General features: G+C 48.1%; 711 protein-coding genes, 38 tRNA genes, 3 rRNA genes, 2 other RNA genes, 7 pseudogenes and 1 other annotated feature (1 of these 762 only partly in view). Of the genes and pseudogenes, 306 read left to right on the forward strand and 455 right to left on the reverse strand.

Features of this window, described 5'->3' with window-relative positions; all coding sequences use genetic code 11:
* The 5 genes in view from polA to holA are tightly spaced (at most 50 nt apart) and all read left to right on the forward strand, a layout consistent with a single transcriptional unit that may run on beyond the window.
* Positions 1 to 885 carry the end of a DNA polymerase I gene (gene polA, locus FBF37_RS00280; RefSeq protein WP_138078368.1) on the forward strand. Its footprint begins 1650 nt before the window's first position, so only the last 885 of its 2535 coding nucleotides appear in the window; the start codon falls outside the window, past its left edge; its stop codon occupies positions 883 to 885.
* Position 886: 1 nt separating this feature from the next.
* A complete protein-coding gene (locus FBF37_RS00285; protein WP_138078370.1) occupies positions 887 to 1297 on the forward strand; it encodes an NUDIX hydrolase in 411 nt (136 codons plus the stop codon).
* 50 nt (positions 1298 to 1347) lie between these two features.
* Entirely contained in the window at positions 1348 to 1992 is a 645-nt protein-coding gene (locus tag FBF37_RS00290; RefSeq protein WP_138078372.1) for a hypothetical protein, read from the forward strand.
* A gap of 35 nt (positions 1993 to 2027) precedes the next feature.
* Complete coding sequence (gene mutM / locus FBF37_RS00295; protein WP_138078374.1) at positions 2028 to 2906, forward strand: bifunctional DNA-formamidopyrimidine glycosylase/DNA-(apurinic or apyrimidinic site) lyase; 879 nt, start codon at positions 2028 to 2030, stop codon at positions 2904 to 2906.
* Positions 2903 to 3799 (forward strand): DNA polymerase III subunit delta, encoded by an 897-nt coding sequence (gene holA / locus FBF37_RS00300; RefSeq protein ID WP_138078376.1) that lies wholly within the window; start codon positions 2903 to 2905, stop codon positions 3797 to 3799. Before mutM ends, holA begins: the two co-directional genes overlap by 4 nt.
* 205 nt (positions 3800 to 4004) lie before the next feature.
* On the opposite strand, the pseudogene rpsT reads toward holA, so the two are convergent.
* Positions 4005 to 4235 (reverse strand): annotated as a pseudogene (rpsT, locus tag FBF37_RS04215) (30S ribosomal protein S20); the annotation flags it as partial.
* Between the two features lie 174 nt (positions 4236 to 4409).
* On the opposite strand from rpsT, the gene FBF37_RS00310 reads away from it, so the two are divergent.
* Genes FBF37_RS00310 through rpsO form a run of 4 tightly spaced genes read left to right on the forward strand, consistent with a single transcriptional unit; the run spans position 4410 to position 7699 of the window.
* A complete protein-coding gene (locus FBF37_RS00310; RefSeq protein ID WP_138078380.1) occupies positions 4410 to 6221 on the forward strand; it encodes a hypothetical protein in 1812 nt (603 codons plus the stop codon).
* 1 nt (position 6222) lies between these two features.
* On the forward strand, positions 6223 to 6888 hold the full coding sequence (truB, locus tag FBF37_RS00315; RefSeq protein ID WP_138078382.1) for a tRNA pseudouridine(55) synthase TruB: 666 nt from the start codon (positions 6223 to 6225) through the stop codon (positions 6886 to 6888).
* 17 nt (positions 6889 to 6905) lie between these two features.
* The gene (locus FBF37_RS04125) at positions 6906 to 7385 is read left to right on the forward strand and encodes a type II secretion system protein (protein WP_236861247.1); all 480 of its coding nucleotides are present in this window, start codon (positions 6906 to 6908) and stop codon (positions 7383 to 7385) included.
* Between the two features lie 47 nt (positions 7386 to 7432).
* Entirely contained in the window at positions 7433 to 7699 is a 267-nt protein-coding gene (gene rpsO, locus FBF37_RS00325; protein WP_138078384.1) for a 30S ribosomal protein S15, read from the forward strand.
* Positions 7700 to 7754: 55 nt separating this feature from the next.
* On the opposite strand, the gene FBF37_RS00330 is transcribed toward rpsO, so the two are convergent.
* Positions 7755 to 8345 carry a sortase gene (locus FBF37_RS00330; protein ID WP_236861248.1) on the reverse strand — a complete coding sequence of 197 codons (591 nt, stop codon included), beginning with the start codon at positions 8343 to 8345 and terminating at the stop codon, positions 7755 to 7757.
* Positions 8346 to 8493: 148 nt separating this feature from the next.
* On the opposite strand from FBF37_RS00330, the gene pnp reads away from it, so the two are divergent.
* From pnp to FBF37_RS00360, 6 genes are all read left to right on the forward strand, one after another.
* Complete coding sequence (gene pnp, locus FBF37_RS00335; RefSeq protein WP_138078388.1) at positions 8494 to 10602, forward strand: polyribonucleotide nucleotidyltransferase; 2109 nt, start codon at positions 8494 to 8496, stop codon at positions 10600 to 10602.
* A 69-nt stretch (positions 10603 to 10671) separates the two neighbouring features.
* Complete coding sequence (locus FBF37_RS00340) at positions 10672 to 11571, forward strand: hypothetical protein (RefSeq protein WP_138078390.1); 900 nt, start codon at positions 10672 to 10674, stop codon at positions 11569 to 11571.
* 132 nt (positions 11572 to 11703) lie between these two features.
* Positions 11704 to 12138: an RrF2 family transcriptional regulator gene (locus FBF37_RS00345; protein ID WP_138078392.1), complete on the forward strand. Its 435-nt coding sequence runs from the start codon at positions 11704 to 11706 to the stop codon at positions 12136 to 12138.
* Positions 12131 to 14242, forward strand: a complete 2112-nt coding sequence (locus tag FBF37_RS00350) for a YhgE/Pip family protein (protein WP_138078394.1) — start codon at positions 12131 to 12133, stop codon at positions 14240 to 14242. The genes FBF37_RS00345 and FBF37_RS00350 overlap by 8 nt, the downstream gene beginning before the upstream one ends.
* Before the next feature lie 198 nt (positions 14243 to 14440).
* Entirely contained in the window at positions 14441 to 16582 is a 2142-nt protein-coding gene (locus tag FBF37_RS00355) for a ribonuclease J (RefSeq protein ID WP_138078396.1), read from the forward strand.
* 72 nt (positions 16583 to 16654) lie between these two features.
* On the forward strand, positions 16655 to 18880 hold the full coding sequence (locus FBF37_RS00360) for an FtsK/SpoIIIE family DNA translocase (RefSeq protein WP_138078398.1): 2226 nt from the start codon (positions 16655 to 16657) through the stop codon (positions 18878 to 18880).
* A gap of 15 nt (positions 18881 to 18895) precedes the next feature.
* Here FBF37_RS00360 and FBF37_RS00365 read toward each other — a convergent pair whose 3' ends face one another.
* Positions 18896 to 19705, reverse strand: coding sequence for a prephenate dehydratase (locus tag FBF37_RS00365; RefSeq protein WP_138078400.1), 810 nt, complete (start codon positions 19703 to 19705; stop codon positions 18896 to 18898).
* A gap of 135 nt (positions 19706 to 19840) precedes the next feature.
* Between FBF37_RS00365 and rpsF the strand changes: the two genes are divergently transcribed.
* The 6 genes from rpsF (at position 19841) to FBF37_RS00395 (ending at position 24015) form a co-directional block, all read left to right on the forward strand.
* Positions 19841 to 20200, forward strand: coding sequence for a 30S ribosomal protein S6 (gene rpsF / locus FBF37_RS00370; RefSeq protein WP_138078402.1), 360 nt, complete (start codon positions 19841 to 19843; stop codon positions 20198 to 20200).
* Positions 20201 to 20249: 49 nt separating this feature from the next.
* On the forward strand, positions 20250 to 20669 hold the full coding sequence (locus FBF37_RS00375; RefSeq protein ID WP_138078404.1) for a single-stranded DNA-binding protein: 420 nt from the start codon (positions 20250 to 20252) through the stop codon (positions 20667 to 20669).
* Between the two features lie 13 nt (positions 20670 to 20682).
* On the forward strand, positions 20683 to 20883 hold the full coding sequence (gene rpsR / locus FBF37_RS00380; RefSeq protein ID WP_138078406.1) for a 30S ribosomal protein S18: 201 nt from the start codon (positions 20683 to 20685) through the stop codon (positions 20881 to 20883).
* Between the two features lie 76 nt (positions 20884 to 20959).
* Entirely contained in the window at positions 20960 to 21520 is a 561-nt protein-coding gene (gene efp, locus FBF37_RS00385) for an elongation factor P (protein WP_138078408.1), read from the forward strand.
* 193 nt (positions 21521 to 21713) lie between these two features.
* On the forward strand, positions 21714 to 23288 hold the full coding sequence (locus FBF37_RS00390; RefSeq protein ID WP_174843567.1) for a serine hydrolase: 1575 nt from the start codon (positions 21714 to 21716) through the stop codon (positions 23286 to 23288).
* Positions 23278 to 24015 carry a TlyA family RNA methyltransferase gene (locus FBF37_RS00395; protein WP_138078412.1) on the forward strand — a complete coding sequence of 246 codons (738 nt, stop codon included), beginning with the start codon at positions 23278 to 23280 and terminating at the stop codon, positions 24013 to 24015. Before FBF37_RS00390 ends, FBF37_RS00395 begins: the two co-directional genes overlap by 11 nt.
* Here FBF37_RS00395 and ychF read toward each other — a convergent pair.
* Entirely contained in the window at positions 24005 to 25084 is a 1080-nt protein-coding gene (gene ychF, locus FBF37_RS00400) for a redox-regulated ATPase YchF (protein WP_138078414.1), read from the reverse strand. The two genes, FBF37_RS00395 and ychF, sit on opposite strands and share 11 nt — an antisense overlap.
* A 61-nt stretch (positions 25085 to 25145) precedes the next feature.
* On the opposite strand from ychF, the gene FBF37_RS00405 reads away from it, so the two are divergent.
* The 15 genes from FBF37_RS00405 to FBF37_RS00475 all read left to right on the forward strand — a co-directional run bounded on the left by FBF37_RS00405 (position 25146) and on the right by FBF37_RS00475 (position 39325).
* Positions 25146 to 25634, forward strand: coding sequence for a hypothetical protein (locus tag FBF37_RS00405; protein ID WP_138078416.1), 489 nt, complete (start codon positions 25146 to 25148; stop codon positions 25632 to 25634).
* Positions 25635 to 27986, forward strand: a complete 2352-nt coding sequence (locus FBF37_RS00410) for a hypothetical protein (RefSeq protein WP_138078418.1) — start codon at positions 25635 to 25637, stop codon at positions 27984 to 27986.
* A gap of 47 nt (positions 27987 to 28033) precedes the next feature.
* A complete protein-coding gene (gene pilM, locus FBF37_RS00415) occupies positions 28034 to 29080 on the forward strand; it encodes a type IV pilus assembly protein PilM (protein ID WP_138078420.1) in 1047 nt (348 codons plus the stop codon).
* Positions 29077 to 29805: a PilN domain-containing protein gene (locus FBF37_RS00420; RefSeq protein WP_138078422.1), complete on the forward strand. Its 729-nt coding sequence runs from the start codon at positions 29077 to 29079 to the stop codon at positions 29803 to 29805. The genes pilM (FBF37_RS00415) and FBF37_RS00420 overlap by 4 nt, the downstream gene beginning before the upstream one ends.
* Positions 29805 to 30467 carry a hypothetical protein gene (locus tag FBF37_RS00425; protein WP_138078424.1) on the forward strand — a complete coding sequence of 221 codons (663 nt, stop codon included), beginning with the start codon at positions 29805 to 29807 and terminating at the stop codon, positions 30465 to 30467. The genes FBF37_RS00420 and FBF37_RS00425 overlap by 1 nt, the downstream gene beginning before the upstream one ends.
* Positions 30464 to 30691: a hypothetical protein gene (locus tag FBF37_RS00430; protein WP_138078426.1), complete on the forward strand. Its 228-nt coding sequence runs from the start codon at positions 30464 to 30466 to the stop codon at positions 30689 to 30691. The genes FBF37_RS00425 and FBF37_RS00430 overlap by 4 nt, the downstream gene beginning before the upstream one ends.
* Positions 30692 to 30703: 12 nt before the next feature.
* Positions 30704 to 32467, forward strand: coding sequence for a GspE/PulE family protein (locus FBF37_RS00435; RefSeq protein ID WP_138078427.1), 1764 nt, complete (start codon positions 30704 to 30706; stop codon positions 32465 to 32467).
* 14 nt (positions 32468 to 32481) lie between these two features.
* Positions 32482 to 33552, forward strand: a complete 1071-nt coding sequence (locus tag FBF37_RS00440) for a type IV pilus twitching motility protein PilT (protein WP_138078429.1) — start codon at positions 32482 to 32484, stop codon at positions 33550 to 33552.
* A 3-nt stretch (positions 33553 to 33555) separates the two neighbouring features.
* Positions 33556 to 34767: a type II secretion system F family protein gene (locus FBF37_RS00445; protein ID WP_138078431.1), complete on the forward strand. Its 1212-nt coding sequence runs from the start codon at positions 33556 to 33558 to the stop codon at positions 34765 to 34767.
* A gap of 81 nt (positions 34768 to 34848) precedes the next feature.
* Positions 34849 to 35304, forward strand: a complete 456-nt coding sequence (locus FBF37_RS00450) for a type II secretion system protein (protein WP_138078433.1) — start codon at positions 34849 to 34851, stop codon at positions 35302 to 35304.
* Between the two features lie 75 nt (positions 35305 to 35379).
* On the forward strand, positions 35380 to 36261 hold the full coding sequence (locus FBF37_RS00455; RefSeq protein WP_138078435.1) for a prepilin peptidase: 882 nt from the start codon (positions 35380 to 35382) through the stop codon (positions 36259 to 36261).
* Between the two features lie 34 nt (positions 36262 to 36295).
* Positions 36296 to 36982: a type II secretion system protein gene (locus FBF37_RS00460; RefSeq protein ID WP_138078437.1), complete on the forward strand. Its 687-nt coding sequence runs from the start codon at positions 36296 to 36298 to the stop codon at positions 36980 to 36982.
* Positions 36963 to 37514: a type IV pilus modification PilV family protein gene (locus FBF37_RS00465; protein WP_138078439.1), complete on the forward strand. Its 552-nt coding sequence runs from the start codon at positions 36963 to 36965 to the stop codon at positions 37512 to 37514. The genes FBF37_RS00460 and FBF37_RS00465 overlap by 20 nt, the downstream gene beginning before the upstream one ends.
* The gene (locus tag FBF37_RS00470) at positions 37495 to 38205 is read left to right on the forward strand and encodes a PilW family protein (protein ID WP_138078441.1); all 711 of its coding nucleotides are present in this window, start codon (positions 37495 to 37497) and stop codon (positions 38203 to 38205) included. Before FBF37_RS00465 ends, FBF37_RS00470 begins: the two co-directional genes overlap by 20 nt.
* Entirely contained in the window at positions 38198 to 39325 is a 1128-nt protein-coding gene (locus tag FBF37_RS00475; protein WP_138078443.1) for a hypothetical protein, read from the forward strand. The genes FBF37_RS00470 and FBF37_RS00475 overlap by 8 nt, the downstream gene beginning before the upstream one ends.
* A gap of 3 nt (positions 39326 to 39328) precedes the next feature.
* Here the strand turns inward: FBF37_RS00475 and xerA are convergent, their stop codons facing one another.
* Positions 39329 to 40252: a site-specific tyrosine recombinase/integron integrase gene (xerA, locus tag FBF37_RS00480; protein ID WP_138078445.1), complete on the reverse strand. Its 924-nt coding sequence runs from the start codon at positions 40250 to 40252 to the stop codon at positions 39329 to 39331.
* Between the two features lie 83 nt (positions 40253 to 40335).
* Here xerA and FBF37_RS00485 point away from each other — a divergent pair, with 83 nt between their 5' ends.
* From FBF37_RS00485 to FBF37_RS00515, 7 genes are all read left to right on the forward strand, one after another.
* Positions 40336 to 40863 (forward strand): nucleoside-diphosphate kinase, encoded by a 528-nt coding sequence (locus FBF37_RS00485; protein WP_138078447.1) that lies wholly within the window; start codon positions 40336 to 40338, stop codon positions 40861 to 40863.
* Between the two features lie 42 nt (positions 40864 to 40905).
* Positions 40906 to 40982 (forward strand) — tRNA-Arg (locus FBF37_RS00490).
* Positions 40983 to 40989: 7 nt separating this feature from the next.
* The gene (locus tag FBF37_RS00495) at positions 40990 to 41523 is read left to right on the forward strand and encodes a PH domain-containing protein (protein WP_138078449.1); all 534 of its coding nucleotides are present in this window, start codon (positions 40990 to 40992) and stop codon (positions 41521 to 41523) included.
* Entirely contained in the window at positions 41498 to 42484 is a 987-nt protein-coding gene (locus FBF37_RS00500) for a SurA N-terminal domain-containing protein (protein WP_174843568.1), read from the forward strand. The genes FBF37_RS00495 and FBF37_RS00500 overlap by 26 nt, the downstream gene beginning before the upstream one ends.
* A gap of 40 nt (positions 42485 to 42524) precedes the next feature.
* Positions 42525 to 42600, forward strand: a tRNA-Thr gene (locus FBF37_RS00505).
* Positions 42601 to 42607: 7 nt separating this feature from the next.
* A complete protein-coding gene (locus FBF37_RS00510; protein ID WP_138078453.1) occupies positions 42608 to 42985 on the forward strand; it encodes a hypothetical protein in 378 nt (125 codons plus the stop codon).
* Positions 42986 to 43146: 161 nt separating this feature from the next.
* A complete protein-coding gene (locus FBF37_RS00515; protein ID WP_236861249.1) occupies positions 43147 to 44670 on the forward strand; it encodes a glycosyltransferase family 2 protein in 1524 nt (507 codons plus the stop codon).
* Here FBF37_RS00515 and FBF37_RS04220 read toward each other — a convergent pair.
* From FBF37_RS04220 to FBF37_RS00520, 3 genes are all read right to left on the reverse strand, one after another.
* Entirely contained in the window at positions 44606 to 45154 is a 549-nt protein-coding gene (locus FBF37_RS04220; protein ID WP_420887529.1) for an NrdR family transcriptional regulator, read from the reverse strand. The genes FBF37_RS00515 and FBF37_RS04220 overlap by 65 nt on opposite strands.
* Positions 45155 to 45188: 34 nt before the next feature.
* Positions 45189 to 45332: a hypothetical protein gene (locus tag FBF37_RS04065; protein WP_174843569.1), complete on the reverse strand. Its 144-nt coding sequence runs from the start codon at positions 45330 to 45332 to the stop codon at positions 45189 to 45191.
* A gap of 112 nt (positions 45333 to 45444) precedes the next feature.
* A tRNA-Val gene (locus FBF37_RS00520) sits at positions 45445 to 45521 on the reverse strand.
* 301 nt (positions 45522 to 45822) lie between these two features.
* Here FBF37_RS00520 and thrS point away from each other — a divergent pair.
* The 5 genes from thrS to FBF37_RS00545 are packed head-to-tail and all read left to right on the forward strand — an operon-like array spanning position 45823 to position 50135.
* Positions 45823 to 47634: a threonine--tRNA ligase gene (gene thrS / locus FBF37_RS00525; protein ID WP_138078457.1), complete on the forward strand. Its 1812-nt coding sequence runs from the start codon at positions 45823 to 45825 to the stop codon at positions 47632 to 47634.
* 36 nt (positions 47635 to 47670) lie between these two features.
* On the forward strand, positions 47671 to 48009 hold the full coding sequence (locus FBF37_RS00530) for an MGMT family protein (protein WP_138078459.1): 339 nt from the start codon (positions 47671 to 47673) through the stop codon (positions 48007 to 48009).
* Positions 47994 to 48887: a tRNA (adenosine(37)-N6)-dimethylallyltransferase MiaA gene (miaA, locus tag FBF37_RS00535; protein ID WP_138078461.1), complete on the forward strand. Its 894-nt coding sequence runs from the start codon at positions 47994 to 47996 to the stop codon at positions 48885 to 48887. Before FBF37_RS00530 ends, miaA begins: the two co-directional genes overlap by 16 nt.
* 15 nt (positions 48888 to 48902) lie before the next feature.
* Positions 48903 to 49493: a transcriptional regulator gene (locus tag FBF37_RS00540; protein WP_138078463.1), complete on the forward strand. Its 591-nt coding sequence runs from the start codon at positions 48903 to 48905 to the stop codon at positions 49491 to 49493.
* 9 nt (positions 49494 to 49502) lie between these two features.
* A complete protein-coding gene (locus FBF37_RS00545) occupies positions 49503 to 50135 on the forward strand; it encodes an MBL fold metallo-hydrolase (protein WP_138078465.1) in 633 nt (210 codons plus the stop codon).
* A gap of 52 nt (positions 50136 to 50187) precedes the next feature.
* On the opposite strand, the gene rpmB is transcribed toward FBF37_RS00545, so the two are convergent.
* A complete protein-coding gene (rpmB, locus tag FBF37_RS04225) occupies positions 50188 to 50400 on the reverse strand; it encodes a 50S ribosomal protein L28 (protein WP_138078468.1) in 213 nt (70 codons plus the stop codon).
* An 82-nt stretch (positions 50401 to 50482) separates the two neighbouring features.
* Here rpmB and FBF37_RS00555 point away from each other — a divergent pair, with 82 nt between their 5' ends.
* Together FBF37_RS00555 and rnpB are read left to right on the forward strand one after the other, a co-directional pair.
* Positions 50483 to 51127, forward strand: a complete 645-nt coding sequence (locus FBF37_RS00555) for a site-2 protease family protein (protein ID WP_138078470.1) — start codon at positions 50483 to 50485, stop codon at positions 51125 to 51127.
* Between the two features lie 218 nt (positions 51128 to 51345).
* Positions 51346 to 51676, forward strand: an RNA gene (gene rnpB, locus FBF37_RS00560) — RNase P RNA component class A.
* A gap of 54 nt (positions 51677 to 51730) precedes the next feature.
* On the opposite strand, the gene rplT is transcribed toward rnpB, so the two are convergent.
* From rplT to FBF37_RS00580, 4 genes are all read right to left on the reverse strand, one after another.
* On the reverse strand, positions 51731 to 52075 hold the full coding sequence (rplT, locus tag FBF37_RS00565; protein WP_320410504.1) for a 50S ribosomal protein L20: 345 nt from the start codon (positions 52073 to 52075) through the stop codon (positions 51731 to 51733).
* Positions 52076 to 52079: 4 nt separating this feature from the next.
* Entirely contained in the window at positions 52080 to 52274 is a 195-nt protein-coding gene (gene rpmI, locus FBF37_RS00570; protein WP_138078474.1) for a 50S ribosomal protein L35, read from the reverse strand.
* Positions 52274 to 52780: a translation initiation factor IF-3 gene (infC, locus tag FBF37_RS00575; RefSeq protein WP_138078476.1), complete on the reverse strand. Its 507-nt coding sequence runs from the start codon at positions 52778 to 52780 to the stop codon at positions 52274 to 52276. The genes rpmI and infC overlap by 1 nt, the downstream gene beginning before the upstream one ends.
* Before the next feature lie 81 nt (positions 52781 to 52861).
* Positions 52862 to 54382 carry a YifB family Mg chelatase-like AAA ATPase gene (locus FBF37_RS00580; protein ID WP_145964607.1) on the reverse strand — a complete coding sequence of 507 codons (1521 nt, stop codon included), beginning with the start codon at positions 54380 to 54382 and terminating at the stop codon, positions 52862 to 52864.
* Between the two features lie 65 nt (positions 54383 to 54447).
* Here FBF37_RS00580 and ssrA point away from each other — a divergent pair.
* The 4 genes from ssrA to FBF37_RS00600 all read left to right on the forward strand — a co-directional run bounded on the left by ssrA (position 54448) and on the right by FBF37_RS00600 (position 59838).
* Positions 54448 to 54833, forward strand: a transfer-messenger RNA (tmRNA) gene (gene ssrA, locus FBF37_RS00585).
* A gap of 1245 nt (positions 54834 to 56078) precedes the next feature.
* A complete protein-coding gene (locus FBF37_RS00590) occupies positions 56079 to 56450 on the forward strand; it encodes a hypothetical protein (RefSeq protein WP_138078480.1) in 372 nt (123 codons plus the stop codon).
* Positions 56451 to 56487: 37 nt separating this feature from the next.
* Positions 56488 to 56916, forward strand: coding sequence for a hypothetical protein (locus FBF37_RS00595; protein ID WP_138078482.1), 429 nt, complete (start codon positions 56488 to 56490; stop codon positions 56914 to 56916).
* A gap of 9 nt (positions 56917 to 56925) precedes the next feature.
* Positions 56926 to 59838: a type IV secretory system conjugative DNA transfer family protein gene (locus FBF37_RS00600; protein WP_236861250.1), complete on the forward strand. Its 2913-nt coding sequence runs from the start codon at positions 56926 to 56928 to the stop codon at positions 59836 to 59838.
* Positions 59839 to 59866: 28 nt separating this feature from the next.
* On the opposite strand, the gene FBF37_RS00605 is transcribed toward FBF37_RS00600, so the two are convergent.
* Together FBF37_RS00605 and FBF37_RS00610 are read right to left on the reverse strand one after the other, a co-directional pair.
* Positions 59867 to 60439, reverse strand: a complete 573-nt coding sequence (locus FBF37_RS00605; protein WP_138078484.1) for a hypothetical protein — start codon at positions 60437 to 60439, stop codon at positions 59867 to 59869.
* A 25-nt stretch (positions 60440 to 60464) separates the two neighbouring features.
* Entirely contained in the window at positions 60465 to 62069 is a 1605-nt protein-coding gene (locus tag FBF37_RS00610) for a hypothetical protein (protein WP_138078486.1), read from the reverse strand.
* A 164-nt stretch (positions 62070 to 62233) separates the two neighbouring features.
* Between FBF37_RS00610 and gyrB the strand changes: the two genes are divergently transcribed.
* The 18 genes from gyrB (at position 62234) to FBF37_RS00700 (ending at position 82976) form a co-directional block, all read left to right on the forward strand.
* Positions 62234 to 64210, forward strand: a complete 1977-nt coding sequence (gyrB, locus tag FBF37_RS00615) for a DNA topoisomerase (ATP-hydrolyzing) subunit B (protein ID WP_138078488.1) — start codon at positions 62234 to 62236, stop codon at positions 64208 to 64210.
* A 68-nt stretch (positions 64211 to 64278) separates the two neighbouring features.
* Complete coding sequence (gene gyrA, locus FBF37_RS00620; protein ID WP_420887533.1) at positions 64279 to 66738, forward strand: DNA gyrase subunit A; 2460 nt, start codon at positions 64279 to 64281, stop codon at positions 66736 to 66738.
* Positions 66735 to 67166: a divergent PAP2 family protein gene (locus FBF37_RS00625; RefSeq protein WP_138078490.1), complete on the forward strand. Its 432-nt coding sequence runs from the start codon at positions 66735 to 66737 to the stop codon at positions 67164 to 67166. Before gyrA ends, FBF37_RS00625 begins: the two co-directional genes overlap by 4 nt.
* Positions 67167 to 67380: 214 nt before the next feature.
* Positions 67381 to 68856, forward strand: a 16S ribosomal RNA gene (locus tag FBF37_RS00630).
* A 510-nt stretch (positions 68857 to 69366) separates the two neighbouring features.
* Positions 69367 to 69443, forward strand: a tRNA-Ala gene (locus tag FBF37_RS00640).
* 15 nt (positions 69444 to 69458) lie between these two features.
* Positions 69459 to 69535 (forward strand) — tRNA-Ile (locus FBF37_RS00645).
* Between the two features lie 13 nt (positions 69536 to 69548).
* Positions 69549 to 69625: transfer RNA gene (locus FBF37_RS00650), tRNA-Val, on the forward strand.
* 688 nt (positions 69626 to 70313) lie between these two features.
* Positions 70314 to 71501, forward strand: a complete 1188-nt coding sequence (gene pyrD / locus FBF37_RS00655; RefSeq protein ID WP_138078492.1) for a dihydroorotate dehydrogenase (quinone) — start codon at positions 70314 to 70316, stop codon at positions 71499 to 71501.
* Positions 71502 to 71721: 220 nt separating this feature from the next.
* A 23S ribosomal RNA gene (locus FBF37_RS00660) occupies positions 71722 to 74839 on the forward strand.
* A gap of 179 nt (positions 74840 to 75018) precedes the next feature.
* Positions 75019 to 75127 (forward strand): 5S ribosomal RNA (gene rrf / locus FBF37_RS00665).
* 172 nt (positions 75128 to 75299) lie between these two features.
* On the forward strand, positions 75300 to 75428 hold the full coding sequence (locus tag FBF37_RS04185) for a hypothetical protein (protein WP_290367476.1): 129 nt from the start codon (positions 75300 to 75302) through the stop codon (positions 75426 to 75428).
* Between the two features lie 556 nt (positions 75429 to 75984).
* Entirely contained in the window at positions 75985 to 76191 is a 207-nt protein-coding gene (locus FBF37_RS00670) for a con-10 family general stress protein (RefSeq protein ID WP_138078494.1), read from the forward strand.
* 602 nt (positions 76192 to 76793) lie between these two features.
* A complete protein-coding gene (locus FBF37_RS00675) occupies positions 76794 to 77285 on the forward strand; it encodes a hypothetical protein (protein WP_138078496.1) in 492 nt (163 codons plus the stop codon).
* Positions 77286 to 77395: 110 nt separating this feature from the next.
* The gene (locus FBF37_RS00680) at positions 77396 to 78469 is read left to right on the forward strand and encodes a 30S ribosomal protein S1 (protein ID WP_138078497.1); all 1074 of its coding nucleotides are present in this window, start codon (positions 77396 to 77398) and stop codon (positions 78467 to 78469) included.
* Between the two features lie 54 nt (positions 78470 to 78523).
* Positions 78524 to 80296 carry a translation initiation factor IF-2 gene (infB, locus tag FBF37_RS00685; protein WP_138078499.1) on the forward strand — a complete coding sequence of 591 codons (1773 nt, stop codon included), beginning with the start codon at positions 78524 to 78526 and terminating at the stop codon, positions 80294 to 80296.
* Positions 80297 to 80406: 110 nt separating this feature from the next.
* Positions 80407 to 82083: a hypothetical protein gene (locus FBF37_RS00690; protein WP_138078501.1), complete on the forward strand. Its 1677-nt coding sequence runs from the start codon at positions 80407 to 80409 to the stop codon at positions 82081 to 82083.
* A 48-nt stretch (positions 82084 to 82131) separates the two neighbouring features.
* Positions 82132 to 82446, forward strand: coding sequence for a DUF5663 domain-containing protein (locus FBF37_RS00695; RefSeq protein ID WP_138078503.1), 315 nt, complete (start codon positions 82132 to 82134; stop codon positions 82444 to 82446).
* A gap of 83 nt (positions 82447 to 82529) precedes the next feature.
* Entirely contained in the window at positions 82530 to 82976 is a 447-nt protein-coding gene (locus FBF37_RS00700; protein ID WP_138078505.1) for a DUF5663 domain-containing protein, read from the forward strand.
* A gap of 9 nt (positions 82977 to 82985) precedes the next feature.
* Here FBF37_RS00700 and FBF37_RS00705 read toward each other — a convergent pair whose 3' ends face one another.
* From FBF37_RS00705 to priA, 3 genes are read right to left on the reverse strand one after another with little or no spacing between them, the layout of a single operon-like run.
* Positions 82986 to 83864: a methionyl-tRNA formyltransferase gene (locus FBF37_RS00705; protein WP_138078507.1), complete on the reverse strand. Its 879-nt coding sequence runs from the start codon at positions 83862 to 83864 to the stop codon at positions 82986 to 82988.
* A 2-nt stretch (positions 83865 to 83866) separates the two neighbouring features.
* Positions 83867 to 84442, reverse strand: coding sequence for a peptide deformylase (def, locus tag FBF37_RS00710; protein ID WP_138078509.1), 576 nt, complete (start codon positions 84440 to 84442; stop codon positions 83867 to 83869).
* Positions 84443 to 84454: 12 nt separating this feature from the next.
* Positions 84455 to 86395 carry a replication restart helicase PriA gene (priA, locus tag FBF37_RS00715; protein ID WP_138078511.1) on the reverse strand — a complete coding sequence of 647 codons (1941 nt, stop codon included), beginning with the start codon at positions 86393 to 86395 and terminating at the stop codon, positions 84455 to 84457.
* A gap of 40 nt (positions 86396 to 86435) precedes the next feature.
* On the opposite strand from priA, the gene FBF37_RS00720 reads away from it, so the two are divergent.
* From FBF37_RS00720 to map, 8 genes are all read left to right on the forward strand, one after another.
* Positions 86436 to 87095 (forward strand): phosphoribosyltransferase, encoded by a 660-nt coding sequence (locus FBF37_RS00720; RefSeq protein WP_138078513.1) that lies wholly within the window; start codon positions 86436 to 86438, stop codon positions 87093 to 87095.
* Between the two features lie 77 nt (positions 87096 to 87172).
* Positions 87173 to 87475, forward strand: coding sequence for a helix-turn-helix domain-containing protein (locus FBF37_RS00725; protein ID WP_138078515.1), 303 nt, complete (start codon positions 87173 to 87175; stop codon positions 87473 to 87475).
* Complete coding sequence (recJ, locus tag FBF37_RS00730; RefSeq protein ID WP_138078517.1) at positions 87475 to 89112, forward strand: single-stranded-DNA-specific exonuclease RecJ; 1638 nt, start codon at positions 87475 to 87477, stop codon at positions 89110 to 89112. Before FBF37_RS00725 ends, recJ begins: the two co-directional genes overlap by 1 nt.
* Positions 89113 to 89216: 104 nt before the next feature.
* Positions 89217 to 90362, forward strand: coding sequence for a hypothetical protein (locus FBF37_RS00735; protein WP_138078519.1), 1146 nt, complete (start codon positions 89217 to 89219; stop codon positions 90360 to 90362).
* Between the two features lie 42 nt (positions 90363 to 90404).
* The gene (locus tag FBF37_RS00740) at positions 90405 to 90620 is read left to right on the forward strand and encodes a 30S ribosomal protein S21 (RefSeq protein ID WP_138078521.1); all 216 of its coding nucleotides are present in this window, start codon (positions 90405 to 90407) and stop codon (positions 90618 to 90620) included.
* Positions 90620 to 91078, forward strand: a complete 459-nt coding sequence (locus FBF37_RS00745; protein WP_138078523.1) for a GatB/YqeY domain-containing protein — start codon at positions 90620 to 90622, stop codon at positions 91076 to 91078. The genes FBF37_RS00740 and FBF37_RS00745 overlap by 1 nt, the downstream gene beginning before the upstream one ends.
* Positions 91079 to 91086: 8 nt before the next feature.
* Positions 91087 to 91644 carry an adenylate kinase family protein gene (locus tag FBF37_RS00750; protein ID WP_138078525.1) on the forward strand — a complete coding sequence of 186 codons (558 nt, stop codon included), beginning with the start codon at positions 91087 to 91089 and terminating at the stop codon, positions 91642 to 91644.
* A complete protein-coding gene (map, locus tag FBF37_RS00755) occupies positions 91641 to 92408 on the forward strand; it encodes a type I methionyl aminopeptidase (RefSeq protein ID WP_138078527.1) in 768 nt (255 codons plus the stop codon). The genes FBF37_RS00750 and map overlap by 4 nt, the downstream gene beginning before the upstream one ends.
* Before the next feature lie 4 nt (positions 92409 to 92412).
* On the opposite strand, the gene FBF37_RS00760 is transcribed toward map, so the two are convergent.
* Positions 92413 to 93033 (reverse strand): prepilin-type N-terminal cleavage/methylation domain-containing protein, encoded by a 621-nt coding sequence (locus FBF37_RS00760; RefSeq protein ID WP_138078529.1) that lies wholly within the window; start codon positions 93031 to 93033, stop codon positions 92413 to 92415.
* Between the two features lie 74 nt (positions 93034 to 93107).
* Here FBF37_RS00760 and ftsA point away from each other — a divergent pair, with 74 nt between their 5' ends.
* From ftsA to FBF37_RS00835, 15 genes are all read left to right on the forward strand, one after another.
* Complete coding sequence (gene ftsA / locus FBF37_RS00765; protein ID WP_138078531.1) at positions 93108 to 94337, forward strand: cell division protein FtsA; 1230 nt, start codon at positions 93108 to 93110, stop codon at positions 94335 to 94337.
* 61 nt (positions 94338 to 94398) lie between these two features.
* On the forward strand, positions 94399 to 95589 hold the full coding sequence (gene ftsZ, locus FBF37_RS00770) for a cell division protein FtsZ (RefSeq protein ID WP_138078533.1): 1191 nt from the start codon (positions 94399 to 94401) through the stop codon (positions 95587 to 95589).
* Between the two features lie 3 nt (positions 95590 to 95592).
* Positions 95593 to 96042 (forward strand): transcriptional regulator NrdR, encoded by a 450-nt coding sequence (gene nrdR, locus FBF37_RS00775; protein ID WP_138078535.1) that lies wholly within the window; start codon positions 95593 to 95595, stop codon positions 96040 to 96042.
* Between the two features lie 16 nt (positions 96043 to 96058).
* Entirely contained in the window at positions 96059 to 96301 is a 243-nt protein-coding gene (locus FBF37_RS00780) for a hypothetical protein (RefSeq protein ID WP_236861252.1), read from the forward strand.
* Complete coding sequence (locus tag FBF37_RS00785; protein ID WP_138078539.1) at positions 96294 to 96902, forward strand: vitamin K epoxide reductase family protein; 609 nt, start codon at positions 96294 to 96296, stop codon at positions 96900 to 96902. Before FBF37_RS00780 ends, FBF37_RS00785 begins: the two co-directional genes overlap by 8 nt.
* Positions 96903 to 96985: 83 nt before the next feature.
* On the forward strand, positions 96986 to 97675 hold the full coding sequence (locus FBF37_RS00790) for a LiaI-LiaF-like domain-containing protein (RefSeq protein ID WP_138078541.1): 690 nt from the start codon (positions 96986 to 96988) through the stop codon (positions 97673 to 97675).
* Positions 97676 to 97975: 300 nt separating this feature from the next.
* Positions 97976 to 98590 (forward strand): hypothetical protein, encoded by a 615-nt coding sequence (locus tag FBF37_RS00795; protein WP_138078543.1) that lies wholly within the window; start codon positions 97976 to 97978, stop codon positions 98588 to 98590.
* Positions 98587 to 99108, forward strand: coding sequence for a riboflavin biosynthesis intermediates N-glycosidase (gene ybiA, locus FBF37_RS00800; protein WP_138078545.1), 522 nt, complete (start codon positions 98587 to 98589; stop codon positions 99106 to 99108). Before FBF37_RS00795 ends, ybiA begins: the two co-directional genes overlap by 4 nt.
* Positions 99105 to 102998: a class I tRNA ligase family protein gene (locus FBF37_RS00805; protein ID WP_138078547.1), complete on the forward strand. Its 3894-nt coding sequence runs from the start codon at positions 99105 to 99107 to the stop codon at positions 102996 to 102998. The genes ybiA and FBF37_RS00805 overlap by 4 nt, the downstream gene beginning before the upstream one ends.
* 84 nt (positions 102999 to 103082) lie before the next feature.
* Positions 103083 to 103286 (forward strand): hypothetical protein, encoded by a 204-nt coding sequence (locus tag FBF37_RS00810; RefSeq protein WP_138078549.1) that lies wholly within the window; start codon positions 103083 to 103085, stop codon positions 103284 to 103286.
* Positions 103287 to 103324: 38 nt separating this feature from the next.
* Positions 103325 to 104653, forward strand: a complete 1329-nt coding sequence (locus tag FBF37_RS00815; RefSeq protein ID WP_138078551.1) for a TIM44-like domain-containing protein — start codon at positions 103325 to 103327, stop codon at positions 104651 to 104653.
* A gap of 9 nt (positions 104654 to 104662) precedes the next feature.
* Entirely contained in the window at positions 104663 to 105490 is an 828-nt protein-coding gene (locus tag FBF37_RS00820) for a sugar phosphate nucleotidyltransferase (RefSeq protein ID WP_138078553.1), read from the forward strand.
* A 66-nt stretch (positions 105491 to 105556) separates the two neighbouring features.
* Positions 105557 to 105862 (forward strand): 50S ribosomal protein L21, encoded by a 306-nt coding sequence (gene rplU, locus FBF37_RS00825; RefSeq protein ID WP_138078555.1) that lies wholly within the window; start codon positions 105557 to 105559, stop codon positions 105860 to 105862.
* A 96-nt stretch (positions 105863 to 105958) separates the two neighbouring features.
* Complete coding sequence (locus FBF37_RS00830) at positions 105959 to 106723, forward strand: ParA family protein (protein WP_138078557.1); 765 nt, start codon at positions 105959 to 105961, stop codon at positions 106721 to 106723.
* Positions 106723 to 107598, forward strand: coding sequence for a ParB/RepB/Spo0J family partition protein (locus FBF37_RS00835; RefSeq protein ID WP_138078559.1), 876 nt, complete (start codon positions 106723 to 106725; stop codon positions 107596 to 107598). Before FBF37_RS00830 ends, FBF37_RS00835 begins: the two co-directional genes overlap by 1 nt.
* Here the strand turns inward: FBF37_RS00835 and lepB are convergent, their stop codons facing one another.
* Positions 107599 to 108204 (reverse strand): signal peptidase I, encoded by a 606-nt coding sequence (gene lepB, locus FBF37_RS00840; protein ID WP_138078561.1) that lies wholly within the window; start codon positions 108202 to 108204, stop codon positions 107599 to 107601.
* 42 nt (positions 108205 to 108246) lie between these two features.
* On the opposite strand from lepB, the gene FBF37_RS00845 reads away from it, so the two are divergent.
* Together FBF37_RS00845 and FBF37_RS00850 are read left to right on the forward strand one after the other, a co-directional pair.
* Positions 108247 to 109020 (forward strand): hypothetical protein, encoded by a 774-nt coding sequence (locus tag FBF37_RS00845; RefSeq protein ID WP_138078563.1) that lies wholly within the window; start codon positions 108247 to 108249, stop codon positions 109018 to 109020.
* 3 nt (positions 109021 to 109023) lie between these two features.
* The gene (locus tag FBF37_RS00850) at positions 109024 to 110190 is read left to right on the forward strand and encodes a S1C family serine protease (RefSeq protein ID WP_138078565.1); all 1167 of its coding nucleotides are present in this window, start codon (positions 109024 to 109026) and stop codon (positions 110188 to 110190) included.
* Here FBF37_RS00850 and prmC read toward each other — a convergent pair.
* Entirely contained in the window at positions 110164 to 110994 is an 831-nt protein-coding gene (gene prmC / locus FBF37_RS00855) for a peptide chain release factor N(5)-glutamine methyltransferase (protein WP_138078567.1), read from the reverse strand. The genes FBF37_RS00850 and prmC overlap by 27 nt on opposite strands.
* Before the next feature lie 143 nt (positions 110995 to 111137).
* Between prmC and FBF37_RS00860 the strand changes: the two genes are divergently transcribed.
* A complete protein-coding gene (locus FBF37_RS00860; RefSeq protein ID WP_138078569.1) occupies positions 111138 to 111587 on the forward strand; it encodes a hypothetical protein in 450 nt (149 codons plus the stop codon).
* A 13-nt stretch (positions 111588 to 111600) separates the two neighbouring features.
* Here FBF37_RS00860 and prfA read toward each other — a convergent pair whose 3' ends face one another.
* Positions 111601 to 112686 (reverse strand): peptide chain release factor 1, encoded by a 1086-nt coding sequence (gene prfA, locus FBF37_RS00865; RefSeq protein WP_138078571.1) that lies wholly within the window; start codon positions 112684 to 112686, stop codon positions 111601 to 111603.
* A gap of 76 nt (positions 112687 to 112762) precedes the next feature.
* Here prfA and FBF37_RS00870 point away from each other — a divergent pair, with 76 nt between their 5' ends.
* From FBF37_RS00870 to FBF37_RS00880, 3 genes are read left to right on the forward strand one after another with little or no spacing between them, the layout of a single operon-like run.
* The gene (locus FBF37_RS00870; protein WP_138078573.1) at positions 112763 to 113890 is read left to right on the forward strand and encodes a hypothetical protein; all 1128 of its coding nucleotides are present in this window, start codon (positions 112763 to 112765) and stop codon (positions 113888 to 113890) included.
* Between the two features lie 4 nt (positions 113891 to 113894).
* Positions 113895 to 114557 carry a uracil-DNA glycosylase gene (locus FBF37_RS00875; RefSeq protein WP_138078575.1) on the forward strand — a complete coding sequence of 221 codons (663 nt, stop codon included), beginning with the start codon at positions 113895 to 113897 and terminating at the stop codon, positions 114555 to 114557.
* A gap of 37 nt (positions 114558 to 114594) precedes the next feature.
* Positions 114595 to 115308 carry a hypothetical protein gene (locus tag FBF37_RS00880; RefSeq protein WP_138078577.1) on the forward strand — a complete coding sequence of 238 codons (714 nt, stop codon included), beginning with the start codon at positions 114595 to 114597 and terminating at the stop codon, positions 115306 to 115308.
* Between the two features lie 58 nt (positions 115309 to 115366).
* Here FBF37_RS00880 and FBF37_RS04205 read toward each other — a convergent pair whose 3' ends face one another.
* The gene (locus FBF37_RS04205) at positions 115367 to 115723 is read right to left on the reverse strand and encodes a type B 50S ribosomal protein L31 (protein ID WP_138078579.1); all 357 of its coding nucleotides are present in this window, start codon (positions 115721 to 115723) and stop codon (positions 115367 to 115369) included.
* Between the two features lie 152 nt (positions 115724 to 115875).
* Here FBF37_RS04205 and rpsB point away from each other — a divergent pair, with 152 nt between their 5' ends.
* From rpsB to FBF37_RS00900, 3 genes are all read left to right on the forward strand, one after another.
* The gene (gene rpsB, locus FBF37_RS00890; RefSeq protein ID WP_138078581.1) at positions 115876 to 117201 is read left to right on the forward strand and encodes a 30S ribosomal protein S2; all 1326 of its coding nucleotides are present in this window, start codon (positions 115876 to 115878) and stop codon (positions 117199 to 117201) included.
* Positions 117202 to 117353: 152 nt separating this feature from the next.
* Positions 117354 to 118637, forward strand: coding sequence for a hypothetical protein (locus tag FBF37_RS00895; protein ID WP_138078583.1), 1284 nt, complete (start codon positions 117354 to 117356; stop codon positions 118635 to 118637).
* Positions 118638 to 118688: 51 nt separating this feature from the next.
* Positions 118689 to 119030, forward strand: coding sequence for a DUF5663 domain-containing protein (locus FBF37_RS00900; protein ID WP_138078585.1), 342 nt, complete (start codon positions 118689 to 118691; stop codon positions 119028 to 119030).
* A 41-nt stretch (positions 119031 to 119071) separates the two neighbouring features.
* On the opposite strand, the gene recF is transcribed toward FBF37_RS00900, so the two are convergent.
* Positions 119072 to 120127, reverse strand: coding sequence for a DNA replication/repair protein RecF (recF, locus tag FBF37_RS00905; protein WP_138078587.1), 1056 nt, complete (start codon positions 120125 to 120127; stop codon positions 119072 to 119074).
* 79 nt (positions 120128 to 120206) lie between these two features.
* Here recF and frr point away from each other — a divergent pair, with 79 nt between their 5' ends.
* The 18 genes from frr to hpf all read left to right on the forward strand — a co-directional run bounded on the left by frr (position 120207) and on the right by hpf (position 137573).
* Positions 120207 to 120761, forward strand: coding sequence for a ribosome recycling factor (gene frr / locus FBF37_RS00910; RefSeq protein WP_138078589.1), 555 nt, complete (start codon positions 120207 to 120209; stop codon positions 120759 to 120761).
* A gap of 44 nt (positions 120762 to 120805) precedes the next feature.
* Complete coding sequence (locus FBF37_RS00915) at positions 120806 to 121867, forward strand: polyprenyl synthetase family protein (RefSeq protein WP_138078592.1); 1062 nt, start codon at positions 120806 to 120808, stop codon at positions 121865 to 121867.
* A gap of 38 nt (positions 121868 to 121905) precedes the next feature.
* On the forward strand, positions 121906 to 122559 hold the full coding sequence (gene uppS / locus FBF37_RS00920) for a polyprenyl diphosphate synthase (RefSeq protein WP_138078594.1): 654 nt from the start codon (positions 121906 to 121908) through the stop codon (positions 122557 to 122559).
* 3 nt (positions 122560 to 122562) lie between these two features.
* Positions 122563 to 123726, forward strand: coding sequence for a M50 family metallopeptidase (locus FBF37_RS00925; protein WP_138078596.1), 1164 nt, complete (start codon positions 122563 to 122565; stop codon positions 123724 to 123726).
* Entirely contained in the window at positions 123701 to 124519 is an 819-nt protein-coding gene (locus tag FBF37_RS00930) for a CPBP family intramembrane glutamic endopeptidase (RefSeq protein ID WP_138078598.1), read from the forward strand. Before FBF37_RS00925 ends, FBF37_RS00930 begins: the two co-directional genes overlap by 26 nt.
* Before the next feature lie 19 nt (positions 124520 to 124538).
* Complete coding sequence (locus FBF37_RS00935; RefSeq protein ID WP_236861253.1) at positions 124539 to 125774, forward strand: aminoacyl--tRNA ligase-related protein; 1236 nt, start codon at positions 124539 to 124541, stop codon at positions 125772 to 125774.
* 116 nt (positions 125775 to 125890) lie between these two features.
* Entirely contained in the window at positions 125891 to 126346 is a 456-nt protein-coding gene (greA, locus tag FBF37_RS00940; RefSeq protein WP_138078602.1) for a transcription elongation factor GreA, read from the forward strand.
* A gap of 11 nt (positions 126347 to 126357) precedes the next feature.
* Positions 126358 to 127860, forward strand: a complete 1503-nt coding sequence (locus FBF37_RS00945) for a lysine--tRNA ligase (RefSeq protein WP_138078604.1) — start codon at positions 126358 to 126360, stop codon at positions 127858 to 127860.
* A gap of 34 nt (positions 127861 to 127894) precedes the next feature.
* Positions 127895 to 129649, forward strand: a complete 1755-nt coding sequence (locus tag FBF37_RS00950) for a DUF2207 domain-containing protein (RefSeq protein WP_138078606.1) — start codon at positions 127895 to 127897, stop codon at positions 129647 to 129649.
* A gap of 5 nt (positions 129650 to 129654) precedes the next feature.
* A complete protein-coding gene (locus tag FBF37_RS00955; protein WP_138078608.1) occupies positions 129655 to 130608 on the forward strand; it encodes a CNNM domain-containing protein in 954 nt (317 codons plus the stop codon).
* A gap of 73 nt (positions 130609 to 130681) precedes the next feature.
* Positions 130682 to 131278, forward strand: coding sequence for a hypothetical protein (locus FBF37_RS00960; RefSeq protein ID WP_138078610.1), 597 nt, complete (start codon positions 130682 to 130684; stop codon positions 131276 to 131278).
* Positions 131279 to 131376: 98 nt separating this feature from the next.
* Entirely contained in the window at positions 131377 to 132666 is a 1290-nt protein-coding gene (locus FBF37_RS00965; RefSeq protein WP_138078612.1) for an ABC transporter permease, read from the forward strand.
* A 10-nt stretch (positions 132667 to 132676) separates the two neighbouring features.
* Entirely contained in the window at positions 132677 to 133375 is a 699-nt protein-coding gene (locus FBF37_RS00970; RefSeq protein ID WP_138078614.1) for an ABC transporter ATP-binding protein, read from the forward strand.
* A complete protein-coding gene (locus FBF37_RS00975) occupies positions 133365 to 133712 on the forward strand; it encodes a PadR family transcriptional regulator (protein ID WP_138078616.1) in 348 nt (115 codons plus the stop codon). Before FBF37_RS00970 ends, FBF37_RS00975 begins: the two co-directional genes overlap by 11 nt.
* Positions 133709 to 135022, forward strand: coding sequence for a PspC domain-containing protein (locus tag FBF37_RS00980; RefSeq protein ID WP_138078618.1), 1314 nt, complete (start codon positions 133709 to 133711; stop codon positions 135020 to 135022). Before FBF37_RS00975 ends, FBF37_RS00980 begins: the two co-directional genes overlap by 4 nt.
* 35 nt (positions 135023 to 135057) lie before the next feature.
* Complete coding sequence (locus FBF37_RS00985) at positions 135058 to 135894, forward strand: undecaprenyl-diphosphate phosphatase (protein ID WP_138079719.1); 837 nt, start codon at positions 135058 to 135060, stop codon at positions 135892 to 135894.
* Between the two features lie 25 nt (positions 135895 to 135919).
* On the forward strand, positions 135920 to 137161 hold the full coding sequence (serS, locus tag FBF37_RS00990) for a serine--tRNA ligase (RefSeq protein ID WP_138078620.1): 1242 nt from the start codon (positions 135920 to 135922) through the stop codon (positions 137159 to 137161).
* 40 nt (positions 137162 to 137201) lie between these two features.
* Positions 137202 to 137573, forward strand: a complete 372-nt coding sequence (gene hpf, locus FBF37_RS00995; protein ID WP_138078622.1) for a ribosome hibernation-promoting factor, HPF/YfiA family — start codon at positions 137202 to 137204, stop codon at positions 137571 to 137573.
* Between the two features lie 6 nt (positions 137574 to 137579).
* Here hpf and FBF37_RS01000 read toward each other — a convergent pair whose 3' ends face one another.
* Together FBF37_RS01000 and FBF37_RS01005 are read right to left on the reverse strand one after the other, a co-directional pair.
* Complete coding sequence (locus FBF37_RS01000; RefSeq protein WP_138078624.1) at positions 137580 to 138530, reverse strand: hypothetical protein; 951 nt, start codon at positions 138528 to 138530, stop codon at positions 137580 to 137582.
* A gap of 14 nt (positions 138531 to 138544) precedes the next feature.
* The gene (locus tag FBF37_RS01005; protein ID WP_174843571.1) at positions 138545 to 140476 is read right to left on the reverse strand and encodes a vWA domain-containing protein; all 1932 of its coding nucleotides are present in this window, start codon (positions 140474 to 140476) and stop codon (positions 138545 to 138547) included.
* Between the two features lie 67 nt (positions 140477 to 140543).
* On the opposite strand from FBF37_RS01005, the gene FBF37_RS01010 reads away from it, so the two are divergent.
* From FBF37_RS01010 to FBF37_RS01065, 12 genes are all read left to right on the forward strand, one after another.
* On the forward strand, positions 140544 to 142400 hold the full coding sequence (locus tag FBF37_RS01010; RefSeq protein ID WP_138078628.1) for an AAA family ATPase: 1857 nt from the start codon (positions 140544 to 140546) through the stop codon (positions 142398 to 142400).
* An 8-nt stretch (positions 142401 to 142408) separates the two neighbouring features.
* A complete protein-coding gene (locus FBF37_RS01015) occupies positions 142409 to 143320 on the forward strand; it encodes a hypothetical protein (protein WP_138078630.1) in 912 nt (303 codons plus the stop codon).
* Positions 143321 to 143461: 141 nt separating this feature from the next.
* The gene (secA, locus tag FBF37_RS01020) at positions 143462 to 146092 is read left to right on the forward strand and encodes a preprotein translocase subunit SecA (RefSeq protein WP_236861255.1); all 2631 of its coding nucleotides are present in this window, start codon (positions 143462 to 143464) and stop codon (positions 146090 to 146092) included.
* Positions 146093 to 146095: 3 nt separating this feature from the next.
* Positions 146096 to 147373: a M16 family metallopeptidase gene (locus FBF37_RS01025; RefSeq protein WP_138078634.1), complete on the forward strand. Its 1278-nt coding sequence runs from the start codon at positions 146096 to 146098 to the stop codon at positions 147371 to 147373.
* 1 nt (position 147374) lies between these two features.
* Positions 147375 to 148634, forward strand: coding sequence for a UDP-N-acetylmuramoyl-L-alanine--D-glutamate ligase (gene murD, locus FBF37_RS01030; protein ID WP_138078636.1), 1260 nt, complete (start codon positions 147375 to 147377; stop codon positions 148632 to 148634).
* Between the two features lie 30 nt (positions 148635 to 148664).
* Positions 148665 to 149753, forward strand: a complete 1089-nt coding sequence (gene prfB, locus FBF37_RS01035) for a peptide chain release factor 2 (RefSeq protein WP_138078638.1) — start codon at positions 148665 to 148667, stop codon at positions 149751 to 149753.
* Positions 149754 to 149808: 55 nt separating this feature from the next.
* Positions 149809 to 150024, forward strand: a complete 216-nt coding sequence (locus FBF37_RS01040; protein WP_138078640.1) for a hypothetical protein — start codon at positions 149809 to 149811, stop codon at positions 150022 to 150024.
* A gap of 58 nt (positions 150025 to 150082) precedes the next feature.
* Entirely contained in the window at positions 150083 to 150766 is a 684-nt protein-coding gene (ftsE, locus tag FBF37_RS01045; RefSeq protein WP_138078642.1) for a cell division ATP-binding protein FtsE, read from the forward strand.
* Positions 150766 to 151749: a cell division protein FtsX gene (locus tag FBF37_RS01050; RefSeq protein WP_138078644.1), complete on the forward strand. Its 984-nt coding sequence runs from the start codon at positions 150766 to 150768 to the stop codon at positions 151747 to 151749. Before ftsE ends, FBF37_RS01050 begins: the two co-directional genes overlap by 1 nt.
* A 55-nt stretch (positions 151750 to 151804) precedes the next feature.
* Positions 151805 to 152938, forward strand: coding sequence for a CHAP domain-containing protein (locus FBF37_RS01055; protein WP_138078646.1), 1134 nt, complete (start codon positions 151805 to 151807; stop codon positions 152936 to 152938).
* 32 nt (positions 152939 to 152970) lie between these two features.
* Complete coding sequence (locus tag FBF37_RS01060; RefSeq protein WP_138078648.1) at positions 152971 to 154149, forward strand: S41 family peptidase; 1179 nt, start codon at positions 152971 to 152973, stop codon at positions 154147 to 154149.
* 42 nt (positions 154150 to 154191) lie between these two features.
* The gene (locus FBF37_RS01065; protein WP_138078650.1) at positions 154192 to 154575 is read left to right on the forward strand and encodes a response regulator; all 384 of its coding nucleotides are present in this window, start codon (positions 154192 to 154194) and stop codon (positions 154573 to 154575) included.
* 83 nt (positions 154576 to 154658) lie between these two features.
* Here FBF37_RS01065 and FBF37_RS01070 read toward each other — a convergent pair whose 3' ends face one another.
* On the reverse strand, positions 154659 to 154931 hold the full coding sequence (locus FBF37_RS01070; protein ID WP_138078652.1) for a 50S ribosomal protein L27: 273 nt from the start codon (positions 154929 to 154931) through the stop codon (positions 154659 to 154661).
* 72 nt (positions 154932 to 155003) lie between these two features.
* Positions 155004 to 156170 (reverse strand): TRM11 family SAM-dependent methyltransferase, encoded by a 1167-nt coding sequence (locus FBF37_RS01075; RefSeq protein WP_138078654.1) that lies wholly within the window; start codon positions 156168 to 156170, stop codon positions 155004 to 155006.
* 38 nt (positions 156171 to 156208) lie between these two features.
* On the opposite strand from FBF37_RS01075, the gene FBF37_RS01080 reads away from it, so the two are divergent.
* The 31 genes from FBF37_RS01080 to FBF37_RS01230 all read left to right on the forward strand — a co-directional run bounded on the left by FBF37_RS01080 (position 156209) and on the right by FBF37_RS01230 (position 184796).
* Positions 156209 to 157285, forward strand: coding sequence for a lysylphosphatidylglycerol synthase transmembrane domain-containing protein (locus FBF37_RS01080; RefSeq protein ID WP_138078656.1), 1077 nt, complete (start codon positions 156209 to 156211; stop codon positions 157283 to 157285).
* Entirely contained in the window at positions 157275 to 158372 is a 1098-nt protein-coding gene (xseA, locus tag FBF37_RS01085; RefSeq protein ID WP_174843572.1) for an exodeoxyribonuclease VII large subunit, read from the forward strand. Before FBF37_RS01080 ends, xseA begins: the two co-directional genes overlap by 11 nt.
* Positions 158350 to 158535 carry a hypothetical protein gene (locus FBF37_RS01090; RefSeq protein ID WP_138078660.1) on the forward strand — a complete coding sequence of 62 codons (186 nt, stop codon included), beginning with the start codon at positions 158350 to 158352 and terminating at the stop codon, positions 158533 to 158535. Before xseA ends, FBF37_RS01090 begins: the two co-directional genes overlap by 23 nt.
* 6 nt (positions 158536 to 158541) lie before the next feature.
* A complete protein-coding gene (locus FBF37_RS01095) occupies positions 158542 to 159078 on the forward strand; it encodes a class I SAM-dependent methyltransferase (RefSeq protein ID WP_138078662.1) in 537 nt (178 codons plus the stop codon).
* A gap of 15 nt (positions 159079 to 159093) precedes the next feature.
* Complete coding sequence (locus tag FBF37_RS01100; RefSeq protein WP_138078664.1) at positions 159094 to 159750, forward strand: hypothetical protein; 657 nt, start codon at positions 159094 to 159096, stop codon at positions 159748 to 159750.
* 28 nt (positions 159751 to 159778) lie between these two features.
* Entirely contained in the window at positions 159779 to 160495 is a 717-nt protein-coding gene (locus tag FBF37_RS01105; protein WP_138078666.1) for a sensor histidine kinase, read from the forward strand.
* Positions 160492 to 160851 (forward strand): response regulator, encoded by a 360-nt coding sequence (locus FBF37_RS01110; RefSeq protein ID WP_138078668.1) that lies wholly within the window; start codon positions 160492 to 160494, stop codon positions 160849 to 160851. The genes FBF37_RS01105 and FBF37_RS01110 overlap by 4 nt, the downstream gene beginning before the upstream one ends.
* Positions 160848 to 161525, forward strand: coding sequence for a DNA repair protein RecO (recO, locus tag FBF37_RS01115; protein ID WP_138078670.1), 678 nt, complete (start codon positions 160848 to 160850; stop codon positions 161523 to 161525). The genes FBF37_RS01110 and recO overlap by 4 nt, the downstream gene beginning before the upstream one ends.
* Positions 161526 to 161602: 77 nt before the next feature.
* Positions 161603 to 162946 carry a glycine--tRNA ligase gene (locus tag FBF37_RS01120; RefSeq protein ID WP_138078672.1) on the forward strand — a complete coding sequence of 448 codons (1344 nt, stop codon included), beginning with the start codon at positions 161603 to 161605 and terminating at the stop codon, positions 162944 to 162946.
* 44 nt (positions 162947 to 162990) lie between these two features.
* Positions 162991 to 163608 carry an SAP domain-containing protein gene (locus FBF37_RS01125; protein ID WP_138078674.1) on the forward strand — a complete coding sequence of 206 codons (618 nt, stop codon included), beginning with the start codon at positions 162991 to 162993 and terminating at the stop codon, positions 163606 to 163608.
* Positions 163609 to 163737: 129 nt separating this feature from the next.
* Entirely contained in the window at positions 163738 to 164226 is a 489-nt protein-coding gene (locus tag FBF37_RS01130) for an NUDIX hydrolase (RefSeq protein ID WP_174843573.1), read from the forward strand.
* 7 nt (positions 164227 to 164233) lie between these two features.
* Positions 164234 to 164962 carry a glutamine amidotransferase gene (locus tag FBF37_RS01135; protein WP_138078678.1) on the forward strand — a complete coding sequence of 243 codons (729 nt, stop codon included), beginning with the start codon at positions 164234 to 164236 and terminating at the stop codon, positions 164960 to 164962.
* A 28-nt stretch (positions 164963 to 164990) separates the two neighbouring features.
* Complete coding sequence (locus tag FBF37_RS01140) at positions 164991 to 165554, forward strand: hypothetical protein (protein ID WP_138078680.1); 564 nt, start codon at positions 164991 to 164993, stop codon at positions 165552 to 165554.
* A gap of 62 nt (positions 165555 to 165616) precedes the next feature.
* Positions 165617 to 166285 (forward strand): SDR family NAD(P)-dependent oxidoreductase, encoded by a 669-nt coding sequence (locus FBF37_RS01145; RefSeq protein WP_138078682.1) that lies wholly within the window; start codon positions 165617 to 165619, stop codon positions 166283 to 166285.
* 25 nt (positions 166286 to 166310) lie between these two features.
* Positions 166311 to 167309: a gluconeogenesis factor YvcK family protein gene (locus FBF37_RS01150; RefSeq protein WP_138078684.1), complete on the forward strand. Its 999-nt coding sequence runs from the start codon at positions 166311 to 166313 to the stop codon at positions 167307 to 167309.
* 74 nt (positions 167310 to 167383) lie between these two features.
* Positions 167384 to 169087 carry a hypothetical protein gene (locus FBF37_RS01155; RefSeq protein WP_138078686.1) on the forward strand — a complete coding sequence of 568 codons (1704 nt, stop codon included), beginning with the start codon at positions 167384 to 167386 and terminating at the stop codon, positions 169085 to 169087.
* An 8-nt stretch (positions 169088 to 169095) separates the two neighbouring features.
* Entirely contained in the window at positions 169096 to 169521 is a 426-nt protein-coding gene (locus FBF37_RS01160; protein ID WP_138078688.1) for a ribonuclease H family protein, read from the forward strand.
* Between the two features lie 24 nt (positions 169522 to 169545).
* Positions 169546 to 170058 carry a hypothetical protein gene (locus FBF37_RS01165; RefSeq protein WP_138078690.1) on the forward strand — a complete coding sequence of 171 codons (513 nt, stop codon included), beginning with the start codon at positions 169546 to 169548 and terminating at the stop codon, positions 170056 to 170058.
* Between the two features lie 36 nt (positions 170059 to 170094).
* Positions 170095 to 171072: a Kiwa anti-phage protein KwaB-like domain-containing protein gene (locus tag FBF37_RS01170; protein WP_138078692.1), complete on the forward strand. Its 978-nt coding sequence runs from the start codon at positions 170095 to 170097 to the stop codon at positions 171070 to 171072.
* 2 nt (positions 171073 to 171074) lie between these two features.
* Entirely contained in the window at positions 171075 to 172595 is a 1521-nt protein-coding gene (locus tag FBF37_RS01175) for an ATP-dependent DNA helicase (protein ID WP_138078694.1), read from the forward strand.
* A 26-nt stretch (positions 172596 to 172621) separates the two neighbouring features.
* The gene (locus FBF37_RS01180; RefSeq protein WP_174843574.1) at positions 172622 to 173884 is read left to right on the forward strand and encodes a glycoside hydrolase family 1 protein; all 1263 of its coding nucleotides are present in this window, start codon (positions 172622 to 172624) and stop codon (positions 173882 to 173884) included.
* A gap of 217 nt (positions 173885 to 174101) precedes the next feature.
* On the forward strand, positions 174102 to 174476 hold the full coding sequence (locus tag FBF37_RS01185; protein WP_138078698.1) for a division/cell wall cluster transcriptional repressor MraZ: 375 nt from the start codon (positions 174102 to 174104) through the stop codon (positions 174474 to 174476).
* 275 nt (positions 174477 to 174751) lie between these two features.
* Entirely contained in the window at positions 174752 to 175669 is a 918-nt protein-coding gene (gene rsmH, locus FBF37_RS01190) for a 16S rRNA (cytosine(1402)-N(4))-methyltransferase RsmH (protein WP_236861256.1), read from the forward strand.
* 236 nt (positions 175670 to 175905) lie between these two features.
* On the forward strand, positions 175906 to 176250 hold the full coding sequence (locus tag FBF37_RS01195) for a hypothetical protein (RefSeq protein WP_138078700.1): 345 nt from the start codon (positions 175906 to 175908) through the stop codon (positions 176248 to 176250).
* Between the two features lie 28 nt (positions 176251 to 176278).
* Positions 176279 to 178024: a peptidoglycan D,D-transpeptidase FtsI family protein gene (locus FBF37_RS01200; protein WP_138078703.1), complete on the forward strand. Its 1746-nt coding sequence runs from the start codon at positions 176279 to 176281 to the stop codon at positions 178022 to 178024.
* Positions 178025 to 179062, forward strand: coding sequence for a phospho-N-acetylmuramoyl-pentapeptide-transferase (gene mraY, locus FBF37_RS01205; protein WP_138078705.1), 1038 nt, complete (start codon positions 178025 to 178027; stop codon positions 179060 to 179062).
* Positions 179055 to 180341, forward strand: coding sequence for an FtsW/RodA/SpoVE family cell cycle protein (locus FBF37_RS01210; protein WP_138078707.1), 1287 nt, complete (start codon positions 179055 to 179057; stop codon positions 180339 to 180341). The genes mraY and FBF37_RS01210 overlap by 8 nt, the downstream gene beginning before the upstream one ends.
* The gene (locus FBF37_RS01215) at positions 180277 to 181440 is read left to right on the forward strand and encodes a UDP-N-acetylglucosamine--N-acetylmuramyl-(pentapeptide) pyrophosphoryl-undecaprenol N-acetylglucosamine transferase (RefSeq protein ID WP_138078709.1); all 1164 of its coding nucleotides are present in this window, start codon (positions 180277 to 180279) and stop codon (positions 181438 to 181440) included. The genes FBF37_RS01210 and FBF37_RS01215 overlap by 65 nt, the downstream gene beginning before the upstream one ends.
* Positions 181441 to 182343, forward strand: coding sequence for a cell division protein FtsQ/DivIB (locus tag FBF37_RS01220; RefSeq protein WP_138078711.1), 903 nt, complete (start codon positions 181441 to 181443; stop codon positions 182341 to 182343).
* A gap of 915 nt (positions 182344 to 183258) precedes the next feature.
* Entirely contained in the window at positions 183259 to 183714 is a 456-nt protein-coding gene (locus tag FBF37_RS01225) for a nucleoside 2-deoxyribosyltransferase domain-containing protein (protein WP_138078713.1), read from the forward strand.
* 266 nt (positions 183715 to 183980) lie between these two features.
* Positions 183981 to 184796, forward strand: a complete 816-nt coding sequence (locus FBF37_RS01230; protein ID WP_138078715.1) for an excalibur calcium-binding domain-containing protein — start codon at positions 183981 to 183983, stop codon at positions 184794 to 184796.
* 10 nt (positions 184797 to 184806) lie between these two features.
* Here FBF37_RS01230 and FBF37_RS01235 read toward each other — a convergent pair whose 3' ends face one another.
* Positions 184807 to 187449 (reverse strand): type IV secretory system conjugative DNA transfer family protein, encoded by a 2643-nt coding sequence (locus tag FBF37_RS01235; RefSeq protein ID WP_138078717.1) that lies wholly within the window; start codon positions 187447 to 187449, stop codon positions 184807 to 184809.
* Between the two features lie 37 nt (positions 187450 to 187486).
* Positions 187487 to 188542, reverse strand: coding sequence for a sigma factor-like helix-turn-helix DNA-binding protein (locus FBF37_RS01240; RefSeq protein WP_138078719.1), 1056 nt, complete (start codon positions 188540 to 188542; stop codon positions 187487 to 187489).
* 244 nt (positions 188543 to 188786) lie between these two features.
* On the opposite strand from FBF37_RS01240, the gene FBF37_RS01245 reads away from it, so the two are divergent.
* The gene (locus FBF37_RS01245) at positions 188787 to 189440 is read left to right on the forward strand and encodes a hypothetical protein (protein WP_138078721.1); all 654 of its coding nucleotides are present in this window, start codon (positions 188787 to 188789) and stop codon (positions 189438 to 189440) included.
* 22 nt (positions 189441 to 189462) lie between these two features.
* Here FBF37_RS01245 and gltX read toward each other — a convergent pair whose 3' ends face one another.
* Positions 189463 to 190884 (reverse strand): glutamate--tRNA ligase, encoded by a 1422-nt coding sequence (gene gltX / locus FBF37_RS01250; RefSeq protein ID WP_138078723.1) that lies wholly within the window; start codon positions 190882 to 190884, stop codon positions 189463 to 189465.
* 12 nt (positions 190885 to 190896) lie between these two features.
* Positions 190897 to 191895 carry a hypothetical protein gene (locus tag FBF37_RS01255; RefSeq protein WP_138078725.1) on the reverse strand — a complete coding sequence of 333 codons (999 nt, stop codon included), beginning with the start codon at positions 191893 to 191895 and terminating at the stop codon, positions 190897 to 190899.
* Between the two features lie 100 nt (positions 191896 to 191995).
* Between FBF37_RS01255 and FBF37_RS01260 the strand changes: the two genes are divergently transcribed.
* Positions 191996 to 193486 (forward strand): PEGA domain-containing protein, encoded by a 1491-nt coding sequence (locus FBF37_RS01260; RefSeq protein WP_138078727.1) that lies wholly within the window; start codon positions 191996 to 191998, stop codon positions 193484 to 193486.
* Between the two features lie 21 nt (positions 193487 to 193507).
* Here the strand turns inward: FBF37_RS01260 and FBF37_RS01265 are convergent, their stop codons facing one another.
* Positions 193508 to 194779 carry a sortase gene (locus tag FBF37_RS01265; RefSeq protein WP_138078729.1) on the reverse strand — a complete coding sequence of 424 codons (1272 nt, stop codon included), beginning with the start codon at positions 194777 to 194779 and terminating at the stop codon, positions 193508 to 193510.
* A 108-nt stretch (positions 194780 to 194887) separates the two neighbouring features.
* On the opposite strand from FBF37_RS01265, the gene FBF37_RS01270 reads away from it, so the two are divergent.
* Positions 194888 to 194974, forward strand: a tRNA-Leu gene (locus tag FBF37_RS01270).
* Positions 194975 to 195397: 423 nt separating this feature from the next.
* Here the strand turns inward: FBF37_RS01270 and FBF37_RS01275 are convergent.
* From FBF37_RS01275 to FBF37_RS01285, 3 genes are read right to left on the reverse strand one after another with little or no spacing between them, the layout of a single operon-like run.
* Positions 195398 to 196189: a carbohydrate kinase family protein gene (locus FBF37_RS01275; protein WP_138078731.1), complete on the reverse strand. Its 792-nt coding sequence runs from the start codon at positions 196187 to 196189 to the stop codon at positions 195398 to 195400.
* Positions 196186 to 196992 carry a M15 family metallopeptidase gene (locus FBF37_RS01280; protein WP_138078733.1) on the reverse strand — a complete coding sequence of 269 codons (807 nt, stop codon included), beginning with the start codon at positions 196990 to 196992 and terminating at the stop codon, positions 196186 to 196188. Before FBF37_RS01280 ends, FBF37_RS01275 begins: the two co-directional genes overlap by 4 nt.
* A complete protein-coding gene (locus tag FBF37_RS01285; protein WP_138078735.1) occupies positions 196989 to 197846 on the reverse strand; it encodes a M15 family metallopeptidase in 858 nt (285 codons plus the stop codon). The genes FBF37_RS01280 and FBF37_RS01285 overlap by 4 nt, the downstream gene beginning before the upstream one ends.
* A 145-nt stretch (positions 197847 to 197991) precedes the next feature.
* Between FBF37_RS01285 and FBF37_RS01290 the strand changes: the two genes are divergently transcribed.
* Positions 197992 to 199257 carry a PKD domain-containing protein gene (locus FBF37_RS01290; protein WP_138078737.1) on the forward strand — a complete coding sequence of 422 codons (1266 nt, stop codon included), beginning with the start codon at positions 197992 to 197994 and terminating at the stop codon, positions 199255 to 199257.
* Between the two features lie 56 nt (positions 199258 to 199313).
* Here FBF37_RS01290 and FBF37_RS01295 read toward each other — a convergent pair whose 3' ends face one another.
* Complete coding sequence (locus tag FBF37_RS01295; RefSeq protein WP_138078739.1) at positions 199314 to 200123, reverse strand: exodeoxyribonuclease III; 810 nt, start codon at positions 200121 to 200123, stop codon at positions 199314 to 199316.
* 90 nt (positions 200124 to 200213) lie between these two features.
* Here FBF37_RS01295 and FBF37_RS01300 point away from each other — a divergent pair, with 90 nt between their 5' ends.
* Genes FBF37_RS01300 through FBF37_RS01310 form a run of 3 tightly spaced genes read left to right on the forward strand, consistent with a single transcriptional unit; the run spans position 200214 to position 203280 of the window.
* Entirely contained in the window at positions 200214 to 200921 is a 708-nt protein-coding gene (locus FBF37_RS01300; protein ID WP_138078741.1) for a uridine monophosphate kinase, read from the forward strand.
* Positions 200922 to 200929: 8 nt separating this feature from the next.
* Positions 200930 to 201958, forward strand: a complete 1029-nt coding sequence (locus FBF37_RS01305) for a glycosyltransferase family 4 protein (RefSeq protein WP_138078743.1) — start codon at positions 200930 to 200932, stop codon at positions 201956 to 201958.
* Positions 201955 to 203280 carry a glycosyltransferase gene (locus tag FBF37_RS01310; protein ID WP_138078745.1) on the forward strand — a complete coding sequence of 442 codons (1326 nt, stop codon included), beginning with the start codon at positions 201955 to 201957 and terminating at the stop codon, positions 203278 to 203280. The genes FBF37_RS01305 and FBF37_RS01310 overlap by 4 nt, the downstream gene beginning before the upstream one ends.
* Here the strand turns inward: FBF37_RS01310 and smpB are convergent.
* Together smpB and FBF37_RS01320 are read right to left on the reverse strand one after the other, a co-directional pair.
* Complete coding sequence (gene smpB, locus FBF37_RS01315; protein WP_138078747.1) at positions 203228 to 203704, reverse strand: SsrA-binding protein SmpB; 477 nt, start codon at positions 203702 to 203704, stop codon at positions 203228 to 203230. The two genes, FBF37_RS01310 and smpB, sit on opposite strands and share 53 nt — an antisense overlap.
* Before the next feature lie 18 nt (positions 203705 to 203722).
* Positions 203723 to 204367 (reverse strand): hypothetical protein, encoded by a 645-nt coding sequence (locus FBF37_RS01320; RefSeq protein WP_138078749.1) that lies wholly within the window; start codon positions 204365 to 204367, stop codon positions 203723 to 203725.
* A gap of 71 nt (positions 204368 to 204438) precedes the next feature.
* Here FBF37_RS01320 and FBF37_RS01325 point away from each other — a divergent pair, with 71 nt between their 5' ends.
* The gene (locus tag FBF37_RS01325; RefSeq protein ID WP_138078751.1) at positions 204439 to 206118 is read left to right on the forward strand and encodes an ABC-F family ATP-binding cassette domain-containing protein; all 1680 of its coding nucleotides are present in this window, start codon (positions 204439 to 204441) and stop codon (positions 206116 to 206118) included.
* Positions 206119 to 206167: 49 nt separating this feature from the next.
* Here FBF37_RS01325 and FBF37_RS01330 read toward each other — a convergent pair whose 3' ends face one another.
* Positions 206168 to 206452 (reverse strand): glutaredoxin family protein, encoded by a 285-nt coding sequence (locus tag FBF37_RS01330; RefSeq protein WP_138078753.1) that lies wholly within the window; start codon positions 206450 to 206452, stop codon positions 206168 to 206170.
* An 82-nt stretch (positions 206453 to 206534) separates the two neighbouring features.
* On the opposite strand from FBF37_RS01330, the gene FBF37_RS01335 reads away from it, so the two are divergent.
* From FBF37_RS01335 to atpC, 11 genes are all read left to right on the forward strand, one after another.
* Positions 206535 to 208751: a ricin-type beta-trefoil lectin domain protein gene (locus FBF37_RS01335; protein WP_138078755.1), complete on the forward strand. Its 2217-nt coding sequence runs from the start codon at positions 206535 to 206537 to the stop codon at positions 208749 to 208751.
* Between the two features lie 262 nt (positions 208752 to 209013).
* Positions 209014 to 209274 (forward strand): AtpZ/AtpI family protein, encoded by a 261-nt coding sequence (locus tag FBF37_RS01345; RefSeq protein ID WP_138078759.1) that lies wholly within the window; start codon positions 209014 to 209016, stop codon positions 209272 to 209274.
* Entirely contained in the window at positions 209271 to 210113 is an 843-nt protein-coding gene (locus FBF37_RS01350; RefSeq protein WP_138078761.1) for a F0F1 ATP synthase subunit A, read from the forward strand. The genes FBF37_RS01345 and FBF37_RS01350 overlap by 4 nt, the downstream gene beginning before the upstream one ends.
* A 31-nt stretch (positions 210114 to 210144) precedes the next feature.
* On the forward strand, positions 210145 to 210357 hold the full coding sequence (locus FBF37_RS01355; RefSeq protein WP_138078763.1) for an ATP synthase subunit c family protein: 213 nt from the start codon (positions 210145 to 210147) through the stop codon (positions 210355 to 210357).
* Between the two features lie 14 nt (positions 210358 to 210371).
* Entirely contained in the window at positions 210372 to 210920 is a 549-nt protein-coding gene (gene atpF / locus FBF37_RS01360; RefSeq protein WP_174843575.1) for a F0F1 ATP synthase subunit B, read from the forward strand.
* Positions 210920 to 211303: a F0F1 ATP synthase subunit delta gene (locus tag FBF37_RS01365; protein ID WP_138078767.1), complete on the forward strand. Its 384-nt coding sequence runs from the start codon at positions 210920 to 210922 to the stop codon at positions 211301 to 211303. The genes atpF and FBF37_RS01365 overlap by 1 nt, the downstream gene beginning before the upstream one ends.
* An 8-nt stretch (positions 211304 to 211311) precedes the next feature.
* Complete coding sequence (gene atpA / locus FBF37_RS01370) at positions 211312 to 212838, forward strand: F0F1 ATP synthase subunit alpha (RefSeq protein ID WP_138078769.1); 1527 nt, start codon at positions 211312 to 211314, stop codon at positions 212836 to 212838.
* 3 nt (positions 212839 to 212841) lie between these two features.
* Positions 212842 to 213723 (forward strand): ATP synthase F1 subunit gamma, encoded by an 882-nt coding sequence (gene atpG, locus FBF37_RS01375; RefSeq protein ID WP_138078772.1) that lies wholly within the window; start codon positions 212842 to 212844, stop codon positions 213721 to 213723.
* The gene (locus FBF37_RS01380; RefSeq protein WP_138078773.1) at positions 213720 to 214100 is read left to right on the forward strand and encodes a nucleoside 2-deoxyribosyltransferase; all 381 of its coding nucleotides are present in this window, start codon (positions 213720 to 213722) and stop codon (positions 214098 to 214100) included. The genes atpG and FBF37_RS01380 overlap by 4 nt, the downstream gene beginning before the upstream one ends.
* Positions 214093 to 215511 (forward strand): F0F1 ATP synthase subunit beta, encoded by a 1419-nt coding sequence (gene atpD / locus FBF37_RS01385; RefSeq protein ID WP_138078775.1) that lies wholly within the window; start codon positions 214093 to 214095, stop codon positions 215509 to 215511. The genes FBF37_RS01380 and atpD overlap by 8 nt, the downstream gene beginning before the upstream one ends.
* Positions 215512 to 215515: 4 nt before the next feature.
* Complete coding sequence (gene atpC, locus FBF37_RS01390; protein ID WP_138078777.1) at positions 215516 to 215935, forward strand: ATP synthase F1 subunit epsilon; 420 nt, start codon at positions 215516 to 215518, stop codon at positions 215933 to 215935.
* A gap of 26 nt (positions 215936 to 215961) precedes the next feature.
* On the opposite strand, the gene FBF37_RS01395 is transcribed toward atpC, so the two are convergent.
* The 4 genes from FBF37_RS01395 to FBF37_RS01410 form a co-directional block, all read right to left on the reverse strand.
* Positions 215962 to 216840 (reverse strand): protein kinase family protein, encoded by an 879-nt coding sequence (locus FBF37_RS01395; protein WP_138078779.1) that lies wholly within the window; start codon positions 216838 to 216840, stop codon positions 215962 to 215964.
* Between the two features lie 13 nt (positions 216841 to 216853).
* On the reverse strand, positions 216854 to 217957 hold the full coding sequence (locus FBF37_RS01400) for a tRNA dihydrouridine synthase (RefSeq protein WP_138078781.1): 1104 nt from the start codon (positions 217955 to 217957) through the stop codon (positions 216854 to 216856).
* Positions 217958 to 218406: 449 nt separating this feature from the next.
* Positions 218407 to 218494 (reverse strand) — tRNA-OTHER (locus tag FBF37_RS01405).
* A gap of 493 nt (positions 218495 to 218987) precedes the next feature.
* Positions 218988 to 222251: an ATP-dependent helicase gene (locus FBF37_RS01410; RefSeq protein WP_236861257.1), complete on the reverse strand. Its 3264-nt coding sequence runs from the start codon at positions 222249 to 222251 to the stop codon at positions 218988 to 218990.
* 43 nt (positions 222252 to 222294) lie between these two features.
* On the opposite strand from FBF37_RS01410, the gene FBF37_RS01415 reads away from it, so the two are divergent.
* Both FBF37_RS01415 and FBF37_RS01420 read left to right on the forward strand, forming a co-directional pair.
* Complete coding sequence (locus tag FBF37_RS01415; protein WP_138078785.1) at positions 222295 to 222780, forward strand: hypothetical protein; 486 nt, start codon at positions 222295 to 222297, stop codon at positions 222778 to 222780.
* Complete coding sequence (locus tag FBF37_RS01420; RefSeq protein ID WP_138078787.1) at positions 222780 to 225101, forward strand: HAD-IC family P-type ATPase; 2322 nt, start codon at positions 222780 to 222782, stop codon at positions 225099 to 225101. The genes FBF37_RS01415 and FBF37_RS01420 overlap by 1 nt, the downstream gene beginning before the upstream one ends.
* Here FBF37_RS01420 and FBF37_RS01425 read toward each other — a convergent pair.
* Together FBF37_RS01425 and FBF37_RS01430 are read right to left on the reverse strand one after the other, a co-directional pair.
* Positions 225098 to 226432 (reverse strand): class I SAM-dependent RNA methyltransferase, encoded by a 1335-nt coding sequence (locus FBF37_RS01425; RefSeq protein ID WP_138078789.1) that lies wholly within the window; start codon positions 226430 to 226432, stop codon positions 225098 to 225100. The genes FBF37_RS01420 and FBF37_RS01425 overlap by 4 nt on opposite strands.
* A gap of 52 nt (positions 226433 to 226484) precedes the next feature.
* Positions 226485 to 226946, reverse strand: a complete 462-nt coding sequence (locus FBF37_RS01430) for a type II secretion system protein (protein ID WP_174843576.1) — start codon at positions 226944 to 226946, stop codon at positions 226485 to 226487.
* 102 nt (positions 226947 to 227048) lie between these two features.
* On the opposite strand from FBF37_RS01430, the gene FBF37_RS01435 reads away from it, so the two are divergent.
* Positions 227049 to 227123, forward strand: a tRNA-Gln gene (locus FBF37_RS01435).
* Positions 227124 to 227208: 85 nt separating this feature from the next.
* Positions 227209 to 228501, forward strand: coding sequence for a hypothetical protein (locus tag FBF37_RS01440; RefSeq protein WP_138078791.1), 1293 nt, complete (start codon positions 227209 to 227211; stop codon positions 228499 to 228501).
* Between the two features lie 26 nt (positions 228502 to 228527).
* Here the strand turns inward: FBF37_RS01440 and FBF37_RS01445 are convergent, their stop codons facing one another.
* From FBF37_RS01445 to FBF37_RS01470, 6 genes are all read right to left on the reverse strand, one after another.
* Positions 228528 to 230756, reverse strand: coding sequence for a KAP family P-loop NTPase fold protein (locus tag FBF37_RS01445; protein ID WP_138078793.1), 2229 nt, complete (start codon positions 230754 to 230756; stop codon positions 228528 to 228530).
* A gap of 258 nt (positions 230757 to 231014) precedes the next feature.
* The gene (locus FBF37_RS01450) at positions 231015 to 233510 is read right to left on the reverse strand and encodes a cation-translocating P-type ATPase (protein WP_138078795.1); all 2496 of its coding nucleotides are present in this window, start codon (positions 233508 to 233510) and stop codon (positions 231015 to 231017) included.
* A 40-nt stretch (positions 233511 to 233550) separates the two neighbouring features.
* A complete protein-coding gene (locus FBF37_RS01455) occupies positions 233551 to 234594 on the reverse strand; it encodes a hypothetical protein (protein ID WP_138078797.1) in 1044 nt (347 codons plus the stop codon).
* 96 nt (positions 234595 to 234690) lie between these two features.
* Complete coding sequence (locus tag FBF37_RS01460) at positions 234691 to 235158, reverse strand: GreA/GreB family elongation factor (RefSeq protein ID WP_138078799.1); 468 nt, start codon at positions 235156 to 235158, stop codon at positions 234691 to 234693.
* A gap of 74 nt (positions 235159 to 235232) precedes the next feature.
* Positions 235233 to 236198 (reverse strand): sensor histidine kinase, encoded by a 966-nt coding sequence (locus tag FBF37_RS01465; RefSeq protein WP_138078801.1) that lies wholly within the window; start codon positions 236196 to 236198, stop codon positions 235233 to 235235.
* On the reverse strand, positions 236195 to 236869 hold the full coding sequence (locus tag FBF37_RS01470) for a response regulator transcription factor (RefSeq protein ID WP_138078803.1): 675 nt from the start codon (positions 236867 to 236869) through the stop codon (positions 236195 to 236197). The genes FBF37_RS01465 and FBF37_RS01470 overlap by 4 nt, the downstream gene beginning before the upstream one ends.
* Before the next feature lie 74 nt (positions 236870 to 236943).
* Here FBF37_RS01470 and FBF37_RS01475 point away from each other — a divergent pair, with 74 nt between their 5' ends.
* The 3 genes from FBF37_RS01475 to FBF37_RS01485 all read left to right on the forward strand — a co-directional run bounded on the left by FBF37_RS01475 (position 236944) and on the right by FBF37_RS01485 (position 240148).
* Positions 236944 to 237696, forward strand: coding sequence for an ABC transporter ATP-binding protein (locus FBF37_RS01475; RefSeq protein WP_236861258.1), 753 nt, complete (start codon positions 236944 to 236946; stop codon positions 237694 to 237696).
* Complete coding sequence (locus FBF37_RS01480) at positions 237689 to 238924, forward strand: ABC transporter permease (RefSeq protein WP_138078805.1); 1236 nt, start codon at positions 237689 to 237691, stop codon at positions 238922 to 238924. Before FBF37_RS01475 ends, FBF37_RS01480 begins: the two co-directional genes overlap by 8 nt.
* 90 nt (positions 238925 to 239014) lie before the next feature.
* Positions 239015 to 240148, forward strand: coding sequence for an AI-2E family transporter (locus tag FBF37_RS01485; RefSeq protein ID WP_174843577.1), 1134 nt, complete (start codon positions 239015 to 239017; stop codon positions 240146 to 240148).
* Between the two features lie 44 nt (positions 240149 to 240192).
* Here the strand turns inward: FBF37_RS01485 and cysS are convergent, their stop codons facing one another.
* Positions 240193 to 241626: a cysteine--tRNA ligase gene (gene cysS / locus FBF37_RS01490; protein ID WP_138078809.1), complete on the reverse strand. Its 1434-nt coding sequence runs from the start codon at positions 241624 to 241626 to the stop codon at positions 240193 to 240195.
* A gap of 160 nt (positions 241627 to 241786) precedes the next feature.
* Positions 241787 to 242053, reverse strand: a complete 267-nt coding sequence (locus tag FBF37_RS01495) for a hypothetical protein (RefSeq protein WP_138078811.1) — start codon at positions 242051 to 242053, stop codon at positions 241787 to 241789.
* A gap of 335 nt (positions 242054 to 242388) precedes the next feature.
* On the opposite strand from FBF37_RS01495, the gene FBF37_RS01500 reads away from it, so the two are divergent.
* Together FBF37_RS01500 and FBF37_RS01505 are read left to right on the forward strand one after the other, a co-directional pair.
* Complete coding sequence (locus tag FBF37_RS01500) at positions 242389 to 243273, forward strand: hypothetical protein (RefSeq protein ID WP_138078813.1); 885 nt, start codon at positions 242389 to 242391, stop codon at positions 243271 to 243273.
* Positions 243274 to 243338: 65 nt separating this feature from the next.
* Positions 243339 to 244181 carry a hypothetical protein gene (locus tag FBF37_RS01505; RefSeq protein ID WP_138078815.1) on the forward strand — a complete coding sequence of 281 codons (843 nt, stop codon included), beginning with the start codon at positions 243339 to 243341 and terminating at the stop codon, positions 244179 to 244181.
* 3 nt (positions 244182 to 244184) lie between these two features.
* Here the strand turns inward: FBF37_RS01505 and FBF37_RS01510 are convergent, their stop codons facing one another.
* The 3 genes from FBF37_RS01510 to FBF37_RS01520 form a co-directional block, all read right to left on the reverse strand.
* The gene (locus FBF37_RS01510) at positions 244185 to 245084 is read right to left on the reverse strand and encodes a hypothetical protein (protein WP_138078817.1); all 900 of its coding nucleotides are present in this window, start codon (positions 245082 to 245084) and stop codon (positions 244185 to 244187) included.
* A gap of 24 nt (positions 245085 to 245108) precedes the next feature.
* A complete protein-coding gene (locus FBF37_RS01515) occupies positions 245109 to 245918 on the reverse strand; it encodes a hypothetical protein (RefSeq protein ID WP_138078819.1) in 810 nt (269 codons plus the stop codon).
* Positions 245919 to 246557: 639 nt separating this feature from the next.
* The gene (locus tag FBF37_RS01520) at positions 246558 to 247544 is read right to left on the reverse strand and encodes a DHH family phosphoesterase (RefSeq protein ID WP_138078821.1); all 987 of its coding nucleotides are present in this window, start codon (positions 247542 to 247544) and stop codon (positions 246558 to 246560) included.
* Between the two features lie 141 nt (positions 247545 to 247685).
* On the opposite strand from FBF37_RS01520, the gene FBF37_RS01525 reads away from it, so the two are divergent.
* Positions 247686 to 248840, forward strand: coding sequence for a PKD domain-containing protein (locus FBF37_RS01525; protein ID WP_138078823.1), 1155 nt, complete (start codon positions 247686 to 247688; stop codon positions 248838 to 248840).
* Between the two features lie 55 nt (positions 248841 to 248895).
* Here FBF37_RS01525 and FBF37_RS01530 read toward each other — a convergent pair whose 3' ends face one another.
* The 4 genes from FBF37_RS01530 to FBF37_RS01545 form a co-directional block, all read right to left on the reverse strand.
* Positions 248896 to 251367: a DNA topoisomerase gene (locus tag FBF37_RS01530; protein WP_138078825.1), complete on the reverse strand. Its 2472-nt coding sequence runs from the start codon at positions 251365 to 251367 to the stop codon at positions 248896 to 248898.
* 67 nt (positions 251368 to 251434) lie between these two features.
* Entirely contained in the window at positions 251435 to 252076 is a 642-nt protein-coding gene (locus FBF37_RS01535; protein WP_174843578.1) for a CDP-alcohol phosphatidyltransferase family protein, read from the reverse strand.
* Between the two features lie 45 nt (positions 252077 to 252121).
* A complete protein-coding gene (dprA, locus tag FBF37_RS01540) occupies positions 252122 to 252994 on the reverse strand; it encodes a DNA-processing protein DprA (RefSeq protein ID WP_138078829.1) in 873 nt (290 codons plus the stop codon).
* Positions 252995 to 253376: 382 nt separating this feature from the next.
* Positions 253377 to 253796: a Fur family transcriptional regulator gene (locus FBF37_RS01545; protein WP_138078830.1), complete on the reverse strand. Its 420-nt coding sequence runs from the start codon at positions 253794 to 253796 to the stop codon at positions 253377 to 253379.
* A 70-nt stretch (positions 253797 to 253866) separates the two neighbouring features.
* On the opposite strand from FBF37_RS01545, the gene FBF37_RS01550 reads away from it, so the two are divergent.
* The 4 genes from FBF37_RS01550 (at position 253867) to FBF37_RS01565 (ending at position 257216) form a co-directional block, all read left to right on the forward strand.
* Positions 253867 to 254634: a nicotianamine synthase family protein gene (locus tag FBF37_RS01550; protein ID WP_138078832.1), complete on the forward strand. Its 768-nt coding sequence runs from the start codon at positions 253867 to 253869 to the stop codon at positions 254632 to 254634.
* Positions 254635 to 254636: 2 nt separating this feature from the next.
* Positions 254637 to 255536, forward strand: a complete 900-nt coding sequence (locus FBF37_RS01555) for a GTP-binding protein (protein WP_138078834.1) — start codon at positions 254637 to 254639, stop codon at positions 255534 to 255536.
* A complete protein-coding gene (locus FBF37_RS01560) occupies positions 255533 to 256078 on the forward strand; it encodes a hypothetical protein (protein ID WP_138078836.1) in 546 nt (181 codons plus the stop codon). Before FBF37_RS01555 ends, FBF37_RS01560 begins: the two co-directional genes overlap by 4 nt.
* 64 nt (positions 256079 to 256142) lie before the next feature.
* On the forward strand, positions 256143 to 257216 hold the full coding sequence (locus FBF37_RS01565) for a DUF475 domain-containing protein (protein ID WP_138078838.1): 1074 nt from the start codon (positions 256143 to 256145) through the stop codon (positions 257214 to 257216).
* 22 nt (positions 257217 to 257238) lie between these two features.
* Here FBF37_RS01565 and pth read toward each other — a convergent pair whose 3' ends face one another.
* On the reverse strand, positions 257239 to 257805 hold the full coding sequence (gene pth, locus FBF37_RS01570) for an aminoacyl-tRNA hydrolase (protein ID WP_138078840.1): 567 nt from the start codon (positions 257803 to 257805) through the stop codon (positions 257239 to 257241).
* 44 nt (positions 257806 to 257849) lie between these two features.
* Here pth and FBF37_RS01575 point away from each other — a divergent pair, with 44 nt between their 5' ends.
* Positions 257850 to 258821 carry a GTP-binding protein gene (locus FBF37_RS01575; RefSeq protein WP_174843579.1) on the forward strand — a complete coding sequence of 324 codons (972 nt, stop codon included), beginning with the start codon at positions 257850 to 257852 and terminating at the stop codon, positions 258819 to 258821.
* On the opposite strand, the gene FBF37_RS01580 is transcribed toward FBF37_RS01575, so the two are convergent.
* From FBF37_RS01580 to FBF37_RS01605, 6 genes are all read right to left on the reverse strand, one after another.
* Positions 258822 to 259472 (reverse strand): hypothetical protein, encoded by a 651-nt coding sequence (locus FBF37_RS01580; RefSeq protein WP_138078844.1) that lies wholly within the window; start codon positions 259470 to 259472, stop codon positions 258822 to 258824. It abuts the gene before it with no gap.
* Between the two features lie 94 nt (positions 259473 to 259566).
* Positions 259567 to 260997 (reverse strand): ribosome biogenesis GTPase Der, encoded by a 1431-nt coding sequence (gene der, locus FBF37_RS01585; protein WP_138078846.1) that lies wholly within the window; start codon positions 260995 to 260997, stop codon positions 259567 to 259569.
* Positions 260998 to 261066: 69 nt separating this feature from the next.
* The gene (locus FBF37_RS01590; RefSeq protein ID WP_138078848.1) at positions 261067 to 261495 is read right to left on the reverse strand and encodes a hypothetical protein; all 429 of its coding nucleotides are present in this window, start codon (positions 261493 to 261495) and stop codon (positions 261067 to 261069) included.
* 11 nt (positions 261496 to 261506) lie between these two features.
* Entirely contained in the window at positions 261507 to 262247 is a 741-nt protein-coding gene (locus tag FBF37_RS01595; protein WP_138078850.1) for a pseudouridine synthase, read from the reverse strand.
* Positions 262248 to 263264 carry a response regulator transcription factor gene (locus FBF37_RS01600; RefSeq protein ID WP_138078852.1) on the reverse strand — a complete coding sequence of 339 codons (1017 nt, stop codon included), beginning with the start codon at positions 263262 to 263264 and terminating at the stop codon, positions 262248 to 262250.
* A gap of 54 nt (positions 263265 to 263318) precedes the next feature.
* A complete protein-coding gene (locus tag FBF37_RS01605) occupies positions 263319 to 265310 on the reverse strand; it encodes a sensor histidine kinase (RefSeq protein WP_174843580.1) in 1992 nt (663 codons plus the stop codon).
* 106 nt (positions 265311 to 265416) lie between these two features.
* Here FBF37_RS01605 and FBF37_RS01610 point away from each other — a divergent pair.
* Positions 265417 to 265491 (forward strand) — tRNA-Glu (locus FBF37_RS01610).
* Between the two features lie 80 nt (positions 265492 to 265571).
* Here FBF37_RS01610 and FBF37_RS01615 read toward each other — a convergent pair.
* The 15 genes from FBF37_RS01615 to FBF37_RS04070 form a co-directional block, all read right to left on the reverse strand.
* Positions 265572 to 265949 (reverse strand): response regulator transcription factor, encoded by a 378-nt coding sequence (locus tag FBF37_RS01615; RefSeq protein ID WP_138078857.1) that lies wholly within the window; start codon positions 265947 to 265949, stop codon positions 265572 to 265574.
* A 2-nt stretch (positions 265950 to 265951) separates the two neighbouring features.
* Positions 265952 to 267478 carry a sensor histidine kinase gene (locus FBF37_RS01620; protein WP_174843581.1) on the reverse strand — a complete coding sequence of 509 codons (1527 nt, stop codon included), beginning with the start codon at positions 267476 to 267478 and terminating at the stop codon, positions 265952 to 265954.
* Complete coding sequence (locus FBF37_RS01625) at positions 267469 to 268566, reverse strand: DUF3048 domain-containing protein (protein ID WP_138078861.1); 1098 nt, start codon at positions 268564 to 268566, stop codon at positions 267469 to 267471. Before FBF37_RS01625 ends, FBF37_RS01620 begins: the two co-directional genes overlap by 10 nt.
* Positions 268567 to 268601: 35 nt before the next feature.
* Complete coding sequence (gene recR / locus FBF37_RS01630; protein WP_138078863.1) at positions 268602 to 269222, reverse strand: recombination mediator RecR; 621 nt, start codon at positions 269220 to 269222, stop codon at positions 268602 to 268604.
* Between the two features lie 8 nt (positions 269223 to 269230).
* Entirely contained in the window at positions 269231 to 269521 is a 291-nt protein-coding gene (locus FBF37_RS01635) for a YbaB/EbfC family nucleoid-associated protein (protein WP_138078865.1), read from the reverse strand.
* A 38-nt stretch (positions 269522 to 269559) separates the two neighbouring features.
* Positions 269560 to 271032, reverse strand: coding sequence for a glycosyltransferase family 39 protein (locus tag FBF37_RS01640; protein WP_138078867.1), 1473 nt, complete (start codon positions 271030 to 271032; stop codon positions 269560 to 269562).
* A 24-nt stretch (positions 271033 to 271056) separates the two neighbouring features.
* Positions 271057 to 272412, reverse strand: coding sequence for a replicative DNA helicase (dnaB, locus tag FBF37_RS01645; protein WP_138078869.1), 1356 nt, complete (start codon positions 272410 to 272412; stop codon positions 271057 to 271059).
* Complete coding sequence (dnaX, locus tag FBF37_RS01650) at positions 272413 to 273879, reverse strand: DNA polymerase III subunit gamma/tau (protein WP_138078871.1); 1467 nt, start codon at positions 273877 to 273879, stop codon at positions 272413 to 272415.
* 42 nt (positions 273880 to 273921) lie between these two features.
* A complete protein-coding gene (locus FBF37_RS01655; RefSeq protein WP_138078874.1) occupies positions 273922 to 274626 on the reverse strand; it encodes a lysophospholipid acyltransferase family protein in 705 nt (234 codons plus the stop codon).
* A gap of 41 nt (positions 274627 to 274667) precedes the next feature.
* Positions 274668 to 275261 (reverse strand): GDSL-type esterase/lipase family protein, encoded by a 594-nt coding sequence (locus tag FBF37_RS01660; RefSeq protein WP_138078876.1) that lies wholly within the window; start codon positions 275259 to 275261, stop codon positions 274668 to 274670.
* A 36-nt stretch (positions 275262 to 275297) separates the two neighbouring features.
* Positions 275298 to 276170 (reverse strand): DUF2797 domain-containing protein, encoded by an 873-nt coding sequence (locus tag FBF37_RS01665; protein ID WP_138078878.1) that lies wholly within the window; start codon positions 276168 to 276170, stop codon positions 275298 to 275300.
* Between the two features lie 62 nt (positions 276171 to 276232).
* A complete protein-coding gene (locus FBF37_RS01670) occupies positions 276233 to 276748 on the reverse strand; it encodes a hypothetical protein (protein WP_138078880.1) in 516 nt (171 codons plus the stop codon).
* A 229-nt stretch (positions 276749 to 276977) separates the two neighbouring features.
* A complete protein-coding gene (gene rplL, locus FBF37_RS01675; protein WP_138078882.1) occupies positions 276978 to 277355 on the reverse strand; it encodes a 50S ribosomal protein L7/L12 in 378 nt (125 codons plus the stop codon).
* 36 nt (positions 277356 to 277391) lie between these two features.
* The gene (gene rplJ, locus FBF37_RS01680) at positions 277392 to 277916 is read right to left on the reverse strand and encodes a 50S ribosomal protein L10 (protein WP_138078884.1); all 525 of its coding nucleotides are present in this window, start codon (positions 277914 to 277916) and stop codon (positions 277392 to 277394) included.
* A gap of 62 nt (positions 277917 to 277978) precedes the next feature.
* Positions 277979 to 278117: a sequence feature (ribosomal protein L10 leader region), on the reverse strand.
* A gap of 161 nt (positions 278118 to 278278) precedes the next feature.
* Positions 278279 to 278443 (reverse strand): LPXTG cell wall anchor domain-containing protein, encoded by a 165-nt coding sequence (locus FBF37_RS04070; RefSeq protein WP_174843582.1) that lies wholly within the window; start codon positions 278441 to 278443, stop codon positions 278279 to 278281.
* A 34-nt stretch (positions 278444 to 278477) separates the two neighbouring features.
* Between FBF37_RS04070 and FBF37_RS04075 the strand changes: the two genes are divergently transcribed.
* Complete coding sequence (locus FBF37_RS04075) at positions 278478 to 278780, forward strand: hypothetical protein (protein ID WP_174843583.1); 303 nt, start codon at positions 278478 to 278480, stop codon at positions 278778 to 278780.
* 1244 nt (positions 278781 to 280024) lie between these two features.
* Here the strand turns inward: FBF37_RS04075 and rplA are convergent.
* Positions 280025 to 280747 carry a 50S ribosomal protein L1 gene (gene rplA, locus FBF37_RS01690; RefSeq protein ID WP_138079727.1) on the reverse strand — a complete coding sequence of 241 codons (723 nt, stop codon included), beginning with the start codon at positions 280745 to 280747 and terminating at the stop codon, positions 280025 to 280027.
* 355 nt (positions 280748 to 281102) lie between these two features.
* Positions 281103 to 282278 (reverse strand): hypothetical protein, encoded by a 1176-nt coding sequence (locus FBF37_RS01695; protein WP_138078886.1) that lies wholly within the window; start codon positions 282276 to 282278, stop codon positions 281103 to 281105.
* Between the two features lie 104 nt (positions 282279 to 282382).
* Here FBF37_RS01695 and FBF37_RS01700 point away from each other — a divergent pair, with 104 nt between their 5' ends.
* Together FBF37_RS01700 and eno are read left to right on the forward strand one after the other, a co-directional pair.
* Positions 282383 to 282916 (forward strand): hypothetical protein, encoded by a 534-nt coding sequence (locus FBF37_RS01700; protein WP_138078888.1) that lies wholly within the window; start codon positions 282383 to 282385, stop codon positions 282914 to 282916.
* A 33-nt stretch (positions 282917 to 282949) separates the two neighbouring features.
* Positions 282950 to 284242 carry a phosphopyruvate hydratase gene (gene eno / locus FBF37_RS01705; protein ID WP_138078890.1) on the forward strand — a complete coding sequence of 431 codons (1293 nt, stop codon included), beginning with the start codon at positions 282950 to 282952 and terminating at the stop codon, positions 284240 to 284242.
* A gap of 6 nt (positions 284243 to 284248) precedes the next feature.
* Here the strand turns inward: eno and FBF37_RS01710 are convergent, their stop codons facing one another.
* The 3 genes from FBF37_RS01710 to rplK form a co-directional block, all read right to left on the reverse strand.
* The gene (locus tag FBF37_RS01710) at positions 284249 to 284800 is read right to left on the reverse strand and encodes an L-threonylcarbamoyladenylate synthase (protein WP_138078892.1); all 552 of its coding nucleotides are present in this window, start codon (positions 284798 to 284800) and stop codon (positions 284249 to 284251) included.
* A 16-nt stretch (positions 284801 to 284816) separates the two neighbouring features.
* Positions 284817 to 285104 carry a hypothetical protein gene (locus FBF37_RS01715; RefSeq protein ID WP_138078894.1) on the reverse strand — a complete coding sequence of 96 codons (288 nt, stop codon included), beginning with the start codon at positions 285102 to 285104 and terminating at the stop codon, positions 284817 to 284819.
* Between the two features lie 81 nt (positions 285105 to 285185).
* A complete protein-coding gene (gene rplK, locus FBF37_RS01720) occupies positions 285186 to 285611 on the reverse strand; it encodes a 50S ribosomal protein L11 (protein WP_138078896.1) in 426 nt (141 codons plus the stop codon).
* A gap of 88 nt (positions 285612 to 285699) precedes the next feature.
* On the opposite strand from rplK, the gene FBF37_RS01725 reads away from it, so the two are divergent.
* Complete coding sequence (locus FBF37_RS01725) at positions 285700 to 286251, forward strand: hypothetical protein (protein ID WP_138078898.1); 552 nt, start codon at positions 285700 to 285702, stop codon at positions 286249 to 286251.
* Positions 286252 to 286267: 16 nt separating this feature from the next.
* Here the strand turns inward: FBF37_RS01725 and FBF37_RS01730 are convergent, their stop codons facing one another.
* The 7 genes from FBF37_RS01730 to FBF37_RS01760 form a co-directional block, all read right to left on the reverse strand.
* Positions 286268 to 287104, reverse strand: a complete 837-nt coding sequence (locus FBF37_RS01730; protein WP_138078900.1) for a hypothetical protein — start codon at positions 287102 to 287104, stop codon at positions 286268 to 286270.
* A gap of 59 nt (positions 287105 to 287163) precedes the next feature.
* Positions 287164 to 287709: a transcription termination/antitermination protein NusG gene (gene nusG, locus FBF37_RS01735; protein WP_138078902.1), complete on the reverse strand. Its 546-nt coding sequence runs from the start codon at positions 287707 to 287709 to the stop codon at positions 287164 to 287166.
* An 18-nt stretch (positions 287710 to 287727) separates the two neighbouring features.
* On the reverse strand, positions 287728 to 288054 hold the full coding sequence (gene secE, locus FBF37_RS01740) for a preprotein translocase subunit SecE (protein WP_138078904.1): 327 nt from the start codon (positions 288052 to 288054) through the stop codon (positions 287728 to 287730).
* Positions 288055 to 288144: 90 nt separating this feature from the next.
* The gene (locus tag FBF37_RS01745) at positions 288145 to 289356 is read right to left on the reverse strand and encodes a sensor histidine kinase (RefSeq protein ID WP_138078906.1); all 1212 of its coding nucleotides are present in this window, start codon (positions 289354 to 289356) and stop codon (positions 288145 to 288147) included.
* Between the two features lie 22 nt (positions 289357 to 289378).
* Complete coding sequence (locus FBF37_RS01750; RefSeq protein ID WP_138078908.1) at positions 289379 to 290065, reverse strand: M48 family metallopeptidase; 687 nt, start codon at positions 290063 to 290065, stop codon at positions 289379 to 289381.
* 11 nt (positions 290066 to 290076) lie between these two features.
* Entirely contained in the window at positions 290077 to 290631 is a 555-nt protein-coding gene (locus FBF37_RS01755) for a P-loop nucleotide/nucleoside kinase family protein (protein ID WP_138078910.1), read from the reverse strand.
* Between the two features lie 68 nt (positions 290632 to 290699).
* A tRNA-Trp gene (locus FBF37_RS01760) sits at positions 290700 to 290775 on the reverse strand.
* Positions 290776 to 290944: 169 nt separating this feature from the next.
* Here FBF37_RS01760 and FBF37_RS01765 point away from each other — a divergent pair.
* Both FBF37_RS01765 and FBF37_RS01770 read left to right on the forward strand, forming a co-directional pair.
* Entirely contained in the window at positions 290945 to 292144 is a 1200-nt protein-coding gene (locus tag FBF37_RS01765; RefSeq protein ID WP_236861265.1) for a glycosyltransferase family 4 protein, read from the forward strand.
* Positions 292141 to 293337 (forward strand): glycoside hydrolase family 57 protein, encoded by a 1197-nt coding sequence (locus FBF37_RS01770; protein ID WP_138078915.1) that lies wholly within the window; start codon positions 292141 to 292143, stop codon positions 293335 to 293337. Before FBF37_RS01765 ends, FBF37_RS01770 begins: the two co-directional genes overlap by 4 nt.
* Positions 293338 to 293385: 48 nt before the next feature.
* Here FBF37_RS01770 and rpmG read toward each other — a convergent pair whose 3' ends face one another.
* Entirely contained in the window at positions 293386 to 293604 is a 219-nt protein-coding gene (rpmG, locus tag FBF37_RS01775; RefSeq protein WP_138078917.1) for a 50S ribosomal protein L33, read from the reverse strand.
* A 175-nt stretch (positions 293605 to 293779) separates the two neighbouring features.
* On the opposite strand from rpmG, the gene FBF37_RS04190 reads away from it, so the two are divergent.
* The gene (locus FBF37_RS04190; RefSeq protein WP_138078919.1) at positions 293780 to 295348 is read left to right on the forward strand and encodes a DUF11 domain-containing protein; all 1569 of its coding nucleotides are present in this window, start codon (positions 293780 to 293782) and stop codon (positions 295346 to 295348) included.
* Between the two features lie 90 nt (positions 295349 to 295438).
* Here FBF37_RS04190 and FBF37_RS01785 read toward each other — a convergent pair whose 3' ends face one another.
* Positions 295439 to 295933 carry a YajQ family cyclic di-GMP-binding protein gene (locus tag FBF37_RS01785; protein WP_138078921.1) on the reverse strand — a complete coding sequence of 165 codons (495 nt, stop codon included), beginning with the start codon at positions 295931 to 295933 and terminating at the stop codon, positions 295439 to 295441.
* A gap of 76 nt (positions 295934 to 296009) precedes the next feature.
* On the opposite strand from FBF37_RS01785, the gene FBF37_RS01790 reads away from it, so the two are divergent.
* Positions 296010 to 296085, forward strand: a tRNA-Thr gene (locus tag FBF37_RS01790).
* A gap of 67 nt (positions 296086 to 296152) precedes the next feature.
* On the opposite strand, the gene FBF37_RS01795 is transcribed toward FBF37_RS01790, so the two are convergent.
* From FBF37_RS01795 to FBF37_RS01890, 20 genes and pseudogenes are all read right to left on the reverse strand, one after another.
* Positions 296153 to 296437: a hypothetical protein gene (locus FBF37_RS01795; protein ID WP_138078923.1), complete on the reverse strand. Its 285-nt coding sequence runs from the start codon at positions 296435 to 296437 to the stop codon at positions 296153 to 296155.
* Positions 296438 to 296540: 103 nt separating this feature from the next.
* A tRNA-Tyr gene (locus FBF37_RS01800) sits at positions 296541 to 296625 on the reverse strand.
* A gap of 7 nt (positions 296626 to 296632) precedes the next feature.
* Positions 296633 to 296709: transfer RNA gene (locus FBF37_RS01805), tRNA-Thr, on the reverse strand.
* Positions 296710 to 296747: 38 nt separating this feature from the next.
* The gene (locus FBF37_RS01810; RefSeq protein WP_138078925.1) at positions 296748 to 297416 is read right to left on the reverse strand and encodes a tetratricopeptide repeat protein; all 669 of its coding nucleotides are present in this window, start codon (positions 297414 to 297416) and stop codon (positions 296748 to 296750) included.
* A gap of 10 nt (positions 297417 to 297426) precedes the next feature.
* On the reverse strand, positions 297427 to 298242 hold the full coding sequence (locus FBF37_RS01815; protein WP_138078927.1) for a hypothetical protein: 816 nt from the start codon (positions 298240 to 298242) through the stop codon (positions 297427 to 297429).
* Positions 298239 to 299411, reverse strand: coding sequence for an RluA family pseudouridine synthase (locus FBF37_RS01820; protein WP_138078929.1), 1173 nt, complete (start codon positions 299409 to 299411; stop codon positions 298239 to 298241). Before FBF37_RS01820 ends, FBF37_RS01815 begins: the two co-directional genes overlap by 4 nt.
* A 10-nt stretch (positions 299412 to 299421) precedes the next feature.
* Positions 299422 to 300525 (reverse strand): tryptophan--tRNA ligase, encoded by a 1104-nt coding sequence (trpS, locus tag FBF37_RS01825; RefSeq protein WP_138078931.1) that lies wholly within the window; start codon positions 300523 to 300525, stop codon positions 299422 to 299424.
* Between the two features lie 16 nt (positions 300526 to 300541).
* Positions 300542 to 301546, reverse strand: a complete 1005-nt coding sequence (locus FBF37_RS01830) for an RsmB/NOP family class I SAM-dependent RNA methyltransferase (protein WP_174843584.1) — start codon at positions 301544 to 301546, stop codon at positions 300542 to 300544.
* A complete protein-coding gene (locus tag FBF37_RS01835) occupies positions 301482 to 302177 on the reverse strand; it encodes an alpha/beta fold hydrolase (protein WP_236861259.1) in 696 nt (231 codons plus the stop codon). Before FBF37_RS01835 ends, FBF37_RS01830 begins: the two co-directional genes overlap by 65 nt.
* Before the next feature lie 198 nt (positions 302178 to 302375).
* Entirely contained in the window at positions 302376 to 302774 is a 399-nt protein-coding gene (gene rpsI / locus FBF37_RS01840) for a 30S ribosomal protein S9 (RefSeq protein WP_039327349.1), read from the reverse strand.
* Between the two features lies 1 nt (position 302775).
* Entirely contained in the window at positions 302776 to 303207 is a 432-nt protein-coding gene (gene rplM / locus FBF37_RS01845; protein ID WP_138078937.1) for a 50S ribosomal protein L13, read from the reverse strand.
* Position 303208: 1 nt separating this feature from the next.
* A complete protein-coding gene (gene rplQ / locus FBF37_RS01850) occupies positions 303209 to 303595 on the reverse strand; it encodes a 50S ribosomal protein L17 (RefSeq protein WP_138078940.1) in 387 nt (128 codons plus the stop codon).
* A 2-nt stretch (positions 303596 to 303597) separates the two neighbouring features.
* Positions 303598 to 304518 (reverse strand): DNA-directed RNA polymerase subunit alpha, encoded by a 921-nt coding sequence (locus FBF37_RS01855; RefSeq protein WP_138078942.1) that lies wholly within the window; start codon positions 304516 to 304518, stop codon positions 303598 to 303600.
* A gap of 20 nt (positions 304519 to 304538) precedes the next feature.
* Positions 304539 to 305159, reverse strand: coding sequence for a 30S ribosomal protein S4 (gene rpsD, locus FBF37_RS01860; RefSeq protein WP_138078944.1), 621 nt, complete (start codon positions 305157 to 305159; stop codon positions 304539 to 304541).
* A gap of 2 nt (positions 305160 to 305161) precedes the next feature.
* A complete protein-coding gene (rpsK, locus tag FBF37_RS01865) occupies positions 305162 to 305551 on the reverse strand; it encodes a 30S ribosomal protein S11 (protein WP_138078946.1) in 390 nt (129 codons plus the stop codon).
* 15 nt (positions 305552 to 305566) lie between these two features.
* Positions 305567 to 305953, reverse strand: a complete 387-nt coding sequence (rpsM, locus tag FBF37_RS01870; protein WP_039327369.1) for a 30S ribosomal protein S13 — start codon at positions 305951 to 305953, stop codon at positions 305567 to 305569.
* Between the two features lie 2 nt (positions 305954 to 305955).
* Positions 305956 to 306096 carry a 50S ribosomal protein L36 gene (locus FBF37_RS01875; RefSeq protein ID WP_138078948.1) on the reverse strand — a complete coding sequence of 47 codons (141 nt, stop codon included), beginning with the start codon at positions 306094 to 306096 and terminating at the stop codon, positions 305956 to 305958.
* 54 nt (positions 306097 to 306150) lie between these two features.
* Positions 306151 to 306396 (reverse strand): translation initiation factor IF-1, encoded by a 246-nt coding sequence (infA, locus tag FBF37_RS01880; protein ID WP_138078950.1) that lies wholly within the window; start codon positions 306394 to 306396, stop codon positions 306151 to 306153.
* Between the two features lie 195 nt (positions 306397 to 306591).
* Positions 306592 to 308819: pseudogene (locus tag FBF37_RS01885) on the reverse strand (heavy metal translocating P-type ATPase).
* 33 nt (positions 308820 to 308852) lie between these two features.
* Positions 308853 to 309320: a CopY/TcrY family copper transport repressor gene (locus FBF37_RS01890; protein ID WP_138078952.1), complete on the reverse strand. Its 468-nt coding sequence runs from the start codon at positions 309318 to 309320 to the stop codon at positions 308853 to 308855.
* Between the two features lie 164 nt (positions 309321 to 309484).
* Here FBF37_RS01890 and FBF37_RS01895 point away from each other — a divergent pair, with 164 nt between their 5' ends.
* Positions 309485 to 310066: a hypothetical protein gene (locus FBF37_RS01895; RefSeq protein WP_138078954.1), complete on the forward strand. Its 582-nt coding sequence runs from the start codon at positions 309485 to 309487 to the stop codon at positions 310064 to 310066.
* Positions 310067 to 310118: 52 nt separating this feature from the next.
* Here FBF37_RS01895 and secY read toward each other — a convergent pair whose 3' ends face one another.
* The 27 genes and pseudogenes from secY to FBF37_RS02030 form a co-directional block, all read right to left on the reverse strand.
* Entirely contained in the window at positions 310119 to 311588 is a 1470-nt protein-coding gene (gene secY, locus FBF37_RS01900; RefSeq protein WP_138078956.1) for a preprotein translocase subunit SecY, read from the reverse strand.
* A 157-nt stretch (positions 311589 to 311745) separates the two neighbouring features.
* Positions 311746 to 312225: a 50S ribosomal protein L15 gene (gene rplO, locus FBF37_RS01905; RefSeq protein WP_138078958.1), complete on the reverse strand. Its 480-nt coding sequence runs from the start codon at positions 312223 to 312225 to the stop codon at positions 311746 to 311748.
* A complete protein-coding gene (rpsE, locus tag FBF37_RS01910; RefSeq protein WP_138078960.1) occupies positions 312225 to 312815 on the reverse strand; it encodes a 30S ribosomal protein S5 in 591 nt (196 codons plus the stop codon). The genes rplO and rpsE overlap by 1 nt, the downstream gene beginning before the upstream one ends.
* A gap of 1 nt (position 312816) precedes the next feature.
* Complete coding sequence (rplR, locus tag FBF37_RS01915; RefSeq protein WP_138078962.1) at positions 312817 to 313167, reverse strand: 50S ribosomal protein L18; 351 nt, start codon at positions 313165 to 313167, stop codon at positions 312817 to 312819.
* Between the two features lie 2 nt (positions 313168 to 313169).
* Positions 313170 to 313703, reverse strand: coding sequence for a 50S ribosomal protein L6 (gene rplF, locus FBF37_RS01920; RefSeq protein WP_138077895.1), 534 nt, complete (start codon positions 313701 to 313703; stop codon positions 313170 to 313172).
* A 91-nt stretch (positions 313704 to 313794) separates the two neighbouring features.
* Complete coding sequence (locus FBF37_RS01925; RefSeq protein ID WP_138078964.1) at positions 313795 to 314307, reverse strand: hypothetical protein; 513 nt, start codon at positions 314305 to 314307, stop codon at positions 313795 to 313797.
* A gap of 87 nt (positions 314308 to 314394) precedes the next feature.
* Positions 314395 to 314795, reverse strand: a pseudogene (gene rpsH / locus FBF37_RS01930) (30S ribosomal protein S8).
* Between the two features lie 20 nt (positions 314796 to 314815).
* Positions 314816 to 315085, reverse strand: a complete 270-nt coding sequence (gene rpsN, locus FBF37_RS01935; RefSeq protein WP_039327398.1) for a 30S ribosomal protein S14 — start codon at positions 315083 to 315085, stop codon at positions 314816 to 314818.
* A complete protein-coding gene (gene rplE / locus FBF37_RS01940; RefSeq protein ID WP_138078966.1) occupies positions 315085 to 315669 on the reverse strand; it encodes a 50S ribosomal protein L5 in 585 nt (194 codons plus the stop codon). The genes rpsN and rplE overlap by 1 nt, the downstream gene beginning before the upstream one ends.
* Positions 315669 to 315989, reverse strand: coding sequence for a 50S ribosomal protein L24 (gene rplX, locus FBF37_RS01945; RefSeq protein ID WP_039327403.1), 321 nt, complete (start codon positions 315987 to 315989; stop codon positions 315669 to 315671). Before rplX ends, rplE begins: the two co-directional genes overlap by 1 nt.
* Entirely contained in the window at positions 315989 to 316357 is a 369-nt protein-coding gene (rplN, locus tag FBF37_RS01950) for a 50S ribosomal protein L14 (RefSeq protein WP_138078968.1), read from the reverse strand. The genes rplX and rplN overlap by 1 nt, the downstream gene beginning before the upstream one ends.
* Complete coding sequence (rpsQ, locus tag FBF37_RS01955) at positions 316354 to 316665, reverse strand: 30S ribosomal protein S17 (protein WP_138078970.1); 312 nt, start codon at positions 316663 to 316665, stop codon at positions 316354 to 316356. Before rpsQ ends, rplN begins: the two co-directional genes overlap by 4 nt.
* Positions 316665 to 316871: a 50S ribosomal protein L29 gene (gene rpmC, locus FBF37_RS01960; protein WP_138078972.1), complete on the reverse strand. Its 207-nt coding sequence runs from the start codon at positions 316869 to 316871 to the stop codon at positions 316665 to 316667. The genes rpsQ and rpmC overlap by 1 nt, the downstream gene beginning before the upstream one ends.
* Positions 316871 to 317284, reverse strand: a complete 414-nt coding sequence (gene rplP / locus FBF37_RS01965) for a 50S ribosomal protein L16 (RefSeq protein ID WP_138078974.1) — start codon at positions 317282 to 317284, stop codon at positions 316871 to 316873. Before rplP ends, rpmC begins: the two co-directional genes overlap by 1 nt.
* Positions 317285 to 317920 (reverse strand): 30S ribosomal protein S3, encoded by a 636-nt coding sequence (gene rpsC / locus FBF37_RS01970; protein WP_039327413.1) that lies wholly within the window; start codon positions 317918 to 317920, stop codon positions 317285 to 317287.
* The gene (gene rplV / locus FBF37_RS01975; RefSeq protein ID WP_138078977.1) at positions 317921 to 318385 is read right to left on the reverse strand and encodes a 50S ribosomal protein L22; all 465 of its coding nucleotides are present in this window, start codon (positions 318383 to 318385) and stop codon (positions 317921 to 317923) included.
* 2 nt (positions 318386 to 318387) lie between these two features.
* The gene (rpsS, locus tag FBF37_RS01980; RefSeq protein ID WP_138076977.1) at positions 318388 to 318654 is read right to left on the reverse strand and encodes a 30S ribosomal protein S19; all 267 of its coding nucleotides are present in this window, start codon (positions 318652 to 318654) and stop codon (positions 318388 to 318390) included.
* Positions 318655 to 318660: 6 nt separating this feature from the next.
* Entirely contained in the window at positions 318661 to 319500 is an 840-nt protein-coding gene (rplB, locus tag FBF37_RS01985) for a 50S ribosomal protein L2 (RefSeq protein WP_138078979.1), read from the reverse strand.
* Positions 319500 to 319820: a 50S ribosomal protein L23 gene (locus FBF37_RS01990; RefSeq protein ID WP_138078981.1), complete on the reverse strand. Its 321-nt coding sequence runs from the start codon at positions 319818 to 319820 to the stop codon at positions 319500 to 319502. Before FBF37_RS01990 ends, rplB begins: the two co-directional genes overlap by 1 nt.
* Before the next feature lies 1 nt (position 319821).
* Complete coding sequence (gene rplD, locus FBF37_RS01995; RefSeq protein WP_138078983.1) at positions 319822 to 320421, reverse strand: 50S ribosomal protein L4; 600 nt, start codon at positions 320419 to 320421, stop codon at positions 319822 to 319824.
* A complete protein-coding gene (gene rplC, locus FBF37_RS02000; protein ID WP_039327420.1) occupies positions 320421 to 321035 on the reverse strand; it encodes a 50S ribosomal protein L3 in 615 nt (204 codons plus the stop codon). Before rplC ends, rplD begins: the two co-directional genes overlap by 1 nt.
* A 184-nt stretch (positions 321036 to 321219) precedes the next feature.
* A complete protein-coding gene (locus FBF37_RS02005; protein ID WP_138078985.1) occupies positions 321220 to 321552 on the reverse strand; it encodes a hypothetical protein in 333 nt (110 codons plus the stop codon).
* 117 nt (positions 321553 to 321669) lie between these two features.
* On the reverse strand, positions 321670 to 321987 hold the full coding sequence (rpsJ, locus tag FBF37_RS02010) for a 30S ribosomal protein S10 (protein WP_039327423.1): 318 nt from the start codon (positions 321985 to 321987) through the stop codon (positions 321670 to 321672).
* Positions 321988 to 322082: 95 nt separating this feature from the next.
* A complete protein-coding gene (locus FBF37_RS02015) occupies positions 322083 to 323027 on the reverse strand; it encodes an L-lactate dehydrogenase (protein ID WP_138078987.1) in 945 nt (314 codons plus the stop codon).
* Positions 323028 to 323059: 32 nt separating this feature from the next.
* Complete coding sequence (locus tag FBF37_RS02020) at positions 323060 to 323647, reverse strand: hypothetical protein (RefSeq protein ID WP_138078989.1); 588 nt, start codon at positions 323645 to 323647, stop codon at positions 323060 to 323062.
* 134 nt (positions 323648 to 323781) lie between these two features.
* Positions 323782 to 324966 carry an elongation factor Tu gene (gene tuf, locus FBF37_RS02025; protein ID WP_138078991.1) on the reverse strand — a complete coding sequence of 395 codons (1185 nt, stop codon included), beginning with the start codon at positions 324964 to 324966 and terminating at the stop codon, positions 323782 to 323784.
* A gap of 176 nt (positions 324967 to 325142) precedes the next feature.
* Positions 325143 to 326834 (reverse strand): hypothetical protein, encoded by a 1692-nt coding sequence (locus tag FBF37_RS02030; RefSeq protein WP_138078993.1) that lies wholly within the window; start codon positions 326832 to 326834, stop codon positions 325143 to 325145.
* Positions 326835 to 326905: 71 nt separating this feature from the next.
* Between FBF37_RS02030 and FBF37_RS02035 the strand changes: the two genes are divergently transcribed.
* Both FBF37_RS02035 and FBF37_RS02040 read left to right on the forward strand, forming a co-directional pair.
* Positions 326906 to 328873 (forward strand): alpha amylase C-terminal domain-containing protein, encoded by a 1968-nt coding sequence (locus FBF37_RS02035; protein WP_138078995.1) that lies wholly within the window; start codon positions 326906 to 326908, stop codon positions 328871 to 328873.
* Positions 328874 to 329014: 141 nt separating this feature from the next.
* Entirely contained in the window at positions 329015 to 329308 is a 294-nt protein-coding gene (locus tag FBF37_RS02040; protein ID WP_138078997.1) for a hypothetical protein, read from the forward strand.
* A gap of 255 nt (positions 329309 to 329563) precedes the next feature.
* Here FBF37_RS02040 and FBF37_RS02045 read toward each other — a convergent pair whose 3' ends face one another.
* Positions 329564 to 329794, reverse strand: coding sequence for a hypothetical protein (locus FBF37_RS02045; protein WP_138078999.1), 231 nt, complete (start codon positions 329792 to 329794; stop codon positions 329564 to 329566).
* A 170-nt stretch (positions 329795 to 329964) separates the two neighbouring features.
* Between FBF37_RS02045 and FBF37_RS02050 the strand changes: the two genes are divergently transcribed.
* Positions 329965 to 331368 carry a threonine/serine exporter family protein gene (locus tag FBF37_RS02050; RefSeq protein ID WP_138079002.1) on the forward strand — a complete coding sequence of 468 codons (1404 nt, stop codon included), beginning with the start codon at positions 329965 to 329967 and terminating at the stop codon, positions 331366 to 331368.
* Here FBF37_RS02050 and FBF37_RS02055 read toward each other — a convergent pair.
* From FBF37_RS02055 to FBF37_RS02105, 11 genes are all read right to left on the reverse strand, one after another.
* Positions 331328 to 331981 (reverse strand): hypothetical protein, encoded by a 654-nt coding sequence (locus tag FBF37_RS02055; protein WP_138079004.1) that lies wholly within the window; start codon positions 331979 to 331981, stop codon positions 331328 to 331330. The two genes, FBF37_RS02050 and FBF37_RS02055, sit on opposite strands and share 41 nt — an antisense overlap.
* A 52-nt stretch (positions 331982 to 332033) precedes the next feature.
* Entirely contained in the window at positions 332034 to 334124 is a 2091-nt protein-coding gene (gene fusA / locus FBF37_RS02060; protein WP_138079006.1) for an elongation factor G, read from the reverse strand.
* 121 nt (positions 334125 to 334245) lie between these two features.
* Positions 334246 to 334941: a hypothetical protein gene (locus FBF37_RS02065; protein ID WP_138079008.1), complete on the reverse strand. Its 696-nt coding sequence runs from the start codon at positions 334939 to 334941 to the stop codon at positions 334246 to 334248.
* Between the two features lie 84 nt (positions 334942 to 335025).
* Positions 335026 to 335505, reverse strand: coding sequence for a 30S ribosomal protein S7 (gene rpsG, locus FBF37_RS02070; RefSeq protein WP_138079010.1), 480 nt, complete (start codon positions 335503 to 335505; stop codon positions 335026 to 335028).
* A 2-nt stretch (positions 335506 to 335507) separates the two neighbouring features.
* A complete protein-coding gene (gene rpsL / locus FBF37_RS02075; RefSeq protein ID WP_039327447.1) occupies positions 335508 to 335921 on the reverse strand; it encodes a 30S ribosomal protein S12 in 414 nt (137 codons plus the stop codon).
* A gap of 243 nt (positions 335922 to 336164) precedes the next feature.
* Positions 336165 to 337115 carry a hypothetical protein gene (locus tag FBF37_RS02080; protein WP_138079012.1) on the reverse strand — a complete coding sequence of 317 codons (951 nt, stop codon included), beginning with the start codon at positions 337113 to 337115 and terminating at the stop codon, positions 336165 to 336167.
* Positions 337116 to 337209: 94 nt separating this feature from the next.
* Positions 337210 to 341046 carry a DNA-directed RNA polymerase subunit beta' gene (rpoC, locus tag FBF37_RS02085; RefSeq protein WP_174843585.1) on the reverse strand — a complete coding sequence of 1279 codons (3837 nt, stop codon included), beginning with the start codon at positions 341044 to 341046 and terminating at the stop codon, positions 337210 to 337212.
* A gap of 1 nt (position 341047) precedes the next feature.
* A complete protein-coding gene (rpoB, locus tag FBF37_RS02090; protein WP_236861218.1) occupies positions 341048 to 344398 on the reverse strand; it encodes a DNA-directed RNA polymerase subunit beta in 3351 nt (1116 codons plus the stop codon).
* A 151-nt stretch (positions 344399 to 344549) separates the two neighbouring features.
* Complete coding sequence (gene tmk, locus FBF37_RS02095) at positions 344550 to 345215, reverse strand: dTMP kinase (protein WP_138079018.1); 666 nt, start codon at positions 345213 to 345215, stop codon at positions 344550 to 344552.
* The gene (locus tag FBF37_RS02100) at positions 345215 to 345934 is read right to left on the reverse strand and encodes a dCTP deaminase (protein WP_138079020.1); all 720 of its coding nucleotides are present in this window, start codon (positions 345932 to 345934) and stop codon (positions 345215 to 345217) included. The genes tmk and FBF37_RS02100 overlap by 1 nt, the downstream gene beginning before the upstream one ends.
* Before the next feature lie 2 nt (positions 345935 to 345936).
* Positions 345937 to 346374: an HIT family protein gene (locus tag FBF37_RS02105; RefSeq protein ID WP_138079022.1), complete on the reverse strand. Its 438-nt coding sequence runs from the start codon at positions 346372 to 346374 to the stop codon at positions 345937 to 345939.
* A 184-nt stretch (positions 346375 to 346558) separates the two neighbouring features.
* On the opposite strand from FBF37_RS02105, the gene FBF37_RS02110 reads away from it, so the two are divergent.
* Together FBF37_RS02110 and FBF37_RS02115 are read left to right on the forward strand one after the other, a co-directional pair.
* Positions 346559 to 346963, forward strand: coding sequence for a hypothetical protein (locus FBF37_RS02110; RefSeq protein WP_138079024.1), 405 nt, complete (start codon positions 346559 to 346561; stop codon positions 346961 to 346963).
* Between the two features lie 67 nt (positions 346964 to 347030).
* Positions 347031 to 348566, forward strand: coding sequence for a hypothetical protein (locus FBF37_RS02115; protein WP_138079026.1), 1536 nt, complete (start codon positions 347031 to 347033; stop codon positions 348564 to 348566).
* A 1-nt stretch (position 348567) separates the two neighbouring features.
* Here FBF37_RS02115 and FBF37_RS02120 read toward each other — a convergent pair whose 3' ends face one another.
* Entirely contained in the window at positions 348568 to 349164 is a 597-nt protein-coding gene (locus FBF37_RS02120) for an ATP-dependent Clp protease proteolytic subunit (RefSeq protein ID WP_138079028.1), read from the reverse strand.
* A gap of 47 nt (positions 349165 to 349211) precedes the next feature.
* Here FBF37_RS02120 and FBF37_RS02125 point away from each other — a divergent pair, with 47 nt between their 5' ends.
* The gene (locus FBF37_RS02125; protein ID WP_138079029.1) at positions 349212 to 349715 is read left to right on the forward strand and encodes a dihydrofolate reductase; all 504 of its coding nucleotides are present in this window, start codon (positions 349212 to 349214) and stop codon (positions 349713 to 349715) included.
* A 7-nt stretch (positions 349716 to 349722) separates the two neighbouring features.
* Here the strand turns inward: FBF37_RS02125 and FBF37_RS02130 are convergent, their stop codons facing one another.
* From FBF37_RS02130 to hisS, 4 genes are all read right to left on the reverse strand, one after another.
* The gene (locus FBF37_RS02130) at positions 349723 to 350661 is read right to left on the reverse strand and encodes a thymidylate synthase (protein ID WP_138079031.1); all 939 of its coding nucleotides are present in this window, start codon (positions 350659 to 350661) and stop codon (positions 349723 to 349725) included.
* A gap of 87 nt (positions 350662 to 350748) precedes the next feature.
* The gene (locus FBF37_RS02135; RefSeq protein WP_138079035.1) at positions 350749 to 352200 is read right to left on the reverse strand and encodes a twin-arginine translocation signal domain-containing protein; all 1452 of its coding nucleotides are present in this window, start codon (positions 352198 to 352200) and stop codon (positions 350749 to 350751) included.
* An 86-nt stretch (positions 352201 to 352286) separates the two neighbouring features.
* Entirely contained in the window at positions 352287 to 353570 is a 1284-nt protein-coding gene (gene tig / locus FBF37_RS02140; protein ID WP_138079037.1) for a trigger factor, read from the reverse strand.
* 26 nt (positions 353571 to 353596) lie between these two features.
* Complete coding sequence (gene hisS / locus FBF37_RS02145) at positions 353597 to 354934, reverse strand: histidine--tRNA ligase (protein WP_138079039.1); 1338 nt, start codon at positions 354932 to 354934, stop codon at positions 353597 to 353599.
* Positions 354935 to 355254: 320 nt separating this feature from the next.
* Between hisS and FBF37_RS02150 the strand changes: the two genes are divergently transcribed.
* The 3 genes from FBF37_RS02150 (at position 355255) to FBF37_RS02160 (ending at position 356807) form a co-directional block, all read left to right on the forward strand.
* Entirely contained in the window at positions 355255 to 355527 is a 273-nt protein-coding gene (locus FBF37_RS02150; RefSeq protein WP_138079041.1) for a hypothetical protein, read from the forward strand.
* A 78-nt stretch (positions 355528 to 355605) separates the two neighbouring features.
* Entirely contained in the window at positions 355606 to 355842 is a 237-nt protein-coding gene (locus FBF37_RS02155) for a hypothetical protein (protein WP_138079042.1), read from the forward strand.
* A 536-nt stretch (positions 355843 to 356378) separates the two neighbouring features.
* Positions 356379 to 356807 (forward strand): hypothetical protein, encoded by a 429-nt coding sequence (locus FBF37_RS02160; RefSeq protein ID WP_138079047.1) that lies wholly within the window; start codon positions 356379 to 356381, stop codon positions 356805 to 356807.
* Here FBF37_RS02160 and FBF37_RS02165 read toward each other — a convergent pair.
* A complete protein-coding gene (locus FBF37_RS02165) occupies positions 356800 to 357342 on the reverse strand; it encodes a TrmH family RNA methyltransferase (protein WP_236861219.1) in 543 nt (180 codons plus the stop codon). The genes FBF37_RS02160 and FBF37_RS02165 overlap by 8 nt on opposite strands.
* 245 nt (positions 357343 to 357587) lie before the next feature.
* Between FBF37_RS02165 and FBF37_RS02170 the strand changes: the two genes are divergently transcribed.
* Positions 357588 to 358076: a hypothetical protein gene (locus FBF37_RS02170; protein ID WP_138079053.1), complete on the forward strand. Its 489-nt coding sequence runs from the start codon at positions 357588 to 357590 to the stop codon at positions 358074 to 358076.
* A 110-nt stretch (positions 358077 to 358186) separates the two neighbouring features.
* Positions 358187 to 358843 carry a hypothetical protein gene (locus tag FBF37_RS02175; RefSeq protein WP_138079055.1) on the forward strand — a complete coding sequence of 219 codons (657 nt, stop codon included), beginning with the start codon at positions 358187 to 358189 and terminating at the stop codon, positions 358841 to 358843.
* Between the two features lie 272 nt (positions 358844 to 359115).
* Here FBF37_RS02175 and FBF37_RS02180 read toward each other — a convergent pair whose 3' ends face one another.
* The 6 genes from FBF37_RS02180 to FBF37_RS02205 all read right to left on the reverse strand — a co-directional run bounded on the left by FBF37_RS02180 (position 359116) and on the right by FBF37_RS02205 (position 363101).
* Positions 359116 to 359394 carry a DUF1905 domain-containing protein gene (locus tag FBF37_RS02180; protein WP_138079057.1) on the reverse strand — a complete coding sequence of 93 codons (279 nt, stop codon included), beginning with the start codon at positions 359392 to 359394 and terminating at the stop codon, positions 359116 to 359118.
* 2 nt (positions 359395 to 359396) lie between these two features.
* Positions 359397 to 359771 carry a VOC family protein gene (locus FBF37_RS02185; RefSeq protein WP_138079060.1) on the reverse strand — a complete coding sequence of 125 codons (375 nt, stop codon included), beginning with the start codon at positions 359769 to 359771 and terminating at the stop codon, positions 359397 to 359399.
* A 67-nt stretch (positions 359772 to 359838) separates the two neighbouring features.
* Entirely contained in the window at positions 359839 to 360579 is a 741-nt protein-coding gene (locus tag FBF37_RS02190; protein WP_138079062.1) for a helix-turn-helix domain-containing protein, read from the reverse strand.
* An 83-nt stretch (positions 360580 to 360662) separates the two neighbouring features.
* Positions 360663 to 360749: transfer RNA gene (locus FBF37_RS02195), tRNA-Leu, on the reverse strand.
* A 63-nt stretch (positions 360750 to 360812) separates the two neighbouring features.
* Complete coding sequence (locus tag FBF37_RS02200) at positions 360813 to 362417, reverse strand: FAD-binding oxidoreductase (protein ID WP_138079064.1); 1605 nt, start codon at positions 362415 to 362417, stop codon at positions 360813 to 360815.
* Positions 362418 to 362612: 195 nt separating this feature from the next.
* Positions 362613 to 363101: a tyrosine-type recombinase/integrase gene (locus FBF37_RS02205; protein WP_138079066.1), complete on the reverse strand. Its 489-nt coding sequence runs from the start codon at positions 363099 to 363101 to the stop codon at positions 362613 to 362615.
* 177 nt (positions 363102 to 363278) lie between these two features.
* Between FBF37_RS02205 and FBF37_RS02210 the strand changes: the two genes are divergently transcribed.
* Positions 363279 to 363650 (forward strand): EXLDI protein, encoded by a 372-nt coding sequence (locus FBF37_RS02210; RefSeq protein ID WP_138079068.1) that lies wholly within the window; start codon positions 363279 to 363281, stop codon positions 363648 to 363650.
* A gap of 215 nt (positions 363651 to 363865) precedes the next feature.
* Here the strand turns inward: FBF37_RS02210 and FBF37_RS02215 are convergent.
* A tRNA-Leu gene (locus tag FBF37_RS02215) sits at positions 363866 to 363950 on the reverse strand.
* A gap of 73 nt (positions 363951 to 364023) precedes the next feature.
* Positions 364024 to 365316 carry a coiled-coil domain-containing protein gene (locus tag FBF37_RS02220; protein ID WP_138079070.1) on the reverse strand — a complete coding sequence of 431 codons (1293 nt, stop codon included), beginning with the start codon at positions 365314 to 365316 and terminating at the stop codon, positions 364024 to 364026.
* Positions 365317 to 365871: 555 nt separating this feature from the next.
* On the opposite strand from FBF37_RS02220, the gene FBF37_RS02225 reads away from it, so the two are divergent.
* The 7 genes from FBF37_RS02225 (at position 365872) to typA (ending at position 371937) form a co-directional block, all read left to right on the forward strand.
* Complete coding sequence (locus FBF37_RS02225) at positions 365872 to 366501, forward strand: hypothetical protein (protein ID WP_138079072.1); 630 nt, start codon at positions 365872 to 365874, stop codon at positions 366499 to 366501.
* Between the two features lie 41 nt (positions 366502 to 366542).
* Positions 366543 to 368273, forward strand: coding sequence for a LamG-like jellyroll fold domain-containing protein (locus FBF37_RS02230; RefSeq protein ID WP_138079074.1), 1731 nt, complete (start codon positions 366543 to 366545; stop codon positions 368271 to 368273).
* 21 nt (positions 368274 to 368294) lie between these two features.
* Positions 368295 to 368371, forward strand: a tRNA-Val gene (locus tag FBF37_RS02235).
* A 12-nt stretch (positions 368372 to 368383) separates the two neighbouring features.
* Entirely contained in the window at positions 368384 to 368998 is a 615-nt protein-coding gene (locus tag FBF37_RS02240) for a hypothetical protein (RefSeq protein ID WP_138079076.1), read from the forward strand.
* Positions 368999 to 369059: 61 nt separating this feature from the next.
* A complete protein-coding gene (locus FBF37_RS02245) occupies positions 369060 to 369521 on the forward strand; it encodes a hypothetical protein (protein ID WP_138079078.1) in 462 nt (153 codons plus the stop codon).
* A 20-nt stretch (positions 369522 to 369541) separates the two neighbouring features.
* Positions 369542 to 370069, forward strand: coding sequence for a hypothetical protein (locus FBF37_RS02250; protein ID WP_138079080.1), 528 nt, complete (start codon positions 369542 to 369544; stop codon positions 370067 to 370069).
* A gap of 44 nt (positions 370070 to 370113) precedes the next feature.
* Positions 370114 to 371937 carry a translational GTPase TypA gene (gene typA / locus FBF37_RS02255; RefSeq protein ID WP_138079082.1) on the forward strand — a complete coding sequence of 608 codons (1824 nt, stop codon included), beginning with the start codon at positions 370114 to 370116 and terminating at the stop codon, positions 371935 to 371937.
* An 80-nt stretch (positions 371938 to 372017) separates the two neighbouring features.
* Here the strand turns inward: typA and FBF37_RS02260 are convergent, their stop codons facing one another.
* A complete protein-coding gene (locus tag FBF37_RS02260) occupies positions 372018 to 372569 on the reverse strand; it encodes a hypothetical protein (protein WP_138079084.1) in 552 nt (183 codons plus the stop codon).
* A 70-nt stretch (positions 372570 to 372639) separates the two neighbouring features.
* Between FBF37_RS02260 and treF the strand changes: the two genes are divergently transcribed.
* Entirely contained in the window at positions 372640 to 374238 is a 1599-nt protein-coding gene (treF, locus tag FBF37_RS02265; protein WP_138079086.1) for an alpha,alpha-trehalase TreF, read from the forward strand.
* Position 374239: 1 nt separating this feature from the next.
* Here the strand turns inward: treF and FBF37_RS02270 are convergent, their stop codons facing one another.
* Positions 374240 to 375412, reverse strand: coding sequence for a replication-associated recombination protein A (locus tag FBF37_RS02270; RefSeq protein ID WP_138079088.1), 1173 nt, complete (start codon positions 375410 to 375412; stop codon positions 374240 to 374242).
* A 79-nt stretch (positions 375413 to 375491) separates the two neighbouring features.
* Here FBF37_RS02270 and FBF37_RS02275 point away from each other — a divergent pair, with 79 nt between their 5' ends.
* Complete coding sequence (locus FBF37_RS02275; RefSeq protein WP_138079090.1) at positions 375492 to 377036, forward strand: metallophosphoesterase; 1545 nt, start codon at positions 375492 to 375494, stop codon at positions 377034 to 377036.
* Positions 377037 to 377078: 42 nt separating this feature from the next.
* Here the strand turns inward: FBF37_RS02275 and FBF37_RS02280 are convergent, their stop codons facing one another.
* The 4 genes from FBF37_RS02280 to FBF37_RS02295 form a co-directional block, all read right to left on the reverse strand.
* A complete protein-coding gene (locus FBF37_RS02280; protein WP_138079092.1) occupies positions 377079 to 378653 on the reverse strand; it encodes an alpha-amylase family glycosyl hydrolase in 1575 nt (524 codons plus the stop codon).
* A gap of 55 nt (positions 378654 to 378708) precedes the next feature.
* Entirely contained in the window at positions 378709 to 380163 is a 1455-nt protein-coding gene (locus FBF37_RS02285) for a hypothetical protein (RefSeq protein ID WP_138079094.1), read from the reverse strand.
* A gap of 107 nt (positions 380164 to 380270) precedes the next feature.
* A tRNA-Gly gene (locus tag FBF37_RS02290) sits at positions 380271 to 380346 on the reverse strand.
* 49 nt (positions 380347 to 380395) lie between these two features.
* A tRNA-Phe gene (locus tag FBF37_RS02295) sits at positions 380396 to 380471 on the reverse strand.
* Positions 380472 to 380537: 66 nt separating this feature from the next.
* Here FBF37_RS02295 and FBF37_RS02300 point away from each other — a divergent pair.
* A tRNA-Gly gene (locus FBF37_RS02300) sits at positions 380538 to 380612 on the forward strand.
* 61 nt (positions 380613 to 380673) lie between these two features.
* Here the strand turns inward: FBF37_RS02300 and FBF37_RS02305 are convergent.
* The 6 genes from FBF37_RS02305 to tyrS form a co-directional block, all read right to left on the reverse strand.
* Complete coding sequence (locus FBF37_RS02305; protein WP_138079096.1) at positions 380674 to 380886, reverse strand: hypothetical protein; 213 nt, start codon at positions 380884 to 380886, stop codon at positions 380674 to 380676.
* A gap of 134 nt (positions 380887 to 381020) precedes the next feature.
* The gene (gene rsmD, locus FBF37_RS02310; RefSeq protein WP_138079098.1) at positions 381021 to 381569 is read right to left on the reverse strand and encodes a 16S rRNA (guanine(966)-N(2))-methyltransferase RsmD; all 549 of its coding nucleotides are present in this window, start codon (positions 381567 to 381569) and stop codon (positions 381021 to 381023) included.
* Complete coding sequence (locus FBF37_RS02315; RefSeq protein ID WP_138079100.1) at positions 381566 to 382381, reverse strand: phospholipase C/P1 nuclease family protein; 816 nt, start codon at positions 382379 to 382381, stop codon at positions 381566 to 381568. The genes rsmD and FBF37_RS02315 overlap by 4 nt, the downstream gene beginning before the upstream one ends.
* 1 nt (position 382382) lies before the next feature.
* On the reverse strand, positions 382383 to 384425 hold the full coding sequence (recG, locus tag FBF37_RS02320) for an ATP-dependent DNA helicase RecG (protein WP_138079102.1): 2043 nt from the start codon (positions 384423 to 384425) through the stop codon (positions 382383 to 382385).
* On the reverse strand, positions 384426 to 385181 hold the full coding sequence (locus tag FBF37_RS02325; protein WP_138079104.1) for an HAD-IIB family hydrolase: 756 nt from the start codon (positions 385179 to 385181) through the stop codon (positions 384426 to 384428). It abuts the gene before it with no gap.
* On the reverse strand, positions 385181 to 386401 hold the full coding sequence (gene tyrS, locus FBF37_RS02330) for a tyrosine--tRNA ligase (protein WP_138079106.1): 1221 nt from the start codon (positions 386399 to 386401) through the stop codon (positions 385181 to 385183). Before tyrS ends, FBF37_RS02325 begins: the two co-directional genes overlap by 1 nt.
* Before the next feature lie 86 nt (positions 386402 to 386487).
* On the opposite strand from tyrS, the gene FBF37_RS02335 reads away from it, so the two are divergent.
* On the forward strand, positions 386488 to 389142 hold the full coding sequence (locus tag FBF37_RS02335) for a transglycosylase domain-containing protein (protein ID WP_174843586.1): 2655 nt from the start codon (positions 386488 to 386490) through the stop codon (positions 389140 to 389142).
* Here FBF37_RS02335 and FBF37_RS02340 read toward each other — a convergent pair.
* The 7 genes and pseudogenes from FBF37_RS02340 to FBF37_RS02370 form a co-directional block, all read right to left on the reverse strand.
* Positions 389139 to 390062, reverse strand: coding sequence for a PIN/TRAM domain-containing protein (locus FBF37_RS02340; protein ID WP_138079110.1), 924 nt, complete (start codon positions 390060 to 390062; stop codon positions 389139 to 389141). The genes FBF37_RS02335 and FBF37_RS02340 overlap by 4 nt on opposite strands.
* Before the next feature lie 25 nt (positions 390063 to 390087).
* Entirely contained in the window at positions 390088 to 391437 is a 1350-nt protein-coding gene (gene radA / locus FBF37_RS02345; protein WP_138079112.1) for a DNA repair protein RadA, read from the reverse strand.
* Positions 391437 to 392414: a hypothetical protein gene (locus FBF37_RS02350; RefSeq protein ID WP_138079114.1), complete on the reverse strand. Its 978-nt coding sequence runs from the start codon at positions 392412 to 392414 to the stop codon at positions 391437 to 391439. Before FBF37_RS02350 ends, radA begins: the two co-directional genes overlap by 1 nt.
* Entirely contained in the window at positions 392401 to 392670 is a 270-nt protein-coding gene (locus tag FBF37_RS04230; protein WP_420887534.1) for a hypothetical protein, read from the reverse strand. Before FBF37_RS04230 ends, FBF37_RS02350 begins: the two co-directional genes overlap by 14 nt.
* An 87-nt stretch (positions 392671 to 392757) precedes the next feature.
* A pseudogene (locus FBF37_RS02360) lies at positions 392758 to 394849 on the reverse strand (ATP-dependent Clp protease ATP-binding subunit); the annotation flags it as partial.
* A gap of 52 nt (positions 394850 to 394901) precedes the next feature.
* A complete protein-coding gene (gene nusA, locus FBF37_RS02365) occupies positions 394902 to 396026 on the reverse strand; it encodes a transcription termination factor NusA (RefSeq protein ID WP_138079120.1) in 1125 nt (374 codons plus the stop codon).
* A gap of 111 nt (positions 396027 to 396137) precedes the next feature.
* Complete coding sequence (locus FBF37_RS02370; RefSeq protein ID WP_138079122.1) at positions 396138 to 396923, reverse strand: hypothetical protein; 786 nt, start codon at positions 396921 to 396923, stop codon at positions 396138 to 396140.
* Between the two features lie 89 nt (positions 396924 to 397012).
* Here FBF37_RS02370 and FBF37_RS02375 point away from each other — a divergent pair, with 89 nt between their 5' ends.
* Positions 397013 to 397762 carry a hypothetical protein gene (locus tag FBF37_RS02375; RefSeq protein ID WP_138079124.1) on the forward strand — a complete coding sequence of 250 codons (750 nt, stop codon included), beginning with the start codon at positions 397013 to 397015 and terminating at the stop codon, positions 397760 to 397762.
* Positions 397763 to 397767: 5 nt separating this feature from the next.
* Here FBF37_RS02375 and FBF37_RS02380 read toward each other — a convergent pair whose 3' ends face one another.
* Positions 397768 to 398454: an HNH endonuclease family protein gene (locus FBF37_RS02380; protein ID WP_138079126.1), complete on the reverse strand. Its 687-nt coding sequence runs from the start codon at positions 398452 to 398454 to the stop codon at positions 397768 to 397770.
* A 75-nt stretch (positions 398455 to 398529) separates the two neighbouring features.
* Between FBF37_RS02380 and FBF37_RS02385 the strand changes: the two genes are divergently transcribed.
* Positions 398530 to 401055 (forward strand): M1 family metallopeptidase, encoded by a 2526-nt coding sequence (locus tag FBF37_RS02385; RefSeq protein ID WP_138079128.1) that lies wholly within the window; start codon positions 398530 to 398532, stop codon positions 401053 to 401055.
* Positions 401056 to 401193: 138 nt separating this feature from the next.
* Entirely contained in the window at positions 401194 to 401463 is a 270-nt protein-coding gene (locus FBF37_RS02390) for a hypothetical protein (RefSeq protein WP_138079130.1), read from the forward strand.
* A gap of 86 nt (positions 401464 to 401549) precedes the next feature.
* Here the strand turns inward: FBF37_RS02390 and rnhB are convergent, their stop codons facing one another.
* The gene (rnhB, locus tag FBF37_RS02395; RefSeq protein WP_236861220.1) at positions 401550 to 402566 is read right to left on the reverse strand and encodes a ribonuclease HII; all 1017 of its coding nucleotides are present in this window, start codon (positions 402564 to 402566) and stop codon (positions 401550 to 401552) included.
* Between the two features lie 154 nt (positions 402567 to 402720).
* Here rnhB and FBF37_RS02400 point away from each other — a divergent pair, with 154 nt between their 5' ends.
* Entirely contained in the window at positions 402721 to 402927 is a 207-nt protein-coding gene (locus tag FBF37_RS02400; protein ID WP_138079134.1) for a hypothetical protein, read from the forward strand.
* Between the two features lie 31 nt (positions 402928 to 402958).
* On the opposite strand, the gene FBF37_RS02405 is transcribed toward FBF37_RS02400, so the two are convergent.
* The 4 genes from FBF37_RS02405 to FBF37_RS02420 all read right to left on the reverse strand — a co-directional run bounded on the left by FBF37_RS02405 (position 402959) and on the right by FBF37_RS02420 (position 404754).
* Positions 402959 to 403459 (reverse strand): hypothetical protein, encoded by a 501-nt coding sequence (locus FBF37_RS02405; protein WP_138079136.1) that lies wholly within the window; start codon positions 403457 to 403459, stop codon positions 402959 to 402961.
* 62 nt (positions 403460 to 403521) lie between these two features.
* On the reverse strand, positions 403522 to 404043 hold the full coding sequence (gene rplS, locus FBF37_RS04235; protein ID WP_411912119.1) for a 50S ribosomal protein L19: 522 nt from the start codon (positions 404041 to 404043) through the stop codon (positions 403522 to 403524).
* Positions 404044 to 404220: 177 nt separating this feature from the next.
* Entirely contained in the window at positions 404221 to 404424 is a 204-nt protein-coding gene (locus FBF37_RS02415) for a hypothetical protein (RefSeq protein ID WP_138079140.1), read from the reverse strand.
* Positions 404425 to 404436: 12 nt separating this feature from the next.
* Positions 404437 to 404754: a hypothetical protein gene (locus tag FBF37_RS02420; RefSeq protein WP_138079142.1), complete on the reverse strand. Its 318-nt coding sequence runs from the start codon at positions 404752 to 404754 to the stop codon at positions 404437 to 404439.
* A 106-nt stretch (positions 404755 to 404860) separates the two neighbouring features.
* On the opposite strand from FBF37_RS02420, the gene FBF37_RS02425 reads away from it, so the two are divergent.
* Positions 404861 to 405994, forward strand: coding sequence for an NAD(P)-dependent malic enzyme (locus FBF37_RS02425; RefSeq protein ID WP_138079144.1), 1134 nt, complete (start codon positions 404861 to 404863; stop codon positions 405992 to 405994).
* Positions 405995 to 406025: 31 nt separating this feature from the next.
* On the opposite strand, the gene FBF37_RS02430 is transcribed toward FBF37_RS02425, so the two are convergent.
* Complete coding sequence (locus FBF37_RS02430; RefSeq protein ID WP_174843587.1) at positions 406026 to 407648, reverse strand: GspE/PulE family protein; 1623 nt, start codon at positions 407646 to 407648, stop codon at positions 406026 to 406028.
* A gap of 52 nt (positions 407649 to 407700) precedes the next feature.
* On the opposite strand from FBF37_RS02430, the gene FBF37_RS02435 reads away from it, so the two are divergent.
* Entirely contained in the window at positions 407701 to 408213 is a 513-nt protein-coding gene (locus FBF37_RS02435; protein ID WP_138079729.1) for a TrmH family RNA methyltransferase, read from the forward strand.
* Positions 408214 to 408216: 3 nt separating this feature from the next.
* Here FBF37_RS02435 and FBF37_RS02440 read toward each other — a convergent pair whose 3' ends face one another.
* From FBF37_RS02440 to uvrB, 11 genes are all read right to left on the reverse strand, one after another.
* The gene (locus FBF37_RS02440; protein ID WP_138079148.1) at positions 408217 to 411942 is read right to left on the reverse strand and encodes a DNA polymerase III subunit alpha; all 3726 of its coding nucleotides are present in this window, start codon (positions 411940 to 411942) and stop codon (positions 408217 to 408219) included.
* Positions 411943 to 411960: 18 nt separating this feature from the next.
* Complete coding sequence (locus FBF37_RS02445) at positions 411961 to 412266, reverse strand: DUF5665 domain-containing protein (RefSeq protein WP_138079150.1); 306 nt, start codon at positions 412264 to 412266, stop codon at positions 411961 to 411963.
* Positions 412253 to 412492 (reverse strand): hypothetical protein, encoded by a 240-nt coding sequence (locus FBF37_RS02450; RefSeq protein ID WP_138079152.1) that lies wholly within the window; start codon positions 412490 to 412492, stop codon positions 412253 to 412255. Before FBF37_RS02450 ends, FBF37_RS02445 begins: the two co-directional genes overlap by 14 nt.
* 14 nt (positions 412493 to 412506) lie before the next feature.
* Positions 412507 to 413400, reverse strand: a complete 894-nt coding sequence (locus FBF37_RS02455; RefSeq protein ID WP_138079154.1) for a UTP--glucose-1-phosphate uridylyltransferase — start codon at positions 413398 to 413400, stop codon at positions 412507 to 412509.
* Positions 413397 to 413957, reverse strand: a complete 561-nt coding sequence (locus tag FBF37_RS02460) for a P-loop nucleotide/nucleoside kinase family protein (protein ID WP_138079156.1) — start codon at positions 413955 to 413957, stop codon at positions 413397 to 413399. The genes FBF37_RS02455 and FBF37_RS02460 overlap by 4 nt, the downstream gene beginning before the upstream one ends.
* 3 nt (positions 413958 to 413960) lie before the next feature.
* Positions 413961 to 415424 (reverse strand): Asp-tRNA(Asn)/Glu-tRNA(Gln) amidotransferase subunit GatB, encoded by a 1464-nt coding sequence (gene gatB / locus FBF37_RS02465; protein ID WP_138079158.1) that lies wholly within the window; start codon positions 415422 to 415424, stop codon positions 413961 to 413963.
* Positions 415421 to 415840, reverse strand: coding sequence for a hypothetical protein (locus FBF37_RS02470; protein WP_138079160.1), 420 nt, complete (start codon positions 415838 to 415840; stop codon positions 415421 to 415423). Before FBF37_RS02470 ends, gatB begins: the two co-directional genes overlap by 4 nt.
* Positions 415840 to 417210: an Asp-tRNA(Asn)/Glu-tRNA(Gln) amidotransferase subunit GatA gene (gene gatA / locus FBF37_RS02475; RefSeq protein WP_138079162.1), complete on the reverse strand. Its 1371-nt coding sequence runs from the start codon at positions 417208 to 417210 to the stop codon at positions 415840 to 415842. Before gatA ends, FBF37_RS02470 begins: the two co-directional genes overlap by 1 nt.
* A complete protein-coding gene (gene gatC / locus FBF37_RS02480) occupies positions 417210 to 417497 on the reverse strand; it encodes an Asp-tRNA(Asn)/Glu-tRNA(Gln) amidotransferase subunit GatC (RefSeq protein WP_138079164.1) in 288 nt (95 codons plus the stop codon). Before gatC ends, gatA begins: the two co-directional genes overlap by 1 nt.
* Before the next feature lie 84 nt (positions 417498 to 417581).
* Positions 417582 to 418301: a hypothetical protein gene (locus FBF37_RS02485; RefSeq protein ID WP_138079166.1), complete on the reverse strand. Its 720-nt coding sequence runs from the start codon at positions 418299 to 418301 to the stop codon at positions 417582 to 417584.
* Positions 418302 to 418329: 28 nt separating this feature from the next.
* Entirely contained in the window at positions 418330 to 420306 is a 1977-nt protein-coding gene (uvrB, locus tag FBF37_RS02490) for an excinuclease ABC subunit UvrB (protein ID WP_138079168.1), read from the reverse strand.
* A 210-nt stretch (positions 420307 to 420516) separates the two neighbouring features.
* On the opposite strand from uvrB, the gene FBF37_RS02495 reads away from it, so the two are divergent.
* The 3 genes from FBF37_RS02495 to FBF37_RS02505 all read left to right on the forward strand — a co-directional run bounded on the left by FBF37_RS02495 (position 420517) and on the right by FBF37_RS02505 (position 423764).
* Entirely contained in the window at positions 420517 to 421779 is a 1263-nt protein-coding gene (locus tag FBF37_RS02495; protein ID WP_138079170.1) for an argininosuccinate synthase, read from the forward strand.
* Entirely contained in the window at positions 421769 to 422965 is a 1197-nt protein-coding gene (gene argH / locus FBF37_RS02500) for an argininosuccinate lyase (RefSeq protein ID WP_138079172.1), read from the forward strand. Before FBF37_RS02495 ends, argH begins: the two co-directional genes overlap by 11 nt.
* 100 nt (positions 422966 to 423065) lie before the next feature.
* Entirely contained in the window at positions 423066 to 423764 is a 699-nt protein-coding gene (locus tag FBF37_RS02505; RefSeq protein ID WP_138079174.1) for an LOG family protein, read from the forward strand.
* Here the strand turns inward: FBF37_RS02505 and FBF37_RS02510 are convergent.
* The 3 genes from FBF37_RS02510 to FBF37_RS02520 are packed head-to-tail and all read right to left on the reverse strand — an operon-like array spanning position 423761 to position 426116.
* The gene (locus tag FBF37_RS02510) at positions 423761 to 424240 is read right to left on the reverse strand and encodes a hypothetical protein (RefSeq protein WP_138079176.1); all 480 of its coding nucleotides are present in this window, start codon (positions 424238 to 424240) and stop codon (positions 423761 to 423763) included. The two genes, FBF37_RS02505 and FBF37_RS02510, sit on opposite strands and share 4 nt — an antisense overlap.
* A gap of 2 nt (positions 424241 to 424242) precedes the next feature.
* The gene (locus tag FBF37_RS02515; RefSeq protein ID WP_138079178.1) at positions 424243 to 425205 is read right to left on the reverse strand and encodes a carbohydrate kinase family protein; all 963 of its coding nucleotides are present in this window, start codon (positions 425203 to 425205) and stop codon (positions 424243 to 424245) included.
* Positions 425205 to 426116, reverse strand: a complete 912-nt coding sequence (locus FBF37_RS02520; RefSeq protein ID WP_138079180.1) for a class II fructose-bisphosphate aldolase — start codon at positions 426114 to 426116, stop codon at positions 425205 to 425207. The genes FBF37_RS02515 and FBF37_RS02520 overlap by 1 nt, the downstream gene beginning before the upstream one ends.
* A gap of 197 nt (positions 426117 to 426313) precedes the next feature.
* On the opposite strand from FBF37_RS02520, the gene FBF37_RS04080 reads away from it, so the two are divergent.
* Complete coding sequence (locus FBF37_RS04080; protein ID WP_174843588.1) at positions 426314 to 426478, forward strand: hypothetical protein; 165 nt, start codon at positions 426314 to 426316, stop codon at positions 426476 to 426478.
* A gap of 69 nt (positions 426479 to 426547) precedes the next feature.
* On the opposite strand, the gene FBF37_RS02525 is transcribed toward FBF37_RS04080, so the two are convergent.
* From FBF37_RS02525 to FBF37_RS02550, 6 genes are read right to left on the reverse strand one after another with little or no spacing between them, the layout of a single operon-like run.
* Positions 426548 to 427510, reverse strand: coding sequence for a transketolase family protein (locus tag FBF37_RS02525; RefSeq protein ID WP_138079182.1), 963 nt, complete (start codon positions 427508 to 427510; stop codon positions 426548 to 426550).
* Positions 427507 to 428343, reverse strand: a complete 837-nt coding sequence (locus FBF37_RS02530) for a transketolase (RefSeq protein WP_138079184.1) — start codon at positions 428341 to 428343, stop codon at positions 427507 to 427509. The genes FBF37_RS02525 and FBF37_RS02530 overlap by 4 nt, the downstream gene beginning before the upstream one ends.
* Positions 428343 to 428993 carry a ribulose-phosphate 3-epimerase gene (locus FBF37_RS02535; protein WP_138079186.1) on the reverse strand — a complete coding sequence of 217 codons (651 nt, stop codon included), beginning with the start codon at positions 428991 to 428993 and terminating at the stop codon, positions 428343 to 428345. The genes FBF37_RS02530 and FBF37_RS02535 overlap by 1 nt, the downstream gene beginning before the upstream one ends.
* On the reverse strand, positions 428990 to 429442 hold the full coding sequence (locus FBF37_RS02540; protein ID WP_138079188.1) for an RpiB/LacA/LacB family sugar-phosphate isomerase: 453 nt from the start codon (positions 429440 to 429442) through the stop codon (positions 428990 to 428992). The genes FBF37_RS02535 and FBF37_RS02540 overlap by 4 nt, the downstream gene beginning before the upstream one ends.
* A gap of 37 nt (positions 429443 to 429479) precedes the next feature.
* Positions 429480 to 430502: a type I glyceraldehyde-3-phosphate dehydrogenase gene (gene gap / locus FBF37_RS02545; RefSeq protein ID WP_138079190.1), complete on the reverse strand. Its 1023-nt coding sequence runs from the start codon at positions 430500 to 430502 to the stop codon at positions 429480 to 429482.
* Between the two features lie 48 nt (positions 430503 to 430550).
* A complete protein-coding gene (locus FBF37_RS02550; protein ID WP_174843589.1) occupies positions 430551 to 431714 on the reverse strand; it encodes an MFS transporter in 1164 nt (387 codons plus the stop codon).
* Positions 431715 to 431747: 33 nt separating this feature from the next.
* Between FBF37_RS02550 and FBF37_RS02555 the strand changes: the two genes are divergently transcribed.
* Positions 431748 to 433265 carry a RelA/SpoT family protein gene (locus FBF37_RS02555; protein ID WP_138079194.1) on the forward strand — a complete coding sequence of 506 codons (1518 nt, stop codon included), beginning with the start codon at positions 431748 to 431750 and terminating at the stop codon, positions 433263 to 433265.
* Between the two features lie 164 nt (positions 433266 to 433429).
* Here FBF37_RS02555 and FBF37_RS04085 read toward each other — a convergent pair whose 3' ends face one another.
* The 8 genes from FBF37_RS04085 to FBF37_RS02590 form a co-directional block, all read right to left on the reverse strand.
* On the reverse strand, positions 433430 to 433963 hold the full coding sequence (locus FBF37_RS04085; protein WP_039327576.1) for an inorganic diphosphatase: 534 nt from the start codon (positions 433961 to 433963) through the stop codon (positions 433430 to 433432).
* A 3-nt stretch (positions 433964 to 433966) separates the two neighbouring features.
* Positions 433967 to 434899, reverse strand: coding sequence for an NAD(P)/FAD-dependent oxidoreductase (locus tag FBF37_RS04090; protein ID WP_174843590.1), 933 nt, complete (start codon positions 434897 to 434899; stop codon positions 433967 to 433969).
* Positions 434892 to 435569, reverse strand: coding sequence for an FKBP-type peptidyl-prolyl cis-trans isomerase (locus FBF37_RS02565; RefSeq protein WP_138079196.1), 678 nt, complete (start codon positions 435567 to 435569; stop codon positions 434892 to 434894). The genes FBF37_RS04090 and FBF37_RS02565 overlap by 8 nt, the downstream gene beginning before the upstream one ends.
* 25 nt (positions 435570 to 435594) lie before the next feature.
* Positions 435595 to 437397, reverse strand: a complete 1803-nt coding sequence (locus FBF37_RS02570; RefSeq protein ID WP_138079198.1) for an ABC transporter ATP-binding protein — start codon at positions 437395 to 437397, stop codon at positions 435595 to 435597.
* On the reverse strand, positions 437397 to 439910 hold the full coding sequence (gene pheT / locus FBF37_RS02575; RefSeq protein ID WP_138079200.1) for a phenylalanine--tRNA ligase subunit beta: 2514 nt from the start codon (positions 439908 to 439910) through the stop codon (positions 437397 to 437399). Before pheT ends, FBF37_RS02570 begins: the two co-directional genes overlap by 1 nt.
* 69 nt (positions 439911 to 439979) lie before the next feature.
* Positions 439980 to 440684 (reverse strand): DNA alkylation repair protein, encoded by a 705-nt coding sequence (locus FBF37_RS02580; RefSeq protein WP_138079202.1) that lies wholly within the window; start codon positions 440682 to 440684, stop codon positions 439980 to 439982.
* 112 nt (positions 440685 to 440796) lie between these two features.
* Positions 440797 to 441210: a hypothetical protein gene (locus FBF37_RS02585; RefSeq protein ID WP_138079204.1), complete on the reverse strand. Its 414-nt coding sequence runs from the start codon at positions 441208 to 441210 to the stop codon at positions 440797 to 440799.
* Positions 441191 to 441901 carry an NUDIX domain-containing protein gene (locus FBF37_RS02590; protein WP_138079206.1) on the reverse strand — a complete coding sequence of 237 codons (711 nt, stop codon included), beginning with the start codon at positions 441899 to 441901 and terminating at the stop codon, positions 441191 to 441193. Before FBF37_RS02590 ends, FBF37_RS02585 begins: the two co-directional genes overlap by 20 nt.
* 108 nt (positions 441902 to 442009) lie before the next feature.
* Here FBF37_RS02590 and FBF37_RS02595 point away from each other — a divergent pair, with 108 nt between their 5' ends.
* Both FBF37_RS02595 and FBF37_RS02600 read left to right on the forward strand, forming a co-directional pair.
* Entirely contained in the window at positions 442010 to 443053 is a 1044-nt protein-coding gene (locus tag FBF37_RS02595) for a hypothetical protein (protein ID WP_138079208.1), read from the forward strand.
* A 164-nt stretch (positions 443054 to 443217) separates the two neighbouring features.
* Positions 443218 to 443610 (forward strand): hypothetical protein, encoded by a 393-nt coding sequence (locus FBF37_RS02600; protein ID WP_138079210.1) that lies wholly within the window; start codon positions 443218 to 443220, stop codon positions 443608 to 443610.
* 52 nt (positions 443611 to 443662) lie between these two features.
* On the opposite strand, the gene FBF37_RS02605 is transcribed toward FBF37_RS02600, so the two are convergent.
* From FBF37_RS02605 to FBF37_RS02630, 6 genes are all read right to left on the reverse strand, one after another.
* Positions 443663 to 444289 carry an ABC transporter ATP-binding protein gene (locus FBF37_RS02605; protein WP_138079212.1) on the reverse strand — a complete coding sequence of 209 codons (627 nt, stop codon included), beginning with the start codon at positions 444287 to 444289 and terminating at the stop codon, positions 443663 to 443665.
* A gap of 8 nt (positions 444290 to 444297) precedes the next feature.
* Positions 444298 to 445539 (reverse strand): ABC transporter permease, encoded by a 1242-nt coding sequence (locus FBF37_RS02610; protein WP_138079214.1) that lies wholly within the window; start codon positions 445537 to 445539, stop codon positions 444298 to 444300.
* 6 nt (positions 445540 to 445545) lie between these two features.
* The gene (locus FBF37_RS02615) at positions 445546 to 446928 is read right to left on the reverse strand and encodes an ABC transporter permease (RefSeq protein WP_138079216.1); all 1383 of its coding nucleotides are present in this window, start codon (positions 446926 to 446928) and stop codon (positions 445546 to 445548) included.
* Between the two features lie 241 nt (positions 446929 to 447169).
* Positions 447170 to 448507, reverse strand: coding sequence for a GNAT family N-acetyltransferase (locus FBF37_RS02620; RefSeq protein ID WP_138079218.1), 1338 nt, complete (start codon positions 448505 to 448507; stop codon positions 447170 to 447172).
* A 65-nt stretch (positions 448508 to 448572) separates the two neighbouring features.
* Positions 448573 to 448914: an ASCH domain-containing protein gene (locus FBF37_RS02625; protein ID WP_138079220.1), complete on the reverse strand. Its 342-nt coding sequence runs from the start codon at positions 448912 to 448914 to the stop codon at positions 448573 to 448575.
* 79 nt (positions 448915 to 448993) lie between these two features.
* Positions 448994 to 449266, reverse strand: coding sequence for a DUF3850 domain-containing protein (locus tag FBF37_RS02630; protein WP_138079222.1), 273 nt, complete (start codon positions 449264 to 449266; stop codon positions 448994 to 448996).
* Between the two features lie 65 nt (positions 449267 to 449331).
* On the opposite strand from FBF37_RS02630, the gene FBF37_RS02635 reads away from it, so the two are divergent.
* Positions 449332 to 449709: a hypothetical protein gene (locus FBF37_RS02635; protein WP_138079224.1), complete on the forward strand. Its 378-nt coding sequence runs from the start codon at positions 449332 to 449334 to the stop codon at positions 449707 to 449709.
* 34 nt (positions 449710 to 449743) lie between these two features.
* Here FBF37_RS02635 and FBF37_RS02640 read toward each other — a convergent pair.
* The 10 genes and pseudogenes from FBF37_RS02640 to FBF37_RS02685 all read right to left on the reverse strand — a co-directional run.
* A pseudogene (locus FBF37_RS02640) lies at positions 449744 to 450031 on the reverse strand (DUF421 domain-containing protein); the annotation flags it as partial.
* 109 nt (positions 450032 to 450140) lie between these two features.
* Complete coding sequence (locus tag FBF37_RS02645; RefSeq protein ID WP_138079226.1) at positions 450141 to 450716, reverse strand: GrpB family protein; 576 nt, start codon at positions 450714 to 450716, stop codon at positions 450141 to 450143.
* Between the two features lie 9 nt (positions 450717 to 450725).
* Positions 450726 to 452111, reverse strand: coding sequence for a HAMP domain-containing sensor histidine kinase (locus tag FBF37_RS02650; RefSeq protein WP_138079228.1), 1386 nt, complete (start codon positions 452109 to 452111; stop codon positions 450726 to 450728).
* A complete protein-coding gene (locus FBF37_RS02655; protein ID WP_236861222.1) occupies positions 452098 to 452748 on the reverse strand; it encodes a response regulator transcription factor in 651 nt (216 codons plus the stop codon). Before FBF37_RS02655 ends, FBF37_RS02650 begins: the two co-directional genes overlap by 14 nt.
* Complete coding sequence (locus tag FBF37_RS02660; RefSeq protein WP_138079233.1) at positions 452745 to 453704, reverse strand: alpha/beta hydrolase; 960 nt, start codon at positions 453702 to 453704, stop codon at positions 452745 to 452747. Before FBF37_RS02660 ends, FBF37_RS02655 begins: the two co-directional genes overlap by 4 nt.
* 18 nt (positions 453705 to 453722) lie before the next feature.
* Positions 453723 to 454187, reverse strand: a complete 465-nt coding sequence (locus tag FBF37_RS02665; protein ID WP_236861223.1) for an HIT family protein — start codon at positions 454185 to 454187, stop codon at positions 453723 to 453725.
* On the reverse strand, positions 454184 to 455266 hold the full coding sequence (locus tag FBF37_RS02670; protein ID WP_138079235.1) for an adenosine deaminase: 1083 nt from the start codon (positions 455264 to 455266) through the stop codon (positions 454184 to 454186). The genes FBF37_RS02665 and FBF37_RS02670 overlap by 4 nt, the downstream gene beginning before the upstream one ends.
* Before the next feature lie 56 nt (positions 455267 to 455322).
* Entirely contained in the window at positions 455323 to 456639 is a 1317-nt protein-coding gene (locus FBF37_RS02675; protein ID WP_174843614.1) for an FAD-dependent oxidoreductase, read from the reverse strand.
* 128 nt (positions 456640 to 456767) lie between these two features.
* Positions 456768 to 457811: a phenylalanine--tRNA ligase subunit alpha gene (gene pheS, locus FBF37_RS02680; protein WP_138079239.1), complete on the reverse strand. Its 1044-nt coding sequence runs from the start codon at positions 457809 to 457811 to the stop codon at positions 456768 to 456770.
* Position 457812: 1 nt separating this feature from the next.
* Positions 457813 to 458049, reverse strand: a complete 237-nt coding sequence (locus tag FBF37_RS02685) for a hypothetical protein (RefSeq protein WP_138079241.1) — start codon at positions 458047 to 458049, stop codon at positions 457813 to 457815.
* A gap of 57 nt (positions 458050 to 458106) precedes the next feature.
* Between FBF37_RS02685 and FBF37_RS02690 the strand changes: the two genes are divergently transcribed.
* Complete coding sequence (locus FBF37_RS02690; RefSeq protein WP_138079243.1) at positions 458107 to 459051, forward strand: MIP/aquaporin family protein; 945 nt, start codon at positions 458107 to 458109, stop codon at positions 459049 to 459051.
* Between the two features lie 55 nt (positions 459052 to 459106).
* Here the strand turns inward: FBF37_RS02690 and FBF37_RS02695 are convergent, their stop codons facing one another.
* The 3 genes from FBF37_RS02695 to FBF37_RS02705 form a co-directional block, all read right to left on the reverse strand.
* Positions 459107 to 460177, reverse strand: coding sequence for a DNA recombination protein RmuC (locus FBF37_RS02695; RefSeq protein WP_138079245.1), 1071 nt, complete (start codon positions 460175 to 460177; stop codon positions 459107 to 459109).
* Positions 460178 to 460195: 18 nt separating this feature from the next.
* Positions 460196 to 460687, reverse strand: coding sequence for a hypothetical protein (locus FBF37_RS02700; protein ID WP_138079247.1), 492 nt, complete (start codon positions 460685 to 460687; stop codon positions 460196 to 460198).
* A gap of 62 nt (positions 460688 to 460749) precedes the next feature.
* Positions 460750 to 461211 (reverse strand): phosphatase PAP2 family protein, encoded by a 462-nt coding sequence (locus FBF37_RS02705; protein ID WP_138079249.1) that lies wholly within the window; start codon positions 461209 to 461211, stop codon positions 460750 to 460752.
* 79 nt (positions 461212 to 461290) lie between these two features.
* Between FBF37_RS02705 and FBF37_RS02710 the strand changes: the two genes are divergently transcribed.
* A tRNA-Gln gene (locus FBF37_RS02710) sits at positions 461291 to 461364 on the forward strand.
* 36 nt (positions 461365 to 461400) lie between these two features.
* Here FBF37_RS02710 and FBF37_RS02715 read toward each other — a convergent pair.
* Together FBF37_RS02715 and trmD are read right to left on the reverse strand one after the other, a co-directional pair.
* Positions 461401 to 461844, reverse strand: a complete 444-nt coding sequence (locus FBF37_RS02715) for a hypothetical protein (protein ID WP_138079251.1) — start codon at positions 461842 to 461844, stop codon at positions 461401 to 461403.
* A gap of 210 nt (positions 461845 to 462054) precedes the next feature.
* Complete coding sequence (gene trmD, locus FBF37_RS02720) at positions 462055 to 462708, reverse strand: tRNA (guanosine(37)-N1)-methyltransferase TrmD (protein ID WP_138079253.1); 654 nt, start codon at positions 462706 to 462708, stop codon at positions 462055 to 462057.
* Between the two features lie 80 nt (positions 462709 to 462788).
* Between trmD and FBF37_RS02725 the strand changes: the two genes are divergently transcribed.
* Positions 462789 to 463487 (forward strand): hypothetical protein, encoded by a 699-nt coding sequence (locus FBF37_RS02725; RefSeq protein ID WP_138079255.1) that lies wholly within the window; start codon positions 462789 to 462791, stop codon positions 463485 to 463487.
* 132 nt (positions 463488 to 463619) lie between these two features.
* Here FBF37_RS02725 and FBF37_RS02730 read toward each other — a convergent pair whose 3' ends face one another.
* The 5 genes from FBF37_RS02730 to FBF37_RS04095 form a co-directional block, all read right to left on the reverse strand.
* The gene (locus tag FBF37_RS02730; protein ID WP_138079257.1) at positions 463620 to 464012 is read right to left on the reverse strand and encodes a KH domain-containing protein; all 393 of its coding nucleotides are present in this window, start codon (positions 464010 to 464012) and stop codon (positions 463620 to 463622) included.
* A gap of 77 nt (positions 464013 to 464089) precedes the next feature.
* Positions 464090 to 464821 (reverse strand): ribonuclease III, encoded by a 732-nt coding sequence (gene rnc, locus FBF37_RS02735; RefSeq protein WP_138079259.1) that lies wholly within the window; start codon positions 464819 to 464821, stop codon positions 464090 to 464092.
* Positions 464822 to 465319 carry an NUDIX hydrolase gene (locus FBF37_RS02740; protein ID WP_174843591.1) on the reverse strand — a complete coding sequence of 166 codons (498 nt, stop codon included), beginning with the start codon at positions 465317 to 465319 and terminating at the stop codon, positions 464822 to 464824. It lies immediately after the preceding gene.
* On the reverse strand, positions 465300 to 465752 hold the full coding sequence (nusB, locus tag FBF37_RS02745) for a transcription antitermination factor NusB (protein WP_138079263.1): 453 nt from the start codon (positions 465750 to 465752) through the stop codon (positions 465300 to 465302). Before nusB ends, FBF37_RS02740 begins: the two co-directional genes overlap by 20 nt.
* A gap of 33 nt (positions 465753 to 465785) precedes the next feature.
* The gene (locus FBF37_RS04095; protein ID WP_174843592.1) at positions 465786 to 465932 is read right to left on the reverse strand and encodes a hypothetical protein; all 147 of its coding nucleotides are present in this window, start codon (positions 465930 to 465932) and stop codon (positions 465786 to 465788) included.
* A gap of 134 nt (positions 465933 to 466066) precedes the next feature.
* On the opposite strand from FBF37_RS04095, the gene FBF37_RS02750 reads away from it, so the two are divergent.
* Positions 466067 to 466573, forward strand: coding sequence for a hypothetical protein (locus FBF37_RS02750; RefSeq protein WP_138079265.1), 507 nt, complete (start codon positions 466067 to 466069; stop codon positions 466571 to 466573).
* Here FBF37_RS02750 and leuS read toward each other — a convergent pair.
* The 11 genes from leuS to FBF37_RS02805 all read right to left on the reverse strand — a co-directional run bounded on the left by leuS (position 466566) and on the right by FBF37_RS02805 (position 478929).
* Positions 466566 to 469148, reverse strand: a complete 2583-nt coding sequence (leuS, locus tag FBF37_RS02755) for a leucine--tRNA ligase (RefSeq protein ID WP_138079267.1) — start codon at positions 469146 to 469148, stop codon at positions 466566 to 466568. The two genes, FBF37_RS02750 and leuS, sit on opposite strands and share 8 nt — an antisense overlap.
* A gap of 66 nt (positions 469149 to 469214) precedes the next feature.
* Positions 469215 to 470396 carry a hypothetical protein gene (locus FBF37_RS02760; protein WP_138079269.1) on the reverse strand — a complete coding sequence of 394 codons (1182 nt, stop codon included), beginning with the start codon at positions 470394 to 470396 and terminating at the stop codon, positions 469215 to 469217.
* 40 nt (positions 470397 to 470436) lie between these two features.
* Complete coding sequence (locus FBF37_RS02765) at positions 470437 to 471735, reverse strand: Mur ligase family protein (RefSeq protein ID WP_138079271.1); 1299 nt, start codon at positions 471733 to 471735, stop codon at positions 470437 to 470439.
* Between the two features lie 190 nt (positions 471736 to 471925).
* Positions 471926 to 472624 carry a histidine kinase N-terminal 7TM domain-containing protein gene (locus FBF37_RS02770; protein WP_174843593.1) on the reverse strand — a complete coding sequence of 233 codons (699 nt, stop codon included), beginning with the start codon at positions 472622 to 472624 and terminating at the stop codon, positions 471926 to 471928.
* 19 nt (positions 472625 to 472643) lie between these two features.
* Positions 472644 to 473414 carry a glycosyltransferase family 2 protein gene (locus FBF37_RS02775; RefSeq protein WP_138079275.1) on the reverse strand — a complete coding sequence of 257 codons (771 nt, stop codon included), beginning with the start codon at positions 473412 to 473414 and terminating at the stop codon, positions 472644 to 472646.
* 17 nt (positions 473415 to 473431) lie between these two features.
* Positions 473432 to 473863, reverse strand: coding sequence for a nucleoside triphosphate pyrophosphohydrolase (locus FBF37_RS02780; protein WP_138079277.1), 432 nt, complete (start codon positions 473861 to 473863; stop codon positions 473432 to 473434).
* Positions 473864 to 474271, reverse strand: a complete 408-nt coding sequence (locus FBF37_RS02785; RefSeq protein ID WP_138079279.1) for a DUF7768 domain-containing protein — start codon at positions 474269 to 474271, stop codon at positions 473864 to 473866.
* 13 nt (positions 474272 to 474284) lie between these two features.
* Positions 474285 to 476315, reverse strand: a complete 2031-nt coding sequence (gene ligA / locus FBF37_RS02790) for an NAD-dependent DNA ligase LigA (protein WP_138079281.1) — start codon at positions 476313 to 476315, stop codon at positions 474285 to 474287.
* The gene (locus FBF37_RS02795; protein ID WP_138079283.1) at positions 476296 to 477408 is read right to left on the reverse strand and encodes a hypothetical protein; all 1113 of its coding nucleotides are present in this window, start codon (positions 477406 to 477408) and stop codon (positions 476296 to 476298) included. The genes ligA and FBF37_RS02795 overlap by 20 nt, the downstream gene beginning before the upstream one ends.
* Before the next feature lie 9 nt (positions 477409 to 477417).
* Entirely contained in the window at positions 477418 to 478293 is an 876-nt protein-coding gene (htpX, locus tag FBF37_RS02800) for a zinc metalloprotease HtpX (protein WP_138079285.1), read from the reverse strand.
* Between the two features lie 66 nt (positions 478294 to 478359).
* On the reverse strand, positions 478360 to 478929 hold the full coding sequence (locus tag FBF37_RS02805) for a LemA family protein (protein ID WP_138079287.1): 570 nt from the start codon (positions 478927 to 478929) through the stop codon (positions 478360 to 478362).
* A gap of 178 nt (positions 478930 to 479107) precedes the next feature.
* Between FBF37_RS02805 and FBF37_RS02810 the strand changes: the two genes are divergently transcribed.
* Positions 479108 to 479773 (forward strand): SDR family NAD(P)-dependent oxidoreductase, encoded by a 666-nt coding sequence (locus FBF37_RS02810; protein WP_138079289.1) that lies wholly within the window; start codon positions 479108 to 479110, stop codon positions 479771 to 479773.
* Between the two features lie 108 nt (positions 479774 to 479881).
* Here the strand turns inward: FBF37_RS02810 and FBF37_RS02815 are convergent.
* A tRNA-Leu gene (locus FBF37_RS02815) sits at positions 479882 to 479967 on the reverse strand.
* Positions 479968 to 480058: 91 nt separating this feature from the next.
* Here FBF37_RS02815 and FBF37_RS02820 point away from each other — a divergent pair.
* Entirely contained in the window at positions 480059 to 480646 is a 588-nt protein-coding gene (locus FBF37_RS02820) for an alpha/beta hydrolase (RefSeq protein WP_138079291.1), read from the forward strand.
* Between the two features lie 37 nt (positions 480647 to 480683).
* Here FBF37_RS02820 and FBF37_RS02825 read toward each other — a convergent pair.
* The 7 genes from FBF37_RS02825 to FBF37_RS02855 form a co-directional block, all read right to left on the reverse strand.
* Positions 480684 to 480757 (reverse strand) — tRNA-Cys (locus tag FBF37_RS02825).
* A gap of 13 nt (positions 480758 to 480770) precedes the next feature.
* Positions 480771 to 480857: transfer RNA gene (locus FBF37_RS02830), tRNA-Leu, on the reverse strand.
* A 25-nt stretch (positions 480858 to 480882) separates the two neighbouring features.
* Complete coding sequence (locus FBF37_RS02835) at positions 480883 to 482688, reverse strand: peptide ABC transporter substrate-binding protein (protein WP_138079293.1); 1806 nt, start codon at positions 482686 to 482688, stop codon at positions 480883 to 480885.
* Between the two features lie 9 nt (positions 482689 to 482697).
* Positions 482698 to 482934: a preprotein translocase subunit SecG gene (gene secG / locus FBF37_RS02840; protein WP_138079295.1), complete on the reverse strand. Its 237-nt coding sequence runs from the start codon at positions 482932 to 482934 to the stop codon at positions 482698 to 482700.
* Complete coding sequence (locus FBF37_RS02845; RefSeq protein WP_138079297.1) at positions 482935 to 483312, reverse strand: phage holin family protein; 378 nt, start codon at positions 483310 to 483312, stop codon at positions 482935 to 482937. It abuts the gene before it with no gap.
* A gap of 52 nt (positions 483313 to 483364) precedes the next feature.
* The gene (locus FBF37_RS02850) at positions 483365 to 483667 is read right to left on the reverse strand and encodes a type IV pilin protein (RefSeq protein WP_236861224.1); all 303 of its coding nucleotides are present in this window, start codon (positions 483665 to 483667) and stop codon (positions 483365 to 483367) included.
* 71 nt (positions 483668 to 483738) lie between these two features.
* Complete coding sequence (locus FBF37_RS02855) at positions 483739 to 485337, reverse strand: helix-hairpin-helix domain-containing protein (RefSeq protein WP_138079301.1); 1599 nt, start codon at positions 485335 to 485337, stop codon at positions 483739 to 483741.
* Between the two features lie 47 nt (positions 485338 to 485384).
* Here FBF37_RS02855 and FBF37_RS02860 point away from each other — a divergent pair, with 47 nt between their 5' ends.
* Positions 485385 to 486017, forward strand: coding sequence for an HAD family hydrolase (locus FBF37_RS02860; RefSeq protein ID WP_138079303.1), 633 nt, complete (start codon positions 485385 to 485387; stop codon positions 486015 to 486017).
* A 2-nt stretch (positions 486018 to 486019) separates the two neighbouring features.
* Here the strand turns inward: FBF37_RS02860 and FBF37_RS02865 are convergent, their stop codons facing one another.
* The 3 genes from FBF37_RS02865 to FBF37_RS02875 are packed head-to-tail and all read right to left on the reverse strand — an operon-like array spanning position 486020 to position 488090.
* Positions 486020 to 486952 (reverse strand): hypothetical protein, encoded by a 933-nt coding sequence (locus tag FBF37_RS02865; protein ID WP_138079305.1) that lies wholly within the window; start codon positions 486950 to 486952, stop codon positions 486020 to 486022.
* A 4-nt stretch (positions 486953 to 486956) separates the two neighbouring features.
* On the reverse strand, positions 486957 to 487289 hold the full coding sequence (locus FBF37_RS02870; protein ID WP_138079307.1) for a thioredoxin family protein: 333 nt from the start codon (positions 487287 to 487289) through the stop codon (positions 486957 to 486959).
* A gap of 36 nt (positions 487290 to 487325) precedes the next feature.
* Positions 487326 to 488090 (reverse strand): CPBP family glutamic-type intramembrane protease, encoded by a 765-nt coding sequence (locus FBF37_RS02875; RefSeq protein WP_138079309.1) that lies wholly within the window; start codon positions 488088 to 488090, stop codon positions 487326 to 487328.
* 134 nt (positions 488091 to 488224) lie between these two features.
* On the opposite strand from FBF37_RS02875, the gene FBF37_RS02880 reads away from it, so the two are divergent.
* Positions 488225 to 489994: an ABC transporter ATP-binding protein gene (locus FBF37_RS02880; protein ID WP_138079311.1), complete on the forward strand. Its 1770-nt coding sequence runs from the start codon at positions 488225 to 488227 to the stop codon at positions 489992 to 489994.
* 55 nt (positions 489995 to 490049) lie between these two features.
* Here the strand turns inward: FBF37_RS02880 and FBF37_RS02885 are convergent, their stop codons facing one another.
* Entirely contained in the window at positions 490050 to 497444 is a 7395-nt protein-coding gene (locus FBF37_RS02885) for a choice-of-anchor U domain-containing protein (RefSeq protein WP_138079313.1), read from the reverse strand.
* Positions 497445 to 497565: 121 nt separating this feature from the next.
* Here FBF37_RS02885 and FBF37_RS02890 point away from each other — a divergent pair, with 121 nt between their 5' ends.
* Positions 497566 to 498240, forward strand: coding sequence for a DedA family protein (locus tag FBF37_RS02890; protein WP_236861225.1), 675 nt, complete (start codon positions 497566 to 497568; stop codon positions 498238 to 498240).
* 24 nt (positions 498241 to 498264) lie between these two features.
* Here FBF37_RS02890 and uvrA read toward each other — a convergent pair whose 3' ends face one another.
* Positions 498265 to 501081 (reverse strand): excinuclease ABC subunit UvrA, encoded by a 2817-nt coding sequence (uvrA, locus tag FBF37_RS02895; protein ID WP_138079315.1) that lies wholly within the window; start codon positions 501079 to 501081, stop codon positions 498265 to 498267.
* A gap of 122 nt (positions 501082 to 501203) precedes the next feature.
* Here uvrA and FBF37_RS02900 point away from each other — a divergent pair, with 122 nt between their 5' ends.
* Positions 501204 to 501587, forward strand: coding sequence for a hypothetical protein (locus FBF37_RS02900; protein WP_138079317.1), 384 nt, complete (start codon positions 501204 to 501206; stop codon positions 501585 to 501587).
* Between the two features lie 11 nt (positions 501588 to 501598).
* Here FBF37_RS02900 and sbcB read toward each other — a convergent pair whose 3' ends face one another.
* The 32 genes from sbcB to FBF37_RS03060 form a co-directional block, all read right to left on the reverse strand.
* The gene (sbcB, locus tag FBF37_RS02905; RefSeq protein WP_138079319.1) at positions 501599 to 503017 is read right to left on the reverse strand and encodes an exodeoxyribonuclease I; all 1419 of its coding nucleotides are present in this window, start codon (positions 503015 to 503017) and stop codon (positions 501599 to 501601) included.
* Positions 503018 to 503022: 5 nt separating this feature from the next.
* Entirely contained in the window at positions 503023 to 503928 is a 906-nt protein-coding gene (locus tag FBF37_RS02910) for a hypothetical protein (RefSeq protein ID WP_138079321.1), read from the reverse strand.
* Positions 503929 to 503988: 60 nt separating this feature from the next.
* Positions 503989 to 505308 carry a GTPase ObgE gene (gene obgE, locus FBF37_RS02915; protein ID WP_138079323.1) on the reverse strand — a complete coding sequence of 440 codons (1320 nt, stop codon included), beginning with the start codon at positions 505306 to 505308 and terminating at the stop codon, positions 503989 to 503991.
* A 64-nt stretch (positions 505309 to 505372) separates the two neighbouring features.
* Complete coding sequence (locus tag FBF37_RS02920) at positions 505373 to 506395, reverse strand: LysM peptidoglycan-binding domain-containing protein (protein WP_138079325.1); 1023 nt, start codon at positions 506393 to 506395, stop codon at positions 505373 to 505375.
* A 354-nt stretch (positions 506396 to 506749) separates the two neighbouring features.
* Entirely contained in the window at positions 506750 to 507814 is a 1065-nt protein-coding gene (gene mltG, locus FBF37_RS02925) for an endolytic transglycosylase MltG (protein WP_138079327.1), read from the reverse strand.
* Positions 507801 to 508211: a Holliday junction resolvase RuvX gene (ruvX, locus tag FBF37_RS02930; protein ID WP_138079330.1), complete on the reverse strand. Its 411-nt coding sequence runs from the start codon at positions 508209 to 508211 to the stop codon at positions 507801 to 507803. Before ruvX ends, mltG begins: the two co-directional genes overlap by 14 nt.
* Positions 508201 to 509826, reverse strand: coding sequence for a baseplate J/gp47 family protein (locus tag FBF37_RS02935; protein ID WP_138079332.1), 1626 nt, complete (start codon positions 509824 to 509826; stop codon positions 508201 to 508203). Before FBF37_RS02935 ends, ruvX begins: the two co-directional genes overlap by 11 nt.
* Positions 509827 to 511089: a cell division FtsA domain-containing protein gene (locus tag FBF37_RS02940; RefSeq protein ID WP_138079334.1), complete on the reverse strand. Its 1263-nt coding sequence runs from the start codon at positions 511087 to 511089 to the stop codon at positions 509827 to 509829.
* A 46-nt stretch (positions 511090 to 511135) separates the two neighbouring features.
* Positions 511136 to 513031 carry an alanine--tRNA ligase-related protein gene (locus tag FBF37_RS02945; RefSeq protein WP_138079336.1) on the reverse strand — a complete coding sequence of 632 codons (1896 nt, stop codon included), beginning with the start codon at positions 513029 to 513031 and terminating at the stop codon, positions 511136 to 511138.
* A gap of 98 nt (positions 513032 to 513129) precedes the next feature.
* Positions 513130 to 513492 (reverse strand): 30S ribosomal protein S16, encoded by a 363-nt coding sequence (gene rpsP / locus FBF37_RS02950; protein WP_138079338.1) that lies wholly within the window; start codon positions 513490 to 513492, stop codon positions 513130 to 513132.
* 78 nt (positions 513493 to 513570) lie between these two features.
* Positions 513571 to 514800 (reverse strand): MnmA/TRMU family protein, encoded by a 1230-nt coding sequence (locus tag FBF37_RS02955; RefSeq protein ID WP_138079340.1) that lies wholly within the window; start codon positions 514798 to 514800, stop codon positions 513571 to 513573.
* A complete protein-coding gene (locus tag FBF37_RS02960; RefSeq protein WP_138079342.1) occupies positions 514800 to 515396 on the reverse strand; it encodes a YdcF family protein in 597 nt (198 codons plus the stop codon). The genes FBF37_RS02955 and FBF37_RS02960 overlap by 1 nt, the downstream gene beginning before the upstream one ends.
* On the reverse strand, positions 515393 to 516550 hold the full coding sequence (locus tag FBF37_RS02965; protein ID WP_138079344.1) for a cysteine desulfurase family protein: 1158 nt from the start codon (positions 516548 to 516550) through the stop codon (positions 515393 to 515395). The genes FBF37_RS02960 and FBF37_RS02965 overlap by 4 nt, the downstream gene beginning before the upstream one ends.
* A gap of 9 nt (positions 516551 to 516559) precedes the next feature.
* Entirely contained in the window at positions 516560 to 517003 is a 444-nt protein-coding gene (locus FBF37_RS02970; RefSeq protein WP_138079346.1) for a hypothetical protein, read from the reverse strand.
* Between the two features lie 13 nt (positions 517004 to 517016).
* The gene (locus FBF37_RS02975) at positions 517017 to 517382 is read right to left on the reverse strand and encodes a hypothetical protein (protein WP_138079348.1); all 366 of its coding nucleotides are present in this window, start codon (positions 517380 to 517382) and stop codon (positions 517017 to 517019) included.
* Between the two features lie 12 nt (positions 517383 to 517394).
* On the reverse strand, positions 517395 to 518210 hold the full coding sequence (locus FBF37_RS02980; protein WP_138079350.1) for a TatD family hydrolase: 816 nt from the start codon (positions 518208 to 518210) through the stop codon (positions 517395 to 517397).
* The gene (metG, locus tag FBF37_RS02985; RefSeq protein ID WP_138079352.1) at positions 518210 to 519724 is read right to left on the reverse strand and encodes a methionine--tRNA ligase; all 1515 of its coding nucleotides are present in this window, start codon (positions 519722 to 519724) and stop codon (positions 518210 to 518212) included. Before metG ends, FBF37_RS02980 begins: the two co-directional genes overlap by 1 nt.
* A 57-nt stretch (positions 519725 to 519781) precedes the next feature.
* Positions 519782 to 520534, reverse strand: coding sequence for a purine nucleoside phosphorylase YfiH/LACC1 family protein (locus tag FBF37_RS02990; RefSeq protein WP_138079354.1), 753 nt, complete (start codon positions 520532 to 520534; stop codon positions 519782 to 519784).
* The gene (rsmA, locus tag FBF37_RS02995; RefSeq protein WP_138079356.1) at positions 520519 to 521307 is read right to left on the reverse strand and encodes a 16S rRNA (adenine(1518)-N(6)/adenine(1519)-N(6))-dimethyltransferase RsmA; all 789 of its coding nucleotides are present in this window, start codon (positions 521305 to 521307) and stop codon (positions 520519 to 520521) included. Before rsmA ends, FBF37_RS02990 begins: the two co-directional genes overlap by 16 nt.
* Complete coding sequence (locus FBF37_RS03000; protein WP_138079358.1) at positions 521308 to 522009, reverse strand: G5 domain-containing protein; 702 nt, start codon at positions 522007 to 522009, stop codon at positions 521308 to 521310.
* 24 nt (positions 522010 to 522033) lie between these two features.
* Positions 522034 to 523173, reverse strand: a complete 1140-nt coding sequence (locus FBF37_RS03005) for a resuscitation-promoting factor (protein ID WP_174843594.1) — start codon at positions 523171 to 523173, stop codon at positions 522034 to 522036.
* Positions 523174 to 523270: 97 nt separating this feature from the next.
* Positions 523271 to 525376 (reverse strand): ATP-dependent helicase, encoded by a 2106-nt coding sequence (locus FBF37_RS03010; protein ID WP_236861226.1) that lies wholly within the window; start codon positions 525374 to 525376, stop codon positions 523271 to 523273.
* A 4-nt stretch (positions 525377 to 525380) separates the two neighbouring features.
* Complete coding sequence (locus FBF37_RS03015) at positions 525381 to 526943, reverse strand: hypothetical protein (RefSeq protein WP_138079362.1); 1563 nt, start codon at positions 526941 to 526943, stop codon at positions 525381 to 525383.
* Positions 526940 to 527713 (reverse strand): triose-phosphate isomerase, encoded by a 774-nt coding sequence (gene tpiA / locus FBF37_RS03020; RefSeq protein WP_138079364.1) that lies wholly within the window; start codon positions 527711 to 527713, stop codon positions 526940 to 526942. The genes FBF37_RS03015 and tpiA overlap by 4 nt, the downstream gene beginning before the upstream one ends.
* A gap of 18 nt (positions 527714 to 527731) precedes the next feature.
* Positions 527732 to 528973, reverse strand: coding sequence for a phosphoglycerate kinase (locus FBF37_RS03025; RefSeq protein ID WP_138079366.1), 1242 nt, complete (start codon positions 528971 to 528973; stop codon positions 527732 to 527734).
* Between the two features lie 26 nt (positions 528974 to 528999).
* The gene (gene pyk, locus FBF37_RS03030; protein WP_138079368.1) at positions 529000 to 530421 is read right to left on the reverse strand and encodes a pyruvate kinase; all 1422 of its coding nucleotides are present in this window, start codon (positions 530419 to 530421) and stop codon (positions 529000 to 529002) included.
* A gap of 45 nt (positions 530422 to 530466) precedes the next feature.
* Positions 530467 to 531807: an HlyD family type I secretion periplasmic adaptor subunit gene (locus tag FBF37_RS03035; RefSeq protein WP_138079370.1), complete on the reverse strand. Its 1341-nt coding sequence runs from the start codon at positions 531805 to 531807 to the stop codon at positions 530467 to 530469.
* Complete coding sequence (locus FBF37_RS03040; protein ID WP_138079372.1) at positions 531804 to 533936, reverse strand: peptidase domain-containing ABC transporter; 2133 nt, start codon at positions 533934 to 533936, stop codon at positions 531804 to 531806. The genes FBF37_RS03035 and FBF37_RS03040 overlap by 4 nt, the downstream gene beginning before the upstream one ends.
* Positions 533937 to 534003: 67 nt before the next feature.
* Positions 534004 to 537870, reverse strand: a complete 3867-nt coding sequence (locus tag FBF37_RS03045; protein WP_138079374.1) for a calcium-binding protein — start codon at positions 537868 to 537870, stop codon at positions 534004 to 534006.
* A gap of 35 nt (positions 537871 to 537905) precedes the next feature.
* A complete protein-coding gene (locus tag FBF37_RS04160) occupies positions 537906 to 540173 on the reverse strand; it encodes an alpha/beta hydrolase family protein (RefSeq protein WP_138079376.1) in 2268 nt (755 codons plus the stop codon).
* 1 nt (position 540174) lies between these two features.
* Complete coding sequence (locus FBF37_RS03055; RefSeq protein WP_138079378.1) at positions 540175 to 540900, reverse strand: hypothetical protein; 726 nt, start codon at positions 540898 to 540900, stop codon at positions 540175 to 540177.
* Between the two features lie 109 nt (positions 540901 to 541009).
* Positions 541010 to 541084: transfer RNA gene (locus tag FBF37_RS03060), tRNA-Glu, on the reverse strand.
* 104 nt (positions 541085 to 541188) lie between these two features.
* Here FBF37_RS03060 and FBF37_RS03065 point away from each other — a divergent pair.
* Positions 541189 to 541401: a hypothetical protein gene (locus FBF37_RS03065; RefSeq protein WP_138079380.1), complete on the forward strand. Its 213-nt coding sequence runs from the start codon at positions 541189 to 541191 to the stop codon at positions 541399 to 541401.
* Positions 541402 to 541407: 6 nt separating this feature from the next.
* Here the strand turns inward: FBF37_RS03065 and FBF37_RS03070 are convergent, their stop codons facing one another.
* Positions 541408 to 542700: a GAF domain-containing sensor histidine kinase gene (locus tag FBF37_RS03070; protein WP_138079382.1), complete on the reverse strand. Its 1293-nt coding sequence runs from the start codon at positions 542698 to 542700 to the stop codon at positions 541408 to 541410.
* Between the two features lie 59 nt (positions 542701 to 542759).
* Here FBF37_RS03070 and FBF37_RS03075 point away from each other — a divergent pair, with 59 nt between their 5' ends.
* Entirely contained in the window at positions 542760 to 543125 is a 366-nt protein-coding gene (locus tag FBF37_RS03075; RefSeq protein ID WP_138079384.1) for a response regulator transcription factor, read from the forward strand.
* Positions 543126 to 543130: 5 nt separating this feature from the next.
* On the opposite strand, the gene FBF37_RS03080 is transcribed toward FBF37_RS03075, so the two are convergent.
* The gene (locus FBF37_RS03080) at positions 543131 to 543937 is read right to left on the reverse strand and encodes a bifunctional 5,10-methylenetetrahydrofolate dehydrogenase/5,10-methenyltetrahydrofolate cyclohydrolase (protein ID WP_174843596.1); all 807 of its coding nucleotides are present in this window, start codon (positions 543935 to 543937) and stop codon (positions 543131 to 543133) included.
* Between the two features lie 74 nt (positions 543938 to 544011).
* On the opposite strand from FBF37_RS03080, the gene FBF37_RS03085 reads away from it, so the two are divergent.
* Together FBF37_RS03085 and FBF37_RS03090 are read left to right on the forward strand one after the other, a co-directional pair.
* Positions 544012 to 544088, forward strand: a tRNA-His gene (locus FBF37_RS03085).
* Positions 544089 to 544130: 42 nt separating this feature from the next.
* Positions 544131 to 544207, forward strand: a tRNA-Lys gene (locus FBF37_RS03090).
* Positions 544208 to 544687: 480 nt separating this feature from the next.
* On the opposite strand, the gene FBF37_RS03095 is transcribed toward FBF37_RS03090, so the two are convergent.
* Positions 544688 to 544764, reverse strand: a tRNA-Arg gene (locus tag FBF37_RS03095).
* A gap of 43 nt (positions 544765 to 544807) precedes the next feature.
* Here FBF37_RS03095 and FBF37_RS03100 point away from each other — a divergent pair.
* Both FBF37_RS03100 and FBF37_RS03105 read left to right on the forward strand, forming a co-directional pair.
* A tRNA-Gly gene (locus FBF37_RS03100) sits at positions 544808 to 544882 on the forward strand.
* A 33-nt stretch (positions 544883 to 544915) separates the two neighbouring features.
* Positions 544916 to 546673: a glycogen/starch/alpha-glucan phosphorylase gene (locus tag FBF37_RS03105; RefSeq protein WP_138079388.1), complete on the forward strand. Its 1758-nt coding sequence runs from the start codon at positions 544916 to 544918 to the stop codon at positions 546671 to 546673.
* A gap of 1 nt (position 546674) precedes the next feature.
* On the opposite strand, the gene FBF37_RS03110 is transcribed toward FBF37_RS03105, so the two are convergent.
* Positions 546675 to 548198 (reverse strand): helix-turn-helix domain-containing protein, encoded by a 1524-nt coding sequence (locus FBF37_RS03110; RefSeq protein WP_138079390.1) that lies wholly within the window; start codon positions 548196 to 548198, stop codon positions 546675 to 546677.
* 53 nt (positions 548199 to 548251) lie between these two features.
* On the opposite strand from FBF37_RS03110, the gene FBF37_RS03115 reads away from it, so the two are divergent.
* Entirely contained in the window at positions 548252 to 549544 is a 1293-nt protein-coding gene (locus FBF37_RS03115; protein ID WP_138079392.1) for a serine hydroxymethyltransferase, read from the forward strand.
* Between the two features lie 80 nt (positions 549545 to 549624).
* Here the strand turns inward: FBF37_RS03115 and FBF37_RS04195 are convergent, their stop codons facing one another.
* From FBF37_RS04195 to murB, 5 genes are all read right to left on the reverse strand, one after another.
* A complete protein-coding gene (locus tag FBF37_RS04195) occupies positions 549625 to 550068 on the reverse strand; it encodes a type II secretion system protein (RefSeq protein ID WP_138079394.1) in 444 nt (147 codons plus the stop codon).
* Between the two features lie 82 nt (positions 550069 to 550150).
* Positions 550151 to 550765: a PulJ/GspJ family protein gene (locus FBF37_RS03125; protein WP_138079396.1), complete on the reverse strand. Its 615-nt coding sequence runs from the start codon at positions 550763 to 550765 to the stop codon at positions 550151 to 550153.
* On the reverse strand, positions 550752 to 551126 hold the full coding sequence (locus FBF37_RS03130) for a type IV pilus modification PilV family protein (RefSeq protein ID WP_174843597.1): 375 nt from the start codon (positions 551124 to 551126) through the stop codon (positions 550752 to 550754). The genes FBF37_RS03125 and FBF37_RS03130 overlap by 14 nt, the downstream gene beginning before the upstream one ends.
* A complete protein-coding gene (locus tag FBF37_RS03135) occupies positions 551126 to 551716 on the reverse strand; it encodes a type IV pilin protein (protein ID WP_138079401.1) in 591 nt (196 codons plus the stop codon). Before FBF37_RS03135 ends, FBF37_RS03130 begins: the two co-directional genes overlap by 1 nt.
* Before the next feature lie 37 nt (positions 551717 to 551753).
* A complete protein-coding gene (murB, locus tag FBF37_RS03140; protein WP_138079403.1) occupies positions 551754 to 552773 on the reverse strand; it encodes a UDP-N-acetylmuramate dehydrogenase in 1020 nt (339 codons plus the stop codon).
* 77 nt (positions 552774 to 552850) lie between these two features.
* Between murB and FBF37_RS03145 the strand changes: the two genes are divergently transcribed.
* A tRNA-Arg gene (locus FBF37_RS03145) sits at positions 552851 to 552927 on the forward strand.
* A 44-nt stretch (positions 552928 to 552971) separates the two neighbouring features.
* Positions 552972 to 553048 (forward strand) — tRNA-Arg (locus FBF37_RS03150).
* Between the two features lie 60 nt (positions 553049 to 553108).
* Here FBF37_RS03150 and FBF37_RS03155 read toward each other — a convergent pair.
* Both FBF37_RS03155 and FBF37_RS03160 read right to left on the reverse strand, forming a co-directional pair.
* Positions 553109 to 555535 carry an AAA family ATPase gene (locus tag FBF37_RS03155; protein WP_236861228.1) on the reverse strand — a complete coding sequence of 809 codons (2427 nt, stop codon included), beginning with the start codon at positions 555533 to 555535 and terminating at the stop codon, positions 553109 to 553111.
* On the reverse strand, positions 555532 to 555906 hold the full coding sequence (locus tag FBF37_RS03160; protein ID WP_138079405.1) for a hypothetical protein: 375 nt from the start codon (positions 555904 to 555906) through the stop codon (positions 555532 to 555534). The genes FBF37_RS03155 and FBF37_RS03160 overlap by 4 nt, the downstream gene beginning before the upstream one ends.
* Before the next feature lie 48 nt (positions 555907 to 555954).
* Between FBF37_RS03160 and FBF37_RS03165 the strand changes: the two genes are divergently transcribed.
* Positions 555955 to 557217 (forward strand): Mur ligase family protein, encoded by a 1263-nt coding sequence (locus tag FBF37_RS03165; RefSeq protein ID WP_138079407.1) that lies wholly within the window; start codon positions 555955 to 555957, stop codon positions 557215 to 557217.
* On the forward strand, positions 557214 to 557939 hold the full coding sequence (locus tag FBF37_RS03170) for a type 1 glutamine amidotransferase (protein ID WP_138079409.1): 726 nt from the start codon (positions 557214 to 557216) through the stop codon (positions 557937 to 557939). Before FBF37_RS03165 ends, FBF37_RS03170 begins: the two co-directional genes overlap by 4 nt.
* A gap of 96 nt (positions 557940 to 558035) precedes the next feature.
* Here FBF37_RS03170 and FBF37_RS03175 read toward each other — a convergent pair.
* The 5 genes from FBF37_RS03175 to tsaE all read right to left on the reverse strand — a co-directional run bounded on the left by FBF37_RS03175 (position 558036) and on the right by tsaE (position 561935).
* Positions 558036 to 558112 (reverse strand) — tRNA-Pro (locus FBF37_RS03175).
* Between the two features lie 85 nt (positions 558113 to 558197).
* On the reverse strand, positions 558198 to 559382 hold the full coding sequence (locus FBF37_RS03180) for a 2,3-bisphosphoglycerate-dependent phosphoglycerate mutase (protein WP_174843598.1): 1185 nt from the start codon (positions 559380 to 559382) through the stop codon (positions 558198 to 558200).
* An 11-nt stretch (positions 559383 to 559393) separates the two neighbouring features.
* A complete protein-coding gene (gene rny / locus FBF37_RS03185; RefSeq protein WP_138079413.1) occupies positions 559394 to 560884 on the reverse strand; it encodes a ribonuclease Y in 1491 nt (496 codons plus the stop codon).
* Between the two features lie 195 nt (positions 560885 to 561079).
* Complete coding sequence (tsaB, locus tag FBF37_RS03190) at positions 561080 to 561466, reverse strand: tRNA (adenosine(37)-N6)-threonylcarbamoyltransferase complex dimerization subunit type 1 TsaB (protein ID WP_174843599.1); 387 nt, start codon at positions 561464 to 561466, stop codon at positions 561080 to 561082.
* A 1-nt stretch (position 561467) separates the two neighbouring features.
* The gene (tsaE, locus tag FBF37_RS03195) at positions 561468 to 561935 is read right to left on the reverse strand and encodes a tRNA (adenosine(37)-N6)-threonylcarbamoyltransferase complex ATPase subunit type 1 TsaE (protein WP_236861229.1); all 468 of its coding nucleotides are present in this window, start codon (positions 561933 to 561935) and stop codon (positions 561468 to 561470) included.
* 58 nt (positions 561936 to 561993) lie between these two features.
* Between tsaE and FBF37_RS03200 the strand changes: the two genes are divergently transcribed.
* The 7 genes from FBF37_RS03200 to FBF37_RS03230 all read left to right on the forward strand — a co-directional run bounded on the left by FBF37_RS03200 (position 561994) and on the right by FBF37_RS03230 (position 568145).
* Positions 561994 to 563772, forward strand: coding sequence for a GspE/PulE family protein (locus FBF37_RS03200; protein ID WP_138079417.1), 1779 nt, complete (start codon positions 561994 to 561996; stop codon positions 563770 to 563772).
* Between the two features lie 116 nt (positions 563773 to 563888).
* Positions 563889 to 564989 (forward strand): type II secretion system F family protein, encoded by a 1101-nt coding sequence (locus tag FBF37_RS03205; RefSeq protein ID WP_236861230.1) that lies wholly within the window; start codon positions 563889 to 563891, stop codon positions 564987 to 564989.
* Positions 564990 to 565116: 127 nt separating this feature from the next.
* The gene (pilM, locus tag FBF37_RS03210; RefSeq protein ID WP_236861231.1) at positions 565117 to 566100 is read left to right on the forward strand and encodes a pilus assembly protein PilM; all 984 of its coding nucleotides are present in this window, start codon (positions 565117 to 565119) and stop codon (positions 566098 to 566100) included.
* Positions 566097 to 566657, forward strand: a complete 561-nt coding sequence (locus FBF37_RS03215) for a PilN domain-containing protein (RefSeq protein WP_138079423.1) — start codon at positions 566097 to 566099, stop codon at positions 566655 to 566657. Before pilM (FBF37_RS03210) ends, FBF37_RS03215 begins: the two co-directional genes overlap by 4 nt.
* Complete coding sequence (locus tag FBF37_RS03220) at positions 566654 to 567277, forward strand: hypothetical protein (RefSeq protein ID WP_138079425.1); 624 nt, start codon at positions 566654 to 566656, stop codon at positions 567275 to 567277. The genes FBF37_RS03215 and FBF37_RS03220 overlap by 4 nt, the downstream gene beginning before the upstream one ends.
* On the forward strand, positions 567274 to 567561 hold the full coding sequence (locus FBF37_RS03225) for a hypothetical protein (protein WP_138079427.1): 288 nt from the start codon (positions 567274 to 567276) through the stop codon (positions 567559 to 567561). The genes FBF37_RS03220 and FBF37_RS03225 overlap by 4 nt, the downstream gene beginning before the upstream one ends.
* 20 nt (positions 567562 to 567581) lie before the next feature.
* Positions 567582 to 568145, forward strand: coding sequence for a PRC-barrel domain-containing protein (locus tag FBF37_RS03230; protein ID WP_138079429.1), 564 nt, complete (start codon positions 567582 to 567584; stop codon positions 568143 to 568145).
* A 4-nt stretch (positions 568146 to 568149) separates the two neighbouring features.
* Here FBF37_RS03230 and FBF37_RS03235 read toward each other — a convergent pair whose 3' ends face one another.
* From FBF37_RS03235 to recA, 3 genes are read right to left on the reverse strand one after another with little or no spacing between them, the layout of a single operon-like run.
* Positions 568150 to 568809 carry a regulatory protein RecX gene (locus FBF37_RS03235; protein WP_138079431.1) on the reverse strand — a complete coding sequence of 220 codons (660 nt, stop codon included), beginning with the start codon at positions 568807 to 568809 and terminating at the stop codon, positions 568150 to 568152.
* A gap of 45 nt (positions 568810 to 568854) precedes the next feature.
* The gene (locus FBF37_RS03240; protein ID WP_138079433.1) at positions 568855 to 569340 is read right to left on the reverse strand and encodes a 2'-5' RNA ligase family protein; all 486 of its coding nucleotides are present in this window, start codon (positions 569338 to 569340) and stop codon (positions 568855 to 568857) included.
* 38 nt (positions 569341 to 569378) lie between these two features.
* On the reverse strand, positions 569379 to 570434 hold the full coding sequence (gene recA, locus FBF37_RS03245; protein ID WP_138079435.1) for a recombinase RecA: 1056 nt from the start codon (positions 570432 to 570434) through the stop codon (positions 569379 to 569381).
* 78 nt (positions 570435 to 570512) lie between these two features.
* On the opposite strand from recA, the gene FBF37_RS03250 reads away from it, so the two are divergent.
* Positions 570513 to 570905: a type II secretion system protein gene (locus FBF37_RS03250; protein ID WP_138079437.1), complete on the forward strand. Its 393-nt coding sequence runs from the start codon at positions 570513 to 570515 to the stop codon at positions 570903 to 570905.
* Here the strand turns inward: FBF37_RS03250 and FBF37_RS03255 are convergent, their stop codons facing one another.
* The 15 genes from FBF37_RS03255 to dnaJ all read right to left on the reverse strand — a co-directional run bounded on the left by FBF37_RS03255 (position 570906) and on the right by dnaJ (position 583908).
* On the reverse strand, positions 570906 to 571745 hold the full coding sequence (locus FBF37_RS03255) for a PH domain-containing protein (RefSeq protein WP_138079439.1): 840 nt from the start codon (positions 571743 to 571745) through the stop codon (positions 570906 to 570908).
* Positions 571746 to 571757: 12 nt separating this feature from the next.
* The gene (gene ruvB / locus FBF37_RS03260; protein ID WP_138079441.1) at positions 571758 to 572768 is read right to left on the reverse strand and encodes a Holliday junction branch migration DNA helicase RuvB; all 1011 of its coding nucleotides are present in this window, start codon (positions 572766 to 572768) and stop codon (positions 571758 to 571760) included.
* 31 nt (positions 572769 to 572799) lie between these two features.
* Positions 572800 to 573285: an HIT family protein gene (locus FBF37_RS03265; protein WP_138079443.1), complete on the reverse strand. Its 486-nt coding sequence runs from the start codon at positions 573283 to 573285 to the stop codon at positions 572800 to 572802.
* A 48-nt stretch (positions 573286 to 573333) separates the two neighbouring features.
* Entirely contained in the window at positions 573334 to 574245 is a 912-nt protein-coding gene (locus tag FBF37_RS03270; protein WP_138079445.1) for an HD domain-containing protein, read from the reverse strand.
* Between the two features lie 96 nt (positions 574246 to 574341).
* The gene (gene ruvA / locus FBF37_RS03275) at positions 574342 to 574917 is read right to left on the reverse strand and encodes a Holliday junction branch migration protein RuvA (protein ID WP_138079447.1); all 576 of its coding nucleotides are present in this window, start codon (positions 574915 to 574917) and stop codon (positions 574342 to 574344) included.
* A 7-nt stretch (positions 574918 to 574924) separates the two neighbouring features.
* Complete coding sequence (gene ruvC / locus FBF37_RS03280; protein WP_138079449.1) at positions 574925 to 575398, reverse strand: crossover junction endodeoxyribonuclease RuvC; 474 nt, start codon at positions 575396 to 575398, stop codon at positions 574925 to 574927.
* A 41-nt stretch (positions 575399 to 575439) separates the two neighbouring features.
* Positions 575440 to 577161, reverse strand: coding sequence for a lamin tail domain-containing protein (locus FBF37_RS03285; RefSeq protein WP_138079451.1), 1722 nt, complete (start codon positions 577159 to 577161; stop codon positions 575440 to 575442).
* A gap of 99 nt (positions 577162 to 577260) precedes the next feature.
* The gene (locus FBF37_RS03290) at positions 577261 to 577977 is read right to left on the reverse strand and encodes a YebC/PmpR family DNA-binding transcriptional regulator (protein ID WP_138079453.1); all 717 of its coding nucleotides are present in this window, start codon (positions 577975 to 577977) and stop codon (positions 577261 to 577263) included.
* A gap of 68 nt (positions 577978 to 578045) precedes the next feature.
* Complete coding sequence (locus FBF37_RS03295; RefSeq protein WP_138079455.1) at positions 578046 to 578660, reverse strand: hypothetical protein; 615 nt, start codon at positions 578658 to 578660, stop codon at positions 578046 to 578048.
* A 13-nt stretch (positions 578661 to 578673) separates the two neighbouring features.
* Positions 578674 to 580128, reverse strand: coding sequence for a ComEC/Rec2 family competence protein (locus FBF37_RS03300; protein ID WP_138079457.1), 1455 nt, complete (start codon positions 580126 to 580128; stop codon positions 578674 to 578676).
* Positions 580125 to 581603 (reverse strand): hypothetical protein, encoded by a 1479-nt coding sequence (locus FBF37_RS03305; protein WP_138079459.1) that lies wholly within the window; start codon positions 581601 to 581603, stop codon positions 580125 to 580127. The genes FBF37_RS03300 and FBF37_RS03305 overlap by 4 nt, the downstream gene beginning before the upstream one ends.
* A gap of 52 nt (positions 581604 to 581655) precedes the next feature.
* A tRNA-Lys gene (locus FBF37_RS03310) sits at positions 581656 to 581732 on the reverse strand.
* A 44-nt stretch (positions 581733 to 581776) separates the two neighbouring features.
* Entirely contained in the window at positions 581777 to 582268 is a 492-nt protein-coding gene (locus tag FBF37_RS03315; RefSeq protein ID WP_138079461.1) for a hypothetical protein, read from the reverse strand.
* Positions 582265 to 582759 carry a DUF192 domain-containing protein gene (locus tag FBF37_RS03320; RefSeq protein WP_138079463.1) on the reverse strand — a complete coding sequence of 165 codons (495 nt, stop codon included), beginning with the start codon at positions 582757 to 582759 and terminating at the stop codon, positions 582265 to 582267. Before FBF37_RS03320 ends, FBF37_RS03315 begins: the two co-directional genes overlap by 4 nt.
* 45 nt (positions 582760 to 582804) lie before the next feature.
* Positions 582805 to 583908 (reverse strand): molecular chaperone DnaJ, encoded by a 1104-nt coding sequence (dnaJ, locus tag FBF37_RS03325; protein ID WP_138079465.1) that lies wholly within the window; start codon positions 583906 to 583908, stop codon positions 582805 to 582807.
* A gap of 152 nt (positions 583909 to 584060) precedes the next feature.
* Here dnaJ and FBF37_RS03330 point away from each other — a divergent pair, with 152 nt between their 5' ends.
* The gene (locus FBF37_RS03330) at positions 584061 to 584858 is read left to right on the forward strand and encodes a hypothetical protein (protein WP_138079467.1); all 798 of its coding nucleotides are present in this window, start codon (positions 584061 to 584063) and stop codon (positions 584856 to 584858) included.
* A gap of 15 nt (positions 584859 to 584873) precedes the next feature.
* On the opposite strand, the gene FBF37_RS03335 is transcribed toward FBF37_RS03330, so the two are convergent.
* The 17 genes and pseudogenes from FBF37_RS03335 to tilS form a co-directional block, all read right to left on the reverse strand.
* The gene (locus FBF37_RS03335; protein WP_174843600.1) at positions 584874 to 585533 is read right to left on the reverse strand and encodes a protein kinase domain-containing protein; all 660 of its coding nucleotides are present in this window, start codon (positions 585531 to 585533) and stop codon (positions 584874 to 584876) included.
* A gap of 191 nt (positions 585534 to 585724) precedes the next feature.
* Positions 585725 to 587617, reverse strand: coding sequence for a molecular chaperone DnaK (gene dnaK, locus FBF37_RS03340; protein ID WP_138079471.1), 1893 nt, complete (start codon positions 587615 to 587617; stop codon positions 585725 to 585727).
* A 143-nt stretch (positions 587618 to 587760) separates the two neighbouring features.
* Positions 587761 to 591078 carry a choice-of-anchor U domain-containing protein gene (locus FBF37_RS03345; protein WP_138079473.1) on the reverse strand — a complete coding sequence of 1106 codons (3318 nt, stop codon included), beginning with the start codon at positions 591076 to 591078 and terminating at the stop codon, positions 587761 to 587763.
* Between the two features lie 121 nt (positions 591079 to 591199).
* Positions 591200 to 591670: a nucleotide exchange factor GrpE gene (locus FBF37_RS03350; protein ID WP_138079475.1), complete on the reverse strand. Its 471-nt coding sequence runs from the start codon at positions 591668 to 591670 to the stop codon at positions 591200 to 591202.
* A 12-nt stretch (positions 591671 to 591682) separates the two neighbouring features.
* A complete protein-coding gene (locus FBF37_RS04200; RefSeq protein WP_290367474.1) occupies positions 591683 to 591808 on the reverse strand; it encodes a hypothetical protein in 126 nt (41 codons plus the stop codon).
* 7 nt (positions 591809 to 591815) lie between these two features.
* The gene (locus FBF37_RS03355; protein ID WP_174843601.1) at positions 591816 to 592526 is read right to left on the reverse strand and encodes a transcriptional regulator; all 711 of its coding nucleotides are present in this window, start codon (positions 592524 to 592526) and stop codon (positions 591816 to 591818) included.
* A gap of 43 nt (positions 592527 to 592569) precedes the next feature.
* Positions 592570 to 594006, reverse strand: a complete 1437-nt coding sequence (locus FBF37_RS03360) for an LssY C-terminal domain-containing protein (RefSeq protein ID WP_138079477.1) — start codon at positions 594004 to 594006, stop codon at positions 592570 to 592572.
* A complete protein-coding gene (locus FBF37_RS03365) occupies positions 594003 to 594725 on the reverse strand; it encodes a guanylate kinase (protein ID WP_138079479.1) in 723 nt (240 codons plus the stop codon). Before FBF37_RS03365 ends, FBF37_RS03360 begins: the two co-directional genes overlap by 4 nt.
* Before the next feature lie 4 nt (positions 594726 to 594729).
* The gene (locus tag FBF37_RS04100) at positions 594730 to 595971 is read right to left on the reverse strand and encodes a beta propeller repeat protein (protein WP_174843602.1); all 1242 of its coding nucleotides are present in this window, start codon (positions 595969 to 595971) and stop codon (positions 594730 to 594732) included.
* Between the two features lie 107 nt (positions 595972 to 596078).
* Positions 596079 to 596537 (reverse strand): 5' nucleotidase, NT5C type, encoded by a 459-nt coding sequence (locus tag FBF37_RS03380; RefSeq protein ID WP_138079481.1) that lies wholly within the window; start codon positions 596535 to 596537, stop codon positions 596079 to 596081.
* 2 nt (positions 596538 to 596539) lie between these two features.
* A complete protein-coding gene (locus tag FBF37_RS03385) occupies positions 596540 to 597502 on the reverse strand; it encodes an elongation factor 4 family protein (RefSeq protein WP_138079483.1) in 963 nt (320 codons plus the stop codon).
* 60 nt (positions 597503 to 597562) lie between these two features.
* Positions 597563 to 598027: a hypothetical protein gene (locus tag FBF37_RS03390; protein ID WP_138079485.1), complete on the reverse strand. Its 465-nt coding sequence runs from the start codon at positions 598025 to 598027 to the stop codon at positions 597563 to 597565.
* A gap of 152 nt (positions 598028 to 598179) precedes the next feature.
* The gene (locus FBF37_RS03395; protein ID WP_138079487.1) at positions 598180 to 598866 is read right to left on the reverse strand and encodes a DUF6994 family protein; all 687 of its coding nucleotides are present in this window, start codon (positions 598864 to 598866) and stop codon (positions 598180 to 598182) included.
* A 24-nt stretch (positions 598867 to 598890) separates the two neighbouring features.
* Positions 598891 to 599700, reverse strand: a pseudogene (locus FBF37_RS03400) (GTP-binding protein); the annotation flags it as partial.
* The gene (gene murJ / locus FBF37_RS03405; RefSeq protein ID WP_236861233.1) at positions 599700 to 601355 is read right to left on the reverse strand and encodes a murein biosynthesis integral membrane protein MurJ; all 1656 of its coding nucleotides are present in this window, start codon (positions 601353 to 601355) and stop codon (positions 599700 to 599702) included. The pseudogene FBF37_RS03400 and the gene murJ, both read right to left, overlap by 1 nt.
* Before the next feature lie 6 nt (positions 601356 to 601361).
* Positions 601362 to 603230: an ATP-dependent zinc metalloprotease FtsH gene (ftsH, locus tag FBF37_RS03410; RefSeq protein WP_138079491.1), complete on the reverse strand. Its 1869-nt coding sequence runs from the start codon at positions 603228 to 603230 to the stop codon at positions 601362 to 601364.
* Entirely contained in the window at positions 603193 to 604086 is an 894-nt protein-coding gene (gene tilS, locus FBF37_RS03415) for a tRNA lysidine(34) synthetase TilS (RefSeq protein WP_174843603.1), read from the reverse strand. Before tilS ends, ftsH begins: the two co-directional genes overlap by 38 nt.
* A gap of 98 nt (positions 604087 to 604184) precedes the next feature.
* Between tilS and FBF37_RS03420 the strand changes: the two genes are divergently transcribed.
* Positions 604185 to 604261 (forward strand) — tRNA-Met (locus tag FBF37_RS03420).
* 51 nt (positions 604262 to 604312) lie between these two features.
* Here the strand turns inward: FBF37_RS03420 and FBF37_RS04105 are convergent.
* Complete coding sequence (locus tag FBF37_RS04105; RefSeq protein ID WP_174843604.1) at positions 604313 to 604462, reverse strand: hypothetical protein; 150 nt, start codon at positions 604460 to 604462, stop codon at positions 604313 to 604315.
* Between the two features lie 159 nt (positions 604463 to 604621).
* Between FBF37_RS04105 and FBF37_RS03425 the strand changes: the two genes are divergently transcribed.
* The 6 genes from FBF37_RS03425 to FBF37_RS03450 all read left to right on the forward strand — a co-directional run bounded on the left by FBF37_RS03425 (position 604622) and on the right by FBF37_RS03450 (position 607716).
* Positions 604622 to 605362 (forward strand): hypothetical protein, encoded by a 741-nt coding sequence (locus FBF37_RS03425; protein ID WP_138079496.1) that lies wholly within the window; start codon positions 604622 to 604624, stop codon positions 605360 to 605362.
* Positions 605362 to 605640: a hypothetical protein gene (locus FBF37_RS03430; protein WP_138079498.1), complete on the forward strand. Its 279-nt coding sequence runs from the start codon at positions 605362 to 605364 to the stop codon at positions 605638 to 605640. Before FBF37_RS03425 ends, FBF37_RS03430 begins: the two co-directional genes overlap by 1 nt.
* Before the next feature lie 16 nt (positions 605641 to 605656).
* The gene (locus tag FBF37_RS03435; RefSeq protein ID WP_138079500.1) at positions 605657 to 607030 is read left to right on the forward strand and encodes a dihydrolipoyl dehydrogenase family protein; all 1374 of its coding nucleotides are present in this window, start codon (positions 605657 to 605659) and stop codon (positions 607028 to 607030) included.
* A gap of 34 nt (positions 607031 to 607064) precedes the next feature.
* Positions 607065 to 607140, forward strand: a tRNA-Ile gene (locus tag FBF37_RS03440).
* A 6-nt stretch (positions 607141 to 607146) separates the two neighbouring features.
* Positions 607147 to 607587 (forward strand): hypothetical protein, encoded by a 441-nt coding sequence (locus tag FBF37_RS03445; protein ID WP_138079502.1) that lies wholly within the window; start codon positions 607147 to 607149, stop codon positions 607585 to 607587.
* A 52-nt stretch (positions 607588 to 607639) separates the two neighbouring features.
* Positions 607640 to 607716: transfer RNA gene (locus FBF37_RS03450), tRNA-Met, on the forward strand.
* A 40-nt stretch (positions 607717 to 607756) separates the two neighbouring features.
* Here FBF37_RS03450 and FBF37_RS03455 read toward each other — a convergent pair.
* The 3 genes from FBF37_RS03455 to FBF37_RS03465 form a co-directional block, all read right to left on the reverse strand.
* Entirely contained in the window at positions 607757 to 608296 is a 540-nt protein-coding gene (locus FBF37_RS03455; protein WP_138079504.1) for a hypothetical protein, read from the reverse strand.
* An 83-nt stretch (positions 608297 to 608379) separates the two neighbouring features.
* Positions 608380 to 608586: a hypothetical protein gene (locus FBF37_RS03460; RefSeq protein WP_138079506.1), complete on the reverse strand. Its 207-nt coding sequence runs from the start codon at positions 608584 to 608586 to the stop codon at positions 608380 to 608382.
* A gap of 65 nt (positions 608587 to 608651) precedes the next feature.
* Positions 608652 to 609299, reverse strand: a complete 648-nt coding sequence (locus FBF37_RS03465) for a hypothetical protein (protein WP_138079508.1) — start codon at positions 609297 to 609299, stop codon at positions 608652 to 608654.
* 72 nt (positions 609300 to 609371) lie between these two features.
* On the opposite strand from FBF37_RS03465, the gene FBF37_RS03470 reads away from it, so the two are divergent.
* Positions 609372 to 610634, forward strand: a complete 1263-nt coding sequence (locus FBF37_RS03470; RefSeq protein ID WP_138079510.1) for a UDP-N-acetylmuramate--L-alanine ligase — start codon at positions 609372 to 609374, stop codon at positions 610632 to 610634.
* Here the strand turns inward: FBF37_RS03470 and FBF37_RS03475 are convergent.
* From FBF37_RS03475 to trmB, 3 genes are read right to left on the reverse strand one after another with little or no spacing between them, the layout of a single operon-like run.
* Positions 610631 to 610975, reverse strand: a complete 345-nt coding sequence (locus FBF37_RS03475) for a nucleoside triphosphate pyrophosphohydrolase family protein (RefSeq protein ID WP_236861234.1) — start codon at positions 610973 to 610975, stop codon at positions 610631 to 610633. The genes FBF37_RS03470 and FBF37_RS03475 overlap by 4 nt on opposite strands.
* An 11-nt stretch (positions 610976 to 610986) precedes the next feature.
* Positions 610987 to 611532 carry an NUDIX hydrolase gene (locus FBF37_RS03480; RefSeq protein ID WP_174843605.1) on the reverse strand — a complete coding sequence of 182 codons (546 nt, stop codon included), beginning with the start codon at positions 611530 to 611532 and terminating at the stop codon, positions 610987 to 610989.
* 1 nt (position 611533) lies between these two features.
* Positions 611534 to 612208 (reverse strand): tRNA (guanosine(46)-N7)-methyltransferase TrmB, encoded by a 675-nt coding sequence (gene trmB, locus FBF37_RS03485; RefSeq protein WP_174843606.1) that lies wholly within the window; start codon positions 612206 to 612208, stop codon positions 611534 to 611536.
* Between the two features lie 24 nt (positions 612209 to 612232).
* Here trmB and FBF37_RS03490 point away from each other — a divergent pair, with 24 nt between their 5' ends.
* Complete coding sequence (locus tag FBF37_RS03490) at positions 612233 to 613138, forward strand: mechanosensitive ion channel family protein (protein WP_174843607.1); 906 nt, start codon at positions 612233 to 612235, stop codon at positions 613136 to 613138.
* Here the strand turns inward: FBF37_RS03490 and FBF37_RS03495 are convergent, their stop codons facing one another.
* From FBF37_RS03495 to FBF37_RS03515, 5 genes are all read right to left on the reverse strand, one after another.
* Complete coding sequence (locus tag FBF37_RS03495) at positions 613139 to 613468, reverse strand: hypothetical protein (RefSeq protein WP_138079518.1); 330 nt, start codon at positions 613466 to 613468, stop codon at positions 613139 to 613141. It abuts the gene before it with no gap.
* 14 nt (positions 613469 to 613482) lie between these two features.
* Complete coding sequence (locus FBF37_RS03500; RefSeq protein WP_138079520.1) at positions 613483 to 614010, reverse strand: hypothetical protein; 528 nt, start codon at positions 614008 to 614010, stop codon at positions 613483 to 613485.
* A gap of 37 nt (positions 614011 to 614047) precedes the next feature.
* The gene (locus FBF37_RS03505; protein ID WP_138079522.1) at positions 614048 to 614317 is read right to left on the reverse strand and encodes a YtxH domain-containing protein; all 270 of its coding nucleotides are present in this window, start codon (positions 614315 to 614317) and stop codon (positions 614048 to 614050) included.
* Positions 614318 to 614365: 48 nt separating this feature from the next.
* Complete coding sequence (locus FBF37_RS03510; RefSeq protein ID WP_138079524.1) at positions 614366 to 614587, reverse strand: hypothetical protein; 222 nt, start codon at positions 614585 to 614587, stop codon at positions 614366 to 614368.
* Between the two features lie 88 nt (positions 614588 to 614675).
* Entirely contained in the window at positions 614676 to 615434 is a 759-nt protein-coding gene (locus tag FBF37_RS03515) for an HhH-GPD family protein (protein ID WP_138079526.1), read from the reverse strand.
* A gap of 58 nt (positions 615435 to 615492) precedes the next feature.
* On the opposite strand from FBF37_RS03515, the gene FBF37_RS03520 reads away from it, so the two are divergent.
* Positions 615493 to 616026 carry a VIT1/CCC1 transporter family protein gene (locus FBF37_RS03520; RefSeq protein ID WP_138079528.1) on the forward strand — a complete coding sequence of 178 codons (534 nt, stop codon included), beginning with the start codon at positions 615493 to 615495 and terminating at the stop codon, positions 616024 to 616026.
* Here the strand turns inward: FBF37_RS03520 and FBF37_RS03525 are convergent, their stop codons facing one another.
* The 3 genes from FBF37_RS03525 to FBF37_RS03535 are packed head-to-tail and all read right to left on the reverse strand — an operon-like array spanning position 616027 to position 618391.
* Positions 616027 to 616590 (reverse strand): class IV adenylate cyclase, encoded by a 564-nt coding sequence (locus FBF37_RS03525; RefSeq protein ID WP_138079530.1) that lies wholly within the window; start codon positions 616588 to 616590, stop codon positions 616027 to 616029.
* A 10-nt stretch (positions 616591 to 616600) separates the two neighbouring features.
* The gene (locus tag FBF37_RS03530) at positions 616601 to 617950 is read right to left on the reverse strand and encodes a serine hydrolase domain-containing protein (RefSeq protein ID WP_138079532.1); all 1350 of its coding nucleotides are present in this window, start codon (positions 617948 to 617950) and stop codon (positions 616601 to 616603) included.
* A gap of 30 nt (positions 617951 to 617980) precedes the next feature.
* Complete coding sequence (locus FBF37_RS03535) at positions 617981 to 618391, reverse strand: NUDIX hydrolase (RefSeq protein ID WP_138079534.1); 411 nt, start codon at positions 618389 to 618391, stop codon at positions 617981 to 617983.
* A 59-nt stretch (positions 618392 to 618450) separates the two neighbouring features.
* On the opposite strand from FBF37_RS03535, the gene FBF37_RS03540 reads away from it, so the two are divergent.
* Both FBF37_RS03540 and FBF37_RS04110 read left to right on the forward strand, forming a co-directional pair.
* Positions 618451 to 619443: a glycoside hydrolase family 5 protein gene (locus FBF37_RS03540; RefSeq protein WP_138079536.1), complete on the forward strand. Its 993-nt coding sequence runs from the start codon at positions 618451 to 618453 to the stop codon at positions 619441 to 619443.
* A gap of 26 nt (positions 619444 to 619469) precedes the next feature.
* Positions 619470 to 619646 carry a hypothetical protein gene (locus tag FBF37_RS04110; protein ID WP_174843608.1) on the forward strand — a complete coding sequence of 59 codons (177 nt, stop codon included), beginning with the start codon at positions 619470 to 619472 and terminating at the stop codon, positions 619644 to 619646.
* A gap of 52 nt (positions 619647 to 619698) precedes the next feature.
* Here FBF37_RS04110 and aspS read toward each other — a convergent pair whose 3' ends face one another.
* Positions 619699 to 621477, reverse strand: coding sequence for an aspartate--tRNA ligase (gene aspS / locus FBF37_RS03545; protein ID WP_236861235.1), 1779 nt, complete (start codon positions 621475 to 621477; stop codon positions 619699 to 619701).
* Positions 621478 to 621530: 53 nt separating this feature from the next.
* Complete coding sequence (locus FBF37_RS03550) at positions 621531 to 622562, reverse strand: CBS domain-containing protein (RefSeq protein ID WP_138079538.1); 1032 nt, start codon at positions 622560 to 622562, stop codon at positions 621531 to 621533.
* A 57-nt stretch (positions 622563 to 622619) separates the two neighbouring features.
* Between FBF37_RS03550 and FBF37_RS03555 the strand changes: the two genes are divergently transcribed.
* Positions 622620 to 623315 carry a DsbA family protein gene (locus tag FBF37_RS03555; RefSeq protein ID WP_174843609.1) on the forward strand — a complete coding sequence of 232 codons (696 nt, stop codon included), beginning with the start codon at positions 622620 to 622622 and terminating at the stop codon, positions 623313 to 623315.
* A gap of 308 nt (positions 623316 to 623623) precedes the next feature.
* On the opposite strand, the gene FBF37_RS03560 is transcribed toward FBF37_RS03555, so the two are convergent.
* The 9 genes from FBF37_RS03560 to FBF37_RS03600 all read right to left on the reverse strand — a co-directional run bounded on the left by FBF37_RS03560 (position 623624) and on the right by FBF37_RS03600 (position 632945).
* A complete protein-coding gene (locus FBF37_RS03560) occupies positions 623624 to 624547 on the reverse strand; it encodes a CorA family divalent cation transporter (RefSeq protein ID WP_138079542.1) in 924 nt (307 codons plus the stop codon).
* Between the two features lie 45 nt (positions 624548 to 624592).
* Positions 624593 to 625708, reverse strand: coding sequence for an ABC transporter permease (locus FBF37_RS03565; RefSeq protein WP_138079544.1), 1116 nt, complete (start codon positions 625706 to 625708; stop codon positions 624593 to 624595).
* Between the two features lie 4 nt (positions 625709 to 625712).
* On the reverse strand, positions 625713 to 626468 hold the full coding sequence (locus FBF37_RS03570; protein ID WP_138079546.1) for an ABC transporter ATP-binding protein: 756 nt from the start codon (positions 626466 to 626468) through the stop codon (positions 625713 to 625715).
* Between the two features lie 52 nt (positions 626469 to 626520).
* Positions 626521 to 627432, reverse strand: coding sequence for a magnesium transporter CorA family protein (locus FBF37_RS03575; RefSeq protein ID WP_138079548.1), 912 nt, complete (start codon positions 627430 to 627432; stop codon positions 626521 to 626523).
* A 42-nt stretch (positions 627433 to 627474) separates the two neighbouring features.
* Positions 627475 to 628428 carry a carbamate kinase gene (gene arcC, locus FBF37_RS03580; RefSeq protein WP_138079551.1) on the reverse strand — a complete coding sequence of 318 codons (954 nt, stop codon included), beginning with the start codon at positions 628426 to 628428 and terminating at the stop codon, positions 627475 to 627477.
* Between the two features lie 3 nt (positions 628429 to 628431).
* A complete protein-coding gene (locus tag FBF37_RS03585; RefSeq protein WP_138079553.1) occupies positions 628432 to 629982 on the reverse strand; it encodes a YfcC family protein in 1551 nt (516 codons plus the stop codon).
* Between the two features lie 39 nt (positions 629983 to 630021).
* On the reverse strand, positions 630022 to 631011 hold the full coding sequence (argF, locus tag FBF37_RS03590) for an ornithine carbamoyltransferase (RefSeq protein WP_138079555.1): 990 nt from the start codon (positions 631009 to 631011) through the stop codon (positions 630022 to 630024).
* Positions 631011 to 632246, reverse strand: a complete 1236-nt coding sequence (gene arcA / locus FBF37_RS03595; RefSeq protein ID WP_138079557.1) for an arginine deiminase — start codon at positions 632244 to 632246, stop codon at positions 631011 to 631013. Before arcA ends, argF begins: the two co-directional genes overlap by 1 nt.
* A gap of 81 nt (positions 632247 to 632327) precedes the next feature.
* Positions 632328 to 632945, reverse strand: coding sequence for a TylF/MycF/NovP-related O-methyltransferase (locus FBF37_RS03600; RefSeq protein WP_138079559.1), 618 nt, complete (start codon positions 632943 to 632945; stop codon positions 632328 to 632330).
* A 102-nt stretch (positions 632946 to 633047) separates the two neighbouring features.
* Between FBF37_RS03600 and FBF37_RS03605 the strand changes: the two genes are divergently transcribed.
* Together FBF37_RS03605 and FBF37_RS03610 are read left to right on the forward strand one after the other, a co-directional pair.
* Positions 633048 to 633782 (forward strand): hypothetical protein, encoded by a 735-nt coding sequence (locus tag FBF37_RS03605; RefSeq protein WP_138079561.1) that lies wholly within the window; start codon positions 633048 to 633050, stop codon positions 633780 to 633782.
* A gap of 9 nt (positions 633783 to 633791) precedes the next feature.
* Positions 633792 to 634253, forward strand: coding sequence for a YbhB/YbcL family Raf kinase inhibitor-like protein (locus tag FBF37_RS03610; RefSeq protein WP_138079563.1), 462 nt, complete (start codon positions 633792 to 633794; stop codon positions 634251 to 634253).
* Between the two features lie 67 nt (positions 634254 to 634320).
* On the opposite strand, the gene FBF37_RS03615 is transcribed toward FBF37_RS03610, so the two are convergent.
* The 3 genes from FBF37_RS03615 to FBF37_RS03625 are packed head-to-tail and all read right to left on the reverse strand — an operon-like array spanning position 634321 to position 639291.
* Positions 634321 to 635514 carry a HEPN/Toprim-associated domain-containing protein gene (locus FBF37_RS03615; protein ID WP_138079565.1) on the reverse strand — a complete coding sequence of 398 codons (1194 nt, stop codon included), beginning with the start codon at positions 635512 to 635514 and terminating at the stop codon, positions 634321 to 634323.
* Between the two features lie 16 nt (positions 635515 to 635530).
* Positions 635531 to 637528 carry an ABC transporter ATP-binding protein gene (locus FBF37_RS03620; protein ID WP_236861236.1) on the reverse strand — a complete coding sequence of 666 codons (1998 nt, stop codon included), beginning with the start codon at positions 637526 to 637528 and terminating at the stop codon, positions 635531 to 635533.
* Positions 637528 to 639291: an ABC transporter ATP-binding protein gene (locus tag FBF37_RS03625; protein ID WP_138079567.1), complete on the reverse strand. Its 1764-nt coding sequence runs from the start codon at positions 639289 to 639291 to the stop codon at positions 637528 to 637530. The genes FBF37_RS03620 and FBF37_RS03625 overlap by 1 nt, the downstream gene beginning before the upstream one ends.
* A gap of 112 nt (positions 639292 to 639403) precedes the next feature.
* Between FBF37_RS03625 and FBF37_RS03630 the strand changes: the two genes are divergently transcribed.
* Together FBF37_RS03630 and FBF37_RS03635 are read left to right on the forward strand one after the other, a co-directional pair.
* Positions 639404 to 639480, forward strand: a tRNA-Pro gene (locus FBF37_RS03630).
* A 68-nt stretch (positions 639481 to 639548) separates the two neighbouring features.
* Positions 639549 to 640016, forward strand: coding sequence for an NUDIX domain-containing protein (locus FBF37_RS03635; RefSeq protein WP_138079569.1), 468 nt, complete (start codon positions 639549 to 639551; stop codon positions 640014 to 640016).
* Between the two features lies 1 nt (position 640017).
* Here the strand turns inward: FBF37_RS03635 and FBF37_RS03640 are convergent, their stop codons facing one another.
* The 5 genes from FBF37_RS03640 to FBF37_RS03660 are packed head-to-tail and all read right to left on the reverse strand — an operon-like array spanning position 640018 to position 643758.
* The gene (locus FBF37_RS03640) at positions 640018 to 640803 is read right to left on the reverse strand and encodes a hypothetical protein (RefSeq protein ID WP_138079571.1); all 786 of its coding nucleotides are present in this window, start codon (positions 640801 to 640803) and stop codon (positions 640018 to 640020) included.
* Between the two features lie 27 nt (positions 640804 to 640830).
* Entirely contained in the window at positions 640831 to 641442 is a 612-nt protein-coding gene (locus tag FBF37_RS03645; protein ID WP_138079573.1) for a YbbN family protein, read from the reverse strand.
* Positions 641443 to 641454: 12 nt separating this feature from the next.
* Positions 641455 to 642234: an amino acid ABC transporter ATP-binding protein gene (locus FBF37_RS03650; protein WP_290367475.1), complete on the reverse strand. Its 780-nt coding sequence runs from the start codon at positions 642232 to 642234 to the stop codon at positions 641455 to 641457.
* On the reverse strand, positions 642221 to 642937 hold the full coding sequence (locus FBF37_RS03655; protein ID WP_236861237.1) for an amino acid ABC transporter permease: 717 nt from the start codon (positions 642935 to 642937) through the stop codon (positions 642221 to 642223). Before FBF37_RS03655 ends, FBF37_RS03650 begins: the two co-directional genes overlap by 14 nt.
* The gene (locus FBF37_RS03660; RefSeq protein ID WP_138079576.1) at positions 642934 to 643758 is read right to left on the reverse strand and encodes a basic amino acid ABC transporter substrate-binding protein; all 825 of its coding nucleotides are present in this window, start codon (positions 643756 to 643758) and stop codon (positions 642934 to 642936) included. Before FBF37_RS03660 ends, FBF37_RS03655 begins: the two co-directional genes overlap by 4 nt.
* Before the next feature lie 85 nt (positions 643759 to 643843).
* Here FBF37_RS03660 and FBF37_RS03665 point away from each other — a divergent pair, with 85 nt between their 5' ends.
* Both FBF37_RS03665 and FBF37_RS03670 read left to right on the forward strand, forming a co-directional pair.
* Positions 643844 to 645364: an LTA synthase family protein gene (locus FBF37_RS03665; RefSeq protein ID WP_138079578.1), complete on the forward strand. Its 1521-nt coding sequence runs from the start codon at positions 643844 to 643846 to the stop codon at positions 645362 to 645364.
* A gap of 72 nt (positions 645365 to 645436) precedes the next feature.
* Entirely contained in the window at positions 645437 to 647575 is a 2139-nt protein-coding gene (locus tag FBF37_RS03670; protein ID WP_138079580.1) for an ATP-dependent Clp protease ATP-binding subunit, read from the forward strand.
* Positions 647576 to 647711: 136 nt separating this feature from the next.
* Here the strand turns inward: FBF37_RS03670 and FBF37_RS03675 are convergent, their stop codons facing one another.
* From FBF37_RS03675 to FBF37_RS03685, 3 genes are read right to left on the reverse strand one after another with little or no spacing between them, the layout of a single operon-like run.
* On the reverse strand, positions 647712 to 649943 hold the full coding sequence (locus FBF37_RS03675; RefSeq protein WP_138079582.1) for an ABC transporter permease: 2232 nt from the start codon (positions 649941 to 649943) through the stop codon (positions 647712 to 647714).
* On the reverse strand, positions 649943 to 650668 hold the full coding sequence (locus FBF37_RS03680) for an ABC transporter ATP-binding protein (RefSeq protein ID WP_138079584.1): 726 nt from the start codon (positions 650666 to 650668) through the stop codon (positions 649943 to 649945). Before FBF37_RS03680 ends, FBF37_RS03675 begins: the two co-directional genes overlap by 1 nt.
* Positions 650649 to 651191 carry a PadR family transcriptional regulator gene (locus FBF37_RS03685; protein WP_138079586.1) on the reverse strand — a complete coding sequence of 181 codons (543 nt, stop codon included), beginning with the start codon at positions 651189 to 651191 and terminating at the stop codon, positions 650649 to 650651. The genes FBF37_RS03680 and FBF37_RS03685 overlap by 20 nt, the downstream gene beginning before the upstream one ends.
* A 189-nt stretch (positions 651192 to 651380) precedes the next feature.
* Here FBF37_RS03685 and FBF37_RS03690 point away from each other — a divergent pair, with 189 nt between their 5' ends.
* The 3 genes from FBF37_RS03690 to FBF37_RS03700 are packed head-to-tail and all read left to right on the forward strand — an operon-like array spanning position 651381 to position 654201.
* Positions 651381 to 651989: a hypothetical protein gene (locus FBF37_RS03690; RefSeq protein ID WP_138079588.1), complete on the forward strand. Its 609-nt coding sequence runs from the start codon at positions 651381 to 651383 to the stop codon at positions 651987 to 651989.
* Complete coding sequence (locus FBF37_RS03695; protein ID WP_138079590.1) at positions 651986 to 652702, forward strand: DsbA family protein; 717 nt, start codon at positions 651986 to 651988, stop codon at positions 652700 to 652702. Before FBF37_RS03690 ends, FBF37_RS03695 begins: the two co-directional genes overlap by 4 nt.
* Positions 652702 to 654201, forward strand: coding sequence for a polysaccharide deacetylase family protein (locus FBF37_RS03700; protein WP_138079592.1), 1500 nt, complete (start codon positions 652702 to 652704; stop codon positions 654199 to 654201). Before FBF37_RS03695 ends, FBF37_RS03700 begins: the two co-directional genes overlap by 1 nt.
* Here FBF37_RS03700 and FBF37_RS03705 read toward each other — a convergent pair.
* The 37 genes from FBF37_RS03705 to FBF37_RS03885 all read right to left on the reverse strand — a co-directional run bounded on the left by FBF37_RS03705 (position 654198) and on the right by FBF37_RS03885 (position 693854).
* Complete coding sequence (locus FBF37_RS03705; RefSeq protein WP_138079594.1) at positions 654198 to 654428, reverse strand: DUF167 domain-containing protein; 231 nt, start codon at positions 654426 to 654428, stop codon at positions 654198 to 654200. The genes FBF37_RS03700 and FBF37_RS03705 overlap by 4 nt on opposite strands.
* Before the next feature lie 19 nt (positions 654429 to 654447).
* Positions 654448 to 655050 (reverse strand): hypothetical protein, encoded by a 603-nt coding sequence (locus FBF37_RS03710; RefSeq protein ID WP_138079596.1) that lies wholly within the window; start codon positions 655048 to 655050, stop codon positions 654448 to 654450.
* Between the two features lie 41 nt (positions 655051 to 655091).
* Positions 655092 to 658004 carry a restriction endonuclease gene (locus tag FBF37_RS03715; protein WP_138079598.1) on the reverse strand — a complete coding sequence of 971 codons (2913 nt, stop codon included), beginning with the start codon at positions 658002 to 658004 and terminating at the stop codon, positions 655092 to 655094.
* Positions 658001 to 658759: a hypothetical protein gene (locus FBF37_RS03720; RefSeq protein ID WP_138079600.1), complete on the reverse strand. Its 759-nt coding sequence runs from the start codon at positions 658757 to 658759 to the stop codon at positions 658001 to 658003. Before FBF37_RS03720 ends, FBF37_RS03715 begins: the two co-directional genes overlap by 4 nt.
* Before the next feature lie 3 nt (positions 658760 to 658762).
* Positions 658763 to 660772: a site-specific DNA-methyltransferase gene (locus FBF37_RS03725; RefSeq protein WP_138079602.1), complete on the reverse strand. Its 2010-nt coding sequence runs from the start codon at positions 660770 to 660772 to the stop codon at positions 658763 to 658765.
* Positions 660773 to 660818: 46 nt separating this feature from the next.
* On the reverse strand, positions 660819 to 661736 hold the full coding sequence (locus FBF37_RS03730) for a reverse transcriptase family protein (RefSeq protein WP_138079604.1): 918 nt from the start codon (positions 661734 to 661736) through the stop codon (positions 660819 to 660821).
* An 830-nt stretch (positions 661737 to 662566) separates the two neighbouring features.
* Entirely contained in the window at positions 662567 to 663070 is a 504-nt protein-coding gene (locus FBF37_RS03735; protein ID WP_138079606.1) for a hypothetical protein, read from the reverse strand.
* Positions 663071 to 663790 carry a DUF3800 domain-containing protein gene (locus FBF37_RS03740; protein WP_138079608.1) on the reverse strand — a complete coding sequence of 240 codons (720 nt, stop codon included), beginning with the start codon at positions 663788 to 663790 and terminating at the stop codon, positions 663071 to 663073.
* Between the two features lie 94 nt (positions 663791 to 663884).
* A complete protein-coding gene (locus FBF37_RS03745) occupies positions 663885 to 666734 on the reverse strand; it encodes an SNF2-related protein (protein ID WP_138079610.1) in 2850 nt (949 codons plus the stop codon).
* A 21-nt stretch (positions 666735 to 666755) separates the two neighbouring features.
* The gene (gene radC / locus FBF37_RS03750; RefSeq protein WP_236861238.1) at positions 666756 to 667403 is read right to left on the reverse strand and encodes a RadC family protein; all 648 of its coding nucleotides are present in this window, start codon (positions 667401 to 667403) and stop codon (positions 666756 to 666758) included.
* Complete coding sequence (locus FBF37_RS03755; RefSeq protein ID WP_236861239.1) at positions 667400 to 668260, reverse strand: prenyltransferase; 861 nt, start codon at positions 668258 to 668260, stop codon at positions 667400 to 667402. Before FBF37_RS03755 ends, radC begins: the two co-directional genes overlap by 4 nt.
* Positions 668244 to 668540: a lycopene cyclase domain-containing protein gene (locus FBF37_RS03760; RefSeq protein ID WP_138079612.1), complete on the reverse strand. Its 297-nt coding sequence runs from the start codon at positions 668538 to 668540 to the stop codon at positions 668244 to 668246. The genes FBF37_RS03755 and FBF37_RS03760 overlap by 17 nt, the downstream gene beginning before the upstream one ends.
* On the reverse strand, positions 668525 to 668839 hold the full coding sequence (locus FBF37_RS03765) for a lycopene cyclase domain-containing protein (protein ID WP_138079614.1): 315 nt from the start codon (positions 668837 to 668839) through the stop codon (positions 668525 to 668527). Before FBF37_RS03765 ends, FBF37_RS03760 begins: the two co-directional genes overlap by 16 nt.
* Positions 668836 to 670350 carry a phytoene desaturase family protein gene (gene crtI, locus FBF37_RS03770; RefSeq protein WP_138079616.1) on the reverse strand — a complete coding sequence of 505 codons (1515 nt, stop codon included), beginning with the start codon at positions 670348 to 670350 and terminating at the stop codon, positions 668836 to 668838. The genes FBF37_RS03765 and crtI overlap by 4 nt, the downstream gene beginning before the upstream one ends.
* Positions 670347 to 671177, reverse strand: coding sequence for a phytoene/squalene synthase family protein (locus FBF37_RS03775; RefSeq protein WP_138079618.1), 831 nt, complete (start codon positions 671175 to 671177; stop codon positions 670347 to 670349). The genes crtI and FBF37_RS03775 overlap by 4 nt, the downstream gene beginning before the upstream one ends.
* Positions 671178 to 671193: 16 nt before the next feature.
* Positions 671194 to 673350 carry a cutinase family protein gene (locus FBF37_RS03780; RefSeq protein WP_138079620.1) on the reverse strand — a complete coding sequence of 719 codons (2157 nt, stop codon included), beginning with the start codon at positions 673348 to 673350 and terminating at the stop codon, positions 671194 to 671196.
* A 52-nt stretch (positions 673351 to 673402) separates the two neighbouring features.
* Positions 673403 to 673861 carry a hypothetical protein gene (locus FBF37_RS03785; protein WP_138079622.1) on the reverse strand — a complete coding sequence of 153 codons (459 nt, stop codon included), beginning with the start codon at positions 673859 to 673861 and terminating at the stop codon, positions 673403 to 673405.
* A 126-nt stretch (positions 673862 to 673987) separates the two neighbouring features.
* Positions 673988 to 676273 carry a hypothetical protein gene (locus FBF37_RS03790; protein WP_138079624.1) on the reverse strand — a complete coding sequence of 762 codons (2286 nt, stop codon included), beginning with the start codon at positions 676271 to 676273 and terminating at the stop codon, positions 673988 to 673990.
* A complete protein-coding gene (locus FBF37_RS03795) occupies positions 676270 to 676932 on the reverse strand; it encodes a ferredoxin--NADP reductase (RefSeq protein WP_138079626.1) in 663 nt (220 codons plus the stop codon). Before FBF37_RS03795 ends, FBF37_RS03790 begins: the two co-directional genes overlap by 4 nt.
* Positions 676917 to 677660 (reverse strand): anaerobic ribonucleoside-triphosphate reductase activating protein, encoded by a 744-nt coding sequence (locus tag FBF37_RS03800; RefSeq protein ID WP_138079628.1) that lies wholly within the window; start codon positions 677658 to 677660, stop codon positions 676917 to 676919. The genes FBF37_RS03795 and FBF37_RS03800 overlap by 16 nt, the downstream gene beginning before the upstream one ends.
* Positions 677608 to 679737 carry a ribonucleoside triphosphate reductase gene (locus tag FBF37_RS03805; protein WP_138079630.1) on the reverse strand — a complete coding sequence of 710 codons (2130 nt, stop codon included), beginning with the start codon at positions 679735 to 679737 and terminating at the stop codon, positions 677608 to 677610. Before FBF37_RS03805 ends, FBF37_RS03800 begins: the two co-directional genes overlap by 53 nt.
* Positions 679738 to 679998: 261 nt before the next feature.
* Positions 679999 to 680442, reverse strand: a complete 444-nt coding sequence (locus FBF37_RS03810; protein ID WP_236861240.1) for an AAA family ATPase — start codon at positions 680440 to 680442, stop codon at positions 679999 to 680001.
* Complete coding sequence (locus tag FBF37_RS03815) at positions 680433 to 681443, reverse strand: hypothetical protein (RefSeq protein ID WP_138079632.1); 1011 nt, start codon at positions 681441 to 681443, stop codon at positions 680433 to 680435. The genes FBF37_RS03810 and FBF37_RS03815 overlap by 10 nt, the downstream gene beginning before the upstream one ends.
* Before the next feature lie 90 nt (positions 681444 to 681533).
* Entirely contained in the window at positions 681534 to 682313 is a 780-nt protein-coding gene (locus tag FBF37_RS03820; RefSeq protein ID WP_138079634.1) for an ABC transporter permease, read from the reverse strand.
* On the reverse strand, positions 682310 to 683215 hold the full coding sequence (locus tag FBF37_RS03825; protein WP_138079636.1) for an ABC transporter ATP-binding protein: 906 nt from the start codon (positions 683213 to 683215) through the stop codon (positions 682310 to 682312). The genes FBF37_RS03820 and FBF37_RS03825 overlap by 4 nt, the downstream gene beginning before the upstream one ends.
* Before the next feature lie 115 nt (positions 683216 to 683330).
* Positions 683331 to 684299 (reverse strand): sensor histidine kinase, encoded by a 969-nt coding sequence (locus FBF37_RS03830; protein WP_138079638.1) that lies wholly within the window; start codon positions 684297 to 684299, stop codon positions 683331 to 683333.
* Positions 684296 to 684970 (reverse strand): response regulator transcription factor, encoded by a 675-nt coding sequence (locus FBF37_RS03835; RefSeq protein WP_138079640.1) that lies wholly within the window; start codon positions 684968 to 684970, stop codon positions 684296 to 684298. Before FBF37_RS03835 ends, FBF37_RS03830 begins: the two co-directional genes overlap by 4 nt.
* A 3-nt stretch (positions 684971 to 684973) precedes the next feature.
* Positions 684974 to 685507 (reverse strand): DUF1697 domain-containing protein, encoded by a 534-nt coding sequence (locus FBF37_RS03840; protein WP_138079642.1) that lies wholly within the window; start codon positions 685505 to 685507, stop codon positions 684974 to 684976.
* A 5-nt stretch (positions 685508 to 685512) separates the two neighbouring features.
* On the reverse strand, positions 685513 to 685785 hold the full coding sequence (locus FBF37_RS03845) for a MarR family winged helix-turn-helix transcriptional regulator (RefSeq protein WP_138079644.1): 273 nt from the start codon (positions 685783 to 685785) through the stop codon (positions 685513 to 685515).
* A gap of 68 nt (positions 685786 to 685853) precedes the next feature.
* On the reverse strand, positions 685854 to 686261 hold the full coding sequence (locus FBF37_RS03850) for a hypothetical protein (RefSeq protein ID WP_138079646.1): 408 nt from the start codon (positions 686259 to 686261) through the stop codon (positions 685854 to 685856).
* Positions 686251 to 687000, reverse strand: coding sequence for a TIGR03943 family putative permease subunit (locus tag FBF37_RS03855; RefSeq protein WP_138079648.1), 750 nt, complete (start codon positions 686998 to 687000; stop codon positions 686251 to 686253). The genes FBF37_RS03850 and FBF37_RS03855 overlap by 11 nt, the downstream gene beginning before the upstream one ends.
* Positions 686990 to 687970 carry a permease gene (locus FBF37_RS03860; protein WP_236861241.1) on the reverse strand — a complete coding sequence of 327 codons (981 nt, stop codon included), beginning with the start codon at positions 687968 to 687970 and terminating at the stop codon, positions 686990 to 686992. Before FBF37_RS03860 ends, FBF37_RS03855 begins: the two co-directional genes overlap by 11 nt.
* Before the next feature lie 94 nt (positions 687971 to 688064).
* On the reverse strand, positions 688065 to 688511 hold the full coding sequence (locus FBF37_RS03865) for a hypothetical protein (protein ID WP_138079650.1): 447 nt from the start codon (positions 688509 to 688511) through the stop codon (positions 688065 to 688067).
* 19 nt (positions 688512 to 688530) lie between these two features.
* Positions 688531 to 691122 carry a mannosyltransferase YkcB-related protein gene (locus FBF37_RS03870; protein WP_174843610.1) on the reverse strand — a complete coding sequence of 864 codons (2592 nt, stop codon included), beginning with the start codon at positions 691120 to 691122 and terminating at the stop codon, positions 688531 to 688533.
* Positions 691123 to 691207: 85 nt separating this feature from the next.
* Positions 691208 to 691942 (reverse strand): hypothetical protein, encoded by a 735-nt coding sequence (locus tag FBF37_RS03875; RefSeq protein WP_138079654.1) that lies wholly within the window; start codon positions 691940 to 691942, stop codon positions 691208 to 691210.
* A 43-nt stretch (positions 691943 to 691985) separates the two neighbouring features.
* On the reverse strand, positions 691986 to 692612 hold the full coding sequence (locus FBF37_RS03880; RefSeq protein WP_138079656.1) for an RloB family protein: 627 nt from the start codon (positions 692610 to 692612) through the stop codon (positions 691986 to 691988).
* A 9-nt stretch (positions 692613 to 692621) separates the two neighbouring features.
* Positions 692622 to 693854, reverse strand: a complete 1233-nt coding sequence (locus FBF37_RS03885) for an AAA family ATPase (RefSeq protein WP_236861242.1) — start codon at positions 693852 to 693854, stop codon at positions 692622 to 692624.
* 196 nt (positions 693855 to 694050) lie between these two features.
* Here FBF37_RS03885 and FBF37_RS04240 point away from each other — a divergent pair, with 196 nt between their 5' ends.
* Complete coding sequence (locus tag FBF37_RS04240) at positions 694051 to 694503, forward strand: GtrA family protein (protein ID WP_138079762.1); 453 nt, start codon at positions 694051 to 694053, stop codon at positions 694501 to 694503.
* On the opposite strand, the gene FBF37_RS03895 is transcribed toward FBF37_RS04240, so the two are convergent.
* Both FBF37_RS03895 and FBF37_RS03900 read right to left on the reverse strand, forming a co-directional pair.
* Positions 694462 to 694536: transfer RNA gene (locus FBF37_RS03895), tRNA-Asn, on the reverse strand. The genes FBF37_RS04240 and FBF37_RS03895 overlap by 42 nt on opposite strands.
* A gap of 61 nt (positions 694537 to 694597) precedes the next feature.
* Positions 694598 to 694951, reverse strand: a complete 354-nt coding sequence (locus FBF37_RS03900; protein WP_138079660.1) for a LexA family protein — start codon at positions 694949 to 694951, stop codon at positions 694598 to 694600.
* A gap of 55 nt (positions 694952 to 695006) precedes the next feature.
* Between FBF37_RS03900 and galE the strand changes: the two genes are divergently transcribed.
* Positions 695007 to 696020, forward strand: a complete 1014-nt coding sequence (gene galE / locus FBF37_RS03905) for a UDP-glucose 4-epimerase GalE (protein WP_138079662.1) — start codon at positions 695007 to 695009, stop codon at positions 696018 to 696020.
* A gap of 35 nt (positions 696021 to 696055) precedes the next feature.
* Here the strand turns inward: galE and FBF37_RS03910 are convergent, their stop codons facing one another.
* Genes FBF37_RS03910 through FBF37_RS03930 form a run of 5 tightly spaced genes read right to left on the reverse strand, consistent with a single transcriptional unit; the run spans position 696056 to position 702712 of the window.
* Positions 696056 to 697759 carry an LCP family protein gene (locus tag FBF37_RS03910; RefSeq protein ID WP_138079664.1) on the reverse strand — a complete coding sequence of 568 codons (1704 nt, stop codon included), beginning with the start codon at positions 697757 to 697759 and terminating at the stop codon, positions 696056 to 696058.
* Positions 697734 to 699173 carry an O-antigen ligase family protein gene (locus tag FBF37_RS03915; protein ID WP_138079666.1) on the reverse strand — a complete coding sequence of 480 codons (1440 nt, stop codon included), beginning with the start codon at positions 699171 to 699173 and terminating at the stop codon, positions 697734 to 697736. The genes FBF37_RS03910 and FBF37_RS03915 overlap by 26 nt, the downstream gene beginning before the upstream one ends.
* The gene (locus FBF37_RS03920; protein ID WP_138079668.1) at positions 699154 to 700293 is read right to left on the reverse strand and encodes a glycosyltransferase; all 1140 of its coding nucleotides are present in this window, start codon (positions 700291 to 700293) and stop codon (positions 699154 to 699156) included. Before FBF37_RS03920 ends, FBF37_RS03915 begins: the two co-directional genes overlap by 20 nt.
* A complete protein-coding gene (locus FBF37_RS03925; RefSeq protein ID WP_138079670.1) occupies positions 700293 to 701699 on the reverse strand; it encodes an exopolysaccharide biosynthesis polyprenyl glycosylphosphotransferase in 1407 nt (468 codons plus the stop codon). Before FBF37_RS03925 ends, FBF37_RS03920 begins: the two co-directional genes overlap by 1 nt.
* 20 nt (positions 701700 to 701719) lie before the next feature.
* Positions 701720 to 702712 carry a glycosyltransferase family 2 protein gene (locus FBF37_RS03930; protein WP_174843612.1) on the reverse strand — a complete coding sequence of 331 codons (993 nt, stop codon included), beginning with the start codon at positions 702710 to 702712 and terminating at the stop codon, positions 701720 to 701722.
* Positions 702713 to 702765: 53 nt separating this feature from the next.
* Between FBF37_RS03930 and rfbB the strand changes: the two genes are divergently transcribed.
* The 3 genes and pseudogenes from rfbB (at position 702766) to FBF37_RS04245 (ending at position 705737) form a co-directional block, all read left to right on the forward strand.
* The gene (gene rfbB, locus FBF37_RS03935) at positions 702766 to 703779 is read left to right on the forward strand and encodes a dTDP-glucose 4,6-dehydratase (protein WP_138079674.1); all 1014 of its coding nucleotides are present in this window, start codon (positions 702766 to 702768) and stop codon (positions 703777 to 703779) included.
* 2 nt (positions 703780 to 703781) lie between these two features.
* Positions 703782 to 704336 carry an NUDIX domain-containing protein gene (locus tag FBF37_RS03940; protein ID WP_174843613.1) on the forward strand — a complete coding sequence of 185 codons (555 nt, stop codon included), beginning with the start codon at positions 703782 to 703784 and terminating at the stop codon, positions 704334 to 704336.
* Positions 704326 to 705737, forward strand: a pseudogene (locus FBF37_RS04245) (sugar nucleotide-binding protein). Before FBF37_RS03940 ends, FBF37_RS04245 begins: the two are co-directional and overlap by 11 nt.
* On the opposite strand, the gene FBF37_RS03950 reads toward FBF37_RS04245, so the two are convergent.
* Positions 705726 to 707030: a hypothetical protein gene (locus FBF37_RS03950; protein WP_138079678.1), complete on the reverse strand. Its 1305-nt coding sequence runs from the start codon at positions 707028 to 707030 to the stop codon at positions 705726 to 705728. The pseudogene FBF37_RS04245 and the gene FBF37_RS03950 sit on opposite strands and share 12 nt — an antisense overlap.
* A gap of 86 nt (positions 707031 to 707116) precedes the next feature.
* On the opposite strand from FBF37_RS03950, the gene rfbA reads away from it, so the two are divergent.
* Genes rfbA through FBF37_RS03965 form a run of 3 tightly spaced genes read left to right on the forward strand, consistent with a single transcriptional unit; the run spans position 707117 to position 709036 of the window.
* Complete coding sequence (rfbA, locus tag FBF37_RS03955; RefSeq protein ID WP_138079680.1) at positions 707117 to 707974, forward strand: glucose-1-phosphate thymidylyltransferase RfbA; 858 nt, start codon at positions 707117 to 707119, stop codon at positions 707972 to 707974.
* A gap of 10 nt (positions 707975 to 707984) precedes the next feature.
* On the forward strand, positions 707985 to 708689 hold the full coding sequence (locus FBF37_RS03960; protein ID WP_138079682.1) for a glycosyltransferase family 2 protein: 705 nt from the start codon (positions 707985 to 707987) through the stop codon (positions 708687 to 708689).
* Positions 708686 to 709036, forward strand: coding sequence for a hypothetical protein (locus tag FBF37_RS03965; protein ID WP_138079684.1), 351 nt, complete (start codon positions 708686 to 708688; stop codon positions 709034 to 709036). Before FBF37_RS03960 ends, FBF37_RS03965 begins: the two co-directional genes overlap by 4 nt.
* A gap of 15 nt (positions 709037 to 709051) precedes the next feature.
* Here FBF37_RS03965 and FBF37_RS03970 read toward each other — a convergent pair whose 3' ends face one another.
* The 16 genes from FBF37_RS03970 to rpmH form a co-directional block, all read right to left on the reverse strand.
* Positions 709052 to 709849 carry an NAD-dependent epimerase/dehydratase family protein gene (locus FBF37_RS03970; protein WP_138079686.1) on the reverse strand — a complete coding sequence of 266 codons (798 nt, stop codon included), beginning with the start codon at positions 709847 to 709849 and terminating at the stop codon, positions 709052 to 709054.
* Positions 709846 to 710640: a glycosyltransferase gene (locus FBF37_RS03975; RefSeq protein WP_138079688.1), complete on the reverse strand. Its 795-nt coding sequence runs from the start codon at positions 710638 to 710640 to the stop codon at positions 709846 to 709848. The genes FBF37_RS03970 and FBF37_RS03975 overlap by 4 nt, the downstream gene beginning before the upstream one ends.
* A complete protein-coding gene (locus FBF37_RS03980; RefSeq protein ID WP_138079690.1) occupies positions 710640 to 711623 on the reverse strand; it encodes a glycosyltransferase family 8 protein in 984 nt (327 codons plus the stop codon). The genes FBF37_RS03975 and FBF37_RS03980 overlap by 1 nt, the downstream gene beginning before the upstream one ends.
* 12 nt (positions 711624 to 711635) lie before the next feature.
* Positions 711636 to 712493 (reverse strand): SDR family oxidoreductase, encoded by an 858-nt coding sequence (locus FBF37_RS03985; protein WP_138079692.1) that lies wholly within the window; start codon positions 712491 to 712493, stop codon positions 711636 to 711638.
* Positions 712486 to 713745 (reverse strand): lipopolysaccharide biosynthesis protein, encoded by a 1260-nt coding sequence (locus FBF37_RS03990; RefSeq protein WP_138079694.1) that lies wholly within the window; start codon positions 713743 to 713745, stop codon positions 712486 to 712488. Before FBF37_RS03990 ends, FBF37_RS03985 begins: the two co-directional genes overlap by 8 nt.
* 14 nt (positions 713746 to 713759) lie before the next feature.
* Positions 713760 to 715190: a DUF2142 domain-containing protein gene (locus tag FBF37_RS03995; RefSeq protein ID WP_138079696.1), complete on the reverse strand. Its 1431-nt coding sequence runs from the start codon at positions 715188 to 715190 to the stop codon at positions 713760 to 713762.
* A 35-nt stretch (positions 715191 to 715225) separates the two neighbouring features.
* Positions 715226 to 717550, reverse strand: a complete 2325-nt coding sequence (locus tag FBF37_RS04000) for a hypothetical protein (RefSeq protein ID WP_138079698.1) — start codon at positions 717548 to 717550, stop codon at positions 715226 to 715228.
* Positions 717551 to 718150 carry a hypothetical protein gene (locus tag FBF37_RS04005; RefSeq protein ID WP_138079700.1) on the reverse strand — a complete coding sequence of 200 codons (600 nt, stop codon included), beginning with the start codon at positions 718148 to 718150 and terminating at the stop codon, positions 717551 to 717553.
* A 55-nt stretch (positions 718151 to 718205) separates the two neighbouring features.
* Positions 718206 to 719210, reverse strand: coding sequence for a glycosyltransferase family A protein (locus tag FBF37_RS04010; protein WP_138079702.1), 1005 nt, complete (start codon positions 719208 to 719210; stop codon positions 718206 to 718208).
* Positions 719203 to 720417, reverse strand: a complete 1215-nt coding sequence (locus tag FBF37_RS04015) for a rhamnosyltransferase WsaF family glycosyltransferase (protein WP_138079704.1) — start codon at positions 720415 to 720417, stop codon at positions 719203 to 719205. The genes FBF37_RS04010 and FBF37_RS04015 overlap by 8 nt, the downstream gene beginning before the upstream one ends.
* Complete coding sequence (locus tag FBF37_RS04020) at positions 720414 to 721631, reverse strand: ABC transporter ATP-binding protein (RefSeq protein ID WP_138079706.1); 1218 nt, start codon at positions 721629 to 721631, stop codon at positions 720414 to 720416. The genes FBF37_RS04015 and FBF37_RS04020 overlap by 4 nt, the downstream gene beginning before the upstream one ends.
* Positions 721631 to 722440: an ABC transporter permease gene (locus tag FBF37_RS04025; RefSeq protein ID WP_138079708.1), complete on the reverse strand. Its 810-nt coding sequence runs from the start codon at positions 722438 to 722440 to the stop codon at positions 721631 to 721633. The genes FBF37_RS04020 and FBF37_RS04025 overlap by 1 nt, the downstream gene beginning before the upstream one ends.
* A gap of 25 nt (positions 722441 to 722465) precedes the next feature.
* On the reverse strand, positions 722466 to 722924 hold the full coding sequence (locus tag FBF37_RS04030) for a Jag family protein (RefSeq protein WP_138079709.1): 459 nt from the start codon (positions 722922 to 722924) through the stop codon (positions 722466 to 722468).
* A gap of 12 nt (positions 722925 to 722936) precedes the next feature.
* Positions 722937 to 723869 carry a YidC/Oxa1 family membrane protein insertase gene (locus FBF37_RS04035; protein ID WP_138079711.1) on the reverse strand — a complete coding sequence of 311 codons (933 nt, stop codon included), beginning with the start codon at positions 723867 to 723869 and terminating at the stop codon, positions 722937 to 722939.
* Between the two features lie 25 nt (positions 723870 to 723894).
* Positions 723895 to 724242 (reverse strand): ribonuclease P protein component, encoded by a 348-nt coding sequence (rnpA, locus tag FBF37_RS04040; protein ID WP_138079713.1) that lies wholly within the window; start codon positions 724240 to 724242, stop codon positions 723895 to 723897.
* A gap of 74 nt (positions 724243 to 724316) precedes the next feature.
* Entirely contained in the window at positions 724317 to 724454 is a 138-nt protein-coding gene (rpmH, locus tag FBF37_RS04045; protein ID WP_138079764.1) for a 50S ribosomal protein L34, read from the reverse strand.
* Positions 724455 to 724673: the final 219 nt, after the last annotated feature.

Raw genomic sequence — 724673 nt, forward strand, 5'->3', positions numbered from 1 at the left:
CGGGAGCTGACTAAATTGATCAGTACCTACATTGAAGCGCTGCCGAAGTTGGTGGCCGAGGACGGGCGGATTCACACGACGTTTAACCAAGACGTCACTAGCACCGGGCGGCTGAGCAGCACCAATCCGAACCTACAGAATATTCCGGTGCGCACAGAACTGGGCCGGAAAATTCGCCAGGCGTTTGTGCCGAGTGAGGGCAAGGTGTTTGTTGGTGCCGATTATTCACAATTTGAGCTGCGACTGGCGGCGGTGCTGGCGGGCGATGAGCAGCTGATTAACGATTTTAATAGTGACGTGGATATTCATACTAAGACGGCGGCCGAGACCTACGGCGTGCCGATGGCCGAGGTGACGAAATTACAGCGGCGTGCAGCCAAGGTGATCAACTTTGGCGTGCTATATGGCATGAGTCCGCACGGTTTGGCGGCGGCCACCGGCATGACGTTCACTGAGGCAAAACAGTTTATCGAACACTATTTTGCGGTGCGCCAGCCAATCCGCCACTATTTGGACACAATTTTAGTTCAAGCGCGCGAACAAGGCTTTGTTGAGACGTATTTTGGTCGGCGCCGACCAACACCAGATGTTAAATCGAGCAACTTTATGGTGCGTTCGGCGGCTGAGCGGGCGGCGATGAATATGCCGATTCAGGGCACGGAAGCGGATTTGATGAAATTGGCGATGATTCGGCTGGAAGACAAGTTGGCTGGGCTGGCCGAGCCAGTCCTGCAGGTTCATGACTCGATTTTGGTGGAATGTGCGCCGGAAGACGCCGAGCGAGTAGGTGGCATCATGCGTGCGGAAATGGAAGGTGTTTGTCCGGAACTGTCAATTCGATTAAAGGTTGATGTACAAATAGGCAAAAATTGGGAGGAAACATAAGATGACAGAGCAGTTATTTCAAATCGGCATAAAAGCCCTTATTCAAAATGATGAACACCAAATTTTACTACTCAAAAGCCAAGACTATTGGGATATTCCAGGTGGCAGAATGGATCAAGGTGAGGACATAGAGGCTGCACTGCTGCGTGAACTACATGAGGAGATTGGCGTTGATCATATTGCCAATAATCAGCTTTGGGATGTGGCAAAAGCGGTCAAGCAGCTCCCGTATGATGATATGATGACAAGCCTCATGCTAATTGTCTATCACGTGCAGCTACCGGCAGATCAAATTCCTCGTTCATGTGAGCCTGGCGTTACACTTCATTGGGTAAGCCCTGAACAAGCGGCTGATTATTTGAAAAACAAATATCCTGAGGCCTTCCGTCAAGCGATAGCCCAGCTCTCGTAGGATACTAAGTAACTAGTGCAAAAATTCTAATATTATGGTATAATCACCCCATGAGATACGCAAGAACAAATTCTTTTTCCCGACTGATACCGATTTTACTGGTTATTATTATCATGGTAGTGGCGGTGGCAGCGGTGATCGCCATTGGTCAGTCTTTGCTGGGCGGTAATAATCCGGAGAACAAACCAAAATCTCAGGCAGATATTGCCAAAGAGTCATTGCTATCAACTGACGCCAATCGAGCAGTGCGTTTGACGGTTCGCGGACCAATCGTGGCGCAGGAAAAATTCCGCTCCTACCAGATTGAAATCACGCCAGATATTCGGCGCATGAGCACCTATGAGGGCTACTTGGAAAAGCAAATTGATGAGAAAAAGCTGGATAATAATAGCCGGGCATATGAAGAATTGGTGTACGCTCTGGAGAAAAGAAAGATGATGGAAGGACGCCAATTATCAGAAGAGCAAAATGACCTAAGAGGTATTTGCGCAAACGGTAAGGTGTACAAATTTGAGACGTTATATCACGGGAATCCAGTGAAGACGCTGTGGACGTCTGATTGTGGCGGTTCAAAGGGTTCGGCAACTGCCAATGCTAACGATATATTGTTGATGTTCCTCAATCAAATTCCTGACGGGAAAAAGATTGCTGCGGGTGTTGGTTTGCAGCAGGAAGATACATTCTTCCAGTTCTAATGTATATAAATAGATAACGAGGGAGGTTATGTTGGATGCCTGAGCTGCCAGAAGTTGAGACGGTTCGCCGCGGTTTAGCTGAGCTATTGCCCGGTCGAGTGCTGACGCGAGTAACGGTGTTTGACTCACCAAAAAGCTTCCCAAATGCGCGGGCTGATGTTGAACAATTTTTGTATGGCGCATGCGTAACGGCGGTGCGACGGCGAGCAAAAGTGCTGATGATTGACCTGGATACGCAGTATTCACTGGTGGTACATCTGAAGATGACGGGGCAGCTTATCTTTCGTGGAGTGCAGAGTTTTGCTGGCGGCCATCCGAACGACAGTTTGATTGGCGAGTTGCCAGATCGGTCGACGCGGGTGCAGATTGACTTTGTGGACGGGTCGCGGCTGTTTTTTAACGATCAGCGCAAGTTTGGCTGGGTAAAGTTACTGCCGACTGATGAGGTGAAGAACTTGCCGTTCATGCAAAAAGTCGGCCCAGAACCGCTTGATCCCAATACACGCGCCGAGGATTTCATCCAGCGGATTCGTCGCCGTCAAAACTCGATGATCAAGCCAGCTTTTCTTGACCAGGCAGTGATCGCCGGGGTTGGTAATATTTACGCTGACGAGGCGTTGTGGGCGGCGCGTCTTCATCCGCAAACGCGGGTGAAAAACGTTAGCGACCAGCAGTTGAATACATTATTTAATGAGCTACGGCAAATCTTGCAACTCAGCATCGACCAAGGTGGCTCGACTGATAAAAATTACGTTGATGCCGAGGGTCGGAAGGGAAATTATCTGACATTTGCTCATGTGTTTCGCCGCGAAGGTCAAGCCTGTCATCGCCACCCCGACCAAGAAATCATTAAGCTAAAAGTCGGCGGTCGTGGTACACATGTTTGTCCGATGTGCCAGGTGGAGGCTAAATGATTCATCTTCTCCACGGTGACAATGAGTTTGAGAAACAGGCGGCGTTGGTAGCGCTGGTTGGTGATGCGGACGTCGTGCGGTATGATGGCGAGGAATTAACGCTGGCTGATATGCAGGAAATAGCAATTGGACAAACCCTATTTAGTCAGTCTGCAGTGTATGTCATCTCGAAGTTGAGCGAAAATTTTGACATCTGGTCGCGATTGTCAGAGTTGCCGTTTGATGATGATAAAACCATTATCCTAGTAGAAAGCAAACTTGATAAACGAACAAAAACCTATAAATGGTTGCAAAAAACTGCCAAAACTCAAGAATTTTTGCCGCTCAGTGACCGCCAAAAACCGCAGCTTATATCTTGGTGTGAAGTGCAGGCTCGTGAGCGCAGTTATAAGCTGACGCGCACACAAATAGGAACGTTGATTGACCGTTTGGGGTTTGACCAGTTGCGACTCAGTAATTTTTTGGATCAATTGTCGCTCGTGGAGGAGATTACTGATGAGTTGATTGATCAGTTAGTGCCACTGGCAAGATCAGAAAACGTGTTTGATTTGTTTGTTGCTGCTTTGTCGAAGGATTATGAAACGGTGCACAATATCATCAGTTACCTGGAGTCAGAAAGTGGCGTAGACGGCGCCTACCAGACGATGGGACTATTGGCCTCGCAAGCAACTAACATGGCGGCATTGGTGCTGGCAGGCGGTGATAATAAAACGGTGGCAGCCGATTTATCGGTCAATCCATATGTATTGCAGCGCTTGTCCTCGTCAGCTCGGACCGTTGACATTGAACATCTCAGGCGGATTAACGATGCGTTGTTTCAGGCAGACCTTCAGATGAAAACGACCGGGGTTAATCCGTGGTTACTGATAGAAACGGCTTTAGTAAGTTTGTAGTTATATGAAAACACCTCAGCGTTATTGCTGAGGTGTTGTTTGAAGTCGACGAGTTTTATTTGTCAGCTTTTTTAGCAGCAGGTTTTTTAGCTGCCGGCTTCTTGGCAGGTGACTTTTTTGCAGCTGGCTTGGTAGCTGGCGTTTTCTTTGCGGCAGGTGCTTTCGCTGCTGGTTTTTTGGCAGCTTCTAACTTGACACCAGCCTCTTTGGCTGCTTTGCTCAGAGCGCTTTTGCGACGAGCAACGGTATTCTTCTTCAAGAGGCCTTTTTTGACCGCAGTGTCTAGCTCAGAGTGAGCAGCTGCCAGGGTGGTTGCAGTTGGATTTGCGTGGAAAGCTTTGACTGCTGACTTGATGTCTTTCTTGATGCCGATGTTCTTTTCACGGCGTTTAACTGCTTGTTTAGCGCGCTTGATGGCGGATTTGATGATTGGCATGGTACTCCTTTACCTCTATAAGTTTTTATCGCTAATCAAAGATGCATTATACAGAAAATTGCATGAAAAGTAAAGAGGCGGGATGAAACGGGGTATGATCTTGACTAATCGCCTATGCTTATGCTATAATTCAGCCAAAGGCTATAGCAATAAAAAGAAACAGGAAAACAAACAATGAGCACCGCTTCCGCCAAGCAGCAGGTAATCCAAAAAATCAAAGAAAATACTAATATATTAGTTACGGTTAGTCGTGATCCAAGCGTTGATGAACTATCAGCAGCACTGGGGCTAACGCTATTTTTGAATGAGCTTGGAAAACATGCTACAGCGGTGTTCTCTGGTAAGATTCCACCAGCAATAAATTTTCTGGAGCCTGATAAGACATTTGAGGACACGGCGGACAGTCTCAGAGACTTTATCATCGCACTTGATAAGGACAAGGCGGATCACTTGCGGTACAAAATCGTTGACGATGCGGTTGTGAAAATTTTTATCACACCGTACAGAACGACAATTACTGAAGCAGACTTGGAATTCTCACAGGGTGATTACAACATTGAGCTGGTGTTGGCTTTGAACGTTGAAGATAGCAATCATCTTGATGAAGCCTTGACGGCCCATGGTAAAATTTTGCACAGTGCTGACGTAGTGACGGTGACGGCTCGGGACATCAAGAGTAGTTTGGGTGCGATTGATTGGCACGAGCGCAATGCTAGTGGTGTGAGCGAGATGCTTTTGGAATTGGTTGATGAGCTGAAGACGGTCAAGGCAACATTGGATGAACAGATGGCAAATGCGTTTATGACCGGTATCGTTGCTGTAACTAATAGGTTTAGTAACAACCTGACATCACCTCGCGTCATGACAGCTGCCGCAGACTTGATGGCCGCAGGCGCCAATCAGCAATTGATTGCTGCAAAGTTAGTGGAAGCTGAGGAGTTGGAAGCTCCTGTTGATGAACCAGAAGATGCCAACACTCCAGATGAATCGCCAGATACTGACGAGGCAGAGGTGGACAATACAAAGCTATCAATTAGCCGTTCATCCCGCAAGCAGCCACCAAAAAAATCAGACAAAGAGCTACCAAAACCAGATGATGGCACCCTGGAGATCTCGCACCAAAAGAGGGGTGATTTAGACGAGGTTGCTCGACGAACTCAGGCTGAGGCTCAAGACGAGGCTGCACGTGCTGCAGAATCATACTTAGAGAAGCAATTAGCCAAATCTACCCCAGAAGAGACGGTAGAATCAGAAGAGCCAGCAAAGCTACCAGAACCAGAATATAGTTTACCGGCCATCAAGCCACTGGGTAGCCCGCAGTCTACGAAAGATGAGTTACCAGAGCCGTCAGTAGGTGGTACGTTTAATGCCTCAACTGAGCAGGCTGCAGAAGACAAGAAGCGAGAAGCTGAAAGTGGTCGTAACCGCACAATTTTGAATCATGGCCAACCTGGCAGTAGTCAAGGGGGGTTTAGCGATTCGCCAATAAACGCGACAGTTGCTCGTCATAATGATGAGCCAAAGTCGGTTGATCCGTTTGCTGAAACGAACAATAATATGCAAAGTAATAGATCAATCTCTCCTTTAGGGGAGGCCTCAACCATTGCTGGGCACAACGGTGATGTCATGGCTGCGCTCAGCGAAGATACCTCAAAGGTGTTGGGAGCTAACCAACCATTGGGTCAACCAAGCCACGAAGCGGTTAGTGAGGCGTTAGCAGCAGTACCTAATGTCCCGGATCCGTTAGCACCGACTAGCGCTCCTGGTGCGCCAACCTTGGCAGAAATTGAATCTTCCACCAAGAATATAGCAGGGTTGCCGCCAATGCCTGACTTTAGCACTTTGCCAGAGTTACCAGCGGCCTTTCCGCCAGCTCCAGCAGCCAGTCCCGCTGTTCCATCAGTGCCAGCGGCAACGCCACCAGCCGTGAACAATACCAATTCTGAATTCAACCCAACGCAGTTCCAGATTCCAGGACAAAATTAGCATGATACCAAATGATGATATTGTGCTCATTGATAAGCCAGCTGGTATGAGCAGTTTTGGTGTGGTCGCCAGAATCAGGAGGGTGCTCAGTCAGCAGCTGGGTAAGAAAGCAAAAGTTGGACACACCGGCACGTTGGATCCGTTTGCTACTGGTCTGATGATTTTGGTGACTGGTAAAAAATGTAAAGAAGCCGGGTTGTTTACTAAGTTAGACAAGTGGTATCGAGCAGAAATCATATTGGGAGTAACCAGCACGACGGGGGATCCTGAAGGGGAGCTTACGCCAGTGTCTGACCACCAGCCGACGATTGAAGCAGTGAGACAAGCGACACGGCAGTTTATTGGGGTGATTGAGCAAATCCCGCCAGTCTTTAGTGCCATCAAAATCAATGGGCAGCGTGCCTATCAATTGGCGCGAAAAGGGCAGGCGGTTGCTATGCCAGTACGGCAGATTACGGTCTATGACATTGAGATTGAATCATATGACTATCCAAACCTATACATCAATGCCCATGTCTCCAGTGGTACATATATTCGCACTCTGGCAGAGGATATTGGGAAATATTTGGGAACCGGCGCTTACTGTCAATCGTTGCGGCGCACGAAAATTGCCAATTTTACCATCGAACAAGCAGTAAAACTGTCGGATTTTGGCATAGAGAACTAGAGTGGTATTATATGGATATGAAGCATAAGGGTTTTACACTGATTGAAGTATTAATTGTTATAGCGGTGATTGCTGTTTTGGCATCAATAGCGATTGTTTCGTATCGGTCGGTACGTGAAAATGGGTTGGATGCTAAAATTCGGTCTGTGGTTAAAACTGTAGGTGACGCTGCTGTTTTAGCGGAATCCAGAGGAAAGCAGTTAAAAAGTTTTCCTATGTTTAGTGCGCCAACTGGTGTTCAGAGTCTTGTTCCAGAGTACCTGAAATCTGACTATCGAGAAGGTGTCTCGAGTAAGAAAGCAGCTGATGATGAAGCGATTTTTCGGATATTTCAATGTCAAGATGGCGGCAAAGGGTTTGTAATATACGCTGCTCTCAATAATCCAACAACTGAAGACATAGCGACATTTAATCGTATTCGTTCAGCTTGTCATCATAATGATAGCCAGGTGCCCACCAGTGGTTCCACAGTATATAGCTACGCACAACTGTTCTAGTGGTACTGCTTGAAAATATCGTTTACTCCTGATATAATCAAACGGCTATGATCAGTAAAGAGAACAAGCAAAAAGCGATTGCTTTGACTCAGGTTGGCAAGAACGACGTCGGTAGCCCACAGGTGCAGATTTCGATTTTGACAGCTCGTATCAAAGAAGTTACAGAGCACTTGAAGGTGAATAAACACGACTTCATGGCTCGTCGCGGCCTTGTCCAGATGGTAGGTAAGCGTAAACGCCTGCTAAAATACTTGGAGCGAACTGACTTTGAGAGTTACAAGCAAGTGCTGGCTACATTGGGACTGCGCAAATAAGCAAGCCAAGTAGTTTCAGGTCCGCCCTACTATGTTGGGGCGGATTTTTTGTGGACTATTTAGGAACAGCGATGATGACTTCGCGTTTATCAAATGAACCACCCAGGGAACATGAATACAGGGTCAAGCGTGGTTGATCGGTCCGTTCTTCTATCTCAATAGCATCAGGCTTAACCTTATATATATCATATATGCTGTACTCGTAGCGTTTACCATCATAATCAACCGTGATAGAGTCACCAACTTTGAGTTTGTTGATGTTGTAGAACGGAGAGTTATTAATGGTGCGTTGTGGTGTTGGTCCAATCTGGAAGCGGTGAGCAGCAACGATGAAATTTCCACCATCTTTGGGATTACCATTTTCTGGTTTGCGCCACCAGGCAGTTAGCTCTAACACTTCTGCGCCACCTGTTTTGTAGGGGATATTGACATTGATAGCCGGGATGTAAATGCGATTTTCTGGGTGGAATTCATCAGTTGTTTTTTGTAGAACCTTGGTTGTCTCGTTGTTCTTGGGGTCGATGAACTGTGTGGCAAAAAAGGGGCTAAAAATAGTAATGAGCAAATATCCGCCACCTACCAATAATGCTAATGCTATACCTAATATGAGATAATCTTTTGTCGTTTTAGTACGTTTAATCTTCACGCTTATCATTATAGCAGTTCACCGGGTGGTGGCTGAAGAGTGTGATATAATGAAAGAGTAAATAACCGCGAATGGTGATAGAGACGAGAGTTCATGAGATATCAGCTTTCACCCCTGTTACTTTTCGCGATAAGAAAGGAGGCTCATAATGAGCATTATTAATCCAAGTGGCAAGGATATTTTTAGTGTTACCACTGAATGGTGTGGTCGACCGCTGACGTTAGAGGTAAATAGGGTCGGTTTTCGTACTACCGCCAGTGTAGTAGCGCGTTACGGCGACACTGTTGTGCTGGGTACGGCGATGGTTGGCTCGCGACCAGTGGAGCTGGATTATTTCCCGCTGTCAATCGATTATGAAGAGAAGTTTTATGCTGCGGGCAAGATTTCCGGCAGTCGATTTATCAAGCGAGAAGGTCGGCCGTCGGATGAGGCAATATTGATTGGGCGGCTGATTGACCGACCAATTCGCCCCCTGTTTCCGAAGGGGTATCGGCAGGAAGTCCAGGTTGTGTCGAGTGTCCTCAGCATGGACCCAAGCTTCCGTCCTGATATGGTGGCGATAGTGGCAGCCAGCGCAGCGCTGAGCCTGACGGGTACACCATTTGATGGACCAGTAGCAGGACTACGTGTGGGTCACGTTAATGGTGAGTTTAAGGCCTTTTTGACCCCTGAGGAGCGTGCAGTAAGCGACTTGGATTTGGTGGTTGCTGGTATTGAGAATGGCATCACCATGGTGGAAGCGGGTGCTCATGAAGTGAGCGAACAAGTGATTATTGATGCAATGGCGTGGGCGCATCAGATGATGCAGCCAGCTATCCAGCTTCAGCGTCAGTTGGCAGAAAAAGTCGCACCAGCTGCACAGCAATACGAACTGGTTCTACCAGATGAAACCATTCAGTCAGAAGTTGACGCGTGGGTTGATGGTAAGTTTGGTGCAGCTATTCGTCGTGCCTACCCAGAGCGCAATGAATTGATCGCGGATATTCGTCAGGCGTTTCATGACGAATTTACCGAAAAACTTGGCGAGAGTTATGATGAACTGCGACCTCAATACGACGAGGCCTTTACATTGGCGCTCCACAAGGACGTACGCCGAGGTATCGTTGAGGACAAGGTGCGTCCAGATGGTCGTCAATTGACGGAAATCCGACCACTCAGCTCAGAAGTTGGTTTCTTACCGCGAGCACACGGATCAAGCTTGTTTACCCGTGGTGTGACCCAGGGTATGAACATCGTTACCTTGGCGCCGCTGAGCTACGCACAGTTGGTGGACACTATGGAGCAGACCGATTACGAACGACGTTATATGCATCACTACAACGCTCCAGGCTACACGGTTGGTGAAGTGCGCCGTTTGGGCAGTCCGGGTCGTCGGGAAATTGGGCATGGCTACTTGGCGGAGCGGGCGTTAACGCCAGTTTTGCCAAGTGAAGAAGAATTCCCATATGCTATTCGTTCGGTAACGGAAATCATGAGTCAGAACGGTTCTACCTCAATGGCAGCAACCTGTTCAAGTTGTTTGGCGCTGATGGATGCGGGTGTGCCACTCAAAGCGCCGGTCTCTGGTATCGCCATGGGCTTAATGATGGATGGTGATACGCCATATGTGCTGAGCGACATTGCTGATGCTGAAGACTTTGCTGGTGATATGGACTTCAAGGTGACGGGTACGGCCAAGGGAATTACCGCCCTTCAGATGGATATGAAGGTGCATGGATTGCCGGTTGACATTTTGGCGCAAGCAATTGAGCAATCAAAAGCTGGCCGAGCGCACATTTTGGAGCATATGTTGTCAGTATTACCACAACCACGCCAAGCATTGAGCCCATACGCACCGCGAATTGAGAAGATTAAGATTAATCCAGACAAGATTGGCGCGGTGATTGGCAAGGGTGGAGAAATGATCAATAAGATCACCTCTGAAACTGGTGCTGAAATTGATATCAAAGAAGACGGTTTAATCACTGTGGCTAGCCCAGATGGCGCATCAATTGAAAAAGCTATGAACTGGATCAAGAGTTTGGTAGAAGAGCCAGAAGTTGGCAAGATCTATGAGGGTCGGGTCGTTGGTATCAAAGACTTTGGTGCTTTTGTGAATATCTTGCCAGGAGTTGATGGTATGGTACACATTTCAAAGCTGGCCGAAGGTCGGGTAAATAAGGTGACTGATGTCGTCAAAGAAGGTCAGACTGTTCGGGTCAAGATAACTGGTATTGACGAGCGCGGTAAGATCAATTTGACGATGATTGGTTTGTAGCCTGAACATAACCAATGTTCAGTAAAACGTAAGTAGTGTACAATTAATAGAGTAAGAAAAGGAGTATGCATGGATAATAAAGGTAATAATACAAACTCGACACCAACTCCCGCTGCAACCGTTCCGGAACCACGTGTACAACCGGCGCCAACTCAGCCAGTTCCTCAGGGACCAGCCAAGAAAAAGGGCATGAGCAAGGGTATGTTGTGGGGTATCATCGGTGGTTCGATCGCCTTCATCTTGTTGGTTGTGGGTATCGTTCTTGCGGTGGTTTTGTTAAGTGGTCCAAGTAAAGAAGATTACAAGGAAGCGCACGATAAGGTTACAAAAGTGCGTGGTACCTATCTACGGGTTGGTTCAGCCTTTCGCATGGTTTCATATGGGACATCAACCGCGTCTACTGATAAGATTAAAGAATCAGTAGAAGAATACAAGAAGTCGGTTGACGACTTGAAAGATATGAAAGCCTTACGCGACAAAGATGTTAAGCAAAAATATGACGATTTCATCAAACAAAACAATGAATTTACCGCAATGGTAGGTGATTTGGCTGATGCATCTGATGAATTGTTAGAGACCACAAAGAACTGTCGAGCTGCTACTACCTTTCCTCGATTTAGCTCAGATCGTAGTAAGTTACTAGAGAACTATGACAAAACTGTTGGTTCTTGTGTTTCTGCTGTTAAAAAATTAGCCAAAGTAAAGAGCCAGTTGTTGTCCGAAGAAGCAAAGAAGCTAGTTGATGCTTTTGATGAGCAACGAGGTATAGTTGAGGAGATGCAAAAAGCTCACGATGCTGGCGACGCGTCTGGCCTGTCAGCAGCTGCGAGTAAATTGTACCGCCAGCTCACAAAGTTCAAGGCTGGTGACGCTCCAAAGAAGCTAAACGAGGCATTCCAAAAGGCAGAGGTTAACTCTCAGTTGAATGCTTTGGGCCGCGTATTGACCGAGAAGGCGAACCAGGGATAACGTGTTACTATAGCAAGTAAAAGCTCCGTCACTTGGCGGAGTTTTTACTTGCTATGGGGCTTGTTTGAAATAACTAAACGTAATATAATAGATAGTCGATATCCACTATATCTAATTTACGGAAGGACAAGCATGAAACTATCAGGAGCTGTTGAGCAGGCGTGTTGTATCATGGCAATTTTGGCTGACCCGCAGCGAAAAGCGCCGATAACCAACGATGCTTTAGCAGAAAAGATGTTGGTTTCGCCGACGTATTTGAAAAAAATTAGTCGTAAACTAGTGGTAGCAAAGCTAATTACCTCAACACAGGGCGCTGTCGGCGGTTTCATTTTGGCGCGGGAAATGGGCCAAGTGACGCTGCACGATGTGGTGTTGGCGATTGAAGGCGAAGCACCGTTTTTTCAGCCTCAAGGGATTGTCGAACGGGTGTTTGCGTCGCGGTCTCGCCAGGTGGAAATTGGCATGACTATGATTGAAAAAGTCTTTTCCGAGGCGCAAGAGAAGTGGAACGAATATCTAAAGACGGTAACGTTAGCAGACGTTGTCAAGGAGGTAATGCATGGTTGAAAAATTAAAGCGGCTGTCAAATAGACGCCGCGCTAATATGGTGCGAGCTGAATGGCAGCACCTCTGCAAGAATAAAATATTACTGCTGTCGATGGCGGTTATCTCGTTTATTCCGATTATGTACAGCGGTTTTTTCTTGGGTTCAATCTGGGATCCGTACGGACAGGTGAAAAATTTGCCGGTGGCGTTTGTCAATGAGGACAAAGGTGCACAGCTGAACGGCCAAACGGCCAATATTGGGCAATCGGTTGAGCAAAAACTCAAAAGTAATCATGATTTGGGCTGGGAATTTGTAAATAAACAGCAGGCTGATGACGGGGTTAATAGTGGGCATTTCTATGCGGTGGTGACTGTTCCGACAGATTTTTCGGCAAAAGCGGCGTCGATTACTGCTGCTCAACCGCAGCAAGCGGTGATTCGCTATACGACTACGCCAGCCAAGAACTACATCGGTTCGCTGGTCAGCAATCAAGCGGCTGAAAAAGTTAAAACGTCGATGGCTGAGCAAATTACTCAGGCGTACGCTAAAGGTGTGTTGGAGAATGTAGGTAAACTTGGCAGCGGTTTGGAGACGGCAGCGGGCGGCGCAGCTACTTTGCACGACGGTTTGACGCAGCTGCAAGCGGGCGCGCAGACGTATACTGGCGGTGTTAAACAATTGGCGGTAAATCAGCGGGCGATGGCTAATGGCTTAGCGCGGCTCGGTGATGGATCGCGCCAATTGCAGGCAGGCTTGGGGCAATTGTCGAACGGTTTGCCAAGCGAATCACAAGTTGCGCAGTTAACAAACGGTATGAAACAGTTACAGGCAGGCCTTAATCAATTAAATACCAGCGTCCATAATCCATCGCCGACGCTTGTTAATCAGCAGAGCAAAGTGCAGAGTGAAGCACGAGATCTGATGCAAACTATGCAAACGGCAGCAGCGGATTTGACGGCAGCAGGCGGGACGCTACAGACACTAGGAGCTAGTGCGGCAAGCTCTGGCGGTTCGACAACTATAACTTTGCCGCAAATTGGCCAGCTTTCCCAGGCGCTTAGCAAAACGCAAATAATTACTACTCAAGCAGCCGCACTGCTTAAAGATTTGCAGACGCTTACTCAAAGTTTGTCAACGCAGCAAGCACAATTGCAAACCGGCATTTCTACGCTGAACAACGGCGTTAACCAGCTGGCGCCAAATGCAACCGCTGCCCTTAATGGTTATAACAGCGTCAGAGTAGCGAATAACCAATTGCTGGCTGGCTCGTCATCGCTGGCGAATGGTCTGGCGCAGGCGCAAACTGGCAGCCAACAACTAGCGAACGGTGCGGGTCTATTAGACAGCCGCTCTGGTGTACTAACGAATGGCGCGTCGCAATTGGCGGGCGGCGCGGATACTCTGGCTACGAAGCTAGCAGACGCTTCCCGGCAACTCAAAATACAACCAACTGGCGCAGCCACCCAGCAGCAAATGGCTAATCCAGTGAAGTCGGAAACGACCAAGCAGGGCGACGTGCCGAACTACGGCTATGCGCTGGCGCCGTACGTGTTGTCGCTGAGCTTGTTTGTCGGGGCGATTGCTCTGAATATTATTTATCCAATCCGCAAAACTTTTGCCGAACAAGAGAACGCCTTTCGCTGGTGGTTGGCTAAAGCTTCGGTTACTGGTATGGCGGCTTTCGTTCAGGCAACAATTTTGATGCTGATCATGGTTTACTGCCTGGGTCTAGTGCCAGACCACCCGGGGCATTTCATCGGGGCGATTTATTTAACGTCGTTTGTCTATATGTCGATTGTGTCGCTGTTGGTAATTGTGCTGGACAATCCAGGACGCTTCCTAGCGATGGTACTATTAGTATTGCAGCTGGGGTCAAGCGAGGGAACATTCCCGATTCAAACAGCCAATGGCTTTTTCCAGGCGGTTAATCCGCTGGTGCCGATGACTTATTCTATTCGGGCGTTGCGTCAGGCTATTTCGGGAGGCTTAGGCAGTTCGTTCTATGACAATGGCATGTGGGTGCTAGCGGGATTCTTGTTGGCGGCTAACTTGTTAACGATCGGCTTCTTTATCTACCGCGGTAAGCGTAAGTTTGCTCATACTTCGGTGGATGGCGACGATTAATCCTCTTTGAAGCTTTTAGAAAATGCCAGCGTCTTTGGGAAAACGGCGCTGGCATCTTGGTTGGTGTAGGGTCATTTTTTGACAAAATGCGGGCAGTTTGCTAAAATAAAGCTACTAACGAGAGGGATTTCTAGCGAGTAAAATAACACCTCTCTACCTGGTTTTTAGATTATTGTAATAAAAAAGGAGTATAACAATATGGGTCAGCGGCGACTGGCAACACCGCAGAAGGATGATGCTAAAAAGCGTCCTCAGTCGAAAAAAAGTAACAATGCAGTATTAAACAGTACCACTACTCGTAAAGGCGAGGTCTTTCGAGCGCAGCGACGAACGAGCGAGAATGTCAATCTCAGGGCGTCGCAGCACGTAATCAATATCCCGGTAAATAAATCAGTTTATAACGGCTATGGTGGCGAGCAATTTAGTGCCAAAATGCAGCCAAAACGGACTCGTGGCGGCAAGCCAAAACTACGGATTATCCCAATCGGTGGTGTCGGCGAAATGGGTATCGGTAAAAACATGAACGCCATTGAGTACGATGATGAAATTATCATTGTGGATATGGGCTTCCTGTTTCCGGGCAGCGATTATCCAGGTATTAATTACATCACGCCAGATATCACCTGGCTCGAGGAAAATAAGCATAAGATAAAGGCACACGTGTTCACTCACGGACACCTTGATCACATCGGTTCTTTCCGGCACTTTATTCATCGGATTCCAGCACCGGTCTACGCGTCGAAATTTACTATCGGTATGTTAGACAAGTCGCTGGCTGATGCCGATACTGACTTTCAGCCAGACTTTTGGGTGATGGATCCATTGAGCCATGAAATTGTTCAAGTATCGAAGCATTTTTCAGTGGAATTAGTGCGGGTAAACCACTCGATTCCTGATTCAACGGCGGTGATTATTCGGACGCCATTGGGTGTAATAATTGACTCTGGTGACTGGCGATTTGAGGAAAGTCCGGTTGACGGTCAGAAGTTTGACCTCAAGCGCATGACCGAAGTGGCGTCCAAAGAAGGCGTGTTGATGTTCATGAACGAGTCGACCAACTGTGAGTCGGCTGGTACACACACGCACACGGAGTTTGATATTCAATATTCCATCGGCCAAGTGATGGATAAATTTAGTAACAGCCGAGTGATTTTAAGCTGTTTCTCATCACAGGTGCACCGTTTGCAATTGATTTTGGAAGAAGCGCACAAGCACGGGCGTAAGGTGGCGTTCGCTGGCTTTTCGATGATTCAGAACCTGGAAGTGGCGCTGCGCTCAGGGACTATCAAGATTCCGAAAGATACCGTCATGAAGATGGAGGATATCATCAAGTTACCAGACAGCCAGGTTACGGTGGTTTGTACTGGTTCACAGGGTGAGTTTAATGCCGTGTTAAATCGCATGGCGACTGGTGCGCATAAATACATGAAGATCAAAGGCTCTGACGTGGTGGTGTTTAGCTCCAATCCGATTCCGGGTAATGAGAAAAACGTGGTGCGAACCGTTGATGGTTTGATGCGCGAGGGTTCTGATGTGATTCAGAATGGTAAAACGCACTTGACCGGGGTTGGGCCGCTACACTTGTCGGGTCATGGCTACTACGATGATCACATTAAGCTGATTAACGCCTTGAATCCGACGTACTATATGCCAATTCACGGTGAATTCCACATGCTGGTCCACAACGCGCGGCTGGCAGAAAAAGAGTGTGGCATTCCGAGGAAAAATATCTTTGTGTGTGACGCCGGCGATATTATTGAAATTGATATTGAGCGTCAAGCTAAGAAAGCCGGTCGAATTCAAGTTGGTGGTGTGATGTATGACGACACGGGTGCTATCGTCTCTGAAGTAGTACTGAAGGACCGCATTCATATGTCTCAAGAAGGCATGTTTGTGGTGGTGTTGACGGTGCAACGCGGCACGGGTCGGTTATTGACCAGTCCGGATATTATTTCCCGCGGTTTCATCTACCTGCGTGACTCTGAGGAATTGATGAATATGATTCGTCAGTACCTGAAGCAGAAGGCAGCGCGTAGTTTCACTGGCAAGTATGACCTTGACGTGGTGAAGAAGGAGATTAAGGACGAAGTCACGCATATCCTGTACGACCAGACACGCCGAACACCAATTGTCATCCCAGTGGTTAATGAAATTGGTGGAGGCCTAAAGGCGCCAGGAAAAGTTTCTCGTGGTGCGCAGGGAACAGTCAAGTCAGAAGTAGATGCCGACGGTTCAGTCGTTCCAAAACTACCAAAAAAACGATTTCCAGCTAAACAAGTCCCCGACACGGAGGCAAATGACACTAAAGCTCGAGAGCGACACAACGCACCGGCTTATTAGACATATTTAACAAAGTATGATATAATAAATAAGTGCGATAATCCGTAAAACGGGGTATAATAAATAACAGTTATGCCTAAAAAACGAAAGACTACGAAAAAGAAATCAGTGGCGACCGCGCCAAAACATGACGTGCCGAGTGGTTTTTGGTCGCAAGTTGGGGCAGTTTTGATGATTGTACTGTCATTACTCTTAGTGGTGGCATGGTTTGATGTCGGTGGCCCAGTGTTGGAGTGGACCAACCACACCACTTTGAAGGTTGTTGGTTACGCCATGTACGCTTTGCCAGTGTTGTTGGTGTATATTGCGGTGGAGACTTTCCGCGCAGAGAATAATCGATTGCCAATTGCCATGAAAATAGCGGCTGTTTTGGAGGTGGTGTGGCTGAGTGGATTGTTTGGGTTGTTAAAGACTGATGCGCTTCCAGAAGCTGGTGGCGTTATTGGCGATGTCGCTAATAATATGATGATGACACTGGCGGAAAAGCCAATTGTTGCCTTGATATATATTGTCCTCATCCTTATCACCGCGTTGTTTATTACACTCATGACCCCAGTAGAGTTGTTTGGTAAGATATGGGAGATGATGCAGCGTGACTCGTCGGAGGATGATGAAAATAAGGCAATCATGCGACAAGCAGCAAAAGCAGAAAAAGCAGAACCACGAAAGGTTAGCGAGATTAATTTGAACGCTGGTGTGCCAACGGTAGATACGGAAGAGCCAGTCAAAGCTAAAAAGACATCGCCGCTGAGTAGTTTGCGGGGTAGTGTGAAGCAGGATAAGTCGGCTGAGGAACAGGCAGCATTGGTTTCAGTGCATGATCCAAATTGGCAATCACCAAGCCTGGATCTACTAGAGAAAAAGCAAAGCCCGGCTGACGCTGGTGATATTCGGCAAAACGCGCAGATCATTCATGATACGCTGGCGGAATTTAACATTGATGTGGAGATGGAAGACGCCAATATTGGACCGAAGGTGACGCAATATACCTTGCGGCCGCCGAGTGGTGTGAAATTGACGCGGATCACGGCGTTGGAGACGAATATTGCTTTGAACTTGGCAGCGCAGAGCTTGCGTATTGAGGCGCCGATTCCTGGACAAAAAGCCGTTGGTATTGAGGTGCCAAACCGACGAGCGGCTGATGTGCGACTATATGGTGTGTTGGACTCTAAGCAGTGGAAGCACGCTCGTGAACCATTGAGTTTTGCGATTGGTAAGGATATCTCTGGCGAAGCAGTGGTTGGCGAGCTCAACAAAATGCCACACATGTTGATCGCTGGTCAGACCGGTTCTGGTAAGTCGGTGATGATTAATACTCTATTGACCAGTTTGCTATATCGCAACAGCCCGAGCGACATGAAATTGATCTTGGTTGACCCAAAGCAAGTGGAAATGGCGCCATATGAAGACATTCCACATCTACTGACACCAGTGATCACTGAGCCAGAAAAGACTATCTCGGCCTTGAAATGGGCGGTCAATGAAATGGAGCGGCGGTATAAGTTGTTGGCCGCTGAGAAAATTCGCGACATCAAGAGTTACAATAAAAAAATTAAGACTGCTGGCACGAAAATCCCGGTTGCTGATGAGAATGGGAACGTTCAACAGCATGAGGATGGGGCAATGCCGTACATCGTCATTGTGATCGATGAGTTAGCTGATTTGATGATGGTAGCGGCGCGTGATGTTGAGGCGTTGATCGTTCGCTTGGCGCAGAAAGCTCGAGCGGTGGGTATTCACTTGGTTTTGGCAACGCAGCGCCCGAGCGTTGATGTGATTACTGGTTTGATTAAGGCGAATGTGCCAGCACGAATTGGGTTTACAGTGGCCTCACAAGTTGACTCCCGAACTATTCTGGACCAGATTGGTGCCGAGAAGCTGCTTGGTCAGGGTGATATGTTGCTGTATACACCAAGCATGAGTAAGCCAAAACGTATTCAGGGCGCATGGGTGACTGATGACGAGGTTAATAAGATAACTGATTACCTCCGGATGCAATCAGCGCCACAATACAATGACGAAGTGGTTGCTCAGCCTGTGCAGCTCAACGGTAAGGGTGGCGTGATGGTGAACCTGGAGGGCAACGACGGTGACGCTATGTTTAAGGACGCTGTTCGCTTGGTTATTGAGAGTCGTCGAGCCTCTACTAGTTTATTACAGATGCGGTTGAAGATTGGGTATGGTCGAGCTGCTCGTATCATGGCTGAGATGGAAGATCAAGGAATCATTGGTCCGGCCAATGGTTCGAAGCCACGAGACGTGTTGGTATCAAGCCTTGATGAGCTTGGCGATAGCTAGTCTGAAAGGACGGACTTATCGTGCGGTTCTGTATTCTCCAAGCAGTGTGACTTTGTGGCCAGTTGAGGTGATTTTGTTGATGGCGCGACGTAATGACGGGCCGGCAGCATCAACGGTCATGAAGAATTTATAGTTCCAGGGTTGGCCGATGATAGGCTGGGATTGGAGGCTGGTGAGGTTGATTGACTGCTTGGCAAAGGTGCGGAGTATCTCAAGGAGGCTGCCTGGTTGATGGGCGGTGGTGACAACAAGGGTCGCTCGATCGGCGTCAGTCACTGTCGTTGTCTGGTCAAGGATGAGGAAGCGAGTGATGTTGTCCTGACCGTCTTGGATGTGGCGTTTGAGAATGGGCATATTGTATAGCTGGGCGGCAGTTTCACCCGCGATGGCTGCTAGGTGTGGTGAACTCTGTTGTTTGATGAATTCGACAGCGCCAGCGGTATCAAAATATTCAATTTGTGCGGCTTGCGGTAGGTGCTCTTGGAGAAAATGCTGGCATTGTGATAAGGCAACAGGATGTGAATAGACAGCGGTGATGTCTTCAAGTTTTGTGCCTGGATTAGTGATAAGGGTTTGTTGAATGGTAAGCGTCACTTCACCGACGATGGGAGCGCCACACGATTCGATGTGGCGGTATGTTTCGTTTATGGTGCCGTAAATGGTATTTTCTACCGCCACGACAATGGCGTCAGCCTGGCCGTGAGCATAGGCTTGAAAGACATCGCCAAAGGTCACGCACGGAACAATGGTAGCGTCAGGTCCGTACCATTGTTTTGCTGCTTGTTCGTGGAATGATCCAGCTTGTCCTTGAATAGCGATACGCATGAATTCTATTGTAGCACGGTCTGGTGGGCCTACCGCTGGACTTTTACATCAGATTACCGTATAATACGAGGGAATAATAACCTAAGGTTATGTGAGATAGCATAACTATCCGTGAAGGATTCCGAAGGAGGAAACATGAACGAATACGAACTGACCGTTCTTATTCATCCAGATTTGGAAGCAAATTTGGACGCGGCGCTGGACAAGGTTCGAGCGTTGATCAAAGACAATGGTGGTGAAATCACCAAAGAAGATAACTGGGGTAAGAAAAAACTGGCTTACCAAATTCGCCGCGAAGATTTCGCAGTGTATGTGTACTTTGAGGCAACATTGCCATCAGACGCACCACGCAAGATTTCAAGCACATTGAACATCACTGACGAAGTACTGCGCTACTTATTGGTAAAGACTGATGAAAAGACTCGTCAGGCATTGGCAGAGCAGCGCGAGCGATCTGAGAAGATGGCTGCTGAAGCCGCTGAAGCTGACGCATAATTATCGCAACCGATATCGATAATAAACCTATAACAAGGAGGGTAACACTATGGCACGAAGTATCAATCAAGTCATTTTGATGGGAAGATTGACCCGTGATCCCGAGCAGCGCACGACAACGTCAGGAAGGACGGTGGTGAGCTTTTCTATCGCGGTGGATCGCCAAACACAAGATGATCAAGCTGATTTCTTTGATGTAACTGCATGGGAAAAGCTCGGTGAGTTGGTTATGCAGTACCTATCAAAAGGCCGACGCGTATTGGTACAAGGACGCCTTCGCCAAGACAGCTGGGAAGACAAAGAAACTGGCAAGCGACGTTCACGAATTGAAGTGGTTGCCTCTGACGTGACCTTCCTGGATGGGCCAAGTGGTGACACCGGTGGCTCAACGGCAAATATATCAACGAAAGAAGAAGTAGTGACGGAAATTGACGATAAGCCAATTGATTTATCAGAAATTCCGTTCTAACAAGGAGTAGAAAATGGCTAAACGACAAAAAAAGGATACACCAAGTGTATTTGACTACCGAGACGTAAAGACGTTGCAACGATACACCAACGTGTACGGTCAAATTGAATCAATTGCAAAAACTGGTTTGACTGAGAAACAGCAGCGAAGCCTGGCGGTTGCTATCAAACGTGCCCGCCACTTGGCATTGTTGCCATTCGTGACACATGGCTAATTTGGAACATTTTTCGGCGCACCAAAGGATGTGGCGCGCCGGCCAACAGTTCTAAAGATGAAATAAAGGAGCAAGGATGTACCAGCCAACAGATTTAAAAAAAGGAACGATTTGCCAAATAGACGGTAAGCCATATCGCGTGGTTGAATACGGCCAGAAGGTAATGGGCCGCGGCGGATCAATTGTTAATGTGAAGTTAAAAAACTTGATTGATGGCAGTGTTATCCCAAAGACCTTCAAGGGGCAAGAGAAGATTGAGTCAGCTGAAGTGACCAATAAAACTGTTCAATATCTGTACCGCGATGGCGAGACGTTCTATTTTATGGACCCTGAAAACTTTGAACAATTTGAATTAGGCGCAGCAATCGTCGACTCAGCGGCTGACTTTTTGAAGGAAGGTGACTCATTGAGCCTGCAGTTTTTTGATGGGCGAGTCATTAACGTAGAACTACCAAAGAATTTGTATCTGGAAGTGACTTATACTGAAGATGTTGTGAAGGGTGACACGACTTCGAGCGTGTTGAAAGATGCGACATTGGAAACTGGATTAGTGATCAAGGTGCCAGCATTTATCAAACAGGGGGATATTGTTAATGTCGACACAACGACTGGTGAGTATAGGGAAAGAAAAAAGTAGAGAACTGAGGAGGTGTCTCACGCTACGACTGAAGATTATACGTCTTCGAGTGCGCCGTTTTTGTAAAAGATGTCATCAAGACTCATCGCTGAGATGGGTCTTTTATGGTTGTGCAAGTTTTTGTGTGCTTTGTCTGTTGTCTGTGGTTGTTCAATTGGGCTTTCCGGGCGATCGTTTGACCAGCAGGGCGCACATGATGGGACGAAGTGTTAGCTGGTGGACACGTACTGATATTGAAAAACTAGCGAAGGATAGTACTCCGCAGACACAGCTGCAATTTGTGACAAGAAATGGTAAGCAAGCAGCCTCCGTAGACAATTTTGGTGGCACAGTGTGTAGTCATTGCGTTGCCGACAAGGCGTTGGACTATCCATGGTGGCAGCGATTGATACCGTTTAGTCTATGGTGGCGTTCAGTTGAGGTCAAAAATGCTGAAGTAAAATTTGATGAAAGTGCGTTGGAGGCGAAGATGGCTGAATATGGTGATACCTTAACCTTGCCGCCAGAAAATGCACGAGTAGAGATTCAGAATGGCAAGGTGGTGGTTATGGCTGAAAAATCTGGTCGTGAATTGCAAAGTGCTGAGGCGCGTCAGGCGATAGCTTCGACCCAGTATTCTTTGGGTGACAAGACCGAGGTACAAATGAAGGGTAAATGTTTGTCTGCTAAAGTGACGGAAAAACAGCTGCAAGAGCTACGTTCTCGTGTTGAAAAGATTTTGCAGCGAAATATCACCTTGGAATTTGAAGGCAAGGCGGTCAAGATAGACAAATCAACTATAGCAAAGCTCTTGTCATTCATTGAGGATGGCCATAATGTTCCGAAAATAGCACTAAACCAGGCAAAGTTAACGGAATTTTTGGAACAGTCATTTGGCAAGGTAGTTAATAAACCAGCTGGAAAAACCGTTATTCATATGCATGACGGCACGGAGACAAAGCGTGAGAATGGGGCGCCAGGTCGAGGCATCGATGTTGCGCAAATGACGACAAAAGTACAAGAGGTGCTGCTTGGTACAGAGGAAAAAGATAGTAAAATTGCCTTGCTTGCTAAACAGTTGCCGCCACAGCCAGTATATAAAGAAACTTTCTCCCATTCGGCACTGGGACTGCAGGCTTATGTCAATTCATTGGCGCGTGATCATGACATTCGTCTGACAGTCAGCCAAGTGTCTGGCGAAAACTGGAGTGCTCAGGTGCGCGGCGGTGAGCCTAGTGTGTCGGCCAGCACTTACAAATTATATATAGCTATGGTTTTGATGGATAAAATTGACAACAACCAGTTGACCATGAATGATAAAATTGGTGGTGTGCCGGTGCAAGAATGTATAACGCGGATGATCGTGAACTCGGATAATGCGTGTCCAGAGGCAACTATAGCACAATATACCGCTAGCGGTATCACTGAATATTTGCGTGAGGGCAAAGGTTTTAAGGAGACGTCATTTAGGGGTTCCTACGTGATGACATCGACTAATGATTTGGCGAATATTTTGAAAGGAATTGATGACGGGACTTTAGTCAGGGGTGGTCATCGTGATTTCCTATTGGGATTGATGCAGCGACAGGTATATCGCCAGGGTATACCGGCCGGCAGTAGCGGCACGGTGCAAGACAAGGTTGGTTTTCTGGAAGGCTACTTGAATGATGCAGCCATTGTTACTCATCCAAAGGGTAAATATGTCATGTCGATCATCACTAAGGGGCAGTCGTGGGGCAAGATAGCTGAGATAACTCGTAAGCTTGAGGATATTATGTATGGCGGCTAAGGGGCGGCTTGATAAGGAACTGGTTGCTCGAGGCCTGGTTGCTAGTAGATCGCAAGCTGAAAATTATATTCGCCTCGGTGATGTTCTGGTTGATGGAAAGGTGGTGCAAAAGCCAGGCTATATGGTGGGCGAGCAGTCCTTGATTACACTGTCGCCACGTGAACGATATGTCAGTCGTGCGGGATTGAAATTAGCGAGTGTTGCTTCAGTTTTGGGCGTTAGGTTTACTGACCGAATCGTGCTGGATGTTGGCAGTAGTACTGGCGGGTTTACTGATTATGCGCTGAAACATGGTGCCAAAAAAGTATATGCGGTTGATGTTGGGACGGATCAATTACATCCAGATTTGCGACGTGACTCAAGGATAGAATTGCACGAAAAAACTGATATTCGGGATTTTGTGCCAGACGAATCGCCAGATATTGTGCTGATCGATGTATCGTTCATCAGTTTACGGCAAATTTTACCGCATCTTGCGAGCATTTGCAAGGATACGACGCTGATTGTGGCCATGGTCAAGCCGCAGTTTGAAGCCGCGCGTCAGCAGTTGGGTAACAGTGGTGTCATCAAAAATGATACAATTCGGCGGCAGATTTTGCGTGATTTTGAGACTTGGTCGGCAAAGTTGTTTGTGACAGTGGACAAAGCTGATAGCGCCGTGGCTGGAGCTCGCGGTAATCGTGAGCGATTTTATGCACTAAAAGTGATCAAGTCGGCTAGACGTTAAATCTAAACTCAACGACATCATCAGGTTGCATGACATAGGTTTTGCCTTCAGTTCGTATTTTGCCGGCAGCGCGGGCAGCCGCTTCAGAGCCGGCGCTAACGAGGTCGTGATAGTCGACTACTTGAGCAGCAATGAAGCCTCTTTCAAAGTCGGTGTGAATGACACCAGCAGCTTGTGGTGCTGTCCATCCTTTGTGGATGGTCCAGGCGCGAACTTCCTTGGGTCCAGCAGTTAAGTAACTTTGAAGGCCAAGGGTATCGTAGGCGGCATGGATCAATTGCATGAGTCCGGTTTCCGTGACGCCGTAACTTTCCAACAGCTCGGCAGCTTCTGTGGGTGATAGTCCTTTCAGTTCTTCTTCCAGTTTGGCGCTTAAAAACAAAGCCTTAGCAGGTGCCACCAGAGAAGTCAGCTCTGATTGCAGGGCAGTATCTGTTAACCCTGACTCATCGACATTGAATGCATAAATAACTGGTTTGGCAGTCAGTAGGTGGAGATCTTGGATCAATTCTGTGTTCAGATCAGCTATTGAAGACAGTGGCGTACCAGATTGTAATTGTTCCAGCAGAGTTTGCAAGTAGGCGACTTCCTCGCGAGCTGCTGGCCGAGCCTTGGCTTCTTTTTGTAGCCTCGGCAAGCGATTTTCTATGGTTTGAATATCTGCCAGAATCAACTCGGTATTGATAATCTCAATGTCAGCCTTGGGATTTACCGGTGCTTCGTCATGTCGTAAAATAGCAGTATTTTCAAAAGCTCGAACTACATGAACAATTGCGTCGCATTGTCGTATATTTGCCAAAAACTTATTACCCAAACCTTCACCCTTGGAAGCGCCTGCTACCAACCCAGCAATATCCACAAATGTCACCGTGGCTGGCAGAATTTTCTCTGAGCCGTATAGTTTTGCTAGAACCTCCAATCGTTCGTCTGGCACGGGAACAATTCCCGTGTTCGGCTCAATCGTTGCAAAGGGGTAATTTGCTGCTAAAATATCGTTGTTCGTTAATGCATTAAACGTGGTTGACTTGCCAACATTAGGGAGCCCCACGATACCGATAGATAAACCCATAACGTTATTATACCATCACTGACAGTTGCAAGGATAGCGTAGCTGTATTAGAATAAGCAGTATGAAGAAAGTGATTATATGGGGCATTATATCAGTAGTGGTCGTGGTGGCTATTGTCGTCGCTGGCATAAAAAGCGGGTTTGTTTACCTCGGTTTTAAGCAGCCACAACAAGTGGTGAAAACACCGTATGTGATATGTGGCAAAGATATGATTGACCGGTATAACAAGATTCGTCAAGACACTGACTTGTCGATTGATGAGGGGGCAAAGAAAAAGCACAGCGAAGACATGAAACAATTTGTTGACGACGTGAAGACAAAGAAGGATTACGACAAAGACCCGACGTGTGCGTTCATGGCCTTGGCGTATCCGTTTTACTACACTCGGGATGCAGCTGCGGCAAAAAGTGGCTATGAAACTCTCGAAAAAGCAGTTAATAGTTCTGGCGTATATGTAGATTACCGAATCAATGATATCATTAACCTGGAAGCCATAAAAAATATTGTGGGCTCACATGATAAGCAGGGTGATCAGAGGCGGGGAGACTAAATGAGTCGGCGGTGGGCGTTTGCTTCATTGGTCTTGGTGGGCGCCATGGCCTCAGCGTTATTCTTGACAAACGATGCCCATGCGGCACGTCCAGCATATAATAATTCAGAGATAGATGCCTGGAACAATTATTTGAGATACGGGGTTTGTGGACAAGGAGCCCTGTGGTTTAATGATAAAGATGGAAACTATGGTCCATCAAATGATTGGGAACGAGGATATTATTCAACTGGTGTCCAGGCTGTCGCTCATGACCAGCAGTATATCACCATTTATCTTCATGGATCGGCGGTAATGGTTGGATGCGAGGGCGATCCCTTTTATGCTACGTTTATTCAGTCACTATCATCAAGATTAACTATTCATGGCACCAATCTTTTCCGTGGACGTGGTGATGCCAGTGGCTGGACGTCAATTGGGGGGTCGTTGCCAGCTACTCTGGATATTAGAAATATTGCCACCCCTGGTGACCCAAATGGACAGGTTGTATACCTGACATTTCGGCGTTGTGGTGACTTCAAAGAGAATGGATCGCTTGATCGATGTCGAGCAGAAACGTTACCGGTCAGGATAATCCGCCAAGCAGCTCCATGGCGTGCAGAGGGAGAGAGTTATATTCGTCGTGAAACAGCAGGGAATAAAAATGTTGATCGGGATTGGCAGAAAGCAACGTTGTTTGCTAAACCAGGTGAGACCATTGGTTTTACTCACCGACTGGCTATGCGTGATGCAAATGCTAACCAGCAAATTCGCCACACCATCAGGGGTCATAACTTGCCACGAAGTCCGCATATCCCTGCATCAGAGGCAGATAGCGTGATTGATTATGGCTGGTCTAGCCCGCCACTGCTAAAAGACACGTTTATTCAGCACTATGGTCCCTATCCTGGTGCAAAGAACCCCTGGAATGTCATGAGATATACTGTTAAAGCAAGTGACGCAGGAAAAAATATCTGTCAACGAATTGAATGGGCACCAGCTAGCTACAAGGGTGGTGTTGCTGGTTCAAACTATGCATGTGCTGTCGTGCCATATGAATACACCTTGAGACCATCAATTGATGTAGCTTCAACAACAATTATGTTAGGACAAAAGAAGGTCTCTGGGGTGCAGGGGTCAATATACAACAGTGGGCCGACACGTTCCAAACCAACCCGCAGCGCAGTTGTGCGGTTTGTGGCAAAGGCGGGCAATACCATTGCTGAATCGGGCGATAATGTAAGAATGTCCATTGAGAATCCGTGTGAATTAGCAGCTCACATTGCCGCAAAACATGGTGTGACAATTTCTGGTGCGTGTAAAGACCTGTATAAAGACGGATCGGATCGAGATTTTCCAGTCAATCAAACTGTGATTCACTCGTCTGACGATGATATTAATGGTCTACCGGTTCAGTCGGGTGATAGGGTCTGTTACGCAACAGTGGTTGCTGCTTACAAACAGGAAGTTGGCAAAGAAACATCATCATACGCGGTAAAATGCGTGGTGGTCAGTAAAAAGCCAAAAGTTCAGTTCTGGGGTGGTGATGTTAGGGCTGGCGTATCATTTGGCGGAGCGACAAGTAAGGGATTGGTGCAGACTAGTATGACAATTCTAGATGATAAACGGTATGGATCATGGGCAGAATATGGCATCCTGTCGCCACAAAACATTATTTCTGCTTCGGGGGCTGGATTGTCTGATGGTGGCCCAGCTGGTGGTCTGGCGCGTGAATATAACGCCTTAACATTCCGTAACACTAAAACGCCATATGGACAATTTGGTCGCCTCACGGGATATAATTACCCAGCCATCAAGGGGACGGACAGTGGTTTGATCAAGATTGGTGACGGACAGTTGTCTGGCAACGCCGAGTATCGTGCAGCGCAAGTGGAGATTACTGGTGGTACGGTGAAGACTGGTGCGTACGTCACGGTGTATGGGCGAACAGTACGGATTACCGGCGATATTACCTATGCAAACGGGCCGCTATCAAGTGTTGGGTCTATTCCACAACTCATCATTCGAGCAGATCACATCATCATAGAACCAAATGTGCAGCGTGTCGATGCCTGGTTGCTGGCCAACAAGACTGTCAGTACCTGTGCTGAAGCCAAGAATGGCAAGGGTTGGCCAGAGACGGATTTGTTGGCAAGTGGAGCCTGTGATAAACAGCAGCTTCGCGTCAACGGACCAATTGTCACCGGGTCACTCTACCTGCGACGAACTCATGGTTCTGATCAGACTGATTTTGGTAAACCAGCAGAGATTTTGAACTTGCGACCAGACGCATATTTAGCAAATTATGGCCGTTCACGTGATTCGGGTGCCATTCAGACCATGTATTCCCGTGAACTGCCGCCACGTTTTTAACGTTTTGTTTTACAAATACAAAAAGCTTATGTATAATGAAAGGTGATATGAAATTCTCAAAAGGGTTGGGCGACTTCTTCGGACTAGACATCGGTACAAACGCGGTGCGGGTTGTTCAGTTGGGCCGCAGTGGTTCAGGCTGGAACTTGATGCATTATGGTTATGCACCAGTTGATAGCAAAATATCAAGCAGTGATTCACCAGAGGCGAAGCGCCGTTTGGGTGAAGTTATCATGACTGCCGTTGGGCAAAGTGGCATTAAAACCTCAAATGTTGCCATCGGGTTGCCTTCGAGTAAAACCTTCAGCACTATCATCGATGTGCCAAAAGTTTCCGACCAAGAGCTGCGCGCAACCATGAAATATCAGGTGGAACAATATATTCCAATGTCGATTGACGATGCAAAGGTTGACTGGGCGTTGCTCGGTGACAGCTTGCGAACGCAAAACCAGTATGAGGTGTTATTGACCAGTACAGCTAAATCATATGCCGAAAGCAAATTGGAATTTGTGGAAGGCTTAGGCTTTAATGTTATCGCTGAGGAGCCAGACCCAATAGCCATGGTCCGCTCGTTGACGCCATCTGATAACCAAGATGTGAAACTTATCCTTGACATGGGAGAAATCTCTACTGACTTAGCTGTGGTATATGGCACAACACCTCGATTGGTGCGCACTGTGCCAACAGGCCTGCAATCATTAGTGCGATCAGCGGTGCAGAACCTTAGTGTACAAGAAGACCAGGCGAGGCAGTTTATTTTGAAGTTTGGTCTGGCGCCAGATCGATTGGACGGTCAGGTGCTTCGAGCCATTGATATGGTGTTGGATAACTTTGCTTCAGAAATTGTCAAATCGATCACTTTTTTCCAAACTCGTTACACAAGCTTGCAAGTTTCTGGCATATTATTGTCTGGATTCGGAGCAGCTATTCCGCAAATGGATCAATATATTTCCTCAAAGGCCGGCATTAACGCCGTTACGGCCAATCCGTGGCAACGTGTTTCAATGTCACAGAATGATCAGCAGCAATTGGCTCCAGTGGCTTCCGAATTTGCAACAGTCGTTGGTTTGGCACAAAGGAGTAATCTAGGATGATTGAAATTAACCTGATCCCAGATGTTAAGCGCGAATTACTACGTATTCGCATGATGCGCAATGCGGTCATATCAATGTCGATATTGGTAGGTATCGTATCCATCGCTATTGTTGTATTCTGTGCGGTTGTTTTGGGCGGTCAATTAGCGTTTGAGCTAAAACAAGACAGTGACATCAAAAACAAATATGGCGAACTGTCACAAATTAGTGATTTGGATAAGACCGTAACGCTGCAGCAGCAGTTAGGGCAGATTGATCGATTACACAGTGATAAAAAAATTAATTCACGACTATTGTCACTGATCAGTGCCATCAATCCACCGGCGCCAAATAATGTGCAAATATCAATGGCGCGCCTCAACCCAGAAGAAAAGACAATTACCCTGGAAGGTTCAGCCGTTAATGGCTTTGCGGCACTGGAAGTTCTAAAGAAGACATTGACCAGCACCAAGGTGAAAAAGGGTAATGCCGAGGGTGACGGTGTGTCGCTAGCAAGTGATATGAAAGCCGGTGAAACAACGTTTGGCGAGAATGCCGAAGGTAAGAAGGTCTTGCGCTTTGCTTTCACTTTCACCTATCCTGATGATTTATTCGCGCATTCAAAAGAAGCGATTTCAATCATTACGCCTACCAGCAAGACAAACGTAACAGATTCACGCTTAGGTGTTCCAGAGAGCCTCTTTAGTCGTAGTGAATCAACTGAACAGAAGAAGGAGAATCAATAATGCCCTCAGGTGAGCAAGATGTGGCAATTCGCAAACGCCAACAGATAGATTCTTCAAAAAAGACAATGTTCTTTTTTGTGGCGGGCGCTGCTTTTTTGGCGGGTGTTGCACTGGTGGTGTCAATATTCCTGATACAGCAGATTATTTTCCATTCTAAAGTCATTGCTACAAAGAATGGTACTGTGAGTACACTACACAGCAATATCTCTAATGCCAAAGAGTTAAAAGATAACATCAGGGTATTAGAGACAAATGATGCCCTCAAATCAGTGAAATCCAGTGACGAAAGTAGCCCGTTGCAGACCATTTTGGACGCACTACCAGCTGAGCCAAATGCCGATGCCTTGGGTGCCGCTTTGCAACAAAAGTTCATTGGGGCAGTGCCAGGGCTGACACTAGAGAGTTTGACTGTGGACGCAGCATCTGCCAATGAAGGGGAGTCTACCTCAGAGTCGGCACATAAATTTAACCTTTCGGTTAGTGGCGCGCCTGATAAGCTGAAAGAATTGATGGAGCGTTTTGAAAAATCAATTCGTGTCATTGAAATCACCGCCATGGAGATTCAAGCAGGTGACGGCAAGGTGGTTCTTAATATACAAGGTAAGGTTCCGTATAATCCAGCACAGACAATTACACTTGAAAATAAGGTGGTAAAACCATGAAAAAAACAGATATAGCAATGATTATTTTGGTGGCAAGTTTGGGCGTGATCGTCGCGTATGTGGTGGCTTCTAACCTGTCATTCCTGAAGTTGCCAGACAATGGTGTGAAAGTGCAAACTATTCGCAAGATCTCATCAGACGTAACGCAACCGAGTAAAGATATTTTTAACGATAAAGCGATCAACCCTACCGTTGAAGTGATTGTTGGTGGCGAAAACGGATAAGGGGTTAGCAACATGGCGCTGCTAACAGATGAAATACAGGAAAAACTCATCAAGCTTTTGATTGATGAGGGTCTTGTTGAGAAACGGATTTTAGATGATGCGGAAACACGTGCGAAAAAAGAAGATAAGCCACTCTTTTCTTTACTAACCGAAGAGGGCGTGATTGATAATGAGCTATTGACACATGCTGTGGCTCAGGTTTCGGGTGTGCCGTATGTCAATTTGAGTAATAGTTTTATCGATCAAAACATCTTATCTCTGCTGCCTGCCGAAGTGGCAGAACGTTTCATGGCAGTTCCGTTGGCTGAAGTTCAGAACCGCTTGGCAGTGGCTATGATTGATGCCAATAACGTCCAGGCCGTTGACTATTTGGCAAATCGCATTCAGCGTCCGCTGAAGGTATTTATGGCCTCTGAGGATAGCGTCAGGCACGTGCTGGGCCAATACAAGGCCGATTTGTCTACAGTTAGTGATGCTGCTCAGGTGTCACAAGAAGAAGCGGCCATTGAATCAGCAACTGAGATCAAGACTATTGTCCAGGACTCTCCAATTTCGCGTGCGTTAAGCACTATTCTGGAGTATGCGGTGAAAAGTCATGCGTCCGACGTACATATTGAACCGCTCGAGAAGGCTCTGAAGATTCGCTGCCGTGTTGACGGTGTGCTCAGGGAGGTTATGCAGCTGCCAAAAAGCATTGAGCCAGCACTGGTGAGCCGTATAAAGATTTTATCCAGCTTGAAAATTGATGAACATCGCATTCCTCAGGACGGTCAGTTTGCTGTTAACGTAGCTGGCAAGGCGGTCGATTTACGTATAGCAATATCACCAGTGGTTTGGGGCGAGCAGGTGGTGATTCGTCTGCTTGATAAGACAGGAAATTCATTTGACCTGGAAGATATGGGCTACGCGGGTCGAGCTCTGCGTAGTATCCGAAAAGGCATTAAGCGACCAAACGGCATGATCTTGACATCTGGTCCGACAGGTTCTGGTAAATCTACTAGTTTGTATGCTCTGATCAAAGAAATTAAAGATGACTCAGTCAACATCGTCACACTGGAAGACCCGGTGGAATATAAGATGGATGGAGTTAATCAGATTCAAGTCAATACCGAGGTCGGATTGACATTTGCCTCGGGATTACGTTCTATTTTGCGTCAAGACCCAGATGTGGTGATGGTGGGTGAGATTCGTGACGCAGAAACGGCTAATTTGGCGGTCCAGGCGGCATTGACAGGTCACCTGGTGTTTTCAACGCTACACACCAACTCAGCAGCTGGCGTGCTGCCGCGCTTGTTGGACATGGGGATTGAACCATTCCTGATTGCTAGTACAGTGAACACGATTATTGGCCAACGCTTGGTCAGACGAGTTGCACCAAAGCATGACGCCTACCAGTCTTCACCTCTGGAGACACAAACCATTCAGTCGACGATTGGTCATCTACTGCCGCAGTCACGAGAGCAGGTTGTGCCATATGCTCAGGATTTGGGATATAAAGACTTACCGTTGGCTGGCCAGCAATCGTATACACTAGTGAGAGGTAGGGATACTCCTCAATCGCCGCGAGGCTATCTGGGGCGAGCTGGTTTGTATGAAGTGATGGATGTTACCGAAGAGATTCAGAATTTGATCGTCAAGCAGGCAACCTCGGCAGAGATTCAGCGCATGGCGGTCCAGCAGGGGATGATCACGATGCGTCAGGATGGTTATTTGAAAGCTTTGAGTGGTATCACAACACTGGAAGAAGTTAATCGTGTTGCAGCAGACACAGCATAAAAAAGGGGGAATGTATGAACAATCAAGAGCTAAGAATTGAATTATTACTGGAAGATGTGGTTAAGAAGCGCGCATCTGACCTCCATATTCAAGTGGGCTTGCCACCAATGCTGCGTATCGACGGACGTTTGATGCCAGTAGCTGGTACCATGCCACTTGATGAAGCGGCGGTTGAACGTTTGGTGTTCCAGATTTTGGATGAAGATCAGCGCCAGATCTTGTTGAAAGACAAAGAGTTTGACTTCAGTTTTGCGTTTGGTACATTGGGGCGATTCCGTGTGAATGCCTTCCATGAAAGAGGTAATTTAGCAGCTGCGCTGCGTCTGATTCCCAACGAAATCAAATCAGCTACCGAACTTGGTATGCCACCAATCGTCAATAGTTTCGCCGACTTCCCACGAGGCTTGGTGCTGGTGACGGGTCCGACGGGTTCTGGTAAGTCGACAACGTTGGCCTCATTGATTGATAAAATCAACTCAGAAAAGTCACACCATATCATTACTATTGAAGACCCAATTGAGTTTACTCACAAATCCAAGCAATCAGTCGTTGTACAGCGAGAAGTCCACTACGATACCTACTCATTCTCAGCGGCCTTGCGATCCAGCTTGCGTCAGGACCCAGACGTGGTGCTGATTGGTGAGATGCGTGACTTGGAAACTATTTCAGCGGCTATCACCATTGCTGAAACTGGACACTTGGTGTTTGCAACCCTTCACACCAACTCCGCTGCCCAGTCGATTGACCGTATGATTGACGTGTTCCCGCCACACCAGCAGCCACAAATTCGAGCACAGCTCAGTAATATCTTGATGGCTATCTGTTCACAGCGCTTGGTGCCAGCCATCGGAGGCGGTCGTGTAGTAGCAGCAGAAATCCTCATCGCCAACCCAGCGGTGCGCAACATCATCCGTGAAGGTAAGTCTCACCAGTTGGATGCTGTTATCCAAACCGGTGCCGAGCAGGGTATGCAGACTATGGACCGAACTCTGGCAAATCTCGTACAAAATGGTACGATTACCTATGATAGCGCACGTGAATTTGCAGTTGATTTGACGGAACTAGAAAGGTTATTGCGAGGATAATATATGAAAAAATACGCCTACGAAGCCAGGGATAGTGCCAGTAATAAAATAGTCAAATCAGTGGTTCAGGCTGAGAGTGAACATGCAGCCGCGCGTCTATTGACTGACCAGGGCTTTGTGCCACTAAAAATTGAGCTTGAGGACGATAAGTCAAATTTTATTGATAGGATATTGGGCCGTATCACATCCAAGGACAAAATATTGTTCACTCGTCAGTTGTCGACGTTGATTGGTGCAGGGTTGCCATTGTCACAAAGTATGCGTACGGTGTTGGAACAAACGTCCAATAAGCGCATGCAGGGTATCGTTCAAGAAGTGATCGCTGATATTGAAGGCGGTAAACAGCTGTCTGACGCCTTTTCAAAACACCCTGAAGTGTTTGATAAGCTATTCATTGCCTTGGTTTCAGCAGGTGAGGCCTCTGGAACGTTGGATGAAGCTTTGAAGCGAGTGGCAAACCAGCAGGAAAAAGATGCTGCAATGCTGCGTAAGGTCAAGGGCGCTTTGACCTACCCATCAATCGTCCTAGTGGTGATCGTCATGGTGGTTGGGTTTATGACGGTTTCGGTCGTACCACAAGTCAAAGGCCTCTATAAAGACGTTGGGCGAGAACTGCCAATTTTGACGCAAGTGATGGTTAGTATCGCTGATTTCTTCATCAATTTCTGGTGGCTATTAGCTATTTTACTGGGATTTGGCATTTACTTCTTTGCCCAGTACTTGCAAACAGAGGCGGGTATTCATATGAAGGACAAATTCAAGCTCAATGTGCCGCTGTTTAAAGGCATGTTCCGTAAGCTCTACATGGCGCGGTTTACTCGAACCGGACAGACGCTATTGTCAACTGGTGTGCCAATGCTTGATATGCTAAAAATCGCTGCAGACGGTGTCAACAACGTTATTGTCAGCGAGGAAATCATGCGCGCTGCTGACAAGGTGAAGGGCGGAAAGGCATTATCTCTGTCGCTAAAAAATGAGGAATATATGCTGGAAATGGTGCCTCATATGATCAAAATTGGAGAGCAATCAGGTAAGGTTGATGAAATGATGGGCAAAACAGCTCAGATTTATGAAAATGAGCTTGATGAGGAAATTAAAGCTATATCCACCGCCATCGAGCCAGTATTGATGGTGTTTTTGGCTATTGTAGCAGCTGGTATGGTGGGAGCCATTTTGTTCCCAATCTATAGTCTGGTTAACCACGTAGGAATCTAGACAACGTGCTAGTTACCGTGTATTATAAGGATAAGCACTACCGCTAACATTAGTAATAGATCATAGAAAGGTGGAAACTTTATGATCAACACACAAGATAAAAAAGGCTTTACGATCATAGAAGTGGTATTGGTTCTGGGTATCGCAGCACTGATATTCCTGATGGTCTTCATCGCTGTTCCAGTACTAAACCGTAACCAACGTGACACGGCTCGTAAAAACGACTTGAGCCTTGTTTCAACTGCAGTTACTAACTACTCCAATGCTAACCGTGGCGCGTGGCCAGGCACTGAGAAACTCCGATCATTTTTGGGCACGGATCTGTCAAAATACACCAACAAAGAGCAGGTCTCAGTTGACAGTAAAAAGGCTTCAGTTACTGTTGGTGATACCCAAGTTAAGGTCGTTACTGGCATGAAATGTGGTGAAAGCTCTAAGGAGAAGCAGGTACTAGTACCTGGTACTTCACGGCAGTTTGCTGTTGTGGTTTTGCTTGAAGGTGGCCCAACTCACTTCTGCCAAGACAGCGGTGCTTAGAAACTAGGTCAATCACAGCAGCCTCCTCATCAACGGAGGCTGCTTTTTTTTGGCATTTCTGCTACCATAAGAGGTATGGATAGTTGTATTATGATCAGTATGACCGTAGGGATTGGATTGTTAGGGGCGGTTTTGGGTAGCTTTGCTGGGGCGCAAGTGTGGCGACTGCGCGCCTGGCAGCTCAAACAAGACAAGGCTGCTGGTGAAAAAATAGATGCCGCCGAGTGGAAAAAACTCAAGCCTCTCGTTGGCAAAAAACTCAAACAAGACCGTTCACAGTGTCTGTCGTGCCATCATGATTTAGCGTGGAAGGATCTGATACCAGTTTTCAGCTGGCTACGTTTTGGTGGTAAATGTCGGTACTGCAAAGCAAAAATTGGCTATACAGAAATCTTGTTAGAACTTGGCCTGGGAGCTTTGTTTGCGCTTTCGGTATGGTTTTGGCCAGAGTCGTTCTCTGATCTAGGGTTATTGCGGGTAGTTGTGTGGTTGTCAGCCTTAGTGCCATTAACAATATTGTTCGTTTACGATCTAAGATGGTCCATTTTGCCTGATATTGCCATGTGGCCATTCGTTGCGCTGGGTGGTATTTTTGTAGCCACACGGTTTATAACCTCTTCGGACATCGTCGGCCTTTTGATGACACTCAGTGGAGCAGTAGCTATTTTAAGTGGACTGTACCTCGTACTGTATGCTATTTCCAAAGGTGAGTGGATTGGGTTTGGGGACGTCAAGCTCGGTCTTGGCCTGGCATTATTCTTGGCTGATTGGAAGTTGGCGTTTCTGTGTCTCTTTGCAGCCAATCTCCTTGGTACCCTGATGGTGCTGCCTGGGATGGTACGGGGAACACTAGACCGTAAGGCTAAAGTGCCGTTTGGGCCGCTTTTGATAGTTGGATTTTTACTGACCTGGTTCATTGGTCCAGAAATTATCCGTGGATTATTCCCGCTCATATGATGGCTAAAGAAACCGCTTATGCTATACTAGAAATATGCGACGACAGGGTGGCTTTACTGTAATTGAAGTAACAATGTTTCTAGCAATCTCCGGCACCATGGCGATTGCCTTATTGGCTGGTATCGGCGTGGCTATTCAGCGCCAACAGTATCGCGACGCTGTCCAATCTTACGCCAATTTTTTAACCGAACAGTACTCAAAGGTTATTAGTATAGAAAATGATCGACAACCAACCGATCCGTGTCCTATTCCGGGGGCTAGTGTCAATGGCTATCGGGGGCAGTCAAACTGCGTGATAGTAGGGCGCTATATCATTGGCGACGATCAGGGTAGAAGCTTCCGCGTGAAGCTAATTTATGCGTTGCTTGGGGCTGATGGAAAAACCTGGTCATATCGATCGTCAAATAATAATGTCGCTGAATATCAGACCAACTGGAGTGTAAAAACAGCGCTTGTTGAGCCAGCTGGCGGCGGTTTGTCGGTCGCTATGGTTCGCAATCCTGCCACCGGAGAGTTGGCCATACGCTCAGATTCGCGCACCTATCCAGATGATAAAATCAGTGAATTATTGACGACTAGTGGCGACGCGACCTATGAAGTTTGCATCTATGATGAAAAATGGTTCGCTCCAGAGCGTTTATCGGTCTTTATCGGTGCGCGCGCTGGATCAAGTGAGGCATTGACGGTTAAGGGGGCGGGAAATGCGTGTAAAGCGTTATAAGCATCAGGCTGGAGATACCTTGATTGAGGTCATGTTGGCGACTGCTGTTTTTAGTGCGGTTGCTGTTGGTTGTCTGACGGTGATGAATCGGGGACTGTCTATAGCTCAGCAGTCTCTTGAGTCAACACTGGTTCGCCAGCAGATTGACGCGCAAGCAGAGATGCTCCGTTTTGTGCATAACAATTCCCACAAGGGCGATGCTGCCATGGCCGAGTTGTGGAATAATCTGCCCAAAAAAGATGCGGCAAATGAGATGTTGAGTGTTGATACCTGCCCAGATCACTTTGGCGATGGTGAATTTGCATTGCGTTCACGCAGCGATTCGCTTGGTCGAGTGTCGACGTATATGCCAGCTCAAGTGTATGCCAAACAAGAGGGTGATGTTTCATATGGTATTTCTGTGCAATTGGTGCGCGTGACTGGTGGATCGGCCTATGATGCTTATATTCAAGCTTGTTGGTATGCACCAAGCCAGCCGAGGCCTGTGACGATAGGAACGATTGTGAGGTTATATGCACCAGAGAAGAGTTAATTCAGGATTTACCCTGGTGGAATTGATGCTAGCAATGGCATTTGTGTCGGTGCTGTTGCTTTCCGTGGCGATGGTTGCTGTCCAAGCGGGTAAAATATACAACCGTGGTACTGTGATGAAGACAGTCAATCAGTCGGGTAGAACAATTAGCGATGTTATTCGTCGAGATTTTCTGCAAAGTAGCGCTACCAAAATTGTTAACTCAGCCAATCCGGTCATTGTGGTTCGTGAATCTGGATCGGTCAGGAGTGGACGCATGTGCTTGGGACAATATTCGTACGTCTGGAACATGGCTTCGGCGATTGACGACCCAGTAGTACGCCGGAGTGGTAAGGGAGTTGTGCGCTCCAATGGCCAGGCTATTAACTTGGCGCGAGTGCTTGATGAGGATGCTGCTTTGTGCCAATCGACCTCAGATTCATACCCGATGGATATTGAGCCAGAGCGAGTTACCCATTTACTGCGACCCATTGATGGTACTGATGTTGCCATTGCAGTGCATGATTTTACTGCGTCTCGCGTTACTTCAGCCAATAATTCAGAAGCATTGTACAAAGTATCTTTCACGCTGGGAACCAGTGCCGTCGCTGAGTTACAGGATATGGCCTGTAAGCCGCCAGAAGACAATGAAGCCAATTTCAATTTCTGTGCAATTAATAATTTTGAGATGATAGTGAGGACTAATGGATAAGAGAAGAGAATCAGGAGCGGCGTCTCTGTTTGCCGTTATTTTTTCAGCAATGTTATTGACTATTTTAGCGGCTGGATTTGTAAAGTTAATGCTCAAAGATCAGCAACAAGCCATCAATAACGACTTGTCTCAAAGTGCATATGACGCTGCGCTGGCTGGCGTAGAAGACGCAAAACGCGTGATTCGTGCGTGCCAGAAGGGAAATGCTTCAGCATGTGATGCTTTGGAGAAGAAAGATTGCAATAGCGTTCGTCAATCAGCGGTATTGGGGGGTGCTGCCAATGCACAGGAGACACTGGTCCAGACCAATAGTTCAAACGGTAGGAAATTTGACCAGGCATATACGTGTCTGAAGGTTTCCATGGATACTGAAGATTTCTTGTATGTTGGAGCGGAGAACAAAGTGCAATTGGTGCCATTACGTGCTCGTGGTGCGTTCGATAAGGTGGTTATAGAGTGGTTTAACAAGGAGGACAACGCAAATAAAAATGTTGCACTAGCCGATGTTCACAATGGTGATGTTGGTTTGCCAGAGAAGGCCGCTTGGAATACGCAAGCTCCAGCGGTTTTGCGCGCACAGGTCATTACACCGGGCAATAATTTCACCATAGACAGTCTGGACTCTTCGTCAGCATCCCAAGCGGTCTTTTTGCGCCCCAACGGTATCGTTTCAGGGTTGCCAGCAGTAGAAAATGTAGTACACAAAGGCTCATTGCGCCGCGCCACTGATACGCCGACGACTCGCAATGAGCCGGCAGGAGTGTTGTGTTCTAAAGATTTTGCACATCCTCATGGTCATTCCTGCAGAGCTGTCATTGAACTTGATGAGGTGAGCCCGGAGGCCAGTGCAAATGCCTTTCTAGCGATAAATCATCTCTACAAGGGCGCTAATGTACGTGTATCTGTCATGAAAGGAACGGAGCAGGTTATGCTCTATGGTGCTCAGCCGGCGGTTGACTCAACAGGGCGAGCAAATAATCTATTCCGTCGCGTAGAAGCGCGCCTGCGGCTTGGTGAGGATATATGGTATCCAGCTGGATCTGTGGAGGTCCTGAATAATTTGTGTAAGGATTTCTCGCTTGCTGGCAATATTGTAGAAGGTGGAGCTTGCGACTCATAGCTCCTATTGGGAAGTGTCGCTGTGAAAGCGCTCGTGTATGTCTTTTAAGTGCTGGTCGGTGACGTGCGTATACACTTGGGTGGTGGATATGCTACTGTGACCCAATAGTGACTGAACTGAACGTAGATCAGCGCCATTCATTAATAAGTCTGTAGCAAAACTGTGTCTCATGGTGTGTGGACTGACGTGTTTGGTTATCCCCGCTAGACGAGCATAGTGTGATATCATCCGTTGGATACTACGTGCAGACAAGCGGCGATAATCGCCCGACATTGTTGGTTTAGTTGACCGTCTGCTGTAGCTAAGAAAAAGAGCAGGTAGGCTGTCTTGACGAGCTTGCAAGTAATTCTCAACGTGTTCAGCGGCGTGTTGTGAAACAAACACCGGGCGGTCTTTTTGTCCTTTTCCGCGCACCATAAACTCTCGTCGTTTGAGGTTGATGTGGTCTCGATTGAGATTAACGAGTTCTGACACACGCAGTCCGCTGGAAAAAAGTAGCTCTATGATTGCTCGGTCGCGCAAGCCCTGCTCACTGTCCAGTGGTATATTGTCTATCAAATTAACCACCTCGTCATATTGTAAAAAAGTCACCTGTTTGCGAACGGTCTTCGGCAAGATGATTTTGTCAGCAGATAATGAAGGGATATCGCGCCGCGACAGATAGGTGAGAAAACCGCGTAGAGCAATCAGGTGATAGCTCTGTGTTAAAATTGACAACTCTTTGCCATCGTTGTCATTTTTATAACGATTTAGCCACAGGCGATAGCGCCGAATCATCTCTGATGTAATTTTTACTACTTCTATATCACCAGCGAATTCAATGAATCGTTCCAGATACAGCGAATAGTTTCGGATGGTATTTTGACTTCTGCCGCCCTCTATCTCTAGATGTTCCAGGAAATCAGTTAGCGCCTCTGATACAAACATAAGCCTATTGTACGTGTATTTAGGTAGTTTATCAAATAATAGCTTTTTGCTATCATAAGACAAATACTAACGAAAGGAGCACTATGGCAAGTAATGACGAAAAGGTTTTCTGTGGAGTTGAGCGAACACTGATTGTATTCAAACCAGACGCAGTCCAGCGGGGAATTGTGGGGGAAATTTTACAACGCTTTGAGCGAGTTGGTCTAAAGATTATTGGTGTCAAGATGGTATCTCCAGACAGGGAGCATTACCAAAAACACTATGAGGGCATTGGTAAACTGGCAACTCGTCGTGGTGAAGAAACTCTCAATATTACACTAGACATGATGATGGACGGTCCAGTGATTGCTATGGTGCTCGAGGGTGTGGAAGCCGTGGCGGTGGTTCGTAAAATTGTTGGTCCGACTGAACCAAAATCTGCTGACATGGGTACGATTCGGGGCGACTACTCACACGTTAGCTTCGGTTATGCTGACTCATGCCGTAAGGGCATCCCAAACTTAATCCATGCTTCTGGTGACTCTGACGAGGCTGTTCAGGAGATTGCCCACTGGTTTGAGGAATCAGAATTGGTGAGCTATACGACGTTGAGTGAAAAATTTACTCGCTAACACTGGTATATCCACAGAGCTACCGTGGTATAATAGTAGTATGCCTCGGTAGCTCAACTGGATAGAGCAGATCCGTCCTAAGGATAAGGTTGTAGGTTCGACTCCTGCCCGGGGTACCATAGGACTATGACAAAGAAGACGAAAACAGATAAGGCTTTTGACGGTCAGCGCGATGGCGAGGAGCTGTTGTTCGTATTTCGCCGTCACATTATTGCCATGCGCAAAGGATTCTACTGTTTGTTGTTGCCAATGACATTTGGTGCAGTACCGTTCTTGATTTGGCAAAGCAACCTAGAATTACTGTGGGTATTCTTTGGTAGCTTCATCTTTGGGTTGTTGTTATTTATTTATCATTTTCTCATGTGGTTCTTTACCTACTTCATTGTGACTGACCGAAGAATTCGCCAGGTCACGCAACGCGGATTTTTTGGTAAAGATGTTGTGGAATTGCAACTACGAAAAATCCAAACCATCAGTTATAATATTCCAGGGTTCAGCGGCGAAATGTTTAAGTTTGGAACAATTATCATTCAAACATTTGTCGGTGATCTTGTGATTAAGAATGTAGAGCACCCAGATAAAATTTACAACATGTTGCAAGATGCAGTAGAAATAGCGAATGAAAGGAATAATCATGATCAAGAGAGCACTGAAGCGTAAGTCGGAAAAGGCAAAAAAAGTACCTACGCGTATCACGAATGATACGGTTGCTGAACATCGTGAGAAGATTCTGGCAGGTGGTCGTAAGCATAAATACCCAATCCAATACACCAGGCACCGGTTAGTGTGGAACGCGATATTCATCGGCCTTGGAACAGCCATCTTGATGACAGTGTTTGTATGGGTTCAGCTCTATGTTTGGCGTGACACGGGGGATGTAGCCTATCGCATTACGCGCACTTTACCGCTTCCTGTGGCGTCCATTGAAGGCGCAACAGTGCGTTATAGTGATTACCTACGGTACTACCGCAGCACATTAGCTTCTCTAGAGTCGGTTAATCGCCTGGGTGGTGATGATAAGGTGAAGTTTCAGCGGCAACAGTCCATGGATTTAGTTGTAAAAATTACATATGCAAAGAAACTTGCCCAAGAAAAGGGAATTACAGTATCAGATTCCGAGATTGATACAGCGTTGCAGCGGCATAAGCGTGGACTTTCTGATGCTTCATATGATGCCGCTGTCCGTAAGACACTGGGACTGTCTCTTGCGGAGATGAAAGAGAATCTTCGAGATAGTCTGATCACCAGCAAGGTGTCATTTGCTATTGACGATAAGGCAACTAACTTGGTCTCCACTATAGACGGAGCCATAAAATCAGGTAAAAGCTTGGCAGACATTGCGACAGAACATGGTCAATCAGTGCAATATGTTGCCGACATATCAGTCGGCAAAGACAACGCTGATGGCATTACTGAACAAGCACTAAAAATTGAGCCAGGAACCACCTCAGAAGCCAAGCAGACAGTTTCTGGTGACGGTTACTACTTTATCCGTGTTGACGAGCGAACCGACAGCTCTGTGAAGTACAGCTACATCCATGTGCCGCTGACGGTATTTAAGGCTAAAGTTGATAGCTTTAAGTCTGAAAAGAAGGCAACTTACTACATTTCTCTTGATTGAAAAATAATTCACATCTGATATAATTATGCGGAGGAGTCTTGCCGCTGTAGCTCAGTTGGTAGAGCGGCGCTTTCGTAAAGCGTAGGTCACCGGTTCGAATCCGGTCAGCGGCTCCAGAGCATTATGAAACAAGAGATAACGACGAGCATTAAGACCATTATGAGCGACCGCTGGCTAGCTGGTTTGATAGTGTTTAATGTCATTTTTGCCATTATTGTAGTGATTGTTCTGGCAGCTCACATAAAACCGCGCGAAACACAGGTTATCACCCAGTACAGCGCCTTTGGCATCACGAGTTTATATAGGGATTATTGGTATACCTTATGGTTTTATGCTTTGCTGGAAGTTGTGGCTGTTGTGGGGCACAGTATTCTTGCGGTTAAGCTGGTGAAGCTAGAGCGTCGTCATCTTGGCTTGGCTCTAGCTTGGGGGACTATTGGCTTTTCAGCTATCCTCTTGCTGTTGGCGCTACCAATATTACGAATTGCTTCGTTTGGATAAATGACATGGATTTAGAAATACCCGTAGGCAAACGAAAACCATTCTATCGCTTCTTAGAAATACTACCCGGGATGCTGAGCTATGGCGTCATTATTCTATTGATTTTATTGTCAATCTTCAACCCGCTATTGGCTTCAGTGTATCTATTGGTTCTGATATCCATGGCTCTGATAAAGATTTTTGGCATCAGCTATCATATGTTGGTTGGCCGTACGAATATGGAGAAAGCCTGTCAAGTAGACTGGTCGCAAAGATTACATGACCTTGAAGATCCAGCGGCTGCTCATGCTAGGTTGTTTTCTACAAAAAACAAGCAGTTTGAATATAAGACCCATCTGAAAAACTTACAAAGTATCATTGATGAACCATCAGGCTATCCTAAACCATCGCAGATTTATAACGCAATCATTATGCCAGCGTATAATGAAAGTATCGAAATTATCGAGCCTGCAGTGCAGTCGCTGCTGGATACAACCTATGATCTGTCGCATCTCATCGTTGTATTTGCCTATGAAGAACGCGGAGGTGCTGCAATTAAGAAAACTGCTGAGACGCTGCAGAAGAAATATAACGATAAATTCCATTCATTCCATATTGTTGAGCATCCAAAAGGTATAGAGCATGAGGTAATCGGCAAGGGTGGTAACATTACACACGCAGGGCGTTGGCTGAAAGACTATCTTGTTGACCTCGGGATAGATTTCTCTCGAGTGCTGGTCACTACGATGGACTGTGACAATAAACCGCATCCTACCTATTTTGACTATATAACCTATGCATATATTGTCTATAAAGACCGTAAGAACCTGTCATACCAGCCAATTGCGTTGTTTACTAATAATATATGGGATGTACCAGCGCCTATGCGAGTGATTGCAACTGGAAACTCATTTTGGAATATTGTTAGTTCAATGCGTCCATATGCTTTGAGAAATTTTGCATCACACGCGCAACCGATGGATGCGCTAGTAGAGATGGATTTTTGGAGTGTCAGAACAATTGTTGAGGATGGGCACCAATATTGGCGCAGTTATTTCCATTTTGATGGTAAATACGGGGTAGTGCCAATATATGCACCAATCTATCAAGACGCAGTTTTGTCAGAAACATACAAGAAGACACTAAAAGCGCAGTTCGTTCAGCTTCGCCGTTGGGCATATGGCGCCTCAGATGTTGCATATGTAGGCTCTCGGGTGTTTAGCTCCAGCCGCCAAGCACCATTCTGGCCAAGTTTCACGCGTTTTCTGAGATTGTTGGATGGCCATGTCACATTAGCGTATGTGGCGCTTGTAACGGCTTTTGGGGCGTGGTTGCCACTTCTGTTGAACCCAGAAGCAGTAAGAAACATAGATGCTCACCAGTTACCGGGTACAATCAGTTTATTGCAGACTATTGCGATGATTGGTATGGTGATTGCTATCTTCTCTTCATTTAAAATTTTGCCGCCGCGGCCAGCGCGCTATAAGAAGCGACGGACTTTCTTGATGCTGATACAGTGGATCTTAATGCCTGTTACCTCCATTTTGTACAGCTCCATGGCAGCGTATGCTGCTCAAACGAAGCTGATGACAGGACGATACCTAGATAAGTTTGATGTTACCGAGAAGCTGACTGTCGATATCAATGATCGATTGAAGGCAGAACGTAACCGGTCGAAGGGCGACCAGGACGGCGCTTCGAAATAAGTAATTTGTGCTGAGCAGCGTACTGTATAGCTGCTACAGGATCATATCTACTGAGTACAGTGTGAGCTTCTTTAGTAATAGCGTCTACTGGTATTTTAGCCATATTCTTAATGAGGAGATTTCGCTGCACGGTCTGCGCTAAATGAAAGCTATCATATTTTGCCGAATGGTCATTGTGTTGAAGACTTTTCGCGATGCTGAGGGTTAGTCTGCCGATGTTGAAAGGCTCCTCAGTTGTTTCCTTAACAACTGGTGTACTGTCGATGGAGGGGTATTCATATGTCGTGAACGCGCCATGGCAGTTGTCGCAGAACCTTCGCCGCCACAGCTGAGGGTATTTTTTATGTTTCCGTGAGTTGATCACACGAGTTTTGTTGTGAAAACAATTTATACATATCATGTCTATATATTGACATATCGCTGTTAAAAAATCTAGTGGAAAACTATAAGGAGATAGTGGACAAATAAATATCCCCAGAACCATCGCTGGGGATAGGAGTAAAAATCGTTTCTGGTGGCTATTTTACTTTTTCGTTCATCTTGCAGTAGTTGGCGCGAACTTCCTTGATTCGCTTGTCGTACTCAAAGTGGATAGTGATTTTGCTGAGGAGTGACGCGTCTTGCTTTGATGACGCAATCACATTGGTAGTATGATTACTCATACTCTACATATTAGCATAAACGTTTTAAAAAGTCAATAGAACAAGTTTGTGGTTGATATATCATGATGTGAATATGTGAGTAAATAAAAAACACCCGTAAAGGTGTCTATAATGGTGGGCGATATAGGATTCGAACCTATCACCTCAGCAACGTCAATGCTGCGCTCTAGCCAAATGAGCTAATCGCCCCCGCGCTTATATTGATATTATCAGAAATACCCCAATACCACAAGAGTTAGTATCTTAGTAATGACTGAATGGGATTTGTTGAGAGAGTTGTGATTAGCTGGTATAATAACGACAAGGTAATGATGAAGACTAACCATCTTCGGAACCTCATGGAAGCGGTTGCGACGCATGCGTTTTGAATAAACGATAACAGTCGGAGCAAGAGAATCGCCAAGGTGGAACCGCCAGATCTCCTGGCCCGAGGCGTATAATATCTATCATTATTTAAGCCGAATGTATCAAAGTACATTAAGGAGGTTCTATGAGCGAAGACAAACTCTATGCAATGCGACACAGCCTAGCACACATCATGGCAGCAGCCGTACAGCGGTTATGGCCAGATGCGAAATTCGGAGTTGGTCCGGTTGTTGAGCATGGGTTTTATTACGATATTGATCTTGGCGAAACGAAGATTAGCGAGCAACAGTTCAACAAAATCGAAAAGATAATGCGACGAATCATTGCAGAGAAGCAGGACTTTGTTTGCACAAAATGTCCAATTGATGATGCTATTCAATGGGCTAAAGATAGCCATCAGCCATATAAAGAAGAGCTTCTTAATGATCTGAAGCGTGCCGGGACGACAGTGGCAAAAGATTTGGATGCCGCAGAAATGGGCACAATTACCGAAAGTGATAGTGCGCTTGATGAAGTTTCGTTTTATACTAACGGGTCGTTTAAGGATCTGTGTCGCGGACCGCATGTTGCAAATACCAGTGAGATTGGTGCGTTTAAGTTGATGCGGGTTGCAGGCGCCTATTGGCGGGGCAATGAAAAGAATCCTCAAATGCAGCGGCTATATGGCGTAGCTTTTGCTACGCAGGAAGAGCTAGATGAATATTTGAAGCAATTAGAACTGGCCAAACAGCGTGATCACCGCAAGCTAGGCAAGGAACTTGATCTATACACAACCTCGCCGCTCGTGGGGGTTGGTTTGCCATTATTTACGCCTCGTGGAACCATTTTGCGTGATGTCGTGGCGCAATATTCAAATCAGCTGCGTCAGAGGTTTGGCTTTGAAAAAGTCTGGACGCCGCATATCACTAAAAAGGACCTGTATGAAACATCAGGCCACTGGGCTAAATTTGGCGAAGAGCTGTTTTTGGTTAAGAGTCAGGAAACCAGTGATGAAATGGCATTAAAGCCGATGAACTGTCCGCATCATACACAAATCTTTGCTTCACAACCACGTAGTTACCGTGATATGCCGGTGCGCTACCTGGAAACAACCACTGACTATCGTGACGAGAAAACCGGTGAGCTTGGCGGTCTGAATCGTGTGCGCTCGCTGACCCAGGATGACAGTCATGTCTTTTGTCGCCCAGACCAAATTGAACAAGAAATCAATAATTTATTGTCTGCTGCCCAGGAATTGTACGGCACTATTGATATGAAGCTGCGGGTTCGACTCAGTTACCGTGATGATTCTGATGCATATTTGGGTGAACGTGAATTGTGGGCTTCCGCACAAAATCAATTGAAATCAGCAGTTGAAAAAGTTGGCTTGGACTATTTCGAGCAGGAAGGCGAGGCTGCTTTTTACGGACCAAAAATTGATTTCATGGCAACCGACGCTATCGGTCGTGAGCACCAAGTTGCGACAGTGCAGCTAGACTTCGTGCAGCCGCAACGGTTTGGTTTGGAATATACAGATAGGGATGGCAATTTTACAACACCTGTGATGATTCACTGTGCATTGCTGGGTTCGATTGAGCGATTCCTGAGCGTCTTCATCGAGCACACGGGCGGTTGGTTCCCATTCTGGGCAGCACCAGAGCAGGTACGCATCTTAACAATTAATGACACTGTTTTGGACTATGTTGATGAAATAACAACGATTTTATCAGGGGTGACTTTGATGCAACCGGTAAAATATAATGAAGTCAGATTTATAACAGATATTCGAAATGAATCAATTGGTAAGAAGATTCGTGAAGCAACTGTTGTAAAAATACCAACGCAAATTATTGTTGGTCCAAAAGATAAAGAGCAGCGGATTGTGAGCGTGCGCACGCGTGCAGGTGAAGAACAAGTCACAATCGATCAATTGGCTAGTTATATCCAGAACGTGTAATAAGCAAGCATAGTAAGCCGTTTAATAATAAGCTGAATGGCACGGAGTAATATATTGAACGAACTAACAGCGACAAGCTTGCGCGATAAAGTCTATGAGTTGATGGCGCAATTGCCAAATAATAAAGTCACTACCTACGGAGACTTAGCTGCCATGGCTGGGTATCCATATGCAGCGCGCATTGTTGGAGGTATCGCTCATAATGGAGCTTTGGATTTACCTTGGCATCGCTTAGTTAATGCCAAGGGCGGATTGGCTGTTGGTTTTCCTGGGGGCCAAGAGGCACAAAAACAGCTACTTGAACAAGATGGGATTTTTTGTGATGCGCAGTGGCGAATAATTGATTTTGAGGAACGGCGATGGAAACCGGTATGATGGAGCAAATAACACCCTTGATTGTCATTACTGGTCCGACGGCAAGCGGTAAAACGTCACTGGCGATAAAATTAGCAAAAAAGTTTGGCGGTGAGATTATATGCGCAGATAGTAGGACGGTGTATCGTGACATGGATATAGGAACTGCCAAGCCAACTCTCATGGAGAGGCAAGGAGTGGCTCACTGGGGACTTGATTTAGTAGAACCAGGGCAGCTTTTTTCGGCTGCTGATTTTAAGGAATATGCAACAAAAGAGATTGCAGAGATTCGTGACCGTGGCAACATACCATTTTTGGTTGGAGGCACCGGGCTATATATAGATGGGATTATTTTCAACTTTAGTTTTGCGAATAGGAGCGATGGACGTTATCGCCAGCAGCTAGAAGGTATGAGCATAGAAGACTTACATAAATATTGTGTTAATAACAACATGTCTTTGCCGGAGAATAAATATAATAAACGTTATGTAATTCGGGCCATTGAACGTGGTACTCAAAATGTAGTAAAAAATGCATCAATACAAGAAAATACTATTGTTGTAGGAATAGCGACAGAAAGAGATGAACTAACTAACAGAGTTACCCAAAGAACTGAACAACTATTGATCAATAATGTTGTAGATGAAGCAACATATTTGGGTAATAAGTATGGCTGGCGCAGTGAGGCAATGACGGGCAATGTCTACCCTATAATAAATCAATATATACGTGGTAAAATTGACTACAGTACAATGGTGCAGCAGATGATTGCCAGCGATCGGCAATTAGCTAAGCGCCAAATGACCTGGCTGAGGCGCAACCCTCATATTATGTGGTGTGACCTATATTCAGCTGAACACTATTTATCACAGATACTGGCTCGCTTAGTTAATCCGTGATACAATTATTGTGCAATGATTGATTCATTATTTGGTTCAAAAACAAGAGTAAAGCTACTGCATTTATTCTTAAATAATCCTGGAAAATCATTCTACGTACGAGAAATTACGCGTCTTATTGACGAGCAGATAAATTCAGTGAGGCGTGAATTAGCCAACATGATGAACGTTGGTATCATCGTGTCTGATAATGCTGACAATAAGCTGTACTACGCAGTCAATCAGCAGTATCAATATTTTGAGGCTTTATCTATGATATTCGCCGACAACTCGCCTAAGGCAAAAGAACCAAAGGCTGTAGCAAAGGATGCGACTTGGTTAGCTAAGGTTGGCCAGCTTTCTGGGCTGCGACTTGCTATAGCGGCGGGAACTTTGGTTAGAGGCTCGGCCAGCCGAGTGGATTTGTTGGTTGTCGGTGAGATAGTACAATCTCAGCTGGAAAAGTTGATGGATAAAGCTGAAAAACTGGAAAAGAAGAGCCTTAATTATGCAGTATTATCATATGATGATTTTTACTATCGGTTGAGTGTTCGTGATAGGTTTGTGACTGATATTTTGAGTGGTAAGCATTCAGTGTTGGTTGATGTCGATAGAATATTAAAATAAGGAGACAATATGTTTGACATAGAGTATAAGGGTGCTAATGCTGTTGTTTTTACAACAAAAAACGTAAAAGTTGTGTTTGACCCAAAGTTATCATTGGTTGGTAAGAAGGATTTGTCTGTTGAAGATGCAGTTGAGGTACTTACTGAAGACCGCTTTGCATCAACAGTCGGCAATCCTCGGGTGAAATTTAATGGTCCTGGTGAGTATGAGGTGGCAGACGTCGGGTTAGCTGGTTTTCCAGCCCAGCGACACATTGATACGGAAGGGAGCAATAGTACAATATATAAGCTTTTGATAGGTGGAACAAGGATAGCTGTACTGGGTAATATTGATCCAAAATTGAGTGAGGAACAATTGGAGCAAATCGGAGTTACTGATATTGTTGTGCTGCCTGTTGGCGGTGGTGGGTACACCCTGGACGCTACAGCAGCTGCGGTAATTGTTAAACAGATTGATCCTCGAGTTGTCATACCGGTTCATTACTCAGATTTAGAATTAGCATACGAAGTACCACAGGATGTATTAGATACATTCTTAAAAGAAGTGGGCGCTTCCGGTATAGATGCTGGCACCAAGTGGAAGGTTAAATCTGCAGAAGCTTTACCTGAGCAGCTGACAGTAGTTAAGGTTGATCGTAGCTAGGATAACTAAATAGCTAAATTAAAATATCCTCCACTAACGGAGGATATTTTAATTATTTAGCTTTTGCCGCGCTCTGCAGAATTCCTTTTTTTCGAAGAGTGCGAATTGCTTGAGTGCTAAGTACCATTGTGACTTTTTGGCCACCGACCGTAAAGGTCTTTTTTTGTAGATTCGGCTTAAAAACTCGCTTTGTACGTCGCAGTGAGAAGCTCACGTTATGGCCGTACTGCTTGCCTTTGCCGGTTAGTTCGCATCGTGATGCCATTTCCAACCTCTCTAATTTATTAAACAATCCCTAATATTGTAACGGTATATCACAAAATAGTCAAGATGATATAATGAAATATATGAACTTTACGGTAGTGATAATTACATTGTTAGTGATTCTGGTATCAATGACTATTCATGAGGCGATGCACGCTTTTATGGGATATTTTTTGGGTGATCAGACTGCTAAAGCAGAAGGAAGGTTGTCTCTTAATCCTATAAGACATATTGACCCATTTTTAACTATCCTGCTACCGCTAACATTACTAGTGTTGGGCGCTCCAGTATTTGGTGGAGCTAAACCGGTGCCATTTAACCCGCATAAGGTGCGGTTTGGAGAGTGGGGTGTTGCCCTGGTGGCAATCGTCGGACCTCTGACTAACCTAGTACTGGCATTCACTTTTTTTGGTATTGGTGTGAGTCTGGGTTTTGTAGATAAATTTGGCTTTTCTCCATCATTGATTGGTGTCACGCTTCAGGCTTTTGTGTTTGTTAATCTGGGATTTTTTGCTTTCAATATGATTCCTATACCGCCGCTTGACGGATCTAGAGTACTCTATGCATTGGCTCCGGATTTTGTAAGAAATTTCATGAGACAGGTTGAGCAATATGGGCTTGTCATCATCATGGCTCTTGTTATGGTTGGTTCGCCATTTATATCTCTATGCATGAATTGGCTGATTATACACACACTTCAGTTATTTATTTTGATTTTTAGTGTATAATATAAGTAGTCCCTTGAGTCTATGGGCGCATATGATTTTCCTAACATCATATGATAGGGAGCTTTATATGGTATATCACCGTGGTGGTATATTGCGAGCACCCACCTTGCTTTATGCGGGGAATATCAAGCGTTCATGACTCTTGGGGCTTTTTGTTTGCCCGTTTATTGGCTGTGGCGGGTAGACGAATAATTGCAGAGCATATATAATCAAATACAGCAGTTCACTAGGCAATCGCTTGATTTCTGTCAAGAGGAAAGTCCGGGCAACAAAGGACACGACAGTCGCTAACGGCGACCAGGGGTGACCCTAGGGAAAGTGCCACAGAAACAAAACTACCCATAGCTATGGGAAAAGGTGAAACGAGTAAGGTAAGAGCTTACAGCTTACTATGGCGACATAGTAAGGAGGTAAACCCTGTCGGTTGCAAGGAGATCTACATTTCGGGTGTCCGCCTGTAGGTCGAGAACCGCTTGATTCATTTGGCAACAAATGAACTAGATAGATGATTGCCCACGACAGAACCCGGCTTATCGGTGGACTGTATACTAAAAATTCCTCCTATTGATGGAGGAATTTTTAGTATATTCTGTAGACTCTGGTCTATTTTGTAGCTGCTTCAACGATCTTTTTGAATGCTACAGGATCGTTCACGGCTATTTCTGCTAATATTTTGCGATTAACATCAATATTATGAGCTTTCATACCGGCAATCAACTTACCGTAAGTGGTGCCTTCTTGTCGAGCAGCTGCGTTAATACGAGTAATCCACAATGCTCGCAAGTCACGTTTTTTATTGCGACGGTCACGATAAGCATATTGCAAGGCGCGAATAACACCTTGTTTTGCTAAACGAAAACTGCGTGTACGGTTATGCTGCATTCCTTTAGCAGCTTTGAGAATCTTTTTGTGCTTTGCATGTGCTGAAACGCCTCGTTTTACTCGCATGATACTACACTCCCATTGCTCGACGAGCGTTTTTGGCCATAGAGCCTTTTACGGTTGCTGTTGTGTTAATGGCACGTTTACGGCTCTTAGACTTCTTAGCCAAGAGGTGACCGCCAAATGCACGTTGGCGGGTTAGTTTGCCGGTACTGGTTAGCTTAATGCGCTTAGCAGTGCCCTTGTGGGTCTTTAGTTTTGGCATTACTTACTCCTTATTACTACGCTCAGATTGCGACCTGCCATCTGAGGTTTTTGTTCTACGATTGCGACTTCTTCAAGTAGGGCAGTGATTTTTTCAATCAACTCGTAACCAATCTCTTTATGTGCCATTTCGCGACCTTTATAAATTACCTGGATGCGAACTTTGTGTCCTTCTTCTAGGAATTTACGGACCTTACGAAGTTTTACTTCCAAGTCGCCTTGGCCTATCTTGAGACCAAAACGCATTTGCTTCAGGTCACTGGCTTTAGCTAGTTTGCGATTGCGCTGCTGATCCTTCATCTTCTGGTACCGGTATTTACCCCAGTTGACGATTTTAGCCACAGGTGGATTAGCGTTAGGCGATATTTCCACGAGATCTAATCCCGCTTCTTCCGCCGCTGCTAGTGCGTCACGGAGTGACATTACTCCTAACTGCTCACCGTCTGAACCAATAACGCGTAGTTCGCGAGCACGGATGGCTCCGTTGGTACGAATTGTTTTATTAATCGTTAGCTCTCCTTTGTAAAGTGAATCGTTAGATTAATTCCAAAATCAATTCTAACAGATAAGGACGCGTATTTCAAGGATCTATGAATATTGAACTTGTCGGTATTGCAAGCTTTCGGCGATATGGGGTGTCTCAATTACATCGGACGCCTCTAGGTCTGCGATGGTTCGAGCTACTTTTATGACTTTGAAGTAACTTCGTGTACTAAGGTCTAAACTCTTTGCTGCTTTAATGAGGAGGTCTTTTGCGTCAGTAGAGAGACGAGCATAGTGGTCAACCTCAGAGCTTTTCAGTGATCCGTTGTGTTTTTCATTGCTGTTAAAACGCTGTTGTTGAAAACGCAACGCTTGCTGGATAACCTCTGTTATTTTTAAATGTTGTGAATTATTCAACGGCTTATTTTGAAGGAGTGTCTCATGATTTACACGACTAACATTTACTGTCATATCTATGCGATCAAGGAGTGGTCCTGATAGCCGTTTTTGGTAATTAAGGATTTGAGAAGATGTGCAGGTACAGCTTTTTTCAGTATCTCCGTAATATCCGCAAGGACAAGGATTCATAGTGGCAACTAGTAAAAAACTGGCAGGGTATTTGTATTTTTGGTTAGCCCGGCTGATGGTTATAGTGTGGTCTTCCAAGGGTTGGCGTAACGCTTCCAAGACTGATCGTGGGTACTCTAAGATTTCGTCCAAGAATAAGACTCCATTATGCGCCAGACTTATTTCTCCTGGCCGTGCCTTAGGGCCTCCGCCTATAATAGAGGTTCTGCTCGCTGTATGGTGTGGTGCACGAAATGGTCTGGATGAGACTATGCCGTCTGTTAAGTCCGGGTTACCAATGCTATGCAATTTGGTAACGTCTATTATTTCTTGACCCTTTAGAGGGGGCAATAGTCCGGCACAAGCCTTTGCTAGCATGCTTTTACCAGACCCAGGGGGTCCTGAGAATAGTAAATTATGTCTTCCTGCTACTGCAATACTGATGGCTCGTTTAGCTTGCTCTTGTCCGATGATTGTATCTATTGGAGTGTCTATTACCTCTGTAACATCAGGTGTAGTTTTTTTGACAGCAGGTGATATAAGACATTCCTTTTTCAAATGCAGGAATAATTGGCGCAAGCTTTTGATAGGAATGACAGTAATGTCTTTCAGCAATAGGGCTTGTTCCGTGTTATCAGCTGGGATGTAAATAGTTGTAATATTATTCTTCTTAGCAACTTCGGCAATAGTAATAGCTGACTGGATGGGTCTAATGGAGCCATCCAAGGCTAGTTCTCCAGCAAAGAGCGCGTCGCTGACAGCTTCTTGCGAAAGGAGATTGTTCAGTTGTAATATTGACAATGCAATCGGCAGATCAAACTGGGTACCATCTTTTGGTAGTTCAGCTGGCGCCAGGTTGATGACAATTTTGCCCTTTGGAAACTCAAGTAGAGAGTTCTTGATGGCGCTTCGAACTCGGTCCTTTGCTTCGTCGATCGCCTTATTTCCTAAACCAACAATTTGGATGCTCGGTAGTCCTTTTGATAGGTCTCCCTCGATTTCAATCAATTGGCCTTGAAACCCACATGGTGTTGCAGAGAGTATCTTGCTTACCGTCATATATCTACAGTTAACCATAATTTATTTGGTTTTTAAAGGTGAGGTGGTATACTGTATATGATTGTGGGGCTGAAATAGCGTTCGACAGTTGGACTTTATCAAAATATTCTGCAAACCGAACATGCACGATACGCATATTGTTAAATGCAAAAAACTTTGCAAGCAAAGTAGCTAGCCTATTCAAGGCTCCAGCCTTTGCGCCAGCTGTAGCTTAATCTATAGCCATCTCTTCGTATAGGCAACATGATACGATTTGAGGTGTCAGAATTTATGTTGCTCGCTATGTATTTGGAAGTGGCAAATACATGGGACTTTTGCCACGTAACAAGCTCGGTCTTTTGGGTTCGTTTATTATCCAAGCTATGTTATAAAACTGTAAATGATCCTATGTTTGTAGACGAATATTTATGATACCAATTGGACCCGGGGGCAGTACCCGGCAGCTCCACCATGCAGCTTAAGTATATCAGCCAGTAGGCTGATTTTTTACTATGCAGAATTCTGATATAAGAAAACAACCACCTGCGAGTAGTGGTCGTTTTCAAAAAGTGGAGTTTTTGATGATCTGTTTATTTTTGGCTTCCATTATTAGTTTGTACAACTTTTTTATTCAGAAGCTACCCCTATAATAATTCATGAAAACGGTTATGTCAACATATTTGCAGGAGATTTAGTGAGTAAAAAAAACTACACCTGAATGGACGATGAAGGTGTCACTGCTGACCGTCAAGTAGTTACCGGTGCGGTGTGAGAACCTAGTGTAGTAGCTTTTTTCTTTTGTTGTCTCGGAGTGCTATATATGATCATTACAAAAGCGTACGGGATGTGGAATATTGGTTAAGCTAGCTTTTTGTAAATGCATGATCGTGCGTGATGGATAAATGATAAATAGCCTCAAGGCAATTATGTAATGTATTTTTGCTTAAATATTTTTAAAGAAATCAGCAGCTGGATTATACTGTATCTACTAATTATTGCTGTCGTATGGGGCACAAGCTAGCCGTTATGATAATGGTGTTTAAACGGATATATTTGGGAGTAATGATTCTAAAAGGATCATTTTGTTGTAATATTTACTTTTTATATATTGTTATTTTGGCGTTATTTTTACAGATTAGAATACGGTCAGTAATATTGAAATATGTGCTTATTACAACAATTTTTTCAGAAAACTACTTGATTTATTTTGAAATAGATGCTAGTATAATCACATAAGCTTTTGAAAAACAAACAAAGCAAAAAAGTACATTAAAATAACCAACTTTAGAATATCGCTTAACACTAAATATTGCTTTGGTGTAGGGAACGGCTGCAACATGAAGCTGAAAAGCACATAGTCTATATATGATTATTGTATTTTAGTCATGGTGCCGCCGATGCTCCACTGAAGTTATTTGTGATTATTCGCAAGTTACAAATAATATAGGTGTTGAGCGCGCGTGGATAGTACACACACATCCAGTTTATCCTTATCTTTGCAAAGCATTGGTAATGAGAATACTGGATGTGTGGAAGGAACTTCACGCAAGGACATGCTCCTTATATAAGGAGCGGTCAGTCGCCTTGAGCGATAACGACGGACTCGCAATGCCCGCGCCCTAATAGTTGTTTTAAAGCGGCGGATGGAGCGTTTGTAGTTCAGCTTCTGTTATCGCTCGGGCTCTTTTGGGCTATGCCTTCGTGTATAATATGTGATATGAAGCAGAAGATCGCTATTACAATTGGCTGCGTCGCAACCTTAACGGTATTATTGATTATAAATATGACTACTCCATCTGGCATAGGTCCTTTTGGGGTTCTTTTATTTTTATTTTCCCTATATGTGGCGCTAACTAGCGCTTTATACATTTTACTTAGGTTTTTATTTTCTATGGTACATGTGTCAAAGTCTAGAGATGGTAGCAAAAGTCGACAGGATATAAAACTGTATTATTTTTCCAGCGTGCTTGCTCTGGCTCCAGTTATATTGTTGGGAGTCCAATCTATTGGTGGCATTAAGCTCTTTGACGCCTGTCTTGTTGCTATCTTTGAAGTGATTGCTTGTCTGTATGTATATAAGAGGTTCTAACATGGTCTTTTCGTATACACCATGATATAATTTGAGTATGAATCCTGAGACGACACCAGTAATACCGAGGACAGAATCAGCGCCTGTAGTTCCTGATGTAGAGCGTCAATATGGTAATCAAGAAAAAAGTTTTGAACAGTATGGGGCACAGTCCGTTGAGCAGGGGGAGCAACCGCCTGCTACGCCGGTGCTGCCTGTCGTTGATATAGCAAGTTTGGCACAGCCTGCTCCTCAGGATCCTGCTAGTGTTCAGACACCGCAGACAGATAATGATGTGGTTATGGCAGGAGTTCCTTCTATAGCAGGGGACGATGATTTAATTGAGAAAGAGTGGGTTGATAAGCTAAAGAGTTTAATTGCCCTAACAGAGGGTAATCCCCATGAACGAGCGCGGGTTATTGCTCAGCTACAGGCAGATTATCTGAAGAAACGATATAATAAGACTCTTGGTCAGTCTAATGAGTAGGATGGATTAATGGGTGGAGTTCTTATCTTAGGGTTACTGGTATTAGGGATTATAGCTGTTGGAACATCAGTGATTTTTATACTGTACCGTAATGCTATGCGCGAAGCAAAGAATTATGAGCGCGGCCTAAAAATGGTACCCTTGTTGATACATTTGCCTCCGACCAGTGAGGATATAGACAATGGTAGTCGTGACCAGCGTGACCTTAACGAGGAAGTCATCTCGCAGGCGCAGGTTATGTATAATATTATTTCCAGTACCGCTACGAAAGGATTTAAGAGCAAATTTTATGGGCAGCGTCACATATCTCTTGAGATCGTCGCTACTGGTGGCCTAGTTCATTATTATGCGGTGGTTCCTGTGGTATTAATCGACGTTATTCGCCAAGCTATCATAGCAGCTTATCCATCGGCGCGGCTGGAAGAGATGAGCGAAGTAAATATCTTTAGTGAGATTGGTCGTACGTCTGGTATGATAGGCGGTGAATTTACTTTGCGTAAATCTTTCATTTATCCAATAGCAACGTATCAAGAATCAAAACGTGATGCCTCACGGGCGCTCCTTAACGCGCTCTCATCTGCATCAAAAGATGATGGAATTGGTATTCAATTTCTTATCAGGCCAGCGTATGATGGTTGGGCCAAAGCTTCTGAGCTTCACATTGATAATTTGCGAAAACATAAAAAGAAAAAGACGGGCATTGGTGCACTGATAGCTCCAAAGGATATTTTAGAAGCGTTGTGGAAACCACCACAAGAAAATGACGAGAAACAAAAAGAAGAGGAAAATAAGCCGTTGAGTTCACTTGAACAGGCAGAGGTTGATGCTGTAAGTGAAAAGACTAGGTATCCAGCCTACGAAGTTTTGATTCGTGTTGTGGTTTCTTCTAATACTGCAGCCAGGTCTCAGTCTCTGTTAAAGAATATTATTGCCGCTTTTGCGTTGTTTGATTCACCACGAAATAATGGCTTCAAGTTCTCAGTTACTCGTAATATAGAGGAAATTACAACGGCCTATATTATGAGGTTTTTTCCACAACAGATAAAATACAATGTTTTAAACAGTGTAGAAATGGCAACGTTGTTTCATTTACCTGGTTCCTCATCAATACCGACATCTCAGGTTAAACGCCAGATGTCCAAGCAGGTTGATGGTCCTACTGATGTTTTGGATGAAGGCTTGTTGATTGGTTATAACGAATTTCGTGGTGTGAAAAAACCTATTCGTATCGGGACAAAAGACCGCCGCCGCCACGTATACATTATTGGTCAAACTGGTGTCGGTAAGTCTGTCCTGCAAGAAAATATGGCATACCAAGACATGATGGATGGTCGAGGTTTTGCGTTCATCGATCCTCATGGAGATTTGGTAGAGTCGCTTCTCGGTAAGGTACCGAAAGAGCGTGTTGAAGATATTATCTACTTTAACCCGGCTGACATGACAAATCCTATTGGTTTGAATATGTTTGAGTTTGATACACCAGACCAGAAGGACTTTTTGGTGCAAGAAGCAATTAATATGTTGTATGGGTTGTACGACCCGGGGCATACGGGAATTGTTGGTCCTCGTTTGGAGCACATTTTTCGCAACTGTGCGTTGTTGTTGATGGCTGACCCTGCAGGCGGAACATTTATCGATATACCAAAATGCCTCATAGACCCAGAGTTTGTTAAGAGTAAGCTGAAATATGTTACCGATCCGCAGGTGATTGATTTCTGGACGAAGGAGTTTCCGGCATCCCAGCGCTCTAACGAAGCTGGTGAAGTTGTGTCTTGGGTTGTCGCGAAGTTTGGTCCATTTATCTCTAATGATGCAATGCGTAATATTATTGGGCAAACGAAGTCTGGATTTAATTTGCGGGAGATAATGGATAATAATAAGATTCTGCTGGTCAACCTTTCCAAGGGTAAGATGGGAGAACTAAACTCCAAGCTGCTGGGTATTATCTTCGTGATGAAGTTTCAGGCTGCAGCGATGGCTCGGGCTGACACTCCAGAAGACCGACGAGTTGATTTTTCATTGTATGTTGACGAGTTTCAGAACTTTGCTACGGATAGTTTTGAGTCTATTCTGTCCGAGGCTCGTAAATATAAACTGAGTCTTATTATGGGTAACCAGTTTATGACCCAGTTGACAGATAAGATACGTGAAGCGATTATCGGTAACGTTGGTACGGTGATTTCTGGGCGTATTGGTGTGACGGACGCTGAGTTGATGGTCAAGAAGTTTCAACCAGTCTTTGATGTGGACGATTTGTCTAAGTTGCCAAACTTCCAATCGATTACCTCTGTCATGATTAACAATGTTCCGTCAGCGCCGTTTAGTATGAATTGGATACCGCCGATGGGACAGGAGAACTCTCAGTTGCGCGATGCATTGGTGAGGCTGTCTTCTGCGAAATACGGTAGACCACGTGCTGTTGTGGAAAAGGAAATATTTGAGAGGCTAGGTAGGGCAGATCCGAAGGCACGATCTGTATCACCTAAGCCTACTGCGCTACGGGAGAATAAGTCTTTCCTAGACGAGTGGTTGTCGAAGCGTAAGCAGATAGGCGGTGCGCAGCCAGTACCAACACAAAAAGCCTCTGGTGCGTTATCTCCTGCAACGCCAGTAACGATACCGACACCAATGTCTACCGCTAATGTGAACCCTAATGGGCAGAGCTTAGGTAATGTCGCCCAGGCGGGTAATTTATCGCGGTCACCTCAGGATAATCCTGATGCTCCTGTAGATATACCGACAACACCTTCGGCTGCCAATGCTGTGCCATCTTCGGATGACGCCAATAAAGAGAACTTATCCATCCAGGAAAGAATGCAACAAGAGCTAGACTCAGTACAGCCAAAACCATCTAACAATAGGCTTGATCTCAGGGATGGTAATCAAGATTCGGATAGGGAAATATCAATAAAATTGCGATAGGCTAAGAATATTAAAGTTTGGTAGTAGCTTAGCTGCTACTACCTTTTATGCCTATGCGGATGTAGTCAAACAACATGCCAGCAATCCATCCGATGATGAATGCTGCAATTGTTTCAAATCCCGACAGAGGGTACCCGTTTATTTTTGCTAGGGTATATATGGCGAGGGTTAAGACAAAAGCCACAACCGAACCAGACAGTATGGCATTTGGTCGAGCGATTGTTTTGCCCGTAACCTCACTGACCTTTTCGACGGTCGGGTTATGAATGACCTTACTAAAAGTTCGGCTAGACTTAGGGAGCTGACTCTGGACTATCTCCATGGTCTTTTTGAAGCTATCTTTACGGTCCTCCTTAGTTATGATGCGCTCAGCTTTTGCGGGTTGCTTCTTTTCTTGCTTTACCTCTTCAGATTCAGCCTTCTCAATGACCTTTTCGAGCTGTTCGCGTGCTTCAGCTTCTGACTTTTCTGCTGGTGAGCTTTCGTTTTCGACTCGATTTTTGATGGTTTCGGCCGCACGATCTTGCGTCTCTGCTCGCAGCTCGCTCAAACCTTCATGTGATGTTTTGGTCTCGTTGTTGAATTTAAGTGATTCTTTCATTGTTACCACGCCTAACCTTATTTATTTAAATTGTGCCCACTGAGTTATAGGTGTGTCGTATGATACGTACTTCTTTCTTGAGCTGTCTAGATCGTAAGTAGAAGAATGTGACAATGGAGAGGATTAGACCTGCGAACAGCATATTTTCGCCAGCACCAGTGCGGGGCAGTTGTGTAGCCACTGTTTCGACGACTTTCTTTTCATTTGGACAATCAACTTTGACACTTACGGTGTTGCCGAAGGTGTTGTCCATCCTACAGTCAAATGATCCAGGGTTACTTGTGCCAGTGCTCATAGAGGATATTTTACTAGCCATCTGTATCGTGAACGTGCGTTCTTGGGTTTCACCAGGTTTAATGGTTGCCTCTGGCCACTGGAGAACAGTTTTTCCGCCATTGCTATTGGCGTCCTCTTTGAGCGTTCCGCCACCTGATTCAAAGATAGACGAATATTGCAGAACATCGCCCAAATTCTCTGTGAACGTATATTTTTCTGGCGCAAAGCCTTTATTGGTGACTTTTAGGTGGTAGGTGATACGATCATGTGCTTTCGCGGTGGTCTTAGTAGCATCCATATTGCTCTGAGTGAGGTTTATGGCGTTCTTTTGTTGGATAAAGGAAGCAGAGCACTGTTTATCTTCTATCCATAAGGTCGGATTGCCTGCACATGGCTGACAGCGAGGGTCATTTTTAAGTAATGTTGGGTTTTGTGGACATCTTTCCGGCTCAGCTACATTAAACGTCTTTTGACAGCCGGCAGAGGTGCGGTCGCCTAGAGAGGTTTTGAGCGTTACGGTCACTTTGTATGATCCAGGGGTCTTTTCCTGATATGTTATATTTGGGCTGGTGCTTTCTAGGGTTTTTACTAGAGAGTTACCTCTGTAGACGTTGAATACATACTTTTGTATCTTAGCTCCGTTAGCGGCACTTGTGTTTACGGTGAACTGATATTTATTGGTGTCGCTTTGTTTCACTTCTAACGCGTTACAAGTGACTATTGGAGCTGGAGGTGTTGAACAGTTTGGATAGGTACCGATTTGTCCTGGAGGACATGTTGGTGCCGGTGGGATACTTTTTGTGATAAGGTTGCCGCAGTTACGCATGATTGCGAACCAACCGAACTTAGCTGAATGGCCTACGTAGGCTGTATAGGTAAAATTACCCCAAAGCTGGTGCGGCCGGTAGTAGAAATTACGCATTCCGCTGCCGGCTGATTTGACAGAATAGGAACCTTCTCCTTGGGCTGACCCAAAGTGAGGAGTCATCCCCCAAGAATAATTACCATCACGGCTATGTAATGTCTGCAGGTTGCGGGTTGCATTTGATAGCTCTGCACGAGTAATGCCAATCGTATCAAACAATGAGCGAATGTCGTTAGTATTGGCATCATAGTGGTTCATCATTTGGCTTCCACTCCATACGCCACCTCGAACCATATCGCTTGGGTCTGCAGCATTGGCTGACTCCGGAGGAGAGAATACGACTAATGATTGCACAATTAACGCAAGAACAGTGAAAATTAAGCCTAATTTTCGAGTAGCCTCCTCTTTACTTAACCTTTTTGCATAAAAGCCCAATTCATTGATAAGTGATGGACTAAATGGCAAGTGAGAAACTATTTTTCTAAACATGGTTGCCCCGTTCTTGTATGTTTATGTAATCTATTATTATGATAATATTTACTCTATTTTAGCATAAGAAATATGTTCAGGTAAAGCACTTGAGTGAACAATTTTTTTGCGGTATAATGAGAGAGTTGTAAATAGCTGACAAGTCAGGAAATAGTGAGGGAGACATGGCTAAACAAACAGATAATCAATCCTATGATGGATCACAAATTCAGGTTCTCGAAGGACTTGAGCCAGTTCGTAAGCGCCCGGGTATGTATATCGGTAGTACCGGCTATGATGGTGTACACCATTTGATTAAGGAGATTGCCGACAACTCGATCGACGAAGCGATCGCTGGGTATGCTACAAAGGTTGAAGTGGTGCTACTGGAGGATGGCGGTGTGCAGATTACTGACGATGGCCGCGGTATACCGGTTGATAAGCATCCAAAGACTGGCATGAGCACATTGGAAACGGTATTGACGGTGCTACACGCTGGTGGTAAGTTTGGCGGCGGTGGCTACAAGGTATCATCTGGACTCCACGGTGTCGGATCGAGTGTTGTTAACGCGCTCTCAACAAAAATGATCGCTGAGGTGGTGCGTGATGGCCAGTTGTACCGCGTAGTATTCGCGACTGGTGGTATTGTTGAGCCGCTCAAGAAGGTTGGCAAGGTAGATCGGCCAACTGGTACGCGAATAACCTTTTACCCTGATCCAACAATATTTAAAGAAACGATTGATTTTGATTACAAGTGGGTGGTTAATTATTTGCGTCATCAAGCGTACCTAACCAAAGGCGTGTACACCTCTGTTGTAGATGAGCGCACAGGTGATAGTCAAGCTTTCTATTTTGAAGGCGGAATTCAGAGCTATGTGAAACACCTAAACCTTGGCAAGGACGTGCTAGCCGATGCGCCATTTTATGTCGAAAAACAGGTTGAAGACTGTATGGTGGAAATTGCTGTGCAGTATAATGATACCTATATTGAGACGGTGAAGCCGTTTGCTAACAATGTGTTGACGCCGGATGGTGGTACACATTTGGTTGGTTTTCGCTCAGCATTGACTAGGGTTATTAACGACTATGCGCGTAAGAACAGCTTACTGAAAGAAAAAGAAGATAACCTGACTGGGGACGATATTCGTGAGGGTCTGACGGCGATCATCTTGGTGAAATTGCCCGATCCGCAGTTTGAGGGTCAGACCAAGAATAAACTTGGTAATCCAGAGATGCGTCGCTATGTTGAGCAGGTAATGAACGAATACTTCTCATACTATCTGGAGGAGAATCCTGGCGTTGCCAAGAAGATCGTCGGCAAGGCGACTTTGGCAGCGCGAGCACGCAAGGCAGCGCGAGCAGCTCGCGACAATGTGATTCGTAAAGGCGCGCTTGATGGCATGGGGCTGCCGGGTAAGTTGTGGGATTGTTCAAGTAAAAGCCCGAGTGATAGTGAAATTTATATTGTTGAGGGTAACTCAGCAGCGGGTTCAGCCAAAGAGGGTCGTGACAGTAAAACCCAGGCAATTTTGCCGCTTCGTGGTAAGGTGTTGAACACTGAGCGAGCTCGGCTTGATAAAATGTTTGCCAATAAAGAGATTGTGGCGATGATCCAGGCATTTGGTGTTGGCATCGGCGATCAGTTTGACATCAATGGTTTGCGTTATCACAAGATTATCATCATGACCGATGCTGATGTTGACGGCAGTCACATTGCGACGTTGCTTCTGACCTTCTTGTTCCGTTATATGAAAGAGGTGGTCGAGGGTGGCTATGTATATCTTGCTAAACCGCCGCTATACTCCATCAACCGCGGGCAGAAGAAAATCTACGCATATGACGAGGCTGAGAAAGATAAAGTCTTGGCAGACCTGATTGCTGATAAGAAGAGTCGCGGTACGGTGATTGACGATGAACAGGATGTCACCAAACAGGCTGGCGTGACGATCTCACGGTTTAAGGGGCTTGGCGAGATGGACGCTGATCAGCTGTGGGAGACAACGATGAATCCAGAAAATCGTGTACTAATTCAGGTCAGAGTGGAAGACGCCGAGGAAGCGGACGCAATCTTTACGCGACTGATGGGCGATGACGTGAGCTTGCGTAAAAGCTTTATTCAGAGCTGGGCAAAAAATGCTAACTTAGAGGATTTGGATATTTAATCATGAGTGATCAGGACAAACAGATGCAACCAACCAATGAGCATGAATCAATTGAGGCAACACCAGATATGGTGACTGAAGCATCAGCAGGATTAGAGCGACGCCGACTTGAAAATGTGATGCAGGATAACTTCTTTCGCTATTCAATGAGCGTTATCGTTGACCGGGCATTGCCAGATGTGCGTGACGGTCTGAAGCCGGTGCATCGCCGTATTTTGTATTCAATGAATCAGAACGGCAACCGCAGTACTGCGAAATTCGTCAAATCAGCACGTATCATCGGTGATGTGATGGGTAAATATCACCCACATGGCGACTCTGCCATCTATGATTCAATGGTTCGTTTGGCGCAAGATTGGGCGATGCGTTATACGTTAGTGCAAGGTCAGGGAAACTTTGGTTCGATGGACGGAGATCCGCCAGCCGCTCACCGTTATACTGAGGCGCGACTCGACAAGCCAGCTGAAGAATTACTGACTGATATCGAGAAGGAAACGGTTGATTTCAAGGATAACTTTGACGGCTCAGAGCGTGAGCCAATTGTGCTGCCGGCAAAGTTGCCGAACTTGCTATTGAACGGCCAGATTGGTATTGCTGTCGGTATGGCAACCAGTATCCCGACACACAACCTAGGTGAGTTGGTAGATGCGACGATTGAATTGATTGATAATCCTGAAGCAACGGTTGATGACCTGCTGCAACACGTGAAAGGTCCAGACTTTCCGACAGGGGCGATCGTCTACGGTGGTGCGCCGATGCGTCAGGCGTATGCAACTGGTCGCGGTAGTGTGATGATGCGAGCGGTAGCAGAGATCCAGGAGACTAAACGAGGTCGACATCAGATTGTCGTAACTGAGATACCATATGGTGTAAATAAAGCAACACTAATTGAAAAAATCGGTGAACTTCACAAAGAAAAGCGAGTACAACTGGCTGACCTGCGCGATGAAAGTTCTCGAGGTAAGGTCCGCATTGTCATTGAACTGAAAAAAGATGCGTATCCAAAGAAAGTATTGAACCAGCTGTACAAACTAACAGCGCTCCAGACGAGTTTTAATTACAACATGCTGGCATTGGTCAATACTATGCAGCCACGGATTTTAGGCTTGCACGATATTTTGAGCGAATTTGTGAAACACCGCCAGTCTGTGGTGCGCCGCCGTACTGAGTTTGAGCTGAAAAAAGCCAAGGCAAGAGCACATATTCTGGAGGGCTATAAGATTGCGCTGGATCACATTGACGAGGTAATTAAGACGATTCGTGCTTCGAAAACTCAGGATGAGGCAGAGAAGAACTTGCGTGCTAAGTTTGGACTGAGCGAGATTCAAGCCAAAGCTATCTTGGCAATGCAGCTGCGACGCCTGACTGGGCTTGAGCGTGAAGCAGTTGAGAATGAACTGCGTGAGCTCTTGAAGCTAATTGCACGACTAGAAGCTATCTTGGCTGATGAGCAAGAGATTCTGAATATCATCAAGACTGAGCTCTTGGAAATGAAAGAGAAATATGGTGACGAGAGGCGTAGTAAAATTATCAACCATGAGCTTGGTAAGTTCTCTGACGAGGAGTTAATTCCAGAGGAAGATGCTGTTGTTCTTTTGACAACTGAGAATTATATCAAGCGAACTCTGGCGAGTGACTATCGTAAGCAGAACCGTGGCGGCAAGGGTAAGCGCGGCATGACCACTAAGGAAGAAGATATTATAGCCCAGATCATCCCGGCAAGTACGCACGACTATCTGCTGTTTTTCACTAATAAGGGTCGTGTATTCCGGCTCAAGGCGTATGAAGTTCCAGCTGCTAGCCTCAGTGCTAAAGGTGTGGCCGCTGTTAACCTACTGCAAATGCAACCAGAAGAGAAAATTACCGCCATCATTAAACATGAAAAGAATGCTAGTGATGCCGGCTATCTGTTTATGGCTACAAAGAATGGTACCGTTAAGAAAACTCCGCTCAGTGACTATGCCAATATCCGTACCAATGGTTTGATTGCCATAAAGCTTGATGATGGTGATGAACTGAAGTGGATCAAGAAAACTGATGGAGAAAGCGATGTAATTATTTCAACATCAGCTGGTCAGGCGATTCGATTTAACGAAAAAGATGCGCGGCCAATGGGTAGGGCTGCTCGTGGAGTCCGTGGAGTCCGTCTGCGGCCAAACGACCGAGTAGTCGGTATGGATATTGTGACGAGTGACGACCAAACACTATTGGTTATCAGTGAACAGGGCTTCGGTAAGCGTACAAGAGTAACCAACTTCCCAAGCCACAAGCGTGGCGGAGTGGGCATTAAAGCGGCGATTGTGACAGCAAAGACGGGTCCAATCATATCAGTTCAGACGATCGACCCAACCATGACGGATGCTATCTTGGTATCACAAAATGGACAAACGATTCGTATTAGCCTTAAAGATATTAAATTATTGGGTCGTACGACTCAAGGTGTTACTATCATGCGATTGGGCGATAATGATGCAGTATCTTCCATAGGACTAATGGAAGAGCGGTCCCTGGAAGAGGATGCTAAATGAGATATTTGCTAGTGCCTCTGTTGGCATGGGCATTGGCTCAGGGCTTGAAGCATGTATTTCGCTTGATGGGTAGGAATCGCCGAGTATTTAGTAAGAATCCAAAATCACCTCTATTGTTGTCTGGGGGTATGCCAAGCGCTCACGCTGCAACGGTCGTTTCGTTAGCTACTGTTGTCGCATTGTATGACGGTGTTGATACGGTGCAATTTGCTATCGTTCTGTGGGTGACCATGATCATTCTATATGATGCTATGATGGTGAGATTCTCCTCTGGACAACAGGGGGACACGCTAAATCAGTTGTTGGATGAGCAAAAAAGTTCTTTGTCTCGCATCCGTGTTGCACATGGCCACACCCCTGTTGAGGTTGCTGTGGGTGCAACAATAGGACTGTTTGTCTCGCTTGTTGTCTTTTTCGCAACAAAATAATTACAAAATAGTATTGACCAAAGGTTGGTTGATGATGTATGATAAGTATCAGTCTGGTCGTGGGGATGCGAGCGAAACGACAATTACAATCTGTAATGATCAAGTTACGTGAGGATTTTTGGCCAGTCTATCGAACTTTAACAATTTGATTGTGCAATATCATCGTCAGTTTATATTTTTGTAGAGCCTTAATACTTTGATACAAAGTAGATTTTTAACGGAGAGTTTGATCCTGGCTCAGGATGAATGCTGGCGGCGTGCCTAACACATGCAAGTCGAGCGGCAGCGAGGGGTGCTTGCACCCTGTCGGCGAGCGGCGAACGGCTGAGTAACGCGTAGGAATTTGCCCCAAAGTGAGGAATAACTGCCCGAAAGGGTAGCTAATGCCGCATATGGTCTTCGGATTAAAGGATTTATCCGCTTTGGGAGAAGCCTGCGTTGGATTAGGTTGTTGGTAGGGTAATGGCCTACCAAGCCGACGATCCATAGCTGGTCTGAGAGGATGATCAGCCAGACTGGAACTGAGACACGGTCCAGACTCCTACGGGAGGCAGCAGTGAGGAATCTTCCACAATGGGCGAAAGCCTGATGGAGCAACGCCGCGTGAAGGATGAAGGCCTTCGGGTTGTAAACTTCTTTTATGAGTGAAGAATATGACGGTAACTCATGAATAAGCACCGGCTAACTACGTGCCAGCAGCCGCGGTCATACGTAGGGTGCGAGCATTATCCGGAGTGACTGGGCGTAAAGAGTTGCGTAGGCGGTTTAATAAGTGAATAGTGAAACCTGGTGGCTCAACCATACAGACTATTATTCAAACTGTTAAACTCGAGAATGGTAGAGGTAACTGGAATTTCTTGTGTAGGAGTGAAATCCGTAGATATAAGAAGGAACACCAATGGCGTAGGCAGGTTACTGGGCCATTTCTGACGCTAAGGCACGAAAGCGTGGGGAGCGAACCGGATTAGATACCCGGGTAGTCCACGCCGTAAACGATGGATACTAGCTGTTGGAGGTATCGACCCCTTCAGTAGCGAAGCTAACGCGTTAAGTATCCCGCCTGTGGAGTACGGCCGCAAGGCTAAAACATAAAGGAATTGACGGGGACCCGCACAAGCGGTGGATTATGTTCTTTAATTCGATGATAACCGAAGAACCTTACCAGGGCTTGACATCCAGGGAAGGTCTGCGAAAGTAGACTGTGCCTTTTGGAACCCTGTGACAGGTGATGCATGGCCGTCGTCAGCTCGTGTCGTGAGATGTTAGGTTAAGTCCTTCAACGAGCGCAACCCTTGTGAATAGTTGTATTTTTCTATTCAGACTGCCCCGGTAACGGGGAGGAAGGAGGGGATGATGTCAGGTCAGTATTTCCCTTACGTCCTGGGCTAGAAACGTAATACAATGGCTAGTACAATGCGCAGCGAAGCCGCGAGGTGAAGCAAATCGCATCAAAGCTAGTCCCAGTTCGGATTGCAGGCTGAAACTCGCCTGCATGAAGTCGGAATCGCTAGTAATCGCAAATCAGCAAGTTGCGGTGAATACGTTCCCGGGTCTTGTACACACCGCCCGTCAAACCATGAAAGTGACCAACACCCGAAGTCCGATTCGTCGGCCTAAGGTGGGGGGCATGATTGGGGTTAAGTCGTAACAAGGTATCCGTACCGGAAGGTGCGGATGGATTACCTCCTTTCTAGGGAGAATAGATGCCAGCTTGTCGAGCAATCACAAGTTGAGCTAGGTCGGTCTCGTAAATATGCTGAGCTTACATATTTACAATAGTCCTTCTTGGACGAGACAAAGTTCAAAACCTTCTCTACGATAAGCCGATTGATGAATTGCACAATCAAGTTGTTAATATAATAAACCCTCTCACATTTGAGAGGGTTTATTGATGCAGGTGAATAACCTAGCCTCTAAAAAATACACCGATGAGGAGATTAAGAATGATGCTGTGTAGGCTAAGCATTACAGCGAAACCAACACCACAGGTAATGAGACCCCACATCTTAAAGCGGTCATAACTACTAACTCCGCCGGCTAGGTTGTCTGCTATTTTTGATGGTAAACAGTAAATACTGCTCCGGCCCCCAAGATCAAGAGACCTACTCCGAATGCGGTAAAACTAAATTCATACATATATCCAATTATACACTTGTCAGAATAAAAAAGATACGGTACAATGTAATAAGTCTTGGCGATTGGGGGCATAGCTCAGTTGGCTAGAGCACCTGCTTTGCAAGCAGGGGGTCCAGGGTTCGAGTCCCTGTGCCTCCACCAATCAAGACTGCATGAGGGCGATTAGCTCAGCTGGTTAGAGCGCGTCACTGATAATGACGAGGTCGGAGGTTCAAGTCCCTCATCGCCCACCACGCTTTTTGATAAGGGCGACTAGCTCAGTTGGCTAGAGCATCTCGTTTACACCGAGAGGGTCAGGGGTTCGAGTCCCTTGTCGCCCACCACAAACTTTGTTAGTGGAATTATACTTTAAGCAACAGAGTTCTGTGCTAACATCTGAATTGTATTGATTCTATCCGTTCATGCTGTGGACGGATATTTTAGTCGTGAGGAATCTCTGGCTGAGATAATATTTTGGCTTAACTGTGGTTAAGGCTATTTTCTTGTTCCTGATACTATACTTTGTTAATCTATAAACAGTATGAGTGAGCAACTGCCAAACAATATACCCCCTCCTGGTGAAAGAAAATGGTACGAATATGGTCCCAGAGAGCTTGTTATGAGGGCACTAGGCGGAGCTTCGATAGAAAGGATTCCAAAAGAGCCGATTCCTACAAGGATTATGCATTTTCTATATGGGGAGGAAAGTGATAAGTGGCATAAGGAGCGTCTTAAGCCTTATGTATGGCGTCGTATGCCACCTGGGATGCGTAGTGCCAAGGGAGGTCTGGGATTAGACCAGACTGCCGACAGTACAGTGGAGCCAGGAGTGGTAATTGAGCTCAAGGAGAGTGGCGCAAAGAATCGGATTTTAGCAAAGCGGAAGGCTCCTGAAAGCGCGATAAGTGAGACGTCCCCTCCTTCAGAGAAATAACAAGATTAATTAGTAAGTTATGCTAGTAGGCCTATGTTTGTAGCTAAAAAATAAAAGTAACTTGCTTAATGGTAAAATGGTTATTATACTGCTAGAGTATGTATAAATATCTTGTTAAGCCGCTATTGTTTTCACTAACTCCTGATTTTACGCATAAGCTAATTATTTTCTGTGGTCGTGTGGCGCAAACAATACCACTCATCCGTTGGATGGTCTGTAAAATGTGGAGTTTTCAAGACAGAGCGCTGCAGCAGAAGATTGACGGTGTTACTTACCGCAATCCAGTTGGTCTGTCGGCAGGATTTGATAAGAACATTCAGTTGTCGCCACTGATGGAAACTATTGGCTTTGGGTTTGCTTCGGGTGGATCGGTGACATTGGAGCCGAGAAAGGGCAATCGACGCCCTTGGTTTCACCGGTTACCGAAGACAAAGTCCGTGGTGGTATATGCTGGTATGCCAAATTATGGGCTGGAGACGATCAGTCGTTATGTTGCTAAGAATAGGTCGCGAGTCCAGGAAATGCCAACGGTTGTTTCGGTAGCTGTCATCGCTAATAAGTCTACGAAAGATCAGTTTGGTCCATATGTCTCAGAGGATCTAATCATCAAGGATGTAAAAAAGGCTGTGGAGTATATTGTGAAGCATCGCTTGGCTGGCGTTGTAGAGATCAATATTTCTTGTCCAAATGCGGGTAAGGAGCCGTTTATCTACTCAGAGACGTTGGATATGTTATTACAGGAGATGGACGACATAGAGAGGAATGTGCCGTTTTGGGTAAAGATGCCGCATTTGTATGACATGCAGCAGTTTGATTCATTGCTGCAGGCCATTGTCAGGCACAACATTCAGGGAGTGACAGTAGCTAACTTAGTGAAAGACCGCGCAAAGGTGGTCATTAAAGATCCGCTGACTGATGAGATTCGTGGCGGATTGAGTGGTGAGCCAACACGTGAACACAGCTTGGAACTAATTCGCCATGCGTATCAGAAATATGGCGACAAATTAACAATCATTGGCGTGGGTGGAATTTTTACGGCCGAAGATGCTTACGCCAAGATTAGGGCTGGTGCTAGCTTAGTCGGTTTAATCACGGGGTTATTCTTTGAGGGGCCACAATTGATTGGACGTATGAATCGTGAGTTAGTGACATTACTAAAAAATGATGGTTTTTCTCATATTTCTGAGGCGGTTGGCGCAGATTTTAAGGAAAAGCCAAAAAAGTCGAAAAAAAAGTTAAAAAAACTCTTGCAAAACAACCACAGCTGCTGTATAGTTAATTACTAGTTACGCGAATGTTCAGATGAACCTCTGGCGATACACTGCATAATGTGCGAGGGCAGTGAAAATCAGTTGAGTGTAGATAGAGGCGTTGATGGTTTGACGGTTCGATTGTGCACTCTGGATGTGATGCATTGATCGTTAACAATTTGAAGAGAAGAAATTGAGTTTTTAATTGACGGTATTAGTTTATTGGTAGATTCCAATTACTAGTTAAGTCAATGCATAAAAAGGTACTCAAGGGCACTAAATGGATGCCTAGACGTATATTACCGATGAAGGACGTGGAAGACTGCGATAAGCCTCGGGAAGCTGTCAACAAGCTTTGATCCGGGGATTTCCGAATGGGGAAACCCAGCATGAGTCATGTCATGTTGCCACTTGCTGAACACATAGGCAAGCGAGCGGGAACCATCTGAACTGAAACATCTTAGTAGGATGAGGAAGAGAAAGTAAATAACGATTGCGAAAGTAGTGGCGAGCGAAATCGCAACAGCCCAAACCTTTTAAGTTTTTGCCTATTTATTTAGGCAAATAAGTTGATAGACGAATACTTAATAAGGGGTTGTGATATTACATATGACCAAGTCAGAGCATTTGATTCGTTCAAATAATCTGATTTGTGATACCAGGCTGTCAACTGGTAGTAAGGTAAGAAAATGGCGTGGTTAGCAGAATAGTTTGAATGACTAGCCAAAGAACGTGAAAGCCGTGTACGCGAAAACGACGCTGACCTTATGTATGTTTTATCGAGTAGGACGGGGCACGAGAAACCCTGTTTGAATCTGGCTGGACCACCAGCCAAGGCTAAATATAATATACGATCGATAGTGAACTAGTACAGCGATGGAAAGGTGAAAAGAACCCCGGGAGGGGAGTGAAATAGATCCTGAAATTTAGTGCCTACAAGGAGTCGGAGCCGGCTTGTCCGGTGACGGCGTGCTTTTTGTAGAACGATCCAGCGAGTTAATTTTTACAGCGAGGTTAAGTCAATTGACGGAGCCACAGTGAAAGCGAGCCTGAATAGGGCGTTTAGTTGTAAGGATTAGACCCGAAACCGGGTGACCTAACCATGAGCAGGTTGAAGCCACTGTAACAGGTGGTGGAGGACCGAACCAGGATACGCAGCAAAGTGTTTGGATGACTTGTGGTTAGCGGTGAAATGCCAATCGAACTCGGAGATAGCTGGTTCTCCTCGAAATAGCTTTAGGGCTAGCGTCGTGTTAGTAGCACTTGGGGGTAGAGCTCTGTAAAGGACTGGGGCGGGCAACTGTACCCACCCTTAACAAACTACGAATACCATGTGTGTAACCACGGCAGTTAGAACATCGGTGCTAAGATCGGTGCTCGAAAGGGAAACAGCCCAGACCATCATCTAAGGTCCCTAAATTAACGTTCAGTGGGAAACAAGGTGAGATTTCTTAAACAGCTAGGATGTTGGCTTAGAAGCAGCCATTCATTTAAAGAGTGCGTAACAGCTCACTAGTCAAGAGATCTTGCGTGGAAAATGTAACGGGGCTAAAACGTTATACCGAAGATATGGATGTCAGATTTATCTGGCGTGGTAGAGGAGCGTTCCTATCAGCGGTGAAGTCGAATCGGAAGGTTCGGTGGAGCGGTAGGAAGTGAGAATGCTGGAATGAGTAACCATAAGAGAGGTGAGAATCCTCTCGGCCGTAAGAGCAAGGTTTCCTGAGCCATGGTAATCATCTCAGGGTTAGTCGGGCCTAAGCCGAGGCGCAGAGCGTAGGCGATGGACATCAGGTTAATATTCCTGAACCGGTTAAGTTTTGTACACTGTTCACGGGGAAGTAATCGAAGCGGATTCATGGTTTATCCGTCCAACCGAGCGGGAACGCAAAGGGAGTGAAAGTGATTCTTCGGAGTCGCGATTTTGGTGAAAGCCCTGGCTAGAAAAGCAGGTGTACGCGTGGACTTAGCCGCCCGTACCGCAAACCAACACAGGTGCTCGAGTCGAGTAGACTCAGGCTTACGAGCGAACCTTCGCTAAGGAACTCGGCAATACAGCGACCGTAACTTCGGGATAAGGTCTGCCCCCACTTCGGTGGATATCAGCCGCGTTCACTCAGTGAATAATAGGTTAAAGAGTACATTTTTAATCACAAAACGAATTTTCTGAGATAGAGCAAACAAACTGTTCTTTTGAACGCGAATCTCTGACATCTAACGATGTGGGGGCCGCAGCAAAAGAGCCCACGGAACTGTTTATCAAAAACACAGGTCTCTGCTAACACGAAAGTGGATGTATAGGGGCTGACTCCTGCCCAATGCTGGAAGGTTAAGGGGAGCGCTTCACGGTGCGAACTGAAGCCCTAGTCAATGGCGGCGGTAACTATAACCGTCCTAAGGTAGCGAAATTCCTTGTCAGGTAAGTTCTGACCCGCACGAATGGAGTAATCATGTGGGCACTGTCTCAGCGAAGGACTCGGTGAAAGTGCATTGGCGGTAAAGATGCCGTCTGTCCGTACCAGGACGAAAAGACCCCATGGAGCTTTACTACAGCTTTACATTGAATACGGTTTCAACATGTGTAGCATAGGTGGGAGACGTTGAAGCAGATACGCCAGTATTTGTGGAGTCACCAAGTGAAATACCACCCTTGTTGTGATTGTGTTCTCACGCTGACCGTTATCCGGTTAGCGGACCGTGTATGGTGGGTAGTTTAACTGGGGCGGTTGCCTCCTAAAGAGTAGCGGAGGCGTTCAAAGGTTGGCTAACTTCGGATGGAAATCGAAGTGATAGTGTATGCGCATAAGCCAGCTTGACTGTGAGGAGTACATTCCAATCAGAGACGAAAGTCGGAGCAAGTGATCCGCTGTACGTACATTTGTACATGAATGTGGGATCGACAGCGCAAACGGATAAAAGTTACCCTGGGGATAACAGGCTTATAGCGCCCAATAGTTCACATAGACGGCGCTGTTTGGCACCTCGATGTCGGCTCATCACATCCTGGAGGGGGAGCACCTTCCAAGGGTTCGGCTGTTCGCCGATTAAAGTGGTACGCGAGCTGGGTTCAGAACGTCGTGAGACAGTTCGGTTTATATCCGGTATGGACGATAGGAAACTTGAGAGGATCTACCCCTAGTACGAGAGGACCGGGGCGGACGCACCTCTGGTGTATCGATTGTGGCCACCTGCTGCATTGTCGAGTAGCTATGTGCGGACTAGATAAGCGCTGAAAGCATATTAAGCGCGAAACTAACCTCAAGATAAGGTTTCCCTATGAGGACACAGAAAGACTATCTGTTTGATAGGCGCAAGGTGGAAGTGCAGTAATGCATGGAGCTAAAGCGTACTAATAGTCCCATTGCCTTTTTATGTCCTTGTCCGTGGAGTTTATGCTTGCATAAACATTACGGATAAGGTAGACTTGACTAGTAATTGGTGTGTATCATCACACTGTAGTTGATTAAAAATTCATCCGTGCAGAAAGTTATTGGACATCGAAGCAAGGCTTCCCCGGGTTGCCTAAATGGAACCTATGAGGAGCAAGCCTTACTTCGGTGCCCATGGCGAGGAGGAAACACCTGTTCTCATTCCGAACACAGAAGTTAAGCTCCTCAGCGGCGATCATACTGCGAAAGTGGGAAACTAGCACGGTGCCGAATTATAAAAAAGACTTCCGAATAGGGAGTCTTTTTTCTTTTGTCTAATTATGGGGATAAGACAACTTACCTGTTCGAGAGGGTGTTTTATACAGATAATATACTTGACAATTGTATAAATATTTGCTACAATAAAAAAAGTAAAGGCATAATAGTATATAAAGGAGAGTCTTTTATGTCGATCGATAAACCATCATTTAGGGAGATTGCAGGTGTACCCTATGATGCAACTTCAAGTGAGATTACCCCAGAACAGCATGAACGTAACATAGCAATTTTAGAGGTAATTGAGAATGGTCTGTGAGAGGTTCCTAAAATCGATGAGAAAACAAAACAAATTTGTCAGGCTTTCTTTGAAGACAGTCATAGACATGGCGGAAGGTATTCTGCCGCAGAGAAGAATGGTGTGGCATACGAGGGGTTTGTCGACATAGATGGCTATAATAGATCCCTACAATAATATCTGATACTGTCAGAAAATCCATTTGAACCGCTTCGAAGAGCGCTTGAGTAATATCGACAATCACACCCTCAGTAAGCAATGAAACGATTTCGCAAGCGACGGACCAGTTGTAAGGAATACGAAGGCGCACTCAAGACACAGAAGAAGCAAGATATAAATAAACCCTGTGAATAGACAGGGTTTATTTTATATTCTCGAATCTCGCAGAAGACGAGAACTGTGTGGTGAACATCACTACTCTTTGAGTGTAACCTAATATGTAGATAATGTAAATATTGACAAAGTATTAGCAGTATGCTATTATGTATTCATAACACATATCATGTGTGATATATAAAGGTGAGGGTTTCCACGATAATATATGTGGAAATCTTTTTAATAGTGGAGGAAAACTTTCATGGCAGGAACAAAAGCAGGTGGTAAGAAAGCTGCAGCTAAGAATCTGGCAAAAGACCCAAACTTTTACGCAAAAATTGGTGCTAAGGGCGGACGTAACAGCCGTACTGGTGGCTTTGCTGCTAACCCAGACCTTGCTCGTATCGCTGGTGCTAAAGGTGGTAGGATTTCACGCCGCCGCAAGACAAAAACTGTCGCAGCTGACTAGTTAAGATTATTTTGATTATTAAATAGCGCACTTTGGATTACCGGGGTGCGTTATTTGATTCTACGGATTAGGCGACAGGTTCTCGCTTCATTGACGTGCCACTGGACGCGACAGTGCATACAGGAATAGGTATTTTTTGTTTTTTGCAGTCCAATAGCTCCGCACGTAGGGCAGCTGCTACGGGCAGTAAGCCACGATCGATAGGAATCAAGTGATTCCTGGATAATGTCGTCATCCATGCTCAGCGATATGCCATAGCGTGGCGCTAAGACCCTCGTGCAGTATTCCCAGGCCTCTCGCTCCATCTCTATGAGTTGAATATCTCGAGAGAAAGTCTGGTGACCAAGCTCGGCGTGAGCAATCTCATGAAGTAGCTGAGTGGGTGAATTATGCTTGGTATCAACTGTAATCGTTTTGGTGGCTGGTGCCCAACTAAAATCATCACCAGTAGCAATAGTATAGTCTGGAAAGTCGCGCCTAACTAACAGTAGTAATTCATCCATCGACATAGATAAAACCAGTATAGCATGTTACTTTACAGAGGTGGAACAGATGTGCTATAATGACTTGTAATAGACAAATGTGCAAATGTGGAGACTAGTATGAAGCAAATCAATCGACAAAGAGGCTCAGTGATGACTTTTACGGTAGTAGGAGTAGTATTGGCTATTTTGGCGCTTGGGCTACTCTATACTGCTCGCCAGCAAGATAATAATGCTGTAGTACCTGTCGCGACAGATAACAATTCACAGAAACAAGAACTTGCACAAAAAGATGAAAAAGCTGATCAAAATAAATCTGAAACAGCCAAGCCAAACACCACGACCAACACTCAGTCAAATAACTCACAAAAACAAGAACAGCCCAAGAACCAGTCTACGGGCAATGCTCAGAAGCCATCAGCGACACAGCAGCCCGCTCCTACTACTTCGACTGGCCCTGCCACTCCAACTGCTCCTGCAGCCGCTACTAATGGCAGTAGCACTGCGAATCTACCGACAACCGGTCCAGCTGATCACATTGGGGAATTGTTGGTCGTTGGCGTTATTCCAGGTATGGCAGTCGCATACTTCCGTTCTCGGAAGGTTGTATAGCCTCTCTTTGACTTTTGCTAACAGATTGTGGTACTATAAAGATAGCTTGATGTCTACTTTTTTAGTGTGACTCAAAAATATTAATTTAAGGAAGGAGTCTGAAAAGACTTATGGCAAACGCCACAATTACAATGGACGACCTGCTGGCACAAGCAGGCGATAATGTTAAACAATTGACAGCTGGTGAAGTAGTTCACGGTACAGTTTTGTCAGTAAAGAAGCACGAGGTGTTGATTGACCTGGGGCCGTTGGGCGTTGGTTTGGTCCCAAGGCGTGAAGTTGGTTTTTCGAAGACTTGCGCTGTTGGTGACGAAGTTACCGCAAGTGTCATCGACACAGAGCTTGACAATGGATATAGCTTGTTGAGCCTGCGCAAAGCGGCTAAAGATCGAGGCTGGGATGAAGTTGCTGAGAAGCTAGAGAGTGGTGAAATCATCACGATTACCCCATATGACGCAAACCGCGGCGGTTTGTTGGTTGAATACGAAGGGGTTCGTGGTTTCTTGCCAGTATCTCAATTGTCAGCTGAGCACTACCCACGAGTTGGTTCAAGCGACAAGGATGAAATTTTGCAGCGTTTGAATGCGTTGGTTAATGTCGAAATGCGAGTTCGCGTATTGGACGCTGACCGAAAGGCTAATAAGCTGATCTTCTCTGAGAAAGAAGCTATCAAAGAAGGACTGGCAGAGCGATTCAAGCAGTTGTCAATCGGTGATACGGTTCGCGGTGTTGTTACCGGTGTCGTTGACTTTGGTGTGTTTGTGAATGTTGAGGGTATTGAAGGTTTGGTACATATCTCAGAAATCAGTTGGGAGCGCGTCAGTAGCCCAAGTGATTACGTAAAAGTTGGTGAGACGATAGAAGCAAAGATCATCGCTATCGACAAGGACCGCTTGAGCCTCAGTATGAAGCAGCTAACCCCAGACCCTTGGTTGAAAGAAGTTGAACAATTCAAATCAGGCGATCAAGTTGAAGGAACGGTTACTCGCATCACTCCATTTGGTGCTTTCGTACAGTTAAGCCCAGCGGTTGAGGCATTGGTTCACGTGTCTGAGCTGGGTGGTGATGGCACTGATCCAGAGAAAGTATTCACTCTGAACGAGCGCAAGAACTTTACAGTGCTTGATATTGACAAAGAGAGCCGCAAGATCTCTTTGACGCTTGGTGAAGCAAAGAAAAAATAATTAGAACAAAATCCCTGAGGCGTGGTGACGTACCAGAGGTGAGAGGAGCTTATTATGGCAGAAAAAATCGTCAAAATTGCAGATTCAGTAACTGTCGGTGAGCTTGCAGAGACCCTTGGTTTATCCGTGACCACGCTGATTGGTGAGTTGTTCAAAAACGGTATTGCCGCAACAATTAATCAGCGCCTTGACTTTGATACTGCTCAGATTGTAGTGGAAGAGCTTGGTCTGGATGTGCAGTTGGAACGTAAGCAGACGACTAGTACAGATGCACCATTGCGTCATGTCCATCAGCTGACAGATAAGGCTGTAGCCCGTCCGCCCATTGTGGCAGTTATGGGGCACGTTGACCACGGTAAAACAAGCTTGTTGGATGCTATTTTAGACAAAAAGACTGCCGAGGGCGAAGCTGGTGGTATTACACAGCACATTAGTGCTTATCAAGCAGAACGTAACGGCCGAGTAATTACATTGCTCGACACGCCTGGGCACGAGGCATTTGCTGCCTTGAGACAGCACGGAGCAGTGCTGACTGATGTGGTGATTATTGTGGTGGCGGCTGATGATGGTGTTAAACCTCAGACGGTGGAAGCCATCCGGTTTGCGCGTTCTGCAAATGCAAAGATTGTGGTGGCGATTAACAAGATCGATAAAGACACCGCCAATCCACAGTTAGTAAAGACGCAGTTAGCCTCTGAACATGGTCTTAATCCCGAAGAATGGGGTGGCGATACAGTCATGGTTGCTGTGAGCGCTAAGACGGGCCAAAACCTTGATAAACTGCTGGACATGGTCCTGTTGGTGGCAGATATGGAAGACTTACGCGCGGATGTCGATACGCCAGCAGAGGGGCTGGTAATTGAAGCACATATGGAGACTGGCCGCGGTGCTGTGGTTGGCTTGTTGGTGGAACATGGACAATTGAAACCATCGCATTACCTGGTTGCAGGGACGGCATATGGTCGAGTGCGTACCATGCTGGACTTTCGTGGTAAGGCCATGAAGCTAGCGGGTCCTTCAACACCAGTGAATGTGACAGGATTTAAGGAATTACCACAATTTGGTGACAGCTTCGTCATCGCGAAAAATGAAAAAGAAGCGCGACAGATGGCGGCCAAAGCCAAGCTGGAGCAAGAGCGTCGTGCAGCGACGACAAATGTGACAGGCGCTGATATTCTCAAGATGATGAATCAAAAGCATGATGCGCAAGAGTTTAATGTCATCATCAAGGCCGATGTACAGGGTTCATTAACGTCGGTCATTGACAGTTTGAAACTGATTGAGACAAATGGTGAAGTTGAACTGAGAGTGATCGGTCATGGTGTGGGTAATATCTCTGAAAATGACATCCACTTGGCAACTGGTGAAAATACTGTCATTTACGGTTTCAATGTTGATTTGCCTCCTGCTGTTAAGCGGTTGGCTTCTCGCGAGAAAGTAGAAGTACGCCTGTACCGAGTGATTTATGAGCTGCTGGATGACGCAAAATTGTCCATGGAGAACCTGTTGGCTCCAGAAGTGGTAGAGACAGAGATTGGTGCGCTTAAGGTGAAGGGTGTGTTCCGTACAATGCGTGAGGAGGTGATCGCTGGTGGTGAAATGATGCGTGGGAAGGTCTCAAAGGGTCTCCTGGCTCGTTTGAAACGTAAAGGTGAACAGATAGCCGAAGTTGAGGTTTCAAGTGTACAGCGCCAGCAGCAAGAGGCTAAAGAGGTATTTGAAGGTGAAATGTGCGGCTTGAGTCTGAAAACTGCCAAGAAGATTGTGGTCGAAGAGGGCGATGAGCTTGAGTTCTTTACACGAGAGTTGGTGAAAAAGACGCTTTAGGTGTCTTATCTAGGCAAGGTTATTGACTTTTTTGACAATTTGTGCTAGTATTTCTTTAGAGAAAAACTCCAATTAATCTTGGCACATCCAAGTGAAAGGAACCACCACGAATGAATAAAGAGACACCTGCATCACGTCCGACTACCGAGGACTATTTGGCAACTCATCAGGGTCAGCTTGATTCTAATACGGAGAAATATTACCGTTGGAGGCAAGAGACGATAGCTCAGAATACTGCGACTACTCCTGAGGCTTCGGTTAATGACAGCTCTGCTGAGTCCGCCCCAGAAGTTACAGAAGCGGCTTCAACTGACACTGAGCTTGGCAAGTACTACCAAGAAGTTGTTGACCAACATGAGGCTTGGCAAACGAATGGTGTGGAGACTGACTCTGCACGGGAATTATTCAACTATTATGGTAATGTAGATAAATATCTGCAAAAAGCTGGAGAGAATACTGCCTCAGTAGACGAAAACCCTGAAAGCTTGAGCCTGTACGAGCAAGCACAACGTGATAAGTACTTGGGTGATCAGTACGACGAGGGCGAAACTGCTCAGTTAGCCGAAAAGAGCAAGGCGCAGCAGGAGCTAGAAGCGGCAAGGCTGGCGTTTGCTAAGGCGCGTGTTGATGTAGAATCTCACTTCTTTAAAGAGTGGTTTGGCGGAAAGAAGCGTAAGGAAGCTCTTCAGGAAGCAGCAGACAAGCTAAAGGCTTGTGAGTTGGCTGTCGCCAAGGAAGAATTGGCAGAGCAGATTGACCAGTTGAACCAGCTTTCAGGTGAAGAATTGGCAAAACAGCAGGAACTGTTGGCGCAGATGATGGCGGCTCGTGCCTTCCAAGGCATGCAAGAAACTGCTCAGAAGACGACAGAAATATATGATGAAATGCTTGATCAGCGCTTTATGCTTAATGAGGGCGAAGAGTCTAAGTTCAAGAAAGTTGCTGGCAAAGTGAATAAGTTTGCAGCGTGGTTCAAAAAGGGTATCACGAAGGCTGGTGATAAGGCCACGAGTGGTAGTAGCTCATCTCAACTGTTGAAGCTTGGTGCTGGTGGTGCAGCGGCCGGTGCAGTAACCGCTGCCGTTGCAACCTGGCCAATCACTACGGCGGTTGGTTTGGGCGCAGGCCTAGTAACAGCTGGAGTGGTCAAACAATCGGTACTAGAGTCACATCGCGGTGAAGAGCGAGTAACTAATAACTCGCAGGATGCCTGGCAGGACGTGTTTAAGCAGGGTGCTAAAGATACCGAAGATACTGATGAAATGATGGAATCTATGGTCGACACCTATGTCGATAGTAGTCAGAAATCAAGTGAAGAGCGTCAGGAGCGACTTCGTCGGAAAGTTCGCTCGGCAATGAGTAAGGTAGCTATTGGTTACGCCGCAGGTAGCATTACTACAGGAATACTGAAGTCAACAGTATTTGGTGCTGAGAGCCATGCTTCTGGTGCGCAGCATGATAATATAAATCATACTTCAGGCAGTGAGAGTACTACTGGTACAGAACATACACCTGACACCCCTAGTGCAGAATCTACCGACGCTGGTTCTGCCACACAGCCAGAGGCTCCTTCTCCAGTTGGTAGCTACGAATATCCATGGGACTGGGCAGTCGAGCAGTTTGGTCCTGAGAATGCAACAAGTAAGTTACATGAGTTGGCAGAAATGGCTCAAGCAAACGGTCATTCAATTGAGTGGACTGCCAACTTGAATGGTACGGAGTCACTCGCAGTGGACGGAATTTCTCAAACTGATGAGGTTTTGGCAGTACTGAAACAATTTATGTAAAATAGTTACATAAACAGTAAGATACAATAACACAAAAAGGAGATATAAATGTTTGAAATTACTGATGAATTCTTGGCACAAGCTGGTTTTGGGATGTTGCCACCAGAAGCAAAAGAACAGATGCGGCAGAATGTAACCAATAGTGTGCAAGCAAAGATTACTGATCAATTGTTGGCAGCTGTGGGTGAGCAAAAATTGGAAGAATTTGAGGCATTGCTGGACAGTGAAGATGTACCAATGCTGCTCAACTGGTGCCAGGGTAATGGCATTAACTTAACGGAAATCGTGCAGAACTCAATGAACCAGACGATGGTTGAGTTGCAGACACTGCACAATGACGCACTGAATATGGTGCGTGAATAATAGTAATGAGTAGGTTATAATGGCAATCTTTCGGGATTGCTGTTATAATTTATGGAGAGTATAGACGAAAGAAAAGGAGGACTATGTTCCAACTGAATGACGAATTTCTCAAAGAGCTCGGACTGGATCAATTGCCGGAGGAGCAGCGCAAGCCGTTTTTGCAGCACATCTACAGTGAGCTGGAGCTTCGCGTTGGTGAGCGGTTGAGCCAGGGTATGAGCGATGCTCAACTGGAAGAATTTTCTGGCATCATTGATAAGCGTCCGGGGGCAGTAGATGACTTTCTGGCGCGTCACGTTCCTGATTTGATGCAGGACCCAATGTTCCAGCGTTTGGTGCAAGTTTCTGGAGTACCGATGGATGACCCACGCTTGCGGGACGAATTTGCGGCAACAAAATGGCTGGAAGTGAACCGACCAGACTATCGAGATGTCGTTGCTGCTGTTTTGGATGAGTTGAAGCGGGAGATTGTAGCGAATCGTGACGTGATTTTGGCGGCTGATTCTGCTGCTTCGCAAGCAGCAGCCTAGCTATATGGGTTATTGATGTTTATGACCGCGGAGAAACGCTTCTGCGGTCATTTTTTTGCCGCTTGGTGCAATGAGTTCGTCAATGATGAGGAATTGTCCATCGTGGTAGCACTGATCCAGAGCGGTTTTGGGTGTGACGTCAGGATGGGCTTTGGTGATGATGAGACGGAGACCGTCAAACATCATAGTAGAGCGAGGAAAACCGAGATAGGCTCTGACTCGTGCTGCTGCTTGCTTGGCGCTGAGTGATTGTGGATCGAGGGGCGCATCTTGCTTTGACAGTAACTTACAGTAGGTAGCGATGGAATCTTGTTGTGGTTTGAGGTGTATGTCGCCGGATATGATGCGAGGTAATAACTCTACCAGGCGTTGTGAACCCAGATTGAATAATCTGCAATATAGTTCATCACGAGATTCGTCGCTGGAGAGCAAGATGGATTCTTGGTGGTAAATTGGTCCTGCGTCCATCTGGGCGTCTAATTTTATCAAAGATATGCCAGTGTGGGAGTCCAAGTTAGTCATGGCGGCTTCAATGGGAGATGGGCCGCGGTATTGTGGGAGGAGTGATGGGTGAAGATTGATGATGCCGGGGTTGAATAAATCGATGATTGACTGGGGTATTATTTTGCCATAGCTGACCAAAACGCCTACGGGCGATTTGAGTGTTTGAATGGCTGGTGAGATGTCTTTCAGATTGTTTGGCTGCCAGACGGGAATATTGTGCTGGTGAGCGTATGTTTTGACAGCAGGCTCTGACAGTTTACCGCCCCGACCTTTGGGCGCGTCAGGTTTGGTGATGACAGCAGCAATGTGAAATTTTGCCTCATGAAGCGCCTTGAGGGTGATGAGACTGTGCTCTTCGGTGCCAAAAAATACTATCTCAGGCATGATTATCCCCAGAGGTCGGTATTATCTTTGATGCTTGTGTCGTAATTGAGGGGCTGTAATTCACCAGAATCATCAAGGGTATAAAATGCATCGTGCGTATCGCGAATGTGATCGATGAAGACGATGCCGTTAGTGTGGTCAATTTCATGTTGCAATACGCGCGCTAAGAAACCCTCAGCTTTGAAGCGGATCTCGTTACCCTCCAGGTCTAAGGCTTTAACGCGAACCTTAGTGTAGCGTGGTACTTTGCCATAGATGTGTTTTACACTCAAGCAACCTTCAAAATCAGCCACTAAGTCACCTTCGTATTTGACAATTTCTGGGTTGATCAAGGTCATGAAGTCGCGAGTTTTTTTGTTATCAAAGTCAGCTCGGACGATGACGACTCGTTCCAAGCGATCTACTTGCACTGCTGCGAGAGCAGCACTGATTTCATGTGGTCGTGAATCCTCCCAATCTAACGCAGCACTGGTCATGTCGTCAGACAGTTTTTGTATATCGTCGGTAATGACATGGATGCGATGAGATTTTTGACGCAGGTGGGGATTTGGTAGGGCAATAATGTCGTCTCTAGTCATACATTAAGTATATCAGAGGAGGGAAGTCGGGTCGAGTTCGAATTGCCAGTGTTGTGGCGGTAGGTGAGCTAGTAGGGCGACCAAATCATCACGCTGGGGACTTTTGAGCAGCAGTTGCCAACGGTAAGTATCACGTACTCGTTCATAAAACGCAGGTGTTGGTCCTAAAATTTGTACGGTTCTTGGCGCAACTGATTTGAGGGTAGATGCAAGTTTTTGAGCATTGCGAATGGCAGCGGCTTCGGTTTTGTATACGCAAGTGAGTTTCAAAAGATGGGTAAATGGCGGAAACATGGTTGCTTGTCGTTGAGCTATTGTGCGCTGGTAAAAATCAGCGTAATTTTGCGTGAGGCCGTCTTGGATGGCTGGGTGTTGTGGTTGGTACGTTTGGACAACGACGGTTGTTGGGTGATGTGATCTACCGACGCGCCCGACTACCTGAGCAAGCAGCTGGAACGTGCGCTCAACAGCTGCAAAATCAGGAAGTGTTAGTCCTGTGTCTGCTTGCACTACGCCAACAGTTCGTAGATGTGGTAAGTCTAATCCCTTGGCGATCATTTGCGTGCCGATGATGAGATCAATAGTACCATCTTTGACGTCTTGGTATAACTTTTCTACAGTTTGGTCGCTGGGGGTATCCGCGTCAAAACGGGCTATGGTTTGTTGAGGAAATAATTTATTCAATTCTGTTTCGATGCGTTTAGTACCAATACCTCTATGGATGATATCGGCATGCTGGCACTCAGGGCAGACCGTCGGGACGGTCGCTTTATATCCACATATGTGACAGACCAGTTGATGTTTATCCTGGTGTAGGGTTAGCGGAACAAAGCAGTTGGGGCAGCCAGCTTGCCAACCACAATGCTGACACAGAGTGATTGCAGTGGTACCGCGACGATTATGAAAGATCAGTGCCTGATGACCGTCTTTGAACGTTTGCTGGAGTTGAGAGAGCAGGGTGTCTGACAAGAAAAAATGTTGAGTAAAATTATTACGCTTAGTCATGTCAACGATTTTGACGGTCGGTTTGACGGCATCTTTACGAGCGGGTTTGGGCATGGTGATGATGGGTCGGTTTCGTTGCTCAGACAAATAATAGTCGGCGATGCTGGGAGTAGCGCTACCCAGAACTAATTTGGCGCTATGGTCCTGCGCCAGCACGGCAGCGGTGCGCAGTGCGGAGTAGCGGGGGGATTGTTCTTGCTTGAAGCTAGGTTCGTGGCATTCATCAATGGCGATAAATCCGAGGTTATGTATGGGCATGAATAGGGCTGACCTTGGGCCGATGACCACGACGGGCTTGTTGGCGTTCAAAACGTGTAGCCATGCTGCATGGCGTTCAGCCTCAGTCTGGCGAGAATGAGTGACAATTACATTGTCGAGATGCTCTGTGAAGGCTGATACCAGCTGGGTCGTCAGGGCTATTTCTGGGATTAGTATAATGGAAGACTTTCCCTCAGCTGCAGCGCGTTGTGATGCTTCAATGTAGACTAGTGTTTTTCCGGAGCTGGTGACGCCGTGTAGCAAAGCCGTTCCACTGGCCATGGAATCAATGATTTTCAGGGCTTGGAGCTGATCTTTGGTGAATACATTTTTTGTTCGATTTTGCACATTGACAGAGGTGGAATCTACGGATTTTCGTCGCTTTTTGGTGATGCCGCGTGGCAGGATGGTTTGCCAGACGGTGGCAGGATGTGTTGCGTAAAATTGGCTCATCCAAGTGTGCAATGACAGCAATTGGCTGGGTAGTGGCGGCTGATCTACAACCGAAATTATTTCCCGTGTGTCGTATGGAGGCTGCGATATTTTTTGCAAAACAACACCAACAACAACCTTCTTGCCGACGGGAATGGTCACAATAGTTCCTGGTGCTAGTTCTTCATGTGAAGCATAGGAAAAGCTGCCAGCGTCAGCGCGGATGACTGTGGTTGGAGACACCTCGTAGTATTGCATAGCTATTATTATAACGCTTCATCAATGCTACAATAAGCATATGTATTTTCAGAGTCGCATACAGGCAGGCGCGGAGTTGGGGCAGCAGTTGTTCGAAAAATATCGTTATGAAAACTGCGCAGTGCTGGCATTGGGCGAAGGTGGGGTGTTGGTCGGTGAGCAAATTGCGGTCAGGTTGCACTGTGTTTTAATGATGCTTCTGTCGGAGAGTATTGATGTTCCTGGAGAAGGGTTAAGCTTTGGTGCGGTTTCTCAAAGTGGGAAATTTACCTACAACAGTGACTTTTCGTCTGGCGAGATTCGAGAATATACCAATGAATTTCATGGTTATTTGGAACAGCAAAAACAGCAGGCGTACCAACGAATTAATCGACTGCTGGGTGATGGTGGTATCGTTGACGCAGCGTTGTTGAAAGACCGGACGGTTATTTTGGTGAGTGATGGTTTTGGTGATAATCTTTCAAGCCTGGATGTGGCTTTGGGATTTTTAAAATCAATTCGTATTGAAAAACTGGTGGTGGCTTTACCTGTGTGTAGTATTGCTGCTGTTGATCGATTGCACATCACGGTGGATGATTTGCATATATTGGACGTCAAGGAAAACTTCATGGGGATTAATCATTATTATGAGGATAATGAGCTACCTTCACGCGAAGAGACCATTGCAAAAATCAACCAAGTAATTATGAATTGGCGCTAAAGGACTTGCCGGGTGTTGTAAAATTGTGCTACACTGGAGTTAAGTAAAGAAGGGGATGCAGTAAAGAGCACAGGACTATGTTAGACGTTTTTATTACATCGCGGGTGAGGCGTAAGATTGTGGTTGTTTATGCTAAATATCCTGATTTTCACACTCATGTACGTGGGTTGGCGAAGTTGATCAAAGAAGATCCAGGAAATATTCAGCGCGAGTTAAAGAGATTGGAAAAAGTCGGTTTTCTCAAAAGCGAGAAGCAAGGCAATTCGCGAACATATTTCACAAATAAGCAATTTCCAATTTTCAAGGAGTTGCAAGGAATGGTGATTAAGTCGCAGCAGCATGCGGCACGACCGAAGCGTAGTTCGGTTGATAGAGATTGATGACGCTGTTTGAGCGGATTTTGGCGGCGCGGGGCCTGACGACGCGGGCAACGCGCGAAGCTTTCTTGCAGCCGGATTATACGGCGGTAAAACATGATCCGTTTTTGCTGCCGGATATGGAGAAGGCGGTGGCGCGGTTGAAACAGGCGCGGGATCAGGGCGAAAAAATCGTCATTTACGGTGATTATGATATTGATGGGCTGAGTGCCACGGCGCTGCTGTTGGATGCGTTTGGTAAGTTTGGTTTTGAGGATGTCGACGCCTTCATCCCGAACCGGTTTGTTGAGGGTTATGGCATGACCATGGGTGCGGTGGACAAGGTACGCGACATGGGTGCGGATCTGATCGTGACGGTAGATACCGGTAGTTTGTGTCATGCGGAAATTGCCTATGCTACTAGCTTGGGAATTGATACGGTAGTGACGGATCATCATAACGTGGCCGAGACGCCGCCGCCGAGCGTGGCAGCGGTGAATCCGAAATTTTCGGGACATACTTATCCGTTTCGTGATTTGTGTGGTGCGGGCGTGGCGTTCAAGCTGGTGCAGGCGCTGCAAACTGAACTGGACGGACTGCCTGATGGCTATGAAAAGTGGCTGCTCGATTTGGTGGCACTGGGGACGGTCTGTGATATCGTGACGTTGGCTGATGAAAATCGGGCGAATGTGTATTGGGGACTAGAGGTTCTGAAAAAACAACAACGCCCAGGACTGAAAGCGTTGATGGTGGTAGCGGGTATTGAGCCGGAGCAGGTTAATGCCCGTCATCTGGGCTTTGGTCTGGGTCCGCGAATGAATGCGGCGGGGCGGTTGGAGACGGCGCAACACGCGTTGGACATGCTGGTGGCGCATGATGGACTGGCGGCGCTGGAGGCCAGTGAGAAACTGGAGGAATTGAACATCAAGCGGCGCAGTATTCAGGATGCCATCTTTGAGGAAGCATGTGTGCAAGCCGAGAAGCTGGCGAATGACCGTGTGCTGGTGGTTAGTAGCGATAGCTGGAATCACGGTGTTATCGGCATTGTGGCGTCGAAATTGGTGGAAAAGTATAAAAAGCCGGTGTTTATCATTGGCGAGCGCGGTGAGGAAGCCACGGGTTCAGCGCGCAGTTTTGGTGATTTTTCAGCAGCGGATGCCGTGCGGGCGGTGGATGACATTATCATCAAAGGTGGCGGGCACGGAGCGGCGGCTGGCGTGACGCTGGAGACTGAAAAAATTGGTGATTTTCGTCGTCGGGTGAATGAGTTTTATGATTCGCTGCAGCTGACACATCAAGAGCGATATTTATTGCCACGAGCTGATGTGGAAATCGATGATTTTTCGGAAATTAATGAGGAATTGGTGGCAAATCTAGCGAAAATGGAGCCATTTGGCAATGGTAACCCAGAACCAGTGCTAACAATTGCCAGAGCATCAGTGCTAAGCATGCGGCGAATGGGCGCGGATGGGCAACACGTTAAATTAGCGCTGCGTGATAAAAACGGTAAAGTATTGCAGATGCTGGCGTTCAACGCGCCAGAGGAGTTTTTCCGTGAGCCAGGCGATGAGGTGGCAGTGTGGTTTCAGCCAGTTGTCAATGAATGGCAGGGAGTACGAACGGTTGAAGGACGGTTGCTACACGTGAGTGAAGTAGAATAGTCATCGTTAGGGTTGCTATAAGGGCTACAGGGTTGCATTATACTAATTTATGTGATATAATAGAAACTAGTTCAAGAAATAATCCATACTGGAGCACTACGCATATGAATGAAAAATGTAATACAACAATAGATTATGACTTTGACGACGGCCTTCGTTTAGAACGAGTCAGCCATATAGTGCCTGCAGCAGAGGGCACTGAGAACAAGTTGTCTCATGATGGTAAAATAATCCAGATATCACCAGAAAGGATTAAAGAGCTGGAGGTCAATCCGTGGCTTGATATCAACAAGGACCAGAAAGAAAAAGTTATTGAGCAGTTGAAAGGCCCACGCTATATTCGTGGCTTGGGTGGCATTGGAATTGAGGTCGCGATAATCGGTGATCCTAATGCAGAAGAGCTCCAGGCTGTGTATTATGGCTGGGGCGGTGCCTTTCGTCATCCAAACGCTCAGCGTGAAGCAGTTAATATGGTTTACGCAAATCCAAATGTTGCCTATATGGTGATGAATGGCCCGGGAATTGGTAATTCTGGTATGCTGCCAAAGTCGGTCCAAAAAGAAATCAGGCAGACCGGTAGCTATGTACCAGCAGGTGAATATTATGCAAAGGTATTGGAGCATGTGGCTCAGGATTATGATAAGGTCAATGTATCTGGGCACTCGTTGGGAGCAAGGGTGGCTACGGGAGTAGTCGCAAATATAGTCCCAGGCGCAGTATCGGAGCTGCGGTTGCATGACCCAACGGGTACGCGGGATATGAGTCTGGGTGGTATTGCTGTTGGCTTTTTTGGAAAAGAAGGAGCAGAGAATAGTAAGTATGTTAAGGAGTCAGCTTCTCCAACAGCTAAAGAAGCTGGCTTGACACAGCTTGCAGTGGAAGCACCTCGTCTCCGTGATATCGAATATGCAAAGGGTGTTCAGTTTAGCCCAGAGGCGTTGGGCCGTCCGTTTGAAGCACCCGAAAATGGTTGGATTCAGCAGTTCTTGGTTGATCCGTCTGGGTTAACGCGGAATGCGTTTGAGAACGACTTCCGGGTGGCAGCTCCAAATGTGCGAGATTCGATCCATGTTTTGGTGCCAGAACTGAGCCATCTAAACAAGTGGGAAGATATTCAAAGGATATTTGAGCGCGTACACAGTATACCTGATATTCCAGAAATCAGTCAGTGGAATATCCTTGGTCATACACACGCCAATATGAACCAGCCGGCAAGTTTGGCGGCGATATACTCGGTTGATCTGGAATAGTAATTTGTCAAATATTTCCTCATCTGTTATAATGCAGGAAGTATGGTACAAGTAACACGTAAAGATCAGAAGGAAGCGAACGAAAACATCATTCGTCGTTTCAACCGTAAGGTTTTGCAGAGCGGTGTTTTGGCTCGAGCTAAAAATGTTATGCGCTTTGAGAAACCAATTTCAAAGGCCGAGCGCCGTAAAAAGGCAATCGTTCGTCGTGAACGCCGGGCTGAAAAAACGGCAAAAATGCGCCTGGGAGTGCGTTAATGTCAGCGCTAAAAGCGCGCATCACTGATGAAATGAAAGCCGCTCTTTTGGGCGGCAATCGTTTTCGTGGGGATGTGCTACGTAATGTCAAGGCAGCAATTTTGAACGAGGAAGTGTCGCTGGGCAAGCGTGACGAGGGCCTAGACGATGCTGAAGTTGAGAAAGTCCTGGCTCGTGAAGTGAAAAAACGCGTTGAGAGTGCGGAGCTTTATCGCAGTAATGGTCGCGCGGAATTGGCGGAGCCCGAGGAACAAGAGGCGGAAATTTTGCGAGAATTTTTGCCAGAACAATTGAGCGAAGCAGAGATTGTAGCGATCGTTGAAGATGTTGTAGCGAGCATGGATGACGTTTCCATGCAAAAGATGGGACAGGTTATCGGCGCAGTGAAACAGAAGGTTGGCAATGCTGCTGATGGTGCTTTGGTTGCAAAGATTGTTAAAGAAAAACTGACAAAATAGGAGGGAACATGATTATCTTTTTTGGGCCGGCTGGTGCTGGTAAGAGCGTGCAGGGGCAGATTTTGGCAGCACGTCATGGTTGGCGTTGGCTGAGCGCAGGGCAGTTGCTGCGCGACACGCACGATGGCGAATTGATCCATCGTATGCAGTCTGGTGAACTGGTGTCGGTAGAAATCATCAATGGGTTGATGGGCGAGGCGTTGAATAAAGCTAAGGACATTAACGGTGTGATTTTGGACGGTTATCCTCGTCAGTTGGAGCAGGCTAAGTGGTTGATTGAGTCGCGACCGCATCATGGTCAGGATGTGAAGTTGGTGATCGTGCTGGAAGTGCCACGAGATGAGATTTTAGAACGCTTGCGAGTGCGTGGTCGCGTTGACGACACGCCAGAGGCAATTGATAAGCGGCTTAGTATTTACCGGGGTGAAATTTACCCAATTTTGGACTATCTGAATGACAATAATATCCCAATCATCCATATGAGTGGCGTGGGTACAGTTGGACAAGTGCATGATGAAATTGAAAAAGAACTGGTTAGCCGCGGAATCGTTGAGGGTGCCAAATGAGCCAATTGATCACTGGTGAAAAAACACCACAACAGATGAAAGATATGCGCGAATGCGGCCGGATGTTGGCGACGATTTATGACGAATTGCGCCAGAAAGTAACGGCTGGCATGAGCGAGCTGGATGTTAATGAGTTCGTGGCTGGGCGGATCAAGGATTTTGGTGCGGAAGCAACGTATTTGACAGATGAAGTGAAGTTCCCAGGGGTGATCTGCGTGTCGACCAATGAGCAGTTGGTGCACTCGTTCCCGACAGATTATGTGTTTGAGAAGGGTGATGTGGTGAGTTTTGACTTGGTGATCGGCTACCGTGGCATGAAAACTGACAGCGCCTTTACCATGGTGGTTGACGAAGAGCCACGTGGTGCTAAAAAACATTTACTCCACGCAACGGAACAGAGTTTGTATGCAGGGATTGATGCAATTTCTGGCGATGGGACACGAGTTGGTGATATCTCAGCAGCGATAGAAGCGGTGTTAAAGAAAGCCAAATTGGGCATCATTCGCGAGCTGGTTGGTCACGGCGTGGGGCTGGAAATGCACATGAGTCCAGAGATTCCAAACCATGGTCAGCGCGGGACTGGTCCAGTGCTGCACGCTGGCGATACGATTGCCATCGAGCCGATGGCAAGTCTCGGCGGTGAGAAAATTGTTACTGAGGATGACGGCTGGACGATTAGCATGAAAGATGGCAGTCTGGGTGCGCATTTTGAACACACCGTACTAATTACTGAGACGGGCGCGGAAATTTTGACGAAGCTGTAGAGATTTAGGTGAGATCAATCTCTGCTAGTATGTAACGTGCTGGACCGTTGACTGTACCAGTCGTAACCGTACTGAGTGAAGGACTTAAGCCATGTTCTGCATACCAGTCGTCCTTAGTTTTTCTCTCACACTCTAATGAGTGAACCTTATTCCAGAGCTCTGCTTGCGTCATACCTTTTCGGTATACTTCAATGTAGAAAAATACCTTATTTTTACCACATTGCGCAAAAGCGATACTGTTCTTTAAAGCAGTATTCTTCTGAGGACCATTTTTGAGGCTGTCCAGTAAATTGCTCGATAAGAACCCAGCATTAACTAGGGCTCTGCCTATGCCGCCCCCATTATTGATTGGAATGCCTTGTTCTATTGATCCACCTCCCGGGTCAGCATAAAAACCATACGGGCTATAGTAACGCATTGGTACTTTATTGCCCGCGGTTATGTAAGACTTAAACCCTGTTTCGACCTGTTGTAGCGCGGTTTTGGCTTTTGCGTCATAGGCATCTTGTCTGACGTACTGATAAGCGACGACGCTAATTGCTGAGAGAATGGCGATTGTGGAAATGATAATGATCATCTCAATTAAGGTAAAGCCAGGTTTATGAGAAAAAGTATTACGTTTCATGTGTCTAGTGTATCATGCTTGTGCTTTTTTGACAGCTTGCAAAATGACCCCATATTCCTATATACTGTAAGCATATGCAAGAACAATCTCATTATGCGGTAGGAATTGATATCGGCACGAAAAAAGTGCGATGTGTTATTGGACATATTGACGAAACAACGGGCGTGCCAAGAATTATTGGAGTGGGGCAAGCTCCCAATAGCGGGATGCGTAAGGGCGTGATCACGCACTTGAATGGACCAGCGGCAGCGATTGATACGGCGCTTGATGCGGCTGAGCGAATGAGCGGTCATCGAGTGAACCAGGCTGCTTTGGGCACCAATGGCGTACATATCATCAGTACTAAAGTAGACGGTATGGTTGCTGTTAATGCAAGCAGTAGTGAAGTGACGGAAGACGACGTAGCGCGTCTGGAGAATGTAGCGACAGTTGGAAAAGTTCCTGCAAATCGTGAGATTTTGGAAGTGGTTCCGTACGAATATCGATTGGATGGGCAAGATAATATCAAAAACCCGATTGGTATGACTGGGACGAGGTTGGAACTACGGGCCAATGTTGTCTCTGGATTGGTGCCACACTTGGGGAATTTGCACAAGTTGGCGGAGATGTCCAATATTGATGCTGTTAGAATAATTCCGACGGTGTTAGCGAGCGCTCAAGCGGTATTGAATGAATCTCAGATGGAAAATGGTGTGGCTGTGATTGATATTGGAGCTTCCACAACAGGAGTGGCGGTGTTTGAGGAAGGTGATTTGCAACATCTTTCAGTTGTTCCGATGGGCTCACAAAATGTCACCAATGATTTGGCGATTGGTCTTAAGGTTGATTTGGAAATTGCTGAAAAAGTTAAGTTGCAGCATGGTGAATTGGGCGGCGAGACTACGGGCGTGGTCGACATTAAGCATGAGAAGGAAACGCAGGTTTTTCACCGGGCAGAGGTTGCAGAAATCGTTGAAGCGCGCTATGAAGAAATTTTTGAGCTGGTCGCCAAGGAGCTGAAAAGAGCAGGTGGCATCAGCAAAATGCCGAGCGGAGCCGTGTTAGTTGGCGGTGGCGCTAAAGTTAAGGGCTTGGCTGAATTTGCTAAAGAGCAGATTGGGCTGGCGGTGAAAATCGGCAAACCGCAGGATTATGCTGGTATGACTGATGACATCAAAGATCCAGAGTATGCAGCGGCTATAGGGCTAATGTTGGCAATGTCCACCAATCCGTCCCGCTCTGAAGGAACTCATGGTAAAAAAGCTAATAAAGTTGCCCAAAAGGCTGGCGGATTCTTAGGTGGGTTGTTCGCAAAATTCAAATAAATATGACCACTCCAGGGTCAAAGATGATATACTGGATAGAGATTAGAGGGGAGATACGATAATGCCACAAATACAACCAAGCGAAGTTCAGACATTTGCTAGCATCAAAGTTGTTGGTGTTGGTGGCGCCGGTGGTTCAGCAGTTAACCGCATGAAAGACGCTGGCCTCAATGGTGTGCAGTTCATCGCTATGAATACCGACGCACAAGCGTTGCATAACTCAAAAGCTGACGTCAAAATCCATCTAGGACATTCAACGACCAATGGTCTTGGTGCTGGTGCTGACCCAGCGGTTGGTGAGGCGGCCGCTAATGAGTCACGTGAAGAGATTCGTGCTGCTCTTGAAGGCGCTGACATGGTGTTTGTGACGATTGGTGCTGGTGGAGGAACAGGTTCTGGTGCTGGGTATGTGGTTGCTGAGATTGCTCGTGAGTTGGGTATTTTGGTGGTTGGTGTTGCAACACGACCGTTTAGCTTTGAGGGTGAAAAGCGCCGAGTGAATGCTGACTGGGCAATTACTCACCTGGGTCGACAAGTTGATACGTTGATTACCATTCCAAATGATCGCTTGTTGCAGACTATCGATCGACGCACTCCGCTATTGGAAACCTTCAAAATTGCTGACGATGTATTGCGTCAGGGTGTGCAGGGCATCTCTGAATTGATCACCGAGCACGGATTGATTAACTTGGACTTTGCTGACGTGAAGGCTATCATGAGTAACGCTGGCTCGGCATTGATGGGTATTGGGCGAGCCAGCGGTGAAAATCGAGCAGCTCAGGCGGCTCAACAGGCAATTGAGTCGCCGTTGATTGAAGTGTCGATTGACGGCGCTAAGGGTGTGTTGTTCAACGTTACTGGTGGCTACGATATGAGCATGGCAGAGATTCAGGAGGCAGCTGAAATCATCACCAGCGCGGTATCGCCAAATGCAAACATCATCTTCGGTGCGACGTTGAAGCCAGAAATGGAAGATGACTTGGTGATCACGGTCATCGCTACAGGATTTGACAGCGAGACCTTCCATGACAGGGACGTAACGCTTGATGTGAACCCAGTTGAGACCAACTCTAACAATTTGGATGAAGAAATGGTGCAAAATATCGACATGGAGCTAGAGCATAAAGAAGCTGCTGAGCATTTTGCTGCTGAGGATGACACGAATATTTGGGATAATCCACCAGAAGATGAGGATGACGACGAAGACGACACCCCAGCGTTCTTACGCCGTCGCAAGAAGAACAGGGAGTAGTCTATGGGAGCAGTAAATATTGGTGATAGTCGGGTGCTTGAGTCGCGTGAAGTTGCTGGCGGTATGGCAATTCGCCGCCGCAGAGAAACGGCTGATGGTAGGAGATTTACGACGTACGAGCGGATTGAAAAACCAAACTTAGCAGTACTCAAAAAGAGCGGACGCCGCGAACTGTTTGACCGGTTTAAGTTGTCTTCAGCGGTACATCAATCAGTTGGTAAGTTTTTCAAGTCAGAAGAAGAGGTTGAGCAAATTGTCAGCGCCGTTGAAGACGCGTTGTATGCACTGGGAGAATCTGAAGTGCCATCAAAGCAGATTGGTGATGCGGTTTTGGACGCTTTGGCTGATCGTAATGAGGTGGCGTATGTTCGATTTGCCAGCGTGTATTATGACTTCAAGACATTGGACGAATTTGAGAAAATTTTAGCTCAGCAACGAGAGAAAAGGGATTAGCATGCGCGTTGTTGTTGTGTACAAAACAGAGAGCGACCACGCTCGCACAGTGTTTGATTATCTCAGGGATTTCAAAAATCAGACAGGGCATGATCTGGAGGAAATCAATCCGGACTCGGTGGCTGGCAGTGATTTCTGTAGGACATATGACATTGTGGAATATCCGACGATCATTGCGTTAAGTGATGGTGGCCAATTACAAAATATGTGGCGGGGAACTCCGCTACCGACAATTAGCGAGGTAAGTTTTTATGTTTAAGAAAGTGCGAGAGTGGTTATTTCATGAGGACTTGAAGCGGCGACATCTGTCGGCACTGGCGTTGTTGGTCGGAAGCGCATTAGGATTATTGGCATCACTGGCTTTGTCAATCGAATCTTTAATATTAGCCAAAAACTCAGAAGCGGTTCTTAGTTGTGACTTAAACTCAGCGCTGAGTTGTTCGGCGGTTGCCAACCATTGGTCTGCAGCGATTTTGGGCTTTCCGAACAGCTTTATTGGCCTGGCGACCTTACCGGTGATGATTACCATCGCCGTTGCCCTGTTGGCAGGGACAAAGTTTCCGAAATGGTTTATGCAATGCGCGCAAGTCGGGGTGATTGCGGGGCTTCTCTTTGCTCTGTGGATGTTTGGCATGAGCTATTTGGTGATTGGTGCGCTTTGCCCGTGGTGTCTAACGTTGGATCTTGGCATGATTTTAATTTTCTTTGGCATGACGCGGTACAATGTTTTGGCCAAGAATATACCTGGCGAGATCCTGGGCAAATTCGTTAACCGTGGGTATGATGCGTTGTTTGCAGCGGTCTTGGTGGTCCTCACGGTGATGGCAATAATTGCTAAGTTTGGTGATCAGTTATTCTAGTCATGTCTTCACATTCTGGTAAATAGTAGCAAAAGAAGGTGATTTACTTTGGCAAAAAGTAGCCATATGTCATAATGAGAGGTATGAAGAAAAACTTTCTTGTCAGAGCGTTTTTTGGTATCACCATTGTAGCGCTCGGCGGGGTTCTGTTACTGAGGAATCTCGAGATCATCAAGTTTGATAGCTGGAACGTGTTCTGGGGGACCGTTTGGGCAGCCGGACTGGTCCTGGCGGGGTTGATGACAATAGTAAGCTCCCAGAAGCTGCTAGCGCGGGCCTGGGGGCTGCTCCTGATGGCTGCTGGTGTGTCAATTGGACTGAATGCGTATGGCGTCATTGATGTTAGTATTTGGAAACTGTTCTGGCCGGTGGTGTTGATTGCTGTTGGTCTGATGATGGTGTTTAGTATTGGATCTGGAGGTCGCAAGCGGGCTGAAAAATTAGCCGCTGATGACCGCGAAAATGAGAAAGTTGCAATTTTTTATGGTGAAGAGTCACGAGTGAGGGGTGAGTATACTGGTGGTTCAGCAACGGCGATATTCGGCGGTGTAGAGTTGGATTTGCGCCAGGCGAAGATCAAGGATGGCGCGGTCATTGACGTCTTTACCTTTTGCGGCGGTATTACTATTAGTTTGCCTGATGATGTGATTGTTAAGAACGAGGTACGTGGTGTGTTCGGCGGCAGTGATGATAAAACTGTACCAAAACCTTCTGCTAAAAAGACAATCTACCTGAAGGGCGAATGTGTCCTGGGCGGTTTGGAAATTAAATAATCTCTTGGGATTTTGGCAAAAACGCGCTACAATGGAAGTAGGGCGTTTTTGCGTGTGCCTAGTGGAGTATATTTCTGATGGCGCTAACGTAAAATGAGCGGCTATCAACCGCGAAGCCTGCGGGAAGAAATCAGTTTTTAGCACCTGAGATTAGACCCCGCCGTGAGCTTGCGTAAATAGCATAAGAAAGAGCTAAAAGAATCACTTCTTTTGGAATCGAGATGGTACCGTCCGTTTGAAACACCTCCAGCGGATTCTCGAAGACAGAAGAGGTGATTTTTGTTTGGAGAAAGGAATAATATGAAGGGCGTCGTTTACATTATGAACACTGCGGTTTCTGGCTTGATTAAAATTGGCAAGACTGGCTCGCAGAATTATGGTGAGCGAATGCGGTATCTTGAGGGCAATGGCTATCATAATGTTCCTGGATTGAAGCGTTTCTTTGCGATTGAACTTGATGATTATGATGATGATAAGGAGAGTCTACTACACGAAATTTTTAGCAAGCATCAGGTTGACGATAGTGAATTGTTTGCGCTGGACTGTGAGCTTGTTAAGCAGCTGTTGCTGGCATTTGATGGGAAGGTGATATATCCAAAGCATATTGATAAGGAGCGTGAATTTGATGAAGTGACGCAGTCACGGAAACAGGGAGCGCTTTTTAGTTTTTATCGAAAAGGACTAAAGAACGGCGATGTAATAACTTTTGCACAGGATAAAGCGATTAGCGCGACTATTGTTGGTGAGCGAGAAGTTGAGTACGACGGTGAAATCTATAAACTATCGCCGCTAACTCGCAATATCTTCCAGCAAAAAGGAAAGCGTAATGCCAGTGGCGCATATCAGGGCGCGGCGTATTGGATGTTCAACGGCAAGAAATTAAAGGATTTGGATGATAGGGAGGTGACACGATGACAAAGATTAAGCAATTTAGAGATCCGCAACTCGTCACTGACGGGTCAATTGTGGGATTTTATCCACGAGAGTTTTATGTGCTTGATAATTTTGCGAGTTTTCAAGTTGACTGGTGCGGGCGTCGTTGGCCGACGAGTGAGCATGCGTATCAGGCAGCGCACTTTTTTGACACGGCGCCAGAGTTGGCGGAGCAGATTTTTCAGGCGCGCTCTGCGCATGAGGCATATAAAATTGCCAAGGCAAATGCAGACAAGGCACCTCATGATTGGGATGAGATAAAAGTCGACATTATGGAAGAAATCGTCCGCGCCAAATGTGAGCAAAACCCATACGTTAAGCAAAAATTACTTGAGACGTTGGATGAGGAGATTGTCGAGGATTCGCCAAAGGATGCTTTCTGGGGTTGGGGTGAAAACCGCGATGGTCGCAATGAGCTGGGCAAAATTTGGATGAGATTACGAGATGAGTTAAATAGTGAAACGCATGAAATGAATACAAATCAAGGAGGAAACCAATGAACTTCAAACACGGGACACGCCGCCGAGCGGCAGAATATGAGAAGGACTGGGTACAGCGCTGGAAGGACGACCAGACGTTTGAAAAGTCAGTGGCGCAGCGGCCGGCAGATAATGCCTACGTTTTTTATGATGGGCCGCCGTTTATCACTGGCGTGCCGCACCACGGTACACTGCTCAGTAGTATCGTCAAGGATGCGGTGCCGCGTTACTGGACGATGAAGGGCAAGCACGTGGAGCGCCGCTGGGGCTGGGACTGCCACGGACTACCGGCAGAAAATTTCGTCGAAAAGCAGCTGAATATTACCGACCGGCGGCAGATTGTGACGAGTAGCGACCAGCCAGCGCCGCTGGATAAAGACGGTAATCCTTTGCCGACCATCAGCCTGGAAAAATACATCACCAAGGCACGCGAGAGTATGGTGGCGAATAGCGAGACGTGGCAGGGTGTGATCGACCGGATTGGCCGCTGGGTGGACTTTACGGGCGCTTACCGCACCATGGATAAGGACTTTATGGAGAGCGTTTGGTGGGCCTTTAAACAGCTGTATGAGGCTGGCAAAATCTACGAAGGCGAAAAGGTGCTGATGTATGACACCAAGTTCGCCACCCCTGTCAGCAAGGCCGAAGTAACCATGGACAACGACGCCTACCAGACGGTGACCGACCCGAGTGTGTATGTGAAGTTTAAGTTAAAAGACGGTAAGACGAGCCACAAAATAGTATTAAGTGAACACTCAAAAGTCTTGTTTGTATGTAATGCAAATGCTGCTCGCTCGCAGATGGCGCAGGGATTTTATAACCACTATTCTGGCTCTCAAAATGCCGATTCTGCTGGGTTGAACCCAGAGAAAAAATGGGGCGAAGCTCCAACATTGAGTGATTTTGAAACTATGAGCCGCAAGCCAGCCAGAAGTAGTGAGACGATGCAAGAAGTGGGTATTGACATCACTGGACATAAGCGGCAGCTGCTCACCGCCGATAAGCTGGGTGATTATGATTTGATCGTTAATCTAGCGGAGAAATCCCAGACACCGGACTGGCTCAGGGGTGATAATATTATTTGGTGGGATGTGGCTGATCCACGTAATGAGAGTGTAGAAAAAAATCGGATAGCGCGTGATGAAATTGAGCAGCGAGTAAAGCAACTTTTGAACGGTGAAATAGTTGATGATGCACAAAAGCCAGCAGGCTTTGACGAATGCGAGAGGAGTTATGTTGGCGCTTTGTTGGTGGATACAAATGGCAAACTCATTGCACAACAACGAGACGATAAGTCAGGAATCACAAACCCAGGCATGGTGAGCCTCTTTGGTGGGACGAGCCACGAGGGCGAGTCGCCAATTGAGACGCTACGCCGTGAGCTTCAGGAGGAGCTTGAACTTGAAGTAAGCTCGAATAATCTTTTGCTGCAAACTGTCAAGCACGAAAATGGAACAAATGTTGCATGTTCCATCTATATTGTGACTGGTGTTGATGCTGAGAAGCTAGAATTACATGAGGGTGCAGGATTTGCTATGGGTACGCCAGAAGAGCTGCTGAGCCGCCCTGTGACAGCCGTGACTCAGCAGGCGATTGAAGCGTTTGTTGAAGCTCAAGATTCTGTATCTGTCCTGGCCTGGACCACTACCCCGTGGACGCTCCCAGCCAACCTGATGCTGGCGGTTAATCCGGAGATGACGTACTGCGAAGTGCTGGTGGGGGGTGAGAAGCTAATCATCGCTGAGGAAGCGTTGGGACGCACCCTGCAGGACGAAAAGCACCATCCACTAGATTACAAAGTATTGCGCACATTCCCCGGCAGTGAATTGGTCGGCAAGAAATACCAGCCGCTCGATACGGGCTCGACTTGGCCAGAAAATGACAAGATCCACACCATTTACGCGGCGGATTTCGTCTCGCACGAGTCGGGTACGGGCATCGTGCACATTGCGCCGGCCTATGGTGAGGACGACTTTGATCTGGCCAAGCGCCACGGCATCAGCGCCTTTCACGTCATCGACGATAATGGCTACTACACCGATAGCAATTACAAAGGCCTGGAGGTGTGGGATAACAACAAATTCATCGCCAAAGACCTGAAGGAAAAGGGCGCGGTGTGGAAAATCGAGTACATTCGCCACGAATATCCGTTCAACCCGCGTAGCAAGCAGCGCATCATGTACCGGGCGATTCCGTCGTGGTTCTTTGACATCCAGGGGCAAAAGCCGCTGATGCTGGAGCAGAACGAGCATATCAATTGGTTCCCGAGCCACCTGAAGCATGGCCGCTTTGCCAAAAATATCGAGCAAGCACCAGACTGGAACCTCAGCCGTGACCGCTTCTGGGCGACGGCCATGCCAGTGTGGAAGGGCGACCGGGGTACGGTCAAGGTGGTCGGCTCGTACGCGGAGCTCAAGGAGCTGAGCGGCGTGGAACTGGATGATTACCACCGCCCGTGGGTGGATGATATCACCTTTGAAATTGACGGCGAGAAATTTACGCGCATTGACAAGGTACTGGACTGTTGGTTTGAGTCAGGTTCGATGCCGTTTGCCCAGCTGCATTATCCGTTTGAAAATCAGGCCAAGTTTGAGCAGAACTACCCAGCGGACTTCATCGTTGAGTACATCGGCCAGGTGCGGGCGTGGTTCTACTATGTGCATGCCGTCAACGCCGCTTTGGCAGAAATCGGTGCCTTTGGCCAGGCTGGCGCGCAGCACAAAAACGCCTACAGTAACGTCATCACCACCGGTGTAGTGGCGGGCAATGACGGCCGCAAGATGAGCAAGTCCTTAGGTAACTTTACCGACCCGAACGAGCTGATGGATAAGTTTAGTGCCGATAGTTTACGCTTCTTGCTGCTGAGTAGTCCGCTACTGAACGGTGAAGACTTTGCCTTGCACGATAAGGACGTTGGTGACGTGGCGCGTAAGCTCAGTATGATCTGGAATATGTATGATTTCTTCACCATGTACGCGGAAGTTGATGGCTGGGAATATGATGGTGAATTGAAAGATCCGCTGGGCGAGTTGACGAATCCGCTGGATATTTGGATCGTCAGTCGGCTGCATCAGCTAGTGGCAGAAGTTGAGCGCCACATGGATACCTACAATATCCCCGATGCGCTGAGCCCGATTTTGCCATTCCTGGATGACGCCAGCAACTGGTACGTCCGCCGCAGTCGCCGCCGCTTCTGGAAGTCGGAAGATGATGGCGACAAGAATGATGCTTACCGTACGCTACATTATGTGCTAGTGCGCCTGAGCTACATCTTGGCGCCATTTACGCCGTTTTTGGCTGAGGAGTTGTATCGCAATTTGACGGGCGATAATGAATCGATTCACTTGAAGGATTGGTTGCCGGCGGGTGAAGTCAATAGAGCAATATTGCGCGATATGAACGCACTGCGTGTTGCCGTGAACGACGGTTTATCGAAGCGTGCCGCAGAGGGAATCAAGGTTCGTCAGCCGCTTGCTTCCACGAAACTTGTTAGCACTATTTCTCAGAATACATCAGAGGAAGTCGCGCAGTTCTTGGTTGATATTGCGCGAGACGAGTTGAACGTTAAATCAGTAGAAGTTGCTATTGGTTCAGGGCTCGAAGCTAATGAATCATCAGCACAACCAAGCGTTGTCTATGATTTCGTCATTACTCCTGAACTGAAGCGCGAAGGATTAGTGCGTGAGGTTATTCGCCACGTCCAAAGCGCGCGCAAAAAAGCGGGGCTACAGGTGGATGATCGGATTATGCTGCAGCTGACGACGGATGACGAGCAGCTTCGCCAAGCAATTGATGAGCACGCTGAGCTAATTGCCGCTGAGACATTGGCGACTTTTGGGCAAAGTGACGCGTATTCGACCACAGTTGCGATAGAAAGTGCAGAGCTGCAGATTACACTTCAGCGCCAGTAATACTGTGCTCAAGTAGAGTGGTTGGGATTGACGTATTGATGATAATGTGCTATCATAGTCAAAGTAAATTGATAAAACAAACATATGAAAGTTACATTTTTTCATCCACGCATTCAGTTTGAACCGATTGATCCATTGGCTGATGGTTTGGGGGAGGAAATTGCGCGTGAGCAGCAAGAGCCTCAGGCCATTCGCTTGGATCAGTCGGACATTACTGATATTCAACGTTTTTGGACTGATGTTGAAGAAGACCTCCACAGAGGTAACTCAGTAGAATTTTCTGAATAACCCACGTCAGAGGCAACCGTTAGTGCTATAATTGGTACATGTTTGTACTTGAAATAATGCCGCTATTGGCACGAGCAGGCGGCGGTGGAAGTAGTTCTGGTGGTGGCTCTGGCGGTGGCGGAATTTTTGCCCTGCCGGCAGTCGTAGCTGCTGGTGTGGCTGGCTTTGTTCGCTCAAAAACAGGTTCCAAGGCTGCTGGTGTGGCAGTGGGTATGGCGGCTGGAACCGCGGTTAGCTTGTTATATCTTTGGGGTGGTACATTCGCTTTCATCGTGGCGATGATATCTACCGTCATCGGTGCGTTTGGTGGTGCGTGGGCTGATAAGCTAGGTCGGTTCCGAAAGGGCAGTGCAGCGGCACAGCGGTCCGTACAGCAGGCAGCGGCTTCGGACGCGGCGTGGAGCCCAGAGCGATTAACAGAGTATGCTGCGTCAATTTTTGGCAAGTTCCAGCACGACTGGCAGCAAATGGACGTAGCATCAATTCGAACTTACACCACACAGCGATATGCAAATCACATCAGCTTGATGCTATACGCCCTGCAACAGATGGGTCGAGCAAATCACATGAGCAATATTCGCATCAAGGAAATTATCATCACGTCTGCCCATGATGATGCTAATGACCAGCAAGATCGTGTCAGTTTTGGTATTCTGGCTCAGGCAAATGATCAATTGATTGACACAACAAGCGGTGATGTTTTGACGGCAACAACAGAGGAATTTGGTGAACAGTGGAACTTTGTGCGCCACGAAAACACTTGGCTACTAGACAGTATCGATCAAGCGACCGAAGAGGAGAGCATGTTAGTTCGGTCTTTGAGACAATTTGCCGCCGACAACAGGATGTACTTTAGTCCAGACTGGGGTAATTTGTTGCTGCCCACCAGGGGCCAATTGTTCAAAGTTGGCTTTAAAAATGCGGATATCAACAACCATATCATTGGTTTTTGGACAGGTGATCTGCTGGTTCAGCTGTATACCTATCGTACTAAAGAAGACGAGTCAGGCGACCAATACGTGGTTGGGCAAATCAATCTGCCAAAATCATATGGTGGAATTTTAGTGGAGCGGCGTGGTAAACTCCTATCGCGCTTGAAAGCCCCGCGTGGATATAACAAAGTGTCTTTGGAATGGGGCGATTTCAATAAACGTTATCAAGTGTATGCGACTGACGAAAATCAAGTGACAAGTTTTGAGCTGCTCAACCCATCTTTTATGGCGTGGCTATACGACCAAGATATTAAAGTGAACATTGAAGTGGTTGATAATGTCGTGTATCTCTATGCAAAATTGAGCGCCAATGAGCAGCGTTACGAAGCGATGCTGGAAATCCTGAAACGAAGTCACAAAGAACTAAAAATGTAAGGAGAAATCATGATCACTAAAGCTATCATCCCGGTTGCTGGTTGGGGCACGCGGATGCTGCCGATTACCAAATCAATCGAAAAATGTATGTTGCCAGTGGGGACGCGTCCGGTGGTTGATTACATTGTGCAGGATATTGTTCGGGCGGGCGTGAAGGATATTTATTTCGTGGTTGGTGAGCAAAGCACTCAGGTGCAGAGCTACTACCGGTCAAATATCCAGCTGAATGATTATTTGCGGCGCGCTGGTAAACAGGACAAATTAGCTCTGGTAGCGCCGCTCCGTGACGTGCGAATACATTTTTTAACCCAGCCAAGTACTGGGGGTTATGGCACGAGCATCCCAGTGGGGTTGGCTAGCGAATTTATTGAGCCAGGCGAATCGGCCTTTGTAGTAATGGGTGACCAATTTTTCTGGCGCAGCGACGGTGGCTCAAATGCCGCAGACTTGGCAGAGCTGGTGAAAGCTCGCGGATTGTCGGCTGGGCTATTAGGCAATCCTGTTGAGGAAGCCTTTATTCCGCACACTGGCATCATTGAGACTGATGAGCAAGGCAATTTTGTGCGCATCATTGAAAAGCCAAAGCTGGAAGACGCACCGAGTAACCTCAACAATTCAAGCTTTTACGTTCTTAATAAAGAAATTTTTGAGTTAGCGCGGACATTGCCCGCTAATCCGCAGCGCGGTGAATTTGAGCTGACTGACGCCATCAACGCGTACATTGCCAGTGGTGGCGTCATCGCGGTGGGCGAGGCTAAGGGTGACTATATGGAATGTGGCTCGCCGAGTGGTTGGCTACGTGCCAATAATGCCATGGCTGAGCTGCAGAAAAACTAGTTGCATGTATCGTCTGTCTCTGTTATAATTGGTCACTGATAGTAAATATATATATTAAGGAACGAAATGAAAGCAGTCGTAAAAATCTCTGGCAAGCAATACATTGTCAGCGAAAAAGAGTCCCTCTTGGTGGATCTCCTCCCTGAAGGCACAAAAGAACTCACTCTCGACGCACTTTTAGTGATTGATGGTGATAAAACAAAAGTCGGTACGCCAACCGTCAAAGGTGTGGTGGTGAAGGCAAAGGTCGTTGAAGCAGAAGTTAAGGGCGACAAAATCCGCGTTATCCGCTACAAGAGCAAGAAACGTGTGCACAAAGAAACTGGTCATCGCCAGAAGTACGCCAAAATTCAGATTGCATCAATCAAATAGTTAAAAAGAGCCGCTTCCATCAGGGAAGCGGTTTTTTGATGTCTGTTATTTCTGTTTCGCTCATGCTATAATTAGGGCAGGTAAAAAGGGGAACGAATGACAAAAATCATTGCGGTGACAAATCAAAAGGGTGGCGTTGGTAAAACAACGACAAGTGTTAATGTTGCGTATTATTTGGCAAAAAGTGGTAAGAAGACCTTGCTGATAGATTTTGACCCTCAGGGCAACGCGACCAGTGGTCTGGGGATTGATAAATCTAATCTATCACGCACTATGACCGAAGTCATTACCGGCCAGGCGACGCTTCAAAGTGCCATCATCCAAACAGAATATAAAAATCTAGCGTTGGCTCCGTCTACGCCGCATTTGGCAAATACTGAGGTCGAGTTGGCGCAGGCTGAGGGTCGGTTCATCAGGCTGCGACGGGCTATCAACAATCTACAGGGGTATTATGATTACATCATCATCGATAGTCCGCCAAGTTTGAGCCTGCTGACGGTTAATGGTTTGATTGCGGCAAACTATATTCTGTTGCCAGTTCAAGCAGAGTTTTACGCACTGGAGGGGCTTGGACAGCTACTCGAAACCATGAAATTGATACGCAAAGGACTCAACCCTCAACTAGACCTGTTGGGTGTGCTGCCAACCATGATGGACAGTCGTACAACGCTGTCAACACAGGTTCATGAGGAGATCAAGAAGCATTTCCCAGATCGGGTTTTTCAAACCACCATTCCACGGAATATTCGCTTAGCGGAGGCGCCAAGCCATGGATTGCCGGTGGGCGCGTATGACCGCTTCTCCAAGGGTGCACGAGCATATAAGGCATTGACCAAGGAAATCATAGGGAGGATTGGCTGATGAAAAAAGGATTGGGCCGTAGTTTTGATTCACTCATTCCGACGAATCTGATTGATGAGTCATTTGATCCAACTGCCAAGCAAGACGGCAGGCTCAGTCAGCTCAAACAACTGCCAATTGAGCAAGTCATGGCTGACCCTGACCAGCCTCGTCGGATGTTTGACGAAGAGGCGCTTGACGAGTTGTCTGAGTCGATAAAGATTCATGGTATTTTGCAGCCACTGGTAGTGACAGGCAAGGCGGGCGCCTATGTGATCGTTGCGGGTGAGCGTCGTTGGCGCGCCGCCCAGAGGGCTGGCTTAACGGAGGTGCCAGCGTTAGTGCGCACCTTGAGTGGTCAGCATCGTTTGGAACTATCTTTGATTGAAAACTTGCAGCGCCGCGATCTCAACCCTTTGGAAACTGCCACGGCGTACGCTAAGCTGCGCGATCAGTTCAACTTGACACTGGATGAAATAGGCAAGCGAGTTGGCGGCAAGTCAGTCAGTGCCATTTCCAATACTATGCGCCTTCTGAAGCTGCCAAAGGCCGTCCAAGAAGCTGTTTTTAGCTATAAAATTACTGAAGGCCAGGCCCGACCATTGATTAATGTGCCTCAAGAAGTGGCAGAAGAGCTGCTGGGAAAAATCATCACCGAGGGGTGGTCCGCTCGCCGCATTGAGCAGGCGATAGTCCTTTGGAAAGAGTCCAAAAACAATCCATTTGAAAAGCGCCGTCCAGTTGAAATTCCTCATGAGGAAGTGGTGCAAAATTTGACTAAGAAACTTAACTCCAAGATTAAAATTCGCACCAATACTCGTGGCGCCGGACAAATCATCATACCATTCAAAAATGCTGTTGATTTTGAACGCATTCATCAACTGCTGAAAAAGTAGCTAAAATCCACGGATTTTATTGATTGGCCAGATTCTCATGGAGACTGGTCCAACGATGTCGTACAGCGGTATTGGCCCCATACAGTTCCTGGAATCACACGAATAATTCTCTTGTCGGTGGTCGCCCATGACAAAAATAGTTCCTTCTGGCACAGTGGTGTCGACATCGCCAGAGGTCGGTTGACCGGGCTCATTTTTATTCACTGTGGTATCAGGATTGAACCCGTGGATGTGGGCGCTATTATATACCGTAACAACGCCGTCCTTAACCGTAACGCGCTCGCCAGCAAAGGCAATGACTCGCTTCACAATGTACTCATCTTTGTTTGACGAAGAGTTGAAATTTGGGTTTTTAAAGACAATTGTCTGGCCTCTCTCAGGAACGTAGCGTTTGTTCTTGATTTGCGCCGCTGTCACTGGTAATCGATTGACAATCAAGCGGTCGCCAGTATGCATGGTTGGTTCCATACTGGCACCTTGAACAGTAAAATTACGAAAAATAAAGGTGTTAATCAGCAGAGTGCTGATCACCACGCCAACAACAAAAACGATTAGCCCCAAACTGTCACGAATCTTTGGGTGTCGATCAAGAAAAGTTGCATCCATCCTATTTAGTATAGCCTGTATAGTGTGATATAATCAAGAGATATGGAGCTACTGCGAACCGTTAAACGCAAGTCATTTTTTAGTGAGGTGGTTTACCATCTTTTGAATATCAGCTTAGCTTTGGCATTATTTGGTATTACACTCATGGTGCAATCACCGGTGGCTGCGGTGGTGCTGGTTATTTTGAGCAAATGGCGTGTACTGGCGGTGAGGCCGCGTTTTTGGTGGACGAATATCCAGTCTAACTTGGTAGACTTGATTGTTGGATTGAGCGTCGTGGCGTTGCTATATCTGTCCGTAGGCAACATTGCCGTCCAAATTGCGTTCACAGCCTTTTATATCATTTGGCTCGTCATCATTAAGCCGATGTCAAAACGTTGGCAAATGATGCTGCAGTCGGCTGTTGCTATTTTGTTTGGTACAGTGGCCCTATTCTCCATTGGCTATTTGCTACCAGATATTGCAGTTGTTGCTGGCTCAATGGTTATTGGCTATAGCGCAGCGCGACATTTCCTGGTTAGTTACAAAGAAGATCAAACAGTTCTGCTGAGCTCCATCTGGGGGATTATGTTTGCGGAGATTGGTTGGCTGGCGTACTACTGGACCTTCGCCTATGCTATACCAGGACTCACCACAATCAAACTTCCGCAGGTGACTATTATTTTGCTTTTGATATCTTTCTTGGGTGAGCGGGTCTATCGGTCATGGAAGAAAAACGGCGCGGTTGTACGGAGCGAGATCATGCCGCCAGTCTTGTTTTCTGTGGCAGTGATAGGTGTTATATTACTATTTTTCAACACGGTAACGAGGATTTGATAGATGACAGAGGTGGGGATAGAACAGCCAAATAACAGCAGGCAGGTGATTACGCTGTCACGGCGACGAATGATGGCTATCTGGGTTGCCATAGCAGCGCTATTTTTGTTGATGATTATGATTGGTAGTGTGCTGCTACTGATGGTGTTACGGCCAAAGCTCGCCAGTACACATGGTCCAACAGTTGATGGCAATCTGACGGTGACCGCTGAAGAGTCCAATGTGTCAAAAATTGTGAATCAGGTGTCTCCTAGTGTCGTATCAATTATCACTGTAAAAAGTAATGGTTTCAGGTCACAGGAGAGCGCTGGAACTGGCGTGATCATCAGTAAAGACGGCTATATTTTGACCAACAAACATGTAGTAAACGGTGGCCGATCCTTTCAAGTCATCACCGGGTCAGGCGATCGCCATACCAGTGTCAAATTAGTGGGAGTTGATCCACTAAATGACATCGCATTTCTGAAGATTAACGGTGTTGACAATCTGTCGCCAGCGACTATTGGCGACTCAAGCACTGTTCGCGTGGGGCAAAAAGTCATTGCTATCGGCAATTCACTTGGTAAATTCCAAAACACTGTTACGAGTGGCATCATCTCAGGCAAGGGGCGCCCGCTCCAGGCTTCATCAGGTAGTGATGACGATCAAGATCAGAAGCCTGAATCATTAATAGACCTGTTACAGACTGATGCCGCCATTAACCCGGGCAACTCAGGCGGTCCGCTGCTAAATATGGCCGGCCAAGTGATTGGTATTAACACTGCCATTGTCGAGGATGCTCAGAGCATTGGCTTCGCCATCCCAATAGGTGCAGCCAAAGGATTGATCCGCAGCGTTCTGGAAAAAGGTGAGATCAATAAATCATACATTGGTGTGCGCTATTTGGAGGTGACGCCAGAAACCCGGGCTGCAAATAAACTGTCGGTCAAAAATGGCGCTTTTGTCGGTGGCGTTTCTGGGCAATTGGTGCAGCAGGGTGGTCCAGCAGACAAGGCCGGGATCAAATCTGGTGATATTATCACCAAAGTTAATGATAAAACTATTGGCGAACATGGTGGTTTGACCAGCTTGATCGGTGAATATCTGCCAGGCGAAACTATCGAGCTGACGGTTATCAGAGATAACAGAGAGCAGAAGCTGAGGCTAACGCTTGGTGCCTACAAATCGTAGCGCCACGATCAGCCCGCTGGTCTCCAAGCGTAAAAAGCCGTTTTGATTACCAAAGGCTACGATCGTCTGGTGTTGTTCTTCGTCTGCCTCGATGAATAGCAGTCCTTGGTTGGTCATATGCTTGGGTGCTTGTTGGATGAGCTCTCGGATTAGCTTAAGCCCACCCTCACTAGCGTACAAGGCTTCTGGCGGCTCGTGGCGCAGCTCTGGGGAGGTGTTTTTCCAGTCCTTGTCTACATATGGCAAATTCGCTAAGATACAGTCGAGCTTTTCAAATTGACCAAGTAGCAGCGATTGTTTTTGCGTGAAGACTTTGGCGCCCAGTTTTTTGGCATTTTTTTCTGCCACTGAGAGGGCCTTAGGGCTAATGTCCGATAGAACAACATGCCAATTATCTGATAGTTCAAGTGCTGCAGTAATTCCCAGGCATCCAGACCCGGTCCCTACGTCGATGAGTGTCCTTGGTTGGTTGTCTTGCGGTGCTAATCTCAGTAGCATATTGATCATTTCTTCTGATTCAGGGCGAGGAACCAAGACACTGGGTGATACGTCAAATTCTCGTCCGTAAAATTCTTTCTTGCCCAGGATATACGCCAGCGGCACTCGGTCCAGGCGCAGACTGAGCCGCGCTTCGGCGATATCAACGCGTCGCGGATCAATCTCTTCATCTAGATGTGCATGGAGGTATGTTCGGTTTTTGCGCAGCGTGTTCGCTAGTAGTAGTTCTGCGTCAAGTTGTGCCGAAGTGATACCAGCGTTTTTCAGGTGCTCAGTGGCGTGTTTCAGCCAGGTTGATATATTCATGTTGTTAATTATACCACAGTTAGTTCTATAGACATAGTGTCATTGTAAAAATCATAGGTATGGTATAAAAGATTGACAAATCAAGAAATAGATAGTATTATGTGAAGTGTTTATAACTCTGATGAGCAAAAGGGAGATGTGTTATGACAGATGAAGCAAAAGGGGTGAGAGAAGCAGTGGATGAAATACCATACGATCATGAAGTTTGGGCTGACCTTATTCGTAACAATCAAGCGCTAACGATGAATGTTCAGGTAGACGATATGCTTGATATTGCTCAGGCTGCTAACCAATCTGGTACACAGTATTATGTGGCACCAGATGTTGAGGAGGCTTGTGCATTACGCGTTGCACATATACACCGCTCAAATATTTTTGATCGATCCTCCAAAGAAGAGAGCCCTGATGAGATTGAGAAGACAGAGAGACACTATGTTGAGCAGTTGTTTGATGCTAGTACTGCCGTGGTTGCTTTGGCGTTCAGGGGTGAACGTGGCCTAAGTCCTTTCTGGGAAGAGCTTGATGCACTGCGGCGAGAAGGGGAAAAAGAAAAATGGTATCAGCGATTCCTGAAAAAGGCACCGCGAGGCTAAAAGAGTGATAATATTATGCTACTTGAGTGTGGCTTACAGTATTCTTTGCCTTTAGCTCTCGCTCGTATCGCTGCAATTGCTCAATCAAATCGTCAATATCCCCGTTCATCGCCGCGGGGATATTGCTGCGGCTGTAGTGAATGCGGTGGTCGGTGATGCGGTCTTGCGGGAAGTTGTAGGTACGAATCTTTTCGGAGCGGTCACCAGTGCCAACGAGTGAGCGTCGTTCGGCGCTTAACTTAGCATTTTCCTCATCGATTTTCATCTGTAGTAGGCGTGAACGCAGCACACTCATGGCTTTTTCGCGGTTCTTGATCTGTGACTTTTCGTCTTGGTTGGTCACGACGATACCAGTTGGTAGGTGAGTGATGCGCACCGCCGAGTCGGTGGTGTTGACGCTCTGGCCACCATGTCCGCCCGAACGGAACACGTCAACGCGGAGGTCATTTGCATCTAGCTCGACGTCAGCCTCTTCGGCCTCTGGTAACACCGCTACGGTGACGGTGGAGGTGTGGACGCGGCCTTGGCTTTCGGTGACTGGGACGCGTTGGACGCGGTGGACGCCACCTTCAAATTTCAATTTGGCGTATGGCGCGTCGCCCTTGACCATGAAAATAACTTCTTTATACCCGCCTGAGTCGTTGGCAGATTCGCTGATGAGCTCAGTCTTATAGCCATTTGCTTCGCACCAGCGTAGATACATGCGGTACAGTTCCGCCGCAAATAGCGATGCTTCGTCGCCACCGGCGCCAGCACGGATCTCTATGATGATGTTTTTCTCGTCGTTTGGATCTTTTGGCGTCAGTAGGATGAATAATTCTTCTTCCAGCTCTGCCAGGCGTGCTTCAGTTTCAGTGATTTCGGCTTTTGCTAGTTCTGCAATTTCGTCACCGCCAGTCGCCAGCTGTCGTGCTTCTTCCAGGTTTTTTGTCAGTTGCTGACGCTCCTTGGCTTTTGCTATCAAGGTTTCCAGTTCTGAAAAACGTTTATTCTTGGTGGTAAATTCTGGGTCGCTATATGCAGTTGGTTGTGCCAAAAAATCTGCCAAGATTTGTCTCTCGGCAATCAAGTCTTCTAAGTGTAATGCAATTTGTGCCATATGAGTTGTATTATAGCACAGAAGACGGGCGCCGTATATTGACAATTTAGACATTTGTGTGTATAATATTGTCAATATGGTTAAGCTTAAAAACATGATCCCCGCGCGACTGCGCAGAGTCAGGCAAGCCAGCCCGAGCAGAGAGCCTGTATATGACCAAAATCAGGTGATGTACAATCTGTATGAGCAGGGTTCTGTTTCAGTTCATCCACTCGAGCCGTTTGAAGAGGTGTCTTCAGAAGAGATCTCGCATCGGATGGAAATAGACCACTGTGTAAAGCGGGCACCAACGTTGGCGGAGCTGATGAGCAATAGGGAGCATGGCAGGGAAAACGACGTGCACAGTGTGATCGGTAGGCGGGCTCTGCTTTCGCGTGAGGTTGATGCCTTGACCCGAGCAGATTTTTCAGTGCAAACGGAGCAGCAGACAATTTCAGCATTGTTTTCTGGGTTGTGTGCGCACAGTGATAACCTGGCACGCACCTCGCGGTTGTCTAAAATTCGTAACCACCTCAATTATATTGGTGAACCGGAGCTCATGGAGGCGGCGCACGGAATCGCGACGTATTGGAAGCATCGGTTGGATACGCATCCTGATAAAGCATTGTTTGTGATGCTGGGCGAAATTGGTAACATGGAGCGTGCTGACTATGCCGCCCCAGAAGGAAAAATAAAAAGTGATGAATATTTCATGGAATTGATCATGAATGAGTTTTCTGATGATGAGTTGACCCAATATGCTGATAAGCTGCTCATCGATGAGGGGGAATTGGTGAACTTGCCTAAAGAAAATGTTGATATCATCATGCTGGACGACTGGACAAGTAGTGGTATAGAAATCGCGGAACAGCAACAGTGTTTCTTGAGGCGACATCCGGACTTGAGAGACCATATAGAAGTTCAACTAGCGATTGCCAATGAGGAAAGGCTGAAAGTAGGCTTTCGTATGAATGGGGGGCAGTATGTGCCAGTCCGCGCGTATTATTGGGCAAATAGTTCATCCGAGCTTTTTAGTACGTATATTGCAGGGTCACATTCGTCGGACTACTCGTTGGCGTTTGATATTAGTTCTCTACTTAGAACAGAGGATACGATGCCACCAGGAGTGCAAGTTGCGCGACCATATCACCGAGACGACTATCAGACGACCTTTCGCCAGCGTTTACAGTACGCTAGGTCACGTGACTCAAACGTGATTAAATAGATATATGGCATTTTCAACATGGCGCGAGTTTGTTGAAGCTGAGGCTCAGCAGCTGTATTTTCGAGTGTTGATGAATCGGGTAGACGCTGAGCGCGATCAGTACGAAGTATACCCAGCACGGCAAGATATGTTTTCTTGTTTTGCCGCTTGTCCACTGGACAAGGTGAAAGTAGTTATCATTGGGCAAGATCCGTATCATGGACCGGGTCAGGCACATGGCATGAGTTTTTCGGTTAAACCAGGAGTTAAATTACCGCCAAGTTTGCAGAATATCTTTAAGGAACTGGTTGACGATCTTGGGGTGGGTATGCCGACTAGTGGTTTTTTGGAGCCATGGGGTAAACAAGGCGTATTGCTGATGAATACTAGCTGGAGTGTTAGGCGAGGTCAGGCTGGTAGTCATGCAAACTATGGCTGGATGGAGTTCTCCCAGCGATTACTGGCAATGTTGAATGATTATGACCGGCCGCTGGTATTTATACTGTGGGGAGCGCATGCGCAAAAGGTTGGGCAGGTGGTCACAGATAGCCGTCACCTGAAGATTAGCAGTGCTCATCCATCGCCGTTTTCTGCGAATCGGGGATTTTTTGGCAGTAAACCGTTTTCGCGTGCGAATGATTTTCTGGTGCGGAATGGTCGTGGGGCAATTGACTGGAGGCTGCCTTGATTGACAAATAAAGATATTATGTGGTATAATAAGCCGCATGGAACATTCAATTGACACTGTCAAACAAACATCAGGTACCTTGCCGTTACCATCTGTTACCAAGACATACAGGCTGCCTGAGGAAATGTCGTTCAGTCCTGATGAATCGGTCAAAGTGAAAGGATTTATAGCTCGGGGAAGAATTGATGGAAAGTCGGTTGTCTTGGCCTTGGATGACTCAGGAGAGAATAATACTCAGGACTCAGTGCTTCAGTCTCATCTTGAGGATGTAATTTTTGGAGACCTTTCATTCATGCGATCGGCATATTATAACCACATTGCTCAGCGTCAGGATATGACGATGCCAAATATGATGAAATTGACACCAGATGACTATGAGCAGCTAAAATCGACCGGTCTGTCCGTTGTGCTGACCTCTGGGTCTTTGGAAATGATAGAGCAAAGGCAGGATTCTCCAGCAGGGTTGGTTGTGTCGAGGGGCGATGAGCTACAGGAAGTGGCTGATATTGAGCATAGGGCAGCAGAGATTGGTCTCTACTCTCGAGCAACTGTACAATTTCCTGGAGATGAGCAGGGGGAGAAAGAAGACTGTATCATATTAACAGATGCGGTCGGTAATCGAATCATTATGCCGTCTCAAGAGAAGACAACAGACCTGTTAGAGCGTTTGTTCGGCTATCAAGAAGCCGAGGAGCAGCTGTTTGATGCTGAAGCGGCGTTGTCGGATAATGTCCGAATAATTAAAAAATGACTAACCAAATAAAAACCGCCCCGGTGATGAGGCGGTTTTTTTAAGGCGTTATACTCTGCTATTTGCTAGACTTTTTAGCCTTTTTGTCTGATTTTGGAGCATCAGTTTTTGCAGCTTTGTTGGCTGCGGCTTTTTTGGCTTTATTTGCCAAGGCTGCTTTGCGAGCTTCAGCTGCTGCCTGGCGCGCCTTAAAGCGGTCAACACGACCTTCAGTGTCGATAATCTTTTCTTCACCAGTAAAGAATGGGTGTGAAGCCGACGAAATGTGGACTTTAACGAGAGGGTAGGTGTTACCATCTTCCCATTTGATGGTGTCTGTTGTCTGCGCTGTTGACTGAGTCAAGAACGCAAAGCCCGCTTGATCGTCGCTAAATACGACAGGGCGATAGTTCTGTGGGTGAATACTGCTTTTCATAACCGTTCAATTGTACACAATTTACCCCATAATGTCAAAAGGAGTTGTCTTGGGTGAGTAACAGTGGTATAATTGACGGGTAACTAATTTTAATGACACAATCCGTTTCACACTCCATAATCGTGGGCGGATGAGGTAAAAGGAGAAAGAAGATGTCTGTAAAGGTAGACATTAAGGCTTTGCTGGAGTCAGGTGTTCATTTTGGGCACAAAACCAGCCGCTGGCACCCAAAAATGGCGCCATATATTCATAGTAAGCGTCAGGACAGTCATATCATTGACTTGGTCAAGACAGTTGAGGCATTGGACAAGGCATTGCCAGAACTAACAAAAATTGCAGGATCAGGCCGCAAAGTATTGTTTGTTGGTACGAAAAAGCAGGCTAAAGACGTTGTGCGTCAGGCAGCTGAAAAAATCAATCAGCCATATGTGGTTGAGCGCTGGATTGGTGGTATGTTGACCAACGGTTCAACGATTACTCAGCAGATCAAGAAGCTGAAGAACCTGGAAAAGCGCATGGCGTCAGGTGATTTGGAAAAGCGCTACAACAAACTGGAAGTGCAGCGTTTCCAAGAGGAAATTGATAGCTTGAACATTAAGTACGGTGGCATCAAAGACTTGATGGGTAAGCCAGGCGCAGTGGTCGTGGTTGATGCATTGACTGATGCAAATGCAGTTCGTGAAGCCCAGACGTTGGGTGTGCCAGTATTTGCTATTGTTGATACGAATGTCAACCCAACTGGTATTGACTATGTTATCCCAGGTAACGATGACGCCATCAAGGGTGTTCAATTGTTGTTGGATTATTTCACCGAAGCTGTTGCTGAAGGTGCGGGTAGTGTAAAAACTGAAGAAAAACCAGTGAAAAAGAGGAGAAATAGGATGGGCGTTTCTGTTGATGATATTAAAAAACTGCGCGAATTGACAGGTGTGGGTTTGACTGATGCTAAGAAGGCGTTGGTTGAAGCTGACGGCGACTTTGATAAGGCACTGGAAGAGATGCGCAAAAAAGGTTTGACCAAAGCTGAGAAAAAGGGCGACCGCGAAGCGCGTGAGGGTTTGATTGAGAGCTATGTTCACTCTGGTCGAATTGGTGTTATCGTCGAGGTTAACTGTGAGACTGACTTTGTGGCACGTTTGGATGATTTTAAGACATTGGCGCACGAAATCGCTATGCAGATTGCAGCTATGAACCCGAAGTATGCTTCTACGGAGGATATTCCAGCTGAAGAGATGGAGCGGGTGAAGGCTGAGTTGATGGTGAGCGAGGCACTAGCAAGCAAGCCTGAAGAGATGCGCGAGAAGATCGTGACTGGTCAACTGAACAAGCACTTTGCTGAGCAAGTGCTGATGAGCCAAACGTACATTTTGGACGATTCGAAGACTGTTGAGCAGCACATCAAGGAAGCAATTGCTAAATTGGGTGAGAACATTGTGGTTCGCCAGTTTAAGCGAATTGAACTTGGTGTCAGCGAATAGCGTTTGTTGCTATCATGAAAATCGGCTACAGGTTTGTGGCCGATTTTTGTTGGAGTTACATTTTGCATAAGTGTATTGACAAAATGGCAAATCTATGCTAGTATGACAACAGATTGAACTAATTGAAACAAAAAAGGAAAATTAGAAAAACTATGAACAAAAACATGAATGCAGCCCCGGCATTCCCGGACATTAAGGACACTACTCCTGATGGGTGGGCTAATCTAGCGAGTGGGCTAGTTGTTCCCGAAAGTGCAGTAAAAGGTGACACTGAAAATGGCATGATGACACGTGATGAGCGTATCGCTGACGGCCAAGAGAAAATTAATGCCCTGAAAACTAAGGCTAAAGAGGGCTTGAGTAAAATGATGAAGGGCCTCAAAGACCGTATTTATATTGGCGTCAGTCGAGGTGCTGAATTGCCGGGTCAAATTACCAGTGGTGCTGAGATGGTACGAGAGACTATTGCACAAAAGAGCACTGAAGCGAGAGAGGTTGTCGGCCAGAAGAGTAGTGATGCGAAAGAAGCTATTCTCCAGAAGGGCGTTGAGGCCAAAGAAGTGTTTAACCGTAAGGGTATTGAGACTAAAGAAGCAATTAGTAATGCTTGGGGTGCTGCACGAGGAAAAGCCGCAGAGCTGTTTGAGAAGGGTAGTGATGTTATTTTACAAAATGTAAAAGTAGCGCGTGAGCGCAAGGCTGCTAGAATTGAAAGGCGTCAGAAGCGACGAGAAGCTCGGCAGGAAATGCGTGATCAACGAGTAGCTGAGCTAGATGATCGTCAGGCGGATCGTGAAAGTCGCCGGGAGGCGCGCCAGCAGCGACGAGAAGACCAAAGCAAAGAAAATATGACTGACAAACTGAGCGATGGTGATGACAAGATGTTCATTAAGCGAGAGCAGCAAGCAGATAGTGGAGCAACCTTGGAGTCTATGATGACAAACAGGGAATTAGACACTGCTGAGAAGGAAGAGGTAAGACTGCGCCAAGAAGCTGAGTTGGCGACACAAGCGGCGGAAGCTGCTCGGTTGAAAGCAGATGCTAATCCTGAGAATGAGAGACTACAAATTGATGCCGAAGAGCAAGAGGGGTTGAGCATTGCAGCGAATGCTAGGTTGAAGCGTGCAGCAGGTGAAGTTGCTCAGTTGAAAACAGCAATCAGCCAGCTGGACAAGAGGTCTGAAACTGCACAGCACAATATTGATAGTGCTCAAGAGCGTATTGAGGAGCGACGTGGTCGAGCTGAAGCACGCAGGGCTGCTCGTATGGCTGACCGTAGGGAAGCATTGGGCGACGCTTGGGTATCGGCAAAAGATAGGATTGCACGGCTGGTAAATACCGACCCTGATAAGATTAAACAGTTTGGTATAAAGGTGGCAAAGGCTTCTGGAAGATTAGCTAAGACTGCCGCAGGTCGGCTGGTTCCAGCAAACTAACCGTGATGAGCAAAATTGATTAGGAAAGATAAAAAAGGTATGATGATAACTATGAATGATAACCAACACACACAAGTAAATATCCAAGCAACAATGATAACTAAAGCGCAGCTGAGCTCGGTAGGAATTAACCTACCTGATGATCAGGCGCAGGCGTTGATTCAGCATGTGGAAGATACTGTGAACGAGCGAATTAGTGAGGAAATTGTCGATTCGTTGGACGATGCGCAGTTGGCAGAGTTGGTGGCGCTACAAGGTGATGATGTGCCAGCTGAGCAAGTTGAGGCTTGGATTCGTGAGCGAGTACCAGAGTACGACGAAATTATTGAAGATAATGTGACAATCGTACTAGGTGAGTTAGTTGAGAATTCCGAGGCAATTCAACAACAGTAGTATATGGTAGTAATAAAATCGCCTTCTTGATGAGGGAGATTTTATTGTGTGGAGATGATCAAGCAGCCGTCTTTTTGGTGGCGGGCATCAGTCGTTGTGACGACAAATTGATGGTGCTGGATGGTCTCTTGGAGTAGCTTTTCGCGAGTTGCATCCAGTTCAGAAAACACATCATCCATCAAAATGAGCGGACGATGCTTCGTGCGTTCAGTTTGCAGTTCTAGCTCCAGGAGTTTAAAAGCCAGCATGATGGTGCGCATTTCGCCGCGAGAAGCAACTTTGACGGCTGGCCGAGAGTGTAGGGATATCAAAAAATCTTCTCGTTGTGGTCCGGCGGAGGTATAGCCTGTCGCTAATTCATATTCACGAGAACGCTGCAGCCTGTCCAGCAGAGACTGCTCGTAATTGTCAAGACTGACTGATGGTAGGTACTCAACAGTGAATGGTGTCTGTTTTCCTGCCAAGGAAGCATAGAGTAACTCAAGGCGTTTTTCGTAGGTATATAAAAAATGTGCACGGGCAGCTGCCAAGGTGTTTGCTGACTGAACAAATTTTATATCCCATGCAAATAAGTGGTCTTGCCACTTGGTAGTGCTCTCTGGATGGTGTTTGAGCAGCTCGTTGCGCTGCAGGAGTGTTCGGTTAAATATGCGTAGCTGGGTGTCATAGGTTGCGTCCAGCCGTGATAATAACCCATCCAGAAAATCACGACGTCGCTGAGGAGAAGATGAGATGAGTCGCAGGTCGTTTGGTTCAAACAACACGACAGGTAAGCGATGTTTTCGAGGTAGTGTTTTGGAAGTACTGTCAGCAATGGTAAATTCTTTTGCAATGGCATTATCGGCTGAACGCAGCAGCTGGACGCGGCGCGGTTGGTTATTTGTTTCCAGGTGAATGATGCTGTGTGCTGTTTGGTGGCGCATGCAGTCAAGCAGTGATCCACGAAAACTTGTGCCACGCAGTGCTATATATATCGCTTCCAACAAATTGGTTTTACCGGTGCCATTTGGACCAACGATGACCGTTCCCGTGTCTCCCAACTGCGTCTCGAACAACTCATACGAGCGGAAATTATACAACTTTAACCTCGAAATCATTATTCATATTGTATCATGGGTTGGGTAGCGTCGTCTGAGTAAAATTGCTATAATAGGTAGGAAATAATTGGAGGCAGATATGTTTGACACTAAACCATATGAAGATAAAATGGCGCAAGCCTTGGATCACTTTCAGGATGAACTGAAAAAAGTACGCACTGGTCGTGCACATGCTGGGATGCTTGACGGTGTGATGGTCGAGGTATATGGCGCCAGGATGCCGCTCAATCAAGTGGCTAATGTGACTGCTCCAGAGGCTCAGATGCTATTGGTAACGCCATTTGATCCAAGTAATATTACGGCTATTGCCGCAGCTATTCGTGACAATCAAAGTCTGGGCTTTAATCCATCAGATGATGGTCGGGTGGTGCGCGTACCAGTTCCAGCGCTCACTGAAGAGCGCCGCAAGCAGTTGGTGAAGCAGGTGAGCGAGAAGTCAGAAGAGGCAAGAATAGCCATGCGGACTATTCGCCAGGATGCGTTGAAGGATGCTAAGCGCATGAAAGATACTAAGGAACTCGGCGAAGATGACTTTAAGCGAGTTGAAAAAGAAGTTGATTCATTGATGAGTGATATCCAAAAGCGGATCGAAGAGCTCTTTAAGACCAAAGAAAAGGACGTACTGACTATTTAGTCTGGTTGACGACTAATTTGGGGCTATTGGAGATACTCGTCTGAATGACTCTTGAAGATTTGAAAAACTATGCGCCGTATATAGACCAGCACATCGAGAAAGTGCTATGTGATTTTGCTGAGGAGGTTCAGCTTGAAGTTGATGATGAACAGGCAATCTGGGCACTGTCAACAATACGCGAATATGCTTTGAGGCCAGGGAAGCGGTTGAGGGGTGCTTTGGCAGCGTGTTTGTATGACGCAAAGACGGGGGAAACATATGCCGAAGTCGGACTGTCATTGGCGGCGGTGATTGAGCTAATGCATGATTATCTGCTTATACTGGACGATGTTATGGATCGGTCTGCGACGCGCCGCGGGCTGCCAACAGTTCATGAACAGTACCAAAAGCAGTTCTCACATATTGGAGCTGATGGCTTTGAATCAGATATGATGGCTATCAATGTTGGGTTATTGGTGCAACACATTGCCAGTTGGTCTCTGTCTGGCATGGATGTGAATACAAAAATTGTTCAACAAATAATGCACCGTAACATCGGCATCACAGGGTTTGGCCAGATGGCTGACGTGGCGGGTACAATTACTCGTCCAACGACGTCTGAACAGATCATTAAGAAGTATTATAAGAAGAGTAGTATTTATACGTTTGTAAATCCGCTGTTATGTGCACTGGCCTTGGCGGGCGACACTGATGAGACCGCTCAACAGCAAGTTGAGGCGTTTGGGCTGCCGGCGGGCTTGGCTTTTCAGCTTCGTGATGATTGGTTGGGCATTTTTGGTAGTCCGGAGGAATCAGGAAAAAGCAACCTTGATGATATTCATGAAGGAAAGAATACATTTTTAGTACAAGAGACTTTGGGGCGGTGTACTGAAGCTCAGAAGAAAACGTTGCTGGAGATTATTGGTAATGAACAAGCGACGGAAGACGACCTGAAGGTTGTGAAAGATGTTATGGTGCAGACCGGCGCCGTAGACGTGGCTCAGGTTTTAATGGAGAAGGCGGGGCGTGAAGCGTGCGAAGCTGCGCGGGCGTCAAGTTTGTGGGCGAGTGATTTCGCTGATCTGCTGCGGCAGGTGGTACAATATAGTATGGAGCGAATAAAATAGTGAGAGAGAGTAGCGTACCCCAGCACATTGGATATATTATGGACGGTAATCGTCGATGGGCTGAACGACATGGACTGCCAGCATATGAAGGACATCTGGCAGGTTATACTGCCATGAAAGAAGTCCTGACGGCTAATATTGATGCAGGTGTGAAATATGTTTCGGTATATGCGTTTAGTTCCGAAAATTGGCGTCGTTCGCAAACGGAAGTCGATAAACTGATGAAGCTATTGGTCAAATGCGTTAAGACCGATGCGAAATATCTCCATGACCGTCAAGTTCGTGTCGTGGTGCTTGGTTCACGCGACCAGCTGCCAGAGAGAGTCATCCAGGCAATAGAAGAGATTGAGTCAGCCACTGCACACTACACCAAAGGTACATTGGCTTTGTGCTTTAACTATGGTGGTCAGCAGGAGATTGTTACTGCCGTCAAACGGATCATAGCTTCAGGGGTTACAGAGGACGAGGTGACAGCTGAGTTGATTGAACAAAATTTATACTCACCAGAGATACCGCCCTGTGATTTGATCGTTCGAACTAGTGGTGAACAGCGTCTCAGTAACTTTATGTTATGGCGATCAGCCTTGAGTGAGTTTTTGTTTTTGGAAAAGCATTGGCCGGATATGCGGGCTGAAGATGTTAAAAAGATATTAGATGAATACGCTAAGAGAAATCGAAGGTTTGGGGGGTAAAATATGGTTGTTTTGGGCGTTGTAATTGGGCTATTGGTTTTGGTCTTTTTGGTGGCTATCCACGAGCTTGGCCATGCTGTCGTGGCAAAGCGCAATGGCGTTGAAGTGGAGGAGTATGGTATTGGCTTTCCGCCACGAGCAAAAAAATGGCAGCCGAAACAAAGTTTTTTGGGTAAAAATGTTGTGTTTAGCTTGAACTGGTTGCCATTGGGTGGCTTTGTGAAACTCAAAGGTGAATACGATTCAGCTCGTGGCAAAGGTGCGTATGGAGCTACGGGGTATTGGGTAAAAACAAAAATATTGTTAGCAGGTGTATTGGTCAACTGGCTAGCGGCTGTGGTGTTGTTTGCGGTGCTGGCTGTGTTCGGACTGCCTAAAATATTACCAAACCAAGTGATGTTGCCGTTTGATAATACATCAGTTAGGACACCAGTCAAGATCGTACGTCTCACTGAGGGCTCGCCAGCGGCACAAGTTGGGTTACAGGTTGATGATGAAATTGTAGCGATTAATGAAAAACCAATCGATACTTCAGCGCAGTTGTCTGAGGTAACACAGCAGTCTTCTGGGCAAACGGTAAATATTGAGGTTAAACGAAACAAGCAGCCACTGCATTTTCGAACAACGTTATTGAGTCGTGATCAGGCAAAAAATGGTGGCTATTTGGGCGTTGTGCCGCATCAGTCAGAAACCATCCACGCCACATGGTCGGCGCCGTTGGTCGGTGTGGCGACGACAGTACAGTTAACTCACGAGACGCTGAAGGGAGTTGGCTCCATGATAGCGCAGGGGATTGGTGGCTTCTTTGGACAGTTTGTTGGTTCACCAGAGCAGAAGCAGGCAGCCAAGGCTGATTTGGCGAAGGTGGGTAACAATGTGGCAGGTCCGGTTGGTATCTTGGGTGTCTTATTCCCGTCGGTTGTTAATTCCGGCTTGACACAAGTATTACTTCTAGCGGCAATCATCTCCTTGACGCTGGCGGTGATGAATATTTTGCCAATCCCAGCACTTGATGGTGGGCGTTGGTTTACCATGACGATCTTTCGACTGCTGAAAAAGCCACTAACGAAAGATCGCGAAGAGACGATTCAAGCTACTGGCTTTTTGATTTTAATGGCATTAACAATAGTGGTAACGTGGAATGACATTGCAAAATTATTCTCATAAACTCAAGCTTAAAAAATTAGTACAGCCGAAAAAGAATTGGCTGTGGTGCTTGATTTTGCCTGTTTGGGCGTACGCATCATTTATGGTTTCGGGTCTGCTGGTTTCACTGATGGTGTGGTCACTAGTGCAGGCAGGCGTACCCCTGAAGAGTATCCCATCAGTCTTGCTGACGACCGGTATTTCGGTGGTCGTGTGGATAGTCACAATATTTATGGTCACTATGGTGCCGTACTGGCTATTTAAGCGCAAAACGAGCATTAAGGACCTTGGTGTCACTGGCAAGCCTGCATGGTTGGATGTATGTATGCCTGTGCCGATTTTTGTTGCGTATTTTATTTGTTCCATCATGGTGGCAGCGTTGGCAGTAACGTTTTTGAACGTAGATTTTAAGCAAGCACAGCAGCTGCCTTTTGACACGACGGTGCTGTACTCACAGGCTCAGTACGCGATGATCTTTTTCACTCTGGTGGTTTTGGCGCCTTTGGCAGAAGAATTGCTGTTTCGCGGCTATCTATACACAAAACTGCGCAAGACAAATTCAGTGAAAGTTGCAGTTATCATTACCAGCCTCACGTTTGGTTTGGCGCATCTGGCGATTGGTAGTGAAAATTTGCAGTGGAATGTCGTATTAGACACATTTGTTCTCAGTATCTTCTCGTGCTTGTTGCGTGAGTACACTGGTGCTGTTTGGGCTAGTGTGGTGCTGCACGCCATCAAAAACAGCTTGGCGTTCTATCTATTGTTTATCAATCCAATTGCTATTCACAGTGCTGTTGGAATATTATTTACGTAAAGGAGTTTGACGTATGAGAATGAGCCAATTATTTACCAAAACCAGCAAAACTGCGCCAAGTGACGAGATGGCGAAGAATGCGCAGTTGTTGATTCAGGCTGGCTATGTGCACAAAACGATGGCTGGTGTGTATTCGTACACGCCGTTAGGGCTGCGTGTGTTGGAGAATATTAAGCGCATTGTGCGGGAAGAGATGAACGCGATTGACAGCCAAGAGCTCATCATGAGCAGTTTGCAGCGTAAGGAGCTGTGGACTGAGACGGGGCGGTGGAGTGATGAATTGGTTGATGTTTGGTTTAAGTCTCATCTACAGGATGGTACTGAGGTGGGCTTTGGCTGGACGCACGAAGAACCCATCATTGAACTACTGCGTAATTACCTCAAGAGCTACAAAGATTTGCCAATTAGTGTGTATCAATTTCAGAACAAATTGAGAAATGAGCTCAGAGCTAAGAGTGGTATCATGCGCGGACGTGAATTTATCATGAAAGATATGTATTCGGTGCACGCTACCCGAGAGGATTTGGATGTGTATTATGAGGCGGTCATCGCAGCGTATAAGCGGTGCTATGATCGGCTGGGGATTGACCAGGACACTTACGTGACGTTTGCTAGTGGCGGGGCATTTACCAAGTTTAGCCACGAATTTCAGACGATTTGTGAGGCGGGTGAGGACTATGTCTACTTGCACCGCGGGAAGAACATTGCGGTAAATGAGGAAGTGATTGACGATGCTATTGTAGAGTTGGGCGTTGACCGTAGCGAGCTGGAGAAGGTCAAAACAGCTGAAGTTGGCAATATTTTCAACTTTGGTACGCAAAAATCAGAGGAGATGAAACTGGTCTTCACTGGTGAAGATGGCCAACAGCACTATGCCTATATGGGCAGTTATGGCATCGGTATCACGCGTGTTATGGGTGTGATCGTCGAGAAGTTTGCTGACGAGAAAGGTTTGGTGTGGACTGAAAACATCGCGCCGTTTAAGCTGCAACTAGTAGCAATCGGTGAACGCGGTGGTGAGTTGGCAAATCAGCTGTATGGCACGTTGATGAAGGCAGGTGTAGAGGTGTTGTATGACGACAGGGCTGAGCGACCGGGTGTGAAGTTTGCTGACGCTGAACTGATGGGTATGCCGTGGCGCGTGACCATCAGTGACCGAGGGATTGACAGCGGCGAGTTTGAATTAACCAGCCGTCAGACTGGCGAAACCGTCACCAAGAGCTATGACGAACTGGTAGCATTTTTCATTGATTAGTTGACAGTGTCTGGTAGTATTGATACAATCATAGTACTTACACGATGATTATATCGATACGCTAGATATAGCGTGTTTTTGATTTTGCACCACTATATATAGTAGAAGGAGAGTATATGAATAAGAAATATCAGATCACTGATTCGGGCCGGAAAGAACTAGAAAAAGAGCTGGCAGAACTTAAGAGCCGCCGAGGAGAGATTGCAGAAAAAATTGCAGAAGCACGAAGCTTTGGCGACCTCAGCGAAAATGCTGAATATGATGCCGCTCGTGAAGAGCAGGGACTATTGGAAACGCGTGTTATTGAGATTGAAGATATTTTGCAACATGCTTCAATCATTAAGAGTGCTGACGCAACTGTTGTTGGCCTGGGTAGTGCTGTCGAGCTGAAGAATAGCGACAAAACGGTTACCTACACGGTGGTAGGTCCTGTTGAGGCAGACCCAATGGAGGGCAAGATATCTGACGAGTCGCCAATTGGTCAGGCACTGATGGGCAAGAAAGTCGGCGATGAAGTGACGATTTCTACGCCTAAGGGTGAAATTGTCTATACGATATCCTCTCTGTTATAATGTAGATAGTTATGGCTACATTACAAGATTATCGAAACGAACGGTTACGAAAATTAGAAACCCTGCGAGAACTAGGTATTGATCCATATCCAGCAAAGTCGGCACGGACGCATATGTGTGCTGAGGTCCTGGCGCGGTATGATGAACTGGCGGGCCAGGAAGTGGTTGTGGCAGGGCGCATCGTGTCGATTCGCAGTTTTGGCAAGCTAGCGTTCATCAAACTGCGCGATCAGTCTGGTGACGTGCAACTATATTTGCAGCGTGATGACGTGGCGGAATTGGACGCTAGCCGCGGCGTGTTGGGTATGAAACAGCTGAAGCTTCTGGATACGGGTGATTTTGTCGAGGCGCGCGGAGTGATGACGATAACGCAGACTGGCGAGAAGTCGGTTGGTGTGCGTGAGCTAAGGCTACTAACCAAGTCGCTACGGCCGATGCCTGAAAAGCTCGAGAACAAAGAAGAGCGTTTCCGCCGCCGCTATGTCGATATGAATGTTAATCCAGAGGTGCGCCAGCGGTTTGTTCGCCGCAGCAAGTTTTGGCAGGCGACGCGTGATTATCTGAACCAGCACGGCTTTACGGAGGTGAATGTGCCAGTGCTGGAACACACCACCGGCGGTGCTGATGCTAACCCATTTGTGACACATATGGACGCGCTGAATAATCAGCAGTTTTACTTGCGTATTTCTCACGAGTTGCCGCTGAAGCGGTTGATTGGCGCTGGGTTTGAGAAGGTTTATGACCTCGGGCCGCGTTTTCGCAATGAGAATTATTCAGATGAGCATTTACCAGAGCACATCGCTATGGAGTGGTACGCTGCGTACTGGGACTGGAAGCAGGGTATGTGTTTTATGGAGGCAATGTATAAAGACGTGCTTCAAAAAACGTTTGGTACGTTGCAATTTCAACTGGGTAAATTTAATGTTGATATGAGCGGCGAGTGGGAAGTTTGGGATTATGCTGAGGTGATCAACAAGCACTATGGCATTGATGTATACAATACGACAATTGACGAGGTGGCCGCCAAGTTGAAAGAGCATGGCTTGGAAGTGGAAAAGACCGATTCCATCCCGCGTGGTATTGATAAATTGTGGAAGAATATTCGTAAAGATGTGGCGGGGCCGGTGTGGTTGGTGAATACGCCAAAGTTCATCAGTCCGCTGTCTAAGACTGACCCCGAGAATCCGCAGACGGTGGAGCGTTTCCAGCCAGTAATCGCTGGGTCGGAGCTGGGCAATGGCTTCTCTGAGCTGAATGACCCGATTGATCAGTTGAATCGTTTTGTCGAGCAGCAACAGATGCGCGATGCGGGCGATGACGAGGCGATGATGTTGGACATCGACTATGTGGAGATGTTGGAGTACGGTATGCCGCCAGCTTGCGGTTGGGGTTACTCTGAGCGGGTGTTTTGGATTTTTGAAGGCGTGACGGCGCGCGAAGGTGTGCCATTCCCACAGCTACGTCATGAGATTGATGAGACAACGCGAGCGATTTATCCGCAGGTGAAGTTGTAATTGTAGCGTGATTCTAGTTTGTTATAATTAGAGTATGAAGCGATTTATATTGGGGATACTAATCGCTGGATCTCTGCTGGCTGGATCTGGCCAAGCAGCGCTTGCAGCGCAGACGGACAATTTTACCATTACTAAATTTGATGCAGAGTATTCGCTGGGTCGCGACAGTGAAAACCGTTCGACATTGGCGGCAACGTGGCGAATTACTGCTCATTTTTTGCCCAACCAAAACCGTGGCATTGCACCAATATTTGTGAAGAAATATGATAATCATCCGACGAATTTTTCGTTGCAATCGGTGACTGATGGACAGGGTGTGTCGCTGGAGCATACGTGGAATGGCGACGAGCTAAGAATTGGCAAGAAAGACGTTTACGTTCAGGGTGAAAAAACCTACGTCATCAAGTTTACTCAGCATGATGTGACCAGGCATTATGACAATACGGGGCGTGATGAGTTCTACTGGGACGTCATCGGCAATGAGTGGCGAGTACCGATGCAAAATGTACGCGTGTCTGTGAAATTTGACGAGTCACTTCAGGCAGCGCGAGCGGGTGAGGCGTTTTGTTATGTTGGTGCGCATGGTTCGAGGCAGCGGTGTAATGTCAGTGGCGATAAGGGCGAAATTGTGACAAATGCGAATCGGTTGGATCGCCGTGAAGGTATAACGATGGCGGTTGGTTTTACTGGGGGTACGTTTGCCGGGTATCAGGAGACGTTGAGTGAAAAGTTGATAAAAATTTGGGCAACGGTGCAGACGATAGTAAGTAGTTTGGCGGTTATATTGATGCTGTTGTTGGTCTGGCGCTACCGGCGGTTATTTGGTAGGTACCGTGAACTCAAACCAATTCCGCCAGAGTATTTGCCACCAAAACAGGCGAGTGTGATGACCTCAGCGTATATTTTGAAAAATTACGAGGCTCTGGCGGTCAAAGGGTCAGCCAAGGTGGCGCAGTTGTTGGATTTGGCAGTGCGGCACTATATCAAGCTGTATGAAGTGAAAAAGGCGTCGTTTTTGCGGTCGGCGCAGTACGAAATTGAAATCGTTAAAGATTTGAAAGAGCTGAGACCCGAAGAGTCCGAGGTCGTTCGGGACATGTTTGGTTCATCGATGCCGAAGCCAGGTCAGCGGCTAAATCTGAAAAAGCTACAGAATAATTTATCGTATGCGGCGCGGACACGAGATGATGATACAAATTTGAAGAATTTAGCTCGTGGTAAATATGCCTTGTGTGAACAAACACTCGCGAATAAGCGGATCGTGCAGAAGTGGGCTTTGTGGATTTTTGTTATTAGTGTATTGTTGCTGTCGCCGATGTTACTGATTGTGGCGGGAATAATGTTTACTCTGTCATTTGGCTGGTCGTTGACTGACGAGGGCTTGGCACTCAGGCGATATTTGGCAGGATTAAAGATGTACATTGGCGTGGCTGAAGCTGAGCGTTTACAGATGCTACAGAGTCCTGAGGGTGCGGAAAAAGTCAAGGTTGATGCGTCTGACGAGAAGCAATTGGTGAAATTGTACGAGCGGGTATTGCCGTATGCGGTGCTGTTTGGACAGGAAAAAGAGTGGAGTAAGCAGCTGGGTCGGTACTATGAGCAGGTTGGTGAGCAGCCAGATTGGTACAGTGGTCAGGGCGCGTTCAATGCGGCGGCATTTGCGGCTGGGATGAATAGCCTGTCGAGCGTGGCCAGTAGCGCCAGTGATTACTCATCGACCTCTGGTGGCTCAACTGGCGGCGGCTTCGCTGGCGGCGGCGGAGGTGGCGGCGGAGGTGGCGGCTGGTAATCACTATGCCTGACGTTCTATTGTTAGCATTGGCGGCGGTTCTGCTGGTATTATCGGGCTCGTTCTCGGGCTTGAACATTGGGCTGATGATGGCGCGGCCAGATGATTTGAGGCGCAAAGCCAGACAGGGCGATGTGATCGCTGCGCGGGTGTATCGCTACCGCAAGGATGGTTATTATCTGATCTTTTGTATTTTATTGGGCAATGTCGGCGTCAATACGGCGATGTCAATTTTGCTAGGTAATATGACGAACGGCGTGATTGGTGGGTTGATTGCCACGCTGCTGATCACGATGTTTGGCGAGATTTTGCCGCAGGCGATTTTTACGCAGCGCGGCTATCAGATTACGCGTTATTTCTTCTGGCTGCTGGATGTGATTTATGTATTATTTTGGCCACTGGCTCATCCAATGTCAAAGCTACTGAACCGTTGGGTGGGCAAGGAGGCGCCACAGCTGTACTCACACCAAGAGCTGGAACAGATTATTCACGAACATGCTGAGCGGTCGGACAGCCCAGTTGATTATGACGAAAGCCGGATCGCGGCGGGTGCGCTGCAATTTAGTAAAAAGACAGCTGGTGATTTGGTGACGCCGATGAGTGAGGTGTTTACGGTGGGGTTGGATGATGAGCTGGATGCAACACTGCTGGCGCAGATCAAGCACGCTGGACATTCGCGGATCCCCGTCTGTGATGACGGCCGGTTGGCGGGAATTTTGTATGTGAAGGATGTGGTGGGGCGCGAGCTGCCGCTGCCGATTAGCCAATTGTACCGTGACAAGATTCATGACATTGATGCACGGTCGCGGCTGGACACGGTGCTGAGCCGATTTATCCAAACCCGCAATCATTTGTTTGTGGTGATGGATGACGAGAAGGAGCTGGGCATCATCACGCTGGAGGATGTGATTGAAGAGATTTTGGATCAGGAAATTGAGGACGAGTACGACGAGAAATAGGGTGGATGAGTGTCCTTCTATGATATACTGAAAAGTAGATTTTGATAATGCAGCGGTGGGCAGGGAGAATGATATGCCTAATAAAAAGCATGAGACTGGTGGCGTTCCTGAGCGCTTGCGGCAAATAACGGTTGAGACATTGCCAGTTGAGGTGCCGTATATTCCTGACGTTGATCCATACACAGAATTGCCGGAAGTGATATATATTGATAAAACACAGGCAGACGGTATGGGCAGACTGGCCGTGGATGGTCGACAGCCAGTGAAGCTGCTGGATATGGATAAACTGCCGGCCAAGGGCACTGTTATATTGATGAATGTGTGGGTGCAGGCTGATGAAGGAGGCTTACGCCAAGGTATCGTGGCGGACTGTCGACGATATGACGGGACGTTTGATGTTGTAGATGGGTTGAAAGAGATTGATTTTACAGATCAAGAGGAAGCGTGGGATACACTTGAAATGCAGCAGCATCAGGTAGTTATTTCTGCGGTGGTTGACAATGATAGTAAAGGGGAGACAAGGGTATGGGGTGATCCGGCGTTCTATGATGCGGCACTGCACATGGCGAAATTGGTGAACAAGGAATCTAAAAAACATGCTACTGCTGAGGCTGACACTAAAAAGCAAAATAAAAAATCACATAAAAAATCGAAAAAATCTAAGGGGTAGACAGCTATTTAGGTAGAGAATTAGTCAAAACTACTTGACTTTTTATAGTACCTTGTATAACATAGTACTATATATAACAAAACTATAAGGAGTATAGTATGAGAAGAATCGATATCATCAATCGGGCGAGGCGAAACCTTCGCCAGTCAAAGGGTCGGACGATTTTGACGGCATTGGCGATTTCCGTCGGGGCGTTCACGATTGGTTTGGCCTTGATGGCTGGTGAGGGTGGTCGGCTGTATACTAACAGTATCGTTGATGCGGCTGGTGATAAAAGAGTAATTATGGTCGGTAAAAAGGTGGAGTCGGAAAAGAAAGAGGAATTACCAGAATATGGTAGTTCAGCAGAAGAAACTGACAAGAATAAAGCATTGGCAGCACGCAGCAAATATTCGCTCAACGATAAGGACCTGGAGAAGATCCGACAAACACCGCACGTAAAAACGGTAACGCCAGCATATTCAACTGATGGCGTGGCCTATGCTAAAAGCTCAGCTAATGATAAAAAATTTGCATTGACAGTGGCTGTCAAAATGGACAGGACTCGGGCAGAATTGGCGGCGGGAACTTTGGAAGATTTTATGCCAAAGCCAGGTGAGATTATCATCCCGAATGATTATGTGAAGCAGTTGGGTTTCAAAGATGCGCAGTCGGCGATTGGCCAAACAATAACCTTGGGTGTGCGTAGTGCAGTGCAGGGTGGTAATGTCGCCAAAGAAGTGTCGTTCAAGATTGCGGCAGTCGACAAAAAATCAGACACCATTTTGTTTTATGAGCCAATGCTGAGAATCTCGACGGCTGATGCTAAGGCTATCTATGAATTCAGTCACGACAAGAGCCAGCCAAACCAGTATTCAACGGCGATTGCTTTGGTGGATGACGAGAAGAACGTTGATGCTGCTAAAGACGTGATCGGTAAAGATTATAGTGCATACTCAATTCAGGATATTAGAAAAGCACTACTGACAATGGTTAATGTAGCTCAAGCGGCACTGGCGGCATTTGGTGGATTGGCACTGCTGGCAAGCGTGTTTGGGATTATTAACACTATGTATATTTCGGTGTTGGAGCGTACCAGCCAAATCGGTTTGATGAAAGCATTGGGAATGCGTGGTCGAGATATTGGTAAATTATTCCGTTATGAAGCGGCGTGGGTTGGACTGCTGGGAGGTTTGATTGGCGTCGGGCTGGCGAGTTTGGTGACGCTGTTGAACCCGGTGATTACTAATGCTTTGGGCCTGAGCGCAGGGACGAATCTACTGGTTATCAATCCGCTGCAGATTGGGCTACTGGTATTTGGACTAGTGGTGATGGCGGTAATCTCTGGCTGGTTACCAAGTCGTAAGGCGACAAAATTAGACCCAATTGAGGCATTGAGGACGGAGTAGGAGAGAAATTATGATTGAACTAAAGAATGTGACGAAAATTTACGGCAAAAAGAAAAACCAATTTACGGCGCTAAAGAATGTCAGCTTGACCATTCCGACAGGGGCTAGTGTGGCAATCCTCGGTAAATCTGGCTCAGGAAAATCGACGCTGATGCATGCCATCTCAGGCTTGGACAAGCCGCAAAAAGGTCAAGTTATCATTGACGGACAAGATATCTTGCAACTAAAGTCAAAGCGTGTTGATGAATTTCGCGCCAAGAAAATCGGCTTTATCTTCCAGAGTTTCTTTGTCCAGGGCAATGAGAGCGTGGTTGATAATGTCAGTTTGCCGCTGGAAATTGCGCGGGTACCACGGAAAAAGCGAGCGCATAAAATCAACGCGGCGCTTAAGGCAGTAGACCTGTACGATAAGCGCAAAAACCGCGCCAAAGACTTGTCAGGCGGGCAAAAGCAGCGCTTGGCCATCGCTCGGGCGATTGTCGGTGATCCACAAATCATTTTTGCTGACGAACCGACTGGTAACTTGGACAGTGAAACAGGCGCGAAAGTGGAAGAATTGTTGTTTGATTACAACAAACAAAAGGGTGTGACGTTAATCGTGGTGACACATGACGCTGATTTGGCGAAAAAATGTGATCATCAAATTATCATCAAAGACGGTCGTGTCGAGAAATCAACCGTACCAGGAGGAATAAAACATGGACGCTAGTGCTTACGCTGAGAGTTTGGCGATTCAACTCCGTAAAGGATTCCTGGTATACTGTGTGTTGTTGGTATGTGCTAAGCAGCCGCAATATGCTGGCGACATCGTCAAGCAAATGAGCGAATCAGATTTGATGGTGGTAGAAGGCACGATTTATCCGCTACTCAGCCGCTTGCAGAGATATGGCTACCTCAAGCACGAATGGCAAGAGAGCGAGCAGGGGCCGCCGCGCAAATATTATTCACTTACTGACACTGGCGCGCAGCTAGTGGATGAATTGAAAGATCGTATAAAAATGTTGAACACTTCGCTAAAAAATCTTGAGAAAGGAGCAAAGCGATGAAAGAAATAACCAGAATCCATTTGGCAAAAACGCCGTTTAGTGTAGAGGTTGATGCCAAAAAATCATTGGAGCAATACCTTGATTCAATTCAGAAAAATATGCACGCAGAGCCAGAGGCTATGCGCGAAATTGAGGCGCGAATGGTGGAGCTTTTGGCGGAACGCGGCGTGTCGAAGGACGGTGTCATTAGCCACGATGATGTTTTGGCGGTGCAAAAACAGATGGGTGAGCCGCAGGATTTTGCCGATGGCGAAGTGCCAGAGATGAGTGACGACGCAGCTGAGGCCGGTGCAAGTAAGCCAACTAAGCGACTGATGCGCGACCCGGATAACGCAATTTTGGGTGGCGTGTGTGCTGGAATTGCTGCCTACTGGGGGATTAATCCTTTGTGGGTACGATTGTTATTCATTTTTTCACCGTTTATTACCCTCGGTGCCTCACTACTGATTTATATCGTACTGTGGATCAGTATGCCAGAAGCGCAGACGGCGGCTGAAAAGTTACAGATGCGGGGAGAAGAGGTGACGCTGGATAGTCTGAAAAATTTTTCTTTCACCGATAATAAAAAGACCCAGGTGAAAAACACGTTCATCAAAGTCTCGCAGGTATTTGTTTCACTTATGTTAATCATGATCACCTTTGGATTATTAGTCGCTGTACCAGTGGGGTTATTTGCTGGTGTAAGTGTCATTAGCTGGATGGATGGTTTTGCGGCACAGCCGTGGGCTTTAGGCTTGCTGATTTCTGCACTTGTTGGCGGTGCTGCTGCGGTGACGCTGTTTGGCGTGTTGACGGCTAGCGCAATCAAGTGGAAATTTACGCGAACAGCACTGATTGCGGTGGTGATTAGCACTGTTATTGGGGCATTTTGTATCTCAAGCTCGGCGATCTTTGGCACGCAAACCTTGCGAGAGCTGGCGCGGGATGAAGAGCGTTTGACAAAAACAATGACCGTGGAGCTACCAAAGAATCTTGAAGGCGTTAAATATGCTGATGTAACCAGTAATGGTCTAGTTGATAGGCAAGTCATATCATCTCAAGAAACCAAAGTTGAAGTAAAATATTTCTCACGTAAAGATGGTAAGGCGCCAAAAGTACAAGCTGTTGTAGAAGGTGACACGCTTAAAATCAATATTGAACATGATTCGCAGTTATCTTGTTTGAATGAATCATTCTTCTGGGGTGTCCACTGTGGTGGTATCACAAGGGTTACTGTATACGGATCGTTGCAATTGAAGCCGGGAGACCAAGGCTCTGGTGACAGTGTTCCGTACCCAGGTTCATCACGAACCAATGGCGCATTTTTGTAGAGAATCAACGGTTTGATATAATAAACTCTATGAATATGAGTTGGTGGCAGGCAATTGTGCTAGGAATTATCGAGGGGATTACCGAATTCCTGCCTATTTCTAGCACAGGTCACTTGACCATTGCTGAGAAATTGATGGGTATGCCCCTGGACGATGAGGGTCTGATTGCTTTTACGGCGATTATTCAGATTGGGGCTATAGCGGCGGCGATTATTTATTTTTGGCAGGATATTCAGCGAGTGTTGATCGCGTGGTGGCGTGGTTTGTGGTGGAAACGGGCACGACGGAAATTTGACTACAAATACGGTTGGGCGATCATCATCGGTTCAGTGCCAATCGCGGTAGTGGGGCTGGTGTTCAAAGATGAAATTGAGACGGTACTGCGTAGTTTGTGGTTCGTGGCTGGTGCGTTGATCGTCTGGAGCGGCGTGATGTGGCTGGCTGATAACTATGCCACTGCCAAACGCGTTGAAAAGGATACGACATGGAAAGACACACTCGTCATTGGTTTAGGTCAATGTCTGTCGTTAGTCCCTGGCGTGAGTCGATCTGGCGCCACGATATCAGTGGGGTTGTTGCGCGGGTTTGACCGAGTGACGGTGACAAAATTGAGCTTTTTCTTGGGCATTCCGGCTTTGGTGGCAGCGGGACTGCTGGAGGTTATCACTAAATATAAGCATATTTCTGGCGGCGTTGGCTGGATGTCAACCATCATTGCGACGGTGGTTTCGTTTGGCGTGGGATACGTGGCAGTCGCATGGCTACTTAAATTCGTCCAAAACAATAATTTTCGCTCATTCATCGTCTACCGATTTGTGTTAGGATTGCTGTTGATGGTGTTACTGGGCGCGGGCATAATCTCTCACGTTTAAGCCAAAATTGGTATATAATGAGGGCATGCTAGATATCAAATTTATTCGAGAACATGCTGATTTGGTGCAAAAATCGGCAAATGATAAGGGATATACCGTTGATATTGCGACATTGTTGCAATTGGATGACGAGCGTCGCGACCTACAAAAGCAAGTTGAAGCACTGCGTGAACAGCGAAATGCAATTTCAGCCAAAATGAAAGGTGGTCGCCCAGATCAGGAGCTGATTGACCAGGGAAAACAGCTAAAAATTGAGTTGGCAGAACGTGAAAACTACTTAAAATCAACCGAGGAAAAAGTAGACGCGATTCTGAAAAATGTGCCGAACATTACCTTTGATGATGTGCCGCTTGGCGGTGAGGAAGACTCGGTTGAGATAAAGGCGTACGGTGAGCATAAAACGGGCGCCAAGGATCATTTGGACTATGCTGTCAGTCGCGGTTGGGTTGATTTTGAGCGTGGTGCAAAAGTAGCTGGCGCAAAGTTTTATTACCTCAAAGGTGACTTGGCGCTGCTGGAAAACGCCGTGACGCAGTTTGCGCTGAATTATGTGACGAAGCAGGGCTTTACGTTCATGACCGTGCCGCATATGGTGAATATGCGCACAGCGGAAGGCGCCGGCTTTGCGCCAAAAGGTGAAGGTAGTAATGAGTATGTGGTCGAGGGAGAGGATTTGACGCTGATTGGGACGGCGGAAATGCCGCTGACTGGCTACCATGCTGATGAAATTTTGGACGAGAAAGATTTGCCGCTGCTGTATACGGGATATAGCCCGTGCTACCGTAAAGAGGCGGGTGCATATGGCAAGCACACACGCGGTTTGTTCCGAGTGCACCAATTTAACAAATTGGAAATGTACGCGTTCTGTCTGCCGGAACAGTCTAAGGAGATTCATGAAAAAATCCTCAGCATCGAGGAAGCACTGTGGCAGCAAATTGGTATTTCGTACCACGTGGTGAATATCGCGGCAGGTGACTTGGGCGCGCCGGCTGCCAAAAAATACGACATCGAGTACTGGTCGCCAGTTGATGAGACGTACCGCGAGTTGACTAGCTGTTCGAACTGTACGGATTATCAAGCGCGCGGCTTGAACATTCGCGTGCGGCGCGCGGACGGCAGCATCGAGTCGGTTCACACTTTGAACGGTACGGCAGTCTCATTGGCGCGGTCATTGGTGGTGATTTTGGAAAACTTCCAGAACGAGGACGGCAGTTTGACAGTGCCAGAAGTATTGCGACCATATATGGGCGGACGTGAGCGAATTTAGCAACATACATGGTATAATGTAGGTATAACGAAGGAGGGATATGATTACCAATCTGACAATCACTGGTGTAAAGTACGAACTGAATGACACGACCAAACGGTATATTGAGAAAAAAATTGGTCCATTGGATCGGTTTTTGCCACGTCACGCTCGTAAAAGCGTTACGGCAGATGTGAAGATTAAGCAAATTGATAACCCTGGCGGCAACAAATATGAGGTTGAAGTTATCATCAATGTCCCAGACAAGGTCATCACTGCAAAAGACTCAACAATGAACGTGTTGGCGGCTGTGGACATCGTCGAGACCAAATTGAACGGTCAGTTGCGTCGCTACAAGGACGATACTCTGGCGCACGTTGGCCGTAGTCGTGGTGTGTTGGCACGGTTTAAGCGCAGTTTCCGTCGCGGTTAGGATAAGCTACCCGACGGGTGAGCGGGTACCGGTGTCATTACCTGAATAGCCGGCTGGTAGTACATAAAGGGCCAACACGTGCCCTCTTGTAAAGGCAGGTGTATCCCAAGTGATTATTGGCGTCGAGTTACTAATAACATTTGCTGGTCGCCAACACCATGAATCATGATGCCTATCGATCAGCGGCGTATTGTTTCGTAGTGCAGCTAGGAGATTGTCAGTTAAGGCTTCGGCTACAGTTTGGTGCTCAAGAGGCGGGCTTTGTTGTTGGCTCTGTTCATATGACATACCCAGGTGTGCTGGTTCCTCTGTACCAGAAAGCAGACGAAGTGTCCAGGTAATAGTTTTGTCGCCATCCTTGATTTGATGAGTTGGTAGAGTCGATAATCCCGGAGTGGTTGTTGAAGTTGGCGCCTGGTTAAGGTATCTCCAAGTATTATTATCAATTATGTTATCAATGTGCAACCCATAGTCTTTGTGGTCAATCCCCAGGGGATTGTCTTGTATCGTCTTGTCCAAGGTCATTGCTTTGGCGATGGTGAGCCAATTTTCTTTACCAAGGCCGTGAGGGGCCAGGACGATGTGCGGAGTGATACCATCTTCTTGCTCCATTCGCTCAAATTGCTCAGCCAAATAGTGAAAATTGACGCCAGCTGATAGCATTTGTTCTGGTGTTGGTGCTGAGAAGCCAGCATACCCAACCAAACGTTCGGAAAATAGAAAAGCTTGTTCAAACGAGTATTGAATCTCAAGATTGTCTATTTGCTCTAAGCCACCGAAGCCAGCTGTGCCTTGTTTCTGAGCTTCATTAACAGCAGTGTCAAGCGCTCCAAAGAGGGCGGTGGCGTCGAAATCCTGACTAATGTCAGAGGATGCTTTCTGTTTTGATTGAGCCCTTTCCCACGCGTCCTGAGCAGCAGCGTGGATTTGTGACGGGAGAATATTAGGATTAGGCATAGGGTTGTGCTCTTTTATGTTTGGATGGTTGTTTCTATAAATGATTGTAGCACGTTTGGTAAATCTTTGGGGTCATTGATAAGTTTAGCGTTCGGAGCGTACAGTTGTTCGGCGGCATCTGAGCCAATTGATACGCCGTATACTACAGTGTTCTGGTCACGGCGAAGCTGGCTGACGGCTGCGCGCGCGGTGCCGGGGTCATTACTTATACCATCGGTTACGACAACGATGATTCGCTGGCGATCTTGGTCGTGGGGTAGGGTAGCAATTTCCTGGAGGGCTAAATAATCTGCTGTGTTACCCATGTCGGCTGCGGTAATGGCTGTGTATGTATCAAGTCGTTGTTTGTCATGTAGGCTGCTGCTGAGCGGTTTATGGCAGACTGCAGCATCGCCAAATGTGTATAGTGAGGTGCGTACCGACAGGTCGGACAAATCAATATTTTGCTGTTCTTCCAGCTGTCGAATGTCACGCTCCATGCCAGCGAGGCCTTCCAGTATGATGACCGCACAACTGGCGGCGGCTTGTGCTGGCTCGCCCCCCATGGAACCAGAGCAATCAAACACAAAGAAATAGTCAGTCTTACAATTCAATTCGGTTCGTCCGCGGATGGTTTCATAGCGCTGAAATGCCTCTGGTGTGGTGCCGCTTTTGATGTCGACCACGGTTTGCGCCAGACGGTTGGGGTCGAGGATGTCGCCGTCCTGACGGGAGTGACGGCTAAGGCTACGGCGAGAGGCGACGACTTCGTTCAGAACTGATTGGAAGACTGTACGCATTTGGGCAATTTGTTTGTGAAAGCGCTGAATCTCATCGTCGTATCGTTGCTTTTCGACCAGCGAGTGGCCAGTTTGTTCACGGTAGCGATGATTGGCTGCTGCCCGACGGGCGCGCTCCTGCTGTTCAGGCGTTACTTTTGTGCGACGGTCCTCTTGAACGGCTTTGTGAGTAGCGTCGTGGATTTTTTGGTGTTCTTCGGGACTGAATGGTTCAGGATGTTTGTTGTCAAAATAATCAGCATAGGCATCAGAAAAGGAATCGGTATCCTTCTGGCTGTCACCGTCTTGTGGCGGATTTGAGGGCTGCTGTTCATCAGCATCGCCATCAGTCTGTTGACCGCTGTTTTGTTGTTGGGCATCTTTTGCTTCTTGTTTGTCCAGCCGTATGAGCGTTTCATATTGTGGCCAAATTTGCGTGAGCCAGTAGTCAAAGCGGTCACTGCCAGACAGCTTTTTGCCATTAGAGCCTCTTGCGCCAGGATCGGTCAAAAATGATATGAGATCAACCTGACCATTCTGAAAGTTGCGCAGTTGGTTTATGGCTTCATTAACTTCTTGGCGAACGGGCGTTTTGCTGTCTGGTATCATCTCCTGACGGATGATCTTGTAGAGAAATTGTAGGTGCATCGGTATATTGGTGTAGTCAACCAGTTCGTCGTCACGCTTCGTTGGGAACAGGCGACTGTCGTAAATGTCAGCACCAACTTCCTGCATGACAGGCAGCATGTTCATAATTTGTTTGTTGCCGTGAATATCAGTCAGGGTATTGTTGAAAATATGGCGTGCTTGCTGCTCTTGAGGATCTTTGCTACTAGCAACAAAAGCATCTTGTCGCGCTGAAAATACAGGATCTCGTTTGATGTCACGCACATGGGCCATTAGCTCATGCAGAGTAGCGAACACACAGTGGTCAGCTGAATAGCCTTTCTCGATGAAGAATGATGGATCAATGGTGAACGAACCAGTTTCTGGGTTGGTAGCCCAGCCATCACCAATCGCTACTCGTACGTCCATGCCGGTTAGTCGACAAAGCGCTGGTATTTGGTCGTCCAAAAACGCTGCTGCTTTGTCAAGCGAGGCCTGATACTCCCTTGCTAAAGCCTCTTGTTCAGGCGTTACTGCTCGTGATTCTGTACCGGTTGCTGGCGTGTGTAATACTTCGGTCATTTTCTTTACAAACCTTATGCTTATAGTATATAATACGAGCCAGATATTATAAAATACCAACATACTCATGCATACAGCTGAAACGAAATCTACCCCCACTGAACTGTATTTTGAACCTTCTGTTTTAGAGACGTATTATGCTCCAGACGCGGCTGATCGAACAGTGGAGGGTGTTGTGGAGTTAATGACTGGTCTGCGGGAAAGTATGCAGGCAGTCAGATCTGACTGGCGGACAGTGGTCACAGGAGACCGACAACTCTTGGAGCAACTGGCGGCGCCGCACGTTGAACGCATCAATGTGTCGAGGCGCAAAGACCATCCAGAAGAGCCGGATATAGCAGTGAGCGAGATTAGTGAGAACTTTTTACTGGGCTTGGCTGAACCTGATTGGGAGGGGCAGATGCCGCGTGACACAAGCGAAGAGGAGCTGCAGCGCTGGGAAGGCTTTAAGGATGAACACCCTGATGTAGCTGACAATTTGGAAGATTGGTATATGTATCACGCCAAATTGCATGAGCTACGCAAAGACGCTGTGCTCATGAAGGAATTTGACGAGGAGTACCGCGGCGAACAGATGGCGGCAACTCGGGCGGCGGCTGAGTTCTTGCGTGCTCAGGACAGAAAAGATGAAATCAGTAGGCGGATGGCAAGTTTGCGTGCTAAGGCAGTAAGAATGGAGCGTCCTTTGACGGCAGGCGAAAGGCGGAAAATAACCGCATGGCAAAAGCAGTTGTCTGAGGTTGATGATAATATTGACATCCCAGCTAACAGTAGTAAAGAAAAATTTTTAGAAGAAATAACTCGTTTGCAAGTTCGCGAATGGAAGCGACAACTAGACGGTGGCCTGTTGATGACTGAACAGATGCAAACGATCATTGATGAGACGTTACCAGCCATAACGCGGGGTGAGCCGACGTTGTTCGTCGGTGAGACGGGCGGTGCCAAAACTGCCATGGCGGAGTACATGGTGCAAACGTATTTTGGCGTTAATCCTGAGTTTGTCAGTGCCTATGGCGATGTTAATAGCTACCAGTTGATGGGTAAGCAAGAGCTAAAGGCTGAGGGTGGAAAAATGGAATGGGATCAGATATTCCAGGAGTTCAAAGATCGTGGTATTGACTGGGATAAGCTGAGTGACGAAACGAGAGCGCAGTTAGTTGTACAAGGTATGCAGATGATCAATCTACCGGGCTCAACTGAATCCGTTTGGGTTCCAGGTCCAGTCGTGCGGGCTATGGAAGGTGGTAGGCCACTCATCCTTGACGAAATTAACGCCATGCCGCCAGAGCTGTTGAAACGCTTGAACAAAATTATGCAGTTGCGTCCAGGCGATAGATTTACCGTTCAGGAGGATTCTGGAAAGATTGTCGAGGTTCAGCCGGGCTTTTGTATCATCGCCACGGCAAATGAAAAGTCAAAACGCTACAAGGGCGTGGATGATTTGAGCGTTGAGTTCCAAAACCGTTTTGGCGCAAATATCAATCGCGTGCGTTACCCTGACTACGACAAGGGCTATGACGAATATCCGCGTGAGAATGCTCAGCTGGCCATGGCGACTGTGGCGACGAAACGAGGCGAGTTGCCACCAGATATTGATGAAGGGGACTTTGAGAATTTTGTGCGAGCAGCTCGGTTGAGTCAGCAGATATTTAGTGGCACCAACGGTGAAGGGTACAACCAGTTCATTGATACGGAAAAAATGGTGGATGATCGTCCTGGTCTGGAGGAAACAGTACTAGCGCCGCGCACCATGGTGGATATACTACATAAGGTTGCTGGTAGCTACGGAACGGTATCGCTGAAGCGAGCTTGTCAAACATTTTTGGATGGCATCAAAAACCCAAATGACCGCCAGGTGATGCATCATATCCTTGAGTATCATGATTTGCTGCCGGAGGAAATGCTCGGCGATGAAAGGATATAGGATATTTCATGGCTAACCCCAATCTTCTGTCGCCAAATAGTCGCACTGCTGCTGAGGCTGCGTGGGAACGTGCTCAGGCAAAGCGTGAAGCTTGGCCTTTTGGGAGCAGTGTGACCTATCAATCACTCGGGGCCGCTTCGCTCCATACATTAGACGCTGCTGTTGTTAGAGCCAGGGAGCGGGGAGCGGCGGGATTTGATGGACTGAATGGAATTACCAACTCGGAGACCAGAGAGTTGTTTAAGCGAGACCTCGAAGATTATAAAACGATTTTTGCCGGAGCGGGTATCGATATGCCGACGCCAGCTGAGTTGGCACAGGGCGGTATTGATTTTAGGCATCTGGCGGAGTTGAAAGAAACATTGCCAGAGTATGACTTGGTTGTGGCGCCACTGACATTGCCGTTGGATTCAGTGCGTCAGCTCATATCTGCGGTTGCGCGAGACGAGACCGTGCCGAATAACCCCCTTCGTTTGGCAGAGAAAAGCAATAGTGCTAGAAGTGACGGATTACTCCTACGGATATTTGCAGTTGATTGGGATCAAGCCATGGCAAGTACTGCGCAAAACTGGCGGCTAGCAACTATGGATGATGAGTACAGGTGGACGGCTTTTTTGCTGCCGAACAATGATGCTACATGGCGTGACAACCCTCGGTGTACTCGGTCGGCACTAGAGGAAAAAATGACAGTTCCAGTTGTAAGTTATGTCACTTATCAAATGCATCGCATTCGCCAGGGGATACCCCCACTAGATCGTAAGAGTAGTAACATACGGTCGGCAGTATCTAGTAGATATAATGAGGCAGATGTGTTGACCGCTTTTTGGGATGATTCTATAAGCAGTATAGGTATCAATTATTGTTGCGTCTACGCGGATAGTAGTCCAAATAATGTGAGGCTGTGTCCTCCTATTGGATAAAGCTATATATTATTATATGTAATTTATCACAATCAATGAGTGATGGGCTTTGTATCTTAAAACACTCTTTAATTTTGAGCTAAAAAGGGGTACAATAGAAAGAGTTTTGAAAATGTCCGAAAGCGAGGGAGTTTTAAGGTTATGGCAATGACACAACAAAAAGCGCTGAGTAAAGTTTTTGGTGATCCGCAGAAGAAGATTTTGAAGCGGCTGGAAAAGCGTGTTGCAGTAATTAACGGTTTGTCTGAAAAGTATGAAAAACTGTCAGATGAGGAATTGCAGGCGCAGACAGAAGCGCTGAAAAAACGGCTGACGAAAAAGAATGTAACGCTGGATACGATTTTGCCAGATGCCTTTGCAGTGGTGCGCGAGGCAGCCAAACGCGTCATCGGTGAGCGTCCGTATGATGTTCAGCTGATCGGTGGTATGGCGCTCCACGAAGGCAATGTGGCTGAGATGAAGACTGGTGAAGGTAAGACCTTGGTGGCGACGCTGCCGACGTACCTCAATGCGCTAGAAGGCAAAGGGGTTCACGTGGTGACTGTCAACGACTATCTGGCGCAGCGTGACGCCGGCTGGATGGGCCAGGTGTATGACTTTTTGGGTCTGACGACTGGTGTGATCATTAACGAAGCATCATTTGTGTACGACAAGGATTATGATAATGAACACCACGACGATCCGCGCATGCGTAAGCTCCGCCCAGTCACTCGTAAGGAAGCCTACGCGGCAGATATTACTTATGGCACTAATAACGAGTTTGGTTTTGACTATTTGCGCGATAACATGGTGAACGACGTCGCTTTGCTCAGGCAGCGCGAACTGAACTTTGCCATCGTTGACGAGGTGGACTCCATTCTGATCGATGAGGCGCGTACGCCGCTGATCATCTCGGCGCCAGCAGCGGAAAACCCAGACAACTACTATACCTTCGCTAAAGTTGCCAGTAAATTAGTGCCAGATGACTATGTTTTGGATGAAAAGCGCCGTAGCGTGGCCTTGACCGACGAGGGCGTGGAAAAAGTTCAAAAACTGCTGGGAATAAAAAATTTGTACACACCAGACCACGTGCGCAGTGTTTACCACATGGACCAGGCGCTGCGAGCACAAACATTGTTCAAGCGTGACAAAGATTACGTGGTGACCAATGACGGCGAGGTGATCATCGTCGATGAACACACCGGTCGTTTGATGCAAGGACGCCGCTACAACGAAGGCTTACACCAGGCAATTGAAGCCAAAGAAGGCGTGCCAGTACTGGAAGAAAGCATGACGTTGGCGACCATTTCATTCCAGAACTATTTCCGTTTGTACAATAAACTTTCCGGTATGACTGGTACGGCGTTCACTGAAGCCGAGGAGTTCCAACAAATTTATTCACTGGACGTCATCCAGATTCCACCGAACAAGCCAGTGATTCGCGACGACAAAGAAGACCTGATCTTCAAGACCGAAAAGGGCAAGCTGAAGGCAGTCGCTGAAGCCATCAAGGACTATCACAAGCAAGGCCGGCCGGTGCTGGTTGGTTCTGGCTCAATTGCCAAGAATGAGCAGATTGCCAAATATCTGGAAAAAGAGGGTATCAAGTTTGAGATTTTGAACGCTAAGAATAATGAACGCGAGGCAGCCATCATTGAGAAGGCCGGTGAAAAGGGTGCGATTACCCTAGCGACAAACATCGCTGGACGTGGTACCGACATTAAGCTTGGCAAGGGCGTCAAGGAACTGGGCGGCCTGGTGGTGATCGGTTCGGAGCGGCATGAGTCACGCCGCATTGACAATCAGTTGCGCGGTCGTGGCGGTCGTCAGGGCGACCCGGGTGAGACGCAGTTCTATGTGTCGACCGAGGATGATTTGATGCGAATTTTCCAGGGCGAGCGCATTGCGGCGTTGATGGACCGGCTGGGTGTGGATGAAGATACGCCGATTCAAAACCGCGCCGTGTCAAAGACCTTGGAGGCAGCCCAGAAGCGCGTTGAGGGCTATAATTTTGATACGCGCAAAAATGTTGTTCAGTACGACAACGTGATCAATCGTCACCGCCGCGTGGTGTATGTCATGCGCCGCAAGATTTTGGAAGGCGACAACATTAAGCCAGAAATTGAACGCTTGCTCAAAGAAAAAGTGAACGATTCAACACAGCTGCCGCTCAAGAATAATCCTAATTTTGTGAAAGAATTTGCTGCAGTTATCCCAGTTGATGAGGATGCACTTACAAAGGCTGGTTCAGAGAAGAAAGACAAATCTCGCGTTCAAAAGGTGATGAAACTGGCGCGTGAAGCATACGCAGAAAAAGAGGAAGAAATTGGTGACGAAAACTTGCGTGGTGTCGAGCGGGAAGTCTACATGGCAGTGCTCGATACCTTGTGGATGCAACACTTGGAAAACATGCAACACCTGCGTGAAGGAATCCACTGGCGCAGTGTTGGTCAGCGTGATCCATTGGTTGAGTATCGGTCTGAGTCACAGAAATTGTTCACGAGTTTGCAGAACAATTTGCGCGACGAAGTCTTGAGTACCATCTTCCGCGTGCGTAGGGCCGATGCAACAGTGCAACAATCACAGGATGATGAGTATGACACTGAGCTGACTCGACTCGCTGAAACTGCTGTCGAGAAGGGCGTTAACGAGATAACATCTGGCGAAAAGAATCGTGACGATGATTTCTCAGTCAAAAAGGCCAAAACTGCTTCTGAATCAAATCGCGCCAAAAACGCAGCGCGCAAGAAGAAAAAGGCCCAGCGCCAAAACCGCAAAAAGAATCGGAAATAATTCATGAAGCACACAGTTGAAGAAGTACGATTAAAGAACGGTGCTCGGGGGTTGTTGATAGATGTGCCAGATGCTACAGTAATGAGCTTTCAGTTCCATTTTCGGGCGGGCAGTCGCTATGTACGCGATAAAGACATCTACGAAACAGCGCACATCATGGAGCATATGTCATTTGGTGCCAATGAAAAATTCCGTTCACAGGCACTGTATGATCAAGAATTCGTCAAAAACGGCGCGTATTATAACGCCTATACAACAGAATATTCCATGGGCTATGAAGCATTTTGTGCTGATTTTGAATGGGACAGGGTGTTGGAACTGCAGAGGTTGGCGATCACGGTACCGCGTTTTAATGCCGAAGAATTGGAGGCTGAGAAGGGCAATGTGCGCTCTGAGCTGACAGGCTATCTGAACAATCACAACCGAGTGATGTGGCCACGAGTGCAGCAAGCGTTGGGCGAAGATATTTTGACGTACAATCAGCGCCTGAAGACGATTGCCAACGTAACGTTGAAAGATATCAAAGAGCACCACCGTCGCACACACACCTTGAAGAATATGCGCTTTGTGATCGCTGGTAAAATGACGGGACGCAAGTCACGCATCAAGGAAGCGCTGGAAGCCTGGCAATTGGAAGAAGGTGAACGCTTTGAGATCCCTAAGGACAATCTACACAGCGCTGGACCTCTGTTGATCAGGCGTAAAGAAGCTTCCAATCTGACATTTGGTTGGTCGATGATCGTGCCACGTGAGATTAGTAATTCTGAAGCTGACGCTATGGGCTGTTTGAACCACATTTTGACTGGGACGTTTAATTCTCGCATTTTCGGGGCGGCCCGCAAGCGAGGACTGGCGTATAGTATTTTTAGCGATACTTCGGTTGGATTTTATGACTCGGCATGGGATTTTACCGGCCAGGTCAACTTGGAGACGGCCGAAGAGCTGTTTGATATCATCGTTAGTGAATTAAAGCGTGTGCTAAACGGTAAAATTTCCGCTGAAGATATCGAAAGCGCTAAGTCCTACTCTCTGGGGCGTTACCAAATGGGCGCACAAACCGTTTCTCAGATCAGTAATTTTTACACTGGTCGCTATTTCTCAGATGATTTTGTAAAGGATTATACTGGGGTGCCGGCAGCGATTTTGGCGGTGACTGATGAAAAAATTGTTCAAGTGGCACGTGAGTTCTTCCAGACTAATACCTGGGTGTTGGCTGGAGTGAGCTGCGGTGAAAAAGAGCTACTGGAACGTATCCAAGAAAAGCTGGGAGCATTGTTCTAAGATGAACATTGTCATTGCAGGATATGATGTAGAGGGTAAGTCGAGCTACGCGTATTTTCAGCGCAAATTTCCAGACGCACAATTGACGATAGTGGATGAACGAGAGCTGTCTGACGTACCAGCGGGTGCGGAGGTTTGCACTGGTGCAGGGGTATTTTCTGATCAGTTTTATGACGTTGATATGGTAGTCAGAACGGCTGGACTACCGCCAAGCCGCATCAAGACCAGTGGCACTATATGGTCGGCGACCAATGAGTTTTTCGCACAGTGTCCAGCGCCTATCATCGGAGTGACGGGGACAAAAGGTAAAGGGACGACTTGTAGTTTGATCACTAGTATGCTGCGTGCTGCTGGCAAAACAGTCCATCTTGTCGGGAATATTGGTGTGCCGTCGTTGGACGTGCTGCCACAGATTCAGCCAGATGATATCGTGGTGTATGAGTTGAGCAGTTTTCAGCTGTGGGATTTGGAAAAATCTCCGCATGTTGCAGTCGTCTTGATGATTGAGCCAGACCACCTGGATAGGCATGACGGTTTTGCTGATTATCTTGATGCAAAATCGCATATTGCCAAATTTCAAACGGCTCAAGATATTATCATTTACAACAGGAACAATCAGTTCAGCCAGCAGATCGCTGCCAAGTCGCCAGCGCGCCAGTTGTCGTATCCAATTGATCTGTCGGCGGAAATGCAACAGGCACTCAAGTTGCCGGGCGCACACAACCAAGAGAATGCCAGTGCGGCAGTGTTGGTGGCTAAGACGGTAGTGCCGGAGCTGTCAGATGAAATAATTTGTCAGGGGCTTGCTGGTTTTACGGGCTTGCCGCATCGGCTCAAATTTGTGGCAGAAAAACGAGGAGTGAAGTTTTATGATGATAGCATCTCGACAACGCCAGGCAGTGCAGTAGCTGCGCTGCGGTCATTTCAGCAGCCAAAAGTGATGCTCCTTGGTGGGGCGGACAAAGGTGGTGACTATACAGAACTAGCCGAAGAACTAGTGCACTCGTCGTCACTAAGAGGAGTGATTGTCAGTGGTGGTAATGCTGATGATATTGCAAAAGTGTTGCAAAAGGCTGGACTACCAGATGCGACAATAGTGCAGAAGGGCGTGATACCGATGACCGAAGTGGTGCAGTGTGCCTTGGATATCGCTCAACCGGGAGATGTTGTAATTTTGAGTCCAGCTGCCGCCAGCTTTGACCAATACGCAAACTATACAGCCCGTGGTGAAGCCTTTGTTGAGGCGGTGGCGGGCATATAACACAATGAATCTGATGGTATAATGGGTTCTATGCAGCCATTGAAAAAACGTGTCCAATCCCTCCGCAGCGACGTCATGCAGGCTAAACAAGCATTGCAGTTTGATGCGCTTGCTGAAGAATTGGCGGTGTTGGAAGAGCAATTAAATCAGCCTGAAATTTGGAATAATCCTGATCATGCTCAGTCGGTTGCCAAAAAGGCAGCTGCGTTACGTCAAACGGTGCAACCGTGGCAAGTGTTGGGTGTTCAGTTGGATGATTTGCTGGAGCTGATGGAATTGGGGGACGATGACTTATTGGACGAGTTTACCAAGCAAATAGATGCTCTGGAGACGGAATTCTCGGCCCGCAAGACAGATCTATTATTTAGCGGTAAATATGACGGTCGTGAGGCGGTGGTTCGTATTTCGGCGGGTGTTGGTGGCTTGGATGCCCAAGATTTTGTGCAGATGCTGGAGCGTATGTATTTGCGGTGGGCGGAACGATCTGGCATGAAAACTGACGTTTTGGAGCGGTCTGCGAATGATGATGGTGGTTTGAAAACCGTTGTGTTGGAAATATCAGGACCGTTTGCGTATGGTAAATTGCGCTCAGAAAATGGTGTGCACCGGCTGGTGCGGCTGAGTCCGTTTAATGCCGATAATTTGCGCCAGACTAGCTTTGCACTGGTTGAGGTGCTGCCAAAAATTGATACGCCAGACGAAGTGGATATTGATCCGAGTGATCTGAAGATAGACGTCTACCGCAGTGGTGGCAAGGGCGGACAGGGGGTGAATACGACTGACTCAGCAGTTCGTGTCACGCACGTACCGACGGGAATAGTGGTGGCGATTCAGAATGAGCGTTCGCAGATTCAAAACAAAGAAACAGCGCTGAAAATTTTGCGCTCGAAATTACTGGCAATGCAACTGGAGCAGCACGCCGACAGCTTGTCAGATCTCAGGGCTGGTGAATCAGCCAACTGGGGTAGTCAAATACGAAATTATGTGCTGCATCCGTACACTCTGGTTAAAGATACTCGGACTAAGCATGAAGACCGGGACACGCAGGGCGTGCTGGACGGTAGGATTGATGATTTTATGACGGCGTTTCTTAGCCAAAATGCGTCGAAAGACGAGTAATATTTAGCTACCAAATATCCTTGACTTTTTAGCAATCAAGTGCTATCATTTGAATATGAAGGTGTTGGATTTTCAAAAGGTTCAGGAGATTGATTCTCATATTCAAGATTTATTAAGTGAGTTGAGCACGCTCTACCGCGAGCGTAATGAGATTTTTTCCGGTGCAGATAAGGAAACCAAAGCAAACAAAAATCGTCGTATTGCAAAGCAGCCAACGACCACTTTGGAAAACCTGGATTTTTCAACATTCGACTTAAGCCTCAAAGATTAGGCCAGAGCAGAAGCGCTATACTCGCGCTTTTTGACAAAAAGTGTTACACTAGTACTGTATGATTCTGTTGGATAGGGTTACAAAGAGTTACACCAAGACAGGCAAGCCTGCTATTAACCGCGTTAGTGTGCATGTGAAGGCAGGGGAGTTTGTCATTTTGGTTGGTACAAGTGGTGCTGGCAAATCAACATTATTGAAATTATTAACGCGTGAAGAAAAGCCTTCAAGTGGCAAAATTGTTGTTGGCGGCATTGATTATGACACGCTCAAAGACAAGCACATTCCGCTGCTGCGCCGAAAAATTGGCGTCGTCTTTCAGGACTTTAAGCTTTTGCCAAATAGAACGGTGTTTGAAAATGTGGCTTTTGCGCTCGAAATTGCTGGGATGACCAACCGTGAGATTAAGTCAACGGTGCCAAAAGTCATTGAATTAGTCGGACTTAAAGGCAAGGAAAAGAACTTTCCGCATCAGCTATCCGGTGGTGAGCGTCAGCGAGTGGCGATTGCCAGGGCAGTGGTTCGGCAGCCGAAGATTTTGATCGCTGACGAGCCGACCGGTAACCTGGACCCCAAGCACAGCTGGGATATTGTGCGGCTGCTGGAGAAGATTAATAAATATGGCACCACAGTGTTACTAACGACGCATAATGTCGATATTGTGAATAAGTTGAAACGACGGGTGATTACCATTGATCACGGTAAAATTACGTCTGACCAGGCGAGAGGAACATATAAGCAATAATGGCCAGGAAAAAGACAAACGCAAACGCAAAAGCAATGCAGCGCAACAAAATGAAGCAGCGGCGAACTTTAGCTTTTGTTCGCATGTTGCGCTATGGTGTTAATAACTTTAGTCGTAATGCTTGGCTAACAGTTGCAGCGACGGCAGTCATGAGCGTGACTTTGCTGATTATCTTTGTGACCGTGGCGGCACAGCGCATTTTAGTGAATACGACCGAAACCATCACTCAAAAGGCGAATATCTCAATTTACCTTAAAGGATCTGTGCCTGAAAAAACCGTTAACGAATTGACAGATAAGATTAAAAAATTGGACAACGTAACAGGGGTGACATACATTTCTGCGGAGCAAGCGCGCCATGAGCAAGCCCAGCGCTACAAAGACAACGTCGAAGCACTGGAAGCGATTCGTGAAGCAAGTAATGAGCTACCAGCAACACTGCAGGTTTCGGTGAAAGATCTGAACAATTATTCTTCATTGAAGCATTTCGTTGGTTCTGATGAGACCTATCTTGCCAACAAAGACCAGCGCCGACAACCGTCATTCACTGGTGATCGCCGCCAGGCCATTGAAACAATTGGTGGCTGGGTGCGTGTGGCAAGCATTGGCGGGTCAATTGCAACGGTTGTGTTTGTGCTAATCTCCTCATTGGTGGTGTTTAACACCATTCGTATGGCTATTTTCAACCGTAAGAGCGAGATCCAGATGATGAAGCTCATCGGTGCTGAGCGTAGTTTCATTCGCGGACCGTTTGTGGTCGAGGCGATTATGTACGGATTTATCGCTGCGGTGATTGCTACGGCGGGTGGCTATGGACTGTTAGCATTTGCCAAGGAGCCGATGCGTAAATGGTTGCCAATTGATACGCTGCTTCAGGATTTAACACCATATGTCGGGTTAGTCCTGCTGGCTATGATCATCATTGGTGGGTTGATTGGTACGGTTTCATCGTGGATTGCGACTCATAAATACCTCAAAATTTAAGGGATATAAAACTTGGTTGACACGTGGATAGTGCTTATGCTATTATGGTTATAGTATGAAGCAACGGTCCACCACACCAGTTTCGCACAAACAAGCCACCAAAGTAGCCTTGGTGGTGATGGCTGCCGTCGTTGCCGGAGCAGGGATTTTTCAGACCGCTGGCACGGTTTTTGCGCGAGATTATGAGGCAGAAATTAAGGCTAAACAACAAGAAGCCAATAACTACAATTCACAGGCAGCTCGCCTAGGCGAGATGGCGGCAACTCTGGAAGAGGAGTTGAACCGTTTGACTGCGCAGGTGAACGCGTTACAATCTCAAATTATCGAAAGTCAAAATAAGATCGATTCCTTGAAGGAAGAGATCAAGAATAACGAAGCGGCGATCAACAGAAACCGTAAGACGATGGGTCAGATTTTGTCTGATATGTATGTTGATGATCAGATTTCTCCGCTGGAAATGCTGGCTAGTTCAGAAAACATCGGTGACTTTATCGACAAGCAGGAGCAGCGCAGTAGTTTGCAGGGCTCGCTGAATGACAAAATCAAGGAAATTAAGCGTCTGCAAAAGAAATTGCAGGACAATAAGGCTGCAGTTGAGCGTACGCTGAAGGATCAAGAAACTCAGAAAGCCCAAATGGCCGCCAAGCAAGCTGAACAGGCGAAATTGGTGAATGATACAAAGAATGACCAAGCGGCATATTCATCTTTGGCGTCACAACGTAATGGTGAAATTGCGAAACTGCGTGAGCAACAGGCTGCAGAAAACTTGCGTAGTTTGCCACGAGGTAGTGTGCCATCTGGTACTCCTGGTGGTGGTGGCTACCCAGGTGTTTGGGCAAATGCGCCACTGGATGCTTATGTCGATCCATGGGGACTATACACTCGTCAGTGTGTGAGTTATGTCGCCTGGAAGGTTCACAGTACTGGTCGCTACGTACCGCATTTTGGCGGGGCTGGTAACGCCAACCAATGGCCATCAACAACATCTCGCCATGGCATTCCAAACGGTAGTACTCCACGAGCAGGGGCGGCAGCGGTGATGATGGGTGGTTCATATGGTCACGTGATGTATGTTGAGTCGGTAAACGGTGACGGCACTATTACGGTTAGTGACTACAACTTGGGCTGGGACGGTCTGTACCGCAATTATAAGCGTTCATCGTCTGGACTTGTTTACATCTACTTTTAAGGATTTGATACCGCTCATGCTATAATGGTCTTATGAGCAAGGAGAAGGCACGAAAAGCTCAGCTGTTTGCGTGGGCGGTAGTTATAGCGGTGGTTAGTTTTATTGCGGGTGCGCGGTCGGATCAGATATTTGCGGCGATTGCACCAAAGCTTGGCATGCGATATAGCGCTGAGCGGCTTGACACAGAGCGTATTCAAGAGACGTATCGACAATTGAAAGCGCAGTATGATGGAAATCTGGACACTGATAAATTGATCAATGGTGCGAGCCGTGGTTTAGTGGCGGCTACTGGTGATCCGTACACGACGTTCATGGACGCTGAGGAAGCCAAAGAATTTGAGAAGAGCCTGAATGGTAATATTGGCGGTGGCATTGGCGCGGAGATTGGTTTGAGGAATAATCGGCCAACAGTTGTCAGAGTGTTGCGAAATAGCCCAGCAGAGGAAGCTCAAGTGAAAGCTGGTGATATCATCATTGCTGTAAACGGCAACTCGGTGGCAGATGCTACAACTGAGCAGGTAGTGGAAAAGATACGCGGGGAAATAAACACTACGGTGAAACTGCAAGTACTTCGTAATTATCAGCGGCTGGAAATGTCGATGACTCGTAAGCAAATCACTGCGCCAGCCGTGGAGCATGAGATTGTTGATGGCGTTGGTATCTTGAAAGTGTACCGATTTGGTGAAGAAACTGGTACGTTGGCGCGTGCAGCGGCCGAAGCTTTCAAGCAAAACAATGTCCAGAAGGTTATTTTGGATCTTCGCAGCAACCCTGGTGGAACGGTAACGGCGGCTCAGGCGCTGGCTGGACTGTGGCTGGATCAGCAAGATGTCATGACAGAACGGCGCGGAGACAAAGTCGTTAAAACGGTCAAATCGACAGGTAAACCACTGTTGCAGGACATGAAAACAGTCGTGCTAATTGATGGATCAAGTGCTAGCGCTAGTGAAATAGTAGCGGGTGCATTGCAAGAATATGGCAAGGCAAAATTAGTGGGAGAAAAGAGTTACGGCAAGGGTAGTGTGCAGCAGCTCATAAAATTGCGCGATGGTGCGCAGCTCAAAGTTACCGAAGCGCGCTGGTATACACCGAAGGGTCGTACCATTGATAAGACAGGTATTGAGCCGGACGAGAAGGTGGGATTGACCGCTAATGACATGAATTTTGGCAAAGATCCACAGATGGATGCTGCCAAGAAGCTGTCATGGTAAACGCTTGTGTTTTTCTGATGTGGGCGTTAGAATAAAGATAGTATGAACGCAAAGAGGAAAATATTACTAGTAGAGGACGACATGGCACTGGCTGCTGTGTATCGCGCCAGGTTGGAGCTAGAAGGCTTTGATATTAGAGAAGTGCACAATGGCGAAGATGCACTGTCCGCAACAGTTGAATATAAACCAGATTTGATTTTGCTGGACGCAATGATGCCAAAGATTAGCGGTTTTGACGTGTTGGATATTCTGCGCAATACGCCAGAAACTGCCAATGTACGCATCATTATGTTGACAGCACTGAGCCAGCCAAAGGACAAAGAACGAGCTGAAGGCTTGGGAGTCGATGAATATTTGGTGAAGTCGCAAGTTGTTATTGGTGATGTGGTTGCGCGGGTGAAGCACCACTTGGGGATGACAGAATAACTCTAGTTAGCATATAAAAATAGTCGCCATGGAAGCGACTATTTTTATATGCTAGCCTTGTAGTAGGCTGAGGTTTTTTAGGCTTAGCCTACGCAAACTTGTGTGCGGCGTTCGGTTTTACCAGTAAATTTCTGCTTTTTGACTTTCTTAAAGCTAACCACGCCGTCTTTAGCTGCGTGAATAGTGTAGTTACGGCTCATGTATGTACCGTCACCAGCAATCTTGGTGGCACCAGTCTGACGTACCAGCACTTCACCAGCGTTGACTTTTTGGCCGCCAAAGCGTTTCACACCCAAACGCTGACCAGCATTGTTGTGGATGTTCTTGCTTGAGCCACCAGCTTTAACCTTTGACATTTGCTAAACTCCTTATAGTTTCTATAAACAATCCTTACTAGTATAGACCACTACTAGTGTAATGTCAAGAAGTTAGGCGGTTTTTAATAGTAATATTTCACGCACTACGACTTGGTCGGATCGGGAGTAGATGAGAGGCGGTTGCTGTAAGATATAGCCTAGCTTTTCTAGGTCTTTGATGAGTGGTAGATGAGTCAGGTTGCGGCTGGTGTCACGCCAAGCGGGCACGGCGATACACAGTGTGGTGTTGGGGGCAAGTTGGTCGTGAATATTGCGTAAAAAGTTGGCGATGATGTGATTGCAATTACCAGTGACCTCATGGAGCTTTTTGGAACTTGGTGGCGCAGAGAAGGGCTGTCCAAGGTAGGTTTCGCAGACCACGGCATCAAGCTGTTGACCCTCTGTCCACTGATGAGTCATGGCGTCAGCTTGGGTGAGACTGTGTACTGTGCCAGTGATGCGGTATTTGTTCTGTAGCCAGGCTATATTTTCTGTCGTATAATCAATCATTTTTTGACTGAGGTCGCTACCGCAGACGTCATACCCTTTGAGTAGGGCTTCCTGGAGAACGGTGCCCGTACCGCAAAAAGGGTCAAGGATGGTTGTTTTTGCGGTGTTGCCGACGGCTAGATTTACCATGATTTGTGCTAATTTTGGCGGCAACATGCCGACGAACGCGTCACGGCGTGGCCGGTTGCGGTCACGGCGGGTATAAGCGGTGATGTTTTGCGCGCCATTACTTTCAGCGATGAGGATGGCGCCGTCATCGGTCTTGATGATGAATAATTCGCGTTTTTTAGGGCTGAGCCCAAGCTTATTGTTATGTGAGGTGGCGGTCGATAGTTCCGTGGTGGTGTTTGGGATGAGCCGCAGACTGACATTGTGCTTTTTCATGGAAGTTTTGAGCAACAGGCCAATTTTCTGCAGCTGGCGAGGCGAGGTTGATAGTCCATAGGCACTGATGCCGAGGGTGATTTTTCCGCCGACTGCCAGCAGTTGATTGACATAAGTATGCGTAATCCAATGAGAAGCTTGCTCCAGGGTAGGGCGGTTGTCGGCTGGGAGAGTGTGGATGACTTTGCCACATTTGAGTGATCCGCCAAGGGAATCGATTGACAGTTCATCAGTGTCAACAATAGCGGCGCCGTAGCTGACAGCACGAACATGTGATTTTCCAAAAATAGCTTCTAATTCTGCGATTGATAACTTCGGCAAGCGCCCTAATATTGCTACGAACATATCTATAGTATATCAGGCTCATGATATAATGGAGAGGTATGTTTTCTGGGAAAATTTCGAAGGTGTTGAAAACGCTGAAATCGCCGCGCATGATCGTCAGTCTAATTACACTGTTAGTTTTGGCGGCAATCATCTACTTGTCGCGCCATGAGCTACTACGGGCGTGGGAGTTGCTGGGAACGGCTAATGTTGGGTTGTTGGCACTATTACTGCCGGCGCAGATCATTGTGTATTATGCTGGTGGCGAAATGATTTTTTCCTATCTGCGTGACAGGAAGCTCATCAAGCATGTGTCGCGGCTGGAGCAAGTGCGAATTGCGTTGGAGTTAAACTTGGTAAATCACATCTTTCCGTCGGGCGGGGTGAGTGGTATTTCCTACACGACATGGAGGATGAGTAAACTAGGTGTGAGCTCGGCCCGTTCGACGTTTGCGCAGCTGCTGAGATATGTGACAGGGTTTTTGTCAATGCTGGCCATGATGATTGTGGCGGTCGTATTTTTGGCAGTGGACGGTCGCATCAACCGGTATATTGTGGCATCAAGTTTCCTGGTCGTAGTGGTTGTCCTGAGCCTAACATTTGCCATCATTTACATGTTTTCTTCTCGTCACAGGATGCATAAGGCGGCGCGCCGAATTGCGCGAGGTCTCAACGCCATCACCAAATGTGTGACATTTGGCATGCAACGTCAGCTGGTTCAATCAGAGCAGATGGACGCTTTTTTCTCTGATATGCACGACGATTTCTCAGAGCTGATGCAAGATAAACGGTTGATTGTGAGGCCATTTTTGTGGGGAATTGTGTATGCATCGTTTGATATTTTGATGTTTATGTTGGCTTTTTGGTCACTGGGAGCTTCGGTCAATCCAGCGGTTCTGTTGATTGGTTATATTGCGGCAGGCTTTGCCGGAATCATCATTTTTACGCCAGGCGGTGCAGGTGTGTACGAAACGATTATGATTCTGTTTTTGAGTATGACTGGTACGCCACCAAACATTGCCATTGCAGGTATCATACTGACGCGTGTCATCTTGCTCATGGGAACAATTGTCCTCGGGTATATTTTCTATCAGCACGCGCTAATCAAATATGGTAAGCCTCGCCGTGACTCCTAAATTTAGCGTCAGTGAATTTTTAGCGGTCATCAACCAGTCGCTGGAGATGGCCTTTGGTTCAGTACAAATTGAAGGTGAGGTCAGCTCTTTTAAGGTCAATCACCAAAAATACGTTTTCTTTGACCTGAAAGATAATGAGGGTACGGTCAATTGCTTTATGACGGTGTGGCAGCTGAGAATGCCAATTCATGATGGTATGCGAGTGGTGGCACGGGCAGTGCCGAAGGTTACTGATTGGGGTAGGTTTAGTTTGACGGTGCAATCAGTCCAGCCAGTGGGTGAAGGAAATTTACGCAAAAGCTTTGAACTACTGCGCAAAAAACTGTCAGATGAGGGGCTGTTTGATGATTCTCGCAAACGATTGTTGCCGTCGCGGCCGCAGCATGTGGCGGTCATCTCCAGCACTAATTCGGCGGGATATGCTGATTTTATGAAAATTGCTAATGAGCGCTGGGGCGGAGTTCGATTTAGCGTGGTGAACGTGATGGTGCAGGGCGAAACGGCAGCAGATCAGATCATCAGGGCGATTGAGAAAATCGAGAGCTTGGCGGAGCTACCAGAGGTGATAGTGCTGATTCGTGGCGGTGGTAGCGCTGATGATTTGAGCGTGTTCAACGACGAGCTGCTGGTGCGGAAACTTGCGTCTAGTCGAGTGCCGGTTGTGACAGGGATTGGTCATGAAATTGATACGACACTGTGTGACCTTGTGGCTGATGTGCGAGCGTCAACGCCAAGCAATGCAGCACAGCTATTGCTGCCGGATAAGCAAGATATGATTCGGTCAATCAAGCACCAGCTTCGCGGTGCAGCGCTGCAAACAGTACGGGCGATTGACACGGAACTGGAACTGGTGCAAACGGCGCGCAGTAGCGCTCTAGACGGCTGGCGTCAGCGGGTTGACGAGCTGCTGGGGGATGTGCAGTCACGTATCAAATTGATCAGCGAATACGACCCAGAATTAGCGCTATCAAGAGGCTATGCCATGATTAGGGGTAATTGTGCGGTCGGGGAAGTGATTGAAATACAAACTAACAAAGCTTTGATGAAAGCGAGGATTGAAGAATATGCAGAACGAAGCAACGATTAACGAACTATTAGAGCAGCTGGACAAAGAAATGGCGTGGTTTCACAGTGATGAGTTTCGGCTGGAAGAGGCGCGCGAGCGGTTTCTGGCTGTCAAAAAAGTGGCGGAGCAGGCAGAAGAGCGATTACTGAATATGAAAAATGAGATTGAGCTGTTGAGTGAGTAATACGCCATGGAAGTGATAATTATTTGTGGGCTGATAGTATTTTTGATATTTGGGCTGACGGCGTTCATTGGTGCGCCGTATGTGCCAACGCGTCACACTGATATTCAGAAACTGTTGAGGGATGAACTGAAGCTAGACAAAGACGACATCGTGCTAGACGTAGGGTCGGGTGATGGTGCTGTGCTACAAGAGGTGGCGAAAACTGGCGCTCAGGCCGTTGGCTATGAGATCAATCCGTTCTTGGTGCTAGCGTCTCGCTGGCGGTTAAGAAAACATGCCAAGAACGTACGCATCAAATGGACAAATGCGTGGACAACGCAGCCTGCCAAACGCATTACTGTGATATACGCCTTTGGAGCGGGGTTGCATCTGAAGAAGATTTATCAATTAGCCAGACAGCAGGCGACCCATCAGGGCAGGTCGGTACGCTTGGTGAGTTATGGCTACAAGCTGGACACCACCAGGGACGACCGGTTGCTGAAGGAAGCCGGGCCGTACTTTTTGTACGAAATACGCCCTGACTTTACAGAAGGCAAAGCATAAGCTATAATGCGAGGTATGAGAAGAAGACAATTTGAACAGGGGTCAATCAACGGCTGGATGGTCGGCACGATTGGTTTTTTGGTGTTAACGTTAATTGCTGGTGCTGTGGCGGCTTGGATGTTCGTGGAATACACACGCGAAAAGACTGGTGTTGACGCAAAGGTCGCCAGTGCAGTTGCTAAGGGTAAAAATGAGCAGGCAGAGCTTGACCAGAAGCGATTTTCTGAAGAGGCTAAGAACCCACGTGTTGAATTTGTTGGGCCAAATGAATTTGGTCGAGTCTCATTTATGTATCCAAAAACTTGGAGTGCATATGTTGACCAAGATGGTACTGACCGCGGTGATTACAAAGCATATCTACATCCGGGTACTGTACCGCCAGCACGTTCAAACACCAGCCGCTTTGCAGTTCGTTTGGAAGTGCTAAACAGCGACTTTGACAAGGTGTTGAGTCAATACGCCAACCAGTTGAAGAAAGGCGAATTGACATCAAGTAGCGTTGAATTCAATGGTAACGCAGCAACTCGTTTGGACGGTGCTTTCACCAAAGAACTACGCGGTTCAGTCGTTTTGATGCGGGTGAGGGATAAAACGATTCGTTTCTCTACCGACGCTGACGTCTTCAAGCCAGACTTTCAAGCAGTTCTCGACACGGTTAAGTTTGTTCAGTAACTCGCCAATTGCTATACTGTAAGTAGGTATGGCGGAGGTAAGATGGAATAATGCTGAATTTGGGCAGCTGCCAAGTGTAGTAGTGGCTGCCCATGAGTTGAAATCTCCGCTGGCACTCATCAGGCAACTGAGTCTACTACTGGAAGAAGAATCATTAGATGAAGCTGAAACGCGTCGGATTGTTCGGCAATTGTCAAATATCAGCGATCAATCATTGGCATTGGTGCAAGATTTGGCGCAAACGGCTCACTTGTCGCCAACATTATTTCCTCTGGAGCCCATCAATCCACTGGCGTTGTGCCAGCAAATGGCCATGGAATTAAACCCTATGTTGCGCTTGTACGGTCAATCAATCGACTGGCCGAAAAAACAGTCAGCAAAGCATTTGGTGGTGGCAAACAGGGCGTTATTATCAAGGATTTTGGCTAATTTTTTGAATAACTCGCTGAAATATAGCGAAAAGGACATGCCCATACGGGTGACAATTCGCCAAATTGGCTTGACGCTGAGGATTTTGATTCGTGATCATGGTCCGATGATGAGCCGTGCGGATTATGCGCGACTTGTTAGTGAGATGGAACAGCGAAAATCAGTTCGAACACGCCCTGACAGCAGTGGCTTGGGTGTGTATGTGGCGTCGCAATTTGCAAAAGCAATGGGCGGAACCATTGGCCTGATCAGGCATCGTGATGGACTGACGTTTTATGTAGAATTACCCATAAGCCAACAGATGAGTTTGCTATGAAAAAAGTGCTGATTGTTGAAGATGATCCAGCGTGGGCAAAGCTGCTTCAACACTATGTTTCGGGGACAAATGCTGATTCGCGGGTTGTTATTTCTCCGGGGCAGGCACTGGAAATGATTGATCAGTGGAAGCCAGATGCACTGATACTGGACATGCTCTTGGCGAGCGAAACGGGCATGGCGCTGCTGAATGAATTGAAAAGCCATGAGGATTTGGCTAGTCTGCCCATTATTGTTTGTAGCAACGTTGGGATCACCAGTGATGATATGGAGTCATTTGGCGTGCGGGCGGTGCTTGATAAATCAACCATGAAGCCGGCGCACGTGCGGCAGGTCTTGACGGAGGTGCTATCATGAGCCAAAGCGAACGCTTGCAGGCCATCGTCCTGAGGAGGACTGACTACGGCGAGGCGGATCGGATTTTACATCTGCTAACCTCGGCGGGGCGGCGCAACGTGATCGCCAAAGGTGTGCGACGCGAAAAAAGTAAGCTGGCGGGTGGCATTGAACTGTTTGCGCTGTGCGATGTGGTGGTGCGACGCGGGCGCGGCGAGCTGGGGATTTTGACCAGTGCGCAGCTGCAACAATTTTATCGACACATTTTGGACAGTTATGAGCGGATGCAATTTGGCTATGAGATGTTGAAATTGGTCAATCGCGCGAGTGAGCAGGTCGACGAGCCAGCGTGGTTTTCGGTGGCCCAGCAGGTTTTGGCGCAATTAAATCATGTGAATGTTGAGCAAAAACTGATTGAAACCTGGTTCTATTTGCAATACGCCGGACTGCTGGGCGATGAGTTAAATCTACGCACTGACGTGGCGGCGCACGCTTTGTCGCCTGACAAAACGTATATGTATGACAGTACAGAAAAGGGCTTGCGGCCGGCGGAGCAAGGTGACCTGTCGGCGGATGCCCTCAAACTGCTTCGGCTCATTCAAGCCAAGCCGCTGGCAAATGTGGCGCAGATTGGCGGGATAACTGAGGTGCTCAGTGCTTGTTGGCTGGTCGCACGGCAGCACGCGGCGGTATAATATTGCCCATAAAAATGGTATACTGTAGGTAATAATTGTGAATCGCCATGTTGCCAACATGGAGAAAGGTTTTTTTGATGAGTCAAGCAAAAATGGAAGATATTATCAGCCTGTGTAAGCGCCGCGGCTTTATTTATCAGGGGTCGGATGTCTATGGCGGTCTTTCTGGCACCTGGGATTATGGCCCACTGGGCGTGCAACTGAAGCGTAATATCATGAATTTGTGGTGGCGCCGGTTTGTCGATGAGCGCGACGACATGTACGGCGTGGATGCGGCGATTTTGATGAATCAGAAAGTCTGGCAGGCGAGTGGGCATGTCGATACGTTTGTCGATCCGCTGTGCGAAGACACGGTCAATCACCGCCGTTACCGCACCGATCATATCCTCAAGGATAACGGCGTTGATACCGATGGTATGACCATGGAACAGATGGATGCGGTAATTGCTGAACAAGGTATCAAAAGCCCCGATGGCAATCCGCTGAGTAAATCGCGAACGTTTAATATGATGTTTAAAACGCACGTTGGCGCGACTGAAAGCGAGGATAGTATTTCTTACCTCCGCCCGGAAACCGCCCAGGGCATCTTCACTGATTTCAAAAACGTCGTCGATAGTTTCTACCCGAACTTACCGTTTGGTATCGCTCAACAGGGCAAGGCCTTTCGCAATGAGATTGCGCCGCGCGACTTCGTCTTTCGCTCTCGGGAGTTTGAGCAGATGGAGATCGAATATTTCGTCGACCCTGAGCATTGGCAGGAGGCGTTTGATGAATTGCTGGCGGCGACGCATGAGTTTTTGGCGGAACTGGGTTTGAAACCAGAGCACATTCACGAGCTAGACGTGCCGGCGGAGGATCGGGCGCACTATAGTAAAAAGACGATCGACATTGAGTACGATTATCCAATCGGCCGCGAGGAGTTGATGGGCATCGCCTATCGAACTGATTTTGACCTGATGAACATCCAGCGCGCCAGTGGCAAGAGTATGGAGTACACTGTCAAGGGAACGAACACAAAATTTGTTCCGCACGTCATCGAGCCGTCGTTTGGTGTCGAGCGAGCGCTGATGGCGGTACTGTCGGGCGCGTACCGTGAGGACGAGCAAAACGGTGAAAAGCGGGTGTACTTGGCGTTGCCAGAGCATTTGGCGCCAGTCAAATTTGCCGTGTCGCCGCTGCTGAAAAACAAGCCAGAATTGGTGGAAAAAGCTCGCGAAGTCTACGCCGCACTCACCAAAGCCAACCCCGGCCGGGTGATGTGGGATGACAACGGTAACATCGGTAAGCGCTACCGCCGCCAAGACGAAATCGGCACGCCGTACTGCGTAGTCATCGACTTCCAGACGCTGGAGGACGGCACGGTAACGGTGCGTGAGCGGGATACGACGGAGCAGCGGCGGGTGAAGGTTGAGGAGCTATAGATACTAGAGATGAAAAAGTAAATTGGGTTTAAGGAGCTACAATATTGACAAAAAGTAGACCTGAGTTTGATAAAATTACATCGTTTGACGAGTTTAATAAATACTATTGGTATCGTGAAGAACTTTCGCAGATATGCAAGTCATTAGGATTAGAATATAAAGGCACAAAACAGGAACTCAATCACATTATTGAGCAGTACTTTAAGGGTAATTTGATTAAAAAGTCATCAATAAAAAATGAAAAGAAACGAGTAGAAACTATTACCTTAGATACTCCATTACTTGAATGCGGGTTTTCCTTTAATACGCACTTTAGAGAATATTTCTCAATTTTAACAGATGTCTCACCATTTAAATTTAATGCTGATATGGCTACCGCTTGGAGAAAAGTAAAGAGAGAAAATGATTTGAGTTTTACCATTCAAGATATGCTAGAAGTTTATTATGGGAAATCAGATTATGCCAAGTATGATAATTCGGCTTGTCAATGGAATCAATTTTTAAAGGATTTTAGTGCAGACGAAAATAGTCGCAACTATTCGAACAAATTAAAAGTAGCTTCTATTCTTTGGAAAGAAGTTAGAAATTCAAGAAATGAAAAAATTTATTCAAAGAATCTTTTGACTGAATATGCCGGTAAAATAAAAGAGTATCACAATTAGGTAATTTAGGTAATTCCCAACGTGTTAACACCCAATGAGCAGTTAATCATGAATATTGGAAAGACAGAAATATACGGTAGGTGAAATGGTGTCAGCTATCTAGCGCTCAGGTGTAGTATAATGACTTTCATGTCAAACACTATCAAAGGACATATCATTACGCAGAATTTAGATGGCACAGATCATCTGGATTGTCTGTATCGCATCTCTCTCAAAGCGCTAATTTACAACGACGTTGGGCAAATTTTGGTCGTCAAAGAAATTGATCGGACGTATTGGGATTTGCCGGGTGGTGGCATGGACTTCGGTGAGACGATTGAATCGTCACTGAAACGTGAGCTACACGAAGAAGTTGGCTACAAGGGTGATCTGCGTTATCAACTTTTTGACGCGTCGGATGAGATGTACATTGAGCGGATTGACGCTAATCAAATCTGTTTTTATTGCCGTGTCTGGCCAGAGAATTTTGATTTTATGCCGGGCGAAGAGGGTGATGAGGTAATGTTTGTTGATCCTGAGGAATTATTGCTTCAGAAGAGCGAGGTTGACGCGCCAGCTCGAGCGTATAGGGCGCATATGAAATGGCAAGAGATTAGTGGTTATATTAAGGTGATATAATTGCGCTATGACGAAACCATTTTTACTACTACAATCGCGCCCTGAGGCTGAAGCATCGGATGATGAATATCAAGCATTTTTGAGATTTGGTGGGCTAGAGGCTAACCAATTGGTGCGGCTGAGACTAGAACGCGGTGATGAGCCAGTGGTGAATTTGGATGATTATGCTGGGATCATCATGGGTGGCGGCCCGGCCAACTTCGCGTATGACGAAGCACAAAAATCGCTCGAGCAGAAGCAATTTGAAAGCTATATTTTACCATTGATGCGTCGAATCATTGAGGCAGACGCGCCATTTTTGGGAGCGTGTTTAGGTGTTGGCGCGGTGGTGACGGCCATGGGTGGACGGATGAGCTTTGACTATCCTGAGGCGGTTGGCGCGGTGGATATTGCTGCAACGCGCGAAGGCGAACAGGACGACTTATGTAAAGATTTTCCATCAGTTTTCCGCGGTTTTGTCGGGCACAAAGAGGGTGTGATGAATCCACCAAGCGGTTGCACGGTACTGGCTCGTTCAAGCACGTGTGTGCAAATGCTGCGTGCTGGCAACAATGTTTATGCCACGCAATTTCACCCTGAACTTGATGCTGATGGTCTGGCGCTGCGTATCAATATTTATAAGCACGCTGGCTATTTTGCCCCCGAAGAAGCCGACTTATTGATAGCCAATGCCCAGCAAGAAGTTATCACTTGGCCAGAGTTGGTACTGCGGCGGTTTGTGGAGCGATATCATTAAAAAAGTAAATCTGAGATATAATAAAATCATGCGTATAATTCGTAGCGTTCAAGCCACAAGGTTTCGTCATATTGGGGTATTGCTTGTGCTTTTTCTCCTTGGTATGATGGCGATGCGGTTCGCGGCTAGTTATGTGTCGTCGGTTGCCAGTGGTGCGGGGATATTTGATCTTAATTTTGGTAATGATGGTATTTATGTTCACGATAACCTTTTGGCGCTAGGCGACGCTGGTAGAAACGTCTATCTGTACACTTTTCTACCCATTGACACTATTTATGCGGCGATATATGCGGTATTTTATGTCTATACTTTGGCGTTTTTCCTGCGGCGTACTGTGCCTAATTGGTGGAACCATACTCGATGGCTAGTATTGCTTCCTGTTCTAGGTGCTATATGTGACTGGTTGGAAAATATGTGTTTTGCTTTCATGCTTATCCAGCCTTCAACATCCGTAAATCCGTTATTAGTAACAAGCACTTCGCTACTAACTAAAGCAAAATTTGTCTTGGTGTATTTGTCGTTATCAATTGTGTTAGGGCTAGTACTAGGCTGGTTAGTGTGTTGTGCTCGTGTCAAGCGACGCCAGGAATAGTAGGTGTTTTATTTACATATCGTTAAGCGTACAGCTGGAGCCGTGTGTGCTATAATAACCATATGCATATTATTCTTGGTGGGACGAGTGGGCTTGGCCTGGAAATGGCCAGGCAGCTCAGAGAAAGCGGCAAGCGTGTGCTGGTACTGGGGAAGACGCATAACGCTCAGGAGCATGGCGAGGGATTCCCGTTGGACGTGTACTATCCCGAGCAGGTTGAAGCAGCGCCAGCGCGGATTGAGCAGATTTTGGGCGGCGACGCCATTGAACAATTTGTGTGGGCAGCGGGCTATGGCTGGCGTGGTAATTTTGAAGATCAGTTGGATGCACGCTCCATGGCGGAGGTGAACTTTGCTGGTGCGCTGCCACTGGTACAGTGGGCGTGGCGCAAGATGGCCCGTCAACATCAGAAGTCAGTGTTAACCATCATCGGTTCGACCAGTAGCGTCAAAGCTCGCGGGGACGAAGCGGTATACGTGGCAACCAAACATGCCCAAGCAGGGCTGGCGCGCAGTTTGGGGATGCAGGCAGATGAACAGAAATTACCAGTGAAAGTCGCGCTGTTTTTGCCTGGCGCCATGAAAACGCCGTTCTGGAATGGCCGAGAGCTACCAGTTGACTATCTGTTTTTCAATGACCCAGCCAAAGTGGCCGCGCACATCATTAACGCGGTTAATCACCAGCAGCAACCATTCCTCGAATGGGCGCTACCAAAGGGTACGTTGACGTAAGTTTTTTTCGTGATATAGTCAAGCTATGGAACTGATGGGTATAAACATTGTCGTTATCGGCGGCGGTACGGGTAGCTTCACATTACTGAGTGGATTAAAAAATTATACACACAACATTACCGCCTTGGTTAACATGGTGGATGATGGTGGATCAACAGGACAGTTGAGGGATGAATTGGGGGTTTTGCCGGCTGGTGATGTCCGGCAGTGCTTGGTGGCGCTGAGTACCTCACCAAAGGTGAGAGACCTGTTTAACTACCGTTTTGATGAAGGTAGTATGAAAGGCCACGCGTTCGGCAATCTATTCATGGCAGCCCTAGAAAAAATGACTGGTAATTTTACCGAAGCTGTCAAAGTGGCTGGAGAAGTGCTCAATATCCGAGGACGAGTAGAGCCCATCACATTTGATAATATAACGCTTGTTACGCGACTGGCCGACGGCACGGTTGTCAGGGGTCAGCATGAGGCTGAATCATTGATCATCCCGGTTGGTGAGCGTCCGTGGTTAGACCTGGAGCCGACTGCTCGCATCAATCCTCAGGCGCGGCAGGCGATACTAGACGCGGACTTGGTGGTGATTGCGCCGGGGCTGCTGTATGGTAGTCTGGCGCCGGCTCTGTTGGTCAGTGGCGTAACGCGCGCGCTCGCTGAGACCAAGGCTAAAAAGGTATACGTTTGTAATCTGGTGAACAAGCCTGGTCAGACTGATGAGTTTACGGTTGCGGATTATGCCAGTGAAATTGAACGGTTTGCAGGTGTCAAATTGGACCATGTATTGTACAATAACCATCGCCCGTCGCAGGAATTGATCGACCGGTATGCTAAAGATGGCGAACTGTTGGTCGAGTGGAACAAAGAAGAGCTGAAAAAGAAGCATTTTTACGCTTCGGGAAAACGATTGATCGCTGATGAAGTTTGGGAGAACACCAACGCTGCCAGTGACCCGCTGGCAGCACAACGCAGTTTGATTCGACACGACGCTGACAGAGTAGCACGCGAGTTGATGCGAATTTATTTTGCCTAGATAAATTGAGACTGTAAAGGAAGTACTATACTTGCAAAATATTATATTTTGTGATATAGTGTGATCTGTTGATTATGACAAATAATACACAAAAGTCAGAAAAGACGATTGATAATTCTGGTAACTTCTCTCGGAGAGGTGAGATATTTTATCATTCTGAAGCCTTGTCCAAGGAATTGGTGGAGACGTTTAGTGGTCATCACATGACGCCAGCCCGTCGCTTGGCGGCAAGACTGATCATAGAGATGCCGACGGACATTGAAGAGAATGAACGTATTGACTACATCACATCGGCGCTTGACAATGATGAAACCATAACCACCGAGTCTCACCGAGATGTGGTGATTGGTATTCTTGAGGACTACAAAGTCTTACAGGGTTTGTTTGAATCGTATATTGAAGGAGTTGACGAGACGACACTACAGGGTAAAGCATTGCGGCTGGAGGACGGTCAGCAAATCCCTGGTGATTTAGGAGAGGACAATACGCAAAGTCCGTGGTCTGAGAATCCGCCAATCCCAGCGCCACGTATCGATGATTTGATCAAAACGTTTTCAACTAAGGGTGAGGGTGCTCAGGGTATTGGACTAGAAACAGCGATGATCGTCGGGGCGGTAACACTTGCCAAACTAAAGGCTACTCCGTATCATGATGCTGCAGCTTATAAACAGGCGGTGTTTGCTAAAAACTTTTTAATTCCCGTGTGTAGTATTGTTGGTCTTGATAATTTGGAGTCCGAGCTGAATGATGAAGTAGATATCATTACTGGGCGAAATATTGGCGATGGCATGGATGGCAGCGATTTGAGTAATGATATTGATTCGCTTTTGAACGAGGTAGACAGAGTGATATCGCTGCATTTTGGCCCTAAGGACTCGGTCAATCCTGAGCGATTTAATTTTGCTATGAATAATATTAAGCAAATTTTTTCTAGGTTGCTTGGTAAACCAGATTTGCGGCCAGCTGTGGAGACGACCTCACCCCACAATACGCTGTTTGAGGTTGGTACTGTGACTCTGCAAAGCGGTAGTAGGCTAGAAGCGCGAGCTCGCGGTAAGGGACGAGGCTCGTATTTGAGAAAGTTTCTAAGGCGTATAGGATATTATGAGCCACATTCTCAACCACTGAAGGATGAGGGAGAATTCCATCCGATTGATCTATACGGCATGGTGGTGATTGCTGAGGATGATACGCAGATGGCTGATGCATATGTTGAGGCAGTGGTTAATGCTTTGAATGACGAGAATATTACGCCATATCCGTCACCTGGACGCGATAAGGAATGCTTTGTCATCAAGGGATCTCCAGAATTTCAGGATAATATTCGCAGGGCAGTCCTTGAGAGGATTCCTGACGCCGACATGGAATTATTTAGTTTTAAAGACAGCGGCAGGGACTTTACTGACGCAAAAATTACTGGTTTTTCTGAGACGGGTGACAAGCGTGTGCCATTTGCACCATTTGAGATGCAATTCTCGACGCCAGATGCTCGCTTGGTGGCACGAACTGGTAAAAAGGCGGCGCACTTCTTCTTTAAACTGCGCAAGATATATGGTGATTTAGTGAATATGACTGATGAGACAGCTGATGCAATAATTGACATTTGGCAGCGTAAACAGGATTACTTTACGAGCCCTGAAGATGGTTCTAAGGAAGATCATCTAACGAACCAGAGCCGTGAACGAGTGGTTCACTTTAAGGAGAAGGCGTTAGATAAACGCGAGTTGTTATTAAAGCGTGTTCGCGATATGGCTAGATCAGCGCTGAATGGTATATAATTAGCTATATGACGATTTACTACACTGACGGTTCTGCTTCGCCAAATCCCGGTCCAGGTGGGTTTGCGGTGATTCGTGATCTTGAGCCGTGGATTTTGGGCTCAGAGGACGGTGAGACGACTAACATTCGCATGGAAGGCAAGGCGCTGATAGCGGCGCTTCAGGACGCGGACGAGGCGCCGTGCGTGATCTACACTGACAGCGAATTTTGGATCAATGTGGTGACCAAGTGGGCGCCAGGTTGGCAGCAGCGCGGCTGGACAAAGAAGGGCGGTGAGATCAAAAATCTGGACATTGTGCGTGAGCTATATGAGCTGTATTCAAATTCGCAGGCAGAACTCCGCTGGGTGCGCGGTCATGAGGGCGACGAAGGTAATGAGTTGGCGGATGAGTGGGCCAACCGAGCGCGTGAAGGCGAGAGATTGACTAAATAATATATTTCTGATATAATATAAAACATGAGCGAATTACACGTGCCAGACCGCGTGCAGCTTGAGTTACATCCGTTTTACTCCTATCCAGATTCGGCTGATTTGCTGTACGCACGCCTTGGTGTTGCCACGGCGGTTGATCTTCGTGGTGATGCATTATATGTCAGGGCAGGTGTCGGTGATAGTAAGGATCACGATAAACTAGCTGGCAAGGTTGATCCAGATAGTGATAAAAATATAGCACTACCGTCTGAGATGTATGCAAAGCAGGGAATAGTGACTATATGGTATTATCCTAACATGGGAGACAGGCTTGAAGGGCTGGCTGGTCCGATGGTGAAGCAAGGTCTTAACCCAGAGGCCAACCTGACACGTGAACAGACGACGCAGTGTTTAAAAATGGCCGCCTTGGCAATCGGTTTATTTGTAGTCCAACCGCCACATGAGGTATTGAAACAGGAAGATCTCAGTAAGATTATGGTGGATGAAACAATGTTGACTGAAGCAGATAGACAATTTGGTCGATATATAACCTCCTAGCTGGCGGTGCCTAGTAAAAATTGCTATACTAGGGTAATGGAAGAAGTGAGGGAAACGACTGATATTTTTTTGTGGGCGAATCAAACTGACGCGAAAAAGAACGATTTACAGATTGAGCTGTTCTTATTTAATAAAAATTACACGCCGTATGCTATGCCTTTGAAGGGCGATGTTGAGCAGCAGCTGCGACCGTTATTCTTGTTTGATTATATCAATCAAGTTACTTTAGGGGCGGGCACTGGCCTCAGTGTGCGGGACTATGAGCTGAGCGAAGCGGAAGAAAACGTGCTACTGCGGACGGATCTCGCCAAGGTTGGCCGAGCGGAAACCTTGATTCATTTGATTGAACATGAGCGCGGCGACATCGTGGAGTTTTCGGAAACCGAGCATGAGTTTAAGCGAATGAAGGGCGTGCTGGCGCGGTTTACCGATCCAAATGATCCAGAAAGAATCTTTTATACAGCCAAGCTGATCCAGCAGGGGCAGACGCTCAAAAGTGCGCTGGCGTGGGAGTTTTCTGACGGCAAGTTTGGTGCATTTAAGGCGGAAGTCGGTTTTAAGGTGCCGGATGATAACCAAGCGCTGATCATCGGTCAGGATATTTTTGCCTTTAATCCAGGCAAGTTTGAGCGGATGTTTGGCTATGAGTACAAGAAGCAGGTGATTGCCGATAAGAAAGTGGCGGAAATTGAAAAGCAATATAAGCTAAGTTTTCCTGAAGGGCTGGACCTGAATGCGCTGGTCAAGGAACGCAAAAAGACCATCAATAAGTTGCAAAAATTGGAGATCGGCGAGGTCAAACAAGAGCAGGTGCTGGACTATGCCGACGAGATGCAATTGGAGCTAATGAGCGATGATAACGGCGCGATTATCATCATGGATGGCAATGATCTGGATATGTTTGTGAACTTGATCAACGAGGACTACATTGAGAGCAAAATTACCGGCAAGCGCTACGAAATTAAATCGAAAAAACTGTTGGGCGAGCCAGAAGGCGAACCGCCACGAGGTTAACTATGGATCAAGAATTGGCGCTGGCGATTTTGATGAGCGGTCGGTCGGCGCTGCTGACGGGTGCGGCGGGTACCGGCAAAACGCACCTGCTGAATACTTTTATTGCGCAGGCGCGTGACCAGGGTAAAAAGGTGTCGGTAACAGCGACGACGGGCTTGGCGGCGACGCACCTAGGCGGTAATACCATTCACAGTTGGAGTGGTATTGGTGTCAGTGATCACTTGGCGAACAACTTTTTTGATCGGCTGTCAAAAACGCGACGTGAGGTGATTATGAAGACTGATGTGCTGGTGATTGACGAGATTTCCATGCTGCATGATTTTCGGCTGGACATGGTCGATCGGGTGTTGCGTGGTGTCCGGGAGAATGACCAGCCATTTGGCGGTATTCAGCTAGTGATGAGTGGTGACTTTTTCCAATTACCGCCAATCAATCGTCCGGGTGAGCAGGGCGGTGGTTTTGTGGTGTATTCGGAAGCGTGGCAGGAGTTACAGCCGGCGGTGCTATATCTGCAGCGGCAATATCGGCAAAATGACGAGCAACTCCTCGAGATTTTGACGGCACTGAGGAATGACGATATCAGGCGGCATCATGCTGAGATGTTGCTGGCGCGAACGGAGGTCGAATTGCCTGATGGTGATATCACCGAACTACACACCGTCAATGTTGATGTCGACGCCATTAACAGCCAGAAGCTGGCGGAACTGGCGGGTGGGGAACGAACGTACCAGCAGACGACGACCGGTTCAAAAGTATATGTCGAGAACTTGCAGCGGTCGGTACTGGCGCCGAGCGAACTCGTGTTGAAACTGGGTGCGTTGGTGATGGCGGTGAAAAATTCGCCGCAGAAATTGTACGCCAATGGTAGTATCGGCACGGTGGTGGATTTTGAGCCGCTGACCGATTATCCGATTGTGGAGTTTCGTAACGGCCGGCAGGTGACGATGCTGCCAGATGTCTGGGAGCTGCGTGACGGCGAACGCAAGCGGGCGAGTATCTCGCAGGTGCCGCTGCGGCTGGCGTGGGCCATCACGGTGCATAAAAGCCAGGGTATGACCTTGGATGCGGCTCGGATTGACCTGAGAAAGGCGTTTGTTGAGGGCATGGGCTACGTGGCCTTGAGCCGGGTGCGGGATTTGGAAAATCTATATCTTTACGGCATTAACCGCAAAGCGCTGGAAGTCTCGCCCGATGCGCTGGCAATTGACGAGGTGCTGCAGCGGACAAGTAGTGAAGCGGCCAACCACTATCGTCCGATGTTGGAGGAAATGAAGCGAAAGCAGTCAGTTCCGAAAAAATCCGGTAAGAAATCTCAGTCCGGCAGCTGGCAGCAAAAAATTGCCAAAATGCGCGAAACCTATCCCAAGGCCTATATGCCGTGGGAAAAAGCTGACGACGATATCCTCAAACAGGAGTTCTTGCAAGGCGCAACCATCCAGCAGCTTAGTCAGAAGCTTGGTCGTCACGAAGGCTCAATTCGCATGCGACTGCAGAAGCATTTTGGGGAGGATACCGTAGCGTAAGCAGAATATACGGTATAATGATAGATATGACGGAGACAAAACGATCGAATCCAAGCTTTCCAAAACGATTTTTATGGGGTGCGGCTATTTCGGCGCATCAAACAGAGGGAGGCTTGAACAATCAGTGGACCGCCTGGGAACTGGAAAATGCCAAAAAGCTAGCCACGCAGGCGCCGTACAGCTTTGGACGAACTGCCATGTGGTCACATGTGGAAAAAGAGGCTACGAATCCTGACAATTATGTTTCAGGCACCGCTGTTGAGCACTATTCGCGCTACGAGGAAGATTTCCAGCTATTAGAGCAGATGGGGCTTAACTCGTTTCGGTTTGGAATTGAATGGGCTCGTGTGGAGCCGGAAGAGGGCGCTTGGGATGCGTCGGTCATTGATCATTACCGCACTTATTTGAAGCGACTGAAAGAATTGGAAATCACCCCTGTGGTGACACTGTTTCATTTTACTTTGCCAGTTTGGTTTGCTGAGAAGGGTGGCTTTGAGAAGCGAAGCAATGTGGCTTATTTTGTGCGATTTGTGGAAAAAATTCTGGATGAATTGGGCCGTGATTTGGAGTGGATTATTAGTATCAATGAGCCGCTGGTGTATGTCGGAGAAAGCTATTTTCAGGGAACATGGCCACCAAACCAAACCAAAAAACTGCTTGGATTTAAGGTGTTACTGAATCTGATACGGGCGCACAAGAAGGTTTATCAGCTGGCGTGCAAAAATCGCCGCCACAAGGTGTCGATGGCGCATAATCTATCGTACATTTATGCTGGAGATGATGCGTGGGTATCGCGGTTGAGCGCTCGAGTGGCTGACTATCTAGTCAATCAGTGGATCGTTCGGCGAGTACGCAAACACAGTAACTTTTTGGCGATCAATTATTACTTTGCGCAGCGGTTTTTTGGGTATCGTGTACATAATTCTGAGAAAAACCCAGAAAGCGACTTGGGCTGGGACATGCAGCCAGACAAATTGTATGAGCTGTTGGTTGAGACGTACAAAAAGCACCAATTACCAATTTTTATCACAGAGAATGGACTAGCTGATACAGCGGATAAGCACCGCAAGTGGTGGCTGATGGAAACGATTCGGGCTATGGATAGGGCGCTCAAAGAAGACGTCAAGATTATCGGTTATTTGCACTGGAGCTTACTGGATAATTTTGAATGGGATAAGGGATACTGGCCGAAATTTGGGCTAGCAAAGGTTGATAGAAAGACCATGGAGCGCACTCTGCGGGCAAGTGGTAAATGGTATGGTATGGTTGTGAAGCGATTGCGATCATAGTGTCCAGCTAGCCACATAGTACACTAGACTTTTCCACAATTTTGTGGAAAAGTTTTCATTTGGGGATAAAATGGGTAGAAAGTACTAAAAAGGACTTGCAAGTGGGTAGTTGTGGGTAGTATTATGAAGTCAGTGGTAACGGCAACAGCCGTTGAACAATAACAAACAACCACTAACATTAAAAAATCAATCTAATTCCGTCAGGGAAGGAGCCTCAGTGCAAGTAGATTACTTTGAGCGAAAGCTGGACGACAAGCGTCGTTTGACGATGCCGGCTGAACTCAGAGAGGAATTTGCGTCTGGTGTGGTTCTGACCAGAGGGTTTGGTAAATATCTCCACCTCTATCCACGGCGTGTCTGGGATAAGGAGGTTGAAAGCGCCTTGCAGGGTAGTATCCTGGATGAGCGAATTGCTGACCTGAACGTCAAGTTCCGACGGGGTAAAACGGCATCCACGCTTGACCAAAAACAGGGTCGAGTGACAGTAGAGCAGCATTTGCTGGACTATGCTGGCATTGATCGGGAAATTGTGGCGGTTCGCGCCGGGGCATATTTCCGGGTGATGGCAGCGGATGTGGCTGATGTGGATTGATGAAATTGTAAGCACATTAACAATTAGGAAACCTCTCGAGATCAACTACCTGGGTATTTGAGAAGAGCACTCGTGGCTATTTGCTCCACAATAAAAACGGCAATGCACCTTCCTTAAAACACCTCCCAAAAAACTCCACCTCACACATAAGTCTCTTTTGGAAAACACGCTTTTCCTCTCTTAAAGACATAAAAAACAAACACAAAACAAACACAAAAGCTCAAATTAAATATCCAGATAGGTGATCTCGAGCATTATTCCGTTATAATGGAGTAATGATGAGTATTAAAGAACATCCACCACAGCCGGATTTGTCGAACGACGCTCCGGTTCATGTTCCCGTACTCTTAGAGGAGACCGTGCGTGCGCTCGCCCCTCGTCGGGGTGAAGCGTACCTTGATTTGACTGCCGGTTATGGTGGTCATGCGCGGGAGATTCTTAAGAGGACAGATAACTATTTGAACGCTGTATTGGTTGATCGTGATAGTAACGCGATTCGAACATTAGGCGATTTGACAGAAAAAGGTGTCAGATTGATGCATCAAGATTTTGCGTCAGCGGCACGTGATTTGGTCAAGCTTGGGCGAAAATTTGACGTAATTTTGGCTGATTTGGGGGTGTCGTCACCGCAGCTTGACAGAGCAGAGAGGGGTTTTTCATTTCGTTTTGATGGTCCGTTGGACATGAGAATGGACGATACGACGGAGATGACAGTAGCTGATATCATCAATCATGCTTCAGTGGATGAGTTGGTTCGGCTGATAACCCTGTACGGCGAGGAGACTCGTTCGCGCGCTATGCATATTGCGAAAGCGATCGTAGCGCATCGTCCAATGACGCGAACGTCTGAGCTGGCTGAGCTGATTGAGCGGACTGTTGGTCGCGGTGGACTAAAAAGACATCCAGCGACTCGTACCTTTCAAGCCCTCAGAATTGAAGTTAACCAAGAACTTCAGCAAGTAGAGCAGGTATTACCATTATTACCTCAGCTACTCAATCCAGGCGGCCGTGTCGGTATCATTAGCTTTCACAGTCTGGAAGATCGATTGGTTAAACGGTTTTTTAAGGAGCAATCAGAAGCAGGGTATGAAGCCGAGCTGATGATTCCTGATAAAAAATTGATTCTAGGGACTACAGATGTTCACAATCCGCGCAGTCGGAGCGCTAAGCTTCGCTGGGCCGTAAAAACATAACACAAAAAGGAGGCAATTATGCCAGTACACATCAAAGTTCAGTTCCAAGATGCAGACCACTCCGAGAGCGTTGCTGTTCGCCGCGGCTAATTAGTCGTTAGTAGAATAGCTGACGCACTATCCGGACAGTGTATCAGTTGATGATCTGGTCCGTCCTTAGGCTTTGAGACGGGCCAGGTTGTCTTGGAATGTCACAATTTTAGAAATTATATAACAAACATAACATAGAAAACAGAATGTACGCACGATCCACTACTTTCACACCTCGACGGCAGCAACAGATGCGCCGCAATCAAAATGCAACTCGTTTTCGGTCTAATGTCAAACTTGGCCCAGTGGCCCATACAGTGCTGGTTGCGCTGATGGTTGCTGTGCTTGGCTTGATTTACTTGACGCAGGCGACTAAAACGTCCGCGTACAGTAAAGAGTCTCAAGGCTTGGACAAACAGATTAGTGAACTCCATGCTAAAAAGTCTGAACTTGAAGTACAAAATGCTCGATTGACCGCTCTTGATAAAGTGAAAAATAGTAACGTGGCATCAGCCATGAGCAAGCCGTCACAAACTGATTACGCTAATTAGATAAAAGTGGTATAATTTAAGAAGCACTATGAAGGGGCGACTTGCGCAATCAAGAACGAGTCTACTCGCCATTATTCTGCTGGGGATAATGGCAGTTTTTGTGTTGAGATTATTTCAATTACAGGTGCTGCAGCACGGCAAATACGTTGAACTGGCAGCGCGTAATCAGCAGCGCACGTTGGTGATTCCGGCCACGCGGGGCGAAATTTACATGATGGACGGCAAGACGCCGGCTCCAGTGGTGCTGAATCGTATGATATTTAATGTGGTGGCTGATCCGCAAACCGTTTCTGACAGTCAGCGTCATGAGATCATCCAAGCGCTGCGTCAGACAGCTGGCGATAAGCTCATGGAGAATGCTGAGGGGCGACTTGCTAACAAAAAGTCGCGCTATGAGGTGTTGGCGCGCGGTTTGACGCTAGACCAGGCTGAACAGATGAAAAAGAAGGATTTTTCAGGCGTATTGTACCAGCTCAACTCGGTTCGGAATTATCCAGAAGGAGCCTTGGGCGCACAGGTATTGGGCTTTGTGAATGCGAATGGCGAGGGCCAGTACGGCGTGGAGGGGGCGCTGGATAAACGGCTGAAGGGTAGTGATGGACTGCTGCGAGCAGTGACTGATGTGCGGAATGTGCCGCTGATGATAGGTAAGAATGATGTGAATATTGAAGCGAAGGCGGGCGAAGACTTGGTGCTATCAATTGACCGCAATGTCCAGAGTTATGCCGAAGAAGCTCTCAAGCGTGGTCTGCAAAAAGCTGGCGGTACAGAGGGTAGCGTTGTGGTGATGAATCCTAACAATGGCCGAGTGTTAGCCATGGCGAATTATCCAACGTTCAATCCTGCCGAGTACAACAAGGTTCAAAATGCAGCTGCGTTCATTAACGCCGCAACCATGACACCACAAGAACCGGGGTCAATCATGAAATCATTTACCATGGCGATGGGAATTGATAAGGGTGCGATTACGCCAAATACCACCTACCAGAACACTGATTGTACCCAAGTTGGCGACCGTAAGATTTGTAATGCAGTGCGCGGCTTGACTGGTACAACCACCATGCAGCAAGCACTAAACAACTCGCACAACGTTGGAACAGTGACGGTTGGGCGAAAATTAGGTGACGGTTCGTATATCAATAACGCCGCGCGGCAAACGATTTACCAATACTTTCATGATAAATATGGGTTTGGTGAGAAGACGGGGATTGAGCTGTCAGAAGCACAGGGTTTGATTACCAGCCCGACTGAACAAGAAGGAAATGAAGTTCGTTACGCAAACATGACCTTTGGGCAGGGAATGAACCTAACGCCAATCCAAGTCGCCTCGGCGTTTTGCTCAATCATCAATGGAGGAGTCTACTACCGTCCAACGGTCATCGCTGGAGTGAAAAAAGGCGATGCTGTCGAGTGGTCAAAGCCGCAGCCCCTGCGTCACACAGTGAGTGCGGAAACATCTACCCAGATGCGCACAATGTTGGATACAACGCGCCATTCATTTTGGGTAGGCAAGGGCGACAAGCCAGGCTATCTTGTCGGCGGTAAGACAGGTACGGTGGAGCTTTTGGTGAATGGTGCATACAGCATGAAAGAAACGGCTGGTACCTACGTTGGTTTTGGTGGTACAGATAAGCCAGAATATGTCATAATGATAAGGGTATCGGCGCCAAACAAGCACGCTGCGCTGGAAGGTAGTGTGCATGCGTCGCCAATTTTTACTGATATTTCGAACTGGATGATTGAGTATTTGAAATTATCACCGAGGAGATCCTAAATGAAAAGCTATATACAAACGGTAACAAACGAAATGACCTATATCTTTGTGTTGAGTCTGGCGGCGTTCTTACTGGCAATGTTTTTGACGCCAATTTACACATTCTTTGCTTATAGATATCAATTCTGGAAACGACAACGTACCTCTGCGGTGACCGGGGAAAAGCTTCAGGTGTTTGATAAGCTTCACGAGGAAAAACTACGTCGTCATATCCCAACGATGGCGGGTATTATTGGTGTAGTTTCCATCATCTTGATCACCGTGCTTTTCAACCTGGACCGCAGGCAAACCTGGTTGCCGCTGGCGGCTTTTGTTGGTGGCGCAGCTGTGGGGCTGATAGATGATTATTTGAATATCTTTGGCAGTAACAAAAAAGACGCTGGCATGCGGGCGCCTGTCAAATTTGCACTGATTACACTAATTGGTTTAGTACTGGGATGGTTCTTTTTTGCCAAACTGGGCGTTAGTAGCTTTCATGTACCGTTTTATGGTGATTTATCAGTCGGCTGGCTGATTATACCACTGTTTGCGTTTGCCGTTGTCGCTACGGGTAATGCCGTTAATATTTCGGATGGACTGGACGGCCTGGCGGGTGGACTGCTGGCTATCAGCTTTGTGATGTTTGGAGTGATTGCGCTACTGCAGGGGAACTTCTTATTGGCTGGCTTCTGTTTTACGGTGGTCGGTGCATTGCTGAGCTATTTGTGGTTCAATATTTACCCAGCGAGGTTTTTCATGGGCGATGTCGGGGCGTTCGCATATGGAGCAAGTTTAGGCGTGGTGGCTATGTTGACGAATTCATTACTATTACTCCCAATCATCGGTTTGTTATTTGTGGTCGAAGCAGGTTCTAGCGCGTTACAAATTGCTAGCAAGCGACTGTTTGGTCGAAAAATCTTCAAATCTGCACCAATTCATCATCACTTGGAAGCCAGCGGCTGGCCAGAGACAAAGATTACCATGCGCTTTTGGGTCATTGGATGTGTGATGGCGTTCATCGGTTTCCTCGTGGCTTTAGCGGGAGGGCATATTGCGTAATACCATTTCCAATGTGCCAGCCGGAACGATTCGTAAGCATCGGCCGGTCTATCAGGTGGCGTTATATGTCAGCCTGTTGTTGCTATTGGGTTTGGTGGTGATGTATGCGTTGGGGCCGCAACGAGCCAATGTCATGAATTTTGCATATGGCACGAACTATGGTGATATGTTCTTCTTTAATAAGCAGCTTATTTCCGTGGTGATTTCCTTTGCGGCGTTTGCTGCTTGTGCCATTATTCCATATAAAATTTTCACTGAAAAATATGCAAATTGGTTGTTTGTTGGTGGCTTATTCTTCTGTTTCTTGCTGGTAGCGCTGGGCATGTTGGGTGTTTCGTTTGCGCAGGAAACCAATGGTGCATACCGCTGGTTCTATCTTGGCGGACTGGGAAGTTTTCAGCCGGCTGAATTATTAAAATTTGGTATTTTGGTGTTTATCGCTGGATTTTTGGGCAAACGTATGCGGCAGGGTAAGATCAATGACGTGGAAGAGACGCTCATCCCGCTTGGTATTACCGCAGCGATAGCTATGTTTATTGTGGTGGTGCTACAAAAAGACTTGGGAACTGGTTTGGCACTGGTTGCCATCGTCCTGTCCATGCTGGTGGTTTCAGGCATGCGGTCAGATATTCTCTGGAAAATATTGGGTGTTTTACTGGCAGCAGGTGTCATGTTGATCCTCATCGCGCCGCACCGTCTGGAGCGCGTCATGACGTTCTTCCAGGGTGATCACTCGAGTGCATCATCCATGGACAGCAGCAGTAACACCTATCACGTGCAGCAGGCGCGTATCGCCATCGGCTCGGGTGGCATCTTAGGCCTGGGTATTGGCAAGAGTGTGCAGGTGTCAGGCTATTTGCCCGAAGCCATCAACGACTCGATTTTTGCCATCATGGGTGAGACATTTGGTTTTGTCGGGCTACTGATCATTTTGGGGCTATTTACCGCATTGCTACTGGGCATCTTGCATATTTCCGCGCGCCTGCCTGATCCTGGGCTTCGCTTGGTGGCGGCTGGTGTGTTTGGCTGGGTTGCTTCTCATGTGATATTGAATGTGGCAGCCATGACAGGGGTGGCGCCACTGACCGGTATTCCATTGCCGCTGCTGAGTTATGGTGGCACCAGTATGTTATTCATCGCTGCGGCCCTTGGATTAGTTTTTCAGCTGTCTTGCTATACATCACACAAGCCATTAACAGAAGGGAAGGATAGCCATGCGGATCTTAGCGGTCGGCGGCGGTTCGGGCGGACACGTTACGCCCGTGGTCGCCGTGTTTAAGGAATTGAAGAACAGGGGCGAGCACGATTTACGATTTTGGTGCGACCGCAAGTTTGGGCCAACGGCAAAGAAGGTGGTTGCAGAATCTGGCTATGATATTCCAGTTTCATTCATCACCGCCGGTAAATTGCGTCGCTATCACGGTGAGAGCAAACTGCAGCATTTAGCGCCCTCAATCCTATTTCCTAACCTGTGCGACTTGTGCAAGGTTATCATCGGCTTTGTGCAGAGCTTTTGTAAGCTGCTGGTGTGGCGCCCTGATGTCATCTTCATAAAAGGCGGCTACGTTTGTCTGCCGGTCGGTTACGCCGCACGACTACTGAGAATTCCATTGGTGCTGCATGACTCTGACGCTCATCCAGGGTTGACCAACAGGCTGCTGTCGCCATTTGCTAAGCGCATTGGTACGGGTGCACCGCTCAAGTATTATCGCTACTCTCCTGAGATAGCAACATATGTTGGGGTGCCGATTTCAGATAAGTTCCGACCATACACTGAAGCAGAAAAGCGGGAAATTAAGACACAGTTGGGCTTTGATCCATCACGACCCCTGGTTGTTATCACTGGTGGTGGCTTGGGTGCCGTGCGCATCAATAATGCAGTGGTGAAGAATCGTGATAGACTTCTGGAGGCTGCCTCGGTGTTTCTGATATCAGGTCAGCATCAATACAACGAGCTGAATAAAGCATTGGACCGTCGTGATGGTTGGCGGCTGGAGTCATTTTTGCACGGACCGCAAATGGCGCAAGCATTAGCGGCTGCGGACGTAGTCGTAGCTCGAGCTGGGGCAACAACACTGTTAGAGTTGGCGGCGCTGGGTATGCCAACAGTTATCATCCCAAATGGCAGGCTGACAGCCGGCCACCAGCTGAAAAATGCTAAGGTTTACCAAGACGCTCTGGCTGCCGTGATTGTGAACGAAGATCAACTAGACAAGAACCCTGATTTACTGGGCGACACACTAATTAAACTACTCAAATCTCCAAAGATTCGCCATGATTTGGGTAATAATTTTCTCAAATTTGCCAAGCCGAATGCTGCTGGCGACATGGCTGAGATGATCCTGGAAGCTGCTCATAAACAGGGGAGGCGACAGTAGATGTCACTGCTTGGCAGGAAAAAAACAAAACAGCGGTCATCGGCCAACAATGGCCCGCGTCGAATGCGTGATGATATCATTAAAGAATCATCCGCCTTCCAGCTCAATCGTACCATTAGTAGCTTTCGAAAGCAGCAAGACGAGGTTTCTGAGCGGTCCATCCATCATAAACGTCAGGATCTGCAGAAAGCCTTTTTGCAACGAATAGGCATGAGTTTGGCTGCTTTGGTGGTGCTGATATTACTGTCCTTCCAGCTGTCTCTAGTAATTTCTATACAAACGCCTGACACAGCCAGTGGGCAGCAAGCTGCGACCTACAAGAAGATCTTAATTGACTATTATGCTTCGCGCCCTGCCGAGCGATTCAAGCCATTTCTTAACCAAGATGCATTACATCAGTATTTCCTCTCTCACGTGCCAGAAGTAAAAACTGTACGCATAGAAACGTTTGGCGCCGGTATGGCAACTGCCAAGCTGACGTTTCGCCAGCCGCTTGCGCAGTGGTCTTCCGGTGAAAAGATGTACTTTGTTGATGAATCAGGCGTTACCTTTGAGCGTAATTATTTCGCACCACCAAAGTTGACTGTCAAAGACCAAAGTGGTGCGCCACTGTCTGGCGGGCAAGAGGTGGTTAACCAACGATTTTTGAGCTTTTTGGGACAAGCTGTTTCCCAATTTGCCAAAAATAACCTGTCTGTTTCGGAGATTGTGCTGCCGCAAGATACTGTTCGCCAAGTACTGTTTTTGATTGAAGGTAAAGGCTATGCAGTTAAGATGACTGTCGACAGGGCAGCAGTGGCGCAGGTTGATCAGGCGGTTAAAGCTATGCGCTTTATCGATGAGAGGCGACTACGACCAGAATATCTTGATGTACGTGTAGATCAACGAGTGTTCTATAAGTAGGGGATATAGGTTAGTGAAGTGGGGTATCACCCAGCCTGATGCTTTGTTCTCTTTTTGTTCTAAAATGAGAATGGCAAAAATATATATTACAATATGCAAAAAACAAAAAGTCAAATGTAGAGGAGTCTTAAAAAACAGAGCGGGGGAATAAAAAAGAAAAAAGTCAAATGTAGATCGATCATTCAAGATATTGCAATGTGGAAAACTTATCATGAGATAATGTAGTAAATACTACGTTAGGTGCTTGTAGCTCTGCTGTATGGACTTTTCAGAAGCCATACAAGCATGTGAGCATATACTTATATTTCAAGACACAGTGTATGATGAATAATGATAAGAACAAAAGTTACAATGTTCACGCAGTAGAAGATGATAGATTCCAAAGCCCCTACTATTTAGCTGGATATATCCTTATATATAGCTATATGTGTCATACTCATTTATCATACGTGGTTATCTCCTATACAGTTCGTAAAACATACATTGTGCGACATTAAGAATATTTCTCTTTTATGAATACACACTCATTGATTTTGATATGTTACAATTGGATTTTAGTTGCCTGTGCTGTTTGGTCGGTTAAAAATTACTTAGCTTGCCCTTTGCCATATGTTTTGCCATATGTCTGTCGATCATTTTGTCTATATCGTGAATTTCTAGCTTCTGGATCTTGAGCCTTGAGGCTCCTTGTTTACCGAACCATAGCAATATGTCAGGATGTTATAGCTATGTGCTGGCGTATGGTATATGCTAATATTTTAAGTTCCCTTTTTGTTCTACTATCTTTCAGTAGCTAATGCATGTGAGGTTTGATGGAAGATGAGGTTGATATCGTGCCAGCTGGGCAGGGATCACTTCTCTACTGTCGTCTTAGATAAGGTTGCTGTTTTCGCTGGATGATATTATCATAAAAGTATGAGAGTTATTTCACCTGACAACAGGGGCTTGCATGAAATATTGCCATCGGTAGATTTGTTTTTGGCGGGAGGTATTACCAATTGCCCAGACTGGCAGGCGGAGGCGCTAGCTCTATTGAGCAATCAAGATATAACAGTGGCTAACCCGCGTCGTAAGAGGGCGCTGGCTTTTCAAGGCAAAGGGGCGACGCACCAGATAGAGTGGGAGTATGAGTACCTCAAGCGGGCGCGAGTGGTGTTGTTTTGGTTTCCGAAGGAATCCCTCTGCCCTATCGCGCTGTTCGAGTTGGGCAAGGAGCTTGAGAGCGGATCACGTGTGGTGATTGGTGTGCATCCAGAATATTCGCGACGATTTGATGTCATCACGCAGGTTCGCTGCTATGATCCTGAGTTTCCAGTGTATGATAAGCTTGCTGATGTGGTGGTGGCGGCTCAGCTGGCGCTTAATTATTAGGGTGATTACTTGATAAATAGAGGGTGTCGTTTTAGAAGTCAGGCTATATTGTTATCTGAAGTGTGCTGTGGTATGTTTATAAGCGGATTGGACAGTTAGCTTAGCTAATAATATCTAGGAAAATATCAATGGTTATAAAAAAGCTTGGACAAATACAACAAAAAGGGAGTAAGAATAAGGCCTCTAACAAGAAGCATAAGCGGGGATGGCTTATTTTTGGCGGAGTTGTCGTTACCCTTGCTGCTATAGGACATGTCAGCAACGTTATGGAGCAATCTCGTCTTGAGAAGGACAATATTCCTATCATTATTTCCAGTGTGGATGAAAACATTAATCTTGATTACCACACCGACAAGCGCGAAGTTTCTGCTAGAATATCAGGAGTCAGCTTACTTGCCAAGGTAAAGGTAGCTAACGGCAAAACTAGCATACACGGGCATAAAAATTCGGCTGGTGACATTAAGTATGAAATCAAAGACATAAAAGAGGGCGACAGCGATATTTCTATATCCATCGTCGATGGCAAACGCCACGGTGATAAAACTATCAGGCTTCACCGCCAAACGAAAGCCGATTATGACAGACAAGAGCTAGAAAAAGCCCTCAAACGTGCTGAGGAATCGGTTGAAAAGGCCGAGCAGCAATCGAACGACGAGAATATCTCCCGCGCCAAGTCGGACGTAAATAAATTACCAGAGGATAAACGCGGTCAGCTCTCTGAACGTATTGCCAAGCTGGAAAAAGCCAAGCAAGAAGAAAAAGAGCGCGCCGAGAAAGCCAAGAGAGACGCTGAAGAAAAGAAAAAGCAAGAAGAGGCAGCGGCTGCCGCAGCTAAAGCTCGGCAGCAAGCGCGACCGCAGCCTGCACCTCGCCAAGTTGCCCCTGCTCCGCAACCAGCTCCAACAGCTTCTCCACGTCCACGCCCAGCAGCACCTACACCCGCTCCCCCGGCAGAATTATATTTTAGCAGTTGTAAAGAGGCGCGTGCTGCCGGCTATAGTCATATGCACCGGGGCGAACCGGGGTATTCGCCTCATCTTGATAGAGACGGTGACGGCATAGCTTGCGATAAACATAGATAAAAGTATCTGTTTAGGTAGCACTCTTCTTCCGTCTTCGCCGCCGCTTTTTTGGTGCGGTAGCTGAGTCGGATGTAGTGTTAGTGTTTGTGTTATTGCCGCGGATTTGGAGAACGACTTCATTATTGTTTGGAGCTGGTTGTGGTTGGGCTGGACGAGTGTTAGCAGTAGCAACAGGCTGCTGAGCTGGCTGTCTGGTGATTGGCTGAGCGGCAGGTCGAGGTGGCTGCTTCTGTGGCTGGGGTTGCGGCATGATGGCGGCATTGATTTCTTTTTCGACATCCTCCCTGCTCCGTGAGTACATGCGTCGTGAATGTTCAATGATGTGCAAGGTGTTATCAGCTTGGCTTGGCGGGAGCTCCAGGGTACGTGCGGAAAAGGCTGGGGTCTTCTCTCCCCCAATGACCATATTGATGACGAAGTTACGATTGTGCATCTGTAAGAGGTCGACTGCTTCGAAATTCGGCTCAAATTGTTTGGCGAGGATCGGTGCGTCGTCGGCAGACACGCGGAATGAAATCATGGTGCCGACGTTACCAAACACCGCGTCGCGCACGGTTTCATTCATCTGTGAGATGTACTGATTGGCGACGGTCAGGTTGAGGCCGTACTTGCGGGCTTCGGACAGGATGGTGGCAAATGAGTCGGTGGCAAAGTTCTGGAACTCGTCGACGTAAAGATAGAATGGGCGGCGGTCACGGATGTCGGGGATATCTGAGCGGCTCATGGCAGCCAGCTGAATTTTGGTGACTAGGAACGAGCCGAGGATGGCGGCGTTGTCTTCGCCGATCAGACCCTTGGATAGATTAACGATGAGGATTTTGCCTTCGTCCATGATTTGGCGGATGTTGAAGGTGGACTTGGGCTGGCCGATGATGTTACGGATGATTGGGTTGGCGGTAAAGGCACCGACCTTGTTAAGGACTGGTGCGACAGCCTCGGCGACGAATTTGTCGTTCCAGCTGGCGAATTCGACGTTCCAGAATTGCAAGACCACAGTGTCGCGGCAATAGCCCAGCGTTTCTTTGCGGAAGTTTTTATCAGTTAGCATACGGGTGATGTCCAGCATGGTTGTCTCTGGCCGGTCGAGCAGTGCCAGGATGGTGTAGCGCAAAATGTACTCCAGCCGCGGCCCCCATGAATCGCCAAACATGCGTTTCAGGACGCCGATGACCTCTGATGAGATGTTGGTTTTTTGGTTCGGGTTGGTGACTTCCAGCGGATTGAACCCGAGCGGATAGGCGGTGTCGGCCGGGTTGAAATAGACGACGTCGTTCAGCCGTGAGCCGGGGATGAATTTCATGTTGTTGATGGCGAAGTCGCCGTGCGGGTCGATGATGGCGTAGCCTTGATTGTGAAAGATGTCGCTGAGCGCGAATAATTCGAGCAACCCTGACTTACCTGCTCCTGTCTGGCCGATGATGTAGACGTGGCGCGAGCGGTCATAGCGCAGCATGCCGAACTGGTGGTTGATGCCGCGGAAATTGGTGACGCCAAAGGCGGAAATCTGGTCGTCGTTGGCGTCGCTACCGGTCAGGACGGGTAGCTTGGATGGCGGTTCGGCGGTTTTGGCGCTGGCCCAGACGATGTTCGGCGTCTCAACATTGGTGTGCGGCAAGTGGAAGACGGAGGCCAGCTCTTCAATGTTGAGGATGAAGCCTTCGCCAAAAAATGCACGGCGACGATACTTTTCCAAGAATTCTTTACCGTAAGCTGCTTTAATGGGTTTAAAGCCATTCAGGTTTGTTGAGTTGAATTGTTTGAAAGTTCCCACCAATGCTTGCATGCGCAACTTGGCGTTGGTTTGGTTTTCTCCAAGATATGCCAGGCGTATTTTTACCTCATAGCCCAACTTGGTGGCTTTCTTCTCAGCCTCGGCAATGCGGGTTTTATTGCGTTCAGAAATTTCTGGACCTTTGCCGCCAGCCAATCCTTCCTCTGGTGGTCTCCATAAGGCTGCGAACAAGCCGCCGAGCCAGCGCATGCTACCGCCAACGCTTGGTAAGATGCTGGCAGAACCTTCGCGTAAGCGGGAGATCCAATGGTCGGCTTCCACTTGCCATGAGTCTTCAATTGGTTTGGCTAACACCTGAATCCATAGCTCCTCACCGGTTGATTCTAGTTTTGCTAACGTCCCTGTGATGCCAGCCAGCGGGTCAACTTCAAAGGTTTGGAAGGTTTTGATTGGTAAAAATTCAGACGCCGTTAAAGTCATTTCTGTGGTGTAGGTTACCGAATGATCACGTTCGTGCTCGGTATAATCTTCACTGGCCTGGTGGATTTGCACGGTTGGATATTGGGCGTAGATCTGCCCCTCGACGAAGCTTTGCAGGGACCGCGGTGTCCAGACATAGAACCGAATTTGCCCATTGACCGAAGCCACTTCAAAGCTCAAATGTTCTTGCGCTCCCCTGCTCAGTTTGAGCTCGCGTTTATCGCGCAAGATGCCGTGCAGGCTGGCGAATAATTGCTCGGCGGCAAGTTCTTTCTTGTCGTTGGTTTTTGGAATTTCCAAAATAAGCAAAACGTTGTCGCTTGAGATGAATTCATTAAGCTGTTGATAATTGCGCCACGTCAAAAAAGACAACAAAATGACCAGCGGTAACCAAACATACCACTGCATCAATAACGCTATAGTCCAGGAAAATATTTCCATGCTATTAAATTATCCCATATTTGATGTAACAATACAATCAGGCTTGTTGCTGTTCAAACACGTAGGTAGCCTTGGCGACACGCTTGAACTGTGACTTTGACTGCAAGTTTAGTAAAATAGTCGTTTCTTTGACTTGACGTTTGTCCAAAACTCGTTTGATGATTTCGTCGCGGTGCAGTGGCTCGTCAGCTTCTTTGAGAATGTCAGTGATGATGTCGGCAACAGTACCGCGGCTGTAGCCCCATGAGTCCAGGGCATAGATACCGCGACCAATCAGCACGAAGCGGCTGTCTTTGATGAGTTCGTTGTGAATAGCCTGCGTGGTGACGTTTTTGCGCTTGAAATCACTGTCTTTGATGGCCTTAGCGATCTCTGAGAAATGCATTGGTTTGCCATTGTCGTCCAGGATGACAAAGATTTTGTCGCGAATATTCTTTGGGTTGACGGTTGGCCATTTGATGAGCCCCCAGTTCCCTTTCAGCTCAGCCAGCTTCTTGCTGATGGAGGCCAGCGCTGCGATGTTCTGCGGATGCTCATAGTCCATGGATTCGTGAATTGCTTCAGCGGTGATTGGCTGACCATGTTTTTTGATGAATTTAACAATTTCTTCAACTTGTTTTTTCACTGACTTTTCGTCACCGACGGATGAGATGACCGCAGACTGATAGAAATCGTCATTTTCATTGATAACGGTCAAGCCTGGCGCTAATTCTGCCAAGAAAGCGACAGCTGAGCGCTCCAGGAGTGTCGCATCACGACCCAAAATGTGCGATGTCAAGTTTTGCATGCGAGCACCACGGCCCATTTCTGACAGATGTGACACAACAAGCTTTTCGGCGGAATTAACAGATGGTAATTTGTCTTCTGCTACTGACGCACGTAGTTTAGTGAGGATGGCTTTCTCAAGTTGACGAACGCGCTCACGAGTAATGCCTAACATCTCACCGATCTGTTCCAATGTCTCTTTCCTGTCTTCCAGCCCAAAGCGACGTGAAATGATTTCACGCTCACGCTCCTGAGAAATGCTACCAAGAATATCCGCAACCGCTGTATTCAAACTCTCTGCCGCGTCAGCTATTTCTGGTTTGCTCATGGTATATTCCAAGTATCCTCTCTGCCACACCCTGCATATATTTTTATCATTTCTATGTGCTTGATTATACAACAATATGTAACTCAAGTCAAATATTTGTGCTGCTTTTACAAATTATAGCACGTTCTTTACGATTTTTGCAATGGGTTGTTTGATGTATATACAATAAGCGTTTTATATGGTATAGCACTAGTGATTGTGGCTATGCTTTGTAAAATATGAGGTATATTATATAGTTATCATTATGAATGAATTAGGAAAAACCTCAATTGAACGAACAGCTTCCCCAGAAGACCTGGAGGCCGTGAAGGACTTTATTATTGAATGTTTGGCGGATGGGCAGTCAATGACAGTGCGACAACTATCTCAGCAGTGGTGTGAAGCTCACGGATCTAAGTCTCTCATTAAAGCTGGTCTGTTTAATGAAAAAATTCGACAAGCACTAAGTGAAATTGAAGCCAAGGAGGACAGGTCTTTTGGATGTTTGAAAAAAACGGTTGTTCAAGACACTAATACGACCGTCACGTACTACCACCTTAGTGGTGCGGCTGAAGGATATCAACCGGCCGTGATGGAGCCTGTTGATCTAGCGGATAAGCTTAGGTCTAGGCTTCAGGAGGCTATCAATACAGTTACTAATGACTATAGTCCAATAGATCCAGGTTGGGCTGCGAATGCGCGTTGTGCTGGTATGGAGATTGATAAGGTTCATGATGGGATGTGTAAAGAATGCCCAGTACAGTCTGACTGTTTGAGGACGGCAATACGGGAAGGTTACAACCTCAGACATAGAGATACCAGAACTTCAGGCGTGAGGGGTGGTTATTCTCCTGCTGGGCAACAGGAGAAGGTAGAAGAAGTGCGCAAACTAATGCATGGGTCCAGCCAAAAAGCATAATTACCTCTACCTCCAACCATCATTACAATTGGCTAGCGATGCGGCTGAGGGTTTTATCTTTGCCAAACAATGCCAGCGTGTCGTTTAATTGTGGGCTGAAAGGCGCCCATGTCGTGACGATGCGAATGAGGCTGAACAGTACGCCAGGCTTTTGACCAGTGATTTCTAGTAGCTGGTTTAGTGTTTCTTGGATGGTTTCAGGGTTCCAGTCGGCCAACTCTGCCAGCTTGTCATGTACGGTCTTGAGGAGCTCGCGAATTTCACCCTCAGATAATTTTTTCAGCTGCTTATTACTGGTGATCAGTTCCCAGTTGACGTCTGGCTCTTCAAAGAAAAAGCGACTCATCATGGGTAGCTCAGCCAGTGTTTTGAGCCGATCTTGTACCAGAGCCAAGACTTGGTGTTTGTATGACGCATCAAACTGGGCAGCTGATTGTGGCCAATAGCTCTCTACTCGTTGATAGAGGTCGTCCAGGCTGATTTGGCGGATCCATTGTCCATTCATCCACAGCAAACGCTTCTCATCAAAACGTGCGCCCGAACGCTGCACTCGGTCGAGGCTGAATTTATCGATCAGCTCTTGCCTGCTGAAGATTTCCTGTTCGGTGCCATCATTCCAACCCATTGACGCCAAGAAATTCAGCATGGCCTCTGGTAGGATTCCATCAGTTCGGTAATCAGTCACGCTTTTGGCGCCGTCTCGTTTACCAAGCTTTTTCCTGCCGTCTGGAGCCATGATGTGCGGTAAGCAAACCAAGGTTGGTGGTGTGATTTCCAGGGCTTCGTATAGGCTCAAATATTTAGGGGTACTGGAGATATATTCCAACCCGCGGATGACGTGAGTGATGCCCATCTCAAAGTCGTCAATGATGTGCGCAAAATTGTAGGTTGGATAGCCGTCAGCTTTGATGAGGATGAAATCATCCAGGGCTTCAGGACCAGCTGATAGTTCGCCCATGACGGGGTCATTCCAAGTGTATCGTTTTGGTGATGTTACTTTAAATCTGAGCGGCTGAGTGCCATCCCACTCTGGGGGATTTTCTGGCCGATAATCACGATACAGGAAAGCTTTTTTCAACGCTCGCGCTTCTTCTCGAAATCCCTGCACTTCCTCGGGTGTGTATGGATCGGCATAGGCCAGCCCCTTCTCTACCAGTTTTTTCGCCCAAGTGTGGTAAATCTCCAGCCGTTCTGACTGATGGTATGGTCCGTGCGATCCACCTTTGCGCGGCCCTTCGTCCCAATCAATGCCCAGCCACTCCAGCGTGTCTAATATCAAATCTTCGGCGCCAGGCACAAATCGCGACCGATCAGTGTCCTCGATGCGTAAGATGAATGAACCTCCCTGTTGGCGTGTCAATAACCACGGAAATAAGGCAGCTCGAACATTTCCAACATGAATGTAGCCGGTTGGTGATGGCGCAAAACGAGTACGAATAGTCATGATGACATTATACTACATGCTGGTAGCTATTTTGCGAATCTGTTCGCTGGAGAGTGGAGCATGGCTGTTGATCTGGTACAAGATGCCGCCATTCACCCAAGCGACATTTTCTCCTGCTGCAAAAATAGTCAGGCCATCGACGATGGTTGTAGCTGGCGCACCTGATTTTCCTGCAATGTACTCTTTGACAGCGGCTGAGTCCCAGTTGCTCTTGCTTTGAGAAATTGTGTAGTTGGCGGTGCCGTCAGCGTATGCAAACTTCATGCTGACTTCTCCCTGCTTGAAGGAAATTGGGCCGTTGAGCGCATAGCCATTTGGTTTGTAACCAGGATAGGTGGCGTTGATACCAGACTGCAAGGCGGCGACACGAATGGAAATGTTTGGCATGCTGAGATAGGTGAAATATCCGCCGAGCAGCATGATGGCCAGTCCCGCAGACGCCAGGCTGGTCCAGCGCTTTAGTTTGCTTTGCTTGCGCTTGGCGCGGTGATGTTTGTCTGGTTTTGGCTCTTGAGCTTTGGCCAAAGCTTCAGTGATGGCCTCATTTTTGAGAATTGATGCTGGCTTTGGCTTGGTCTTTTGGATTGGTGTGACGGGCATTTTAGCGATTTGTCGCTGCTTGGCACGTTGCACAACTGGGTGCACTTCTGCTGGACGATCTATCTGGACGGACTTCTTTGGCGCTTCTGTCACTGGTTTGCGGGTCATCTCAGGAGAAAACTTTTTCACAGCAACGTGTTGCTGCACGGTCGCATTTGGGGTTCTAACTGGACGGGTAGCAAGGGATTTCTGAGGGGGTCGTTTGATGTGGCGTCGGCTGAGGGTGGCTGATTTTTGTACTGAGACACGGTGAATAGTTGCAGTAGCTGTACCGCGTGCGGTTGATGCCTTGACTACGCGTTTGGGCTGCGTTGGCGCTACGGTTGGTGATTTTTCGACTGAAATTGGTAGCGGTAGCCCTGTGACTGGGTCGTATGCCTTACCATTGACATTGATAAATTCTTGTTTCATTTCTTCCCCTTGTTACGATGTTCCCTCGCGAACTTCTATATATTATAGTACAAAGTGCCAGCGGTTTTTGCAAGGGCGAAAATGTGGTATAATTCGTTTTATGTACCACAACAATACCTCCGCAAAAGAAATCGTGCGTCGTACTTTGGTGTACACCATCATGACGCTGATGGTGATTGGTCTAATCGTCGTTCTTTTGTGGCACAACTTTGGCTATCAATTCAATTCAAAAGACCTGAAAATCGAGCAAAACAGCTTGGTGCAATATGATTCGTTTCCGCGTGGCGCGCAGGTGTCAATTGATGGCAACGCGTTTAATCTAACGCAGACTAAGGGCTTGATTGTACCTGGACAACATCAGTTCACCATGAAACTGAACGGCTATGAACCATGGCAAAAGACTTTGGACATCAAGGCGGGTACGGTGACGCATTTGGTATATGCTCGGATGATCCCTGAGAAGAAAGAAAGCACCAACCTAAAAGAATATCCAGTGCTGGAATCAGCTAAATTCGCGCCTGGTGGGCGGTTCATGGCTGGTGTGGGTGTGGTAAACGGAACGCCAAAACTGTTTTGGGGTGACGTTCGGTCGTACAACAATCCTAAATTTACGGAAACTGACATTAGCACGCAACATTTGGCGCAGTATGATTTAGCTACGACCAAGCATCAATTTGCCATCGCTGAGTGGGACTTTGCGGGCCGCTACGTGCTGCTCAAGCACATCTATACGCCAGAGGGTTCTGACAGCAAGATCCAGTGGCTGCGCTTTGACCGGGACAATCCAAAAGAGATGATTGATGTGACGAATATTGCCAGCGTGGATATTTTGGATGCACATTTCATCGGTACGAATGGTAATGAATTGTACGTCTTGCAAAATGGCGGTCATGTGCGCCAGATGAATGTGGCTGGCGCTTCCCTGTCGCGTCCAGTACTGTCCGGTGTTCAGTCATTTGTGCTGTATGGTAGCGAGACGATTGCCTACATTGGTACTGAAGCAAACGTCAAGGTGGCTGGCGTGTGGAAAAAAGGCTGGGAGCAGTCGCGAATCATGTATCGGGCTGCGTCAGCGCAGGCTGATGATACAGTCAAAATCAAGGCCTCAAAATATTTCAACAAGGATACCGTGGTTGTGACAGTCAATGACACGGCACAGATCTATCGCGGTGATCTGCGTCCACCAACCGAAGATTCAGAGGCGGTCAAGAAGTTTTTGAATTCGGTGAAAAAGGTGGCGTTTGGACGGACCATCAAAGACCTGACGCTGAACAGCGACGGGCGTATGGTGATTATCAAAGATGAAACCGGCTTCGTGAATTATGACATTGAGCGAGAAACCATTTCACCAGTTATCACGCTTGATACAGTGAGTGAACTTAAGTGGTTGGACGAGTTTTATGTCTGGCGACGTGACGCGAGTGGCAACTTGGTGATTCAGGAGTTTGACGGCACCAATGTGCACACACTAACCCCAGTGGCTACTGGTTACGATGCAGCGCTGTCCTCTGACGGTAAATATCTCTATTCGTTTGTCGGTGACGGTGACAAATTGATCCTCAGTCGTTTGAAGATGACGACAGAGTCATAAGTTTAAGACAAAGTTTTTTAGCTATCTAGCACCAAAGATGCGCTCCAAGACAGTTGGCGATGGATTGCCTGGTATTTGCCCTGTCGCGTTGTTTTCAGTGGCAGCGGAAGCAGTGTTTGGATCTGGACTGATTTGATCAGCGTAGACCAACAGACGCTTGTCGGCAGTGCCAACAGGAACGCAACTGACCAGTGTCAACATTGGTTTTTGGGTGCCAGTTTGGATTTTTGATACCTCGTTTGGCTTGACGACTTCTGAGCCAGTAATTTTATAGGTATATCTTTTGCCTTCATAGTTAAGGTATATGACGTCATCTTTGTGGAGCTTTTCATTTTGGGCGAAGATGAATTTATATCCTCCGGCGGCAAAGGCGTCATTGCTTGAGTGGCCGGCCAAGACGACATTTCCCGCCTGCCCTGGCAATGCGCTGGCTCCAGACACGGCAAAGTGTGCCACGCCGTTTTCCATGGCCTTGCGCTGCGACTGGACATCTGGTGCGGCGCCGTATACGACTGGTGCGTCAACATTGATCTTTGGGATGATGATTTTTGGTTCAGCACTGACTTTGGTGTCAATGCTTGGGTCGACGATGATATTCTGAGGTTCAATGTTGCCGGGGCTGGTATAGGCTGCGACGGTGCCCAAAATGACTCGGTTGTATTGCAAGACGACAAATGCCAACATGACCATGGTGCCAGCTAGAGCTGGGATGAAATGTCGAGAATTTCGCACTTTTTTGGCGGAGTCATTGACGGTGCTGCGGATCTTGGAGCGCAGATCGCGGATGGCCTGTTGCTGCGGTGACAAGGTATCTGCTGTTTTTGGAGTAGTAGCCTGTGGCTGCTGAACTGGAGACTGCTGGGCATTCAGGTGGTTAGCATAATACCGTTCGTAGTACATCTGATAATATTTTTGCCACGCACTGTGGTATTGCTGCCACTGGTCAGGTGTGGCTTGCGGGGTGCTGTTGGCTAGTTGAGTGGTCTGGCTGGTGGTTGCGGCGGTCGTGCCAGTAGGTGGCGCAGTGTTGAGGCGGTGGCCCTGCGGCTCGGTCTGTAAAAGTGGCTTGGCTACTGGCGTAGCGGTTTGTGGCTGAGGTTGCGGTTGTGGTTGCAGCGCTGGCTTTTGTGGGGTTGTGCTGGCTGGCGCGGGCGTGGTGTGGGGCGCAGCTTCAGATGAATTGCCAGTATAGATCGAGTTGATTTGCCCGCGGATGACATCAGCAGCAGCATTGCGCGCTGATGATTGGTCGCGTGCTGGCGGTTGGAATGGTCGTGGACTTCCGGGGTTCATACTTATGTTTAATGATACAGGAAAATCACCAAAAAAACAAAAATATGCCCTTGTCGAGAGCGACGATACCGTGATATAATAGCCAGTAGTTTTGGAGCGTTCTCTCGTGCCGCGGTGGCGGAATTGGTAGACGCGCTAGACTCAAAATCTGGTGAGCATTAGCTCGTGCCGGTTCAAGTCCGGCCCGCGGTACCAGAGGTCGCTCCAAGTAATCATCGCCCACTGACTGGGCGATATTTATATATGAGCAAAGAAAATAGCCCACCGAGAGGCTCCAGCCGAGACGTGAGGTCTCAAGGCGAGCTATTTTCGGTGGGCGCTAGCCCTCCCTGAGCTTGTCCTCCAGCTCGTGAATACGAGCGGAGTTCAACATACAAATGGCAATTGCTATTTGTGCAATTGCCATGGATGGATCCCTCCTAATCAGGAGAGCTCCAAGGGCGCTGATTATGAGCACAATAGCCAGCATCCGTAAGGACAGCGCCATAATACACCTCCTCTCAGGAGTGTATCGCTCGAAACTAAAGGGCGACTTCCGCCCTTTGACAAAGCTTCGAGCGAAAGCTACCTTGCATTATATCACTAAAAACATAAAATGTCAATGGTTAGCGTAAGCAATTACCCCGCGCAGACGGCGGTGCTGGCAGCAGCCAGTGGCGAACTGGGTGACCACACTAAATAACTGGCGATTTTTGCACCAACGACTCCACGCCATATGGCCATCGGCTCATGCCAGGCTTGGGTGACGACGGTGCCGCCGTGGGCGATGACCACGTGTTCGGCATGGAAGGTGCAGATGGTGACTGGATAGGTGATGGTGAATTTATGGAGTATGTCGACAAACTGTGCCAGTTGGATGCTGAACGTCAACATTTTTGGATAGTACACTGAACGAAATATTTTTTGCACTTGAGCAAAAGAAGCCACAAATACCACCTGTTGATTGTCCAAAATCTCCGCAAAACTGTTTTGTAGTAGATCGATGGCGTCGCGGGTGATGACGACTGGTTGCTGTGAGCGCTTGACTAGTTCTTCGTGGACGATTGCGGTTTGACTGTTTCTGCCAGCGTCGCCGATCAATAAGAGTACATCGGACCAGTCACGGAGCGATACGGCTTCCGTGAGTGCTGCTTGCGCTAGGCTGCCAGATGGATTGGTTGGCGCGAACAAAACATCAGTCATACTGGACGGTACGCTTTTTTTGAGAACATCAGGTAGTAATACGCGAACCTGACCAACGCCAGTTGTTTGAGCGGTTGCGTAGGCCTCAGCGACAGACGAAAAGCCCAGTTTGTTACCACCGATGATGGCTAAGCGCCCAGACTGGTCGAGCCGCTCGGGACGATTCCACTCGACATCAGGAAACAAAGGCTTGCCTGACTCCTGTCGCTGCCAATATGACGAATTCATGAGGTCTCACGAGCTTTCTTTAGCTGTGACATCACTTCTTCGAGTGTGAGCTTGTTGCGGTGCATAAAGCTCGCTAGGTCCTTGCCGACATAGCGGAAATGCCAGGATTCTGGTGCGACGCCAGTGATGGCTTGTTTGCCTTCTGGATAGCGTAAAATGAAGCCGTATTCGTGAGCATGGGCTGCCAGCCACTCGGCGGAAGCCTTGTCGAGGCGGCAGGCAGTAAATTTCTCCATACATGGTTCGGTGTATGATGAAAAGTCCACCGCCAGTCCCAGCTGGTGCTCGCTCTTGCCTGGTTCTGCCACGAATTCATCGGCGTACAATTGCCCGTTGGTGCGAGCTAGTTCTTTGCGAGTCTTTTCCTGGTCGGCGTAGGAGCGATAGGCGCTGGTGACCAATATGGGATGACCGGCTGCTTCTGCAGCTTTTGCAAATGGCTTGAGATTGTCTAGTGCTTGTGGGCGCAGACGCTTGTCTTCCACCCATTTACCAACCTTCACCTCCTCAAAGTTGGTCAGCTCTGGCTGGTAGTTTGGATCAAGGCCGTGTTGTTTCCAGACGTGCGCCCAGATGTTGCCATCATCGAGCCGTCGCCAGCTTGGTATGGTCAACTTCTCGACTGTATTATTATGAGTGAACTCCACGATAGCGTCTGGTTTCCAGACTGAGGTTGCTGCTAATTGATTAACTTCTTGACTCTGTTGACTGGCCTGTAAGCCACCCCATATCAGCAGTCCGCTAAACGTTACCCATGCGGATAATACGAATGCCAGCCCTGCCCGCCCAGCTGATAATTTCATGACGATGTCTCCTTTTGCTTCAGTTCATTTTGTGCTTTTTCTAGGTATGGTAATGCTTCTTCTAGGGTTAAGCCGGACTGGTGCAGCGCGCCGGCGAGCTCACGGCCGACGTAACGGAAGTGCCAGGCTTCATACTGATAGCCAACGATTGACTGTTTGCCTTCTGGATAGCGCAAGACAAAGCCGTATTCGTGAGCATGGGCTGCCAGCCATTTCCCTGCTTTGGTGTTTTTGAAACAATCATCTACCCAGCATCTGCCATCTGGCGAGCCAAAGTCTAGGGCGAGGCCGGATTGGTGCTCGCTATAGCCAGGTCGGGCACTAAATCGTGCTGCCTGTGTCTCGCCAACTTGACGGGCGTATCGGTTAAACAGCCCGACTTGCGTCTGATAGCTGCGATATCCACTCCCCAGTCGTACTGGCGAGCCAGCACTTTCGGCGGCCGCCATCAACGCTTTCAGATCTGGCATAATTGCTGATCGTAGAGATCGCTCTTCTGGCCCCCTACCTGGCAGGGTCGGTACGTCTGCAGTTTGCAGATCGCTCGGCACATAGGTTGGCTGTTTAAAGCCACGGGTTTGGTTGACGATTTGCCAGATGCTGCCGTCAGCTTGATAGTCCTCTTGTCTGGCTGGGATTGGTGTAGCTCCAGGTAGTGTGACCTGGACCTCTTTTGGCGTTGGTGCTGGTTCGGTGGTGGTGGGCTTTGTTTGAGCTTGGCTGGGCGTATTGTCAACTGGTTTTTTCTCGTACTGATTATTAAGATACAGTAAATACGCAACGCCGAGACATGCCAAAATAGCACTCCCCCATTTGATCAGTTCTTTCCAAGGAAATTGTCTCTGAATTTTCATACGTTACCTCTAGATATTCTTTATTATAGCAGACTTACGGAAACCATAAGCAATATATTTATACATTTTTATTGACAAATACAAAAGTTTGTGCTAATATGGACCGTAACAACCGGTGAGAAATAGTAAGGTTGAGGAGGAAACAATGAATAAAATAGTAAAGAGAGTACTTTTGGCTGGCTCTATTACTGCCGCGATTATCGGTGGTATTTGGTATGCTACGCCTTCAGATGCCGTCGGCTGCTCAGATATCAAGATCGTTCGTTGTGGTACTATGACCCACAGTGCCATGAAGTCGGCTTATCACAGCGACAGCGAAGTCCGTGGTATTTACAACTACTTCGGCATTACACAATCAATGGTTGAGGGCGCTGGCATGCACGAAGGTGTGGCAGACGCTTCAAACAACACCGTTACGGTGAACGGTCGTGTCGTAGCAACGAATGCAAAAACCATTCAGCGCCGTCACGTTAACTACACCAACCCAATTAACTACCAGCAGATTGGTGGTAAATCATACCCAAGCTACTTGATTCGTCACAGCTTTATGCCAGTAGCAAGCAAGAAGCCAGTGTTCGTATGGTTGGACGGTAATGGCAAGTTTATCCAAGCAGTTATTAAAGACTGTGGTAACCCACTTTGGGGTGAACCAACACCTCCACCAACACCAGCTCCAAAGCCAGTATTGACGTGTGACGCATTGAGCGCTCAAAAAGTCGCTGGTACCCGCAACAAGTTCGCCTTTACTGCAACTGCAACTGCAAAGAATGGTGCAAGCATCAGTAGCTATACTTTCGACTTTGGCGATGGCCAAAAGACAACTGGTAGCAGCAACAAGGCTGAGCACACCTACGCAAAAGCTGGTACTTACACTGCAACTGTTACCATCAACAATGGCGTAACCAGCCAAAACTGTAAAGTTACCATCACGGTGACTGAAGAGCCAAAAATTCAAGTTTGTGACTTGAAGACTGACACAATTGTCACTATCAAAGAAAGTGAATACGACACAAGCAAACACTCAAAGAATTTTGCTGACTGTGCAAAAGTTAAGGTTTGTGACATCAAAACTGGTGAGATCATAACCGTACGCAAGAGTGAAGAAAACAAGGAAGGTTACTCAAAGAACGAAGAAGACTGTAAGGTGAAAGTCTGTGACATCAAGACCAAGCAGATCATCAGCGTCTGGACTAAGGACCAAAAGAACGAGGGATACGCATCAGTGGACAGCGACGCATGTAAGCCAAGCACTCCTCCAACTACCCCTCCTGCTCCTAAGCAACCTACCCCACCAGCTCCAACGACAACTGAGTTGCCACGAACTGGTACGACTGACGCGCTCCTTTCAATCTTTGGTCTCGGCTCACTTGCTGCTTCTGCCGTTGCCTACATCGTAAGCCGCCGCCAATAATCTGAGCGCTTACTAACACTAAAAGCACCCGCACAACTCGGGTGCTTTTTCATGGTCTATAGTTCTATGCTGACTGGGCAATGGTCGGAACCTAGTTGCTCGGGGTGGATGTGTGCCTGTTTGATGGACGGTGCTAGTTCTTGGCTAGCTAGCCAGTAGTCAATACGCCAACCAACGTTTCGGGCTCTGGCATTTGCCCAGTGAGTCCACCAAGTATATGCGTCTGTTGCTGTTGGATGCTGTGCGCGAAATACGTCAACGAATCCAGCATCCAGATACGCCTGAAATCCTGCTCGCTCTTCGTCGGTAAAGCCGTGCTTACCGACGTTATCTTTGGGCCTGGCAAGGTCGATATCTTGATGAGCCACGTTCATGTCCCCGCAGTATAATACTGGTTTGGCTGTGCCGTAACGTCCCTGCTCCAGTCCTTTGAGATATTCCAGACAAGCTGGGTCCCATTGGTTATGGCGTAAGCTGAGGCGGCTGAGATCGCCTTTGGAATTTGGCGTATAGCACGTAACCAGCCAGAACCCGTCAAATTCAGCGGCGATGATACGCCCTTCGTCGTTGGGGTCGCCGTATTCGTCAGCGGATAGCTGGTAATTGTTGGCGATGTCCGCTGGGAAGCCGTCAAGATAGTTCAGGGCTGGTTGCTTTGAAAATATGGCGGTGCCAGAATAGCCCTTTTTGGCTGCCGAATAGAAATGCTCATAAAATTGTGGCAGATCTAAGGCTACTTGCCCGCGCTGGGCTTTAGTCTCTTGCAGGCAAATAATATCCGGGTCATAGGTTTCGATGAACTTGGTAAACTCACCTTTATTCAGGACTGCGCGGATGCCATTGACGTTCCAGGAAAATAACTTCATGTGGCTATTGTAGCGGGTTTTGTGGGCTGCGTATAGGCTTGGTATGGCGGGGTTTGTGCAAGAAGCGGCATAAATTGTTACAATGAAAGTATGTATAACAGGATTCTTCTCAAGCTTTCGGGCGAACAACTACAAGGACAATACGCTGGTGGATTTGATCACGCCAGAGCGCGGTGGATTGCCGAACAAATCAAGCCAGTGGTGGCGAGCGGAACGCAAGTCGTCATCATGGTTGGTGGTGGTAATTATGTGCGTGGTGCGCAAATTGCTGGTGGTGGTATCGGTGACGTGACGGCACACAATGCAGGTATGCTGGCGACGCTGATCAACGCCATTACGCTGGCTGATGTCTTTAATGATGACGGTTTGGCAACGCGTGCTCTGTCGACAGTGGAAGTGAACCAATTTGTCGATCAATACACCTACCGACGAGCGGTCAGTCACTTGGAAAAAGGTCGTGTGGTGGTTGTCGGCTGCGGCACTGGAAGGCCGTTTTTGACCACTGACACGGCAGCTGTCAATTTGGCGCTGGAGATGAAATGCGACGTAGTGATTAAAGCTACCAAGGTTGATGGCGTGTACGACAAGGACCCAGTCAAGTTTACTGATGCTGTCAAATTTGACCAATTGACCTATGACGAAGTTTTGGCAAACCCGGACATTGGCGTGATGGATAAAGCAGCTATCGGCTTGGCTGCTGAAGAGAAAAAGCCAATGATTATTTGCGACTTGCTGAGTGACGGCAATATCGTCCGCGCGGCCAAGGGCGAAGCGGTTGGGACGCGACTTGTGGTATAATAGGTAGCATGACACGCAAGACTCGACTGAATGTCGATATGATTTCCGAGAGTGAGTTTACTGTCCAAGGCCATGGTGTTCACACTGCTTTTGTAGAGATGACAAATGCGCTTAAGGCGAGAAAAGACACGTCCGTCGTGGTTAATCAAGCTCGCTCTGATGCAGATATTGTTCACGCACAGACCATCGGTTTGTATTCAATGTGGATGCTTAAACGTTCACGTGGCAAAAAGATTATCTCTGGTCATGTCATCCCTGCTTCCTTGGTTGGCAGCATCAAAGGCATGGGCAGAATGCAGTGGTTGGTGCGAGCGTATATGCGCTGGGTATATAATCAGGCTGATTTGGTGTTGGCTTGCTCTAACATGGTCAAAGAAACCATGACTGGTCCGATGAAGCTGAAAACGCGCGTTGAGGTGCTGTACAATACGGTCGACATGAGTCGCTATGCGTCTACTCTAAAAACCAAACGAGCTGCTCGTAAAAAGCTGAAACTGAAGCCGTCAGACTTTGTGGTGGTTGGTAATGGACAGGTTCAGCCGCGTAAGCGTCTGGACACATTTTTTGAAACGGCACGAGCCCTGCCCGAGGTAACGTTCATTTGGGTGGGCGGCATTCCTTTCAAACATTTGGGCGCAGAATATGGCAAAATGCAAGAATTGATAGCATCAGCTCCTAAAAACGTGATCATCACGGGCGTGGTTGAACATAAAGACGTCATGACCTATTTACATGCGGCCGACGCCTTCTTCTTGCCTGCTGAACAAGAGAATCACCCAATGTGCGTGTTAGAAGCCGCGGGTGCCGGGCTGCCAATCATCTTGAGAGATATCCATGAATACGATGATACATTCCGCCCAGATGCTCAGTTTATCTCCTCGGCTCAAGATGCTGTTCAGGTGATAGACAAACTGCGAGATGACACCAAATGGTATAAACAACAAGTTGCTGCAGCTGGTCGGATTGCCAAACGGTTTGACAGTCGAGCTGGCGGTGAGCGATTAGTGAAATTTTACAGGAGCGTACTAGAATCATGAGAATTGGACTGTTTACTGATACCTATCGACCATCAATCAATGGCATCGTTTTTGTGGTTGAATCGCTCAAGCGAGAGCTGGAGAACCTGGGGCATGAAGTCTATGTGTTTTGCCCTGCCAAGTCAATGAGCCCGTCCAAGCAAGCCGAGCTGCTCAACGAAGACTCTGACTCACGGATCATTCGCTTCCCGTCGATCAAGGGTGCGTTTTTTGATGATTATGACACATCAGTGTTCTTCCCGCCGGCAGTACAGCGTCGCATCAAAGAGCTGGAGCTCGACATGGTGCATGTGTTCACGCCGTCGCAGATTGGTTTGGTTGGTGTGAAGGCCGCCAAAAAGAATAACATTCCGTTGGTGATTCAGCACTGTACTGACATCTATGAGTTCGTCGATCACTATCCAGCAGTGCTGCCCGGTGCCTTGGCGCTGGCGGGAATTGTCTTCCCGATGTCGGTGAGACTGCGTGGTCATGACTTGCTGGAGATTGCCAAATTGTATAAACCACGAGCGGGCGTCACTAAGTGGAACAAAGATATCATTGAAAGCGTCATCACTATTTTGTATAGCAAAGCAGACGCGGTCATTGCCTTGTGCCGAAAGAGCTGTAAGCAACTGAAGTCTTGGCAGTACGATGATTATCAATATGAATTGGTGCTGATGCCAAATGGTGTGAACGCACTGCCTCGCCCGACAAAAGCTGAAGTGAAGGCATTTCGTGAGCAGTGGAACTTAGCGGAAGATGACGAAATCTTCGGGTTTGTTGGCCGGTTGGGTGAAGAAAAGAATTTGCCACTGCTGATCAAGTCATTTGAGCGACACATTGCCAAGAAACGCCCCAAAGCGAAGTTGCTGTTTGTTGGTGATTTTGAATACCGAAAGACCTTGGAGGAGATGGCTGCCGCAACCAAATATGCTGACAGAATCATTTTTACTGGCGCCATGCCACGCGAAAAACTTGGTTTGGCATATTCGGTGCTGGACGTGTTTGCCTTTCCGTCGTTGAAAGATACGCAGGGTTGGGTGCTGCATGAAGCGGCTCACGCAGGACTGCCGATCGTGCTAGTGGACAAAGAGTTGTCAGAAGTGGTGCAAGACGGCGTGAATGGTTTCATCGCGAATGACAATCCGACCAGTTTTGGTCGGTCGATCATTGCCCTGCTGGAGGATGCCAACAAACGTCAAGAATTTGGTGCTGTCAGTAAAAAGTTGGCAGCCAAATTTACCGAAAGCCGCCAAGTGAAGAAGCTGGAAAAATTATACCAAGAGCTTATCGACCAGAAAGTTGCCGACGAGTCTCACGATCCTGATCTCGGCGCTTGATGGTCTCGCGTTTGTCGTAACGCTTTTTGCCTCGTCCGAGTGCAATGACAATTTTGATGAAGCGACCATTGGTCAATAATTTGGTCGGTACAATTGTCAGTCCTTGTTGTTTGGCAGCAGCGAATCGGTCAATTTGTTTACGACTGGCCAGCAGCTTCCGCGCTGAGGTGTCGACACTCTTTGAATTTGCCTGACCACGAACGTTCAGCCGCAACGAAAAACTCGCGTTATTGAGCCACAATTCGTCATTTCTCAGGCTGACAAAGGCGCCTTTGAGCTGGACATGGCCGTCTCGTGCAGCTCGTACCTCTGCTCCTGTCAGCACCAGCCCAGCTATGATTTCCTCGCCTAGCTCATAGTCAAACCGTGCTCGACGGTTAACGACGGCGTGAGTAGCTGGCTTTTTTGCGTTGGGCTTTGGCATGGTCTCATTATAGCAGGTTTAGCGTTCAGGTGGTGTATGGTCACCGGTGCCAAGGTCGCATGTACCTGGAGTGAGGCTTAATACAACTTTGGCTGTCGTAATTGCGTCCCTGACTGGTCGATAGCTTGGATGCCGACCCCTTGCTCGAAAGTTGGGGTCGTATTGCATACTAAGGGCAACGCCGAGCAGTCTGACGAAGTTTGGGTGATGGACTACTGCTTTAGAGAGGTTTTCGTGGGACTCGCCCAGCACGCTGGTGAGCTTGATGGCTAACTTTTTCTTTTGGTCAGGGCTAAGCTCTTCGTAGCAATCCTCCAATTGACCATTAATGATGTCTAGGAATCCTCCTATGTCACTGTCGCATTTCGGTAAAGCTTCAAGGTTTGTTGTGATATCTTCCACCATTTCTGCAATGACTTCCCTTTCGGTATCTTGCTCCCCAGTAGTGATGTCTTCTTCAGCGGCAGCTTCTGGAGCTGTGGTTCTTGAAAAACGACTGGAGATGTCATAAACCCGGGCTAGCGGTTCTGACTGTGACCCCTCAGCATCTGCACCGAGTCGTCTAAACACGATACGACCAGCTTCTTGCATGGCCTTCTTGTTGAGATACGGAGCAAGAGGAATAACTTTAGCTTCTTGAGTTGGATGAGAACCATTTTCCATGACTTTTATTATACCACAAAAAATCATATATTTCAATACCTTTATGGTATGACGTGTGGTACAATAGCCCAATGATAGCCGACATTCACATCACCGAGAAGAGTTTTGGCGATAAGACGTTGATGCGCGACGTCAAGTTTAGCGTGGATGACGGCGAAAAGGTTGGCGTGGTCGGCCGCAATGGCGTCGGTAAGTCGACGCTGTTTGGCATAGTGGCGGGTACGGACAGTGACTATACCGGTGAGGTGATTTTTCGGCGCGGCATCACCGTGGCCAGTACGGCACAGGAGCATCACGGCTTGGGCGATCAGACGGTGCTGAGCTACATCCTGGTGGGACTACCGGAATACGCGGCCCTAAAGAAAATTATCGATGAGTACCCCGAGACCATGGGCGATAATATGCGCAAAATTGAGGAGTATACCCAGGCGCTGGAGCGATTTGACCAGAAAGGATTTTACCAGATTGAGGAGAAGATCGCCCGAGAGCTTGATAATTTTCAGCTGAGCGGGTGTGGCGAGCGGCCGCTTGGTTCCCTGTCGGGCGGTCAGAAACGGCTGGTAGAGATTGTGAAGATTATGCACTCGGGGGCGCATTTGGCGCTGATTGACGAGCCGACCAACCACATGGATTATGTGGCCAAGCAGCAATTCATCGACTGGATGAGTTCGCAGCCGCGCCAGGCCATGCTGATCATCACGCACGACCGCGATGTGCTGGGTCGGGTGGATCGAATCGTTGAACTTAAAGACGGCCAAGCGGTCAGTTACCGCGGTAATTATGACGCTTACCTCAAGCAGAATGCTCAGGCGACGGCGGCGGGTATGAATAATTTTGAGCAAATTGAGAAGCGGATGACTAACCTTCGACAAAAGGTATTGGATTATCAGCGGCTGAAAGAAAAGTCGCGCAACCCCGGCACCATCCAAAAGTTCAAGCGGCTGGAAAATGAGGCGCGGGCCGAGCTGGCGGAATTATCAGAGATGGACAAGCCGACGTTTTGGATCGACAAGCAGTCGGCTGGGCAGCTTGATTATAAGTCGGCTGAGCGCTACGGCAAGTTCAAGGCGCGCAATATTCGGCTATCGATGAAGGACGCGGCTAGCCGCAGCCAGCATGTGCTGGTGCGGGTTGAGGATGCGGCAGTTGGGGTTGGCGAGCGGATATTGTTTGAGGGTGTGAATATTGATTTGCGTGAGGGTGAGGCGGTGGAGCTGCGCGGCCGTAATGGCGCTGGTAAGACGACGCTGATTCGGATGTTGTTGAATAATGGGGCGGCAATCGCTCCGCCATCCTCTGCTAGAGCACACGCTCCTATCCTCTATTCTGGCAATCTCTTCCTCGACCTGCAGGTACGGGTGGGCGTGTATGAGCAAGAAATTGATGAGCGGTATTTGGCAGATCCGTTGGAGGTGGCGATTGAGAAATTATACCTTAGTCGCGACTTACCGATTTCTGATACCAAAATCCGCCAATTACTAGCCGATTATCTGTTTACCGAGGCGGACCGGATGACACCACTGGCGCGCCTGTCGGGTGGCCAGAAAGCCCGCTTTCAGATCATTGCTATGCTGGCGAATGATCCGCAACTATTAATTTTGGACGAGCCAACCAACCACCTTGACCTACCGAGCATTGAGGAGTTAGAGATAGCACTGGCGAAATATGCTGGTGCCATCCTTTACGTCAGTCACGACAATTATTTCCGCCAAGAAATCGGCGGCGAAGTGGTACAAATCGGCGCAGCATAAAAATCCCGCCACTGTTAGGCGGGATAATTCGTATTCAAATACGTATTTTTTAATCAGCCAACAAGCCGTTCTTGCGCAGCAAGTCTTGCAGCTTTGGTCGGTCAAAGCCAAGCACTAGTTCCCCGTTAATGTCGGTGACTGGCACGCCTTGGAAATTACCGCCGTTTTTTGCTAGTAGTTCTTCTTTAGCCGCAGGTTCCGCTTCGATATCTTTTTTGATGAAGTCAATTCCCAGTTTTTCCAACCATTCCATTTCAGTGTGGCAAAATGCGCACCAACTAGTGCTGTAGACGGTTACTTTGGCGCTGTGGTTGGTTGCTGTATCTTCGCTCATATATTCCCCTCAACTTTCTTTACGTAAGTCCATTATAGCATATTGTACATGCTTATCGACAAGTGTATAATGATGAGTAATCATGGGTGCGGACAGCAAAAAAACAGGATTTACCTTGCCAACAGTTCTCATCACCTCAGTAATTATGCTGACCTTACTTTTGGTGGCCATGCAGCTGGCTGCTTCATATGCAGCGGCGTTACGGGACCGGTATTATAACCAATTGGCGCGCGAAGCCGCTGAAAGTGGTCTGGCTTATGCTGTGTCTTGTTTGCGCGGCAATGGCATGATCTCGCCGTGGGGATCAAAAAGTCTAGCGCCAGAAACAAACTGTGCGGGTGATCCAGAGCCTGGCCAGGCAAACACTGTGATGCACGAGGGTAATATTCGAACGCGGTTCACGGTTCCCCCTCTCGGCTCGACTGGCGGCGAGGTCCAGCAGGCATACGCTACAGGTTATGTTGAGCTGCTACGACCAAGCGGCGGCGTCTGGAAAACCTATACTCGAGTTTTGTCATTGGCCACTGGAGCACAGACGCGTGTCGACACGTTGGCATTCGGGTACGAAGGTGACCTAAGTGGCATACAACACAAAGTATTTTTTGCCACCATCGACTCAGCTGGTCGTGTTCGATCAGTTGGTGCAAATGACCGTGGTCAATTGGGCGCGGGCATGATTTCATCAGCTCAGCCAAACCCGGTGAGATTTAATATTTCGCAGCGCGCCGTATCGGTGCACACTAACTTTGTGTCTGTCGGTGGTAATGTTATGGTTCGAGATGAGCACGGCAATGTCTATGGTGCTGGCAAAAATGATACTGGTCAATTGGGCGCGGGATATATCAGTCCGGCAATTTCAACACCAGTGAGGTTTGGTTTACCTGCTGGCGTCAAGGCCGTTGCGGTCAACGCTGGTTGGGCGAACTTTGTGCTGGGCAATGATAAAAATATCTACGCCGCTGGCGAATGTACGTATGGCTTGTTGGGTACTGGTGATTATTCGGTCACAGCATCAAACGCCAAAGCTTGTGCTAACCGGTCCACGCCAAAACGCGTCGCCTTGCCTACTCCAAATCCAAGCAATCCAGCAACCATTCCGACTGCTCATTTGGTGCAAGACCGATATAACACCTATGTCATTATGCAAAATGGCGCGGTTTATGGCTGGGGTGCAAATGATTATTATCAATTGGCAAGGGGCAGTATCACGAGTTCTTCGACACCCGTAAAAATTGGTGATTTTGGTGATCATGGCAAACCGCGTGCCATGCAGCTGGCGTTCGATGGTAGTACCTTGTATATTTTGGGTAACGACGGCAAGGTCTATGGTGTCGGTGGCTCAAACTATATGAAGATTGGTGATAAAAAATTAGTAATTCGCTGGCGGTTCCTGAATTCGCGCTGCATGGAAGCAACGAGCGCCAACACTGTGGCTCCTCGTCCTTGCAATGATAGTCCTCAACAACAATTTGAGTATACCCAGCAAGATCAACTCAAGATCAATGGTAAGTGTGTAGAGAACACCGCAGGCGACCTGGTCAATATACGATTGGCTGATTGTAATCCTTCAGCGGTGATTCAGCGGTGGGTAATGCGCACGCACGGGTCGGATCGTATCTTTCGCCGCGCTTCAAGTAACCACTGCTTGGCAGCCAATCCGACGGGTACGGCCATGGCCATAGCTGCTGGTTGTCCGTCGGCCAATAAACATTTGTTCTTTAGGGTACAGACGCCAGTTATTCGAGAATTGGGTGTTCCGGGCTTTGTGCAGCAAATTTCTACTGACGAGATGTTTGCCTCATATCGTACTTCTGATGGACGAGTATACAGTACTGGTAATAACACGCATGGCGTATTTGGTAACAGTGCTAATCACGCAAAGACGTTTAATTGGAGAAATCCATATCCAGTGCAGTTTATGCTACCTGCTGGCGTCAAGGCCGTTGATATCTGGTCGACGGCATACTCGGGGCATGTCGCTAACTTGTTCGTGGTTGGCAATGATGGTAAGGTCTATGGCGCTGGGACAAATGCTAATGGACAATTGGGCACTGGCGATAGGGTAAATCGTAACACGCCAACGGTCATGCAGTTATTCGGTAGTGGTCCAACTGCCCCTCGTGCTAAGCACGTGGAAAGTGGCGGCGGTACGACCGTGATCTTTACGACTGATAATCGTGTCTACACTGTCGGTAACAATAACAAGGGGCAGCTTGGTGACGGGACAACGACTGATTCGGCAGTTCCAATTTTGGGTCGTTACACGAATGTGCCAATCCAAGAACATCTCGTCTTCTAGTGGCTCTAGCGTGACGTGAGGTGCCAGCCGCCGCACCAATGGCATTTGTAGGTCGCCAGGAGCAGCTGCGGATCAGTTAGCTGACGGCTAGCTATTTCCCTTTCGGCTTGTTGTTGGGTTGAAAAGCGGCGTTTTTGATGGCAATTGTTGAGCTCATGTACAGTAGTTAGCGGCTGTCTATTTTTCTGGACTGGTTGAGATCTTGGATAATTTTTCCTCGGCATATTGTCAAATAGTATAGCAGATTGATATAGTATAGGTAATGGCTGAAAAACCTAAGGTTCAGAGCGACCAAAAAACAGACGTAGATGCCACTGCGGTTATGATGAAAACTATCATCGGGACGACGTGGCGCATGTTTGTGCCGAGCATCGGTCTGATGTTGGTGGGGCTGTGGGCCGATCTGATTCTGCACACCAAACCCTGGCTGATGATTGCAGGGATTATCATGGGTCTGGCGACGTCAGCAGCATTGATTTATCAACAAATACGATTCATAAAACAGAGAGAGGCTAATCAATGATACACCAGTTTGCAAGCAGTCTGCATATTTCAGTGAAAGCAGATGAAATATTACAGGTTGGCGGTATTTCCATCACTAACTCTCACCTGTTGGGTGCTTTGGGGCTATTAGTTTTGCTGTGGATTATGCTGCGAACACGCGCGGCAGCACTGGGTAAAAAGAAGCCTAACTTTGTGACACGTTTGGTTAACTGGACGTTTGATGGTTTGTATGGCACGGTCAAACAGGTCATCCAAGATGATGTTTGGGCGGCGCGAGTGGCACCATTGACCATCACGATATTTTTCTTTGTGATAGCACAGTACTGGCTGGGGCTGCTGCCTTTCGTTGGTCCTGTGACAGTTGGAGAGCACAGCACTCCCCTGTTTCGTGGCGGTGTAGCTGATTTGAACATGACGTTTGGCCTGGCTATCATCACTATCATTGCGGCGCAAGTCTATGCGTTCCGCTACTTGGGATTCCGTGGCAATATGGGGCGATATTTCGTCAATCCGCTGAAAGATCCAATCATGTCATTTGTTGGTATTTTGGAGTTGGTAGCAGAGTTCTCGCGCTTGCTGGGACTGAGCTTTCGTCTGTTCGGTAATGTGCTGGCGGGCGAAGTGCTGCTGATCATGATTGCTTACCTGACAAAGTACGCTTCACCGGCAATGTTGCAGCCGTTCTATCTGTTCGAGCTATTTATCGGCGGTATTCAGGCATATATTTTCTTTATGTTGTCGACGGTATTTATTTCCCTGGGACTCACTCCTCACGGTGACCATAACGAGTCCAGCCATGCGCATGTTCATTCCCCTGTTGATATTTCAAAGAAAATGACAGAGAATGAAAATAAGTAGTTAAGTAATAATTATAAGGAGAATATCAACCATGGAAGCATTAGCTTTTGCCTTAACTTACGCAATCCCAGCAGCCTTTGCAGCAATTGGTGCCGCAATGATCGGTGCCGCAGCGATGAACGCCGCAGGTCGCAACCCAGAGAAGATTAATGACTTGCGTACCATGATGATTCTTGGTATTTCATTCATCGACGCCTTGGCAATTATCGGTTTTGTGGCTGCCATCGTCGGCAAGGTTATGTAATTTAGAGGTAAATTGTGGAAAGATTGGTAACACAATTTGCGAGTGCTGAAGCTCACGCAGCTGATAAGGCTGATTTGTTTGGTTCTTTGGGAATCGATTGGAAGCTGTTGGCGCTGCAGTCGGTAGCATTTTTGATATTGCTATTTGTATTGAGCAAATGGGTATATCCGCCACTAGCAGCAATGCTGGACAAGCGTGAAAAGGATCTTCGGACGGCTGAAAAAGCTGCCAAATCAGCGCGTGAAAATGCTGACAAGACGGAAAAAATGATCAACGCCTCAATGCGCAAGGCACGAGCAGAAGCGCGTGAGATTGTCACTTCCGCCAGGAGTGAGGCAGCGGAAATCGTTGAAGCCGCAGCCAAGAAAGCTGAAGCACGAGCGGACGGCATCATTGAAGCGGCCCGAACAGAAATTGCTGGCGAAGTTGCGGCTGCGCGCCAAGCTTTGCATAACGAAACATTGCAATTAGTGGCTGAAGCGACCGGCACCTTGGTGAACGAGAAATTGGACGCTAAAAAAGACGGCAAATTGATTGAGAAAGCTTTGAAGGAGGCGCGCTAATGCCTGCACGAACGTCGCGTCGCAAATTGGCTCGGTATGTGGCTGAACGATTGATGAACAACGATGTGACGGTTGTGGATGAGGTGGCAGCGCTGCTAAGTCATGAAAAACGTCAGCGTGAAGTTGACTTGTTGGTACGCGACATTCAAGCAGAACTAGCGGAGCGTGGCTTAACGGTGGCGACGGTTGAATCAGCGCGAGCATTGACGAATGAGGCGCGTTCGGCCATCATGACGCTACTCAAGAAGCCTCAGACGGTTGTTCAATTGAGCGAAGTTGTTCGCCCAGAACTCATCGGTGGCTTCAAACTACGGACGCCAACCGCAACGCTGGACGCGACGATTGCCAAGAAATTAAACGACTTGCGGGCGAAGAAAATCTAGGAGGAAAAATGAGCAAGATTGATGTGACAGAACTAGCCAAAAGCCTGCGGGAAAAAATCGCGCAGCTGGAGGCGACGGAAGGACTAGAGGACGCTGGTGTGGTCATCCGTGTCGGTGACGGCGTGGCGTGGGTGCACGGCCTCAGTAAAGCTGGCTATAGCGAAGTGCTAGAAATTGAAACTGATGGTGGCGTAGTGGAAGCATTCGCCCTGAACTTAATGGAAGACGAAATCGGTGCGGTGATCCTCGGCGGTGAAGAAAAAGTCAAGGCTGGCGCCAGCGTCCGACGCAAGGGTGCGGTGCTGGATGTGCCAGTTGGCGAGGAGCTGCTCGGCCGGGTGGTTGACCCGCTTGGTCGGCCGCTCGATGGTGGACCAGCCATCAAGACGAAGCAGCGTGGGCTGATTGAACGGCCAGCCATCGGCGTGATGGGCCGTAAGTCAGTGCATGAGCCACTGATGACCGGTATCATGTCAATTGACGCCATGTTCCCAATCGGTCGCGGGCAGCGTGAGCTGATCATCGGCGACCGTCAGACGGGAAAAACGGCCATTGCCATCGACACCATGATCAACCAGGCGCGGCAAAAGACTGGCGTGGTGAACGTCTACGTGGCGATTGGGCAGAAATTATCAAAGATTGCCCGGTTGGTTGACCGCCTGAAAGAAGAAGGCGTGATGGAGCAAACCATCGTGGTGGCGACCAGCCCGTCGGACGCAGCTTCCCTGTTGTACTTGGCACCATATGCTGGTACCGCCATGGGTGAATATTTCCGCGACAACGGCGGTCACGCACTGATGATTTATGACGATTTGACCAAGCACGCCGTGGCCTACCGCCAGATGTCGCTCTTGCTCCGTCGTCCACCGGGACGCGAGGCCTATCCTGGTGATGTCTTCTACCTGCACTCTCGCCTGCTGGAGCGTTCAGCTAAGTTGTCAGATGAATTGGGTGCTGGCTCACTGACTGCCCTGCCGATCATCGAGACGCAGGCTGGTGACATCTCGGCGTACATCCCGACCAACGTGATTTCCATCACCGACGGTCAGATTTTTCTGGAAACTGATTTGTTCTACCAAGGTATTCGTCCGGCTATCTCTGCTGGTCTATCGGTCTCCCGTGTCGGTGGTGCTGCCCAGACTAAGGCGGTTAAATCGGTTGGTGGTAACTTGAAGCTCGGTCTTTCACAGTTCCGTGAATTGGCGTCGTTTGCGCAATTTGGCTCGGATCTGGATGACGCGACCAAGGCACAAATTGACCGTGGTCAGCGCCTGACTGAGCTACTGAAGCAGCCGCAGTACCAGCCAATGAGCGTCTGGGAACAATTTGTTAGCATCCACGCGGTGACCAGCGGTGCCTTTGACAATGTGCCAGTTGCCAAGATCAAGGAAGCGCAGGCTGGTCTATTGACGCAACTTTGGAATAGCACTAAAGACACCATGCGTGAATTGAACAAGGGCGCCAAGCCAACTGACGAGCAACTCCAGGTCATTGACGAGGCAACGCAGGTGGCAGCGAAAGGCTTTGAGGAGTAATCCATGCCGAGTACTCGTGCGCTGAAAAATCGCATTCGCTCAGTGGATTCGACCAAGCAAATCACTAAGGCGATGCAGTTGGTGGCGGCCAGCAAAATGCGCCGTTCACAAGAGGCGGACAAGGCATCAGCTCCCTACACCATGGCAGCCGAGGAGTTGCTGAGCTACTTGGCCAGCCAAGGTGTAACTGATAACCACCCACTGTTTAAGCGCCGCAAAATCACTAAGCGCTTGATCATCGTCATTGCCAGCGACAAAGGCCTGGCTGGTGCGTATAATACCAATGTTCTGAAGAAATATCTGGAGCTGCTGAAACGCGACGATGAGCGCGGCATTGAGAATCTTACCTTGACCGTCGGCCGCCGAGCTTCGCAGTTTGCATCACGCTTGAAGGATACCAAAGTGGTGGGTAATTATGATAATTTGCCAGACCAACCAACAGGACTTACTTTTCACACGATTTTGAACACTGCCATCAGCATGTTTGAGAATGGCGAGGTTGACGCGGTGACGTTGGTGTATACACGATTTGTGAATAGCATGGTGCAAACAGCGGAACTGTCGCGTTTGCTACCGGCAGGTACCAAGGCCTTGGTTGATCCAAGCGAGGTCTCAAATACGGTTTCTGATGCCAAGTATGAACCAAGTATTCCAGAGGTACTGGACGCCGTTGCCTACCGTTTGACGGGTGCGCGATTGTTTCAAGCGCTACTGGACGCTCGCGCCAGTGAGCACTCCATGCGGATGATGGCTATGAAGAATGCGACGGATAATGCTTCTGACTTGGTGGATGATTTGACCTTGGCGATGAACAAGGCTCGTCAGGGTGCGATTACCCAGGAATTGGCAGAAATTTCCGGTGGTGTGGAGGCGATGGAACAATGAAAATCCTAGTTTCAGCATCGATGCGCCATGCAGATAAATTCGCTGCATTGCAGGAGCTATTGGAAGCAGCAGGCTATCAGGCCACAATGCCTCAAACCGAGGAGCGCCTGACGAAGCGGCAGTATATTGATGAACACATGAGCCGATTGCAAGACAGCAATGCTTTGCTGCTGGCGAATTTTGATGATGAACGTGGCGATGGCTATATTGGTGCGTCGTGTTTCTTTGAGGCTGGCTGGGCATTTGCGCTCGGAAAGCCAGTGTACGCGCTACGCCCAATTGACGCAAAGTCGCCCTTTGCTGAAGATTTGATGGCAATTGATTGTACGGTGATAAATGGAGATATGAGCAAGATCAAAGGAGGAATTGATGAGTAAAACACTAGGAAAAATTATTCAAATCGTTGGCGTGGTGGTCGATGTGGAGTTTCCACGCGATGTTAAATTGCCGGCAATTTATGATGCGTTACATGTCAAGAACGGCAAAGAGACGTTGGTACTGGAAGTAGCACAGCATCTCGACGAGCACACCGTGCGAACTATTGCGCTGTCGTCGACTGACGGGTTGGCTCGCGGTGCGGACGTGGTGGCGACTGGTGCGCCGATTTCTGTGCCAGTGGGCGCCGAGACCCAGGGGCGCATGTTCAACGTGGTTGGTGAAGCTATTGACGAGAAACCGCAGCCAAAGGGCAAAACTGCGCCAATTCACCGCCCTGCTCCGGATCTGTCTGAGCAGTCCAACAAGACGGAGATTTTGGAAACTGGAATTAAGGTTGTCGACCTCATCGCACCGCTGGCCAAAGGTGGTAAAGCTGGTCTGTTCGCCGGTGCTGGTGTCGGTAAAACTGTCCTGATCACCGAGCTAATCAACAATATCGCTAAGTTCCACTCTGGTAACTCGGTCTTTGCCGGCGTTGGTGAGCGTACCCGCGAAGGAAATGACCTGTACTATGAGATGGAAGAAGCGGGCGTGTTGGACAAGACTTCGCTGGTGTTTGGCCAGATGAACGAGCCGCCTGGAGCGCGTTTGCGCGTGGCACTGTCGGGTCTGGCGATGGCTGAAGCCTTTCGTGACGAAGGTAAGGACGTGCTGCTGTTTATCGACAATATTTACCGCTACACGCAGGCTGGTGCTGAGGTGTCGGCGCTGCTGGGCCGACTGCCAAGCGCTGTGGGCTATCAGCCAAACTTGCAGCAAGAAATGGGTGCGTTGCAGGAGCGTATTACTTCGACGAAAAAGGGTTCGATTACCTCTGTTCAGGCGGTGTATGTGCCAGCTGACGACTTGACCGACCCAGCGCCGGCCACGACCTTCGCCCACCTGGATGCGACCATCGTGATGAACCGTGCCCTGACGGAAATTGGTATCTATCCGGCCGTCGATGTGTTGGATTCTAGCTCTAATTCGTTGGATCCAGAAATCGTCGGTGAGGAGCATTACCGCGTGGCGCGCGAAGTTCAGCGAGTGCTGCAGCAGTACAAGGAATTGCAGGATATCATCGCCATCCTTGGTATGGAAGAATTGTCGGACGACCAGAAGCAAATCGTCGCTCGGGCTCGCCGCATCCAGCGCTTCCTGGCGCAGCCATTCCACGTGGCTGAGAAATTTACTGGCAACCCTGGCGTGTACGTCAAGCTGGAAGATACCATTCGCGACGCTGCCGACATCTTGGCTGGTAAATACGACGACAAGCCGGAAAGCTGGTTCTACATGGTGCAAGGCACTTTGGCCGACCAAGTAGCTCGCGACGCCGAAAGCGCAAAGCAAGCAGAGGCGAAGAAGGACTAGCCTGATGAATTTGAAGCTGGTAACGCTCGGTGGTATCAAGCTGGATGAGATGGTCTATTCGGTAACCATCCCGACCATTGACGGCGAGATTTCGGTGCTGCCGAGCCACGAGCCACTGGTGACGGTGGCGAGGGACGGCGTCATCACTGTCCGCCGCACTAAGGAGACGCAGGAAGAAGAATTCTTTGCTATCTCCGGCGGTGTGGTGGAAATTGATCAGACAGGCGTGCGGATTTTGGTTGACGAGGCTGATCACGGCGACGACATCATTGAAGCAGAAACTCAGGCGGCATTGGAGCGAGCCATTGCAGCCCGTGACAACGCCGACGACCAAATAGAGCGCGAGAAAGCCAAACAGCTTATCGACCGACACTTGGTGCGGTTGAAGGTAGCTGATTTGCAGCGGCACAAGCGACGACGCTAATTACATCGCCACCAAGGGCCCTGACATCAGACTCCTTGGGCTATGTCTTGTTTGAGATTTTCAATCGATGTTTGCATAATACTAGCGGTATCGCGGGGAAATAGATTAGAGATATCCTCTTCGTATGGCTTAATAAAATGCTCAATAATAAGTTCGGGAATTAACATTTGCTGACCGTCATTATTGGATTGACCGCTCATTGAATAAACACAGCACTCAATATCTCGTCCGAATTGACCGATTGATGTTGGGTCGTCTTTGTCTGTCGATAGAAATTTTTCAGTGTCAATACACCACGGTTCGGTATTGATAGTAAACGCAAAGTTCTTTATCTGTGCGTCGTTCATTGTATATGGCTCTGGGAGGCTGTGAAAATAGTGCATAGTAGAGAATGCGGTACGGGCGATAAGTCGCGCTTTTTCCTCAGGTAGTGTCGTTTCGCGGTATGCATCAACTAGGCTGTCGCAGCTACGTACACCCTGTATAAAATCACTAATAACCGCCACCTCACCATTTTCGAGACGAGCAATACCTCTTGGTTCAAAGGTGCGGATTGCTTGAGGGTGTCGTAGGCTATTAATGGCTTGCATTGTAGCGATATCCTTCACGGCTGTACGAGAGGTAAGATATGGCTTGATTGCCCAAGGCTGAGTTACGAGGGGTATGTCTGAGCAGTACAATGTTGCGTCATAAAACCCAACCTCATTGATGCTGTTACGACGACCTTCTGCGTAATCATCACGAGGCGTTAGTTCTATGTCGAGCTGCTCTAATGGTATGCCGAGTCGGTCGGTGCCTAATAGAGCGATACTCCCTCGAGGTAGTCGAGTTACTTGTTTTGATAGATTATGCACATCACCGATGGTGATTGGTGTTGTGAGCGAATATCCTTCGAACTGGCGCATAAGTTATATTATATCACAAATTACATATATTTGCAATAGCTAGACGGGCTTCGTCGGTGCTTTTGGTGTGCATTAGCCGGTCACGCAGTTCTTTGGCGCCATCGAAGTCGCGGATGTAGATTTTGAAGAAGCGTTTGAGGGTTTCGTAGGGGCGTCCGAGGGTTGGTTGGTAGTGGTCAAAGAGGTCAAGGTGGTAATGTAATAGACATATAAGTTCTGATTTAACATTACCGCTCCCATCATCGTCGTTTGTGACGGCACGTAGGTCGCTAGACGCTGGTCCTGCTAGTCGGTCCGCCCCTTCTTCTGAAAAATCAGAGATTTGTTCAGAAATGGGTGCTGCCCCGCCGACGATCACCCGCTTATCCTCGATCTCTGAAGACACTCCGCCTTTCCGAAAGCAAAACGGATTGCTGAAAATTCCCCGTCCGATCATGACGCCGTTGAGGCCTGGGTGGGCTCTGACTAATTCTTCGCCGTGGGTTCGGTCGCGGACGTCGCCGTTGATAGTCAAGAGAGTTTGCGGAGCGATGTCGTCGCGTAGCTTGATAATGTCGTCGATAAGCTCGTAGTGCGCTGGAACTTTGCTCATTTCTTTTTTAGTGCGGAGGTGGATGGTTAGGTTGGCGAGGTTCTGCGCCAGTAGTGTGCTCAGCCACTCTCGCCATTCGTCAACATACGTATAGCCCAGCCGTGTCTTGACACTGACTGGTAATCCAGCGGTTTTGGCAGCGGCGATGGCGGCCATGGCAACGTCGGGTCGGCGAATGAGTGCGGCACCGCCTGATTTGATGGCGGATTTGGCGGGACAGCCCATGTTAATGTCAATGCCGTCAAAGCCGAGCTCCATACAGTGAGCGGCAAATTGTTCCATGTCGCCCGGCTCACCACCCCAGATTTGGGCGACCAATGGATGTTCGTCGTCGGTCTTGACGAGCCGCCCAGCGATGGCCTTGTCGCCAGCATGCACCCAACCAGTGGCATTGGCAAACTCCGTGAAAAACACGTCGGGCGCGCCTGCTTGCTTGACGACATGACGAAACACCACGTCAGTGACGGCTTCCATGGGTGCCAAGATGAAAAACGGCTGCGGTAGGTTGTCCCAAAATGATGTCATCTCTGTTATTTTACCATAAAAAAGGAGAAAACCCCTCACTCTCGCCATTGAGAATGAGGGGCGTTGGTAGGCTCAAGCGGTTCTGCTCGGAGTTGATCTCGACGGTGAGAAAAACTGCCACGAGTGAATCTCGCGAACCCGGGGAGGGAGAGATGACACGCCATTGTGCCATCTCAGTGGATGTGACGGGAGTCGAACCCGCGAGACGGTGGACTTCGAATGTCCTGTCTCCCAAACCTGGCACACCCTGACCATTCTGTGTTGAAAACATTGGTCTTCTCGATGTAGCGGTATACACCTGCTTTGGTTTGTCGTACGCCATTGGACCACAAAACAAAGCTGAGAAGTCAATGAAACTCGGGCGGAGTGGCGAAACACCCAAGTTTTTTCGCTTACATACGACTTCACACGGGTGATGAGGTCGTGTGATTGCGCATGCAACCGCGAAGCGGACACAGCGGGACTCGAACCCGCAGCCTCCCATTGCGTCGACACCGTTGTCGACGCGGGCGCTCTGCCGATTAGAGCTATATGTCCTGTGATTCTTTTCTGGGCTACCAGCTGGGCGAATCACCCCAGGGGCGGACAGACGCCCTTTGCTGACTGCGAAAGTCAGCGGGTTTCGAGGTCGCACAAACCTCGACTGTCAAAAGAGATTACCAGTGGAGCTTCCTGGGGCGGTCGCTCCGTCCGGTTGCCTCGTTTTCTATGGCCTGCTTCTCAAGCAGGACTGCATAGAGGTTGTCGAGAGCTTTTTTGGGTGCGCCGTATCTAACGGCGTCCTCATAATCCCTCTGGGCGCAAATGCGTGCCCAGGTTTGGTTTCCAGCCAAGGGTTTCACCCCCTCTCTGCCGCAGTTGCGGCGATAGAAAAGAGCTAACTCTCCTGTCAAACCATGCTTTTGTGCGAAGCATGGTCAGGACTTGACGCCATTTGCGGCATCTTGTCAAGAGCTAGCTCCACGAACAAAAGCTAATGAATATCATAACACGAACTGTAAAAAATAGCAACAATATAGCAGAAAATAATTTAAATGTCCCCTGTTAATAGGTCTTTTTCAAACTGTAACATGCCTTTATAATCTGCTGAATAGCCAGAAACGTCTGGCAGATCTAGGGTGGTGATTTTCCGCCAGACGATGCCGACAAGCCGCGCAAATTCAGCTAATTCCTCCTCGGAGAACGTATCTTCCAGGCTGAGGATATCGCCGGTTTTTATGTCTGGCTCGACGAACTGAAGGCAGGCGCCGGTGAAAGTGAAATTGCCATAATCACGTGATGATTTGACCAGAAGTTGATAGAACATCAGCTGCTGGCGGTATTTGTGGAGCTTGATTTTTTCATAGTCAGACGTCCCCTTCCAGGAGTGCGATGGCTTGCCAGTTTTATAGTCTGTGACGTAGATGGTTTTTTCTGTCTTGTCTACATCAACCAGGTCTAGTGAGCCTGTCAAATGCGCTTGACCAATGAAGGCGTTTTGGTTGGCAAAGCTGAGCTCAGTCAGTTGCTGCTGGGTGAAGCTGCTTTGTTTGGCGTCCAGAAAAGCGGTCAGGACTGATTGCCCCTTTTCGGTGAATAGTTTGGTGTCATCTGGCGATAGGTGTTGTGCTGCCAAGGTTTGAGCATACAAGCGCATGATTTCTGGGCGTGGCGGTAGCTTCCCATCTGCAACAAATATATCGTGTAGTTGCTGCAGACAGGCGTGAACCGCGGTTCCATAGGCGGCGGATGGGCTTTTGGCTTGTGGGAAATGGAGCAAGTTATTTAACAAAAATCCTTGAGGGCCGCCATGTGAGACGTCGAGAAAATTGTTCAGATGGGTGGCGGATAGTTTGTAGTGCTGTAAGATTGGCGCCAAGACTTCCTGTAGCACTCCGTCGTGCGGTTCAGTCAACTTGGCGCGCCAGTCGGTCAGGAGCGACTCGGTTGCATCAGTAGCCTCAGGGGTCTCAATGGTTGACGTTTCTAACTCCAGGGAGCTTAGGAAGCTGGCAATCAAATTGTCCTTACCGCCAGTGTCCGTGAGGCTGTGACTGAGGTGAAGGGTTTGCTTGGCGCGAGTCATGGCGACGAAAAATAGGCGCAAACGCTCGTCGTAGTTGTTGCCTGCCGGCTGGAGCTGTAGGTTAGCTGGATAGCGGATGAGCCGACTGCGCGCACGGACTTTCTCGCCCCATATGTTGTCAGTTGCGCCGATGATGAATACGTGTGAAAATTCCAAGCCCTTTGATTTGTGGGCGGTCATGAGATTGATTGAACCTGATTTGTGCTCGGCAGCTGGCCTGATGCTGGTGAGGCGAGTCTTGGTCAAATGATGGAGATCGATAAACTGGAGAAGCTGTGTCAAGGTTGGCGTTGCCTCAGTGTAGTGGTCGCGTAATTTCTGGCGCAAGGTGCGCAGCGCTTCTAGGGTGGTGAGGTAGGCTTCTGGGTCCGACTGTAATTTTTCTGGTGAGAAATAGTAGGTGTAGAGAGAGCGGTTGGTGGCGGTTTCGGTGAGGCCTAATAGTTCATCGATATGCTCTTCCAGCGTGAGGTTGGGGACGTTTTTAGCTTGCCCTAATAGCCACTGAGCCAACGGCTCAAATGTTGTTTGGGCGAGCATTGCTTCCAGCCAGAACTGTCGGTTGCACCAGGCTGCCAGGCTTAATTTCCAGATGTCCGTGGCGGCGAAGCCAAACGCTGGGTGCGCCAGCAACTCTGGTAGTAAGCTATTGGCGGTGGTTAGGTCGTTGTTGTGGAGCGAGATGACGATGCGGGCTAGCAGTTCCAACGCTTTGATACTGTCTAGTTCCAGGATGTCGTCATGGTGTTCATAATTGACGCTGATATTGTTTTGGTACAGATGAGGCAAGAGCTCAATCAGTTCATGATGTCGGCGAGATATGACGGCGATCTCTTCGGGCGGCGTGCCTGAGGCGATGAGCTCTGCAATTTGCTTAGCAACGCCTGCCCTTTCGTCCAGTAGTGTCATGAAACGGCTCAGTTTGACGGTGGCGTCTGATGATGAGGCGTGGGGTGTTAGTTGTTTGGATAAGTCAGGAATGGTGTTTTCCAGGCGGTCGCTGCCTTGGGTGATGACGCTGCGGGCGGTGGTGAGGATTTGCTCTGCCGAACGGTAGTTGTCAGTCAGGACGATGACGGCTGGGTCGTGATAGTGCTGGCGGAAGCGTTGGATGTTGCCAACGTTGGCGCCCTGAAAGCTAAAAATGGCTTGGTCGTCGTCACCGACTGCCATGATGTTTGGCTCAGGCTCGTCGCCAGTCAGATTGAACAGTAACTGCAGCTGCGCCAAGTTAGTGTCTTGGAATTCGTCTACCATGATGAACTGGTATTGCTCCTGGAGGTTTGCCCTTAGATCTGGCTGGTGTTTGCATGCGTCCAACACGTTCAAAATCATGTCGTCATAGTCAAACAGTCCACGCTGTGCCAGTGCGCTGCGGTATTGGTCGTACACGTGAGTGACGGCACGTAGTTTAGTGATTGATTCACTGTCCTTTAAGACAAACCCCCCTGTTGCGTTCTTCTTACACCAGGCATTTTTCCAGGCGGTGATGGGTTTGGTGCTGTCATTTTCCAAGGCTTCTTGTGCGGCGTTAGCCATGCTGAGTGCCAGTACATTGGCGTACGGTGTGATGGCTGCCGGTAAAGGCTGCGGGGTGATGCTTGCTGCTATTTCTGCTACGTTGGCAAATGCTGGGATGGTTGATTTTTTGATGGTGGTTTGGAAGAGCTGCGTGATGGCTTCAGAAATTTCTGTGATTGTTCGCTCCACGTCGTCCAGAATATGTTGTATTTCTTCAGAGGTCAGACCGTTGCTTTTGAATGCGGAAATGGTTTTAAGTGTTTCTTTCAGATAGATAAATTCGTCATTGTTTTTGACGTTGAGTGGATTGTCCCAGCTCATGGCCTCAAAAATTTCTTGCAGAATCTGTTGCTGTGTCAGTTCGTCGGTTGGTTGCCGATCTGCGCCGTGGAAGAAATATTGCCGGTTGGTGTTGATAATTTCTGAGCCGAAGCTGTGGAAGGTGTGAATGGCGACTTTGTAGGCGTCTTCGCCGATGATTTGCTGTAATCGCTGCCGCATGTTCACCGCACCCGAGTCAGTAAACGTCAGGCATAAAATGTTGCTCGGTAAGGTGTCAGTTTGGCGTAATATGTGAGCAGCTCGCATGCTCAGCAGCTCAGTTTTGCCCGTGCCAGGACCTGCGATGACCAACAACGGTCCGTGAATTTTGTCAACGGCAGAACGTTGATTGGCATTAAGGTTGGCGTAGCGTGTAGAAAAATCCATACTTACAGTATACGCGTGCGGTTGAAAATGGTAAAATAAAGCCATGAAGCCTACAGTGACCGCGTCGGAGTTGGAATCTTTAATCAGCGAAGCATTTGATGTTGATGTCTCAGTAAAACGATTTATCTTGCCGTTGTCTGATGTTGGCCGCACTGCTCAAGCGGCGGTATTTATGGCGTCTAACAATCAGTTGCTGCTCTATTTGCGCGCGTCTTCTAACATGACGCTGGCGGATGTCAAAAAAATAGCAGTACGCATGGGACTCAGGCTGGACGAGTTCTATCCGCCCAAATATCAGCCAGATTATTTTGATATTCTTGGTCGTCAAAAATTTCAAGAAGTTTTTCCTGGTATGACAGTACAGTCAGAGGAGGATTTGATTTTTTACCGAACATTGGCGCCATATAACCCTGCCCTGGCAGTGGTTTCAGAAATCAAAAATGGCGAAATCCATCAGTTTGATCCTGACGTACACGGCGAATGGCGGGTGGGTGCTCGGTTTGCCTACAGGAAGGTCCGCGCCAAGTAATGAACGGCTATTGGGAGATTATTCGTCGTAATTTGTTTTCGCCGATTGTGCTTGCGATTTTCTTGCTGGCGGGCGCACTGATTTATGCTCGGGAGTACCGTGATGCGTGGTTTATCTCAGTGGTGATTGTCGTGAACTCGCTGATTGGTATTGTTCAGGAAATTCGTGCCAAACGAGCGCTCAAGAAGCTGGAGTTGATGAGTCAGCCGCGAGCACGGTTGTTGTCGGCTGATGGTTCCGTGACGGAAGTGGCGTATGATGCGTTGCAGGTCGGGGATAAAATCCAGCTGATTGCTGGTGATGAAGTGCCAGCAGACGTGGAGATGCTGGAGGTTAAAGGCTTAGAACTGAACGAAAGTATGTTGACTGGCGAATCGGCGGCGGTAGAAAAAAGCGTTGGTGATACAGCTTGGGCGGCGACCACTGTGTTGGCTGGCTCTGGCGAGGCTCGCGTCACAGCGGTTGGTGCGGATACAAAAGCCGGTGCCATCAGTCAAGTGTTGAAGCAGTACAAACCAGAGCTGACCCCCCTGCAACGAGCAATTCAACGAGCAATTAGTTTTTTGACGTTTGGTGCGTTTGGGCTGGCGGCGTTGATTTTCATCGCTTATATGACGTCTGGTCAAGACTCAGTGCAGATATTAAAAACCATTACCTCAGCGGCCGTGACGGTTGTGCCGGAGGGTTTACTACTGGCAAGTTCACTACTATTGGCGTTTGGTTCGCTCAAATTAGCACAAGCCAGAGTCTTGCCGCAAAAATTGTCAGCCATTGAAGCCATGGCGCTACTCAACTTGCTGTGTGTCGATAAAACAGGTACGCTCACCAGTGATGAGGTGACCTTGGAGAAAATTGTTGCTTTGGGTAGTGGTGATCAATCAGGCGAAACGCTTTCAGGGATTGCTGCGTTGATTGCTGAGCAAACCAGCGGCGGCAACATCACTGGCCAAGCCATCTTGGAAGCAGCCACGCCGCCTAAAGACGCTAAAATCATTGACGTTATGGCGTTTTCGTCTGCGCGCAAAATGGCAGGGTTGCGGTTTGAGTTTGAGGGTAAAACTCACACGGTTGTCATGGGGGCACCAGAGTTTGTCATAGAGCTGGCTCCGGTTGATGAAATGGGTCAGCGCCAGATCAATGAATGGGCTGATGAGGGCCTGCGTGTGCTGCTGCTGGCTGAATTTGATGATTCTCGGAGCGCTTTGAAAGACTTGTCTATCGGTTCTGGCCGTGCTATTGGTGCGGTGATTTTGCGTAATTCGCTGCGTGATGGTGTCCAGAAAACTGTACAATTTTTGCAAGACCAAGGCGTCAGTATTCGCGTGATATCTGGTGATAATCCACGGACGGTGCAATTCATCGCCTCGGCGGCTGGCATCAATAATTCCGAAAAAGCCATCACTGGTGCGGCGCTGGCTGCTTTGAGTGACAAAGATTTTATCAAGGCAGCTGACGAACACGTCATATTTGCTCGGGTGCATCCAGAGCAAAAGGAGCGGCTGATTGCGCATTACAAAAGCCAGGCCTTGTTCACGGGCATGGTCGGTGACGGTGTTAATGACGCATTGGCGCTGAAGAAAGCTGATCTCGGTGTGGCTATGCACGCGGGCGCACCAGCGTCGCGTCGCGTCTCAGACATTATTTTGTTGAACAATTCATTCACGTCTTTGCCGCTTGGTATGCGGCTGGGTAACCGAATCATGCAAGCGATTGAGGTGATCGCTACCCTGTTCTTCCACAAAATTACGTATGGCGTCGTGCTGCTGATGTGTACGCTGTCGCTGGGCATGGTCTATCCATATCAGCCGCGTCACATCACCTTTATGAATATTTTCCTAGTGACGCTGCCGACTCTGATGTGGACATTTTTCCCGCCTGTGCCGAACCATCGCATCAATCCTCGCCTGTTTTGGCGCCATACGCTGGTTAGCGTGATGCCCATTGCGCTGATCACGGGACTGACAGTAGCCTTCACCTATTGGATTGGCTCTGCCATCTTCCCTGATCGCCCTGAAGAAGTCGCCACCATGACGGTGCTGACAGCAACGTTCTATGGCGTCTATCTGGTATTTTTGGTTGGACCAATGCTGGGCGTTACTTTAACGCGCAACGCCAGAAAAGCGCGCTTGCTGTACATGTTGGCGGTGAGTGTTGTGGCGGCTGGTAGCTTTGGCATTGGCCCGCTTCGCCGATTTTTCGACTTTACTAAGCCAGATATCATTGTGCTACTGCCAGCGCTTGGCGTCATCGTCCTGGCAGCAATCTTACAGTGGTGGCTCGCACTGCGCGCTGGTGTGAAAGTCAGATCTTCGCAGTCTTAATGTAACACTCTGTCTAGCACAACCAGATTCTCAATGTGTGGTGTGCGTGGGAAGAAATTATAGCCTTGATGATGCACAATGCGATATTTTTCACTGAGTAAAGCAACGTCCCGAGCTTGAGTGACAGGGTTGCAGCTCAGATAGACAATGCGTGGCGGCATTTTTTCTAACAAGCGGTCGACGACGTCCGCATGCAAGCCAGCTCGTGGCGGATCGACGATGACGAGATTGTCGGGGTGAATATAATCAAGGGCTTGTTCACTGGCTGCCAAGACAGCTTTTGTATTGTTTTCGCGCCCCAAAGCGTGAATATTTCGCTGCATTTCTTTGACGGCATGCTCATTGATTTCCACCAATGTGACATGTTCTCCGCCAATGGTAAGGCCGATGGTGCCGACACCCGAATACATATCAACAGTTGCTGGAGCGTTACTTGACCCCACTGGCGCGGTGCGGATCCAGGCTGCCATGTCGGTGAGAGCTTGCTCATAGACCGGTAGATTGACCTGGAAAAATCCTTCAGCGACATAGCGAAACGGAACGTCCAGTACTTTGTCAGTGAGAACAGTGTCGCCAAACGCCGCTAGCCGTTCGGTGATGACGCTGGCGGGGCTTTTGGGGTTAGAATAGATAATTTCTCCGCCTTGGGCTGACAGTGCGGCTGCCTCTTCGGCGGTGATGACATTTTCCAAGCGGTCTTTGAGGTACAATTGCCAAATGCACTTTCCTGACCGGCTGCATCTGATGAGTACTGTTTTGAGGTTACGTGCGGTGACTGGTTTGGTGCGCAGCAAGTCGCGAATTTCTAGGGCTAGCGTGTTGATCTCGGGACGAGCAAGCGAGGTGCCGTCGACGGTGATTTTACCCTTTGAGCCACGTCGGAAAAATGCCAAATCAAGCGTATCAGCTTCTGAGTCCGGGTCGGTGTCGCTGTACCAACTGTATTCGACTTTGTTACGATACGCCAATTGCTGCTCGTCTGTATAGACTGTTGGTGTAGTCGGCAAGGTAACGTGATGTAGCCGAAAAGCCTCAGCGATCAACTGGGCTTTGTACTGCTGCTCTGCTGAAAAATTCATGATTTGCCAGGGGCTAGTGCTGAGATAGCTACCTGGATCAACCGGAGTGATTCGCTCAAAACTGGCGTGATGAACCTCGGTTACGATGCCTTCGACAAATTTTGATTTTTTCTTGGTCAATCTGATGGTTACCTGCTCACCTGGCAGCCCGCCCCACACAAACGCTTTGCGTCCATCCGCCAGTGTGCCAATGGCTTGCCCGCCGCCAACGATGTTTTCCAGAGTTAACGTTGCAGTTTGCGCTTTCTTCATTACCCTATTGTACCCCAAATAGACCGCATTTGGGAAATAGTCAAGTAGCAGCTTAGAAGTCGCAATTCTCAGCCGCTGGCGCTGGTGTATTCCACCACATTGCCAGGATGCCTTTGCCGACGCGACATTTGGTGCCGTTAGCTCGGTACATCAGCAACCCATAGCGATTGTCTGGACTTTTGTTGACGGTGTATTCATAGTGCTTGCCACGCCAGTCTGTTGGTAATTCTTTGAGATATTTTGGCACCAGTAATGGGTTGAGCTCGCCAGCATCGCATGTGCGGTTGGTCGCTGAACTATATTTACTACAGGATGCAGGCCAAGGATATTCTCCGTTTTGGGTGTAATATTCTTCGACAGCATTTTGGATGGTTAATAATTCAGTCTTGCTTTCATTGTTAATGGCGTCTTCGCGGGCAGTACGCCACGCTAGGCCACCGAGGGTCATCAATATACCGAGGACCAAGACGACTACTAACACTTCTACAATCGTAAAACCATATTGCTTATGCATAGTTTGATTATACGGCGGCGTTGGCAGATTGGCAAGCTTGGTATCCTTGCCCGGATGTGCTACAATGTTACACGTAGCTACGCTCACACGCGTTGCTCGTATTGGGCCGTCGCCAAGTGGTAAGGCACCAGGTTTTGGTCCTGGCATTCGGGGGTTCGAGTCCCTCCGGCCCAGCCATAGAATTACGCATCAACCGTCTAGTCCGGAGTGGCTGGGCGGTTTATTTGTCAAAGTGTTGCTACTTGGCATATAATAAACATTAGTGACCAATAGTAAAGATGAAAAGCTAAAGCTGCTCTATACACAATGCCGAGACGCATATCACGAATGGCTTGTAGAGCAAGGAAAAGACGATAGCTTCGGGGGTATACCACTTCCTGGATGGTTTTATGACCCCTACAACATCCCTGCTGAGTTGCTGTTTAGGGCATTGTACGGAAAAGTCAACAATAAGACCACAGCGCGCGCTGAATTTGATAGCAAGCTTCTTAGCATGGTTTATAAAAATGATACCTATAACAGAGAATCGCTAACAGCAAGACCACAGGACTTAGAATACAAGAACTTCACTGTTTGCTTTCAAATATATTTTCGGTCAAAGACTGCCAAAGCAGATCTATTCAAAACACAACTTACTCTTTCCGGTATTAAGTTTACATGGTGTAGCGAGCGAGCGTTTTGGAAGATAGTTGATAAGGTTGGCGGCACAAATGAGTATTTGTGGTATCGAAATAAAGTTTGTCCAAAGCTCAACAACGAATTTGATACTTACGCAGTTAGGGCTCAGGTCGCCGACCTTACTGTAGAAGAGGCTGTTAATAAAACTGCGAGAGCTTTTCAGGGTTTTATAGACTGTGTTAATGTCGTACAGTCGTTTAACCGTCAGAAACATAAGCTCTCACACGGCCCGAACGATAATAGGATGGCCATAAGTGATGTTGGTGTGTTTGTTGCAGAAGAAGATAGCAAAGTCGAGATACTCTGGTCTAATATAAGAAGACACTCTTTGCCTTCGGAAAGTCTTAATAGTTTAGATATTGGTAAAGAGCGTTTATATAAGGTGCTGATAAGGGCGTTTCAGGATGATAATTCTGTAGTTGCCGAGCGATTGAAGTATACTGTTATGGAATTTGCGTCTGCTTTGAGCGCGGAAGATCCAAATCTTGGCCTGTTGGGATTTTGGAGGTGTCTAGAGATTGCTACCAGGAAAGCAAACCAACAAACTCGCAAAGAAGAAGAAATACTAAATATATTCAAAAATTATCGCCCTGAGGAAAAGTACTGGAAACAGCTAGGGTCTCTAATAAAGGAAGCTCGCAATACTTACGTTCATCAGGGTGTCTTTAGTGTAAAGGATACGCCCGACTACTACCTAAACTGGTCTAAGCAATACGCTGAAGCTGCCATTAGAATATTAATATGGCTTTACAAGAACCGTGCAATATGGAAAGATAATGACGACATCGATATCTTTTTTGATCATTATAGCCAGTCAAGCCATAAGCTTGAGCTGGCTGGAAAGGTATTAAGGGGTCGCAGTGTTCGCGTTGCATGATTACAACTCGTGAGACTCCAAAGCTTCTACTCTTTCGCCTCTTGTCTCTTATTAAAGAAGTAGCTAAACTGCTTTATTATGGCCTCCTTGAGCTCGGGGGATTTTTCATTTCCCACTTTTGCGATAGCACGAATACTATCTGTCGTCGGACGCTCAAACAGTACAAGATCTACCTCCTGTATATTGCCTAGAGTACCATATCGCGGATCGGATATGATAATTTGGTGCAAAGTATCAATATTGATAACGGTATCTATACTACGCATTATATCTGGTGTCAAATCTCTATATGTATAATCGCTTCTGCCTATAGTATGCCAAGTTCCTACGAACTGTAGTATAAAGCCTATTACATCATCTGCTGACTGTATCTTTTTCTCTAAATGCTGACTAGTCTCCTCTCTGGTGGAAAACTCAGCCCATCTTGTGTATAGTCGGATAGATGAGCCATTTTGACTGAGTAGCGGCAATTTATCATTCTTAGCAAAGCACCTAATATACTGCAAAGCAGTAGTCTTGTATTGTTGAATCTGATCTTTCTTCAGTTCAATAGAGTGATTCCCCTTATTTGTACTGTAATGAATTACGTGGTCTATAGTGCGTGAGAATGTATCTATTCTGTCTTGGTCGAAGAGATGATTAATGAGAGATATATATCCTGTGATCTTTTCATGTTCACCTTCACCGGCAAGTATGCCATCGATAGTAAATAACACTCTCTCTAATGCTGTAAGTGTTAGTGAAGATGATCTGGCAGTAGGCATTCCTTCGATTAAATCCAGTAGACATGTACAGAATGCCAGTTTGTTTTCTATGACGCTGTGTCTTTTAGAGATAATCCATAGTGCTGTGGCAATGTTATTCTCGTTGATTATGTGTAAGTTTTTACGAATAGAGGCTTCGTCAGCGGAATTCGTCAGTAAGTTCATAACTGCAACATCAGAGATATCCTCTATTTCGTCAAGCGATGCAAAGAACTTCTCGAAATAATAGTCTGAGGCAATCCGTTGGTGATACCGTAGGTCATCCTCGTTTATATTGCCATAGCCCTTAAGTGTATATGCAACAAAAGGAAATAATTCTTGTACTATCTCTAACCAACGATCGTCGCCTCCGAAAGTATTCTGAAGGTCCTTCTTGCGAGAGGCGTCATCATTAATGCCATATTTGGAGCTGTTTTTTTCTATTAACATATCCCCGTTGTCTTTGATTCTTTTATATAGGCCATCGTCAAATAGGCGAATAATTTCAAGCACTATGACATCAACCATATTCATCTCTCCGTGGCACAGGGGAAGCCTAAACAATAATGAATTATTCAGTTGGTTAATATCTCTCGGTGATTGTATATATGCACCCAGGTTATGATACTCGAGTATGAGTCGGAATCGCTCTATTTCATTTTCCTCTAAGACAATGGAATGTTGCTTACAGATTGACTCAATAGTAGCCGCCAGCATCCTATTTAGCGACGACCTGCTTGCTTTGGGTAACTCAAGAGGTATTTGTATAATTTTTTCGAGGTATTCTTGGCCGCTGGCACCTTGTGGAAGGAATTGTTCAATTGCTGATGCAACATACCTATTGTCAAATGGGAGTATATATACTATGCCGGCATAGTTTGCTATTTGGGCGATTATATGCATCAGATCTGCGATGCTTTGACTTTCAAGTCTGTCTATGTCATCAATGACAACGATCACTTTTTTACCTGATTTCTTGATTTTTTCCTGTGTTTTAATCTTAATCTTATTTATGAAGTAGCTCGATTGTAGTATCCTGCTGACATAATCCATGCTTGCTGTAATCCTACCGAGGTATATGGACGTCTCCTTGCGACCCCCAGAGTTAAGATCGATCTCTATAGTGGAATCAATTGGAAGTTTTGCTCTACTTAATTTGCCGAAGAATTTGCTAGTTTTTTCTCGAAAGCCGCCGAAGGCTTTGTCGGTAACTTTTTCGTATATGTTTTTAAGAATTTCATGAAAAATTGCGTCGCCGTTGCCATTAAGCTCCCAGGCATTAAGTTTGACAAGGACTGGTTTATGCTTTCTCGTGCTGTCATTAATTCTTTGTTCAATTAAATTAATAGTAGATGTCTTACCGGAGCCCCAGCTTGCATACAGGCCGATGATAAAGCTCTTCTCTTTGTCGAGTGAGTTCAGGATACTGACTATTTTTTCTGCAAAAGAAAGCCTTCCAAGTGAGTCATATTTCTTTGAATTGATCGGACTATCAGAGCTATAGGTATTCATTCTACAGATTATTATAACCCACAGTATAAAAATAGCTAATAAACTATTGGTTTCTCAGTGCAAGTACCCCTTTAATGTACCTTTAGCAAGCTTGGCTTGTTGTCTATAGCTCTCAGTTGCCAACATATCGCGGTCGATCATAATCCATAAGAGGCTTTACTTTTCACCGCTCTAAGGCTTGAGATTTTCATGCTTAGCTAATTTGGTTTGCTAAGAACACCCATCGTATTGCATGGGTGTTCTTGTGTATTCTGTAGCTTATCTCTTCCTCATAAAATACTTATGCCATTCAGAGACAACAATTGGGATGATGAATGACACCAGGCTGATGATGATCATGTCACTGAGGGCGACGTGTGCGATGTGCAGGACTTCGCCAAGGGGCCCAAAGAAGACCAGGATTTGCAGGATGATGGACAGGCTCATGCCGGCGTAGAAACTCTTGTTCATGACTTTCAATCGCTTCAGGAGCGACTCATCATCAGAGCGAGCGTTGAACGCATTTGCCCACTGGCTGACCACTAGGGCGATGAAGGCCATGGTTTGGGCGTACGCATGTCCTTGCCGCTGCTCAAAGAAGATGTAAACCGCCAAGGCGATAGCTGACATGGTGCCGGCGACGATAACCATTCGCCAGACCATCATGTGGTTCAAAATTGGAGCATCTGGCTTTTCGGGTGGACGATTCATCACCCCTTTCTCTGTTGGCTCCAAGCCAAGCGGGATGACCATCGAGGTGTCAGTGACCAGATTGACCCAGAGGATTTGCACCGGCTCCAGCGGGGTTTTGATGCCAATCAGCAGCGCACTAATCATGGTGATCAGCTCGCCGGTGTTGGTCGACAGCAGATAAAACAGCATGCGGCGAATGTTGGCAATGATGGTTCGCCCTTCGTGCATGGCGTCGATGATGGTTTTGAAATTATCATCCAGCAAAATGATAGCTCCAGCGTCACGCGCAATGTGCGAGCCCGAACCCATGGCCACGCCAATGTGGGCGTTACTGAGCGCTGGCACATCATTGACGCCGTCCCCTGTCATGGCGGTGATGTGGTGATTTTTGAGAATGGTCAGCAAGCGGTATTTTTGCTCAGGGATGACACGTGAAAAGACTTTGGTTCGCTCGACGATTGGATCAAGCTGTTCATCCGTTAGTTTGCTCATTTGGCGGCAGTCAAACACCTCGCCACGATCTTTAACCATGCCCAATTGGTGTCCAATTTGATAGGCTGTCTCAAAATGATCGCCGGTGATCATGCGTACGGATACGCCAGCTTTCAGAGCGGCGCGAATTGCTCGAGGCGCTTCTGGGCGCAAGACGTCGCTGACTGCTACAAAACCTTCAAAGGTTAATTTTTTGCCTTTCAATTCGTAAAATTCATGAACTGGGTGTGCTGATGTGTAGGACGCCAGTCCGATGACTCGCTGTCCCTTGGCGGCAAATTCTTCCAGAGCTGCCAGGGCTTGTTTTTTGACAGCAGCGCTTACTTTGCAGGCCGCCAAAATCTGTTCAGGCGCACCTTTGAGGTGCAGCTGAAAATCCTTGCCATGATGCCACACAGCAGCGGACATACTGAAATCTTGATTGAACGGTATGTCACGAAATGACGAATTTTTGACTTGGACGCCATGTGTGCGCACAAATTCTTCCAGTGCAATATCAAGCGGGTCGTGGCTTTTGGCGTCGCCACGGTTGATGGTGCGGGCGATGATGTCGATGACGGCTGTGTCATTAGGGGACCAAGTTTCTTGAACGGTCAATTTGTTTTTGGTCAACGTGCCGGTTTTGTCTGTGGCGATGGTGGTGATGACGCCGATGGTCTCGATGGCTCGCATCTGATATACCAAGGCTTTTTTGGCAGCCATGCGTCGCATGCCCAACACTAACACCACCGAGATGGCGATTGGTAGGCTCTCGGGAACGGCACTGACAGCCAGTGCCATGACAAAGCGCAGGCTCTCCAGAACGTCCATGCCGCGCAGCAGACTGAGTCCAAAGGCCACGACGCTGACGGCAGTGATAACGGTGATGATTCTGGTGATCAGGACGTCGATTTTTTGCTGGACGGGACTTTGAGTGTTTTGTCGTTTTGACAGCGTGGCAAGGTTGCCGAACTCGGTGTTGTTGCCGGTGGTTACCACGACACCAGTTCCGGTGCCGCTGATGATGAACGAACCTTGAAATAGCATGTTGGTTTGCTCATATAATTCTTTGTGGCCCTCCAGGACGTCAGGTTTTTTGCTGATGGGTAATGATTCGCCGGTCAATTGTGATTCGTCGACCCGCAAGTTAGCTGTTCGGAGGAGCCTGATGTCTGCGGGGATTTTTTCGCCTTCAGCCAGGGTGATGATGTCGCCAGGTACCAGTTGTGAGGCGTCGACACGGGCTGTATGATTGCCGCGTAGTACGTCAACCTTTTGTACGCTGCGTTTGGACAGACTGCGCAGGACACGGTCGGTGGAAAATTGCTGTACATAGAAAATGATTGCCGAGATGGCGATGATTACCAAAATGATGACCGCGTCAATGTGATCGCCGTGCCACAAACTGATGGCAGCTGCCACCCCTAGCACCAGTATGAAAATATCCAAAAACGGTTCTACAATCTTTTTCCAGAGTGGCTCGGATTCGATCTTGATAACGTTGATGCCGTACTGCTTTTGGCGACGCTTAACTTCTCTGGCCGTCAGCCCGCATTCATTTGTGCGTAATTTTTTCAGGGTTTCGTGAGCGGGCGTGGCGTAAAATGTCATACTTCATAGTATAAAGCAAAAAGCATAAGCGGTCTAATTCTTACTGCACGTATTTTTTGGCGCGAGCTTTGTCAACCTGTACGGTTTCGAAGACAGTTTTGGCCATTTGGTCAAAGGCGTTCTTGCCTTCAGCGTTGTAGCGGCCGGCTCCCTGCAATATCACGCCGTCCTTGTCAAAATAGTAAAAGAAGGTTACGTAGCTTGTTGGATCACTTTGTGGCGCTGTGTGCCATACTTCTTTGGAATTGTACTTGGTGATTTGGTCGTATTTGTGGGTGCCAGCTTTTACGTAGTAGTCATCTGCAGTCGCCTGCTCTAACGTTTTCGAGGTGGAGACAGGACGAACCGTGAGGCTGATTTGGACGTTATTTCTGGTGCCAACAAAGGTGATTTTGTCGTCAGCGCTGGACCGCTGGGTGATACTGAAGCCATCGATTTCATTGGCGAACTTATTCACCTTCACGATTTCTCGGTCATCTGAGGTGTATTCTTGGTCGGGCGCTTGGTAATTACTGTCGTACCTGACAGATTTGACCAGGGACTGGATACTGGATGATTCAAACAAGGTTTTACTGCCTGAAGCATTGCTGATGTTTTCAATGTCCAGGTGGAGTTCGTACCATTCTTGGTCACGCTGAACTAGTGGTATTTTGACGATGTAGTGATATGAATTGTCATCATAGGCATAACCTCCCAGCGCACCAGTGGCTTTGTCGGCCTTGAGCTCAGTGAAATTACCGCGTTTTTTGGCAGCTTCTAGGTCGTTGGCGCGGCTGGCTTTCCCGACCTGGGCAATCTTGGCGGTGATGGTGTACGTCTCACCCTTGTCTTTGATGGTCATGGTCGGAAAACGTGGACGCTCTTCGCTTTTGATATCGTACGAATATTGATCTTTCGGCAGTAACATGGTGGCAGCAATGTTATAGCCGTCAGAAGCGAAATGAACTGTGTTGGCAGCCAGACGCTGATTGATCTGCTCTTTTTGATAGTGATTATAAAATATAATTCCAAGGACGCTGACTGCAATGACAAATAAGCCAATGAAAACGCCAATGAAAATCTGTTGTTTTTGTCTTCTACGCATAAGCGGTATTATATTTTGTTTATGCTAAATTGTCAATCGCACCAAAAGAGCTTCCGCCATGGTGACGGAAGCTGAAGGGGGTGTGGTGGTTCGTAGTTATCGGATGGCAACCAGCTGAGCGCGCTGTAATTTGACGCCAGCACACCAGGAAACGGTATCCTTGGGGCGCTTGTCTAGTAGACTGCGACCCAACGGGCTGTCTATGGATATGCGGCCGTCTGTCGGATTGGCTTCTAGACTGTCAACCAGTATGTAGTGAAGCATGCGACCTTGCTGATCGACTAAGTCAACGATTGAGCCCAGGGCGACGCGTAGGCGGTCGCGTTTGCGTGGTAGTGGCTTGGCGTTCTTTAGCATGTGGCGCAAATTGGCCAATTTGCCACTGACGAGTTCCAGGTTCATGATGACCTCATTGCGCTGCAATTTGTCGTCGCGGGATTTGGCGCGACCAATTTCACGCAAGGTGAACTGGAGTGCTTTTTCTTGCGCTTCTAACTGAGAAATTTCTTTGTGTAATTCTTTAAAGCCTTTTTGACTGAGATGCGTCGTTCGTACATTACTCATAGTACCCCTTTCCCGGTTGCTTACCCAACCGACACTATCTAGTACATCACGCCTACCTGAAAAATACCTGAAATTTAGCGTTTTGGCAGCGAAAGTGTAAATGTCGTGATTTTTCCAGGGGTGGATCGTGCAGAAATATGCCCGCCCAAGGCACGAGTTAGTTGATGCGCCAGGCTGAGCCCCAGCCCGTAACTATTGGCGTGTTGTTGGCCGCTGTAAAATCGTTCAAAGATGTGCGGCAAATCCTTGGTGTTGATACCTGGGCCGCGGTTAGTGACGGTGATAACGACGGTTGTTTTAAGGAGCTTGATAGTAAGGTCAATGGGAGAAGTGTCGGGGCTGTGCTTGACAGCATTGTCCAGAAGCACTGCAATCACCTCTCGTACTGCTGGTCGGTTCATGGTGACCGCCAAGTCATCGGGGGCGTGCAGTGTCACCCGCTCCTTGCCCGGCCTGGAATTGATCAGATTGTTGGTTAATTCTACCAGGTCAAATTTTTCGATGTTGGATGAGAGTTGCCATTCGCTGTGGGACAATTCTAAAAGCATGGTGGCAAGTTCGTTCAGACGATTGATCTCCTCAAGATTGCTTGCCAGTGTTTGCCGCAGCTCTGATTTGGGCGTTTTGGGATTGTGCAGCGCCAGCTCGGCCTCAGCTTTCATGATGGCCAGTGGTGTGCGCAGCTGATGGCTGGCATTGGCAACAAAGCGTGATTGGGCTTGGTGTGCGGCTTCAATTGGCTCCAGGGTGCGTTGCGCCAACAGATAAGCGATAACCCCACCGCCCAGTAACACCACCAAGTTGAGATATGCCAAGCTGATGATGAGGTTGGTGTCGGTGGCCTCCATCTGCTCGCTCAGCGGCTTGTCTAGTGAACTGCCGCTGACCAGCCCGCGCTTAACGGCAAAACCTTGCAAACGAGCGTCAATTTCCGAGCGCGCAATGTTAAAGATGATACAGCTAAACAGCAGACTGACCATCATCAATATCAACAGATACCAGCTGGCTAGTTTGATGGTGGCTGAGGTAAATAATTTCACCTGCTTGCCTCCACTTTATAGCCGAAGCCGCGCACCGTATGAATCAGTGGTCGGCGAAATGGTTTGTCAATTTTCTTACGCAGCTGTTTGATGTAGGCCTCGACGTTGTTGGGCAAAATATCAGCATCAAAATCCCACACATGAGCGATCAGCGTTTCTTTACTCAAGGTTTGACCAGGATAGCGCATTAGATATTCCAACAGCGCGAACTCTTTGGCTGTCAGTTCAATGGTTTTACCGCTACGTTTGACGGTGCGCTGAGTTTGATTGAGCGTCAAATCAGCGACTGTCAGTTCATCATCATGCGCCAAAGGCGGCCGCCTCAGGAGCGCCCTGACGCGGGCAGTTAGCTCATCAATGGCAAATGGCTTGACTAGATAGTCATCGGCGCCGACGTCCAGACCAAAGGCTTTGTCTTCGGTCGTGCCAAGCGCTGTCAACAGCAAAATAGGCATTGCTTTGTTGGCTTGGCGCAGTGAAGTGATGATGTCGGTGCCGCTCTTACCGGGTAACATGCGGTCTAGCACCAGTAGGTCATATGGCTCAGTTTCTGCCATGGCTAACCCCTCTTCTCCGTCATGAACCATGTCGACGGCATGACCTTCGGATCGCAGTGCGGCGGCGATAACTCGGGCGATTTTTCTTTCGTCTTCGACGACCAATAGTCTCATACGCCCATTATACCTTGGTTTTCTGAAAAAGCCCTGAATGCTATAATTGACAGTGACAATAACCAAGGAGGTGTATGGGTAAAGAGGTAAATCCCATTATTCAGATCAAAAACTTTAGTATGAAGTTTGGCACCAAAACGGTCATCAAAGATTTGAGCTTTGAAGTGATGCGCGGCGAAGTGTTCGGATTTTTGGGTAGCAATGGTTCAGGAAAAACCACGACGCTCAGAGCGCTGTTGGGGCTATACGAGCCAGCTGGCGGCGAACTACTGATTGACGGTAAACAATTTGCTGTCGAAGATGGTGTCAAATTGGGCTATCTCCCAGAGGAACGTGGCCTGTACAAAAAAGAAAAAGTCATCGACACCATGATTTACTTTGGGCGACTAAAAGGTTTGAGCCAGGAGGAAGCTCGCACGTTCTCCATGAACTACTTGGAGCGAGTTGGCCTGAGTGACAAAGCAAAAACCAAACTTGATAAATTATCAGGTGGTCAGCAGCAAAAAATTCAGCTGGGTGTAACCATCATGGGCGACCCAGAGCTACTCATTTTGGACGAGCCGACCAAGGGTTTTGACCCAGTCAATCGCCGACTACTGATGAATATCATTGAAGAGCGACAAGAGGCTGGCGCTACTGTGGTGTTTGTAACGCACCAGATGGAAGAAGTTGAGCGCTTGTGCGATCGAGTAGTTCTTCTGAAAGATGGTAAAGCAGTAGAATACGGCAGCGTGGCGGATGTCAGAAAGAAATATGGTGGTAAGAGCCTGGATGATATTTTTGTGAAGATTTACGGCGGTGAGGAAAAGGAGGCGGTCAATGCGTAACATGTACAATTTGGGAACGGTGGTCAAATTTGAGATCGTGCGCATGCTGAAGAAATTCAGCTTTTGGGCAATGGCGCTCGGCTTCCCACTGATGTTTGCTGCTATTTTTGGTATCATCTTTTGGTCAAATCAAGCCACCATGGAAGCTACCAAAAAGCTTCAAGAACAAGACTTCAAGGCAGCCATTGTTGACGACTCAGGTGTGGTCAGCTCACAGCTGGCTGAGCAGATGAAGCTGGAAAAATTGAATAGCAAAGACCAGGGTATCCAGCGTGTCAAAGACGGTAGTTTGGACGGATTTATTTACTTCCCTGCTAACTTGGAGCAAAATACCGTGCAAGCCTATGGTAAGGATGTTGGTATGTTCCAAAACAGCCGCTACTCTGCGGTGGCTGAGACGTTGTTGACCGCCTCAATTGATGCAAAGGTAGATCCACAATCCAAAGCGATTTTACAAAAGAAAGTCAAAACGGAAACGACCACTTACCGTAACGGTGTCGAGTTTGACGGCGTGAAAGAAATGATCGTGCCGGGCTTCTTCTTGGTGCTGTTCTATATGCTACTTGCCTTCTTTGGTGGACAGATGCTTAACAGCACGGTTGAGGAAAAAGAAAATCGTACAGTGGAAATGCTGCTGACGACAGTTAAGGCTAAAACGCTGATCACCGGAAAGATTCTGGCGATGATCTCGTTGGCATTGATCCAGGGGTTGGTTATCATTCTGCCGGTACTGGTGTTGTACTTCACTTTGGGTCAAAAACTTCACATGCCAGCGTTAGATTTGAGCAATGTGGTATTCGACCCAGTGAGAATTGGCATCGCTTTGGGGGTATTTGCCACTGGATTTATGATGTTCACTGGTCTTTTGGTTGCGGTTGGAGCCATGATGCCAACCGCCAAAGAGGCTTCCTCATGGTTTAGTATTGTGTTGATTGCCCTGTTTGCTCCGCTGTATGGCTTTAGTGTGTTTGTGTCCTACCCAGATTCACCATTTGTCCAATTCTTTAGTTACTTCCCACTAACTTCGCCAATTCCACTACTGCTTCGCAACACCGTTGGTAACCTACAGGTTCATGAGGCAGCTATTGCAGTAGCTATTTTGGCGGTCAGTGCTTTCGTGGCGGTTGTGGTGGCAGTCAGGCTGTTCCGCTACGGCGCCATGCAGTATGACAGCAAATTGTCACTGTCAGTCTTGCGCGCTCGACGTGACGAAGTTGCGAAAAGCTAGTCGTCAGACGTCAGTAGAGAGTGAGGCGCTCAGCGGTTGGGCGCCTCGTTTTGCTTGCGCTACTTAGGATAAGATTGTACAATGTTGAATATGAAAGTACGTATTGAAATAGACACTAAAACTTTTGTGCGATTCTGGCTGGTGGTGATTGGTTTTGGACTGGCGGGGATGGCGATTTATTCGGCAAAGAGCGCGCTGATTCTCCTTGGTATCTCCCTGTTCTTAGCTTTGGCGTTGAACCGGCCCGTTTCAGCTTTGGCAAAACTTCTGCCCGGCAAAAGCCGCTTGGGCGGTACGGCGTTGGCATACGTTATGTTGGTGACACTACTGGGCTGTGTGGCGTGGTTTGCGGTACCACCAATCGTCCAGCAGTCTGCCAAATTTGTTGAGAGTGTGCCAGGCTTGGTTGATCAAGCTGGTTCGCAGTGGCACGGCATCAATGAGCTGATCGATAAAAATGGCTGGCGCCCACAAGTTGACGCGACATTGAACAACTTGAAACAACAGGCTTCGTCGTGGGCAGCCAGTGCTGGCACTAACTTGATTTCAAGTGTAGGTTCGCTGGCGTCATTCCTCGGTTCCCTGTTCTTAGTGCTGGTTTTGTCATTTTTGATGCTACTAGAAGGTCCAACCTGGATGAAGCGTTTGTGGGGACTGTACAACGATCAAAGCAAGATGGAAAACCACCAAAAGTTGGCTGGACAGATGTACAATGTCGTCACAGGGTATGTATCTGGGCAATTGACAGTGTCAGGTATCGATGCTGTACTGTCGGGTGTAGTGGTGTTCTGTTTGAGCTTGGCGTTTCCAGCCATTGACTCAAACTTGGCGATGTTGACCGTCATGGTCACTTTCATCTTGACACTTATCCCAATGTTTGGCGCTACCCTAGCTGGCCTGTTGATCGCGTTGCTGTTGTCCTTTAACAACGTCACCGCTGGTATCATCTACGCCGCCTACTTCATCATTTACCAGCAGATCGAGAACAATTTCATCGCGCCATCAATTCAGTCAAAGAAATTAGAGCTTTCGGCACTGATGGTGTTGTCATCAGTGACTATCGGCCTCTACGTTGGTGGGCTATTGGGAAGCTTGATCGCTATCCCAGCTGCTGGTGTGGTCAAGGTCCTACTAGAGAACTACTTGGAGCAAGCCAAGAAAAATCGCCTTGAAAGTAAAAAGTCGCTCAACAAGCTTGTGAAGAAAATCAAAAACGAAGATTAATCAGTGCACTTCATGAGGTTAGCCCGCTTGGTTATTTTGGCGGGCTATTTCCATGCCCAAATGCTGCCACTTGGCGTGTCGCGAATAGTGATGCCGGCTGCCAGTAGCTCATCGCGAATGCGGTCAGATTCTTGCCAGTCTTTTTCGGCGCGGGCGCTGCGTCGCTGGATAATTAATCTCTTCAAATCGTCGGTAATATCAGGGGTCGATGCTGCCAGATCTAGGCCTAAAACCTCATCAATAATTTCAATAAACTGCAGTAAGCCACCGCGGTGAATCTTCTCCAGTGGCGCATGATCCAGTCGCGAGAACGCCTCGTCGATCAGCGCCAGGGCCCCCGGTGTATCCAAATTATCATTCACCTTTTCAATCAGCGCCTGCCGTGCCGCCAGCAGCGACACGGTGCCTTCCTGCTCATCTTTCTCATCGTCATCATCCAGCGTGTCGTGCGTCTGGTGCCGCAGCGCCGCATAGCCGCGCCAATGGTCCAGCCGCGCCTGGGCCGCTTCCAGAATGTCCCAGGTGAAATTGCCCTCGGTTTGGTAATGCTTGCTGAGAATCGCTAGCTTAAAGGCCATTGGGCTAAAACCGCGCGCCGTGATGTCACTGAGAGTGATGATATTGCCGAGCGACTTACTCATCTTGCGGCCGTCAACTTTGATGTGGTTATTGTGCAGCCAGATGTGGGCAAATTGCTGCCCAGTCAAGCTCTCGCTCTGAGCGATTTCGTTCACGTGATGCACCGGAATGTGGTCGATGCCGCCGGTGTGAATGTCGATCGTATCGCCCAGCGTCTCCCGAGCAATCGTCGAACATTCCAAGTGCCAGCCCGGAAAACCGACGCCCCATGGACTGTCCCATTCCATATCGCGCTTGGTGTTGGTCGGTGAAAATTTCCAGACGGCGAAGTCGGTGATGTTGCGTTTGCCTGCCACGCTGACCCGCGCGCCCGCTTCCAGGCCCGCCACGTCCAGCCGCGCTAATTTGCCATAATCTGCTAGCCGCGACGTATCAAAATACATGCCGTCGCCGTCAATTTTGTACAAAAATCCCTTTTCGTCTAGCCCGCGGGCAAAGTCGATTTGCTGCTGGATGTAGTCCGTTGCCCGCACCAAATGGTCGGGTCGCACTAATTTCAATACCTCGTAGGCTTCGTGATCAGCGATGGCGATATACTGCTCGGCCACATCCCAAGCGGTTTTACCCTCACGGCGCGCCCCCTTCTCCATCTTGTCCTCACCACCATCATCATCGCTGGTCAAGTGTCCAACGTCGGTGATATTTTGCGTGCGAATAACTGGAATGTCTTGCCAGCGCAGTAACCGCACCAATACATCCCAGTAGATATAGCCAACCCAGTTACCGATGTGCGGCTGCGAATACACCGTCAGCCCACAGGTGTACATGCGAACCGTCTGCCCATCGAGTGGTTTCAGTTCATCTTTGTGGCGAGTGAGGGTATTGTAGAGCTGTATCATCAACTCTATTGTACGGCAGACAGGCTGCTTTTCAAAGTTCGCTTTCGTCGTTTCCGACTCATCAGCACAGACACACATCCATGGAGCGAACTGACAAGCAGGAGAATAGTAGGCGGCGGAGAGGGCCGCCAAGAATTCTCGGCGGCTTGCCAGTTCGGGTTCAGGAGAGAAATTGTTTAAGTTCTCTCTCGTCTATGGCGTATAGAGCATAAGGGGTTTCCTTATACTCTAATTGTTGATATCGCTCAGCGGTATCAACGATTAGCAGAACCCTATGTGTTGGGTACTGGGCGATGGCGAAGAGGGTCTCGCCATGTCGTAGGTAAAAGGAAGCCTCTCCATAAGAAGAGGCTCCTATTCTACGCCCGATGTCGCCGGCCTCGAGAGCCTTGATGATACGGTTGATGGTTTCGGTCTTGATCTCCATTGTAATTACTCTCTCCTCATCCAGGCGGAGTGCCTGTGCTTTCTTGCAAAAACACTGCTCAGCACCCGGATGGCGCGTGAGCAAGATGAGGTTTCATGGCGCCATTTTCACTGCAAAATGCTACCGCGAAATCTCACCTTGCTCTATTCTCAACTGCTTGTCAACATACAACTTTTGGACAAAGCCATAAAACTTCGTCAACAAAAGTCTACTATCTTTATACCACTAATTAAATAAAATGTCAACGTCTATCATCAAAGACACAGCCCTGATCCCCTGTTAGCCAAGGCATAATCATTGACAGTATTAACAATATAGTGTATAATTTGATGACTATGAGTGAGCGACGTCCTGGCAGCACATCACCCACGCGGCAGAGGTGGCACCCGATTAACAACCCGGCGGAGCTTGGGCGCATTCAGGACCAGTTGGTAGAAACGCTGGATCGTCCTGAAATCACTGACAAACTGGGAGGTTTGGCGCTGGAACTTGCCGAGGTTGCTCAGCAGCTACATCCTGTTACGTACAATAGGGATGGTATTGTCAGCGCGGATGAGTTGCTGGCGTCTGACTCAAACAGTATTCCACTGGTCGGAAATACGAAATTTACGTCGCATTTTAAGCTTGCACCAACGCCCATGCAATTTGAAGCCATGGGTAGTAAGCTGGCTCATGAGGGGTATGGCGAAGCTGTAATTCGGCAACTAGGAAGTGTATTAGACAACAAATATAGCTCCAAGAAGATGGAGACTAACTACGCAGGCTTAGCGGTATGTCCTTCGTTGGCGACATACGTCACTCTTGCTCAGGGCGGTGTATTTTGTGCCGCAGGACAACCTTATATAGGCATGAACTTAACTCACATTCAACCGCTTAATGTTGCGGTTGTGGCTCATGAAGTGGCGCACGCGTTAGATTATATAAAGCATCCACTCCTCTATGTTTGCGACAAAGAAGACCTATCAGCTGTCACATTGGCAGATTTTAAGTCTCATCTTAAGCTTGCCCGTGAACTAAAGGCGTATGCAGTTGGTGATTGTATTGAGAAGTATTTTTCTGATACGCATGGATCAATGGGGCATGTTGAATTAGTATCTCACAAGGTTGAGGCTATTCGCCAGGAAGTCAATGGTCCCGTAACCTCAAAAGATGCCTTTGCGGTGCATGATGATTTGGTGAAGCGTTTGATTGCAGCAGGCTTGGGTCATATTTATCAGTAGAGCTTACGTCTTGAGCCTTACACTTGACAAAATACCAAGTATAATGTATAATAAAAAAGATAGTTATGAGAGACGAACTGTACATCATTAACCCACCAACCTCTAGCTATGATAATCCTATCTCGCTAGATTCTTTAAAGTACATGAAAGATAAACTATTAGGTGCTTTAGAGAATCCTGAGATACTTGATAAGCTGGGAGCGGTAGCCCTAGGGTTATATGACACGGCTCAAATGCTGGAGCCTATGGAATGGGTTGAGGGTGAAGAACTAGGAGATAGTCATCCTGACTCTGATTGGACGGATAAAAATATTATACCGCTTATTGGTTGTGATAAGTTTGTTATCTCTGGAAAACAGATGTCTCATATGCCAGTCCAAAAAGCTAAAATAGACGAGGCTCTCGCCAGCGACAAGTATGCCGGAGTGTATGGCAATGAAATATATGATCAGATAAAGGCCTCGCCTGTTATGACAAAAGAGGCAGGAAAGCTCACCGGATCTTGTCATACCAGTTTCTCCATGGTAACTGACATGGACCTTTATATATATTCTCGTCCTGTTGTCAGCGTAGCTAATAGTGGACTTATGGCTATCAATGTCGCCACTTTGTCTCACGAGACAGATCATGCGCGTGATTATGTTATGGACCCAGTTGTGGAGATATATCCCAAAGATGACCGAGCAAGACTCTGCTCTGAGCTGCGAGCCTATGCCGTAGGTAAGGTGTTTCAGGATCATCTAATGTACGAGGATAGAATGATGTTGAGATACCCTAGTTTATCAGATCAGGTAGAAAAGGTGCGAAGAGAGATTAATGGTCCCATAACCTCCGAAGATGCGTTTGCGGTGCATGAGGACATAATTCAGCGCTTGGAGCAAGCGGGTCTGAGTTATATTTATCGATAGATCTTACTCGAGTCTTATTTTACTAAGTAGATTGGCGACTATACTTGTGTCTGCTAATTCTTTCCAGGTTTGCTCACCGATGATTATGCCGAGCTCTGAAATATGTGTATCAATGTTTGGTGTATCCATTCTTCCACTGCTGTAAGAAAAAGATTTGAGGCGCCGATATAAACGTGCCAATACTGTCTCTGTTTGCATTATTTTGATAACGTCGCCGTATATCTTCTGTAACTCGAATTCATTCTCTAGGTTTCTAACTACTGCAAAGTTGCAAACACAATGTAATGTTTTACTAATTTTTGCTGCACATTCCTCAAAGCTATAATAACCTAAACGAGCGTTAGCTATGTCGGCCACTGTACCGTGAATCGTATAAGCCAGATAATGGGACAATGCTAGTAGCGCTGGATTATCATTTACTGTGATACTGAGGACGGAAGAAGGTTGGCTGATCAATGGTATTGGCTCATTAATTTCGTGTAGGAATTCATGCTCAGCAAGTTGCTTAACGATGAGGGGCTGATCAAGTCCTTCGATCGTCTGCCAAGCGGCATCATTTAGGGCTATGATATTTTGCCGGAGCGCGTTCATATCATCGCACGCCACAGTCTGCTTTTTCTCTGCCGTGATTTGATTCATTGCCAAAAGTAGAGCTTCGTCGTTTGTAGATGCCTGAATATGTCGCAACTTATCCGTTAAGCTTACCGCTTCATCAGTATAGAGATCGATATCAATGGTAATAAGTCCTGTGTCTATATAGTGTGAACCAAGTGCGAAATAATCAACTTGTCGCAACAAGCCAGCCCGCTGCGTCATTTGCTTGAACGTATTCATCGCTAGATGTTCATAAATATGTGCCTCAATCGGTGAAGTGGCTTGTTTGCAGAGAAAAATTCGTTGCATATCGTCTGTTCCAGGATAGACTTATCATGACGATATGTCTATTTTAGTTTGCTTTGAACCGTGCTGATACAGGCTAATTTGCGTTGCTCGCAAAACCTTAGTCAAATTCTCTACGCTAGCGATTTTCTTCCAGCCAGCAGAGCCTAAGATGGCGCCAAATTCCCTGAGCAGGCGATCCTCGTCTGGAGCGGCGTGCGGATTGGAAGAGTAAGAAGCTAGTGATAGATAATTCGCAAAACGTTGCATAACTTCTAGTTTAGTGATCGTTTCTAGGGTGTGTTTAACGCTTGCGGTGATTTCCTCTATTTGTGTTATCGGCATTATGCGAGGGTTAATTAAAAACGTACTAATGACAGTTGTTGAGTTTGCGCTGTCTCGAGCGTCTTCATGAGCAAAATAAGCACCAAACTCTTGGCAAACCCTTTGTCCTATTGATAAATTCAAAAAGTGCGCTAACTCGCGCCACAGTATGCGCAGCTCAATCGACGGGTCGCTAAATTGTAATTGTAACTTAATTTTACGCGGCTTGGTGGCTGGCTGGTCGGTAACATATATCAGGTCAAGCAACTTTTTATCTTCAAGCGTATCTCTCGGTAGTAATTCAACTGAATCTAATTCTTGCCAGGATTGATCATTAAGCATTCTTAGGTTGTCGATTATTATAGCGATATCGCCAATGAAAATTGCCTCTGATTCTTCTGCTGCAATTTGTGATAATGCTCGCGAAATTGGCAGATGGCAAGGAGCTTTGCCAAGGTCGGCTTTCATCGTCACGAAACCTTTAAGTAGCTCCATCGATGCTTTGTTGTAGCATTCTGCAGAGATAATTATCACACCGGAACCATATGTAGCGCCATTTAGCGCATAATCTAGCAGCTTGTATTGCCTGTGGTGGTAAAGATAATCAGTAACTGTGGTGATAAACAAATGCTCATAAAGATGAGCGAGTTGTGTACAGGGGTGGTGTTTGATAAGTATAGAATACCTCATGAGAAAATTCTAACAGGAAAATGAGTTAGTTTATAGACATAACTCAGGTCTGGGACGAATTAGGAGCGGAAACGCTTGGGATTCCGGTTGCTCTTGATACCGTCACCGTGCGGGTTGGTGCCCTTGCGCCTGGAGCGGTTACCTCCGCCGCGCATGAGTGCGTTATTACGCCTCGTTGAGCACTTGGAGCAAGGACAGACCTTCCTTGGGACACCATAAGTCGAGCATTTGCTGCTGCGGACCATGATAGCTCCTTCTGGAGTCGGGCGAAGAAAAATTATTCTCCGCAAAGTGGGACGTCTCAAGCCTAGTGGCTTATAGGCGAAACGCCGACCTCTGCGATTGCAAAAGCTAATATATATATCAATAATAGAACAAAATGTCAATAGGTTTTTGTCAATATTATGTTATAAAAATATCGTGACCCCTGTTGCGAGACGTGGGTAAAACATACTGTTAACTGCTGAAATGTTGTAATAAGTGCTAGTTCTGTCGTACCTCTTCTAGGGCTCGGCTAGTCGCCTCGACCAGCTCCCGTACGATTTGGTCATACTCTTCATATACACGAAATCCGGCCGCGTACGGATGGCCACCGCCGCCGAAGTAGCCAGCCACGGTGTCGGCGATCGGTAAATTGCCGCGCAGGCGGGCCGTCAGTTTACCATCGGGGTAGGTTTTAATGACGCAGGAAAGTGCCACGCCCTCGACCAGTCGCAGTTCGTCGCCAATCAGTGCGCCGGGGTTGTAGGCGTCGCTGTAGGCTTGGATTTCCTCAAATGGCACGTGCACCAACGCCAATTGCCCGTCCAGCAAGTATTCGATTCGCTCAATTAATTTTCCCTTGTACGCCAAAATCTCCGGGGATTTCTTCATGAATTCGCGCCGCCGCTCTTCAATTTCGGCGTTGGACGCGCCCAGCTCGGTCAATTCACCAGCCACGTGGAAGGTTGACGCAGTGGTGTTTGGTGTGGTGAGGCCCAGACTGTCAGACATGATGGCGATGAGGAGATTTTCGGCGGCCTGCTGGTTGATGGTCCAGCCAACATGGGTGAATAATTGATATAGCAATTCCCCGGTAGCCACCACCGTGTCAGAGAGCATGGTATGCTCAAAGCTCAGCGTTGACTCGGCAGTGTGGTGGTCAACGACCAAGACTGGATGCGTCTCCAAAAAATGCCGTACGCCTGGCGTCTCTAAGACCTTGCTGAGCAAAATATCAGCGCTAGTGTCCACGATGATGGTCAGGTCAGCATGGGCTGGAAAATCGCCAACCACCCGGTCCCAACCGCGGATATACCGCAGATATTTGGGGATGTCGACCGGGCAATACAACGTCACGGTTTTACCCAAATCACTCAGCACCTCCTCCAGCGCCAAACTAGAACCCAGGCTGTCGCCGTCGGGGTTTTCGGCTTGGATGATGACGATGTTGTTGGCGGATTGGATAAGTTGTTGGGCGGTATCAAACATGGTTTTATTATAGCAGACAAGGTTTTTACCGATACAGCAGCGTTTTTAACAAAAACCGCCATTATTATTGACAAAAAATAAAGTTTATGATAATATGGACACATAAGATCCGAGGTGAGGATCGAAAGAAGAGGAGTTTTTATGAATAAATTTAAGAAAATCGGTATAGCTATCTCTTTGGGGATTGCTTTAATCGGTGGTTTTTGGATGGCAACTCCATCTAAGGCTGCCAACTGTAGTAACTTTAATGTTGTCCACTGTGGTACCAATTCTCTGTCAGAATTGAAAGCTGCGTATGCTCGTCCAGAGATCAAATCATTGTACAACCAATGGTACATCAATGACGAAATGGTACAAGGCGGCTCAAACATGCGTGAAGGTGTGGTTGACGCTAATGGAAACATTACTGTCGATGGTCGTGTTGTTGCCACTAATGCAGTAACTGTCCAGGCAAAAGCTGGTACTCGCCAGGTAACCCCTTCTCGGCAGTACAGCGCTGCTGGCCACACGTATTACCAATACACAACTGGTCAGAGCTTTATTGACGGTATTACACGGTACAAAATTTATGCTTGGTTTGATAACGACGGTAAATTCATCACTGGTGTGATCAAGGATTGTGGTAACCCGGTTTGGGGCCCTCCTACAACTCCTCCAGCAAAACCTGTGTTGACTTGTGATGCAATGCAAAAAACGGCAGTATCTCGTGACACCTTCAAGTTCAGCACCAAAGCAACTGCCAAGGGTGGCGCAAGTGTCACCAGCTACACCTACAACTTTGGTGACGGCACCACTAAAACGACTACCTCATCTGAAATTCAACACACATACGCAAAACCTGGTAACTACAAAGTTACCGTTACGGTGAACGGCAAAGAAGGTTCTGACGTTCAAAAAACCAGCCAAAACTGTCAGACGACTGTTACGGTCAATCCTGAGCCTACAATGGAAGTTTGCCGGTTGTCAGACAAGAAATACCCAGTAATTATCAAGGCTTCAGAGTTTGACGCCAAGAAGCATTCAAAGAACCCTAACGACTGTAAGGAAGCTCCAGCTAAAATCAAGGTTTGTGTCATTGAAACCAAAGAAATTCGTGAGATTAAAAAGGAAGAGTTTACCGAGTCAAAGTACACAACTGACATGAGTAAGTGTCAATCAACGCCGACGACTCCTACCCCTCCAACAACTCCTGAGTTGCCACGGACTGGTACCGAGAATATGGTTGTATCAGTACTGGGTCTTGGTGGACTAACTACAGCAGCTGTCGCTTACGTCATCAGTCGCCGCCGCCTGTAATATAGTTGATGATGAAAGAAATACCCGCTTGATGTCAAGCGGGTATTTTGATTAGTTAGCTTTTCTTGCGAGTTGTGGATTTTTTGGCGGCAGTTTTAGATTTGGCTGAGGTGCGACCGCGGCGAGCGGGCTTGGCGGGTGCGGCTTTGAGGAGCTCTAGCGCCTGCTCGTGAGTGATGGTTTTTGGGTCGATGTCTTTGGGGATTTTGGCGTTTTTGGTGCCGTCAGTGATGTATGGACCAAAGCGGCCGTTAAGGACTTTGACGCCGTCACCAAAGTCAGCGATATTTTTCTCGGCTTCGGCCTGAAGTTTGGCGGCGTAGAGTTCGCGAGCTGTTTCTAGGGTGATGGTGTGCGGATCTTCAGGTTTGATGGAGACGAAGAGCTTGCCGACTTGGATATATGGACCAAAGCGGCCGATATTGGCCTTGATGTCTTGCCCGTCTTCGGTTTGACCGACGACGCGCGGCAGCTTGAACATTTCTAGTGCTTGCTCCAGAGTAACGGTCTCGATTTTCGCGCCTTTTGGCAGCGGCGCAAAGCGCGGTTTGTCCTCGTCGTCAGTGGCGCCCAGCTGTAACATTGGGCCAAAGCGGCCAAAGCGCGCCAGGATTGGCTTGCCAGATTTTGGATCGATGCCGACTTCGCGGTTAGCGCCGACTTTACTGCGGTCGATGCCGCCTGATTGTTCAATCAGTTTGTGAAATGGCGTGTAGAATCCATTGAGCATGGCGCTTTTAGCCAGGTTAGCGGCAGCGATTTTATCAAATTCAGTTTCGACATTGGCGGTGAAATCATAGTCAACGATTTGCGTAAAATGGTCGGTCAAAAAGTCGGCGATCAGTTCCCCGCTCGGTGTTGGGATGAGCTTGCCGCGAGTGGAACCAGTTTTTTCCTGGACGACGTCGCGGCTGACTTCTTCGCCGTTGTAACTGAGGACGATGACGTCGCGCGGTTGACCTTCACTGTCGCCTTTTTCGACGTAGCCGCGGGTCTGTACGGTGTCGATGATGGTGGCATAGGTGCTTGGCCGGCCAATGCCGAGGTCTTCAAGCTTCTTGACCAGTGAGCCTTCGGTATAGCGGGCTGGTGGTCGGGCGAAGGTTTGGCGGGCGGTGATGTCGTGGGTTTCGAGTGTGTCGCCAGAGTGGAGTTTTGGCAAGATTTCGTCTTTGCCGCCGCCATAGACACGCAAGAAGCCGTCAAAAGTGATGACTTCGCCTTTTGCTTCAAAGACGAGGTATGCGGCGCTGTTCTTCGCTGGAGTACTCTTTTCGCTTGTATCTCCACTGGAGATACTACGCGAGCGTTCGGCTGAAGCGCCCGCCTTTGACGAGCGCTTCACAGCCTCCACCTCAGGAAGCGCCGCATCCGCCCCTTCAATACAAATCGTCACTGTCGTCTTCTCTAATTTGGCTGCTGACATTTGAGACGCCAGGGTACGGCGGCGGATGAGGTCGTAGAGTTTTTGGTCGTACTCGTTTGAGGTGACGGTTTCGCGGGTGATGTCGGTCGGGCGGATGGCTTCGTGCGCTTCTTGGGCGGAGGCGGATTTGGTTTTGAATTTGCGCACAGTTGAATAATCCGGGCCATACAATCGCTTGATAAAGTCGGTGGCGCTGGCGATGGCCTGCCCGCTCAAATTGACCGAGTCAGTACGCATGTAGGTGATCTTACCATCTTGGTAGAGTCGTTGCGCCGAGGCCATGGTAGCTTTGGAACTGAAGCCAAGCTTGGCGTTGGCTTCCTGCTGCAAGGTCGAGGTCGTAAACGGTGCGGCTGGGTTGCGCGTGCCAGGCGTTTTCGAGATATCGCTGACGGTGAATGTGGCTGGCTTGAGGCTGTTCAAGAATTCGTGAGCGGCTGCTTCGGAATCAAATTTTTGGTTGAGCTCGGCCTTGAATTCTTGATTATCGTGGATGAATATGGCGGTCACCTTGAACTGCGAGCTGCCTGCAAATTTCATGATTTCTCGTTCGCGTTCGACTAGCAGCCGTACTGCCGGGCTCTGAACGCGGCCAGCCGATTTGCCGCCTGGCACTTTTTGCCAGACCACTGGGCTGAGCTCAAAGCCGACCAGCCGGTCGAGGATTTGCCGGGCTTGCTGCGCCTGCACCAGATTCATATCAACGGTGCGCGGATTTTTGATGGCGGTGGTGATGGCGTCCTTGGTGATCTCGTGAAAGACGATACGCTTGGTCGTCTCAATTGGCAGGTCCAACACTTTACAGAGATGCCAGGCAATGGCCTCTCCTTCGCGGTCTTCATCGGTGGCCAGCCAGACATTGTCTTTACCGACGGCCTTGACGTTTTTCTTTAGCTCGCTGATGACTTTCTTTTTCTCGGGATCAACTTCGTAGACGGCAAAAAAATCATTCGCCACATCAATCGGCGGCGTGCCGTCCTTGGTTTTTTTGACAATTGAGCGGATATGTCCCACGCTTGACAGAACATGAAATTCCTTGCCCAAGTATTTCTCAATGGTTTTGGCTTTGGCTGGTGACTCGACGATAACGAGATTTTTCATAACTTTATATTATACCATATTGGATGACCCATCAAATAATGGCCGTTTGAGCGTGGCGGTTTCTGCGCTATTTCTGGTTACTATCCATCAGATCGCGGGCGCGCTTAACGTATTGTCCAGCCGCTACTCCTGCTGCAGGAAGATAGCCTGCAAAGCTCAGTTTACCTAGTCCTTTCAGCGTCTTGGCGGCTTTCTGATGGCCCAAGGACTCTGCCGACTTGCCGATGATGAGCAATGTCGTGGTTGCTGCGAGCAGTGCGCTGCTGACCCGCCCTGCTTGAGTTGGGCGAAGTGGTTCGCGCTCACCGGGGAGCTGTTTGTGTTTGCATTCGGCAACAGCGGTAGCAATGGCTTTTGTTGATTCTAGGCCAGCAATTGTCGCCACCATGGCTTTTGATGTGGGGTCCTCTTGTGATAGTTTTAGCAGTGCTGCTGCCCCAACGATTTTATCCCTGATGGGGTCTAGCTTAATGCCCAGTTTGGACCGTTGGTTGAGGGCATTTGCCAACGAACCATCAAGTTTGTCTGATAATTCACCAGCGACCAGCGCTGCCATGCCTTTGAGGGAGTCAGCGTTATTGATACCATATAGACTAAGCATTCCACCTACCGCTGTAATAACGTTTGGTATTGTTAATATATCATCTGAGATAGGTTGCTCTTCTGGGGACTTGGTGGGACGAAACTGTGGTTGACGCTCTGTATTCATTGACAATATCATACTACTATTGTGAAGTATATTCAAGCATAGGCGTTATCGTAGCGTCCAGTTGTTTGCCCCGAGTGGCTTGATCGCACCATTAATCTCCAGCATGGTGAGTGCGGTGGCAAAATCAGCCGCTGATAGTCCGGACTGTTTTTGTAGCTCATCGCCGTCACGTACGCCATTTTTGATGAGTTGGGCAATGGCGATTTCAGCTGGTGTAGAGCCAATTGGCAACGCGCATTGGGTGGGTTGGGTGGATTTCCAAGTTGGGGCAATGGCGTTCAATACGTCTTTGGCCGAGAGAGCTGGATTGGCGCCCTGAAGTAGTAGGTTGTTGCATCCTGCGGATAATGGGCTGGTGATATTGCCAGGAACGACAAATACGTCACGCCCCTGCTCGAGGGCGTATGCTGCGGTATTGAGCGTACCGCTACGTTCAGCCGCTTCGGTGATGATGATAGCGTCTGCCAGCCCGCTAACCAGGCGGTTTCTTTGTAGGAAACTCCATTTGCGTATTTTCATGCCGTCGCCGCGCATCCATTCTGACAGGACTGCGCCGCCCTGTTTGATGATGTTTTCTGCTAATCCTCGGTTGCTGCGCGGTGCAATATCTGGGAGCTCTGAGGTGACGACGCCAATGACTGTGCCACCAGCATTGAGAGCTGCAGTCTGGGCAATGCTATCAACGCCAAGTGCTAGTCCACTGATGATAATCACCCCGGCTTGCGCCAGGTCTGTCGCTAGCCGTTCGGTAACCTCGCGTCCGTAGTTACTGGGTTTGCGTGTACCGACAATTGCGACTCGAGGAGCGTGGGTGTCTGGGAGCTTTCCCATAAAACATAACCTTTTTGGTGGCTTGGCAATATTGACCAACCTCTTGGTGAAAATATGCTCCTCTGGTAGTACTGTATTGATTTCCATAACTTTTTATTGCAAAAAGTATTGACACTATGTCAAATCTTTGCTATAATGATACACGATTGGTTGATCAGCGAGTTCAACCAAATGCACCTTATACCCCCTATTCTAACTATATGTTAGGTTGCGCGCAATGGCATTAAGTATCTTACCCTCCACTTTTTGCGTTAAACGTTACGCGCATACTAACCCCTTTAACTACCCTTTTGATTAAGGCGACCTCTGTTTCATGGTGAGTACGCACTGTATTGACGATTCGTCAGGCGCCGGTCTTTTGGAGTTTTGACCGCAGACGCTTTGCCATGACATGGAAGCTCGGGTGGGTTGAAGGGTAACAAAGCACCAGGTGATGCCCACCCTTACCTGGTGCTTTTTTAGTTGGGAATTATTTTTTATATTGCTTGGTTTGCTGACAATTTTTGCAAATGCCTTCTAGTTCAAAGTGGTGTTTGACAACGGCAAACTGATGTTTGCGACTGAGATAGCCAACAAGCTGTTCCAATTCTGGTGTTTGGATGGGCTCAGCGTTTTGACAGTGGATACAGTAGAGATGGTGATGATGTGGGATGAATGGTTCAGCGAGCTCGTAGTAGCTTTTCCAGCCAATAGCAACGGCGCTGACGATGTGTAGCTGATCAAAGGTAACGAGGGTGCGGTAGACGCTGGCTCGGTCAACGTTTTTGCATTTTTTGGCAATGTCACTAATGGTTAGTGGAACGGCTGATTGTCGCAGTACGTCAAATACTTGCTGGCGCGGTTTCGTCAGACGCAAGTTGTGCTGTTTGAGCAGTTCGTCTATTGTCATATTGTTGCAATTATATCACTTATTGCGACAAATTTGCAATAAATGAGAGTGTTTGGCATTATGAAACATTATGGATATAGCAATTAAAACAGTGATGAATTTGCATGAGTTTGCGCCATCACCAGATGTGAACGCAGCTTTCTCTGGCTTGGTGGCGTCGGTTGTACAGGCGACAGCGTTACCGACCTGGTGCAATGATGAAGTGTGTCGCGAGGTGCAACGCCGTTGTTCCCTGTCGGAATCAGAGATGGAAATGTATTGGTCGCGGCGAATTGCCAGCTCAGCCCGTCCGCAGCGAGAGCTGGAAACGTTTTGGTATATTGACAATTACCGCGAGCTAGTGCGGCGTGAAGTTAGCTTGTTGGCCGGGTCGGGTTTGTCTTTGACTGACAGTAGCCGCGCGGCGATGATTGGCAGCGGTCCCCTGCCTTTGACCGCTTGGTGCTTGTGGCATCAGACAGACGCGGCGGTTGATTTGGTGGACGTGGCGCCGGCTGCTTTGGTACAGTCGCGCGAACTGGCACGGGCGATTGCTTGGCCGGTTGGTGAGTGCTTGGTGGCGGACGGAGCGGCGGTGGCTTTGCCGGATAGTGCTTACGACGTGATTTATGTGGCTGGGCTGGCGGGCGATTCGGTTGAAGCCAAACAACAAATTATTGATAATATTTTGCCAGCGCTCCGGCCTGGCGGGCGGATCATTGTGCGCGGCGCCCACGGCGCGAAAACGTTGTTATACCCAGCGTTTGACCCGAATGGCTTGCGGCGCTTGCAGCTGCTGATCGAGTATAACCCTGACGACGATATTATTAACTCAGTATATGTGTACAAGAAAGGTTAATTATGAACGATACAATTGCATTATATCTGGTGAATGGCGCGCTGGGTGCTGGCAAAACGACGCTGGTTGATTTTTTGGTGCAGCAACCGGAGTTTGCTGGCGCGCGAGTGGTTGAAAATGAGTTTGCGTCGGAAAGTATTGACAGCTGTACATTAGCGCAACGCGTTGATGAACTAGCGACAATTGCTGGCGAGTGTATCTGTTGCAGTAGCGGCCAAGAGTTGATTGATATTTTGCACAATTTTGCAATAAGCGGAAAAGCACCGGTTATCATTGAGTCAACTGGCGTCGCTAACACTCTGCGGGTGGTCGAGAAATTGCTGGCTGGCGATATCTTTGAGCAGTATGATTTGAAGCAGTCGTTGTATGTTGTGGATGGAGCTGAAGCCAGGGCTGACGGTTTGGCGAAGGCGTTGCTGGCGGAAGCTCAGGCAGCGGATACGGTACTAATCAGCAAGCTGGATTTGCTGACTGAAAATGATCGCCAGCAGCTAATTGAAACATTGTTGCAACAAGGGCTGACGAAGGTTGTGATGATGGACCACGGTAAGTTTGACTTGGCGCAGCTTGCTAGCGAGTCGCGTATTTTGGATTATTTGCTACTGCACGAGCCTGCGGAAAACGCGGCTGAGGATGCTTTAAATTATAGCGTGGTTGATGTGGCTGAGTTGGCTATTAGCGCTGAGAAGATTGAGAAGATCTGGGCTAGTTTGCGAGATAAATATGCTTTGCGGCGCATGAAAGGCGCAGTTGTTGAGGGTGACGAGATATTTCACATCGAAGCAACGCCACAGCAAATACGGGTCACGCGCGGTGCCGCTGACGAGCCATTAAAACTTGTTGTCATTGGCGAACGGGCGCGTGAGATTACTAGCGCAGTAATTATGAAGGAGTTGGGATGATGGAAGGTACGAATAATGCGAGAGCGGCGGTTGATAAGCTGCTTGATATGTATGATGAGTATACGGCTTTGACAGTCAAGATTGCTGCTGCGGAGCGCCGTTTGGCATTGGCGAAATTGAAGAATAGCAGTGGCGAACAGATACGGATAGAGCTGGACGACTTACGGCATAGCCAGCAGCAACTGTCTGATAATATGACGTTTGATACGCCACTAGTTTGGGTGATGTACAAGTTCGAGGCCTACCAGGATGAGGCGCAGCCGATTCAAACCATGCACGATTTTCGCTTACACTGCTCGAAGCCCGGCTATATTTGCACCAAGCGCTTCACATTTTTAAATGCACACTTGTGCAATAATGGGCAATGTCCCCTGATGGATGACGAACGATATCCCGACAAAATGTTACTTAGTGAGATTTTTCCGCTCCTTGGCGAAATTGAACAAGATGAAGCTTTCTTGTTCAGTTGGCGCGCGCATGAGTACTATCAGGAGGCTGGAATTGTTAAAAAATGGCAGGACTATGTGGACCGTAGAGGATAACCTTTTACCTGCTGGTTGAGGTAAGCGTAAGATTGCGCTCATAGATATGCTATACTAAAGCAATATGAAACATCTCTGGCATTCACATCATCCATTTCGAATTTTTTGGTTTTCAGCACTATTGACATTGATTTTGGGCAGCTTGACGTTCATGCACTTGGGTCTTGGCGGCCTCTGGTTATTTGCTATTTTGGTGGTGTTGGAAGTTACGTTTAGCTTTGACAACGCGGTGATTAACAGCAAAGTGTTGGCTGGCATGAGCTCGACATGGCAAAAAGTATTTTTGACGGTCGGCATCTTTGTGGCAGTGTTTGTGGTGCGGTTTATTTTGCCAATTTTCATCGTTATGGTGGCGAGTGGTCATGGTTTCACCGAGGTGGTTGACTTGGCTATCAATAAGCCAGCCGAGTATGGTCACATCTTGCATGAGGCATCGCCGATGATTGATGCGTTTGGTGGGGCGTTTTTGATCATGATTGGGTTAAGTTATTTCATCGACTACAACAAGCGTATCCACTGGGTCAGTCATGTTGAGCCGTGGCTAGCTAAGGCTGGACGGTTTGAGAATTTCAAAGTATGTCTGATGTTGGCGGTGGCGACGATTTTGTATTTCACGGTGGAGCCAGCACACCAATCGCTTATTTTGATCTCATCTATTCTGGGGATTATGCTGCACATCGGGCTGGAATTGTTTGGCTCATTCTTTCACGAGGATGATGCCAAGGCCATTAAAATCAAGACTGGTTGGGCAGCATTTGCAAGCTTGCTGTATCTTGAGGTTCTGGATGCTAGCTTTAGTTTCGACGGCGTCATCGGTGCCTTTGCTATCACTAGTAGTGTCCTGTTGATTGTTGCTGGACTGGCGTCTGGAGCTATTTGGGTGCGGTCATTGACGGTGTATCTGTTGCGTACAGGCGTACTCAGTAAATATAAGTATCTGGAAAATGGCGCACACTGGGCAATTACGGCACTGGGCATGATGATGATTGCTAAGCTGTTTCATCTGGAGCTGCCGGAGTGGGCGACGGGCGGCTTGGGGTTGTTGTTTGTGAGCCTGGCGGTTGGTAGTAGTGTTCTGGAAGCACGGGCCATCAAGCTGCGAGAAACGGCAGCAAAAATCAAGCGCCGAAAACGATAAGCGTTTTGCAACGTTGTTGCAGTTAGAGCTTAATGCTCAGCGGCTCAATGGTGCCGTTGAGAAATGCCTCGGTCAGTTTGATTGATTCAGGGATTGTCCAATCGCGGAGAATTGTTCGTTCGTCGGCGTTGAACTTGCTGAGGACGAAATCGACATCGCCAATTTGCCGGCGTAGTAGATTGTCGGTGCCGATGCGAATATGCCAGAAGTCACTACCAATATGTCGATGCAGTGACTTGAGGCCATTGTTGCCAGCACTTTCACCGCCCTTGCGGACACGAATTTTACCAAAATCAAGCGCCGTATCGTCATGAATAATCAGGAGATCATCAAGCGTCAGCTTATAAAAATCCATGAGCGCTCGCGCCGCAATGCCAACCTCGTTGTAGTAGGTAGTTGGCTTGACGAGTAGGACGTTGCCCGGCGCTTTGGGGTGACTGATTTCGGCAATGTCGGCAAAGAATTTAGGCTTATTGCTAAACTGTGCATCTTGCTCCGCCGCCAACTGGTCAATTACCAAAAAGCCAGCATTGTGCCGGGTGTAGGTGTATTTATCGCCAGGATTGCCGAGGGCGAGGATGATTTTCATATCTTCAGTATATCACCTCGGACGCGATGGCGTATAATAGATATATGGCAAAGCGCGATGATGATTTGGAATTTAGTATCAATGCAGCATTTGACGAAGCACGGACGATTGTTGATAAAGTACCGCTATATTTGGTGAATGGGTCGCTGGGTGCTGGTAAAACCAGCGTACTTGAATTCTTATTGCGACAAAGTGACTTTACGGGCGCACGAGTGATTGAAAATGAATATGCCAACGAAAATGTCGATGGCTACCGACTGGAGGGGCTGGCAGACATGGTGACGACCCTGGCTGGCGACTGTGTTTGTTGCGGCTCGGAGGATGCGCTGACCAAGATGCTGATGGATTTTAGTCGCTATTCCCCTGCACCAGTGTTCATTGAGGCGACGGGGGTGGCGCGGACGATGAATTTGGTGGAGCGATTGATCAGCGCCAAGATGTTTGCCAAGTACGAGCTGATGCAGAGTTTTTACGTGATCGACGCGCATGAGATTTTATGCGGTGTTGAGCCAGCGCATGAAATTGAGCTACAAGCCGCAGATGTGATTTTGGTGACCAAGGAAGATTTATTGAAGGGTAATGAACGAGCTGAATACGAGGCCAAACGCCGCGCCCTGCCCTACGCCAAGGTGCTGAGCGCCCCGTACGGCCAGTTTGATCTCAGTAAAATAACCACGCCGTCGGGACTGTTGGCGTTTTTTGACCAGTATGATGGCGAGTTGGCGGTGCCGGACAATCCGACGTACAGTGTGATTGATTTGTCGACCACTACTGTTGGTGAAGCGGTGTTTGAGAAACTATGGCCAGAGTTGTTTGCGGCATATGGTCTCAGGCGTCTGAAGGGTTGTTTTGTGAACGACCGCGGTGAGCGGCGGCACATTGAAGCGACGCAGTGTCAGATTGAGATTCGTCATGCACGCTCAGACGAGGCAGTAAAAATTGTGCTGATCGGTGAGCGAGCAGATGAAATTACGCGTGATATTTTGCAAGCACAAATCCTCATGTATGGTGGATGATCAGCTTTTTCCTGCGGTGTCTGGGCTATCGACAGTGATAGTGTCGTGAAATTCTCCCTCTGGTCTATGAGTTTCACCAGGCTTCACAGTAAGAGTAAAACCTTCCTGTAGTTCGGGAAATGGTCCAAGTAGTCCGCGGGCTGCAACCTCTCCAACTGCTCGCATGAAGCTCTCGACAGCTTGTTTTCGCTCAGCTAGTTCTACTGGATTTTCATCTGCTACTCCTGGTATCTCAACACCAGTAATAACTTCACTAAAGTTGGGGTACTTGGTGTCACCCGGTTCTGCTGTAACAGACATGCTTGCACTTGTGCAACCGGTAGCTTCGGACATGTCAAAGATGGATGATTTTTTACCAGCACGGTCAAGTAGTGGCTGGTGGTTACCAGTGTCTCCAGCAAGGAGAGTAACTCCTACTATAGTCTCCTCACTCGTCGCGTTTTTGTCATCTTGCGGTAATACTTGGATGTCACCGACTGAGCCAATACGCATGGAATATTCGGTTGCCTTTTCGCTAAAGAAAGGTTTAACGTTGATCCTAAAAGTAGTTTTCTTAGGGTCTATGGTATCAATGGGTAGCGTTTGGTCGGGGCGCGCAATGACACGAGAGGCCTCCTGGTCAGAGTGTGTAGAGTTTGTCAAGTTTTCCATATGCGTTGTATTATACCACATCAGCTGATATTTGTAAATAGTGTATTGACATGAAAATAGCCCACCCAGAAAGGCTCAAGCCGAGGCGTGAAACCTAGCCCTTCTCGGCGTTCTTGGCTTGTTTGTAGGCCTTGGTGACGGGTGCCAGGCCGCGGGCGACGCGTTTGCGGTTGGCTTTCAGTTGTTTTTCGTCGCGGAAAGATAGTTTAATGGGCGTGCCGGCAAAGTTGAAGGCTTCACGCAGGGTGCGCTCCAAGTAGCGTTTATAGCTCCAGTGGACGAATTTGAGGTTGCTGCCGTAGATGACGAACCATGGTGGAGCGATGTCGGTCTGGACGATGTAGCGGAGTTTTGGGTGTGAATTCTTCAAGCCAGCTGGCGGATGAGCGGCAACGGCTTTTTGTAAGAGGTCGTTGAGGACGCGGGTTTTGCACTCTTGGTGGCGGCGCTTATAAATATCAAGGGCTAGGTCGAACAATTTGGCGACGTTTTGGCCAGTGACTGATGAGGTGAAGATCAGTGGTGCGTAGGGTGTGAATTTGAAATGATAGCTAATTTGTGGTGCTAGCTCGTCGCGGGTGTAGGCGTCTTTGCCTTCGACGGAATCCCACTTGCTGACAACCAGGACTAGACCTTTGCCTGCTTCGTCGATGATGCCCGCCAGTCGTTGGTCTAGCCCGACGTTTAATTCATTGACGTCCATCAGCAGAAAACAGACGTCGGCTTCATTGATGGCCTGCATGGTGCGTAGGACCGAGAATTTTTCAATGCCGGTTTCTTGCTTGCCTTGACGGCGAATGCCGGCGGTGTCGAGTAGCTCAATGGTTTGGCCATGGTAGCGGACCTGGACGCGGTTGACGTCGCGGGTGGTGCCGGCAACGTTGGCGACGATGGCTTGCTGCTTGCCCGCCAAGGTGTTAAACAAGTTACTTTTGCCGACATTTGGCCGGCCGATCAAGGCGACACGGATGATGTTGTCAGGTGCGGTTTGAGTGGCTGGCGGGATGAGATCGGCGATATTGTCGAGCAGATCAGAAATGCCGATGTTGTGCTCGGCCGAGGTTTTGATGATGGTTTTGATGCCGAGACGCTTGAATTCGTCGGTGTGGAGCGAGCCTTTGAGGTCGGCTTTATTGGCGATGAGGAGGACGGGCTTGCCGCTTTTGAGGGCTTTTTTGGCCAGTTGACGGTCGGCGTCTGATGGATAGACAGTAGAATCAACCATGACGAGGATGACATCTGCCGCGGCGGAGGCGTCGGCGATTTGGTCTTGGATGGTTGCTTCGAATTCGTCTTCGGCGGGCTTAAGGCCGGCGGTGTCGATGAGCCAGAATTCAGCCTGGCTTGCCTCGTCAGGAGATGAGGCGCGGCGTTTGTATGAGACTTTGCCAACAACGTTGTCGCGGGTGGTGCCGGCTTCGCGGGCGACGATGGCGGTGCGGGCGCGCGTCAAGCGATTGAACAATGAACTTTTGCCAACGTTAGCTTGGCCGATGATGGCGACGGTAGGTAATTTATGAGACATAATTACGCCTATTATACCAGAGGCGCGGGGATTTGGCGAGGATAAGCGGTATGTGAAATGGGTCTGACCTTAGCCTGCTGGAGTGGGTATTGCCGTAGCAACTGGTGTTGGGCTGCTTTCTGGTGCTTGTGAAGCGGTACACTCAGGGCTGTTAGGAACTGCTGTTATGCCACCTTGCCCGTAGTAATTATAATATTTGTATAGTAGCGTGGTACCATCACAACCTTTCTCTACGGATGATATTGCACGCTTGCAGTCAGGTTCATCAAGACAGTTCTGGTCAACAGTCTGCCAATCGATATTGGGCTGGTTGGTTGAGTCTAGCTCCGGGCTGATTGTAGATCCTTCTGTAGTTGCCGTTGGTGCTGTTTCTGATATTGGCGCACCGCAGCCTGACAGAGCCAGTGCAGCGCTGGCTACTGTGCCAAGCACGACTCCTACTTTTTTCCGCCATAATCCACTATCATTTTCAATTGAAAATTTGTTACCTTCTCGCATGGTATATCCTCCTATGTATCTATACGATACACCAATCGTTGACTTGGTGTCAATTTACTTTCCTGAAATTCCCCGCGTTTGATGTCACCGAGAGTGTAGTTACCGAAGTCTGTCCGGTGGAGCTTGGTGACGGTGTAGCCAAGAGCGGCGAAGGTGCGGCGGATTTGGCGGTTGCGGCCTTCGCTCATCTGGACGATCCAGCGGTGGTCATCACCGTCGTGCTGGCGTTCGAGCGTCAAGCGGCTGGGGCCGTCAGGTAGCTGCACACCAAAGTCATTGATCATTTGCCGGTGGAGTGGCTGAAGCGGTTGGTCGAGCGTCACCAAATAGCGCTTCATTTTGTGAAATGACGGGTGCGTCATCTGGTGGGCAAAATCGCCGTCGTTGGTGAGGAGGATGAGCCCAGAGCTGTCTTTATCCAAGCGACCGACGGGTTTCAGGTGATGGAGGCTGGTTGGTAATAATTCATAAATAGTTGGTACGCCACCCTGGGAAGCGCGCGAACAGAGGTAGCCGACGGGTTTATGGAGGAGAATGAGCTGGTGGAACTGGGCGGTGAGCGGTTTGTTGTCGTGGCGAATAATGTCGGTTGTGGTGACGCGTTGGCCCAGCTTGGCGGGCTGGCCGTTCACCGTGACCTTGCCCTGTTCAATCAACTCGTCAGCCTGGCGGCGCGACACACCAAGCGCCAGCGCCACGAATTTGTTGAGGCGCTGGGCTGAATCATGAGTTGGTGTGGTATTGTCTGGCATTTATGCTTGTGGTTGTGCTGGTGGAGGAGTTTGCGGTGGTTGTGGTGGCTGAGACGGAAGCGGATGTAAGACTGGAGCTGGTGGTATGTGAGTTGGCGCAGCATTTGCCGGTGGTTGTAGAGCTGGATTGGCAACTGGTGCTGCTGGGATGGTTGGAACTGGCTGCTCTGGAGTGGCGGCGCTTTGCAGGCTTTGTGGAGCTTGAGGCGTTGGTGTGGTGACAGGAATGTGAGTAGGCTCTGCTGGAGTTTCAGGGGCTGGAGATGGAGCTGCTGTTAGGGTTGGAATAGTTTCTTCTGGGGTATGCTCAGGTTCAGCTGGTTGTGGTTTGAGATTTGGAATTCCCTCCAGTTCTTGTTCCATGAGCTTGGCAACATCCTCTGTTGGCGTCAGACTGGCGCCCTCAAGTGGTCGAATGACGCGTTCGCCTAGGTTGGCAGGACGCGGCGCTGAAGATGAGAAAGGTGCAGTTGGCTGTGGTAGTGTGGCTGGCGCTGGTGCGGCAGCTTGCAATGTTGGCTGTGGTGACAATGCTGAGACATCAGGTCGGACCGGCGGCATTTGTGGTGATTGCGGCATGGCTGGCGCTGGCTGAGGTGCTGCTGGCTGGGCGGCTGGTTGCGGCTGTGGTGCTGGTGTGAGCCCTGGAACATCGCCCAAGACTTCATGCACGGTGCGGACGACGTCTTCAATGCCAACTTGGGATTTCACAAGATAGCGGTCAGCGCCTAATTGTTCACCACGAGCTCGTTGGTCTTCTGAGGACAAGGCGGTCATGATGATCACTTTGATGTCTTTGGTTTCGGTGGCAGACCGCAAAATATCCAGCATGTCAAAGCCAGAAATTTTCGGCATCATCACGTCGCTCAGGATGAGTGCTGGCCGTTCTTTGATGGCCATGGCGAGTGCTTCTTCACCGTCACCTGCGGACACGATATCGTATCCTTCTGCTAATAATCGTACGCCATAGATTTCGCGTAAACTTTTGTCATCTTCAACGAGTAAAATTTTTGTCATATCTACTACCTACTATACGATATTATTATTAAAATTGCTATCATTCTTATGCTTTTATGAATTATTGGTTCTCCGTGGTATGCTGATGGCGCGACGGCTGGTCTCCAAGTGATGTTCAATATCAGCCAGCGTGGTGTGTTCTGGGCTAGTTGGTGCTGGTGTTTGTTGGGGTGTTGCTGACTGGCTGGGCTGGCCGAGCGGCTCAGTACTTTGGGCGGGTTCGGTAGGCTGCTGGGGCTGTTCTGTTGGCGGCTGTGCTGGAGGATTTGCTGGTGGTTCTACGGGCGTTGTGTCAGGAATTACCGGGGCTTGCTGCTGTGGTTGATGGTACCGAACTGATGCTGGCTGCAAGGATGCTTCTTTGTGAGCAGCTTCCTCTTTGGAAATCCGTGGTATTTCCAGGAAGAACGTACTTCCCTTGCCGTACTCGCTCTCGACACGTAAATCGCCCGACATGCTTTCGGCTAGTCGGCGAGACAGGTACAATCCCAAGCCAGTACCGCCGATTTCGCGAGTGGCTGAATTATCAACCCGATAAAACTTTTGGAAAAGATGCGGAACGTCTTCTGCGGGAATTCCCAGACCAGAATCCATCACGCTGACAACTACCTTTGATGAGTCGCCAGTGACGTCAACCACCACTTCCCCCTCTTTAGTGTATTTGATGGCGTTTTCTATCAAATTGGCGGTGATTTCCCGGAAATGGTCGGGGTCAACAAAGGCGTAATAAATGGGCTGCAGATGTTGGTCAGCGGAGTCTTTGGCTAGCGCGTGCGGCCGAAACGAATAGAGCAGATTTTTCTCGGCGGCTTTGTGCGCCAGACCCTCAAAGATGTCTGCCACAAAATCAGTTACGTTAAATAGCTTTGGTTCATCTTTGAGGCGTCCGTCCTCGGCTCTACTGATATCCAGCAGGTCTTGGAATAATCGGCCCAGGTGTTGAGCGGAGGCGTGCGCTTTGGTGATGAAGTCGCGTGCTTTGTCGTCAATTTGGGCGGTGGCGGGGTTGAGCGCCAGGCCCAGATATCCCTCGATGGAAGCCACGGGCGTGCGCATCTCGTGACTGGCGGTGGAGATGAACTCGGCTTGCTCTCGCTCCTCGGCGCGCTCTTTGGAGATGTCGCGGAACACGATGATGACGCCTTCCTTTTGTGGGCCGATTGGAGAACTGACGATGGTGATCGGTAACCGTTTGTCTGAGAAAGTTTTGAGAAATAGGTTGTCGCTGTGAGTGGGCTGGTTTGAAGACAACGCTTGAGCAACGGGATGTTTGCCCTCTGGGATGTCAGATCCGTCCTTGAGCACCAGCTTGAGGACACTTTGCCAACTCAGACCCAAAGCGTCGCCTTTGTCCCAACCGATCATCTGCTGCGCGGCTGGATTGATAAGTTCAATGATACCGTCATTGGAAATGGCCATCACGCCGTCGTCGATGGTATTGATGACGACATCAGATTTACCCTCGGCAGAGGTTAGCCTATTTTCCAGTTCAGTAAATCGATCATCAAGCTTCTTCTGTGGTTGGTACCGCCACAGGACGATACTCAGGACAGATGGCATGATGCCAAGCGCTGTACTGATGGCTATTTGTTCCAGCGTCAGTGGTGTTTCAAAATGAATCATGGCGATGTGCGCCACGACCAACAAGATGATGCCGCTAGTCAGCCACAACCCAAATACTGCAGCAAAAATGGTGACCATGAGCCACAGGCTGGTGAATGGAGAATAGATGCCGCCGCTGGTGGCGATGAGCGCTGCGATGGTGATGATGAGTGATGCATAGGTGGCACATGCCAGGTAGACGCGTTGTTTTTTGGGCGTCCAAAAGCATAGACCAAGTGCCCAAACTGCGGACAATAAGCTGATGGTGGCGGCTAAGTCAGTGACTGAATCGCCAATGGTAAATCGGTAATTGTTGGGCAAAAAACGAGCTGATGCGTACGTGAGGAGAATGAAGAGATTGACTAGTAGCGAAGCTTTGCTGAGACGGCGCAGCCAAAATTTGGAAAATGTTCTGTCAGACTGCCCCACCCTCGATTCTTTCATGATATTAAGTATAGCGTCAAACTGTGGTAAAACGCAAGCGCGTCTCTGTTGGCTAGCGCGGCGGTATAGACAAAAGCGGCTGCGTCGTGGTATGATGCTTAGTGTTGGCCTCATCGTCTAGCGGTTAGGACACCGGGTTCTCATCCCGGCAACCGGGGTTCGATTCCCCGTGAGGTCACCACAGAGAAATTATCAGTACTGCCCTCTTGGGCAGTACTTTTTAGTATTGCAATGATTTGTTTTGAAAGCTGTGTTCTTGTGCTACTCACCCAGTTGTTCGATCACCTCCAGTAGCTTCCGAGGCGTGATGTCGGCTTTGATGAGGTAGCCGTCGATTCTAGGCAGCAGCTGCGACTTGGATTGGTCGTCTTGTTCAAAGTTGGTCATGATGAGAATCTTGCTGTTAGGCACCAAATCAGTTTCGCCGTTTCTGAGGGCGTCTAAAATCTGGTCGCCACGCTGCTCTGGCAACATCAAGTCCAAAATGATCAGGTCGTACGACTGGTTGCGCGCTGCCACCAAGCCATCGTTGCCATCCACCATCCAGGTGACGGTATAGCCTGCGCGCTCCAAACTGCGCACGTACATTTCGCCAATAAATCTGTCATCTTCGATGCATAAAATTGTTTTGATCGCCATGATTACTCCCTATACATTTTGTGATTTTTTATCCACCCGCCGTCAGTGCGAATTAACCGATTGTTTAGCTGGCCGTCTTCTAGTAACTTTTCTTTCACCGAGGCGTAGACGGGAATGGTGAAGGAGAAAATTGAGCCTTGGTTTTCTTGACTGCGTGCGGAGATGCTGCCGCCATGTGACTCGACAAATGCTTTACAGATGTATAGACCAATGCCGGTGCCGGCCACTGTTTCGCGTGATCGGTGTGAGCGATAAAATTTGCGAAAGAGGTTTTTGATCACGCCAGCTGGCATGCCGACGCCGTTGTCTGAGACGGAAACTTCTACGAATTCGCCCTTTTGCACGGCGGAAACTTGGACAACTCCGCCCTCGAAGCTGTATTTGATGGCATTGTCGATCAGATTGGAAATCACTTCCCCAATGCTGCCGCGGTCAGCTGCGATAGTCGGCAAATCGTTGGGGATGGATACGTTCAACATGCGGTGCTGGGCTGAAGCGCGTAGTTGCATGTCGTCAGCAATGGTGGCGTAGATGGCTTCCAATGTGTCCTCGCGCAGATGAACGTACAAGTGGTGTCGGTCAAATTTTGAAACGTTGAGGATATTGTTGATATAGCTGGACAAGCGGTTGGCGGAAACGGTTAGACGATTGAACAATTGTGGCTCATCATCCCGCAGACGGTCTTGAAGTTCGTGTTCTAGGATGTCTAAATAACCACGAATGACGGTGATGGGTCCACGGAGTTCGTGCGCAGCAAAAGCGATGAAATTGAGGTCTTCCTCTTCGGGTAAGTATTTGGCTGAGCGGTCAAAGAGGATGATGACCGTTTCGCCGGCTGCACCTTTTTCGTAGGAGGCGCTGACGTCATAGAACTTTTGTGGCGCAGAGGTTTTGGCCTGAGCTGGTATGCGCGTCCATTGGCGATGGGCGGTGATGTTGTCTTTGGCAACCTCTTGGATCCACTGGTTGATGGAAATTTCATCAATAAAGTCTAGCCCCAACGTCAGCACGCCGTCCATGTCGGAAACGACTGGTGCAGTTTCATTGGCAAAGATGATGTTTTTTTGGTGGTCTAACACGACGATGCCACACGGGGTGTGATTGAACGACTGAATGATGGCGTCAAGTTGGGACGAAGTTTTTTTGGCAGTCGGTTTGGTGGATGTACCGTTGGTATATATGGCCTCAAGCACGGTCTGGAAACCAGTGCGTGCGTGTGCTGGTGAATTGATTTTGGTTGGCTTTTCGGCAGTCAGCTCCCCTGTTTTGTAAGCTGTAGCGTAAAGCACGTCGCGCATTGGTTTGCTGATGAACGGTGTGATGGTTACCGCGCCAATGATACCTCCAACTGCGCCGAGCAGGATGATGATATACCAATTGACTTCAACGGCTGCCAGGTTCGTCAATATGAGATGAGTGATGGTAGCAAAAGCAGCAGCGATACCGACAGGTACCAGCAATAATAATACTAATCGACGCATGTAATATCGATTGTAGTCGCGAATCGATCGGCGACGGGCTACTGCCATGCAATGCTTCCTCGCCCCGGTGTAAAGGCGGCGATCCATGTCTGGCCTCGGTTCAACGCGATATCTTTGCCAGCGGCGTCGACCAATTTCAATTCGGCGCTTTCGTCGTCACGCTTCCAGGTAGCTTGAACCACGACGCCATTTTGGAAGATATAGGCTTTGCCGGTACCTACGGTGATGACGTCTTCGTACCCTTCGCGACTGCCTGGGCGATGCTCAACATTCACCTCCAGTGCCACAATGCTGTTTGGTGCAATCTGCCCGGCCTCAGCGTCATTGTGTGGCTGCCCTGCCAGCGTGCGAGCGTAGGTGTTAGATTCTTTGTTATAAGTGTAATTGGTATTAAACAGTGGACCACTAAAATTGATGGCAATTTGGGTGGCGTTTGGCGTTTCGGCAGGCTTGCCATCGGCGCGCTTAAACCCGGTGAACACTGATTCGTTATGTCCTTTGGCGGTGTTAGTTTGGTCAATTTTCTCACCTGAGGTGTAGGCATTGTGCGGCGCACGTCGGTCATTGGCACGCCAGTACGAATTGCCATTACTGAATTCGTCAATGTCGTGATATTTGCCGTTGCGAACTGTACTGAGGGCGTTTGCGCTACCACCAACATGGAAAATTGAGGCTTTGTACGGTGTTGACCACTGCAAATAGTACAAGCGCAGGCTGCGTACTGGACCAATTTTGGCTGGCTTATTTCCCTGGTACAATGCAAAGAAACGAGTAATTCCGCCTTCAGCCACGGCTTCATAGACGATGCCGGCTTTTGATAGCCCAGACTGTGGCCGCGCGTTAGGACTGTTTTCGACAATTACGCCAGCAACTGGAGCTTTGACCGCATTGGCGTCAGCTACTTCCAGGCCGGTCAGTGCCGAATAGAACTTCTCTTTTGGCTTTTTGGTGCCAGCGAAAAATGGTGAACCGCTGTCTGATTGGACGGAATACATGGCGATGATGAAGATAATCGCAACAACCGCCGCGCCCACGACAAGTGCCAGTGCTAAATGGTGTTTGTGGACCCACTGAGTGAACGCTTTGAATTTAGAGTGATTGATGAGTTTATCCTGAGGAATTCGAGGCTTTTCCATATGATTAGTATAGCATGTCGCTTATGCTAATAAAACTAAGACAGCGTGCGTCGGCCTTCAAGCGCATGCGACAACGTGATCTGGTCGGCGTATTCCAGGTCGACTCCCACAGGGATACCGCGAGCCAGCCGCGAAATAGTCAGTGTCAACCCAGCCTCTTGGATGTATCGTTGCAGAAACAGCGCGGTCGATTCACCTTCTACTGAAGCGTTAGTGGCGATGATGATCTCGGTGACGCCGTCATTTTTGATGCGCTCAATCAACTCAGGGATATGAAGCTGTTCTGGCCCGATACCGTCGATCGGTGAAATTGCTCCACCTAAAACGTGGTAGGTACCATCAAACTGACCAGTGCGCTCTAGCGCCATGATATCCAGTGGCTCTTCGACAACACAGATGAGCTGGCGATTGCGGCGACTGTCGGTGTAAAGTGGCGACAGATCATCACTTTCGTCAATCAATGCAAACGTCACCGGACACGTTTTGACGCGTTGGTGTAACTCATTCAACGCCTGAGCCAGTCTTTTGGACTGCCCTGCTTCGCGGCGCAAAGCAGCATAGGCGTAGCGTTCGGCAGTTCGTGGACCAACTCCCGGCAGACTACCAAACTCATCAATCAACGTCGTCAGCGCTTTTGGTAAAATATGAGTACTCATCGGTAGGATTAGATGCCCAGATTGCCCAAGCCGCCCATCAATGGCTTCATTGTTTCAGCAGCGACTTCTTGAGCTTTTGCCAAGCCATCGCGCACTGCAATTTGAATCCAGTGCTCGAGCTGTTCGATGTTGTCTAGATCCACCATATCAGGATTAATCTTGACTGATTTAATTTTCAATTCACCAGTGATCTGAACGATGACTGCACCGTCGCCAGCCTCTACTTCAATGATTTCTTTACCGAGTTGTTTTTGTGCTTTACGTAGCTGTTGCAGCATTTTCACCTGATCAAAAGCCATAATGTTCCTCCTTCAATTAACTCACTTATTATACCGCATTATTCACTAAGTTTGTAGACATAAAACCGGTCGCCCGCCTCAGCCCAATCATTCGTGATGACGCGGGTGATGGTTCCAGGTATGCCAGTGATATCTTGGCGAGCAGCGCGGGTTACCACTACTTCTTCTTGAGCGCCCTCTGCCGGCAGGCCGTCGCTGATGGAAATCGCAATGTTGTGCTTATTCATGTGGCTGGACAAAGCGTCGTAGAGCGGTTTTTCGGCAGCTGCCACCACGAATATATATTTCTTGTTTGCAGCGTTGCGCAGTAGTGTGTCACGCACAAGGCTCAAATCTTTGGAATGCTCGCGCACGGCGTCAGGCAGGTCGTGGTAACTGTGGACGTACCGATTGACACCACTCAGGGTCATAACGCCGACCAAGATGATCATCAGTACAAGTCCGGTGCCACGAGCGTATGGGTTCTTTGGGAACAATCGGTACCACTCGTACAGCAAACGTTCTACGCCAGTGGCGAGCAAAATGAACATTGGCACAGAGATGATCATGTTGACTTGCGGCGCCAGGGCTAGTAGCGGCAATGATAGAAATAGCCAGATGTTGACCACATAAGACCGAGCGGTATGCCAGTTGCGGAAAGTGATGATCATACCAAGGAACATCAGCGCTACCGTGCTGACGTCGATAGCTGGCAGCACTTGCCCGTTGGAGATGTATGGCACTGGCCAGAGATAGGTTCGAACGATGATCTTGAGGTTTGCTAATACATCAAAGTTGAGCGACGACCAGCCTGACACGTCCAGCAAGAAGCCGTGATTTTTCAGGCAGAAATACACTAGCGGCGCGCTTACCAGCAGAAAGACGATGAATGCTGGCGTCCAGCTGGCGCGATATTTTCGTGAAACGATGATGTAGCGTGTATATGGGTGTAATAACGCTACCAGAATGAGACCGAGGTTGAGGTACCAGAAGAAAGGCGTGTACAGGCTGGCAGCCATGACAGCGGCCAACAGGATTTTCCAGAGTTGGGCGAATTTGGCTTTTTGGATGATGAGGCTAGCAAATAGCAAAATCAATGACGCAGTGGTGATGTAGATGATGCCAGGGGTGAAGCTTTGCGCCAGGTAGATAAATTGACCAGTGGCGATCATGAGAGAAAGTGACAGTACAGCAATGCCCGGTTTGAACCAGTGCCTGAGGAGGAAAAAGAGCGCCAGGGCCGCCAAACACATCAGTGTGACAGCTGGTAGCTTGACGGTGAGCGTACTGACACCAAATAGCAAGAACAGCGCCGCCTGGAATGCGTGTAGTGGCAGATTGACGATGGACCAATTACCTTCCATAAGCAAGTTGGTTCGTGCGACCATGTTGATCTCTGACTGGCTAATGCCACCTGGCGCGTACAACAACGCCACGCTGATGACCGCGGAAAATATCAATATCAAAGCACTGTAGCCCCAAAGATAGCGCCAACGGTAAAGGAACAGATGAGAGAGAGTTTTCTTTTTCACTGCGGTTTATTATAGCATGTTTCGTTAATCGTGTCGTCTGTCGAGGCTCATGAAACGCAGGCGTTCTGGGTGGAAGTATAACTGGACTTTACCGACCGGACCGTTACGGTGCTTGGCGATGATGAGGTCGGTGATATTTTGGACTTCAGGGTTGTCTGGTTCGTAGTAGCCTGGGCGGTAAATAAAGCTGACGATATCGGCGTCCTGCTCAATGGAGCCGGACTCGCGCAGGTCGGCCAGCTGTGGGATTGGCGGCGTGCGCGACTCGACGGAACGACTCAGCTGGCTCAGGGCGATCAGCGGTACGTTGAGCTCACGGGCAATTAACTTCAGGCCGCGGGAAATTTCTGACACTTCCTGGACGCGGTTGCCGTTGTGATTGTTGGTGGCCTGCATCAGCTGCAAGTAGTCGACGATGATTAGGCCAATTTCGCCTTCGTGCGCCAGCCGGCGAGCTTTGGTACGCATTTCCAAAATGCTGAGGCCCGGCGTGTCGTCAATGTAAATCGGCGCTTCGGCCATTTCGCCCATGGCCTCAGACAATTTGGCAAAATCATTATCACTCAGGTTTCCGGTGCGGATATTCCAGCTGTCAACTCCTGAAGCGTCTGCGAGCATACGATCAACCAATTGCTCTTTGCTCATCTCCAGGCTGAAAAACAGCACCGGCTTTTTCTCAATGGTCGCCACGTTGTACGCCAAATTGGTCACCAGCGTGGTCTTACCCATGGCTGGACGAGCGGCCAGAATGATCAGGTCGGAACGCTGCAGCCCAGCGGTCATATTGTCGAGGTCGCGGTAGCCAGTACGAATGCCACGGAGCGTGTCTTTGTTGCGGTGCAATTCTTCAATTCGGTCAAAGCTGTCAGTCAAAATATTTTCCAGGCTAATCAAATCTTGCTTGAGTGACTGGTCGGAAACGCTGAATAGTTCAGCTTCGGCCTTTTCTAACAACTCCTGGGTTGTTGTCGATTCGTCATAGCCGAGCTCAGTGATGTCAGCACTGGCTTTGATGAGTCGGCGCCGCACTGCTTTTTGCGCCACCATTTCAGCGTATGCTTCAGCGTGCGCAGCGGTCGGCACGTAGTTGGTGAGCTCTGTCAGATATGCCGAGCCGCCAATGAGCTCCAATTCGTCCTTACGCTTCAGTTCATCAGTCAAAGTCAAGAGGTCAACTGGCTTGTGCTTCTCAAACAGGCGCATCATCCCGGCGAAGATCAGTCCGTGATTTTTATCATAAAAATCAGTAGGATGCACGTGTTCGGTCGCATCTGCCAAAACTTCTTCGTCGATCAAGATCGCGCCCAGTAAACTCTTTTCGGCGTCCAGGTTCTGCGGTGGCAGTTTGCCCGATGATGTACGTTGACTTGCTTCACTCACTTATAGTTCCTCCAACTTCACTTCTTCGCCACCGCCCATCATGGCAGCGATTTCTGCCAATTTTTCGTCTTCAGGTGGTTTCTTCTCTCCAATTATATCAACTTCCAGCTCCATTCCCGTCTCCGCGGTGATGATTTCTGCCAGTAGTGGCCGATTTTTGGCATCATCCAATTTTTTCTTGTAGAACGCACTGCCGGCAAAAATAGTCAGTTTATCTCCGTCAAACGCCCACTGACTTTTTTGGAGCAGTGACGACAGGCCGACTGATTTTTCCTTGGCTTGTTCGATTACCCTGTGCCAGTCCAGTTCCAGCGGTGTGCTAGATTTACGTGGTTTCGTGGACGACTTTTTAGCTGGTTTGGTGTCTTTGCTTTCGGACGTTTTTTTCACTGGCTCAGTTGATTTGGTGCTTTGGCTTTTTGGTGACTTTTCTGCTGACGATGCTGGCTTGGCTGGTGTCGAAATGACGGTTGGCGTTGCCGTGACGGCCTGGGCAACTGTCTTCTTCGGCCTGACTGGCTGAGCGTGATGTTGCATGAAAATAGTCAATAATTTCAGGTCTGGGTGTGGGTGGCGATCAACTTCGATGAGCTGCTGGATGAGTTCAACAAGACCTGGGTTTGTACTCAGTCTGGCGCGAGCGATTGACAATAGCTGGTGCGACACCACAGTCGGGCTGATGCCACTTTGCTCTAGTTCTTGCAGGATTCTAAGGATGTCAGCGCTGTCCTCTGATTGATATAAATCAAGCAGCTTCTCTAGCGTGGCTGTGTCGCTTAAGCCTAAGTATTCAGTAACCATGGCGACGGTCAGTGGCTGGTCGGGTGTGGCTAAAATTGATAATTGATCAAGCATGCTGATACCGTCGCGAAAACCGCCGCGCGAGCGCTCAGCGATCAGCCGAGCAGCGTCCGCCTCGATGGCAAAGCCCTCTTTCTCGGCGATGGCCATCAGCTGGCGCGCCATGACGTCAACTGAGATGGGGTGAAAGAAAAATTGCTGGACGCGGCTGAGAATGGTGGCAGGCAGCTTGTCGGCGTCGGTGGTGGCGAGGATGAATACTACGTGTGCTGGCGGCTCCTCCAGCGTCTTTAACAGTGCGTTGAAGGCAGGTTTGGACAGCATGTGGACTTCGTCGATGATGTAGATTTTTTTCGGCGCGGAAACCGGCGCGACTTGCGCTTTTTCGCGTAATGCCCGAATATCGTCGACACCGTTATTGCTGGCGGCATCAATCTCAATGATATCCAGGTGTGAGGCTTCCTCGTCGTATGGCAACTGATTGATCTCATGCGCCAAAATGCGCGCTACGCTGGTTTTGCCCACGCCGCGCGGACCCGTCAGCAAATACGCATGGGCGATTTTCCCCTGCTCCAGCGCTCGGCGCAAAATGTTGGTCACGTGATCTTGCCCCAACACCTCGTCCAAGCTGCGACTGCGATATTTGCGGTACAGTGCTTGACTCATTACTTATGTATTATAGCGCAAAGTGCAGGATTAGTAAGCTCTTTAGCGGTCAGAAATGGGAACTTCTTCGCCGCTTTCTAAAATCATGGTCTTTCTTGGCCATAGTTCTATTGGTCTGTCAATATATGGCAAGTCAGTCGCTTCTGCAATGGCTCGCATGGCCATGTCTATTGGTGCCCGCAAAGCCCGGCGGCGAGACTCATGATCTGTTGAAATAGCATAGTTTTGGTGGGCTGCTCTATAGTCAATGGGGTCACACAAGGTAACATGGATCTGTTCGTCTTGAGGCGTATATGCATCCAGATCAGTAGGCCACGGCTTGTAGTGAATTCCTACTGGCAATAGGTTGGGTTTCACCCCCCCTATGCTTGCTCCAAATAAAATTCGCGATGCGCCCGTTCGGCCTTTGGTAACTTGAGCATCACCGGTATATGCGCCCTCTGGAAAGATGAGTAGTGAGCGTCCGTCAAGTAACGCTCGTCTGGCCATTTCGAGCCCAGCTTTCAAATATTCTTTTCCGCCGTGTACTTCAAGTGGTATCGTATGCAGTGCATTTTCTATAACCAATCGCCGTACTGCCGTGTCAACAGAGCTGTTTTTATACGCCAGTCGCGAACTAATGACAACGTCACAATCCTCCGGCAGACTTGCTGGTATGGCAAAGATATCACGCATGCAAGCATGATTGGCGACGAATACATTTGGGCCTTCTGGCATGTTGTCGAGCCCGTGTGTCGTAATTGCCATTTCCCGACCTATAGTCTGTAAGAGCGGTTTCTTTCCCTCGTTCACATCTGCCTCGCTTTCAAAGCTTGCTTAACGGTGTGCGCCACTAAGCGATGTCCTTTTGCTGAAAAGTGAATACCATCCGACAGCGGTATGAACGGCAGCTCAATGTAGTCACCGAGCGCCTCCTTATTCTGCAAGATCTCTTGTCGTATAGCTTCTGATTGTTCGGTGAATTCTGGACCAGAATCTTCGCCGGTCGAAAATGCTGGCGGTAAGATATATATAACGTCAGCACCGTGAGCCAGTTTTTGATAATCTGTCAAATCGTGAATGATAGCTTGCGCCGTCCTACCGTATTGCTGTTGTAAATCGTTAGTGCCAAGGGCGATGATGACGATGTTCACATTGCTCGCCTGTTGCAAAGCTTCTGCAAACGTATGTTTACCATTTTTGTACGGCTTTGCCTTACAGAAATCTCCCGCTACACGGCCCGATAGTCCATTTGCGATGATATGCGCTTTGCCTCGCAGTTCTCGCTTCAGGCGGTTAACCCACCGGTCGCTGTGTCGCACTCGCGATCCAACGAAACTGTCTCCCCAAACATTAGAATCGCCATAAATAAAAATCCTTTTCATCGCGCGGTCACTGCTCATATATAAACTCCGTTTTTCATATTATACCATATTCTATCAAAACAGCGTCAGCTGCGTGTTAGGTATCTCAAGGTCGACTACACCTTGCACCGCCTGCGCCCGGTGTCCGATGAACTTTTTCACGTTATACGCTAGTAGCTGCCCGTCATATTCAGTGATGAGCACTGAGCCAATGACACTAACAACCGTGCCAGCTAAGACCTTATTTCCTGTCATATCAATCACACTGCTGAAGTCTCGGCCGTCCGTGTGAAAATAATCTTCGCACGTGATGAGCGTTCGGTTTGGAAAATCCAGTCCCAACTGGTGGTGAATGCGCATCAACGCATCAGCCAAAGTCTGTTCCGCCACCGCAGTATTGAGCGGCTGCTTAATTAGCCCCAGCTTTTTACTGGCGGCTACTGTTTCCATGATGCCATCCAGCTTGGCAATCTTTGCTTCGTATTGCCGGGCGATCAACGCCGAAGCAAACGTCTCTAGTTTCAAGGCCAGCCGTGCGCCCTGCTCCAGCAGTCGCCGAATACCGCGCTCCTCCTGTGAAATGCCAACTTTGATCACCTTTGGTGAAAAGTACGCCAAATACAAAAAATGTGGATTTTGATTGATTTTTTCCTGCTGCGCCGATACTGAATCAGCGTGGTAAAACGCTGGATTGAAACCAGTGCGATTGCGACACTTCAAACAATTTTCATATTTCTCATCAACCGTGGCGCCGTCAGGACAAATCTGGCTGCAGTGATTGTCAAAATCCAGCCAGCCGGTGCAATATTTGGTGGAAAAGTCAAACTCCAGCGACAACTCCTGCCCCAAAACATCACCACGCTCAGCCCTACCATCAACCTGCCATTCCAAAAACGGCCGATTTTCAGCGTCAAAGCTAGCGTAGCTTAGTAAAAACTCCTCAGGCATAGCACAATTATATCAAAAACCGCCCGGCAGCTGCGCGGACGGCTTCAAATGTCGAATTGTTTTTACAGTGCTGCTTCGACGGCTGCCCACGTAGCGTCAGGATTGTCCTCTGGCACGATGATGGTGACTTGGTCTCCAATGTTGATGCGGAAGAACGTGACGCTGGCGAGCAAAATGCGATACTCGCGGCCGTTGGCTTCGACGTAGTAAACGCCGTCGTGTTGCACCAGCGTACCGATGACTTGCTTGCGCGCCACTGGACCGATTTGCTTGTAAATGAAGCTGCCGTCATCAGCAATGGTCAATTTCAAAATATCGCCTTCAACCAGCTTTGATTTTGAAGCATAGTTGGCTGGGATTGGATAATTTTTGCCGTCTGGGCCAAGCATGGTCTGACCGTCAAACACGCCTTCGACGACCTTGCCGGTCACATCTTCGGTCGAGGTTTTTGGCGTAACAACTTGACCGTCATCACCGATGATACTGATCAATAGCTCTTTTGCTGCTGCCAAATTGGTTTCTGCCTCTTGTATCAATGAGCGAAGCCGCTTTACTTGTTTTTCTGGTAATTCAGACATAGTGATTCTCGCATTTCCCTGTCTATTTTTGATAGTTCTCGTTCTATATATAGCATAGGAAAAAGGTTCGGTCAAGGCTTGCATAAGCAAGTTATTTCAGATTTCCACAGCATTTTAAGGGGTGCTTGCAAAACTGTTGCAAATTTTACCCTTGCAATCAAAATACCGCCCGTGGTATAGGGCGGCATAATGATTTCGAAAACAAATTGGCGTCATGTTTAGAATGAAATTAGCTGAGTTCAACGCTAGCGCCAGCGTCTTCCAAAGTCTTCTTTGCAGCTTCAGCTTCGTCTTTTGAAACTTTTTCCTTGACTGGTGCTGGTGCGCCGTCAACGATAGCTTTAGCTTCACCGAGGCCCAAGCCGGTGATTTCCTTAACAGCCTTGATGACTGCAACTTTCTGAGCACCTGCGTCCTTCAATGTAACGGTGAACTCAGTTTTTTCGTCAGCCGCAGCAGCGTCACCGCCAGCAGCTGGACCAGCAACAGCGACAGCTGCAGCAGCTGGCTCGATGCCGTATTCATCTTTCAAGTGGTTTTTCAATTCGTTAACTTCCAGAACTGTCAATTTGGTCAGTTCTTCAGCCAATTTCTTAATATCAGCCATGATATGTCTCCTTACATTATTGATTGATTGCTAAACTTAAGCCGTAGCTTTGGCTTCGATGCCGTCCAAAAGTCCGTGCAAATTGCCGCCCAGCGCACCCACGGTGTCGTGGACTGGTGAGAGCAATTGTGCCACCACTTCGGCGACAAGCTGGTCTTTGCTTGGCAAGCCTGCCAGTGCCTTGATGTCAGCTTCGTTGATGCTGAGGCCTTCACCTGAGAAACCACCAGCCAACTGCAGTGCTGGATGCGTCTTTGCAAACGTGTCCAAAACTTTCGCTGGCATGACCTCGTCTTCGGCACTGATGGCGTAAACCAGCTGGCCAACCAGGAGGTCAGTGTCAGTTTCTTTGTAGGTGTCAACACCCTGCAATGCTACGCGTACCAAGCGGTTTTTGACCACCTTGATGACCACGTTTGCCTCACGAGCAGCCTTGCGCAGCTCTTGCAATTCAGCCACGCTCAGCCCCTGGTACCGCGCAAATGCCGTACCTTTGGCGTCTTTCAGAAGCTCTGTTAGTTCAGCAACCAAAGTTTGTTTTTTATCGCGTGAAATTGCCATAAAAATCCTTTCTTTGATTGAGTTAATTTCATTCTTTTCGCCAATTTGTTAACGTGCGGTAATGGAGAATCAAAAAGACGTCTTTGATTCTCGCACTACCAAAGACGTCAAATAAAACTGTTCGTTTCATCCCTCGGCGGCATGTTTACATCTGTTTATCAGCCAGATCGCCGCTGTCTTTGGTAATGTTCCTCACCATTGTAGCAGAAATGACAACGAAATGCAACAGGCAGATTATATCAAACCAAAGAGAAAGCCCGCTCCATGGTGGAGCGGGCGGTGCGAACCTCCTTCCTCTCTTTCTGTATCTTCCCTTCACCAAGTGATGCTAGCCATGACGACTAGCATCACTTGGTGGTATGTCACTCCTCACGCGAGGAGCGACGACTAAACCAGCCCATGAGCAGAGCCATAACCCCAGTCGCAACAAAGCCGGCTATAGCGATGAACAATTGGTCACTGGCAGTGCCAGTGACCGCCAGCGCTCCACCCGGCCGCTTGTGCGGCGGCTGGGATGGGGGCGACACGACCTCCTGACCCCGCGTGGGGGTCGGGGAGGTCGTGGGCACGAGTGTTGACGCCGAAGGCGTGGCCTTCGGCGTCGGTGTGGCCGACGGCGACGGGGTTGCCGTCGCGCTGGGCGTCGGCGTTGGTGTCGGAGTTGCCGACGGAGTCGGCGTTGCCGTCGCGCTGGGCGATGGCGTCACCGACGGGGTCGGCGAAGGTGTAAACTCCGGAGTCGCCGAGGGTGTCGGCGACGGTGTCGGTGTCGCGCTGGGCTCCGGGGTCGGTTCCGGTGTTGGAGTCGCGCTGGGCTCCGGTGTCGGAGTTGCCGACGGGGTCGGTTCCGGCTTCAGGAGGTAGCTTGCGCCACCTCCAGCCTCTGCCCTCCGCACGGTGGCGGAGGTGTCCCAGGAGCGTTCCTGGGATGTGATAGTTGCACTGTCTGTCCACGGACCGGGGTCCGTGGGGTCAACGTGGAGATAGAACTCCACGCGTGCCTTCTCACCCTCGTTTAGGGTGAGTTTCATTGTCAATACAGTGGAGGAGCACTCCATTGTATCGACTGTCGTGCGATGAGTGTATAGGGGTCTACCCCATACACTCGCCTCCTTGTAAGTTCCTGCTTGCGATAGCACGGTGTTGCTGTCGCAAGAGAAAACTTGGCCCTGAGACGTGAGTTCATCCCTCAGGATGAACTCTTGGGCGTCCGTGGTAGCGGTCGGGGTTACTAACGTAACCTCGACCAATGAGGGGTCATTCGGGTGAACGACACCCCATTTCGAGGCTCCAGGCCCGGGCTGGCTGCAGCCCGGACACTCCCCCACGTGGATCTCAGTCCGGCGGGTTTGACCGCCGATCTCCCACAGGAGGTCCCGGGTCTCCCCGGGAAGGAGCGTGTCGTCAATGTCGACGCGCCACCAGCCATACGCCTCGAAGGCGTAATGGTTGGCCACCTCAACGGCATCGGTCAGTGTGATACTGACCTTACCGCCTTCGTAGACGGCGTGAGCGATAATCTCGCCATTTTCGGTGGCGAGATTGATGGGGGCACCGTAATCCCCCAGTTCGGCTGGCGGGGTGAAGGTGATGCTATCGCCTTCACAATGGCCCTCCTCAAGGGCCAATCCAAAGCCGAATTCAACCGCCTCATAGGCGGTGAATTCGGCAGAGCCGTCGACAGCGCGGATGTACTCCGCGCTGATTTCCGTGGCCGAAATCGGCCGCGGGGTGCATGACGACGTTGTTGTCGTCATGTCGTCGGGGTTCTCGGGAGCAGCAGCTGCCACCCCCGAGAAACCCAGGGCCAAGGCTAGCAGCGCAAACAGCGCTGCTAGCCCACGTCGAGCTTTGAACATGGGATCTCCTAATAGGGATGTAGAATGAAAGGATACAGATGTTAAAGAGCTTTTTAGTTCGCGTCCAGCTGGGCTGGCAAGCGAATCAAAAAGGACTCTAGCACATCAGCATCCAACTGGGCTTTAGTATTCTAGCATAAAATGTAGAAAAATGCAATACCCCCACGGCTATCTCGGCGACGTCACCCCAGTAAAAATCCCGCCATGATCGGCGGGATTTTATGGGTCAAACTGTCAAATCAATCATGTTTAGAGGTTGTTTTCAACCTTGATGCCAGGACCCATGGTAGTAGTCACAGCAACACTTTTGACGTAGGCGCCTTTGAGGCTGCTTGGTTTTTGGGCGTTCAGGCTGCTCAAAAATGCGCGGGCGTTGTCTTGCAATTTGTCCGTACCAAACGACACCTTACCGACGCTCAAGTGAACGATGGCTTGTTTATCGACACGGTATTCAACTTTACCAGCTTTGGCTTCGGTGACGGCAGTCGCCACGTCTGTTGCTACGGTGCCAGACTTTGGATTTGGCATCAAACCACGCGGACCGAGCAAGCGAGCATATTTACCAAGCTTTGGCATGTACTGTGGCGTCGCCACCAAAATGTCAAAGTTCAGCTCTTCTTTGTCTAATTGCTTCAAGAATTCTTCATCACCAATGATATCGGCGCCAGCTTTTTTGGCAGCGGCGTGCTCTTCTTCTGGCGCAAATACTGCGACGCGTACGTCTTTACCGGTACCGTGAGGCAGTGACACGGTTGCGCGAATGTTCTGGTCTGCCTGGCGTGGGTCAACACCCAGACGAACGTGCAGTTCCACTGACGCGTCAAACTTGACTGGGCTGGTCTCTGTTGCCAGCTTCAAAGCTTCTTCCAGGGTGTGCACTTTGTCTTTCTCAATCTTTTTGGCAGCTTCTTGGTATTTTTTACCGCGGCGCTCTAGGCGTGGTCGAGTGACTGGCTTTGGACCCTTTTTGATGTGTGCTTCAGCATCTTCGTCTTGTGGAGTGGTATCGCCTGCTTCTTTGCGAGCTTCCTTCTCTGCTTTAGCTTCAGCTTCGTCCAAAGCTTTTTGGCTGCGCTTGCCTGCTTTGGCAACGTGCGCTTCACGGACTTCGTGTTTTTCAGCGCCAGCAATGGCAGCTTCAATCTCAGCGATGGTATTCTTTTCGCTGACCTCTAGGTTTAGTTCTGCTGCTTTTTCCAGCAACTCGGCTTTTTTGGCCATGAGATATATCCTTTCTGTGGTGCAATCGGTGCTCGGTTTTTCCCGAGGTTCACCTCCCAGCATTGATTATTATTCCGGTTGATTATATCAGTTTTGGCGATCAATTTCAATGAGACTCCTGTGCCAACCGCCGAAAGGCTGTGACGAAGGTATTGCTTGGTACCACAAACACGTCTGCTTGTGAGCTGTCATCTGCTGAGATGAGCCGTAGTCCAAATCGCCACTGTCCGGATATCTCCTCACAGTCTAGTTCTGGCTTGGCATTGATAGTATGGTCGTCAAACGTCTCCTGCCATTCACCGTTATTGTCAGTGTAGAATGTTCCGTCAACATAAAACTCGCCTGGCTCAAGCATATGTTCCGCTAAAAAATTCTCATCAGCCATGAGCTGCGCGCATAGCTCTGAGGCCTCAGCTTGCATTAGTTTAGTGACGCGTTCAGCTGAAATGTTGCGCTGGCTCAAGTCAGTGGCTCTGTCCGCGAGTAGATACTCGGTCGCTTCGATTGACTGACTGCGCCATTTGTCCTGAAAAGTCGCCAGGTAGTCAAATGGCTGGCTTTCATCTCTCTGTTCGTGATAGATGAGGTCAATATCTGCCAGCTGATCAAATGGTACGATGGTCTTTGTTGCACCGTGAGTCATTTCGATATGAAGTTTGGGCAGGAGTTTGGCTTCCCCGTCTTCTAAAACGACCGGCACAAATACAGCGAGCTTGTCAGCGATGATTGGCTCGGTTTGTTTAAAAATATTCACAATGGCTTGACAATGCTCTGAGTCGGCAAGCAGCTCATCAAACTCCCTGGTAGCTTTTTCGGTGAGTCGTTGTATGATGAGTTGCTGTTGTTCGGGGCCAAGCTTGTTGAATGATTTCCTCGACAAAACTCGGTTGACTAGTCCACCGGTATCATAAACCAGTTCGGCGTAGTCCGACGGCTCTTCTGGCTCTTGCTGACGAATCTCCATGATGTGAGATACATCCAAGCGGTCGCCGTTATCGAGCGCCAAGCGTACCGTGCGTTCGCCCAGCTCTGAACTGACCTCAAACCGTGCGACTGCTTCTGAGAACTGTTCAACACCTAAGGTAGGCTCGCCGTCACTGTTGTTGTGGGAGGTTATGGCGGTGATGTCGACCGGCTTGCTTAGTAACTCGGGAGTGAATAGTTGGTTGTTCAGGGTTGTCTGCAATGTCTCATCTGGTAGGTCCCTGTTGTAGGCCATATCCATCAGGCCGTCCAGAACAATTGGTCGCTTTTGGGGACTAGGAAAAGGTGCTTCACTCATGTACGCATATTATACCAGTGAATTGCAGAAAAATCAATAGCAGTGAGTGCATTTCATGGAATATTTGCGTATTTAGCAACAATATGATAGTATTTGTAATTACTATGGAACGTGGAGAAAACAGTAATCTTACACCTGGTGGGCACGATGAAACAACTATTGGTGCGACCTTTGATGACATTATGGCGGGCGCAGACATAACTGGCGAAGACATGGCTGATGTTCCCAGAAAATGTCGAGACTGTCCAGTACTAAAGCACAATCTAGGAGAGATAGCTTGTATACGTAAAGAAGTGCAAGAAGGTCTGAGTGCGGATCCTGAAGAGCTAAAGAAACGTTTACTGATGATGAGAGAAGCGGGTCATGAGGCTTTGGCACCGTTAACAGATGACCAGATAGATCAAATAGCCGTTAGTGCTACAAGCCATCAGCAAAGAGAGGCTTTAGCAATATTAAACAACTTTGACCATCAATCGGCTAAACTACAGGATGATGTAGATCGTCTTACTGGTCACTGTGCGGGACCTCTTAAGATGCGTGGTTCGCGGGATGGCAAGACGGTGACGGTAACGAGCTGCATGTCGGGTATAATAGCCCATTCAGGTAAAACAGGATTTGCCGACGTACATTACAGTTAGTGGTCTATCGCGTGGTCTGATACAATAGATCATATGGACTTTATTACAATTACACACATCAGAGCACGTCAAATTTTAGATTCTCGAGGCAATCCAACGGTTGAGGCAGATGTCATATTGAGTGACGGTTGTTTTGGTCGGGCTGCTGTTCCCTCTGGGGCTAGCACCGGGTCTCACGAGGCGGTAGAGCTGCGAGACGATGAATTGCCATTTGGTGGTAAGGGTGTTTTGAAGGCGGTTGAAAATGTTAATACGGAAATTGCTGACGCACTGCGCGGTATGAGTCCGTTTGACCAAGAAGCTATCGACCAAAAGATGATCACCTTGGATGAAACGCCAAACAAGGGCCGTTTGGGGGCAAATGCTATTTTGGCGGTCAGTTTGGCAACTGCCAAAGCAGCAGCAGCGTCACGCGGTGTGGCACTGTTCACCTACATTAACACGTTGGCTGGTAACCCGCAGATGAGTTTCCCAATGCCGATGGTCAATGTCATGAACGGCGGTCAGCACGCACTGGGCGCGACGGATATTCAGGAGTACATGATCATCCCTGTTGGTGCATCAACCATTCAAGACGCAGTGACCATGAGCGCTGAGGTATTTCACGTGCTGGCAAAAGTTCTCAAACAAGAGGGCTACCCAACGACCGTGGGTGATGAAGGTGGCTATGCACCTCGCGTTCGTTACGGTAACTCTGAGCCAATCACCTTGCTCAGCCGTGCCATTGAGCAGGCTGGGTACTTGCTGGAGCGTGACTTTGCCTTTGCACTTGACGTGGCTGCCAGTGAGTTTTATCAGAGTCAGACTGAACAGTACAATTTGTCCACGGAAAACCGCGTGATGGATACTGACCAAATGATCAAGATGTATAAGGAACTACGCGCACAATACCCAATCGTTTCCATCGAAGATGGGTTGAATGAAGAAGCGTGGCGTGGTTGGCAAAAGCTGACGCTGGAATTGGGAGGCACCACACAGTTGGTTGGTGACGACTTGTTGGTAACCAATGTCGAGCGTCTGGAACAAGCCATCGAGCAAAAAGCTGGCAACGCCATCCTCATCAAGCCAAACCAAATTGGTACGCTGACCGAAACCATCGCTGCAGTTAAGATGGCCAAAGAAGCTGGCTGGAACACGGTGATGAGCCACCGTTCTGGCGAGACGGAAGACACCACCATTGCGCATTTGGCTGTTGGTTTGGGAACTGGACAAATCAAAACTGGTTCAATGTCCCGTTCAGAGCGCATCGCTAAGTACAATGAGCTGATGCGTATCTCAGAGCTGCGCCCCGACATCGAGCTGGCGCGACCGTTCGTTCAGATGTAGGTTGTGTTAAGCGCGAATAGTGACGATGTCGTCGGCTTGTAGCTTGATGATGCGTGACGCGACTGAGGACGTCACTTCCCCACCGTCGACATAGACACTCACCATATCACCGAAGTAGTTGATGGCTTCGGTGATATTTTTGGCTGGTGGCATACCAGCTGGGTTGGCGCTGGGTGCAAGGATGGGGCCCGTCTGGTGGATGAGACGTGCCAAATTTCCAGTGACCAGTCGAAAAGCTAGGGTGCCGTTTTGGTGGGTGGTGTGCAAAAAAGCGTTGCTGGCTGGGACGATGATGCTGGTCGGTCGCTTGATATTAAGCTGCAGGTAGTGTTGACGTTGAGTGGGCGTTAAGCCTGGGATGTCTGATATGTTGGCGACCAGGATGATGCAGGATTCGTTAGCTGGACGATGTTTAGCGCGATACAGGCGCTCCATGGCGCAGTGGTTAGTCGCGGCAGCAACGATGCCGTAGATGGTGTCGGTTCTGAGGACGACTAAATTGGCACTGGTCAGTGCCTCTGACACACGGGGGTCGGATACGGTATTTGTGATGAGCATTGAATTTTACTAGAGGTTAACCGCCAAGATTGTCGATAATGGTTTGCACAAGACCTCTAGGAGTTGGCGGTGGTGTTTGGTCTGGTTCTTGGGTTGATGATGTTTCTTTAGCTGAAGGTGTCGAGGTGGGCTCGGTGTTGATGTGAATAGAAGTGGCAGCGGTATCAGCTACTTCCTTCAGTATGACCGCTGGTGGAATGAGCAAAGCAGAGGTGACGGCTACCGCACCAACAACAGATTTGACGGTGTCTTTGAGTCCCCTTTCGTTCTCTGTTGATAGCTTTGCAAACTCTGGCAGATCCATACCTGTATTATATCATATTTAGTCATAATATACAATTACTCCCGCCAGGGCGAGAGTAATTTGTGATTGACATGAAGCTGATTAGTCGGTGACTTCAACACCCATGCTGCGAGCAGTGCCGGCGATGATTTTGACGGCACCCTCTGTGTCAATGGCGTTGAGCTGGTCTTTTTTGACTTCAGCAATCTCTTCCAACTGAGCGCGGGTGATTTTACCGACCTTGTCGGTGTGTGGTTTGCCGCTACCCTTTTGGATGCCAGCTTTTTCGCGGATCATGTCGTCCACTGGCTGACCCAATGATTTCCATGCAAAAGTGCGGTCTTCGAACACTTGAATGTGTACAATGACGTCTTTGCCCATCAGATCTTTGGTGGCGTCGTTAAATGGATTGATGAAATCCATCATGTTTAGTCCCCACTGACCCAAGGTTGAACCAACTGGAGGTCCAGCAGTCGCGCGACCAGCTGGAATACGTAGTTTTAGATTTCCAATGACTTTCTTTGCCATGATGATAAACCCTTTCAAAATTAGTTGAAGCGTATTGAAAGTGTGCGTAACATAGGTATTATACAAAAAAGTATGGTATAATTCAAGCATGAACGTGCGAGGCCCGCTCCCCATTAAGCGCATCATCAACGCGTTTGGTGCGGTGGGCTACACATTGCTCCTATTTGTTTACGCAATCATCTCCCTGTCCGCCGTAGTTTGGCTGATTCGTCGCGGTAAGTTCTTTGGACTATCAATCAATCTGCGCACCGCAGAACCGTTGGTACAGACAGCGCCGACGGAGCCAGAGCCGTTGATGGCTCAGCTGTTGAGCGCTGCGTTGGGGATTGCCACGGCGTTGGTACTCGTCATTAGCCTGACAGCTCTCACTTATTGGCTGGGACGCGGTGGGTCGCGAATGCTGAAGCGGTCAGTGCGGTTTTGTCAGTGTCCCGTTACGTTGGTGACGTTGTTAGTGGGCAAAGTGCTGGCTTGTGGCGTGGCGACCGTGCCGGTTTTGTTGGCTGGTATTTTGCAGATGGGTAATCTGTGGGTGGTGATCATTTTGTTGGGATTTATCACCGTGGCGTTGATCATTTTTCTGCTGCAGCATTATCTGGCACACACCAGTGAAGTAGTACAAGCCAAAGACGTTTGGTAGCTTGGCTTGCGCCGCATTATTTTTTGCGTGACAGAAAGTGCGTGACTACATTGCCGGCAACGATGCCAGCTGCCACGCCACCAGCAATGGTCAAAGCTTTGACCGCCTCTTTGCCAATCTCTGAGAGCGCCAACATGCGAGCTATCTTTGGGTCTTTGATTTCAAGGCTGGTTGGGATTTCAGGTGGACGAGTGTCGTCCTTTGGTGCCTGCGCCTCTTTTGATGCGACAGGTAAGCTGTCGTATGTGGAATTTATCATATTGGCTTGGTGCTGTCCCAGGGATATTGCAAAATTGGCAGCAAAATAAGCAGGCATACGTGAGGGGTCTTCTTCGCACTCTTCCACGGACTCCTCGTATAGTTGGTTTACATGTAGTTTAGCTTGCGCTGGTATGTCTGCCTGCTTTTCTGGAATACTGTCTGGAGCGATGGCATGTGCTGCAGCCATAACTGCCTGTCTATCGCTTTCCATCAGATCGGCAAACCAAGCGAGCAAAGATTCCTTTTGCTTTGGTGTTGTCGGTAAGTCTTGTAAGTAATGGGTGGCGAGTTCTCGTAGTGCTGGGAGATACTGCATATTTAATAAGGTGCTGGACTTATTGAGGACACGCTGTTGCTCATCAATAGTCTGGTTGGCAGATAGTTTTCCAAAGGTTGTGATCAAACTATTTATGGCGACTAGATGTTTACGAGAGGCATCTGCTAACTCATTGCCATCAGGCTCACCCAGTGCTTCTAACCATTCTTCTGAGACTTTGGCGGCCTCCTGAGCGGTGTCGTTACTGGGCTGTATGATCCCCTCGTTTTTCTTGGAGTTATCATCACTGGGTTGCGGCATTTCTAGTGTGCTCATGGTAAAACCTCTCCACCCTTTTGATAATAATTGATAAATTGGACTGTCTGGTCTACGTGTTAGACTTTTTTCACCTGCAAAGCGTCAAGTTCAACTGGAGTGTCGCGTCCAAACATGCTGACCATGACACGGATTTTGCCTTTAATTGGGTCGATTTCAGCGATTGCGCCGTCAAAGCCTTTGAACGGGCCATCGGTGATGGAAACAACTTCGCCCTCTGAGAAATCAATCTGGTGCTTTGGTTCTTCAACGCCCATGCGCTTTTTGATTTTGGCGATTTCTTTGTCAGAAACTGGCGTTGGTGTGGTGTCTGCACCGACAAATCCAGTCACGCCAGGCGTGTTGCGGATGATGTACCACGTTTCATCAGTCAAATTCATCTCCACCAAAACATAGCCTTGGAAGATCTTGGCTTCAACGACTTTACGTTTACCGTTTTTGATTTGGATTTGTTTTTCTTTCGGGACCATGACGTCAAAGATTTTGTCTGCCATGTCAACACCGTTGATGCGCTGACGAATGGATTCTGCTACTTTCTCTTCGTAACCAGAATAGGTGTGAATAGCATACCACTGACGGGTTGAGTCGTAACGATTATTTGCCATAAAAAACTCCTTTTACCTTTATTTCAAAATTTGCTCAAAGATCCAGTTAAATCCAGCGTCAAGTAATAAAATTAATGTGGTAAGCAGTAATGTGAAGCCGATCACGGTGCCAGTCATGATCCAGGTGTTAGCGCGGGTTGGCCAGCGAACTAGCTTCAGCTCGGCCCACGCTCCCTTGAAATAACCAACAAATGAGTCGCGCATACCTAAATCTGCTTCAGTCTTGTTGACAGCGCGTGCTGGTTTGGTGGTTGGTTTCTTTTTGATGGTTTTTTTAGGGGAATCATCCGTTGCCTTGATGCGGCGTACGGTAGTTTTCCCTGTCTGCTTACCCTTTTCTGCCATGTGTTTCTCCCAAATTAAAAAGTCTGTTTTTCACAGACTGTCAAGTATAGCTTAGCACAAAAAATGTATGCATTGCAAGTTTGAGCGGTATTATTGCTTTTTGGCGGGCTTTGCCGGTGGCAGGCTGAAGCTGAAGGTTGATCCGTGATTGAGACGGCTTTCTAGTTTGATGGTACAGCCGAGTTTGCGGGCTAGTTTGGCCGCCACGTACAACCCTAGTCCAGTACCGCTGGTTTCGCGGGTGCGATAATCTTCGGCGCGGAAGAAGCGGTCAAAAATCTTTTTCTGATCACTGCGCCCGATGCCGATGCCGGTGTCTTTGACACCAAAATAGACTTTGCCGCCGCTGCGTTTCATGATGAGGGTGATTGAGCCTTTTTGGGTATATTTGATGGCGTTGGTGATGAAGTTTTGTAATAACTCTTCAAGGTATAGCCGAGAGACATTGACATTGCCAACGCCTGCTCTGACGTCCAGGTTGAATGCCAATTTTTTCTCTGTTGCCTGCGGCTCGTATTCGTGGCGGAGTTTTTCGGCCAGTTCAGTGACGTTGATGAGCTCTGATTCATCAGCAATACCACGCTCTGCGCGAGACAGCGTGCTGAGATCGTTGACGATGCGGGCTAAGAACATGATTTGTTTGTGGGCTTCGGCAAGTGAATCGTCCAATTTGTCGGTCATGCCGCGGTGCATCATGAGCTGAACATTGGAGAGTGAAGCTTCGGCGATGGTGATGGGGGTGCGTAATTCGTGGCTGATCACGCTGATGAATTCATCGCGCTCTTCTTCCAGGCTTTTGACTCGAGTGATGTCACGCAAAATGAGCACATAGCCATCAGAAGTGAGCGTGTCGCTACCGCCCTGTACTGGCGCGAATGTAGCCGACAACCGCACACGGTCGCCGCCCTCAAGAGGCATGATGATGTCGTCACGGGTACGAATGGCTGGCGATTTTCGCAATTCCTTAAACACCGGGACCGGCTGTTTGTCGTTGGTCTCAAAATTTAAGAGCTCATCAATGTGCACACCCTGAATGCTGGCGTTGGTGTCGAGTAAGCTCAGGGCGGCGGCATTGTAGAGGCTGATGATGCCGTGGGCGTCCATGCTGATGATGGCGTCAGTGAGGTTGTTCACCAGTGTCAATACGCGGTCGCGCTCCAGTCGTTCACGGGAGCGACTGCGTCGTAGTTCTTGGCGTGACTGGTGCCGTCCGCGATAGGCGATGACGACGGCTGCTAGAAACATCAGCCATGATATGACAAGCAAGATGATGATGGCATAGATAAGATTCCCTCCCTGCATATGTACCAGTATACCATAAGCATTATACGTGTGGAGTGTATTTTTTCAGGGCGTCGCGGTGTCGTTTATAGTGCGGGTCGATGGCGGCGACTTCGCGCCAAAATGCTTGCGAGTGATTCATCTGGCGCGTGTGACATAGTTCGTGGATGAGGACGTAGTCTAATAGCTCAAACGGTATATTCATGAGGGCAATGTTTAGGCTGATGGTGCCGTTTGACGAGCAGCTACCCCAGCGACTGGACGAGTGCGTGAGTCGAGTTTTGTCGTAATGAAAGTCGTGTTGCTCTGCTAAGAATTTGAGGCGGCGTGGCAAATAGCTTTTGGCTTCTTTGCGCAGGGCTTTGACGACATGGTCACGAATGGATTGTTGAAAGATGGGGTCAGCGAAATCTTGGTCGTCTCTTGCGTTGATGATGATGCTGGTGCCGACAGTTTTGACGGCGGGTTCTCCCTGTTCCACTAACAAATTGTGACTTTTGCCAATTTGCTGAGACGTGCTGTATGGAAAATCGCCTTGCTGCTCAGTGATGAGTCTTTGAATGCTGCGACGTGACCGTTTGATGAGCAGTTTGGCGGAAGCCAGCGGTGCGTGAAGCGGCATGGTGATGCGGATGCGACCGTTGGGCGCAATGCGCAAACTGACGCGACTGGCTAGTGCACGCCTGGTGACGGTGATTTCGCCAAATTCAGAGTCAGTGATGGTTGGCATTGAGCCCTCGTTTATCCAACTCGACCGCGTCCGCCGATGAATCGTGGCTGAGTGCGTATGGAAGCAGCTGGACGGGTGGCGTCGCTGAGTTTTTTCAAAAGCGTTTTTGCCTGTGTGTTGTAAGTGTGACGGCCGCTGATGACCATGTATGGCTCGCTGGCGTGTGGTGGTGAGAAGGTTCGTAATTTCTGTTCAAATAGGGCCTCATCGCCGTTGTGCGAGCGTAGCCATCTGGCTCTAGACATGGCAGGATCGGTCTGCACCCACACGAACAGTGGTTTAAATCCAGCTTCGCGGGCTACCTTGGCGATGTCGGAACGCCAAGCGCGCTTTTCGGTGTTGCCGTCGAAGATGATTGTCTGTTTTGGCTTGAGTAATTCTCGCAGTAAGTCAACTGCAGCTTTGTGAATCAGTGCGTCATCGCTCGACAATTCGCGCAGCGTATCACTGCTTAAAATTGGCGCATTGAACATTTTGGCAAATTCAGTCGCAAACTGTGTTTTTCCCGCCCCCGGTGCGCCGACCATGATAATCAAGTGCGGCGAAGATAACTGCAATGGTTTCATGAAATCAGTATACCATACGCCTGGTTAGAAAAAAACAGAGGGAAAACCTCTGCTATTTCATGACTCTATGGCAGGGGAGACAGGACTCGAACCTGCGACACCCGGTTTTGGAGACCGGTGCTCTACCAACTGAGCTACTCCCCTGTGTCTTGGCGTTATTTTACATGATTTTTTTGTCTTCGGCAACTCATTTTGGGCGATTTGAGGAGGCTATCTGACGGGTCGTGGCGTGAAATACTCCTGAAAAACCGTGAAAAACTATTGAAAAAACATAAGCATCGTTTTATGATAAATAGTAGGTATGAAAATATTGATGCTCGGGTGGGAATTACCTCCGCATAATAGCGGGGGTTTAGGCGTCGCTTGTTATCAGATGTCACGGGCATTGGCTGACTGTGGTGTGGATATCGACTTTGTTGTTCCCTATTCTGCCGAGCATCCGAACATTGACTTCATGAATGTACACGCGGCAACGCATTTGGAAGCATCAAAAGATGGCTTTGGCGCCTATGATGATTTGGGCACTTCGGACAAACAAGCGCATGATTGCGGGCTGGGCGGTATGCGTGCGGTGCAGCGACGGTATAACTGCTTCGTTAAAGAATTTGTCAAACAGAATCCTCCGGATGCCATTCACGCTCACGACTGGTTGACCATGGAAGCTGGTATCATCGCTAAGCAGCAGTGTAATGCGCCGTTGATCGTGCATGTGCACGCGACTGAATTTGACCGTTCTGGTGAGAATGAGGGCAATCCGTTGGTGCATGAGATTGAGCAGCAAGGGCTGTTGATGGCTGACCGAATCATTGCGGTGAGCCACATCACCAAAGATATCATTGTCAAGAATTATCACATTCCGCCAGAGAAAATTGAGGTTGTCTACAATGCCATTGACCTGGATGAACTGCCACCACACGAATACGACCAAGGTACCTATCAATACTTGGAAGACTTGAAAAAAGAGGGCTATATCATCGTTGGCGCATTGACCAGGCTGACAGTGCAAAAAGGCTTGACCTATCTGATCCGGGCGGTGGCGCAGGCCATCAAACAGCACCAAAAAATCGCGCTACTGCTGAGCGGTAGTGGCGAGCAGCGCGACGAACTGGTTGCTTTGGCGGCGCACCTGGGCATCAGCGACAAGGTGGTGTTCACGGGCTTTGTCCGTGGTCGGCAGTGGCGTGATGCCTATCATCTGATTGACGTATTTGTCATGAGTTCAGTGTCAGAACCGTTTGGTTTGACGGCGTTGGAAGCGGCGCACCACGACACAGCTCTGCTCATCAGTCGCCAGTCTGGCGTCGGCGAAGTGTTGCACGACATTTTACGATTTGACTATTGGGACACCAACAAATTGGCGCGACAAATTGTCATGTTGGCGCGCTCACCTGCTCTTTTGGAAATTCTCAAGGAAGATGTCAAAACAGAGTACGCCCAACTGTCCTGGCATGACGCGGCTGAACATTGCTTGAAATTATACAAACAGGCTCAATCAAAAGGCGGTGGCGCATGAGTCGTCCAGTAGTCACCCTGTACCTGCACGCCCACCAGCCATGGCGCGTCCGCAGCTATGGCGCACTTGACACTGCCAACCGTCATGATTATTTCAGCGGTGACGGCGACCAAGACAATAAAGAGATCTTTCTCAAAGTGGCAAATAAATCGTACCGACCGATGAACGCACTGCTGGAAAAGTTGTTACATGAACATCCAGGGTTTTGTTTGTCGCTGAGTTTGTCTGGAGTATTTTTGGAGCAAGCTGAGCAATTCGCGCCAGATGTGATTGAGAGTTTTCAGCGACTAGTGAAAACAGGACGCGTGGAGCTATTGGCTAGCCCCTACCATCATAGCCTGGCCTTTTTCTACGATCAGTCTGAATTTGAGAAGCAGGTCGCTCTGCACGCTGAAAAAATCAAGCAGCTATTTGGCGTTTCGCCCAAAGTTTTGGCGAACACTGAGTTGGCGTACAATGATGAGCTTGGAGCTTGGGCAGAGGCACACGGGTATAATGGTGTGCTGGCTGAAGGCTGGGACAAAGTGCTGGGTTGGCGTAGCCCAAATTATGTCTATCAACCAAAGGGTGCCACGCGTACAAGATTACTACTAAAGAACTATCGCTTGAGTGACGACATCGCCTTTCGTTTTAGTAACAAAAAATGGAGTGGCTGGCCGCTGACCGCTGAAACTTACAGCTCATGGCTTACGGCGTCAGGCGGCCCATTAGTCAATTTATTCATGGACTATGAAACGTTTGGCGAACACCAGTGGAAAGAACACGGCATCTTCACCTTCTTTGAGCGATTTGTTGGGAAATGGATAACGGCCGGTGGTCGGTTTAACACGGTGTCGCAGGCCCTGTCGAACGCACCGGTTGGAGACGTGAGTATGCCAGAGACTGTCACCTGGGCTGACAGCGAGAGAGATTTGACGGCCTGGAATGGTAATGATTTGCAAAGAGAGGCATTGCGCTACGCCTACCAGCTGGCGCCGCGAGTGTTGGCGTCTGGTGATTCTCAATTGATCAGCGACTGGCGTAATTTGCAAACCTCTGATCACTACTACTATATGTGTACCAAGTGGTCGTCTGATGGCGATGTTCACGCCTATTTCAGCCCGTATAGCTCACCATATGAAGCTTCGCTGTATGTGATGAACGCCTTGCGGGATATCTATTGGCGCTCAAGGCATACTCGCCCAACACCATAAAACCCACGCCATGTCGCGTGGGTTTTGATGATGCGCCTGATAAAGAGATTAGCTTTTACGAGCTTTGACTTCGTTGCGACCAAGGTTCTTCTTGGTTTCAGTGTATGTTGCGTGCTCGCGAGCGATTGGGTCGTATTTACGCAGTGTCAACCTACCCTGGCCCTTGGTGGTACGGTTCTGCGTATTGATTGTCGTGTAGTAAGTTCGGTGCTTGCTTTTGTCGCTGACCAAAGCGATCAACTTGCGTTTCGTATTCTTCTTTGCCATAGTTTCCCTTTAACAATTTGTACTTAAACTTCGATTATACAATATAACAGATTATGCAAATTAGTTCAAGCAATTATCAAATGTTCATTCGTTGCGCTTGTGTAAAATATATGATACAGTAGTAATAGTAAGATATAACGCATCAGGTGGAGATGATGCATTAAGGAGTGAGGGTATGGCTAGACAGTCGTGGAAAACATATGCAGCTCGCTTGAAGCAAGCAGCGACGGCATCAAAACAAGTAACCGTAAAACACCTGGGCATTGGCATGATGGTGATGGCTATGGTGCTGCAGTCGGTAGTCTTCTTTCAGGATTACGCACAAGCCGCGTCAGATGACATGATCCAGGGCGGTGTCGGCAGCAAAGAAGCGATTTTAGCGCACTATGACAAAAATACCAACAATTTCCGCGACGTACTGACCTATAACGGCATCACTAGAGCAGAATTGGCGAATATTTCTAGCACCAAGGTGCGCTACGAGGTTGACTCCTCTGCTCAGTCGTGGGGCTGGACTTCACGATTCTCTGAAGCTCAGGGTCAGAAGGCGCACACCGTTGCAGGACGTACCATTTATTCTCGTCCGCAAAAGCTGTGGGACAGTAGCTGGTATATGGGCTGGGAAGGCAATTCAGCCACTCGCGGTAAATTCCGCATCATGTCTTCTTGTGGTAACTTGTTGACATATAGCGTGCCCCAAGCTGTTCCAGTGACGCCAACGCCGCAACCAAAACCGCAACCACAACCTCAGCCGCAGCCAGTTGCTACTTGTGACAGCTTGACTATCACCCAACTGTCACGTAACCGCTACCACATGAGTGCCAAGGCATCAGCTAAAAATGGCGCCACCATCCAATCAATTTACATCAGGGTTTATGACCCATCGGGCAAACTTGTTGACGCTGGTGGTGTGACTGGCGATCAGACTGGCATGGGTGTTGAGCTCAAGACACCGGGTACATACAAAGTTCAAGCAACAGCAGTTACCAGCATCGGTGAAGTAACCGGCCCTAACTGTACTGGTAGTTTCACAATTACTGATGACAATAAGCCAGAAGAGCCAAAGCCATCAGTCAGCATCACCAAAACAGTTAACAAACAGGAACACGCCAAGGTGGCGGTCAATACTGATTTCACTTATGAAATTACCGTCAAAAACACTGGCACAGCAGACTTGAAAGATGTTGTCGTCAGCGACACCGCACCAAAAGAAGTGACTCTGTCAAACAGCAGTGCTGGTAAGGTCGATGGCGGTAAGTGGACACACACCATCGCTAACTTACCAGCTGGTCAGTCGCAGACGTTCTCTTTGACTGCTAAGTACGCAAAATTCATTGAGGGTAAGCACAAAAACACTGCTTGTGTTGACACACCGACCATCGCCGGCTCTCCAGACGCTTGTGATGATGCGACAACCGAAACGTACACAGTAACGACACCTCCAGCAAATCCACCAACTCAACCAACACCAAATGAACCAAATAAGCCAACTCAGCCGACACCTACGCCATCAGTACCGAATGAGCCGAATAAGCCGACACCGACTGAGCCGGCTACACCACCAACTACCAATCAAACCACGCCTCCTGCTGCCACGCCACAGCCACAGCCAACTCCTACCGCGCCAACCACTAAGGAATTGCCTCTCACTGGTACTCTGAACACCGCTAGCGGCATCTTGGGACTTGGTGGACTAGTGAGCGTGACGTGCGCTTATGTGATGAGCCGACGCAGCTTGCGCTAATCCGCAAATAACAAATAACTACGATAAAATCCGCGCCATAGAACCGGCGCGGATTCATGTTAGGTAATCAAGCTTTGGATGGTCGGGCGGTTACCGATAGTTACCAAAGCTCAATGGAAAATCAAAATCTGCTTGATTGAGCGTCGCCATGACGGATTGCAACTCGTCTTTGCTGTTTGAGGTGCAGCGCACGCTGTCGCCTTGAATCTGAGTTTTGACCTTAGGGTGTGCTTCTTTCAGGAGTTTAGTGATCTTTTTGGCGTTTTCTTGGCTGAGGCCGTCTTTGAACGGTACATCTTGCCAGGCACGCATATTGGCGGCATTGTGCGCCCCGCCAAGGTCAAGCACCTTGCTGGTCATATTGCGTTTGGCGAGCTGCCGGCCAATCATGTCAATGATTGATTGCACTTGAAATTCGTCTGCACCAATGACCTTGAATCCTTTTTTGTCTGGCAGCCACTCGACATCGGCTGGCGTCCCCTTAAAATCAAAGCGGTTGGCGATTTCCCGCACCACCAATTGATGAACATTATTCATCTCTGGTTTGTTAAATGTGCTTTCTATATCGAAACTAAATTGAGCCATAATTCCTCCTGATAGTTATTATAACAAATGCTTTTCACCGAGGGGATAATTTGGTATAATCAGCTGTGAGCATGACGCCGCGATAGCTCAGTTGGTAGAGCGCATCCATGGTAAGGATGAGGTCTCGGGTTCAAGCCCCGATCGTGGCTCCAGAATAGATTTTGCAGAAAAGGCCGCTGCGTAAGCGACCTTTTTGATTTGCAGTGGATAGGATAAGCCTTATTTTTTGCTTCGTTTGGCTGTCTTTTTGGCTTCGTGCTTTGGCAGGATTGGTGCGATGAATGCATCCAGCAGCGCCCAGGCAACGCCGTTGAAGATGTATACGACGGCGGTAAAGGCAGCGATGATCATGAGTACGCGTCCGAAGTCGCTGTTTAACAGAGACAGAAAGCCTGCTACGACTGCCAGCGAGATGATAATCAAGAAATACGCCTGTTGTAGTTTGGTACGCTGGTTTTTGTTGCTATTCCATTCGGTTAAGAATTGTTTGAATAATAAGAACATAATTGGATTATAGCATGTATATTATGTTTAGTCAATGGACAGAGGCTTGCTTGACGGAATTATGGGCAATCAAAAACCGCCTCGTGATGAGCCGGTGTTTGATTGGTACCGGAAGTAGGACTCGAACCTACGAAGCCTTACGGCGGGAGATTTACAGTCTCCTGTGATTGCCACTACACGATTCCGGCGTGCGTTTGGAGCCGCTTCTCGGGCTCGAACCGAGGACCTACGGTTTACAAAACCGTTGCTCTAGCCAGCTGAGCTAAAGCGGCACTGCTGTGATTATAGCAAAAAAAAATAGGCTAAGCAACTACATTACCAACTTTTTGGGCTGTTTGGGCTGACGGCGCTGACGCGGTACGGTGCCTTGGCTGTCTGGAACCAGCATGGCAGCAGCTTTTTTGCGTAGTCCAGAGGCCAGCTCTGCTTGTCCGTTGTTGTCGTAAGCCTCGGCCAGAACAGTCAATGTCTGTGGAATTGGGTCAAGTTCGACTGCTTTTTCCAGCGCAGCGATCATCTTTTTACCATTGCCCATTTTTTCTTGGACTTTGGCGTAGGCGATGTAGCGCGCCGCCAAATCGTCCTCCATCTCCAGAGCTTGCTCGAAGGCTAGCGCTGCTTTGGGATAATTCTTTGTTTCGTAATAAATCAAACCAACGTTGTGCAGACTGGAAGCGCTCGGTTCCAAGCTCTGGGCGATCTCAAAGCACTCAATGGCATCTTTGTAGGCCTGCTGCTTGGCGTACAGAATACCCAAACGGTTGTAGGCGGTGGCGTTCTTCTCGTCGACACGCAAAATTGTCAGCAGTGCTTTCTCTGCCCTGAGATATTTGTTGTCGCGAATGGATTCTTGCGCAATAGCCCACAATTGATCGAGCTTTTCAGAAATCTTGGCTGGAAAATCTGCAGAATTTTCTTCGGAAGGTTTGTAGGTGATCGTCCAAATGATAATTGCTAAAATGAATATCAAACTTATCATATCTGCTTAATTATAGCACAATTTTTAATAAAGCGAGGCGCGTATTGCCATTTGCCATGAGAGACTTCTCTGCTTCCAGTACTTTTTGCAGCGATTGGTGTATGGCTGGTGGCTGGGCGGCGTGTTTCAGTTGGAAATGGATGAAGCGTAGCAGGATGTCGATGAGTTGGAGGGCTTTGGTGCGGTCGGTGTAGTGCATGGCGCATTTTATGGCTGAGTATGAGCTGGGATGCTCCAGAATATGCTTGGCGTCAGCGGCGATGGCTTGGCGCTCTGCCAGTTTCGTGGCGTCGTGGCCCAGTTCGGTGATGAGTAGCGGCAGACCGGCCGCCAGGAATAGTATTTGGCGCTTTTCTTGGGGCGTCAGGGTGGTATTTTCTAGTAGCTTGGCGTCTTGGCTGGCGGTGGTGCGGTGGAGTGTCAGCTGCTGGCAGCGGGACTGGATGGTTGGGAGGAGTTCTGTGTCGGCGGTGGTGATCAAGAGAAAATGAGTGTTAGGATTTGGCTCTTCCAATGTTTTGAGCAATGCGTTTTGTGCGGACTCGGTCATGGCGTTGGCTGGGTTGATGATGACCACGCGGCGGACGGAACTATGAGTGCGCAGCATGGCCGTCAGGTCGCGGATCTGTTCGGTTGAGATGGTGCTTTTTTGTGGCAGTGGGTTGACAGTGAGGACCTCTGATTGGCGGTGGTTTGCCAAGTAGTGAGCAGTTCCTACTCCGTCCAGGCCAGGTTCGGCAATAATCATTAGTGATTGTGGTAAACGGTCTGTTAATTGCTCCACCGTGGCTTGGTCATTAGTGGAGATGAGAGGCGTCTGGCTCATTGGTCACTCGGTTCTTCTATGTTGTTGGCGTACTCAGGAAATAGTTCAGTGAATACGCTGGGGATGGCTGCCTCAAAGATTCTTCGCTCACCAGACGGCAGCGTGATTTCCAGTTGGTGGGCGTGGAGCATCAGGCGGCTGGCATTGGGTTTGCCGTAAACGCGGTCGCCGAGAATTGGCGTGTTTAGGTGCGCCATATGGACGCGTAGCTGATGGGTGCGGCCGGTGGTGGGTTTAAGTTCAATCAGTGCCTGATCGTCAGTTGCCGCCAGTACGCGGTAGGTCGTTTGGGCGGGCTTGCCGTTCGGGTCAACGCGGAAGGTACTGGGTGTGGACGGGTTGCGGCCAATCGGTAGGTCAATCTTCGCGGCGGCTAGTTTCGGTACGCCGTCGGTTACTGCGAGGTAGGTTTTTTTAGCGGTGCGCTGGGCGAATTGTCGTTGTAGATGGGCGGCAGTGTCAGCGGTTTTCGCGATGACGAGTACGCCCGAGGTGTCGCGGTCAAGCCGATGGACGATGCCCGGCCGGTCGGTGTCGGAGGCAAATGAGGTTTTGGGACGAATAATTTCCGCCACGGTTGGCTCGGTTGATAGTCCACCTTTGGCGTGCGTCAGGAGGCCGCTGGGTTTATTCACCACCATTACGTCATCGTCTTCGTACAACACTGGTAGCTCCGCACTGGCCTGCTCCTGCTCTGGCAGCTTGACGGCGATCTCGTCGGTCTCGTCGACCTCGAACTTTGGCGCCGTCACCACGCGTTGGTTGACCGAAATGTAACCGGCTTTGATGTACTTTTGCCAGAGGCTGCGCGAAATCGACGGGTCAAATGTCGTGGACAAGTGGATGTCTAGGCGCTGCTTGGTCGGTACAATTCGAAACATTATGACAAACTTACCCTGAAATGGCGTCTCGGTGAAGCTCGGATCAAGCGGGTTTGGCAACATCTCAGCATTGGCGGACCTACCAGGCCATAATTCGTCAATTGATTCTTCGTCGATGATTGAGCCGTAGAGCACGGCGAAATGCTGCTTATTCAAAATAAACTCCGCTACGATGTGCGACTCGTCCGTCTGAACCTTCGGGTGGCGCAAGGCCTTGACGGGCGTGTTGTCGTCTGCCAGTTGGTACAATCTGGCGATCTTGAGGATGGTGCGCGGTGAGATTTTCACGCGAGCGTTCCTATCTCCGTAGCCCCACGGCTGTCTGGACACGGTGCAAGGTTTCGTTAGCGACGAGGTTCATATCGCGCTCGCTGGATTCCAGTTTGTCCTCAATTGCCTGCTCGTCAACTGCCGCCAGGCGCGCTTGAAAATTTGCCAAGAATTCCGCCACTTCATCAGCCACGATTCGCTTGAAATCACCATAGCGTTCCATGCCGGTGTACTGGCTGATGGTCTGCTCCAAGCTGACGTCTTTTCCGGCGTCTTGGCGCACCAGCGTCAAGATCTCCAGCAGATTGGAAATTCCCGGTTGGTTTTCACGGTCGTATTGCACCTTACCCAGTGAATCGGTGGTGGCGCTCATGATTTTTTTGTGTGCTGCCTGTGGCTCGTCGCCAAGGAAAATGACACCTTTGCCGCTGTCGTCGGATTTGCTCATCTTTTTGGTCGGGTTCACCAGGTCTTTGATCCTCAGGCCCTGGTCGTTGCCGAAGAATTGATGCTGCTGGGCAACTGGTTTGGGTACGACGAACAGATCGCCAAATTTGCGGTTCATCCGCTCGGCAATGTCGCGGGTAAATTCCAGGTGCTGCGTCTGGTCGTCGCCAACTGGTACGTAGCTGGCGCTGTAGAGTAAGATGTCGGCCGCCATTAGGACTGGGTAGTTGAAGAGACCGACGGAGACATTTGTGTGTATTGTGTCCCATGCCTTTTGCTCATTGGTCAATTCATCTTCAGACATTTTACTATCAATAAATTTGCGCGATTTATCCTTAAACTGCGTCATCCGGCTCATCTCGCCAAACCCAGTGAAACAGTCCAAAATCCACGCCAGCTCGCTGTGCGCCGGAATGCGGCTTTGGCGGTACAGATGAATCGCCTGGTTGTCCAGCGGCAGTCCGGCGGCCGTGTAAATCCGGGCGTTGCTGCGAATGCTGTCATACAATTTACTGTGGTCAATTGGCGTGGTGAAGCTGTGTAGATCGGGGATGAACAGATTGATATCAAAATCAGCCGAGCGGCGCTTCGCCATATCGACAATCGGCAAAATGGCACCAAAATAATTGCCAATGTGAATATCGTTGTTGGCGCGTACGCCAGTGAGGATGACGGGTTTACTCATGGGTCTATTATATCACTTATTCGACGTAAGGTGTTTTACGAAATGTAGCCACAAAAAACGCCTCGGTCAAGGTGCCTGGCATCAGACGTAAGCACCCGCCTAGGTCATGCGTCAGGTCACGGTCGTTCCAGGACTGGACGGCGGGAACGCGATTTGATAGTGGTGCGATGTCGGTTGGCACAAGGCGAGCGTCAGGCTGACGACGCAGTAGCCAGTCGACGACCGCTTCGTTCTCTTCTGGCGCCATGGTACAGGTACTGTAAACAAGCGTGCCGCCAGGTTTTAGCAGCCGCCAAGCCTCGAGGATGAGGCGCTTTTGCAGATCACTCAGTCTCCGGATATGCGCCACCGACCAGCTGTCAAACAACGGAGCATCGCTGGCGTTCAGGCTCATTAAACCTTCGCCAGAACACGGAGCGTCAAGCAGGATTTTATCAAATGCTTCAAGCTGACGGCGGGAGAGATTTCTAGCATCAGCTAGCATATATTCGGCTGAAACATTGAGGCGTTTGAGGTTCGTCTGGAGCTTCATCAGGCGCGGCTTGGAATTGTCATTACAGACCAGATCGGCTTGACCACTGGCTAGGGCTTGTATGTGGCTGGATTTACCGCCGGGCGCAGCGCACAGGTCGAGGACGCGTTCACCCGCCGCAGGTGCAAGTGCTAACACTGGTAGCCAGCTGGCGGCATTCTGAATGTAGCCGTGGCCACTGTCAGCTAGCTGCTGATAATCAGCGAGGTACTCCGGGATAATTTCGTAGCCGTCTGGACACCATGCAACCTGGCGGCTCAGCAGTTCAGGGGCGACTTCCCCATCGACCAGCGGATTGAGCCGAAAGCTCTGGGTGCGCGTTTGTGCCAGCATCGTCTTGACCTCGGCGCGAGACAGGCCGCTCCACTGCATCGTGCGATTGATCCAGAGCTCACGTTTTCTCTGGCGCTCCTGGGCTGGATCTTTACGCTTGGCCATAGTCGTCTCCGATGGCGTGCCGATTGATCGCTTGAGCAACAACTTGGCCATAGCGTTTGTCGATCTCATGACTTGCTAATATTTTAGTGACAGCGATGTGCTTTTGTTTTGCTAATTTTCGTAGGTTCTTATTGATAATGACTGGGTCAAATTGCCCGTAAAATATTTCAACTGGCATCGTCAATTCGGCAATTTCCGTCAGTGCTTTTTGGTTGATGATGGCTGCGTCTAAGGTGTCGAGGAAAATTTGCAAGTTTGACTCATCGACGAGAAAGCCAGGGTTGAATAATTTATATTTCTTGGCAAAATCACTAGCAATCACCTTGCCGAGCGCTGGTTTATCGATAATTTTTTGGTACAGTGCACGCAGTTGGCGTTCAGCCAGGCGATCCTTGCCCTGTTGGTGATACAGCGGTGGGCTGCACAGGATGAGCGAATCGATCAATGAAGGATAATATCGGGCAGTGTGCACCGCCACGAGTGCCCCTAAGCTATGGCCAACCAAGATGATTCGTCCGTCGACTTTCTGCTGTGCCAAGGTTGCGACTAGTGAATCGACCTGTGTCTTAACATCATAGGTCTTCCAGTGCGGTCGCGGCGAATTGCCAAAACCGAGTAGGTCAACCGCCAGTACGCGAGTCGTTTTATTAATCCTACGGCGCCCTACGACTCGCTGCCACATCGCCGATGAGCTCCCGATGCCATGGATCAAGACCACTGTAGCGAGAGGATGTTTCGGTCTTTGAAAATCATGAACGTATAGTTTATACGGGACACGCAGCCAGCGATGGATAAGTCGGTCGAACATTATATCAGTATACTATGAAAATACCCCGCCTGTACATGACGGAGTATTTTCGAGAATTGGTCTCTCCTCTGTTTAACGCTTGGAGAATTGTTCGCGCTTGCGGGCAGAACGTAGACCGTATTTCTTGCGCTCTTTCTCGCGTGGGTCACGCTTGAGCAGCTCAGCCTTCTTCAGGACTGGACGCAGGTCAGCGTGAGCAGCCGTCAATGCTTTGGCAATGCCAAGCTTGATGGCGTCAACTTGACCAGCGAGGCCACCACCTTTGACCAAGATGGTAACGTCGTATTCCTTTTGCTTGCTGACGACAGCTAGTGGGTCGGTCACTTCGGCTAGCAAAGTTTTGTTGCCATCCAAGTACTCAGCGGCTGCTTTGCCGTTGATGGTGATGGTACCCTTGCCAGGAAGCAAGCGAACACTTGCTGAAGCACTTTTGCGTCGTCCCAAGCCGTAGAAATAGGTATCAGTAGCCATATTACTTTACCTCAACTTTCTCTGGGGTTTGTGCTGTGTGAGCATGCTCGCTGCCAGCAAATACGCGCAGACGCTTGAGGCGTTCTGCTTGCAATTTGTTCTTTGGCAGCATGCCTTTGACAGCTTCTTCAATAATTCGTTCTGGGTGGCGTTCACGCATCTCTTTGAACTGCGTTTCTTTGATGCCGCCTGGGAAACCACTGTGACGGTAGTAGTACTTGTCAGTTTCCTTGTAGCCAGTAACGACGGTGTTTGCAGCGTTGATAACTACGACGTAGTCGCCACCATCAATGTGTGGTGTATAAGTTGGCTTATATTTACCGGTCAGATGTTTGGCAATTTCGGTTGCCAAGCGTCCCAGTGGCAATTCGCTCGCGTCAAACAATACCCAGCGGCGAGAAACTTCAGATGGTTTTTGTGAATACGTCTTCATCTTATTTCTCCTTCTTTGGCATTGGTTTGATGTCGTCGACAAACTCGATGATTGCCATTTGCGCGCCGTCGCCAACACGCAGGCGTGTTCGTTCAACGCGAACGTGTCCGCTGGTGCGGCCGCCGAGTTGTGGGGCAATTTCATCAACGAGTTTATAAGCAGCAGCGCGGGTGCTGAGTGCTGCGATCACCTGGCGGCGGCTTGCCAAATCGCCCTTCTTCGCCTTGGTGATAATTTTTTCAATGTGGCGCTTCAGCTCTTTGGCTTTCGGCAAGGTGGTTTCGATTTTGCCGTGCTCAACCAGGCTGGTTGCCAAGCCCCTCAGCAAGGCTCGCCGTTGATCACGCTCACGGCCGAACTTGCGCCCTTGATATCCGTGTCTATGCATAGTTAAAACTCCAACTCCGCCATCTTGTCGCGTACTTCATCCAGCGCCTTTGAACCAAAGCCTTTCAATTCTCGCAAATCTTGCTCGGTCAAAGTCACCAGGTCGCGAATCGTGCGGATTTCATTGTTAATCAGCGCGTTCGTCGTGCGGGCGCTTAGGTTTAATTCTTCGATGGATGTATCCAATTCAGCTTCACTGTCTTCAGTGGTTGTACCAAGCGCAGGTGCGCTCACAACAGTGGTGCTGCCAGCCAAGGCTGTGTATTGGTTGACCAAGATAGCTGCAGCCTCTTCAAACGCCTCGCGTGGCGTCATGGTGCCGTCAGTTTCAATTGTCATGGTCAATTTGTCCAAGTTAGTTTCGTCGCCAACACGAGTTGGATCAACCTTGTAGCGTACGCGCAAAACTGGAGTGAAGACTGCGTCCAGAGCGATCATGTCTGAGTGTAGGCGTGATTCGCTTGAGTCCTCAATTGTCTGGTAACCGCGACCAGCCTCTGCTACCAAGTCCATGATGACCGTTTTCTTTGGATCATCAATGGTAGCGATGATGTGGTCTGGGTTAACAACTTCTACTTCGCCATTTGCTTGGATATCGCCAGCGGTGATAACACCACCAGTTTTCTCCAGACGCAACTCAACTGGCTCGTCAGTGTGAACGCGGAGTCGCACACCCTTCAAGTTCAGCATGATGTCAACGACATCTTCTTTGATGCCCTCAACGGTGGTGAACTCATGTGTCGCACCTTCGATGCGGAAAGCGACGATTGCGCCACCACGGATGCTGGAGAGCAAGACGCGGCGCATTGAGTTACCCAACGTGTTGCCGTAGCCTGAGTGGAGTGGTTCAATCAGAAAGGTTGCACTGGTGTCAGAAACATCTTCGATGCTTGCCAGAGCTGGATTATAAATTGCTTTTGCCATAATTTTCCCTAACCCTTCTTTTATCGTGAGTAATACTCAACAATTAATTGCTCGTTGATATCAGCTTCTGCTTCTTCACGCTTTGGCTGTCCAGTGATCTCAATCTTCAATTTCTTGACATCACTCTTCATCCAGCTGAGCGGACCTTGAATTGAGTTGCTGACAACGTCGTCGATGTGTGTAAAGTATACCGACTTGGTACTCTTTGGACGCACTTCAATGACATCACCTGCTTTGACGCGAATTGATGGAATATCGACACGGCGACCGTTCAACAAGAAGTGACCGTGTCCGACTAGCTGGCGAGCAGCGCGGCGGCTGGTTGCAAAACCAGCACGGTACACAACGTTGTCCAGGCGGCGTTCCAACAATTTCAACAGGTTCTCGCCTGCCAGACCTTCTTGGGCGCGTGTTGCCTCGTCCATCAGTCGAGCAAATTGCTTTTCAACCAAACCGTACAGCCGGCGAACTTTTTGCTTTTCGCGTAGCTGTGTGGCGTACAAGCTTGGTTTGTTGTGTCGGCTGTGTGCGTGCTGACCTGGAATGCCAGATTTTCGTGCCAAAACTTTATGTGCTTTTGGATGAAGCGCATAACCTTCGCGGCGGCTTTGCTTGACAATCGGTGAATTATCTCGTGCCATAATTATGCCCTCCGTGCCTTTCGTGGACGAACACCGCCGTGAGGCACGCCAGTTACGTCCTTAATGCTTTCTACTGAGATGTCGAAAGCGCCAACCGCACGAATAGCTGCGTCACGGCCCAAACCGACACCTTTGACGAAAACGTCAACTGATTTCAAACCATACTGCGTTTTCGCAGCTTCAGCAGCTTTTTCAGCAGCAACCTGTGAAGCATAGGCGGTGCCTTTTTTGCTACCACGGAAACCACATGCACCAGCTGATGAAGCGGTCAACACGTTACCCTTCTTGTCAGAAAAGGTAACAATGGTGTTGTTGAATGTTGCTTGAATATGCAGCTGACCAGCTGGGACTGATCGGCGCTGCTTTTTCTTGGTAGATTTTGCGTCTGCCATTTCTTAGTCCTTTCTTTAGGTCTTACTTGCTGCTTTTGGTTGTGTACCGCCCACGGCGATGGCGCGACCCTTGCGAGTTCGTGCATTCGTACGAGTCCGCTGTCCGCGTGTCGGCAGTCCTGCTTTGTGGCGAAGACCGCGATAGGCGTTGATATCCTTCAAGCGCTTAATGTTATTAGTTACCAAGCGCTGGAGATCACCTTCGACGGTGTATTCGCTGTCGATAATTTCGCGAATCTTGTTTTCTTCAGCCTCGGTGAGATCTTTCACCCGAGTGGTCGGCTCAATCTTAGCCGCCGCAAGGATGCTCGAAGCGTGCTTTGGCCCAATCCCATAAATATAGGTGAGCGCAATTTGCACCTGCTTCTCTGTTGGGATAACTACCCCAGCAATTCGAGCCATGCTTAACCCTGCCTTTGCTTGTTCTTAGGTTTTTTCTTGTTGATGACGCGCAGTCTGGCGATACGCTTGCCTTTTTTACGGCCAACGCGGCGCACGAGTACGTCATCGGGACTGATTTTTCTAACACTTGCACGAACTTTCATAAAGTGCGTAAATCTCCCTTCCCGAGTAAACCCGAGATTACCGTTAATATTTGACTAGCGACCTTGGTGAGGTCGGTCGTCGCGTAGGCGGAAGCTGATTCGTCCCTTTGTAAGATCGTAAGGGGTCATCTCAACTTCAACCTTATCACCAGGCACCAGGCGAATATAGTGCTTGCGCATTCGCCCTGAAATGTGCGCGATGATACTATGGCCATTCTCCAGTTCCACCTTAAATTGAGTATTAGGCAGTGCTTCCACTACCTTACCAATCATTTTGATGACTTCCTTTTGACTCGCCATAAGTTACAGTTGTCAATTATACCGTACTGGGTACAGTTTGGCAAGAGGTATTTTCGTAAATTTATGTGCTATATGTATTATCTCACAACATTTCTTAGAATAGACTTTTTAAGTTTTTTTATATCATTTCTACAAGTTTGTAAATTGCTATTTATAAATTATAATATTGTAAACTTCAACCTATTTTTTAAAATTCTATTTAACTTTAAAAAATTTCAATCTTAAAGCATTACCCAAAACAGATACTGAACTAAATGACATTGCAAAAGCCGCTATCATCGGATCCAATTTTGGTCCATTGAAAAATGCATAAAATATTCCAGCGGCAAATGGTATTCCAAGTACGTTATAAAAGAATGCCCAAAATAGATTTTCCTTTATATTTGTGATTGTCGCTTTACTTAATGCTATTGCACCCGCAACATCTCTCAAATCGTTTCTAATTAAGACGATATCAGCGGATTCTATTGCAACATCCGTTCCATTTCCTATCGCAATTCCAACGTTTGCTTGAGCCAGTGCTGGTGAATCGTTAATTCCGTCTCCAACCATTGCAACAAATTCATCTTTTTCCTGAAGTTCCTTTACTTTTTGAGATTTCTGATAAGGCAGCACTTCTGAAATTACATCATCTATTCCCACTTGTTTTGCGATAAATTTGGCAGTTTTTTCGTTATCTCCAGTTAGCATTACTGTCTTGATTCCCATTTTTTTCAGTTTTTCTATAGCTTCCTTGCTTGTTTCCTTGATAACGTCTGCAACTGCAACAAGTCCCGCCAATTCGTTATCAATCGAAATGTACATTGGCGTTTTTCCTTCATTCAACAAAATATCATAATCTTTTTGAGAAATTTCCACATTGATTTTTCGATTTTCCATCAATTTTCTATTTCCAATTTGAACTTCCTTGTCTTTAAATGTTGCACGAATACCGTAACCTGGCATTGCCCTAAATTTTTCATACGGCTTAATTTCAATATTTTTCTCTTTTGCTTTGTTTACGATTGCTTCTGCCAATGGATGCTCTGAATCATTTTCCACACTTGCAGCAATTTTTAACAATTTATTTTCATTATATTTCCCATAAGCAATCAAATTAGTAAGTATAGGCTTTCCTTTCGTAATCGTACCAGTCTTGTCAAATACAACTGTTTTTATTTTGTATGCTGTTTCAAGAGCTTCCCCGCTTTTTATAAGAATACCGTTTTCAGCCCCTTTTCCAGTTCCAACCATTATTGATGTAGGTGTTGCAAGTCCCAATGCACACGGACACGCAATTACAAGTACAGCGATGAAAAACGACAATGCAGTAACCAATCCACTTCCACTTAGAAACCAAGCAATTCCTGTAATTATCGCAATCCCAATAACAATCGGCACAAAATATGCCGACACAATGTCTGCCATTCTAGAAATAGGAGCCTTTGACCCCTGTGCCTCCTCAACCAGCTTTATAATTTGTGACAAAACTGTATTTTTACCAATTTCAGTCGCCTCAAATCTGATACTTCCATTTTTATTTATACTTCCTCCAACAACCTTATCTCCAACTTTTTTGCTTACTGGCAAACTTTCTCCTGTCAGCATTGACTCATCAACAGAAGTCGCCCCTTCCACAATTCTTCCATCCACCGCAATTTTTTCTCCCGGCTTCACAATAACAATATCTCCAACTTTCAAGTTTTCAATCAGAACTTCCTTTTCCGCTCCATTTTCAATAATTTTAGCCTTTTTAGGTTGAAGTCTGATAAGTTTTTTTATTGCCGATGAAGTTTGACCTTTTGTTTTTGCCTCCAGCAGTTTTCCAAACAAGATTAACGTAATAATTGCACCAGCCGACTCATAATATAAATCCATATGTGCTTCAGGGTCTACAATTACAATTCCAAAAGTTGCGTAAATTCCATAGAGTACCGCCGCCGTTGACCCAATAGCAATTAATGAATCCATTGTTGGAGATTTTCTTACTAAATTTTTAAATCCATGTGAAAAAAATCTCTCCCAGCATAAATAATAGGCAAAGTCAACACAAACTGTGCCAACGCAAAATTAAGCGGATTTACCTTAGGATTCAAAAATTCAGGAAGTACTGCCCCAAGCATATGCCCCATCGAAATATACAAAAGTGGAACAACAAAAATAACTGCTAAAATTAATCGATTTTTCAAACTTGTTATTTTTTCTTGATAAAGTTCCACCTTTTTATCTTCTGTCATATCCTCAGCCAGTCCATACCCAGCCGACTCCACTATTTTCCTAATTTTATCAAAATTGTACTTCTTCTCATCATATTCAATATTCAATTTTTCAGTTGCAAAATTAACTGAAGCGTTAATATCATTATTTTTATTAAGTGCCTTTTCCACAGCATTGGCACAAGATGCACAGCTCATTCCAGTTACTGTATAGTTTTTTTCTGCCATAATCTTTTCCTCCTTCATTTAGCACACTATATCTTAAATATGCTTATGTCCGCTATGTTCGCAATTACACTGCCCCTCCACACAATCACACAAAACTTCTTCCACAGCCGTTTTCCTCTTTTCCTCAACAGCCTTTAAAATCAAATCCAAGTCGTCAAAACTCAGTTCACTGTTCTCAATAACTTTCCCTATCATTTCTCCAACTTTCGTTTTACAAATTTTATCAAAAGTTCCTAATATATAACTGTTAGCAACTTCCTTTTCTGTAAAATCTGTCGAATAAATATACTTGTTCCCAATTTCCCTCTTTTTCAAAATATTCTTTTTCAGCAGCCGATTCAACAGCGCCTTTATTGTAGCCTGTTTCCAGTTCATTTTCTCACAAAGCACCTCTGTCACAAACTTGCTCGTAACTTCGCTATTTGCCCACACAACTCGCATTACTTCCCATTCTGCATCGGTTATATGCTGTTTTTTATCGATTCTGCAATTTTCTTTCACATTCTTACCTCCTTTAATGTTTACGTTTGTAATCTTTTTACATTATATAGTTTACAACAGTAATCGTTTTTTGTATATTCTTGTCACATATGTATTATCTCACAACATATTTCCATAAATTTATGTGCTATACTTGAGCTATCAAATTTAACATAAGGATTTTTATGGCAAGTACGAAAAATCAAACAAAGTCTCAAGCAAAAAAATCACAAGTTGAATTGCTGGTGCCCGTTTTGATTGGTGTGATAGCAGTGTTGATGCTGATTGTTGGTTGTTTGGTGTGGAAATTGAACTGTCAATCACCACACAAACCATACACAGTGACGGAAAAGATTGGCAGCGGCTTCGTGAGTTTGGGCTCATTGGGCTTTCGTTTTGAGGGAAATAAGGCGATCGCTCGGCACGACGCGTCCGTAAAAGAAATTCGTGAGTTTCTGAAAAAAGAAAATGAGCGATCAGGTTGCAAAGATAACAATGGTGCGGTCAGCGTGATTGCGTATTCTCAAGATGAAAAACAATTACTATTAGGCTCTGGTTGTGGCAACACGCTCGCGCGGATGTTTGCAGTAAAGAAAGACGATGGTTGGAAAGCAATTTCACCAACAAATCAGTTCAATTTGTTTGAAGTTCCAAGCTGTAAAATGACTGATGAAAATAATATCAGCAAGGAAATCGCACCGGTTTGCCAGAATGAAAGTCACGCTGCAGAGAATGCTCCCCTGACTTATTCTTACAGAGTACGTTAGTCTCGGTATTGTACCAAATAAAAATCCCCGTTTCGTGCGGGGATTTAGTGTATTATTTTTTGCGGAGCAATCGCCGTTTTTTTGGTTTATCGCTTCCCAAATCGTTGGCATCAAAGTCATCGTAGGTCACCATCAGTGCGCGCGAGCTGATTTGGCGGATAGACTCTAGCGCTACGGATACGATAATTAAGATACCCGTACCACCGATTGACAAGCGAGTGCCGGTCAATCCAGTAATGTGATAGATCAGATATTCAGCGACGAACGGCAAGATAGCGACCACGCCAAGTGCTAATGAACCGAACAAGACCAAACGGTTGACGGTGCGGCGGAGGTATTCCTCGGTTTGCTTGCCTGGGCGAATGCCCTCAATGAAGCCGCCCTGTTTCTGTAAGCCTTCAGAGATTTCGGTGGCGTCAAAGCTAAAGCCAGTGTAGAAGTATGTGAAAGCAATGACCAGGATGAAGTACAGAACAGGATAGATGAAGGCTTCAGCGGTGCTGCCGGTAAAACTGCCTGGGTTTGGTGCTTGGAACCAGGTGATCAAGGTGTTGGCGAGGGATTGTAGTCCTTCGTTACCAGAGGCTTTCATGATTTGACCGATGAACTGTGGCAAGCTCAGGAAAGCCACGGCGAAAATGACCGGGATCACACCAGCGGCGATTAGTTTGACTGGCAGGATGCTTTTGATGCCGCCGTAATTGCTATTGCCGTGGACGCGCTTGGCGTAGTTGATGGTAATGACGCGCTGTGCTTCGTTGATCTTCACGAGGAAGTACAGGACAATTAACATCATGAGTAAGAGGAAGAATACCACCCAGAACATGGTCGGGCTGACCGGCAATTGGAACCAGCCAAATACGCTCAATGAGCCGTTTGAGGTGTCAAAGAGCGAACGGATGACAGTGGCTAGCATCTGTGGTAACTGGCTGACGATTCCTGCGAAAATCAACAGCGAGATACCATTGCCTACTCCCTGCTCGGTGATGAGCTCACCTAGCCACATCAATAAGACTGATCCAGCGGTCATGGCGACAACTGAGACTGTCCATTCCATGATGGTTGGATCGCTCAAGACGGTTGATCCGCCAGCCAAGATGGTCTGGCGCAAGATGAAGATGAAAGCAATTGATTGGACGATAGCCAGTGGAACGGTAATGCGACGTGTCCATTGCTGAATTTTACGGCGTCCAGTTTCGCCGTCGTCGTGGAGTTCCTTTAGTTTTGGAATAGCTTTTGTCAGCAGCTGGATGATGATGCTGGCGGTAATGAATGGGCTCAAACCAACCAATACCAAAGAAAAGCTCGCCAAAGCACCGCCGGACAGAAGATTCAGGAATCCTCCCAAGTCTGTGCTTCCTAATGCGGAGCTGATGGCTTGGCGCAACTGTGTTGGCTCAGCCAATGGCACTGGAATGTGCGCGAGTAATCGGTACACGACAATAATGCCGATGACAATCGACAAGCGCTTTTGCATATCTCTATTTTTCAATGACCGCCAAATGGTCTTCCAGCTAATCATACGTTTACTTTCCCCTCTGTCATTTCAATATATAGAATTCTCTAACCAGTATACAGGAGTATCTGGCTAAATACCAGTGTTGAACCTAAAAATACCAGCAAAGCAAAACGCCCCGGGCTAGCGAGGCGTTTTTGTTGATCACAAGACTAGATAGGTCTTATTTTTCGTCAGACTCGATGTCTTTTGCGCTTTTACGCAAAGGTGTCGGAACTTTTTCGAACGAGCCGCCAGCTTTTTCAATCGCTTTGACGACTGAAGCGGAAGCAGCTTGCACCTTCAAGTCAACCTTGGCTTTCAATTCACCGCGAGCGATCACCTTAACCGTGTGGAACGGTGTGGCGATGTAGCCTTCGGTAAATAGCAATGCGTTGTCGACGGTTTTGCCGTCAAAAGCGTTCAAGTGATCAAGGTAGACTACCTGAGCTGGCGTGCGCAAGCTCTTGAAGCCGCGAGCTTTTGGTACAGCCTGAGCCAGTGGGCGCTGACCACCCTGGAACATGGCGCGAAGCTTTTTACCAGTGCGAGCGTTCTGACCCTTGGTACCGCGACCAGCGGTTTTACCCTGACCAGCGGCGATACCGCGACCAACGCGCTTTTTATTTTTGTTTGCTGAAACTTGGAGATCGTTGTATTTCATTACTTAGCCTCCTTTTTAGCAGCTTTTTTGACTGGCTGAGCATTGAGCCACTCCTCGCGTGGAACCAGTGATTTCAATGCTTCAATGGTTGCGTAAGCGATGTTCACCTTGTTGGTTGAACCAAGTGACTTGGTCAATAGGTTGCGAACACCGGTCACGCCGATGATTTGTCGCACCACACCACCAGCGATGATACCGGTACCAGGAGCGGCTGGCTTGATCAGCACGCGGGCGCCTGAGAACTTGACTTCGCTGTCGTGTGGAATAGTCTCGCCGTTGAGTGGCAAAGTGATCAAGTGTTTCTTAGCAACTGAGGTTGCCTTAGCGACAGCAGCTTGCACGTCGGCACCCTTAGCCACACCAACACCAACCTTATCTTTGCGGTTGCCGACAACCACCAACGCCTTAAAGCGGAAGCGGCGGCCACCTTTGACCACGCGGCTCACGCGGTCAATGTTGATTACCAATTCTTCAAACTCCTTTGGTGCGTCATCACGCACATTTCGCCGGTCATCGCGGCGACCACCACGCGGACTGCGAGGCCGGCGGCCTTCTGCGCGTGGGGTAGTATTTGCAGCTTGTTCTGCCATACTAGAACTCCAATCCTTCTTGGCGCGCAGCATCAGCCAATGCCTTCAAGCGACTAGCGTACTGGCGGCCGTTGCGGTCAAAGACCACTGCGCTAATTTTACTTTTCTTTGCTTTCTTAGCAATTTCAGTACCGATGGCAGCACATTTTTCGCTCATCGTACCTTTTGCTTTGGTGCCAACGGTGGTTGCGGCAGCCAATGTTTTGCCTGCGACGTCGTCGATCAGCTGAGCGCTAACGTGCATGTTGCTGATGGTGACGGTTAGGCGTGGGCGCTCTGCAGTGCCTGAAACTTTCGCGCGAACGCGGTTTTTGCGAAGAGCTTGGTTGAGTAATTTCTTGTTTTCAGCCATGATTACTTACCTGTCTTTCCTGCTTTGCGCAAAATTTGCTCGTCAGCATACTTGATACCCTTGCCCTTGTATGGCTCAGGCTTCTTCAGCGCACGGATTTCCGCAGCGACTTGGCCGACTTGCTGTTTATTGATACCGCTAACGATGATGGTCATCTTTTCGTTGGTAACGGTGATGCCCTCTGGGGCTTTGTATTTGACTGGGTGTGAAAACCCGAGCGCCATTTCCAGTTCGTTGTTGCTGGAACTCACGCGGAACCCGACACCATTGACCTCGAGACGCTTCTCGTAGCCTTTGGTAACGCCGATTACCATGTTGTTGATCAGCGCGCGCATCAGACCGTGCTGGGCGCGAGCAGTTTTGGACTCATCCTTCGGATGAACCGTGACTTGTCCGTCTTCGACTTTCACCTCAACTGCTGGCGTGATGAATTGTGTCAATTCACCTTTCGGGCCCTTTACGACCACGTCACCAGAGTCAACCGTGATTGTCACACCGGCCGGAATAACCACCGGCAGTTTTCCGATTCGACTCAGACTCATTACTCACCTTTCGTGTGATTTGATATTAACCCTGGTATTTTAGCATAGATTAGGGGTGAAATGCAAGGTTTTTTGAGCGCTCTGCCTAGCTACCGTACGGGATGAGTAGAATAATCGCCAAGATGCCGAGAGTAATATATGTTACTAGGGCGGCTTTGGTCAAATACGGCTCTTTCATATCGTAGATTTTACGTACTTCGTAATAATCCCATAGCCGCCAGCCAGAGATCATTAAAAGAATGCCAGCGAAGATACTTAAATAGCCACTAACATCAATATGCCAAAGAAAGTTTGATGCATCAACTAGAGCGATGAATGTAGCTACTCCCATTGTCGACCAGAAGCGTGCCTGTGGCTTTTGTCCAACAGCAATAAAACAGGTGGCGGCGACCATGATCAACTCAACGAGAGGATTTTCCGCGAACAGTACCTGAATATAATAACTGGGGACTCCCTGCCTAGGGTCAGCACTGCCAATAAGCCAACCCACTCCATACAGTAGGGGCATCATAACGACGATAGACAACAAGAAGGGCAAAAAATCAACAATGAAAACATCTTTAACAGTTATTTCTGCTTGGTCTGATGTTTTTGTCATATGGAGGAAGCTACGCATATGTCTTACAGTATAGCAGATAAAAATAAACGCCCTGCAATGAGGACGTTTATTTGATTCGCGTAAGGCTTAATACACCTTCAACAGCAACTCACCACCAAGTTTTGCCTTGGCTGCCTCGGCGCCAGTCATGACACCTTTTGAAGTTGAGATGAGCACCAAACCGCGGCCGCTTTTCACCTTTGGAATCTCTGCCGAGCCGACGTAAACACGACGACCTGGCTTTGAGACACGGGTGATCTCGTTGATGGTGCTGTTGGTACCCTCTTCGTTGATGGTAACGACCAGCACACCGCGAGGCTTAGCGTCCTCTAGTTTAACATCTGCAAGGTAGCCGTTTTTGACTAATTGTTCAGCGATGACTTTTTCATCTTGCTGGACGGAACACGAACTTCCGTCTTGCCAACCAGTTTCGCATTGCGAATGCGAGTCAGAAGGTCGGCGATTGGGTCTGTAGTTTGCATAGACATTGTCGAATCTCCTTTCCTTCTTACCAACTACTCTTTGTTATGCCTGGGATTTCGCCCTTGGCTGCTTTTTCGCGGAAATTGATGCGGCTCAGACCAAACTGGCGCATGTAGCCGCGTGGACGGCCGGAAATGCTGTCGCGGTTCTTGTGCCGGGTTGGGCTTGAGTTGCGAGGCAGTTTCTGCAAACCGTCGAGGTCGCCAAGTTCTTTGAGCTCAGCGCGCTTTGCAGCGTATTTTGCGATCATCTTCAGACGCTTTTTGTCGCGAGCGACCATTGATTTCTTAGCCATTACCTGACGCCTCCTTTCTTCTCAAACGGCATGCCAAATTTCTCGAGCAAGGCTTTTGAAGCTTCTTTGTTACCGTTCTTGATGACAAATGTTACCTGCAAGCCGTGCAAAATCTGTGTTTCCTCGAACGTCAGTTCTGGGAAGATTGACTGCTCGATGATACCCAGGTTGTAGTTACCACCCTTGTCGAACTTCAGGCCGACGCCGTGGAAGTCGCGGACGCGTGGGAGCGCTACATTGATCAAACGATCCATGAACTCGTACATCCTGCTGCCGCGCAGCGTGACGCTCACACCGATTGGCGCGCCCATGCCTTTACGGATGCTAAAGCCAGCGATTGACTTCTTTGCTTGGCGGGCAACTGGTGCCTGACCGGTGATTTTCTCAACAGTGTTTTTGACAATTTCAAAATGACGCTTGTCATCTTTCTTTTTGCCGGTGCCAACGCTCACGATGATCTTTTCCAAAGCTGGCACTTGGTGCACGTTCTTTAGATCTAGTTCGGCTTGCAGTTCCTTTAGGTATTTCTCCTGGTACAAGGCTTTCAAGCGAGGAGCTGGCACGACGGTTTTCTTCTCTGCCATTATTTGATCTCCTTATTTTTTGCTTGGCGAGCGACGCGAGTTTTGCCGCCGTCAGCGTTCTTTACTAAACCAACCCGGCTGGTTTTGCCTGACTTTTCGTCGACAACCAGTGCGACTTTACTGATATCCATCGGTACGTGGATATCTTTCTTGCCGCCTTTTGGATTGTACTGGCTTGGCTTGACGTGGCGGTGTCCGACACCAACACCTTCGACCAAAACGGTCTGGTCTTTGGTGTTAACTTTTAGGACTTTACCGGTCGTACCTTTGTTTTTACCAGCAATGATTTTTACGGTGTCATCTTTGTGAATACGAGCCATTAGAGTACCTCCGGAGCCAAGCTGATGATCTTCATGTAGCCCATGTCGCGAAGTTCGCGTGGTACTGGACCGAAGACGCGGGTAGCCTTTGGCTGCTTGTCATCGTTGATAATCACCACGGCGTTGTCGTCAAAACAAATGGTCGAGCCGTCTTTGCGGTGGATTTGGTCGCGGGTGCGAACTACCACAGCTTTGACGACAGATTTCTTTTTGACATTGCCGGTTGGACTGGCGTCCTTGACTGAACAGACGATCACGTCACCGACGCGAGCGTAGCGGCGGCGGGTACCACCGAGAACGCGGATACACAATACTTCTTTGGCACCCGAGTTGTCAGCTACCTTGAGGCGAGATTCTTGTTGGATCATTTGTTGTCCTCCTTAGCCTCTTCCTCAGCTTCGCCAGAAACTTCAGCCTTTAGTTTGATAGAACCGCGAGACTTTTCGATCACCTTGACCAGCGTAAAGCTCTTGGTCTTGGAAATTGGGCGAGTCTCTTCGATTTGCACCTTGTCGCCTTCGCCTGCCTCATTGGTCTCATCATGAGCAGTGTACTTGCGAGTCACGGTGTACTGTTTGCCGTAGAGCGGATGCGTTTCGCGGCTGGTGACCGTCACAGTGATGGTCTTGTCGCGCTTGGCACTCGTTACGACGCCAATCAATGTTCGTCGGGCCATTACTTGCTCTCCTTTTCGTTAATTTGTGTCAGCAGGCGCGCGATGTCCTTACGGAGTGAACGCAGCGCTTTTGGATTAACTAATTCGCCAGCAGCGTGAGAACGTTTTGCTTGAAGCAGGTCATTTCGCTTTTCGGCGACTTCCTTCTTCAAATCATCAACCGTCTTTACAACTGCGGCTTTTGCGGTTTTCTTTGTCTCAGCCATTATGCGTCCTCCCGCTTGATGAACTTACATTTGACTGGTAGTTTGTGGCTAGCCAGGCGCATCGCCTCACGAGCGACTTCCTCTGAAACGCCCTGCATTTCAAACATCACCGTGCCGGCCTTTACCTTGGCAACAAAGAACTCTGGATTACCCTTACCACCACCCATCTTCAAACCAAGTGGTTTGCGAGTAACTGGGGTGTGTGGGAAAATTCGGATCCAAATCTTACCACCACGCTTGATGTAGCGGGTCATTGCCTGACGAGCAGACTCGATTTGGCGGGAGTTGATGCGCTCGTTTGATTGTGATTGCAGTGCAAAGTCGCCGAACGCGATGTAATTACCACGGGTTGCATTACCACGGTTTTTACCGATGCGCACTTTGCGATATTTAGTCTTTTTCGGTAACAGCATTTAGCGACTCCTTTCTCCCTTATAAATCCACACTTTCACGCCGATAATACCAGCTGGTGTCTGGGCGCGAGCGCAGTGGAAGTCGATATCAGCGCGAAGAGTGTGTAGTGGCACAGAGCCTTCGATCACCTTTTCGCGGCGTGCCATTTCAGCACCGTTCAAACGACCAGCTACCTCGATGCGGATACCTTTGGCACCAGCACTCATGGTGTTTTGTGCAGTCATTTTGGTTGCGCGGCGGAAGTTGATGCGGCGCTCCAACTGGCGGGCGATGTTCTCAGCCACCAATTTAGCTGCTAGTTCCGGTCGGCGCACTTCTTCGATGTTGATGCGAACCGCCTGACCGACAATCTTCTCAACTTGCTTTTTCAATTCATTCACGCCAGCACCACCACGGCCGATCACCACACCAGCTTTCGCCGTGTGAATGGTTACCGTGATCAAGTTGGCACTCCGCTCAATCTCAATGCGATTGATGGTTGGGCGTGAGGCAAATTTCTTCTCAATCAATTCGCGGATTTCGTGATCCTGGCGAATTGCCTCCGCAAACTCTTTCTTATTGGCCGTAAACCAACGAGAGCTCCAGTTCTTGTGAACTTGTAGGCGGAAGTTGATTGGATTCACTTTTTGACCCATTTACTTCTCCTCCTTTTTTGCCGTGGTTTCGGCGGCTTTTTTCGCTGCAGGCTTGGCAGGTTTGGTCTCTGTTTTGGCCTTGGTCTCTGGTTTCTTCGCAGGCGCTTTCTTTGGCTTCTCGGTGCCAGTTACTTCAACCAAAATGTTTGAAGTCTTTTTCTGGAATGGTAAGGCACGGCCGCGTGACGCTGGCTTAAAGCGGCGTAGGCGTGTACCAGTAGTAACGCTCAGGGTAGTGATCACCAGACTCTTGGCGTCCAAACCGTGGTTGTTGATGGCGTTTGCCTTGGCGCTGTCGATAGCCTTTTTGACTGGCAAAGCAGCACGTTTTGGCACGTGTTCCAAGATAACCAATGCGTCAGCGACAGTGCGGCCGCGTACTAGTGCAGCCACCAAGCTAACTTTGCGTGGTGTTTGGTCAACACCTTTGGCGTAAGCGCGAACAGTATAAGTTGTATCAGCCATGATTACTTCTTATCCTTTCCGCCGTGCTTACGGAACTTACGAGTTGGACTAAACTCACCGAGTTTGTGGCCAACCATGTTTTCGGTAATCAGCACTGGCACGTGCATCTTACCATTGTAGACGGCGATGGTTCGACCGACCATTTCTGGGGTGATGGTCGAAGCGCGCGCCCACGTTTTAATAACGGTTCGATCGTCAAGGCTGAGAGCAGCGACTTTTTTCGCAAGCTTCACATCGACGAATGGACCTTTCTTTAATGAACGACTCATCGTGATTTACCTCTTCCTCTTCGCGTCGTGACGCGTGCGTACGATTAATTTATTTGAGCCTTTGCGGCGGCGAGTTCGATAACCCAGCGTCAATTGACCCCATGGCGTACGTGGTGCTTTACCAGTACCGTGGCGACCACCGTCACCACCACCATGTGGGTGATCTGCGGCGTTCATGACGACACCGCGAACCGTTGGGCGAATACCCTTGCGGCGGCGGCGGCCGGCTGAACCGATCTTGACGTTCTGGTGCTGGACGTTACCGACTGTACCGATGGCAGCGGTTGCTTCCAAGCGAACTTTGCGAACTTCACCGGATGGCAATTTGATAGTTGCGTAATTGCCCTCTTTGGCCATCAACTGAGCTTTGGCGCCAGCGGCGCGAACCATTTGCGCACCTTTGCCGGCAGTCAGTTCAATAGCATAAATCATCGTACCAACAGGGATAGCAGACAATGGCAGGCGGTTTGAGGCATCAATTGGCGCCTCCTCGCCAGTCTGAATCGTCTTGCCCTTGACCATTGAGGTGTCGGCCAACACGTAGTGGTACAAATTGTACTGATCTTTCACTCGAGCGATGCGGGCTGAGCGGTTTGGATCGTACTCAATTTCTTCAACCGTCAGAGTCAATCCAGCCGGCAAATTGTGGTTCACCAAACGGTAGTGACGGCGAACGCCACCGCCGCGATGACGCACGGTGATGCGGCCTTGGTTGTTGCGGCCGGCATTTTGCTTTTTGGCTTTGATCAGACTTTTGAGCGGTTTTCTTGTCGTGATATCCGACAAATCCTGGCTCGTCATGCCGCGACGAGCAGGAGTGGTTGGATTGTAAGCTTTCACTGGCATTACTTGGTCTCCTCCATCTGCTGCTCTACTGCGTCAAACACATCGAGCTTATCGCCATCTTTCAGCGTCACGTAAGCCTTCTTCCAATCCTTGCGTGTGGTTGTGCCAGGATAGCGGTTTTTGCCTCGTGAGAAACGCACAGCCTTGCCGTCTTGTACCAAGGTTTTCACCTTCAGAACAGTAACGTCAAATTGCGCTTCAACTGCTGCTTTGATCTCGTTTTTATTCAGGTTGAGCGGAACGCGGAACACGTACACGCCGTTGGCGCTCTGTGCATAGGCTTTCTCGCTAATGCGTGGGATAATTGTCATCTGTTTCATATTACGCTTCCTCCTTACTCAGCCACTCAGTGATTACTGGCAGAGCTTTCGGGGTCATGACAATAGTATCCGCATTCAGGATGTGGTAGACGCTGAGGTAGCTCGCGCGAATTACCAATACGTTCTGAATGTTGTTTGTCGCGCGCATCAATTCTGGCGTCTTTTCGTCCACGACGATCAGCACGCGGCGCTCAAACTTGTTGTCAGCCAAGAAGGTTGCGACTTCTTTGGTCTTGCCAGTCGTCTTGATATCTTTGACGACAATCTTCTTCGCTTCATTGGCTACCGTCAAGGCTTGGCGAATTGCCACTTTCTTGGCGGTTTTAGACAATTTTTTGGTGTAGTTTTCGTTGCCGCGTGGGCCAAAGACCACACCACCGCCTCGCCAGATTGGGTTACGGATTGAACCGAAACGTGCTCGACCAGTTCCCTTTTGCTTCCATGGCTTTTTACCACCACCGGAAACTTCACCGCGCTGCTTAGTGGTTGCGCTTGCCAAACGAGCGTTGGCGAGGTAGCTGTCGTATGCCAATTTCAACAGTTCGTGGTTTGGCACTTCAACAGCAAAAATGTCTTTAGGAAGTTTGGTTGATTCAGCCATTACTTGTTACCTCCTAAAATAATCAGCCCTTTTCGTGGCCCAGGGACAGCGCCCTTCACCCCGATCAGATTGGTCTCTGGATCAACATATGCCACTTCCAGGTTCTTGACGGTAACGCGCTCGTGGCCCATGTGGCCAGCCATCGTCTTACCCTTGAACACTTTTTGTGGATACATCGAGCCAATTGAACCTGGCTTACGAGTATTACCTTTACCACCGTGCGTCTTGCGGTGACGCTTAAAGTTGTGGCGTTTAATGGTTCCAGCGAAACCTTTACCTTTACTGGTTCCGGTCGCATCGACAGAATCGCCGACTTCGAACGCGGAAACGTTGATTTCATCGCCAACTTTGAGACCTTCAGGGATCTCGTCGACGCGGAATTCCCGAATATGCTTCGGGGTCACTTGGGCTGGCTTGACGTGTCCAGCCACGGCCTTGCTCAGGTTCTTACCCTCTCCATAAGCGACCTGTACCGCATTGTAACCGTCGGTTTCGACGGTCTTCACCTGAGTCACGGTGACAGGGCCGGCCTGGATCAGCGTTACCGGAATGGCTTTGCCGTCTTCAGCCAAGAGCTGGGTCATACCAAGTTTGGTACCGAGAAGTGTTTTCACTTTTCCTCACTCCCACTTAAATACTCCTGATGACGTGCGGTTTCTGGGTTCTGAGCGAGGTGTTCATGACAAACACTTCAACTATAGCCAGACCTGCTCATTCATCAAGGAGAACAGTTGATATTACGCGTAATAGAAATTACCTTGTAATTCTAGCACAAAACATTGGTTAAAGTCAAGTAAATCAGATCATCACACCTACTGGCGTAAATGAGGTCAAAATTGCCATTAAAATCAGAGTGACATACCAAATTTTGCGGTTGAATTGATACTGTTCAATCTTCAGAACCAGTAACAGTGCCACGAACAAGCCAACTGGCACGGCCTGCACGGTGAAAGCACCCAACTCAAAGGGATTCTTTAGACGTAACCACAGCGCACTGAGGATGACAAATATCACTAATTTCAGAAAAAAAATGCTGTCATTTTCATAAATTCGCTCACGTCCTTTGCGACTGAACAAGGCGCTGGACTTTGAGCGGTTGCGAGCGTAGGTACGAGATTTTTGTTTTGTCATAATAATTATGTTTATTATATCAATCAAAACTACCTTTGACAAATGAAAATGACCCCCGAAGAGGCCATTTTCTTACATTAGGATTTATGACATAGCATACCTCCTGATGATAGTGTATTACATACGAATTTCAGCGTCAACACCAGCTGGCAAGTTCAAGTTCTGCAAGCTGTCGATGGTCTTTGGTGTGGCGTTAGTGATGTCGATCAGGCGCTTGTGAACGCGGCGCTCGTAGGTCTCACCACCCATTTTGTATACATGTGGGCTCTTTACCACCGTGTAGGTACTGCGGCGAGTTGGCAGCGGCACTGGGCCGGCAACGTTCGCGCCGGTGCGAATTGCGGTGTCAATGATTTGTTTTGCTGATTGGTCGATGACTTTGTGGTCATACGCCTTCAGTCGGATGCGGATTTTAATCCCGGTATCTTGAGCCATGGCTCCTCCTTTTGTGCAATCCCGTAACCTCCAATTGCTCCATTTTACGAACAACCGAGTTCTCGAGACAAATTATTATTAACTAGGCGATTATATCAATTTTCCTGGGCTTTATCAAGATGGGCAATCATCTCGCTGATGATCGCAGCGGAATTATTCAGCGACTGCTTCTCGCGCTCAGTCAGTGGATAGCCCGTCAAAATTTTCACGCCGTCACAACAAATGATCGACGGCAAGCCCAGTACGACATTGTCCAGACCATATTCACCCTCGGCCAGTGAACAGACTGGATAGACCGTGCGCGTTGACTGACGTAGGGCTGAAACAATCTTAGAAACCACAAAGCCAATGGCAAAATACGTCGACTTCTTTGTCTCAATCACTCGGTAGGCGCGGTCACGGATTTTCTGCTCGATGCCCTCAACCAATTCCTCGGTGAAGCCTGGATATTTACGAATCGGCACTTCGCCGACCTGCGCCGTCTCAATGGTCGAAAACGAGGAGTCGCCATGCTCGCCCAAGATGTATGCGTCGACTGCTTTGCTATCGACATTCAGCGCGTCGGCCAGGTACGACTTTAGCCGTGACGTGTCCAGTGTCGTTCCCGTGCCGAACACTCGGGTCTTTGGCAGCCCCGACTCTTTCAACGCCACATAGGTCAATACATCAACTGGGTTACTGACGACCACCAAATACGGTTTGGCGCCACCAGCCATGATGTTTTTGACGATGTCACGCATGATGTTAGCATTGACGCCGACCAACTCCAGTCGCGTCTGACTTGGCAACTGCGGTGAACCGGCGGTGATAACCACGATGTCATCGTCGTTGATATCAGCGTAGTCGCCCGTGCGCACCACCACATTGCGGTCAAGCCCCATAGCGTCGTTGATATCCGCAGCTTGACCCCATGCCAAATCCGCATTGCGGTCGATCAATACGATCTCTTCAATCACACTGCGCAGCGCACAAGCGTACGCCGTCGTCGCGCCAACCATTCCGCCGCCACCGATAATCACCAATTTCTGTTTATTCACCATATCTCCTTTTTGTGTTAGATGTATTGTCTATACTATTTTACCATAGGTACCATGTCGTTAGGACCGGGGTTAGGGTTGCAGGATTCATCAAGCCCGCTCCTCATCTTGCCATGATCCATAGCTCGAATGTTATACCCATCTACGTTATTCTTGTATGCGGTGACAATATAATAGTGCAGACCTCCTTCAGGATGGTTACGAGGAATGCACGTAGTGTAGCCAGTTTCCAGCTCTTTCCAGCCATCGCGAGGATACCCTTTGCCCTCACAGCGCGTAGAATCAACCTCTGCGGCAACTTTATCCCAACCACTACTAATTAGTGCGTCTCCCCAAGACAATGCATACTCTTTGCCCTGGAAACATACTTTTAGGCTCTCGTCGTCAGAGAAGCCAGCGGTGTTCTCTATGTTTGGATATTTTGACGAAGCCTCAGCCTCAAGACCATCATCAACTGGAGAGGTGTCTTCCGTGCTGACAACTTCTGGCTGCGTAACATGTTGCTGTTCGTCCGCTGGTTTTTCGCAGCCGACTAAGCCCAATGACAGCGTGCCAGCTGCTGCCACAGCTGCAGCCCGCCTCCACCAAGAAAAGCCGTATTCTACGCCGGTCTCTTTGTTCATATGATCACTCCTTTTTGATTATTGTTACCCTCTCCGACCCTTTACCCATTACCATACCAATGCGACTGGTAATTGTCAATACAAGTAAAATACCCCCGATGATCGAGGGTATTTTGGGTAATCTACCAGAGTGATTACTTGTTGATCTTGGTGATCACACCAGCACCAACGGTACGGCCACCTTCGCGGATAGCAAAGTTCAAACCTTGCTCCATAGCGATTGGGGCGAGCAACTTAACCTTGAAGGTTACGGTGTCGCCTGGCATAACCATTTCTTTGTCAGCTGGCAATTCAACTTCACCAGTCACGTCAGTGGTGCGGAAGTAGAACTGTGGCTTGTAACCCTTGGAGAATGGAGTGTGGCGACCGCCCTCTTCCTTCTTCAAGATGTATACTTCAGCTTCAAATTCGGTGTGTGGCGTAATGGTGCCTGGCTTACACAGAACCTGACCGCGCTCAATATCGCTGCGCTCAATACCGCGAAGCAAAATACCAGCGTTGTCACCTGCTTGACCTTGGTCAAGAGATTTCTTGAAGGCCTCAATACCAGTCACAACTGACTTCTGAGTTGGCTTCAAACCAACGATTTCAACTTCGTCGTTCAATTTAACAACACCCTGCTCAATACGACCAGTTGCCACAGTACCACGACCCTTGATTGAGAAAACGTCCTCAATTGGCATGATGAATGGCTTGTCCATGTCGCGAGTTGGCTCTGGGATGAAGCTGTCCATAGCGTCAACCAATTCCATGATGGCGTCTTCGTACTTCTCGTCACCTTCAAGAGCCTTCAAAGCTGAACCCTTGATGATTGGAGAGTCTTTGTCAAAGCCGTTAGCTTCCAAGAGCTCACGAACTTCTTCTTCAATCAGCTCAACCATCTCTTCGTCAGCCATGTCCATCTTGTTCAAGAAGACAACCAACTTAGGCACACCAACCTGCTTTGCCAGCAGCACGTGCTCACGAGTCTGAGGCATTGGACCGTCAGTTGCAGCAATAACCAAAACTGCACCATCAACCTGAGCAGCACCGGTGATCATGTTCTTGACGTAGTCGGCGTGACCTGGCATGTCAACGTGCGCGTAGTGGCGCTTTGGTGATTCGTATTCTTGGTGTGAAGACGCGATGGTAATACCGCGGGCTTTTTCTTCTGGTGCGTTGTCGATCTGGTCGTACGCAATTGGTTTGTTAACTGCGCTTGGAAGGCGCTTAGCCAACACTGCAGTAATCGCAGCGGTCAGCGTAGTCTTACCGTGGTCAACGTGGCCCATTGTACCCACGTTAACGTGCGGTTTGCTTCGGTCAAATGCATCTGCCATTTGTAGAAGTTCTCCTTATTTAATTATTATTTCACGCGGGTATGACCAATTAAAGGCTCCACGGCGTATGCGCTTAATTATAGCGGGTTTTATAATATTTCGCAAGGAAATTGTCCCTGATTTTACAAATTGCACCATTCTGGAGGCTTGCGTGAATATCGCTGGCTTGAGCCATGTCATAAAACATCTTCATCGCTACGCCGCGACAGACCAATAATGTCGCGAGCGCGCACCAGATAGAACACATCATTTTCGCGGTCGCCGATCATCAGTACTGGCTCACCAAAACTAAGCGGCAAATCCGTAACTTTTGTGATGTTTCCGTCAAACCTCGACGGATCATTCAGCTCTGGGTTCCATACCGCCAGTCGATCCGCCCGCAGAGTGAACAGCTCAGTACCCCTATCATCACCGATTTCTTGCAGCGGAGCATCGTTCCACGAGACAACGTTCAGCAGGTCGCTTGGCAAACAGCGATACGCCATGACTGTACACTCGCCATCAAAGTCATGCGGGTTGTCGATGAATCCCAGCACGCCATGTGCTTCATCATCATATTGCTTCAAGATCTCAAGCTGATCTTCCAAAGAGAACTGATAGAAAGCCTCCTCAAATACACCCCCGGCATCCTCGGCAATGTCATGCAACTCATCAACAGCAATCCTCAGATCTTCAGCGTCAGTATCCAAGTGCTCAAACCGTAATAACTTGTCACGACTAGGGATTACATAGACACTTCGCGACTGGCTACTTAAATAATCAAACACACCTACCTCAATCACCGCGTGAAAGGATTCGTCATATTTAACAAATTTTGCCTCACTGACATATGCCCTATCGCTGTCAACAAACTCAAGCTTCAAATTGCCATCCGTACCACTTGGCGCCAACACAAAACCCGACAAGCTGACGGCATCAAGCTCACCAACATACGGCAATGCATTATTTAGCGTCTGGACATGTTCGCGCAGTGCATCCGGGAGATAAGCTTCCTCAGTGTATGAAAGATCAGTCGCCAGCTGCCACGCCAACTGCTGGAATTCCTCAGTAAAGACTGTTTCAAACAAATCAGCACCGTCCTCAAACCCTTCTTCATCAGTTGGCATGATATCAACCATATCTTTCACATCAACCCGAAACAGCACTGACTGATCTTCTTTGTCGAACATTTCCAGAACTGGGCGATTACCACGCCAGGTGAAAATTGGTAGGTCAGCAAATAGGACTTGAGTATCTGCGTCAACATCAACGCCATATTCATTAGCTCCGACCCTCCGAGCGTATGCCCTACACTCCACCCGCACCCCAGTACCGCAAATTACTTCATCTAGTACCGTGTTCAAGTCACCTATCAGCTCTCGCCTGGACGCAGCGTCTTGAATATCATTAGCCTTGACGACTTCTTCGGTCTTGTCAACATAATGGCGCAATTTGCGGACATGACGTGGCACACCACTGGTGTCGGGCAATAGCTCTGCTGTTACGATCGCTTGCCGGTCGATTGGGAAATAATAGTCCATCACCTCATCATGCTGCACCGTACGCACACATAAAGCCGCCATCTCCTTGGTGTACGTAGCAAACGGCGCCGACTCATCAGGGTCAATCTCTAGTGATGTCACCACGTCCGCCACGCCCTCAACAGCTCGCAGCTCATATGTATCATCACTCGCGGCTTGAGCATACCCAATCACCCGCACCCGCTCACCTTCAATTTCGTCAGTACGCATCACTCGCTCAACATCACCTAGCGCCCCAGCCTCTTTCTCGCTGCCAAGTTGCATATTAGCCATGGCAATCTCCTGCCAGTTCTCCGGCGACAATTGCCCCAAGAAATTGACACCGGTCTCTACTTGTGGTGATTTCATATAGTTGTATCGTATACCTCTACTGGCTAAACTTCAAGCATAATCGTCGCTCCATGCGGTATACTATAACCATGAGCAAGAAAACCCTGGTTGAGCTTGATCCGTGGCTGGCGCCGCATGAACCCGTCATCAAGGCGCGCGAGGCGTATGTTTCGTCGACGCTGCGGAGGGTTTTGGACGGTAAATCGCCGGCAGATTTTGCACTAGGGTTTCATCATTTTGGATTGCATCAGACAGCGGCGGGCTGGACGTTTCGTGAGTGGGCGCCAAATGCTACGCGGCTGGTTTTGGTTGGCGATTTTTCTGACTGGCAGGAGCGCGAGGAGTTTGCCCTGCAGCCTAGTCGGCATGGTGAATGGAGTGTTGATTTGCCGGGGAGCGCACTGCATCACGGGCAGAAATATAAATTGCGCGTCTATTGGCCGAATGGCGACGGTTGGCGTTTGCCATCATACGCCACCTACGTCATCCAAGACGATGATTCGGTGGATTTTTCGGCCGTAGTCTGGCAGCCTAATGAGCCATATCAGTGGCAACATGACATTCCGCCTGCGCCAAACGTGCCGCTGATTTACGAAGCGCATGTTGGTATGAGTAGCGAGGAGGAAAAGGTCGCTAACTTCAACGAATTTACCGCCAATGTCCTGCCGCGCATCAAACAGGCCGGCTACAACACCATCCAACTGATGGCCATCGCCGAGCACCCGTACTACGGCAGCTTCGGCTATCACGTCAGCAACTTTTTCGCGGTCAGTTCGCGATTTGGCACGCTGGATGATTTCAAGCGGTTAGTTGACGCGGCACACGGACTGGGGCTACGCGTCATCATCGACATCGTTCATGCTCATGCTGCCAAAAATGAAGTCGAGGGCCTCGGCAATTTCGCGGGTGATCCAACGCAATATTTCAAAGCTCACGACCATCCAGCCTGGGATTCGCGGCTGTTTGATTATGGCAAGCCGGCAGTACTGCACTTTTTGGCCAGCAATTGCCGCTGGTGGTTGGACGAGTACCATGTTGACGGTTTCCGGTTTGATGGCGTGACCAGCATGTTATATCACGACCATGGCTTGGGCAAAAGTTTTACCAGCTATGATGATTATTTTACTGATGATGTTGATAAGGATGCCCTGGTCTATCTCAGGCTGGCAAATGACGTCATTCACGCTGTTCGCCCCGACGCCACGACCATTGCTGAGGAAATGAGCGGGCTACCGGGCTTGGCGGCACCGACTGAATATGGCGGCCTGGGCTTTGATTATCGATTAGCAATGGGCGCGCCCGACCTCTGGATCAAAACGCTGAAGGAAAAGCGCGACGAAGATTGGGACTTGGGCGAATTGGCGCATACGCTGAGTTCGCACCGCCCAGAGGAAAAAGTCATCACTTACGCCGAAAGTCACGACCAAGCCTTGGTCGGCGACAAGACGCTGATTTTTCGACTGATCGACAAAGCCATGTACTGGCACATGGATAAAGCCGACCCCGACCTGACCGTGGAGCGTGGCATAGCCCTACATAAACTGATTCGGCTGCTGACAGCTGGGCTGCACGGCGGTGGCTACCTTAACTTTATGGGTAATGAATTTGGGCATCCCGAGTGGATCGACTTTCCGCGCCAAGGTAATAATTGGTCGTTCAAGCACGCACGGCGACAATGGAGTTTACGCGACAATGGTTTCCTCAAATACCAATGGCTGGGCGAATTTGACGCCAGCCTGATGAAGCTCATCAAAACCGTTGACGACCCCAGCATTCACTACCTCACCATTCACCAACACGACCACGTCGTCAGCTTCATGCGTGGAGACCTGCTGTTCATCATCAACTTCTCGCCCGACCAGTCACAGACCGACTATGCACTGCCGGCAGCGGCTGGGTCATATCGATTGGTTCTGAACAGTGATGATGAGCGATTTGGCGGTCACGGACGAGTCCAGCAAGACCAGCGATATTTCACCACACCAGGGCCGCATGGCGACAATGTACAGGCATATCTACCAGCACGCAGTGGGCTGATTCTGCGCAGGGTTGACTAGGGTTTGACGGTTTGTTTGAACATGAGCGGTATACTTGACTTTTTTGCTGTAGTATGACATCATACAAGTAGCTTTTCATTCGCCCTGAAGCGTTTGAAAAGAGCACTTGCCCATCCATCTTTTCAGAGTCTTTGAGAGGAGGTGAAAGAGATGGGAATAGTCTGGGGAATTGTCGCCTTCGTGGTGACATTCTTTCTGGTTTCAAGAATCCTGCGCGCCCTTGTGCGCTGCAGGATCATTTCCCGAAAAACAGGATCTACCATCCTGTTTTTCGGGCTTGTCCTGTCAATGGCACAATGTCTCGTGCCGTTAACAGGAGGATCACAAAGGCAGTCCCAGGTCGTCTTTGCGATAATCGCGGGGATACTGATATATCTCAACGCGATTGAACTGTCCTATGCCTTTCTCCCGAAGTCGTGGGATGACGAAGAGTAAAGGCAAGTAACTTGCCCACCGAAAATAGTTCGCTGAATCGGCTCAACCTGATTGAGTGCCTTGTGGCATTCTCGGGTTGACCAAACCCGATTCAGCTTGAGCCAGTTCGGTGGGCTATTTTCATGTCATTGACTTTTTTGTAAATATGTGCTATATTATACATTAGCCTGTTTGGTAACTCTACTCTAGAGCCACCAACTGCGCTTCGCTACCAAGCCAGACACTTGGTGGCTTGAGGCGCGGAAAGGCCGCACCTCATACTATCAGGAAGGAGGTGGGCACGATGTCCACCATTAAGAAGACCTGCCTAGCCGTCATTTTCTTGACAATGTCACTGCCAGCGCTAGCTGGGCTGTTAGTCCAGTTAAATATATATGCCCCTGGCGTGCTATACAAGCCTGGCATGGCCCTGTTTGAGGTTGGCGTGATAATTGCCGCCCTCGCTGTGGCGGCCTTCTGGCCGTCTTCACTTTCAGTTCCTCCCATCGCTTCTGACGAAGAGGAGGAGGATTGTTCTCCAGAAGAACATGAGAGGCTCCGCGCCAGCAGAGGCGCATACTAAAAATCTGTCAAATCGCGGAAACACCGCGTCCCCGCACATGTTGCGGGGTTTTTTCTTGGCAAAAATTTGATAAAGTTTGATACACTAATTATTGATGAACAAGATCAATAAAAAAGTACCAGAAATCTTACTACAGTCACTCGGCAAAATTGCTCGCCTTCCCTTGCCAATTCCTGCCCAAGTGATTGAGAAAATTGACGAAAGCTTAACCCCAAACATGCGCGCTTTGCGGTTGGTTCTGACCATCTCCGAAAAGCTCCTCAGCATGGGTGTGTCAGCGCGAGATGTGGTACATATGATGCTTGGTATCACCAGAACCTACTGCAAACAGCCAGTTCACATGGACATCAGCTCAACGCTCATCACCGTGTCGCAAGACCGCGGCATCAACCGTGAGCCGCTGACTTTGATTCGCGCCATCACTCTGGTGGATGTCAATTACCAAACCATCCAAGCGCTGCAGACCTTGTCCCGCGAAATCCGCTACCAGCACATTCACTTGAGTGAGGCTGAGGAACGGCTAGAAAAGATCATCAATCCTGAAAAACGTCATCCCCAATCTCTCGTCGCCCTATCAGGCGGCGCGTTGAGTGCTGGTGTGGTGGTGATGTATGGCGGTAGTTTACAGATGGCACTCCTGGCTATGGCGGTCGGCACACTCAGCACGGCTGCCATGCGTCTGTTGTGGCGTGTCGGCGTGTCGGTATTTTTCACACAGATCATCATGTCACTCTGTATCACACTCATCGCCACTGCTGTTGTCTGTGTCAATACCAAGTTTAATTTGGCATTCAATCCGACACTGATTGTGATTGGTGGAATCGTCCTATTGGTGGCAGGTATGATGATCGTTGGTGCGTTTCAGGATGCAATTGATGAATATTATGTTACAGCAAACGCCCGACTGTTGCGAGTGCTGATGGCAACCGGTGGTATCGTGGTTGGCGTAGCTATTGGCCTTCATATTGCCACCAGATTGGGTATTAGTTTTCCAACCACCCCAGACCGTTTGACGTTGGTGGATAATTATACGCAGTACATCGGTGCGGCAGTCATCGCTTCAGCATTTGTCATTGGCAATCACGCGCCGTTCTTTGGCACTATATTGGCTGGTCTTGTGGGAGCAAGTGGCTGGGGACTATTTCAATTACTGACTGATGCTGGTTGGGATGTGTTGCTGGCCAGTGGTACAGCCGCTGCGGCCATCGGTTTGGTAGCAACGTTCATGTCCCGACTGTGGCGCATCCCGTCTTTGGCCATCATCGGTGCGGGCATTGTGCCGTTGGTCCCAGGTTTGTCACTGTACAATGGCTTGATGGGTATCATCAGTCAGGCACCGTCAGACCCAGGCTACGTTGTCGCCTTGGCAAGCTTGGCGCGAGCCGTCATGATTGGATTTGCTGTTGCCGTAGGCGCGTCATTTGGTAATGCTGTTGGCCGTCCCATCCGCAGTCAAATCAGGAAGCTTTTTGTTGGGACACCGACGACTGCAGAGTAGCAGCTGACGTTTGGACAGCTTGTTGGGTGAATTTACTAGTCAGATAGAACCATAACGCCCCAAGTCCGCCAGCCGCAGCCTCATAGACCACGAACGAAAATTCTCGGTGCACAAATCCTTGAACGCACGCCATGACGGCAGCTACTGACAGCCCTAGCATGATGCTTTTTTGCTGGCGTGTGAACAAACTGGTGGTAAACGGCAACATGAAGGCGTAAAATGCAAAGACAATGATGGACAGGCGTGAAAAGATATAGTGTAGCCCGTGTTGAGTGTCGTTAGGAAATATGGCTATAGCCATGCCGCAAAAAGCTATGGTTCGCAGCGCCACCAAACTTAACCTGGCAGTAGCCACTGCCTCAGCCTGCTCCAAAGTGTCAGACATCGACTCTGCTAAGCACCACATGATGATTGCCATCATGGCGATGGAAATGTTGAATACAAATGAAGACAGTTCGCCACGCTCACCCAAAGCACTGAAGCTCCAGTTTACCCATTGCGGCTCTGAGGTTAAGAACGCCGACAGAGTGATCCCTGCCAAAAAAATTAGCGTCATCCAAACAGTCAACTTTGCGGGCGCAAGCTTGCGAGTTGACAGAATGAATGATTTCATGAATACATTATACCATATGAAAACCCCGGCTAATGACCGGGGCTTTTGGTGATTATTTGTTGCGCTTTTCGATTATCTCTTGAGCAACATTCGGTGGAACTTCCTCGTACTGAGCCAATTCCATGGTTGATGCAGCGCGGCCCTGCGACATCGAGCGGATGTCTGAGGTGTAACCAAACATATTTGCCAGTGGCACGAAGGCCTTGACCAACTTGGCGCCGCCCATCAAATCTTCCATGGTATCAATGCGACCACGACGTGAGTTCAGGTCACCGATGATGTCGCCCATGAACTCTTCTGGGGTAGTGACTTCAACTTTCATGACTGGTTCAAGCAGAATTGGCGTTGCCTGTTTGATACCTTCGCGGGCTGCCAACGAACCTGCCAATGAGAAGGCTAACTCTGAGGAGTCAACATCGTGGTATGAACCATCGTATAGGGTAGCTTTGACGTCAACCACTGGATAACCAGCGATAACACCACCTTCCAAGGTCTCACGAATACCCTTCATGACAGCTGGGCGGTACTCTTGTGGCACCACACCACCCTTAATTTCATCAACAAACTCAAAGCCTTTACCAGCCTCGTTTGGTTCAAAGCGTACCCAGACGTCACCGTACTGACCACGACCACCAGACTGCTTGGCGTGCTTACCCTGAACCTCAGCTTTACCCTTGATTGATTCACGGAAGGCCACTTGTGGTTCACCAATGTTAGCTTCAACCTTGAACTCGCGCTTCATGCGGTCGATCAAAATGTCCAGGTGCAACTCACCCATTCCAGACATGATGGTCTGGCCGGTTTCTTCATCAGTGTGGATGCGGAAAGTTGGGTCTTCCTCAGCCAAACGCTGCAAGGCGAGCGCCATCTTTTCTTGGTCGGCCTTTGACTTTGGCTCAACGGCGATGGATACTGGCGGCTCTGGGAATTCAATTGATTCCAGGGCAATTGGGTGTGCTGGGTCAGTCAAGGTGTTACCAGTACCAGTGTTCTTCAAGCCAACCACCGCAGCGATGTCACCAGCAGTGATTTTGTCGATTTCCTCGCGCTTGTCGGCGTGCATTCGGACGATACGACCGATGCGCTCTTTGTCGCCAGTCGTGGTGTTCAGGACGTAGCTACCAGAGTTCAAAACACCTGAATAGACACGGATGAAGATCAATTTACCAACAAATGGGTCAGTGGCAATCTTAAATGCCAAGGCGCTCATTGGCTCTTTGTCGTCTGGCTTGCGGCTCACTTCGTCGCCGGTCTTTGGATTTTTACCCCAAATTTCGTCAACGTCCAGTGGGCTTGGTAGGTAGTCAACCATGAGGTCAAGCACCTTCTCCACGATAACGCCGCGGCCGTCACCACCGGTGACCAAGAAGAAGTCACCAGCCAGCACACGCTTACGCAGTGCAGATTTCAGCTCATCAATCGTAATCGCCTCTTCACCTTGGTCGAGGAACTTCATCATCAATTCGTCGTCAGCTTCAACGGCATTTTCCACCAACAAGCTGCGGGCATTTTGACATTTTTCCAACATGTCAGCTGGGATTTCACCCTGCACCAACTCATGATCAGAAAAATCAGTGTAGGTATAAGCCTTCATGTCGATAAGGTCAACCACACCGTTGATGGTCTTTTCAAAACCAATCGGGATGTGAATTGGGAAAGCTTGTTTGCTCAAGCGGTTGTGAATTGACTCCAGAGATTTCCAGAAATCACCACCAGTTTGGTTGATTTTGTTAACGAAGCAAATGCGTGGCACGCCATATTTGTTAGCCTGGCGCCACACCGTCTCAGACTGCGCCTCAACACCCATCTTACCGTCAAACACCGTCACCGCACCGTCGAGGACTCGAAGTGAACGCTCCACCTCAGCGGTAAAGTCAATGTGCCCCGGGGTGTCGATGATATTGATCTTGTGATTTCTCCAGAAACAAGTCACCGCTGCCGAGGTAATGGTAATACCGCGCTCTTTTTCCTGCGCCATCCAGTCAGTGGTGGCACCGTCGCCGTCACCCTTCACCACACCAATCTTGTGGGTCAAGCCGGTACGGTACAAAATACCCTCAGTTGTCGTCGTTTTACCGGCGTCAATATGGGCAATAATACCAATATTTCTAAAATTTTTCAGCGGAACATTCGTCTCTGCCATAATTTTCCTTTATATTACGTTAATTTGTCGAGATCTTTGGTCAATTTTTTGGCACCAAAAAACTACTCTTGTTGCCAATTATACCAGATAGTCGCAGAAAATAATAGCTTGATTTTATGGTTTAGCTCTCAGAATTTTCTTGGCAATAGCCTAGTAGATCATCCCAGCTAACTCCAGCATTAGCCTCGTGCCTCATTCTGTATGCGTCACACTCTTGCAGTTTGTGGTTAGCATTGCGCAGAAAAATACCGAGTCCAGTCCTGGCAAAACCTTGCAGTCTGATATTCGGTACTGCCTCGTCCAGCCAGTCTTCAATTGTTTCAGTTAGCCCTGGGTCAATCAATGCCAGGCCGTAGCTAGAGTATTCAACCTGTCCCCTTGCTGCTTCGTGTAGCCTCACAAGATCATCAAACTCGGGCTTCGGGCTCTTTGGAGGCTCGAATCCACAACCTTTAAGCCCCTGTGGAACGAGCTCCTTGGGTGCTATATTAGCCTCAAGCAATTGTTCTCGACACAGACCAAGTCCGATGGTCGCACCAATGTTCGTGACCACCATTACCTCCTCAACCCCATACGTTGGTTCACCAGTAGACAGATCACGTGGGTTCAGAAGAACTCCCAGACCGCCAGCCACCCTATGAATCATTTCTTGAGCACTGTGTCGCTGTGAAATATCTTCAAGGATATGCTGAAGCCCACTTTGCCTAGGATGGGTCGCCTCAAAAGCTGCTATATCCTCCTGCATTCGCTGGGCGGCACCAGTAAAGTCAATATAGCAATTATGCTTTCGGTCGGGTGAGAATTGTTGTTCATTCATCTTTTGATAATATCATAATTAGACATAAAATGCAAATCCGCCCCAGATTACCTGGAGCGGATGATATCTTGCATGCTCAAATAATTAGCCACGAGCAAAGTGCGCAAAGGCGCGGTTGGCTTCGGCCATCTTGTGGGTGTCTTCCTTCTTCTTGAAGGCAGCACCAGCTTCGTTGTAGGCGTCAACGATTTCCAGTGCCAAACGCTGTGAGTATGGCATACCACTGCGAGCACGAGCTGATTGTACCAGCCAGCTAAACGCGTAGTGTAGCTGCCGGTGTCCCTGGACTGGGAACGGAATCTGGTAGTTCGCACCACCGACGCGGCGGCTCTTCACCTCAAAGTTTGGACTGACGTTTTTCAAGGCTTTTTCAAACACTGCCAACGGATCTTCTGAATCCAATTTCTTCGCAGCAGTTTCCAGGGCGGTGTAAACAGCACGCTCGGCTGCCAACTTCTTACCGTCCAGCATTGATTTGTTGATCAGGCGCTGCACCAGCACGCTTTGGTAGCGGCGGTCAGGCTTGAGTTCACGTTGTAGTTTCTTGGTAACTTTACGAGGCATGATTACTTATCCCCTTTCTTGGTACCGTACTTTGAACGGCCCCGCTTGCGGTTGTTGACACCTTGAAGGTCCAAGGCACCGCGTACGATGTGATAGCGCACACCTGGAAGGTCAGGCACACGACCACCGCGGATCAAGACCACAGCGTGCTCCTGCAAGTTGTGACCCTCACCACCGATGTAGGCCCAGACTTCGTAGCCGTTGTTCAATTTCACACGAGCAACTTTACGCAGCGCTGAGTTTGGTTTCTTTGGCGTCTTGGTCGTCACACGCACACACACGCCACGCTTGAGCGGTGCATTTTGGTCGTAGTAACGCGTTTTCAGGGCGTTATGAATGCGACCCAGTGCTGGTGACTTGGACTTTTTCTTGGCCGTTTGGCGCGGTTTACGCACCAACTGGTTGATTGTTGGCATCCAATTTCTCCTTGGTTGATTTACTAAATGATGGCGATTCGCCTGGTGGCTCTAAGTGAACTGGCGCGCGATTTTACACGCAAAAACCAGCTTCTCTTAGTGCCTACGGCTTGGATTCAGCAACTCCGCCCCGTGTCTATACCTTTTCTGCCGAGCATTCGGTCTGTACACATTCAAACCACCGCTTGCTCCGAAAAGAGGAAACTCTGGGATAATTTTACCACACTTGGTCTAAAAAATCTACTAGATTTTGACGTGCGCATCAATCTCTTCCAGAATGCCCTTCCACCAGGCCATATTATCCTGAGAAGCATGCACTGCATCCATGATCTCAAAGCCCATCACCGACAGACCGGCCGAGCCCAACCGTTGAACTAACCACTCATTATCATTGATGGGGCTTATTTTGTCAGCATCGGTCGCGCTCACCGTAACCACTGCTTCACGGAGCGATCGATGGCCGGCGCTCATCAAATCACTGATAATATCATTATCAGGATGGGTGATGGCTCGAGGATATTGCCACAAGCCAGCCGGTCGTTGCAGTATTATTTTTGGTAATAGTAATGAGTCTTCGTCGCGGCATCGAGCTGCCCAATCAGGATTTGCAGCGATAGTCTCTGTCAACTTATCACCACCGTGAGCAAGAAAACGCATGGCTAATGTAGCCATGGTTTTAGCCTGACTAGTCTTTTTGCTTATCACCGGCGTCTCAAATAAGTCTAGTTGCGATAAGCTTACTTCCCCTGGTGCATGTTTTGCGGCTGATGCTGCCAAATGCGAACCTAGTGAATAACCAACCAGTCGCTCTACATCACCAAAGTCACGGCCCTTTTGGTCGAGTGTCTCGCCCACGGCGTCCCACTGCAACATTGACACTTTTGAGAGATCGCCCTCTCTTAGAGCTTGTTTAATTCCCGAGCTCATGGGATCTGCTTCTGGACTCACTCCTGGATTATCTACTGCGACTGCCAGTCCTTTGATATGATCCGCCAAAACCTCCGTTCTTACTTGTTGCTTTGCTCGCTCAGAATAGTCTGACCATTGTGAAAAAAGCACGGCAACCGGCGATCCACCATCCGAAAGCGTAGAATCTGCCAAATAGACAGGTCCTTTCATCTCACCATCAACCTGTTGAGGTGGCTGAATGACATCCATATCAATGGGCCCAACCTGCGTAAGCAACTCACTCATATCTTGCTATTATACCATAAATTGTCGTAATATACAATTCTCCCCTCTGTTATAGAGGGGAGAATATTGCACGGTTGATAGAGCTACTTAGTGATTAGATCTCTGAGAATTCTTCAGTCAATTCTTCAGTGTTATCTTCAGCTAACTCTTCGTCTTCTTCAACAGCGCCCGTTCCCACTGGGATCTTGCGGCCGATGATGACGTTCTCCTTGAGACCGTGCAAGTGGTCAGCGCGACCAGATACGGCAGCGTTGATCAGCACGCGAGTAGTATCCTGGAAGGACGCAGCTGATAGCCATGAGTCGCTCCAGATGGACACCTTGGTGATACCGAGCAGCAGCTGAGTGTAGCTGATGAGGTTCTTACCCTCAGTAGCCAGTTGCTTGTTGGTGTTCACCACCGCAGCCTTGGAGACGATGTCGCCAGTCACGAAGTCGCTATCACCCGCATCTTCGATTTGGACGCGGCTGAACATCTGTCGAACGATGATCTCCAGGTGCTTGTCGGCCACGTCTTGACCCTGAGCAGCGTAAATACGCAGGACTTCGTTGATGATGTAGCGCTGAGCAGCCTCGACACCCTTCAGGCGCATCAAGTCGTGCAGGTTCAATGAACCAGCTGTCAAGCGGTCACCAGCCTCGACAACGTCATTAGCTTTTACGACCAACTGCATGGTGCCTGGGATTTCGTAACGAGCTGGTGCGCCAGCTTCAGCAGCGATGACCAAGGTGTCTTCTGCCGCCTCAACTACACCGTCAAATGGTGCAATTAGTGGACGAGTGTCATCTTCGCCAGTTGCCAATACGTCGCCAGCCTTGACACTTGAACCGGCCTTGACCACGATGGTTCGGCCGTCTAGCGGCAAGCGCTCAACCTTACCAGATTCTGGGGTAACTTGGACGATGTACTTTTTGCCATCTTCCCAAACGTCAACTAACCCGGCAATCTCCGTAACAAACGCCTGACCCTTTGGTGTACGCGCCTCGAACAATTCTTCAACACGCGGCAGACCCTGGGTGATGTCACCACCAGCCACACCAGAGTTGTGGAAAGTACGCAGGGTCAACTGAGTACCTGGCTCACCGACTGACTGAGCAGCGATGACACCGACTGGCTGATGATTACCGACCAATTTACCAGTTGACATATCAACACCGTAGCTGCGCTGCGGGATGCCGTTGAGGTTGTTGGTTGACAGGACTGATTGAATCTTGACGCTCTGGATACTTTCATCATCATCAATTGAGTCAGCGATTTCCCGGGTGATCAATTCGTCCTTGTTGACGTGACCCGGAATTGTCTCGGCGGCGTAACGACCAGCCAAGCGGTTCGAGAAGTCGATCATCGTTTCCTCAGTTTCTGAACGGTAGATTGCGTAACCTTCGTCGTCACCTTCAACGTCCTCAACCGTGAAGACGTCCTGTGCCACGTCGACCAAACGTCGCGTCAGGTAGCCTGAGTCGGCAGTCTTCAGCGCGGTGTCGATCAGACCCTTACGCGCACCACGGGTCGCCACAAAGGCCTCAAGGCTGGACAGACCACCAGTGTAGGAGCTACGGATTGGCAACTCAATTTCGTGGTTGGTCGCGTCCATCTGGATACCGATCATGGCGCTCGCCAGCTTGACGTTGGAGATGTCACCACGTGCACCAGAGTTAACCATCATGGAGATACTGGTGTCCATGTGCGCCAATTGATCCTTCAAGAACGCGGTAATCTTATTGTCGACGTTTCGCCACGCACTGACTGTCAAGTTGTAGCGCTCGTCCTCGGTGATCAGACCTTGGTCGAACTGCTCAGAAATCAAAGCCGCCTTGGCGTCACCCTCAGCCACAAACTCAGGGATTTCGTCAAAGTGCACGTAGTCGGTCATACCGGTTGATACGGCCGCAGTTGTCGCGAAGCGGAAGGCCTGCCCCTTCATGCGGTCAGCGATCTTGGCAGTTTCCTCGGCACCGTACTTGTTGAAGATTTGTGCCAATACTTTCTTCAGCTGCTTCTTGGTCTGAACGTTGTTGTCATATGGGAAGTCCTCTGGCAGGATCTCGTTAAAGAAGACACGGCCCAAAGTTGTCTGACGTACCTTGCCCTTAGCAAAAATCCGGATTGGCGTCTGCAAATGAATGTCGCCCTTGTCGTACGCCAGCTCTGCTTCATAAACTGAGCTAAATGACTTGATATTGTCAGTCTGCGCCTGTGGCTTGTCATAGGTCAGGTAGTAGTTACCGAGCACGATGTCCTGCGAGATGTGCAAGACTGGCGCACCGTCAGCAGGCTTCAATAGGTTAGCAGTTGCGCTCATCAACTCACGCGCTTCAGCCTGTGCTTCTTTAGAGAGTGGTAAGTGAACGGCCATCTGGTCACCGTCAAAGTCAGCGTTAAAGCCGGCACAAACTAGCGGATGCAGTTGGATGGCTTTGCCTTCAACCAAAACTGGCTGGAAGGATTGGATTGACAAACGGTGGAGTGATGGAGCACGGTTCAACAGAACGTATTTGCCTGCAATCACTGCATCCAGCGCGTCCCATACAACTGCTTCGCCTGATTCGATCAACCGGGTTGCTGAGCGGATGTTGTGAGCAAATTCACCCTTGATCAGCCAACTGATAACGAATGGCTTGAATAGTTCAAGTGCCATTTGCTTTGGCAACCCACACTGATGAATCTTCAGTTTTGGACCAACGACGATCACTGAACGTCCAGAGTAATCCACACGCTTACCGAGCAGGTTTTGGCGGAAACGTCCTTGCTTACCCTTCAGCATGTCAGAAATTGACTTCAGACGGCGGCGACCACCAGTCGAACTGACGGCACGACCACCACGAGCAGCAGCATTGTCGATCAACGCATCAACCGCTTCCTGCAACATACGCTTTTCATTGCGCTGAATCACTTCTGGTGCATTGAGCTCAACCAATTTCTTCAAACGATTGTTACGGTTGATGATGCGGCGGTACAAGTCGTTTAAGTCTGAGGTTGCAAACCGACCACCACTGAGGGCCACCATTGGACGGAGGTCTGGTGGGATGACTGGCAATACGCTCAGCGTCAAGCTACTTGGCTTGATGCCAGCGGCGTGCATGCTCTCCAGCATCTTCAGGCGCTTGAGAATTTTCTTCTCACGCTGACCCTTGGCGCTCTCAGCTTCTTCAGTCAATTCCGCAATCAGCTGCGGTAGGTCAATCTCATCCAGTAACGTCTTCAACGCTGAAGCACCCATGCCAACTTCAATGAGCTCATCGTATTCTTCTGGCAAGTTACGATAGTCAGTTTCAGACAACAGCGCGCCCTTGTTCAAACTGTCAAGCTGCGCTTTACGAGTGGTGTATTTTTCGTTCAATTCTTCAACTTCACGACTCTGTTCCTTAGCCAAAGCTTTGATGTCAGCGCCATCTTCTTCTGCCATTTTTTCGTATCGAATCTTGATGGCAGCACGACCGGCTTCTGTTTCAGCTTCCAAGTCTGCAAGGTATTGATCACGGGTTGCTTCATCAACCTTCAAAATGACGTAGGTCGCAAAGTAAGCTACTCGCTCCAAGTTACGAACCGTCATGCCGAGCAATTGGCTCATGGCGCTTGGCGTACCGCGCATAAACCAGATGTGGGCGACTGGCGCCGCCAACTGGATGTGACCCATGCGCTCACGGCGAACGATTGACTTGGTGACGAGTTCACCATTCTTATCAACCGCAGCTTCGCGTGAACGAACACCTTTTAGCTTTGAGTCGTGTGGATTGATGTCCTTAACCGGACCGAAAATTCGTTCACAGAACAAACCGTCACGCTCTGGCTTTTGAGTACGATAGTTGATCGTTTCTGGCTTAGTAACTTCACCGTGACTCCATTTCAGGATATCTTCTGGGCTGGCAACCACTAAGCGTACTGCATCAAAATCGCTAATGCCAGTAGCATTGAATGCAAATTGCGCCATCTTACGCATCCTCCTTTATTTCTTCTACTTCGTCAATGTCTTGTACGCTCATGCCCCCTTCGATTTCTCCAATATCATCAGATTCATCCAAGAAAGTTTCTGCTTCTTCGTCTTCAGACGTTACCGCAGGCGTGGTTTTATCTTCAGGTCCACTGGACGCGATCACGTGCTCAGCGTCAACGACAGCTTCATCATCCACCAAGTCAACCTTTAGACCCAATCCCTGGAGTTCCTTGACCAACACGTTGAAGGACTCTGGGAGTTTTGGACCGACGATTGGTTCGTCTTTGATGATCGACTCGTATGCCTTGGCACGGCCATAGACGTCGTCAGACTTGATGGTTAGCATTTCCTGCAAGGTTGCTGCCGCACCGTAGGCTTCCAGTGCCCAGACCTCCATCTCACCGAAGCGCTGACCACCATTCTGTGCTTTACCACCGAGTGGCTGCTGAGTCACCATGGTGTATGGACCAGTTGAGCGGGCGTGAATCTTGTCAGAAACCATATGGTGCAATTTGATCATGTGCATCACACCGACCGTGGTGCGCTCTTCAAAGGCTTCACCGGTTCGGCCATCAAACAATTGACTCTTACCGTCGCGTGCTAGCCCTGCTTTTTCTAGTTCATCAGAAATTGTTGCTGATGGCACACCGTTAAATGATGGGGTTGCGACGCGGTAACCTAGTGCTCGTGCCGCCATACCCAGGTGTGTTTCAAACAACTGACCGAGGTTCATACGACTTGGCACACCCAGTGGGTTCAAAATTACGTCAATTGGCGTACCGTCTTCCATGAACGGCATGTCTTCGACTGGCAGAACCTTGGCGACCACGCCCTTGTTACCGTGGCGACCAGCCATCTTGTCACCAACACCAATCTTGCGGAGCTGGGCTACAAAGATTTGAATCTGCATCAAGACACCAGCCTTCAAGTCGTGGCCATTCTCGCGGCTAAAGATCTTAACGCCGACAACTTTACCGCCACCAGCATTATTCATGCGCTGTGAAGTGTCACGAACATCCTTGGCCTTTTCACCAAAGATGGCGCGCAGCAGACGCTCCTCAGAGCTGAGTTCCTGTTCACCCTTTGGTGTAATCTTACCAACTAAAACGTCACCGGCCTTGACTTCAGAACCAATTTGGACAATACCGTTTTCGTCCAAGTGACGCAGGCTTTCCTCAGAAACGTTTGGAATGTCGCGAGTAACAATCTCTGGGCCCAGTTTGGTCTCACGAACTTCAACATTGTAATCCTTAATGTTGATGGACGTCAGTGTGTCGTCTTGTACCAATCGGTTGGACAAAATCACTGCGTCTTCCATGTTGTAACCACCCCATGGCATAAAGGCCACCAACAGGTTACGTCCAAGCGCAATTTCGCCTTCCGCAACGGAAGCACCTTCAATCAATACATCGCCCTGCTTCACCTTATCACCGCGCTTAACGCGAACTTTTTGGTTGTAGCAGCGGTCGTCATTGTTTTTGACGAAATGGCGGAGTTCATATACTTTGACGCCGTCGCTGTATTTGACATGAATTTCATTTGCATCAGCTTTAACTACTTCACCGTCACCTGACGCCAAGGTTAAGTGACCACTGTTTGCAGCAATGGACTTTTCGACGCCCGTACCAACAGTTGCTGGTTCTGGTGTGAGCAGCGGTACTGCCTGGCGTTGCATGTTTGAACCAGTCAAGCTACGGTCAATACGGTTCTTTTCGATGAACGGAACCAGCGCAGCGGTTGACCCCAAAATCTGCTTGTGTGCAGCGTCCATGTAGGTAACCTGGTCAGCGTCAACCTGAGATGGCTGCATGTTGTTACGAGCTGACACACGCTCATCACGGAACGTACCGTCTTCGTTCAACACAGCACCAGCATCAGCGATCACCTCAGCTGCTTCCTGCGCCGCGTCCAGATAGACAACATCGTCTGTCACGCGACCATTCACAACTTTCAAGTATGGCGTTTCGATGAAGCCATATTCATTGACTCGTGCGTAAGTAGCGAGGTTTAGCACCAAACCAACGTTAGCACCTTCTGGCGTCTCCACCGAACAGATACGACCATAGTGCGTTGGGTGAGCATCACGAACGTCAAAACCAGCACGCTCACGGCTCAAACCACCAGGGCCCATTGAGCTCAAACGACGTTTGTGGCTCAATTCAGACAGTGGGTTAACCTCGTCCATCAACTGACTAAGCTGCGAGCTAGTGAAGAATTCACGAACTGCTGCCACCACTGGGCGAGCATTGATCAGCTGGCTTGGCGTTACACCTTCCATGTCCGCCACACTCATGCGATCCATGGCGTTGCGCTGCATCCTGAGCATACCGACGCGGAACTGACGAGCGACCAATTCACCAACCAGCTTCACTCGACGGTTGCTCAATGAGTCGATGTCATCAGCTGGCTCTTGGGTGTTGTTGAGGCGAATAATCTCGCGGATGATGGCTACCAAATCGCTCATCTGGAAAATACGGTTTTCAGCAGTGTTGGCAACGTCCAGACCCAACCGTTGATTGAGCTTATACCGACCAACGCGGGAATAATCAAATCGCTTAAAATCAAAGAACATTCGCTCAATCATCTGGCGCGCATTGTCAACTGTCGCCAGATCACCCGGCCGGAGACGACGATAGACTTCGATCAGCGCTTCATTGGCACCACGAGTTGTGTCTTTATCCAAAGTTTCTTGGATGTAGCTGGTCTCGCCAGTGTCAATGTCAGCAAATAATTCACGAATTTCTGATGTTTTTGGATGGCCCAAAGCCCGTAGCAAGGTCGTCACTGGCAATTTGCGACGACGGTCAATCTTGACATAAATCGTACCATTTGGCGCGGTCTCGAACTCCAACCAGGCACCACGACCTGGGATCATCTTAGCACCGTAGTAATTACGGCCAGCCACAGTGTCAGCAGTAAAGAATACACCGGCTGAGCGGATCAACTGACTAACTACCACACGCTCCGTACCATTGATGATGAAGGTACCGCGCTCGGTCATCCATGGATAGTCACCAAGATAGATTTCCTGCTCTTTGACTTCGCCCGTGACTTTGTTGGTTAGTTCGACGGTTGCATGCAGCGGCGCTTCAAACGTCACATTGTTTTCCTTGGCGAACTGATCGGTAGTCTTTGGTTCGTCAAATCGATACGCACCGAATCGCAATGACAATTTCTGACCAGTGTAGTCGTCAATTGGGTTAATTTCTGAAAAGATTTCGCTCAAGCCATCCTCGACGAACCAACGCCAAGAATCTTCTTGATGAGCGATCAGGTTTGGCAGCGGCAACGAGCTGTCTTCAGAGGTGAAGAACACGCGTCCGCCATCCGTGGACTGTTGTTTTGCCACAGGTATGAACTCCTCGCTTTAGTTTAATTTAGTGATCACGGCCGGAAGATCCCTAATTCACGACTGCAACAAAAGCGATTTGCCTGTTCGCTTTGCTTCTCCCTGTCGTGAATACACTACTTCTCTAAATACCAGTATGCACGAAACCAGGTCAAAAATCAATATTATTTTTGGAGATTTCTTGAAGAATTTGCTGATGTACGTCAGTCGGCGAACGCTCAGCCAAAACCAGTGGAATATTGTGCGTTTTAGCAACGGTTTGATAGCCATCATTAATCTTCTGCTGGAACGCATCATCACGTGACTCAAAGCTATCAACCGCCTCTGCCGTACCGCGCTCGACGATGCGCTGCTGTCTGACACGGTCATCCGCAAATAATACCACAACAAAGTCAGGATTCATGTAGCGCTCACTAGTGAAGCGCTTGGTCATGTTGATGATGGCTTCCTGGGCTATACCTTCGCCATGACCTTGATAGACCAAAGTCGACAAATAACTCCTGGAGCTCAACACCACCGCGCCTCGCTGCAAAGCCGGCTCAATTTTGTGAAACCACAATTCACGCCGCGCCGCACTGAACAAGAGCACATTAACCTCTGGATCCAGCTTGAACCGATCGTCTTTCAAAACTCTCCGATATTCATTGGCGACTGGCGTGGTTTTAGCCTCATCATCACTGCCTGGCTCCTCGACAACAACAACTTCACGGCCGCGTTCTCTGAGCCACGCTGCCAACATATCTACTTGCGTGGATTTACCGGTGCCGTCATTGCCCTCAATGACGATGTAAACTCCCGCGGCGCCCGAGCGTTCCATCACAGCAGCCCCTGACTCAAGCCGTCAATTGGCACTGGAGATTTACGGCTGTCACGGTACGTCTTTGGTAGTAGCATCTCCGGTCGCCAGCTGGCGATGATTTCCTCTAAATCGTTCCCTGTCTGATATTTATCACTGACCTTACGCGCGCCAGAGCCATAGCCGCCTTCAACTGGCCCAGTTTTGTGAAAAATCATTTGACCAATGCGTTCGCCAACCGGCAACACGACACTTTCGTGCATGTTAAGGTTATAGATTTCCAGCGTAATCCGATTGATATACCCTGGGTCAATCCAGCCAGCGTCAAAGCAAACCGCCACGCCATTGCGCCCCCACGAACTGCGGCTCAGCACCTGCGCTGCACCGCCCTGTGCACGAATGCCCACAAATTCGTGCGTGTGCGCCAAGATTCGCTCCCCAGGACGCAGCACAATGATTGGGTGGTCTGGTGGAATATTCTGAAACGGCGTTGCATCATGCTCCTTGCACCATTCAGCGTGCGGCATGGCTTTGAGCGGACCCTTGAAATATTTGGCGACATAAGCCGCGTCAAAGGGATTGTAGACGCGATATTCGCCCTCAAATTCTTGCTTATAGTAGTAGTGACCCAACGTAAAGTCCAAACTGGCTTCTGCCACGTGGTCTGGATTGAACGGCTGACAGACGATGATGTCGTCGTTGATGGCTTGGCGAATCTCGATGTTGCTATAAACAGTCATATTTATTTACTCCACAAAATATACGGTTTAACACTAGTGAATAACATGTTTTTTGGTTTGCCATGCGTTTTGATAAGGTGGGTGTGTTGATGAGCGACGGATTTTTGTTTATTTTCTGGAGCGCGGGCGTAAACGGAATATCCCTGCTCTTCGTACTCAGCGATCACATCCATCAACTCAGCTCGCTCTGTCTTATTCAGCTGGTAGATGCCTTCAACATGACGCCTGGGGACGACCATGATGTGGTCAGCGACTTCATGACTGTCCCAAATCTCATATGGAAACAGATTGTCTGTCACCAAAAAATGCTCGTGCGCCACTCGCACCTGCTTATCCTCTGGACTAAATTGGCAAAAGTTACACCCAGGTGCTGCCTGCTGTTTCATCATTTTTCGATATTTGACATAGCGCTGCTCTGTCGACCGTCGCCGATAAACCATGTTTCCTCCGTTTTCCTCAGTATCTGTTAAAAGTATAGCACGTCTGACATAAGCATCATATACTGATTTTCACCCTCAAATATACGTCATAGCAATATCATATCATTGACATATCAACACTTTTTTGTTATTATATAAAAAGTATTTGATCAAATTGTTAATAGTGAGAGACAAGGAGAAATACATGGATCATAAAAATAGCTTAACATGCTTACCAGTTATTTTTGGACCAAATGAGTTAGGCCTCAGTACAAAAACCACTGGTACTGGCGAAGGCTCAAAATGGGAGACTGCTTTTGTAGTCGCCGACCCGCAAGGGATTATTAGAGAGGTTGAAACACCCAGCACTCCTGACGAAGCTCCCGTGCCTCCACACAGGATAGTCGCTGTTGATATTGATCAATGTTTGCCTCAGGAGAGTAGTCCCGGTCAATCTCATATCGTCGGTAATGCCGTGGAAATACGACCAGACCTAGACCCGGACGCAGAGCCGAGAAAACTGGGGCGAGCCGCCGTCTTTGGTTACGACCCAAAAACTGGCAAAGGCGTCATGGTGCTCAGCCCAGACCAGGCAGTAACCAAAGACTAATAGACCGCTCCTCTCCAGCGTATCGCTCATGCTTGGGCGACGCTTATAAACATCCTATACTAAGAATATGTCAGACAAACTGTACCTCAGAGAATACATCATGCCGGGGTATCCGAATGATCCAGGCGAGACCATCATGGGCGCGCTACACATGCCATCCTATGAGTTGGAGGACAACTCGATGGTAATTCATGACGCAGTATGGGGAGACTGTTCAATTGGTGACCGACAGCCGTACGATTCACTACTCATGGAACTGGCACGTTCACCACTGTTTCGCAGACTGCAAGCAGTCGAGCAACTGACATTGCCGCCATCGTTCTCTACGGTGCCCAACACAACCCTCTTTTCCCGGTGGCAACACATTTGGGGAAGCTTGGCTTTTGTGCGAAAAATGACCGAAGGTGATGATCGATTTGATGACCGACAGCGGACCGTGTTGGAGCTGCGAACGCTGTTTTCTGACGTTGGACAGACAGCTTTCTCACACTTGGGAGACTGGATTTTCCAAGGTATCCAAGGTGGAGAAAATCTCCACGACCAAGATTTGAGGGCGTTACTGGAGACGTTTGGTATCGATGAAACATTAGCCGACTATGGTCTAACCCTGGAAGAAACCGTTTTCCCTGAGACAGAAGACTGGGTGGAGTGCCCATCACCGGCTTTGTGTGTCGATAGAGTTGACTACGGTATGCGCGAAGTTTTGCGCTGGTCAGGCTGGCCAATGGGTATCATGCAATATGAAGATCAGCTCCAAGATCCCAAGTCTCTCTTCCGCATCAATGACCACATGATGCTAGAAATCACAGATCAAGATTTTGCTCGTCGCTTTGCCGCTGGCTACAGTATTTTGCCAACAGAGCACTGGGCGCAACCAGTGCATCGACTGCAACTTGAACTATTGCAAACCGCTACCAAGCAAGCACTGACTGGTGGTGGGCATTTTAGTGACGGAATCTTCCTGGCTCACCCTGTCCATCCTCGTGACCGCATGTACGGTATCGATTCAGACTTTCGCTTTGCTTTTAGTGGTGGCGACGCTGCCTTCAGGAGAATATTAGAGACTATTGGCTATCATCAGCGGCAAATCTATCAGCGAGCACGTCAAGCAGATCTCCGTAGCCAATTTGGCGAGATGAAAGGCGACTTCCCCGAGTTTCTCGACCCATTGACCTCATACTGTTCAAAGTCCCGCAATTTCATGCTAGTAGCGCCTCAGGTAGAAATAGAAAAAGATAGTACCGCACAGCAAGGTATGGCGTTAGATATGGGGCGCATCGCCATTGGGCTGCCAGCCCTGAAGGCGCGGCTGATCGATCCGCCTGTTCAAACCGCTGAGGGCACAGCGCCGCTAAGCGAAATCGATCCAAGCTACAAAAACTATTTGGACGGCCAAACCAGAGCCATGAAAATGGGCTATCAGGCAATAGTAATGCTCAACAGAGACTTCAGTCAACGCATTTATGATATCTATAGCGAAGCGTCAGCAACCTGGCAACGCTGTTCAACCATGCCGCGAAACGCTGATAATCTGCGCAACCTTGTTGCTCAAGCTGGTTTTTACGGTGCTGGCGCGCGCTTTGATGATATTCGTGAGATATGAGTTAAGATCGCTTAACCACCGCGTCAATCAAGCCGTACGCCACTGCTTCTTCTGGCCTCATCCAGTAATCACGTTCCATGTCAGCTTTGATTTTAGCCAGCTTTTGACCAGTGTTTTTGGCCATAATTTTAGCCAGCATTTCCTTTACTTCCAGTGTTTCTTTCAGGTCAATCTCCATGTCGGTCACCTTACCGCGTGTACCGGATGATGGCTGATGAATCATCACCTTGGCGTGCGGCAAGCAAAATCGTTTACCTTTGGCGCCACTTGACAGCAGGAACGCGCCCATGCTGGCCTGCAGTCCGATGCCGTAGGTCGCCACGTCTGGTTTGATGAAATTCATAGTATCGTAAATCGCCAAGCCATCGTAGACGCTGCCACCAGGGCTATTGATATACAGCGAGATATCAGCCTCTGGGTCAACCTGAGCCAAATGCAGCAACTGCGCCACCACAATGTTTGCCGTGTGCTCATTTACTTCCTCGCCCAGAAAAATTATTCGCTCGTTCAAGAGACGTGAATAAATATCAAACGCTCGTTCGCCGTCAGAAGATTTTTCAATAACAGTTGGTACCAGATAGCTATTTACTTTATTCATGAACCATATTATAGCATATAGCCGGCACCTCATGGTACACTGAGAATATGCAGAAAGCTATCATCGTTGCCTATGACAAAAACCGCGCCATCGGGCGAGGCGGTGATTTACCGTGGGGTCGCAGCTTGCCAGCAGATTTGGCGCATTTCAAGAAGTTGACTAAAGGCGGCAATGTCGTCATGGGCCGAAAAACCTTCGAGTCAATCGGCTCTCATCCGCTACCAGAGCGCGAAAACATCGTCATTTCCTCACGACCGACAGGCATCAAAGGTGTCCTTACGGCTGTGAATTTAGAAAGCGCCCTGGCGCTAGCTCGTTACAAAACCTTCATCATCGGCGGCGCGCAGGTGTATGGTGATGCGCTGAACACACCAGAGATTGACACCATTTACGCCACCGAGGTGGACGCTACATTTTCAGACGCTGACACCTTTTTCCCAGATATTGACATGACCATCTGGGAAGAGACCGACCGTGTCCATCACCCGGCAGACGACGACAACGCCTACGCCTTTGATTTCGTGACCTACCGACGAAAAATTGTAGAATAACGACATTTTACACTGCAATCGGTGCCTTAATGGGCGGATGATGCTCATAACCTTCCAGGCGAATATCATCAATGGTGAAATCATCGATGATCTTGATGTCTGGATTCAGCCACAGCTTTGGCAGCGGCAGCGGACGGCGCGACAATTGCTCGTCAACCTGCGCGTGGTGATTATTATAAATATGCGCACTATTTAGGGTATGGACGAATTCACCTGGCTGTTTATCTGTCACTTGAGCGATCATCGACAGTAGCAGCGCGTAGCTGGCGATATTAAACGGCACGCCGAGGAACATGTCCGCCGAACGCTGGGTCAGTGCCAAGTCTAGTTTATCTTTCTCGCCATTTTCACCCGGGCGAACATTGAATTGGAACATGGTGTGGCACGGCGGCAGTCCGCCCGACTGCACGATGTCGTCTATTTCCGCCACGTTCCAGGCGCTGACGATGTTGCGCCGCGACGTCGGATTATTTTGTATCATGTCGATGGCGTTTTGGATTTGGTCAATCGTTCCGCCCTTGCCGTCCGGCCACTTTCGCCACTGCACGCCGTAGACTGGCCCCAAATTACCCCACTCTTTAGCAAACACGTGATCCGTCGCGATTTTACCGATAAATTCTTTCATACCGACGCGCCACTCGTCGCCATTGATCTCCGGAATATCCTGACCAGTTTTCTCCAAATAATTCTTGTATGGCCACTCATCCCAAATGTGCACGCCGTTTTGCGCCAGATATTCAATGTTACCAGTGCCTTTGAGAAACCACAGCAGCTCATGTGCCACGCTGTTGAAATATAATTTCTTGGTAGTCATTGCCGGAAAACCATCCGCCAAATCATACCGTGTTTGCACGCCAAACACCTCCGTCGTGCCCGTACCGGTGCGGTCGCCCTTCCCCATGCCGCTGTCGCGAACGTGCCGTAACGTGTCTAGATATTGCCTCATATCTCCTACTCCCTTTAGTTACACTAGTATACCAAATACTCATTAGCTCTTGAAAGCTACGGAGGTGATTAGCAAATATATAAAATACTAATTATTCATAATAATTTGGTTGCGCTCGGCTACCCGTTCACGTTCAGCCCGAAGAATCTCCTGCGATTCTGAGCTATTGAGGTCTCGAACATTAATATAGACACCGTCGCGAAGGTTGTATCCGGAGGTCACCAAAACACCCGATTTACCCAATTGCGAATCCGCATAATTCACTGATTCCGTTTGAGAAGTATAATCAATTAGGTTAAATGGGCTCGTTTCAAGCAATGCTGTGCCACGGTTGTCTTTCCAGGTGGCAAATACACCAATCTTCTGGATAGGATGCTCGATTTTGTTTCCTTGTTCGTCGAACAGTGGTCCGCAAATTGGTCCAAAGAAAATATTTTCTATATCTGGCAAAATCTTTTTCAAAACATGATCAGCCGGTAATGGCATGACTACACCCAGTCGCTTGTCAAATTCTTGAGACAATGAGTACCGAACCGTTTCTGAATGACCTTCAAAGTCATTAACTTTACGGCGTGGATCAAGGTGTTTCAGTTCTGGTGGCGAAAATAGCAGTCTGGAATTTTTGGAAAGATTGGAAGTGTTGGAGATAATGTGAGCGCTCTTTTCAAATAGATCTGGTCGCCCCATAACACTAAACGGCGAAGCATACTGCTGTACTCGAGAAGGGTCTCCGGGTACTTTTTCCAGATCAAAACCAGCTTGCACAAGGTTTTGTATGGTATCAAACGCACACGCCGTGCGTAGCTCTCCGTCCTCACCTTGGATTTGGTTTGGCATCAACAATTGATGCCCCAGTCCTTTGCCCAACTCTGGACCCAATCCATGACCTACTTCATGCGCAACAATACTACTAGGAGCACGGTTGTAATTAGCAGTAAACCACGGGAAATATGACCCATCTGCGTCGTCAGGCTTCTGATAGGCCCGGCCACCATAGGTCTTCTCTTCTGTATCACCACCGTTGATCATCACAGCAGTAATAGCACGATCGCCCAGTATTTCTTTATACTTTTCATGATACGATCGAGCAATCTCCTCTATTAATTTATCAGAAAAAACCCCATCAGGAAGATCAGGAGGAGTCTCATCTATCCAATGAGGTGTTTTCGTAAATGCATAAGCTCCAGCAGTCGTGTCAGTTATCCACCCCGTTTGCTGCTGAATCTCCTTTACGATATCACTAGTAATTCTGTGGTTACTGTGGCCCTCAGGTTGTAAAATCACCGCGCCAAGAGCGATATCATATGGCGGTAATGAACTAGCAGCCTCCTGTGGCTTGGGTTGAGAAGGTTTCCCTCCATATCGAGCCCCAAGCTGGTATCCTGCGCTTCCTACTAATCCAGCACCGGCACCAACCGCCGCAGAAAGTCCCAAAAAACGACGGCGAGACATCGTAACCCGCTCTAATAACGGTTGCTGCTCTGACTCCGAACCACACTGGAAAGCAGCTGAAGTATGACCTTCGTGACGTTCACACATAACTGATTACTATTTTACACCATAAATGCATTTTTGTCAATACCAGCAAAAGCGGTATCGATGTCACTCAGGCTACTTTTCAAAGACTATTTGTTCAGTTCTATCAGCTTTTCGACGGTCTTGTCGGTGATCATGCGGTTTGCAATGTCACGGTGAACATTTGGGTCACTGAAGCGTTCAGCTATTTTTGGATCTTTGCCATACTGCTGTTTCATGGCCTCAATTTGCGTGGATAGTTCTTCGTGAGAAACTTCTACGCCCAGCTCTTTGGACAACTCTGCCAGCACCAAACCAGCCTTGACACGCTTTTCGGCAGCAGGACGGGCTTCTTTGGCTCGCCAATCATCCTTGTCCTTAAACTTTTGTGTCTGTAGGTAGCTGTCCAGTGTCAATCCACGGTACATCAAGTTCTGCATCAAATCTTGCTCAATTGACCGAATCTGATCGTCAATCAACAGCTCAGGCAATGCCACCTTAGAAGCTTCCGCCAATTCTCCCACCAAATCATCTTTCAACTTCTCGTCAGCTTCACGCTCTTTCTGATTGGTGATTTCACGTTTGATATCAGCCTTAAACTCGTCTATTGAAGTAAACGGACCACATTTGGCAGCAAATTCATCGTTCACTTCAGGCAATGACAATTCATTGACCTTGTGCAAGGTCACCGTAAAGACGACGTCGGCACCAGCCAACTCCTTGGCGTGGTAATCTTTCGGGAACGTCAATTTCAGATCAAATGTTTCGCCAGCCTTGTGACCAACCACACCCTCTTCAAAGCCAGGGATAAATTGGCCAGAGCCAAGTTTCAGTGCAAAGTCTTTTGCTGCGCCGCCATCAAACGGCACATCATCTTTTTTGCCAGTAAAGTCGATGACCGCTTCATCGCCCTCTTTGGCAGCGCGCTTAACTTCTGTTTTCTCAGTAAAGTTTTCACGCATCCGAGTGATGATTTCTTCTACTTCGTTGTCCTCAACTTTGACGGCTTGCCGCTTGGCCTTCAATTTCTTGTAATTGCCCAATTTTACCGGTGGAATGATTTCTACTTCTGCAGTAAACTCCAATTCCTGACCTGGCACAAACTTCTTCACATCAACAGCTGGACGGTCCAAAGCTTGGATTTTTTCTGCCATGAAAGCTTCAGCCACCGCCTTGCTCAGGGCGTTGTCCAACGTCTGCTCTTGCAACGCTGCTGGATTAACGTGTTTTGCAGCAACACTGACAGGAACTTTGCCCTTGCGGAAGCCTGGCACTTTCAAGTCACTCGCCATTTTAGTGAGAGCTACTTGTTCAGCAGCCGACAATTCTTCGCTGCCAAGTGAAATGGTCAATTCTACTTTAGTATCTGATAGTTTCTTTACAGTCGTCTTCATATCTGTTGATTATAACAGATATGGGGCTAAGCCTCAAATAACGCGTCTTCGTCGCCGTCATATCGGTGATCAGTCACCACGCTAATCATGCGAGTGAAATTGACTTTTTGTTCAGTTGATTCAACCAAGTTTTTCACGGTGTACGTTTCTGATTCTAATTCTTCTGACCCGACGAACACCGCAAACGGCACTTGCTTTTTCAGGGCAGCTTTTAGCTGCTTGTCAATCTTGCGACCCGTGATGTCGAGTTCAGCAAACACCCCCTCGGATCGCAATTTCCTGGCAAGTGCATCTGCACCACTCATGACCTCTGGGCTGATCGGGATGATATACACATCGGTGTGCGTGGCCAGCTCTGGTAGTAAACCGTGGACTTCCAAAAACACCTGCATGGTCGTTGCACCCATACCGACACCAACTGTCGCCATTGGCTCAACGCCAAACAATCCGACAAGCCCATCGTACCGACCACCGCCAAACATAGCGCGATTGTTTTCTGGCGCATTGTCAAAGAACTCAAAAACCGTGCCAGTATAGTAGTCCAACCCTCTCATCAATGTCACGTCAAACACCGCATTGGTCACGCCTTTTTGTCGCAACAGATCCATGACGGTGCGTATCTGCTGGACGCTTGGGCTATCGCTCAGCTCAGCTGGTAAATCATCAACACTCTTCATACTGATCATCTGAGCCAGTTTCGGCAATCCCTCACGCGAGCCCTCAGCACCAAAAATTTCAATGGCTTGCTGCTTGAAGGTCTCCGGCGGAATCTTATTTTTCTTATCGAGCAACTTTGTCATCATATTTGCACCGATGACATCCAGCCCCAAAAATTGACCAAGGAGTTGATTGACCAATTGGCGGTTATTTACTCGCACTGTAAACATGTCGGGGCGCGCGCCAAAGTTCAGCACTGAGCGGTAACTCATCTCGATGATTTCGGCATCGGCCATGGGGCCGTCCACACCAAACAGGTCGGCGTTTAGCTGCCAAAACTCACGCTCTCGCCCGCGTTGTGGGCGTTCGTAGCGCATGAAATTTGCGATCGAATACAGGCGGGCTGGCACCGCAAACTCGTGCCGCCTAGCCGCCACCATGCGGGAAATTGACGGCGTCATCTCTGGGCGAATAGTCACCTTGCGTCCACCACGATCTTCAAAAGCGTAGGTTTGCTCACCTGCCAATTCTTGACCTGACTTTGCCAGATAGATATCCATGGGCTCCAGTAACGGAGCGCCGTATTCTTCGTAACCAAAACTTTCGACGGTTTTGCGCCAAACGTTAAAAATATAATTTTGCAGACGTTTTTCCTCTGGGAAATAGTCTCGCGAACCTTTGTAACTTTGTGTTGATAAACTGCTCATGTTAGTTCCATTATGTCATTATTTCTTATATATATCAATCAAAAACGCCGAGGCAGAACTCGGCGCGGACAATCAAAAAATCAGAGCTCTACCTCGGCAACACATGTGAATGATGGAATTTGAATGAAATCATAGGTTAATTATAGGGTATTATAGACTGTTTGTAAACACGTTTGTTGACAAGCACGCGAATAATTGATATATATATATATCAGCTTTTGCACATGCAGAGGCTGGCGTCTCGCCTGGAGCCACCAGGCTGGAGACACCCCACTTCGCGGAGGATAGCCTTTCTCCGCCCGACTCCAAGAGGAGTTATCATGGTCAACCCGCAGACTAGCCCTGACTTCGGTAACGGAGAGATCGGGGGTGACAACAGCTGGACGCCGCCGGTCTACGGTGCCACGGGAGACGGGAGACCGGTCACGGTCTCCTTCGGACAGGGCGGTCGTACCGGTCACACCCTGATCGCCGATGGTCACGTCAGCGGTAGTGAGTTCTACCACCGCGACGCAGACGCCGACGAGAAGGGGCACGACCACTACGGCCCGCACGGCGAGTCCTTCGGGGACTACGGCAAGTACAGCGGCTGACCACACAACCGTCCTGAGCAAGACATAAAACTACTCACTTATCCTGATATAATTTTATTTAATAGAGGGGTATACGCCATGAGAGATAAATTATTAGCTCTAACCGATTTTCTAGTAAAGAAAAAAGATGCTGAAGGTCTGAGACTGTTGCGAGAAGTTACGTTTGATTTGTTTTGTTCTGAGTTTGAAGTTGAGAATCTTAGTTTGATTGAATTAAATGATTACATTAGCGATGCGCTAACTGAGATGAATAGAGGAACAAGTTCAGAAGAGATCTTGGCGCTACCGATACGCAAGCTTATTGATGATTTCTAGATTTTTGCCCTACTTCTCTCTGTACACCGTCCCACCGCAAATCACATAAAATAACCCTATGACGGACTCTCACTCCTCCGGTACATAAACCAGGCCGTATTCATTAGCGGAAGCCGTCGCCCAACTACTCATACTTTCATCATAATGATATTCAAATACTTGCTTATTCTTTATTTCAGCCCCTCCCCAGCTAGCATAAATGCTTCGCGGAGAGTATTTCTCTGCCCGACTCCAAAGGGAGCTCGACATGAAACAACTCGGCTGGTTCGACAGTTCGGGGACGTTCCACACAGTCAACTCCACGAGCGACCCCGCGGTTCCCGCGGGAGGATACTACTACAACCAGCACGGCTCAGACGGCCACGCAACAGCCGTTTACAACCCCGATGGAACGCTTGCTGACGTAGCAGCGAACCGAGACTGGGTTGACGTGCCGCGTCAGGATCAGGACTAGTCCTTAGGCTAGCCCTCTCGCAGACCTAAGCATGTCTGCCTTTGCCATTGGCATAAATCAAAAACTGCTCTATCCTTTAATTATGAGATTTACTGATAAAATAGCTGCTGCCATTCGCACTAACGATTTTTCTACCTACCAGCGCGAACGTTACCCTGATATCCAAGAGGGTGAGATTGTTCGATTTGTTGATGAGGATTTTTCTGGCGTTGATTTTGGCCAGTTTGTCATGGGATTTTTCGTATTTGAGAATTGTAATCTGGACGGCGCAAAGCATATTTATGGGCAGCCAATTTATTTTACTAATTCATCGGTTCGGAATGTGGATTTTTGCGGCATGAAAGCTATTATTGAAGCCAAGGATTGCGACTTTCGCGGCATGAAATACGACAAGGAAACGCAATTTGTTTATGGTAGCGGCGAATTGGCGGCGCGATCGCGCTTCGTAAATTGTCAGTTCGATGAAGAGGTGTGTGAATTTTTGGTGCAACAAGGTGTAGAAATTAGCTAGACTTTATTATTCCCAACACATTTTGCTGCAGCCAGCAATACATCGCTACAGTCGCTGCCGCGCCGACATTGATGGAGCGGGTTGAGCCGAATTGTTCGATGGCGATGATTTTGTCTGCCGCTTGCGCCATCTCCTCGGAGATTCCCGGTCCTTCTTGACCAAACACGAGCACCGCGCGACGCGGCAAGGACGTCTCCGCCATATTGACACTGCCTGGGATATTATCAATCGCGATAATTGCTCTCCCTTCAGCCCGCATCAGCTCTACAAACTCGGCTGTCGAACTAACATACTGCACGTGCAGATATTTATCCGTCATCATGGCGCCGCGCTTGTTCCATTGCCGCCGACCGATGACGTACACTTGCCGCACGCCAAACGCATTGGCGCTCCTGACGATCGTCCCCATATTGAAGTCCCGCTCGGTGTTCTCCAGAGCAATCACCAAGCCATGGTCCTCGGCATCCAGCTCCTTTACGATCTCCGCCTCACTCCGGCCTTTGAACTTATCAATCACATTTCGTGTGTCCTGCATCTCTGTCATTGTAGCAAAATCATCACACAAAAGACAAAGTCCCGTATATCTATTGACTTTTTAGCATAAGTGTGATATAATGAAGATCAGCTTTCGTTGATGAGTTGAGTAAATCCTTGTCCGAAAGTGAACTTTGACAGGCAATCGAATACAAGATGAGGTTTTATTTCTTTTAAGCCACTGTAAGAGAGATAAAATCTCATCTTGTATTGTAAAGAACAGTACTTCACTGCACACTCGCAGAGATGAGGATCGAAGACGAGGAGAGTATCATGTCATCAGATGACATTGCCCGCGAAGTTATCACCCTGGATGAAACGTGGCATAAAGTTGTCAATCTAGTATGCAAGGAGGGGTATGCTTCAATGTTCCAAGTTAGGCGGTTCATCCATCTCATTAGAAGCTTCACTGCGTGCATAGAAGATTTGGAGACATATGTCGAGAATCATCTCTCCACAGGTGATATCACTGACGACGTCGATGACGTTGTGATGGCGTTTGAAGCGGTCGATCGCTTCATCCAAAGGCATATCGCCCTATCCAAAGAGGATCTGTCACTATATAGATCTCTGAAGAGCGAGATGGAAGACCACCTCCTTCACCTCCTCTATCTAGGAGAGGAGGTGAAACTCGATGATGGGCTACTGCTCGTCATCTGCATCCCCACCCCCCTAAGCTCTAGTCCGCATGACAGGCAATTGTTCTCTTACGATTGCCTGTCATGTAGACCCTGAATCTTACATTACTTTAACAAAAATCACCCAACTCCAGGGTGATTTTCTTGTATTTAGCGTAATCACCAGAGCCTGGCGTAGAATAATATGCTATGATAAACATAACCGTTATGCGTAAAGTTAGCTATGTCAAAAAATTCTGGTTCTACCCTATCATTAGTGCTTTTCTGTCCTTTAGTTATTTGGTGTACATGGACGGATTTGTCTCTGTCAAAGATCTTGTCCAAGAAAAAACTGGACAAACCTCTTGGCAGCGGCCCAAGCAGTGGAAGCGAATCAATAATTTGAGTTATGAAACAGATGATTACGTCTATGCAGGCTTTGGTGATAAAAAGCTCAAAGACAATAAGTCAGAATCATTAGTGTATCTGTCACAAAGTCGTGAGCCTGTCGCCCCAGCCAACGCCTCAACCCAAATATACAACAGGTTGCGAAGGTCGCTGATGACAGAACAGCACATCAGAAAAACGCTTGAGCAGACACTGAAGAACAGCACCACCATTGAATGCACCACAGACCCCTCTTCTACTCAAGTCATAGATCACAAAGAATACGGCAATACAGTAGGAATCGCCTATATAACGGTCAGCTGCGAGGTCGGCAGAGCGAAGTTCGTCACTAAAGCTCGCCTGACTGTTGGCAAGAATGATGGACTGGCGCGGTTTATCGCCATCAGCACAGATGGTAACGTCTGGGAAAAGAACGCTCAAGCCTTTGAAGCCATGTTAAATAACGTCTCAGAAGTTGGCGATGAGAGATATGTATAAATTGGTTTGTGGCAGGAATTTTGAAATCTTGTCTTAATACCTAACCCCAGCCGGCAACGTCGCTGGTACCGCTGGTGACGCATCCTCAATTGACGCGCATGGGTATGAGCAGTAGTCAACTAACGGATGATTTGGTTATCACCTCGCTCCGGCCCTTGAATTTGTCAATCACATTTCGTGTGTCCTGCATCTCTGTTATTGTAGCAAACGCCAGGAAAAGAGACAAAAATCTTATCATCACGAGGAATGCAGCTCACACTCAAGCTTCCACACTATCTCACAACAAACGAAACTTCAATTACATCGCCGATGGTGATCTGCTCTTTCTGACGGACTTTCGCGGGCAGCGCCAGGAACTGCGAACCATCACCCATCGGCAATAGTGACGTCTGCCATGATGAGCCGCCAACCGTGGCTTCTACTGCCACCAAACCTCTCACCGCGAGCGGCTTGAGCTCGTCAGTGAATTCTTGAGGCGCAGCAACATAATACCAGCCACCAGCCTGCGGAAATAAGCACACCTCGGCTGTAAATGTATATGGTTTTGCCATGGCTATTTTGCCTGCTCCACTATGTCAACTGTCACACCAGCAGGGTCAGTCACCATAAAATGAGTCTGTCCCCATTCTTCGGTGGTCAGCGGATGGTATATCTCAGCCGAGGTTTTTTGCACACGCTCGTATTCACTCTTTGCATCATCGACTTCAAAGCTATAAACAATACCCTTACCGTCAAACTCAGCATGTAATTGAGCAGGCTGATTGTCGAGGTCTGGCTTCATAAAAGCTAACTCTACACCGCTCGGTTTGTGCAGCAGCTGTATATACCAGTCTGCCTCAAACACCACACTAAAACCAAATGTGTCTACATAGAATTCCTTACATTCATTCAATTTGGCCGTGATGGTAATTGGATACATTGCTTTCATGTTATCTCCTTATTATAGATTTCCCACTTAAACTATACCTTGGTGAAAGTTTAATGTATTGTAAAAATCAGACATCAAATGTTCCTGCGTAATTTTTCGGTGTATAGCCAGTAATTCTCCGAAATGAGCGGATAAAGTGCGATTGGTCAGTATATACCGTGAGATAATGCTGGTTAAATGATTGTTGTAGTCGAACAACTTTAAGAAAATCGTGCGGAGAAAAACCTATCATTTGCTTAAAAATACGCTGAAGCTGCCGAGGCGATAGATTTACTACATTTGCCATATCCGCTACGGTATGTATAGTATCTAACTGATCAAGAATCATCATAATATATTTGTTTGGTGCTATCACATTTTCAGCAGTTAGATTCTTGGTAAATTGCACCAGCACCTTTTGTTGGGCGAAAGATGGCCGCCCACATAGACGGTCATAAACTTCAGCTATCGGCTGAGTTCCAATCTGTGATACATCAATGTGACCGCCCACAACATTTGCTATATCATCCCGCCACACACCCGGCAACAGCCGTATACCGACATAACGGAATGATTTACCGAGATTTAATGTAGTCGATGTGGTATATGGCGTCATAATCGTCGCCATCCGACGAGATGATAAATCAAACACGATATCCACACAAGCATCGGGCAGCACATGGTAATGAAAATCGCTCGGTAGCAACGTATCAGTCTGTAGCCACCAAAAACAATGCACTAATTTCGCTAAAGTGTCTGGCGGTGCTGTCTCGGCATATCGTACCGAATGCACCGCTCTTTTTATCCCATTCTGGGTGGGTATATACATAGTCGTATTATACCCAAAGTAAACCATAAGCTCTAGGCAAAAAACCGCCCAAATGAGCGGTAATTTTCGTAACTCTGCTACCTTGGTACGGATGAGAGGACTTGAACCTCCACGTTCTTGCGAACACTAGCACCTGAAGCTAGCGCGTCTACCAATTCCGCCACATCCGCGCATGGTTTGGATTGCACAGCTAATTATACGACACCAATGGCTGATACGCAAGAGATTTGAGTCTATGACTTCGTGCGACACCACACGTTGAGCTCGTCAGCCAGTTCTTTGGCCGGGACTTCTTTTTTGATATCAGGCATCAAGATGTTGGCTGGGTCGAAAATGTGTTTTATCTGAGAATAAATGGCTGTTTCGTCTGGTGAGACGGTTGCTTGCATCAAACCAGCTTTCAGGCGACCATCGCCGTAGCGACCAGCGACATTGCCGCGGCTTTCGGCGACTAACTTGGCAATTTCTGGAATTAATTTTAATAGTACTCGACGCTCGCTCACTTTGTGCAGGTTGAAGACTGGTAACAAATCAACATAGCCATTGACCGCGTCCACAACAACTGGCAGCGCCAGCTTGGTCTCAGCTTCCACTTTGCGTAGTTCGCTCAGAAAGCCGTCCAATCGCTCCAACGGCAGCCATAGTCCTGAAAATACCGCTGGACAGGTTGCACGTTCTTCAGTTGAGTGCAATATGAATGACAATGGAGTATAGAGTGAAGCGACTTCTTGGGTTTGGATATCGTGGATGGCTAAGCCAACTGGATGAATATTCTCTAGCTTGCGAGCTAATTTTTTGGCGGCGCGCCCGCGAGCCCTGTCAGAGAACTCGCTCATGGTGATGATGACTGCTGCGCCTTTGAACGCTTCACGTGGCGCCCAGGAGAATTTCTTGCCTTCACTAGCAGCCCGTGCCATGATTCGCCCGTCGATGATGTCAACTTTGGAAACTTTGTGCTTCAGGGCTTCGTCAACTGCCGCTTGCGCCTCAGACATATCGCCAAATGTTGCCGTGATGACCGTTGCGTCGTTGCTGCTGTATTCTGCTTTCATGATCACTTCACTGATGATACCCAACGCGCCTTGAGAGCCCACAAACAATGGCGTCAGGTCAAACGAACCATCTTCGCCTTTGACTTTGGTGATTCCCCAAAATCCGGCTGTGCTTTTTTCACGGCGTTTGATGGCGTCGATGATTTGTTGATTGTCCTCCAGCAAGTTATCCACTTGACGATAAATCTCGCCCTCTAGCGTTGATAGACCTTTTTTCTTTGCTAATTCGCGCTTGTTGATGCGCCCAGTCTGAATGACATCACCATTTGCTAAAACAATTTCCATCTGGGAGATGGCGTCAGTGAACAAGGTCGTTATGCCGACAGATGACGCCACCGCGCCAGAAGCGATTGCCCCGCCGATGGTTCCGTCTTGACTGACAACTGAAACTTCCGGCAATGCCAAGCTCTTATGCATAGACAACAGTTCGCGTACTGCGCTGTACTTCATGCCAGCTTGCATGTGGACCAATTGCTGTTTTGGGTCGATGCCTTTGGCGTGACACATATATGCCTGCATATCCAAAGATACACCGCCGCCAGTGGCAGCGCCATTGCTGTCGGTGCCTGCTCCGCGCACAACCACGGAAAGGATGTGGCCTTTGTCAGCTAACTGCGAACAAAATCGCATGATTTTACGGATGTCATTGACATTTGATGGTCGAGCGATCATCTCTGGGCGACGTGCCAGGACACTACCGTCTGATTGCGCTGCATCCAATAGCAAATCATTGACCAAAACCTCTCCAGTCAAATGTCCATTTAGATACGTTGCAACCTTATTCATATTCCCCTTTCCTATCGTACGTTTATTTTAGCACAACCAAAAACGAAAATGAATATCATTTGGGTGGTAATTTGGTCGCGCATATGCTACAATCACCACATGCGGCAGTGGCGGAATTGGTAGACGCGCTAGCCTTAGGAGCTAACAGACTCGCTTGCCTGTTCTTGTATTTTATAGGGGGTAATATAGCCTCTTTTAGACTCCTTTATCGTCTATAAGGATGTTTTTTGCTTGATCGTTGTCGTTATGTTTATTGTAAATTTTATCGGTTACAGCGAGAAGTGCATTTGATTTTTCTGTTTCGGTTGAGTGAGTATAGATTTGCAAGGTTGTTGTTATTGAAGAATGCTCAAGGATAACTTGTGCGTCTTTTGCCGAGACGTTAGCTTCTTTGAGCATTGTAGCAACGCTGTGGCGAATCTCATGAAGCGTTATCTCTTTTAATCCCACTTTTCGAGCAGCATCTTTAAATGTTTTGATAAAGCTTCTACCGTCTATCGGGTTGTCTTTTTTAGTAAGGTAGAGAAGTTCGTCGCCATCTGGATAGAGCCATCGTTCATATTCTGCTTGCAGCTCCTGTTTTATACTCAGCAGAAGTGGCAGATCGCGAGCACTTGTCCTTGTTTTGAGTGAGCCGATTTTTGACTCATGTCCTACGAGATAAACTTGCTGCCTGATATGTATAGTTTTTCGGTAAAGTCAATGTCTTTCCAGTGCAAGCCAAACGCTTCACCGCGTCGTAATTCATAATGACACATGATAAGGAATAAACCGTAGTATGGATGGTCTGTTATAGAGTAAAATGCCTTAAAAATGCTATAATATCTCCAGTATAGGCAACACGTTTAAGGAGGAAAGATTATGGATTATAAAGAAATAAAGCTTAATGTTTCAAATGATAAAATTAAAGAATATAAGCAATTTGAGGGCTTAAAAATATATTCTGATATTTTTAAATCTGAAGATGAAAAGGTATTGATCAACAAAAGAATATATATTACAAAAAAACAGAATTATGTTTATTACGAAAGAACGGATGTAAATTGGAATTATTGGTCAAGCGAAAGAAATTATAATTCAACATTTAATCCGGAGAATGATAGTAAACACAACATTATATTTGAAGTTTCATCAGAATTAAGCGATTTTATTAAATATTTAGGAGAAGAAATAATTCGGAAGATTGAATTGAAACAGCACAATGGAGAAATTGTTGAGATATTAGATATTTGATTGTGTTATGAAGAATAAAGCATTGACTGAAAATATAATATCTACTCAAGCACGTAAAATTCCTAATCTTAGTAATATCAATTAAATAAAAATAGTATAAAAACAGTAAATCAAAAAAGGTTTACTGTTTTTTCTTTGCTTAAAAATAGAAAGAGAGGAAAAGAAAAAATGAAAAGTCGCTTTTTCAAGCGACAATTTCGAAAAAATTCAGATTTTGGTGCGGATGAAAGGACTTGAACCTTCACGCCGTGAGGCATATGCTCCTAAGGCATACGTGTCTACCAATTCCACCACATCCGCATATTTGATATTGTGAAATATTTCTGTAAGTAAGTATATCAGCAGATAAAATAAATTACCACATTTTTTAGCATTATTTAACAGGAATCTTTTTTGCTAAGTCTGATAATAACTCAATTAATTGCGAACTCATAATAGGAGCTTCCTCTTTGCTTTTAAATAATTTTTTTGATTTTTTGACTTGATTATTTTCTTCATTATTGAATATTCGGTATGCAACTGTTTTGATAATTTCATTTCTTAGTTCTACATCACCTTCAATACTTAGCAGATAAGGCTTTAGTGCTTTAAGTTGATGAGCTGTTCGTTGATTAGCTCGCTGTGCTTTGCGATGTTCGCTTGATTGAGTGGCCGTGTATCCTGCTATACCCCCAGCAAATAGCATAACAAATGCTCGAGCTATTAAGAATTGCCATGAAGCATCCTTAGTGTGAATAATTTCATAAACTACCCAACAAGAAAATCCTAACATGATAAGCAATAAAATCGTTGTTATTACACTCCACACATAAGCAGCTATTTTATCTTCCTTAGCACTACTAGAATAATCGTGGATTAGTGTTTTATCTCCAGCCATATTCAATAATTCATCTATTCTAGCAAGACTATCTTCTGCCTTCGCCTCAGTAGCGTTTAGCTTTTTATCTATGTCATCCGTAATGCGATCGGCTTCATCACTCTTTTTGCTAAATGTTTCTTCAATTGTACGTTTCTGATCTTCGATGAATTTATTAACCGCCTCATTACGTATATTTTCAGATTTTGTAAATGATAGTTGCTGCTCGGTAGATATGCTATTTGATGAATCTTTTATGTCTTTTAAATCTTTGTTAAGTTCATCTATTTTTACACCAAGTGCTTCAAACTCGTTTTTAGCTTCAGTAACTTTTTCGTCAATGGTCTTTTCTGCGGCAGTTCCTTTAACAGATATATTATTAATCTCTTTTGTTGTTACGCGCTTATATTGACCGACTGACCTATTCAATCCCGCAATAGCCTTGCGAGTTTCCTTTATGTCCATAGTGGGCGTTAATGAAGGAATGTACGACAATATATTATCGATATATCCATTCATGTAAGAAATACCTAGATACATATCATCGCGAGTGTTTTGCCAGTTATCAAAACACGAACTTGCATTTGAAAGGTGACTGCTGATATTGTCAAGATTTGATATTGATAATAGACGACTATCTGTATTATCAAGTCTATCCACTAAAAGCTCAATGACCAATTTTGCCCGATTGATAGCATCGATTGCTTCAAGAGACATACTGTCAGAGTCTATCTCATTAAACCTGGCTAATAATTTCTTGGCTGCAGTGTATGTGGCACTATTCTGTATACGATCTTCCCATTTACTCATGAAGCATTATTCCTTTTTACTTAGTTGATTCGCCACTCCTTATTAAAAACTTTAAACACCATTATATCACCCTTGTTTTTAAAATTGACCACCTCTAAGAGTAGAGAACTTTACTTATTCAATTTTGCTAATTAAACTCCGCCCTAGACTCCAGAATTGACTCCTTGCGGCCCCGTACAATAACAAACAAAAACAACGAGTTAGAACTCTTATATCATTTTGCCTTTATTGCCCATTACTTGCCCGCTGTAGGCCTCTTGTCGGCAGTGTGCGTAGTTCCCTCCGCTAAGTGAAAAGGAAACTTAATTATCTAGCCTTAGGAGCTAGTGCCTTCGGGCGTGAAGGTTCAAGTCCTTTCTGCCGCACCAGAATTGGTATTCAAAAATATCGCCTATAATGGCGATATTTTTCTTATTACAAAGCGATTTATACAGACTGATCTCAACAATAAAAATTCTTATTGACTATATCAAAACGCATATGCTACAATCGCGCCAAGATAGAAAATAATACAAGACATCTACTTTTAGGTAGTCGAGGAGGGTTTATATCACTATGAGCAAAGCAAATAATTATTTCCAGCGGCAACGCATCGGCCTGGCGGTTGTCGGTGGTATCATGACGCTGATGGTAGCGTTTAGCTTGACACCGACGTTTGCGGGTGTTGTTGCAACCATCACCAACAGCGTAAACACCGCATCAACTGGTACATTAGTGATGGAAGAAAAGAACCAGGATGGATCAGTTACCTGTACTACTACAGGTAGTGGTAGTGCGACTTGTGCAACCATCAACAAATATGGCGGCCAAGCACTCGTTCCAGGCGGCAGCACTGACACCACGGTGAAAATCACTAACAAGGGTAGTATCGCTGCCAGCGCCTTTACTGTCAAGGGTGGCACCTGTACAACTGAGAACGCACCAGGCGCATCAGTCTCTGGTACTGGTAATTTGTGTAGCAAAATGACTGTTACCGTCCGTGCTAACGGCACACAAGTATGGACTGGTACTGCAGAAGCTTTCCAGCAAGCAGCAGCACAAGACATCAAGACAGTCGTTGGTCACCCAATTGCACCGAACGAGACCGTCACACTGATCATCACCGCTGCACTCCCAGCAAACACTGACGCCAGCTTCCAGGGTCGCCAAATCTCACAGCCAATCACCTGGCAATTCAGCGCCTAGCATCTCATAAATAGCCGTAAAATCTGATACACTAAAGGGTAATGAAATTTAGTAAGACCAGCATTTGGGTAGTCGCAGCACTGAGCCTACTGAGTTTGGGCTCAGTGCTCGTACTACACCTGGCTGGTTTTCGCTTTTTTACCATCGCAACACCAAGCATGGGCGAAACCGCTCCAGTCGGAACACTAGTCGTCACTAAGCCGCAGCAATCTTACAACAAAGATGACATCATCACATTTTATCGTAGCGGCAGCGTCTACACTCACCGCCTAACTAAGATCAATGACGACCACAGCTACACCACTAAAGGTGACCTCAATGCCGTAGAAGATTCTCTGCCGGTGGCTAACCGAGATGTGATTGGCAAGGCGGTGGTGATTGCGCCTGTGTGGGGCTGGGTCTGGCGGGCCGCGCCGATTTTACTAATTGGCTGGATCATCGTCTATTTGCTTTCGTGCATCAAACGGCTACGCGAGCGCTGGCGTTGGCCAGTTCGCATCATTGGCGGGACATTGGTGGTTATTTTGGCGACGCTGATCCTCAACCCATGGCTTCGTGCTGACATGCTCAGCATCGCTACACACCAGAAAAATGACGTGCGACTTCACATTGTCAACACGGGCATTTTCCCCATTCGTGATGATGACAGCAACCGTGTTCACACTGGTCAGACTGCCATCGTTCGCGCCACCGAAACTGACGCGCAGGGGCATTATATTTACGTGCCACGACCGTCCCTTGGGCCAACGGGCGTGGTGTTTGCGCTGTTGTGGTGTCTGTTGCCGCTCTTCATAGCGCTATTGGTAAAATTGCCGCCACCAGAAGAAGAAATTACTGGTCTACAACTCGTTCATGAGCGACATCGTAACATGGCGTTACTTGCCATTATTATTCTATTTGAAGTGGTACTATTGACCGTACAATTGTCTTCCCTGGCAGGATTTACCGCGACCATACAAAATAGCACCAACCACGTTCAAGCTCGCGCCTACTTTAAGTGCTCCGAAGCCACCTGGAGCCGTTCACAGATCCGTCCAAATCCTCAGCCGTATTTTGCTTGGGCGCTCAATAGCGACTATGCCGCCAACCCTGTTGTGAGCGATCTCTCCGGCAATGGCAACAACGGCAAACCTTCGCCGAGCGATGGATCACCCAGCCGTGCCAGCGTATCAAACACCGGTTGTGTGCGTGACGACCGCCGTATTTCAGTGTTCAACGGAGTGAATGCCTGCTTGACTCACGGAACGTCAGCAGACCAAAAGGTCAACCCAGCCCCAAACACCTTCAGCCTGGAAGTCTGGTTTAGTACTACCAGGAAAAGTAATGGACGGCTGATGGGTTTTAGCTCACTGTATGAAGGTGATTATAACGGTGGCGGACAAAGTGATCGCCATATTTACATTGATAAAGATGGGCGCGTTGTGTTCGGTGTTTACAGTGGCAGCATCAGGCTCGTCACTTCACAAGCTGGCGTAAACTATGCTGATGGTCGCTGGCATCACGTCGTTGCTACTATGTCGCCAAATGGCGCGGCACTATATCTTGACGGTGCTAAAGTAGATACCAATCCATCCATGACTGCCGGCGAAAATGTACCTAATGGTGGCTATTGGAAAGTTGGCTGCGGCAAATTGACGTATTGGAAAAACGCTGACGGCAGTGACTACCAGGGTCCTAAATATTTTACCGGCAGCATGCAGTACAGCTCAGTCTATACAACCGCCCTCACCGAACAACAGGCTCGTGACCACTACTTGGCAGGTGCGTCATAATAGTGTATAATATATAAGTATGGGAAATTAGCTCAGTTGGCTAGAGCGCACGATTCACATTCGTGAGGTCACAGGTTCGAGCCCTGTATTTCCCACCATTGTTACCTATTATGCCTGAAGTAATTGACGAAAAGATTATACCCTCTTCCCTGACAGTCGAAAGAGGTGGGTTCCGTAAGAGACCTGTTCCAGTGGAGTTTGAGGTGCGCCACAGAGAGGCTGCCAAGCCCACGCTTCCTGAGCAATCTCCCGTAATCCTTGGCATCATCGGACAAGTAGCTATTAGTCCTGACTCCGTGCGCTATACCATGGACGTACGAAAAGAAGGGGTTCATAAAGATCTACGTTTGGCACAAAACAGCGTTGAGCGAATCGTCGGGAGCAAAAAATCCGTCACTGGAAGCAAAGAGAAGACAATTGTTGACATCATAACCAGAGGAGTGAGCGCCCAGTCGATTGACTCGGTTGTTCGTGCATGGTACGACAAAGATCATCTTAATACACGCAGTGTAGAAGCGCAAATTGTCCCAGAAGTCTTAGCTATCGGCTGCTATGCACTGCGGGATGTTATGCGTACGGTACGAATAACTGGACAATTACCAAATGAAGTGCCGCTCACTAATGACGATATTCTTTCGTTAGAAGCAGCAAAACGCCCTGCTATCTACGTGGAGGGGGCACCTGCTTACAGCTTCAATAAGATCGTTGAACGGGCCTACCTCTAGACTAACTATATACCATGCATGAGTATTGACTTTTTCTAATCATTGTAGTATTATATTTTGAGTGTTTAGAAAAGTTACGGTAAATGTGGGCGTATTTGACGTGCCTCTTCACGAGTCATCTACAGTACCCATTGGCTTGGCGATCCCTGGTGCTCGTGAACCAGACGGCATAGATTTAGTTCTCAGTTCGGATGGAATGCACGAAGATTTGTACGCTGCATATTTACGCCATCTGACACCAAAACAGCGATTAGCGATGCCCGACGAAAAGCAGCATCACAGCGCCGAGCTGGGACTTGGTGTGTTTGATGAGAATATTGACAGGCTACCGAGCATTATTCCTTTCAAGCAAACCACTGAAAAAACCATGGCAGTTGCTGAACCAGCACGACGATTGGCGCTGTGCGCCTTGCATGTCGTCTTGTATGAGCGATATGATCTCGGCCCATTTAGAAACACCATGGGCACCGTGCAGCTATCCAGGCGCGCCATTGCCCGAGCGGCCAAAGAAATAGCACTATAATTTAACCATTCAAGGAATACATGCAAGAAACATTATCATTCACTTCAACCATCTTAGAGCCAGACAAAGTTAAGCGCGAAAATCCTCGCCCTGCTGGGTTTGCGATATTTTCTCAAACATTAGAGAAAACAACAGCTCACTTGGTAGTTACTCCAAGCGGCAATCATCAGTCAAGCTATGAAAAATTCTTATCATTACATCCACCTTTAAAGACAGAGCGGAAGTCATGGAATCCTGACAAAACACCGTTCTTACCAGATGAACCGTTTCTTGCTGTAGGCCTTGCCTATCCACCGCTTCACCCTATCCCCGCTGTTTATGGAGCAGACCTCACAGAATTTGGTAGGCTACCGCGTGGACTGCGCGTGAGCAAGACACAACTAGACTTGGCTGCTTGTGGTCTCTTTGTGGTGATGAATGGTATAACAGAGGAAATGAACGGACCGGAGCTGCCAGAAATTAAACTGCAAGAAAGACCAGATGGCATCACGCGTACCGTTACATTTACTCCTGAACAATTGGACGAAGCACAGACATACGTGTTATAATAACCCTAAAGGAAGGTCTGCTACTAACATCAGACCATATTTTTATGAAGGACGCTAGCAAGATTCGAAATATTGCCATTATTGCCCACGTCGATCACGGCAAGACGACCATGGTTGATGGGCTACTCAAACAGTCGCGCACATTTCGTGACAACCAGGCCGAGATGAGCCAAGAACTGATCATGGATTCGGGTGATCAGGAGCACGAACGCGGTATCACCATCACCGCCAAACAGACTTCAATTTTTTACGGTGATTATAAAATCAACATCATCGACACGCCGGGGCACGCCGATTTCTCGGGCGAGGTCGAGCGGACGCTGCAGATGGCGGATGGTGTGCTGCTGATCGTCGATGCCCAGGAAGGGCCGATGCCGCAGACGAAGTTTGTATTGAGCAAGGCACTAGAACTGGGCTTGAAGCCAGTGGTGGTGATTAATAAAATTGATAAACCGGCGCGGCGAATTGCCGAGGTTGAAGACGAGCTGAGCGATCTATTTTTGGAGCTAGCGACCGATGATAGTCAGCTGCATTATCCGATTTATTACGCCGTTGGGCGCGATGGCAAGGCGTGGCGGGAGATCCCTGCTGACCCGAGTGAAGACGCCGATCTCACACCAATTTTTGAAGCAATTATCAACGATATCCCAGCGCCGAGCGTCACGGCTGACGGCGGATTTCAGATGCTGGTGACCAGCCTGCAGTACGATACCTTCCAGGGCAAATACGCCATCGGGCGGATCGCTCGCGGGTCGGTCAAGCGCGGCCTGGCGGTTAGCTTGCTGAAGCACGGCGAGGTGTCAGGCTCAGCGCGAATCGAGAAAGTTTTTGGTTACCGCGGGCTGAACCGCGAAGAGCTTGACGAGGCGTTTGCTGGCGACATTGTGGCGCTGGTTGGCGTGAGTGAAGCGCACATTGGCGATACGATTGCTGATAAAGAACAGCCTGAAGCCCTGCCAGCAATTGCTATCGAAGCGCCGACGTTGAGCATGTATCTCGGCCCAAACACCAGCCCGATGAAAGGACGCGAGGGCGAGTTTACCACCTCGCGGCAAATTGGCGACCGGTTGCGACGAGAATTGGAAACCAACGTGGCGCTGCGCGTTGAAGAAAACGGTATCGGCTTTACGGTGTCTGGCCGCGGCGAGCTGCACCTGAGCGTTCTGATCGAGACCATGCGGCGCGAAGGCTTTGAGTTCGAAGTCGGCCGCCCGCAAGTGGTGACCATCACCGATGACGGCGTCGAAAAAGAGCCAATTGAAGAACTGCAAATCGAGATTAGCAGCGAATTCATCGGCGCGATCAGTCAGGAGCTCGGTGCGCGCCATGCTGAAATGAAATCGCAAGAGACCACCGCCAGCGGCGCTACCCGCATCACTTATGTGCTGCCAACGCGAGCCCTCATTGGTCTACGCAACGTACTCTTAACCGCCACCAAAGGTACGGTGATCATGAATTCCCTGCCACATGGCTATCAACCGCTGGGCGGCAAATTGCCAAAGACCCGCGGCGGCGTACTCATCGCCTTTGAAGCTGGCACGACAACGCCGTATGCGCTGCAGGCGGCTGAGGCACGCGGCGAACTCTTGGTCGGGCCGGGCACGGAAGTGTACGCCGGGATGATTGTCGGTATTTATAACCGCCAAGAAGACATTGAAATTAACGTCTGTAAGGCTAAGCACCTGACCAACATGCGCTCCAAATCGTCCGACGGTACAGTGCAGCTGACGCCATTTACGCAGTTTAGCCTGGAGCAATGCATCGACTTTATCGAGGACGACGAGCTGCTGGAGGTGACGCCAAAGTCCTTGCGCCTACGCAAACGCTACCTTGATGCCAATGAGCGAAAGCGTGCGGCCAAGAAGTAGTCTCCTGCTCTTGACGACATAGCACATATGAAAATCGCCCCGAGCTGAGGGCGATTTTTCATGAATGGAGTGAACCGAGGTTAGTCCACCAACGTTTCTTTGACGCGCTTTGAAACCACAAAGTATAGTGACAGTAGTCCAGCAACGATGAAATAGATAAATATTCCACCGATGATGCCAACAATTCGTTCTGCATCAGAATCTTTGCGCATTGAGGCAATGACAATCTGAAGCAAGGTAAAATACGTCGCAGACGTCATGTATGCGGCAATGGCCAGATAGCGGCCAACTTTTTTCTGTAGGCTAATCAACACGACAGTGGTAAAGGATAGAATAGCAATGATTGGCGCAAAGATGATCGACACAGCGCCTTCAGGACTGCTCAATCTTAGCACGGCACCGAAGAACATCAGTGTATAGATGATACCACCAAAGCCCATTAGCACTGTCAAAAATGCCAACCAACCTTTGACACCCTTCAGGGAGTTTGCCATCACAACATACTGCACGGGACCAGCTGACGGCTGTGCAAAATATTGTTGATTGGTGTTTTCTTGCGTGGTTTGCTCAGAAACATGAGCTTCTGTAACTTTGGGAGTTTCTGTTGTTTTTTCCTGCGATGTTGTTGCCATAATGATTTACATTCTCCTTATGAAAATATCTACTCTAGATTATACCATCGCAACCAGTTATAGTAAAAGTATGATAAAGAAAAATGTTGACCAATTTAAACGCTCTTTGGTGCGCACCAGCCAGCGCATCACACCCATCAATCGTAAAGATCCTGATGAATTATTTGGGCATCTATTTCACGAAGTCCAAGCACAGCAAATTTACCAAGACGGCAAAACATTCGTGGATGTTGTGCCAAAAAAGCGTTGGCGAAGAATTCAACGAGAATATTTGGAAGCGTCCAAAAAACCAGACTTCAATCTGCAAGAGTTCGTTAATCAACATTTTCATGATTTTAATCCGTCGCACGCGGGCCACGTACCTCAGCCAGCCGAATCAGCGCGCCAACATGTCACGCAGCTGTGGCCACAGCTAAGGCGTCAGGCCCACAAAGCTTCAGGCTCGCTTATTCCCCTGCCGTACGACTACATTGTGCCCGGCGGACGTTTTTCAGAGCAGTTCTATTGGGACACGTACTTCATCATGCTGGGCTTGGCAGTTGATAACCAATGGGGATTGATCAACGGCATGATGAAAAATTATTCCTACATGATCCAACGGTTTGGCTATATCCCGACCGCCAATCGAACATATTTCCTGAGCCGCAGCCAGCCGCCGTTTTTCTCTGCCATGGTTAAGCTGTTGGCGACGCGTCCGCGAAAAGTTGGTGGCTCAAGCTTGGTACTATTGGAATATTTCCCGCTGCTGTTGACAGAATACAAATTCTGGATGAAAGGGCACAAACAACTTGACAGCGCTGACCAGATAGCTACCGGACGAGTGGTGAAAATGCCAAATGGCACCGTTTTGAACCGCTACTTTGACAATAAGAATACTCCCCGTCCGGAAAGTCGCCGCGAAGACATCGAGACGGCTCAGAAAAGTCCAAATGCCAACAAAGCAAAGATTTACCTGGACTTGCGGGCTGGCGCAGAAAGCGGCTGGGATTTCAGTTCGCGCTGGTTCGGTGAGGCGTGCTGTATTGAAACCATTCAGACGACCGACATTGTGCCAGTAGACCTCAACTGTTTGCTGTATGATCTGGAAATGACCATCGCTCAATGTTACGGCATCTTGAAGCAAAAAGCTCTCCGCAAAAAGTTCATTCAGGCTGCCGAAAAGCGCGCGGAAGCCATCAGAACATACTGCTGGAATGAAGCGACTGGATTTTTCTATGATTATAATTTCCGCACTGGTCGACAGATGCCACACGCGACGCTGGCTGGCGTCTTCCCACTTTACAATGGCGTCGCCACCAAGAAACAAGCCGAGCACGTGGCTGAAATGTTACAACGCGAGTTTTTGCGCGATGGCGGGCTTCGGATGACGCTGGTTGACAATGGTCAGCAATGGGACGCGCCAAACGGCTGGGCACCACTGCAATGGGTGGCGGTTTGTGGCTTGAAGCGATACGGGCTGGATGAGCTGGCGGAGGAAATCAGGACACGCTGGCTGGCTTCGACCGAGCGCGTGTTTGCCGACAAAGGCAAGATGATCGAGAAATATGACGTTGATAGCGAGTCACGCATCGGCGGTGGCGGTGAATATCCGTTGCAAGACGGCTTTGGCTGGACTAATGGCGTGTACGCGGCGCTGTATGATCGGTTTGATGAGCGCTGCCCAAAGTAGGCTAACTCTTGGGCGGACGCGGAATATCTTCTGGGAGAAATCCCTTTTTATGCTGGAAACCAGCTTGCCATTTGTAATCTTTATTGTAGCCTAGATCTTTCATCAGCTTGGTTGAGGCATTACGAAGATGCAGTGGCACGGAAGAGTTCGGATATTGACGCGCCAAAGCGAAGGCATCGTTCATCGCATCAGTGGTCTCACGCGACTTTTGACTGCGCGCCAGAGCGATGGCGCAGTGAAATAGATTGTATTTGGCTTCAGGCAGGCCAACGCGCTCGACTGCCTCAAAGGTAGCGACCGCCAAACTCAGCGCACCGTTGCCTGCCAACCCAATGTCTTCCGACGCAAAAACCACCATCCGCCGCGCGATGAATTTCGGGTCTTCACCAGCCTCAATCATGCGCGCCAAATAATACGCCGCAGCCACCGCATCGCTACCACGCAGCGACTTGATAAACGCTGAGATGACGTCATAATGCGCATCGCCTTTTTTATCATAGCCAGGCAAACGCCGCTGAGCCGCTGCCTTGACGACCTCTGGCGTGACTTTTTCACCAAAGCTCAGCGCCAATTCCAAATTGCCGAGCGCCACCCGCGCGTCACCGTCCGCTAATTCTGCCAGATAATCCAAAGCTTTGGGCAACACCCGCTTGGTTTGTTTCAAAGTCTTCAGCGCTCGCTTCAGCACCAATATAATTTCATCTTTGGTCAGTTGACGGAGCACCAACACCCGCGTCCGGCTGAGCAGCGGCGTGATCACCTCGAAGCTCGGGTTCTCAGTGGTCGCACCAATCAAGGTGATCAGCCCGCTCTCGACATGCGGCAAAAACGCGTCCTGTTGCGCCTTGTTGAAGCGGTGGATTTCATCAACAAATAAAATTGTCCTCAGTCCCAAGTTCCAGTTCTGCCGAGCATGTTCAATCACCCGCTCAACATCTTTCTTGCCACTAGTCACCGCTGACAGCTCAATAAATTCGGCATTGACTTCGCGGGCAATAATCCGCGCTAACGTCGTTTTGCCCGTCCCCGGCGGCCCCCACAAAATCAAACTGACCGGCTCAGCACGCCTCACGATTTGGCGGAGCAGCTCACCCTCGCCCAGCAAATGGCTTTGTCCGATCACCTCATCCAATTTCTGCGGCCGCATCTGTTCGGCCAGGGGTCGTCGATTCATATATTTATTATACCGCATTCGCATCCTCCCGCCCTATATAGTAAAATAGTTAATGGTATCAGTTAAACGAGGAGGGTAAGTGAAACATATCACGATCAAACATCGTCTGAGTGCTTTTACAGCAAGTTTAGTATTTGCACTCGTTGCGGTCGCAGCAATCGCGTGGCCAATTGCAACGTCATCAAACGCCAAAGCCGCCAGCCCAGCGCTCAACGCAACTGCGTATGAAGTGTCCAGGCCTGGCAAACCACACAGCTTTGTCACAACGTCTCAAACAGAAATTCAACAAGCAGCCAAAAATGGCTTCACGACAGTGCGTCCTATTTTTATGGTGTCAACAACTGCAGGTAGCGGTTTGACGCCAGTGTACCGCGCTGACGCAACGTTGAAAGACGGAAACTACACAAGTCTTTTGACGGTCAATAAAAATGAGGCTGACAATGCTTGTAAAAAGTACGGATTCACCTGCAAAGGAATCGCCTTTTACGCTCAAGCTGAGCTGAAAGATGGCGCAGAGATGGTTTACCGCATGCGGTACAAGCATTTTAATTTCCGCCAAGTCACTGCCAAAGATCGACAAGAGCTTCAGAAAGCTGGCTATATCCAGGAGAGCCGAGAGTGGTTCTACGTCAAGCCAGTACAGAACAACAACGGTGATGGTAACGGTAACGTCGACCCAGTCAAAGATGGTAAATTCTCCATCGCGGTCTACCCTGACACGCAGCAGGAAGTTTTCCAATGGTCAGGCAATCAATTCGCCGCCCGAACCAACTGGACTGTGAAAAATAAAGAAAAATACGACATCCGCTTCTTGGCTCACACTGGTGACATGGTCACTTCTGGTGGACATGAAGGCATTGATAAACCAGATCAATACATCGTCGCGTCCAACGCATTCAAGACTATTGACCAAGCAAACATTCCTTACTTGACCACCATCGGTAATCACGACACAAAGGCTGTTTGTGGTGGCGGTGGCGCTTGCGACTGGCGACACACCAACGAGTGGGCACGAGACACTACGGTATTCAACCGATACTTCTCTGCTGCTCGCCAAAAGCTGTCAGCCAACCAAATGTTCGAAAATGGCAAAGTTGACAACGCTTACAAAACTTTCACTGCTGAAGGTAAGCAGTGGCTTGTCCTGACACTTGAGCTCTGGCCGCGCGCTGAGGCTGTCAATTGGGCTAAGAACGTTGTGGCATCACATCCAAAACACAACGTCATCGTCCTGAGCCACTCGCTGTTGAACGCTGATGGTTCAATCGGTACCGGCGCTGGATACGGCACTGGCAAACAAACCCCACGCTATGTCTACGACAATTTGATCTTGGCATATCCAAACATCCGCATGACCTTCTCAGGACATGTCGGACAGGCAGCCAGTCGCGTTGACACAGGCAAGCACGGTAACAAGGTCGCCTCATTCTTGGGTGCATTCCACTCAAATGACTACAACCCAACCAGGATTTTGACAGTCGACACCATCAACAACACGGTGACATCCGACATTCAGGCCGCTTCAATTCGCGATGCCTACAAAGCAAAATATCCAAATGCAACATTGCCAAACTACGACCAATACGACGTATCGTACTCAGGCATGAACTTTGTTAATCCATAACAAACACGGCAAACAAATTATGAGCCCCGTCATCAGACGGGGCTATGTTATATCAATCAGTACACCGCCATAGCCAGGCAGCTGTAACACATCGCCATCCACACGGATATCTGGATTTGTACCAATGATGACACGACCAGAGTTTGGTAACCACACCGTTTGTACTGAGTCCGCAAAGTTGATATATATCTGCAGCTGCCGACCATCAAGCTGGCGACGGAATCCTAAGACAAAGCCATTACCGGTGTCCAGCTTTTCCATGCTGCCGTAGCGTAAAATTGGCAGTTCATGTCGCAGCTCCAATAATTTTCGACATAGCCACAACAGCGAGCTTGGGTCTTTGGTCTCTTTAGCGACATTGACTTGCTTGCGGTTAGAATGCACCGGCAACCACGGCAGCACATTGGCGAACCCAGCATAGCGCGAGCTGTTCCACTGCATGGGAGTACGGGCGCGATTGCGGTCGTCCTGCAGCGAATGGTGAAAGCCATCTTGCGCATCATGTTGCGTCAAATCAACATCCTCCATGCCAATCTCATCGCCATAGTACATCACGCTAACACCTGGGCACAATAGATTGAGAAACTGCAGCGCACGGGATCGCGGCAGTCCTAAGCGAGACGTCACACGTGGTTGGTCGTGATTGCCAAGACAAAAGAATGGTATATTTTCCCCTGCCGCTTTCACATAGTTCATGATATTCCAGCCGGTATGTTCACCATGCCAATCATTTTGCCGATGTTCCATGAAAAAGGCCGTAGCTTTCGGATGAACATGGATGACATCGTGATATTGCTGCCAGATGTCACCAAGGCGCTCATCTGGATAGAACTCAAACACCATTTGCTTATCGTCATATTCATCGCAAACGCTTGCTAGCTCATGCAGATATTCTTGAAAATGCGGCCCGTGTTTGCAGTGATCGTGAATGTAGGCACCGTAGCTGTTAGAATCGCCATGAAAATCATAATTCACGGTATCATCACGCAGTTCTGGGTCTTTGGAAATCCCCCAAATGGCGTCCACGCGCATGCCGTCCACGCCCATATCAAACCAAAATCGCACCACATCTTTGATGGCCAAGCACACTTCAGGATTGTCCCAGTTGAGATCTGGCTGGGTTGGTAAAAATGAGTGCAAATAGTACTGGCCAGAGTCAGCATCAAACGTCCACGATTTGCCGCCCGCCAAACTAATCCAATTGTTCGGTTCATGCCCGTCGTTGCCGTCTCGCCATACATACCAATCTCGCTTAGGATTGCCCCGTCCAGACCGTGACTCAACAAACCACGGATGCTGGTCAGATGTATGACACGGCACCAGATCAATCATCACCTTGATGTCGCGCGCGTGAGCCTCGTCCAACAACATACGAAAATCATCCAGACCACCAAACACCGGATCGACATTTTGATAATCCGCCACGTCATAGCCAAAATCAGTCATGGGCGACGTGAAAAACGGCGAAATCCAAATGGCGTCAACGCCGAGATCACTAAGATAGTCCATCTTGAGCGTAATGCCGTTCAAGTCTCCGACCCCATCACCGTTCAAGTCTCGAAAACTTCGCGGATAAATCTGATACAACGATCCAACATCACGCCACGCTTTAGTCATGTTTTAAGTATAAGCGAGATGAACAATTTGGGCAAATCGAAGTAAAGCTAATACCTTATCGTACACCGCCCCACTCAATCCTGCCCTCTCTACCTAAATCTTCTTTGGTGTTAATTCCAGCGTGAGAAAATACGTGCAGTAAGTTTTGATGAGTATAGTAAAACAATCTATCGTGATTACAACAGATCATAGACCATAACTTATCTTGAGCTTCTTCTAGAGAGTTAGAATTGATAATTCCGCATATCATACACATAAAATCATTATCCTTAAGCTTTTCTATAAACTCTGGTATATATCGTTCCCATGAAGGACCTATTAGAACTCCTAATAACCATGGGAACTTTCCAAATATTAGATACTGTATGATATTGCCATCAAGGTATGTCTGCAGGAGGCTTAGATTGTCAGCAAAACGCTCTTGTAGGAGTTGGGTTGTCGGGAGTATAGGGTTCGCATCTTTTAATTTTCTATAATAATCGAGTGTGTTTTGCGGGTACATTAGCGGGCTTATATTCTCTAGAGTCAATTTACTAATCGGAAATATATCCGGCTTAATTAGCTCTTTCTCTGCTATTTTCTGAAATACATTCCACGATTTACTATCTACAATAGAGCCAACGATTAAGGATATTATTTCGTTGATAATTAAAGAATAGTACTCGATTGAAATTTCATAAAGCATACTGGTATTTTTAGAAATTTCAGCATAGTGATCTAGAATAATTTGAATTGATTTGTATGCCTGTTCTAGTACGTCCGTTCTTTCGTATTCAGCGGCCTTTTCAAGAATTTCATATAGCTCAATAGTTATGTCTTTAGTAGCACAATACGCATTATATACATTTGCTGCGTATCCCTCCTCTGTTATACCTTCTTTAAATGCACCAGGCGATAAGTCCAAGTATCGCTTATAGGTGTTTTCAAAATAATCTCTTATAGTTTTCTTTGCTGGTTTTCCGTTTTCAATTGCGCTAGTAAGATTATCTTTATAGGATTGAGTTTTGTTAATTTTTTCTTTGTTTGCCAACGAATCCAGGTGTGCTACGATAGCCTCCTTTAGACTTCTCTTTAGTAATATGGCTTTATTATCTTTTTTTATAGAAAACCCTATTGTTCTTTGATGGGCAATATCAAATGGCAATTCTTCTATTCTACCCAGATCAGTATTTGCAACCTGGATCACTTTCTCCTCTGTATGCTTACCAATTGCATATCCAAGTTCAAACATCACGTTTTGATTAACGATACCTTTTCCAGACTTGCCTCTGTCAATAAGGGATACGTCTGCAAGAAAAATGCCGCAATTATTAATCTTTTCCTTGATGGTGGCTCCTATGTTAACGGCTCCTACTGTACCTTTCGTATCCTTATCTAATTCCACTCTTGGTGACTTCTCTAATTCAGGAGTGTCAGAGATTTCTTTAATAACATCTAGCAGGACTTTTTCGATATGGCGTCGTGTTTTCGAATGGTTAGATTGCCATGAATAAAATATTTTTCTCTTCATAATATTCCTCTAGTTTAGTATATTACATTTTAGGTTTAAACACGGGGATACAAAGTTAGTGCATTCATAAAACAAAAAGACGCACCGATAGCGTCCTTATTCGTTTGTGGTGCGGGTAAGGAGACTCTAACTCCTGGCCTCTTCCATGGCAAGGAAGCGCTCTAACAACTGAGCTATACCCGCATGTGGTTCACGATTTATTGTAACAAAGCCGTGAACAAAATGCAATATTTGGTGGCTCCTCCCAGACTTGAACTGGGGACACAAGGCTCTTCAGGCCTCTGCTCTACCAACTGAGCTAAAGAGCCACAAACTTGCTATTTCATTGTACTAAAGTTGTCGCCATCTGGCAAGGGTGATATACTTTTAAGAACGCGGGTGTCGTATAACGGCTATTATGTGACCTTCCCAAGGTTGAGACGGGAGTTCGACTCTCCCCATCCGCACCACAATTCACCATCACGAGCTTCCAGCGAGGCTCTTTTTATTTGCTCCGCAAATTAGCAAAGACTAAACGGTTATTTCGCTATATTCCGCGTAACCACACTCATCCAAGACTTTCTGGCCAAATTTCCTAAGATTGTTAATTCTTTCCTGTTCTTTGTCAAAATTTTCCCGCGTACGAATGGCGTCATACACTGCCCCCATATCATCATCTTCGGGGCTACTGGCAACTGCTCCTATAAGTCCTTGCTCCATTAGGTCATGATTAGCACGTGGCATATTTCCATTCCTCCTCTTTTGGTTCCAAATATGTCTAGCACTATCTATACCATATAGAGTTTATTTTTGCAATACTGTATTCCGCGCCAATATAACAAAAAAGCCCTCGACGTACATCGGGACTAATGATCAAACTAAGATGGTTCTCGCAGGAACTTGGTGAGGTGCGCCTCCCCATAACTACGATTGTCCACCACAACAATTCCGTTTTGAATTGGCACCTCACCTATTCCTGGGTGTGATAATATCATACATCCGCCCGGTTTGAGAAGCCCCATTAGTCGTGAAACTGTGGAAAACTGAGGATTATGATATGGCGGATCAGCAAAAATGATATCAAACTTCTCTGTTACGCTCATGCTTTTCAGCCAATTTGATATCGTTGTTTTTATTACAATAGATTTTTCGTCGACACCCAAACTGCCTATGTTTTCGGCAATAACACGCTGCGCGACCCGGTTTCGCTCCACGAAAACCACTGACGTGGCACCGCGGCTGAGCGCCTCCAGTCCAATGGCGCCAGAGCCAGCAAAGGCGTCCAAAACCCGCGCACCGCGGACTGTTTCGCCCAGTGAATTGAACATCGCCGAACGCACTCGCTCACCCATGGGATGCGTCGTCGATCCTGGTGGCGTCTGGATGAATCGTCCGCCAAATTCGCCAGCGATGATACGTACCCTCACCGTCTGGCCTCAAACTTCCAAACCGACGCCAGCCAGCCCAGCATGACGGCTTTGATGATGATTGGCATCAATTCATGGTTAGTTTGCCGCGCCAGATCCGTTGTCCAGCCGTTTTTACCAAAATTGTCATACATCTTTAGGTCAGCCACAGCGTGAACTTGCTCTAGGTAATATTCTCGGTAGCCTTGCTGCTTGACCTGCAAAATCTCGGCCTCGCTTGGCACGGCGTCCTTAAAGCGCGGATAGGCCACCACGCTCGCCACGCCCGCTTCAAACGCCACATGCATGGTCATCATGCCTTTAGCGCCCCAGAATTTCCAATTATTTTTGATGAGCTCAATCCCTGTATCGCCCTTCATGACATTTTTCTTGAGGATGGAGGTTCGCGTCTCCAAACCTTCGCCGCCGCGCAGCTCCTGCATGGCATGTTCCAGCGGGAAATGATGCGCTGGCGTCAAACCATCGGTGATAGCATGCGCCATCCATGCCGCTTCAAAGGCGGCTCGCTCAGAATTATGGTTTTGCAGCGCCTTTGCTAGATTATCAATATGCTGGTCGATCATTTCCAGAAGCGCCGTATCGTTCGGATCGTCTGGATTGATGAAATGCCACGGTTCGTCAACGGCTGGACTTTTGCGCTTGACGCCGTCAGGACCGTTTTTGCCCTCAAAATGCAAGATATTTTTGACATCAGGAAACTCACACCAATCAGGCAGCATTGGCGTCAGGTGTCGCCTGGCCACTCGATCTATCTTTTGATGAACACCGATAAATCGACCAGAGCCATCTCTAATTGTTGTTCCTGCATACATATTAATTCAAAACGGTTAATCGCTGATAGCGACTGACGGCACGCGCCAGATGGTTATATTGTAGCAAATCCTGCCCCTCTTTGACAAAGCGCTCGGCCTCCGTTTGCGCACGGGCAATCAGCGGCGTGTCGCTCAGCGAGGCAATTTTTAGGTTGAGCGCACCATGTTGCGCTCGGCCGTAAATCTCGCCAGGACCGCGCAGTTTCAAATCAACTTCCGCCAAGTAGAAGCCGTCTTGAGACTTCTCAATTTCCCTGAGGCGTTGGGATGGTTTATCGTGACCCGACAACATCAAATGGCAAAAGCTCTGGTACTGGCCGCGCCCAACCCGCCCGCGTAGCTGGTGGAGCTGACTGAGCCCAAAGTGATCGGCATTTTCGATGAGCATGACCGTGGCGTTTGGCACGTTAACGCCAACTTCCACCACCGTGGTACTCACTAGCATATCAATGTCGCCGTCCGCGAATTGCTGCATAACCGCGGCTTTTTCCTCAGGCGGCAGTTTACCGTGTAACAATCCGACGCGGCGATGACGAAACATCGTTTTTGCCAATTTGTGATATTCCGCCTCGACCGACTTTTTGTCATTGTCGGGATTATCGTCGATCAACGGGCAGATGACATAGGCTTGGCGACCTTTGGCAATTTCTGCATCAATAGTTTCGTAGAGTTTTGGCGCTGAGGCTGGCGACCAAATTTTCGTTTGAATCGACTGACGACCAGCTGGCAGTTCATCCAAAATCGAGATATCTAGCTCACCATACAAGGTCAACGCCAAACTGCGTGGAATCGGCGTAGCAGTCATGCTGAGCAGATGCGGCATGTAATCTGCCTTTTGTAGCAACGCCTGCCGCTGCTTGACGCCAAATCGATGCTGCTCGTCAATCACCACAAACCCCAGCTTGTGATACACCGCTTTTTCCTGAATCAGCGCGTGCGTACCAACCACCACATTGATGTTGCCATTTGCTAAATTATCCAGCAGCTGCCTCCGCTGAGCGCCCTTAACGTGCCCTGTCAGTAGGGCCACCGACACACCAAACGGCAATAACAGCTCATCCAGCGTTTTGGCATGCTGAGCCGCCAAAATCTCCGTCGGCGCCATGATGGCTGTCTGGAAACCAGCCTGTGCCACCTCCGCCGCTACCAACCCAGCGACCACCGTTTTGCCCGAGCCGACATCGCCTTGCAACAGACGATTCATCGGATGCTCCGACTCCAAATCTTGCAAAATCTGCCACGCGGCACGGCGCTGCGCGTTGGTCAAGGGAAATGGCAGTTGCTCAACAAATCGCTTAACGACCGGCTGATTGAACGGGATACGCCAGCCGGTTAGCTTGGTCTGCTCTTGCTTGTTGAGCTGCGCTGCCAAGATCATTTCAAACAACTCTTCAAACGCCAAGCGCTCCCGGCCGCGGGCAATTTCCTCGTGACTATTTGGCGCGTGGAGGAACTTCACAGCTTCGGCGCGGCTGACTAACTTTTGTCGCTGGACAATGTGTTCTGGCAGCGTTTCGGGCAAAAATTCCATAATGGGGCGCAAATTCTTCAGCAAATCCTGCACGGTTTTGGGGCGGAGGTTTTTGATGGATTTGTAGACGGGATGGATGCCCGACGTAGGCTGGGCGTCGGACGAATTTGTTTGTTTGGCGAGTTCGACGGATGGATTGCTAATCTGATAGCTATTATATTGCATGCCAAATTGGCCGGAGAACATGAACTCGGCGTCGGATCTCAGCTGCGACTCACGGTACGGCTGATTGAACCAAACGGCCTTAACCTTGCCAGAATCATCCACCAGTACCGCCGTAGTAATCCTCAAGCCTCGGCGAACAATGCGCGTGGAAATCGACTCGCAGCGCGCCCGCACCGTCACTTTACCCGGCTGAAGATCAGCGATATTGACCGCCGCCGAATAATCATCATACGCCCGCGGCAAAAAATCCAAGGCGTCCGCCACCGTCTCCAGACCCGCCGCCGACAGCGCTTGGGCGGTTTTGGGGCCGACGCCTTTGATGTGTTCCAGTGGGGTTGTTAGCTTCATCTACGAAACAGCGTTGATGCCTTCCAGCGCGTAGGCGGTGTCTTCCCAACGCTCCACAGCAATGCAGTCAATGCCCATGTTTTTGACCGGAAAATCATTACCACCTTCTTCCAGTTTATCGCCGAAGAATAGGATCTCCTCTTTGGTTACACCTGTCGCTTCCATTAGTTTCTTCATGCCGTACGCCTTGTCAATGCCAGGCTTGGTAACATCCAAGCTGGTGGTGCCTGCCGTCCGAATTTCAAATTCTGGAATACGTGCTTTGACGGCATCGTTGAGTAATTTTCGTTTTTCCTTGTTGGCTTCAGCCCACGCATATTTATCCTCAGGTGTGGCTTTTTGGCCTAGTGCAGAATACGTTACCTGACTGAGACGGTCTTCAATGATCTCACCAGCTGGATTGTCCACCCACATATCAAGCTCTTTAGCTGAGGTTTCAATTGCCTCAAAAATCCGAGCTTTTTGTTCTTCGGTCAAATCCTCCTGATATTGTAATCGCCACTCACCGTCTTGGAAACGATAGTACCGAGTACCACAGGTCGGCATGATGTGCAGTCGACTGAGGTCAACGCCCGGAACTTGTTCGATTTGTCTAACAGTGTTTGGATAGATCACCCCTTCAAAATCAGTACCAGAAATGATACACACGTCGTAATGTTTCAATAATTCTGCCAATAAACCAGCCATGCGTGGTGTCGCTGGCATTTTTGACAGGACAATGGTGTCGTCTGAATCAAACGCAATAATTTTCTTCATTATTCTTCTCCCTCCATGATTAGCACAAATGTATTTTTACCCTTTTTGAGCAGTGATGTGGTGTTAATGGCTTGGTCTTCGGCTATTTTTTCGCCGTTGAGGCTAATGGCGCCAGATTTTAGCAGGCGTTTTGCTTGACCATTGGAACTGACCGCACCAGACACCACCAATGCTTCAATCACGCCGACGCCGACATCAACGCGCGGAATTTCCTGAGCCAAAGCGTCCAAATCATCATCCGACAATTGCCGGAAATCACCGCCACCAAACAATACTTCCGTCACCCGCTCCACTGATTCGCGCCGATTAACACCGTGAACGATGTCGGTGACTTCGCGTGCCAAGACTTTTTGCGCCGAGCGCGCACCTGGATTGACCGCGTGGTTTTCAGCGATAGCCTCAATGGTGTCGCGATCAAGCATGGTGAAAATCTTCATGTATTCAATGGCGCTTTCGTCGTCAACGTTCAGCCAGAATTGATAGAACTTGTACACGCTGGTTTTATTTTCATCCAGCCACACGGCGCCGCCTTCGGATTTGCCAAATTTGCGCCCAGTTGACTTGTTGATGAGCAGTGGTGCGGTCATGGCGTAAACTTCAGCATTTTCTTTTTTGCGGATCAACTCCACGCCTGAAACCAAATTACCCCACTGGTCGGAACCGCCGATTTGCAAATTGACACCGTGATGTTTGAATAAGTGCCAGAAATCATAGCCCTGCAGCAAGGTGTAGGTAAATTCCGCAAAGCTCAACCCCTTGCCGTTGTCGATGCGTGCCTTGAAAAATTCACGACCAATCAAATCTGCCATGTTGAAATTCTTGCCAATGTCGCGAAGGAACGGCAACAATTCCAAATTGCCCAGCCAATCCGCATTGTCCACCAAGGTAAAATCGCGTCCCGCAAAAATTTGCGACACCTGGGCTTTTAAGGCTCGTTTATTATGCTCAATTTCTGCATAAGAAAGCAGGCTCCGCTCCTCGGTGTCGCGCATATCGCCAATCATACCCGTGCCGCCACCAACCAACAGAAACACCTTGTGACCGCGCTCCAAAAAATGCCGCACCATCATGTAAACCGCCAAGTGCCCGACATGCAAACTGTCAGCCGACGGATCTGTCCCCAAATAGAGCGTGAAATTCTCCGAATCGATAAGCTTGTCATTGGTGAATGTGGTCTGGTTCCAAAACCCGCGCCACTGTAATTCCTCTGATAACTGCATATTTTCTCCTTGGTCAGCTAATCTTAGTATCAGTATACCAATTTTTGGCAGTTGATGCGAACCATGTGCGTGATATAATAGATTACGTGAATAAGAGTAGTACGAACAGCAGCAATAAATCGCCTTCTAGTTCCAGGAAATCTGCGACAAAGCGATTAAGCTTGTATGCCAATCTGGCACATAAGCGTAAAGTTAAAAAAGATAAAGATTCGCGTGAGCGGGCTGAATATTTGGCAAGCTTGCCGAAGCATCCAGTGAAGCGATTTTTCTATCGCTTACATCCAAAGCGTTTAGCCAACTATTGGTTTTCAAAGCGTGGCGCAAAGATGGCGCTGAAAATTGCTGGTGTTACTCTGCTGTTGATGATCTTGTTTATCGGTGGGCTATTCGCATATTTCCGCAAAGACTTGGACAAGATTCGACCAGGTGAAATTGCCAAACGCGTCCAAACAACCGTTACCAAATATTATGACCGTAACGGCGTGCTACTCTGGGAAGATAAAGGAACCGGTAACTACAAACTGGTGGTTGAAGGTGACCAAATCAGTAAACACCTGAAACATGCTACCGTCGCCATTGAGGACAAAGATTTCTACAAGCACCATGGAGTCAGTGTCAGTGGTTTGACACGTGCTGTATTCTCAACGGCATCTGGAGGGCAGGTTCAGGGAGGATCAACATTGACTCAACAGTTGGTCAAGCAGGTATTCTTTGCTGATGAAGCTGGCGAGCGTGGTCTCAAAGGTATCCCACGTAAGATCAAAGAGATGATTTTGGCCATTGAGGTTGAGCGCATGTACAACAAAGACCAAATCTTGTCACTGTACCTCAACGAATCACCGTATGGAGGTCGTCGTAATGGCGCTGAATCAGCTGCACAAACATACTTCCACAAAAGCGCGAAAGACCTAACTATAGCCGAAGCAGCCCTGCTGGCAGGAATTCCGCAAAATCCATCCTACTTTAACCCATACAACACTGCTGGTAATAAAGCCTTGATTGAGCGTCAACACACAATCTTAGACTACATGACAGAACAAGGGTACATCACTCAAAAAGAAGCAGATGAAGCCAAAAAATACCCAATTCTTGACAATCTCTATCCACAAGTTGAACAAACTGAAGGTATGAAGGCACCACACTTTGTGATGATGGTCCGATCACAGCTTGAAAAAGAACTTGGCCAAGCAGTCGTTGGACGAGGCGGGCTGACCGTCAAAACAACACTAGACTGGCGCATTCAAGAAAAACTGGAAAATGAGATGAAAGCCTTCTTTGCGACCGGCCGCCCAGCTGCCATTAACGCTCACAACGGTGCGTCAGTCGTGGAAGATGTGCAGACTGGTCAAATCGTTGCCCTGATGGGTAGCCGTGACTTTAACTATCCAGGCTTTGGCCAGGACAATGCTGCCACAGCCTTTGTCCAGCCAGGTTCATCCATCAAACCATTTGTGTTTACTCACCTGTTCAGTAAGCGCGGTAGCCAAGCTTACGGAAGCGGCACCATACTGAAAGACGAGAATATCGACTCAATTTACGGCGCCAAGCTTAACAACTGGGACAACAAGTTCATGGGTGACATTACCATTCGCCGAGGACTTGGTCTGTCTCGTAATACCCCAGCAGTGAAAGCAATGTACATTGCTGGTAACGGTAGTCCAAAGCCAACTGTGGAGTTCATCCGAGGCCTTGGTAACTCAGAGTATTGTAAACAAGAGGAAGACTCTGGTGGTTACGGCCTATCTGCCGCCATCGGTGGATGTGGTGCTAAACAAACTGAACTCGTCAATGCCTATGGTACCTTGGCTCGCCTGGGTGTCAGGAAAAAGTCCACCTCAGTATCGGAAGTGATCAACTCTCAGAACGAAACCCTCCTGAAATGGAAAGATGAATCAAAGCAAGCCGTCGATCCGCAAGCCGCTTACATCACCAACGACATCCTATCTGACCGATCGAGTACATTGGTGACAGGAAGCATCCCAGGCGTGCGCGCTAGCTACAAGACCGGAACATCCGACAAAGGCAATCAACCAAAAGACATCTGGCTAGCGAGCTACACACCAGCTCTCGCCATGACGCTCTGGCTTGGTAACTCTGACAGCCGCACCCTGACTTCCATAAACTCGTCAACTGGTTTACCAGTGATCCAGAAAGTCATGAGCTTTGCACACACCCAGGTCTATCAGCCAGCTGGCAAGTGGAAATCAAGCATGTGGTACACCCGCCCATCTGGCATCAAACAGAACGGCAAAGAATTGTACCCATCATGGTGGAACCAAAACCAAGGACAAAGTTCGTCCAAGATGACATTTGACCGCATCTCTAAAAAGAAGGCCACTTCCTGTACTCCAGAGGGTGCACGAGAAGAAGTTGACGTGATCAAGGCAGTTGATCCAATCACCAAAAAAGAGTCTTTCAGTGCGCCAGCAGGCTACAACGCTACCGCTGACGACGATGTGCACAACTGTAGCGATGCCAAGCCTCGTGTCGCCAGCATCACCGCGTCTGGCTCGAGTAATAAATACACCATTGATGTCAGTGTTGATGGAGGAAAATTTGGTCTAGCTACGCTTGATATCTTGGTTGATGGACGTTCAGTCAAATCAAGCAACATCAGCGGCAACAGCGCCTCAGACCGCGTCTCAGTCAATGTGTCATCAGGATCACACACCATCACCGTGAATGTCCGCGACGAAGGATATTACACCGCAAGTAGCTCAAAAACTGTCAGCGACGATTAATCGTCTTGGCTATTCGCCAACCTAATCAGCTCAGCCTCGCGCTGGGCTGATGTTTTTGTAGCTGTAGAGCGACGACGAGTTTGCTGCGATGGCTTCTGAGCTTTTACCGCTGGCTTTTTAGCAGTCTTCTTGGCTGGCGCTTCTGGACCAGTCTGCACTTTCCGACCAGCAGAACGACGTTTTGTCACTACAGCTGTTTGTCGCGTTGGCTCTGGCGGAGTCGTTTGTTCAACAACCTTCGCAAACATCATTTTACCAGCGTCAGTCTGCAAGCTACGAATGATTTCAATGCGCTTTTTCTGGCCCAGGAACTTTTTGGCTTGCTCAACCACCACCATGGTACCGTCATGCAAGTAGCCAACCGCCTGATGAGAATCCTGGCCTTTTTGCGTTAATTCAAGCACCAGCTCATCGCCGGGTAAGTAACTCATGCGTAAACTCTTGGCTAGCTCATTGATATTGAGAATCTGAATGCCTTCGACTTGCGCCACCTTGTTCAGGTTGTAGTCCAGTGTCAAAATAGCAGCGTTCATTTCCTTAGCGAGCTGCAACAGGCGGTTATCAACACCCTCAGGAATGCGCGTCGCATCGTCAAGCAACGTGAACGAGCCGCCCAATACATCTTTGAGTTCTTTCATGGCGTCCATACCAAAGCGGGCGCGTTCGCGCTTGGCATGATCAGCACCGTCAGCCAATAGCTGTAGTTCGATCAGCACACTGCGCGGCACGATAATCTGCCCCAATAGGAACCCAGTCTTTGCCAAATCAACCACTCGGCCATCCATTAACACCGAGGTATCAACCAGAATCGGCATTTGCGTGCTGCTGCCTGCGTGCCGCCGCGGCTTGACCAGCAAATATATCTCCGCCATGATAGCCAGCAGCATGATAATGATAAGAAGTTCGATTGTTTTTTCCATAATAATTTCCTTTTATATAATAATGTTATTGTAAATAATCAATTAGCGCTTGTCTGAGATCGCCGACGCCGCGCACGAATGCGTCCTTGTGAGTTTTGGGCGCAATGGCGTAGATAAAACCGAGCTTCTTCGCCTCTTTGACGCGGGCGTGCCAGCCTTGAGCTGAGCGGACTTCACCGCCCAAACCGACTTCACCAAACACCACCGCTTCGTCGCTCAGTTTGCGGCCAGCCGAGGCTGAGGCAATGGCCATGGCGACCGCCAAGTCCGCCGCTGGATCGCTGAGTTTCAGGCCGCCAACCACGTTGATGTAAATATCTTTGTCGGAGAGATTAAGCTTGGTGCGCTTTTCCAGCACCGCCACTAACAAATTCAAGCGGTTGAGATCAAAGCCACTAGCCGCCCGCTTGGGATAGCCAAAATTCGTCGGATTGACCAGCGCCTGAATCTCCACCAATAGCGGCCGCGCCCCCTCCATGGTCGCGAGGACGATGGAGCCGTCGAGATTTTGCCGCTCCGCTAGCAAACTAGCCGATGGATTAGCCACAATCTGTAGACCGTCCTCATGCATCTCAAAAATTGCCGCCTCATTGGTCGAACCATAGCGATTTTTCTGCGCCCGCACTACGCGAAAACCACCGTAGCGATCACCCTCAAAATTCAGCACCACGTCAACCAAATGCTCCAGAACTTTCGGCCCGGCAATTGAGCCTTCTTTGGTGACGTGGCCAACCAAAATCACTGCGGTATTCGAGGCTTTGGCGGCGCGAATGATGACGTTGGATGAATTGGTGATTTGACTGACTGAGCCTGGCGCTGAAGCAATTTCTGCCAGTGACAATGTCTGGATGGAATCGACGATCACCAGATCATACTGGCCAGTCTGGATGGACGCCGCGATGTCTTCGGCGCTATTACTGGACGCCAATTGTAAGTTCTCCGAGTCGACCGCACCCAGCCGCTCAGCCCGCAATTTGACCTGCGACACCGACTCTTCGCCACTGACATAGAGCACCGGTTGCTGCCGAGCAACAAACGCCGCGACTTGTGCCAGCAGGGTACTTTTGCCAATTCCCGGCTGCCCCGCCACTAGCACCACGCCGCCTGGCAAAAAGCCGCCGCCGAGCACCGCGTCAAGGTCAGCAATGCCGGTTGCCAGTCGCGCCTGTTTAGTTTCAGTAGCCGTTTCGCTGAGCTTGAGCGTGGTGAGCGCCTTGCCCTTACCGCTGCTGCGGGCTACCGCCGACGCACCAGTATCGACTGGTAGTTGCTCAACCAGCGAGTTCCACTCACCACAATTTTCACACTTGCCAACCCATTTCGGATAGCTAGCGCCACACTGTTGGCAAATGAATTGTGATTTTGCCCGGGCCATCACTCCACCGCCCTTTGACTGTCGAGGCTCTGACTGAGCCGATCAGCTTGCTCACCTAGCGTATTCAATTTTTCAACGTCAGCATTGTACTGATCGATCTGCTGGAGTAACGCAGCCTTTTGACTACTCAAACGTTGACCTTCGGCTTGCAACTGCGAACGCTCAGCCTGGAACTGCTGCTGTGAACCAAAACCACCACTGGTAGCTCGTTGATTGAAATCACGAATCTTCTCATTCAGCGCCGTCATCGACGTATCGTAACTTTCTTTTCGCTGCTTAATCACCGCTCGTTGCTGTTTCAACTTCGCCTGTAAAGTAGTCACTTGCCGCTCCAAATCAACAAATCGCTGATTGTATTTTGCGTGCAAGGCAACTACTTGTGAGCGGTCACTGAAAAATCGGGCATAGTGTGATTCCAACTCTGAGCCCAAGTCAGCATGTTCAGTACCCAAAATAGAATGAAGCTCGTTGGACCGAGATCCGGGCTGCGCTCGGTCGTAATATGCCATGCGTTCTTCCAGCTTACTGTCCTTCACTCTCGAATACGCCTGTTCCAACAGGTGGCCAAGTCGCTGCTTTTCCGCATCGGACAATCGCGACCACGCCGCGTGTAGCATTTCGTGCGCAGCCGTCACTTCTTTGATGCCGTCAAGCTCAGGATTTGGCACATTGTAGATATGAATGGTATCTTCCCCGGGCTTGTAACAACCCAAAATCGGACTGGCTTTTTCCGACCGACGACACTCAGCATTGAACTCATTGGACGATTCCAACCGCGGCTGTGTCACGTAAAACTGAAATCTGCCATGTTCTGACATGCCAGCATTTGTCGCTAATCGAGCAATCTCAGTACTGGGCTGGAATTGCCAGGCCCGCACATGATCGAGCACGAATTGCCGATTGAGCACCACCCAACCACTAAAAGCCAATATAACTACTGACAGTAAAAAGCTACCTAGTTTACTAATCTTCGACATCAATTATCACCTCACCTTTTTTCATTGACGCAACTAATGTTGATCCTACCTGCGCTTTCGACAGCACTGCTTCACTTAATGGATCTCCCAACAATGTCTGCACAGTGCGTCGGAGGCGCCTTGCTCCGCGTTCAGTGTCAAAGCCATGGTCAATGATGTGACGCTTGACACTTGGTTTAATCATCAGGTTCATGCCGTGACTCTCAATTGCCGCGCCAAGTTCGCTCGCAATAGTATCAAATATTTTACCAGCCACTGCCCGGCTCAGCGCTTGGAATACGATGATAGCATCAAAACGCTCAATCAATTCTGGTTTCAAGAAATCCTCCAAAGCCTGCCGCGCCGTCCGGTCGTTGTGTCGCTGTACATCCTTGCTACTGCGTTTCTTTGCGCCGCCAAAACCCAACGCCTCACTATTCATCATGCCCGCCGAACCAACGTTGCTGGTCAAGATGATGATGGTGTGGCGAAAACTAACCACTCGTCCTTGCGCGTCAGTCAATTGACCATCTTCCAGTAGTTGTAGGAGCAGATTCATCACATCTGGATGTGCTTTTTCAATCTCATCAAACAACACCACACTGTACGGCTGTCGACGAACTTTGTCGGTCAATTTACCGCCATCTTCATACCCCACATAACCCGCTGGAGCACCGACCAACCGACTGGTGGTGCTTTTCAGAAAATTCACTCATGTCAATTTTGATCAGGTTCTGCTCGCCACCAAACACTTCACGCGCCAACACGCGAGCCAGTTCGGTTTTACCAACACCTGTCGGACCCAAAAATACAAAAGATCCCATTGGCCCACTGTGTCGATTCAGTCCAGCGCTGTTTCGTCGAATGGACCTCGCCAATTCAGCAATTGCTTCAGTTTGCCCCAGCACAAATTTACCTAATCTATTCTCCAGCTTGATCAAGCTTTTGGCTTCGGCGTGCGCCAATTTCTTCACTGGCACACCAGTCATGGCACTGACCGCCGACCTCAAATACACTTCATCCAACCGCGGCAATATGTCCTCGCTCGCACCCAGATCACCAGCGCGTTTTTCCAATTGCTTCATTTGCGTCTTGAAACGCGCCGCTCGTTCGTAGTCTTCTGCTTCCACGGCCGCATCAATTTTGCCCGCCAGCCGCTTGATTTGCTGAGCTAATTTCTGGCGTCGACCTGGTTTGAGCGGCTGCTTTGAGCGCATCAACGCCGCCGCTTCGTCCAGCACATCAATCGCCTTATCTGGCAAAAATCGATCCATCACATACCGCTGGCTCAAATCTACCGCCAGTTTCACAGTCTCCTCGTCGATGCTCAGCTGATGATGCAGCGCCAATCGACTGCTCAGCCCCAACACCATCCGTACAGCCTCTTCCGTCTCTGGTTCCGCCACTACGACCGACTGAAATCGTCGACCCAAAGCAGCGTCTTTCTCAATGTATTTGCGGTACTCATCAAAAGTCGTCGCACCGATCACCCGCACCTCACCACGCGCCAAGGCTGGCTTCAGGGCGTTCGCCGCATCCATTGAGCCCTCGGCAGAACCAGCGCCGACCAGCAAATGTAGCTCATCGATAAACAAAATAACTTCTTGATGTTCCTTAGCAACGGCTAATACTTTTTGCAAGCGTTCTTCAAACTGTCCACGAAACTTCGTCCCCGCCACCATGGAAGCCAGATCAAGTTGGATGATCCTTTTTCCCTCCAAAAATGCTGGCACTTCACCATCGACAATTCGCTGTGCCAAGCCCTCAACAATTGCGGTCTTCCCCACGCCCGGCTCGCCAATCAATGCTGGATTATTCTTGCTACGCCGACCCAACACCGTGATGACACGCGACAATTCTTTGTCCCGCCCAATCATTGGATCTACCAGCCCCTGCCGAGCTCGCTCTGTCAAATCATTGCCAAACTTCTCTAGTAGCTTGATGGACTTGCGCTCAGTCGTCGACACTGACTCAGTTTGTTGGTCGGCTTCCGACTGCTGCCTATCAAACACGCCCTCCAAGTCGCCACGGAGCGCCTCCAAATCAACGTTCATATCACGCAAAATCCTAGTAGCCCGTGCTTCGCGCTGCGTCAAGATGCTATACACCAAATGCTCCGTACCAATTCGCGATTGTCCAAATTCCAGCGCCAGCTCCCACGCCATGCGCACTGTCGCCAAAACATCAGCCCGCACTCCATGGTCAACAACCGCAAATACTACCGCACTCGGCGTCAATTCCAGCGCCGTCTCAACGCGGTCAAGCGTCACACCGCTTTCCGCCAAGATTTTAGCACCCAGCGAAGAATTCTGAGCCAATATCCCCAGGAGAATATGCTCAGTTCCCACATACGGGCTTCCTTGATTTTGGGCAATCACACCAGCTCGCTCAAAGCTAGCCCGCGCCGTATCTGTCAGGCGCGATTCCAGCTCAGAGAAATCTCTCGGCTGTTCCATTATCGCCTCCTTTCATCGCTTATCGGCGAATATCTCAAGTACTTCGCCAATCTTATTCTGCTGTTTCCTCAATGGCATTGAACAGACTATCTTCTACGTTCTTGCGAGGCTTGTTTTCAGCTGGTTTAGCAGCCGCCTTTGCCTCGATGTCTAGTTCATAACCGGTCAGCCGACTTGCCAAGCGAACATTCTGCCCAGCCCGGCCGATGGCCACTGATTGCTGATCCTCGCTGACATAGACGGTTGCTCGCTTTTCGTCTTCATTGACCGTCACGCTCAGCACTTCCGCCGGACTCATGGCATTGGCGATGAAGCCAGCCGCGTCTTCCTCAAACGGAATGATATCAATTTTTTCCTGCTCGCCAATTTCGTTCATCACCGCCTGAACACGCGTGCCGTGACCACCGACAAAGGTACCGACTGGGTCAACGCCTGGCAGCGCCGATGCGACCGCTAGTTTAGTGCGGCGACCAGCCTCGCGAGCAATGGCTTTGATTTCCACGGCGCCCGTTTCCATCTCTGGCACTTCCTGACTGAACAAGAACCGCACAAATTCTTCATTGCCGCGGCTCAAGATCAACTGCGGACCGCGACCTTCGCGTTCGATGTCCTTGATGTATACTTTGATGCGGCGGCCAACCCCGTAGTATTCGCCAGGAATCTGCTCGGACTGCGGCATGATGCCAACTGCTTTACCCAGCTCAATCCGCACCACGCGCGGCTCAACCCGCTGAATCGTACCGGTTACCACCGTGCCAATTTTATCTTCAAATTCTGCCAGCACCACCTCACGCTCTGCCTCACGCAACCGCTGCAAGATCACCTGCTTGGCGGTCTGGGCTGCCACCCGGCCAAATGTCGTCACGTTGTGGGTCTCGACCGTCACTTCGCTGCCCAGCTCAGCTGCCGGGTCAACGGTTTTAGCTTCGTCGAGGCTCATTTGATTGACGTCATTTTCAACTTCTTCAACCACGGTTTTGACAACCGACACCACAGCCGTGCCACTATTGATGTTTAGGCTAGCGCGCACCAGCTGCTCACGGGTACCGTTGTCACGCCGCCACGCTGCGGCGATGGCCTGCTCGATTACCTCTAGAACTGTCTCTTCTGGTAGGTTCTTTTCCTCAGCAATCGTCCGCAACGCTAACGTCAACTGCTTAATGTTCAAATCTTCCATACTACTCTCCTTTATCACTTATGATTATACCACGATACGAGGCTGCGCTGCGATGCACATATCCTCATACGAAAAATTCCGACCTTGGCGGCCGGATGTACACTACACATTCTATACCAGTTCGCTGGCCATGTCAAGCATACCGCGTAGTCCGCGCCTTCTCCGTGCCATATCGAGCAAAGCGGTCCTGCAAAGACCGGCCGTAAACCCAGTAAACGGCTGGTCAAAGAGGGTGAATATTTCGGCATACTCTTTATTTTCCGTCACCTTAACACCCGAGAAGATATTCGCGCCCTCATTATACTCACGCCGCATATCATTGATGAGCACTCTTGATGCAAAACGCCCAATCACCCTATCAATCTCCCGCTGGATACGATTCAACTCATCCATGATGGCATAATAATTACGACTATCCTTGTCCATGCCATATTGTTCTCGCAATGATCTACCCGGGGCTCTCTCGACAACGGCGGCAGGTGGTGAATAGCCATCACCTACCAAGGCCAATACTGACGAGGTCGTGATGTCTGAATTATCCTGCTCAAGTTCTTCGCCTAACATATTCAACGTGAGCGTTTGTATCTGCGCCTCATCCTTATCCCGATGTCGCTTACTCAAATACGGAATGTCAGGACCTGGATCAATAACATAAGCATGTAATGCACCTAATCGAGCTGCGGCAATCTTATTTTGTATCACCTTTTCTTTACCCCGCCCATGATATTGCATCCAATCTGGATTTCGGCTGACCGACGCAATAGCCGTCAGCTCCAAGGTTCGCTGAAAACCCTCATCATCAGCCAGCTCTGGACGGAATAAAACCGCAGTCACTTGATGGTTTTCCTGGTCCATCGGCGACTTGACCGGATACTGGCGAATATGCTCACTTTTCACTTTATTATAATAGCATTTTATTTCTTTATTGTCAATGTGATTGTGTCCGTGTCGTTGCTTATTTTGTCTTTCTATGACATAATACTACTATGTTTACCATCCGCTCGACCGATAAAGATGGCCAGCCAAGTTTTCAAGTGGACATCGCGCCAAACTGGCCTATTTTAGACCAAGCAAAAACAAATTGGTTGACTGGCAAACCGGCTACTGTCGACAAAGTCCCTATATATCCTGAAACACGCGACTGGGTACTTGGGCCGGCTATTCAGGTTTATAAAGAAACAACGTTCTATCTAAAAGATAACCGGATTCCAGATTCTCCAATCGAGACAGCCAATGATGAAGCACGTTGTGGCATAATGGATCACTACGTTAACCCTGAATATATTGCAACATTATTATTGATGCCCCACCTCAATAAGGTATTTGACATTGATTCGCCCGAAGGAGTCGCGTCAGCTGAATCGTATTTGAACCGCAAAATAGGTTCAAAAGTACTCCGCATGATATTTAAAAATATTCCTGAATTAAAGGACCCTATTTTGCGAAGAACAATCGACGGCTCTCTAGTGGAAACACAAGAAGATATCGCTCTGGCTGTTGAAGCTCGTAAAATTAATGGGCTATCACCAGATGACGAGTCGGTGAGGCTCATCAGGCAAGCCGCCTGCAAAAAAGTTGACAGACAACTCTCCGCCATGCGAGATGCCATGACAGAGCTTGCATATGTAAGCGGCACCCACCTGCCAAAACATAAGCCAGAGCTAAGCGCTGCCGACAAAAAAGCAGTATTTGCCGAAATGATTGCATCCAAATATCAACAGACGGCTGAATCCTAACTAACTCAACCCTTACATTTTTCCAGAACATTGGCAGAGGCTTGCTTTTCAGCATCAGTGACCCACAAGTGATATTTTTTCTTCACCGCAATTTGCCGGGCAACATATTGGCAGCGAAAATCCTTGTTAGGCGGCAACCAAGTTGACGCATCGCTATCACCCTTATTCTGATTTGCCTGTCCTTCTGACGCCAACAAGTTCAGTGGGTCATTCGCTATTTTTTCCCTGTCAATCGCTGACAAATTCTGCGCGCCCTTTTGCCAGGCGTCGCTCAGCGCCACCACATGGTCAATCTGTACTTTAGAACTGGTTTTTTCACCACGCTGAAAATGAATGGTTTGACCAGTATATGGATCTTGCAAAACACCAGAAAGCACCTTGCAGCCTTCGCCCACTTTTTCATCACTCAAGTCCCTCGCTAAAATCACTTCACGCACTGAGCAACCATCAATTTTGCCCCAGCCGTTGCCAAACTGTTTGCGCGTATAGCCCGTTTTGGGCGCACGACCTTTTACTTCCAGTTTGTTCAATTCATCAAGTGCGTTCGAACTGCCGAAATATTGTTGCTGCAGAGCAGCCGGTACAGGAGCCAGCTTTGGTTGTGACAGTTGCGACGACCACACCGCCAAAACCGACAGTACCACCACAAACAAGGCCATGATACGCCTGCACTGCAATTTTGTCCCTCTCATACCTCTAGTATATCGAATACCGTAAGCCTTTTCTACCTGCCCAATCTCACAGTCCACAAATGATATAATGAGACTATGACAAAACTCAAGCATTTACTCGACACATTCACGCCTCAGCACTATAACCTAACCCTCGACTTGACACGCGCCGAGGAAAAATCGTTTTCTGGCACAGTGATTATTTCCGGCGAGTCGACCGACCAGTCGATTTCGCTACACGCCAAAGATTTGACTATTCACTCGGCGTTGATCGATGACCGGCCTGCTGAGTTCTCTCATGGTGAATTTGATGAATTACAGCTGTCGCGCCCAGACCTATCCAGCGGTCAGCACACCGTTCGCATCGACTTTTCTGGCACCATCACCGATGCTATGCACGGACTGTATCCGTGCTACTTTACCCACGACGGCATCAAAAAACAGCTGTTTGCCACCCAGTTTGAATCACATCACGCTCGCGAGGTGTTCCCGTGTGTTGACGAGCCAGCTGCCAAAGCGACGTACGACGTCACGCTCGTAACCGCACCAGATTTGACCGTCCTTGGCAATATGCCCGTCGCTGAAACATCTGAGAAAGACGGCGCGCTGACAACCACTTTTGCCACCACACCGCGGATGAGCAGCTACCTCCTTGCCTTTGTCGTCGGTGAGCTACACAAAAAGACCGCTCATACCACCTCTGGCGTCGAGGTAAATGTTTGGGCAACACCAGCACAAAGCGAGGAGACTCTGAATTTTGCACTAGACATCGCCACCCGCTCAATTGATTTTTATGATGAATATTTTGGCGTACCATATCCGCTGCCAAAGTCTGACCACGTGGCGCTGCCAGATTTCTCGTCGGGTGCCATGGAAAACTGGGGGCTCATCACCTACCGCGAAAGTTGCCTGTTGGCTGACCCGAAATTAACGCCAGAATCATCCAAACGCTTCATCGCCACTGTCATCGCTCACGAACTCAGCCACCAGTGGTTTGGTAATCTGGTGACTATGCAGTGGTGGAACGACCTGTGGCTAAACGAAAGCTTCGCCAACATGATGGAATACGTAGCAGTCGACGCGCTACATCCTGAATGGCGGATGTGGGAAGAGTTTGCCGCTAGCGACGTCACCATAGCCCTTCGGCGCGATAGTATGGATGGTGTACAGCCAGTGCAAACTGATGTTAGTCATCCGGATGAAATCAGTACGTTGTTTGATCCGGCAATTGTCTACGCCAAAGGCGGGCGACTGCTGGTGATGGTACGGCGGCTGATTGGCGAGGAAGCGTTTCGCACAGGACTAAAGTCATATTTTGAAAAATTTGCTTACCAAAACACTGTCGGTAATGATTTGTGGCGGGAGCTAGAAACCGCCAGCGGCCAGCCAATTATTGCACTGATGAATACCTGGATTTCACAGCCAGGGTTGCCAATCGTGCAGGTCGAGCGAAATAATTCTGACGAGCAACCCACCACCACGCTGCGCCAAGAACGATTTTTCATCGGTGACTATCAGCCATCCGATGCCTTGTGGCCAATTCCATTGTTCGCCAACCAGCCACTTGATGACGAAATTTTGACCGAGCGCGAAAAGACATTCACCATTGAAAAACCGCTGCAGCTGAATTGCGGACTGAACGGGCATTTCGTGACCAAATATGATACTGCTATTCGTGAGCAACTGCTAGCCAACATTCACGAACTACCTACTCTGGACAAAATCTGCCTACTCCAAGACGCTACATTGCTAGCTCGGGCTGGATTTGAAAGTTCAGCTTCACTCCTGCCACTGGCGCTATCGCTGAAACATGAAACCAACGAAAAGGTTTTCGACATGGCGGCTGGTGCACTAGCGGAGCTACGCAAATTTATTGACGATGATGACGACGGCAAAGCCCACTTGAAGCGAATTTCTGGTGAGTTTGCCCGTGCTACGTTTGACGAACTGGGCTGGGACGAAACGCCTGGTGAATCTGACGACGACCGCGAGCGACGCGTTACCGCCCTGGGACTGATGATCTATAGCGAAGACCAGGTAGTGCTGGCGGAAGCCAAGCGGCGGTTTGACGGTCAACCCCTCGAGGAATTACCAACAGAAATCCGTTCACTAATCATCAGTGCCAATGTGCGACACTTTGAGACACCAGAGATGATTGATAGCCTGTTCCAAACCTACCAGCAGACGCCATCAAACGACCTGCAAGCCGACATCACCCTGGGACTTACTGCTACCAAAAACCCTGAAACTGCGCAAAAAATCCTTACAAATATCAAGCGCCCTGATATCATTCGTCCGCAAGATGCCAGCCGTTGGTTTGTCTATCTCATCCGCACTCACGAAAGCCGCCAGCTCACCTGGAATTGGCTGAAAGACAATTGGCAGTGGGTCGAAACAACCTTTGCTGGTGATAAAAGCTACGACGATTTCATCCGCTACGCCGCCATTGGACTGACAACCGGCGGTGAATTAGCTGACTTCCGCCGCTTCTTTGAGCCGATGCTGAGTATCCCGGCCCTGACCAGGACGATTGAGCTGGGCATCACAGAAATCGCAGCCCGGGTTGAGTTGATTGAGCGAGACAAGGCGGGCGTGCTCTCTGCTTTGCGAGTGGCACTGTGATATATTATGCCACATTTTTGACAAAAATGCTTGACATTTTATGATATTAGTGATATATATAGTATTAGCTTTTGCTCAAAGTTTTCCATAAAGGGCAAAAGTTGCCCTTTAGCTTTTGAGCAAGACGGGAGTGAAAGAATGGATACCACCGACATCTGCCTGGCCTTCCCGGGCATTGGTGCCTTCATGTTCTCTCTTGATGAGAGCATCAAGGAGAGCTTAGCTGGGCGACCGGCTGAGCAGCAGTCTCAAATACTACGCAACCTAGAACGCCAGATTACGGCGTTTCTAGCCTTAGAGTGTAGCGGGATACTCGCCCCTTATACGGGGCTCAGCGAGGAGATTGATGACCTACTCGCTGAATGCAGTAGGAAAACTGGGCAGCGTCTCGCCGCCTGCGACTTCTGACACACAAGGGCCCGCCCGCCGAAAATAGCTCGCTGAACAACAAAGTTCGGCTTGAGCTCGTTCGGTGGGCTATTTTCTTGCCTAATTTACTCTAATATTACCTGTTCTCTTACCATCGGTGGATCACCCTCGACAGCCACCGCCAATAATCGCATGTCGCATCCTTCATATTGCGGATGCTTTGCTATGAATAATTCAGCCGCAAAGCGCATTTGCTGCTGTTTTTTGGCGGTAATCGCCCCCAGCCCACCACCAAAGTCATCGTTTTTTCGATATTTAACCTCAGTAAACCACAGCACGTCATCTTTCACGCTGACAATATCAATTTCGCAGTACCGCGTCCGCCAGTTGCGAGCGATAATCTCATGTCCGTCCGCCGCCAGCCAGTCCGCGGCGGCCTGCTCACCCGCGTTGCCAATGTCGCGAGTAGTGGACGTTTCAGCCGAACGCTCACGAGACATCTCCAGCGGAAATGCGAGTGAAAAGTGTACTCTGACGGAGGACGGTAGCGAACCCGCCTCCATATACTTCTGTAGCGGCGCAAAACTCAACCGATGTAGCGGCGTCACGCCCAACCGTTCAATCGCCGCACGGTGCTTCGCCACGCCATAGCCAGCATTTGACGCGAAGCCGTACTCTGGATAGACTGCATCTTGCTCGGCCATGAACTGGTCACGCGCCACCTTGGCGATAATCGACGCCGCCGACACACTAGGAACCAAACCGTCGGCCTTGGCCATCACCGTCACATATTGCTCCAGCGCTGTATCCGCCAGAAAATTGACCGTCCCGTCAATGATAATTTCATCAAATGCCAAGTTCTTCTCTTTGCACTGCGTCTGAATTTGCTTGACCGCTCGCCGTGTCGCCAGCCTTAGCGCCTGACTCATGCCAACGTCGTCCAATTCCTTGGCACTCACCCAGCCCAGCGCCCACGCAGCCGCCTGCTCACGAATTACCTTATCCAGCACCTCGCGGCGTTTTTTAGTTAACTTTTTACTATCATCCAAACCCTCAATCTCAGCACCGCCCAAAATCACTGCGCCAACTACCAGCGGTCCCGCCCATGGCCCGCGCCCAACTTCATCAATGCCGAGGATCATACCCATCATTATAACAAAAGGTTACGTCCTACACAGAGTATTGACTTATCATAATTTATATGCTATATTAATAATGACTTTTCACCCAGAAGGCTGTCGTCAAAGGGCGAAAAGCGCCCTTTTAGTCTTCTGAGTTTTTCCTGAAGGGAGAGTCATGATGAACGTTGTCTCTGTTATTGGAATTGTCTTCTACATCCTATCGATGGGTGCCATGTTTTGGTGGCAGGAGAAAAAAATACGGTCACAATATCAGTATATAACGTTATTGGAGGGGATGGTATTACACTTGTCCCTACACAGGGATATCCTCAGATTTATTGAAAACGGAGAGGAGGAGCTCGAAGAAGAGAGCAAGGGCTAACCGCCCGCCTAGAGAATAGCTCGCCTTGAGGTTACAGACCTCGGCTTGAGCCTCTCGGCGGGCTATTTTCTTTTACAAACCGCCAGCCCATCCAGCCCAGCCACACCGTCGCCACGCCCAATGTATTCGCCAAGATATCCCAACTGGTATCATCCAGCGTGATACGCGCTAGCCCTGTCTTCACCATATACAGTTCCGCCAGTTCGTTGATGCAGCCCAACGCCGACACCAACGCAAACACCGAAAATGCCATTACCAACCAGTGGGATTGCCAGCGCATTGCTAGTACCAGGTACACCCACAATAACCCGGTAAACAGTCCACCGCCCACGAAATGCGTGGTAAAACTGGTGTCTCGCCCCTCAATCAGCGGTGACGGCAAATACCACGAGATGAAGAATAGCACACAAGCGAGGTATAACAGCCAGCGATACTTCTTTTCGTCAGTGAAGCCATGACGGCGCAACACATATGGCACTACACATGCCAAAGTCACGGGAACGAACACAGAGATATAATGAAAGATCGACATATTGGCATTATACCATGAGAAAACCGCCCCCAGAGAGGGCGGTCTGTTTACCTCAAAACCAATTACGCTTCTTTATGGCGAGCTTCTACTTCAGCAGCCTTGGCGTCAAGTTCTGCCTGAGCAGCGTCTTTTTCAGCCTGCTTGGCAGCGGCAGCTTGTGCAGCTTCCTCTTTCAAGCGTTCAGCTTCTGCTTCAGCCTTGGCGTCGTGCACGTTATTGACAGCCACGCGGTCAAAGTTTTTGGCGGTCAGGCGAGCTGATTTACCAGAACGCTTACGTAGGAAGCTGAGGAACTTGCGGCGAACCTTGGCACGGCGGACGATTTCCACCTTTTCAATCAGCGGGCTGTGCAGCAAGAATGATTTTTCCACACCAACACCTGAGGCGATTTTACGAACGGTGATGCGTGAGGTGTGCGAGCCTTTGTTGTCAGTGCGGATGACCACACCTTCAAACATCTGGATACGCTCTTTATTGCCTTCTTTAATCTTCTGGTAAACACGAACAGTGTCACCGCTGCGGGCGTCAACAACTGCTTGCTTTTTCTGTGCTTGATTGACTTTGTTGATTAGCTCAAAACTCATGATATTTCCTATCTTCCAAACCTGTCACGGCTGGCCACGCAGCTGTACCCCTGCGGCTCCACGCCTAACAAAGCTTGAATAATTTAACTCTGTACAACTTCAGTATATTTTAGCATAGAACATGAAACTATACAAGATGATCTAGCGGTTATAATGGATACCGCGAATTGCTTAATTCTACAGATTCCTCAAAATGGCGTTAATCGATTTCTCTTGACCATAACCAACCCAGATGTCATGGTCGTGATCATCGTCATCATCGTCTAGCTCGACAAAAGTGCTTTGTTTGGTTACGCCATATTTTTGGCGCAAATCCTGACGGCTATCATAGTCAACCTTCAAAATCTGCACACCAGCTGGTATTGGGCCTTCACGCAACACCTTGTCAAACGCCTAGCAATCACCACACCACGGAGCATGGAAAAATAGGATTGTCTTCCTGTAGGCATGCTCCATGGTATTGCCGTCGGTATAGTCAGCATAGCGACCAGCGTTTGGATTGACTGGCTGTTGCGAACCAGTTGACGGATGAGATTTTGGCTTTTTCTGGGTGTCTGATTGAGATTGGTTAGAAGATTGTCGTGAATTATCCTGCCGTACCGCTGATTCATTAGCTGGAGTTTGCAGTCTTAGTAGCCAAATAGCCCCTGCTACACCCACAATAATAACAGCGATTATAATACTTGTAACAACAATATACTTCTTATTCATGCAAATAGTATAGCAATGGTTATGCTAATTTGTAAGACAATATAAAAACACCCCTCTGACTAGGTATTTAATGGAGAAAAAGCCCTAGATGGAGTACAATAGTAATATGGATTACAACAAATTAGCACTTGAATTACACGAAAAATATAAGGGCAAAATCACCACCAGTTTGCGTGACCAGGAGGAGCTGGACCGCGATAAATTGAGCTCATACTACAGCCCGGGAGTGGGTGCGGTCAGCCAAGCAATTGCCGAAAACCCGGCGGACTTGCCAAAATATACTTGGACGAATAATTTGGTCGGTGTCATCTCTGATGGCTCGGCCATCTTGGGCTTGGGCGATTTGGGGCCAAAAGCCGCCATGCCAGTCATGGAAGGCAAGGCGCTGTTGTTCAAGCACTTCGCCAATGTCGACGCTGTGCCAGTTGTCCTGGATGTTCACGAACCAGAGGAAATTATCGCTACGATCAAAGCAATTGCGCCGAGTTTTGGCGCTATCAACCTGGAGGACATCGCTGCACCAAAGTGTTTTGAGATTGAAGAGCACCTGAAGGCTGAGCTGGACATCCCCGTATTTCACGACGACCAGCACGGTACGGCGGTCGTGGTGTTGGCGGGGCTGATCAATGCCGCGAAATTAACCGGACGAAATTTGGCGGACTGTAAATTTGTGGTCATTGGCGCGGGCGCAGCTGGCACGGCCATCATTAAATTATTGCATCTATACGGCGCAAGGAACATTGTGGCGGTAGATAGCCGCGGCATTGTTGGCTCGTCTCGCACGGACTTGAATGCGGAAAAAACTGCGCTTCTAGAATACATCGACGCTTCGCAAGCCGGCTCCATCGAAGACGCCATCACTGATGCCGACGTGTTCATCGGCGTGTCGCGCGCTGGGCTACTCACGCCGGAATTGGTGCAGAAAATGGCTGAGCATCCAATTATCTTTGCCCTGGCCAACCCAGTGCCAGAAATCATGCCAGATGTCGCCCGACAAGCCGGTGCCGCTGTTGTCGCCACTGGGCGCAGCGATTTTCCAAACCAAGTCAATAATTCCCTGGCCTTCCCGGGTATCTTCCGTGGTGCACTAGACAATGGCGTGAAAAAAATCACCGACCAGCACAAACTGGCTGCTGCTGAAGCTTTGGCTGGGTTGGTCGAAAACCCAACTGCTGATGAGATCATCCCTTCGCCGTTTGATGAGCGAGTGCCGTCAACCGTTGCTGCAGTGATACAGTAATAAGTCTTTCACTAAAATATATGAGCCGCGCCTAAATGACGCGGTTCACTTCTTCTATGGTGGTTTCGCCGCGAAGCGCCGCCAGTACGCCAGCCTGCAGCAGCGTAATAGTCCCCTGCTTTTTAGCGACTTCTTCAATAGCTTCGGCGTGGATATCAACAATGTCTCCACGCAAAAACTTCTGAATTTCTTCGGTCACAATCAGCTGCTCCATCACTGGGATACGCCCCTTATAGCCAAATGGTGCTTCTGGCGTCGACACTGGTCGCCACAACTTAAATGTGTCCAAATCTGGGCAATCAACCGTGTCAGGAATTCCTTTCAGTGTCTCCTTTACCCAACGGCGAGTAGCTTCATCTGGCTCGTATTCTTCTTTACTGTCGTCATGCAGTCGCCTGACCAATCGCTGAGCGATCAGTAGCCGCACCGCCGAGCTAAAGATAGGATTTTGCCCAATCATATCAATCATACGACTAAACGCTGCCGCTGTTGAATTAGCGTGGAATGAACTCAAGACCAAGTGTCCGGTGATCGACGCCTGAATGGCAGTACGCGCCGTCTCATTGTCACGAATCTCACCCACCATCACTACGTCCGGGTCCATACGCAAGACACTGCGAAGACCGTCGGCAAATTCCTGCCCAGCCGTGGTGTCAATGGGGATTTGTGTCACGCCAGGAATGGTGTTTTCCACTGGATCTTCCAGGGTGATGATTTTACGGTTAGTGGTATTCAGTGCGTTCAAAATGCTGTAAAGCGTGGTTGACTTACCAGATCCCGTCGGACCAACCATCAAAACCATACCGCGTGGATGCGAAATAACTTCATCAATTTGGGCGCGCTCAGCCGGAGTAATACTTAATAGGTCCAGATTTAACATGGCGGTATCAAAGTTAAACAAACGCATCACCACGTCTTGGCCATACACCGTCGGGACTGCCTCAACACGCAAGTTCAGCAGATGCGAAGCACCGTCACGATAGATCTCCTGCTGCATGTGTCCAGACTGCGGTTCGGTCGCAGCCGTAGAAATATTCGCACGGGAAGCTAAGGTAGCCATGATGACACGGTAGCGGTCACGACTGAGCTCAGCCACTGGGTGCAGTGCGCCATCAACACGCATGCGGATGCGGATTGACTCACGCTGATTTTCAATGTGAATGTCGGATGCGCCTAATCTATCAGCTTGATCAACGATATAATTAAAAACATCATTTGAACTGACCGTTGCCAGTGTTTGGCTCACCTGTTGCAGCGTCTCGCTGTCGCCTTCTTTGGCAATTTCAATGTCATCATAGACGATACTCTTTGGCGGATCGAACCGTAGCATAAATGAACGAAAAGCCGCGCCTGATATCAAGAAAAAGTGTGCAACTTTACCAACTTCGCGATAATCCTTTGTCATTTTAGCAATCAACGACTGAGGCGTCTGCGAAGTTACGCCAAAACGGTAGGACAGATCAGTGTCATTGTGCGCTAGGGGGATGATACGCCCTTTGTACATCTCATCAATTGTCAAAATATCTCGTTCCAGCGGCAAGTCAGCCTCAAAACTGCGGGTATCTAAATATTGCAAGCCTAAAATTGACGCTCGTTTCCTGGTAGCATCTTCGTCTTGCTGGCGACGACGTATTTGAATAGAATCTTCATCCATCACCAACATTATAGCAAAGTGCTTATGATTTAGCGAATGATATAATGAGTTCATGCGACCAGAAATTACGCTTATTTTGCACAATATTCGTTCGACGCACAATGTCGGCGCTATCTTTCGTACGGCAGAAGGCCTGGGAGTAAAGCGAATTGTCATCAGTGGCTATACCCCGTTTCCAGATTTGACTATCATCAATCAACCAGACCCACGGCTGCCACACCTTGTTGAAAAGATAACCAAGCAAATTCACAAAACAGCATTAGGCGCTGAGCAAATGGTTCCATTTATGCGCTACGAGACGCTGGAATATTGGCTGGAGGAGAATGAGCGTACTGGCAATCTACCGATTATCGCACTGGAGCAGGCGCCAGATAGTATTTCGCTGCCAGATTTTACTGCACCAAAAGCGTTCGCGTTATTATTGGGCGAAGAAGTTGACGGCATATCGGCTGAGCATTTAGCGCGTTGCACCGCAACAGTAGAAATCCCAATGTTTGGCAATAAAGAATCATTCAATGTCAGCGTCGCCTGTGGCATGGCACTATATCAGATGATATGTGGCTGATGATTACGTCAATTTGATACATTCTTCGCCCAGCAACGCCTTTAGTTCTTCAAGTAGCTGAGGTGCTGGATCGACTTTGAACGGCAGTCGAATGGCCGACTTGTGGTCATTTTCACCAAGCACCAACACAACATCAGTGATCCCTGGCGACGTTGAACATATCTTTTTGAGTGAAATCAGTTTGTCGTGGTCGCTCGGGTCTTTTACTTGCAGAAACAGGCGCGCAGGTGGCGTCTCGGGAGTTGCCGGCCGGGTAGCTGGTTTGGATGGATTTGACGATTTGGCATTAGCCGGAGTAGTAGTCTTGGTTTTTTGAGCACGGAAGTTTGCCCGCTTTTCTTTTTTATACTGGGCGCTTACTTTTGGTGCATCCATTTTACGACCCGTTGATTCATAGCTGGTGATATCACTGTCGGTGATAATCTCAATTTCATCAGCAATCATCTTGCTTTCTGACCCCAAATTACCGTCCCGATCACGAGCTGAGTTTTTACCGGTCACCCGCACCACCGAGTCTTGGACGAGCTTGGCGCCAACTTGCTCATACAAATTTGGGAAAACGATCACTTCACCTTCGCCAAATTTGTCCTCGAGGCCCACGAACGCCATTTTGCTGCCAGATTTGGTGATGATAGTGCGAACGTTCGTGATGATGCCACCAATTGTCATGAGTCGGCCATCATATTCTGGTACCAGCTGGGTCAATGGCTGCGTTTGCTCAAGCAAGTATGTAGCGTAAGCATCCAAAGGATGTGCCGAGATGTACAGACCCATTAGTTCGCGTTCCCACGTCAAGTACTCCTTATCATTCTTGTTCGGCGACGGCATCAACTGCATGGTCGGCTGAGCCACAGCCGCGTCATCACCCAGCATGCCAAACAAATCGGTCTGCCCACTAGCCGCTTCTTTTTGAACTTTTTGCGCAAAGGCGGTGATAGTATCTAGGTTAAACAATAAGTCGTGGCGATCACCAAAGCTATCAAATGCGCCACATTTGATGAGTGACTCCCAGGCCTTGCGGTTAAACTTGCTGGTCGATACTCGCTTGGCAAAATCTTCGATACTGGTGAATTTGCCATTCTCACGGGCGCGCAATAATTCTTCCACCGCGCCAACACCAACACCCTTGACCGCTGCCATGCCAAAACGAATTTTCTTTTCACCAGGCACCACCGCGAATTCAACGAACGACTCATTGACATCTGGGTTGAGCACTTCGATGCCCATGTGCTTACACTCAGTCATCTCGATAGCCAGGCGTTCGGTGTCGTCCTGGTCGCTAGTCATCAGCGCCGCCATGAAGGCGTCAGGATAGTGCGCCTTGAGGTATGCCGTCCAGTAGGCGATCAGGCCGTAACACGCCGCGTGCGACTTATTGAAACAGTAGTTAGCGAATTCTTCCAGCGCATCCCAGAACTGCTCAGCAATTTCCTTGGTCGCACCACCAACCTTGACTGCGCCCTCGACAAATTCTGGTTTAACCTTTTTCATCAGGTCGATTTTCTTTTTACCCACCGCTTTACGCAGGGTGTCAGCCTGGCCGCCGGTAAAGCCACACCACTCTTTGGAAATCTGCATAAATTGCTCTTGATAGACCAAAATGCCGTAGGTATTCTTCAGCGAGTTTTCCATACCAGGGTGCAGATAGGTAATTTCTTCCTCGCCATGTTTACGCTTGATGAATGAGTCGATAAATTGCATCGGCCCCGGGCGGTACAACGCCACCATGGCGATAATGTCTTCAAAGACGCTCGGTTTGAGCTCACGCAGGTACCGCTTCATGCCGGCCGATTCCAACTGGAAGACACCGGTGGTATCGCCACGCTGGAATAATTTGTAAGTTTCTTCATCATCTAGCGGCAAGTGCGACAGATCGATGTCCGTTTTGTAAACTTTACGAATAATGCGCAGCGCGTTGTTGATGATGGACAAGTTAGACAGGCCCAAAAAGTCCATCTTCAGCAGTCCCAGTTCCTCGACCGGACCCATTGGATACTGCGTTGCCACCACGCCCTTTTGCGCCATCTCGAGCGGCACGTATTTTACCAAATCATCTGGCGCGATCACCACGCCGGCGGCATGCACGCCGTGCGAACGAATGGTCCCTTCTAGCCGTGAGGCAAAGTCATAAACCGTCTTAGCGGTTGGGTTGGTCTCGTATTCTTTCTTGAGATCAGGATCTTCCTCTAGCGACTTTTTGATCGGTACATGACGGCCCTGGACTGGCGGTGGGATGAGCTTGGCCAGCCGGTCAGATTCACCGTATGGAACTTGCAATACCCGCGCCACGTCACGCACCGAAGCACGCGCTGCCATGGTGCCAAAAGTACAGATATTGGCGACTCGTTCTGAGCCGTATTTCTTGGCACAATATTCGATAACCTCGCCGCGGCGCGTATCTTGAATGTCGATGTCGATGTCGGGCATGGAAATACGGTCGGGGTTGAGGAAGCGTTCAAACAGCAGGTCATAATGCAGCGGATCAAGGTCGGTGATGTTCAGGGCATAGGCGATGATGGAGCCGGCTGCCGAGCCACGCCCTGGTCCGAAAATAATTCCCTGAGATTTACCCCAGTTGATAAAGTCCTGAACGATGAGAAAGTAGCCGTTATAGCCCATCTTGTCGAGCACGCCAAACTCCATGTCTAGCCGCTCGATTTGATCGTCAGACAACATGGCACGCAGCTCGTCGTTTGGCAGTTTCTTTGCGTCCTCCAACTTCATGCCAGCGTACCGCGCCGCCATGCCGCTATACACCAGATGATCCAGATATTCTTTTTCAGACTCGCCGTTTGGCGTCGGGAATTTCGGGATGAGAATATCGCCCAGTTTGATCTCCACGTCACAGCGGTCAGCGATGGCTTTAGTGTTGGCAATTGCTTGTGGGTTGGTTTTTTGCCACCGCGAAATAATGTCTTCTGGTGTCGTCAAATGCAGCTCAAAATCCTTCAAACTCATCCGCTTTTCATCACTCAAATACGCGCCAGTGCCGACGCACAGCAAAATCTCATGCGCTTCTTGGTCTTCGTGATTAAGATAATGACCGTCGCTGGTCACCACACAGGGAATATCCAGTTCCTTGCTAATCCGCTCAATGTAATCATTGACCTTTTTCTGCTCCGGCCAGTGACTGCGCGCCTCGGGATGACCGTGATCTTGCAATTCCATATAGTACCGATCACCAAACACTGACTTGTACCAGCCAGCGATTTCCTTGGCTTTGTCATAATCATCATTGCGCAAATTCTCACCCAGCTCACCACCGATACAGCCGGACATACAGATGATGCCTTCGTTGTATTGTTCCAGCAGTTCGTGATCAATGCGCGGTTTATAGTAGACGCCTTCGAGGTTGGCGATGGTACTGAGCTGCATCAGGTTTTGATAGCCCTTGTGGTTCATGGCCAGCAGCGTCAAGTGATAGCGCGCCTTGTCCTTAGCTGGGTCGCGGTCGTGACGACTCCGCGCCGCCACGTAGGTTTCGATGCCGATGATTGGCTTGATGCCAGCACTCTTGGCTGCTTTATAAAACTCAATGACGCCTGACATCGTACCATGGTCAGTGATAGCACAGGCTTCCATACCGAGCTCCTTCACTCGGGCGACCATGTCAGGGATTTTGGTTAATCCATCGAGCAGTGAGTGGTGAGTGTGGTTGTGCAGGTGTACGTAATCAGACGGTTTCAAAACCGCCGACATACCGCCGTTATTTTTCCCCTCTGTCGTCATTAGTCTTAGTATAGCACGTTAGCGGCGACTCTGCATGGTGTTGATCAGTGTATTAAAGAAGTCAGCAAGTGGCGGGAACACGTCAACTAGATGACCCAGTACCCAAACTAAAATAGTCACCGAAAGAGTGGCACCCAGCACTGAGCCAAAGCCAAAAAAGATGCCGCGCCAAAAGTTCATGCCGTAAACCTGACGGCGAGAACGGTGAAAATCATAAAACAAATCTTCCAAAATTGCCTGACGGGCGCCATTTTCATTGTCACGAACAACTTTTTTAGTAGCCCTTTGTATTAATGACTTTTCTGAAGTATTATTTTTGACCACGTTTTGCCTTTCGCGTAAACTTTTTCATCAGTGCCCCCAGCGCTAAGGCTGAAGAAACAACCGAAAGCATTGATGATGCTTCAGCGTAATTCTGCTGGATAGCTCGTGAGTGCTGCATGGTTTTTTGGACGTGACGGCTCAGGCTGATTACCAAACAAATCAATGTGATAACGATAATCATCAAGGTAGCCAAAACAATTGACAAAATGATAACAACTTCATTCATAGTGTTATTATAGCCTATTTCAAACGATCTGTCAGATGTTGACGCAGTGCGGGGCCAAGCTTTTCATCTCGCAGCCCAAAGTCAATGATAGTTTTGAGATATTCAAGTTTATCACCGGTGTCATAGTACGTACCGTTGGTGATTTCCACGCCATAGAAGTTATGCCCTTCATCAATCATACGCTGCATAATTGGCTGAATGGCAAACTCACCGTGGCCATTAAACTCCTGGCGGGCGCGCTCCAAGTACGGGAAGAAATCAGCCGCCAGCAAATAGCTACTCACACTAGCCAAGTCGCTCGGCGCGTTGGCTTTACCCGGTTTTTCAACAATGTTCGTGATGGCAATCGTTCCGTCATCGAGTTGCTGACCAGCCGCGATGCCATAGCGATCAAATTCTGCATCATCAATGATTTTCTTGCATGACAGCACTGCGCCATCCAATTTTTCTGCAGCAGCAACCATCTGTTGAAAACGGCTTGGTGTCGCGTCGATAAAGTCGTCAGCAAACGTATAAATCACTGGCTCATCCGGCCCAATCAAATGCGCAGCACATGCCAAAGGAGTCGCGTTACCATATGGGCCCTTTTGGCGAACATACACGAAGTTAGCCATTTCCGACAGTGAGTGAACCAGGTCAATCAACGGGCGCTTCTTATCGCCACCAGCCCGCAAATTTGCCAGCAAATCTTCGTTCGGCACGTCAAAATGATCTTCAATGGCACGCTTGTTGGCGCTTCCGACGATGATGATGTCGCGAATACCGGCAGCAACCAGTTCTTCCACAACGTATTGGATGATTGGCTTATCAATCAGTGGCATCATCTCCTTAGGCATCGCTTTAGTTTGTGGCAAAAACCTAGTGCCAAATCCTGCCGCTGCAATCACTGCTTTTGTCGGTTTTCTCATATCTCGTTCTCCTTTGTTATCGCCTTATTCATCAAAAAATCTTTCACCGTATCTCGCAGTGCCGCATAATCCAAATTCTCCGAATCAACGATCACTGTTGTGATATTATCCGCAACCAGTGGACGATATTTGTCACGAATTTCGTGTTCCGTCAATTTATCATATAGATCATCAGTGTGCACTGAGTGGCGATGACCAGATCGTTTGCGATCGTAAAATCGCCGCTTTACTTCCGCCAAGCCGCACGTCACGTAAATCTGCAGAATTGGTCGATGTGGGCTATGCCGCAAAATCTCTTCTGCAGCTGACGTTTGCAATGCCGACTCAATGATAATCTGCTCACCCAATTTCTCAAATTCAATACCCAATTCCAAAACCGCCCGTCGAGTCACACGACCCAAGGCGCTACTCTGCTGATCAGTGTATGTTCCGCCCAAATGGTCAGCCAAAAACTCCTTGACAGCATCTTGCGCGACACCGCGTACCCCTAGATCTTGCACCAGACGTTTCACTAACGTCGTTTTACCAGATCCAGGGATGCCAGTAATGATGATCATCAGCTATAGCCTCTCACGAATCAATTTCTGCGCCAAGCTTGGGTTAGCCTGACCCTTTGAGCGCTTCATGACTTGACCGACCAAATAGCCGATGGCTTTGTCCTTGCCGGCTTTGATGTCGGCGATGGAAGCTGCCGAGGCTGGGTCGCTCAACACTTCGTCAACGATGGAAGCGATGGCCGATTCGTCAGACACCTGCAACAAGTTCTTTTCTTCAGCGAGCTTGCGCGGATCCGTAGCGCCAGCCAATAGCTCATTGAATAGCTCCTTGGCATTGGTGCTAGAAATCTCCGCTTTCTCGGTCATCTCCGCTAACTCCACCAAATCATCAACCGACACATGCGGCGTATTAGCTTCAACCGACGCGGAGTCATGCTCAGAATCACCGCTATTAGATGTCAAAGCACTGGCAAACCAGTGTGCTACCCGTTTGGCAGCTACGTCGCCTGATTTCTCCTGCACTTTCAGCATGATAGATGCGTAATTTTGATTGGATAGCAGTGAATTAACCACTGACTTATCCAAGCCTAATCCACTCCATTTTTCACGATACTCAGCAGGCAGCATCGGCACTTCAGCCTGAATTCGTGCAATTTCCTCATCGCTCAGCACCACTGGCGGGATGTCGGCATCAGGCATGTAGCGATAATCCTGCGCGTCCTCTTTCGAGCGTTGTGAAGTAGTAATTTGCTTGTCGTCGCTCCAGCCGCGGGTTTCCTGCACCACCGATTCACCATTTTCCAGCAGGTCAACTTGGCGTTTGAATTCGTATTCAGCGGCACGCTCGACGCTGCGGAACGAATTGAGATTCTTCACTTCCGCGCGCTTGCCGAGCTCAGTCGCACCTTTCTTAGCCACCGAAATATTGACGTCAAAGCGCATGTTGCCGTGATACAAATCACCGTGCGTCACGCCAGCATAGACCATCAATTTGTGCAGCTCCGAAGCGTACGCTTTGGCCTCCTCGGCAGAATGAATATCCGGCTCAGAGACGATTTCAATCAGCGGCGTACCAGCGCGGTTGAGGTCAACCAGCGAATAGCCGTCGTGGTGCGTCAATTTACCAGCGTCCTCCTCCATGTGCGCATGATGAATTCGCACTCGTTTGAGTGAACCATCCTCCAGCGGCGCGTCGACATAGCCAGCCAAAATGATCGGCTGGTACATCTGCGAGGTCTGATAACCTTTTGGCAAGTCAGGGTAAAAATAATGCTTGCGGTCAAACCGGCTAACGCGAGCAATCGGCGCGTTCAGAGCTTTACCGGCGCGCACCGCCAGCTCGACAGCGTGCTTATTGAGCACCGGCAGCATGCCCGGCAGGCCAAAGTCAATCTCGTGCGTTTTTTCGTTTGGCTCAGCATTACGCGCGTCATTATCAGCCGGGCTAAACAGCTTGGTTTTGGTCGCCAGCTGGACGTGGCACTCGATGCCAATGGTCATTTCATATTCATCATATACACTCATCATAACGCTCCCAAATCTTTTAGTGCTTGCTCAAAGCTTGTCATGGCTCGCCGAAAACTTTGCGCGGTCAGTTTCACGTTGGTTTCGTGGGCAATTTGATTGCGCAATTTGTGCGCCGCCCACAACCCATTTTCATCAGTCCAATCACCTCTGCGAGCTTTCAGCCGGTCGCCCATCGTCGTACCCGCCACGCCGCAGTCGCGCATGGCTTTGTCGAGCAGCTTGTCGGCTTTAACGATTGCCATCTGCAGACCATCCGAACCGCCGGCCTTGGCGCCATGTTGAATTGCCCGCCAAACTTTTCGGTACATTTCCCTGTCAAGCTTTTGATGTCCGCGCGATGTCAATTGGATAAAAATAATCAGCAAAGCACCGATCACCAGCGCTGCTACCACCAGCGCGATCAACAAGCCATCCATCAGGCAGCCTCCACTTCTGAGGCCAACTTCAACAAGTTGCTGTCTGACTGGCGGTCACCAATCAACTGCACACCAATTGGCAAACCTTCGTCACTAGTTCCAGCTGGCACGGAAATTGCTGGTAGTCCCGCCAAGCTAGCTGGCACCGTCATGATGTCCGCTAGATACATTTTTATCGGATCATTGGTATTTTCGCCAAGTTTGAACGCCGGTGTTGGTGCGACTGGCATCAACAGTGCGTCGTACTCAGCAAACAATTGTTTAAACTCGTTGATGAGTAAGGTGCGCGCTTTTTGCGCCTGCATATAGTAAGCGTCAAAAAAGCCGCTCGACAACACAAAACTACCAATCATAATTCGTCGCTTATTCTCCGTTGTAAAACCTTCGTTGCGGCTGCGACCGTACAACTCCGCCAAGGTCTTCACTTCAGTCGCTCGGTGGCCATAGCGCACACCATCATAGCGCGCCAAGTTTGACGATATCTCTGCCGGCACAATGATGTAATACATCGCCAGCGAATGTTGCATCATGCTGAGATCCACTTCTTCAACGTCATAACCCAGCCGCTTCAGTTTTGCAGCATAGTCAAGCGTTTTCTGGCGAACCGCCGCGTCCACATCGTCAGTCATACATTGCTTCACCAAACCAATCTTCTTCTTGGTAAATTCTGGCTGATGCTGCCAAAAGTCCGGCAGCGTGGTCATGTCTTTGTCGTCGCGGCCCGCCATGATTTCCATCACCAAATTGGCGTCATCAGCATTGGTTGCAAAACAGCCAATCGTGTCCGTGCTCGACGCCATGGCAACCACGCCATAGCGGCTGACCGCACCGTAGGTTGGCTTGACACCAACCACGCCATTGAAGCTGGCTGGCTGACGAATCGAACCGCCAGTATCGGTACCCAACGCAAACGGCACCACATCAAGCGCCGTCACTACTGCCGAGCCGCCCGATGAACCACCAGCCACTCGAGTTTTATCCGCGGCGTTTTTGGTCGGACCAAAGGCTGAGTTTTCCGTCGAGCCACCGTGAGCAAAGGCGTCCAAGTTCGCCTTGCCGATGCAGATTGCACCTTCAGCCTCTAATTTTTCAACGGCCATCGCCTGGAGTGGCGCCTCAAAATTCTCGAGCATTTTTGCAGCGGCAGTTGTCGGCGCACCAAAGGCCAAGAAATTGTCTTTCACGACAAATGGCACACCGGCCAGCCTGCCAGAAATTTCGCCCTTATCCACCAGTTCGGCCCGCTCCAACGCCCGCTCTTCCGTCAAACTGAGCAGCGCATGATAATCTTCAACGTCACGCGCTCGTCGCAATGCCTCCTTGATATTTTCAACTGCACTTTTCCCAGTAAAATCACTAATCCGACTCATCACAACACCTGCGGCACTTTCACTTGATTGTTCTGTTTTTCGGGCGCTAGCTCAAGTAGCTCGTCTCGAGATATTCCCGGCTTGACCTCGTCTTCCCGCCAGACATTCTCCAGGCCCGTCACTTGATAGGTCGGCTCCACACCAGACGTATCGAGCTCGCCCAGCTGATTGATATATTCTACGATTTTCTCCACGTCCTGTCGCAAGCCATCCACTTCGCCATCTGCCAATTGCAAACCGCTCAAATCCGCCAAGCGCTGGACATCACTATTAGAAATTGCACTCATGAACTCATTATACCACTTGAAAATTAATTACAGAAAATCACTCGCCCCATGTCTAGGAGCGAGTGACAGGTGATACCCAACTAACTAGTCAAGTAGGTAGCTTGAGTTGTATTTAAAGTTTGATTTTTTGATACTTGGCTTGTCATGAGCCTGCACTGCCAGCGTGATAGCTAGAGCAACTGCAACAACGCTGGTGATTGCGATCAACGTGATAGCCAATGGGCGTGATTTGTTGTAGCCATTGATGATCTTGCCGATGAAAAATATCACAACTACCAATACTGCCAAGCAGACGAGTGATGGCAAGAAGTTACCCAAGTACAGTGCTGTGTATACTGAACCAGCATCTGAAACACCGATCAACAGCAACGAGCTAATCAATACACTAATGAGGTTTGCGACCAGTGGCAACGCCGCCAATACGATCATGAACAAGCTACCATAGGTTGTCAGTTTGTAAGCCAATCGACCAGTGTAGCCGCTACGGTCAGCGGCAATTGCGCGTGTTACGCGGCCAAATAGGACAAATGCCAACACTGAAAATAGTACTGCCAAAATACTAACGGCCAAAATGTTTGCAGTGATCGAGCCGCTCAACATCAAACCAAATGACATCGCTTCTTTTGCAGACCACATGCCGAACAACATTGGTACGAGTACTACACTGGTGATTGCAGCAAATGTTACTGAAACCATTGCTAATGCGTATTCAAATGTAAGCCATTTTGCTTGCGAAGCAGCGCGTGGAGCCATGTACTCAGCTTGCTCGACGACTGGAGTTTCTGTTGTTTTCAATTCTGCCATATAATTCTCCTCCTTATTATGGTTATCTTTAGTGTACCATTGTTTGCTTAATTTCTGCAATCAAATCACGCAGCTCTGCGGCTTTTTCAAACTCTAGATTGGCGCTATGCAGCTCCATTTGACCGGTCAGTTCCTTGATCAGCGTTGGGTATTCGTCCTTTGGAATTTTCTTCAAATCAAGTTTTGGCTTTTTATCCGATTCTTTTTGCGGAATGATGGAGCGCAGGCCATCGTCAATCTTCTTCTGAATGGTTTGCGGCGTGATACCGTGCTCTTCGTTATATTGCTGCTGAATTTGCCGCCGACGATTCGTCTCATCAATCGCTCGGTGCATACTGTCAGTCACATTATCGCCGTACATCAACACCCGCCCATCGACATGCCGCGCCGCCCGGCCAATTGTCTGAATCAGTGCCTGTTCAGAGCGGAGGAAACCTTCTTTATCAGCATCCATAATCGCCACCAGACTGACTTCCGGTAGGTCCAGCCCCTCACGTAGCAAATTGATACCAACTAACACGTCATACGTTCCCAGTCGCAAATCTTTGAGAATATCGCCGCGCTCCAATGTGTCAATTTCACTGTGTAGATACGCCGTTTTCACACCATTATCGGTCAGGTAGGCACTCAGATCCTCAGCCATGCGCTTGGTCAAGGTGGTTACCAGCACGCGGTGGCCGTTGGCGATGGTCTGGCGAATCTCCTCCATCAAATCATCAACCTGCCCTTCGGTCGGCCGCACCTCAATCGGCGGATCAAGCAGCCCCGTCGGCCGAATCAACTGCTCAGCCGGCTTTGGTGAATGAGCAATTTCATAGTCACCCGGCGTAGCCGACACATAAATCGCCTGGTGAATATGCTGATCAAATTCATCAAATCTCAGCGGGCGGTTATCCAACGCACTCGGCAAACGAAAACCATGCTCCACCAACACTTCCTTGCGCGCCCGGTCGCCGTTATACATACCGCGGACTTGCGGCAAGGTCATATGCGACTCATCGACCAGCAGCAACCAATCGTCCGGAAAATAATCAATCAAGGTCGCCGGCTGCTCGCCCGGCTCGCGGTCAGTCAGATAGCGCGAATAATTCTCGATGCCTTTAACAAAGCCAGTTTCTTTGAGCATTTCTAGGTCATATTTGGTGCGTTGACTGAGGCGCTGTGCCTCGAGTAACTTGTCGTGCGACTCAAGCCATTTGAGCCGCTCGTCAAACTCTTTTTCGATACCGATGATCGCCTTTTCAATTCGTTCACGCGGCGTTGAATAGTGACTAGACGGGAAAATCGTCAGGTTAGCTGGCTGATCCAAAATCTCGCCAGTCAACGGATCAATTCGCGTGAGTCTCTCGACCTCATCGCCAAAAAACTCCACCCGCACCGCCGTGTCCTGCCCGGCTGGGAAAATATCGACCACATCGCCGCGCACCCTGAAAGTGCCGCGCGCAAAATCAACGTCGTTGCGCTTATACTGAATGTCAGTCAGTAAGCGAATAAACTTATCCTGCACCCGCCGCTCGCCGACCGTCAATTGAATCGCCATATCAGCGTACGTCTCCGGCGAACCAATGCCGTAAATGCAAGATACGCTCGCCACAATGATAACATCGCGCCGCGTTAGCAATGCCGAGGTCGCCGCATGCCTGAGCCGATCAATCTCATCATTAATCTTCGAATCTTTCTCAATGTAGGTATCGCTACTGGCGATGTAGGCCTCCGGCTGATAATAATCAAAATAACTGACGAAATAATGTACCTCGTTGTCCGGAAAAAACTCCTTAAACTCAGAAAACAGTTGTGCCGCCAAAGTCTTGTTGTGCGCCAGCACCAGCGTCGGCACATTCCGCCGAGCAATAATATTCGCCATAGTAAACGTCTTGCCCGACCCCGTCACGCCCAGCAACGTCTGCTCGCGCTCACCCTGCTCCAAACCATCCACCAGCTGAGCAATCGCTGTCGGCTGGTCGCCGGTCGGCTGGTATTTGGAGACGAGATTAAAGGCGCTCATATCATTACTATTGTAACGCATCACAATTTATATATAAAAATATTTTGAAAATCGCCCACAGTATGGTATGGTAGCAATATGACATATCGACACAACATCGTTGTTCGTCGTCGCCGCTCTGACTCAGAGGGCTAATTAGTCGTATATTTATTATAAAACTAGAGAGCCCTCGTCCGAGCGGCTCTTTTTGTTATCATAGAAAGGAAGGATATGGACCACGACGCGCCTCACTACACCAAGGTTGCCAGTCACGAAGCCGTGAACGGTGAGTTCGATACGTGTCTCTTGCTCTACTCGGGAGGCCTCGACACATCCGTCATGCTCAAGTGGTTACAAGAAAAATATAATTGCAAGGTCATCACCCTAACGGTCAATATCGGCCAAACGGTTGATGATCTCGACGCCATTGCCGAAAAAGCCAAAAAACTCGGCGCCATAGAAACCATCACGGTTGACGCCCGCGACCGCTTCGCCGATGAGCTGCTGTCGCTGGCCATCAAAGCCAACGCTGATTATCAAGGTGGCTACGCCCTCTGTACGCCACTCGGGCGCATCATCATTTCGCAATTGGCCGTCGAATATGCCGAAAAGTACAATTGCACAGTCATCGCACACGGTGCCACCGGCAAAGGCAACGACCAAGTTCGCTTCGAAACCTACATCACCACACTCAACCCTAAACTCAAGATCCTGGCACCGGTACGTGAGTGGAGTATGGGTCGAGAGGAAGAGCTGGCCTACGCCAAGAAGCACCATATCCCCGTGCCGCACACCCAGGAATCACCCTACTCAACCGATGAAAACATGTGGGGTATCACCAGCGAAGGCGGCGAAATTGAATCACCATCGCTCAAGCCAAATTACCACGCCATTCTCAATTGGTGCTCGACCATCAAATACACGCCAGACGAAGCCGAGGACATTACCATTGAATTTATCAAAGGTGTACCTGTCGCGGTTGATAACCGTCACTTTTCACTCCAGGCGCTCATCCAACACTGTAACCAACTCGGCCGCAAACACGGTGTGGGCGTATCAACCCTCATCGAAGATCGACTGGTCGGGCTGAAGGTACGCGGCGTCTATGAAAATCCTGGCGCTGCCATTTTAATCGCGGCTCATCAAAAGCTCGAGCAATTGGTGTCGACCCGTGTTGAAAATGAACTCAAAGCCGAAATGGACAAAAAATGGGCGTATCTGACCTACGCGGCTCAGTGGTACGAGCCAGCCGTCCATCACATCAACGCCTACATTGATGACCAGAACCAAAAAGTCACCGGCACAGTGACGGTTCGCCTGTACAAAGGTACCATCACCGTCGTCAGTGTGGACTCACCACATTCGTTGTTTGATATCAATCTTGCAACATTTGATTCCAACGACGCATTCAACCAGAATTCGTCCGCCGGATTCATTGAATTATATTCACTAAGTCAGCGAACAGCTGAAGGAGCATACTCATATGGCAAGTAAACTATGGCAATCAACCGCAACTGGCTCACTTCATCCATTAGTCGAGACATACACCGTTGGTGACGATCAGGTATTGGACCAGCACTTACTCGGTCACGACATTACCGCGACCAAAGCGCATGCTCACATGCTAGAAAAAATTGGCGTGCTGACCAGCGACGAATATCAACAATTGGCAGCCGCCTTGGACGAGCTGCTGAACGAGTGGAAAACTGGTGCCTTCACGCTCACCAGCGAGCACGAAGATGGCCACACCGCTATTGAGCTATATCTGACAGAAAAACTCGGACCAATTGGCAAAAAGGTTCATACTGGTCGAAGCCGCAATGACCAAGCCTTGGTGATGATGCGACTATTTATCAAAACGGAGCTTGAGGCAGTAGCCAAAAAGCTGGAAGCAGTCGCTCAGGCCTATGCTGGCAAAATTGCCGTCATTGGCCAGACCGAGATGCCTGGCTACACCCACACCCAAAAAGCCATGCCAACCACGGTCAGTATGTGGCTTGGCTCATATCACGATGCGTTTCATGACCTCCAGCAATTGGTGGCACACAGCATCACCGCCATCGATCAAAACCCGCTGGGTAGCGCTGCTGGCTTTGGCGTTACTCTGCCACTTGACCGCCAGATGACGACCAGTGAGTTAGGCTTCGCTAAAGTACAGGAAAATCCCATGTACTGCGGCTTGTCGCGCGGCGTGTTTGAGCTGATTGCCGTGCAAGCACTCAACCCAATCATGGTCTTTGCTGGCAAATTTGCCGAAGACATGTTGCTGTTTACCTCTCAGGAGTTTAACTATTTCAAGCTGCCTGTTACCATGACCACTGGATCGTCCATCATGCCGCACAAACGTAACTACGACGTCTTTGAGATCATGCGCGCCACCGCCCACGCTTATCCAAACTACGCTTTGCAACTCCAAGCTATTTCGACAGGTGCCGGCAGTGGCTATCACCGCGACTTGCAGTTGACCAAAAAGATCACCATGGATGCCTTCACGTCGGCACTCGACACTCTGGAAGTTCTGACACTCTGTGTCAGTGAACTGGAGGCTAACACTGACCGATTGGCTGAGGCGATGACCGATGAACTTTACACCGTCGCCAAGATTAACGAATTGGTGGAAAAAGGCGTGCCATTCCGCGACGCCTACCAGCAGGTCAAACAATCATTTCTGGGTGAATAATTACAGATTTTTTACTGATTATCTGCTAAAGATTTGACAAACACAAGCTTTTTGTGCTATAATCAAAAGATACGTGAATTAAAACATAAAAAGGCAGAAAATGACAGACAAAAAAGATCTGGTGTGTATACCACGCGAAATTGAACTCCAAGCTGCGATGTTCCGTTTGGGTAATATTAATGAGGAAATTCAAAAAGGTTATGATATCCTCAAAAAATATCATAAGACAGTAACCTTTTTCGGTTCGGCACGCACCTGCCCAGACAGCCCATATTACCAAGCTGCCAAAGAAGCGTCTGAGCGTTTGGCAAGCTTGGGCTATGCGGTTGTCTCTGGTGGTGGCCATGGTATCATGGGTGCCGCCAACGAAGGAGCCAACAAAGCGGTGCAAAAAGGTGCGCGCGCTGCTGGTGGTGAATCAATCGCCTTTAACATCAAGCTACCACACGAACAAGATTTGAATGAGTATGCAACCGAGTCGTTTGAGTTCCAACATTTTGCTCCCCGCAAAATTGTCATGACCATGTACGCTGACGCCTACATTTATTTCCCTGGTGGTTTTGGCACCTTGGACGAATTGGCGGAGATATTGACCTTGATCCAGACACAGAAAACTAACCGCGTGCCAGTCATCTTGTTTGACACGGCGTTCTGGAGCGATTTGGATGCTTTCTTCCGCGACCACATGTTAGCCGAATCAGCAATCGTCAAAGAAGACCTTGATATTTACACCATCACTGACAGTGTCGACGAAATCATCGACATCGTTACCGCCAACAAAACCTATTGCGACCACTAATCCAAGATGTCATCAACCCGCCGACAGATACCGCCATCACAAATGATGCGACTAACGGCTGGGTTGTGCGTCTGCGGATGATCCCGAAAACGACGGTAAATCTCCTGCCCCAGGGCAACTTTACCGTGTTTGGTGGTATTCCTACCAAGTGACAACTGATGGTGATAGTTTTCAACAATGTCCACAGGATGAAAAGAAATAATGTACCCGTCTATGTCTGCCAGTACCCAGTCGCTAGCTTTGAAGCAGGCTCGCTTGTCGATTTCTGGAGCCACCGCCATCAGCGCCTGGTAGACTTCATTTGCTGTCGTATCACGCGGATCCAGCCCCAAAGCACGCAGCACACTATGTGTTCGCGCCAAAACATCCGACATCAACCGAATGTCGCTATCGTCACGTGTCATTCGATTTAGCTCCTGCAAGGCAATTTGTATGTTCGCGCCTTCTCCTAATAGTCGAGCCAAGTGTTGTGCCATGATTATATACTCCTTTCCTGTAGCGGCATCTCGTGTAGACTAGTGCCTTTATATAAAATTCCCGCCTTAGCACTAATTTTCGCAACGACGGCGCTGGAGTTTGCGCTGCCAAAAATAACCGACTCTCGCAAACTGCCGCCCTCTGCCCATCTACTCAAAAATCCTGAGGCAAATGCATCACCAGCTCCTGTTCTGTCGATGGCCGGGACGTCTTCATACATGCCAGCACGGACAATCGTCTTGCCATCGCTCGCCATGGAGCCGTTAGCACCATCTGTGACCAGCAGTGTCGGTACCAAATACAGCCCGTGGCGAATCAAACTCTCCAAATCACTTCCTTCAACAAGCTGCTGCATTTCCTCTTTATTGACAGTCAAAATATCTACATCTTGCAGCAAGCCAAGCAACAATTCGCGCTGCGCCAACTCTTTTTTGCCAGGATTAAAACAAATTTTGATGCCGCGTTCGCGCGCTTGAGTAAACAGTTTACTGAGCGTTTGCATTTGTCCCGCTAGGTTGGAAACATACAGCCAATCCGCCTGAACATTTTCCAGAGAAAAATCGCTTGGATGATAGTGTGTGGAGGCACCACGATAGGTCAAAATAGTCCGCTCGCCATTTGGCGCTAGGAGCATGACTGAATATCCCGTGTTGTATTTGTCAGAGAATTTCACTAGCTGCGTGCCAACACTTTCACTGTCTAGCGCGTCCAACACTGCCTGGCCTGCTGGATCGCGCCCAACAACCCCCATGAACTGCGTTTGATGACCCTGACGAGCAAAGGTGACGGCCGCATTAGTAGCGCCGCCGCCGGTAGAAAAATGAATCTGATTGACATCAATTTTTGAACCCAGCTCCAGACGCTGAAAACAACGTTCTGGGCTTTCACAAACTGGTGCCAAAGCTGGCGAATGGCTCAGGAATACGTCTTGAACGGCAGCACCAATGGTAATGATTTTGGCCATTAGATCACCGCCCTTCCGCTTGAACCAAATGCCATGATTTTTTCTTCGACGACTTTCTGGACTGCCAAATACACCTCAGGCATCAGCTTAACGATGGCATATTCATTCGGATTTTCACGCAAAGTTTTTTCCAGTGTGGTGCGGAAAGCGTAGCGCATGTCGGAGTTGATGTTTATTTTGGAAACGCCAATTTTTGCCGCATCTTCAAAGTAGTGCAGCGGTGTGCCCGACCCGCCGTGGAGCGAAATCTGGCAGTGCAGCGCCTCGCGGATACGTGCCAATAATTCCAAATCCAGCACTTTCGGCACTGGATATTTACCGTGCAAGTTGCCGACTGCCGCTGCAAAAGTATCAACCCCCGTCGCCTCGACAAACGCCCGCGCGCCGTCTGGTGTGGAAAAAGTCTTCTTGATCTCTTCATAATCAATGGCTTCGGTATGAACGTTGGAGCTGCCGCCAAAATAGTGTGGCTCAGACTCAACCAGTGCGCCGGTAAATTTGGCATACTCCACAACCTCGCGAGTTTTGGCGATGATTTCCTCATCAGAAGCGTCGTGATTTGCCTGAGAAATGTCAATGTGCACAAACTCGTAGCCCGCATCAATGGCTCGTTTACAGCCCTCGACCGTCGGTCCGTGATCTAGATTTAAGTACATCTCAATGCCGTATTCAGCCTTGTAGTTATCCACCAGATCGCGCACATTCTCCAGTCCCATGGCCTTCACCTCGGCGTCTGACACTTCCACCAACACTGGTGACTGGAGTTTCTGTGCTGCCCGTGCCACGGCAATTAGCGTTTCTTGATTGTCAATGTTAAACGCCCCGACCGCAAAATGTTGCGCCCGTGTCCGCTGCATTAAATGACGCGCCCGCGTCGTGTTTTGTCGAATCTCTGAAATTGATAGTCCCATACTGCCCCCTAAAATACTTATGCTAATTATATCAGGTACCGCGTACTGTGCCAAGGGATTTTGGGCATTTCCAAAGTAGTGTCGCTTGATTTTAAGTGAACTATGTGGTATATTATATCTTATCTTCTGCTCGAAGTTCGTCTAAGGGTAGAAGTCGCCCTTTAGCTTCGAGCACATTCTCTCTGAAAGGAGGGGAAATGTCGTGGAAAACAGCCTTCTTGCTGGGAGGCATCACAGGAGTCATTGTCTATGTAGCGTGCTATTTTATTGCACACTATATGGGTCAGCCACCGCTACCGCTATATATAGCGGTAGCGGTGGGGCTTATTTCTGCCATATGGCAGAAATACCTAGAGGGCTAACAAGCCCATCGAAAATAGCTCGCCTTTGAGGTATTTAAACCTTGGCTTGAGCCTCTCGGTGGGCTATTTTCATTGGAGAAAATCGACTACGTTACTAACTACTGAGTCGACGTCCAGGCCGTGCTTTTGCCACAGCTCGACCATTGAGCCAGACTCACCAAACATGTCATTGGCACCAATCCGTTTCATTTTCACCGGCAATTGTTCACTGAGTAGTTCCGCCACACTTGAGCCAAACCCGCCAGCAATCTGCCCTTCTTCTGCCGTCACCATACAGCCGCATTTTTGGGCGGCGCTCAGCACTGCTGCCTCATCCAACGGCTTGATGGTCGGGAAATGAATAACCTCCGCCTGGATGCTATGCTGATTTGCCAGTATTTCCGCTGCCAGAAGCAATTGATAGGTCATCGTGCCAGTGCCCAGCAACGCCACGTCTTTTCCTTCGCGCAACACGTAAGCTTTGCCAATTTCAAAATTATCATACCCGAGAAACAGTGGCATATCAGCCCGCGGCAACCGCACATAATTTGGCCGCGAATCAGCCACCATCGCCGCCGCCATCAGCTCCGCCTCGTGCGCGTCGCCCGGCGCCAGCACCACCATGTTTGGTAAGCTCCGCATCAGCGCGATATCCTCCAGCATTTGGTGGGTCGCACCATCTGGACCCACGTTCAGCCCTGCATGTGAACCGACCACCTTGACCGGCTGATTATTTAAACAAATCGTCGTCCGAATCTGTTCCCAGTTGCGGCCCGGACTAAACGAAGCGTAGCTAGCGGCAAACGGGATGTTGCCCATGGCTGCTAGCCCAGACGCCACCGTCACTAAATTTTGTTCCGCCACACCAACTTCAATGAGTCTCGGCGCACCGATATGCTGAGCAAATTTACCAAAGCCGACACTTCCTACCAAGTCTGCACTAAGCGCCACGACGCGGTCATCCTGCTTGGCCAGTGCAACCAAACCATCACCAAAGCCACCTCGCACCGAAGCATACGTGGGCGTTTGCCAGTCACCACGCAGATACATCATTTCCTATCCTCCAACTGAGCCAGCGCTCGCTGTGCTTCCTCGGCAGTGGGAACTTTCCCGTGCCAATGATAATCGCCTTCCATAAAATTGACCCCCTTGCCTGGTATGGTGTGGGCAATGATGACACTTGGTCTATCCGTCACAGCGCGAGCCATACTCATGGCCTCACAGATACTCTCCATATTGTGCCCATCAATCTCCTGAACGTGCCAGCCAAAACTGCGCCATTTGCCTCGCAAATCTTCCAGCGGCATGACGTCCTCGGTGCTACCGCCAATTTGAATATTGTTACGATCAATAATACCGATGAGATTACCTAATTTATATTTACTGGCAAACATTGCCGCTTCCCAAATATTACCCTCGTCCAATTCACCATCACCCATCAGACAATAAACAAATCGCTTAGGCTGAGGATGTAGGTACCGTAAATGGTAGGCCATGCCCGAAGCTTGGCTCAAGCCCGAGCCTAATGGTCCACTGGTTGTTTCAACACCGGGCAGCACTTGACGTTCTGGGTGTCCTTGCAGTCGAGAGCCAAACCGCCTGAGTGTCGCCAATTCTGACTTGGGAAAGAAGCCGCGCTCCGCCAAGATTGCGTACAGCACTGGCGCACAGTGACCATTACTCATCACGAACAGGTCTCGTTCGACCCAATCGGGGTTCTCCGGGCTGACGTGAAGCACGGCAAAATACAAGGCTGTCATGATGTCCGCCAAGCCCAATGCACCAGCAGTGTGACCACTACCAGCCTGCTCCAGCATGGTGATAATGGAGCGGCGCACTGACGCAGTGTGCTGCTCCAACTGTTTATGCGTGACGTTTGGCTGCACTAACCCAACATGCCCTTTTTGTTAATTTCATTTTGAATGTTTTGGTAGGCTTCTCGAGGATTTGGCGATTTTTGGATGGCGCCACCAACCACCAAAACATTGACACCGCTATGCGCCAAGCCGTAGGCGTTGTCTGGCATAACGCCACCGTCCCAGCCAATTTCTACAGCAGGATTGATGTCTTTGATGAGGCGGATTTTTTCCAATTGCATCAAACTAGCACTACCGCCAAAACGGCCAAGCTCACCAGAAAATATCATGACGTGGTCTGATGCCTTGATGAGATCAACAACGGTACTCGGAACGGTCGGACGCATCAACACCAAGCCAGCTTTGATATCTGCTTGTTTGATTTTCTGCAGCGCACCAAGGACATCGCCCTCAGACTCAGCGTGCAATAAAATCATATTTGGGCGCAGCGCTACCAAATCTTCGATGTATTCGTCAACATTCTTCACCATGGCATGAATATCAATCTGCCAGCCTTCTGGTGCCCACAAATCTCGCAAACCAACCGTCAAGTTTGGTGCAAATTGCCCATCAGAAATATCAATGTGCGCTCGCTCGGCAAAACCAGTGATTCGCTCAATTTGTTCTTTGTATTGATCAACATTTTCCGCCAGAATACTGGGAGTAATTACTGTGTTCATAATAATTGGTCCAACTGCGCATTGCGCCTATTAAATCTTGGTGCGTCAACATACGGAGTGTTGAGCCATGTTTCCATGATCCCCTTCCACGCCGCTTCATTGTCTTCCAAAACACGAGCTGGCAAACACAACACGTTTGAGTTATTGTCCTGGCGTGTCATTTTGGCTTCGTAGGCATCCCAAATGACGCTGGCACGAATCCCCTTGAAACGGTTCGCCGCCATGCACATACCTTGACCGCCACCACAAATCAAAATTGCTCGTGGATCGTCCGATTCATCACCAATCACTCGCAGAGCCGCCGCTTGAGCAAACTGAGGAAAATCATCATCCGGGTTCAGCTCTCGCCCGCCAACATCTTCGACTTCATAGTTATTTTTCACCAAATACGCGAAGACTTTTTCTTTCAACAGAAAACCGCGATGATCAGATCCCAAGTAAATTTTCATACTCATAAGTATAAGCGGTTTGGGAGCTTTTTGCAAATTAGCCAGCGCGCTTCAAAACAGCGCCAATATCTGCCACCAACTCTACCAAACGGTTCGAATAACCCCACTCATTGTCGTACCAAACCATGACTTTGATCAGATTGCCACCAACGACTTTGGTGAGTGGCAAATCAACAACGCCAGAGTGTGAATTGCCAATGAAATCCCTGCTGACGAGCGGCTCTTCGCTGACACCCAAAATGCCTTGATAGAACGTGTCTTGTGCGGCTTTTTTGAATGCCTCATTTACCTGCTCAACCGTCACGTCACGTCGCAGAAGTGCCGTCACGTCGCTGAGAGAAACCACTGGAGTTGGTACGCGCACACTCAGACCATCAAACTTGCCAGTTAGCTGCGGCAAAGTTTTCGTCACAGCAATGGCTGCGCCCGTTGTTGTCGGCACCATGTTTTCAGCTGCGTTACGGCCTTCACGCAAATCCTTGGACGGCGCGTCTTGCAATCTTTGGCTAGCGGTGTAGCTGTGTACTGTTGTCAGCATTGATTTTTCCACGCCAAACTCTGCATCCAAAACTGCCATCACCGCACCCAAGCTGTTGGTCGTGCAGCTGGCATTTGAGACAATCGGCGTCGCCGAGGCGATCTTGTCGTCATTAGTACCAAATACAATCGTATCGATACCATCAGACTTGGTTGGACCACTGATGACCACGCGCTTAGCACCAGCTTCCAGGTGTCTGCTCGCGCCCTCTTTGTCAGTAAAGAAGCCAGTCGATTCAATCACCACGTCAATATTCATATCTTTCCACGGTAATTGCTGCGGCTCTTTCTCAGCCAAAACCTTGACAGATTGACCATCGACGATGAGTTCATTTTCTGTAAACGTCACTTGGCGGCCGTATTCACCGTAGTTACTGTCGTGTTTAAGGAGATATGCCAGTGTCTTTGTGTCCGTCAAATCATTGATGGCGACAATCTCCAAGTCGCTCCGCTCGCGCGCAATCTTAAAGGCATTACGCCCAATCCGCCCAAAGCCGTTAATTGCTATTCTTGTTGCTGCCATACTGCCCTCCCTGTTAAGTGTTAGCCTTTTCTCCTATTATATACCAAACTATTTTTCGCTTCTAGCGTGAAACTCTGCAAACAGACCAATGCCGATAAATACAACCGTCATAGAGCCTGCGACAAAGATACTCATAGTATTTGACAGAAAACCAAACAATAATGCACATGGGATGAATATCAGGCGACCAACAGTGTTGATCACCGAACCGGCACCGGCGCGATATTTCGACGGTAGATAGTGCTGCATTTTTGACGTAAGCGCAAGAACTAGTGCAAATGACAATGTACCAATGACAAACTGCAGTCCAACGGTTAGCCAAAATGATGGGCTGATAGTCATGCCGATTGCGGAGATAAAACAGACAGCTAACGCCAACAGAACTCGTCGTCGAGTCGCGAAGAAGCGAACAATTGCACCGCCAGAACTATATGTACCCGTGATGATAGCTCCTGCTATACCAAACAATGCCGCCGGCATAGACAACGCCGCATACCACAGTTGATAGAACTCGCCATTCATTTTCTGTACCAAAAATACTACCAGCATAACAACCACCAGCCAGGCAAGGTCAGGGTTCTTGAAAACAGCCGCAAACGTACCCTTCGTATGCTCAATCAATTTCGCATCGGTTGATTGTTTGTGAATCGTTGTGTCTCGATAGAACAATAAGATCACCGCCGCCAGGCCTGCAGTTATGATTGTTGCAAAGAACGCCGACCTAAGCGATGTGGCAGACGCCAACCATCCGCCTAATAACGCGCTGATGATTAAAGCAATGCCGCCAAGCATCTCAAAGCGACCCAAAATCTTATCGTAGTTTCTTGTATGCCCCTGCTCTTCTTTGAGCAAGTCATAAATCATGGCTGAACCAGTACCGCTGGCAAGAGCATCAAAGAATCCCCAGAATGCTGCCGACACAACATATAGCGACGGGTCATTGCTAATCCACCCAAAATAACTGCTTAGTAACATACTTAAGGCCGACAAGATCATGACGCCTTTTCGACTCCACCGATCCGCCAGCACACCAGATGGTACTTCCATGAAGACTGACATTACCGCATAAATCGCCGCCATCAAACCAATACTGGCGTCATTGAATCCTATGCTGTACATAAAGAGTTTTTCAATGGAATACCAAAATACAAAACACAACAGGAACTTCGCAATAAACAGTGGCGCCAAGCGTCGGACGAGCGGATTTTTCACCCCATTATTATACCACAATGTTATACTATATATATGACGCGTGAAGAGTTACTCGCCACAGCTGGGCAAAAGTATGATGAGGTGCCAGTGCTGGTTTTGGCGAGTGCCATTGACTATGCTACTGAAAAACACGCCGGACAAAAACGCAAAAGCGGCGAACCATATATCAATCATCCGTTGGCGGTGGCCGAGATTTTGATTGAATGGGGCATGGACATCGACACGGTGGTGGCGGGCGTGCTGCATGACACGGTCGAGGACACCGACGCGACGCTAGATGAACTGGAGAGTTTATTTGGACGAGATGTGGCGTTCTTGGTGGATGGCGTGACCAAGGTGTCGCAGGCGCGCGCTGGCATGCGCAGTCTGGACAGCTATTTGCCACACACCAAGGACAATTTGACTAAATTGATGATCGCAGTCGGCGAGGACGTGCGGGTAATTATCATCAAGCTGGCGGATCGCTTACACAATATGCGGACGCTGCAATTTATGTCGCCTGAGAAGCAGAAAAAAATTGCTCGCGAGACGATCGAGGTGTTTGCGCCACTAGCAGACCGATTGAACATGGGACGGGTGCGGGTGCAGCTGGAAGAATTGAGCTTCAAATATTTGATGCCGAAAGATTTTCACCGCACCAAGAGTTTGATGGATAGCCGATTGAAAAAGTCGCAGCGAAAACTGGACCGTGTTCGCCGTGAAGTTGAGGCGCGACTAAAGGAAGAAAAGCTGGTTTTCCAGATGGACGGTCGCGTCAAAAGCGTCTACAGTCTGTTTAAAAAACTTGATAAGGTCGGCGATATTGATAAGATTTATGATTTGATCGCACTGCGAGTGATTGTCGATGATTTATCGACAGGCTATTTGGTATTAGGAATTCTACACGATATGTATCAGCCGATGTACGAGCGAATCAAAGACTATGTTGCCAACCCAAAGCCGAATGGCTACCAAAGTCTACACACCACCGTGCAAACGCCGAGTGGGCAAATTGTTGAATTTCAAATTCGCACCAAAGAGATGCACGAATACGCTGAGCGTGGTTTGGCGGCCAGCTTCCATTACAACGAGCAGAAGTTGACTGATGCTTACAAAAAAGGCCGCATGGGCGCCATGCCGGCGGATTTGTCGTGGATTCGCGACCTTCAGGAAGCAGCGGCGCTGGCTGGCGAGGGTAAACGATTTGACTCTGATAAGTTCCGCATGAAATTATTCTCGGACCGCATTTTCGTGTATTCTCCAAAAGGCGATATTTATGATTTGCCGCGCGGCGCTTTCCCGCTGGATTATGCCTACCGCATTCACTCCGACATCGCAGCACACGCTAGCGGTTTCAAGATCAATGGCGTCATGAAGCCGTTTACCTATCACTTGCGGCACGGCGACACCATCGAAGTCTTAACCAAAAAGTCCGCCCACCCGAAGCCGGACTGGCGCGAGCTGATTATAACGCCTCATGCTAAGGACAAACTGCGTTTGCAATTGTCGCGTAGCGGCGGCATCTTGCAGCAACTGACCGGCGGCGTTTCATCACTGTTTCGGCATCGATAGTAAATAACAGCTTTTAACAGAGTAGAAATAAAATACCACACCTCAACCAGAGTGCTCTTTACAGGTGACTTGCAGTCAGCCTGTGGCGTTCGGCTGACGTGGCTTCGCGCCCGTCACAGCCTCTGGAATGAGGGTGGTATTATTGTTCTGTTGCGTCGATACTCTTACGCTTGCTCGTTCCAGCGGGTGATTGAATCGCGGATGATTTGCTTGGCTCGCTCAACATCGCCAAAACCCTTGACAACTGTCGAGCCTGGCTTTTTCATATCTTTGTAGTGATTGAAATGATGCTCAATTTGCTTGAGCAGCTGTGGCGGCAAATCTTCCAACGAATTGATAGCATCGCCAGTATTGCGATCATCAGCTGGCACCACGATCACCTTATCGTCAACTTCATCATCATCAACAAATTCCAGCACACCGATAACCTTTGCTTCCATGAAAATGCCTGTTGTCAGCGGCTGGTCGGTGATGATCAAGGCGTCCAATTCGTCGCCGTCCTCGTCCAATGTCTGCGGGATAAAACCATAGTTAGTTGGCTTGGCGAAAATTGCTGGCTCAACGCGGTCCAGCTGCATCACTGCTAGCTCACGGTTCCATTCAATCTTGTGGTTTGAGCCCTGCGGGATCTCAACGACAACATTGACGATGCCGTTTTCTACGTCACCCGGTGTCAAAATTTGGTTAAAGTCTGCCATGATTTACTCCTCTCTGGCTTTTTCTTGTAAATATTCACGAATTTGCAATGCTGCGACCGCGCCTTCGCCGACCGCCGAAGCGATTTGCATGGTCGCGCCCGAACGCACGTCGCCCGAGGCAAAGACACCAGGGACATTGGTACGCAAGTGTTCGTCAGTGACGATGTGTCCGCCGAGATCTAGTTCAACATCTGAGTCAGCCAAGAACTGCGTGTTCGGAATGAGACCGATGAAGACAAATAGCCCATCTGCAGTGAACTCTTTTTGTTCGCCATTTTGGGTTGATGTAACACCGTAAAACTTATCATCTTTGACGATAATTTCATCAGTCGTTGCACCGATATGGACGGTAATTTTGCCCTCATCGACATACTTTTGTAATTCTTTTTGCAAGACATCGCTGGCGCGTAATTCGCTGCGCACCAACAGGTCAATATGGCTGGCGTAGCGAGTCAAAAATATCGCTTCTTGCACTGCCGAGTTGCCGCCGCCAACGACGATCAAACGCTTGTCGCGATAAAAGGCGCCGTCGCACGTCGCACAGTAATGCACGCCGCGACCATACAATTCGTCTTCACCTGGCACACCCAGCTTGCGATGATTTGAGCCGGTCGCTAACAACACAGCTTTAGTTCGCACTGGCTGACCATCAACTGTCAATTCCAATTCGCCGTCAACTTGCTTCAGTTCCGTCACGTCACCGTACTCAATATCCGCGCCAAATCGCTCAGCTTGCTGCTGCAGCTCGGACGCCAACTTCATGCCGGTCACGCCCTCAGCAAACCCTGGGTAATTGTCAATTTGGTCAGTAATAGCCGCCATACCACCGACTACGCCCCGTTCATACAGTGTCGTTGGCACATCTTCACGCGACAGATAAATTGCTGCGGTCAACGCACTTGGACCAGCACCAACAATGATAACTTCTTTAGACATTGAGCCCCCTTGACTTATAATATCGTTTGATAATCTCTGGCATTTCTGGCTGAGGGATATCTGCTGGCTTTTCGATAGCCATGATGACAAATTTTAGTGGTGAATTGGCAGGAATTTTGTCGCCTTGACCCTGGCTGCCGTACGCTTTGTCAGCTGGAATCGTCAGTTCGCGCACGCCACCGATCTTCATCCCAACTAGGCCCTCTTTCCAACCTTGAATGACTGCAGTATTTGCCGGACCGTTTATAGCAAACGGCGCTTTCAACTTACCATCAGCAATTGACTGGTCAAATACTTCACCCTTGGCGTTCCAGCCAATGTAATACACTGCAAATTTGGTGTCATCTTTGACTTCTGCGCCGTCACCTTCCACCAAGTCCTCTTTGCCGAGCTCTTTAACATCACCAGCTTCAAACGCACCGACCCGTGAACCGAATTCGGCAAACTTGCTGTAATATTTATCGTTCAATTCTGCTGTCTGTGCCTCAACTTTCTTTTGGCGTTCTGTATTTGCTGCTTTATAGCTTTCTTGCGCTCGCTGTAGTTCAGCTTGATCTTTGGCTTCATTGCCCGGGGCCACCATCATGGCGATAAATCCGCCAACCGTACCCACCAACATCGTGATTGTAATAATCCAAATTCCTATTCTTTGCGATCTTGCTATCGCCATATCTCATCCTCCTCTATTTGTCCTATTATACATCAACTTTTGGCTCAGCGGCAATGTCATACGCAGCCAACCGCTCGCCCGCTACCCCAGGATTCTTCTGTAGCTCCAGCAACTTGGCGTAGATACCATTTGTTTTGGCCAATTCATCTGGCGACCCAATCTCATCAACTCGCCCATTTTTCAGGGTGATGATGGTATCAACCGCCGCGATAGTCGACAAGCGGTGAGCGATGATCAATGTAGTGCGGCCTTTCATCAACCGATCAAGCGCTTGCTGCACCAAATGCTCATTTTTATTGTCCAAATTGCTGGTTGCTTCGTCCAGTATCAAGATCGGCGCGTCTTTCAACACTGCACGGGCGATGGCGATGCGCTGTTTCTGACCCCCTGAAAGCTTCAAGCCGTGCTCACCGATCTGCGTGTCGTAGCCGTAGTCCAGCTGACGAATAAACTCATCGGCGTTGGCAGCTTTGGCGGCGGCAAAAATCTCCTTGTCCGTTGCATCAGCTTTGCCGTAAGCGATGTTTTCACGAATGGTGCCCGAAAAAAGCACAGGGTCTTGGAAAACGGTTGCAATGTGTCCGCGCAAACTGCGCTGGGTCAGGTTACGAATGTCAGTGTCATTGACTGAAATAACACCACTGTCTCGCTCATATAGTCGCATCAACAAATTGGTAATTGTGGTTTTACCGCCACCAGATTCACTAACCAGAGCCACGCGTTCGCCAGCGGGAATCGTAAAGGAAATGTTATGCAGAACGGGGCGATTTGGCACACTAGCGTATCGGAACGACACATCATCAAAGGAAATCGTCGCCTTTTCTGTGTTCAGGTGAGCCGCATCAGGCGCATCCTTAATACCAGGTTTGAGTTCCATGGCCGCAATGAAGTCCTTACTCCCCGACACTGCTTTCTGAAAGCCGTCAACGATGAAACTCATACTAAAGAGCGGCGTTCGCAGGTTGTTGATCAAGGTGATGAGCAAAATCATCTCACCAATCGTAAACTTCTTCTCGGTCGTCTGAACAAAAATGTAGGCAAAGATGAGGAAAAAAACGATGCTCAAAATCAGCCCACGAATGACGTCCATTTTGTGCCAATAGCGCGACTGCTTGCGCGTCACGGCGATGGTTTTACGGTAGCGTTTGGTAAAATGTCGATACTCTAAACTTTCGCGAACATAGCTTTTGACCACTTTGATCTGTGACACCACTTCTGCAAATCGACCGCTAGCCATATCGACTTCGTGATTTTTATTTGACTGGAAATAGCGCCATTTTTTGCTGGTCAATACCGCCAGCCAGATGAACAACGGATACAATATCAATACCAGCAGTGCCAGCTCTAAGCTGTACGTCAGGACGATACCAATTGTGATACAGCTGGTCAGAAGCATTTGCAGGAAATTGTTTGCGAACATATTCAGGAAATTACTCATCTCGGTGATGGCGCGGTTTAGGCGGTTGATAATGGTGCCTGTCAATTCCCCATCAAAATAACTTTGTGGCAGACTAAGCAAGTGGTGATAATAATGCGTCGACAACTGTGCTTTGAGCTTGGTGGACATGACGTCACCCCAGTAGCCACCTAAGTTACGAATCAACACATTGGCAACGTCAAACACCAATAGTAAAGCTGCCAGCCACAGCACCTGACCAACGCCGATGTTATTGCCCTCCACTACCTCCACCATCAAAGTAGTAGCCCGCGATATGACATACGGCATGGCGATGCCAGTCAACGCCACTAATATCGAACACAGGCTAATTTTGGCATAAAACGGCAACATATTGTGCGTATAGCCAAGGGTACGGAGCAGCGATTTCATCAAACAAGCTCCGCGCCGTAAGTTTGCTGCATGGTCTGCTGGATCGATTCGATGATTGGCGTGATATCAGAATCAATCAAGGTGCGTTGGTGGCTGGTAAAGGCTAAACGGAAAGTTAGTGTCTTCGTTGATGTGTCGTCTGGCGGCTGGTAGATGGACACCACATGAAAGGCCACGCCAATCTCCACCGCTTCAAGGACGCGGTCAATGCTTTGGGCGACGGACGCATAATTAACGTGAGCTGGCAATTTGAGAGAAATATCGCGGCTGGTTGATGGATAGCGACTGAGCGGCTGGTAATGACTGGCACGCTTGGCGTAGACAGCCTCCAAGCCAGCCGTGTCCAAGCTCGCCGCTGCCACGTACATCGGCAGTTTGAAGTTCTTGATGACTGATTGCTTCAATTCTCCGACTATACCGATGAACTGTCCGTCAGTTGTATCAACCAATGCACTGCGTGATTGGTCAAACGGTGCCGTGACTGGGAAGTTGAGCTCCTCTTCAATTGGCTTAAACACCAGTTCGGCGCCAAGATCATGCGCCAACTGCTCAACCAAGCGACGAATTGTGTAAAATGGCGCGCCCGCTCCCGGCTTTTTGGCAGCATAGACGATGTCGGTGAACTGACTGGCTTCTGGCAGGCCATCTTCGCCCAAACCATGCATTTTGATATGCCCCTTGCCCATTTCAAACAAGGCAAATTCATCATGTCCAGCCTTGATGTTGGCGTGAACCTTGTCGAGCAAACTCGGTAGCACCGTCAATCGGTAATATTGTAAATCAGGGCTGAGGGCGTTTGATAATTTGTATGCCTGAGCAACGTCCTGTTCAGCGTTTTTCAAAATGCGCTCATGAACGAAACTGTAGGTCAAGACTTCGTTGGCACCGGCACGCGACAAACTTTGGCGAACGGCATTTTTCAGTTCGCGGCGCGGGTTTTTCGGTGCTGATTTAATGCTACGCATTGGTAACTGGCGCGGTAGTTTATCAAAGCCATACAGCCGACCGACCTCTTCGACAATGTCCTCCGGTAGCTCAAGGTCGGTGCGCCAAAACGGCGATTGGATGCAAATGTAATCCAGTTCTTCTTCCGGACCATGACTCTTTATTTCTACGCTATTCAACAAGTCGCAAATATCATCGTCAGATAAGCCTAAGCCTAATCTTTCATTAATAAATTTACTGTCGATATCAATATTAGCTGGTGTGTATTTTCCACCAAAATAATCATCAAGCCAGTCATCAAATTGTTTTAGATCAAACACTTCACTGGCCTGTACCCCGCCGACCATACCCATCAGCTGCTTCAATACGGCAGCATTTTGGAGCGGCGACTGACCCTTATTAAACCGCGTCAGCGCGTCGGTAAAAATACCGTGGCGCATGGCTGTGCGGCGCAGCGCATACATATCAAAATTGGCGCACTCCAAAACGATATTTTTCGTGCCATCCGAAACCTCAGTGTCGGCACCGCCCATAATTCCCGCCAGACCAATCACGCCCTCGCCATCAGCTATGACGATGTCATCACTCGTCAATTCATATTCTTTGCCATTGAGCAGACTGACCTTCTCGCCATCAAAAGCCAGCCGCGCCTCAAGTTTATGTCCGCGTAATTTATCATAGTCATACGCGTGCGTTGGCTGCGCCGTCAGTAGCATCATGTAATTCGTGGCGTCGACAATGTTATTAATCGGCTTGCCGCCCATCGCCACCAACTGACACTGCAGCCATAACGGACTTGGCTGCACGGTAACATCACGAATTACTACCGCCATGAACCGCGGCACTAGTTCTGGCACATCATTGATGACCGTTAACTCCAAACCCTCAGCGTTCGTGAACTGCTGGACTGATTTATACCAATCAGGGCTGGCGAACTGCTGGTGAAAAATCCCGGCAATCTCACGCGCCACGCCGAGTTGCCCAAAACAATCCGGCCGGTGCGTAAACATCTTATTTTCAATGTCCAGTACATAATCATCCAGCCCAAACGTTTCCGCGAAACTCGCACCCGCCGTTAGCTCAACACCCGCCGGCATGTCGTGTTCATGAATTTCAATAATCCCCTCGTGATCCGTGCCGATATCCAGCTCATCAGCCGCCGCCAACATACCTTGGCTGAGCACGCCACGCAGCGGTCGCGCATCCAACACGAATGGCTCATCGTCATTAAAACTCGCTGGCACCGTACTTTTCGGTGGCAGCCAAATCGCCCACATTCCTGCGTGTACATTTGGCGCGCCGCAGACCACTTGCACTAGCCCGTTCTCGTCGCGCGGCACATCCGCCACCGCACCGCCATCATCGATCTTGGTCACACTCAGCCGATCAGCATCAGGATGTTTGACGCATTCAACCACCCGGACAATTCGCGCGCCACCATATTTAGCTTTGAGGTCGATCACTTCTTCGACACCGCCAAGCTGCTGATTGACCCGCGCCACTAACTCATCCACGGGAGGCAATTCAAAATTAATCAATTGTTTGATAAGATTTAGGCTGACTTTCATACTAGCTACTAGTATATCACCTTATCTGTAACTATTCGACTTTTGTAGAGCCAGGCTGCAGGCTGGCGATTACTGGCGATATTCTTTCGCTTTATATTTGGCAATGACATCCTGCTGTTTGGGCGTAAACCGCCGTGATTCGCGCATTTTTTGGTAGGCTTTGTTGCGCGTCCAAGCGTCAATATGTCCGTTTTCTAGTTCAGCCAGCGTCAGCTCAAAAAACTGCACCGCCGCCGTAGCGTATAGCCAAGCCAGTGCCATTTTGACATAGTAGCCGTCGTGGGTGATATTTCGCAGTGCGGCAAAAACTTGATCGACATGCGATTCATCCAAAAAATTAGTCATCAAAGAAACCACACCGTAGCGAACTGTAAATTCAGCCTCGCTCTGCAAACATTCTAGTGCAAAATCCCACCACGACTCACCAGCAAACCGCCGCTTTTTCTCTATGAAAACGTCAATGTGAGCCCATGAATCAACGCGCGGCAAATATTGCCTAGTCAAATCAATCGCTGTCTGATCATCAAGCCGAGCGTGCGTAATCAACAATCCACACAACAACACGTAGTCGAAAGATTCATCCTGAACCATCAGCAATTCACTAATATCCGCTGCGCTCATATCAGGCGCTAACTCCCTCGCCAAGCGCCGCAAATCCGGCACACGCACGCCGATGACCGGCATCTCGGTATTGACGATGCGCTTATTAAACTCAGCATAAGCCTCATTACCTTCAGCGAGTTTTGTTAGTTTCATCACAATGTCATCATGCATATTGCTATTAGCCTTCGTGCTTAATTAATATAGACCAGCGCAATACCTAGTCATATTATTTATTCTACATTATATAGCTAGATTGATTACGCATTATACAGCATAAAATTATCTATCGTAGACCTACTACACACAGCACATCATATACACTGGGCACAACTTTTACCAATCCGCGCAGTACAATGTCTTGCGGTGCTGTGCATGAAAAAACTGGACATTTTTGAGCCGTCGCAAAACCAATTTCCATTGCTGCGCTCAGCCCAACATAACCATCTGGAGCATGAAGCATCACAAAATCCGCTTGACGAATTGCTGATAAATGACAGGCTTCGATCGCTTGCGGTGATATACCTTGCTCGGCAATGTCTCGCACAAATGCTGCATTATCAAACTGCATCCGTCGTGGTGATAAAACTTGGCAGCCAGTTACAACAAGCTCATCATAGATCCGGAAAAGTCCGTCTCTGTCACGCGTGTATGAGCCGCAAAGCACCGCCCGAGGTGGTTCAAAATTCCGTCGCGCCATATTCATATATCACTTCTGTTAGTTCACCATGCCCATCAATACATGCCGCCATTTCGCGCATGAAGCTCTTATATTTCTTTGGTTCACTCTCCATCTCTTCACGCGTACGCCAAGCATTTTTGCCGCCTTCAAATTCTTTGACCATCGTGCCCGAGACGGCATCGCAAAACATCAGATGAAATAGTTTGTCCTCAACGATTTCATTTGTTTGGCTGTGACGAACCCGCTCGTGATAGACACCGCGGTGCACAAAAGTACCGCGCAGTCCTGTCTCTTCAGCAAGCTCACGTGCTGCCGCTTCAACAACAGACTCCGCCCAACGTACTTTGCCAGTTGGCGCACCCCAAAAACCATAATATGGATGCTTAAGCCGCTGCTGCAGAAGGTATTGCTTCTCATTATGGTGCTGCCGCTCAATAACAAGTAATACCGCCACTTTTGGTTGACGCTCAATCACACCAGCATCAGTGTCTAGCTTATTGGCATATTCTTTTCCTTTGATCGAAAGCATGTAGCCATCAGCTGTTTTCGTCACATAGCCCAACGCCACGAGTCGTTTGATGTGGAATTTGACATGGTCGCTATCGAGCCCAGTGGCTCGCTGCAACGCAGCAAAATGAGCAGTTGGCAGAAATAGTAGTTCTCGCAATATCTTTATCTGTGCATTATGTACCTTTTCTTCTAAACTCATGACCTACACTCCTTTTAACTCCATAATAGGACGGCTGCCATATAAAATCTAGGGAAGTCAATTTCCCCATTATTCCCATATTCATAAATATATGATATAATATGCAAAATGCATCGGAAGCCTTCTTGCGAAACTTTGGCTCGCACTCATCAGCAAGGACTCACGCAAACTGTGGGTAATTTTTTGCAGCACGTACACGCGACTGAGATTCAGCCAGATGCAGCAACTGTCTTTGTGCATGATGAATGTAATCCTGATTCGATTGGGGCAATCGCTACCGCATGCTCACCGCAGGCTCCGACTGACGGCCGATTTGATTTTCAAAAAGCACATATCACAGGGCACCGCGTTGATGGGTCGTCAGTTGCTGGACGTGTCATTAAAGGCAATCAAGACGACATTACTCTAACTGAGAGTGCGATGAATCCTGATCATCGCGTCCTCAACTTGCCGCTGCCCGACCAACACGCCGTTCTGCAAGCTGCTTTCACCAAAGACCGTGCGCCAACTAAACGTCAGCTGGGCAAACTAGAAACACTATGGCGAGATGACAGAACCAAAACTGCACTCAGTGTTGGCATCACAGCGTTGCAAACATTAGCGCGAGAGTCACACCCAACTCAGTCGGTTGCCGACATGTTGGCGCTCAAATCACCCACCACACCGAACGCAATCCTCACCACGTGGGATGTGTCGGACTCAACCAGGGAGATGGCGCGTGATAATGGAAAACTGCGCTCATTCATCGTTTGGTTTGGTAGCCAAGCAATCACTGCCGTGCAACGTTATGATGGCGAGCTGATCGACTGGACAGGCGATGGACAGAATCTTGCCGTGCCACTACCACAGAGCAACGCGCGTTTCTCACGCGAGCAGCGAACTACTTTTGGCAATGATACACTCGTTCCATTGCTTAGCGAACTCGTTGATCTCGCTCAAGCGCAGGATGAATATACGGTTCGACTGACCGCCGGTTTTGGCCGACTCGACAATCTCCCTGGTGGGAAAATGAGCCCACAGCTCTTTGGCATGACGAAATTGTCCAAGCGTCAGCCACGCGACCGATTGTCAATCGCCCTGACTGGCGAATCCTATGATATGCTTACGTCTCATCTACCCGACGAGTTGCAAGAATATCTTTACCGTAACTAGACATACTTGTATGTTACAGTTTTTATATAAGGTGTACTTATAGCCATTTTATTTATTATAAAGGTGGCACTATGCCTTATTGCTGCCGATACATAAATCAGCCGCTACAGTTCGTAAAAGTTCGCGCCTGTACAAGGACAGTTTCTAATGGTTATAATTGGACTATGAGCAGTAATATCAAATTATCCTTGCCGGAACTTGTAGCTGAAGCTTTTCCTGTTCTTAAAGATGCAACCTATATACGTTCATTTGCACCACTCTGTGTATTGTATCAAGATACAGAATTCCATTTATTCCAAAGTCCAGGTCGTGATTTTTTACGCTCATTCATTCTCGTTGCTACAGACTATTCTGACCCGCTCGACCAAAGCTATGAATTAAAGAATCTAACAGGTAGCTACGAATTTGAATTCACACACATAATAACTCCATACAAAAATAAAGAGTTTATCGAGATTCGCCAACATGATGATATGGCAGACTATGATATACGAAGTCTTGACGGGCGTTGGTGTTATTATGTAGCAGAAGCAACATATAAGCCGGACTGGACGTAAAAAGCACCGCCTGCATGAACAAACGGTGCTCTTCCTAACAAAAACATCACTATTATTTCAGTTTCTTATCCTTCAGCTTCAACACCACATCCGCCTCTTTAGCCAGCTGTTTGCTGTGGGTAACGACGATGACGCATTTATCGTTTTCGTGGGCGGCTCGACGCAGGATGTTGATGATATCGGCGGCGGTAGTTTCGTCCAGGTTGCCGGTCGGCTCGTCTGCCAAGATAATCGGTGCGGAGGACACCAACGCCCGGCCGATCGCTACGCGCTGTTGCTGTCCGCCAGAAAGTTTCATGACATTGCGGTGAATGTGATCGTCGTCCAAGCCCATGGAGTGCAACGTTTCGTTAGTGGCCTTGGCATTAACCAATTTCAAGTTTTCCAGTGGCGTCAGATAATCAATCAGGTTATAATTCTGAAACACCAGCGAGATATTGTGTTTGCGATGGTGCGAATAACCCTGCTCGGCGATGTCTTCATCGTCGAACAAAATCTGCCCGCCAGTCGGCGTGTCCAGCCCCGCTAGCAGCCCGAGCAGCGTCGATTTACCAGCCCCAGAACTACCGACGATGGCGTAGAATTTGCCCTTTTCAAATTGATAGTTGATGCCGTTGAGCACATTGCTGGTGCCGTCGGCGTATGAATAGATAATATCGCGTAACGTAAGTAGTGACATAATAACTCCTAACTTAATTTTGCTAAAATTTGCTTTGGTGATTGGCGCATGATTGGTGCGGTGGCAGCGATGGCTGACAGCAGAACGACCATGTATCCGAAGGCGAAAGCCTGCAGACAAGTCACCGGTGGCGTGGCCTGCACCACAGCTTTTTCTACGCGCTGGCTTTGGTCGGCCTGCGCTGTGAGGGCGGTAGAAATCTGCGACGAGGCGACCGAACCGATACCGAGCGCGAACACCGAACTGACTGCGGCGATGATTACCAGCTCCGCCAAGAACTGCCCGATGATCTGCCGCTTCGACGTGCCGATAGACAGCAAGATGCCAATTTCATGCAAGCGGCCGCGCACCCAGAACACCAGCACCAGTGACAGCACTGCCAGCCCCGCCCCAGCCGCGCCGATGGTGGCAATCGTCAAGATGTTTTGAATGCCAGCGATGTTTTGGAGAACCCCAGCGAATGCCGCCCCGTTGTCAGTCAGGCTAAATTTTTTCCAATCGACGTTTGGTAGGCTTTTAGCGCGGTCTGTTAGCGACTTCAGCTGATGTGGATTTTCGGCGAAATATGTCGCCCGCGTCAACTGCTGGCTACCTATCAGCTGCTGCGCCGCAGCCAAGTTGGTGATGAGATGATTCTCCGCCATGTCGGACTGCAAGACCGCTGGCTTTTCGCCTTTGCCGCTGAATATCCCTGCGACAGTTACCGTCACGCGCCTGCCGTCTTTGGTGATGTCCAGCTTGTCTCCTGGCTTGATGTTATTTTTCTCGGCGAAGGTTTTGTGAATGAGGGCAGCGTTTTGATCGTGCGCCCCCAGATGCTTGCCCTGCTCTAGTTGGTAAAATTTACCAGTGAACTCGCTCAGCAAATCGCTCTGTGTGGCGCCCGTCACCTTCGCCTCGCCAGCCACGTTAGAGTCCAGCTGCACACCGCTACCCGCTACGTCGACCAATTGTTTGCCTGGCAGTTCCGCGGTAGTCTCTGATTGGAAATTGTGTGCTTTGACACTGTCCAGGCGCTGCACCCGCTGTGCTATACCTATCGGCACCTCGCCCGACGGTTGCTTGCTGGCGATGCTAAAGCCGGCGCGGATGTTTCGCTCGACCGATTGCTTCAGCTGTGCCATCGTTTGCTGCACCGTCAGTGTACCGATCAGCAGTGTGAAAATCAGCGTCATAATCAGGGCGATGGTCAGGCTGCGACGCCGCTTGCGCGTCACAGCCGTCCAGGCTCGTTTGATAATCGTCATCATTCGCCCCTAGTCCACTTCAGTTAGTAATTCTTTTGGCGTTGACTGAGTAATTGGTCGAGAAGCCAGTAGCACCGCAATGATAATCACCGCCAGCCCAGCGCCCCACACCGCCAGCAGATCCGTCGGTTGTACACCAACCGTCACCTTGTCCAGCGTGCGTGATGACGTCACCGAGTCAGCATCAGCACCGAGCGACGCGCCGTTGAGGGAACTGCCAGCTTGACGCGTGGCATTCTGTGCCGCTTGTGACACTACGTGATCGCCCATTTGTTGCGCAATCAGCCCGGCGGTAAAGTACGATGCACCGAAACTCAGCACCGCGATCATCACTAGCTCAGCGATGTATTGCAACACAATCTTTGACTGCGGCACGCCCGTCGCCAAGAGCACGCCCGCTTCGCGCTTGCGTTCATTCATCCACAAGTACAGCACCATGCCGATTACCGCGACGCTGACCAGCGCCGTTGCCCACAGCATACCGTCGATCAAGCCGTACACGCCATTGACTGCACCAGTCACACCGGCTAGCTCCTGGCTATTCTTATTCAACTGGTACTTTTGCCAATTAACTGGCAGTTTATTTGCCCGCGCCATCACCTCATCCAACTGTTTGGTGCCCTTGGTAAAGAACGTGGCGTCCTGATAAATCTCATTTTGCTCGGTATAGGCATTCAACTGGCGAGTTGTCGTGAGATCAGTCAGGAACAAATTCTCGAACAACTCCACCTGGTACGTCGCCTGCTTTGGGTTTTTGCCGTTAAATATACCGACGATTTCCACTTCCACCTCGTCCTTGGATGGACGTTCGTTGTCGGTGTCGTATTGATTGGCCTTTAGCTTAATTTTACTGCCCAGCTTCAGGTTGTTGGCCTTGGCAAAATCTTCGTGCACCAAAATCTTGTGAGAATCGTTCTCGGTGATGTGCCGGCCAGCGATGAGCTTGAGCGACTCGGCCCGGAACTTTTTCTCGGACTCAGATTTATTAACGCCGATGATGGTGGCGGCATTGCCAAACTGTTTGTCCTTCTCAGCATCATAGCCGCTGCCGCCGCTTGGTAGTGGCACCAGTTTGGTATTGATAAAATCTACCGTGGCGTTTTGGCGTTTAACATAGTCCGTCACGCCCTCCAGATTCTTTACCGCATCGATGTCTTTGTTCGACACCGTTCCCGAACCGCGGGCTGTTCCCGGATTGGTACGCGGATTATTGCCCAGCGTGAAGCCGGCCTTGAGCGTTTTGTCTAGCGACTGCGCTGCCGCGTCGGTCGAATGCTTGATGGCAAATCCACTCAGCATAATCGTCGACATACACAGCAAAATCGCCAGCAAAATCAGCGTTTTGAGTTTTTTCCTGGTGATATACAACCAGGCACGTTGTATAAATGACATAGATCTCCTTTCTTGATTCTATGTCAGTGTAGCAGGCGAATGTGAAGGGAATGTGAAATGGGTGAGGTTGTATAAATTTAACCTCCCATCTCTCATAGATATCAGATATCTCTTCCAAGAAAAATAGGCTAGTTGTTCGATACCTTAAGTCAGGTATCAGTGACACTAGCCCAAGTCACTCGCATTTGTTCAGATGGATTTCTCCAATCTAGGGGATGCGCACCCCAATCTGTTGTCCTATCTACTTCTCGACCTCAATGACGTGAACGCCGAGGCGTTCCTTGTGGTCAGGGTAGATCTTGCGGAGGAGGCGAAGTGCCTCCTCTTCACTCTTCGCCTGCGGCACGATCTGCTGCCACACTTCCGATGAGAGCATGTCAGCGAAGCTACGGTAGATGCGGATCGACTTGATACGTACCACACCAGACGTATGTCCAGTCTCGAGCTGCAACAGCCCTCCCGCCTTAAGGCGCTTGATACTGTTGTAGCCGACGCGAACTTCGAGAGTCTTACGACCCTCCATGATGGCGTCGAAATAGGGCTTCTTGATGCGCATCTTACGCACACTTGCTCCTTCCTTGTTGAAGTTGAATCCCCACTGCTGAACCACGCTGTTCGGCGCGTACCCACCGGGGAACACGCCCTCCAGGCTCCAGCCATGACGCTGGAGACAGGCGACCTGCCACGGCTCGGGAACCAAGTGGACATACAGCTTGTGACCGTAGTCCTCCAACAACCCCTGCAGGTCGATAATGAGTGCCTCAAACGCCGCCTCTGACGAGGCCACCAAAGGCATCAGCTTGATGGGCCGCCCCTTCTTAGGAGTAGCCCCAGCGACACCGACCACCCGACCGTCGCACTCAGCGACGAAGATGATTTTGAACTTGGTGTTCACGTCGCCAGACTCCATACGACGGTAACCAGCAAATAGGGCGTCAACCCAGTTGCTATCCACACCGTCGAAGTCGCCACTCATCTGCGACAGAATGAGAGCTCGCGCGCCGTCGGCGTGTTGGCTCTCATCGAACGGAACCACAGAGATGTTCGGCGAGTCAAACCCCGCCTCGTCAATGAGCTGCTTATACAGCATATGCTCATCGATGCCGATCTTGTAGTGATCCTTCGCTGTTCCGGTGATGCGGAAGCCCTTCCGGAGGAAGAATCCCAGCGCCTTTTTATTCGGTTCTGCCACAGTGCAGTAGATCTGCCGAGCACCGAGGCTACGGGCGAAATCTTCAGCGTGCTTGAGCAGCATGCTTCCAACGCCCATCTTCCCTCGGTACGCCGTATCAACGATGAGGGGGCTGATCTTGACAGTCCCCTGCTTCTTCTCTACGACGTGGATGACTCCGACCTGCCGTCCATCGCTCTCGGCGATGAACATGTACTGTCCAGCAGAGAACTGGCCAACACGGTCAATGCCACCCGCGATGTGCGCGTCAAAGATGCGCCGCGCATGTGCGTAGTGGTCACCGTCATAAAACGGTGTGAGCGCCCGGATCATAAGATCCGCGACGAAATCGAAGTCGTCAGCCCTTGCTGGGCGCACGACGATGTTGCTGACTGATGCTTCAGTCACAATGTACACCTTCCTGTGATGGCTACGATTTTTGACGTAGCTCGGATAGGACAGTCATTATTATATCATCGAGATAATATAAATTCAATACCCACTACCCCATGTAGTCTCTGGTCTTCAATAGAATAAAATTCGTTGATTTGATTTTCTAGCCATGCAACACTCTCGCCGCCAAATTTCTGCGGATCATTGTGCGAAAACAAATCATGAAACGTCGCATAGCGCAATAAACCGACGACTGTAACAGCAGCAGTTTGGCTGGGATTGTCTCGATTGGTAAAGATAATCTGGTCGCCGATTTGAATTTTCTGGCGCTTGTCGTCATATAGCCGTGATTCGATGGTTTTATTGCCAGAAGTGATGGCGTCAAAAGGTTCGGTGGCTAGTTTTAATTGGTGTGTTGTCATAGTAGATTATTATATCAGAATAAATTAATACTAACTACCTGGGAAGCGTAGGCTTTACTGTATCACTATTCAATAATCATCAATCAACCCGCTCGGCAAGCGACATCACTTGATAGCCGTATTGATCAATATCTTCTTGTTTCCAAAAATCGATTTCTTTCGTGCGTAAAACTTCGCCGACTACGTGACGGACTTTGCGACCGGTTGGCGTTCCGTCATAATTTACCTCAACCTGTTCCAAAATATCGCCAGGTTGGATGTCAAAATCAGCCACCCTCATATCAAACGTTTTCTCGCCCGCTAGGACTTTTTCGAATAAATCAGGGTAAGATTTTTTGGTGATAATTTTCATACGTTTTATTATAAAAGATGAATCATGAAACTGCCTACCTTTCTTGCTATAATCAAGGTTGCCATATGAACAATTATTCAAACATCCTGTTCCCAGAAATAATCAATGAAGCGTTTCCAATTCTCGACGATGCATCATATATTCGCCAGCTGGCGTCTCTCGTTCCGCTCTGTCCTGATACAACATTTCATCTGTTTAGTCATAAGGGGCAGTATCTTGCATTGGTAATGACAGACTATCCTGACCCGTTTTATCAGAGCGAGGAGCTCAAGCAAATTTCTGGGGAATATAAATTTGAGTTCATCCATATTATCAAGCCTTATGCCAACAACCAGAGTATTGAAATTCGTCCGAACGAAGACATGGATGACAGCTTTTTCGTTTCAGATCCGAAGAGCTATTATCGGTATTATTTAGCTGCGGTTAGACAAAATAGCCGCTAACTGTAAGTATATCAGTCTACAGTTGCCCATTGGTTATCAATGCCCTGCCGTCGATCAGCTGCTTTGCTTTCACGTTATACTGCTTTGTCCATTTCAATGTCAGCACCAGCGCGCACCATATACACAAAATCCCGATGTAATCCAAAATCTGAATGCTATTGTTATAAATGACGCCTCCAATGATGCCACCCAGTACATAATTCTGCACTTGATCGCTGGCGGATGACGGTGATAAATTACCTTTCCCGGAAATGTTGATGATTATCGTCAGCGCGAAAAAGCCAATCAACAGTTTTATTGCTACTAAAATGAATTCATTCATGATTTGATCTTAGCACAGATATCTAGTGTCTCGGTATGACATACTTGGTGGCGGTCTTTATGTAAAGCAGGGGCCGAGAGTTCGTTTGACGACTTTAATCACGCACAATTTAGGACAACCTATTCTTGGACCCGTATTTTTCTCTAGCTATTTTAGTATACTTTCTGATGAAATCACTTTTTGCATCAGTATACCCATCCCTATCATTCTCAAATTCCTTCCAAAGATTCAGTTTTAATTTTTCGTACTCTTTGGCGATGCTACTATTTTCAATTAGATAATCCCTAAAATAGATCTCATCATTATCTCCCGCCACCCTAATGTGGAGATGAAATACCTTATCCGCAAAGCCCTGCTTGGTATATCCATTATTCAATGAGATTCGTTTTGCTTTCTGACTCATACACAGCCAATTATTTTCAACAAGAATATTTTTTACAGGCTCTAATTCTTTTTCCGACGGGACTTCAAGCAATATATCTACTATATTCTTTGCCTGTATATTTGGGATAGCTGTACTCCCAATGTGGGATATTCGTGTTATATATTTTTCCGGCACCAATGAGGAGATGGATTTTACCTCCTCATCATACCAGTGCGCCCATTCTCGATTGTGTTCTACAAGAAATATAGGGAATAGTTGCCACAATTCTTCCAAACTCATTTTCTCTAGTTCTCTATCCATCACATCCTCCTACTCAAACCTCACCACAAACCGCATGCCCCGCCCGTGCGGTGTGAAGTCATAGTCAAGGCCTTTGGTGTCGAGTAGCATCTTCACGGTGTAGAGGCCGATGCCACTGCTATCGGCATGTTGCTTCATGTCGTCAGAACTGCGATAAAACGGGTCAAAGACGTGCTGGAGTTGCTGTTTAGTGAGTGGCCTGCAGGCATTTTCGATAGCCAGCTCATTCTGGTTGCAAGTAATTTTTATCACGCTCCTGACGTCGCCATGGCGCACCGCGTTTGACACCAGGTTTGAGATGACGTGGCGTATCATGTCTCGGTTAGCGCGAATGGTCGTCGGACGCGCGTCAACCGTGAAAGTCATGCCGCGCGTTTTTGCTAGCAACATATAATCGTCAACCACCTCAGCGGCCAGCTTATCGATCCTCAGCCGTTTCTCCTGGTGCAAAGCCTGCTCGGCGACACTGCCAGAGCGCAAAACGTCATTCACCATCGCCGCCAAGCGATCAACCTGCGCCACCGATTCCGCCAGGTACTGGTCGCGATTTTTATATTCGCCGATGTTTAGTTGCATGTTCTCGAGCATGATCCGGAGGGCTGCTAGTGGCGTTTTTAGCTCGTGCGAGGCCGCACGTAAAAACGCGATTTTTTCCTTTTCCAGCTGCGTGATCCGCTTATTCTCATGCTCCAGCGAGCGAATCGTTTGCCACAGGTTTTGATAGAGTTCGTTAATGTTTCGTCCTAGCACGCCGATTTCATCACTGCTATTTACTGGATAATGCGCATCCTTTTCCAGCCGCTGCATGGTCGTGGTCACCGCCGCCATCTGGCGAATCGGCCGCGTCACAAAACGGCTATAGATGTACGAAAACACGAGTGCCACCAACAGCGAGCCAAGCATGGTATAGGGTAGTACCTGCAGCGTGGCGAGTTTGGCCTGAGTGACAGGCGCCACGTCGGCGAGTAGCTTGACCGTAATCGTTCGCCCCTGCTTATCAGCCACACTACCCTGCCGCAAAATCACCGAGCGTGGATCGACCGTTTGCCCATCAGCAATTTTCACCACGCTGGTGTCAACCGATTTACCGCTATCGGTCACGATGTTGATCGACTGAAATCCCTGAAAATACTGATCGTGTCCATCAATTGTCAGCGTGATATTAACATTTTTCATCTGAGCAAACTCCTGGCTGAGACGACGCATTTCCTCAGTCGATTTACCGCGTAGTTCAACCACGAGCGCCGTAAGATTGTCCGCCGCCTCGCGCTCTTTTTGTTGCAGATAAAATTGCGGCATCAAGGTGTAAACCAACGCATGTACTAGAATGATCAACGCCGCAAACAGGCCGATTGACACCAAAAATGTTTTAGGGAATAATTTAAGATTCTTCATAGCGATAGCCCACTCCCTTCACCGTGATGATGCAATCCAGGTGTAATTTCTTGCGTAAGTTTTTGATGTAAACATCAATCACTCGGTCGAACGGCACCTCGTCATCACGCCATAACTTGTCAATGATAGCCTGCCGGCTCCAGACCATGTTTGGATTGTCGACGAGCAGTTTGAGCAGCTGCACCTCCTTGGGCTTGAGGTGTGCGTCAGTGTCATTATAAAATCCCTGATAGGCCGCAAAATCCACCGAAGCCAAACCTCGCTGCCACAAGGTTTTTTTGACAGGCTGTTGGCGGCGAAGTAGCGCCTTGATGCGCTTCTCCAAAATCACCAGTGAGAATGGCTTACTCATATAATCATCCGCTAGCTCGTCAAAACTGGCAACTTGCGTCGGCTCATCATGCAGCGCCGTCAACATCAGTACCGGCATGTCGCTGGTCTGGCGAACTTGATGCAATACCTCAATGCCACTCATCCCTGGTAGCATGATGTCAAGGACAATCACATCCACCCCAGCGAACTTATCCAGCGCTTCCTCGCCGCTGGTCGCTGTCACCACCGTAAAACCGCGCTGGCGGAGGAATTGCTCGGTACCAGTGCGAACTGCCGGTTCGTCTTCAACAAGGAGGATGTTCACTGCTCGTACACCCGTACGTACATGTCGTACAGCTCTTTTTTGTATTGTTTCACGGCCTTGTCCCCTGGCCATATCAATTCATGACCAACGCCCATGTGCACTGGTGTCGTTTCATTTGTAAACGTGGCGCCACTGTTTTTAGCCATCTTTTCTGCAATGTCACTTGCCATGGCACCGTCAATTAAACGGTCCTCGCTACCGATGATCAAACCAACGTGCTTCAACCCTACCGCCTTCAAATCGCTGCGATAATTTTGCTTGATGATGACATAATTTGCCAATGCCCGGTATGACAAAGCGCCATCAAAAAATTGATCTGGCAGCAGATGATTGCCATAGACATTGCGCAGCAGCGCCACTTGCCACTTTGGTGCCTGAGAAGCATCCGGCTCATAGTACGGCGAAAGTAGCAGCACCCGCGAAAACAATCCATCGCCATATTGTGCCAACCACGTCGCCAGCGTACCACCGCCCGAATGGCCAATCACGCCTAGCTCATCGCCCAGCCCGCTGACCAGCCCAGCACTATCACTCATAAAATTCACCAATTCACTGGCGCGAACTTTGCCGTGCTGCTTGCCATCTTTCAGGCCATGGTGCGGTGCTCGCGGCACGTAGACATTGTATCCCGTCTGATAGAACCAATCCGCCAACTCTGCCATCGCCGACGGCTCACCGCTGACGCCATGAAGAATCATCACCGCCCGCGCAGTTTTCTTGCCGTGAGTTTTCAGAATTGGGCGAGATTCTGGACGCACCTCGCCATTAGCCGCATCATCAGCAATGACCTTTTGAATATCCTTCACCGACTGGTCATAATCACGCCGCTGAATGTGAGCCTTTTGCAGGTCAGTACTCCGACTTGGACACAGGAATACCCAGGCAACAGACGCCGCAATCAGCACCGCCACGACACCGGCTATTGTTATCCCCAGCGCTTTACCACGTACTGCCATGGCACCTCCTCATTCCAATTATTTTATTTCTTGCGCCGCCAAAATCCGCGCCTGAATTTCGTCCAGCTGGGCGTCATCCATTTTTGGACCATCAGCAGTGGTCAGCCAACCCGGATATTCCGCGTAAAATGCCTGCTCATGCGACACTGCCGAACCAATTCCCTTCGCCAAATCACCATGCAGCGGCACCAACTTGGCATGAACATGCGCCACGCCTGTGCCCTCAAAAATCAGTGCCACTCGCGGCGTATCAAAGGCTTTTTCCAAGATATTGGCAACCTTTTTCACCGCCAGCATCATTTCAGCATACAATTCATCATCCAAAGAAAAGACATAATCGCCTGGATTTTGTTTTGGTATCACCACAGTAAAGCCTGGCGTGTTTGGAAACGGCGTCAAAAATGCCAAAAACTTCTCGTCTTCCCAAACTTTCCAAGATTTCATGTTGCCTGATACGATGTCGTCGAAAATTGTGTGATTCATATACCCATTATACCATTCTCATATCCAGGTATAATCAGCCTCTCTGTGATATCCCGCTTCCGTGCTTCATCGATAAACGCAGCCTGCATGGCTGTCACTGTTAATTTGCGTAATTGCTGTAGTGTGTAGCCAAATTCGTTCGACAAGACACCCATTTCTCCGCTCATCGACGTGCCAGACACCAGCCGATTGTCCGGATTTACTGTACAGGCAAGCCCTAGCTTATCCAATTGCGGTAGTGGGTGTTCTGAAAGCTTAGTTACAGCACCAGTCTGCACATTTGACCTTGGGCAACATTCAAGCACAACGCGTCCGTTGCAAACAGACCGTGCAACCGCGCCAAGCGTTCCATCGTTCGCTACATCTTCAATGATACGCACGCCATGCCCCAGCCGTTGTACTCCTTGCGACACTGCACTTTTGATAGACTGCACACCATCAGCCTCGCCAGCATGAATCGTAAATGGTATAGAATTTTCGCGCAATATACTAAACGCGGCGGCGTGGGTTTCTAGCGGATAGCCAGCTTCTGGACCAGCAATATCAAAGCCAACAACTGTCGAATTGGTGCCATAATTATCAACCACCAGTTGAGCAATTTCTTCGCTACGGTTTCCATCACACATGGCGCACAGCAAAAGCCGCGCATGAATTTCCTTACCTTGCTGATGAGCAAGCTTCTCTCCCTGGCGACATCCATCAGCCACAGCATCAACAATTGTCTGCAAGCTAAGCCCTTGCTGTTGGTGTAGTTCTGGTGCAAAGCGTAGTTCAGCATATACGACGTTATCTTCCGCCAAATCGAGGACTGCTTCGCGTGCCACTCGGCCAAGTGCAGCTGATGTCTGCATCACGCCAACAGTATGTTCAAACGTAGAGATATACTGCGGCAAAGAGCCGGCATTAGCAGCATCAAAAAACCATCGCTTAAGCGCATCGGGATCACGCGTCGGCAACTTGTCGTAGTCAGTCGCTTCGGCAAGTTCGATGACAGTCGTTGGACGCAAACCGCCATCCAGATGGTCGTGTAGCACCACTTTTGGTATGTGCCGTATCACCTCCGTCATGTGCTTATTCACACGCTCTCCATAGTCCAGACTGCCTTGTCGAAAATTGTGTGATTCATACTCCTCCTTTACGCAAATAAATCGTTCAATGCCTCACTCACCGTTGGATGAGTGAATATTTGGTCACGCAGTACAGTATACGGCAGGTCATTATCCATTACGGTTTTGATAATATTAATGACTTCTGGTGAGTTACGACACAATAAACTAGCACCCAAAATTTGTTCAGTGTTTGCATCAATCACCGCACGCAGCAAGCCTGTTGTAGCATTATCAACATGCAGGCGCGGAATCGCCATAGCGGGCAGCTCTTTTATGATAATTTCGCGCCCCGTCGCACGCGCCTCAGCCTCTGTCATACCCACCCGACCTAGCGGCGTTTGCATAAAGACCGCGTACGGCAAGGTTTTTTGTTTGGCGCGAGTGTACAGACCATCGCCCAGCAACTGGCTTCTCACAATCCGAAAATCATCCAGCGACGCATAGGTGAATTGTGGCCCGCCCGTTACATCGCCCATTGCCCAAATATGCGACCGACTAGTGCGAAGTGTTTCATCAACCACAATTGCCCCGCGCTCATCCGTCGCTACACCAGCAGCTGGTAAATTCAAGCTCATTGTCGCCGGGCGACGGCCCGTAGCCATCAACACCGCATCATAACCAGCGTAATCATCATGACTTACTGTGCGAATCGTCGCAGTAGACTCACCCTCAATCGCTGTCACATCCACACTAAACACAATCTCGATACCCTGTGCCTGCAATGCTTCAGTAGTAGCCTGAGCGATTGCTGGATCTTCACGTGCAAGCAGAGCATCACCCCTCTCAAATACTGTTACTTTTGTACCAAGTTTGGTATAAGTTGAGGCAAATTCTAACCCAATATAACCGCCACCAATGATAGCTAGCTGTTTTGGCTGTGTCATTTTATCCAGCAATTCAGTACTGGTATATACAAACGGCTTATCAACACCTGGAATATCTGGGATGATTGATTCCGCACCGGTGTTAATAAAAATCTGCGGTGCACTCACTATTAGCTCGTCGTCACCCGCCATAACCTTCACAGTACGATCATCTACGAACGATGCCTCACCCTCAATGACACTCACCGTTTCACGATCCGCGAGCATGTGATAGTTCTTCTCATTCAACCGCGTCACTACCGTTGTCTTATGTGCCATCGCCTCATCAAAACTTTGATGATGTTCGGCTGCACTGACCAGCACCTTAGTAGGAATACAAGCAATATTAATACAGGTGCCGCCATACATCTTTGGTGACCGCTCCACCAGCGCTACCTTTTTGCCCGCATTCGCCAGCGCCACCGCTAATGTCTTACCAGCTTTGCCAAAACCAATAATAAGTGCGTCAAATTGTTGTATATCCATTTACCTCCTCCTATCTTTTTTAGTGATCTCTCTCGCTGCAACAATTTCTCTATCGGTATACAGAACTGCCTCTTTTATTACAAGTTTTGAGATACTACTGTTATCGTGTGCGCAATAGCTCCTTAAAACTGTTCCAAAAAGTCCAGCTTGCCACTCTCGAAATGTCGCACATCCTCGATGCCGTATTTCATCATCACCAGGCGGTCGATACCGCAGCCAAAGGCAAAGCCAGTGTATTCATTTGGGTTGATGTCAGCAGCCTTCAGCACATTCGGATGAATCATGCCGCAACCCAACAGTTCGATCCAGCCTTCGCCCGAACAAACTTTGCAATCCGGATTTTTTCCTTCGCAGAATGGGCAGCTCAGCGCAAACTCAAAGCTCGGTTCGGTGAACGGGAAATAAAATGGATTGACACGCACGTCAAGTTTCTTGCCGTAATATTCCTGCAAAAACTCTTGCAAAGTAGCGATGAGGTTACCGACATTGACACCTTTGGCAACATACACGCCTTCGACTTGGTAGAACGTGTGCTCATGCCGCGCGTCCAGGTCTTCATTGCGAAACACCCGGTCGGGTACGATGGCAGCGATTGCCTCACCCCTTGCGAGATTACCATGATATTTTTTCAGCACGCGATTTTGCATGGTCGAGGTGTGCGCCGGTGCAATCAAACGGTCGCCATTAGCGTCAGTCTCTTCGGTCATGAAGGTATCATAATCATCGCGCGCTGGGTGACCTTTCGGGAAATTTAGACTCTCAAACATGTGAAATTGGTCGTCAATCTCACGCGACTCTTCCGTCACAAAACCCATGCGATTAAAAATGTCAGAAATGCGGTCAATTTCACGCATCAATGGGTGAATCGTGCCGCGCTCACTCGGCAGTAAATCGGGTCGTGGAGCATTAACATCCATCAGCGCTGTCACGTCAATTGGCGGCAAGTCAACTTTTGACAGTTCAGCTTCACGAGCCGTGACCAACCGCTCCAGTTCCTGTTTCAATTCATTAACTTTTTTACCAAACGCCGCGCGCTCCTCGGCTGGCAGTGTCGCGATGATGGCATATAGCTCCCGCAGCTCCGTACTCCGCAACACACTGCGCGGTTCAGCCACCTCTGCTACACGTGATAATAATGCTGATCGAACTTCATCTAGCTTTTTCATATCATCGTCCTTGCATTAAAAACATACCGACAACCCCTGCCGCCATGATCACGATCAAAATCCACGCCCACGCCAACGTCGTCGTCTGTTTTGTGCCTTCTAGATATTTCACATCTTCCACGCCGTCCAAGCTAGCTTTCTCCTGCAAGCTCGACGCTTTCGCCTTTTCGCGTAGTTCCGCCGCAATGCGTTCTTGCAGCTCACTGCGCTGATCGTTCTGATTTACAAATAATCCCATAACTACAGTATAGCAAATTATGCTATAATAGTCGTGATACTACTTTAAGGAGGGAATATGGCTACGAAGAAAACTTCAAAGAAAGCCCCGGTTAAAGCTACGGCAAAGAAAACTGCTGCAGCCAAAACCGAAACCAAAACGACCGTCAAACGAGTCGTCACCGAATCTGCTGCGGCCAAAAGCAAAAGCAAGCGCGCCAAATTGGGTTCTGCATTACCAAGCAACTTAATCAACATCGTCATCGCAGAAATCATCGGTACGTTCATCTTGACGCTGACCGCACTGTTTGCATCGGACGTCCTGTCATCAATGTACGTTGGTTTTGCATTGATGCTCATCGTTACTGCTATCGGCGGTATTTCTGGCGCACACGTCAACCCAGCCGTTACTTTCGGTTTGTGGTCAATGCGCAAATTAAAAACCGCTTTGGTACCATTCTACTGGGGTGCACAATTCCTCGGTGCCATGGCAGCAGTTGTACTAATCGGCTCAATCACCAACAACGGTTTTGCGCTCAGCTTTAACCAATTCACTGCATTCTCATGGAGCGTCTTTGCCGTTGAACTGATCGGTGTTGCTGTCTTCATGTTCGGCGTCGCCGCAGCATTGAACCGCAAAGAAATCAGCACGACTGGCAAAGCTGTTGGTATTGGTCTGGCATTGATGATCGGTTTGGTCGTATCAGGCTCAATCACGTCATTTGTCCGTGCATCAGTCATAGCCAAAATCCAAGACAACCAAGTTGCAGCGCAATCAGAAAACAGTGAGCGTCCATACCCACGAGAAATTTACATCTCAGGCGCAACACTCAACCCAGCTGTTGCTTTGGCAGTCACAGAAAAGACTGACACTCAAGTGCGCAGCAACAGTCCATTCCCAGCTAAGAACGAGAAGAACTACTCTCGCTTTAGTCTGGAAGTAATTGTCGCAACACTCATCGGTGCAGCTCTGGGTGGTAACTTGTTCTTGCTCATCAATTACCGTAACAAGGAAGAAGAGTAAATCATAGTTCTACTATAACGATATCCCGCCTGGTTTGGCGGGATATTTTTTATATTCAATCTTCCTGCGCTGGCCGATCGATCAGTTCTGGCTGCGTTTGATGATCACCACCAGCGATCCGCACCACGTCTTTATCAATCTTGCCCAGCTCCTTGTATGAATTATTATAATGCCCGACAGTCGTACTGAGGCTCTTACCCATCTTGGTCATCAGCTCGTCAAACTTTTTGATATGCACGCCCAGCTGACCGACACGCACCTGGATGTCCTTGGCCTGCTCTTCAATCTGTAGGCTCCGCAGCCCCTGTAGCACCGTCTGCAAATACGCTAAAAAGCTGGTCGGGCTGACGATGATCACCCGCTTGTCACGAAAGGCATATTCGATCAAATCGCGGCTCGAACCGCCCGTACCAACATTGTTGATGAGTAGATCATAATACAGCGACTCTGATGGAATGAACATAAAGGCAAAATCCATAGTATTCTCACGCGGCCGAATGTACTTGCTGGTTTCGTCGATGCGCCCCTTCAGGTCAGCCTTCACCTTATTCAGCCACAACTCGCGCTCAGCTTTAGTCTCAGCGTTGATCATCCGGTTGTAATTTTCCAGACTAAATTTACTGTCTACTGGCAAAATCTGCCCCTTGTCCAAAAAAATCACCGCATCAACAATCTCGCCATCCTTGAAGCGGTACTGCATCTGAAACTGCTTGGCTGGCAGTACATTGTCCAGCACACTTTCTAAGTAAAACTCGCCGAACACGCCGCGCTGCTTCGGATTTTGCAGAACGTTCTGCAAAGTTTTTAGGTCAGTCGCTACGTCGACCACCCGCTTGTTTGTTTCATCCAACTTGGCCAGCCGCTGTGTCACGTCCGCCACCAATTTGGCACTTTCCGACAGCTGCTTTTGGACCGAAGTTTGCACTTGAGCATTGCTGCGCTCTAATTTGTCGCTAACTGATTCATTCAACTTGGCGATGGTTCGCCCCAGCTCCACCACGTCAGTTTTGATGAGCTCAACTGATGACTGTTGCTTCAGCTCGCCTAGTTTTGACTGCAGCACAAACAGCGTTGCGCCCAAGCCCATAACGATAATACCTAAGAGAATGATGATAATGATTTCCATACCCTTAGTGTACAGGGATTACAGAGACAAGACAACTCGCGCCAAAATCACAAACACGATCATCAACAAAATCGCTGCGCCGTCGCCGCGAATCCTATTGAGCCATGTTAGGCTAGCGTATACCACCATATAGGTCAATAATGCGATCAACGCCGCTACAATAGTGTGCGCCTGCCAAAAATTGACACCCCACAAGGCAATCGTTGCTGCCAATACCACGACCAGCGGACGCTTGATACCAAACAATATCAACACTGGTACCAACATGATAGCCATGATAACTGTGGCGATATGCCCTGCCATCATGGTGCTGTTGCCACATAACAACTGGTTGGCGCCATCTTTACACACGATTGGTTCCAAAATAACTCGGTCAATTCCTGTTGCAACCAACCACACCAACAGCCCTGCCACTGCCGCAGTCAGCAACAAACGACCAAACACTGCTGCTCGCATATTAAACAAGTAATCTGATATTTCCTCTTTAAATATAGTTGAGAGAATCTTCATAATATTCTAATATTACACGAAAATTGCCAATAAAGCAAATGTAGATTATGAATATATTTATGCTAACGCTTTATTAGCGGCTTGTACCAGATGATACCAATACAAGCAATCAACAAACCACCGGCGACATCAAGCGGTGTATGCACCAATGCCAGCACCCGGCCAATTCCAACCAGCAGTGTCAACACTAAACAAACGCTCGCTAGCAACTTATCGCGCGTACCGAACCAAACTGCCAAGGTGATTGCCATGGTGAACAATGCGTGATCTGAAGGAAACCCAGGATTATTCAGATATGCTGCACCTGGCTCAACACCCATCAACTCAAATGGTCGCAAGCTTTCTGGCTGATAGAACGTCCCCACCGTCTTTGCCACCACATACGCCGTCAAGCCTGCCATCAACACTCTGGCATATGTCTGGTATTTTTTATTATTCGGCACTTTGCACAGCAATGCGTACGCACCAATCAAGACCACCGGTATAACCAAACCGTCTGCCACCAGTTTCACAATTGCTTCCATGCAATCATTGTATCATCCGCCAGCCTGCACATCCAGAGCTTGCGCACCACCATGTTTTGTAGTACAATCAAATATGCATTGGGGATTGGCCAAGTGGTAAGGCAGCGGGTTCTGGTCCCGTGATCGGGGGTTCGAATCCCTCATCCCCAGCCACATTGAACTACAAAATACATCGTTAGCGCGATGTATTTATTTTTTTGACGTTTTGATGACAATACCAAACAGCGCCCACAGCAGCGCCAGCCACACAAAGTCGATCATGCTTGATTGCCGAGATAATACACTGAACAATATAGAGATACCGCGCATATCCGCAAAGACCACCAAAACCGTCAGTAACTGCAGCGCCATGATCAGACAGCAAAAACTCAGCCGCAATACAGAAGGTCGCACCCGTAGTCCAATCAACCAAGGCAATGCCAGCACTTCCATATACACCAATGCTACCGCGAGCACCACTGCCGTCACTTCGGTAAACCCAGCGACCTGCAACAATCCTGGAAATTTTTCAAAAGCAAACAGCTGCATCAGCACCGTCACCAGCAACGTCGCTGCCAGTAGCAAACCAGCCCAACGGCCCAAACCAACGTTTATAATCTCTTTTCTCATTCGTTTGACTGACGGCTTTTTCATGCTTTCATTATAATGCGCAAACCCTATAACCACAAGTTTGTTGTATTTTTCACTAAATTACTTGCAAAAAAACAAAAATATACGTACCATAAACATAAGCGAACTATACAAAAATAAACACCACAAATTACGTATCTTTCGCTCTACGACCATCCACCACAACAAAATACCGCTGCTTTTCATGTAGCGGTATTTTCCGTTAACTCAGTATCATTTAGCTTTTTTGGAATGGTTTTCACGCCACTTGGCGATCATTGCATGGTTGCCGCTCAGTAAAACCTCTGGAACCCGCAAACCATTAAACTCTGCAGGGCGCGTGTACTGTGGGAACTCCAACGTCTCACCATCCGAGAAACTCTCAATCACTGCCGATTGCTCACCACCCAAAACTCCAGGCAACAGCCGAACGATTGAATCAATGATGGTCATGGCCGGCAGCTCGCCGCCAGTCAGTACATAATCACCGACGCTCAGCTCCATATCCACCAGTTCCATGATTCGCTCATCATACCCCTCATATCGTCCACAGATAAAGATGTAACCGTGCTCTTTTTCTGAAAATTCTTGCGCCAGCGACTGCTTCCATCTGGTGCCGCGTGGCGTCATGATGACTACCTTGGCAGTTGGGTCCTGACTCTTGGCGTGTGCCACCGCCTTCCACAGCGGCTCTATCATCAGCAGCATGCCGTCACCGCCACCATATGGAGTGTCGTCAACTTGTCGCCGCGGCCCCAGACCAAACTCACGCAAATCAATGGTTTCCAGACTCACCAGACCCTCTTTTTGTGCTTTCCACATCATGGAACTACCAAACACACCCGTCAACATTTCGGGGAATAGTGTAATCACTTGAAATTTTCTCATCTCTCAAATTTTAGCATACACTTGACTAAAAAGTATTTTTAGTGTAAAATGATGCCTAACAATTTAAAGGAGTTTTTGTTATGAAGGAAACCTTACAACAATCTAACTTTCTGCGTGATAAAGTCGCTAAGCCTGCCGCAGGATTAGCCATCGTTGGTACTAGTCTTGGTATTGGCGGCTGTTCAGCTGAACCACAGCCCGACATGTACAAAATGTCTGTCGCTATAGCCTGTGATGGACAATCACATTTTGGTAAACCTGGAATATTGTCATACGAAAATGACGTCAACGGCAGGGGCGACACCGGAAACGTAGACAGAGTGACCGTTGGCTGTCAAACCTGGTCTATGGACGCTGACTCTAGCCAGGAAAATGACGCTCGAGTTGCTGGAGAAGTTGAAAAAAGAAAGCTAACAGAAGAAGAACAAAAAGGCAATCGGCAAAATCGGGTTTACGATATTGTCAGTGAGACCCGAGATGATAAAACATACACCATTGATTGGAATGTCACGGTTGATAAGCCAAAGGAGGGAAAGAAAGACGCCGCAACTGAACTTCCTCACCCTCTTTGCTATGCAGGCAACTATCTGGTTGGAGATGGCGATTCTGGGACCATCGTGTATGAGATCTCAGACCCAGACCACAAGATCAACCCCGTAATAGACCCTAATGACACAGGCGGTTACATAGTCAATAAAAACGCTGACGGAAAAGTAACCTCCTATATGCGAGAAAATCCAGCACCAGATGCTAATTTCGTGGAGCCACCTTATTTCTAAGTAGATCTAAACCATAGCCCAAAAAACCGCCTCATCACGGGGCGGTTTTTTAGCACAAATAAGGCTCTCAATGGTTACCCATTGCTCGCATAGAGCTGTTCTCGCATGTTGTCTGTGCTTGAACTACGTTTATTATATATCAAGGTCGTCCAGTTCTGCAAGCTCTTTTCGAGCATTTTCTGCGTAGGAAGATTGGCTTTCCACAGCTTCCTCTGTTGACTTTTCCACAGCAGATTCAGAAGATGTGCCATCTCCACTACTCTGCGCGCCAGTAAAGCCGTCATTGTTGACGATTTTCAAATTGTAGCGTGCATCATTTTTTGTGCCCAAAGCTCGCAACAAAGTACGAACACTTTGTGCAGTGCCACCGCGTTTACCGATCACCCGACCCAAATCCTCAGGATTGACAGTCAGGGTTAGCAACACACCTTTTTCATCAATCAACCGCTCAACGACAACATCATCCGGATGCTCCACAAGTGATTTAATGATGTATTCCACAAATTGCTGGTCAATCGTTGACATTCTGCCCCTCCTTCGGAATTAAACTGTATAGCTAGTATATCATAAACATTTTAGCACGAGCAATAACAGAATCAGGCTCAAGAAGCGCTTTCTGAGTCATCATTCAGTCGCCGGTATTCCGCCAATGCAGCCCGAGCCGCTGCTTGTTGAGCAACCTGTTTGGATGGACCACTTCCTTGACCCATCAAACGGTCACCAACAAACACACCCAGCCTGAAGACTTTGTCGTGGTCAGGGCCCTCTTCGCTTAAGACTTTGTAAACCGGCGTTTGTCCGTCTAATCGCTGCGAAACCTCCTGCAAATGAGACTTCGGATCACGCCAACTACCAGTCTCCAAAATATGATCCAACTTGACGATGATGTGTGTATGAATAAAATCGCGTGCATCATCAAAGCCACGTTCCAGATAGATCGCGCCGATGACCGCCTCAAAGGCATTGGCCAAAATCTGCAAATGTGCCCGGTCTGAACCATTTTTCTCGCCCTTTGACATGCGAATGAGCGGCCCATAGCCCAACTTATCTCCCGCATCACCAATACTCTCTGTGCGCACTAGCGCCGCCCGCCACGCCGTCAAAATACCTTCTGGCTCAGAAAAATTAGTAAACAGATATTCAGTCACTGCCAATTCCAAAACCGCATCTCCCAGAAACTCCAGCCGCTCGTTGTGCTCGTGAACTGATTTTCTGTGTTCATTAACATAGCTGCGGTGCGTCAGCGCAGTGATCAAAAGATCCAGCTTTGTAAACTCAAAGCCCAGCTTCTCACGCGCAAATTCTTGGTATGGCGCGGTATTCATCCCACTCATCTACAAATTCTCCTGTCTGATACGTTTCATGGCGAGCAAAATCAATTTGCCAATGTCCTCATATTCAATTTCGTCCAAAGCTTCGTGAAATGAAAACCACTTAAGGCCATTCATCCACTCTTCTTTTTGTAATTTTTCATTTGGGTCAAGAGCTTTAACCAGATATACCTGCGTCGTCATCAACACCAGTTTATCAATTCGTCGATAGCGAAAATTGACCTTGCCCAGCCAGCCGCAAACCTCAATCTTTTTCAGGCCGGTCTCTTCACCGATTTCTCGCCTGGCAGTTACCTGCGCCGTCTCACCTGGCTCAATGTGCCCCTTTGGGATGGTCCAGCGATCCCGCGCGTCTTGATACAACAAAAACTCCGCCTCGCCCTTGCCGTTACGACGAAAAACAACACCGCCAGCTGTTGGTTCGCGCACGATTTCTTGAATTGATGGCTTTTTATGTCCGCTAAAATATTTGCGTATTCCGCTAAAATTGTCCTTTGTCATCGGCATCCTCTTGGAGGGAGCGATATGCTGTACCCAGCACACCGTTGATAAATTTCCCTGAGTTATCCGAACCAAACGCTTTGGCTAATTCGACTGCTTCATTGATGACCACTTTTGGAGGTGCATCTTTTGCGTGATTGAGCTCATACAGCGCTAACCGCAAAACTGCCCGGTCAATTCGCGCGATCTGCTCAATTGGCCATTCGGGAGCCAACGGACGCAATTGCTCATCTAGTTCCTGCTGCACCGAGATTACGCCGCTCACCAGCTTATCCACAAAATCGACATCATCGACTGATGACTTGTACTTATCAAGATTTCTCTCAAGAATGTCTTTGTATTCGACTGTATCGTCTCCAACCTCACGGCGAAATTCATATTCATACAATGTCTGAAGAGCGACGATTCGTCCTAAATGACGGTTTGAAGCCATGCCTAAAACGTTCCTGTTCGGGTTATATTACTACTATTTCGTTTTTTTGCCAGTTTCTCGCTTGGTAGTCCAGGCTTTAACTGGTGAAGAACCGTTTACACGGCGAGCTAATTTCAATACCAAGTGGCTGCGGCGCAGGCCAGTTTTTCGCGGGCTGCTCTGTTTTTTAGGTTGTGCCATAATCTCTCCTTTATCAGTTTATATTAACACTTGGGCTTTATTATAACGGTTTTTACGATTTTTCTCAAGAGTATAGTCTGAGATATTCTACAATATACTTGACTTTTTATATTGCTTATGCTATTATACTAATCATGAACAATAAACGATTACCAGAAACAAGCTTTGCAAAAAAGGAAAAAATAGAGAACAGGCTCAGAAAAACTGTGGGGATGCTAGCCATAGGTGTCACTGGATTAGGCCTTGGCTTATATCCATGGGAAGGCAGGTCTAGCGCCGAAGCACCAGACAGCCCTGCTGCTGTTGCAGAACAAGGCGCCGTTGATTTTGTTAACGCGGCACACGAAAACCCATCACTGCTAGGACCGGAAAAAACTTTCTCTGTCGATTTACAGGATGGTGATTCCGTTAATTCTGCGGCACAGCGAGCCGCTGAAGAAGTCGGCGAACAAGAGGGGTGGTCTGCAGACCAGATTAACCTTAATATTGGTGTAGTTACAGAGGCTAGTCAGGAAGTCCTTGACAACTCAGAATACAAGATTCCTCCAAAAGAATTCACTGTTACTATGGTCGAGAAAGACACTAATGGCGATGGCAAGAAAGAAGTCTTTCCTGCAGACGCAAAACCTAAAGCTAAATAACAACGTTAAGTAGTTTACCCGGAACATAAACCATCTTTTTAGGTGGTTTATTGTTTGTGAATTTTTGAACATTGGCGTCAGCTAAGGCTGTTTCTTCAACGCCCTGCCGGTCGATGTCGGCTGGCAGCTCCAGTCGTGATCGAAGCTTGCCGTTGACTTGGACGATGATGGTCATCACATCACTCACCAGATATTTCTCGTCCCACTTTGGCCAGTGATTGACGTGAATGGTATCAGCGTGGCCCAATTCCCGCCACAATTCTTCAGTGATGTGCGGTGCGAATGGCGCTAAGATTTGTAGTAAACTCTCCAGGGTGAACCGCCATGTTTCCGACGCTTGCATACCGTGTGACTCTTTGAATTTGTATAGGCCGTTGACCATTTCCATCATTGCCGCCACGGCTGTATTGAATTTCTCATCCTCAATGTCACGAGTGACTTTTTTGATGGTTGAGTGCGTTAGGCGCAGAAGGGTGGCGGCGTCGCCCCCTCCGACAGAGGCTGTGGAGGGTTCGCGAGTAGCGGACGCTCCAGCCGAACGCTCGCGAGTAATCTCCTGTGGAGATTCGAGCGAAGAGTGTACTCTGGAGGAGGATGGCGCCGCCAAAAACTCCTGCACCACATTCCACACTCGGTTCAGGAACCGATACGTTCCTGGCACCCCGCGCGGATCCCACGGTGCATCCATATCATAGGGCGCGATGAACATCTCGTACACGCGCAGCGCATCGGCACCATAACCACTGTCCATAATCTCCATCGGATCGATGACATTGCCCTTGGATTTACTCATCTTTTGACCGTCGGGCGCCATGATATAAGCGTTGTACATCATCCGTTTGAATGGTTCTGGCGTCGGCACCAAGCCAAGCTTATGGAAGAAGCGCATCCAAAAACGACTGTACAGTAGGTGCGCCACCGCGTGGTCGGCACCGTTGTAATAATCGACCGGCATCCAATGACCAATTCGCTCAGGATTCCATGCCTCGGCATCATTGTGCGGGTCAAGATAGCGCAGGAAATACCAGCTGGAACAGGCGTATCCATCCAGGGTATCAGTTTCGCGCCGACCTTCACGCCAATTGTCGCCCGCTGGCTTCGGCTCGGTGATTGGCACAGTTTTGCCCGTCTCAACATCAACCCACACACGCACCCAGTCATCAACTTGTGCTAGGACTGACGTGTTACCGCCCGTCGGTTTAAAATTCTCGACTTCTGGCAGAATCACCGGCAAGCACTCATCCGCTACAGCAATTGGCTCAAAACCGTCAACATGCACCATTGGAATTGGCGCACCCCAGTACCGCTGACGAGAGATCAGCCAGTCACGCATTTTGTAAGTAGTTTTGCCTCGACCAGAACCCTGCTGTTCCAGCCACGCGACAATTTGCTCGCGGGCATCCTCGCTGCGCGTGCCGTCAAACTGTCCAGAATTGATCAATTCACCTTCGCCAGTGTAGCAGCCGACGTCTGCCGAATCCTCTGGCTTGTCAACCACCTGAACAATTGGCAGATCAAATTTCTCAGCAAAGGCAAAGTCACGTTCATCATGGGCTGGCACTGCCATGACTGCACCCGTGCCGTAACCACTCAGCACGTAGTCGGCCACCCAGATTGGCAGCTTTTGACCATTGACTGGATTGATGACATAGCTGCCAGTAAAGACGCCGGTTTTATCCTTATTTTCCTGGCGTTCAACGTCAGACTTCTGCTGCGCCGCTTGAACGTATGCTTCAACTTTGGCACGCGTGTCAGCATTGACCAGCTGAGAAACCAATGAGTGTTCTGGCGCCAGTGCCACGTAGCTGGCACCAAACAGGGTGTCGGGGCGCGTGGTAAATACGGTAATGATGGCATCCTGTCCGTTAACTACAAAGTCAACTTCTGCGCCAACCGACCGGCCGATCCAGTTTTTCTGCATGGTCTTGACCATGTCCGTCCAGTCTAGGTCATCGGTCGCCTCCAAAATCTCATCAGCATAAGCCGTAATGCGGAAAAACCACTGCTTGAGGTTGCGCTTGGTCACAGGATTGCCGCAGCGCCAACATTTGCCGCCCTCGACCTGCTCGTTAGCCAGCACCGTATTGTCGGTATCACACCACCACTGTGGCTGCTCCTTTTGGTACGCCAAATCGTGCTTGTACAGCTGCGTAAAAATCCACTGCGTCCATTTGTAATACTCAGGGTCAGCGGTGGAAATCTCCTTTGACCAATCATAGCTAAATCCGAGTCGTTTTAACTGGGCGATGAAATGAGCCTTGGCTTCGTCATGCGCCACTCGCGGCGTTTTACCGACCTTGATGGCGTAATTTTCCACCGGCAAACCAAAGCTATCCCAGCCAATTGGATGGTACACATTGTAGCCTTGCTGACGCTTCAAGCGTGCTTTGATGTCGGCAAACTGAAACGTCCGACCGTGACCGATGTGAATACCAGCCCCGGTGATGCCAGGAAGCATGCTGAGACTATAGTATTTTGGGCGCGTTGTATCACTAAGATTAGTGACGTAGGTACCGTCAGCCTCCCATTTATCTTGCCATTTTTTCTCAATTTCCGTCGGATTGTAGCGTTTCATATCTGTAATTATAGCACGAAAATCGCCCCACATGAGAGCGGGGCGATTAACCGTCAATTAAGCTAGCTACGCTTCGTCAGCGTCACTTGTTGAGCTTGCTGGAGTGCTACTCTTCGGAACAAAGCTAGACAGCGGACTTGATTGGATTTTTTTCAAAACATCCTTCAGGTCTTTTGCGTCAGATGGTGCTTCAACTTTCTTGGCATCGCCGTACATGACTCCTGTCTCGAGAGAGACCTTGTTGCCCTGAGACGAACCCTCAAACTCTACGCGGCGCACTTGCCTCTTTGCGTTGTCAATCCACAGCTTCAGGGAAACATCTACCTTCTTGAAATCAAGTGAATCCGTATCAAGCGCTTTTGAGCTACTGCCACCACATTCTTTAATCTTCTTGGCATATGTTGTTTCGCTCAACGCTTTGGCAAAATTCTTACGCTTCTCAAGGGTAGCGTCGCTCAAATCAATCTCAAATCCACGCAGGCCATCTTTTGTGCCCAAATCTTTCTTGATTTGCAGGAAATTATTGTTGCGGTATGCTTGAGCGATTTCTTCGCGAACAGCAGCATCGTCCTTAGCACGGCGAACTGCATTCATCACACACTTTGCTTCCTCTGACTGCTCCAAGTCGTCTGAAGAAACCTTGATCCAATTACCATCAACCTCATTAATGATGGTCTCAAACTGCTTTAGCATTGTCTCTTTGAGTGACTTTGTCTGAGATCGGCTAGAAATCGCACCACCTGGCGAGGAAACACTTTCCATATAGCGGTCTATGGCCGTCTCAATTGAGCTGCGAACATTCTCCAGCTTAATGTACAGTGCGTCTTCGGTGTTTCGCACATTCACTTTTGGCAGCGCGAACTGTATTGTTTTATCAGAACCACCGGCGTTAACTGTTATATCAGCTTGCAGCTCCTGACTCTTCTCTGCATCCGATGATTTGAGTTTAATGGCGACTTTTTGATTACCTTTGCCCTCAAAAGTCAGCCGTCCTTCAGTGACGGAATTGTTCGACATGATTGCATTGACAATCGATGCCTCCAGTGCGCGCTGCGGGTTATTAAATACCAACAAATACCACAACAATCCTGCAATCAAGCCAATGGTGGCTAATGATCCTACGACCAAGCCAATGATCAACTTTTTGCGGTTTTTCTTTTTCGGTTTGTTGATTGCACCCATGATAGGCGGCTGTTCAGCCGGCGGCGTTGACTCAGCCGGTGCTGTTGTTGGCTGCTGTATGCTCATATACCCCTCCAAATTACTACTATGTTACTCATTATATCAGCTAATCGCTAAAACGAGAGAAAAATGCATTCTTCCTGGCTATCCATTCTGGTGTCTGACGAACTAACTTGTTTTCATCAATTGCCGTATGAAGATTGATCTTAATAGCCTCTTCCAGCCAAACACCGCCTGATGAGCCTTTGAATAGCGCAATGCCATCTTTTTTCAGCTTGTCGCGCACAAAGCTACCAGCTTCAATGGCGTCTTTGCATTCTTTTACCTGACAGCCACGCTGGCGAGCCGATGGTGCCAAATATTGGTTAGCCATTTCTCCGACCGTTACCACCCAATCAAGTTCATTGGGGCTACATAAATATCCCAGCTTGGACATTTCTTGCGGCATCGATTCTCTCAAACCGTTGATATTGCCTAGGACAGCGATTTTTTGAGGAGCGCTTAAGCTATATAGCGTCTGGATGGCAGCAGTCGTGGTCGATGGTGATGCGCTGTAGCTATCGTCCAGAAGGATAGTGCCGTCAGCACCGCGCAGCAACTGCATTCTTCCTGGAATTGGACGTAGCGCCTCCAAGCCTCGCTGAATTGAGCCAACATCCATGCCTAATTTGACAGCCACGGCCATGGCAGCCACCGCTGGTCTTACGTTGTGTTCGCCCAACAGCTTCAATTGCGTCTGGATACCCTCTGGATATTCTGGCGACACCATAGCGCCAAAATGCCCTTCGGTGAGTGAAAAATCATGTTCATCAAAATAATATTCTGCAACCCCACTAGTACCATAGGTAGTTATGTTTGGATTAGTCACAAAAGCCGCAAACCGACCTTCGATGTCATCGCGATTGATCAACGCCATCCGAGAGTTATTACCCAGTGTGATCATTTCCTGAGCGACTTCTTCTATGGTATGTTCAACGCGCATGCGCCCTGTGGTGACAGAAGTGATGACGGCAATGTCCGGCAAAATGACGGTTTTAAACCAATCATGAAAACCAATAGTCTGAGGGCTAAATTCCTGAACAATCACTTGTACTTCTGGATGCTCAGCGCGAGCTCGTTTTTTGACAGCGCGGTACATATTGCGGCGCGCAAAGAATCCCCATTTTTTTTCAGGACCCTCAGGATAGCGCACCCCCATGATCTGTAGCAAGGTCTGCATGTGAGATTTTGGCTCGAGCTGCGGCATGGCGATAGCATAACGCTGTGACAAAACCGTACCGATGGCGATCTTGGCGCTCGTTTTGCCAGTACTACCAGTCACCGCTATCAATTTGACGTCCGCATGCGAAGCAAAAAACTCACGCACTAACAATGGAATTTTCTTTTCAAATGATCGTCGAAACATATATTCATCATACCATAAGCGACTTGCCGAAACCAACGGCAAGTCGCCGAAATAGCAAAACGGAGCTGCTACGCGCCCACCCGGGGCATGTTGAAAATGTGTTTGTCTTTCAATTGGCAAGCATAGGAGATGCCCCTATGCGTACCAGCTCACTTGTGATTATGCACCAATTGTCACAAAAACACAAGCACTATTTTTGCTTTGTGTATTCTGGCAATACTTTTCCTGCGAGAGCTACTGCCATCAGTACCGCAAAACCGCACATAATCGACGGGATGCCAGTGATGGTTGATGGATCAATGATATTAACAAACGTCGTTGGTGCAATGAACAGTACATAGCCGATGATCAATGACCACAATGAGCGGCGAATGTGTTTTTTGGCATTTTTGCCACGAGTGTAGGCGTAGGCAATCGCCACGAACAACAAGCCGTAGTAGTACAACCCATACCATTCACTGATGCCTGGCTGATTTTCAAAAATGACATAGTTTCCCAAGCAGACACCAGCGCTAACGCCGTTTACGGCTAGCAAAAAGTAGCTAATGAACACGACCGCTAAGGTATACCCCAGCACCGGTATCCAACGTCGTTTGTCGGCAGAAATTTGATAGACTAAATGAATACCAAGAGGCGGCAACATGGTAATCGCCACATGCCCAAGCTTCGCCCAGCCCACGCTATCAAACAACACCGTGCCTTCACAAACATTGTATTCAGCCCATTGAAACAGCGCTAGACAAACGAGCAGTGCCACGACGATCCTCGTCACAGGAGTTAATTTGTAGCGCCATATTGTATGCAGTGCCAAAATAATCTCAATTACCAAGGTTGCCAACATCACTGGCGGTGAAAAACAGTAGAGCTTCGGTGTTCTGAATTTATCCATATGTGCATTATACACTATCTTAATCAAGCCGAATCTGATGCTTCCGGTAAAATAGCTTGGCGGACTGCTCAACTTCCCGGTGGCGAGCTTTGCCCCGAACATCAATATCCAAATGCGTACAGACAATATCTCCGGTCACCATGATCTTCACACCCGCCTCACGCAGTCGATGCGCTAAATCTTGCCCTTCGTGATAGCGAAACTCTGCGTCATATCCACCAACCTTCGCAAAATCATCAATCAGCAGCGCGAAGCTCCCCTCAGCCACCCAATCAACTTGGCGATCCGCCGTAACTCGCTCACCCCAAATCCATGGATAATCCCAGCCTTGCTGTTGTAACATTTGACGGTCGTCTGCCTGAGTCGCCCGCGTAAATTGCCGGTCGTGCTGCGGGTGCATTTCATGGCCATAATTCCAGGCCATCGGCTGACCATTGGCGTAGAGAATGGTACTACCAAGCATGATGTGATTTTCGCCAGCAAACTTTTGACGCAAAATAGCGGCAATATTCACCGTCTCAACACGCATGTCACAATCAATAAACCACACCACGCCAGTTTTATGCATATCCAAAAAGCGATTACGATTAGCTCCTGCGCCAATATTTTTCTCACCAAAGATGAAACCGACTGCCGGAAATTCACGGGCGAGATCTTGCAGTTTTTGCTGGTCGGCGGAATGATCATCAAGCACCGTGATGCTATCAAAATCCTGTGCTACTAATTGCCTCAAAAGATTTTTCAAAGCCTGAGGCGCGTTATAGTGTGGGATGGCGACGTGAACTTGCATATCGTTTACCTTGCGAACTAATCGCCGACCTCCTGCTCTTCACTGCCTGCTGTTTCTTCGTGATACTTCTCTGGCTGGGCGCGGAAAATTTCTACCCATTTGCTGTCATCAACCAGGTCGTTATATTCAATATAGTGCCGATTATCAAAGCCGCCTTTTTTCTGCTTTTTGCGCGCCATCGCCTCCTGAACTTGCTCTATAGAAAAACCAAAATCTTGGCGTAGTGTATCAACAACTTCCTGCAAATCAGCTAATTCTTTCAGCGCTTCATCACGCTGTTTATCACCCAGTGGAATTTCGTCCGCCTCCTCATGGACCTTACAGACCAGCTCACGACGAAATTCCTGACTGTCCAGCTCGCGGTACTCTGTATGTACGACTTCCGGATCATCCAGGCAATTTGGCACCACTTTGTCGCGCACTAATTTTTGTAAATAAAATCGGACCATCTAATTACCTCCGTTGGTTAATGCTTCAACGCCATCCTCATACACCAAGTCGCCAATCTCAACTTCGTAAATATATTTATCATCACGAAACGCAAAAAATCGGACGGTTTTATGTTGCTGCCAGGCTTGAACTATTTCCGCCCGCACGCCATCAGCGATGTCGCCAAACACCCACAGCTCATCAGCGCGCGCCACCAGCGTATTATTAGCACGCCGCACCGTGTCACGCTCAACCGCGTCGAGCAAAAAATAGTCAAAACTGGTAAATGGATTGATTGGCACAACGCCTTGCTCAAGCGCAAATTTCGTTACGAAAAATCTCATGTAAAAATATTTCTTGGACATGGCAGTAAACACAACCGTGTCGGCGGGTTTGATGGCAAGAGCGCGATGTGGTTGCTGTGTCATGGTTACATCTCCGTTACTGTATAAGCTCTAATAATGTTTGTTCATCAATAATTTTGGTGCCGTATTGTTCGGCTTTTTTCAATTTACTGGCGCCAACTTTACCGCCGGCTACTAAATATGTTGTATCTTTTGCAACAGCGGTTTGGAAGGTGCCACCAAGCTCGCGGATTCTTTCAGCAGCAGCATCACGACCCATCGACTGCAGGGTGCCGGTGATAACGAAGCTTTGGCCAGTTAGACTGCCGGATTTTTTAGTAAATTGTGGCGTCACGCCAAGGTCAGCAAATTTTTCGAGCAGCGTCACATTATCTTCATCGGCAAACCACGCCACAATTGACTCGGCAACAATTTCACCCACGCCATCCACTTCACGCAGCTCATCAATTGTCGCCACTAGTAACTTTTTGATACTCTTAAAGTGATTTGTCAGGTCAATCGCCGTCTGCGCTCCAACATGACGAATGCCAAGGCCAAACAAAAATCGCTCCAAGGCTGGCTGTTTTTTGGCAGCAATGGCATCGATGAGCTTCTGCGCGGAAATCTCAGCAAAGCGCTCCAGTTTCAGTAAATCATCTTTCGTCAACCGGTAAATATCCGCCAAATCGTTAACTAGCCCAGCCTCGACCAGCGCCTCAACATTTTTCTCGCCCAGCGTATCAATGTCCAGCGCGCCTTTGGAGGCAAAGTGCGCCAGGGACCGCTTCAAAATCAGCGGGCCGCTCAAACCTTTAACGCGGTAGACTGCCTCGCCCTCTGGCCGCACAAATGCTAGTTCCGGATATTGGCGTGCTAGTTCCGCTGGATAATCAATTGATTTGGAATCTGCTTCGCGCAATTCTTTTAGCACAGTTTGCACCTGCGGGATGATGTCGCCAGCCTTGAAAATCACCACCGTGTCACCGCGCCGCACATCCAGCCGGGCAATTTCGTCGGCATTATGTAGACTAGCATGCTGCACCGTCGTACCGGCCACTACCACTGGGTCAAACACCGCTACTGGCGTGGCCGCACCGGTTCGACCGATGGAAATAACGATATCACGGACGACGGTCGTAGCTTCTTCGGCGGCAAATTTATAGGCCACTGCGGCTCGCGGTGTCTTGCCAACGATGCCTAGCTGGGCAAACTGTCGCCGGTCGTTGAGCTTGATGACCGCTCCGTCGGTGTTAAACTGAAGCGACTGACGCAGCTCATCCAGATGATTAACATAGCTCATCACCTCATCCAAGCCATAGACGATTTGCGTTTGGCGGCTGGTGGTGATGCCCAACTCGTTCATCATCTGGTAACCAAAGGCAATTGTCGGCGTGTCCTCGAGGTTATCGCGAATGATATCATAACCAACAAAATGGAGCGGGCGCTCTGCCACCAGTTTTGGATCAAGCTGACGAATCGTCCCTGCGGCTAGGTTACGCGGATTGGCAAATTCCGGCTGACCAGTCGCTCGCCGACGCTGATTTAATGCCGCAAAGTCCTCTTTATGCATCACGATTTCACCGCGAATCTCCGTCCGACCACGCAAAAAATGAGCAAATCGCTGATTGGCGCGTAGTGTCAGCGGCACATTCTGAATCGTCCGCACGTTCATGGTCACATCTTCACCAACCAATCCGTCGCCCCGCGTCACCGCCCGCGTCAGTACACCGTCCTCATAAATCAGCGCACAGGCCAGGCCATCCATCTTGATATCGCACAAAAATTCTTCAGTGATATCACTACGCACTTTGTGCATACGCTGTATCCACGCCGCAACTTCTGCTCGGTCAAACACATCCTGGAGTGAAATCATTCGCGTTTGATGCTGGACCTTGGCGAATTTACTGAGCGCCTTTCCTGCCACCCGCTGGGTTGGGCTGTCTGGTGTGATGAGGTCCGGAAATTGTTCTTCCAGCTGCGACAATTCATGCTTCAGACTATCAGCTGCCGCCTCACTCATGATCGATTCGTCGAGCACGTGATAGTGATAGCGATAATCATTGATCAGATCTCGCAGTTTGACAATTCGTTGCTCGGCCGCCTGCCGATCAAGCTGGCGCGCTGTCATCGGCAACGACCTTTCGGTAGAATAAGTAGGTATAGGTAGCTGAAAATACGACAGAAAATGAAGCAACCAGCAGTACCATAATTGGTACCAGTGGGAATGAAGCAGTTTGATCAATCCAGCCCGTCACGAAGGCGTCCAATTTGATGGTTGGGATGAGAATAACCGCCCAAAGCAACGTTAGCATAATGGCTAGCCACAACATGCGAAGCAAGATACGGATACGACGGCCAACCACAATGTCACCAGCCATGCGCACAGCACGCATTGGGTAGGTGCCCGGCAGCGTAACAATGATCATGGCAAAAGCCGTGGAAGTGAGCCAATATAGCGATAGCACTCCCAGCAGCCCCGTAATGGCTGCAGCGATCATCAGTAGCGGCGTCTGATTTAGAACATCAGCCGTCTGTAGCGTCGTATAGAGAATCACGCCACCAGCAGCTGGCAATATTTGACACAGGACGATGAACAATAGCACAATGAATGCAACCAGCGGCGCCCCAGCTCGGTACAGGCCATCACGAATGTTTGGCGAATTGCCAGAACTGACTGCTCGCAATAACCAAATGGTAGTCAGCCAGACCATGATCAGCGCCAACACACCCAATATTTGCTGCAAGGCGTTATTTGGTTGGTTGGTGAGCTGGCCGTACACAACGCCGCCGAAAATCGAGAACGTTGCAAATAAATCACTCACCGCTCCCTGCTCGACTGTACCTTCGGCCAATGCTTTAATCTTTTTGTACGTCTCTTGATCCATCAATCCCGCCAGTACAAATACCACCACCGCATACACCAGCGCCAAGCCAAAAAACAATCGCTTGTTTGACCAAATCATTTTGACTGCTTGGCTGGTCAACGACCAATAGCCCGGAACATGCAGCGACCTAACATAATCCCTGCGCCGCGTCAGGCGAAAACTACGATGCGGTCGACGCTTCAAAAAATGAGCCCTCCGAGTTTTCAGCTGCTGCCAGATCTTTTTGCAATGATTCTTACACCGCAAATAATAACCAGAGGCAAGTTTTTGGTTTGCTCGTGAACGATTGGCTGTTATTTTCTTTTTGGAGACAGATGTACGTTGCTTATTCATCATCAGGTATCCTTACATTTTTGTCGCATTGTTTCGCAGGCGAGCAATACGATCCTCCAACGGTGGATGGGTACTAAATAATTTTGAGAAAAAGCCGGGGCGTAGCGGATTATTCATAAATAAATTGGCTGTCGATGTGCTTTGGCGCTCCATAGGTCGGCCATATTCTTGCAATTTGCCCAGTGCACTCGCCAAACCCTCTGAGTCTCGAGTCAGCAACGCACCAGAAGCGTCGGCCAAATATTCTCGCTGCCGACTGACTGCTAACTGCGTGATGGTTGCCAGAATTGGCGCCAAAATAACTACTACCAAACCCAATATGTACACCGCTGGGTGAACATCACGGTCATCGTCACCACCAAAGAACATCATGCGCAGGGCCAGATCAGCCAATAGCCCAATAGCACTCACCAAACCAAAAGCAATCATACTAACGCGAATGTCGTAGTTACGCACATGGCTCATTTCGTGCGCCATCACTGCCTCGAGCTCACGTTTGTCCATGATCTCCAGCAGTCCAGTCGTCGCACCGACGATGGCATGCTTGGGGTCGCGACCCGTCGCAAAGGCGTTCGGCGCCGGGTCGTCAATGATGTAGACTTTCGGCATCGGCATACCAGAAGCAATCGCCAAATTCTCAACTACTCGCCACAGTTCAGGCGCATCTTTTTTCTCAATCTCCTGCGCGCCAGTCATGGCCATGGCTAATTTTCCAGCCAGATAGTACTGAAGCCAGGCGTACAGCATCGAACAACCAAACACAATCCACGCCAGTGAATAATTTTTGACCACCATGCCGATGAAGACACCGATAATACCAATGATAGCTACGAACACTGCCATGATGATGACGGTGTTGCGTTTATTTTGAGAAATCGCACTATACATAGTAGCTATTATAACAAAAACCGCCCGCCAACGGTAGGCGAGCGGCTGTGTGGTTTGCGTGAAGTGTTAGAATTTGACTTCTACTGGGTTCTCAACAGACGCACGGTCTTCAACCTCAAAGAATTCCTTGGCTTGGAAGTTAAACATGCCTGCAACGATGTTTGCTGGGAAAGTCTGAATCTTGGTGTTCAAGTCACGAACGCCACCGTTGTAGAAGCGGCGGGAAGCTTGAATTTTGTCTTCAGTGTCGACCAGTTCCTGCTGCAATTGCATGAAGTTTTGGTTAGCCTTCAAGTCTGGGTAAGCCTCAGCTACTGCAAACAGACTCTTCAAGGCGCCTTCGAGCATGTTTTCTGCCTCGGCAGTATCCTTCACACCTTTGGCATCCATGATGGCTGAACGTGCTTCGGTCACCTTTTCAAATACTTCTTTTTCGTGTGTCGCGTAACCCTTCACAGAGTTCACAAGATTTGGGATCAAGTCAGTACGACGTTTCAGCTGAACCGTGATGTCGCTCCATGCTTCTTCAACGCGGTTGCGTAGAGTCACCAAACCATTATAGGTGGCGACGATGAAGCCGATAGCGAGAACCAGGACAACGCCAACGACTATAAGTGCTATGATGATTGAGCTCATTGAATATTCTCCTTATCAATTTATACTAACCCCTTCATTATACCACAGACATTTTGCTTGTGGTTAGGTTTTTGGGCAATAAATAACTTCGATCATCAAGAGGTATTGAGCCATATTCTACAGAGCTGAAAATACTGGCCGAAGCGACGTTCTAGCCCAAAATGGTATAATTAGTTATATGAAGACAGTTTTAATTACCGGCGCAAGCGATGGTCTGGGTTTTGCCACCGCACAACTACTGCTTGAAAAGGGCTACAATGTTTATTCTCTTTCTCGCTCAAAACCAACAGATAGCAGAATCAAGCACATTACGCTTGATCTGACAGATGAAATATCCATCAAGAGTGCCGCTCAGCAAATCTTAGAGCTTGATGATCAAATCATGGCACTCGTTAACTGTGCTGGCATTATGTCTAGATTTGACCGGACGGATGAAAAACTATTTAGCGATATTATAAAGGTATATTCTACAAATATCATGGGTGTAATTTATCTCACTAACTTCTTAATAGACAGGGTTGTCAAAGATGAAGCGGACGTCATCAATGTCGCTTCTACAGCCGGCACTAAAGGTTCTGCAAGCGAGCCAGTGTACACTAGTAGTAAATGGGCAATGCGTGGCTATAGCAAATCACTGCAAATGCTTTTCAAGGGCAAAAAGTCGCGAGCAATTAGCTTCTGTCCAGGTGGTATGCGCAACAGAATGCTTGAGAAAATTACTGGCGAGCAGCTACCAGACCCTGAAAACTGGATGCCAGTGGAAATAGTCGCAAAGACATTAGTGGACATCATCGAGACGCCAAAGCCGGCAGAAATTAGCGAAATTGTCATCAATAGAAAATAACAAAACCATAAGCTTATCACCGTATCACTAGCAACTTCCATTTACCGTCGACTGTTATCGGCACTAGAAAAGTCACCAAAACAGGTGACTTTTCTTTTAGCTGCAATTTGGTGCGCAAGGCGGGAATCGAACCCGCACGACTTTTGGTCAAGGGATTTTAAGTCCCTCGCGTCTACCAATTCCGCCACTCGCGCATATCTATCCGCACCAATGACCACCCAATTTCATGCCCACTGACGTTTGACACGGTCTGCCATTTGTGCTGGTTTGTATTATACTATATTTATGAAGCAAATTGTACATATTCATGGCGGATCACCTTTCGATTCCTACGAGCGCTATCTCTCCGCACTGCGCAATGACCCACTTACATATGAAAGTCTTTTTCACAAAACAAAATGGCGCGATTGGCTGGCTGTTACAATGACAGATTTTGATGTGTTGGTACCTAATATGCCTAATAAACAAAATGCACGATATTCTGAGTGGAAAATCTACTTTGAAAAGATATTGCCATTCTTGGGTAATAATGTACAGCTCATCGGTAGTAGTCTTGGGGCAATATTCTTAGCAAAATATTTGCATGAAAATCCTCTCAGCATACCAGTCAATCGACTAATCCTAATTGCTGCTCCATATAATGATGCAACTCACGAAGACTTGGGCGATTTTATATTGCCAAGTGCAACTGGACTCGAAAAATCCGCCAAAGAAATTCACCTATTCCACAGTAAAGACGATACTGTGGTGCCTTTTACTGAGCTAGCAAAGTTTCAGTCTGACCTACCAAGCGCAAAAAGCCATATATTTGTTGACCGAGGCCATTTCCAACAGCCAACCTTCCCTGAGTTAAAAGAACTGCTCGAAAAATAAGAAAAAACGCCCGATATTCAGACGTTTCATATTCACTTGGAGGCACGTACGAGAGTCGAACTCGTCTAAAAGGTTTTGCAGACCTCTGCGTAACCGCTCCGCCAACGCGCCGCTCTATTACATTTGGTGCGAGCGAGAAGACTTGAACTTCCACGAACCTAAGTTCACTAGCCCCTCAAGCTAGCGCGTCTACCAATTCCGCCACGCCCGCACGACTGTCATCATTATACCTGACACTACGGTGTTTTGTAAACTGAATCTTGGCGAACTGTCCAATATATCACGTCAGCAAATCGATCAGTTGGCGAAACCAGTCGAGTATTTTGCGTTACAGCCTGGACTGATGGTAGTTTGATGTACTCAACTGTTGGACGGTACAGCGGCAGTGACGCAGCCGATGCTTGCCAGCGCCGTGCGAATGACTGATAATAATCTGCTCGTTGTTTTGAAGAACGCTTACCACGACCACCAACCAATGCATCATCTGAGATAGCGTCATTATAATTGGCAAAGTTCAGACCTCGTTGGTCGCGTTGATCTTGTGACGAATGCCAATACGCGTAGACATCTGGGTCACCGCCAAGCACCAACTCATATATCAAGACGTCAAAATTACGCGGTTGCAACACCGACCTGAGAACATCCTGATTAGCATCTGTTGCATCAACAATTTTAACTTCCACTTCAGCATTGAGCTCATTTCGCCACGTCTCAGCCAACGAATTAGCTGCATTTTCATATTTAGAACCCTGCAAGGAAACAACTGACAGTTTCAGTGACTGATCGCCCTTTTTACGCACACCGCCAGACACCGTCCAACCTTCTGCGTCCAGTAGCTTTTTAGCTGCTTCTACATCACGGGTTAACGGCCGTTCCAGCTCTGCTTCAGTGTGTTCCGGCAAAATCGGTCCTGTCAATTCGCCTGTTTGTTGTGGCATCTTTTTGCGAAGCGCGGTGATGTCGACTGACTGCACCAAAGCTTTGCGAATGGATGGAGACTGGAGAATCGGACTCTTGCTATTGAATAATGCGTACACCCCGTTGTGGGTTTCATAAGCCTTCATCTCATACATTTTTTTGACGTTTTCTGGCTGAGAAGCATAGGTCAGCTCTGGCGTGGCCATGATTTCACTAGTTCTCAAGCCCTTTGTGATCTCATCCAGTGAGGCATATGCGTACAGCTGGAAACGGTCTAGCTTTGGCTTACCAAAGTGATATGCTTCATTTGCCGTCATATGCACAGCTTTTCTGCCACTTTCCCGGTTATCTGTCTGCAAGAGTCGGAATTTGAATGGTCCGCTCGTGACCGGTGAGCGTCCAAACGAGTGGTCGCGCAGAGTAGCTGGCGCTACATGTTCCAATACGTGTTTTGGAACAACTGGAAACGTCAATGTATGCAAAAATGGCGCATAGGTGGATGGTATTACAAATGTTACAGTATTGTCGGCAGTTTTCCGAACTTTGATGGATGCCCAACCGTCAGTTGAAGCGCCAACCTTGGAGTTTTTTAGAAGATTAACCGTAAATATGACATCATCGACCGTCAATGAGTGGCCATCAGACCAGCGAAGATTATCTTTCAGAGTGATCGTATATTCAGTCTCGGTGCCGTTGATGGCGATTGATTTTGCTAAATCCCCCTTGAGGTGTCCAGTATTGTCGTATTGGTAGAGGCTGGCAAACATTAGCCTCGCAGCAGACCGTTCTGCATTAGAACGCGCAAACAAGGGGTTGAGGGTTTCCAGCGATCCTAAAACTCCCTCTGAATATGTGCCACCTTCCTGAGGTGCATCCTTCGTGTAGGCTGCACGAAAAATAGTCCATTGCCCTGCACTCAGGCCAACCAATATCATCAATAGTACTGCCCAGCCGATAACTTCTCGGCGGACTTCTGTCAATCTGTCGAGACGGGATGTTACAAACTTATGTGCGTGCTTGATGACGCCCTTTTCGATCTTCACAGCTCGACGATTTAAGTTTTTTCCAGAAGCGCTCATTTTTTGGAACCGCTTCCAAGACGGCTTGCCTCCAGCCTCTGTCATGACGACAACCTAGCCTTTAAGCCCCGGCAAGACCAAACTAGCCAAGATTGATAGCACAAAAACTACAGCCAGAACGATGGTAACGTCAAACAAGTTCTTATCAAAACCACGACGTGTCGTAAACAGTTCACCAGAAGATCCAAACCCTGCACCAAGTGAGGCGCCACGCTGTTGCAGCAAAATTGTAATAATCATCAAAAATGCTGATCCTAATGTGATATATGGTAAAAGTTGTTCCAAATTCATCTAACTCTCCTGTTCTTTTTGCGCAGTCCGTAAATCAACCACACTACTTACTATATAGTTTACCAAACTAAGGATGATGCCGGCAATAATTGCGTCACCAAATGTTATGGAAACGTTTGGAGCGAGTACAATGGCAAGATAGACCATGAGACCATTGATAATCAGCGTAAATAGACCAAGGGTCAACAGAATTGCCGGCAGTGACAAGATGATAATGATCGGTTTGAGCATACTGTTGATGACGGAAAATATCAAACCAGCCAGCAGAAACGTCAACAAGCCACCATCCGACATGGTACCTAAAAGTCGCAACGATATCCAGATGCCAAATGAGTTCATAGCCCATCTGAATAGAAATACAAAAAATTGCCGTTTCATCACACTGCTACTTATTATAATAATCTGTTCGCATTTTCACAATAGCTAGACGTCACGAACAGCCGCCATCGCTCACATTCGAACTCTTGCTGGTGATGTGCATTTTCTGGGAGCCACGCGTTGCTTCAATACAAAATTCTTTACCGTCAGCGCCCTGAATATACACATGAACAGGGCCGCCGTTATAGTTTGGTATTGATGCGCCAGCGGGTAGTGTTGGATAGGCATTGTGAAAATTGCGGTATTGCTCCATAGCCTGTGCTGCACTTTTGAGGTCAGCCGTGATAGCATCACGCAACGACTTTTGGCGCCAATTACCGTAACTAATGATACCAATGGTGGTCAAAATTGCCATAACCGTAATCATAATAATAAGTTCTATGATAGTAAAACCGCGTTTCATATTGTTAGTATAGCACAAGCGTTTTAATTATTGGTACGCTGTGCCGCAATATATTTGTGGACGATTTGAGCACGCGACTGGCCAATCACCGGCGCTAGGTCATCTTCTGTAGCACTGACAACATTACGGAAGCTGCCAAATTTTTTCAGCAATTTGGCGCGGGTTTTTGGTCCAATGCCAGGAATTTCCTCCAGCTGATTTTTCGTTTGTTGCTGGCGTTTGAGCGCCGTATGATAGCTCACCGCAAAACGATGCGACTCGTCGCGGATGCGCTGAAACAGTTTGACGATGTCAGTTGTCGCAAGGATATTCTCGTCCGCTGTCGGACGTTCGTTGCGAGTTTGTTCCATGCTAGCTCGCAGGTTTTTTGAATGTGAACCGGCGTTACGCTGGCCTGGGTGTAAATTCACCACATAAACATCACCGTCTTCATGAATAGCGATGTACGACCGCGGCTGCGACCGCATTTGTTCAATGAACGCCGTATCAATCTGCGAACCGGTCTTGTGCACCAGCAGTTCTTCCTCGCGCTTAGCAATACTGACGATCGGCACGGTGACACCACGCTCATCACGCGCCCTGATGGCCGCCGCTAGTTGGCCTTTACCGCCGTCAATAAGCAGCAGATCAGGACGGCCCCAGCTTTTTAGATGACGCTCGCTCAGCCGGCGAAAAATCGCCTGATACATATTGCCGGTGTCATCATTTTTCTCGCTGACTTTGAATTTGCGGTACTCCGCCCGATCGCTCGCACCATTGGTAAATACCACCATACTGGCAACAACGTGCCGCCCGCTCATGTGCGAAATGTCATAACCCTCAATACGCGCTGGGATACCTTTTAGACCCAACAATTTCGCCAAATCAGCCAGCGCCTTGTCTTTAGAAATATCCAAAAACTCTTTGTCGCCAAAACAAACCCGCCGCTGCAACTCCTGCATGGCGCGCAGCTTATTACGAAGATCAGCCGCCCGCTCAAAATCATGCAGCCCAGCCGCCGTTTTCATGTCGTGTTCCAGCTCAGCGGCGATGGCTTTACGATTGCCCTTGATGTAACTGATGAGTTTGCGTAAATTAGCTTTATAGGCGGCTGGTCCATCACTCAACCGCGGACTGAGACCCAGATCTTCATCCAATTTCGACTGCCCCGGACGGCGCTGCCTGGTCAAATAGGGGAATATCCGCCGCAGATATCGCAAGGCTTTTTTCAAGGCAAAGCCATTGTAAAACGGGCCAACATATTCCGCACCATCATCCGCGGGATTACGCGTAAAACTGACGGTCGGCCACTCGCTTTTCATGTCGATTCGCACATACATCTGCGACTTATCATCGCGTAGCAGTACGTTGTAACGCGGCATATAGCGCTTGACCATCTCGCTCTCAAGGAACAGTGCATCCACTTCGCTCTCGGTCTCAATCCAATCAGTATCAGCAATTTCCGCCACCAACGCCATGGTTTTATTGTCCCGCCCACGCGAATCCTGAAAATACTGGCGCACGCGGTTTTTCAGCACCGCCGCCTTGCCCACATAAATAATCTCGCCACTGGCTGACTTGTGAAAATAGACACCGGGAGTACGCGGCAGGGTTTTGAGTTTGGTTTGCAATTGTTGATTCACCTTTTTATTATACATTCTTCCCGGCTATCGGTGTTATACTTTGTAGTATGTCGCAGATGAAAAATTCACAGCATTCCATCAAGGCTATCGTTTTTGATCTTGATGGTGTGTATTTTAACAAAGGCAAGGCTGAATTTCTGAGCAGCCTCACACGCTACGGCGTTGAGGAAGCGAGCGCCAAGTCAGTCTTTCTCACGAGTCAGCAAATGGCTGATTATAAACTAGGAAAAATTAACGATGACGAATTCTGGGCTTGGGCAGAATCACAGTGGAACACAGGGCTGTCTAGCCATGAGCTTATAGAACTGATGCTTGACGGCTATGCGATTGATGAACGTGTCATGCAACTGGTACAAACGGTTCGGCGTAAGGGTTATAAAACACTAATCTGCTCCAATAATTTCCCAGCTCGCATCCAAGGCCTGAAGAGAAAGTTTGGTTTTCTGCAGCAATTTGATACAGCAGTTTTTTCATATCAAGTTCATGCCGCTAAACCGTCAACCGAAATTTTTGCCGAATTATTGCGTCGCTCTGGCTGCCAACCACAAGAGATAGTCTATGCTGACGACAAGTCAACTGCGCTCACTGGTGCGAAGGATCTTGGCATTAACACGCTGGTTTATATAGACTTTGAGAAATATTGCAATAATCTTCAGGCCATGGGCGTTGTCGTGTCATGACATTACGGCGACCAGCCTAACAGCTCAGTAAACGACTTCTTCGCGCTAACACATTCACCCAGTTCGATACTCGTCACCGGCAGCGCAATATTATGCGCAAGTAATACCGCGTGAACTTCTTCCTGTTTATCATACGGCACTTCTATGTGTGAAATATTAGTGATGGCTATTAGCCTATCAGCGCGCACTTCATAGTAGCGCATCGGTTTTTCTAATTCCACCTGTGACGCAAGCTCCTTAACGCCAATGAGTATTGGGTAGTTACCAGGAATATCACTGCCCAAACAAAAGATATCCCACACATCACGCGCCTGTCTATTCACCTTCTTACCCCATGTGTTGTCACCATGTTCATCATGCGACAAGCTGCGCCATGTTTTCCAGCGACGCAGCATTGTGATGCCGCTGACTGTGAACAAACGCGCATAAAATAGACTATAGTAATATGACGTCCAAGTCAGCGCATCGCCATAACGATTTTTCTCTTTCCAACCAAGGCCGTGCATGTCAGCGTATGATCGCGCTACCATGCGGCTCCGACATAACGAAATTGAGTGTATGATATGCTGGTCGCTACCGCCAAAAACTGCATATACATCACGCGCTGGCTTGAGCCCACCAGTATCACAAAAGCTCTTCAAAACATTAATTGTACCGCGCTCACCATGCTGCCAACGACCGGTTCCATGCCAAAACTGGGTGTCTTGCGTCAGTTTTTGATATTCGGCTATCTCAGAGCTACTAAACCGGCGTAGTGTTTTTGTTGTAATAATCCGCTTCTGAGCTGTACTGCCTAACAACTTCTCTGCATAGCGCAACCGAACCTTGTGGGTGATTGCCAGCAAAAGATGGTGCGGCAAATATCGCAAGAGCTTTTTAATAAATAACTTTTGATATCCGTTATCTTTAGTCCTGTCGCGCTGACGAGTAGTCATGATACTATTTTGCCGCAGCTTTTTCCAAAGCGTCAATCAGTGTTTGCTTTGGTTTCATGCCAATCAGCTCAGTAACCTCTTCGCCACCAGCGATAATTTTCATGTTTGGAATTCCCTGCACACGATAGTCAATAGCCAACTGCGCGTTCTCCTGACTGGCTTCAGTGTCAACTTTGACGACATCAAACTCAGTTTCTTCAGCAATTTGATGCAAAATTGGCGCCATCGCTCGGCACGGCGGACACCATGGCGCCCAAAAATCAACCAGCACTGGCTTGTCGCTTTTTAGCACTTTCTCTTCAAATTCTTGTTTTGTTGTAATCTCATATAACGCCATTATTTCCTCCTTTGTTCATATTCTATTATACAGCAGCTACACGCCAAATGAACAAAATCTTATCACATCAACCACTGTATGTGCACCTATGGCCGAACTAACATCGCGCTTTCGTTGCATGACGGCAAACGGCAGACCAAACAATAGCGCCAACGCCAGGACGCTACCCAGCGCAAAATTAACTGTATTAAAATGAAGCAAGACGTGAGGTAATATCATAACAAGATAGCACAAAAAATTATCTAATTTTGACAGTAATCTATCCTTAATGAAATAGATGCACGTAGCAAAGAAAAAGAAGCGGAAAATAATTTCTTCCGAAATACCAGCACGCATGGCGTTTAAGAACCATTCTGGCTTGAGCGAAAAAGCAATATTCCAAGAAATTTTTGCCAGGAGAATATTGACGGTTCCCAGCGCCAATCCTACCAATAGGGCAAGGCAAATTGTTTTTAGTATTTCTTTTTTGTTGACCATTTTACAGAGGACAATTGCATGCTTACTTTTCTTGAGCACACTAACACCTCCAACATACGCAACAGCAGAGCACACTCCCATGAACATACTGGATGGTGCAGCCAGACAGCCTAAAATTACAGCAATGACAACATCAGTTCTAGAAACATTTTTGTTCCTTACGATAAATAAAACTGCCAATAAAACAACAACCAAAAACCACAGGATGTTAAGCTTTTGTGGATTTAGTAACGTTATCGACCACAGCGCCACAAAAAAGAGGTTGATACCGAGCAGTACTCGTGTTGAAGATCGGTGTAAAACTACAGCACGTTCTTGACTCATGACATAACTATATCATATACTTACCTAACATGTATGAACTTGTCTGAGGCGAGTTCCTCTAAACCCTCACGTTCGTAATAGTTAACTTACCAGCGAACCACTGAATACAGAAACTAACCAAAGGAGTATTTACGTTGACAAAAGTATCAAACAAAGAAATATTATGCCTGTTCTGGCGAATATCACAGCCCTACAAGCATCGGCGAAATTTGACTATTTTCTTTACAATCATCACACTTGCCATCACAATTTTTGTTGGCCCGCTGATTATTGCAGAATTGCTCAACACCATCCAAAGCGGTCAACTAAACAACGCGGAGAAACTATGGAAATTAGTCGCGCTCTACGGCATGAGCGAATTATGGTCAAATGTCATCAGCTGGCGCTTAGTCCTGTATCTCGCTTGGACGTTTGAAACTGCCCTACAACGTGATCTATACGCACAGTGTTTTAGCAAACTAACCAAACAAACAATGTTTTTCCATGCCAATAAATTTGGTGGCTCACTTGTCAGCCAAACCAATAAATTAAACGGCGCAGTTGAACGTTTTTGGGACACGATCATTTGGTCAATTTTGCCGTTGGTCATCTCCCTGGTTGGCTCAATCATCATCCTATCAACCCTGCTGTGGCAGTACGCCGTATTTCTCCTACTCTTCTCAATCATTTTCAGTGTCGTTGTCTATTTTGGCTCTCGGCCGATGGCTAAACTGAACGAGAAAGAAGCTAAAGCCAGCAACAAAGTGAGCGGACAATTAGCGGACGCCGTTTCAAACATTTTGGCAGTAAAATCGTCTGGTGCCGAGGCATTGGAGCAGCAACGCTTTGCAAAAACTGTTACATCATGGCGCGGCGCTAGTCTGGGCACAATGCGCGGGCTTTTAAAAGTCAGTACTGTGTATTCGACCATTAATATAACGATAAAAATTGGGGCAATTGCCTTTGCAATATATGCCGCTCAGCATAACATCGTATCAGTAGCGGCGGTTTATCTCATCATCACCTACACCGGTAGCGTGGCGCATGAGTTGTGGAATATGAACAGCATCATGCGTAGTTACAACCGCATCCTTGGTGACGCTCACGATATGGTGGAGATTCTTACCACGCCGACGACACTAGTCGATCAAAGTGACGCAAAGCTTGCTATTACGCACGGCAGTATCACCATGGATAATGTGACCTTTACTCATGATGAGGGTGAAGGTGACACGCTGTTTCATGATTTCTCTCTTCGCATTCAGCCAGGTGAAAAAATTGGTTTGGTTGGGTCAAGTGGTTCTGGCAAAACTACCCTGACCAAATTATTGCTACGCTTTGCTGACATCGACTCAGGGGAGATTACCATCGACGCACAAAACATCGCCGACGTCACCCAAGCAAGCCTGCGCGAACAAATCGCCTACGTGCCGCAAGAGCCACTACTATTTCACCGTTCAGTCCGCGAAAATATCGCTTACGGCCGACCTGACGCAACTGATGCTGAAATTGAACGTGCCGCCAAAAAAGCTGGTGCCTATGATTTTATCATTAAGCTACAAGACGGTTTCGACACCATGGTCGGTGAGCGCGGTGTGAAACTTTCAGGCGGACAGCGGCAGCGCATCGCTATTGCCAGGGCGATTTTGAAAAATACACCAATTCTAATTCTTGATGAAGCAACCTCAGCCTTGGACTCAGAGTCAGAAGCGCTTATCCAGCAGTCGCTGGAGACATTAATGAAAGACCGAACCTCGATCGTCATCGCTCACCGCTTGTCGACCATCGCCAAACTGGATCGCATCATTGTTCTAGAAAATGGACGCATCATCGAAGACGGTTCGCACGAGCAACTGCTTGCCAAAAAACGCGGTGTTTATGCCAAATTATGGGCGCGGCAGTCTGGCGGATTTATCGAAGATTAACATAAAGCGGCTATGTGAGATAGCCGCTTTATTATTGAGCCGTGTGACGGTTGGTTTAGCGTCGGCGTTTGATGATTATCCAGGCGCCAGTAGCAACCACCGCGATGGAACCGAGAGCGATCACGATGGCGTTGCTGCCTGTGTCAGCCAACGCATTTGATGCTTTCTTCGCAATCTTAGCAACTGCGCTGTTGCTGCCGCTATTGGCATTTTGGTTACCATTCTGAGTAGCGCCCTCTTCTTCGTAAACACCAACTGGGTCGATGATAGTGCCGTTTGCCGCGCCATCACCGTCACCAAAGCCACCGTCAGTCAGATCGTAAGAAATGGTGGTATAGTTACCATCTGGCGTATTGCCAAAAGTGACTCGACTAGTGATGTCTTGGTATACTCGACCGTTCATGATCTTGCCAATTGTTAGACGGTTCGTATTAGCGTAGCGCCGACTTAATGTTAAGGTCACGCGAGCCGTGAAGCCAACCGCAGGAGCTTGATTGTTACAGTTAATGGTGAAATCCACTCCTTCGCGAAGGACACGGTTATTGTAGCGATCCGGTGTTGAAGCCGACTGCGCTGTCGCCAGGTTGTAGCACGAGTTCCCAGACGTTTCTACTGTCAAAGAACGGTGGTGCGGCTGGGCAACAGTCATCTTGTTCCGTGGAGCTTGTGGTCCTGGAATGATGATTGCGTTCAACCGATTCTCCAACGCAGTTCGCTTCGTAGCATCCTGTACTTTCGCTGCCAAAGCCCTTGCGTCATTTACTGCAGATTGGGTTTTACTGTGTTCAGCCTGAGCAACTGCTTGTTCAGCGGCTGTCTGGGCGTCTGCTTCTTTCTTCTTAGCGTTGGCTACGGCAGTGTTGAGGTCGTTGGCTGCTTTCTGGATGGCAGTAGCAGCTGGGTTTGGTTGTTTCTCTACTTCTTTGGCTTTGGCGAGAGCTTGCTTGACGGTCGCGTCATTGGTAATGTAGGCCGGTTCTTTCTCGGCGTTGGCGATGGCGGTGCGGAGGGCAGATAGGTCAGGACGAAGGGCGTCAAGTTTTGCTTGCAGTGCTGCTTTGGCAGCATTGAGCTCGGTAACAGAGGCACCGGCGTTGGCAGCTACCTGCTCTGCCTGGGTGACTTGTGCTGCTAAGGCGTCCTTGCTTTCTTGGGACATGCCGGCAGTAGTTGCTGGGTCTTTTGCTTTGGTTATCAGGGCGGAGAGAGCGTTGCGAGCAGCGGTGACGTTAGCGGTGACCTGGTTGAGGCGATCCTGGAAGGCTTGTTTCTTCGTTGGGTCTTGGACGGCAGCTACCTTGGCGTTGGCGCTGGTAACATCGTCTGGATCCTGGTTGTGTTCAGCCTGAGCAACTGCTTGTTCAGCGGCTGTCTGGGCGTCTGCTTCTTTCTTCTTAGCGTTGGCTACGGCAGTGTTGAGGTCGTTGGCTGCTTTCTGGATGGCAGTAGCAGCTGGGTTTGGTTGTTTCTCTACTTCTTTGGCTTTGGCGAGAGCTTGCTTGACGGTCGCGTCATTGGTAATGTAGGCCGGTTCTTTCTCGGCGTTGGCGATGGCGGTGCGGAGGGCAGATAGGTCAGGACGAAGGGCGTCAAGTTTTGCTTGCAGTGCTGCTTTGGCAGCATTGAGCTCGGTAACAGAGGCACCGGCGTTGGCAGCTACCTGCTCTGCCTGGGTGACTTGTGCTGCTAAGGCGTCCTTGCTTTCTTGGGACATGCCGGCAGTAGTTGCTGGGTCTTTTGCTTTGGTTATCAGGGCGGAGAGAGCGTTGCGAGCAGCGGTGACGTTAGCGGTGACCTGGTTGAGGCGATCCTGGAAGGCTTGTTTCTTCGTTGGGTCTTGGACGGCAGCTACCTTGGCGTTGGCGCTGGTAACATCGTCTGGATCCTGGTTGTGTTCAGCCTGAGCAACTGCTTGTTCAGCGGCTGTCTGGGCGTCTGCTTCTTTCTTCTTAGCGTTGGCTACGGCAGTGTTGAGGTCGTTGGCTGCTTTCTGGATGGCAGTAGCAGCTGGGTTTGGTTGTTTCTCTACTTCTTTGGCTTTGGCGAGAGCTTGCTTGACGGTCGCGTCATTGGTAATGTAGGCCGGTTCTTTCTCGGCGTTGGCGATGGCGGTGCGGAGGGCAGATAGGTCAGGACGAAGGGCGTCAAGTTTTGCTTGCAGTGCTGCTTTGGCAGCATTGAGCTCGGTAACAGAGGCACCGGCGTTGGCAGCTACCTGCTCTGCCTGGGTGACTTGTGCTGCTAAGGCGTCCTTGCTTTCTTGGGACATGCCGGCAGTAGTTGCTGGGTCTTTTGCTTTGGTTATCAGGGCGGAGAGAGCGTTGCGAGCAGCGGTGACGTTAGCGGTGACCTGGTTGAGGCGATCCTGGAAGGCTTGTTTCTTCGTTGGGTCTTGGACGGCAGCTACCTTGGCGTTGGCGCTGGTAACATCGTCTGGATCCTGGTTGTGTTCAGCCTGAGCAACTGCTTGTTCAGCGGCTGTCTGGGCGTCTGCTTCTTTCTTCTTAGCGTTGGCTACGGCAGTGTTGAGGTCGTTGGCTGCTTTCTGGATGGCAGTAGCAGCTGGGTTTGGTTGTTTCTCTACTTCTTTGGCTTTGGCGAGAGCTTGCTTGACGGTCGCGTCATTGGTAATGTAGGCCGGTTCTTTCTCGGCGTTGGCGATGGCGGTGCGGAGGGCAGATAGGTCAGGACGAAGGGCGTCAAGTTTTGCTTGCAGTGCTGCTTTGGCAGCATTGAGCTCGGTAACAGAGGCACCGGCGTTGGCAGCTACCTGCTCTGCCTGGGTGACTTGTGCTGCTAAGGCGTCCTTGCTTTCTTGGGACATGCCGGCAGTAGTTGCTGGGTCTTTTGCTTTGGTTATCAGGGCGGAGAGAGCGTTGCGAGCAGCGGTGACGTTAGCGGTGACCTGGTTGAGGCGATCCTGGAAGGCTTGTTTCTTCGTTGGGTCTTGGACGGCAGCTACCTTGGCGTTGGCGCTGGTAACATCGTCTGGATCCTGGTTGTGTTCAGCCTGAGCAACTGCTTGTTCAGCGGCTGTCTGGGCGTCTGCTTCTTTCTTCTTAGCGTTGGCTACGGCAGTGTTGAGGTCGTTGGCTGCTTTCTGGATGGCAGTAGCAGCTGGGTTTGGTTGTTTCTCTACTTCTTTGGCTTTGGCGAGAGCTTGCTTGACGGTCGCGTCATTGGTAATGTAGGCCGGTTCTTTCTCGGCGTTGGCGATGGCGGTGCGGAGGGCAGATAGGTCAGGACGAAGGGCGTCAAGTTTTGCTTGCAGTGCTGCTTTGGCAGCATTGAGCTCGGTAACAGAGGCACCGGCGTTGGCAGCTACCTGCTCTGCCTGGGTGACTTGTGCTGCTAAGGCGTCCTTGCTTTCTTGGGACATGCCGGCAGTAGTTGCTGGGTCTTTTGCTTTGGTTATCAGGGCGGAGAGAGCGTTGCGAGCAGCGGTGACGTTAGCGGTGACCTGGTTGAGGCGATCCTGGAAGGCTTGTTTCTTCGTTGGGTCTTGGACGGCAGCTACCTTGGCGTTGGCGCTGGTAACATCGTCTGGATCCTGGTTGTGTTCAGCCTGAGCAACTGCTTGTTCAGCGGCTGTCTGGGCGTCTGCTTCTTTCTTCTTAGCGTTGGCTACGGCAGTGTTGAGGTCGTTGGCTGCTTTCTGGATGGCAGTAGCAGCTGGGTTTGGTTGTTTCTCTACTTCTTTGGCTTTGGCGAGAGCTTGCTTGACGGTCGCGTCATTGGTAATGTAGGCCGGTTCTTTCTCGGCGTTGGCGATGGCGGTGCGGAGGGCAGATAGGTCAGGACGAAGGGCGTCAAGTTTTGCTTGCAGTGCTGCTTTGGCAGCATTGAGCTCGGTAACAGAGGCACCGGCGTTGGCAGCTACCTGCTCTGCCTGGGTGACTTGTGCTGCTAAGGCGTCCTTGCTTTCTTGGGACATGCCGGCAGTAGTTGCTGGGTCTTTTGCTTTGGTTATCAGGGCGGAGAGAGCGTTGCGAGCAGCGGTGACGTTAGCGGTGACCTGGTTGAGGCGATCCTGGAAGGCTTGTTTCTTCGTTGGGTCTTGGACGGCAGCTACCTTGGCGTTGGCGCTGGTAACATCGTCTGGATCCTGGTTGTGTTCAGCCTGAGCAACTGCTTGTTCAGCGGCTGTCTGGGCGTCTGCTTCTTTCTTCTTAGCGTTGGCTACGGCAGTGTTGAGGTCGTTGGCTGCTTTCTGGATGGCAGTAGCAGCTGGGTTTGGTTGTTTCTCTACTTCTTTGGCTTTGGCGAGAGCTTGCTTGACGGTCGCGTCATTGGTAATGTAGGCCGGTTCTTTCTCGGCGTTGGCGATGGCGGTGCGGAGGGCAGATAGGTCAGGCTTTGGCAAGGTAGCAGTCACATGCAGTGTCCCAGAGAAAGTAAATGGCTTACCGTTGACGGTTATTTGCTTGTTCCAGTTGGCCTGCAACGCATGTGGTTGACCGTCATATGCTGGTGCTGCCACTTTTAATTTGCCAGCCGCTTCATTAACCAAAGTGGCCGTATTTTCAATAGTAATTGGTGCGCCAGTTGCGTCTTTCAAAGGTGAATTGAATACCTCAGATTCAGTGGTCATGCTGCCCTGCTGGTTTTCTAGCTTCAAAGAGGTAAGGCGATTTAAGCCTGCTAAAGGCTGTGCATTCATGACCGTACTGTAGTCTAACCGTAGTTCAGTAAGTTGAGTCATTCGTCCAATTGCAGTAATCTCATTCTCGCTCAATTGCCCCCCGGTCAAGCGCAAAGAGGTCAGAGCTGGTGCACCAACAAGAGATTGAGCATTGACAACTTTAGTATTTCGACCATAGTCATAGAAAGAGATTTTCTTTAATGAGTTCTTACTACCTGCAAATGTTGATAGGTCTAACGTCTGATTGGCACCGCTCATCGAGACTTGCTCGAGCTTGTTCAGAGACGACAAAGGACTATAGTTCGTAACAACATTTTCCGACAAGTTCACACTACGCAACTCAGACAAGCCAGCCAGCGGTTGAATATCAGCAACCTTGTTGCCTGACAGCTGTAATGCGCGCAATTTAGTTAGGCCAGAGAGCGGCTGTAAATTGGTAATTGCGTGATTGCCGAGTGATAGCTCAGTGACATTTTTAGCGTACTCCAGACCAGTCAAATCCTTAATCCTCTGGTCTTCCGTGATATTGCCAGTATTATCGACATACATGCGATCAATGGTTAGCATTTCTTGAGCAGTAATCGCTTGAGCATCACTACGGGTTTTCCCTGAGATTTCAGCTAACCTCTTGTTCAACAACTGGCGCAACCTGGCATCAGGGATGTTAACGCCCTGCGCTGCCGGAGGCTGTGGAGGTGTCGGAGAATTGGTTGAATCCATATAAGCATTTACCAAAGCACCTCGGTTTACCGCCACACCAGGCCTTACGTGTTGGCCGCTTGGGTCAATTGCTGATGCAACCTCAGCTGACAATGGCTTACCTGAACCAATCGCCGGACTGCCTGCCTTCAAGTTGTAGTTACTCTTACGGTAGTCGGTGTTCTGTTCAGCTTCTTTGATGAAGTATGGGTTGTTTGCGCGTGTACCAAACAGGTCGAACGAGTGGGTGTCGCGACCATCAATTGACGACCTTACGCGGCTATCTTTAGCGATGTCTTTCACATTAGCAAACAAAATATCAAGGCGGTTCGGCACGTCTGCCAAGTCCCAGGTCATGATTGTGCCTTCATTTTGCAAGCTACTGCGGTAGTAGGCGTTGTAGTCAAAGCCCTTGAACATGTCATTTGTATAGGTGCCTGGACCAGTGTGGTTTGGGCCGCCAGTGCTCCTAACAGGGTAGGACCACAGTGGCGCGCCAGTGTCACCAGAGATGACTGCACGAGATGAGATGATGTTATTGTACATCTCTAGACCAGTCAAGTTCCAGCTCAGACCCTTGCCAGCAGACCACGACTCGAGCGATTTACAAATTTGTGGATTATTACGATCTCGCTCATTACAACCGTCAGTACGAGCATCCTCATTCAGCATGATAGGTCGGTTGGTTCGAGAGATAGTGTTATTGTATACTTTGGAGTTCGAACTACTCGATACGCCAATACCCGCACCCGAGCCCTCAATAATGTTTGATGCGATGATTGTGCCATCTGAAACCTCATCAAAGATCGCTGTTGTCGTGTTGATGAAGAAGTTGTTGACAATTTTTGCTTTGATGCAGCCTTCATCACACCAGACACCCGCTGTACCATTGCGCACATAATAGTCGTTGCCAGTTGAAGCAGGATTCTTTGAGTTATCAACCACATTACCTCGGAACGTAAAGTTCTCAATGTGCGTGACTTTTATCTCAGAAACAGTACACCACGCTAAACAGACTGAACCGTTAGTGAGGTAATTTGCCGCATTGTTCTCTGTAAAGATATTGTTTTCAAATGTTGTATTGTGTGCACGGTTGGCTCCTGCGCCATTACCACCGTTGCCGATGAATTTATTATTAACAATACGTGCACCTTCTGCATCAGTGTTGAAGCCAACTGAGGAACTTTGTGTGAAGATGGAGTCTTGTACAACTGAGCCACGACCGTTGACCACGATCATACTCGTTCCAACCTGATCATCAGGCAGTTGACGATCCCAAGACCAGCTTTGCACTGGCGAATACTGGGCAACATTGATAGCTTTCATGGTGAAGTTAGAACCATCGTCAGCATTACGACCACCTACGGAAAAGGCACGAGCTCGGTTAGTAATTTCTGTGGTGCCACGAGATGGGTCAGAGCCAACATAGTATGTCAGATCATCTTCTGTACCAACGTTAAAGCCTGCTCGGTTATTTGTTGGATCTTTCAAAGTAGTTGGGTTTTTGTCTTCAACGTAAAACTTTCCAGGGCCAACCTTACTTTTTGCATCGACCTGCTCAAGTGGTTCGTCATCGATAAACATTTGCTCTGGGTAAGCAGCCATGCCTTCTTTGGATGGGTCAGGATTCACGGTACAAACACGGCAAAAATTACGGAATTTACCCGTCGTCTTCCACATATTGCCCTCTTTAGTCCATTGACCTGCCGAGACAACATCGCTACCCTTCATCCAAACTTCAGCATGAGGAGCAGCCTGGAAAGTGATGTTCTTCTTGGTCACAAAAAAGTGTGGCTCTCGGTACACACCGCTTTTTGCCACAACTGTTCCGCCGTCAGAGACAGCCTGCAGTCCACGTCGAAATGTCGCGAAAGGTCGTGCTTCTGTTCCGTTACCAGAATTGTCATTACCGTCTGGAGAAATCCAAGCGACATTAGTTGTCGGCACAGGATAGTTAGTATCCATTGCTTTATATTTTTTATGAACACTGGCCGCTTTTGCCATAAACGGATTTGTCAAAACCAAAGCAAACACCATCACCACTGCAGCTGCTGGTATTGCTATCTTGGCGACACGTTGATTCCTTCTTGATATACGAAGACGTACCATCCCTATTTTTTCTCCCTCTCCTCAGTTTTGTGTATTAAAAACTACCTGTTACCAGTGTAGCATAAGCAAATTTGCACTGTCAAATTGTCAACTACTGTTTTTTGTCATATAATGAGTACCCATGATGCACGCTTTTGTAGACTTTATTATCCACTTTGGTATTGTTGCCGTTTTGTTTGTTGTATTCGCCGAATCAGGCCTATTGTTTGGGTTTATTTTCCCTGGCGACAGCTTACTATTCACTGCTGGATATATGGTGCAACAACATATCCTCCCAATCGACATATCAATCTTTGTATTATTACTCATCATCGCGGCCATTGCCGGAGATTCAGTTGGTTACACCTTTGGCCACAAGGTGGGCCGAAAACTGTTTGAGCGGAAAAACTCACGCTTGTTCAAACGTAAATATCTCATTCAAGCTGAAAAATTTTATGAAAAACATGGCGCCATCACAGTCATCTTGGCACGATTTGTGCCCATTGTCCGCACGTTTGCCCCAATCGTAGCCGGCGCAAGCAAAATGCATTATCGAACCTTCTTGCTCTTCAACGTCATTGGTGGCATTTTATGGGCTTCGCTGTTCACTTACCTGGGATTCTTTGCTGGCAAGGCACTGACTGAAGCTGGCATTAACGTTGAGGTCGCTGCCCTAATTATCATTTTCCTGTCAGTCCTGCCAATGATCATTCACGCGCTCAAGCAAGAATCCACCAAAGCAGCCCTCAAAAAACAGTTATCTGTCCTGTTTTCAAAAGACAAACAGCCAAAGTCGGCTGCTAAAAAGCGCAAGTAATTCATCTAAACTCGAGAGTCCATCTTACGTAAGCAATGGCTTGAGATATTTGCCCGTGAACGAATCTGCGTTTTTGGTAATGTCTTCTGGCGTTCCGCTGGTGACAACCGTCCCGCCGCCCATACCACCTTCTGGACCCATATCAATGATCCAGTCTGCTGATTTGATAACGTCCAAATTATGCTCAATTACAATCATGCTATTTCCGCCTTCGACAAGCTTATGCAAAATCCCCAACAATCGCTTAACGTCAGCCGAATGCAACCCAGTGGTTGGCTCATCCAAAATATACATGGTTTTACCCGTCGAGCGTTTTGACAGTTCAGTCGCCAATTTGATGCGCTGCGCTTCCCCGCCAGAGAAGGTGGTTGCTGGCTGACCCAAACGAATATAACCTAAGCCAACTTCCACCAACGTCTCAAGTTTTCGGTGAATAGATGGAATACTGTCAAAGAATTCGGCCGCTTGCTCTACTGTCATTTCCAATACATCAGAAATAGTGTGTCCTTTGTAGGTAATTTCCAATGCTTCACGGTTATACCGTTTACCTTTACACTCGTCACACATCACATACACGTCTGGCAAAAAGTGCATTTCAATTTTTATCACACCATCACCCTGACAATTTTCACAGCGACCACCCTTGACATTAAAACTAAATCGGCCTGCCTTGTAACCGCGAACGTTAGCTTCTGGCGTGGCAGCAAATAATTCACGAATTGGCGTAAAAATACCCGTGTAGGTGGCTGGGTTGGAACGCGGTGTGCGACCAATTGGCGACTGGTCAATCACAATCGCTTTATCTAATAGCTTGATGCCTTCGATGCGGTCGTGCTTGCCTGGCACCACTTGAGACCGGTTGAGGCGAGCTGCCAGCTCCCTCGCCACAATGTCATTAACCAAGGTTGACTTACCGCTACCAGACACACCAGACACCACCGTCATTAATCCCAAAGGAAACGCCACGTCAATATTTTTCAAATTATTTTCCTGAGCACCACGCACTATGAGCTGCTGATCTTGATTTGGCTTCCTGCGCTTTTTTGGTACTGCAATTTTCTCTGCACCACTCAGGTACCGACCAGTGATACTGTCTGGATTTTTCGCTACTTCCTCAGGCGCTCCCATGGCAACAATTTGTCCACCCTTTGAACCAGCCCCCGGCCCCATGTCGACCAAAAAGTCACTTTGGCGAATGGTATCTTCATCATGCTCCACGACCAGCACCGTATTGCCAAGATCACGCAAGCGCTTCAGAGTATCAATCAGCCTATCATTATCTCGCTGATGCAACCCAATGGATGGTTCGTCCAGGACATACAGTACCCCCTGCAAACCGGAACCAATTTGCGTAGCCAGCCGAATGCGCTGAGCTTCTCCACCGCTCAAGGTGTTAGCTGCTCGGCCCAGCTCCAAATAGTTCAAACCGACATTGCTCATGAAGCCCAACCGCGCATTGATTTCCTTTAATATCAGCCGCGCAATCATCGTTTCCTGTTCCGTCAACTTCAGCTTGCGAGTAAACAAATCCAACGCATCGTCAACGCCCAGATCACAAATATCAACAATATTCAGCCCATGAACCGTCACCGCCAAGACCACTGGCTTGAGACGAGCGCCTTTACAAACATAACAGGCTCGTTCGCGCATAAATCGTTCAATGTCTTTGCGCATAAACTCGCTGTCAGTCTCGCGATGTCGACGCTCCAGATTCGGAATGACTCCTTCATAGGTCGTATCATAATGCCGGCCATTACCAAGCTCAATGCGATATTTCTGCGCCCCCGTACCGTACAAAATTTTCTGTTTAGCCTCATTTGACAGCTTCTTAACAGGAGTTCGCATACTAAAATCATGAGCTTCTGCAACAGCTATGATTTTTTTCATATAGAAATTGTCGACATTGACGCGGTTGTACGGTCTGATGGCGCCTTCGGCGATGGTCAAATTGTCATTAAACACCAACTCTGGGTCAATTTCCATGCGACTACCCAAACCAGTGCAGTTTGGACAGGCTCCCTGTGGTGCATTAAAACTAAACAACCGCGGTTCCAGCTCTGGAATATCTTCTTCAGGGTGATCAACACACGCATATCTCTGAGAAAACGTCCGCACCTGATCATCATCAGCGTCCAATACTTCGACAATTCCCTGGCCCAATTCTAACGCTTGCTCAACACTCTGAGACAAGCGACCAGCCAATTCACTGGTTAATGCCAAGCGGTCAACTACCAGCTCAATTGAGTGCTTATAGCTCTTTTGTAATTCCGGAAATTCATCCAGGGCATACACCACACCATCAACCCTGACGCGAGCATAACCCAACCGACGGTACTGCTCAGGAATGTGCGCAAATTCACCTTTTTTATTTTTGACGATTGGCGCCAATAGTAAAATCCGGCGTCCGTCGTACTGCTTGATGATTTCTTGAATGATGGTTTCAGTGGTACGTCGCGAGACTTCTTTGCCACAAATTGGACAGTGTGGCACACCAATGCGCGCAAACAAGAGACGTAAATAGTCATAAATCTCAGTCACCGTGGCTACCGTTGAGCGTGGGTTGCGGCTGGTTGACTTTTGGTCAATTGAAATAGCTGGACTCAAGCCGTCAATGCTGTCAACATCTGGCTTATCCATCGTCCCCAAAAACTGCCGAGCATACGAGTTCAAACTCTCCATGTAACGGCGTTGGCCCTCAGCGTAAATCGTGTCAAACGCCAGGCTTGATTTACCTGAACCACTCAGACCAGTGATGACCACAAACTTATCACGCGGCAATTCCACGTTGATGTTTTTCAGATTGTGCTCGCGGGCACCTTTGACTCGAATAACCTCCGGCATAACCGCTATATTATACCGGCTTTTTATGATTTTTTCCAGACATTTCCTAAAAATTAGATTATATATCACCACATATTGCTTATGATTGCAAGTCAAGCTTTTATCTGTTACAGTTACATTATATGCGACGGTTGAGTGTTTACGTATTACTGATTATTGGTGCGATTGTTATTACACCGGTGCTATTTGATCAGCTTTGCATGTTCGTTTTTCTCGGCAAAATTCCGTTTTTGAACGTCAATTTGTCAGCTATGTCCATGATCATTTTTTGGATCGTCATCATACCAATCTGTCGCATCTTACGAGCAGCCATCCCCGTATCATTTGATGATATCAAAGAGCTCATTCAGTATCTTTCTCGAAAACGTCGCGTCAACAACATAGTATATCCAAAAGATTATCTCACCTTGCTACTTATCTATCTGACACATGAAGCCAAAAAAACCGAAACCAGCGAGCCAGACACTCGCATGGGCGCCCAAAAACTCGCTCCGTCTCTAACCTAGCACACGTCCTATCACAAGTCGCCAGCCGGCAACACCGCCTCCGCCCACAATTGCAATTCTTGCAATATAAACTGCTGCTCGTCAGTCGCTGCCGGCGCTAAGCGCTGCAGAGACGCCATAAACCCTGGCAGTTGTGCCTGCAGGTGCTGAGCCCGCCAGATTTCCCATTGTGCCAAATCATCTTCACTGAGTGAGCGCGGAAAATTACGTGCTTTGTAGTGTAGCAACAGCGGCGTTAACCGTTCGTCCTGAAACTCTGGATGAAAATCCGCCAATTCACGTTCATCAGCGTTGCGTACGGCCTCCACTCGCAAGCGGTCACGGTCGTTCAAAAAGCCGTCATATAATTGCGCTTCTGGATCAGGCAGTTTTTTGAAGGCTGGCTTGTTTTCAAAAATAGTCCGTAATTTTTCGGCAAAGTCTGGGTTGTCCAGCAGTATATTTTGATGCTTTTGCACCGTCTCTAGATCAAGTGAGATCTTCCGCCAGCCATCGCCCTGTTCCAGCACACCCAGCGGCGCCACCGCCGGACAGCGATTGTACTGTAATTCTTTGACTGGCAATTTGACGAAATCCTTAGCTTGCCGCTCCTCCCACGACGCAAATAGTTTTGCCGACAGCTCCTCCGCACTCAGCCCAACAAACGGCGTCGGATCATAGCGCAGATCATAGACGACCACACCGCCGTTTCGACTGGTCGTCAGCGGAAAGGCCACCGTAGTTTTAGCAAATTCCTTATCATAGCGCCCGCTGGCATAGACAAACGGTTTTTTGTCATCCACATTGACCAGTCGCTGGACTACTTTTTTGTCACGCATTTTCAGTAAATAATCATACAGTTGCGGCTGCTTTTGCTTGATCAGTTTCGTCACGGCAATCAACGCTGTTACGTCCGCCAAAGCATCGTGAGCATTTTCGTGTGCTATGCCATTAGCACTAGTGATCAGCTCCAGGCGATTGCTTGGCTCACCCTTATCATCAAGCGGCCAATTGATTCCTTCCGGCCTGAGCGCCCGCGTCAATCGCACAACATCCAGCAAATCCCAACGCGAGCGACCGTCTTTCCAGCTCCATTCGTACGGATCATGAAAATTGCGCCACAACAAATGGCGGATAAATTCGTCGTCAAACCGAATATTATTAAAACCAACCGCAATAGTCTCAGGCGTAAAGATCTCCTCGCATAACATCCGAGCAAACTGCACTTCGGTGTAACCCTCCTCGACTGTTTTTTGCGGCGTAATGCCCGTTACCATCAGCGCATCAGGACTCGGCAAGGTGTCATCATTCAGCGTTACCAGCAGATTGTACGGCTCGCCAATCGGCTCGAGACTCATGTCCGTCCGCTGCCCAGCAAACTGCATGATCCGATCTTGCCGCGGATTTAGTCCGCTAGTTTCTAGGTCATAGAAGAAAAATGTTTCTGCCATGATTATTAATCGTTGTTAATTGCCGCTATCGCTTCTCGAGCAAGGAACCGTTTAGAGCGCTCAGGACCAGGCATGAGATCTTTTTCTCCGTGCAACAAATCGTACACATCCAGCTTCAATGCCTTTGCAGCATCCGAGCGCGTATCATCTCTCCATTCCCTAATGACAGGTGAACGAAGAGTCTTGTCCACTGACGCCTGAGGGTCAACTGACGCTTCTTTAAGTACCTCTTCTGGCACATGAGTCCTACCACCTTTCCAGCGCGATTCCAGATGGTTTAGTGCAATCAACTGTTCAACGTTCTCCCCAAAATCATCAGATACATCAGGAGTACGCAGCTCAGCACCAGCCAGGGCCAAATGCACATTATACGCCCCGCCTAGTTTACGATAAATTTTCTTCAATTCTTCCGCGCTCAACGCAGGTTGTTCCTCTGGCCTCACATAGTCGGCCTTCGTTGCCTCAAGCCAGTCAGCATAATATCCAGCCGCCTTTTCAGAACCAAACTGTTTCTTTTTAAGGCCAGCCAATACATACTGTGTCAATTTGCCAACTGGCCCATCGAGCAGCAACTCAACATTTCCCTTACGAACTTCTACCGCTAGACGCCCGACGTATTCTTTAGGCTGATTTTTCAAATAATGATCACCGCTGAGTGGCTCCTCACCCCCCAACGCTCTGAGAATATCGTTCTGTGCGTCCTTAAAAGCCACATGCCTCCGGACGTTGGGACCAAAATGATAGCGACGTACCGCAGGAGCAAACGCAAGCTCCAACGAGGTCAACCCGACAGCCCCAACTGCCCCTACGGTGGCCTCTCGATTTGATTTATATGCAATTTTGTTTTCCAGTCGCCCGATCTCCCAATAGCTCGGCACGGTCATCTGCCGCTCTGTGTTACTACTACCCATGATACCTCCCCGTCTGATTAGCGATTTATATCTAATTATACCACTATTGACGATGACAAGCTATTGCTCAACCAGCGTAAACGGCATCGATTCGCCAATCTGCACCACGGTCTCGCCCACTGCACCCTGACGAATTAGCTCATGAGTGATGCCCATTTTTCGCATGATATCGCGCAGGCGATTGACTGATTCAAACTGATCAAAGTTAGTACGGCGAGCAAACTTTTCAATTTTAGCACCGTGGATAATGAAACTGACCGCATCTTCATCATCTACCTTTTCAGGCTCCGCACCAACAACCCGCTCTACCGTCCAGGCATCAGACGCTGCTTGTGCATCCAGCGCGATTACTGGCAGATCATCACCCTCTTCCTCAACCATCTCCGCCTCATGCGCCCGATAGTCAGTAACTTCACGGCGTAGCAAACGCAGCAGCTCAGTCACGCCAGCATGCGTTTGCGAGGAAATCGCCACCACTGGTGAACCGTTTGCTACGTTTTGTAGCGCCGTCGACTGCATGGCAATAATCTCATCATCCAGCCCTTCACATTTCGTCAGGGCAATGATTTCTGGACGCGCCGCCAATTCTTCAGAATATTTTTCCAGCTCGCGGCGAATGGTCTGGTATTTTTCCGCTGGGTCGTCACTATACGCGTCAATCATGTGCAGCAACACCGCCGTCCGCTCAACGTGACGCAGGAACTGGTCACCCAAGCCCTTGCCTTCCGAGGCGCCTTCAATCAGTCCTGGAATATCGGCAATCAACACTGAGCCATCATCAACATCCGCCACGCCCAAATTTGGCGTCAAGGTCGTAAATTCATAATTAGCGATTTCCGGTCGAGCATTGGAAACCACGCTCAAAAATGTTGATTTACCAGCATTCGGAAAACCAACCAAACCAACATCAGCCAGTAATTTTAGTTCCAGCTCTGCCTCAAATTCTTCACCCGCCTCACCAAGTTCAGCAATCTTCGGCGCTTGGCGGGTGCTGGACGTAAAATGTGCGTTACCAAAACCACCGTCACCGCCGCGGGCAACGACTGCCTGCTGCTGGTCCACTGTCAAATCCGCCACCACCTTGCCGTCACGCTTGACCAATGTACCCATCGGCACTTTGACGACCAGCGGCGAACCGCTTTTACCGCGCTTGTTGCGCTTGCTGCCGTCACCGCCATTCTCTGCTTTTAGTTCTGGCTTGTAGCGAAAGTTAAGCAACGTATTCAGATCTTTGGTCGCCAAAAACACCACATCACCGCCGCGTCCGCCGTCACCACCATCAGGACCGCCTTTGTCAACATATTTCTCATGCCGAAAACTGACCGCGCCGTTACCGCCCTTGCCAGCTCGTACTAACACTTTCGCTGTATCTACAAACATATCTATATTATAGCAAAACGCCCCTGAATATACAGGAGCGTTCATGATTATCTCAATACTTGTATTAATGGATGTAGTTGTAAGCACCCGGGTTGGTCAATTCACGATGGGTAATGACGTTATACCCAGCAAAGTTCATGTCGCTGACGAACACCCGACCGTTCTCAACCCGATCAACAATTCCAACGTGTCCGTAATAGCCACCTGAGCTCTGGAAGATAGCACCCGGAGCTGGTGTCTTATTGACCGTAAAGCCAGCAGCGCGTGCACTCGCAGCCCAGGTATTGGCGTTACCCCAGAAGCTACCGATTGGACGACCAAGTGCCAAACGTCGCTCATATGAGTACCACGTACAGTTACCTGGTGCATATCGGTTACCGACAGATGCAGCAACGTTACCGTAACTTACGCCACTATAACCAGAATGACTATTACCGCTTCGACCGCCACGTGGCGCAACATATCCTGGGCGCTCATTCTCTGGCAGCTCACCACCAGGCAAGACGATGCGCGTATTTACTGTTGGCTGTGCCACGCGATCTAGTGAGTTGTACAATAAGACTCGCTCGGTATCAACCTTATACTTTGAAGCGATGGCGGCGATGGTATCACCTTCTTTAACAGTGTAGACCACGCCATCAACTTGTGGCACCAACAGCGTCCTACCTGGCTCAACTGCGTCAGAGGTCATATTGTTTGCCCAACGCAATGTTTGAGTTGAAATTTTGAATTTAGCAGCAATTTTAGCTAAATCATCGCCCGGCTTAGTGACATACTCGGTAATACCACGCTGAGATGATGTTTCTGGCTGAATCAGCTGTGGCTTAGAAATCACCTCTGTGTCAGTTTGAGCTAACTGTTTCTGGATCTGTAAAGAAGTAGTTGCTTCACGCAAGTCTCCGGCAGATGGCAAATCAGTAGCTTCCGCGAGGCTAGCCACCGCATCAGCCACTTCCAATTGATCGACTGATATTTTTTCCTTAGTTGCGGCTGTAGGCTTTGAATTTGGATTGGCAACCTGAGATTCTTGAGCGGAGACTTCTACTCCGACGACTCCAGTTCCCTGATGATAATTGTTAATAGTCAAAAATGAAACAATAAGTGCAAATAGTGCTACATAGATAGAAGCTGACCGTACTCGCGCTAAACGACTCTGACGAGTCTTTGATGTGTTACGAATAATCGTTCTCCTGCATTGGTGTTACCACCAGTGCTGCTACCATAATGAGTCTTTCTTCTCGCAATAGAACGGGATACTTTGTCGACCTAATATATTAGTGATATTTTCATAAACGATTAGTTTTGTACTGTATCCGTACGACCGTTCTGGCAGGCTCAACCCCAGACAGCTAAAACAAGGCTAACTGTTCATGGTTAAGCTGATATCTATTATAGTCTATATTGACATTTAAGTCAAAACATTTTTTATAAATGCAATTTGTCAAGATTGCTGACATTTTTGACGACAGTGTGCCTTGGCGTTAGCAGTGTGTTCAGCGTCTGTTTTGGCAAAATAAGTCACATTGTCGTCTCCACTGAGGAAAAAGAGATAATCTGTCTGCGCTGGATCGGCGACGGCATTCAATGCACTCAGACCAGGGGTGGCTATTGGCCCTGGCGGTAGCCCTTTGTGTACTCGAGTATTATACGGAGAATCCAGCTGCGTATTACGGGCGACACCCAGCTTGTCAGCCGCGTACTGGTAGGTTACATCCGAGCCCAAATTCATACCTGCCTTCATCCTGTTGTAAAACACGCTAGCAATCTTCCGCTGGTCTTCACAAACCTCGGTACCCACACCGCAGCCAATTGATTCTTTCTGGACAATGGAAGCGAGAGTTATGCCCTGATAGAGCGTCAATCCGCGTTTTTTGAACTTCTCTTCCAAATTATTCTTCCTGGCTACTTGGTCAAACTCCGCCAATGCTCGCTGAATTGCTGATTTGGCAGTTGCGTCACCGCTCATAAAATACGTATCGCCATAGACAAAACCTTCAAGATCAGCTCCTGCCGGGCGTGATTTGAAGACATAACTGTCATAGTCGGCCTTAAAGGCGCCTTCAATATCGGCGTCATTATATCCAGCCTTCTTAAGGGCACTTTCGACCGAGCGGTAGTCTTTTCCTCGTAGTGTGCCGTCAGGATAGAAGCGAACAGCCACCTCGTCAGATTGACCATTGATCAGATGTTTGATGATCTCGGGCGTCGATTGCGATGGTTTAACGACGTATACACCCACCTTAAACCGAGCATCAATTCGTTTCAATTTAATATATCCCAAAAATGCATATCGGCTGCGGATGAGCTTCTTCTCTTCCAGGGCAGATGCCACCTGAGGAGCCGTCATGCCGCTGGTGATATTGACTCGCGTTACCGCTTGATCACCTAAGTTCACCGCCGAAAGATTGTATAGGTACCAACCAGCTCCAGCCGCAGAAGACAGGCCAAGCACCGCCACCAAGCTGGCTACTATAATCATCCATTTTCTCGACTTACGAATCTGCATAACGTACCTCCAAATAATCCTGCAAAATAATACTGGCAGCCTCAGCGTCAATTTCACCTTTATCTTTAACGCGACCTAACCGACGCTCAGCTTCAACGCTACTGAGCGACTCATCCTGATAGACCAACTCAGCGTCAAGCTCAATTTCAGAGAAATCATTAACGAACTGCTCTACAAACTCTGTCTGTTTGGTTGGCTCCCCTGACTGATTGCGAGGATAGCCAACGACAATGATGTCAATACCATGGCGCAGTACTGTTTCAGCCAATTTGGTAAAAATATCATCGTTATTTTCCAGCCAGCCAAACGGCACAGCGATCCTCACCGACGTATCAGCCATAGCCAAACCAATTCGTCGTTCACCGACGTCTAGTGCCAGCAAGTTCTTACCGGCCATTATCCAACTTAAATTCTATGCTAATATGTTTATCGTCATTAGGAACAGTACGCACCCAAAATGGCGAAAATTTCGTGTCAACATCTTGAACGCCCTCGATGGCTTCCAAACTCGATTGGACATCACCATAATTGCGCCCCTTGACCTGCTCCTTAACTTTGTGCTCATCGATCTCTGGGCCAATTTTCGCGTTAGTAGTCAATCGAACCTGCACGGCATTATTACGCTCACTGTATTGTGCAAATTTTACCTCATTAGACCCATCATTATAGATCTTCTGGTTCTTCTTGCTACCAATTTCTTTCTTAAGCGTATCCTCCAAGAACTGCTTCATATCAGAGCGATCAATACCCTGCATGCTGGCTGTCACTGTTGTTTTCAACTGAACTGTACCGCTGGCTTCATGGTCAACCGCCACTGAAGGAGTAGGGTTTGAGCGAGCTTCTTGGTAGCTTTCATTGATGACAATACTTGAAGATGGGAAGAGTGCTTTGACTGCTGATTGCAGTGAAGCGTCTTTTTGGGCGTCAAGCTTAACTTTAGCTTTGGCAACATCATCAGCCGACACCACAGTCACTTCCCGACTCGAGCCGCCACTCATTGCGGTGCCCGCCGCCGAAAAACCGCTCACATTTGAAGAGTAGCTTCGTGACGATAGATTGTATTCACTACCAACCTGAGTTGCTTGCACCTTGACGGTTGCCACCGATTGGATGACACCGCCAGGACCAATTGAGGTGCCCGACAAGCTGGCTGGCTCTGTGCTGACAAACGTATAATCGCCCGACGAGAAGGACGTTCCAGCCGGAATTATTAGCGTCAAGCTTGATACCGATGTTCGAACAAGGTGCATCGTACCACTTGCTTTTTCACCAACTTTCTTCTTACCCGTAGGGGTGAAATCGACGGAAATATCTTTCTTTTGTTCTTGACGCAACGACTTGACGATATTGTTAGCAGCGTCAACCTTTCCGTCCTGCTTTAACGTAACGGATTTATCAACCGTAGAAGTGGTCGTTTTAGCTGTAATCACGACTGTAGCATGTGGCGCAAACCAAATCGCCCAAACTATGAATACAATAAACAGAGCAATACCACCGCCAATCAAGACTAGCTTCTTACGGAAAACACTAAAATCTGGAACTTTTGGCTTACCTTTGCCAGCCGACTTAGCTGGTTTTACTGGTTTTGATGGCTTTTCGTCTTCGGCTATTGCTGCATCAATAGCATCGTCTGCCTTATTTCGTGCTTTTGGTGTCGCCTTATCAGCCAATTCGCCAACTGGTATATCGCTACCGTCAATCACATCATCACCGTCATCCACATCAATAGCTGGAATTTCCGCAATCTCTGGGCGAGACTGCAATGTCTTAGCAACTGGAATGCGCGCTGCTGCTGCCAATCCGCTCAACGCTTGATCGCTCGTGATTAGCACGATTCGCTTCTCGGCATTTTCCGCCGCACGATTTAATAATCTCATATTGACAGCGCTCTGCAATATGCCAACCCGCTTAGGCGGCACCAATGCAACGATTCGCGCCTTTGAATCTTTTATCTTGCTGACGATATTGGTAATATCGTCTTCAACATCAATATAGATAACGTCTTTGTTCATTTATATTTTCAATAATCGATTAATTTTATCCATTAAGCCATGAGCGTCTTGGCCACTTACCATTGTATCATACCCCACGCGCAACAAACCCATGGCAGTTACAAATGTGTGATCAGTGATGTCACCTGTTGTATCAGTAATACCGACCACCTCAGACGGTTTGATGCGCTGAACTACTGGTTTTTTCGTAAATGGTAGTTCTTTGTACCATGGTTCACTACCCAGGGCGTCAACCAACTTTTCCAAGCTGGCGCCTCCACCACACAGTAAAATCCTATTTGGCAAATGATCAACACTATCAAACTCGCTTAATGCCAACTCTACCCCAGACAACCACACCTCAAGGGTTTTATCAATCGCACTATCAAGCCGTTTCTTGACCGAAGGTTTAACGTACTCGTGGCCAAGATTGAGCTTGAGTTTTTCCGCATCTTTGTAACTAAGATCAAGCTCCGTAGCAATCGTCCTGGTGAAGCTACGACCACCGATTCCAAACATCCTCGTGCCTTCCACACCACCGTCATTAACCACTGCAATGTCGGTCGTTCCACCACCAACGTCTGCCAAAATTGCGGTAAACGAGCTGTTCGCATCTGTCCCTAGTACACTTCTACTGACCGCAAATGGCTCGGCTGCCACAGCGATTAGCTCTAGTGCCAGCTCATCAGCCACCTTTTCCAAAGCACCGATATGTACCATTGGCGCAAACGCCGTATAGATCTGCACTGCCACATCCTTGCCTTGAAAACCAATTGGATTTGATACTTTATAGCCATCAATATGCAAACTCACCAAAGCTGAGTTGACCAGCTTCACTTCAACGTCTTCATTGCCAGTTTCCAGCGCAATCTGTGCCTGGGCTTTACCCTGTGCTCGTTCCTGAACTTTTTCGATGATAAATTCCATCTCAGTAACATCCAACGCTCGTTCTGGCTGCGGACGACGATAACGGATGGTGTTTGTTACACCTTTGACCAATTCTCCTGCAATACCAATCACCACGCGTCGCGCTTGGACACCCGCCTTTTCCTCGGCTTCGGCCAGAGCTGCTTCACAGTTGGCGACCACACCAGATATGTCAGCGATAGCCCCGGAGTGCATATCGCCCAGCTCTTGCTGTTTACGGCCAACGCCAATCACTTCAATGACATCATTTCGCACTTCAGCGATCAAAGCCTTAACAGCTTCTGTACCAATGTCCAGACTAACTAATAACTCTCGTTCTTCTTTTTCGGTTTTTTTGAGCAAGTCTTTTAGTACCATACCCTAAATTATATACTGCTGATGCTTTTTGAGCAAACGTTATGAGCTATTTCAGTACTGCTTTAACGCGCCGCACACCAGCAGAACTGGATTCTTCTTTGATTATCCTAAATCGTTTACCGTTTGGCGTACCATCATCGTCCTGGGCCAATTGACCAGTATGATCCACATGCGGACCGCCGCAAATCTCGAAACTAGCTCGCTGGTCACCTTCGCCCATCTGATAGACCTTGACGGTGTCACCGTAGCGGTCGCCAAACGCACCAACCGCACCCATTTTGAAAGCTTCATCAGTTGGATATTCGGTGTAGCTGACAGGTAGGTCCGCATCGATCCAGCCATTAACCAATCTCTCAACTTCGTCCAACTGCTCACGCGTAACTTTGGCATCATTATTAAAGTCAAATCGCAGCCGCTCAGTAGTAATATTACTGCCACGCTGCATAACATGGTCACCCAGCACTCGCCTGAGCGCTGCATACATCAGATGGTTGGCGGTGTGCAAACGGCGATGCGCCATGGTCTGACCTTCCAATCCACCCTTAAATGTACCTTTGGCAGCAGTCTGAGAACGACGTCGCTGTTCCGCCATCAATGTGTCAAATTCAGCCTTCCAATCCGCTGCAAGCTGGATGTGATTACGCTTGGCAATCTCAACACTCAGTTCATACGGAAAGCCATAGGTGTCGTGCATGGTAAAGATTTCTTTACCAGTCAGACCATCACTCAAAAAGCTCAACAGATGCTTCGTTCCCTTCATCAATGTGCGAGCAAAGGCTTTCTCTTCCTTCATCAGTGTAATGATAATTTTGTCACGCTGCTCGGCCACCTCTGGGAAATCTTGAACGTACAGATCAGCGATGACTGGCACAATTTCCTCAAAGAATTCTTCCTCAATACCAAGGTCATGAGAAAAACGAATCGCTCGGCGCAGCAAACGACGCATCACATAGCCCTGCTCCTTGTTACTTGGCACGCAGCCATCAACCGCCAAAAAGGTCGCCGCTCGCAAATGGTCGGCTATGACGCGCATACTTTCCAGGTTATCCTCATACGATTTGCCGCTCAATTGTTGCAACTTTTCAATGATCGGCCACATCAAGCTAATTTTAAAAACATCTGGACTATCAATCGCCGCAGCAGCGATTCGCTCCAAGCCGCCACCAAAGTCAACATTTTTGCGCGCCAGTGGTTCAAAGCTACCGTCTTCAAGCCGACGGTACTGCATGAACACCTGGTTACCAATTTCCATGAAATGACCACTATCGCTGGCAGGGTGAGCCAGACCAAACTTAGGATCGTGGTTTTCTTCACCAAAGTCATAAAACACTTCACTGTCCGGCCCGCACGGATCACCAATTGGCGTACTCTCAATACCGCCACCACGGCTCCACCAGTTCTCGTTGTCGTCATAGAAAAATATCCGACCACCTTGCATACCCAGTCGATCACCAGCCTCTGCCGTACCTAATTCTACAATCTTAGCGTCAATGCCCTTTTTAGCAAAGACTTCTTGCCAAATTTGCGCCGCCTCATCATCACGCGGAATATTATGTTTCTCATCGCCAATGAAACAAGTGACGTAAATCTTGTGCGGATCTAAGCCAACAACCTCTGTCAAAAATTCAAAAAACCACTCAATCTGCTGGCGTTTGAAATATTCGCCCATACTCCAGTTGCCCAACATCTCGAAAAAGGTAGTGTGGCGATTGTCACCAACATCCTCAATGTCTTGAGCGCGCAGGCAAGTTTGGCTGTCTGTCAATCGCGTTCCCTCTGGGTGATCTTGTCCCAACAAATACGGCAAAAGTGGCTGCATGCCAGAGCCAGTGAACAGCGTGGTCGGGTCGTTGTGTAAAACCAACGGGGCGCGTTGTAAAACTGCATGATGGCGATCTTTGTAAAATCGGAGATAGGCGTTGCGGATATCTTGTGCATTCATGCTGGTTATTATAGCACATACCCCTGATGGAGATATAGCCACCTCCACAAAAAAGCACCGACATCACATCGGTGCTTTATGATTCAGACTATTTGTCTCTACGCTGCTGTTTCTTCAGCCGCGTCTTCAGCTGGAGCTTCTTCCTTTGGCTGGTTTTTACGCAACTTTTCTGGGTTACGAATGGCTTTGTGCTTGTCGGCAGCTGGTTCTTTGACCCACTTTGGTAATGTGACGCCAGCTTCTTTCAACAACTTAACAACACGTGGTGTTGGCTGAGCACCATTGTCCAAATATTTTTGTGCCAATTCAACCTGAATATTTGCTACTTTTGTGTGTGGATTGTAGCTACCAACATAGGCGACAACACGGCCGCTTGATGGGTGGCGCTGTGCTTCCTGTACAGCCAGACGGTAGACTGGGTAGCCCTTGCGACCCAAACGTTGCAAACGAATTGCTAACATATAATTATCTTATTCCTTCTCTTACACTCTTAGGTTAATTCTTATTCTGTACCAGTGTACACTATTTTACCGCATGCGTCAATCTGTTTGGATAATCCCACCGCCCAAGCATTCCTCGCCGTCATATATCACGGCTGACTGGCCTGGGGCGACAGCACGCTGCGGTTCAGACAACTTCACTGCCACCTTTTCGCCAGTATCGTCATTCACGCGCGCAACTTCCGCATCAATCAATGGCGCTCGGTGTCGTACCCGGATTTGATAGGTGCCGTCTTTTGGCGGCTGACCAATCCAGTGGGCGTCGGTTAACGTCAATTCTTTGCGCCACAAGTTCGCATTATCAATTGAGCGCGACACGTAAACTTCGTTCTTTGCCATGTCTTTGCCGACGACATAATACGGCAAGCCGCCACCGATATCCAACCCATGTCGCTGCCCTAAAGTGTAAAATATCGCCCCGTCATGCCAACCAACGACCACGCCCGTTTGTTGATCGATGATATCGCCCGGGCTCGTTGCAACATATTCTGACAAAAACTCGCGAATTCCCACTTGTCCAACAAAGCAGATACCCATCGATTCCTTTTTGCTGGCGGTCCACAAACCCCGCTCTTTGGCCATCTGGCGCACCTCAGCCTTGGTGAAATCACCCAGCGGAAACATAGTTTTTGCCAGTGCCTCGGACGTCACGCGGTACAGAAAATAGGTCTGGTCTTTGTTATCATCATGAGCGCGGAGTAAGCGTACAGCACTGGGTAATGATGGCGCTTTGACGAACCCAGGCGTGAATATTGATTCGTCCTGAATCACCGAGGACTGTCTGAACGTAGTGAGTTCCGCAGGCGACAGCGACGGATCAGCGTGAACACCATGGCGTGAGACAACCGCGTCAGAATTACCCAATACTGCACCGTCTGTTAAATGTTCAGCTCGCGCATAATGCCCCGTCGCAATATACTCCGCACCCGCCGCCAACGCCGCCTCTAAAAATAGCTTAAATTTCACCTCTTGATTGCACATCACATCAGGATTTGGCGTCCGACCCGCCTGGTATTCACGGATCATATAGTCAACAACATTTTGCTTATACTCTTTCTGAAAATCAAACACCTGAAAATCAATCCCTAGTCCCACCGCCACGCGCTTGGCATCAGCCACATCTTCTGCCCACGGACAGTGTATACCAGGTAGGTCTTCCGACCAGTTTTTCATATACACGCCAGTCACGTCGTGACCTTGCTCGACCAATAGTGCTGCCGCCACCGATGAATCAACGCCGCCCGACATACCGACGAACACCCGAGCCATCAGCGTGTTCCCCCAATGGTAAATAACCCAATTTTGATCAACTCGCCAACTGCTAGCCACCAGCCCCACGGTGTGAGCCACCATAAATCGCCCCAATGTTTATCACGGCTGACAGGGTGTGATAGCACCTCTACACCAGGCACTTGCGCCGCAAACTCAGACCGGGCTCGTTGCATATGATAGCCGCTGGTGACTAAGATGATGCGCTTCATTTTGCGAGCAGTGATAACTGATTTTACTTCAACTGCATTTTGTTTTGTCGTCTCAGAATGATCTTCAATGATAATATGCTTATCTGGCACACCCTGCAACAACGCACGACGCTTCATGGCCTCAGCATTGGACAACCCCGTCTTATCAGCTGCCGCACCTGACATAATGAGCAGCGACGACCATCTTTGCTTATATAAACGAATTGCTTCGTCAGTCCGTGCATCAGTGTCTCCGCCAGAAACCGCCACAATGGCATCAGCCGGCGCGCACTCACCAGAGCCAGGAGCAGAACATTTCGCCAAATCGTCTGGCGCCAAATACATCGTCAAACCAATGATAATCACTACCAAAACAACAGCCAGTCCAATCAATCGATGGATCATTTGATTCTCTCCTGCTCTTTTCGGACCGACTGAATGATGAACTCAGCTGCTCGAACAACCATTGCTTCATCATTTAACCTTCCAAGGGTGATGCGTAAACTGCCATCAATATCTGAGGCGCTCAAACCAATAGCCGACAGTACATGCGAACGTGTGCCGGAGTTAGCGGCACACGCGCTACCTGTCGCCACCATCACGCCATTCATTTCCAGCAAAAAGACCAATCGTTCAGCGTCCAAACCTGGAAAAGAAATATTCAAAAAATTCGCCAACGACTTTTTACGATCAGACGAAATGATCATTTCAGGTAGCTCAGCTTTCATCTTCCGAATCATAGCATCGCGCAATCCCTGCAGTCGCTTCACTTCAGCTTTGCGCCGTTTGGCAGCCAGCTCCAAAGCCTCAGCAAAACCAATTACACCAGCGACATTTTCCGTGCCACTGCGAAGACCCAGCTCCTGTCCACCCCCGACAATAGTTGGTGCAATATGTACACCCGGACGTACCCACAGCAGACCGACTTGTTTTGGTCCGTAGACTTTTGCCGCGCTGAGCGTCAATAAATCAACGCCTAATCGTTTCACTTTTATATCCAACAGCGCTGCTGCCTGAGATGCATCGGTATGGAATAATAGCGGTGTGCTCTCCCCAGCAGACCGACGCCGTTCCCGCTCTACTTGAATGACGCGAGCAATCTCTTCAATTGGTTGCACATAGCCCAGCTCATGATTTGCCAGGGCGATTGACACGAAACCAACATCTGGAGCGAGAGCCTGTTTCACTGCTTCTGGAGAAATTCTTCCCTTATGATCCGGCTGGATCAACACTGCTTCTCGGTAACGTCCAGCAGCCGACAGAACTGACGCGTGCTCAATGGTCGCAACCGCACAGACTGTTCGCTCTGCCGCCTGAAACGCCAAATTAACTGACTCCGTGGCGCCAGCTGTCATCACCAATTCATCAGCAACAACACCCAAAACCTGCGCAATGCGCGCCTTGGCTGCTTGATAGTCACGCTTCACGGCAACACCAGCAGCATACGGACTGGATGGATTGAAAAATTTCTCAGAAAAATAGGGCTGCATCGCCTCAACCACCAACGGGTCCATCGGCGTTGCCGCCGCATGATCAAGATATATCAACTTATCATTCACTGCTATCTATTATACCACTTGTAGGGGCTTGCCTGTGTCTGGATCTTGTTTATACAATTTGCGCGAAACACGCTCATAATATTCTTTCACTGCCAAGACAAAGTTGTGTAGTTCCTCGCCTTCCAGGTAGCTGTACTGATAGTTTGGCTGAACCTTCAACACGCCCTTTTCCTGAATCTCATATTTGGTTGTCAATTCTTTCACTTTACCGTCAGCACCAACCACTTCTTCGTACCAAATCCACGTCTTCTTATCCAAATTGAAAAACTCTCGGCGCTGCACATGTTCAGGCTTATCACCAAAAATCGTCGCACCAATTTGGCTCTCCATCTGAATCAGTTGTCGCTCGGTCAGCGGCTTAGCTGGTCGGTCTTTGCGCCGAATTCGCATCAACGGCTTCACCGACTCGTCTGCAAAAACCAGGCTTGCAGCTTTTTTAAGAATCTTACTCATACACCAAACCTCCTTATGCTGCTAAATCAAAATCAGGGTTAATTACAGAGTCAGTCTGTCGCATCTTGGCCAGATACTCACCAATTTCCTTAGAATATCGCACTGCTTCAACGGGATCTTTGGGGTGTTTAGGAAATTCAATCAATAATGTCTGTGGAGCTTCCATTGACTTGGCTAAGCTTGATGCTTCACTCTCGCCTGTACTGCCACGCATAGCAGCACTTGATAGTGAACGAGTATCAGCAGTTTGATGCGCAGCAAGCTCGTCAGCACGACCGACAGGAGTAGTCTCAAAATTCAGCGTGTTTGCCTTTTCCAAGGCAGCTTCCAACGCCGCATTAACTTCTTTGTCGTACGTACCCGTGTTGTTCTCTCGCATATTTCTCCACTTTTACAAGCCAAAAAGTTTTACCGTGTTATCGGTCGCTGCTTTTTCGAGGTCGTGAAGCGCTAGCTTGCGCTCCGCCGCCCAATACTTTGCCACCAACTCCACATATTCTGGCTTATTCATCTTACCACGAAATGGCTTTGGTGTCAAGAACGGTGCATCGGTTTCTAGTAATAATCGCTCCAGCGGGACAGAAGCGAATAATTCTCGCTGCGTTTGGTCTTTGGTGAACGTGCTAATGCCGTTCAAGCCAACATACAGCCCGCGGGCAAATCCCTTCTCCAAATTGCGGCGCGTATCAGTAAAACTGTGTAGTACACCGCGCACGCCATGGAAATTATCAAAAATCGGCCAAAAGTCATCCCACACCGACGGCTGGTCAGGTGCGCCATCGCGAATATGAAAGCTCACTGGCAAATCATAATCCACCGCCAACTGCAGCTGCGCCTCCAGCGCCTGAATTTGCACCTCGCGCGGGCTGTGATTGTAATAATAATCAAGGCCAATCTCACCAATCGCTACAATTGGTGAATTCTCCGCTCTATTCTTCAACAATTGTTCTATCTCACCCCAGCCATCTTTGCTGTCGTGCGGATGAACGCCAACTGCCGCCCAGGCAAAGTCGCGATTTGCGGCAAACTCCACGGCTTGCTGACTACTGCGCTGGTCAGTGCCAACACAAATCATGCCAATGCCCGCTGCAATTGACTGTTGGTATAGCTCCTCACGATTATCCGCGAAAAACTCAGTGTCGTGCACATGACAATGCGAATCGATCAAACGCAAGTCCGTCGCTTGAGTCGCTTCTGCTTGGTTCATCACTTGCTACCTTGTGCGTCTGTTTTTGGCGCGCGTGGGTCAGGCGTGTGGAGGTATTTGCGCGGGAATAGTGGTGTCGGCTCTGGTGGCACAACGCCACTAGCAAACATGTCGTGAATCTTCTCAGCAGTTTGTGGCATGAATGGGCGCAGCATGTCAGACACTTGTAGCAATGTACCGCAAGCATACGCTAAAATCTCGCCTAGGTGTGCTTCAGCTTCTGGGTCTTTGGCCCGTTTTTTGGCAACTTGCCACGGCTGGACGCGCTCGATGTACTGGTTCAATGAACGGATGATTTGCCAAATTTCATCCATAGCTTGGTTAAAAGCAAAGCTTTCCATGAAGTGGCGGTATGGGCCCATGTCGTGTTCAGCTTGTGGCGCATCGCCAATGACACCTGCCTGATATGACTGCACCATCTTAGCCACGCGCTGCACCAAATTACCGAGATCATTGCCCAACTCACCGTTGTACGCGGCTTCAAATTTCTCCCAGGTGAAATCACCGTCATCTTGCGTTGGCACGTGACGCAGGAAATAATAGCGAAAGGCCTCGACACCGTAGTGCGGGATGATGTCAGCTGGACCGACACCATTACCGAGACTCTTACTCATCTTGGCGCCACCAACATTGATAAAGCCGTGCACTAACAGTACTTTTGGTAGTGGTAAATCTAGCGCCATCAACATTGCCGGCCAAATTCCAGCGTGGAAACGAAGGATATCCTTGCCAATCACCTGCACATTTGCTGGCCAAAATGCCTGCCATTCTTCTGGACGATCAGGATAGCCGATAACCGTGATGTAATTACTCAGCGCATCCAACCAGACATACATCACCTGTGTATCATCGCCTGGCACCGGCACGCCCCAGCTGAGGTTCTTGCGCGGACGCGAAATTGACACGTCTTTCAAGCCATCTTTCATCAATTCCAAAAACTCTTTTTTGCGGAATTCTGGCACAATTTTCATCTTGTTTGATTCAATAGCCTGACGAATGTTCTCCGAAAATGCGCTGGTTTTGAAATAATAATTTTCTTCACTCAGTCGTTGGTATGGCGACTGGTGGTCGGGACAAATGCCATTATTTTCAGCTGCTTCTTTGTCGGTGACGAACGCCTCACAGCCTTGGCAGTACCAGCCCTCGTACGTGCTTTTGTAGATGTAGCCAGCCGCAGCCAGCTTCTGCCAAATGTACTGCACCGCACTAACATGATGCGGGTCAGTCGTGCGGATAAAATCCGTCGCTGAAATATTCAATTCGGCGATCATATTTTGGAAATTACCATGCATTTGATCGACATAGGCTTGCGGTGTCTGATTTTGGCTGGCAGCCTTGGCGGCAATTTTATTGCCATGCTCATCCACGCCCGTCTGGAAACGCACCTCGCGGCCGTTTTGCCGTTGATAGCGCGTCCACACGTCCGCCAACATGTAGTCCATGGCGTGCCCAATGTGTGGCAAACCGTTGACATAAGGAATAGCAGTAGTGATATAGGCGTGTTGTTTAGTCATGCTACCCATTGTATCATTATCTGGAACAATTTTCACCGATATACATTCGCCGAGGGCTCACCCGCGCATCATTGCTACCACTGCAATTCGCCCCGCCGTATCACCCGATGAGTGCGAAAAATAATTTGGATTATCCGCCGTATCAATTGGCGAAATGAAAATATCATCACCAGGAACGCCCGCCTGGATAGCCAACGAACGATTGAACCCTTGCATATCCAGATAAATTCCATCAGCCGTTTGACGGCAGAAATTGTGCCAATTTGTATCATTTGTATGATCAAAATAATCCATACAATAATTTTTCTGTGTGATGCTTGGCGACATCCAAATTTTTAAATCTTTTACCTGACTACCCCGCCTAACAAAATACTGCACCGCCTGAGACATTAACTGCACAACCGTCGAATGCCGACCCAAATGTGCCAGCATAAGCGCCCGGCGTTTTGGATCATAGATGACGGTGGCGATACAGTCCGCCACTGGTAACAACAAGCCGACGCCAGCCATTTCGGTATAGAGCGCGTCAGCAAAAATCCCCTCGTTGTTGTATTTCACTGTGTCAGCTTCAGTGACTTCGATGGTAGTATCAAACGTTTGTGCTTGGTCATATGAAATCACGTGATAGACAACGTCGTCGTAATTAATGCCAAGTTGATCACAAAACCGCCGCCGATTCTCCAGTACGTCGGCTACGTGACGACCACGAATACGATCAAGCATGGTACCGTCGTCTTTCGACGAAACCGCAACTAACAGATCAGACGGAAAGCATGTCGGCTGATCTGCCGCAATCATCGCGCCCGCCACTCACTCAGTATTCGCTGCCAATCGTCAATCGCCAGGTCTTCGGCGCGGATATCAGGTGAAATGTCAGCCTTTTTTAACAACTGTTCGGCAGCATCTTTACTGATAGCTAGTCCACCACTCAAGCTAGAGCGCAGTTTTTTACGTTTGGCGGAAAAACCAGCCTTAACAACGCGAAAAAAAGCTTTGTGGTCCTCAGGGGCGACTAGTGGTTCGGTGCAAGTCCTCAATACCACCACCTGTGAATCAACTTTTGGCGGTGGCGTAAAGAATTGCCGTGGCACTTCAATGTCTAGTTCCGCCTCGGCAAACAGCTGCGCGCTAACCGCTAAAATGCTCATTTCGCCAGGCTCCGCCGCGATGCGCTGGGCGACTTCTTTTTGCACCAGTAGCACCGCCAAACTCGGCTTATTTTCCGCCGTCATCAGCTTTTCGACAATTTTGCTCGTGATATAGTATGGAACATTGGCGACTACTTTATAGCCAGTTGGTAATTGATTTAAGTCAAATTGCAAAATATCCTCATTGATCACTTGCAGGTTCTTACCAGGAAATTGCCCCGGTAACTTGCGCGCCAAATCCCTGTCAAATTCTACTGCCACCACGCGCCCGGCTCGCGCCAACAACCGGCTGGTCAACGTGCCAAGTCCTGGCCCAACCTCCAAAACCACATCATCTTTGCTCAGCTCCGCCGCCTCAGCAATCTCTGCCAAAACCTCTGGGTCGTGCAGCCAGTGCTGGCCTAATTCTTTTTTCGGCCCACGCGCTGACGCCATCTAACGTCCGTCCCCGTTCGTCCAGTCAGTCGCCAGGTCAAACCCATGTGGATGTCGCACGGCAAAACCGCCGGTATCATACACCTTGCCAGGACCCATGCTGGTTTCCACTACCGAGCAGCGCGGATAATTACCATAATTTGCCGCCACCAAAATGTAGCCATCCTTGTCTACCTTGGCACCGTCTGCCCGCACCATGTAGCCACCGCCGCCGCAGGCATTGATGACGACATTCATCGGCAAGTCATAGTAGGTTTCGCGATGTGATATACCTCGTGAGTCGGTAAACTGCTGGGCACTTTTGGCTTTGGTCAAGGCATTGGGCAACCTGGCACCAACAATCTCTATCTGTGCCACGGGTTGATTGGTAATTTGTTCAGCAACTTTATTTTTTGCAATTTCTGTGCCATCACCCTTCACTTTCACGCTATGTGTGACTTGCTTAGAGCCAACAGCACCCGCCTGTTGCACCTGCTTAAAACCAACGGCGTGTGCGTAACTTTTTGCTGATTGTACCTCAAACTGGACCGGCTCTTCGGTGATGACGGTATATTCGTGAACTGATTCTCTTTCAGTATTTTGAGCGAGTTTTCTTTGGACTGACGATACCGCCAAAAAGACAGTTAATGCCACTGCAGCCATCAATCCTGTTACCATCACTGCTACTTTTGGAGTTCTCAGTAAAAACCAATACCGCTTCATGTACTTCCTAGAGATTACCTGACGTTACCGATAGATATCCTGTAGACCCATCCTTACCTTACAACTTGGCCATGGTTGCCAACCGCGGGCTTTGTATGTCTGCCATGCTTTTTCGTCCTGCACTGACGGCGGAGCCTCAGAAGCTACCGAATAACCACCAAAGCCTCCCCATGTGCGCTTGTCAAACTGATAGGCACCATAATAGCCGTTTCCGGTGTTTGATGTATAACTTCCTTCACAACTTCTCAACCGTGCCAATGCCTCAGAAAAACTACCAGAGAAGGTATTTGCACTCTTGGCACCCACCACCTCAACTCGCTTCTTTGGCTCAACAGTTGTAACACTGGCAATGATCCGGCGCGAGACTTCCTGCCCATTTCTCATCTCAATCTCATAGGTAACGTTCTTTTTACCTGGTGCGCCGGCTTCTTTGACCTGCTTGAAGCCAGTTTCTCGGTTAGCATCCTTGACCTGTTCAATAGGGGCGGCAATCTCTTCTTCAACAGTAACCGTCTGCTTACCATTACGCCAAACACTCAAATGCATGCCAGCGGTGATGGGTGTTGACTCAGGAACGGACAAGCCATCATCTTTACCCAAAGTCACATTTTTCTCGCGTAATAGGTCCCCAACCGTGCGAGCCATCGTTCTCACCTCTGTAGTTTTACCATAAAGCGTCAATTGTAATGGCGTAGCTCGGTGAATTTTCAAAATAACATCAGCACCGTCTAGCAAAAAATCGCTTGGCGGTTCAATGGTTGTCTTATCTTCAGGGTAAATGGTCACACCCGCGGCTTGCGCTATCAGTGGCGTGGTCTGCTGAGCGGTCACCACACGAACTCGATGTGTGCCGTCCGCCACTGTTACTGGCCGTGCACGATAGATATTAACGTTATACTTCGTGGACACCAGCTGAGTGTCAAGGCTCGGTTCAACAACATCATGCTTTTCATCAACCGAAATATCGGCCGCCTTCAGGGCTTCTTTGACGGTCCCAACAGTAGTGACGATGGATCGTTCTTGGCCCCGGTCATGAATCGTTACTATCTTTTCGCCATTTGGAGCAGCCGTATTTGATTCCTGAACCTGATCCCGAGCCAAAGCATTGTCGACAAGCTTTACGCTCGCAATTCCAAAGACAGCAATCGCTACGACTATCATCATTCGAGCTGTATTGTGGTGAATTTTCAGTCCAAATTTCATACTCATAGCGAAAAACGCTCTATTCATTATAGCAGAACTCACTTATATTAGCAACCGACTAGCACTTTTCTAATCGAGCAAACTCAACGTTGAGCTTTTTGGTTTTATCATTTTCAAAGGCCACCACCACCGCTAAGCCATCAACTTCCATGATCTCACCAACACCAAATTGTGGACTGCGCACCCTGTCGCCAACATCCAAACCAATTTCATCACTGTAAAATTCAGGTTCGGGGACAAAACTCGACGAAGCAGGCTTGTCCAAGCCGCCGCTCAAAATACCCATCTCGTCTAAAAATCGTGACGGCAAATTGTACGCTATTTGTCCAAATTGCGTCCTGGAGCTAGCACAGGTGATGAATAATTCTTGGCGAGCACGCGTGATACCGACATAGCAAAGCCGCCGTTCTTCTTCGACGTCCTCAGACTTGCCGCCATCAAACACGCGGGAGTGTGGTAATATCCCTTCCTCCAAGCCAGTCAGAAACACTACTGGAAATTCCAAGCCCTTCGCGGCGTGCAGTGTCATCAGGATGATTTGCTCTTGTGCTTGATCATCGCTAGCAGACATCAATGCCATTTCCTCCAAAAACGTCGGTACATCAACATAGGCTTTAGCCTCAGCCACCAGGACGCCCAGGTTTTCCATTTTTTCTTCTGATTGCACGCTGCCGTCATTGATGAATGCGCCGTACCCTGTCTGGTCAATAATTTTTTCAATCACGTCAGCCGGCGCCTCGTCAATCGACTTTTGCAAATCACTGAGCAACACCCCGAGCTCATGCAGTGAATGCTTGGCACGTGGCGTCAGCCCCTGCGCCTCGTTCACCGCCAATAACCCATCGATAATAGGCGTCCCTTGCTCATCATTCCACGCCAAAAATTTAGCCACACTCACCGCGCCAATACCTCGTTTCGGCACGTTGACAATGCGTGAAAAACTCATCCTGTCGCTCGGCTGATAGAGCAGCCGCAAATACGCCAAAACATCTTTGACGACCGCTCGATCCAAAAATCGCAATCCGCCCACAATTTTGTATGGCAAATAGTTTTGGCGCAGCGCCCGCTCAATTGCGTAACTTTGGGCATTGGTCCGATACAACACAGCGATGTCATCTGGTGAGCGTCCGACATTCAACTGACGACGAATCTCATTGGCAATCACCTGAGCCTCTTCAGCTTCAGAGTACAGCTGCCACAGCTGCGGCTCCGCACCATCACCACTGTTGGTCCATAGATTTTTGTCAGTCCGATTGACGTTATGTTGGATGAGACTATTTGCCAAATGCAAAATTGAGCCAGTCGAACGATAATTTTGTTCCAGTTTGATGACTACCGCCCCAGGAAAATCCCGTTCAAAATTGAGGATATTGGTATAGTCAGCGCCACGAAAACTGTAGATCGACTGGGCGTCATCACCAACCACTGACAAATTGCGCTCCGGCCCAACCAATAATTTAATCAACGTGTATTGCACCGTGTTGGTGTCTTGATACTCGTCGATCAGAATGTGCTGAAATTGCTGCTGCCATTTTTGACGAATGTCAGGATGCGTCTTGAACAATTCAACAACCTTCAGTAGTAAGTCATCAAAATCAAGGGCCGCCGCCTGACGAAGTGCCTTCTCGTATGCCTGAAATAGCGCAGCGATGCGCTGCTGCACAGGGCTTGATGCTGACGCCGCATACGCCTCCGGATCTATCATGTCATTTTTAGCGTGAGAGATGGCGGACAATACCGAACGCGGCTTGATGTCACGGTCGGTCATATTGTACGTTTTCATAATTTGTTTAATCAAGCTCAATTGGTCATCTGTGTCATAAATCACAAATCGTTTGTCCAGACCCAAAGCCATCCCATCCATGCGCAAGATGCGAACACAAATGCTGTGAAATGTTCCCATCCACGACATAAACCGACGGTCGTCTGGATTTTCGTGCAGTAACACAGCTAGTCGCTGCCTCATCTCTTTGGCAGCCTTGTTCGTAAACGTTACTGCCAAAATATGGCTTGGCCAAACATTCTTCTGTGACACCAAATACGCTATGCGGTGCGTCAATGTCTTCGTTTTGCCACTACCAGCACCAGCCAAAATCAACAATGGCCCAGATTCATGCTTAACTGCCCGGAGTTGCTCTGGATTCAGTTCCGTCAATATATCCATTGTACTATTGTACCAGCAAGAAGTAATATGCGGCAGCTCCGCCACCCGCACCCAGCAGCAACAAGATCAAAATGATGATAAAGCTCATCACTCCAGATGGTTTCTTCTCTTCAATAGGCTGTGGTTGAGCTGCAGCCGCTTCAAACATTGGAGCAGGCTCTGGTGTTGATGACTTCGCTGGCTCATTTGCGTTCATTGCCACTGCTGCCTGTTGATCAAACGTTGGCGTTGGCTGAGAAGCGCTGTCGCTTGCTAACTCCGCCGCAGGCTGGTCATTTTCCACAGCGCTCTCTTCAGGAGTGTCCGCCTCAGCAGCGCTAGATTCATTGGTCAATGAGTCTAGCTCAGCAACCGTAGCGGCCACTTCTGGTGTTTGCTCTTCTTCAGAGGCGTCAGCATCGCCGTCAGCCAATTCGCTCTTAATCCCCATCTCCAGAGCCATGAGCTCTCGATCGAGGTCAGAATTCATGCCAACTGACTCTTCAGCTGCTACCTCTGAGCTTGGCTCAAGGCTCAGCCGTGGTTTACCGCCAAGATCATTTTTCTCTGGCGCTGGCTGTGCATCATCCGTCGCTCCAGTGCCCATCAAGTCTGGGCTCACCATGGAAACCTCACTGTTCTCGTCAGAACCGTTGCTTGTGCCATATGAGCCCAATGGACGCTTTTCTATGGTTGCGCTAGCATTGCTCAAAAATGGTGAAGCCAACGATGACGAGGTTGGCTGCTCTGACGCTGCTTCAGCAAAGCTCGACGTATCCGCTGGCTGCTCAGTTGATGACAACGACTGAGAGATAGCACTTGCCAAGTCTGTAGTATCTAAGGTTGGCGCTGCCGTCTCAACTGGCGTGTTGCTTGATACTGACTCGTGACCGCCAGACATATCCATGCGTGGTGCCCGCACTGGGTTAACCATTGGATCAGCCACCACCGTGTTAGTGCGAACTGCCGATACTGGACGCGTGCTCATAGCAGCTGCACTCATTGACGATGGCGCTACCACGTCCATGACGCGACCAGTGTGCCGTGGAGTGACTGGTGGAACAAACACTGGTTTCTCCGTCTTGTCTTCAGCTTCGGGCGCTGGGGTTTTATCAGTAGCCTGATCTGCCGCAGCTGCCTCTGATGGCTCCGACTGAGCTGGCTCTTCTACAACAAACCCTGGCTGGGTGTTGGTAACTTCAGGACTGTGAGTAGCTTCTGATTCAGGTGTGATCTCAGGCTTCACTTCAGGCACAACCTCGGGCTTTGCCTCAGGCGCAATGAAAACATGACCAGATGTTGACACTGGCGCCGTCGGTTCTTCAGCTGGCGCTGGCTCTTTAGGTTCATTACTCTCAGATATAGGTTTAATCTCAGTTTTCTCAGCTTCCACCACAGGAGCAGTGTCGGCTGGCTGACTGTCAGTTACCGAAGTTGTTTCAGGTTTTTTATCATCAGCCACGGAAGCTATTTCGGTCTTTTTGTCATCAGCCGCTGGGCTGCCTGAAGCACGGTCACTGTCCTGCTGGCGCTGATTCATCAGTGAATTCACCGCCCTGTCCAGTTCCTCAAAGTCAATATCTGTCATTTCCCCTCCCGATTGCTGTTATGTGCTTTTTCTATAATATCGATAAATTGATAGGCGTCCAAACTAGCACCACCAATCAACAAACCATCGATTCCATCAATACGCAAATAATCACTTGCCTTTTCAACTGTTATACTGCCGCCATACAAGATTCTCACCTCAGTTGAAGCTTTTTTGCCAAACAATTGTTGTATCTGGCGACGAATGGTTTTAATGGCTCGTCGCACATCAGCTGGGTTGGCGCTTTCTCCAGTACCAATTGCCCAAACTGGCTCATACGCAATCACAATACGGTCAAACTCATCAGCCGTCACATTGGCCAAGCCGCTCAGTAGCTGGTCGTGCAGTGCATCAGCCGTTTCACCAAGGGTTTTTTCTTGCAGCGTTTCGCCAATACACAAAATTGGTTGCAAATGATTACGCAGCGCGGCTTGAACTTTCAACCTAATATCACGGTCGCGCTCCTGAAAAACATAGCGTCGCTCCGAATGTCCAACAATGACATAATCAACCAGCCCGCGCAGATGCGCCGCTGGTACTTCGCCGGTGTAATTACCGTAGTCACGCCAGTAACAATTCTGAGCTGCCAGCTTGATCAGTCGGCGATTCACTTGCAGACTCAAACTCTGAAGCGTCAAAATCGTTGGCGCAACCACCGTCTCTACATCACGATGCGACGAAATCATCTTCATCAACTTGTGCAGATAAAGACTCGCTTCTTGCATGGTTAGGTGCATTTTCCAGTTGCCAACGATTAACTTTTTGCCCATATATTCCCCTTATGCTTTTTAGTGTACCACTCCAAGCCCATATGCGTCTAGTAAACTCTCAATTCCTGGCAGTTTTTTTCCAGCCATCAGCGCCAAACTAGCTCCACCACCTGTGGAAACATGGCTAAATGCCGCACCGTCATGGCCATCCCATTTCAATACAAAGTCGGCTGTATCACCACCACCAACTACTGATAAAGCGTGCTTATTCTGGGCGATCGCCAAACTGAGACGAGCAGAGCCAATGGCAAAAGTTGACGTTTCAGCCAAACCAACTGGACCGTTCCAGACGATTGTTCCTGCATGCGCCAGCGCTGCAGTATAACGTTCAATGGTTTGCATGCCTATGTCTAACGCCATGTCATTGACACCAATATTCGCCACGTTGACTTCACGCCTCTCTTGACTGTCAGGGCTTTCAGCTACTGCAACGTCTGTTGGCAGTAGTAAAAATGCATCACTACGTTCACGACCAACTTTCCGTTCCACTGCTTGATAGATCTGGCGAATGACGTCGTGCTGACCTGGTTCAACGCGGCTTTTGCCCATATTGTAGCCCTTGTATTCCAAAAAGGTATTTGCCATGGCGCCACCAATCAAGATCTGATCAGCCTTGTTGATAAACTCATGAATCATACCAATTTTGTCAGAAACTTTGGCGCCACCGATAATGGCAACTAGCGGCCGCTTGGGACTAAGCATAGCGCGAGTGATGGCGTCATATTCAGCACGAACCAAATCACCCGCCACCCCAGGCACGTACATGGTAATTTCATGTGTACTGGCGTGTTTTCGGTGCACCACTGCAAAGCCGTCTTGCACAAAATAATCAGCTTGGCTAGCCCGAGCAATTGAGCGCGCAAACTGCGTGTCGTCAGCTTCTTCTTCAGGATAAAATCGCAAATTTTCCAACAAAATGACTGCACCAGAAGATCGCCGCACTGTTTGACGAACTTTATCGCCCACACAATCATCAACAAATTTCACTGGATAGTCCAACAATTCTGACAAGCGCACAGCGACTGGTGCTAAACTATATTTTTCGTCTCGACCTTGCGGGCGACCCAAGTGACTGATCAGCACAATCTTGCAATGCTGCGACAACAGATATTTCAAAGTGGGCAAACTGGCACGAATTCGTAAATCATCAGAAATCTCGCCATTTTCAAGCAATGGCACATTGTAGTCAACGCGCACCAACACTGTTTTATGGCGCAAGTCAACGTCATGAATCGTCTGTTTGAAAAATCGTTTGCCCACCCTTTGATATCCTATGTACTAATTGGTTACTCCAATGTCAAAACGCGTATTGTATCAGTTTTGCCAGCACCAGGACGGTGACCATTGACCAATACCAATGTTGCTACACCGTCGCCAAAGTAGCCTTCATTTTTCAAATCACGTGCCAAATCAACACCGTGACAGTTCTCTGGTGGACGCATATATACACGAGTTGCGTAGTTCAATGCCAGCTTTTGCGCCGTCTTGAGGTTGTCTGTCAGACTGATGATTGGCATGTTTGGACGGAATGCACCAATATTGACCGCTGTGGCACCAGTGTCTGTTTCCGCCACGATGGCGTCCGCGTTGAGGTCACGCGCCAAACGAGCGGCTGTGTAGCTGATGACTGCGTCATTCTTCTGGCGAGATTCGCTCTTCGCCACTGGCATGACGTCACTGTGTTCCTGAGTGTAAAGAATGGTTTTTCGCATTGATTCAACAGCTTCAATTGGATATTTACCATTGGCAGTCTCATCAGACAACATCACCACGTCAGCACCCTGAATGACAGCATTTGCCACGTCACTCACTTCAGCGCGGCTTGGCTCAGGATTGTCAACCATACTACCCATCATCTGAGTTGCTACGATCACCATCTTGCCGTGTTTGCGACACAACGTGATAACCCGGCGCTGCACAACTGGCACAATCTCAGCACCAGCTTCCACCGCCAAGTCTCCTCGCGCCACCATGACACCATCGCTCAACTGCACGATCTTTTCCAGGTTTTCTGGAGAGATGGCAGATTTTGTCTCAATCTTGGCGATGATCTGCGCTTCAGAACCAAACGTCAACAAACGCTGCCGCAAGTCAACGATGTCAGATGCTGACTGCACGAAGCTCAAAGAAACATAATCAAAGTCTCGGCTAGCCCCCCACTCAATATCTTCTAGGTCTTTCTGGGTCAAAATATCACCGCCAAAATCAGTGTCAGGCAAATTCAAACCTTTTCGGCTCATCAAAAAGCCATCGTTTTGAATCTCAACCTTGATGGCAGTTTCACTGACGATTTCGCGCACAATTGAACGAATTTTACCGTCAAACATATACAGTGGCTCGCCAACTTTCATCTTGCTGGCCAAGTTGTACTGCACTGGAAGATTGAAGCTTCCGTCATGCTCAGCAATTTCCGAATCCAGCACCAACATATCGCCAGTTTTCACTTCCAGCATGTTGTCTTTCAAGATACCCAGGCGAATTTTTGGACCTTGCAAGTCTTGCAAGATCGCAACCGGCTTGTCTTGTTCACGGCTGGCAGTACGAATCCACTCGATTTGCTGCGTGCGCTCTTCGTAGCTACCGTGGCTAAAATTAAGACGGAAACCGTTGGCGCCAGCGGCCATCAGCTCCGATACTTTTTCCTGGCTCATGGTTGCAGGACCAATTGTTGCCAAAATTTTGGTACGTTTAAAAATAGGTTTACTCATTTTTTAAATTATATCACGAAATAACAGTGATGGAAAATGGTTGTGTTATCTGACTTTCAGGCTATCTTCTGTCTTGGTTATCAGCGGGTCAAGGAAAAACTCAATGATACGGCGCTGACCAGTAGTGATTTCGGCAGAGACGCTCATACCTGGCAGTAATTTGAGTTGATTTTGTTTGGAACTTTTGTCGTCGTTCAGTTTAATCTTAGCTTTGTAAATGAGGCCTTTCTTGTCGTCTTGAATAGCATCGGGGCTAATATTTTCAACTGTCCCCTCCAGGTAGCCGTAACGTTGGAATGGATAGGTAGCGACTTTGACGACCACGCGCTGGCCAGATTTAACAAAGCCGATGTCTTGATTGTCCAGCGCCGCATCAACATAGAGCGGCACTTTTTCTGGTACAATTTGTGCCAGCTGCTGCCCAGCATTGACCACACCGCCAATTGTTTTCACCGTCAGCGACAGTATCGTACCATCGACGGGTGCAGTGATGGTAGTTTGCGCTAAAATTTGTTTGGCTTTGACCAGATTATTTTCCAGTTCAATAATTCTCTTTTCTGCCGTGATGATTTGATTGTTAAAAGCACTATTGGTTTCGGCAATTTGGGTTTGCGATTGATTTTGCGCCTGAGTGAGCGCCGACTGCGATTGCAATAGTTGCTGATTTTGACCAAGGACAGCGCTGTCCGCGCTGGTGATTCGCTGGTCAATATTACTCAACTCGTTCTGCAGGCGCAGCTTGTCGACAGGATTGGCGTTTGGTAACTGCTTTTCGATCTCGGCTTTGCGATTTTTCAGATTTTGAGCGTTGGTTTCCAGCTGGTTTTTCGCTTGCTGGTTAAATTGTAGTTGCTGCTGATAATTAGAAATCGTACCATTTGCAGCTTGCTGCCTGGCGGCGGACAACGCGGTTTGCAAGCCAGCAAATTGGCGCAACATAGCTTTGGCCTCGTCTGGCAAATCTGCATTATTAATAATATCGTCGGTGTTGCCGCCAACAGCTAGCCTCCGCAAAATATCGCGCTCGACTCGTGCCGTGTTCAGACTTTGATTGACAGTAGCAACGTCTTTTTCGGCAGTGGTTTTATCCAGCACCAGCAAAGTTTCACCTTTTTTGACGCGCTGACCTTCATGCACGTTAATGCTTGTCACCACGCCAGAAATCGCCGGCTGGATAATCTTAGTACTGCCTTCAGTGGAGATTTTACCATTAGCTACCGCAACGATATCAATCCTACCAATGTATGACCACGCTAACGCTACGACCAACAAAAATGCAACTAGCCAAACTACCAACGCTCCCAACGGTGCCGCTGGCATTTCAATAATTTCCTCCGCCGCTGGCAAAAATTCATACTGCAGCCGGTCACGTTTTAGCCAACTCATGCTTCATCCCCTAACTGTTGCTTATGCAGGTACGCGTACAAACCATTCTTTTTCAGCAGCACCGCCGGCGTACCATACTCAACCAATTGGCCGCGATCGATCGCCATAATTTTATCAACCGACTTGAGCGTTGACAGACGATGCGCGATGATGATAACCGTTCGACCAGCCGTAATCTGCTTGAGATTTTTCTGAATGATATTTTCCGACTCATAATCAAGCGCTGATGTCGCTTCGTCAAAAATGAGGATCTTAGGATTATGTAGCAACGCCCGAGCGATAGCGATGCGCTGCTTTTGCCCGCCGCTCAGGCCTTCGCCTTTTTCGCCAACCATCGTGTCGTAACCATTTGGCAATTCGGTGATGAACTCATGCGCGCCAGCAATTTTCGCCACCCTTACGATATCATCCATGCTGCTACTCGGCACATGTACCGCAATGTTATCGCGCACGCTGGCATTAAACAAAAAGTTTTCTTGCAAAACCACACCGATTTGCCGGCGCAACCAGCTCGGGTCAGTCGTGGCAATATCGACGCCGTCAATCAAAATCTTGCCTGATTCTGGCACGTACAATCGCTGCAATAATTTGGAAATCGTACTTTTGCCCGAACCGCTGCGCCCAACCACGCCGACCACCGTGCCAGGACGAACGCCAAACGACACGTCACGGATGACTTCCGGGCTATCTGGCGCATAGCGAAAACGTACATGTTCAAATCGCACATCACCAGTGATGCTCGGCAAGCGCGACTTGCTCGGATCAAGCGTTGGTTCAGGCTTGGTGTTAAAAATATCACCCAACCGCTTCATGGAAATGCCCGTTTGTTGAAAATCTTGCCACGATTGCACCAGTCGCAACACAGGTCCGCTCACCCGACCGCTCAGCATTCGAAAAGCAATTAGCCCGCCAATCGTCAAATTACCCGCCATCACCATGTGCGCACCAACCCACAAAATAGCGATATCGAAAATCTTTTGAACGAGTTGACCGAGCGCGCCAGCATTGCCTGACAATAAATTAGTTTTATAACTAGCGCGAACATAATTACTCAGCCGGCCCTCCCAATTTTTCTGCAGTTGCGGCTCCAGCGCAAACGATTTGATAGTCTGCGCGCCAGTGATCGACTCAACCAAATACGATTGGGATTCGGCGCCCGTATTAAACTTTTCATCCAAACGCTGGCGAAGCAGCGGCGTTATTATCCAAGACAATATCGCAAATACCGGCAGGCTGCCCAGCACCACCCACGTCAATGTTGTGCTATAGAACAGCATGACGATAATGTAGACAAACATAAAACTAATATCAATCAGTGCCGTCATCGGCGTACCAGTCAAAAAAGCCCGAATTCGCTCCAGCTCCAGCACCCGCGCCGTGGTATCACCAACTCGACGGGTTTCAAAGTACCTTAGCGGCAAGGCAAATAAGTGCCGAAACAGCCGCGAACTCAAAATCACGTCAATCCGACTAGTGGTGTGCGTGAAAATATAATTGCGAGCGATGCCGAGCATGCCCTCAAACAGCGCGATAATTACAAGCCCGCCAACGATGACGTCAAGCGTCGATACGCTATGATGCGCGAGAGCCTTATCGATAACAACCTGCGTCAAAATTGGCGTAAAAATCCCGATGATTTGTACCACCAGCGCCGCCAGCAATACTTGAAGCAATGGCTTTTTATATTTGATGATCGTCGGAATAAACCATTTCAAGTTAAACTTTCTATCCGCCTCTTTCCAAAAGCGTTGCGTAAATAACACTACGCGGCCAGTCCATTTGCGCTCAAATTGCGCTTTGGTTAGTATGGTCGGCGGCGTGCCATCGGGCATTAGCATCAATAATTTATCGTTGTCTATCCTGGCGAGCAGTGCAAACTTTTCTTTCTTCAAACCGACCACGGCAGGTAGCGGTAATTTTGCCAGCGTCTTATATGAAACACTAGCTGCTTTGGCTTTTAATTTCAGCGACCGCGCCGCACGCAACATGTCCGCATCGCTCATGCCAACCTTAGGATCGATAGCCAAGGCATGCGAAATCTGCTCCGGATCAGCCGGTAAACCATGAAACTGCGCGATATTCACGAAACAATATAGACCGGGGTCAAGTTTTTTCTGCTCTTTAGCCACAACAAAACACTACTTACTCCCACCTCAGTTTTCACTAGTGTAGCAAAATAGCGGCGCGCGCCAAAGCTTAAGCGGTTGGCACCGTCCAATATTGTGAAATAATAGATTGTGCTTCAACTGGATGTGCTTCAAGAGCTTGTTGCCAATTCATACCATGTGAATTACCGAACGATGCCATAGCTTGAATTAACTGCTGGACCTTTTCGGGCTGAATAGTATAGCCATCTTCGGCCTGAATTGTTTCAATTCTTCGGTCGCTATTGTAATTATACCATTCTTGTATCTGGACAGAATCGGCTGAACCACACATCTCTAACAATAAGTCACTACTGTATATTTTCTTAAACATAACCTCCGTATGATTATGTCCAAGGCGTATTGTGTCGTTGCCGCCAAAGTCGAACACTCTATCTTTACCGTCGCCTCGAGCAAAGACATAGGTATCATCGCCTACATCGCCAAGCAAATAGTCATCACCTATACCACCAATCAACATATCATTACCCTTACGCCCCTGAAGTGTATCATCGCCACCCATACCATAATACGTCACTGACTTATCATCATAGGCAGTGAGATTATCTTTCGCATCAGTACCAACTAGATTATGCATCTTATCATCAACTGTCTCAGCAGTCCACACAGTACCGTCAGCGAACTCAAACCTTTCAATTCTTCGCTGCGGCGTTGCATAGTAGCCACTGTAGTTTGATGAGCCGAAATGACTGACAACAGTAATCTTATCGTCAGTGTCTTTAAGCGACAGAACGAGATTATAATCACTATACCAAGGGACGCGTGAAACGATAATATCTTCTGGTTTTACACCTTCACCAAAACGAATAATGTCAGTGCCGTCGTAATCATTAATTACATCTTGTCCATCACCGCGATTGAAGACATAAATATCATCACCACGGAAGCTATCAATTATATCGTTGCCTCTACCGCCGGCGATTAAATCATTGCCTTCTCCACTAGAGATTCTGTCATCGCCATCTTCGCCATAAAGTTCGTCATTGCCCTCACTACCGACAAGCGTGTCATTACCTCCACGTCCATGATATACCACCCTTGCTTTATCGTAAGCCGCCAGCCGATCGTCAGCTTCCGTGCCAGTCAAATGATGCATCTTATCATCAATATCTTCTTTTGTCCAAACGGTACCGTCGGCAAATGTAATTTGCTCTAGTGCATAATTTGCAGTCAAGTATGACTTTACTGGGTCAAAATGACTAATGAAAGTTATTGTATCTTCAGTGTCTTTTAGAGAGACTTCAAGGCTCCAATCCCTATTTACATACACCCGTTTTAATACAACATCTTCTGGTTTAATTCCCTCGCCAAACTGAACCGTATCAAACCCGTTATAGTCCGTAATGATATCCTTGCCATCGCCACGGTTAAAGACATAAACATCATCACCCGCAATACTAGTTATTTTGTCATTACCCTTCCCGCCAACGATTAAATCATTACCTTCATCGCCGTAGAGCTGGTCATCACCATCCTCGCCGTAGAGTTGATCATTGCCTACACCACCTCTGAGATTATCGTCGCCGCCGCGTCCGTAATACACTACGTCCGCCTTATCGTACGCCGCTAGCTGATCATTTTCTTCCGTGCCGGTCAAATGATGCATTTTGTAATCGATGTCATCTTTCGTCCACACAGTACCATCGGCAAACGCAATCTGTTCTAACGCATAATTTGCGGTCAAGTATGACTTTACTGGGTCAAAGTGGCTGATAAAAGTAACCGCATCTTCAGTACCTCTAATGGATATTTCAAGACTCAATTCTCTATTCGCGTAAACTCGTTTCAGTACAATGTCCCCTGGCTTAATCCCTTCACCAAACCGAACCGTATCAAACCCGTTATAGTCCGTAATGATGTCCTTACCGTCACCGCGGTTAAAGACGTAGGTGTCGTCTCCACGGAAGCTATCAATTATATCGTTACCTCTACCGCCGGCGATTAAATCATTACCTTCCCCGCCAGAGATTCTGTCATCGCCGTCCTCTCCGTAGAGCTGATCATCACCCATAGCACCCCTGAGGTTATCGTCACCGCCCAGTCCATGATATACTACGCCGCGCTTACCATACGCTTCTATCGTATCTGCTCCGTCAGTGCCAGTTCTATTGTGCATCTTGTCGTCAATATCTTCCTTCGTCCACACCGTACCATCGGCAAACTCAACCCGTTCGATTTGCACTGCTGGATTGTCTACCGAGCCCCAGTATGAATTTGTACCAAAATGTTCATATACCGCCACTTTGTCATCAGTATCTTTGATGCACAACTCAAGATTATGTCCATAGCCATTACCAACACGCTTGATGACGATATCATCAGGACGAATACCATCACCAAAACGAATTGTATCCACGCCACCGGTATCAGTAATTAGATCCTGCCCATCACCGCGGTTGAATATATAAACGTCATCGCCCTTGCTTCCGCGGATATTATCATTGCCTGGTCCACCAATGAGCGTACCGCCACCAGAAATGTAGTCATCACCAGCATCACCATAGAGTACATCTTTACCGCTCCGACCACTAATATTATCATTACCAGCTAGCCCGTGGTAAATCACCGGCGCATTGCCAACCATGCTAAAATTATCGTTACCATCAGTACCCACCATATCATGTGCACGACGATAAATTTCATCAATATCCCATGCTGTTCCGTCGGCAAACATAACCCGCTCAATTTGATTGCCAGGGCTAGCAATATCCTCTTGCTGATAGTAACTGTATTGACCAAAATGACGATGAATAGTCATCTTATCATTCGTACCCGCAATAGATAACTCTAATGAGATACTATTTCCATCAGTCGATACGACGCGAGCAACGACATCATTCGGTGATATTCCCTCGCCAAATTGAATCGTATCAAAACCGTCAGTTTCTTCAATATAGTCGACACCATCGCCGCGAGAGAATAAATAGACATCATCACCAGCTCCACCACGAAGTTGGTCATCACCCACTCCGCCAGACAAAACGTCATTTCCACCATAGCCATATATCGTGTCATTTCCGTCATCACCATACAAAGAGTCGTTAGCAAAACCGCCGATTACACTATCGTTGCCGCCTAAACCATGATAGGTATAAGCCCCGTCTTCAAACGACGCCAGATGATCTGAATTATTCGTACCAACCATATCATGCGCACGACGATGAATCTCAGCAACGCCCCAAGACACACCGTTACTGAAAATAATTCGTTCAATTTGACTCCCTGGATTATCAGTGTGCAAACGATCACTATTGTAAATACGCGTACCAAAATGGCCGTCTACTACAATCTTGTCGGTTGTATTTTTGATGGTAATCGCCAAAGATATTTTATTACCGTAGCCTGAGACAGTCTGCAAAATAACATCCTCTGGCAAAATTCCCTCACCGAGTTGGATCGTATCAAAACCGTCTGTTTCTTCAATATAATCGGTGCCATCTCCTCTCGAAAAACGGTAAATATCATCACCAGCTCCACCACGGAGTTGGTCAGTACCTGCACCACCAACAAGCACATCATCGCCACCCATGCCATAAATCGTATCATTGCCAGCATCGCCGTAGAGAACATTGTCGTTATTATCAGCATATAGACCATCATCACCATCTCCAGCGGCAATTAGCGTGTAGTCATCTTTAGTATTGAGAGAGTCTCCTTTATCTGTACCATTGAGTACTTTCTCACCCGCAAAGTCAATAATACGACCATACTCTGCTGATTGCTTAACATAGTAATTGCGCAAATTCTCGAACTCTACGCTCTTTTTCAGCCCATGATATTTCATGACTCGTGCAAATTCACTCAGTAAATCAATACCAGCTTTAGCATCTTGAAAAATTGCAGCATCTAGCACCTTGAAAGTATCTTTAAATGAAACATCCTCGGACTCAGTCTTCATGCTTGCGATTGCATCTTTTAATTGTACCTGTGAAACTAATGACACATATACAACTTCAAATAATTTATCATACGACCTCTGTAGCAAAGGCGCTGCATTAGCATTCGGCGATCCTCGAAATTCCGTGCCAAAAAACTTTTCCAGTACAGCCAACTTCCGAGCGTCAAACAAATCGCCGCGGCTCTTTGGATCAACAGGAGTAACTCCAGCCCAATTCGCCAAAATATCCGCAACCAAAGTTTCACGTTTTGTAATATTTTTTCTTGAATAAACTGTTCGACCAAACTACGCAGTAGACCCGACTCGTCCTGCATAATTGCTTTATGTAGTGAACCGACGTTGCCCGCCCCTTGCACGTTTGGTAATAATGCAACGTCGTCAGAAATATTAACTAGCGAGGAGTCTACAGATTGTAACGGATCGCGATTTAGTAGATATTCACCAGTTATTCGAGAACTACCGTCTGCTAGAGTAAATGTCCCCGTTCGCACTTGAGCATTGTTCGCACTATCGGTCACGCCGGTGTTGTTGTACGACAGTCCAATGGACACAATCCCCAAATCAACCAACTGTTTTAATTCACCAACAGAGGTGATGCCGTCACCGTCAGAATCTTGCCAGATTCGTAACAACGTGTATATTGCATCATTACTATCAATCTTACCGTCCTTGTTATCGTCATATTCTGCCAACGCCGCAAAGCCACTTGATGCCAATGTCTTACCATCTTTCATCAGTGTACGGTCGCCAAATAATTCGTTACCACCATTGATGATTCCGTCACCATTTCTGTCATAAGCTAGCAACCCCTCTCCCGATCCAATCCACGACGTTCTTTCAGCAAAACCACTATTGTCCAAGTCAAAAAATGTATTCGACTCGTCAATTGATATTGTCGTTATTCCGTCACCATCCAAGTCAAACACCAGCGGGTCAACACGGCGGTCTTGATCAGCTTGAGCTTTCTGCGTATCGACATATGCTGACATGAAATCACCTGAAGCCAAGCGACGTTCAAATTGTTGCACAACATAATTTGCATATGCTATTTGATCGTGGCTATACGGACGATTAGATACAGAACCATCAGGTAGGATTATAAAATTATTGTAATATATGACGCCATCCTGTGACATAGTCGTTGGTAATGGAGGTTTGCTAATGACATCCGTGGTATAGTTCTTGTCAATCTTTGCACGCTCAATAACTTGAAAAGCATTAATTAAATTAAACAAATCACGCAGATTACGAACCGAAAGTTTTTGATCTGCTACAGTCTCTGTCATTTTGTATTGCAGGCCAGGCTTACTTGGATCATCACATAGAAACCTGTCCAAATTGTGCCGAGAAGTATTGAAGAGGCCCGAACCATCTTTACCCCCAACTCCCTCATACCCACTATAGACAGCCATCGTATCAGTAACCGAATACCTACCCGGCCCGCCTGCGATAGTATTTTTTATATTATTTATTTGACGCTTATATTCTAGCATATCTATATTGCCCTTACTAAGCCGCAGCCTAACGGCCAGCATTTTACCAAGGGCATTAAAGTTGACTCGTTTGTAGTCCAGATCTGAGGTATCTATATGCTGTATCGTGCTACCAATCGGTACACCATACATCCCAACCCAATCTAGAGAGTTTACGTGGTCGGTTATATTGTACTCGTTAAGCCTAGCCAGGGCAGACACGTCAAGAAGATTAGTTCCTATTCCAACAGCATTAAAGGTAATCGCCTGAATACCTCCATAATTACCTCCTGACGAAAAATCTGAGGTTCTATATGTCAGATAGGAGGCCAGGCCACCACCCAGTGAATGACCGGTAGCAGTAGCGTTGTTGTGTCGAAGATATTTGAGGGCATCTTTTTTGCTAATATTATCATTGCCTGTAACTCGTGCGACGACAGACTGAGCAAATTCCAACGTATCCCAAAATTGCGCCAAGGGCGACAAAACCATGGAACCAATTTGTGTATCTGTAGCAATGTCACTCAAGGCCGGCAGAAACCCTCTGTCGAGTTCGGTACCACGAAAGGCAAGAATAATTTTTCCGGAAGGAGATCTAAAAGCTACCCCAGCAAAACCAGAAACATCATCTTTTTCAAAATATACGAGAGTATAAGAACGGAGAGGGCTAGAGGGATCTTTGAGGACAGAGAGCTCAGGCTTGTTTAAATCTTTTTCCGTAACAGCCTTACGCGAAATAAGTTCTTCAATGGTTGCACCTTCAAGAGATTTATCAAAATCTAAATATGCTATAGCACTTAAGCTCAGATATTCTAGTGTATTTAATGACATATCATTCTCCCATCTTAACAATGCATGACTCTACGTCGTCTTTGCTACCTAATTTATTTTTATCAAAAAATATTTCACATCTTATTTGCGAGTTATTGTTTCTATTTATGTCTAGATCTACACTGTATATCCCCTCTTTTCGTAGCTTCTCTACTATTCTAAATGCATAAGAAGACTTTTGGCTGTCGTTCGGAGCGTTTATTATTAACCTGTACAGGAAGCCTTTGTCCTTGGTTTTATTGTCCTCATACTTAGACTGTTTATTTACAGAATCTACCAAATCTTCAGATAAGACAATTTCTGCCCGTGCACTATCTGCTTTATAGCCATTGCTGTTAGCGTTAACTTCTTTGACGATAGATTCTAACTCCCTGCTGGCTTGGACTGACCAGATGGCGGCGATATATTGGTCGCTACAGTCAGAGGGATTTAAATAGTTGCAATCGATATCAAACTTTAGTTTTGGGTTTGACACTAGGTATGCTTGCGACATCCATATACCGTTGACCCCAAGGCCTCCATGTTTATATTCAGGTCTCTCTACCTTAAAATCCTCATGATATTTACCTTTTAAATACTCTGACATCTTGCCCTGAACACTAGCTAATTTATTCTCATTTCGAATATATAACCCAGCCACGGCAATAATAAGCAGTACTGCTAAGCTACCTAGGAACAATAATAATCTATATTGCTTGTTCTTTTTCTGGTTGCGCTTCTTGGACATCAAACCCTCCAACAGTCTTATCTTTATGCTTTCATTGTAACCCAACCACAAGCAATATACAACGAAAATATAGACAGCCAAAGCTGCCTATATTTTGATAATTTCTCTGTGGTGACCTTACCGGGAATCGAACCCGGATTGCCAGGATGAAAACCTGGTGTCCTAACCGTTAGACGATAAGGCCAACGTCACGAATTATAGCAAATTGTCAGTCAGTTGTCTACAGGTGGCCAAAGCAATTTTCCGCTTCATTTCTCATTTGGCGTCGTTTCTTATATAATAATATCCATGGCAAAGCAAAAGAAGAAACGCAACAAAAAGTACACTGGTGCGGACGCTGCCACCAAGCGGCCATCAATCACTCGCGTTAGTGCAGTCAACCGTTCACGGTTTGGCCAGTGGCGTCATGATCACCAACGACAGCTCAGCATTGCACGCACTGTCGCCATCATCATCGTTACGCTTATCATCATCGTTTCGGGCGTCATGAGCTTATTCTGACACCACCTACTTTACCGGCAGACGAAACCCAAAGGTACTGCCTTTACTCTCTTTTGATTCAAATACCATCTGACCGCCGTGCGCCAGGACAACCTTGCGCGCCAAAAACAGCCCGATCCCCGTACCGTCTGGGCGTTTTTTGCGAGCGTTTGAGCCACGGAAAAACTTACTGAACAAATTTGCTTTCTCCGCGTCAGGAACGCCGATACCAGTGTCTTTGACGGTAAACACCACATCGTCATCATCTCTGGTCAGTTTTACTTTGATGGTCGTGTCGGGCTTTGAGTAATACAGTGCATTTTCAATCATATTCATCATCACCTGTCGCAATTTTTCACCATCCACCATGGGCTGCGGGATGTCTTTGTCGATGTCCACTGCTATTTTGACATGTCGCTGTTTGGACATGGTTTTTAGGAATGCAACCTCGTCCTTGACCAGTTGCGCCAAGTCAGTCGCTTGACGGTTGATGACGAATTTGCCCGTTTGCAGCCTGGACACACTCAAAAAGTCACCAATGAGCTGCACCATTCTTTCACTTGAGCCAAAAGCTTCGGTCAATACAGTGCGCTGCGTCGCGTTGATCGGCCCCAGGTCACCCTCTAACATCATATCCAAATAGCCCTTGATGCTGGTCAGCGGGGTTCGCAGCTGGTGTGATGCCATAGAGATGAATTCGTCTTTGGCGGCGTCCAGTCGTTGCAATTGGCGGTTACTGATCCTGAGTTCCCTCGTTGCATCGATAATTTTCTGTTGCAACGTCTCGTTAAGCTGCCGTACTTCGGCCATGGCGAGTGAGTTTTTGACTGCCACCACCAATTCACCGCTCATGGTTTCCAGGAGGGAAATATCTCGCCGCGTGTAGCGCTTGGCTCGTCTGCCAAACAACACACAACCAACACATTCGTGGTCCATGGCTAGCGGCAGGATGACTTCAATGTGATACATCGCCAAACTTTGCTGCAATGATTCATCCGCCAAATCTTTGACGAGCACCACTTCGTTGTAGCGATAATGCCGATGAATATGCTTTGTTAATCGCGCGACGTCAATTGCCGGAAGAACTCGCTTACTGGTGCTCTCCAGCCTGAAGCTGTCACCAATTTTTACCGCTAGCGTCACAGATTCCGCCTGAAATGACCGCCGCAAAAAACATTTCATGCGCTTCAAAAATACGTCCAAATCAGTACTGCGCAGTAACAACATACCCATCTCAGCAAAAAATTCTTGCTTGCGCATGCGACTGGTCTTCAACACATGAGTCGCTTTTTTCAGAGATTGCCCATAGTCTCTATCCATGCATATAAATATAAGCGATTTAGGCCTTCTCGTCCAGATATCTGTGCTATAATGAGCCTATGAAGAAGATTGCCATTATCGAAGACGATCCAGCTATTAGCCAGATGTACCGCATGAAATTTGAGGCTGATGATTTTGATGTACGACTCGCAGCCGATGGCAAAGTGGGCGTCGAATTAGTTGAGAAATTTACCCCAGATATCATTTTGCTTGATTTACAAATGCCAGAAATGGATGGATTGACCGCCTTGAAAAAAATTCGTTCTCACGCGTGGGGCAAAACCGTTCCAGTCATCGTTCTGACGAATTTGAGCGAAGAAGAAGCGCCTGACGAACTGCGAGTTCTCAACATTCACAGCTACATCGTCAAGGCAAATTTGACACCACGCCAAGTAGTCAGCAAAGTCAAAGACGTCATCGGCTAACTCACCTATTGTTTTTGTCGATTGGCAATCGCCAGGCAGGCATTGATCAAATTATCAAACAGCGCCGCCACCGTCAGCGGTCCAACACCGCCTTTTTCGGGCGTGATCGACACGTCCTGCCGGTCACGCACTTCTTTGGCAACATCGCCAACTATTTTGCCCTTGTCAGACGCGGTGCCCGCATCAACCACAATTGCGCCAGGCTGCACCATATCAGACGAAATAACACCCGGACTGCCCGTGGCGGTAACAATCACTTCAAAATTAACTAACCGCGCCAAGTCATCCCCCATGTCAAAGACGACCGGCTCCAAACCAGACCGACGCCACATATCCACCAGTGGTGCGCCCACCAGTCGACCATGTCCAACCACAGCGATGCGCTTTTTGGACAAATCAATACCGTGGCCCGACAATAGCCAATTGATAGCCGTTGGCGTTGCCGCCTCAAACGACGAACGAGGATTGAGCCCATCGACATCTTTTTCTGGCGCAACCGCAGCCAATACTTCGTCCGTCTGAGTTGGGTCTTTTAGTGGCAGCTGCACAATAATTCCCTGCACATCTTCTCGCACATTCAGCTGCTGAACCGTCTCCAATACATCTTCCACGTGGTGAATTTCTGTATCAATCAAAATATCCGCACCATAGTTATGCTTCAAGCGCATATATGTTTCAATCACTGGATTGTCGGTGTTTGTGACGATTGCCAATCGAGGCTGAATATGCCACGCTTGGCGCAATGCTCGAACTTGCTTGGCTTGACGCTCTTTGATAAAACTTGCCAAATCTGTACCAGTGAGTATTTTCATCTCTATCATTCTACCAAATGAGCCTGCTTGAGTACAGGTATCAGCTATGGTATAATGCTAGAAGCTTGCGTATGGCGGATGTAGCTCAGTTGGTTAGAGCGCTGGATTGTGGCTCCGGAGGCCGTGGGTTCGACCCCCATCATTCGCCCCAAGCATTGATTTGTGGCATAATATGTGCTAAAATCACACGTATGGGCCAGTAGCTCAGCTGGTTAGAGCACCTGCCTCTTAAGCAGGGTGTCGAGGGTTCGAGCCCCTCCTGGCCCTCCAAAATAACCTCACACGCGTGTGAGGATTTTATTTTGCCTTATGCATACGGATTGTACCGATGGGAAGGCGGTTCGTGAAATGATGACCTTGGTCTGTTGAGTCCCATCGGGCGAGCGTTGGCATTTGAAGATTGCCGATTTGGCCTATTCGTTTCAGTCTTGGCAGTATGCGGTTTTCTATTTGAAAGACTTTGTCCTACTGGTTGCTTAGCTTTATGATCATGCCCTGAAGAAACCACCCCTAATTCCATACCAAATCGACGCACGTGACCATGACCATTAGCCATGGTAGAACTTTGATAGTTATTGATGTATTGGCGATCTGAATTTGCCCGATGTTTTCTGTTGATGCTTCGTCCTGTATGTCCGTACGCAGTAAAACCGTCAATCGACCCTCGTCGAGGATCAGATAGTCTCATCATCATTTCTCGAGACATGCGTGGCTTGTGACTCGCATCCATAATTGATACTCGTAATACTGTGGCGCCCCGAGTAGGATTCGAACCTACGACCTTAGGCTTAGAAGTCCTCTGCTCTATCCAGCTGAGCTATCAGGGCGTATTCACATTATAGCATCTTTCTGCTATAATCATACAAGCTTGCGGGTGTAGTACAGCGGTTAGTATGCAAGTTTTCCAAACTTGAGATCGGAGTTCGATTCTCCGCACCCGCACCAATTTTAAGATAATTCTCATCCATAAAGGGCATCATGGATCCATATTTTTACACAGAAAAACCAAAATACCGACCACACGACATCGAAGATGCCTCTGAGTTTTATGACATCATTGAACGTAGTAGCTTGACTCATCAACTGTCTAACTCCAGGCCGTACATCTACTGGACGATGGAAATTTACGACAAAGCCAACGGCATCAAAGGTGGTGGCGGCTTGGGCGTGCTGGCGGCAGACACACGGCGGGTGGCCGAAAAATTAGACGTGCCATTTGTGGTAGTGACGCCATTTTACCGCAGTGAATCGCACCAAAAAATTACCAACCTGGCGCAGGAAGAATTTTCAGAAACTGTCTCACCACAAGACTATGGCTTTGAATACATCGACGACGTGTCCATCAGTTCACGTGGGTTTCCTGATGCCAGTTTGAGTATTTTCAAAAAGACGCTTGGCTCGACTCAGTTTGTTACCATCTCAGAGCCAAACTTTGGACAATTGTACGAAGGTGAAGGCTCGGGCGATCACCGGCTATACCAAGAAGTCGCGCTCGGGTTTGGCGGCTATAAAGCCCTAAAGCTGCTCGGCATCAAACCAGCCGTCATCCAACTCAACGAAACCGCGACCATTTTTGCGGCATTGGCTCGACTGGACGAACTATGCGCCAACGGCATGAACCTGTACGAAGCAATCGTTTACGTACGCAAACACACACTCTACACCAACCACACCCTGCTCCAAGCGGCTGAACCAGAATTTCACCGCTCACAATTTGAAAAATTGGTGCTGCCAAATATCAAAAGTAACGCGGTGCGCTGCTGGCTGATGGAGCAATTTCGGAACGACCGCTTGCGGCCAAACCTACTAGCAATTGAGCTGACCGAAGCCAAAAATGGCGTCAGCAAACTGCACGCCCGCGTGGCAAATTTCCGCGACCGCAACAACGACAAGGTCAAGTTTCATGCCATCACCAATGGCATCGATCTGGAAACATGGGTACTGCCGGAAATCCTGCAGCTCTACACTGAAAGCGGAATCATTGATAAGTTTGGGCTGCCAACAGATAATTTTCACACCAAGATCGATACCTTGACCGCGTCAGACCTCCGCGCCATGCACCGCGCTGGTCGCGCCGCCTTAAACCGTGTACTACAGCACCGCAAAGATCAATATAACCGTCCTGTACAAATACCAGAAAACGCATTGTTGTTTGACTTTAAACGGCGCTTTGCTAACTATAAGCGGCCATACATGCCGTTTACTAACCCAAAGGCTCTGCGACAGATTTTGGTGGATTATAACGCGCACTACATCTTGGCGGGAAAAGTCCATCAAGGCGACACTGTGATGTATCAACGATTGCTTGAAATTTTACAATTGGTAGACGCTGACCCCATCTTAAAAGAGCGCGTTCACTATATCCAAGATTATGACGAGGAACTGGGCCGGGCGCTGGCAGTTGGCTCAAACATCGCCATCAACGTGCCAGAAGTTGGCTGGGAAGCCTGCGGTACATCATGGGAAAAAGATATCGCCAACCTTAAATTACTCATTTCCACCAGTGATGGTGGCGTGGCAGACATCAAGCCAATCGCCTGTCTGGAAGTTAGTGGCAAAAACTACGATGAAGAGGTTCGTTCGCTGTATCTCAACATGCACAAAGCCGCACGCATCATGCAAAATGATTCACTGCTGGAAAAATTAACTCATCGCCAGCTCAAAGCATACCTGCCAATCATCTCTGGCGCACGCATGATGAAAGATTATCTGCACTTTTTGTTTCCAAAGCGGTGATTTATTCGTTGATCACTTCAACTTGTGCACCCAATCGATTCAGACGCTGTGCCAAATCTTCGTAGCCACGGTTGATGGAATATACGTCGCGCAGGGTTGACTGTCCTGGCGCCGCCAACATCGCCAAAAAGACGACAACACTTGGTCGGAGCGCTGGTGGCGCGATGACGTCGGCTGGCTTCCAATTGGTCGGACCGCTGATGTACACTCGGTGTGGATCGACCAGCTCAATGTGCGCGTTTAACTTGCTTAGCTCAGTGAAATAAATCGCCCGGTTTTCATAGCTCCAGTCATGCACCAAAGTCCTGCCCTCAGCCATGGTAGCGATAAGCCCCAAGAACGGCAAGTTATCCATGTTAATTCCTGGGAACGGCAATGCATGAATCTTGTCTTTTGGCGCAACCAGTTTGGAGTGTTTCAGCGCGATGTCCACCAAACGAGTGCGGCCATTGTTGGCTGGGTATTCCTCGCTCAGTTCATACCGCAAGCCCATTTCAGCCAAGGTTGCTAGCTCAATTTCCAAAAATTCAATTGGCGCCCGACGCACCGTAATCTCCGAGTCTGTTACCACGGCCGCCGCGATGAAGCTCATGGCCTCAATCGGGTCTTCAGACGGCGCATATTCAACAGGTTGGTTGATCGATTTTTTACCGGTGATGGTCAACGTGGTGGTACCAATGCCTTCTATCTTCACGCCCAATTTTTCCAAGTAGAAACAGACATCCTGCACCATGTAGTTTGGGCTGGCGTTGCGGATGATGGTCTTGGTTGGCGACAATGCTGCTGCCATGATGAGATTTTCCGTCACCGTGTCACCACGTTCAGTCAGGACAATAGTGTGATCACCCGTCGTGACATTAACCGTCGCGTGATAGCTGTCTGGTTCCGCCTCTACCTGCATCCCAAAGTGCTTCAGTCCCGATAAGTGTGGCTCCACGGTGCGCTTGCCAAGGTTACAGCCACCGGCAAATGGCAACCGAAAATCATCATATTGATGAAGTAGCGGACCCAGGAACATCAACACCGTGCGAGTACGCTTGGCAGCCGTGATATCCATGTCCTCCAACCTCAGCTTGGCTGGCGGTGTGATTTCCAGGTCATTGCCTGCCAGCCACCGAGTTTTGACACCAATGGAATTAAGCACTTCAATGATGCGGTTAACTTCTTCAATGCGAGACACCCGCCTCAGTGTCGTTTTACCTTTGTTGAGTAAACTAGCACACAACAAAGCCACTGCAGCATTTTTACTCGTTTTGACGTCGATACTACCAGATAGTTTGTGTCCACCCGAGACGCGGAAATTGATCTTGCCAGTTTTGTTAAGCAGCATGATATTATGGCTCAATACCTCCGAGATACGCGACAACATTTCAAGACTGAGGTTTTGTTTACCGCTTTCAATACGATTGATGGCACTCTGCGACGTTCCCAAAGCGTCAGCTAATTGGGCCTGCGTCAGATTTTTTCTTTGACGGTTTTCCGCAATGAGCGTACCGATCTTTTGGATGTATCGATCTGTATTCATGCCGGCAGTATATCACAAATGATATAATAGTACAAATGGTATAATGGGGTCATATAGGAGAAATTGACATGGAAGATCAAGCAATTGAACGACTCATCGCTGCGGAAATTGAGCGGCAACAAGCAGGGCTAGAGCTCATCCCCAGCGAAAACTACGTTTCACCAGACGTGCTCAAGGCGCTGGGTAGCGTATTTACCAACAAATATTCTGAGGGTTACCCTGGTCGACGCTACTATGGCGGACAGCATAATACCGATCAAATTGAGCAGTTGGCGATTGACCGCGCCAAGCAGCTGTTCGGCGCCGACCACGCCAATGTCCAGCCGCACTCCGGCGCCCAAGCCAACGAGGCGGTGTATTATGCATGGTGTGAGCCTGGTGACACCATTCTAGCAATGGATTTGGCGCACGGCGGACATTTGACTCACGGTGCATCAGTCACCCGCTCGGCCCGTGAGTACAACTTTGTCCGCTACGGCATCAAAGATGTCGAGACTGGCGAAATTGATTATGAAGAAATTCGCCGTTTGGCACTGAAACATCGACCAAAAGTCATCTTGGCGGGCTTTTCGGCTTATCCACGGGAGCTGGATTATGCAAAGTTTGCCGAGATAGGACGCAAAGTCGGCGCCATACTGATGGCGGATATGGCGCACATCGCTGGGCTGATCGTTGGTGGCCAAGCCAACAATCCGTTTGACTATGGCTTTCACGTTATCACCACTACCACACACAAAACCCTGCGCGGTCCACGCGGCGGCTTGATCTTGTCAAAAGGTGTGGTCGGTAATCCTTTGAAACGACCGGAAAAAACCTTGGAGAACTTACCAACGCTCATCGATAGAGCAGTTTTCCCTGGCACTCAAGGTGGTCCGCACATGCATACCATCGCTGCCAAGGCGGTGGCTTTTGGTGAGGCACTGCGTCCAGAATTTACAGCATACGCCCAGCAAATCGTAAAGAATGCGGCCGTGCTGGCAGATGAATTGAAACGCGGCGGTTTGAAATTGGTAACAGGTGGCACCAGTAACCACTTGGTGCTGGCAGATGTTTATGGCAGCTTTGGTATCGACGGCAAAACCGCTCAGGAACGGCTGGAGGCCAGCGGCATCACCGCCAACGCCAACGCCATCCCGAACGACACCCTGCCGCCTTTCCGCCCAAGCGGCCTGCGCCTTGGTACACCAGCAGTGACGACACGCGGCATGAAAGAGACTAAGATGAAGCAGATTGCTGAGCTGATCATTGCAGCAATTCGAACCGATGACCCAAATATCCATGCTGAACTCAAACAAAAAACTGGGTCTTTAGCAAAGAGCTTTCCGCTTCCTTACACTAAGAGCTAGGCAACAAACCTAAGACTTAATAAAATACCTCAGGCTATACCTGAGGTATTTATATTATTAGCGTGTTGCTAGGTTAAAGACTAGTTACACTTACCGGTTGTGATCTCTTTCACGTGGTCAGTACCAGCATCTACGTCTTTCCAGTATTTAACCTTAACACCGGTTGCTTCAGACTGATTTGTTGTTACACCACCGTCTTTGCAGAACTCGTAACCATAGTGGTTTTTGTTAGATGGTGTTGGTGCAGTACCGTCAGTCGCGCTGATAACTGTAGCTGGAACCTTAATGGTGCTGTAGCCACCTACCTCAGAAACAGTAGGCCACTTGTCGTCCTCTGCACTAGAGTTGAAAGATGCTGCTGCATTGACGAGGTTGCGTGCGTTTGATTGACGTTCGTCGTCACGTGCTTTTTGTGTTACACCGTTGTAGGCAACGATTGAGATTGCTGCCAAAATCGCGATAACAACGATCACGATCAAAAGCTCAACAAGTGTGAAACCTTTAGTTTTGTTTGAAGAAATCATTTCTGATTTGCCCCCTATTTTTTGGTTAAGTTATTAACAATTTTGATTGTATCAGAGCAGTTTTAAAAACACAAGCATTTTATCATTGTGCGTTGAGCGACCTAGCATACATGATGCCGGTGTAGCTGATTTCACTACCTGCAACTTGACGTTTGGCGGTCAATTTGATCCTGACAGCACTCGGTTCAGAGCTGGAGATATTGATATAGTCAATCTGTAAATCAGTCGCAGAATTTGACGACATCACGGTTTCTGTCTTTGGACGCTGCCAGGTATTTGGCGACGTTTGGCACGCATTCATGGAAACTTTTCTCATGAGCTTTGAGCCGGAGACTGAATACTCCAGGTTGTATGACAAGGCTTCTTCGAGAAGTAGCCCAGCGCTCGCCACTGAACAGTCCTTTTTGACCAGTCGCCGGTCGGTTGCTAGTGGGTTTTTGTTGGTGACAAAATTATTGGTACTTAGCGCAAATGATGAGTCAGGGTTGATAACCAGACTAGTGCGCACGTCTTCTTCCATACGATCCAGCACCGCCTGCACTTCGTTTTGCAGCTGAGAACGAGCAGTCGTACGCATGGACTCCGTCGTCAAACTGATAACGATACCAACGATTCCCGCCAAAATGATGATCACCAATGGCGATATCACCAACATCTCCACCAGCGTGAAACCGCGCTGATACTTACTGTGAGACATAGACCGCATGAGAAACTTCCTTTGCTGGATTGTCATATTTGGCAGTGGCCGTCACGCGCATCACCCCAACGTTTGGCTGAACACGGCAACGCTTGAGCGTGATATTTACCGTTCCGAGCAGCGCATTGGTACGAGTGATGGTCTGTTCAGGGTGAGACGAACCAAAGCAGAGTTGCGATATCTCTTGATAGGTGCCTTCAGACCGTAGTACTTCGTACGCCAAAGTGCTCGCCTCCGATAATTTGCGAGCATCACTACCGCGAAACACTACCACCTGGTATAGCTGGTAACCACTGATGATGAAAAGTGACGCAACAAACAGTGTAATCATCAGCTCAACAACCGTAAAACCTTTTTTCATCACCGGCTTTTCTCCACTATTTTCCACTCAAGGGGCTGCCCCTCGAGATGATACATGATGATATAGCCCTGACATTCGTCAGTCAAGGTGATGCAGCGGTTGCCTGAACGGTTGATAGCAAAATACGCGTACGCACCGTTGGCGTAACCTGATGGTTTATGAGTATTGTAGTCGCTCGTATACGACATCAGCATTGAACGATTTAGTGGGGTCGAGTGTGATCCATACTGCAAAACACCAGCGGAGACAAACTTCTCTCCTGGCAGCGGACCCTTCTTTGCAGCATCTGGCAGCTCGGAGAATATCTGATCAAAGAGTGCATCGGTCATGGCGCTACCACCTGCACCGCTAATCACATGCGCTGGATAGCTACCAGCTGATTTGATGATATTGTTTGATGAATCACGCAGTTCGCGAGGATATAATGATTCTAGATAATTTTGAATGGTTGTGATATCACCCTCACGTGTTTTGTCACGAGTTGAAACTTGATATGACCGAAAACTAACGGTACCGATGGCCAGCAAAATAGCCATGATAGCCATCACAATAATCACTTCCACAACCGTGAAACCAGTTCGTCGACTCATAGTATAAGCATAACCAGAAATGGTCGTCAGTGCAAGCCTATAATTCTAATGGCTCTTGCTCAATGCGGACATGAAATTGATCATACACTGCCTGGATGATGGCTTGGCGAGCAGATTCGAGGTCATGATAGGTTGCGGCATGAGGATTGGTCAGTACTAACGCGTTTTTGTCATGAATTTTCATGTTGTGAAGCTCTTTGCCGCGGAAGCCCGCTTGATCGATCAGCCAACCAGTTGGAATTTTATAAGTCCCATCTGGCATAGCGTAGTTTGGCACATCAGGGTGAGTTTGACGAATCGCATCCAGCATCTCTTGACTGACCATGGCATTCTTAAAGAATGAGCCGCTGTTAGGCGTCACGGTCGGATCGGGCAGTTTGTCACGCCGAATAGCAATAACCGCCTGACGAATGGCTGCCGGGGTGTAATTGGTGATGTGATGTTCATCGAGATATCGCTGCAAACCAGCGTAAAATGGCGGCTGTGGAGCGCGGCGTGACAAGCGAATAATGATGGCCGTGATGCAATAGCGACCCATCTGTGAGCCACGAAAAATACTGTGGCGGTAAGAAAAATGACATGCCTCAGCAGGCAACACAACCATGGCGTCTGTAGCTGAATCATATGCCTCAACCTCCACTAAGGTATCTGCTATCTCCTGCCCATAGGCACCAACGTTCTGCACTGGCGCAGCTCCAGCCGTACCAGGGATAGCAGACATTGCCTCAATCCCGCTCAGGCCCATGTCTACCGTTCGCGCCACCACTTCGTCCCAAACTTCACCAGCGCCAATTTTGAGCGTTACTGATTGCTCATCTTCTGACACAACCTCAAAACCCTTGATACGATTGAGTAGCACAACACCCTCAAAACCCTCATCTTTGGCGATCACATTACTGCCGCCACCCAACACAAAAACTGGCAACTGGCGCGACTGGGCATCGTGATATATCTGTGGAATCTCCTCCGCTGCCGTGGCCTCTGTCAAAAAGCGTGCATTACCGCCCACTTGCATGGTGGTGTATTGTTTGAGAGAAATGTCTGTAGAAATATTCATATGGTGATATTATACCACCCTTGATATACGCTGTCATTTTCATCGAATGATAAGTATGGTATAATTTAACTCGGTATGCACCCGTAGCTCAGCGGATTAGAGTACTTGGCTTCGAACCAAGGGGTCGCAGGTTCGAATCCTGCCGGGTGTACCATTTTCGTCATTATCACCTTGAAATCTTTACTGACGAGTTAACACGCCCCGTTAGCTCAACTGGATAGAGCGTCGGTTTCCGGTACCGAAGGTTGCAGGTTCGACTCCTGTGCGGGGTACCACGAACGATATTTACACCTCTGTAGTATATAGGCTACAGAGGTTTTTTGATATCGCAAATTCTACCCGATTTGACGATCGCTCGGGGCTTCACCTACTGCCGCGCGAATCTGCTCAGCAGTAATGATGGTTGTACTACCTGGCGTAACTGTGCCTGCCAACAGCTGCTTGGCAACAGTATTTTCGACAGCGCGCTGCACAACGCGTCGCATAGGTCGCGCACCAAGACGTGGGTCGTATCCAGCATCAACGAGCAGCTGTTTACCTTCGGGCTCAACGGCCACTTGAATTTTCTGAGGCTCAAGTGTACGGTTAACTCCCGCCAAAATCAAGTCGATAACTTGCAATAGTTCAGCTTTGCCTAGCGGGCGGAACAACACAATTTCATCAAATCGGTTCAGGAACTCGGGGCGGAACAAATTGGCGTTGATTAGTTCATTGATGAAAGTTTGTTCAAATTGCTCCAGCTGATAGCCACGCTCAATGTATTCACGGATGCGGTCAGCACCAGCATTTGACGTCGCAATGACGATACAGTCGCGAAAACTAACTTCCCGGTTTTTCTCATCACGCAAAATACCTTCGTCAAGCAGCTGCAGCAACGTCGTCAGCACTTGTGGATGCGCCTTTTCTATCTCATCGAGCAGCACCACCGAAAACGGCGCTTTTTGCACCTGAGCCGTCAAACTCAGCGGATCATTCGCACCATCAGCGATCAAACGAGCCACATCTTCAGCGCGAACAAATTCGTTCAGGTCCAGTCGTACCAGATTACCCTCGCCCCCAAAGTATACTTCTGCCAAGGCTTTTGACAACTCAGTTTTACCAACACCAGTTGGCCCCAAAAACAGGAAAGTACCGATGGGGCGATCAAGATTTCTCACGCCAGCGCGCGCTCGACGGATGGCGTCGGACACCACCGAAACGGCACGTGATTGGTTGATCATGCGCTGGTGAATCAATGACTCAAGATTTAACAACTTTTCACGTTCATCGCCACCAGAAGCCGCAGCGATCTTGATGCCCATGGTTTTTTCCGCCGCATCATCCACTGACTGCGCGGTGATGAGACCACCTTTGGAAATACTGGCGGTTGATTCTAATACTTTCAATGCTCGCCCTGGCATGGCTAAATCTTGGACGTAGCGGTCACCAACTCGATACGCTTCATTGAGCGCCTGCAACATGTACGTCACGCCAAACTGATGTTCAAAGGAAATCAATTGGTCGCGCATAATTTTCATGGTTTCAGCACGATCTGTCGGCTGGACTGCTAGCGTATTTAGCGCATGAGCCAGCTGGGTGTTACGTTGGGAAATCTGCAAAAATCGCTGTTGATCTAAGGACAAAATGATGCGTAGACGACCCGCTTCCAAAACAGGCAGTAGCAGATTACTCATGTCAACCGAGCCAACACCCTCTTCAAAAAACAGCTGAGCATTTTCCAAACACAAGATGACATTTTTTGAGGCAAACGCTTCATTGAGCAGTCTCGTTACTAACTGCTCCAATTCACCACGACCGCCAGCTACAGAAATCAACGCTGACGCATCCAGCAAGAAGACTTGCTGATATAGCAAATTGGACGGCACTTCCTTATGTCCATCGATTAGCATTTCTGCAAATGCCGCGATGAGCGTGCTTTTGCCGACGCCATCTGGACCAACCAAGGCAACATTTTGACGACCGCCAGTATTGAAAATCTGTAGCATCTGATCTAGCACATCAGTATGTGCATCCAAACGCGTCATGATCGTCCCGCCCGACACTTGCTGACTCAGGTTTTGAGCAAATCGACTCAGTAGCGGCGTATAACCAAATGACCAATCCCGCGCTATGCCACCAGTGCGCAGCGGTTTTTCTTTGAAATCTTCAACCAGTGCCTTTAGCCGCTCATACCAGCGAATTCCCTCCAATACGTCCTGAAAATCCAGCTTCAAACTTGCCAAAATAGCGTCGTGGCTCGGGAACACTTTAACGATAGCTGCTGCGACGACCGCACCCGTCACCTTGGGACTATCAGTCTCCTGCCAGATGTCAATCGCCGCTTGCCAGATGGCGTCGGTCATCCGTGGATCATCGGACGCAATGTTACTCAGGAAGTTCGGCGTCAGCCCAAGGCGTACCGCCAAAAATTGACCAGCCCGAGTTTTTGAAATAGCCATCACTAGTTCTTGTGGTGTTGGATTTTTGCTCAATTGACCCAGCAGATCAGCAGCCATGACGTCATCAAGCGTCGTCGGATGCTTACTCATCTCAGCAGTTTTAAGGTCACCTTGCCACCAAATGGTCAGCATGACAAACGGCCCACTCATCCCCACAAAAAGCCAACCAACTGGTCCGTGATGAATCACTGACCAGCAGCCCAGCAAAATCATCGCCAGGCTACACAGACCAAGCAGCAAATGCCACACATCACCAAACCGAACAGAAAATCGTGCTTTTTGTGACCGCTGGCTATCGTAGCGAATTACTGGCTCGATATTCATGACGCCACCCCCATTTGCCAAAAGACTATACCAATTAGTGGTGCCAGTGGCAGCAGCAGCCAGGCCGCAATGATCAACACGCTCCAGAGTAATCGAGCTAGCAAACAGACAAGTCCAACCGCAATCAAGATTGTTCGTAGGAATGCACCAAACACTCTGGAAAATGATCTGTCAAGAAACGCTCGGAATTGTTCTGGCAATCCGCCCTGGACCACGCCGGCAGATATTTGCCGAAATGGATTAAACAAAGTTTTGAGCAATAAGCCAATTGAGAAAAAATCAGCTGTTTTTAATAGACCAACATAGACTTGCCTGACGTGCTTATATAGTCCAGTTCCATACCACCACTGAAAGATTCCCACCAAAAACATATTATCAGTATATCACGACTCGAACGGTTGGTGCTATAATATCTCTATATGATTCGACACATAGTGACAACCGCCATCGGTAAAGCTGTCCGTGGCGGCATGAGATTACGCGGCGGCGGCTCGGCCTTGCCAGGTCTGGTGGTAGAAAAAATTGATTCCGGCTTCATCCCCCGCGCGCTGCAAGATTTGCCCTACGGTGTTGTCGTAGTGTCGGGAACCAACGGCAAAACCACGACAACAAAAATTGTCGTCGAACTGTTGGAAGCGACAGGCCTCAAAGTCTTCACTAACCGTACTGGTAGTAATTTCTCTCGTGGCGTGGCAGCGGCACTGTTAGGCGCTGTTAACCAGCGAGGCAAATTAGACGCTGACATTGCGGTCCTGGAACTGGACGAGGCCTGGGCTGTTAAGTTTGTGCAGAAAGTGCAGCCAAAATATTCACTCCTACTCAACGTCATGCGTGACCAACTTGACCGATTTGGTGAAATAGACACTGCCGCGGGTTTTTTGGAAAAAATTGCAGCCGCTACTACTGACCGCGTGGTCTTGAACCGTGACGATCCGCGAGTCTTCCGCATCCATGAAAAAACCTCAGCAGCAGCAACCTATTTTGGTTTGACGACTGAGCTACTGCGACTGATGCCAACAGATGATTCCCTGAAAACCGGCGATGCTGTAGCGAATGAATCAGTCCACGCAGATGTGCTGTTGACAGCCGTGGCGGAACAAGGGGCTGAGTTTTTGATAAACGGCACACGTCACAGAACTGAAGTCGCGCTTAGTGGTGTATATAACCTTTTGAATGCGGCGGCGGCCTTGGCACTCGTTCGAACCATCGTGCCAGAGGCGTCAATTCCTGTCTTGTTAGATGCGCTGTCAAAAGTCAAACCAGCGTTTGGTCGTGGTGAGACTATCACTTACAATGGTACGTCAATTGATTTACTACTAGTGAAAAATCCCAGCGGCTTTCGACTCAGTCTGCTGTCTTTTGGCAAACGGCAACGCCAGACTATGATCGCCATCAATGATAATTACGCTGACGGTCGCGACATGAGCTGGCTGTGGGATGTTGATTTTTCTGTGCTGGAAAATGTCAGCGTCGTTAGCGGTGTCCGAGCCTATGACATGGCACTGCGGCTAAGCTATGACGAGGTCGCAGTTGGTACTGTCGAACAGGATTTAGCAAAAGCGCTGGATGAATTTTTAGCACACGAGCCGACGGCGCCAAAACAGATTTTTTGTAGCTACACTGCCATGACCACCCTGCGGCGATTGCTCAGCGAAAAAACAGACGTGGAGGATATCTCATGACAACGATCACCATCATCCAACTATATCCTAAAGACATGAACCTCTACGGCGACTGGGGCAACACTTTGGTGCTCAAAAAAAGGCTGGAGTGGCGAGGCTTTAATGTCGAAATCATTGACCACAATCCAGGAGACGCAACTGACTTTTCAACTGGAGATATCTTTGTCGGCGGTGGCGGACAAGACGCCGGGCAGCTGGCCATTCAAGACGACTTGCTATCACGCGGTGAGGAATTGAAAACTCTGGCAAATGACGGCGTTCCCATGTTGCTCATCTGTGGTATGTATCAGTTGTTTGGACGACAATTTATTACCAATGACGGTTCTGTCATCCGCGGCATTGGCGTGCTACCAGTGGAAACAACCGCCGGAGAGGAACGACTCATCGGCAACATCACCCTGGAGAGCGAACGATTTGGCACAATCGTTGGCTACGAAAATCACAGCGGCCAGACATTTTTGGACGACACAGTTCAGCCACTGGGCAAGGTAGTCCGTGGCGCTGGCAATAATACTACTGATGGTACCGAAGGGGTCCAATTCAATAACGTCATAGCAACCTACCTGCATGGATCGTTATTGCCGAAAAATCCAAAGATAGCTGATTTTTTGATAGCCAAAGCTCTAGAACGCCGCGGTATATCTGCCGAAGACCTCAAACCACTTGACGTTGATACCCTGGCGCAGACAGCGCAACAAGTTGCGGCTGAGCGACCTCGATAAGCAGCCGCGATAACCCACCAAGATTAGTCTCTAGCTGTTATGTCAATTGAAAAATCCACGCCATACTTCCATGACGTGGATCTGATATTGCTTCGATGGTCGGGGTGAAAGGACTCGAACCTTCGACCTCACGGTCCCAAACCGCGCGCGCTAGCCAACTGCGCCACACCCCGAAATGAGGTAACTACCTGCAAGGTATTGTAGCACATTGGCGCAGTAAAAGCTAGTCTGTTGTAGCTATAATTGTGCAGCTGGCGCTTACGCTTTGGTTGGTGAGATGTCAACGGAGCGTTCAGCCTTATCAACTGGCAACGCGTGGTCATGATCAAAGCTATAGACTAAGATTTTACCAAACGGCATTTCCAAGTCTGCGACCTTGTCGTCTGGGATTTGGTCAAGATATTTCACCAAGGCGCGGATAGAATTACCATGCGCCACCAATAGCACATTTTCACCGTCCTGCAGTCGTGGCAATATCTCGGTCTCAAAATACGGCACAACTCGTGCATACACGTCTTTCAAGGTTTCGCCGTCTGGTACTGGATAGTCCCAACCGCGACGAATGCCATTGAATGCCTCTTCACCAATCTGATCTTTGACTTCCCACTTGTCACTACCTGTCAATGTACCATAGTCGCGCTCATTGAGCTCTGCTGCGTGAATGGTCGGCAATGTGGTAATTTCTGCGCCCTTAAGTAAAGCGTCAAGCGTCTGATGGGTGCGTTTCAAAGCAGAAGTATACGCCACGTCAAAAGTTGTGTCTTTCAATAGCTGACCCAGTCGCACCGTGTCTGAGATGCCTTTTTCTGTCAAGCCAACATCTGTCAGTCCGGTCCATTTGCCCTGCAAATTCCACTCGCTTTCGCCGTGGCGGGTGATGAATAGTCGTCCAGAAGCGCCCTTGCGCACCGGCGCTTCACTACTACTGCTTTCGTCACCACCAGTTGTGGAGAATACAATTGTTTCAGTATCAGCATTGTCATCATCAGCAATGGCAGTTTCAAAATACCCTGACTGGTCGTGAGCCCAGGCTTTCAGTGACCATGGCAGCAGTAATTCACCTTTCAGCACTTCCTGTTTACTGATGAATCGCCATTCTTCGATCTCTGGATCGTGTGGACTGATGGCCTTGACTTGTGACTCTTTGATGGACGCCGTAAAGATGAATTGGTAGGTAATGAACCCGTCACCCATGCGCTGCGCCACACCCATCAATGACACATCGCTTGGATTGATATCGATACCAACTTCATCCTTTACTTCCCGTAGCGCTGCCACCAGTGGTGACTCTTCAGTGTCAACCATGCCGCCCGGCAATGCCCAATACGTCTTATAGTTCGACTTAACGATCAAAGCCCGGCCTTCAACATCCTCCAACAGGACAGCAGCGCCGGACGGTCGAGCGTCCAAACTTTCAAGCCATTGACGTCGTTCTGCTCTCATAAACCCATCCATTATTTCGCAAACTCCACTGCCCGCGTTTCGCGGATAACATTAACTTTGATAGTACCTGGATATTGCATGGTTGATTCGATCTTGGTGGCAATATCACGAGACAATTTGATAGCACTCAAGTCATCAATCTTTTCTGGCTTGACAATCACCCGCACTTCTCGTCCGGCAGAAATTGCATAGGCCTTATCGATGCCTTCAAAGCTGGTGGCTACGTTTTCCAAGTCGCGCATACGTTCAGCAAAGTTTTCCGCTGAGATGTTACGTGCGCCTGGCCGTGCTGCCGAAGCGGCGTCTACCACGCGAACCACCAATGCCTCTGGTGTGGTCGCTTCAATATCGTCATGGTGTGCCTCAATAGCGTGTGCAATTCGCTCATCCATGCCGTATTTGCGCGCCAATTCTGCCGCAATGTGGTGATGTTTACCTTCAATTTTGTGCGTCACTGCCTTACCAGAGTCGTGCAGCAACGTCGCGATCTTTGATATACGAACATCAGCGCCAATTTCCTCAGCGATCATCCCCGCCATCTGCGCCATTTCAGTAGAATGCTTCAGCACATTCTGACCATACGAGGTCCGGAATTTCAATTCACCCAACAGGCGCAGCATTTCTTTTGGAATACCAACAACACCCGCTTCACGCATGGCATCTTCACCAGCCTGCTTGACTTCTTTGTCAATCTGTTTTTGCGCCTTGGCAACAACTTCCTCAATGCGCGCTGGATGAATGCGTCCATCTTTCATCAGCATCTCCAAACTCAAACGTGCAACCTGGCGACGAATTGGGTCAAAGCTCGACAGCACCACCATACCAGGTGTATCGTCTACCAAAATGTCGACACCAGTGGCACGCTGCAACGCCTGAATATTACGACCTTCCTTACCGATGATGCGGCCTTTCATCTCATCATCAGTCAGTTTCACCGCCGTCACGGTGCGCTCAGCTGTTACTTCACTGCTCATTCGCTCCATGGCGGTGAGTAAAATAGTCTGAGCCCGCTCTTCAGCATCGTCCATGGCCTCGTGCTGCAATTTTGCGACCAATTTGGTGAGGTCATCACGAATGTCACGCTCAGTCATCTGCATCAATTTTTCGGCTGCATCTTTCTTTTTCAGGCCAGCAATTTTTTCCAATTTTTCCTGCTGACGAGTACGAATTTGCCGAATCTCATTTTTCAGATCATCAATCTCATCTTCGTGCGCCCGTAATTTTTCTGACCGACGGTCCAGCTCTTCAAGCTTGTTATCAAGCGTCTTTTCACGGTCCGCCAGACGATTTTCCGTTTTTTGCCACTCTCGACGACGCTCATTCTCAATTTTCAGTGCCTCATCTTTTGCCTTGAGAACGATGTCACTCGCTTTGGTTTTTGCGTTCGCCAAATCTTTATCAATTTGCGACTTCGCCTGTGAACGACGTACTGTTTGATATCCATAGAGCGCGCCCGCGCCTAAACTGGCCCCAACAAGTGCGCCAATGACAATTCCTGCCATACTTCAGTATTCCTTTCCGACCGACTGCCCCTGAGTATTCGCCTCAAGGAAACATATCAACAGCCAATCAATTTCAAACTATCTAATCCGGCGAACCGCATCCTACAAATCGCCGTAATTTAATTATACACGGTTTCTGGAGTTTTGACACTGCAAGTAAAAGATAGTAGTTTTGGCTACTGTGCATCACCGTCATCATTTTTTTGGCGCAGTAATGTGTGCTGCGGAACCATACTCTGGTAGGACAATTTTCTCGTCTTCACCAGAGCGCAATTTTTCCAACGCTCGTTCCTGCCAGTTCTCACCCGTCGCGCCAACGATTGGCACCTGCAAACCGTCAGCCAGGGTATTGGCCACCGTCAGCCCAATCCTCAACCCAGTAAAGCTGCCCGGCCCTTTCATCACGCCAATACCAGTCAACGCGTGAATGTCGGTATTTTGTTTGGCCAAGCTGTCCCTAAGAAAGCCCAACAGTCCTTTGGCTAACGTACGATCAGCTTGCCATTCATATGACACTGAACTCTCGTGACCGACAAGCGTTACGTAGCAAACTGGGTTTGATGTATCAAGCAATAACAACATTTTATCTCCTCTCAAAAAATGCATTAACCGCACTAAGAAGTCGTTCGGAACGAGTGCCATTAGTGGTAACCTCCAGCTGTCGCTCCGTCTCAGTAGTGGCAGCAATTGTGATCACCAATCGGTCACTCGGCAGTACTTCATTAACCGCGCCGGCCCATTCAATAACCGTGATGGTTAAGTCCTCTTGCATCATTTCAGAAATCTCATCGCCCATGATGCCAGCTTCACCCAAGCGGTAGAAATCATAATGACACAGGCGCAGTCCATCACGAGCGTCATATACGCGCGAAATAGTAAATGTTGGGCTTTGGATTGGTTCGGTAATTGCCAGCCCTTCTGCCAAGCCCTTGGTCAGTGTGGTCTTGCCAGCACCCACATCACCAACCAGCTCTATCACCTCGCCACCAGCCAGTGCCTGACCAATCGCCCGCCCCAATGCTTTCATCTCTGTTTCATCATATATCTTCACACTTTTAGTATATCATTGTTTTTTCAATTCAACTGGTCTATACTAAAGCATAAGTGATATGAGAATCTCAGATAATACGATTGAGAAAATTCTGAAACAGGGTGGGATCTTAACAGAATCGCAGCTTGCTGATTTAAAGACGACCGCCGAACGGTCCAAACGCACCCTGCAAGAGACCATCATTGAAGACAAGGTGTTAGAAGAACGCGAACTAGCCAAATTGGTTGGTGATTATATCGGGACGCCGTTTGTCGAGATTGAGCCAAAAGATATTCCTGATGACGTTCTAAAACGTATCCCAGAGCACATTGCTCGGCAGTACAATGTTGTGTTGTTTGCGGTTGATGAAGATGGCGCACCAATGCTAGCCATGGAAGATCCTGACGATGTGCAGGCTCTCAATTTTATCCAAAAAGAAATCGGCTATAACCTGCGTGTGTTCTTGGCGACGAAAAGCAATATTTTGGATTGTCTGGAAAATTATCGTGGTGATGTGAACGACGAGCTTGACGAAGTCATCGCCATCCAGAGGGACGATAGTGACGCCGAAAACGCCAAAGAAGAAGAATTTGCTGAAGATTCACCGATCGCACAGACCGTCAACCTGCTGCTCGAGTACGCCATCAAATCACATGCTTCCGACATCCACATTGAGCCACGCGAAGAATTTGTGCAGGTGCGATACCGCATCGATGGAGTACTCAGAGAGGTGAATAAATTGCCTCACAATGTTTTGGGAGCTCTGGTCAGCCGTATCAAGATTTTGTCAAATTTGAAAATCGACGAACGCCGTGTGCCGCAAGACGGCCGCTTCAAGATCAAAGTTTCAGGCAAGCAATACGCCTTGCGTGTATCAACACTGCCGATTGCCGACGGTGAAAAGATCGTCATGCGTGTGCTGGATGAATCAAACCAGGCGATTTCTCTGGATAAATTGGGCTATTGGGGCTTGTCCCTGGCAACTATCAAAAACGCCATGGCGCAGCCGAACGGTATGATCTTGGTGACCGGACCGACTGGTTCTGGAAAATCAACCTCCCTGTTTAGCGTGCTGTCAGAATTGAACACTCCTGATGTTAATATTTCAACCATTGAAGACCCAGTCGAATATAAAATTCCTGGCGTTAACCAGACCCAGACCAATGCCAAAGCCGGCATGACCTTTGCCTCGGGATTGCGCGCATTGCTCCGTCAAGACCCAAACATCATCATGGTTGGAGAGATTCGTGACGGCGAAACCGCTAACTTGGGCGTACAGGCGGCGCTGACTGGACACTTGGTGTTCTCGACCCTCCACACCAACAACGCCGCGACTTGTTTGCCGCGTTTACTCGACATGGATATTGAACCATTCTTGATCGCCAGTACCGTCAAAGCTGTCATCGGTCAGCGATTGGTGAGGCGCCTGTGTCAATCCTGCCGTCAAGCATACACCCCTAGCCAAGAAGAGCTAAATTATATCACCCAAATGTTCAACATCACGCCAGAGTCAATGCCACACCTTCACGAGCTCGAAGAACAAGCTGCGTCAGAGAGCATCGGTGGTGATACACCAATGGGCACGACAGACGCAACCATCGTTCAGCTGTGGAAGCCATCGCCTGAAGGCTGTGATGAATGTGGACACAATGGTTTCAAGGGTCGCGTTGGTATTTACGAAGTGTTGGGTATTTCTGTGGCCATTCAAAAGATGATCACTGCAAATGCCACCAGCAATGATATTCAAGAACAAGCGATTAGCGAAGGTATGATCACCATGCAGATGGATGGATTGATCAAATCATTCCGTGGCGTCACAACCATTGAGGAAATTTTACGTGCAACGAGGGAGCAATAACACATGACTAGTTTTAGTTTTGTCGCGACAAAAAAGATGGCTCAACGCTATCATCAACTATAGAGTCCAGTGATCGCGCGGCCGCCATCCGCTCAATCCAAGCGCAAGGGTTAAAATTGGTCAATCTCAAAGAAGCAGGTGCAAAAACCGGTCGCAAACGTCGGCGCAAAATTAAGTCTGATGAGTTGGTGATGTTCACCCGTCAGCTAAGCTCCATGGTCTCGGCTGGTGTGCCAATCCTCAGGTCACTGGAGTCAATGACAGAACATGCCGAAAGCGCATCATTCCGCTCAATCATTGGCGACGTCTCAAAAGACATTGAAAGTGGTTTGTCATTTGCTGATGCGCTGGCGCGACACCCCGACACCTTCAATGATGTCTACGTTAACATGGTTCGCGCTGGTGAAACCGGTGGTATTTTGGACGACATTTTGAAGCGTTTGGCTTTGCAGCAAGAAAAATCAGCATCCATCAAGAAAAAGGTTAAAGGAGCCATGACCTATCCAATGGTGCTGATCGTCATTACTATTGGTGCATTTTTTGGCTTGATGATCTTTGTCCTGCCAATGATCGGTAAAACCATCAAAGATTTGGCGGGAGAAGATGCCGAACTGCCAGCCTTAACCCAAGCCATGCTGGGGATCAGCGCCTTTATGGTCAACTTCTGGTACATTCTACTACCGCTGGTCGGTGCGGCAATTTATGGTTTCTTGCGCTACATCAAAACGCCTGGCGGCAAGAAAAAATACCATCACTTTTTGGTACATGGACCGATCATCGGCAAAATTATGAAAAAAATCGCCATCGCTCGCTTCACTCGAACCTTCTCTTCCCTCATCGGTGCTGGTGTGGCTGTGCTGGAAGCGCTGGAAGTGACCTCCAAAGCAGTTGGTAACAGCGTCTATGAAGAGTCGCTCACTGGCGCCGCCAAGCGCGTGAAAAACGGTGAGGTATTTTCTAAAATCATCGCTGAAGATGAGGTGCTGTACCCACCGATTGTGGCGCAGATGTTGGCAGTCGGTGAAGAAACCGGACAAACCGACCAAGTTTTGGTTAAGGTTGCTGATTTCTATGAGGAAGAGGTCGATACTGCCATTGCCGGCATCAGTTCCACCATTGAGCCAGTGATGATTGTCTTCATGGGTGGCATGGTCGGTCTAATCGCCGCCAGTGTGATGATGCCAATTACTGGATTGGCAAATCAAATTAAGGGTTAGCAAATCAAATTGGTTATGGTATACTAAAAAAGAATTATATAAATGTGTGGGCAATATTGTGAGTTCTATATTTTACAAAAATAAACCAATCATTGGATTTGATTTCAGCAAAATAGGCGCCCGAGTCATGTCACTGGACGTTGCAAAAATGAGCGTTCACGGCTACGGCGCTATTGATTTCGATCCATCCAAGATGTCTGACGACTTAGAAGTCTGCTCAGACTATATCGTTACACGTATCAACGAATTGTTTGAAAAAAACTTAGTTGGCAAACTGAACAGCAATCGAGCTGTCCTCAGCCTGCCAACGTCACGCACCTTTTCACGTACCTTTACCGTACCTAAAGCTCAGGAAGCGTCTTTGCGAGACGCCGTCAACCTGGAAGTCGAACAGTATATACCGATGCCGCCAGACCTGCTCTATGTTGACCACCAGATCATCAAGCGTGACAAAGATTCACTGACCGTACTAATGTGCGCTGCGCCGAAAAAAGATATCGAAGTGATGACGACCATCGCCAAACAGTGTGGTATTGAAATTGCCATGATCGAGCCAAGCATCAACGCCATCGCCCGCATCCTAAAATCAACTGAAAGCGGCGGGTTACCAACCGTCATCTTGGACATTGGACCATCAACCACAGACATTGCGATCCTCGACTCTGTCATACGCGTGACTTCTGGTGTCAACATCGGCGGTAACACGTTCACTCTCAACATCGCCAAGAAGCTCAATACACCACTAGAGGCAGCTCATCAGCTGAAAGTTCTGAGTGGTCTGAATTCTGGACCAAAACAGGCGCAAATTACCAGCGCGCTTAAACCAAGCCTGGAAACGGTCGTTAAAGAAACCCAAAAAATTATCCGCTACTACTCTGAACACTTTCCGAACGAGCCAAAGATGGAACAATTACTAATCGTCGGTAGCGGCAGTAACATTCCAGGATTGGGTGATTACTTCACTAACGAGCTGATGATGCCGAGTCGTACGGCGAGCCCTTGGCAAGCATTGAACTTTAGCTCACTACAGCCGCCAACGAAGCAGCTTCGGACTCACTTGATGACGGTTGCAGGTTTAGCGCTGGTTGATCCAAAGGAGATTTGGAAATGATAAACTTATTGCCTCAAGACGAAAAACGTCAAATCATCGCCGGACAAACCAACAGATTACTCGCGCGTTACTGTGTCATTTCGTTAGCATTGGCAGCACTACTGTTCATCTACATCGGCATATCCTACTTCATCTTGATGAAGTCCAAGTCAGATGCTGAACAAACCATTGCTGAAAGTAACCGACAATTATCACAATATCAAGAAGTTCAACGACAAGCCAAGCAATTCTCTGATAATCTTAAGGTTGCAAAATCCATCTTGGATAAAGAAGTACCGTATTCAAAGATTGCCGTAAAAATAGCTCAGGTGTTACCAAAAAACATCGTCCTGCAGTCTCTAGATCTGGATGCAACTACTTTCGGTAAGCCAGTCAGTCTCACTACCAAAGGAAAAAGTTACAATGACGCTCTGGAACTAAAAACTGCCCTAGAGAATAAGAAAGATATATTCCAAAACGTCCACCTAGTGTCAGTAACCGCCAATGAGGCAAAGGACGGCTATCCAATGTCAATCGTCATCAGCGTTGTTATTCGCCCGGAGGTGATAAAATCATGAACATACAAAAACTTCAATTAAATGCAACCTTGGCTCGCATCCTACTGTCGCTAGCCTTAGTCTTGATACTGCTTGTCATGACCGCTGGTTTCTACATGGCATACAGCTTCATGAAAGACTCGGCCCAACAAGTTGCGGGTGTGCAAGCTGATGCGAAAGCCGCTGACAAAAAACTACAAGACGTCAGATTACTCTCAAGCAAGCTGGAAAAATATCAAGATAGCGTTAAGAAGGCTGAAAAGATTGTCGCTGAGTCCACCAGCTACCAATACCAAAACCAGATTATCAACGACATCACTGCCTACGCTCGACAGGCCGGTGTCGGCATCTCATCATTCACCTTCCAGGATGATAGCGCAGCATCGGGCGGCAAGAGCAGCTCTTCAACAGCCAGCAAAACGCCAACTACGCCAAGCAGTCCGTCTCCGTCTGGGGCTAAAAGCACCTCAGTCTCCATCCAGATGGACAAACACCTCAATTACGTACGCTTCTTGCAATTCTTACACCTACTAGAACAAAACCTGACCCGTATGCAAGTAGCAAACATATCCCTCGCCAAAGGAGAGAATCCACAAGAAGTTGAATCACAAGCATTAAAATTGGAGCTTTACTTACGATGAACAACTCACCATCTGTCGGACAATTAGGCGTAATCCTGGCACGGTTTCTACACCGCTATCACATTACGTTGTACACCATGACCATCGTGATCGCAGTCTCAGTCGCAATTTTCTTAATCAGCAGTGTCACCAGCTCCGGTGATGATGTTGATGCAAAAGTTGTAGAGACTACCAAATTTGACACCAATACTATCGATCGCATCAAAGAGTATAACAGCTCATCACAAGCAGCAAAGCCATTCTCTCTGCCGGGCAGCGGAAGAATTAACCCATTTGTCGAGTAAGGTAGTATAATAGATACTGTATGTTAATTTCAGCCAGCAGATTTATGAACACTCCGGTGATGAGCCTCCAGACAGGTGCGGAGTTAGGCAGGACTGCTCGCGAAATAATCGATCCGCGTAACTTATCAATCGTGGCTTATGAACTGGAAGGGCCACTCCTTGATCAGCGCCCAACCCTGCTTAGGCTAGATGACGTGCGAGAGATCGGCCCACTCGGTATGATCATCGACTCGGCTGATGAACTCGTCGGTGTTTCAGACGTTATAGAGCTACAAAAAATTTACGAATACAAATTCGTTTTGATGGGCAAACATGTCGTAGAAAAAGACGGTCGTAAAGTCGGTAAAGTTATCGGCTACACGGTGATGGCTGGCAGCTTTCTCATTCAGCAGCTTAGCGTGAAGCGTCCACTGCTTCGCAGTTTTGGCGATACCGAAATGCTCATTCACCGCTCACAAATCGTCAAAGTGACCGACGATCAGATAGTCGTAAAATCAGCAACTGTTCCACGTCAAGAACAGCACGTCGAGAAGCCGGTTTTACAGGCCTACGAAAATCCTTTCCGCAAAAAGCAGGCATCGTAAAGCCTCAGTTATTTACTTCTTCAACATCATTCAAAGCAGACACCACATCGTCATAGGAAAAGCCTTGACGCACCAGATACTGCACGAACTTTTGTCTATCACCCGCATATCGACGGTGCTTTTTGGCGATAACTTTCCTCAGCTCCTGCTCGTCCGTACGGTCAGTTTTTTCAAGCGTTTGCGCGATGATGTCTGCGTGAACACCCTTTGAACGCAGCTCAGCCGTCAATTTACGCCGACTTACGCCTTTGCTGAGCTGACGATTTTCCACCCACCACCGCGCAAACGCTTCGTCATTAACATATGCTTTCTGCTGGAGCTTACTCAGCACTCGCGACGCCACCCGCTCTGAATAGACCACAGGATTGTTCATACCAGTTTGCCTCTTACGAAGCGCTGGCTGAGTTTTTCGCCATAGATAATCCCTGACTTCCTTAACTGAATGTGGTCGCCGCAAGCAATATTCAAGCGCCCGCATATACAGCTTGCCAAATTGGCTCTCTTCTTGCAGCTCCTCCAACTCCCCATCACTCAATTCACGGCCGACCTTAAGATTTAAGTCAGTCACCTGAGTGATGTCCAAACTGAAGCTATATACGCCATCAACACTCACATTAACACGGTTGTTATCGCGAGCCTGAAGAGAGATGTCAGTGATTTTCATAAAAATATTATAACGCGAAAACAGTGAGCTCGCTACTGGCAGAGGCTACTCAACTACCTCGACCACCTTGCCATGCACGCCGTTGTAGCAAGCAGCAGCACGCGGTTCGGTGATGACCGGTAGTTGCCCTGGAATAGCGCTCATATTAACGTCGTCCAGCGTACCGGCCTCGACGCAACCAAGCGTGATGTGCGGGCGGAAGCCATCGACATCCAGCCCCGGATGAATACCATCCAGTGCCGCGAGTAATTGCTGGCGCGCCTCAACCATCCAGGCAGTTTTCTGCGTGCGCAGCTCCACCCAAACACAGTTGCCCGCTTTATCTGGCAAGAAGTTAACTCCATCAAGTACCAGCCTTCCGAGGACCGGCAGCGCCGCAGCGGCCGCCTTGAGGCGTGGCATATCCTGCTCAGTCACGTTAATCAATGTCACGTGTGGAATAAACTCACCAAAGTCAAGGTTCATTTTTTCTGATAATTCTCGAAGATACGCATTCTGCTTATCATCAAAGACGAGGCTGACTGACGCCATATGTTTTTCGACTGGATATGCGGTTTCTGCTGCGCGTATTAGTTTTCTCCTTCTTTTACTTTCTCCCGAACCTTCTGATCAATTTCTGCCAAAACCTCAGGGTTTTCTTTCAGATACAATTTAGTTTTATCGCGGCCCTGACCGATGGTTTCGCCGTTATATTTGTAAAAGGCGCCAGATTTTTCGACGATGCCGTGCGTAGCTGCCAGGTCAAGAATATCGCCAGTTTTAGAAATACCTTCGTTATACATAATGTCAAACTCAGCGATGCGGAATGGTGGCGCAATCTTATTTTTCACCACTTTGATCTTGGTGCGGTTACCGCGGATATCATCGCCAACCTTGATCTGCCCGATCCGGCGGATATCCACCCGCTGCGAAGCGTAAAACTTCAGCGCGTTACCACCCGTCGTGGTCTCAGGATTGCCAAACATCACACCAATCTTCATGCGAATCTGGTTGATGAAAATCACCGTCGCTTTCGACTTGTTGATGATACCAGTCAATTTACGCAGTGCTTGGCTCATCAGTCGTGCCTGCAGGCCCATGTGCGAATCACCCATATCGCCGTCAATTTCTGCTTGCGGGGTCAGTGCTGCCACCGAGTCCACCACGATGAGGTCCACCGCGTTTGAGCGCACCAAGGTTTCAGTAATTTCCAGCGCCTGCTCACCGTTGTCTGGCTGCGATACCAATAGGTTTTCGGTATCCACACCCAACCGCTTGGCGTAGGCCGGGTCAAGCGCATGCTCAGCGTCGATGAACGCTGCCGTACCGCCTTGCTTTTGAATTTCGGCGATAGCATGTAGCGTCAACGTCGTCTTACCTGAACTTTCCGGGCCATAAATCTCGATGATGCGCCCCTTTGGATAGCCACCACCCAGTGCCAAATCAAGACTCAACGAACCCGATGGAATCACTTCAACATCAACCTTGTGCGCCTCGCCGAGCTTCATGATTGAGCCATCACCAAACTGTTTGGTGATTTGATCCATCGCTAGACCCAACGCTTTCAATTTCCCGTCATCAATCTTTTTCTCTGCCGCTACCGACTTTTCAGTTTTTACTGCCTTTTTCTCATCAGTCTTAGCCATGATATTCCCCTCCTTACTTGATACTTTTATTATACATTCTCTAGGGCTTAGGACCAAATTTTGCTATAATAGCAGTATATGAAAAAATGCTCCGGATTTACCGTTATTGAATTATTGTTTGTCATCATCATGCTGACCGTTGGCTTGGGTATTGCGGTGGTACAGATCGGAAAAGTAAAAAATGCCAGTGATGACAGTCACAAGAAAACAGCCATCAATGCCATGTACTACAGCCTGGAAGAAAGCTTCTACAAACAGCACGGCTACTACCCAGAAACTCTGACTGACGATACCCTACCGACTATGGACAAAGCACTACTCACCGATCCAAAGGGCAAAAAGATTGGCGACGCCAACAGTGCGTATCGTTACGAAACCCAAAACTGCCAAGAAGGAAAATGTAAACACTTCACTTTGAGAGCCAAGCTGGTTAACGAAAGTGACTTTGTCAAAGAAAGTCGCAACAAATAGCTAATCGTCGACTGGACGACCGTTCTTAAAGGCCTCAATGGCGTTATTGACGATTCCTATTTGGTGCTTTGGATTTGCTACAAAATGGAAGATATAAGTAGTCTCTTCACCCTCAGTACTCAATCGAATAGTTCCATAGTTAAAGATCATCTGAATAATTCCTGACTGACGAAAACTAGCATCTTCAATACTACCAAGGCTCACTGTTTGCTCATGGCGAGAAAACAAACTTTCTTGGATTTCTTGAATCACGCTCTCGTTGGTCATATAAAATTGGTTCTGCAGGTAAACCCAAAGTGCTACCGCTCCGCCCAATGCCGCCAAAATAGCAAACAAGGTCGCGATGCCGAACATAGCTGTTGGAGATGGTACTGGTAATAAACTTCCACCAGTGATTAGCGATGGATACAAAAAGGCAAAACCAAATATCACCATGATGATAATGACCGTGATAGCAATTGGTGCGACAATACCAATGGGATGGCGTTTGATGTCCAAAATGACATATTCACCTTCGCTCAAGTTAAGCTGTGGGTACTGCGCCACTGACTCTTCGTGTTTGCGCTTCAATTCTTCACTAATCACCATTGGTTGTGGCTCAAGATTACGTACGGTATGAACCACATCTGGTTCATTGGCATACTGGCTACGAATACGTGGATCAAAATTCTGCCCCTCCATCGACTCTGGAAGCACAGTTACGTGAGACGGGCGCTGCGCAGCTGTCGACTGTGGCTCTTCTGGTTGCGCATCTTGCGGCGGATGATAATACAGCGGCCTGCCCTCAACATCATATGCAGCTGGCTGTTGATTATTCGACTGGTGGTCCTTCGTATCCATATCTACAGTTTATCATTTTTTAGGTTGATATCCCAAATGCGCCTGAGCACGCAGAGTGATGCGCCGACCGCGCGGTGTACGCTCAATGAAGCCGATTTGCAGCAGATACGGCTCATAAAAATCCTCAATTGTCGTCGCTTCATCGCCAGTCAGCGCAGCAATGGTCGTTAGCCCCACGGGATTATCGCCATAATTTTCTAGGATTGATTGCAGTAAATTACGGTCGGCTGGGTCTAATCCCAGCTCGTCTACTTCCAACATTTCCAAGGCGCTCGTTGTGGTTTTCACATCAATTATGCCGTCACCATTTACGTCAGCGTAGTCGCGTACGCGCTTGAGCAGGCGGTTGGCGATACGCGGCGTCAAGCGAGCCCGCGTCGACAACAAGTTCGCCGCTTCATGCCGAATTGACGACTCCAGGATGGCTGCACTCCGCGTCACAATTTTCGCAATGTCCTCTGGCTCGTAAAATTCTAAGCGGTAAATATGCCCAAATCGATCGCGCAGCGGCGCTGCCAGACTACCCGTCCGCGTCGTTGCGCCAATCACCGTAAACTGCGGTAAATCCAGCCGAATTGACCGGGCTGCCGGCCCTTTGCCGATGACGATGTCTAGCTTGAAATCTTCCATGGCTGAGTATAAAATCTCTTCCACCGCCCGACCGAGCCGATGAATTTCATCGATGAACAAGATGTCGCCGTCCGCCAAATTGGTCAAAATTGACGCCAAATCACCAGCTTTTTCAATGGCCGGACCGCTGGTGATCCGTAAATTCGTCCCCATCTCATTGGCGATCACCGTCGCCATGGTGGTCTTGCCCAGTCCCGGCGGGCCGTACAGCAGCACATGATCCAGTGGCTCGCCGCGCTTCTTAGCCGCGTCAATCGCTAAGCGCAAATTACGTTTCAATCGCTCCTGACCAACATACTCGCTAAAGCTCTGCGGGCGCAAGCTAACTTCAATCCGCTGCTCCTCGGTATCATCAATATGCGAGCTAGTATCGACTATTCTCTCAATTGCCATATATTCATTATATCATCCAAGCTGGAGCGAACTAAGCTCTTGTAAGCCGACTACGCAGCGCCTGCATAATTTCGCGAAACGTCTCATCACCCACCATATGTACCGCATTCTCTAGGTGTCGTGGCCATTTTGGATCAGGAAATTCCTCGCCAGTAAAGGTAGTACCACCAAGATAGCGCGGATGTAGATGCCAATGTATATGTGTTGGCCGGCCAGCCTTAACCGCATTATTCATCAGGCACTCCCAGTTACACACATCGGCACCAAACGCTTCTTTAACTGCCTGCTCGAGTTGACGAATCACCTGATGTAGCTCCATCCAATCTGCCTCGTCCAGATCCGACAACGTTTCCTTGTGCTGGCGCAGAGTGATAAATGACTTACCCAAATAGCATTGGTTTCTATCGAGTACCGCCACCCAACGTTCAGTCTGCAATATGACATTGTCGTCAGCCGCCGTCTGACCAACCAGCAGCGGACAGATTTCACAATCTTTCTGTGTCGTACATGTATTCATAATACCTCCTGGTATGGATTATACCAGCCATGCACTATTTATTCACATTTACAAAGACACACCTGAACTCGTAAGAACAGTTTTACCAATATGGTACGGAGATGATACCTGCTTCTCCTGAGCCATTGGCCAATCCTGAAATATTTCTTGGCTCGGTTCATCCAGTTCTGGGTTAGTGATGAACTGTCTATTCTCGTCAATCTGGTGCACCATCTGCTCAATCACTTCTTCTGCAACACCACACTCTCCCATGTCATTCTTCAGATATTCTTGATAGTTCGGCAAAAATAAATCCTCCAATTCCTTGAATTGCTCCTGCCACGACAGCTCTCGACATTCTTCAACCCGAAATCGCATGGTATAATTCAAAAAATCCCGACCGCCTGATCGCCAGACATAACCAAGGTCAGCGTGATGTAATAATTTTGCTTGAATACTATCACGACAGATTTGTTCTTTTGGACCAGGGATGGTGCCAATGATTGCACTTTTCATGAACTCATACTCAGCTGAACCGGGCTCATAGTACTCGTCAAGAAATGAGACCGCATAATGCTCTTTGGTAGCATAACCATCTGGCGGTGGGCCAGCCTCAAACCCAGCATCGTGCGCTGCTGCCGCCACCAACAACAGATCCTTTTGATCTGAATTCATTCTGTCCGCCGGGATCACCTCCGTCAGCACACGTATTGAGCGCATCACGTCCACGCCATGTGCAGGCTGATGATATGGATAATTCGGGTAGGTAGTCAACAGCTTGGCTGATAGCTTAGCAAGAGAGGCTGCTTGTTCTTTGTTATGAAATAGCTTTGCGAGGTTCTCCTCTGAGGTGTATTGGTCCAGCACCTTTGCTGATACCGTTAATTCAGGATCGGTCACTGTTGGGTCTTCTTGGTTAGCACTGTTTCGTTGTTCCCATAACTTTTTGTCAAGAATTTTTTCGGTAATAGTTCTATTCACAACCCTATATTATATATCATTTGTACTATTTAGTCAATAGTACGGCGCCGTGACCCCTGTAACCAAGTCAGTCTTACTTGGTATGTTTCAACCCTATTATTTCTTCAGTGCCTCGGTCACCCGCTGCGCCGTTGGCAAATTAGTATCAACATTTTCCAATGCTTTAGTGGCGTCAGCCAGGGTGTAGCCCAGCGCCATCAACGCTTCCAGTGCTTCGTCAGAGGTGTTCAGTTCAGTTTGGACTGTAGTGTCTGCTCGACCATACTGCGTCGGCAAGCCAACTTTATCGCTCAAATCAACCACCACGCGCTCAGCAGTTTTTTTGCCGACGCCAGCAGCTTTTTGTACAAACGCACTGTCAGCATTGGCGATGGCATTGCGCACATGCTCTGCGTCGCCGAGGCTGAGAATTGCCAACGCTGCTTTCGGACCGACACCCTGAACCGTGATGAGCATTTCAAACATTTTCTTTGCTGCCAAACTCGAAAAACCAAACAATTCTTCCGCCTGCTCACGGACGTGATGATAGGTATAAAACTTAACATCCTGATCCAGGATCACCGCGTCAAAATCACCAGCCGCCACGCTAACTTCATAACCAACGCCGTGAACGTCGATCACCAACGATCCATTAAATTTCTCGGCAACTTTTCCAAAAACATGTGCAATCATAATTCAATTATACCCGATTCATCGCTGCGTGGGTAATTGCCGCCGCCAGAGCATCAGCACAGTCGTCTGGCTTCGGCACGTCCTTGAGTCCCAAATTCAAGCGAACCATTTCCTGCACTTGCTTTTTATCAGCCTTGCCATAGCCCGTCAGCGTCTGTTTGATCTGCAGCGGCGTATACTCAGCGATTGGCAAGCCCGCTTTTCGCCCCGTGAGCATCGCTACACCACGCGCTTCTGCCACGGAAATCGCCGTCGTGACGTTACGGGCAAAAAACAATTTCTCAATCGACATGACATCAGGCTTAGTCTCAGTAATGATCTCTGTCAAACTGTCAAAAATTTCTTCCAGCCGCTCATCAATTGGCGTGTGTGCCGGCGTTCTAACAACTCCCGCTGTCACCAGCCTGAACTTACCGCCCGAAAAATCAATCACACCAAAGCCCAAAATCCCCGTTCCTGGATCAATACCAATAATTCTCATGGTTTATATTATAGCAATGATTTAACCGCTCAGTCACTAACTCATCGCCGTAATCGTCGTATCAATTGCGAAAGCTCCCAACGCCACTGCCACGCACCGTAACCTGCCGCCAACAAACTAACGCCACCAAACACCCACCAGCCCCAGGTCGCACCAGCAACATGTTGAACGCCCGCTGTCGCCGACCCAACAACTGGCATACTGGCAGTTTTTATCTTCCGACAACGCCGGGTGGCTGGGTTGCGCTCAAATCCTTCCGGACAGTCTTTTAGAATGTCATCTGCGGCAGCAATTTTCTTGCAGCGGCCAGTTGCCGGATTACGAAATTGACCATCAGGACATGGCTTCAAGGTTTTAGCGGCGGCCGAGGCGATTGAGCGACACCGACCAGTTTCCTCGCTGCGATAATACCCTTCTTTACACGGCGTTACAGTCTTTGCTGCTTCGATTTTCCGACAGCGACGAGTTTCAGGATGCCGATATTGACCAGCTGGACACGGCGCTAACACATCAGACTCAGTAGACGGCGTTGGAATTTTTACACATTTACCCGACTCATTACGCATATAGCCAGCCTGGCAATCCGCATATTCCTTAAACACATTGGCAGCACCCTCAGTCACCGCAAACGTCTGCATCCACTCACCATCAAGCAAGCTCCAGGAAGCACCCTTTGCGATTTTGTCATATTCAGTAGCATCAATTTCCGCACCAGCCTCATCCAGGACATACACCTTACCCTTGGTTTTTGGTAATTTTAATTTCGTATGACTCACTTTGACCGCCCGCAATTCACCAGATTTCAGTTCGATATCACCAAGGACCTCCTGTGAATTGTTACTGTCAATTGTCAACTTGCAGCCGGCCGTCGTGATGGTTTTATTACTCCCATTCACCAATTCAATGAACGGCTCATCAACATGAGAAGCAATTTCATTCAACTTCAAACCTTCACACTTATTCAGTGGTTTTGGTGGCTCAGGAGTTTTGCAACGTGGACGCGTGTACGGCATCACCTCCTGGTCACCAGCTGTTTTATTTGACGAAAAATCAGCGAAATTATTTTTCGAATCAACAATGATTCCATCGGCAAAACAGCGCCAGACAGTTTTCACGCCACCAGTCACAGGCGCAGCCAAAAACTTCTTTGTCTCACCCCAACCAACAATATCCGCCATTGACCCATCAGCCCGCGACAACACCACCGACCCTTCACCTTGGATCACGCTCGGTGCCTTATCAAACTTCACTGCTTTGGTTAGCGCTGGATCATTTGATAGCACCAGAAAATCATTCGCCAAAATCACCTCATCCTTGAGTTCTTTCCCGCCGGTTTTCACATCAGCTCTATAGTGTTCAATTTTCCAACCCGCCAAGGTAACATTACTGTCCGTTGGATTATATATCTCAATATACTTCTTGTCGGGACTTACTTTTGATATCAATAGCGGCGCCGTTTTTTCAGGTGATTCAGCAGTTGTTTGTACTGGCGAAGGAGCTGGATTTACTGGAGCGACAGCCGGCGGATTAGCCGCTGCCACGGACTCTACAGTTGGCTGTTCAGTAGTTAGGTCTGGTGCTAGCTGAGACGAGGGCGCAGCGGCAGTCGAGCCTGAACTGGGCGTCGATGTCTCAACGACCTGAGAGGCATCACCACCAGATGATGTCTCAACTTCCGCATTACCAACCGCCAAGACTGACGGCGACGGCATGATCAACGCCGCGATTAGTGTCATAAGTAGTGTGTTACGCAAATATTTCATGCTCGCCCCTTGCTTATGGTTAACTAACTCTTAGTGTAGCGTACTTTTTGCCAAAATAAAAACCGCCCCGAGAGCGAGGCGATTTTTCTGATGATCATGTTATTCTGCCGTGATATTGGCGTTAGTGTGCACATTCACCACGTCGTCCAAGTCGTCCAGAGCGTCAACTACCTTCATTAATTTCTGTGCCGTTTCCGTATCAGCAATCTCAACTGGCGTATTAGCAATATAGCGCAGCTCGGCGTCTTTCACCTTCAAACCCTGTTCAGCCAACTGATTTCTGACGCTCGCCAAATCTTTCAACTCGGTGTAGACGATAATCTCGCCGTCTTCCTCGACCGCGTCCTCAGCGCCAGCATCTAACACTTGCAGGAGCAATTCTTCGCCCGTACCCTCCACGGTGATTACGCCCTTGCGGGTAAACTGAAACGCCACACTGCCAGCGTCAGCGATTCGCCCGCCGTTCTTCACCAACGCCGTTTTAACTTCTGGCAAGGTACGGTTGCGATTGTCGGTCGCCGTCTCAATGATGATGCCGACGCCGCCAGGACCATAGCCTTCATAGGCAATTTCCTCCAGCGCCGCCGCGCTTTTATCAGCCACGCGGTCAATCGCCCGCTGGATGTTAGCACTCGGCATGTTGGCCGCCTTGGCTTTTTCAATGGCCATTGCCAAGCTTGCGTTCAGTGCTGGGTCGGTGCCGCCGCGTGCCGCAATGGCAATTTGATTACCCAGCTTCGTAAAAATTGCACCGCGCTTAGCATCAACAATCGCCTTCTGCCGGTGCGTCGTTGCCCATTTACTATGTCCTGACATACATTCTCCTACCGTTTATCTATGTTCAATCTGTTAGTATTATATATCAAATACAGACGTGAGACAATTTAGACTGGCAAGCCCAAAGACAACAACACGTTTGGCATGTCAATTTCACTGTCTTTTTGTACGCGAACAACCGGGTAGCCATACTGCTGCGCCTCAGCCTGAATTCGCTGATCGAACAGCCGCGCCCACATAATCTCATATTCTTTCAGCGTATCATCATATGTATCAGCATCCGCATATAGACCACGACTAAATATCGCCTGCCTTAACGCGTCATCGCCTTCGTCAGTCAAGAATATTGATCGTACATCGCTAGCGGTCTGTAATGACGGTAGCAGCGATGGTAAAATATTAACACCTTCCAATACAAAACCTTCACGCCAGGTAAAATCATCCTCGATTAATTTCTTATTGCCAGGCCACGCTTCAACGCCATGCATATATTCTCTTTCAGCTATCTCTTCTGGTGAAAATTGCTGGAAAAACTCAGCTGCTGACAACCCGTGCGCTGACAATAAATGCGGGTGCTGCTCTGGGCTTGCCATACCCTGCATTATCAACCGTGTTTGATCAGTTGACAGCCACGGCAATGCCAGTCTCAGAGATAACTCCCGCGCCAAGGTTGTTTTGCCGGTTGTTGGCATGCCGCCAATCAAAATTATCATTCTTGTCATGGCATCTATTATATCACTCGACTATATTCACCCTCCCAAGGTCCAATTTCGTCTGCTTCTTCATCCACCACATAGCACCAATCATCGCCGCATACATCAAACCGCATTGCCACCAAGTGATATTCACTTCCATCTGCGCCCACTCCAAGCTCGCCAGCCAATTGGCCGCCTGAATCATATAGCCCAGCAACCAAGTCGTCGGTAGGGCGATTGCCACACCAATCATCGGCACTACGGCCAGCACGCCCGACGCAAAGGTCAATAGCATCGCCAGCGGCACAAACGGCAAAATTAGCATATTAGCGATCAGCGCTACATTACTAACCACACCAAAACTCATCATCAACAGCGGCAGTGTCGCAAGCTGCGCCGACAGCGTCTCAACCAGAATTTGCCGAAACGCGCCAGGGTCTTTGTCGCCAAAGAAATAGTTGTGCAGCAGCGGCGCCAGGATGATCACGCCAGTAAACGACGCAAAGCTCAGTTGCCAGCCCAAATCGCCCCAGCCAAATTGCGGATTGACCAACAATGTAATCGCCGCCGAAACTGGCAGCAGCACCAGCGGATGAATCGTCCGCCCATAATACCACGCTGCCAGGCTTAGTCCAGCCACCAGCCCAGCCCGCGACATGCTCGGACTCAAACCCGTCACCGCCATGAAACCAAGGATCATCGTTGCCGCACTGAGCATTGCCAAATATTTTGACCGCTTGGCAAATAACCGCCGCGCCAGGCGTACTAAAATTGTCAAATTGTAACCGCTCGCCACCACAATGTGCGTCAGACCAGCAATCTTCAAATTATCGCTCAGTTCCATCGGCATAGCTCGCCGCAGTCCCAGCAAAAATCCCAAGCCCAGCGCTGACTCAGACTCTGGAATGTGCTTGCGCACCTGCTCAGCAAACCAGTCGCGTGCCCCAACCGCCACGTCGCCAGGAATTGGACGCTCGACGCTGCCAATTTTCGCCCGATACATGCTCGCCGAAAAAGCACCAAAACCCGCCGTCAATTTTCCTTGAGCCTGAACGATGTCGCTGCGTTTAATGGGGCGCTTGTCAGCCGTCACCACCCATAGTTGTCCTGCTAATTTCTTGCCGTTGATCCGCAAGTCACTCAACCGCAACACCGTTTGCCCTTTCTTATCAATGTCGGGGTCTTCCAAAACACGGCCTTGAATAACTGCACTTTTGCCAATGAGCGAGTCATAAACCTCCAAGCCGGTTCGACCCATTTCACCGCGCCACAGCCCGACCAAACCGCCAGAAATAACTGCCACAATCATCAATACCCGCCACCGCCAGACCAGCGCCGGCACAAACAATACCAGCCCGCCAAATAACGCCAGCATGTTAAACTCGACTGAGCGCGGCAGATGATGAACCGCAATTATGCCAACCGTCAGCCCCAAGCACCACGCCGCCACCAGCCAAGAAATATGCAATTTCTTGGTTAGGCTACGTATCATCATACATCTTTAGTATGACATATTTTTCCAGCGTACATACGTAAATAGGTAGCCGTCTCAACTTCAGCATATCGTTGAGAACACATTCCCTGAAATACTCCATACAGCTTGTTCAATATTTCGGTGGAAGGTAATTGATCCCTACTCCCGTCTGGAGTCAGCTTTGGTAAGTCCAAAATAAATCGCGCAAGCTGAGACGCCGACTCATCATACGGATCAATATTATTCCTCGCCAGGACTTCACTCAGCTCTTCCCAAAAAAGATTTTGTAGTCTACTCTCTCCTCCATATGTTTCAGTGAACTTAGACTGGTTAATCCTCTTTCGTGAATCAATAACGAGTTCCTGCAACCTTTTAATACACCTGCGAAAGTCATTTTCATATTCACAGTCAACATTCTTGATCTGCTGAGCGACTGTCTTCCGGGAGTCACTCCTTGATCGCGCATCGGGAGCCCCTTCTTGTAGCCCATTGCTCTCATGACCAATTACCTTTGACAGTAATACTTGAGCAGATGCTACCAGAGTTTTCTTTTTATCTAACAATGAGCGCCTGGGAGGTTCGACATCATACTGCTGAAGTAGGTTTTGTGAATCAGCCTCTTGCTGCATACGCTTCATAGTTCTAATTGTAAAATTACGCCGAGCCACAAAAATACTTATATAATAACCAGCACTGGTTTTTTCATCATAATTAAAGTCATCATTACCATCAAAATCATCTAATATTCGTTCAATTAGCGCTGGCAAGCCAGCGGACTGATAGCCCTGCCACTTTGCAAATCCATATTCTTTCAAAATTTGATCAGCTCGCTGCCAAAAACGGTCAGCTCGTTGTTGCTGGTCAACTGGCATATCACCAATAAAGTAGATATTGCTTGCCTTTTTATCATCCATTGAACCTGTCTGCATATCACCATCAACATATGAATCCGGCACTAACAAATTAGGCCTAACAGCTCTTCTTTCCATGTTCGAAAAACATTCACTCAGTCCTTCAATCTGTGATTTGAATTCCTTTTTACGACGGCGGCGGTTATATGCAAGGCTCAATCCACCAGTCGCTATTCCTGCCGCCACCCCGGATAGGCTGACCGTTGGAGCAAAGTTGAACCATTCCAACGCCCCGCCAGCAGCACCCGCCAGTGCTGCTCCTCTGACTCCAGCTAAGCCCACGTCAGTGGACATTTTTCGCCTATGTTCTTGCTCCAGGAGATCGTCAATATTTGTTAGTACATTTCCAATACCAACTCGGTAACGACAGAGACCCCTTTCTACTATCACTGGATTCTGCCCCAGCTGGATATATTGAGCATAGCCAACTGGCTCTTTAGTAGTTGGGTTGGTTACTTCTTGGCTGCCAGAAAAAATTGGGACACCACATCGCATCCCAACAAAATTCTTCAAATCATCACTGTGTTTTTCTACTATTTTGGTATATCGGGGCGGTACGTTTAAGTCGTCTAGATACTTCGTCATGTCCAAAGTTTTCTGCCACACCCGAATAACATCACTGCATATGTTCGTTATCTGGAGGGCCCACCGGGGCTTGAACCCGGGACACCCTGCTTAAAAGGCAGGTGCTCTAACCAACTGAGCTATGGGCCCATCAAGAATGAACTTTTTCATTCTAGCACATAATACGCAGTATATCAATGCTTCTTTGGACCAGGTTTGGACTTTGTTTTGACAGTGTGCAGTAAAAATAAATCCGCCAAACCCACCCCCAAGCCAGCGGTAATAATATATTGGCGCCAGGAAGTCAGCTGCCGCACTACTGTCTGTGCCGCACCATCAACCGCAAGATATTTCGCCAAGACACCGACCAATAGCGCCGCCACCAACAAAGTCACGACAGCTGCCGCCACCAGCTTTTCATGTTTCTTGTGGTATTTTGGGCCGCCAACCATCAACATTCCCATGGGTACGAGCAGCAATATTAGCGCCGCTACCACACCATCAGGCAGCCACGGTAGATTGATACCCACGCCACCCAAAATGACGCGCACAGCTTCCATCCACAATTCCACAAAAATATACCCAGCAGCAGCCGCCAGGGCCAGTGGACCGATGCGCCTACCTGTCACCAACACCACCACAAAAATCACCACCAGAACCGCCAAGAGCAACACCGCTACATTCATTGCGTCGCCTCGGTCGTAAATTCTACTTTGGCGCCTTTGACGATGCTCGATTTTTTAGCTACACCAGCAGCCACTTCCAAAACGTAGCGTGCCGGCACTTTGGGTTTATATATTTCATACGGCTCAGCATCAGGCTGCACCTCATGCTCAATGTGTACTACTTTTTTGTCTTTATCTAGCCAGATGATATCGAGCGGGAAGCTCATATTGCGCATCACCATTTCCCACTTGTCATCACCCTCAAATTTAAACAGCATTGCTTGGTTTTCCGTCAGACCAGACCGATCGCTCAGACCCTTATACCGCTGCTCAGCCGTTTCCGCAATTTCAGCCTGCAATGTCGCCTGGCCAGCCCTGACCACGACTGGGCGAGGTTTATTGACATCGCACAGCAGAGTATAGGCACCGTAAGCGATCATCACAATGATCATAATCATGATACATCGAGAAATGAAATGATGCCCCTTACGAGCTGTCTGCATAAGCTCCATAGCTCAATTATAACACTTATGTTTTATATATAAACCACGGGCTAATCAGGAAAACAAGCCGCGCTTTTTAAAAGTGTTAAATTGTTCCAAAAGTTCACGTTGTTTTTTGCTCAATTTGGTCGGCGTGTCAACGATGATACCAACGATGTGCGGGCCACGAGCGTCATTTCTCAGGTGTGGCACGCCATGCCCTGATAGCTTAAAATCAGTACCGCTTTGGGTGCCAGCCGGAACTTTCATGCGCACTACACCGTCCACCGTTTCAACATCAATTTCCGTACCCAGCGCCGCATCAACCATAGAAACGTGTTCTTCTGAAAGAATGATGTCACCTTCACGAGTAAACTTTTTGTGAGCTTTGACTCTTATCTGAACATACAAATCTCCCCGCTCACCATCCTGGACCGCTTCACCGTGCCCGCGCAAACGAATTGCTGCACCATCATCAATACCCGCTGGAATTTTGACCGTAATCTCGCGGTTCTTACGCGTCGTTCCCTTGCCGTGGCAAACTGAACATTTCTTTTCAGGAATTTTCCCCCGGCCATTACAGGTTGGGCAGGTGATAGCTTGTTGAATTTGCCCAAAGATAGAATTCATCACCCGCATCTGCTGGCCAGACCCCTTACAATCATCACATGTTTTCAAACTATACCCAGGCTCAACACCCTCGCCTTTACAGTGTTCACATTCATCATCCATCGTCAGGCTGATTTTTTTCTCAACACCAAAAATAGCTTCTTCAAACGTCAAAGCCACTGTCGTTTCTATGTCGCGACCGCGCCGTGGACCACCTTGCCGCCCAGCGCCGCCACCAAAGAACTGACTAAAGATGTCGCCAAAGCCACCGCCGAAATCAAAGTCGACACCTTCTGCACCAAAACCGCCAAAGCCTTCAAATGGATTGCCGCCAAAGCCACCGCCTGAAGCTCCGCCGACACCGGCATGACCAAATTGGTCGTATCGCTGTCGCTTTTGTTTGTCTTTCAGGACTTCATAGGCCTCATTAACCTCTTTGAACTTCTCTTCATCGCCGCCTTCTTTGTCGGGATGATATTTCACTGCAGCTTTACGAAAAGCCTTTTTGATTTCATCTTCAGAAGCGGTTTTAGACACGCCTAACACTTCATAATAATCACGTTTGGTCATATATTCTATTGTACGGTTCGTTAGCACTCGTGTCAATAGAGTGCTAGTTAGATAGCCAATTTACATAATCTTTTGACTTTTTTTATATTCTGTGATATACAGAGAAGCATAGGCTTTGTAAAAACATAAATACAAGTCGAAGCGAGGATACTATGGTACAAACAACAGCAGTCTTAGAACGGCAAAATACCAACCTTAGCACAGCTCCATCGAGCTTTGAAGAGCTGGAGAAAAAGGTTTACTCGCTTGAAGAAGAAAAACAAATCGAAAGTCTGATGCCGCTGGCTAAAAAACTGGCCGAAGAACCAGAACTAGCTGAGCAATTTGGTGTGTTCAAATGGCTGACCATAGGCGATTATGACCGCGAACAACGAAATGCTGGTAGACACCCTTGGCCAGAGCTAGAAATTAACGGTGAAAAACGTATATTTTCAGTGCCGATCATCGCTGGTGTTGTTCGTTGGGAGGACCATGACGGAGAACCTCAGTACAGCGCCCTCTCGGTCATGAAAGATAACTGGCGCGACGACCCTGATGCCTGGCTGGTCACAAAATTTGGCTTTAAAAACGGACAAACCGAACGGCTTGAAACGCTCGGCACCACGGTTGATGCTGCAAATCAAGGCACCATTGTCCTTAAACCTCGTAATTATCACAACATGCCGCCATTAAGCCGCCCAGCGGTTGGCAAGACGCCAATGCATCAGCTAGAAAGGATTGCCGTTAAGCTAGATCCTACCTACCATTCAGTACACGCAGAGTACCATGAGCCATATCAAGACCGACGGGAAATCATTGATATTGAACTGCTTTGGGAAGCAATGTCGCGTGAGATTGGTGAGCGAGTTGATGACCTATTCCCAGAGTCTGATGATATGGAGACCGCTCCATCAACGGGCGCTCCCAAAAAACTTGCTGCCTACACACTCCAGCAGGTTATGAAAAAATAATTCAGCAGAATTTCATCAAATTCGTGATTTGGCTGCGCACAGTGCCGCGTGCAATTCACGAGCATCGCTATACCGGCCCTCCCACGGTCCAGTAGCGATTGCCATTATTTCTCGCAGATCTTTTTGCTGAGCCAGCGCAGGTTTGATGCGGTATTCTGGGAAATCACTGCCTGATTCCCAAATCAAATCATGTGTTAGCTCATGAAATACTATACCGATGGCATACACATCAAATCGGTAATCAATGAACGAGCCTGACTTGGCAATCTCTGGTGCATGTTCCCTGTTCCAACTTGAGTGTGGTTTAGTCTGCACATACGGCGGTTTGACCTGATTATAGTCAAATAGTGTTAGTGCTGGCCGACCCTCAATCTCATCATAAAAAATATTCGTTGGTCGAATGTCGTGGTGCACCAATCCTCGTTCGTGAAGATAGGCGGCAGCCTCCGCCACTTGCATCATCATATCAACAATTGTCCCAGCGGTCATTTTACCCTCATCCAGCTGGTGCTGTATGGCGCGCTTATGTTCAGCCAACGTTGCGCCCATGAGAGGATACGTTTCGTGAAGCGGCTCTCCCTGCACTGCTCGAATAGCCAGTGGCGCCAGAAGGTGTTTTGGTTGCTCATCCATTAATTGCCGCATCAGCTCAATCTGAGGATTAGTTACACACATGAGCACGTGCCTGCCCAACTTATGAACCCTCTCGTGCTCATCAATTTCAAAACATGACGCATATGTGTCAAACCGGTGCATAGTAGTTATATACCAATTTGTTGACAATGGGGCAAGCATAAGCCTGGACTAGAAATATAACACTGCCCCACAGAATAGAGGCAGTGTTATGTCGTAAGTTGGTGCCGAGACTACTTCTCGTCAACCACCTCACCCTCAACTGGTTCATCCTTGTCAGATTTTTTGTCATCCTTAGACTCATCAGCCTTGTTGTCCTCGGTAGCTTGCTGGTACATTTTGGCACCGATTGGCATGATGGCGTCCTGCAAGGCCTTAATTGCTGCTTCCAGCTCATCTTTGTCGTCAGCGTCTTTGTGCTTTTCCGCTTCCTTAACTGCTTCGTCAATCGCCTTCTTATCGTCGTCAGAAATCTTATCCTTGAATTCATCTGGCATTTTCTTTGCCTGGTAGATGGCGTTTTCTAGCTGGTTTTTAGCGTCAACGGTTTCGCGCTTTTTCTTGTCCTCGTCAGCGTGGAGTTCGGCTTCTTTCTGAGCCTTTTCGATATCTTCCTTGCTCATATTGCCAGAGTTTTGGATGGTAATCGATTGCTCCTTGCCGGTGCCTTTGTCTTTGGCGGTCACATTAAGGATACCATTTGCGTCGATATTGAACGTCACTTCAATCTGCGGCACGCCGCGTGGTGCTGGTGCGATGCCATCAAGCTCAAAATGCCCCAGGCTCTTGTTATCTTTAGCGAATTCGCGCTCACCCTGCAAGACATGAATTTCTACTTTTGGCTGATTGTCGGCAGCCGTCGAGAACACTTCTGACTTGCTGGTTGGCACAGTGGTGTTGCGCTCGATCAGCTTGGTCGACACACCGCCCATCGTCTCGATACCAAGGCTCAACGGCGTCACGTCTAGCAGTAGCACATCCTTAACATCACCAGCCAACACACCACCCTGAATAGCCGCACCAACTGCCACCACTTCGTCTGGGTTGACGCCCTGCATTGGGTCTTTACCGAACAACTTCTTCACCCGCTCAACCACTGCCGGCATGCGGGTCATACCACCGACCATAACGATTTCATTGACGTCAGATTTGGATAATTTAGCGTCTTTGAGCGCTTTCTCGACTGGCACATCCAGGCGATCCAGCAGATCTTTCACCAAATCTTCCAACTTGGCCCGCGTTAGGCTCAACTCAAAGTGCTTTGGCCCGTCAGCATCAGCGGTAATGAACGGAATATTGACTTCGTATTCAGTAACCGTTGACAGCTCTTTCTTAGCCTTTTCAGCCTCGTCCTTCAGGCGCTGCATGGCTGCATTGTCTTTACGCAGGTCAATGCCTTCTTTAGATTTAAAGTCATCCAGGAAATAGTTAACGATGACATTGTCGAAGTCCTCACCGCCCAAGTGGGTGTCACCATTCGTGGCCTTCACCTCAAACACGCCGTCGCCGAGCTCCAGGATGGAAACGTCAAAGGTACCACCACCGAGGTCAAACACCACAATGGTCTCGTCATTTTTGCCTTTTTCCAGGCCGTACGCCAGAGCAGCAGCCGTTGGCTCATTGATGATACGCTTAACTTCCAGGCCAGCAATTTTACCAGCATCTTTGGTTGCCTGGCGCTGTGAATCGTCAAAGTAGGCCGGCACGGTGATGACGGCTTCGGTGACTTTTTCGCCGAGGAACGCCTCGGCATCAGCTTTGATCTTACTGAGGATCATAGCTGAAACTTCTTCTGGTGTGTATTCTTTGTCGCCCATCTCTACGGCTACGCCAGTGCCCTTTTTGACAATCTGGTACGGCATAATGTCCAGGTCTTTTTGAACCTCTTTGTCACTAAACTTACGGCCGATCAAACGCTTCACACCGTAAATAGTGTTCTTTGGATTGGTCACGCGCTGACGCTGAGCCACTTGTCCAACCAAGCGCTCACCCTTTTTATTAATTGCCACCACTGATGGCGTGGTACGGTTACCTTCAGCATTAGCGATAACTTCTGGCTTGCCTGCCAGCATGTACGCAAAGGCACTGTTAGTTGTACCGAGGTCAATTCCGATAATTTTACCCATATGATTCCCCTTTCTATTATGATCACATCTGGTTTTTGCTTATATCCATTTTAGCACTCTTTATTCACGAGTGCCAACTATTTCAGTATAAATAATTAGCACTCCCGTGTCAAGAGTGCTAATTATAGCTATTCGATATCGTATTACATCTTCTTGCGGATGAACCAAACTCCAGCACCACCAGCTACTACTGCTACCACTGTTACAGCGATGACACTAGCACCGGTATCTGCCAAGTAGCCGCCCTTGTTGGTTGCCTGAGCGTTCTTGCCAGTGCCGTTGGTTGTCGTGCCGCCAGGGTTAGTAGGGCTAGCAGGATTGCCAGTACCGCCACCAACACCAGGGTTGGTCTGCTGTTGGCGCTGGTAAACACCGACTGGGTCTACGATGGTGCCGTTTGCAGCCTTATCCTCATCACCAAAGCCGCCGTCAGTCAAATCATAGGTCACTGTCGTGTGCTTACCATCAGCTGTCGTGCCAAATGTGACACGGTTAGTGATGTCTTCTTTGATGGCGCCATTACTTATCTTAGCCACAGCCAACTGATTATGATCAGCGTAGTGTTTACTCAGGGTCAGCGTCACGCGCGTTGTGTAGCCGACCTTGGCAGTCTGGCCGGTACAGTTGATGGTAAAGCCAACGATGTCACGCAAGACACGACCGTCATAATCATTCGGAGCAGCTGCCACTGCGGCTGAAGCAATGTTGTAGCACTGGGTGCCAGCTGTAGCAACAGTCACGGTACCACCACCTGGCTGCGCAACAGTCGCTGAAGTGATTGGCGTGGTTGGCGTTGGCACTGGATTGACAACAACAGCGTTCAATTTTGCTTGCAGCGCTGCTTTTTTAGCAGGATCTTGCACCTTATTCACCAAGACCTTAGCGGCATCAACGGCACTTTGTGTTTTATCAGCTTCTGCCTTGGTAACTGCAGCCTGAGCAGCGTCTTGAGCGTCTTGCTCTTTTTGTTTGGCGCTGACCACTGCACTGTTAAGGTTAGCGATCGCTGATTGAAGGTCTGACGCAGATGGATTTGCTTGGTTCAAGACGGCCTTAGCAGCAGCGAGAGCCGAAGCAACTGTCGGATCCGATTTGATGTATGATGGCGTCGCTTCTGCAGCAGTGATGGCTGCTTGCAAGCTTGCTTTATCAATTTTCAGTGCATCGAGCTTGCCCTGTAAGGCTGTGCGTGCATTGTCCAGCTCAGACACTGAGGCATTCGCGTTATTTATAACTGCTTCAGCTGCCGTGACCTGTGCCTGAAGAGCGGCAATAGTACTACTGCTCATGCCGGCAACAGTGGCTGGATCTTTAGCTTTAGCGATCAATGCAGTGAGGGTTGAGCGAGCACCAGAAATAGCGTTGGTTATGGCATCAAGCCTTGCTTGAAACGCCGCTTTCTTGCCAGCATCGCCTACCGCATCGACTTTAGTCTTAGCAGTGGCAACATCAGACGGACGCTTTGTCGATTCAGCATTAGCTACTGCTGCTTCAGCCGCGGTAACTTTCTGCTCCTCTTCACTTGGGCCAACCGGTGCATTGTTAGTAGTCGTGTAGATGGCACCACCGTATGCTGCTGCAGCGATTTTCGAGCCGTCGGCAGAGCTGGCAATTGCTGCCCAGTTTGGCACACCAGCAGACGTCTGAGCCACCCAGGTTGCGCCACCGTCATTTGAGCTGTAAATGTATCCACCGCCACCAGCAGTTGCTGAAAGTTTTTGACCATCGTCAGAAATAGTAACCGCAGTCCAGTTATGAAGTCCATCAGCCGCTCGCTCAGTCCAGGTTGCACCAGTATTGGCGGAAGTGTAAATCCTGCCACCGGTTGCTGTTGCTACTAATTTGTTGCCATCGGCGGAGCTAGCAACTGCTGACCATTTACGAGAGCCAGAACTTGCCCGTTCGGTCCAGTTCGCGCCAGCGTCGGATGAGGTAAAGACTGTGCCATCCTCAACCGTTGCCACCAACTTGTTGCCATCGGCGGAGCTAGCAACTGCTGACCATTTACGAGAGCCAGAACTTGCCCGTTCGGTCCAGTTCGCGCCAGCGTCGGATGAGGTAAAGACTGTGCTGTCTTTGGCCACAGCTACTAGCCTGTTGCCATCGGCGGAACTAGCGATTGCCGTCCAGTTGTGAGACCCAGGGACACCACGTGCGGTCCAGTTCGCGCCAGCGTCGGATGAGGTAAAGATATAACCACCCCAGTCATATAGTGCAGCCAGTTTATTACCGTCAGCAGAGCTGGCAACTGCTAGCCAGTTGCGGTCGCCTGCCCCAGGGCGCTCAGTCCAGTTCGCGCCAGCGTCGGATGAGGTATGAATTTTACCGCCCCAGGCTGCTGCGACCAATTTACTGCCGTCAGTAGATCCGGCGATTGAGGACCAATTTCGAGAACCAGAAGCATCACGCTTAGACCATGCTGCACCCGTCTTTGGTACAGGTGTCTCAGCCGGCTGTGTGCCCGCACCCTTTTGGAATACACGAACGTAGTCGATCAACATGGTTTGCTTCGGGAAGCTATCTGAAGGAGAGATTGGTTTCTGATCCGCATCTGCCTCCACGTAGTCGTTTATGATAAAGCGCCATCCCTCATCAAACGTCTTTTTAATCAATGATGCGTCAGCTAATTTTGTCAGAGGAGCAGCCGGTGTACGTTCAATCTCCTTACTGTCAGTAGGACTGGCGTGATAATGATACGCGGTGATTGGCTTGTCATCCACAAAATACTTAACCGTCTCACCATCATACTCGACCGCCCATGTGTGCCATTCATAGGCCAATGTACCTGGCTTGGAGCCTGCTCGGTGTTCATCGCTGTGGATAATCCTCCTGGTTCGCCAACCATTTTTCCAATTGCCAGAAACGCCATGATGGTAACAGGTGGCATGAGTACTTGACCAGGTATATGCTGGTGTGTAGGAGTACCATTCAATAATGTCTAGCTCGCCGTATGGGTCATTGGCGTTAGGATTATCATTACAATTCTTTAATGAGACACCATTAACCATCCACAGTGATGGTCGTGTACCGTTTTTTCCATTCCAATTGAATTTGGCACGGATCTCGGCGCGGAAAGGTTTTGTACCATCCACCACCTTAGTCTTATTTGTCACTCGACCGCTAAGGTATCGTGTCATCTTACCATTTGGACATGGCGTTTCGCTAGCATTAGAGTCATTCAATGGTTCATCAAGATTTGCAACACAGTGGCGCTGCGTTTTGATCTCTAGATAATCATTGTTGACAACCTTGACGTTGCTCGGATTGTAGGCTAAGTGATTATTGCCATAATTATCTTTATTTTGTTTGAATACGTCCCAGCTATCAGGCACTGAGGTGCCTTTAAACTCCTCGCTCCACACAACGCCCCATTGACTTGCATTAGTGCTACCGTTGTACAGTAAAGCTAACAATAAGATACCACCAGCTGATACTAGTGCTACGAATAATCGTTTCGCCATCCCCTTTTTTCTCCCTGTGTTTATGTTAAAAACTCTTGCCAAAAATTATAGCGCTAATACGTTCTGATTGCAAGCATTGTTGTAAATAAAACTACTGATGTCTGGGGTGAGATGCGGTAAATTATCGCCGCGTGACTTTGACCATTGCGTCGCGAATCACCGTGCCGTCAAGGGTATAACCAGCGCGTAGCTCTTCAGCAACAACCTCTTTTTCGCCGTCAGCCGCTTCATCAAATTGCACCGCCTGATGCAGCTCAGGATTAAACAACGCCCCCGGTTTGGCATCAATTTTTTCTAAGCCAATTTCTTTGAGCTGCTTGTCGAGCTGTTTGCCCAAACCAGCCACGCCTTTAGCCCAGGCGTTATCTGCTAGCTCCTCCGGCACATTAGCAATCGCTCGCTCAATTGTGTCAATCACTGGTAACAATTTCATCACTGACTTGGCCTGACCCATGCTGTGGGCTAACTGCTTTTCCGCCTCGACACGCTTGCGATAGTTCTCGAAATCTGCCCGCGTCCGCTGGAGATCCAAGGTCAACTCGCCCAACTGCTGCTCCAAATCTTCAGCTTTTTTAGCCTTACTCTTCGTCATTTTTTCCTCCTTCTAAACGGCCAAAACGGCTTCTCGCCATACGTACAGGGAAAAAGCACTACCATAGCCACGAAAATAATAATCAAAATAATCACTACTAACCACGTCGGCAAACCACTTAGCAAACTGCCAATCCATTCAGCCATTACAATACCTCCTCTAACATCGCACCCGTTCGCCTCACCAGCTCCATCGTTCGACGGTAATTCTGCCGAGTCGGACCAATCACGCCGATGTAACTGCGATCACTAAACGATGAACGAAACTTACTGATGATCAGGGTCGCGCCGCTGGCTTTACCGATTGGGTTCTCACTACCAATGAACACGTTGAGCGGTTCATTGGGCGCAGCTTCAACTAGCCAGGGCTCAATATTGTCAATCAGTCTGGCGATAGCCTGAACGTGATTGCCTTCAATAAACTCTGGCTGAGAAAATAGCTGCGTCATACCATTCATGTACAGATGATCACCAAACGAGGCAAAACCAAAATTACCCGTCAGCTCAACCAGGCTGTCAACCGCGCTGCGGATGGCCCTGTCAGATTTATCAACGTGCGAATTAACATGTGCCTCGATCGCCCTCGCACTGCGATCGATACCACTTGGTAGTTCAGTCATTTGAGCGGCAGTGATACCATTGACATAAAACCGATAGCCTTTGTCAGTCGGGATGCGGCCGGCACTGGTGTGTGGTGCCTCGATAAACCCCATCTCCTCAAGTTTGGCCATTTCGCTGCGGATAGTAGCGCTGGACACACCAAACAATTTGGCGAGCGTCACACTACCAACTGGTGCCGCAATTTCAGCGTACTGTTCGATAATGGCGGCTAAGATAGCCTGCTGGCGTTCAGTCATGGCTATATTATAGCGTACATCTGGCACTCATACAAGTAGAGTGCTAAATCGTCTTCTGCTTGGTACGACGCGCAGTGGTACGAGTGTGAGTGAACTGCCTGGCTGCGTCAGACGATAGCATTAGGATGATCGTGATATTGATGCCGATGAACGCCAGGGTGCCAACGCTTGTCCAGGTAATTTTGCCGATAGTCAAGGTGAATGAAGTCGCCAACACTGACAGGCTTGACAATATCATCAAGAGTAATCGGTCTTTGTTCGAGCCGCGGAACGTACCTCGTGACAGCACAGCTGTTACTAAGATCCAGCCTGCGCTCAAACTCAGCACTCCTCGAATCGTCCACTCCGCTCCTGTGGCGGCCACAGAAGTGTCCAAGCCCTCAACGATAAAGTCCTGGGTTGTCTGATGTAGCAATTCATCAAACAACAGAAAATCAAACAAGGCACCCATCAGGACAATCATCATAGCCAAGGCCGTAAACAAAATAGCAAACGATATTTGCGGCGGCCGGCGATTCCACAGCTGCTGCAGCACCGTGTCATGTTCTTCCGTGGAAACTGCATATTCATGAGCTGTTGCGTCCAGAATAATCCCTGCTCTCTCGGCAATTATCTGCTGATTTGCCACGACTGCTGCCAGCTCCAAGACTGGTAAGTCACCGTCAGTCTGGATACTGTCACCACCGCCATTTCGCGAGTGATAGCCCGTTGAAAAGTCTTTCAAATTTGTCACTGCCACCTGTGGTGTATGTTCTGTAACGGTGCTCACAATATAGTCACGCTCAATATCTGTATTTTCGTCAATTTTATGAGTAACTTGCAGAGTAAACAATGACAATCCAACACTTTTGTCGTATGTCCCTGCCGCCAGCCAATCGACCTGATGGCCACCAGGCAGCAACCAGCCCTGAGGGCAGCGCCAAAACCGTACATGATGACGTTTACCGGGGCTGCCGTCTACTTCTTGCTGGTAAGCAAAGTCTTGGCGACGGCCAAACAAGAACAATGATGACACGGGAGCTGAGGTATAGCTCCTACCAGTTAGCGTAGAGAAAATAATCTTCCAAGCTGACCGAACGGTGATTTCGTCAGCAATCGTCCAGCCGGCATCAATCATCGCTTGATGCAGCTGCGCTTCTGAACCTCTGAGCGCCACATTGACTGGATCACCCAACAATCCATCAGCAGTCCGCGTACGACCGATGAAATAGTTCGGTACATACAGGCTACTTAAAATACGGTGCAAGCGAGGCAAGGCCAAGTAGGCCATGATGACCCAAAACAGCGCAAAAAACGCCACCAACCACCAGCCACCAGAATACCAGCCCTCACGCCAGACCAGCCAACCAAACCAAAATGAAGCCAAACCGGCCAATAAGAAAAAAGCTTGATCAATCAGTGCAGACAGTGACCATGGCGAACGACGCAATGCCGAAGCTCGTTTTTGAATATGGTCGGGAATCTGTTGACGATAACTCATACTATATTATTATACTGCCGAATATGTTCTAAAAGCCTCCTTGCGGCCAAACGGGCTTCATCATCTTGCCGATTAAACAAGTCGCCACGTTCAATAATGTCACGACAGACACGAACCGCTCTATCAAGGTCATTATTAATAATAACATGATAATACGGTACAGAAAGTGCTTGTGTCATTTCTTTAACAGAACTAGCCAGTCGCTTAGGCCATTCAGCTTGAAATTCCTCCTCAGTAGTATACCGACTTTTCAGGCGGGTCAGCCAGGTTTCGTAGTCGGGAGGTATGATGAAAATTGAAATACTTTGCGGAGCTAAAATCTCATATTCAGCAGCGCCTTGCACATCAATATCAGCGATGACTGTTTTGTTTTGTTCATAGGCCGCCCGAATCTCAGCCGCTGAAGTGCCATAGACTGTGCCATGAACAAATTTAGCCTCAATAAATTCCTGGTTCCTTAGCATTTGTGCAGCCACGGTCGAGTCAATGAAATGGTAATCGACACCATCAACTTCTGGGCGATTATTGTTAATACGTGGCGCACGAGTTGTGTGCGAAACGATACTGCTAAAATCGGGAAACTGCAATAATCGCTTTTTGATGGTGTCTTTACCAGCGCCAGAGATACCAGACAGTAGGGCAATCTTGGCTTTCTTGACCAGTTCGACGGTTGGCTCAGTTGGTTGATAATTAGCAATCAACCGCTCCAATTCGTCCATTTACTTAGCTATTCCTACGCTTTACGATCCAAAGGATACCTGCGCCAACGCCTACGGCTGCCAATGAAGCGAGTGGCCAGACATTGTCACCAGTGTCAGCCAAGTAGCCCTCACCGGTTGGCTTTGTCGGCTGAGCAACTGGCGTGCCAGGATTGGTTGGCTGAGCAGGAGTTGGTGTTGGGGTCGGAGTTGGCGTTGGTGTTGGTGGAGTTGGTGGGGTCGGTGGAGTGATTGGCGCTTCCTTGACGGTCGCAGTACTGATGAAACTATTGTTCATAGCTGCAGCGATGCGAGCACCGTCGCTAGACATCGTGATGGAAGACCAGGCACCAGTTGCAGCCGTGGTTTGTTCTTCCCAGGTAGCACCTGAGTCACTTGAAACATATATTACGCCACCAGTGACAGTTGCAGCCAATTTGGTGCCGTCGGCAGAGCTGGTGATTGAGGTCCAAGCACGGTTGCCGGAAGCGGCTTGTTCTTGCCAGGTCACACCTGCGTCATTTGAGGTGTAAACCGCGCCGCCATTGACAGTCGCGGCGAGCTTAGTGCCATCGCTTGATCCAGTGATGGCAGTCCAAGCACGGTTGCCAGAAGCGGCTTGTTCTGTCCACGTTACACCTGAATCATTTGAAGTAAATACTGCACCACCAGTAACGGTTGCAGCCAATTTGGTGCCGTCGGCAGAGCTGGTGATTGAGGTCCAAGCACGATTGCCAGAACCAGCCTGCGGTGTCCACGTTGCGCCTGAGTTACTGGAAGTAAATACTGCGCCGTTTTTAGCTGTTGCAGCCAATTTGGTGCCGTCAGCAGAGCTGGTGATTGAGGTCCAATCAAAAGAGCCACCGCTTATACCATTACTTCTCCAGGTTTGACCTCTATCCTCTGAGGTTAAAATGTAGCCACCCCAGTGGTACACGCCAGCCAATTTAGTGCCGTCGGCAGAGCTGGTGATTGCAATCCAGGCACGAGAACCAGAATCAACTTGTTCTGTCCACGTTTCACCTGCATCATCTGAAATGTAAGCTGAGCCGCCAGTCATAGTTGCGACGAGCTTGGTGCCGTCGGCAGAGCTGGCAATTGAGGTCCAGGCACGACTGCCAGAACCAGTCTGCTCCTTCCATGTGACTACCGGTTTTGCGTTGGCCGACTGACTAAATACTGCAATCACCGCAGCAATTACCACCAAACACCCCGCCTTAGCAGCGCGGGCTATTGTTCTTTTTCTATTACCCCAGAGCAACCCCATTGAATAATCTCCTTTTTATTGTTTATTGCAATATCTAATATAATCACTGCCAGTATACCATGATGTCGCTTATGTTAGCAAGCATATTTTGCTGATTATTTACGAGCTCACAATAGTTCACGTAAGATAGCTTGCCAATCAGGAAATTCATCCGAACCAAACTGGATCAATCGCCCTGAAAAGTCGCCCGCGCCATTTGCCGTCCGGTCATCAATCAAGATATCGCCGCGACTCAGATGCTTGACCGACGAAAAAATAACTTTACGAAAGAAAATATTTTCCTGACCATCGCCGCCAAAATACTTCTTCACCCACGCCAGTTTGTCGCCCAGTGCTGTCGGATTCTCCCATGGCGATGACGACAGGATATATAAATCATACTTTTCCTTCAGCTTATCAACCGCCTCGAGGGCGCCCGGCATCGGATCCATCAATGCAAAAACACCCGGGATATTGTCATACTCACCTGCAAACTTCTCAAGCATCTCGGGCGGAACTTTCGTCAAAGCCGACGTAAAGTCGACCAGTACGCCGTCCATATCAATATAAATAATTGGTTTCTTCATAATCAATCTCTCTTTAACATCACCGTAAATGCTTCTGACGGAATGTCAACCTTGCCAAAGCGCTTCATGCGCTTTTTACCGCGGGCTTGCTTGGCGAGGAGCTTCTTTTTACGGCTGACATCGCCACCGTACAGATAGCCAGTGACGTCTTTACGGTAAGCACCAATGTTTTCGCGGGCAATGAATCTACCACCAATTGCTGCCTGCAGTGCTACCTCAAAACTCTGGCGTGGCACCACCTCTTTGAGCTTTTTGACGATTTCGCGGCCCAAGCCTGGTGCCTCCGAACGGTGACACATCACACTGAGTGCATCGACCATTTCGCCCGCCACATAAAAATCCACCCGTACCAAATCTTCCGGCCGATAGCCCGCCAGCTCATAGTTAAACGAACCGTAGCCACTGGTCACCGACTTCAATTGATCATAAAAATCCGTTAGCAAATTGGCCAGCGGCGCCGTAAAGGAAATCAGTGCCCGCTCGTCGATGTAGGTGAGGTTTTTCTGCCGACCACGCTTGGCGACAATCAGCTGAATCACCGCACCGATATAGTCCTGCGGCACCACAATTTCGCCATCAATCCACGGCTCGCGAACCTCCGTGATCTGCGCTGGATCGGGCAGCTCACTGGCTGATTTGATATCCAGCTCCTCACCGTTGGTCAGACTGACTTGATAATCAGTGCTCGGATTGGTGACGATGAGATCCAGATTATACTCGCGCTCCAGCCGCTCACGAATAATATCCATGTGAAGCAAGCCGAGGAAGCCAATCCGCACACCATAACCCAACACTGGTGAATTCTCCGGCTCAAACTGCAGCGCCGAATCGCTCAGACTCAGTTTCTCAATAGCTTCTTTCAAATCATTGTAATCTTCGTTAGACACCGGGAAAAAGCCCGCGTAGACAAAGGGCTTAACTTCTTTATAGCCAGGGAGGGGCTGGACAGTAATTTTTTCAGTCATTTCGTTATATTATAGCATTTTACAGAGATGGCGTCGACTTACCACGTCAGTTTATATTCATCACGGAGTATACGACGTGTGCATATCAACCCGTCTCGAAGGTGAGGCCAATGGATACATATAGGGCAATTCTCTGTTTGGCACAATATCATAATATCGACGATGTTGGTCACCATTAAATTCAGGCTCATTACCCTCAATAAAGTGTAGCGCTGGATGGTTCCTCGAAGCGGTATCACGCTGCACCAGTAATCCAGCATGCGACCAAGTCTCTGATGTGACGTCCGGTTGGAGTCCATACTTAGCAAGCAACAAAGCAATGATGGGCTTACGAATTACTGATGTTCTCCCTGGCTCAAGACCAAGCGCAGGAGTTGCCTCTTCAAAGAAATATTCCAGCATGGACGTGCCAGCCCGGTATTCAGACGGAGCGTCACGAAACAGCATACCGGCGAAGCACGCCTTTTCGCCAATCTTCACATAGCTAAGCCGTGCCATGGGCTTCTCCGCATTTTTCCCAAACATAACCCTCTCTACTCCAGACGGCGCAGTTCGCACGTGGGCCGGGACACGGTCTCCATTGGCAAAAGTAATTGGCGGTAAATTATTCATAGCTCATTATAACATCTTAATTCAATTATGTCTATCCAGCCTCGATTTCGTGGAACATAACTATGCTATTTAACATACCGCTCAATACGCCTAGCCCGCAGCGTCAACACCTCAGTCAAACCTTGCAAATATGCTGTATACTGCTCAACAGTCTGAGGTAGCGGTGACGACTGAAAGTCATCAAAATCTGTCAGTATGTTAACTTGATATTCGTCATTAACAAAATCTTGCAACAAGAAAAAATCGACATAGCCCTGAAAATCACCAAACCACTCAAAAAAGTCATCATAACGATCAAAAACATCAGCCAGCGGGCTGTCCTTACCTTGATACCAGCGGGCAATACATTCTAACGTCAGGTCAAACCGATCGCCAATTTTGCGGTGCCAACCTCTCGCACGATTGATGGTCTGTGTTCCGCCACGTAATTCGCTGGGAAAAATAATCTCTGAACCGATGCGCCAATCAACATTATCTATTGCCGTCAAAATATCTTGTGGTGTCTGCTCAACAATCAGCTTATTGCGTTTCCAGGCTTCAAAAGTAGCCACCATATTATCGCTCGAAACAGGAATCTGGCATCGACCATCACTGGCTATCAAGTACGCTCCCTGATCCAACATGGTCAGTTGACGACCGTTAGGCAGTGGTTTAGTCCACAGTTCAGCATGATAGCGCTTTAACGTCGGACTGTGCTGATCTGGATCTTTATTGTTAGCGTCTTGACGACAATCAAACCAAGGATCAATCATCGGCTAGCCTATATACTTTTTCAGCGTCACCGTATCACCCACCCGCGCTTCACGCGTGGTTTTGAGGTTGGTAACAATGTAGCCAATTTCACCGGTGTCCAGCGACGGGTCGGGGATCATGCCAGGACTGAGATGACCAACCTCCAGCGCCAAGCCATTCGCGCCAGTCGCCATCATGTGAATCGATTCACCTTTTTTGATCTGCCCATCAACCACCCTGACATACAAGATCACCCCGCGATAATCATCATAATAACTATCAAAAATCAGCGCCCGCGTTGGATCGTGCGGCTGGCCTTTTGGTGCTGGAATTCGCTCAACAATCGCCTCCAAAACTTGATCAACGTTCTGCCCGGTTTTGGCGGAAATATGAATAATGTCGCTTTCATCACAGCCCAGCAGATTAATCACCTGTTTGGACACCCGTGGCACATCAGCGGCTGGCAAATCGACCTTGTTGAGCACCGGGATAATCGTCAGATCCTGCTCCATCGCCAAGTACACATTCGCCAGCGTCTGTGCCTGAATGCCTTGGCTGGCATCAACCACCAATACCGCCCCCTCACAAGCCTGCAACGAGCGACTAACTTCATAACTAAAATCAACATGACCAGGCGTGTCGATGAGGTTGAGATCAATATCCTTATATTTCATCCGCACCGGCGCCAATTTAATAGTAATCCCTTTCTCACGCTCGAGATCCATTGAATCCAGCAACTGCGACTTCATATCCCGCTTCTCGACCGTCCCCGTCATCTCCATCATTCGGTCAGCCAGCGTCGACTTACCGTGGTCGATGTGAGCGATGATGCAAAAATTACGAATAGCTTCCATCAGCGTCGTTTCCCATCCAGGCGTACAAACAAGAACTTATTCACTTGTTTGATAATTGGTTCTACTTCTGGCAATTTGAGCATCCGCGACATCAAGCCATAGGCTAGGAAACTCACACCAGCGATAATCATGAACTTTGGGAAGGCTGAGAAGAAACTACTGTCACTTTCACGAAATGGCAGCACCTGAAGCATCAAATAACAAACAATTCCTGCTACCGTTGACGCCATAATCATACGCAAAATCGCCACCACAAATGAAGTATCAAACAAGTGCGGGATTCGTTTTTCCAATACAACAAACAAAATCACCACTTCAATAACCGCCACGGTTGACTGTGCCCAGGCAAGTCCATAGGCGCCCATTTTCAACACCATCGACAGAACAATCGCTAGGACTACATTCAAACCAATAGCCGCAAAAGAAATATTCAGCGGTGTTTTTGTGTCTTGCTGTGCGTAGAACGCTCGAGCTGCCATGTGATAAATAGTGCGAAACAGAATTGCTACAACCAGACATCCCAAGATACCCGCCATCATCGGGTCTCCAGTGTTGCGGATAAAGTGGACAACATATCCTCGGGTGAAGAACGTTATAACAGAAACCGGCAGAGCCATCCAAATAATCACTCGCAGCAATTGACGCAGGTCCTTCTGAAACAGATCTTGACGATTATTGCCCAAATGCTCGGTCAACTGCGGAAAGGCTGCGTTAGAAACCGCCACACCAATGAGGTTGATCGGCATCATGTGTAGCGTTAAAGCCTGTTGATAGGCACGAATAACACCGTCACCCAGTCGAGAAGCCAGGTTGACTTCCACCAAACTCACTGCATAGTCCATACCCTGGTCAACCGAACGCGCTGGCAACAAACTCAGCACTTTGCGAAAACCGCGGTTGCGCCAGTGCAGCTTAAACTCATAGTCAAAGCCCAAACCAACCAAGCCGACAGCACTAACAATGAGCTGCATCACTGAACCAAGCACCACACCGAGCGCTACGCCCATGATGCCGCCCTCAAAGATCTGCCAACCAAAGATATTGATACCATTTGTAAACCAAACAGTGCCGATGATGATACCAATGTTATAAATCATCGGCGCCAGAGCATAAAACGTAAAGCGCCCCACCGCCTGCTGAATACTGGCAATGACGGCAGCAATCGCAAAGATAAATGGGTTGACAGCAATCACCCGCATCATACTGACCGCCAACGCATGACCCGATTCGCTCATCCCCGGCGCAATGAAATAGCGCATCAACGGATCAGCAAAAATGATGATGAGCACACTAGCAGCCAGGGTGGTCAACGCCATGAAATTAATCATGCTGGAGCTAATCTGCCAAGCTGACTGCTTGTTTCCCTTGGTCCACCGCTCATTAAACACCGGAATGAAGGTCACACTCAGTGCGCCAGACACCAAAATAGCAAACATAAAGTCCGGCACCATGAACGCTGCGGTGTACGCATCAAGACCAACGACATAGCCCGCCAGCCCCGCTTCCTTATTGGGCATATAAGCAGCATTCAGCAAGCGGTCTCGCCAAAATCCCAGAAGACTACTCAGCAGCATGGATCCTGCCAATAGACTGGCTGCCAATTTCACGGTCAGCCGCTGATTCACTTTGGTGACTGCTTGCCGAACTCGCCCCATAATCGATTATGCGTGAAGCTTTGCTTCCTTTGGCAACTTAGTACCCTTGAGTATGTCTACCACTGCTTCTTCTTCCAACGTTTCGTCCTTGAGCAGTGCAGCGGCCAGTTTATCCAAATGTGAACGATTGGCCTTCAGAACCGTCATGGCCCGTGCCTTCGCTTCATTGATCAGCGCTGCTACTTCTTGATCTATCTGCTTCGCTGTTTCGTCTGAGTACGGCCGTTCTCGTGTCATCTTGTCAAACATCAATCCACCGTTATCTTCATGGAAAACTTGGTCGCGCAACGCCTTACCCATACCCTGCTCAATCACCATATCACGAGCAATCTGGGTCGCATTACGCAGGTCAGAGCCCGCTCCAGTGGTAATACCATCATCACCATACAAAATCTGCTCAGCCACTCGTCCGCCCATGGCCCGTGCCAAAATGTCTTTAAACTCATAGACATTAGTGTAGCTTTTGTCCTCTGGCGGCAAGAACCACGTCACACCACCAGTGCCACCACGCGGAATGATGGTAACTTTATGAACTGGGTCAGAATCCGGCAAAACGTGACCGACGATGGCATGGCCAGCTTCGTGGTACGCCGTCAATTCCTTCTCCTTGTCACTCATGACTTTTGCCTTGCGCTCTGGACCAATTGCCACTCGTTCAAACGCTTCGGTCAATTCCTCGTTGGTAATCTTTTTCTTGTTGCGCCGTGCAGCGATGATGGCAGACTCATTGGCGATGTTTGCCAAATCAGCGCCGCTTGAACCCGCTGTCTTTGCCGCCAACGCGTCCAAATTAACAGTGTCGTCAGTTGGCTTATTCTTAAAGTGAACCTTCAAAATAGCTTCGCGGTCTTTGCGCTCTGGCAGCATTATATTAACTCGCCGGTCAAAACGACCAGGACGCAGCAACGCTGGATCCAGCACATCTGCTCGGTTGGTAGCCGCCAGGACGATCACATTCGTATCGCCATCAAAGCCATCCATTTCCACCAAAATCTGGTTCAACGTCTGTTCACGCTCATCGTGTCCGCCACCCATACCAGAGCCACGTTTACGACCAACCGCGTCAATCTCATCGATAAAGATGATGCATGGTGCATTTTTCTTAGCCTTAGTGAACAGATCACGGACTCGTGACGCACCAACTCCGACAAACATCTCCACAAACTCCGAACCAGAGATTGAGAAGAATGGCACGCCTGCTTCACCAGCAACGGCTCGCGCCAGCATGGTTTTACCAGTACCTGGATGACCAACCAACAACACTCCTCGCGGAATCTTGGCACCAAGTTCACGATATTTCTTTGGGTTTTTCAGGAAATCAACGACTTCTTGCAAATCTTGCTTGGCGTTATCATTACCGGCAATGTCGTCAAAGTTAACCTTTTTTTTGTCTTCACCATATAACCGCGCTTTTGATTTACCAAAGCCCATAGCTTGGTTGTTTTGCCCTTGGCTCTGTCGCATCATGAACACAAAGAAACCGATAATCAAAATAACTGGCACAAAGGTGATGGCAACATTCCACATCACTTCACCGGTGCGTGATTGCGGCACGACTTTCACTTCAACAGGTGCGTCTTTCTTGAGGCCCTGCTCGTAAATGCTGCTGTTTTCTTTGATGGATTTTTCTGTTGGCTTATCTTGGTCTTTGACCGTCACCGTCAGGTCATTACCCTGGACTTGGATGAGTTTAATGTCACCTTTGTTCGCTCGGCTGACCACATCGCTCAAAGCCACTTCCTTCAAATTAGCGTGCTGCGCAGTTGACGCATACACTGCCAAACCAATCAATACAACAATTGCCCAAAAAAGGCCCAGTCGCATAAACTGACTGATTTTATTCTTGCCATTCTTGTTCGGCATCTTTACCGCCATAATCTGAAAAATCCTTTCTACCTAAATCAATCTTTTTGATTATAGCAGTTTTTAATGATAATTTCATCTCTAAACCTTCACCTATTTGCCAGACCGTACCGGGCTTGCCTGTCTTGAGCGCCAGCACTGCCCGCTCGAGCTGCGAGGTCAGCAGGGAAGTAGCAAATGTGTTTCGAATATATTCCGCCAGTAATTCCACCGCTTCAGCCATATCGATACTGATGAAGAAATACCGATTGAGCGGCTCAGTTAGCAGCTGCACTGATTCATCAGTAATCGCCTCGGCTAATTCCAACTGTTCTTGCCACAAATCGTATAGCTGCTGTTTGACATCATCTGGCAGGTTCATCAATTTACGCCGCAAACGATTACGCGTATACACATCAGTTGCGTTGGTTTCGTCCTCCACCCATTCCAGGTGCCGCCTCACTGCATAGGTTGTGAGCTGCTGCTTGGTCCAGTGTGTCAGGGGCCGCATGATTCGCCGGTCACCAAGTACCGCCAGCCCCCTCCAGCGTGTGCCACGCGCTATATTAAGTGCAATCGTCTCAACCACGTCATCCAAGTGATGGGCCGTCACCAATTGCGCACCATGTCTTTCGGCAGCCGCCAACAAAAACGCATAGCGATGCTGTCGAGCAATTGCTTCATTAGCCCCCAACAGTTCTTCTCTTTTGCCTTCAAACAAAAACCCGTATCGTCGAGCCAGCGCCTCAACAAACCGCGCATCAGCCCTCGATTCACCGCGCATGCCATGATCAAAGTGCAAAACCACACATTGATGCCCTTTATGTGCCATAAGATCCAGCAACACAACGCTGTCAATCCCACCACTGACTGCTACTGCATATTTCATCTTTTCCATTATAGCAAAGCATGAGCGGTTTTGATATTCATAAAATCAATTCAGCTCTTGGTGAAACGACAATACCATGCTATAATCACCTGAGACGTGGCACCGTAGCTCAGCTGGTTAGAGCGCAGGACTCATAAGCCTGAGGTCGGTGGTTCGGGTCCACCCGGTGCTACCAATAGTGCAAGCCAAACCTCCATGCATCATGGAGGTTTTTCTTTAGGCCAGCTTATTCATCATTAAGCGCTTTGAGCTTTCTCAAAACAAATTCGCTCATCTCTTGTGAAGTACGCTGATGCTTCCACGTTTCAAGTTGTTGTTTTTGAATACCCTCTAAAAACGCAGTTAGCTCGCGCTCTGCAATTGCTTGCTCTGTCATGATGATGTTGTTCCTTGTTTGTTGTTTATAATGAAACCTAACTCTATATTAGCACATTTTTGACAAAAAAGCAATAGCAATATCGCAAAATCTACATGATTATTTTCCCTTTTTAAACCGCCTATGCTACACTGATTATAAAGGAATATTCATATAAACATGACGTACGCCATACTCTCATCACTTGCTATCGTCCTTCTGGCAGCTGGCATTCATGCTAGTTTGCAGTTGAGTGTTAGTATGTTGACGCTAATGAGCGGCCATGCGTTGGGCAAAAAGACCCGCCATATGCTGCTATTTCGACGGATGAATAGCTTCGTACTCGGTGTTTTTTTGATGACATTGCTATTGGCGACGTTTACGGTTCATATCTTAACCATCGTCATTAACCAAACCGTGATCATCGAACGCCTGGTTGCTTCCGTTACCACCGGTATCGCAGTTGGCTTGGGGCTGGCGACTTGGGCATTCTACTATCGCCGCAAGCAAAAAACCGGCATCGTCCTATGGCTACCTCGTGGCATGGCACGTTTTTTAGCAAAGCGTAGCAAAGCAACCAAAAGCAGTGCTGAAGCATTTTCACTCGGTATGACGAGCGTCATCGCTGAACTCATCTTCATCATTGGTCCACTGCTAGCAGCCAGTCTGGCTATCATCAGCCTGCCTTCTGGCCTTTTCCAGCTGTCAGCCATCATGCTCTATGTCGTCGGTTCACTCTTGCCGCTACTGGGCATTCTGATTCTTGTTGGTAGCGGCTACAATATCGCCCAAATACAACAGTGGCGTGAGCAGTCCAAATCATTCCTACAATTTACCGGTGGCAGTTGTCTGTTTATTCTAGCGTTTTACCTATTCATTGACCGCGTCATGGGGATAACAAGCATGGGGATTGGGTGGTGATGCAGATAACAATTATCAAGAAAAATAATAATCGAGGGACTGAACCGTTTGACCCAGAAAAGCTGCACCGTTCAATTGTTAACACCTGCTGCAGTGTTCGCGTGCCAGACGGCCAAGCAGAAGACATCGCAGCACAAGTAACGTTTCAGGTGATTGACTGGTGTAAAGAAAAGCCAGAAATAACCGCAAACGACGTACGGCGAACCGCAACAACTTTCCTTGAACCTCTGCACTCTGATGCCGCGTACATGTACAAAAATGACAAACTTATGATATAACCTAGGGGGCACAACCATGGCACAAAAACCAACATTTGATTATGATATTATCGTCATCGGCAGTGGAGCAGCAGGAGCTCCAGCGGCCAGTATTTTAGCCCGTGCTGGCAAAAAAGTTGCCGTCGTCGAACGGGGAACCTTTGGCGGAGAATCTCCCAACTGGGGTGATATGCCGCTGGGTGCCATGCTATACGCAGCCGAAGTATTTTACAACGCCAAACGCGCTGCCAAATTTGGCCTACGAACCAACGCACTCAACTACAATCACCCGTCTCTCCTGTCCTGGCGAGACACCGTCATCAAACGCACTGGCGCAGGCGGTAATCGCTATTATTATGAAAAACAAGGCATCAGCGTCTTCTCTGGCAACGCTCATTTTCTCAGCCCTAATGAAATCACTGTCAATCGTCGCCATTTGTCAGCCCGCAAATTCTTGATCGCCACAGGAGCAGCCTGGGAGAAGTCAACCATTCCTGGTAGCGACAAAATCCCTTACTTAACACCAGAAAACATCTTGTTATTGACCCGCCCGCCGAAAACCCTGTTCATCGTTGGCGGCAACGCCACTGCCATGGAAATTGCCTATTTGTACGCCTCATTTGGCACCAAAGTCTACGTTGCGGAAAAAGCCAATCGAATTTTGCCAGAGTTTGATGTTGAAGTTGGACCAATCGTCGCAGAAGATGCAAAAGTTAGCCGTAATATGACCATTTTGACACGATCTCGCGTGGTTGCCCTACAAAAAGAGGGGCTGCAAAAGCGCGTCACTTACATTCAGGGGCGACAACAAAAATCAGTTCGCGTTGATGAAATCTTAGCGGCAGAGCAACGCGTCCCGCAGACTGACATGGGGCTGGAAAATGCTGGCGTCGCCTACACCCACCAGGGCATCACCGTCAATGCTCGCATGCAAACCTCAGCACGGCACATCTTTGCTGCTGGCAATATTACTGATCCAGCCATCCAAACCCACGCCGTCTTGACCCAAAGTCGAACCGCCGCTCATAATCTGACCCACCGCACCGCCATCGAGGCTGACCTGACGCCAAATCTGCTAGTAGCATTTACCTTTCCAGAAGTCGCTCAAGTTGGACTGAACGAACAAGAGTGCATCAAACGCGACCTACGGTACAAAACAGCTGTCGCTCCACTCACCCTAACGGCTCGCAGTAACATCACCGACTGCCGCAATGGCTTTGTTAAGCTGATCATCGACACAAAGGGCGTGCTCATTGGCGCAGCCATTGTTGCGCCGCACGCAAGCGACCTCATCAGTGAGCTCAGCATCGCCGTCCGCCATCGCCTAACCGCCAAACAGCTCATCAGCACACCAAGCTGCTTCACTTCCTGGTCAGAAGCGACGCGAATTGCCGCTGGTAAATTACTATAATTTATCCCCGAAGCTATGATATACTGAACTGAGCGGGGGCGTAGCTCAGGGGTTAGAGCAGTCGGCTCATAACCGATTGGTCGCTGGTTCGATCCCAGCCGCCCCCACCAAACATCATGATGATAAAAAAACTCGACAAACACGAACTAAGACGACTTATCTATCACATCCGCCACGATTATTTGACGCTCAACAACGTCATCATCGCTGGAGCGGTTTTGATAGCGCTCAGCTGGGCCTGGGGTTCGGTTGAAGCTATGCAGAGAAATTATCATTTACAGCAGCTATTGGACAATAAAAAGCAGCAAGTTGAGCTAGAAACTTTAAAGGTATCTTTGGCTGAATATGAAGCCAAATATTACCAAACTGTTGAATATCAAGACTTGGCAGTCCGTCAGCGACTAGGTCATGGATCACCAGGTGAAAAACAGCTGATCGTGCCGTCAACTGATGTTGAAACTGAGAAAACTTCCGCAGTTTCCAAGCAGCAATTAACCGAAAGCAACCTCCAACAATGGACTAATTTCCTGTTTGGAGCCAACCGAAAAAGGTCATAGGGCTGACTATATTTGCCAATCATCCTTGTCTATGCTACAATCATCTATGTGCCGCGGGGTAGAGCAGCCTGGTAGCTCGTTTGGCTCATAACCAAAAGGTCGTAGGTTCAAATCCTACCCCCGCAACCAAGAAAAGATCCTCTCATTACCGAGGGGATTTTTTCTTGCCTTATTGCTTCGGCAGCCTACCTGGCCGTAAATTATCTTCACACAAATGATTGTTATCTGACTTTTCAACCCTTCGTGAGAACCGTTGTCTTACGCTACTACCTGCTTTTCCCGTCTTTGACAAGTCTCTGACCAATTCCTCCGGGTCCATTACACAGAAATCTTTTAATGGACAAGCCCGACAGGCTATCCTGGCAAGCTCCAAAGCTTTCTGCCGTTCAGTAATGCTCCTTCCGGCTGCCTCAGCAGCACCTCTAATCTTATCAGCCCTGCCCATGTCGTGCATTTTTCCCGCGCCTCGAGACCGATTGGCAGCACCAGCCAACTGTGCAGTCTTTAGCAACAATTTGTTTCTTCCAGCAAAATTACCAGAGAGCGCCTGCTGTAGGTGCTCTTCATAGCGCTGCTCAGCCGCATCGTCAGTTTCTTGCCGTACTAGACTTGCATCCAGCTTGGCTGGATCAAAATCAGGACCTTGTTCAGGATATACGATATCCCCTTCAGCATTCACGGCAACATGTGAAGTAATGATCTCGCTCATGCTTTCATGATATCATAATATATCCAAAAAGTCAAATAGCCCCCCTGTTGGAGAGCTATTGTGTTGATTGCGAGTATCGGTAATTATTTCTTTTTAGAAATAGTCAAGAAACCGTTGCGTGGATTTTCTTTAACGATACGGTCCTCTGGAAGATCGCATGGTGTACCCTTGTCATTCTTCTCTACCTTTGCAAAGAAGTAGATGGTCTGAGTCTTGCCACCGCGCAGAGTTACTTCAGTCTTGTGCAAGTAGTACGTAACGCCCTTTGAGTTAGTGTGCTTGTAAGCCATGTGGTAATACCTCCTATTAGTACTTTACCTTATAAGATTACTACCCCTGTTGGCCCCTGTCAAGCCTAAAAACGCTTTCGGCGGCGTAAAATGAAGCGAAGAATAGCTAATACTACTAGTCGGCCTATGATAATTAGACCAATCACTGCCGTGATGATCAACGACCAGCCAGCAAAATCTGGCGACCAGAGGGGTGAGGTGAACGTATGATAATATGGCTCAACCGGTAACGGTTTAAACTCGCTCATCACGGCTTGTCCGCCAGGGATTTTTTCTAATTCTTGATTGATACAATTTGTGTAGCGCATATCTGGCCAACGCCAGCCATTGGACCGCGCAATTGGCCCACAAACAGCCTCGGCTTTTTGAAATGCATCACCGTTGGCGGTACTGTTGCTGCTTTCTTGATAGGCTTTTTTATGCCGCTCATTGTCCCGCTCATAGGTTTTGACCAGCGCAACCCTACCGGGATCAGCATTCATATGAGCACTCACAAACCTCTGCAGGTCATACAGTCGGCTTGCCAGTCCAACCGAATCATCTGTCTTATCTGCAGCGTACACCGCTTCACGACGCTCCACCATGCCAACATTATTGAGCCGTAGGAATGTTGCCGTGATAAAAGCAAACATGACAAACAAAATCAACAGCTGCCATGTTTTGACCTGCTCGAGTCGACGAATTTTGAATCGGACGTTGCGTTTGTCTGTCATTCCACCCCTTCTTACTCTAGTTTTAGTATAGCACACATACTGAGAGACAGGCGAGAGTGGTATAATAAAGCCATGCGAATTTATTTTTCAGGAATCGGTGGTGTTGGCATAGGGCCATTGGCTGAGATTGCTCACGACGCTGGGTATGATATCTGTGGCTCAGACCGATCAGCCAGCCCGCTGACCGCGGCTTTGATGGAGCGCGGCGTCCACATTGCCCTTGATCAATCAGGGACTTTTTTACAGGAAGAGCACGACAAACAGCCGTTTGATTGGTTCGTCTATACAGCAGCTCTGCCAGCAGATCACCCTGAGTTAGTTCTCGCTCACAAGCTGGGTATCAAAACCGGCAAACGCGATGAATTATTAGCGCACATCATCTCTGACAAAAACTTGAAACTTGTGGCTGTTGCCGGTACCCATGGCAAAACTACCACCACCAGTATGATTGTGTGGACGCTGCAGCACTTAGGAATTCCAGTCAGTTATTCCGTCGGTTCCACCCTGAGCTTTGGGCCAAGCGGCAAATTTGACCCAACTAGTCAATTTTTTGTCTACGAGTGTGACGAGTTTGATCGGAACTTCTTGAATTTCCAACCATGGCTCAGCCTCATCACGTCGGTTGACTATGACCATCCTGACACCTACCCAACGGAAGATGAGTATTTGGCGGCCTTCCGCACCTTTGGTCACCAGTCTGAAAGTGTCGTCACCTGGCAAGAGACTGCCGCGTGCTTTGATGATCACAATGTACAAGTGCTGACTGAATGTAACCCAGACATTCACCTGGCTGGTGAGCACAATCGGCGTAACGGTATGCTGGCCTTAGAAGCAGTCAAACACATGACAGAAATTGACGAAGTAAGCGTCATCACCAGTATTAATCAATTCCCTGGCGCAGGTCGCCGATTTGAGAAATTGGCTGAAGGTTTGTACTCGGATTATGGCCACCATCCAGTGGAAATCAAAGCTACCCTACAGCTCGCGCAAGAGTTGTCCAGCCACGTGGTATTGGTCTACCAACCGCATCAAAATGTTCGCCAACACGAAATCATAGCGCAATATACTGCAGATATATTTGAAGCCGCTGAAGAGATCTATTGGCTACCAACCTATTTGACTCGCGAAAATTCAGAATTGCCAATCCTATCCCCACAAGAACTAACTCGCCAGATCGTCGCTTCGCGTCCTGACTGTGTCACTTTTGCTGAGCTAGATGACGCATTGTGGGACCACATCACCGCCGCACTCGACGCTGGTAAATTGGTCTTGTGCATGGGTGCTGGCACTATTGACCATTGGGTACGACAACGCGCCGCCACACTGGACGCTTAGCGATTATCACCGCTGCCGTGTAGCTGATGGCGCTCCTTACGACTCAACAGTTTCTCATTATTCAGCCGCGCCACATCTTCCAAACTTGAGCCCAGCAAATGCGCTACTGCGTTGACATACCACAAAACATCTCCCAACTCTTTGAGAATATCTGCCTTGTCTGATTCCTCGAGCATCCCCTGTTTGTCGCGCAGCAACTTTTTGATTTTTTCAACCACCTCGCCAGATTCACCAGCCAACCCCAATACCTGTCCCATTAGCTGCGGGCTGATGTCACCGTATTCATAGTTGTCTGACAATGTAGTGATAGCTTGATCTGCATATTCTTGTATGTTCATCATCTCTCCTTTTGTTATTTACCTGCCGAAAACTCACTCGCTGGCACTAATTCCCATTCGTCTAAGAACCTATCAAACAATGACAAGTAACTGGCCCGCGTATTATCCCAGATGTGCTCAGACGACAGCGCTACTATTTCGTCTCGCGTCAGCCATCGTACATCTGTTGATTCGCCGGCGGCTAACTCATGGCGTGGGCCTTCCTGAACTACCAGTGCGTAACACGTGTCTGAGTGATAATGCTCAGGTGTGATATCATGAGTGTTCATGAGTAGTGGCTGCGGGTGAAGCGTCACCTCTGGCATTTCAGCTTGATGCAGGCGCAAGGTTGGCTGCAGCACAGACAACTGATTGGTATCATAGCCAGTTTCTTCACGTAGTTCATGCAACATTGCCGCCCATGGCGTCTCATCCAGCTCTACGTGACCGCCCGGCGGCAGTAATTTCCCCAGCTTTTTATGCACATGCAGCAACGCTCGCGGTTGATCGCCGTCGGTGCGAATGACATATCCAGTAACGGTGTGGTCATGTTGGTTGGGTGCGGTGTGAATGTGTGGCATATTAGTTCCTTTCCCCATCAGCTTTGGCATTAACAAACTTTGTAATTCTGCCCTCGTCCAGCCAACGCTGCTCATAGGATGTGAAGATTTTATAATCATCAGCCAGCTCAGATTCATGCAGGTCAAACGTCAACTCTTGCAGTGACCATCCGCAGCAAACCAATTGCTCCAAACCCCAACAAAAGAAATCGGTGTTGTCGTGCTTGATGAGCAGCGCACCGTCTGAAGATAATAGGTTGCGGTACACTGCCAGGAAATGCGGATGGGTTAGCCGCCGGCCAGCCGAATGTTTTCGGGGGAATGGGTCAGAAAATGTTAGCCAAATGGTCTCGAGTGATGCCGGAGCGACCAATTGATCAATTTGATCAGCCCGCGCTCGTACAAAAAAGATATTAGTGAGTCCGCGCGCTTCGGCCTCTCGGGCACCCTTTTGCAATCGATCACCTTTGACATCAAGCGCCACAAAGGTTTGTTCTGGATGACGCGCTGCCTGCTCGACGGCAAACAAGCCATTGCCTGCGCCTATTTCCATCACCGTTGGGCGCTTATCTGGCTGGTCTTTCACTGCCAACCATTCATCATATTCAAAGCACAATGGCGAATTGGCAAACAACGCAAATTTATATTTCTTGCGTTTACGGGTGATGATAAACTGGTTTGGATCGACAAAACTCATATTATTCATTATACTAAATCTATTATGGATACGCTTACCAAGTATATTTTAGATTCCTCCAATTTTGATGAGTGGCTGAAGCAAAATGGTCTGGGCTGGCTGATGGAGCAGCGTCTCATCGAGGCGTGGAGTACGGTGATTGGCGCCATCATCGCCTACTATATTGGCCGCGTACTGCTAAAATGGGGCATCAAAAGCGTTGTCAGGTCGACGGCCAAACATCGAGATTGGCACAAAAAGGACATTGAAAAACGTCAGGAGACCTTGATTCAATTGCTTCGCAGCTTCTGGCGGATTTTGATGATTGCCTACGCATTGGCAGTGGTTGCAAATAAACTCTTTTTGGTCGATCTGTCACCGCTCTTTGCTAGCGCCGGGATCATTGGTGTGGCGTTGGGTTTTGGTGCCCAGTCACTGGTCAAGGACTTTCTGGCTGGTATCTTCATCATCGCCGAAAACCAATACCGTGTTGGTGACGTTGTTGACATCATGGGTGCAGTCGGCAAGGTGGAACGCGTTGGTACCCGCTCTACAGTCGTGCGTGACACTGATGGTAACGTTCACTACATTCCAAACGGTACCATTCAGCAAGTCATCAACAAAACTATGGGCTACAGCATCTCACGATTTATCTTACAACTAGATCCGTCAGTTGACATCTCGGCAGCTACAGAAATTATCAATGACATCGGTTACAAGCTATCCCTGGAAAAATCCTGGAAACGAAAAATCATCGACCCACCAAAATTTACCTCGCTCGGCGATATCACTGGGCATTCAGTGGAAGTAATCATCGCCGGCAAAACTCAGCCCTCAGATCAATGGAGCGTCACCTCAGAAATGCGGCGACGACTGCTGCGTGAATTTGAGAATAATGACATCAAGCTAGCCACCCTACCACTCACTGCCAACGGACCATTGAAAAAATAGTTATTGATTTGACTGATTCTGGGTGATACCCAAGTTGGCGTCACTCAAGGCATCAACGGCAAAATTCTGTGAACTTGTAGTTTTTGCGGCCTCTGCTTTGTACAGTTTCATAAATTCATCTATGGTTGACTTGGTGATTTCACCCTGCGCCGCAAAGCCCTCGTCCAAGGCTTTACCTTGATCAATCTTTGAGCGCATCGACTTGTACTCTGGGCGGCTCAAATCCAACCGTGAAGCCCCTGATGCGTAATAGATAAACATCGACAAAGTCACTAAGACTGCAGCCAGCAGCACTGAACCCGCAATGAACGCCGGCAGTTTATGATCCATTATTCGCTGGCGTATCACTTGAGTTTTTCCTTTATCTTTTCTACTTTAGTGCCATATTCAGCAATAATGTCATTGAGTTCGCGAACCGACGACGACAATTTGAGCCGTCCATCACGAACAATATTGAGCTGGGCGTAAAAATCGGTTGGCTGATTTTTGCAGTCAATCTTCAGAAGCGTTGCCAAGGCAGATTCATATTCATTATACCGAGATGAAAATAATGATCGGCCTTTTTCGAACCGACTCGTCAAGGACACCAAGTCCGCAGCGTCAATCTTATTCACTGCCAGACGACCGTTCATGCGTGCCATCAGGCGCGAAGAAATATCATTGTACGCCTGACCGGTGTTCACTCGTAAAATTGCGTCGCTATGATGCAGTCGACTGAGATTTCCACGAATATCCTGGCAATTGGCTTTAATGGCATCAATCCCATTTGCAGATTCGGTTTGGCCATCAAGAGCTTTCACGACAACTGAGGACCCGACAATCACACCAGCAACAACCATCAAAAACGCGAGACTTGTAACAGCTTGTTTCATCTGTTCCATTGTCCCGCGTTTTTTGATTGTTGTCAAATTATTTCAGGCTTTTTTCAACGTCTCCCTTGACGTCGTGAGCCGCTTCAGTGGTAGCTTTACCTACTTTTTGCGCCCCAGACTTCAGAGAGGCAGCCGTGTCTTTTGCCACCGTCTTTGCCTTTGCTGCACATTTGTCAGCATCTTTTTTCAGCTCGTTAGCCTTTTTCTTCAAGTCTTTACGAGTTTCCTTACCGCTTTTTGGTGCAGTCAACACACCAGCCGCAAAACCAGCTACCGCAGCACCTAAGACAGTTAATACTTTTTTCATAGTTTCTCCTTTGTTTGTTTATTGTTAGATTTTACTGATGAATCCTTGCTATTTCCGCCGAAAAAGCCGAGAAGCTTCAGTAAAGACTTTTCTTGGTGACAGCCATTCTGTCACTTGCGCAATATTATGCGCTGCTGTTTCAGCTTGGCTGGCAATACGTTTGAGTTTTACCAAGAGCGAAATTATTATACTGAATAAGATGATGATCGCCACCGAATGGACCACAATCACCGCAGTCATCAGTATAATAACTGTTTGCATGTCTTCCATACCTTTCCTTTGATTTGTTGTTTATATTTGTCGTATCGACTAGTTACTATGATAGCATAGACGGTTTAAAATGTCAATACTTATATCATCAGCCGATGAGACCGTCTTGCCGCAAGCCATCCAGTGCCGCCGCAAATCGTGGATCGTCCTGTAACTCAGCGGTGATTTCAGCGAGTGACTGCCCACCAACATACCGACGCAAAATCTCACCCCGCATTTGGCGGAGACTGCCGGCAAACTCTGGCTGCTTGGTGTAGTGACGACTGGCAAACAATTTGCCCTTTCCCTGGGCCTTCAGTTCACTGCCATAGTCCATCAGCGCCCAGAACCACTGGCGCGGATTTGCCCGATCCATCGTCTGCTCGACAATAGGCAATATGTCACGATCCGCCACTGCTGTCTGGTCCATAAAGAAATGATTAAGATAGACGGTGCGAATATTTGTCTCAATGAACGGTGTTGGTATTTGGTATACATAGTTTATGATGGCGCCGGCAGTATTGATACCAATACCCGGCAATGCAACAAGATCATCTAGTGTAGTCACCGGGGCGCCAGCGGCGATGGCTTGTGCTGTTTGGTGGAGATATCGAGCGCGACGGTTATAGCCCAGCCCCTGCCACGCGCGGAGCACCTCGGTCAGCTCAGCCGCTGCCAGTGACTCAATGTCCGGAAACGCTGCGGTAAACTCTTTGAACTTCATCAATACGCGAGCAACCTGGGTTTGCTGCAACATCAGCTCACTCACCAGAACATAGTACAGGGTTGGCTGGTCACGCCATGGCATTGGCCGGTACAGTTCGCGACCTTTTTGGTGGATCAACTCCCGAAAATCATCAGTATTCATTGCTTTAGTATACGCGAATCAAACCCATAAGGGCTAATTATGATATAATGGCACGGTTATGAACATATTTTTTAGACGATACATTTCAGAATTTGTGTACGGTGCGGTTGACGGCACAGTCACAACCTTTGCCGTAGTGGCAGCGTCGGCCGGCGCAGGGATTTCCAGTGCGGTTATCCTCATTTTAGGCATTGCAAACCTCATTGCCGATGGTTTTTCGATGGGCGCTAGCGCCTACCTGGCAGCCAGCGCTGAGCACGAAGGATCAGCCCGCGACACCCAAAAACGGGCTTCACCCAAAATCATTGGCTCAGTTACGTTTTTGGCCTTTGTTGCCGTGGGTAGCGTGCCAGTCTTGCCATACCTGGTTGATGTCGTTGCAGGCTCAAAAGTGCCAAGCACCACCTTGTTTTATATGAGCTCTGCACTGACGGCGGTCGCTTTCCTGACGATCGGCTTCACTAAAGGCAAAGTTGGTAATCAATCGCCATGGCGAGAAGCCGCCATCACCTTGCTCCTCGGCGCAGTTGCCGCTGGAATGGCCTACTTTGCTGGTGATGTGTTAGCGGCGTGGTTGGGCGTTCAGTTATAATCATGTGAACATTCTGTCCTCGACAACTGAATTGAATGTTAGCTCTAGCATTTTCTCAATATCTATACCAATATCCTGATATAACTCAGTAGTGTTTTTCGTCGTCAGATCATCCTCGGCGTAGCCCAAAAGTTTCGCAGTATTTATCACTTCCTTCGCGCTATTACCTTCTATCTCAATGTAAGGTTTTAGTTTCGGCCAGTAGTCAATGACAACCTGGACGCCGCCAAGGTTATATTCTTGCCGTTTGTTTTCTTGATAGCCACGTGGTTTAATGCCAATCTTTGCTAAGATCTCTAGTGTCGTTTCTAGGTCAGAGACTTCAACTTCCCATTCGTGAGTACCATCAATAGCCTCGGCGGTTATTTCTTTGACAGTCAGAGTAGCGTGTTGCCCATCAGAGCGCAACCGTACCCAGCGATTTGGTGTCGCCGGAATTGTATCAAATACGTAACGGCGGAAATTATAACTACCAATCTCCTTAGCGCCAAGCCTCGCCAGCTTTGCCACAATATCAGCTGGAATAACATCGTATATTTTAGCTTCATACTCTATGTTTGACACGAAAATCCTTTCACACTCTCACATCACCATCTTGACTCACGTAGTTCTTGGCGCCGCTGCGGTACATGGCAGAGGGTCTATTTTTGTCATCAAACTCATATTTTATCAGCTCGCCAAAGTAGCTAAAATGACTACTTTTTGCAATTTTTAGAGTGGCGTCATCAACTATTTCTAGTTCTTCAGCCATGTTGAATGGTCGCCAATCATTAGACCATAAGCCTCTCAATCCTTTTGCTGTATCAACGACTTCATACACACCATAATCATTGGCAAACCGCGCTTCAAACTTGCGACGGTTTTTATCAGAAGCATCACCAAATTGATCAATAATTCCTAATATTGAATTTGCAACTATTCCTGGCACTGTATCATACGCGTTCGCCAACACCGAAACAGTTATTCCGTCATCTGTCCGCGACCAGGTGCGGCTGACAAATCCTGGATAACCACCGCTATGACCGACAATCCGCTTGCTACTTTTATCCTTTTCTATATCCAAACCGAGCCCGTAGCTACCTGCATTCGCATCATCAGCAACTTGCCATGATGGGCGCTGCATTTCCCGTTTGGAAGCATCGCTCAACAGTTTACCTGAGCCGACCTGTAGAGCAGCAAAAAATGTTACCAAGTCATGCGCCGTTGAGCAAAATCCCGTGGCTGGCTGCAGCGCGCCAGTTGTGATGTGCTGAAACGGTCGACGCTGCTGCTGCAAATCAAACCTACCATAGCCAGTTGCCATGTAAAGTTCTGGTGAATGTTCTGCAGCGGTTTGTTTCAAATCAAGCGGTGTGATGATGTTTTCCGTCACAACATCAGCGTACGATTTGCCACTAACTTGTTCAATCACCAAACCCAGCAAGCCAAAACCAAAATTGGAATACTTGAACTCAGAATTTGGCTCAAACACTAGTTGTGACTTCATGATTTGCTGCTTGAACTCGTCTTCGTCTGGAAATTCTCCTTGAAACTGCCAAAAGCCTGACGCCTGGCCGTCACGAATCACGCCTGCTGAGTGGCTCAACAATTGACGCAAGGTTACGTCACGCCAATGCTGGTCGCTATGCTGCGCCAGCCACGGTAGATGTGCCGTCACTAAGTCATCGATGCGTAACTTGCCGCGCTCTTGTAGCTGCATTACGGCCGTGGCGGTAAAAGTTTTTGAGTGTGAGGCGACGTGAAAGAGATGGTTGGTTGTTAATTTCTCATTATTTTCTATATTTGCCAGTCCATAAGCTTTATGAAAAACCACCTCGCCGTCTTTGGCTATCGCGACCGTAAACCCCGGCCAGCGCGCCCACCGACTGCGCAACGTTAGCCATGAGTCGATGAATGTTAGCGTTCGTTTAGGAATTGATTTCATAGCTTTGTTATACCTCCTGATATATTACGTTTACGGCCACCGCTTCAGCAAAAAATCCCGATAACCCGGCGCAAGCTTGTCGGTAGCTTCGACTTCCGCCCGCGTCAACCAGACTGGACCCTCTTCACTGCCGTCACAAGCCTGAGCTGGCAATTCAACATCACCGTCAATTGTGGCCGTATAGCCAAGGATGATTTTATGGTTTTTGGCGGTGGTATCATATGGGTCGCGCACGTAAAAATCGGCTGGCGTCGCATCAATGGTGATACCTAGTTCCTCACGCAGCTCTCGCTCCAGTGCGGCATCAGGCATCTCACCAGCATCAATATGCCCGCCCGGCAGACCAAACCCCGCATCACCCCAATGCCGCATCAACAAGGTGCGTTTGCCGTCGCTGCTATACAGCGCTACTTTTACACTGACTTCGTGTCGATCATACATTACTTCCAGTATAGCTGTTTGGCTATTATTCGGCAATTTATTCATGCTACAGTAGAGCTATGAATAGTCATTCTCCCTCGTCTGCCATACCCGGTGTCAATCTGGGTGGCTGGCTAGTGCTTGAACGATGGATGACGCCAAGTGTATTCACCGGAACAGATGCGACTAATGAATATGAACTATCACAAACAGTGGATGGCGCGGCACGCATCCAACACCATCGACAAACCTTCATCCAGGAAGATGACCTCACATGGTTGGCGCAAGCTGGCATACGACTACTGCGACTGCCGATTGGTTATTGGGCACTTGAGGACCAGCCGCCGTATCTATCAGCAAAACCGCAGATTGATTGGTTGATGGACACGGCCAAACGCTATGGCCTACAGGTGCTACTCGACCTGCATGCTGCGCCTGGTGCTCAAAACGCCAGTGATCACAGCGGTAGTGGTAATACCAGCACTGTCGGGTGGTATCAACGCACCAATAGACGGAAAACATCACAGATATTACTTGACATTGCCAATGAATATGGCAACCATCCAGCCCTCTGGGGGATTGAGCTGCTCAATGAACCCCTGGTGACAACACGACGTCAGCGGTGGCAATTGTGGTGGTGGACGCGAAAAACGAGCCGAAAATTACGTGCTCAATTGCCGTCTCATGTGCGCATTGTAGTCTCTGATTGCTATCAGCCAGCCTGGTGGTCAGGACGAATTGGGAATAATACACTGGATATACATCATTATCAATGCTTTTCCGACACAGACAATCAAGCAACATCGCTGACTCACCACCGTCAGGTACTTGATCAACAGTCTAGCAAATACCGTGGCTATGCCCGTCAGCAACCATTGATCATTGGCGAGTGGAGCGCTGCCCTGCCGCCACGCACCGCCAGTGATAGTAATGAATACACCCATTGCCAATCACAATTGACTGTGCCTTCAGGCGTTGATGCCTGGTTTTACTGGAGTTATAAGACCGAGAATCCTGGAGCCTGGAACTTTCGCGATTGCTACAGTAAGGGATGGTTTGATGGGATGTATTAATTAGCGGTCAATGATATACTGTATACATGTCTTTTCCTAAATTAATTTATAGTATCGCAGTCCTGGTCATCATCGCCTGGGTATTGAGCCTGGTGTTTCGCCTTGCCGCTTGGTTGATCAACGGGTTGCTTTACGTTGCGGTTCTGGTTGTTATCATTGGTCTTATTGCACAATTTATCAGCCAGAAAAAGCAGCAAAAATAATTCGCCTGTCACTATAAAATAATCACGGCAGTTTGTTCTGCCGTGATTTATCTTATAAACCTAATTCTTGTAGCTGCGCTAAATCAACTGTCGACGGTGAATCCATCATCACGTCAACGCCGGAGCCGTTCTTTGGAAAGGCCAAGGTTTCGCGGACGTTCGTTTCGTCGATGAGCTCCATGAGGATGCGGTCAACACCAAAGGCACAACCAGCGTGCGGCGGCGCACCGTATTTGAAGGCGTTGAGCATAGCACCAAACTTTTCTTCGACGTAGCTTTCGCTAAAGCCAAGCAGGTCAAACACTTTGTACAGCACCGCCGGGTTGTGGTTTCGCACGCCACCGGAGCAAATTTCGTAGCCGTTCATCACCATGTCGAATTGATCGGCAACGATGGCGAGCTTGTCGGCATCAGTCTTCGCCGATTCCAGCGCCTTTAGGCCGCCCTTTGGCATACTAAATGGGTTATGGCCAAAATCAAGCTTCTTGCCGTGGTCGTCCCATTCATAAAACGGAAAATCAATGATCCAAGCCAAGGCTACCACGCTCGGGTCTTTCAGGTTGAACTGAGTAGCAAATTCGTTTCGCAGACGGCCAAGCACGGCGTTGACGACTGGGCGAGCATCAGCACCGAAGAAAACTGCGTCGCCATCAGCCGCGCCAGTTTTTTGTTGGATTGAAACTAGCTCCGTTTCGCTCAAGAACTTGGCAATTGGTGATTTTGCCTCGCCATCTTGGTAAGTGATGTAAGCCAAACCGCCCGCGCCTTCGCTCTTGGCAATATCAGTGAATTGGTCGATTTGTTTACGGCTGAGGCTGGCACCGTTTTTCACGCAAATCGCCTTGATGCACTCAGCGTTTTTGAACACGCCAAATTCGGTGTTAGCAAAGACATCGGTTAGTTCAATCAGTTCCATACCAAAGCGCAAGTCTGGTTTGTCCGAGCCATACGTCTCCATGGCGTCGCGGTAGGAAATACGCGGAATTGGCTGGCCGTTACCCACCGGCAGATCGCTCAGATCCAGCAACTTCTTGCCAGCAAACTCGGTCGCTAGCTGCCGCATCAATGGCTCGACTTCCTGGCGGACTTCCTCGCCGTCCTCAACAAAGCTCATCTCTAGATCCAGCTGATAAAACTCACCGTACAGTCGATCAGCTCGCGGATCTTCATCGCGGAAACACGCCGCCAACTGATAATATCGCGGCACGCCGCCAACCATCAGCAATTGTTTGAACTGCTGCGGTGCTTGCGGCAGAGCGTAGAACTTATTTTCCTGCAAACGACTCGGGATCAGAAAATCACGCGCACCCTCGGGACTAGAATTTGCCAAAATCGGTGTCTGAATTTCGATAAAGTCACGGTCATCCATGTATTGATGCATGCACCGGTACATCTCAGCGCGTTTTTTCAGCATCTGTTGCATCTTCGGACGGCGCAGGTCGAGGTAACGATACTTAAAACGCAAATCTTCACCTGCTTGATTTTCCTCGGCAAATGGCTGGATCGGCAAGGTCTCAGCACGATTGAGAATTTCCAGATTCTCCACCACAATTTCCACATCACCGCTGGCGATATTTGGATTTTTCAAACCTTCGCCGCGCTCCGTCACCACGCCGCTAGCACGAATCACAAACTCATCGCGCAAGCTTTCCGCCAAACGAAACGCTTCCGCCTGCTCAGGATTAATCACCAGCTGCACCAAGCCGGTATGGTCGCGTAGGTCAATAAAAATCAGCCCACCGTGATCGCGTCGGGAATGCACCCAGCCAGCCACGGTAATAGTTTGACCAACAGTATCAGCCACATTGCTACTAAGAATTCGTTTCATCATATCTGTTAGTATAGCAAAATTAGCGCATTATTCCAATTGCATGACTGCCTGCATTATGAGGCGGTTGAAGTCTTGGGTGTATTGTTGCCGCGTGGATTACGCTCAGCTACTTTGCGCAAATCCTCATGAGTATCAAATTCATCATTAATTTTCTTACCCAAAAGCGACTCCAAGACATCTTCCAAGCTCAACAGTCCAACTGTTTCACGGTATCGATTAATCACAATGAACAGATGGTGTCTGGTTTTGATGAATGCAGCCAAGGCTTGCTGCAACGATTGGTCTTCTCTGATGTAGTAGACAGCGTGTTCCATGGCGTCAATAACGTGGTGCGCTTTTTGCGATTGTTTGGTGTTATTGATGGTCACCAAATCTTGCACATACAGCATACCGACAACATGATCAATATCCCCATCAATCACTGGAAAACGACTGTGTCCTGTTTTATACAGCCCGTCCAGAACGATGGGACCCAATACTTCATCGTTACCTATACTATCAATCATGGTGCGCGGGATCATGGCGTCAGCAACCTTCATGTCTTTGAATTTGAGGCTGTTTGTAATGAGTTTCTTTTCATCTTTAGACAACGCGTCTCCAGCGTTTTTGACTATCTCCAGCAGCTCTTCGCGTGATTCGACATCCAATTCGCTGCTTTGTGACGGCACCACGGAACGGATAGCCCAAAATACTATTGCATATTTTTCAATGCAGTGAATGATTACGCCTTCGTATCGCCCATAGACGCGCTGTGAAATTTTCTGCAGTGGCGACAAGCGAGCCAGTGCGCCTGAATATAGCGCAATGACGAGCGACACCAAAAAACCAACCAGCCAGTGAAATAATTCCACGCCAATAACACTGAGCGTCACCAATAGCAATGCTGCAATCACCCGCTGCAACGAAAATAAATCAGCCAAGTACGTGCGACGTTTGAGTAGCAGTTTGGCTTCCTCGTCGCCTTGATGCGCTCGACGTTTCAATTCAAATTGGCTATGCGAAGAAAGCTGAGGATGTACGCCTAATACTAATATCAAAACAACGATAATCAATCCATAGATAACACTTAACAGCAATATACTCATGGTTTTATTTTACCTGATTTTATGCTATTATTGCTAGAGTTAATTTGGAGGACAAGAATGAACGGAAAAACCTGGGGCGTATTTATCGCAATCGTAGTGACGATACTTGGTGGCATGGTATATTTGTCAGTAACACACCGCTTAGACATTAGTGATATCGCCAAAGATCAACTCACAAAAATTATCCCTGCCGAAAAACGGAACGGCGACATTCAGGAACACACCTTTGGAAGCGACAAGCCAAAAGTTATCATCATCGAATACGGTGACTATCAATGCCCAGGCTGTCGCACAGTTGCGCCACGCATCAAATCAGCCGTCGAAAAGCACAAAGACAATGTACAGTTGATCTTCCGCAATTTCCCATTGTCTGGACACACTCACGCTCGCTTGGCAGCATCAGTCGCTGAAGCAGCAGGTTTGCAGGGTAAATATTGGGAAATGCACGACTTGCTGTACGAAAACCAAGACGCATGGAGTAAAGCCCAAAACCACGAACGAAACGATATCTTCATGGGCTACGCCAAGCAGCTCAAGCTTGATGAATCACGCTTTAATAATGACCTTTCAAGCGACCGCGTGCTCCAAAAGATCAGTTTCGACACTGCCGTCAGTCGTGCACACGGAATCACTGCTACACCAACCATCTTCATCAACGGCAAAAAAGTTGAAGACCTCAACAGCATTGACACTGAGGTAGAAAACGCACTCAAAGCAGCAGGCGTCTCTACTGAAGAGAAAAAGGCTGAATAATAGATTAAACTTACGCCAATCTAAAACCGCCCAGGCCTAGCGCTCGGGCGGTTTTAGATATGTTATTGTGCTATGTATGTTTGCCATTCGGCAGGCACTACATCCACTGCGATCTTTTTGCGTCGGGATGACACAAAATTGATTGCTATCGGCATGTATTTGTACTCCTTCGTACTAAATGCAGCCTCACGCGCTTCGACCTTTATTACAAACCGCAACTCAATGCTTCGGCGCGAGACACGTCAACCATAGTACCAAAGGAAATATAGCACGTCAAGTGCCTACTCCCTACTTTATTACTTTTAATTTTAGAATAAGCGGAATCGCTTGGCAAGTAGTAATGTTAGTAAAATTAACAACAATGTAACCCCCATGATGGCAATGTAAGCCCACTGCTCACCTTGGAACGGCAGCCCAATGTTCATGCCATACATGCCGTAGAAGACGTTTGGCACCGCCAGTAAAATGGTGATGGTTGTCAACACTTTCATGCGCTGATTCAGGGTGTTGTTAGCAATGGTCGAATAGGCGTTTTGGATACTGTCAATCGTTTGGGCGCTTGAGCTAATAGCCACCAACAACTGGCGAGCGTGCAGTATAATATCGCCAAAGGCTTCAATATCACGCAGATTGAACAATTGACGACGATTCATTTCCAGTTGACCGACAACCGTTACTAGCCCCTCCAAGCCACTCCGATATTCATTGAGACTATCCTCAATGGCAACAAATTCAACAAAGTCCTCGTTTTGAACATCAAAGTGCGTGAGCCGCTTGCGAGCGCTGGTAATTTTGGTCGACAGCGCATGGAGCCGCTGCTCGTATTCAGTGATGATGGAGGCAATGACAGCAGACACCACCGCAGAAGGCTGGCGCGTGTCAGTAGTCATGAAGGCATCAGTGTCTAACGGTGAAAAAGAGGTGTGCGGACTGGCGGTAACCAGCCGATCACGCGACACCGCAATCAATATTGGAGCAGTTTTGGCAGCATCAGCTGCACCAACCGGCAAACGTAAAAAGATATATTCTACGCCATTACTAAACTCTGCTCGTGACAATTCACGGACATCACAAACATCGCGCAAGATATTTGCGTTCAGCAGGAGTTTATCCGACAAGTCAACTACATCCAGCAATTTACCAGATATATGCACCCACGCGTGAGAGCGAGGACGACTAACTTTTTCTAAACGCTCACCTGCCGCTGATCGTTCAAAGTATTCCACCACCATATACTTTGATTATACGAAAAAAGGTTATGTTTTGCTACTACTCGCTTATTCCCAGCGAAATAGTTTAATAGCCAACAGGTAGACAATGACAATACACAGCAGCACTCCACCAAACTGAGGCAAGACCTCCGTCAGGGTGGCATGTTCGGTTGATATCAACCGAAGACCATCCACAACAGGAGTCATTGGGATAAATTGGTTGATCGCCTTAAGCCATTCTGGGAATAAGAACGATGGGAAAAAGGCACCAGACAGGAACATCATCGGGAAGGAGATGAGGTTTGATAGCGGCGCTGACTGATTCTCATTTTTTGCCCAGGCACCAACCATTAGCCCAAGCCCGACCATCATCACGGCAGCCAATGTCAAGAACGGCACAAACAGCAGCCAATCACCGCGCATGGTGAATTTGAACAGCAACATACTGACAACCAACATCAGTGCAGCACTTGCCAAAGACACCAAGGTATAGACGATGGCAGTAGCAATAATCAATTGACCAGACGTAAACGGTGCAGCCCGCAAGCGACGATAATTACCTTTTTGCTTTTCAGTTGGCATTTGGTTTGCCAAGCCAAAGATACCCATACTCATCAAGCTAAACGCCAACAGTCCAGTGAAAGTGTAGTCAAACGTTTTCAGGGCCTCATCCCCAACTGCTTGTGAGGCTACTTTAAATGGTGGTTCTGGCTGACCCATGGCTTTATTGATACTACCAACAATCTGGCCCATCACAGCAGTCAGCGCACTAGCAGCCTGATCTTGCCCTTTCGCGTGCAACACGTTCAGTGTACCAGACGGGCGAGCTTTTGCGCCTTCGCCCTTAACCTCACCAAACTCTTTTGGTAGCTCAATGATACCGTCAATTTCCGAACGCTTCATCTTTTCTTTGGCATCATCGATGTTTTTCACGTCCTGAACTTGCAGCAGTTTTGATGTATCATTTTTTGCACCATCGACAAACTGCTTGGCGAACTCAGTGTTTGAATGATTGATAATGGCAACCTTGAAGTTAGTCGTCTGATTGTTGAAAATCGAACCAAACACAAACAAGAAAATCAGCGGGAACAAAAAAGTAAAGAACAATGCCATTTTGTCGCGCAGCAAACGCTTAAGGCCAGCTACGACCTGACCAATGATACCTATCCAATATTTTTTCATACTACTAATCCCGTATCGCCTTTCCTGTAAGATCGATGAAAACGTCTTCCAAATTTGCCTGTTCAACCACCTGCTTTTTCTTAAAACCGCGCTTGAGTAACTGTTGAATCAAGTTGTGTGGCGAATCAGTGGTGATGATTTGGCCATTGTCCATAATCGCCAATCGGTCGCACAGCAATTCAGCCTCATCCATGTAGTGTGTCGTCAAGACAATGGTAACGCCCTCTTCGCGTATTTGCTTGATCAGCTCCCACAGGTTGCGGCGCGCTTGTGGATCCAAGCCAGTGGTTGGCTCGTCTAAGAACAAGACTTTTGGATTATTTACCAAGGTTGACGCAATAGCGAAACGCTGTTTTTGTCCACCAGACAATTGCTCAACGTAGTTCTTAGCTTTTTCTGTCAATTGTACTTTGGCTAGCAATGCAGCCACGTCAATCATGTTGCCATACAAACTGGCAAACATTTTCAACTGCTCAGTCAATGTCAAATGGTCATAAAAATTAGTTGACTGCAGCTGAATACCAATGATATCTTTGATCTTTTTAGGGTGTTTCGCTACGTCAATACCGTCAATGACGGCCGTACCGTCATCAATGGTGCGTAATGCCTCCAGCATCTCGAGTGTTGTTGTTTTACCAGCGCCGTTAGGGCCCAAAATACCGAAGATTTCGCCCTTTTCAACACTGAAGTCTATGCCTTTTACCACCGTTTGATCGCCGTAGCGCTTGGTCAAACCGTGAACTTCAATAATTTTACTCATAATTCTAGTATAGCACTAGCCAAGAAATAGAGTAATTGGGTTTTACACAAGACTACCGACGTCGCAAAAAATAATAGCCAATCAATAATGCCGCCACAGCGCTGACGCCGGTGATTTTCCAAAACATTGCTGGGTCATCGCCGCCGGGAACTGGCACATTCATACCAAATAGCCCAGCGATCATGGTCGGTATGGTGAGCGCCACTGTGATGACAGTCAGCAGCCGAATAGTTTCATTCAGGCGAGTATCCATGACTGCGCGGTAGCTGTCGCGCACATTGGTGATAGTACGAAGCAACGATTTACAACGACTAATCACCTGCTCCAGATCAATGGAAATATCTTCAACATCCTCTTTGGCGTCAGACCGAAGCATCAACGCCTTGTGAGCAATCATTCGCTCCACCGATAAATTCATCGGCACCAAGGCATCCATATAATCATTCAATTTACGCTCATATTCAGCTAACGTGGCAATATCGCGCGCTCGCAAGGTGCGAATGTCGCCAGTCGCCGCCCGCATTTGACGGTTGATGGCAGCCACGCGGCGCTGATATTGTGTTGCTAGTGCGTCGATCATGTCAACCAGCAGGGTAATGCGACTTGAGGTAGATGCCACATGTTTATCAATGAACGGCTGCCATAGTCTCCCCAGACTGTCTCGCGATATGGTGATGATATAATCCGCATGAATCACAAACAAAATTGGTGTAGTAAAGTCATTAAAATCATCGTCAGTATCTGGCAAACGGGCAATCAAATACGTCCGCTCGTTGTCCGCATCCAAACGAGGAACCTCGTGAGGGTCCAGTGCGTCAGTGATGATATCAGCATCAATTCCCAGTGATAACAGCTGGGAAATCTCCTCTTCGTTTGGCCGCTCACAACGAATCCAAGAGCCCTTAACCAAGTTCTCTCTGATGGTAAGCTTGCCAGAATCGTCAGATTTAAGATATTGCAACATACCTGTTATTTATATCATGAAAACTAGATAAAAGCAATGTAGTTATGAAACGATCCGCGTCCCCGCTGTCCCGTCAATAGCCTCAGTGGTTTTTTCCAGCGAGGTAATGACTGCGGTACGCCCCCCACCACCTGACACAAACTGCAATGCTGCTTGTACCTTTGGCAACATGGATCCAGCAGCAAATTGACCATCGTCAATGTGTTTCTGCATCTCTTCTGCAGAGATTTGCCCCAACGCTTCTTCGTTCGGTTGGTTGAAATTGACCTTAGCTGCATCAACCGAAGTCAAGATCAACAGAGTATCTGCATGCAACAAATTAGCCAAGGTTGCTGCTCCAAAGTCTTTATCAATGACTGCTTCGACACCCTTGAGCGTGCCGTCTTCCTGGCGCAACACGGGGATACCGCCACCACCGGTTGAGACCACTAGGACGCCCGCTTCTACCAGAGCTTTGATGATCGGTGCTTCAACAATTTCCACTGGTTTTGGCGATGGCACCACACGGCGCCAACCACGACCAGCGTCTTCCTTGACGACATAGCCACGCTCAGCCTGCACCGCTTTGGCTTCTTCTTCTGAATAGAACGGGCCGATTGGTTTGGTTGGGTTTTGGAACACCGCATCATCACCAGAGACAATAGTCTGCGTCACCAAACTAACAGCATGTTTATCAGTCATCTGATGAGCTCTGAAACTGTCCTGGAAGGCTTGCTGCAACCAAAAGCCGATCAGACCTTGGCTCATAGCCCCACAATCATCCAGTGGTAAGCTCGGTACATCATCAGTATTAACAGCCTCTTCATGCAAGACAATGTTTCCCACCTGGGGGCCATTGCCATGAACGATAGCTACTTTGTGTCCTGCTTGAACAAGCGGTAATAACTGTCGTATCGTCTCAGCCGCTACTCGACGCTGTGCTTCAGAAGAGGCTTCGCCCTGCTTCTGCAGGGCGTTACCTCCAAGAGCAACGACAATAGTTCGCTGCTTATCCATAGGCTATCCTAACACTCCAAAGACAGCAATGACTGCGACACTGATGATCGCGAAGACTGCCATGATTGGTGCTGAACGCCTGAGCCATGCACGGTATGAAACGCCGGCTAGTGCCAAACCACCCATCAAGGATGCGATGGTTGGTGCCATCATGTTGATCAAACCTGAGGCGGTTGCAAAGGCAGCCACCATGATTTCTTTACTGGAACCAACCAGATCGGCAATTGGTGCGATGACTGGCATGGTTGCTGCTGCCAAACCTGATGATGATGGCACAATGAATGACATTGGCAGGTAGAACAGATATGCCAAGGCACCAACGACGCTACCACTAGTTCCCTTCAGGAATGATTCACCCCAGTGAATAACAGTGTCTTGAATTTCACCATTAGCCATAATGACAGACACACCAGTTGCCACCGCAATAATCAAAGCGACTGGCAGAATATCTTTCACACCGTCAATGAAAGCATTAACTGGGACAACTTCTTCTTTCTTGAACTCTTTGTAGTAAATTGCAGTGATGATGATTGTTGAAATCAAGAACAGTGTCGTAATCTCGCTAAACAACCATTCACCAAATGGCACCGTGTGAAGCACACCAAGCACTGGACCAACGACTGGCAGTTCTGCAACCTTGTTAAATACATCCGTAAAGAAGGTGATATTCCAGCTTCCCCATGGGATGAGGGAAAGAATCATCAACACAAAGGTGACAGCAAAGACACCCATGACAACTTTGCGTGCTGCAGTGAACTTTGGTATATTTTCCATGTCCAGAGCAGCAACGGTTGGTTTATAGCGCGCATCTTCTTTGTATTTACCAGCCTTGACCTTTGCCGCGTAGCGCATGGTAAAGACGATTGCGGCGATGAGACACAATCCCAAGATAATAGACATAATCGGCATTACGTTACCCAATTTCACATCTGCCGTTGCTGCAGCAGTACCAGTCGAGAATGGGTTAATTGTTGAACCAAGCACACCAGTACCAGCACCCAGTACGATGATCATTACACCAGTCATGGTATTATAACCAGCAGCGATCATCATCGGTATAATCAGGGCGTAAAATGCAACAGTCTCTTCCTGCATACCATAGGTCGTACCACCAATAGCAAACAACACCATCAAGATTGGGATGAGCCATTTTTCTTTACCCTTCAGTTTGCGTAGCAAGGCACCAAGCGAAGCGTCCAAGGCACCTGTTTTCATGGTGACACCCAAGAAACCACCAAGAACCATGACGAAGACGATGACATCAAGCTTCTCTGACATACCCTTGATTGGCGCAACAAAGACATCCCACAACCCTTGCCGGTCGTGCTTGTCAACTTCTACTTCTTTCCCATCCTTTTTTTCTTTGACAGTGCGGTCTTTCTCAACCACTTGGTATGATCCGGCGACGCGGTTACCGTCGTCATCTGTCTTATATAGACCTGATGGGATCACCCATGTCAATGCTGCCATGATCGCAATCACGACAAACAAAATCGTAAACGCCGATGGTGACCGTCGGAGTTTCTGCTTTGTTTTTTTAATTTTTTCTACCATTGCCTCGGAGCCTCCTTCACTCCCTTATTACGACAACTACTACAATGTCAAAGCCATGACAGCTTTGATTGTATGCATACGATTTTCCGCTTGGTCGAACACAACTGAATGTGGTGAGCGGAACACCTCATCAGTTACTTCCATTGATTCTAATCCAAAATCTTCCTGAACCTTTTTGCCAGTGATAGTCAGTGCGTCATGGAACGCTGGCAAACAGTGCATAAATTTCACCTCAGGGTTTCCTGTCAGATTGATCATGTCACGATTGACCTGGAAGTTGCGCAGTTGGTTGATGCGTTCAGCAAACTTGTCTTCCTCGCCCATGGACACCCAAACATCAGTGTAAATCACGTCAGCATCACGCAAGGCTTCCTCAAAGTTATCAGTGATGGTGATGCGAGCGTGACTTGAACGTGCCAAGTGGTGCGCCCGATCCACCAGAGACTGCTCGGGATGTAGTTCACGAGGCGCCAAAATACGGAAATCAACACCCATGATTGCCGAACCAATCATCAGCGAGTTTGCCATGTTATTGCGACCGTCACCAACAAACACCAACTTAGTACCTTTGAGTTTGCCAACATGCTCTTCAATAGTCATGAAGTCAGCCAAAATCTGCGTCGGGTGGAATTTGTCAGTCAGACCATTCCAGACTGGAACGCCAGCATGACGAGCTAATTCCTCAACTGTCCCGTGGTCAAACCCACGAAACTCAATGCCATCAAACATGCGGCCCAGCACCTTGGCAGTGTCTTCAACTGTCTCTTTTTTGCCCAGCTGAATGTCATCTTTGCCGAGATATTCTGGCGCGACACCGAGGTCATTGGCCGCCACCGTAAAGGCGCAGCGTGTGCGAGTTGAGGTTTTCTCAAACAACAGCGCCACGTTTTTGCCTTCATGAATTCGGTGCGGTACACCAGCGTATTTCAAGCGCTTGTATTCACGTGCCGTGTCCAGCAACAGGCGGATTTCTCCAGCAGTATAATCATTCAGCGTCAGGAATGATCGTCCTTTCAAGCTCAACGCCATTATACGTCCTCCCTTACTATTGGCATACTCATACAGCGTGGGCCACCGCGACCGCGGCCAAGTTCTGATCCATTGACCTCAATCACTTCAACGCCGGCATCACGCAGTTTTTGGTTGGTAACATAGTTACGGTCATACGTCACCACAACGCCTGGTGCAATGGCCAGGGTGTTGGAGCCGTCATTCCACTGCTCACGGGCTGCAGCAATTCGGTCGCCACCACCACACTCGATCAACGTGACAGCTGGCAAGCCCAACGCGACTCGCAAGACATGCTCCAGATCAGTTTCACGAGTGATGCGTGGGAATGGCTGACCTTCAACTTTTTCCAAAATAAAGCAGTTGATTTTACCACCGTGGTCGCGAATTTCTGGGTGAATGGTAAATTTATCATGGTCAATCATGGTAAACACTGTGTCGAGGTGCATGAACGCATGCGACTTTGGAATTTCCATGGCGATAACCTTTTTGAAATCAGAGCCAGCAAACAACTTGGTTGCCATCTTTTCAATTGCTTCAGCAGAAGTACGCTCACTGATACCAATTGCCATGACTTCCCGATTCAGTACTAACTCGTCACCACCTTCAATTGAATAGTTCTCACGGCGGTCGTACCACACTGGTACATTTTTGCCAGCAAACCGTGGGTGATGATCAATGATATAGCGCATGAACAGTGATTCACGGCGGCGAGCTGGCCAGTGCATCTTGTTGATGGTCAAACCGCGGCCAATGGCAGCAGCTGGGTCGCGCGTAAAGTACAGGTTTGGCATTGGGTCAAGATAAAATGGATAGTGATCTTTCTCGACCATGTCATGTAGCTGCTGATGGTGCTCTGGTGGCAAAGTGATTTCATCTTTACGAACACCAGCCATCAACTTGCGAACCATGGCGTGGGTTGGCAAGTCCAGCAAAAATTGACGCAAGGTCTCGGTGACACGACGAGTGTCTTGCTTGGAGTTAGCAAGCATATCGTCGACAAACTGCTCACGCAACGCATCAGTCGCTAAGGCCTCTGCCGCCAATTGGTCCAAGTACAATACTTCCACGCCACGCTCACGCAGTACTTGCGCAAAAGCGTCGTGTTCTTCTTGAGCCTTTTTAAGATATGGGATGTCGTCAAATAAAAGGTCGGTCAGATAATCCGGAGTCAAGTTTTCCAACTCCTCACCTGGCCGATGCAAGACAACTACTTTTAATTTCCCGATTTCCGATGTAATATGTATTGGATCCATACCCCGTCCCCTTTTTGTTTATGGTTATACTAATAATATAGCATATACCAAATAGAACACAAGCATTATTCAGGGGTTAGCTCATCGCCGAATGATAGCCAATGACGACTCGACTGCCACCCGAGCTGGATGACGCCTCAGCCATTCATCAACCGCTCGCGCCGCGCCTGGCAAAGCTTCATTGGCGTAATCATCAACAATGATGGTCGCCGTTTCCTGAAATTTGCCGTCACACACGCGAAATGAATCGGCAATTGACTCATAAAAATCACCGTCAAAAAATGCAAAGATGATGCTTTCCGGCACATCCTCAGGGGTGAAATCGGCAAACCAACCCTTATGGATGATCGGCAGTTTCAAGCTGGCCTTTTTAAAATTCTGGATGAACGTTTTACGCGGCGCCAAGAGTTCACCCGCCTTGAACTGCTCACCAGCAGCACTGTTGTCTGCTTGGGTTTTTTCTGGCAAGCCAGCAAACGAATCGTAAACATGAAACTCACCAGTAAAATCATAGGCGTCCAACAGCCGCCGGATGAACAAACTCGTCGTACCAACGTAACAGCCAAACTCGACGATATTGCCAGTCACGCCGCTTTGCAACAACTTTTCCAGTTCTCGCAGCAACACGCCAAGTTCTTTGGCGTCAACTTGGTCGGAAATGATGGGATGTTTGGCGAGGAGTTGGTCGGTGATATTCATACAATTTAAATTATAGACAGTTCACCAAATATCAACAAACAGTTGATGACATATAACTACATGTTTTAATATTTTATAGGTTACAATATTAAATTAGTACTTATGAATAATTACGACATTATCAAAACATTTTTACCGAAACAATTAGATATAAAGCACCTCGATCTCCTGCTACCTGCCTTACAAAAGTCAAACCTAATTGTTCATGGTGAAATTCACGGCATAAAAGAAAATGCCAATATCGTCTATACCTTGGTTAAAAAAACTTGCATACAACGATTGGCCATTGAAGCTAGCCCTACTGTGTTTGACTTCATCAATTCAGTAAAGATCAATTCTTATGATTTTTCCTTAGTTGATGAAGACCTTTTTGACTTAAGCGTTCTATCTCTTGAGATGATAAAAACGATAGCAATTCTTCTGCAGCAAAATCAACTTAAAGAGCTCGTTTTTATTGATACATTTTTTGACAATTTAGATGAGGATGCCATCATACCACCAAGCCCGCAAGAACGAGAAGAGCAGCTAGCTAAAAATATCCTCGGAATTGACGGCTCTCTACCAACATTATGTATGATGGGACAATGGCATACGCAACCTACTGTAGTCGAGAGTGACGGGACGCAGCACAAATCAGCGCTATATCGCTTGAGGACAATCAAACCAAATGTGCCCTTTATTCACAATATCTACCGACAAGGACAATTGTTTAATGATGGAAAAATAATTGAATTACCAGACAACCCAGCAGTGTCGTCTTGTTACGAGATTGTCCAGAAAACCGATATCGATTTTGACCTTCACATACCCGAAGCGACAAAAATATCACTATGCTAAAATCATAGTATGAAAATTACTAGCCCAGCTTTCACCGAAAACGCTAAACTACCAAAAATCTACGCCAAGCTCGGCGGTAACCAACGCCCGCCGCTCGAGATTGACGATGTGCCAGCAGACGCCAAAAGCCTGGCAATCGTCTGCCACGACCCTGACGCGCCTGGGCGCGATGGATTTTACTATTGGACGGCTTGGAATTTACCGGCCGAAACTACTGAAATAACTGGCGAGTCACTACCCGTGGATACCGTCGAAGGTGCTACCAGTTGGGGTCGCCCAGGCTGGGGCGGGCCGCAGCCGCCGTTTGGCACGCACCGCTATCAATTTTACGTGTACGCGCTGGACACGACACTGGATTTACCAAGCGACACTAAGCCTAAAGAACTCATCGCTGCCCTCACGCCGCATATCATCGACCAGGCTGTGCTGACCGGAAAATTCGGTGTGTTAGATATTTTCCGGCGGAGCTAAATTACTGTCATAATGCACATAGAGTTTTCATATAATCTAGATCCTACTAACGCAAAGATGGGTGCACTCACAGAGTACTTAGATTCTCTATTATATAATCCCACAAATATCTCAAATCCTGCCACTTATTAACATCGGCAGCGTCCTTTCCTTTAAATCTACTACCTACAGCACCTTTGTTAATAAGTGATCCTTGATATTTCTTAACACGATTCATATAACCACCCCACTGTACCAATTCTAAATTTCCATCATTGCCAGTAAGTATATCTTTACCCATGTACATTTCAATTGACCCCGCGAGACCATTAATATTCATGTTAATCTCGCCCTGGGGTCCAATAGTTGGATAAGATTTCATTAAATCTAATTCAGGATATTGTATCACCTTGATGTTGTTAGGTAAATTACGGGGTAAATTAGTCATTGCCTCACTTGCAGCAGCATCATTATCTAGAATAGCTAAGATCCTGTTATTAATACCCGCGGCAGCAAAGCTCTTTATCATTTTCACTATAGCGGCGGCATTAGTCTCTGGCCTAAAACTTGTATCCAAAAAACGTACGTTACTCTCAAGTTTCGGGTAAATAACGTGCAGTGCCTTCTTGAGGGTTCCGATATCGGTAATCCCTTCGGTCAAAATTATGGGGATTTCAGGTATAAGCTCGTCCTGCGGTATAAGAAAATCGCTATCGGTATTTTCAAGCTCATCATTTAACCAACCTCCTTCAACTAAATCACTAATATCAAGCACTGTCATATCGCTATCTTTTACATCTTCGTGATGCAATACACCCCAAATAGCAACAGCCTCATTATAGAAATCATTTTTTTCAAAAAACCTGTACGATAGATCTCGAAGTGGAATTTTACCGCCCCTCAAGTCATTAATCTGCTTTATATCATTTTCATAGTACGATTTCATCTCGTCACTAGAACCGCTAGACAATTCCGCTAGCCATCCAATATGGGCATCTAATGAGTCATTGAATAGCTGAGCATTATATCCATATATAGAAAGCCTTTGCTTCAGAGTAGCTACGTCAATTACAGCCAGTGCAATCTCCCAGTCTACATCATCTTCAGTATAGTCATTGTCATACCTAGAAAGGCCATACTGCTTAATTAATCTTACTCCGTCTTTTCCTTGACCACGAATAATATCATTTTTTGTAAACAGACTGGTCGCCATTGGACTAAGTTCATTTCTCCAATGTAAAAGCTCTTGACCATTGATATAAAAACTAGCGTAGCTGCTCATTATTATCACCTCCTCACTACTCAGCAAACTGACTATTATACAGCTCGGCATAAAAGCCATTTTTCTTCAGCAATTCGTCGTGTTTGCCTTGTTCGATGATGTTGCCGTCGCGGACGACCAAGATCAGGTCGGCGTCGCGGATGGTGCTCAGCCGATGGGCGATGACGAAGCTGGTTTTGCCCTGCATCAACTTGTCCATGGCTTTTTGAATGAGTACTTCGGTGCGAGTGTCAACCGAGCTGGTAGCTTCGTCCAAAATCAGCATTGGCGTGCGCGCCAGCATTGCCCGGGCAATCGTCAGCAGCTGCTTTTCGCCCTGTGAAATGTTCGTTGCTTCCTCGCCCAGCACCATGTCGTAGCCGCCTGGCAGCGACCGCACAAAATGGTCAACGTGCGCTTCCTTGGCGGTGGCAACCATCTCTTCTTCGCTAGCTGTTGGATTGCCGTAGAGCAAATTCTGGCGAATCGTGCCGTTAAACAACCATGTATCCTGCAACACCATGCCAAACATTTGCCGCACATCGCTGCGCTTCATCTGAGCTATATCCACGCCGTCAATCTTAATCGCACCGCTGTTAATTTCATAAAATCGCATCAGCAAATTAACCAGCGTCGTTTTGCCCGCGCCCGTTGGACCGACGATTGCCACGCGCTGACCTGGCTTGATGTGCGCCGACAAACCTTTGATGATGGTTTGGTCGGGTCGGTAGCCAAAGACTACGTTGTCAAATTCAACTTCGCCCTTGACGTGAGTCAATTTCACCAAATCCTTGCCCTCCGCCTTTTCTTCTGACTCATCCAAAAATTCAAACACACGCTCGGCGGCAGCGGCGGTCGATTGCAACACATTGGCGATGTTGGCAACTTGCACCAGCGGCTGATTGAATTGGTTAATGTATTGGATAAACGCCTGAATGTCACCGATTTTCAGCCGACCGTTGATCGCCAGCCAACCACCCAAAATCGCCATCACGACGTAACCAATGTTGCCGATGAAGTTCATGATTGGATAAATCAGACCCGACAAAAATTGAGCTTTCCAGGCGCTTTCCTGCAGCTGGTTGTTAATCCGTGAAAACTTAGCCAGCGACTTTTTCTGGCCGTTAAACACGCGCATCACCTGATGGCCACCATACATTTCTTCGATGTGGCCGTTCAATTCTCCCAGCTGCGTTTGCTGGCGGAGGAACTGTTTTTGCGAACTTTTAGCAATCAGCGTCACCACGCCGCCAGCCAGTGGCAGCACCAAGAGCGCCACCAGCGACATTTGCCAGCTGATGGAAAACATCATCGCCAAAATCCCCAGCACCATCACTGTCGAAGACACGACCTGCGACAGGCTTTGATTGAGCGTCTGACTGATGGTATCGACATCGTTGGTGACGCGGCTGAGCACTTCGCCGTAGGTTTGCTTGTCAAAATAACTCAGCGGTAGGCGGTTGATTTTCTCGGACAATTGCCGGCGCATTCTGAAGGTGACTGTTTGCGTCACTTGGGTCATCAGCCAGGTTTGGATGTAGCGGAAAATGGCGCTGAGCACATACAAACCAATTAGCAAACTAACGACTCGCCAAATTGCCTCAAAGTGAAATTCTGGGCGCTGGCTAAGATCCAGCTTTTTAATGGTATCAAGTTGGTTGGACGGAATTTGGCTTTCAATTTCTGACTGGTTCGGCAGACGGTTGAGGACATCAGCACCGGTTGTGCCAGCTGGCAGTGAAGCACCATTTGGCAGCTTGCTGGTGATGGTCTCATACGCCTTCATGCTGACATAATCTTCGACGATTTGGTTGGTGGCGCCGCCCAAAATTTTCGGACTAGCAATCGCAAACATCGTACTACCAACCGCGAAAATCGCCACCATGAGCATGTGCCAGCGGAACTCCGCCAAATATTTGGCTAACTTCCTGACCGTGCCTTTGAAATCTTTGGCTTTTTCGCCGGCGCCCATACCGCCGCCCATTGGACCGCCCATCTTCATTGGCTGGCGTTTTTTCATGCTTTGCTGAGCCATTACGCCGCTCCTTTCGCGGTCGTTGCCGACATTTTCTGCAAGTCGTCTTCCGAGAGTTGGGAGGCAGCAATTTCTTGATAGACTTGGCAATTTTTCATCAATTCCTGATGCGTGCCTTGACCAACAATCTTGCCTTCGTCCAGCACGATGATTTTGTCAGCGTTCATGATGGTGTTGATGCGCTGACCGACGATGAGCACAGTTTTATGTTTGGTTTCTTTAGCCAGTGCCGAGCGTAATTTGGCATCAGTCTTGAAATCCAGCGCCGAGAATGAATCGTCAAAAATGTAGACATTCGGCTCAACAGCAATCGCCCGAGCAATCGATAAACGCTGACGCTGGCCGCCGGAAACATTGCTGCCGCCTTGAGCGATATCATTTTTGTAGCCGTTTTTTAGCTCGTTGATGAACTCAGTTGCTTGCGCGATTTTAGCGGATTTTTCGACCAATTTTTGGCTGGCTTTGGCGTTGCCGTACTTGATATTGCTGGCGATCGTCCCGCTAAACAACACGCCTTTTTGCGGCACGTAGCCGATTTGATCGTACAAATCTTCTAGTTTGAGCTGGCGAATATCCACCCTGTCCAGCAAAATCTGCCCCGCCGACACATCGTAAAAGCGCGGGATCAAATTAATCAACGTCGATTTGCCCGAGCCGGTACTGCCAATGAACGCTGTAGTTTGCCCTGGTTCAGCCGTAAAATTGATACTTGAGAGCACCGGCAGATCAGCGTCTGGATAGGTAAAAGTCACGTCTTTGAATTCAATTTTACCCGTAGCGTCATTTGGCAACTGCTGCGGCGACTGCGGGTCAATAATTGATGGCAGCGTGTCGAGCACCTCGCCCACCCGCTTTACCGACACGGCCGCTCGCGGCACCATGATAAACACCATCGATAGCAGCAAGAAAGAAATAATCACCTGCATGGCGTATTCCAAAAACGCCATCATATTACCAATTTGCAGATTGCCGCTGCTGATCAAATGCGCGCCGAACCAGACGATCGCCACGCTAGAAAAGTTCATCACCAGCGTCATGATTGGGTCAAGCAGCATCATCAAGCGATTGACAAATAGATTCATCTTATTCAGCTCGGTATTGGCTTGCTGGAACTTTTTCTGCTCAATCTTTTCATTGTGAAAGGCGCGAATGACTTTCAAGCCGACCAGGTTTTCGCGCGTCACCAGATTCAGTTTGTCCACCAGCGTCTGCAATTTCTTGAACCGAGGCACGGCAATCACGAACAGTATAGCGATGACGACCAGCAAAACTGACACCGCCAGTGCGATGATCCAGCTCAAATTTGGCGCGTTGTGAATGGCTTTTTGCAGACCACCAATTGCCATGATTGGCGCCATCAACGCCAGACGCAGCAGCAGAATTGACGTCATCTGAATTTGCTGAATATCGTTGGTCGAGCGCGTGATCAGCGAGGCGGTGGAAAATTTATTGAAATCCGCCAGCGCGAAACTTTCGACTCGCTCAAACAATTCTGTTCGTAATTTTTGCGCCATACCAGTAGCGATTCGCGATGCCAAAAACCCGATGACGATCGAACACAGTCCGCCCGCCGCCGTCACCAAAATCATCGCTAATCCGTTGTGCCAAATCGCTGGCATGTCTTGCTTGATGATGCCGTTATTGACAATTTCCGACATCTTGTCAGGCAGCCACAAATTCGCCATCACCATGGCGTAGGTAAAACCGACCAAGATGATAAACATCAGCCAGTAGCCGCTAAAAATCCGTAAAATATGCTTCATAATTGTTCTTTTAATACCTCAAATCCAGTCTCTATTTTACCATAATATGCGACATCCGTCGCAGAGCCTCATTGGACAAAAGTATCAGCTGGACGTATACTGTTTTTAGCGTCGGGGTGTGGCGCAGCTCGGTAGCGCGCACCGTTCGGGACGGTGAGGTCGCTGGTTCAAATCCAGTCACCCCGACCATCGGAATTATTCAAAGCGCATGTTCACATACGAGAACCTCTGGCGACCACGAAAGCAAAGGAGGTTATATGCGACGGCGAGTTAATGTACGCGGAATTATCGTAAGCGATCAGGGCGAGATTTTTTGCCAACAATTGACCACGAACGACGGCAAAGGTCGAAACTTTTGGTGTACGCCAGGCGGCGGCTTGAAAAGCGGTGAAAGTCTGCTGGACGGTTTACGCCGAGAGATGATTGAAGAAACGGGTGTTGAGCCAGAAATCAGTAAGTTGTTATTCATACAACAATTCGCCGAATCAGGCGAACAATCGGCACATGGCCCGAACGAGCAATTGGAATTTTTCTTTCTCATCACCAACTGGCAAGATTACCAGCACATCGACCTGGAACAAACATCGCACGGCGTCAAAGAAGTGGCGAAGTGCGGCTTCGTCGATCCGAAAACCACGCGAATTTTACCAAGTTATCTGACAGAAAATGATCTGGATTGGCTAATGAACAAATCAGCTGACGTCCAGATCATCAGCGAGCTATAAACTACTCCGCTCCGTCCTTGCTATCCTCAGGCTTATCTGACTGTTGTTCGGCGGCAAGTTCTGCACGAACTTCCTGCTCGATCTCCTGGCGTAGTCGTCGACGCTCCTCGTCAGACACCGCCTGTGCCTTTTGTTTGTAAGCCTGCGCCCGCATCAACACTGGCGTAACCACCAACCCAAATACCGTTAATATGCCAAAGATGGTCAATAATTGCCAGTTAGCGGTTAAAACATCACCGCCATGTTTTTGCCACAAAATACTCAGACCCACTAAACTTAACAAGCTCGCGCTACTAATGGTCAGCGTCACCAGTCCTGAAATGATTGAATTTTTAGCGTTAAGTGAAAGAAACTTAGCAATCAACGCCGTCAGCGATGTGATGATGAACACAGTAACTGTCAGCTTGGTCAATATTTCTTCGAGCTGACCACACAACATATAATCATAGCCTCCAGGAAACTCGGAGCTAATATTTGTGTTACAAATTCCCAAGGAAGACAACAAGTCCCACACTAGTATTAACGCGCCCAACAACCACAAAGCATTAACAATTAACGACATAACCGACAGTGTTTTGATCAAACGCTGGTCATCCTCCAGGCGGGCAACCCCTCCCATGGCAAACAACGAGGCGACTGCGGTAAACAAGGTAGTTGTCAAGATGCGCCAATCTACTGGACCAGACAGGGCGGCCATGATTCCCATGAGAGCACAAACCGAGAAAAGGCTGATTGATATGTATAACAAAAATTGGCGTAATCGTGATAATTGGTTAGCTTGTTTCATGTTGTTACTATATCATATAGCTTATGTTTAGCGCATGGCCCGAATCATCTGTCTCAGCTGCTCAACCGCCCGAGCACGGCGCTCACGTGTCCAGTACGTATCAGCTGTGGCCTTCTCACCATCAGTGGTGGTCTCTTGGAGGAAATGACCGACGATGTGACCGTCTTTCAGCGCCGTCACATCAGGAACATAGACTCGTGGTTGTCCGTTCTCATCAGTGCGAAGATGTGGCTTCAGTTTTTCAACCAATTTCTTATAGGTATCATCATTGGTTTCGCGGGCATGGCGAATGTCTAGATAATAAATCTTATCCAGCCCTTCAGCTTTGGCGGCTTCATCGACGATTGGTGCTAGCTGCTGACACCACGGACACTGCTGAAAACCAAGGAAAATCAAGCCACTGCCTGATTCAAATTTCTCCAAAACCTCGCCGGCTGAAGCAAAGACAAAACGATTATCATCAGCCACGCGGGAGTAAGCAGCCTTAAAGCGGGCGGCATCTGAGGGTTGTGGTGATACGGGTGTCTGCGGGCGCGACCACATGTACCAGCCGCATATGACGGCGACAATAATACCAACAAAACCGATGGTCAAACACAGCCATTTGTTATGGTTTTTAATGACTGTGCCGTGTTTCATCTGGACCTCCTGTTATTTCCCTTTGACGCCAAAAAACTTCTGCGCCCGCTCAGTCACTGGATGATCCATCACCTGTTCCGGCGGACCATTTTCGATGATCTCGCCCTTATCCAGAAAAATCATCCGCGTAGCCACTTCGCGCGCAAATTTCATTTCGTGCGTGACGATAACCATGGTCATGCCTTTGGCGGCAACCTCACGAATCACGTCCAGCACTTCGCCAATCATCTCGGGATCAAGCGCCGAGGTTGGCTCATCAAACAACATAATATCCGGCTCCATGGCTAAGGCTCTGGCGATGGCGACGCGCTGCTTTTGCCCGCCCGAGAGCTGCGAAGGAAAGGCCCCGGCTTTGTCCGCCAGCCCCACGTCTGCGAGCAATTTCTTTGCCAAGCGAGTCGCCGCCCGGTCAGACAATTTGCGTAATTTCCGCGGCGCTAGTTTGATGTTGTCGAGCACACTCAAGTTCGGGAACAGATTGAACGATTGAAACACCATGCCGACTTTTTGGCGCAGGGCGTTCAGGTCGACTTTTGGCGCTGTCGTTTCCACACCATCGATGACAATGCGCCCGCCCGTCGGCGTCTCCAGCAGATTCAAGCAGCGCAAAAAGGTTGATTTGCCTGAACCACTCGAGCCAACGACGACCACCACTTCGCCTTCGTGAATCTCAACGTCGATATCTCTGAGCACGCGGTTACTGCCAAACTGCTTTTTGAGGTTAGCTACCGTGATGATCGCTGGGCGCTCAGTGCTTGGTTGCGCCACTTCCTTCATCTTATTCACTGCCATCTTTCAATCTCCTCTCCACTCGCGTCATTACACGGGTAAATATCGCGGTCAACGCCAAGTACATCACGGCTGCGGCAAATAATGATTGAAACGCCGTGGCAGTTTGAAACCGAATATTGTCAGCACCGCGCATGATATCATTCAGCCCAATCCAGCCGACGACTGAGGTTTCTTTCAACAGAGCGATGAATTCGCTAATCAGCGCCGGCAAGGAATTTTTGAGCGCTTGTGGCAAAATCACCAAACGCATGGCCTGCCAGCGGCTGAATCCCAGCGAACGAGCTGCTTCCATTTGGCCCTTGTCAACACTTTCGATACCACCGCGAATGATCTCACCAATGTATGCACCGCTATTAATACCAAAGGCAATCGCTGCCACAAAAATCTTCGGCATAAACTGATACGAACCAAAGACGACGTAGTACATAATCAACAACTGGACCAGAAGTGGCGTGCCCCGAATGATGTCGACATATACTTTCCCAAGCCACGCCAGCGGATTCCAGCGACTCAAGCCTTTGGCCCACGAGTAACGACCGAGTGACTTAAACGGTCGCACGTCTGAAGTTCGCAACAGGGCGATGATGACACCGATGGCCGTACCGAGCAGCAGCGACAAAACGGTCAAGACCAAGGTCACCTCTAGGCCGTGCCACAGATACAACCATCGACCGTCGCCAAAGATCACTTCCAGGAAATTCACGATTCAAGCTCCTTTTTCTTCATTGATTCAAGAGCCCTCGGCCCAAAATGTTTGCGGATAAGATTGTCGTACCGACCGTCCTTTTTCATCTCCGCCAACACTCGGTTAATTTTTTCCAGCAAATCATGGTTGTTGTTTTTGATGGCAATTGCATAATGTTCACTCGACAACTCACCTGGCAAAATTTCTAGGTCTGGAAAGCCAGCCGTGTATTGAGCCGCGGGCGCATCATCCAAAATAACTGCCTCGACGCCACCAGCATTGAGCTCCGTCAACACACTTGGCGCGGTTGGGAATTGTGACACCTTAGCGCCAGCAATTTTGCCGGCCAGCGTATCACCTGTCGTGCCCAGCTGTACGCCAATTTTCTTACCCGTCAGTTGATGTCTATTCCGAATTGGACTGCCTTTCTTGACAATGATCCGCTGCGAGGCTGAATAATACGGCTCAGAAAACAGCGCGTTTTTGGCACGCTCCGGTGTCACCGACATGCCAGCTACCGCCATGTCAATTTGCCCTGATTCCAGCGCTGGTAGCAATCCGTCAAACGACATGTCGTCAATCCTCAATTCTTTATTCATGCTACGAGCAATTTCCTTTGCCAAATCAACGTCAAAGCCAACAATTTCATTACCCTGCTTGTACTCAAACGGCTTAAACCCAGCATTAGTACCCATCACCAACACATCATCACTCTTACCAAATCCACCTTCGCGCTGCAAAATGTCAAACGCCATAAAGCCAATCAACGCCACAAACAGTCCAAGACCGATCCACCAACTAACTCCAAAGCCTTGACGTCGCGTTTTCGTTCCGTTCATGCTTATTAGTATACGCGCTTTGTAGAGAAATGATAAGCCCTAAGTTCAGCATCGTTCCTCACGTATAGTGGTATAATTAGATAGTATGAGCAAAAAAATCCTCAGCCGTTTTTGTAGTTTTCGCACTTTGGTTAAAATCAGCATCGTCCTGATGTTGGCTCTCAGTGCAATCTTCATCGTCGCCAGTCAGTACAAAGCTGTGCAATTTCGTGATGCCAAAATTGATGAAATTTTGTTCTATTTTAACAACGGACTGGCGGGCGGACAATCCAGTAGTTTAGTTTCAGCAGTTTGGAGTAATGTGCCATATGCTATTGGATTATTTATCATCTTGCTACTCCCTATGCTCCTCAAACTGCGCTGGAAAACAATGCCATTTCGTTTGCGTCATCAAACCTATTACGCAAGCGGCATTTTTGTTGTCAGCCTGACACTCCTGGCGCAAAGCTTTAGCATCCCAGCCTATGTCAGCGCTCTTACTCAATCATCCAAAATCTACGACAAGCACTATGTCGATCCGCGCAGCGTTAAATTGACGTTTCCTAGCACCAAACGTAATTTGATTTATATCTATGTTGAGTCGCTGGAAAACACACCGGCTTCCAAAGCCAACGGCGGCATGAGCGACAAATCAGTCATTCCAGAGCTGGAGAAATTGGCACTGACCAACACTTCATTTTCACATCAAGCTTCAGGCCTTGGCGGTGCCCTGCCTGCACACGGTACCACCTGGACAGTCGCCGGCATGACAGCTCAGTCCGCTGGCGTGCCACTCAAAGACGGCGGGGTGTTCGGTGGTCGCGACCGCAATGGCATGGGTGATTTTAATAAATTCCTGCCCGGTGCTTACACGCTTGGGCAAGTGCTTGAAAAAGCTGACTATAATCAATCGTTCCTCATGGGTTCAGACAAAACCTTTGGTGGACGCGATAAGCTACTGGAGCAACACGGCAATTATAACATCATCGACTTTACCTACGCTCAAAAGCACGGTTTAATTCCCCAGGATTATAAAGTATGGTGGGGCTATGAAGACAAAAAGCTCTTCCAATTCGCCCGCGATGAAGCCACTCGCCTCAGCAAATTAGAAAAGCCATTCAACCTGCAAATGCTGACCGTTGACACCCACTTCACTGACGGCTGGCTGGACAACGACACCTGCAAACAACAATTTGAAGCGAAATATGACAATGTTCATGCCTGCGCCTCCAAACAAATCGCCGCCTTCGTCGAATGGGCCAAACAGCAGCCATTTTATACCAACACCATCATCATCATCAGCGGTGATCACCTCGGCATGCAAACACCATATTATGAAGAGAAAATTGCTGGCGCTCCCTACCAACGAACCGTCTATAACACCTTCATCAACCCTGCCGTTCAGCCAACTCGCACCACCAACCGCCAATTTGCCACCTTTGACATGTACCCATCAACCTTGGCAGCGCTGGGTGTGACAGTGGATGGTGACCGCATGGGGTTGGGTACCAATTTATTCTCAAGTCGACAGACACTGGTTGAACAGTTTGGTGGCATCGATCAGCTCAACGCTGAGCTCAGCAAACGCTCAACCTACTACGAACGAAAAATCTTAAGCAGTTCGTAAGTGTATCACCTTATTCTGCCTCTTGCCGCAACGTAACAATACGGGGATCAGCCCAAAGAAAAAGGAGGACACATGCCACCAACCATGAACCAAGAAGAAACCACCAAGCCTCTCGAGCAGTTTGGGACGGACATCACGGCCCTGGCACGCGAGGGCAAACTCGACCCAGTCATCGGGCGCGACGAGGAAATTCGCCGTACCATGCAAATCCTCAGCCGGCGTACCAAGAATAACCCCGTACTCATCGGTGAGCCGGGCGTCGGTAAAACCGCCATCGTCGAGGCCCTAGCGCAGCGCATCGTCAAGGGTGATGTACCGGCGTCGCTGAAAGATAAGCGGCTGATTAGCCTGGAAATTTCCAGCTTACTGGCCGGCGCGAGCTTTCGCGGCCAATTCGAAGAGCGCCTGAAAGCAATTTTAAAAGAAGTTGAAGAAGCCGCCGGCGAAATTATTTTATTCGTTGATGAAATTCACACCATGGTCGGTGCGGGCAAAACCGAAGGCAGCATGGACGCCGGCAATATGCTCAAACCCGCCCTGGCGCGCGGTAAATTACACATGATCGGCGCGACGACGTTGGCGGAATATCGCCAGCATGTCGAAAAAGACGCGGCTCTGGAGCGGCGCTTTCAGCCAGTCTATGTCGGCGAGCCAAGTTTTGACGACACCGTGGCAATTTTGCGCGGCTTGAAAGAAAAATACGAGGTGCATCACGGCGTTAAAATCTCTGACGATGCCATCGTGGCGGCGGCGCGGTTGTCCACTCGCTATCTACCTGATCGCTTCTTGCCTGACAAGGCAGTGGATTTGCTGGATGAAGCGACCAGTGCGCTCAAGATGCAGCTGGAGAGTGTGCCGATTGCTCTCGATCGGCTAAATAATCGCCGTTTGCAGCTGGAGATTGAAGAAGCCGCGCTCAAAAAAGATAAATCCGACCACGCCAAGGCCCGCAAAGAGGAGATTAATCAGCAAATCGCCGACCTTCGAGCTCAGGCCGAGGTAATTGATAATAAATGGCAGCACGAAAAAGACATTCTCCAAACCGTCAATACCGCTACCGAAAAAATGGATGGTCTGCGCTCGCAACTAGAAATCGCCGAACGCGACGCCGACCTGGCCACTGCCAGCCGCATCAAATACGGCGACCTACCAGAGCTGGAGAAAAAACTGGCTGCCGCCCGCCAGGAACTAGCCGCCATTCCGCCGGCCGACCGCCTGCTGCGTGAAGAAGTCACTCCTGACGACATCGCCAGCGTAGTGGCGCGCTGGACGGGCATCCCGGTGGAGCGACTGATTGAGACCGAATCAAGCAAATTGACCAAATTAGAGGAACATATCAGTACCCAAGTGATTGGTCAAGACAAGGCCATCGCCGCGGTGGCCAGCGCTATTCGCCGTTCGCGTGCTGGGCTGAGTGACACCAACCGGCCGATCGGCTCCTTCCTCTTCCTCGGCCCCACCGGTGTGGGTAAAACAGAGGTGGCCCGCAGCCTGTGCCGCGAATTATTTGACGACGAGCACGCCATGATTCGTATCGATATGAGCGAATATATGGAGCGACACGCCGTAGCCCGCTTGATCGGTTCGCCGCCGGGCTATGTCGGTTACGACCAAGGTGGGCAACTCACCGAAGCGGTCCGACGCCGCCCCTATAGCGTGGTACTATTTGACGAAATCGAAAAGGCCCATGCCGACGTCTTCAACGTGCTCCTCCAGGTGCTCGACGACGGTCGCCTAACCGATGGCCAGGGGCGAACAGTCGATTTTTCTAACACGGTAATCATCATGACCAGCAATGTCGGCTCACAGGCAATCATGGACTTTTCTGGCGACGATGTGTCGGCACTGGATAATCAAATGCTTGAGGTATTACGCCAACACTTCCGTCCGGAATTTCTCAACCGCATCGATGACATCGTTATCTTCGACCGCATTCGACCAGAGGCCATGCGAGCAATTGTCGATGTCCAGCTAAAACGCGTCGCCCGCCAGGTCAAAGACAGCCGCGACATCACCCTGGAGTTTGACGATAGCATCCGCGACATGCTGGCCCGCGATGGCTACGACCCGGCCTTTGGCGCCCGTCCGCTGAAGCGCTTGGTACAAAAGCGGGTGCTTGACCCGCTGGCGCTGGAGCTCATCGACGGACGAATTCACGACGGCATGGCGGTGACTGTCAGTGTCGCTAATGACCGGGTGACCTTTCACTAATAGTCCCTTCATTCCTATTAATCACAGATACCTGTTTCCGTGTGGTTTGAGCCCAAAGTTGCGCTCATAGCAAGAAAAAGCGCCCCAGCCATCAACTGGAACGCTTTTCGGTAGACAGCCCTCGGACCGAGGCGCATTACTCAGTTTGGTTAGCCTCCGCCCGCGTCAGCTTGTCGACCATCGGCAGAATCAAGTAAATACCGATGATGGCTGCCGCCAGACCGATACCAACGATGGCAAAGTAGGTTGGCGTTAATACCGGCTTCAGCGTCGTCGAGAACATTTTCGTGAACACTGCCCCCGTCCAAACACCAATACTACACGACAAGATTGAAGTGATGACGAGCGGTGCCACCGACTCAACCATCACCAAGCGCTTCAGCTGCACAAGGCGCATGCCGCCCAGCCGCAAGGTGTACAGCGAACGGCGGCGTTCCATTAGCCCGCCAATCGTCGAGACGATCAAGCTTGCCACCGCCACAAATAGCGTCACGCCGATACCAACATATGCCAAGTTGGCAAACTCGCGAATCGTTGGGTTAATGTGCGGTTTTTTGGAATCAGTGCCGCTCACCACATAAGTCAGATCGTATTGATTGGCGTGCACCACCACCATGCTACGTAATTTCTCGATATTATCATCTGATGTGACTGCTACCAAATACTCTTTGGCGCCGTTCGTATCAACCTTGTCGTTAATTAGCGACACGCTCTTCACCACTGGCGCGTCAAAGTTTAGTAGCGCAAATTGGTCAGGTCGAGCGTTGGTTGGGCAGGTGTGCTCAGTGTATCGTGCCACATCCTGACAGCGAATTGCATTACCATCCTCACGCGGATACACTGTCGCCACCGACGTAACATACGACTCCTGCTGCAGCCGCTTCGCCATATCGCCTGGCAATGAACGGCCAATGACAGCTGCGGTACCGTGCTTCAACTGTGAATATCCATTGTCTTTGATGGCCTGAATATTTAAGTTCTCAATACCACTGGTCGCCGTCAAGTAGAAGCTACCAGCAAACAACGCTAACACTACCCCACTCACACCACGGAAAACTGTTCGCGAATGCACCGCCGTACGTTTACCGGCGATCAGCATTGAACCATTATTTGCCCAGCGCGCCGCCAGCAGTGACAGCTTATTCGTCAACCAGCCACCAGCTAGGATAATCCCAAACATCACCAACAGCAAAGCTGCCATTAATAGCAATATCGGCATGGCTGATTCTTTATTTGCCGTCAACCAGTCCAATCCCGGCTTTGATGACAACCAAGCAAAGATGGCGATACCGGCTGCTGGCACCAGCGCCCGCCACCCACGTAGTTTCTTCACCTTCTCAATTGAGCGTGATACACCTAGCGGTGAAATTTGCGCTCGGCGCATTCGTCGCCAGTTAACAAACGTCGTCAGACCCAATGTTAAGCCAATAATCAAGGCATATTGCCCGGCAGTCAACGCTAAATCACCAGGATTAAACCGCATGCCGTCCATCTTAAACTGCTGTAGCGGCGCTTGTAGCAACCAAAACGCACCCAGACCAATCACCACGCCAGCCACTGATGCTAGCAACGACTCCAACAGTAATATTCGTGTCACTTGCCGCTTAGTTGCGCCGATCAGCCGTAAGGCAGCATAGCGTTTTTCGCGTTGCGCCGCGCCCAGCTGTGTCGCCACTGACACAAAAATGACGATTGGAAACAACAAAATCGCTCCACCAACACCAAATGTAATAATGGAAATTGGATCTAATCCAATGTTGGATTTTAGTCCATTCGCGTCTGTGCGGTAGACATTAGCAAAGTAGGAAGCTTGTCCCTGAGCTTTCGCCACATCATCACTCGCTGCCACTTCCTCGGCGCTCGCACCACGCACCATCATCAGCGCATCCGGGCTGGCGGTATATTTGCTAGGAAGTACGCCTAAGTATTTGGTGTTTTTACCGAAACGTGCCAAGATATTGTCATCAGGATACTGAGCAACCGCGTCAGCCAATGCCCGTGACAGATAGTATTCGCCAGGACCTGGCGTTTTCAACTTGGCAAATTGCGGCGACTTCGCTGTACCGTATATTGAGTAAGTCTGGATAAGCTGGCCATGCCATTTTGACGCATTACCAAGTCGTGCCACATTACTAATTCGTAGCGGTTCAACACCATTAATTGGTTGCTGGGAAGCCTCCTTGCGACTAGCTTGGTGTGCCGCCAGACTAATGGCTGAGCCCCCAGTACTACGTCCCATAATGCCATTGATACCAGCCATAAAGCCACACACCAGCACGATTCCCAGCGCCACCGCCGCCGTGGTCAATCCTAGACGTGCAAATGACTGGCGGCCAGACTTTTGCAGTAACATCCAACTAACGCTCATCAGACAATCCTCACATTAGTTTTATCAGCCCTCACCTGCGCCGGATGTACCGCTGCCTCAGCACCAGAAATCTGCCCGTCGCGAACGATAATTTCCCGGTCAGCGTAGGCAGCAATCGTTGGCTCGTGCGTCACCATGATGACTGTCGTGCCGTGCTCTTTGGCGGTTTTAATGAATAGCTCCATAACCTTTTCTGAATTCAAACTATCCAGTGAACCAGTCGGCTCGTCAGCAAACAGCACTTTTGGCTCAATCACCATGGCCCGGGCAATCGCCACGCGCTGCATTTGTCCACCCGACAACTCGCCGAGCATACTGTCAGCTTTATTACCCAGCTCAACCTTATTCAGCCATGTTTTCGCCTGCTGATAGGCTTCTTTACGCTTGACACCGTTAAGCAGTAGCGGCAACGCTACATTATCCAGCGCCGTCAACTCTGGCACCAGCTGTCCAAACTGAAAGACAAAGCCAAAGCTAGTGCGCCGCAATATGCTACGCTGATCATCGCTCAGTTTGTCAATCCGCCGGCCGTCAAAATCAATTTCGCCACTATCAACTTTGGTAATCGCCGCCAAGCTGTGTAGTAGCGTCGACTTACCAGATCCCGACGGACCCATAATCGCCAGCACCTCGCCCGCCTCGACATCCAGACTGACACCGCGCAGCGCCTGTGTTTGCCCGAACGACTTTGTAATTTTTTTAGTGCTAATTATTGGTTTGCTCATGCAAAATTTCCTCCTTTAGCCGCGTTAACCGCGAAATAGTTAATTCAATCCAGCGCAAATCCGCCTCCAAATGATACAGTGCATGATCAATCAGCAGCATGTCCGACAAATTACTATCACGCCGCTGCGCTGTCAGCTCGCGCATCCGTTGGATGTGCGCCTGCCGTTGATTATCCAAATACGGTGATGCATCGCCATCCTTCAGAATGGCTAGCACTGCTTTGATGTACATCGTCGCTTGTAGTTGTGGCGACGGTGCTTCTGGTGATTCCAGCCATGCTTGCAAATCTTGCTTGCCCTCATCGGTAATCTCATACCGAACCCTATCCGGCCCGCCTGATTCGCTGGTATCAGTAATTTCTTTGACTTTGTTGTCGCGTTTGAGCCGCGCCAGAGTTGAATATATCTGACCGGTTAAAATTGGCTTGTCCTTGCCAAAATAGCCGTCATATTTTTTCTTCAATTCATAGCCATAATTTGACTCTTCCGCTAAAAAACCTAACAGGGTATATTGAACGCTCATACTCTTACTATACACCCAGTGTTTAGTTATTGCAAGAGTTTTATACACTCAGTGTATAGTTTATGTTGGCGACTAGCTATCAGCCCTCTTGCCGTACGTTTTACCCCATCACAAATACCTCGCCGCCCAAAGGCGAGTAAACTGCACCAGAATGCATACTATTATGCAATTTTGACGTATAATGGATGCATGGTTCAATTTTGCCGAGTATACAACAAGCAGCAGTCCGTCAAGTCGGCCATGATAGGCGTTGGTAAAATTATCAGCTTACCGCCCTACTTACTACTGGCAATTGTCTTATTTGTGCTGTTTGCACTCATCATTTTCTTTGCCATCAACACCAATTTCTACGGTCCGCTGATGATGTCGCGACTACCAATATTAGACAAAATCTCTCTTCTCGGAACCATGTTTATTGATATATTCAAACAGGGCTTCAGCTCACTAAACGGCACGTTACTCCTTGTGGTGTCACTCCTCCAAGGACTGTCAATCACTGTCGTCATTTTCACTGCCAAGAAAAATAAGCGTAGTGAACAGTCGGTCACCAGGCAAGTCGGACTCAGCGGCTTGGCCTCTGTGGCTGCTGCCATTGGCCTGGGCTGCGTCCCCTGCGGCACATCACTCATCCTGCCGCTTGTTGCCGTGTTCTTCTCAGGCGCTGCCGCTGCCACTGCCGCCACCGTCGCTGGCACCATCGTCCTGATTGTAGCCCTACTATTAAGCCTCTTTTCACTCTACAAGTCTGGACAAATTGCCTTTATATATACCGAATTAGCAAAACAGGAGGAACTATGAATCGACAAAAATCAGCGAGTATAGCAATCATTTGGATTATTTCAGGCATTTTGATTACAGCAATCGTCGCATTGTTTATCTACGGCATCGTTAATCGTCCACCAAATCGCCACGTTGGTGACGGCAAGCCGTGGAATGAAAAGATGTCGCAAGGCTCTAGCGAAGCTAAACATGTGTTCGTTGACTACACTGACTATTTCTGCTCATTCTGTGCCGAGGTTGAAGCAGCCACCAACGCTGATTTCTTCAAAAATGAGTATCTCAAATCAGGCAAAGTTCGCTACGAACACCGCGTGGTGACGCTGCTCAAAGAAGTTACCGACAACACAGAAACTGGCGCTCACGCTGCCTTTTGCGCCGCCGACCAAGACAAATATTGGCAATACACGCACGACATCGTGCCGCGCATTAAACGTGACTATTTTGACAAAGGAATTGGTGTGAAAAACGTTGCTGTGCCGCAAAAAATTCCACCGCTGCCACTAGACTACTTCCTGGCGTCTGCTAAAAACATTGGTATGGATGAGGCGAAATTTACTGACTGTATGACCAAAAAACCGCACCAAAAAGAAATTGATGACAGCACCCAAAAAGCTCTTTCGCTTGGTGTGAGCGGCTTACCATATATGGTGATCAATGATTATGTTGCCAGTGGATTTGCTGGTGGCGAGAATGGGCTGAAGGCGATTTTGAAAGCCGGCGGAGTGAACTAATGTCTGCCAAAAAAATGCAAACAAAACCCCAAAAACCATCAAACAAACGACCGTCAATTCAGCCTCGCCGTGAGGCAAAAACCAACACGGCATCCTACAGTACATCCAGGCTGAGCAGTGCTTTATTCACCACCCTACTCTTGCTGGCAGTCGCCGCCATGGCAGCATTGTTTTATCTCCAATCGATACAACCACCCGCCCAGCGACCAACCGTTCTGGAAGATGAAAAATACTATTTCACCGATTCGCGCTATTCTGGCATTCGCTCCAAGTTCGTGACGCGCGACACCAAACGCGAAAAGGTCTCAATTGAATATCCAATCACCAGCAATCCCAAAATCAACAAACTCATCGCCCGAGCAATTGACCGCGCCGACAGTGATTTTCGCTACACCTCGTCGAGCACCATCACCTTTGACCGGCCAATGACCGAAACCATCAGCTACCAAGTTACGCACAATAATTCCGTGGCGCTGTCCATCATCGTCAACATCAAACAAGATACGCACGGCGCCCATCCAGTGGCACTGACGCTATTCTGGACCTTTGATAAAAATTCTGGTGAGGTGATTAGCTTGGATAATTTGACTGAAAAATCAGAGGAAGCTACCAAGGCAATTGTAGCGGCCGCTCAGCGCGACGTCGCACAAACCATTAAACAACGCCACCAACCAGAAGCAAATCTCGAGGAGATGATCACCAAAGAAACGTTGGCGAACTTTACCATCACCGACGATGGCAACACCTTAGCTTGGCCAATTGGACAAGCCTCCTTGCTGCCATCAGCCTACGGCGAGCTGACCATCAAAGTACCAGCCGCTGCCGTCGCCAAATACCTGCAAAATCCAACAGCTCAAAAACTGGCTAACTTCCCCAAGCCACCCGAGCCAAAGCCAGCACCAGCACCAGCGCCCGCTACGCCAGCACCTGCACCAACCACCGGCAACAAAGTGATTGCGTTGACGTTTGATGACGGACCGGGTCCATACACCGCGCACTTACTGGACATCTTGGATCAATATGGTGCTAAAGCGACGTTTTTCTTGATTGGTAGCAAAGTCTCCGGGCAAGCTAGCATCGTGCGCAGCATACAAGCGCGTGGTCATCAACTGGGTAATCACTCGTGGTCACATCCGGAACTACCTAAGCTATCAGTTGACCAAATTGCTGGTGAAATCGACCGCACCAACGAGGCCATCAGACAAGCCACTGGTATCAAACCGAGCATCTTGCGCCCGCCTTATGGCGCCGTCAATGGTGTGGTTTTGGAGCAACTTCGGACGCGTGGCATGTCGTCAATCTTATGGTCGGTTGACACGCGGGACTGGGCTGATCGCAATAGCCAAATTGTCTGTTCACGTGCCGTCGCTGGCGCTCGTCCTGGAGCCGTCATCTTGATGCATGACATTCACCAAACTTCCGTCAATGCCGTGCCATGTATCCTCAGCTCACTGAAGCAGCAGGGGTATTCATTTGTGACGATACAGCGGTTACATTAGTCCACCTGATCAATCTCAAATATCTTGTATTTCGAGGTTGCACCGCGCACCAATTTTACCTTTGAAGGTGCCACGCCGAGATGCTTTGCTAGTAGTTTCGCCGCCGCTAGATTCGCCCGCCCCTCAATGGCTGGCGCCTTGGTGTAGATCGTCAGCAAACCATCATCGTTCGGGACGACTTCTTCGCGGTGGCGGGAGTTGGGCTTGAGATGGGCGGAGATTTTCATAATTCAATAATCATTACCCTTAAAACGACATCGCCTCCAACTCCCGTGGTAAAATCTCCTGCACTTCTACCGAACCGACCACCAAGTGGTAACCATGCAAGTTTGGCGGTAAGTCGTGCCTAGCTGAACCCCAATGAAATGGCTGATTTACACTAAAATAATCGAGCAGTTCTGCATTCAAAAAATGCTCGCGCGGCAGATCCACCGAACCGTCCTGAGTGACGACCAGCGCTATCGATAAGCCAGCCGTTACACCACCTTCGTTTTTAGCATACGCCGCCGTCACCAGATGAATCATTGGCTCAAATTTCAGCACAGACTGATCGCTCGCCTCCACCTGCGCCTGACCGCGACAAGCTAACTGCTGATTGATTTTTGTTGTTAATTCGTCAACACTCGACTTACCGTCGCCGGCGCGGCAATAATCACAACCATCTGCCGCCTCGACATATTCCAATAGCAAATCCATATCGACGTCAGTGTCCTTAACGCCATGCCGTGACAGTTGCGCCACCATTTCATGCAGCGCGCCCAGCAAACTATAGTCATTGGCATTCCTGGCAGCGTCACCAATGCGGATGATGGCGCGAGCGACGGTAATGGTTTTGTTTGGCTTGTTCATATATTCTCCCGAGGGTATCTCGCAGCTCTTTATCGACATACCTACACCCGCCAATCATCGGGAGTTGACTTAGTATAATCATACATACCAATCGTCTCGAAGTGTTTTTTGGCACAAGCAATTTTATGCAGTTCATTTTCACGCTCACCGCCATTCTTCGTCTCACGCACCATATATACTTTTTCTACGCCATTGACTTCTTTGACAATTGCCCAATCTGGATTGTAGTCACCAACTGGCGTTGGTATCGTAAACTTCGACGGCAGCTTGAGGAATAGTTTGATATCTTCACGACTGTCCAAATATTCGGCAAACTTTTGTTCAGTCGCCGAATCTAGCACCAATCTATCTGTCACTGTTTTTTGTTGATTCTTAACTTGATACAGTCGATCAATAAAACGTTCGACTTCTTCATCACTATCTTTTTGGAAATTGCGAAGTTCATAATTACGCTCACCCATCTTTTCATACTCAACGCCGTCTACCACAACCTGCGCCAGTACCGACTTAATTGCACTCTTCACCATTTGCACATAGTCGTAAGGGTTTTTCAAGAATTCATGTAGCCGACCACTACCAATCAAAATGTCAACAATTGTTCGTCGAGTGAGACCAGTGCTATCCTGTAATTCAGAGATGATATCCGGCAGTTCAAACGTTCCCGCCAAGTCACGGGTTGCTTCACCTACCATACCATCGTTATGAACGCCGCCACGCTTCAAAAGCACTCTATGCCTTTTCACCTCAATTCTTAACGGCTTAAGCTCAGGCTTGGATTTAATGGCGCCAATGGCCGCCATAATAATCTGGCCGTTATCAAATGCCACACGGTACGTCGTCTTGTGCGAGATTCGCTTCCATAATTCCTCAAGTAGCGGACTATACAAGACTTCCTTGTTTGGACAAATCTTCTCTTTTTTACGCGCATCCTTAACAAATTTATCAATTTTACAACCCTCAATAATATCCACCACCTCGGCATGATATTTTTGCAGATCACCAGGTAAATCAAGCGTAAAGCCAATATTATTTGGCGTGAAATTCGCCAACACCCGACCCTCGTCATCAATCATACTGCGACGCCGCAAACACTCCCAGACCTCATTTGATTTCTGATGTCCCAATGTACTGTTTGGATCGTCATGTACTGGTATCCGCGCAAATTCACTACGCCGCACAAAACCAATCTTAACACCAGCTTTCTTATATTCCTTTTGTAAATTATTAGCAAAATCACGATACGATTCATTGGCTACTACCATCAACTGATTGATCTGTTCGTCAAACACTCGTGTACCGTCCTGACGCACTGGCAAGCGCAAGCCTCGCCCAATCGTCTGTCTACGATCATTTTCACTGCCGCTCTCGCGCATCATACAAATTTGAAATACGTTCGGATTATCCCAACCCTCTTTCAGTGCCGAGTGGCTAAAAATAAACCGCACTGGATTTGCCTGATCGAGCAGTTTTTCTTTGCCTTTCATGATTAGGTCATAAGCCGACTCGTCCTGTGCATTGCCTTTGCCCTCTTTGCTGTCGACAAAGCTCGTTTTGCCGCCCTTACGCATCTCAGCAAAATATGCTTTTCGAACTTCACTTGAATCTTCAGGCATGATATCTTCGTAAAAACGGCTCTTTCTTCGCTCTTCCTGGTACAATTCATCAAACCAACGCGCAAATTTTCCGTCAACCATATTACCGTCAGCATCATATTCCAAATAACTTGCCACCTTATCAACAAAAAATAGACTCAATACCTTAATTCCTTGATCGCGCAGTAAATATTCTCGCTTAATATGCTCGGCAATAGTCACGCGAATCATTTCGCGCATAACTTGATCTTCGTTACCGCCCCAATTTTCACCAAGCATCAGGACTCCTTGCGACCCAACCTCCACACTCGCTGGAACCGTCGAAATTTCATTGATGGTATAACCTTCGTAAATACTGTTACCAGTGCGAATATCCAGTTTGTCGTGATGATTAACCCATAGTGGTTTTCGACCAACATTGCCATTTTTATCGCGAACCAACACTTCGACATAAGCTTGAAGCTTCGGCGTATTGCGCACATCGATGAGTTTGATATACGGCTTAGCATCACTGCCCTCTTGCCGAGCATTCGCCACCACGATGCTTTTCACCAACTTCTCTCGGTGAGCATCAACTGGATCGAGCCGATACATCATGTTGTATTCGTGAGTATGCGTGGCGCTATAACGTAATGTACATATTGGGTTCAGGTCATTAATCGCGCTCGTCGACAGTTCACTCTCCATATTTTGCGGCTCATCCATAATGACAATCGGATTAACGGCGGCCAGATATTCAATTGGGGCAATACCATTTAGCTTGTCGCGTTCTTGATGAATCACTCGCGTGTTCTTATTACCGCGAATTGCATCAATTGTCATAACCATAAACTGCGTCATAGTGCTAGTAGCATAACTCTGTACCACCTCTGGATTTTTGCCGTCGTACACCGACGCTTCGTACGGACTATACCCCATCTCACGCGTGAAATGTTCACGCATGCCATCGAGACTACTTTTCACGCCCTCTTTGATGGCAATGCTCGGCACGATGATAATGAACTTTGAAAAACCATATAATTTCGCCATTTCCAGCGCTGTACGCAAGTATACGTACGTCTTGCCAGTGCCAGTTTCCATCTCCACGGAAAAGTTCATGCCGTCCAATTCTTTAACCGGAGCGATGCCGTTGTCGTTTTGAATTGACCGAACATTCTCCAAAATAGCATCGTCATCAAGCAGCAAATTATTGCCAATTGCACCAATTTCGTCGAACAGCCCGACCTGGGCACCGCGCACCGATCGCGACCGCAAAACTGCATCAAACGCGTCGGCACTGTCAGGCTGACCTTCAAAAACACTAGTGATAGAACTGATAGCTTGTAACTGGAACAGCTGACTGGAATCGTATTTAATTTTCATGAGGCGTTATCCAGTCTATTATCTTTTAACCCATCAAGTGTTATCATACGACGCCTATCCCTTGAATCAATCTCCTTAAGAGTTTTCTTCATCGGCTTAGCGATTAGATTGTTATACACAAGCTTCAGCACATCATCTACACACTCTCCAAATTCTTCAGCACGCTCGATATTATCATACGTGTCATCCTTAAGCCAATCATATTGTAGAGTGGTTATATCCTCTATCTCCAACTTCGTCCATTTATTTTGTATCTTTTGCATTGAAATATTTAAATCATGATACACAAGCCATAGTGCGTTATAAGCCTTGGAATTGCTGCCAAAATCAGCTCCACTCATATCTAACATCCTAGTTAGGTCAAGCGCGTTAGCTAAGAGTTTATGTGAGTTATCTAGGATACTCTTGGTAGATTCAGCCCATTCTTTGGCTAGTTGACGTTTTCGTTCATCTGAAGCAGCTTCACCCTGGAAACCACCTAAACCGTGCCACTCATTCAGCAATTCTGCAGTACGATCAATATGAAATCTTAAGCCAGTAGTGTAACTAGAGTTCTTCTTAATGATGCTATTCACCTGGTTTAGAATATCTTTATAAATGTCATAATTGGTCGACATTATTGATTCCTGGATGGCTTGATCTCTTGCAGTCTTACTAGCTTCCTTCCAACCTCGCCAAGTCATAAAAACAGCGACAAATGCAGCGATTGCAGTAGCAACCTGCGACATATCAATTATTAACTTCCAAGTATCCATATTCTACGCCGTCCACAATTCTACATCATAGCTTTTACAAGTCTGGACCAGATTGGTTTTGAGCTGATTGTCGCCCTGGAAGGCGTCATCGAGAATGACAAATTTACTTGGAGCAAGGTCGGTGATAATAGTGCGTAATTGCTCCAAAGCTGGCTTAACATGCTCATTGAGATATAGCACTGGTTGGCCATCTGACGAATCGCCCTCAGTCACAACTTGATGCACATGAATTCCATCGACGTCGACGGTTTTAGTCCGCGTAGTCAGCGGCAGGCCCATTTTCAAAAGCACTTCCACCAGCAAATCTTCCTCGCTGGCATTGTCATTACTACTTTCACGCATCAGGTTCAGGCGTACCTGCAGTTCTGTCAAATCGCCCGTCGGCGTACTTTGCCACTTAGTAAAATTAGTGTCAGCTAGTTTGTAAGTGCGATATCCAACGTCCAGCGGGGTATCACGCTCAGCCAGCTTGTCAGCAAAGTCAGCCTTGATCTTTTCGCCCGCCCGGTTGATGCGTTCACGAGCAATATCACTAATCTTTTTGTAGCCAGCCTTGAACGCCTCGCTCTTTTCATCGGTCGGCTCAGGCAGCTGCACCATAATGTGCTTACGATTACCACCATCTTCGGCATTGAGTTGCATGACGGCATGAGCGGTGGTGGCAGAGCCCGCGAAGAAGTCGAGAATGATACCGTCTCCTTGTAGTCCAATCATTGCCAAAAAGTAAATTAATGTCATCGGTTTTGGAAAATCAAACAATTTAGGATTAAGATTTATTTTTGCTATATCACTAGATCCATGCGTAGTATTTATGTCGGTAATAACATCCTTAACTGTAGTGTCTCCAATGTCGCGGACTTTTGTATATATCTTAAAATTGTCGCCTACTTTTACAAATTCTAGGTTGTAAGATTCAGATATAACTTTATCTCTACTCCATCTATACGCATGGTATTTATTGGTTCCGTTATTATTAAGTTTGGGACTAATTTTTACATAGCCATCAAGCTGAGGTACTACATTAACATCAAATGTCTTTATATCGTTGGTATCAGGATTATAAAAAATATCAAACACAAGATTAGGGCGCGTCTCTTCATTGAATGCGGAATTAGAGTTATACAGCTCATTCTTCAATACATAGTCACCATATTTATCTGACTGAACCTTATAATCAAATCCTTTATATACTGACGGCATAGCTCTCTTTAGTCGTTCTGCATTAGCCCGAAATTCATTTACGAGGCTTATTTTACGAGCAAAACAAACTATATACTCATATGTACGGGCAGCACCATGGCCAGATATCTGCCTACCCTTTAGGTTATTCACCCAGGTAAACGTGTTGACATAATTTGCTTCGCCAAAGATCTCCAGCAGTAATTTCAATAGGTTATCATATTCATGGCCATCAATCGAAATAAATATCACCCCGTCATCCGTCAACAAATTGCGTGCCAGCTTCAAACGCGGATACATCATATTCAGCCAGTTGCTGTGATAACGGCCGGCGGTTTCAGTGTTGGTACTAATCTTTTTGTTACCCTCGTCCACCTGCTGGCTAAACTCCAGGTAGTTTTGCAAACCTTCCTTGAAATTATCCGGATAGACAAAGTCTTTGCCAGTATTGTATGGCGGATCGATGTAAATCATCTTGATACTGTTGTGATACTGTTTTTGCAATACTTTTAGCACCTCGAGGTTATCGCCCTCGATGAAAATGTTGTTGGTCGTATCCCAATCCTTACTCTCATCCTTGGCAGGTCGGAGCGTCGCGGTCGTCGGCTCTTGTGCCGCCCGAAGCGCCTGCTTCTTGCCCGGCCAAAACAACCCAAACCGCTCATTCGGCTCGCCAGCATCTTCCGCCAGCAGCTCCTTCAACTTGACGACATCCACCTTACCATCCGCAATCACCTCCGGAACCAGCTCCTCCAGCTTTTTGGCTAGGTCGGTGCGGAAGTTGGGAGAAGTGGATGGTAATTGATTTAAGTTTTGATTTTCATGATTCTGCATATATTTTATTCCTAATACCTCTATTTATCACTTATCTCGTATTATATCAATTTTTGCGATGCTTTTCTGCATACTCATGTATCAACCTACGGGCCTGATGCTTATTAACCTGTAGTAAAAACTGCAATCTACCCCTTAGTTTATCAGACGGTCTAGTTGAACGTTTAACCTGCCTCCGCAGACGAGAGAGCTTACTATGTCCAACTGTCAATCTACCGTCGTTAGAGATTATTACACCAGTAACACTCCGTCCTTTTTGTCCTTTTTTCACTATTCCACTGTCCTTATCAGGATTAATTCTGTAGTGCGTAGAGTTTAGTATATGGTTAATTGTCGATCTATGCCTACACAGTTTGTCGTATGGGCCGGATATAGTGATATCATCAACCCAAATTGAAAATTTTAGCCCGTTTTCTCTACAATAATCATCAACTGCACACGACATCTTCTCAACCGCAAATATAGCTATACTCATGCTGGTTGGTGAACCTTGCGGAACGTGCACCCCGTGTTGAGAATTCTCAAAAGTAGTCAAGTGTGCAAGAATATTAGCAGCTTCTTCACAATAATTAAGTTGGTATCGAAATATATGAAAGACGTCGGCATATTTGATAGAAGGAAAGAAGTCTTTAATGTCATACTTCATAAGAGCAGGCGCGGAGGCATGATATTTTGCATTATCAACGACAGAATATCCCTTTCTGCCACCCATTACTCCATATGGTAGCCTCTCCATCTGTGGCTGTAAGACCGTGATGTTAATTTTTTTAAGAACTCTTTTAAGATATCCATGAGGAGGCTCAATGGTTCTAATCTTAACCCGACCTCCAGCCGTAATTTTCTTTTTTTCGAACGGTACATAATAAGACTGTCTGTCGGCCAGCAGAGCCAAGAGTTCTTCCTTAGGAATTTTAAGGATATCCCTACACAATTTTGTAGTTGTAATACACTTCTGGTTCACCATGATTCACCATTAATTATTGGGTGTTAATAGCAAGTCATGGTGCTCTACCTATTTCATAAACATGAAGATCAGTAGAGCTAGTGTAGTGCTGTCGATCTGAATGGTCAGATATTTACAATCAACAATTAAGCTATTGACTTGAATTGTTAGATTTTCACAGCTGATTGCTAACATACCTTCTCCTTTCCTTTAGTTCGGCTATTTCGCCGCTGCGCATTTACGAAAAGCAAAACTAAAGAGTAGACAAATAGCCAACACTACACAACCAGGAGGCCATCCGCCAACTGAGGATAACGCTGCGCACCTTTAATAGGTAAACTTAATTATTCCACATCAGCGTGTGCCAGGCCCGTTATGGCATCAATGACGCCGGCGTAAACGCCAACAAGCTCTTCGCAATAACGCAACAAGAAAAGGTTAGGAATGTACAGGACAGATTTGGCACAACATACCGTACCTGTCTCAATTGATATTATACCACAACAACCTCAATGACCGCACGAACCAGCACACCCTTCTATAACAAAAACTAAAGCGAAAGGCTTATAAAAACACTCTCCAGAATATAGCAAATTTGGAGAATGCTTTTTATCGTTAAAGAAATAAGCAGCGACCACAAGACAAAGAAACCTGTCAATAGTTTTTTGATAAAAAGCGTATTCAATTTTTACAGATGTAAGCTGTGGATAAAATACGCTTATGCTATTGACAAAATACCGAAACTATTGACTTAATTATAATCCTATGCTATACTAGTTGTGTTAACGTGCCAGGTTGTATCGATTAACACTGAAAGCGTCCTCAAGGGCGCTTTTTGCGTGTGAAATAAGTTACAATCGACGGGTAGAGTTACCATACTTCTTCTGTAAGTCGCGTTTTGTGTACGGCTCATCTATGTAGTACGCGGTAATAATCATTCTTTTTTGACCAATAACGATATTCCTTTCATCTTTCGGGCGAATAACTACAACGAAGTCGAGATCTGCAAGCCATAAATAAAGCGTAGCGCCCTTAGGAGTTTCGGACCAAAAAGCCGTGACCTCGGGTGCAGTATAATTCTCGAGGATAGCTCGTACCCATGGTAACTTTTTAGCTCTGTCGTAGTCAATCGTACGCTCCTTAGCGCCGCGCGTTACTATATGAGTGAATCCATGTGGGTATTTACCCTCCCATATAGACCTATCTGGAATACTGTTGACATAAACCGGTGCATCATCGACCACGCATACACTGCCGTCTATAAAGTCTCTCTTGTAAAGAGCATACAGCTCATCTATGTCCTCTTGCAAAGAACGGTTAAGTCTTAGTTCATCTGGTAGCCAATCTGGATACATCTATCTTTTTGGCTTCCATTTGAGTATGTTTATTTTTTCCGAGCTATAGGGAGTACCGCAAGTTAACTTTTGCCCAGAACGCTGTTCTATGTGCGCTATAAGTTCTTTTTTTGCATCTGATTTTTGCTCTTCCTGCGGCTTATTTGCATACATAACTGCGCCAGTTAATATATCAGATAGCTGCAGTCCAACAACCTCATGCGACCTTACGGGCTGTGCACTCAGTGATTTACTGTTCAGACTAGATGTATTATTAAGATAGCCTGCAAGCTTAGTAGTCCTTATACCAGACCAAGCATCTTTATAATCAAGAAAAAGGCGCATATCACCATATCTTTTTTCTGCAATAGTCCTGACAAGGATATAGGTCATTGAATAATAAAAGTCATCTCGAGTTTTATTATAGGTTTCATAATCAATAATTGATTTATCGATAACTACTGCTCGATAATTTACCTGTTCAACAGCAAAGAATACATCGACCAACTCTTTGTAATAATCAAGCTTCGCTGGACTTACTTTCGTCCATTTAATCTCTCTATGCGAAGCTATATTGTGCTTCTTTTTAACTGTTCTGATCGCATCGGTAAACAGAGAAAGCTGAGGGACACTAATCCAAAGCGCGCCGAGCACCATAGTATTACTGCTCGGATCATCAGTATGACCAGATTCGTCTATATATACATTGGTTGCGCTCAAAAGCGTTTCTATATTCTCCATATCTATATTATACAATATTCGCTTATGGATTAACTCCGCAGACTGACTTACCGTGAAAATCACCAGCTTTTTACCATTTTTCACGGTAAGTTGCTTATTCTATGGTAAATTCTATGGTAAATAACCTCTCGGTAATTACCCCGCCCTCAGACGCTTGTTGTGCTAGAGATATTTTATCGGATATTTGCTCGTCCATGCTGTCTTCAAGGTCATACTTCTCGCGGTTGAGGGCGCGGACTTTTTTGCGCAAAACTTGGACTTCGCTGGCAATTTTTAGACGAGAGGCGGCGTCGCCCGCTTGGCGCTCTTGTTTTTGCAAGTCTCTGATTTTAGCGTCAAGCTTATCGACTTTCATTTCGTATTCAACAATTTTGTCTTTATATTGACGCTCTAGCAGATCTTTTTTGTCGAGATAAACCTCAGTATTTCGGCCCTTGACTTCTTCTTGGCGTTCGGCGATCTGCTTAGCCAGGTGATTTTGCAACACTTCACCTGGAGGGACTTTCCTGTGATTGACACTGGTAACACATAAATCAAGTATCTTACGGCAAGTCTCTGTGTCGAGCAGTACACTATCGTCTGTCTGTGCTGATGCCAAAATGTAACTTTCGCTCATGTCTGACGAATCTATTTTCATCGGAAAGGTTACTTGCTCGACAATCATTGTTGCCCGCACGCCAACTAGCTTTTTCACCTCAGAAGCGACTCGATCAGATTGACCAATATCAAAGATAAGTTCTGCTGGAGGTGTTTGCGCAGTCTTTGCACTGTGACGTACGTATTCAGCTAAATCATCGGCGTATTTATACTGCCTGGCATGCGGTAAGCGTTCAGTTTTATAGAAATATGTTCCGCATTCGATATCCTTTTTTGGTGCAGTTTTTAGATCAAAAACATGTTCGTTTTCAAATGACGCCTTGTCGCGCAATATATACCGCGTTAAGCCCATAAATAATCGCTCAAATCGCGTAAAAGCTTCTTCGGCTTGTTCGTCATAACGACGAAAACGATCCTGTACGTGAGGATCAAGTCCTTCAAAAATCCGGGTACGCGCCGCTTGTTGCTCAGTATCAATTTCTGACTTAAATTCTTCTTGCAGCTTTTCAAACCGTTGGCTAATCTCATCATCGGTGCGACAGGTATTCAAGATATCGCTAATTTTCTTCTCAAAGTCGAGTCCACTTTCAATCGCACCAAGCACATCATTACTAGCACCAAACGTGCTTTTAAATAAACTGAATTTATCAGTCAACAGTTCAAGAATACGCTGCTCGGCGACATTACCTTGATTGCTAAAATTCACCACAACAACATCATATTTCTGCCCCATGCGGTGGACACGCCCAATTCGCTGCTCAACGCGCTGCGGATTCCATGGCAGGTCATAGTTGATTAGCATGGAGCAAAACTGCAGATTGATACCCTCGCTAGCTGCTTCGGTGGCGATCATAACCTGCATTTCGGATTCTTTGAATTTATCAATTAATGCCTTGCGGCGATCTGCTGATTCTATGCCGGTGACGACATCGGAATCTTCATTATCCGCCAACCATTGGCGATAAATCTCGGTACTTTCCGGCGAGTTATTTTGTCCATTGAATAACACTATTTTTCCGTCATAGCCCTGCTTTTTTAGCGTTTTAGCAATGTAGTTTTGCGTCAAGGTTGACTCAGTAAAAATGATTGCTTTGCGAGCAGCTTTTGATTCCAGCGCATTAAAGCCGACATTGATCGCCTCGACCAATTTTTCGGCTTTGACATTTTCTTTGATTGAATCGGCAAAGTCGGCGTATGATTTTAGTTCGTCGATTTCAGCCTGAAACTCGGCGCGCTCTTTGGCCGATTTGATTATATAGTCATCATAAGCACCAGTTTCCTCAAAAGCCTCAATCTCTTCGTCATTCAGATCACCCAGCTCGTCAATCAAGCCACCACGGTTATCACGAACCTTACCCGTAGCATACTCTTCCTCCATGCGCCGTACGATATTTCGAAGTGTACTAGCAACCGCGAACGTGGACGAGCCAAGACGCTTGCGAAGAATCAGCGCTGACAAGTGACGCTGCGAAGATGCAAAGGCATACAGTTTATCGCGATGCAAATATTCGTCCACCAGCTCATATAATTTTTGCTCGTCGCCCGACGGCTCAAAACAAACAGTTTTAGCAATGCGATCAGTATATTTAATATATTTCTTGACTTCTGAGCGTAAAGTGCGTTTGGCGATTTTGCTCATGCGCGAGCGAAGATCATCGAGTGCAAACGGATGATTTGACTTAATATAGCGTTGGCGAAAAACATCAAGTTTATAAAAATATTTAGGGTCAACAACCGACACTAAGCCGTACAGTTCTTCAAGCCGATTTTGTAACGGCGTGGCTGTGAGAAGTAGCGATTTTTCGGAACCTTTGGCGATATCAGAGACCGCACTAGCGATACCCTTTTGGTTGTTATAGAAATTTCTTAACTTATGTGCCTCATCAAGAACCAATAAATTCCAACCATTCGATAGCTTTTCTGAATGGCGATTTGCAAATTCGTAAGAACAGATATAAATACCATCTTTCTCAATAGTTCTTTTTGACTTAATCCATTTAGCATCGACAACAGTCGCCGGTAAATTAAACTTTTCCTGCAGTTCCTGCGCCCACTGCTGACGCAAACTTGATGGCGTAATAATCAGAATCTTTCGTTTGCGTTCCGAGTAGTATTGCATAATAACGATCCCCGCCTCAATGGTTTTACCGAGGCCGACTTCATCCGCCAAGATAATACCGCGAGCCATTGGCGAATTCAATGCAAACAGCGCCGCGTCAATTTGGTGCGGTGTCGGGATAATCTGAGCATCAAACATCAGGCCCGACAACTTAGCAACGTCATCGTTAGCATAGACGCGCTCAAGCTCATGGGCAATATATTTCGCCTGATAATCAGAGGTAATCATCAAGACTATTATAACATTTATCTAGTCGATGACTCGGGAGGATTGCTTGGTGATTAACAGATGAGATATAAGAGGTATGCCAAGCAACTCGCCGGCACGTTTGAGCCGATTGGTCGTTTCTATGTCAGCCTGGCTTGGTCTCATACTCCCGCTCGGATGATTATGCGCCACGATGATCGAGGCCGCGCGGTCGGCGATAGCGTCGGCGAAGACCTCGCGCGGGTGCACTAAGCTGGCAGTTAGCGTGCCGATGGTCACCACCCGCTTGGCAATCAAGCGATTCGCGCCGTCCAGCGTCAGACAGACAAAATATTCCTGCTTTTTGTCGCGAATGTCGGCCAGTAGCTCGACGGCCTTTTCTGGGCTATCGATGATTGGCTGGTCGCTGTCCAGCAAGTACCGCTGCGCCAGCTCCAAACTCGCCAGAATCACCGGGATTTTCGCTTCGCCCAAACCAACCACGCTACGCAGATCATCATACAAAACATCACCACCTTTTTGACGCAAAATTTTCAGCACTTCGCGTGCAATTTTACCGACATCCGCCTGTCTATTACCGCTACCAATCACCGCCATCAGCAGCTCCAAGTCGCTCAGCCGCGCCGTACCGTAACGCGCCAATTTCTCGCGTGGACGATCATCAGGACGGCGATCATGCATTTTCATCATACACCCCACACCTTCATCAATAACGTCACGGTTACCACCGCCCCAGCAACATAATTCAGCCACAAGAAACGTCGCCAGCCGGCCCGTGCATTCGCTGAATCTTTATCATGAATTCGCACGAACGGCAGCAGGTTAATAATATATAAGCCGCCTGCGACTGCCACTGGCCATGCCGCCACGCCCAGGCACGCCACCAACCCGACCGCTGCCGCGTACAGCACTATCGCCAGCCACACCGTCGCCCGCGCACCAAACACCGTGGCAATGGAGCGAATATTGGCTTCACGGTCAGGAATAATATCCTGCACCGCACCAAACGCCTGACTAGCCATACCCCAGCAGAAAAACGCGACAGCCACCAACCACCCCGCTTGTGTCGTGCCGACCAACGAATAGGCATAGAGTAATGGACCGACAAAATGTAGGCTCGACGTCACCGAATCCAACAGTGGCACTTCCTTAAACCGCAGCCCCTTCGCACTATATGCCACCACAAAAAACAACACCGCTGCCAGCACCGACGCACTTTGCCAATTACTCAGAAACACCAACGCCACCACAAACGGCAGGCATGATAGCACCGCCGACCACACGATCAACCGATGATACTTCCGTGGTGTCACCGCTCCCTCTACGCCGCCCTTGCGGGGATTTCGCATATCCGATTCATAGTCACACACGTCATTGATGCCGTACATCAGCAGATTGTACGGGCTGAGGAAGAATAGCGTACCAATAATCAGCCGTGCATCAACCACCCCGCCCATTACCACATAGCCCGCCGCAAACGGATAGGCCGTGTTCACCCACGACAGCGGCCGCGAGGTCATAAATAGTACCTTACACTTTTCTTTCACGATCCAGCCCCTTCCAAATCGCTGGCACAACTAGGCCGGCCAGTAGTGCATAAAACAAATCTTCAATCGGCGCTAACCCCACGCGTATGCCCAAAATTTTATCCGCAGGATAGGTAAACATGCCCAGGTAAATCAGTAGTGAATCAAACACAATCGTCGTCACCAGCAGTACCGCTAGCGTCGCCCACACCACACGGCCAAATGTCAATAATTTCCACCATGCCAGCACACCCAGCACCGTCGTCAAAAACAGTAGATTGAGTACTATATATGTCGCCATCGCTTTACTCCTGCCCGGTAAATTACCAGGCTAAAATAGCTCAAAAATAGCAAGAAGAACAATTCTTCCAGCGGAAATTCTGGGAATAAGTACACGCCCAACATGTATGGCGAATGCCCGCTGAGAAAGATGCCGAGCGAAATACCACAAATATCCCACACGATAAACACGCTGGTCATAATGAGCACCGTTAATACCGTACGGCGAGCATCATACCAGTAAGCTAGCCTATACCGCCAGTCCAGCACTATCATACCCGCAAAACTAAATATAATTCCCGCTAAGTACAGCCAACTCATATATCCTCCTTCGTGAGCGGTCCACGGCGGCGGTTTCCTGTGATGCGCTTGTAGGTCAGCTGGGCGCTAATCAGGCACATCGGCAAACCGATTCCCGGCAATGTTCCCGCGCCAACATAATACAGATTTGACACTTTTTTGCTGCGATTACGCGTACGGAACATAACGCTTTGGCTGAGCAAGTGCGACTCGCCACCAAAGGCGTTGTACTGCCAGGCATTAAATTGCTCACTAAACTGCTCTGGGCTGTAGATAAGCCGAGAAACAATTCGCTTTGGTAAATCTGATTCGCCGCTCATCTCGGTAAGAATCTTGACGATCTTCTTCACACACGCCGCTTCTTGCTGTGGCGTCAGCGTCACGCCTGCTGGTAGTGGCAATAGCACAAACAGATTTTCATGCTCTGGCGGAGCGAGCGATGGGTCAGTTTTAGTTGGATTACACACATAAAGCGACGCATGTTCCGGCACGGTATGGGTTTCGTAAATCGCCGCAAAGTTTTCGCGCCACTTGTTCACAAAGTAGAGATTATGGTGCTGCAAATTTGGTAGCTTTCCTTTGATGCCCAGCGCAACTAGCAACGCGCCTGGCCCCGGCTGGCGTTTTTGCCAATACTTTTCGGGGTAGCTTTGGGCAGCTGGCGGCAATAATTTGGTTTCAGTATGATGAATATCAGCTGCCGAAATTACCAAGTCAGCCGCAATGCGTTCGCCATTCATCAGTTCAATACCTGTGGCCTGATGACCATCCAGCACAATCTGCTTCACCGGTGAGTTATAGTGATATGCCACGCCCAAACTTCTTCCCAACCGCTCCATGCTGTTCACCAATTCCAACATTCCACGCCGCGGATAATACACACCGCTTCGAAAATCGAGATGACTCATCAGGCTATAGACGGCTGGGGCTTGAAACGGGCTGGAACCCAAAAATACCATATGATATTCGAGCAATTGTTTAAGCCGAAGATCTCGAAACCAGCGGCTAACATGTGCGTCCAGTGTCCGCCACACTAGCGGCAACATGGTTGGTAGCTGGCGCAAAAGTGGCCACTGTAACACATCACTAACCCGCGTGAAATTATTATATAGCGCGTGCTTCACCGCCACCTCATATATCTGGCTACTGCGCGTGACATAGCGCTGCAATTTTTTGCCCGCACCAGGCTCAATGGCTTCAAAGGTTGTCATGTCTTTATCAACATCACCCTGAATGATCAGTGGATCATAGCCTTCGCTCCACACTTTGTAGCCGGGCGAAAATCGCACCAAGTCGAGCTCTGTTTTGGCTGATCGACCAAACAATTGATAATACTGCTCAAAAATCTCTGGCATCAAATACCATGACGGGCCAAGATCAAAGGTAAATCCGTTTTGCTTGACCACCTGAATCCGGCCACCGGCTGACGGGTTCTTCTCGTACACCGCCACCTCGTACCCTGCTTTCGCCAGCAAATTTGCCAGCGCCAGCCCGCCATATCCTGCGCCAATAATCACCGCTTTCTTCTTCATAATCCCACCGCTCCTCGCGCGAATAGTACAGACTTCACACTGTTCGGCACCCGAATGCGCCGCGCTTTAAGATCGGCAACTGATGCATTCTGCAGCCGCTGAAACAGTGCTTCATAATATATTACACTGGTATGCACTGCTCGGCGGGCAGTTGACGGAAGTTGCTGCACACTCGCTTTGGCTACGGCAAAATCCGCCGCAATATCCGCTTCGATGGTCCGCTTGCTGGCATCACTAAACGATAGGTAATCAACGCCCGGAAAATACATCCGCCCCAAAACTTCGTGATCTGCCTTCATGTCACGCAAAAAATTCACTTTTTGGTAGGCCGCACCCAAATGGCTGGCACCTTCACGCAACTGTTCATACTGAGCCGCATCGCCTTCAACGAACACCTTGAGACACATCAACCCCACCACTTCCGCCGAGCCGTAAATATAGCGTCGGTATGCCGCTTCATCATATTCCATGGTCGTAATATCCATCCGCATACTTGCAAAAAATGGGGAAATTAGCTCTCGCTCGATACCGTACTTTTGGGCCGTGAGAGCAAAAGCATGAACGATTGGATTGGTCGAATAGCCCTGCTTGCACGCCTGGTAAACCACTGCTTCAAAGTTGTCGAGCTGAGCCATCGCATCATCGCCACGGTACGTATCGACAATTTCATCCACTAGCCGCACCATGCCATAGATCGCGTAAATATGCGGCCGAATGCGTGACGCCAACAGCCAGCTGCTCGTCGAAAACGAAGTCGAGTAGCGCCGCATTAATCGCTCTGCCAGCTCATAGCTTACCTGCTGGTATAGCTCCATCAACAGCACCATCCTTGCATGATACTAATCATACCCTAATGATATACCAAACCATCCAATAAAACGACCATTTGCCAAACGTTATTTTCTGATAACGACAGGCGATGGTAATTGGACCTAGTTTTATTCTATACGGACATTGCTTGACAGTTGGATCTTCCGTCTGAGGGGTAGGCGTCTTATTATCAATCTGTATGGTCTTAGATCTACCAACATACCCGTCGGCTTTCATGCCTGTCACGGTAATCGTTCTCGTTGTTGATATATCTACATCAGTGATGTCAAGTTGTCGCTGCTCGCCAACAGCCCAGCCCAGATTATTGTCATCCAACCTGATCAACCAACGCGAAGACAGCTCGTCAACCGGTTGCCAATTGAGTCGAATTGTCGCCTTATTACCATTTCGTTCAATAATTTTTGCCGAAACCTGAGGTGCTCCAGGACCAACAGGTAAATTAGGTTTTATGCCAACTTTAACAGGTGCCGATATGTTTGACACCGTGTCGTTACTGGCACTTATTCGCACTTGCATGACGCCATCAAATTTTTCATTATAGACATGACTGGTGACTGGACTTGTTGTCGTTTGATCAATCTTGCCATCACCATTAAAATCCCATTCGTACTTTGTGATACTACCATCAACGACGTACGAATCACTGGCATCAAAGGTAATTTCCTGGCCAACCTCCGCATAATATTCACCTATTTTCAGTTTGGCATTCGGACGATTCTTGATTTTAGTTAAGGCTTTTGTTAATGCGCCAATTGTGTCATTCTCGCCGCCACTGACAACGACCTGGCCCGAGGTTTGTTTAGCGACATCTGCGTACGAATTCACCAGATGATGTTCCACAACCGGATACACATTTACTGGATCAATCTCCAGCGAGCGTTTAGCTACAGCCGCCACCGTTGAGCCGTCAACTCTATCCGGCTCGTGATAGCCAGCATCAGTCAACAGAATGATTGCTTTTGTCGCTCCCTTCTGCCACTTCATCTCATTCATCGCCACCATACTAGCATGCAACGCCGCCTCTGGTGTGTCACCACCACCATCAACTGAAATGCTATCAAGCTTGGTAAGCAGGTCGGTAGTATCCGATTGTAAATCTGATAATTTTTTAGCAGTATATTCATCACCAGCGTCACGATACACAACCAATCCAACTCGCCCGTTCATTTCTTTGATCTTCGAGCTATAATTTCTGATGAACGTTTTCATCTGATCAATATATGGACGCATCGACCCGGTGGTATCCAAAACAAACACTACGTCAGTTCCCGTCGTGCCCATATTATTATTTGAACGCTTGTCATTGATTATTGGACCGTCTTGCGGAGTAGACTGAATAGCCTTATTTAACCGAATAGCCGCCTCAAATACACCATCATCGATTGGCCCATTGGTATTAGCATACTTACCATGTCCATCCGTATCCCAAGCAAATTTTGAGCTACCGCATACATAATCATGACCGAGACACCATAGTCCAGTTTTTACATTATCTTCGTCTGGCAAAAACGGTTTTCGCGCACCAAGGGCACCGTTATCAACAAAACAATTAGCAATTTCCCGGCGATAGGTTGATAACTTTTTCTTAAAGCACGCTGGCGGCAGGATACCTTCACCCTCTGGCAAATATAATTTAGGATCGCCGAACAACATCGTAAAGACTATCTTCTGCTTGATGTCAGATGATATGCCAGGCAAGGTCTGTCCAACCACCTGCGCACCCTGTGAGTAACCTCCCAAAATGAAAAACTCTTTGGGACATTTGCGGTGGCGAGCAGTTAAATAGGTGTTCAATTCTGCGACACCTTGATTTACACTTTTGCCATAATCATGTTTCATACCACCACTCATCTTGGCGCCAATGGCGTTGCCATTCATAAGATCACTAACATTAACCGCCGGGTACTGGTTGCCGCCGTAACTTTCGCTGCCTAGTTCGTAGAAATTGAATTTGGATTTATCACCAATCCTAGACAATAACTGACTCCTAAATCGTGCCGCTTCACCTTTATCTTGACCAACCTCCTGACCAGAGCCTCTAGCAAATATCCCCGTAACCAGCGTACATTTATTATTAACATTCTCTGCCGCAGCATTAACGTTAAAAGCAACTAGATTGACAATTATAGCCGCTACAAGTGTATAGCTTATTACAGCTCGCTTCTTCATAAAGACTACCACCCCATCATCTTAATAATTAACAGTTCATACTTAAAATAATTTAATCAATATTATCAACAAATCCCCTTTCTCTTACCGTTAGTCCTATACTCGTCATATCATCACGACGTGAAACATTTATTCTATACTGATAGCCATTTCTTTTTCCACTAAATTCACAAACGTCAAGGTTCTTATCCTTACATCCATCCTCTATCTCCAGTAATTTATCGTTATTAGTAAACTTCTTAATATCATCATAGTTTATAAAATCCTTATATACCCATACTTTATACACTTCTGGACAGTTTCCCATCAAACATAAGAACTGTGGCGGAACTACTTCATACTTAGCCTGCTGCCACCCCTCAAGTGGCTTAAAACTGTCAGCCACCGCCTCAATATCTTTCGTACTACCTCGCCAGAGTACCAAACAAATCACTAGTCCAGCCAAGACTATCAAGCTGATAACTATATATGATACTATTTTCCTAATATTAATTTGTTTACCACTATTCATCTGGTCCTCCTTACAATCAAAAGACGCCCCAAAGGGCGCTTGAAAACTAAAATAATTTGCATATTGACTGGCGGTGCATAATCACAAACCATATGCGGTTATTATAGCTTATGGTTTTTATAATGTCTATTGTATGCTCAGCTTATTTTCGTTTGTGTTATAAACAACATGTACCGCCACCACTCCAACCAACTTCGTTAACCATGAAACGACGCTGGCGCTACCAGTGGTCGGGGTTTTACTGTCTTCCGGATTCAATCGACTATCATCCGTCCATAAGCCCAATGATGGATGATGTTTGACAATCAGGAAATCATCCGCGGCATTTACTTCGCTGTCATAACCATACCCATCAGCCACATCGTCAGTCATCAAATCATCTCGCTCGCTCAGTTCTGTTTCTGTCACCTCAGCCACCCTGTCAATGACAATAGACACTTCTTGCTCTTCAGACAAATCACCACTTTGTTCTGCGTCGCTACCGTCCATAACCATAGTCTCGGGCTCATCACTTCCAAGCCACAAGCCGTTTTCTTCCGGTGTTATCGTAATTACATTATCCTGCTTCTCACGAGGCAAACCATATTCCTCTGACATTTGTACCGGCGCCTTGTCTAATGTAGCATTAGACGCTGGTTCAATAGCTGATGAAACAGGAACCATACTCCGTTCCACCGGCTCATGGTCATCCTTGGTGATTTCGGGCACTGATATTACCTGGATATTATCCAACGGCTCCACAGGCTCAATTTCAATCTCATCAGCCACAAAAACTTCCGGCTCATCAATTTCTTCGCTTGCCACAATCGTCGCTTCCGTTAACGGCTCCGTTGTCACTGCCTCAGTCAAAGTCGCTTCTGGCTCCGCCACTGACGACTGTTCAACAAAGAATACCACATTCTCCTCGGCCCACACTTCTTCGTCACTATCACAGGAGCACCTCTCCATCACCGCATCGTCAAGCTGCTCAACTGGGGAAGTCGGCGTTTCATAAACCGTCTGATCCACTGCTACTTCCTGACCGCCACCCTGCAGTGGATCGGTCCAAAGTTCATCCTCATCAACAATAGTCTCGACAGGAATAACTGGAGTCGGTGCTTCTGGCTCGATTGCGGCATTCTCCGTCGGTACCACTTCCACCACCTCGTGCGCTACTGGCATATCAACAACAACAGGTTGTGTTGAGTTATGATCAACCGCGGGCTCCTCACCATATTCAACATAATCTTGAATTGGCAACGTCATGACTGCCGGCTGGTCAGGTTGCTCCTTTACTGGCACTGACACCTCCACCGCAACCACTTCTTTGGCAGGTGTTTCATGTTTCGCATCTTCCATCGGCACATTGACTGATGCGTCCGGCATCTGGACAGAGGGTTCCTGCTCAGTAGCTGGTGGTGCGCTCTTTTCTTCTGGCTTACTCACCATATGATAGCTATTGTCATAATCTCCTGCATGATCGACGGTGGTATTATCTGGTGGCGTTTCTCTTGATGGTATCTCAACCGGTGAAGTTGGTAATGAACTATCAACCGGCTTCACTGTTTCAGCTGACTTTGGCTCTTTTACCTCAATCTGCGGTGACGCTTGAATATCACTCACTACCATATCGGCAAAATCGTCACTTACCTTGTTCACATCCTTGACAGCAGGCGCGACTGGCTCAGCTTCAACTGCCATTGGCGTTGGCAAAACCACTGTGTCTTCCGGCGTTAATTGCTCGCTCATCTCAGCCAGTTCATCAAGAACAGGATTGGTAGCTTGTGGCTTTGCCGCATAATCATCTACTCCCGCATCCTTCACAACTTCAATGGTAGTCTCCGCTGCCTTAAAATCTTCCTCATCATGAACATTACTCGTCTGCTCTTTAGAGCCGTCATCTTCTGTTATATTTTCACCATCCAAAACCACCCCCATCACCTCAGGACTTGCCGTTTCCGACACCTCTTCAGTTTGACCCAAGTTGCCAGCCTCATCAGTTTCTGGCACCACCTGCGCCCAAACGATTTCACCTGGCGCTTCGTCCTCTCGGAGTAATTGCTCCAAGGTGCTCAGCTGCTCTTCGGGCTGAAGGTCATTATTTTTCTCCATCATTGCGGCTTGACGATCTTGACATAGCCCTAAATTGACACAACCAAGGCACGCCGCTGTACCAAAGTTTCGGCAACGCTCAGGATCAATCGGTGCAAAGTCTTCTTTTGTGTCGTCATCAGACATAGCAACATCAAGCTCCGCTTTACCACCAGCCACCGCCACCAAGTCAAACTGACTCACACCATCAGTCACCGCTTCATCAATACCAGACGAAAAATCCTCACCCTCACTACCATCTCTCAGCGACGAAAACACATCAAAACCATCACCGTCAATTCCTGTTGGTGATAATTCTACTGTAGTCGTCGCCCCAATCATTGCTCAAAAAATGTCTCCGTTGAAATATGTGATTCGTCGACGCCAGCGGCGGTTAGTTTTTGCCAAACATCGCGCACAAACGGCAAACTTCCGCAGACCAGAAAGTGCGCATCGTCCGGCGTTTCAGCGACGATTTTCGCCACCTCAAACCGCCCGTTCCGCCAGCCGTCTTTTTCCTCAATCTGCTGGCAAGTACTAAACTTATTGACCCGGATGGATGAGGCCGCTAACTCCTCTGAGAACACCATGTATTCTGGCGATTTTTGGCTCAAATAGAGAAAAGTCGGCTGCTTGGCGCCCGCCAAAATACTCCAAATCGGGCTGAGTCCACACCCCGCCGCGATGCCGACTAGCGGCCGCTCAGTCTGCGGATTGAAATCGCCGTATGCCCGGCTAATGTGCAGCCTATCACCAACCTGGCGCGAACACAAATAGCTCGAGAATTCGCCGCCCACATTTTTCACGGTAATCGACATCAATTCCTCATGCGGACGCGAGGAAATACTATACGCCTTACCTTCGCGCACCTGGCTACCCCCGATGAACACTGTGATATATTGCCCCGCCATAAAGTCAAACGGCCGCACAACATACAGCGTCGTCACCTCTGGGTTTTCCTGACGCACGCGCACAATTTCGACAGTTAGTGAATCACGCATTCTTCAACATACCTTTCCATTATTTTTTGGGCGGCTCTAAACTCTTCGTCGGTAAAGGTGTGGTAGTTGGCAAATTTTGGACTAATGGTGGTACCAGTGCGAAAATGTTGCAGAGCAAAGCGCTTGGCGCCTTTGACTAGCTCGCCAATCTTTTCAAAATCCGCTACCTCCAGCTGCTCGCGAACGATGGTCGTCCGAAATTCATGGCCGATCCCTGAGTCAATCATCAGCCGCACATTGTCTTTGATTGCCGCTAGATCAATCGGCCGGGCCGCAATCTCCACGTATTTTTCCAGCGGCCCCTTGACATCCATGGCGATGAAGTCAATCGTCCCCTCCTCGACCATACTGCGCACCATGTCAGGGTGTGTACCGTTGGTATCCAGCTTGACATCAAAACCGAGGCTCTTGATCATCCGGCACAGCACCGGCAAATCCTCGTTGACTGTCGGCTCGCCGCCAGAAATCACCACGCCGTCTAGTCGACCAATGCGCGATTTTAGGAATATCATCGCTTCCTCAACCGGGATGCTCGGCGCCAAGCGTTCGGGCAACACCAGCTCCGGATTATGGCAATAGCCGCAGCGCATATTACAGCCAGAGAGAAACAGCGCTGCCGCCACGTGTCCTGGATAGTCCACCAGCGACAGCTTCTGAATCCCGCCAATCGATACCTTAAGCTGGGACAGCGACGGTGTTGACTCGCTGGTGTTCGGCGGCATCGTCATAATGCTCCCTCATGTCAAATTCAGCTTGCTTGCCCTTGTTCCACTGGGACGTCGGACGCAAGAAACCAACCACGCGTGAGTAAATTTCAGTCGTTTCATTACAGCTTGGACAGGTTGGATGCTCACCAACCAAATAACCGTGATTCTTACAAATGCTGAAGCTTGGGCTGAAGGTGAAGTATGGCAGTTTGTAGTTTTCACAAATCGTTTTGACCAGTTTTTTCAGCGTCTGCGGATCATCCATGCGTTCACCCAGGAAGAAGTGAATCACTGTACCGCCCGTGTACTTAGTCTGCAAATTATCCTGCAAATCCATCAGTTCAAACAGGTCGTCAGTGTAGTTGACCGGCAAGTGGCTGGAGTTGGTGTAGAACGGATGTTTAACTTCCGCACCCAAACCATTGGCAAAGTGCGCTTGGTCAGGGAAGCTAGCCTTGTCGAGCTGCGCCAAGCGGTAGGTTGTACCCTCAGCTGGCGTTGCTTCTAGATTGTAGTTGTTGCCCGTTTCTTTCTGGTATTTCACCAAGCGGTCGCGCATAAAGTCAAGCGTTTTCTCGGCAAACGCCTGACCCTTTTCCGTGCCAATGTCAACACCCAGCAAGTTCAACGCCGCTTCGTTAGTGCCAATCAAACCGATGGTTGAAAAGTGATTTTTCCAGTATTGGTTAAATCGCTGCTTAATGTTGCGCAAGTAAAACTTAGTGTACGGATAAAGGTTAGCGTCAGTCAATCGCTCCAGGACCTTGCGCTTAGTCTCCAGACTATCTTTTGCCATATCCATGAGTTCGCCTAGGCCCTTGAAGAACTCTTTCTCATTCTTTGACTTCAGCGCCAAACGTGGCAAGTTGATCGTCACCACACCAACTGAACCAGTCATTGGGTTTGAGCCGAACAGTCCACCGCCGCGATATTCCAGCTGGCGATTATCGATGCGCAGGCGACAGCACATCGAGCGCGCGTCCTCTGGATCCATGTCAGAATTGATGAAGTTTGAGAAGTATGGAATGCCGTATTTAGCACTGGCCTCCCACAGGCTTTCAATCACTGGATTATCCCAGTTGAAATCCTTGGTGATATTAACCGTTGGGATTGGGAAGGTAAAGACTCGGCCGTTAGCATCACCCTCAGACAACACCTCTAGCAGCGCCTTATTCAGCATATTCATCTCTTCTTGATATTCGCCGTAAGTAGTGTCCTGCATTTCACCACCGATGATCACTGGATTGTCAGCCATGTGCTTTGGACACTCGAGATCAAGCGTAATATTGGTAAACGGTGTTTGGAAACCAACTCGTGTTGGCACATTGACGTTAAAGACGAATTCTTGCAGCGCCTGCTTCACCTCGTCGTAGTTCAATTTATCAGCGCGAATAAATGGCGCCAGCAGTGTATCAAAATCAGAGAATGCCTGAGCACCAGCTGCCTCACCCTGCAAGGTGTAGAAGAAGTTTACCACCTGGCCCAAGGCTGAGCGGAAATGCTTGGCTGGCTTGGAGGCCACCTTTCCAGCAACACCCGTAAAGCCTTCTTGCAACAGATCAGTCAAGTCCCAACCAACACAATACACACTGAGGAGATTTAGGTCGTGAATATGCAAATCACCCTCTTTGTGTGCCTGACCAATCCTTGATGTGTAAATTTTGTCCAGCCAGTAAGTCTTCGTAACTTCCGCCGATACGTAATTATTCAACCCCTGTAGGCTGTAGCCCATGTTGGAGTTCTCATTCACCTTCCAGTCCAGGTTACCAATATATTGATCGATTAAATCAACATGCGCGTTAGATGTAATTTCGCGCAATTTTTTGTGCTGGTCACGGTAGATGATGTAGGCCTTGGCGGTCTTCTTAAACTTAGAATCAATCAGTGCATCTTCGACAATGTCTTGGATATCTTCGACGCCCGGTAATTGTTTTTGGTTGCGAGCTTCCAGTACCGCCAATACTTTTTCGGTCAGTTCCTTGGCTGTTTTTTTGTCAAATTCGCCAGTCTCCAAGCCCGCTTTTTCAATGGCTTTTTCGATTTTTTTGCGATCAAATTTGACGGTGCGACCATCACGTTTTTTGATTGATTTGTACATACCCCTCCTTATTATGACAACAACAAACAGACCCCAACCTCCCCAAGGGGTGCGTGTTGCAAAAAACGTTATTTATTTTCTAAAAACACCATATATAGTGCTTAATATAGAATATACACGCGATATATAGCGTCTGTCAACGAAAATACATTGTATTATTTACATGTGAGACGCGGAAGATGTTGTTCCCTCTGATGATGCCAAAACGTCGCGGTGAATCATATCAATAATTTCTGCCTGAACCAGCTTCTCGCCAATTCGCTACTCACCTGGCACACCTAAAATATCTTGGTCTTTCCACCACTGGCGCATTTCCGATTCGCCAAATTCATGAGCGTTTGGCTTCGTGGCGTGGCGGCGCACCGTTTCCTTAAACGATACGTCAAAATAATAAATCAATTTTTCGCCCTGAAAATCATTCAGCAGCTGGTGCAGCATCGTGCCGTATCTTTTATTGCTCAAAATACCTTCCAAAATCACCGCATAACCAACGTTATTGCCGTACATGCATAGATCGTAAATCAGCTGAATCGCCGGGTTGCTTTCACTATCTTTCACGCGAAGCATTTCCCGCCGCACCATATCCTGCGACACCAGCATCGCGCCGTAGCCTAGTTGACGCTGGAGTAGGCGCGCCGTGCTGGTTTTACCACAGCCAGAATTACCGCGGAGAATGATTAGCGGATGAGAAGTAATCACGTGCACTCCAGCAAATCATAAGCGGTGGCCGCTGACAGCGCCTGCATTTGACGAAGAGTATCGCCCGGCTGGAGCGGCGGTTTGAGGCTGCGGATGAGATAAAAACCGACAAATGCCGCTAACATCTCCACATTAAGTTCGTCTAGCCATGGTGTTACATCCTGACCATGCCGCGCCATGTCGACCAGAAACTCCGTCGCCCCAGACCTTCGCGGTGCATAGGAAGCCCAATTCCAATCAACTAATTTCAACTCACCAGTTTGCATATGAAATGCTAAATTATCACTGCGAAGATCAGAATGGTTAAAGCAATCTTCTGGCTGTTTGGCAAATTGTTTAGTACGTACCGAAATATCTGCTAATTCATCACTCCTGCTCAGTAACTCCATCATCTTCTGGCAGCACCGCTGATTGGCTTCTGATTGCTCCGGTAATAATGTTCGGTAGTTATCAATTAGCTGACGGCGAATATCAGCCTCGGCAATAATCTGGTCAATGCCGTCATCCAAGCCAAGCTCCGCCGCTACAAATGGTTGCAACTGCAGTTCCTCAATCACCTTATATGGTAGCTCTGTTTGTTCCAGTTCACGAGCCGCCGTCACCACCGCTGAAATATACCGCTTGGCCACAGATTTTTCCGCTGGCGGCCGCCACAACCAGCCGTCAGCTGACGCATAACTGGTTGTCATCAGCACATATCCATCACCAGCCAGCGTAGTCCAGTCAGCCACATATTGCGGGTGAAGTTTCTGTAATAACCGCGTCACTTCATAGTCTTTTTTCAGCCAAGCCAATTCCCGCTCGCCGTCGTCCGGCAGTAAATCAACATCAACCTCTTTAACAAAAATTGTCTTATCGCCCGCCGACACCAAGGCGCGGCGATTGCGCGAAAAGCCGCCGCTCACTGATGCAATTTGTAAATCAGATACATCGACACCGAGCTCCGCTGCAGCACATTGCAATGATCTGTCGGTCAGCAACTTATCAGGGCGAGGCAAGGTTTCCATATGGAAATTATAACATTTACCATATACCTGTTCTATTGCGCCATATAATCAAACAGATCTATGTCAGTCATATAACGTCAGTTTCCTGAATTACACTCCCGTATCTCGCCGATAAAAGCCAATCGCTGCCACACCAAGCGCCGCTAAGCTCACAAAGATTAAGACTATCAATTTTCCTAGGTCTAATCCATCCATCAAACTGCCCGGAATGTTGTAGTAATGGATCAGCGACCAAACGTCGTAATCTTTCCAGCTTTCAATCAATTTAGCAGTAATCGACAGGGCGTACATTGCTAGAAAAAGCAGGCTGCCAACGCCAACAGCCAGCCCGCGCCGGCCCGTCACCGCCTGGGTGACAAAGGTGAGACTACCAAAACTAAGGCCCAAAAGCCACAAGCTCACACAAGCCCCAGCAACATGTGTGAGATTTGGATGAAAATCAAACAGCGGACCGATGAGTGCAATGGTCGCCAACAACATCACTGGAGGAATCACCAACAATCCCGCCATCGCCAAATATTTTTGTAGTACAATCATTACGCGATTCCGCCGGCTGGCGAGCAATAGTTCGAGCGTTCCCGAATCTTCTTCTCGACCAATTACCCCAGCGCCGAAAATAATCGCTGTAATCACCACGCCGACCATCGCCACCAGTGGAAACAGCTCAATACTCAGCCAACCTTCTGGCGTGGTACCAATCGCCAAATCGCCAACCACCGCTTTCATCCCAGCCGGCATCATGTCGATGAACGGACTTAGTTGATCGCTAAATTTATTGAACAACGCTGAAAACAATACTGCCACAACGCTAATGCCAACACCCAAAAACAGCGGCAATCTGTAATTTTGCCGTACCGTCTGCCACATCATCGCTTTACCTCCTCGCCTTCATAATACCGCATGAATAATTCTTCCAATTCTAGTTCTGATTCGCGCAGGACTTTTGGTTTATGTTCGGCGATGAATGAAACAAACTCTGCCGCGTCACCTTTGACAGTGAATTCGTATTCGTCACCGCGGCGTTGAACATCGGTGATGGATGGCAGTTTTCTGGCTGCCGCCAGGGACGGTTTTTTAGCAAAGGTCACAATGTAGCGGTGAGTCGCCAGATGTTTCATGGTCGCGATAGGTTCAATAGCAATCAATTTTCCATCACGAATAAAGCCAGCGCGGTGGCAAATTTTTTGCACTTCAGTCAGATCGTGGCTACTGACAAATACCGTCGCGCCTTGCTCGGAAACTTCGCGCACCAAATCGTAAAACACTTGTTTCATCAGCGGATCCAACCCGCTGGTCGGTTCGTCCAAAATCAGCAATTTTGGTCGGTGCATAAAGGCCTGAATTAGACCAATTTTCTGGCGATTACCCTTGGAAAGCTGGCGGATCGGTCGATCCAGTACCGCCTCAAAACGCTCAGCCAGCTCATCAACATACTTCCAATCAACCTTCCGACCTATCCGCGCCAAAAACTTTAGCAATTTTCGGCCAGTCATATTTTCATATAGCGCAATATCGCCCGCCAGATAACCAACCTGATCATGAAGCACCGTTCGTTCCTCGACACTCTGTCCGCCCAGCAACTCTACCCAGCCATCCGTCGGCCTCAAGAAATCCATCACCGACCGAATCGTTGTACTTTTACCCGCACCATTCGGCCCGAGAGAACCAAATACTTCACCTTCGTATAGCTCCAACGACACATTGTTGACTGCTAGTTTGCGGCCAAAGCGCTTGGTAAGTCCGTGTAATATCAGCGGTGAAGTATCACTCATAACGACTCCTTTTAGTTATTATTTGCTATGGTTTCAGTATATCGCATAGTAGGAATTTACACCACCAAACCAAAACTTAACTTTTATTAATTGTAAGCGATCAACTGGTCAACTATCAGAAATGTAAGCTGAAGGTAGAGCCCTGACCCGCTTCGCTTTTAACGCTCAATTGATAACCGTTCTTATCAGCCACCGCCTTGGCGATAGCCAGCCCGAGACCATAGCCCGAGTTTTGCCCGCGAGTGCGAGCTTCATCGCTACGATAAAATCTGTCAAAAATTTTCGCCTGGTCTTTTTTTGCAATGCCAATCCCCTGGTCGACAACCGACAGGGCTCGTCCGTCCAGCCGAATTATGACAGTGCTGTCTGGTGACGAATATTTGATGGCGTTATCAATCAGTGTGCCTAAAATTTGCGTCACCGCCGTGACCGCTACTGTGTGTGTTATTGATGCCACTTGCATATCCAGTGCCACTCGTTTCTTGTCAGCTGCCGGCTGGTAGCGATCAACTGTGTCGCGGACAAGCTCGGCCATATCGACTGCCCGTTTTTCAATCTGCTGATTATTAACCTGGGTAAGTTGCAACAAATTATCCGTCAGTGTGCGCAATTGTTCAACCTCGTCAATGTTGCGCTGAAACACCACTCTCGCCCTGTCGTCATCCAGCGTTTTTTTGCGCAGCGCCACTTCGTTGGTGGTCATCAATGCTGTCAATGGCGTCCGCAGTTCATGGCTGGCATCCGACACAAACTGCGCTTGCTGCTCAATCGACCGCTCAATTGGTGCCAATGTCCGACGTGCCAATAGCAGACTCAGCCAATAACCGACCAGCAACATCACGCCATTGAGTACCACCAGCGACATAATCACCGACCCGCGCGTCTCGCGGTTGCGTTGCTCCAGGCGGCGACTAAACTGACGTTCAATAAGCTCTGGCGGTTGCTGAGCATGTTCACCCGGCGGTAATGGACGATTTAATTGCACGGAGGTGATAGCATAAATAATCACACTAAAGGCCAGCGACAACGTCATGATCACCGCTAAATAACTCAATGCCAACCGCCTGACGCGCTGCTGTTTCATGATTTATCCTCCAGTTTGTAGCCAAAGCCCGGGACGGTGTGAATCAATTTTGAGTCAAATGGTTTATCGATTTTGCGCCGCAAAAACATGATGAATAATTCAACATTGTTCGGCAAGACATCGGCATCAAAATCCCACACGTGCGAGATGATTTGCTCTTTGGACAAAACCTTGCCAGCGTTACGCATCAGATATTCCAAGACAGCATATTCTTTGGTGGTTAGGCTAATTTCCTGATTCGCCCGCGTCACTTTTTTCAAGCTCGGATCAAGCGTCAAATCACCAACTCGCAAGACTTCTTCCAGCTTCTCATTCGGACGACGCAGCAAAGCACGAAGACGCGCCAATAACACCTCAAAACTAAACGGCTTCGCCAAATAATCGTCAGCGCCCACGTCCAAGCCTTCGACAATATCCCGCTCGGCATCACGTGCTGTCAACATCAAAATCGGCGTCTGATTACCATCTTTGCGCAGCACCCGGCACACTTCATAGCCATTCATTTCCGGCAGCATCACATCAAGAATAATCACATCGTACTCGTCCGCCGTCGCCGTCCGGTAACCCTCGTCACCGTCATGTGCTACATCAACTGCATAGGCTTCGTCTTCCAAGCCTTCCTTCAGCGACTGGGCGATCGCCACGTCATCTTCTACTAGTAAAATCCGCATGCCCTACCCCAGCATCTTTCCTAACATATCAAATGTTCGTCCATTGCGAATAGTAATCAGCGGGTAAAACTTTTCTTTCATCAGTAGCTTGTGATATGACGTACGCAAAAATTCTTTCTCACTATATTTACCCCAAAATACCGCCTTTTTGCCAAAATGAACAACCTCATCATGAAGTGGCATTTGACCAATCCGCTCCTTGATATACTCAGGATCAACGTCATCGGTATAGAACAACACGTCGGTCCGTGCCAGAGGCTGGTGCCACCATTCTGGCAGACCAGATACTTCGCCTAAATACTCTTCTTTCGTCAGAATGACGTGTTTGATGATAAACGGAAAACGCCCTAACATGACAGCAATATTCTCTTTGACTGTCGTCAGGTCATCATCAGTATCAAATATGGCATTACCGCTATTAATGTAAGTGACGACATGCTGATACCCCAAATCTTCGAGACTCGCCGTGAGGTCTTTCATGGAGACTTTGTTTTTACCGCCGACATTGATGCCCCGGAGCAACAGGATATATCTCATATTCTTTAGTATACTATCGCCTGCGCCTCCGGCCAAATTCGCTGCACCAGTCGTTTACCGCGCGTGGTTGGTCGCACCCAGGCGTCGCCATAGGCTTGGTCGATCGCCATCAAACCTTTATGCCGCAAGTCCGCCAGCACATTCATCGCCGTTCGACGTGGCATGCCCATTTGCGCTGCCAGCGTGGCTGCATCATCGCCGCCATCTTCGTAGACTTGTTGCAATACCAGCGCCTCGTTGGTAGTTAAACTAATTTCGTTTGCGTATGCCTTATTCATGATCATCCTTTCTGTTAGTGATACCTTGATGATACGCTGCCAGTCTTTAAAAAAGCTGTAAACAATGATTATTTGGTAGGATTGTAGAACAATGTGTCTGGCTTGCGAACCACGTGCGTTATAGTACTACTACGATTGCCGTATTTACTCTGTAGATCAATGATGGTGACGTGCTGTTCTGTTGGTTCTGGGCCTGTTTTGAGTACCTGAACCGTGACAACGTCATTTGTTGTCGTCACGCCATATAAGCGCCCGGCCGACAGACGAACATTGTCTGGCGAGGGGTCTTTGACTGACTGATTAAAATAAAATCGCCACTGGGCAACACTACCAGATTTTGGTGCCGGGACGTATTCGGCACGCCGCAACCGTGGACCTTGCCTGTCGACCAGGACAAACATAGTAGCAACAGCAATAATCGCGACCGCCATCACCCATTGCCACCGCTGAGTTCGTTTCACAAAACTAATAGACATATTGGTTTTTCTCCTTATCAATCGGTCTGACATAATCAGGCGACAGGACCGTACGCTCGGTAGTGTTGGTATTTGGATTGGCGATGAACACGCCACTAGTTTCTACCCACTGATCTGGAGCAAAAGTTTTGCGCCAACCTGGGCTGTACACCGGCACGCCAATTGGGCGAGCATCCAAAGCACAACAGGTCACCACAAAACGCGAAACAAAGAAAACATTCTCATCCTTGCTGGCCGTGATAAATCCACTAACTTTGGCTGGTTTGTTTTGGTATTGTTTTGGGTCGCTGGATTGGGATAATAAGAGCGACCAATCTTTGATGGTGAAGTTGGTGTAGCTACCTCTTTCTTTGAGAATGGCCGACTCACGAGCATCGCTGGTCGCGTTTGCCCCACTGTTCATCACCCGCTGGCTCACCGTCAAACTGGTCAACGCTGCCGGCTGTATCACCAGCAGCATGACGATTGAGATGATGATTATCACCATGGTGCCATATGGCCGATATCGTTTATGTGAGGTTTTGTGATTGTGCTTTGGTAGTGTGATGAGTGTGGCGAGAGCGAGTAAAACGCCAGTCGTTGCTAATGCCAGGGAAAATAATTCATAGCGCGGATGAATATACCATTTGAGATTTTCCTCGAAAGATAGCCATATAGTGGCAATGCTGGCAGTCAATATCAGCACAATACCACTCCATTCGTCTACCTTGTTAATCCATCTCGATACCTTAGAATACATAGTTTACCACCAATCCCAGTAGCGCTGTTAGTAGTACTACCAAAAATGACACTTGCACCAGTACCGTTCGGCGATATGTCGTGCGCATCAAACTCAGCATTTTAATGTCAATCATCGGACCAAATGTCAGAAAGCTGACCAGTGAACCAGAGGTGAACGTACCGCGGAATGCCAATGCAAAGAATGCATCAACACTAGAGCAAATTGACACCACGAACGCCAACAATATCATAACCAACACTGACCAGGCCGGGCTGTTTCCTAACAACAAGATGGTTTCGCGTGGCACAACAACTTGGATGAGACCAGCAACCATGGCGCCGATGATCAGCGCTGGCATCATGGTGCGAGTTTCATGCTTGAAAAAATGTAGCGCGTCAACGAGCCTGTTTGAATTGTCACGTTTTTCTTTACAACTGGCGACGAACTCTGGACGCAGCATGGCGTCTTGTCGCGTGGAACTATATATCCAACCAATGAGATTGGCGATCAAAAAACCGCCCAGAATTCTGGCAATCAGTACAGTGGTATCATCAGAGAATGCCTGCTGAGTTGTGATGATGGTCACAGGATTTAGTATTGGTGCCGCCAAAAGAAAAGTGAGAGATTCTGCTGGCGTTAAACCTTTGGCAAGCAGCCCGCGCGCTAACGGCACGTTGCCACATTCACAGACCGGCATAAACACCCCGAGCAGTGATATGAGAGCACGGCGCAGGAATGGTTGTTTTGGTAAGTGCTGAAGCAGCCAGTCGTGAGGCAACCACACTCGAACAGCCATGGAAAAAAACATACCCAGCATCACAAACGGCAATGCTTCAATGATGACACTCAAACTCAGAGTAATAAAATCTTGAAAATATTTAGGTAGTTCCATGGACAGGTTACGTCCAATAACTTTCACCATAAGAAGCACCGCAACTACCACTGCAGCCAATAGCCAACGTTTATTTGTACTTTGACGTTTTTTCACTCATCTATTATACGTCTGATCTGCCATTTTTAACAATCAAGAAAAGCAGCGCCCGAGGAGGCAGACGCTACTTTTTTGCTGATTTGCACGCCGGTTAATTGGACTGCGGCGCGGTGTTAGTGGTTGGCGGCTGTGCTGAGCCGGTCTGTGACGACGGCGCAGTTTGGTTATTTTGCCCTGTGCCGTTGCTACTCTGCGTCGCTGGCGTTTGTGAATTTTGACCAGTCTGGTTCTGACCACCACCCGGTGCGCCGCCCGTTTGTCCACCTGGGCCGCCTGGCTGACTATTCTGGCTTCGGCTCATACCCGGCGGACCACCAGCCTGACTATTCATGCCACTATTTTGCGAGCCGCCGACTTGCATACCGACGACAAAGCTGAGCGTACAGGCCACTACGGCGCCGACTGCTAGGCCAGTGATCGCCCCAGTACTCAGACCATTCTTGCCAGAATTCGTGCCATTCGGGCGCGGCGCGAGAGGCTGATCATAGACCGCTTCTGGTGTGGTGAGTTGTGCTTGTTTGGTTTGTGAAATTACCATAATTTCTCCTTTCGTTAGTTTACGTTGCGGACAGTTTGTATAGTGTTACATCGCTACCTCCATAATTAACAACGGTGCCAGTTTGTTTGACCCACGCCGTGATCTCATTATTACCGCCGCCTGGGCCACCACTACGACCATGTGAGCCGATGGCGTAATAGTTGACCTTGCCGTCCTTCACTAATTGCTTAAATTGTTCCAGTGTCAGCGGCGTATCGCTACCGTTAAACCCACCGACCGCCATGACCGGCTGGCCGCTGGTTAGCTGAATCGCCGCCGACTCGTTGGCGCTGGCTACTGCTACCAGCCAGGTCGCGCCATTTTGATGCTGCAAAAGATACTGCACCAATTGACTGTCCGCCTGTGATGTTTCATTATTACTACCCCGCATCGCCGTCGAACTCGGCCCGGCCGTCGGAATACTACCAGTGTGCGCGACGTTGACTGTCGCTAGGGTATACACCGTCGGGGCGAGCGTGCAGGCGGCTAGGGCAGCGACAATTGCTGAGTTTTGGAGCCACCGGCGCGGCGTGTAAAGGTTGATTAATAGTCCAATCATCCCCGCCAGGCCCAATAGACCCACTATCCACATCAGCCACGTCATCGTCCCAGCGTAACCGATGATAATCACTGTGGTCACTGCCGTCACGCCGACCAGCACCGGCAGTAGCCATGCATATGGTTTGCGCCTGGTATATGCACCCCACAGGAACGGCAGACTGATACCGACGAGTGCCGCCACCGCTGGCGCCATCACCACCACGTAGTACGGGTGAATCACGCCGCTGGTCATGCTGAAAATCACGATGTGAATCAGTAGCCATAGCATCCAGAAAATCACTGCCGCCCGCCCGCGATTCGTTCGTGGCGTTTTGCGTAAAATCCACAGCATCAGCCCACCACCCGCCAGAGCTAAGGCTAGTAACCAAGCAATATTTGGCCCAAAATCATTGTTAAAGATCCTGAAAATTCCCGTCTGCCCACCAAAGCCCGTACCGCCTGGGCCATGTCCGCCGCCTGGGCCACCACCTCCACCACGCCCACCGAGCAGTCGACCAAGGCCGTTATAGCCAAAAATCAAACTCCAAATATTGTTATCATTAGTGCTACCCACCCACGGCCGGCTACCAGCTGGCGTCAGCCAGACCAGCACGCTCCACCACAGCGTCGATATCGCGGTGATGACGCCCGCAAACATCATGTGCAGAAACTGCGTGATGATCGGCGGCTTGGCAAACACCAGATAGACTAGTACCATCGCTGGTAGTACCATTAGTCCTTGCAACATCTTGGTGTTAAACGCCAGCCCCGTGAATAGCCCCGCCAGACCCAACCACAACAGTGGCCGTTTACCTTCCAGCGAACGTAAAAACGCGTATCCACTAGCGGTCAACATCAATGTCAAAATCGCATCAGGATTATTGAAGCCAAACATTAGTGCTGCCACTGGTGTCATTGCCAATACCGTCCCAGCGATTGCCGCACTCATAAAGCCAAACTGCCGCTTCACCGCCGCATAGACTAGCCACACTGAACCAACTCCTGCTAGTACACTTGGCAGTAACATCGAAAAGCTTGAAAAGCCAAACAACCGAGCGCTCAGTCCCATCACCATTGTCGCTAGTGGCGGCTTATCAACCGACACATAATTAGCCGCGTCCAAACTGCCAAATAACCACGCCGTCCAATCCTGACTGGCCGCCTGCACTGCCGCCGCATAGTAACTATTCGCCATGCCGTTATGGAGCGCGCCAAACAAATACAATACACTAGTCAACGCCAACAACACTGGTAGAGTCCACCTCTCAAACCATGACCGTTTGTCTAGTTCTTTATTGACGCGGTATAGCCCCTTCAGATCATCGACAGCCGTTTTCACAATTTTCACGCGACTATCCGTATCCTCAATCCAGGTCACCGGTTGCTCATAAATCGGCACACCCGCCCGCTCAGTTTTTATTAACAATTCAGTGTCAAAAAACCACTCATTGTCTTTGATTTTCGGTAAGAATTTTGCGGCGACATCCCGGCGAATCGCCTTGAAGCCGCACTGCGCATCACTAAACTTGGTACCTGAGGTCCATTTGATAATGTTGTTATAGCAACGCGAGATGAACTCCCGCTTCACGCCACGACTAGTTCTAGAATCTTTTAATAGCCGCGAGCCAATCGCCACGCCGGCTTCGCCCGCCACTAACGGCTGAATCATTGGTAGAAAATCATCCAGGCTGGTCGACAGATCAACGTCCATATACGCCAAAATGTCTGCCGGGCTATTCTGCCAGACCCGCTTGAGCGCCCGCCCGCGACCGCGCTCCACCAGGCTCACCACCCGCACCGACCGGTGCTTTTCCGCTAAGTTCTTGGCAATTTCCAGCGTCTTGTCCTGACTACCGTTGTCCGCGATGGTGATTTGATAGCGATACGGCAGGTGTTTCGCCATATACCCATCAAGCGTCATGATGCTTTTTTGAAGAATCTTCTCCTCATTAAGCACTGGTACGACGATATCGACGAGCGGACGGGCAATCGCCCGAAATGATGGCTGGCTCTCAGAAGTGGCGAGGTGCCGCGACCGAGCCAGCGGTTGGGCTATGGTTGCTGCTTTCATATTCATGCAAGCAACTATAGATGAGGGGACTGTAATTTTGCTTTAAGAACATATCAATCCAGCTCTTCTTACACTTACAGGAGGATTAGTAATATGGGCTATCAAATAATGGTTTTGCGTCAGTCCCCTGAAGAGCATGACGAACCTCATACCTGTGAGCACGATCAAATACAGTAGCCTTATTATTTACAAGTATTACGTTTATGTATTTTGGTAACTTGTACGATAACAGAGTGATGCCTACCATCTCAATTGTTTTTGATACTGCTATAAATATCTGTTTTGCGTTTTCTTGGTTATTAAAATCTGGAACATTCTTCTTATTTCTAAAATCCCCGTCATGCTCATTTACATTACGATTGTCGCGCAGATAATCCTGCCAAGTCCGCTTCTGAATATCAATAAATGATTTCAAGTCGCTCACCTCGGGGTGCCGCCTAATAAACCCACTCATTTGCTGTTCATAATCATCTCCTGAAAATAGACATCCCGTATCATATCCAAATGATCTAGTAAATTTTACGAGCCTATCCTTATAAGCACTCCATAGGCAACCATAGAGTGAGTTATAAACCGCGGTTATTTCAGAACTGGGTCGCGAATTAAAACAACTTTCCGCCACCACCTTGTAGTGATTCCTTGCTTCCTGAAGCTTTTCATAGATACGATCCGCGCAGAAATCAGCCTCATCTCTAATCTTGTCATTCTCTATTTTTTCTGCAGCCTTCTTAAATAGAAACCAAATACTCTCTACTTCTGGGTCGCTAGGTCCCCATTCTGCCCTTAATGAAAAAGTAAACTGTGTTTTATTAACTATCATACGGTTAATTGCCTTGATCAATATCTATTCTTTTTCGTTATCCTCACTCTAGTTCAAGCAACCTCTCTACAAGCATAAAAACAGTAGTGGAGGGGTCGGCATTGGCAGGGTCATTCTTATCGCTCAGTCTATATAGCTTCTTCGCATTTCGGATCGCAACATCTACCTTATCTTCAAGTTTGTCATACATTGACTGATCGTTCTTTTTATAGGTGCCCATAATCTCCCTCAACTTAACGATGTAATCAGAACGCAATATTTGAGTGTCACAGTAATTAAAATGTAACAAATACCAAAGTTCAAATGCATCATTAGAATATGCAACCTGCACTCCATTGGATTTAGCTTTTTCAATCGCAGAGTTGAATAAAGCAACGTCACTAGGGTTTGCTCTATTCTTATCCCTGTCAAATACACACCAAACCTCTTCGTAATCGCCATCTTCTTCCATCAAGGCTAGTGCCCTATCGACTACGCTAGTATGTACCGCCCCTGCTGGCTCTATAACTACATTCATGGTTCTAACCTTAAATCCCTTAAAATAGTTTGGCTCCGTTCTTTTTCCTTCACAAACGATAAGAATCCGCGGTTTAACCTCACGGTTTGCTGATTTTCTAGAGAGTCGGCTCCTACCCCTAGAGCGCTCCCATGCTTTTACCCTCCTACTCATTATGTTAATCTATAAACTATTAAAATCCCCTATATATGGTATCGCGCCATATCTACCATTTATGTAATCTTTCTGGAATGAAGCATCTTTTCGGGGCTTATATTCCAACAATGAATATAAATGAGAGGAACCATACTTATCCTTTTCTGTGAACCAGATCTGGTCTCTTCTAAAATGGTTTCCCTGCAGAAGATTAGTGTCGTGGGTTGTAAATATTAACTGTGCGTTCTTTTTATTACTAATCTTTGAATTGAAAAGTTTTACAATCTCTTTCGTTACGAGTGGATGAAGTTTTGACTCAAGTTCATCTACGACGATTGTCTTACCAGTTTCAAGCGACTGAACCAAGCTTCCCGCTAAGGCAAATAATTTTTTAGTACCATCAGACTCTTGCTGCCGAAGATCAAACTCTTCAATACCCGACTCTTTACCGTCTTCGTAAGTCTTACGATAAATGATAACTCGGGGTGGCATTTTCTTCCCCCCACCTTCTTTTTCAAAGAGTGCATTTACACTCGCAATAAAAGCCCTCGCTTGGTCAGATATCTCCAAATCAGCAGGTATCGCAATAGGCACGAAATATCGCTCCTCGATAGCGATATCTTCAATTTGAGCATCAAATCTATTAAGAATATCAAGAACCTGTTTCTTTCTCTTTTTGCCGCTCTTGCCTTCTTCTAAAAGCATATCAGTAGTATTACTCAAATCAGAGTCTAACCCGCTCATAACAGACATATCCTCAAACCACTCTATGATAGATTGGGTAATGCTTGCACCATTAAGCTGAGCTACAAATGATAAAAATAGTTTATCCTTTTTGATACTATCGCTTAATATTCTTCCCTCTCTAAATGAACGGCCAATAGTTATGTTTTGTTTTTCTCGAATAAAAAGAGATGCTTCTCTAGTTGTCGGAACATAAAACAACCATTCTGACAAGACACTCTTTCTGTCAATTTCAAAGCCATATCTATACCTTATATTATCTTTCATGAAAATTATTTCAAAGAAGGTTGGCTCATCTTTCATAGTTCTATCAAGCTTATAAGCACAGTTACGTATTGGGGCTTCCTCTAATACAAGATTTCGCATAAAATCAATTGCTTGAACGAAATTTGTCTTGCCACTACCATTGGCACCATAAACAGCCGCGCTCTTAAGAATGCGCCTATTGTTGACTAGAAAGGTATTATTATCTCCATTTGTCTTATCATTTGAAGCAAGCATACTAAACTCAGCCATGTCTTTAAATGATAGGCAGTTTGCAGTTCTAAATTCTATGAGCATAAATTTCTCCTGCCTGAAATTATACCAAAATATACACTAAAATGCAATGATTTGAGTTATTTTCACAAAATATGCTATTTTAAATCATTTTATAAGTCTTATTCTTGTTATTTACAGCTCTTTTACAGCCCCACCCGCTATACTCACCAACATGAATCTTCGCAAACAACTCACCACCTTTGCCGCCATCGGCACTCTCAACACCGCCGTTGATGTCACAATATACACTCTGCTGATATGGCTCACCGCACCGCTACTATTAGCTATTATCATTTCAACCACCGCAGGAATGGTTTGCAGCTATATTCTCAATAGGCGATTCACCTTCAAGACCAACCGCCAGCCAATCGTCCAGTTCATCTGCATCACCATCACTGGCCTGTGGATTTTACAACCAGTCGTCATATGGCTACTCGTCCAACTGCTCGGGATAACCAGCACACTTGGCTTAAGCATGGCAAAATTAGCCGCCACCAGCATCAGTCTGATGTGGAATTTTGTGTGGTACCGAATCGTATTTCAAAAAACAAAGAAAAAACACCTCCGTAGAAGTGTCTTTTCTTGGCTCCGGCAGCTGGGCTCGAACCAGCGACCTATTGGTTAACAGCCAACCGCTCTACCACTGAGCTATGCCGGAATACCGTATTGCCATTGTACCGTATCATGACATTATTGTAAAGAACTGAATTAGGGTTATATTAGGCACCTTTGACAATATCCAAGGCTTTTCTCAGGATGGCTGCCTCCTCATGAGCCACCTCATCCGCCGTGGCCTCACGTTTTTTGGCTTCTTGCTCCAACTGCTGCCACCACGGTGTAGTTACATCAGTGGTCGTATCGCGATTGATGCAAAGCTCCAGCGACCTGGCTTTACCCTCTCGCTTGATCAAGGCCCCTTGCGCCACCAAACCATCAATATGTTTGGCTACTGTTGAGACTGATTTATAGCCCAAAGCCTGCATTATCTCTCGAAACGTTGGGCTATATCCCTGTCCACTAATGAATCCTTCAATAAAATCTAGTAGTTGTTTTTGCTTTTTTGTTAGTTTCATATATGTTCTATTCCTTGCTATACTTATAATACAACCAAATAGGAGGATAATAAAGATGAAGATTTTGTTGACTGGTGGTGCAGGCTATATCGGTTCTCATACTGCCATTGAGCTGATTCACAGCGGACACGAGGTGGTTATTATGGATGATCTGTCGAACAGCTCGGCGGAAGTGATACGACGCATTGAGCACATCACCAAAACGACCGTTCCGTTTGTAGAGGCAGATGTGCGTGACAAAGCGGCGCTAGAAGCAGTATTCACGAGTCAACAGATTGACGCGGTGATTCATTTCGCAGGATTTAAAGCTGTTGGTGAGTCAGTCGCCAAGCCACTGGAGTACTATGATAATAATCTCATCTCAAGCTTGGTTCTACTGGAAACCATGCAACAGCATCATGTCAACAAAATTGTTTTCTCCAGTTCAGCCACTGTCTATGGCAATCCAGAGTCTCTGCCACTGACAGAAGAATCACCAACCGGTCGAGGAATCACCAATCCATATGGCCAGACCAAGTTTATGATTGAACAGATTTTGCAAGATGCTGCAGTCGCCAACCCGGAGTTGGAAGTTTCTATTTTGCGCTATTTCAACCCCATCGGTGCGCACGCATCAGGAACCATTGGTGAAGATCCAAACGGCATTCCTAATAACTTGCTGCCGTATGTTGCGCAAGTGGCAGTTGGTAAATTAAACGAGGTCGGCGTGTTTGGTGATGATTATGACACACCAGATGGCACTGGTGTACGTGACTATATCCACGTGGTCGATTTGGCGCGTGGTCACGTGGCAGCGCTGGAGCACATGAAGTCAGGTGTAAATATCTATAACCTTGGCACAGGACACGGTACCTCTGTTCTGGAAATCATCAAAGCCTTCTCTCAAGCCTCTGGCCACGACATTCCTTACGTCATCAAGCCTCGTCGCCCTGGTGATTTGGCGGCTTGCTACGCCAACTGCGACAAAGCTCAACGAGAGCTCAACTGGAAAGCTGAATTATCTGTTGAACAAGCCTGTCAAGACACATGGAACTGGCAAAGTAACAATCCAAACGGCTACCACTCATAAGACGCTTTGCGTACTGAACCAAAACCAGCGGCTTCCTACCGCTGGTTTTCTGTACCAAGGACGATGACAATGTCAGCGTTATACTTACTGATGGTCGGCGGGATGGTGGTTACAACATTAGTGCCATAGGTTTGCTTCAATTTTTCAATAGTCTTTGGTTTAGTACCGTTACTCAGGTCGTAGATGGTATGTTTGGCTTGCACGCCGCCTGGATAGTTACCAACCTGAACCACATTTAGCTCTTGTTTGGTTAATTTCGTCTGTTCAGCGGCCGCCACCCCGGCGATACCAGAACCATTCAATATCACCAGTCTCGCTTCTTCATTCATCTCAGCTGTTGGGCTGATGCGTTTTTTGACATAATTTTTAATGGCCGTGTAGTTGTAGGTTCCAGCGGTTGGCACCACCACACTGGCGCCTGCGATATTGGAGGTTGTCAGTAGCTGTACCTTATTTTTCTCATCAACCAGTGGTATTGAGACAATCTTTTCTGCGTTAAATTCCTTTAGGATCTCAATGATGGTCTGCATTTCTTTGGTTTCAAAATTGGTGTTAATGTTATTGCCCAGCGCATCAATAATACCCATCATGACATTAAAGTCTGCCTTGTTGGATGTCTTAGCCTTCTCGACGATGGCCTTGATGATTTTTTGCTGGTTGCGCTCACGGTCAAAGTTACCGCCACTCAATCCAATTCCTCCAGCACTACCACGGGCACGACTAAATGCCAAGGCTTGCTCACCATTCATGTGAACTGTCTCACCGTTACGGTAGCGGATTTTTGTAGCCACGTCGTACACCATTGATGAGCCGTCGTAGGCCTCAACCTTCACGTCGATTCCACCAAGTGCATTAACCACCTCAGTAAGCACGCGCCAGTTAGCGTGCACTTTGTAGTGGATTTCCATACCCAATACTTCTTGCGCGGTTTTGGCTATCTCAGCTTGTCCAGCCTGTTCGCTGGCAGCCTGGTCTTTTCCACTGTCTTTGGCGTCTTGTTTACCACAGCCATAACTCTCGTTTAGCTTTCCGGCGGTAGTTTTCAGCCAAGACTGGCAGGTATGTTTTACATACAGGTCTCGTGGCAGAGACACAGTGTAGGCGTCCTTATTGTCCTGGTGATAAGACAATACCATGATGGAGTCAGCCAAATCAGCACCCTCCCAGCCGTCAGGCGACGTACCAAAAATCAAAACATTCGTACGGCCGTTATCATCCTGTTTGAGGCGTGTTTTCGTAAACAACCCAAGGATATCTCCACCAACAACTCGCGACAGGTTATTGTATAACCGCCACGCCTGAAAGCCCAAAAAAATCAGCAGCGGAATTAAAATTATCAGTATAATGCGCTTGATGAGCCGTCGCTTTTTAAACTGCTCAAATGACAGTGGTTTTTTGTTCTTTTTCTGGCGCTTTTTATTGATCTTTTCGAGTTTCTTTTCTGCTTTGAGGCGCTTCTGCTCTTTTTTATCCGGTTCTGGTCGGACTGGTCGCTGCGGCTGATTATCAATTTCTCGCAAACTAGCCTGTATATCATTATCTTCAGCAAACGGTCGCTGAAGTTGTTGTGGTTGCTGAAAATTTTGTGGAGCAACTGGGGTACGTCGCGGCTGCATACCATCAATAGCAACCGGTCTGCCCACTCGTCTTGGAGCGTCAGCACCGGGTTTATTCCCGACTCGCTCTGGTCGTCGACCAGCAGGAATGAAACCATCAACTGATATATTCGGCTTTTTCATCAACTCTATCTATTATAGCAAACATAAGCATTGCAACAAAATAAATATGAAGGGCGTTTGGTAAGCCTGAAAAGAACATCCACTGGAGGACAAACCCTAGTACAATCGGCCAGGCTAGCGCTTTTTTGGCATACGTTTTTCGGCATAAAGCCAGCAGCAAAACCAGCAACAATACAACACCGACAATTCCCAATTCCACCCCAACGGACAAGAATTCATTTTGGACAATCTCAAATTCACCGCTCGTCTTGCCGGACTGTTGAAAAATAGCACGTCCTGCGCCGCCCACACCCACACCAACGAGGAACTGTACCGGGTTTTTAGTCCAAACATCCAAAGCCAGTTGCGACATGCCAGTTCGCTCCTCTGTCGACCTAGCTACATAGCCATCAAACAAAGCTTTGGGCGGCGAGTCCGGGGTCACTTCTTGTGGACTGGTTGCTGAGGTACTCTCTTGCGGTGATTGCTGAGATGTTGGGTTTGGTAAGTTGATTTTTCCAAGTGACAGATGGCTGATCGATTTAGTAATTGACTGATAAAACCCATCAGCCACTCTCGGGTTAAGTTGTGTAAAAATCCCGTGCCACATCATACCAAAAGCAAAACTCCCCACTAGCACCGTGACGACCACAGCTGAGGACCGTAGCCAGTTGGCTGATGTGCGCCAGCTTACCAGTACCGTCTGCACCAATACCGCCGCTACTACGGCATACATTGCGCCGCGACTCAGTGTCAGGTACAACGCCATGAACATCAAACAGAGAGAGATTACGTCATATTTTGTGACCTTGCTCTGGAGAAGTTGGTAGGACAGCAGTAGAATTGGAGCAATCAACAGACTCCCAAAAAATTGTGGTTCAATAGTAAAACCACTTGGGCGTACAAACCCAAATCCTCGCGCCACACAGCCGCCACACAACCCCCAGTCAAACCAGGCACCGTACGCCACTTGGATAATTGCCAGCAAGCTCATCACCACCGCGGTGGTGATGGTGACTCTCATTAGCGGGCTAATCATCTTTTTTAGTGACGGCAAGTTATATATCACCAAGAAATCGAGAAACAGCACACTCCAGAGGCCGCTTACAAGGATTGATCTCAGAGGGTTAACTGACCATATGATGCTGAGGAGATTCCAACCCACAAACACAGCCAGTAACCAGACAGCTTTTTGTCGCCAGAGTAAGTGCCGACGGCTCCATATTTGTGGTAGTCCTGTTAATGCCAAAATTACTGCGTAGATGACGGCAATTGATAACTCTAAATTGGTGCCGCTTTGCCGACCAAAAGATATGGTGGGAAAATACGAAAACCACACCGCCACCGGTGCCAACAACACTAACTTCTCCGTGAAGCTAGCTTTTATCAGCCACGACGGCAGATGTTGTCGCACGTTAGTTACTAGTCGCATCATCAACTATCCGCTGCAACTCCTGCTTAAATCTCACATCTGAAAAAGCTTTTGCTGAGGCTGAAACTTGCTGCTTGTCAAATGTCATACCGTCAAAGCGTTGCATTGCCGCCGCCAAACTCTCAACTGTCTGCTCATCAAAGAATATGCCATTTTCCCCTTCGTGAATATAATCCAGTGCCCCACCTTGTTTTAAAGCGATCACCGGCACACCAGCGCTCAACGCTTCAATTGGCGCAATGCCAAATGGCTCAATGCTTGGGAAAATAAATCCTTTTGCTTGGGATACCAGAGTATTTAACTCCTCAGGATTATCAATGCGCGGAATAAACCTGATGAGCGGACTATCTCCCGCCAGTTGCTGTAAACTGCTGTGCTCCGCACCATCACCCACCAACACCAACCGTTTGCCCGACAACAAACACGCTTGAATAGCAATATCCAAACGCTTCCAGTTAACCTGCCGAGATGTGGTGATGAAGAATTCTTCTTTGGAAATAGCGGCCGAGTCAACAGTAAATTTATCGACTTCAACCGGCGGAAACAACACCTGAGCGGAACGATTATAGTACTTTTCAGTTTCCGCAGCTGAATACGACGAGTTAGCTACCAGCACTGTTGGTCGCTGAGCAAATTTCCAATCAATCTTACGCAGCGGCCCAACTAACAATTTAAAAAAGAACCGTACGATGAAGTTCAGCTTACCAAAGCCAGGGTTTTTGACATAGTCATCATACATTCCCCAAAAGTACTGCGTCGGCGGGCCCTGCAAATAGCAAATTCCTGTTTGATGTGGATGGAGTTTAATTCCCTTACTTTCTGCCGTACAAACGGTGATGATAATGTCATAGTGGCGTAATTTACGGTGCAAATGATTGAAATATAACGCCCTGGGTACTGCCAGAATTTTCCTGAGACGAGCAGGAAAAATATTCACCCAGCCGACATGTACCTGGCAATCATCAAACCAATTTATCTGCTTGCGAGAATATTGAGAGGTAAAAATAGGTGCGTCAGGGAATAGTTCATGGATGGATTTGACTACTTTCTCCGCTCCGCCATAGGTCGTCAACCAATCACAGACAATAGCGACGCGCGGCGCTTCCTGGCCCTCAGAAGCCATTATCGAGCTCCCCGTTGGAACAACACCATCCCAAACGTCTTTACCAAAATACGAATATCCAACCACAGCGACCAGTTCTGCACATAATACACATCAAGCTGACGTCGCTCCTCAAAGCTAATATCGCGCCTGCCAGACACCTGCGCCAGACCAGTCAAACCTGATTTCACTGCCAAGATAGTATCTTTGCGTTTGTACTGATTGATCTCCTGAGGAATTAAGGCTCGTGGACCAACTAGTGAGATATCACCTTTGACGACATTTAGCAGTTGTGGCAATTCATCCAGTGAGGTCGCCCGAAGAAATCGCCCCAACCGAGTGATGCGTGGATCATTGTCCAGTTGATCGCCATTGTCACGATATTGTTTGATCAGCTCCGGACGGCCCATCATGGTAAAAGCTTCTTCAGGAGTTGTGCCGTTATATTTAGATTTTTGTGAGCGGAACTTATAGATCCTAAATTCGCGGTTAAACCGTGTTAACCTGGTCTGACGGAAGAACACGGCTTCACGTGGTGCGCTCAGTTTCATGATGATAGCAACCAACAGCATGATTGGTGAGAGTAGTAGTAGCGCCACACTACCGACCACGATATCCATCAAGCGTTTCCACACTCGACCAACCCCGAACAACTGGGTTGCCTGAATTTCTATGATTGGTAGTCCAGCAATGATTTCCACGCTATTCATTTTGGACACCATTCGGTCTTGCTGCGGCACAAACATATAAGTCAGGTGGTTTGACAAAGCGTAGTGATATACCTCTTGGGACCGTGTAATGTCAGTTTGTATGATGATGGCTGGGCGAACTGATTCTACTGCCGTTTTGAAGTTCTTAAAGGTTTCAACCCCTTTACCACCATAACCAGCCACGACGCCAACGACGTCATAGCCATAATTGATATTTTTGCCAAAATATTCTGCCAACTCAACAGTTTTATCATTATCACCAACGATCAACACTTTTTGCCTACCAAAGCCACGCAAGATCAAAACACTATTGATCAATTTCACAATCTCACGACCAAGAATCATCAAAATAAAATTGATGACCACAAAGTATACTGCAATGATTCGCACCGGAAACACATCTTCGCCAGTGAAAAATTCGTAAGAAATTAGCGCCATCACGCTAATCACTGAGGTCAACAGCACGCGCATATACTCTTTGGGGCGCGACAAAAATATTTCTCGGTTGTATAGCCCAGACAAGGCGTTAACCATTAGCCACAGCGGCAACAACGCCACAATCAGCACGACAAAGTTGCGAATTTGCGGCACAAAATAATACACACGAGTGTCCAGGTGTGTTCGGTAATAATAGGCCAGCGCAAATGACAGCACCACCATCGAAACATCAGCCAGTAAGAGTAACGCTTTTGAGGTGAACAGGAAATCGCGTTTCATAGTGTTATTTTACCCTCTAATCACTTAAATCCCAAGGCTTTCTTGATGCGATTCACCTGCTTCAATGGAAGACCGTGATATAGCAATGATTTAATGTAAGCATTTGAAACGGTTTTGGTCTTTTGGATGCGGCGGCGCTTAGCCAGAGATTGTGGCCATAGGCGTATACTTTGTATAAATCCTTTGGCTGCAAATTTAAAGCCACCTTTTGGTATTTGGTACACCATGAACATAAAATATATCATGGTGAATTTGAACCACATCGGTATAATCATGGGAAATGGTACATTTTTCCAAAATACCTGTGGCAAGTTTTTGAACACCTGGTTGATGGTAAAACCAGGAATCTTAGAGCTTGTTGCTGAATGTTTATGGAAAACTACCGCAGTTTTTTCATACCACACCTTCCAGCCAACTAGCTGCATACGCCATGAAATATCAACATCTTCGTTGTACGCAAAAAAGTCCTCATCAAAGAAGCCAATTTGCTGAAAAACTTTGGTGCGGTACAGGGTTGCTCCACCCGTTGCACCAAAAAGTAGGCCACTGTCAGGTGCTTGGTCTTTTGGTAAATGCTCCGCACGCAGCGCCGGAATACCCCAGGTAGAATATTCGTCACCCGCGTCATCAATGAAGTTGCCAGTGGTGTCCAACATCAAACTAGTGACCGCACCGACCTCTGGCTTCTGCTCCAAAGCAGTCGCTAGGTTTTTGAGCCAATCTGGCTCTGGAGCCGCATCATTATTCAACAAGGCAACCGCGTCAAAGCCGTGTTCAATAGCCCAACGAATTCCAATATTAACCCCTCCAGTGAAGCCCGTATTTTTCGGCTCCTGATGGAAATGAATATTTTTCATCTTGATCTTTGATAATTCTTTAACCGAGTCATCACCCGATCCATTGTCTATCAAATATATCTCAAAATCTTCATGCGTCTGCTTTTTCATGGCAGCCAAACATTTCTTCGTGTCATGCCAGCCTTTATAATTCAAAATAACCACTGCGGCTCTCATATCATCTCCTGTTTTAGCCTGATGCAATCTATTATACATGGTATAGTATATATATGACCAGAATGCTAGTTACGGGAGGTGCGGGATTCATTGGCTCGAATTTTGTACATTATACCGTCAAACACAAGCCAGACTACGACATCACTGTTATCGACAAGCTTACGTATGCGGGTAACACTGCCAATTTACAACCAGTGGCTGACAAGATTACTTTTGTAGAAGGCGACATTTGTAATGCCGAGTTGATGGATAAATTAGTGGCTGAAACTGACATTGTGGTGCATTTCGCCGCTGAAAGTCATAATGACAACTCTCTGCGCAATCCGTGGCCGTTTGTCGAGACCAACGTCATCGGCACCTACACCATTCTTGAGGCTATTCGCAAGCACGGCAAGCGCCTCCATCACATCTCGACCGACGAAGTATTTGGCGATTTGGAACTTGACGATCCAAACCGTTTCACCGAAGACACCCCATACAATCCATCCAGCCCCTACTCCAGCACCAAGGCTTCCAGCGACATGCTAGTACGCGCCTGGATTCGCAGCTTCGGCATCAAAGCGACGATTTCCAATTGTTCAAACAATTACGGACCCTACCAACACATCGAAAAGTTCATTCCGCGCCAAATCACCAATATTTTGAGCGACATCAAGCCCAAATTGTACGGCACCGGCGAGCAAGTCCGCGACTGGATTCACGTTGATGATCACAACTCAGCCGTTCACCTCATCTTGGAAAAGGGTGAGCTGGGCGAGACTTACATCATCGGCGCCGACAACGATCATGTTAATAACAAGATGGTGATTGAACTCATTTGCGAGCTGATGGGCAAAGGCAAGGATTGGTATGAACACGTCAATGACCGCCCTGGCCACGACATGCGCTACGCCATGGACTCCAGCAAGCTGCGCCGCGAACTGGGCTGGCAGCCACAGTACACCGATAACCAAACAGGTATGCGCGACGGCCTAATGCAAACCATTGAGTGGTACCGCGAGCACGAAGATTGGTGGAAGGCCCAAAAAGAAGCAGTTGAAGCAGCTTACGCAAAACAGGGGCAATAATCATGACAGATGTGCCGTCAAAAACTAAAGTCAGCAGTAGAATCGTCTACCAAAATCCTTGGATCACCATCCACGAAGATCAGACCATTAGTCAAGACGGAAACACCGGAATCTATGGCTATATGGAATCGCGAGATTCGTGCATGGTTGTAGTGGTAGACGACCAAGAGCGCTTGTACTTGGTGCGCGGTTTTCGCTATCCCTCACAAAGCTTTGGCTGGGAGCTGCCCGGCGGCGGAGGTGATAATGAAGATCTACTAGAAGCCTCAAAGCGCGAACTTGAAGAAGAAACCGGTATCATCGCTCAGTCCTGGCAAAAACTGGGTGAAGCGTATGTTTGCAATGGCCTATTGACAGAGAAAATGGCCGTTTGCCTGGCACAAGAGCTAAGTTTTACTGGTCGGCGCGAACAAAGCGATGAATTGTTTAGCGATATGCGGTTTTTCACGCTTGATGAGATTGATGATTTGATTCGAAATGGCGAGATTAATGACTGCCAAACTCTGGCAGGACTACATTATTATCAACTATGCGAAAGGATAATCCATGAAATTTGATCCAAACGACTACAACGAACTAACCGTCACCGAATCCCCCATCCCTGGGCTATTCGTCGTCAAACTACCAGTCCATGGCGACAACCGCGGCTGGTTCAAGGAAAACTACCAAAAAGAAAAGATGGAAGCACTGGGACTACCGTCATTTAACATCGTGCAGAATAACATCAGCTTTAACGATAAAGCTGGCGCCACTCGGGGCTTACACGCCGAGCCGTGGAACAAATTCATCTCCACCGCCAACGGCCGCGTATTCGGCGCGTGGTGCGATTTGCGTAAAGGCGACAGCTTTGGCCGAGTCTTCACACACGAAATTAACCCTGGCACGGCAATTTTCGTACCCAAAGGCGTTGCCAACGGCTACCAAACGCTTGATGATAACATCGCCTATACTTACCTAGTTGATGCGCACTGGTCGCCAGACGCCACATACACTTTTGTCAATCTATTCGACCCGGCACTCGGTATCGACTGGCCCATCAGCCAGGACCAAGCAATTATTTCCGAAAAAGACGCTGCTCACCCGCTGCTCGCAAACGTAATCCCGATGGAGGTTTAATGGACGACAAGACGGTAGTCATCACTGGGGCTAATGGTCAACTAGGGCGTGCCCTCCGCATTATTTTCCCGAACGCCATAGCCCTAACTCGTCAAGAATTAGATATTACCGACGAGGCTGCTGTCAAATCATTCAGCTGGCAACCTAATTCGATTATTGTCAATGCCGCCGCCTGGACTGACGTTGATGCCGCTGAAAATCCTGATAACTTTCAGCAAGTCAACCTAGTTAATCACCGCGCTGTACGATATCTAGCAGAAGCTGCAACAACCCACGGGTTGACATTAGTGCATATCTCTTCGGAATATGTTTTTGATGGATCTCGGCCAATCCACAACGAAGATGAACCTTTTTCACCGCTCAACGTTTATGGCAAGACTAAAGCTGATGGTGATCTAGCTGCCGCTACAACAGCCAAGCACTACATTATTCGCACCTCGTGGGTAGTTGGTGACGGCAGAAATTTTGTCAGTATCATGCAAGACTTGGCAGCACGCGACATTAAGCCTTCGGTTGTTAACGACCAGATTGGTCGCCTAACCTTCACCGATACTTTGGCTCATGGTATTAAACATTTATTAGAAACGAACGCACCATACGGCACGTATAATCTGACTAATGAAGGTCAATCAGCCAGCTGGGCAGATATTGCCAAAATTGTCTTTGAAAAATCAGGTAAATCATCTTCAGACATACAGCCAGTCTCTACTGCTGAATATTTTGCTAACAAACCAAGCGCCGCTCAGCGACCACAACAAAGTACCTTGAATTTAGCGAAAATTGAAAGAACCGGATTCATACCAGAAAACTGGCACGATAAGCTAAACAACCTATTTGGTTAAGTTAGTTGTATTTTTAAGCTTGTCATTAATTTCTTTATTACTTATACTGTCCTTACCCCAGTAAGCGTTGTCCGCCAATTCACCGACCTTGGCTGGATTCCGAGTTCCCATTTGATTTGACAACCAGTTATTTCCAAGCCCAAATGATCGCTCTTCACGTTCCATCGATTTTTGTAGCGTTTCCTCATCCAGATCCGTCCTACTCTCAACAAATACCAGCTTAAAGTTGTCTGGCATCAGATAATCAGCCAACCACATCACCCGTGGCATATGTGCAATATCAGCTACAATAACTGCTGTCATTTCAGTGTCAGCCAACAATTCCATCTTTTGTTCGGTACTCATAGCACCAACCTCATCAGCATTGTAGCCATTTTTGATCAGTTTATCAGACAAAATCATCGGGATACTGTTCGTAAAGTTCGTAACCGTATCAACGGAGTCAGGTTCCTCATCTGTGAACTCATCCAGTTTCTCAACTACTTCATTAATTTCTTTTTCACTCTTACCTTCACTTCGTAACTTTTCAGCAACGCTCTGCAACATCTGCTCTTTCATCAGTGTTGAAGTACTAATGCGCGGATAATTCTTATATTCATCCAATAGCGCATCAGTCAACTCAGATGAGCTGGCAGTGTCTGGATCAATATGGCGTGCCTCGTATATTCGCCGGAGCGCCCGCGTACAAACCTGCATATCTTGCATTGTTGGATCAGTGTCAACTTCATGCATCAAATCGTTCAGGTCGACTTGTTTTTCCTCTACTAACTGACGTATTTTGGCATCAGAGGTGTGAATCACTTCTTCATAGTTAAGCCCGGCACTCTCAGCTAAAATTGGCATCGCCGTTGCCATAGCAATCGTCTTATTATTCATCCTACCAGTGTGAACAACTTGCACATTAGTATTACCGGATTCCATCGCCCGCACATACAGATCGCTCACCATATCGGTATTTGCCACCGACTCTGGTGGTAGTTTGACATTCCTGTCAGGATGGCCAATCTCCGCCTCAACAACCTCTTCACCACGAGCAATGTTGATGATGACGTCAGCTTTAGCAACCGCTTCAACAACCTCCTGACCAGCACGATCAGCAAAAACAATATTCGGTCGGTTCTGTTGCAAATGCTCAGAAACACCATGATACGGTACATAAATAATTGAACGGCTCCTTGGCTCCTTTTCAGGATGATCCGGGTCTTTATATAACGCATCGACCACCTTGGTCAGATATTCTTCTCGATACTGTTCAAAGCTGTTAGGATTGCTGGATATTTTTTCTATGCTCATAACTGACTCAAATTTTAACTCATTTTTGTATTTTTGTCAATTAGCTAATCTATTTGTTATACTTATTACTAGAAAGTAGGAGGTTTATGAAAGGAATAATTTTAGCAGGTGGATCAGGCACGCGCCTTTGGCCAATTACTCAGGCGATCAGTAAGCAACTAATGCCAATTTATGATAAGCCGATGATCTATTATCCGCTCACCACACTCATGCAGGCAGGGATTCGTGATATCTTGATAATCACCACACCAGACGACCAGGCTGGATTTCAACGACTCCTTGGCGACGGTTCACAATGGGGTATCAACCTCGAATATGCTGTCCAGTCCAAACCAGAAGGTCTAGCACAGGCTTTCATCATCGGTGAAGAATTCATCGGCGACGACAAGGTGGCGTTAGTCCTGGGAGATAACATCTTCCACGGTGAGCGGCTGGATGAGTCTCTACAGGAGTGTACTAATCCTGACGGCGGTACGGTCTTTGCCTACAAAGTTTCTGACCCAGAACGGTACGGTGTTGTCGAGTTTGATGAGCAAAATCAAGCCATTTCCATCGAAGAAAAACCAGCCGAGCCAAAATCAAACTTTGCCGTTGTTGGTTTGTATTTCTACGATAATGACGTGGTCGAAATTGCCAAAAACGTCAAACCATCCGACCGCGGTGAGCTAGAAATCACCTCCATCAATGCTGAATATTTACGCCGTGGTAAACTGCAGGTCCAAACCTTAGATAACGGTGATGTCTGGCTGGACACCGGAACAATCGACAGCCTGACTGACGCCTCTGACTTCGTTCGCGTCATCCAGAAACGAACTGGCCGCATCATCGGTAGTCCAGAGAAAATTGCCTTTACAAACGGTTGGATTTCCAAAGAAGAGTTGAATACTTTAGCAAAATCACTGAAGAAATCTGGATATAGTAACTATTTCACAAGATTGTTATAATATAACTAACATGAAACGAGTTTGTGTTATCATACCTGCCTACAATGAAGGCGCCGTCATTAAGGATGTGATCAAGAAATCAAAGAAGATTTTTTCAAAGGCTAATGCATCCTATGCCATTGACGTTGTGCTCGTTAATGACGGATCCAAAGACGATACACTCAAACAAGCACAAAAAGGCGGTGCAATTGTCATTGATCATATCTTAAACTCTGGAGCTGGCGGAGCCACCTTAACTGGACTTGCCTACGCGCGGCGGCACGGCTATGATATCGCAGCCACCATGGACGCTGATGGTCAACACGATCCAGAAGATGTTTTGGCGGGAATTCGGCAAAGCGACAGCTCTGACACCGATTTACTCATTGGCAGCCGACTCATTAACAGCGAGGGTATGTCCCGGACTAAGATCTTAGGGAACAAGGGGTTAAGCTTCATCACTTACGCCCTGTTCGGTATCAATGTTACCGACTCACAGTCTGGTCTACGGGTTTACTCGCGAAAGGCAATTGATAACCTCGACTGGAAATCGACTGGTTATGAGTTTTGTTCAGAGATGATTTGGCGCGCCAAACAAGCGGGTATGGTCATTTCCGAATACCCAATCAAAGCAATTTACACTGATTATTCTCGCGCCAAAGGTCAAAACAACTGGAATGCCATCAATATCGTCAAACGACTATTCAAGCAACGCTTAATGGAGCTATTCGAATGAGATATCTTATCCTTGTCCTACTCAACGTGCCGATTATCCTGGCGGCACTGATCAACATCATTACTCAATACAAGCTGCGCAAAGTCAGCCTGGCGCGCTTTCGCCATCAATTAATCATTTGGTTGGTTATCATGATTGTCCTAGTGGGGTCGTTCCCAATGTATAATATTTCAATTGGCCATCCACCACTGGATTCATCAGAACTCAGCCTGTTTGATATCCTACAAACCACCACCATAATCCTACTGTTCTACATCGCCAACACGCAGCGCCAACGGATTGACCAAAACGAGCGCAGGTTACGCGACTTGCACCAAGAATTGTCAATCAAGCTCTCTCAAAAATAGGTCAACTTCAAGTAGTTACTTGGCTTTGATTGCCCTTATCTTTGAATTATCGCCCCAAACTGCTGGCGAATCATATGGTCTGTCCGGAAAAGCTCCATATTGTAACTTAATATTGTAGTGATTGTCTTGTATATATTGTTCGACTCGCTCTGCCAAACTCACCGGCTTACCAGAACAAATATTGATAATTCCTGTTATATCATCCTGGGTGATGGCCGCCAATACTTGATCTGAAAAATCATCAATATGTAAAAAATCATAGTTATTCTTACCTGTTGTGAAAGGAAACTCGGTTTTACCATCAGCGGCAGCTTGTGCGATTTTGGAGAATATTGAGTGACCACCAATATCATCGCCATAGATATAAAAACCACGCAGCCAATACAGTTTAGCGTCACAATCTTTCGCTAATAACATCATGCTTTGCCGCAAAGCATTCTTGGCAACGCCATATTGAGACAACGGATCACACGGCGTATGCTCATTAATTACACCCTCCCAATAGCCAACCTCGTGCATACTACCCATCACCGCCACCTTCTTACCACCATCATGTATATATGAATGTAAAAACTCGTAGTGATGAGAGAGATTTTTCATGTGCTCTGGTGAATTATGCTTAAAACCATCTCGCCAGGCTAAATGTAGTAATACATCAGGTTTTTGTAACGCTTCAAACACATTCTGGTGCTGAGAAAAAATATCAATATCGCTTGATCTATCAATAGCTATTACTTCGTGCCCATTCTTCTTAGCCAGCGCAGTAATATGACGCCCAATATATCCGCTGGCTCCAGTGATGGCAATTTTCACCCGTTACTCCGCTCACTGAGACGATATATTGATGAGATGATTTTAGCTATTGGTTTTGGCCAAAACTTTGACAAAATCATATATTCTTCCTTGGCACGAGCATTGTTGCCAATCGCTTTGGTGGTAATTGAACCTTCATGGATACGATGGCCCATTAGTGATTTTTTGATATAACCAAAGCCGTAAGTATTTTTAGACAGTTTTTCCCACGCCCAATAATCAAACGTCGCTATCAAATCAGACTCAAAAACCGGAAGTTTGTAATGACCTTTGATAAAAGTCACGGCTGGACAACAAATTGGATCACCAAACGACAGAAGCAGCCTCTTAGTAAATCGACTCTTCTTGGAAATTGCCAGCGGCCAGCAAAGCATGTTTTTAATAATCAAATTCAAAGACTTAGTAACTGCAAAGTTACCTTTGATGTCATATGCCCTGGTAAAGATGATGCAGCTATCTTTATGTGTTTCATAGTAGGCAACCACCTCTGAAGAATAGTTATAATCATATACCTCATCATGGTTAGCAACGGTAGTTAGTGTCGTCTCAGAAACGGATAACGCAAAGTCAAAATCACTAGCAGCACCCTTGCCTCTATCCCTTTCTGGTCGAGCAATTACTTTCAAGCCGTATTTTTTAGCGATAGTATCAATGAAAGTATTTGGTGTCGATGTAGCAATCACAACAGTACTGTTATATTGCTGGTTCATAACAGACTTAATACAGTCTTCCAAAAACGGTGATTCTTTATAGGCTAAAACAACAAAAGTGTGCTGCGATTTACTACTCATTATTTCTTCCTCGCAAATTTGCGATTAACCGCCCAAGCATACAGTTTGACAATTATTGATTGCGGCAATAAGTCGTATAGTCGCCAGTTCATATCCTTCTTGGCTACTGGCATCGTAGCATCTTTCCATGGCGTTAGTTTCAAATATTTACGCCACAAGATACCAACTGGGTTGTCGTTACCTTGCTGCCATGGCCGACCGTTCATACCAAACTGTGAATGAATAATCTTTGGCGCGTAATAGCTCTCCATGATTTCCTCATAGCTATAAAAACTTTCAGGCAAGAAACCGTTGGCTTTAATGTATTTTTTAATATCATAGCCATAGAAAACGGTCGAGAAATTATATTCCACACCGACTTTTTTGATCTTGCCTTTGAAAAACACGTTACATAAATCTTGGTCAGCCACCTCATAGTGATTGTGCCGCAAATGCTCACGCATCTTAGCGTCAATCTTATCTTTCATCCATTTTTTGTGATTGATAAGCATAATTCCACAGTTAAAGTAGCCGTCGGTTGGCTTCAAGCCAATGACATCCTTATGTGCGTTTACCATGGTAGCGTCGTATGACAGCGCCATCACATTGTCCTCAAAATCAAGCTCCAGAAGACCATCAAGTGCACCACTGATCACCGTATGTGGATTAATGTATAAAATTCGGTCTGTTTTGATGTCAAGCTTGGCAAACGCCAACATCTTATACCATGTGATATACAGGCCTTTCCAAGCCTTAACACCAATCTCTTTCAACTCATCAGGATAACTTGATACGTCGACGAAAGTAATTGTGGCGTTCTTATAGTTTCCAACCATTTTGTTGAATTTGTTGATACTATCTTTCTTGAGCTGATGTCCGAGGTAAAAAATATTAATTTCTTTCAAATGTTTATTGTTTTTCAAAAGCGACACAATAGATATTGCACTAACTACGGCATAGTTGTCATCACTCTGATATATAACATTTAAAATTCCTTTATTCACAGTCGCAGCCTCCTATTCATTTACTGGCAATTGGTTAACATACTCTTTTAATAGACCAGTGTAATCACTTGGTGTGAAGCCTGTTTGGTGTAGCTTTGATAAGTCCATGTCACTGTTGAGTGGCCGCGGTGCAAAACCTGGTTTACTGGCTGCATATTCCTCAGTGGAAATCGGCTGCACACGGTTACGGTCATGTCCAGCATATTCGAAAACATCAGCGGCAATTTCGTACCACGACTTAACTGGACCATCATTAGATACGTTATATAGCCCATACACAACGTTATTATCTAGGAAATACTTGGTAGCTCGAGCAATCTCTGACGCAAACGTTAGCCGACCAAATTGATCATTAACAACTTTTGGATTGATACGCATATCTGCCAAATTTTTCATGGTTTTTGGCATATTATGACCGTCACCAACAACCCATGATACCCGCATAATGTAGTGTTTTGGCACCAAACTGACCACCAAATCACCAGCTGCCTTACTTTCTCCATAGACCAAAAGAGGCGCAACTACTTCATCATCTTGATGGTTCTTCTCTCGACCATCCCAGACATAATCTGATGAATAATGGACAAGGGTCTTATTTTTCTCAATAGCGATCTTAGCAAGATTACGTGGACCATAGGCATTGGCCAGCCACGTCTTGGCGCGCAGTTCTTCTGTCTCAGAACCATCAGCGTTAACCAAGGCTGCTGCATTTATGATAACGTCGTATTTTGACCAATCAAACGTGTCTATTTGTGCTTCATCGGCTATATCTAATTCTTCTCGTGATAACGCCTTGGCATCTGGAAACATAGCACACAGCGCCTTACCCAGTTGTCCACTTGCCCCCAGAATTACATATTTCTTACTCATAACTCCCCTTTACTTTGTCAATTATTATAGCATCTTTTAGTGATCGCTTGTAGATGACCAACAGAAGTGCTACTTGCAAAAAGCTGATCATCATAAAAACCAGCACACTACCCAACATCGCCAACCGCTCAATCAAACACATAGACACCGCTACCGCCAAAATATCTGTGAGTAGTAGTGTGTAAAATTGTCCCTTAAATCGACGCATAATGATTAGCAGATTAACATAAATCGACACAAAAGCGTTCGCCACCGCACCAATAACCATAATCATCAAATCAAGGCGGAAATTATTGATATTGATGCCAAAAATAATGTTAAGTATCAAAACACCAATCAAATAACTCAGGATAACTGAAAGTACGCCTATTCCAAAGGTTATTTGATTGATCTTACCGACGATTCGCGCAAACTCCTTCAATTTTCCTTTTGCTAATAGTTCAGATAAATTGACGACATTCGGCTGAATGATAAACGATATAAAGAGTCCGAGGAGCGTAATTGGCATCGCCATAATGCCAAAATAGCCAATTTGGTCAGGATGGACTTTATCCAAAAAATACCGCGGAATATTGAGTGAAAACATTGTCAAAAACATCACGACGAATACCGCTGACGTGTGCTTCATGATGGCAACAGCCTGGGTGATATATTTTTTGCATAGTTTTTTATTTACGTTAATAATCTCAACACGTCGCACCCATAACACGTCATACAGGAGGATGATGAGTATATTGACGAGTAGTATTGCCAGCGCGCCGTATATAACATTCTTAGTTAAAATATCAACCACCATGAACGCCCCAAAACCAAGAATCGCTTTCATGGTTAGTGATATACCAGCGATATATAACTTGTGATGGATCTGCAAGATACCGTACAACGAGTCGGCAATTGATTCTAGAATTTTAAAGGTTACCAAAATCATAATTAAGCCTGTTTTTGTGGTGTTATATCCGTTCAGTACACAAAATGCTATTGCGGAAATTACCACAATGAGCGATGCGACAAAGCGTACCGCAACATAACCACCACTTGAGAATTCCCGCTTAATATCAGATACTTGATATGTCCGACCACCCCATAGGGATACTGCCCAAAATACCACCGAAAGCGACAATGCAAACGAAAACAATCCAGAATCATCAATGCCGTTTAGTCGGGTGATAATGATTAGCAATACCGGTGAGATTGCACTCTGTAACAACGAACCCAGCGAGTTCCAGAGATAATCTTTTTTGATATTTTGCATATAATCACCTCACTCTACGGGGTATACATGAAATACCGCTGGAACGTTATCAATAATGCCATCGCCACTAACGACAAGACGAGTAGTGATGAAATTGTGATGATATTTTTCTTATCTTGCGGCTTTAACTCAGCCCCTCGACCCAAAAATATCGCCATAAAGATAATGATGAGCGTTGGCAAGAAATAGCGACCCTGTACCCCGTAGATGATGTCAAAGTTATACGGTGTATAAGTCAGGTAGATAGCTAAGTTAACTGCAACAAAATGCACTACAGCCAGACCCACTGCTAGCCAACGCCAGGAGTTTGGGATGGTAAGCTTACTCTTATTTTTCCCTAATGATACTGTCGCTGTCATTCCCAGTACAAAGATATATATATAACCCATCCATAATGGATATAGTGCATCTGCCGCGCCAAAGGTACCAATCACGCCTCGAGCCTCATCATCACCAAACGATGTCATATATGAGTTCCACAGGACACGCGATCCTCGCTTTGGATGTTCTTTGAGGTTTTGCAGCTGTCTATCTGATTGTATATTTTGAGGCAATGAATCACTTCTGTATTCATATTCTCCTGCGTTATTCGCCATCAACATATTAGCTCCAAGTAGCAACACACTAATAACCGCGGCTATTATTGACCAACGCCAAAAATGCTTCTTTTTTACCAAAATGATGATCAGTGGCAAAAATAGATATAGTAATGGTTTAGACCAAACAATTGCACCACATAGTAAAGCCAATTTAATCCACTGGCTGTGTTGTATATCTGTTGACTGTGTGTATAGGCGTAACATATATGCCAGGAATAACATGAATATCGCGTATGATACTCCATCCGTTCCCACCATAGATTGCTGGAACAACATCATCGGTAGTAGCGCGACAAACGTAAATAGATATTTCTTACCTGGTAACAGTTTAATGGCAAAATAAACTATTACTACTGATGCTAAAGCTAATAATATTCGTGCGACATAAAGAGAAATGACCGGGCTAAGATTAAAAACATTAGCTAAGAATACGCCTGGAACAGCTGGTAAATAGGTTAAGAAGTTGTATGAAACCATCGGCGGCTGATACCGCTCACTTGAGTTTAGCGATTTTTTGACGGCTTGTTTAGTACGATTAAAATCATATTTTTTAGCTGAAAAGCCACGAATCTCATCATCATAGAAAGTTAGTCTCAGCGTATCACCAACAGATTTAGGCAAACTAGCGCCAGTACTCTTTGGGTTAACTGGTATAAAATATCCATGCGCAATATATTGCACACGAATATAATGCTCTGGCTCATCAGGACCTTGAAATGGAGGAGTGATGACCGCAAAGCCTAATGCGCCAATTAACCCAATTATAAGGTAGACTTTATGTGGCTGACTACACAACAACACTAACTTTTTCTTGATAGTATCAAGCTTCTCTCGCACCGTATTCATATAGCACTAATTATACACTTATGTTCGCTGTTTTGCTATATGAGTTCACCCTTAGCCAATAGACTAACCGTTATATAAGAAATCTTAATAATAGGGAGGTTTTCTTTATTAAGATCAACGAATTTTTGCCAACTACGAATCGGGTGCAGGGTTCCGTTTTTCAGATGATAGATGGTGCCACCTGGATCACCCACGAATTGCGGCAACTTTGCTTCTTTAGTCAGCATGGCACATGTTTTACTCTGTAGTGAATATGGCTTTTGTGATGGTAGATTTAACTCATATAACTTACCGCCCATACCCAGATAGTTGCGTCCTTCACAGCTGACATACGGAGATAAGACTCGGTTGCTGACTTTATATTTTTCAACCACTTTGTCATCAACTTGACGGATGGCGCCATTAACACCCAAATCAGCAGCTTGATCAAAGTGCGACAGCGGGATGAGAGTATCGTATCCATCAGAGACATACACCGTGCCGTTGGAAGGTGCTTTTACCATCTTGCCTGGTGCAAAAACTACGTTTCCTGAAGGAATTTTTCGAATAGTCTCACCAGACAGCCAAGCGATAGTTGGTCGCTCGGTTTTAGTGATGGCAAATACATCCTCCATAGCAACTATCGGTCGTTTTTGGCGTGATTCCATGACATACACCGTGCCGTTATCTGACGATTTCAGCGTCACGACCTCATCCAGCGCTCCAGTTCCAGGCAAAGAACGGACCGTTTCGTCTGATAGCGCCAACGGACTGACTGGTATATCTTGTGGTTTTGTCACTTTCTTTTTGCCTTGGTTGGTGATTAGGAATGTCTCCCCGGCTGGATTCTTAACATAATCATCCACTGTTTGTTCGGTTTGCGGTAGTTTATTGATGCTTTCCTGTTGTAATACTCCGCCACCAAGTGACTGTAGGGTTTGGTCAACATATTCAGAATGTCTGATGTTGTGTAGTGTTCCGCTGCTGATCAGTTTTTGATGACCAGTATCCCTGTTCCTCACCACAGCCGCCTCTCTGACGATTGGTGCTCCGTATGGTAAATATTGGATAGCTGATTCACCCAGCACATTATATCCTTGATCGTATTGTTGCAAAGCTAATGATTTGTCATCCAAAACTTCACGACGCGTACCGTTTTGAATATAGAATCGTTTACCGCTGGTTGTTTTATAGCCGTGTCCCATGCGCGGACCATGATAGAACTTATTCACTTGCGCCTCAGTAAGTAGCATACTATTACCACAATCCATACCGTATTGCGCCACCATGGCACATGTTGTAAAGGCCAGCCTAATTCCAGAATCATAGAAGTACACGGTGCCGTCAGGTGATCGCATTAACCGGTTTGCCACCTGACCTGTCGGAATCTTATCCAGGTATTCTTGAGACACGAAACCAACACCACCCAGAGGAGATAATGCCGCTAAAATGTCATAGTTTGGAACAGGATATTTAACATTATCAGACACCAGGTAAACTGTTGCGTTGTCATGAGACCTCAGTAATGTACTGTTGACGTGAGTACTTCCAAACCACTCCCTAAACATATAGAAGAAGTTACGATTACCATACGCCCCACAATGTGCCGTGCCAGGATAAGCCGCCAGCGCTGCGTCGTTTGGTACGTATGGCGTATAAATGTACAAACTAGCCGTTGCATAATTCTCAATATACACATCTCGGTAGCCACAGGCGGGATTTGGATTATATAAAATTCTGTTTACTCGACCTGGTCGGTAATTATAGTTTTGGATTTCATTGCGATATTTTCGTAATTGCCAAGCGGCCTTATTCACCTGCTTATAAAAACCGCCTAGTTCTGAACTACAATTAGCAGTATACCCCGGGCCACTGTCAGGACAGGCATATCCCATGGCATATTTGTATTGTGACCGCAGTGGCCACGAGTCGGCAAACAGTGGACCCGCTGACTCTTTTCGTAGCATCACTAATAACACTTGCGGATTTATCTGATATCGCTGGGCAGCATCCCAGATGATCTGACCAGCACTAATACCACCAGGAAAGGCACCGCCCCCACGATCAAAGGAGTTTTCACCGTTGTTTGGATTCTCGTGATAATTCTGTAAACAGACATATGGTGGACCATGCCAGCCACGCTGTGCTGCGTACTGTGCTTTAGTGTTACCGTGCCCAGAAGGGCCAGTGCCCCACGTGTCGCACGCTGGCGTGTGCTGTTCGATGAACCGCTGCACCGCCGCCGCAGAACCCATGGCTCGTGAGTCATAAAAAATCTCATCGTCAATAATTCTACCGGGGTTGAAGCCTGAAGCTCCAGCTCCCTGGGAGATAATAACTGCAAAGGTTACACTCAGTAATAATCCTAATATTTTTTTCATCTATTCAACCACCACCGTCATACCGTCAGCTACGCCTTGAGACCTACCTGACACATATTCAATTGATACAGTCCATTTACCAGCAGCCCCCAATTCATCCCTACTCACACGCATCGTTTCACATGATGTTGAGCTTGGGCCAGGAATTGCTCCGGCTGTCTTTTTGACGACTCGATTACCCAGCGTAAACACATAGGTACACTTACCATCTTGTTCAACAGCGTTTGTCACAAATCCACTAGCCGTAATGGTGTGTTTATCGACTGATTGCTCAACACTGGTCATTAGCACATAGACTGATCGCTTTTTTGTCTGAGGGTCAGTGCTTGGCTGCGGCGTCACGTCAGTGTTTGGCCGAGCCGACTTATTGTCTGGGTTATCCTCGACGTTCTTTGTATCTTTTTTCTCAGTTTTAGTTTTATTTGGGTTTACTCCACGACCTTGATTGTCAACGGTAAAGGCCTTGTCCTGATCTGAGAATGGCAGCCATTTATTATAATAAGCCGCTGCCACATACGAGCCAGCAACAACAATTGCCGCCACCAATGATACGATGATGATTTTCTTGCGTGATAGTTTAGAAGTTTTTTTCTGTTTCATAGTCATTACCCTAGGCTAATGATACAGTAAAAAACCAACTTTTTCAAATTAACCGCTAGCTTTTTGATTTTGCTTCAACGTGCTCCAACGAATATTTATCAATCGCCGTGTGGTCGTCCAATTTCGTCAACACTGCCCGACGTACACCGCGCCATTTTTCTATATTGTAAAAAACATTCAACACCAAATAGAATAGCTTTCTTTTCCGTGAATATTGCTTATCGCGCAAAGTAAACAGCGTGTCGCGAATCCACCCGATGATGACCATTTTAGTTATCTGAGAAATAGTCGGTAGCGGCACGTCAATACCAACACGGCGCAGTCCCATTGTCTCATCAAACATTCGCATTTTATATTCACGCAGCTTGAATTCATTAGAATGCAACACATTACCTCTGGAGGCATAGGCTTTCATATAACCCGCATTGATGACGTCACGGCCAAACAATTGATCTTCGGCATACGGAACATCTTGGTATGGCAATTCACCAGTCAAATAACTGCGACGAGCAGCTGAGTTAACATCAGAATAAAACGCTACTTTATCATAGGTTTCCTGTTTTTTGATAAAAGAATCTTTGTAGAACAATGTTGTTCCAAAATCAGGACCAAAGCCATTGAACACGCCCATGATTTCGCGCTTCAATAACGGAAAAGTAGTTGGTCTTGGGTCTTGTTTTCCCATAACCCCAATGATACGGTCTGACAGTTCAAACGGCTTTGTCATCTCGTACAACCAGTATTTATGAGCGGGTGTAGCATCTTGTGACAGATAGACAACAATATCACCCTTTGCATCGTGAGCGGCAGCTGCCCGCGTCTTACCGTGACCATACTCCTCTTTTGTGATAGTTTTATACCGTAAGTTCGCGTGTTTTTTAGCATATTTCTTAATGATCTTTGGCGTCTTATCTGTTGAGCTTGTGTCATAGATCAACACTTCATAGGTTTTGTCGATTTGTTGCTTAAACACCATTTTCAATAGATCATCCAAATAGTCCTCACCAAAATAGGTCGGGATAAAAACAGTGATGTCGTATTTTTGTGCGTTACTAGCCACCTATCACCTCACGAATCAGAATGCGCTCAACCTTCTTGTATGACTCATCCCATGACAAATCCTTGACGCTTTCTGAAGCTTTTTTGGCATAAGTATTGATATTTTTGATCTCAACAACATTACACAATTCATTAGCCAATTCAATCGGTGAGGCCGGGGCGTAGTGGATGTATTTGTTTTCACCCAAAACCAAGCTGTTGTTCTCGCCTTCGTTCATCACTGGGATACAGCCAGCCGCCAGCAGCTCCAGTGGTAGGAGTGACACATTCGTGAGCGACAACACTAAACATGCTTCAGATTCTTTGTACAAATCAGCCACGTCTTGGTGAGACAAGATGCCGCGGTTGACATATGGAAATGGTATTTGATAATTCGACACATCCCAACCAAAGAATTCGATAGTGTATTCTGGATGTTTTTTGTGGAATTTATCCAGCGCAATCACACCTAGCTCAAAAGCGCGGCGCTCGGTTACCGGACGTGCGTAGAAACAAATCTTCTTTTGCTTATCAGCTTTATCCGCCAAACGATATATATTCATATCAGCACCAAAGTCAAAATAATCCGCCTTCATGCCATATTCGCTGACTTTCTTTGTCAGCCAACGGCCAGCCGTAATGCCGTAAAAATTCATTTTGTACGTATTTTCAGCCAACACTGCCTTTGATCCCAAACCGTAAAAGTACGGTTCAAAATCCTGCACAAAGTAAAATTTGTGTGCTTTAGTGTCGATATTAAATACTGGGTAGGCCGTTTCCCATCCAGTAGCAATCAATGCGTCAGACTCAGTGTATTGTGACACTTTTTTTACGTTGACATCAAAGTTGAAACTCTCTGACAAAATCGCCTTAGCTTCAGCTGGTGATTGTGGGTGGATTCCTTCATAGATGTAAAAAGTTACGTCGTGCCCCTGTTCTTGTAAGAATCGAGCAAAACGAGTGATGGTGTTTTGTCCACCACTTCCTTTTGAAATAGGAGACAATACCCAACCAATTTTCAAAGACTTCTTTTTTGACTTTTTCTTTGGTGTTTTGTACGGGTGATTGATGTAGTCCGCGTTCATGATATCCTCAATTGAGGCCATAACCTCAATTGGCTGCTTGATAGCTGGTGCAGTCTTCTTTGACAGATATATTTGAGTTTTCCTGACAGCTTGGCCTAACCCATTTTGCCTAGTGTAGGTGTAGAATTTGTACAGTTTACTCATGACTTTTTCTCCTTCTTACTTTTCACACTCATCCATGAACCACGTGTCTTCAGTAAACCACCCCTCGGCTTATTTTCTCTCACATAAAACTGACTGATATCCTCTTCTGTCGTGTAGGCAATTGGCTCATACGAATCCTTTTTCTTATCATAAGCAAACAAGGTAGCCGTAATTTCAAAGTCACGGTTATTAAACAAATCCAAAGGCAAGGTGTAGTTATATGTGTATACACCTTTTTTGGTAGAGGTTATCTCAACATTATTGTCGTCAATGAAAAATCCATCGTCAATAACAGAGGTGATACGGTTTGAGGCTTCGTCTAAGATTGAGATACCAAATGAAACCGGTCTGTCCTCTGGAACAAAATATTTCACTTCAACTTCCAGGGTATCTTTTGGTGTTAATACCTTGTTTTCTACTTTTGTTTGAATATATGCAGTATTTTTCTTTGATTTCTTATCAGCTTTTGCCGTTGACTCTATGTTTTCAATAGAATACAAGTTAGCGACTTCATTTGGATCGCCTGAAGCGACGATTTTGCCAGATTCCAACATAATGGCTTTATTACAAAAACGTCGCACCGACGCCATGTCGTGAGTCACCAAAATAACCGTCTTTTTCTGTTTTTTAATCTGTTTGAAATATTCAAAGCATTTACGTTGAAAGGCTTCGTCGCCAACAGCCAACACCTCGTCCAGGACAAGGATGTCGGTATTGGCACGAATAGCGATTGAAAATGCCAACCGCACCTGCATACCGCTCGAATAGTTTTTCAGTTTCTGATCCATGAACTGTTCCAACTCAGCAAAATCAACGATTTCATCATACATGTCTTCTACTTCAGTGTGTGAAAAGCCAAGCAGCGCCCCATTCAAATAGACGTTCTCCCGACCAGTCAATTCTGGGTTAAAACCAACGCCAAGTTCAATGAACGGAATCAATTTACCATTAACAATCACTTTCCCAGAATCAGGCGAATAAATATCAGAAATCAGCTTTAAGAGCGTCGATTTTCCGCAACCATTTCGTCCAACGATACCAAAAAAATCACCTTTTTCTACCGTAAAGGAAATGTCTTTTAGAACTTCTTGTTTTTTATAGCCCTTAACACCCTTCGTCCAGTTCACAAAGGCCTGTTTGATACCGTTTGCCTGTTCAGTTGGTAAATTAAAGCTTTTATATAGGTTTTTTACTTCTAGTGCTTTCTTACTCATTACATATTCTCCGCAAAGGTTTTGCTGCTTTTTCTGAAATAAACAACACCAATAATGACGACAACGACTGTCAGTACAATAGGGATTAAACTAATCCAGATATTATTTACCGTACTCCACGTGGTTGGTGTTGTCTGTGGAGCAATCAGGCTGTATCTGACATCTTGAATACTTTGCGCAATAGGATTGAGCATCATAACTTTTGCGACCCCTGGGTGAAAATTTGACACCAAACTAAGTGGATAGATAATCGGGATACTGTAGAAACATATCTGTAAAATCACATCCCAAATATGGCTAATGTCACGGAATTTGACATACAGTGTTGATAATATTAGTGACACACCCATTGCTAAAATGAACAATTGAATGATACTAAATGGCGCCAAAAGTACTTTCCACGTAAAGTCAACTCCAGAGATGAGGCCAAAGATTAACACCACAATCAAGTTGATCGACAAGCTGATGAGCGCACTCGACATCGATGAGATGATGATGATATATTTTGGAAAGTTGATTTTACGCAGTAAATCACCCCTGCTGACAATGGCATTCATGCCAACTGAGGTAGCTTCAGTGAAGAATCCCCAAAGAGCAATACCTAAGAGTAAGACAATTGGATAGGTTTTTGTGCCGTCGGTAAACTTCAAAAATTTCACAAACACCAAATACATCACCAAAAACAGCAACAGTGGCTTCAGTACTGACCATAAGATTCCTAAAAATGAACCTTGATAGCGCAATTTAAAATCAGTTTTTACTAATTCGAGTAAAATTACTCTGTTTCGTTTATTAAACAACTCCTGCATATACCAAGTCCGATTATACCGCTTTTTAATCTTTTAGGCTAATCACAAGTCGTCGATCGCGACCTTCGCCCTCTGAGTGAGTTTCTATGTCATTGAAATCATGTGCGGTGTGGTGTACCGTCCAGCGGTCAGCCGCGTTAAGATCCAACCTCTTAGGCTCGCCAGTGTCTCGGACTTCCTGAAACCAAGCGCGAGCTTTTTCAGCAAGTTTTTCAGCGTGCTGCTGCTTGTAGTCAGCGATATCTAGGTTAACTCGTTCCACTGCGGCATTGCTGTTGCGAAGCAGTGCTGAGAGTAGGTGTTGGATACTGCGCAACGTCTCAGCGCCACGACCAATCAGTAAGCTATTGTATTGCGTTGATGGAATTTTTACGATCAAAATATCGTCTTCGATGGACACTTCAGCCGTTATATTTAGGTCAAAAAAGGCCATCAAATCCTCAACATATTTCTTGATGTAATCGATTGTTTGCTGCTGATCCATGATTATTCCTCCTTATTCCTTGGCCTTGATCCGGGTGATTTTTGCCTCAGTTGCTGTCGCTGCACGCCTACTTGCTTGAGGTTTTTTGGAGTTTTTCTTTGACTTGTTTGGTGTTTTAGAAATAGTCTCCATCTCATCACTATCCCCCTTTAAGATGATGGCATTTTGCGCATATGCTGCAACGTTTGAGACGGTTAGATACAGTGCCAGGGCGCCCGGTAGGTTGATAATCACAAAAAACATAAAGATTGGCATAAATTTCATCATCTTGCGCATCACGATAGCATTGATCTCTGACTGATCCGCCTCTTTGCCTTCAGCAGCTTCTTGCATAATATCGCGCAGTCGCTTTTTACTGTCACTGGCGGGAGAAATTTGTTTTGTAGTCAAAAACTGCATCACCACAGCCAATACAGCCAAAATTAGTAAACTCCAGGTAACACCACTATTGCTGACGGCGTGCTGCGTGAGGTCAACCATCCCCAAAAAGTTCTGATTGAGTTGATCTGGATGAGCTACTAAATTGGATACTACTGGTAATTGTTCGATAAAATCATATGCGTATTTAGCAAGGTCGCCGGTATGAACCCGGCTAGACACAAAAATCTGCACCACTCGGTAAATACCGATCAACACCGGCAGCTGAATCAAAAGCACGCCAATTGAACCAAACATGCTAATGTTGTGCTCTTTGTATAATTCCATCATCGCAAGCGCTCGTGCCTGGCGATCATTCTTGTATTTGGCGTTAATCTTCGCCAGTTGCGGCTGCATTTTGCGCATCGCTTTTGTCTGATGTAGCTGTTTTTTAACCATTGGCCACAACAGAAGACGGATAATGATAGTAAAGAGGATAATACTGACACCAAAGTCTGGAATTAAGCCGTAAATGGCCATTAAAATATTAAAAATTGGCTGTACAATCAGAACATCAAAAAAACTCATGCCTCACATTATATCAAAAAATGTGTCATTTATACAGATTAGCCTGAGAGAATAGTCGTTTAACTTCGTTTTGAATACTCTTATATTCCATGTGTAAAAAATCAGCCGTAACAATGATCAGCGCTATATCATGATTATCTTTAAGCATTGGCAACTCAGCTCGAATCACCTCGTACACCCGTCGACGTACCCTATTACGGCGAACGGCTGATTTGAGGACTTTTTTACTGATCACCACAGCAAATCGACTGTGTTTCCGGCGCGGATTGGCAATGTATTTTACCGTCATCAAACGAGACCGTACAGCATCACCATTTTGGTACAAATACCGTAAACTGCCGTGACCGTGAAATCTGTGACGATGCGTTAACATTCTCTTAGTATACCAAATACCACTCCGATATACATCAGGAGTGGTATCAGATCATCGAGCGCACTAAGTATTATTTACAGTGCAATCCGTGCACGACCTTTTAGGCGGCGTCGCTTCAAAACAGCGCGACCAGCCTTTGTAGAAACACGTGCTCGAAAACCGTGCGTACGGGCACGATGACGTTTGTGTGGTTGAAATGTTCGCTTTGGCATACTGGGTGATAGTTTAGCGTTTTTTTGGTTTTTTTGCAAGTATCAATTGTAGTTTTCCACCGCTTGGTCTGTTTTATCCACAATTATAACAGAGGTGGTGTACTCCTGTGGAAAAGTTCACCTCTATTTTTAGTTTCTCTTCCATGAGATGTCTATGCTTGTGGAAAACTCCGTCTATTTGCTATAGTACAGAGTAGATTATGTGTGAGGGTTTATAAC

Origin of the sequence: Candidatus Nanosynbacter featherlites (assembly GCF_005697565.1) — a bacterium.
In the GTDB taxonomy this organism is placed as follows: domain Bacteria; phylum Patescibacteriota; class Saccharimonadia; order Saccharimonadales; family Saccharimonadaceae; genus Nanosynbacter; species Nanosynbacter featherlites.

What these genes read in the sequence shown, in the direction of transcription:
- murB (WP_138079403.1), bottom strand. Translation starts at nt 552,773, where the DNA reads ATGAATATTTCTACAGACATTTCTCTCAAACAATACACCACCATGCAA.
- FBF37_RS02595 (WP_138079208.1), top strand. Translation starts at nt 442,010, where the DNA reads ATGCATCGGAAGCCTTCTTGCGAAACTTTGGCTCGCACTCATCAGCAA.
- FBF37_RS03395 (WP_138079487.1), bottom strand. Translation starts at nt 598,866, where the DNA reads ATGATTGATCCTTGGTTTGATTGTCGTCAAGACGCTAACAATAAAGAT.
- FBF37_RS01535 (WP_174843578.1), bottom strand. Translation starts at nt 252,076, where the DNA reads ATGAATACAGAGCGTCAACCACAGTTTCGTCCCACCAAGTCCCCAGAA.
- rplS (WP_411912119.1), bottom strand. Translation starts at nt 404,043, where the DNA reads ATGAGTTTTGAGCTAATCAACAAAGTCAATCAAGCACAGAAAAAGCAA.
- FBF37_RS00470 (WP_138078441.1), top strand. Translation starts at nt 37,495, where the DNA reads ATGCACCAGAGAAGAGTTAATTCAGGATTTACCCTGGTGGAATTGATG.
- FBF37_RS01195 (WP_138078700.1), top strand. Translation starts at nt 175,906, where the DNA reads ATGTACGCACGATCCACTACTTTCACACCTCGACGGCAGCAACAGATG.
- typA (WP_138079082.1), top strand. Translation starts at nt 370,114, where the DNA reads ATGAAGGACGCTAGCAAGATTCGAAATATTGCCATTATTGCCCACGTC.
- FBF37_RS03535 (WP_138079534.1), bottom strand. Translation starts at nt 618,391, where the DNA reads ATGTATGATCGACACGAAGTCAGTGTAAAAGTAGCGCTGTATAGCAGC.
- map (WP_138078527.1), top strand. Translation starts at nt 91,641, where the DNA reads ATGAGCCAATTGATCACTGGTGAAAAAACACCACAACAGATGAAAGAT.
- FBF37_RS04035 (WP_138079711.1), bottom strand. Translation starts at nt 723,869, where the DNA reads ATGAGTTTTTTTGATGTTCTGATTGTACAGCCAATTTTTAATATTTTA.
- FBF37_RS02180 (WP_138079057.1), bottom strand. Translation starts at nt 359,394, where the DNA reads ATGGCAAAACCATATACATTTACAGCCGAGGTGTGCTTATTTCCGCAG.
- FBF37_RS02610 (WP_138079214.1), bottom strand. Translation starts at nt 445,539, where the DNA reads ATGATGACGATTATCAAACGAGCCTGGACGGCTGTGACGCGCAAGCGG.
- atpD (WP_138078775.1), top strand. Translation starts at nt 214,093, where the DNA reads ATGAGTAAAACACTAGGAAAAATTATTCAAATCGTTGGCGTGGTGGTC.
- FBF37_RS00360 (WP_138078398.1), top strand. Translation starts at nt 16,655, where the DNA reads ATGCCTAAAAAACGAAAGACTACGAAAAAGAAATCAGTGGCGACCGCG.
- FBF37_RS00455 (WP_138078435.1), top strand. Translation starts at nt 35,380, where the DNA reads ATGGATAGTTGTATTATGATCAGTATGACCGTAGGGATTGGATTGTTA.
- FBF37_RS02080 (WP_138079012.1), bottom strand. Translation starts at nt 337,115, where the DNA reads ATGAGTGAGTTGCTTACGCAGGTTGGGCCCATTGATATGGATGTCATT.
- atpA (WP_138078769.1), top strand. Translation starts at nt 211,312, where the DNA reads ATGAGCAAGATTGATGTGACAGAACTAGCCAAAAGCCTGCGGGAAAAA.
- ruvC (WP_138079449.1), bottom strand. Translation starts at nt 575,398, where the DNA reads ATGAGAATTATTGGTATTGATCCAGGAACGGGGATTTTGGGCTTTGGT.
- FBF37_RS02565 (WP_138079196.1), bottom strand. Translation starts at nt 435,569, where the DNA reads ATGGCGATAGCAAGATCGCAAAGAATAGGAATTTGGATTATTACAATC.
- rsmH (WP_236861256.1), top strand. Translation starts at nt 174,752, where the DNA reads ATGATGAGTATTAAAGAACATCCACCACAGCCGGATTTGTCGAACGAC.
- FBF37_RS03560 (WP_138079542.1), bottom strand. Translation starts at nt 624,547, where the DNA reads ATGGTGGTGGAATACTTTGAACGATCAGCGGCAGGTGAGCGTTTAGAA.
- FBF37_RS04100 (WP_174843602.1), bottom strand. Translation starts at nt 595,971, where the DNA reads ATGGGGTTGCTCTGGGGTAATAGAAAAAGAACAATAGCCCGCGCTGCT.
- FBF37_RS03505 (WP_138079522.1), bottom strand. Translation starts at nt 614,317, where the DNA reads ATGAAAAAAGTATTAACTGTCTTAGGTGCTGCGGTAGCTGGTTTTGCG.
- FBF37_RS00510 (WP_138078453.1), top strand. Translation starts at nt 42,608, where the DNA reads ATGAAACAAGAGATAACGACGAGCATTAAGACCATTATGAGCGACCGC.
- FBF37_RS02600 (WP_138079210.1), top strand. Translation starts at nt 443,218, where the DNA reads ATGAGCAGTAATATCAAATTATCCTTGCCGGAACTTGTAGCTGAAGCT.
- recJ (WP_138078517.1), top strand. Translation starts at nt 87,475, where the DNA reads ATGACGCTGTTTGAGCGGATTTTGGCGGCGCGGGGCCTGACGACGCGG.
- FBF37_RS03785 (WP_138079622.1), bottom strand. Translation starts at nt 673,861, where the DNA reads ATGAATAGTGGTAAACAAATTAATATTAGGAAAATAGTATCATATATA.
- FBF37_RS00345 (WP_138078392.1), top strand. Translation starts at nt 11,704, where the DNA reads ATGAAACTATCAGGAGCTGTTGAGCAGGCGTGTTGTATCATGGCAATT.
- FBF37_RS02270 (WP_138079088.1), bottom strand. Translation starts at nt 375,412, where the DNA reads ATGAATCGACGACCCCTGGCCGAACAGATGCGGCCGCAGAAATTGGAT.
- FBF37_RS01295 (WP_138078739.1), bottom strand. Translation starts at nt 200,123, where the DNA reads ATGAAGTTATTTTCCTGGAACGTCAATGGCATCCGCGCAGTCCTGAAT.
- FBF37_RS01170 (WP_138078692.1), top strand. Translation starts at nt 170,095, where the DNA reads ATGGAAGAAGTGAGGGAAACGACTGATATTTTTTTGTGGGCGAATCAA.
- FBF37_RS02315 (WP_138079100.1), bottom strand. Translation starts at nt 382,381, where the DNA reads ATGTATGCAGGAACAACAATTAGAGATGGCTCTGGTCGATTTATCGGT.
- FBF37_RS01670 (WP_138078880.1), bottom strand. Translation starts at nt 276,748, where the DNA reads ATGTCTGAATTACCAGAAAAACAAGTAAAGCGGCTTCGCTCATTGATA.
- pilM (WP_236861231.1), top strand. Translation starts at nt 565,117, where the DNA reads ATGTCACTGGACGTTGCAAAAATGAGCGTTCACGGCTACGGCGCTATT.
- recF (WP_138078587.1), bottom strand. Translation starts at nt 120,127, where the DNA reads ATGATTTCGAGGTTAAAGTTGTATAATTTCCGCTCGTATGAGTTGTTC.
- FBF37_RS02375 (WP_138079124.1), top strand. Translation starts at nt 397,013, where the DNA reads ATGTTTACCATCCGCTCGACCGATAAAGATGGCCAGCCAAGTTTTCAA.
- FBF37_RS01600 (WP_138078852.1), bottom strand. Translation starts at nt 263,264, where the DNA reads ATGACAAAAATTTTACTCGTTGAAGATGACAAAAGTTTACGCGAAATC.
- FBF37_RS01070 (WP_138078652.1), bottom strand. Translation starts at nt 154,931, where the DNA reads ATGTCAAAGGTTAAAGCTGGTGGCTCAAGCAAGAACATCCACAACAAT.
- FBF37_RS02585 (WP_138079204.1), bottom strand. Translation starts at nt 441,210, where the DNA reads ATGGCGCGACGGAATTTTGAACCACCTCGGGCGGTGCTTTGCGGCTCA.
- FBF37_RS01260 (WP_138078727.1), top strand. Translation starts at nt 191,996, where the DNA reads ATGTACCACAACAATACCTCCGCAAAAGAAATCGTGCGTCGTACTTTG.
- FBF37_RS01135 (WP_138078678.1), top strand. Translation starts at nt 164,234, where the DNA reads ATGACGAAACCATTTTTACTACTACAATCGCGCCCTGAGGCTGAAGCA.
- FBF37_RS01765 (WP_236861265.1), top strand. Translation starts at nt 290,945, where the DNA reads ATGCTCGGGTGGGAATTACCTCCGCATAATAGCGGGGGTTTAGGCGTC.
- FBF37_RS03570 (WP_138079546.1), bottom strand. Translation starts at nt 626,468, where the DNA reads ATGAGTAAAATTATTGAAGTTCACGGTTTGACCAAGCGCTACGGCGAT.
- FBF37_RS03010 (WP_236861226.1), bottom strand. Translation starts at nt 525,376, where the DNA reads ATGGATATATTGACGGAACTGAATCCAGAGCAACTCCGGGCAGTTAAG.
- FBF37_RS00440 (WP_138078429.1), top strand. Translation starts at nt 32,482, where the DNA reads ATGAACAATCAAGAGCTAAGAATTGAATTATTACTGGAAGATGTGGTT.
- FBF37_RS03460 (WP_138079506.1), bottom strand. Translation starts at nt 608,586, where the DNA reads ATGGCTTACAAGCACACTAACTCAAAGGGCGTTACGTACTACTTGCAC.
- FBF37_RS03775 (WP_138079618.1), bottom strand. Translation starts at nt 671,177, where the DNA reads ATGGTGCTGTTGATGGAGCTATACCAGCAGGTAAGCTATGAGCTGGCA.
- FBF37_RS02165 (WP_236861219.1), bottom strand. Translation starts at nt 357,342, where the DNA reads ATGCAGGACACACGAAATGTGATTGATAAGTTCAAAGGCCGGAGTGAG.
- eno (WP_138078890.1), top strand. Translation starts at nt 282,950, where the DNA reads ATGGACTTTATTACAATTACACACATCAGAGCACGTCAAATTTTAGAT.
- FBF37_RS00595 (WP_138078482.1), top strand. Translation starts at nt 56,488, where the DNA reads ATGAATCCTGAGACGACACCAGTAATACCGAGGACAGAATCAGCGCCT.
- FBF37_RS04110 (WP_174843608.1), top strand. Translation starts at nt 619,470, where the DNA reads ATGTCTTTTCCTAAATTAATTTATAGTATCGCAGTCCTGGTCATCATC.
- FBF37_RS00605 (WP_138078484.1), bottom strand. Translation starts at nt 60,439, where the DNA reads ATGAAAGAATCACTTAAATTCAACAACGAGACCAAAACATCACATGAA.
- FBF37_RS01615 (WP_138078857.1), bottom strand. Translation starts at nt 265,949, where the DNA reads ATGGCGATCAAAACAATTTTATGCATCGAAGATGACAGATTTATTGGC.
- FBF37_RS03000 (WP_138079358.1), bottom strand. Translation starts at nt 522,009, where the DNA reads ATGAAGCGGTATTGGTTTTTACTGAGAACTCCAAAAGTAGCAGTGATG.
- FBF37_RS02900 (WP_138079317.1), top strand. Translation starts at nt 501,204, where the DNA reads ATGCGACGGTTGAGTGTTTACGTATTACTGATTATTGGTGCGATTGTT.
- FBF37_RS03215 (WP_138079423.1), top strand. Translation starts at nt 566,097, where the DNA reads ATGATAAACTTATTGCCTCAAGACGAAAAACGTCAAATCATCGCCGGA.
- FBF37_RS00970 (WP_138078614.1), top strand. Translation starts at nt 132,677, where the DNA reads ATGATTGAACTAAAGAATGTGACGAAAATTTACGGCAAAAAGAAAAAC.
- rpsB (WP_138078581.1), top strand. Translation starts at nt 115,876, where the DNA reads ATGTCTGTAAAGGTAGACATTAAGGCTTTGCTGGAGTCAGGTGTTCAT.
- FBF37_RS01665 (WP_138078878.1), bottom strand. Translation starts at nt 276,170, where the DNA reads ATGCCTGAGGAGTTTTTACTAAGCTACGCTAGCTTTGACGCTGAAAAT.
- FBF37_RS04195 (WP_138079394.1), bottom strand. Translation starts at nt 550,068, where the DNA reads ATGATTTCTTCAAACAAAACTAAAGGTTTCACACTTGTTGAGCTTTTG.
- rplT (WP_320410504.1), bottom strand. Translation starts at nt 52,075, where the DNA reads ATGCGAGTAAAACGAGGCGTTTCAGCACATGCAAAGCACAAAAAGATT.
- xerA (WP_138078445.1), bottom strand. Translation starts at nt 40,252, where the DNA reads ATGTTTGTATCAGAGGCGCTAACTGATTTCCTGGAACATCTAGAGATA.
- ruvA (WP_138079447.1), bottom strand. Translation starts at nt 574,917, where the DNA reads ATGATTGCACATGTTTTTGGAAAAGTTGCCGAGAAATTTAATGGATCG.
- FBF37_RS02050 (WP_138079002.1), top strand. Translation starts at nt 329,965, where the DNA reads ATGAACAAGATCAATAAAAAAGTACCAGAAATCTTACTACAGTCACTC.
- FBF37_RS01590 (WP_138078848.1), bottom strand. Translation starts at nt 261,495, where the DNA reads ATGCGAGAAGGTAACAAATTTTCAATTGAAAATGATAGTGGATTATGG.
- FBF37_RS03840 (WP_138079642.1), bottom strand. Translation starts at nt 685,507, where the DNA reads ATGAGATATATCCTGTTGCTCCGGGGCATCAATGTCGGCGGTAAAAAC.
- FBF37_RS01010 (WP_138078628.1), top strand. Translation starts at nt 140,544, where the DNA reads ATGCATACAGCTGAAACGAAATCTACCCCCACTGAACTGTATTTTGAA.
- FBF37_RS03355 (WP_174843601.1), bottom strand. Translation starts at nt 592,526, where the DNA reads ATGACTGAACGCCAGCAGGCTATCTTAGCCGCCATTATCGAACAGTAC.
- radA (WP_138079112.1), bottom strand. Translation starts at nt 391,437, where the DNA reads ATGGCCCGGGCAAAATCACAATTCATTTGCCAACAGTGTGGCGCTAGC.
- FBF37_RS03835 (WP_138079640.1), bottom strand. Translation starts at nt 684,970, where the DNA reads ATGCGGATTTTACTAGTAGAAGATGACGTGGCGATCGCCCAGTCGCTG.
- FBF37_RS02820 (WP_138079291.1), top strand. Translation starts at nt 480,059, where the DNA reads ATGAAGCAAATTGTACATATTCATGGCGGATCACCTTTCGATTCCTAC.
- priA (WP_138078511.1), bottom strand. Translation starts at nt 86,395, where the DNA reads ATGCAATACTACGAGGTGTCTCCAACCACAGTCATCCGCGCTGACGCT.
- rplK (WP_138078896.1), bottom strand. Translation starts at nt 285,611, where the DNA reads ATGGCAAAGAAAGTCATTGGAAATCTAAAACTACGTATTCCAGCTGGT.
- FBF37_RS01175 (WP_138078694.1), top strand. Translation starts at nt 171,075, where the DNA reads ATGGATCAAGAATTGGCGCTGGCGATTTTGATGAGCGGTCGGTCGGCG.
- FBF37_RS01620 (WP_174843581.1), bottom strand. Translation starts at nt 267,478, where the DNA reads ATGGCAGTAGCCCGTCGCCGATCGATTCGCGACTACAATCGATATTAC.
- rpmH (WP_138079764.1), bottom strand. Translation starts at nt 724,454, where the DNA reads ATGCCAAAGCGAACATTTCAACCACACAAACGTCATCGTGCCCGTACG.
- FBF37_RS03435 (WP_138079500.1), top strand. Translation starts at nt 605,657, where the DNA reads ATGGCACAAAAACCAACATTTGATTATGATATTATCGTCATCGGCAGT.
- FBF37_RS03975 (WP_138079688.1), bottom strand. Translation starts at nt 710,640, where the DNA reads ATGAGTAGTAAATCGCAGCACACTTTTGTTGTTTTAGCCTATAAAGAA.
- FBF37_RS00900 (WP_138078585.1), top strand. Translation starts at nt 118,689, where the DNA reads ATGAATGATAACCAACACACACAAGTAAATATCCAAGCAACAATGATA.
- FBF37_RS02870 (WP_138079307.1), bottom strand. Translation starts at nt 487,289, where the DNA reads ATGGCGTTATATGAGATTACAACAAAACAAGAATTTGAAGAGAAAGTG.
- gyrA (WP_420887533.1), top strand. Translation starts at nt 64,279, where the DNA reads ATGGTGACTGAAGCATCAGCAGGATTAGAGCGACGCCGACTTGAAAAT.
- FBF37_RS03475 (WP_236861234.1), bottom strand. Translation starts at nt 610,975, where the DNA reads ATGATGAACATACAAGAATATGCAGATCAAGCTATCACTACATTGTCA.
- FBF37_RS01005 (WP_174843571.1), bottom strand. Translation starts at nt 140,476, where the DNA reads ATGACCGAAGTATTACACACGCCAGCAACCGGTACAGAATCACGAGCA.
- FBF37_RS03745 (WP_138079610.1), bottom strand. Translation starts at nt 666,734, where the DNA reads ATGATTACCTCTGATTATCAGGCGAAATATATTGCCCATGAGCTTGAG.
- rnpA (WP_138079713.1), bottom strand. Translation starts at nt 724,242, where the DNA reads ATGTTAACGCATCGTCACAGATTTCACGGTCACGGCAGTTTACGGTAT.
- FBF37_RS02110 (WP_138079024.1), top strand. Translation starts at nt 346,559, where the DNA reads ATGGATCATAAAAATAGCTTAACATGCTTACCAGTTATTTTTGGACCA.
- ychF (WP_138078414.1), bottom strand. Translation starts at nt 25,084, where the DNA reads ATGGGTTTATCTATCGGTATCGTGGGGCTCCCTAATGTTGGCAAGTCA.
- FBF37_RS03820 (WP_138079634.1), bottom strand. Translation starts at nt 682,313, where the DNA reads ATGATGTGGCAGACGGTACGGCAAAATTACAGATTGCCGCTGTTTTTG.
- rpoC (WP_174843585.1), bottom strand. Translation starts at nt 341,046, where the DNA reads ATGGCGCAATTTGCATTCAATGCTACTGGCATTAGCGATTTTGATGCA.
- FBF37_RS02185 (WP_138079060.1), bottom strand. Translation starts at nt 359,771, where the DNA reads ATGAAAGCAATGTATCCAATTACCATCACGGCCAAATTGAATGAATGT.
- FBF37_RS02285 (WP_138079094.1), bottom strand. Translation starts at nt 380,163, where the DNA reads ATGAAGAGAAAAATATTTTATTCATGGCAATCTAACCATTCGAAAACA.
- FBF37_RS03155 (WP_236861228.1), bottom strand. Translation starts at nt 555,535, where the DNA reads ATGAATATCGAGCCAGTAATTCGCTACGATAGCCAGCGGTCACAAAAA.
- FBF37_RS01510 (WP_138078817.1), bottom strand. Translation starts at nt 245,084, where the DNA reads ATGCAACGAATTTTTCTCTGCAAACAAGCCACTTCACCGATTGAGGCA.
- FBF37_RS03290 (WP_138079453.1), bottom strand. Translation starts at nt 577,977, where the DNA reads ATGTCAGGACATAGTAAATGGGCAACGACGCACCGGCAGAAGGCGATT.
- rsmA (WP_138079356.1), bottom strand. Translation starts at nt 521,307, where the DNA reads ATGGCGTCAGCGCGTGGGCCGAAAAAAGAATTAGGCCAGCACTGGCTG.
- treF (WP_138079086.1), top strand. Translation starts at nt 372,640, where the DNA reads ATGATAAAGAAAAATGTTGACCAATTTAAACGCTCTTTGGTGCGCACC.
- FBF37_RS02220 (WP_138079070.1), bottom strand. Translation starts at nt 365,316, where the DNA reads ATGAGTAAATGGGAAGATCGTATACAGAATAGTGCCACATACACTGCA.
- hpf (WP_138078622.1), top strand. Translation starts at nt 137,202, where the DNA reads ATGATTACCAATCTGACAATCACTGGTGTAAAGTACGAACTGAATGAC.
- miaA (WP_138078461.1), top strand. Translation starts at nt 47,994, where the DNA reads ATGGAAACCGGTATGATGGAGCAAATAACACCCTTGATTGTCATTACT.
- FBF37_RS00860 (WP_138078569.1), top strand. Translation starts at nt 111,138, where the DNA reads ATGACAGATGAAGCAAAAGGGGTGAGAGAAGCAGTGGATGAAATACCA.
- FBF37_RS02030 (WP_138078993.1), bottom strand. Translation starts at nt 326,834, where the DNA reads ATGAAATCACCACAAGTAGAGACCGGTGTCAATTTCTTGGGGCAATTG.
- FBF37_RS00500 (WP_174843568.1), top strand. Translation starts at nt 41,498, where the DNA reads ATGATCAAGAGAGCACTGAAGCGTAAGTCGGAAAAGGCAAAAAAAGTA.
- uvrA (WP_138079315.1), bottom strand. Translation starts at nt 501,081, where the DNA reads ATGCCGGAGGTTATTCGAGTCAAAGGTGCCCGCGAGCACAATCTGAAA.
- FBF37_RS00610 (WP_138078486.1), bottom strand. Translation starts at nt 62,069, where the DNA reads ATGTTTAGAAAAATAGTTTCTCACTTGCCATTTAGTCCATCACTTATC.
- FBF37_RS00590 (WP_138078480.1), top strand. Translation starts at nt 56,079, where the DNA reads ATGAAGCAGAAGATCGCTATTACAATTGGCTGCGTCGCAACCTTAACG.
- FBF37_RS00915 (WP_138078592.1), top strand. Translation starts at nt 120,806, where the DNA reads ATGACTCTTGAAGATTTGAAAAACTATGCGCCGTATATAGACCAGCAC.
- rplL (WP_138078882.1), bottom strand. Translation starts at nt 277,355, where the DNA reads ATGGCTGATATTAAGAAATTGGCTGAAGAACTGACCAAATTGACAGTT.
- mutM (WP_138078374.1), top strand. Translation starts at nt 2,028, where the DNA reads ATGCCTGAGCTGCCAGAAGTTGAGACGGTTCGCCGCGGTTTAGCTGAG.
- FBF37_RS02400 (WP_138079134.1), top strand. Translation starts at nt 402,721, where the DNA reads ATGATGAACGTTGTCTCTGTTATTGGAATTGTCTTCTACATCCTATCG.
- FBF37_RS00690 (WP_138078501.1), top strand. Translation starts at nt 80,407, where the DNA reads ATGAATAAAGAGACACCTGCATCACGTCCGACTACCGAGGACTATTTG.
- FBF37_RS03320 (WP_138079463.1), bottom strand. Translation starts at nt 582,759, where the DNA reads ATGGAGCTTATGCAGACAGCTCGTAAGGGGCATCATTTCATTTCTCGA.
- FBF37_RS02385 (WP_138079128.1), top strand. Translation starts at nt 398,530, where the DNA reads ATGACAAAACTCAAGCATTTACTCGACACATTCACGCCTCAGCACTAT.
- pheS (WP_138079239.1), bottom strand. Translation starts at nt 457,811, where the DNA reads ATGAAAAAGCTAGATGAAGTTCGATCAGCATTATTATCACGTGTAGCA.
- FBF37_RS01625 (WP_138078861.1), bottom strand. Translation starts at nt 268,566, where the DNA reads ATGGAAAAGCCTCGAATTCCTCAGGATAAACTCATCAATCACTCTAAA.
- uvrB (WP_138079168.1), bottom strand. Translation starts at nt 420,306, where the DNA reads ATGAGCGCCTTTAATCTCGTCTCCAAATACCAGCCGACCGGCGACCAG.
- efp (WP_138078408.1), top strand. Translation starts at nt 20,960, where the DNA reads ATGTACCAGCCAACAGATTTAAAAAAAGGAACGATTTGCCAAATAGAC.
- FBF37_RS03520 (WP_138079528.1), top strand. Translation starts at nt 615,493, where the DNA reads ATGAACATATTTTTTAGACGATACATTTCAGAATTTGTGTACGGTGCG.
- FBF37_RS02570 (WP_138079198.1), bottom strand. Translation starts at nt 437,397, where the DNA reads ATGAAATCGCTGCTCCGTACCCTTGGCTATACGCACAATATGTTGCCG.
- FBF37_RS02955 (WP_138079340.1), bottom strand. Translation starts at nt 514,800, where the DNA reads ATGGCTCGGGTGTTCGTCGGTATGTCGGGCGGCGTTGATTCATCGGTG.
- FBF37_RS03920 (WP_138079668.1), bottom strand. Translation starts at nt 700,293, where the DNA reads ATGGCTTCTGAGGGCCAGGAAGCGCCGCGCGTCGCTATTGTCTGTGAT.
- FBF37_RS01895 (WP_138078954.1), top strand. Translation starts at nt 309,485, where the DNA reads ATGGCAAGTACGAAAAATCAAACAAAGTCTCAAGCAAAAAAATCACAA.
- gatB (WP_138079158.1), bottom strand. Translation starts at nt 415,424, where the DNA reads ATGATGAGTGTATATGATGAATATGAAATGACCATTGGCATCGAGTGC.
- FBF37_RS00555 (WP_138078470.1), top strand. Translation starts at nt 50,483, where the DNA reads ATGAACTTTACGGTAGTGATAATTACATTGTTAGTGATTCTGGTATCA.
- FBF37_RS02580 (WP_138079202.1), bottom strand. Translation starts at nt 440,684, where the DNA reads ATGCATGATGACATTGTGATGAAACTAACAAAACTCGCTGAAGGTAAT.
- FBF37_RS01430 (WP_174843576.1), bottom strand. Translation starts at nt 226,946, where the DNA reads ATGCATAAGCAATATGGTTTTACGATTGTAGAAGTGTTAGTAGTCGTC.
- FBF37_RS03230 (WP_138079429.1), top strand. Translation starts at nt 567,582, where the DNA reads ATGTTAATTTCAGCCAGCAGATTTATGAACACTCCGGTGATGAGCCTC.
- FBF37_RS01555 (WP_138078834.1), top strand. Translation starts at nt 254,637, where the DNA reads ATGAACGATACAATTGCATTATATCTGGTGAATGGCGCGCTGGGTGCT.
- FBF37_RS03180 (WP_174843598.1), bottom strand. Translation starts at nt 559,382, where the DNA reads ATGAGAGCAGAACGACGTCAATGGCTTGAAAGTTTGGACGCTCGACCG.
- FBF37_RS03620 (WP_236861236.1), bottom strand. Translation starts at nt 637,528, where the DNA reads ATGGCTCAGCAAAGCATGAAAAAACGCCAGCCAATGAAGATGGGCGGT.
- FBF37_RS00625 (WP_138078490.1), top strand. Translation starts at nt 66,735, where the DNA reads ATGAGATATTTGCTAGTGCCTCTGTTGGCATGGGCATTGGCTCAGGGC.
- FBF37_RS00460 (WP_138078437.1), top strand. Translation starts at nt 36,296, where the DNA reads ATGCGACGACAGGGTGGCTTTACTGTAATTGAAGTAACAATGTTTCTA.
- rpsL (WP_039327447.1), bottom strand. Translation starts at nt 335,921, where the DNA reads ATGCCAACAATCAACCAGTTGGTGCGTAAACCGCGCCAAACGGCCAAG.
- FBF37_RS01015 (WP_138078630.1), top strand. Translation starts at nt 142,409, where the DNA reads ATGGCTAACCCCAATCTTCTGTCGCCAAATAGTCGCACTGCTGCTGAG.
- FBF37_RS03605 (WP_138079561.1), top strand. Translation starts at nt 633,048, where the DNA reads ATGAATAATTACGACATTATCAAAACATTTTTACCGAAACAATTAGAT.
- FBF37_RS01155 (WP_138078686.1), top strand. Translation starts at nt 167,384, where the DNA reads ATGACAAATAATACACAAAAGTCAGAAAAGACGATTGATAATTCTGGT.
- FBF37_RS02340 (WP_138079110.1), bottom strand. Translation starts at nt 390,062, where the DNA reads ATGGAAAAAACAATCGAACTTCTTATCATTATCATGCTGCTGGCTATC.
- FBF37_RS04090 (WP_174843590.1), bottom strand. Translation starts at nt 434,899, where the DNA reads ATGTCTAAAGAAGTTATCATTGTTGGTGCTGGTCCAAGTGCGTTGACC.
- FBF37_RS03515 (WP_138079526.1), bottom strand. Translation starts at nt 615,434, where the DNA reads ATGAATACTGATGATTTTCGGGAGTTGATCCACCAAAAAGGTCGCGAA.
- FBF37_RS01180 (WP_174843574.1), top strand. Translation starts at nt 172,622, where the DNA reads ATGACGGAGACAAAACGATCGAATCCAAGCTTTCCAAAACGATTTTTA.
- FBF37_RS02775 (WP_138079275.1), bottom strand. Translation starts at nt 473,414, where the DNA reads ATGCAAGTTCACGTCGCCATCCCACACTATAACGCGCCTCAGGCTTTG.
- FBF37_RS00750 (WP_138078525.1), top strand. Translation starts at nt 91,087, where the DNA reads ATGATTATCTTTTTTGGGCCGGCTGGTGCTGGTAAGAGCGTGCAGGGG.
- FBF37_RS03645 (WP_138079573.1), bottom strand. Translation starts at nt 641,442, where the DNA reads ATGAAACACGGCACAGTCATTAAAAACCATAACAAATGGCTGTGTTTG.
- FBF37_RS02470 (WP_138079160.1), bottom strand. Translation starts at nt 415,840, where the DNA reads ATGGATGGCTTGTTGATCGCGCTGGTGGTAGCAGCGCTGGTGATCGGT.
- FBF37_RS00350 (WP_138078394.1), top strand. Translation starts at nt 12,131, where the DNA reads ATGGTTGAAAAATTAAAGCGGCTGTCAAATAGACGCCGCGCTAATATG.
- FBF37_RS02780 (WP_138079277.1), bottom strand. Translation starts at nt 473,863, where the DNA reads ATGGTCCGATTTTATTTACAAAAATTAGTGCGCGACAAAGTGGTGCCA.
- FBF37_RS00835 (WP_138078559.1), top strand. Translation starts at nt 106,723, where the DNA reads ATGAAAAAAGGATTGGGCCGTAGTTTTGATTCACTCATTCCGACGAAT.
- FBF37_RS03565 (WP_138079544.1), bottom strand. Translation starts at nt 625,708, where the DNA reads ATGAAAAAATATTGGATAGGTATCATTGGTCAGGTCGTAGCTGGCCTT.
- FBF37_RS03610 (WP_138079563.1), top strand. Translation starts at nt 633,792, where the DNA reads ATGAAAATTACTAGCCCAGCTTTCACCGAAAACGCTAAACTACCAAAA.
- secA (WP_236861255.1), top strand. Translation starts at nt 143,462, where the DNA reads ATGGCAATGACACAACAAAAAGCGCTGAGTAAAGTTTTTGGTGATCCG.
- FBF37_RS03855 (WP_138079648.1), bottom strand. Translation starts at nt 687,000, where the DNA reads ATGTATTCTAAGGTATCGAGATGGATTAACAAGGTAGACGAATGGAGT.
- tpiA (WP_138079364.1), bottom strand. Translation starts at nt 527,713, where the DNA reads ATGGGCAAAAAGTTAATCGTTGGCAACTGGAAAATGCACCTAACCATG.
- FBF37_RS02055 (WP_138079004.1), bottom strand. Translation starts at nt 331,981, where the DNA reads ATGAAATCATTCATTCTGTCAACTCGCAAGCTTGCGCCCGCAAAGTTG.
- FBF37_RS01110 (WP_138078668.1), top strand. Translation starts at nt 160,492, where the DNA reads ATGAAAAAAGTGCTGATTGTTGAAGATGATCCAGCGTGGGCAAAGCTG.
- FBF37_RS02485 (WP_138079166.1), bottom strand. Translation starts at nt 418,301, where the DNA reads ATGGCAGAATTGAAAACAACAGAAACTCCAGTCGTCGAGCAAGCTGAG.
- FBF37_RS00475 (WP_138078443.1), top strand. Translation starts at nt 38,198, where the DNA reads ATGGATAAGAGAAGAGAATCAGGAGCGGCGTCTCTGTTTGCCGTTATT.
- FBF37_RS03350 (WP_138079475.1), bottom strand. Translation starts at nt 591,670, where the DNA reads ATGACGAAGAGTAAGGCTAAAAAAGCTGAAGATTTGGAGCAGCAGTTG.
- FBF37_RS04080 (WP_174843588.1), top strand. Translation starts at nt 426,314, where the DNA reads ATGTCGTGGAAAACAGCCTTCTTGCTGGGAGGCATCACAGGAGTCATT.
- FBF37_RS03305 (WP_138079459.1), bottom strand. Translation starts at nt 581,603, where the DNA reads ATGACGAAGTATCTAGACGACTTAAACGTACCGCCCCGATATACCAAA.
- FBF37_RS04205 (WP_138078579.1), bottom strand. Translation starts at nt 115,723, where the DNA reads ATGAAAAGCAGTATTCACCCACAGAACTATCGCCCTGTCGTATTTAGC.
- FBF37_RS01200 (WP_138078703.1), top strand. Translation starts at nt 176,279, where the DNA reads ATGAAGGGGCGACTTGCGCAATCAAGAACGAGTCTACTCGCCATTATT.
- FBF37_RS03070 (WP_138079382.1), bottom strand. Translation starts at nt 542,700, where the DNA reads ATGGATAGAGACTATGGGCAATCTCTGAAAAAAGCGACTCATGTGTTG.
- FBF37_RS03130 (WP_174843597.1), bottom strand. Translation starts at nt 551,126, where the DNA reads ATGAAAAAAGGTTTTACGGTTGTTGAGCTGATGATTACACTGTTTGTT.
- FBF37_RS03315 (WP_138079461.1), bottom strand. Translation starts at nt 582,268, where the DNA reads ATGAATGTAGCGGTGTTGCTCTTGGCGGTTCTGGTGGTGATTTTTGTG.
- FBF37_RS01420 (WP_138078787.1), top strand. Translation starts at nt 222,780, where the DNA reads ATGAACGGCTATTGGGAGATTATTCGTCGTAATTTGTTTTCGCCGATT.
- ruvB (WP_138079441.1), bottom strand. Translation starts at nt 572,768, where the DNA reads ATGGCAATTGAGAGAATAGTCGATACTAGCTCGCATATTGATGATACC.
- FBF37_RS00355 (WP_138078396.1), top strand. Translation starts at nt 14,441, where the DNA reads ATGGGTCAGCGGCGACTGGCAACACCGCAGAAGGATGATGCTAAAAAG.
- FBF37_RS03940 (WP_174843613.1), top strand. Translation starts at nt 703,782, where the DNA reads ATGACAGATGTGCCGTCAAAAACTAAAGTCAGCAGTAGAATCGTCTAC.
- FBF37_RS00875 (WP_138078575.1), top strand. Translation starts at nt 113,895, where the DNA reads ATGGCATTTTCAACATGGCGCGAGTTTGTTGAAGCTGAGGCTCAGCAG.
- FBF37_RS00965 (WP_138078612.1), top strand. Translation starts at nt 131,377, where the DNA reads ATGAGAAGAATCGATATCATCAATCGGGCGAGGCGAAACCTTCGCCAG.
- recG (WP_138079102.1), bottom strand. Translation starts at nt 384,425, where the DNA reads ATGAAGCTAACAACCCCACTGGAACACATCAAAGGCGTCGGCCCCAAA.
- FBF37_RS03995 (WP_138079696.1), bottom strand. Translation starts at nt 715,190, where the DNA reads ATGAATACGGTGCGAGAGAAGCTTGATACTATCAAGAAAAAGTTAGTG.
- FBF37_RS01410 (WP_236861257.1), bottom strand. Translation starts at nt 222,251, where the DNA reads ATGGATTTTTCTACACGCTACGCCAACCTTAATGCCAATCAACGTTCT.
- FBF37_RS03675 (WP_138079582.1), bottom strand. Translation starts at nt 649,943, where the DNA reads ATGAGCGTTAGTTGGATGTTACTGCAAAAGTCTGGCCGCCAGTCATTT.
- FBF37_RS01710 (WP_138078892.1), bottom strand. Translation starts at nt 284,800, where the DNA reads ATGCTCATCACAAATACCGTATCCGACCCCCGTGTGTCAGAGGCACTG.
- recA (WP_138079435.1), bottom strand. Translation starts at nt 570,434, where the DNA reads ATGGCTAAGACTGATGAGAAAAAGGCAGTAAAAACTGAAAAGTCGGTA.
- rpsF (WP_138078402.1), top strand. Translation starts at nt 19,841, where the DNA reads ATGAACGAATACGAACTGACCGTTCTTATTCATCCAGATTTGGAAGCA.
- FBF37_RS03990 (WP_138079694.1), bottom strand. Translation starts at nt 713,745, where the DNA reads ATGCAAAATATCAAAAAAGATTATCTCTGGAACTCGCTGGGTTCGTTG.
- FBF37_RS02420 (WP_138079142.1), bottom strand. Translation starts at nt 404,754, where the DNA reads ATGAATAAGAAGTATATTGTTGTTACAAGTATTATAATCGCTGTTATT.
- FBF37_RS02350 (WP_138079114.1), bottom strand. Translation starts at nt 392,414, where the DNA reads ATGTCGAAGATTAGTAAACTAGGTAGCTTTTTACTGTCAGTAGTTATA.
- rplE (WP_138078966.1), bottom strand. Translation starts at nt 315,669, where the DNA reads ATGGCAGAGAAGAAAACCGTCGTGCCAGCTCCTCGCTTGAAAGCCTTG.
- radC (WP_236861238.1), bottom strand. Translation starts at nt 667,403, where the DNA reads ATGATGAAAATGCATGATCGCCGTCCTGATGATCGTCCACGCGAGAAA.
- FBF37_RS01560 (WP_138078836.1), top strand. Translation starts at nt 255,533, where the DNA reads ATGATGGAAGGTACGAATAATGCGAGAGCGGCGGTTGATAAGCTGCTT.
- pnp (WP_138078388.1), top strand. Translation starts at nt 8,494, where the DNA reads ATGAGCATTATTAATCCAAGTGGCAAGGATATTTTTAGTGTTACCACT.
- FBF37_RS03490 (WP_174843607.1), top strand. Translation starts at nt 612,233, where the DNA reads ATGGATACGCTTACCAAGTATATTTTAGATTCCTCCAATTTTGATGAG.
- FBF37_RS00365 (WP_138078400.1), bottom strand. Translation starts at nt 19,705, where the DNA reads ATGCGTATCGCTATTCAAGGACAAGCTGGATCATTCCACGAACAAGCA.
- FBF37_RS02130 (WP_138079031.1), bottom strand. Translation starts at nt 350,661, where the DNA reads ATGAGGCAATATCTAGACACGTTACGGCACGTTCGCGACAGCGGCATG.
- FBF37_RS01725 (WP_138078898.1), top strand. Translation starts at nt 285,700, where the DNA reads ATGAACGTGCGAGGCCCGCTCCCCATTAAGCGCATCATCAACGCGTTT.
- FBF37_RS00945 (WP_138078604.1), top strand. Translation starts at nt 126,358, where the DNA reads ATGGCTACATTACAAGATTATCGAAACGAACGGTTACGAAAATTAGAA.
- pth (WP_138078840.1), bottom strand. Translation starts at nt 257,805, where the DNA reads ATGAAAATCATCCTCGCCCTCGGCAATCCTGGCGATAAATACACCTAC.
- FBF37_RS03345 (WP_138079473.1), bottom strand. Translation starts at nt 591,078, where the DNA reads ATGGCGAAACGATTATTCGTAGCACTAGTATCAGCTGGTGGTATCTTA.
- FBF37_RS03930 (WP_174843612.1), bottom strand. Translation starts at nt 702,712, where the DNA reads ATGAGAGCCGCAGTGGTTATTTTGAATTATAAAGGCTGGCATGACACG.
- FBF37_RS03790 (WP_138079624.1), bottom strand. Translation starts at nt 676,273, where the DNA reads ATGATTGGGGCGACGACTACAGTAGAATTATCACCAACAGGAATTGAC.
- cysS (WP_138078809.1), bottom strand. Translation starts at nt 241,626, where the DNA reads ATGATACAGCTCTACAATACCCTCACTCGCCACAAAGATGAACTGAAA.
- rpsG (WP_138079010.1), bottom strand. Translation starts at nt 335,505, where the DNA reads ATGCCTCGTAAAGTTACCAAGAAACTACAACGTGAACTCAAGCCTGAC.
- FBF37_RS02635 (WP_138079224.1), top strand. Translation starts at nt 449,332, where the DNA reads ATGAACAATTATTCAAACATCCTGTTCCCAGAAATAATCAATGAAGCG.
- FBF37_RS00740 (WP_138078521.1), top strand. Translation starts at nt 90,405, where the DNA reads ATGGTACAAGTAACACGTAAAGATCAGAAGGAAGCGAACGAAAACATC.
- rpmC (WP_138078972.1), bottom strand. Translation starts at nt 316,871, where the DNA reads ATGGCTGAGACAAAGAAAACCGCAAAAGCCGCAGTTGTAAAGACGGTT.
- FBF37_RS01330 (WP_138078753.1), bottom strand. Translation starts at nt 206,452, where the DNA reads ATGAGCGAAGATACAGCAACCAACCACAGCGCCAAAGTAACCGTCTAC.
- FBF37_RS02940 (WP_138079334.1), bottom strand. Translation starts at nt 511,089, where the DNA reads ATGGTACTAAAAGACTTGCTCAAAAAAACCGAAAAAGAAGAACGAGAG.
- FBF37_RS01655 (WP_138078874.1), bottom strand. Translation starts at nt 274,626, where the DNA reads ATGGCAATTACGACACACGGGCTCGACAACATGCCAGAAGGCCCAAAT.
- FBF37_RS02805 (WP_138079287.1), bottom strand. Translation starts at nt 478,929, where the DNA reads ATGAGCTCAATCATCATAGCACTTATAGTCGTTGGCGTTGTCCTGGTT.
- FBF37_RS02100 (WP_138079020.1), bottom strand. Translation starts at nt 345,934, where the DNA reads ATGACTGTTTATAGCAACATCGAGATTCGCCAAGCCATCAACGACGAC.
- rpsD (WP_138078944.1), bottom strand. Translation starts at nt 305,159, where the DNA reads ATGGCACGAGATAATTCACCGATTGTCAAGCAAAGCCGCCGCGAAGGT.
- FBF37_RS03390 (WP_138079485.1), bottom strand. Translation starts at nt 598,027, where the DNA reads ATGTTTGGGAAAAATGCGGAGAAGCCCATGGCACGGCTTAGCTATGTG.
- FBF37_RS01000 (WP_138078624.1), bottom strand. Translation starts at nt 138,530, where the DNA reads ATGCCTAATCCTAATATTCTCCCGTCACAAATCCACGCTGCTGCTCAG.
- FBF37_RS00420 (WP_138078422.1), top strand. Translation starts at nt 29,077, where the DNA reads ATGATTGAAATTAACCTGATCCCAGATGTTAAGCGCGAATTACTACGT.
- FBF37_RS01280 (WP_138078733.1), bottom strand. Translation starts at nt 196,992, where the DNA reads ATGAAATTATCAGCTGGGCGGGCAGGGCTGGCATTCGTATTATCCGCA.
- FBF37_RS02860 (WP_138079303.1), top strand. Translation starts at nt 485,385, where the DNA reads ATGTCGCAGATGAAAAATTCACAGCATTCCATCAAGGCTATCGTTTTT.
- FBF37_RS03555 (WP_174843609.1), top strand. Translation starts at nt 622,620, where the DNA reads ATGAACGGAAAAACCTGGGGCGTATTTATCGCAATCGTAGTGACGATA.
- FBF37_RS04220 (WP_420887529.1), bottom strand. Translation starts at nt 45,154, where the DNA reads ATGGTTCTGGGGATATTTATTTGTCCACTATCTCCTTATAGTTTTCCA.
- rpsC (WP_039327413.1), bottom strand. Translation starts at nt 317,920, where the DNA reads ATGGGTCAAAAAGTGAATCCAATCAACTTCCGCCTACAAGTTCACAAG.
- FBF37_RS01425 (WP_138078789.1), bottom strand. Translation starts at nt 226,432, where the DNA reads ATGAAGAAAGCGCAAACTGCAACGTTAACTCTGGAAAACATCGTTGGC.
- FBF37_RS02210 (WP_138079068.1), top strand. Translation starts at nt 363,279, where the DNA reads ATGGATTATAAAGAAATAAAGCTTAATGTTTCAAATGATAAAATTAAA.
- FBF37_RS03170 (WP_138079409.1), top strand. Translation starts at nt 557,214, where the DNA reads ATGACAACGATCACCATCATCCAACTATATCCTAAAGACATGAACCTC.
- FBF37_RS01580 (WP_138078844.1), bottom strand. Translation starts at nt 259,472, where the DNA reads ATGGAAAACTTGACAAACTCTACACACTCTGACCAGGAGGCCTCTCGT.
- FBF37_RS02910 (WP_138079321.1), bottom strand. Translation starts at nt 503,928, where the DNA reads ATGGGTAGTAGTAACACAGAGCGGCAGATGACCGTGCCGAGCTATTGG.
- serS (WP_138078620.1), top strand. Translation starts at nt 135,920, where the DNA reads ATGCTAGATATCAAATTTATTCGAGAACATGCTGATTTGGTGCAAAAA.
- FBF37_RS03880 (WP_138079656.1), bottom strand. Translation starts at nt 692,612, where the DNA reads ATGAGTAGGAGGGTAAAAGCATGGGAGCGCTCTAGGGGTAGGAGCCGA.
- FBF37_RS03625 (WP_138079567.1), bottom strand. Translation starts at nt 639,291, where the DNA reads ATGAAGCATATTTTACGGATTTTTAGCGGCTACTGGCTGATGTTTATC.
- FBF37_RS01060 (WP_138078648.1), top strand. Translation starts at nt 152,971, where the DNA reads ATGAGCAAGGAGAAGGCACGAAAAGCTCAGCTGTTTGCGTGGGCGGTA.
- FBF37_RS02760 (WP_138079269.1), bottom strand. Translation starts at nt 470,396, where the DNA reads ATGAGCATACAGCAGCCAACAACAGCACCGGCTGAGTCAACGCCGCCG.
- dnaJ (WP_138079465.1), bottom strand. Translation starts at nt 583,908, where the DNA reads ATGACCAAACGTGATTATTATGAAGTGTTAGGCGTGTCTAAAACCGCT.
- rpsE (WP_138078960.1), bottom strand. Translation starts at nt 312,815, where the DNA reads ATGGCAGAACAAGCTGCAAATACTACCCCACGCGCAGAAGGCCGCCGG.
- FBF37_RS01080 (WP_138078656.1), top strand. Translation starts at nt 156,209, where the DNA reads ATGTTTTCTGGGAAAATTTCGAAGGTGTTGAAAACGCTGAAATCGCCG.
- FBF37_RS02390 (WP_138079130.1), top strand. Translation starts at nt 401,194, where the DNA reads ATGGATACCACCGACATCTGCCTGGCCTTCCCGGGCATTGGTGCCTTC.
- FBF37_RS04190 (WP_138078919.1), top strand. Translation starts at nt 293,780, where the DNA reads ATGGCTAGACAGTCGTGGAAAACATATGCAGCTCGCTTGAAGCAAGCA.
- FBF37_RS02785 (WP_138079279.1), bottom strand. Translation starts at nt 474,271, where the DNA reads ATGACACAGCAACCACATCGCGCTCTTGCCATCAAACCCGCCGACACG.
- FBF37_RS01500 (WP_138078813.1), top strand. Translation starts at nt 242,389, where the DNA reads ATGAGTGAGCGACGTCCTGGCAGCACATCACCCACGCGGCAGAGGTGG.
- FBF37_RS02625 (WP_138079220.1), bottom strand. Translation starts at nt 448,914, where the DNA reads ATGACAACACACCAATTAAAACTAGCCACCGAACCTTTTGACGCCATC.
- FBF37_RS04025 (WP_138079708.1), bottom strand. Translation starts at nt 722,440, where the DNA reads ATGCAGGAGTTGTTTAATAAACGAAACAGAGTAATTTTACTCGAATTA.
- pheT (WP_138079200.1), bottom strand. Translation starts at nt 439,910, where the DNA reads ATGAAAGTCAGCCTAAATCTTATCAAACAATTGATTAATTTTGAATTG.
- FBF37_RS00485 (WP_138078447.1), top strand. Translation starts at nt 40,336, where the DNA reads ATGGCAAGTAATGACGAAAAGGTTTTCTGTGGAGTTGAGCGAACACTG.
- FBF37_RS02725 (WP_138079255.1), top strand. Translation starts at nt 462,789, where the DNA reads ATGAAGGAAACCTTACAACAATCTAACTTTCTGCGTGATAAAGTCGCT.
- tuf (WP_138078991.1), bottom strand. Translation starts at nt 324,966, where the DNA reads ATGGCAGATGCATTTGACCGAAGCAAACCGCACGTTAACGTGGGTACA.
- FBF37_RS01105 (WP_138078666.1), top strand. Translation starts at nt 159,779, where the DNA reads ATGGCGGAGGTAAGATGGAATAATGCTGAATTTGGGCAGCTGCCAAGT.
- FBF37_RS03240 (WP_138079433.1), bottom strand. Translation starts at nt 569,340, where the DNA reads ATGGCGTCAGTCAGCCTCGTCTTTGATGATAAGCAGAATGCGTATCTT.
- FBF37_RS00960 (WP_138078610.1), top strand. Translation starts at nt 130,682, where the DNA reads ATGCCTAATAAAAAGCATGAGACTGGTGGCGTTCCTGAGCGCTTGCGG.
- gltX (WP_138078723.1), bottom strand. Translation starts at nt 190,884, where the DNA reads ATGACTATTCGTACTCGTTTTGCGCCATCACCAACCGGCTACATTCAT.
- FBF37_RS02190 (WP_138079062.1), bottom strand. Translation starts at nt 360,579, where the DNA reads ATGTATATACCCACCCAGAATGGGATAAAAAGAGCGGTGCATTCGGTA.
- ftsZ (WP_138078533.1), top strand. Translation starts at nt 94,399, where the DNA reads ATGCCACAAATACAACCAAGCGAAGTTCAGACATTTGCTAGCATCAAA.
- infB (WP_138078499.1), top strand. Translation starts at nt 78,524, where the DNA reads ATGGCAGAAAAAATCGTCAAAATTGCAGATTCAGTAACTGTCGGTGAG.
- FBF37_RS01730 (WP_138078900.1), bottom strand. Translation starts at nt 287,104, where the DNA reads ATGAGCACACTAGAAATGCCGCAACCCAGTGATGATAACTCCAAGAAA.
- FBF37_RS00735 (WP_138078519.1), top strand. Translation starts at nt 89,217, where the DNA reads ATGAATGAAAAATGTAATACAACAATAGATTATGACTTTGACGACGGC.
- FBF37_RS03650 (WP_290367475.1), bottom strand. Translation starts at nt 642,234, where the DNA reads ATGGCAGTGAATAAGATGAAGGAAGTGGCGCAACCAAGCACTGAGCGC.
- FBF37_RS00530 (WP_138078459.1), top strand. Translation starts at nt 47,671, where the DNA reads ATGGCACGGAGTAATATATTGAACGAACTAACAGCGACAAGCTTGCGC.
- FBF37_RS00895 (WP_138078583.1), top strand. Translation starts at nt 117,354, where the DNA reads ATGAACAAAAACATGAATGCAGCCCCGGCATTCCCGGACATTAAGGAC.
- arcA (WP_138079557.1), bottom strand. Translation starts at nt 632,246, where the DNA reads ATGGATCCAATACATATTACATCGGAAATCGGGAAATTAAAAGTAGTT.
- FBF37_RS03695 (WP_138079590.1), top strand. Translation starts at nt 651,986, where the DNA reads ATGAATCGACAAAAATCAGCGAGTATAGCAATCATTTGGATTATTTCA.
- tilS (WP_174843603.1), bottom strand. Translation starts at nt 604,086, where the DNA reads ATGAAATATGCAGTAGCAGTCAGTGGTGGGATTGACAGCGTTGTGTTG.
- FBF37_RS00285 (WP_138078370.1), top strand. Translation starts at nt 887, where the DNA reads ATGACAGAGCAGTTATTTCAAATCGGCATAAAAGCCCTTATTCAAAAT.
- FBF37_RS01830 (WP_174843584.1), bottom strand. Translation starts at nt 301,546, where the DNA reads ATGGCCAAGTTGTTGCTCAAGCGATCAATCGGCACGCCATCGGAGACG.
- FBF37_RS01835 (WP_236861259.1), bottom strand. Translation starts at nt 302,177, where the DNA reads ATGTGGCAGCGAGTCGTAGGGCGCCGTAGGATTAATAAAACGACTCGC.
- FBF37_RS01990 (WP_138078981.1), bottom strand. Translation starts at nt 319,820, where the DNA reads ATGAAACAGATGACAATTATCCCACGCATTAGCGAGAAAGCCTATGCA.
- FBF37_RS04020 (WP_138079706.1), bottom strand. Translation starts at nt 721,631, where the DNA reads ATGAGTAAGAAAGCACTAGAAGTAAAAAACCTATATAAAAGCTTTAAT.
- FBF37_RS02750 (WP_138079265.1), top strand. Translation starts at nt 466,067, where the DNA reads ATGAACAATAAACGATTACCAGAAACAAGCTTTGCAAAAAAGGAAAAA.
- FBF37_RS00870 (WP_138078573.1), top strand. Translation starts at nt 112,763, where the DNA reads ATGGTTAAGCTTAAAAACATGATCCCCGCGCGACTGCGCAGAGTCAGG.
- rpsJ (WP_039327423.1), bottom strand. Translation starts at nt 321,987, where the DNA reads ATGGCTCAAGATACCGGGATTAAAATCCGCATCCGACTGAAGGCGTAT.
- FBF37_RS02935 (WP_138079332.1), bottom strand. Translation starts at nt 509,826, where the DNA reads ATGAACAAAGACGTTATCTATATTGATGTTGAAGACGATATTACCAAT.
- FBF37_RS03915 (WP_138079666.1), bottom strand. Translation starts at nt 699,173, where the DNA reads ATGATGCGACTAGTAACTAACGTGCGACAACATCTGCCGTCGTGGCTG.
- FBF37_RS01255 (WP_138078725.1), bottom strand. Translation starts at nt 191,895, where the DNA reads ATGAAACAAGAATTTATCAATGTCAATGGTAAGGCATACGACCCAGTC.
- FBF37_RS01275 (WP_138078731.1), bottom strand. Translation starts at nt 196,189, where the DNA reads ATGAATTCGTCATATTGGCAGCGACAGGAGTCAGGCAAGCCTTTGTTT.
- FBF37_RS00725 (WP_138078515.1), top strand. Translation starts at nt 87,173, where the DNA reads ATGTTAGACGTTTTTATTACATCGCGGGTGAGGCGTAAGATTGTGGTT.
- FBF37_RS03110 (WP_138079390.1), bottom strand. Translation starts at nt 548,198, where the DNA reads ATGAATACAGATCGATACATCCAAAAGATCGGTACGCTCATTGCGGAA.
- FBF37_RS03705 (WP_138079594.1), bottom strand. Translation starts at nt 654,428, where the DNA reads ATGAAAATCTCCGCCCATCTCAAGCCCAACTCCCGCCACCGCGAAGAA.
- FBF37_RS03615 (WP_138079565.1), bottom strand. Translation starts at nt 635,514, where the DNA reads ATGAGCAGCTACGCTAGTTTTTATATCAATGGTCAAGAGCTTTTACAT.
- FBF37_RS01795 (WP_138078923.1), bottom strand. Translation starts at nt 296,437, where the DNA reads ATGTTCTTATTATTCAAACAATTCTTAACCGAATGGAATAGCAACAAA.
- holA (WP_138078376.1), top strand. Translation starts at nt 2,903, where the DNA reads ATGATTCATCTTCTCCACGGTGACAATGAGTTTGAGAAACAGGCGGCG.
- fusA (WP_138079006.1), bottom strand. Translation starts at nt 334,124, where the DNA reads ATGGCAGAGACGAATGTTCCGCTGAAAAATTTTAGAAATATTGGTATT.
- FBF37_RS02730 (WP_138079257.1), bottom strand. Translation starts at nt 464,012, where the DNA reads ATGTCAACGATTGACCAGCAATTTGTGGAATACATCATTAAATCACTT.
- FBF37_RS02125 (WP_138079029.1), top strand. Translation starts at nt 349,212, where the DNA reads ATGCAGAAAGCTATCATCGTTGCCTATGACAAAAACCGCGCCATCGGG.
- FBF37_RS03080 (WP_174843596.1), bottom strand. Translation starts at nt 543,937, where the DNA reads ATGAAAATACTCACTGGTACAGATTTGGCAAGTTTTATCAAAGAGCGT.
- FBF37_RS02430 (WP_174843587.1), bottom strand. Translation starts at nt 407,648, where the DNA reads ATGGATGAAGATTCTATTCAAATACGTCGTCGCCAGCAAGACGAAGAT.
- FBF37_RS02495 (WP_138079170.1), top strand. Translation starts at nt 420,517, where the DNA reads ATGGACCACGACGCGCCTCACTACACCAAGGTTGCCAGTCACGAAGCC.
- FBF37_RS04065 (WP_174843569.1), bottom strand. Translation starts at nt 45,332, where the DNA reads ATGAGTAATCATACTACCAATGTGATTGCGTCATCAAAGCAAGACGCG.
- rpsR (WP_138078406.1), top strand. Translation starts at nt 20,683, where the DNA reads ATGGCTAAACGACAAAAAAAGGATACACCAAGTGTATTTGACTACCGA.
- FBF37_RS03965 (WP_138079684.1), top strand. Translation starts at nt 708,686, where the DNA reads ATGAGATATCTTATCCTTGTCCTACTCAACGTGCCGATTATCCTGGCG.
- FBF37_RS00805 (WP_138078547.1), top strand. Translation starts at nt 99,105, where the DNA reads ATGAACTTCAAACACGGGACACGCCGCCGAGCGGCAGAATATGAGAAG.
- FBF37_RS02555 (WP_138079194.1), top strand. Translation starts at nt 431,748, where the DNA reads ATGACGCGTGAAGAGTTACTCGCCACAGCTGGGCAAAAGTATGATGAG.
- FBF37_RS00580 (WP_145964607.1), bottom strand. Translation starts at nt 54,382, where the DNA reads ATGACGGTAAGCAAGATACTCTCTGCAACACCATGTGGGTTTCAAGGC.
- FBF37_RS01925 (WP_138078964.1), bottom strand. Translation starts at nt 314,307, where the DNA reads ATGACAAAAACATCAGACCAAGCAGAAATAACTGTTAAAGATGTTTTC.
- FBF37_RS03725 (WP_138079602.1), bottom strand. Translation starts at nt 660,772, where the DNA reads ATGCAGAATCATGAAAATCAAAACTTAAATCAATTACCATCCACTTCT.
- FBF37_RS00785 (WP_138078539.1), top strand. Translation starts at nt 96,294, where the DNA reads ATGTTTAAGAAAGTGCGAGAGTGGTTATTTCATGAGGACTTGAAGCGG.
- ybiA (WP_138078545.1), top strand. Translation starts at nt 98,587, where the DNA reads ATGACAAAGATTAAGCAATTTAGAGATCCGCAACTCGTCACTGACGGG.
- secG (WP_138079295.1), bottom strand. Translation starts at nt 482,934, where the DNA reads ATGAATTTGGAACAACTTTTACCATATATCACATTAGGATCAGCATTT.
- uppS (WP_138078594.1), top strand. Translation starts at nt 121,906, where the DNA reads ATGGACGGTAATCGTCGATGGGCTGAACGACATGGACTGCCAGCATAT.
- FBF37_RS02455 (WP_138079154.1), bottom strand. Translation starts at nt 413,400, where the DNA reads ATGAGAAAACCGACAAAAGCAGTGATTGCAGCGGCAGGATTTGGCACT.
- FBF37_RS03690 (WP_138079588.1), top strand. Translation starts at nt 651,381, where the DNA reads ATGGTTCAATTTTGCCGAGTATACAACAAGCAGCAGTCCGTCAAGTCG.
- FBF37_RS02450 (WP_138079152.1), bottom strand. Translation starts at nt 412,492, where the DNA reads ATGAATGAAGTTGTTATCATTTTGTCAATTGTTTTGGCTACCTTGATG.
- rpsP (WP_138079338.1), bottom strand. Translation starts at nt 513,492, where the DNA reads ATGTTAGCAATTCGTTTGCAACGTTTGGGTCGCAAGGGCTACCCAGTC.
- FBF37_RS02115 (WP_138079026.1), top strand. Translation starts at nt 347,031, where the DNA reads ATGTCAGACAAACTGTACCTCAGAGAATACATCATGCCGGGGTATCCG.
- FBF37_RS03700 (WP_138079592.1), top strand. Translation starts at nt 652,702, where the DNA reads ATGTCTGCCAAAAAAATGCAAACAAAACCCCAAAAACCATCAAACAAA.
- FBF37_RS00310 (WP_138078380.1), top strand. Translation starts at nt 4,410, where the DNA reads ATGAGCACCGCTTCCGCCAAGCAGCAGGTAATCCAAAAAATCAAAGAA.
- FBF37_RS02460 (WP_138079156.1), bottom strand. Translation starts at nt 413,957, where the DNA reads ATGATCATCATTACTGGCATCCCTGGATCTGGTAAAACGACGTTAGTG.
- FBF37_RS00720 (WP_138078513.1), top strand. Translation starts at nt 86,436, where the DNA reads ATGTATTTTCAGAGTCGCATACAGGCAGGCGCGGAGTTGGGGCAGCAG.
- FBF37_RS01160 (WP_138078688.1), top strand. Translation starts at nt 169,096, where the DNA reads ATGACGATTTACTACACTGACGGTTCTGCTTCGCCAAATCCCGGTCCA.
- FBF37_RS04240 (WP_138079762.1), top strand. Translation starts at nt 694,051, where the DNA reads ATGAATCTTCGCAAACAACTCACCACCTTTGCCGCCATCGGCACTCTC.
- FBF37_RS02510 (WP_138079176.1), bottom strand. Translation starts at nt 424,240, where the DNA reads ATGGCACAACACTTGGCTCGACTATTAGGAGAAGGCGCGAACATACAA.
- murD (WP_138078636.1), top strand. Translation starts at nt 147,375, where the DNA reads ATGAACATTGTCATTGCAGGATATGATGTAGAGGGTAAGTCGAGCTAC.
- FBF37_RS02980 (WP_138079350.1), bottom strand. Translation starts at nt 518,210, where the DNA reads ATGAACCAAGCAGAAGCGACTCAAGCGACGGACTTGCGTTTGATCGAT.
- FBF37_RS00935 (WP_236861253.1), top strand. Translation starts at nt 124,539, where the DNA reads ATGAGCCAATTATTTACCAAAACCAGCAAAACTGCGCCAAGTGACGAG.
- FBF37_RS01325 (WP_138078751.1), top strand. Translation starts at nt 204,439, where the DNA reads ATGATAGCCGACATTCACATCACCGAGAAGAGTTTTGGCGATAAGACG.
- FBF37_RS03335 (WP_174843600.1), bottom strand. Translation starts at nt 585,533, where the DNA reads ATGTGTGTAACTAATCCTCAGATTGAGCTGATGCGGCAATTAATGGAT.
- FBF37_RS02325 (WP_138079104.1), bottom strand. Translation starts at nt 385,181, where the DNA reads ATGAAGAAAATTATTGCGTTTGATTCAGACGACACCATTGTCCTGTCA.
- dprA (WP_138078829.1), bottom strand. Translation starts at nt 252,994, where the DNA reads ATGGAAATCAATACAGTACTACCAGAGGAGCATATTTTCACCAAGAGG.
- FBF37_RS01755 (WP_138078910.1), bottom strand. Translation starts at nt 290,631, where the DNA reads ATGAAACCATTGCAGTTATCTTCGCCGCACTTGATTATCATGGTCGGC.
- FBF37_RS01550 (WP_138078832.1), top strand. Translation starts at nt 253,867, where the DNA reads ATGGATATAGCAATTAAAACAGTGATGAATTTGCATGAGTTTGCGCCA.
- FBF37_RS02150 (WP_138079041.1), top strand. Translation starts at nt 355,255, where the DNA reads ATGGTCAACCCGCAGACTAGCCCTGACTTCGGTAACGGAGAGATCGGG.
- FBF37_RS00880 (WP_138078577.1), top strand. Translation starts at nt 114,595, where the DNA reads ATGGAACATTCAATTGACACTGTCAAACAAACATCAGGTACCTTGCCG.
- FBF37_RS03720 (WP_138079600.1), bottom strand. Translation starts at nt 658,759, where the DNA reads ATGGATACTTGGAAGTTAATAATTGATATGTCGCAGGTTGCTACTGCA.
- FBF37_RS02645 (WP_138079226.1), bottom strand. Translation starts at nt 450,716, where the DNA reads ATGGATAGAGAACTAGAGAAAATGAGTTTGGAAGAATTGTGGCAACTA.
- FBF37_RS03585 (WP_138079553.1), bottom strand. Translation starts at nt 629,982, where the DNA reads ATGGTAGAAAAAATTAAAAAAACAAAGCAGAAACTCCGACGGTCACCA.
- rplX (WP_039327403.1), bottom strand. Translation starts at nt 315,989, where the DNA reads ATGGCTCGTATTCACAAAGATGACACCGTAAAAATCATTGCTGGTAAA.
- tsaB (WP_174843599.1), bottom strand. Translation starts at nt 561,466, where the DNA reads ATGTTGTTATTGCTTGATACATCAAACCCAGTTTGCTACGTAACGCTT.
- FBF37_RS03865 (WP_138079650.1), bottom strand. Translation starts at nt 688,511, where the DNA reads ATGGTAATTTCACAAACCAAACAAGCACAACTCACCACACCAGAAGCG.
- FBF37_RS03015 (WP_138079362.1), bottom strand. Translation starts at nt 526,943, where the DNA reads ATGACAGATATTGACTTTGAGGAACTGGACAGGGCGGTGAATTCACTG.
- rpsN (WP_039327398.1), bottom strand. Translation starts at nt 315,085, where the DNA reads ATGGCTAAGAAATCAATGGTCGCTCGCGACAAAAAGCGTCTGAAGATG.
- FBF37_RS02615 (WP_138079216.1), bottom strand. Translation starts at nt 446,928, where the DNA reads ATGTCATTTATACAACGTGCCTGGTTGTATATCACCAGGAAAAAACTC.
- FBF37_RS03265 (WP_138079443.1), bottom strand. Translation starts at nt 573,285, where the DNA reads ATGAATACATGTACGACACAGAAAGATTGTGAAATCTGTCCGCTGCTG.
- FBF37_RS03235 (WP_138079431.1), bottom strand. Translation starts at nt 568,809, where the DNA reads ATGAAAATCACTGACATCTCTCTTCAGGCTCGCGATAACAACCGTGTT.
- FBF37_RS03500 (WP_138079520.1), bottom strand. Translation starts at nt 614,010, where the DNA reads ATGAAACAAGCTGTTACAAGTCTCGCGTTTTTGATGGTTGTTGCTGGT.
- htpX (WP_138079285.1), bottom strand. Translation starts at nt 478,293, where the DNA reads ATGTATAGTGCGATTTCTCAAAATAAACGCAACACCGTCATCATCATG.
- truB (WP_138078382.1), top strand. Translation starts at nt 6,223, where the DNA reads ATGATACCAAATGATGATATTGTGCTCATTGATAAGCCAGCTGGTATG.
- FBF37_RS04125 (WP_236861247.1), top strand. Translation starts at nt 6,906, where the DNA reads ATGAAGCATAAGGGTTTTACACTGATTGAAGTATTAATTGTTATAGCG.
- FBF37_RS03300 (WP_138079457.1), bottom strand. Translation starts at nt 580,128, where the DNA reads ATGATGATACGTAGCCTAACCAAGAAATTGCATATTTCTTGGCTGGTG.
- argF (WP_138079555.1), bottom strand. Translation starts at nt 631,011, where the DNA reads ATGGCGTTGAGCTTGAAAGGACGATCATTCCTGACGCTGAATGATTAT.
- FBF37_RS03165 (WP_138079407.1), top strand. Translation starts at nt 555,955, where the DNA reads ATGATTCGACACATAGTGACAACCGCCATCGGTAAAGCTGTCCGTGGC.
- FBF37_RS03985 (WP_138079692.1), bottom strand. Translation starts at nt 712,493, where the DNA reads ATGAGTAAGAAATATGTAATTCTGGGGGCAAGTGGACAACTGGGTAAG.
- FBF37_RS01605 (WP_174843580.1), bottom strand. Translation starts at nt 265,310, where the DNA reads ATGAAAGAATCGAGGGTGGGGCAGTCTGACAGAACATTTTCCAAATTT.
- FBF37_RS03255 (WP_138079439.1), bottom strand. Translation starts at nt 571,745, where the DNA reads ATGGATACGAAGGACCACCAGTCGAATAATCAACAGCCAGCTGCATAT.
- FBF37_RS02885 (WP_138079313.1), bottom strand. Translation starts at nt 497,444, where the DNA reads ATGGTACGTCTTCGTATATCAAGAAGGAATCAACGTGTCGCCAAGATA.
- FBF37_RS01130 (WP_174843573.1), top strand. Translation starts at nt 163,738, where the DNA reads ATGTCAAACACTATCAAAGGACATATCATTACGCAGAATTTAGATGGC.
- FBF37_RS03005 (WP_174843594.1), bottom strand. Translation starts at nt 523,173, where the DNA reads ATGATGATAGTCGTAGCGATTGCTGTCTTTGGAATTGCGAGCGTAAAG.
- FBF37_RS00975 (WP_138078616.1), top strand. Translation starts at nt 133,365, where the DNA reads ATGGACGCTAGTGCTTACGCTGAGAGTTTGGCGATTCAACTCCGTAAA.
- FBF37_RS01635 (WP_138078865.1), bottom strand. Translation starts at nt 269,521, where the DNA reads ATGGCTTTTGATCAGGTGAAAATGCTGCAACAGCTACGTAAAGCACAA.
- rpsK (WP_138078946.1), bottom strand. Translation starts at nt 305,551, where the DNA reads ATGGCAGACGCAAAATCTACCAAGAAAAAGCAGCGCCGATCAGTCCCA.
- FBF37_RS02715 (WP_138079251.1), bottom strand. Translation starts at nt 461,844, where the DNA reads ATGAAAAAGCCGTCAGTCAAACGAATGAGAAAAGAGATTATAAACGTT.
- FBF37_RS03825 (WP_138079636.1), bottom strand. Translation starts at nt 683,215, where the DNA reads ATGAGTGATACTTCACCGCTGATATTACACGGACTTACCAAGCGCTTT.
- rplV (WP_138078977.1), bottom strand. Translation starts at nt 318,385, where the DNA reads ATGGCTGATACAACTTATACTGTTCGCGCTTACGCCAAAGGTGTTGAC.
- FBF37_RS03800 (WP_138079628.1), bottom strand. Translation starts at nt 677,660, where the DNA reads ATGACGATGCCGCCGAACACCAGCGAGTCAACACCGTCGCTGTCCCAG.
- FBF37_RS02505 (WP_138079174.1), top strand. Translation starts at nt 423,066, where the DNA reads ATGACAGACAAAAAAGATCTGGTGTGTATACCACGCGAAATTGAACTC.
- gyrB (WP_138078488.1), top strand. Translation starts at nt 62,234, where the DNA reads ATGGCTAAACAAACAGATAATCAATCCTATGATGGATCACAAATTCAG.
- gap (WP_138079190.1), bottom strand. Translation starts at nt 430,502, where the DNA reads ATGGCAGCAACAAGAATAGCAATTAACGGCTTTGGGCGGATTGGGCGT.
- pyrD (WP_138078492.1), top strand. Translation starts at nt 70,314, where the DNA reads ATGTATAAATATCTTGTTAAGCCGCTATTGTTTTCACTAACTCCTGAT.
- FBF37_RS03295 (WP_138079455.1), bottom strand. Translation starts at nt 578,660, where the DNA reads ATGACAAGAATGATAATTTTGATTGGCGGCATGCCAACAACCGGCAAA.
- rpmG (WP_138078917.1), bottom strand. Translation starts at nt 293,604, where the DNA reads ATGGCAAAGAAGAATACGAAACGCAAGTTGATCGCTTTGGTCAGCGAC.
- recR (WP_138078863.1), bottom strand. Translation starts at nt 269,222, where the DNA reads ATGAGTACTCATATTTTACCAAAAGCGCTGACGACGTTGATTGATGAG.
- FBF37_RS02795 (WP_138079283.1), bottom strand. Translation starts at nt 477,408, where the DNA reads ATGATGAATAAGCAACGTACATCTGTCTCCAAAAAGAAAATAACAGCC.
- FBF37_RS01075 (WP_138078654.1), bottom strand. Translation starts at nt 156,170, where the DNA reads ATGTTCGTAGCAATATTAGGGCGCTTGCCGAAGTTATCAATCGCAGAA.
- FBF37_RS02170 (WP_138079053.1), top strand. Translation starts at nt 357,588, where the DNA reads ATGAGGATCGAAGACGAGGAGAGTATCATGTCATCAGATGACATTGCC.
- FBF37_RS04030 (WP_138079709.1), bottom strand. Translation starts at nt 722,924, where the DNA reads ATGGATCAGCAGCAAACAATCGATTACATCAAGAAATATGTTGAGGAT.
- sbcB (WP_138079319.1), bottom strand. Translation starts at nt 503,017, where the DNA reads ATGGCAGAAACATTTTTCTTCTATGACCTAGAAACTAGCGGACTAAAT.
- FBF37_RS02590 (WP_138079206.1), bottom strand. Translation starts at nt 441,901, where the DNA reads ATGAGTTTAGAAGAAAAGGTACATAATGCACAGATAAAGATATTGCGA.
- rnhB (WP_236861220.1), bottom strand. Translation starts at nt 402,566, where the DNA reads ATGATCCTCGGCATTGATGAAGTTGGGCGCGGGCCATGGGCGGGACCG.
- FBF37_RS01595 (WP_138078850.1), bottom strand. Translation starts at nt 262,247, where the DNA reads ATGCCAGACAATACCACACCAACTCATGATTCAGCCCAGCGCCTCAAC.
- mraY (WP_138078705.1), top strand. Translation starts at nt 178,025, where the DNA reads ATGAAAAGCTATATACAAACGGTAACAAACGAAATGACCTATATCTTT.
- FBF37_RS01395 (WP_138078779.1), bottom strand. Translation starts at nt 216,840, where the DNA reads ATGCGCCAGTTCGAAGGATATTCGCTCACAACACCAATCACCATCGGT.
- FBF37_RS00435 (WP_138078427.1), top strand. Translation starts at nt 30,704, where the DNA reads ATGGCGCTGCTAACAGATGAAATACAGGAAAAACTCATCAAGCTTTTG.
- ligA (WP_138079281.1), bottom strand. Translation starts at nt 476,315, where the DNA reads ATGACAGCGCGCCAGCTTGATCGGCAGGCGGCCGAGCAACGAATTGTC.
- FBF37_RS02175 (WP_138079055.1), top strand. Translation starts at nt 358,187, where the DNA reads ATGCGTAAAGTTAGCTATGTCAAAAAATTCTGGTTCTACCCTATCATT.
- FBF37_RS02280 (WP_138079092.1), bottom strand. Translation starts at nt 378,653, where the DNA reads ATGACTAAAGCGTGGCGTGATGTTGGATCGTTGTATCAGATTTATCCG.
- FBF37_RS00695 (WP_138078503.1), top strand. Translation starts at nt 82,132, where the DNA reads ATGTTTGAAATTACTGATGAATTCTTGGCACAAGCTGGTTTTGGGATG.
- FBF37_RS00430 (WP_138078426.1), top strand. Translation starts at nt 30,464, where the DNA reads ATGAAAAAAACAGATATAGCAATGATTATTTTGGTGGCAAGTTTGGGC.
- FBF37_RS01660 (WP_138078876.1), bottom strand. Translation starts at nt 275,261, where the DNA reads ATGAGCAGTGACCGCGCGATGAAAAGGATTTTTATTTATGGCGATTCT.
- FBF37_RS02135 (WP_138079035.1), bottom strand. Translation starts at nt 352,200, where the DNA reads ATGTGTGAACGTCACGAAGGTCATACTTCAGCTGCTTTCCAGTGTGGT.
- FBF37_RS02250 (WP_138079080.1), top strand. Translation starts at nt 369,542, where the DNA reads ATGCAAGAAACATTATCATTCACTTCAACCATCTTAGAGCCAGACAAA.
- FBF37_RS02225 (WP_138079072.1), top strand. Translation starts at nt 365,872, where the DNA reads ATGAGCAAAGCAAATAATTATTTCCAGCGGCAACGCATCGGCCTGGCG.
- FBF37_RS01530 (WP_138078825.1), bottom strand. Translation starts at nt 251,367, where the DNA reads ATGAAAAATCTCGTTATCGTCGAGTCACCAGCCAAAGCCAAAACCATT.
- FBF37_RS01450 (WP_138078795.1), bottom strand. Translation starts at nt 233,510, where the DNA reads ATGACATTTTACGCCACGCCCGCTCACGAAACCCTGAAAAAATTACGC.
- FBF37_RS01235 (WP_138078717.1), bottom strand. Translation starts at nt 187,449, where the DNA reads ATGGAAATATTTTCCTGGACTATAGCGTTATTGATGCAGTGGTATGTT.
- FBF37_RS01455 (WP_138078797.1), bottom strand. Translation starts at nt 234,594, where the DNA reads ATGCGTAGAAGACAAAAACAACAGATTTTCATTGGCGTTTTCATTGGC.
- FBF37_RS00675 (WP_138078496.1), top strand. Translation starts at nt 76,794, where the DNA reads ATGAAGCAAATCAATCGACAAAGAGGCTCAGTGATGACTTTTACGGTA.
- FBF37_RS00850 (WP_138078565.1), top strand. Translation starts at nt 109,024, where the DNA reads ATGACAGAGGTGGGGATAGAACAGCCAAATAACAGCAGGCAGGTGATT.
- FBF37_RS02535 (WP_138079186.1), bottom strand. Translation starts at nt 428,993, where the DNA reads ATGAACACAGTAATTACTCCCAGTATTCTGGCGGAAAATGTTGATCAA.
- rnc (WP_138079259.1), bottom strand. Translation starts at nt 464,821, where the DNA reads ATGAGTGGGATGAATACCGCGCCATACCAAGAATTTGCGCGTGAGAAG.
- dnaK (WP_138079471.1), bottom strand. Translation starts at nt 587,617, where the DNA reads ATGGGTAAAATTATCGGAATTGACCTCGGTACAACTAACAGTGCCTTT.
- FBF37_RS02690 (WP_138079243.1), top strand. Translation starts at nt 458,107, where the DNA reads ATGGCTACGAAGAAAACTTCAAAGAAAGCCCCGGTTAAAGCTACGGCA.
- FBF37_RS04160 (WP_138079376.1), bottom strand. Translation starts at nt 540,173, where the DNA reads ATGTCATTAAATACACTAGAATATCTGAGCTTAAGTGCTATAGCATAT.
- FBF37_RS01240 (WP_138078719.1), bottom strand. Translation starts at nt 188,542, where the DNA reads ATGAGCAAACCAGAAATAGCTGACGCGGCAGAGAGTTTGAATACAGCG.
- FBF37_RS01505 (WP_138078815.1), top strand. Translation starts at nt 243,339, where the DNA reads ATGAGAGACGAACTGTACATCATTAACCCACCAACCTCTAGCTATGAT.
- FBF37_RS02240 (WP_138079076.1), top strand. Translation starts at nt 368,384, where the DNA reads ATGCCTGAAGTAATTGACGAAAAGATTATACCCTCTTCCCTGACAGTC.
- FBF37_RS02035 (WP_138078995.1), top strand. Translation starts at nt 326,906, where the DNA reads ATGAGCAAGAAAACCCTGGTTGAGCTTGATCCGTGGCTGGCGCCGCAT.
- FBF37_RS02015 (WP_138078987.1), bottom strand. Translation starts at nt 323,027, where the DNA reads ATGGTGAATAAACAGAAATTGGTGATTATCGGTGGCGGCGGAATGGTT.
- FBF37_RS03465 (WP_138079508.1), bottom strand. Translation starts at nt 609,299, where the DNA reads ATGACAGACAAACGCAACGTCCGATTCAAAATTCGTCGACTCGAGCAG.
- FBF37_RS00465 (WP_138078439.1), top strand. Translation starts at nt 36,963, where the DNA reads ATGCGTGTAAAGCGTTATAAGCATCAGGCTGGAGATACCTTGATTGAG.
- dnaX (WP_138078871.1), bottom strand. Translation starts at nt 273,879, where the DNA reads ATGAGTCAAGCACTGTACCGCAAATATCGCAGTCGCAGCTTGGACGAG.
- FBF37_RS03960 (WP_138079682.1), top strand. Translation starts at nt 707,985, where the DNA reads ATGAAACGAGTTTGTGTTATCATACCTGCCTACAATGAAGGCGCCGTC.
- FBF37_RS00495 (WP_138078449.1), top strand. Translation starts at nt 40,990, where the DNA reads ATGACAAAGAAGACGAAAACAGATAAGGCTTTTGACGGTCAGCGCGAT.
- FBF37_RS01380 (WP_138078773.1), top strand. Translation starts at nt 213,720, where the DNA reads ATGAAAATCCTAGTTTCAGCATCGATGCGCCATGCAGATAAATTCGCT.
- FBF37_RS01400 (WP_138078781.1), bottom strand. Translation starts at nt 217,957, where the DNA reads ATGACATCATTTTGGGACAACCTACCGCAGCCGTTTTTCATCTTGGCA.
- trmB (WP_174843606.1), bottom strand. Translation starts at nt 612,208, where the DNA reads ATGAGTTTTGTCGATCCAAACCAGTTTATCATCACCCGTAAACGCAAG.
- FBF37_RS01100 (WP_138078664.1), top strand. Translation starts at nt 159,094, where the DNA reads ATGAGAAGAAGACAATTTGAACAGGGGTCAATCAACGGCTGGATGGTC.
- lepB (WP_138078561.1), bottom strand. Translation starts at nt 108,204, where the DNA reads ATGGATGCAACTTTTCTTGATCGACACCCAAAGATTCGTGACAGTTTG.
- rplN (WP_138078968.1), bottom strand. Translation starts at nt 316,357, where the DNA reads ATGATCCAACAAGAATCTCGCCTCAAGGTAGCTGACAACTCGGGTGCC.
- FBF37_RS03795 (WP_138079626.1), bottom strand. Translation starts at nt 676,932, where the DNA reads ATGCGTGATTCACTAACTGTCGAAATTGTGCGCGTGCGTCAGGAAAAC.
- FBF37_RS02540 (WP_138079188.1), bottom strand. Translation starts at nt 429,442, where the DNA reads ATGAAAATTTACTTGGGATCTGATCATCGCGGTTTTCTGTTGAAAGAA.
- FBF37_RS00950 (WP_138078606.1), top strand. Translation starts at nt 127,895, where the DNA reads ATGAAGCGATTTATATTGGGGATACTAATCGCTGGATCTCTGCTGGCT.
- aspS (WP_236861235.1), bottom strand. Translation starts at nt 621,477, where the DNA reads ATGATGAAACGAATTCTTAGTAGCAATGTGGCTGATACTGTTGGTCAA.
- FBF37_RS02875 (WP_138079309.1), bottom strand. Translation starts at nt 488,090, where the DNA reads ATGAGTCAAGAACGTGCTGTAGTTTTACACCGATCTTCAACACGAGTA.
- atpC (WP_138078777.1), top strand. Translation starts at nt 215,516, where the DNA reads ATGAATTTGAAGCTGGTAACGCTCGGTGGTATCAAGCTGGATGAGATG.
- gatA (WP_138079162.1), bottom strand. Translation starts at nt 417,210, where the DNA reads ATGAGTCGGATTAGTGATTTTACTGGGAAAAGTGCAGTTGAAAATATC.
- FBF37_RS04085 (WP_039327576.1), bottom strand. Translation starts at nt 433,963, where the DNA reads ATGGCAGACTTTAACCAAATTTTGACACCGGGTGACGTAGAAAACGGC.
- FBF37_RS00930 (WP_138078598.1), top strand. Translation starts at nt 123,701, where the DNA reads ATGACATTGCAAAATTATTCTCATAAACTCAAGCTTAAAAAATTAGTA.
- FBF37_RS00985 (WP_138079719.1), top strand. Translation starts at nt 135,058, where the DNA reads ATGAGTTGGTGGCAGGCAATTGTGCTAGGAATTATCGAGGGGATTACC.
- FBF37_RS03685 (WP_138079586.1), bottom strand. Translation starts at nt 651,191, where the DNA reads ATGAGCGTTCAATATACCCTGTTAGGTTTTTTAGCGGAAGAGTCAAAT.
- FBF37_RS01140 (WP_138078680.1), top strand. Translation starts at nt 164,991, where the DNA reads ATGCGTATAATTCGTAGCGTTCAAGCCACAAGGTTTCGTCATATTGGG.
- rfbA (WP_138079680.1), top strand. Translation starts at nt 707,117, where the DNA reads ATGAAAGGAATAATTTTAGCAGGTGGATCAGGCACGCGCCTTTGGCCA.
- FBF37_RS00290 (WP_138078372.1), top strand. Translation starts at nt 1,348, where the DNA reads ATGAGATACGCAAGAACAAATTCTTTTTCCCGACTGATACCGATTTTA.
- rplO (WP_138078958.1), bottom strand. Translation starts at nt 312,225, where the DNA reads ATGAAATACAACGATCTCCAAGTTTCAGCAAACAAAAATAAAAAGCGC.
- FBF37_RS03495 (WP_138079518.1), bottom strand. Translation starts at nt 613,468, where the DNA reads ATGGATCATAAACTGCCGGCGTTCATTGCGGGTTCAGTGCTGCTGGCT.
- FBF37_RS03045 (WP_138079374.1), bottom strand. Translation starts at nt 537,870, where the DNA reads ATGAAGACTGAGTCCGAGGATGTTTCATTTAAAGATACTTTCAAGGTG.
- FBF37_RS00745 (WP_138078523.1), top strand. Translation starts at nt 90,620, where the DNA reads ATGTCAGCGCTAAAAGCGCGCATCACTGATGAAATGAAAGCCGCTCTT.
- FBF37_RS02845 (WP_138079297.1), bottom strand. Translation starts at nt 483,312, where the DNA reads ATGAAACGGCAATTTTTTGTATTTCTATTCAGATGGGCTATGAACTCA.
- FBF37_RS02660 (WP_138079233.1), bottom strand. Translation starts at nt 453,704, where the DNA reads ATGGCAGTACGTGGTAAAGCGCTGGGGATAACAATAGCCGGTGTCGTG.
- FBF37_RS03430 (WP_138079498.1), top strand. Translation starts at nt 605,362, where the DNA reads ATGCAGATAACAATTATCAAGAAAAATAATAATCGAGGGACTGAACCG.
- FBF37_RS03950 (WP_138079678.1), bottom strand. Translation starts at nt 707,030, where the DNA reads ATGAGCATAGAAAAAATATCCAGCAATCCTAACAGCTTTGAACAGTAT.
- FBF37_RS02045 (WP_138078999.1), bottom strand. Translation starts at nt 329,794, where the DNA reads ATGGGAGGAACTGAAAGTGAAGACGGCCAGAAGGCCGCCACAGCGAGG.
- mltG (WP_138079327.1), bottom strand. Translation starts at nt 507,814, where the DNA reads ATGCAGATTCGTAAGTCGAGAAAATGGATGATTATAGTAGCCAGCTTG.
- FBF37_RS03760 (WP_138079612.1), bottom strand. Translation starts at nt 668,540, where the DNA reads ATGGCGACATATATAGTACTCAATCTACTGTTTTTGACGACGGTGCTG.
- atpG (WP_138078772.1), top strand. Translation starts at nt 212,842, where the DNA reads ATGCCGAGTACTCGTGCGCTGAAAAATCGCATTCGCTCAGTGGATTCG.
- FBF37_RS01875 (WP_138078948.1), bottom strand. Translation starts at nt 306,096, where the DNA reads ATGAAAGTTCGTGCAAGTGTTAGAAAAATCAGTCCCGATGACGTACTC.
- FBF37_RS02520 (WP_138079180.1), bottom strand. Translation starts at nt 426,116, where the DNA reads ATGGGACTATCAATTTCAGAGATTCGACAAAACACGACGCGGGCGCGT.
- FBF37_RS01460 (WP_138078799.1), bottom strand. Translation starts at nt 235,158, where the DNA reads ATGAGTAATGTACGAACGACGCATCTCAGTCAAAAAGGCTTTAAAGAA.
- FBF37_RS02975 (WP_138079348.1), bottom strand. Translation starts at nt 517,382, where the DNA reads ATGCGAGAGAACAACACGGGTACGTACGACAAAGAAGTTAATGCGGCG.
- FBF37_RS01785 (WP_138078921.1), bottom strand. Translation starts at nt 295,933, where the DNA reads ATGGCTCAATTTAGTTTCGATATAGAAAGCACATTTAACAAACCAGAG.
- FBF37_RS01355 (WP_138078763.1), top strand. Translation starts at nt 210,145, where the DNA reads ATGGAAGCATTAGCTTTTGCCTTAACTTACGCAATCCCAGCAGCCTTT.
- FBF37_RS02020 (WP_138078989.1), bottom strand. Translation starts at nt 323,647, where the DNA reads ATGAACAAAGAGACCGGCGTAGAATACGGCTTTTCTTGGTGGAGGCGG.
- FBF37_RS03220 (WP_138079425.1), top strand. Translation starts at nt 566,654, where the DNA reads ATGAACATACAAAAACTTCAATTAAATGCAACCTTGGCTCGCATCCTA.
- FBF37_RS00390 (WP_174843567.1), top strand. Translation starts at nt 21,714, where the DNA reads ATGATGGGACGAAGTGTTAGCTGGTGGACACGTACTGATATTGAAAAA.
- rpmB (WP_138078468.1), bottom strand. Translation starts at nt 50,400, where the DNA reads ATGGCATCACGATGCGAACTAACCGGCAAAGGCAAGCAGTACGGCCAT.
- FBF37_RS00600 (WP_236861250.1), top strand. Translation starts at nt 56,926, where the DNA reads ATGGGTGGAGTTCTTATCTTAGGGTTACTGGTATTAGGGATTATAGCT.
- FBF37_RS01745 (WP_138078906.1), bottom strand. Translation starts at nt 289,356, where the DNA reads ATGCAGGGAGGGAATCTTATCTATGCCATCATCATCTTGCTTGTCATA.
- FBF37_RS00830 (WP_138078557.1), top strand. Translation starts at nt 105,959, where the DNA reads ATGACAAAAATCATTGCGGTGACAAATCAAAAGGGTGGCGTTGGTAAA.
- FBF37_RS02665 (WP_236861223.1), bottom strand. Translation starts at nt 454,187, where the DNA reads ATGAATCACACAATTTTCGACGACATCGTATCAGGCAACATGAAATCT.
- FBF37_RS01065 (WP_138078650.1), top strand. Translation starts at nt 154,192, where the DNA reads ATGAACGCAAAGAGGAAAATATTACTAGTAGAGGACGACATGGCACTG.
- rny (WP_138079413.1), bottom strand. Translation starts at nt 560,884, where the DNA reads ATGGCAGGAATTGTCATTGGCGCACTTGTTGGGGCCAGTTTAGGCGCG.
- FBF37_RS02105 (WP_138079022.1), bottom strand. Translation starts at nt 346,374, where the DNA reads ATGGTTTATCGGCGACGGTCGACAGAGCAGCGCTATGTCAAATATCGA.
- FBF37_RS03830 (WP_138079638.1), bottom strand. Translation starts at nt 684,299, where the DNA reads ATGAAACAGCAGCGCGTCAGGCGGTTGGCATTGAGTTATTTAGCGGTG.
- FBF37_RS03660 (WP_138079576.1), bottom strand. Translation starts at nt 643,758, where the DNA reads ATGAACGGAACGAAAACGCGACGTCAAGGCTTTGGAGTTAGTTGGTGG.
- pyk (WP_138079368.1), bottom strand. Translation starts at nt 530,421, where the DNA reads ATGAGTAAACCTATTTTTAAACGTACCAAAATTTTGGCAACAATTGGT.
- FBF37_RS00540 (WP_138078463.1), top strand. Translation starts at nt 48,903, where the DNA reads ATGATTGATTCATTATTTGGTTCAAAAACAAGAGTAAAGCTACTGCAT.
- FBF37_RS01265 (WP_138078729.1), bottom strand. Translation starts at nt 194,779, where the DNA reads ATGAACCCCGGAAGTCCACGACCATTCCAACCGCCAGCACGCGACCAA.
- metG (WP_138079352.1), bottom strand. Translation starts at nt 519,724, where the DNA reads ATGACTAAACAACACGCCTATATCACTACTGCTATTCCTTATGTCAAC.
- murJ (WP_236861233.1), bottom strand. Translation starts at nt 601,355, where the DNA reads ATGGGGCGAGTTCGGCAAGCAGTCACCAAAGTGAATCAGCGGCTGACC.
- FBF37_RS02380 (WP_138079126.1), bottom strand. Translation starts at nt 398,454, where the DNA reads ATGAGAGGGACAAAATTGCAGTGCAGGCGTATCATGGCCTTGTTTGTG.
- FBF37_RS02425 (WP_138079144.1), top strand. Translation starts at nt 404,861, where the DNA reads ATGGATTACAACAAATTAGCACTTGAATTACACGAAAAATATAAGGGC.
- ruvX (WP_138079330.1), bottom strand. Translation starts at nt 508,211, where the DNA reads ATGGCCGGTAAGAACTTGCTGGCACTAGACGTCGGTGAACGACGAATT.
- FBF37_RS03510 (WP_138079524.1), bottom strand. Translation starts at nt 614,587, where the DNA reads ATGGAAGACATGCAAACAGTTATTATACTGATGACTGCGGTGATTGTG.
- FBF37_RS03065 (WP_138079380.1), top strand. Translation starts at nt 541,189, where the DNA reads ATGGCAAAGCAAAAGAAGAAACGCAACAAAAAGTACACTGGTGCGGAC.
- FBF37_RS00375 (WP_138078404.1), top strand. Translation starts at nt 20,250, where the DNA reads ATGGCACGAAGTATCAATCAAGTCATTTTGATGGGAAGATTGACCCGT.
- FBF37_RS03850 (WP_138079646.1), bottom strand. Translation starts at nt 686,261, where the DNA reads ATGTCTATTAGTTTTGTGAAACGAACTCAGCGGTGGCAATGGGTGATG.
- FBF37_RS00410 (WP_138078418.1), top strand. Translation starts at nt 25,635, where the DNA reads ATGAGTCGGCGGTGGGCGTTTGCTTCATTGGTCTTGGTGGGCGCCATG.
- FBF37_RS01750 (WP_138078908.1), bottom strand. Translation starts at nt 290,065, where the DNA reads ATGCCAACCATCACTGACTCTGAATTTGGCGAAATCACCGTCACCAGG.
- FBF37_RS04105 (WP_174843604.1), bottom strand. Translation starts at nt 604,462, where the DNA reads ATGACAGAGCAAGCAATTGCAGAGCGCGAGCTAACTGCGTTTTTAGAG.
- obgE (WP_138079323.1), bottom strand. Translation starts at nt 505,308, where the DNA reads ATGTTTGTAGATACAGCGAAAGTGTTAGTACGAGCTGGCAAGGGCGGT.
- FBF37_RS02065 (WP_138079008.1), bottom strand. Translation starts at nt 334,941, where the DNA reads ATGAATGAACAACAATTCTCACCCGACCGAAAGCATAATTGCTATATT.
- FBF37_RS01215 (WP_138078709.1), top strand. Translation starts at nt 180,277, where the DNA reads ATGCGGATCTTAGCGGTCGGCGGCGGTTCGGGCGGACACGTTACGCCC.
- FBF37_RS04005 (WP_138079700.1), bottom strand. Translation starts at nt 718,150, where the DNA reads ATGAAACAGAAAAAAACTTCTAAACTATCACGCAAGAAAATCATCATC.
- FBF37_RS01150 (WP_138078684.1), top strand. Translation starts at nt 166,311, where the DNA reads ATGGAACTGATGGGTATAAACATTGTCGTTATCGGCGGCGGTACGGGT.
- FBF37_RS02630 (WP_138079222.1), bottom strand. Translation starts at nt 449,266, where the DNA reads ATGAAAATTATCACCAAAAAATCTTACCCTGATTTATTCGAAAAAGTC.
- FBF37_RS02700 (WP_138079247.1), bottom strand. Translation starts at nt 460,687, where the DNA reads ATGAAGATTCTCTCAACTATATTTAAAGAGGAAATATCAGATTACTTG.
- nusB (WP_138079263.1), bottom strand. Translation starts at nt 465,752, where the DNA reads ATGGCTTCAAACCGTCATTTAGGACGAATCGTCGCTCTTCAGACATTG.
- FBF37_RS01575 (WP_174843579.1), top strand. Translation starts at nt 257,850, where the DNA reads ATGGCAAAGCGCGATGATGATTTGGAATTTAGTATCAATGCAGCATTT.
- rplJ (WP_138078884.1), bottom strand. Translation starts at nt 277,916, where the DNA reads ATGGCAATTTCACGCGATAAAAAACAAACTTTGGTTGCTGAACTAACA.
- secY (WP_138078956.1), bottom strand. Translation starts at nt 311,588, where the DNA reads ATGATTAGCTGGAAGACCATTTGGCGGTCATTGAAAAATAGAGATATG.
- FBF37_RS01025 (WP_138078634.1), top strand. Translation starts at nt 146,096, where the DNA reads ATGAAGCACACAGTTGAAGAAGTACGATTAAAGAACGGTGCTCGGGGG.
- FBF37_RS02305 (WP_138079096.1), bottom strand. Translation starts at nt 380,886, where the DNA reads ATGCCACGTGCTAATCATGACCTAATGGAGCAAGGACTTATAGGAGCA.
- FBF37_RS00980 (WP_138078618.1), top strand. Translation starts at nt 133,709, where the DNA reads ATGAAAGAAATAACCAGAATCCATTTGGCAAAAACGCCGTTTAGTGTA.
- rplU (WP_138078555.1), top strand. Translation starts at nt 105,557, where the DNA reads ATGAAAGCAGTCGTAAAAATCTCTGGCAAGCAATACATTGTCAGCGAA.
- rpsO (WP_138078384.1), top strand. Translation starts at nt 7,433, where the DNA reads ATGATCAGTAAAGAGAACAAGCAAAAAGCGATTGCTTTGACTCAGGTT.
- FBF37_RS02810 (WP_138079289.1), top strand. Translation starts at nt 479,108, where the DNA reads ATGAAGACAGTTTTAATTACCGGCGCAAGCGATGGTCTGGGTTTTGCC.
- FBF37_RS02435 (WP_138079729.1), top strand. Translation starts at nt 407,701, where the DNA reads ATGCGACCAGAAATTACGCTTATTTTGCACAATATTCGTTCGACGCAC.
- FBF37_RS03445 (WP_138079502.1), top strand. Translation starts at nt 607,147, where the DNA reads ATGATGATAAAAAAACTCGACAAACACGAACTAAGACGACTTATCTAT.
- FBF37_RS00795 (WP_138078543.1), top strand. Translation starts at nt 97,976, where the DNA reads ATGAAGGGCGTCGTTTACATTATGAACACTGCGGTTTCTGGCTTGATT.
- FBF37_RS03055 (WP_138079378.1), bottom strand. Translation starts at nt 540,900, where the DNA reads ATGTCCAAGAAGCGCAACCAGAAAAAGAACAAGCAATATAGATTATTA.
- FBF37_RS01320 (WP_138078749.1), bottom strand. Translation starts at nt 204,367, where the DNA reads ATGGAAAATGGTTCTCATCCAACTCAAGAAGCTAAAGTTATTCCTCTT.
- FBF37_RS02160 (WP_138079047.1), top strand. Translation starts at nt 356,379, where the DNA reads ATGAGATTTACTGATAAAATAGCTGCTGCCATTCGCACTAACGATTTT.
- FBF37_RS03875 (WP_138079654.1), bottom strand. Translation starts at nt 691,942, where the DNA reads ATGATAGTTAATAAAACACAGTTTACTTTTTCATTAAGGGCAGAATGG.
- FBF37_RS03425 (WP_138079496.1), top strand. Translation starts at nt 604,622, where the DNA reads ATGACGTACGCCATACTCTCATCACTTGCTATCGTCCTTCTGGCAGCT.
- FBF37_RS00680 (WP_138078497.1), top strand. Translation starts at nt 77,396, where the DNA reads ATGGCAAACGCCACAATTACAATGGACGACCTGCTGGCACAAGCAGGC.
- FBF37_RS02865 (WP_138079305.1), bottom strand. Translation starts at nt 486,952, where the DNA reads ATGACTACTCGTCAGCGCGACAGGACTAAAGATAACGGATATCAAAAG.
- FBF37_RS00810 (WP_138078549.1), top strand. Translation starts at nt 103,083, where the DNA reads ATGAAAGTTACATTTTTTCATCCACGCATTCAGTTTGAACCGATTGAT.
- FBF37_RS00790 (WP_138078541.1), top strand. Translation starts at nt 96,986, where the DNA reads ATGAAGAAAAACTTTCTTGTCAGAGCGTTTTTTGGTATCACCATTGTA.
- FBF37_RS03135 (WP_138079401.1), bottom strand. Translation starts at nt 551,716, where the DNA reads ATGAGTCGACGAACTGGTTTCACGGTTGTGGAAGTGATTATTGTGATG.
- arcC (WP_138079551.1), bottom strand. Translation starts at nt 628,428, where the DNA reads ATGGATAAGCAGCGAACTATTGTCGTTGCTCTTGGAGGTAACGCCCTG.
- FBF37_RS00450 (WP_138078433.1), top strand. Translation starts at nt 34,849, where the DNA reads ATGATCAACACACAAGATAAAAAAGGCTTTACGATCATAGAAGTGGTA.
- hisS (WP_138079039.1), bottom strand. Translation starts at nt 354,934, where the DNA reads ATGAGCAGTTTATCAACACAAAGTTACAAAGGTTCGCGAGACTATTTC.
- FBF37_RS01310 (WP_138078745.1), top strand. Translation starts at nt 201,955, where the DNA reads ATGAGAATTGGACTGTTTACTGATACCTATCGACCATCAATCAATGGC.
- FBF37_RS03540 (WP_138079536.1), top strand. Translation starts at nt 618,451, where the DNA reads ATGAATAGTCATTCTCCCTCGTCTGCCATACCCGGTGTCAATCTGGGT.
- FBF37_RS02120 (WP_138079028.1), bottom strand. Translation starts at nt 349,164, where the DNA reads ATGAATAAAGTAAATAGCTATCTGGTACCAACTGTTATTGAAAAATCT.
- FBF37_RS03285 (WP_138079451.1), bottom strand. Translation starts at nt 577,161, where the DNA reads ATGAAATATTTGCGTAACACACTACTTATGACACTAATCGCGGCGTTG.
- FBF37_RS01480 (WP_138078805.1), top strand. Translation starts at nt 237,689, where the DNA reads ATGCGTAACATGTACAATTTGGGAACGGTGGTCAAATTTGAGATCGTG.
- FBF37_RS03710 (WP_138079596.1), bottom strand. Translation starts at nt 655,050, where the DNA reads ATGAACAAGCCAAACAAAACCATTACCGTCGCTCGCGCCATCATCCGC.
- FBF37_RS01290 (WP_138078737.1), top strand. Translation starts at nt 197,992, where the DNA reads ATGAATAAAATAGTAAAGAGAGTACTTTTGGCTGGCTCTATTACTGCC.
- FBF37_RS01770 (WP_138078915.1), top strand. Translation starts at nt 292,141, where the DNA reads ATGAGTCGTCCAGTAGTCACCCTGTACCTGCACGCCCACCAGCCATGG.
- FBF37_RS00845 (WP_138078563.1), top strand. Translation starts at nt 108,247, where the DNA reads ATGGAGCTACTGCGAACCGTTAAACGCAAGTCATTTTTTAGTGAGGTG.
- ftsA (WP_138078531.1), top strand. Translation starts at nt 93,108, where the DNA reads ATGCAAGAACAATCTCATTATGCGGTAGGAATTGATATCGGCACGAAA.
- FBF37_RS01345 (WP_138078759.1), top strand. Translation starts at nt 209,014, where the DNA reads ATGGCTGAAAAACCTAAGGTTCAGAGCGACCAAAAAACAGACGTAGAT.
- FBF37_RS03900 (WP_138079660.1), bottom strand. Translation starts at nt 694,951, where the DNA reads ATGAAACTAACAAAAAAGCAAAAACAACTACTAGATTTTATTGAAGGA.
- rplD (WP_138078983.1), bottom strand. Translation starts at nt 320,421, where the DNA reads ATGGCTGAATCAACCAAACTTCCTAAAGACATTTTTGCTGTTGAAGTG.
- FBF37_RS01485 (WP_174843577.1), top strand. Translation starts at nt 239,015, where the DNA reads ATGAAAGTACGTATTGAAATAGACACTAAAACTTTTGTGCGATTCTGG.
- FBF37_RS03845 (WP_138079644.1), bottom strand. Translation starts at nt 685,785, where the DNA reads ATGAATAAGGCATACGCAAACGAAATTAGTTTAACTACCAACGAGGCG.
- FBF37_RS03780 (WP_138079620.1), bottom strand. Translation starts at nt 673,350, where the DNA reads ATGAAGAAGCGAGCTGTAATAAGCTATACACTTGTAGCGGCTATAATT.
- nrdR (WP_138078535.1), top strand. Translation starts at nt 95,593, where the DNA reads ATGGGAGCAGTAAATATTGGTGATAGTCGGGTGCTTGAGTCGCGTGAA.
- FBF37_RS01165 (WP_138078690.1), top strand. Translation starts at nt 169,546, where the DNA reads ATGAGCGAATTACACGTGCCAGACCGCGTGCAGCTTGAGTTACATCCG.
- FBF37_RS01245 (WP_138078721.1), top strand. Translation starts at nt 188,787, where the DNA reads ATGAATGAATTAGGAAAAACCTCAATTGAACGAACAGCTTCCCCAGAA.
- FBF37_RS00705 (WP_138078507.1), bottom strand. Translation starts at nt 83,864, where the DNA reads ATGCCTGAGATAGTATTTTTTGGCACCGAAGAGCACAGTCTCATCACC.
- FBF37_RS02835 (WP_138079293.1), bottom strand. Translation starts at nt 482,688, where the DNA reads ATGACAGAGGCTGGAGGCAAGCCGTCTTGGAAGCGGTTCCAAAAAATG.
- FBF37_RS01040 (WP_138078640.1), top strand. Translation starts at nt 149,809, where the DNA reads ATGAAGGTGTTGGATTTTCAAAAGGTTCAGGAGATTGATTCTCATATT.
- rplM (WP_138078937.1), bottom strand. Translation starts at nt 303,207, where the DNA reads ATGAAGACGTATTCACAAAAACCATCTGAAGTTTCTCGCCGCTGGGTA.
- FBF37_RS03640 (WP_138079571.1), bottom strand. Translation starts at nt 640,803, where the DNA reads ATGAAACAAGCTAACCAATTATCACGATTACGCCAATTTTTGTTATAC.
- FBF37_RS02740 (WP_174843591.1), bottom strand. Translation starts at nt 465,319, where the DNA reads ATGACAAAGGACAATTTTAGCGGAATACGCAAATATTTTAGCGGACAT.
- der (WP_138078846.1), bottom strand. Translation starts at nt 260,997, where the DNA reads ATGTCTCATAAATTACCTACCGTCGCCATCATCGGCCAAGCTAACGTT.
- FBF37_RS02650 (WP_138079228.1), bottom strand. Translation starts at nt 452,111, where the DNA reads ATGAAGAATCTTAAATTATTCCCTAAAACATTTTTGGTGTCAATCGGC.
- FBF37_RS03360 (WP_138079477.1), bottom strand. Translation starts at nt 594,006, where the DNA reads ATGAGTTATCGTCAACAGATTCCCGACCATATTCAAAAACGAGCTTCG.
- FBF37_RS01815 (WP_138078927.1), bottom strand. Translation starts at nt 298,242, where the DNA reads ATGAGCCAGACGCCTCTCATCTCCACTAATGACCAAGCCACGGTGGAG.
- nusG (WP_138078902.1), bottom strand. Translation starts at nt 287,709, where the DNA reads ATGGCAAATAATCGTTACGACTCAACCCGTCAGTGGTATGCTATTCAC.
- FBF37_RS00340 (WP_138078390.1), top strand. Translation starts at nt 10,672, where the DNA reads ATGGATAATAAAGGTAATAATACAAACTCGACACCAACTCCCGCTGCA.
- FBF37_RS03250 (WP_138079437.1), top strand. Translation starts at nt 570,513, where the DNA reads ATGAAAAAATGCTCCGGATTTACCGTTATTGAATTATTGTTTGTCATC.
- rpsM (WP_039327369.1), bottom strand. Translation starts at nt 305,953, where the DNA reads ATGGCTCGAATTGCTGGGGTAGTTATCCCAACAGAGAAGCAGGTGCAA.
- FBF37_RS03575 (WP_138079548.1), bottom strand. Translation starts at nt 627,432, where the DNA reads ATGTTGCAATATCTTAAATCTGACGATTCTGGCAAGCTTACCATCAGA.
- FBF37_RS01715 (WP_138078894.1), bottom strand. Translation starts at nt 285,104, where the DNA reads ATGGATCTGCCAGAGTTTGCAAAGCTATCAACAGAGAACGAAAGGGGA.
- FBF37_RS03680 (WP_138079584.1), bottom strand. Translation starts at nt 650,668, where the DNA reads ATGAGCAAACCAATAATTAGCACTAAAAAAATTACAAAGTCGTTCGGG.
- FBF37_RS03530 (WP_138079532.1), bottom strand. Translation starts at nt 617,950, where the DNA reads ATGAAATCAATTCCTAAACGAACGCTAACATTCATCGACTCATGGCTA.
- FBF37_RS01415 (WP_138078785.1), top strand. Translation starts at nt 222,295, where the DNA reads ATGAAGCCTACAGTGACCGCGTCGGAGTTGGAATCTTTAATCAGCGAA.
- FBF37_RS02440 (WP_138079148.1), bottom strand. Translation starts at nt 411,942, where the DNA reads ATGACGACAGAGGGGAAAAATAACGGCGGTATGTCGGCGGTTTTGAAA.
- rplQ (WP_138078940.1), bottom strand. Translation starts at nt 303,595, where the DNA reads ATGCATAGACACGGATATCAAGGGCGCAAGTTCGGCCGTGAGCGTGAT.
- FBF37_RS02695 (WP_138079245.1), bottom strand. Translation starts at nt 460,177, where the DNA reads ATGGAAATCATTATCATCATTCTCTTAGGTATTATCGTTATGGGCTTG.
- FBF37_RS04200 (WP_290367474.1), bottom strand. Translation starts at nt 591,808, where the DNA reads ATGGATTGGCAGTTTGCTAAGTGGTTTGCCGACGTGGTTAGTAGTGAT.
- FBF37_RS03670 (WP_138079580.1), top strand. Translation starts at nt 645,437, where the DNA reads ATGCCACCAACCATGAACCAAGAAGAAACCACCAAGCCTCTCGAGCAG.
- prmC (WP_138078567.1), bottom strand. Translation starts at nt 110,994, where the DNA reads ATGAATATATCAACCTGGCTGAAACACGCCACTGAGCACCTGAAAAAC.
- FBF37_RS01700 (WP_138078888.1), top strand. Translation starts at nt 282,383, where the DNA reads ATGGAACGTGGAGAAAACAGTAATCTTACACCTGGTGGGCACGATGAA.
- rpsS (WP_138076977.1), bottom strand. Translation starts at nt 318,654, where the DNA reads ATGAGTCGTTCATTAAAGAAAGGTCCATTCGTCGATGTGAAGCTTGCG.
- FBF37_RS00445 (WP_138078431.1), top strand. Translation starts at nt 33,556, where the DNA reads ATGAAAAAATACGCCTACGAAGCCAGGGATAGTGCCAGTAATAAAATA.
- FBF37_RS01525 (WP_138078823.1), top strand. Translation starts at nt 247,686, where the DNA reads ATGAATAAATTTAAGAAAATCGGTATAGCTATCTCTTTGGGGATTGCT.
- FBF37_RS03160 (WP_138079405.1), bottom strand. Translation starts at nt 555,906, where the DNA reads ATGTTTTTGGTGGGAATCTTTCAGTGGTGGTATGGAACTGGACTATAT.
- FBF37_RS01855 (WP_138078942.1), bottom strand. Translation starts at nt 304,518, where the DNA reads ATGGCAAAAGCAATTTATAATCCAGCTCTGGCAAGCATCGAAGATGTT.
- FBF37_RS00405 (WP_138078416.1), top strand. Translation starts at nt 25,146, where the DNA reads ATGAAGAAAGTGATTATATGGGGCATTATATCAGTAGTGGTCGTGGTG.
- FBF37_RS02960 (WP_138079342.1), bottom strand. Translation starts at nt 515,396, where the DNA reads ATGATCCATCGATTGATTGGACTGGCTGTTGTTTTGGTAGTGATTATC.
- leuS (WP_138079267.1), bottom strand. Translation starts at nt 469,148, where the DNA reads ATGAAACGCTACAATCCGACGGAAATTGAGAAAAAATGGCAAGATAAA.
- FBF37_RS01285 (WP_138078735.1), bottom strand. Translation starts at nt 197,846, where the DNA reads ATGAAAATTCAGAGACAATTTCCTTGGAAAGAACTGATCAAATGGGGG.
- FBF37_RS03925 (WP_138079670.1), bottom strand. Translation starts at nt 701,699, where the DNA reads ATGAAACGCGATTTCCTGTTCACCTCAAAAGCGTTACTCTTACTGGCT.
- FBF37_RS01220 (WP_138078711.1), top strand. Translation starts at nt 181,441, where the DNA reads ATGTCACTGCTTGGCAGGAAAAAAACAAAACAGCGGTCATCGGCCAAC.
- FBF37_RS01445 (WP_138078793.1), bottom strand. Translation starts at nt 230,756, where the DNA reads ATGAATACCTATAGCTCTGATAGTCCGATCAATTCAAAGAAATATGAC.
- crtI (WP_138079616.1), bottom strand. Translation starts at nt 670,350, where the DNA reads ATGAAGAAGAAAGCGGTGATTATTGGCGCAGGATATGGCGGGCTGGCG.
- FBF37_RS02230 (WP_138079074.1), top strand. Translation starts at nt 366,543, where the DNA reads ATGAAATTTAGTAAGACCAGCATTTGGGTAGTCGCAGCACTGAGCCTA.
- FBF37_RS01475 (WP_236861258.1), top strand. Translation starts at nt 236,944, where the DNA reads ATGGGTAAAGAGGTAAATCCCATTATTCAGATCAAAAACTTTAGTATG.
- FBF37_RS03470 (WP_138079510.1), top strand. Translation starts at nt 609,372, where the DNA reads ATGCGAATTTATTTTTCAGGAATCGGTGGTGTTGGCATAGGGCCATTG.
- FBF37_RS01365 (WP_138078767.1), top strand. Translation starts at nt 210,920, where the DNA reads ATGCCTGCACGAACGTCGCGTCGCAAATTGGCTCGGTATGTGGCTGAA.
- FBF37_RS01495 (WP_138078811.1), bottom strand. Translation starts at nt 242,053, where the DNA reads ATGGAGATCAAGACCGAAACCATCAACCGTATCATCAAGGCTCTCGAG.
- FBF37_RS03600 (WP_138079559.1), bottom strand. Translation starts at nt 632,945, where the DNA reads ATGAATATCACCGACCAACTCCTCGCCAAACATCCCATCATTTCCGAC.
- recO (WP_138078670.1), top strand. Translation starts at nt 160,848, where the DNA reads ATGAGCCAAAGCGAACGCTTGCAGGCCATCGTCCTGAGGAGGACTGAC.
- FBF37_RS03885 (WP_236861242.1), bottom strand. Translation starts at nt 693,854, where the DNA reads ATGGCTGAGTTTAGTATGCTTGCTTCAAATGATAAGACAAATGGAGAT.
- FBF37_RS01230 (WP_138078715.1), top strand. Translation starts at nt 183,981, where the DNA reads ATGGAGCAATCTCGTCTTGAGAAGGACAATATTCCTATCATTATTTCC.
- FBF37_RS02525 (WP_138079182.1), bottom strand. Translation starts at nt 427,510, where the DNA reads ATGATGTATCTGCGTGGTGACTGGCAAACGCCCACGTATGCTTCGGTG.
- FBF37_RS00395 (WP_138078412.1), top strand. Translation starts at nt 23,278, where the DNA reads ATGGCGGCTAAGGGGCGGCTTGATAAGGAACTGGTTGCTCGAGGCCTG.
- FBF37_RS03715 (WP_138079598.1), bottom strand. Translation starts at nt 658,004, where the DNA reads ATGAAAATTAAATACGATTCCAGTCAGCTGTTCCAGTTACAAGCTATC.
- FBF37_RS00760 (WP_138078529.1), bottom strand. Translation starts at nt 93,033, where the DNA reads ATGAAACGTAATACTTTTTCTCATAAACCTGGCTTTACCTTAATTGAG.
- FBF37_RS03635 (WP_138079569.1), top strand. Translation starts at nt 639,549, where the DNA reads ATGCGACGGCGAGTTAATGTACGCGGAATTATCGTAAGCGATCAGGGC.
- FBF37_RS03735 (WP_138079606.1), bottom strand. Translation starts at nt 663,070, where the DNA reads ATGTATCCAGATTGGCTACCAGATGAACTAAGACTTAACCGTTCTTTG.
- FBF37_RS03550 (WP_138079538.1), bottom strand. Translation starts at nt 622,562, where the DNA reads ATGAGTATATTGCTGTTAAGTGTTATCTATGGATTGATTATCGTTGTT.
- FBF37_RS01305 (WP_138078743.1), top strand. Translation starts at nt 200,930, where the DNA reads ATGACACGCAAGACTCGACTGAATGTCGATATGATTTCCGAGAGTGAG.
- thrS (WP_138078457.1), top strand. Translation starts at nt 45,823, where the DNA reads ATGAGCGAAGACAAACTCTATGCAATGCGACACAGCCTAGCACACATC.
- FBF37_RS04185 (WP_290367476.1), top strand. Translation starts at nt 75,300, where the DNA reads ATGTCGATCGATAAACCATCATTTAGGGAGATTGCAGGTGTACCCTAT.
- FBF37_RS02200 (WP_138079064.1), bottom strand. Translation starts at nt 362,417, where the DNA reads ATGAATAAGGTTGCAACGTATCTAAATGGACATTTGACTGGAGAGGTT.
- rplB (WP_138078979.1), bottom strand. Translation starts at nt 319,500, where the DNA reads ATGCCAGTGAAAGCTTACAATCCAACCACTCCTGCTCGTCGCGGCATG.
- FBF37_RS03385 (WP_138079483.1), bottom strand. Translation starts at nt 597,502, where the DNA reads ATGACTGAAAAAATTACTGTCCAGCCCCTCCCTGGCTATAAAGAAGTT.
- FBF37_RS00955 (WP_138078608.1), top strand. Translation starts at nt 129,655, where the DNA reads ATGCCTGACGTTCTATTGTTAGCATTGGCGGCGGTTCTGCTGGTATTA.
- tmk (WP_138079018.1), bottom strand. Translation starts at nt 345,215, where the DNA reads ATGGAACGCTCGGGCGCCGCGGGAGTTTACATCGTCATTGAGGGCAAT.
- greA (WP_138078602.1), top strand. Translation starts at nt 125,891, where the DNA reads ATGAATAAGAAATATCAGATCACTGATTCGGGCCGGAAAGAACTAGAA.
- FBF37_RS02765 (WP_138079271.1), bottom strand. Translation starts at nt 471,735, where the DNA reads ATGTTTCGACGATCATTTGAAAAGAAAATTCCATTGTTAGTGCGTGAG.
- FBF37_RS02850 (WP_236861224.1), bottom strand. Translation starts at nt 483,667, where the DNA reads ATGGCAATTTTGACCACCATTGGTATCATTAGTTACGGTAATTGGCGC.
- FBF37_RS01120 (WP_138078672.1), top strand. Translation starts at nt 161,603, where the DNA reads ATGAGTCAAGCAAAAATGGAAGATATTATCAGCCTGTGTAAGCGCCGC.
- FBF37_RS03665 (WP_138079578.1), top strand. Translation starts at nt 643,844, where the DNA reads ATGAGCAAAAAAATCCTCAGCCGTTTTTGTAGTTTTCGCACTTTGGTT.
- FBF37_RS02005 (WP_138078985.1), bottom strand. Translation starts at nt 321,552, where the DNA reads ATGACAAAACAAAAATCTCGTACCTACGCTCGCAACCGCTCAAAGTCC.
- FBF37_RS00925 (WP_138078596.1), top strand. Translation starts at nt 122,563, where the DNA reads ATGGTTGTTTTGGGCGTTGTAATTGGGCTATTGGTTTTGGTCTTTTTG.
- pilM (WP_138078420.1), top strand. Translation starts at nt 28,034, where the DNA reads ATGAAATTCTCAAAAGGGTTGGGCGACTTCTTCGGACTAGACATCGGT.
- FBF37_RS00425 (WP_138078424.1), top strand. Translation starts at nt 29,805, where the DNA reads ATGCCCTCAGGTGAGCAAGATGTGGCAATTCGCAAACGCCAACAGATA.
- FBF37_RS03225 (WP_138079427.1), top strand. Translation starts at nt 567,274, where the DNA reads ATGAACAACTCACCATCTGTCGGACAATTAGGCGTAATCCTGGCACGG.
- FBF37_RS00515 (WP_236861249.1), top strand. Translation starts at nt 43,147, where the DNA reads ATGGCTCTGATAAAGATTTTTGGCATCAGCTATCATATGTTGGTTGGC.
- FBF37_RS02890 (WP_236861225.1), top strand. Translation starts at nt 497,566, where the DNA reads ATGATGCACGCTTTTGTAGACTTTATTATCCACTTTGGTATTGTTGCC.
- FBF37_RS02970 (WP_138079346.1), bottom strand. Translation starts at nt 517,003, where the DNA reads ATGAGTAAGATTCTTAAAAAAGCTGCAAGCCTGGTTTTTGCAGACGAG.
- FBF37_RS02685 (WP_138079241.1), bottom strand. Translation starts at nt 458,049, where the DNA reads ATGGGATTATTTGTAAATCAGAACGATCAGCGCAGTGAGCTGCAAGAA.
- FBF37_RS03740 (WP_138079608.1), bottom strand. Translation starts at nt 663,790, where the DNA reads ATGGAGAATATAGAAACGCTTTTGAGCGCAACCAATGTATATATAGAC.
- smpB (WP_138078747.1), bottom strand. Translation starts at nt 203,704, where the DNA reads ATGCCAAAGCCCAACGCAAAAAAGCCAGCTACTCACGCCGTCGTTAAC.
- FBF37_RS02945 (WP_138079336.1), bottom strand. Translation starts at nt 513,031, where the DNA reads ATGAATGCACAAGATATCCGCAACGCCTATCTCCGATTTTACAAAGAT.
- FBF37_RS03035 (WP_138079370.1), bottom strand. Translation starts at nt 531,807, where the DNA reads ATGAGTTGGCTAAAACGTGACCGGCTGCAGTATGAATTTTTGCCAGCG.
- gatC (WP_138079164.1), bottom strand. Translation starts at nt 417,497, where the DNA reads ATGAGTGCAATTTCTAATAGTGATGTCCAGCGCTTGGCGGATTTGAGC.
- FBF37_RS03380 (WP_138079481.1), bottom strand. Translation starts at nt 596,537, where the DNA reads ATGAAGAAACCAATTATTTATATTGATATGGACGGCGTACTGGTCGAC.
- FBF37_RS03455 (WP_138079504.1), bottom strand. Translation starts at nt 608,296, where the DNA reads ATGAGCGAGATCATTACTTCACATGTTGCCGTGAATGCTGAAGGGGAT.
- FBF37_RS01300 (WP_138078741.1), top strand. Translation starts at nt 200,214, where the DNA reads ATGTATAACAGGATTCTTCTCAAGCTTTCGGGCGAACAACTACAAGGA.
- rpmI (WP_138078474.1), bottom strand. Translation starts at nt 52,274, where the DNA reads ATGCCAAAACTAAAGACCCACAAGGGCACTGCTAAGCGCATTAAGCTA.
- FBF37_RS00700 (WP_138078505.1), top strand. Translation starts at nt 82,530, where the DNA reads ATGTTCCAACTGAATGACGAATTTCTCAAAGAGCTCGGACTGGATCAA.
- rpsI (WP_039327349.1), bottom strand. Translation starts at nt 302,774, where the DNA reads ATGGCTACTGATACCTATTTCTACGGCTTGGGACGACGCAAAAGTGCT.
- FBF37_RS01810 (WP_138078925.1), bottom strand. Translation starts at nt 297,416, where the DNA reads ATGATAAGTTTGATATTCATTTTAGCAATTATCATTTGGACGATCACC.
- FBF37_RS03105 (WP_138079388.1), top strand. Translation starts at nt 544,916, where the DNA reads ATGGATCCATATTTTTACACAGAAAAACCAAAATACCGACCACACGAC.
- rpsQ (WP_138078970.1), bottom strand. Translation starts at nt 316,665, where the DNA reads ATGGCCCGACGAACATTGATTGGCGTCGTAACGAGTGCCAAGCGCGAC.
- rplR (WP_138078962.1), bottom strand. Translation starts at nt 313,167, where the DNA reads ATGGCTGAAAACAAGAAATTACTCAACCAAGCTCTTCGCAAAAACCGC.
- FBF37_RS01520 (WP_138078821.1), bottom strand. Translation starts at nt 247,544, where the DNA reads ATGTTTGATACCGCCCAACAACTTATCCAATCCGCCAACAACATCGTC.
- rplP (WP_138078974.1), bottom strand. Translation starts at nt 317,284, where the DNA reads ATGCTGTTACCGAAAAAGACTAAATATCGCAAAGTGCGCATCGGTAAA.
- FBF37_RS01050 (WP_138078644.1), top strand. Translation starts at nt 150,766, where the DNA reads ATGGCCAGGAAAAAGACAAACGCAAACGCAAAAGCAATGCAGCGCAAC.
- argH (WP_138079172.1), top strand. Translation starts at nt 421,769, where the DNA reads ATGGCAAGTAAACTATGGCAATCAACCGCAACTGGCTCACTTCATCCA.
- FBF37_RS03125 (WP_138079396.1), bottom strand. Translation starts at nt 550,765, where the DNA reads ATGTCTCACAGTAAGTATCAGCGCGGTTTCACGCTGGTGGAGATGTTG.
- prfB (WP_138078638.1), top strand. Translation starts at nt 148,665, where the DNA reads ATGCAGCCATTGAAAAAACGTGTCCAATCCCTCCGCAGCGACGTCATG.
- nusA (WP_138079120.1), bottom strand. Translation starts at nt 396,026, where the DNA reads ATGGAAGATTTGAACATTAAGCAGTTGACGTTAGCGTTGCGGACGATT.
- FBF37_RS01545 (WP_138078830.1), bottom strand. Translation starts at nt 253,796, where the DNA reads ATGACAATAGACGAACTGCTCAAACAGCACAACTTGCGTCTGACGAAA.
- FBF37_RS02515 (WP_138079178.1), bottom strand. Translation starts at nt 425,205, where the DNA reads ATGGCCAAAATCATTACCATTGGTGCTGCCGTTCAAGACGTATTCCTG.
- FBF37_RS03765 (WP_138079614.1), bottom strand. Translation starts at nt 668,839, where the DNA reads ATGAGTTGGCTGTACTTAGCGGGAATTATATTTAGTTTTGCGGGTATG.
- FBF37_RS01145 (WP_138078682.1), top strand. Translation starts at nt 165,617, where the DNA reads ATGCATATTATTCTTGGTGGGACGAGTGGGCTTGGCCTGGAAATGGCC.
- FBF37_RS03075 (WP_138079384.1), top strand. Translation starts at nt 542,760, where the DNA reads ATGAAGAAGATTGCCATTATCGAAGACGATCCAGCTATTAGCCAGATG.
- FBF37_RS01090 (WP_138078660.1), top strand. Translation starts at nt 158,350, where the DNA reads ATGCAGAACGAAGCAACGATTAACGAACTATTAGAGCAGCTGGACAAA.
- FBF37_RS03815 (WP_138079632.1), bottom strand. Translation starts at nt 681,443, where the DNA reads ATGGAAACCTTGCCTCGCCCTGATAAGTTGCTGACCGACAGATCATTG.
- FBF37_RS01470 (WP_138078803.1), bottom strand. Translation starts at nt 236,869, where the DNA reads ATGAGACTATTGGTCGTCGAAGACGAAAGAAAAATCGCCCGAGTTATC.
- FBF37_RS02260 (WP_138079084.1), bottom strand. Translation starts at nt 372,569, where the DNA reads ATGGCAACAACATCGCAGGAAAAAACAACAGAAACTCCCAAAGTTACA.
- galE (WP_138079662.1), top strand. Translation starts at nt 695,007, where the DNA reads ATGAAGATTTTGTTGACTGGTGGTGCAGGCTATATCGGTTCTCATACT.
- secE (WP_138078904.1), bottom strand. Translation starts at nt 288,054, where the DNA reads ATGGCAGAAAAGGGTAAGCAGACAGGGAAAACTACCGTACGCCGCATC.
- FBF37_RS03910 (WP_138079664.1), bottom strand. Translation starts at nt 697,759, where the DNA reads ATGAAAAAGCCGAATATATCAGTTGATGGTTTCATTCCTGCTGGTCGA.
- ftsH (WP_138079491.1), bottom strand. Translation starts at nt 603,230, where the DNA reads ATGGCGGTAAAGATGCCGAACAAGAATGGCAAGAATAAAATCAGTCAG.
- FBF37_RS02405 (WP_138079136.1), bottom strand. Translation starts at nt 403,459, where the DNA reads ATGTCGATCTTTCATTATATCTCTGTGTTCGTTCCCGTGACTTTGGCA.
- FBF37_RS03480 (WP_174843605.1), bottom strand. Translation starts at nt 611,532, where the DNA reads ATGCCACACATTCACACCGCACCCAACCAACATGACCACACCGTTACT.
- prfA (WP_138078571.1), bottom strand. Translation starts at nt 112,686, where the DNA reads ATGGCACAAATTGCATTACACTTAGAAGACTTGATTGCCGAGAGACAA.
- FBF37_RS02770 (WP_174843593.1), bottom strand. Translation starts at nt 472,624, where the DNA reads ATGGATAAATTCAGAACACCGAAGCTCTACTGTTTTTCACCGCCAGTG.
- rfbB (WP_138079674.1), top strand. Translation starts at nt 702,766, where the DNA reads ATGACCAGAATGCTAGTTACGGGAGGTGCGGGATTCATTGGCTCGAAT.
- frr (WP_138078589.1), top strand. Translation starts at nt 120,207, where the DNA reads ATGTTTGACACTAAACCATATGAAGATAAAATGGCGCAAGCCTTGGAT.
- FBF37_RS03330 (WP_138079467.1), top strand. Translation starts at nt 584,061, where the DNA reads ATGGTACAAACAACAGCAGTCTTAGAACGGCAAAATACCAACCTTAGC.
- FBF37_RS01695 (WP_138078886.1), bottom strand. Translation starts at nt 282,278, where the DNA reads ATGAGTGAAGCACCTTTTCCTAGTCCCCAAAAGCGACCAATTGTTCTG.
- infA (WP_138078950.1), bottom strand. Translation starts at nt 306,396, where the DNA reads ATGGCGAGTCAAAAGGAAGTCATCAAAATGATTGGTAAGGTAGTGGAA.
- FBF37_RS01350 (WP_138078761.1), top strand. Translation starts at nt 209,271, where the DNA reads ATGATACACCAGTTTGCAAGCAGTCTGCATATTTCAGTGAAAGCAGAT.
- FBF37_RS01225 (WP_138078713.1), top strand. Translation starts at nt 183,259, where the DNA reads ATGAGAGTTATTTCACCTGACAACAGGGGCTTGCATGAAATATTGCCA.
- ftsE (WP_138078642.1), top strand. Translation starts at nt 150,083, where the DNA reads ATGATTCTGTTGGATAGGGTTACAAAGAGTTACACCAAGACAGGCAAG.
- FBF37_RS04000 (WP_138079698.1), bottom strand. Translation starts at nt 717,550, where the DNA reads ATGAAAAAAATATTAGGATTATTACTGAGTGTAACCTTTGCAGTTATT.
- FBF37_RS02705 (WP_138079249.1), bottom strand. Translation starts at nt 461,211, where the DNA reads ATGGAAGCAATTGTGAAACTGGTGGCAGACGGTTTGGTTATACCGGTG.
- FBF37_RS02155 (WP_138079042.1), top strand. Translation starts at nt 355,606, where the DNA reads ATGAGAGATAAATTATTAGCTCTAACCGATTTTCTAGTAAAGAAAAAA.
- FBF37_RS01565 (WP_138078838.1), top strand. Translation starts at nt 256,143, where the DNA reads ATGAAACATCTCTGGCATTCACATCATCCATTTCGAATTTTTTGGTTT.
- FBF37_RS03365 (WP_138079479.1), bottom strand. Translation starts at nt 594,725, where the DNA reads ATGGACGAATTGGAGCGGTTGATTGCTAATTATCAACCAACTGAGCCA.
- tig (WP_138079037.1), bottom strand. Translation starts at nt 353,570, where the DNA reads ATGAAGACGACTGTAAAGAAACTATCAGATACTAAAGTAGAATTGACC.
- FBF37_RS03730 (WP_138079604.1), bottom strand. Translation starts at nt 661,736, where the DNA reads ATGGTGAACCAGAAGTGTATTACAACTACAAAATTGTGTAGGGATATC.
- trpS (WP_138078931.1), bottom strand. Translation starts at nt 300,525, where the DNA reads ATGAGTAAACCCGTCATCCTCACTGGCGTACGCGCCAACAACGATATT.
- tyrS (WP_138079106.1), bottom strand. Translation starts at nt 386,401, where the DNA reads ATGCAGTTATCAGAGGAATTACAGTGGCGCGGGTTTTGGAACCAGACC.
- FBF37_RS01095 (WP_138078662.1), top strand. Translation starts at nt 158,542, where the DNA reads ATGGAAGTGATAATTATTTGTGGGCTGATAGTATTTTTGATATTTGGG.
- FBF37_RS03200 (WP_138079417.1), top strand. Translation starts at nt 561,994, where the DNA reads ATGAGAATCTCAGATAATACGATTGAGAAAATTCTGAAACAGGGTGGG.
- FBF37_RS03870 (WP_174843610.1), bottom strand. Translation starts at nt 691,122, where the DNA reads ATGAAAGCAGCAACCATAGCCCAACCGCTGGCTCGGTCGCGGCACCTC.
- FBF37_RS02605 (WP_138079212.1), bottom strand. Translation starts at nt 444,289, where the DNA reads ATGTCACTACTTACGTTACGCGATATTATCTATTCATACGCCGACGGC.
- FBF37_RS01055 (WP_138078646.1), top strand. Translation starts at nt 151,805, where the DNA reads ATGAAGCAACGGTCCACCACACCAGTTTCGCACAAACAAGCCACCAAA.
- FBF37_RS00820 (WP_138078553.1), top strand. Translation starts at nt 104,663, where the DNA reads ATGATCACTAAAGCTATCATCCCGGTTGCTGGTTGGGGCACGCGGATG.
- FBF37_RS00670 (WP_138078494.1), top strand. Translation starts at nt 75,985, where the DNA reads ATGGCAGGAACAAAAGCAGGTGGTAAGAAAGCTGCAGCTAAGAATCTG.
- FBF37_RS03805 (WP_138079630.1), bottom strand. Translation starts at nt 679,737, where the DNA reads ATGTACAAATCAATCAAAAAACGTGATGGTCGCACCGTCAAATTTGAT.
- FBF37_RS04015 (WP_138079704.1), bottom strand. Translation starts at nt 720,417, where the DNA reads ATGAGTAAACTGTACAAATTCTACACCTACACTAGGCAAAATGGGTTA.
- FBF37_RS00815 (WP_138078551.1), top strand. Translation starts at nt 103,325, where the DNA reads ATGTTTGTACTTGAAATAATGCCGCTATTGGCACGAGCAGGCGGCGGT.
- FBF37_RS01335 (WP_138078755.1), top strand. Translation starts at nt 206,535, where the DNA reads ATGGGTGCGGACAGCAAAAAAACAGGATTTACCTTGCCAACAGTTCTC.
- FBF37_RS04095 (WP_174843592.1), bottom strand. Translation starts at nt 465,932, where the DNA reads ATGGCACAACCTAAAAAACAGAGCAGCCCGCGAAAAACTGGCCTGCGC.
- FBF37_RS00545 (WP_138078465.1), top strand. Translation starts at nt 49,503, where the DNA reads ATGTTTGACATAGAGTATAAGGGTGCTAATGCTGTTGTTTTTACAACA.
- trmD (WP_138079253.1), bottom strand. Translation starts at nt 462,708, where the DNA reads ATGAGAAAATTTCAAGTGATTACACTATTCCCCGAAATGTTGACGGGT.
- def (WP_138078509.1), bottom strand. Translation starts at nt 84,442, where the DNA reads ATGACTAGAGACGACATTATTGCCCTACCAAATCCCCACCTGCGTCAA.